The sequence below is a fragment of the Aromatoleum petrolei genome (genome assembly GCF_017894385.1).
Taxonomy (GTDB): Bacteria; Pseudomonadota; Gammaproteobacteria; order Burkholderiales; family Rhodocyclaceae; genus Aromatoleum; species Aromatoleum petrolei.
This window is the reverse complement of record NZ_CP059560.1, coordinates 3965610-4888355: the sequence shown is the minus strand read 5'-3', so window position 1 is coordinate 4888355 and position 922746 is coordinate 3965610. Positions and strand designations below refer to the sequence as shown.

General features: G+C 65.4%; 843 protein-coding genes, 16 tRNA genes, 3 rRNA genes, 2 pseudogenes and 1 riboswitch (2 of these 865 running past the window's edge). Of the genes and pseudogenes, 350 read left to right on the top strand and 514 right to left on the bottom strand.

The window, feature by feature from the left end:
- Together rimI and tsaB are read right to left on the bottom strand one after the other, a co-directional pair.
- A protein-coding gene (gene rimI, locus ToN1_RS22375) for a ribosomal protein S18-alanine N-acetyltransferase (protein ID WP_169205095.1) crosses the window boundary here: on the bottom strand, positions 1 to 221 show its 5' portion. 205 nt of this gene lie to the left of the window's left edge; only the first 221 of its 426 coding nucleotides appear in the window; it begins with the start codon at positions 219 to 221; the stop codon falls past the left edge of the window.
- Between the two features lie 23 nt (positions 222 to 244).
- Entirely contained in the window at positions 245 to 937 is a 693-nt protein-coding gene (tsaB, locus tag ToN1_RS22370; protein ID WP_169205028.1) for a tRNA (adenosine(37)-N6)-threonylcarbamoyltransferase complex dimerization subunit type 1 TsaB, read from the bottom strand.
- A gap of 679 nt (positions 938 to 1616) precedes the next feature.
- Between tsaB and ompR the strand changes: the two genes are divergently transcribed.
- From ompR to ToN1_RS22340, 6 genes are read left to right on the top strand one after another with little or no spacing between them, the layout of a single operon-like run.
- Positions 1617 to 2354 (top strand): osmolarity response regulator transcription factor OmpR, encoded by a 738-nt coding sequence (gene ompR / locus ToN1_RS22365; RefSeq protein WP_169205027.1) that lies wholly within the window; start codon positions 1617 to 1619, stop codon positions 2352 to 2354.
- Positions 2326 to 3777, top strand: coding sequence for an ATP-binding protein (locus ToN1_RS22360; RefSeq protein WP_244860859.1), 1452 nt, complete (start codon positions 2326 to 2328; stop codon positions 3775 to 3777). Before ompR ends, ToN1_RS22360 begins: the two co-directional genes overlap by 29 nt.
- Before the next feature lie 41 nt (positions 3778 to 3818).
- Positions 3819 to 4427: a septation protein A gene (locus ToN1_RS22355; protein ID WP_169205025.1), complete on the top strand. Its 609-nt coding sequence runs from the start codon at positions 3819 to 3821 to the stop codon at positions 4425 to 4427.
- The gene (locus ToN1_RS22350) at positions 4427 to 4726 is read left to right on the top strand and encodes a YciI family protein (RefSeq protein ID WP_169205024.1); all 300 of its coding nucleotides are present in this window, start codon (positions 4427 to 4429) and stop codon (positions 4724 to 4726) included. Before ToN1_RS22355 ends, ToN1_RS22350 begins: the two co-directional genes overlap by 1 nt.
- Positions 4723 to 5013 (top strand): BolA family protein, encoded by a 291-nt coding sequence (locus ToN1_RS22345; RefSeq protein WP_169205023.1) that lies wholly within the window; start codon positions 4723 to 4725, stop codon positions 5011 to 5013. Before ToN1_RS22350 ends, ToN1_RS22345 begins: the two co-directional genes overlap by 4 nt.
- Positions 5013 to 5795, top strand: coding sequence for a peptidylprolyl isomerase (locus ToN1_RS22340; protein WP_169205022.1), 783 nt, complete (start codon positions 5013 to 5015; stop codon positions 5793 to 5795). The genes ToN1_RS22345 and ToN1_RS22340 overlap by 1 nt, the downstream gene beginning before the upstream one ends.
- Positions 5796 to 5908: 113 nt before the next feature.
- Here ToN1_RS22340 and ToN1_RS22335 read toward each other — a convergent pair whose 3' ends face one another.
- The 3 genes from ToN1_RS22335 to ToN1_RS22325 all read right to left on the bottom strand — a co-directional run bounded on the left by ToN1_RS22335 (position 5909) and on the right by ToN1_RS22325 (position 9476).
- Complete coding sequence (locus ToN1_RS22335) at positions 5909 to 7705, bottom strand: acyl-CoA dehydrogenase (protein ID WP_169205021.1); 1797 nt, start codon at positions 7703 to 7705, stop codon at positions 5909 to 5911.
- Positions 7706 to 7791: 86 nt separating this feature from the next.
- Entirely contained in the window at positions 7792 to 8724 is a 933-nt protein-coding gene (locus tag ToN1_RS22330) for an electron transfer flavoprotein subunit alpha/FixB family protein (protein WP_169205020.1), read from the bottom strand.
- 2 nt (positions 8725 to 8726) lie between these two features.
- Positions 8727 to 9476, bottom strand: a complete 750-nt coding sequence (locus ToN1_RS22325; protein WP_169205019.1) for an electron transfer flavoprotein subunit beta/FixA family protein — start codon at positions 9474 to 9476, stop codon at positions 8727 to 8729.
- A gap of 184 nt (positions 9477 to 9660) precedes the next feature.
- On the opposite strand from ToN1_RS22325, the gene ToN1_RS22320 reads away from it, so the two are divergent.
- The gene (locus ToN1_RS22320; protein WP_169205018.1) at positions 9661 to 10272 is read left to right on the top strand and encodes a TetR/AcrR family transcriptional regulator; all 612 of its coding nucleotides are present in this window, start codon (positions 9661 to 9663) and stop codon (positions 10270 to 10272) included.
- A 54-nt stretch (positions 10273 to 10326) separates the two neighbouring features.
- On the opposite strand, the gene ToN1_RS22315 is transcribed toward ToN1_RS22320, so the two are convergent.
- The 7 genes from ToN1_RS22315 to ppx all read right to left on the bottom strand — a co-directional run bounded on the left by ToN1_RS22315 (position 10327) and on the right by ppx (position 17152).
- Entirely contained in the window at positions 10327 to 11097 is a 771-nt protein-coding gene (locus ToN1_RS22315; protein WP_169205017.1) for a TatD family hydrolase, read from the bottom strand.
- A gap of 43 nt (positions 11098 to 11140) precedes the next feature.
- Positions 11141 to 11944: an enoyl-CoA hydratase gene (locus ToN1_RS22310; protein ID WP_169205016.1), complete on the bottom strand. Its 804-nt coding sequence runs from the start codon at positions 11942 to 11944 to the stop codon at positions 11141 to 11143.
- A gap of 213 nt (positions 11945 to 12157) precedes the next feature.
- The gene (locus tag ToN1_RS22305) at positions 12158 to 12766 is read right to left on the bottom strand and encodes an ABC-type transport auxiliary lipoprotein family protein (protein ID WP_169205015.1); all 609 of its coding nucleotides are present in this window, start codon (positions 12764 to 12766) and stop codon (positions 12158 to 12160) included.
- Positions 12767 to 12783: 17 nt separating this feature from the next.
- Entirely contained in the window at positions 12784 to 13737 is a 954-nt protein-coding gene (locus ToN1_RS22300) for an MlaD family protein (RefSeq protein WP_169205014.1), read from the bottom strand.
- Positions 13737 to 14516, bottom strand: coding sequence for an ABC transporter ATP-binding protein (locus ToN1_RS22295; RefSeq protein WP_169205013.1), 780 nt, complete (start codon positions 14514 to 14516; stop codon positions 13737 to 13739). The genes ToN1_RS22300 and ToN1_RS22295 overlap by 1 nt, the downstream gene beginning before the upstream one ends.
- Positions 14513 to 15637, bottom strand: a complete 1125-nt coding sequence (locus ToN1_RS22290; RefSeq protein WP_169205012.1) for an MlaE family ABC transporter permease — start codon at positions 15635 to 15637, stop codon at positions 14513 to 14515. Before ToN1_RS22290 ends, ToN1_RS22295 begins: the two co-directional genes overlap by 4 nt.
- 6 nt (positions 15638 to 15643) lie before the next feature.
- Positions 15644 to 17152: an exopolyphosphatase gene (gene ppx, locus ToN1_RS22285; RefSeq protein WP_169205011.1), complete on the bottom strand. Its 1509-nt coding sequence runs from the start codon at positions 17150 to 17152 to the stop codon at positions 15644 to 15646.
- A 191-nt stretch (positions 17153 to 17343) separates the two neighbouring features.
- On the opposite strand from ppx, the gene ppk1 reads away from it, so the two are divergent.
- Positions 17344 to 19425, top strand: a complete 2082-nt coding sequence (gene ppk1 / locus ToN1_RS22280) for a polyphosphate kinase 1 (RefSeq protein WP_169205010.1) — start codon at positions 17344 to 17346, stop codon at positions 19423 to 19425.
- Between the two features lie 33 nt (positions 19426 to 19458).
- Here the strand turns inward: ppk1 and ToN1_RS22275 are convergent, their stop codons facing one another.
- Together ToN1_RS22275 and ToN1_RS22270 are read right to left on the bottom strand one after the other, a co-directional pair.
- Positions 19459 to 22641, bottom strand: coding sequence for an EAL domain-containing protein (locus ToN1_RS22275; protein ID WP_169205009.1), 3183 nt, complete (start codon positions 22639 to 22641; stop codon positions 19459 to 19461).
- A gap of 60 nt (positions 22642 to 22701) precedes the next feature.
- Complete coding sequence (locus tag ToN1_RS22270; RefSeq protein WP_169205008.1) at positions 22702 to 24906, bottom strand: RelA/SpoT family protein; 2205 nt, start codon at positions 24904 to 24906, stop codon at positions 22702 to 22704.
- 131 nt (positions 24907 to 25037) lie between these two features.
- On the opposite strand from ToN1_RS22270, the gene ToN1_RS22265 reads away from it, so the two are divergent.
- From ToN1_RS22265 to ToN1_RS22255, 3 genes are all read left to right on the top strand, one after another.
- On the top strand, positions 25038 to 25931 hold the full coding sequence (locus tag ToN1_RS22265; protein ID WP_169205007.1) for a DMT family transporter: 894 nt from the start codon (positions 25038 to 25040) through the stop codon (positions 25929 to 25931).
- A 4-nt stretch (positions 25932 to 25935) separates the two neighbouring features.
- Positions 25936 to 26751: a M90 family metallopeptidase gene (locus ToN1_RS22260; protein WP_169205006.1), complete on the top strand. Its 816-nt coding sequence runs from the start codon at positions 25936 to 25938 to the stop codon at positions 26749 to 26751.
- Positions 26752 to 26967: 216 nt separating this feature from the next.
- Entirely contained in the window at positions 26968 to 27408 is a 441-nt protein-coding gene (locus ToN1_RS22255; RefSeq protein ID WP_169205094.1) for a host attachment protein, read from the top strand.
- 124 nt (positions 27409 to 27532) lie between these two features.
- On the opposite strand, the gene ToN1_RS22250 is transcribed toward ToN1_RS22255, so the two are convergent.
- From ToN1_RS22250 to ispD, 4 genes are all read right to left on the bottom strand, one after another.
- A complete protein-coding gene (locus ToN1_RS22250) occupies positions 27533 to 28018 on the bottom strand; it encodes an aminoacyl-tRNA deacylase (RefSeq protein ID WP_169205005.1) in 486 nt (161 codons plus the stop codon).
- Positions 28019 to 28130: 112 nt separating this feature from the next.
- Positions 28131 to 28670, bottom strand: a complete 540-nt coding sequence (gene thpR, locus ToN1_RS22245; protein WP_244861086.1) for an RNA 2',3'-cyclic phosphodiesterase — start codon at positions 28668 to 28670, stop codon at positions 28131 to 28133.
- Between the two features lie 61 nt (positions 28671 to 28731).
- Complete coding sequence (gene ispF, locus ToN1_RS22240) at positions 28732 to 29229, bottom strand: 2-C-methyl-D-erythritol 2,4-cyclodiphosphate synthase (protein WP_169205003.1); 498 nt, start codon at positions 29227 to 29229, stop codon at positions 28732 to 28734.
- A gap of 1 nt (position 29230) precedes the next feature.
- Complete coding sequence (gene ispD / locus ToN1_RS22235; protein WP_210147907.1) at positions 29231 to 29935, bottom strand: 2-C-methyl-D-erythritol 4-phosphate cytidylyltransferase; 705 nt, start codon at positions 29933 to 29935, stop codon at positions 29231 to 29233.
- A 148-nt stretch (positions 29936 to 30083) separates the two neighbouring features.
- On the opposite strand from ispD, the gene ToN1_RS22230 reads away from it, so the two are divergent.
- From ToN1_RS22230 to ToN1_RS22185, 10 genes are all read left to right on the top strand, one after another.
- The gene (locus tag ToN1_RS22230; RefSeq protein ID WP_169205002.1) at positions 30084 to 31355 is read left to right on the top strand and encodes an MgtC/SapB family protein; all 1272 of its coding nucleotides are present in this window, start codon (positions 30084 to 30086) and stop codon (positions 31353 to 31355) included.
- Positions 31356 to 31414: 59 nt separating this feature from the next.
- Positions 31415 to 32242, top strand: coding sequence for an AmmeMemoRadiSam system protein B (gene amrB, locus ToN1_RS22225; protein WP_169205001.1), 828 nt, complete (start codon positions 31415 to 31417; stop codon positions 32240 to 32242).
- Positions 32220 to 32777, top strand: coding sequence for an AmmeMemoRadiSam system protein A (gene amrA / locus ToN1_RS22220; RefSeq protein ID WP_169205000.1), 558 nt, complete (start codon positions 32220 to 32222; stop codon positions 32775 to 32777). The genes amrB and amrA overlap by 23 nt, the downstream gene beginning before the upstream one ends.
- Position 32778: 1 nt before the next feature.
- Positions 32779 to 33870: an AmmeMemoRadiSam system radical SAM enzyme gene (amrS, locus tag ToN1_RS22215; RefSeq protein WP_169204999.1), complete on the top strand. Its 1092-nt coding sequence runs from the start codon at positions 32779 to 32781 to the stop codon at positions 33868 to 33870.
- A gap of 17 nt (positions 33871 to 33887) precedes the next feature.
- Positions 33888 to 34625, top strand: a complete 738-nt coding sequence (locus tag ToN1_RS22210; protein ID WP_244860858.1) for a dienelactone hydrolase family protein — start codon at positions 33888 to 33890, stop codon at positions 34623 to 34625.
- 58 nt (positions 34626 to 34683) lie between these two features.
- On the top strand, positions 34684 to 38142 hold the full coding sequence (gene mfd / locus ToN1_RS22205; RefSeq protein ID WP_169204998.1) for a transcription-repair coupling factor: 3459 nt from the start codon (positions 34684 to 34686) through the stop codon (positions 38140 to 38142).
- Between the two features lie 315 nt (positions 38143 to 38457).
- Positions 38458 to 39732 carry an NAD(P)/FAD-dependent oxidoreductase gene (locus ToN1_RS22200; RefSeq protein ID WP_169204997.1) on the top strand — a complete coding sequence of 425 codons (1275 nt, stop codon included), beginning with the start codon at positions 38458 to 38460 and terminating at the stop codon, positions 39730 to 39732.
- Between the two features lie 342 nt (positions 39733 to 40074).
- The gene (locus ToN1_RS22195) at positions 40075 to 40857 is read left to right on the top strand and encodes an ankyrin repeat domain-containing protein (protein WP_169204996.1); all 783 of its coding nucleotides are present in this window, start codon (positions 40075 to 40077) and stop codon (positions 40855 to 40857) included.
- Between the two features lie 43 nt (positions 40858 to 40900).
- Positions 40901 to 41323, top strand: coding sequence for a VOC family protein (locus tag ToN1_RS22190; RefSeq protein WP_169204995.1), 423 nt, complete (start codon positions 40901 to 40903; stop codon positions 41321 to 41323).
- A gap of 39 nt (positions 41324 to 41362) precedes the next feature.
- Complete coding sequence (locus tag ToN1_RS22185; protein ID WP_169204994.1) at positions 41363 to 42292, top strand: calcium/sodium antiporter; 930 nt, start codon at positions 41363 to 41365, stop codon at positions 42290 to 42292.
- 16 nt (positions 42293 to 42308) lie between these two features.
- Here the strand turns inward: ToN1_RS22185 and ToN1_RS22180 are convergent, their stop codons facing one another.
- From ToN1_RS22180 to ToN1_RS22165, 4 genes are all read right to left on the bottom strand, one after another.
- Complete coding sequence (locus tag ToN1_RS22180) at positions 42309 to 43376, bottom strand: sulfate/molybdate ABC transporter ATP-binding protein (protein WP_169204993.1); 1068 nt, start codon at positions 43374 to 43376, stop codon at positions 42309 to 42311.
- Positions 43373 to 44269, bottom strand: coding sequence for a sulfate ABC transporter permease subunit CysW (cysW, locus tag ToN1_RS22175; RefSeq protein WP_169204992.1), 897 nt, complete (start codon positions 44267 to 44269; stop codon positions 43373 to 43375). The genes ToN1_RS22180 and cysW overlap by 4 nt, the downstream gene beginning before the upstream one ends.
- The gene (gene cysT / locus ToN1_RS22170; protein ID WP_169204991.1) at positions 44266 to 45162 is read right to left on the bottom strand and encodes a sulfate ABC transporter permease subunit CysT; all 897 of its coding nucleotides are present in this window, start codon (positions 45160 to 45162) and stop codon (positions 44266 to 44268) included. The genes cysW and cysT overlap by 4 nt, the downstream gene beginning before the upstream one ends.
- Before the next feature lie 83 nt (positions 45163 to 45245).
- Positions 45246 to 46241 carry a sulfate ABC transporter substrate-binding protein gene (locus ToN1_RS22165; RefSeq protein ID WP_169204990.1) on the bottom strand — a complete coding sequence of 332 codons (996 nt, stop codon included), beginning with the start codon at positions 46239 to 46241 and terminating at the stop codon, positions 45246 to 45248.
- Positions 46242 to 46569: 328 nt separating this feature from the next.
- On the opposite strand from ToN1_RS22165, the gene ToN1_RS22160 reads away from it, so the two are divergent.
- From ToN1_RS22160 to ToN1_RS22150, 3 genes are read left to right on the top strand one after another with little or no spacing between them, the layout of a single operon-like run.
- Complete coding sequence (locus ToN1_RS22160) at positions 46570 to 46866, top strand: DUF1330 domain-containing protein (protein ID WP_169204989.1); 297 nt, start codon at positions 46570 to 46572, stop codon at positions 46864 to 46866.
- Positions 46856 to 47296 (top strand): disulfide bond formation protein B, encoded by a 441-nt coding sequence (locus ToN1_RS22155; protein WP_169204988.1) that lies wholly within the window; start codon positions 46856 to 46858, stop codon positions 47294 to 47296. Before ToN1_RS22160 ends, ToN1_RS22155 begins: the two co-directional genes overlap by 11 nt.
- Positions 47293 to 47943 (top strand): DsbA family protein, encoded by a 651-nt coding sequence (locus tag ToN1_RS22150; RefSeq protein ID WP_169204987.1) that lies wholly within the window; start codon positions 47293 to 47295, stop codon positions 47941 to 47943. Before ToN1_RS22155 ends, ToN1_RS22150 begins: the two co-directional genes overlap by 4 nt.
- Positions 47944 to 48065: 122 nt before the next feature.
- Here ToN1_RS22150 and ToN1_RS22145 read toward each other — a convergent pair whose 3' ends face one another.
- Genes ToN1_RS22145 through ToN1_RS22135 form a run of 3 tightly spaced genes read right to left on the bottom strand, consistent with a single transcriptional unit; the run spans position 48066 to position 49900 of the window.
- Positions 48066 to 48728: a YceI family protein gene (locus ToN1_RS22145; RefSeq protein ID WP_169204986.1), complete on the bottom strand. Its 663-nt coding sequence runs from the start codon at positions 48726 to 48728 to the stop codon at positions 48066 to 48068.
- A gap of 60 nt (positions 48729 to 48788) precedes the next feature.
- On the bottom strand, positions 48789 to 49652 hold the full coding sequence (locus ToN1_RS22140; RefSeq protein ID WP_169204985.1) for an MCP four helix bundle domain-containing protein: 864 nt from the start codon (positions 49650 to 49652) through the stop codon (positions 48789 to 48791).
- A 5-nt stretch (positions 49653 to 49657) separates the two neighbouring features.
- Entirely contained in the window at positions 49658 to 49900 is a 243-nt protein-coding gene (locus ToN1_RS22135) for a DUF8082 domain-containing protein (protein WP_169204984.1), read from the bottom strand.
- A gap of 282 nt (positions 49901 to 50182) precedes the next feature.
- Between ToN1_RS22135 and ppnN the strand changes: the two genes are divergently transcribed.
- Both ppnN and ToN1_RS22125 read left to right on the top strand, forming a co-directional pair.
- Positions 50183 to 51610, top strand: coding sequence for a nucleotide 5'-monophosphate nucleosidase PpnN (gene ppnN / locus ToN1_RS22130; RefSeq protein ID WP_169204983.1), 1428 nt, complete (start codon positions 50183 to 50185; stop codon positions 51608 to 51610).
- 162 nt (positions 51611 to 51772) lie between these two features.
- Positions 51773 to 52042: a hypothetical protein gene (locus ToN1_RS22125; RefSeq protein WP_169204982.1), complete on the top strand. Its 270-nt coding sequence runs from the start codon at positions 51773 to 51775 to the stop codon at positions 52040 to 52042.
- A 109-nt stretch (positions 52043 to 52151) separates the two neighbouring features.
- On the opposite strand, the gene ToN1_RS22120 is transcribed toward ToN1_RS22125, so the two are convergent.
- A complete protein-coding gene (locus ToN1_RS22120) occupies positions 52152 to 54341 on the bottom strand; it encodes a PhoX family protein (protein WP_169204981.1) in 2190 nt (729 codons plus the stop codon).
- Between the two features lie 282 nt (positions 54342 to 54623).
- Between ToN1_RS22120 and ToN1_RS22115 the strand changes: the two genes are divergently transcribed.
- Positions 54624 to 56447, top strand: a complete 1824-nt coding sequence (locus tag ToN1_RS22115; RefSeq protein ID WP_169204980.1) for a sensor domain-containing diguanylate cyclase — start codon at positions 54624 to 54626, stop codon at positions 56445 to 56447.
- A gap of 36 nt (positions 56448 to 56483) precedes the next feature.
- On the opposite strand, the gene ToN1_RS22110 is transcribed toward ToN1_RS22115, so the two are convergent.
- Positions 56484 to 56774 carry a hypothetical protein gene (locus ToN1_RS22110; protein WP_169204979.1) on the bottom strand — a complete coding sequence of 97 codons (291 nt, stop codon included), beginning with the start codon at positions 56772 to 56774 and terminating at the stop codon, positions 56484 to 56486.
- Between the two features lie 148 nt (positions 56775 to 56922).
- Here ToN1_RS22110 and ToN1_RS22105 point away from each other — a divergent pair, with 148 nt between their 5' ends.
- Positions 56923 to 57687, top strand: a complete 765-nt coding sequence (locus ToN1_RS22105) for a metallophosphoesterase (protein ID WP_169204978.1) — start codon at positions 56923 to 56925, stop codon at positions 57685 to 57687.
- Between the two features lie 39 nt (positions 57688 to 57726).
- Here the strand turns inward: ToN1_RS22105 and ToN1_RS22100 are convergent, their stop codons facing one another.
- The gene (locus tag ToN1_RS22100; protein WP_169204977.1) at positions 57727 to 58194 is read right to left on the bottom strand and encodes a PAS domain S-box protein; all 468 of its coding nucleotides are present in this window, start codon (positions 58192 to 58194) and stop codon (positions 57727 to 57729) included.
- 121 nt (positions 58195 to 58315) lie between these two features.
- The gene (locus ToN1_RS22095; RefSeq protein WP_169204976.1) at positions 58316 to 59020 is read right to left on the bottom strand and encodes a DUF2189 domain-containing protein; all 705 of its coding nucleotides are present in this window, start codon (positions 59018 to 59020) and stop codon (positions 58316 to 58318) included.
- A gap of 334 nt (positions 59021 to 59354) precedes the next feature.
- Here ToN1_RS22095 and sdhC point away from each other — a divergent pair, with 334 nt between their 5' ends.
- From sdhC to ToN1_RS22075, 4 genes are read left to right on the top strand one after another with little or no spacing between them, the layout of a single operon-like run.
- Positions 59355 to 59741 carry a succinate dehydrogenase, cytochrome b556 subunit gene (sdhC, locus tag ToN1_RS22090; RefSeq protein WP_169204975.1) on the top strand — a complete coding sequence of 129 codons (387 nt, stop codon included), beginning with the start codon at positions 59355 to 59357 and terminating at the stop codon, positions 59739 to 59741.
- Entirely contained in the window at positions 59738 to 60082 is a 345-nt protein-coding gene (gene sdhD / locus ToN1_RS22085) for a succinate dehydrogenase, hydrophobic membrane anchor protein (protein WP_169204974.1), read from the top strand. The genes sdhC and sdhD overlap by 4 nt, the downstream gene beginning before the upstream one ends.
- A 24-nt stretch (positions 60083 to 60106) precedes the next feature.
- Positions 60107 to 60802, top strand: a complete 696-nt coding sequence (locus ToN1_RS22080; protein ID WP_169204973.1) for a succinate dehydrogenase iron-sulfur subunit — start codon at positions 60107 to 60109, stop codon at positions 60800 to 60802.
- Positions 60803 to 60835: 33 nt separating this feature from the next.
- Entirely contained in the window at positions 60836 to 61600 is a 765-nt protein-coding gene (locus tag ToN1_RS22075) for a Crp/Fnr family transcriptional regulator (RefSeq protein ID WP_169204972.1), read from the top strand.
- A gap of 25 nt (positions 61601 to 61625) precedes the next feature.
- Here ToN1_RS22075 and fdxA (ToN1_RS22070) read toward each other — a convergent pair whose 3' ends face one another.
- Positions 61626 to 61949, bottom strand: coding sequence for a ferredoxin FdxA (gene fdxA, locus ToN1_RS22070; RefSeq protein ID WP_169204971.1), 324 nt, complete (start codon positions 61947 to 61949; stop codon positions 61626 to 61628).
- A 189-nt stretch (positions 61950 to 62138) separates the two neighbouring features.
- Here fdxA (ToN1_RS22070) and ToN1_RS22065 point away from each other — a divergent pair, with 189 nt between their 5' ends.
- Complete coding sequence (locus ToN1_RS22065) at positions 62139 to 62729, top strand: hemerythrin domain-containing protein (RefSeq protein ID WP_169204970.1); 591 nt, start codon at positions 62139 to 62141, stop codon at positions 62727 to 62729.
- Between the two features lie 147 nt (positions 62730 to 62876).
- On the opposite strand, the gene ToN1_RS22060 is transcribed toward ToN1_RS22065, so the two are convergent.
- The 20 genes from ToN1_RS22060 to ToN1_RS21965 form a co-directional block, all read right to left on the bottom strand.
- Positions 62877 to 64199: a GGDEF domain-containing protein gene (locus ToN1_RS22060; protein WP_169204969.1), complete on the bottom strand. Its 1323-nt coding sequence runs from the start codon at positions 64197 to 64199 to the stop codon at positions 62877 to 62879.
- Positions 64200 to 64281: 82 nt separating this feature from the next.
- Positions 64282 to 65025: a DUF2894 domain-containing protein gene (locus tag ToN1_RS22055; RefSeq protein ID WP_169204968.1), complete on the bottom strand. Its 744-nt coding sequence runs from the start codon at positions 65023 to 65025 to the stop codon at positions 64282 to 64284.
- A complete protein-coding gene (locus ToN1_RS22050; protein WP_169204967.1) occupies positions 65018 to 65662 on the bottom strand; it encodes an OmpA family protein in 645 nt (214 codons plus the stop codon). Before ToN1_RS22050 ends, ToN1_RS22055 begins: the two co-directional genes overlap by 8 nt.
- A gap of 2 nt (positions 65663 to 65664) precedes the next feature.
- Positions 65665 to 67875 carry a DUF802 domain-containing protein gene (locus ToN1_RS22045; RefSeq protein WP_169204966.1) on the bottom strand — a complete coding sequence of 737 codons (2211 nt, stop codon included), beginning with the start codon at positions 67873 to 67875 and terminating at the stop codon, positions 65665 to 65667.
- Positions 67872 to 68657 carry a DUF3348 domain-containing protein gene (locus tag ToN1_RS22040; RefSeq protein WP_169204965.1) on the bottom strand — a complete coding sequence of 262 codons (786 nt, stop codon included), beginning with the start codon at positions 68655 to 68657 and terminating at the stop codon, positions 67872 to 67874. Before ToN1_RS22040 ends, ToN1_RS22045 begins: the two co-directional genes overlap by 4 nt.
- A gap of 170 nt (positions 68658 to 68827) precedes the next feature.
- The gene (locus tag ToN1_RS22035; protein WP_169204964.1) at positions 68828 to 69580 is read right to left on the bottom strand and encodes an SDR family NAD(P)-dependent oxidoreductase; all 753 of its coding nucleotides are present in this window, start codon (positions 69578 to 69580) and stop codon (positions 68828 to 68830) included.
- Positions 69581 to 70040: 460 nt separating this feature from the next.
- A complete protein-coding gene (locus tag ToN1_RS22030) occupies positions 70041 to 70982 on the bottom strand; it encodes a DMT family transporter (protein WP_169204963.1) in 942 nt (313 codons plus the stop codon).
- A 188-nt stretch (positions 70983 to 71170) separates the two neighbouring features.
- Positions 71171 to 72391 (bottom strand): MFS transporter, encoded by a 1221-nt coding sequence (locus ToN1_RS22025; RefSeq protein ID WP_169204962.1) that lies wholly within the window; start codon positions 72389 to 72391, stop codon positions 71171 to 71173.
- A gap of 239 nt (positions 72392 to 72630) precedes the next feature.
- Positions 72631 to 73083 (bottom strand): dihydroneopterin aldolase, encoded by a 453-nt coding sequence (gene folB, locus ToN1_RS22020; RefSeq protein WP_169204961.1) that lies wholly within the window; start codon positions 73081 to 73083, stop codon positions 72631 to 72633.
- A gap of 5 nt (positions 73084 to 73088) precedes the next feature.
- On the bottom strand, positions 73089 to 73784 hold the full coding sequence (locus tag ToN1_RS22015) for a sarcosine oxidase subunit gamma (RefSeq protein WP_244860857.1): 696 nt from the start codon (positions 73782 to 73784) through the stop codon (positions 73089 to 73091).
- Complete coding sequence (locus ToN1_RS22010; RefSeq protein WP_210147906.1) at positions 73777 to 76806, bottom strand: sarcosine oxidase subunit alpha family protein; 3030 nt, start codon at positions 76804 to 76806, stop codon at positions 73777 to 73779. Before ToN1_RS22010 ends, ToN1_RS22015 begins: the two co-directional genes overlap by 8 nt.
- Positions 76803 to 77102 (bottom strand): sarcosine oxidase subunit delta, encoded by a 300-nt coding sequence (locus tag ToN1_RS22005; RefSeq protein WP_169208894.1) that lies wholly within the window; start codon positions 77100 to 77102, stop codon positions 76803 to 76805. Before ToN1_RS22005 ends, ToN1_RS22010 begins: the two co-directional genes overlap by 4 nt.
- 16 nt (positions 77103 to 77118) lie before the next feature.
- Entirely contained in the window at positions 77119 to 78369 is a 1251-nt protein-coding gene (locus tag ToN1_RS22000) for a sarcosine oxidase subunit beta family protein (protein WP_169208893.1), read from the bottom strand.
- 18 nt (positions 78370 to 78387) lie between these two features.
- Positions 78388 to 79767: an L-serine ammonia-lyase gene (locus ToN1_RS21995; RefSeq protein ID WP_169208892.1), complete on the bottom strand. Its 1380-nt coding sequence runs from the start codon at positions 79765 to 79767 to the stop codon at positions 78388 to 78390.
- 22 nt (positions 79768 to 79789) lie between these two features.
- The gene (glyA, locus tag ToN1_RS21990) at positions 79790 to 81052 is read right to left on the bottom strand and encodes a serine hydroxymethyltransferase (RefSeq protein WP_210147905.1); all 1263 of its coding nucleotides are present in this window, start codon (positions 81050 to 81052) and stop codon (positions 79790 to 79792) included.
- Between the two features lie 404 nt (positions 81053 to 81456).
- Positions 81457 to 82116, bottom strand: coding sequence for a hypothetical protein (locus ToN1_RS21985; protein ID WP_210147904.1), 660 nt, complete (start codon positions 82114 to 82116; stop codon positions 81457 to 81459).
- Between the two features lie 28 nt (positions 82117 to 82144).
- Positions 82145 to 82942, bottom strand: coding sequence for a GTP cyclohydrolase FolE2 (folE2, locus tag ToN1_RS21980; protein WP_169204789.1), 798 nt, complete (start codon positions 82940 to 82942; stop codon positions 82145 to 82147).
- The gene (locus tag ToN1_RS21975; RefSeq protein ID WP_169204788.1) at positions 82939 to 84981 is read right to left on the bottom strand and encodes an ASKHA domain-containing protein; all 2043 of its coding nucleotides are present in this window, start codon (positions 84979 to 84981) and stop codon (positions 82939 to 82941) included. Before ToN1_RS21975 ends, folE2 begins: the two co-directional genes overlap by 4 nt.
- 94 nt (positions 84982 to 85075) lie before the next feature.
- Positions 85076 to 85990: a dihydropteroate synthase gene (locus ToN1_RS21970; RefSeq protein WP_169204787.1), complete on the bottom strand. Its 915-nt coding sequence runs from the start codon at positions 85988 to 85990 to the stop codon at positions 85076 to 85078.
- Between the two features lie 76 nt (positions 85991 to 86066).
- Positions 86067 to 86768 (bottom strand): corrinoid protein, encoded by a 702-nt coding sequence (locus tag ToN1_RS21965; RefSeq protein WP_169204786.1) that lies wholly within the window; start codon positions 86766 to 86768, stop codon positions 86067 to 86069.
- 401 nt (positions 86769 to 87169) lie between these two features.
- Here ToN1_RS21965 and ToN1_RS21960 point away from each other — a divergent pair, with 401 nt between their 5' ends.
- Together ToN1_RS21960 and ToN1_RS21955 are read left to right on the top strand one after the other, a co-directional pair.
- Complete coding sequence (locus tag ToN1_RS21960; protein WP_169204785.1) at positions 87170 to 87457, top strand: CBU_0592 family membrane protein; 288 nt, start codon at positions 87170 to 87172, stop codon at positions 87455 to 87457.
- Between the two features lie 13 nt (positions 87458 to 87470).
- Positions 87471 to 89510 carry a hydantoinase/oxoprolinase N-terminal domain-containing protein gene (locus ToN1_RS21955; RefSeq protein WP_169204784.1) on the top strand — a complete coding sequence of 680 codons (2040 nt, stop codon included), beginning with the start codon at positions 87471 to 87473 and terminating at the stop codon, positions 89508 to 89510.
- Positions 89511 to 89766: 256 nt separating this feature from the next.
- On the opposite strand, the gene ToN1_RS21950 is transcribed toward ToN1_RS21955, so the two are convergent.
- The 5 genes from ToN1_RS21950 to ToN1_RS21930 all read right to left on the bottom strand — a co-directional run bounded on the left by ToN1_RS21950 (position 89767) and on the right by ToN1_RS21930 (position 93003).
- Complete coding sequence (locus ToN1_RS21950; RefSeq protein ID WP_169204783.1) at positions 89767 to 90807, bottom strand: methylenetetrahydrofolate reductase; 1041 nt, start codon at positions 90805 to 90807, stop codon at positions 89767 to 89769.
- Positions 90804 to 91277, bottom strand: coding sequence for a methylenetetrahydrofolate reductase C-terminal domain-containing protein (locus tag ToN1_RS21945; RefSeq protein WP_018992440.1), 474 nt, complete (start codon positions 91275 to 91277; stop codon positions 90804 to 90806). Before ToN1_RS21945 ends, ToN1_RS21950 begins: the two co-directional genes overlap by 4 nt.
- 64 nt (positions 91278 to 91341) lie before the next feature.
- Positions 91342 to 91659, bottom strand: a complete 318-nt coding sequence (locus ToN1_RS21940; RefSeq protein WP_018992439.1) for a virulence factor — start codon at positions 91657 to 91659, stop codon at positions 91342 to 91344.
- A complete protein-coding gene (locus tag ToN1_RS21935) occupies positions 91647 to 92279 on the bottom strand; it encodes a DUF1638 domain-containing protein (RefSeq protein WP_169204782.1) in 633 nt (210 codons plus the stop codon). The genes ToN1_RS21940 and ToN1_RS21935 overlap by 13 nt, the downstream gene beginning before the upstream one ends.
- Positions 92280 to 92301: 22 nt before the next feature.
- Entirely contained in the window at positions 92302 to 93003 is a 702-nt protein-coding gene (locus ToN1_RS21930) for a corrinoid protein (protein ID WP_169204781.1), read from the bottom strand.
- 321 nt (positions 93004 to 93324) lie between these two features.
- Between ToN1_RS21930 and purU the strand changes: the two genes are divergently transcribed.
- From purU to ToN1_RS21905, 5 genes are all read left to right on the top strand, one after another.
- Positions 93325 to 94206, top strand: coding sequence for a formyltetrahydrofolate deformylase (purU, locus tag ToN1_RS21925; protein WP_169204780.1), 882 nt, complete (start codon positions 93325 to 93327; stop codon positions 94204 to 94206).
- 14 nt (positions 94207 to 94220) lie between these two features.
- Entirely contained in the window at positions 94221 to 95126 is a 906-nt protein-coding gene (gene folD / locus ToN1_RS21920; protein ID WP_169204779.1) for a bifunctional methylenetetrahydrofolate dehydrogenase/methenyltetrahydrofolate cyclohydrolase FolD, read from the top strand.
- On the top strand, positions 95123 to 96475 hold the full coding sequence (locus tag ToN1_RS21915; protein WP_169204778.1) for a bifunctional folylpolyglutamate synthase/dihydrofolate synthase: 1353 nt from the start codon (positions 95123 to 95125) through the stop codon (positions 96473 to 96475). The genes folD (ToN1_RS21920) and ToN1_RS21915 overlap by 4 nt, the downstream gene beginning before the upstream one ends.
- A 152-nt stretch (positions 96476 to 96627) precedes the next feature.
- Positions 96628 to 97848, top strand: a complete 1221-nt coding sequence (locus ToN1_RS21910) for a ChaN family lipoprotein (RefSeq protein WP_169204777.1) — start codon at positions 96628 to 96630, stop codon at positions 97846 to 97848.
- Positions 97845 to 99914: a M1 family metallopeptidase gene (locus ToN1_RS21905; protein WP_169204776.1), complete on the top strand. Its 2070-nt coding sequence runs from the start codon at positions 97845 to 97847 to the stop codon at positions 99912 to 99914. Before ToN1_RS21910 ends, ToN1_RS21905 begins: the two co-directional genes overlap by 4 nt.
- 64 nt (positions 99915 to 99978) lie before the next feature.
- Here ToN1_RS21905 and betA read toward each other — a convergent pair whose 3' ends face one another.
- From betA to ToN1_RS21875, 6 genes are all read right to left on the bottom strand, one after another.
- Positions 99979 to 101703 carry a choline dehydrogenase gene (gene betA, locus ToN1_RS21900; protein ID WP_169204775.1) on the bottom strand — a complete coding sequence of 575 codons (1725 nt, stop codon included), beginning with the start codon at positions 101701 to 101703 and terminating at the stop codon, positions 99979 to 99981.
- Positions 101704 to 101723: 20 nt separating this feature from the next.
- Positions 101724 to 103196, bottom strand: coding sequence for a betaine-aldehyde dehydrogenase (gene betB / locus ToN1_RS21895; protein WP_169204774.1), 1473 nt, complete (start codon positions 103194 to 103196; stop codon positions 101724 to 101726).
- Positions 103197 to 103420: 224 nt separating this feature from the next.
- Positions 103421 to 104008 carry a transcriptional regulator BetI gene (betI, locus tag ToN1_RS21890; protein ID WP_169204773.1) on the bottom strand — a complete coding sequence of 196 codons (588 nt, stop codon included), beginning with the start codon at positions 104006 to 104008 and terminating at the stop codon, positions 103421 to 103423.
- A 118-nt stretch (positions 104009 to 104126) separates the two neighbouring features.
- Positions 104127 to 104963, bottom strand: a complete 837-nt coding sequence (locus tag ToN1_RS21885) for an ABC transporter permease (protein WP_169204772.1) — start codon at positions 104961 to 104963, stop codon at positions 104127 to 104129.
- A complete protein-coding gene (gene proV / locus ToN1_RS21880; RefSeq protein WP_169204771.1) occupies positions 104956 to 106164 on the bottom strand; it encodes a glycine betaine/L-proline ABC transporter ATP-binding protein ProV in 1209 nt (402 codons plus the stop codon). The genes ToN1_RS21885 and proV (ToN1_RS21880) overlap by 8 nt, the downstream gene beginning before the upstream one ends.
- A gap of 257 nt (positions 106165 to 106421) precedes the next feature.
- Positions 106422 to 107306 (bottom strand): TorF family putative porin, encoded by an 885-nt coding sequence (locus tag ToN1_RS21875; protein WP_169204770.1) that lies wholly within the window; start codon positions 107304 to 107306, stop codon positions 106422 to 106424.
- A 393-nt stretch (positions 107307 to 107699) separates the two neighbouring features.
- On the opposite strand from ToN1_RS21875, the gene ToN1_RS21870 reads away from it, so the two are divergent.
- From ToN1_RS21870 to ToN1_RS21860, 3 genes are all read left to right on the top strand, one after another.
- Positions 107700 to 108650, top strand: coding sequence for a choline ABC transporter substrate-binding protein (locus ToN1_RS21870; RefSeq protein ID WP_169204769.1), 951 nt, complete (start codon positions 107700 to 107702; stop codon positions 108648 to 108650).
- Positions 108651 to 108770: 120 nt separating this feature from the next.
- Positions 108771 to 109100, top strand: a complete 330-nt coding sequence (locus ToN1_RS21865; RefSeq protein WP_169204768.1) for a DMT family transporter — start codon at positions 108771 to 108773, stop codon at positions 109098 to 109100.
- A 338-nt stretch (positions 109101 to 109438) separates the two neighbouring features.
- Positions 109439 to 110491, top strand: a complete 1053-nt coding sequence (locus ToN1_RS21860; protein ID WP_169204767.1) for a GlxA family transcriptional regulator — start codon at positions 109439 to 109441, stop codon at positions 110489 to 110491.
- 73 nt (positions 110492 to 110564) lie between these two features.
- Here the strand turns inward: ToN1_RS21860 and ToN1_RS21855 are convergent, their stop codons facing one another.
- Positions 110565 to 111668 (bottom strand): substrate-binding domain-containing protein, encoded by a 1104-nt coding sequence (locus ToN1_RS21855; protein ID WP_169204766.1) that lies wholly within the window; start codon positions 111666 to 111668, stop codon positions 110565 to 110567.
- Positions 111669 to 111785: 117 nt separating this feature from the next.
- Between ToN1_RS21855 and ToN1_RS21850 the strand changes: the two genes are divergently transcribed.
- From ToN1_RS21850 to ToN1_RS21830, 5 genes are read left to right on the top strand one after another with little or no spacing between them, the layout of a single operon-like run.
- A complete protein-coding gene (locus tag ToN1_RS21850) occupies positions 111786 to 112286 on the top strand; it encodes a formate dehydrogenase subunit gamma (protein ID WP_169204765.1) in 501 nt (166 codons plus the stop codon).
- Entirely contained in the window at positions 112283 to 113842 is a 1560-nt protein-coding gene (locus ToN1_RS21845; protein WP_169204764.1) for a formate dehydrogenase beta subunit, read from the top strand. Before ToN1_RS21850 ends, ToN1_RS21845 begins: the two co-directional genes overlap by 4 nt.
- A gap of 27 nt (positions 113843 to 113869) precedes the next feature.
- Complete coding sequence (gene fdhF / locus ToN1_RS21840; protein WP_169204763.1) at positions 113870 to 116755, top strand: formate dehydrogenase subunit alpha; 2886 nt, start codon at positions 113870 to 113872, stop codon at positions 116753 to 116755.
- The gene (gene fdhD, locus ToN1_RS21835) at positions 116752 to 117621 is read left to right on the top strand and encodes a formate dehydrogenase accessory sulfurtransferase FdhD (RefSeq protein WP_169204762.1); all 870 of its coding nucleotides are present in this window, start codon (positions 116752 to 116754) and stop codon (positions 117619 to 117621) included. Before fdhF ends, fdhD (ToN1_RS21835) begins: the two co-directional genes overlap by 4 nt.
- Positions 117622 to 117625: 4 nt before the next feature.
- Positions 117626 to 117862, top strand: coding sequence for a formate dehydrogenase subunit delta (locus ToN1_RS21830; RefSeq protein ID WP_169204761.1), 237 nt, complete (start codon positions 117626 to 117628; stop codon positions 117860 to 117862).
- Here ToN1_RS21830 and ToN1_RS21825 read toward each other — a convergent pair.
- Entirely contained in the window at positions 117846 to 118508 is a 663-nt protein-coding gene (locus tag ToN1_RS21825; protein WP_210147903.1) for a 2Fe-2S iron-sulfur cluster-binding protein, read from the bottom strand. The genes ToN1_RS21830 and ToN1_RS21825 overlap by 17 nt on opposite strands.
- Positions 118509 to 118700: 192 nt before the next feature.
- Here ToN1_RS21825 and dctP (ToN1_RS21820) point away from each other — a divergent pair, with 192 nt between their 5' ends.
- The 9 genes from dctP (ToN1_RS21820) (at position 118701) to ToN1_RS21780 (ending at position 129309) form a co-directional block, all read left to right on the top strand.
- Positions 118701 to 119711, top strand: a complete 1011-nt coding sequence (gene dctP / locus ToN1_RS21820; RefSeq protein WP_169204759.1) for a TRAP transporter substrate-binding protein DctP — start codon at positions 118701 to 118703, stop codon at positions 119709 to 119711.
- An 80-nt stretch (positions 119712 to 119791) separates the two neighbouring features.
- Complete coding sequence (locus tag ToN1_RS21815; RefSeq protein ID WP_169204758.1) at positions 119792 to 120310, top strand: TRAP transporter small permease; 519 nt, start codon at positions 119792 to 119794, stop codon at positions 120308 to 120310.
- 6 nt (positions 120311 to 120316) lie between these two features.
- Complete coding sequence (locus ToN1_RS21810; RefSeq protein WP_169204757.1) at positions 120317 to 121615, top strand: TRAP transporter large permease; 1299 nt, start codon at positions 120317 to 120319, stop codon at positions 121613 to 121615.
- A gap of 90 nt (positions 121616 to 121705) precedes the next feature.
- Positions 121706 to 122623, top strand: a complete 918-nt coding sequence (locus tag ToN1_RS21805; RefSeq protein ID WP_169204756.1) for a dihydrodipicolinate synthase family protein — start codon at positions 121706 to 121708, stop codon at positions 122621 to 122623.
- Between the two features lie 3 nt (positions 122624 to 122626).
- Positions 122627 to 124117: an aldehyde dehydrogenase gene (locus ToN1_RS21800; RefSeq protein WP_169204755.1), complete on the top strand. Its 1491-nt coding sequence runs from the start codon at positions 122627 to 122629 to the stop codon at positions 124115 to 124117.
- A 109-nt stretch (positions 124118 to 124226) separates the two neighbouring features.
- Positions 124227 to 125573: an NAD(P)/FAD-dependent oxidoreductase gene (locus tag ToN1_RS21795; RefSeq protein WP_169204754.1), complete on the top strand. Its 1347-nt coding sequence runs from the start codon at positions 124227 to 124229 to the stop codon at positions 125571 to 125573.
- Between the two features lie 11 nt (positions 125574 to 125584).
- Positions 125585 to 126601: a LysR substrate-binding domain-containing protein gene (locus ToN1_RS21790; RefSeq protein WP_210147902.1), complete on the top strand. Its 1017-nt coding sequence runs from the start codon at positions 125585 to 125587 to the stop codon at positions 126599 to 126601.
- A 214-nt stretch (positions 126602 to 126815) separates the two neighbouring features.
- The gene (locus tag ToN1_RS21785) at positions 126816 to 127874 is read left to right on the top strand and encodes a GlxA family transcriptional regulator (RefSeq protein ID WP_169204753.1); all 1059 of its coding nucleotides are present in this window, start codon (positions 126816 to 126818) and stop codon (positions 127872 to 127874) included.
- A 241-nt stretch (positions 127875 to 128115) separates the two neighbouring features.
- On the top strand, positions 128116 to 129309 hold the full coding sequence (locus tag ToN1_RS21780; protein ID WP_169204752.1) for a hypothetical protein: 1194 nt from the start codon (positions 128116 to 128118) through the stop codon (positions 129307 to 129309).
- 286 nt (positions 129310 to 129595) lie between these two features.
- Here the strand turns inward: ToN1_RS21780 and ToN1_RS21775 are convergent, their stop codons facing one another.
- From ToN1_RS21775 to ToN1_RS21765, 3 genes are all read right to left on the bottom strand, one after another.
- Positions 129596 to 130702 (bottom strand): FAD-binding oxidoreductase, encoded by a 1107-nt coding sequence (locus tag ToN1_RS21775; protein ID WP_244860856.1) that lies wholly within the window; start codon positions 130700 to 130702, stop codon positions 129596 to 129598.
- Between the two features lie 113 nt (positions 130703 to 130815).
- The gene (locus ToN1_RS21770) at positions 130816 to 132057 is read right to left on the bottom strand and encodes an aromatic ring-hydroxylating oxygenase subunit alpha (protein WP_169204751.1); all 1242 of its coding nucleotides are present in this window, start codon (positions 132055 to 132057) and stop codon (positions 130816 to 130818) included.
- Positions 132058 to 132399: 342 nt separating this feature from the next.
- Positions 132400 to 132921 carry a 4-vinyl reductase gene (locus ToN1_RS21765; RefSeq protein ID WP_169204750.1) on the bottom strand — a complete coding sequence of 174 codons (522 nt, stop codon included), beginning with the start codon at positions 132919 to 132921 and terminating at the stop codon, positions 132400 to 132402.
- Between the two features lie 525 nt (positions 132922 to 133446).
- On the opposite strand from ToN1_RS21765, the gene ToN1_RS21760 reads away from it, so the two are divergent.
- From ToN1_RS21760 to ToN1_RS21740, 5 genes are all read left to right on the top strand, one after another.
- Complete coding sequence (locus ToN1_RS21760) at positions 133447 to 134457, top strand: GlxA family transcriptional regulator (protein ID WP_211162026.1); 1011 nt, start codon at positions 133447 to 133449, stop codon at positions 134455 to 134457.
- 127 nt (positions 134458 to 134584) lie between these two features.
- Entirely contained in the window at positions 134585 to 134779 is a 195-nt protein-coding gene (locus ToN1_RS21755; protein ID WP_169204749.1) for a hypothetical protein, read from the top strand.
- A 31-nt stretch (positions 134780 to 134810) separates the two neighbouring features.
- A complete protein-coding gene (locus ToN1_RS21750; protein WP_169204748.1) occupies positions 134811 to 138008 on the top strand; it encodes an EAL domain-containing protein in 3198 nt (1065 codons plus the stop codon).
- Positions 138009 to 138271: 263 nt separating this feature from the next.
- Positions 138272 to 138697, top strand: coding sequence for a hypothetical protein (locus ToN1_RS21745; protein WP_169204747.1), 426 nt, complete (start codon positions 138272 to 138274; stop codon positions 138695 to 138697).
- A complete protein-coding gene (locus ToN1_RS21740) occupies positions 138694 to 138870 on the top strand; it encodes a hypothetical protein (RefSeq protein WP_169204746.1) in 177 nt (58 codons plus the stop codon). Before ToN1_RS21745 ends, ToN1_RS21740 begins: the two co-directional genes overlap by 4 nt.
- 113 nt (positions 138871 to 138983) lie before the next feature.
- Here the strand turns inward: ToN1_RS21740 and ToN1_RS21735 are convergent, their stop codons facing one another.
- The 14 genes from ToN1_RS21735 to dctP (ToN1_RS21670) all read right to left on the bottom strand — a co-directional run bounded on the left by ToN1_RS21735 (position 138984) and on the right by dctP (ToN1_RS21670) (position 155107).
- Entirely contained in the window at positions 138984 to 139853 is an 870-nt protein-coding gene (locus ToN1_RS21735; RefSeq protein WP_169204745.1) for an ABC transporter permease, read from the bottom strand.
- Positions 139846 to 141057, bottom strand: coding sequence for a glycine betaine/L-proline ABC transporter ATP-binding protein ProV (gene proV, locus ToN1_RS21730; protein ID WP_169204744.1), 1212 nt, complete (start codon positions 141055 to 141057; stop codon positions 139846 to 139848). Before proV (ToN1_RS21730) ends, ToN1_RS21735 begins: the two co-directional genes overlap by 8 nt.
- A gap of 100 nt (positions 141058 to 141157) precedes the next feature.
- A complete protein-coding gene (locus ToN1_RS21725; RefSeq protein WP_244860855.1) occupies positions 141158 to 142027 on the bottom strand; it encodes a glycine betaine ABC transporter substrate-binding protein in 870 nt (289 codons plus the stop codon).
- A 403-nt stretch (positions 142028 to 142430) separates the two neighbouring features.
- The gene (locus ToN1_RS21720) at positions 142431 to 142652 is read right to left on the bottom strand and encodes a hypothetical protein (protein ID WP_169127981.1); all 222 of its coding nucleotides are present in this window, start codon (positions 142650 to 142652) and stop codon (positions 142431 to 142433) included.
- A 73-nt stretch (positions 142653 to 142725) separates the two neighbouring features.
- Positions 142726 to 143544 carry an electron transfer flavoprotein subunit beta gene (gene etfB, locus ToN1_RS21715; RefSeq protein ID WP_169204743.1) on the bottom strand — a complete coding sequence of 273 codons (819 nt, stop codon included), beginning with the start codon at positions 143542 to 143544 and terminating at the stop codon, positions 142726 to 142728.
- Positions 143534 to 144784 carry an electron transfer flavoprotein subunit alpha gene (gene etfA / locus ToN1_RS21710; RefSeq protein WP_169204742.1) on the bottom strand — a complete coding sequence of 417 codons (1251 nt, stop codon included), beginning with the start codon at positions 144782 to 144784 and terminating at the stop codon, positions 143534 to 143536. The genes etfB and etfA overlap by 11 nt, the downstream gene beginning before the upstream one ends.
- Positions 144781 to 146751, bottom strand: coding sequence for a (Fe-S)-binding protein (locus tag ToN1_RS21705; RefSeq protein WP_169204741.1), 1971 nt, complete (start codon positions 146749 to 146751; stop codon positions 144781 to 144783). The genes etfA and ToN1_RS21705 overlap by 4 nt, the downstream gene beginning before the upstream one ends.
- A gap of 73 nt (positions 146752 to 146824) precedes the next feature.
- A complete protein-coding gene (gene dgcA / locus ToN1_RS21700; protein WP_169204740.1) occupies positions 146825 to 148888 on the bottom strand; it encodes a dimethylglycine demethylation protein DgcA in 2064 nt (687 codons plus the stop codon).
- Positions 148889 to 148903: 15 nt separating this feature from the next.
- Positions 148904 to 149431: a DUF5943 domain-containing protein gene (locus ToN1_RS21695; protein WP_169204739.1), complete on the bottom strand. Its 528-nt coding sequence runs from the start codon at positions 149429 to 149431 to the stop codon at positions 148904 to 148906.
- Between the two features lie 48 nt (positions 149432 to 149479).
- On the bottom strand, positions 149480 to 150457 hold the full coding sequence (locus ToN1_RS21690; protein ID WP_169204738.1) for a dipeptidase: 978 nt from the start codon (positions 150455 to 150457) through the stop codon (positions 149480 to 149482).
- Between the two features lie 268 nt (positions 150458 to 150725).
- On the bottom strand, positions 150726 to 151895 hold the full coding sequence (gene gbdR / locus ToN1_RS21685) for a choline metabolism transcriptional regulator GbdR (RefSeq protein ID WP_210147901.1): 1170 nt from the start codon (positions 151893 to 151895) through the stop codon (positions 150726 to 150728).
- Positions 151896 to 152203: 308 nt separating this feature from the next.
- Positions 152204 to 153499 carry a TRAP transporter large permease gene (locus tag ToN1_RS21680; RefSeq protein ID WP_169204737.1) on the bottom strand — a complete coding sequence of 432 codons (1296 nt, stop codon included), beginning with the start codon at positions 153497 to 153499 and terminating at the stop codon, positions 152204 to 152206.
- Positions 153487 to 154026, bottom strand: coding sequence for a TRAP transporter small permease (locus ToN1_RS21675; RefSeq protein ID WP_169204804.1), 540 nt, complete (start codon positions 154024 to 154026; stop codon positions 153487 to 153489). Before ToN1_RS21675 ends, ToN1_RS21680 begins: the two co-directional genes overlap by 13 nt.
- A gap of 73 nt (positions 154027 to 154099) precedes the next feature.
- On the bottom strand, positions 154100 to 155107 hold the full coding sequence (gene dctP, locus ToN1_RS21670) for a TRAP transporter substrate-binding protein DctP (RefSeq protein ID WP_210147900.1): 1008 nt from the start codon (positions 155105 to 155107) through the stop codon (positions 154100 to 154102).
- A gap of 389 nt (positions 155108 to 155496) precedes the next feature.
- Here dctP (ToN1_RS21670) and ToN1_RS21665 point away from each other — a divergent pair, with 389 nt between their 5' ends.
- The 4 genes from ToN1_RS21665 (at position 155497) to ToN1_RS21650 (ending at position 162468) form a co-directional block, all read left to right on the top strand.
- Complete coding sequence (locus tag ToN1_RS21665) at positions 155497 to 156774, top strand: MFS transporter (RefSeq protein ID WP_169204736.1); 1278 nt, start codon at positions 155497 to 155499, stop codon at positions 156772 to 156774.
- A 332-nt stretch (positions 156775 to 157106) separates the two neighbouring features.
- Complete coding sequence (locus ToN1_RS21660) at positions 157107 to 158330, top strand: hypothetical protein (protein WP_169204735.1); 1224 nt, start codon at positions 157107 to 157109, stop codon at positions 158328 to 158330.
- Positions 158331 to 158733: 403 nt separating this feature from the next.
- Positions 158734 to 160287, top strand: a complete 1554-nt coding sequence (locus tag ToN1_RS21655) for a BCCT family transporter (protein ID WP_169204734.1) — start codon at positions 158734 to 158736, stop codon at positions 160285 to 160287.
- 618 nt (positions 160288 to 160905) lie between these two features.
- Positions 160906 to 162468: a trimethylamine methyltransferase family protein gene (locus ToN1_RS21650; protein ID WP_169204733.1), complete on the top strand. Its 1563-nt coding sequence runs from the start codon at positions 160906 to 160908 to the stop codon at positions 162466 to 162468.
- 220 nt (positions 162469 to 162688) lie between these two features.
- On the opposite strand, the gene ToN1_RS21645 is transcribed toward ToN1_RS21650, so the two are convergent.
- The 8 genes from ToN1_RS21645 to acs form a co-directional block, all read right to left on the bottom strand.
- Positions 162689 to 163579: a DMT family transporter gene (locus ToN1_RS21645; protein WP_169204732.1), complete on the bottom strand. Its 891-nt coding sequence runs from the start codon at positions 163577 to 163579 to the stop codon at positions 162689 to 162691.
- 587 nt (positions 163580 to 164166) lie between these two features.
- A tRNA-Ser gene (locus ToN1_RS21640) sits at positions 164167 to 164257 on the bottom strand.
- A 114-nt stretch (positions 164258 to 164371) separates the two neighbouring features.
- Positions 164372 to 166429 carry a VC_2705 family sodium/solute symporter gene (locus tag ToN1_RS21635; RefSeq protein WP_169204731.1) on the bottom strand — a complete coding sequence of 686 codons (2058 nt, stop codon included), beginning with the start codon at positions 166427 to 166429 and terminating at the stop codon, positions 164372 to 164374.
- A 67-nt stretch (positions 166430 to 166496) separates the two neighbouring features.
- The gene (locus tag ToN1_RS21630; RefSeq protein ID WP_169204730.1) at positions 166497 to 168665 is read right to left on the bottom strand and encodes a 3'-5' exonuclease; all 2169 of its coding nucleotides are present in this window, start codon (positions 168663 to 168665) and stop codon (positions 166497 to 166499) included.
- Positions 168666 to 168668: 3 nt separating this feature from the next.
- The gene (locus tag ToN1_RS21625) at positions 168669 to 169040 is read right to left on the bottom strand and encodes a response regulator transcription factor (protein WP_169204729.1); all 372 of its coding nucleotides are present in this window, start codon (positions 169038 to 169040) and stop codon (positions 168669 to 168671) included.
- A 24-nt stretch (positions 169041 to 169064) separates the two neighbouring features.
- Positions 169065 to 171824 (bottom strand): sensor histidine kinase, encoded by a 2760-nt coding sequence (locus ToN1_RS21620; protein WP_169204728.1) that lies wholly within the window; start codon positions 171822 to 171824, stop codon positions 169065 to 169067.
- A gap of 10 nt (positions 171825 to 171834) precedes the next feature.
- Positions 171835 to 172032: a hypothetical protein gene (locus ToN1_RS21615; RefSeq protein ID WP_210148157.1), complete on the bottom strand. Its 198-nt coding sequence runs from the start codon at positions 172030 to 172032 to the stop codon at positions 171835 to 171837.
- A gap of 200 nt (positions 172033 to 172232) precedes the next feature.
- Entirely contained in the window at positions 172233 to 174206 is a 1974-nt protein-coding gene (gene acs, locus ToN1_RS21610; protein WP_169204726.1) for an acetate--CoA ligase, read from the bottom strand.
- Positions 174207 to 174454: 248 nt separating this feature from the next.
- Here acs and ToN1_RS21605 point away from each other — a divergent pair, with 248 nt between their 5' ends.
- The 16 genes from ToN1_RS21605 to ToN1_RS21530 all read left to right on the top strand — a co-directional run bounded on the left by ToN1_RS21605 (position 174455) and on the right by ToN1_RS21530 (position 189673).
- Positions 174455 to 175987 (top strand): fumarate hydratase, encoded by a 1533-nt coding sequence (locus tag ToN1_RS21605; protein WP_169204725.1) that lies wholly within the window; start codon positions 174455 to 174457, stop codon positions 175985 to 175987.
- 189 nt (positions 175988 to 176176) lie between these two features.
- Positions 176177 to 176785: a hypothetical protein gene (locus ToN1_RS21600; protein WP_169204724.1), complete on the top strand. Its 609-nt coding sequence runs from the start codon at positions 176177 to 176179 to the stop codon at positions 176783 to 176785.
- A gap of 178 nt (positions 176786 to 176963) precedes the next feature.
- Positions 176964 to 177824, top strand: a complete 861-nt coding sequence (locus ToN1_RS21595) for a DUF6502 family protein (protein WP_169204723.1) — start codon at positions 176964 to 176966, stop codon at positions 177822 to 177824.
- Positions 177821 to 179350 (top strand): DUF5666 domain-containing protein, encoded by a 1530-nt coding sequence (locus tag ToN1_RS21590; protein ID WP_169204722.1) that lies wholly within the window; start codon positions 177821 to 177823, stop codon positions 179348 to 179350. The genes ToN1_RS21595 and ToN1_RS21590 overlap by 4 nt, the downstream gene beginning before the upstream one ends.
- Before the next feature lie 40 nt (positions 179351 to 179390).
- Complete coding sequence (locus tag ToN1_RS21585) at positions 179391 to 180155, top strand: hypothetical protein (protein WP_169204721.1); 765 nt, start codon at positions 179391 to 179393, stop codon at positions 180153 to 180155.
- Positions 180156 to 180378: 223 nt separating this feature from the next.
- Positions 180379 to 180804 (top strand): c-type cytochrome, encoded by a 426-nt coding sequence (locus ToN1_RS21580; RefSeq protein WP_169204720.1) that lies wholly within the window; start codon positions 180379 to 180381, stop codon positions 180802 to 180804.
- A gap of 37 nt (positions 180805 to 180841) precedes the next feature.
- Positions 180842 to 182224, top strand: coding sequence for a cbb3-type cytochrome c oxidase subunit I (locus ToN1_RS21575; protein WP_169204719.1), 1383 nt, complete (start codon positions 180842 to 180844; stop codon positions 182222 to 182224).
- 201 nt (positions 182225 to 182425) lie between these two features.
- Positions 182426 to 183022: a cytochrome c oxidase subunit 3 family protein gene (locus tag ToN1_RS21570; protein ID WP_425305823.1), complete on the top strand. Its 597-nt coding sequence runs from the start codon at positions 182426 to 182428 to the stop codon at positions 183020 to 183022.
- Positions 183023 to 183035: 13 nt separating this feature from the next.
- On the top strand, positions 183036 to 183347 hold the full coding sequence (locus ToN1_RS21565; protein ID WP_169204717.1) for a cytochrome C oxidase subunit IV family protein: 312 nt from the start codon (positions 183036 to 183038) through the stop codon (positions 183345 to 183347).
- On the top strand, positions 183344 to 184144 hold the full coding sequence (locus ToN1_RS21560) for a CbbQ/NirQ/NorQ/GpvN family protein (RefSeq protein ID WP_169204716.1): 801 nt from the start codon (positions 183344 to 183346) through the stop codon (positions 184142 to 184144). The genes ToN1_RS21565 and ToN1_RS21560 overlap by 4 nt, the downstream gene beginning before the upstream one ends.
- Before the next feature lie 31 nt (positions 184145 to 184175).
- On the top strand, positions 184176 to 184583 hold the full coding sequence (locus tag ToN1_RS21555; RefSeq protein ID WP_169204715.1) for a magnetosome magnetite crystal formation protein family: 408 nt from the start codon (positions 184176 to 184178) through the stop codon (positions 184581 to 184583).
- Between the two features lie 4 nt (positions 184584 to 184587).
- Complete coding sequence (locus ToN1_RS21550) at positions 184588 to 185628, top strand: 4Fe-4S binding protein (protein WP_169204714.1); 1041 nt, start codon at positions 184588 to 184590, stop codon at positions 185626 to 185628.
- Positions 185629 to 185641: 13 nt separating this feature from the next.
- On the top strand, positions 185642 to 187507 hold the full coding sequence (locus tag ToN1_RS21545; protein ID WP_169204713.1) for a nitric oxide reductase activation protein NorD: 1866 nt from the start codon (positions 185642 to 185644) through the stop codon (positions 187505 to 187507).
- A gap of 4 nt (positions 187508 to 187511) precedes the next feature.
- Positions 187512 to 188264, top strand: a complete 753-nt coding sequence (locus tag ToN1_RS21540; RefSeq protein ID WP_169204712.1) for a Crp/Fnr family transcriptional regulator — start codon at positions 187512 to 187514, stop codon at positions 188262 to 188264.
- Positions 188265 to 188371: 107 nt separating this feature from the next.
- A complete protein-coding gene (locus tag ToN1_RS21535) occupies positions 188372 to 189532 on the top strand; it encodes an HD-GYP domain-containing protein (RefSeq protein ID WP_169204711.1) in 1161 nt (386 codons plus the stop codon).
- Positions 189533 to 189597: 65 nt separating this feature from the next.
- Positions 189598 to 189673 (top strand) — tRNA-Thr (locus ToN1_RS21530).
- 66 nt (positions 189674 to 189739) lie between these two features.
- Here ToN1_RS21530 and ToN1_RS21525 read toward each other — a convergent pair.
- From ToN1_RS21525 to ToN1_RS21490, 8 genes are all read right to left on the bottom strand, one after another.
- Complete coding sequence (locus ToN1_RS21525; protein ID WP_342344161.1) at positions 189740 to 192148, bottom strand: bifunctional diguanylate cyclase/phosphodiesterase; 2409 nt, start codon at positions 192146 to 192148, stop codon at positions 189740 to 189742.
- Positions 192149 to 192293: 145 nt separating this feature from the next.
- Positions 192294 to 192779 (bottom strand): adenosine-specific kinase, encoded by a 486-nt coding sequence (locus ToN1_RS21520; protein ID WP_169204710.1) that lies wholly within the window; start codon positions 192777 to 192779, stop codon positions 192294 to 192296.
- A gap of 210 nt (positions 192780 to 192989) precedes the next feature.
- The gene (gene treF, locus ToN1_RS21515; protein WP_169204709.1) at positions 192990 to 194498 is read right to left on the bottom strand and encodes an alpha,alpha-trehalase TreF; all 1509 of its coding nucleotides are present in this window, start codon (positions 194496 to 194498) and stop codon (positions 192990 to 192992) included.
- A gap of 128 nt (positions 194499 to 194626) precedes the next feature.
- On the bottom strand, positions 194627 to 195808 hold the full coding sequence (locus tag ToN1_RS21510) for an ABC transporter ATP-binding protein (protein WP_169204708.1): 1182 nt from the start codon (positions 195806 to 195808) through the stop codon (positions 194627 to 194629).
- A 37-nt stretch (positions 195809 to 195845) separates the two neighbouring features.
- Positions 195846 to 196691, bottom strand: a complete 846-nt coding sequence (locus tag ToN1_RS21505) for a carbohydrate ABC transporter permease (RefSeq protein WP_169204707.1) — start codon at positions 196689 to 196691, stop codon at positions 195846 to 195848.
- Positions 196688 to 197677, bottom strand: coding sequence for a carbohydrate ABC transporter permease (locus ToN1_RS21500; RefSeq protein ID WP_169204706.1), 990 nt, complete (start codon positions 197675 to 197677; stop codon positions 196688 to 196690). Before ToN1_RS21500 ends, ToN1_RS21505 begins: the two co-directional genes overlap by 4 nt.
- Before the next feature lie 58 nt (positions 197678 to 197735).
- Positions 197736 to 199004 (bottom strand): ABC transporter substrate-binding protein, encoded by a 1269-nt coding sequence (locus ToN1_RS21495; protein ID WP_169204705.1) that lies wholly within the window; start codon positions 199002 to 199004, stop codon positions 197736 to 197738.
- Between the two features lie 52 nt (positions 199005 to 199056).
- Entirely contained in the window at positions 199057 to 200739 is a 1683-nt protein-coding gene (locus ToN1_RS21490; RefSeq protein ID WP_169204801.1) for a glycoside hydrolase family 13 protein, read from the bottom strand.
- A gap of 337 nt (positions 200740 to 201076) precedes the next feature.
- Between ToN1_RS21490 and ToN1_RS21485 the strand changes: the two genes are divergently transcribed.
- The gene (locus tag ToN1_RS21485) at positions 201077 to 202129 is read left to right on the top strand and encodes a substrate-binding domain-containing protein (protein ID WP_169204704.1); all 1053 of its coding nucleotides are present in this window, start codon (positions 201077 to 201079) and stop codon (positions 202127 to 202129) included.
- A 78-nt stretch (positions 202130 to 202207) separates the two neighbouring features.
- Here ToN1_RS21485 and ToN1_RS21480 read toward each other — a convergent pair whose 3' ends face one another.
- From ToN1_RS21480 to ToN1_RS21465, 4 genes are all read right to left on the bottom strand, one after another.
- On the bottom strand, positions 202208 to 203749 hold the full coding sequence (locus ToN1_RS21480; protein ID WP_169204703.1) for a carbohydrate porin: 1542 nt from the start codon (positions 203747 to 203749) through the stop codon (positions 202208 to 202210).
- Between the two features lie 446 nt (positions 203750 to 204195).
- Entirely contained in the window at positions 204196 to 205365 is a 1170-nt protein-coding gene (locus ToN1_RS21475) for an MFS transporter (protein ID WP_169204702.1), read from the bottom strand.
- Entirely contained in the window at positions 205362 to 206465 is a 1104-nt protein-coding gene (locus tag ToN1_RS21470; protein WP_169204701.1) for a Gfo/Idh/MocA family protein, read from the bottom strand. The genes ToN1_RS21475 and ToN1_RS21470 overlap by 4 nt, the downstream gene beginning before the upstream one ends.
- Positions 206462 to 207271 (bottom strand): ThuA domain-containing protein, encoded by an 810-nt coding sequence (locus tag ToN1_RS21465; RefSeq protein WP_169204700.1) that lies wholly within the window; start codon positions 207269 to 207271, stop codon positions 206462 to 206464. Before ToN1_RS21465 ends, ToN1_RS21470 begins: the two co-directional genes overlap by 4 nt.
- 231 nt (positions 207272 to 207502) lie before the next feature.
- On the opposite strand from ToN1_RS21465, the gene ToN1_RS21460 reads away from it, so the two are divergent.
- Complete coding sequence (locus ToN1_RS21460; protein WP_169204699.1) at positions 207503 to 208384, top strand: helix-turn-helix transcriptional regulator; 882 nt, start codon at positions 207503 to 207505, stop codon at positions 208382 to 208384.
- Between the two features lie 39 nt (positions 208385 to 208423).
- On the opposite strand, the gene ToN1_RS21455 is transcribed toward ToN1_RS21460, so the two are convergent.
- Complete coding sequence (locus tag ToN1_RS21455) at positions 208424 to 211012, bottom strand: response regulator (RefSeq protein WP_244860853.1); 2589 nt, start codon at positions 211010 to 211012, stop codon at positions 208424 to 208426.
- 94 nt (positions 211013 to 211106) lie between these two features.
- On the opposite strand from ToN1_RS21455, the gene ToN1_RS21450 reads away from it, so the two are divergent.
- The gene (locus ToN1_RS21450; RefSeq protein ID WP_169204698.1) at positions 211107 to 212378 is read left to right on the top strand and encodes an ABC transporter substrate-binding protein; all 1272 of its coding nucleotides are present in this window, start codon (positions 211107 to 211109) and stop codon (positions 212376 to 212378) included.
- 59 nt (positions 212379 to 212437) lie between these two features.
- On the opposite strand, the gene ToN1_RS21445 is transcribed toward ToN1_RS21450, so the two are convergent.
- Entirely contained in the window at positions 212438 to 214318 is a 1881-nt protein-coding gene (locus ToN1_RS21445) for a glucokinase (protein WP_169204697.1), read from the bottom strand.
- 402 nt (positions 214319 to 214720) lie between these two features.
- Here ToN1_RS21445 and zwf (ToN1_RS21440) point away from each other — a divergent pair, with 402 nt between their 5' ends.
- Both zwf (ToN1_RS21440) and ToN1_RS21435 read left to right on the top strand, forming a co-directional pair.
- Positions 214721 to 216181 carry a glucose-6-phosphate dehydrogenase gene (zwf, locus tag ToN1_RS21440; RefSeq protein WP_169204696.1) on the top strand — a complete coding sequence of 487 codons (1461 nt, stop codon included), beginning with the start codon at positions 214721 to 214723 and terminating at the stop codon, positions 216179 to 216181.
- A 53-nt stretch (positions 216182 to 216234) separates the two neighbouring features.
- Positions 216235 to 217269 (top strand): glucokinase, encoded by a 1035-nt coding sequence (locus ToN1_RS21435; RefSeq protein WP_169204695.1) that lies wholly within the window; start codon positions 216235 to 216237, stop codon positions 217267 to 217269.
- Here the strand turns inward: ToN1_RS21435 and ToN1_RS21430 are convergent.
- From ToN1_RS21430 to ToN1_RS21405, 6 genes are all read right to left on the bottom strand, one after another.
- Positions 217266 to 219242, bottom strand: coding sequence for an acetoacetate--CoA ligase (locus ToN1_RS21430; protein ID WP_169204694.1), 1977 nt, complete (start codon positions 219240 to 219242; stop codon positions 217266 to 217268). The two genes, ToN1_RS21435 and ToN1_RS21430, sit on opposite strands and share 4 nt — an antisense overlap.
- Positions 219243 to 219312: 70 nt before the next feature.
- A complete protein-coding gene (locus tag ToN1_RS21425) occupies positions 219313 to 220323 on the bottom strand; it encodes a fumarylacetoacetate hydrolase family protein (RefSeq protein ID WP_169204693.1) in 1011 nt (336 codons plus the stop codon).
- Positions 220320 to 220871, bottom strand: a complete 552-nt coding sequence (locus ToN1_RS21420) for a VOC family protein (RefSeq protein ID WP_169204692.1) — start codon at positions 220869 to 220871, stop codon at positions 220320 to 220322. Before ToN1_RS21420 ends, ToN1_RS21425 begins: the two co-directional genes overlap by 4 nt.
- A gap of 24 nt (positions 220872 to 220895) precedes the next feature.
- Positions 220896 to 221120: a DUF2783 domain-containing protein gene (locus ToN1_RS21415; protein WP_169204691.1), complete on the bottom strand. Its 225-nt coding sequence runs from the start codon at positions 221118 to 221120 to the stop codon at positions 220896 to 220898.
- An 11-nt stretch (positions 221121 to 221131) separates the two neighbouring features.
- Complete coding sequence (locus ToN1_RS21410) at positions 221132 to 222799, bottom strand: FAD-dependent oxidoreductase (RefSeq protein WP_169204690.1); 1668 nt, start codon at positions 222797 to 222799, stop codon at positions 221132 to 221134.
- Positions 222800 to 222956: 157 nt separating this feature from the next.
- On the bottom strand, positions 222957 to 223919 hold the full coding sequence (locus ToN1_RS21405) for an MBL fold metallo-hydrolase (RefSeq protein ID WP_169204689.1): 963 nt from the start codon (positions 223917 to 223919) through the stop codon (positions 222957 to 222959).
- A 54-nt stretch (positions 223920 to 223973) separates the two neighbouring features.
- Between ToN1_RS21405 and ToN1_RS21400 the strand changes: the two genes are divergently transcribed.
- Positions 223974 to 224225 (top strand): hypothetical protein, encoded by a 252-nt coding sequence (locus tag ToN1_RS21400; protein ID WP_169204688.1) that lies wholly within the window; start codon positions 223974 to 223976, stop codon positions 224223 to 224225.
- 89 nt (positions 224226 to 224314) lie between these two features.
- Here the strand turns inward: ToN1_RS21400 and ToN1_RS21395 are convergent, their stop codons facing one another.
- From ToN1_RS21395 to ToN1_RS21385, 3 genes are all read right to left on the bottom strand, one after another.
- Positions 224315 to 224806, bottom strand: a complete 492-nt coding sequence (locus tag ToN1_RS21395; protein ID WP_210147899.1) for a phasin family protein — start codon at positions 224804 to 224806, stop codon at positions 224315 to 224317.
- A 331-nt stretch (positions 224807 to 225137) separates the two neighbouring features.
- Positions 225138 to 225869: a S1 family peptidase gene (locus tag ToN1_RS21390; RefSeq protein WP_169204686.1), complete on the bottom strand. Its 732-nt coding sequence runs from the start codon at positions 225867 to 225869 to the stop codon at positions 225138 to 225140.
- Between the two features lie 181 nt (positions 225870 to 226050).
- Positions 226051 to 227151 carry an alkene reductase gene (locus ToN1_RS21385; protein ID WP_211162023.1) on the bottom strand — a complete coding sequence of 367 codons (1101 nt, stop codon included), beginning with the start codon at positions 227149 to 227151 and terminating at the stop codon, positions 226051 to 226053.
- Between the two features lie 143 nt (positions 227152 to 227294).
- Here ToN1_RS21385 and ToN1_RS21380 point away from each other — a divergent pair, with 143 nt between their 5' ends.
- Both ToN1_RS21380 and ToN1_RS21375 read left to right on the top strand, forming a co-directional pair.
- Positions 227295 to 228218 (top strand): LysR family transcriptional regulator, encoded by a 924-nt coding sequence (locus tag ToN1_RS21380; RefSeq protein WP_169204685.1) that lies wholly within the window; start codon positions 227295 to 227297, stop codon positions 228216 to 228218.
- Positions 228219 to 228380: 162 nt separating this feature from the next.
- Positions 228381 to 228542: pseudogene (locus ToN1_RS21375) on the top strand (helix-turn-helix domain-containing protein); the annotation flags it as partial.
- A 40-nt stretch (positions 228543 to 228582) separates the two neighbouring features.
- Here the strand turns inward: ToN1_RS21375 and ToN1_RS21370 are convergent.
- The 3 genes from ToN1_RS21370 to mgtA form a co-directional block, all read right to left on the bottom strand.
- Complete coding sequence (locus tag ToN1_RS21370; RefSeq protein ID WP_210147898.1) at positions 228583 to 229362, bottom strand: ABC transporter permease; 780 nt, start codon at positions 229360 to 229362, stop codon at positions 228583 to 228585.
- Positions 229359 to 230171 carry an ABC transporter ATP-binding protein gene (locus tag ToN1_RS21365; protein ID WP_169204684.1) on the bottom strand — a complete coding sequence of 271 codons (813 nt, stop codon included), beginning with the start codon at positions 230169 to 230171 and terminating at the stop codon, positions 229359 to 229361. The genes ToN1_RS21370 and ToN1_RS21365 overlap by 4 nt, the downstream gene beginning before the upstream one ends.
- Before the next feature lie 108 nt (positions 230172 to 230279).
- Positions 230280 to 232823 (bottom strand): magnesium-translocating P-type ATPase, encoded by a 2544-nt coding sequence (mgtA, locus tag ToN1_RS21360; RefSeq protein WP_210147897.1) that lies wholly within the window; start codon positions 232821 to 232823, stop codon positions 230280 to 230282.
- A 347-nt stretch (positions 232824 to 233170) separates the two neighbouring features.
- Between mgtA and ToN1_RS21355 the strand changes: the two genes are divergently transcribed.
- The 5 genes from ToN1_RS21355 to ToN1_RS21335 all read left to right on the top strand — a co-directional run bounded on the left by ToN1_RS21355 (position 233171) and on the right by ToN1_RS21335 (position 239058).
- Complete coding sequence (locus ToN1_RS21355; protein ID WP_169204682.1) at positions 233171 to 234418, top strand: ROK family transcriptional regulator; 1248 nt, start codon at positions 233171 to 233173, stop codon at positions 234416 to 234418.
- On the top strand, positions 234408 to 235979 hold the full coding sequence (locus ToN1_RS21350; RefSeq protein ID WP_210147896.1) for a sugar ABC transporter ATP-binding protein: 1572 nt from the start codon (positions 234408 to 234410) through the stop codon (positions 235977 to 235979). Before ToN1_RS21355 ends, ToN1_RS21350 begins: the two co-directional genes overlap by 11 nt.
- A gap of 46 nt (positions 235980 to 236025) precedes the next feature.
- Entirely contained in the window at positions 236026 to 237051 is a 1026-nt protein-coding gene (locus ToN1_RS21345; RefSeq protein ID WP_169204681.1) for an ABC transporter permease subunit, read from the top strand.
- Positions 237052 to 237148: 97 nt separating this feature from the next.
- Positions 237149 to 238081: an ABC transporter substrate-binding protein gene (locus tag ToN1_RS21340; RefSeq protein WP_169204680.1), complete on the top strand. Its 933-nt coding sequence runs from the start codon at positions 237149 to 237151 to the stop codon at positions 238079 to 238081.
- Between the two features lie 44 nt (positions 238082 to 238125).
- Complete coding sequence (locus ToN1_RS21335) at positions 238126 to 239058, top strand: carbohydrate kinase family protein (RefSeq protein WP_169204679.1); 933 nt, start codon at positions 238126 to 238128, stop codon at positions 239056 to 239058.
- An 82-nt stretch (positions 239059 to 239140) separates the two neighbouring features.
- Here ToN1_RS21335 and ToN1_RS21330 read toward each other — a convergent pair whose 3' ends face one another.
- Together ToN1_RS21330 and ToN1_RS21325 are read right to left on the bottom strand one after the other, a co-directional pair.
- Entirely contained in the window at positions 239141 to 239773 is a 633-nt protein-coding gene (locus ToN1_RS21330; RefSeq protein ID WP_169204678.1) for a hypothetical protein, read from the bottom strand.
- A gap of 234 nt (positions 239774 to 240007) precedes the next feature.
- A complete protein-coding gene (locus ToN1_RS21325; protein WP_169204677.1) occupies positions 240008 to 241225 on the bottom strand; it encodes a porin in 1218 nt (405 codons plus the stop codon).
- Between the two features lie 560 nt (positions 241226 to 241785).
- On the opposite strand from ToN1_RS21325, the gene ToN1_RS21320 reads away from it, so the two are divergent.
- From ToN1_RS21320 to ToN1_RS21285, 8 genes are all read left to right on the top strand, one after another.
- Entirely contained in the window at positions 241786 to 242796 is a 1011-nt protein-coding gene (locus ToN1_RS21320; protein ID WP_169204676.1) for a thiamine pyrophosphate-dependent dehydrogenase E1 component subunit alpha, read from the top strand.
- 32 nt (positions 242797 to 242828) lie between these two features.
- Positions 242829 to 243869 (top strand): alpha-ketoacid dehydrogenase subunit beta, encoded by a 1041-nt coding sequence (locus ToN1_RS21315; protein ID WP_169204675.1) that lies wholly within the window; start codon positions 242829 to 242831, stop codon positions 243867 to 243869.
- Between the two features lie 14 nt (positions 243870 to 243883).
- Positions 243884 to 244129 carry a lipoyl domain-containing protein gene (locus ToN1_RS21310; protein ID WP_169204674.1) on the top strand — a complete coding sequence of 82 codons (246 nt, stop codon included), beginning with the start codon at positions 243884 to 243886 and terminating at the stop codon, positions 244127 to 244129.
- Positions 244130 to 244132: 3 nt separating this feature from the next.
- Positions 244133 to 244846, top strand: a complete 714-nt coding sequence (locus ToN1_RS21305; protein WP_169204673.1) for a dihydrolipoamide acetyltransferase family protein — start codon at positions 244133 to 244135, stop codon at positions 244844 to 244846.
- A complete protein-coding gene (locus ToN1_RS21300; RefSeq protein ID WP_169204672.1) occupies positions 244846 to 245613 on the top strand; it encodes a lipoate--protein ligase family protein in 768 nt (255 codons plus the stop codon). The genes ToN1_RS21305 and ToN1_RS21300 overlap by 1 nt, the downstream gene beginning before the upstream one ends.
- 33 nt (positions 245614 to 245646) lie before the next feature.
- Positions 245647 to 246228 (top strand): gluconate 2-dehydrogenase subunit 3 family protein, encoded by a 582-nt coding sequence (locus tag ToN1_RS21295; protein ID WP_210147894.1) that lies wholly within the window; start codon positions 245647 to 245649, stop codon positions 246226 to 246228.
- Between the two features lie 29 nt (positions 246229 to 246257).
- On the top strand, positions 246258 to 247832 hold the full coding sequence (locus tag ToN1_RS21290; RefSeq protein WP_169204671.1) for a GMC family oxidoreductase: 1575 nt from the start codon (positions 246258 to 246260) through the stop codon (positions 247830 to 247832).
- 207 nt (positions 247833 to 248039) lie between these two features.
- Positions 248040 to 249983 (top strand): sigma-54-dependent Fis family transcriptional regulator, encoded by a 1944-nt coding sequence (locus tag ToN1_RS21285; RefSeq protein ID WP_169204670.1) that lies wholly within the window; start codon positions 248040 to 248042, stop codon positions 249981 to 249983.
- Between the two features lie 33 nt (positions 249984 to 250016).
- Here the strand turns inward: ToN1_RS21285 and ToN1_RS21280 are convergent, their stop codons facing one another.
- Positions 250017 to 250469, bottom strand: coding sequence for a DoxX family protein (locus ToN1_RS21280; RefSeq protein WP_169204669.1), 453 nt, complete (start codon positions 250467 to 250469; stop codon positions 250017 to 250019).
- 359 nt (positions 250470 to 250828) lie between these two features.
- On the opposite strand from ToN1_RS21280, the gene ToN1_RS21275 reads away from it, so the two are divergent.
- On the top strand, positions 250829 to 251008 hold the full coding sequence (locus ToN1_RS21275) for a hypothetical protein (RefSeq protein ID WP_169204653.1): 180 nt from the start codon (positions 250829 to 250831) through the stop codon (positions 251006 to 251008).
- Here ToN1_RS21275 and pqqE read toward each other — a convergent pair.
- The 6 genes from pqqE to ToN1_RS21245 form a co-directional block, all read right to left on the bottom strand.
- Positions 250990 to 252150, bottom strand: a complete 1161-nt coding sequence (gene pqqE / locus ToN1_RS21270; RefSeq protein WP_169204668.1) for a pyrroloquinoline quinone biosynthesis protein PqqE — start codon at positions 252148 to 252150, stop codon at positions 250990 to 250992. The genes ToN1_RS21275 and pqqE overlap by 19 nt on opposite strands.
- A gap of 14 nt (positions 252151 to 252164) precedes the next feature.
- Positions 252165 to 252431, bottom strand: a complete 267-nt coding sequence (pqqD, locus tag ToN1_RS21265; RefSeq protein ID WP_169204667.1) for a pyrroloquinoline quinone biosynthesis peptide chaperone PqqD — start codon at positions 252429 to 252431, stop codon at positions 252165 to 252167.
- Positions 252428 to 253207 carry a pyrroloquinoline-quinone synthase PqqC gene (gene pqqC / locus ToN1_RS21260; protein WP_210147893.1) on the bottom strand — a complete coding sequence of 260 codons (780 nt, stop codon included), beginning with the start codon at positions 253205 to 253207 and terminating at the stop codon, positions 252428 to 252430. Before pqqC ends, pqqD begins: the two co-directional genes overlap by 4 nt.
- Before the next feature lie 24 nt (positions 253208 to 253231).
- A complete protein-coding gene (pqqB, locus tag ToN1_RS21255; RefSeq protein WP_169204666.1) occupies positions 253232 to 254146 on the bottom strand; it encodes a pyrroloquinoline quinone biosynthesis protein PqqB in 915 nt (304 codons plus the stop codon).
- A 54-nt stretch (positions 254147 to 254200) separates the two neighbouring features.
- Positions 254201 to 254275 carry a pyrroloquinoline quinone precursor peptide PqqA gene (gene pqqA, locus ToN1_RS21250; protein ID WP_169204794.1) on the bottom strand — a complete coding sequence of 25 codons (75 nt, stop codon included), beginning with the start codon at positions 254273 to 254275 and terminating at the stop codon, positions 254201 to 254203.
- Positions 254276 to 254433: 158 nt separating this feature from the next.
- Complete coding sequence (locus ToN1_RS21245; protein WP_169204665.1) at positions 254434 to 255411, bottom strand: DMT family transporter; 978 nt, start codon at positions 255409 to 255411, stop codon at positions 254434 to 254436.
- A gap of 95 nt (positions 255412 to 255506) precedes the next feature.
- Here ToN1_RS21245 and ToN1_RS21240 point away from each other — a divergent pair, with 95 nt between their 5' ends.
- Entirely contained in the window at positions 255507 to 256295 is a 789-nt protein-coding gene (locus ToN1_RS21240; RefSeq protein WP_169204664.1) for an AraC family transcriptional regulator, read from the top strand.
- 3 nt (positions 256296 to 256298) lie between these two features.
- Here ToN1_RS21240 and ToN1_RS21235 read toward each other — a convergent pair whose 3' ends face one another.
- Positions 256299 to 256436: a hypothetical protein gene (locus ToN1_RS21235; protein WP_169204663.1), complete on the bottom strand. Its 138-nt coding sequence runs from the start codon at positions 256434 to 256436 to the stop codon at positions 256299 to 256301.
- Positions 256437 to 256969: 533 nt separating this feature from the next.
- On the opposite strand from ToN1_RS21235, the gene ToN1_RS21230 reads away from it, so the two are divergent.
- Together ToN1_RS21230 and pip are read left to right on the top strand one after the other, a co-directional pair.
- Positions 256970 to 257191: a hypothetical protein gene (locus tag ToN1_RS21230; RefSeq protein WP_169204652.1), complete on the top strand. Its 222-nt coding sequence runs from the start codon at positions 256970 to 256972 to the stop codon at positions 257189 to 257191.
- A gap of 90 nt (positions 257192 to 257281) precedes the next feature.
- Complete coding sequence (gene pip, locus ToN1_RS21225; RefSeq protein ID WP_169204662.1) at positions 257282 to 258256, top strand: prolyl aminopeptidase; 975 nt, start codon at positions 257282 to 257284, stop codon at positions 258254 to 258256.
- Positions 258257 to 258287: 31 nt separating this feature from the next.
- Here pip and pgi read toward each other — a convergent pair whose 3' ends face one another.
- The 4 genes from pgi to zwf (ToN1_RS21205) form a co-directional block, all read right to left on the bottom strand.
- Positions 258288 to 259925, bottom strand: coding sequence for a glucose-6-phosphate isomerase (gene pgi / locus ToN1_RS21220; protein WP_169204661.1), 1638 nt, complete (start codon positions 259923 to 259925; stop codon positions 258288 to 258290).
- A gap of 2 nt (positions 259926 to 259927) precedes the next feature.
- Entirely contained in the window at positions 259928 to 260845 is a 918-nt protein-coding gene (gene hexR / locus ToN1_RS21215; protein WP_210147892.1) for a transcriptional regulator HexR, read from the bottom strand.
- A 75-nt stretch (positions 260846 to 260920) separates the two neighbouring features.
- Positions 260921 to 261658, bottom strand: a complete 738-nt coding sequence (gene pgl / locus ToN1_RS21210) for a 6-phosphogluconolactonase (RefSeq protein WP_244860852.1) — start codon at positions 261656 to 261658, stop codon at positions 260921 to 260923.
- Positions 261659 to 261660: 2 nt separating this feature from the next.
- Positions 261661 to 263133, bottom strand: coding sequence for a glucose-6-phosphate dehydrogenase (zwf, locus tag ToN1_RS21205; protein ID WP_169204660.1), 1473 nt, complete (start codon positions 263131 to 263133; stop codon positions 261661 to 261663).
- A 368-nt stretch (positions 263134 to 263501) separates the two neighbouring features.
- On the opposite strand from zwf (ToN1_RS21205), the gene edd reads away from it, so the two are divergent.
- The 11 genes from edd (at position 263502) to ToN1_RS21150 (ending at position 276831) form a co-directional block, all read left to right on the top strand.
- A complete protein-coding gene (gene edd, locus ToN1_RS21200; RefSeq protein ID WP_169204659.1) occupies positions 263502 to 265349 on the top strand; it encodes a phosphogluconate dehydratase in 1848 nt (615 codons plus the stop codon).
- Positions 265350 to 265373: 24 nt separating this feature from the next.
- Entirely contained in the window at positions 265374 to 266009 is a 636-nt protein-coding gene (gene eda, locus ToN1_RS21195) for a bifunctional 4-hydroxy-2-oxoglutarate aldolase/2-dehydro-3-deoxy-phosphogluconate aldolase (RefSeq protein WP_169204658.1), read from the top strand.
- Positions 266010 to 266071: 62 nt separating this feature from the next.
- Positions 266072 to 267112: an aldose 1-epimerase gene (locus tag ToN1_RS21190; protein ID WP_244860851.1), complete on the top strand. Its 1041-nt coding sequence runs from the start codon at positions 266072 to 266074 to the stop codon at positions 267110 to 267112.
- An 8-nt stretch (positions 267113 to 267120) separates the two neighbouring features.
- Positions 267121 to 268545, top strand: a complete 1425-nt coding sequence (gene pyk / locus ToN1_RS21185) for a pyruvate kinase (RefSeq protein ID WP_169204791.1) — start codon at positions 267121 to 267123, stop codon at positions 268543 to 268545.
- A gap of 91 nt (positions 268546 to 268636) precedes the next feature.
- Complete coding sequence (locus tag ToN1_RS21180; protein WP_169204656.1) at positions 268637 to 270274, top strand: NADP-dependent glyceraldehyde-3-phosphate dehydrogenase; 1638 nt, start codon at positions 268637 to 268639, stop codon at positions 270272 to 270274.
- Between the two features lie 92 nt (positions 270275 to 270366).
- Positions 270367 to 271650, top strand: coding sequence for a phosphopyruvate hydratase (eno, locus tag ToN1_RS21175; RefSeq protein WP_169204655.1), 1284 nt, complete (start codon positions 270367 to 270369; stop codon positions 271648 to 271650).
- Positions 271651 to 271799: 149 nt separating this feature from the next.
- Positions 271800 to 274586, top strand: coding sequence for a phosphoenolpyruvate carboxylase (gene ppc / locus ToN1_RS21170; protein WP_210147891.1), 2787 nt, complete (start codon positions 271800 to 271802; stop codon positions 274584 to 274586).
- 28 nt (positions 274587 to 274614) lie between these two features.
- On the top strand, positions 274615 to 274893 hold the full coding sequence (locus tag ToN1_RS21165) for a SemiSWEET transporter (protein ID WP_169208937.1): 279 nt from the start codon (positions 274615 to 274617) through the stop codon (positions 274891 to 274893).
- Positions 274890 to 275285, top strand: a complete 396-nt coding sequence (gene gloA2, locus ToN1_RS21160) for an SMU1112c/YaeR family gloxylase I-like metalloprotein (RefSeq protein ID WP_210147890.1) — start codon at positions 274890 to 274892, stop codon at positions 275283 to 275285. Before ToN1_RS21165 ends, gloA2 begins: the two co-directional genes overlap by 4 nt.
- A gap of 124 nt (positions 275286 to 275409) precedes the next feature.
- Positions 275410 to 276174: an enoyl-CoA hydratase-related protein gene (locus tag ToN1_RS21155; RefSeq protein ID WP_244860850.1), complete on the top strand. Its 765-nt coding sequence runs from the start codon at positions 275410 to 275412 to the stop codon at positions 276172 to 276174.
- A 129-nt stretch (positions 276175 to 276303) separates the two neighbouring features.
- Positions 276304 to 276831, top strand: coding sequence for a M48 metallopeptidase family protein (locus ToN1_RS21150; RefSeq protein ID WP_210147889.1), 528 nt, complete (start codon positions 276304 to 276306; stop codon positions 276829 to 276831).
- A gap of 6 nt (positions 276832 to 276837) precedes the next feature.
- On the opposite strand, the gene dbpA is transcribed toward ToN1_RS21150, so the two are convergent.
- The 4 genes from dbpA to hydA all read right to left on the bottom strand — a co-directional run bounded on the left by dbpA (position 276838) and on the right by hydA (position 281739).
- The gene (gene dbpA / locus ToN1_RS21145) at positions 276838 to 278295 is read right to left on the bottom strand and encodes an ATP-dependent RNA helicase DbpA (protein WP_210147888.1); all 1458 of its coding nucleotides are present in this window, start codon (positions 278293 to 278295) and stop codon (positions 276838 to 276840) included.
- A gap of 14 nt (positions 278296 to 278309) precedes the next feature.
- Positions 278310 to 278768 (bottom strand): hypothetical protein, encoded by a 459-nt coding sequence (locus tag ToN1_RS21140; RefSeq protein ID WP_244860849.1) that lies wholly within the window; start codon positions 278766 to 278768, stop codon positions 278310 to 278312.
- A gap of 224 nt (positions 278769 to 278992) precedes the next feature.
- A complete protein-coding gene (locus tag ToN1_RS21135) occupies positions 278993 to 280171 on the bottom strand; it encodes an alpha-hydroxy acid oxidase (protein WP_210147887.1) in 1179 nt (392 codons plus the stop codon).
- A gap of 128 nt (positions 280172 to 280299) precedes the next feature.
- Complete coding sequence (hydA, locus tag ToN1_RS21130; protein WP_169208860.1) at positions 280300 to 281739, bottom strand: dihydropyrimidinase; 1440 nt, start codon at positions 281737 to 281739, stop codon at positions 280300 to 280302.
- 329 nt (positions 281740 to 282068) lie between these two features.
- On the opposite strand from hydA, the gene ToN1_RS21125 reads away from it, so the two are divergent.
- Positions 282069 to 282815 carry a GntR family transcriptional regulator gene (locus tag ToN1_RS21125; RefSeq protein WP_244860848.1) on the top strand — a complete coding sequence of 249 codons (747 nt, stop codon included), beginning with the start codon at positions 282069 to 282071 and terminating at the stop codon, positions 282813 to 282815.
- Positions 282816 to 282840: 25 nt separating this feature from the next.
- On the opposite strand, the gene ToN1_RS21120 is transcribed toward ToN1_RS21125, so the two are convergent.
- Positions 282841 to 283617, bottom strand: coding sequence for a GntR family transcriptional regulator (locus ToN1_RS21120; protein WP_169208858.1), 777 nt, complete (start codon positions 283615 to 283617; stop codon positions 282841 to 282843).
- 309 nt (positions 283618 to 283926) lie between these two features.
- Here ToN1_RS21120 and ToN1_RS21115 point away from each other — a divergent pair, with 309 nt between their 5' ends.
- The 4 genes from ToN1_RS21115 to ToN1_RS21100 all read left to right on the top strand — a co-directional run bounded on the left by ToN1_RS21115 (position 283927) and on the right by ToN1_RS21100 (position 287701).
- Positions 283927 to 285237, top strand: coding sequence for an MFS transporter (locus ToN1_RS21115; RefSeq protein WP_169208857.1), 1311 nt, complete (start codon positions 283927 to 283929; stop codon positions 285235 to 285237).
- Positions 285238 to 285312: 75 nt separating this feature from the next.
- Positions 285313 to 286041, top strand: coding sequence for a maleate cis-trans isomerase family protein (locus ToN1_RS21110; RefSeq protein WP_169208083.1), 729 nt, complete (start codon positions 285313 to 285315; stop codon positions 286039 to 286041).
- A 22-nt stretch (positions 286042 to 286063) separates the two neighbouring features.
- Entirely contained in the window at positions 286064 to 286807 is a 744-nt protein-coding gene (locus tag ToN1_RS21105; protein ID WP_169208082.1) for an aspartate/glutamate racemase family protein, read from the top strand.
- A 51-nt stretch (positions 286808 to 286858) separates the two neighbouring features.
- The gene (locus ToN1_RS21100; protein WP_169208081.1) at positions 286859 to 287701 is read left to right on the top strand and encodes a fumarylacetoacetate hydrolase family protein; all 843 of its coding nucleotides are present in this window, start codon (positions 286859 to 286861) and stop codon (positions 287699 to 287701) included.
- Between the two features lie 89 nt (positions 287702 to 287790).
- Here the strand turns inward: ToN1_RS21100 and ToN1_RS21095 are convergent, their stop codons facing one another.
- The 3 genes from ToN1_RS21095 to ToN1_RS21085 are packed head-to-tail and all read right to left on the bottom strand — an operon-like array spanning position 287791 to position 292479.
- Positions 287791 to 288846 carry a 2-oxoacid:ferredoxin oxidoreductase subunit beta gene (locus tag ToN1_RS21095; RefSeq protein WP_169125834.1) on the bottom strand — a complete coding sequence of 352 codons (1056 nt, stop codon included), beginning with the start codon at positions 288844 to 288846 and terminating at the stop codon, positions 287791 to 287793.
- Positions 288843 to 290699, bottom strand: coding sequence for a 2-oxoacid:acceptor oxidoreductase subunit alpha (locus ToN1_RS21090; protein ID WP_169208080.1), 1857 nt, complete (start codon positions 290697 to 290699; stop codon positions 288843 to 288845). The genes ToN1_RS21095 and ToN1_RS21090 overlap by 4 nt, the downstream gene beginning before the upstream one ends.
- 1 nt (position 290700) lies before the next feature.
- Positions 290701 to 292479: an FAD-dependent oxidoreductase gene (locus tag ToN1_RS21085; RefSeq protein WP_169208079.1), complete on the bottom strand. Its 1779-nt coding sequence runs from the start codon at positions 292477 to 292479 to the stop codon at positions 290701 to 290703.
- 303 nt (positions 292480 to 292782) lie between these two features.
- Here ToN1_RS21085 and ToN1_RS21080 point away from each other — a divergent pair, with 303 nt between their 5' ends.
- Complete coding sequence (locus ToN1_RS21080) at positions 292783 to 293058, top strand: PepSY domain-containing protein (protein ID WP_169208078.1); 276 nt, start codon at positions 292783 to 292785, stop codon at positions 293056 to 293058.
- A gap of 33 nt (positions 293059 to 293091) precedes the next feature.
- Here ToN1_RS21080 and ToN1_RS21075 read toward each other — a convergent pair whose 3' ends face one another.
- The 3 genes from ToN1_RS21075 to ToN1_RS21065 all read right to left on the bottom strand — a co-directional run bounded on the left by ToN1_RS21075 (position 293092) and on the right by ToN1_RS21065 (position 295383).
- On the bottom strand, positions 293092 to 294165 hold the full coding sequence (locus tag ToN1_RS21075; RefSeq protein WP_210147886.1) for an MBL fold metallo-hydrolase: 1074 nt from the start codon (positions 294163 to 294165) through the stop codon (positions 293092 to 293094).
- A gap of 122 nt (positions 294166 to 294287) precedes the next feature.
- Positions 294288 to 294782 carry a hypothetical protein gene (locus tag ToN1_RS21070; protein WP_244860847.1) on the bottom strand — a complete coding sequence of 165 codons (495 nt, stop codon included), beginning with the start codon at positions 294780 to 294782 and terminating at the stop codon, positions 294288 to 294290.
- Between the two features lie 112 nt (positions 294783 to 294894).
- Complete coding sequence (locus tag ToN1_RS21065; protein ID WP_169208077.1) at positions 294895 to 295383, bottom strand: hypothetical protein; 489 nt, start codon at positions 295381 to 295383, stop codon at positions 294895 to 294897.
- Positions 295384 to 295526: 143 nt separating this feature from the next.
- On the opposite strand from ToN1_RS21065, the gene ToN1_RS21060 reads away from it, so the two are divergent.
- Positions 295527 to 296192 (top strand): SOS response-associated peptidase, encoded by a 666-nt coding sequence (locus ToN1_RS21060; RefSeq protein ID WP_169208076.1) that lies wholly within the window; start codon positions 295527 to 295529, stop codon positions 296190 to 296192.
- Positions 296193 to 296282: 90 nt separating this feature from the next.
- Positions 296283 to 296705, top strand: a complete 423-nt coding sequence (locus ToN1_RS21055; RefSeq protein WP_169208075.1) for a CBS domain-containing protein — start codon at positions 296283 to 296285, stop codon at positions 296703 to 296705.
- Positions 296706 to 296759: 54 nt separating this feature from the next.
- Here the strand turns inward: ToN1_RS21055 and ToN1_RS21050 are convergent, their stop codons facing one another.
- The 6 genes from ToN1_RS21050 to ToN1_RS24850 all read right to left on the bottom strand — a co-directional run bounded on the left by ToN1_RS21050 (position 296760) and on the right by ToN1_RS24850 (position 299486).
- A complete protein-coding gene (locus ToN1_RS21050) occupies positions 296760 to 297341 on the bottom strand; it encodes a hemerythrin domain-containing protein (RefSeq protein WP_169208074.1) in 582 nt (193 codons plus the stop codon).
- Positions 297342 to 297357: 16 nt separating this feature from the next.
- The gene (locus ToN1_RS21045) at positions 297358 to 297894 is read right to left on the bottom strand and encodes an ABC transporter ATP-binding protein (RefSeq protein ID WP_169208073.1); all 537 of its coding nucleotides are present in this window, start codon (positions 297892 to 297894) and stop codon (positions 297358 to 297360) included.
- Complete coding sequence (locus tag ToN1_RS21040; RefSeq protein WP_169208072.1) at positions 297887 to 298402, bottom strand: ABC transporter ATP-binding protein C-terminal domain-containing protein; 516 nt, start codon at positions 298400 to 298402, stop codon at positions 297887 to 297889. Before ToN1_RS21040 ends, ToN1_RS21045 begins: the two co-directional genes overlap by 8 nt.
- 75 nt (positions 298403 to 298477) lie before the next feature.
- Positions 298478 to 298813, bottom strand: a complete 336-nt coding sequence (locus ToN1_RS21035) for an ABC transporter substrate-binding protein (RefSeq protein WP_210147885.1) — start codon at positions 298811 to 298813, stop codon at positions 298478 to 298480.
- A gap of 190 nt (positions 298814 to 299003) precedes the next feature.
- A complete protein-coding gene (locus ToN1_RS21030; protein WP_210147884.1) occupies positions 299004 to 299330 on the bottom strand; it encodes an ABC transporter substrate-binding protein in 327 nt (108 codons plus the stop codon).
- Positions 299331 to 299354: 24 nt separating this feature from the next.
- On the bottom strand, positions 299355 to 299486 hold the full coding sequence (locus tag ToN1_RS24850) for an ABC transporter substrate-binding protein (RefSeq protein WP_244860846.1): 132 nt from the start codon (positions 299484 to 299486) through the stop codon (positions 299355 to 299357).
- A gap of 297 nt (positions 299487 to 299783) precedes the next feature.
- Between ToN1_RS24850 and ToN1_RS21025 the strand changes: the two genes are divergently transcribed.
- The gene (locus tag ToN1_RS21025) at positions 299784 to 300341 is read left to right on the top strand and encodes a LysR substrate-binding domain-containing protein (protein WP_342344173.1); all 558 of its coding nucleotides are present in this window, start codon (positions 299784 to 299786) and stop codon (positions 300339 to 300341) included.
- Here the strand turns inward: ToN1_RS21025 and ToN1_RS21020 are convergent.
- The 5 genes from ToN1_RS21020 to nhaR all read right to left on the bottom strand — a co-directional run bounded on the left by ToN1_RS21020 (position 300338) and on the right by nhaR (position 306138).
- Entirely contained in the window at positions 300338 to 301177 is an 840-nt protein-coding gene (locus tag ToN1_RS21020; protein ID WP_169208071.1) for a Rossmann-like domain-containing protein, read from the bottom strand. The two genes, ToN1_RS21025 and ToN1_RS21020, sit on opposite strands and share 4 nt — an antisense overlap.
- Positions 301174 to 302754 (bottom strand): VWA domain-containing protein, encoded by a 1581-nt coding sequence (locus ToN1_RS21015; RefSeq protein WP_169208070.1) that lies wholly within the window; start codon positions 302752 to 302754, stop codon positions 301174 to 301176. Before ToN1_RS21015 ends, ToN1_RS21020 begins: the two co-directional genes overlap by 4 nt.
- A 6-nt stretch (positions 302755 to 302760) precedes the next feature.
- On the bottom strand, positions 302761 to 304182 hold the full coding sequence (locus tag ToN1_RS21010) for an AAA family ATPase (protein WP_169208069.1): 1422 nt from the start codon (positions 304180 to 304182) through the stop codon (positions 302761 to 302763).
- Positions 304183 to 304248: 66 nt separating this feature from the next.
- On the bottom strand, positions 304249 to 305154 hold the full coding sequence (locus ToN1_RS21005) for a YihY/virulence factor BrkB family protein (protein ID WP_169208068.1): 906 nt from the start codon (positions 305152 to 305154) through the stop codon (positions 304249 to 304251).
- Positions 305155 to 305244: 90 nt separating this feature from the next.
- Positions 305245 to 306138, bottom strand: coding sequence for a transcriptional activator NhaR (nhaR, locus tag ToN1_RS21000; protein ID WP_169208067.1), 894 nt, complete (start codon positions 306136 to 306138; stop codon positions 305245 to 305247).
- 167 nt (positions 306139 to 306305) lie between these two features.
- On the opposite strand from nhaR, the gene ToN1_RS20995 reads away from it, so the two are divergent.
- Entirely contained in the window at positions 306306 to 307166 is an 861-nt protein-coding gene (locus ToN1_RS20995) for a Tim44 domain-containing protein (RefSeq protein WP_210147883.1), read from the top strand.
- Positions 307167 to 307255: 89 nt separating this feature from the next.
- Here the strand turns inward: ToN1_RS20995 and ToN1_RS20990 are convergent, their stop codons facing one another.
- Positions 307256 to 307801 carry a lysophospholipid acyltransferase family protein gene (locus tag ToN1_RS20990; protein WP_169208066.1) on the bottom strand — a complete coding sequence of 182 codons (546 nt, stop codon included), beginning with the start codon at positions 307799 to 307801 and terminating at the stop codon, positions 307256 to 307258.
- A 180-nt stretch (positions 307802 to 307981) separates the two neighbouring features.
- Between ToN1_RS20990 and ToN1_RS20985 the strand changes: the two genes are divergently transcribed.
- Positions 307982 to 308058: transfer RNA gene (locus ToN1_RS20985), tRNA-Met, on the top strand.
- On the opposite strand, the gene ToN1_RS25050 is transcribed toward ToN1_RS20985, so the two are convergent.
- Together ToN1_RS25050 and ToN1_RS20970 are read right to left on the bottom strand one after the other, a co-directional pair.
- A complete protein-coding gene (locus ToN1_RS25050; protein WP_425305840.1) occupies positions 308015 to 309679 on the bottom strand; it encodes a recombinase family protein in 1665 nt (554 codons plus the stop codon). The genes ToN1_RS20985 and ToN1_RS25050 overlap by 44 nt on opposite strands.
- Positions 309676 to 309825: a hypothetical protein gene (locus tag ToN1_RS20970; protein WP_169208065.1), complete on the bottom strand. Its 150-nt coding sequence runs from the start codon at positions 309823 to 309825 to the stop codon at positions 309676 to 309678. The genes ToN1_RS25050 and ToN1_RS20970 overlap by 4 nt, the downstream gene beginning before the upstream one ends.
- Positions 309826 to 309968: 143 nt before the next feature.
- On the opposite strand from ToN1_RS20970, the gene ToN1_RS20965 reads away from it, so the two are divergent.
- Positions 309969 to 310826: a helicase RepA family protein gene (locus ToN1_RS20965; RefSeq protein ID WP_169208064.1), complete on the top strand. Its 858-nt coding sequence runs from the start codon at positions 309969 to 309971 to the stop codon at positions 310824 to 310826.
- Positions 310827 to 310922: 96 nt separating this feature from the next.
- The gene (locus ToN1_RS20960; RefSeq protein ID WP_169208063.1) at positions 310923 to 311804 is read left to right on the top strand and encodes a replication initiation protein; all 882 of its coding nucleotides are present in this window, start codon (positions 310923 to 310925) and stop codon (positions 311802 to 311804) included.
- Positions 311805 to 312001: 197 nt separating this feature from the next.
- Here ToN1_RS20960 and ToN1_RS20955 read toward each other — a convergent pair whose 3' ends face one another.
- On the bottom strand, positions 312002 to 312799 hold the full coding sequence (locus ToN1_RS20955; protein WP_169208062.1) for a hypothetical protein: 798 nt from the start codon (positions 312797 to 312799) through the stop codon (positions 312002 to 312004).
- A gap of 949 nt (positions 312800 to 313748) precedes the next feature.
- Between ToN1_RS20955 and ToN1_RS20950 the strand changes: the two genes are divergently transcribed.
- The 3 genes from ToN1_RS20950 to ToN1_RS20940 are packed head-to-tail and all read left to right on the top strand — an operon-like array spanning position 313749 to position 314895.
- Positions 313749 to 314162 carry a DUF6573 family protein gene (locus ToN1_RS20950; protein ID WP_169208061.1) on the top strand — a complete coding sequence of 138 codons (414 nt, stop codon included), beginning with the start codon at positions 313749 to 313751 and terminating at the stop codon, positions 314160 to 314162.
- A 56-nt stretch (positions 314163 to 314218) separates the two neighbouring features.
- Complete coding sequence (locus ToN1_RS20945) at positions 314219 to 314392, top strand: hypothetical protein (RefSeq protein WP_210147882.1); 174 nt, start codon at positions 314219 to 314221, stop codon at positions 314390 to 314392.
- 59 nt (positions 314393 to 314451) lie between these two features.
- On the top strand, positions 314452 to 314895 hold the full coding sequence (locus ToN1_RS20940) for a hypothetical protein (RefSeq protein ID WP_169208060.1): 444 nt from the start codon (positions 314452 to 314454) through the stop codon (positions 314893 to 314895).
- A 322-nt stretch (positions 314896 to 315217) separates the two neighbouring features.
- Here the strand turns inward: ToN1_RS20940 and ToN1_RS20935 are convergent, their stop codons facing one another.
- The 6 genes from ToN1_RS20935 to ToN1_RS20910 all read right to left on the bottom strand — a co-directional run bounded on the left by ToN1_RS20935 (position 315218) and on the right by ToN1_RS20910 (position 320145).
- Complete coding sequence (locus ToN1_RS20935) at positions 315218 to 315985, bottom strand: M48 family metalloprotease (RefSeq protein WP_210147881.1); 768 nt, start codon at positions 315983 to 315985, stop codon at positions 315218 to 315220.
- Between the two features lie 216 nt (positions 315986 to 316201).
- Positions 316202 to 316798: a DUF4189 domain-containing protein gene (locus tag ToN1_RS20930; RefSeq protein ID WP_169208058.1), complete on the bottom strand. Its 597-nt coding sequence runs from the start codon at positions 316796 to 316798 to the stop codon at positions 316202 to 316204.
- Between the two features lie 163 nt (positions 316799 to 316961).
- On the bottom strand, positions 316962 to 317363 hold the full coding sequence (locus ToN1_RS20925; RefSeq protein ID WP_169208057.1) for a hypothetical protein: 402 nt from the start codon (positions 317361 to 317363) through the stop codon (positions 316962 to 316964).
- Between the two features lie 80 nt (positions 317364 to 317443).
- Positions 317444 to 318376 (bottom strand): endonuclease/exonuclease/phosphatase family protein, encoded by a 933-nt coding sequence (locus ToN1_RS20920; RefSeq protein ID WP_169208056.1) that lies wholly within the window; start codon positions 318374 to 318376, stop codon positions 317444 to 317446.
- A gap of 165 nt (positions 318377 to 318541) precedes the next feature.
- Positions 318542 to 319003 carry a hypothetical protein gene (locus ToN1_RS20915; protein WP_169208055.1) on the bottom strand — a complete coding sequence of 154 codons (462 nt, stop codon included), beginning with the start codon at positions 319001 to 319003 and terminating at the stop codon, positions 318542 to 318544.
- Positions 319004 to 319107: 104 nt separating this feature from the next.
- The gene (locus tag ToN1_RS20910) at positions 319108 to 320145 is read right to left on the bottom strand and encodes a tetratricopeptide repeat protein (RefSeq protein WP_169208054.1); all 1038 of its coding nucleotides are present in this window, start codon (positions 320143 to 320145) and stop codon (positions 319108 to 319110) included.
- An 82-nt stretch (positions 320146 to 320227) separates the two neighbouring features.
- Positions 320228 to 320314: riboswitch (cyclic di-GMP riboswitch) on the bottom strand.
- Positions 320315 to 320965: 651 nt separating this feature from the next.
- On the opposite strand from ToN1_RS20910, the gene katG reads away from it, so the two are divergent.
- Positions 320966 to 323161, top strand: coding sequence for a catalase/peroxidase HPI (gene katG / locus ToN1_RS20905; RefSeq protein WP_169208583.1), 2196 nt, complete (start codon positions 320966 to 320968; stop codon positions 323159 to 323161).
- A gap of 61 nt (positions 323162 to 323222) precedes the next feature.
- Here katG and ToN1_RS20900 read toward each other — a convergent pair whose 3' ends face one another.
- Positions 323223 to 323915: an HAD family hydrolase gene (locus ToN1_RS20900; RefSeq protein ID WP_169208582.1), complete on the bottom strand. Its 693-nt coding sequence runs from the start codon at positions 323913 to 323915 to the stop codon at positions 323223 to 323225.
- Positions 323916 to 323930: 15 nt separating this feature from the next.
- On the bottom strand, positions 323931 to 324392 hold the full coding sequence (locus tag ToN1_RS20895; protein WP_169208581.1) for an NUDIX hydrolase: 462 nt from the start codon (positions 324390 to 324392) through the stop codon (positions 323931 to 323933).
- Between the two features lie 183 nt (positions 324393 to 324575).
- Here ToN1_RS20895 and ToN1_RS20890 point away from each other — a divergent pair, with 183 nt between their 5' ends.
- A complete protein-coding gene (locus tag ToN1_RS20890; protein ID WP_169208580.1) occupies positions 324576 to 324968 on the top strand; it encodes a universal stress protein in 393 nt (130 codons plus the stop codon).
- Positions 324969 to 325070: 102 nt separating this feature from the next.
- On the opposite strand, the gene ToN1_RS20885 is transcribed toward ToN1_RS20890, so the two are convergent.
- Positions 325071 to 325538, bottom strand: a complete 468-nt coding sequence (locus ToN1_RS20885) for a hypothetical protein (protein ID WP_244860845.1) — start codon at positions 325536 to 325538, stop codon at positions 325071 to 325073.
- An 89-nt stretch (positions 325539 to 325627) separates the two neighbouring features.
- On the opposite strand from ToN1_RS20885, the gene yghU reads away from it, so the two are divergent.
- Complete coding sequence (yghU, locus tag ToN1_RS20880; protein WP_169208579.1) at positions 325628 to 326506, top strand: glutathione-dependent disulfide-bond oxidoreductase; 879 nt, start codon at positions 325628 to 325630, stop codon at positions 326504 to 326506.
- Here yghU and ToN1_RS20875 read toward each other — a convergent pair.
- The 4 genes from ToN1_RS20875 to ToN1_RS20860 all read right to left on the bottom strand — a co-directional run bounded on the left by ToN1_RS20875 (position 326400) and on the right by ToN1_RS20860 (position 332003).
- The gene (locus tag ToN1_RS20875; RefSeq protein ID WP_169208578.1) at positions 326400 to 327773 is read right to left on the bottom strand and encodes an FAD-dependent oxidoreductase; all 1374 of its coding nucleotides are present in this window, start codon (positions 327771 to 327773) and stop codon (positions 326400 to 326402) included. The genes yghU and ToN1_RS20875 overlap by 107 nt on opposite strands.
- Complete coding sequence (locus ToN1_RS20870) at positions 327770 to 328333, bottom strand: OsmC family protein (protein ID WP_169208577.1); 564 nt, start codon at positions 328331 to 328333, stop codon at positions 327770 to 327772. The genes ToN1_RS20875 and ToN1_RS20870 overlap by 4 nt, the downstream gene beginning before the upstream one ends.
- 159 nt (positions 328334 to 328492) lie before the next feature.
- Entirely contained in the window at positions 328493 to 329026 is a 534-nt protein-coding gene (locus tag ToN1_RS20865) for a nickel-binding protein (protein ID WP_169208576.1), read from the bottom strand.
- Entirely contained in the window at positions 329019 to 332003 is a 2985-nt protein-coding gene (locus tag ToN1_RS20860; protein ID WP_169208575.1) for an ATP-binding protein, read from the bottom strand. Before ToN1_RS20860 ends, ToN1_RS20865 begins: the two co-directional genes overlap by 8 nt.
- A 175-nt stretch (positions 332004 to 332178) precedes the next feature.
- Between ToN1_RS20860 and cysK the strand changes: the two genes are divergently transcribed.
- The 3 genes from cysK to ToN1_RS20845 are packed head-to-tail and all read left to right on the top strand — an operon-like array spanning position 332179 to position 335263.
- Positions 332179 to 333672, top strand: a complete 1494-nt coding sequence (gene cysK / locus ToN1_RS20855) for a cysteine synthase A (protein ID WP_169208574.1) — start codon at positions 332179 to 332181, stop codon at positions 333670 to 333672.
- Positions 333673 to 333689: 17 nt separating this feature from the next.
- Positions 333690 to 334637: an isopenicillin N synthase family dioxygenase gene (locus ToN1_RS20850; RefSeq protein ID WP_169208573.1), complete on the top strand. Its 948-nt coding sequence runs from the start codon at positions 333690 to 333692 to the stop codon at positions 334635 to 334637.
- Between the two features lie 11 nt (positions 334638 to 334648).
- Positions 334649 to 335263, top strand: coding sequence for a carboxymuconolactone decarboxylase family protein (locus ToN1_RS20845; protein WP_169208572.1), 615 nt, complete (start codon positions 334649 to 334651; stop codon positions 335261 to 335263).
- A gap of 26 nt (positions 335264 to 335289) precedes the next feature.
- Here ToN1_RS20845 and ToN1_RS20840 read toward each other — a convergent pair whose 3' ends face one another.
- The 8 genes from ToN1_RS20840 to ToN1_RS20805 are packed head-to-tail and all read right to left on the bottom strand — an operon-like array spanning position 335290 to position 341169.
- Positions 335290 to 335583 carry an RnfH family protein gene (locus ToN1_RS20840; protein WP_169208571.1) on the bottom strand — a complete coding sequence of 98 codons (294 nt, stop codon included), beginning with the start codon at positions 335581 to 335583 and terminating at the stop codon, positions 335290 to 335292.
- A gap of 12 nt (positions 335584 to 335595) precedes the next feature.
- On the bottom strand, positions 335596 to 336261 hold the full coding sequence (locus tag ToN1_RS20835; RefSeq protein ID WP_169208570.1) for an electron transport complex subunit E: 666 nt from the start codon (positions 336259 to 336261) through the stop codon (positions 335596 to 335598).
- On the bottom strand, positions 336258 to 336893 hold the full coding sequence (gene rsxG / locus ToN1_RS20830) for an electron transport complex subunit RsxG (protein WP_169208569.1): 636 nt from the start codon (positions 336891 to 336893) through the stop codon (positions 336258 to 336260). The genes ToN1_RS20835 and rsxG overlap by 4 nt, the downstream gene beginning before the upstream one ends.
- The gene (locus ToN1_RS20825; RefSeq protein ID WP_169208568.1) at positions 336890 to 337975 is read right to left on the bottom strand and encodes an RnfABCDGE type electron transport complex subunit D; all 1086 of its coding nucleotides are present in this window, start codon (positions 337973 to 337975) and stop codon (positions 336890 to 336892) included. The genes rsxG and ToN1_RS20825 overlap by 4 nt, the downstream gene beginning before the upstream one ends.
- Positions 337972 to 339510, bottom strand: a complete 1539-nt coding sequence (gene rsxC / locus ToN1_RS20820; protein ID WP_169208567.1) for an electron transport complex subunit RsxC — start codon at positions 339508 to 339510, stop codon at positions 337972 to 337974. The genes ToN1_RS20825 and rsxC overlap by 4 nt, the downstream gene beginning before the upstream one ends.
- Positions 339511 to 339523: 13 nt before the next feature.
- Entirely contained in the window at positions 339524 to 340054 is a 531-nt protein-coding gene (locus ToN1_RS20815; RefSeq protein WP_169208566.1) for an RnfABCDGE type electron transport complex subunit B, read from the bottom strand.
- A 12-nt stretch (positions 340055 to 340066) separates the two neighbouring features.
- Entirely contained in the window at positions 340067 to 340648 is a 582-nt protein-coding gene (gene rsxA, locus ToN1_RS20810; protein WP_169208565.1) for an electron transport complex subunit RsxA, read from the bottom strand.
- Positions 340645 to 341169, bottom strand: coding sequence for a SoxR reducing system RseC family protein (locus tag ToN1_RS20805; RefSeq protein WP_210147880.1), 525 nt, complete (start codon positions 341167 to 341169; stop codon positions 340645 to 340647). Before ToN1_RS20805 ends, rsxA begins: the two co-directional genes overlap by 4 nt.
- A 218-nt stretch (positions 341170 to 341387) precedes the next feature.
- Between ToN1_RS20805 and ToN1_RS20800 the strand changes: the two genes are divergently transcribed.
- Positions 341388 to 342749 carry an alkaline phosphatase D family protein gene (locus ToN1_RS20800; protein ID WP_169206429.1) on the top strand — a complete coding sequence of 454 codons (1362 nt, stop codon included), beginning with the start codon at positions 341388 to 341390 and terminating at the stop codon, positions 342747 to 342749.
- A gap of 29 nt (positions 342750 to 342778) precedes the next feature.
- On the opposite strand, the gene ToN1_RS20795 is transcribed toward ToN1_RS20800, so the two are convergent.
- The 14 genes from ToN1_RS20795 to gcvH form a co-directional block, all read right to left on the bottom strand.
- Complete coding sequence (locus tag ToN1_RS20795) at positions 342779 to 344098, bottom strand: D-serine ammonia-lyase (protein WP_169206430.1); 1320 nt, start codon at positions 344096 to 344098, stop codon at positions 342779 to 342781.
- Between the two features lie 135 nt (positions 344099 to 344233).
- On the bottom strand, positions 344234 to 344671 hold the full coding sequence (locus tag ToN1_RS20790; protein WP_169206431.1) for a YaiI/YqxD family protein: 438 nt from the start codon (positions 344669 to 344671) through the stop codon (positions 344234 to 344236).
- Between the two features lie 16 nt (positions 344672 to 344687).
- Positions 344688 to 345701 carry a zinc-dependent alcohol dehydrogenase family protein gene (locus ToN1_RS20785; RefSeq protein ID WP_169206432.1) on the bottom strand — a complete coding sequence of 338 codons (1014 nt, stop codon included), beginning with the start codon at positions 345699 to 345701 and terminating at the stop codon, positions 344688 to 344690.
- 272 nt (positions 345702 to 345973) lie between these two features.
- Positions 345974 to 349423, bottom strand: a complete 3450-nt coding sequence (locus ToN1_RS20780; RefSeq protein ID WP_169206433.1) for a pyruvate carboxylase — start codon at positions 349421 to 349423, stop codon at positions 345974 to 345976.
- Positions 349424 to 349632: 209 nt separating this feature from the next.
- Entirely contained in the window at positions 349633 to 350754 is a 1122-nt protein-coding gene (pabB, locus tag ToN1_RS20775; RefSeq protein ID WP_169206434.1) for an aminodeoxychorismate synthase component I, read from the bottom strand.
- Positions 350755 to 350759: 5 nt separating this feature from the next.
- Positions 350760 to 351227, bottom strand: a complete 468-nt coding sequence (locus ToN1_RS20770) for a dihydroneopterin aldolase (protein ID WP_169206435.1) — start codon at positions 351225 to 351227, stop codon at positions 350760 to 350762.
- A 4-nt stretch (positions 351228 to 351231) separates the two neighbouring features.
- Positions 351232 to 352200 (bottom strand): lipoyl synthase, encoded by a 969-nt coding sequence (gene lipA / locus ToN1_RS20765; RefSeq protein WP_169206436.1) that lies wholly within the window; start codon positions 352198 to 352200, stop codon positions 351232 to 351234.
- Positions 352201 to 352352: 152 nt separating this feature from the next.
- Positions 352353 to 353483: a glycine cleavage system aminomethyltransferase GcvT gene (gene gcvT, locus ToN1_RS20760; protein WP_169206437.1), complete on the bottom strand. Its 1131-nt coding sequence runs from the start codon at positions 353481 to 353483 to the stop codon at positions 352353 to 352355.
- A 32-nt stretch (positions 353484 to 353515) separates the two neighbouring features.
- Positions 353516 to 354895: an L-serine ammonia-lyase gene (locus ToN1_RS20755; protein ID WP_169206438.1), complete on the bottom strand. Its 1380-nt coding sequence runs from the start codon at positions 354893 to 354895 to the stop codon at positions 353516 to 353518.
- A 6-nt stretch (positions 354896 to 354901) separates the two neighbouring features.
- Positions 354902 to 356329, bottom strand: coding sequence for an amino acid permease (locus tag ToN1_RS20750; RefSeq protein WP_169206439.1), 1428 nt, complete (start codon positions 356327 to 356329; stop codon positions 354902 to 354904).
- Positions 356330 to 356413: 84 nt separating this feature from the next.
- The gene (glyA, locus tag ToN1_RS20745; protein WP_169206440.1) at positions 356414 to 357667 is read right to left on the bottom strand and encodes a serine hydroxymethyltransferase; all 1254 of its coding nucleotides are present in this window, start codon (positions 357665 to 357667) and stop codon (positions 356414 to 356416) included.
- 420 nt (positions 357668 to 358087) lie between these two features.
- Complete coding sequence (locus ToN1_RS20740) at positions 358088 to 358609, bottom strand: glycine cleavage system transcriptional repressor (protein ID WP_169206441.1); 522 nt, start codon at positions 358607 to 358609, stop codon at positions 358088 to 358090.
- An 18-nt stretch (positions 358610 to 358627) separates the two neighbouring features.
- A complete protein-coding gene (gcvP, locus tag ToN1_RS20735; RefSeq protein ID WP_169206442.1) occupies positions 358628 to 361504 on the bottom strand; it encodes an aminomethyl-transferring glycine dehydrogenase in 2877 nt (958 codons plus the stop codon).
- 30 nt (positions 361505 to 361534) lie between these two features.
- The gene (gene gcvH, locus ToN1_RS20730) at positions 361535 to 361903 is read right to left on the bottom strand and encodes a glycine cleavage system protein GcvH (protein WP_169206443.1); all 369 of its coding nucleotides are present in this window, start codon (positions 361901 to 361903) and stop codon (positions 361535 to 361537) included.
- A gap of 131 nt (positions 361904 to 362034) precedes the next feature.
- On the opposite strand from gcvH, the gene ToN1_RS20725 reads away from it, so the two are divergent.
- Positions 362035 to 362949: a LysR substrate-binding domain-containing protein gene (locus ToN1_RS20725; protein ID WP_169206444.1), complete on the top strand. Its 915-nt coding sequence runs from the start codon at positions 362035 to 362037 to the stop codon at positions 362947 to 362949.
- On the opposite strand, the gene ToN1_RS20720 is transcribed toward ToN1_RS20725, so the two are convergent.
- Positions 362923 to 363813 (bottom strand): LysR substrate-binding domain-containing protein, encoded by an 891-nt coding sequence (locus tag ToN1_RS20720; protein WP_169206445.1) that lies wholly within the window; start codon positions 363811 to 363813, stop codon positions 362923 to 362925. The genes ToN1_RS20725 and ToN1_RS20720 overlap by 27 nt on opposite strands.
- Before the next feature lie 81 nt (positions 363814 to 363894).
- Between ToN1_RS20720 and ToN1_RS20715 the strand changes: the two genes are divergently transcribed.
- Positions 363895 to 365115: a M20 aminoacylase family protein gene (locus tag ToN1_RS20715; protein WP_244860844.1), complete on the top strand. Its 1221-nt coding sequence runs from the start codon at positions 363895 to 363897 to the stop codon at positions 365113 to 365115.
- Between the two features lie 58 nt (positions 365116 to 365173).
- Positions 365174 to 366541 carry an MFS transporter gene (locus tag ToN1_RS20710; RefSeq protein WP_169206446.1) on the top strand — a complete coding sequence of 456 codons (1368 nt, stop codon included), beginning with the start codon at positions 365174 to 365176 and terminating at the stop codon, positions 366539 to 366541.
- Positions 366542 to 366590: 49 nt separating this feature from the next.
- On the opposite strand, the gene ToN1_RS20705 is transcribed toward ToN1_RS20710, so the two are convergent.
- Both ToN1_RS20705 and ToN1_RS20700 read right to left on the bottom strand, forming a co-directional pair.
- Positions 366591 to 367640, bottom strand: coding sequence for a patatin-like phospholipase family protein (locus tag ToN1_RS20705; RefSeq protein WP_169206447.1), 1050 nt, complete (start codon positions 367638 to 367640; stop codon positions 366591 to 366593).
- Between the two features lie 125 nt (positions 367641 to 367765).
- Positions 367766 to 368350 carry a YuxH family protein gene (locus ToN1_RS20700; protein WP_210147879.1) on the bottom strand — a complete coding sequence of 195 codons (585 nt, stop codon included), beginning with the start codon at positions 368348 to 368350 and terminating at the stop codon, positions 367766 to 367768.
- Between the two features lie 330 nt (positions 368351 to 368680).
- Here ToN1_RS20700 and ToN1_RS20695 point away from each other — a divergent pair, with 330 nt between their 5' ends.
- Genes ToN1_RS20695 through ToN1_RS20685 form a run of 3 tightly spaced genes read left to right on the top strand, consistent with a single transcriptional unit; the run spans position 368681 to position 371816 of the window.
- Positions 368681 to 369199 carry a hypothetical protein gene (locus ToN1_RS20695; RefSeq protein WP_169206448.1) on the top strand — a complete coding sequence of 173 codons (519 nt, stop codon included), beginning with the start codon at positions 368681 to 368683 and terminating at the stop codon, positions 369197 to 369199.
- 33 nt (positions 369200 to 369232) lie between these two features.
- Entirely contained in the window at positions 369233 to 369391 is a 159-nt protein-coding gene (locus tag ToN1_RS20690) for a hypothetical protein (RefSeq protein ID WP_169206449.1), read from the top strand.
- Positions 369384 to 371816, top strand: coding sequence for a heavy metal translocating P-type ATPase (locus ToN1_RS20685; protein ID WP_169206450.1), 2433 nt, complete (start codon positions 369384 to 369386; stop codon positions 371814 to 371816). Before ToN1_RS20690 ends, ToN1_RS20685 begins: the two co-directional genes overlap by 8 nt.
- 14 nt (positions 371817 to 371830) lie before the next feature.
- Here ToN1_RS20685 and ToN1_RS20680 read toward each other — a convergent pair whose 3' ends face one another.
- The 11 genes from ToN1_RS20680 to ToN1_RS20630 form a co-directional block, all read right to left on the bottom strand.
- Entirely contained in the window at positions 371831 to 372076 is a 246-nt protein-coding gene (locus tag ToN1_RS20680; RefSeq protein ID WP_169206451.1) for a thioredoxin family protein, read from the bottom strand.
- Between the two features lie 2 nt (positions 372077 to 372078).
- Entirely contained in the window at positions 372079 to 373548 is a 1470-nt protein-coding gene (locus ToN1_RS20675; RefSeq protein WP_169206452.1) for a permease, read from the bottom strand.
- Between the two features lie 199 nt (positions 373549 to 373747).
- Positions 373748 to 374140, bottom strand: a complete 393-nt coding sequence (locus ToN1_RS20670; protein WP_169206453.1) for a hypothetical protein — start codon at positions 374138 to 374140, stop codon at positions 373748 to 373750.
- A 22-nt stretch (positions 374141 to 374162) separates the two neighbouring features.
- Positions 374163 to 375272, bottom strand: coding sequence for a 4Fe-4S dicluster domain-containing protein (locus ToN1_RS20665; protein ID WP_169206454.1), 1110 nt, complete (start codon positions 375270 to 375272; stop codon positions 374163 to 374165).
- Positions 375269 to 375739 (bottom strand): hypothetical protein, encoded by a 471-nt coding sequence (locus tag ToN1_RS20660; RefSeq protein ID WP_169206455.1) that lies wholly within the window; start codon positions 375737 to 375739, stop codon positions 375269 to 375271. Before ToN1_RS20660 ends, ToN1_RS20665 begins: the two co-directional genes overlap by 4 nt.
- Entirely contained in the window at positions 375736 to 376428 is a 693-nt protein-coding gene (locus ToN1_RS20655) for a hypothetical protein (protein ID WP_169206456.1), read from the bottom strand. The genes ToN1_RS20660 and ToN1_RS20655 overlap by 4 nt, the downstream gene beginning before the upstream one ends.
- Entirely contained in the window at positions 376425 to 376874 is a 450-nt protein-coding gene (locus ToN1_RS20650; RefSeq protein ID WP_169206457.1) for a DUF309 domain-containing protein, read from the bottom strand. Before ToN1_RS20650 ends, ToN1_RS20655 begins: the two co-directional genes overlap by 4 nt.
- A gap of 19 nt (positions 376875 to 376893) precedes the next feature.
- Positions 376894 to 377739, bottom strand: coding sequence for a TorD/DmsD family molecular chaperone (locus ToN1_RS20645; RefSeq protein ID WP_169206458.1), 846 nt, complete (start codon positions 377737 to 377739; stop codon positions 376894 to 376896).
- A gap of 76 nt (positions 377740 to 377815) precedes the next feature.
- Positions 377816 to 380455 carry a molybdopterin-dependent oxidoreductase gene (locus tag ToN1_RS20640; RefSeq protein ID WP_169206459.1) on the bottom strand — a complete coding sequence of 880 codons (2640 nt, stop codon included), beginning with the start codon at positions 380453 to 380455 and terminating at the stop codon, positions 377816 to 377818.
- Positions 380456 to 380479: 24 nt separating this feature from the next.
- Entirely contained in the window at positions 380480 to 381337 is an 858-nt protein-coding gene (nrfD, locus tag ToN1_RS20635) for an NrfD/PsrC family molybdoenzyme membrane anchor subunit (protein WP_169206460.1), read from the bottom strand.
- A 10-nt stretch (positions 381338 to 381347) separates the two neighbouring features.
- Positions 381348 to 382058, bottom strand: coding sequence for a 4Fe-4S dicluster domain-containing protein (locus ToN1_RS20630; protein ID WP_018990480.1), 711 nt, complete (start codon positions 382056 to 382058; stop codon positions 381348 to 381350).
- A gap of 340 nt (positions 382059 to 382398) precedes the next feature.
- Between ToN1_RS20630 and ToN1_RS20625 the strand changes: the two genes are divergently transcribed.
- From ToN1_RS20625 to ToN1_RS20615, 3 genes are read left to right on the top strand one after another with little or no spacing between them, the layout of a single operon-like run.
- Positions 382399 to 383277 (top strand): substrate-binding domain-containing protein, encoded by an 879-nt coding sequence (locus ToN1_RS20625; protein WP_169206461.1) that lies wholly within the window; start codon positions 382399 to 382401, stop codon positions 383275 to 383277.
- On the top strand, positions 383274 to 384752 hold the full coding sequence (locus ToN1_RS20620; RefSeq protein ID WP_169206462.1) for a sensor histidine kinase: 1479 nt from the start codon (positions 383274 to 383276) through the stop codon (positions 384750 to 384752). The genes ToN1_RS20625 and ToN1_RS20620 overlap by 4 nt, the downstream gene beginning before the upstream one ends.
- Positions 384709 to 386064, top strand: coding sequence for a sigma-54-dependent transcriptional regulator (locus ToN1_RS20615; protein WP_169206463.1), 1356 nt, complete (start codon positions 384709 to 384711; stop codon positions 386062 to 386064). The genes ToN1_RS20620 and ToN1_RS20615 overlap by 44 nt, the downstream gene beginning before the upstream one ends.
- Before the next feature lie 176 nt (positions 386065 to 386240).
- Here the strand turns inward: ToN1_RS20615 and arsB are convergent, their stop codons facing one another.
- The 5 genes from arsB to ToN1_RS20590 all read right to left on the bottom strand — a co-directional run bounded on the left by arsB (position 386241) and on the right by ToN1_RS20590 (position 390449).
- Positions 386241 to 387350, bottom strand: coding sequence for an ACR3 family arsenite efflux transporter (gene arsB, locus ToN1_RS20610; protein WP_210147878.1), 1110 nt, complete (start codon positions 387348 to 387350; stop codon positions 386241 to 386243).
- Between the two features lie 19 nt (positions 387351 to 387369).
- Positions 387370 to 389166, bottom strand: coding sequence for an arsenical pump-driving ATPase (gene arsA, locus ToN1_RS20605; RefSeq protein ID WP_169206464.1), 1797 nt, complete (start codon positions 389164 to 389166; stop codon positions 387370 to 387372).
- 13 nt (positions 389167 to 389179) lie between these two features.
- Positions 389180 to 389539: an arsenite efflux transporter metallochaperone ArsD gene (arsD, locus tag ToN1_RS20600; RefSeq protein ID WP_169206465.1), complete on the bottom strand. Its 360-nt coding sequence runs from the start codon at positions 389537 to 389539 to the stop codon at positions 389180 to 389182.
- A gap of 62 nt (positions 389540 to 389601) precedes the next feature.
- Complete coding sequence (locus ToN1_RS20595) at positions 389602 to 390081, bottom strand: arsenate reductase ArsC (protein ID WP_169206466.1); 480 nt, start codon at positions 390079 to 390081, stop codon at positions 389602 to 389604.
- A complete protein-coding gene (locus tag ToN1_RS20590; RefSeq protein ID WP_169206467.1) occupies positions 390078 to 390449 on the bottom strand; it encodes an ArsR/SmtB family transcription factor in 372 nt (123 codons plus the stop codon). Before ToN1_RS20590 ends, ToN1_RS20595 begins: the two co-directional genes overlap by 4 nt.
- Positions 390450 to 390666: 217 nt before the next feature.
- Between ToN1_RS20590 and ToN1_RS20585 the strand changes: the two genes are divergently transcribed.
- A complete protein-coding gene (locus tag ToN1_RS20585) occupies positions 390667 to 391557 on the top strand; it encodes a cation efflux transmembrane domain-containing protein (RefSeq protein WP_169206468.1) in 891 nt (296 codons plus the stop codon).
- A gap of 24 nt (positions 391558 to 391581) precedes the next feature.
- Here the strand turns inward: ToN1_RS20585 and ToN1_RS20580 are convergent, their stop codons facing one another.
- Complete coding sequence (locus tag ToN1_RS20580; protein WP_169206469.1) at positions 391582 to 392226, bottom strand: RluA family pseudouridine synthase; 645 nt, start codon at positions 392224 to 392226, stop codon at positions 391582 to 391584.
- A gap of 206 nt (positions 392227 to 392432) precedes the next feature.
- Here ToN1_RS20580 and ToN1_RS20575 point away from each other — a divergent pair, with 206 nt between their 5' ends.
- Positions 392433 to 393233: an ABC transporter substrate-binding protein gene (locus ToN1_RS20575; RefSeq protein WP_169206470.1), complete on the top strand. Its 801-nt coding sequence runs from the start codon at positions 392433 to 392435 to the stop codon at positions 393231 to 393233.
- Positions 393234 to 393256: 23 nt separating this feature from the next.
- On the opposite strand, the gene ToN1_RS20570 is transcribed toward ToN1_RS20575, so the two are convergent.
- Positions 393257 to 394156, bottom strand: a complete 900-nt coding sequence (locus ToN1_RS20570) for a LysR substrate-binding domain-containing protein (protein WP_169206471.1) — start codon at positions 394154 to 394156, stop codon at positions 393257 to 393259.
- Between the two features lie 192 nt (positions 394157 to 394348).
- Between ToN1_RS20570 and ToN1_RS20565 the strand changes: the two genes are divergently transcribed.
- Entirely contained in the window at positions 394349 to 395512 is a 1164-nt protein-coding gene (locus tag ToN1_RS20565) for an MFS transporter (protein WP_169206507.1), read from the top strand.
- Positions 395513 to 395544: 32 nt separating this feature from the next.
- Here ToN1_RS20565 and ToN1_RS20560 read toward each other — a convergent pair whose 3' ends face one another.
- Both ToN1_RS20560 and ToN1_RS20555 read right to left on the bottom strand, forming a co-directional pair.
- A complete protein-coding gene (locus ToN1_RS20560; protein ID WP_169206472.1) occupies positions 395545 to 396720 on the bottom strand; it encodes an HPP family protein in 1176 nt (391 codons plus the stop codon).
- Positions 396717 to 397154, bottom strand: a complete 438-nt coding sequence (locus tag ToN1_RS20555) for an RrF2 family transcriptional regulator (protein ID WP_169206473.1) — start codon at positions 397152 to 397154, stop codon at positions 396717 to 396719. The genes ToN1_RS20560 and ToN1_RS20555 overlap by 4 nt, the downstream gene beginning before the upstream one ends.
- Before the next feature lie 174 nt (positions 397155 to 397328).
- Between ToN1_RS20555 and ToN1_RS20550 the strand changes: the two genes are divergently transcribed.
- Together ToN1_RS20550 and ToN1_RS20545 are read left to right on the top strand one after the other, a co-directional pair.
- A complete protein-coding gene (locus tag ToN1_RS20550) occupies positions 397329 to 397568 on the top strand; it encodes a hypothetical protein (RefSeq protein ID WP_169206474.1) in 240 nt (79 codons plus the stop codon).
- 81 nt (positions 397569 to 397649) lie between these two features.
- The gene (locus ToN1_RS20545) at positions 397650 to 398426 is read left to right on the top strand and encodes a ferredoxin--NADP reductase (protein WP_169206475.1); all 777 of its coding nucleotides are present in this window, start codon (positions 397650 to 397652) and stop codon (positions 398424 to 398426) included.
- A gap of 52 nt (positions 398427 to 398478) precedes the next feature.
- On the opposite strand, the gene lptG is transcribed toward ToN1_RS20545, so the two are convergent.
- Complete coding sequence (gene lptG / locus ToN1_RS20540) at positions 398479 to 399558, bottom strand: LPS export ABC transporter permease LptG (RefSeq protein WP_169206476.1); 1080 nt, start codon at positions 399556 to 399558, stop codon at positions 398479 to 398481.
- A complete protein-coding gene (gene lptF / locus ToN1_RS20535) occupies positions 399555 to 400634 on the bottom strand; it encodes an LPS export ABC transporter permease LptF (RefSeq protein ID WP_169206477.1) in 1080 nt (359 codons plus the stop codon). Before lptF ends, lptG begins: the two co-directional genes overlap by 4 nt.
- Positions 400635 to 400742: 108 nt before the next feature.
- On the opposite strand from lptF, the gene ToN1_RS20530 reads away from it, so the two are divergent.
- The 4 genes from ToN1_RS20530 to ToN1_RS20515 all read left to right on the top strand — a co-directional run bounded on the left by ToN1_RS20530 (position 400743) and on the right by ToN1_RS20515 (position 406104).
- Positions 400743 to 402242 carry a leucyl aminopeptidase gene (locus tag ToN1_RS20530; RefSeq protein ID WP_169206478.1) on the top strand — a complete coding sequence of 500 codons (1500 nt, stop codon included), beginning with the start codon at positions 400743 to 400745 and terminating at the stop codon, positions 402240 to 402242.
- Positions 402243 to 402259: 17 nt separating this feature from the next.
- Positions 402260 to 402700: a DNA polymerase III subunit chi gene (locus tag ToN1_RS20525; protein WP_169206479.1), complete on the top strand. Its 441-nt coding sequence runs from the start codon at positions 402260 to 402262 to the stop codon at positions 402698 to 402700.
- On the top strand, positions 402697 to 403176 hold the full coding sequence (locus ToN1_RS20520; RefSeq protein WP_169206480.1) for a hypothetical protein: 480 nt from the start codon (positions 402697 to 402699) through the stop codon (positions 403174 to 403176). The genes ToN1_RS20525 and ToN1_RS20520 overlap by 4 nt, the downstream gene beginning before the upstream one ends.
- A gap of 81 nt (positions 403177 to 403257) precedes the next feature.
- Positions 403258 to 406104 carry a valine--tRNA ligase gene (locus tag ToN1_RS20515; RefSeq protein ID WP_169206481.1) on the top strand — a complete coding sequence of 949 codons (2847 nt, stop codon included), beginning with the start codon at positions 403258 to 403260 and terminating at the stop codon, positions 406102 to 406104.
- Positions 406105 to 406199: 95 nt separating this feature from the next.
- Here ToN1_RS20515 and ToN1_RS20510 read toward each other — a convergent pair whose 3' ends face one another.
- Both ToN1_RS20510 and ToN1_RS20505 read right to left on the bottom strand, forming a co-directional pair.
- Positions 406200 to 406430: a sulfurtransferase TusA family protein gene (locus tag ToN1_RS20510; protein WP_169206482.1), complete on the bottom strand. Its 231-nt coding sequence runs from the start codon at positions 406428 to 406430 to the stop codon at positions 406200 to 406202.
- Between the two features lie 214 nt (positions 406431 to 406644).
- Complete coding sequence (locus tag ToN1_RS20505; RefSeq protein WP_169206483.1) at positions 406645 to 408093, bottom strand: beta-barrel assembly-enhancing protease; 1449 nt, start codon at positions 408091 to 408093, stop codon at positions 406645 to 406647.
- A 79-nt stretch (positions 408094 to 408172) separates the two neighbouring features.
- Between ToN1_RS20505 and moaC the strand changes: the two genes are divergently transcribed.
- Positions 408173 to 408667 carry a cyclic pyranopterin monophosphate synthase MoaC gene (gene moaC / locus ToN1_RS20500; protein WP_169206484.1) on the top strand — a complete coding sequence of 165 codons (495 nt, stop codon included), beginning with the start codon at positions 408173 to 408175 and terminating at the stop codon, positions 408665 to 408667.
- 168 nt (positions 408668 to 408835) lie between these two features.
- Here moaC and ToN1_RS20495 read toward each other — a convergent pair whose 3' ends face one another.
- The 9 genes from ToN1_RS20495 to ToN1_RS20455 all read right to left on the bottom strand — a co-directional run bounded on the left by ToN1_RS20495 (position 408836) and on the right by ToN1_RS20455 (position 416642).
- Positions 408836 to 410980: an MtrB/PioB family decaheme-associated outer membrane protein gene (locus tag ToN1_RS20495; RefSeq protein ID WP_169206485.1), complete on the bottom strand. Its 2145-nt coding sequence runs from the start codon at positions 410978 to 410980 to the stop codon at positions 408836 to 408838.
- Positions 410981 to 411000: 20 nt separating this feature from the next.
- The gene (locus ToN1_RS20490; protein WP_342344160.1) at positions 411001 to 411939 is read right to left on the bottom strand and encodes a DmsE family decaheme c-type cytochrome; all 939 of its coding nucleotides are present in this window, start codon (positions 411937 to 411939) and stop codon (positions 411001 to 411003) included.
- 87 nt (positions 411940 to 412026) lie between these two features.
- Positions 412027 to 412368: a c-type cytochrome gene (locus tag ToN1_RS20485; RefSeq protein ID WP_244860843.1), complete on the bottom strand. Its 342-nt coding sequence runs from the start codon at positions 412366 to 412368 to the stop codon at positions 412027 to 412029.
- 428 nt (positions 412369 to 412796) lie between these two features.
- Positions 412797 to 413318, bottom strand: a complete 522-nt coding sequence (locus tag ToN1_RS20480) for a hypothetical protein (protein WP_169206487.1) — start codon at positions 413316 to 413318, stop codon at positions 412797 to 412799.
- A 266-nt stretch (positions 413319 to 413584) separates the two neighbouring features.
- Positions 413585 to 413830 (bottom strand): CDGSH iron-sulfur domain-containing protein, encoded by a 246-nt coding sequence (locus tag ToN1_RS20475; protein ID WP_169206488.1) that lies wholly within the window; start codon positions 413828 to 413830, stop codon positions 413585 to 413587.
- 99 nt (positions 413831 to 413929) lie between these two features.
- Entirely contained in the window at positions 413930 to 414508 is a 579-nt protein-coding gene (locus ToN1_RS20470; protein WP_169206489.1) for a YceI family protein, read from the bottom strand.
- Between the two features lie 60 nt (positions 414509 to 414568).
- Positions 414569 to 415162, bottom strand: a complete 594-nt coding sequence (locus ToN1_RS20465; RefSeq protein ID WP_169206490.1) for a YceI family protein — start codon at positions 415160 to 415162, stop codon at positions 414569 to 414571.
- 26 nt (positions 415163 to 415188) lie between these two features.
- Positions 415189 to 415731, bottom strand: coding sequence for a cytochrome b (locus tag ToN1_RS20460; protein ID WP_169206491.1), 543 nt, complete (start codon positions 415729 to 415731; stop codon positions 415189 to 415191).
- A gap of 38 nt (positions 415732 to 415769) precedes the next feature.
- Positions 415770 to 416642, bottom strand: coding sequence for an SDR family oxidoreductase (locus ToN1_RS20455; protein ID WP_169206492.1), 873 nt, complete (start codon positions 416640 to 416642; stop codon positions 415770 to 415772).
- A gap of 106 nt (positions 416643 to 416748) precedes the next feature.
- On the opposite strand from ToN1_RS20455, the gene ToN1_RS20450 reads away from it, so the two are divergent.
- Complete coding sequence (locus ToN1_RS20450; protein ID WP_169206493.1) at positions 416749 to 417645, top strand: LysR family transcriptional regulator; 897 nt, start codon at positions 416749 to 416751, stop codon at positions 417643 to 417645.
- Between the two features lie 5 nt (positions 417646 to 417650).
- Here the strand turns inward: ToN1_RS20450 and ToN1_RS20445 are convergent, their stop codons facing one another.
- The 8 genes from ToN1_RS20445 to ToN1_RS20410 all read right to left on the bottom strand — a co-directional run bounded on the left by ToN1_RS20445 (position 417651) and on the right by ToN1_RS20410 (position 425586).
- Positions 417651 to 418364: an ABC transporter ATP-binding protein gene (locus ToN1_RS20445; RefSeq protein WP_210147877.1), complete on the bottom strand. Its 714-nt coding sequence runs from the start codon at positions 418362 to 418364 to the stop codon at positions 417651 to 417653.
- A 2-nt stretch (positions 418365 to 418366) separates the two neighbouring features.
- Positions 418367 to 419071 (bottom strand): ABC transporter permease, encoded by a 705-nt coding sequence (locus ToN1_RS20440; protein WP_169206509.1) that lies wholly within the window; start codon positions 419069 to 419071, stop codon positions 418367 to 418369.
- 66 nt (positions 419072 to 419137) lie between these two features.
- Positions 419138 to 419446, bottom strand: a complete 309-nt coding sequence (locus ToN1_RS20435; RefSeq protein WP_169206494.1) for a hypothetical protein — start codon at positions 419444 to 419446, stop codon at positions 419138 to 419140.
- Positions 419447 to 419452: 6 nt separating this feature from the next.
- Positions 419453 to 419704 (bottom strand): sulfur carrier protein ThiS, encoded by a 252-nt coding sequence (gene thiS / locus ToN1_RS20430; RefSeq protein ID WP_169127008.1) that lies wholly within the window; start codon positions 419702 to 419704, stop codon positions 419453 to 419455.
- Positions 419705 to 419723: 19 nt separating this feature from the next.
- The gene (locus ToN1_RS20425; RefSeq protein ID WP_210147876.1) at positions 419724 to 420995 is read right to left on the bottom strand and encodes an NAD(P)/FAD-dependent oxidoreductase; all 1272 of its coding nucleotides are present in this window, start codon (positions 420993 to 420995) and stop codon (positions 419724 to 419726) included.
- Between the two features lie 93 nt (positions 420996 to 421088).
- On the bottom strand, positions 421089 to 422936 hold the full coding sequence (locus tag ToN1_RS20420; protein ID WP_169206497.1) for an aldehyde ferredoxin oxidoreductase family protein: 1848 nt from the start codon (positions 422934 to 422936) through the stop codon (positions 421089 to 421091).
- Positions 422937 to 422951: 15 nt separating this feature from the next.
- The gene (locus ToN1_RS20415; RefSeq protein ID WP_169206498.1) at positions 422952 to 423428 is read right to left on the bottom strand and encodes a 4Fe-4S dicluster domain-containing protein; all 477 of its coding nucleotides are present in this window, start codon (positions 423426 to 423428) and stop codon (positions 422952 to 422954) included.
- A gap of 97 nt (positions 423429 to 423525) precedes the next feature.
- The gene (locus ToN1_RS20410) at positions 423526 to 425586 is read right to left on the bottom strand and encodes a sigma-54-dependent Fis family transcriptional regulator (RefSeq protein WP_169206499.1); all 2061 of its coding nucleotides are present in this window, start codon (positions 425584 to 425586) and stop codon (positions 423526 to 423528) included.
- Positions 425587 to 425838: 252 nt separating this feature from the next.
- Between ToN1_RS20410 and pedF the strand changes: the two genes are divergently transcribed.
- On the top strand, positions 425839 to 426300 hold the full coding sequence (pedF, locus tag ToN1_RS20405) for a cytochrome c-550 PedF (RefSeq protein WP_210147875.1): 462 nt from the start codon (positions 425839 to 425841) through the stop codon (positions 426298 to 426300).
- Positions 426290 to 427132, top strand: coding sequence for a substrate-binding periplasmic protein (locus ToN1_RS20400; protein WP_169206501.1), 843 nt, complete (start codon positions 426290 to 426292; stop codon positions 427130 to 427132). Before pedF ends, ToN1_RS20400 begins: the two co-directional genes overlap by 11 nt.
- A gap of 142 nt (positions 427133 to 427274) precedes the next feature.
- On the opposite strand, the gene ToN1_RS20395 is transcribed toward ToN1_RS20400, so the two are convergent.
- The 7 genes from ToN1_RS20395 to ToN1_RS20365 form a co-directional block, all read right to left on the bottom strand.
- A complete protein-coding gene (locus tag ToN1_RS20395; protein ID WP_169206502.1) occupies positions 427275 to 428087 on the bottom strand; it encodes an ABC transporter permease in 813 nt (270 codons plus the stop codon).
- A gap of 18 nt (positions 428088 to 428105) precedes the next feature.
- The gene (locus tag ToN1_RS20390; protein WP_169206503.1) at positions 428106 to 429287 is read right to left on the bottom strand and encodes an ABC transporter substrate-binding protein; all 1182 of its coding nucleotides are present in this window, start codon (positions 429285 to 429287) and stop codon (positions 428106 to 428108) included.
- Between the two features lie 14 nt (positions 429288 to 429301).
- A complete protein-coding gene (locus ToN1_RS20385; protein WP_169206504.1) occupies positions 429302 to 430279 on the bottom strand; it encodes a PQQ-dependent catabolism-associated beta-propeller protein in 978 nt (325 codons plus the stop codon).
- Between the two features lie 46 nt (positions 430280 to 430325).
- Positions 430326 to 431108 (bottom strand): ABC transporter ATP-binding protein, encoded by a 783-nt coding sequence (locus tag ToN1_RS20380; protein ID WP_425305822.1) that lies wholly within the window; start codon positions 431106 to 431108, stop codon positions 430326 to 430328.
- Positions 431109 to 431112: 4 nt separating this feature from the next.
- A complete protein-coding gene (locus tag ToN1_RS20375; RefSeq protein WP_169205220.1) occupies positions 431113 to 431886 on the bottom strand; it encodes an ABC transporter ATP-binding protein in 774 nt (257 codons plus the stop codon).
- Positions 431887 to 432645 (bottom strand): ABC transporter permease, encoded by a 759-nt coding sequence (locus tag ToN1_RS20370; protein ID WP_244860842.1) that lies wholly within the window; start codon positions 432643 to 432645, stop codon positions 431887 to 431889. It abuts the gene before it with no gap.
- 62 nt (positions 432646 to 432707) lie between these two features.
- The gene (locus tag ToN1_RS20365) at positions 432708 to 433700 is read right to left on the bottom strand and encodes an ABC transporter substrate-binding protein (protein WP_244860841.1); all 993 of its coding nucleotides are present in this window, start codon (positions 433698 to 433700) and stop codon (positions 432708 to 432710) included.
- A 493-nt stretch (positions 433701 to 434193) separates the two neighbouring features.
- Here ToN1_RS20365 and ToN1_RS20360 point away from each other — a divergent pair, with 493 nt between their 5' ends.
- From ToN1_RS20360 to ToN1_RS20330, 7 genes are all read left to right on the top strand, one after another.
- Positions 434194 to 434796, top strand: a complete 603-nt coding sequence (locus ToN1_RS20360) for a QcrA and Rieske domain-containing protein (RefSeq protein WP_244861078.1) — start codon at positions 434194 to 434196, stop codon at positions 434794 to 434796.
- Positions 434797 to 434837: 41 nt separating this feature from the next.
- A complete protein-coding gene (locus tag ToN1_RS20355; protein WP_169205216.1) occupies positions 434838 to 436556 on the top strand; it encodes a methanol/ethanol family PQQ-dependent dehydrogenase in 1719 nt (572 codons plus the stop codon).
- Positions 436557 to 436646: 90 nt separating this feature from the next.
- A complete protein-coding gene (locus tag ToN1_RS20350) occupies positions 436647 to 437507 on the top strand; it encodes a transporter (RefSeq protein WP_169205215.1) in 861 nt (286 codons plus the stop codon).
- Positions 437508 to 437573: 66 nt separating this feature from the next.
- Positions 437574 to 438041, top strand: coding sequence for a DUF1097 domain-containing protein (locus ToN1_RS20345; RefSeq protein ID WP_169205214.1), 468 nt, complete (start codon positions 437574 to 437576; stop codon positions 438039 to 438041).
- A 25-nt stretch (positions 438042 to 438066) separates the two neighbouring features.
- Positions 438067 to 439506, top strand: a complete 1440-nt coding sequence (gene aldA, locus ToN1_RS20340; protein ID WP_169205213.1) for an aldehyde dehydrogenase — start codon at positions 438067 to 438069, stop codon at positions 439504 to 439506.
- Between the two features lie 194 nt (positions 439507 to 439700).
- Positions 439701 to 440342, top strand: a complete 642-nt coding sequence (locus tag ToN1_RS20335; RefSeq protein WP_169205212.1) for a response regulator — start codon at positions 439701 to 439703, stop codon at positions 440340 to 440342.
- Between the two features lie 157 nt (positions 440343 to 440499).
- Positions 440500 to 442494 (top strand): sigma-54-dependent Fis family transcriptional regulator, encoded by a 1995-nt coding sequence (locus tag ToN1_RS20330; RefSeq protein ID WP_169205211.1) that lies wholly within the window; start codon positions 440500 to 440502, stop codon positions 442492 to 442494.
- An 83-nt stretch (positions 442495 to 442577) separates the two neighbouring features.
- Here the strand turns inward: ToN1_RS20330 and ToN1_RS20325 are convergent, their stop codons facing one another.
- On the bottom strand, positions 442578 to 442934 hold the full coding sequence (locus ToN1_RS20325) for a DUF779 domain-containing protein (protein ID WP_169205210.1): 357 nt from the start codon (positions 442932 to 442934) through the stop codon (positions 442578 to 442580).
- Between the two features lie 182 nt (positions 442935 to 443116).
- The gene (gene adh / locus ToN1_RS20320) at positions 443117 to 444637 is read right to left on the bottom strand and encodes an aldehyde dehydrogenase (protein WP_169205209.1); all 1521 of its coding nucleotides are present in this window, start codon (positions 444635 to 444637) and stop codon (positions 443117 to 443119) included.
- Positions 444638 to 444959: 322 nt separating this feature from the next.
- Between adh and ToN1_RS20315 the strand changes: the two genes are divergently transcribed.
- Positions 444960 to 446555, top strand: coding sequence for a sigma-54-dependent Fis family transcriptional regulator (locus tag ToN1_RS20315; protein ID WP_244860840.1), 1596 nt, complete (start codon positions 444960 to 444962; stop codon positions 446553 to 446555).
- A 12-nt stretch (positions 446556 to 446567) separates the two neighbouring features.
- Here the strand turns inward: ToN1_RS20315 and ToN1_RS20310 are convergent, their stop codons facing one another.
- Complete coding sequence (locus ToN1_RS20310; RefSeq protein ID WP_169205208.1) at positions 446568 to 447473, bottom strand: DMT family transporter; 906 nt, start codon at positions 447471 to 447473, stop codon at positions 446568 to 446570.
- 325 nt (positions 447474 to 447798) lie between these two features.
- On the opposite strand from ToN1_RS20310, the gene rocF reads away from it, so the two are divergent.
- Positions 447799 to 448740: an arginase gene (gene rocF, locus ToN1_RS20305; RefSeq protein ID WP_169205207.1), complete on the top strand. Its 942-nt coding sequence runs from the start codon at positions 447799 to 447801 to the stop codon at positions 448738 to 448740.
- A 31-nt stretch (positions 448741 to 448771) separates the two neighbouring features.
- Here rocF and ToN1_RS20300 read toward each other — a convergent pair whose 3' ends face one another.
- Positions 448772 to 450811 (bottom strand): TonB-dependent receptor plug domain-containing protein, encoded by a 2040-nt coding sequence (locus ToN1_RS20300; RefSeq protein ID WP_244860839.1) that lies wholly within the window; start codon positions 450809 to 450811, stop codon positions 448772 to 448774.
- Between the two features lie 185 nt (positions 450812 to 450996).
- Here ToN1_RS20300 and ToN1_RS20295 point away from each other — a divergent pair, with 185 nt between their 5' ends.
- The 7 genes from ToN1_RS20295 to ToN1_RS20265 all read left to right on the top strand — a co-directional run bounded on the left by ToN1_RS20295 (position 450997) and on the right by ToN1_RS20265 (position 456767).
- Complete coding sequence (locus tag ToN1_RS20295; protein ID WP_169205205.1) at positions 450997 to 451947, top strand: DnaJ C-terminal domain-containing protein; 951 nt, start codon at positions 450997 to 450999, stop codon at positions 451945 to 451947.
- A gap of 2 nt (positions 451948 to 451949) precedes the next feature.
- A complete protein-coding gene (locus ToN1_RS20290) occupies positions 451950 to 452249 on the top strand; it encodes a chaperone modulator CbpM (protein WP_169205204.1) in 300 nt (99 codons plus the stop codon).
- A 67-nt stretch (positions 452250 to 452316) separates the two neighbouring features.
- Positions 452317 to 452928 carry a hypothetical protein gene (locus tag ToN1_RS20285; RefSeq protein ID WP_169205203.1) on the top strand — a complete coding sequence of 204 codons (612 nt, stop codon included), beginning with the start codon at positions 452317 to 452319 and terminating at the stop codon, positions 452926 to 452928.
- Positions 452929 to 452989: 61 nt separating this feature from the next.
- Positions 452990 to 453622 carry a diguanylate cyclase gene (locus ToN1_RS20280; RefSeq protein ID WP_169205202.1) on the top strand — a complete coding sequence of 211 codons (633 nt, stop codon included), beginning with the start codon at positions 452990 to 452992 and terminating at the stop codon, positions 453620 to 453622.
- Between the two features lie 166 nt (positions 453623 to 453788).
- Positions 453789 to 454106 (top strand): co-chaperone GroES, encoded by a 318-nt coding sequence (locus tag ToN1_RS20275; RefSeq protein WP_169205201.1) that lies wholly within the window; start codon positions 453789 to 453791, stop codon positions 454104 to 454106.
- Positions 454107 to 454141: 35 nt separating this feature from the next.
- On the top strand, positions 454142 to 455764 hold the full coding sequence (gene groL / locus ToN1_RS20270) for a chaperonin GroEL (protein WP_169205200.1): 1623 nt from the start codon (positions 454142 to 454144) through the stop codon (positions 455762 to 455764).
- Between the two features lie 205 nt (positions 455765 to 455969).
- The gene (locus tag ToN1_RS20265) at positions 455970 to 456767 is read left to right on the top strand and encodes a flagellar brake protein (protein ID WP_169205199.1); all 798 of its coding nucleotides are present in this window, start codon (positions 455970 to 455972) and stop codon (positions 456765 to 456767) included.
- Between the two features lie 105 nt (positions 456768 to 456872).
- Here ToN1_RS20265 and ToN1_RS20260 read toward each other — a convergent pair whose 3' ends face one another.
- The 11 genes from ToN1_RS20260 to ToN1_RS20210 all read right to left on the bottom strand — a co-directional run bounded on the left by ToN1_RS20260 (position 456873) and on the right by ToN1_RS20210 (position 466861).
- Positions 456873 to 457466 (bottom strand): HD domain-containing protein, encoded by a 594-nt coding sequence (locus ToN1_RS20260; protein WP_169205198.1) that lies wholly within the window; start codon positions 457464 to 457466, stop codon positions 456873 to 456875.
- 16 nt (positions 457467 to 457482) lie between these two features.
- Positions 457483 to 458724: an NO-inducible flavohemoprotein gene (gene hmpA, locus ToN1_RS20255; protein ID WP_169205197.1), complete on the bottom strand. Its 1242-nt coding sequence runs from the start codon at positions 458722 to 458724 to the stop codon at positions 457483 to 457485.
- 227 nt (positions 458725 to 458951) lie between these two features.
- A complete protein-coding gene (locus ToN1_RS20250) occupies positions 458952 to 459353 on the bottom strand; it encodes a hypothetical protein (protein WP_169205196.1) in 402 nt (133 codons plus the stop codon).
- On the bottom strand, positions 459341 to 459799 hold the full coding sequence (locus ToN1_RS20245) for a hypothetical protein (RefSeq protein WP_169205195.1): 459 nt from the start codon (positions 459797 to 459799) through the stop codon (positions 459341 to 459343). The genes ToN1_RS20250 and ToN1_RS20245 overlap by 13 nt, the downstream gene beginning before the upstream one ends.
- A gap of 189 nt (positions 459800 to 459988) precedes the next feature.
- Positions 459989 to 460804 carry a 3-keto-5-aminohexanoate cleavage enzyme gene (gene kce / locus ToN1_RS20240; RefSeq protein ID WP_169205194.1) on the bottom strand — a complete coding sequence of 272 codons (816 nt, stop codon included), beginning with the start codon at positions 460802 to 460804 and terminating at the stop codon, positions 459989 to 459991.
- A 7-nt stretch (positions 460805 to 460811) separates the two neighbouring features.
- Positions 460812 to 461213: a 3-aminobutyryl-CoA ammonia lyase gene (kal, locus tag ToN1_RS20235; protein ID WP_169205193.1), complete on the bottom strand. Its 402-nt coding sequence runs from the start codon at positions 461211 to 461213 to the stop codon at positions 460812 to 460814.
- 10 nt (positions 461214 to 461223) lie between these two features.
- Positions 461224 to 462000 carry a lysine 5,6-aminomutase subunit beta gene (kamE, locus tag ToN1_RS20230; protein WP_169205226.1) on the bottom strand — a complete coding sequence of 259 codons (777 nt, stop codon included), beginning with the start codon at positions 461998 to 462000 and terminating at the stop codon, positions 461224 to 461226.
- A 13-nt stretch (positions 462001 to 462013) separates the two neighbouring features.
- Positions 462014 to 463570 carry a lysine 5,6-aminomutase subunit alpha gene (gene kamD, locus ToN1_RS20225; protein WP_169205192.1) on the bottom strand — a complete coding sequence of 519 codons (1557 nt, stop codon included), beginning with the start codon at positions 463568 to 463570 and terminating at the stop codon, positions 462014 to 462016.
- Positions 463567 to 464640 carry a lysine 5,6-aminomutase reactivase subunit KamB gene (gene kamB / locus ToN1_RS20220; RefSeq protein WP_169205191.1) on the bottom strand — a complete coding sequence of 358 codons (1074 nt, stop codon included), beginning with the start codon at positions 464638 to 464640 and terminating at the stop codon, positions 463567 to 463569. The genes kamD and kamB overlap by 4 nt, the downstream gene beginning before the upstream one ends.
- Entirely contained in the window at positions 464633 to 465670 is a 1038-nt protein-coding gene (gene kdd, locus ToN1_RS20215) for an L-erythro-3,5-diaminohexanoate dehydrogenase (protein WP_169205190.1), read from the bottom strand. Before kdd ends, kamB begins: the two co-directional genes overlap by 8 nt.
- A 9-nt stretch (positions 465671 to 465679) precedes the next feature.
- Positions 465680 to 466861, bottom strand: a complete 1182-nt coding sequence (locus ToN1_RS20210) for a KamA family radical SAM protein (RefSeq protein ID WP_169205189.1) — start codon at positions 466859 to 466861, stop codon at positions 465680 to 465682.
- A gap of 167 nt (positions 466862 to 467028) precedes the next feature.
- On the opposite strand from ToN1_RS20210, the gene ToN1_RS20205 reads away from it, so the two are divergent.
- Positions 467029 to 467460, top strand: coding sequence for an Lrp/AsnC family transcriptional regulator (locus ToN1_RS20205; RefSeq protein WP_169205188.1), 432 nt, complete (start codon positions 467029 to 467031; stop codon positions 467458 to 467460).
- A gap of 98 nt (positions 467461 to 467558) precedes the next feature.
- Here ToN1_RS20205 and ToN1_RS20200 read toward each other — a convergent pair whose 3' ends face one another.
- The 3 genes from ToN1_RS20200 to ToN1_RS24975 all read right to left on the bottom strand — a co-directional run bounded on the left by ToN1_RS20200 (position 467559) and on the right by ToN1_RS24975 (position 468910).
- Complete coding sequence (locus ToN1_RS20200; protein ID WP_169205187.1) at positions 467559 to 467771, bottom strand: hypothetical protein; 213 nt, start codon at positions 467769 to 467771, stop codon at positions 467559 to 467561.
- Between the two features lie 35 nt (positions 467772 to 467806).
- Positions 467807 to 468064 carry a hypothetical protein gene (locus tag ToN1_RS20195; RefSeq protein ID WP_169205186.1) on the bottom strand — a complete coding sequence of 86 codons (258 nt, stop codon included), beginning with the start codon at positions 468062 to 468064 and terminating at the stop codon, positions 467807 to 467809.
- A 456-nt stretch (positions 468065 to 468520) separates the two neighbouring features.
- A complete protein-coding gene (locus ToN1_RS24975; protein ID WP_342344159.1) occupies positions 468521 to 468910 on the bottom strand; it encodes a hypothetical protein in 390 nt (129 codons plus the stop codon).
- Between the two features lie 36 nt (positions 468911 to 468946).
- Here ToN1_RS24975 and ToN1_RS24970 point away from each other — a divergent pair, with 36 nt between their 5' ends.
- Positions 468947 to 469441, top strand: coding sequence for a hypothetical protein (locus ToN1_RS24970; RefSeq protein WP_342344158.1), 495 nt, complete (start codon positions 468947 to 468949; stop codon positions 469439 to 469441).
- Positions 469442 to 469553: 112 nt separating this feature from the next.
- Positions 469554 to 470483 carry a LysR family transcriptional regulator gene (locus tag ToN1_RS20185; RefSeq protein ID WP_169205184.1) on the top strand — a complete coding sequence of 310 codons (930 nt, stop codon included), beginning with the start codon at positions 469554 to 469556 and terminating at the stop codon, positions 470481 to 470483.
- Positions 470484 to 470571: 88 nt separating this feature from the next.
- Here ToN1_RS20185 and mnhG read toward each other — a convergent pair whose 3' ends face one another.
- The 9 genes from mnhG to rnk form a co-directional block, all read right to left on the bottom strand.
- Positions 470572 to 470970, bottom strand: coding sequence for a monovalent cation/H(+) antiporter subunit G (gene mnhG / locus ToN1_RS20180; protein WP_169205183.1), 399 nt, complete (start codon positions 470968 to 470970; stop codon positions 470572 to 470574).
- Positions 470967 to 471251 (bottom strand): K+/H+ antiporter subunit F, encoded by a 285-nt coding sequence (locus tag ToN1_RS20175; protein ID WP_169205182.1) that lies wholly within the window; start codon positions 471249 to 471251, stop codon positions 470967 to 470969. Before ToN1_RS20175 ends, mnhG begins: the two co-directional genes overlap by 4 nt.
- Complete coding sequence (locus ToN1_RS20170) at positions 471248 to 471772, bottom strand: Na+/H+ antiporter subunit E (protein WP_169205181.1); 525 nt, start codon at positions 471770 to 471772, stop codon at positions 471248 to 471250. The genes ToN1_RS20175 and ToN1_RS20170 overlap by 4 nt, the downstream gene beginning before the upstream one ends.
- Complete coding sequence (locus tag ToN1_RS20165; RefSeq protein WP_169205180.1) at positions 471769 to 473403, bottom strand: monovalent cation/H+ antiporter subunit D; 1635 nt, start codon at positions 473401 to 473403, stop codon at positions 471769 to 471771. The genes ToN1_RS20170 and ToN1_RS20165 overlap by 4 nt, the downstream gene beginning before the upstream one ends.
- On the bottom strand, positions 473400 to 473741 hold the full coding sequence (locus ToN1_RS20160; protein ID WP_169205179.1) for a Na+/H+ antiporter subunit C: 342 nt from the start codon (positions 473739 to 473741) through the stop codon (positions 473400 to 473402). Before ToN1_RS20160 ends, ToN1_RS20165 begins: the two co-directional genes overlap by 4 nt.
- Positions 473741 to 476644: a monovalent cation/H+ antiporter subunit A gene (locus ToN1_RS20155; RefSeq protein WP_169205178.1), complete on the bottom strand. Its 2904-nt coding sequence runs from the start codon at positions 476642 to 476644 to the stop codon at positions 473741 to 473743. The genes ToN1_RS20160 and ToN1_RS20155 overlap by 1 nt, the downstream gene beginning before the upstream one ends.
- Before the next feature lie 27 nt (positions 476645 to 476671).
- Positions 476672 to 477565, bottom strand: coding sequence for a universal stress protein (locus tag ToN1_RS20150; RefSeq protein WP_210147874.1), 894 nt, complete (start codon positions 477563 to 477565; stop codon positions 476672 to 476674).
- A gap of 28 nt (positions 477566 to 477593) precedes the next feature.
- Positions 477594 to 480320: a cation-transporting P-type ATPase gene (locus ToN1_RS20145; RefSeq protein ID WP_169205176.1), complete on the bottom strand. Its 2727-nt coding sequence runs from the start codon at positions 480318 to 480320 to the stop codon at positions 477594 to 477596.
- A 432-nt stretch (positions 480321 to 480752) separates the two neighbouring features.
- On the bottom strand, positions 480753 to 481145 hold the full coding sequence (rnk, locus tag ToN1_RS20140; protein ID WP_169205175.1) for a nucleoside diphosphate kinase regulator: 393 nt from the start codon (positions 481143 to 481145) through the stop codon (positions 480753 to 480755).
- A 193-nt stretch (positions 481146 to 481338) separates the two neighbouring features.
- Between rnk and ToN1_RS20135 the strand changes: the two genes are divergently transcribed.
- Positions 481339 to 481485 carry a hypothetical protein gene (locus ToN1_RS20135; protein WP_210147873.1) on the top strand — a complete coding sequence of 49 codons (147 nt, stop codon included), beginning with the start codon at positions 481339 to 481341 and terminating at the stop codon, positions 481483 to 481485.
- Positions 481486 to 481640: 155 nt separating this feature from the next.
- Here ToN1_RS20135 and ToN1_RS20130 read toward each other — a convergent pair whose 3' ends face one another.
- The 7 genes from ToN1_RS20130 to ToN1_RS20100 form a co-directional block, all read right to left on the bottom strand.
- On the bottom strand, positions 481641 to 482645 hold the full coding sequence (locus ToN1_RS20130) for an arginine N-succinyltransferase (RefSeq protein WP_244860838.1): 1005 nt from the start codon (positions 482643 to 482645) through the stop codon (positions 481641 to 481643).
- A 49-nt stretch (positions 482646 to 482694) separates the two neighbouring features.
- Positions 482695 to 483708 carry an arginine N-succinyltransferase gene (locus tag ToN1_RS20125; RefSeq protein WP_169205173.1) on the bottom strand — a complete coding sequence of 338 codons (1014 nt, stop codon included), beginning with the start codon at positions 483706 to 483708 and terminating at the stop codon, positions 482695 to 482697.
- Positions 483702 to 484748 carry a GlxA family transcriptional regulator gene (locus ToN1_RS20120; protein WP_169205172.1) on the bottom strand — a complete coding sequence of 349 codons (1047 nt, stop codon included), beginning with the start codon at positions 484746 to 484748 and terminating at the stop codon, positions 483702 to 483704. Before ToN1_RS20120 ends, ToN1_RS20125 begins: the two co-directional genes overlap by 7 nt.
- Positions 484749 to 484794: 46 nt before the next feature.
- Positions 484795 to 485577 (bottom strand): ATP-binding cassette domain-containing protein, encoded by a 783-nt coding sequence (locus ToN1_RS20115; RefSeq protein ID WP_169205225.1) that lies wholly within the window; start codon positions 485575 to 485577, stop codon positions 484795 to 484797.
- Positions 485578 to 485687: 110 nt separating this feature from the next.
- Positions 485688 to 486425 (bottom strand): ABC transporter permease, encoded by a 738-nt coding sequence (locus ToN1_RS20110; RefSeq protein WP_169205171.1) that lies wholly within the window; start codon positions 486423 to 486425, stop codon positions 485688 to 485690.
- Between the two features lie 10 nt (positions 486426 to 486435).
- Complete coding sequence (locus tag ToN1_RS20105; protein WP_169205170.1) at positions 486436 to 487128, bottom strand: ABC transporter permease; 693 nt, start codon at positions 487126 to 487128, stop codon at positions 486436 to 486438.
- An 80-nt stretch (positions 487129 to 487208) separates the two neighbouring features.
- Positions 487209 to 488000, bottom strand: a complete 792-nt coding sequence (locus ToN1_RS20100) for an ABC transporter substrate-binding protein (RefSeq protein WP_169205169.1) — start codon at positions 487998 to 488000, stop codon at positions 487209 to 487211.
- 467 nt (positions 488001 to 488467) lie between these two features.
- Between ToN1_RS20100 and ToN1_RS20095 the strand changes: the two genes are divergently transcribed.
- A complete protein-coding gene (locus tag ToN1_RS20095; RefSeq protein WP_169205168.1) occupies positions 488468 to 491017 on the top strand; it encodes a sensor domain-containing protein in 2550 nt (849 codons plus the stop codon).
- 94 nt (positions 491018 to 491111) lie between these two features.
- Here the strand turns inward: ToN1_RS20095 and ToN1_RS20090 are convergent, their stop codons facing one another.
- Positions 491112 to 491966 carry a cache domain-containing protein gene (locus ToN1_RS20090; protein WP_169205167.1) on the bottom strand — a complete coding sequence of 285 codons (855 nt, stop codon included), beginning with the start codon at positions 491964 to 491966 and terminating at the stop codon, positions 491112 to 491114.
- A 173-nt stretch (positions 491967 to 492139) separates the two neighbouring features.
- On the bottom strand, positions 492140 to 493933 hold the full coding sequence (locus tag ToN1_RS20085; protein WP_169205166.1) for a methanol/ethanol family PQQ-dependent dehydrogenase: 1794 nt from the start codon (positions 493931 to 493933) through the stop codon (positions 492140 to 492142).
- Positions 493934 to 494275: 342 nt separating this feature from the next.
- On the opposite strand from ToN1_RS20085, the gene ToN1_RS20080 reads away from it, so the two are divergent.
- The 8 genes from ToN1_RS20080 to ToN1_RS20045 all read left to right on the top strand — a co-directional run bounded on the left by ToN1_RS20080 (position 494276) and on the right by ToN1_RS20045 (position 502379).
- A complete protein-coding gene (locus ToN1_RS20080) occupies positions 494276 to 495067 on the top strand; it encodes a quinoprotein dehydrogenase-associated SoxYZ-like carrier (protein ID WP_169205165.1) in 792 nt (263 codons plus the stop codon).
- Entirely contained in the window at positions 495064 to 496047 is a 984-nt protein-coding gene (locus tag ToN1_RS20075) for a quinoprotein relay system zinc metallohydrolase 1 (RefSeq protein ID WP_169205164.1), read from the top strand. The genes ToN1_RS20080 and ToN1_RS20075 overlap by 4 nt, the downstream gene beginning before the upstream one ends.
- Positions 496037 to 497419: a HAMP domain-containing sensor histidine kinase gene (locus ToN1_RS20070; protein WP_169205163.1), complete on the top strand. Its 1383-nt coding sequence runs from the start codon at positions 496037 to 496039 to the stop codon at positions 497417 to 497419. Before ToN1_RS20075 ends, ToN1_RS20070 begins: the two co-directional genes overlap by 11 nt.
- A complete protein-coding gene (locus tag ToN1_RS20065; RefSeq protein ID WP_169205162.1) occupies positions 497403 to 498050 on the top strand; it encodes a response regulator in 648 nt (215 codons plus the stop codon). Before ToN1_RS20070 ends, ToN1_RS20065 begins: the two co-directional genes overlap by 17 nt.
- A 171-nt stretch (positions 498051 to 498221) precedes the next feature.
- The gene (locus ToN1_RS20060) at positions 498222 to 498947 is read left to right on the top strand and encodes a cysteine peptidase family C39 domain-containing protein (RefSeq protein WP_169205161.1); all 726 of its coding nucleotides are present in this window, start codon (positions 498222 to 498224) and stop codon (positions 498945 to 498947) included.
- Entirely contained in the window at positions 498944 to 500413 is a 1470-nt protein-coding gene (locus tag ToN1_RS20055; protein WP_169205160.1) for a RimK family protein, read from the top strand. The genes ToN1_RS20060 and ToN1_RS20055 overlap by 4 nt, the downstream gene beginning before the upstream one ends.
- Positions 500410 to 501663 carry a glutamate-cysteine ligase family protein gene (locus tag ToN1_RS20050; RefSeq protein WP_169205159.1) on the top strand — a complete coding sequence of 418 codons (1254 nt, stop codon included), beginning with the start codon at positions 500410 to 500412 and terminating at the stop codon, positions 501661 to 501663. Before ToN1_RS20055 ends, ToN1_RS20050 begins: the two co-directional genes overlap by 4 nt.
- A complete protein-coding gene (locus ToN1_RS20045) occupies positions 501660 to 502379 on the top strand; it encodes an N-formylglutamate amidohydrolase (protein ID WP_169205158.1) in 720 nt (239 codons plus the stop codon). Before ToN1_RS20050 ends, ToN1_RS20045 begins: the two co-directional genes overlap by 4 nt.
- A 21-nt stretch (positions 502380 to 502400) precedes the next feature.
- On the opposite strand, the gene ToN1_RS20040 is transcribed toward ToN1_RS20045, so the two are convergent.
- Positions 502401 to 502901, bottom strand: a complete 501-nt coding sequence (locus tag ToN1_RS20040) for a hypothetical protein (RefSeq protein WP_169205157.1) — start codon at positions 502899 to 502901, stop codon at positions 502401 to 502403.
- 248 nt (positions 502902 to 503149) lie between these two features.
- On the opposite strand from ToN1_RS20040, the gene ToN1_RS20035 reads away from it, so the two are divergent.
- Positions 503150 to 503533 carry a putative quinol monooxygenase gene (locus ToN1_RS20035; RefSeq protein WP_169205156.1) on the top strand — a complete coding sequence of 128 codons (384 nt, stop codon included), beginning with the start codon at positions 503150 to 503152 and terminating at the stop codon, positions 503531 to 503533.
- Positions 503534 to 503602: 69 nt separating this feature from the next.
- Here ToN1_RS20035 and ToN1_RS20030 read toward each other — a convergent pair whose 3' ends face one another.
- The gene (locus ToN1_RS20030) at positions 503603 to 504052 is read right to left on the bottom strand and encodes a hypothetical protein (RefSeq protein WP_210147872.1); all 450 of its coding nucleotides are present in this window, start codon (positions 504050 to 504052) and stop codon (positions 503603 to 503605) included.
- Positions 504053 to 504179: 127 nt separating this feature from the next.
- Positions 504180 to 505358 carry a methyltransferase gene (locus ToN1_RS20025; protein WP_169205155.1) on the bottom strand — a complete coding sequence of 393 codons (1179 nt, stop codon included), beginning with the start codon at positions 505356 to 505358 and terminating at the stop codon, positions 504180 to 504182.
- A 217-nt stretch (positions 505359 to 505575) separates the two neighbouring features.
- Between ToN1_RS20025 and gstA the strand changes: the two genes are divergently transcribed.
- From gstA to ToN1_RS20010, 3 genes are all read left to right on the top strand, one after another.
- Positions 505576 to 506181, top strand: coding sequence for a glutathione transferase GstA (gstA, locus tag ToN1_RS20020; protein ID WP_169205154.1), 606 nt, complete (start codon positions 505576 to 505578; stop codon positions 506179 to 506181).
- A 77-nt stretch (positions 506182 to 506258) separates the two neighbouring features.
- On the top strand, positions 506259 to 506741 hold the full coding sequence (locus ToN1_RS20015; RefSeq protein ID WP_169205153.1) for a glutathione peroxidase: 483 nt from the start codon (positions 506259 to 506261) through the stop codon (positions 506739 to 506741).
- 88 nt (positions 506742 to 506829) lie between these two features.
- Complete coding sequence (locus tag ToN1_RS20010; RefSeq protein ID WP_169205152.1) at positions 506830 to 507195, top strand: YajD family HNH nuclease; 366 nt, start codon at positions 506830 to 506832, stop codon at positions 507193 to 507195.
- A gap of 52 nt (positions 507196 to 507247) precedes the next feature.
- Here ToN1_RS20010 and ToN1_RS20005 read toward each other — a convergent pair whose 3' ends face one another.
- The 4 genes from ToN1_RS20005 to ToN1_RS19990 all read right to left on the bottom strand — a co-directional run bounded on the left by ToN1_RS20005 (position 507248) and on the right by ToN1_RS19990 (position 513427).
- Complete coding sequence (locus ToN1_RS20005) at positions 507248 to 510175, bottom strand: PAS domain S-box protein (RefSeq protein ID WP_169205151.1); 2928 nt, start codon at positions 510173 to 510175, stop codon at positions 507248 to 507250.
- Positions 510176 to 510276: 101 nt separating this feature from the next.
- Positions 510277 to 511539: an NTP/NDP exchange transporter gene (locus ToN1_RS20000; RefSeq protein ID WP_169205150.1), complete on the bottom strand. Its 1263-nt coding sequence runs from the start codon at positions 511537 to 511539 to the stop codon at positions 510277 to 510279.
- A gap of 13 nt (positions 511540 to 511552) precedes the next feature.
- Positions 511553 to 512302 carry an NADPH-dependent F420 reductase gene (locus ToN1_RS19995; protein ID WP_244860837.1) on the bottom strand — a complete coding sequence of 250 codons (750 nt, stop codon included), beginning with the start codon at positions 512300 to 512302 and terminating at the stop codon, positions 511553 to 511555.
- 159 nt (positions 512303 to 512461) lie between these two features.
- Complete coding sequence (locus ToN1_RS19990) at positions 512462 to 513427, bottom strand: aldo/keto reductase (RefSeq protein WP_244860836.1); 966 nt, start codon at positions 513425 to 513427, stop codon at positions 512462 to 512464.
- 455 nt (positions 513428 to 513882) lie between these two features.
- Here ToN1_RS19990 and ToN1_RS19985 point away from each other — a divergent pair, with 455 nt between their 5' ends.
- The 12 genes from ToN1_RS19985 (at position 513883) to ToN1_RS19930 (ending at position 534626) form a co-directional block, all read left to right on the top strand.
- A complete protein-coding gene (locus ToN1_RS19985) occupies positions 513883 to 516078 on the top strand; it encodes an OsmC domain/YcaO domain-containing protein (protein WP_169205149.1) in 2196 nt (731 codons plus the stop codon).
- A gap of 483 nt (positions 516079 to 516561) precedes the next feature.
- Complete coding sequence (locus ToN1_RS19980; protein ID WP_244860835.1) at positions 516562 to 516912, top strand: hypothetical protein; 351 nt, start codon at positions 516562 to 516564, stop codon at positions 516910 to 516912.
- Positions 516913 to 517060: 148 nt separating this feature from the next.
- On the top strand, positions 517061 to 519220 hold the full coding sequence (locus tag ToN1_RS19975; RefSeq protein ID WP_169205148.1) for a TonB-dependent receptor family protein: 2160 nt from the start codon (positions 517061 to 517063) through the stop codon (positions 519218 to 519220).
- Between the two features lie 50 nt (positions 519221 to 519270).
- Positions 519271 to 519762: a DUF302 domain-containing protein gene (locus ToN1_RS19970; RefSeq protein ID WP_244860834.1), complete on the top strand. Its 492-nt coding sequence runs from the start codon at positions 519271 to 519273 to the stop codon at positions 519760 to 519762.
- 187 nt (positions 519763 to 519949) lie between these two features.
- Complete coding sequence (locus ToN1_RS19965; RefSeq protein WP_169205147.1) at positions 519950 to 523993, top strand: EAL domain-containing protein; 4044 nt, start codon at positions 519950 to 519952, stop codon at positions 523991 to 523993.
- A 53-nt stretch (positions 523994 to 524046) separates the two neighbouring features.
- Positions 524047 to 524997, top strand: coding sequence for a chitosanase (locus ToN1_RS19960; RefSeq protein WP_169205146.1), 951 nt, complete (start codon positions 524047 to 524049; stop codon positions 524995 to 524997).
- Between the two features lie 205 nt (positions 524998 to 525202).
- Positions 525203 to 525997 carry a caspase family protein gene (locus tag ToN1_RS19955; RefSeq protein ID WP_169205145.1) on the top strand — a complete coding sequence of 265 codons (795 nt, stop codon included), beginning with the start codon at positions 525203 to 525205 and terminating at the stop codon, positions 525995 to 525997.
- Between the two features lie 60 nt (positions 525998 to 526057).
- Positions 526058 to 531856, top strand: coding sequence for a CHAT domain-containing protein (locus ToN1_RS19950; RefSeq protein WP_169205144.1), 5799 nt, complete (start codon positions 526058 to 526060; stop codon positions 531854 to 531856).
- 134 nt (positions 531857 to 531990) lie between these two features.
- On the top strand, positions 531991 to 532560 hold the full coding sequence (locus ToN1_RS19945) for a carbonic anhydrase (protein ID WP_169205143.1): 570 nt from the start codon (positions 531991 to 531993) through the stop codon (positions 532558 to 532560).
- Between the two features lie 147 nt (positions 532561 to 532707).
- The gene (locus tag ToN1_RS19940; protein ID WP_169205142.1) at positions 532708 to 533148 is read left to right on the top strand and encodes an Hsp20/alpha crystallin family protein; all 441 of its coding nucleotides are present in this window, start codon (positions 532708 to 532710) and stop codon (positions 533146 to 533148) included.
- Between the two features lie 13 nt (positions 533149 to 533161).
- The gene (locus ToN1_RS19935; protein WP_169205141.1) at positions 533162 to 533542 is read left to right on the top strand and encodes an Hsp20/alpha crystallin family protein; all 381 of its coding nucleotides are present in this window, start codon (positions 533162 to 533164) and stop codon (positions 533540 to 533542) included.
- Between the two features lie 262 nt (positions 533543 to 533804).
- Positions 533805 to 534626: a mechanosensitive ion channel family protein gene (locus tag ToN1_RS19930; protein WP_169205140.1), complete on the top strand. Its 822-nt coding sequence runs from the start codon at positions 533805 to 533807 to the stop codon at positions 534624 to 534626.
- Positions 534627 to 534659: 33 nt separating this feature from the next.
- On the opposite strand, the gene ToN1_RS19925 is transcribed toward ToN1_RS19930, so the two are convergent.
- From ToN1_RS19925 to dnaK (ToN1_RS19890), 8 genes are read right to left on the bottom strand one after another with little or no spacing between them, the layout of a single operon-like run.
- A complete protein-coding gene (locus tag ToN1_RS19925; protein ID WP_169205139.1) occupies positions 534660 to 534911 on the bottom strand; it encodes an acyl carrier protein in 252 nt (83 codons plus the stop codon).
- 36 nt (positions 534912 to 534947) lie between these two features.
- Positions 534948 to 536168, bottom strand: coding sequence for a dihydrolipoamide acetyltransferase family protein (locus ToN1_RS19920; RefSeq protein WP_169205138.1), 1221 nt, complete (start codon positions 536166 to 536168; stop codon positions 534948 to 534950).
- On the bottom strand, positions 536161 to 537144 hold the full coding sequence (locus tag ToN1_RS19915; RefSeq protein WP_169205137.1) for an alpha-ketoacid dehydrogenase subunit beta: 984 nt from the start codon (positions 537142 to 537144) through the stop codon (positions 536161 to 536163). The genes ToN1_RS19920 and ToN1_RS19915 overlap by 8 nt, the downstream gene beginning before the upstream one ends.
- Complete coding sequence (pdhA, locus tag ToN1_RS19910; protein ID WP_169205136.1) at positions 537141 to 538142, bottom strand: pyruvate dehydrogenase (acetyl-transferring) E1 component subunit alpha; 1002 nt, start codon at positions 538140 to 538142, stop codon at positions 537141 to 537143. The genes ToN1_RS19915 and pdhA overlap by 4 nt, the downstream gene beginning before the upstream one ends.
- A complete protein-coding gene (gene acsA, locus ToN1_RS19905; protein ID WP_169205135.1) occupies positions 538139 to 539905 on the bottom strand; it encodes an acetate--CoA ligase in 1767 nt (588 codons plus the stop codon). The genes pdhA and acsA overlap by 4 nt, the downstream gene beginning before the upstream one ends.
- A 33-nt stretch (positions 539906 to 539938) precedes the next feature.
- Positions 539939 to 541369: an RtcB family protein gene (locus ToN1_RS19900; RefSeq protein ID WP_169205134.1), complete on the bottom strand. Its 1431-nt coding sequence runs from the start codon at positions 541367 to 541369 to the stop codon at positions 539939 to 539941.
- Positions 541370 to 541399: 30 nt separating this feature from the next.
- Positions 541400 to 542497, bottom strand: coding sequence for a DnaJ C-terminal domain-containing protein (locus ToN1_RS19895; protein WP_169205133.1), 1098 nt, complete (start codon positions 542495 to 542497; stop codon positions 541400 to 541402).
- A gap of 15 nt (positions 542498 to 542512) precedes the next feature.
- A complete protein-coding gene (gene dnaK / locus ToN1_RS19890; RefSeq protein ID WP_169205132.1) occupies positions 542513 to 544381 on the bottom strand; it encodes a molecular chaperone DnaK in 1869 nt (622 codons plus the stop codon).
- A 328-nt stretch (positions 544382 to 544709) separates the two neighbouring features.
- On the opposite strand from dnaK (ToN1_RS19890), the gene ToN1_RS19885 reads away from it, so the two are divergent.
- Positions 544710 to 544955 carry a hypothetical protein gene (locus ToN1_RS19885; RefSeq protein ID WP_169205131.1) on the top strand — a complete coding sequence of 82 codons (246 nt, stop codon included), beginning with the start codon at positions 544710 to 544712 and terminating at the stop codon, positions 544953 to 544955.
- 147 nt (positions 544956 to 545102) lie between these two features.
- A complete protein-coding gene (locus tag ToN1_RS19880; protein ID WP_169205130.1) occupies positions 545103 to 545603 on the top strand; it encodes a BCAM0308 family protein in 501 nt (166 codons plus the stop codon).
- Positions 545604 to 545617: 14 nt separating this feature from the next.
- Here the strand turns inward: ToN1_RS19880 and groL (ToN1_RS19875) are convergent, their stop codons facing one another.
- From groL (ToN1_RS19875) to ToN1_RS19860, 4 genes are all read right to left on the bottom strand, one after another.
- On the bottom strand, positions 545618 to 547162 hold the full coding sequence (groL, locus tag ToN1_RS19875; RefSeq protein ID WP_244861075.1) for a chaperonin GroEL: 1545 nt from the start codon (positions 547160 to 547162) through the stop codon (positions 545618 to 545620).
- An 85-nt stretch (positions 547163 to 547247) separates the two neighbouring features.
- Positions 547248 to 548966: a DNA polymerase/3'-5' exonuclease PolX gene (gene polX, locus ToN1_RS19870; RefSeq protein WP_169205129.1), complete on the bottom strand. Its 1719-nt coding sequence runs from the start codon at positions 548964 to 548966 to the stop codon at positions 547248 to 547250.
- 125 nt (positions 548967 to 549091) lie between these two features.
- The gene (locus tag ToN1_RS19865) at positions 549092 to 549247 is read right to left on the bottom strand and encodes a hypothetical protein (RefSeq protein ID WP_169205128.1); all 156 of its coding nucleotides are present in this window, start codon (positions 549245 to 549247) and stop codon (positions 549092 to 549094) included.
- Between the two features lie 225 nt (positions 549248 to 549472).
- Positions 549473 to 549898 carry an archease gene (locus tag ToN1_RS19860; RefSeq protein WP_169205127.1) on the bottom strand — a complete coding sequence of 142 codons (426 nt, stop codon included), beginning with the start codon at positions 549896 to 549898 and terminating at the stop codon, positions 549473 to 549475.
- A 164-nt stretch (positions 549899 to 550062) separates the two neighbouring features.
- On the opposite strand from ToN1_RS19860, the gene ToN1_RS19855 reads away from it, so the two are divergent.
- Positions 550063 to 550716, top strand: a complete 654-nt coding sequence (locus ToN1_RS19855) for a COG3904 family protein (RefSeq protein ID WP_169205126.1) — start codon at positions 550063 to 550065, stop codon at positions 550714 to 550716.
- Between the two features lie 59 nt (positions 550717 to 550775).
- Positions 550776 to 553562, top strand: coding sequence for an AMP-binding protein (locus ToN1_RS19850; protein ID WP_169205125.1), 2787 nt, complete (start codon positions 550776 to 550778; stop codon positions 553560 to 553562).
- Here ToN1_RS19850 and ToN1_RS19845 read toward each other — a convergent pair whose 3' ends face one another.
- Positions 553563 to 554471: a LysR family transcriptional regulator gene (locus ToN1_RS19845; protein ID WP_280516650.1), complete on the bottom strand. Its 909-nt coding sequence runs from the start codon at positions 554469 to 554471 to the stop codon at positions 553563 to 553565.
- Positions 554472 to 554605: 134 nt separating this feature from the next.
- Between ToN1_RS19845 and ToN1_RS19840 the strand changes: the two genes are divergently transcribed.
- From ToN1_RS19840 to ToN1_RS19830, 3 genes are all read left to right on the top strand, one after another.
- Positions 554606 to 555721 carry an S-(hydroxymethyl)glutathione dehydrogenase/class III alcohol dehydrogenase gene (locus ToN1_RS19840; protein ID WP_169205123.1) on the top strand — a complete coding sequence of 372 codons (1116 nt, stop codon included), beginning with the start codon at positions 554606 to 554608 and terminating at the stop codon, positions 555719 to 555721.
- 19 nt (positions 555722 to 555740) lie between these two features.
- A complete protein-coding gene (gene fghA, locus ToN1_RS19835) occupies positions 555741 to 556586 on the top strand; it encodes an S-formylglutathione hydrolase (RefSeq protein WP_169205122.1) in 846 nt (281 codons plus the stop codon).
- Between the two features lie 174 nt (positions 556587 to 556760).
- Positions 556761 to 558386 carry an MFS transporter gene (locus ToN1_RS19830; protein WP_169205121.1) on the top strand — a complete coding sequence of 542 codons (1626 nt, stop codon included), beginning with the start codon at positions 556761 to 556763 and terminating at the stop codon, positions 558384 to 558386.
- Positions 558387 to 558395: 9 nt separating this feature from the next.
- On the opposite strand, the gene ToN1_RS19825 is transcribed toward ToN1_RS19830, so the two are convergent.
- The 3 genes from ToN1_RS19825 to ToN1_RS19815 all read right to left on the bottom strand — a co-directional run bounded on the left by ToN1_RS19825 (position 558396) and on the right by ToN1_RS19815 (position 559550).
- Positions 558396 to 558695, bottom strand: a complete 300-nt coding sequence (locus ToN1_RS19825; protein WP_169205120.1) for a DUF3175 domain-containing protein — start codon at positions 558693 to 558695, stop codon at positions 558396 to 558398.
- 157 nt (positions 558696 to 558852) lie between these two features.
- The gene (locus ToN1_RS19820) at positions 558853 to 559251 is read right to left on the bottom strand and encodes a hypothetical protein (RefSeq protein ID WP_169205119.1); all 399 of its coding nucleotides are present in this window, start codon (positions 559249 to 559251) and stop codon (positions 558853 to 558855) included.
- Positions 559248 to 559550, bottom strand: coding sequence for a coiled-coil domain-containing protein (locus ToN1_RS19815; RefSeq protein WP_169205118.1), 303 nt, complete (start codon positions 559548 to 559550; stop codon positions 559248 to 559250). Before ToN1_RS19815 ends, ToN1_RS19820 begins: the two co-directional genes overlap by 4 nt.
- A 225-nt stretch (positions 559551 to 559775) precedes the next feature.
- Between ToN1_RS19815 and ToN1_RS19810 the strand changes: the two genes are divergently transcribed.
- Positions 559776 to 561167 (top strand): ethanolamine ammonia-lyase subunit EutB, encoded by a 1392-nt coding sequence (locus ToN1_RS19810; RefSeq protein ID WP_169205117.1) that lies wholly within the window; start codon positions 559776 to 559778, stop codon positions 561165 to 561167.
- 10 nt (positions 561168 to 561177) lie between these two features.
- Positions 561178 to 562002, top strand: coding sequence for an ethanolamine ammonia-lyase subunit EutC (gene eutC, locus ToN1_RS19805; protein ID WP_169205116.1), 825 nt, complete (start codon positions 561178 to 561180; stop codon positions 562000 to 562002).
- Between the two features lie 54 nt (positions 562003 to 562056).
- Here the strand turns inward: eutC and ToN1_RS19800 are convergent, their stop codons facing one another.
- The 4 genes from ToN1_RS19800 to ToN1_RS19785 form a co-directional block, all read right to left on the bottom strand.
- Entirely contained in the window at positions 562057 to 562665 is a 609-nt protein-coding gene (locus tag ToN1_RS19800) for a 3'-5' exonuclease (protein ID WP_169205115.1), read from the bottom strand.
- Between the two features lie 13 nt (positions 562666 to 562678).
- Complete coding sequence (locus ToN1_RS19795; RefSeq protein WP_169205114.1) at positions 562679 to 562990, bottom strand: DUF5710 domain-containing protein; 312 nt, start codon at positions 562988 to 562990, stop codon at positions 562679 to 562681.
- A 702-nt stretch (positions 562991 to 563692) separates the two neighbouring features.
- A complete protein-coding gene (locus ToN1_RS19790) occupies positions 563693 to 564118 on the bottom strand; it encodes a GNAT family N-acetyltransferase (protein ID WP_244860833.1) in 426 nt (141 codons plus the stop codon).
- Between the two features lie 68 nt (positions 564119 to 564186).
- Positions 564187 to 564480, bottom strand: coding sequence for a type II toxin-antitoxin system TacA family antitoxin (locus ToN1_RS19785; RefSeq protein ID WP_169205112.1), 294 nt, complete (start codon positions 564478 to 564480; stop codon positions 564187 to 564189).
- Positions 564481 to 564697: 217 nt separating this feature from the next.
- Here ToN1_RS19785 and ToN1_RS19780 point away from each other — a divergent pair, with 217 nt between their 5' ends.
- Complete coding sequence (locus ToN1_RS19780) at positions 564698 to 565018, top strand: helix-turn-helix transcriptional regulator (RefSeq protein ID WP_169205111.1); 321 nt, start codon at positions 564698 to 564700, stop codon at positions 565016 to 565018.
- A 59-nt stretch (positions 565019 to 565077) separates the two neighbouring features.
- Here the strand turns inward: ToN1_RS19780 and ToN1_RS19775 are convergent, their stop codons facing one another.
- The 10 genes from ToN1_RS19775 to ToN1_RS19730 all read right to left on the bottom strand — a co-directional run bounded on the left by ToN1_RS19775 (position 565078) and on the right by ToN1_RS19730 (position 576597).
- Complete coding sequence (locus ToN1_RS19775) at positions 565078 to 566379, bottom strand: hypothetical protein (protein WP_169205110.1); 1302 nt, start codon at positions 566377 to 566379, stop codon at positions 565078 to 565080.
- Positions 566380 to 566403: 24 nt separating this feature from the next.
- Positions 566404 to 566628 (bottom strand): hypothetical protein, encoded by a 225-nt coding sequence (locus ToN1_RS19770; RefSeq protein ID WP_169205109.1) that lies wholly within the window; start codon positions 566626 to 566628, stop codon positions 566404 to 566406.
- A 75-nt stretch (positions 566629 to 566703) separates the two neighbouring features.
- Positions 566704 to 566997 carry a hypothetical protein gene (locus ToN1_RS19765; protein WP_169205108.1) on the bottom strand — a complete coding sequence of 98 codons (294 nt, stop codon included), beginning with the start codon at positions 566995 to 566997 and terminating at the stop codon, positions 566704 to 566706.
- A 14-nt stretch (positions 566998 to 567011) separates the two neighbouring features.
- Positions 567012 to 567791, bottom strand: coding sequence for a DUF932 domain-containing protein (locus ToN1_RS19760; protein ID WP_169205107.1), 780 nt, complete (start codon positions 567789 to 567791; stop codon positions 567012 to 567014).
- Positions 567788 to 568018, bottom strand: a complete 231-nt coding sequence (locus tag ToN1_RS19755; protein WP_169205106.1) for a hypothetical protein — start codon at positions 568016 to 568018, stop codon at positions 567788 to 567790. The genes ToN1_RS19760 and ToN1_RS19755 overlap by 4 nt, the downstream gene beginning before the upstream one ends.
- Before the next feature lie 80 nt (positions 568019 to 568098).
- Positions 568099 to 569082, bottom strand: a complete 984-nt coding sequence (locus tag ToN1_RS19750) for a helix-turn-helix transcriptional regulator (protein ID WP_169205105.1) — start codon at positions 569080 to 569082, stop codon at positions 568099 to 568101.
- Positions 569083 to 569490: 408 nt separating this feature from the next.
- Positions 569491 to 570647 (bottom strand): IS3 family transposase gene (locus tag ToN1_RS19745; protein ID WP_210147871.1). Its coding sequence is split into 2 segments (ribosomal slippage): positions 569491 to 570383 and positions 570383 to 570647, totalling 1158 coding nucleotides; the frame shifts between segments, so codons are not numbered across the junction.
- A 547-nt stretch (positions 570648 to 571194) separates the two neighbouring features.
- Positions 571195 to 572172, bottom strand: coding sequence for an HNH endonuclease (locus ToN1_RS19740; protein ID WP_169208381.1), 978 nt, complete (start codon positions 572170 to 572172; stop codon positions 571195 to 571197).
- Between the two features lie 62 nt (positions 572173 to 572234).
- On the bottom strand, positions 572235 to 573221 hold the full coding sequence (locus ToN1_RS19735) for a helix-turn-helix transcriptional regulator (protein WP_169208382.1): 987 nt from the start codon (positions 573219 to 573221) through the stop codon (positions 572235 to 572237).
- Between the two features lies 1 nt (position 573222).
- Positions 573223 to 576597, bottom strand: coding sequence for a TM0106 family RecB-like putative nuclease (locus ToN1_RS19730; RefSeq protein WP_169208383.1), 3375 nt, complete (start codon positions 576595 to 576597; stop codon positions 573223 to 573225).
- 159 nt (positions 576598 to 576756) lie between these two features.
- On the opposite strand from ToN1_RS19730, the gene ToN1_RS19725 reads away from it, so the two are divergent.
- On the top strand, positions 576757 to 577032 hold the full coding sequence (locus ToN1_RS19725) for a DUF4258 domain-containing protein (RefSeq protein ID WP_169208384.1): 276 nt from the start codon (positions 576757 to 576759) through the stop codon (positions 577030 to 577032).
- A gap of 390 nt (positions 577033 to 577422) precedes the next feature.
- On the opposite strand, the gene ToN1_RS19720 is transcribed toward ToN1_RS19725, so the two are convergent.
- From ToN1_RS19720 to ToN1_RS19670, 11 genes are all read right to left on the bottom strand, one after another.
- A tRNA-Ala gene (locus ToN1_RS19720) sits at positions 577423 to 577498 on the bottom strand.
- Positions 577499 to 577552: 54 nt separating this feature from the next.
- Positions 577553 to 578611, bottom strand: a complete 1059-nt coding sequence (locus tag ToN1_RS19715) for an L-threonylcarbamoyladenylate synthase (RefSeq protein WP_169208385.1) — start codon at positions 578609 to 578611, stop codon at positions 577553 to 577555.
- Positions 578598 to 579749, bottom strand: a complete 1152-nt coding sequence (locus ToN1_RS19710; RefSeq protein WP_169208386.1) for a 5-(carboxyamino)imidazole ribonucleotide synthase — start codon at positions 579747 to 579749, stop codon at positions 578598 to 578600. The genes ToN1_RS19715 and ToN1_RS19710 overlap by 14 nt, the downstream gene beginning before the upstream one ends.
- Position 579750: 1 nt before the next feature.
- The gene (gene purE / locus ToN1_RS19705; protein ID WP_169208387.1) at positions 579751 to 580245 is read right to left on the bottom strand and encodes a 5-(carboxyamino)imidazole ribonucleotide mutase; all 495 of its coding nucleotides are present in this window, start codon (positions 580243 to 580245) and stop codon (positions 579751 to 579753) included.
- A gap of 5 nt (positions 580246 to 580250) precedes the next feature.
- Complete coding sequence (gene folD / locus ToN1_RS19700) at positions 580251 to 581123, bottom strand: bifunctional methylenetetrahydrofolate dehydrogenase/methenyltetrahydrofolate cyclohydrolase FolD (protein WP_169208388.1); 873 nt, start codon at positions 581121 to 581123, stop codon at positions 580251 to 580253.
- Positions 581124 to 581300: 177 nt separating this feature from the next.
- A complete protein-coding gene (locus ToN1_RS19695) occupies positions 581301 to 581909 on the bottom strand; it encodes an indolepyruvate oxidoreductase subunit beta (RefSeq protein ID WP_169208389.1) in 609 nt (202 codons plus the stop codon).
- An 8-nt stretch (positions 581910 to 581917) separates the two neighbouring features.
- Positions 581918 to 583789: a thiamine pyrophosphate-dependent enzyme gene (locus ToN1_RS19690; RefSeq protein ID WP_169208390.1), complete on the bottom strand. Its 1872-nt coding sequence runs from the start codon at positions 583787 to 583789 to the stop codon at positions 581918 to 581920.
- Between the two features lie 108 nt (positions 583790 to 583897).
- The gene (locus tag ToN1_RS19685) at positions 583898 to 585538 is read right to left on the bottom strand and encodes a methyl-accepting chemotaxis protein (protein ID WP_169208391.1); all 1641 of its coding nucleotides are present in this window, start codon (positions 585536 to 585538) and stop codon (positions 583898 to 583900) included.
- Positions 585539 to 585659: 121 nt separating this feature from the next.
- Entirely contained in the window at positions 585660 to 586259 is a 600-nt protein-coding gene (locus tag ToN1_RS19680) for a c-type cytochrome (RefSeq protein WP_169208392.1), read from the bottom strand.
- A 28-nt stretch (positions 586260 to 586287) separates the two neighbouring features.
- Entirely contained in the window at positions 586288 to 586923 is a 636-nt protein-coding gene (locus ToN1_RS19675) for a response regulator transcription factor (protein ID WP_169208393.1), read from the bottom strand.
- Positions 586898 to 589609, bottom strand: coding sequence for a PAS domain S-box protein (locus tag ToN1_RS19670; RefSeq protein WP_169208394.1), 2712 nt, complete (start codon positions 589607 to 589609; stop codon positions 586898 to 586900). Before ToN1_RS19670 ends, ToN1_RS19675 begins: the two co-directional genes overlap by 26 nt.
- A 222-nt stretch (positions 589610 to 589831) precedes the next feature.
- Here ToN1_RS19670 and ToN1_RS19665 point away from each other — a divergent pair, with 222 nt between their 5' ends.
- The 14 genes from ToN1_RS19665 to ToN1_RS19600 all read left to right on the top strand — a co-directional run bounded on the left by ToN1_RS19665 (position 589832) and on the right by ToN1_RS19600 (position 606230).
- Positions 589832 to 591010 (top strand): ABC transporter substrate-binding protein, encoded by a 1179-nt coding sequence (locus ToN1_RS19665; protein ID WP_169208395.1) that lies wholly within the window; start codon positions 589832 to 589834, stop codon positions 591008 to 591010.
- A gap of 358 nt (positions 591011 to 591368) precedes the next feature.
- Positions 591369 to 594050, top strand: coding sequence for a pyruvate dehydrogenase (acetyl-transferring), homodimeric type (gene aceE / locus ToN1_RS19660; RefSeq protein WP_169208396.1), 2682 nt, complete (start codon positions 591369 to 591371; stop codon positions 594048 to 594050).
- A gap of 21 nt (positions 594051 to 594071) precedes the next feature.
- Positions 594072 to 595763 carry a dihydrolipoyllysine-residue acetyltransferase gene (gene aceF, locus ToN1_RS19655; RefSeq protein ID WP_169208397.1) on the top strand — a complete coding sequence of 564 codons (1692 nt, stop codon included), beginning with the start codon at positions 594072 to 594074 and terminating at the stop codon, positions 595761 to 595763.
- A gap of 12 nt (positions 595764 to 595775) precedes the next feature.
- Positions 595776 to 597539: a dihydrolipoyl dehydrogenase gene (lpdA, locus tag ToN1_RS19650; RefSeq protein WP_210147870.1), complete on the top strand. Its 1764-nt coding sequence runs from the start codon at positions 595776 to 595778 to the stop codon at positions 597537 to 597539.
- A 180-nt stretch (positions 597540 to 597719) separates the two neighbouring features.
- The gene (locus ToN1_RS19645) at positions 597720 to 597878 is read left to right on the top strand and encodes a hypothetical protein (protein ID WP_169208959.1); all 159 of its coding nucleotides are present in this window, start codon (positions 597720 to 597722) and stop codon (positions 597876 to 597878) included.
- 192 nt (positions 597879 to 598070) lie between these two features.
- Positions 598071 to 599882 carry a GGDEF domain-containing protein gene (locus tag ToN1_RS19640; protein WP_210147869.1) on the top strand — a complete coding sequence of 604 codons (1812 nt, stop codon included), beginning with the start codon at positions 598071 to 598073 and terminating at the stop codon, positions 599880 to 599882.
- A 220-nt stretch (positions 599883 to 600102) separates the two neighbouring features.
- Positions 600103 to 601335: a flagellin gene (locus ToN1_RS19635; protein ID WP_169208651.1), complete on the top strand. Its 1233-nt coding sequence runs from the start codon at positions 600103 to 600105 to the stop codon at positions 601333 to 601335.
- An 81-nt stretch (positions 601336 to 601416) separates the two neighbouring features.
- Positions 601417 to 601803 carry a flagellar protein FlaG gene (locus tag ToN1_RS19630; protein ID WP_169208652.1) on the top strand — a complete coding sequence of 129 codons (387 nt, stop codon included), beginning with the start codon at positions 601417 to 601419 and terminating at the stop codon, positions 601801 to 601803.
- 11 nt (positions 601804 to 601814) lie between these two features.
- Positions 601815 to 603134, top strand: coding sequence for a flagellar filament capping protein FliD (fliD, locus tag ToN1_RS19625; RefSeq protein WP_169208653.1), 1320 nt, complete (start codon positions 601815 to 601817; stop codon positions 603132 to 603134).
- 12 nt (positions 603135 to 603146) lie between these two features.
- Entirely contained in the window at positions 603147 to 603563 is a 417-nt protein-coding gene (fliS, locus tag ToN1_RS19620) for a flagellar export chaperone FliS (RefSeq protein WP_169208654.1), read from the top strand.
- Between the two features lie 10 nt (positions 603564 to 603573).
- Positions 603574 to 603903 carry a flagellar protein FliT gene (locus ToN1_RS19615; protein WP_244860832.1) on the top strand — a complete coding sequence of 110 codons (330 nt, stop codon included), beginning with the start codon at positions 603574 to 603576 and terminating at the stop codon, positions 603901 to 603903.
- Between the two features lie 47 nt (positions 603904 to 603950).
- The gene (gene fliK / locus ToN1_RS19610; protein WP_169208655.1) at positions 603951 to 605114 is read left to right on the top strand and encodes a flagellar hook-length control protein FliK; all 1164 of its coding nucleotides are present in this window, start codon (positions 603951 to 603953) and stop codon (positions 605112 to 605114) included.
- Entirely contained in the window at positions 605101 to 605421 is a 321-nt protein-coding gene (locus ToN1_RS19605; protein ID WP_169208656.1) for an EscU/YscU/HrcU family type III secretion system export apparatus switch protein, read from the top strand. Before fliK ends, ToN1_RS19605 begins: the two co-directional genes overlap by 14 nt.
- Positions 605422 to 605459: 38 nt before the next feature.
- Positions 605460 to 606230: a flagellar brake protein gene (locus ToN1_RS19600; protein WP_169208657.1), complete on the top strand. Its 771-nt coding sequence runs from the start codon at positions 605460 to 605462 to the stop codon at positions 606228 to 606230.
- Between the two features lie 66 nt (positions 606231 to 606296).
- Here ToN1_RS19600 and fliE read toward each other — a convergent pair whose 3' ends face one another.
- The 3 genes from fliE to ToN1_RS19585 form a co-directional block, all read right to left on the bottom strand.
- A complete protein-coding gene (gene fliE, locus ToN1_RS19595) occupies positions 606297 to 606620 on the bottom strand; it encodes a flagellar hook-basal body complex protein FliE (protein WP_169208658.1) in 324 nt (107 codons plus the stop codon).
- 156 nt (positions 606621 to 606776) lie between these two features.
- Complete coding sequence (locus tag ToN1_RS19590) at positions 606777 to 608198, bottom strand: sigma-54-dependent transcriptional regulator (protein ID WP_169208659.1); 1422 nt, start codon at positions 608196 to 608198, stop codon at positions 606777 to 606779.
- Positions 608195 to 609367 carry a sensor histidine kinase gene (locus ToN1_RS19585; protein WP_169208660.1) on the bottom strand — a complete coding sequence of 391 codons (1173 nt, stop codon included), beginning with the start codon at positions 609365 to 609367 and terminating at the stop codon, positions 608195 to 608197. Before ToN1_RS19585 ends, ToN1_RS19590 begins: the two co-directional genes overlap by 4 nt.
- A 163-nt stretch (positions 609368 to 609530) precedes the next feature.
- Here ToN1_RS19585 and fliF point away from each other — a divergent pair, with 163 nt between their 5' ends.
- The 13 genes from fliF to fliR all read left to right on the top strand — a co-directional run bounded on the left by fliF (position 609531) and on the right by fliR (position 620790).
- The gene (fliF, locus tag ToN1_RS19580) at positions 609531 to 611189 is read left to right on the top strand and encodes a flagellar basal-body MS-ring/collar protein FliF (protein WP_169208661.1); all 1659 of its coding nucleotides are present in this window, start codon (positions 609531 to 609533) and stop codon (positions 611187 to 611189) included.
- Positions 611190 to 611194: 5 nt separating this feature from the next.
- Positions 611195 to 612187, top strand: a complete 993-nt coding sequence (gene fliG, locus ToN1_RS19575) for a flagellar motor switch protein FliG (RefSeq protein ID WP_425305839.1) — start codon at positions 611195 to 611197, stop codon at positions 612185 to 612187.
- Positions 612188 to 612214: 27 nt separating this feature from the next.
- Positions 612215 to 612919, top strand: coding sequence for a flagellar assembly protein FliH (locus tag ToN1_RS19570; protein WP_169208663.1), 705 nt, complete (start codon positions 612215 to 612217; stop codon positions 612917 to 612919).
- The gene (fliI, locus tag ToN1_RS19565; RefSeq protein WP_169208664.1) at positions 612916 to 614319 is read left to right on the top strand and encodes a flagellar protein export ATPase FliI; all 1404 of its coding nucleotides are present in this window, start codon (positions 612916 to 612918) and stop codon (positions 614317 to 614319) included. The genes ToN1_RS19570 and fliI overlap by 4 nt, the downstream gene beginning before the upstream one ends.
- Positions 614320 to 614410: 91 nt before the next feature.
- The gene (fliJ, locus tag ToN1_RS19560; RefSeq protein WP_169208665.1) at positions 614411 to 614866 is read left to right on the top strand and encodes a flagellar export protein FliJ; all 456 of its coding nucleotides are present in this window, start codon (positions 614411 to 614413) and stop codon (positions 614864 to 614866) included.
- 78 nt (positions 614867 to 614944) lie between these two features.
- Positions 614945 to 616222, top strand: a complete 1278-nt coding sequence (locus tag ToN1_RS19555; protein ID WP_169208666.1) for a flagellar hook-length control protein FliK — start codon at positions 614945 to 614947, stop codon at positions 616220 to 616222.
- Positions 616223 to 616313: 91 nt separating this feature from the next.
- Positions 616314 to 616874 carry a flagellar basal body-associated FliL family protein gene (locus tag ToN1_RS19550; protein ID WP_210147868.1) on the top strand — a complete coding sequence of 187 codons (561 nt, stop codon included), beginning with the start codon at positions 616314 to 616316 and terminating at the stop codon, positions 616872 to 616874.
- Between the two features lie 9 nt (positions 616875 to 616883).
- Positions 616884 to 617888 carry a flagellar motor switch protein FliM gene (gene fliM, locus ToN1_RS19545; RefSeq protein WP_169132564.1) on the top strand — a complete coding sequence of 335 codons (1005 nt, stop codon included), beginning with the start codon at positions 616884 to 616886 and terminating at the stop codon, positions 617886 to 617888.
- Positions 617881 to 618357 (top strand): flagellar motor switch protein FliN, encoded by a 477-nt coding sequence (gene fliN / locus ToN1_RS19540; protein ID WP_169208696.1) that lies wholly within the window; start codon positions 617881 to 617883, stop codon positions 618355 to 618357. Before fliM ends, fliN begins: the two co-directional genes overlap by 8 nt.
- A 152-nt stretch (positions 618358 to 618509) precedes the next feature.
- Complete coding sequence (gene fliO / locus ToN1_RS19535; RefSeq protein WP_244860831.1) at positions 618510 to 618968, top strand: flagellar biosynthetic protein FliO; 459 nt, start codon at positions 618510 to 618512, stop codon at positions 618966 to 618968.
- Positions 618958 to 619716 (top strand): flagellar type III secretion system pore protein FliP, encoded by a 759-nt coding sequence (gene fliP / locus ToN1_RS19530; protein WP_169208699.1) that lies wholly within the window; start codon positions 618958 to 618960, stop codon positions 619714 to 619716. The genes fliO and fliP overlap by 11 nt, the downstream gene beginning before the upstream one ends.
- Before the next feature lie 16 nt (positions 619717 to 619732).
- Positions 619733 to 620002 carry a flagellar biosynthesis protein FliQ gene (fliQ, locus tag ToN1_RS19525; RefSeq protein ID WP_050414840.1) on the top strand — a complete coding sequence of 90 codons (270 nt, stop codon included), beginning with the start codon at positions 619733 to 619735 and terminating at the stop codon, positions 620000 to 620002.
- A gap of 8 nt (positions 620003 to 620010) precedes the next feature.
- A complete protein-coding gene (gene fliR, locus ToN1_RS19520) occupies positions 620011 to 620790 on the top strand; it encodes a flagellar biosynthetic protein FliR (RefSeq protein ID WP_169208695.1) in 780 nt (259 codons plus the stop codon).
- Positions 620791 to 620796: 6 nt separating this feature from the next.
- On the opposite strand, the gene ToN1_RS19515 is transcribed toward fliR, so the two are convergent.
- From ToN1_RS19515 to flgB, 12 genes are all read right to left on the bottom strand, one after another.
- Entirely contained in the window at positions 620797 to 621246 is a 450-nt protein-coding gene (locus ToN1_RS19515; RefSeq protein ID WP_169208694.1) for a hypothetical protein, read from the bottom strand.
- Between the two features lie 19 nt (positions 621247 to 621265).
- Positions 621266 to 622198, bottom strand: coding sequence for a flagellar hook-associated protein FlgL (flgL, locus tag ToN1_RS19510; RefSeq protein ID WP_169208693.1), 933 nt, complete (start codon positions 622196 to 622198; stop codon positions 621266 to 621268).
- A 13-nt stretch (positions 622199 to 622211) separates the two neighbouring features.
- On the bottom strand, positions 622212 to 623657 hold the full coding sequence (flgK, locus tag ToN1_RS19505; RefSeq protein ID WP_169208692.1) for a flagellar hook-associated protein FlgK: 1446 nt from the start codon (positions 623655 to 623657) through the stop codon (positions 622212 to 622214).
- 83 nt (positions 623658 to 623740) lie between these two features.
- Complete coding sequence (gene flgJ, locus ToN1_RS19500; protein WP_169208691.1) at positions 623741 to 624754, bottom strand: flagellar assembly peptidoglycan hydrolase FlgJ; 1014 nt, start codon at positions 624752 to 624754, stop codon at positions 623741 to 623743.
- A gap of 1 nt (position 624755) precedes the next feature.
- Positions 624756 to 625823 (bottom strand): flagellar basal body P-ring protein FlgI, encoded by a 1068-nt coding sequence (locus ToN1_RS19495; RefSeq protein ID WP_244861073.1) that lies wholly within the window; start codon positions 625821 to 625823, stop codon positions 624756 to 624758.
- Between the two features lie 76 nt (positions 625824 to 625899).
- Positions 625900 to 626571, bottom strand: coding sequence for a flagellar basal body L-ring protein FlgH (locus ToN1_RS19490; protein ID WP_169208690.1), 672 nt, complete (start codon positions 626569 to 626571; stop codon positions 625900 to 625902).
- 10 nt (positions 626572 to 626581) lie between these two features.
- Positions 626582 to 627364 carry a flagellar basal-body rod protein FlgG gene (gene flgG, locus ToN1_RS19485; protein ID WP_169208689.1) on the bottom strand — a complete coding sequence of 261 codons (783 nt, stop codon included), beginning with the start codon at positions 627362 to 627364 and terminating at the stop codon, positions 626582 to 626584.
- 136 nt (positions 627365 to 627500) lie between these two features.
- Positions 627501 to 628241, bottom strand: a complete 741-nt coding sequence (flgF, locus tag ToN1_RS19480) for a flagellar basal-body rod protein FlgF (protein WP_169208688.1) — start codon at positions 628239 to 628241, stop codon at positions 627501 to 627503.
- A gap of 38 nt (positions 628242 to 628279) precedes the next feature.
- Positions 628280 to 629539 carry a flagellar hook protein FlgE gene (gene flgE, locus ToN1_RS19475; RefSeq protein WP_169208687.1) on the bottom strand — a complete coding sequence of 420 codons (1260 nt, stop codon included), beginning with the start codon at positions 629537 to 629539 and terminating at the stop codon, positions 628280 to 628282.
- Positions 629540 to 629575: 36 nt separating this feature from the next.
- On the bottom strand, positions 629576 to 630253 hold the full coding sequence (locus ToN1_RS19470) for a flagellar hook assembly protein FlgD (RefSeq protein WP_169208686.1): 678 nt from the start codon (positions 630251 to 630253) through the stop codon (positions 629576 to 629578).
- A 16-nt stretch (positions 630254 to 630269) separates the two neighbouring features.
- A complete protein-coding gene (gene flgC, locus ToN1_RS19465; RefSeq protein ID WP_169132577.1) occupies positions 630270 to 630674 on the bottom strand; it encodes a flagellar basal body rod protein FlgC in 405 nt (134 codons plus the stop codon).
- Between the two features lie 17 nt (positions 630675 to 630691).
- The gene (gene flgB / locus ToN1_RS19460) at positions 630692 to 631096 is read right to left on the bottom strand and encodes a flagellar basal body rod protein FlgB (RefSeq protein ID WP_169208685.1); all 405 of its coding nucleotides are present in this window, start codon (positions 631094 to 631096) and stop codon (positions 630692 to 630694) included.
- 238 nt (positions 631097 to 631334) lie between these two features.
- Between flgB and flgA the strand changes: the two genes are divergently transcribed.
- The 3 genes from flgA to ToN1_RS19445 all read left to right on the top strand — a co-directional run bounded on the left by flgA (position 631335) and on the right by ToN1_RS19445 (position 632916).
- A complete protein-coding gene (gene flgA / locus ToN1_RS19455) occupies positions 631335 to 632054 on the top strand; it encodes a flagellar basal body P-ring formation chaperone FlgA (protein WP_169208684.1) in 720 nt (239 codons plus the stop codon).
- An 86-nt stretch (positions 632055 to 632140) separates the two neighbouring features.
- On the top strand, positions 632141 to 632437 hold the full coding sequence (gene flgM / locus ToN1_RS19450; protein WP_169208683.1) for a flagellar biosynthesis anti-sigma factor FlgM: 297 nt from the start codon (positions 632141 to 632143) through the stop codon (positions 632435 to 632437).
- Between the two features lie 5 nt (positions 632438 to 632442).
- Positions 632443 to 632916 carry a flagella synthesis protein FlgN gene (locus ToN1_RS19445; RefSeq protein ID WP_210147867.1) on the top strand — a complete coding sequence of 158 codons (474 nt, stop codon included), beginning with the start codon at positions 632443 to 632445 and terminating at the stop codon, positions 632914 to 632916.
- Between the two features lie 165 nt (positions 632917 to 633081).
- Here the strand turns inward: ToN1_RS19445 and ToN1_RS19440 are convergent, their stop codons facing one another.
- From ToN1_RS19440 to ToN1_RS19415, 6 genes are all read right to left on the bottom strand, one after another.
- Positions 633082 to 633654 (bottom strand): hypothetical protein, encoded by a 573-nt coding sequence (locus ToN1_RS19440; RefSeq protein ID WP_169208681.1) that lies wholly within the window; start codon positions 633652 to 633654, stop codon positions 633082 to 633084.
- A gap of 187 nt (positions 633655 to 633841) precedes the next feature.
- A 5S ribosomal RNA gene (rrf, locus tag ToN1_RS19435) occupies positions 633842 to 633955 on the bottom strand.
- 87 nt (positions 633956 to 634042) lie between these two features.
- A 23S ribosomal RNA gene (locus ToN1_RS19430) occupies positions 634043 to 636926 on the bottom strand.
- A gap of 280 nt (positions 636927 to 637206) precedes the next feature.
- A tRNA-Ala gene (locus ToN1_RS19425) sits at positions 637207 to 637282 on the bottom strand.
- An 11-nt stretch (positions 637283 to 637293) separates the two neighbouring features.
- Positions 637294 to 637370, bottom strand: a tRNA-Ile gene (locus ToN1_RS19420).
- Between the two features lie 71 nt (positions 637371 to 637441).
- Positions 637442 to 638977 (bottom strand): 16S ribosomal RNA (locus ToN1_RS19415).
- Together the 16S, 23S and 5S rRNA genes with 2 tRNA genes alongside form the textbook arrangement of a ribosomal RNA operon.
- Positions 638978 to 639380: 403 nt before the next feature.
- On the opposite strand from ToN1_RS19415, the gene ToN1_RS19410 reads away from it, so the two are divergent.
- Entirely contained in the window at positions 639381 to 640337 is a 957-nt protein-coding gene (locus ToN1_RS19410; protein ID WP_169205752.1) for a histone deacetylase family protein, read from the top strand.
- A gap of 6 nt (positions 640338 to 640343) precedes the next feature.
- On the opposite strand, the gene ToN1_RS19405 is transcribed toward ToN1_RS19410, so the two are convergent.
- The 6 genes from ToN1_RS19405 to mltG are packed head-to-tail and all read right to left on the bottom strand — an operon-like array spanning position 640344 to position 644833.
- The gene (locus ToN1_RS19405) at positions 640344 to 641018 is read right to left on the bottom strand and encodes an ankyrin repeat domain-containing protein (RefSeq protein ID WP_169205650.1); all 675 of its coding nucleotides are present in this window, start codon (positions 641016 to 641018) and stop codon (positions 640344 to 640346) included.
- A complete protein-coding gene (locus ToN1_RS19400; RefSeq protein ID WP_169205651.1) occupies positions 641002 to 641775 on the bottom strand; it encodes a TatD family hydrolase in 774 nt (257 codons plus the stop codon). Before ToN1_RS19400 ends, ToN1_RS19405 begins: the two co-directional genes overlap by 17 nt.
- A 10-nt stretch (positions 641776 to 641785) precedes the next feature.
- A complete protein-coding gene (locus ToN1_RS19395) occupies positions 641786 to 642151 on the bottom strand; it encodes a PilZ domain-containing protein (RefSeq protein WP_169205652.1) in 366 nt (121 codons plus the stop codon).
- Complete coding sequence (gene holB / locus ToN1_RS19390) at positions 642148 to 643206, bottom strand: DNA polymerase III subunit delta' (RefSeq protein WP_169205653.1); 1059 nt, start codon at positions 643204 to 643206, stop codon at positions 642148 to 642150. Before holB ends, ToN1_RS19395 begins: the two co-directional genes overlap by 4 nt.
- On the bottom strand, positions 643203 to 643835 hold the full coding sequence (tmk, locus tag ToN1_RS19385) for a dTMP kinase (protein ID WP_169205654.1): 633 nt from the start codon (positions 643833 to 643835) through the stop codon (positions 643203 to 643205). The genes holB and tmk overlap by 4 nt, the downstream gene beginning before the upstream one ends.
- Entirely contained in the window at positions 643832 to 644833 is a 1002-nt protein-coding gene (gene mltG, locus ToN1_RS19380; RefSeq protein ID WP_169205655.1) for an endolytic transglycosylase MltG, read from the bottom strand. Before mltG ends, tmk begins: the two co-directional genes overlap by 4 nt.
- 145 nt (positions 644834 to 644978) lie before the next feature.
- Between mltG and ygfZ the strand changes: the two genes are divergently transcribed.
- From ygfZ to ToN1_RS19365, 3 genes are read left to right on the top strand one after another with little or no spacing between them, the layout of a single operon-like run.
- Positions 644979 to 646016, top strand: a complete 1038-nt coding sequence (gene ygfZ / locus ToN1_RS19375) for a CAF17-like 4Fe-4S cluster assembly/insertion protein YgfZ (RefSeq protein WP_169205656.1) — start codon at positions 644979 to 644981, stop codon at positions 646014 to 646016.
- On the top strand, positions 646013 to 646321 hold the full coding sequence (locus ToN1_RS19370) for a DUF4936 family protein (RefSeq protein WP_169205657.1): 309 nt from the start codon (positions 646013 to 646015) through the stop codon (positions 646319 to 646321). Before ygfZ ends, ToN1_RS19370 begins: the two co-directional genes overlap by 4 nt.
- A complete protein-coding gene (locus ToN1_RS19365; RefSeq protein ID WP_169205658.1) occupies positions 646312 to 647019 on the top strand; it encodes an NRDE family protein in 708 nt (235 codons plus the stop codon). The genes ToN1_RS19370 and ToN1_RS19365 overlap by 10 nt, the downstream gene beginning before the upstream one ends.
- Before the next feature lie 68 nt (positions 647020 to 647087).
- Here the strand turns inward: ToN1_RS19365 and ToN1_RS19360 are convergent, their stop codons facing one another.
- From ToN1_RS19360 to tadA, 3 genes and pseudogenes are all read right to left on the bottom strand, one after another.
- Positions 647088 to 647474: a GNAT family N-acetyltransferase gene (locus tag ToN1_RS19360; RefSeq protein ID WP_342344172.1), complete on the bottom strand. Its 387-nt coding sequence runs from the start codon at positions 647472 to 647474 to the stop codon at positions 647088 to 647090.
- Positions 647475 to 647540: 66 nt separating this feature from the next.
- Positions 647541 to 648017 (bottom strand): annotated as a pseudogene (locus ToN1_RS19355) (L,D-transpeptidase family protein); the annotation flags it as partial.
- A 5-nt stretch (positions 648018 to 648022) separates the two neighbouring features.
- The gene (gene tadA / locus ToN1_RS19350; protein ID WP_169205660.1) at positions 648023 to 648487 is read right to left on the bottom strand and encodes a tRNA adenosine(34) deaminase TadA; all 465 of its coding nucleotides are present in this window, start codon (positions 648485 to 648487) and stop codon (positions 648023 to 648025) included.
- Positions 648488 to 648747: 260 nt separating this feature from the next.
- On the opposite strand from tadA, the gene ToN1_RS19345 reads away from it, so the two are divergent.
- The gene (locus ToN1_RS19345) at positions 648748 to 649485 is read left to right on the top strand and encodes a PEP-CTERM sorting domain-containing protein (RefSeq protein WP_169205661.1); all 738 of its coding nucleotides are present in this window, start codon (positions 648748 to 648750) and stop codon (positions 649483 to 649485) included.
- Positions 649486 to 649605: 120 nt separating this feature from the next.
- Here ToN1_RS19345 and ToN1_RS19340 read toward each other — a convergent pair whose 3' ends face one another.
- The 12 genes from ToN1_RS19340 to fdhD (ToN1_RS19285) all read right to left on the bottom strand — a co-directional run bounded on the left by ToN1_RS19340 (position 649606) and on the right by fdhD (ToN1_RS19285) (position 663623).
- A complete protein-coding gene (locus tag ToN1_RS19340; RefSeq protein ID WP_169205662.1) occupies positions 649606 to 650013 on the bottom strand; it encodes a thioesterase family protein in 408 nt (135 codons plus the stop codon).
- Positions 650014 to 650075: 62 nt separating this feature from the next.
- Positions 650076 to 652160: a CoA-binding protein gene (locus ToN1_RS19335; protein ID WP_169205663.1), complete on the bottom strand. Its 2085-nt coding sequence runs from the start codon at positions 652158 to 652160 to the stop codon at positions 650076 to 650078.
- Between the two features lie 84 nt (positions 652161 to 652244).
- Positions 652245 to 653600, bottom strand: coding sequence for a phenylacetate--CoA ligase PaaK (paaK, locus tag ToN1_RS19330; RefSeq protein WP_210147866.1), 1356 nt, complete (start codon positions 653598 to 653600; stop codon positions 652245 to 652247).
- The gene (gene padI / locus ToN1_RS19325) at positions 653590 to 654930 is read right to left on the bottom strand and encodes an NADH-dependent phenylglyoxylate dehydrogenase subunit beta (RefSeq protein WP_169205664.1); all 1341 of its coding nucleotides are present in this window, start codon (positions 654928 to 654930) and stop codon (positions 653590 to 653592) included. The genes paaK and padI overlap by 11 nt, the downstream gene beginning before the upstream one ends.
- 10 nt (positions 654931 to 654940) lie before the next feature.
- The gene (gene padH, locus ToN1_RS19320) at positions 654941 to 656209 is read right to left on the bottom strand and encodes an NADH-dependent phenylglyoxylate dehydrogenase subunit epsilon (protein ID WP_169205665.1); all 1269 of its coding nucleotides are present in this window, start codon (positions 656207 to 656209) and stop codon (positions 654941 to 654943) included.
- Positions 656210 to 656216: 7 nt separating this feature from the next.
- Positions 656217 to 657470, bottom strand: a complete 1254-nt coding sequence (padG, locus tag ToN1_RS19315) for an NADH-dependent phenylglyoxylate dehydrogenase subunit alpha (protein ID WP_169205666.1) — start codon at positions 657468 to 657470, stop codon at positions 656217 to 656219.
- A complete protein-coding gene (gene padF / locus ToN1_RS19310; protein WP_169205667.1) occupies positions 657467 to 657766 on the bottom strand; it encodes an NADH-dependent phenylglyoxylate dehydrogenase subunit delta in 300 nt (99 codons plus the stop codon). The genes padG and padF overlap by 4 nt, the downstream gene beginning before the upstream one ends.
- A complete protein-coding gene (padE, locus tag ToN1_RS19305; RefSeq protein ID WP_169205668.1) occupies positions 657763 to 658335 on the bottom strand; it encodes an NADH-dependent phenylglyoxylate dehydrogenase subunit gamma in 573 nt (190 codons plus the stop codon). Before padE ends, padF begins: the two co-directional genes overlap by 4 nt.
- Positions 658336 to 658491: 156 nt before the next feature.
- Complete coding sequence (locus ToN1_RS19300) at positions 658492 to 659406, bottom strand: DmsC/YnfH family molybdoenzyme membrane anchor subunit (protein WP_244860830.1); 915 nt, start codon at positions 659404 to 659406, stop codon at positions 658492 to 658494.
- On the bottom strand, positions 659403 to 660050 hold the full coding sequence (locus ToN1_RS19295; protein ID WP_169205670.1) for a 4Fe-4S dicluster domain-containing protein: 648 nt from the start codon (positions 660048 to 660050) through the stop codon (positions 659403 to 659405). Before ToN1_RS19295 ends, ToN1_RS19300 begins: the two co-directional genes overlap by 4 nt.
- Positions 660047 to 662806 (bottom strand): molybdopterin-dependent oxidoreductase, encoded by a 2760-nt coding sequence (locus ToN1_RS19290; RefSeq protein ID WP_169205671.1) that lies wholly within the window; start codon positions 662804 to 662806, stop codon positions 660047 to 660049. The genes ToN1_RS19295 and ToN1_RS19290 overlap by 4 nt, the downstream gene beginning before the upstream one ends.
- A 19-nt stretch (positions 662807 to 662825) precedes the next feature.
- Positions 662826 to 663623 carry a formate dehydrogenase accessory sulfurtransferase FdhD gene (gene fdhD / locus ToN1_RS19285; RefSeq protein ID WP_244860829.1) on the bottom strand — a complete coding sequence of 266 codons (798 nt, stop codon included), beginning with the start codon at positions 663621 to 663623 and terminating at the stop codon, positions 662826 to 662828.
- Positions 663624 to 663922: 299 nt separating this feature from the next.
- Here fdhD (ToN1_RS19285) and paaX point away from each other — a divergent pair, with 299 nt between their 5' ends.
- A complete protein-coding gene (paaX, locus tag ToN1_RS19280; RefSeq protein WP_169205673.1) occupies positions 663923 to 664879 on the top strand; it encodes a phenylacetic acid degradation operon negative regulatory protein PaaX in 957 nt (318 codons plus the stop codon).
- Positions 664880 to 664953: 74 nt separating this feature from the next.
- Here the strand turns inward: paaX and ToN1_RS19275 are convergent, their stop codons facing one another.
- The 5 genes from ToN1_RS19275 to ToN1_RS19255 form a co-directional block, all read right to left on the bottom strand.
- Positions 664954 to 666144 (bottom strand): MFS transporter, encoded by a 1191-nt coding sequence (locus tag ToN1_RS19275; RefSeq protein ID WP_169205674.1) that lies wholly within the window; start codon positions 666142 to 666144, stop codon positions 664954 to 664956.
- 20 nt (positions 666145 to 666164) lie between these two features.
- Positions 666165 to 666572 (bottom strand): MarR family winged helix-turn-helix transcriptional regulator, encoded by a 408-nt coding sequence (locus tag ToN1_RS19270; protein WP_169205675.1) that lies wholly within the window; start codon positions 666570 to 666572, stop codon positions 666165 to 666167.
- Positions 666573 to 666927: 355 nt separating this feature from the next.
- Positions 666928 to 667122, bottom strand: coding sequence for a YfhL family 4Fe-4S dicluster ferredoxin (locus ToN1_RS19265; RefSeq protein ID WP_169205676.1), 195 nt, complete (start codon positions 667120 to 667122; stop codon positions 666928 to 666930).
- Positions 667123 to 667210: 88 nt separating this feature from the next.
- Positions 667211 to 668050: a 2-oxoacid:ferredoxin oxidoreductase subunit beta gene (locus ToN1_RS19260; RefSeq protein ID WP_169205677.1), complete on the bottom strand. Its 840-nt coding sequence runs from the start codon at positions 668048 to 668050 to the stop codon at positions 667211 to 667213.
- A 2-nt stretch (positions 668051 to 668052) separates the two neighbouring features.
- Positions 668053 to 669780, bottom strand: coding sequence for a 2-oxoacid:acceptor oxidoreductase subunit alpha (locus ToN1_RS19255; protein WP_169205678.1), 1728 nt, complete (start codon positions 669778 to 669780; stop codon positions 668053 to 668055).
- 173 nt (positions 669781 to 669953) lie between these two features.
- On the opposite strand from ToN1_RS19255, the gene ToN1_RS19250 reads away from it, so the two are divergent.
- The 5 genes from ToN1_RS19250 (at position 669954) to ToN1_RS19230 (ending at position 672396) form a co-directional block, all read left to right on the top strand.
- Positions 669954 to 670415, top strand: coding sequence for a MarR family winged helix-turn-helix transcriptional regulator (locus tag ToN1_RS19250; protein ID WP_169205679.1), 462 nt, complete (start codon positions 669954 to 669956; stop codon positions 670413 to 670415).
- Positions 670412 to 670651, top strand: coding sequence for a VF530 family protein (locus ToN1_RS19245; protein WP_169205680.1), 240 nt, complete (start codon positions 670412 to 670414; stop codon positions 670649 to 670651). Before ToN1_RS19250 ends, ToN1_RS19245 begins: the two co-directional genes overlap by 4 nt.
- The gene (locus ToN1_RS19240) at positions 670648 to 670845 is read left to right on the top strand and encodes a hypothetical protein (protein WP_169205681.1); all 198 of its coding nucleotides are present in this window, start codon (positions 670648 to 670650) and stop codon (positions 670843 to 670845) included. Before ToN1_RS19245 ends, ToN1_RS19240 begins: the two co-directional genes overlap by 4 nt.
- Positions 670846 to 670856: 11 nt before the next feature.
- Positions 670857 to 671300, top strand: a complete 444-nt coding sequence (locus ToN1_RS19235; protein ID WP_169205682.1) for an OsmC family protein — start codon at positions 670857 to 670859, stop codon at positions 671298 to 671300.
- A gap of 73 nt (positions 671301 to 671373) precedes the next feature.
- Positions 671374 to 672396 carry a Vgb family protein gene (locus tag ToN1_RS19230; RefSeq protein ID WP_244860828.1) on the top strand — a complete coding sequence of 341 codons (1023 nt, stop codon included), beginning with the start codon at positions 671374 to 671376 and terminating at the stop codon, positions 672394 to 672396.
- 12 nt (positions 672397 to 672408) lie between these two features.
- Here ToN1_RS19230 and ToN1_RS19225 read toward each other — a convergent pair whose 3' ends face one another.
- The 6 genes from ToN1_RS19225 to ToN1_RS19200 all read right to left on the bottom strand — a co-directional run bounded on the left by ToN1_RS19225 (position 672409) and on the right by ToN1_RS19200 (position 678739).
- Positions 672409 to 673338 (bottom strand): SphA family protein, encoded by a 930-nt coding sequence (locus ToN1_RS19225; RefSeq protein ID WP_169205683.1) that lies wholly within the window; start codon positions 673336 to 673338, stop codon positions 672409 to 672411.
- Positions 673339 to 673366: 28 nt separating this feature from the next.
- On the bottom strand, positions 673367 to 674809 hold the full coding sequence (locus tag ToN1_RS19220; protein ID WP_169205684.1) for an aldehyde dehydrogenase family protein: 1443 nt from the start codon (positions 674807 to 674809) through the stop codon (positions 673367 to 673369).
- Positions 674810 to 674818: 9 nt separating this feature from the next.
- Positions 674819 to 676372: an FAD-binding oxidoreductase gene (locus ToN1_RS19215; RefSeq protein ID WP_169205685.1), complete on the bottom strand. Its 1554-nt coding sequence runs from the start codon at positions 676370 to 676372 to the stop codon at positions 674819 to 674821.
- Positions 676373 to 676412: 40 nt separating this feature from the next.
- Positions 676413 to 676811: a hypothetical protein gene (locus ToN1_RS19210; protein ID WP_169205686.1), complete on the bottom strand. Its 399-nt coding sequence runs from the start codon at positions 676809 to 676811 to the stop codon at positions 676413 to 676415.
- A 5-nt stretch (positions 676812 to 676816) separates the two neighbouring features.
- Positions 676817 to 677116 carry a c-type cytochrome gene (locus ToN1_RS19205; RefSeq protein ID WP_169205755.1) on the bottom strand — a complete coding sequence of 100 codons (300 nt, stop codon included), beginning with the start codon at positions 677114 to 677116 and terminating at the stop codon, positions 676817 to 676819.
- A gap of 333 nt (positions 677117 to 677449) precedes the next feature.
- Positions 677450 to 678739, bottom strand: a complete 1290-nt coding sequence (locus tag ToN1_RS19200) for an integron integrase (RefSeq protein WP_280516648.1) — start codon at positions 678737 to 678739, stop codon at positions 677450 to 677452.
- Positions 678740 to 678944: 205 nt separating this feature from the next.
- Here ToN1_RS19200 and ToN1_RS19195 point away from each other — a divergent pair, with 205 nt between their 5' ends.
- The 14 genes from ToN1_RS19195 to ToN1_RS19130 all read left to right on the top strand — a co-directional run bounded on the left by ToN1_RS19195 (position 678945) and on the right by ToN1_RS19130 (position 690101).
- A complete protein-coding gene (locus ToN1_RS19195; RefSeq protein WP_210147865.1) occupies positions 678945 to 679637 on the top strand; it encodes a hypothetical protein in 693 nt (230 codons plus the stop codon).
- Between the two features lie 734 nt (positions 679638 to 680371).
- Complete coding sequence (locus ToN1_RS19190) at positions 680372 to 681010, top strand: HNH endonuclease (RefSeq protein WP_169205688.1); 639 nt, start codon at positions 680372 to 680374, stop codon at positions 681008 to 681010.
- An 89-nt stretch (positions 681011 to 681099) separates the two neighbouring features.
- The gene (locus tag ToN1_RS19185) at positions 681100 to 681573 is read left to right on the top strand and encodes a hypothetical protein (protein WP_169205689.1); all 474 of its coding nucleotides are present in this window, start codon (positions 681100 to 681102) and stop codon (positions 681571 to 681573) included.
- A 102-nt stretch (positions 681574 to 681675) separates the two neighbouring features.
- Positions 681676 to 682380 carry a hypothetical protein gene (locus tag ToN1_RS19180; protein ID WP_169205690.1) on the top strand — a complete coding sequence of 235 codons (705 nt, stop codon included), beginning with the start codon at positions 681676 to 681678 and terminating at the stop codon, positions 682378 to 682380.
- 122 nt (positions 682381 to 682502) lie between these two features.
- Positions 682503 to 683021, top strand: a complete 519-nt coding sequence (locus tag ToN1_RS19175) for a hypothetical protein (protein WP_169205691.1) — start codon at positions 682503 to 682505, stop codon at positions 683019 to 683021.
- Between the two features lie 87 nt (positions 683022 to 683108).
- Positions 683109 to 683897: a hypothetical protein gene (locus ToN1_RS19170; protein WP_169205692.1), complete on the top strand. Its 789-nt coding sequence runs from the start codon at positions 683109 to 683111 to the stop codon at positions 683895 to 683897.
- An 83-nt stretch (positions 683898 to 683980) separates the two neighbouring features.
- Positions 683981 to 684292 (top strand): hypothetical protein, encoded by a 312-nt coding sequence (locus ToN1_RS19165; RefSeq protein ID WP_169205693.1) that lies wholly within the window; start codon positions 683981 to 683983, stop codon positions 684290 to 684292.
- A 163-nt stretch (positions 684293 to 684455) separates the two neighbouring features.
- Positions 684456 to 684914: a hypothetical protein gene (locus ToN1_RS19160; RefSeq protein WP_169205694.1), complete on the top strand. Its 459-nt coding sequence runs from the start codon at positions 684456 to 684458 to the stop codon at positions 684912 to 684914.
- Between the two features lie 99 nt (positions 684915 to 685013).
- Positions 685014 to 685445, top strand: a complete 432-nt coding sequence (locus ToN1_RS19155; protein ID WP_169205695.1) for a nuclear transport factor 2 family protein — start codon at positions 685014 to 685016, stop codon at positions 685443 to 685445.
- Between the two features lie 109 nt (positions 685446 to 685554).
- Positions 685555 to 686331, top strand: coding sequence for a PA3715 family protein (locus ToN1_RS19150; protein ID WP_169205696.1), 777 nt, complete (start codon positions 685555 to 685557; stop codon positions 686329 to 686331).
- An 81-nt stretch (positions 686332 to 686412) separates the two neighbouring features.
- A complete protein-coding gene (locus ToN1_RS19145; protein ID WP_169205697.1) occupies positions 686413 to 687747 on the top strand; it encodes a ferredoxin reductase family protein in 1335 nt (444 codons plus the stop codon).
- A 169-nt stretch (positions 687748 to 687916) separates the two neighbouring features.
- Positions 687917 to 688948, top strand: a complete 1032-nt coding sequence (locus ToN1_RS19140) for a tellurite resistance/C4-dicarboxylate transporter family protein (protein ID WP_210147864.1) — start codon at positions 687917 to 687919, stop codon at positions 688946 to 688948.
- A gap of 188 nt (positions 688949 to 689136) precedes the next feature.
- Positions 689137 to 689487 carry a gamma-glutamylcyclotransferase family protein gene (locus ToN1_RS19135; RefSeq protein ID WP_169205699.1) on the top strand — a complete coding sequence of 117 codons (351 nt, stop codon included), beginning with the start codon at positions 689137 to 689139 and terminating at the stop codon, positions 689485 to 689487.
- A 185-nt stretch (positions 689488 to 689672) separates the two neighbouring features.
- Positions 689673 to 690101 carry a MarR family winged helix-turn-helix transcriptional regulator gene (locus ToN1_RS19130; protein WP_169205700.1) on the top strand — a complete coding sequence of 143 codons (429 nt, stop codon included), beginning with the start codon at positions 689673 to 689675 and terminating at the stop codon, positions 690099 to 690101.
- 16 nt (positions 690102 to 690117) lie between these two features.
- On the opposite strand, the gene ToN1_RS19125 is transcribed toward ToN1_RS19130, so the two are convergent.
- The 4 genes from ToN1_RS19125 to ToN1_RS19110 form a co-directional block, all read right to left on the bottom strand.
- Positions 690118 to 691485, bottom strand: coding sequence for a sigma-54-dependent transcriptional regulator (locus ToN1_RS19125; protein ID WP_169205701.1), 1368 nt, complete (start codon positions 691483 to 691485; stop codon positions 690118 to 690120).
- Positions 691482 to 693635, bottom strand: coding sequence for a PAS domain S-box protein (locus ToN1_RS19120; RefSeq protein ID WP_169205702.1), 2154 nt, complete (start codon positions 693633 to 693635; stop codon positions 691482 to 691484). The genes ToN1_RS19125 and ToN1_RS19120 overlap by 4 nt, the downstream gene beginning before the upstream one ends.
- A 108-nt stretch (positions 693636 to 693743) precedes the next feature.
- A complete protein-coding gene (locus tag ToN1_RS19115; RefSeq protein WP_169205703.1) occupies positions 693744 to 695138 on the bottom strand; it encodes an MFS transporter in 1395 nt (464 codons plus the stop codon).
- A 110-nt stretch (positions 695139 to 695248) separates the two neighbouring features.
- Positions 695249 to 696739, bottom strand: a complete 1491-nt coding sequence (locus tag ToN1_RS19110; RefSeq protein WP_169205704.1) for an AMP-binding protein — start codon at positions 696737 to 696739, stop codon at positions 695249 to 695251.
- A gap of 396 nt (positions 696740 to 697135) precedes the next feature.
- Here ToN1_RS19110 and ToN1_RS19105 point away from each other — a divergent pair, with 396 nt between their 5' ends.
- The gene (locus tag ToN1_RS19105) at positions 697136 to 699460 is read left to right on the top strand and encodes an aldehyde ferredoxin oxidoreductase C-terminal domain-containing protein (RefSeq protein ID WP_169205705.1); all 2325 of its coding nucleotides are present in this window, start codon (positions 697136 to 697138) and stop codon (positions 699458 to 699460) included.
- Positions 699461 to 699661: 201 nt separating this feature from the next.
- Here the strand turns inward: ToN1_RS19105 and adeC are convergent, their stop codons facing one another.
- From adeC to ToN1_RS19090, 3 genes are read right to left on the bottom strand one after another with little or no spacing between them, the layout of a single operon-like run.
- A complete protein-coding gene (gene adeC, locus ToN1_RS19100) occupies positions 699662 to 701056 on the bottom strand; it encodes an AdeC/AdeK/OprM family multidrug efflux complex outer membrane factor (RefSeq protein ID WP_169205706.1) in 1395 nt (464 codons plus the stop codon).
- On the bottom strand, positions 701056 to 704223 hold the full coding sequence (locus ToN1_RS19095; RefSeq protein WP_169205707.1) for an efflux RND transporter permease subunit: 3168 nt from the start codon (positions 704221 to 704223) through the stop codon (positions 701056 to 701058). The genes adeC and ToN1_RS19095 overlap by 1 nt, the downstream gene beginning before the upstream one ends.
- 10 nt (positions 704224 to 704233) lie before the next feature.
- Entirely contained in the window at positions 704234 to 705442 is a 1209-nt protein-coding gene (locus ToN1_RS19090) for an efflux RND transporter periplasmic adaptor subunit (protein ID WP_169205708.1), read from the bottom strand.
- A 123-nt stretch (positions 705443 to 705565) separates the two neighbouring features.
- On the opposite strand from ToN1_RS19090, the gene ToN1_RS19085 reads away from it, so the two are divergent.
- Together ToN1_RS19085 and ToN1_RS19080 are read left to right on the top strand one after the other, a co-directional pair.
- Entirely contained in the window at positions 705566 to 706213 is a 648-nt protein-coding gene (locus tag ToN1_RS19085; protein WP_210147863.1) for a TetR/AcrR family transcriptional regulator, read from the top strand.
- 71 nt (positions 706214 to 706284) lie between these two features.
- Positions 706285 to 707010, top strand: coding sequence for an RNA polymerase sigma factor (locus ToN1_RS19080; protein WP_169205709.1), 726 nt, complete (start codon positions 706285 to 706287; stop codon positions 707008 to 707010).
- A gap of 23 nt (positions 707011 to 707033) precedes the next feature.
- Here ToN1_RS19080 and def read toward each other — a convergent pair whose 3' ends face one another.
- Positions 707034 to 707573 carry a peptide deformylase gene (def, locus tag ToN1_RS19075; RefSeq protein WP_169205710.1) on the bottom strand — a complete coding sequence of 180 codons (540 nt, stop codon included), beginning with the start codon at positions 707571 to 707573 and terminating at the stop codon, positions 707034 to 707036.
- Positions 707574 to 707822: 249 nt separating this feature from the next.
- Between def and ToN1_RS19070 the strand changes: the two genes are divergently transcribed.
- Positions 707823 to 707990 (top strand): hypothetical protein, encoded by a 168-nt coding sequence (locus ToN1_RS19070; RefSeq protein WP_169205711.1) that lies wholly within the window; start codon positions 707823 to 707825, stop codon positions 707988 to 707990.
- Positions 707991 to 708070: 80 nt separating this feature from the next.
- Positions 708071 to 708724, top strand: a complete 654-nt coding sequence (gene alkB / locus ToN1_RS19065; RefSeq protein ID WP_169205712.1) for a DNA oxidative demethylase AlkB — start codon at positions 708071 to 708073, stop codon at positions 708722 to 708724.
- Between the two features lie 157 nt (positions 708725 to 708881).
- Here alkB and ToN1_RS19060 read toward each other — a convergent pair.
- The 6 genes from ToN1_RS19060 to tig all read right to left on the bottom strand — a co-directional run bounded on the left by ToN1_RS19060 (position 708882) and on the right by tig (position 715229).
- A tRNA-Val gene (locus ToN1_RS19060) sits at positions 708882 to 708957 on the bottom strand.
- Positions 708958 to 708994: 37 nt separating this feature from the next.
- Complete coding sequence (locus ToN1_RS19055; RefSeq protein ID WP_169129798.1) at positions 708995 to 709267, bottom strand: HU family DNA-binding protein; 273 nt, start codon at positions 709265 to 709267, stop codon at positions 708995 to 708997.
- A 202-nt stretch (positions 709268 to 709469) separates the two neighbouring features.
- Positions 709470 to 711890 carry an endopeptidase La gene (lon, locus tag ToN1_RS19050; protein WP_169205713.1) on the bottom strand — a complete coding sequence of 807 codons (2421 nt, stop codon included), beginning with the start codon at positions 711888 to 711890 and terminating at the stop codon, positions 709470 to 709472.
- A gap of 87 nt (positions 711891 to 711977) precedes the next feature.
- Positions 711978 to 713246, bottom strand: coding sequence for an ATP-dependent Clp protease ATP-binding subunit ClpX (gene clpX / locus ToN1_RS19045; protein WP_169205714.1), 1269 nt, complete (start codon positions 713244 to 713246; stop codon positions 711978 to 711980).
- Positions 713247 to 713263: 17 nt separating this feature from the next.
- Entirely contained in the window at positions 713264 to 713902 is a 639-nt protein-coding gene (clpP, locus tag ToN1_RS19040) for an ATP-dependent Clp endopeptidase proteolytic subunit ClpP (protein WP_169205715.1), read from the bottom strand.
- A 19-nt stretch (positions 713903 to 713921) separates the two neighbouring features.
- On the bottom strand, positions 713922 to 715229 hold the full coding sequence (tig, locus tag ToN1_RS19035) for a trigger factor (RefSeq protein WP_169205716.1): 1308 nt from the start codon (positions 715227 to 715229) through the stop codon (positions 713922 to 713924).
- Between the two features lie 271 nt (positions 715230 to 715500).
- Between tig and ToN1_RS19030 the strand changes: the two genes are divergently transcribed.
- From ToN1_RS19030 to ToN1_RS19010, 5 genes are all read left to right on the top strand, one after another.
- The gene (locus tag ToN1_RS19030) at positions 715501 to 717423 is read left to right on the top strand and encodes a PrkA family serine protein kinase (protein WP_169205717.1); all 1923 of its coding nucleotides are present in this window, start codon (positions 715501 to 715503) and stop codon (positions 717421 to 717423) included.
- 60 nt (positions 717424 to 717483) lie between these two features.
- Positions 717484 to 718752 carry a YeaH/YhbH family protein gene (locus tag ToN1_RS19025; RefSeq protein WP_169205718.1) on the top strand — a complete coding sequence of 423 codons (1269 nt, stop codon included), beginning with the start codon at positions 717484 to 717486 and terminating at the stop codon, positions 718750 to 718752.
- Complete coding sequence (locus tag ToN1_RS19020; protein ID WP_169205719.1) at positions 718749 to 720287, top strand: SpoVR family protein; 1539 nt, start codon at positions 718749 to 718751, stop codon at positions 720285 to 720287. Before ToN1_RS19025 ends, ToN1_RS19020 begins: the two co-directional genes overlap by 4 nt.
- Before the next feature lie 213 nt (positions 720288 to 720500).
- On the top strand, positions 720501 to 722006 hold the full coding sequence (locus ToN1_RS19015; RefSeq protein ID WP_169205720.1) for an NAD(P)H-hydrate dehydratase: 1506 nt from the start codon (positions 720501 to 720503) through the stop codon (positions 722004 to 722006).
- A gap of 109 nt (positions 722007 to 722115) precedes the next feature.
- On the top strand, positions 722116 to 723363 hold the full coding sequence (locus tag ToN1_RS19010; RefSeq protein WP_169205721.1) for a cyclic di-GMP phosphodiesterase: 1248 nt from the start codon (positions 722116 to 722118) through the stop codon (positions 723361 to 723363).
- Positions 723364 to 723395: 32 nt separating this feature from the next.
- On the opposite strand, the gene ToN1_RS19005 is transcribed toward ToN1_RS19010, so the two are convergent.
- On the bottom strand, positions 723396 to 724292 hold the full coding sequence (locus ToN1_RS19005; RefSeq protein WP_169205722.1) for a DMT family transporter: 897 nt from the start codon (positions 724290 to 724292) through the stop codon (positions 723396 to 723398).
- 101 nt (positions 724293 to 724393) lie between these two features.
- On the opposite strand from ToN1_RS19005, the gene nadC reads away from it, so the two are divergent.
- Positions 724394 to 725242 (top strand): carboxylating nicotinate-nucleotide diphosphorylase, encoded by an 849-nt coding sequence (gene nadC, locus ToN1_RS19000; RefSeq protein WP_169205723.1) that lies wholly within the window; start codon positions 724394 to 724396, stop codon positions 725240 to 725242.
- 49 nt (positions 725243 to 725291) lie between these two features.
- On the opposite strand, the gene thrC is transcribed toward nadC, so the two are convergent.
- From thrC to ToN1_RS18985, 3 genes are all read right to left on the bottom strand, one after another.
- Positions 725292 to 726731 (bottom strand): threonine synthase, encoded by a 1440-nt coding sequence (thrC, locus tag ToN1_RS18995; protein WP_169205724.1) that lies wholly within the window; start codon positions 726729 to 726731, stop codon positions 725292 to 725294.
- Positions 726732 to 726861: 130 nt separating this feature from the next.
- Positions 726862 to 728172: a homoserine dehydrogenase gene (locus ToN1_RS18990; protein WP_169205725.1), complete on the bottom strand. Its 1311-nt coding sequence runs from the start codon at positions 728170 to 728172 to the stop codon at positions 726862 to 726864.
- A 45-nt stretch (positions 728173 to 728217) separates the two neighbouring features.
- The gene (locus ToN1_RS18985; RefSeq protein WP_244861071.1) at positions 728218 to 729516 is read right to left on the bottom strand and encodes a pyridoxal phosphate-dependent aminotransferase; all 1299 of its coding nucleotides are present in this window, start codon (positions 729514 to 729516) and stop codon (positions 728218 to 728220) included.
- A 165-nt stretch (positions 729517 to 729681) separates the two neighbouring features.
- Between ToN1_RS18985 and ToN1_RS18980 the strand changes: the two genes are divergently transcribed.
- The 10 genes from ToN1_RS18980 (at position 729682) to ToN1_RS18935 (ending at position 741371) form a co-directional block, all read left to right on the top strand.
- Complete coding sequence (locus ToN1_RS18980) at positions 729682 to 730059, top strand: Mth938-like domain-containing protein (RefSeq protein WP_169205726.1); 378 nt, start codon at positions 729682 to 729684, stop codon at positions 730057 to 730059.
- A gap of 113 nt (positions 730060 to 730172) precedes the next feature.
- Complete coding sequence (locus ToN1_RS18975) at positions 730173 to 730637, top strand: peroxiredoxin (protein ID WP_169205727.1); 465 nt, start codon at positions 730173 to 730175, stop codon at positions 730635 to 730637.
- 40 nt (positions 730638 to 730677) lie between these two features.
- Positions 730678 to 732084, top strand: coding sequence for a PhoH family protein (locus tag ToN1_RS18970; RefSeq protein WP_169205728.1), 1407 nt, complete (start codon positions 730678 to 730680; stop codon positions 732082 to 732084).
- A 131-nt stretch (positions 732085 to 732215) separates the two neighbouring features.
- Positions 732216 to 734114: a DUF294 nucleotidyltransferase-like domain-containing protein gene (locus tag ToN1_RS18965; protein WP_169205729.1), complete on the top strand. Its 1899-nt coding sequence runs from the start codon at positions 732216 to 732218 to the stop codon at positions 734112 to 734114.
- Positions 734111 to 734755 carry a 3'-5' exonuclease gene (locus tag ToN1_RS18960; protein ID WP_169205730.1) on the top strand — a complete coding sequence of 215 codons (645 nt, stop codon included), beginning with the start codon at positions 734111 to 734113 and terminating at the stop codon, positions 734753 to 734755. The genes ToN1_RS18965 and ToN1_RS18960 overlap by 4 nt, the downstream gene beginning before the upstream one ends.
- A 23-nt stretch (positions 734756 to 734778) precedes the next feature.
- The gene (locus ToN1_RS18955; protein WP_169205731.1) at positions 734779 to 735327 is read left to right on the top strand and encodes a C40 family peptidase; all 549 of its coding nucleotides are present in this window, start codon (positions 734779 to 734781) and stop codon (positions 735325 to 735327) included.
- A gap of 236 nt (positions 735328 to 735563) precedes the next feature.
- Complete coding sequence (locus ToN1_RS18950) at positions 735564 to 737348, top strand: N-acetylglutaminylglutamine amidotransferase (protein ID WP_169205732.1); 1785 nt, start codon at positions 735564 to 735566, stop codon at positions 737346 to 737348.
- Between the two features lie 9 nt (positions 737349 to 737357).
- Entirely contained in the window at positions 737358 to 739127 is a 1770-nt protein-coding gene (gene ngg / locus ToN1_RS18945) for an N-acetylglutaminylglutamine synthetase (RefSeq protein ID WP_169205733.1), read from the top strand.
- The gene (locus ToN1_RS18940; RefSeq protein WP_169205734.1) at positions 739117 to 740265 is read left to right on the top strand and encodes an osmoprotectant NAGGN system M42 family peptidase; all 1149 of its coding nucleotides are present in this window, start codon (positions 739117 to 739119) and stop codon (positions 740263 to 740265) included. The genes ngg and ToN1_RS18940 overlap by 11 nt, the downstream gene beginning before the upstream one ends.
- Complete coding sequence (locus ToN1_RS18935; protein ID WP_169205735.1) at positions 740262 to 741371, top strand: mechanosensitive ion channel family protein; 1110 nt, start codon at positions 740262 to 740264, stop codon at positions 741369 to 741371. The genes ToN1_RS18940 and ToN1_RS18935 overlap by 4 nt, the downstream gene beginning before the upstream one ends.
- 145 nt (positions 741372 to 741516) lie before the next feature.
- Here the strand turns inward: ToN1_RS18935 and ToN1_RS18930 are convergent, their stop codons facing one another.
- Positions 741517 to 744114 carry a bifunctional aconitate hydratase 2/2-methylisocitrate dehydratase gene (locus ToN1_RS18930; RefSeq protein WP_169205736.1) on the bottom strand — a complete coding sequence of 866 codons (2598 nt, stop codon included), beginning with the start codon at positions 744112 to 744114 and terminating at the stop codon, positions 741517 to 741519.
- Between the two features lie 327 nt (positions 744115 to 744441).
- Here ToN1_RS18930 and acnA point away from each other — a divergent pair, with 327 nt between their 5' ends.
- The 4 genes from acnA to ToN1_RS18910 all read left to right on the top strand — a co-directional run bounded on the left by acnA (position 744442) and on the right by ToN1_RS18910 (position 749807).
- Positions 744442 to 747159 carry an aconitate hydratase AcnA gene (gene acnA / locus ToN1_RS18925; RefSeq protein ID WP_169205737.1) on the top strand — a complete coding sequence of 906 codons (2718 nt, stop codon included), beginning with the start codon at positions 744442 to 744444 and terminating at the stop codon, positions 747157 to 747159.
- A gap of 18 nt (positions 747160 to 747177) precedes the next feature.
- Positions 747178 to 747567 carry a YchJ family protein gene (locus tag ToN1_RS18920; RefSeq protein ID WP_169205738.1) on the top strand — a complete coding sequence of 130 codons (390 nt, stop codon included), beginning with the start codon at positions 747178 to 747180 and terminating at the stop codon, positions 747565 to 747567.
- 108 nt (positions 747568 to 747675) lie between these two features.
- Entirely contained in the window at positions 747676 to 748059 is a 384-nt protein-coding gene (locus tag ToN1_RS18915) for a DUF6394 family protein (RefSeq protein ID WP_169205739.1), read from the top strand.
- A 14-nt stretch (positions 748060 to 748073) separates the two neighbouring features.
- Entirely contained in the window at positions 748074 to 749807 is a 1734-nt protein-coding gene (locus ToN1_RS18910) for an NAD-binding protein (protein ID WP_169205740.1), read from the top strand.
- Between the two features lie 30 nt (positions 749808 to 749837).
- On the opposite strand, the gene ToN1_RS18905 is transcribed toward ToN1_RS18910, so the two are convergent.
- Entirely contained in the window at positions 749838 to 750056 is a 219-nt protein-coding gene (locus ToN1_RS18905) for an RNA-binding S4 domain-containing protein (RefSeq protein ID WP_169205741.1), read from the bottom strand.
- 107 nt (positions 750057 to 750163) lie between these two features.
- Between ToN1_RS18905 and ToN1_RS18900 the strand changes: the two genes are divergently transcribed.
- Positions 750164 to 751027: an ATP adenylyltransferase family protein gene (locus ToN1_RS18900; RefSeq protein ID WP_169205742.1), complete on the top strand. Its 864-nt coding sequence runs from the start codon at positions 750164 to 750166 to the stop codon at positions 751025 to 751027.
- On the opposite strand, the gene ToN1_RS18895 is transcribed toward ToN1_RS18900, so the two are convergent.
- From ToN1_RS18895 to ToN1_RS18875, 5 genes are all read right to left on the bottom strand, one after another.
- The gene (locus ToN1_RS18895) at positions 751028 to 751207 is read right to left on the bottom strand and encodes a hypothetical protein (protein WP_169205743.1); all 180 of its coding nucleotides are present in this window, start codon (positions 751205 to 751207) and stop codon (positions 751028 to 751030) included.
- Positions 751208 to 751307: 100 nt separating this feature from the next.
- Positions 751308 to 751637, bottom strand: coding sequence for a YkgJ family cysteine cluster protein (locus ToN1_RS18890; RefSeq protein WP_169205744.1), 330 nt, complete (start codon positions 751635 to 751637; stop codon positions 751308 to 751310).
- A 28-nt stretch (positions 751638 to 751665) separates the two neighbouring features.
- Complete coding sequence (locus ToN1_RS18885; protein WP_169205745.1) at positions 751666 to 752391, bottom strand: UPF0149 family protein; 726 nt, start codon at positions 752389 to 752391, stop codon at positions 751666 to 751668.
- A gap of 21 nt (positions 752392 to 752412) precedes the next feature.
- On the bottom strand, positions 752413 to 753117 hold the full coding sequence (trmB, locus tag ToN1_RS18880; protein WP_169205746.1) for a tRNA (guanine(46)-N(7))-methyltransferase TrmB: 705 nt from the start codon (positions 753115 to 753117) through the stop codon (positions 752413 to 752415).
- A gap of 14 nt (positions 753118 to 753131) precedes the next feature.
- Complete coding sequence (locus ToN1_RS18875; RefSeq protein WP_169205747.1) at positions 753132 to 754118, bottom strand: tRNA dihydrouridine synthase; 987 nt, start codon at positions 754116 to 754118, stop codon at positions 753132 to 753134.
- Positions 754119 to 754434: 316 nt separating this feature from the next.
- On the opposite strand from ToN1_RS18875, the gene rpmE reads away from it, so the two are divergent.
- On the top strand, positions 754435 to 754653 hold the full coding sequence (gene rpmE, locus ToN1_RS18870) for a 50S ribosomal protein L31 (RefSeq protein WP_169128882.1): 219 nt from the start codon (positions 754435 to 754437) through the stop codon (positions 754651 to 754653).
- A 144-nt stretch (positions 754654 to 754797) separates the two neighbouring features.
- Positions 754798 to 756435, top strand: coding sequence for an ArnT family glycosyltransferase (locus ToN1_RS18865; protein ID WP_169205748.1), 1638 nt, complete (start codon positions 754798 to 754800; stop codon positions 756433 to 756435).
- A 58-nt stretch (positions 756436 to 756493) separates the two neighbouring features.
- Here ToN1_RS18865 and orn read toward each other — a convergent pair whose 3' ends face one another.
- A complete protein-coding gene (orn, locus tag ToN1_RS18860; protein ID WP_169205749.1) occupies positions 756494 to 757045 on the bottom strand; it encodes an oligoribonuclease in 552 nt (183 codons plus the stop codon).
- A 74-nt stretch (positions 757046 to 757119) separates the two neighbouring features.
- Here orn and ToN1_RS18855 point away from each other — a divergent pair, with 74 nt between their 5' ends.
- Both ToN1_RS18855 and rsgA read left to right on the top strand, forming a co-directional pair.
- Entirely contained in the window at positions 757120 to 758376 is a 1257-nt protein-coding gene (locus ToN1_RS18855) for a M48 family metallopeptidase (protein ID WP_169205750.1), read from the top strand.
- A gap of 13 nt (positions 758377 to 758389) precedes the next feature.
- Positions 758390 to 759322, top strand: coding sequence for a ribosome small subunit-dependent GTPase A (gene rsgA / locus ToN1_RS18850; protein WP_169205751.1), 933 nt, complete (start codon positions 758390 to 758392; stop codon positions 759320 to 759322).
- A gap of 73 nt (positions 759323 to 759395) precedes the next feature.
- Here rsgA and ToN1_RS18845 read toward each other — a convergent pair whose 3' ends face one another.
- Positions 759396 to 760577: an acetyl-CoA C-acyltransferase family protein gene (locus tag ToN1_RS18845; protein ID WP_169207681.1), complete on the bottom strand. Its 1182-nt coding sequence runs from the start codon at positions 760575 to 760577 to the stop codon at positions 759396 to 759398.
- A gap of 19 nt (positions 760578 to 760596) precedes the next feature.
- Positions 760597 to 761523 (bottom strand): CobD/CbiB family protein, encoded by a 927-nt coding sequence (locus ToN1_RS18840; protein WP_169207682.1) that lies wholly within the window; start codon positions 761521 to 761523, stop codon positions 760597 to 760599.
- Positions 761524 to 761779: 256 nt separating this feature from the next.
- On the opposite strand from ToN1_RS18840, the gene ToN1_RS18835 reads away from it, so the two are divergent.
- From ToN1_RS18835 to ToN1_RS18795, 9 genes are all read left to right on the top strand, one after another.
- On the top strand, positions 761780 to 762565 hold the full coding sequence (locus ToN1_RS18835) for a DODA-type extradiol aromatic ring-opening family dioxygenase (RefSeq protein ID WP_169207683.1): 786 nt from the start codon (positions 761780 to 761782) through the stop codon (positions 762563 to 762565).
- A 127-nt stretch (positions 762566 to 762692) separates the two neighbouring features.
- On the top strand, positions 762693 to 762893 hold the full coding sequence (locus tag ToN1_RS18830) for a hypothetical protein (protein WP_169207684.1): 201 nt from the start codon (positions 762693 to 762695) through the stop codon (positions 762891 to 762893).
- Positions 762894 to 762991: 98 nt separating this feature from the next.
- Entirely contained in the window at positions 762992 to 763567 is a 576-nt protein-coding gene (locus ToN1_RS18825; RefSeq protein ID WP_169207685.1) for a Tll0287-like domain-containing protein, read from the top strand.
- 47 nt (positions 763568 to 763614) lie between these two features.
- On the top strand, positions 763615 to 764055 hold the full coding sequence (gene trxC, locus ToN1_RS18820) for a thioredoxin TrxC (protein ID WP_169207686.1): 441 nt from the start codon (positions 763615 to 763617) through the stop codon (positions 764053 to 764055).
- A gap of 58 nt (positions 764056 to 764113) precedes the next feature.
- On the top strand, positions 764114 to 764563 hold the full coding sequence (gene dtd / locus ToN1_RS18815) for a D-aminoacyl-tRNA deacylase (RefSeq protein WP_169207687.1): 450 nt from the start codon (positions 764114 to 764116) through the stop codon (positions 764561 to 764563).
- Between the two features lie 91 nt (positions 764564 to 764654).
- Positions 764655 to 764969: an MliC family protein gene (locus ToN1_RS18810; RefSeq protein ID WP_169207688.1), complete on the top strand. Its 315-nt coding sequence runs from the start codon at positions 764655 to 764657 to the stop codon at positions 764967 to 764969.
- A gap of 54 nt (positions 764970 to 765023) precedes the next feature.
- Entirely contained in the window at positions 765024 to 765677 is a 654-nt protein-coding gene (leuE, locus tag ToN1_RS18805) for a leucine efflux protein LeuE (protein WP_169207689.1), read from the top strand.
- A gap of 147 nt (positions 765678 to 765824) precedes the next feature.
- Positions 765825 to 766898, top strand: coding sequence for an HD domain-containing phosphohydrolase (locus ToN1_RS18800; RefSeq protein WP_169207719.1), 1074 nt, complete (start codon positions 765825 to 765827; stop codon positions 766896 to 766898).
- Entirely contained in the window at positions 766888 to 767226 is a 339-nt protein-coding gene (locus tag ToN1_RS18795; RefSeq protein WP_169207690.1) for an Hpt domain-containing protein, read from the top strand. Before ToN1_RS18800 ends, ToN1_RS18795 begins: the two co-directional genes overlap by 11 nt.
- Before the next feature lie 6 nt (positions 767227 to 767232).
- Here the strand turns inward: ToN1_RS18795 and ToN1_RS18790 are convergent, their stop codons facing one another.
- The 4 genes from ToN1_RS18790 to ToN1_RS18775 all read right to left on the bottom strand — a co-directional run bounded on the left by ToN1_RS18790 (position 767233) and on the right by ToN1_RS18775 (position 772294).
- Positions 767233 to 769452 carry a PAS domain-containing hybrid sensor histidine kinase/response regulator gene (locus ToN1_RS18790; RefSeq protein WP_169207691.1) on the bottom strand — a complete coding sequence of 740 codons (2220 nt, stop codon included), beginning with the start codon at positions 769450 to 769452 and terminating at the stop codon, positions 767233 to 767235.
- 132 nt (positions 769453 to 769584) lie between these two features.
- Positions 769585 to 770988 (bottom strand): NYN domain-containing protein, encoded by a 1404-nt coding sequence (locus ToN1_RS18785; protein WP_169207692.1) that lies wholly within the window; start codon positions 770986 to 770988, stop codon positions 769585 to 769587.
- 87 nt (positions 770989 to 771075) lie between these two features.
- Positions 771076 to 771315: a hypothetical protein gene (locus ToN1_RS18780; protein WP_169207693.1), complete on the bottom strand. Its 240-nt coding sequence runs from the start codon at positions 771313 to 771315 to the stop codon at positions 771076 to 771078.
- Positions 771316 to 771325: 10 nt separating this feature from the next.
- On the bottom strand, positions 771326 to 772294 hold the full coding sequence (locus ToN1_RS18775; protein ID WP_169207694.1) for a 2-hydroxyacid dehydrogenase: 969 nt from the start codon (positions 772292 to 772294) through the stop codon (positions 771326 to 771328).
- Positions 772295 to 772579: 285 nt separating this feature from the next.
- On the opposite strand from ToN1_RS18775, the gene ToN1_RS18770 reads away from it, so the two are divergent.
- Positions 772580 to 773404, top strand: a complete 825-nt coding sequence (locus tag ToN1_RS18770) for a hypothetical protein (RefSeq protein WP_169207695.1) — start codon at positions 772580 to 772582, stop codon at positions 773402 to 773404.
- Between the two features lie 504 nt (positions 773405 to 773908).
- Here the strand turns inward: ToN1_RS18770 and ToN1_RS18765 are convergent.
- A complete protein-coding gene (locus ToN1_RS18765) occupies positions 773909 to 774820 on the bottom strand; it encodes a LysR substrate-binding domain-containing protein (RefSeq protein WP_169207696.1) in 912 nt (303 codons plus the stop codon).
- 165 nt (positions 774821 to 774985) lie between these two features.
- Between ToN1_RS18765 and aspA the strand changes: the two genes are divergently transcribed.
- On the top strand, positions 774986 to 776404 hold the full coding sequence (gene aspA / locus ToN1_RS18760) for an aspartate ammonia-lyase (RefSeq protein ID WP_169207697.1): 1419 nt from the start codon (positions 774986 to 774988) through the stop codon (positions 776402 to 776404).
- Between the two features lie 828 nt (positions 776405 to 777232).
- Here the strand turns inward: aspA and ToN1_RS18755 are convergent.
- The 14 genes from ToN1_RS18755 to ToN1_RS18690 form a co-directional block, all read right to left on the bottom strand.
- Positions 777233 to 778279: a U32 family peptidase gene (locus ToN1_RS18755; protein ID WP_169207698.1), complete on the bottom strand. Its 1047-nt coding sequence runs from the start codon at positions 778277 to 778279 to the stop codon at positions 777233 to 777235.
- A 2-nt stretch (positions 778280 to 778281) separates the two neighbouring features.
- Entirely contained in the window at positions 778282 to 779184 is a 903-nt protein-coding gene (locus tag ToN1_RS18750; RefSeq protein WP_169207699.1) for a hypothetical protein, read from the bottom strand.
- Positions 779181 to 779876 carry a subtilisin-like serine protease QhpE gene (qhpE, locus tag ToN1_RS18745; protein ID WP_169207700.1) on the bottom strand — a complete coding sequence of 232 codons (696 nt, stop codon included), beginning with the start codon at positions 779874 to 779876 and terminating at the stop codon, positions 779181 to 779183. Before qhpE ends, ToN1_RS18750 begins: the two co-directional genes overlap by 4 nt.
- Entirely contained in the window at positions 779873 to 781591 is a 1719-nt protein-coding gene (locus ToN1_RS18740) for an ABC transporter ATP-binding protein (RefSeq protein WP_244860827.1), read from the bottom strand. The genes qhpE and ToN1_RS18740 overlap by 4 nt, the downstream gene beginning before the upstream one ends.
- A gap of 10 nt (positions 781592 to 781601) precedes the next feature.
- Positions 781602 to 782690 carry a quinohemoprotein amine dehydrogenase subunit beta gene (gene peaD, locus ToN1_RS18735; protein ID WP_169207701.1) on the bottom strand — a complete coding sequence of 363 codons (1089 nt, stop codon included), beginning with the start codon at positions 782688 to 782690 and terminating at the stop codon, positions 781602 to 781604.
- A gap of 3 nt (positions 782691 to 782693) precedes the next feature.
- Positions 782694 to 783014: a quinohemoprotein amine dehydrogenase subunit gamma gene (gene qhpC / locus ToN1_RS18730; RefSeq protein WP_050416581.1), complete on the bottom strand. Its 321-nt coding sequence runs from the start codon at positions 783012 to 783014 to the stop codon at positions 782694 to 782696.
- On the bottom strand, positions 783011 to 784438 hold the full coding sequence (peaB, locus tag ToN1_RS18725) for a quinohemoprotein amine dehydrogenase maturation protein (protein ID WP_169207702.1): 1428 nt from the start codon (positions 784436 to 784438) through the stop codon (positions 783011 to 783013). The genes qhpC and peaB overlap by 4 nt, the downstream gene beginning before the upstream one ends.
- Positions 784439 to 784453: 15 nt before the next feature.
- Positions 784454 to 786067 (bottom strand): quinohemoprotein amine dehydrogenase subunit alpha, encoded by a 1614-nt coding sequence (peaA, locus tag ToN1_RS18720; RefSeq protein ID WP_169207703.1) that lies wholly within the window; start codon positions 786065 to 786067, stop codon positions 784454 to 784456.
- 64 nt (positions 786068 to 786131) lie between these two features.
- The gene (locus tag ToN1_RS18715; RefSeq protein WP_169207704.1) at positions 786132 to 787634 is read right to left on the bottom strand and encodes an aldehyde dehydrogenase family protein; all 1503 of its coding nucleotides are present in this window, start codon (positions 787632 to 787634) and stop codon (positions 786132 to 786134) included.
- Between the two features lie 48 nt (positions 787635 to 787682).
- A complete protein-coding gene (locus tag ToN1_RS18710) occupies positions 787683 to 788162 on the bottom strand; it encodes a tellurite resistance TerB family protein (RefSeq protein ID WP_169207705.1) in 480 nt (159 codons plus the stop codon).
- 21 nt (positions 788163 to 788183) lie between these two features.
- A complete protein-coding gene (locus tag ToN1_RS18705; protein WP_244860826.1) occupies positions 788184 to 789152 on the bottom strand; it encodes a WD40/YVTN/BNR-like repeat-containing protein in 969 nt (322 codons plus the stop codon).
- An 11-nt stretch (positions 789153 to 789163) separates the two neighbouring features.
- A complete protein-coding gene (locus tag ToN1_RS18700) occupies positions 789164 to 791527 on the bottom strand; it encodes an efflux RND transporter permease subunit (RefSeq protein WP_169207706.1) in 2364 nt (787 codons plus the stop codon).
- Positions 791528 to 791587: 60 nt separating this feature from the next.
- Positions 791588 to 793363 carry a DUF1302 domain-containing protein gene (locus tag ToN1_RS18695; RefSeq protein ID WP_169207707.1) on the bottom strand — a complete coding sequence of 592 codons (1776 nt, stop codon included), beginning with the start codon at positions 793361 to 793363 and terminating at the stop codon, positions 791588 to 791590.
- Between the two features lie 27 nt (positions 793364 to 793390).
- Positions 793391 to 794767 carry a DUF1329 domain-containing protein gene (locus ToN1_RS18690; protein WP_169207708.1) on the bottom strand — a complete coding sequence of 459 codons (1377 nt, stop codon included), beginning with the start codon at positions 794765 to 794767 and terminating at the stop codon, positions 793391 to 793393.
- Between the two features lie 300 nt (positions 794768 to 795067).
- Here ToN1_RS18690 and ToN1_RS18685 point away from each other — a divergent pair, with 300 nt between their 5' ends.
- The gene (locus tag ToN1_RS18685; protein ID WP_210147862.1) at positions 795068 to 796090 is read left to right on the top strand and encodes a helix-turn-helix domain-containing protein; all 1023 of its coding nucleotides are present in this window, start codon (positions 795068 to 795070) and stop codon (positions 796088 to 796090) included.
- 15 nt (positions 796091 to 796105) lie between these two features.
- On the opposite strand, the gene ToN1_RS18680 is transcribed toward ToN1_RS18685, so the two are convergent.
- The gene (locus tag ToN1_RS18680; RefSeq protein WP_169207709.1) at positions 796106 to 798121 is read right to left on the bottom strand and encodes a methyl-accepting chemotaxis protein; all 2016 of its coding nucleotides are present in this window, start codon (positions 798119 to 798121) and stop codon (positions 796106 to 796108) included.
- Positions 798122 to 798396: 275 nt separating this feature from the next.
- On the opposite strand from ToN1_RS18680, the gene ToN1_RS18675 reads away from it, so the two are divergent.
- From ToN1_RS18675 to ToN1_RS18635, 9 genes are all read left to right on the top strand, one after another.
- Positions 798397 to 798810, top strand: coding sequence for a GlcG/HbpS family heme-binding protein (locus ToN1_RS18675; protein ID WP_169207710.1), 414 nt, complete (start codon positions 798397 to 798399; stop codon positions 798808 to 798810).
- 134 nt (positions 798811 to 798944) lie between these two features.
- The gene (locus tag ToN1_RS18670) at positions 798945 to 800273 is read left to right on the top strand and encodes an HD-GYP domain-containing protein (RefSeq protein ID WP_169207711.1); all 1329 of its coding nucleotides are present in this window, start codon (positions 798945 to 798947) and stop codon (positions 800271 to 800273) included.
- A gap of 32 nt (positions 800274 to 800305) precedes the next feature.
- The gene (locus ToN1_RS18665; RefSeq protein WP_169207712.1) at positions 800306 to 801166 is read left to right on the top strand and encodes an HDOD domain-containing protein; all 861 of its coding nucleotides are present in this window, start codon (positions 800306 to 800308) and stop codon (positions 801164 to 801166) included.
- 7 nt (positions 801167 to 801173) lie between these two features.
- Complete coding sequence (locus tag ToN1_RS18660) at positions 801174 to 802769, top strand: B12-binding domain-containing radical SAM protein (RefSeq protein WP_169207713.1); 1596 nt, start codon at positions 801174 to 801176, stop codon at positions 802767 to 802769.
- Between the two features lie 115 nt (positions 802770 to 802884).
- Positions 802885 to 803100, top strand: a complete 216-nt coding sequence (locus tag ToN1_RS18655; RefSeq protein WP_018992242.1) for a DUF465 domain-containing protein — start codon at positions 802885 to 802887, stop codon at positions 803098 to 803100.
- Positions 803101 to 803137: 37 nt separating this feature from the next.
- Positions 803138 to 804442 carry an O-acetylhomoserine aminocarboxypropyltransferase gene (locus ToN1_RS18650; RefSeq protein WP_169207714.1) on the top strand — a complete coding sequence of 435 codons (1305 nt, stop codon included), beginning with the start codon at positions 803138 to 803140 and terminating at the stop codon, positions 804440 to 804442.
- 4 nt (positions 804443 to 804446) lie between these two features.
- Positions 804447 to 805256 carry an alpha/beta fold hydrolase gene (locus tag ToN1_RS18645; protein ID WP_169207715.1) on the top strand — a complete coding sequence of 270 codons (810 nt, stop codon included), beginning with the start codon at positions 804447 to 804449 and terminating at the stop codon, positions 805254 to 805256.
- Positions 805257 to 805314: 58 nt separating this feature from the next.
- A complete protein-coding gene (locus tag ToN1_RS18640) occupies positions 805315 to 806127 on the top strand; it encodes a DUF2189 domain-containing protein (RefSeq protein WP_169207716.1) in 813 nt (270 codons plus the stop codon).
- Between the two features lie 23 nt (positions 806128 to 806150).
- Complete coding sequence (locus ToN1_RS18635; protein ID WP_169207717.1) at positions 806151 to 807020, top strand: HDOD domain-containing protein; 870 nt, start codon at positions 806151 to 806153, stop codon at positions 807018 to 807020.
- Here the strand turns inward: ToN1_RS18635 and ToN1_RS18630 are convergent.
- Genes ToN1_RS18630 through ToN1_RS18610 form a run of 5 tightly spaced genes read right to left on the bottom strand, consistent with a single transcriptional unit; the run spans position 806969 to position 812006 of the window.
- Positions 806969 to 807493, bottom strand: a complete 525-nt coding sequence (locus ToN1_RS18630) for a hydrogenase maturation protease (RefSeq protein ID WP_169207718.1) — start codon at positions 807491 to 807493, stop codon at positions 806969 to 806971. The two genes, ToN1_RS18635 and ToN1_RS18630, sit on opposite strands and share 52 nt — an antisense overlap.
- The gene (locus ToN1_RS18625; RefSeq protein ID WP_210147861.1) at positions 807486 to 808946 is read right to left on the bottom strand and encodes a Ni/Fe hydrogenase subunit alpha; all 1461 of its coding nucleotides are present in this window, start codon (positions 808944 to 808946) and stop codon (positions 807486 to 807488) included. The genes ToN1_RS18630 and ToN1_RS18625 overlap by 8 nt, the downstream gene beginning before the upstream one ends.
- A gap of 8 nt (positions 808947 to 808954) precedes the next feature.
- A complete protein-coding gene (locus tag ToN1_RS18620) occupies positions 808955 to 809509 on the bottom strand; it encodes an NADH-quinone oxidoreductase subunit B family protein (RefSeq protein ID WP_169206069.1) in 555 nt (184 codons plus the stop codon).
- On the bottom strand, positions 809506 to 810210 hold the full coding sequence (locus ToN1_RS18615) for a 2Fe-2S iron-sulfur cluster-binding protein (RefSeq protein WP_169206070.1): 705 nt from the start codon (positions 810208 to 810210) through the stop codon (positions 809506 to 809508). Before ToN1_RS18615 ends, ToN1_RS18620 begins: the two co-directional genes overlap by 4 nt.
- 2 nt (positions 810211 to 810212) lie before the next feature.
- On the bottom strand, positions 810213 to 812006 hold the full coding sequence (locus ToN1_RS18610) for an NAD(P)H-dependent oxidoreductase subunit E (protein ID WP_169206071.1): 1794 nt from the start codon (positions 812004 to 812006) through the stop codon (positions 810213 to 810215).
- A gap of 343 nt (positions 812007 to 812349) precedes the next feature.
- On the opposite strand from ToN1_RS18610, the gene ToN1_RS18605 reads away from it, so the two are divergent.
- Positions 812350 to 815217, top strand: a complete 2868-nt coding sequence (locus tag ToN1_RS18605; protein ID WP_169206072.1) for an adenosylcobalamin-dependent ribonucleoside-diphosphate reductase — start codon at positions 812350 to 812352, stop codon at positions 815215 to 815217.
- Positions 815218 to 815380: 163 nt separating this feature from the next.
- Here ToN1_RS18605 and ToN1_RS18600 read toward each other — a convergent pair whose 3' ends face one another.
- The 26 genes from ToN1_RS18600 to ToN1_RS18475 all read right to left on the bottom strand — a co-directional run bounded on the left by ToN1_RS18600 (position 815381) and on the right by ToN1_RS18475 (position 841098).
- A complete protein-coding gene (locus tag ToN1_RS18600; RefSeq protein WP_210147860.1) occupies positions 815381 to 815965 on the bottom strand; it encodes an NUDIX domain-containing protein in 585 nt (194 codons plus the stop codon).
- Positions 815943 to 817511: an NADH-quinone oxidoreductase subunit NuoN gene (gene nuoN / locus ToN1_RS18595; RefSeq protein ID WP_169206073.1), complete on the bottom strand. Its 1569-nt coding sequence runs from the start codon at positions 817509 to 817511 to the stop codon at positions 815943 to 815945. The genes ToN1_RS18600 and nuoN overlap by 23 nt, the downstream gene beginning before the upstream one ends.
- A gap of 37 nt (positions 817512 to 817548) precedes the next feature.
- A complete protein-coding gene (locus ToN1_RS18590) occupies positions 817549 to 819030 on the bottom strand; it encodes an NADH-quinone oxidoreductase subunit M (protein WP_169206074.1) in 1482 nt (493 codons plus the stop codon).
- A gap of 69 nt (positions 819031 to 819099) precedes the next feature.
- The gene (nuoL, locus tag ToN1_RS18585) at positions 819100 to 821121 is read right to left on the bottom strand and encodes an NADH-quinone oxidoreductase subunit L (protein ID WP_169206075.1); all 2022 of its coding nucleotides are present in this window, start codon (positions 821119 to 821121) and stop codon (positions 819100 to 819102) included.
- A 12-nt stretch (positions 821122 to 821133) separates the two neighbouring features.
- Positions 821134 to 821439 carry an NADH-quinone oxidoreductase subunit NuoK gene (gene nuoK, locus ToN1_RS18580; RefSeq protein WP_018992227.1) on the bottom strand — a complete coding sequence of 102 codons (306 nt, stop codon included), beginning with the start codon at positions 821437 to 821439 and terminating at the stop codon, positions 821134 to 821136.
- A gap of 46 nt (positions 821440 to 821485) precedes the next feature.
- Positions 821486 to 822088 carry an NADH-quinone oxidoreductase subunit J gene (locus tag ToN1_RS18575; RefSeq protein ID WP_169206076.1) on the bottom strand — a complete coding sequence of 201 codons (603 nt, stop codon included), beginning with the start codon at positions 822086 to 822088 and terminating at the stop codon, positions 821486 to 821488.
- A gap of 30 nt (positions 822089 to 822118) precedes the next feature.
- Positions 822119 to 822604 carry an NADH-quinone oxidoreductase subunit NuoI gene (gene nuoI / locus ToN1_RS18570; RefSeq protein WP_018992225.1) on the bottom strand — a complete coding sequence of 162 codons (486 nt, stop codon included), beginning with the start codon at positions 822602 to 822604 and terminating at the stop codon, positions 822119 to 822121.
- A 10-nt stretch (positions 822605 to 822614) separates the two neighbouring features.
- Positions 822615 to 823664 (bottom strand): NADH-quinone oxidoreductase subunit NuoH, encoded by a 1050-nt coding sequence (nuoH, locus tag ToN1_RS18565; RefSeq protein ID WP_169206077.1) that lies wholly within the window; start codon positions 823662 to 823664, stop codon positions 822615 to 822617.
- The gene (gene nuoG, locus ToN1_RS18560) at positions 823664 to 826003 is read right to left on the bottom strand and encodes an NADH-quinone oxidoreductase subunit NuoG (protein ID WP_169206078.1); all 2340 of its coding nucleotides are present in this window, start codon (positions 826001 to 826003) and stop codon (positions 823664 to 823666) included. Before nuoG ends, nuoH begins: the two co-directional genes overlap by 1 nt.
- Complete coding sequence (nuoF, locus tag ToN1_RS18555) at positions 826003 to 827316, bottom strand: NADH-quinone oxidoreductase subunit NuoF (protein ID WP_210147859.1); 1314 nt, start codon at positions 827314 to 827316, stop codon at positions 826003 to 826005. The genes nuoG and nuoF overlap by 1 nt, the downstream gene beginning before the upstream one ends.
- A complete protein-coding gene (gene nuoE, locus ToN1_RS18550; RefSeq protein ID WP_169206079.1) occupies positions 827313 to 827792 on the bottom strand; it encodes an NADH-quinone oxidoreductase subunit NuoE in 480 nt (159 codons plus the stop codon). The genes nuoF and nuoE overlap by 4 nt, the downstream gene beginning before the upstream one ends.
- A gap of 48 nt (positions 827793 to 827840) precedes the next feature.
- Positions 827841 to 829094: an NADH-quinone oxidoreductase subunit D gene (locus ToN1_RS18545; RefSeq protein WP_169206080.1), complete on the bottom strand. Its 1254-nt coding sequence runs from the start codon at positions 829092 to 829094 to the stop codon at positions 827841 to 827843.
- Complete coding sequence (locus tag ToN1_RS18540) at positions 829087 to 829692, bottom strand: NADH-quinone oxidoreductase subunit C (protein ID WP_169206081.1); 606 nt, start codon at positions 829690 to 829692, stop codon at positions 829087 to 829089. The genes ToN1_RS18545 and ToN1_RS18540 overlap by 8 nt, the downstream gene beginning before the upstream one ends.
- A gap of 14 nt (positions 829693 to 829706) precedes the next feature.
- On the bottom strand, positions 829707 to 830183 hold the full coding sequence (locus tag ToN1_RS18535) for a NuoB/complex I 20 kDa subunit family protein (protein WP_018992218.1): 477 nt from the start codon (positions 830181 to 830183) through the stop codon (positions 829707 to 829709).
- 3 nt (positions 830184 to 830186) lie between these two features.
- Positions 830187 to 830561, bottom strand: coding sequence for an NADH-quinone oxidoreductase subunit A (gene ndhC, locus ToN1_RS18530; RefSeq protein ID WP_050416614.1), 375 nt, complete (start codon positions 830559 to 830561; stop codon positions 830187 to 830189).
- Positions 830562 to 830654: 93 nt separating this feature from the next.
- A tRNA-Leu gene (locus tag ToN1_RS18525) sits at positions 830655 to 830739 on the bottom strand.
- A 62-nt stretch (positions 830740 to 830801) separates the two neighbouring features.
- Entirely contained in the window at positions 830802 to 831155 is a 354-nt protein-coding gene (gene secG / locus ToN1_RS18520; RefSeq protein ID WP_169206082.1) for a preprotein translocase subunit SecG, read from the bottom strand.
- Between the two features lie 21 nt (positions 831156 to 831176).
- Positions 831177 to 831935, bottom strand: coding sequence for a triose-phosphate isomerase (tpiA, locus tag ToN1_RS18515; RefSeq protein ID WP_169206083.1), 759 nt, complete (start codon positions 831933 to 831935; stop codon positions 831177 to 831179).
- Positions 831936 to 832131: 196 nt separating this feature from the next.
- On the bottom strand, positions 832132 to 832998 hold the full coding sequence (gene pstB, locus ToN1_RS18510; protein WP_211162106.1) for a phosphate ABC transporter ATP-binding protein PstB: 867 nt from the start codon (positions 832996 to 832998) through the stop codon (positions 832132 to 832134).
- Positions 832999 to 833015: 17 nt separating this feature from the next.
- Entirely contained in the window at positions 833016 to 833939 is a 924-nt protein-coding gene (gene pstA, locus ToN1_RS18505; RefSeq protein WP_169206084.1) for a phosphate ABC transporter permease PstA, read from the bottom strand.
- A 10-nt stretch (positions 833940 to 833949) separates the two neighbouring features.
- Positions 833950 to 834909: a phosphate ABC transporter permease subunit PstC gene (gene pstC, locus ToN1_RS18500; protein WP_169206085.1), complete on the bottom strand. Its 960-nt coding sequence runs from the start codon at positions 834907 to 834909 to the stop codon at positions 833950 to 833952.
- 67 nt (positions 834910 to 834976) lie between these two features.
- Positions 834977 to 835969 carry a PstS family phosphate ABC transporter substrate-binding protein gene (locus ToN1_RS18495; RefSeq protein WP_169206086.1) on the bottom strand — a complete coding sequence of 331 codons (993 nt, stop codon included), beginning with the start codon at positions 835967 to 835969 and terminating at the stop codon, positions 834977 to 834979.
- Positions 835970 to 836127: 158 nt separating this feature from the next.
- Positions 836128 to 837489, bottom strand: coding sequence for a phosphoglucosamine mutase (gene glmM / locus ToN1_RS18490; RefSeq protein ID WP_169206087.1), 1362 nt, complete (start codon positions 837487 to 837489; stop codon positions 836128 to 836130).
- Between the two features lie 63 nt (positions 837490 to 837552).
- Positions 837553 to 838386: a dihydropteroate synthase gene (gene folP, locus ToN1_RS18485; protein WP_169206088.1), complete on the bottom strand. Its 834-nt coding sequence runs from the start codon at positions 838384 to 838386 to the stop codon at positions 837553 to 837555.
- A gap of 71 nt (positions 838387 to 838457) precedes the next feature.
- Positions 838458 to 840353, bottom strand: coding sequence for an ATP-dependent zinc metalloprotease FtsH (gene ftsH, locus ToN1_RS18480; protein ID WP_169206089.1), 1896 nt, complete (start codon positions 840351 to 840353; stop codon positions 838458 to 838460).
- Positions 840354 to 840474: 121 nt separating this feature from the next.
- Positions 840475 to 841098, bottom strand: coding sequence for an RlmE family RNA methyltransferase (locus ToN1_RS18475; protein ID WP_169206090.1), 624 nt, complete (start codon positions 841096 to 841098; stop codon positions 840475 to 840477).
- A 39-nt stretch (positions 841099 to 841137) separates the two neighbouring features.
- On the opposite strand from ToN1_RS18475, the gene ToN1_RS18470 reads away from it, so the two are divergent.
- Positions 841138 to 841605 (top strand): YhbY family RNA-binding protein, encoded by a 468-nt coding sequence (locus tag ToN1_RS18470; protein WP_169206091.1) that lies wholly within the window; start codon positions 841138 to 841140, stop codon positions 841603 to 841605.
- Positions 841606 to 841687: 82 nt separating this feature from the next.
- Here ToN1_RS18470 and greA read toward each other — a convergent pair whose 3' ends face one another.
- The 5 genes from greA to ToN1_RS18445 all read right to left on the bottom strand — a co-directional run bounded on the left by greA (position 841688) and on the right by ToN1_RS18445 (position 848013).
- Positions 841688 to 842164 carry a transcription elongation factor GreA gene (gene greA, locus ToN1_RS18465; protein ID WP_169206092.1) on the bottom strand — a complete coding sequence of 159 codons (477 nt, stop codon included), beginning with the start codon at positions 842162 to 842164 and terminating at the stop codon, positions 841688 to 841690.
- Positions 842161 to 845388, bottom strand: a complete 3228-nt coding sequence (carB, locus tag ToN1_RS18460; protein ID WP_169206093.1) for a carbamoyl-phosphate synthase large subunit — start codon at positions 845386 to 845388, stop codon at positions 842161 to 842163. Before carB ends, greA begins: the two co-directional genes overlap by 4 nt.
- 54 nt (positions 845389 to 845442) lie before the next feature.
- Positions 845443 to 846585 (bottom strand): glutamine-hydrolyzing carbamoyl-phosphate synthase small subunit, encoded by a 1143-nt coding sequence (carA, locus tag ToN1_RS18455; protein ID WP_169206094.1) that lies wholly within the window; start codon positions 846583 to 846585, stop codon positions 845443 to 845445.
- 169 nt (positions 846586 to 846754) lie between these two features.
- Positions 846755 to 847561, bottom strand: a complete 807-nt coding sequence (dapB, locus tag ToN1_RS18450) for a 4-hydroxy-tetrahydrodipicolinate reductase (RefSeq protein WP_169206095.1) — start codon at positions 847559 to 847561, stop codon at positions 846755 to 846757.
- Between the two features lie 35 nt (positions 847562 to 847596).
- Complete coding sequence (locus ToN1_RS18445; protein WP_169206096.1) at positions 847597 to 848013, bottom strand: outer membrane protein assembly factor BamE; 417 nt, start codon at positions 848011 to 848013, stop codon at positions 847597 to 847599.
- Between the two features lie 120 nt (positions 848014 to 848133).
- Here ToN1_RS18445 and fur point away from each other — a divergent pair, with 120 nt between their 5' ends.
- Positions 848134 to 848565, top strand: coding sequence for a ferric iron uptake transcriptional regulator (gene fur / locus ToN1_RS18440; protein WP_169206097.1), 432 nt, complete (start codon positions 848134 to 848136; stop codon positions 848563 to 848565).
- A gap of 31 nt (positions 848566 to 848596) precedes the next feature.
- Here the strand turns inward: fur and recN are convergent, their stop codons facing one another.
- Together recN and ToN1_RS18430 are read right to left on the bottom strand one after the other, a co-directional pair.
- The gene (gene recN / locus ToN1_RS18435; RefSeq protein ID WP_169206098.1) at positions 848597 to 850261 is read right to left on the bottom strand and encodes a DNA repair protein RecN; all 1665 of its coding nucleotides are present in this window, start codon (positions 850259 to 850261) and stop codon (positions 848597 to 848599) included.
- 36 nt (positions 850262 to 850297) lie between these two features.
- Positions 850298 to 851182, bottom strand: a complete 885-nt coding sequence (locus tag ToN1_RS18430) for an NAD kinase (protein ID WP_169206099.1) — start codon at positions 851180 to 851182, stop codon at positions 850298 to 850300.
- Between the two features lie 84 nt (positions 851183 to 851266).
- On the opposite strand from ToN1_RS18430, the gene hrcA reads away from it, so the two are divergent.
- The 3 genes from hrcA to ToN1_RS18415 all read left to right on the top strand — a co-directional run bounded on the left by hrcA (position 851267) and on the right by ToN1_RS18415 (position 854700).
- Positions 851267 to 852295 (top strand): heat-inducible transcriptional repressor HrcA, encoded by a 1029-nt coding sequence (gene hrcA / locus ToN1_RS18425; protein WP_169206100.1) that lies wholly within the window; start codon positions 851267 to 851269, stop codon positions 852293 to 852295.
- Between the two features lie 30 nt (positions 852296 to 852325).
- The gene (gene hemH, locus ToN1_RS18420) at positions 852326 to 853423 is read left to right on the top strand and encodes a ferrochelatase (protein WP_169206101.1); all 1098 of its coding nucleotides are present in this window, start codon (positions 852326 to 852328) and stop codon (positions 853421 to 853423) included.
- Between the two features lie 293 nt (positions 853424 to 853716).
- The gene (locus ToN1_RS18415) at positions 853717 to 854700 is read left to right on the top strand and encodes a hypothetical protein (protein ID WP_342344157.1); all 984 of its coding nucleotides are present in this window, start codon (positions 853717 to 853719) and stop codon (positions 854698 to 854700) included.
- A gap of 19 nt (positions 854701 to 854719) precedes the next feature.
- Here ToN1_RS18415 and ToN1_RS18410 read toward each other — a convergent pair whose 3' ends face one another.
- Complete coding sequence (locus ToN1_RS18410) at positions 854720 to 856081, bottom strand: serine/threonine protein kinase (protein ID WP_169206102.1); 1362 nt, start codon at positions 856079 to 856081, stop codon at positions 854720 to 854722.
- A gap of 172 nt (positions 856082 to 856253) precedes the next feature.
- Here ToN1_RS18410 and grpE point away from each other — a divergent pair, with 172 nt between their 5' ends.
- The 3 genes from grpE (at position 856254) to dnaJ (ending at position 860130) form a co-directional block, all read left to right on the top strand.
- Positions 856254 to 856832: a nucleotide exchange factor GrpE gene (gene grpE, locus ToN1_RS18405; RefSeq protein ID WP_169206103.1), complete on the top strand. Its 579-nt coding sequence runs from the start codon at positions 856254 to 856256 to the stop codon at positions 856830 to 856832.
- Positions 856833 to 856954: 122 nt separating this feature from the next.
- Positions 856955 to 858886 (top strand): molecular chaperone DnaK, encoded by a 1932-nt coding sequence (dnaK, locus tag ToN1_RS18400; protein WP_169206104.1) that lies wholly within the window; start codon positions 856955 to 856957, stop codon positions 858884 to 858886.
- A gap of 116 nt (positions 858887 to 859002) precedes the next feature.
- The gene (gene dnaJ / locus ToN1_RS18395; protein ID WP_169206105.1) at positions 859003 to 860130 is read left to right on the top strand and encodes a molecular chaperone DnaJ; all 1128 of its coding nucleotides are present in this window, start codon (positions 859003 to 859005) and stop codon (positions 860128 to 860130) included.
- A 110-nt stretch (positions 860131 to 860240) separates the two neighbouring features.
- Here dnaJ and cysS read toward each other — a convergent pair whose 3' ends face one another.
- Positions 860241 to 861623, bottom strand: coding sequence for a cysteine--tRNA ligase (cysS, locus tag ToN1_RS18390; RefSeq protein WP_169206106.1), 1383 nt, complete (start codon positions 861621 to 861623; stop codon positions 860241 to 860243).
- Between the two features lie 204 nt (positions 861624 to 861827).
- Here cysS and ToN1_RS18385 point away from each other — a divergent pair, with 204 nt between their 5' ends.
- The 5 genes from ToN1_RS18385 to ToN1_RS18365 are packed head-to-tail and all read left to right on the top strand — an operon-like array spanning position 861828 to position 866077.
- Positions 861828 to 862979 (top strand): nuclear transport factor 2 family protein, encoded by a 1152-nt coding sequence (locus ToN1_RS18385; RefSeq protein ID WP_169206107.1) that lies wholly within the window; start codon positions 861828 to 861830, stop codon positions 862977 to 862979.
- Between the two features lie 35 nt (positions 862980 to 863014).
- On the top strand, positions 863015 to 864190 hold the full coding sequence (locus tag ToN1_RS18380; protein WP_244860825.1) for a L,D-transpeptidase family protein: 1176 nt from the start codon (positions 863015 to 863017) through the stop codon (positions 864188 to 864190).
- Between the two features lie 38 nt (positions 864191 to 864228).
- Entirely contained in the window at positions 864229 to 864807 is a 579-nt protein-coding gene (locus ToN1_RS18375; RefSeq protein ID WP_169206109.1) for a peptidylprolyl isomerase, read from the top strand.
- Between the two features lie 20 nt (positions 864808 to 864827).
- Positions 864828 to 865322, top strand: coding sequence for a peptidylprolyl isomerase (locus ToN1_RS18370; RefSeq protein WP_169206110.1), 495 nt, complete (start codon positions 864828 to 864830; stop codon positions 865320 to 865322).
- 38 nt (positions 865323 to 865360) lie between these two features.
- Positions 865361 to 866077: a UDP-2,3-diacylglucosamine diphosphatase gene (locus tag ToN1_RS18365; protein ID WP_169206111.1), complete on the top strand. Its 717-nt coding sequence runs from the start codon at positions 865361 to 865363 to the stop codon at positions 866075 to 866077.
- 54 nt (positions 866078 to 866131) lie between these two features.
- Here ToN1_RS18365 and ToN1_RS18360 read toward each other — a convergent pair whose 3' ends face one another.
- The 24 genes from ToN1_RS18360 to fdxA (ToN1_RS18245) all read right to left on the bottom strand — a co-directional run bounded on the left by ToN1_RS18360 (position 866132) and on the right by fdxA (ToN1_RS18245) (position 892156).
- Positions 866132 to 867301, bottom strand: a complete 1170-nt coding sequence (locus ToN1_RS18360) for an O-succinylhomoserine sulfhydrylase (protein WP_169206112.1) — start codon at positions 867299 to 867301, stop codon at positions 866132 to 866134.
- 19 nt (positions 867302 to 867320) lie between these two features.
- The gene (gene purF / locus ToN1_RS18355) at positions 867321 to 868844 is read right to left on the bottom strand and encodes an amidophosphoribosyltransferase (protein ID WP_169206113.1); all 1524 of its coding nucleotides are present in this window, start codon (positions 868842 to 868844) and stop codon (positions 867321 to 867323) included.
- A gap of 10 nt (positions 868845 to 868854) precedes the next feature.
- Complete coding sequence (locus tag ToN1_RS18350) at positions 868855 to 869346, bottom strand: CvpA family protein (protein WP_169206114.1); 492 nt, start codon at positions 869344 to 869346, stop codon at positions 868855 to 868857.
- Between the two features lie 19 nt (positions 869347 to 869365).
- On the bottom strand, positions 869366 to 870001 hold the full coding sequence (locus ToN1_RS18345; RefSeq protein ID WP_248281522.1) for an SPOR domain-containing protein: 636 nt from the start codon (positions 869999 to 870001) through the stop codon (positions 869366 to 869368).
- Between the two features lie 74 nt (positions 870002 to 870075).
- Positions 870076 to 871353 (bottom strand): bifunctional tetrahydrofolate synthase/dihydrofolate synthase, encoded by a 1278-nt coding sequence (gene folC, locus ToN1_RS18340; protein WP_169206116.1) that lies wholly within the window; start codon positions 871351 to 871353, stop codon positions 870076 to 870078.
- Positions 871354 to 871368: 15 nt separating this feature from the next.
- Positions 871369 to 872238 carry an acetyl-CoA carboxylase, carboxyltransferase subunit beta gene (gene accD, locus ToN1_RS18335; RefSeq protein ID WP_169206117.1) on the bottom strand — a complete coding sequence of 290 codons (870 nt, stop codon included), beginning with the start codon at positions 872236 to 872238 and terminating at the stop codon, positions 871369 to 871371.
- Positions 872235 to 873050 carry a tryptophan synthase subunit alpha gene (gene trpA / locus ToN1_RS18330; protein ID WP_169206118.1) on the bottom strand — a complete coding sequence of 272 codons (816 nt, stop codon included), beginning with the start codon at positions 873048 to 873050 and terminating at the stop codon, positions 872235 to 872237. The genes accD and trpA overlap by 4 nt, the downstream gene beginning before the upstream one ends.
- A 38-nt stretch (positions 873051 to 873088) precedes the next feature.
- The gene (gene trpB, locus ToN1_RS18325) at positions 873089 to 874300 is read right to left on the bottom strand and encodes a tryptophan synthase subunit beta (protein ID WP_169206119.1); all 1212 of its coding nucleotides are present in this window, start codon (positions 874298 to 874300) and stop codon (positions 873089 to 873091) included.
- Positions 874287 to 874910 (bottom strand): phosphoribosylanthranilate isomerase, encoded by a 624-nt coding sequence (locus ToN1_RS18320; RefSeq protein WP_169206120.1) that lies wholly within the window; start codon positions 874908 to 874910, stop codon positions 874287 to 874289. Before ToN1_RS18320 ends, trpB begins: the two co-directional genes overlap by 14 nt.
- Complete coding sequence (gene truA, locus ToN1_RS18315) at positions 874911 to 875705, bottom strand: tRNA pseudouridine(38-40) synthase TruA (protein WP_169206161.1); 795 nt, start codon at positions 875703 to 875705, stop codon at positions 874911 to 874913.
- Entirely contained in the window at positions 875702 to 876307 is a 606-nt protein-coding gene (locus ToN1_RS18310; RefSeq protein WP_169206121.1) for a CbiQ family ECF transporter T component, read from the bottom strand. The genes truA and ToN1_RS18310 overlap by 4 nt, the downstream gene beginning before the upstream one ends.
- 61 nt (positions 876308 to 876368) lie before the next feature.
- The gene (locus tag ToN1_RS18305) at positions 876369 to 879167 is read right to left on the bottom strand and encodes a motility hub landmark protein FimV (protein ID WP_169206122.1); all 2799 of its coding nucleotides are present in this window, start codon (positions 879165 to 879167) and stop codon (positions 876369 to 876371) included.
- Between the two features lie 236 nt (positions 879168 to 879403).
- Complete coding sequence (asd, locus tag ToN1_RS18300; RefSeq protein ID WP_169206123.1) at positions 879404 to 880537, bottom strand: aspartate-semialdehyde dehydrogenase; 1134 nt, start codon at positions 880535 to 880537, stop codon at positions 879404 to 879406.
- 27 nt (positions 880538 to 880564) lie between these two features.
- On the bottom strand, positions 880565 to 881617 hold the full coding sequence (gene leuB / locus ToN1_RS18295; RefSeq protein WP_169206124.1) for a 3-isopropylmalate dehydrogenase: 1053 nt from the start codon (positions 881615 to 881617) through the stop codon (positions 880565 to 880567).
- Between the two features lie 34 nt (positions 881618 to 881651).
- Positions 881652 to 882290 (bottom strand): 3-isopropylmalate dehydratase small subunit, encoded by a 639-nt coding sequence (leuD, locus tag ToN1_RS18290; protein WP_169206125.1) that lies wholly within the window; start codon positions 882288 to 882290, stop codon positions 881652 to 881654.
- Positions 882291 to 882365: 75 nt separating this feature from the next.
- On the bottom strand, positions 882366 to 883775 hold the full coding sequence (gene leuC / locus ToN1_RS18285; protein ID WP_169206126.1) for a 3-isopropylmalate dehydratase large subunit: 1410 nt from the start codon (positions 883773 to 883775) through the stop codon (positions 882366 to 882368).
- A 79-nt stretch (positions 883776 to 883854) separates the two neighbouring features.
- On the bottom strand, positions 883855 to 884670 hold the full coding sequence (locus ToN1_RS18280; RefSeq protein WP_169206127.1) for a M48 family metallopeptidase: 816 nt from the start codon (positions 884668 to 884670) through the stop codon (positions 883855 to 883857).
- Positions 884667 to 885830: an MFS transporter gene (locus ToN1_RS18275; RefSeq protein WP_169206128.1), complete on the bottom strand. Its 1164-nt coding sequence runs from the start codon at positions 885828 to 885830 to the stop codon at positions 884667 to 884669. The genes ToN1_RS18280 and ToN1_RS18275 overlap by 4 nt, the downstream gene beginning before the upstream one ends.
- Before the next feature lie 75 nt (positions 885831 to 885905).
- Positions 885906 to 887039, bottom strand: a complete 1134-nt coding sequence (gene aroC / locus ToN1_RS18270; RefSeq protein ID WP_169206129.1) for a chorismate synthase — start codon at positions 887037 to 887039, stop codon at positions 885906 to 885908.
- A gap of 98 nt (positions 887040 to 887137) precedes the next feature.
- The gene (ilvN, locus tag ToN1_RS18265; RefSeq protein WP_169206130.1) at positions 887138 to 887452 is read right to left on the bottom strand and encodes an acetolactate synthase small subunit; all 315 of its coding nucleotides are present in this window, start codon (positions 887450 to 887452) and stop codon (positions 887138 to 887140) included.
- Positions 887453 to 887454: 2 nt separating this feature from the next.
- Positions 887455 to 889122 (bottom strand): acetolactate synthase large subunit, encoded by a 1668-nt coding sequence (gene ilvB, locus ToN1_RS18260; protein ID WP_169206131.1) that lies wholly within the window; start codon positions 889120 to 889122, stop codon positions 887455 to 887457.
- A 264-nt stretch (positions 889123 to 889386) separates the two neighbouring features.
- Positions 889387 to 891054, bottom strand: a complete 1668-nt coding sequence (locus tag ToN1_RS18255) for a long-chain-fatty-acid--CoA ligase (protein ID WP_169206132.1) — start codon at positions 891052 to 891054, stop codon at positions 889387 to 889389.
- Positions 891055 to 891256: 202 nt separating this feature from the next.
- On the bottom strand, positions 891257 to 891709 hold the full coding sequence (locus ToN1_RS18250) for a CBS domain-containing protein (protein WP_169206133.1): 453 nt from the start codon (positions 891707 to 891709) through the stop codon (positions 891257 to 891259).
- 123 nt (positions 891710 to 891832) lie between these two features.
- Positions 891833 to 892156, bottom strand: coding sequence for a ferredoxin FdxA (gene fdxA / locus ToN1_RS18245; RefSeq protein WP_169206134.1), 324 nt, complete (start codon positions 892154 to 892156; stop codon positions 891833 to 891835).
- 279 nt (positions 892157 to 892435) lie between these two features.
- Here fdxA (ToN1_RS18245) and trxA point away from each other — a divergent pair, with 279 nt between their 5' ends.
- Positions 892436 to 892762, top strand: coding sequence for a thioredoxin TrxA (gene trxA, locus ToN1_RS18240; protein ID WP_169125111.1), 327 nt, complete (start codon positions 892436 to 892438; stop codon positions 892760 to 892762).
- A gap of 140 nt (positions 892763 to 892902) precedes the next feature.
- Positions 892903 to 894162 (top strand): transcription termination factor Rho, encoded by a 1260-nt coding sequence (gene rho / locus ToN1_RS18235; RefSeq protein WP_169206135.1) that lies wholly within the window; start codon positions 892903 to 892905, stop codon positions 894160 to 894162.
- A gap of 90 nt (positions 894163 to 894252) precedes the next feature.
- Here the strand turns inward: rho and ToN1_RS18230 are convergent, their stop codons facing one another.
- The 14 genes from ToN1_RS18230 to phaC form a co-directional block, all read right to left on the bottom strand.
- A complete protein-coding gene (locus tag ToN1_RS18230) occupies positions 894253 to 895104 on the bottom strand; it encodes a 3-hydroxybutyryl-CoA dehydrogenase (RefSeq protein WP_169206136.1) in 852 nt (283 codons plus the stop codon).
- 211 nt (positions 895105 to 895315) lie between these two features.
- Positions 895316 to 895392 (bottom strand) — tRNA-Asp (locus ToN1_RS18225).
- A gap of 63 nt (positions 895393 to 895455) precedes the next feature.
- Positions 895456 to 895531 (bottom strand) — tRNA-Glu (locus tag ToN1_RS18220).
- Between the two features lie 18 nt (positions 895532 to 895549).
- A tRNA-Ala gene (locus tag ToN1_RS18215) sits at positions 895550 to 895625 on the bottom strand.
- A gap of 94 nt (positions 895626 to 895719) precedes the next feature.
- Positions 895720 to 895796: transfer RNA gene (locus ToN1_RS18210), tRNA-Asp, on the bottom strand.
- Positions 895797 to 895868: 72 nt separating this feature from the next.
- Positions 895869 to 895944, bottom strand: a tRNA-Glu gene (locus ToN1_RS18205).
- Between the two features lie 15 nt (positions 895945 to 895959).
- A tRNA-Ala gene (locus tag ToN1_RS18200) sits at positions 895960 to 896035 on the bottom strand.
- 71 nt (positions 896036 to 896106) lie between these two features.
- Positions 896107 to 897513, bottom strand: coding sequence for an FAD-binding oxidoreductase (locus ToN1_RS18195; RefSeq protein WP_169206137.1), 1407 nt, complete (start codon positions 897511 to 897513; stop codon positions 896107 to 896109).
- On the bottom strand, positions 897510 to 898475 hold the full coding sequence (rssA, locus tag ToN1_RS18190) for a patatin-like phospholipase RssA (protein ID WP_169206138.1): 966 nt from the start codon (positions 898473 to 898475) through the stop codon (positions 897510 to 897512). The genes ToN1_RS18195 and rssA overlap by 4 nt, the downstream gene beginning before the upstream one ends.
- A gap of 15 nt (positions 898476 to 898490) precedes the next feature.
- Positions 898491 to 899822: a 30S ribosomal protein S12 methylthiotransferase RimO gene (gene rimO / locus ToN1_RS18185; protein ID WP_169206139.1), complete on the bottom strand. Its 1332-nt coding sequence runs from the start codon at positions 899820 to 899822 to the stop codon at positions 898491 to 898493.
- Between the two features lie 51 nt (positions 899823 to 899873).
- Positions 899874 to 900503, bottom strand: coding sequence for a polyhydroxyalkanoate synthesis repressor PhaR (gene phaR, locus ToN1_RS18180; RefSeq protein WP_169206140.1), 630 nt, complete (start codon positions 900501 to 900503; stop codon positions 899874 to 899876).
- 126 nt (positions 900504 to 900629) lie between these two features.
- Complete coding sequence (gene phbB, locus ToN1_RS18175) at positions 900630 to 901370, bottom strand: beta-ketoacyl-ACP reductase (protein WP_169206141.1); 741 nt, start codon at positions 901368 to 901370, stop codon at positions 900630 to 900632.
- Positions 901371 to 901583: 213 nt separating this feature from the next.
- Entirely contained in the window at positions 901584 to 902324 is a 741-nt protein-coding gene (gene phbB, locus ToN1_RS18170; RefSeq protein WP_169206142.1) for an acetoacetyl-CoA reductase, read from the bottom strand.
- A 112-nt stretch (positions 902325 to 902436) separates the two neighbouring features.
- Entirely contained in the window at positions 902437 to 904179 is a 1743-nt protein-coding gene (gene phaC / locus ToN1_RS18165; protein WP_169206143.1) for a class I poly(R)-hydroxyalkanoic acid synthase, read from the bottom strand.
- A gap of 119 nt (positions 904180 to 904298) precedes the next feature.
- Here phaC and ToN1_RS18160 point away from each other — a divergent pair, with 119 nt between their 5' ends.
- The gene (locus tag ToN1_RS18160) at positions 904299 to 904523 is read left to right on the top strand and encodes a hypothetical protein (protein ID WP_169206144.1); all 225 of its coding nucleotides are present in this window, start codon (positions 904299 to 904301) and stop codon (positions 904521 to 904523) included.
- Between the two features lie 16 nt (positions 904524 to 904539).
- Here ToN1_RS18160 and pgeF read toward each other — a convergent pair whose 3' ends face one another.
- Together pgeF and rluD are read right to left on the bottom strand one after the other, a co-directional pair.
- Complete coding sequence (pgeF, locus tag ToN1_RS18155; protein WP_169206145.1) at positions 904540 to 905283, bottom strand: peptidoglycan editing factor PgeF; 744 nt, start codon at positions 905281 to 905283, stop codon at positions 904540 to 904542.
- The gene (rluD, locus tag ToN1_RS18150) at positions 905280 to 906242 is read right to left on the bottom strand and encodes a 23S rRNA pseudouridine(1911/1915/1917) synthase RluD (protein WP_244860824.1); all 963 of its coding nucleotides are present in this window, start codon (positions 906240 to 906242) and stop codon (positions 905280 to 905282) included. Before rluD ends, pgeF begins: the two co-directional genes overlap by 4 nt.
- A gap of 13 nt (positions 906243 to 906255) precedes the next feature.
- Between rluD and ToN1_RS18145 the strand changes: the two genes are divergently transcribed.
- Positions 906256 to 907053 carry an outer membrane protein assembly factor BamD gene (locus ToN1_RS18145; protein WP_169206147.1) on the top strand — a complete coding sequence of 266 codons (798 nt, stop codon included), beginning with the start codon at positions 906256 to 906258 and terminating at the stop codon, positions 907051 to 907053.
- Positions 907054 to 907110: 57 nt separating this feature from the next.
- Here ToN1_RS18145 and ToN1_RS18140 read toward each other — a convergent pair whose 3' ends face one another.
- Positions 907111 to 908556: a mannose-1-phosphate guanylyltransferase/mannose-6-phosphate isomerase gene (locus ToN1_RS18140; RefSeq protein WP_169206148.1), complete on the bottom strand. Its 1446-nt coding sequence runs from the start codon at positions 908554 to 908556 to the stop codon at positions 907111 to 907113.
- A 233-nt stretch (positions 908557 to 908789) separates the two neighbouring features.
- Here ToN1_RS18140 and ToN1_RS18135 point away from each other — a divergent pair, with 233 nt between their 5' ends.
- From ToN1_RS18135 to ToN1_RS18125, 3 genes are all read left to right on the top strand, one after another.
- Positions 908790 to 910022, top strand: a complete 1233-nt coding sequence (locus ToN1_RS18135; RefSeq protein ID WP_169206149.1) for a lytic murein transglycosylase — start codon at positions 908790 to 908792, stop codon at positions 910020 to 910022.
- Positions 910023 to 910131: 109 nt separating this feature from the next.
- Entirely contained in the window at positions 910132 to 910881 is a 750-nt protein-coding gene (locus ToN1_RS18130; protein ID WP_342344156.1) for an SIR2 family NAD-dependent protein deacylase, read from the top strand.
- A gap of 187 nt (positions 910882 to 911068) precedes the next feature.
- Entirely contained in the window at positions 911069 to 911233 is a 165-nt protein-coding gene (locus ToN1_RS18125) for a hypothetical protein (RefSeq protein ID WP_169206151.1), read from the top strand.
- 606 nt (positions 911234 to 911839) lie between these two features.
- Here the strand turns inward: ToN1_RS18125 and ToN1_RS18120 are convergent.
- From ToN1_RS18120 to ToN1_RS24965, 3 genes are all read right to left on the bottom strand, one after another.
- Positions 911840 to 911916: transfer RNA gene (locus ToN1_RS18120), tRNA-Arg, on the bottom strand.
- A 37-nt stretch (positions 911917 to 911953) separates the two neighbouring features.
- Positions 911954 to 912043, bottom strand: a tRNA-Ser gene (locus ToN1_RS18115).
- A gap of 250 nt (positions 912044 to 912293) precedes the next feature.
- Positions 912294 to 912431, bottom strand: coding sequence for a carboxymuconolactone decarboxylase family protein (locus ToN1_RS24965; RefSeq protein WP_342344155.1), 138 nt, complete (start codon positions 912429 to 912431; stop codon positions 912294 to 912296).
- Between the two features lie 257 nt (positions 912432 to 912688).
- Between ToN1_RS24965 and mltF the strand changes: the two genes are divergently transcribed.
- Positions 912689 to 914104 (top strand): membrane-bound lytic murein transglycosylase MltF, encoded by a 1416-nt coding sequence (gene mltF / locus ToN1_RS18105; RefSeq protein WP_244860823.1) that lies wholly within the window; start codon positions 912689 to 912691, stop codon positions 914102 to 914104.
- Here mltF and serS read toward each other — a convergent pair.
- Complete coding sequence (gene serS, locus ToN1_RS18100; protein WP_169206153.1) at positions 914101 to 915384, bottom strand: serine--tRNA ligase; 1284 nt, start codon at positions 915382 to 915384, stop codon at positions 914101 to 914103. The two genes, mltF and serS, sit on opposite strands and share 4 nt — an antisense overlap.
- Positions 915385 to 915649: 265 nt before the next feature.
- Between serS and ToN1_RS18095 the strand changes: the two genes are divergently transcribed.
- Entirely contained in the window at positions 915650 to 915913 is a 264-nt protein-coding gene (locus ToN1_RS18095) for a hypothetical protein (protein WP_169206154.1), read from the top strand.
- 16 nt (positions 915914 to 915929) lie between these two features.
- Here ToN1_RS18095 and ToN1_RS18090 read toward each other — a convergent pair whose 3' ends face one another.
- The 4 genes from ToN1_RS18090 to ToN1_RS18075 form a co-directional block, all read right to left on the bottom strand.
- Positions 915930 to 917270 (bottom strand): replication-associated recombination protein A, encoded by a 1341-nt coding sequence (locus ToN1_RS18090; protein WP_169206155.1) that lies wholly within the window; start codon positions 917268 to 917270, stop codon positions 915930 to 915932.
- Between the two features lie 14 nt (positions 917271 to 917284).
- A complete protein-coding gene (lolA, locus tag ToN1_RS18085) occupies positions 917285 to 917926 on the bottom strand; it encodes an outer membrane lipoprotein periplasmic chaperone LolA (protein WP_483297055.1) in 642 nt (213 codons plus the stop codon).
- The gene (locus tag ToN1_RS18080) at positions 917923 to 920238 is read right to left on the bottom strand and encodes a DNA translocase FtsK (RefSeq protein WP_210147858.1); all 2316 of its coding nucleotides are present in this window, start codon (positions 920236 to 920238) and stop codon (positions 917923 to 917925) included. The genes lolA and ToN1_RS18080 overlap by 4 nt, the downstream gene beginning before the upstream one ends.
- 112 nt (positions 920239 to 920350) lie before the next feature.
- Positions 920351 to 921022: a Crp/Fnr family transcriptional regulator gene (locus tag ToN1_RS18075; protein ID WP_169208868.1), complete on the bottom strand. Its 672-nt coding sequence runs from the start codon at positions 921020 to 921022 to the stop codon at positions 920351 to 920353.
- 227 nt (positions 921023 to 921249) lie between these two features.
- On the opposite strand from ToN1_RS18075, the gene trxB reads away from it, so the two are divergent.
- Both trxB and ToN1_RS18065 read left to right on the top strand, forming a co-directional pair.
- On the top strand, positions 921250 to 922203 hold the full coding sequence (trxB, locus tag ToN1_RS18070) for a thioredoxin-disulfide reductase (protein ID WP_169208867.1): 954 nt from the start codon (positions 921250 to 921252) through the stop codon (positions 922201 to 922203).
- A gap of 88 nt (positions 922204 to 922291) precedes the next feature.
- On the top strand, positions 922292 to 922746 hold the 5' end (the start) of the coding sequence (locus tag ToN1_RS18065) for a Smr/MutS family protein (RefSeq protein WP_210147857.1). 529 nt of this gene lie beyond the right edge of the window; the window shows 455 of its 984 coding nt (coding positions 1–455); its start codon is at positions 922292 to 922294; its stop codon lies beyond the right edge, outside the window.

The window sequence follows — 922746 nt, the reverse complement described above, 5'->3', positions numbered from 1 at the left end:
ATGCCGTTGCGCTGTGCCCCCCGAGTAACGCTAATATTCAGGAGGTGCGCCTCGTCTATCACCGTCAGCATCACCGCATAGGCAACCGGGCCTGCGTCGTTGCACATCACCCAGCAGTTGTAGCCCGCGCGCAGGGAATCCGCGAAATTGCCTTCGCTCCACGGAAACGCATGCAGTTCGCGCTCGTTCTCAACCACCCACGGCAGATCCGCGTCCGTCATGGGCACGAAGGCGAATCCCCCGCTCACGCCCGCCCTCCGCGCGCAAGGCGCTCGGCAGTCGTCAGCGCAACCTTGTCCCGCACATACAGTGGCGCGGCGATATCGGCGGCGACCAGTATCCCGCCTTCGACCATGCGCATCGCCAGTCTCGCGACATCTGACGCGCGCGGCACTGCCCCCCCCTGCAAAGGGTCCAGCCGATCGAGCACCTCGCGCGGAATGCGATCGCCATAGACTGCAAAGGCCGATCCGATTCCGGTCCACCGCCCTCCGGCAGGCAATGCCAGCATTTCGGGCGGGCAGCACGTCGGCGGGGCAAGCATGACGGGGAGTCCGCCGACGAACCGACAGGCCGCCGAGTACACCTCACCCATGCGGGCATCGGTCGCGACATAGATGTCATCCCCCGAACCCTGCAACGCCAGCGCCTCGAGGCTGCAGATCGGCGCGACCCCGAGATCTGCCCCCATCGCCAGTCCCTGCGCCACCCCGCACGCGAGGCGTAAGCCCGTAAAGGCTCCTGGCCCGGCCCCGAACGCGACCGCGTCGAGCGCACCCAGCGCAATCCCGGCCTCGGACAGCAGCATCTTCAGGGTGGGCAGCAGGCGTTCGGAATGATTCGAATGCCCTTCCAGGCTTCGTTCCACGGTCTCGCCGTCGAACAACAGGGCGACGCTCGCGTGCTCGCACGAGGTCTCGATCGAGAGGATTTTCATAAGCCGCCCATTTTACCGGCAGCGGCCCATCTGCGCAGCGCCCGCAACGGGTATGCATGCCGCGGAAACGCGGACGAGCTCCGCTCAGCGCTCCGTCACGCTGCGCGGGCGATCCGCATCGCGCATCGCCTGCCGCAGCTCCTGGTAGAGTGTCTCGCGCTGCTCGCGAGACAGTCGTCGCGGCTCCGGCGCGACAGGGCGTGGGGCTTCAGGGCCGCTCATGAGCGCACGGCGCAGCTCGGCGCGCCGTTTCTCCCGTGTGCTTGCATGCCCTTGAGACGTTACGCTTTCCTTGACCGCGTGCGACGGCGGACTTTCGCGAGCGAAGCCGGGGCCGGCAGCAAGTGTCGACGCAAGGGCGAACAGGAAAGTCAGGATCCCCGTCGCCCGACGTCGAGCTTGTTGCCCCTGCGACCCGCGGTCACAGGGTGAACATGCCGTACAGGAAGTTGAACTGCTGTTTTCCATGATCGCTGCGGGCGGAGTAGGCATTGCACTTTCGGACGATGAAACCATACCCTTGTATTGGTATTTACGGCGCTCTCGGAGGAAGATTTAGAGGCCAACGTGTAAGGGCGTGTTGCGTATTTCCCAAGCCCTTACGAAACGTTACCCGTTACCCGCCAATCTTCGGGTCCGGCGCTGGCACGCGAAAATGTAACCGGATAGGATTCGCACCATGAACACCAAGATCCGATATCGAGTATTGCTGGTCGACGACGACGCTCGCCTCCGCGAACTGTTGTCGCGTTACCTCCAGGAACAGGGCTTCACCGTCAAGGCCGTCGTGGACGCTGCGTCCATGGATCGTGCCCTGCACCGCGAGCATTACGACGTGATGGTGCTGGACCTGATGCTTCCCGGCGAAGACGGTCTCGCCATCTGTCGCCGCCTGCGGGGCGACCAGAACGCCATCCCCATCATCATGCTCACGGCCAAAGGCGACGACGTCGACCGCATCATCGGCCTAGAGATGGGCGCCGACGACTACCTCGCCAAGCCGTTCAATCCGCGCGAGCTCGTCGCCCGCATCCACGCGGTGATGCGCCGGCAACCGCCGACGCTGCCCGGAGCGCCGACGATCGAGGATGAAGTCGTCAAGTTCGGCAACGTGCAGGTCAACCTCGGCGTGCGTTCGCTCGTTCGCGACGGCGAGGAGATCTCGCTGACCACCGGCGAGTTCTCCCTGCTCAAGGTCCTGCTCCAGCATCCGCGCCAGCCGCTGTCCCGCGACAAGCTCATGGAACTGGCGCGAGGCCGTGAATACGGGGTCTTCGACCGCGCGATCGACGTGCAGGTGAGCCGCCTGCGCAAGCTCGTCGAGGAAGACCCCGCCAAACCGCGCTACATCCAGACTGTGTGGGGCTTCGGATACGTATTCGTGCCGGATGAATCGAAGCCTGCCAACGAAGCCTGAGCTGTCCGTGTCGGAAGCGGGGGAGGCTTCGGCGGCCCCCGGCCAGGAGTCGCGCATCGCGCGGCTCCTGCCGCGCACGCTCCTGTGGCAGACCTTCTTCCTTATTGCCCTGCTCCTTACCCTCGCGCTCGCGACCTGGTCGCAGATCTTCAGCCATTTCGAGGAGCCGGCGCGCGCACGCCGCCTTGCGCAGATGGTCGCCAGCGTGGTGAACCTCACGCGCGCGGCGCTCATCAATGCCGAAGTCGAGCGGCGCACCGAACTGCTGATCGAACTCGCCGCGCTGGAAGGCATGCGCATTTACCCGGCCGAACCAAGCGACGAGCTCGAGCCACTGCCCAACACCCGCGGCATGCGGCTGCTGACTGACGAGGTCCGCCGCCAACTCGGCACCCACACCCGATTCGCCTCGCGCTGGAAGGCGCTGGACGGTTTCTGGGTGAGTTTCCGTCTCGACCCCGACGACGAACAGGACTTCTGGCTGATGCTCCCGTCGGAACGGCTGGAGCAGACCGGCGCCCTGGAATGGCTCGTATGGGGCGGCGGCGCGCTCCTCGCCGCGCTGATCGGTGCCTACATGATCGTTTCGCGCATCGGCGTCCCGCTGCGCAACCTGGCTCGCTCGGCACGCGTCGTCGGCAGCGGGCGCACCCCGCCGCACCTGCCCGAGAACGGGCCGCTGGAGATCGCCACCGTTGCACGGGCATTCAACCAGATGGCCGGCGACCTCGCCCGCACCGACGCCGACCGCGCCCTGATCCTCGCCGGTGTTTCGCATGACCTGCGCACTCCCCTTGCACGCCTGCGGCTCGGCATCGAGATGTCCGGCGCCCCCGAAACCGATGTCCGAGCGATGGTCACCGACGTCGAGGAGATGGACCGCATCATCGGCCAGTTCCTCGATTTCGGCCGCGGCGAGCCGCAGGAGCCCCTCCAGCTTGAAGACCTCGTCGGCCTGCTCGCCGACATCGCCGAACCCTATCGGCTGCGCGGCATCAAGGTGCACCTCGACACGCCGCCAAGCCTCTCCGCACCCGTGCGCACCCTGCCGCTTCGGCGCGCGGTCCGCAACCTGATCGACAATGCCGTGCGCTATGCGGGCGAGGAAAGCCCGATCGGCCTCATCCTCTCGAGCCGCGGCGACGAAGCCCTGATCGAGGTTGCCGACCGTGGCCCGGGCATTCCCGAGGCGGACATGGACCGCATGCGCCATCCATTCACCCGCCTCGAGACGGCCCGCTCGAATACCAAGGGCGCAGGCCTCGGCCTCGCGATCGTCGAACGCATCGTCGCCTCCCACGAGGGCCGTCTCGAACTGCGTGCCCGGAGCGGCGGCGGCCTGCGCGCCGTCATCCACCTGCCGCTCGAAGGACCCAGACGCGGGAGAATGCTCGCCGCCGGCAGCGAGGCTGGAAGCGAGTAGAGCGAACCGCTTGCAGCGCCGACTCGCTATAATCCCCGCGCATGAAGATTCTTTTCGACCTGCTTCCCGTCATCCTTTTCTTTGCCGCCTACAAGTTCGCAGGACACGATCCGGCTGCGGCGCACGAACTCGCCAGCAGGATTCTCGGCAACGGCATCGAGACTGCACAGGCACCGATCCTCATAGCAACGGCGGTCGCAATCCTCGCCACGATCGGCCAGATCGGCTGGGTATGGTTCAGGCACCGCAAAGTCGACACGATGCTATGGGTCAGTCTGGCGATCATCGTCGTGTTCGGCGGCGCAACGCTGTTCTTCCACAACCCCACCTTCATCAAGTGGAAACCGACCGCGCTGTACTGGCTGTTCGGCATTACGCTGGCGGGCTCGGAACTGCTGTTCCGGCGCAACCTGATCCGCAAGATGCTCGAAGCGCAGGTACGCCTGCCCGAGCCGGTATGGGGGCGCCTCAGCCATGCCTGGACGGCGTTCTTCATCAGCATGGGCGTCCTCAACCTTTACGTCGCCTACAACTTTTCCGAAGAGGCCTGGGTCAACTTCAAGCTCTTCGGCGGAATGGGCCTGATGCTACTGTTTGTCCTGGCACAGGGCCTCTACCTCTCCAAACACATCCAGGAGGAAACCAGCTGATGCTTTACGTGCTGACGGGCGAAGACGCCCCGGGCCAACTCGACGTCCGCATGGCCGTGCGCCCCGCACACCTCGCACGCCTCGAGAAGCTCCGTGACGAGGGACGACTCGTTGTCGCCGGGCCGATGCCCGCGATCGACTCGCCAGACCCCGGCCCGGCCGGCTTCTTCGGCAGCCTCGTGATCGCCGAATTCCCCTCGCAGGCCGAAGCCGAAGCCTGGCTCGCAGCAGACCCCTACGTCGCGAATGGCGTGTTCGCCCGCACCAGCGTCCGCCCGTACAAGAAGGTCCTGCCGTGAGCGTGATTGACGAGATCAGGAACCGGCTCGCGCCGCTGAATCCACTCTCGATCGAGATCGAGGACGAAAGTGCCCTGCACGCCGGACATGCCGGCGCGAAAGGCGGCGGAGGACACTACCGCATGACGATGGTGTCGGACGCATTTATCGGCAAGAATACGGTGGCACGCCACCGACTCATATACGGCGCGCTGGGCGAGCTGATGCGCACCCGCATCCATGCCCTCGCCATTCGCGCCCTGACGGCCGAAGAGGCCAACACTCAACCCACCAGAAAGGAACTTTGATGATTCGCTTTCCCAGCCGTCTCGCTCTTTGTCTCATGGCCGGCCTGATCGGCCAGGCAGCCCATGCGGCCGGCCCGGCCGCCACGGTGAACGGCACGGCAATCCCCGCGGCGCGCGCGGACGTGATGTTCAACGAGCAGCGTGCCCAGGGCGCTCCGGACAACCAGCAGCTCCGCGACGCAGTGCGCGAGGAACTGATCCGCCGCGAAGTTCTGGCCCAGGAGGCCGCAAAGAAGGGTATCGACAAGAAGAGCGAAGTGCAGGCCCAGATGGACCTCGCCCGCCAGGCCGTGCTGCTGCGCGCCTATATTCAGGACTACGTGAAGGCCAACCCGATCACTGACGCCGACCTGAAGAAGGAATACGACAGCGTCAAGAGCAAGATGGGCTCCAAGGAATACAAGCCCCGCCACGTCCTGGTCGAGACCGAGGACGAAGCCAAGGCGATCATCGCGAAGCTGAAGGCCGGAGAGAAGTTCGACGCGCTGGCCAAGCAGTCCAAGGACCCCGGCTCCAAGGACAACGGCGGGGACCTCGGCTGGAGCAATCCGGGCATGTTCGTGAAACCGTTCTCCGATGCCATGGTCAAGCTCGAGAAGGGCAAGTACAGCGAGACGCCGGTCAAGAGCGACTTCGGCTATCACGTGATCCAGCTCGACGACGTGCGCGACCTGAAGGCACCCGACTTCGAGGAAGTGAAGCCGCAGCTGGAGCAGCGCCTGCAACAGCAGAAGATCGAGAAGCACATCATGGATCTGCGCGCCAAGGCGAAAGTCCAGTAAGCATCCCGAGCTGAAACGCAAAGGGCCGCCCCGAGTGATCGGGGCGGCCCTTTTTTGCATCACTTCATCCCGAAACACGCGAAGGAGGGCTGTCACCCTCCTCCGCTGCGTCGTCAGAACTGCGCTTCGTCGAGCGCCAGCGCACCCGCGGCGCCATTCACGACCGTGTAGGACAGCGCCTGCGCCTGCGGCAGGACGTGGTCGGCGTAAAAGCGCGAGGTGACGATCTTGGTCTTGTAGAACTCGTCCGAGGAGCCTTCGGCGATGCGCTGCGACGACACCAGCGCGGCACGCGCCATGAGCCAGCCGCCCGCAACGATGCCGAGAAGCTTGAGGAAAGGCACCGAGCCCACGGAAGCGGCCTTGATGTCCTTGCCGTAGGTGGCGAGCACATACTCGACCGCGGCTTCCAGTGCGGCGATGCCCGACTCGAGGGACTTGCCGATCGCCACGAACGACTCGTCGCTACCCCTTTCGGCGAGCAGGGGGAGCACGCCGCGCATCTCCGCGATCAGGGCCTTGATGGTCACCCCGCCTTCGCGCGCCGTCTTGCGGCCGATGAGGTCGTTCGCCTGGATCGCGGTCGTGCCCTCGTAGATCGTCGTGATGCGCGAATCGCGCAGGTGCTGCGCCGCACCGGTCTCCTCGATGAAGCCCATGCCGCCGTGCACCTGCACGCCGGTCGACGCGATGTCGATCGAGTTCTCGGTCGACCAGCCCTTCACGACTGGGATCATGAGGTCGACGAAAGCCTGGTTTTCCGCGCGCACCGCGGCGTCCGGATCGCGATGCGCTGCGTCGTTCGCCGCTGCCACGACGTAGGCCAGCGCGCGCATGGCCTCGGTCTGCGACTTCATGGACATCAGCATGCGGCGCACATCGGGGTGATGGATGATCGACACCTTCGGGCCGCCGCGCACGCCCATCTCTGTGCCCTGCACGCGATCCTTGGCATAGGCCAGCGCATGCTGGTAGGCACGCTCGGACAGGGCCACGCCTTCCATGCCGACGGCGAAGCGCGCTTCGTTCATCATGATGAACATGTACTCGAGGCCGCGGTTCTCCTCGCCGACAAGGGTACCGATCGCGCCACCGTGGTCGCCGAATGCGAGCACGCAGGTCGGGCTGGCATGAATGCCCAGCTTGTGTTCGATCGACACGCAGTGGACGTCGTTACGTGCACCGGGCGTGCCGTCTGCGTTGAGCAGGAACTTCGGCACGACGAAGAGCGAGATGCCCTTCACGCCTTCCGGGGCGTCCGGCAGGCGGGCGAGCACGAGGTGGACGATGTTGTCCGTCATGTCGTGTTCGCCGTAAGTGATGAAGATCTTCTGGCCGAAAATCCTGTAGGTGCCGTCAGGCTGCGGTTCGGCGCGCGTGCGCACCGCCGCGAGGTCGGAACCGGCCTGCGGTTCGGTCAGGTTCATGGTGCCGGTCCATTCGCCGCTCACCATCTTCGGCAGATACGCTGCCTTCTGTTCGTCGGTGCCACTGAGCGTGACCGCTTCGATCGCGCCGCTGGTCAGCATCGGGCACAGGGAAAAGGCCATGTTCGAGGCCTTCCACATTTCCATCACTGCGGTCGCGACAAGCTTGGGAAGCCCCTGGCCGCCGAATTCGGGTTCGCACGCAAGAGCGGTCCAGCCGGCTTCGGCAAACTGCTTGTAGGCTTCCTTCCAGCCCGGCGCGGTGCGGACCTCGCCCTTGTCCCATCTGGCACCTTCCTGGTCGCCAGTCCGGTTCAGGGGCGCGAGGACGCCACTGGCGAACTTGTTCGCCTCATCGAGGATCGCGTCCACCAGATCCGCGGACACTTCCTCGCAGCCGGGCAATTTCGCGACTTCGTCGAGGCCGGCCAGCTCACGCATGACGAACTGCATGTCGCGGATCGGCGCAGTGTATTGACTCATGTGTTCTTCTCCCGAGACCTGCTTATTGTGAAACTGCGCCCATTCGGGCGCAGTCCTTGTCCAACTTTTTTATATTTCTAAAGCATTCAGCCGACGGCTTTGGCCAGCTCCGGCACGACTTCGAACAGATCGCCGACGAGGCCGTAATCCGCCACCTGGAAGATCGGCGCCTCCGGATCCTTGTTGATCGCGACGATCACCTTGGAGTCCTTCATGCCGGCGAGGTGCTGGATCGCGCCCGAGATGCCGACCGCGATATAGAGCTGCGGCGCGACAATCTTGCCGGTCTGGCCGACCTGGTAGTCGTTCGGCACGTAGCCCGCGTCGACCGCGGCACGCGAGGCACCCAGCGCCGCGCCCAGGGCGTCGGCGAGCGGCTCGAGCAGCTTGTGGTAGTTCTCGCTGTTGCCCAGACCGCGGCCGCCGGAGACAATGATCTTGGCGGCGCCGAGTTCGGGGCGCGCGCTCTTGGTGAGCTCGCGACCCTTGACGCTGGTCAGCCCCAAATCCGCAGCAGCCGCGACGGCTTCCACGGCGGCCGAGCCACCCTGTCCTGCTGCTTCGAAGGCGGTCGTGCGCACGGTCATCACCTTCACGGCGTCGGACGACTTCACAGTCGCCATCGCGTTGCCGGCGTAGATCGGGCGCACGAAGGTATCGGCCGATTCCACCGCGACGATGTCGGAAATCTGCGCGACGTCGAGCAGCGCGGCGACGCGCGGGGCCACGTTCTTGCCGTTGGCGGTGCTGGGCGCGAGGATGTGGGTGTAGCCCGCAGCATTGGCGACGATGAGCGCGGCGACGTTTTCTGCCGTCTGGGACTCGTAGTGGGCGGCGTCGGCGACGCGCACCTTCGCCACGCCTGCAATCTTCGCAGCAGCCTCGGCGGCACCGCCGCAGTTGGCGCCGGCGACCAGCACGTGAACCTCGCCACCGAGCTTCGCCGCGGCCGAGATGGTGTTGAGGGTGGCGGCCTTCAGGCTCGCGTTGTCGTGTTCTGCAATAACCAGGATCGCCATGTTCAGATCACCTTCGCTTCGTTCTTGAGCTTGTCGACGAGTTGCGCGACGTCCGCAACGCGCACGCCGGCGCTGCGCTTGGGCGGCTCGGCCACTTTCAGCGTCGCCAGGCGCGGCGCGACATCGACGCCGAGGTCCGCGGGCTTCACGGTCTCCAGCGGCTTCTTCTTCGCCTTCATGATGTTCGGCAGCGTCGCGTAGCGCGGCTCGTTGAGGCGCAGGTCGGTGGTGACGACCGCCGGCAGCTTCATCTCGAGGGTTTCAAGACCGCCGTCGATCTCGCGCGTCACGTTGGCGACGCCGTCGCTGAGCGCAACCTTGGAGGCGAAGGTGGCCTGCGGCCAGCCCATCAGCGCGGCCAGCATCTGGCCGGTCTGGTTCGAGTCGTCGTCGATCGCCTGCTTGCCGCAGATCACGACCGTCGGCTGCTCCTTGTCGCACAGCGCCTTGAGCAGCTTCGCCACGGCCAGCGGCTGCAGGTCAGCGTCGCTCTCGACCAGGATGCCGCGGTCGGCACCGATCGCCATCGCGGCACGGATCGTCTCCTGGCAGGCCGCAACGCCGCAGCTCACCGCCACGACCTCGGTGGCGATGCCGGCTTCCTTCAACCGCACTGCTTCCTCGACGGCGATTTCGTCGAAGGGGTTCATGGACATCTTCACATTCGCGATATCGACGCCCGTGCCGTCAGCCTTGACTCGCACCTTGACGTTGTAATCGACTACGCGTTTGACGGGTACCAGGATCTTCAATGCCGCGCTCCTTTGCGTGTTAGGTCGGTCGAAATTGTGGAAAGGGAATCATGTTACCGCCACCAGACCAAAAATACGCCGTTGCGATGAACACTTGACCGCCGACCGAAAAAATCGTTCCATACGCATGGGTATGGAGTGCATACGGTACCGTATGGTAATCCTTTAGTCAATACTGGGTGGTATGGAAAACAAGCCTCTAAAACCGCGCGTCCAGCTCGACCGCAACGCATGGGTAAGCGCCGCCACCGAGGTCCTCGCCGAAGAGGGCATCGCCGGACTTCGCGTGGAAGTGCTCGCAAAGCGCCTGAAGGTCACGAAAGGCAGCTTCTACTGGCACTTCCAGGATCGTCGGGATCTGCTGCTGGCCGTCCTTCATGTGTGGAAGGACGGGCGGATCCGCGACATCGTCAAGCAGACGCGCGCCCAGCCCGGCCGGGAGCTGGAGCAGATTTATCACGTAATCGATGTTTATAGCACGAGCCGCAGCCGGCGCGGTGCCGCAATCGAACTCGCAGTGCGCGACTGGGCGCGTCGCGACGCCGACGCGGCGGCGATCGTCGCCGAAGTCGACGACATCCGCCTGCGCTGCGCGCGCGATCTGTTCCTCGCGTGCGGGGTGCCGATGGAGGAAGCGTCGAGCCGCTGCATGCTGCTATATGCCTACGTGTTCGGCATCTCGCTGATGATCTACGACAAGTTCGACAGCGACGTGACACGCCTGAAACGCGATATCGCAGAGCTCATCGCGCAGTCGGCGAGCATGAAGCGCAAGGCTGCCGCGACCAGCGGCTGAGGCCCCCCGACGCCGCTGCTCGCGGACCAGTCATTTTGCCTGGACACTCCCGAATCAGCCGCAAGCCAGCGCAGGGAGGACGGCGCAGGCGTTCCGTCCCGTGGCCTCTGTGACTTCGGCGACGGAGAGGCCGCGCAGTCCGGCCAGCACCTCGGCAAAGCGACGCAGATCGGCCGGCTCGTTGCGCCTTCCCTGGGCCCAGGCGGGGGGGATGTCCGGCGCGTCCGTTTCGAGCACGATCGAGTCCAATGGCAGCGTCGCCGCGAGGTTGCGGATTCGGCGCGAGCCGTCGAAAGTCATCGCCCCGCCGAACCCGAGCCTGAACCCCAACGCGATGAAGGCATCTGCCTGCTGGCGACTGCCATTGAAGGCGTGAGCGATGCCGCCAGGCACCTCGATCCGGCGCAGCTGCTTGAGAATGTCATCGACTGCGCGCCGGACATGGAGGATGACGGGAAGCCCGAAACGGCGGGCGAGCTTGAGCTGTTCGACAAAATACTGCTCTTGCGTCGCTCGGTCGAAATCCTCCCCGTAGAAATCGAGGCCGATCTCCCCGACCGCGACGGCCCGCCCATGCGCGAGACGCTCCTGCAGGATGTCGAGATCCTCCCCGCGCGCGCCACCGACATACATGGGATGGATGCCGAAGGCGTGGACGATGTCGGCATTGGTGGCCGAGAGCGCCGCAACCCTGTCGAAATTCGCGACCTCGACCGCGGGCACGACGAAGCGTGCAATGCCCGCCGCGCGCGCGGCCGCGATTACCGCCGCGCGGTCCGCGTCGAACTCGACGGCATCGAGGTGGATGTGCGTATCGACGAGCATTGGAGCGGCGCCGGGGTTGCGGGCACCCCCTGCCCCGTTGCGGTCAGCGCCCGCGCCACTCCGGTCTGCGCTTGGCGATGAAGGCATCGATGCCTTCGGCCGCGTCCTCGCTCATCATGTTGCAGGCCATGGTCTCCGCTGCCATCTGGTAGGCGGCCTCCATGCCCATCTCGAGCTGGCGGTAGAACATCTGCTTGCCCATGCGGATCGCGAGAGGCGATTTGGCGCAAATCGCGGAGGCGAGCTTGGCGATCTCGGTGTCGAGCGCCTCCAGCGGCACGACGCGGTTCACGAGGCCGCGGCGTTGCGCTTCGGCGGCGTCGATGAAGTCGCCGGTCACCAGCATCTCGAACGCTTCCTTGCGCCCCATGTTGCGCGACAGCCCCACGCTGGGGGTCGCGCAGAAGAGGCCGACGTTGATGCCCGATACGGCAAAGCGTGCGACGTCGACGGCAACGGCGAGGTCGCACATCGACACGAGCTGGCAGCCGGCCGCGGTCGCGATGCCGTGGACACGGGCGATGACGGGCTGCGGCAGCTCGGTGAGCTTCACCATGAACTTGCCGCACAGGCGGAAGAGATCCTGCTGGAATTGCAGCGTATGGTTGCCGCGCATCTCCTTCAGGTCGTGCCCGGCGCAGAAGGCCTTGCCCTCGCCCGCCAGCACGACCACGCGCACGCTCGTATCCTTCGCGATCGCGTCGATCTCGTCGATCAGGGCTTCGAGCATCGCACGCGAGAGGGAGTTGAACTGGCCGGGCCGGTTCAGCGTCAGGTATGCAACGCCCCCCTCGTCGCGGCGCAGAAGAATCGGTGCGTTGTCGGATTGCTGAGGCAGTGCGCTCATCGTTATCTCTCCCGTGATGTTTGTCTGTGTAATGAAGTTCTTATTTTGCCCTATCGGACCACGAAGCGGAGGAGGTGCCGGGCCGTGATCAGCTCCCGGGATGGAATTGCAGCGAGCATTTTGGAGCGCCCCCTTCCCCACCCCAGTCCGACCCTTGAAGGGTCGTGAGGTCCGCCCTGCAAACTGGAGTGCCACATAGGGCACAACGCTGCACTAGCGGCCGCACACCCCCGCACCGATCCCGTCCCCCCAGTGCCCGATTTCGTTCGCGAGCCGTTCGCCCGCCCTGCGGAATGCGGTAACCCCACCCCGCGCGTCCGCACTGGGCGCAGGCTCGCGCATCGCGAACGTCCGCCGCGCGACCGCATTCTCACCTCTCGGCGGCAACAGTTCGGCGCGGGCGTTGATGACCGCAGCACTGGCTTCGGGGGCGTCGAACGCCTGGGTGAATTCGTCGATTTCAAGGCGCAGGCGGCAGCCGCCGCCGGTCGAAGACGGTGCCGACAGGGCCTGAAGCAGCCGCCGCTGCAGCATTTCGGCCGGCGGGGCGGCCCACCGGCTTTCGGAAAACATCTGGCGTTGCGCGGGCTGACGGTACTCAAGCCGATACTGCATTGCCGATGTTGCGAGCCAGGACGGCGCCCGGACTTCGATTTTCGACGGCAGGATGGCAGGCGCCGGGGAAGCGGCCTCGGCCACGCCGAGATCGTAGATGGCGGGCACGGCCGAGCGTTGCGGCAGACCGCCGCAGGCACCCAGCGCAAGACCCGCGCAGAGCGCGGCGAGGATCCTCACTCCCCGCTTCCAGTTACGAAATGTCATGAGAGTTCCGTGAAAATTCATCGGGTCGGGGACGCGTTGGCGTTGAATCCGGTTTCGCCGGGGCCGGCAGGGACGGGATCGCGTCCGAGCAACAGCATCTGCGGAGAAGCGTCGACTTCCTCGACGAGATGCCCGATACGTTGCGAGGTTCCTTTCAGTTCATCGAGCAGCGCGTTGAGCTGCGGCAGGGTTTCGTTGGTCACCTGCTCGCCCGTAACAGCAGTCGCTGCATCGAGACGCTCGGCGAGCCCGTACAGCCGGGTCATCAGCATCTTGAGTTCGCCGATGGCCGGCCCGGCGTCGACACTCGCACGCTCCAGATTCTGCAAGGTACTCGACAGCCGGGTCAGATTCTCCTGGTTCAGAACCGCACGGATCGATGCCAGGGTCTTCGGCGCGTCGGCCAGCGTCCGGTCCGCCCCCGCCGCCGCCGACTCCAGTTTCTGGAGGGTATTTCCAACCCGGCGGATGTTCTCGTCCGTGACGAGATCGCCGAGCTTGTCTGCAACGAGTCTGAGTCTGCGCGCGGCGTCGAGGGCCGTGTCGGAGAGTTGCTCCATCGTCCCAGGTTCCATCTTCAGCCGCGGTGGTTCATCGCCCTCCCCCACCAGTGGCTCCGGATTTTCGCCACGGTCGTTGAGCTGGACGTAGGCGAGCCCGGTGACCCCTTGATAGGCGAGACTGGCGCGTGTGCCTTTCGTCAGCGGAATGTCGTTGCGCAGGCGGATATGGACGAGGATCTTGCGCGGATCCTCGGGGTCGATGGCGATGTCGGAGACCTTCCCGGCGGCCATGCCGCGATAGCGCACCCGTGCCTCGAGGTTGAGGCCCGTGACGGTGCCGGCCGACTCGAGGATGTAGGTGCGCTGCGAGTCACCGTCGTCGGCGAACCACCACAGCGATGCGAGCAGCGCGGCGCCGAGAACGATGGCGAAGAGTCCCGCCGCAAGGGCATGGGCACGGTTTTCCATCAGCGCACCCCTCCGCTCCGGACGCCTGCGCGCAGGCCGAAGGGTTTGCGGAAGAAGCCGTCGACAAAGGGGTGGTCCAGTTCCATCGTTTCCTCGAGCGAGACGCAGCTCACGATGCGTCGATCCGAGAGTATCGCGATTTTGGTCGCCAGCGCTGCGAGCGTGTCGACGTCGTGGGTCACGAGCACCACGGTCAGCCCGAGCTGACGCTGCAGGCTGCGCACGAGTTCGACGAAGGCCATGCTGCGGTCCGGGTCCAGGCCCGCCGTCGGTTCGTCGAGCAGCAGCAGTTCGGGCTCGAGCGCAAGGGCACGCGCGAGGGCCACACGCTTGACCATTCCGCCCGAGAGCTCCGCGGGCATCAGTAGTGCCGTCGAGCGGTCGAGTTCGACCATCGCGAGCTTGAGGGCGACGAGGTTGGCAATCTCGGCTTCCGTCGCGACGCGCAGTTCCCGCAGCGGGAAACCGATGTTATCGGCAACATTCATCGCGGAGAACAATGCGCCGTGCTGGAACAGCACGCCGAAACGGCGCCGTCGCATGCGCTGTTCGCGGACGCTACCGGAAAACAGCGGCGCACCGAACACCGACACCTCGCCCGCGGCCGGCCGCGTGAGGCCGATGATGTGGCGCAGCAGGGTCGTCTTGCCGCTGCCGGACCCACCGACCAGCGCGACCACTTCGCCACGATGCACGGTCAGGTCAACGCCATCGTGCACCCGCGTGGCGCCGAAGCGCGTGACGATGCCGTGCAGCTCGATCACCGGCTTCGCGTTCATCGCGGCACCCCGATCGAGCGTGTGGCGATCGCGAACAGCGCGTCGATCAGGATCACGACGGTGATCGACGAAACGACCGAGGCCGTCGTGTTGGCCGACAGGCTTTCGGTGTTGGGGCTGACGCGCAGGCCGAAATGACAGGCCACCAGGGCGATCATCAGCCCGAACACCGCCCCCTTGGCGAAACCGATGACGAGGTTCGCGAGCGGCACGACCTGCGGCAGGCGTTCCACGAAGAAGGCCATGCCGAGATCGAGCTGCAGCCACGCCGACAGCATACCTCCGAGCAGTGCGACCGATGAGGTCCACAAGACCAGCAAAGGCATCGCCAGTGTCAGCGCGATGACCTTGGGCAGGACGAGGCGGATGGTGCGCGAGATCCCCATCGCCGAGAGGGCGTCGATTTCCTCGGTGACGCGCATCACGCCAAGCTGGGCGGTCATCGCTGAACCGGAACGGCCGGCTACCAGCACCGACACCAGCACCGGCCCGAGCTCGCGGATGATGCCGAGCCCCAGGATGTTGACGATGAAGATGTCCGCACCGAAGGCGCGCAGCTGCAACGCCGAAAGATAGGACATGACGACGCCGATGAGGAAGCCCACGAGTGCCGCCACCGGCATCGCCTTGAAGCCGGCCTTGTATACGTTGGCAGAGATCTCGCGCAGGGGCCACTCGGCCGAATGGCGCATGAGGTAAGCGAGATCCAGGCACAACTGGCCGAGCAGGCGGGTGAAGTCGAGCGCGTGATTGCGGAACGAAAGCAGCGTGCTCCCGAGAACGATGACAGCGTCCACGAGGTTGAAGCGCGGCACCCGCGGCAGCGGCGACTCCGCGCTGGCTGCCACACGCTCGATGATCGCGCGCAGATTTTCAGAGATTTCGATGCGTTCGGGCCAGCGCTTGTCCCACGCGTGCCAGATCAGCGCGGCGCCGAAGCTGTCGAGGCGCGAAATGCCGTTCAGCGACCACGCCACGTCGTCGCGCCTGCCCGCCAGCTGTTCGCGGAAGGTGCTCAACCGCTGGGCCAGTGCGCGCAGCGTCCAGTCGCCCTGCAGGCGCACCAGGCTGCGTGCGCCGGGCGCAGTCGCCGCATCGGTGGCGATCTCGGGGCTGCGCATTCGTCCTCAGGCGGCGAGCGTGCGGCCTGTGTGCGTATGCAGGACGAGGCTGCGCCCGACGGAAAACCATTGCCGCTGCTCCTCGTCGATCGCGGCCGCGGTAAGCGGCAACTGCTTGAGCCAGCCCTCCTTCGCCGTCACGATGAAACCTCGGCCGTCGCGCCGCAGCTGGATCGGAGGTACGCCGCGGCCGTCGCGCGCGCGGTGGATGACGGCCGCCAAGCGCAGGCAGACGATCAGCAGCCAGTCGGGGCTGTCGGGATCGAGCGCCGCCACGCGCTCGAGCTTGCCGCGATGCGCAAGCACGAGGCGCGCGAGCCGCCCCTGGTCCATGCGCGAGAAGCCGGGCATGTCCGCGTTCGCAAGGATGTAGGCGCTGTGCTTGTGATAGCTCGAATGCGCGACCGATATGCCGATCTCGTGTAGCAGGGCCGCCCAGCGCAGGTAACGCAGGTCGGGATGCGCACCCTCACCATGCACGCTTTCGGGAACGAGCCCCGCGAAGAGGTGGGCTGCGGTGTTCGCGACCTCGTCGGCGTGGCGGCGATCCACCCCGTAACGCGCGACGAATGCCGACACCGTGGCGTCGCGCAGGTCGTGGTGGTGATAGCGCCCGAGAAGATCGTACAGCACACCCAGACGCAGCGCACCTTCCGAGAACACCATGCGCTCGACGCCGAATTCCTTGAAGACCGCCGACATGATCGCGAAGCCGCCGAGCAGGACCGGCAGGCGGTCACCCTTGAGCCCGGCAAGCTGCAGGCGGTCGAGGCTGCCCGCGCGCAGCAGGATGGCTTTCAGGCGCTCCATCCCGTCGCGCGTGATGCCGCCTTCGGACAGGCCGTTCTGTTCGAGGATCTCGACCAGCGCCTTGGCCGAACCGCTCGACCCCACGGCCACTTCCCAGCCCACCTCGCGGTACGCGTGGGCGATTGCCTGCAGCTCGCGGCTGGCGGCCATCTCGGCGTCCTTCAGCCCGCGCTTGTCGATTTTTCCATCCGGGAAGTACTGCAGGCTGTAGCTGACGCAGCCCATGTACAGCGATTCGAGCAGGAGGGGCTCGAAGCTCTTGCCAATGATGAATTCGGTGGAGCCGCCGCCGATGTCGACGACGAGCTGCTGGCGGTGCGGGTCGGGCAGCGTGTGGGCGACGCCGACGTAGATGAGCCGGGCTTCCTCGCGGCCGGCGATGACTTCGATCGGCACGCCCAGCGCGGCCTCCGCCTGCACCAGGAAGGCCGGCGCATTCTTCGCCACACGCAGGGTATTCGTCGCCACCGCACGCACGGATTCACCGTCGAAACCGCGCAGGCGTTCGTTGAAGCGCTGCAGTGCGGCCAGACCGCGCTCCCGGGCCGCAGCATCGAGAAGCTTGTTGGGCGACAAGCCGGCCGCGAGGCGCACCGCTTCCTTGAGCCCGTCGAGCGGATAGATCTGGTCGTTGACGATCCTCCCGACCTGTAGCCGGAAACTGTTGGATCCGAGATCGATCGCGGCGATCAGCTCGTGCATCATGGATAGTGGCGAAGGCGACGGCTACGGGGCAAGAGGGCATTCTATCACCCCACACGGAAGTCGCCCCGCACTGGGGTTTGCGGCAAGCTCGACCGACAGAGCGCCGTTCATGCCGATTGCACTGCGTCATGATTCCGCAACACAAATGTCACATAATTGTCGGACCAATTTCGCGCGAAAAATCCACGGCAATGCACAGGCCAGCCCGTCAGCAACAATTCCCCACCGACCACTTCATCAACCGCGAATTGTCGCTCCTTCAATTCCAGCGCAGGGTGCTGGCGCAGGCGGCTGACAAGACGGTGCCGCTGCTCGAGCGGCTGCGCTTCCTGTGCATCGTGTCGAGCAACCTCGACGAGTTCTTCGAGATTCGCGTGTCGGGAATCAAGGAGCAAATCCGGCTAGGCAGCCGTGCCCCTGGCACCGACGGCCTGCTGCCAAACGAGTTGCTCGACCGCGTGAGCCAGGAAGTCCACGCGCTGATCGCCGAGCAATATTCCCTGCTGAACGACGACATCCTGCCGGCGCTGGAAGCGCAGGGCATCGTGTTCCTGCGCCGCAGCCTGTGGAGCGACGCGCAGGGGGCATGGGTGCGCGACTACTTCATGCGCGAAGTGATGCCCGTGCTCACCCCCATCGGGCTGGACCAGGCGCATCCGTTCCCGCGCGTATTGAACAAGAGCCTGAATTTCGCCGTCGAGCTGGAAGGCCTGGACGCCTTCGGCCGCGACTCGGGCGCGGCGATCGTACAGGCGCCGCGTGCGCTGCCGCGCGTGATCCGCCTGCCCTCGGAGATCTGCGAGCACGAGTACAGCTTCGTGTTCCTGTCCTCCGTTCTGCACCGCCACGTCGGCGAGCTTTTCTCGGGCATGCACGTCAACGGCTGCTACCAGTTCCGAGTGACGCGCAACTCGGACCTCTTCGTCGACGAGGAAGAGGTGAAGGATCTGCGCGCCTCGCTGAAGGGCGAACTGCAGCAGCGCCATTTCGGCGATGCGGTGCGCCTGGAAGTGGCGGACAACTGCTCGGAGGAGATGGCCGCCTTCCTGCTGCAGCATTTCCGCCTCACGCCGAAGGAGCTGTATCGCACGCCGGGGATCGTGAACCTGGTGCGCCTGATGCAGGTGCCGGACTGGGTGAACCGTCCGGACCTGAACTACCCGCCCTTCCAGCCGCGCCTGCCCAAGGCGCTGGAACAGCGCGTCGAGATCTTCGACGCGATCCGGCGCCAGGACATCCTGCTGCACCATCCGTTCCAGAGTTTCAGCCCCGTGATCGAGCTGCTGCGGGCGGCGGCGGACGATCCGCAGGTGCTCGCGATCAAGATGACGGTGTACCGCACGGGCACCGACTCGGTGCTGATGGACCATCTCGTCCGCGCGGCACAGAAAGGCAAGGAAGTGACCGTCGTGCTGGAACTGCGTGCCCGCTTCGACGAGGAGGCCAACATCTCCTGGGCGAACAAGCTCGAGGAGGTGGGTGCTCACGTCGTGTACGGCGTGTTCGGCTACAAGACCCATGCGAAGCTGCTGATGCTGGTGCGGCGCGAGGAAGGTGCGCTGCGCCGCTACGTGCACCTGGGCACCGGTAACTACCACCCGCGCACGACGCGCTTCTACACCGATTTCGGGCTCCTCACCTGCAACGAGGAGATCGGCCAGGACGTCGCCGAGGTCTTCAAGCAACTGACCGGCCTGGGGCAGGCATCCACCCTGAAGCATCTCTGGCAGGCGCCTTTCTCCCTGCAACGCAACGTGGTCGAGGCGATCAAGGCCGAAGCTGAGATCGCGCGCCAGGGCGGACGCGCACAGATCATGGCGAAGATGAACGCGCTGCTCGAACCGGAAACGATCGAGGCGCTCTACGCGGCGTCGCAGGCCGGCGTCGAGATCGATCTCATCGTGCGCGGTCCGTGCGCGCTACGACCAGGTGTTGCGGGCCTTTCGGACAACATCCGCGTGCGCTCCATTGTCGGTCGCTTCCTCGAACACCACCGCATTTTCTATTTCCGCTCGGGTGGCGAGGATAAAGTCTATCTATCCAGCGCGGACTGGATGGACCGCAACTTCTTCGGCCGCATCGAGATCGCCTTCCCGGTGCTCGACCCACGCCTCAAGCGGCGCGTGATCAAGGAGGGCCTGCGCGCCTACCTCGGCGACAACTGCCAGGCGTGGGAAATGCTGGAAGATGGCCGCTACCGGCACAAGACGCCACGCGGCGTGCATCGCGCGGCACAGATCATTCTGCTGGCGGAGCTCGCAAAGGGCGACTGAAGGCCGGCACCCCCGCCGGCCGACATGCCTGCTTCAGGCGTCTGCGCCCGCTGCCGCGCCCCAGCGCGCGAGCCACTCGTCGGCGGGCGCCGGGCGGCCGAAAAGATAACCCTGATGAACGACCTGGCCGCGGCTGTTGAGGAACTCGGCCTGCTCGGCCGTTTCCACCCCTTCCGCGACCACTTTCAGCTGCAGCTGGCATGCAACCGCGAGGATGGTTTCCACCAACGCGGCATCGCTGGGGTCGTGCGGCGCATCCTGCACGAAGGTCTTGTCGATCTTGAGTTCGTCGATGGGCAAGCGCTTCAGGTAGGCGAGCGAGGAGTAGCCGGTGCCGAAATCGTCAATTGAGAAGCGGATACCCAGGGCGGACAATTCGTGCATCTTCGCGACCACGTCGCTTACGTTGTCGATGATCAAACCCTCGGTAATCTCGAGCGTGAGCCGCGCGGGAGGCGCACCGGTACGGTCGAGCACGCTTCGCACCCAGGAGCTGAACTCGGGTTTGCGGAAATGCCGCGGACTGATATTCACGGATAGCGCGAGGGGCTGACCGGCCGCTTCCGCGACCGCCACCAGCCGGCAGGCCTCGTTCATTACCCAGACACCCAGTTCGACGATGAGATCGGACTCCTCGGCGACCGGCACGAAGGCACCCGGCGGAACCAGACCGCGTTCCGGATGCTGCCAGCGCACCAGCGCCTCCGCCCCCACCACGTCGCCCGCCGCACTGAACTGCGGCTGGAGGAATAGTCGAAGCTCGCCGCGCGGAATGCCGGCACGCAACTCGCGCTCTATGCGGAAGCTCTCGGCGGCGGACTTTCCCATGCTGGCCTCGAAGAAGGCGGGGTGACCGCCGCCGCCCTGCTTGGCGCGATGCAGGGCCGTCGTGGCGCGACGGAGGATTTCGCTCGCCGTGTCGCTATCCTCCTCGGGGAACAGCGTGATGCCTATGCTGCCGGTGATGCGCACGGTCTCGCCGCCAAGCTCGAACGGGGTCTCGAGCGCCGACTGGATCTTGCGGGCGACCTGCAGCGCATGCCGGCTCGCGGCCTCGGCCGTGCGGTCGACCACGGGCAGCATCAGGGCAAACTCGTCGCCGGCCATGCGCGCCACGGTGTCGCCTTCGCGCACGACCTCGCGCAGCCTCGCGGCAACGGCCTTCAGCAGCGCATCGCCGAGTACGCTGCCACGTGCGTCATTGACGACCTGGAAGCGGTCGATGTTGAACAGCAGCAGGGCCTCCCGATAACCTTGGTGCTGACGCGAAGCGAGAACCTGCGTGAGGCGGTCGATCAGCAGGCTGCGGTTGGGCAGGCCGGTCAGCTCGTCGTAGAAGGCGAGATGATGGATGCGCTCGGCCGCCTGCTTGCGCTCGGTAATGTCTTGCTGGATTGCGAGGTAATGGTTGACCATGCCGCCGGTCTCGCGCACAGGCGCGATGATCGAGTACTCGATGATCTCGCTGCCGTCGCGGCGCAGGTTCACGATCTCGCCCTGCCAGATTTCGCCGCGCTGAAGCGTCTGCCACATCTCGCGGAAAGTCGCGTTCGAGGTCTTGCCCGACTTGAAGATGCGCGGATTGCGTCCCAACACCTCCTCACGGGAAAAACCCGTGATGCGGACCAGTGCGTCGTTAACGTACTTGATGGTTCCGGCCGGGTCGGTGATGAAGATGCATTCCGGGCTCTGCTCGACGGCGAGGGACAACTTGCGCAGTTCTTCGTCGGCGAGCTTGCGCGCAGTGACGTCCTGGACCGTGCCGATGGCGCCCAGAAGCTTGCCGTCCGCGTCGAGGCGCAGATCTGCGCGCTCCTGCAGCCACACGATTCCGCCGTTGCGCAAGATGCGGTGTTCCACGTCGTAGGGGGCCCCCTTCAGCGCGGCCTGCCAGGCCCGGTCGATCGCATCCCGGTCGTCGGGATGTATGCACTGCAGGAAATCCTCGTATCGGACGGGCGTCCCGGGGCGGACGCCGAAGAGCCGGTAGGTCTCGTCCGACCACAGAAGCGAATCGCTCCGCACGTCGAAATTCCAGCTGCCTATCCGTGCAACCGACTGCGCCTGCGAGAGATTTGCTGCGAGGCGCTGGCTCTCCTGCTGGGCACGGGCAAGGTGGCGGTTTGTCCGGACAAGGCGGAAGGTCGCGAACGCGGCGAGCGCGAAGCCCGCCAACAGCGCTGCTACGGCATACGGCTTCCACCGCCGCCAGACGTCGACGAGGGTGAATTCGGGCGCCCGGTCGAAGGGCGGCAGGCGCAATTCGCGCAGCAGATCGTCTACGGGCCGGTAATCGCCCGGGATCGTGAAACCGGAAATCCGCAGCGCGTCCGCGACTTCGCGGTCGTGGGGCATGGACAGCAGCGCGGCGGTGACGCGCCGCGCGAGATCATGGGGCACCTGTGGCATTGCGACGACGGGCCATTCCGGATACAGGCGCGTGCTCACCGGAAACGGGTACCCGGGATAGTGACGCGTGCCGATGAGTTTGAGCCGCGCCGGGTCGAGCCGTCCCTGGAGGGCGAGCGATTCGATGAGACCGGAGCGGACGAAGCCGACATCGGCGCTCCCGTCCAGCACTGCATCGATGGCCCTATTCTGCGGTTGTCCCGTCTCGACGAGGAGCTGCTCCTGCGGCGGCCGCACGCCCGCGCGCAGCAACTCCGCCACCTGCATCTGGTAGGCGCCGAAGGCGGCGCGCCCCGCCGTCGCGACGCGCGCGCGGCCGACATCATCGAAGGAGTCGATATCGGAGCGGTCGGCACGGGTGAAGATGACACCGCCGAAGGCGCTGACAGGCACGCCGTCCTCCTTGTTCACCAACGTGACGAGCGGCGAGGACAGGTGGTGCTCGTACGTGAGTTGCACGTAGAGCGCCGGATTGACGAGGACGAAGTCAATCCGCCCCTCCGCCAGCGTCGCGACAAGTTCGTCGAGGTGATGCACGCGCAGAACGAAGCGCGCACCCTGGACGGTGCCATTCAGGTAATCGACGAGCGGTTGCCAGCGCGCATGGGTTTCCTGCAGCGGGCTGAAGGACAGGACCGCGAACTCCACGGCATCGTCCGCAGAGCCTCCCGCAGGCGCCTTCTGCGCGCGCGGGAGGCCCGGGTGGAGCACGGTGAACGCGGCCGCAAGGAAGAGCAAGAACCGGGCGAGCAACTTCGCCACGCTCGCATGCAGCCTGTCCGGGCGGCACCAGTCCACTGAGTTCATGATCAGGCGCTCTGCATCAGGACCACACCACGCTCCCTGCACCTTCCGCGGAACCGCGCATCACTTGCGCTGTACGTCGATCACGTCGCGCACTTCGCGGATGAGCGCCATCGCGCGCTGCACCTGCGCGACGCTATGGACCTCCATGGTGAAGCGCATGAACGCCGTCCCCTTCTTCGTGATCGTATTCACCGCAATGACATTGAGCTTCTCGCGCGACAAGACCTCGGAGATATCCCGGAGCAGGCCCTGCCGGTCTGCTGCCTGTACGACCACATCGACCGGGAACACCGATTCGCGGCTGTTGAAGGCCTGTTCGCCCCAGTCCGCCTTGATGACACGCTCCGGATGATCGCGCATCAGGCGCAGGAAATCGGGACAATCGATGCGGTGGATGGAAACACCACGGCCGCGCGTGACGAATCCTTCGATGGCATCCGGCGGCGCGGGCTTGCAGCAGCGGCCGAGCGAGGTCATGAGCTTGCCCACGCCGACGACCAGCACCTTGTCGTTGGACTCGTCGGTGTGGCGCCGGCCGATGACGATCTCGGGTTCCGGCGTCGGTGCTTCGGGCGCCTCGCCCTCGCGTAGCGCCATCTGCACCGAGCGCGCGCCCACTTCCCCGCGCCCCGCGGCCAGATACATGGACTCCGCGTTCTTGAACCCCAGCCTGCCCGCAAGCTCGTCGATGTTGGCACGCGACTGACGCTCGCGCTGCAGTTCGCGCGCGACGAAGCTGCGCCCGCGCGCGAGCAGTTCTTCCTCTTCCTGCTGGCTGAAGAACTGGCGGATCTTGTTGCGCGCGCGGCTGGTGGCGACGTAATGCTGCGTCGGGTTCAACCAGTCGCGCGAGGGGCCGCCTTCCTTGGCGGCGGTGATCTCGACGGTCTGACCGTTCTCGAGCTGCGTGTTGAGCGTGACGAGGTGGCCATCCACCTTGGCGCCGCGGCAGCGGTGGCCGAGGTCGGTGTGCAGGCGGTAGGCGAAGTCGATCGGCGTGGCGCCGCGCGGCAAGTCCACGACCTTGCCCTGCGGTGTGAGCACGTAGATCGCATCGTCGAGCGAGGCACGCTTGAACTTCTCCACCCAGTCGGCCGAGTCGGTAACCTCATCGCGCCACGACAGCAGGCTGCGCAGCAGCGCGATCTTCTCGTCGTAATCGCTGCCGTGATTCTTGCTGCCTTCCTTGTAGCGCCAGTGCGCGGCGACGCCGAGCTCGGCGTGGCGATGCATCTCGTAAGTGCGGATCTGCACTTCGAGCGCCCGCCCGTCGCCTGCCAGGACCGCGGTGTGCAGGGACTGGTAGTTGTTGCCCTTGGGGTTCGTGATGTAGTCGTCGAACTCCTGGCCGATGGGCTGCCACAGCTGGTTCACGATGCCGAGCACGGTATAGCAGTCGCGCACGCTGTCGACCAGCACACGCAGCGCGCGAATGTCGTACACCTGCGAGAAGTCGAGCCGCTTGGCACGCATCTTGTTGTAGATGCTGTAGATGTGCTTGGGCCGGCCATAGACCTCGGCCTTGATGCCCACCGCTGCGATCTCCTTCTGCAGGCGCTCGATCGACGACTGGATGAACTCCTCGCGCTCGACCCGGCGCTCGTCGAGCATCTTGGCGATGCGCTTGTAGGTTTCCGGCTCGAGGAAGCGGAAGGAAAGGTCCTCGAGCTCCCACTTGAGCTGCCACACGCCGAGGCGGTTCGCCAACGGCGCGTAGATGTCGAGGCTTTCGCGCGCGACGTCCGCCCGGACGTCGACCTTGTGCTCGGTGAAATAGCGCAGCGTCTGCGTACGCGACGCGAGCCGCAGCAGCACAACGCGGATGTCCTCGACCATCGCGAGCAGCATCTTGCGCAGGACTTCGGTCTGGGCCCGGATCTCCGGAGCGGTCGCCGTGGCGGTCATGCGCGTGAGCAGGCGCAGGCCGTTCAGGCGACGCAGTCCATCGACAAGGAGGGCGGCGGGCTCGCCGAACTTTTCCGCGATCCTGTCGGTGGCGTCCTCGATGTAGTCCCCGACGGCGAACAGTATCGCGGCGACCCGCGTCTCCACGTCGAGACGCAGCGAGGCCACGATCAGGGCCATGCCGATCGCGTGGGTCCAGACGGATTCGCCGGTACCGAGGAAATGTCCTTCATAGACGCCCTCGGCCAGGGCAACGGCGTCGACAATGGCCGCGCGCTCCTCCGTGCTCAGCCCTTCGGCGAGCAGGTCGATGGGGGCTGCGGACTCGGACTGGGAGATTGCATGCGTGACGGAAACCATGGACGGATTATCCCATACGGTGCCCCCAACACGGCGCGGAGCACGCCACACCCGCGTGTTGTGAGATCATCTGCGGCCCGACGGATGCACCCCACGGCCGAGCCTCCACTCGCCCCGGGCGCGCACGCATAATGAAAAAAGCCTTCGCCAACCCCTACCTCCTGCTCACCCTAACCGTACTGTTCTGGTCCGGCAACATGATCGTCGGCCGCGGCCTGCACGGCGCGGTCCCGCCGCTGGCGCTGGCCTTCTGGCGCTGGACAATCGCGCTCGCCCTGATGCTCCCTTTCGCACTGCCGCATCTGCGCAGCCAGTGGCCGCAGCTGCGGGCGCGCTGGCCGACGGTCGTGTTCCTGGGCCTCGTCGGCGTCGGCGGCTACAACACCTTCGCCTACATCGCGCTCCAGTACACGACCGCAACGAACGCGACGCTGCTCAACTCCTTCACGCCCATCGCGACGATCGTGCTGGCCTTCCTGCTCCTCGGCAAGCGCCTCGGCCGGCTGGACGTGCTGGCGATCGTGCTGTCGTTTGCGGGCGTCATGACGATCGTGAGCCGCGGCAGCATCGAAATCCTGCTCGGGCTGAGCCTCAACCTCGGCGATCTGTGGATGCTGCTCGCGGTCCTGACCTGGGGCATCTACACCGTCGGGCTGCAGCGACGCCCCGCGGGAGTGGATCCGATGCTGCTGCTCGCCGCCTTCACACTGGTCGGCCTCCTGCCGCTGATCCCCGCCTTTCTGTGGGAAATCGCCTCGGGAAAGACGATCGCTGTCAGCACCGCGTCGATTGCCGGCATCCTCTACACGGGCATCTTCCCGGGCTTCCTCGGCTATGTGTTCTACAACGCCGCCGTGGCGGCCGTCGGCCCGAACCGCGGCGCGCAGTTCATCCATCTGATGCCGGTGTTCACCACCCTGCTGGCAGCGGTCTTTCTCGGCGAGCGGCCGCTGTGGTACCACTTCGCGGGGATCGCCCTGGTGTTTTCCGGCATCCTGCTCGCCACCCGCGGCCCGGGACGCTGAGGCGATGATCGGCATCCTGGAGCGGTTCCGCCGCTGGCGCAGGGCGCGCCGCCTGGATGCGGTGGCGGTTTCCGACGAGATGTGGGCGCGCGCCGAGGCGCGCCTGCCCTTCCTCGATTACCTCGAGGCGGAACACCGCCCGCGGCTGCGCGAGCTGGCGCGCGCCTTCATCGCCGAGAAGCAGTTCTACGGCGCCCACGGCTTCGCGCTGACCGACGAGGTCATCGTCACGATCGCCCTGCAGGCCTGCCTGCCGGTGCTGCGCATCGGGCTGCGCCCCTACCGTGGCTGGGTCGGCGTGATCATCTACCCCGGGGATTTCGTCATCCCGCGCAAGATCATGGACGAGACCGGCGTCGTGCATGAATACGACGACGAGGTGCTGGGCGAAGCCTGGGAAGGCGGGCCGGTGGTGGTGTCATGGCACGACGAGGCCGAAGTGCCGGAACGCGTGAACGTGGTGATCCACGAGTTCGCCCACAAGCTGGACATGGAGAACGGCGAGGTCGACGGCCTGCCCCTGCTGCCCGCGGGGATGTCGCGCAAGGCTTGGGCGGAGGCGTTCTCGGCGGGCTACGAACATTTTTGCCGGCAGGTCGACGCGCATGAGGAGACCGCGCTCGACCCCTACGGCTCCGAGAGTCCGGGCGAGTTCTTCGCGGTGGCGTCGGAAGCCTTCTTCGAGGCCCCATGCCTGTTGCAGGAGGACTTCCCGGCAATCTACCAGCAGTTGCGGCAGTTCTACGGCGCGGACCCCGCGGCCGGCGAGCGGCGCGTGTATGGCGAACCGCCGCAGGACGCGGGCGTCGAATCGCCATGAGGGAAGACCGGATATTCCATTCCGGTTTTCCGGCGTATGTCAGATGTGCTGAAACTCCTTTGCATCCGCGTACTGCAAGCGTTTCGCCAATCGCCGCAAACTTCACAGACGAAATTCGATTGCGATCCCGTGACAGCCGGTCTAAGCTGGAATCGCTGCATCTGCAGCCGCAGCGTGCTGTCCGTTCGACTCGACTCAAATCCCGGAGGACGATTCATGGCGATTACCTGGATTCTGGTTGCCAATGCCAGCCTGGCCAAACTGTACGCGAACCTTGGTCCCAACAAGGGCCTGACGCTGGTTAAGGAGCTGATCCACCCCGAAAGTCGACAGAAGAATTCCGAACTCGTTACCGATCGCGCGGGGGCATCGCCCTCAGCAGGCAACGCATCGGGTTCGAAGCAGGCGCAGACCGCGCCGAAGGTCCACGAGGCCAAGGTCTTTGCGCAGGAGATTGCACAGGAGCTATACAAGGGACGAGCCACGAACGCATTCGGCCGAGCCATCGTCTTCGCACCGCCGGCATTCATGGGAATGCTCAATTCGGTGCTCGACAGCCCGACCGCACAACTGATCACGGATCGCTTCGAAAAGGACTACACCAAGGAACCCGAACCGGTGCTGCGCGAACGCCTCGCGTCCTGCCTGTTCGTCTGATTCCAGCCGATTCTTCGACCGTCTCTCTTCAGGAGACGATGGGACCGTGAAGAGCGGTCCCGAAGAGCAGCGGGGCGCTTGGCGCCCCGCTTTTTTTCACCTGCTCGGTTCGCGCGCGTTCATCTCAATGCCGCCACTGGCGCCCGCTGAAATGCATGCGCTCGGCATTCTCCATTTCCATCATGGTCATGAAGTCGCTGCGGCTCATCTGGATGATTTTCTCGTGGTCGCCGGCCTCGAAGTAGATCTCCTCCTGATCGGCGATGCTTTCATCAACGATCATGCGCATGCCGTAGACGGAACCCAAGGGCGGCACCGCGCCAGCTTCGCAGTCCTCGAACAGCGACGCGAGCTCCGATTCGCTCGCCAGCCGCAATTCGCGATGCATCGCCCGGCTCAGGATGCCGAGCTGCACGTGCTCGGTCGAGGGCAGCACGGCCATCAGGTAGCCGTGGTCGTCTTCGAGGACGACGGATTTCGCGAGACTGTTCGCGGGAATGCGCGCCTGATGCGCGGTATCCATGCTGCTGTGTGAATGGGGATGGTTCAGCACGTCGTAGCGCAGACCGTGCTCCATCATGAACTCGTGGACTTTCGACGGGATTGCCATGGCAGTCTCTCCTGGTCATCAGGTGCGGGCAATTCTTGTGCGTCGCCCTTGGCAATGTGGGGATACGAAACCCTCCCTGCGGCGCCCCTTGCGCATTCGCCGACGATATATTCTAGGCTGCCGGCGACGAGCCTGCCGGCCCCTCCTCGCCTCGGGCTCGGTCCCGCATTCCGCCCACGCCGGGCCAGCTTGCGACAACGGTGTATTGCGCCCCCTCGACGCGCAGATCTGACTCGACCAGCACGAATTCGCGCACCGGCCAGTCGATCGGAGGATCGAGTTCGTCCGCAGGAAACTCACCGCGTGCGTTGCGCAGCAGCGTGACGTGCGCGGCGAACTTGCGCCGTTCGACCGGAAAACCACCCGCGGCGAGCGCCGCGTTGAGCTGGCTTACCAGCGATTCCAGCTCCGCAGGCACCTCGGTCGCTCCTGCCCACACGATGTGATTGTGGCGCCAACCGACGATGCGATCGAGCCGGAGCGTGAATGGCGCGAACACGACCTTGTCGGCCGCCGCGCGCAACGCGTCGAGGCGCTCGCGCGCAATGTCGCCGATGAAGGCGAGCGTCAGGTGCAGGGTGTCGCGGCGCATGCGCCGGCCGCCGGAAGTTGCGTGCGCACGCTCGCCCTCCCTGTGCAGCCGGCGTGACATCACCGCGGCGGGCCAGAGGGCGAAAAACACCCGTGCGCGTTGCGGCGCGCCGGATGCGGGCTCAGCCGGCCGCGTCATCCCGCACGAGCAGCGCCACGACCTGGGCGGCGATGCCCTCGCCGCGTCCGGTAAAGCCGAGCTTCTCGGTGGTCTTGCCCTTGATGTTCACCGCTGCATCCTCGATTCCCAGATCAGCGGCAATGTTCGCGACCATCGCCGGGGCATGGGGCAGGATCCGCGGCGCGCGGCAGATCACCGTGGCATCGACGTTGACGACCGCGTAACCGGCCTTGCGCACGACGGCAAAAGCCTCGCGCAGCAGCACGCGGCTATCCGCGCCGGCGTGCTGCGGGTCGGTATCGGGGAACAGGCGCCCGATGTCGCCCAGGCCGGCCGCACCGAGCAACGCATCGGTCAGCGCATGCAGCAGCACGTCGGCGTCGGAATGGCCAAGCAATCCGCGCTCGTAGGGAATCGTGACGCCGCCCACGATGAGCGGGCGTCCCGGCACCAGGGCATGCACGTCGAAGCCCTGGCCGATGCGGAAAGGTACTTTCATGTCAGCGTGAATCCCTGTTCGTGAGGATCCACTCGGCCAGGTGCAGGTCGAGCGGATAGGTGACCTTGAGATTGGTGGCGTCGCCCTCGATCAGCCGCGGGCGCAGGCCAGCGGCCTCGATCGCGCTCGCCTCGTCGGTGACGTTGCTCGCGGCCTCCAACGCCCGTCGCAGCATCACGTAGCGGAACATCTGTGGAGTCTGGGCCTGCCACAGGCTGTCGCGCGGCACGGTCTCGAGTACGTGGCGGTGGGCATCCGCACGTTTTAGCGTGTCGGCGACGGGAACCGCAAGGATGCCGCCGACCTCGTCGTGCGCCAGTTCGCGGATGAGCTTTTCGATGTGCCAGCGGGCGAGACAGGGGCGCGCGGCATCGTGCACGAGCACCCAGTCCGACTGCTCCGCCTCGCGCACGATTGCGCGCAAACCGCCGAGGACGCTGTCTGCGCGCGTGGCGCCGCCGCAGAACAACGGCACCAGCTTTGGGTCGAGGTCGGACCAGTCGTGGCGCTTCCATTCCGCGTCGCCCACCGACAGCACGACGAAGACCTTGTCGATCTGAGGCGTCGCGCACAGCACTTCGAGCGAATGGCGAATAAGCGGCTTGCCGAGCAGCTCGAGGTACTGCTTTGGCTGCGATGCGCCCATGCGGCTGCCGCTGCCGGCAGCCGGGACGATCGCGAAATGGCGTGGATGAAATTTCTGCATGGCGCGGATTCTAACCGCGCCGCGCCGCACCCGGCGAAACTCCGCCCGCCGCGTGCGTGCCGGCTGCGATTGGAATACAGTGGCAATATGTAACGAAAGACGCGGCCGCCCCCTGAACCCGCACGGAATGTGCGAAAGGAGAGCCCAGGTGCCTTTTGCCAAACCGGTCGATCTCGCGCAGATCGAGGCCTTTCTGATCGCGATCGGCATCGGTCTGCTGATCGGCTTCGAACGCGAACGCGTCGCATCTGCGCGGGCCGGCGTACGCACCTTCGGTCTCGTCGGACTGCTGGGCGCGCTGGCCGGCATGCTCGGCGACCACCTCGCCTCCATCGCGCCGGTCGTCGTCGGCATGGCGATCATCGGCGCGATGATCATCGCCGCCTACCTACGCCACCCCGACCCGGTCGATCCGGGAACGACCTCAGTGGCCGCGCTGCTGGTGTGCTACTGCCTGGGTGTCGCCGTCTGGCTCGGGCATGCGATGGTGGCGGTGATCCTGTCGGTGGCGACGACCATCCTGCTTTACTTCAAGACCGAACTGCGAGGCGTGGCGACGCGGCTCGAGGCAAAGGAATGGATCTCGATCTTCCAGTTCGCCGTCCTGTCGCTGGTCATCCTACCCTTCCTCCCGGACGAGACTTTCGACCCGTACAACGCCGTGAACCCCCGCCAGGTGTGGTGGATGGTGGTGCTGATCTCGGGCCTGAGCCTCGCCGGCTACGCGACGCTGCGCCTGGTGGGTGCGCGCTACGGCGCGGCCTTCGTCGGCATCGCCGGCGGTCTCGCATCGAGCACCGCCACGACGCTGATCTATGCGCGCAATGCGCGTGAAACCCCGCCCTCCGCACCGATGGCGGCGCTCGTCATCGTGCTCGCGAATCTGGTGATGATGGCCCGCGTCGTGATGATCGCCGCGGTGGTGGCTCCGGGTGTGATGAAGTCGCTGGCGCTGGCGATCACCCCTGCCCTGCTCCTCGGCGCACTCAGCCTGTTCTGGTATTGGCGCGAACAGACGAGCGGCCAGGCCTTCATGCCGGAGACGCGCAACCCGACCGAACTGCGCGCCGCGCTCGGCTTCGGCGCGGTGTACGCCGTCGTCCTGTTCATCTCCGCCTGGCTCTCGGAGATCACGGGCAAGCAGGGGATGTACGCCCTCGCGCTGGTGTCGGGTCTCACCGACTTGGATGCCATCGCGCTATCGAGCATGCGCCTCTTCAACCTCGGCAAACTTGCGCTCGACGTCACGGTGATCGCCATCGGCCTGGCGATGATCGCCAACCTCGTGTTCAAGACCGGCATTGCCGTCGTGGTGGGCGGGCGGCCGCTGGGGATGAAGATTCTCGGCGGCATGGGCGCGGTCGCGGCCGGCCTGGGCGGCGGAATCGCCTGGCTCGCAATGTTTCCGGGCAGCCTATAATTTATCAGCAAACGCTGAACCACGAGTCCGGTCCTGCCACCTTACCCGAAAGGAATTACATGGCCACTGCCTCCATTCGCCCCGCTGCGGTCGCCGGTTACTTCTATCCCGACGATCCACACGTGCTGCAGGCCCAGATCGGCGAAATGCTATCCACCGCCGTCCCGCTGGAAGCGGTGTCCACACCGAAGGCACTCATCGTGCCCCATGCCGGATACGTCTATTCCGGTCCCGTTGCAGCCAGCGCCTACTCGGTGGCGGCGGGACTGCGCGACGTGGTGCGTCGCGTGGTGATGCTGGGGCCGGCCCACCGCGTGCCGGTCGCATCCTTCGCACTGCCGGCCGCGCAGGTGTTTTCCACGCCGCTCGGCTCGGTGCCGGTCAGCCGCACCGACTGGCTCGCCCTGCAGCAGCGCGCCGATGTCGTCGTCGACGACCGCCCGCATGCGCTGGAGCACTGTCTGGAAGTCCAGCTCCCCTTCCTGCAAACCATCCTCGACGCCTTCGAGATCGTTCCCCTGCTGGTGGGCGGCGCCAGCGGCGAACAGGTGGCGGAGATCCTTGACGCGCTGTGGGGCGGGCCGGAAACGCTGATCGTCATCAGCTCGGACCTGTCGCACTATCAGCCCTATGCGCAAGCCTGCTGCACCGATCGCAGTTCGGTCGACCAGATCCTCAAGCTGCGCACGGGCCTCGACCACGAACAGGCGTGCGGCGCGACACCGATCAACGGCCTGCTGCGTGTCGCGGCTCGTCACGGTGTGGAACCGCACCTCCTCGACCTGCGCAACTCCGGCGACACGGCGGGTGATCGATCGCGCGTGGTCGGTTACACCAGCATCGCCTTTTGCGAATCATCCAGCCATGCCGCTTCCGCCCGACACTGAACTCGGCCAGATCCTGCTCGCGCGTGCGCGTCACGCGATCGCGCACGAACTTGGTGCCGAAAGGTGCCCCCCCAACGGCGACCCGCGGCTGGGGGAAAGAGGGGCAACCTTCGTGACGATCAAGCGCGGAGGCGATTTGCGCGGCTGCATCGGCAGCGTGCGCGCGCAACGATCGCTGGGCGAAGATGTCGTAATCAATGCGGTAGGCGCCGCGACGCGGGATCCGCGATTCCCGCCGATGTCGCGCGACGAGCTCGACAAGGTCGACATCGAGGTTTCGCTCCTGTCGTCGCCCGAGTTCGTCGAGTTCGCCGACGAGAGCGACCTGATGGGCAAGCTGCGTCCCGGCGTCGATGGGGTTTTGCTGTTTTCCGGCTGTCGCAGCGCGACCTTCCTGCCGCAGGTATGGGAGCAGCTCCCGGAACCACAGATGTTCCTCGCGGCACTCAAGCAGAAGGCCGGCCTTGCACCGGATCGCCCCGCGCCGAACCTGATGGCGGCGACCTACACGGTGCGCAAGTGGAAGGAGCGGTGAGATGAACTACCCTGGACGCTACTGGCATCTGCTTGACGACGGCCGCATCCAGTGCGACCTGTGTCCGCGTTACTGCCGGCTGCATGCCGACCAGCGCGGCGCCTGCTTCGTCCGCATGCGCGAGGGCGACGCGATCGTCCTCACGACCTACGGCAGGAGTTCCGGCTTCTGCATCGATCCAATCGAGAAGAAACCGCTCAACCACTTCTACCCCGGCACGAGCGTCTTCTCGTTCGGGACGGCCGGCTGCAACCTCGCGTGCAAGTTCTGCCAGAACTGGGACATCTCCAAGTCGCGCGATATGGACCAGTTGATGGACGCGGCCTCGCCCGAGGAAATTGCCCGCACGGCCGCTGACTGGGGCTGCGCCAGCGTTGCCTTCACCTACAACGACCCGGTGATCTTTGCCGAATACGCGATCGACACCGCCAAGGCGTGCCACGAACTCGGGCTAAAGACCGTCGCCGTCACCGCAGGCTACATCACCGAACTCGCGCGGCCCGATTTCTACGCCCACATGGACGCCGCCAACGTCGACCTCAAGGCCTTCACGGACGATTTCTACGTCAAGGAGTGCGGCGCACATCTGCAGCCGGTGCTCGACACGCTCAAGTGGCTGGTGCACGACAGCGATGTCTGGGTGGAGATCACGACGCTGCTGATTCCGGGGCTCAACGACTCGGAAGACGAGATTCGCGCGCTGTCGCAGTGGGTCGCGAAGGAGCTGGGCAGTGAAGTACCGCTGCATTTTTCCGCCTTCCATCCCGACTACAAGCTCACCGACATTCCGCCCACCCCGCCTGCGACGCTGACACGCGCCCGCCGCATCGCGCTCGCGGAGGGGCTGAAGCACGTCTACACCGGCAACGTGCATGACCGCGAAGGCGGCGTCACGCACTGCACGCACTGCGGCGCGGCGGTCATCGAGCGCGACTGGTACGAGATCCTCGATTACGCCCTCGACGACAAGGGCGCCTGCCGCAAGTGCGGCACGGCACTCGCGGGCCGCTTCGGTCACTATTCAACGCCCTTCGGTTCGCGCCGCATTCCGGTCGCCATCCATCGCCAGCCCGCCACCCCCGCCAGAACCTGATCCGGACTCGCCCGACCGTGAAACTGCGAACCACTGACATCAGCATCCCCTTCGAGCACATCTGGCTCAGCGGCGAACTGGTCCATGCGCCCGACGTGGCCGGCCTCGCGGTCGTGCTGCGACCGGCCGGCAGCCCGTTCGCGCAGTCGCGCGACCTGCGCGTGGCGCGCGAGCTGCAGCGAGCCGGTTTTGCGACCCTGCTCATCAACCTGCTCACCGCCTACGAGGAAACGCGCGACCCGGACGCCCGCTTCAACGTGCCGCAGATGGCGAACCGGGTGGTGGCCGTGCTCGAATGGATCGACCATCAGCCGCCGCTCGCCGGACTGGGGGTGGGACTGGTCGCCTCGGACACCGCAAGCGGGGCAGCGATTCGTGCTGGATGGAAGGCTGCCGACCGACTCGCGGCGATCGTGTGCCGCGCCGGGCGGCCCGATCTCGCCGGCCTGACGCCGCTCAACACACTCACCGTGCCGCTGCGCATGGTGGTGGGCAGCGACGACCCGCAGGCCGACATGATCCGTCAGGCCGTCGAACACCTGCGCTGCGCGCACGACTGGCACGTGATCGCGGGGGTGTCGGACGGATTCCGCGAACCGGAAGCCATCGAACGCTTCGGCGAACTCGCGGCCGACTGGCTGCGGGAGAAACTACCCGCGCCCGGCCCGGTCGAGCAACGCATTCACGACGGCACCGCCGCTGGAACGGCATCGTGCGGAACGGCAGACCAATCCGCGTCGTCGCATCCCCTATAATTCGCCCCTCGTTTCCCCCTTCCCATACGTCCGTCTGCGGCCCGGCCGCAACAGCCCGATGTCCCGACCGCTCGACGCCCTGATTCCGCAGCTCGCCTCATTCGCCTTTCCGAAACCTGGCGCACGCCTTGACCTCCCAGCACTCGCCGGCTCCGCCGATGCGGTCGCCATCGCGCAGCTCGCCTCCCGCGGGCGCTGCCTGCTGCTGGTCACGGCCAACCCGCTCGACGCCCAGCGGCTGCAGGACGAGATCGCCTGGATCGCGCCGGGCCTGCGCACCCACCTCTTGCCCGACTGGGAAACCCTCCCGTACGAGAGCTTCTCGCCGCACCAGGACCTGATCTCCGAGCGGCTGTCGACCCTCTACGCGGTGAGCCGCGGCGAGGCCGACATCGTCCTCGTGCCCGCCTCCACGGCGCTGTACCGCATGGCGCCGCCTGCCTTCCTCGCGGCCTACACCTTCTTCCTGAAGCAGGGTGCGAAGCTCGACGTCGACCAACTGCGCAACCAGATGGCGGTCGCCGGCTACACCCACGTCACGCAGGTCGTCAGCCCCGGTGAGTTCTCCGTGCGCGGCGGGCTCGTCGACCTCTACCCGATGGGCGCGGCCCTGCCCTTCCGCATCGACCTCTTCGACGACGAGGTCGAGAGCATCAAGACCTTCGATCCGGACACTCAGCGCACCGTCTACCCGGTGCCCGAGATCCGCATGCTGCCCGCACGCGAATTCCCGATGGACGAGAAGGGACGCACGCACTTCCGCAGCCGCTTCCGCGAGACCTTCGAGGGCGACCCTTCGCGCGTGTCGCTGTACAAGGACGTGTCGAACGGCATCGCGCCGGCGGGCATCGAGTACTTCCTGCCGCTGTTCTTCGACGACACGGCGACGCTGTTCGACTACCTGCCGGCCGATGCCGCGGTGGTCCTGCACCGCGACGTTCCCACCGCGATCGACGAGTTCTGGCGCGACACGCGCTCGCGCTACGACTTCCTCAAGGGCGACCGCACTCGCCCGGTGCTGCCGCCCGAAGCGCTGTTCCTCGGGCAGGAATCCTTCTACGCCGCGCTCAAGGATCGCCCGCGCGTCCAAATCGCCGCGCCCGATGCCGGCGCCGAAGCCGCCGCGGCGGCGGCGCTTCCCGACTTGTCCGTGGAGCGCAAGGCGACCGATCCGCTGCACCGCCTCAAGGCTTTCCTCGAAGGCGACTGGGCCGGGAGCGGCGGTCGGGTGCTGGTGCTGGCCGACGCGCCGGGCCGGCGCGAGACGATCTCGGAGTTCTTCGCCGAGTACGGCCTGAAGCCTGCCGCAAGCGCGGACTTCGCGGGCTTTCTCGCGTCGGCCGAGTCGCTCGCGCTGGGAGTCGGCCCGCTCGCGACCGGCTTCCTGCTGCCCGACGCGAAGATCGCGATCGTCACCGAATCCGAGCTGTACGCCGCGACCACACGCACGCGCGCCCGCCGCGACGCGCGCAAGGCCGCGACGATGGAGGGCTGGCTGCGCGACCTCTCCGAGCTCAGACCGGGCGACCCCGTCGTGCATGAATCGCACGGCATCGGCCGCTACCTCGGCCTGATCCACATGGACCTCGGCGAGGGGCAGACCGAATTCCTCGACCTGGAGTACGCCAACGGCGACAAGCTCTATGTGCCGGTCGCGCAGCTGCACGTGATCTCGCGCTACGCCGGCGCCGACCCGGAGGCGGTCGAACTGCACCGCCTCGGCTCCGGCCAGTGGGACAAGGCCAAGCGCAAGGCCGCCATGCAGGTGCGCGACACCGCGGCCGAGTTGCTGGCCCTGTACGCACAACGCGCGGCCCGCGCCGGCCATCGCTTCGACTTCAAGCAGCACGACCTCGACGCATTCGCCGAAGGCTTCGGCTTCGAGACCACGCCCGACCAACAGGGCGCGATCGACGCCGTCATCGCCGACATGAAGTCCGGCCGCCCGATGGACCGCCTCGTGTGCGGCGACGTCGGCTTCGGCAAGACCGAAGTCGCCCTGCGCGCGGCCTTCATCGCCGTGGCCGACGGCAAGCAGGTCGTCGTGCTGACGCCGACCACGCTGCTGGCCGAGCAGCACTACCAGACCTTCTCCGATCGCTTCGCCGATTTCCCCATCCGCATCGCCGAGCTGTCGCGCTTCAAGAGCGCCAAGGAACAGACCGAAGCCCTCAAGCAGCTCGGCGAAGGCAAGGTGGACATCATCATCGGCACCCATCGCCTGCTGCAGAAGGACGTGCAGTTCAAGCGCCTGGGCCTCGTCATCATCGACGAGGAGCACCGCTTCGGCGTGCGCCAGAAGGAGGCGCTGAAGGCACTCCGGAGCGAGATCGACATCCTGACGCTCACCGCGACGCCGATCCCGCGCACGCTGGGCCTCGCGCTCGAAGGGCTGCGCGAGTTCTCGGTTATCGCGACCGCGCCGCAGAAGCGGCTCGCGATCAAGACCTTCGTGCAGCGCTGGAGCAAGGGCATCGTCCGCGAGGCGGTGCTGCGCGAGTTCAAGCGTGGCGGACAGGTGTACTTCCTGCACAACGAGGTCGAGACCATCGAGAACGTGCGCAACGACCTGGCGGAGCTCTTGCCCGAAGCGCGCATCGTCGTCGGCCATGGCCAGCTACCCGAGCGCGAGCTCGAGCGTGTGATGCGCGACTTCACCTCGCAGCGCGCCAACCTGCTGCTTTGCACGACCATCATCGAAACCGGCATCAACATCCCGACCGCCAACACCATCATCATCAACCGCGCCGACCGCTTCGGCCTCGCGCAGCTGCACCAGCTGCGTGGCCGCGTCGGGCGCAGCCACCACCAGGCCTACGCGTACCTGTTGACCGACGCACATGCGAAGCCGACAACGCAGGCGCAGAAGCGCCTCGAGGCGATCACGATGATGGAGGAGCTGGGTTCCGGTTTCTACCTCGCAATGCACGATCTGGAGATCCGCGGCGCGGGCGAGGTGCTAGGTGAAAACCAGTCCGGCGAGATCCAGCAGGTGGGTTTCAGCCTGTACACCGAGATGCTCAAGCGTGCCGTGCGCGACCTGCAGGCCGGCAAGGAACCGGACCTCAGCCAGCCATTGGAAGTCGTCTCCGAGATCAACCTCCACACGCCCGCGCTGCTGCCCAATGACTACTGCCCCGACGTGCAGGAGCGCCTGACGCTCTACAAGCGACTCGCGAACTGCGAAGCGGAAGACGAACTGCGCAGCCTGCAGGAAGAGCTGATCGACCGCTTTGGCGAGCTCCCGCCACAGACGCAGGCCCTGATCGAATCGCACCGACTGCGCCTGCTGGTGAAGCCTTTCGGTGTCGCGAAGCTCGACGCCAGCGACGCGCAGATCAGCGTGCAGTTCGGCCCCAACCCGCCGATCGACCCGGTCAAGGTCATCATGCTGATCCAGAAGGATCGCAGCACGAAGATGTCCGGCCCCGACCGCCTGATCCGCAAGGCGAGCCTGCCGAACCTCAAGCAGCGCGTGCAGGGCGTCCGGGAGCTGCTGGACGCCGTGAGGGCCTGATCCGCACGGTATCGCGCCCCGGCCTTGCACTCGCGCGGCCGCACAGCCCCGGGCGGGGAACCGCGATTTCGACGCTGACACACGCCCGCCGCGCTCAAGGCCGAGCCGAAAGCCGCATCGTCGCCTGCCCCCTCTTCGCTTTGTAACCCACATCACCGATTAAAACATTAGACTATTCTAATGTTACTATCGGTTCGTGCACGTCGGGCCCTTCGGGCGCGCCGATGCAGTCGGAGGGAAAGCGCAATCGCTGCCTCCCTCCGCCGCCGACAGACCCGGTCACCGGGCGCCCGCAATCGACAAACGGAGGAGACAATGGCTCACATCGTAATCATCGGGGCTGGCATCGGCGGCATGCCGATGGCCTACGAAATGAAACAGCTCGCGCGCCCGGGGGACGAGGTGACGGTGATCGCGAACACGGCGACCTTCCACTTCGTGCCATCCAACCCCTGGGTCGCCGTCAACTGGCGCAAGCGTGGCGAAATCGAACTCGAAATCGCTCCCTTGCTCGCCGCGCGCAAGATTCGCTTCATCCAGCAGGCTGCGGCCCGCGTGCATCCCGGACGAAATCAGGTCGAGCTCGCCGATGGCAGTTTCGTCGACTACGACTATCTCGTGATCGCGACCGGACCACGCCTCGCCTTCGAGGAGATTCCCGGCCTCGGGCCCGACGGGCATACGCAGTCGATCTGCCACGTCGACCACGCCACGACGGCGGCGGGCGTCTGGTCGGACTTCATCGCCGACCCCGGCCCCATCGTCGTCGGCGCCGTCCAGGGCGCCTCCTGCTTCGGGCCGGCCTACGAATTTGCGTTCATCATGGAAACCGACCTGCGCAAGCGCAAGCTGCGCGACCGGGTGCCGATGACCTTCGTGACCTCCGAGCCCTACATCGGCCACCTGGGGCTAGGCGGCGTCGGCGACTCCAAGGGCATGCTCGAATCGATGTTCCGCGAGCGGCACATCAAGTGGATCTGCAACGCCAAGGTGACGCGTGTCGAAGACGGCAAGATGTTCGTGACCGAGCACGACGACGAAGGCAAGCCGAAGAAGGAACACGAGTTGCCGTTCCGTTACTCGATGATGCTGCCCGCCTTCAAGGGCGTCGACGCCGTCTTCGGCGTTGAGGGCCTGAGCAACCCGCGCGGTTTCGTGCCCATCGACGCCTACCAGCGCAACCCGGCCTATCCGAACGTCTACGCGATCGGCGTGTGCGTCGCGATCCCGCCAGTCGAAACGACCCCGGTACCGATCGGAACGCCGAAGACCGGCTTCATGATCGAATCGATGGTCACCGCGACCGCGAAGAACATCCGCGCCGCCCTCGACGGCCACGAACCGGGCGAAAAGGCGACATGGAATGCCGTATGCCTCGCGGATTTCGGAAGTTCGGGCGCGGCATTCATCGCCCTGCCGCAGATCCCCCCGCGCAACGTCAACTGGGTCTCCGAAGGGAAGTGGGTGCATCTGGCCAAGGTCGCGTTCGAAAAGTACTTCATGTACAAGGTGCGCAAGGGCAAATCCGAACCGATCTACGAGAAGATCGTCATGGATGCGCTCGGAGTCATGAAACTCAAGGGACGCTAACCGCGCGGTCGGCGGCGTTGCGCAAGCATTCGGACACCGGAGGCGGTCCCGTCAGGTAGAGCAACCCGCGCGACATGGATTCCCAGGGCGGGAGCGGCCGAATGCGTATCCCGCCACGCGGCGCTCAACTGAATTCGGCGCGACCGGATCGGCGGGGCGCGGTGCGCCCCTCCCGCCCAAGAAGGTTCGTACGCTGGCATCGTCTGCATGCCGCTCCTCCGCAGGTGTGCGAGAATCCAAACCATTCTCGCAACCTCGCAGCACGACGTCGGCGATGCACAGTCTCCCCGAGCTCGCACGTCGTCCGCAAATCGCGAACAACCGGCGACGGGACGCTCCCCCATGAAACACCCCCTCTTCGAGTGCCTTGGCGACAGATATCCGGCCCATCTCGAAGAAAAATTCGACCGCATCCTCACGCGCATCGAGTTCCTCTGGGACACGCCCGAGATCCACGATTACTTTAGCGATCTGCTGATCGACAAGCGCGGCGGACGGCAGGGCTTCCCGCCCTTGGTGCTCGCCGACATCATCACGCTGCGCGAATTCCGCGAACTGGAGACCTTCCGCCAGGCCGAGCGCCGCGAACATGCGGTCCGGGAACTTGCCGAGCGCGGTGTCACGGTCGACCAGGAGGCGTTCCTTGTCGCCTTGCGCGCCGGCGATCGCGAACTCATCGACCTTTTCGTGCGCGCCCGATTCCCCTTCCACGGCATCGACGTGGACGGCACGCCGCCGCTGCTCTTCGCACTGAAGAGAGGCTACACGGTGATCGCCAGCATCCTGGTGAACGCAGGCGCGGACGTGAACGCCCGTGACCACCTCGGGCTCACACCGCTCCTCGTCGCCTGCGGCAAACCGACCCAGGGCTACCGGACCATCGCCGAAGCGCTCATCCTCCGCGGAGCCCAGGTGAACGTGCGCGATCCGCTGGGCAATACGCCCTTCCTCCTGTCCCTGTCGGGCGGGGTGCTCGACATCGCCGAGTTGCTGGCCGAACGCGGGGCGGACATCTTCGCGACCACGCGCAAGGGCGAAACCGCGCTAGCGCTGGCAAACCGGCTCGACACGCCGGAAGGGACACGCGTTGCCCAACTGATCCGCGACAAGGGCGCCACACGCTAAGCCTTGTGTCCGGGTAACGCGCCCCAAGCACCAGGAGGAAAGCATGAAACCCAGACTCACAGTACTGACCCTCGCCGTGGACGACCTCGAGCGCGCCCTGCGCTTCTACCGCGACGGCCTGGGCTTTCCGACGGAAGGTGTCATCGGCACCGAGTTCGAACATGGCGCCGTCGCGTTCTTCGACCTGCAGCACGGCGTAAAGCTGGCGCTCTGGCCAAGGAGCAGCCTCGCGCACGATACGGGACTGGCGGTCGGAGGCTCCTCCGCGACGCGGTGTTCGCTCGGGCACAACGTTGCGACAAGGGAGGAAGTCGATATGGTAATGGAGCAGGCCCGGCTGGCCGGCGCATGCACGGTGAAACCGGCGGGAGACACCTTCTGGGGCGGCTATGCCGGCTATTTCTCGGACCCGGACGGCCACCTGTGGGAAGTGGTCTGGAATCCGCACCTCGAACTCGCGGACTAACTGCCGAGCCCAGGTGGTCAAAACCGGAGAGCCTTCCCGATGAACGATTACCTGGGCCTGGTCGCGGGCATCGTGGCCGCGGGCATCGGCGGGGAATTGTTCGTCCGCGGCGCGGTGGGCCTCGCACACTGGGCGCGCATCTCGCCCGGCATCATCGGCGCCACCGTCGCCGCCTTTGCCACCTCCAGCCCGGAACTGTCAGTGTCGGTGAATTCCGCGCTCGACGGGACCCCGGAGATCGCGCTCGGCGACGCGCTGGGCAGCAACGTCGTGAATGTCGCGCTGATCCTTGCGCTGGCGCTGGTGATCGCCGGCATCCAGAGTCCGCGCGACAGCGTCAGGCGCGACTTTCCCGTCGCACTGCTCGTACCCGTGATCACCGGCGTGCTGTTCCTCGACGGCGTGCTGTCGCGCGTCGACGGCCTGCTGCTGCTGGCCCTCTTCCTTGCCTGGCTAAGTGCCGCCGTGATCGAGGCTCGCCGTCAGCGCAGCGCGGCCGAGGCCGTGATCGGCACCCCGCGCGCCGGTGCGGCAATCGCGTCCGCCGTCGTCGGGCTGGGGTTCCTGGTCCTCGCAGGGAACATCATCGTCATTTCCGCGAAGGGGATCGCGACGACCTACGGCATCGACGAGTTCATCATCGGCGCAACCCTCGTCGCCATCGGCACGTCCACCCCGGAACTCGCCACCACCGTCATCGCAAAGCTGCGCGGCCACGACGAGGTGAGCCTGGGCACGATACTCGGCAGCAACATCTTCAACGGACTGCTCATCGTCGCGGTCGCGGCGATCATCCACCCAATCGAAGCCGACTGGCGCGAAGTCGCCGTCGCCCTCGTCTGTGGCCTGATCGCGCTTGCCGTCACCTGGCCGCCCCGCGACGGCTTCATCAACCGCCGCAGGGGCGTCATACTGCTCGCGCTTTATACGGTCTACATCGTTGCCATCGCACAGGGAATGACGAACTAGCAGCCCCGGCCGCGGATCAGAACAGGAAGGGCTGCTTTCCCGCTGGCGCCGTCGCCTCGGTGGCAAACACCTTGGCCTGCCGCGGCTTGATCCACACCGTCCTGCCGACCGGCAGATCCAGGCTCGCCGCGCGCTCGCGCGTCAGCTCGACCTCGATCGTCTCGCCATCGTGCTCGAGTTCGACGCGCACCAGCGGACCGATGCGATGGACGTGTCGCACGCCCGCGGTCATCCCGCCAGCCAGCGGCGCCACATCGAGTTCGATGTCGTGCGGACGCACGAAGGCGATCGACCCCGCGGCCGGCGCCTCCCCTTCCCGCTCGACCTCCGCCCAGGCTCCGTGCAGGCGGCTGTGAAAGACGTTCACGTTGCCGAGGAACTGATAGACGAAGGGCGACGCGGGACTCGAATAGACCTCGTCGGGTGAGCCGATCTGCTCGATGTGGCCACGGTTCATCACGACGACGCGGTCGGCGACCTCCAGCGCCTCTTCCTGATCGTGCGTGACGAACACCGAGGAGATGTGCATCTCGTCATGCAGGCGGCGCAGCCAGCGGCGCAGCTCCTTGCGCACCTTGGTGTCGAGCGCGCCGAAGGGCTCGTCCAACAGCAGCACCTTGGGCTCGACCGCCAGCGCGCGGGCGAGCGCGATCCGCTGGCGCTGGCCGCCGGAGAGCTGCGAAGGATAGCGTTGCGCGAGCCAGTCGAGCTGGACAAGCTTCAACAGGCCCATCACGCGCTCGCGGATCTCGGCCTCGCTCGGGCGCTCCTTGCGCGGGCGCACGCGCAGTCCGAAGGCGACGTTCTCGAACACGGACATGTGACGGAACAGCGCGTAATGCTGGAACACGAAGCCGACCTGGCGCTCGCGCGCGTGGACGTGCGTCGCCTCCTGGCCGCCGAACAGCACCGAGCCGGCATCCGGCGTCTCCATGCCGGCGATGATGCGCAGGAGGGTCGTCTTGCCGCAGCCCGACGGCCCCAGCAGCGCAACCAGCTCGCCGGTCGGGATGTCGAGGGAGAGGTCGTCGAGCGCGACGAAGTTGCCGAAGCACTTGCTGATGTTGCGGATTTCGATGCTCATGGGCGTTCCGTGGCCACGGTCAGGGGCTGTTCGGTTTTTTCCGGGGGCAGATCGGCGGTTAGCATTTCGGTCTCCCTGCGCATGCGCCACTCGACGACCGTCTTCGCGACCAGCGTCACGAGGCCGAGGAAGGCGAGGACGGTGGCAGCAGCGAAGGCGCCGATCTGGTTGTATTCGTTGTAGAGGATCTCGACGTGCAGCGGCAGCGTGTTGGTCTCGCCGCGGATGTGGCCGGAGACGACGCTCACCGCGCCGAACTCGCCCATCGCGCGCGCGTTGGCGAGGATCACGCCGTACATCAAACCCCATTTGATATTCGGCACCGTCACGCGCCAGAACATCTGCCAGCCCGAAGCACCGAGCGAGATCGCGGCCTCCTCCTCGTCGCGCCCCTGCGCCTGCATCAGCGGGATCAGTTCGCGCGCGACGAAGGGAAAGGTCACGAACAGCGTCGCGAGCACCATGCCCGGCAGCGCGAAGATGATCTTGATGTCGTTCGCGGCGAGCCAGGAGCCGAAGAAGCCTTGCGCGCCGAACAGGATGATGAAGATCAGGCCGGCGACGACCGGCGACACCGCGAACGGCAGGTCGATCAGCGTCGTGAGCAGGCTCTTGCCGCGGAATTCGAACTTCGCGATTGCCCATGCCGCGGCGACGCCGAAGGCGATGTTGAAGGGCAGCACGACCGCGGCGATCGTCAGCGTCAGCAGCATCGCCGAACGCGCCTCGGAGTCCTTCAGCGCCTCCCAGTAGGCTTGCGCTCCCTGCGCGAAAGCTTCCCAGAACACCGCGATCAGCGGCAGCACGAGGAACAGGAACAGGAAGCCGAGAGCGACGCCCGTCAGCAGCAGGCGGACCCAGCGCGGCTCCGCGGTGGCACGGCGTACTGTCATGGCCGGGCCTCCACCAGTGCGCCGGGCGCGAGCGCTTCGGCGGGTTCGGCGTCACTGCCCTTCGCGTGGCGGTTGGCCGCCCACCACTGCAGCAGGTTGATCACGAGCAACATCACGAAGGAGATCACCAGCATCACGACCGCGAGCGCGGTTGCGCCGACCAGGTCGTACTGCTCGAGCTTGGAGATGATCAGCAAGGGGGTGATTTCCGAGATCAGCGGCATGTTGCCGGCGATGAAGATCACCGAGCCGAACTCGCCAATCGCACGCGAGAATGCGAGCGTGAAGCCCGTCAGCCAGGCCGGGAAGATGCCCGGCAACAGCACCCGGGCGAAGGTCTGCAAGCGCGTCGCGCCCAGCGACGCAGCGGCCTCCTCGACCTCGGCCTCGATGTCCTCAATCACCGGCTGCAGCGTGCGGACGACGAAAGGCAGCGTCACGAAGATCAGCGCGACGACGATGCCCAGCGGCGTGAAGGCGACCTTGATGCCGAGCTTGGCGAGGAACTGCCCGACCCAGCCGTTCTCCGCGTACAGGGTCGCGAGCGTGATGCCTGCCACCGCCGTCGGCAGTGCGAAGGGCAGATCGACCAGCGCATCGACGAAGCGCTTGCCCGGAAACGGATAGCGCACCAGCGCCCAGGCGACAATCAGACCGAACACGGCATTCACCGTCGCTGCGAACAGGGATGCGCCGAAGGTGACCCGATAGGACGCCAGCGCACGCTCCGCGGTGGCGATCTCCCAGAAGTTGCTCCAGCTCAGTTTGCCGGTCATGAGGATCATGCCGCCGAGCGGTATCAGCACCAGCAGGGTGAGGTAGGTCAGCGTGTAGCCCAGCCCCAGGCGGAAGCCGGGCAGGACGCCATCCCGTTTGGCGGGAGCGGGAAACATGTCGAGAATCGAACCGTCAGTCGTGGGAATCGAAAAGCGCAGCGGCCCGCGATGGGGCCGCTGCGCATGAAAGGCCCGGGATTTTACTTCTGAACGTAGATCTGGTCGAAGCTGCCGCCGTCCTTGAAGTGCGCGGGTGCCGCCTTGCTCCAGCCGCCGAACACCTCATCCACGGTGAAGGTCTTGATCGCGGGGAACTGCGCCGCATGCTTCTTCAGCACGTCGGCGTCACGCGGACGCAGGTAATTCGCCGCGGCGTTCTCCTGACCCTCCTTCGACCACAGGTACTCGAGGTAGGCCTGCGCCAGCTTGCGCGTACCCTTCTTGTCGACAACCTTCTCGACGATCGCAACCGGGAATTCGGCGAGGATGGAGAGGCTCGGATAGACGACCTCGAACTCGCCGCGACCGAATTCCTTCGCGATCAACTCCGCCTCCGACTCGAAGGTGACCAGCACGTCGCCGATCTTGCGCTGCATGAAGGTGGTCGTCGCGTCGCGGCCGCCCGATGCGAACAGCGGCGCATTCTTGAGCACCGCGCCGACAAACTCGGCCGCCGTCTTGTCGTTGCCGCCCGGCTGCTTGAGCGCGTAGCCCCAGGCGGCGAGATAGGAATATCGGCCGTTGCCGGTGTTCTTGGGGTGCGGGATGATCAGCTGGATGCCGGGCTTGGCGATGTCGTTCCAATCCTTGATCGCCTTCGGGTTGCCCTTGCGCACGATGAACACCATCGTCGACGTGTAGGGCGAGGCATTGTCGGGGAACTTCTTCGGATAGTCCTTGGCGACCAGCCCCTTCTCCGCGAGGAAATCGACGTCGGTGGCCTGGTTCATCGTCACCACGTCGGCCTCGAGGCCGTCGGCCACCGCGCGCGCCTGCTTCGACGAGCCGCCGTGCGACTGGCGCAGTTCGACGGTTTCGCCGCTCTTCTCCTTCCAGTGCTTCTGGAACAGCGGGTTGTAATCCTTGTAAACGTCACGCGCCACGTCGTAGGAGACGTTGAGCAGATTGGACTGGGCAGACGCGCCGGTGGCGAAGGCGAATCCGGCTGCGAGCAACAGGCTGGTCAGTTTCTTCATGCTGAATCCGATAGCGGGCGATATGAGGAGAAGGCCCCGACGATAGCCCAAGCCAGGATGTATGACAACGCATAAAACCTTATTTCCATATAACCTCATCACCTATACAACTCCCGTTGCAGGGCCTGATAGCGATATGCCGTCCCTGCGTGAGCGTACGCACCGGAAACGCTTGCGCGCACCGAATGAGGCGCCATGCGGGCCACGGACACGGAACCCAAACCGCCCCTATGACTCGGATATAATCCGCGCCTTTCAGCCGCGATCTTCCGTCCGGCGCAGCATTGCCGCGCGGCGGCGCCTCGTTCTTCCGCCACCAGGACTCCTGATGAAACAGAAAGCCCCGGCCTACGTCATCGGCCACATCACGATCAAGGATCCCGCCAAATGGGACCAATATCGCTCCCGCGTACCCGGAACGCTGGACGGTTGGGGCGGAGAGCTGGTGCTGCGCGGCAAGCGTGTGACGGTGCTGGGCGGCGAGCATGCGCACACCGATACCGTGGTGCTGCGTTTCCCGGACATCGATTCGCTCAACGGCTGGTTCAACTCGCCCGTCTATCAGGCACTGATTCCGCTGCGTGAACAGGCCGCCGACGTCGTCCTGATCGCGTATGAAGGCTGATTCCATCGCACCGTCCCCGGCGGGCTGGACGCCGCTCTTCGGGGCGTGGTTGGTGGCCGCCTCTTCCATGCTCGGCGCCCTGTTCCTCGGCGAGGTCATGGAGCTGCCGCCCTGCGTGCTGTGCTGGTGGCAGCGGATCGCCATGTTCCCGCTCGTGCTCATCCTGCCCGCCGGGATGTTCCCCCTCGATCGCAGCGTGATCCGCTACGCGCTGCCGCTGACGCTCGCCGGGTGGCTGGTTGCCCTGTTCCACGTGCTGCTCGTCGCGGGCGTGATCCCCGAGCGCATCCAGCCGTGCTCGCGCGGCGTCTCGTGCAAGGAGATCCAGATCGAATGGTTCGGTTTCCTGACCATCCCGACGCTGTCGCTGATCGCCTTCACCCTAATCGCCGGTTTGCTCCTTTTTGCCCAACACAGGATGTCCCGATGAACCAGAAGTACATTTTCGCAATCGCCGCCGCGCTGATGGTCGCGATCTTCGCCACCGCGACGCTCGTCCATGATTCCGAGAAGGGCAACCGCCGCGACGAGGTCGCCGAACAGAACCGCGCGATCCTCGTGCGCGAGCACTCGCCGACGCTGGGTGAGGCCGAAGCGCGCGTGCACATCGTGGAATTCCTCGATCCGGCCTGCGAGACCTGCCGCGACTTCTACCCCTACGTGAAGCAGCTGATGGCCGCGGCGCCCGGACGCATCCGCGTGAGCGTGCGCTACGCCCCTTTCCACGACGGTTCTGAGCAGATCGTGAAGCTGCTGGCAGCGGCGAAGCTCCAGGGCAAGTTCTGGGAGACGCTCGAGGCGCTGTTTGCCGCTCAGCCCAACTGGGCCTCGCACCACAACCCGCAGCCCGACATGGTGTGGAACTTCATCAACGGCGTCGGCCTCGACATCGAAAAGCTCAAGGTCGACATGGCGTCTCCCGCGATCGACGCGATCGTCCGGCAGGATCTGGCCGACGCGCGCACGCTCAACGTGACGAAGACGCCGGAGTTCTTCGTCAACGGCCGCCCGATGCCCAGCTTCGGCTACGAGCAGCTCAAACAACTCGTTGCCGAAGAGTTGAATAGCCGGTACTGAGCACTGATTCCGCGGGACCACGACCGTGGCCCGCAAAAAATTCGGCCCTGCTCGATGGCAGGGCCGAACGTGATACCGAATGCAATCCATGCGGCCTCCAGGGCCGCACGCGCAGCCGACGCTTACTGGCGGATGCCTTCGACCGACAGCGCGATCTCGACCGTATCCCCCACGACGCGCGGCAGGCCGTAGGTCATGCCGAAATCGCTGCGCTTGATCGTGGTCGTACCCTCGAATCCGGCACGGGTGTCGCCGCGCGGCCCCTTCCCGGCACCGGTCAGCTTCAGGTTGAAATCGACCGGCTTCGTGACGCCATGAATCGTCAGGTTTCCCGACAGGACCCCCTCGCCGCGGTTGTTCCAGTTCACCCGCGTCGACTCGAAGGTCATGGTCGGGAATTGCGCCACGTCGAAGAAGTCGGCGCTCTTCAGGTGGTCTTCCAGTTTCTGGTGCTTGGTATTGACGCTGACCACCGGCACCGTGGCGCTGACGGCACTTTCAGCCGGCTTTTGCCCGATCACGAACGTGCCCTTGATGTCGTCGAAACGGCCCATGAAACGGCTGACGCCAAGGTGCGAGATGAAAAAATAGACGTGCGAGTGGGCGACGTCGATCACGTAATCCCCGGCGGCAAGGTCGCCCGTAACGGGCTTGGCGGCGACGGTGCGCGCGACCACCTTGGTTGCGACGGCACCGGACGCCGACTGCTGCTGCGCGTGAGCAGGCAGCGCCAGGGCGGTTCCGAGGGCCAGGGCGAGGAGCAGCGGACGGAGAGCGTTACGCATGAAGGTTCCTTGTCTCAAGAATTGCCGGATGATGCGGTAGTGTGCTGCAGGTGCTGGCAGTCAGCGGGAGCGCGCCTTGAGCCGGACGATCATCGCCTCCATCGTCACGCGCATGCGCTCCAGCGAAGCGGCAAGCCGCTCGAAGTCCCTGACGCCGCCAGCCTCGAATTTCTTGCCCAGGTCACCCAGACTCATCTTGTCGGCCGATTCGATGAGCGACTCGAGCGGGCGGGTGATCGAGCCCGGGATCGTCGCGAGGAGGCCGCCCGCAAGCAGCAGGCCGGCCACCGCGAAGCCGATGTTGACGTAATCGACGACATCGAAGTTGCCGCGGATGCCCTGGTAGGCCAGGGCCGACTCTTCGGCACGGGTGCGCGCCAGCTTCGTGGCCCCCTCGATCAGGACGCTATTGAAGCGATCGACCACCGGGCGCAGCTCCTCGTTGGCGCGCACCGCCTTGTTGTATGTCCGCGAACCGCCAGCGGTTTCCCCTTCGTCGAGCATCGAGACGTCGTAGCTGAAGCCTTCGACGATGCGGGCAAACTCCTTCTGGTAACCGTCGAGTGCGCCCTTCCACTGTGCGAATGCGGTACTGTCGGCGGGAAGGTAGATGCCCTTGCTGTTGGCGACCATCGCTTCGAGCTGGCCGAGGATGCGCGCGTGCGTGGCGTTCCAGTCTTCGAGCACGGCATTGCGCCCGTCGACGTTGCCTGCGTAGATCAGGTATTCCTTTTCCTGCCGCCGCAGCTGTTGTGCCGACGCGAGGAGGTCGGTGATCTCGGTCGCGGCGATGAAGTTCCTGTTCACCGCCGTATCCACCAGGTCCTGCGTGCGCGAACCGTAGAAGACGGTCGCTGCGCCCTGAACGAAGATGAACGCGAGCAGCACGGAAAAACCGAGGATCAGCTTGTTTCGGATGGTCATGACGGTCAGGAGTTTGGAGTTGAGAGGAGTCCGGCGACGAGTTCCTTGATGATAGCGTCGCGATCGACCGTCTCGGGAAGCTCGCGCTGCAGTCGGGCGAGGAAGGTCATCAGCTGACGCGGGGGCAGCTCGCCATCCTCGAAGCCCAGATCGAAAAGAACATCATCGACGATGATTTCGCCCAATACGCCGATTTCGCGCGCCAGGCGCTCGACGGTAAACTGCTTCCAGGACGGATTTGTGGACATCTGAAATTTCGCGGTATGCCGCTTGCGGCAGCAGGCTGTCGCATCGGCGATGGAACTTGTAAATGAATATTACCGGGATACGGCGGAATGCATCAACCATAAATGGTCATGCCTGGCCATTAAATTTTTCACATCCCGCTGGAATTCTTGCTGCTACCCGCGTCCCGACACGCTCCGTGCCGTCCGGACGCAAAAATGTAACAACGGAACGGTAGCCTGCACGCCGCCCGCTCCTCGGCCCGATTGTCGCGGCCGCACCAACCAGACACGAGATTCATCCCCATGAGCATGCATTCTGCAAGATTTCCCGTCGTCAACGCTCAGGTGTCGCCCACCGGGCGCATGGAGGTGCTGTCGCGCAGCGAAGCCGCCCGCCTCTCCAGCCAGGGCCAGGGTGGCTTGCGCGAAGCCTTCCGCAACTGCGCCCTCGCCGTGCTCAATTGCGGCAATCCGCTCGACGACGGCAAGGAACTGCTCGCCCGTTACCCCGACTTCGACATCGAGATCATCCAGCGATCACGCGGCATCAAGCTCGATATCCGCAATGCACCGGCGAGCGCCTTCGTCGACGGACAGATGATCCTTGGCATCCAGGAGCACCTGTTCGCCGTGCTCCGCGATGTGCTCTATGCCAACGGCGACACCGGCGCGACCGGCAGTGCAGCCCCCGCGCGGTTCGACCTCGGCAGCTCGGAGGGCATCACCGATGCGGTGTTCCACATTCTGCGCAATGCCGGGATCGTGCAGCCGGTGATCCAGCCCAGCGTCGCGGTGTGCTGGGGTGGACACTCGATCAGCCGCGAGGAGTACGACTATACGAAGCGCGTCGGCTACGAGATGGGCCTGCGCGGGCTGGACATCTGCACCGGCTGCGGGCCGGGCGCGATGAAAGGGCCGATGAAGGGCGCGACGATCGGCCATGCGAAGCAGCGCATAGGCAAGCCGCGCTATCTGGGCTTCACCGAGCCCGGAATCATCGCCGCCGAATCGCCCAACCCCATCGTCAATGACCTGGTGATCCTGCCCGACGTCGAGAAACGCCTCGAAGCCTTCGTCCGCGCAGGCCATGGTTTCGTCGTGTTCCCCGGCGGTGTGGGCACCGCGGAGGAGATCCTCTACGTGCTAGGCATCCTGCTGCATCCCGCCAATGCTGCACAGCCCTTCCCGCTGGTGTTCACCGGACCGAAGAGCGCCGAGGAATATTTCCGTCGCATCGACAGCTTCATCGGCGAGACGCTCGGCGACGAGGCGCGCAGCCGTTACCGCATCATCATCGACGACCCCGCCGCAGTCGCGCGCGAGATCCATGGCGGCATCGGCCGTGTGCGCAACTTCCGCAAGGAGAACCGCGACGCCTACTACTTCAACTGGCTGCTGCGCATTGAACACGAGTTCCAGCAACCGTTCCGTCCGACGCATTCGAACATGCAGCGCCTCAGGCTGCATCGCAGCCAGCCCAAGCACCTGCTCGCAGCCGACCTGCGGCGCGCGTTCTCGGGCGTGGTCGCGGGCAACGTCAAGAATGAGGGCATCCGCGAGATCGAGAAGCACGGGCCGTTCGAGATCCAGGGCGACGCCGAGATCATGGGGCCGATGGACGCCCTGCTCGCCTCCTTCGTCGCACAGGGGCGCATGAAGCTGCCCGGCACTGCCTACAACCCGTGTTATCGCGTCGTCCCCGCGGCACGGACAGTCGAACCCTCCGCCTGAGCGGGCGAGACCCGGTCGCATGGTCGTCGCCAAGTTGCATGGATGCCACGGTCGCCTGCACAAATATGCCAATGGAAATGTCGCGGGAAATATGTTCGTAACGTTTCTTGGGTAAAATCCCGGAAAAGAACAAAACCGAACAGCATTAATCCACCGACGATCATGAAAAGCCACACCACCGAGAACTTCCTGCCGGCAGAACCCGGCTTCCACCGCGAGCGCGAAGACGGCCTCTACGATCCCGTCCGTTTCGTCTTCGTTAATGACCGTATGCGCGAGCACATCCTGAACGAGCGCCGCGCCATTCTGGATGCACTACCGCCGTTCAACCGCGTGCGCCAAGAGAAGATCTTCAGCAAGTACGATCCGAACGAGCGCAATCGCAGTTTCCAGAACATCCTGCGGATGTACGGACGCGCGGCCAACGTTTAGCAGAAGGGATCGTCCGGCACGTGCCGGACACCTCAAGGACGAACGCGGCTTGGCGCCGCGTTTTTCATTTGTGACACGGGCGCCTCAGGCGCCCGTCAGAACTCCAGCCTCAGACGCCGATGCGGCCGCCGTCCTTGCGTGTGATGACGATGGTGGCCGAACGCGGACGCGACTGTCCGCCATCCGGCCAGTGACTGCCGAAGGCGGCAGTGGCGAAATCGGGACGGGTGTCTTCGCCCGGATGCTGGATATTCACGAACAGCGCCTTGCCGTCCGGCGTTTCCGCAACCCCGGTGATCTCACACTCCTTCGGCCCGACGAGGAAGCGCCGCAGGCTTTCCTCGCCCGGCGGCTTGCCGACGTAGGTATCAACCGCGCGCGTGGTCGTGCCGTCGCTGCTGACGATGGTCCGCGGACCACCGTCGCCGACCTCCCCCGGCACCGCCGCGAGCAGCATGCAGTTCGTGACGTCGGTGTAGGCGCCGTCGTCGGTCTCCATCCACAGCACGCCGGTCGCCTGGCTGAACCACAGACCGTCGGGGCTGGAGAAGTCGTTGGCATCGGTCAGGCCGGAGATGTTCACGTTCGCCGCGTCAGCCGTCGCGCGCGCGCCGAACAGGAACACGTCCCACTTGAACGAGGACGCGGCGACGTCGCCTCCGGCTTCGGCGAAGCGGATGATGTGGCCGTTGGGGTTGCCGCGCTGATCCTGACCGGTCGTCTTGCGGTCGCTGTAGAAGCGCGGGTTGGCAGCGTCGAGACGGGAAAGTGGACGGCTCGTAGCATTGGTGTTGGTGAGGGCCATGTAGACCTCGCCATTGCGCGGGTTCACGGCACCCCATTCGGGACGATCCATCTTCGTTGCACCGGCCGCGTCGGCCGCGAGGCGCGCATGCACGATGACGTCGGCCTGGTCAGCAAAGGCGTAGGCGGGGTTCGCGGGCAACACGTTGCCGACACCGAAGCTCAGCTCGACCCACTGGCCGGTGCCGTCGGCATCGAAGCGGGCGACGTAGAGCCTGCCGTCATCGAGGTACTTGTCGCCGGCGGCCATGCCACCGTTGGCGTCGTCCGGGTGCCACACGGCGTTCGAGACGTATTTGTAGATATATTCGTTGCGCGAGTCACAGCCCATGTACCACACCAGCGGGTGGCCGACGCGGACCGGGCCGAGCCATGCGCCTTCGTGGGCGAAGCGGCCCAGCGCGGTGCGCTTCTTCGGCGTTGCCTGCGGGCTGAACGGGTCGATCTCCACGACCCAGCCGTAGGTGTTGGGCGCGTTGCGGTAGTCGTCGCTGCCGTCCGTCGAGCTGCCGAGTTTCATCGCATTCCAGCGGCCGTAGAGGTCGTCCGGCGTATCGGGCGTGACGGTCGCCCACAGTTCGCGGCCGTTGCCGGCGACGCCATAGCGGGCGAGCGCCGCCAGTTCACGGGCGCTGCGCTTGGGGTTGTCGGTGGCGGTGATGCGGCGGAAGTACCCGGCCCAGTTTTCCTCGCAGGTGAGATAGGTACCCCACGGCGTGTGCCCGCTCGCGCAGTTGTTGATGGTGCCGCGCGTGCGGCTGCCGTCCGGCGAGTACTTCGTGACCATGTACGGGGTCTTGCCGGCCGGACCGGACAGATCGATCTCGGTCAGGGTATGAACGCGGCGGTTGAAGTGCGAGTCGCGCAGGTAACGCCATTCGCCACCTTCACGCGCGGTCTCGACCACACTCACGCCATGTGCGTAGAACTCGCGTAGCACCTCGTCCGCGACCGTGCGCACGCCGCCGACCTCCGTGGGGCCGTTCGGATGCAGGTAGGCCGGCGTGATCGCTTCGTGGTTGAGGCACAGCAAGCCGCGGTCGGACGCGTTCTTGTGGTGCTTGCCGTTCGGCCCGAGACCGAAGTAGTGCATGCCGTCGTGATGGTCGCCGGCGCGCAGCGCGAAGCTCTCCGCCGGGTCGGTGCCGTCGTTGTGATACTCGCCCACGCTGCCGTCTAGCGGGTCGCCGAGGCGATAGAGGACGGTGTAGCGGTAACCTTCCGGCACCGATACGGCATCGGCAAGACTCTTCGCCACCGGGTTGAAGGCGAGCTTCGGCAGCTTGCGGCCGGGGGCGGCAGCCCCCTGTGCGGATGCGGTCGCGAGAGCCGGCGACACGCCACCGAGCATCGCCAGCGCGGCAGCGCCCGCGCCGCCGCCAAGGAGCTGGCGCCGCGACAGGCGGGCCTGCAGGATGCTGTCGAAGCCCGGATTGGCAGACGTGTTGGTGGATTCATCGTCGCTGTCGGGGCGCAGGGATTGCAGATTGTTCATTGAGAGTTCCTCTGTGGGATTACGCGATGCCGCTTGCGAGCACGCACGGTAATCCGCGCAGGTTAAGAACTCATGACGGAGCGATCGGTCGACAGACCGCCAGTGTTTAGCGCCCGCAAGTTGCAGGCAGCTGTGCAATCCGCGCCTTCCCAATTATTGGTTGATACCATATTATAAGTACGTATTAGTACTTAACCGGAACGATGCGATGATCGCGCACGACCATCTGCCGAGGACCGCCGATTTGCCGCATCAATGTCCGCAGGCTCGCCGGAGAACAATGTGAAGCTGCCATGGCGAAAGGCAATGCCCTCGTTCCTGCTCACGGCAGCGATCGCCGTGACGGTGATCTGGCGTTCCGAGGCGGAATCGATAGCAGACGAGCGGCAGGTTGCCGAACGGATGGCGGTGACGCATGGAGCGGCGATTCGGCGCAACATCGAGCGAGCCCTGTCGGCGACCTATCCTCTTGCAGCGCTGGTACGCCAGGCCAACGGCACCCCGGCCAACGTCGAACAGCTTGCAGGCGAGCTCCTCCCGTTCTACGCCGGAGCGTCCGCTCTTGCCCTAGCACCCGACGGGATCGTTCGTATCATCGTGCCGGAAGCGGAGAATGCACCTGTGATCGGAACCGATCTGCTGCACGGCCCCACCCGCGACAAGGAAGCGATCCGCGCGCGTGATACGGCCACCCTCACGCTGACGCCGCCGGTCCAGCTGGTGCAGGGCGGCGTTGCGGCAATCGGACGATTGCCCGTCCATCTCGGCTCCGGCCCCGACAGGAAATTCTGGGGTCTGATTTCGGTTCTGATCCGTTTTCCCGACGTGCTGCAATCGGCAGACCTCGATCATCTGAAAGCCGAAGGCTACGCGTACCACCTGTGGCGAAATGACCCGGATGGCGATTTCCGGGTGCACCATACGATTGCGACATCCGGCGATCCCTTGATCGACCCGGTAAGCGTGGCGGTTCCGATTCCGAATGGCACGTGGATGCTGAGCGTGTCCCCCGTGGACGGTTGGGGCGACCCACTCAATCTGGTGATGAAATCCGCCCTCGGACTGTCGATCTGCATCCTTGCCGCCGGCCTCCACCATTCGATCGAGAGCCTGCGACGGGAGCGGGCCGAAGTGGAACGACGTATCGAGCTGCGCACGCGGGAGCTGGCCCGGAGCGAACAACGATTCCGCGACATCGCCCACATTTCGGCCGACTGGATCTGGGAGGTGGACGCCGAAGGGCGCTACACCTTTGCATCCGCGAGTGTCCGCTCACTTCTCGATTACAGTCCCGAGGAACTGCTGGGCAAGACACCGTTCGAGCTGATGCCCCCGGACGAGGCGGCCCGTGTGAGTGCTGCGTTAGCGGAGACCGTCGCCGCAAGGGCGCCGTTCCGGGATCTCGAAAACATCGTCCTGCACAAGAACGGCACGCCGATGGTAACGCTGACCAGCGGCACGCCGATCCTCGACGATGAAGGCAAGCTGCTCGGTTACCGCGGCGTCGATCGCGACATCACCGCGCGGCGCAAACTCGAGGAACAGATCCGCCAGCTGGCATTCCTGGACACCCTCACCCAACTGCCCAACCGTCGCCTCTTCACCGACCGCCTGAACCAGGCGCTGGCACTGACCGGCCGCAGCGCTTGCTACGGTGCCTTGCTGTTCATGGACCTCGACCGTTTCAAACCGCTCAACGATGAGCATGGGCATGCGGTCGGTGATCTGCTGCTTTTGGAGGTCGCCGAGCGGTTGAAGCGTTGCGTGCGGGAAGCCGACACGGTGGCGCGCTTTGGCGGGGACGAATTCGTCGTGCTGATAGGCGCTCTGGCGACCGATCGCGCAGTCTCACTCGCCCATGCGGCGGCGATCGCACAGGACATGCTGGAATCCCTGTCCCAGCCTTATCACCTGCGCAAGCGCAACGACGTGGGCAACGACATCACCATCGAACACCACTGCAGCGCGAGCATCGGCGTAACGCTGTTCCGGGGCCACGAAACCACGGTCGAAGCCCTCCTGCAACGCGCGGATACCGCGATGTACCGCGCCAAGGCCGCCGGCCGCAACACAGTGCGCTTTGCCGAATCCGACGAGGCCGTCTAGGGCTCCGCGCATGCTTCGACGACCGCAGAACGAAGGTCACGCATCCGTGAGTTCGGACAGGCGCTGCGGTGATCCGATTGCCACCCCCAATCCGGGAAGCCCCGGCTGGCCGCATACGTGCGCCCCGACGGCCGCTGCAAGGTCCGCCAGCTCCGGGGGAAAATAGAGCACGAGTTCGCAATGCAGGCGGCCCTGGTTCTCGTGTCGCATCAGCACCGCCGTCGTGGCGTTTCGCCCGTGCCGCCGCTCGAAGAGCGCACACACGCGCTCCAGATCCTCGCCGGCCAGCATCGCATCACCGAGATTTGCGGTGAACCATTGATCCATTTCGTCCCGCCACTTTGTGCGCGATCACATGTCCAATCTCCGGATCCCGCGCGACGGATCCGGACGGATCATTCAGCCAGGCCAGGCAGCAATTGTTACCTTTTCCCGCCTGGTTCATCCAATCGACAAGTACAGGAGCGACTCGTTCATGAAGCTGCAAATCGTATCGGACATCCATCTCGGCCTGGCGCCGTGCGAGGTCCCCGACACCGGGGCCGACCTGCTGATCCTGGCCGGCGACATCCACCGTCCGCGGGAGGCGCTCGGCTGGGCTGCGGCCCTGAATCGGCCCGCAATCTACGTTCCGGGCAACCACGAATATTACGGCTCGAGCATCCCGGAGACGAATCGGATGCTGCACGAACTCAGCCACGACAGCGGCGTGACGGTGCTCGATTGCGAGGAAATGCGCATCGGCGACGTGCGCATACTCGGTGCGACGCTGTGGTCCGACTTCCGCATTGCCGGCGACGGTGCGTTGCGCGAACAGGCCATGGACGAAGCCACCCGCTTCAGCCGCGATTTCAGCCGCATCGCCATCGATGATGCGCAGAAGGTGATCTTCACGCCGCAGCACTGCGCGGCCCTGTTCGAGGATCATGCAAACTGGCTCAGGACCCGGCTCGCGGAACGCTTCGACGGCACTACCGTCGTCGTGACGCATTTCGCGCCGTCGCCCCGCAGCATTGCTGCGCGTTTCGGGGGCTCGCCGCTGAACGCGTGCTTTGTCTCCGACCTCGAGACCCTGGTCTCGGACAGCGAGGCTGCATTGTGGATACACGGCCATACGCACGACAGCTTCGACTACCGCGTCGGCGGCACGCGCGTCCTGGCGAACCCCCGCGGCTATGTGCGCGACGGCATTGCGGAGAACGCCTCGTTCGACCCGGGGCTCACGGTCGAAGTCGGCTGAAGGCATGGCCTGGGCGCAAACCGCCCGTCACGGACGGTTTCACGTGGATTGCTGCCCCGGCTGCGCTGCGCGCATGGCGGATTCCTCTTCGAGCGCGCGGATGCGCTGCTGAAGCTGCCTTTCATCTTCGCGCCTCTGTGTCGCATCGCGCGCCATCGCCACCGATCCCAGTACCTCGCCACGCTCGTCCGAAACCAGCGCGAAGCTCATTTCCACATAGATCGTGGCGCCAGCAGCATTCAACGATCGTGTGATCACGGCACGGCCGCCGAGGCGGGTTCGGCCGTTGGCCACGGCGCGGTGAAATCCTTCCCAATGTGCCGCCCGCAGGCGCTCGGGAATGATCAGATCGAGGCTCTGCCCGATTGCCTCCTCGCGTGAAAAGCCGAACAGCGCTTCCGCGGCGGCGTTCCAGATGCGAATCCGCCCTTCCCCGTCCGCGAAGATGATCGAATCCGCGGTCTGTTCCACAAGCTGGCGGGTGATATCGGTGATGTCGTTGCTCAAGGCTGCCTCCCATGCTGCCGCTGTCCGGCAGCTCGAATGTGGATGACGAAGTGGAATTCCCGGAGCGAAGTCGCCGGCGCATGTCTGCACGCTCTGCGGGCTCAGTCGGGCTCAGTCGGGCTCAGTCGGGCTCGTGCGGGAACACCGTCCGGTAAAGGCATTCAGTCGCAAACGCGGTGACGGGCAAGGTCACAGTCAGCAGCAGCGGCACGATGATCGACACGATGATCGTGCCCCCGAGCACGACACTCCATGTCAGATTGGCCGGGAGGCTGCGAAAGATCGCGCGAACGCTCGCACTCACGGCAACGACCAGATTGGCGCGGCCCTCGATGAGTAGGGGAACGGCATATGCCGTGATGCAGAATGCGATCACCGCGAACAGGCCTCCCGCGACAACCGCGCCGAGGTGGAAGCGCAGGAGTTCCGTCGATATCGGAAACAGCATCTTCCATCCGACGTAACTGCGCCCCAGCATGAAACTGTAGAGGATGCCCGCGTCGGTCATCCAGATGACGAAAAGGAATACGCAGACGAGCGTGAGCCCCCAGAGCGCGGGGGGCGAGCGCACGAAACCGCTGCCGACATCCCGCCATGTCGGCTTGCGGCCATTGCGCCGAGCCGCCGACATGGCGAAGAAACCCGCCAGCAGGACCGGGGCCACGATCAGGAAGCCACCCACCAGTGGCAACGCCATCGGCGCCAGCCCGACGGTGGCAAGCAGGGAAACGAGCACCACGCCGAACACGGCGAAACCGCCTGCGTACACGAGCGAAAGGGGTGCGGTGTCTGCAAAAACGCGCACGCCGCACGCGATGGCAGCCATGACCTGTGCAGGGCGGAGATGCCGGGGCTCTGGACGACTATCATTCATCGACATGGGGGCACCGCGAAGGAGATCGCTGGTTTCATCGTAGTCCTAATCGGGCATATGGGATCGGATAACGGCAACGGGCGCGTGCGAATTTTTGGACGCGCGTTAAAGATGTATTTTTGTTGACTCTTTTGCAAGCCCCACTATAGTCCAGTAGACGGCCGTTGCGCGATAGGCTCGTTCCGCACCTGCATGACAGTGCAGGCGAACGGTCGGTGAGCGCAGTGCGGCCGAAGTCGGCCGCGGCACGGTGCACGTCCAGCGGCGAATCGGACCGGAGACGGACATGCGAGCACGCGTGGGAGCTGCGCCAAAATTCCTGAATCTCTTGCAGATCCGCTTCCCCATTGGAGCAATAGCGTCGATCGGGCACAGGATTTCCGGCGTGTTGCTGGTGCTCAGCCTGCCGCTGCTGGCGCTCGCGCTCGATCGCTCGCTGCGCAGCGAGGCCGACTTCCTGGCATTGCGTGATCTCGTATCCGCGCGGTGGCGGGCGGCGCTCGTGGTCCTTTTCGTCTGGGCTGCGACGCATCATCTGCTCGCCGGGATACGGCACCTGCTGATGGATGCGGGCATCGGCAGCGCTCTGCCGCAGGCGCGCGCGAGTGCGCGGGCTGCGATCGTCGCGGCGGCAGTCATCGCCCTCTTCGCCGCTGCGAGGTGGCTCTCATGAGGCTGTTCCTCGGTCAACGAGCCTGGGTGCTGCAGCGCGTGACAGCGTTGGTGCTGCTGTTCCTGCTTGCGTTGGGCGCGGCGACGCTGCTGGGCGGCCCCCCGCTCGACTACGAGCGCTGGGACACCCTGGCGACCAGCACGCACGGGTCCGTGCTGATCGTCGTGTTCTTCGCTGCCCTGGCCCTGCACGGATGGATCGGCGTTCGCGACATCGCCCTCGACTACATCCACTCGCCGGCACTGCGCCTTGCCCTGCTCGCACTGGTCGGGGTAATCCTGTTCGCGATCGTGATCCGTGTCCTGCTGACGATGGCGGTGCATTTCACCGGCGGCGCGTAAGGGCGGCCGCGTCAAGGAGCAATCATGCGGTTGAGCATCTATCGCTTCAATCCCGAAACCGATGTGCAGCCGCACATGCAGGATTACGAGCTCGCGCTGGAGGCAGGCGACAAGAAGCTCCTCGACGCGCTGATGCGGCTCAGGACGATCGACGACAGCCTGTCGTTCCGCCGCTCCTGCCGCGAAGGCGTGTGCGGGTCGGATGCGATGAACATCAACGGCCGCAACGGGCTGGCGTGCCTCACGCCGCTGGCGGGACTGAAGGAGCCGGTCGTGCTGCGGCCCTTGCCGGGCTTCCCGGTGATTCGCGACCTTATCGTCGACATGACGCAGTTTTTCGCGCACTACCACTCGATCAAGCCCTACCTGATCAACGATACCCCGCCGCCCGAGCGCGAGCGCCTGCAATCGCCGGCCGAGCGCGAAAAGCTGAACGGACTTTACGAGTGCATCCTGTGTGCGTGCTGCAGTTCCTTCTGTCCATCGTTTTGGTGGAATCCGGACAAATTCATCGGCCCGGCCGGGCTGCTGCAGGCTTACCGCTTCATCTCCGATTCGCGCGACACTGCCACCGCCGAGCGGCTCGCCTACCTTGACGACGTGTATCGTCTGTACCGCTGTCGCACGATCATGAACTGCACCGAAGTCTGTCCCAAGGGACTGAGCCCGTCGCACGCGATCGAGCGCATCCGCCAGGCGCTGGTGCGCGAGTCCTCGTAGCGGCGCCCTGCCGAACGGCATTTCGAGAACGCCATGGGACACGCCCCGCCCTTCTCACTCCTGCATCCCCCGCCCGCCACATCGGAAGGGCGCGGCGGTGTATTCGCCGACGCGCTGGCACAGCGACTCGGCACGCTCGAACTGTTCGCGCATGTGGGGCTGGACGATCTCCGGCATCTTGCGCAAGGCACGCGCCCGCGCCGCCTGGAAGCCGGTGAATCGCTGTGGTACGCCGGGGAGCGTGCGAGCTGGTTTTCGGTCATCGAATCCGGGGTAATCCAGATCCGCCAGATGACGCCAAGCGGCGAGGGCATCCTGATGGGCCTGTTCCGGCGCGGCGAGGCAGTCGGCCTTGCGGCGGCGCTCGAAGATGGCATCTTTCCCGCAGACGCCATCGCACTCGGCGAACCGGTCGAGTTGCTGTCGATTCGTGCCGATACCCTGCGGGACGCCCTCGACAATTCCATCGCTGTCGGGCGCGCGATCAACCGCGCACTGCTGCGGCACACCGTCGCGCTGCGCGCGAAGATCGACATCGTCAGCGCCGGCTCGGTGCCGCGCCGCCTGGCGGCGCTGATGCATTACCTGATCGAGCGGTTCGGTCGAACGACGGCCACGGGCAGTGTCATCATCGACGTGCATCTCGCCCGCGACGAACTCAGCCAACTCGTGAGCGCGCGGGTCGAAACCGTGATCCGCATTTTGAGCCGGTGGCAGAAGGCCGGCTGGATCGCGTCGCGACCCGGTCGGATCGAGATCATGCGCCCCGACATGCTGGAGCGGATCGTCGAGTCCTGAGCGCCGCGACGCCCTCGACGGCTGCTCAACGTTCGAGCAGACCGAGCTTGTCCTTCACCTTTGCCCACACGCCCGCATCCGGAGGTGCGGGCTTGACCTCGACGATCGGGATCCAGACCTTTGCCAGTTCCTCGTTGAGCGCGATGAAGTGCCGCTGATCGGTCGGCACATCGTCCTCGGCATAGATCGCATCGACCGGGCACTCGGCGACGCACAGCGTGCAGTCAATGCATTCCTGCGGGTCGATCACGAGAAAATTCGGGCCTTCGCGAAAAGCGTCGACCGGGCAAACATCGACACAATCGGTGTGCTTGCACTTGATGCAGGCTTCGGTGACAACGTAGGTCATGGCTTTGCTCTCACAGGCTGTTCGGTTGGGGTGTGGGAGCAATGTAAGCCCCGGACCTGGCCACGCTGAATGACAAAAGTCATTCCCCCCACCAGCCCGCCTCCATAGCATTAACTACACCGCGCACACCGGCGCCGGATAGAGCCAGCCGGAGCGCCAGTGTTACCCCAACGACTGCAGGAGATCGTCATGACCGCACATGTTCAGAAATGGCGCGCCGAGCACGCCAATTACCGCAAGCTGCTCGATCTGCTCGAGGCGCTGATCGCCAACTTCGTCGACGGCGACGAGCTCGATTACGATTTGATGGCGGACATCGTGTATTACATGACGCAGTACCCGGACCACTACCACCATCCACGCGAGGATGAAGCGTTCGGCCGCCTGCTCGCCCACGACCCCCAGGCCAGACCCTTGATCGAACATCTCACGGGCGAGCACCGTTCAATTGCCGAGAGCAGCGCAAGGTTGGCCACGGACCTGGCCGCCGCTGCCGCGGGAACGATGATGCCACGCGCGACCTTGCAGGCGGACGTCCACGACTACGTGGTGTTTCTGAAGGATCACATGGACACCGAAGAGCGCGAGATTTTCCCGCGACTGGACGCTTCGCTGAGCGACGACGATTGGTTTCTCGTCGATTCGGCGATCCATTTCGCTTCGGACCCGATCTTCGGCGACACGGTGCAGGAACGCTTCAGGTCGATTCACCGCCACATTGCCGGACAGGTCCACTGCGGCTGCGAGGAACCCGCAGAAGCCGCATGCTGCCTCGATTGACATCCCGGCCCCAACCGATGCGCGCGAGGACCGGACAGCGGAACACCGGGCTGCACACGATTCATTCGCGGGGCAGCCGTTGAGGCCACCCGCATGCGCTGCCCGACCAGGGCGCGACGCCGCCTCCCGGCGCCGTCGTCAGCCCGGCTACATCGCCTGCAAGGTCTTGTTCCGCTTGTCCTCGTACATCGCCATGTCGGCGTACTGCAGGATCCGGTCGATTTCCTGGCCGTGATCCGGATACACGGCAATGCCGATACTGGCCTGTGTACGCAGGACGCATGAACCGAGGTCGACCGGGTGGCTCACCGCTTCGCGGATTTTGTCGGCGACGCCGCGGGCGTCATCCGGCGTGTGCAAGTCGTCGAGCAGGACGACGAATTCATCACCGCCAAGGCGGGCGACCGTGTCGGTCCCGCGCACGCAGCGCTGAATCCGCCGCGCAACCTCCTGCAGCAGCTGATCACCGCTCGCGTGCCCGAGCGAGTCGTTAACCTGTTTGAAATCGTCGAGATCGATGTACAGCAGCGCCATGCGCGCCTGATTGCGCATGCTTCGGGCGACGACCGCCTTGATGCGGTCGTTGAAGAAGCGCCGGTTCGGCAGGCCGGTCAATTCATCGTAGCGGGCCGCCCGCAGCAATTCGGCCTTGAGCTGGGCACGATCGATTGCGATCGCTACCTGTTCGGCGACGTAATGCAGCAGCTCCCTGTCCTTTTCCGTGTAGTCCTTGCCGGAATCGCCTTGCAGCACCAGGGCACCGATCGTCTCATGTTGCGCGATCAGCGGGATCGCGAACCAGGCTTCGTCGTCGCCCGAGAGCGCGCCCAGCGCCCCATCACGCAGGTAGACCGGCCTGCCGCCACAGATCACCTTGGAGCAGAAGTCGCATGCGACCGGTTCGTGCAGGGGCAGCGGATTGCCGTGACAGTCCCGCTGGTAGGAGAAGGCAAGCTGCCCCGTCCGCCTGTCGCAAGTCGCCAGGGCGAGACCCGCCAGCGGCACCAGCGTGGCGATGATGCGATGGATCTCGCGCAGCAGGACGTCGAGATCCTCGGCTTCGTGAGCGGCTTCGGAGATCGCGTAGGTGGCCCGCTGGATGGCCTCGGCGTGCTTCAGTTCGGAGACGTCGCGTGCCACGCCTATGCGCAACCGCTCCCGTTCGGACCAGCGCGCGGACCACATGAGGTGGACGTGACGGCCGTCCTTGTGGATGTAGCGGTTCTCGAAACCGATCCGCGAGCGCCCCGCGACGACTTCACCGGCCTCTGCGACGGTCCGCTCCCGGTCTTCGGGGACGAGGAACTCCAACAGCTCCCGCCCGATCATCTCCTGCGGCGTGTAACCGAGCATGCGCTCGCAGGCGGCGCTCACGTAGGCGATACGTCCGTCGGAGTCGACGAGAAACACCGCGTCGAGCAGCAGATCGACAAGACTGGGCAGGTGGTCGCCGTGTGCGGTGCTAAACATTTGAATAGATTACTAGCAATCCGACCGCCAGTGACAGGGAAGACAACACGATTTGGCGTGGGGATTGACGGCCTTCGACGAACTACCTGCGCTTCTTCTCGCGCTCGCCCCGAGCGGCGCTTTTGCGCACCGTGCTGTTGCGGGCGGGAATGCGGCTGTTGTCGGCCTGCTCCAGCCACTGCAGGGCGTCGACGTAGGACATGAACTCGCGCAGATATTCGGGCGAGATGTCACGCATCTGCCCCAGCGCCTGCAGCACGAGGTGATGCGAGTTGAGCGGCCCGGCGTTTTCGGGCGCCTGGGCGAAGGCTTCGGACAGCTGCCGCTCGAGACTGAGCCGCGACCAGGTGCTGCGGAAGTAGCTCAGCGACTTGAGCTCGCGGGTTACGGGAGGCGGCGCCCCTATCTTGCTGGAAGAGGAACCACCCGCGGACTCGGGCACGTCGCGACCGATGTGGTCGAGCAGCCCGCCCAGGGGCGAGGCGGCGCCCTGTCCCTCCAGCCGCGCCAACAGGCAATGCAGGCCGGCCACATCACCGGCCTCGCGGTATTGCTGCAGCGCTCCCACGGAATCGGGGAAACGCGCGGCCCCGCGTGCGAACACATCGTCCGCCGCCCGGCCGGCGGCGTCGAGCCGCTCGTGGCAATTGGACACGGCCTGCGCCAGCCGGCGCCGGACGGCCGCGCGCGCCGCCTCGCAGCCGTCCGTGGCACGGCGTGCGAGGGCCTCGACGAAGCGCAGGGCGACCGGATCGACACGCTCGGCATTGCGTGCGCGCAGGGCGTCGACCAGCACGTCTGCGGACGGGAAAGCGTCTTCAGCCATTGACCGCTGCGTCGGCTTTGCCTGACTTGGGAACCGGTGCCATTTCGACGCGCCGGTTCCGCGAACGCCCTTCCTCGTCGGCATTGGACGCGACCGGCTGCTCCTGGCCAAACGCCGCTGCAAATACCGAGCTAGCCGGGATACCCTCGTCGATCAGCGCCCGCGTCACGGTCAGGGCGCGCTGCGCGGACAGTTCGAGGTTGTCGGCGAACTGGCGGTTGCTGTCGCGCACCGGGCGGTCATCGGTGAAGCCGCTCACCATGAGCATTTCATCGTTGACCGACAGGTACGCGCCCAGCGGCGGCGCGAGGCTCTTCAGCAACTGGCGGCCTTCGGGCTGCAGTTTGTCCGAGTTGAGCTCGAACAGCACGCTGCCGCTGATGCCTATGCGACCGTCGTCGAGCGTCACGCGCCCGGCGGCGAGCGGCACCGCAAGCGCCTTTTCCAGTGCCTCGCGGCGCTGCTCCTCGATGCGGCGCTTCTGCACCTCCGCTTCCAGGCTACTCACCAGATCCAGCTGCACGCCAAGCACGCCGACGAGGATCAGCACAAAGGCTCCCAGCAGGCCCGACATCAGGTCGCCGAATACCGCCCAGACAGTCGTCGAATTCTCGAGGCCGCCGTCGAACTCGTCCATGCTCACCCCTCGCCGACAAGCGACGCCTGCTTGCCGGAGAGCTGCTGCAGATCCTCGACGATCTGCCGCTGCGACATGATCGACAAGTCGATGATCTCGCGCGCCTGTGCGACGTAGTAGGCGAGTTGCTCATCGCTGCGCGCGAGCGACTTGTCGAGCGCACCTTCGATGCGCGCCAGCGTCACCATCATCCGGTCGCCGGACTCGGCGAAGCGCTGCACGGCTGCGCCGAAGGCCTCACCCAGGCTCGCCACCTCGGCGGCGCCTCCGCTGATCTCGCCCGCCACGTCCGCGATCCGCGCCGATTCCGCCTCGATGTTCGCCGCGAAACGGCTGCCGGCGCACTCGAGCAGGCCGGTCGCGGAGGCCACCAGGGCGTCGATCGCCGATCGCTGCTCGGTCGACGCGTGGTTGATCGCCGACAGCAGCGTCGCGAGTGTCTCCATGATGCGGCTGCGTTCCTCGAGCAGCCCGTTATCGCGCGCGATGCTCGCCGAGAGCTCCTGGCGCAGCTGGCCGATGACCTCGGCCGCGGCACGCGGCGCTTCCGCGGCCGTGTGCATGAGCCGGGCGACCTCCTCGATGGTGCCGCTGGCCTGGGCCCGTGCCGCGGCGGCGATCTCGTGCGCCGTCTCGCCCAGCGTCGTGCAGATCTGTTCCTGCCGCGCGAGCGTCTGTGCGCCGGCCGCGTGCCACTCCTGCTGCAGCGAAGCCGCCATCGACTCCAGCGCCTGCGTTTGCGCCACGAGGCGTGCCTCGTCGGCCGCGGCCTGCCGCGCCTGCTGCGCGGCGGTGGATTCACCGATCGCCGCCACCAGCGCGGCCGAACGTTGCGCGAAATTCTCGGCGAAGGTCTCGAGCGATTTGCGCAGGTCCTTAGCGAGATGTTCGCTGGTGCGCTCGTGGCTGGCGAGAGCTGACGCCCAGTTTGCGGCGACGGTCGCCGCCGTGTCGCCGAAGCGCGTCGACACGCCGTCGAGCTGTCGTTCGACGGTATCGGCAAGACGCGTCTGGAGCGCGGCCGTGTCCTGCGCCAACGTCGAAGTGGTGGCGGCCAGATCGGACCGCAGGCTCGCGTGGGCCGTTTCCACCGAGTCCAGCAGCGCGGCCGAGCGCCGCTCGAAAGTCTCGCCGAAGGCGCCCAGCACCCCCTGCATCCCGCGGCTCAGTTCTTCGCTGGTGCGCTCGTGCGTCGCCAGCGCGGCGTTCCAGGTCTCGGCAACCCGAGTGACGCTGCCGTCGAAGCGCGTCGAGATCCCTTCCAGCTGCGCCTGCACCGCCTCGGCAAGCCGCGCCCGCAGCGCGCTGGTCTCGCGCGCGATGCCGTCCATCGTCTCGGCCACGGCGGGGCGGATGGTCTCGCCGGCGAGGCGGGCGCTTTCGCCCAGGCTGGTCCTGAGCGACTTGTCCACCGACGAGGCCAGTTCGGAATACACCTCGCGCGCATCGCGATGGAAGCGCTCCTGCCCGGCCACGAGGCGCTCGTTCAGCTCCCTGCCCTGCCGGTCCATCTGCTCCATCATCGCCTGCAGCTTGTCGACCAGCTCCGGCAGCACGCGCGCCTGCAGTTGCAGGGCCTTGAAGGTTTCCTGCCGCTGATGCGCGAGCGAGAAGCCGCGCAGCGAGGTTCCGATGCGGGTCTCGAGGAGCTGCGCGACCCGCATGCGCTCGCGCCGGCACACGGCCGAGATCAGCCCCAGCATCGCCGAGGCCGCGACGCCCGCCACGGAGGTGCCGAACGCGACCCCCAGGCCACGCACCGGCGCCGCGAGCGAAGAACGGATCGCCTCCAGATTGGTGGTGCTCTCCAGCGCGATGACCGCGCCGTTGAGCGTCACGACCATGCCGAGGAAGGTGCCGAGCATGCCCAGCAACACCAGCAGGCCCACGAGATAGGGGGTCATCGCAGGGCCGGGCAGACCCGCGCGCTCGCCTTCGATGCGCAGGCGCACCGGATTCTGCACGGACGGCGGCAGCTGGCGCAGCCATTCGTCCGGATGCGACAGATCCGCCGGAATCCCGTCGAGCGCCCGCGCCAGAGCGCCCGTGGTGCAGTGGAAGCGCCGCAGTTCCGCCGCGCCCGTCACATACACCGCGCCGATGATTGCCGTCATCGTCAGCGCCAGCGCGCTGGTACCCACGTATCCGGCGCCGACCCACGACACGGCGACCAGGCCCACGAGGAAGGCTGCCACACAGATGATTCTATTCATTGCTTACTTGTCACCTCATTCGCCACCGCTTCGTCGAGGGCCGCGATCAGCCCTGCGACCGGTTGCAGCCGTAGATCGACCTCCGCAAGCAGCACGGACTGCATCTCACGGCAGAATTCCGCCAGCCACCCGCCCGGCTGCATCCACCGGGCCGCATCATCGGCCGTCGGCGTTTCCGCGAGCGTCGCGCGGTGGGCGTTGTAGCATTGCTCGAAACGCCTGCCCAGGAGTGCCGGCACGGTCGCCAGCAGCTCGCGCTCGCGCGCGGCCAGCGCCTGGTCCATCACCGCATCGAGCGCGGCCAGCCGACCCAGGGCGCCCGACCGCCCCTGCAGGGCCGCGCGAACCATTGCCCGCAAGGGGCCGACGCGCACCGCCATGTCGCGTTGGTGGGCGAGATAGTAGCGATGGTAGGGCGCGAAATCCGCCGCACTCTCCACCGGCACCAGGGGATCGGGCGTCGGCAGTTCGATCCGGGCCGGTCCCGGCCGGAACACCCCGTCGTTTGCGATCGATTCTGTCAGGGCATCGCGCAGGTGGACCATGGCCTGCCGAAGCGCCTCGCCGTCCTGCGACGGGGCGCCGGAGGAAGGGACGGCATCGCCGGGCGTCCCGGCATTGAGCGCGGAATAAAGCGTGAGCGCATCCGCGAAGCCCAGCCATTGGCCGAGCCGGTCGGCAAAGGACTGCTTCGACGCGGGCACGTCAGCGGCCGTCAGCCCGCCAAGCGCGCGAACCAGCCCGGAACCGTTGATATGCGTACGCGACACGCCTTGCGCCATCCGAAACCCGACGCCCGAAGGGCGGAAAAATGCGCAAGGCTACTACAAAGCGGAAAGCAGGTCAGCGTTACCCGTCCGACGGAATCCGGGAAGCTGTTCGCTCGATGAATGCCGCAACAGCCATCTCCCGCCTGCCCCGGCGGGTCAAAGTTGGGAAGTCACAAGAAAGCTTATCCGACCGTGTAGCCGCCATCCACGACGATTTCCTGGCCATAGATGTTCTTGGCACTGTCCGAGGCCAGGAACACCGAGAGGTCGGCGATATCCTCCGGCTGGCCGAATGTACCGGGCATCAGCCGAGCGGTTATCTTTTCCGCAACGCCCCCCAGTATTTCAGGCGGCAGCCCCACCGTTCCCCAAAGCGGAGTCGCTATCGGGCCGGGCGCGATGGAGTTCACCCGGATGCCCTGGGGGGCGAGTTCTGCCGCCAGGGTTTGTGACAGGGACTTCAGAGCCGCCTTGCTGGCACTGTAAACGGCTAGACCGGGGAAGCCTACCTGGGTCAGGAAGGTGGTGATGAACTGAATCGATCCCCCCTTTCTGATGTGGGGAATGAAGAGACGCGCTGTTTCCGCAGCGCCGAAGAGATTGACCGAGAACTGGGTCTCGAAGGCTTCGCGAGTGCTGTTCTCGAATGATACGACTCGCGCAATACCTGCGTTGGGAACGACGACATCCACTCCGCCGTGGGCCTGGACGGCTTCATCGACAAGGCGCTTCAGGTCTTCGCTTTGCGTGACATCGCCTGCAACGGCCTTGATCTGCCCCGGGCAGGTCGTCTCCAATTCCTTCAAGGCGTCAAGATTGCGAGCAAACGCCACGACCTGGGCGCCTTCTTCGACATATTTCTCGACGATCGATCTCCCGATCCCGCTACTGGCGCCAGTGATGACTGCCACCTTGCCTTCAAGCCTTTTCACCATATCTCGCTCCTGAAATTGTCCCGACTCCGCGGACCGGAATAAGAGTGATGGAGAGGGAGATAGTTTTCGTTGATGCCTATCAAGAAGGTCCGGCGCCGGTTGGGTGCGCTCAGGCCACATCGCTTTTTCCGCCCACCGTTCGCGCTGCAAGAACATTCAATTAGTCGCCTTCACGATAGCCCCACCGTCACCGGTAAGCGGCCGCCACCGTCGGCCAGCCGGTCACCGTGGAGGGGCCGTATGGACGCTTCCTCCTCGAGCGCCATGATCGCAAGGCGCGCCAGTTGGAGACGCGGCTTGCCGCGCTATGGGGCCGGCGCCTGAGATCTCGTCGCGAAGCCTTCGAGATGCGGTAAAGCAAGTCTGCAGGCGGCCGTACATCGCCACGCCAAGCCTCGCACTGCTCGGGGATCGCAGGCGCATCATCGCCTTCGATCCCCAAGTATCGAACGACGGCGCTCTACCCGCGCCGAACGCTCGGCGGTGTGGCCCCGATTGCGCCCAGGATGGCGGCGCCGCTCACGCACAGCAGGCCGGCGACCGTCACGCCACCGAGGGGCTCGTTGAGAATGGGGACCGCCGCCACGGCGGAAATGCCTGGCACCAGGGCGAGCATCAGCGCCGCCTTGATCGGGCCGATGGTCTGGCTCGCGTGGGCATACAGCAGGCCCGCCAGTACCGCGGCGATGACGCCCTGGTAGATGGCCTGCAGCAATAGCTGTTCGGTCGGCACGAGGCTCAGCGCTTTGGGCAGTGCGACGACGTAGACGGGCAGGAACACGAGCGCCGAGACGATCGCGATTCCGGCCATCGCATCGAACGGCCGCAGATTCCATTTTCTGAGCAGCACCCCGAGGACGCCCCAGCACAAGGCGCCGCACAGGAAGAACAGGTCGCCGAGCCATTGCCGCGGGGCTGCGCCGACCTCGCCGGCGAGGCTCTGGTAGGCGATCAGCGCGATGCCGAGGGCGGTCAGGGCGAATGCCGCTGCGACGCGCCGCGTGGGCCGGAAACCCAGCAGCGGCCATGCCACCAGCGCCGTGGCGAAGGGGATGCCGCCATTGACGAGAATCCCGGCGTGAGAAGCGGGCGCAAGGGAGAAGCCGCCATAGACCAGCAGGGCGTAGCCGAGTCCGCCGAAGGCGGCGAGCGTCAGCAGGCGCGGCCAGGCGATGGCATTGGGCCGGCGCAGGAAGACCGGCAACAGCAAGAGCGCGGAAATGCCGAAACGCAGCGCCGCAAGGTCGAAGGGCGTGAGCGCGCTGCGCCCACCGAGGCGCGAGACGATGTTGAACCCGGACCAGAAAATGACCACCATGCCCGCCGCTGCGAAACCGCTCCAGGTCTGCCGGCGCAGATGTGCGTGTGCTTGCGATGCGGTCAGGGTATCAAGGTCGGGCATGCTGGGGTCCTTGCCGGCCGGAAGGGGGCGGCGTGTTTGGGTGCTTGCGGGACCGGTGCAGCAACGGTCCTCGCGGCGCCCTATTGTTCGCGGAAGGACGATTCTGCCACGAGCGGGGGACTTTCCCCGCAAGGGGGGATAACTGATTGGCCGGCCAACCTTCGCGTCTGTCGCCCCTTCCGCCCAAGCTACCCTTTCCTGATCGCCGGCAAGAATGCTGTCAGCAGCCCGATCAGCGGCAGATACGCGCAGAACTGGTACACGGTTCCGATGCTCGTCGCGTCGGCCAACTGGCCGAGCAGTGCGGCGCCAATGCCGCCCATGCCGAAAGCCAGACCGAAGAACAGGCCGGAAATGGTGCCGACTTTGCCGGGGACGAGTTCCTGAGCGTAGACCAGGATGGCCGAAAAGGCCGAGGCGAGGATCAGGCCGATGACGACCGAAAGGACGGCGGTCCAGAACAGGCCGACGTGCGGCAGCAGCAGAGTGAACGGGGCGACGCCAAGGATGGAGATCCAGATCACCCGCTTGCGGCCGATGCGGTCCCCGATCGGCCCACCGAGCACGGTGCCGCATGCCACGGCGAAGAGGAAGGCGAACAGATAGATCTGTGCGGTACCCAGCGCGAGGCCGAACTTGTCCATCAGGTAGAAGGTGTAATAGCTGCTCAGGCTGGTCATGTAGAAAAATTTCGAGAACATGAGCAGACCGAGAATGGCGAGCGAGCCGGCGACTTGGCGGCGGGAGAGGCCGTTGCCGGCATGCGCGCTCATCCGCTTGCGGAAACTGGTGACGTGGTGATGGGACCAGCGGCCCACAAAGCTCAGGACGACGACACCGACCAGCGCGAACAGCGAGAACCAGGCGGCGCTGCCCTGCCCCTGCGGCACGATGATCACGGCGGCGAGCAACGGACCGATGGCCGAACCGAGGTTTCCGCCGATCTGGAACAAAGACTGCGCCAGGCCGGGCTGACTGCCGGCAGCCATGCGGGCGACACGCGAGGACTCGGGGTGGAAGATCGACGAGCCCATGCCGATGAGCATCGCTGAAGTCAGGACTGCGCCAAAGCTGCCCGCCTGCGACAAGGAGAGCAGACCGAACAGTGTGAAGCCCATGCCGACCGGCAGCGAATAAGGCATTGGCCGGCGGTCTGTGTACAGGCCGATCAGCGGTTGAAGCAGCGAGGCGGTGAGCTGATAGGCCAATGTGATCAGGCCGACCTGCGCAAACGACAGATCGAGACCGAGTTTCAGCATCGGATAGATGGCGAGCAGCACCGACTGCATCATGTCGTTGAGCAGATGCGAGAAGCTGATCGCGGCAATCACCGGGTAGGTGGTGACACTCAGGGCGTCGGCCGCAGGTGCTGCGGGGAGCGGGGTCTCAGCGGCGAGGGCTTTTTCCATGGGAGCGGCGTTCCGTATTCCGAAGCGTGAGTCTAAGACGACTTGTACGAGCACGTCCTGACATTAGCGATCGTGAACCGGACACGCGCGAGACGCCGGTGGGCACTTTCCCAGGGAGCGAGCCTTCAAGGGCGGGCGCTCATGAAGGCGGCAATTATTCGAACCGTTCGCCCTGAGCCTGTCGAATGGCATTGGCAGGGCTTCGACAGGCTCAGCGAGAACGGTATTTCCTTTCCGGGTCAATCTCCCCCTGCAGGAGCCCCCCTTCGCCGGCGGATCGAGACGCCGACGCTGTCGGCGGCGTCGAAGATCGCCGGCTTGCTCACCCCGATGGCAACCGACGAGAGCTCGAAGCCAGCGAGCAGTGCGTCGGCGACGTTCTGCGCGAAGGCTTCCAGCAACACCGCGCGATTCACCTGCGCGAGACGGCGGACGGCCGCGAGGACCTGGCCGTAGTCGACCGCGTCGCGCAGGTCGTCGCTGGTGCAGCAGCGCGCGTGACTCAGCCCGAGTTCGAGATCGATCACGAGCGGCTGGGGGGCGTGGCGTTCGTGTTCATACACACCGATCAGCGCCTCGACGCGGATGCCACGCAGGAAAATCGCGTCCTCGCACGGCTCCGCGGCGGGCGCGACCGGGAAGGCGAGGCCCGACCGCGCCGGTGCGGGAGCTTCGATACGGTCGAGTTTCATCACGCTTACCTCGTCTCGACCAGCTCACGCTCGGCGCCGCGCACCGCCTGGCGGGATGAACCGCCCGGCGCGACGCAGACCCCGAACTCCTCGGCCGCATCGAGGATCCAGGCGTACAGGTAATCCGCGAAGCTGCGCCGGATCACCAATTCCCAGCGCTCCTCGCCGACGCGACGGATCACCGCCGAAGCCTTCGCCAAGACGCTGGTGACCCCCTTCCCCACCGGGAAGGCGCGCGGATGCACGTCGTAGGGCGTGCACTTCATCAAGAGCTCGCGCACGCCGGGACCGGCCAGTTCCAGCACTGTCTGCCCGCCGCTCGTGTTCATCACCGCGTAGTGGCCGGTGAGCTCGCGGCGCAGCGCAGCTTCCGCCTCGAACTCCAGACCGGCCGGCACGATCACCAGCCACTCGTCGGGCGACATCCACTGGATGCTCACGCCGCGCGCCTCGTCGAGCGAGATCGGCCCCAGCTCGAGCGGCAGCGCGAGCCCCAGCGCACGCTCGACACCGCTGCGGAACGCCTCGTCGCCGGCATTGCCGCGCAGCACGAGGTGGCCGAGGAAGGCCTTCTCCGACACGACCACGCGGGCGTCCTGCGGCGAGGCCGCCTGCACCACCGCGGGACGCACCCTCGCCAGCGGCGACTCCGACTTCACCGCGCCGCGCGGATTGAGTTCCATTTGTGCGTAATCAGACATGATGACGTGCTCCTTCTGCGTCATAGAAGACCGGGCTCACGACCTCGGCCGCATGCACCCGGCCGTCGGCCATCGGCAGATAAACGGTTTGACCCAGGCGCTGGCTGCCGCCCTTGACGACCGCGAGCGCGAACGAGTGGCCCAGCGTGGGACTGAAGTAGCTGGAGGTGACGTGCCCGACCATCGGCATCGGGATCCTGATCTCCTTCTCCAGCACGATCTGCGCGCCTTCATCCAGCACGAGCTGCGGGTCGAGGGGCTTGAGGCCGACGAGCTGCTTGCGATCCTCGCGTTTCGTGTCCGGGCGCGTGAGCGCGCGCCGCCCGATCCATGAGAAGGGCTTCTTGTAGCCCACGCACCACTGCATCCCGAGGTCCTCCGGCGTCATCGAGCCGTCGGTTTCCTGGCCGACGATGATGAAGCCCTTCTCCGCGCGCAGCACGTGCATGGTCTCGGTGCCGTAGGGGGTGAGACCGTATTTCGCGCCCTTGTCGAAGAGCGCCTTCCACACGTGCATCGCGTGGTTGGCCTGCACGTTGATCTCGAACGACAGCTCGCCGGTGAAGGAGATGCGGAAGACGCGCGCCGGCACCCCTGCCACCGTGCCGGCACGCCAGTCCATGAACTTGAAGTTGTCCTTGGAGAGGTCGATGTCGTCGGTGAGCTCGGCCAGCAGCTTGCGCGCGTTGGGGCCGTTGATCGCCATCGCCGCCCAGTGGTCGGTCACCGAGTTGAAGTACACCTCCAGCTCCGGCCACTCGGTCTGGTGCCACAGCTCCATCCAGTCGAGCACCGCGGCGGCGCCGCCGGTGGTGGTGGTCATGTGGAAGTGGTTCTCGGCGATGCAGGCGGTGACGCCGTCGTCCATCACCATGCCGTCGTCCTTGCACATGAGGCCGTAGCGGCACTTGCCGACGTCGAGCTTGGTCCACGCGTTAGTGTAGATGCGGTTGAGGAACTCGCGCGCGTCCTTGCCCTGGATCTCGATCTTGCCCAGCGTCGAGGCGTCGAGGATGCCGACGCCTTCGCGCACGGCGCGGCACTCGCGCTGCACCGCCTGGTGCATCGTCTCGTTGCCCTGCGGGAAGTACCACGGGCGCATCCACTGGCCCACTTCCTCGAACTTCGCACCATGCTCGACGTGCCAGGCGTGCAGCGCGGTGAACCGGCGCGGGTCGAAGAACTCGCGGCAGTGGCGGCCGGCGATCGCGCCGAAGGTGATCGGCGTGTAGTTCGGGCGGAACACCGTGGTGCCGGTCTGCGGGATGGTCTGCTTGAGGCAGCGCGCCGCGATGGCCATGCCGTTGATGTTGCCGAGCTTGCCCTGGTCGGTGCCGAAGCCCATGCCGGTGTAGCGCTTGACGTGCTCGATCGACTCGAAGCCTTCGCGCGTGGCGAGTTCGATGCCGGCCGCGGTGACGTCGTTCTGCGGATCGACGAACTGCTTCGGGGCGCGCATCGCGGGTTTCACGTGCGGCACCTGGTAGAGCGCCGCGGCCTTGCCTTCGCGCACCTTGGCGACCTTGGGCAGTGCGGGGGTTTCGATCTGGAAGCCGGTGCGCTGGGCGGCAGCCGTGCCGGCCGCGGCGCCGTCGGCGAGCGCGTCGCCGAGCGCGCCCTTGCCGTGCACGCCGCCCACCGGGGTCATGCCAGGCACCTTGCCGGGCACGAAGCCGAGGAGATCGTCGCGCCACTCGGGGCGGGCGCCGGTGTGCGCCGCCAGATGCACGACCGGGCTGTAGCCGCCGGAACTGGCGAGGGTGTCGCACGACAGCGTCTCGACGCGGCCCGTGACGCGGAATGAACCGATGTCGATGCGGGCGACGAGCGCGCCGGAGACGCGCTTCTTGCCCTGCGCCTCGATCACCGCGCTGCCGGGGATGATGCGGATGTTGCGCGACCGCGCCTCAGTGACGAGGTCGCCGTCCGGGTGCTCGCGCGCATCGACGATCGCGACCACTTCACGGCCGGCATCAATCCAGTCGAGCGCGGCGCGGTAGGCGTGGTCGTTCGCGGTCGACAGCACCAGGCGGCGGCCCGGGGCGACGGCGTAGCGGCGGATGTAGGTCGACACGGCGCCCGCCACCATGCAGCCCGGCACGTCGTTGTTGGCGAAGACGAGCGGACGCTCGTGGGTCCCGGTGGCGAGGATCACTTCACCGGCGCGCACGCGGTGCATGCGCGCACGCACCTGGCGGCGGCCGTTCACGCTCGGCGCGAGGTCGGCGAGGTGTTCGGTGCGGCGCTCGTGCAGGGTCACGAAGTTGTGATCGTGGTAGCCGTTGGCGGTGGTGCGCGGCAGGATCAGCACGTCGGGCAGGGTCGCCAGTTCCGCGAGCACGGAGGCGACCCAGGCGGAAGCCGGACGGCCGTCGATGAGCTCGCGCGAATCGAGGAGCGAGCCGCCCATCTCTTCCTGCTCGTCGCACAGGATCACGCGCGCGCCGGAACGGCCGGCTGCCAGCGCGGCCGCCAGACCCGCGGGGCCGGCGCCGATCACCAGCACGTCGCAGTGACGGTTGATGTGGTCGTAGATGTCCGGATCCTTCTCCCTGGGCACGCGCCCGAGGCCCGCGGCCTTGCGGATGTACTTCTCGTACTTCGGCCACATCGAGGCGGGCGCCATGAAGGTCTTGTAGTAGAAGCCCGGCGGCATGAACTTGCCGCCCACGCTGCCGATCACGCCCATGAGATCGCGCTCGACGTTCGGCCAGCCGTTGGTGCTCGCGGCGACCAGCCCGCCGTAGAGCGCCTGTTGCGTGGCGCGCACGTTGGGCACCTGGCCGGCTTCGGTCGCGCCCAGTTGCATGATCGCATTCGGCTCCTCGGCGCCGGCGGCCATGATGCCGCGCGGGCGGGAGTACCTGAAACTGCGGCCCACGACATCGACGCCGTTGGCGAGCAGGGCCGAGGCGAGCGTGTCGCCGGCGAAGCCCTGGTAGTCGACGCCGTTGAAGGTGAAGCGCAGCGGGCGGCTGCGGTCGATGCGCCCGCCGGTGCCGAGACGATTCTGCTGGCTCATTTGGCCGCTCCTTTGTCAGCGGTGACCGAGGGCTTCTGGCCGACCTTGTAGGTTTCGAGGATCTGGTAGCTCACGGTGTCGCGCGTGACGTTGAAGAACTTGCGGCAACCGGCGGCGTGGTACCACAGCTCGTGGTGCAGGCCGCGCGGGTTCTTGCGGAAGAAGAGGTAGTTGCCCCAGTCCTCGTCGCTCGTCGCTTCCGGTTCCACCGGGCGCGCGATGTGGGCCTCGCCCTTGGGGCGGAATTCTTCTTCCTCGCGGGTTTCCGCGCAGTGCGGGCAGTAGATGTGCAGCATGGTGTCCTGCTCCTCCTCAGTGCGCGACGCCCGCGGCGCCGTGTTCGTCGATGAGTTTGCCGCTGATGAAGCGGTCGATGGAGAACGGCGCGGCGAGCGGATGCGCCTTGCCCGCGGCGAGCGTCGCCGCAAAGACGTTCCCGGAACCGGGGGTGGCCTTGAAGCCGCCCGTGCCCCAGCCGCAGTTGAAGAACAGGCCGCCGACGGGCGTGGCCGAGATGATCGGGCAGGCGTCCGGGCAGGTATCGACGATGCCGCCCCACTGGCGGTTCATGCGCACGCGCGAGAACATCGGGAACATCTCGACGATGGCCTGCAGCGTGTGCTCGATGGTCGCGTAGCTGCCGCGCTGGCCGTAGCCGTTGTAGCCGTCGATGCCGGCGCCGATGACGAGGTCGCCCTTGTCCGACTGGCTGACGTAGCCGTGCACCTTGTTCGACATCACGACGGTGTCGAGGATGGGCTTCATCGGCTCGGACACCAGCGCCTGCAGCGGGTGCGATTCGATCGGCAGCTGGAAACCCGCCATCTTGGCGAGCACGCCGGAGTTGCCGGCAGTCACGACCCCCACCGTGTCGGCGGCGATGAAGCCGCGGGTCGTCTCGACGCCCAGCACCTTGTTGCCGTTCTTGCGGATGCCGGTGACTTCGGTCTGCTGCAGGAGATCCACGCCCAGCGCATCGGCGCCGCGCGCAAAGCCCCAGGCCACCGCGTCATGGCGGGCGACGCCGCCGCGCGGCTGCCACGAGGCGCCCATGATCGGGTAACGCGTGTTCTTCGAGCAGTCCATGATCGGCACGATCTCCTGGATCTGCTTGACGTCCAGCACCTCACCGTCGATGCCGTTGAGGCGGTTGGCGTTCACGCGCCGGTGGATGTCGCGCATGTCCTGCAGCGTGTGGCCGAGGTTCATCACGCCGCGCTGGGAGTACATGACGTTGTAGTTGAGATCCTGCGACAGGCCTTCCCACAGCTTCATCGCGTGCTCGTACAGCCACGCCGCTTCGTCCCACAGGTAGTTCGAGCGCACGATGGTGGTGTTGCGCGCGGTGTTGCCGCCGCCGAGCCAGCCCTTCTCCACCACCGCGACGTTGGTGATGCCGTGTTCCTTGGCGAGGTAGTAGGCGGTCGCGAGCCCATGGCCGCCGCCGCCGACGACGATCACGTCGTACTTTTTCTTCGGCGTCGGATTGCGCCAGGCGCGCTGCCAGTTCTCGTGGTAGCTGAGCGCGTGCTTGACGAGCCCGAATCCTGAGTAATGCTGCATGATGTTATCTCCTCGTCTTCAGCATTCGATGACGTTCACGGCGAGTCCCCCGCGCGACGTCTCCTTGTATTTGTCCTTCATGTCGCGCCCGGTCTCGCGCATGGTCTTGATCACCTTGTCGAGCGACACGAAGTGCTTGCCGTCACCGCGCAGCGCCATGCGCGCAGCGTTGATCGCCTTGATCGAGCCCATCGCGTTGCGCTCGATGCACGGCACCTGCACCAGTCCCCCGACCGGGTCGCAGGTGAGCCCGAGGTTGTGCTCCATGCCGATCTCGGCGGCGTTCTCGACCTGCTCGGGGGTGCCGCCCATCACTTCGGCCAAGGCGCCCGCCGCCATCGAGCACGCCACCCCGACCTCGCCCTGGCAGCCGACCTCGGCGCCGGAGATGGAGGCGTTCTCCTTGAAGAGGATGCCGATCGCGGCGGCGGTCGCAAGAAAGCGCACGACGCCGTCCTCGGTCGCGCCGGGGATGAAGCGGTAGTAGTAGTGCAGCACCGCCGGGATGATGCCGGCCGCGCCGTTGGTGGGCGCGGTGACGATGCGCCCGCCCGCGGCGTTCTCTTCATTGACGGCGAGCGCGTAGAGGTTCACCCAGTCCATCGTCGTGAGCGGATCGCGCAGGCTCGCCTCGGGCGTGCCGGAGAGCTTGCGGTGCATCTCCGCCGCACGGCGCTTGACCTTCATGCCACCGGGGAGCGTCCCTTCGACCTCGCAGCCGCGGCGCACGCAGGCCTGCATCACCTTCCAGATGTGCAGCAGGCCGTTCCTCGTCTCGGCTTCGCTCCTCCACGCCTTCTCGTTCTCCAGCATCAGCTGGCTGATGGAGAGCTCATTGACCGCGCACTGGGTCAGGAGCTGGTCGGCGCTGTGAAAGGGGTACGGCAGCTCGGTCGCGTCCTCGACGATGCGGTCCGCACCCGCGGCCTCCTCGTTGACGACGAAGCCGCCACCCACCGAGTAGTACACCTTGCTCGCGAGCTCCGCCTCGCCCTCGCCGAAGGCCATCAGGCGCAGGCCGTTGGGGTGGTAGGGGAGCGTCTGGCGGCGCAGGAAGACGAGATCGGTCTTCTCGCAGTAGTCCACCGGGTGGAGGCCCAGCACCGTCAGGCGCTTGCCCTCGCGGATGCGCGCGAGCCGGGCATCGATGGTGTCGGGGTCGACGAGGTCGGGCGCCTCCCCTTCCAGGCCCAGCAGCACCGCCTTGTCGCTGCCGTGGCCCTTGCCGGTCGCCCCCAGCGAGCCGTAGAGCTCGGCGCGGATGCGGCGCACGCGCGGCAGCAGCCCCTCGTCCTTGAGGCCGGACGCAAAGGTCAGAGCGGCACGCATGGGCCCCACGGTGTGGGAACTGGACGGGCCGATCCCGACCTTGAACATCTCGAATACGCTGATCGCCATGGCGTGTCGCTCCGGGGGCCGATCAGCGGGTGGCCGGATAGACCGGGAAGCGCGCACACAAGGCCTTCGCCTTCTCGCGCACGGCGGCGATCACGGACTGGTCGTCAATGTGGTCGAGCACGTCGCAGATCCAGTGCGTGAGTTCCTTGGCCTCGGCTTCCTGCAGGCCGCGCGTGGTGATCGCCGGCGTGCCGATGCGGATGCCGCTGGTGACGAAGGGCGATTGCGGGTCGTTGGGCACGGCGTTCTTGTTCACGGTGATGTGCGCCGCACCGAGGGCCGCGTCGGCCTGCTTGCCGGTGAGGCCCTTGTCGACGAGATCGACGAGGAAGAGGTGGTCGTCGGTGCCGCCCGAGACGATCTTGTAGCCGCGCTCCATGAAGACGCCCGCCATCGTCCGCGCGTTCTTCAGCACCTGCTGCTGGTAGGCGCGAAACTCGGGCTGCAGCGCTTCCTTGAGCGCGACCGCCTTCCCCGCGATGACGTGCATCAGCGGGCCGCCCTGGATGCCGGGGAAGACGACCGCGTTGAGCTTCTTCTCGAGATCCGGGTTGGACCGCGCGAGGATCAGGCCGCCGCGCGGGCCGCGCAGGGTCTTGTGGGTGGTGGTGGTGACGACGTCGGCGAAGGGGATGGGGTTGGGATACAGGCCGGCGGCGACGAGGCCCGCGACGTGGGCCATGTCGACGAAGAGGTACGCACCGACCTGGTCGGCGATCTCGCGGAAGCGCTGCCAGTCGACCACGCGCGAGTACGCGGAGAAGCCTGCGACGATCATCTTCGGCTTGTGCTCCTTCGCCAGCGCCTCGACCTGGGCGTAGTCGATCTCGCCGGTTGCCTCATCGAGGCCATACTGGATGGCGTTGTAGAGCTTGCCGGAGAAGTTCACCTTGGCGCCGTGCGTGAGGTGCCCGCCGTGCGCGAGGCTCATGCCGAGCACGGTGTCGTGCGGCTCCAGGAGCGCCATGTACACCGCGGCGTTGGCCTGCGAGCCCGAGTGCGGCTGCACATTGGCGTAGTCCGCACCGAAGAGGAGCTTGGCGCGGTCGATCGCCAGCTGCTCGACCACATCGACGTGCTCGCAGCCGCCGTAGTAGCGCTTGGCCGGATAGCCCTCGGCGTACTTGTTGGTGAGCACGCTGCCCTGCGCTTCCAGCACGCGCGGGCTGGTGTAGTTCTCGGAGGCGATCAGCTCGATGTGCGATTCCTGGCGCTCGAACTCGCCCTCCATCGCCGCCTGCAGCTCGTCGTCGAAATCGGCAATGCGGTCGGTCAGTGCAAACATGGGTTCCTGTCTCCTCGGATGAGTGGCTGTCGTAAAAGCCTTGTGCCGCAACAGATGGCGGCTTCATGGGAGGAGATGTTAGGAATTCTGTCCGGGACGCCTTTGCCTGTATCCGTCACACACGTGCTCAATTCGGACCGTTTTGCGCGACAGCGACGGATACCGGCAAAAAATGGTCTCCGCCGGTGGAAACACCGCGACGGCGTCAGATGGGGGAGCGAAAGGCGAAAGACCAGGGCTCAACGCAACGCCCAAGCCCAAGCCAAGGTCGTCGGCGTTTGTCACCATCGACGCCGCAAGCAGATACAAGCGCTCGCCCCGAGCCTGTCGAAGGGCGTTGGCGGGGCTTCGACAGGCTCAGCCCGAAAGGAATCTAGCCGGACCGGCTGTAGCGGTTGCCCTTCTTACGCGGCAAAGGCGGCCATGTGGAACACCTGCATGTCCTTCGGATAGCGGTAGGCTGCGCCGTTGGGGCAGGCGTTACGATCGAAACAACCCGTCGTCATGCACGGGCGACCGGTCGGCGAGCGCACGTGACCGAGGCACCCCGCATAGTCGAACCCGGCCAGGGAATAGGCGCCGACCGGACAGGACTTCAGGCACGGCTTTTCGACACAGGCGTCGCACAAATGCACCGCCTCCTCCCCTGCCGCGACCTCGATTTCCCTATCGAACAGCAGCGCGCCGCGGTAGCCATGCCACAAGCCGTAGCGTGGATGCATGAGGAGGCCGAGCGGAGAGGCGCGCAATCCCTCGGCGCGCATCGCCCATTGCTGAAACGGCACGAAAGGCCGGTCCGACGGCGAAACCGCCCGTGCGCCGAGCTGAGCGGCCACGGCGCCGATCACCTCGCGCGCCCAGGTGTCGAGCGGGTCGCGCAGCTCCTTCGGCTGGCGCTCTCGCCATGCCAAAAAATGCGGCCACGCGGACGCGCCGGCCTGTCCGACCACCACGACCGCTCGCGCCGGAATCCCGGAGGGACCCTGCGGCGCGTTCTCTTCGGGTCCGAAATTGAAGCCGCCGCGCACGATGAGCCCGTGGGCCGAAAGTGCCTCGCCGATCAAGATTTCAAACCGTGAACTATCCATACGTTTATTGGGCGATCCGCTTGTCGCGCTCGATCAGCGCGTAGGCCGAATGATTGTGAATGGACTCGAAGTTCTCCGACTCCACGACGTAGCGCTCGATGCGCTTATCGGCATTGAGCAGGCCCGCGACGTCGCGCACCATGTCTTCGACGAATTTGGGATTCTCGTAAGCGCGTTCGGTCACGAACTTCTCATCCGTACGCTTGAGCAGGCCGTAAAGTTCGCACGATGCCTGGCTTTCGACAAGCTGGACGATCTCCTCGATCCAGACGAAGCCGCGCGTCTGCGCGGTGACGGTCACGTGCGAGCGCTGGTTGTGCGCGCCGTATTGCGCAATCTTCTTCGAGCACGGGCACAGGCTCGTCACCGGCACCACGACCTTCATCGTGAAGACGTATTCCCCGCCTTCACGCAGTTCCGCGATGAAGCGGACATCATAGTCCATCAGGCTCTGCACGCCGGACACCGGTGCGGCCTTGTTGATGAAGTACGGAAAGCGCAGCTCGATCACGCCCGTCTCCGCTTCCAGGCGCGCGACCATCTCGCGCAGCATCGGCCCGATCGACTCGACCGAGATCTCCCGCTCGTTGCCGTTCAGGATCTCGATGAAGCGCGACATGTGCGTGCCCTTGAAATGCTGCGGCAGGCCGACGAACATGCTGAATTCCGCGACCGTGTGCTGCACGCCCTCGCTCTTGTCGCGCACGCGCACCGGGTGGCGGATCCCCTTGATGCCGACCTTGTCGATCGCGATGCGGCGCTCGTCCTCGGCGTTCTGCACGTCTTCAAGTCTTTCGCTCATGTCCGGGCCTCTTCGGGGAGCGTGCGCTCCCGCCGTCCGCGCCGCGGCCGTCCCGCTGCACCTTCCCGCTCGCGCACCTTGTTCTCCGGCAGCTGCACGACCGCGCGCAAGTTCGGGAAAGGATCGGACTTGTGCGGAATCGCCATCGCATCGACGAAGTATTGCTGGAAGCTCGGTTCGACCGCGGTCTCGATCTTGTCGACACGGCGTACGACGGTCTCGATCTCCTCGCGCCGGCCGCGGTTCAGGAGCGCGATGCGCGCGCCCGTTCCCGCCGAGTTGCCGACGGCCGCAACGTGATCGAGGGGGCAGTCGGGGATCAGGCCGAGGATCATCGCGTACTTCACGTCGATATGGCTGCCGAAGGCCCCGGCGAGGCTGATCCGCTCGACACGCTCGACACCCATCTTGTCCATCAGCAGGCGCACGCCGGCATATAGCGCGGCCTTCGCGAGCTGGATCGCGCGCACGTCGTTCTGCGTGATCTGCAGCATGCGCTCGTCGGTCTCGAACAGCGTGTACGCGAAGGTGCGTCCGTTCGGCTGGATACGCGGATTGCGCGCCGCGAGCGTGCCGTCGATCACGCCATCCTGGTCGATGATGCCCGCGAGGTACATCTCGGCGATGACCTCGACGATGCCCGAGCCGCAGATCCCGGTGATGCCGGTCGCGGCCGTCGCTGCGGCGAAGCCCGCTTCGTCCGACCACAGCTCGCTGCCGATCACCTGGAAGCGCGGCTCGAGCGTCACCGGATCGATGCGCACGCGCTCGATCGCACCCGGCGCCGCGCGCTGGCCGCAGCTGATCTGCGCGCCTTCGAATGCCGGCCCTGTAGGGCTGGATGCCGCGAGCAGGCGGCTGCGGTTGCCGAGGACAATCTCGGCGTTGGTGCCTATATCGACGATCAGCGTCATTGCATCGGTGAGATAGGGCGTCTCCGACAGGATCGCGCCCGCCGTGTCCGCACCGACATGGCCGGCGATGCAGGGCAGCGCGTAGATGCGGGCGTTCGGGTGGATGTGGAGGTCGATCTCGGTCGCCCACAAGCCGGTCACCGCCTCGTCGGTGGCCAGTGCGAACGGGGCGCCGCCGAGTTCGACCGGGTTAATCCCGAACAACAGGTGGTGCATGATCGGGTTGCCGACAAAGGTCGCTTCGAGGATGTCGACGACCCGGATTCCCGCCTCGGCGGCGAGCTCCGTGGCCAGCCCGTTGAGCGCCGCGCGCACTTCGCGCGTCATCTCGCCGTCGCCGCCCGGCTTCATCATCACGTACGAGACCCGGCTCATCAGGTCCTCGCCGAAGCGGATCTGCGGGTTCATCTTGCCGGCGGACGCGACGACCTCGCCCGTCTGCAGGTCGCACAGGTGCGCGGCGATCGTCGTCGAGCCGACGTCCACCGCCATGCCATAGACCTTCTCGCGCAAACCCGGCCACACCGCGATGATGCGTTCCGCGTCGACCACGGCGACAGTGACCTTCCATTCACCTTGGCGCAATGCGGACTGCAGTTCCTGAACGACGCGAATATCGGCCTGCAGGTTCGTCAGCCGCCAGTCGAAGTCCAGCGCTTCCTTAAGGCGACGCAGGTCGGACGAGGGCACGTGCATGTCCGGCTGCTGCACTTCGACGTAGTAGAGCCGGACCGCCGGATCGAGCTCGATGTCGCGCACCTCGGCGCGCTTGCGCACGATCTGGCGGTGCACCTGGCTGTCGGCGGGCACGTCGATCACGACGTCGCCGAGCACGGTCGTCGAACAGCTCAGGCGCCGGCCGGGGTTCATCGCGCCGTGGGTCTTTTCCCAAGCCTGCTCGTTGTCGCTGCGCTCGCTGAGGTTGCTCGCACAGGAATTCACGCCGTGCTTGGCGAACTCGCCTTCGCTCAACACGACCTGGCAGCGACCGCAGATTCCCCGGCCGCCGCACACCGAATCGATATCGACGCCGAGGGCGCGCGCGGCCTGCAGCACGGGCGTGCCGATGGGGAATCGGCCGCGCCGTCCGGAGGGGGTAAAAACGACGAGGGCGTCCTGGGTCACGAAGGTCTCCTGGGGTCTTGGGGTTTTCTGCCTGCCGGACCTGTGCGCGGTGCTGCCCCTGTCGTCGGGACTTGCCCGCGCGGCCCGGCCTGCCTCAGGCTTCGACGCGACGACGGCGGGTTTCGCGGCGGCCGCGCGCCTCCGCGCCGTCGGCACCGGGCGCCGGCACTTCGCGGAACTTGCGGATCCAGCGCATGCAGTCCTGGTCATGCCCCATCAGCACGTCCGCGCCCATGATCGCAGTCATGATCTCGGTGTGCAGCGGGTTGGTGATCGCCGAGGTCATCCCCGACGCGATCGCCATGCTCATGAAAGCGGCATTGACGCCATTGCGGTTGGGCAGGCCGAAGCTGACGTTCGAGGCGCCGCAGGTGGTGTTCACCTTCAGCTCCTTCTGCAGACGGTGGCACAGCTCGAACACCTGACGGCCGGAGGTCGACACGGCGCCGATCGGCATCACCAGCGGATCGACGACGACGTCGCAGGCCGGGATGCCGTAGTCGGCCGCGCGATTGACGATCTTGCGGGCGATCTCGAAGCGCACGTTGGGGTCCTGCGAGATGCCGGTTTCGTCGTTGCTGATCGCCACCACCGCCGCGCCGTACTTCTTCACCAGCGGCAGCACCGTCTCAAGGCGGTCTTCCTCGCCGGTCACGGAGTTCACCAGCGCCTTGCCCTTGTACACCGAAAGGCCCGCTTCGAGCGCGGCGACGATGGACGAGTCGATCGACAGCGGCACGTCGGTCAGCGACTGCACGAGCTTGACGGTCTCGGCGAGGATGGCGGGCTCGTCCGCAAGCGGAATGCCGGCATTGACGTCGAGCATGTGAGCACCGGCCTCGAGCTGTGCCTGGACGTCGGAAATCACGCGGGAGAAATCGCCGGCCGCCATCTCGGCAGCCAGCAGCTTGCGCCCGGTCGGGTTGATGCGCTCGCCGATCACGACGAAGGGGCGCTCGAAGCCGATGACGACTTCCCTCTTGTGCGAACTGATTACGGTGTCGGTCATTTTTCCATCCTTTGTGGATTGCGGGCGCCGGATAGCGGCACCGCGCGTATGTGGTTCTTGTCTTGTGGAAGCAGCGTCAGGCGACGCGTCGCTGCTGGATGAGCGCCTTGGCGGTCTCGACGGCCACGCCGGCGTCGCGGCAGTAGGCGTCGGCACCGACCGCCTTGCCGAAGGCCTCGTTCAGCGGCGCCCCACCCACCAGCACGATGTAGTCGTCGCGCAGGCCCTTTTCCTTCAGCGTGTCGATCACGACCTTCATGTAGGGCATCGTCGTCGTCAGCAGCGCCGACATGCCCAGGATGTCCGGCTTGTGCTTCTCCAACTCCTCGATGTAGGTCTCCACCGGGATGTTGATGCCGATGTCGATCACCTCGAAGCCCGCCCCTTCCATCATCATCGCCACCAGGTTCTTGCCGATGTCATGGATGTCGCCCTTCACCGTGCCGATCACGATCTTGCCCACCGTCTCCGCGCCGGTGTCCGCCAGCAGCGGACGGATGATCTCCATGCCGCCTTTCATCGCATTGGCCGCCATCAGCACTTCGGGCACGAACAGGATGCCGTCGCGGAAATCCACGCCCACGATGCGCATGCCTTCGACCAGCGCCTCGTCGAGCACGCGGCTCGCGCTCCAGCCGCGTGACAGCAGGATGTTGGTCGCCTCCACGATCTCCTCGCGCAGGCCGTTGTAAAGGTCGTCGTGCACCTGCTCGATGAGCTCGTCATCGGGCAGCGATGCCAGGTCGAAATCCTCGTCGTCGTCAAACTGCTCCGTCATCTCGTCTTCTCCTTCAGGTCGTTGCGGGTGCCGACCGCAGCGGACCCGATGCGGCACAGGTTAGGACGGCGCCCCGCAACTGGCAGGCGTCTCAACGACCCCCCCATGTCCAAACACGACAGCTTTATGCAGCCCCTTATGCCGCCCCTTATGCAGCCCGACTGGCCGCGAGCGAGCTCACGCGTCAGCAATGACGGGACTGTCGCCTCACGACCCAAAATTGTCGCTACCAGACAAGCGAATGTCGGAAGGAAGACTAAATTGCGCATGGATCAATCTGCCGATGCTGTACGGAGACACCGCGGTGGAGGTCAGGCCCCGTGGGCTGACATCAAACACAATCAGCTCCATGGCCCATGCCGCCTTCGGAGCACCAGCCCCTCAACTTTCCCCAGACTTTCATGACCCCCTCGGATTTTATTGGACTCGTCGGTGTGATCGCCTGCCTGGTCGCGTATGCCGGCCTGCAGGTCGGCCGCCTCCGGCACGACGGCCTTCGCTATCTCGGGCTGAACATCCTCAGCCCCGCCTGCCTGCTGATCTCGCTGATGCACGACTTCAACCTCGCTGCCGTCATCACCCAGGTGTTGTGGCTCGGCCTGAGTGTCATCGGCCTTGTGAGGGCCTTGTATGCACGCGGTCGCAAGACCAGCCGCACGACGGCCAAGTGCGCGGAAAACGGAACCTGACGGAGGGACAAGAATGGGCTTGATGCTGGGTATCGATACGGGCGGCACTTTCACCGACGCGGTGCTCGTCGACGAGCACCGCGAAGTGATCGCAGCCGCCAAACAGCTGACGACGCGCTACGACCTGACCGTCGGCATCGCGCGCGCGATCGACAGTCTGCCGCCCGAATCCCTCTCCAACGTATCCCTCGTCTCCCTGTCGACAACGCTGACGACGAACTCGGTCGTCGAGGGCAAAGGTTCGCCCGTCTGCGCGCTGCTGATCGGCTACGACGAGCGCCAGGTGCAGAACAGCGGGCTCGCGGAGCTGCTCGGCCCCGAGGCCATCGTCACCGTCGCGGGCGGCCACGATGCGGGCGGCGCCGAAGCCGCGCCGCTCGATGAAGAGGCCGTGCGCAGGGCGATCCTGAACTGGCGCGACAAGGTCTCGGCCTTCGCGATCTCGGCCACCTTCAGCGTGCGCAACCCGCGCCACGAGGTGCGGGTGCGCGAACTCGTGCAGGAGCTCTCGCGCAAGCCGGCGACCTGCGGGCACGAGCTCGCGTCTTCGCTCGGCGCGCCCCGTCGCGCCGCGACGGTCGCGCTCAATGCGCGCATGATCACCCACGTCCAGCGCCTCATCGAGTCGGTCGAGGCCATCCTGTCCGCGCGCGGCATCGACGCCCCGCTGATGATCGTCAAGGGCGACGGCTCGCTGATCAATGCGCAATCGGCGCTGCAGCGCCCCGTGGGCACCGTGCTCTCGGGCCCGGCCGCCAGCGTCCTCGGCGCCTGTGCGCTGAGCGGATTGCGCGACGCGATCGTCGCCGACATGGGCGGCACGACGACCGACATCGCCGTCGTTCGCAACGGGCGACCGGAACTGAGTTTCGATGGTGCGTTAATCGGCGGATGGCAGCCCATGGTCGAGGCGGTGCGTGTGTACTCCATCGGTCTCGGCGGCGACAGCGAAGTGCGTTTCAGCGGCGGCGAAGGGATCTCGATCGGCCCGCGCCGGGTCGTGCCGCTCAGCCTGCTCGCCGCCGAACATCCTGAAGTGCTGCCCGTCCTCGAGCGTCAGGCGAAATCGGCTCCCCACGGCAGCCAACTGCGCTTCGCGCTGCGCCTGCAGCACGACGAGGCGCTGCTGGCGCGCCTGCCCGACGACGAACGGCAGGCCTGGGAGCGCGTCTCGGTCAAACCCGTGGACATGGAATACGCCACCGCGGAGGACCGTCGGCTCGCGCGCGCGCTCGCCCGCCTCGAACGCAAGGGGCTGGTGATCTACAGCGGTTTCACGCCCACCGACGCGGCCCACGTACTCGGCGTCTCGAGCCACTGGTCCACCCGCGCCGCGGAGCTGGGCGCGCGGATCTGGGCGCGCCAGATGCGCCGCCTGTACGGTTGCGGAACGTGGCCCGACGGCGACGCCGAAGGCCCGTCGCGCGAGGTCTTCGATCTCGTCGTCGACGGCATCAGCCAGAAGCTCATCGAGGCGGGGCTGCACGAACAGAACCGCCTCGCCGCGGCCCAGGCGGACAAGCTCGCACGGCTGCTCACCGAGATGGTCATGGAACAGCGGCGGGATCCGTCCAAGCCCTCGTTGTTCTCCGTCCAGTTCGCGGGGGACGCTCCGGTTGTCGCCGTCGGCGGTCCCGCCGCGAGCTACTACCCTGAGGTCGCGCGCGGACTGCGCACCGGCCTCTACATGCCCCGTTTTGCGGAAGTGGCGAATGCCGTCGGCGCCGTGCTGGGCGAAGTCTCGCAGCGGGTGCATCTGACGATCACGCAGCCGACGCGGGGGACTTTCCGGGTTTTCGCGCCCGATGGGCCGAAGGACTTCCCGCAGCTCGGCGAAGCCGTCGAATACGCCCGCACGCTCGCCGCCGACGAAGCCGCGACCCAGGCGCGGGAAGCGGGGGCGGCCTCGGTGCAGATCGACTTCGAACAGGACGAGAACAGCGTCAACAACGAGATCGACGGCGACGTGTTCTTCGAGATGCGGCTCACCGCGATCGCGTATGGCCCCCCGTGCCGGCGCACTGATCGGGTCGCACAAGCCGAGCCAGCCTGATCAGCTCGGACCCATGGGGCGGGGGGCACGCTGGATTCCGGCTCCTGCTCCGGTGAATCCGTCGCCAACCTGCCTCACTCGACCCGGTCGCCGCGCGATTCCGCCAACAGCCGGTCACGCAGGATCACCGTGGGGCGCTTCGGGCGTTTGACGGGCGGTCGGGAGCCCGTCTGCGCCGCGACGAGGACAGCGGCGGCGCCAGAAAGGGTGTTGCGGCGGGACCGGGCGGACGAGCCATGCCCGTCCGCCACCGACCCTAGTGCGCTGGGCAGGTCTCGCGTTTCTGCTTCCCGGAGCGAGAGTCACGCCCCGGATACCACGGCACGCGTCCCTCCAGCACGCCCGAGCTCTGGATGATTTCCGCCACCGCCTCCTCCTGGCGGTAAGCCATCACGTGGACGCCGCTGACACCTTCGACCTCGCGGATCTCCTGGATCAGGTCGATGCACAGCTGCCGGCCTTCGGCCTTCTGCTTCTCGGCGCCGGCCAGGCGCTTGATGACGCTATCCGGAATGTGGACGCCCGGCACGTGCTCGCGGATCCATGTCGCGCTCTTGGCCGACGCGAGCGGACCGACGCCGACCATGATGTACACGCGGTTCGGCCCTTCGAGCAGGCCCAGATCGCGCACCTGCGACATGAAGGCCTTGAGCCGCGGGATGTCGTAGCAATACTGCGTCTGGATGAACTGCGCGCCGGCCGCGACCTTCTTCGCGAGGCGGTGCGGGCGCCAGTCGAAGGGCGGCGCGAAGGGATTTTCCGCGGCGCCGAGGAACACGCGCGGCGGCAACGCGAGCTTGCGCCCGCTCTCGAAACGGGCATCGTCGCGCATGCCACGGGCGATCTCCAGCAAGGACATGCAATCGAGGTCGAAAACCGGTTTCGCCTGCGGATGGTCGCCCGCCTGCACGCCGTCGCCGGTCAGGCACATGATGTTCGCGACGCCCATCGCCGCGCCGCCGAGGATCTCGCCCTGGATCGCGATGCGGTTACGGTCACGGCACGAGATCTGCATCACCATCGCGTAGCCGCGGCGCGTCAGCAGCGAACACACGCCGACGCTCGACATGTGGCAGTTCGCACCGGAGCCGTCGGTCGCGTTGATCGCGTCGACGTAGCCGTCGAAGATCGCCGCGCGCTTGAACACTTCGTCGGGATCCGCCGAATCGGGCGGATCGATCTCGGTCGTGACCGCGAACTTGCCCGCGCGCAACACGCGCTCCAGGCGGCCCGGCGAGACATGGCCCGGAAGGATCGGGAGTCCTTCGCCGGGGGTCGGTTCGTCGTCGAAGATCATTTCTGCTCTCCCTGCCCGGCCCGCTGTTCAGCGATCTTGCGCACGACGCGCAACCAGGACGATGTGTCGCGCAGCCGGTTGTCCACCGGTTTCTGCACGACGTGGATCTTCTTGCCGGACTTCATTTGCTGGCTACCGGCCCAGGCCTCGGCCCACACGCATTTCATCTCCGGCTTGACCTCGCAATGCCCGTTCGCGCGCACGCCGCCGCAGGGGCCGTTGCGCAGCGTCTTGGGGCAGTTCATCGGACAGGACATCCCCGTCGAACTGAGCGCGCACTGGCCGCACATCTTGCAATCGAACAGGAAGCCCTTGATGGCCCGCTCGACCTTCGCCACCGGCCTCTCCGCGCGCGCGTATCCGACGCTGCGCCACAGCGGATCGAGCCGCGCGATGACCGGCTCGAATGCGTTGTAGATCATCTCGAAACCCCGTGAGTGTCGGACCACCCACCGGCGTACTGCGTACATGAATGTCTCCTTCGTCCACCGCCGTCGTTGGCGCGGCAGCGTGGCTGTTTGTTGATGTCGTTTTCTAGTTCGCGGCGTCTTGCGCGACCGCTACGCCCTTCGCCCGTACCAGGGTTTCGAGGTCCCCGTCGCTATAACGCGCCTCGATGCGCGCAGCCTCGGCGGCCGCTTCGGCCTGCAGCTCGCTTCCACACTCGCGCGGCGGCAGTCGCTGCCAGTCTTCGAGATAGGCCTCGGAGCTACCCTTGCCGGCGCGCATCGCGGCGCGATCTATCGCCACCTGGAAGCGCTCGGAAAGCTGCACCTTCGCGCTCTCCCGCCCGTTCTTGACGATCACCTGCGCAGGGATGTCACGCCACTGCACAACAATCAGCTTTGCCATGAATCCTGCTCCCTGCGGGCGTTGCGTCCTGGCTGTCGATGGAAGCGGACGACGGCCCCTTCGAGGTCGCCGTAGCCCGTGAACCGATAATGGAATTCGAGGCCGAGCCGCTTCGCGGCGTCCCGCGCCTGTTCCAGCAACTGCGCGTCCTCCGACTGCGCGAGGTAGACCAGGCGGCGGTAGTTGCCGAAATATTCCGACGCGAGTTCCGGGTGCCGCTCGATGCCGAGTTCCCGGATCACGAGCCGCTCGAAGTGGCGCACGAGGAAATCCGTCAGGTAGAAACTGCCCGGTTCGGCGTCGGCGAGCACCGTGAAGGCCGGGGTGCCCGCGTAGAACTCGTAGCAATGCGCGCCGGGCAGGCGCTCGACGCCCTCCTCTTCGAGCACTTGGTCGAGCAGCCCACCGGTGCCGCAGTCGGCATAGCCAACGAGGATGCGCGCGAAGCGTATTCGGCTCGCCCGGATTTGCTCACGCACGGCCTCGGGGATGCGGTCGGGGCGGTTATGGAGATCCGCCGGCAGGCAGTGCAGTTGCACGTGCTGCCAGCCGTTCGCGGCAATCACGGCCTTCAGCTCGCGTGCAAGCGCACCGCAGGCGATGATCAGGACGGGCTCCATGCCAGGGCCTCCTTGTCCCGAATCAGGCGGCGCGTCGCTGCTGGATGAGCGCCTTGGCGGTCTCCACCGTCACGCCCGCATCGCGGCAGTAGGCGTCGGCTCCGACGGCCTTGCCGAAGGCCTCGTTCAGCGGCGCCCCGCCCACCAGCACGATGTAGTCGTCGCGCAGGCCCTTCTCCTTCAGCGTGTCGATCACGACCTTCATGTACGGCATCGTCGTCGTCAGCAGCGCCGACATCCCCAGGATGTCCGGCTTGTGCTTCTCCAACTCCTCGATGTAGGTCTCCACCGGGATGTTGATGCCGATGTCGATCACCTCGAAGCCCGCCCCTTCCATCATCATCGCCACCAGGTTCTTGCCGATGTCGTGGATGTCGCCCTTCACCGTGCCGATCACGATCTTGCCCACCGTCTCCGCGCCGGTGTCGGCCAAGAGCGGACGGATGATCTCCATGCCGCCTTTCATCGCATTGGCCGCCATCAGCACTTCGGGCACGAACAGGATGCCGTCGCGGAAATCCACCCCCACGATGCGCATGCCTTCGACCAGCGCCTCGTCGAGCACCCGGCTCGCGCTCCAGCCCCGCGACAGGAGGATGTTGGTCGCCTCCACGATCTCCTCGCGCAGGCCGTTGTAGAGATCGTCGTGCACCTGCTCGATGAGCTCGTCATCGGGCAGCGATGCCAGGTCGAAATCCTCGTCGTCGTCGAACTGCTCCGTCATCTCGTCTTCTCCTTCAGGTCGTTGCGGGTGCCGACCGCAGCGGACCCGATGCGGCACAGGTTAGGCCGCCCCCCCGCAACTGGCAGGCGTCTCAACGACCCGCTCATGTCCAAACGCGACACCCCGATCTGCCCGCGATCGCCGCCATCGTCAGCACTGACGCGGCTGTCGTAGGGCGATCAGAACCCGTCGCAACCAGACAGGCGAGTGCTGACCGGAAGACTAAATTGGGCGACGGCCAACAGTTGCCGGCCACACAGGGACACAGGAGCCGCCTCGCACGACCGGGGTGGACACAACGCTACATTCAGGAGACGCGCGATGTCGGTCATGACCGAAGGCAAGAACATTTACGTACTCAAGGCGAGCTGCAAGGGCGTGATCGGAACGGTCGCCCGCATCTCGTCGTTCCTGGCCGAGCGCCATTGCTACATCATGGAGATGCAGCAGTTCGACGAGATCCTCACCGGACGCTTCTTTGTGCGCACGGTGTTCTCGACGACATCCGGCCGCACGCCCTCCTTCGACGAGCTCAAGCGCGCCTTCGGCGATGAGTTGCCCCGCGCCGAGGAGGACTTCACCTGGGAGATGCACGACACGCTGGTGCGCCCGAAGGTGCTGCTGATGGTGTCGAAGTTCGATCACTGCCTCGACGATCTGCTCTACCGCATGCGCACCGGCGAATTGAAGATGCAGGTACCCGCCATCGTGTCGAACCATCCGGATCTCAAGCGTCTCGCCGACTGGCACGGCATCCCCTTCCATCACCTGCCGGTGACGCCCGACACGAAGGCGGCGCAGGAAGCGCGCCTGCTCGAGATCGTCGCCGAGACCGGCTCCGACCTGGTCGTGCTCGCACGCTACATGCAGGTGCTGTCCGAGGACCTGTGCCACAAGCTCTCGGGCCGCGCGATCAACATCCACCACTCCTTCCTGCCCGGCTTCAAGGGCGCCAAACCCTATCACCAGGCGCATGACCGCGGGGTCAAGCTGATCGGCGCGACCGCCCACTACGTGACCTCGGACCTCGACGAAGGTCCGATCATCGAGCAGGCCGTCGAGCGCGTCGATCACACCTACCAGCCGGAGCACCTCGTCGCCGTCGGCCGCGATACCGAATGCCTCGCCCTCGCCCGCGCCGTCAAGTACCACATCGAGCACCGCGTGTTCCTCACGGGGAACAAGACCATCGTGTTCCGCTGAGCAGGGAGAGCTGGATGAAAGCCGAGATCATCGACGGAAAGCAAGCCGCCGAACGCCTGCGCACCGAGATCGGACGCCAGGTCGTGCGCCTGCGGGAACAACACCTCCTCACCCCCGGCCTCGCCGTCATCCTCGTCGGCGAGGATCCGGCGAGCCAGGTCTACGTCCGCAACAAGGCGCGTCAGGCGCGCGAAGCCTCGATGGCCTCGTTCGAGTACCGCCTGCCCTACAGCGTGCCGCAGGAAAAAGTGCTGGAACTGATAGCCCGGCTCAACGAGGATCCGGCCGTTCACGGCATCCTCGTCCAGTTGCCCCTGCCGCCGCAGGTCGACGCCGACCGGATCATCAACGCGATCCGCCCGGAGAAGGACATCGACGGCTTCCACCCGCTCAATGCGGGCGCCCTCGCAACCGGTGGCGACGGCATGGTCCCCTGCACCCCGCTGGGTTGCCTCATGCTGCTCAAGCACCGGCTAGGCGACCTGTCCGGCCTGCGCGCGGTCGTGCTGGGGCGCTCGAACATCGTCGGCAAGCCGATGGCCGCGCTGCTGCTGCGCGAAAGCTGCACGGTCACGGTCGCCCATTCGAAAACTCGCGACCTGGCCGACGAATGCCGCCGCGCCGACATCCTCATCGCCGCCGTCGGCCGTCCGCGCATGGTCCACGGCGACTGGATCAAGCCGGGCGCGACGGTGATCGACGTCGGCATCAACCGTATCGACACACCGGACGGCAAGGGCCGACTGGTCGGTGACGTGGACTTCGAAAGCGCTGCCGAAGTCGCCGGTGCCATCACGCCGGTTCCGGGCGGCGTCGGACCGATGACCATCGCCTGCCTGCTGCTCAACACGCTGGAAGCGGCATGCCGCCAGCACGGCCTCCCGGTGCCGCAGGGGCTGATGGAGGCCGCGTGGGGATGAGTTTCCCGGCCGGTATTGCGGAAGCGGCCGCCCGGCCGCTGCGCGATGGCGACGACCTGGCCCGGCTGATCGACGCGCTCGTCGCGGCCGAAGTGGGCCGCCCCTGCCCGCCGGCAGAGCTAGCGCTGCAGCCGGTGAGCAGGCTGCTTGCCCGCATCGGCAACCCGCAGCGGGCGCTACGGTCCATCCACGTCGCCGGCTCCAAAGGCAAGGGCAGCACGGTGTTGCTGTGCGAGGCAATCCTCGGCGCCGCCGGTCTGCGCGTCGGCAGCTACACCTCGCCGCACCTACAGCGGTATAGCGAGCGATATCGCGTCGGCGGGCGGGAGATCGACGAAGCCGGGTTCGTCGCCGCGGCCGAGCGCGTCCGACCCCATCTCGCCGAGCTGCTCCACGATGCGTATCCGCCGGGTTTCTTCGATTTCGCGACCGCGATCGCCTTCGCGCTGTTCGCGAGCGAGCGCGTCGACGTCGCGCTGATCGAGGTCGGGCTCGGCGGACGGCGCGATCCCACCAACATCGTCTCCCCGCTCGTGTCCTGCATCACCAGCATCGAACTCGAACACACGGACCGACTGGGCACGACGCTGGCGGCGATCGCCGGCGAGAAGGCCGGCATCATCAAGCCCTGGACCCCGGTGGTGATCGGCGAGCTGCCCCGCGAGGCCTTCGCCGTCGTCGAGGCGCAGGCGACGCGCTGCGCCGCAGCGCTGCACCGCCTCGGCACCGAGTTCGCCACGGAGGTGATGCGGGCCGACACGAACGGCCTCGCGCTGCGCGTCGACTGCGGTCCGTTGGCGCTCGATCTCGCGCTGCCCGTGCTGGGTCCCCATCTCGCCGGCAACGCCGCAATGGCGATCGCCTGCATCCGCCACGCCGACCTGCTTCCGCTGCCGCAACTCGCGGAGGCCGCACGACACGGCCTCGCGCAGGTCGCACTGCCGGGGCGCACCGAAATTCTCCGACGCGCCCCCTGGGTAGTCGCCGACGGTGCCCACACCGAAACCTCCGCACGCGCCCTGATGCGCGCGCTCGACACGCTGAGCTGTCGCGAACGCCATTTGGTCGTGTCCATCTCGTCCGGCAAGGACCTCGCGACGCTGCTCCCGATACTCGCGTCCAAAGCCGATTCGCTCGTCGCCACGCGCGCCGACCGGCAGCGTTCGCTCGACCCCATCGTGATCGTCGGCTGGCTCCGGCAGCGCTATCCCGATCTGCCTGTGCGGATCATCGAAGACCCGCAACAGGCCGTGAGGGAGACGCTCCTCGATCTGCCGCCCGATGCGCTGCTGTGCGTCACCGGTTCCGTATACGCTGCGGGGGCTGCGAGGGCCGTATTGGCCGCATGACCCGCTCGCGCGCAAGGGCCACGGCACCGAGCGGCGGGGCTCGCACGTACGACGTCTTCGCATTGCGGCAAGTGGCACTTGCCATGTCCGCTGCGCGGGGAACTCGGCATGCACAATGCAATCCGACTCATGCCTCCCTCTCCCGGAACGCGATGAACTCGAACCTCTCTCGCCTGTTCATGGTCGCCATCACCCTTGCGGCCTTGGGTCTCGATGGCGTGGCCGTCGCCCGCGAGGCGCATTCCACGACCGCCGCTTCCACCTGCCTCACGCCCGCCGCCTGGCACACCCTCGACGGCGAGCGGCCGCACGTCGCGGGCGCCCTGCCGCTGCTGGGCGAGATCGCGCAGCGCGACGTCGTGCTGCTGGGGGAGCTCCACGATGTGGCCGACCACCACCGCTGGCAAGCGCAGGTACTGGCCGCGCTCCATGTTCAGCGCCCGAACATGGTCATCGGTTTCGAGATGTTCCCGCGCCGTGTGCAGCCGGCGCTGGACCGCTGGGTGGCCGGCAAACTCACGGTCAAGGAGTTTCTGCAGCAGTCCGAATGGGGCAAGGTATGGAACGCGCCGGCGGAGCTGTACCTGCCGCTCTTCGAGTTCGCCCGCATCAACCGTATCCGCATGGTGGCACTGAACGTCGATCAGGCACTCACCCGCGCCATCGCCGACAAGGGTTGGGACGCGGTCCCGCCGGGAGAGCGGGAAGGCGTGGGGCGTCCGGCGACACCGACGGAGCTCTATCGGGACCATCTGTTTCGGGCGTATCGCGAACATCCGCCACGCAATGACAGGAAGGACGGGAAGGCGGCGCAGAGCGACGCGGCGTTCGGCTATTTCGTCGAGTCCCAGACCACCTGGGACCGGGCGATGGCCGAGGTCCTGGCCCGATCCCTGAAGCCGGGCCCGGCTGGGGACAAGCCCCTTGTCGTCGGCATCATGGGCAGCGGCCATATCCGTTTCGGCGATGGGGTGCCGCACCAGCTGCGCGACCTCGGCGTCACCCGCATCGGCGCCCTGCTGCCCCTGCCGGCCGACTTCGATTGCGATACGGTTCGCGCAGGCCTCGCGGACGCCGTGTTCGCGCTACCCGTGCAGGCCGGCGCCCAGCCGGAGCCGCCCCGGCTGGGCGTGCGCCTGGAAGATGAGGACGGCGGCGTGCGCATCGTCGAGGTCACCGCCGGCAGCCTCGCCGAACGGACGGGTCTGAAGAACGGCGACCGTCTGGTGGAAGTCGCGGGGCGTCCGGTGAAACAGTCGCGCTCGGTGTCCGCATCGGTTCGCGGGCAACCGCCGGGCACATGGCTGCCGGTCCGCGTGAAGCGGGGCGACGAGACGCTCGATCTGGTCGTCAAATTCCCTCCGGCGCCATGAAGGCGCGTTTCCGCCCGCGAATCACCTCGGCCCTCGTGGCTGTCCTGATCCCTGCGCTGCTCCTCTTCGCGTCCGCGGCGCGGGCGGCCTCGCCGAGTCTGGAGCTCGCGGTCGAACTGGATCCCGGCACGCGCCGCCTCACGGTGCGAGCCGAGGTAAGCCCGGCCTCGCGTGATTTCCATTTCGAGCTGCACGAAGCCCTGGAAGTGACCGCTGCCACAGCCCGGGGCAAACCGGTCGCAGTCCGCCCGGGCGGGCGCCATGGATTCATCCGCACGTGGCAGGTGACGCTGCCTCCGGCCGCGGACACGCTGCATCTCGAATACACCGGCACCTTGCCGGCCCTGGACCCCACGCTCGATCACCGCGACGTGCTGCAAGGCCTGTCGCCCGCGGCTTCGCCCGGAGGCAGCTTCCTGCCATCCGGAGGCGCCTGGTATCCACGGCCCGCCGCGCTGTTCGCATACCGCGTGACCCTGACGGTGCCGGGAGACCAGCGGGCGCTGGTGCCTGGACGGCTGCGGTCCGAGGAAATCGCGCCCGCCGGTTCGGGCCACGGGCCGGGACATTACCGCGCGCGCTTCGAATTCGCCCAGCCGGCCGACGGCATCGACCTCATGGCGGGCCCCTGGGTCGTCCGCGAGAGGATGATGCCGCGGGCATCCGCAGAACCCGTGCGCCTGCGCACCTACTTCTTCCGCGATCTGGATGCCATCCCCGGCCTCACCGACGGCTACCTGGACGACACCCGCCGCTACCTCGAACGCTATGAGGCCGAGATCGGCCCCTATCCGTTCACCGAGTTCTCGGTGGTCGCGAGCCCGCTCCCTACCGGCTTCGGCTTGCCGACGCTGACCTACCTCGGCGCCGAAGTGCTGAAACTTCCCTTCATCCGCGCCACTTCGCTCGGACACGAGGTGCTGCACAACTGGTGGGGCAACGGCGTCTACGTCGATTACGCCCGCGGCAACTGGGCGGAAGGACTGACCACCTTCATGGCGGACTACGCCTACAAGGAATCGGAGTCTGCCGAAGCGGCACGCGCGATGCGATTGGGATGGCTGCGCGATTTCGCCGCCGTGCCCGCCGCCGACCAGCAGGCACTGGCCGACTTCCGCTCTCGCACTCATGGTGCGGCGGCGGCCGTGGGCTACGGCAAGGCCGCGATGCTCTTCGTGATGCTCCGCGACCTCATCGGCGAGGACGCCTTCCGCGGCGGCATCCGTGCGTTGTGGCAAACGCAGCAGTTCCGCACCGCCTCCTGGAAAGACCTTCAGGCGGCCTTCGAGCGCGCCTCGGGCCGGCCTCTCGATGCCTTCTTCCAGCAGTGGGTCGGCCGCGCCGGCGGCCCGGCGGTCACGATCACCGCCGCCGATGCCCGCCGCGCGGAAGGGGGCGCGCGACTGACGCTCAGCGTGGCACAGAACGGCCCCGCCTATGCCCTGCACCTGCCGGTGCAGCTTGTCTTCCCCGACCGTGAGGAGACGCGCTGGATCGACGTCGCGGGGGAGAGCGAGGCGGTCATGCTGGAGATGGACGCGCCCCCCACGGGCGTGCGCCTGGATCCCGAGCTGCAGGTCTGGCGAATGCTCGGGCCGGAGCAGTTGCCGCCCATCCTGCGGCAGTGGATCATCACCCGCGCGCCGCATCTGGCGCAGGCCTCCGCTGCACCCGAGGTACGTGAAGCGGCCGTCGCGCTGTCCCGACGCCTGTTCGAGGTCGAGCCGCAGGCTATCGAGGTGGGCGACATCGGCAAGGCGAACGGGCCGGTGCTGCTGGCCGGTGTGCACGCGGACGTGGATGCGGTGCTGAAGAAGGCCGGCCTGCCGCCGCGGCCCGAGCATCTGAGCAATCGCGGCAGCGCCCAAGCATGGACCATTCCGCACCGATCCGGCGCACCACTGGCAGTGGTTTCGGCGCGGGACGCGGATGCACTCCGTGCACTGCTGCGCCCCCTGCCTCACTACGGCGCGCAGAGCTGGCTCGTGTTCGAGAATGCGCGGCTGGTCGAGCGCGGCGTATGGCCCACTCCGGGCCAACTGATTCCGGTGCGGCAGGCGCCTTAGAGTATCCCCGCTCGATTACCAGACACCCATGCTCGTCATGGGTGCCTGGGAGCCTCTGAATTAGCTATTGCGCCACTTCATGGCCGCGTTGCCGCGCTTCGATCGCGCTGCGCTGTGGACGCCCGCGCACCGGCGCTTCCCCCGCGACGTAGTAAGGCGCGTCGCTCCGCGGCAGCGGCTCACGCCCACGGATGCGGTCGGCGATCTTCTCGCCGATCATGACGGTGGTGGCGTTGAGGTTCCCGGTGATGATCAGCGGCATGATCGACGCATCGACGACACGCAGCCCCTGCAGGCCATGCACGCGGCCCTCCCCATCCACGACGGCCAAATCGTCCTCGCCCATCTTGCACGAGCACGAGGGGTGGAAGGCGGTTTCCGCACGCGCGCGGACGAAGGCGTCGAGCTCGCTGTCGCTCCTGAGATCGAGGCCGGGGCTGAGCTCGCGGCCGCGGTAAGGGTCGAGCGCCGGCTGGTGCATGATTTCGCGGGTGATGCGGATCGCGTCGCGGAACTCCTGCCAGTCCTGCTCGGTGCTCATGTAGTTGAAGAGAATGCTCGGGTGCTCGCGCGGGTCCTTGGACTTCACATGGACGCGCCCGCGGCTGGGCGAGCGCATCGAGCCGACGTGCGCCTGGAAGCCGTGCTCGCTCACGGCATTGCTGCCGTTGTAGTTGATCGCGACCGGCAGGAAGTGGAACTGGATGTTCGGCCACGCGAACGCCGAGCGCGTGCGGATGAACCCGCCGGCCTCGAACTGGTTGCTGGCGCCGATGCCCGTGCCGCTGAACAGCCACTGCGCGCCGATCGCGGGCTGGTTCCACAGCTTGAGCGCCGGATACAGCGACACCGGCTCCTTGCACGCGTATTGCAGGTACATCTCGAGGTGGTCCTGCAGGTTCGCGCCGACCCCCGGCAAGTCGTGCACGAGCGCGATGTCGAGGCTGCGCAGCAGCGGCGCGGGGCCGACGCCCGAGCGCTGCAGGATCTGCGGCGAGGCGATCGCGCCTGCGCACAGCAGGACCTCGCGGCGGGCGTGCACGGTGAGCGGCTCGCTGCTGTCGCCCTGCAGGTAGGCGACACCGGTCGCGCGCTTGCCGCTGAAGAGGATGCGGTCGGTGAGCGCGTGGGTGACGATGGCAAGGTTGGCCCGCTCGCGCGCCTGATCGAGGTAGCCGCGCGCGGTGCTGGAGCGGCGCCCTTGCGGCGTCACGGTGCGGTCCATCGGCCCGAAACCTTCCTGCCGGTAGCCGTTGAGGTCGCCGGTGCGCAGGAAACCCGCCTGCACGCCCGCCTCCACCATCGCTTCGAACAGCGGGTTGTTGCCTGGCTTCGGCGTCGCGACGCTCAGCGGACCGTCGGCCCCGTGGTAGGCGTCGGCGCCGATGTCGCGCGATTCGGCCTTGCGGAAGTACGGCAGGCAGTCGAGATAGCTCCAGTCCTCCAGCCCTCGCGCCGTGGCCCAGTTGTCGAAATCCAGCGCGTTGCCGCGGATGTAGCACATGCCGTTGATCAGCGACGAGCCGCCCAGCCCCTTGCCGCGCCCGCACTCCATGCGCCGGTTGTTCATGTGCGGCTCGGGGTCCGTCTCGTAGGCCCAGTTGTAGCGGCGGCCCTGCAGCGGGTAGGCCAGCGCGGCCGGCATCTGGGTGCGGAAGTCCTGGCGGTAGTCCGGGCCGCCCGCCTCCAGCAGCAACACGCTGACGTCGGCATCCTCGGTCAGGCGTGCGGCGAGCACGTTGCCGGCGGAACCGGCCCCGATGATGATGTAGTCGTATTCTTTCTTCACGTTTTCGTCCTCGGGAGGGCTCAGAACACCGAGTGGAACTCGCCCAGTTCGACCTGCACTGACTTCAGCCGCGTGTAGTGCTCCAGCGTCGTGAGGCCGTTCTCGCGTCCGATGCCGGACTGCTTGTAGCCGCCCACCGGCATCTCGGCCGGCGATTCGCCCCAGGTGTTGATCCAGCAGATGCCCGCTTCCAAGCGATGGATGATGCGGTGCGCGCGGGCGAGATCGCACGTCACGACGCCGGCGGCGAGCCCGTAGTCGGTGGCGTTGGCGCGACGCACGGCCTCCTCCTCATCGTCATAGACGAGGATGCTCATCACCGGGCCGAAGACTTCCTCGCGCACGATGCTCATCTCGTCCGTGCAGTCCGTGAACACCGTGGGGGCGACGTAGGCGCCGCGCTCGCAGTCGCCGGAGACGATCCGCGCGCCGCCGCACAGCAGGCGCGCACCTTCTGCCCGGCCCTTTTCGATGTAGCCGAGGACGCTATCCATGTGGCTGAAGCTCACCAGCGGACCGAAGTTGGTGCGCTCGTGCATCGGGTTGCCGACGCGGATGCGCGCCACACGCGCCAACACGCGCGCCTCGAATTCGCCCTGCAGGGCGCGCGGCACGAACACGCGCGTGCCGTTGGTGCATACCTGGCCGGAGCTGAAAAAATTCGCCATCACCGCGATGTCCGCGGCGCGATCGAGGTCGGCGTCGGCGCACACGACGAGCGGCGACTTTCCGCCAAGCTCCATCGTCACCTCCTTGAGCGTCGAGCCCGACGCGCTGGCCATGACCTTCTTCCCCGTCGCGGTGCCGCCCGTGAAGGAGATCTTGGCGATGCCCGGGTGCTCGGTGAGCCACTGCCCGACCTTGCGGCCACTGCCGGTGAGCACGTTGAAGACGCCATCCGGGAGTCCCGCCTCGGTGTAGATCTCGGCGAGCTTCAGCGCGGTGAGCGGCGTGACCTCGCTGGGCTTGAAGATCATCGCATTGCCCGCGGCAAGTGCGGGCGCGGACTTCCACAGCGCGATCTGGATCGGGTAGTTCCATGCGCCGATGCCGGCGACGACGCCGAGCGGCTCACGGCGCGTATAGACGAAGCTCGTCTCCCGCAGCGGGATCTGCGCGCCTTCGATCGCCGGTGCCAGGCCGGCGTAGTATTCCAGCACGTCTGCACCGGTCGTGATGTCGACGGCGCGCGTCTCGGCGAGCGGCTTGCCGGTGTCCAGCGTCTCGAGCTCGGCGAGGGTATCGTTGCGCTCGCGCAGGATCTCCACCGCGCGGCGAAGGATGCGCGAACGCTGCATCGCCGTCATGGCGGCCCATGTCGCCTGGCCGGCCGCCGCGCTTCGCACCGCTGCGTCCACGTCGGACTGGCTGGCATGCTGCACGCGGGCCAACACCTCGCCATTGGCCGGATTGACGGTTTCGAAGCTGGCACCGCTGGTTGCCGCGACGTAGCGGCCGTCGATATACAGCTGTTGTTCATTGAAACGGGGCATGACGACTCCTCTGACCGGGTATCCGCGCCGCGTTTCGCACGGTGCGGGATCTCGGAGCCAAGGCTACGTGCTGGGGATTGAACGCTCAGCCAAAAAAACGACCGGGGCGGTTCTGCGCGCGACCACGTGGCGGCGGCAGGCGAAAGCGCGGCGATGGACGGCACCTGAAGAGGACGTCCCGCGGCCTGCCCGCTCGGCAGGCGGTGGTCTATCGAGGGGCTTGCTCAGGCCTTCGCGAGCTGCAGATCGACGTACTCGTAGGCGATCTGCAACGCCTGTTCGGTGTCGAAGGCCTTGCCCGACAGCGCCCCGCGCAGCCACAGGCCGTCGATCAGCGCAGCGAGGCCGCGCGCAGCGGAGCGCGCGAGCTCCGGGGGCAGCGCGCGGCGGAACTCGCCGCACAGGTTCGAGTACAGGCGCCGGTCGTTGATGCGCTGCAGGCGCTGCAGCAAGGGGTGGTGCATGCTGCTGGCCCAGAAGGCGAGCCAGGTCTTCATCGCCGCCCCGCTCACCTGGCTGGTGTCGAAGTTTCCTTCGATGATTGCGCGCAGATGGGCACGCGGCTGCGAGTCGGAGAGCGCTGCGCGCCGCGTGCGCACGCCCTCGCCCAGCGCCTGCATCAGGTGGCGCATGGTCGCCTCGATCAGCCCGTTCTTGTCGCGGAAGTAGTGGCTGATGATGCCGTTCGACACCCCGGCGAGGCGTGCGATGTAGGCGATGCTGGCGTCACCGAGGCCGACCTCGTCGACCGCCTTGAGCGTGGCCTCGATCAGCTGCGACCGGCGGATCGGCTGCATTCCGACCTTGGGCATGAATTCCTCTGACTCAAAACAGGAGGGCGAAAGTCTGAAGGGTTTACCTTGAACAGGCAATCAATATAAATACAGCCCAGCCCCATGGGGGCGTGGGCTGCACGTCGAACGCAGGACCTCAGGCTTTCGTCGGCCGCGCCACGCCGAAGCTTTCGGTCATCCGGTCGACAATGATCGCGAGCAGCACGACGGCGAGCCCGGACTCGAAGCCAAGGCCGATGTCCAGCCGCGAGATGCTGGTCAGCACGTCATTGCCGAGACCGCCCGCACCCACCATCGACGCGATGATCACCATCGACAGCGCCATCATGATGGTCTGGTTGATGCCGGCCATGATGGAAGGCAGCGCGCCCGGAATCTGCACCTTGAACAGCAGCTGCCAGGGCGTGCAGCCGAAGGTGACACCCGCCTCGACCTGCTCGCTATTGACCTGGCGGATGCCGAGGCAGGTCAGGCGCACCACCGGCGGCATCGCGAAGATCACCGTCGCCAGCACGCCGGGCACCTTGCCCAGACCGAACAGCATCGCCGCCGGAATCAGGTACACGAAGGCAGGCATTGTCTGCATGAAGTCCAGGCCGGGGCGCACGATGCAGGCCGCAAGCTTGCTCTTCGCCGTCCAGATGCCCAGCGGCACGCCCGCCATCAGGCTGATCAGGGTCGCCGAGATCACCAGCGCGAGCGTGGCCATCGTTGCGTTCCAGAATCCGGTGCCGATGATCACGACGACCGCGGCTGCGCAGAACAGCGCGAAGCGCCAGCCCACGCGGCGGAACGCCAGGACCGTCAGCACGACGGCCAACACCCAGCTCGGGATGAGCATGAGGGCCTGTTCGACGAGTTCGGTCAGGCTGCCGACGAAGGTGCCGAGCGCCCCGAAGGTGCCGCTGTCGTTCTCCAGCAGGAAATTCACGGCTTGGTCGGCCCACTCGCCGATCGGTAGAAACTCAGACATTGGCCGTCTCCTGTGCCATGTTCCGCAGCAGGATCGTCTGGGTGACGGCGCCGAGATAGCGCCGCTCGCCGTCGATGATCGGGAGCGGATAGGGATTCCTGACGATGTTGGAAATGAGCTCGGTCATGCGGGTGTCGCCGGGAACGGGCGGGATGTCGTCGAGCAGCGCCTGCTCGAGCGTGGTCCTGCCCTCCGCCAGGCAACGCAGCATCGAATCGATCGACACCGTGCCCAGCACCCGCCGCTCCTTGTCGACGACGAAGCCGTAGTTGCGGCGCATCTGCCGGAGCCGCCCGATCGCCGATTCGAAACCCGCATTGAGGTCGGCCGGCGCCTCCATCACGAGGACCTCGTCCGGGAGGGCGACATCCTTGGCGGTGAGGTAGCGCTTGACGTCCACTCCCTTGAAGAACGCGCGCACGTAATCGTCGGCCGGATTGCGCAGGATTTCGTCGGGCGAGCCGATCTGCACGACGCGCCCGCCTTCCATGATCGCGATGCGGTTGCCGATGCGGAAGGCTTCGTCGAGGTCGTGCGAGACGAAGATGATCGTGCGCTTGTGCTCCTTCTGCAGCGTCAACAGGAGTTCCTGCATCTCGGTGCGCTTGAGCGGATCGAGCGCCGAGAAGGCCTCGTCCATCAGCATCAGCGACGGATCCACCGCCAGCGCGCGCGCGAGGCCCACACGCTGTTGCATGCCGCCGGAGAGTTCCGCCGGGCGCTTGCCGGCGAAGGCCTTCAGGCCGACCTCGTCGAGCACCTCCAACGCGCGCCGCTCACGCTCCTTGCGCCCCATGCCGGCGACTTCGAGCCCGAACGCGGCATTGTCGAGCACGGTCAGGTGCGGCAGCAGCGCGAAGGACTGGAACACCATCGCCATGTCGCGCCGGCGCAAGGCGACGAGCTGGGCCTTGCTCATGGTCGCCACGTCCTGCCCATCGACCAGGATCTGTCCCGCGGTCGGCTCGATGAGGCGGTTCAAGAGGCGGATCAGCGTGGACTTGCCCGACCCCGACAGGCCCATGATGACGAAGATCTCGCCCTCATTGACCGCGAAGGTCGCGTCCTGCACGCCGACGACCATGCCCGTCTCTTTGAAGATTTCATCCTTGTGCCGGCGCTTGCGCAGCATCTCCATCGCAATGTCGGGGCTTCGGCCGAAGATCTTGTGCAGGCCCTTGGCGACGATCTTCTGTCTCATCGCCTTATCCCCTTTTCCATTTTCATGATCGTGTCTCCGTTGGGTTATTGGTTACCGTCGTCGCTGCTTCACCCCAGGCGCTTCATCGCGGCAGGCGGGCAGGAAAAGTGTAGGGGGACGGGAAATCGGCAAGACCCCGATTGCGACCACCAGAATCGGGACTGCGTCAGGAGGACCGGAATCAGCGCGCGCATCGAGTACCCCCCAGCGCGCCGCGGAGCCCCGGGGCGCCGTTCGCGTCGCCCCGGACGATGTCCTCAGAACGTCCTCGTGACCGAGAACAGGACCGTTCCCTTCAAGGGGTTCGAGACGTGCATCCTGCCCGAGGAGTCGACGGCGCCCGTCGTGTAGTTCTCGAACAGGTCGTCCTTGTCCCATGCCTTCGTATACCCCAGCGAAACGGACCACCCGCCATCGAAGCTCTTGCTCACGGCCACCTTGGCGTCGCGCCAGTTGGCGAAGCTGAAGCCGCGCACACGCTGATGGCCGTAGTGGAGCAGCAGGCCGTAGCCGGCGCCGAGGTCGAAGTTGGCGTTGATGTCGAGGTAGCCCGAGCCGCGGCTGTGCCGGTCGCCGGTGCGCGCCGTGGTGCCGAGCGTCTCGTCGTTGAAGCCGAAATAGTCCCGCGTGTAGGTGAGCCAGTACTTCACCGTGAGGAACTTGTAGCTGATACTGGGAACGATCTCGCCGTAGTCGTAGCGCACGTCGGCGAAGGCCATCTTTGCGCCCGGATAGAGGTAATAGTAGGCGGTGACGCCGTATCCCAGATCACCGGCGGTCCCGCCGAAGCCCGCGTAAAGGTCCCACTCGACGGTCCCATTCTCGATGAAGCGATCGCTCACGCTCGACATCCAGGTGCCGGCGAAGAAACCGCTCGGGTGGGCGTAGTCGAAACCGCCCTGCAGCGCGGGCTTGCCCCAGGTCTGCCGCCAACCGCGCGAGACGTACTGCGAGGTCAGCGTGACATTCGCCGAAAGGGCCGACGCGGCGGGCTCTTCCGGCGCGACCGACACGCCGGCCTGCGGTCCCGCTGCGATCTGCACGGGATCCGGATCCGTCGATTGCGCGAGCGCGGGCGGGGCCGTGCCCCACAGCGCTGTTGCGCACAGGCCGAGGACGGAGGCGGTGGTGTGGAATTTCATTTTTTTTTGCTCCTGGCACAGAACATGGAAGGACTTCATTCGCACCCCCGCTCGCCGTCCAGGTCGGGTCGCAGCCTGTTCGCTCGAGGTCATCCTCCGGGGAGGCGGGCCGATTATTCGTCGCCAGGAACGGCTGCGCAGACGAGATTGCGACCACGAAACCCACGTTTGCGACCGGGACAGGGGAACGCCAGTCACACGCCCACCAAGGGGCGCCGTCGCGACAGATCGGGTCGCGCAGAGGGAATCCGAAGGCGAAGCCGCTGGCTATCCTCGGCAGCACCTGTCGGTCTGGAACCGGCAGCCAAAGAGAGCGGCACCCGGGCTGGCGCACAAGTCCGCTGCCGGGCGTGCCGCCAGGAATGAATTCCACCGCACCGAAAAGGATCCGTCATGAAGAAAATGGTCAACGTCGCCGCTGCCGCCAGCCTGGCTCTCGCGGTGTTCGCCACCCACGCCGCCGCCAGCGTCGAGCCGGCTGCCTGCCGCGACGTCCGCTTTGCCGACGTGGGCTGGACCGACATCACCGCGACGACGGCGCTCGCCTCCACCCTGCTCGAAGGCCTCGGCTACCGGCCTAAAACGACGATCGCCTCGGTGCCGATCACTTTCGCAGGCATCAAGAAGAAACAGATCGACGTCTTTCTCGGCTACTGGTCGCCGTCGATGACGCCGATGATCGAGCCCTTCGTGAAGACGGGCGACGTGAAGGTCCTCGAAACGCCCAATCTCACCGGCGCCAAATACACGCTGGCGGTGCCGAAGTATGTCGCCGATGCCGGCCTCAAGAGCTTCGCCGACATCGTCCGCTTCGCCGACAAGCTCGACCGCAAGATCTACGGGATCGAACCGGGCAACGACGGCAACGCGCTGATCGAGAAGATGCTCAAGGAGAACGCTTTCGGCCTGAAGGGCTTCGAGATGGTCGAGTCGAGCGAGGCCGGGATGCTGCTGTCGGTGGACCGGGCGATCCGGCAGAAGAAGTGGATCGTGTTTCTCGGTTGGGAACCCCACCCGATGAACGTCAAGTTCGACGTGACCTACCTGGAGGGGGGCGACGAGGTTTTCGGGCCGAACTTCGGTGAAGCGAAGGTCTACACGGTGGTGCCGCCCGACTACCTCAACCGCTGCCCGAACGTCGGCCGCCTGGTGACCAACCTCACCTTCAATACCGACCTCGAGAACCGGCTGATGATGCCTATCGTCGAGAAGAAGAATCCCGCGGCCGTGATCAGGACCTGGCTCAAGGAGAACCCGAAGCAGCTCGACAGCTGGCTCGCCGGCGTCAATGCCGCCGACGGCGGCGACGGCCTCGCCTCGGTGAAGGCCTACCTGCAACGTTGAGAATCGGGGACGGCGGAATTCCGGCCTCCGCCGTCCCGATCGTCACCCCGCTTCCTCCCTCGGCGCGCGCCATCCCGAGTCGCGCGCCATTTTTTTCATGCGCACCGCACGGAGCTCCGCATGGAGTGGCTCTACCTTTCGATCTCGATCCTCGCCGAGGTGACCGCCACCACCGCCCTGAAAGCCTCCGGCAGCTTCACACGCCTGCTGCCTTCGCTCGTCGTGGTGACCGGCTACGGCATCTCCTTCTATTTCCTGTCGCTCGCCATTCAACGCATCCCGTTGGGCGTCGCGTATGCGATCTGGTCCGCAGTGGGCGTCGTTCTGGTTTCCACTGCAGGCGCCCTGCTCTTCGCCCAGCGCCTCAGCGTCCCGGTCATCGCCGGCATGACGCTCATCGTCGCCGGCGTGATCGTCATCAACCTCTTTTCGCCCCACGTGGTCCACTAGACGCGAGTCGATCCTCGCTCTTAGGCGGAACGGGCCGAACGGCCTCACCGCAACGGTCTTCTCCCTTCCGGCGGTCTCCAGAACGCTTCCCGTTGGCGGCGCAACCGCCGACGTCTTCAGGACGCCTCAAGGTTCGCTGAACGCCCCCCGAACACGGCCGCCCCTTGGGCAGCAGCGAGCCTAAATCACTCTTCTTTTTTTGATTGCCCGTTCAATTAAAAAAGAGGAAGATCTGCTGAACCGTTCGTCACACCATCGGCGACAGACGGTATTCACGCAGCAGGAGCCGGACACAAGCATTCCGGCCAACGACAAGAGCACCGGAAGGAGACCACACCATGGCAGCAGCAACGGCAGCGCCGACCTATCGCTTCGCATTCATCACGCTCGACAACTATTCGATGATCGCGCTCTCGAGCGCGATCGAGCCGCTCCGCATGGCCAACTACCTGAGCGGGCGCGAGGTGTACCAGTGGTCCATCGTCACGCTCGACGGTCAGCCTGCCACCGCAAGCAACGGAGCGTACATGTTGCCGACGGTTGCCCTCGACGAGACGGGGCCGGTGAACATCGCCTTCGTGTGCGGGGGCATCAAGGTCAAGGAAGCGATCACGCCTCCGCTGCTGGCCGCGTTGCGCCGCCTGGCGCAGCGTCACGTGCCGATCGGCGCACTATGCACCGGGAGTTACGCGCTCGCGATGGCCGGCGTACTCGAAAAGCACCCGGTGGCAATCCACTGGGAGAACATGGCAGGCCTGCTCGAAGAGTTTCCCGGCATCCACGTCACCGAGAAGCTCTTCTCGATCGGTGACGACCGCTATACCTGCTCGGGCGGTATCGCGCCGCTGGATCTGATGCTTCACCTGATCAAGGACCAGCTCGGACCCGAGATCGCGTTGGCGATCTCCGAGCAGTTCATCGTCGAGCGCGTCCGCGACGACAACGACCGTCAGCGCATCCCGCTGCAGAACCAGGTCGGCATCTGCCAGGAAAACCTGCTCAAGGTCGCGGCGCTGATGGAAGCGAACATCGAGGAGCCGCTGTCGCTCGACGAACTGTCCGACGAGATCGGCGTGTCGCGCCGGCAGATCGAACGCCTGTTCAAGCGCTACCTCAACTGCGTGCCCACCAAGTATTACCTCGACCTGCGCCTGCACCGGGCGCGGGCGCTGTTGCTGCAGACTTCGATGTCCATCCTCGAGATCGCCATCGCCTGCGGCTTCCGCACGCCGCCGCATTTCGCGAAGTGCTATCGCGACCTCTTCGGCTACCCGCCGAGCGGCGAGCGCAGCCAGAAATGCAGGAATCGGACGTTCACGCCCGTCCCGCTCCTGTCCATGCCGCGCCCGCAATCCAAGACGCCGAGCGTCGACTATTACGGCAATGCGTGAGAGGCGAGGCATATGGCGCACGCGCGCGCCGCTCGGGGGGGCAATTCTCGACACCCGCGACACGCCAGGACACTCAACCGGGCGCCGACGGGCGGCCGGACGATCTCTCGAATACGCTATCGACTCGCAGCACGTCCCCGGCCCCCTGAGCGTCGTAGCCTGGCAGCCCGACGATCCGCTGCGCAAAGACGGGGCTGCGCAACACGGTCAGCAGATCCTGCACCGCCGGCTGTGCCAGCAACTCGTGTCGGCACGCGAGGAAATAGGTTTCCTGGGCCAGGGGCAAGAAATCCAGCTTGAAGCGGCTCGCCGCGGTCTCCACGCCGAAACCCGCGTCGGCCATGCCACTCGCAACGAAAGCCGCGACGGCGGAATGGGTGTATTCGATCTGCTCGTAGGTGACGACGGCTTCGGCTTTGACTCCCGCCTCGCTCAGCAACAGATCGAACAGGATGCGCGTCCCGGAATTCGGCTGACGGTTCACGAAGCGAACCTCCGGCCCCGTCAGATCCGCGATGCTGCGGATGCCCAGCGGGTTGCCAGCGGCGAGAAACAGTCCCTGCGTCCGGGTGACCAGTCGAATCAAGCGGTGGGTGCGGGGTTTTAGAAACTTGCCGTAGCGGTCCAGCAAGTCCTCCGCCGGCAAGCTTTTGGGCAGATGAAAGCCGCACAGCTCGCAGTTGCCCCGTGCCATGGAAGCCATCGCCTCCACCGAGCCGAGATAGACCAGCTCCAGCCGCGCCTTGCTGATCTCGGCGAACAGCTCAGGCAACAGTTCCACGGCAAAGCCCTGACTCGCGTGCAGGCGCAGGGTCGGCAGGCTGTCGCTCAACGCACGACCGATTTCGCGGTGGATCTCGACGGCCAGGTTTTGCAGCTGCGGATTCAAGCGCGCCTCCACCAGCTGGGCCGCCCACGCGAGCTTTTCCCCCAGCGGCGTGAGCCGCGCGCCCCGTCCCTTGCTCAGGGTGACCAGGGGAACGCCGAAGAACGCGGACCAGTGGTGGATGAGGTTCCAGCAGTGGCGATACGAATAGCCGACCTGCTCGGCCGCCGCCGTGAGCTTGCCGCTCTCGTTGATCGCCCGCAGCAGGCGGAACAGCAGGGGATCGAGCTCCTGCCCCGCGGCGTTGCGGAAGCGCCAGCTCGGTTCGATCGTAATGATCTCTTTAGGCATAAAACTTCATATCGTTAATTCCGATGTAGCGTGCTAATTTTCTCGCACTCGTTACAGAACAAAGAGATCAGTTCATATATGCATTTTAGTACATATATGAACAATCCGGAGGAGACCATGTCCAGACCCGATCCTGATTCAGCCACCGACCGCCTTGCCCGGGTGCGGAGCATCGCGAGCGCCTATCGCCCCACCCCCGGCGCCCTCTTGCCGCTGCTCCACGCCGTACAGAACGAACTCGGATTCATTCCCGACGATTGCGTCCCGATCATCGCGGGGGAACTCGATCTTTCGCGCGCCGAAGTTCACGGGGTGATCAGCTTCTACCATCATTTCCGCCGCACGCCGCCCGGCCGTCACGTAGTGCAGGTGTGCCGCGCCGAGTCCTGTCAGGCGATGGGCGGCGAAGCGCTGGAGGCGCACGCCAAGGCGCGCCTCGGCGTGGACTATCACTCGACCACGCCCGACTGCGCGGTCACGCTGGAGGCGGTGTACTGCCTCGGCAACTGCGCCTGTTCGCCGGCGATCCGCGTCGACGACGAGATCGTCGGCCGCGTCGATGCCGCGCGCTTCGACGAAGTGATCGCCGAACTCCGCAGCGGGGAGGCTTCGGCATGAGTATCCGTCTCTATATCCCCATCGACTCGACGGCTCTATCGCTCGGCGCCGAACGCGTCGCCCGCGCCATCGCCGAGGAAGCCGCACGCCGCGGCATCGATCTCGGCATCGTGCGCAACGGCTCACGCGGCATGTTCTGGCTGGAGCCACTGATCGAGGTCGAAACCGTTGCCGGGCGCGTCGGCTACGGCCCGGTGACGCCCGCGGACGTGGCGGGCCTCTTCGACGCCGGTTTCCTCTCCGGCGCGGACCACCCCCTGGCGCTCGGCAGGGTCGAGGCGATCCCGTATCTCGCGAGCCAGGAGCGGCTCACCTTCGCCCGCGTCGGCGTCACCGATCCCCTGTCGCTTGACGACTACCGCGCCCACGGGGGCTTCGCGGGCCTCGCACGGGCGATCGGCATGTCCTGTGCCGAGGTGGTGCAGGAAGTCACCGACTCCGGCCTGCGGGGCCGGGGTGGTGCCGCCTTCCCCACGGGCATCAAGTGGAATACCGTGCTCGCCGCGGCGGCGGACCGGAAATACGTGGTGTGCAACGCCGACGAGGGCGACTCGGGCACCTTCTCCGACCGCATGCTGATGGAAGGCGACCCTTACTGCCTGATCGAGGGCATGGCGATTGCCGGCCTCGCGGTCGGTGCCACGCAAGGCTATATCTACCTTCGTTCCGAGTATCCGCACGCGTTCGAGACGCTGCGAGCGGCGATCGCGCGCGCCCGCACCGCCGGCTGCCTCGGCCAGGACGTGATGGGCTCGGGCAGGGTCTTCGAACTCGAAGTGCGCATGGGCGCAGGCGCCTACATCTGCGGCGAGGAGACTTCCATGCTGGAGAGTCTCGAGGGCAAGCGCGGCACGGTACGGGCCAAGCCGCCGCTGCCGGCGATCGCCGGCCTGTTCGGCAAGCCCACCGTGATCAACAACGTGATGAGCCTCGCTTCGGTGCCGACCATCCTCGCCCGTGGCGCGGCCTTCTATCGCGACTACGGCATGGGCCGCTCGCGCGGCACACTGCCCTTCCAACTCGCCGGCAACCTCCGGCGCACCGGGCTGGTGGAAAAGGCCTTCGGCGTGACGCTGCGCGAACTCCTCTACGACTACGGCGGCGGCTCGGCGAGCGGCCGGCCGATCCGCGCGGTGCAGGTCGGCGGCCCGCTGGGCGCCTACGTGCCGGAGTCGCAGTTCGACGTACCCCTCGACTACGAGGCCTACGTGGCGATCGGCGCGATGGTCGGCCACGGCGGACTGGTGGCCTTCGACGATCGCGCGGACATGGCCCGCATGGCGCGCTACGCGATGGAGTTCTGCGCGGTCGAATCCTGCGGCAAATGCACACCCTGCCGCATCGGCTCCACCCGGGGCGTCGAGGTGATCGACCGCATCGTCGCGGGCGAGCAGCGCGGCCGCAACGTGGCGCTGCTGAATTCGCTGTGCGACACGATGCTGAACGGCTCGCTGTGCGCGCTGGGCGGGATGACGCCCTACCCTGTGCAGTCCGCGCTCAAGCATTTCCCGGAAGACTTCGGGCTCGTTCCCGACGAAGACAACAAGGGCGCCTGAAACCCAGGCACCAGGAGGAGAGAGAAGATGTCGCTTCCCCGCGAAATCGATTTCGGCACGCCCGCGCGCGAATCCGGACAAACGGTCACCCTGAGCATCGACGGCATCGAGGTCACCGTGCCGGCCGGCACCTCGGTGATGCGCGCCGCGCAGGAGAGCGGAACCGCGATCCCCAAGCTGTGCGCCACCGACAGCCTGGAGCCCTGGGGCTCGTGCCGGCTGTGCATGGTGGAGATCGAGGGCCGGCGTGGCTACCCCGCCTCGTGCACGACGCCGGTCGAACCTGGCATGGTGGTGCGCACCCAGACGACGAAGCTCGCGGAACTGCGCCGCGGCGTGATGGAACTCTACATCTCCGACCACCCGCTCGACTGCCTGACCTGTTCGGCCAACGGAAACTGCGAGCTGCAGGACATGGCCGGCGTCGTCGGCCTGCGCGAGGTGCGCTACGGCGAGGCCAGTCGAGCGCAAGGCAACGCCAACCACTTCGATGCCGCAAGCCGCGCCCCCATCGACACCTCCAACCCCTACTTCGCCTACGACGCCTCCAAGTGCATCGTGTGCAACCGCTGCGTGCGCGCCTGCGAGGAAACCCAGGGCACCTTCGCGCTGACGATTTCCGGGCGTGGTTTCGATTCGCGGGTCTCGCCGGGCCAGGACCAGAGCTTCATGGCCTCCGAATGCGTGTCCTGCGGCGCCTGCGTCCAGGCCTGCCCGACCGCCACGCTGATGGAGAAGTCGGTCATCGACAAGGGCCAGGCCGAGCGCAGCGTCGTGACCACTTGCGCCTACTGCGGCGTGGGCTGCTCGTTCAAGGCAGAAATGAAGGGGACCGAAGTGGTGCGCATGGTCCCCAACAAGGACGGCCACGCCAACCACGGCCATGCCTGCGTCAAGGGGCGCTTCGCGTGGGGCTACGCCACCCACCCCGATCGCATCACCACGCCGATGATCCGCAAGCGCATCGACCAGCCGTGGCAGAAGGTGAGCTGGGACGAGGCGATCCAGTACGCCGCATCCGAATTCCGCCGCATCCAGGCCCAGCACGGCCGCGAGTCGATCGGCGGCATCACCTCCTCGCGCTGCACGAACGAGGAGACCTATCTCGTGCAGAAGCTGGTGCGCGCCGCCTTCGGCAACAACAACGTGGACACCTGCGCGCGCGTGTGCCACTCCCCCACCGGCTACGGCCTCAAGCAGACGCTGGGCGAGTCCGCCGGCACCCAGACCTTCGACTCGGTGATGCAGGCCGACGTCATCATGGTGATCGGCGCGAACCCGACGGACGGCCACCCGGTGTTCGGCTCGCAACTGAAGCGCCGGCTACGCCAGGGGGCGAAGCTCATCGTCGCCGACCCGCGGGCGATCGACCTGATCAAGGGCCCGCATTACCGCGCCGCCCATCACCTGAAGCTGCGCCCCGGGACCAACGTCGCGCTCGCCAACGCGCTCGCCCACGTCATCGTCACCGAGGGACTGGTCGACGAAGCCTTCGTTGCCGAGCGCTGCGAGGCCGCCTCCTTCGCCATGTGGCGCGAATTCGTGGCGCGCCCGGAGCATTCGCCCGAGGCGAGCGCCGCGATCACCGCCGTGCCCGCTGACGCCGTGCGCGCGGCCGCCCGCCTCTACGCCACCGGCGGCAACGCCGCGATCTACTACGGCCTGGGGGTGACCGAGCACAGCCAGGGCTCGACCATGGTGATGGCGATCGCCAACCTCGCGATGGCCACCGGCAATGTCGGCCGCCTGGGCGTCGGCGTGAATCCGCTGCGCGGCCAGAATAACGTGCAAGGCTCCTGCGACATGGGTTCCTTCCCGCACGAACTGCCGGGCTATCGGCACGTGTCGGATGCCACCACCCGCGGCCTCTTCGAGCGCGCCTGGGGCGTCACGCTGGACCCCGAGCCGGGCCTGCGCATCCCCAACATGTTCGAGGCGGCGCTGGACGGATCCTTCAAGGGCCTTTACTGCGAGGGCGAGGATATTGCCCAGTCCGACCCCAACACGCAGCACGTCGAAGCCGCGCTCGCGGCGATGGAGTGCGTGGTGGTGCAGGACATCTTCCTCAACGAGACCGCCAAGTTCGCCCACGTCTTCCTGCCCGGCGCGAGCTTCCTGGAGAAGAACGGCACCTTCACCAACGCCGAGCGCCGCATCTCGCGTGTGCGCAAGGTCATGCCCCCGCTCGCCGGCAAGGAGGACTGGGAAGTCACTGTGGCGCTCGCCGAGGCGCTCGGCTACCCGATGAGCTATGCGCAGCCGTCCGAGATCATGGACGAGATCGCCCGCCTCACCCCGAGCTTCCACGGCGTGAGCTACGACAAGCTCGAACGCCTGGGCAGCATCCAGTGGCCGTGCAACGACGATGCTCCGGAAGGCACTCCGATCATGCACGTCGACGGCTTCGTGCGCGGCAAGGGCCGCTTCATGCCGACGCAATACGTGGCGACCGAGGAGAAGGTGACCCGGCGCTTCCCCCTCATCCTCACCACCGGGCGCATCCTCTCGCAGTACAACGTCGGCGCCCAGACCCGGCGCACCGCCAACGTCGCGTGGCACGCCGAGGACCGACTGGAAATCCATCCGGTGGACGCCGAGGACCGCGGCATCGAGAACGGCGCCTGGGTGGGCATTGCCAGCCGCGCAGGCGAAACCGTGCTGCGGGCGACCGTCACCGAGCGGATGCAGCCGGGCGTGGTCTACACGACCTTCCACTTCCCCGAGTCGGGCGCCAACGTGATCACCACCGACAACTCGGACTGGGCCACCAACTGCCCCGAATACAAGGTGACGGCCGTCGAGGTCATGCCCGTGACGGTGCCGTCGGCCTGGCAGGAGCGCCACCGCCGGCAGAGCCGGCGCCAGGCCGACCTGCTCAAGCCCGACGGGGCCCTGCAGGACGCTCCGGCATGAGGGCGAGGACAACGGGCGCGACGCTCCGCAACGAACATCCGGCAGACCTAGCGCTCGGCGCGTTGCCCGACGCAGAGCCCGTTCCGGCCTACGTCGCCGCATCGGCATGGCGGACCGGCGACGGCACCCGCATGGCCTGCCTGGAAAGGCTGATCGAGGAGTCGCCGGTCGCGCTCGTCTACAACGGCATCTCGCACGCGGTGATGCTGGCGAGTCCGTCCGACCTTGAGGACTTCGCCGTCGGTTTCTCGCTGTGCGAGGGGATCATCACCTCCCCCGGGGAGATCTACGGGATCGAAGTCGCTCACGGAGCGCTCGGCATCGAAACCCGCATCGAGCTCGCCGCCGAGCGCTTCATGAGTATGAAAGCCCGCCGCCGCAGCCTCGCCGGGCGCACCGGTTGCGGACTGTGCGGCGTCGACAGCCTCGCGGCGGCACTACGGCCGGTGGCCCCGGTGCAGGATGTTCTCGAGGTCGGCCCCGCGGCCGTCCTGCGCGCCATTCGCGATCTGCCGGGGCACCAGACACTTCACCGCCTCACCGGTGCCGGGCACGCTGCGGCGTGGGCCGACCGCGACGGTCGCATCCTGATGCTGCGCGAGGACGTCGGCCGGCACAACGCGCTGGACAAGCTGATCGGAGGATTACTGCGGGAAGGCATCGCGCCGGCGAGCGGCTTTGCCGTCGTGACGAGTCGTGCCAGCTACGAGATGGTGCAGAAACTCGGCGCCTTCGGCGGCGGCCTGCTAGCGGCCGTTTCGGCACCGACCGCCGCCGCCGTCCGCGTCGCGCAGGAATCCAACATCACCCTGGTCGGCTTCGTGCGCGAAGACCGATTCACCACTTACACGACCCGATCACTCTGAAAACATGGACATCCAACAGCTCGTCAAGGCGGCAAACCAGATCGGTGCCTATTTCGCGATCTACCCCGATCAGGAACAGGCCCGCCAGGAGATCACCCGCCATCTCACGAATTTCTGGACGCCGCACATGCGCGCTGCGATCCGCGATCACGTCGCGAGCGGCGCGGCGCATGACCTGAGCCCCCTTGCGGCCGCCGCGGTGCAAGTCTTGCCACCCGCAGCGGCTAGTAGTCCACGCTGACGTCGGCGGTGACCTTGGTGCAGCAGCTCAGCACGTAGCCTTCGGCGATCTCCTCGTCGGTGATGCCGCCGTTGTGGGCCATCTCCGTCTTGCCTTCCAGGACTTTCACCCGGCAGGTGCCGCAGATGCCCATGCCGCACGCCTTCGGGATGGTGAGGCCGGCACTGGCGGCGGCCGCGTGCAGGATGACGCCGCCGGCAACCCGCGTCGATTTTCCCGACTCCTTGAAGGGCACGCAGTACGTGTCCTCTGCTGCACCCTCGCGCTCGTGCGCCTCGACCGCATGCTCCTCGGCCACGGCGATGTCCGCCTCGGGCGTCGCGCCGAAGGATTCCTTGTGATAGTGCGCGAAGTCGTAGCCGGCCTCCTCCAGCAGCTTGCGCACCGCGCGCATGTAGGGCGTCGGGCCGCAACAGAAGACCTCGCGCTGGAGGAAATCGGGGGCGATGAGGTCCAGCATCTGGCGGGGCAGGTAACCGCGATATCCGCTCCACGCGTGACCGATCTCGGTGCGCTCGCAAATGAGATGCAGCCTGAAGTTTTCGATGCGCGTCGACATGTAACCGAGTTCGGCGCGGTAGATGAGGTCCCGCGGCGCGCGCTGTGCGCGAAGGCCATGTCCAGTTCCGGATCTATGGAAATGCATGAGCGCATTCCTGTGCGCCGGCCATCCTCCTTTCACTAATTCCGTGCATGAAGCCATAAGGTTTACCTTATCCCAAACTCCTGAAAGACCTCGCTTGCCGCGTCGGATCAGCAAAACGTAATCTCCGCCCACAGCATCACTAAAGAAGAGCGGCTACCGCCCTCTCGATACGATCCATCCAGGAGGAGACTCATGTTCAAGCTGAAAGGCATCGCTGCCGTCGCGACCGCAATCGCAATGTTGCTTCCCATCTCGGCGCAGGCAAGCGACAAGAGCTACAAGCTGGTGCTGGCCGCCGAATCGGGCGACCGCAACTCCGTGAACGGCAAGGCCGTGGCGAGTTGGGCCTCGATGATCAAGGAGAAGTCGAAGGGCCGCATGAAGGTCAACGTCTTCTACCAGGGCGAACTCGGCGGCCAACAGGAAATGTTCGATCAGCTGGTCAAGGGCAACATCCACATGATGCTGACCTGGCCGCAGACCTCCTACGACAAGCGCATCGTCGTCAACTACATCCCTTACCTGGTGCTGGACTGGGATGACGCCATCAAGTCCTACAGCCAGGACGGCTGGCTGCGCAAGATCATGGACCCGGTCTACAAGGACATCGGCCTGAAGTATTTCGGCCCCTTCCCCGAAGGCTTCGGCGGGATCGGCACCAAGGGCCGTTACGCGACCAGCGTCGAGAAGGCGAAGGGCATCAAGGTCCGTTCGCAGCCGATCTTCCCGCTGCCGCAGACCGTGCAAGCCATGGGATTCGAGGCAGTGCCGATCGACTGGGCCGAAGTGTACACGTCGATCCAGACCGGCGTCGTGGACGGCGATTCGTCCAACGTGATCTATTGGGATTACGAGTATTTTCGCGACCAGCTCAACTACTTCGTGCAGTCCTCGCACAACTTCGCGTCCTACTCGCTGCTGATGAACGGCGCGACCTGGGACAAGATGGACGCCGAAGACCGCGGCATCATCGAATCGGCGGCGCAGGCGGTGATCGAACAGCAGTTCAAGAACGCCAAGGCCGAAGACGACAAGTGGGTCGCGGCGGCGCAGAAGGCCGGCATCAAGTACATCGTGCCGACACCGCAGGAAAAGGGCGCCTGGGTCGAGCGCGTGCGCAAGACCGTGTGGCCGCAGATCGAGAAGGAACTGGGCTCCGAGATCATGACCCAGGTCCGCACCAACGCCTCGACGCCTAAATAAGGCATCCCTCCTGACGTCGGGCTGCACCCTCCGCAGCCCCGCCTGCCGTGCCTCACGTCCCTTCGGGGAAGGAATGCGTCATGAATATCCTTAAATGCCTCGATGCGCTCGTTGTGCGCATCGTCAACCCGATCCTCGTCCTTATCGGGCTCGCCGTGGCCCTGCTGCTGGCCATGGGCATTTTCAGCCGCGCTGTTCTCGGCAAGCCGGTTTTCGGCCTGGAAGAACTCATGCTCCTCGCGGCGATGTGGTTCTACATGCTCGGCGCCGCACTGGCCTCGCGTGAGCGCTCGCACCTGTCCGCCGATTTCGTTCAGGTGCTGACCACCAATCCCAGGATTCACCGCGCCGCGTCGCTGGTCTCGACGGTGATCTCGCTCGGAGTAGCCGTCATGTTCGCAACCTGGGCGTGGAATCTGTTCGCCTTTGGTCTCGAGCGCGGACAGACCACGGCCGTGTTCGGCATCCCCTGGTGGACCGCGCAAGTCAGTCTCTTTGTTGCATCCATCGCATTCGTGATTTACCTGATTCGCGACCTGATCCTCGAGTTGTCGGGCGCCAACATTTCGCCGGGCGATCCGTCGTCCCCGATGGAGTGATCTGACATGGAAGCTCTCATTGCCATTGTTGCCGTCGTCGTGATGATGATGATCGGCGTGCCCGTCGTCTTCTCCTTCGCGGGGATGACGCTGACTCTGTCGCTGCTGTACGACGTCGACATCTCATCCCTGATGACGACCGGATTCTGGTCGATCAACTCCGTCATCCTGGTGGCACTGCCGCTGTTCGTGATGACCGGCTATCTCATGCAGACAGGCGGCATCGCCAAGCGCCTTGTCGATTTCGTCGAAGCCATGGTCGGTCGGTCGCGCACCGGCATGGGCACCTCGATGGTCGTCGCCTGCGGCATCTTCGGCGCGATCTCGGGCACGGCCTCGGCGGCCGTCGCCTCCATCGGCTCGATCATGATCGACCCCATGGAGCGCCATCGTTATTCCCGCGGTTACGCCAGCGCCCTCCTCGCGCTTTCGTCGCTGCTCGGACTGCTGATTCCGCCGTCGATCACGATGATCCTGTACGCGGTCGTCACCCGCCAGTCGGTCGCCGCCTGCTTCCTCGCGACCGTCGGTCCCGGCATCCTGCTGATGATTCTGCTGTCGATCCTCAATGCCATCCATGTGAAGCGGCATCTCGGCGGCAACGACGTCAAGACGCCGTGGCGGCAGCGCCTCTCCGAGACTGCCAGCGCCGGCTGGAGGGCGATCCCCGCGCTGATGCTGCCGGTGATCATCCTCGGCGGTATTTACGGCGGGGTGTTTACGCCGACCGAAGCCGCCGCCATCGCCGTGGTCTATGCGATCCCCGTGGGTCTGTTCGTGTATCGCGAGCTCGACTTGCGCAAGGTCGCAATGGCCGTGGTCGAGGCCGCCAAGACCACCGGCGTGATCATGATCATCCTGGTCTTCTCCTTCGTCGCGAGCCGCATCTTCACCCTCGAAGGCGTGCCCCAGCAGCTGACCGACCTGTTGCTGGAGAACTTCTCCGATCCCGTCATCATCCTGTTGATGGTCAACATCTTCCTGATCCTGATCGGCATGATCATGGATGACGTCAGCGTGATCGCGATCGTAAGTCCGCTGATGGTGCCGGTGATGGCCGAGATCGGGGTCGACCCGGTGCACTTCGCCGCGATCATCGGCACGAGCGTGGTGATCGGCGCGAACAGCCCGCCGATGGCGCCCATCCTCTTCATGTCGTGCCGCGTCGGCAAGGTGGGGATGGCCGGTGTCACGCGCCCCGCCCTCTACTTGATGGCCTTCGGCGCATTTCCGGTGATGCTGGTCACCACCTACTGGTCACCGCTCGCGCTCTACCTGCCGCGAATGTTCGGCTTCGTCCAGTAGTCGCCTGTAGCCCCCCCCCACCAACTTCCACAACCATGACGCCGCGGGCCCATGGAGGCCCCCGTGCGTCCTAATCAGGATGGAACTGACATGAATTCCAGCTTCAAGCTCGAAGGGATCTACACGCCGGTCGTCACGCCCATGCAGGCGGACGGCTCGTTCGATCTCGACGCCCTGGCCAATCTGGTCGAGCATCTCGTCGAGAAAGGCGTGCATGGCATCATCTCGGGCGGCTCGACTGCCGAGAACTACGCCGAGACTGTCGAGGAGCGCCTCGAACTCGCGCGCTTCATCAAGGAGCGCCTCAAGGGCCGCCTGCCGCTGATCGTCGGCACCGGCGCGATGCGCACGCCCGACAGCATCGCGCTGGCGAGCGGCGCCCGCGATATGGGCGCGGACGCGATCCTGCTCGGCACGCCGCCCTATTCGGTGCCGACCGAAGCGGAGAACGCGATCAACGCGCTGGCGATCGACCGCGCCGCGGGCCTGCCGGTCATCCTCTACAACTACCCGGCGCGCATGGGCGTCGAGATGGGCACGACCTTCCTCGACCAGGTGTGCGCCTCGGGCAACGTCGTCGGCATCAAGGAAAGCTCGGGCGACATCAACCGCCTGCACCTGCTCGCGCTCGATTACCCGCAGATCCAGATGTCCTGCGGTATGGACGACCAGGCGCTGGAGTTCTTCGCGTGGGGCGCGCGCAGCTGGATCTGCGCGGGTTCGAACTTCCTGCCCGAGGAGCACGTGTTCCTCTACGAGACCTGCGTGCTCAAGGGCGACTTCGCCAAGGGCCGCCGCATCATGGCGGCAATGATGCCGCTGATGCGCGTGCTCGAGCAGGGCGGCAAGTTCATCCAGTGCGTCAAGCACGCCACCGAGGTCGCGGGCCTGCGCGCAGGCCCCGTGCGGCCACCGCTGCAGGGGCTGAACGACGAGGAGAAGGCCGCGCTCGAGGCCGTCCTCGCCACGCTCAAGCCGGCCATCGCAGCGATCAAGGCGGAGGGCTGAACGATGAGCACCCTGCTGACCCGCGAAGAATACGAGAACATCGCCCGCAACCTCGCGCTGCCGAACGAGGCCTTCATCGACGGCGCCTTCCGTCCGGCCATCTCGGGCAAGACATTCCGCACGACGAACCCGGCCACCGGCGCCGTGCTGACCGAAATTGCCGCCTGCGCCGCGGAAGACGTCGATCTGGCCGTCGCCAGCGCGCGCACCGCCTTCGATGACGGACGCTGGTCCAGGCGCCGCCCGGGCGAGCGCAAAGAGGTCCTGCTGCGGCTGTGCGAACTGATGGCGCGCGACGCTGCTGAACTCGCCGTGATGGAAAGCCTGGACAGCGGCAAAACCATCTTCGACTGCACGACGATCGACGTGCCCGAGACCATCCATTGCCTGCGCTGGCATGCCGAACTGATCGACAAGATCTACGATCAGGTGGCGCCCGCGTCGGATAATCACATCGCGATGGTGGTGCGCGAGCCCGTCGGCGTCGTCGGCCTCGTGCTGCCGTGGAACTTCCCGCTGCTGATGCTGGCGTGGAAGATCGGCCCGGCGCTGGCGGCCGGCTGCTCGGTGGTGCTCAAGCCCGCCGCGGAAACCACGCTCACGGCCCTGCGCGTCGCGCAGCTCGCGCACGAGGCGGGCGTGCCCGCCGGCGTGCTCAACGTCGTGCCCGGCAGCGGCAGCGCAGTGGGCGAGCCGCTCGGCCGGCATCCGGACGTGGACATGGTCTCCTTCACCGGCTCCACGGTCACCGGCCGGCGCTTCCTGCACTACTCGGCCGACTCCAACCTCAAGGAGGTCGTGCTGGAGATGGGCGGCAAGAACCCCTGCGTCGTGATGGACGATGCTGAGGATCTCGACGTGGTCGCCGCGCATGTGGTGAACGGCGCCTTCTGGAACATGGGCGAGAACTGCTCGGCGGCGTCGCGTCTGATCGTGCACAAGGACATCAAGGACGCGCTGCTGGACAAGGTCAAGGCGCTTGCCGCCGAATGGAAGGTCGGCGATCCGCTCGACCCAACGGTGCGCGTCGGCGCACTCGTGTCGAAGACCCACTTCGACAAGGTGTGCGGCTACATCGCCGTGGCGAAGCAGGGGGAGATCGTCATGGGCGGGCGGTCGATCGGCGGCACCTTCGTCGAACCGACGATCGTGGACGTCGGCAGCAACGACACCATGCTCGCGCGCGAGGAGATCTTCGGGCCCGTGCTGTCCGTCATCACCGTGTCGAGTTTCGACGAGGCGATCACCGTCGCGAACGATACCGAGTACGGTCTGGCGGCGTCGCTGTTCACGGCCAACGCGAAGCGCGCGATCCGCGGGGCGCGTGCCATCCGCGCCGGCACCGTGACCGTCAACAGCTTCGGCGAAGGCGACATCGCCACGCCGTTCGGCGGATACAAGCAGTCCGGATTCGGCGGCCGCGACAACTCGATCCACGCCCACGACCAGTACACGCAGCTGAAGACGATCTGGCTCGACCTGAACGTCGCCTAGACGCGGGAAGGACTGATCGCATAGCGGAACCGACGGCAAACGGACAAGGGCGGCGGCGCAAACCGCCGCCGGAATGCCCGACTGCCTCCATCCTCGGACGAACACGGAAATGACCAAAGAGTATTCTGCAAAACGCCTGCCGAAACACGCAGGACCGGCGGCATGGGACGAGATCCTCGGCCCGCGCACACCGAATCCCGCGCTCGACGGGGACCGCAGCTGCGATTTCGCGATCATCGGCGCCGGTTTTGCCGGCCTTTACGCGGCACGCCGCCTCGCGCAGCTCAATCCGGGCGCGCGCATCGTCCTGCTCGACGCGGGCTGCATCGGCAAGGGCGGCACGGGGCGCAATTCGGGCTTCATGATCGATCTGCCCCACGAGCTGACGTCTTCGAACTACGCCGGGGCCGACGAGGGCTCGGACAGCAGCCTCATCGCGCTCAATCGCTGGGGCATCGACTACGCGCGCCAGGCGGTCGTGGAGTACGGGATCGACCCGAACTATTTCGACCCCGCCGGCAAGGTCAACGGCGCGGCGAGCGACGCCAGCCACGCGCAGAACCTGAGCTACGCGAAGCACCTCGAAAGCCTGGGCGAACGCTACGAACTGCTCGACGAGAAGGGAATGTTCGAGCTCACGGGCAGCCGCTACTACCGTTCGGGCCTCTTCACCCCCGGCACCGTGATGCTGCAGCCCGCGGGCTACGTGCGCGGTCTCGCGCGCGGCCTCGCACCGGTCGTGGACATCTACGAGAACACGCCGGTGACGGGCTTCCGGCGTGAAGGCGCGACGTGGCGCGTTGCCACGCCGCGCGGCACGGTCACTGCCGGCAAGCTCATCCTCTCGAACAACGGACACATCGAAAGCTTCGGCATCAAGCGCGGCCGCCTGATGCACATCATGCTCTTCGCGTGCATGACCGAAGAACTCGGTCCGGAAGTCCTCGCCAGGCTCGGCGGCCGCAGCCGCTGGGGCGTCACGCCCTCCGACCCCATGGGCACCACGATGCGCCGGATCGACGCCGGCCAGGGCGGCAACCGCATCGTCACGCGCACCTGCGCCGAATTCCGTCCCGACATGGAATCCACGGAGCACGGCATGCGCCGCGCGACCGAGGTCATGCGCGGCAAGTTCGATGCGCGCTTCCCGAACCTCTCCGACGTGAAGATGGCCTACGTGTGGTCCGGCCACCTGTGCCTGTCGAAGAACAGCGTCTCGGTGACCGGCGAGATCGACGACGGCGTCTTCGCGGCCTGCGTCCAGAACGGCCTGGGCAGCATGCGCGGCACGCTCACGGGGATCTGCGCGGCGGAGCTCGCGAGCGGCGTGTCCTCGCCAGTCACGGCCTTCTTCGCCAGGGAACCCGAGCCCCCGCGCCTGCCGCTCGAGCCCATCGCCGCGATCGGCGCGAATGCCGTGATCCGGTGCAAGGAATGGCTCGCGCGGAAGGAATAGGAACAGTCGAAATGCCGGTGCAGACGGTGCCTATTGTGCTGGAAAGGGGGCGCTGGTTAAATCGGCCCATGGTCTACAAACGGCGCTACCTCCCCTCGCTCGGGGCTTTCGCGACCTTCGAGGTTGCGGCCAAGCATCTGAGCTTCACGCTTGCCGGCAATGAGCTGAACGTCACGCAGGCGGCGATCAGCCAGCAGATCCGCGGCCTGGAAAAAGCGCTCGGGACAGTGCTGTTCGTGCGCAAGCACAACAGCCTCGAGCTGACGGCCTCCGGCCAGACCATCCTCGCCGCGGTGAGCAGCGGGCTCGACCGGTTGTGCGAGGCGATCGAGAGTCTCCACCAGCCGGAAGAAAGGCCCATCATCACCTGTTCCGGCACCAACGGGGCCATCACCTACTGGTTCAAGCCCTACGTCGACCGCTTCCGACAGCTTCACCCCGAAGCCCGCTTCGTCCTTCTGGCGTCGGACGAAGACGACACGCTCCGCAATTTCGACGAGGTCGACATTTCGCTGATTTGCGGAAATGAACGCTGCGACGTGGGCGAGACCCTGCATTACGTTTTTCCCGAAATCGTCGAGCCGGTTTGCAGCCCCGAGTATTTGCGCCTCCACGGGCCGTTTACGGATCCTGCCAGCCTCGCCAACGCCGAATTGCTCACCCTGCATCCGAAGCACTGGTCGTCGGAAGCGATCGGATGGTTCCCGATTACCTGGAACGACTGGTTTTCATCGCGCGGCATCGAGGCGCCGGATCGGCAACCGTGCGTCGTCAGCAACAATTACCCGCTCCTTCTCGACGCGGCCGTCGAGGGTCAGGGCGTCGTCCTCGGCTGGCACCATCTCGTGCGGCCCCTGGTTGCCAGCGGAAAACTTCGTACCCTCTTCGACGCCCCGCTTCGCGTCGACCGCGGCAACTACCTCAAGGTGAATAAGTCGTCGCGCGACAAACCGGGGGTTCAGGAATTCATCGATTTCATCCTTGCCGATCTCGCGCAAACGGAACAAGGACGCTTGCCGCGCCCCTGAACGTCCGAAGCGGGAATCCATCGCCTTTCCCCCTTCTGTACTCCCTCGCCGCATAAGGCCGGCCTTTTGTACAAGGCCTGAAAATCCTCCATTGCCGCATTTATCCGGCCGCCCTTAATCTCGCCGATGTCCCGGATAGAAACGCAAAAACAGAATTCCCGGGACTTTCGCCATGACGTCCGCCGCGTCATGAAGCTGAAAAATGGGGACAAAAATGGACGGAGTCATTCATCAAAGCCAGCGCTGCTTCGAGAGCCGCCTGCGTCACGGCAATCTGGCCTACGTCGGAAGACGCACGCCCGGGCTCGATTCGACGCCGATCACGCGACGAGTCGTGTTCGTGCTGCTCGAACGCTTTTCGGTCATGGCCTTCACCAGCGCCGTGGATGCGATCGTTACCGCCAATCTGGTTGCACGCGAACCCCTGTACCGATTCGAGACCTGCAGTCTCGAGGAATCCACGGTCCACAGCGATCTTGGCATAGGGATTTCCGTCGACGGCCGGCTCTCCGCGCTGAACGCGAAGGGCATAGACCTTCTGGTCGTATGCGGGGGCTACCGAGCCGCGCTGGAGCCCCGTCGCGATGTCGTCGACAAGCTTCGCGAAGTTGCGACCAACCGGGCAGCGCTCGGCAGCCTGTGGAACGGCAGCTATCTGCTCGCACACGCCGGCCTCCTCGACGGCTACGCGTGCACGGTGCATCCCGACAGCCGGGCGGGGCTCGAGGAGAGCTACCCGCGAGTCAGACTGCAGCCGCATCCGTTCGTAATCGACCGTGACCGCATCTCGTCCGCGGGAGCGAACAGCGCCCTCAGCATGATGCTGGCCGTGCTCCGCCAACATCACGGCGACGAGGTCGTGCGCGGCGTGGAGGACATCCTCGCCTGCGACCGCCCGGTCGAGGACGCGGCGGATTGCCGGATGCGGGGCGTAGGCGAAGACCCCACCCTCCCCGAGGCACTCCGGACCGTTCTTCAGCTGATGCAGAACAACGTCGAGGAACCGCTGGAGATCGATGACCTTGCACAGCACGCCAGCATCTCGCGCCGACAGATGGACCGCCTGTTCAAGCGCCACATGAATGCGACGCCATCACGCTATTACCTCGAAACGCGCCTGACGCGCGCCCGGCGCCTGCTGCAGCAAACAAGCGAGTCGATCACGAGCATCGCCATCGCGTGCGGCTTCAGCAATGCGTCCCATTTCAGCCGCTGCTACCGCGAATTCTTCAGCGTCCCGCCGTCACGCATGGGCGGCTCGCGGCGCAGTTGAACACCGTCAAAATGCATGCTTTTTACAGCATCGTTCAATAACTGCAAGGCAACGTCAGCCATCACCTCGCACATGTCCTGGATGGACGATTACCCGTCCAGCGCAGAACAGTCCTCCCTGTGTCCCTTCCATAACATGCGATCTGGGCAATCCGACTGAAGAGCGGATCGAGCGCGAACAGATCTTTGCGCGACCGCCCGGACCACTCCCGAGGGAGACCACAATGAACGAGGAGATAACGATGAAGCGCTCACCCGCCCGCCTTTCGGCCCTGCCCGCCGTCCTTGCCGGGATCATGGTCGCGTTGGGCGGCCTTCCCGCCCACGCCGCCGAAGGCGACGGCGAACTCAAGATCGGCGGCGCGATCCGCGCCCGCTACGACTACAAGTTCGACGACGACCCCAACGTTAGCAAGATGAGCTTCGACACCTTCCGGATCGACGTCAATTACGACTCGTCGACCCTCTTCGGCTCGGCCCAATACCGCTTCTATGGCGGCGCCTACCCCTATGACTACACCGACCAGGTCGGCCGCATCAACTTCCCGTCCTGGGCCTGGCTCGGCTACAAATTCGGCCAGGACACCAAGGCCGTGGCCGGTATCAACCAGGTGCCCTTCGGTCTGCTGCCCTACGTCAGCAGCACCTTCTATCAGAGCCTCGTGAACGTCGTCGGCCTCGAGGACGTGCATAACCTCGGCGCCAAGGTGCAACACAAGTTCGGCCCGCTAGACGTCCAGGTCGGTTACTACCCCAAGGACGGCGGCGACTGGACCGGCACCTCGCGTGACGGCAACCGCTACTCGGTCAACGTCGTAAAAGCCGACAGCTACGTGACCGGCGGCAGTGACAACAAGGAACGCGACCTGTTCGTCGGTCGGGTGGCCTACAAGTTCGAGCACGGCAAGGAGGCGAGCTCGGAGCTGGGCGTCTCCGCGCTGCGTTCCACGCTGCGCAACGAGGACACCGACGACGACGGCAGCCGCAAGGCCTATGCGCTGCACTACGGCGGCAAGTTCGGCGCGCTGGGCGTGCTCGCCGAAGTCGGCCGCCAGAACATGTCGCCGCGCAACCCGGCCGCCACAGGCAACGATACCGTGACTTTCGGCGCCTATGACGGCTCGTTCAACGTCGCATCGAAGACGAAGTTCTATTCGGCCGAGGTGAACTACGCCCTGCCCGGCACCTACGGCCCGGTCAGCGGCATCACCCCCTACCTGAACTACAGCGTCGTCACCAAGGACAAGTCGGGCTACAAGGACTCGCAGCGCATCATCGCAGGCGCCCACTTCAGCGCCGGCCCCTTGTTCATCTACACCGAGATGCGCTGGGGCCGGAACGACCCCTATACCGGCGACTACGTGAGCGGTGCCGCGGCCGGCGGCGAGGACAAGTGGAAGAAGGCGTTCTACGCCAACATCGGCTACTACTTCTGACCCGGTCCGGCGCGTTTCCCGCGCCGGTTCCAGCATCGAATGCGCCCCGGGCCCGAAAGGGTTCCGGGGCGATTTCTTTGCGTGGGCTCGGGATTCAACTTCTTCCCCGACACAACCCCTGCGAATGGCGAAAAAATGCCGCCGCTTTCGCAACGGCCAGTCAGGGACGAGCGGAGGATGAATCAGTATTCGATCTTTACCGCGGCGGCTGCGGGAATTTCCCGTTCGCGGCGCGCGAAGCGCCGTCGCGGCTGATCCGCACCCGTGCCAACTTTCCGAGCCGACCTCATCGCTCGATGACGAGATCGCTCCGCGGCGTGCTGCAGCAGGGAAGGATCAAGCCCTGATCGATCTCCCGTTGGCGGATGCCCCCGCCATGGACCATGTCCACCTCGCCGGACACGAGGCGCGACTTGCAGGTGCCGCACACGCCCTTGGCGCACGACGATGGCAGTCGCAGGCCCGCCGCGCGCGCCGCGTCGAGCAGTTTCTGTCCGGGCGCACAGACCACCGTACGACCGCTTTTCGCGAACTCAACGGTGAAACCGACTGCGTCGGCAGCGCCTGTTTCGTCTGCGCGATCGGCCTCCTCGCCTTCCTGATCGCCTGAGGTGTCGGCGAAGCTGAAGCTTTCCTCGTGATAGTGCTTCATGTCGAAGCCGCCGCCGGCGAGCAAGGCCCGGACGGCTGCCATGTACGGCTCCGGTCCGCAGCAGAAGATCTCGCGCTCACTGAAGTCGGGAGCGATTCGCTTGAGCAGCGAAAGGTCGAGATAGCCGGTCGGCGACGACCAGTCGGCCTCGCTGCCCCGCCCTTCGCACACGAAGGCGGTGCGGAAGCCCGGCTGATTGGTGGCCAGCAGGCTCAAATCCCGCCGGAAGATGATGTCCGCGGGCGTGCGTGCGCTATGCACGAAGACAACGTCCCTATCCTCGCCCAGGTCGTGGAAGCTGCGCGACATGGACATCAGCGGCGTGATCCCGGAGCCGCCTGACAGGAACAGGTACTTGCCCGCGGGATGCAGGGCGCAGGCAAATTCCCCGCTCGGCCCCAGGGCGCGCACGCTCATGCCCGCGGTGAGGTGGTCGTGCAGCCAGTTGGAGACGAGGCCGCCGGGCACGCGCTTGACCGTGATCGACAGGGTGTCCGGGCGCGTCGGCGAGGACGAGATCGTGTAGCAGCGATTGACCGTCTCGCCGTCGATTTCCAGTTCGAGCGTGAGGAACTGCCCCGGCAGGAAGCGGATCAACCCCGGCGTGCGGGGGCGAAAGATGAAGCTCTTGACGTCGTGCGTCTCGTGGCGGACCTGGCAACAGATCAGGACGTCGTCCTCCTCCGCATTCCACAGGGACGGCACGGACTGCCATACATCACGAGTAACAGGTGCGTTCATGCTGAATACATCCTCGGAATTCCAGCCCCCGCTGCCGTCAGGAACGCGGCAAGCGGGGGGATTTGCGGTGCATGGCGGAAGGCACGGATACCCCGGCTCCCGCCTCGCGTCGTTTACTCCACGGCGGCCTTCAGGCGCCCCACGTACCAGTTGGCGAACTTCTCGACCAGCTCCTCGGTGTAGGGCGAATAGGGGCCCGGCTCGTAGGCCGGATCGGCGACGCCGCGCTGGGACATCTCGACCAGCTCGCGGTCCTGCTGGTTGGTCGCGCGCCACACTGCGGTGAGCTTGGCGGGATCGTAGTCGCGCCCTTCCACTGCGTCCTTGTGCACCAGCCACTTCGTGCGCACCAGCGTCTGTTCGGGGCCGATCGGCAGCACCGTGAAGGTCACGATGTGGTCGCTCATGAAGTGGTGCCAGGAATTGGGCTGGGTCCAGAACGACAGGCCGCCGAGGTTGCGCTCGGCGAAATTGCCAAGGAGCTTCTGGCAGGCGACCTTGGCATCCATCGTCTGCGACTCGCCCGCCTTGTCAAGCGGCAGGCGCTTGGCGCGGAATCCGGTGACGCAGCTGTCCAGCTCATCGATTTCCGCGGACTTGAGGCCGGCGGCCTCCCAGCGGGCATGCTCGCGCTCCGTGAGGTCACGGAAGGCCTGGACCTGCTCGATGTTCGAGGGCGAGGGTTGGTAGCCGAAGCCGTACTCGTAGAGGGAGATCGTCAGTTCCGGGTGATTGCTCACGCAGTGGTAGCACTCGCGGTTGTTCTCCATGACCAGCTTCCAGTTGCCGGCCTCGACGATCTCGTCCTGCACGGCGATCTTGCAGTCCGCGAGCTGGTGCGGCCCGATGTAGCGGGCCATCGTTTCGCGCATCCCGCTGAAGTCTTCCGGCGGATTTTCGGCGAGGCAGACGAAGATGAGGCCCGCGACGCTCTCGACATGGACGCGCTTGAGGCCGCGGCCGGAGGGATCGAAGTCATCGCCCATGTGCTCGGCGTAGATCAGCTTGCCGGACAGGTCGTAGGTCCATTGGTGATAGGGACAGACCAGGTTGCCGACGCTGCCCTTGTGGGCGTTGCACAGCTGGGCGCCGCGGTGGCGGCAGACGTTGTGGAAGGCGCGCAGCTCCATGTCGTCGTTGCGCAGCACCACGACCGACGCGCGGCCGAGCTTGACGGTGAAGTAGTCGCCTGGCTCGGGGATGTCCGGTTCGACCCCGACGTAGATCCAGTGCCGTCCGAAGATGGCTTCCATGTCCAGGTCGAAGATCTCCTGGCTGGCGTAGAACTGCGCATCCAGGCTGTGCCCGGGACGTCGGGCGGCGAGGAGTTCCCTCACCTCGTTGCTCACTTTCATGTTTTTTCCTCCTCGGTGCAGAAACGTTGGAGTGATATTCCCGCAGGCTGCGCGGCCTCACTTGTGCTTTGTGGACGCAATCCAATTCAATTCCGACATGGAGGGGAAAGTGCGCGGCGTGCGACAGGATGCGTTGTAGCGGCCACGGCATGGGAGGGACGAGGAGAAGACCTTTGAACGGCGGATTACGCCCGCGGCTCATCCGTCCTGCGACGATGCTGGGGGAAACATGACGAGAGGTACGCGCGGACCACGGGGCCCCTTGTACGGGGCGGAGGGGCGCCATGCGGCGGATCACGCCTTCGGCTCATCCGCCCTGCGGGCGGGCGGATCCCGCAGCGCTCAGTTGAGCAGGCGCGGGCGGATGGCGAAGATGCAGTGATCGAAGCCGTCGGCACCGCATTGGGTTTCGCAGCAGACCGTGCTGAGCGGCTTGCCGGCGTTTTCGCCGATCCAGTCCATCATGCCCGCGAACCAGCCCGCGAACATGTAGCAGGTCCTGGCGGCACAGGCTTCCGCCTGCGAGAGGACGAGCGTGGAATGGTCGAGGCGGACGTCGGCCGTACCGGTGCGGAAGTCGGCCTCGGCGAGGCTGAAGCGCCCCCAGCCGCGTGCCGACAGGCGCTCCAGGTAGTGTTCGAAGAGCTCGACGCCGGCGAGGCCGTGAGCGAACGCTTCCTTTTCGCACCAGTGGCCCGCCGACTTGTAGCTGGCGTGGTAGAGGATATCGCCGTAGCTTTCGTCACCCATGCCTGTCTCCAGGTCCTGCAGGGTATCCAGGCAAAAGCTGCGCGCGGCGAGGCGAATGGACTCGTACTCGCCCTCGGCGCGACCGTCGTCGTCCTGGTCCTGCCCGGCGCTCATCGAATCCACCTGTCGATCCTTCCCATCAGCCTCATTGCATCATTATTCGCGCCCCGGCGTGTCGTGGTCAGTCTGCTTGCGACAGGTTTCCGCGAGATTGCGACAGTTTGATGCAGCCGGACCGTGAAGGCTGGCGAAGGTCGGGAGAAGCCGCTATGTTTATAGATATATAGCTCGATCCGCATGGCGCACCAAAAAGAACAAGGCGCCCGCGTGACGCCTCATTCCGAGGCGTGAAACGCGAGGACGACCAACAGGAGACACCGATGTTCCATTTCCCCGGGCCTGCCGCCCCAGGGCGTTCCGCGCCCGCCTCTCCCCCGACTCGATCCTGTCCGTCCCTGTGCCCGCGCTGCTCTTGCGGGGGCGATGCGGCGGGCTGACGCGCGTTTTTTTTGCCTCGCTGCACGCCTCGTCGCACAGAGGCATGGTTCCTGCTGAAGACGGCATAGCGACTGCACCGCTGCAAACCGGTCCGCCGCACCAATCGATGTTTGCATTCGCCCAACTTTGAGATCGGAGCGCATGGTGTCCGCCACACTCTCGTCCGTGACCCGCGTCGGTTTTCTCCTGCTGAACGAATTCACGATGATCGCGTTCTCCAGCGCGATCGAAGTCCTGCGCATGGCCAACCACATCAGTGGTAAGCCCTTGTACAGCTGGTCCGTGATCTCCGCGAACGGTCAGCAGGTGGCCTCCAGCAACGGCCTCGCCCCCGCGCAGATCGGAACCTACGAGGAGGCGGGGCCGTTCGACATGGTATTCGTGTGCGGCGGCACCAACGTCACCCGTTTCGTCGATGACAAGGTGCTCGCCTTGCTGCGCCGCATCGCTCATGACAAGGTGATTCTCGGCGGATTGTGCACAGGGACTTACGCCCTGGTGAAGGCCGGCCTGCTGAACGGCTACCGGGCCACGATTCACTGGGAAAATCTCAGTGCCTTGCGTGAGGCCCACGACAGAATCAAGTTCGTCGAAGAGCTCTTCGTCATCGACCGCGACCGGATCACCTGCACCGGCGGTATCGCCCCCATCGACATGATGCTCACCGTAGTGCGCGAGCGCTGCGGCAAGACCCTCGTTGCGGAAATCTCCGAGCAGTTCATCCTCGAACGGGTTCGCGACAGCAAGGATCGCCAGCACATCCCGCTGGCTGCGCGAGCGGGTTGCAACCGCAAGGCCCTGGTGGAAGTCGCAGCCCTGATGGAGGCCAACATCGAGGAGCCGCTGTCGCTGGAGGAGTTGTCGCAACTCGCCGGCCTCTCCCAGCGCCACCTGCAGCGCCTGTTCCGCGAAGCCTTGCAAGTCACTCCCAGCCACTACTACCTGGAATTGCGGCTGCGTCGCGCGCGCGAGCTCTTGCTGCAGACGCAGATGTCCATCACCAACATCACGGTCGCATGCGGCTTCCAGTCGTCCTGTCATTTCAGCAAGTGCTACCGCGCGCTGTTCGGCAAGCCGCCCAGCAGCGAGCGGCGGCCGCAGGGAACCGTGGCAGGCGTGAGCAAGCCCGTCGTCCACCATCTGGCTGCATGACGCGTCTGCCGGCCACCTGAGGCCGGGTTGCTCCAGGCTCCGTGCAATGCGCGGAGCCGTTTCCTATCCTTGTAGCGCGGGGATGCGCAGAGGCCGGTTGTCGACGAACGATCCGGGAGAGGAAACCATGAACAGGCCCAACATCAAGGTGTATCGGCTCGCGGCGGTGTTCGTTCTGGGCATTCTGCTGTTCAACTACCCGCTGATGGCCCTGTTCAATCATCCGACGCTGGTGGTCGGGATTCCCGTTCTGTATGTGTACACCTTTGCGGCCTGGGTACTGCTTATCGCGCTCCTGATCCTGTTGATCGAGCGGACCTAGCGCGGCTGCGCGGCGGCCGGGAGACGCCATCTTGCCGACATGGCTCATCGCGGTGGTGGTGGCAGCCTATCTCGGGCTGCTGTTCGCCGTCGCTTACGTGGGCGAGCGCGCCGCAGACGCGGGTCGCAGCCTGATCGCAAATCCCTATGTCTACGCGCTCTCGCTGTGCGTCTTCCTGACTGCATGGGGCTTCTACGGCGACGTCGGCGTCGCCGCGAGCTCGGGCATCGGCTACCTGCCGGCGAACGTCGGGCCGTGCGTGATGGCGTGCCTGTGGTGGATGGTGCTGCGCAAGATCATCCGCATCGCCAAGGACAACCGCCTCACCTCGCTGGCCGACTTCATTTCCTCGCGCTACGGCAAGAGCGGCCTGCTGGCCGGGCTCGTGACCGTGATCGCGCTGCTGGGGGTCACGCCCTACGTCTCGCTGCAGCTCAAGGCGGTGGCGATGAGCTTCCACTTCCTGCGAGGCTATCCGGACGTCCCGGCGGCCACGTCGCTCGTCGACAGCATGTGGCACGACACGACCTTCTACGTGACCCTGCTGCTGGCCGCGTTCACGGTCGTGTTCGGCACGCGCAAGCTCGATCTCGCCGAGCGGCACGAAGGCATGGTCGCCGCGATCGCCTTCGACTCGCTGGTCAAGCTGCTCGCCTTTCTCGCCGTCGGCATCTTCGTCACCTGGGGGCTGTACGACGGCCCGGGCGATCTCTTCGGCCGCGCGGCCGAGGTTCCGCAGATCGCGGGGCTGTTCACGATCGGCGGCGGCGAGCACGGCGGCCGGTCCCCCTGGGGCTCGCTGTTCGCCATCTACGCGGTCACCATGCTTGCGGTGATGTTCCTGCCGCGGCAGTTCCAGGTGGCGGTGATCGAGAACGTCGACGAGACGCACGTGAATCGGGCGATCTGGCTGTTTCCGCTGTATTTCCTGCTGTTCGACCTCTTCGTGCTGCCGATCGCCTTCGCCGGCCTGCTGCAGTTCGGCCCCGACGGCGCCGTGAGCCCGGAGACCTTCGTGCTAGCGTTGCCGATGGCCGCGCAGCGCGAGGCGCTGGCGCTGCTCGTGTTCGTCGGCGGGTTCGCCGCGGCCACCGGCATGGTGGTCGTGGAGGTCATCGCGCTGTCTACGATGGTCTGCAACGACCTGGTGATGCCGATCCTGCTGCGCGTGAAGGCGCTGCGCCTGGCGGAACGGACCGACCTGTCGGGCCTGCTGCTCGCAATCCGGCGCATCACCATCGTGGGTGGGCTCCTGCTCGGCTACGCGTATTACCGGCTGGCAGGCGAAGCCTATGCACTGGCGTCGATCGGGCTGCTCTCGCTGGCGGCGGTGGCGCAGTTCGCGCCCGCGCTGCTGGGCGGGCTGTACTGGAAGACAGGCACCAAGGCGGGCGCGTTCGCCGGGCTGGGGGCAGGTTTCATCGTGTGGATCTACACGCTGGTGGTGCCGGCCTTCGCGCGGGCGGGCTGGCTGTCGCCGACGCTGCTCGAGCAAGGCCCCTTCGGCGTTGGGCTGCTGCGCCCGCTCGCGCTGTTCGGCCTGGAGGGGCTCGACGAGACCAGCCATGCGGTGCTGTGGAGCATGTTTGCGAATATCGGGGCCTACGTGGCGGTGTCGCTCCTCAGCGAACAGGGCAGCGTGGAGCAGACCCAGGCGGCGCTGTTCGTCGACGCATCGAGGCACGATCGCGGCAACGAACGCGACTGGGGAGCACGCGGGTCGCTGCCCGACCTTTATGCGCTCATGCAACGTTTCCTGGGCCCGGAGAATGCCCGTCAATCCTTGGCGTCCTATGCGGTACGGCATGGCCTCGACTGGCCTCGCGAGGTGGACGCCGATCTGGCCCGCTACTGCGAAGCGCAACTGTCCGGCATCATTGGCGCGGCTTCCGCGCGTCTCGTGCTCGGCTCGGTGGTCGAGGAAGAGTTCCTGCGCGACACGCTCACCGGCCTGCCGAACCGCGCATTGCTGCTGACACGTCTCGGCGACGCCCTCGACCGGCACCGGCTGGGCAAGGCGCACGGCTTCGCCCTGCTGTTCATCAGCCTGGACCGCTTCCGACTCATCGGTGACAGCCTGGGCGCAACCGTCGCCGACGAGTTCCTGATCGCGGTCGCGCGCAGCCTGGGCTCCGGTCTCCGCCCCGGCGACACGGCCGCCCGCCTGGGCGGCGAGAATTTCGCCCTCCTGCTCGACGAAACCAGCGATGTCACGGAGGCGATACGCTTCGCGGAGCGCCTCCAGACCGAGCTTGCAGCCGGCTTCAACGTGGACGGGCACGCGCTGTTCTCGTCGGCGAGCGTGGGGATCGCCCTCGGTCGGCCCGACTACGCAGACCCGGCCGACATCCTGCGTGATGCGGAGACGGCCGCGCACAACGCCACGCGGCGCGGTGGTGCGTGCCAGGAGGTGTTTGCCGCCGACATGCGCGAACGCGTGGTCGCCCTGCTCGACATGGAGACGCAGTTGCGCCGGGCGGTTTCACGCGGCGACGAGTTCCGCGTCTACTACCAGCCCATCGTCGACCTGCCCACCGGCCGACTGGCGGGTTTCGAAGCGCTGGTGCGGATGCGGCGGGCCGACGGTACGCTGGTGCCGCCAGGCGAGTTCATTCCGCTCACCGAGGAGACCGGTCTCATCGTGTCGATCGGCCGCTGGGTGCTGGCCGAAGCCTGTCGGCAGATGCAGGACTGGCAGCGGCGCTTTCCGGAGCGCGCGGCCGGGAAGATCAGCGTGAACCTCGCCGGCCGGCAGTTCGTGCAACCGGACCTGCTCGAGCAGATCCGGGCGGTGCTGGCCGAAACCGGCCTCGACGCGGGCAGCCTCAAGCTGGAAGTGACCGAGACCCTGCTGATGGAGCACGCCGAGTCGGCGGCCGCAGTGCTGACGAAACTGCGCGCGCTCGGAATCGAACTCCTGATGGACGACTTCGGCACCGGCTACTCGTCACTGTCATACCTGCACCGCTTCCCGCTCGACACCCTGAAGGTGGATGCCTCCTTCGTGCGCCGCATGGACACGGACCAGGCGGCGGACGATATCGTCCAGACCATCGTCACCCTGGCCCGCACGCTCGGCATGAGCGTGATCGCCGAAGGGGTCGAGACGGCGGCCCAGCTGACCCGGCTGCGGGCGCTGGGGGTCGACTACGGCCAGGGCTACTACTTCGGGCAGCCGCTCGACGCCGAGGCGGCCGAGGCGATGATCCGCCGTGCTCCGGTCTGGTAATCCTTCCGTGCAACCATCCGAATCGACCTGCGTACTTCTCGCACCCACGTTTTTTCGCCATCGGCTGAGAAATCAGCACGGTCAATTCGTTTGCCATAAATAGGCAGCTTCGATACCTTTCGCATCGATGCCATTCGTGTAACCGGCGCTGAGTGAACTCCGGGAGATCCGGGGTGATGTGCAGATTCCGTCCTTCCTCCTATCGGCTCGTTCTGTCTTCCAGAACGATTTGGCGTCACCATCGACTCGCAACGAGAATATGAATGCCTGACTTCTATCGGTACTTCAAAGAAAACATGGACGGCCTTGGTCTTCCGGCGCCTGAAACTCTCTTTGGCTCTTTGCAGGCCACCGTCGCGAATGCAACTGTGATCCTGAGTCAAGTCGACAAGTTTGGAAAGGCTGTAACGATTTCCGAGCTTATAAGTGCAGGTAAGAAAATAGAGCAATTGGCGACCATTGGTGCATGCTCAGCCGCTTTCTATGTCGGTGCAGTAATTGGCAGCATTGCAGTTGCGACGGGGCGCTCGCTTTCGGGGGGCACCTCTATAGCCGACGTGATCTTCACGGCGTGCAGGCACAATCTGGATCGACCTTGGCTCGTGACGACACTGCAACGATATCCCGACTTGTACGAAAAGAGGACGGTCGCTCGTGACATGTATCGTTATCAGGCGGCCGTGGCATGAGAGACGGTATCTACTTGATGGCTTCAGCAATTGCGTTGGCCGCAATCGGCTGGGTTTTCTGGCACTTCGCGGGCGAAAGCGGCTTTGAAATTATTTCAACGGTAGCGCTAGTCGCGGTCGTCGCAGACAATATCCGTTTGAGGCGGCTACTTCGTTCATCACGCAGCAACTGAATCGCCCCGGGGCTTCGCTGCGGTTGCCTTGTTTGCATCACGCAGAAACGGCATGCTCGCCTCGCACGACGACGGCGCCCAGCGCAAACGAATCGCGCCGGGCGCCTCGGCTGTCAGGACTCCTGCCCCTGGCCGCCTTTCAGCCGTGCGATGCGCTCTTCCTTCCGGACGCCGAAGCTCTCGGTGAGACGATCGAGAATGATCGCAAGCAACACCACCGCGAGTCCGGACTCGAAGCCCAGTCCGATGTCGAGGCGCTGGATACTGGCGAGCACGTTGTTGCCCAAGCCGCCACCACCGACCATCGACGCGATGATGACCATCGACAGCGCCATCATGATCGTCTGGTTGATGCCGGCCATGATCGAGGGCAGCGCGCCGGGAATCTGGATCTTGAGCAGCACCTGCAGCGGCGTGCAGCCGAAGGTGATGCCGGCCTCGACCTGCTCCTTGTTGACCTGGCGGATGCCGAGTGCGGTCAGGCGAACCACGGGCGGCATGGCGAAGATCACCGTCGCCAGGACCGCCGGTACGCGACCGAGTCCGAACACCATCGCCGCCGGGATGAGGTAGACGAAGGCCGGCATGGTCTGCATGAAGTCCAGCACCGGCCGCAGCAGGTAGTTGATGCGGCGATTCAGGGCGGCGGCGATGCCCAGCGGGATGCCGACGAGGAGGCTGATGAGCGTCGACGCGATGATCAGAGCGAGCGTCACCATCGTCGCCGGCCAGAACCCTGTGCCGATGATGACCACGAAGGCGACCGCGGCGGTGGCGGCGAACTTCCAGCCGAGGCGCCAGAATCCGAGCACGACGAACAGGCCAGCGAGGAGCCAGTCGGGCACCCATTGCAGGAGCCGCTCCGTCAGTGCCGTCATGTCCCCGACCACGTCGCCCAGGCCGGCCAGCACCCCGTGATCATTCTCGAGAATGAAATTGATGGTTTTTTCGGCCCATTCGCCGATCGGCAGGAAATCACGCATGGCTGAGCTCTTCCTTCGCCATCTTCTTGAGCAGGATCGTCTGGGTGACCGCGCCGATGTAATGGCCTTGCGACTCGATCACGGGCAGCGGATAGGGCATCTTGACGATGCGGCAGATCAGCTCGCGCAGGTTGAGGTTGCCGTTGACCGGCGGAAGGTCGGTCAGCAGCGCGTGGGCGAGTTCGGTGGAGCCGGACTCCAGCGAGCGGATCATCGAGTCGATCGAGACGGTGCCGACGAGCTTGTGCTCGCCATCCACGACAAAACCGTAATTGCGGCGCGCCGCGCGCAGACGCTCGATCGCACCGTGGAAGCCGTCGGCGAAATCGCCGTGCGCCTTGAACACCGGCACTGCATCCGCGTCGGCGATATCCTTGGCGGACAAGTACTTGTTCACATCCACCCCGTTGAAGAAGGCCCGCACGTATTCGTCGGCCGGGTTGCGGATGATCTCGTCGGGCGTGCCGATCTGCACGATGCGCCCGCCTTCCATGATGGCGATACGGTTGCCGATGCGGCAGGCCTCGTCGAGGTCGTGCGAGACGAAGATGATCGTGCGCTGATGCTCGCGCTGCAGATCGAGCAACAGCCCCTGCATCTCGGTGCGCTTGAGCGGATCGAGGGCGGAGAAGGCCTCGTCCATGAGCATCAGTGACGGATTCACGACCAGGGCGCGCGCGAGTCCCGCGCGCTGCTGCATGCCGCCGCTCAACTCGCGCGGGTAGCGGTTCGCGAAGGCGGCGAGGCCGACCTGCTCGAGTACCTGCATCGCGCGCGCTTCGCGCTCCTTGCGCGACACGCCGGACACCTCCAGCCCGAAGGCCGCGTTTGCGAGCACCGTGAGGTGCGGTAGCAGCGCGAACGACTGGAACACCATCGCCATGTCGCTGCGGCGCAGCTTGATGAGCTGCTTCGGGTCCATCGACGCGACATCCTGTCCGTCGACGAGAACCTGCCCGGAGCTGGGCTCGATCAAGCGGTTGAGCAGGCGGATCAGCGTGGATTTGCCGGACCCGGACAAACCCATGATGACGAAGATCTCGCCCGCGTTGATGTGGAAATTCGCGTTCTGGACACCGACCACCATACCGGTTTCCCGAACGATCTGATCCTTGTCCCTGCCCGAACGCAGCATCTGCATCGCCAGGTCGGGTTTGGCGCCGAAGATCTTGTACAGATCCTTTACTACGATCTTTGCCTGCATGGTCTCGCCTACCTCCAGCGCACTGCTCCACCCATCAATCGACACCGGTGCCCGCATCGCTGCGAACACCGGTTTTCGCGTCTGCGCGCAATACGCCGCCTTACTGGGCGTCCTTCAACCAGGCTGCAACCATTTCGGGATGGCTCGCAATGTAGGCCGTGGCCTCTTTCTCGTAGGACGATTCCTTCGCTTTCGCCATGATGCCTTCGAGGTCCGACAGAGGAATCTTGAAGTTCTTGATGAAAGCCGCCGCCTTCGGGAAGTCCTGGTCGAAGCCCTTGCGCCCGATCGCGTGGATCGCTTCGGCGCCGCCGAGCGACTTCTTCGGATCCTCGAGGTAGCGCACCTTGTATTTCGAGAACATCCAGTGCGGATTCCAGGTCGTGACGACGATCCAGTCCTTGCGCGCCATCGCGCGATCGAGGGCGACGATCATCGCGGCGTCGGAACCGGTGCGCAGGTCGTAGCCGGTAAGGCTGTAGTCCTTGAGCGCCTGTTCGGAGGCGCGCATCAGGCCGGCACCCGGGTCTATCCCCTGGACCTGGCTCTTCAGCTTCTTCGCCACTTCCGGCTTGTTCAGATCGGAAATCGACGACAGCTCGGACGCGGGAACATAGTCGGGAACGGCCCAGCCGAGTTTGGCGTTGTCATACAGGATGCCGAGGTCGACCAGTTCTCCGTTGAGCTTGTCCCAGTAGGCCTTGTGCGTATTCGGCAACCATGCCATCAGCATCACGTCGAGCTGTTTCTTGGCGACGCCCTGGTACTGCAGCCCGATGTCGGTCATCACCAGCTCGACCTTGTAGCCGAGCCGCTGCTCGAGCAGCTGCTTGGCGATGTTGGTCACCGCCTCGGCGTCGGACCACGCCGTCCAGCCGATCTTGATCGTCTTCTGATCGGCGGCCTGGACTCCGGTCGCACCGGCCACCGCGGAAACGAACATCGCAGCGCCGATTGCGTGTTTGAACACTTGCCTCAGTCTTGAAAACATCTACTCCTCCGGTCTGATGTGTCGGGCTCTATGGATTGGCCCGTTGGTGGTGAGTCTGTGTGCTGCGAGTCGAGGACTGCGATCCAGCGGGTGGAACAGCCGACCGAGTTATCAAGCGGGCAAGTAAATGCCGTTCGGACTGGGCCCTTCGACTGGCTCCGGGCGAACGGTAATACCTTTAACGAGAAGATCGGCGAGAGTCAGTCTAGGGGTCCGCGGGTCGGGCAATTTACCCCTGTGCGACCTCCAGTCGATCTGTTTGCGGCATCGGGCAGGGCAAGGTTTCGTAGGTCGGGACGCGCTACGCATCTCCCGACCTACGGGGTCGTGCGGTGGCTCGGATTGCCGCCGTCTCCCCCATCGTCAGCGGTGACCGACGGACTCACGGCACCAGGATCAGGTCGATGGCCCTGCGCACCTCGGGCTGCAGCGTCGTGCCCTCGGCGCACAGGGCGGCGATCAATTCGGGGAGGCCGTCGACGGGCTGGGCGGCGCGCACACGCCGCGCCCAGTCGTCGGGCGTTTCGCCCTGCGGCAGCGCGACGCCCAACGCGCCGAGCCGCTCGCGAAAGTCGTCGATATCGACGAGGTCGGCAAACATCATGATGTGGCCCTCCTGAAGGACGAGGATTACTTTACGCCTTTCAACGGTCCGCGAAAGTCGCGGTTTCCCGCGCTCACCGCAGCACCCCTTCCTCGCGCAGCAGCTTGAGGATGGCCTCGGCGCCCTGTTGCGCGGAAATGCCTGCGAGCACCTGCCCGCCGCTGCCTTCAGCCTTCGCCGCGGCGGCCTTGAAGCGGTCGCGAGCGGACGCCGCCTTCACGATTTTGAGGCGCTTCGGGCGCTTGCGCGCGGGCGCCACCGTCCACTCGCGCGCAGCAGCATCCGCCACCACCTCGGACGCGACGCGGTGCAGCTCGCCGCGTTGTGCGGGTCCGAAGGCGCTTTGCCGTGCGGGCTGCGCCGCCGCGTCGACCGTCACGACGGCGGGCAGGCGCACCTTCAGGCGTCGCCGCTGCCCGCGCGGCAGGGCCTGCAACACGGTCATCGTGTCGCGGTCCACCGACTCGATCTCGGCGAGCCCGGACACCAGCGACCAGCCGAGTCGTTCGGCGAGGATGAAGGGCACGAGGCCCGAGCCTTCCCCGGTTTCGCCGCGCGCCCCGCATAGCACGACGCGCGGAGCCGCGGCACGCAGCCAGCTTTCCAGCGCCGGCACGACGTCGGACCCGTCCGGTTGCGGCAGCACGTCCACGGCGCCAAGGCCCATGCCCAGGTAGCCGCGCAGCGCCGCTTCCGTCTCGGGCGACGAGGCGCCCGCATGCACGAGCGACAGCTCCCCGCCTTTCGCCAGCGACAGACCGATCTCGACCGCCCGCGCGTCGTACTCGGCGCGCCGCGCCCGGCCGGTCACCGGGTGGCGGCCGACCGAGACGAGGGCGGCGACTTTCAGCGACGGCTCCGTCGCCGCATTTCCATTGCCATCACGCTGCATTGCGCTGCTCCTTGCGAACGCCTTCCACCATCTCCACCAACGCGGCCAGCACCTCGCTCGAATCGGCGATCACCGAGAGATCCGCCCGCTTGACCATGTCGCAGCCGGGATCGGTGTTGATCGCGATGACCTTGTCGCATTGCTGGATGCCCTGCAGGTGCTGGATCGCACCCGAGATGCCGACGGCCAGATACACCCGCGCCGTGACCCAAGTTCCCGTTGCCCCGACCTGGCGGTGACGCGGCATGAAGCCGTTGTCCACCGCGACGCGGGAGGCGCCTTCCGTCGCGCCAAGCACGCGCGCGGCCTGGTGGAAACCGCCCCAGTCGCGGATGCCGTTGCCGGCCGACAGGATGAATTCCGCTTCCGCGAGCGCCACGCCGGCCGGATCGACTGCGACCGCGCCAAGGTCATCGACGCGCAGCAGCGGCTGCGGCAGCGCTGCGGGCGGATCGATGGGAGCCGCGGCGTGAATCGTCTCGCTGACCGGCTCCGCGCATTCGGGCAGCGCGAGCACGATGCGCGGCAGCCTGCGCGTGACGTCGGTCGTGCCCGCGGCGCCGCGACCGGTGCACTGTCCGTCCGCGATCTGCCACACCTGGGTCGCCGGCCGCTCGCCGAGACGTGCCGCGAGACGCCGGCCCAGCTCAGCCCCGCCCAGCAGCGAATCCGGGAACAGCCAGTGCCGCGGCTCGTGCTGGCGCTCGATGCCGCCCAAGGCCGTGAGACGCTGTTCCGGCGCGTAGCCTTCGAAGGATTCTCCGGCGAAGTTCACCACGCGATCGACACCGGCTTCGCCGAGCGCGTCCTCGCGCGACTCGCCGAATGTCACCAGCAGCACCGCGCCCTGCCCGCCTTCGTCGGCGAGCTGCCGCGCGAGGCCCAGCACGTCGCGGTCGTGGGCCGACAGGCGGCCGCCGGGCATGTCGGCCACCACGGCGACGACGAACGCGGGGGAGTCGACCTGCACGGCCCGCCGGGTGGGCGCCGCCGAGGCTTCGCGCCGCGCGGAGCCCGACGCATGGGCCGTCTGCGCGCCGCTGCGGTCGATGCGGCGGATGCCGTTCGGGCCGATGAAGCCGACCGCGTGCGGATTGCGCCGGATGATGCCGTTCGGCCCCATCCACTGCGCCACCGCCGCGCCGCCGTTCAGCTGCGCCAGCACGGCCTCGTGCTCCGGATGCAGGCGATTGCGGGCGATCCACTCGGTGCGCGGATCGCGTCTGACGATTTCACTCATGCCACCACCTCCACCGCGCGTTCCACTTGAACACGCTTGTCCGCGCCCCGCGCAGGCGCCGGTGCCGCCACCAGCTGCGCCGCGACGAGCTCGGCAATGTCGAGCACTTCCGGGCGGGGTCCGACGACGCCTTCGAGCATCGCCGTGCATTGCGGGCATCCGACGGCCACGATGTCGGCCTTCGTCGAATTGATCTCTTCCATGCGCATGTCGGGGATGCGGCGCTTGCCCGGAATGTCGGTGATCGGCGCCCCGCCGCCACCGCCGCAGCAGCGCGAACGGAAGCCGGAGCGTTCCATCTCGACGACCTTGATGCCGATGCCCTTGAGCGCATTGCGCGGCGCTTCGTATTCGCCGTTGTAGCGGCCGAGGTAGCACGGATCGTGGTAGGTCACGCGCCCGCCGGTCCATTCACCGAGCGCGAGCCTGCCCTTCTCGATGAGGTTCGAGATGAAGGTGCTGTGATGCGTCACCGCGTAGCTCGCGCCGAAAGATGGGTATTCGTTCTTCAGCACATGGAAGCTGTGCGGATCGCAGGTCACGATCTCGCGGAAGCGATACTTCGCCAGCGTTGCCGCGTTGCGCACCGCAAGCGCCTGGAAGCCCGCCTCGTCGCCCAGGCGGCGCGCGACGTCGCCGCTGTCGAGTTCCTCGTTGCCGAGCACCGCGAAATCGACCTGTGCCGCGCGCAGCACCTTCACGAGTGCGCGTAGCGTGCGCTGGTTGCGCATGTCGAAGGCACCGTCGCCCATCCACAGCAGCACGTCGGCCGTGCCGCGCTTCGCCATCAGCGGCAGGTCCAGGTCGGCTGCCCAGTTCATGCGCGTGGCGGGATCGAAGCCGCCGGGGTTGTCGGTGGTTGCGAGATTTTCCAGCACCTCGCGGCCCTTGTTCGGCGTGTTGCCGTGTTCCATGGTCAGGTAGCGCCGCATGTCGACGATCGCGTCGACGTGCTCGATCATCATCGGGCATTCCTCGACACAGGCGCGGCAGGTCGTGCAGGACCACAGCGTTTCCGCATCGACGAGCGCGCGGCCCTCGCGCAGCACGATCGGACTGTGCGCGTCGCCGCCGTGCTCGCCGACCGGCTTGCCCGGATAGGGCGAGCCGGCGTAGGCCGCATCCGTGCCGCCCGCCATGCCGACCACCATGTCCTGGATCAGCTTCTTCGGGTTCAGCGGCTGTCCGGCGGCGAAGGCCGGGCACATCGCCTCGCAGCGGCCGCACTGCACGCAGGCGTCGAAGCCGAGGAGCTGGTTCCACTTGAAATCGGCTGGCTTGCCGACGCCCAGCGGCGCTGCGGAATCCTTCAGGTCAAGCGGCTTGAGGCCGGTCGAGCGCCCGCCCCCGAAGCGTTCCGGCCGGCGGTGGAAGGCGAGGTGCAGCGCGCCAGCGAAGGCGTGCTTCATCGGCCCGCCCCAGGTCATGCCGAGGAACATCTCGGAGATGCCCCACGCGATAACGAGCGTCAGCACGGCGGCGAGCGCCCAGCCGCCGAATCCGGCGGGCAGGATCCCGGCCGTCGGCAGCGTGACGAGGAACACGCCGCTCGCGAACGCGACGAGGCTCTTCGGCAGGCGCATCCACGGGCCGCGCGAAAGGCGCGCCGGGGGATTCTTGCGCCGCGCCGCGACGCGCAGCGCACCCACGAACATGACGACCGTCGCGGCGAGCAGCGCCCAACTCAGCAGGCGGCTCTGCAGCTGGAAGCCATGTACCAGGATCAGCAGCACGGCGGCCGCGACGAAGCCGCCGCCGGTCGCGACGTGGGTGTTCGCGAACACCTTGTCGCGTGCGACGACGTGATGGAGGTCCACCAGGTAGCGCCGCGGCATTGCGGCCAGCCCGCCGAGCACGGAGACCGGCGAGGGGCGACCCTGGCGCCACAGGCGGATGCGCCGAAAGGCACCCAGCAGCGCCAGCGCAAGCGCCCCGAGGACCAGAACTGGGAGTACAACGTCAAGCATTCAACTCTCCTTGCTTCTGCAGACCGGCGGGAGCGCAGCGCGGGGCTGCGCATTCATCCCGCCGGGCGATGCATCAGAAGTCCTTGCACAAGCGCAGGGCGTCGAGGATGGCCGCATGCGTATTGCGCTGGGACACGCAGTCGCCGATGCGGAACAGCAGGTAACCATCACCCTTTTCCGCGAGGCAGGACTGCGGCTGGATCGCGAAGAGCTCCTCGATGTTCACCTGGCCCTTGTTGCGCGAACCCGGCTTCAACTCGTAGTACAGCTTCTCGTCCGGGCGCACGCCGTTCTCGACCACGATCTGGTCGACCACGCGCTCTTCCTTGGCACCGGTGTATTCGTTCTCCAGCACCGCGACCAGCTTGTCGCCTTCGCGATAGACCTTCTCCAGCATCAGGTCCCCGGTCATGATCACTTCCTTGGGGTACAGGCTGCGGTAGTAGGTCGGGAAGGTCGTGCCGCCGATCGCCACACCCGGCTTGATGTCGTCGGTGACGATCTCGACCTTGGCGCCCTTGTCGGCGAGGTAGTCCGCGACCGACATGCCCGAGAATTCGCAGATCGTGTCGTACACCAGCACGTTCTTGCCCGGCGCGACGCGGCCTTCGAGAATGTCCCAGCTGCTCACGACCAGCCCTTCGGCGGCGCCCCAGTGGGGGTTCTGCTCGAGGAAGGGATGGGCGCCGACCGCCAGCACGACGACGTCGGGCCGCAGATCCATGATCGTCGCCGCGTCGGCCGCCACGCCCAGGCGCAGGTCGATCTTCAGGCGCGCCAGTTCCAGCTGGTACCAGCGCGTGATGCCCGCCATCTGGTCGCGCTGCGGTGCCCGTGCGGCGATCGAGATCTGACCGCCCAGCGCGTCCTTCTTCTCGAACAGCGTCACCTCGTGGCCGCGCTCGGCGGCGACGCGCGCCGCCTCCATGCCGGCCGGGCCGCCACCCACGACGACGACCTTGCGCTTGGGCCCGGTCGACTTCTCGATGATGTGCGGCAGGCCCTGGTGCTCGCGCGAGGTCGCGGCGTTCTGGATGCACAGCACGTCCAGGCCCTGGTACTGGCGGTCGATGCAGTAGTTCGCGCCGACGCACTGGCGGATCTGGTCGACCTGGCCCATCTTGATCTTGTTGACGAAGTGCGGATCGGCGATGTGCGCGCGCGTCATGCCCACGAGGTCGACATAGCCGCCTTCGAGGATGCGCTGCGCCTGGTTGGGATCCTTGATGTTCTGCGCATGGATCACCGGCACCGACACCACTTCCTTGATCCCGGCCGCCAGATGCAGGAAGGGCTCCGGCGGGTAGCTCATGTTCGGGATCACGTTCGCCAGCGTGTTGTGCGTGTCACAGCCCGAACCGACGACGCCGATGAAGTCCAGCAGGCCGGTGTCGCTGTAGTACTTCGCGATCTGCTTCATGTCCTGGTGCGTGAGGCCGTCCGGATGGAACTCATCGCCGCAGATGCGCATGCCGACCACGAAGTCGCGCCCGACCTCGGCGCGCACGGCCTTCAGCACTTCCATGCCGAAACGCATGCGGTTCTCGAAGGAGCCGCCCCACTCGTCGGTGCGCTGGTTTACGCGCGGGCTCCAGAACTGGTCGATCAGGTGCTGATGCACCGCAGACAGCTCGACCCCGTCCAGCCCGCCTTCCTTCGCGCGACGTGCCGCCTGCGCGTAGTTGCCGATGATGCGCTGGATCTCCTCGGGCTCGATCGTCTTGCAAGTCGCGCGGTGCACCGGCTCACGGATGCCCGAGGGCGACACCAGGTGCGGCCAGTTCTCGCCATCCCAGCGCGAGCGCCGGCCCATGTGCGTGATCTGGATCATGATCTTCGCGCCGTGCTTGTGCATCGCGTCGGCGAGGTTCTGGAAGTGCGGAATGATCTTGTCCGTGGACAGATTCACCGACTTCCACCAGCCCTGCGGGCTGTCGATCGCAACCACCGACGAGCCGCCGCAGATGCACAGGCCGATGCCGCCCTTGGCCTTTTCCTCGTAGTACTTGACGTAGCGCTCGGTGGTCATGCCGCCGTCGGTCGCATAGACCTCGGCGTGCGCGGTGCTGACGATACGGTTGCGAATCGTCAGCTTGCCGATCTGGATCGGCTGGAAAAGGGCGTCGAACTGTGCCATTGCCTTTTACTCCTTTCAGCGCGGGCGGGTGATGAACACGCCGTAGTCGCAGCCTTCCTCGGCGCCGCTCTGCGTCTGCTCCGCAAGGGTGCGCAGCGGGCTACCCGCGGCGGCGAGAATCTGGTCCATCGCGCCGGCGAACCAGCCGGTGAACATGTATTCGATCTTGCGGCCGACCTTGCCGTATTCGTAGACGAAGGCCGAGTGGTCGAGGCGCACGCGGCAGGTGCCAGCGTCAAGGTCGATCGCCTCGATCGAGAAGAGGCCCCAGCCGCGCTGCGACAGCCGCTTCATGTAGTGCTCGAACACGGCGACGCCCGACAGGCCATGCAGCGCGGCTTCCTTCTCGCACCAGTGCCAGGCCGACTTGTAGCCCGCCTTGTAGAGGATCTCGGCGTAGCGCTCGGCGCCGATCTCCTCTTCGATGCCCTTGTGGTTGTTGATAAAGAAATGGCGCGGCACGTACAGCATGGGCAGCGCGTCGGTGGTCCAGACGCCGGTTTCGGAATCGACTTCGATCGGCAGTTGCGGTGCGGTCTTCATGTTCGGTTTGTCTCCAGTATGTTTTTGGGGCTGGGGATGGCGTCGGGCTCACTCGCCCCAGACGTCGCGCAGCACGCGCACCCAGTTCTCGCCCATCACCTTGCGCACGACACGCTCGGACATGCCGCGCTTGAGCAATGTTTCGGTCAGGTTCGGGAATTCACCCACGGTACGGATGCCGAGCGGATTGACGATCTTTCCGAAGTTGGTGAGGCGGCGGGCGTAGCCCTTGTCGTGCGTGAGCCACTCGAAGAAGTCCTTGTCGTGGCCCTGCGTGAAGTCGGTACCGATGCCGATCGCATCCTCGCCGACGATGTTCATTACATATTCGATGGCTTCGGCGTAATCGTCGATCGTCGAGTCGATGCCTTTCTTGAGGAAGGGCGCGAACATCGTCACGCCGACGAAGCCGCCGTGATCGGCGATGAACTTCAGCTCGGCGTCGGACTTGTTGCGCGGATGTTCCTTGAGGCCCGATGGCAGGCAGTGGGAATAGCAGACCGGCTTCTTGGACTCGAGGATGACTTCCTCGGAAGTCTTCGCGCCGACGTGCGAGAGGTCGCACATGATGCCGACGCGGTTCATCTCGGCGACGACCTCGCGGCCGAAGCCCGACAGCCCGCCGTCGCGCTCGTAGCAGCCGGTGCCCACGAGGTTCTGCGTGTTGTAGCACATCTGCACGATGCCCACGCCGAGCTTCTTGAAGATCTCGACGTAGCCCAGCTTGTCCTCGAACGCGTGCGCGTTCTGGAAGCCGAGGATGATGCCGGTCTTGTTGGCTTCCTTCGCCGCGGCGATGTCGGCGGTGGTGCGGACCGGCATCACGAGATCGGTGCTCTCCGCCATCAGGCGATTGACCATGACGATGTTGTCGACGGTCGCCTGGAAGCCTTCCCACACCGACACCGTGCAATTCGCCGCGGTCAGGCCGCCCCGGCGCATGTCCTCGAACAGATGCCTGTTCCACTTCGCAATGATCAGCCCGTCGATGACAACGGCACTGTCGTGAACTTCCTTCGCATTCATTCGCAGCTCCTCGGCAAGCGCTATTCGTGGGGATGAGAATAGCGTTCTCGCCGGGAGACCTATCGCACGGGAAGCGACGGGCACGAGTCAAAATGCGTCATTTTGGTGCGAACCGCGACAAGCCCTGTGCGCTGCACGTGTATAGCGGTTCGGTCACGCAATGAAACCGGCTTCGAGACGCCCAAAAAAGAATCCGCCCGGAACCACGAAGGTTCCGGGCGGATTGGACACGTGAAGCTTCAGACGCCGGCGCGGAGGCGTCGTCCTGTCAGCACACCGCGCGACGCGGCGCGCGCGTGAGGCTTCCGTAGGTCGCCTCGCCGCGGGCAGCCATCAGCGCCAGTTCGGCGGTCGAGGCGGGCAGGACGACATCCGGCAGGTCGGCGCTCTCGTCGGCGATAAAGATCTCGCGCCGCCCCCGCGCGCCGCGCGGCACGGGCTCGATGGTCCGCTCGCTGCTCGGCGGAACACCGAAAAAGCCGCGGTAGCACTTCGAGAAATGCGGCGTCGAGACGAATCCGCAGGCCGTGGCGACCTCGATGATCATCATCGAGGTCTGCCGCAGCAGCTGGCGTGCGCGGTTGATCCGGATCGTCAGGTAATAACGGGACGGCGAACAATTCAGGTGCCTGAGGAAGAGGCGCTCCAGCTGCCGCCGCGAGATGCCCGCAATCGCCGCCAGATCCTCAAGCTCGAGCGGTTCCTCAATGTTAGCCTCCATCAAGGCGACAATCTCGAGCAGTTTGGGCTGCGAGGTCCCCAGCACGTGGCGCAAGGGAATGCGCTGCTGCTCCTGATCGTTGCGGATGCGCTCGCACATGAACATCTCGGAGATCGCCCCCATGAGTTCGCGCCCGTGCTGCTTGCCGATCAGGTTCAGCATCATGTCGAGTGGTGCGGTACCTCCCGATGCGGTCAGGCGGTTCGCCTCGATGGTGAAGAGGCGGTTCGTCACCAGCACCTTCGGGAACGCTTCCTGCAATCCCGAAATGCATTCCCAGTGAATGCTTGCGCGGTAGCCATCCAGCAGCCCGGCCTGCGCCAGCGCCCAGGTCCCCGTGCACACGCCGCCGATCAGCGCGCCACGGCGCGCCTGGGCCTGCAGGAAGCTCAGGTGCGATTTGCGGATCGCCTGCTGCTGTGCGACCCCGCCGCAGACGATCACGATGTCCAGGTCGTGCGCATCGTCCATCGGCGCATCAGGGAGGATGCGCTGGCCGTCGCTGGCGCGAACCGGGTCACCGTTCTCGCTGAGCGTGAACCACTGGTAATGCTCTTCCCCGCTCAGGTGATTGGCCATGCGCAAGGGCTCGATGGCCGAAGAATGCGCGATGAGCGTGAAATTGTCGAGCAGAAGGAAACCGATACGGGTCGGCCTGGCGACGACACCCGGCTCCGTCGACCGTCCGGCCGCGGCGCGATTGCGTTCGTACATCATTACCCCTCCTCCACAGGCACCCTGGGTGCCACGCAGGCCGGTCTTTCTGCCGGCCTTGTCGTTTGAATATCCCTCGTGCACCACCGTTACGCGTGCCCCGGAGGCCATATTCCGAAAGTCGTACGAAACTGACTTTTCCAGGGACCCCGCGCACAGCTTGCGGCGTCGTTTGCGACAGGGAAATAGTGACACTGCGCGAAGGGCTAATCAACTGCGGGGAGGCTTGTGGCTTGCCTCATTACGACGCGCTTTGTTTCGTACACGACAAGCGCTGGTGAATTCTCCTGTAAGCGGGTCTCCGGATGTGTCTAGAGGAAGCCAAGCAGCCTGGGCAGGGCGAGCGAAAGCTCCGGCACGAAGGTGGTAACGACCATCACCGGCAGGGCCACGAACAGCATCAGCGCGATCGCGGGCGCGATCGTGCGATGGATCTCCGCCTTCCCGATCCGGCACGCCATGTAGAGGATGGGGGCCACCGGCGGACTGTTCGCCCCGATCACGACCGAGCAAGCGACGATGGACGCGAAGTGCACCGGATGCATGCCGGTTTCCATCATCAAGGGCAGGAACAGCGGGGCGATGACGACGGTCACGGACACATCGTCGATGATCATGCCGGCGAGGATCAGCACGAGGTTGACGGTGATCAGGATCAGCAGCGGATTGCTCACCAGCGAGGTCACCCATTCCGTGAGGTCCTGCGGAATGCCTTCGGACGCAAGGATGCGCCCGATCATGAAGCTGAAGAGCAGGATCAGGATCACCGTGCCCGTCGTCTCGGCGGCCGCGACGAGGTTGTGCGCGAAGCCCTTCGCCGTCAGGTCGCGGTAGAAGAAGAAGCCTACGATCATGGCGCAGAAGGCCGCGACCGCCGCCGCCTCGGTCGGCGTGAAGATCCCGCCGTAGATCCCGCCGAGGATGATCAGCGGCAGCGAAAGGGCCGGCAGCGCGCTCAGCGTCGCGCGGCCCTTCGACACCCGCTCCTGCCCGTCCGCGGCGGCCGCGAAGCTCTCGTGGAACAGCCGCCCGACGCTGAAGCGGTTGGCGACGATCAGGCCGATGATCAGCAGGATCGCCGGCCCGATGGACGCCGCGAAACAGGCCGCCACCGACTGTCGGGTGACCACCGCGAACAGTATCATCGTGATCGACGGCGGGATCAGGATGCCGAGCAGGGACGAGATGCCGAGCAGCGCCGACGAATAGTGACGCGGATATCCACGTTGCTCCAGCGGACCGATCATGATCGTGCCGATCGACGCCACCGCGGCCGTCGCCGTCCCGGCGATCGCGCCGAAGATGCCGGACGCCAGCACCATCGAGGCTCCCATGCCGCCGCGCCGCTTCCCGACCATGACTTCGATGAACTCGACGAGCCGCCTCGCGATACCCCCGCCCTGCATCAGGTAGCCGGTGAGCACGAACAGGGGCAGCGCGATCAGGATCACCGAATCGAGCGAGCGGTAGCCCTGCATCATGATCGTGTCGATATTGACGTCGTAGGCGGACACGAGATACGCCAGCACGCCCGCGAACGACCATGCGACCGGCACGCCGAGGACCATCATCACGAGCAGCAGTCCGACTGCGATCAAGCCTTCCATGACAGCGCCTCCTCGGAGCGGATTGCGGTACGTGCGCGCGCGGAAGAGAGGGCCAAGCCCGCCAGCACGATGTCGCGCAGCGCATAAAGACCACTGCCGACAGCAGCGACCAGGATCGCCGACTGCGGGATCCATAGCGGAATACCCATGCCGGGCGTCGTCTGCGGATGCTCGAAGCTCCATTGCAGCATGCGCCATGCGAGCAATGTGAAGAACGCCGTGGCCGCGAAGGTGATCACGCCGACCAGGATCCTGTGTGCCTCGCGCGCCCATCCGTCGCCGAACTTCTGCGCGAAGAAGTCGACGACCAGGTGCTCCTTGCGCCGACTGGCGATCAGTGCCCCCAACATGTACAGCCACATGCCGCACATCATGATTACTTCCAGCAGACCGACGATGGACCAGCCGAAGAGATAGCGCCCCGCGACGAGCAGCAGCATCAGTCCGACCACCAGCACGCTGGCGACGAACGCCGCGGCATCGAGCAACCAGGCCGCGCTCTTTCCAAGCGCAGCAATCACTCTCATTGTCATTTTTTCATCCCGTCCAACGGAAACCAGCCCGGATCAGCGGGCTGGTCGGGTTTCAAGCAGGCACGTATCAGAGTGGCGAAGCGTTGCTGCGGATCGTCTTCACGATCTCCGCCCCGATTTCCTTCTCCATCAGCGGCCACACCTTCTCGCGCGCCGCCTTCCCCAGCACGGCCAGTTCGGCTGGCGACGGCTCGATGTACTTGATCCCTGCCTCGACGGCCTTCTTCACGTAGAACTCGTCCTGTGCCTTCGCGGCCTTGAACTGGTCGTTCATGATCTCCAGCGAGGCCTCGCTGACCACCTTCTGCTGCTCGGCCGAAAGCTTGTCCCAGGCCTTGTGGTTCATGCTCAGCACGCCCGTCATGAAGAAGTGCTTGGTGCGGACGTAGGTCTTGACGATGTCGCGGAAGTACTCGTAATCCCAGAAGATCACGTTGCCGGCCTCGCCATCGACGACACCGGTCTGCATCGCCGTATAGACCTCACCCCAGTCGATCGCGGCGGTCTGGTAGCCGAGCGCCTGCATCGTCTGCGGCGCGGGGAAGACCGTCATCGTGCGCACCTTGATGTTCTTGGCATCGCCGATCGTCAGCGCGTGGCCGCCGCGCGTGGCGACGCCGTTGAAGCCTTCCGGCCAGGGGCCGAAGAACTTCAGGCCGATGTCGTTGTAGATCCCGCCTAGCAGGTTATTCACCCAGCCGCCCGGGCTGTAGGCCTTCAGCGCGTCGTCCCACGAAGTGGTCATGTAGGGCGTGTAGATCACGCCGATGCGCTTGTCGTAGGAGGTCATCGGCCAGTTGAGCATCAGTTGCACGTCGCCCGCGACGTGCAGGTCGAACACCTCCTGCTGCCCCCCGAGCTCGTTCTGGTAGAACACCTTGACCTTGATGTCCCCCTTCGACTTCTGCTCGATCAGGTCGGCCCATTTCTTCAGCGCGTTGCCGGCGGGAGAACCCTTGGCGCCCGAATCGGTGGCCATCTTCAGCGTCGTCGCCGCGTGCGCGAGCGGGGTGAACAGACACGTCGTTGCCGCCACAGCGAGCAGCAGGCTCCGCAGCTTGAATCTCATCGTCATTTCCTTGGTCTCCTCGGTTTTTCGGTGCGCAGGCGTCTCCGCCGCCCTGCCCGCATCCGCGAGCGACCTTCCCGGCAGCAGGGTCATGCCCCGAGGTCATAAAACAGCACAGCGCGCGGCCGGCGCAATACGTCGATCGCAAACAGTACCGACGGAGGTCGCTTCGGGAACACAAGTGGTCGCCGGCTTGTTCCTGTGCGACATGCAGGACTGGCAGGCTCACCCCGACGGAGCTCGCGCACCGGAATCGAGCGCGATGGGGTCGTTTCACCTTGCCCTCGCTCCCTTCGCATGGCACCTTTCACATCCGAAGAACCTCTCGGCCCGCCGGATCGGTCCGCCCTCCAGGCCCCGCCCCGGCATACCGTCCGCGGAGCCGCGCCAAGAAAATGCTTGCACACACACTCCCGATCGCCACACTGATGAGCGGCGTAGCCCTGCTGCTGATCGGCAACGGCCTGCTCGGCACGCTCGTGGCGGTTCGCGGCAACGACGCGGGATTCACTGACGCCTTCCTCGGCCTGCTCGGTTCGGGTTACTTCGCCGGCTACCTCGTCGGCAGCCTCCTCGCGCGTCCCTTCATCCAGCGCGTCGGCCACATCCGCGCGTTCGCCTTCTTCGCAGTGGGCATCGCGGGCGTCGCGCTGCTGCACGGCCTGTTCCTGTCACCTTTCGTATGGGTTGCGCTGCGAGTGCTCGCAGGTGCGGCCATCGTCGCGCTGTACATGCTGATCGAGAGCTGGCTCAACGACCAGACACCCCAGGCGCTGCGCGGGCGCATCTTTGCGATCTACATGGTGGTGAACCAGCTCTCGCTCGCCGCCGCGCAGCAACTCCTGCGCTTCGACTCCGCCGACGGGCTGGCCCTGTTCATGGCCTCGGCGCTGTTCGTGTGCCTCGCCGTGATGCCGGTCACCTCGACCCGGCTGACGCAGCCGACCCCGCATCGCGCGGCGTCGTATCCCTTGATGCGCATCGTCCGCGACATCCCCGTCGCCGCGGCGGGCGCCTTCTTCACGGGCACCGCGCTCGGGGCGTTCTGGAGCATGGGCCCGGTCTACGCCGCGCGGGCGGGTGCCGGCGAACAATGGGTTCCGCTGTTCATGAGCGCAGGCATCCTGGGTGGCGCGCTGCTGCAATGGCCGCTCGGCGTGCTGTCCGACCGCATCGACCGCCGCAAGGCCCTGGCGATCGCCGCCGCACTCGCCACCGTCTCCGCCCTGCCCCTGCTCGTGCCCGGTCTCGGCCAGGGCGTCGCGGTCGTGGCCATAGCGCTCTTCGGCGGCTTCGGCTTCGCGATCTACCCGATGGCCGTGGCCCACCTGGTCGACCACCTCCCCGCCGACAACATCGTCGCTGGATCGAGCGCCGTGCTCCTGCTGCACGGTATCGGCGCGGCCATCGGGCCGATGGCCGTCGGCCTGGCAATGGGCTGGATCGGGTCGTCGGCGCTACCGCTGTATTTGGTGCTCGTGCACGCGCTGCTCGCGCTCGTCGCCTGGACTGCCGCCCGTCGGCAGCCGGACGAGATCCTCGAACATGCCCACTTCGTACCGATGATGCGGACCTCGGCCACGGTGCTCGAAATCATGCCCACACCCGAACACCCCGCGAAGCCCGCCGCGCAGGACGCTGCCGCTCCCACCCCGCGCCCCGGGGAAGCCTGAGCGCGCTGCCCGGAATTCCACCGCGGCGCAGCAATGTTCCGTTTGCGACCTTCGCGATTCTTCCTGCGCCGCGTCTATTGAAGCCGATCCGGCACTGCTGTTTCATCTGACCGCACCCGGACGCAATCGGGCAATTCAATCCACCCCGTCTTGTCGCGTCCCGATTCGCCCGGGTTGCGTGCACTGATTCGACACGGAAATTCGATCGAGCCCGCCATCGGCGAAACCGGGAAAAGACGCCGATAAAAACCGGGAGGTATTCCCTCGCGTGCTTGCTCGAGATCAATTGAAAAATACATAAAAAAATCACCATCAAGGAAGGAGATAGGTCAATGAAATTTCTGAAGCGTGCGAGGTCAGCGCCCCTTGCAGTGGCGGGCGCCTGCCTGTTCATGTCGGCATCGGCGGCGGTTGCCCAGGTTGCCGAATCCCCGCTGAAATTCGACGGTGCCGTGCGGATCAGGGCCGAACACCTGGACTGGAATCCGGATCGGAAGGGGACGCTCGAATTCGACACCATCCGCCTCGGCTACACCTATGACGACGGCCGCTTCATTTCGTCGGGCCGCCAGCGTTATTACCATTACTCGACCCGCCAGACGGGCGCCGACGAAGGCGCCAGCATGCTGATGAACGAATACCTGTGGGCGGGAATGCGCTTCCAGGACAAGAGCGAAATCCGCGTCGGCCAGGATCTCGTCCCATTCGGCCTCGTCCGTTATGCGTCGCACAACTTCTTCGAATCCATGGCGTACTACGCCGGTTTCGAGGACACCTTCGCGCTTGGCGTGAAGTACCTGCGCAAGGACGGCGGCCTGAGCACGATGCTGGGCTTCTTTCCGTCCGACGGGGGCCACATGCTGGGCGCGGCCGACAACATGTCGGTGCTCGACGGCTATGATTCGCTGCGCTTCAGCAACCACCTGATGAAGACCTACGGCCGCGAGGAGCGCAATACCTTCGTCGGCCGTCTCGCCTACGACTTCGAATTCGGCGGAGGGAAATCGGAATTCGGAGTGTCCGCGTTGACGGGCCAGCTCGCGGCAACCGCGTCCGAACTGTCCAGCGGCCGGCGCAATGCGCAGGCGATCCATTACTCGGGCGAATTCGGCAATTTCGGCGTCAAACTCCAGACGATTCGCTATCGCAACAGCTTCTCCGGCAATGGTTCGGTCGACGGCAATTGGTGGTCCGCGTGCGACAACGACTGCGTGATCATCGGCTCCTACGGCTTCACCAACCGTATGGCGGCGAAAGGCAATATCGACGTCGTCAGTCTGAGCTACAAGATTCCCGGTTCCATCGGGCCTTTCAGCAATTTCCGCGTCTATAACGACTGGAGCCAGTTGCGCAAATCCGCCTCGGGTTATTCGCGCAGCGTGCAGAACGTGACCGGCGTCGAATTCGGCAGCGGTGGCTGGTGGATCATGCTCGACTACGCCTACGGCAAGAACCAGCCCTACCTCTCGCCGGTATTCGGCGATGCCCTGGCGGCCGGCGGAAGCTCCAACACCTCCGGAAAGCGTTTCAACGCCAGTATCGGCTACTACTTCTGAACCCGCTCGAGCGGCCGGAGAACCCACCGGCACCGCGGAAATGCGCTCACGCCCGTTTCCGCACATTCGTTCGGCCCCGGAGCGCGATGGCCCGAATCGGCGATCGCTCCTTCCGGGGCCGAACGGTGCCGCGCGCGTATCCCCACTCGAATTGAAACGACTGCCGCGTGAATTGCAGCAGCAATTTCTCGGCACCCCAAATTGGTGCATATTTGCCCCATCTTGTCGCGCTTTTTTCACTGCGCCCCCAATGACCATTTTTGACTGCATCCGGTCGTGGACTGACAAGTGCCGGGGAATCCCAGCACCAACAATATGCCTGCATTTGGGGGAGTACGTAATTCGCCGGGAAACAAATATTAACCGGCGAACCGCAACTAGCGAGATCTGAGGAGATAACTACATGAGCGTCAGTCATAGCCTGGCCCTGGAGCCAGGCATCGACAACAAGCAGTTATGGGGCATGGATTTTCATAATCCCGTGTTCCCGATTTCCGCCGGTTTTACCCTGCTCTTCATCCTTTACGCACTGTTCGATCCGGCGACGGCGAGCGCCCAGATGGTCGCCGCACGGACGTGGGCGATCGAACATTTCGACTGGCTGTTCATGTTTGCCGGCAACGCGTTCGTGCTGTTCTGCTTCGCGCTGATCCTCCTGCCGGTCGGCAAAGTGAGGCTCGGGGGAGCCACGGCACGGCCCGAGTACTCCACCATGTCGTGGTTCGCCATGCTGTTCGCCGCGGGCATGGGGATCGGCCTGATGTTCTGGAGCGTCGCTGAACCCGTTGCCTATTACACCGACTGGTACGGCACCCCCCTCAACGCGCCGGCGAGAACGCCGGAAGGCGCAAGCGCAGCGATGGGCGCCACCATGTTCCACTGGGGCCTGCACCCGTGGGCAATTTATGCCGTCGTGGCGGTCGCGATCGGCTTCTTCACATTCAACATGGGATTGCCTCTGTCGCTGCGGGCCGCATTCTTCCCGCTGCTCGGCAACAAGGTACGCGGCTGGCCCGGCCACCTCATCGACATTCTCGCGGTGCTGGCGACCATATTCGGACTCGCCACCTCGCTCGGACTCGGTGCGACTCAGGCAGCCAGCGGTCTTCATTTCCTGACCGGAGCCGAAAATTCGATCGACCTGCAGATCTGGATCATCGTCGTCGTCAGCTGCGTCACCGTGCTGTCCGTGTGGCGCGGAATCGACGGAGGCGTGAAGCTCCTCAGCAACATCAACATGGTCCTGGCGACCACCCTGATGGTGTTCGTCGCATTCGCGGGTGGCATCGTTGCGTATTTCGGCTGGCTCGGCGCCACTGCCTCCGACTACGCCTCGCACCTGTTCCAGCTGTCGAACTGGATCGGTCGTGAGGACGACAAGTGGCTCCATGGATGGACGGTCTTCTACTGGGCCTGGTGGATCTCCTGGTCGCCCTTCGTGGGAATCTTCATTGCGCGCATCTCCAAGGGCCGCACGGTCCGTGCCATGGTGACCGCGGTCCTGATCGTCCCGACCTTGGTCACCTTGCTCTGGATGACCGCTTTCGGCGGTAACGCGCTGGCGCAGACCACCGGGGGAATCGGCGAACTGGCCAAGGGAATCAGCGACGTGTCACTGCCCCTTTTCCAGATGCTCGCGAACATGCCCCTGAGCTCGGTCACCTCCCTGCTGGCGGTCATGCTTGTTCTGGTGTTTTTCGTGACATCTGCGGATTCCGGGGCACTGGTGATCGACTGCATCACGGCCGGCGGAAAGGTCGACGCTCCGCGCCGGCAGAAGGTGCTCTGGGCCTGCCTTGTCGGCGTCATCGCGGCGATCCTGCTGTCGGCTGGCGGGACCGATGCGCTCAACGCCCTGCAAGCCGGAGCCGTCACCGCCGGCCTGCCCTTCACCGTCGTGTTGCTGGTGATGCTGATCGGCCTCTACAAGGCACTGCACGAGTGCCACTACGCCTGAGTGCACACGGCCGTCCCGCGGACGGCCGTTCCTCGTGACGGGCGCGGCAGGAGGCCGTACCCGTCACGGATCAGGCATTCGCGGCACCAGGCACCCGCGACACCAGGCGATTCGCAATGAGACCACCGCGGAGACATCGATGAGCGTCCCGGACGGCAGGCACGCCCCCGCCAAGCTTTTCACTGCCGCGCTGGCCATATGCGCGATGTCGTCCGCCACAGCTCGGGATGTAGCGGCCGGGCCGGCGGCAATTCCGGCAAGCTGCCGCACCCAGCCGCCCTTCCGGGATCCCACCGCGGCCCTGCAGGATCCACGACACTGCCCGCCGCCCGCATCGACTCCGTACGCCACGTGTCTGAACGGCGCGGGGAGAATCACCGCCGGCAAGGATCCGCACCCGCTGCGCAGGATCTTCTGCTTGTGGCAGGAAGGGCTTTCTCGGCAGGCGCGCGCCGCCCTCCCCTGAGTCGCCATCCCTGAGTCGCCGTCTCCCGGACTGCCGGCCCGGTCTGGCGCAAATCGCTAATCGCGGGTCGCTTCGTGCCATGTCAGCACACCCTGTCCCTCCGCATACTGGCAGCGTGATGTGTTCCGAACAACATGATGGAGAGCGAGACAATGAGTACCACCGAAACCCGCCGGCGCGCCGGTCGCAGCGGAAGCGAGGCTCGCCGGGCGGCCCGGTCACGCGGGCAAGGGACGAGCGTCCCGTACGTCACCCGCAAGGTTCCCTTCTATGAAGTGCTCAACGAAGAAGGGCTCGCGATCATCGAGCACAACGCCGACACCATCCTGGAGGAAATCGGCATCGACTTCCGCGACGACCCGGAAGCGTTGCAGATCTGGCGCGACGCGGGAGCCGACGTGCAGGGCGAGCGGGTCCGCATGCCGCGCGGGATGTGCCGCAAGCTGATCCAGGAGAACGCACCGCGCGAATTCACGCAGATCGCGCGCAACCCCGAACGCAGCGTGCGCATCGGTGGCGCCAACACGGTCTTCGTGCCCGCCTATGGCTGCCCCTTCATCCACAATCTCGACGACGGGCGTCGCTACGGCACCATCGAGGACTTCCGCAACTTCGTCAAGCTCGCCTACCTGTCGCCCAGCCTCCATCACTCCGGGGGCACGATCTGCGAGCCGGTCGACCTGCCGGTCAACAAGCGGCACTTCGACATGGTCTACAGCCACATGAAGTACTCGGACAAGTGCTTCATGGGCTCCGTCACCCACCCCGAGCGCGCGCAGGACACGGTCGAGATGGCCAGGATCCTGTTCGGCGACCAGTGGATCGACCCGGAGACTGGCAAGCCGCGCACCGCCGTGATCAACCTGATCAACGCCAATTCGCCGATGACCTTCGACGATACGATGCTCGGCGCGGCCAAGGTCTACGCCCGCAACAACCAGGCCTGCGTGGTCACCCCGTTCATCCTCGCCGGCGCGATGTCGCCGGTGACCGTCGCCGGCACCGCGGCGCAGACGCTCGCCGAAGCGATGGCCGGCATGGCCTTCGTGCAGCTCGTCAATCCCGGTGCGCCAGTGGTGTTCGGCAGCTTCGCGAGCTCGATGTCGATGCAATCGGGCGCACCGACCTTCGGCACGCCCGAACCCGCCCTGGTGCTGTATGTGATGGCGAACCTCGCGCGCCGCCTGGGCGTGCCCTTCCGTTCCGGAGGCTCGCTGACCGCCTCGAAGATCCCCGACGCGCAGGCGGCATCCGAGAGCGCCAACACGCTGCTGCCGACCGCGCTGGCCGGCGTGAACTTCGCGCTGCACACTGCGGGCTGGCTCGAAGGCGGCCTCGCGATGGGCTACGAGAAGTTCATCATGGACGCCGACCAGGCCGGCATGATGCAGACCCTGATGGGTGGCGTCGATCTCTCGGAGAACGGTCAGGCGATGGATGCGATCCGCGAAGTCGGTCCGGGCAAGCACTTCCTCGGCTGCGCCCATACCCAGGCGAACTTCGAGAATGCCTTCTACCGCTCGTCCATTGCCGACAACAACAGCTTCGAGCAATGGGACGCCGAGGGCCGCCTCGACATGGCACAGCGCGCCAACGCGCGCTGGAAGAAGATGCTCGCCGAGTACGAGGCACCCGAACTGGATCCCGCTGTCGATGAGGAACTGCAGGCTTACATGCGCCGACGCAAGGAGTCCTTCCCGGACTCGAACACCTGAGCGACACCCGGGGACACAAGAGAAAGGCCGGCATGAACCGGCCTTTTTTTTTGCATCTACGATTCTGCAGTTGAGCTTCGTCCTCACCGGTTCCCTTCGAAGTAATACCGTCTCGCGCGCGGACACTCGACACCTAAACCTGTCGCATGGCCCTCGGCGCTATCGAGCGGCTCTGAACGAGAGTCCGATCGTCCATGCTGGCGCATGCATGCGTAATTTTTCATGCAATGGCGAATTGGCGTCCGCGCAGCGTCAGGAGTTCATTGCCGAGCAGCGCGCCCAGCACCAACGTTCCCCCTATCAGCGTGCTCGACGATGGTGCCTCCCCCGCGCCCAACCAGGTCCACGCCACCCCGAAAATCACTTCGAGCAACCCGAGAAGCGCGATTTCCGGTCCCGGCAGTTCGCGGGTGAGGCGCACCATCAGCAGGCAGGGCAGCGCGAGCTGCACGGTTCCGAGAAAGGCAAGCAGGCCGACGTCCTGCAGTGACGCAGCGAACGGCCACGCCAACGGCAGCGTGACGGCTGCAGAGAGCACGGCGCCGATGAGCACGGCCGGCAGCATGTCGATGCTCCTTTCGTCGTCCTTTCCGTGCCCGACATGTTGCAGTACCGTGAAGTTGATCGCTCCCGCCAACGGAATCGCCGTGGCGACCAGCGTACCGGTGAGCGAGGCGCCGCTGTGTGCGCCCTGAGCGAACATCCAGCCGATACCGACGCCAGCCACGGCGATTGCGCCCCAGGTCCGGCGGGCGAGTCGGTGATGAAGGAACACGCGTGCGAAGAAGGCCGCCATCAACGGGCCAAGCGCCATCGTCACCAGCACGTTGGCCACCGTGGTAAGGGTGATGGCGACCGTGAAGGCTGTGAACATCACGCTCCAGCAGACGCCGGAGATCCAGACCGGGCGCGAGGAATGAGCGAGACGGGTCCAGAATGTCGGGCCGCGCAGAACAGTTAGCGCCACGGCCAGCGCCAGCGCTGTGCTGGCGCTACGCCAGAAGGTGACCTCGAAGCTCCGGGCCGAATCGAGGTGGCGCGAAACAACACCGGCCAGGCTCCAGAGCAGGGTGACGAGAAGCATGAGGCTGACGGCGCGGGCGTGCGACATGGAAGACTTTCCGATATGACGGGAAACAAGAGGGCCAGCCGAAGCTCTGGCGCCAGTTCTAGGAAAAGGAGCTCTGAATTACCACACGGACAATTGCCACTTGACCAACGGCGGCACTTACTGCATGGCTATCGTGCGAATCGTACGAAAAACGAGTCCTCACCATTTGTCTCGCTGCGACATTCTGAAAATTGTCCGTTGGCATTACTGCAGCTCGGCCACCGGGCATCTCGAGCTTGTGCACGTCCGAAGTGGCGCAGCGGATGTCGGCTTCGACGGGGGCCTAGGCGCGGCGCACGCCTTCCCAGTAGTGCGACAGCGACTGTATGGCGTCGAGATCGAGGCCGGCGTCGCGTTGGGAACCGACGAGCGCCGTGGCGATGGACAGCCCGCCGCTATGGGTCCCTGTTCCAGCGTCAGAAGGCCGAAGTGTCGCCGCTCAGGATATGAAGTCACCCAAAATGGGCACAGGTGCCAAGCCGGCGAAATCCGGCATTTTTGCGCAGTCTGGAATCGTAGAATTGGACGTAGAATTCCGTTCTACGAAAAGAAAAAGCCCTGAAAATTCAGGGCCTTATCGTGTGTTCTGGCGGAGAGAGCGGGATTCGAACCCGCGTCAGGGTATTACCCTGAACACGCTTTCCAGGCGTGCGACTTAAACCACTCATCCATCTCTCCGTGGAAGGCGCGCATTGTAGCAGAACGTCCGCGATAAGAAACCCCACTTTTGCCATCTTTCCCGTTTCCCGGCAAATCTACCTTGCTAGCCCGAAGCAGGCTCAGTCCCCGGCCTTATTTCGATTCGGTGAAGATGCCCGGATCGTCGGCTGGCAGGCGCGGATAGCGCACGTAGTCGACGAGCGCCCCGACCTCTGCCGGCGGAGGCGGAGTGAGCAGGCTGACGAGGACAATCGTGAGGAAACCCAGCGGCACGCCGAACACGCCGCTCGAAATCGGGCTGATATCGAACCACGCGTTGTCCATCGAACCACCGAAGAAGGCGTGCGTGCGGACGAAGTAGTAGATGGTTACGGCCGGCCCCGCGAGCATGCCGGCGACGGCGCCGGGCCGGTTTGCGCGCTTCCAGAAGATGCCAAGCACCAGCGCGGGGAAGAAGGCCGCCGCCGCGATGGAAAAGGCCAGCCCGACCATGAACAGGATGTTGTCCGGGCGCAAGGAGGCAACCCAAGCGGCAACCACGGCGACCACCAGCAATTGCGACTTGGCAATGACCAGCCGGCGCTGGGTGCTGGCGCCGGGGTTGATGACCTTGTAGTAGAGATCGTGCGACAGCGCGTTGGAAATGGTGAGCAGCAGTCCGTCGGCGGTTGACAGCGCAGCAGCCAGCCCGCCCGCGGCGACGAGGCCCGAGATGACGTACGGCAACCCGGCGATTTCGGGCGTGGCGAGCAGGATCACGTCGGTGTTGAGGCTCAATTCGGCCAACTGGAGGATGCCATCGCCGTTGATGTCCTCGATGTTTACCATGCCGACCTTGCCCCATGAGACGAGCCAATTCGGCAGCATCGCGATGCTGGTGCCGATGAGGTTGTTGTACACCTCCCACTTCGCGAACACCGCGTAGGCCGGCGCCGTGACGTACAGCAGGAAAATGAAGAACAGTGCCCAGAAAACGGATTTGCGCGCCTCGACCACGCCGGGGGTGGTGTAATAGCGCATGAGAACGTGGGGCAGCGCGGCTGTCCCGACCATCAAGACGAAGACCAACGCGAGAAAATTGTTGCGTGCGGCCTCGCGTTGCTCTGGCGTGTCTCCGGGATGGGCCTGGGCGTGCCGCGGCGGGGGACGCGAGCGCTCGATGGCCTCGGCCCGCGCCCGCTCCCAGACATGGCGAGCCTGCTCGGGCGTGCGCGGGAGATCGCGCAATGCTCTCTCGGTGTGTGCGATGTCGCGCGCGGGGGCGTTGTTCAGCCGCAGCGCGTTGAGGCGCTCGATGAGCTCGCGTCGCTCCGCGTCGAGCGAATCGGGCAAATGTTCAATCTTGGCGGCGTAGTCTCCGGCACGCTGCTTGAACTGCTTGCGCACCGCCACTTCCGCGTCGTCGGTGAACAGCTCGTTTTCCTTCTCCGAGAGATTGCCCAACACCGTGCCATACATGGCCGGCGCCACCGGTACGCCCGTCACCTTGTATGAAAGGATCGTGACCGGCACGAGATACGCGACGATCAGGATCACGTACTGGGCGACCTGCGTCCAGGTCACCGCGCGCATGCCTCCGAGGAAGGAACACACGAGGATGCCTGCCAGGCCGACGAAGAGTCCGATCTCGAACTCGACGCTGACGAAGCGGCTGGTGATCAGCCCTACCCCGTAGATCTGCGCAACCAGATACACGAAGCTGGCGATGACGGCTGCGACCAGGCCCACGACGCGCGCAGCATTGCCCTGGTAGCGCGCCCCGAGGAAGTCGGGAATCGTGTATTGGCCGAACTTGCGCAGGTAGGGGGCGAGCAGCAGCGCAACGAGCACGAATCCGCCCGTCCACCCGGTGACGAAGGCAAGCCCCTCGAAACCGGAGAAGTAGAGCGTGCCCGCAAGGCCGATGTACGAGGCCGCGCTCATCCAGTCGGCCGCCGTCGCCATGCCGTTGAACATGGCAGGCACGCGGCGCCCGGCGACGTAGTATTCGGTGACATCGGCGGTGCGGCTCATCACCCCGATGCCGGCATAGATGGCGATGGTCGCGAACAGGAAGACGTGACCGATCACGCCCGGCGACATGCCCATCTGCTCGCCGACGGCGAGAAACCCGACGAAACTGATGAAGGAAATCGTATACCAGAAGTAGTACCGGCGCAGGCGGCGCGCGAAGGGCGACAGGCCGCTCATGCGGGCACTCGTCCGGTCTGGCGGCGAGGCGCAGACCCCGAGGATTCACGCCGCGAGGAATCGGCCTTCAATACTTGACCCTCGCGTAGTACGACTTCTCCGCGGCCTCACGCGCCTGGCGCAAGGTGCGGATGCCCATGGTCGCGAGCAGCGGAATCATCTTCAGGAAGACCTCGGCAGTGACGATCGCATCGCCCAAAGCCGTATGGCGTCCGAGGATGGGCAGATTGAGCCGCTCGGCGATTGCCTCCAGGCGGTGCGATTCCTGGTTCGGATGAATGACGGCGGACAGCAGCAGCGTATCGAGCACGGGCTGGTCGAAGCGGATACCGGTCGCCTCCTCCTTCAGCTGCAGGAAGCGCATGTCGAATGCGGCGTTGTGCGCGATCAGCACCGTGTCCTCGGCAAACGCATGGAATGCCGGCAGGACCGCCTCGATCGTGGGCTGGTTCTTGAGCATTTCCTGCGTGATTCCGTGGATCTGCACCGACTCTGGCGACAGGTAACGACACGGATCCACGAGCTGCTCGAACGACTCCTGACGCAGCAACTTGCAATTGACGATGCGGGTCGCGCCGATCTGAATGATCTCGTCGCCCTGCGAGGGGTTCAGCCCGGTCGTCTCAGTGTCGAAAACGGTGTAAGTCAGCTCGCTGAGCAGGCGGTCATCCAGTGCACGCGACTTGTCGGACCAGTTGAAGAGGTCGAAGTCGTAGTATTCGGGCCGGCTTTCGCCCTTCAGGATCGTCGCCTCGTCGAGCTGCTCCTGCGGCACTGCGGCCGGCAGCAGGATGCGGAAAAACGCGCGGTGACGCACCTTTTCGCGCTCCAGCCACATCTCGCCGTCGTGGCGCTCGATCACGTCGCGCACCGTCAGCGGGCTGTTCTCGTCGGCGAAACGCATCGGTTCCAGTTCCCAACTCATCACCGTCTCGGTACTCATCGCTTGGCCGGACCAGATGAGATCGAGGTGCGCCAGACGGCCCGCTGCGCTCAACCGGAAGCGCACCTCGCGCACCTCGAATTCATCCGAGAGGCGGTTCGCCAGATAGGTCAGGGCCTGCAGCAGCGAGAAGCTGTCGACCTTGACCCACAGCGATTCGTCGACCTCCTCCAGTTTCGTCGGCAATCTGACGACATTCTCGATGCGCCGCTGCACGGCGGCGATCAGGTCGGCACCGAGCATCTCCTCCAGCGGCCAGCGCGCCTTGAGCGAATCGGCGAATTCGTTGGCGGTCTCGTCCAGACGGGTGCTCATAGCCCGCACCTCATCGCGGATCACGGTGCGGAAACGCTCGCGCAGATCTTCCTGCAGATCAGGGTATTCAAGCATCTCGGCCGCGGCGCGCACGTTGGCGAGCGCGGCACGGTTGCCTTCGGTGAGGGTATGCAGCATCTGGTCGCGCTTCGATTCCGTCTCGAAGGTGCGTGTGATGTTGTCGAGCATGAGGATGAAACCGGTGATGGCCCGCTCGCCACCCTCCCCCTGTGTCACGGAAAGCACCGGCGCCATCTGCGCCCGCAGCAGTTGGCCGGCACGAGTGGTCGTGACGAAGTTGGCCACTGGCTGGGTCGCGCTGCGCCGCAGCCGGTGCTGGATGCTTTCCAATGCGTGATTGACGAGATTGCGCTCGAAGACGGCGTAGATCGAGCGTCCGAGCCCGATCAACTCGCCGCCTCCAGCGACTGCAGGTGCATCCGACAAGGCGCGGAACTGCTGCCGTGCACGGTGGTTATACAGCAGGATGCGGCCGTCGAGGTTGCACACGACGACGCTCTGCGTGAGTTCCGACATAAGGGCCGCGAGGCGGTTCTTCTCCTCCTCGACGGAGTGCTTTGCCTGCGAGATCTGCGCCTCTACGTCCTGCAGCAGTTCGTCGCGTTGCTGGGCCAGCGCGTTCACGGCGTGTGCGAGCGCCTGCACTTCGGGCGGCCCCGCGGGCTTGACGCGAAACTCGTGATTGGCGCCGAGCATCAACTTGAGGTGCTCCTCCATCCGCAGGAGCCCCTTAACATATTGCCGGAACAGGTTGCGCACGACCGCCATGCCGATCGCAAAACCGGCAATGGTCATCAAGGTACCCAAGGGCAGGTGCGGCGCGACCGCGTCGATGAGGCGCGCGCGGTCCGCCTCGCCCGCTTCCAGCCACACCAGCCCGGCGGTCAGCACGAAGGGACCCGTCATCAGCAACGCGAGGATGCACACCGCGAGGATGAAACGCGCGCGAGCGGTCATCCGTCAGTGCTCCGCAAGCATGCTGCGTACGCGCTCCACGAGCTCCTTGGTAGAGAACGGCTTGGTCATGTAGGCGTCGGCCCCGAGGGCCAGTCCCTTGGCGACTTCGGTGTCGCGCCCCTTGGCGGTAAGCATCAGGATCCGCACCGATTGCAGCTCGGGATTGGACTTCACCTCCTGACAGACCTCGAAACCGCTCTTCTTTGGCATCATCACGTCGAGCAGCACGAGATCAGGTTTCTCGGCGCGAATGCGCCGCGCCGCCTCGTCGCCGTCGCTGGCAATGCTCACTTCGTAGCCCTCACGCTTCATGAGGAACTCGAGTGAAATGACAATATTTTGTTCGTCGTCGGCAATCAGTATTTTTTTGGCCATGCTCTCCCCTTTCCTTTGTATATTCTAAGGCATTGCGCGGTCGGGGCCGTTGCCGGCCTCGGGCAACAGCGGCAGGACGAAGCTGAAGGTGGCACCTTCGCCCGGTCTTGACAGCACCCACAGCCTGCCGCCGAAATGCTCGACAATCTGCCGGCTGATCGGCAATCCAAGCCCGGTGCCCTGCGGGCGCGAGCGCTCGTCGCCGCCTTGGCGGAACTTCTCGAAGATCACTCCCAGCTGCTCCGGCGCGATTCCCGGCCCGTTGTCCGTGACATCGACCCGGATTTGCCCCGCTTCATGCGTCAGTCGCACACGCGCCACTCCGGCGTCGGCCGGCACAAACTTCGCCGCGTTGGAAATCAGGTTCAACAAGACCTGCAGCAGGCGGTCGCGATCAGCCCGCAGGTGCGGCGCCTGATTGGGAAGATCCAGCTCGAGCACGGCTCCGCGGTCGCGGAACAGCTGCTCGGTGGTTTCCACTGCATGCGCCACCAGTTCGCGCATGTCTATGTCGGTGTTGTGCCATTCGGCATGGCCCGACTCGATTTTCGCCATGTCCAGCACCTGATTCACCAGCCTCGTCAGACGCTCCGTCTCCGACACAATGATTCCGAGGAAGCGTGTGCGATCCTTGAGGTCGATCTTCGGGTCGTCAAGCAGCATCTCTGAAAACGCACGGATGGAGGTCAGCGGCGTGCGCAGCTCATGGGTCACCGAGGACATGAAATCGTCCTTGAGCCGGTCGAGCTCCTGCAGACGTTCGTTGGCAGCACGCAGTTCGGCCGTTGCCGCCTCGAGCGCCTGCGATTTCTCCTCCAGTTCGTGCGAATACGCGCGCACCTGCGAAGCTTCGTCGAGGATGTCCATCACCTCGTCAAGCCCGAGCGGCTCCTCCTGAACCACGGACGACACCATCACGCGCGCCGATGCACTCCCGATCGCACCCGCAAGCTGCGTTTCTGCAAACTGCACCAATCCCGCGTCGGGCTTCAGTTGGGCTATGCTCGCGACACCACGCTCGCGCGCGTACGACTCGAACAACCGACGAGCCCGGTCCGCCCCCAGAAAGCGCGCCACCAGCGGCTGCAGATCCTGAACTTGCGCGCTACCGCGCCAGAAGGTCGCGGGGGCGTCCTGTCCGCGACTGAAGACGTCGACAAAGAGCGTCGCCTGCGTCGCTTCCTGTCCCGTCGGTACACGCACGAGCGACACGAGCACATAACAGGCGATATTCGCGGTCAAACTCCAGAACAGCGCGTGGCTGATGCTGTCCAGCCCTGCCAGGCCGAAGAGCTGTTCGGGGCGCAGGTAGTCCAATCCGAACATCCCCTGATCGAGAAATGCCCGATCCAGCCAGCCTGATTTCGCGACCGATGGCAGCATCAAGGTGTAGGCCCACACGACGAACCCGGCCACGAGCCCTGCCAGCGCACCTCCGCGCGTGCCGCCGCGCCAGTACAAGCCGCCCAACATCGCTGGGGCGAACTGCGCAACGGCAGCAAAGCTGATCAGCCCGATGCTCACCAGGGCGTAGGCCTCACCGGCAAGCCGGAAATACAGGTAGCCCAGCAGCAGCACGACGACGATCGCGCCACGGCGAATGCCGAGCAAAAGGCCGGTGAGGTCGGGATGGTCGCTGCGTTTGAAGCGCTCGGTCCGGAGCAGCAGCGGCATCACGAGATCATTGCAGACCATCGTCGATACGGCGATCGTCTCCACGATGACCATGCCCGTCGCCGCCGAAAGGCCGCCGATGAACGCCAGCAGGGCAAGGGCCCGTTCGCCGTGCGCGAGTGGCAACGAAAGCACGAATGTATCGGGATCGACAGTGCCGCGGCCGAAATACAGCAGGCCGCCGAGCGCTATCGGCAGCACGAAGATGTTGATCAGTAACAGGTAACACGGAAAAAGCCAGGTCGCGCGGCGTAGGTGCTGCTCATTCACGTTTTCGACCACCGTGACCTGAAACTGGCGCGGCAGCAAGATCACCGACAGCAGTGCGAGCAGCGTGAGCGCGAACCAGCCGCCGTAGCCGGCGGAGCTAGCGGTCCCCAGGCTCAGCAGCGGCGCCAGATCCGGGTTTGCGAAGGCGCGCCCGAAGATATCGTCGAACCCCTCATAGACTCCCCAGGTGACGAATCCGCCGATGACCAGGAAAGCCAGCAACTTGACCAGCGATTCGAATGCGATCGCCGCGACCATGCCCTCGTGCCGCTCAGCCGCGTCGAGGTGACGGGCTCCGAACAGCACGGTGAAAATCGCCAGTGTCAGTGCAACGTAAAGCGTACCGTCATTGAACCAGCTGGACGCGGCAAAGGGGAACACTCCGCTGTCGTCGCTGCCGGTGAGCACCGAATAGCCGCTGGAGATCGCCTTCAGCTGCAGGGCGATGTAGGGCACCATGCCGACAACCGCGATGATGGTCACCAGGCCGCCCAGCAAATGGCTCTTGCCGTAGCGGCTGGCGATGAAGTCGGCGATCGACGTGATGCGGTAGGTGCGCGAGATGCGGATCATCTTCAGCAGCACCACCCATGACAGACTCATCGCGAGTGTCGGCCCGAGGTAGATGGGCAGAAACCACACACCACCGGAAGCGGCGCGACCGACGCTGCCGAAATAGGTCCACGCGGTGCAATACACCGCGAGCGACATCGCGTAGGTCCAAGGATTCGCTATGATCGAGCGCCCCTGCTCCGCCCGCCGGTCGCCGTACCAGGCGACGGCGAACAGTACCAGCAGGTACGCGAACGATGCGGCGACTACGACGGTGCCCGACAGCATCCCGGCCTCCTCAACCTGCACCGCGTTCCGCGATCCAGGCGGCCACCGCGATCAACAGCGCCCATACGCCGAACAGGCACACCCACAGCATCGGCATGCCAAAAAACGGTTCTGACCTGTCGAGCAGGGACAGCACGGGATAATTGAACAGCAACGCTCCGCCCAGGAACGTCGCAACGAGCCTTTGACCAGCCAGACCTCTGCGCATCATGTCTCCCTCATGATGACGATGGCTACCCGGAGTATACCGGTGCCCGAGCGGGGCCTCGCGAAACGCCCCACGGGCGAGAAAAAAAAAGCGCGCTTGCGCGCGCCTTCTCCTCCTCCCACTGCCGGCTCGCGCCGGCTTGCCTCAATTATTCTTATGCGGGGCCGGCCTCTCGCGGACCAGTCTCCCGTCATGAAGGGTCAGCTCGCGGCTTGCTTGAGCTGTTCCAGGATCGCCGGATTCTCGAGGGTCGACGTATCCTGGGTGATCTCCTCACCCTTCGCCAGCTGACGCAGCAGCCGGCGCATGATCTTGCCTGAACGGGTCTTCGGCAGGTTCTCACCGAAGCGGATATCCTTGGGCTTGGCGATGGGCCCGATCTCGTGGCCGACCCAATTCTGGAGTTCCTTGATAACCGCCTTTGCGTCTTCACCGGTCGGACGCGCGCCCTTGAGCACGACGAAGGCAACGATCGCCTCACCGGTCAGGTCGTCGGGACGGCCCACGACGGCAGCCTCGGCAACTTTCTCGTGCGCCACGAGCGCCGACTCGATTTCCATCGTGCCCATGCGATGGCCCGAAACGTTCAGCACGTCGTCGATACGGCCGGTGATCGTGAAGTAACCCGTTTCCTTGTCGCGGATCGCCCCGTCGCCTGCCAGGTACAGCTTGCCCTGGAAATCCGCCGGGTAGTAGGACTTCACGAAACGTTCCGGATCGCCCCAGATCGTGCGGATCATCGACGGCCACGGACGCTTGACGACGAGGATGCCGCCCTGGCCGTTCGGCACTTCAGTCCCGGTCTCATCGACGACCGCGGCCTGAATACCCGGGAAGGGCAGCGTGCAGGAACCCGGCACCAGCGGCGTCGCGCCCGGCAGCGGCGTGATCATGTGCGCGCCGGTTTCGGTCTGCCAGAAGGTATCGACGATCGGGCAGCGCCCGCCGCCGACGTTCTCGTAATACCACTCCCACGCAGCCGGGTTGATCGGCTCGCCGACCGAACCGAGGATGCGCAGGCTCGACAGGTTGTAGTTCTTCGGATGAACGGTCGGGGTGTTCTCCGCGGCCTTGATCAGCGAACGGATCGCGGTCGGCGCGGTGTAGAACACGGTGACCTTCTGGTCCTGGATCATCTTCCAGAAGCGGCCGGCGTCCGGGTAGGTGGGCACACCCTCGAACACGATCTCGGTCGCACCGCAGGCGAGCGGGCCATAGGTGATGAATGTGTGGCCGGTGACCCAGCCGATGTCGGCGGTGCACCAGAAGATGTCGTCCGGCTTGATGTCGAAGGTGTATTTCATCGACATGATCGCGTGCAGCAGGTAGCCGCCGGTCGAATGCTGAACCCCCTTCGGCTTGCCCGTCGAACCCGAGGTGTAGAGCAGGAACAGCGGATGCTCGGCATCCACCCATTCCGGCTCGCACGTTTCGGCCTGGTTGGCGCAGACGTCGTGGAACCACTTGTCGCGCCCCTCGGCCATCGAGCAGGCAGCGCCGGTGCGCTGGACGACGACCACGTTCTTGATGGATTCGCAGCCGCCCAAGCTAAGGGCTTCGTCGGCGATCGGCTTCAGCGGCAGGGCCTTGCCGCCACGGAACTGACCGTCGGAGGTGATCAGCGCGACGGCGCCGGCGTCGTTGATGCGGTCACGCAGGGCTTGGGCCGAGAAGCCGCCGAAGACGATGGAGTGGGTCGCGCCGATACGGGCGCAAGCCTGCATCGCGACGACGCCTTCGATCGACATCGGCAGGTAGATGACGACCCGGTCGCCCTTCTTGACGCCCATGTTGCGCAGCGCGTTGGCGAACTTGCACACGCGGGTCAGGAGGTCTTTGTAGGTGACGCGGGTCACGTCGCCGCCATCGGCTTCGAAGATTAGTGCGACCTTGTCGCCCAGGCCGTTATTGACGTTGCGATCGAGGCAGTTGTACGAGACGTTCAGTTGACCGTCGGCGAACCACTTGAAGAAGGGCGCGTTGCTCTCGTCGAGGACCTGCGTGAAGGGCTTCTTCCACTCCACCAACTCGCGGGCCTGACGTGCCCAGTAGCCCTCGTAGTCGTCCTCCGCTTCCTTGCACAGCGCGCGGTAGGCATCCATGCCCGAGACCGCAGCATTCTTGACGATCTCTTCCGACGGGTAGTACAGACGGGGCTGCTGTTCGTTCGACATACTGACCTCTCCTCAACTATTCAGAGTAATTGAAGCGCCCTGCAGGGCCGACCGGTCGAGCCGGTCTTATTTGTCGTTCGCTGAAGACGCTGCTTTCGCGATCTGGTCGGCATTTAAGGCTGTGTATCTTACACAGGACTTACACCCGCATACCGTGGAACATTGCCCATTCCGGTGGGACGTCGCCGGCCGCGGGCTGCTAGAATTGCGCCCCTACCGAGTGACCCGGCCTTACCAGGAGATGCGCCATGACCGTAATTCGCGAAGAAGACCTGATCCAGTCCGTCGCGGATGCCTTCCAGTACATCAGCTACTACCACCCGCTCGACTATATCAAGGCTCTCGGCGAGGCCTGGAAGCGTGAGGAGAGCCCCGCCGCGAAGGATGCGATCGCGCAGATCCTGACCAATTCGCGCATGTGCGCCGAAGGCCATCGCCCGATCTGCCAGGATACCGGCATCGCCGTGGTCTTCCTCAAGGTGGGCATGAACGTGAAGTGGGACGCGACGATGAGCGTCCAGGAAATGGTGAACGAAGGCGTGCGCCGGGCCTACACCAACGTCGACAACAAGTTGCGCGCCTCGGTGCTGCTCGATCCGGCCGGTAAGCGCCAGAACAGCAAGGACAACACCCCGGCGGTCGTGCATTACGAGATCGTCCCGGGCGACCACGTCGAAGTGATCTGTGCGGCCAAGGGCGGCGGCTCCGAGAACAAGACCAAGTTCTACGCGCTGAACCCGTCCGACTCGATCGTCGACTGGGTGCTGAAGACCGTCCCGACGATGGGCGCCGGCTGGTGTCCGCCGGGCATCCTCGGCATCGGCATCGGCGGCACGCCGGAGAAGGCGATGCTGCTGGCGAAGGAATCGCTGATGGCGCCGGTCGACATCCATGAACTGAAGGACAAGGCCGCGTCGGGCGCGACACTGACGCGCGCCGAGGAACTGCGCCTCGAGCTGTTCGAGAAGGTCAATGCACTGGGCATCGGCGCGCAGGGCCTGGGCGGCCTGACCACCGTGCTCGACGTCAAGATCCTCGACTACCCGACGCACGCGGCGAGCCTGCCGGTGGCGATGATCCCGAACTGTGCGGCGACCCGCCACGTGCACTTCGAACTCGACGGCTCGGGCCCGGCGAAGCTGGAAGCACCCAAGCTCGAAGACTGGCCGGACGTGACCTGGCAGGCCGACACCAAGGTCGCCACGCGCGTGAACCTCGACACCCTGACGAAGGAAGAAGTCGCGTCGTGGAAGCCGGGCCAGGTGCTGCTGCTCAACGGCAAGATGCTGACGGGCCGCGACGCCGCGCACAAGCGCATCCAGGACATGCTGGCGAAGGGCGAGAAGCTGCCGGTCGACTTCACGAACCGCGTGATCTATTACGTCGGCCCGGTCGATCCGGTGCGTGACGAAGTCGTCGGCCCGGCAGGCCCCACCACCGCGACGCGCATGGACAAGTTCACGCGCATGATGCTCGAGCAGACCGGCCTGATCTCCATGGTCGGCAAAGCCGAGCGCGGCCCCACCGCGATCGACGCGATCCGCGACAACAAGTCGGCCTACCTGATGGCGGTTGGCGGCGCGGCCTACCTCGTCGCGAAGGCGATCAAGAGCGCGAAGGTCGTCGGTTTCGCCGACCTGGGCATGGAAGCGATCTACGAGTTCGACGTGCAGGACATGCCGGTGACCGTGGCGGTCGACTCGAACGGCACCAGCGTGCATAACACCGGCCCGAAGGAGTGGCAGGTGAAGATCGGCAAGATCCCGCTCGCGACGGCCTGATTCGCACACGCACAGAAGCACCCCCAAGCCCGGCCGCCTGCGCGGCCGGGCTTTTTTTCGTCCTCGGAGCCGTGCGCCAAATATCCCGATACATCTGGGCCCCGCCATTCGCTTGACCCTCAAGAACAACGTTGCCTAAAGTTAGTATATGTGGGATTTTTTCCCACTTACAAACTTAAGGAGAACCACATGAAACGCCACCTCAGGATTCCCGTTTCGTTCTACGCCGCGGCAGCCCTCGCCTTCGGGCTGCATCCCAGCCACGCCTCGGCCCAGCAGGCCACGACTACCGCAACCGCCACGGCCGGGCTCGAATCATCCGATACGACTGTGACCGCAAGCGGCACGACGGACGCTGGCGTTTCGAGCCGGAAAGGTGCCATGCCTCAGCACAGCATGGAGACCGTCATCAACGCCGATGGCACGACGACGGTGACCCGCACGCGCACGCTGAGCGCCACCGGTGCCGCGCCGACCCGCGTGCGCACCAAGGAAATGACCTTCAACGTCGATGGCGGCCTCGCAAGCCAGACGACCACCGAAGTGCGCACGGCTTCCGACGGCACCGTATTGATGGAACGCGGCTCCACCCGCAGTACGGCCGGTGGCGAACTCGCGCGCACGCGCAGCGACTCGCGCCCCGCCGCGGTCGAACGCCCCGACAGCGCCGAACGCGTCGCCCACGCCGACCGTCCCGAGAAAGTCGAGCGGATGGAGCGGCTCGAACGCATGGAGCGCCCCGAAAAGCCCGAGCGTGTCGAACGCATCGAGCGTTTCGAGCGCCGCGAACGCGACTGATCGGGGTCGCCCTCGGATATCCACGCGGCCTCTGTACCGTGGACGGGGAGGCGCCGGGTAAGCAGGTGGCGGGGCGGGATTTTGAATCCGTAATACGACGCGAGCCCGCCCGTATGCATGGAATTTTTTCCCACGCCCGATTAGACTATGGGCGCCTGAACCCGGAAGAAACGCCCCGATGCATTCCCCCTCTCCGCCGACTTCGCTGCTGCGCGCGCTCCGACGCGTCATGCGGCCGCTTGTGCGACTGATGGTGCGCAAGGGGGTGACCTACCCATATTTCTCGGACATGCTCAAGGGCGTCTTCGTCGAGGTCGCGGAGCAGGAATTCCGTCTCGACACCAATACGCCGAGCGACAGCAGGATCAGCCTCCTGACCGGCGTGCACCGCAAGGACGTGAAGCGCCTGCGCAGCCAGTCGCCAGAGGTGGCGGACGACCTGCCCGCAGCCGTGTCACTGGGAGCGCACCTTGTGAGCACCTGGCAGACCACCCCGCCGTTCTGCATCCGGCCGGGCGACCCTGCGCCTTTGGCGCGGCTCGCGAGTACCGGCGGAGAGCGTTCGTTCGACGCGCTCGTCGCCCGTGTCAGCAAGGATATCCGGGCGCGCGTGGTGCTCGACGAATGGCTGCGACTCGGCATCGCGCGAGTGGATGAACACGACCGTGTCCATCTTGAGACTGCGGCCTTCATCCCGCAGAAGGGCTTCGACGAGAAGGCGGCATATTTCGCCCACAACGTGCACGACCATGCCTGCGCCGCGGTGCATAACCTGACGACCGAAGGGGCGCCGTATTTCGAACGCAGCGTGCATTACGATGCCTTGTCGGCGGCAAGCATCGTACGCCTGCGGGACGCCGTCTCCAGCGAAGGGATGCAGGCGCTGCTCGCGTTCAACGCCCTGGCTGCGGACCTCGAAGCGCGGGATGCACAAGGCACCGAGGCACGACAGCGCGTGACGATAGGCCTGTATTTCTACAGCGAGGCGTCTTCGGCCACGGTGCCGTCCGAAAACGCCGCACCGAAGAATCCCTCATGAGCCATCGCTTCCATTTGCTGCGCCAACTGGCAGCGAGCCTCGCGCTCGCGCTATGCGGCATTGCCCCGACCTTTGGTGCCCCGGTGTGCGTGGACCCCGGCGGCGTTGGCGGCACGGGCGCGCCACGGCGCGAAGGTGGCATCGGCGGCACGGGAGCACCCGCATCCGGCATCGGCGGGACCGGAGCCCCCGCGGCCACGGGCATCGGTGGCATCGGCGCACCGCTTGCATCGGGAATCGGAGGCACCGGCGCACCGCTCGCTCAGGGCGGCGTCGGCGGTACCGGCGCCCCGGCCCACGAAGGTGGAACCGGCGGCACGGGTATCGTGGGCACGATCACGGGTTTTGCGTCGATCTGCGTGAATGGCGTGGAGGTGCATTACGACGACTCGGTCCCAGTGACGGAAAACGGTATCGGCGGAAGCGTGTCGCGCCTGGCGGTCGGACAGGTCGTCGCCGTGGAGGCTGGCAGCTCGCCTCGCGGCCTCGAGGCACGCACCATCGCGATCGTCCACGCCTACGAGGGGCCCGTAACCGGCGCCCTGAATGGCCGGGCGCCGCTGCGCGTGATGGGGCAGCCAGTGCGTCTCGTGCAGGGAGCGAAGGTCGACGCGGGGCTGCACGTCGGCGAAATGGTCCGGGTGAGCGGATTCCGCAATGCGTCCGGCGAGGTGCTTGCCACGCGCGTCGAGCGGGCGCCGCAGCTGCGCGAGGCAAGCGCGATCGGATCGCTCGGCCGCGACGGCACCTTGCACGGCCTGGCGCTGGGCGGTCATCGGCGCGGTGATGGGGGCGACGCGACCGAGTCGCTGATTCGCGGCGCGTGGACGGGAAGTGCGCTGGCGGTGTCTCGGACGAGCGCGAATCCAACGATCCCGTTCGCCGGACGCGTGCGCAACGCGATCGTGGAAGGCCTGGTGCTCGAACGCGCCGACAGGCACATGGACATCACAGGATTCGAGGTCGAACTGGCGGACGGGACCGATTTTTCGGACAGCACGACGGGTGCCCCCGACAAGGACGCGCGCGTCCGGGTGCAGGGCACTTTCACCGGCGAGCGCAAGATCAGGGCCACGCGCATCGAATTCGTGCGCGACGGTTTCGGGGTCACCGAGGCTGGAGAAGGTGCCCGGTCGGGCAGGAAATCGGACAAGGGCGATGACGACAAGGAGCACGGCGGACGAAAGGCACGGGTCGAGAGCGACGACAAGCGGATACGCATCGAGACCGATAGCGCATCGGGGCGCGAGCGCATCGAGCGGGAGTTGTCGCCCTCGGGTGAAATCGAGCGCGAGCGGATCGAACGCACCGAGGTGAGCCCAAGCGGGGATCTGCTGTTGCGCGAACGCATCGAGACACGCACCTCGGGCGACCGTATTGAGACCCGTGAACGCATCGAACGCTTCGACGGCAGCGGCCGGGTCGAGCGCACCGAACGTATCGAACGGCCGGATCGCGTCGAGCGCATCGAGCGGCCGGAGAAGCTGGAACGGCCGGAACGCATCGAACGCCCGGAACACGATTGAAGCACAACACGGACAAGGCCCCAACAATGAGGAATGTCGAATGAAACACAAGCGCATCCTGCTGGCCCTGCTGCTATCCGGCAGCGCCTTGGCCGCGGGCACCGACACCGCAACAAGCGCCGACACCCGGAAACTGAACTTGACGACCGGGCTGGATTACTCGACCGGTGACTACGGCACGAATACCACCAGCGAGATGTGGTACGTGCCGATTGCGGCAAAGTACGAGACCGGCCGCATGACCTACAAGATGACGATCCCGTACCTGCGCGTGACGAACGCAGTGGTGAGCCCGGACGGGGATCCGATCCGCGGTACAGACTGCTCCGGCACCGAGACGGGACTCGGCGACATCACTGCGAGCGCGGGCTACAACCTGCTGGACGGCAGCGTGAACGGTTTGCTGGTCGACGCGGTGGCGAAGGTCAAGATGCCCACGGCGGAGAGCAAGTGCCTGGGCAACAACGAGACCGATTTTGCGCTGCAGTTCGACGCGGCCAAGTCCTTCGGCGCGGTGACCGCGTTCGGCACCGCCGGGTGGAAGGACATGGGCGACTCCGACCTGCGTAATCCCTTCTATGCATCCCTCGGGCTCGGCTACAAGCTCGCCCCGGCGACCACCGTCGGCGCAGCCTATGACTGGCGCGCGCGGCTGCGTTCGAGCAGCGATCCGATTCGCGAGGCTTCGGTCTTCGTCAGCCAGAAGCTGAGCCCTGCATGGAAGCTGCAGGTGTATGGAGTAAAAGGATTTTCCGACAACAGCCCGGAGTGGGGCGGCGGCATGATGGTCGGCTACACGTACTGAGCTTCATCCGGTTTGCACGGCCCGGCGGGGCCGGGATCGCGGGAGGGTAAGCCTCCAACCGCGGTCCCGGCCCCGTTTTCCCTTACTTGAGACGATAAATGCGGTGAATTCCCGAAATTGATTCAAATCATGGAGCGACCCTCTCCCCCTGCCGAGAATGCGTCCAACCTTCGGGTTATTTCTCAATCACTCGGGCGCATGACAAAACAATGAGGGACAAACCATGAGCGGTACATTCACAAAGGCGATGGCCCGCAACATCTTTTACGGTGGAGCGGTGTTCTTCTTCCTGCTGCTAGTGGCGTTGAGTTTCGACACCATGAGCGGCCTGCCGAAATCCGACAATAGCAAGAACTTGACGGAGTCGGTCCTGCGTGGCAAGCACATCTGGGAAACACGCAACTGCATCGGTTGCCACACACTGCTGGGCGAAGGCGCGTACTTCGCTCCGGAGCTGGGCAACGTCTATAAGCGCCGGGGCGCCGAGTTCATCAAGGCATGGATCAAGTCGCAGCCGACCGGCACGCCGGGACGCCGCCAGATGCCGAACTTCAACCTGACCGAGCAGGAGCTGGACGACATCGTCGACTTCCTGAAGTACACCTCGGAAATCGACGCCCAGAAATGGCCTCCCAACATCGAAGGCTAAGTGCATCGGATCGACAACTTCAAGGGAATTCATAACCATGAAATATTCATCGCAATCGGTCGCGATGCCGTACTTCATAGCGGCCATCGGTCTCTTCGTGGGACAGATCATCTTCGGCCTCGCCATGGGTCTGCAGTACGTCGTCGGCGATTTCCTCTTCCCGGAGATCCCGTTCAACGTCGCGCGGATGGTGCACACCAACCTGCTCATCGTGTGGCTGCTGTTCGGCTTCATGGGCGCCACCTACTTCCTCGTTCCCGAGGAGGCGGAAACCGAGCTGTATAGCCCGAAACTCGCATTGCTGATGTTCTGGATCTTCCTGATCGCGGGCGCGGCGACGATTCTCGGCTACCTGCTGGTGCCGTATTCGACGCTCGCCGAGATGACCGGCAACAACCTGCTCGCAACGATGGGACGGGAGTTCCTGGAGCAGCCGCTGATCACCAAGGTCGGCATCGTGATCGTGGCGCTGGCCTTCCTGTTCAACATCACGATGACCATGCTGAAGGGCCGCAAGACCGTCATCAGCATCGTGCTGCTGATGGGCCTGTGGGGTCTGGCGATCTTCTTCCTGTTCTCGTTCTACAACCCGGGCAACCTGGTCAAGGACAAGTTCTACTGGTGGTGGGTTGTGCACCTGTGGGTGGAAGGCGTGTGGGAACTGATCATGGCCGCCATCCTCGCGTTCGTGCTGATCAAGGTGACCGGTGTCGACCGTGAAGTGATCGAGAAGTGGCTGTATGTGATCATCACCCTGGCGCTCGTCACCGGCCTGATCGGTACCGGCCACCACTACTTCTGGATCGGCACGCCGGAATACTGGCAGTGGCTGGGCTCGGTGTTCTCGGCCCTCGAACCGATCCCGTTCTTCGCGATGACCGTGTTCGCCTTCAACATGGTGAACCGCCGCCGCCGCGAGCATCCGAACAAGGCTGCCGTCCTTTGGGCACTGGGCACCGGCGTGATGGCCTTCCTCGGCGCCGGCGTGTGGGGCTTCCTGCACACCCTGGCTCCGGTGAACTTCTACACGCACGGTTCGCAGATCACCGCCGCCCACGGCCACATGGCGTTCTACGGCGCCTACGTGCTGGTGGTGCTGACGATCATCAGCTACGCGATGCCGCTGCTGCGCGGTCGTGCAGCCAACGACGAGCGTGCCCAGGTGTGCGAGATGTGGGGCTTCTGGCTGATGACGATCTCGATGGTCTTCATCACCCTGTTCCTCACCGCGGCCGGCATCCTGCAAGTGTGGCTGCAGCGCGTGTCCTCGACGCCGATGCCCTTCATGGCGGTGCAGGACCAGATCTCGCTGTTCTACTGGATGCGTCTGTGGGCGGGCGTGGTGTTCGCCGCGGGCCTCGTGACCTACCTGGCGAGCTTCTTCGTCAAGGGCGAGAGCAAACCCCTGATCCATGCATGATGGATCCCTCGCTTCCAGCCCTCCGCGGGGCTGGTGAAGCGATTCCGGGGCGGCTTCGGCCGCCCCTTTTTTATTTTGGACGGGCACTGGGTGATATTCCCCATTCTTTCGTTCGCCCAATCCGTGAATTAACCAGAATCAAGGTTCGGCGTTCGCACTCTCCCTAGACTGGGACACATGAATACATGCGCCCAAACACTCGTGAACCCGCCTGCCATTCCGGCCGCTGCTTCCGACGGCCCCGCCCGCCGCCTGCCCGGTGACCTGGCGATCTGGTTCTTCATCCTCGCCGAACTCCTTGCCTTCGGCGCCTTCTTCCTCGCCTACGCCTTCTCGCGCGCCAACAACGTCGAGCTGTTCAATGAGCAGCAGTTGGCCCTGGACCGTAACTCTGGCGCGCTCAACACCATCCTGCTGCTGACGTCGAGTTACCTCGTCGTGCGAGCGGTGCAGGCTGCCGAAGCGGGCCAGAGCCGTCGCGCGGCAAACTGGATCGCCGGCGGCTTCGCCTGCGGCGCTGGCTTCGTCGTCGTGAAGCTGTTCGAATACGTGGCGAAGTTCGCGGCCGGCGTGAGTCTGTCGTCGAGCACCTTCCACATGTTCTACCTGGTGCTGACCTTCTTCCATTTCATGCACGTGATCCTGGGCCTCGTGATCCTCGCAGCGCTGTGGAACGGCGCGCGCAAGGGACGCTACGGCCCGGGCAGCATGAACGGCATCGAGACGGGCGCCGCCTACTGGCATATGGTCGATCTGGTGTGGCTGATCCTGTTCCCGCTGGTCTATGTAATGCGCTGAGAGGTACGAGACGATGCAAACCCGAGACTCTTCCGCCCACGCCTTGCCCCATTCCGATCATGGCACGCCGCTGCGCGCCACGGTGATCTGGGTAGTGCTCATCGCCGCGACCATCGTCACCTGGAGCGTAGGCGAGAGCGGCGCTTCCGGCCCCGCCATCGTCGGCCTGCTGTTCGCGATCGCATTTGGCAAAGGCGCCATGATCATCCTCGACTACATGGCGCTTCGCCGCGCGCCACTGATGTGGCCGCTGCTCGCGCTCGGGTGGATGACGCTCGTGTGCGCCCTGATCGGCATTGCCTACTGGAAAGGACTCGCCGCATGATGCTCGATACGCCCCACCTCGACGTTCCCTTCTACCAGCCTGCCGGCGACGAGATCGAAGTCTTCGAGCATGCATGGAAGAACCGCCTGCCACTCCTCATCAAAGGGCCCACCGGCTGCGGCAAGACCCGCTTTGTCGCGCACATGGCCGCGCGCCTCGGCCTGCCGCTATATACGGTGGCCTGCCATGACGATCTGACGGCCGCGGACCTCGTCGGCCGCCACCTGATCGGCGACGGCCAGACCGTCTGGTGCGACGGCCCGCTCACGCGCGCGGTGCGCGAAGGCGGCATCTGCTACCTCGACGAGGTCGTCGAGGCGCGAAAGGACACAACCGTCGTGCTGCACCCGCTGGCCGACGACCGCCGCATCCTGCCGATCGACCGCACCGGCGAGTTGCTCGCTGCGCCGCCGTCGTTCATGCTGGTGGTGTCCTACAACCCCGGTTACCAGAACCTGCTCAAGGGCATGAAGCCCTCGACGCGCCAGCGTTTCGTGAGTCTGCGCTTCGATTTCCCTGCCACCGAACGCGAGGAGGCGATCCTGGTGGGCGAATCCGGGTGCGCGCCGGATCTGGCAAAACGCTTGGTGTCGATCGCGCACGCGCTGCGCACGCTCAAGGACCAGGATCTCGAGGAAGCGGCGAGTACGCGCCTGCTGGTGTATGCGGCCCTGCTGGTGCGCGACGGCATGGATCCGGTGACCGCGTGCCGCGCCGCGATCGTCGAGAGCCTCACCGACGACCCGGAAGTCGCCGACGCCCTGATGGAGGTCGTGTCGGCCACCTTCGGGCGCTGACACGCTTCCCCGGGTCAAACGGCCTGCGATCATGTCGGACCAGGAAGCCGATCTCCTCAAGGAACAGATGCCGGGGCCGCGCCTCGCGGTCATCGCGGAGGCGCTTTTCCTCGCGAACCTGCTGGTCGCGCCCGGGCTCGCCTTCCTCGTACTGCTTGTGTTGTGGCGCCGCCATCGCGAGGACGCCTCCCTGGTCGTACGCAATCACCTGCAACAGACCGTGGTCGCGAGCCTTTACGGCGGAGCGATGCTGGTCGGCGTCAGCGTCGGAATCTTCCTGCTGGGCGGATTCGATGATCCGTGGTCGTGGGTGCTCGGCATCCTGTATTTCGTTTCCTTTCACGCCACGCTGGTGATCTTTGGCGTCGTCGGACTGAATCACGCGATTCTCGGCCGCAGCTGGCAGTACCCCTTCATCGGCCCGGATCTGTACGAGTAAGTCCATGAACGCCCCGCTCCCCTCCCCCTTGCCCGTATCACCGCAGGCCGAAGTCAGACCCGCACGGCGCATCATCCCCATCGCGACCACGAAACCGGTGGGACATAACCGTACACAGAAGAAACGCATCGCCTTCCAGATCGGCTTCTTCACGCTGTTCATCCTCGCGCCGGTGTTCGACATCTTCCGCTACGACCTCAACGCGGGCCACGCGTGGCTGCTCGGCATGGAATGGCGGCTTGGGCTGGACGACTTCCTCGCCGGGCGTATCGGAGCACTGGAAGCCGGCGGGAACGTGATGTTCCGCCTCTTCGTCCCCATCCTTGTCGGCGCGGCGGCCTTCCTGTGGGTTGCGTGGAAATGGGGGCGCCTGTACTGCGGCTGGCTGTGCCCGCACTTCTCGGTGGTCGAGACGATCAACAAGCTGATGCAGAAGGCCTCCGGCAAACCCAGCGTGTGGGTCAGGGAACCGCTGCCGCCGTGGAAGGCCGACGGAACACCGTGGAGCGCGGACGCACGCTGGTGGCTCGTAGTGGTGCCGGCGGCGGTGTTTTTCGCCTTCCTTTGGGCGATGGTGTTCCTCAGCTACCTGCTGCCGCCAGCGGAGGTGTACGGCAATCTTTTCGGCGGCACGCTCACCCGCAACCAGTCGATTTTCCTCACCGCGGGCACGGCTGTGCTGTCGATGGAGTTCCTGTTCGCCCGGCACCTCTTCTGCCGCTATGCCTGCGCCGTCGGACTCTTCCAGAGCCTCGCGTGGATGGGCAACCGCAACGCGATGGTGGTCGGCTTCCAGAGGAAGCGCGCCGCCGATTGCGCGACCTGCCTGCCGGACCGCCAATCGGCGTGCGACGCCGTGTGCCCGATGCGGCTCACGCCACGCAACATCAAGCGCCTGATGTTCACCTGCACGCAGTGCGCGCAGTGCGTCGAGGCGTGCGAGCAAAGCCAGCGCGACAACCCGCAGGGCCCGCTGCTGCAATGGGTCAGCCACGAGGCCGCACGCCAGAACGAGGCCGGGTTCCGCTCCGGCAAGGAACGTTAGCCAGGACAAGAACATGGAAGAAGCCGTAGGCAAGATCTGGCACCGTCTGATCACCCGCGCCGCGACCGGCAACCACCCCGACGCGGTGGTGCGGCTGAAAGACATCGAACGCACGGCGGGCGTGTTCTTCCGTGCGCTGGGCGGAGATCCAGGCCTGCGCGTCGCCGCGGCAACCAGCGATGAGCATGGCGCACGGCGCGGCTTTCTCGCGCGCATCGCCGGCGCGGGCGATCGGGCCGCGCGCGCGCGGATGGATCCGTCGACGCTGCGGCTGCCGCCCGAGATCGACGCTTTCCCCGAAAAGTCGCTGAACCGCGATCTCTACCTGTGGCTTGCGGCGCTGGCCGCTGCGCACGAGGGACTCGAAGCAGAAGGCGAGGACGAGGCCGACCGCGATTTCCGCCGCAACCAGTTCGCGACCTGTGCGGCGCTCCATGCATGGCCGGGACTTACGCCCCGCTATCGGCGGCTCGTCGAGGCCTATCTGCCCAAGCGCCCGAAGCCCGAGAAGCTGCCTCCGCAAGAAGCCGAGCGCGAACGCGCCATCCGTCGCGCACTCGAAGCGCCGGGCACCGTGTTCGTACTCCCGGCCGTGCCGCAGGGCACGCCACCCGCGCATCCGGTACTGCTGTGGCTCACAGGCTCGCTCGCCCCCGCCGCCGGCGCGTCCCGCCGCAGCAACGCCGACCCCGAGCAGACCGCCGACGGCGGTCCGCCCGCGTTCGAGGAGACGGAACGCCGCGCCCACCGCGCCGAGCAGGTCGACATGCCGAAGGAGAAAAACGGCCTGCTGTTGATGTTCCGCGCCGAGAGCCTGCTTGCGATTGCGGAATTCCTGCGCATCAACCGCCCGGCCGACGACGACCCCGATCCCAACGCCGCCGACGCGGCGCGCGACCTCGACCATCTGTCGCTGTCGCAGGACAAGGAGCGCGTCGCCTCCAAGGTGCGTTTCGACCTCGACCTGCCGTCCGCGGCCGAGGACGACGTCGTGCTTGGCGACGGACTTCCGCTGCCGGAATGGGACTACCGCAAGGGCGTGCTGCTGGAGGATCACGTCCGCCTCGTCGAACTTGCCGCGCGCGACGCCCAGCCCTGCCCCCTGCCCGAACACCTGCGGCGCACCGCCAAACGTCTGCACCAGCAGTTTGCCGCGCTGCAACCCGGTCGCCGCTGGATCAAGGCGCAGGTCGACGGCGCCGAGCTCGATGTCGACGCCATTGTGCGCGCCCAGACCGACCGCGCCGTGGGTCGCCACCCGTCGGACCAGGTGTGGCTGTCGCTGGAGAAGCGCGAGCGCGACCTCGCCTGCATGGTGCTCGCAGACCTCTCGCTATCCACCGACAGCTGGGTATCGAGCGAAGCGCGCGTCATCGACGTGATCCGCGACGCGCTGCTGCTTTTCGGCGAGGCCCTGGGCGCGACGGGCGACCGTTTCGCAATCGCGGGTTTTTCCTCCGTGAAGCGCAGCCAGGTGCGATTCCATCGCCTGAAGGATTTCGGCGACCGCTTCGACGACCGCATCCGCGGTCGCATCAGCGCCATCAAGCCGGGCTACTACACGCGCCTGGGCGCCGCGATCCGCCGCGCGAGCGCCTTGCTGGCCGACGAGCCCGCCGCGCGCCGCATCCTGCTGATCCTGTCGGACGGCAAACCCAACGACCTGGACCTCTACGAGGGCCGCTACGGCATCGAGGACACCCGCATCGCCATCGCCGAGGCGCGCAAGCAAGGGCTCGTGCCCTTCTGCGTGACGATCGACCGCGAGGGTGCGGGCTACCTGCCACACCTTTTCGGCCCTGCCGGTTTCGCGGTGATCCGCAAGCCGGAGGAGCTCCCCGCGCAGCTGCCGATGTTCTATGCCCAACTGACACGGTGATCCCATGCCCGTGACCGCAATCGAACGCGAGACCTCGGCCCCGCCCTCCGTCGAGGAGCACGACACCGGGCACGTCTGCCGTCTGCTCGCTCACGTGCCCCTCCTCGAGGGACTTACGCCGGAGGAACTCGCCCGCTTCGCCCGCGGCGTGCGCGAACAGCATGTCGACAGGGGCGCCGTGCTGTTCCATCGCGGCGACCCCTGCCACGGGTTTCACCTCGTGCTGTGCGGCCAGATCAAGCTTGCATTCACGTCCGCCGAAGGCCAGGAGAAGGTCATCGAGATCATGCGCCCGGGCCAAAGCTTCGGCGAGGCGGTGATGTTCATGGAAAAGCCCTACTTCGTGATGGCTCAGGCCCTCACCGAAAGCCGACTGCTGCACATCGCCAAGAGCGTGGTGTTCGAGGAGATGGACCGCGACCCCACCTTCTGCCGCCGCATCATCGCCGGGTTGTCGCATCGCCTGCACCACCTCATCGCCGACGTCGAGACCTATTCGCTCCTTTCCGGCCGCGAACGCATCGTCGGTTATCTGCTGCGCGAGGAGGAAAGCAGCGGCGAACCGGGCCTGTGCGGGCGCGTGTCGATTCGCCTGCCGACCAGCAAGGGCACCATCGCATCACGGCTCAATCTCACGCAGGAACATTTCTCGCGAATCCTGCACGAGCTGGCCGAGGCCGGGCTCATCGTCGTCGAGGGGCGCACCATCCACATCCCCGACATCGAGCGACTTCGCACCACCGGCGCACGCTACTGAGACCTCCGCGCCGGGACGCGGATCCTGTCGAAACCCGTGTCAAAAGTATTGGCGGCGCCTCCGGCTGCGGTCGATAATCGGTTTCCGCTATCGCACAAACCGATATCATGAGCGTCACCGACAGCTGGCAGGAATTCGCCGCATCGGCCGCAAGGCAGGCCGGGAATCTGCACGTCGCATCCGTCAGCGACAAGGTGCGCGAGTTGCACCTGCGCATCCGCGAGCGCTATCCGTCCATCTCACGCATCGCCGTGGCGCTTTACGATCCCCAGATGCGGCGGCTGAAGACCTTCGTCGCCAGCAATGAACCCGGGATCACCCCGCTGAACGGCTACGAGTGCGCGATCGACTCCGTTCCCTCGCTCCTGGCGATAGCAGAGAGCGGACAGGCACGCGTCATCAACGACCTCGGCAGCCTACCGGTATCCGACACGACGCACTCTCGCTGGCTGCACCATGAAGGGTTCCTGTCCAGCCTCACGCTGCCGATCCGGCGCGAGGACCAACTGCTCGGATTCCTGTTCTTCGACGCCCGCGAACGCGACGTCTTCACCGATCCGGTCGTCGCCGACCTGTTGCTCTACGGTCACCTCATTGGCATGATCGTGACGCAGGAACTCGCCACCGTTCAGATGCTCGTGGGCGGGCTGCGGCTGGCGAGCCAGTTCGCCCACGTGCGCGACCTCGAAACCGGTGCCCATCTGGACCGCATGGCGCGTTATTCGCGCCTCATCGCACGCGAGATCGGTCCCGCGCACGGCAAAACGGACGACTATGCGGAAAACATCTTCCTGTTCTCCGCCCTGCACGACATAGGCAAGGTCGGTGTGCCGGATCGCATCCTGCTGAAACCCGGCAAGCTCGACGATGCCGAACGCGAGGAAATGCGCCGGCACGTCATCGTCGGCCTGCAGATGGCCGAGCGCCTGATCAGCGATTTCGGCCTCGCATCGCTGTCGAACATCGACATGCTACGCAACATCGTCAGTGCGCATCACGAACGCATGGATGGCAGCGGCTATCCGCATGGCCTCGCGGGCGACGCCATCCCGCTGGAAGCCCGCATCGTCGCCACGGCCGACGTCTTCGACGCACTCGCCTGCGCGCGCAGTTACAAGCCTGCGTGGACGCTGGGCAATGCCTTCGAGGAAATCCGCCGCATGTCGGGCACCCAGCTCTATGCGCCGACGGTCGAAGCCCTGCTCGATTGCCGCGAGGAAGTCGAAGCGATCTACCAGCGCTTTCAGGACGCGAAACTCGAGGCTTGATGACATACACAACATGGATCACTCCTTGTGTAAGTCGGCAGCCCCTGGGCTATAATCCGGCCCGCGCCGGCATAGCTCAGTTGGTAGAGCAACCGCCTTGTAAGCGGTAGGTCACGGGTTCGATTCCTGTTGCCGGCACCACGCACATCCGCGCGCGCCCGGTTCCACGGTGGCCGGGCTTCTTTTTTTACCCGCACGATCGATGGCTCAATGCGGCAGCGTGCGCCACGCACGTTCCGAGCGCCACGCCGTGAACGCCTCCGCGCGAAGCGGTTCGCTGATCACGTAGCCCTGCGCCATATCGCAGCCCTGCGCCGACAGGTGCTCCCAACCGGCCCGGTCCTCGACGCCTTCTGCGACGACCTCGAGGTCGAGATCGTGCGCGAGGTCTATGGTCGAGCGGACAATGACGTCCGAATCGCTGTTGGAAAGCATGTCCTGCACGAAGGACTTGTCGATCTTGATCGCGTCGACAGGCAGCTTCTGCAGGTAGGCGAGCGATGAATAGCCCGTGCCGAAGTCGTCGATGAACAAGGTGCTGCCGAGGTCCTTCAGTCGCTTCAGGCACTCCAGGCTTCCTTGCGGATCGTGCATCAGGGCGCTTTCGGTGAGTTCGAACTGGATGTCGCCGGGGTCGGCCCCCCAGGTTGCGAAATGGTTGCGCACGCGCTCGATGAGCTTGGGATCGCGCAGGTCGCGCGCGGACAGGTTCACGGCCACCGGCACGCTCAACCCGTCCTGGCGCCAGACGTAACTCTGGCGGAAGGCGGCCTGCATGACCCAGTCGGTGAGCGGGCTGATGAGTCCGCTGTGCTCGGCGAGGCTGATGAATTCATTGGGCCACAGGGTGCCGCGCTGGGGATGTTCCCACCGCACCAGTGCTTCGACGCCACACAGCTCGCCGCTGGAAAGCCGCGCCTTGGGCTGGCAGTAGAGGCGCATCTCGCCGTTGTCGATCGCACGGTGGAGGTCGCCGATGAGCGCGAGCCGCCGCGCGCATTCGCGGTCGCGCCCGCCGGTGTACAGGGCATGCCCGTGCCCCTGCTGGCGCGCCTGGTGCATCGCGACGTTGGCGCGGCGGATGAGCGCGTCGGCCTCGGTGCCGTGTCCGGGAAATACGGCAATGCCGATGCTGGCCCCCGCGTCCAGCATGATCTCGCCTATCGTCACGGGCTCGAGCAACTCGCTCAGCAGGCGTTGCGCCGCGCGCGATGCGGCGGCGGCGTCTGCATGCGGCAGCAGGATCGCAAACTCCGATTCGCCGACGCGCGCGACGCCGGAGGTGTCGTGCACGACGCGCCGGATGCGCGCGGCGACCTCGCACAGCATCGCGTCGCCCTGCTGGTAGCCGAGCGTCTCGTTCACCTCCTGGAAGTGGTTCACGCCGAGCACCAACAGGGCCAGCGGTCCGCTGCGCGCCCTCGCGGCGTCGATCTCGTCGACGAGACGCATGCGCAGCCGCCAACGGTTCGGCAGGCCGGTGAGCGCGTCTTCCTCGGCCATGCGCTTGATGGTCTCCTGCGCTTCCCGGTTGCGTTCGCGCAGGCGCAGGGTGGCGATGCCGAAGGAAAGATCGTCGGCCAGTTCGCCCAGCAGGTTGGCTTCAGCTTCGTCGAAGGCGTCCTCCTCGGTGGCGGCGATCGTCAAGTTGCCGAGGACCTCTTCGCCTTGCCGAAGCGGAAACGCGCTGATTGCAGCGATGCCCCGCCGCAGATCCTCTTCGCGCCATGGTGCGAAGGCTGCCTCCTTGCGGATGTTGCGGCCGACACTGGGTTGCCCGGTGCGGATCGCGACCCCGGTCGCACCGTGGCCGCGCTCGCCGTCGCTCCAGGTGACGCGCTGCCAGTCGAGGAAGTCGCGATCGATGCCGTGCTGCGCCATCACCGCGATGTTCTTTTCATCGTCGTGCAGGGCGTAGCCGACCCACGCGAAGCGGTAACCGCCATCCTCTACGATGATCCGGCAGATGTCCTGCAGCAGGCCGTGCTCCTCGGTGGCGCGCACGAGCGCGCGGTTCGCCTCGCTGAGGGTCTTGCGTGCGCGGTTCACGCGGCGCAGCGCTTCCTCCACCGCGGCGTGGCGATCGGCCTGGCGCAGCATGTGGATTCCGTAGGCGAGCGCATTCGCCGCCTCCTGCAAGAGGTCCGCGGACGCGGCGCCGATGCCGTCGCCGCGTCCCCAGGCGATCTGCAGCGTTCCGAGCAGCTCCGGCCCCGAGCACAGCGGCAGCACCGCCAGAATCGTGGTGTTGCCGGCCGGAACGAGGAATGGCCGTCCGGCGCGCAGAGCGTCGCGTGCCGCACGGCCCCATGGCGAGTCGTCAGGCGCCAGGATGGCCTCCACGGCTTCGTCCGCAGCCTCTCGGACGGCGCTCGATACGCGTGGCAGCATGCCATTTTCCGCATCCGCGCCGGTGAGCGCCGCAAAGGGGCTTGCGGCCGCATCGACGATTGCGCGGCACACGTCGCGCAGGAGCACGGACTCCTCGTTTGCGGCGCGCACGACCGCATGAGCCACGCGCAGCACCGCGAGGGCCCGGCCGGGTTCCGGCTCATTCGCAATAGAAGGTGCCGGCGCCGTTCCCTCGCTGCCCGACAGCTGCTCGTCCATCGTCATGGCACACCCCTGATCCGCCGCCGGCCGCCTGTCGGCTGGCTCGTGCGGAAATTAGACACCCCGGACGGCACAAGGTTGGTGCGCGCGCCCAGGGACGACGTTCGAGCCCGCAGGTCGCCGCCTCCGCGCGTGCCCCCTCGGCCACTCAAAGCTTGTAGCCGATCTGGCGCAACAGCTTCTTGCGTGCGTCGATCTTCTGCTCGTCTTCGATCCCGAGCGGCGGCGAGCCGTCAACGACGCCGATGATGCCGCGCCCCTGTCCCGTTTCGGCCAGCAGGACTTCGACCGGATTCGACGTCGCACAGAAGATCCGGCACACCTCGGGCACCTGCTTGATCGCGTTCAGGACGTTGACCGGATAGAAGCCTTCGCCAAGAAAGACGATGAAGCTGTGGCCCGCGCCGATCGCCTGAGCGTTCTCCTGGGCCATCAGCACCATCGCGTGGTCGGTGCCCGACCAGCGGATCAGCCGGTCGCCCGAGGCTTCGCAGAACGCGAGCCCGAAGCGGATGCCCGGAACGGCATTCACCAGTGCTTCGTGAATGTCCTCGACCGACTTGATGAAATGAGTCTGGCCGAGGATGAAATTGATCTGCTCGGGCTTTTCGATTCGTACCGCGATCAGGTTCATGGCCGTCATCCTCCCACGTTCCGCCGCTGAAGCACGCTGCGCTGCGACGTCCCCGCGCGGGCGTCCAATGGCGGCCGTAGATTTCAAGATAGCACTCCGCGGCGAGGACGCAGGCGCGGATCCGTGGCGCGCCAAGGCCCACAGCGCCGGCGGGGAATTTCCGCATGCGGTGCTGTCAGCAGCGGCGACGAGAACAGCCGACGGCAAGCCTCAGACACGCCGGTATGCGTCGAGGCCGAAGCGTTCGATGAACGCGCGCACGACGCCATTGGTCCAGCCGAAGCCGTCCTGCACCGGATACTCGCCGCCGCCTGCGTCGAGCGACAGGTCGCACACGTCGTACTTTTCCATCAGCTTGCCGGTGCGGCGCCACACCCGGTCGGCCAGATCCACGAAGCGGGTCGCGACCTCTTGCGCGAGTTCGGCATATCCGTAATCGAGCAGCCCCTGCACCGCAGCCCACTGCAGCGGCGCCCAGCCGTTCGGCGAATCCCATTGTTCACGCGAGTCTGCGAGGGTGGCCACGAGTCCACCGGCGCGCAGGAAGCGTCCGGCGAGGTTGCGCGCGACGCGTTCGGCCTGCGCCTCGTCGGCGAGACCGCAGTAAAGGGGAAACACGCCCGCCAGCGACCAGCATCCGCTCTGCGTTCCGTCGCGCCACGACCAGTCGAAGAACCAGCCCCGCTCCTCATTCCAGCAATGCTTCACGATCGCCGCGCGACGGCGCTCGGCCGCGAGCCGGTAATCGACGGCACGGCGATCCTCCTGGCGCGCGAGCCAGTCGCCCAGCATTCGCTCGATGCGGAAGAGCAGGCAATTGAGATCGACCGGGATCAAGTCGGTCGTGCGAATGCCTTCCAGTCGCCCGTCCTCGCCGCACCAGCGGCTACTGAAGTCCCAGCCCGACTCGGCAGCGGCGCGCAGGTTGCGATAGAGCTCGTCCTGTTGCGACGGCGCTGCGCGGGCATGCAGTTCGACATCCTCGGCGAATGACTCCTCCCGCGGCGCATTGCACTCGTCCCAGTAGCGATTGAGAAGTGCGCCGTCGGGGAGGCGCACCGTCCGGCGATCAGGCGTGGCACGGCCGGTGTGGGCGATGGGCGCGCGCGCCATCCACCAAGCGTATTCGCGCTCGACGCTCGGCAGCCAAGGCCGCACCGCCTCGACCCCCCGCTCTTGCTCGAGCAGGCGCAGCATGAATGCGAACATCGGCGGTTGCGAGCGGCTCAGGAAGTAGCGGCGGTTGCCGTTGGGGATGTGGCCGTGGGTGTCGATCAGCCACGCGAAATTGCGCACCATGTTCTCGACGAGATCGAACTGCCCGGACGGGACCAACCCGAGCATCGTGAAGTAGCTGTCCCAGTAGTAGATCTCGCGGAACCGCCCACCCGGCACCACGTAAGGATGTGGCAACGGGATCAGCGAGCCGTGCGCCGCGTCGGCATGGTCGGCGTCGCGCGTGAGCGTCGCCCACAGCGCGTCGATGTGCGCCGCGAGGTTTGGCGCCGGCCCTACAGTCACCGGCGCGTCCGCCCCCTGCTCCGGCAGCGCGAATCGGCTGCGCACGAAGTCGCCGAGCAGCGCGATGAACTCTTCGCGGATGCGCTCCGGTGGCGCAAGCGGGACGCTGTCGGGGAAGGTCTTCGAATCCTCGAACACGCGCGCGCGCTGCACGGCCTCGAACAGCGCGCCCGAGGTCTGGAGTCCGGTGTCTATCACTTGCTTTCCTTGTCGCGACGAACGGGTCGCGTAGGGCGGATGAGCCGCGCAGCGGTGTTATCCGCCGCACGGATGTCGAACATCGGGCATATCGCGGAGGGCGCAGCGCTCTTCCGCCCTACGGTTCTTCAGTGCATCACATTCGTGCGTGACGGCTCGGCGAACATGATCGGCGGTGCGTCCATGCCCGAGGGGAGGCTTGCGCCGTTGCCGATTGCGCGCCGTGCGAAGGCCCTGCCCGACTCGTCGAAGAGGTGGCAGTGCTCCGGCGGCAGGCGGTAGCCCACCGTCGCGCCGGCGGCGATGTCGGAGCGGCGTGAATCGCGCACGACCCAGGGCTCGCCGAGCTTGCCGCTGTCGAGGTAGTGGTATGTCTCGTTGCCCATGTGCTCGACGAACAGCACGTCGGCGAGATTGGGCGCCTCGGCGACGCTGCCCCACTCGATGTGCTCGGGGCGGATGCCCAGCTTCACCTTCGTGCCTTCGGCACTCGCGGGCGTCGCGATCGGAACGACGAGGTCCTTGCCGCTCCACAGGCGCACCACGCTCTCGGCCTCGCCGGCGCGCGCGAGAGTCGCCGGCATCAGGTTCATCTTCGGCGAACCGATGAACTGCGCGACGAACTCGTTGGCCGGATGGTCGTAGAGTTCCAGCGGCGTGCCGACCTGCTCGACGTTGCCGCGGTTGAGCACGACGATGCGCTGCGCCAGCGTCATCGCCTCGACCTGGTCATGCGTGACATAGATGATCGTGGACTTCAGGCGACGATGCAGTGCGGCGATCTCCATGCGCATCTGCACGCGCAGCGCGGCGTCGAGGTTGGACAGCGGCTCGTCGAAGAGGAAGAGCTTGGGCTCGCGCGCGATCGCGCGGCCGATCGCCACGCGCTGGCGCTGGCCACCGGACAGATCCTTCGGCCGACGCTGCAGCAGCGGCTCCAGTTGCAGGATGCGCGCCGCCTCCTCGACGCGCCGCGCGATCTCCGCCTTCGGCAGCTTCGCCAGCTGCATGCCGAAGGCCATGTTTTCGTACACGTTCATGTGCGGGTACAGCGCGTAGGACTGGAATACCATGCCGATGCCGCGCTCGGACGGGGTGTCGTCATTCACGCGCACGCCGTCGATGTACATGTCGCCGCCGGAGATGTCCTCCAGGCCGGCGATCATGCGCAGCAGCGTCGACTTGCCGCAACCCGAGGGGCCGACGATGACGACGAATTCGCCGCTGTTGACCTGCAGGTCGATGCCCTTGATGACCTGGGCGGCCTCGCCGTAGCGCTTGTTGAGTTTGTCGAGAGTCAGTTGTGCCATGGTCGTATTCCTTGTCGGGGTCGGGGCGCCGTAGCGGTCAGCCTTTCACTGCACCGGCCGTGAGTCCGCTGACGATGCGTTTCTGGAAGATCAGCACCAGCGCGATGATCGGGATCGTCACGACCACCGACGCGGCCATGATGTGTCCCCACGGCAGTTCGTATTGCGAGGCGCCCTGCAGCATGCCGATGGCGACCGGCACGGTGCGGTTATCGTTGGAGATGATGAAGGTCAGCGCGAACATGAACTCGTTCCACGCACCGATGAAGGCGAGCAGCCCGGTGGTCACGAGCGACGGCCCCATGATGGGCGCGAAGACTTTGGTGATGATCACCCACAGGCTCGCGCCGTCGACGATCGCGGCCTCTTCCAGCTCCACCGGCAACGAGCGCATGAAGGTCGTCAGCACCCACACGGTGAAGGGCAGCGAGAAGGTGGTGTAGGACAGGATCAAGGAGCCAATCGAGTCGTACAGCCCCATGAAGCGCACCAGCTCGAACATCCCCGACAGCACCGCGACCTGCGGGAACATCGACACGCACAGGATCGTGAAGAGGATGTACTTGCGCCCGCGAAAGCGCACCCGCGCCAGCGCGAAGGCGGCCGTGATCGACACCAGCAGGCAGATGCCGACGGTCACGGTCGCAACGACGAAGGAGTTGAGCAGGCTGCGCCCGACCCCGTTCTCGCCCAGCGCATTGACGTAGTTCTCCCAGTGGAAGGTCGTCGGCAGGTAGTTGGTCAGGAAGAGGTCCTGGCCGGTGCGCAGCGAGGTCAGGATCGCGTTGTAGAAGGGGAACACGCAGATCACGCTGACGATCAGCGCCGCGAGGTAGATCCAGAACTTGCGCCCGAGCACCCTTTGTTGCCGTGTGAGTTTCATTCCCGCGCCTCCTTGCCTTCGTGGCTGAAGCGGTTGATCCACAGGAAGCAGGCGGCGATGCCCGCGACCATCATGAAGACCAGCACCGACGCGGCCGAGCCGACGCCCATCTCCTGGAAGGACACCATCTGCTCGCGGGCGTAGCCCGAGATCGAGATCGTCGCCTCGCTGTTGGAGGTCAGCACGTAGATCAGGTCGAACACGCGCAGCGCGTCCATCACGCGGAAGATCAGCGCGACGATCATCGCCGGCATGATCAGCGGCAGAGTGATGCGGCGGAAGCGCTGCCAGGCGTTGGCGCCATCGACCCGTGCCGCCTCGTACAGATCGGACGGAATCATCTGCAGCGCGGCGAGCAGCATCAGCGCCATGAAGGGCACCGTCTTCCACACGTCGGCGATCACGACGGCCCACATCGACAGCGTCGGCTCGGCGATCCAGGCGAGCGGCGTCTCGATGAGGGCGAAGCGCAGCAGCAGGTCGTTCACCACGCCATACTGGTCGTGGAACATCCAGCCCCACATCTTGGCGGTGACGATGGTCGGGATCGCCCACGGCACCAGGATCGCCGCGCGGACGATGCCCTGGCCGCGGAACTTCTCGTTCATCAGCAGCGCGAGCAGCATGCCGAAGAAGAGCTCCAGCGACACCGAGCAGGCCGTGAACCACAGCGTGTTGCCGACCGCCTGCCACCACAGCGGATCGGCGAGCACGCCGAAGCTGTCGCCCTCGGCGAAGTCGAGGTAGTTGGCCAGCCCGACGAAGTTGTACTCCTCGGGGGTGTCCATCGCCGCGTCGGTGAAGCTGTAGAACAGCGTGCGGATCAGCGGCCAGCCGGCCACCGCGAACAGCAGGATCAGCGCCGGCGCAACCAGCACCCAGGCCGCGCGAGCACGGCGCTGCTGCAGGCTGCGCTTGCGCCGCGGTGCCGCCGTCGGCGGTGCGACCGCGGCCGACGGCAGCAGGCTCTCGGAATTGTGACTCATCGTTGTTTCCTCCGGAGGCTCGGCGAACCGACCTGCGGCCGCGTTGCCAGGATGCCCATCACTTCCACTCGCGGCCCTTGATACGCTTGAGCTTGTCCTCGAGGTCGGCCACTGCCTGCTCGCCCGTCGCGCGCCCGCTCAGCACGTCATAGCCGGCGTTGAACATCGCCTTCGACACCTTGGGGAACTGCGCGCGCGTCGGAGTCGAGGGGCGCGGCACGGCGTTCGCGAACACGTCCTTGAACTCGGCGAGGTAAGGCGCCTTGGTCTGCACTTCCGCATCCTGGTAGGTGTCGACGCGCGCCGGCGGAATGCCCAGCAGCATGAACGCGCGCTTCTGCGTGTCGGCCTCGGACAGGATGCGCACGAGCTTCACCGCCGCATCCGGCCTCTTCGAATAGGTGCTCACGCCCCATTGCCAGCCGCCCAGCGTCGCGGCGTGCAGGCCGTCCTCCCCACCCTTCGGGATCGGGATGACGCCGACCTTGCCCTTGACCGGGCTGTTGTCCGCCTGCGTGAGCACGTAGGCATACGGCCAGTTGCGCATGAACAGGGCGTCGCCGTTCTGGAACACCGCACGCGACTCCTCCTCCTGGTAGCCCATCACGCCCTTCGGCGCGATCGTGCCCACCCAACTCGCCGCGGTGTTGAGCGCCTTGGCCGCCTTCGGGTTGTTGATCGTGATGCTCCCGGCCGGATCGACGAAGGTGCCGCCGTTGTACGAAGCGACCCATTCCAGCACGTCGCACGACAGGCCCTCGTAGGCCTTGCCCTGGAACACGAAGCCCCAGAAGTTCTTGTTGCCGGCGTCGCGCTCGGCCTTCTGCACCTTGGTCGCGATGCGGGCCAGGTCCTCCCAGGTCTTGGGCGGCAGCTCCTTGTGCTTCGCGAGGAGATCCTTGCGGTAATACATCATGCCCGCGTCGAGCTGGGCGGGAACGGCCTTGATGCGGCCATTGACGATGCTGTTCTGCCAGTTGTTCGGGAAGAAGGCGGGCTCTAGGTCCTTGACCTTGTCGGTGAGGTCGAGGAGATGCTTGTCGAGCAGGCCGGTCCAGATCACGTCGATCGACAGCACGTCGACCGCGTTGCCGTCCTTGGCGGCGAAGATCTGCTGATACAGCGCGAGCTTTTCGTCCGATGCGGCGGGCATCTCGATGAATTCGAGCTTGTGCTGCGCATCCTTTTCGAAACGCTCCTTGACGTATTCACAATACGGTTTCATCGCGCCGGAAACATTGCAGGCCATCTTCAGGGTATCGGCGTGGGCGACGGGGACGGCGCCGAACATCAGTACGGCCAGCGTGGCGGGAAGCAGTTTTTTCATGGTGGTGTCTCCTCCTTGTCTAGCGTTTCGGTAATTGCTTTTCGGTTCGGGTTCAACGCAGGCGATACACGCGGGCCTCATAGGGGCGCAGCGTCAGCTCGCGCGCGTCGGCGTGGGGGGCCACCGCGTGGTTCGCGAGCAACAGATTCTCGTGGCGCACTGCGAAGCCGTCGTGCTCGACCCGCGCCTCCCTGCCGGTGAGGTTCGTCATCACCACGATCTGCTCGTCGCCCAGGCTGCGGGTGTAGGCATAGACCTGCGGGTCGCTCTCCAGCAGCAGCGTGTAGCGGCCATGCACCAGCACCGGTTCCGCCTTGCGCAGCGCGATCAGGCGACGGTGGTAGTTGAGGATCGAGTCGGGGTCGGCCTCCTGCCGGGCGACGTTGATCTGCGGAAAGTTCGGATTCACCTTCAGCCAGGGCGTGCCGCTCGTGAAGCCGGCGTTCGCCGAGGCGTCCCACTGCATCGGCGTGCGCGAGTTGTCGCGCGAGGTGATGGCGAGCGACGCGATGATCTCCTCGGCCGGCACGTCGTTCGCCCGCTGCAGCGCGAACTCGTTCTTCGCGAACACGTCGTTGAAGTCGCCGATGCTGTCGAAGCGGGTATTGGTCATCCCGATCTCCTGCCCCTGGTAAATGAAGGGCGTACCCTCCATCAGGAAATACACTGTCGCCAGCGCGGTCGCGCTCTCGCGCCAGTAGTGCTCGACGTCGCCCCACTTCGACACGATGCGCGGGATGTCGTGGTTCTCGAGGAACAGCGCGTTCCAGCCCACGCCGTGCAACGTGCCCTGCCAGCGCGAGAAGACCTTCTTCAGGCCGACCACGTCCAGCCCCGCCTCCGGGTCCTGCGCCCACAGGTGCAGGTGCTCGAACTGGAAGATCATGTTCAGGCGATTGCGGTCCGTCCCCACCCAGTCCACCGCCTGCTCGGCGGACACGCCGTTGGCCTCGCCGACGGTCATGATGTCGTAGCCCGCAAAGCTGTTCTGGCACAGGTCGTCCATGTAGTCGAGCACGCCGTCGACGTTCATGTGCATCGGCAGGCAGGACACGTAGTCCAGCCCGTGCGGGTTGGGCATGTCGGGCAGGCCGGCGACCTTCTTCATGTGGCTCACGGCGTCGAGGCGGAAGCCGTCGATGCCCTTGTCGAGCCACCAGCGCACCATGGCGTTGATCGCCTTGCGCACCTCCGGGTTCTCCCAGTTCAGGTCCGGCTGCTTCGTCGAGAAGAGATGCAGGAAGTACTGGCCGCTGGTTGCGTCGTACTTCCACGCGGAGCCGCGGAAGATGCTTTCCCAGTTGTTCGGCTCATTACCTTTTTCACCACCGTCGCCATCCTTGCCGTCGCGCCACACGTACCAGTCGCGCTTGGGGTTGTCCTTCGACGCGCGCGACTCGATGAACCACGCGTGCTCGTCGCTGGTGTGGTTGACGACCAGATCGAGGATCAGGCGCATGCCGCGGCCATGGACCGCGTCGAGCAGGCGGTCGAAGTCGGCCATGGTGCCGAACTCCTCCATGATCGCGTGATAGTCGGCGATGTCGTAGCCGTTGTCGTCGTTGGGCGACTTGTACATCGGGCAGATCCAGATCACATCGATCCCGAGCGCCTTCAGGTAGTCAAGGCGCGCGGTGATGCCGTTCAGGTCGCCGATGCCGTCGCCGTTGGAGTCCATGAAACTGCGCGGATAGATCTGGTAGGCGACGGCCTCCTTCCACCACTGCGTCTTCATGACCTGCTTGTGCTGTCCACTCATCGGGGGATTCCTCTCGTCAGGCTGCCCGTGCGCCGAGCGCGAGGGCGAAGGATTCGTAGGGGGCGCAGCCCGGCCGGCAGTTCCAGCTCGTACGCCCCGCTTGTCTGGGGTATCGAGAACCTGCTCTCGATGAAGAAATTCGATGAAGCCATAAAATCTTCCAAAGCGATTTGGATCGTAATCCGAAGCGCTTTGGATGTAAACTGTTTTTTGTACGTCCGAACCCGCTCCCGAAAACTCGCTAGACTTCGGTCATAGCGCGGGCCGTCCGCGAACGGCCCATGGATGCCCGATACGGGCCGAAGGAACACCGATGAAGGTCAATCTGAAAATGCTGTCCGAATCGCTCGGACTGTCGCAAACGACGGTGAGCCGCGCGCTCAACGGCTACTCCGACGTCAGCGAGGCGACCCGCCAGCGCGTTGTCGAAGCCGCGACGAAGCTTGGCTACCAGCCCAATCCGCAGGCCCGACAGCTCGCGACGGGCCGCGCCGACGCGATCGGCATCGTGTACCCCTTCGGCGCGAGCGACATCGGCGACATCCGTTTCGGCGAAGTCGTCTCCGGCCTCACCGAACAACTCGCCAAGCACCGCATCGACCTGCTGATTCATTCGTCGCGTCCCGAAGTCGAGCTCGACACCTACCGCCGCCTCATCGACGGACGACGCGTCGACGCGCTGATTGTTGCCCGCACGCGCCTGGACGATCCGCGCATCCGCTTCCTGCAGGAACGCAATTTCCCGTTCGTCGCCTACGGTCGCACCGAGACGCCCCTGCCCTACGCATGGTTCGACTTCGACAACGAAGCCGGCGGCCGCATGGCCGCGCAGCGCCTGCTCGACCTGGGCCACCGCCGCATCGCCCTGATCCACGCACCGCTGGAGCTGAGCTTCGCGGCACAGCGCCATGCGGGATTCGTTGCGGCCCTGCGCGAAGCGGGCATCGAACCCGATCCGGAACTGATCATCGAGGCTCCGCTCAACCGTATCGGCGGCTACCAGGCGGTCGGAGAACTGCTCGCGATGAAAAAGCCGCCCACCGCGCTGCTGGTCGACAACAATGTGGCGGGCGTGGGCGCCCTGCGCGCCCTTGGGGACAATGGCTGGAAACCAGGCAGCGGGATGTCGCTGATCGTGTACGACGGCATCCCGTCCGAGATTCCGCTCACCTGCACGGTGACCGGCGTACTTCAGCCGACCGGCGAATCGACCGGACGCGCGCTCGCCGATCTGGTGCTCGATGTCCTTGCGGGCAAGCCGCTCGAGGATCTGCACCGACTCGGGCAGCCGTGCATCGGCGCGGGCGAGACCGACGGCCCGCCGCCCGCCCCGACCCGCCACGCGCGCACGAAGACGCCCTGCTGAACGGACAGGGAAGGCCGCCCAGGAGAACCGCGCGCAGGGGCGGGCTGCCATGGTTTCACCCGGTTCGTGCCGTCCGGCTCAGAACCACACTTCCATCTGCGCACCGACCAGCCACTTGCTTTCGCCGGTGAACTTCGTGCTGCCGAAGCCCTCGTTCGCGCCGCCGTCGTAGGTGAAACCGTTCAGGTCCTTGTCCCAGCCCATCCAGGTGGCGAAGAGGCGCAGTTCGGGTCGCGCAAAGAAGCCGGCGCCAGTGTCGAGCTTGAAGGTTGGCGAAACGGTGAGCTTGTAGAAGTTGCCCTTCGCCTGGGAGAAGGTGCTGTCCAGATCCATGTACTGGAAGCTGCCTTCGTACTGCATCGCGAAATTCTTGTTGATCGCGTTGGTGAAACGCAGGTTGGCGGACGCCCACTTGTATTCGTCGCCTTTGTTGAATCGATCCTTGCTGACCTCGGCCATCAGCGCGGGTGAGACTTTCCACTTCGGCGCGAAATCGGTTACACCGAAGCTCATCACGCGGAACGCCTGGGCGTCTTCCAGCAGGTTGCCGACCGCGCCGAGTCGCTTGACCTCGGCCCCCAGCCCCCGGCCGGCCAGTATGCCGGTCTTGGAGAAGCCGTCTGCGAGTCCGTAAAAGCTCGGTGCATGGTAGGCGAACAGACCGTGCACGCCACTGGTCGCACGGTCGCTGCCGTTCACATCGTTGTTCTTCGCATGCATGCCGTTCAGCATGAACTGCCAGTTGCCGACGTAGCTGTTCATCGTGAAGACGTAGCTCTTGATGCCCTCGTCATCCTCATTGAGGAAGTCGCGTCCATACACTGAGACGTTGGTCTTCCAGTCCGGCGTCACCTGGGCGTCGTACACGCCCGCACCGGTGCCGGAAAGGAAGACGAAGTCGCTATCAAAGAAGTGGATGTCGAAGTTCTTTTTGTCGAAGCGCTTGCCCGCCCAGATCGTGGCGTTTTCCAGCGCGGTGCCCTTGAACGTCGGCAGATTGCCCATCTCGGCATAGGCCCAGCGAACGTTGATGCCGTTCTCGCCACCGGTCCAGTCGTTGTTGCTATTGACGCCGTCCGCGAGCATGAACCCGAAGGTCGCCCAGCTACCGTCGTCCGAACGGAAATTCTTCAGCATCTTCGCCTCGACGTAGGTATCGGTCTCCAAGCCGAGGCGGCCCACCGCGCCCCCAAGATTGCCGGCCGGCGTGATGTAGGGGCCTACCCCCTTCACCGTGAACATGTCGCTATTCGACACCGTGCCGGAGCGCGCGTACCCGTGAAACTCGAAGGACGACGCCGTCTCGGCCGCCGCCTTGGTGAGCGGCGCCTGCGCTTCGCCGGCGGCCTTCGCCGCCGACGCCGTGGTGTCCGCCTTGCGGGCGACTTCGCCGGCCTGCTGCGCGCTGGAGCTCGCCTGCTGTGCGGCGCTCGTAGCCTGTTGAGCCGCGGTGGTCGCCTGTTGGGCAGCCGTTGTCACCTGACGCAGCATCTCCTCCAGCTTCGCGATGCGCGCCTCGAGTTCCTCGACCCGCGTCTGCTTCGCCTTGTCCGCCGCGGCGGCGCTGCCGCAGAAAGCCAGCGCGATCCCGAGAGCAATGGCGGTTTTCTTCGTAATCATCCTCGTTGTCTCCTCTTCCTCGATTTCTTCGTGCCCTGCCGCCCGCCACCACACCTCTGCGGGCGTGTGTACCGGACGGAAAACGTTTGTCGACTTGCTCTCCGGACGCAGACTGGCCTCGCCAGATCCGTGTTGATGCGAAGTGTAGTATTACTACTTTCGGAGCGCAAATACTTTGTATTTATTCCACGCAAACCGACAAGGCGAGGTATTAGAAAAGACGTCATTACACACATTATTCTCGCCTTTACTGGACATCAACACCAATCACGGCGCACCTGAAGCACAAACGAGAACCGCCTTTACATTCTGTTCTTTTTTACCAACTACACATATTTCTATGGATGTTTTCTCCCGAAAGCGCTTTTGGCTGATTGCCAAGACGTGCCCTGGTGAGTTGGCGTGGCGCGTGTGGAGGCACGGCACATCGGCCGAGCGCATATCGGTCAGGTCCGGGCGGAGATCCTGCCCGCACCGAGGGCCAGCAGTGCGGCACCGATGACCACGACCGAAAGGGCCGCCGTCAGCGAACTGGAATGCGCGAGCCCGCCAATCAGGGGCGGCCCGATCATGAACCCGCTGTATCCGATGGAAGTCACCGACGCAATGGCCGCGGCACGGCTCACGCTCGGCACCCGGGTCGCGGCGTTGAGGAGGATGGGTGCGACGGGGGCGAGGCCGGCCCCCACCAAGGCGAACCCGATCAGCGCGACCCATGGCGTTGCCGCCAGCAACACGGTCGCCATCGCAACCGCCGCAAGGCTCGCTCCCGCACTTAGCACCACCCGCTCGGGAAAACGCTCGCGCAACGCATCGCCGCCAAAACGCGACAGGGCCATCGCCGCCGAGAACACCGCGTACCCGAGGGCTGCGTTCGCCTGCGGCATCCCCAGCTCCTGCTTGAGGTACAGCACGCACCAGTCGTACATCACCCCCTCGGCAATCATGCCCGCCAGGATGAGCAGACCGATCAGCAGCAGAACCCCTCTCGGCCACACGAAATGCGCCTGCTCCTCGCCACCCGCATGGGTGTCGAGCATCCCTCGCGCAGCGGTGACGATCACGAGCGCGAGCCCGGCACCGACCCCCGCGAGCTGCACCGCCGGCGCGACGTCCGCCCGCAGCAGCACCGCAACGGTGGCCGCGCCCGCCATCCCGCCGACGCTGAACATGCCGTGCAGATTGCTCATGATGGCGCGACCCGTGAGATGCTCCAGTTCCGATCCTTCGCTATTGATCGAAACATCGAAGAGACTCATCCCGGCGCCGAACACCAGCGCAGCCGGCAGCAGCAACCCCAGTCCGGGCAGCACCAGCACGACCGCGATGGCCGCGCACATCGCCATCCCGCCACCGAGCACCACACGGCGGGCGCCGAAGCGCGCGACCAGCCTGCCGGCGAACAACAGCGTGGACACGGCGCCGAGAGCGGCCGCGAGCAGGACGATGGAGAGCGCGGCCTCGTCGAGCGCATAGCGTTGCTTGACCGAGGGCAGGTGCGCGCCCCACGCCCCCGCGAAAACGCCGAGGACGGCGAACTGCGCTCGAGTCGCCCAGCGCGCGCGGCGCAACGGAAGATCGCGACCGCGAGCGAGGCTCGCCGCCCCCGCGCTCATGCAGCGATCCTCACCGGCTCGCCGCTGCGGGCGCTCGCGTAGATCGCGTCGAGGATCTCCATCACCACCAAACCCTCCTCGCCGCTCGCCGGATGAGGTTGCTCGTCGAGGATCGCCGCAGCGAAGTCGTGCATCGCCGAAGGTGCGTCGGCAGCCGGCGGATGCAGGTGCAGGTCGAACTGCGCACCGTTCTGCTCGGTGAACACATGGGCATCGAATCGGTATCCTTCGTCGAGGTTGTGCTGCAAGAGCCCTGCCCGGGTGCCGAGCAGGCGCGTTTCCATCAGTTCCGCCTCGCCGATGTTCGCCGCCCAGGACGCCTCGAGCACGAGCGTCGCACCGTTGTCGAAGCGGATCAGCGCCGCCGCCAGATCTTCGACGTCGAAACGCTTGCCGGACTTTTCCGCGAGTTCCCGCGCAATCGGATCATACGTGCTGCCCATCACCCAGACCGGCCTCGGATACCCCATCAACCAGAGCGCCAGATCGAGGCGATGCACGCCGAGGTCGATCAGCGGCCCGCCGCCCGCAAGCGCCTTCGTGCCGAACCAGCCGCCGAAACCGGGCAACCCGCGGCGGCGGTGCCACACCGAACGCCCGAAGTAGAAGTCACCGAAAAGCCCCGCATCGACCTGCGCCTTCAGGGCCCGAGACTGCGCGCTGAAGCGGTACGAGAAGTTGATCATCAGGCGCTTGCCCGCGCAGCGCGCGGCCGCCAGCATGTCGCGCCCTTCGTCCGCGCTCATCGCCATGGGCTTCTCGCACAGCACGTGGCATCCGGCCGCGAAGGCGGCGATCGCGAGCGGTTTGTGGAACTTGTTCGGCGTGCATACGCTCACGACATCGAGATCCTCGATGGCAAGCATCTTCTCGGCATCGGTGTAGCGCGCAACGATGCCGAACTGCTCGCCGACCGCATCGAGGCGCGCCGCATCGGTATCCGCGATGGCGACCACTTCAACTGCCGGGTGCTGACGCCAGCCCTCGATGTGCATTCGCCCAATCCCCAGGCCGATGACCCCGACGCGCAGCCGCCGTTCGTCCGCTGCCGGAACGCCGGCCGCCGCCGCGCGGGCACTTTCCTGCTGGTAGCCGCTCATTTACCCTCCCCCATTTCCTGCACGATTCCGACGCGTGCGAAGCTGCCTGTCTTCGCCGAGAGTTTCTCCAGTGGCGGCGACATCGGGCAGCGGTCGGCGATGCGTACGCGCGGTGCCGCCCACTGCACGGCGTTGGCGATCACGCGCTGCACATTGGCGTCGTGGTAGGTCGGGTACGCCTCGTGGCCGGGGCGGAAGTAGAAGATGCGCCCGTGGCCGCGTTGCCAGCACAGGCCCGAGCGGAATACCTCGCCGCCCTCGAACCACGAGATGAACACCGTCTCGTCGGGCGCAGGCACGTCGAAGCGCTCGCCGTACATCTCCTCGCACGGCAGCTCGAAATATTCCGGCAGCCCGGCGGCGATCGGGTGCGAGGGCTCGACGACCCACACGCGTTCCTTCTCGTCCGCTTCGCGCCACTTCAGCGAGCAGTTCGTGCCCAGCAGGCGGCGGAAGATCTTCGAGAAGTGCCCGGAGTGCAGCACGATCAGCCCCATGCCCTCGAGGACGCGGCGCTGGACGCGCTCGACGACGGCATCCGAGACCTGATCGTGCGCCTTGTGCCCCCACCACACCAGCACGTCGCAACCCGCCAGGCGCTCCTCGTCGAGGCCATGCTCGGGCTGATCCAGGGTCGCAGTGCCGATCTCGAGCGGCAGCGCACCGGCGCCGAGGGCGGGCGTCTCGCGCAGGGCGGAAGCAATGACCGCGTGCAGCCCTTCCGGATAGATGGCACGCACGGCCGGATTCTCGCGCTCGTGTTGAAATTCGTTCCAGACAATGACAGAAATCTTTGATCCGATCATACTCTTATCTCCTGAGGAATGGCGGCGCCGGCAATGGCGCACGCTCCGGAAACGCCTAACCTCACTGGAATTTGGCGGAACCGGATGCACAAAGACTAAGGTCCGCGCCCCCTGCCCTCAATCGGAATCACTGTCAAAAAACTGCAAATGATGGCAAAAAACCTGGAATCCCGTCAGGCCAGGGGCCCGCTCGACGCGCCGCGACTCTCCAGCCCGGATCAGGCGCGGTACATGCGCGTCTACCTCGACGATTTCCTGCGCCGGATTGCTGCGGGCGCCCTGCCCCTGCGACTGCCCGGCACCGTGGGCGATGCCGTGCCGCGTGTCGATGGGCACTTCCATCTCGTGCCCGAGTTGTTCTTGCAGGTGGCGGGCTCGACGCTTTTCCGCTTCCCGCACACGGAGGTCGAGCTCGCCCAAGGCGAGGCGCTGGTGGTGCCGCCGCGCCTGTTGCATGCCGAGGAGGTGCGCGGCGGCGAGGACGGCAAGCCCTTCTGCAACGTCGTGATCTATGCCGAGGCGCCCTCGCTGAGTTGTCACATCGCGCACGAGGAGTCGCCGGGAAGACCTGGCATCCTGCATCTGGAAGTCCGCCACCATGCCCAGGCGGCGAACATCCACAGCTGGCTCGGAGACGCGGCGCGGCTCGCACGCAGTGTGAGCGGCGCGACGGATGCCGCCCTCCCGCCGTGGACGGAAGTTCAGACCCGTGCCCTCGTATCGGCCGCCATCGCGGGGGTGCTGCAGGCGCTGGACGAGATCCAGCCGGAGGCGCGCCCGGAGCCGCCGCTGGTGGCGCGCGCGCGCATCATCATCCAGAACCGGCTAGGCGACCATGCGCTGAGCGTCAAGTGCCTGGCCGGGCAACTCGGCTGCACGGCCGACTACCTTTCGCACCTCTTCGGCCAGACTGCCGGCGAGCACCTCGTCGCCTACATCAACCGCCAGCGCATGGAACGCGGCGCGCGCCTGCTGCGCGAGACGGGCATGGCCGGCAAGGAGATCGCGTGGGCCTGCGGATTCGCGAGCCAGAGCTATTTCATCCGCAATTTCCGCGCGCATTTCGGCATGACACCCGCGGCCTGGCGAAGCGGTCGAGCCGAACGGGGCTGAGGACCCGAAGGCGCAGCGCAGTTTGCGCGCCGGCCGAGCTTACGCGCGGGCGAGCCAGCGCCCCAGCAGTCCGCTCAGTTCCGCGGGCGAGAAGGGCTTGCCGAGGAAATCGTCCATGCCCGCCGCGCGGCAACGCTCGAGACTCTCGTCGCGTTCACCCGCGGTGAGTGCCACGATCGCGGTGGGCGTCTGTCCGAGTTCGCGCTCGCGCTCTCGCCATGCACGACTCGTCTCCCACCCGTCCATGCCCGGCATGCGGCAATCCATCAGCACGAGATCGAGGTTCGCATCGCCGCGCGCGACCTCGAGGGCCTCCGGCCCCGATGCGGCAAGCTTCACCTCGCAGCCCAGCGCCTGAAGCAGGCCACTGCTGGCCTCGCGAATCCCCGGATCGTCGTCGACCAGCAGCACGCGCCCGACGAATTCCGCCCGACCGCGGCGCTCGGTCGCATCGCGTGCGAGCCACTTCACGAGCGTCCCGAGCAGGACGTCGCGCTGCACCGGTTTCGACAGGTAGTCGTCCATCCCGGCCTCGAGGCACTTGTCGCGATCGCCGCTCATCGCGAACGCCGTCAGGGCAATGATGGGCGTGCGACGCCCCGACTCCTCGAGCAAGCGGATGCGTCGAGCCGCCTCGTAGCCGTCCGTACCCGGCATCTGGCAATCCATCAGGACGATGTCGGGCTTCCAGTCGTGCACCAGTGCCACCGCCTCGTCGCCGTTGCGCGCGGTCTTCACGACACAGCCGCCGGCGTGCAGGTATTCGCCCAGCACTTCCAGGCTCACCTCGACGTCGTCTGCAAGCACGACGCGAACCCCCGCAACGCGCGCCGCAACGGCGGGCGGCACGACACGCGGCACCGGCGCGGGAAGTGGATCGCCGAATGCGAGCGGGAGCTCGAACCAGAACGTGCTGCCCCAACCCTCACGGCTCTTCAGGCCCATCTCGCCGTCCATCAGCCCGACGAGCTGCCGGCAGATGGCGAGTCCCAGCCCGCTGCCGCCGAATGTGCGCGTGGTCGAGGAGTCGGCCTGGGCGAACTTCTCGAAGATCCGCTCCTGGTGCTCCGGCGCGATCCCGATACCGGTATCGCGCACCTCCACCCGAAGTCGCCCGCTCCCGGCATCGATCTGCAGCCAGCCGACACTCAGCGTCACCCCGCCGGTCGCGGTGAACTTCACCGCGTTGCCGAGCAGGTTGTCGGTCACTTGGCGCACGCGCACGGGATCGCCGCGCAGCAGCGGCGGAAGATCTCCGCGCCACGATATCTTGAAGCGCAGCTTCTTGCCTGCGAGGGCCGTCTCGTGGATTAGCGCGAGGTCCTCGAACAGCGCGCGCGGATCGAAGCTCTCCGGCCGGATGAGGAGCTTGCCGGCCTCGATGCGGGAAATGTCGAGGATGTCGTTGACGACGCCCAGCAACTGGCTGGTGCCATCGTGCGCAAGGCGGACGTAGCGTTCCTGCTTGTCCGTCAGGGGGGTATGCCGCAACAGATCGAGCACGCCGAGAACACCCGTGAACGGGGTGCGGATCTCGTGGCTCATGTTGGCGAGAAACTCGCTCTTCGCCAGACTGCATGCCTCGGCCCGCTCGCGCGCGGCACGCGCCTCCGCCTCCACGCTCTTGCGCTCGGACACGTCGTCGAACGTCCATACCACGCCGCGACCGAGATCGGCGGGGTCGATCGCCTTGCCCGAGATCGAGCACCAGAACACCTCCCCGTTGCGACGACGCATCTGCGTTTCCATGCGCAGCACATCCCCCGCCGTGAGACGGGGCAAGATGCAATCGGCCAGCCGTTCGTGCCCGCCCGCATCCGGGAACAGGTCCGCCGTCCGGACGCCGACGAGCCCCCCTTCCGGATAGCCGAATATGGCCGCCATCTGGCTGTTCGCCCGTGCGATGCGGCGATCGGCGGCATTGCTTGCACCGACGTAGGCGATGCCGACGGCCGCGGCATCGAGAGTGGTCTGCTGGATCGCCTCCAGTTCGTCCTTGGCACGCAACAGGCCGAGTTCTGCGCGCCGCGCCTGCAGCAGCGCCCAGCCCAGCATCCACATCAGCAGCGCGAATCCCGCGACGATCGCGGCGATGATCAGGCGCATGCCATCCATGCGCTCGGCGAGTTCCACGTTCAACGAGGACAGCACACCCCACCGGTCAAGCTCCGCCGCCTCGAAGTCGGACGCGAGCCGCCGTACCTCCACCGCCACCTCAGCGAGCTGCCGGTCCGCGTCGCCCCCGTCGAGGAGTGCCACCCGCGAAACCGACTCGCGGATCGGGCCGATACGGCCCAGCAGCGAACGGCGCAGCACAAGGTCCGCATCCTGCCCCTCGGCGCCGTAGCTCTCCGCGAGCGCCAAGGCATCCTCGGCATGGGCGAGATGCTGGCTGCGCTTGAGCACATCATCGCCGGCGCGCTCGACGCGTTCCTGCGCGTGCCCCAGGAAATAACGCGCCTTCAGCAAGGTGCGCGCCCCATGCACGGCGTTGAAATTGGCGCCCAGAAACATCTCATGCAACGTATTGAAGCGCGCGAAGCCCATCATCAGCATGACGCCCGCAATCACTGCGACGACGTAAATGATGAAGGGCAGGCGCTGCACCCCCTTCGATTTGCCCTTCAATCTGCGCGTCCCCTCGTGATACGCCCGCGTCGTCGGTTGTGCGCGCGCAAAGCCCATCCTATGATCGTGGGTATTTTCCCCTCAGGATGCCCCGATGAACAAGACGCGCGACGGGATTTTTCCGCACGAGGGCCTTCTCCGCCCAGCGAGCCGCATGCGCATCTTCACGGCGGCCGCGCTCGGGACGATCGCGTGGGGCCTCGCGCACGCGGCACCCGCGGCGATCTCCGATGGCGAAGTGCGCGTCGGGCTCCTGGCGGACATGAGTTCGATCTACGCGAACATCTCGGGGCGCGGATCCGAGACCGCCGCACGGATGGCGATCGAGGACGCGGGAAGCGAGGTTGCGGGGCGACCGATCCGGCTGATCGTCGCGGACCACGGCAACGATGTGGTCCGGGCCGTCGAGACGGCGCGTCGCTGGCTGGACGAGGAAGGCGTGGACGTCATCGCCGACGTCGTCGCCTCCCCTGCCGCGCTGGCGGTGCAGGAACTCAACCGTACTCGCGGCGCCGTGGTGTTCTACAACGGCGTGATGACCTCTGATCTCACGGGATCCGCGTGCGCCCCCACCGGCATCCACTGGATGTACGACGGCTACGCCTTCACGACAGCGATCGGACGCGATCTGACCCAGCGCGGCGCGCGTTCATGGTACCTCGTCACCGTCGATAACGCGTTCGGGCTGAACGTGCAGGCCGAACTCGCCAAGGTGATCCGCGCCAATGGCGGGCATGTGCTCGGCGCGGCGCGTCACGCGCTCGGTCAGGAGCAGCTCTTCGCCCAGCTCCGGCAGGCGGCCCAGTCCGGCGCCGACGCCATCGCGCTGATCAATGCCGGCGACGACATGATCCGTGCCGTTCGCCAGAGCTACGACCTCTTGACGGTGAGCAAGGGCCAGACGGTGCTCGCGGCGGTCGCCACCACGCTCAACGACGTGCACCTGATGAAACCCCAGCTTGCCCAGGGGCTCAAGCTCGCACACGCGTTCTACTGGAACCGCGACCCGGAAACGCGCGCCTGGTCGGAGCGTTTCCGTGCGCGCACCGGCACAATGCCCAACGACATGCAGGCCGGCGTGTATTCGGCGCTGACGCATTACTTCAAGGCCGTTGCCGCCGGCGGCAGCGACAAGGGCTCGGTCGTCGTCGCGAAGATGCGCGAGCTGCCGATCCGCGATCCGATCGTGCGCAACGCCCGCCTGCGCGAGGACGGGCGGATGGTGCACGACACTTATCTGATGGAAGTGAAGAAGCCTGCCGAGATCACGATCCCCTGGGACTACCTGCGCATCCTGCGGACCATCCCCGCCGAGGAGGCCTTCAAGCCGATGGCCGAAGGCGGCTGTCCGCTCGTCACGCACTGAAACTCACCAGCGCTCGACTGGCAGCGACGCCCCGCCACATGCGCTTGCCGGCATGATCGTCAGCTCGCGTGCGACACGAGGGCGCCGGCATCGCCCACGTCCGACGGACGCCGGGAAGTCGACGCTCCGGCGCGTCGCGCGCCACCACGCACCGCGACCCCGACCGCGAGCACGTCGAGCATCAGCAGGTGCAGGATGCGCGAGATCATCGACAGGTGCGTGGTGATGTCCTCCGAATGGTCGACGGCCAGATTCACGGTCGCCATTTTCGCGAGCGGCGAGTGGCTCGCGGTGATCGCGATCACGGCGGCACCCGCCGCCAGGGCGCGGTCCACCGCGTGCAGCAGCTCCGGCAGGCGCCCCGAACTCGAGATCGCGACCACGACGTCACCGGGACCGAGCAGCTCCGCCGCCATCGCCTCGAGGCGCGGGTCGGCGTACGCCACCGCCGGGATGCGGAAGCGGAAGAACTTGTACTGGCCGTCGAGCGCAACGACGCTGGAGTTGCCGGCGCCATAGAACTCGATGCGCGAGGCCTTCTGCAGCAGCCCGATCGCCCGTTCCACGGCCGCGGGGTCCAGCCCGTCGCGCAGGCGCAGGATTGCAGACACCGTGTTGTCGAGGACCTTCGCCGACAGGTCGGGAGCCGGATCGTCGGCTTTCACCTGACTGTGACGCACCGGCACCGTGCCGGTGAGTCCCGACGCGAGCTTCAGGCGGAAATCGGATAGCCCGCTGAAACCCATCGTGCGGCAGAAGCGGATCACGGTGGGCTGGCTCACGTCGGCGTGGTGCGCGATGTCGGCGACCGGTTCGTTCACGAAGCTGCGCGGCTGGTCCAGCAACACGCGCGCAACGCGCTGCTCCGCCTTGCTCAGGTTCGGCAGCGCGGCCCGCACCTTTTCGATCAGCGGACTGCCGCCCGTTCCGGCCTGCAGATGATGGCCGAGGATCGCCGAAACGCCTTGCAGGGCGGGATACGGCGCCGTGATCAGGTAGGTCGGGATACGTGCGAGATAGTCCGCAAAGCGTCCCTTGGCCTCGAACCGCTGCCTGAAGGGCGAGCGCAGGAAGAGTTCGCCCAGTCGCGGCACGACGCCGCCGCCGATGTAAATGCCGCCGACCGCACCGAGCGTCAGCGCGAGGTCGGCGGCGACCGTGCCCAGCATGGCGCAGAAACAGTCGACGACTTCCGCGCACAGCGGATCATCAGCCGCGAGCGCGCGCATGACGATGTCGGCCGCGCTCAGCGGCTGCACACCGGGGATGCCGTTGCGCTCGGCGAGCGCGCGGTGGATCAGCTCCAGGCCCGGGCCGGAGATGACGCGTTCCGACGATACATGCGGCAGTTCGCGCCACGCGTACTGCAGGATGAAGAGTTCGCGCTCGTCCGCGGGTGCGAAGGTCGTGTGGCCGCCTTCGCTCCCGAGCGTGATCCAGCGGTCCTTGGCCGGAATCAGGCCGGAGACGCCCAGACCGGTGCCCGGACCGATCACGCCGATCACGCCGTCGGACGCCGCCTCACCACCGCCCACCTGCATGCGGTCGCTCGGAGAAAGGCGCGAAAGCGCCATTGCCAGCGCGGTGAAGTCGTTCACGACCAGCAACGTGTCGAAGCCCAGTTCGCGACGCGTCTCCTCGATGGAGAACTGCCAGTCGCGGTTCGTCATCTTCACGTGGTCGCCATCGATCGGATTCGCGATCGCGATCGCCGCATGACGCGGCGCCCCGCCGCCCTGCTGCCGCAGGTAGGCGCGCACGACGTCGACGATGCCCGCGTAGTCGGCGCAGTGCAGTATCTCGATCGCCTCGACGCGGCCCGGGGCACGTTCGAGCGCGAAACGCGCGTTGGTCGCGCCGATGTCGGCGAGCAGCCGCGGGCCGTCGCCGTATTCCTGTGCCGACTGCCCGGCGAGCCCAGCCTTTTCTTCCGCGTTCATGAGGACTCCATCGATCCGCGCGCACCGACCGGTGCGCATCGATCCAGACGGCATTCTAGCCGGCGGTCGCATGCTTGCGGCCTTGAGTAGGCAGGCAGGCGGGAAGGTCGAGCGGCCGCTCCTGAATCAGTGTAGTTCCACTACTTGCTGCAACGCAAGCCGGGTATGTAGTTTGGTAACATCAATCCTATACCTCCGTTCATATTAGTGCGCCACAGCAATTCATAAGTGCTTATTTCCTCCGATTAATTGCATACTCAAGCCATTTAACACTGCATTGCCGCATTTCCACCAAGTCGCCGAATTTCTGTTGTTCAACTAACTTGAACTTGATTTTTCTGTAGTTTGGCTACACACTAAGCACATCAAAAGCGCTTTGGCTTACCCATACGAGAGGTTTTCATGGCTCCCACCCGCCCCCTCGACCTGGTCATCTTCGGCGGCACCGGCGATCTGGCGATGCGCAAGCTGCTGCCAGCGCTGTACCACCTGCACTGCGACGCCTTGCTGGCACCGGACGCCCGCATCGTCGGCGTTGCGCGGGACGAACTCGACGATGCCGGATACCGGGCGTTATCGAGCGAGCACGCACGCCGCTTCCTTGGCAGGGATTTCCGCAGCGAAGATTGGGAGTCCTTTTCCACACGCCTCGTCTACGCCCCGGTCGACGCGCTGCAGGCCGACAGCTTTGCCGCCCTCACCCGGCGCCTCGACGAGCGGGCCGACGGCCCGCGGGTGTTCTACCTGTCGACCGCCCCGGGCCTCTTCTCGGCGATCTGTCGGAATCTCGATGCCGCCGGCCTGATCGGCGCCGACAGCCGCGTCGTCCTCGAAAAACCCCTCGGCCACGACCTCGCGTCGTCGCGCCGGATCAACGACGAGGTCGGGCGGCACTTCGGCGAGGAACAGATCTACCGCATCGACCACTACCTCGGCAAGGAGCCGGTGCAGAACCTGTTGGCGCTGCGCTTCGGCAACGCGCTGATCGAGCCGCTGTGGCGGCGCGAGTGGGTGCGCGACGTGCAGATCACCGTCGCCGAGCAGGTCGGGGTCGAGTCGCGCGGCGACTTCTACGACCGTGTCGGCGCGATGCGCGACATGGTGCAGAACCACCTGCTGCAACTGCTGTGCATCGTCGCGATGGAGCCACCCGCGTCGATCAACCCGGACGCCGTGCGCGACGAGAAGCTCAAGATCCTGCGCGCCCTGCGTCCCTTCACGCCGGGCGACGTCGCCGCCCGCAGCGTGCGCGGCCAGTATCGCGCCGGCGCGAGCGCGGGCCAGCCGGTGCCGGGCTATGTCGACGAGCCGGGCATCGCACGCGAGAGCGCCACCGAAACCTTCGTCGCGCTCAAGGCCGAGATCGACACCTGGCGTTGGGCGGGGGTGCCCTTCTTCCTGCGCACGGGCAAGCGCATGCAGGAAAAGGTCGCCGAGATCGTCATCAACTTCCGCGCAGTGCCGCACTCGATCTTCGGCGTGCCCGCCTCGCCGCTGCACGCGAACCGCATGGTGATCCGCATGCAGCCGGAGGAAACGGTCGACCTGCACCTGCTCGCGAAACAACCCGGCGACGTCATGCAGCTGCAGCCGGTGCGCCTCAACCTCGACTTCGCCGAAGCTTTCCGCAGCCGCCGGCTCGAAGCCTACGAGCGCCTGCTGATGGATGTGATGCGCGGCAACCTGACGCTGTTCGTGCGCCGCGACGAGCAGGAAGCCGCCTGGCGCTGGGTGGAGCCCATCCTCGCCGGCTGGGAGCAGTCGGGCGAGCGCCCGAAGCCCTACACCGCCGGCACCTGGGGGCCGTCCGCGTCGAGCGCGCTGCTGTCGCGCGACGGTCTGTGCTGGCACGAGGAGATCTGAGCGTGACGCCGGCCGCCGCAAACCCCGCAACGAATCGAACCAAGGAATCCCGGATGCTTTTCGCCCCCCAAGACACGTATCCGCGCCTCGTCGGCGACATCGGCGGCACGAACGCGCGCTTCGCGCTGATCCGCGCGCCGGGACAGGACATGGAGGCGATGCTCACCCTGCCCTGCGCCGACTTTCCGGGGCCGGCCGAGGCAATCGAGCACTACACCGCCAAAACCGGAGGTCCCCGTCCGCGCTGGTGCGCGTTCGGTATCGCGAACCCCATCGACGGCGACTTCGTGAAGATGACCAACCATCACTGGGCCTTCTCCATTGACGCGCTGCAAGCCCGCCTCGAGCTCGCCCACTTGCAGGTCATCAACGACTTCACCGCGCTGGCGCTGGCGCTGCCGGCACTGACGCCCACCGATCTCGTGGCGGTCGGACGCGGCGCGGCGGTCGCCCGGCGGGCGATCGGCCTGCTCGGTGCGGGCACCGGACTCGGAATCTCCGGCCTGGTGCCAACGGGTGAAGACTACGTGCCGCTCGAAGGCGAAGGCGGCCATGTCACGCTTGCGGCGAACAACGCCCACGAAGCCGCGCTGATTGCGTGGCTCGCGACGCGCTACCCACACGTCTCGGCCGAGCGCGTACTGTCCGGGCCCGGACTCGTGGCACTGTACGAAGCGCACGCCGCGGTTGCCGGTGTGCCAGCAGATGGCCTGAGCGCCGCCGAAATCAGCAGCCGCGGGCTCGCCGGGGCGTCGTCGCTTTGCGTCGAAACACTGAACACCTTCTGCGCCTTCCTCGGCACCGTCGCGGCGGACCTCGCGCTGATACTCGGCGCGCGCGGCGGCGTCTATATCGGAGGCGGCATCGTGCCGAAGCTGGGAGAATTCTTTGCCCGCTCTCCGTTCCGCGCGCGTTTCGAGGATAAAGGGCGCTTCAGCGCCTACCTCGCGCAGATTCCGACCTGGGTGATCCAAGCGCCCTACCCCGGCCTCGTCGGCGCCGCGCGCGCGCTCGAGCGGGCGGCGTGCGCGGCTCCGGGAGGCAGATCGCGCGTTTGCGGCGGGACCGGATCCCGCCGCACCGACTAGTCGGCCAATTCCGCGCGGTCGCGGAAGTCGCTCAAGGCCTCCGGGTTCGCCAGCGCCTCCAGGTTCTTCACCGGGCGGCCATGCACGACGTTGCGCACCGCGAGTTCGACGATCTTGCCGCTCTTGGTGCGCGGAATGTCGGCGACCTGCAGCACTTTCGCCGGCACGTGGCGCGGAGTGGTGTTGTCGCGGATCGTCTGCCTGATGCGGGCGACGAGCGCATCGTCGAGTTTGACTCCTTCGCGCAACTTCACGAACAGCACCACGCGCACGTCGTTCGGATTCTGCGGCGGCCAGTCCTGGCCGATCACGAGCGACTCGACCACTTCCTCCAGGCGCTCGACCTGGCGGTAGATCTCGGCGGTGCCGATGCGCACGCCGCCGGGGTTCAGGGTCGCGTCCGAGCGGCCGTGGATCATGAGGCCCCCGTGTGCGGTGATCTCGCAGAAGTCGCCGTGACACCACACATTGGGAAAACGGTCGAAGTAGGCGGCGTGGTACTTGGAGCCGTCGTCGTCGCCCCAGAAGCCGACCGGCATCACCGGGAAGGGTTTCGTGCACACAAGCTCGCCCTTGTCACCCCGCAGCGGCCGGCCCTCGTCGTCCCACACGTCGACCGCCATGCCGAGCCCGCGGCACTGGATCTCGCCGCGCCACACCGGCAGGACCGGCGAGCCGAGCACGAAGCACGAGATGATGTCGGTGCCGCCTGAGATCGACGCCAGCTGCAGGTCGGCCTTAATGTCGCGATAGACGTAGTCGAAGCCTTCCGGCACGAGCGGGCTGCCGGTGCTCATCATGACGCGCAGGCTCGCCAGGCTGTGCGTCTCGCGCGGCTTCAGATTGAACTTCGCCGCGGCGTCGATGAACTTCGCCGAGGTGCCGAAGTGCGTCATGTGCTCGGCGTCGGCATAGTCGAAGAGGATCTGGTTGTCGGATGCGAAGGGCGAGCCGTCGTAGAGCAGCAGCGTCGCGCCCGCGGCGAGGCCCGACACGAGCCAGTTCCACATCATCCAGCCGCAGGTTGTGAAGTAGAACAGGCGGTCGCCGGGCTTCACGTCGGCGTGCAGACGGTGCTCCTTCAAATGCTGCAGCAGCGCGCCGCCTGCGCAATGGACGATGCACTTGGGCACGCCCGTCGTCCCCGACGAGTACATGACGTACAGCGGATGGTCGAAGGGCAGCGGCTCAAAGGCGATGTCGTCAACGAAATGGAAGGGCGCGATAAAGTCCGCCCACATGTGCGCGTGCGGAATTCCCTTCAGATCGTGCTCGGCATGGACATACGGCACGACCACCACATGCTTCACCGATGGAAGCTGGCGCACGATGTCGCCCAACTTGCCGAGCACATCGATGGTCTTCCCGCCGTAGAAGTAGCCGTCGCAGGCAATCAGCACCTTGGGCGCGGTCTGGCCGAAGCGGTCGAGCACCCCCTGCACGCCGAAATCCGGCGATGCGGAGGTGAAGATCGCGCCAATGCTCGCCGCCGCGAGCATCGCGATCACCGTCTCGGGCATGTTCGGCATGTAGGCCGCGACGCGGTCGCCCTTCTCCACGCCCATGTCGCGCAGCGCTGCGACGAAGTGGGCGACGGCGCGGTACAGCTCGCCGTGGGTCATGCGGTTCTGCACGCGGTCCTCGCCCCAGAACACCAGCGCGTCCCTCGCATCGCGTGAGCGCAGCAGGTTCTGCGTGAAGTTCAGCCGGGCGTCCGGGAACCACTTCGCACCGGGCATGCGGTCGCCGTCGACCAGCACGCGCTCGCCGCGCTCGCCGATCACGCCGCCCTCCTCCCATACGCTCACCCAGAACTGCTCGGGCGAGGCGACGGACCATTCATGAAGCGCATCGTAGTCCGGGAGCGACCGTCCCCAGCGCTTCTCGGCCGCGAGTCGGAAGGCGGTGACGTTAGCCGACGCGATGCGTTCGGCCGAGGGGATCCAGAGCGGAGCAGCGAGCTTGTCTGTCATGGGAGGCACCATCCAGTTTCCGTGTCGCTCCATTCTATCCCTGCAGCATCACGCTTGGCATCGCACACGCTCACGAGGCGAGCTTCGCGACGGTGTTTTCGATGCGACCGAAGATGCTGCGGCCGGCCGCGTCGAACATCTCGATGCGCACGGTGTCGCCGTCACGCATGAAGGGCGTCGCGGGCTGGCCCTGTTCGATGGTTTCCCAGGTGCGGACTTCGGCAAGGCAGCAGTAGCCCACGCCCCCGTGCTCGATCGACGAGCCCCACAAATCGCCGGCCTTGTTCGAGACGGTGCCCGAGCCGATGATCGAGCCGGCTTCGAGTTCGCGCGTCTTCGCCACATGGGCAACGAGCTGGCCGAAGTTGAAGCTCATATCGACGCCGGCATTGGGCTTGCCGAAAAGGCGCTCGTTGAGATGCACGACGAGCGGCAGGTGCACCTTCGCGTCGCGCCAGGCATCGCCCAGTTCGTCCGGCGTCACGGCGACCGGGCTGAACGCGGAGGCCGGCTTGGACTGGAAGAACCCGAAGCCTTTCGCCAGCTCGTTCGGGATCAGGCCGCGCAGCGAGACGTCATTCACCAGCATCACGAGGCGAATCGCCTTCGCCGCCTGTTCGGGCGTCGCGCCCATCGGCACGTCGCCGGTGACGACCGTGACCTCGGCTTCGAAGTCGATGCCCCAGCTCTCGTCAGCGACGACCTTGTCGCGCGGGCCGATGAAACTGTCCGAGCCGCCTTGGTACATCAGGGGGTCGCTGTAGAAGCTCGCGGGCACTTCCGAATTGCGCGCCTTGCGCACGAGTTCGACGTGATTGAGGTAAGCCGAGCCGTCCGCCCACTGGTAGGCGCGCGGCAGCGGCGAATGGCAGGCGGCCTCGTCGAAGGGCTGGGCATCGACGGCGCCGCTGTTGAGCGCCTCGTACACCTGGCGCAGCTGCGGCTCGCAGTCGGACCAATTGTCGAGCGCCGCCTGCAGCGTACGGGCAATCGCGGGGACCGCGCGGCAGCGGGTCAGGTCGCGGCTGACAACGACCAGCGTGCCGTCGCGGCCGCCTTGCTTGAGGGTAGCGAGCTTCACTTGAACATCTCCTTGTAGCGACCGTCGTGCATCCATGCGGCGTGCTTCGGGGCGCGCTTGGTTTGCGCCCATTCTTCCAGCATGTCCCACTTCACCTTGTCGAGCGCCTCCAGCATCTTCGGCGAACCGGTGTTGGCGGCAAGTTCGAGCCGGTGGCCGTTCGGATCGAAGAAGTAGATCGACTGGAACAAGGCGTGGTCGGTCGGTCCGATCACCTCGATGCCGGCCGCCTCAAGGCGCGCCTTGGCCGCCATCAGCACATCCATGGATTCGACCTGCAGCGCGAGGTGCTGGGTCCACGCCGGGGTGTTGGGATCGCGCCCCATCGTCGGACAGGTCGGCAGCTCGAAGAACGCGAGCACGTTGCCCATGCCGGCGTCGAGGAAGATGTGCATGTAGGGATCGGCTTCACCCGTGGAGGGGACGGCATCCTCCGCGATCGACAGGATCAGCTTCATGTCGAGGTGCTTCTCGTACCAACGCGCGGTTTCGAGCGCATCGTGGCAGCGATAGGCGACGTGGTGGATCTTCTGGATCAGGGTGCTCATGTCTGTTTGTCTCCGTAATCGTTGTCAGACGCCTTCGCGGGCGATCTGCATCGCCTCGCGCAGCACCGAGAGGTCGCCGATGTGGTTCGCGAGCAGCAGGATCAGGCGCGCGTTCACCATCGCGCTCTGCTCGTCGGTGAGATCGCGGTGCGTGTCGATCAGCGCCTCGTAAAAATCGTCGCCGGGCGAGAAGGCGCGGAAATGGCGTTTGCCGGGTTCGTGCAGGTTCGCTTGCGTGTTGAGGGCCATGGCGGTCTCCATCAGGCGTTGCAGGTGGCGCGCGCCACGGCGGCACGCACTTGGGCGACATCCAGCGCGCGCCAGCGGGCGGCGACATGCTGGTCGGGGCGCACGAGGTAGCTCGTGCCTTCGCGCAGGTCGTAGCGTTCGCGGATGCGGCCCTTTGCGTCGATCAGGGTCTTGAACCCGGCCGGCGCAGTGCCGCGCTCGGCGACGACGATCGCCTCGACCGGGATGGGCGCGTCGACGAGGCTGCGCAGCGCCTGGGTGGTGGGCGCGTCGAGCGCGCTTGCATCCGGGATGTAATGCAGCAACTGGAAACGGTTGCCGACCGCGCCGAGCAGCCATTGCGTGCCGTCGGCCATCGCCGCGGGGGCGTCGTCCATCGGTGCGCCGGGGATCATGTTGCCGGCGAAGACTTCGCCATCGGCAGTGTTCAGGCACGAATCGGCGAGGAAGCTCGGCACCGAGAGGCGCCCGGAATTGACCAGCGCACGGGCGAACGGGAACTGCTCGGCAAGGCCCAGCACCGCGTTGCGGAAGGTCTTGCTCACGGCACTTTTCGGCGTGATGAAGTCGGTCGAGCGCGTGGAGTTCATGATGTTCTCGTCGGCGGCGTAGCAGCGCTCGTCCGAATAGGTGTCGAGCAGCGTCGCGGGCGCCTTGCCGTCCATGACCAGCTTGAGTTTCCACACCAGGTTGTCGGTGTCCTGGATGCCGGAGTTCGCGCCACGCGCGCCGAAGGGCGAAACCTGGTGTGCGGCGTCGCCGACGAAGAGCACGCGGCCGTGGTTGAAGCGGTTCATGCGGCGGCACTGGAAAGTGTAGACGCTGACCCACTCCAGTTCGAATTCCCGGTTGTCGCCCAACATCGCCTTGATGCGTGGGATGACGTTCTCGGGCTTCTTTTCCTCTTCCGGATCGACGTTCCAGCCGAGCTGGAAATCGATGCGGAACACGTTGTCGGCCTGGCGATGCAGCAGCACCGACTGGTTGCGGTGGAACGGGGGGTCGAACCAGAACCAGCGCTCGGTCGGAAAATCCGCCTTCATCACAACGTCGGCGATCAGGAAGCGATCCATGAAGATCTTGCCGTCGATATCGAGCCCGAGCATCGTGCGGATCGGACTGCGCGCGCCATCGGCGACGATGAGCCAGTCGGCTCGCACCGTGTAGGCGCCGTCCGGGGTCTCGACGCGCAGCGTCGCGCGGTCGTCGGCCGGCGTCACGCCGATCACATTGTTCCTGAAGCGGATCTCGAGGTTGGGAAGCTGACGCGCGCGCTTGATCAGGTCGTCTTCGAGGTAGTACTGCTGCAGGTTGATCATGCCCGGCCGGTGGTGGTCGGGTTCCGGACAGAGGTTGAAGTTGAACACTTCCTCCTCGCGGAAGAAGGTACGGCCGACGTTCCACGACACGCCCTTCTGCACCATTTCCTCGGCGCAACCGAGGCGGTCGAGCACTTCCAGCGTGCGCTTCGCATAGCAGACGCCGCGCGAGCCGATCGACACCGTGTCGTCATTGTCGAGCAGCAGCACGCGCTGGCCCTGCTGGGCGAGGTCGATCGCGGCCGTCAGGCCGACCGGGCCGGCGCCGACGATCACCACCGGGTAGCGGCCCTCTCGCCCTTCGGCGATCTCGGGCGGACGGACGTATTCGAACTTCGGGTACTGGAACGTGCTCAGCACGGGTGTCTCCTCCATGTGTTTCATCGCTCCGGCGCCGCCTCTGGACGTGCGTTGGGCCGGAGTCCTGCACCGGTGGCGGTGCGACTCTGAACGGCTGATTGCTCAGCCATGAAAATCGGGGATGGGAGCCGTCAGCGGACGGACGGCTCCGGCACCGTCACTCCTGCAGCGAATGCCACATCTGCTGGTCGCGCTCGGCGGTCCAGATGCGCGGATCGCGGATGCCGCTCGCCTCGTCGTGTGCGCGCGTCACGTCGAAGGGCAGGCAGTGCTCGTAGATGAAGACCTGGCCGAACTTCGGATCCATGTTCTTGCGGGTGTGCGCCATCGTCGCCTTCAGGTCGAAGCCCTGCGCGACGGCTTCCTGCGCGCTGCGGTACAGGGTCGAGACGAAGTCGCGCGTGTAGGCGAGGCCGGCATCGACAGCCTCGCGCCCGATCAACGCGGGGCCGCGGCCAGGGACGAGCTTGTCGAATTTCATCGCGGCGAGGTTGTCGAGGGTCTGCGGCCAATCGGCGAGATAGGCGTCGCCGGTGTAGCAGGCGGCGTCCGCTTCCACGAGGTCGCCCGAGAAGCAGATGTTCTGCGACGGCAGATAGACGATAGTGTCGCCCTTCGTGTGGCCGCGGCCGACCTGCTTGATCTTCACCTCGAGCTTGCCCATCCACAGGGTCATCTCGCCTTCGAAGCTAAGCGTCGGCCAGGTCAGGCCCGGCACGCTCTCGACGGCCTGGAACAGGCGCGGGAAGCGACCGATCTCGGAATCCATGTCCTGCTGGCCGCGCTCGACGATCAGGTCGTAGGTGTCGCGGCTCGCGATGATCTGCTCGAGGCCTTCGCTCTTGTAGCCCGAAGCGCCGAGCACGCGCACCGCGTGGTAGTGCGTCAGCACGACATACTTGATCGGCTTGTCGGTGATCTCGCGCACCTTGGCGATGACGCCCTGCGCGGCGACGGGGGTGGCGGTGGCGTCGATGATCATCACGCCGTCATCGCCGATGATCACGCCGGTGTTGGGGTCGCCCTCGGCCGTGTAGGCGTAGGCGTTATCGGACAGCTTTTCCCAGCTGATCTTCTTTTCTTCCAGGTCGGCCTGGGAAGCGAATTTTTTGGTGGTCATGGATAGGTCTTCTCTGTGGGGTGGACGATTCGAATCCTAGACAGCAATTCATCCATGGTCAATCTATTTGTTATTGACGAACTTCAAACGGCAGATTGCCGACTCGTCGTCCCACGCTCCAATGGTGAACGTGCGAACGCCGATCACGGTCTGCACGTGATCGGCGGTATCGGACAACTCGGTAAGAACGGGATCAAGCGACTCCGGCCCACGGGCCGCATGACGCAGGCGCCGGGCGCGGCCACGACCTCGTGGCTGGCCCGGCACGACAGTCTGCTCGTCGCTTCCGCTTCCGCTTCCACATGAGCGGAAGGAAGGCGGAGGATGTTGTGTGCGGTGTTGTAGCCTCGAACGCAGTGCGATCCAGGAACGGATCGTGCCGCGCAAGGTCCGGCTTACGCTGCCTTGTTCAGGTGACGATACTTCGCGACGGACGACGTCCAGGCGTCACCCGCTTCGCCGAACGATCCCGCCGCGGCCGCGGAAAGGTCCCGCAAGGTGCGCTCGAAAAGACTGAACGCTCCCTTCCAGGCTTCCGGAGTCGGCAACGCCATCGCCGGGACGGCAAGCTGATTGCCGAGCAGCCGTGCAGCCTCAACTTGTGCGGCCGCCACCGTCTCGTAGCTATCCTTGGCATACGCGAGCGATTTCTCCAACAGCGACTGACCTAGAGCCAGCGGCAAGGCTGCCGGATCAACGGAAGGTTTGCCGCTTGCTGCCGCTTTCGTTGCCGCAACACACTCTTCGAACGCTGCACGCGAAACCGCAAAGGTGCTGCAAGTGAGATGCTCGGTGCAATCCAGATAGACGCGGGACGATGCCATGAAGGCGTCGACGGTATTCGCGAAGGATCGCTCGATACTGGTGTGGGGTTTGGTGGTCATCATGATTCCTTTCTCGGATCCTCGCGCGACAGATTCATGACATATGACTTGTCATCGATCCTGTTGCACGGGGTGTGTCGCTCGTTGGCGAATGCCCACGGCGGATTTGGGAGTAAACCGAGTATGGCCCCTCACGACGGTGAGTCCACCATTACTTTGTAACGCGGGCACACGGCCGGATGCCTGCAACAAACGGGCGCCAGGGCAAGGAGACGTCGCAGCACCACGGAACTCTCCGCCGGTCCCCGTGCCATCGCAGTTCTCCCTCAATGATTGCCCCTCGACGTCGAGCGACAGAGGCCGGTCCGGACTACCCGCCTGCGGCTGCAATGGGTCAGGACTTGATCAACGTCAGCAGGATATCCGCGTACCAGGCGCAGTTCAGGCCCAGCGCCTCGTCCTGGGCGAGATCGCGCGTCCCGACATCGAGCCGCGCTGAATGCACACCGAGCAACATCCACGGCAGGTCGCCGTAGCTGGGAGGAGGATGCGCCACCCGCATCACCACCGGCGCGCCGCTGGTGCCGCGGTGGGTGCGCGCATCGGTCAGGAAATAGCCCTCGCCCTTGAAGCGCAACCCGAAGGACGACGCGACGACCGCCTGGCGCACCACCGGCATGTGGTGCAGGGTGTCGTGAAAGCCGAGCGGGAAGCCCACGACCAGTAGCGAAGTGCCGATTTCGACGCGGTCGAGCTGTCCCGGCAGATGTGCGGGCGTGAAAGCACGGTAAACCAGCGTCGCGGGGAGAGCCCCGCGATCGACTTCGAGAACCGCCACGTCGATATTGCCCGCTGCGTCGAATCCCTGGCGCCAAAGGCTCCGGCCATTGCGGTACAGCGGCATCGAGAAACCCGTCGATTCCGCGAGGTTGTCCGGATTGTTGTGCAGCTCGAGTCCGATGCTGTCCGGGAAGTGCCGGGTCGGCTTGTCGAACAGCACGTGGCGGCTGGTGACGACGAACAAGCGCTGATCCATCAGGAAGAAGAACCCGCTCGCATTCGTCAGTGGCCGCTGCCGATCGAAGGTAACGATGGGCACGGTCGTCAGGAGCAGGGATTCGATCATTCGCAGGGCACCGTGACGGGTTTGGGCTAGCTGCCGCTGGACCCGTGCGGCGATCTCGATCGCGAAACGACCAGCGGGCGGATTTTGATCTACCGCAGCATACGCCACAATGGCCGACGGGCCCGGGCGCGCAGCCTCGATCGAGAGCGCGTCCCGGGCCCGCCCGTGCAGCGAACGCGGATCAGGCCGCGATCGCCTCCAGCGGCGGATAGTCGATGTAGCCTTCCGGGCCAGGCGCGTAGAAGGTCTTCGGGTTCGGCGCGTTGAGCACGGTGTCGTGCTTCAGCCGATGCACGAGGTCGGGGTTCGCGATGTACAGGCGACCGAAAGCCACTGCGTCCGCCCTGCCCGACTCGACCGCGTCGATCGCCATCGCGCGGTCGTAGCCGTTGTTCGCGATGTACGTGCCCTGGAAGGCCTTGCGCGCCCACGCGAAGTCGAAGCCCGGCACGTCGCGCGGACCGCCCGTCGCGCCTTCGACGAAGTGGATGAAGGCGATGCCGCGCTTGTTCAGTTCCTCGACGAGGTAGCCGAAGACCGCCTGCGGGTTGCTGTCCGACAGATCGTTCGCGGGCGTGACCGGCGACAGGCGGATGCCGACGCGACCCGCCCCGATTTCGGCGACCACCGCGTCAATGACTTCGAGCGCGAAGCGCGCGCGGTTCTCCACCGAACCGCCGTACTGGTCGGTGCGCTGGTTGGCACCGTCGCGCAGAAACTGGTCGACCAGATAGCCGTTCGCGCCGTGGATCTCGACGCCGTCGAAACCCGCGCGAATCGCGTTCGCGGCGGCGCGGCGGAATTCCTGCACGACTTCGGCGATCTCCGCCACAGTCAGCGCACGCGGCTCGGGGACTTCCATCTTGCCGTTGCGCGTGTAGGCGACAACGTTCGGCTTGATTGCCGAGGGCGCGACCGGCTGCGCGCCACCGGTGAGATCCGGGTGCGTGATGCGCCCGACGTGCCAGATCTGCGCGACGATCTTCGAGCCGGCCTCATGCACGGCGTGCGTGATCGGCTTCCAGCCCTCGACCTGTTCGTCCGAGTAGATGCCGGGCGTTGCCATATAGCCCTTGCCCACCGGCGACACCTGCGTGCCTTCGCTGATGATCAGGCCGGCGTTGCTGCGCTGGAGGTAGTACTCGACGTTCATCGCGCTGCCGGGAATGTCGCCGGCCGCCTCGTCGGCACGGCTGCGCGTCAGCGGCGCCATCACGATCCGGTTGGCGACCTCGATGTCGCCGATGCGGGCGGGCTGGAAGAGCTTGCGGTTTTCTATCATGGCCTGGGTTCCTTGGAAATACGCGGTCTGCAATGGGATCAGTCGCCTGATCGACTTGGGGCGATTATGTTCATTCCTGACAAGGCGGAGTAGTCTGTCACAGTGATAGCATCTATTCCTCTCAGGAATAATGTGGAGCCACGATGGACCGCATGCGATTGATGGAAACTTTTGTTCGCGTCGTCGAAACGGGGAATTTCTCGGCCGTCGCGCGTGAGGCCCGCACCACGCAATCGGCCATCAGCAAGCAGGTGCAGGCGCTCGAAAAACTCGTCGGTGCGCCACTGCTCGTGCGTTCCTCGCGCAGCCATGCGCTCACCGAGGCCGGCCAGCTCTATTACGAGCGCTGCCGGCAGGTGCTCGACACGCTGGAAGAAGCCCACATCGAGGTGCACCGCGCCGAACACGAGATCTCCGGCCTGCTGCGCGTCGCCGCCCCGGTCGCCTTCGGGCGCTTGCACATCGTGCCGCGCCTGCCGGCCTTCTACGCGCGCCACCCCCGCCTCAAGGTCAATCTCCAGCTCGACGACGGTTTCACCGATCTCGTCGCTGCGGGCATCGACGTCGCCTTCCGCGTCGGCGAACTCAAGGACAGCCGCCTCATCGCCCGCCGCATCGGCACCGCCCACCGCGCGACCCTCGCCTCGCCGGCCTACCTCGAACGGCATGGCGAACCGAGGCATCCCGACGAACTGCGAAAGCACAACTGCCTGATCTACACCGGCCTCGCGACGCTCGACGAGTGGAGCTACGTCGACGCCGACGGCCTGCCCCGCGTCGTGCGCGTCGACGGCAACTTCCAGTCGAACAGCTCCGAAGCCATCCGTCAGGCGGTGTGCGAAGGGCTCGGCATCAGCTATTCGCCCCTGTGGACCTTCGGCGACGACCTGCGCGCCGGCCGCGTCAAAGCGATCCTCACCCGCTTCCGCCCGCCCTCGCTGCCGCTCAACGTCGTTTTCCAGCCTGCGCGGCGCCCCTCGCTGAAGGTGAACAGCTTCGTGAACTACTTTTCGGAGGCGTTCAGCCGCGATCCGGACATCGCTCAGATGCTCGCCGCAACGCAGTAAGGCCTCGCATCCTCACGCCCGGAATCGCTCCCGCAGCTCGCCCGATGCGTTGCGCGGCATGTCCTCGACGAAGTCCACGCGCTTGGGCACCTTGAACGCCGCCGGTCTTGATGATGCCCTTGATGCGATCGGTGATGTAGAGATAGCCGCCCTCGTCCAGGTAATCGCGCGCGCATCTCGCGCTCCGACGAATCGATCGCGAACATCGGCGCGGATCTCGGTTTTGATGATCCAGCGGCGTTCAACCGGGCGTTCAAGCAGTGGACGGGGACACCGCCGGGAGCTTATCGACGGCGCGGGGCGGGTTTGTGCGTGCAGGAATAGCTCCCGCCTTCGCTCGCCGCGGCCGGCCAACGCCCGGTTATCAACGCGCGAGGCCGGGATAGAGCCTTGCCGCGAGCGCCAGCAGGGTCGCGAACACGCCGAGCATGATGCCAAAACTGGCGCCGACCGCATGAACACTGCTACCGCCGATGATCATCGCACCGCGCAGGACGTCGACGAGGTAGGTCAGAGGGTTGAACATCGCAATGATCTGCAGCCACGGCGGCATGAGGTCCAGCGGGTAGATGGCGTTCGACGCGAAGAAGAGAGGCATCGTCAGCACCTGGCCGATGCCCATGAAACGCTCGCGGGTCTTCACGATGCAGGCGATCACCAACGAAAACGTCGAGAAGATGCAGGAACCGGCAAACACGGCGGCCGCAACGGTCAGCATGGGCAGGATTTCCCAGCGGATATCGACTTTCAACGTGATTGCGACGAGATAGACCACGACGGCCTGCACCAAGCCCCGCACCCCGGCGGCGAGCGCCTTGCCGAGCACTAGCGCACTGCGATGGGCCGGTGTGACCAGCAGCTTGTGCACGATGCCAAGGTCGCGCTCCCAGATGATGGCGATGCCGTAGAAGATCGCGCTGAACAGGATGCTCTGGGCGAGGATGCCGGGCGCCATGAAATCGAGGTAGCGCAGGCTGCCGGTCGCAATCCCGCGGACCTGACTGAACACCTGACCAAAGACGCCGAGCCACAGAACCGGTTGCACCGCGCGCGACAGCAATTCGGTCGGGTCGCGCCTGAGCTTGCGCATCTCGGCATCGGCCACCGCTGCGCTTTCGAGAACGGCGCGCCACATCCCGTTCATCCCAGCCTCCGCATCGCGCTGCGGCTTTCGCGGATCTCGCGGTAATTGCCGCCCGACTCCAGCACGGCGCCGCTGTAGTGCGCGAAGACGTCTTCGAGCGTGGCCGCCGGGCCGACGCCGGCCTTGAGCTCTTCGGGCTTGCCGGTGACGACGAGGCGCCCCTGATGCAGGATGCCCAGTTCGTCGCACAGGACTTCCGCTTCCTCCATGTCATGCGTGGTGATCAGGATGGCCATGCCGTTGCGCTGCCGCAGTTCGAGCAGCTTGTCCCACACCGTGCGCCGCGCGACCGGATCGAGGCCGATCGTCGGCTCGTCGAGGAACAGCACTTCCGGCACATGAAGGGTCGCCTGAGCGATCTCCAGCCGCCGGATCATGCCGCCGGAGTAGGTGCGCACCAGTCGGTCGCCCAGGTCCTCCAGGCCTGCAAACGCCAATGCATCGCGAACCCGGGCAGCGCGTGTCTTGCCGCGCAGCCCGTACAGGCGCGCGGAAAGGTTGAGATTCTCGATGGCGGTCAGCGCGCCATCTGCGGACAGGAGTTGCGGCACGTATCCGATCCGGCGCCGGACCTCCACCGGATCCTTCGCGACATCGAATCCCGCCACGCGGGCGAGGCCGTCGCTCGCATCGAGCAAGGTCGTGAGAATCTTGATCGCGGTGCTCTTGCCCGCGCCGTTCGGTCCGAGCAGGCCGAAGATCGTTCCCTGCGCGACCGTCAGGGTGACGCGGTCGAGCGCGACAAGATGGTTGAAGCGCTTGCTCAGCACTGCGGTGGCAATCGCTGCGATGGGTTCGTCGTGAGCCATGAATCATCCTACACCCGCGCGTCATGGCCCGCGTGACGCCGACGACACCAACCCGTTCGACACCTCAGACGGTTCGCGGATGCCCTGCGCCCGGCCCGTGCGCAGCGCTCAGGAGTGATTGGCCCGACGCCGGTAGAAGAGCCTTTTCCCTGCTTCGGTGCAGAGGACGTAGCCGACGACGATCAGCAAGATCACGGTAAGCAGCGGCAGCGGCAACGCGACGAAATTGAACGCGGGAGCGAGACCGGGCACGTAGGGAAGGACGATGGCGCCGACTGTGACGATCAGGGTGGAGCCGAGCAGCAACATGCTGGGCCGGCTGCGCCACATCGGCTGGGCAGTGCGCAGCACGAGCACGACGGCGAGTTCGGTGAGCAGCGAAACGACGAACCATGCCGTCTGGAAGCTTGCCTCGTCGGCATCGAACACTTTCAGCAAGACGAAGAAGGTCAGGAGATCGAAGGCGCTGCTGATCAGCCCGAACACGATCATGAAGCGCCGCACCTCGCCAACGTTCCAGCGCTGGACTTGCGCGATGTGGTCACGGTCGACGCGATCCGTCGAGATCGCGACGGACGGGATGTCCGACAGGAAGTTGTTGAGCAGGATCTGCTTGGCGGCGAGCGGCAGGAAGGGCAGCAGCGGCGTGGCCAGCGCCATGCTGACCATGTTGCCGAAATTCGCGCTCGTCGTGATCGAGATGTACTTCAGAGTGTTGGCGAAGGTGTGCCTCCCCTCCTCCACGCCCGTACGCAACACGCCGAGGTCGCTGCGGAGCAGGACGACGTCGGCACTGTCGCGCGCCACGTCGACCGCGTCCTCCACGGAGATGCCGACATCCGCGGCATGGAGAGCCGCGGCGTCGTTGATGCCGTCGCCCAGATAACCGACCGCGTGGCCGGTGCGCTGCAGGGCGCGCACGATGCGCTCCTTCTGTTGCGGATCGACCTCGACGAACAGATCGGTGCGCTCGGCCAGATGCCATAGCGACTCGTCGCTGATTGCCGCGATCTGTTCGCCGGTGAGCAGTGCCGTCGCGTCCAGACCGATGCTCCGCGCGAGATGCGCCGTGACGTAGCGGTTGTCTCCGCTGATGATCTTGGTGCGGCAGCCTAGCCGGCGCAACTCGCCGATCGCATGCGCGGCGTCGGCCTTGGGCGGATCGGAGAACAGCAGGAAACCCTCGAGGCACAGGTCGCGCTCGTCCGCGTGACCGTAGCTCGGCCTGGCCGCCACCTGCCGGCTCGCGACTGCCAGCATGCGGTAGCCGTCGTCGCCGCAGCGGCGGAAGTATGCGCCGAGCCGTTCGCGCGTCTCACCGTCGAGCGGGCGTTCGCGGCCATCGCTGCGGACTGTGGCGCACACTTCCAGGATCTGCTCGTAGGCGCCCTTGGTGACAATGTGGTGGAAAGCCGACGCGTCACCACCTTCGGCGACGACGATGGTCAGCCGCTTGCGGCTGAAGTCGTACGGAATCTCGTCGATCTTGGCCCAGCCCGCGGTGTCGAATCCGCTGCGCGTGCAGGCATCGACGATGGCCGCATCGAGGGGATTGGCGATGCCGGTCTCGAACGTGGCGTTGAGGCAGGCGAGGCGGCGCACCCGCCCGGACTCGGCCGTGTCCGGATCGACGGCCGAATGCAGGGTGATCGAGCCTTCGGTGAGCGTGCCGGTCTTGTCGGTGCACAGCACGTCCATGCTGCCGAGATTCTCGATCGCCTCGAGCCGGCGCACGATGACACCCCGCCGCGCGAGCGTTCGCGCGCCGTGCGACAAGGTGACGCTGACGATCGCGGGCAACAGTTCCGGCGATATCCCGACGGCAAGCGCGACCGCGTAGAGCAGCGACTCGATCACCGGACGGCCGAGCGCCTGGTTCACCATCAGCACGAACACGACCATGACGATCATGATGCGCACCAGCAGGTAGCCGAACTGGCGCACGCCGCGCGCGAATTCGGTTTCCGGTTGGCGCGCCTTCAGGCGCGACGCGACGGCACCGAACTCCGTGAGCCGGCCAGTATTGACCACCAGGACGGTTGCCGTGCCGCTGCGCACCGAGGTGCCGAGGAACACGGTGTTGGAGCGTCCGGCAAGGGGCGTTCCCGCGGGAACCACGCCCACCCGCTTTTCCACCGGGAAAGACTCGCCGGTGAGGCTTGCCTCGGTAACGAGGAAATCCACCGCATTCAGGATCACCCCGTCCGCCGGCACGAGGCTGCCGGCCGCGAGCCGGATGACGTCGCCGGGGACCACGGCGCTGGCGGCGATCGTCACGACCTGCCCGTCCCGCAGCACCTGTACGGTGAGCGCGAGGCGGCGGCGCAGTGCGGCGATGGCGACGGAGGCGCGATATTCCTGCACGAAACCGAGAAGCGCGCTGCCGGCGACGATGGCAAGGATGATCGCCGCGTCCGCCCAGTCACGCAGCCACAACGATACACAGGCACCGAACACGAGGATCAGCACGAGCGGACTTTCGAACTGGCGCCCCATCAGCCGCAGGGCGGACAGTTCGGTCTGGTCCTCCACGGTGTTGAGGCCCACCCGACGCAGCCGCCGCGCGGCCTCGTCGGCGCCGAGTCCGTCCCGCGTGCTTTCGAGACCGGTCAGCAATTCGGGAACCGACCGGCTCCAATAAACGCTCTCCACACCTTGCTCCCGCATGCATCGACCGGCTGGTGGGCGGTCGATGCGTGGAATATGCGCCTTGGGAGACACCGCGTCGACCGCATCAATCACGGCGGCGCGATGAAATGACCGACGAGGTCGCCGTGACACGCTAGGGCGGCCGTATCCGGGTGGGCCGAACGTCCCGGTCGTCGGGCTTCGAGCCACGTCTCGCCACAATGAATCGGCGCGGATCGCCGACGCCGTCGCGCCATACGCGATCTCATCCATCGACAATTTTTCTTGACAAGGCGCAGCTCGCGACATTTAATAAACCAACTTGATTTATTAATAAACACCGCCAACGAGCGGGGTCGAAGGAGACGAGCATGGCAACTGCCCAGATCGGGCGCGGCCGCAACTCGGTGCGGCTGCGGCGCTACAACGAACGCCTGCTGCTGCAGGTGTTGCGCCGTTCCGGGGAGGCCTCGAAGGCCGATCTCGCGCGCCGCACCCACCTGACCAGTACGGCGATCGGCAGCATCATCCAGTCGCTCGAGGCGAGCGAGCTGATCGTGTATACGGGCCGTCGCACCGAGGGACAGCGCGGCCAGCCCGCCACGTTGATCGACCTGAACCCGAAGGGCGCCTTCGGCATCGGCGTGCGGCTCGACCGCGATTCGATCGAGACCGCGCTGCTCGACTTCGGCGGCCAGATCCTCGCCCGCCGCGTGCATGACCGCATCCTGCCCTCGCCCGACGAGACGCTCAGGCTGGTGCAGGCCGATATCGAGCACGTGCTGAAGGCGATCACCCCCGAGGAGCGCGAGCGCCTGACCGGGATCGGCGTCGCCCAGCCCTTCAACCTCGGCGCCTGGCTGCGCGAGCTGAACCTGCCGAACGAGGATTTCCGTGCGTGGGACGAGGTCGATTTCGCCTTCGAGCTGGGCGAGGCGACTGGCCTACCGGTGTTCAGCGAGAACGACGGCAACGCGGCGGCGATTGCGGAACTGTTCTACGGCTGCGGGCGCGAGTTCGACGACTTCCTGTATCTCTTCATGGGGCCGGTGATCGGCTGCGGCGTCGCGCTCAATGGCGACTGCCTGCGTGGCGTCACCGGCAACGCCGGCGACATCGCGGTCATGCCCGTGCCGCCGAGCGGCCTCGCCTCGGCGCAGGCGCCCGCGCACAAGTGGGACATGCTGCTGTCGCGCGCCTCGCTCAACGCGTTGGGCCGCCATCTGCGCTACTGCGGCGCGACGGTCGAGAGCCACGCGGATCTCGAGCGCCACATCCGCGCCCATCACCCCGCCGTGGAGGAATGGATCGAGGACTGCATCGACGCCCTCGCCCCGGCCGTGCGTGCGGCGTTGTGCATGCTCGACGTGCCGGTGGTGGTGTTCGACGCGGACGTCGATGGCGGCCTGATCGACCTCTTGCAGCGCCGCCTCGCCAAGGCCCTGGCCGACAACGCGCCCGAGGCGCGCGAGGCACCCGAACTGGTGCGCGGCTCCTTCGGCTCGGACGCCGGTGCCGTGGGTGCTGCGAGCCTGCCGATGTTCTTCAGCTTCTCCCCGCGCGCCGAGATCCTCGGCAGCGTGACGCGTTCGATCGAGGATATGCGCGATGCCGACTGATACCTCAGTGACCCACTCAGTGACCCACGCTCCTCGCCCCGTGCTCGAGATGCGCGGCATCTCCAAGACCTTCCCCGGCGTGCGCGCGCTGCGCGACGTGTCGCTGACGCTCTACCCCGGCGAGGTGCATTCGCTGATGGGCGAGAACGGCGCGGGCAAGTCGACGCTGATGAAGATTCTTTCCGGCGCCTATACCGCAGACGAAGGCGGCGAGATCCGCATCGACGGCACACCTGTGGTCATCGATGGGCCGCTGTCGGCCAAGGCGCTCGGCGTCGCGGTGATCTACCAGGAACTCACGCTGTGCGCGAGCCTGACGGTGGCGGAGAACATCTACCTCGGACGTGAGCTGCGCAGCGCCGGGCGCATCAACCGCCACGCGATGGAAGCGGGCTGCGCCGGCATCCTCGAACGGCTGGGCGCCTCCTTCGGGCCGCGCACGCTGGTGAGCGACCTGTCGATCGCGGAGCGCCAGCTCGTCGAGATCGCCCGCGCGATCCACGCCGACGCGCGCATCCTGGTGATGGACGAGCCGACGACGCCGCTGTCGTCGCGCGAGACGGACCGCCTCTTCGAGCTGATCCGCCAGCTGCGCGCGGACGGGCTCGCGATCGTGTACGTGAGCCATCGCATGGCCGAGATCTACGAGCTCTCCGACCGCGTGTCGGTGCTGCGCGACGGCAGCTACGTCGGCACGCTGGACCGCGACGCGCTCTCGGCCGAGGCGCTGGTGCAGATGATGGTCGGACGCGACCTCTCCGGCTTCTACAAGAAGGACCACAAGCCCTACGAGCCGGGCGCCGTGGTGATGGCGGTGCGCGACATGCGCGACGGCAAGCGCGTGCGCGGCTGCAGCTTCGACCTGCACGCGGGCGAGGTGCTGGGCATCGCCGGCCTCGTCGGCGCGGGGCGCACGGAGCTGGCGCGCCTGATCTTCGGCGCGGACGAGCGCAGCAGCGGCGAGCTGGTCGTCGACGGCGTGCCGGTGCGGCTGAAGACGCCGCTCGACGCGATCCGCGCGGGCGTCGTGTATCTGACCGAGGATCGCAAGGGCCGCGGCCTCTTCCTCGACATGAGCGTGCGCGACAACATCAACGTGTGCGCGTGCTCCGACGACGCCCGTACCGGCGGTGTGCTGAACCTTGCGAAGGCGCGCGAGCGGGCGAAGGCGGCGATCCGCGACCTCGCGATCCGCGTGCCGAACTCGCGTGTGAATGTCGGCGCGCTGTCCGGCGGCAACCAGCAGAAGGTGCTGTTGTCGCGCCTGCTGGAGATCAAGCCGCGCGTGCTGATCCTCGACGAACCGACCCGCGGCGTCGACATCGGGGCGAAGTCGGAGATCTACCGGATCATCAACGACCTCGCGAACCGCGGCGTCGGCGTGATCGTGATTTCGAGCGAGCTGCCCGAGGTCGTCGGCACTGCCGACCGCGTGCTGGTGATGCGCGAAGGCGAAGTGGTCGGCGAACTCGGCGGCTACTCGGGCGCACCGATCACGCAGGAAGCCATCATCGAACTGGCCACCGGCGCCACCCCACAGACCCTGCCGCAGGCCGCCTGAGCGGCCCCGCGCACAAGAGCAGGAGCGACACATCATGGAGAAGACAATGAGCAACACCCCGGCCACCGCCACCACTGCCCCCAACAGCCTCGCCGGTTCGCCGCGCGCGCCCGTGCAGGCGACCCCGCGCGAGCGCTTCCAGGCCGTGATGCGCGCCGTCGGCATGCTGCCGGTGCTAATCCTGCTGGCCGCGGGCTTCGGCATCCTCGCGGAAGGCTTCCTCACGACGCAGAACCTGTCGATCGTCGCGCAGCAGGCGTCGATCAACATCGTGCTGGCGGCGGGCATGACCTTCGTGATCCTCACCGCCGGCATCGACCTGTCGGTGGGCGCCATCCTCGCAGCGGCCGCCGTGGTGTCGGTGATGGCGTCCACCTTGCCCGGCGGCGGCCTGCTCGGCGTCGCGGCGGGCCTGCTCGTGGGGCTCGTGTTCGGGCTCATCAACGGCGGTCTCGTCGCCTTCGCGAAGCTGCCGCCCTTCATCGTCACGCTCGGTGCGCTCACCGCGGTGCGCGGCATCGCCCGTTTGCTCGGCGACGACCAGACCGTGTTCAACCCCGACCTGCCCTTCGCCTTCATCGGCAACGACAACCTGCTGGGCGTGCCCTGGCTGGTGTGGATCGCCGTTGCGGTGATCGTCGGCTCGTGGTTCATCCTGCGCCGCACAGTGCTGGGCCTGCACATCTACTCGGTCGGCAGCAACCCGGAAGCGGCGCGCCTGTCGGGCATCAAGGTGTGGAAGGTGCTGCTCTTCGTCTATGCGATGTCGGGCCTGCTCGCCGGCCTCGGCGCGGTGATGACCTCGGCGCGTCTCCTCGCCGCCAACGGCCTGCAACTCGGCCAGTCCTACGAGCTCGATGCGATCGCGGCGGTGATCCTCGGCGGCACGAGCTTCGTCGGCGGCGTCGGCTCGATCGTCGGCACCCTGATCGGCGCGCTGATCATCGCGGTGCTGACCAACGGCCTCGTGCTGCTGGGCGTGTCGGACATCTGGCAATACATCATCAAGGGCCTCGTGATCATCGGCGCCGTGGCGCTGGACCGCTACCGCCAGAGCGGCGCGCGGACCTGAACGCCGCACACCCCTTCCCCGTATTCCCATCACGCTGCGGCCCGGATTCCGGTCCCGGGCCGCGGCCAGAACAAGACCGGTATCAGGAGACACCCAAATGTTCGTTCGCAAAGCACTCGTCGCCGGCGTCGCGCTGGCCTGCGCCGCCGGCATCGCCCAGGCGCGCGAGATCAAGTCGGTCGGCGTCACCGTCGGCTCGCTCGGAAACCCCTTCTTCGTGACAATCGCCAAGGGCGCCGAGGCGAAGGTGAAGGAGATGTACCCGAACGCGAAAGTCATCACCGCGTCGGCCGACTACGACCTGAACAAGCAGTTCACGCAGATCGACAACTTCATCTCGGCCGGCGTGGATCTGATCCTGCTCAACGCCGCCGACGCGAAGGCGATCGAGCCCGCGGTGAAGAAGGCGCAGAAGGCCGGCATCACCGTCGTCGCGGTGGACGTCGCCGCCGCCGGCGCCGACGCGACGGTGCAGACCGACAACGTGCAGGCCGGGCGCCTCGCGTGCGAACACATCGTGAAGAAGCTCGGCGGCAAGGGCAACGTCGTGATCCAGAACGGGCCGCAGGTGTCCGCCGTGGTCGACCGCGTGAAGGGCTGCAAGGAAGTGCTCGGCGCCGCATCGGGCATCAAGGTGCTCTCCGACGACCAGGACGGCAAGGGCTCGCGCGAGGGCGGCATGAACGTCATGCTCGGCCACCTGACGCGCTTCCAGAAGCTCGACGCCGTGTTCACGATCAACGACCCGCAGGCCATCGGCACCGATCTCGCCGCGCGCCAACTGAAGCGCAAGGGCATCGTGATCACCTCGGTCGACGGCGCACCGGACATCGAGACGGCGCTGAAGAACGACACCCAGGTCGAGGCCTCGGCGAGCCAGGATCCGTGGTTGATGGCGCAGCAGGCGGTGGTGATCGGCAACGACATCCTCAACGGCAAGAAGCCGGCGAGCCCGATGGTGCTGATCCCCTCGACGCTGGTCACGCGCGACACCATCGGCAGCTACAAGGGCTGGTCGTCGCCGCGCTGACGCCCCTCTTCACCCCACAAACCCCAACGAGACGGTTCTCCATCATGTTCCTGGTCTGCGGCGAAGCCCTGTTCGACGTCTTCATCGGTAGCGAGACCGACAACGCCCTGCATCTCGACGCGCGCCCCGGCGGCTCGCCCTTCAACGTCGCCATCGGGCTGGCGCGGCTCGGCCAGCCGGTGGCCTTCCTCAGCGGGCTGGCGAAGGACATGCTCGGCGACCGCCTCGCGCGGGTCCTGACACGCGAAGGGGTGGACACCCGCCCCTGCCCGCGTTTCGACGCGCCGACCACGCTCGGCATGATCGAACTCGACGCGGCGGGCGTGCCGCACTATGCGTTCTACGGCAACGGCGCGGCCGACCGGCTGCTCTCGGCGGCGCAGCTCCCCGAGCTCGCCCCCGAGGTCGCGGCAATCCATCTCGGCTCGTACGCGACCGTCGTCGAACCGGTCGCGAGCGCGCTCGAAACCCTCGTGCGGCGGGAGCGCGACCGCCGCCTCGTCGCCTACGACCCGAACGTGCGGCTCAACGTCGAGCCGTCGCTCGAACGCTGGCGCGAGCGCGCCGACACGCTGGCGGGCCTCGCGCATCTGGTGAAGATCAGCGACGAGGACGTGCGCCTGCTCTACGGTGAAACCGACGAGGCGGCGCTCGCGCGGCGCTGGCTCGCGGCCGGCGCGAGGCTCGTCGTGGTAACGCGCGGCGCGGACGGCGCGAGCGCGTGGAACGCCAACGGTCGCGCCAACGTGGCGGCCCCGCGCATCACGACCGTGGATACGGTGGGCGCCGGCGACACTTTCCAGTCGTCGATGCTGACGTACCTCGCCGAGACTGGCCGCTTGAACCCGGATGCGCTCACGGCGATGGACGCTCACGAGCTCGCCCGCCTCCTCACCTTCGCCGCCCGGGCCGCAGCGATCACCTGCTCGCGCCGGGGCGCGGACATGCCGCGGCGGGCGGAACTCGCCACCAGTTGAGCCGGCAAACAATTACCCTTCAGGCGACGCCGGCCGAAGCCCGGCCACTGACCTTCGACGGGCTCGAGGCGTCGTCACCCTTTCACTCATTCTTCCGGCCCGCTTCCGCGCGGGCATCCAGCAGATCCTTCCTCGCCCGATCGAGCTCTGCATCCCGCGCCTTGTCGAGATCCTTCCTGGCCGCATCGAGCTCCCTGCGCGTGCGATCGAGATCGGCCTGCATGTTCGACGGATCCTTTTCGGCGCGCTTCAGGTCGGCATCCGCGTAGGCTTTCAACAGGCCCTCGAAGAGAACCTTCACTTCCGGCCCGGTGACCGCGCCGTTCAAGTGAAGCTGGCAGAGTGCATACACCCCGGTCCTGAACACATCGAGCGACGCGGTCCGCTCGGCGATCACCGTCACATCGGACTGGAAGCTTTCGGCCAACTGTCCCTCCGCGTCGACGCCGGTCTGCGACTTGCCCTTCAACGCGGCCTCGAGCTGTGCCTTCAACCCGACTGCGGCATCGGGGGGCGGCTCCGCACAGAACTTGGCGCGATTGGCGCCCGGCTCGGTCACGACGATCACGGTGCGTCGATCCGCCGACAGCGAGATCGTCGATACCGCCTTGTCAACACCGTCTTCGACGACCGGGCGATTGAAGAACGTCCCGATGGTGGAAGCGCAACCGGAAAGCGCCAGCATTGAAGCCAGAATCGAGGTGATGCGCAGCATCTCAGCCTCCTTTGCGTCCCCGATGCGGAAACGCACGAGCCCGCGTCATACGACGGAAAACTGCGACTAAATCGATCTACGTCGTGGGCGATTTCCCCCAAATATTCGACCGATGTGTTCAACATAGGCGATGGACAAGCGCATTCAAGTCGAATTGCACGTACGAGCCGGCCGGCCGAGGTCGCGGCGAGCGGCCCCCGCGCGGGGCAGCTCGCCGCACCCTCGGCCCCGCCGTCACCAGGCGAAGCGCGCCCCCAAAGTCGCATAACGCGTGTCGGTCGCGCGGCCGAATGCGGGGTTGAAATCGAAGTCGGAGCGGCCCAGCTCACCGTACAGCGTCACGAAACGGTTCATGCCGTAGTAGAGGCCGGCCAGCGTGCCGCGCGCCTCGTGCCCGCGTGTCGCGGCGGTGTCGTCGACGCGGGTGACTCCATGGCTCAGGCGCAGCGTCGTCTTGGGCGTCACGCGCGCGGTCGCCTGCACCCACCAGCCCTTGCTTTCACGCTCGCGGCCGACGGCGTCGAGCGCGTCGTAGTCGAACATCAGCGCCGAACCCAGTCCCTTGCCCGAAAAGGCCGAAGCGAAGAGGCCGAAAGCGCCGAGCTTGAGCTGCGCGCCACCCGATACGCCCCGGCCGGTGACGGTGTCGCCGCCCACGCAGGTCGCGCCGCCGGGCAGGCGGCAGTCCTGCGCGCGCTGATACACGCCGTCCGCGTACACGGTGTAGCTGCCGCCCGTGAACGTTCCGTCATAGGCGAGTTCCGCCTCGACCCGCGGCAACGTGGTCTTGCTCGCGAGTCCCGCCGAGGGCAGGAACACGTTGCCCATCTGGCTCGGGTCGTACAGGCCGACCGAGAACTTCAGCGGATTTGCGCGCGGGCTGTCGTAGCGCAGGCCGCTGTTGAAGTTCGCGTAGAGGTAGCCCGAGTGCAGCGAGCCAGCGCCGAGCGCCCCGCCGCCGTTGGCGTTGTCGTAGGCGAAGAAGCCGCCGGCGAGCACCGACTCATCGGCGAGGATGGGTCGGCCCTGGAAGATGCTGTAGTGCTTGCCGATCGTGACCTGACCGAAGTCGCCTTCGAAACGCGCCCAGATCTCGCGCGGGTCGATCGACTTCGATGCGGTGTCGGCGACGTTGCCGCGGTTCTTGAAGTTGCCCTCGCCCGAGTGCGGGTTCACGCGCAGCCCGAGGCGGCTCGACATGCGCACGCCGTCCGTCTCCGGCACCGCGAAGTTGAAGCCGATCATGTTCGGCGAATCGCCCGAGGTGATGCGGAAGGCATCGTTGGCGTCGGCATCGCCGTTGGTCGAGCTGGCATTGAGGATCACCCAGCCGTCGACGCCGAAGCGGTAGCCGTCCTTGTTGTAGACCTCGATCTCGGCCTGCGCGGAGCAGGCCAGCAGCAGCCCGCATGCGGTGGCGGCGAGGCGGATCGGATTCAGGGTCGTGTGCATCGTGTCGTCTCCTTTGGTATGGGATGGGCGGGGGAAGCGTCTCCTCCTTGTCCCCCGCCGTAATCGCGACGCGCCACGCGAACCGGAGTCGCGTGGCGCCGCTGGAGCTGGGCATAGCAACGGCGGTGCCATGCGGCCGACACAGGACGAACCGGGCCATACCGGAGTCATGGCGATGCGCCTGTATCCCATGAGCAGCGGGTTATTTCGTCATTGAATGACCACCCACGCCAGGACGGTCGGGTGCCCCGTAGCGCCGTGCGACAGAAGCCCGGCCGTGCGACAGCGGCGTCGCAGCGATGCGACACCTGTAGCACCCCGCGCGACGCCGCTGCGACAGTGTCGCTGGACCCGCCACGTCTTTCTCACGCCGCCGGAATACGCGACACATCCACACACAATCAGTCACTTGCAATCGAAATGACGAATGTCAATTGCATTACCTGCAGGCTGGCACCCCTCTTGCGATAAGCCCTGCACACAGCCGCCGGATTGCCCGGCACCAGATCGGGCGGACGGCGGCGATGGCACCCCACCAATCGACGAGGAGGTTTGCAGCGATGGACGCGACAGCCGAGCAACTGCTGTGGATGTACGAAAAGATGATCGAGATCCGGGAGTACGAGGAGACCATGGCCCGGGTCTATCTGGAGGGCAAACTCCCGCCGAAGATCCAGAAGGGCCTCGCCTTCGACATCGGTGCGGGGCCGGTGCCGGGCGAGATGCACCTGGCCGCAGGGCAGGAGCCGGTCGCGGTGGGCGTGTGCGCCCACCTGCGCGCCGACGACACGGTGGTCGGCGCGCATCGCCCGCACCACTTCGCGATCGCGAAGGGCGTCGATCTCGACGCGATGACCGCCGAGATGTTCGGCAAGGACACCGGGCTCGGCCGCGGCAAGGGCGGCCACATGCACCTCTTCGACCCGGTGGTGAAGTTCTCCTGCAGCGGCATCGTCGGCGCTGGCGCGCCGCAGGCCTGCGGCGCCGCGTTGGCGGCGAAGAAGCTCGGCCGGGATTCCGTCGCGGTGGCCTTCTTCGGCGAAGGCGCGGCCAACCAGGGCGCCTTCCACGAGGCGTTGAACCTCGCCGCGCTGTGGAAGCTGCCGGTGGTCTTCGTCGTCGAGGACAACAAGTACGGCATCTCGGTCGAGAAATCCGCCTCGACGGCGATCGCCTCCAACGCCGAACGCGCCGCCGGCTACGGCATGCCCGGCGTGCTGATCGAGCGCAACGACGCCCTCGCGGTGTTCAAGGTTGCCGGCACGGCGGTGGCGCGGGCGCGCCGCGGCGAGGGCCCGACCCTGATCGAGGTGAAGACCGACCGCTACTTCGGGCACTTCCAGGGCGACCCCGAGACCTACCGCCCGAAGGGCGAGGCGAAGGAATTGCGTCAGCACGACCCCATCCCCGTGCTCGGCGCGCTGGTGCGCGACATGGGGCTGCTGGATGCGAACTCGGATGCGGGCTTGCGCCAACGCATCGCCACGCGCGTGCAGGCGGCCTACGACTTCGGTCGCAACAGCCCCTACCCCCGCCCCGAGGACGCGCTGCTGCACGTCTTCGCCGAATGAACCCGCGCCCGGAACAAGACAAGGAGACCACGATGACCACTGCAACCCAAGCCAAGGCGCGCATGCTGACGATGGCGCAGGCGATTTCCGAAGCCACCGCACAGGAGATGGCGCGCGACCCGCGCGTCTTCGTCATGGGCGAGGATGTCGGCAAGTACGGCGGCATCTTCAGCGCGACCACGGGCCTGCTGGACAAGTTCGGCCCCGACCGCGTGATGGACACCCCGATCTCGGAGACCGGCTTCATGGGCGCCGCGCTCGGCGCCGCTGCCGAGGGCCTGCGCCCGATCTCGGAGTTGATGTTCGTCGACTTCTTCGGCGTGTGCTTCGACCAGATCTACAACCACATCGCCAAGAACCACTACATGTCGGGCGGTGCCTGCAAGTACCCGCTCGTGATCACGACCGGCATCGGCGGCGGCTACAACGACGCCGCGCAGCACTCGCAGTGCCTGTACTCGATCTTCGCCCACGTGCCCGGCCTGAAGGTGGTCGTGCCGTCGAACGCCTACGACGCCAAGGGCCTGATGACGACGGCGATCCGCGACGACAACCCTGTCGTCTTCCTGTACCACAAGGGCATCATGGGGCTGTCGTGGATGTCCTACTTCGAGGGCAGCACCAACGAGGTTCCCGAGGAGCCCTACGCGATCCCGTTCGGCGAGGCGCGCGTGGTGCGCGAGGGCAGCGACGTCACGATCGTGACCCTGTCGCAGATGGTGCAAAAGTCGCTGGTCGCCGCCGAGACCCTCGCCGCCGAGGGCATTTCGGCCGAGATCGTGGACCTGCGCACCCTGGTGCCGCTCGACCGCGCCACCGTGCTGAAGTCGGTCGCCAAGACCGGGCGCCTGCTCGTCGCCGACGAGGACTATCTCAGCTACGGCCTCTCGGGCGAGATTGCCGCACTCGTCGCCGAGCACCTCGACAGCATCCGCCTCAAGGCTCCGGTGCGCCGCCTCGCGGTGCCCGACGTCCCCATCCCCTTCAGCCGCCCGCTCGAACAGTTCGCCATCCCGCAGGTGGACAACATCGTCGCCAGCGTGCGCGGCCTCATGACCGCAAAAGTTTATTGACCCAGGAGACAGACATGATCGACATCATCCTCGACGACGCGGTGTGGGCCGACGTCGATGAAGGCACCGAAGCCCTGCTGCAGGAATGGCAGGTCAAGGCCGGTGACACGGTCGAGGCCGGCCAGGTTCTCGCCGTGGCCGAGCTTGTGAAGACCAGCCACGAGATCTTCGCGCCCACCGCCGGCCGCATCGCGGCGATCCAGGTGCCCGAGCAGGAGACCTTCGGCCGCGGCGCGGTGATCGCGCAGCTGGAGGGCTGAGCGATGAGCGCGACAGCCTCGCTCGCGCCCGCGCCGGCCATCCCGCCAGCCGAACGCCGCACCATGCCGCTCAGCGGTCTGCGCGGCGCGATCGCCCGCAACATGACGCAAGGATGGCAGGTGCCGCGCGTCGCGCACGAAGTCGACGTGGACCTGAGTCGCGTCGAGGCACTGCGCGCCGAGCGCGCAGCGGCCGGCGAAAAGCTCAGCGTCAACGCCTTCGTGCTGCGCGCGGTGGCGCTCGCGCTACGCGCCCATCCGCGGCTCAACGCGCTGATGCGCGAGAAGGAGGTCGAGCTCGTCGAGGACATCAACCTCGGCGTCGCGGTCGCCCTCGACGACGGGCTGATGGTGCCGGTGATCCGCAACGCCGACGCGAAGCGCGTCGCCGAACTTGCCGACGAGACGCGGCGACTTGCCGAGGGCGCACGTAGCGGCGCACTCACCGGCGGCGCCTACCAGCGCGGCACCTTCACGGTGACCAACCTCGGCGCGGCTGGCATCGACCGCTTCAGCCCGATCATCAACCCGCCGCAGGTCGCAATCCTCGGTGTCGGCCGCACCGCGATGCGCGCCATCGTCCGGGACGGTGCCATCGTCGCCGCGCCGATCGTGACCCTGACGCTGGTGTTCGACCACCGCGCGGTCGACGGCCAGCCCGCGGCGCTCTTCCTCGGCGAGATCGCGCGCCGCCTGGAACACGCGGAGTTCGACTGATGCCGGCCGCCGCCCTCGCCCCTCTCGCGCCCCTCGCCACACCGGCTTCGCTCGGCGCCCCGGCGCTGACACTGGCGCGCCCCTCCGTCGAACAGGCGTGGAACGCCCGCCAGCTCGCCGCCCCCGTCAGCGCGCCGCGCGTACGGGTGTGGAGCTACCCCGCGCCCGGCGTCGTGTTCGGCTGCGCGCAGGCGGTGCTGCACGACGAGGCGGCGCGGGCGGCGCACACCGATTGCGAACTCGTGCAGCGGCGCGCGGGCGGCGGTGCAGTGCTGGTCGGGCCGTGGATGCTGTCCTCGTCCGTCGTGCTGCCGCCCGGGCATCGCCTGCTCGGCGGCGGCACGGTGTCGAGCTACCGCTGGCTGGGCGTGCTGCATGCGGGCCTCCTGCGCGACTTCGGCATCCCCGCGCACGCCCTTCCGCCCGACGAGATCGTGCGCCGGCCGGCCGACCCAACGCTCGCCTGGGCCTGCTTCGGCGGCCTCTCGCCATGGGAGGTCGTCGCCGACGGCCGCAAGATCGTCGGCCTCGCGCAGCTGCGCGGCCGCCACGGCGTGCTGCTCACCACCGGCACCCTGCTCCACCACCCCGACTGGGCGCTGCTGTGCCGCGCTCTCGGCCGCCCGCAGGACGACGCCGCCCGCCTCGCCGCGGTCACGACCTCGTGCGCCGAACAGCTTGGCACCGGCGTCCATATCGAAACCCTCGCCGAGGCGCTGCAGCAGATGCTCGCCGACGTCCTCGGCGAATTCGAGGCGGCGGCCTGACGCCTCGTTCCACACCACAGACAGGAGACAAGCATGGACAACAAGATCCCCCCCGCATCGATGCGCGTGCTCGGCAAGACCGTCACGCTCAGCCGCCGCGGCTTCCTCAAGGGCAGTGGCCTCACCGCGCTGGGCATCGGCGCGCTGTCCACGGGCACGCTGATGACCCCCGCGCGCGACGCGCTCGCTGCGGACTTCGCCAACCTCGGTGCGGACGTCGGCAAGACGCTCCTCGTGCTGGCGCGCGACATCTTCCCGCACGACAAGATCTCCGACCGCTACTACATGCTCGCGATCGAGCCCTACGACGCCCGATGCGCGACCGACGCGGCGCTGCGCACGCTGATCACCGAAGGCGTCGCCCAACTCGACCGCCTCGCACGCAGCCGCCACGACAAACCCTATGCCGAGGTGCCGACGGAGGCCGAGCGCGTCGCGCTGCTCTACACGATCGAGCACGGCGCCTTCTTCCAGAAGATCAAGGGCGACATGGTGACCGGCTTCTACAACAACAAGGCCGTGTGGCCCTTCTTCGGCGAGGAAGGATCCGCCTGGGAAAAGGGCGGCTACGTCAATCGCGGCTTCGACGACATCGACTGGCTCGCCAACGCCTGACGCGCACGACAAAAACCGAGGAGACACTCATGGACAAGAAATTCGCACTCGACGACGACAGCGTCGTCGTCATCATCGGCTCGGGCGCGGGCGGCGGCACGCTCGCCGACGAGCTCACGCGCCAAGGCGTGGACGTCGTGATCCTGGAAGCCGGCAAGCACCACACCCAGGAAGACTTCGAGAACGACGAATGGGCGATGTTCTCGAAGATCTCATGGCTGGACAAGCGCATCTCAGCGGGCGGCTGGCACCACACCCAGACCTATCCGAACCTGCCGGCCTGGATCGTGAAGGGGGTCGGCGGCTCGACGATGCACTGGTCGGGCGTCGCGCTGCGCTTCACGCCGCACGAGTTCCGCATCAAGAGCACCTACGGCGATATCGCCGGCGCCAACCTGCTCGACTGGCCGGTCAGCTACGCGGAGCTGGAACCCTACTACGAGCGCGCGGAACGCAAGATGGGCGTGGCCGGCACCAAGGCGAGCGGCCTGCCGCCGATGCCGCCGAGCAACCACACCAAGGTCATCGAGGCCGGCGCGCGCAAGCTCGGCTACAAGGAGATCGTGCGCCCGGTCGCGTCGAACACCCAACCCTACGACGGCCGCCCCGCCTGTCAACAGATCGGCTTCTGCATGCAGGGCTGCAAGATCGGCGCGAAGTGGTCGACGCTGTACTCGGAGATCCCGCGCGCGATGAAGACCGGCCACGCCGAGCTGCGACCGCAGAGCATGGTTTTGCGCGTCGAGCACGACAAGCGCGGCCGCGCGACCGGCGTGCTCTACGCCGACAAGGACGGCCGCCAGCACCTGCAGAAGGCCCGTGTCGTGTGCATCGCCGGCAACTCGATCGAATCGCCGCGCCTGCTGCTGAACTCCGCGTCCAGCATGTTCCCCGACGGACTGGCGAACTCCTCCGGCCAGGTCGGCAGGAACTACATGAACCACACCACCGCCGCCGCGCTCACGATCAACAAGGGCCCCGTCTACATGTACCGCGGCTTCGACATCGCGACGGTGATCTCCGACGAGGTCGCGAACCGCCCCGAGCGCGGTTTCGTCGGCGGCTACCACCTCGAAGGGCTGGCCCTGCACCTGCCCTTCACCGCCGCCTTCATGAAGCCCGGCGGCTGGGGCCGCGAAGTCACCTCGGCACTCGAACAGTACGACCACATGAGCTGCGTATGGGTGTGCGGCGAAGACCTGCCGCAGGAAGAAAACGGCATCACGCTGCACCCGACCGAACGCGACCAGCACGGCCTGCCGATCCCCATCGTCACCAAGACCGACCACACCAACGACGCCGCGATGCGCCGCCACGGCCTCGGCCAGTGGCGCAAGCTCTCCGAGGCGGTCGGAGCCACCCGCGTGATCGACATGCCGCCCTACCCCGCGAGCCACAACATGGGCACCAACCGCATGAGTGCAAAGCCGCGCGACGGCGTGCTCAACAAATGGGGCCAGACCCACGACGTGAAGAACCTGTTCGTCTCCGACGGCAGCCAGTTCACGTCGAGCGGCGCCGCCAACCCGACCCTGACCATCGTCGCGCTGGCGATCCGCCAGGCCGAGTACATCGCCGGCGCGATGAAGCGGCGCGAGCTGTGAGGCGCGGCGGCTGACACATTGCCTGCCTGTTCTCCCTCCTTCAGGCAAGTTCGCGGGCGGCGCGGCGATCGCGCTCCCGCATTTTTTCTTGAGCCGGTGAGCAGGCGTGGATTACTCTGCAAGTAACGCACACAGAGGCCGACCGACGGTCCACGCGCGGGAAAAAACGCCGGCCCCGGCGCAGCCCGCCACGCAGGAGGAGACAAGATGCTGGCGCAAATCCAGCGCGACCACATCGACCATGTGCTCGCCGTATCACACTCGGACGATGCAGCCACCGATCCCATCCACCGCTCGTGGGTGCGCTGCGTACACGACTACGGCCTCGACCCGAGCCGCCCCACGCGCGCGCATATCGTCGAGCAGGCGCAGTTGCGCGAGCACAAGGACCAGATCGAGGAATTCCTCGGCGTCGCCCGCACCGGCATGGAACAGCTCTACAAGCGCATGGCCGGCATCGGCTATGTGCTGCTCCTCACCGACGCACACGGCATCGCGGTCGACTTCATCGGCAACGACGCGTGGGCGAGCGAGCTCAAGCAGGCCGGCCTCTACCTCGGCGCCGACTGGAGCGAGGAACGCGCCGGCACCTGCGCCGTGGGCACCTGCATCGTCGAGCAGTCGCCGATCACCTGCCACCACACCGACCACTTCGACGCCTCGCACATCTCGCTGACCTGCAACAGCGCGCCGCTGTTCGACCCCACCGGCGGCCTGCTCGGCGTGCTTGACGTGTCCGCGCTGATATCGCCCGCCTCGCGCGACAGCCAGCACCTCGCGCTGCAGCTGGCGACGATGTATGCGCAGATGGTCGAGGATGCGAACTTCCTGCGCTACTTCCGCGACCGCTGGGTGCTGCGCCTGAACTCGGCGTGGACCATGGTGGATGTCTCCGGCGAGATCATGCTCGCCTTCGATGCCGAAGGCGTCATCGTCGGCGCCAACAACGGTGCCCGCCGCAACCTGCGCCCCCTCCAGGGCGGCACCGACGCGGATGCGCGACTCGTCGGACGCCCGCTCGGCGAGGTCTTCCGCGAAGGTATCGACGCGATCTGGCGCATCGCTCGAGCGGGCTTCGTCGCGGATCGCACGGCCCTATCGACGGCCGGCGGCGAAGTCTATTACGGCGCGGTGCTGCCACCGCGGGTCGCCCCGCGTACCGCCGTGCCGCATGCGCCGGTCGAACACCCCGTTCCCGCCGCCCTCAAGCGCCTCGCCGGCGACGACCCGCAGATGCAGCGCCTCATCGGCCAGGCCACGCGCCTCGTCAATCGCCCCGTAAACATCCTGATCCACGGCGAAACCGGCACCGGCAAGGAAGTGCTCGCCAAGGCCCTGCACGAATCGAGCAGCCGCGCCGGCGCGACCTTCGTCGCGGTCAACTGCGCAGCGATCCCGGAATCCCTGATCGAAAGCGAGCTCTTCGGCTACACGCCGGGCAGCTTCACGGGCGGTCGCAGCAAGGGCATGCGCGGCCTGATCCAGCAGTCCTCGGGCGGGACCCTGTTCCTCGACGAGATCGGCGACATGCCGCTGCAGTTGCAGACGCGACTGCTGCGCGTGCTGGCCGAACGCGAGGTGCTGCCGCTCGGCGCCGACAAACCCGTGCCGGTAGACCTGCGCGTGGTCGCCGCCTCGCACCGCGACCTGCGCAAGCTCATCGCCGAGGGCCGCTTCCGCGAGGACCTCTACTACCGCCTGTGCGGCGCGATCCTCTACCTGCCCGCGCTGCGCCAGCGCCGCGACCGCGACTACCTCATCGACCAGCTCCTCGCCGTCGAAGGCGCCGAGCTCGGCACGAACGCGGCGCTCACCCCGTCGGCGCGCGCCGTGCTGCACGACTACGCGTGGCCGGGCAACGTCCGCCAGCTGCGCAACGTGCTGCGCTTCGCGCTGGCCGTGTGCGACGGCGCATCGATCACGCCGGACGACCTGCCGGCCGAACTGATGGCCGCCGCCGGCCTCGACGCGGAGGAAACACCTCCGGCGCCCGTGGCCGCGGGCGGCGGTTCCGAAGCCGCACAGCTCGAATCGGCCCTGCGCCGCCACCGCTGGAACGTCACCGCAGCCGCAGCCGAACTAGGCATCTGCCGCGCCACGGTCTATCGCCAGATGAAGCGGCACGGTATCGTGCCGCCCAACCAGGCGTGACCCCGCCGCAGCGATCGGCACTGGGCAATCAGATCAACGCTTGTTGTCCGCAGGGGCCAGCACGGCGTCCAAGGATGCCCGGCCTGCACCGCTGAACGCCAGCGAGATCGAGACTGCAAGCAGCGCGAGACCGAATTCGTAGCCGTTGTTCTTCATGAACAATCCATTGGCCGCATGCACACTGAAGATCGCGACCAGCATCGCAAAAGCCAGCACTGCCGCCGCGGGACGCACGAGCAGACCCACGATCAGGGCGAGGCCGCCGAAGAATTCCGCTCCACCCGCCAGCAGGGCCATCAATTGGCCCGGCGCTAGGCCGATCGATTCCATCCACTGGCCCGTGCCTTGCAGACCGTAGCCGCCGAACCAGGCAAAGAGCTTCTGCGCGCCGTGTGCGACAAAGATGATGCCAACCGGAACGCGCAGTGCCAGGGCACTCCAGCCGGCTTGGGTGGCGAGAAGGCGCTTGACGAAACCGTTGCTCATTTTCTTTCTCCATTGATTGCGTTCGAGGCTGGCCGCATGTCTCGGTGCTGCGTGCTGACCATGGAGCGAACTCTACGCGGCGCGATCATTGGGTTAAACGGTACGAATTGCGAATTTCTGTTCTCATAATCGCAACAATCGCCCTATCCCCGCGCCTGTCGGTAACGTGCGGGGGTTTCGCTCCCATCGGCCCTGAAGTCGACCATCCGGAGCCGCTGCGCACGGACTGCGACGTGAGCGGCGCATCACGGAGCACCGACCCGTCGGCGGCTCCACATACACAGTCTTACAAAGGAGTCATGCGCGGCGGTGCACGGTGCTCGCCGGCGGCGCGTTGACCACTCATAAGGAGGTCAATCATGGCTCGATTATTTACTGCAATCCTCGTTGCCACCCTGCTAGGCGGCTGTATCGTGCTACCCGCGGGACACGACGGCTACGGCCACCATCACCGGTACTGGGGCGAACGCCATCACGACGGTGGCTACCGCTACTGGAACGACCGCGACGGCTCCTGGCGTTATCGCGAGCGCCGCTGATTATCCTGCCCCTCACCGGCGGCGAGGCGGCGCGATGCGGCGGGATCGCGGAACACCAGCGGCATCGCCCTGCCCTCGCCCCGTTCCGCTCGCGCCAGCGCCTCCGTGACCACATAGTGCGCCGGAGACTTGTCGCACACCGGGTCGGCTGCCGCCGGATCGCCCGCCAGCATGTAGGCCTGGCAGCGACAGCCGCCGAGATCCTTTTCCTTCTCCGGACAGGTGCGGCACGGTTCCTTCATCCAGGCGTCGCCGCGGTAGCGGTTGAAGCCTTCCGACCCGTACCAGATCTCGCGCACGCCCATCTCGCGCACGTTCGGGAACGCCAGGCCGGGCAGCATCTTGGCGGTGTGGCACGGCAGCGCGGTGCCGTCGGGCGTCACGGTGAGGAAGACGTTGCCCCAGCCGTTCATGCACTTCTTCGGCCGCGTCTCGTGATAATCGGGCACGACGAAGAAGATGCGGATACGGTCGCCGTATTTCTCCCGGTACTCGTTCGTGACGCGCTCAGCGCGTTCGAGCTGCGCGCGCGTCGGCAGCAGCTGGTCGCGATTCACCATCGCCCACGAGTAGTACTGGTTGTTGGCTAGCTCCAGATACTCTGCGCCAAGCTCGACCGCCATCTCGATGATGCGATCGATGTAGTCGATGTTGAGGCGATGGATCACGCAGTTCATGACCATCGGCCAGCCGTTGTCCTTGATCATCGCGGCGACGCGCTGCTTGAGATCGAAGGTGCGCGTGTGCGACAGGAAGTCGTTCGACTCGCGCGTGGAGTCCTGGAAGGAGAGCTGGATGTGGTCGAGGCCCGCCGCCTTCAGCGCCGCGGCGCGTTCGGGCGTGAGGCCGACGCCGGAAGTGAGCAGGTTGGTGTAGAAACCCAGGCGGTGCGCTTCGGCGACCAGCACTTCGAGGTCGTCGCGCATCATCGGCTCGCCGCCCGAGAAACCACACTGCACGCTGCCCGTGGCACGCGCCTCGCGCAGCACGCGCAGCCAGTCGTCGGTCGACAACTCCGGCCCGCTCGTCGCGAAATCGACCGGGTTGTAGCAGAATGCGCAGTGCAGCGGACAGCGATAGGTCAGCTCGGCCAGCAGCCACAGCGGCGGGCCCGGCTGCGCCGCGGCGTTCGATCCGGACATCGCGACGCCCTCCCTTACGTTTCGATCCACTGCTGGGTACGCGCCATCGCGAGAAAGTTCGCGACGTCGTCGGCGAGCCCGCTCGCGCCGAAAGCCTCTTCCAGCTCCGCGACGATCGCCGCCACCGTGCGGCTGCCGTCGCAGCGGCGCAGGATCTCGCCCGCGCTCTGGTTGAGCTTCACCATCCCTTCAGGATAGAGCAGCACCCAGGCACTCTGCGCCTCTTCCCACTGCAGGCGGAAGCGGCGCGACACGCGCGGGCAGGCTTCGGCGGCGCTCATGCCTTCGGCCCGGTGATCTCGATCCTGCACTGGCTCAGCATGATCGCGTCGGCCAGCGCCCACAGTACGTCGAGCTTGAACTGCAGGATCTCCAGCGCTCGCTCCTGCAGCGCACGGCTGCGGCTGAAGTAGTCGAGCGTGAAACGCAGGCCGTGTGCGACGTCGCGCCGCGCCTGCGTAAGGCGGTTGCGAAAGTACTGCAGGCCCGCGGTGTCGACCCACGGATACATGTCGGGCCAGGTGTCGATGCGTTGCTGGTGGATGTGCGGCGCAAAGAGCTCGGTAAGGCTCGACGCGATCGCTTCCTGCCACGGCCGCTGGCGCGCGAAATTGACGTAGGCGTCGACCGCGAAACGCGCCGCCGGCACCACGTGGCGCAAGGACGTGACGTCGTCGCGCGTGAGCCCCACGGCCTCGCCCAGGCGGATCCACGCCTCGATGCCGCCCGGATCCTTGATGCCGCCAATCTCGTAGCCGTCGTGGTCCAGCATGCGCTGGATCCACTCGCGGCGGATCTCGCGGTCCGGGCAGTTCGACATGATCGCGGCGTCCTTCACCGGAATCGCGATCTGGTAGTAGAAGCGGTTCGCGACCCAGCCCTGCAGCTGCGCACGCGTGAGCTTCCCTTCGGCCATCATTACGTGGAAGGGATGATGGATGTGGTAGCTCGTGCTCTTGCCGCGCAGGCGGGCTTCGAATTCCTCGCGGCTCAGCGGCGGCTCGTTGGCCATGCCGGTACGGGCGGCGGCATCCTCGATCGCAACGTCGAAATCCATGCTTCTCTCTCCTTCCGCAGACGCTCAGAACGACAGTTCCATACCGTCCCAGCTCACCTCGATGCCGTGTGCAGCGAGCGCCGCGCGCTCCGCACTGTCCTCATCGAGGATCGGGTTCGTGTTGTTGATGTGGATCAGCACCTTGCGCGTCGTGGCGGGCAGGCGGTCGAGCCATTCGATCATCCCGCCCGGCCCCGACTGCGGCAGGTGCCCCATCGCGCGCGAAGTCTTCTGCGAGGCGCCGAGGCGGATCATCTCGTCGTCTGTCCACAAGGTGCCATCGACCAGCACGCAGTCGGCCGCCTGCATCGCGGCCCACACGTGGGGTTCCATCTCGCCGAGGCCCGGCGCGTAGAACACCCGCCGGCCGCTCTTCGCATCGACCAGCGTCACGCCGATGTTGTCGCCGGGCCGCGGCTGGTCGCGGTGCGGCGAGTACGGCGGCGCGTTGCTCGTCAGCGGCAGCGCCTCGAAGGCCACGCCCGGTGCGCCCGCGATGTCGAACCGTCCGGCGAGCGGCACGTCGTGCCAGTCGATGCCGCAGTAATGCCCGAGCACGCCGAAGAGCGGATTGCCCGCCGACAGGTCCTCGCGCACCTCGGCGGTACACCACAACTGATGCGGGGAGCGGTGCTCGCGCAGCATCAGCAGGCCCGTCGTGTGGTCGATCTGCGCGTCGATCAGCACGATCGCGCGGATCGCCGTGTCGCGCAGCGCGCGCCCCGGTTGCAGCGCGGGAAAGCTGCGGACCTGCTGCAGCACGTCGGGCGAGGCGTTGAACAGCACCCAGTTCTCGTCGTCGCCGCTCACCGCGATCGACGACTGCGTGCGGGCCCGGGCACGCACCGTCCCGCGGCGCACGCCGTCGCAGTTGCGGCAATTGCAGTTCCATTGCGGGAATCCGCCGCCCGCCGCCGAACCGAGCACCCTGATCTTCACGTCCGCTCCTCGTCGCTCATCACCCCGGGAGCACCCGCCCCCGGGCCGCGCCCCTTAACGGGTGGCGATGTACATCGTGATTTCGAAGCCGAAGCGGAAATCGCAGGCGGTCGGGGTTTCCCATTTCATGATGTGTCTCCTGTGTGGTCTCTCGTGGTTCGTGGAAGCGGCCGCGACGTTCCTGCCCGGCCGGAACACATGGTGCGCCGACCGCCCCGAACCCACATCACAAAAGTGGGGAAATTCACCTAGCGATTTTCATGAGATCCTCGGCAGAGCCGCCGCGCCTACCCCCTTCTCGCCGCAACGGCTGCAGCCCCACCGCTTGCTCGGCCGGCCCCACCACTCTGCGCACCGGCGGCCATCGTCTTCAGCCATCCATGCCCGCTGACGACCATGATGCCGCCGAGCACCAGCAGCGCCCCCACCAGGAAGCGCGCCTCCAGCGGTTCGTCGAGCAGCAGCGCCCCAAGCACGATGCCGAAGACGGGCGTCAGGAAGGAAAAGACGCCGAGCCGCGAGGCGAGATAGTTCCTGAGCAGCCAGAACCACGCGAGGAAGCTCGCGAAGGACACGACCAGCGTCTGAAATATCAGGCTCGTCCACGCCATCGCCGTCGGATTGAAGCTGTCTTGGCCGAGGCCGATCGCCGCCGCGAGCAGCAGGACGAAGGCGCCGACGAGCTGGTACAGCAGCGTCTGGGCGGGGGCCGTATGCGACAGGCTCGAGACCCGGATCACGACCGTCGTCGCGCCCCAGGCCACGCCGCCGAGCAGTGCGAGAAAGTCGCCCCATCGCATGTCGGCCGCCGAGGCGGCCGGGACCTGCGCGTCGCGTCCGAGGAAGGCCGTCGCCACCCCCGCAAAGGCCAGCGCGATGCCGCTCCACTGGACCCAACCCAGGCGTTCCGCGGGCAGTTTCCAGTGCAGGCCGAGGGCCGCGAAGATCGGCGCGGTGTACAGGAAGACCACCGTGCGCGAAGCGCTCGTGTGCCGGAGCGCCTCGCCAACCATCAGGTATTCGAGCGCGAAGAGCAGGCCGACGACGATGCCCGGCCGCCATGCCTTCAGCGATATCCGCTCCCCGCGCAGGCGCATCAGGACGGCGACGAGCAGTGCGGCGATGCCCGAACGCAGCGAGATCTGCAGGATCGGCGCGATGTCGGCGGCGGCAGCCTTGAGCACGACCTGCTGCAGGCCCCAGATCACGCAGAGCACGACCATCAGGCTCGTCGCCCGGGCGTCCAGCGATTTTCGGTCGTCCATGGAATTTCCTCCGATTCGATCCATGGTCTCGATTGTCGCTTTGGCGATTTCTATTGATATAGTGAGAAACTGCCAAAACCTAGTGCCGGATTGCCATGAAAGCCGTGCAGCAGCCGACGCGACTCGCGCCGCAAGGCGAGCAACTGCCCTCGCCCATCCACTTCCGGGTCGCCGAATCCCCGGCCAACGCGATCTACCCGACACACAAGCACGCGGGCGGAGAGTTCGTGTACGCGTTCCGCGGGGTCATGGAAGTGAAGGTGCTCGGGCTGCACCTGCTGGCGCCGCCCCAATACGGGATCTGGCTGCCGCCCGAAACCGAGCACATCGGCCTGAACCGCAAGGAGGTCGGCCACTGTTCCGTGTATGTCGCGAAGGCGCTGTGCGGACACCTGCCGCGGGTACCGTGCGCGCTCTCGGTCGGCCCGCTGATCGTCGCGATGCTCGAGCGGCTTCGCGAACGGCCACCCAAATCGCCCGCGACGCCCGAAGACGAGCGCTTCCTGCAAGTCCTCGTCGACCAGCTCACCGATGCCCCTTGCGCCGGCAGTTACCTGCCGGCATCGACCGATCCGGTGCTCGCGCCGGTCCTCCAAATGCTGGAAGCCCGCCCCGAAGACAACCGCTCGCTGCCGGAGCTCGCCCGCCTTGCCAACACCACCGAACGCACGCTGATCCGGCGCTGCCAGCGCGACCTCGGCATGTCGCTGTCGGAATGGCGCCAGCGCCTGCGCATCCTGCGCGCGATGCCGCTGCTCGAATCGGGCCGCAGCGTCGAATCGGTCGCGCTGGACCTCGGCTATTCCAGCTCGTCCGCGTTCATCACGATGTTCCGCAAGCTGATGCACGTGACACCGGCGGAATTCGCGAAGTCGGGGAAGTGACCGTCACGCCGCGTGGAGGGCGACGAATCCCGCGACAGTCTCGCGCTCGGTGACCAGCCCGTTCTCGACGGCGTGCAGATCGGCATAAACCGTGACACTGCGGCGGGAGCCGGCCAACCCGGCGAGTCGCCCATTCGGCATGGCTCCCGCTCAAGTGGCGTGCAGTCAGCAAACTGCCGTTGGGTGGCTTAAAAGACGTATAGCCGCTTGGGATCGGCTCCGGCTGTAGCCATCGGGCGAGGCCGAGACCATTTCTTTTCGACGACACTAGACCGGGCCCGAACATAATTCCAAGGCGCACGAAGTCGGATGTGGGGGCATGACGTGGCCTTCAGCGTGGTCGCCCTTCCCTCCATTTCGTGTTTGCCTCGTTCCCGGAAGTACGGCCAGGACTATCTGCCTTGATGCGGCCTCGGCAGCCCAACGGTGATTCGACAGAACGAACACTTCTCCTCAACCTGTTGGACACTACCCACCGTTTGGCCTCCGCCACCAGCACCATCAGCGCCTTCGTCGCGATCGGCACTGCTTAATATTTATTCATTTTTCAATACCTTAGCCTGCCTCGCGGCGCCCATCTCGCCACCCTGGCGCGCTTTCTGCAAGAGCAGTGACGAGCGCAACATCCGGCTCACTACCACCAGAAACGCGACTCACACTTTGGGAGAACCGCCATGACCCACCTCACAATCCACGACCTGCCCGTCACCGAAGACCTTGACGCCGAGGACATGAGCGCCGTGCGCGGCGGGATTTGGGATTATTCGAACCGACTCGGCCTACTCGGTCAGATGTTGGAGGACCAACAGGATCGCAATTACGGCGATCCTTTCCACCCTACGACCCTGGACGCGGCCGCCCACCAAGCACTCGAAGGATGGGTCTCAATTCCTTGAGATGATCATTGCGTTGAGGAGCGCCGACCGTCTTGTCATGAGCGTGTCGGCGCCGCTCAATTTCTGCCCGCTTGCGTTAGCATCGGATGCATGGCCACCGTCCCCGATCCCGCAATCGGCACCCTCTTCCCGCCCGCCGAGCCTTGGCAATCCGGCCGGCTCGACGTCGGTGACGGGCACTCGATTTATTTCGAGCAGTGCGGCGATCCCACCGGCATCCCGCTCGTGGTGCTGCACGGCGGCCCCGGCAGCGGCTGCTCGCCGCGCATGCGGCAGATCTTCGATCCGATGCGCTTCCGCATCGTGCTCTTCGACCAGCGCGGCTGCGGACGCAGCACGCCGCACGGCGAATGCGCGCAGAACACGACCGCGGACCTCGTCGCCGACATCGAGCGGCTGCGCCGCCACGTGGGCGTGGAACGCTGGCTGGTGACCGGCGGCTCCTGGGGGGCTGCGCTAGCCGTTGCGTATGCCGCGGCACATCAGGAAGCCTGCCTCGGCGCGATCCTGCGCGGCATCTTTCTCACCGGCGCCGCGGACCTGGAGTGGTTCTTCGCGGGCGCCGGCGGGCGTTTCCCGCAAGCCTGGCAGGCGCTCGACGAGGTAACGCCGGGTCAGCTGCATATGGCGCTCAGGGATCGCCTGTTCGACGCCGTGCTCGGAGACGACGAAGGCCTCTCAGCGGAAACGGTTCGCCGCTGGATGCAATGGGAAGCGACCCTGGACGGCGGCGCCCCGGCTCCGCTACCGGAGTTTCCCGACGCGGCGACGCGGGCGGTGTTGGTCGCGAAGTATCGGGTGCAGGCACACTACCTGCGCCATCAGTGCTTCCTCGGCGAGGAGCAACTCCTCGAACTCGCAGCGTCGCTCGCCGGCCTGCCGGTGGCGATCCTGCACGGGGAGAAGGATCTCGTATGCCGGGTCGAGAATGCCCGGCGCCTGCACCGCGCGGTGCCGGGGAGCCGGCTGCGGGTCGTTGCGCATGCTGGGCACAATCCCTTCGCGGCGGAGATGCTGCACGCGCTACGCGATGCGGCGATGCAATTCGCCCCCGAACCCGACTGACGCCCCCGCCGCTTAGCGGCTGTCGTGAAACTCAGCCCGCCGCGCGCACCGCGGCGATCAGCCCTTCCGTCGATGCATCGTGCTCGCTGCGCGTGCCGCCCGCGAGTTCGCCGGCGATGCGGCTGGCGATCTGCTTGCCCAGCTCGACGCCCCACTGGTCGAAGGCGTTGATGCCCCAGATCACGCTCTGCACGAAGACCTTGTGCTCGTAGAGCGCGATGAGCGCACCCAGCGAACGCGGCGAGAGGTCGGGAAGCAGCAGCGTGTTGCTCGGGCGGTTGCCGGGGAAGATGCGGTGCGGCACCAGCGCCTCCAGCGCGTCGCCCGACAGGCCGCCGGCGGCGAGTTCGCTGCGCACTTCGTCTGCGGTCTTGCCGACCATCAGCGCCTTGCTCTGCGCGATGCAGTTGGCGAGCAGCAGGCGGTGGTGTTCGGCCAGCGCGTGGCTCGCCTTCAGCGGCGCGATGAAGTCGACCGGAATCAGGTCCGTGCCTTGGTGCAGCAGTTGGAAGAAGGCGTGTTGGCCGTTGGTGCCGGGTTCGCCCCAGATCACCGGGCAGGTGGCAGTGTCGACGGGCTGGCCGTCGCGCGTCACCGACTTGCCGTTGCTTTCCATCTCGAGCTGCTGCAGGTAGGCCGGCAGGCGGGCGAGCGCCTGCGCATAGGGCGCGATCGAGAGGCTCGCCGAGCCGAAGAAGCCGCGATACCACACGCCCAGCAGGCCGAGGATCACCGGCATGTTGGCCTCGAGCGGGGCTTCGGCGAAGTGGCGGTCCATCGCGTGTGCGCCTTTCAGCAACTGCTCGAAGTTGTCGCGGCCGACGTAGAGCGCGATCGGCAGGCCCACGGCCGACCACATCGAGTAGCGCCCGCCGACCCAGTCCCAGAAGCCGAACATGTTGGCGGTGTCGATGCCGAAGGCGGCGACGCGCTCGGCGTTGGTGGACACGGCGACGAATTGCTTCGCGACGTCCGCCTCGCTGCCTCCGTTGGCGAGGAACCAGGCACGCGCGCTGGCGGCGTTGGTCATCGTCTCGATGGTCGTGAAGGTTTTCGAAGCGATGATGAAGAGGGTGCGCGCGGGCTTGACCTTCGCGAGCACGCCGGCGAGGTGATCGCCGTCGATGTTGGACACGAAGTGCATCGTCAGGCGTTCGTGGCCGCAGGCGGCGAGCGCCTGGCAGGCCATCGCGGGACCGAGGTCGGAGCCGCCGATGCCGATGTTGACGATGTCGGTGATCGTTTCGCGCGTGAAGCCGCGCCAGCGCCCCTCACGCACGCCTTCGGCGAAGTCGCCCATGCGTGCGAGGACCTCGCGCACGGCCGGCATGACGTCGCGGCCGTCGAGCTCGACCGGTGCGTCGCTGCGATTGCGCAGCGCGACGTGCAGCACGGCGCGATCTTCGGTGGTGTTGATGCGCTTGCCGGAGAACATCGCGGCGCGCCCGGCGTCGAGGCCGCGTTCGCGCGCGAGCGTGGTGAGCAGTTCGAGCGTGCGCGGCACGAGGCGGTTCTTCGAGTAGTCGAGGAAGAGGCCGGCTGCGCGCAGCGAGAGGCGCTCGAAGCGCCCGGCGTCGGCTGCGAAGAGATCGCGCAGGTGCTGCTCGCCCAGTTCGTCGCGATGCGCGGCGAGTGCGCGCCAGGCGGGGGAGTTCGTCAATGAAGTCATGCTTATGCTTCGAATCCGCGGATGCGCTTGTCGCGCAGGGTCTGCTTGGTGCGCTCGAGGCGCTTGATGAGTTCGGGGCCGCTCGCGAGCGCGACGCTCACCGACAGCACGTCGATGATCGCCAGATGCGCGATGCGCGAGGTCATCGGGGCATAGACGTCGGGATCTTCCGGCACGTCGGCTGCGAGCAGCACGGTCGCCGCGCGGGCGAGCGGCGAGCCGCTGGCGGTGATCGCGATTACCTCGGCACCCGCTTCGCGCGCCAGTTCGCACGCACGAATGATCTCGGGCGTGCGTCCGCTCGCGGAGATCGCTACGACGACGTCGCCCTCCTCCAGCAAGGTCGCGGCCATGCCCTGGGTGTGGGGGTCGCTGTAGGCGACGGCGGGGATGCCGAAACGGAAGAACTTGTGCTGCGCATCCGTGGCGACGATGCCCGAATTGCCGATACCGTAGAACTCCATGCGCCCGGCGCGCGTGACGAGTTCCACCGCACGCTGCAGGCGCACGGCGTCGAGCTGGTTACGCACGCTCATCAGCGCGCCGATGGTGCGGTTGAAGACCTTGGGCGCGACTTCGTCGAGCGAATCGTCCGGCCCGACGTCGCGATGCACGTAGGGCACACCGCTCGCGAGGCTTTGCGCGAGGCGCAGCTTGAATTCCTTGAAGCCGGTGAAGCCCAGCGCATTGACGAAGCGCGCGACGGTCGGCTGGCTCACGCCGACGCGGTAGGCGAGTTCCGCGATCGAGATGTTGAGCACCTCGTTCGGATGAGCGAGCACGAACTCGGCAACGGCACGCTCGGACTTGCGCAAATCGTCGAAGGACGCCTCGATGCGCGCGAGCAGCGGGCTCGTCTGCCGTTGGCCGGTCGCATCCGGCACCTCGCCGGACGATGTGATGATCGGTTGATTTTCCATTTCAGTCAGCCTGGTTCCAGTGTTGCGCGGTTTCGTGCGCCGCCGCTCGGGTTGGAAGCCTAGCCCATCCGCATGTCACGTGGAGGGGGAGAAGAATACATGCATCGGCGTGCGCCGTTGTCGCAGAAGTGTGGCGATCGGAAAACTTTCGTTTCCGCCCCCTGAGGCCTCGATCACCGCTCGCTTCGCGGCGCCGCTGATCGGCAGCAGGATACGGCGGGCATCGAGCAGCGCGGACAGCCCCAGCGTCATGCGCGCGTGCGGCGCGGCCGGCGGGACGGTTGCCGCAAGCGCGGGGCCGGACTCCGACAGCAGCTCGCCCAGCCGCGGGATGCCCGGGAAGATCGACGCGAAATGCCCGTCGTCCCCCATGCCCAGCACCACCACGTCGAACGGCCGCGCGATCGCGCCGAGCCGGGCCGCGCACGCGGCGAGGCCGTCGCCGGGCGAATTCTCGCCGCCATACAGCGGCACGAAGCGCGCCTCCGCCGCCGGCCCCTGCAGCAGGTTGGCGGCGACGAGGCCGGCGTTGCTGTCGGGGTGGTCCGCCGGCACCCAGCGCTCGTCGGCGAGCGTGACGGCGACGCGCGACCAGTCGAGCTTGCGCTGGCCCAGCGCGCGCAGGAAGGGAATCGGGCTGCGCCCGCCGGAGACGACGAGGCTCGCGCGGCCGCGCGCGCCGATCGCGTGGCGCAGCATCGCGGCGACGCGGTCGGCGAGCGCCGCGGACATCGTCGCGGCGTCGGGAAAGACATCCTGCGCGACGTGGCGCGGGAGATTCAAGGCGTGATCGAGTTCCATCGCGAGTTCCATGATCAGGAATCCTGCAGCCACGCGAGACCGTCGCGCCCGACCAGCGCACTGGAGGCGGCGGGCCCCCAGGTGCCTGCGGTGTAGGGCCGCGGCGGGGTCGGGTCTTGCTCCCAACCTTCGAGGATGGGCTCGATCCAGCGCCACGCGGCGTCGAGTTCGTCGCGGCGCATGAAGAGCGTGAGCTTGCCGCGGATCACGTCCATCAGCAGGCGCTCGTAGGCATCCCACTGGCGGCCGTGGTAGGTCTCGGCAAAGTCGAGGTTGAGCGCGACCGGGCGCAGGCGCATCTCGTCGCCCGGCACCTTGGCCATCAGGTGAAGTTCGAGCCCTTCGTCGGGCTGCAGGCGGATCACCAGGCGGTTGGGCGCGCGCTCGCCCGAGAGCGAGGGGAACAGCGCGTGCGGCACGTCGCGGAAGTTCACGACGATCTCGGCGAGGCGGTCCTGCATGCGCTTGCCGGTGCGCAGGTAGAAGGGCACGCCGGCCCAGCGCCAGTTGTTGAGCTCGGCCTTCAGCGCGACGAAGGTCTCGGTGCGGCTGCCGGCGGGGATGCCAGCCTCCTCCAGGTAGGCCGGCACGGGACGGCCCTCGACGGCGCCGGCGCGGTACTGGCCACGCACGGTGCGGGAGGCGACATCCTCGGGCGTCATCGGGCGCAGCGAGCGCAGCACCTTGAGCTTCTCGTCGCGCATCGCGTCGGGGTCGATGCTCGCGGGCGGCTCCATCGCGACGATGCACAGGAGCTGCAGCAGGTGGTTCTGCACCATGTCGCGCAGCGCGCCGGTGTTGTCGTAGAACTCGCCGCGCCCTTCGACGCCGACGGTCTCGGCGAGCGTGATCTGCACGTCGCGCACGCAACCACGGCTCCACAGGGGTTCGAACAGCGTGTTGCCGAAGCGCAGCGCGATCAGGTTCTGCACCGTCTCCTTGCCGAGGTAGTGGTCGATCCGGTAGATCTGCTCTTCCTTGAAGATCGCGCCGACCTGTTCGTTGATCTGGCGCGCCGAGGCGAGATCGCGCCCGAGCGGCTTTTCCAGCACGACACGGCTGTCGGGCGTGACGAGGCCCGCTGCGCCGAGGTTCTCGCAGATCGACGCGAACAGGCTGGGCGCGGTCGCCAGATAGAACACGCGCACGCGCGCCGGGTTGTCGCCGAGCGTGGCGCCCAGGCGCTCGAAGTCGCCCGGCTCGCGGGCATCGACGCGCACATAGTCCAGCGTGCCCGCGAAAGCCGCCCACGCCGCGTCGTCGAAATCGCGCGCGGCGACGAACTTGCGTGCCGCGGCCTCGACCTTCGCCACATACGCTTCGCGCGAAAGCTCTTCGCGCCCGACGCCGACGATGCGCCAGCGCGCGGTGTTGCCGCCGGCAACGCTGTCGCGATGACGGTAATACAAGGCGGGGAGCAGCTTGCGCATCGCGAGATCGCCGCTGCCACCGAACAGGATCAGGTCGAACGCTTCAAGAGGGATCAATTTTTTGCCTCGTCCATATGTTCTTGTGGAACCGCCGCTCATCCGGGGCTGCCGGAGGGCGTCGGTAGTAAATCTACAGCGAATTAAAGGCGGAAAAATGTAGCAAGTCAACAGAAACTTTAACGGCCGCAACGAGTAACAGGTTCGACCCGCGTTCCGCCAGATTCATGGCCTTCCGCCTGTTTTACGAATCTCAAAGCGCTTTGCAAACGGCCAGCGAATCAACACGCCGTCTACAAGATTTCGCTTTTTCTGCGAAAAGGGGCTTGCATTTCTACATGTAGCAAATCTACACTTGTCTCAAAGCAAGCCGCCAAACGCCCTCCACGAGGGACACGAAGGCGGCGCCACGACACAAAGGAGGCTACATGTCCCTCAACCCCATCCTCGCCCGCGTCACCGACCGTATCCGCACCCGCAGTGCCGCCTCACGCGCCGCCTATCTGCTGCGGATGGATGCCGCGAGCCGCGCGGCCGGCACCGCGCGCACCCACGTTTCCTGCGCCAACCAGGCGCACGCCTACGCCGCCTTCGAGCCGAACGACAAGCTGGTGCTGCGCCAGGCGCGCCTGCCCAACCTCGGGATCGTGTCCGCCTACAACGACATGCTCTCCGCCCACCAGCCCTTTGAACGCATGCCCGCGCTGATCAAGGACGCGGCGCGCCGCGCCGGGGCGGTGGCGCAGTTCGCGGGCGGCGTGCCGGCGATGTGCGACGGCGTCACGCAGGGCGAAGCGGGCATGGAGCTGTCGCTCTTCTCGCGCGACGTGATCGCGATGTCGACGGCGGTCGCGCTGTCGCACAACGTCTTCGACGGCGTGCTGTGCCTGGGCGTGTGCGACAAGATCGTACCGGGCCTGCTCATCGGCGCGCTGCAGTTCGGCCACCTGCCGACGATCTTCGTGCCGGCCGGCCCGATGACGACCGGCATCGGCAACGACGACAAGGCGCGCGTGCGGCAGCAGTTCGCGCAGGGCCTGGCGACGCGCGAGGAGCTGCTGGCGTCGGAGATGGCCGCCTACCACGGCCCCGGCACCTGCACCTTCTACGGCACCGCGAACAGCAACCAGATGCTGATGGAAGTGATGGGCCTGCACCTGCCCGGCGCGGCCTTCGTGAATCCGGGCACCGAATTGCGCGACAGCCTCACCCGCGCCGCCGCGCAGCGCCTCGCGCGCATCACGCGCCAGGGCGACGAGTACCTCCCGATCGCCAGGATCGTCGATGAACGCGCGATCGCCAACGCCATCGTCGGCCTGCTCGCCACCGGCGGCTCGACCAACCACACGATCCACCTCGTCGCGATCGCCGCCGCCGCGGGCATTCACATCGACTGGAACGACTTCGACGAGCTGTCCGCCGTGGTGCCGCTGCTCACGCGCATCTACCCCAACGGCAGCGCCGATGTGAACCACTTCCACGCCGCCGGCGGCATGGGCTTCCTGATCCGCGAGCTGCTCGGCGCGGGGCTGCTGCACGGCGATGTGACGACGGTGATGGGCGAAGGCCTGGCGCGGCACACCGAGGAACCCTGCTTCGACGGAGACAAGGTCGCGTGGCGGCCCGCCGTCGCGGAAAGCCTCGACACCACGGTGCTGCGCCCGGCGACGGATCCGTTCAGCGCCGACGGCGGCCTGAAGCTGCTGAAGGGCAACCTGGGACGCTCGGTGATCAAGGTGTCCGCGGTGAAGCCCGAGCACCGCATCGTCGAGGCACCGGCCATCGTCTTCAGCGGCCAGGACGACCTGATGGCGGCCTTCAAGCGCGGCGAACTGGCGCGCGACTTCATCGCCGTGGTGCGGTTCCAGGGCCCGCGCGCGAACGGCATGCCCGAGCTGCACAAGCTGACCCCCGCGCTCGCGGTGCTGCAGGAGCAGGGCTACCGCGTCGCGCTGGTCACCGACGGGCGCATGTCGGGCGCCTCCGGCAAGGTGCCGGCGGCGATCCACGTGACGCCGGAATGCCTGTCCGGCGGACCGCTCGCGAAGGTGCGCGACGGCGACCTGATCCGCCTCGACGCCGCGGCCGGCACGCTGGAGGCGCTGGTCGATACCGCCGAATGGGCCGCGCGCGAGGTCGCGACGGCCGATCTCGCCGCCAACCAGCACGGCGTCGGCCGCGAACTCTTCTTCAATGCCCGCGCCAACGCCTGCGGTGCCGAACAGGGGGCCAGCACCTTCGGCTCCACCCTGCCCAGCCCGCTGCCGGTCGCCTGATCCCGAATTCCGGAGAAACCAAGAATGGATATCAACACCCTGCTCGCCGCCAGCCCCGTGATGCCAGTGATCGTGCTCGACAAGGTCGCCGACGCGGTGCCCCTCGCCCGCGCGCTGGTCGCCGGCGGCATCCGCGTGCTGGAGGTTACGATGCGCACCGCCGCCGCGCTGGAGAGCGTACGCGCGATCCGCGCCGAAGTGCCGGACGCGATCGTCGGCGTGGGGACCGTCGTGACGCCCGCGGACCTCGCCGCTGCGGCCGAAGCGGGTGCCGTGTTCGCGGTGAGCCCCGGCGCCTCGGCCGAGCTGCTGCGTGCCGGGCGCGAGTCGGCGATCCCGCTGCTGCCGGGCGTGATGACGCCCTCCGACGTGATCAACACGCTGGCCGCCGGCTACACCGCGATGAAGCTCTTCCCCGCGGCACAGGCGGGCGGCATCGGCATGCTGAAAGCGCTCGACGGCCCCTTCCCACAGGTGCGCTTCTGCCCGACCGGCGGGATCGACCTCGCGAGCGCGCCGAACTTCCTCGCGCTGCCCAACGTCGCGTGCGTCGGCGGCTCCTGGCTCACGCCCGCCGACCGCGTGCGCGCCGGCGACTGGGCGGCGATCACCGAACTCGCCCGCGCCGCCGCGGCACTGCGCCCGAGCGAGGCCGCGTGATGATCGTCGCGTCCGCGCCCGTCGCGCCCCCTGCCGCGAACCGGAACAGGAACACCTTCCGTATGCGCAAGGTGCTGCGCTCCGGCATGGAGGCGATCGAACTGCATGACGAGCGCAGCGGTGCCGTCGCGGTCTTCGCGCACCGCGGCGCGACGCTGCTCGACTGGCGCGTGCGCGACGGCAGCGAACTGGTGGCGCTGACCGACGGCTTCGTCTCCGCGGAAGAGCTCGCCAGCCAGAACGGCGTGCGCAATGGCATCCTCGCCCCCTTCCCCAACCGGATCGCCGACGGGCGCTACCGCTTCGACGGACGCGATCACGACCTGCTGCCCGGCGTTCCCGCCGCCGACCGGCTGATCTACCACGGTTTCCTTCGCACCATGGACCTCAAGGTCGCGAACGTGCAGGAGACCACCGCCGGCATCAGTGTGCTCTTCACGGGAGCGATCGCGGCCGATGCCTTCCCCGGCTATCCCTTCGCGCTGAAATTCAATGTGCGCGTGAGCTTCGCGGCGCGCAGCATCGGGCTCACGGTGACGGCGACCAACGTCGGCGAGCGTGCCGCGCCCTACGCCGCGGGCTGGCATCCGTATTTCCGCCTGGGCGATGCGCCCCTCGACAGCCTGGAGCTGACGATCCCCGCATCCCGCTGCGTCGTCACCGATGCGAAGCTCCTGCCGCTCGACGGCGAGGCCGCCTTCCTGCCGGTCGACGAGGCATCCCTGCCGGACTTCCGCCAGCCGCGTCCGCTCGGCGCCGCGGTGATCGACGGCTGCTATGCCGGCGCCGCACCCGGTGCCGACGGCCTGATCCGCAGCCGCCTGCGCGACCCCGCGACCGGCCGGCAGCTCACGATCTGGCAGCGCGGCGGCCTGACGCACGTCTTCACCGGCGACACGCTCGCCCGCGATGCGCGCCGTGCGATCGCGATCGAGCCGGTCGAGGCGATGACCGACGCCTTCAACCGCCCGGACTGTGCGCGCGACATCCGCCTGTCGCCGGGCGCCACCTCCAGCTTCGCCTGCGGCGTCGGGTTCGACGTCGATGCAGCGCGCACGTCCTCCACCTCCTCGTCCAACCGCTTTTCGGCGACCACCGCGTGAGACCCCAGATGCCCGGCAAGAACACCAAGATCATCGCAACCGTCGGCCCCGCGAGTGCCGACGAGGACACCTTGCGCGCGCTCGCGGAATCCGGGGCGGACGTGTTCCGCCTGAACTTCAGCCACGGCACGCACGACGACCACCGCGCCGTTTACCAGCGCATCCGCGCCGTCGAAGAGCGACTCGGCCGCCCGATCGGCGTGCTGATCGACCTGCAGGGGCCGAAGCTGCGCCTGGGCACCTTCGCCGAGGGCGGCGTCACGCTGACACGCGGCGACCGCATCCGCTTCGACCTCGACCCCGCGCCGGGCAACGCCGGGCGCGTGTCCATCCCGCACCCCGAGATCATCGCGGCGGTCGGCCCCGGCCACGTGCTGCTGGTCGACGACGGCAAGATGCGCCTGCAGGTGGTCGCGAAGGGCGAAGGCGTGCTGGAGATGGAAGCGCTGACCGACGGGCGCCTGTCGGACCGCAAGGGCGTGAACGTTCCCGACGTCGCGCTGCCGCTCTCGGCGCTCACCGCCAAGGACCGCCGCGACCTCGCCTTCGGCCTGGAACTGGGCATCGACTGGGTCGCGCTGTCCTTCGTGCAACGCGCCGCGGACATCGTCGAGGCGCGCGCGCTGATCGGCGACAAGGCGCTGCTGATGGCGAAGATCGAGAAACCTTCGGCGCTGGTCGAACTCGAAGAAATCATCGCCCAGGCCGACGGCATCATGGTCGCACGCGGCGACCTCGGCGTGGAACTTCCGCCCGAGGACGTGCCTGGCCTGCAGAAGCGCATCGTGCGGCTGTGCCGCCGCGCCGGCAAGCCGGTGGTGGTCGCCACACAGATGCTCGAATCGATGATCTCGGCCCCTGCGCCCACCCGCGCCGAAGCCTCCGACGTCGCCACCGCGGTGTTCGACGGCGCCGATGCGGTGATGCTGTCGGCCGAGACCGCGTCCGGCAAGTACCCCGCCGACGCGCTCGCGATGATGAGCCGCATCATCGCCCGCACCGAGGCCGATCCGCTGCAGCGCCAGCTGATGGAAGCGGTCGGCGCCGATCCCAAGGGCAACACCACCGACGCGATCGGCACCGCGATCCGCGCCGTCGCGGAAACGCTACCGCTGTCGGCGACGGTGGCCTTCACGGCCTCCGGTTCGACTGCGCTGCGGATCGCGCACCAGCGTCCGCGCTCGCCGATCCTGGGCCTTACGCCCTCGCAGTTGGTCGCGCGCCGGCTGTGCGTCGTGTGGGGCGTACGCTCGCGCCGGTCGGTCGAAGCCTGCGCGGTCGAGGAGATCGTCAATGTCGCGATCGAGCACTGCCGCGCCGAAGGTCTCACCGCGCCCGGCCAGGCCGTCGTCGTCACCGCCGGCGTGCCCTTCGGGACCCCCGGCAGCACCAACCTGCTGCGCCTCGCGTGGCCGGCCGGAGCAGCATCGTAGGGCGGAAACGCGCAGTGCATCCCGCCACGCGGCGCCCGGAGCACCACAGTCCGCCCCACGCGAAACGTATTCAAGAGAGAACGAGAGAGACATGAACGCCACCACCATCCAAGCCCGCCTGCACGCCCTCTTCCCCACCGAAACCGACATCCCGGCCGACTGCCGCATCCTCGCGCCGCTGCACCAGCGCGCGATCCTGCTCAACGGCGAGATGCAGATCTGGAAGGGCGAGACCCGCCCGGTGTATTCCCCCGTCGCAATGCGCGGCGCCGACGGCAGCCTGACGCACGTCGAACTGGGCAGCTTCCCCGTCACCGGCACCGATGAAGCCGACGCCGCGATCGCCGCCGCGGCGAAGGCCTACGACAACGGCCGCGGCCAGTGGCCGACGATGTCGGTCGCGGACCGCATTGCCTGCGTCGAGAACTTCACCAACCAGATCGTCGCGCGCCGCCGCGAGATCGTGAACCTGATCATGTGGGAGATCGGCAAGAGCCTCGCCGACTCGGAGAAGGAGTTCGACCGCACAATCGACTACATCAAGGCGACCATCGCCGAACTGAAGAACCTCGACAACGCCAACTCGCGCTTCCAGATCGTCGACGGCACGATCGCGCAGATCCGCCGCTCGCCGCTGGGCATCGTGCTGTGCATGGGCCCGTACAACTACCCGATGAACGAGACCTTCTGCACCCTGATCCCGGCACTGATCATGGGCAATGTCGTGCTCTTCAAGCCGCCACGCTTCGGCGTGCTGCTGTACTACCCGATGCTGGAAGCCTTCCGCAGCGCCTTCCCGGCTGGCGCGATCAACATCGTGTATGGCCAGGGCAGCGTCGTCGTGCCGCACATCATGAGTTCCGGCAAGGTGAACGTGCTCGCGCTCATCGGCACCAGCAAGGTCGCAGACCAGCTGAAGAAGGCCCATCCGAAGACCAACCGCCTGCGCGCGGTGCTGGGCCTCGAAGCCAAGAACGCCGCGATCATCCTGCCGGATGCGGACATCGAGCTGACGGTCAAGGAATGCATCGCCGGTTCCCTGTCCTTCAACGGCCAGCGCTGCACCGCGATCAAGATGATCCTCGTGCACCAGGCGATCGCCGACCAGTTCCTGCGCCGCTTCTGCGAGGAGATCGGCAAGCTCAAGATCGGCATGCCGTGGGAAAAGGGCGTCACGATCACGCCGCTGCCGGAGATGGCCAAGGTCGCCTACATGAACGAGTGCATCGAGGATGCCGTCGCGAAGGGCGCGAAGGTGCTCAACGAGAACGGCGGCGCCTCGGTCGAGACGATGTTCTACCCGGCCGTGGTGTTCCCGGTGAAGGAAGGGATGAAGCTCTACCGCGAGGAGCAGTTCGGCCCGGTGATCCCGGTCGCGCCGTTCGAGGACATCGAGACCGCGCTCGATTACGTAATCACGTCCGACCACGGCCAGCAGGTGTCGATCTTCGGCACGAATCCCGACCAGATCGCGAGCCTCGTCGATCCGCTGGTGAACCAGGTCTGCCGCGTGAACCTCAACGCGCAGTGCCAGAGGAGCCCCGACGTGTTCCCCTTCGCCGGCCGCAAGGATTCGGCCGAAGGCACGCTGTCCGTGCATGACGCGCTGCGCTCATTCTCGATCCGCACGATGGTCGCCGCGAAGCAGACCGAGGCGTCGAAGAAGCTCCTCGACAGCATCGTGCTCGGCAACAAGTCGAACTTCGTGAATACGCGCTTCATCCTGTAAGCGCCCCGCGTTCCTCCCTCGGGCCGGTATCACCGCTCTCCAGGCTTTTCGATATCGGCCCTTTTTCTTCCCCGAATACGCCCCGAACGACCATGACCGCCATCACCTCGATCGAAGCCCTCGAAATCCTCGACTCCCGCGGCAACCCCACCCTGCAGGCCACCGTGCGCCTCGCCTCCGGCCACGCCGGCACCGCCGCCGTCCCCTCCGGCGCCTCCACCGGCGCGCGTGAAGCCCTCGAACTGCGCGACGGCGACCCGGCGCGCTTCGGCGGCAAGGGCGTCACCAAGGCGCTCGCCAACGTCGAAGGCCCCATCGCCGCCGCGCTGAGAGGCCGCGACGCCCGCGACCAGGGCGCGATCGACGCGCTGCTCGTCGAACTCGACGGCAGCGCCGACAAGTCGCGCCTCGGCGCCAACGCGCTGCTCGCCGTGTCGCTCGCGACCGCCCACGCCGCCGCCAACGCGCAAGGCATCCCGTTCTACCGCCACCTCGGCGACGCCTCACGCGGCTTCACGCTGCCCGTGCCGCTGATGAACGTCATGAACGGCGGTGCGCACGCGAACAACAGCCTGGACATCCAGGAATGCATGATCGTGCCGCACGGCTTTTCCCGTTTCGGCGACGCGCTGCGCGCCGGCGTCGGCGTCTTCCATGCGCTGAAGAATCTCCTCGACAAGAAGGGCTACCCGACCTCGGTCGGTGACGAAGGGGGCTTCGCGCCCAACGTCAGCGGCACGCGCGAAGCGCTCGACCTGATCGTCGAAGCGATCGAGCGCGCCGGCTACAAGCCCGGTTCCGAGATCGCCCTCGCGCTCGACTGCGCCGCCTCGGAATTCCACAAGGACGAGGCCTACCACCTCGACGGCGAAGGCAAGCGCTACTCGCGCGCCGAGTTCTGCGGCTACCTCGCGGACCTCGTCAGCGACTACCCCATCGTCAGCATCGAGGACGGCATGGCCGAGGACGACTGGGCCGGCTGGGGCGTGCTCACCGACCGCCTCGGCCGCCGCGTGCAGCTCGTCGGCGACGACCTCTTCGTCACCAACACCGAGATCCTCGCCAAGGGCATCGAGAAGGGCATCGCCAACGCGATCCTGATCAAGCCCAACCAGATCGGCACGCTCAGCGAGACGCTCGCCGCAATGGAGATGGCACACCGCGCCGGCTACGCATCGATCGCCTCGCACCGCTCGGGCGAGACCGGCGACACCACGATCGCCGACCTCGCGGTGGCGACCGCCTGCGGCCAGATCAAGACCGGCTCGGCGAGCCGCTCCGACCGCGTCGAGAAGTACAACCGCCTGCTCGCGATCGAGCGCGAGCTGGGCGCGGACGCGCGCTTCGCTGGCTCCAAGGCCTTCGCGTCGCGCTGAACGCCGCGACCTAACGATTGCTCTCCAACCGGCACCGCATCACAACGCTCACTCCCTGGCGGTGGTGCCGGTCCTTTTTACACCCCTGAACGCATCGCGCGGACGGTTTCCCGCCCCGCGGTGCGCTCCCCGCCTTGCAGAATCCCGCCGTGAACGCTGCCCTCCCCGCTGATCCGAACCCCGACAAAGACCAGGCCCTGCGCGACGACATCCGCCTGCTGGGCCGCCTCCTCGGCGACACGGTGCGCGCCCGCGAAGGCGAGGCGGTGTTCGAGCTCGTCGAACGCATCCGCCGCGACTCCATCCGCTTCCGCCGCGACGCCGACCACGGCGCACGCGCGGAGCTCGAAGCCGCGCTCGACCGCCTCTCGCGCGAGGACACCCTGCACGTCGTGCGCGCCTTCAGCTACTTCTCGCACCTCGCGAACCTCGCCGAAGACCAGCACCACATCCGCCGCTCGCGCGCACACCTGATCGCGGGCTCCGCGCCGCGCGAAGGCAGCCTCGCGCTGGCGATGAACCGCGCCCTCGACGCCGGCCTCGACGCCACCGCCCTGTCCGATTTCTTCGCCAGCGCGCAGATCGTGCCGGTCCTCACCGCCCACCCCACCGAAGTCCAGCGCAAGAGCATCCTCAACTGCCAGACCGCGATCGCGCGCCTGCTCGACCAGCGCGACCGTATGCTGCTCACGCCTGAGGAATGCCGCGAGAACCACGACGCGCTGCGCCGCGGCGTGCTGACGCTGTGGCAGACCCGCATGCTGCGCCCCGCCAAGCTCTCGGTCGTCGACGAGGTCAACAACGGCCTCGGCTACCACGAGACCACCTTCCTGCGCGAAGTGCCGCGCCTCTACGCGAACATCGAGGACGCGCTGGCCGAGCGCGACGAAAGCCTCGCGGCGCACGAACTCCCCGCCTTCCTGCAAGTCGGCAGCTGGATCGGCGGCGACCGCGACGGCAACCCCTTCGTCACCGCCGACATGCTCGAACAGGCGCTGGCGATGCAGTGCGAACGCGTGCTCGATCACTATCTCGACGAACTGGAGATCCTCGCCTCGCAGCTCTCCCTCGCCTCGCTGCTGGTGCCCGCCTCGGACGAGCTGCTCGCGCTCGCCGACACCTCGCCAGACCGCTCGCCGCACCGCAGCGACGAACCCTACCGGCGTGCCGTCACCGGCATCCGTGCGCGCCTCGCGGCGACCCGGCATGCGCTGCTCGGCGACCCCGCCGCACCGGCGGCGGCCCGCCCCACCGCGCCCGACGCGGTCCCCCCCTACGCCGACCCGCAAGCCCTCGCCGCCGACCTCGACATCGTTCATCGCTCACTGCTTGCGAACGGCTCGGCCGAACTCGCCCACGGCCGCCTGCGCCGCATCCGCCGCGCGGTCTCCGTGTTCGGCTTCCACCTCGCGCCGATCGACCTGCGCCAGAACTCCGAGGTGCACGAGCGCGTCGTCGCCGAACTGCTCGAAGTGGCCCAGCCCGGCACCCGCTACGGCAGGCTCACCGAGGAGCAACGCATCTCGCTGCTGGTCGCCGAACTCGCCAGCGCGCGGCCCCTGCACTCTCCCCACTACACCTACTCCGAAGAGACGGCCTCCGAGCTCGCGATCTTCCGCATGGCGCGCGAAGCGCACCGCCGCTACGGCCCGGCCTCCGTGCCCAACGCGATCATCTCCAAGACCGACGGCGTGTCCGACCTGCTCGAACTCGCCGTGCTGCTCAAGGAAGCCGGCCTGCTCGATCCGCGCAGCGACACGCTCGCCGTGAACGTGATCCCGCTCTTCGAGACCATCGCCGACCTGCAGGCGAGCGGCCCGGTGATGGACCGCCTGCTCTCGCTGCCCACCTGGAAGCGCCTCCTCCCCTCGCGCGACCGGACGCAGGAAGTCATGCTCGGTTATTCGGATTCCAACAAGGACGGCGGCTTCCTCACCTCCGGCTGGGAGCTGTACAAGGCCGAGATCGCGCTGGTCGAAGTCTCCCGCCGTCACGACGTGCGCCTGCGCCTCTTCCACGGCCGCGGCGGCTCCGTGGGGCGCGGCGGCGGGCCGAGCTACCAGGCCATCCTCGCGCAGCCCGGCGGCGCCGTGCAGGGCCAGATCCGCCTCACCGAACAGGGCGAGGTCATCGGCGCAAAGTACGGCAACCCCGACGTCGGCCGCCGCAACCTCGAAGTGCTGGTCGCCGCGACCCTCGAAGCGACGCTGCTCTCCGGCGACGAACCCGCCCCGCGCCCGGACTTCCTGGAAGCCATGGACGATCTCTCCGACGCGGCCTTCCGCGCCTACCGCGCCTTAGTCTACGAGACGGACGGCTTCGAGACCTACTTCCGCGAGTCGACCATCGTCGACGAGATCGCCCAGCTCAACATCGGCTCGCGCCCCGCCGCCCGCAAGAAGACCTTCGCGATCGAAGACCTGCGCGCGATCCCGTGGGTCTTCAGCTGGTCGCAGTGCCGCCTGATGCTGCCCGGCTGGTTCGGCTTCGGCGCCGCCGTCGACGCCTTCGTCGGCCGCCACGGCGCCGCCGGACTCGACCGCCTGCGCGCGATGCACCGCGAGTGGCCCTTCTTCGCGACGCTCCTCTCGAACATGGACATGGTGCTCGCCAAGAGCGACATCGCGATCGCCAGCCGCTACGCCGGCCTCGTGCGCGACGTGCAACTGCGCGACGCGATCTTCCCGCGCATCCGCGCCGAACACGAGGCGACCGTCGCGGCCTTGCTGAAGATCACCGGTCAGTGCGAGTTGCTGGACGCCAACCCCCTGCTGAAGCGTTCGATCCGCAACCGCTTCCCCTACCTCGACCCGCTCAACCACGTGCAAGTCGAACTCCTGCGCCGCCACCGCGAAGGCGCCGACGACGAACGCATCCGTCGCGGCATCCACCTGTCGATCAACGGCATCGCGGCCGGCCTGCGCAACAGCGGATAATGCCGACCTTTGACCGACACCCCCGGCCATGACCGCCACCGAAGCCATCGGCTACCTCGCCGCCCTCCTCACGACCGCCTCCTTCGTGCCGCAGGCGCTGCACATCTGGCGCACCCGCGACGCCCGCGCGATCTCGCTCGGCATGTACTCGGTGTTCTCCACCGGCGTCGCGCTGTGGCTCGCCTACGGCGTGCTGGTCGGCTCGTGGCCGGTGACGCTCGCGAACGTCGTCACGCTGTTCTTCGCCCTGAGCATCCTGTTCATGAAGGTCCGCTACGACCGTGAGCGGCGGGAGCGGCGCCCATGACCGGAATCGCGCTCGGCAGCCTGCACCACGTCGCCATCATCTGCGGCGACTACGCGCGCTCGAAGCGCTTCTACACTGAAGTGCTCGGCCTGCGCGTGATCGCCGAGACCTGGCGCGCCGCGCGCGACTCGTGGAAGCTCGACCTCACCCTGCCCGACGGCACGCAGCTCGAACTCTTCTCCTTCCCCGCCCCGCCGCCGCGCCCCACCCGCCCCGAAGCCCGTGGCCTGCGCCACCTCGCCTTCGCGGTCGCCGACCTGGACACCGCCGTGCGCGCGCTCGAAAACCACGGTGTCGCGGTCGAGCCGATCCGCCTCGACGAACTCACCGGCCGGCGCTTCACCTTCTTCGCCGACCCGGACGGGCTGCCGCTGGAGTTGTACGAAACCTGAGCCGCACACGCCGATCGCGATGCGGCGATACCGCATCCCTTATAGTCGCGACTGGCGACGTGCACTTGGCCGAGCCCGTCCGCCCGAACCCCTGATCGAAGCAGCCATTCATCGGAGAACGACGGTGAGCAAACTGGATGTGACAATCGAAGACGGCGTGGGCCAGATCGTGCTCAAGCGCGCCGAAGCCCTGAATGCCCTGAGCCGCGCCTTCTGCAACGAGATCGATACCGCCGTGGCGGCGTTCGAGGCCTCGCCCGAGGTGCGCGTGATCCTCATTGCCTCGGCCCTCAAGCACTTCTGCGCCGGCGCCGACATCCGCGAGATGTCGGGGATGACGCACGAGGAGGCGGTCGCCGAGGCCTTCGTCGGCTGCGTGAAGACCTTGGGCGAAGCGCGCAAGCCGGTCGTCGCCGCCGTGAACGGGCTCGCCGCAGGCGGCGGCTGCGAACTCGTCGAGATGTGCGACCTCGTCGTCGCCGGCGAATCGGCGCGCTTCTGCCACCCGGAGATCACGCTCGCGGCGATGCCGGGGGCGGGCGGCACGCAGCGTCTCGCCCGCGTCGTGGGCAAGCACGTAGCGATGGACCTGCTGCTCACCGGCCGCGCGATGAATGCGCAGGAGGCGCTCGCCGCCGGACTGGTGTCGCGCGTCGTGCCGGACGCCGAACTCGCGTCGACGGCGCTCGCCATCGCCCGCAAAATCGCCGCGTTCTCCAGCCCGGTGGCATGCCGCATCAAGGAGAGCGTGCGCAGCACGCAGACGGGACTTGCCGAAGGGCTGCTCGCGGAGCGCGAGCGCTTCCACCGCTGCTTCCTCGAGGACGATTTCCGCGAAGGCCTGCAGGCCTTCCTGGACAAGCGCCCGCCGGCGTTCCGCCACCGCTAGCTGCGGGCGCTGCCGACCGCAGGCGCCTGTTGACCTTGCCACGAGGGCAAAGTTGAGCATGACCTCCACAGGCCGGCGCGAGCGGCCCGGTCACCGGTACAATCGCGCCTTCGCGACACCCGACCGCCCATGCGCCCCCGCCCCACCCCCAATTACCTCGCCGGCTACCCGCCCGCCCTCGCCGCCCAGGTCCACGACTTGATCGGGCAGGACCGGCTCGCCGAGCTGCTGCTGCGCAAGTACCCGCAGGCGCACGCCGTGCGCACCGACAAGGCCTTGTACGATTACGTGCAAGACATCAGGGGCGAGTACCTGCGCAATGCCGGGCAGTTGAGCAGGGTGGCCTTCGACAGCAAACTGCAGGTCATCCAGCATGCGCTCGGCACCCACACGCGCATCGCCCGCGTCCAGGGCGCGAAGCTCAAGTCGAAGTGCGAGATCCGTGTCGCGACCGTCTTCCGCGACATGCCGGAAGCATTCCTGCGCATGATCGTCGTGCATGAGCTTGCGCACATCCGCGAGCGCGAGCACGACAAGGCCTTCTACCAACTGTGCTGCCACATGGAGCCGGACTACCACCAGCTGGAGTTCGATGTGCGCGCCTACCTCTGCCACCTCGACACCACCGGCCGACCGCTGTGGTCGGCCGCCGCCTGACGCGCGTCAGTCGCCCAGCGCGCGCACCTTCACCGGCTTGCCCTTGAGCCGGCCCGCGGACAAGCGCCGCACGGCCTCGCGCGCGATGTCATGCACGACCGCGACGTAGGTCGTCTGGTCGGTCACGGTGATCTTGCCGACCTGCTCGCGCGTGAAGCCGGCCTCGCCCGTCAGCGCGCCGAGCACGTCGCCGGGGCGGATCTTGTCCTTGCGCCCGCCGAGAATCTGCAGCGTCACCATCGGCGGCACGAGCGGCGATTCGTCCCCGCCCTGCAGGGAACCCAGGCCATGCCACTCCGGCTCGATGCCCGTCACCTGCGCGATGGTGGCCACGCGGCGCTTATCGGACGGGCTGCACAGCGTCAGCGCCCAGCCGTCCTCGTCGGCACGGCCGGTGCGGCCAATACGGTGGATGTGGACTTCCGGATCCGGCGTGACGTCGACGTTGATCACCGCCTCGAGTTGCGCGATGTCGAGGCCACGCGCGGCCACGTCGGTGGCCACGAGCACCGAACAGCTGCGATTGGCGAACTGGATCAGCACCTGGTCGCGCTCGCGCTGTTCGAGATCGCCATGCAGCGTCAGCGCATGGAAGCCCTGCTTGTGCAGAACCTCGACCAGGTCCCGGCACTGCTGCTTGGTGTTGCAGAACGCCAGCGTGCTGACCGGGCGGTAGTGCTTGAGCAAGGTGCCGACGGCCTGCAGGCGCTCCTCATGCTTGATCTCGTAGAAGCGCTGGCGGATCTTGCTGCCTTCGTGCTGCTCGGCGAGCTTCACCTGCTGCGGGTTGCGCAGGAACTGCTGTGCCAGCCGCTCGATCCCCTCGGGATAGGTGGCGGAGAACAGCAGGGTCTGCCGCCGCACCGGGCACTGGCTGGCGACGAACGCGATGTCGTCGTAGAAGCCCATGTCGAGCATGCGATCGGCTTCGTCGAGCACCAGCGTGTTGAGCGCATCCAGCCTCAGGCTGCCGCGATCGAGATGATCCATGATGCGCCCCGGCGTACCGACGACGATGTGCGCGCCGTGCTCCAGGCTCGCCCGCTGCGGGCGCATGGTGGTGCCGCCGCACAGCGCCAGGATCTTGATGTTGTCTGCGGCGCGCGCGAGACGGCGGATCTCCTGCGTCACCTGGTCGGCCAGTTCGCGCGTCGGGCACAGCACCATCGCCTGCACCGCGAAACGACGCGGGTTCAGGTTGGTAAGCAGCGTCAGCGCGAAGGCCGCCGTCTTGCCGCTGCCGGTCTTCGCCTGTGCGATCAGGTCGTGGCCGGCCAGCGCCAAGGGCAGGCTGGCCGCCTGGATCGGCGTCATCGTCCGGTATTCGAGCTGCTCCAGCGTCGCCAGTAGCGCCGGCGACAGCGGCAACTCGCCGAACGGCCGCCCGGCTAGCGTCGGCCCCGGGGCCGCCGTGGTCGGGTCCGGGGCGGCCACGGCCGCTTGCGGCGGCAACGATTCGCTCATGCTCACCTCGTGCCTCAGCCCTTGCGCCGACGCGCCGCGCTGGCCGGCTTGCGCCAGTGCCCCGCGCGCTTCCTTTCGGTTTCGACGGTCTTGGGCTTGGGCATCAGCAGGTTCTGGCCCGCCCCTTGTCCCGAAGCGCGGTGTGCAAGGATCGCAGCGTTCAGTTGCTCGACCGTTGGCACGGCCGCGCCCTGCTCGCCCTGCGCGACGTGCGCGGCAAGCCGCTGGCGGACTTCGAAGATGCGCTCGGCCGTATCGGCCTTCTTCGGCAAGCCGGTAACGATCGCCTGCGAGGCCGCGCTCAACGTGAAGCGTCCCTCCTCCGCGCAGACGAGGCCGTTCGTCGCCAGGCGTTCGAAAGACTCGGCCAGCTTGGCCTCGGAAGGAATCGCCCCCTGCAGCAGATCGACTGCGGCGATGGCTTCGACAAGCTCGGCGGGGCGCCGCTTCGAAGCGAGTGCCAGGGCAAGCAACAGGAGTGCGTCAATATCGTGAAGCGGGTGCATCGAATACCTTTGAAAAACTGCAGGGCAATGAATCGGAGGGGGCGCATCGCGCCACTGCCGCGGCACGGAAGGGATGGACGCGGGGCACGGCAGGCACGGAAATCGTCCGCAAGGGCGAGAGTGTAAGCGCTCGGAGCGCACGCGACGCCAATAAGTTGCGGGGCGCCGCAAGCGCCCCTGCACACATCTCGTCAGCGCAGCGGCAAACGCACGCAGTCCGGCCCGACACCGGTCAGTACCGGGCACCCCAGCAGCGCAAGGGTGCGGTCGATCTCCGAACGCAGGATCTCCAGCGCCCGCGCCACACCGGGCTTGCCTGCCGCCGCGAGGCCGTACAGGGTCGCGCGCCCCGACATCGCCGCGTCCGCACCCAGGGCCCGCGCCTTCACGAAATCGCTGCCGCGGCGCAGACCGCTGTCGATGATCAGCGTCATCTCCGGCCCCACCGCCTCGCGGATCTCCGGCAGCACGTCGATCGGCGCAACGCAGGTATCGAGCTGCCGGCCGCCGTGGTTGGTGACGACCAGCCCGTCCACGCCCAGCTGCCTTGCGCGCAGCGCATCGTCGGGCCGCAGGATGCCCTTCACGATCAGCTTGCGCGGCCACAGCTCGCGCAGCCACGCGACGTCATCCCAATTCAGCGACGGATCCATCTGGCTCGACAGGAAGGTCGCCGCATTGCGCGCGCTGTCCTGCCCCGGCGGCAGGAAGTCGCCCAGGTTGCGGAAGCGCGGCATGCCGTGCGGGATCAGCACGTCGAAGAGCCAGCGCCAGCGCGTCGCGACATCGACCAGGTTGTCGAAGTTGAGCTTCATCGGCGCGCGATAGTTGCGCCGGTCCCACTCGCGATTGCCGAAGGCCGCGACGTCGGTCGTCAGCACGATGGCCTCGGAGCCCGCCACCTCCGCCCGCTTCACGACCCCGGCAAGGTTCTCCCGATCCTTGAACGGATAGATCTGCATCCAGTGGCGCACCCCGGACTCGACGATGCGCTCCAGCGACACCGTCGACACCATGCTCTGGCACATCGGGATGCCGGCATCGCGCGCCGCCTCGGCGAGCATCAGGTCACCCTCGTGCGACAGCAGGCCGTTGAAGCCGGTCGGCGCGATGATCGCCGGCATCGCGATGCGGCTGCCGAACAGTTCGCAGCCGAGATCCCGCTCCGACACGTCGACCAGCGTGCGCGGCTGGAAGGTCACCGCGTCGAATCGCGCGCGATTCTGGTGCAGCGTCACTTCGTCGTCCGCGCCGCCGTCGAGGTATTCGAAGCAGAAATTGGGGATGCGCGCCGCGGCCATCGCGCGCAGTTCGACAATGTTCTGGGCGCGACGCGGATCGCCGCCCCGGTAGAGTTTGCGCATCGGCATCGCGCCCGTTCCCAAAGCAAAAAAGTCCGCCCCACGATACCGGAGGCGGACTTCGCTTGCCAGTCGTCCATCATGATACGGGACGCGCCGCGCACGGCACGCGACGATGAATCGCGCGCGCCAGGCTCCTAGCCTTCCCGCACCAGCCTGCGCTCGCTCTTCGGCCGCGCCGGCAGCGGCTTGGAGCATTCGAGGAAGCGTCCGCGGCCCTTGCGCGCCTGCGCCCGGCCGTTCGCCCACACGACCTCGCCGCGCGAGATCGTCACGCCCGGCCACGCCTTCAGGTGCATGCCCTCGTAAGGCGTGTAATCGACGTTGTGGTGCAGATCCTCGTTGCGGATCGTCACGTCGACATCGGTATCCCAGATCACGATGTCCGCATCGCAACCCACGGCGATGCTGCCCTTGCGCGGATACAGGCCATACAGGCGCGCGACGTTGGTCGAGGTCAGCGCGACGAAGCTCTGCGGGTCGATGCGGCCCGTGAGCACGCCTTCCGAGAACAGCAGCGCCATGCGCGTCTCCAGCCCCGGGATGCCGTTCGGGATCTGGTCGAAGGAGGCGTTTTCGCCCGCCGCCTTCTTGCCCTGCGGATCGTCGAAGCGGAAGGGCGCGTGGTCCGACGAGAAGAGCTGGAACACACCGTTCTCCAGCCCGTCCCACACCACCTTCTGGTTCGCCTTGTCGCGCGGCGGCGGGCTGCACACGCATTTCGCGCCGTGCAGGTCGTCGCCCTCGAGGTGCTCGCTGGTCAGGAAGAGGTACTGCGGACAGGTCTCGCCATACACCTGCAGGCCGCGCCCCTGCGCCCAGCGGATCTGCTCGACCGCCTCGCGCCCCGACACGTGCACGATCAGCACCGGCACATCGACGAGCTCGGACAGCGAGATCGCCCGGTGCGTCGCCTCGCGCTCCACCAGCATCGGCCGCGACGCCGCGTGGAAGCGCGGCGCGGTGTGGCCAGCCGCGAGGAGCTGTTCGGTGAGCCACGCGATGCAGTCGGTGTTCTCCGCGTGGATCATCACCATCGCCCCCTCGCGCCTCGCCACCGCGAGCGTCTCGAGGATCTGGCGGTCGTTGAGCTTGAGGTCGTCGTAGGTCATGTAGATCTTGAACGACGTGTAGCCCTCCTTGATCAGCGCCGGCAGTTCGCGCTGCAGCACGTCCGGCGTCGGGTCGCTGACGATCAGGTGGAAGGCGTAGTCGATCACCGCCTTGTCGCCCGCGCGCGCATGGTAGTCATCCACCGCCGCCCGCAGGGACTGCCCCTTGAACTGGCAGGCGAAGGGCAACACGGTGGTCGTGCCGCCGCAGGCCGCCGACAGGGTGCCGCTATAAAAATCGTCGGCCATCTTCGTGCCGTCGTTCATCGGCTGATCGAGGTGGCAGTGTCCGTCGATGCCGCCCGGCATGACGTAGCGCCCGGCCGCGTCGATTTCCTCACGACCGGCGGGCAGATTCCTGCCCAGCGCGGCGATCACGCCGTCGCGCACACCGATCTCGCAATCGAACTCATCCGCCGCCGTCACGACGTGGGCGTTGCGCACCACCAGGTCGAAACTGTCCATTGTTGTCTCCATATTTATCGGGGTCTGGCCGGCGAATGCGATCTCCACTGTTTGGGACGACACGCCTGTCCAATATCAATATCTATTTTGTCGACAATTTATCGATGTTTTTTCCGACATGCAAGCAAAATTCATCGACTACCGCCGACCCAGACAAAGCAAATCGGACTTGCGCACAAGGAGGCCAGTAGTTCGAACGTCGACTCAATAGTTCGGAAATGCAGACAGGCCGCGGGCTTTTCTTGCCGCTGCATCCGCGCGAATCGTAGAATTCGAGACTCGGCCCGGCTTTGCGGGCCCCTCAGGCGCAGGACGACAGGATGGAAAAAATGACGGTCAAACAGCGCGGCAGCCGCGCATCGTCGCCCGCCCCCTTGCACGACGAGCGGCTGGCGAACGATGGCGAAGGCGGCGCGTCGGACCAGGAGATCTACGAGCGCATCATCACGTCCATCATGGAGCACCGCCTGCCGCCGGGCACCAAGCTCGGCGAGGACAAGCTCGCGAAGATCTTCGGCGTGAGCCGCGCGCGCGTGCGCCAGGTGCTCGCGCGCCTCGCGCTGGAGCGCGTGGTCGTGCTGCATCCGAACCGCGGCGCCTTCGTCGCCGAGCCCACCGTGGAGGAGGCGCGCGAGGTCTTCGAAGTCCGCCGCCCGCTCGAAGCGCTGGTCGTACACCGCATCGTCGCGAAGAAGGACCCGGCGATCATCGCCCGCCTGCGCGCCCACGTCGCAGCCGAGGAAGCCGCCCGCGCCGCGCGCGACCGCCGCGCCATCATCCGCCTCTCGGGCGAATACCACGTGCTGCTCGCGGAGCTCTCCGGCAGCACGCTGGCCGCACGCCTGATGCATGAACTGGCCTCGCTCACCTGCCTCATCATCTTCCTCTATGACGCCCCTTCCGTGCCCGCCTGCCGTGACCAGGAGCACTCCGAGATCACTCAGGCGCTTGCCGACGGCGACGAAGCCACTGCGATCCGTTTGATGACCGAGCATCTCCAGCACGTCGAAGCCTGCCTCGACCTCTCGCGCGGCCGCCCAGAGGAACTCGATCTGGAAGCTGCACTGGCCGGCTGAACCCGGCCCCTCCCGCGTTCCCGGATCAGGAGAAGATCCGCTCCAGGTCGTCGTCCTCCTGCGCGGCGAGACTGATGTCGAGCGACTGCTCGACGTGGTCGAGGTGATGCAGCATCAGCGCGGCGGCGGTCTCCTCGTCGCGCCGTGAAAAGGCTTCCAGCAGGCGCCGATGCTCGTCTTCCGGACAGGCCCGCCCCACGGGCGAGTCGTACAGGATGATGATCAGGCAGGTCAGCAGCGTCAGCTCGCGCATCTGCCGCGCGAGGATCGCGTTGCCGGCCATCTCCGCGATCTCCAGGTGGAATTCGCCCGACAGCCGGATCACCAGTTGGCGGTCGCGCTGCGCACGCGCCTTCTCCTCGGTGACGACCAACTCGCGCAAGCGCGCCAACTGCGCGGGCGTCGCCGACAACGCCAGCTTGCGCGCCAGCGCCGGCTCGATCAGCCGCCGCGCCTCGAATACTTCGCGCGCCTCCTCCACGGTGGGCTCGGCGACGAAGGCGCCGCGGTTCGGCACCAGCGTCACGACCATCTCGTGCGACAGGCGCGTGAGCACCTGCCGGATCATCGCGCGGCTCGCGCCGAACACCGCCGCGAGCCGCTCTTCGACGAGCTTGCGCCCCGGCGCGAGGCGATGCTCGATGATCGCCGCAAGGATGCGGCGATAGATCAGCTCCGCGTCTGCACCTGCAGCCGCCTTCGCCCGCCGCTCCTGCCCGAGGCGTAGCACCTTCGCGTCACGCTGCTCCTGCGGACGCACTGGGGTGGGCGGCCTTTCATCAAGTATCTGTCGCGTTCTCATCCTGCACTCTCGCTGGGCACGAATCCATTGTCAGCTAACTATAAACTTTTTTGTCGACAATTTATTGACTTCGTGTTGGCAGCAATTCTATAGTTCATCGCACACGGTAACGGACCACCCACGAACAACGATCCACCCGGTCGACACTTCGAGCGTGATTCGAAAACCAGAAAAGCAGAAAAGGGGCGAGGTCGCGATCCGGCACTCGCTCCACGTAGTCGGCATCAAGCCCTTTGGAGGCAACCGCATGGTCAAACGGCCGTGGCGGACTGGCCAAAACTCATCCAAGCTGTGGAAAGGAGACACCACATGAAAGCTGAAATAGCCCTCGACCGGGCGGCTGCCGTACCGGAAACGCAGACGAAGGTCCGCTGGCGGATCTTCCTGATGATGCTGTTCCTCATCTCGATCAACTACATCGATCGAGCCTCGTTGTCCGTCGCGATGCCCATGATCGCCGCAGAATTCGACATCGGCCCGGCCACACAGGGCCTGCTGCTGAGTTCCTTCTTCTGGACCTACGCCTTCATGCAGATCCCGGGCGGCATGCTCGCGGACAAGTTCGGCCCGCGCCACGTCATCGCCGGCGCCACCCTGGGCTGGGGCTTCTTCCAGGCCATCGCGGGCATGTGCACCGGCTGGGTCGCCCTGCTGATCACCCGCCTCGGCCTCGGCGCCGCCGAAGCGCCGATCTACCCCGCCGGCGGCAAGCTCAACGCGATCTGGATGACGCAGAACGAACGCGGCCGCGGCGCCACCCTGCTCGACGGCGGCGCCCCGCTGGGCGCGGCGCTCGGCGCGATCCTGATCTCGGCCCTGATCGCCGTGATGGGTTCGTGGCGTGCGGCCTTCGTCATCGCCGGCGTCGGCACCGTGCTCGCCGGCTTCTGGGCCTGGTCCTACATCCGCAACCATCCGCGCGAACATCCGGGGGTCAATGACGCGGAAGCCGAATACATCGAGGAAGCGCACGCCAAGGAACTCGCGGCATCGCCGAAGGTGACTAGCGGCAAGATCATGGAGTTCTTCCGCTACCGCTCGGTGTGGGGCATGTTCTTCGGCTGGATGTGCTTCAACGCGCTGTTCTACGGCCTGCTGACCTGGATGCCCAACTACCTGTCCAAGCAGCACGGCTTCGACATCAAGCAGATGGGCGGCGCGGTGTTCATCATGTTCTTCGCCGGCTTCGTCGGCGAGCTGATCGGCGGCTGGATCGCCGACAAGTGGAAGGAAAAGGGCGCCTCGCAGGGCAAGGTGCTGCGCACCCTGTTCGGTATCGCCTCGATCATCGCCACCGTGTCGATCTACAGCGTCGCGAAGATCACGGATCCCGTCACGGTCGTCGTGATGCTCTCGGTCACGCTGTTCTTCCTGCGCTGGTGCGGCCTGTTCTGGTGCGTCCCGTCCATCCTCGGCACGCGCAACCGCGTCGGCTTCCTCGGCGGCGTGATGAACCTGGGTGGCAACTGTGCGGGCATCGGCGTGCCCATCCTCGTCGGCCTCATCGTCCAGGCGACCGGCTCGTACTACATGGCGCTGATGCTGTTCGCTGCCGCCGGTGCAGGCCTGTTCATCTGCTCCACGATGCTGATCGACTACGACAAGAAAATCCCGGTCTGACCTCCCCCCGGGGCGCCGCGGTCATCCCTGCCGCGGTGCCCCACCCTCCCCGACCGGACTCCAACGAGGATACCCATGAGCAAACGCATCCGCCTGGGCGTGCTGACGCCCTCCTCCAACACCTCCCTCGAACCGCTGACCAGCGCCATCGTCGCCGAAGTGCCCGGCGTGTCGGCCCACTTCTCGCGCTTCACCGTCACCGAGATCTCGCTCAAGGACCAGGCCCTCGGCCAGTTCGACGACACCAAGATCCTCGAGGCAGCCAAGCTGCTCGCCGACGCCCATGTCGACTCGATCGGCTGGAGCGGCACCTCCTCCGGCTGGCTCGGTTTCGAGCGCGACGTGCAGCTGTGCCGCCGCATCACCGAAGTCACCGGCATCCCCGCAACGACCTCCGTGCTCGCACTCAACGAGATCCTCGCCAAGACCGGCACGAAGAAGCTGGGCCTGGCGACACCCTACGTGCCCGACGTACAGGCGCGCATCGTCGCCAACTACGCGACGCTGGGCGTCGACATCCCCGCCGAGCAGCACCTCGGCATCAGCGTGAATTTCGACTTCGCCGAAGTCACCGAGGACACCCTGCGCAGCATGATCCGCGAAGTCGCGCAGTCCCGCCCCGAGGCGATCACGACCTTCTGCACCAACCTGCGCGCCGCCCAGCTCGCCGACGAGCTCGAAGCCGACACCGGCATTCCGCTCTACGACACGGTCTCGACCGTCGTGTGGAAGCAGTTGCGCATGGCCGGCATCGACACGCGCACCATCAAGGGATGGGGTCGCCTGTTCCGCGAAGTGGCCTAAAGTGAAATCGGATGGATCGAAAATGAAAATCCTGCTGCTGAATCCCAACACCTCGCAGAGCGTCACCGACCGTATCGCCAACGCGGCGATGGGTGTGGCCGGCGCACAGACCGAACTCGTCACCGCGACCGCGCCGCGCGGCGTGCCCTACATCGCGACCCGCGCCGAAGCCGTGATCGGCGGCGCCGTGGCGCTCGAAATGCTCGCCGAGATGCACAGCGGCGTCGACGCGGCCGTGATCGCCGCCTTCGGCGACCCCGGCCTCGGCGGGGCGCGTGAACTCTTCCCGATCCCCGTGATCGGACTGGCCGAAGCGGGCATGCTGACCGCGTGCATGCTCGGCAAGCGCTTCGCGATCGTGACCTTCTCGCAATCGCTGGAGCCCTGGTACCACGAATGCGTCGCGTGGCACGGCCTGCGCGAGCGCTGCGCCGGCGTGCGCGCACTGGGCGGCAGTTTCCGCTCGATCTCGGACGTCCAGGACGAGAAGGAAGCGCGGCTGGTCGAACTCGCGCAGCAGGCGGTGAACGAGGACGGCGCCGACGTTGTCGTGCTCGCCGGGGCGCCGCTCGCGGGGCTCGCCCGCCGTGTGCGCGACCGCATCCCGGTGCCGGTCGTCGACTGCGTCGAGGCCGCGGTCAAGCAGGCGGAAACGCTGGTCGCGCTGAATCCGCGCAAGGCCGTCCAGGGCACCTTCGCACGTCCCGGGGCGAAGCCCTGCGTCGGCATCGCCGAGCCCCTAGCGCGCTGGATCAACCATGAGTGAGGCGCCCCGCGCGGACGCGCGCAGCCTCCTCGCCCTTCAAGGAGAATGGCTGTGAAACTCGTTCGCTTCGGAGCTCCCGGCACGGAGCTCCCCGGCCTGATCGACGCCGAAGGCAGGATTCGCGACCTGTCGGGCGTGCTGCCCGACATCAACGGCGCGGCCCTGTCGCCGTCCAGCCTCGCGCGCCTGCGCGGACTCGATCCGCAGACCCTGCCCGTGGTGCCTGCGGCCACCCGTCTCGGTGCGCCGGTCGCGGGCATCGGCAAGATCGTGTGCATCGGGCTGAACTATGCGGACCACGCGCGCGAAGCCAACCTGCCGATCCCGCAGGAACCGATCATGTTCATGAAGGCGCAAACCGCGATCTGCGGCCCGAAGGACGCGATCGTCCTGCCACCGGGCTCGGAGAAGACCGACTGGGAACTCGAACTGGTGATCGCGATCGGCACGACGGCGCGACGCGTGGCGGTCGGCGATGCACTCAGCCACGTCGCCGGCTACATGGCCGGGCTGGACATGTCCGAGCGCTACTGGCAGCTCGAGCGCGGCGGGCAATGGACCAAGGGCAAGAGCTTCGACACCTTCGCACCCATCGGTCCCTGGCTCGCGACCGCGGACGAGCTCAGCAGCCCCGGCGAGCTGGCGATGCAGCTTGCCGTGAATGGCGAGCGCATGCAGGACAGCAACACCGCCAACATGATCTTCAGTCCTGCGCAGATCATCAGCTACGTCAGCGGCGTGATGACGCTGCTGCCGGGCGACCTGATCTTCACCGGCACGCCCGCTGGTGTCGGCATGGGCATGAATCCACCGCGCTACCTGCGCGCGGGCGACCGCGTCGACGCCGCGATCACCGCCCTGGGCGCGCAGCAGCACGCCGTCGTCGCCGACTGACGGCTGCCCTCCCCTTTCCTCTTCCTTTGTGGAAATTCACCCCGCCGGAGGCAAATCCGGCGGGGATTTTTTTTGCCGCCGGCGTCGCTTCAGCGCAGCATCGCGTTGAGCGCCTCGAGCGCCTTGCTGCCCGGGCACAGGTAGGCATCGCCCAACTGGTTCAGCGGCTTCTCCACCGTATTGAGGTGGGTATGCATGTCCTGCCCGCTGCTGTCGACATACAGCAGCCCGGTCACGATCTCGCCCAGCGCCTGACGTTCCTGCAGGTGGTTCATTGCGCCGATGCGGTCCGAGGGGTCGTAGTCCACCCCCACCTTGCGCAGGTGCAGGATCGAACCGTCGTGCTGGACGACGCGGCGCAGGCTGCCCGGCGGGTAGGAGGCCTCGATCTGCGCCTTGGGCAGGATCACGTCGATGCGGTTCACCGCCGCGTTGTGCTCGCGCACGTAGTCGTAGCTCTTGGTCGACCCGCTGTGGTTGTTGAAGGTCACGCAGGGGCTGATGACATCGATGAAGGCCGGCCCGCCGTGACGCAGCGCACCCTTGATGAGCGGCACGAGCTGTTCCTTGTCGCCCGAGAAGCTGCGGGCGACGTAGGTGGCGCCGAGCTGCAGCGCGAGCGCGGCGAGATCGATCGGGTTGTCGCTGTTGATGACGCCCTTCTTGCTCTTCGAGCCCTTGTCCGCGGTCGCCGAGAACTGCCCCTTGGTGAGGCCGTACACGCCGTTGTTCTCCACGATGTAGGTCATGTTCACGCCACGGCGCATCGCGTGCGCGAACTGGCCGATGCCGATCGAGGCCGAGTCACCGTCGCCGGAAACGCCCAGGTACAGCAGGTTGCGGTTTGCCAGCGCCGCCCCGGTCAGCACCGAGGGCATACGCCCGTGCACCGAGTTGAAGCCGTGCGAGTTGCCGAGGAAGTAGTCGGGCGTCTTCGACGAGCAGCCGATACCCGACAGCTTGGCGACCTTGTGCGGCTCGATATCGAGGTCGAAGCAGGCTTGCACGACCGCGGCGCTGATCGAGTCGTGGCCGCAGCCGGCGCACAGCGTCGAGATCGCCCCCTCGTAGTCGCGGCGGGTGTAGCCGAGCGCGTTGCGCGGCGCATCGGCCGCGAGGAGCTTGGGTTTGGCGAGATAGGTCATGAGGCCACCTTGCGCTGGGGTTGTCCGATGGGGCTCACCTTGCGGTCGTTCAGGGCGTCGGCGATCTTGCCGGCGATGAAGCGCGCCGTGATCGGCGAGCCGTCGTAGTGCAGCACGCGCACGAGCTTCTTCGGATCGATGTCGCCTTCGTTGATCAGCAGCGTGCGCAGCTGCGCGCTCTCGTTCTGCTCGACGACGAACACCGCGTCGCGCTCGGCGATGAACTGCATCACCTCGTCGCTGAACGGGAAGCCGCGTACACGCAGCGTATCGGTGTGGATGCCGTCGGCCGCGAGCAACGCGCCGGCCTCGGCCATCGCGGGCGCGGTGGAGCCGTAGTAGATGACGCCCACGTGCGTGGGCTGCGCGGCCTTCTTCAGGATCGGCGCCGGCACGAGGTCCTTGGCGGTGTTGAACTTCCGGCGCAGGCGTTCCATGTTGTAGACGTAGTCGGTGCCGACCTCGCTGTACTTCGCATACGGGTTGCGCGTGGTGCCGCGCGTGAAGTACGCACCCTTGGTCGGATGGGTACCCGGAATCGTGCGGTACGGGATGCCGTCGCCATCGACGTCGAGGTAGCGGCCGAAATCCTTGCCGGCCTCGAGTTCCTCGTAGGTCATGAGCTTGCCGCGGTCGTAGCGCCGGCTGTCGTCCCAGTCGAAGGGCGCGCACAGCTGCTCGTTCATGCCGATGTCGAGGTCGGAGAGCACGAATACCGGCGTCTGCAGCCGCTCGGCCAGATCGAAGGCCTGCGCGGTGAGGCTGAAGCACTCGTAGGCGTCCTGCGGGAACAGCAGCACATGGCGCGTGTCGCCGTGCGACGCATAGGCGCACGAGAGCAGGTCCGACTGCTGGGTGCGCGTGGGCATGCCGGTCGAGGGGCTGCCGCGCTGCACGTCGACGATCACCGCGGGAATCTCGGCGAAGTAGGCAAGGCCGAAGAACTCCTGCATCAGCGAGATGCCCGGCCCGGAGGTCGCCGTGAAGGCGCGTGCGCCGTTCCAGCCCGCACCGATGACCATGCCGATGGAGGCGAGCTCGTCCTCCGCCTGCACGATCGCGTAGCGCGCGCGGCCGTTGTCGGGGTCGGTGCGGAACTTGCGGCAGTAGCTCGAGAAGGCTTCGATGACCGAGGTCGAGGGCGTGATCGGATACCAGCCCGCGACGGTGGCACCGCCGAACACGGCACCGAGGCCGCAGGCGCTGTTGCCGTCGATCATGATGCGCTCGCCCACCGCGTCGGCGCGCTTCACTCGCAGCCCGATCGGGCACGGCAGATGCTGCCGCGCGTAGTCGTAGCCCAGGCGCAGCGCATTGACGTTGGCCTTGATGAGCTGGTCCTTGCCGCGGTAACGATCGACGATGAGCTGCTCGGCCGCTGCGAACTCCATGTCGAGCAGGGCGATCAGCGCACCGACGTACATGATGTTCTTGAACAGCTGACGCTGGCGCGCATCCTCGTATTCCGCGTTGCACATCGCGGTGAGCGGGATGCCCAGCACGGTGATGTCCTCACGGAACTTCGACGGCGGGAGCGGCTTGGTCGAGTCGTAGAAGAGATAGCCGCCCCGGTCGATCGCCGCAACGTCGCGGTCCCAGGTCTGCGGATTCATCGCGACCATCATGTCGCAACCGCCGCGCGCACCGAGCCAGCCGGCTTCGGAGACGCGCACCTCGTACCATGTCGGCAGGCCCTGGATGTTCGACGGGAAGATGTTGCGCGGGGCGACCGGCACGCCCATGCGGATGATTGCGCGTGCGAACAGTTCGTTGGCCGAGGCCGAGCCCGAGCCGTTGACGTTCGCGAACTTGATCACGAAGTCGTTGGTATGTTGAATCGCTGGGGTAGTCATCTCAAACCTCCGCGCCGGCTTGCGCGATGTTCACCTCGAATTTCTGCATGTCCCAGGCGCCCGTGGGACAACGCTCCGCACACATGCCGCAGTGCAGGCAGACGTTCTCGTCCTTGACCATCACGCGCCCGGTCTTCAGCCCCTCGGCAAGGTACAGCGCCTGCTCCGGGTTGCGCGACGGCGCCTTGAGGCGGCCGCGCAGCTCTTCTTCCTCGCCGTTGCGCGTGAAGGTGATGCATTCGGTCGGACAGATATCCACGCAGGCGTCGCATTCGATGCACAGCTTGGGTTTAAACACGGTCGCGACGTCGCAGTTGAGGCAGCGGGCCGTCTCCGCGCAGGCGAGCTTGAAATCGTAGCCGAGCTCGAACTCCGACTTGATGTCCTTGAGCGCTTCCTCGATCGACCGCACCGGCACCTTGCGGCGCGCGTCTTCGGACACCTGGTTGTCGTAACTCCACTCGTGGATGCCCATCTTCTGGCTCACGAGGTTCATCGTCGCCGGCGGCCGGTCTGTCAGCGGCAGCTTGCGGCAGTAGAGGTCGATCGAAATCGCCGCCTCATGGCCCTGCGCGACCGCGGTGATGATGTTCTTCGGCCCGAGCGCCGCATCGCCGCCGAAAAACACGCGCGGCAGCGTCGATTGCAGGGTTTGCGCATTGAGTACCGGCAGACCCCAGCGGTCGAAGTCGAGGCCGATGTCGCGCTCGATCCACGGGAAGGCGTTCTCCTGGCCGATGGCGATCAGGACGTCGTCGCATTCCATATGCACGTCCGGCTCGCCGGTCGGCACCAGCGAACGGCGGCCCTGGTCGTCGTATTCGGCGCGCACCTTCTCGAACAGCACGCCGGTGAGGCGCCCGTTGCCGTGCGTGAAGGCCTTCTGCACGAGGTAGTTGTGGATGGGGATGCCTTCGTGGACGGCGTCCTCCTTCTCCCACGGCGAGGCCTTCATCTCCTCGAAGCCGCTGCGCACCACCACCCGCACATCCTCGCCGCCGAGGCGGCGTGCCGAGCGACAACAGTCCATCGCGGTGTTGCCACCGCCGAGCACGATCACGCGCTTGCCGATCGAGGTGACATGGCCGAAGGCGACGTTCGCAAGCCAGTCGATGCCGACGTGGATGTGCGCCGCGGCCTGGTTGCGTCCCGGCAGGTCGGCGTCGCGCCCGCGAGGCGCGCCTGTGCCAACGAAGACGGCATCCCAGTCCTGCGCCAGCACTTCGCGCAGACTGCCGATCCAGTGATTGCGGCGCAGTTCGACGCCCAGTTCCTCGATGTAGCCACATTCCTCATCGATGACGCTGTCGGGCAGGCGGAACTTCGGGATCTGGCTGCGCATCATGCCGCCGGGCGAAGAACCGCTATCGAAGACCGTGACCTGATAGCCCTGCACCGCGAGGTCGCGCGCCACCGTCAGCGAAGCCGGCCCGCCGCCGATGCAGGCGATGCGCTTGCCGTTCTTCTTCTCGGGCGGCCGCGGCAGGCGGTCGCGGATGTCGTCCTTGAAGTCGGCCGCGACACGCTTGAGGCGACAGATCGCGACCGGCTCCTTGTCGACGCGCCCGCGTCGACAAGCCGGCTCGCACGGACGGTCGCACACCCGTCCGAGAATCCCCGGAAAGACGTTCGAGCGCCAGTTGATCATGTAGGCAGTGGAGAAATCACCCGCGGCAATCTGCCGGATGTACTCGGGCACGGGCGTGTGGGCCGGACAGGCCCACTGACAGTCGACGACCTTGTGCAGGTAATCGGGGTTGCTGATGTCGGTCGGTTTCAAGTGCGTCCTTCCTGTCTCGGGAAAAGCGTGCGTATGAACGCGCCAATCGCTACATGCATCATTGTGCACAAACTGCACTCAAATGCACGCTGCAGTGCAACATGCATCCTCCGATTCCATGCGCGCTGAGCAATCGTACATTTTTCGGACATCCGCTGCGTCGTGCCTGCGTGACTTGTCGCATTTTCGGACGAGTTGCAGGCGGTCCCGGCCACGCGCTACCGACTTCAGGAGCGGTTCACCTTCACTTTTGCAGAATGTGTCCCATGCCACCCCGGCATGCATCGGAAACAGGAGACAGTCATGAACGTCCGTCACTTCACCCTCGCCGCCGCCGCCCTGCTGATCGGAACCAGCGCTTTCGCCGACCCGAATTGCACGGCCGCCACGAAGGATCCGCAGCCGGCCGCAAATTCGATGCGCACCCTGGTCGATGCCGGTTTCAAGTTCCAGCGCGCCAAGGTCACGAAGGGCAATTGCTACGAACTGAAAGGCACGAATACCGTCGGCGACCGCGTCGAGATCTATCTGAACCCGGCCGACGGCACCAACGTCAAGACCGAGACGAAGAAGCTTTGAGGTCCGCGAGGCAGGGCGGCGCATTCGATCGCATCACGCCGCCCCACCCTCGACAGCGCATCCCTCGGCACGCCACCGCAGCATCCCCCCGGCGAGGTTGGCCACTTCGCTGAAACCCGCCCGCTGCAGCATCACGACCGCCTGCGCGGAGCGCGTGCCCGAGCGACACACGGCCACCACAGGCCGCCCGGCGTCTATGTCGCCGCTGCGGGCGGCAAGCTGGTCGAGCGGAATCAGCCTCGCTCCCCTGATGTGACCCAGCGAGCCGTCGAACTCTTCGGGCTGCCGGACGTCGATGACCTGGACACGCTCGCCCGCCTCCTCCAGCACATGGGGCTGGATCTCCCAGATGCCGCCGAAGGTGAAGGTCAGCGCAGCCCAATGGGGATCGCCCGCGTCCGCCAGCCCCTCCGCAGGTTGGCCGCAATTCAGGTTGGCCGGGACGGCGACGTCGATCTTCTTCGGGTGCGGAAGCCCCAGGTTCTTCATGTAGCCGGCGAAGTCGCCGACGCTGCTGTCGCCCCCGAGGCGCGGGTTCCAGGCGCGCTCCTCGTCCACGCTCGTGACGGTGAGGCCGCGGTAGTCGTGCGCCGGATACAGCAGGCAATTGCCCGGCAGCGGGAAAATCTGCTCATGCACGGAGCGGTACATCGTCGCGGCATCCCCCTGCTGGAAGTCGGTGCGGCCGCAGCCGCGGATCAGCAGACAGTCGCCGGTGAAGGCCATCGACTGGTCGTCGAGCACGTAGGTGAGGCAGCCGTTGGTGTGTCCGGGCGTCGCGCGCACCTCGAGGTAGCGTTCGCCGAACACCACGCGATCGTCGTGCTCGAGCAGCCGATCGGCACCTTTCGCGCCGCCATGGCACGACAGCGCGATGCGGCTTCCGGTCCGATCCCGCAGCAGCCAAGCCCCAGTCACGTGATCCGCATGCACATGCGTTTCGAGCGTCCAGCGCAATTGCAGGCCCAGCTCATACAGCAGGGCAGCATCGCGCCGCGTCTGCTCGAAGACCGGGTCGATGAGAACCGCTTCGCCGCTCAGTCGGTCGCCCAGCAGGTAAGTGTAGGTTGAAGACGACGCGTCGAAGAGTTGCCTGAAGATCAGCATCCTGTTTCCTCCCCGCAAATTTTCTTGTGCGCCGCAAATGTTACGCCGCGGACATCGCTTTCGATCTCCGCGGCGAGGGGAGGTTCAGGCTGCCGCCCTGATCAACCAGGCGGCACCCGCGCTCAGTGCCCGGCCTTGACGGGCTTCCAGCCCGGATGGTCGAAGTATTGGCCGTAGCTGTTGAGGGCATTCACGATATGCACGACGCCCTTGCTGCGGTCATCGACGACCTTCTTTCCGCCCACTACTTCGGCCCCATCGGACAGCTCCGCGATCACGTTGTGCAGGACTGCGTCGGCCTCGGGCGCGAGCTTGCAGTTGCCGACGATATAGGCGAGTTGCTCGTCCACTGCCTTGCCCATCGTCTCGTACTGCGCTGTCGTGAAGCGGCCGCCGTGGATCGCGTGCAGCTTGGGCTCGACACTTGCGCGGATCTTCGTCATCCCTTCGCGCAGCGGCGCATCGGTCTGCCATTTGCTGCCCGCATTGAGCTTGAGCGCGGGCGTGTTGGCGTCGTGCTTGTGCGCGTCCGCGGCAATCGCCTGCGGCACGCCCGCCAGCGTTGCGGCGGCGAGCGCGCAGGAGATGAACAGTGCTTTTGCCGATACAGTCTTCATGATTCGGTTTCTCCTCGACTTTCATGGTTGAGTTGCGCGGCGTCCTGCCGCTTGAATGCTGCGTGCGCGCTCGAGATGTCGAGCGCGCACGCAAGATGGCGCGGCGAGTGTGTCACTGCGCCGAAACTTCGAGTGTCTCGTCCAGCGCACGCCATCCGGGATGGGTAAACATCGTCCCGTACAGATTGAGTGCCTGGACCACCTTAAGGAGCCCCATGCGGCGCGCATCGGGATGGGCGGCCCGCTGCATCAGCGCGATGCCATCAGCCATCTCGACGAGCAGGGCGTACAGGTGGCGCGAACCGACGTCATCCTGCGTGCAGCACGCGATCATTCCGGCAACGCGCGCTTCCATCGCGCGCCCCAGTTGGGCGAGTCGCACCGCATCCGTCGCTCCCTGCGGGCGGAGCGACGCGCTGACAACGATGCTTTCGCGCATGGCGTCGATGCCGACTCGCACCCGTTCATCGGGGCGCCAATTGCGGGCGGCTTCGGCGGTAAGCGGCGCAGGATTCGATGAAACGAGTGTGGCGGCGGACGCGGCCGTCGAGCCGAGAGCGAGCAGTGCGACGACGACCAGCGTGTCCAGAGTCTGACGCATGGAATGAACTCCTGAATAAGTGACCGGACACCACTCTAGGACCCTAAAGATGAACAATTTCTGAATGAAATCGGACACGACCTCGTCGGGGCGTTCGGACGTATGATGTTTTGGTGAATTCCGGCGGACAGCAGGAGGTCGGCATGTGCGGTCGCTACGCCCTTTACGGGCCTCATTCACGCCTGCGAGAACAGTTCGGAGTCGAGCTGCCACCCGACTGGGATGAGCACTACAACATTGCCCCGAGTCAGTGGGCCCCGCTTATCGTTGCGGCGACCGACGGCGCTCCCGAACTCGTGATGGCTCGATGGGGGCTTCTGCCGAGCTGGGTCAAGGAGCCGGGAAAGGTCCCGCAACCGATCAATGCCAAGCTGGAAACGGCTGCGGAACGCCCGATGTTCCGCCACGCGTTCGCACACCGGCGTGCGCTGGTTCCGGCATCGGGTTTCTACGAGTGGGCCGTGACCCCGAACGGCAAACAGCCTTACTACATCCGTCCGCGCGAAGGGAACTTCTTCGGCCTCGGCGGCTTGCTCGAGCACTGGACCGGGCCGGATGGCCCCGTCTTCACCTTTGCGGTGCTGACCACTGCAGCGAACGAGACGATGACGCCGATCCACGACCGCATGCCGGTGATCATCGAACCGGAGGCCTATCGGGCATGGCTGGACCCGACCCTCCGCGACCCCGCCCTGATACACGAGATCGCTTCCCCCTGCCCGTCCGACGCCATGCTCGCGTGCAGGGTCGGGCGCTCCGTCGGCAATCCGCGCTCGCAAGGTCCGGAACTCATCGAGCCACTCGAATGAAATCTTCCAGGCATCTGGCCGCCTGGTCGCGCTTTAGCTGCTAGATTGAATTAGCAGGGGCATTCATCGGCCAGAGAACAGGAGGACTCCATGACGAACCGTTGCATTTCGGAGATCGTTCAGGAACAGGATCCGCTGATGCTGCCCCCCGACGCGTCGGTCGCGCTGGCGTGCGAGAAGATGTGCGAACGCCATCTCGGTGCAGTGCTGGTCGCCGATCGGGAAAATCACCTGCTGGGGATTTTCACCGGACGTGACGCGGTGCGCATGCTGGGGCAGGGTTGTGATGCCAAGCACACGCCTCTCGCTGCCGTGATGACGTCGCACCCGGCGACGATAGCGCCCGACGCCCATGCGATCGACGCATTGCGCCTGATGAGTGACGGAGGCTTCCGCCATCTTCCGGTCGTCGTCAATGGCAGGGTGAAGGCGATCGTCGCGCGCTCGGACTTCGAGGGCCTGGAGCTGGATCGCTTCGAGGAAGAGAAGTCCCTGTGGGAGCACATCGCCTGATTGCGGAACGTGGCGACAGGCCGGCAGCGCTTGCAGACTACCGGCCGCGGGGAGTCATGCTTCCGTTGCCCCCGCACCGACACCGTACGGCGCGGGCACCATCGTGACGATGCGCGAGAAGAGCGCGCGGAACTCACCGGTCGGACCCGACCAGGGATTCTTGTTCGCCTCGAAGGCGGCGTCGATCTCCGCCCAGTCCTCTGGTGCAAGCCCCTTGCGCGCCGCCGGCAGCAGCTCGGTTTCCTCGCGGCTGAGGTGGCGCCGCGAGGCTTCGAGGTAGGTGCGTGCGGTCGCTTCGAACCCGGCGAAGGCCGCGGGGCCGATCCCTTGGTAGGGGACGAGTGCGCCACGCAACGCGGCCGTCCAGCGCGCGCCTTCGGCGTGGTCGGCTTCGAGCTGATCGAGGAGCGGCGCGATCCCGGGGAGGCGTTCACGCATCTTCACGAAGAGGTAATCATCTTCCTTCGGGTGGTGCAGCTTGTCGGGTACCTGCGTGATGTACTCGATTATTGCTGCCAGGAGCGCGAAATCGGGTTCGAAGCGTCCATCGCGGATACCGTCGAGCACAAAGCCGAGGGCTTGCAGTACAGCGCCAAGGGCGCGGTGTTCGTCATGGATGATGTCCAGCGCTTTCATGGGTTCGTCCTCGTGTTCAGTGCGCCGCGACGCCGAGCCAGCTGTCGAGCAGTTCGCGGTCGTTGCGCAGGGTGGCGCTGTCGCCCAGATACACGGCGCGGCCGCGTTCGAGCACCAGCGCGCGGCCCATCGCGAGCATCTGCTGCTCGCCGCCCGAGAGCTCGTTGCCCATGTTCGTACGGCGTTCCTTCAGGCGCGGGAACATCTCGTAGACGCGCTGCAGGTTCCAGTGGCCGGGCGTGGCGACGACGGTGAGGTTCTCCTCGACGGTGAGCGACGGGAAGATGTCGCGTTCCTGAGGTACCCAGCCGAGGCCGCGGTGGGCGCGGGAGTGGGCAGGGACAATCGCGAGATCCTCGTTATTGAAGCGCAGCGAGCCGGAATGCCGGCGTGCGGCGCCCATTAGCGTCGACAGCAACGTCGTCTTGCCCATGCCGTTGCGCCCCAGGAGTGCAAGGCTGTCGCCTTCGCCGAGACTGAAGGAGATGTCCTCCAGCACCACCGCGTCGCAGTAACCGGCGCGCACGTTTTCGAGTTTCAGCAGCTCAGACACTGATCGCCTCTCCCAGATAGACTTCCTTGACCTTCGGATTGCTGGCGATCTCTTCAGGCGTGCCGCCCGTGAGAAGCGCCCCGCTGACCAGCACGGAAATACAGTCGGCAAAGCGGAAGACGAGATCCATGTCGTGCTCGATGAGCAGGATCGTCACCTCGCGCGGCAGCGCGGCGATCGTTTCGAAGAGCTCGCGGCTCTCCGAGGTCGGCACGCCGGCCGCGGGTTCGTCGAGGAGCAGCACGCGCGGCTTCATCGCGAGCGCGAGCGCGATCAGGCGCTGCCTGCCGTAGGCGAGGTTGCGCGTCTTTTCGTGCGCGAGATCGAGCAGGCGCAGCGTCGCGAGCAGCTGCGCCGCCTCGTCGACCGCTTCGGCGTAGGCGCCCAGCATCGCGAAGGCACCATGGGCGAGGTTGACGAAGTTCATCAGACCGAGCGTGACCGAGAGGCCGACGCTGATCAGGAACAGCAACATCCCCGAGGCGATGCCGTCGAAAATGACGGTCATGGGAGTCTCCTGTTGCAGTGTTTCCGTGGGATTCGAGCCGCGGAGGAAGGCATCGCGCCCTCCCCCGTCGGGTGCTTACTGCTTGCCCGGATCGCGCAGATCCGCGACCTTGTCGATCTCGACGTTCTGCAGCTTGCCGGCGGCCTTCTCGACCTTGCGGATGTAGATCGTCTGCACGATGTCGCGGGTTTGCGCGTCGATCGCGATCTTGCCGCGCGGGCTCTGCCAGCACATGCCCTTCGCCGCCGCGACGAACTTCTCGCCGCTCGCATCGCCGCCGGTCTTCTCCAGCGTCTTCGCGATCAGTTGCATGCCGTCGTAACCGCTCACCGACATGTAGTTCCGACGATCCTTCGGATAGGCCTTGTAGTAGGCCTGGACATAGGCCTTGTTCTCCGGCGAATCACGCACTTCCGAGTACTGCAGCGAATTGATGATGCCAAGCGCGTTGTCGCCGACCGCGTCGAGGAGTCCTCCTCGGTGAGGTCGCCCGTCGCGATCACGCGGATGCCCGACTTGGCGAGATCACGCTCGGCAAAGCCCTTCATGAAGGCCACCGTCTGCTCGCCCGGCGGCACGAACAGGAAGACGGCATCCGGCTTCACGTCCTTGATTTTCTGCAGGAAGAGGCGAAGTCCGGGTCCTTCACCGGCGTGCGGACCTCGCCAACGATCTCGCCCCCGGCGGCCCCGAAGGTCTTCTTGAACTGCGCCTCGGCATCGTGACCGGGGCCATAGTCCGCGACCAGCGTGTAGACCTTGCGGACCTTGTTCTTGGCCGCCGAGTCGGCGACCGGCGCGGTGATCTGCGGCAGGGTATGCGACACGCGCAGGATGTAGTCCGATTTGGTCGTGACGGCGGACGCGGCGGCGTTCATGACGATCAGCTCCACCTTGCGCCCACCGAGCGTGTCACCGTTCTGCTTCATGTCGAGACGCGCGCCGTTCTCGATCTACTTCCCGTCGGAGGCGAAGGGGCCCGACATCGGCAGCACCATGCCGATCTTCAGGGGCTCGGCGGCAACAGCCGTATTGGCAGCGGCCAGTGCGACAATGATCGCGGCGGCGGATTTTCTGAATTCCATGGTTGATCTCCTCATCTCTCTCGTGGGGATCGGGGACGCACGGTCCCCGCCTTGTTCTAGGTGTGTTGCATCAGGTTTTCGGCGCGTCCGGCTGCATCACGGGAGCAGCGCGTCGAAACGCGTCCAATTCGTTGCAGGCACGGTCGACCGCGACGATATTGGGATACGGCGACAGATCGACCTTGAACCGACGCGCGCTCTCCACCTGCGGGATCACATACACGTCGGCGAGCGTCGGCGCGTTGCCGAAGCAAAACGCCCCGCGCGACTTGTCGGCTTCGCGCGACGGCGCCGGGCATCCGCATCGAGATCGCCCCGCTGGACGACGACACCGGACGCAAGCTGGAGTCGGGCGAAGCCGATCTCGCGGTCGGTTTCATTCCGGGCCTGGAGGCCGGCTTCTACCAGCAGGCGCTGTTCCGCCAGCGCTACGTGTGTCTCGCGAGCGCCGACCACCCCCGCATCCACGGCGGATTGACGCTGGAGCAGTTCGAGGCCGAAGACCATGCGGTATTCGGCACCAGCGGCACCGGTCACCACGTCATCGAGCAGGAGATCGCCCGCCAGAACATCAAGCGCCGCATCGTGCTCGACATCCCGAACTTTCTCGGCGCCGCCTTCGTGGTCGAGCACACCGACCTGCTGATGATCGTGCCGCGCCGGCTGGGCGAGCTGCTGCGCGACCGCGGCGACTTCAGCGTCCTGCCGGTCCCCTTCCCGCTACCCGATTACACGATCAAGCAGCACTGCCACGCGCGCTTCCACCACGACCCGGGCAATCGCTGGCTGCGGGGCCTGATCGCGGAGCTGATGTCGGAGGCGGGCGCGCGCCCGACGCCCGCCGAAGCGACCTAGATCGTCGCGAGCAGCGCCTCGAAGCCCGGATACGCGTCCGCCGCGATGGCGCACTTGCGCGCGTAGTCGCCACGCTCGCGCCCGTTGCGCAGCGCATCAACGAAACCCTCGCGATCCTGCACCCAGGTCCCACCCACGAGCGTCACGCCGCGGGCGAACAAGGCATCCGGCAGGCAGCCCGCGCTCGGTCCGATCATCGCGAACCAGCGCGCGTCGCGACAGAAGCCCAGCATGTGGTCAAGGGTGTCGTTCAGCAGCAGCGTGCTCGTCGACAGCACTTTGCCGCACCCCGCCAGCTCCGCCGGATCGAGCGTCACGCGATAGCCGTCCCGGTCGCCCGCGAGTTCCGCCTTGAGCTCCACGACGGTGAGCTCGGCGCCAGACTTCAGGATGCGGCCGATGAGCGGCGTGAATAGGCCTATCATGCCGATGCGCTCGCCCGGTTGCGGGTCCAGTCCGCCGATCGAGTCGGCGCTGGTATCCGGCCGGTAGCCGGCGCGGTCGAAGAAGCAGCGCGTGAGCGCGTTCGCGGCGGCGAAGCCGAGCGTGCGCCGGATGCCGCTGCCCGTCGCGTAGGCACGCGCGAGATCGAGCGCATCGGCGCCCGCGAGCGCAAAGCCGCCCTCCCCCTCGCGCATGCGTTCCAACGTGTCGTCGAGCAGCACGTACGAGAGCCCCAGCGAACCGTCGTCGAGCTCCAGCGCGCAGAATTCGCCGCGATCGCCGGGCAAGGGGGCGTCCCCGGCCGGCGGCAGATGCAGCGCGCGCACCCGCGGCAGAGGTCCGCGCGCGGCGAAGCGTTCGAGCTGTGCGAGGTAGGTTTCTGCAAAATTCATGTGGAATTCTCCGTCTGAGGATCGCCCCGGTGCCGACCCGCGCGCACTGCGAGGGAGGCCGTCGCCCCGGAGATCGTGGCATCGCGGTTCGCCTGCGTGCGCAGCGCCCCGGGGAAGAAGCGCGCGGTGAGGCTGTTCGAATCGAGCGGCGACTCCGTGTCGACGCCCCCGTAGCGGCGCCAGTCGCGCACCCAGAAGATGTCGTCGGCCACTTCGAGAAAACCGATCGTCTCGCGGTCGCCCACCAGCACGCCCTGCACACGCAGTCCGCGCTCGTCACACATCGACCGCAGGCGTGCGGCAACTTCGGGCGTCGCCCCGAACTCGCCGTCGGACATGATCACCAGGTCGGCCTGCTGCCAGCGCCCCTCCTCGAGCTTCGCCAGCGCTGCCTCGATCGGCGCGCACACGTCGGTGCCGCCGCGAAACGCCTGGCCGAGGAATCGCGCCAACCGCCCGATCCCGTCCGCGTCGACCGGCAGCGTCATCCCGACAATTTCGCCTGGACCGCCGAAGCTGAACACGTGGCACGCCCGCTTCTGCGCGTGGGCCGTGCGCACCGCCTCCAGCACCGCCGCCTTGGCGACCGCCTCGGCGCCGCCGCGCATCGACCCGGAGGTGTCGACGCACAGCAGCATCGGCCCCATCTCGAGGCGCTTCCGCGGCTGCGGACGCGGAGTCGGACGCTGCACCACCTCCTCGTGCCGACGGATCTCCTGCATGCGGTCATCGTCCTCGTAACACAGCAGCGTCCGCTCCGCACGTCGGGCGTGCCACACGAGGCGCAGGCGCGGGTGACCGAGCAGCATCGCCTCGGCCGGCAGCATGCGTGCAACACGATCGGCGCGATGGATCCCGCGCGTCTCGCCCGGCATGTCGGGAACGCGCACGGTGCTGCGTTCCGCGCGATGGGCGATTGCCTCCTCGGTCACCAACTCCGTGACGCGCCCGGCCTCGTCCGGTTCATCCGTCTCCGCTGCGCGCCCGAGGCGCCGGATGAGATCCGCGAGTTCGGGCAGGCGCTCGAGCAACCGCCGGATGCGCATCACCTCCTGCCAGCCCTCGCTGCGCAACAGCCCGCGGATGCGGTCCCAGCGCGTGCTCTTGGCGTCGTCGGGGATCATGCCAAAGACGTCGGCTAGTTCGTCCATGTCGCCGCAACGCTCCTGCCAGTCGGCGGCAAAGGCGTCGACGGCCATCGCGACCGCCGTCGCCTCGTCCGCGCCACGATCGAGGTAATCGACGATGAAGTCGACATGGAAGAGGAGGCTCATCAGCACGGTGTCGGTGAGTTCCCCCTCGTCCCGGCAGTAGCGCGCGAGGTCGAGTGCCCGCATCGCCTCGGCCAGCCCGCGCGCAATGGCGGGAGGCGGCCAGCGCCACCCTTCGAACGGCGGCAGCTCGCCGGCAAGGAGCGCCGCGCGCAGCTCCGCGAGCGCGGCGAGCCGCGCCTCAACGCTGCCCTGCGCGTTCGTGAGCCCGCCCAGCCACAGCCCGCGCACCAGCCCGTCCAGCGCCGCGAGCCGGTTTTCCTGCAACGCGAAGAGCAGCGGCGCGGGCCAGGCGACGGCGTTCATGCGCGTTCAGGCGGCGGGAAGCGGCTCATGTGCGACCGGCGCCGGAACCTCGCCGCCCTCGCCCGCCGGCAAGCGCGGCAGCGATTCGAACCCCGTGCGCGCGTCGACGATCCTTTCGCGCAGGTCCGCAAGCACCCGCGCTGTCCCCGCAAGACTCTCGTCCGCGCGCCCCGCGAGCGCCGCGTCCGGCCACAGGCTTCGGACACGATAGTCGGCCAGGTCGCGACGCAGCGCGTCGAGCTCCGCCACATAGGCATCGAGCCGCAGGACCAGCTCATCGATCTGCCGCGTGCGCGCGCCGATATGCGCCGGGCCGTATCGGCGCTGCCGCGTGTGCGTCAGACGCAGCGCCTGCGCCCCGCCCTTGGCGTCGCCGATCTCATCGGCGAGGTCGGTCGCGGAGAAGCGCAACCGGCCGCTCTCGTCGTAGTCGAGGTCGTTCGCGTTGCGTTCGGCCTGCAACTGCGCCTCGAAGGCCTCGACGATGCGCGTGACGCGCGGCGGTGCGAACGCCTCGCGTACCCCCAGCCGCGCGCACAGCCAGTCGCAGAGCGCGGCCTGGCGTGGCGCATCCGGCGCCGTGCACCACGGCAGCAGCAAGAGATCCCACAAGGACACGGCGCGCCGTCCCTCGCTCGCCGCGGCGATGCGCAACAGGCGCGCCGCCTTCACCCAGCGGCGATCCGACACATACACCTGCGCGGCGCGCAGATGCGCGCGCAGCTCGGCGAACATCGCCGTCACCTCGGCCGGCAGCGCCACCTGTCCCGCCGCAGCGTCGAGCGCGGCAAGATCGTCTGCACCGAGCGCCTCGACGGACGCCGGCGCCTGCCAGGCCCGCGACGGATCGCCCCCCAGCAGCGCTGCGAAGCCTTCGGCACTCACCGGCACCACCGTCACCCGCAGCAGGAAGCGGTCGAAGAAAGCCTCCGCGACCTCGTCCTCGGGCACCTCGTTCGTTGCCCCGATCGCACTGATCAGCGGACAACGCTGACGACCCGCCCCGTTGTCGAACTCGCGTTCATTGAGCAGCGTCAGCAGCGCATTGAGGATGGCGCTGTTCGCCTTGAACACCTCGTCGATGAAGGCGATCGACGCGTCGGGCAGGAAGCCGGCGGTATGCCGCTCATAGCGATCCTGCTCGAGCGCCTGGATCGAAAGGGGTCCGAACAGCTCCTCTGGAACCGAGAAGCGCGTCAGCAGCCGCTCGAAATAACGTCCATCGCGGAAGGCCAGATGCAGCCGGCGCGCGAGCTCGCTCTTTGCCGTGCCCGGCGGCCCGATCAGCAGCGTGTGTTCGCCCGCGAGTGCCGCAAGCAGCACAAGGCGCACGACGTGGGAACGCTCAACGAGCCCGCGCTCGAGCGCCGCGACGAGGCCGGCGAGACGGTCGTGAAGGTCCGGGACGGATGGGCGATCGACGGGCATTTGATAATGTTAGCGCGCCCCGTGAGCCGGCGAATTGATCCCCGCAAAGTTTTCAGGTCCGCAGCCTCACTCGTCCTGCATCAGCTCGCGATGCACGCGCACGGCGGTTACCCGCGGCAAGATGACCCGCCCGCGTGCCTCCACATTGGCACGCGTGAACGCGGCCCCCAGCAGCAGGATCAGCGACGAGTAGTTCACCCACATCAGCAGGAGGACTAGCGAACCTGCAGCGCCATAGGTCGATGCCGTCGCCGTCGTCGATAAATACAGGGCGATAAGACTGCGCCCCACCGCGAACAAGAGCGCTGTGACCAGCGCCCCGAGCCACACATCGCGCCAGCGCAGCACCACGTCCGGCAGCACGCGGAAGATGGTCGCGAACAACAAGGTCACGACAAACAGCGACACCCCCCAATCCAGCAGCAGCAGCAGGGGTGGGGGGATCGGCACCCAATCGCTCGCAAACTCGACCACCGCCCGCACCGCCACGCTCAGCAGCAGCGACACCAGCAGCACGAAGCCGATCGCCAGCACGATCGTCATCGACAGCAGGCGCCCCTTCACGTAGATGAAAATGCTGCTGCGCGTCGGTCGCGGTGCCACGCACCAGATCGCATTGAGCGCGGTCTGCATCTGCCCGAACACGGTCGTCGCGCCGAAAAGCATCGCACCGAAGCCCGCGAGGGTCGGCAGGATTCCGCTCTGCTGGATGCGGCTGGCCTTGACCGCCGTCTGCACCGCCTGTGCCGCCTGGGGGCCGATCGCGGCCTCCAGCTGCTGCGCCATCTGGCCCTGCGCCGCCGACTCGCCCAGCACCAGGCCGACGATCGTCACCGCCACGATCACGACAGGGGCCACCGAGAACACCGTGAAGAAGGCGAGCGCCGCCGCGTGCACGAACACCTGGGCATCCAGCCACAGTCGCACGGTCCTCTTCAGCACCGCCATCCAGTAACGCACCCAGTTGCTCATCGTCGCGGCTCCCGTTCGATGATCCCTTTTAGCCCATGTGGATAGGGACGACAAGCGGGCCGATCATCGCACCCCCACCGATTCGGGCGCTCATGCAGTGGCATGTTCCGCGCCTGCGAGCAGGCTGCGGATCACCGGATGATCGACCTTGCGCTGCGCCGAGATCGCGTAGAAATGCTCGACCACGTCCGGGCAGCGTCCCAGCAGCGCCAGGCCGCGCGAGCGCGTGAACTCGTCCGACGAGAGCTCCGGCGCAGGAAATGCCCCAAGCCCGCTCTCGCCGAAGGTCGCCAGCAGCGCGCTATCCTCGAATTCGCCGACGATGCGCGGACGAATGCCGTGACGCGCCAGCCAGTCGTCCAGGCGGCTGCGCACTGCCGAGTCCGGCGTCGGCAACAGCAGGGGCAACTCGGCGAGGCATGCCGGAAAGTCGCGTTCGATTTTCGCGGCGATGTCGGCCCGCACATACCACGCGACCGACGACTTGCCGAGCCGGTGGCTAAACACGCGCAGGTTCGGATTCGCCGGAGCTGGCCGGTCGGCCAGCACGACATCCAGACGATGCAGCGCCAGATCGGCGAGAAGGTCATCGAAATCGCCTTCCTGGCACTGCAAGCGGAGATTGGGCGTCTGCACCGCCGGCTGCAGCAGGTGTCGCACCGCGGGCTTCGGCAATGCATCGGCAATCCCGACCGCGAGACGCACTCCCTGCGAGTTCGCCGCCTCCTGCACGGCGGCAGGCAAGGCTTCGCCCAGCTGGAAGATCTGCTCCGCATAGTGTGCTGCCGTCGCACCCGCCTCGGTGAGCTCGATTCCCCGCCCTACCGACTTGAACAGTGCGTAACCGAGCGAACGTTCCAACTCTCGCACCTGGGTACTGACCGTCTGCACCGCCATCTCGAGCCGCTCTGCGGCCCGCGCAATCCCGCCTTCCTTCGCGACGACCCAGAAGTAATATAGGTGACGATAGTTGAGCGGCTGCATTGAACTTCCTTTTTTTCTGACTAAACGTACTTTAAATTCATCTTCATCCGAAGTGCAAGTGTCAGTATCCTGCGCCCATCGCATGCACCCTCCGGTGCAGCGGACCGCGCCCCTTCGGGGAGTCCGCGGGACAAGGAACTCAAACACACAGAGGAGGCCCTGCCCTTATGAAACTCACCCGACTCCTGCTCTCCGTCTGCGCGCTCGTCCTGAGCGTCGGCCTGACGGCAAACGACGCCGAAGCCAAGCGCCTCGGCGGCGGCAAGTCGATCGGCACGCAGAGCAGCACTGCGCAATCGTCCACCACCGCCCGCACGGCAGACACCCCGACCGCACCGACGGCCGCCGCCGCAGGCCAGGCCCCGCGCAAGAACTCGTGGCTCGGCCCCGTCGCCGGCCTGGCCGCCGGCTTGGGTCTGGCCGCTCTGGCGTCGCACCTCGGCATGGGCGAAGAGTTCGCCAACATGCTCATGATCGGCCTGCTCGTGTTTGCCGCGATCGCCGTCTTCCGCCTGCTGATGCGCAAGCGCACGCAGCAGCCCGCCATGCAGTACGCGGGCATGGGCGCAGGTGGCGGCAGCATCCCGATGCAGTCGCAAGCGCAGCCCGCCTACGGTAGCGCCGCTCCTGCCACAGCCTCCGCGAGCAACGTCCTGCCGGCAGGTTTCGATGCCGAAGGCTTTGCCCGCCAGGCCAAGGTGAATTTCATCCGCCTGCAGGCTGCCAACGACGCCGGCAACCTCGATGACCTGCGCGAATTCGTGACGCCGGAAATCTTCGCCGAGCTGCAGATGCAGATCAGCGAGCGGGGCACGGCTCCGCAGCAGACCGAAGTGATGGAACTCAATGCCGAAGTCGTTGAATGCGTCGAGGAAAACCGTCGCTACCGCGTCGCCGTGCGCTTCCGCGGCCTGATCCGCGAAGAAGCCGGTGCCGCGCCCGTCAACTTCGACGAGTTCTGGCACCTCACCAAACCGGTCGACGGCAACCAGGGCTGGCAAGTCGCGGGCATCCAGCAGCTCAACTAAAAGAACCCCAGCGCCAACAAAGAGAAAAAGGGCGGCCGGACGCAAACCGGCCGCCCTTCTTCATTTTGCGCTGCCGTGCAAGGACACCTTTAGTCGAACTTGATCTCGCCCGCCTTGTCCGGGCGCCGGCCGCGCCTGCCGGCGTAAAAGTCGCGAATGTTGGCAAGGTCGCGCTCCGCGTCCCCGCTGAGGGTCACCCACGCCCCGATACCCACCTCGCGTCGGCCATAGTCGATGTACGCGAGCCCGAGCGGAACGCCTGCCTGGACCGCAAGATGATAGAAGCCGGACTTGAGTTGCGGCACATGCCCACGCGTCCCCTCGGGCGCGATCGCGATCAACAGGCGGTCCGACTCCGCGTAGCGACGCACCAGCTGAGCGACGAATCCCGTGCTGATGCGCCGATTCACCGGAATACCCCCCAGCCAGCGGAACAGCACTCCGAACGGAGGACTAAAGAGCGAGTCCTTCGCCACATAGGAAATCCGCAGGCCGGATGCAGAACGCGCGAGCACCCCGAGCGGAAAATCCCAGTTCGACGTATGCGGATACACCATCACGACCCCTTTCGGACCCGGCGGCGGCACGATCACCAGACGCCAGCCAGCCAGATGCAACAACATCCGCGCCAGCATTGCAGTTCCTCCAACAAGACGACGAACCCCCTGAAATTGCAGAAAATTCAGGGGCCGTATGAAAACTCGGCACTATCCGGCAAACGCCTCGACATGACAATCTGCGGACATCGCCGAACAAGATTTTGGAAATAGTTCTTGCGCACTTTAATGAAGTTGGCTATAGTGTTGTTTCTCCGACGCGGGGTGGAGCAGTCTGGCAGCTCGTCGGGCTCATAACCCGAAGGTCGCAGGTTCAAATCCTGCCCCCGCAACCACATTTATCTGACTTCCGGTCATAAAATCGGGAGTCAGTACGAAAAGCGAAAAAAGGCCGGCTACCATGCCGGCCGTTTTTGCTTCTAGCGTTCCGTCTTCCTTCGGCAGCAGCTCAATCGCCCCGCCAAAGAGGGACTTCAGCAGTTCGCGTGCCTCGGGGGCACGGGTCATCAGCAGGTTCTCGAGGTTGGCGATGAGGTGGTCGTACCGTGTGATAGCGGCGGCGATGACATCAGCCACGACCGGCGCGCTCCCGTGCGATTGTGCATACTCCCGCTCCAGGACGTCACGTTCCTGCTGAAGACGATTCAGTTCGTCGCGTAGAATTGTGGGGTCGATGCCGGCCTTGATGCTATCCACAAGCCGGCCGATTTGGCGTTTCACATCATCGAGACGCTTGCCGACCCGCTTCATGTCGCCGCAGGCATCGGCAAGCTGTCGGCTGGCTTCCGACGAAAGACTGAGCTTGAAACGCTCAAGCGCTGCGGGCGTCAGCAAGCGTTTTTTCAGTGCGTGCAGCACCGTCCGCTCCACCAGACTCCGGTCGACCTTCAGGCCATTCGAGCATGCAGCCGCTCCCCGGTCCTTGTGCTTTGCGCAGCCGTACCGATAGCGGTCCACGATGACGTAGTTCGACCCGCACTCGGCACACTTCAGCAGCCCGCTGAGCAGATACTTCGGTCCGGCGCCGGTACGCGCCTTCTCACCCGCCGCTGCCTGCTTCAGTCTGCTCTTGTCAGAGATGGTCTCCTGCCGCGCCTTGACCTTCGCCCACAAGTCGGCCGGTACGATTCGCAGTTCGGGCACCTCCGTTACAACCCAGAGCGATTCATCGTTTGCCTTGCGCGTGCGCTTTCCGGTGTCCGGATTTGTGACGAACCGGCCACGGTTCCAGATGTAGCGACCGTCGTACAGGGCGTTGTTCAGGATGCCACTGCCGTCCTTCGGGTCGCCGTGAATTGCAGAGCGCGCCCAGGTTCCACCCCGTGGCGCAGGGATGCCTTCTTCGTTCAGCTGCGCCGCAATCGCCATCGGGGAGTGACCATCCGCGAACATTCTGTGGATTCGCCTCACAACCGCCGCTTGCTCTTCATTGATTGTAAGAGCGTGACCGACTACCTGACCTTTCTCAACGACCGGGTTGGAGTCATAGCCGTAGGCCCGGCCGCCTGCACTCATGCCCTGTAGCGCGCGGCCTTCCAACCCCCGCTTCGTCTGGAAACGGATGTTGTCCACGTAGAGCTCATTCAATAGCCCTTTGACGGCAGCATGAATTTTTTCGCCAGGCGCGTCCGAGTCGTAGCCTTCCGAAACGCCCACAACGCGAATATCCAAGAATTTCAGGCGCTTGAGCGTCAGCCCCTGTTCCGTACCATCGCGCGCCAAACGACTGAGGTCATCCACCAGAAGCACGTCGAAAGCCCGTTTCTCGGCTGCCTGAAGCATGGCGTTGTATCCCGGCCGGGCACGGATAGTCCCTGAAATTTCCTCATCGCTGAACATGTGAGTAATCGCCATCCCCGCGCGCGCAGCAAATGCGCGGCAGTTTCGGGCCTGGTCCTCGGTGGAGGTCTTACGCTGCTTGTCGGAGCTGTAGCGCGTGTAGATAGCGGCCTTCATGCAGTGGCTCCCTCTTGTTGGATATGGGGTTGCTGGCTTGGCTCGGCGATGACCTGTTCGACGGCAATCGCCGCAATCAGCGCGATTAGTTGGGTCTCGGCGGCTGAAATTGCGTCATTTCTGGCGCTCTCGTTTTGGTGCTCCATTTACGGCGGTCCGATAACTAGGGACTACGTATAGAAAACACCACCACATCTAACTTGTAACAGTTTGTAACTGATTGCATGTCGCTAAGACTGGGTGCGAGCTTTGTGCCTATACGGTACTCCATGTCCTTTCGGAGTACCGAATGCCCCTGCAACCCCTTGACCTGACCTGGGCGCTAACCGCGCCCTTGGCGCCCCTCGATTTCGTTCTTCCGGGCCTCTTGCCAGGTACGTTTGGTCTCGTCGTTGCCCCCGGCGCCACCGGCAAATCCCAGCTCGCCTTGGAGGTATCCGCTTCCATCGCAGTCGGGCGGCCGGCGGCCGGTGGCCTCTTCCCGAGTAGCAATCCGGGGAAGGTAGTTTTCCTGGCTGGCGAAGAATCGGACCGGCTGCTTGCCGAACGTATCCGGGGCCTGCTGCTCCTGGACGAGCAGGGCGACCCAAACCTTCACAACAACCTTATCCTCCTGCCGATGGCTGGCGAGTCATGCACCTTGCTTGCCGATGGCCGCCCGACAACGCTCTACGACGAACTGCGGACCACGTCCGCCGGTGCACGCCTTGTCATCATCGACCCATTGCGCCGGATGCATGGCGGTGACGAGAACAACAGCTCCGACATGACCCGCTTCGTGGTGGCGATGGAGCAGCTTGCCAAGGCGACGGGCGCGGCGGTCGTTGGCTTACATCATGCAAATCGGGCATCCGCCGCTGATACGGCTTCGCAGCACGCCGCGCGCGGTTCCAGTGCTTTGGTTGATGGCGCCCGCTGGCAACTCAATCTATCAAGGATGGATGAGAAGACCGCCGACCAGCACATGATTTCCGAAGCCGAGCGCCCCCAGTACGTCGCCCTCGACTTCGCAAAGACCAACTATTTGCCGCCCCGCCCGCGTTGCTGGCTCAAGCGTGGGCCAGGCGGCAGATTCTCACTCGTGCAACTGCCCACCGTGGCGCCGAAGGGGCGAGCGGTCAGCGGTGCGCGCCTGCTAACCACTTAACCAGGAGAGCCCCGGCCTGCGAAAGAGGACAACCATCGGGGATTTTGCAGCACCAGGACATATTTGAAGTAACGCACCGCCGGGGCGCAAGCCCCGATGAATACCTCCACAATCTTTCAAGCCCGGCTACCCCGCCGGCCCTACTGTTCCGACGACCTTTCCCGTGGCCTGGTCATCCGCCCGGCCGCCACCGCACTGCGGCACCGGCACCTTCAGCCGAATGCGCCGCTCGAAGTGGCCTGGCTGGTCTTCGACCTCGACTATCCGGGCGCTGCATTTGCTTGGGAGAAGGCCAGGCTGCCGCCGCCCACGCTGACCGTCGTAAATCCCGAGAATGCCCACGCGCATTTGTTCTACGGCCTGACCACTCCGGTCGGCATGAGCGATGCCGCACGGGATGCACCGATTCGCTACGCGGCCGCCTTGCAGGCGGCATTCCTGGTAAAGCTGTGCGCCGACCCCGGCTATGCTGGCCTCATTGCCAAAAATCCATTCCACGACGCTTGGCGCGCCCTGTGGGTGCAGCATCTCTTCGACTTGTGCGAACTGGCCGAGTACGTCGACCTCCCCAAGCGCCGACCGCAGCTTGAAGTGCTCGGCCTCGGCCGCAACTGCAGCCTGTTCGACGAGCTTCGCGCTTGGGCATACCAGTGGGTACGAGAGTACAAGCGCAATGACTCCACGGTTGAACAGTGGCACCGGGCCGTTCTGGGGCAGGCGGAAAAGCTCAATGCTTTCACTGTGCCGCTGTCCTTCACCGAAGTGAAGGCCGTGGCCAGAAGCGTGGCCAAGTGGACCTGGCGGAATTTCAGTGATGAATCCTTCTCCGCCATCCAGTCCGCCCGTGGCAAGCGCGGTGGCCGACCAGCGACCACGACCCAGCATGGCGAACCCTGGGGTGAGCAAGGCATCAGCCGGGCGACTTACTACCGCCGTCTGAAGAGCGGCCTGCTTGTGCCAGAGGACGCCGGCCAGTGAGACAAAAGCCATATCAGATAGCAGCGCCCTCCCGCCTCCAGCGGGAGGCTACCCGGAGTACCGAAACCGCACGCAAACGAAAAACCCCGCCGGGGTCGGTGACGCGCGTCCGGCGGGGCTCACGGCGAAATTTAGGCCGTGATGAGAAATATACGTGCAGAGCGGCACCGACCCAAGCCGCTCCCCATGACCTTCCATTAGCAAAAAGATATGTCCTCGAATCTGTATAGCGACGTTTCGAAAGATAGGAACGTGTCGATGTGAACTTCTTTCCAGCCTACCGCTGCCAGGTCCCGGCAGAGTCTCTCCCGGAAGGCTGGCGTGCAGACGAACAGTACCTTTCCCCAGAGCATTCCGTCGCTCAGTAGCTCCGGGCCCGACTGGCGGAAAGCGTCACGGCCGACCGCGCCCAACCAGTGCAGCAGGCGCGCGTAGTCCTTCGCGTTCTTCCGGCTGCGCTCAACCTCGACCCACCACAGCCGTCCATCGCCACGCATGAGCACATCAGGCTTCTTTCCCGCGATGCCGTCCTCGCCGCCTAGCCAAAGCCCTTGTGCAATCTCGCGCTCCGTCGCCACCCGAAAGCCCGCAATGATGGCGCCGACCGCGACTTCGTTTGCAATGGAGCGATGCCGGAAATGCGCAGTGCTGAACGTGCGCATCAGGTCCTTGCCTGTAACCGCTGACACTCCAATCTGCAGCAGCACGCGCGCACCAGCTTCGGCTAACGCGTAAATGAGGCTGCCGTCCGGCGCTCGGCTGTTCAGCACCTGGCGCTTCTCGCGCAGGCGGCGCAGTGTCCGCTGCGCCATACGCAGGCCGGCAGCCGTCGGCACAGGTGGCTTCAGGCTCGGCTCCCCGGAGGGATTCCGAGCCCAGCGTTGCCACACAAGGGCCGCCAGGTCGCGGGTGCGCAGCCATCCGAAGCGGTGCAACGCCCGTAGCACATGCACCTCGTTCTCCCGGGCAACTGCCCGTCCGTCCTTCGTCGTCATAAGTTATCTCTCCGTAGTCGTGATAACCCGTATAGCGACGTTTCTCCTGTTCGTTTGCCGCTACGGTGGAGGACGAACAGGGGAAACGAACGGCCGCGTGGCGGCCGAGGGGCACCATGGCCTTTTCCCGGGCTGGACGCCCGGCCGGCCATTCGGGCGTCTGGACGCCGCCCGTGCCCCCGAAAAGCGGGGCGCCCCACGCCTTCCGTTATGCGCTGCGCGCGCCACTCCACGCGCGGGAAACCCGCTCAACCGTCTGCGCTGGACGCGCCGCCGGCTTTGGCTTCGCCTGCGGTCTTCACTGCGCTCGACTTGACCGGGTTTCCCGCGCGTGCCGCGTGGGGCGCCGGGGCGTTGCCCCCCGGTCGGCTGCCGGTCCGTGGGCGGACCTCTGGCGGCTGGGGCCGCCAGCGCCAACCGGCTCCCCCCAAAGCCCTCCATCGACCGCGTTTGGGCGCGGTGCGATTCCGGGGGCTGCGGGCAGTCGTGCCCTAGCCCCACGCCAAGTCCTTCGGCCCTGTCGCGGCCCCCCTGCGTCGCTCGGCTGGCGCCAAGCGACTGCGCGCCTTTCGGCTGGCCGCTGTCGTGGCACGGACTGTCGCCAGCCCGTGCGAGTCGTTGCGTCAGCTTACTGACGCAACTGCCGGCCTTGGCACAGGGGTAGCGCCTTCCGCCTCCCGAGTTCGCCGCCCGTCGATGGCGACTCTCATCCTCGCCGGTAAGCCTGCAAGAGCCTGCGGCACATGTGCGCTCCTGCGCCCGGTCCCTAGCGGGCTGCGGCCTTGGCAGCGCTCTTGCCGGCTGTCCTGATGACGTGGATGCCGTTGTCGCCAGGGCGACGAACTCAGGAAGCACGGCGGAAAGCAAACGCCCCCTCCATGCCAAGACCGGTAAGGCGTGAAGGGGGCTCGGAATCTAGGAACCCGGTCATTTTTTCAGGAGCAAGCCCATGACATCCACCGATAGCCTCGAATCCCTTTTTGGTAACGTGATTTACGCCTATTCGCGAGCCGATGCGACGGCCGATGGCGTGTTGGTCGATGTGAGCGAGGCAGCCCACGAAGCGGGTTTCCGTATTCCGATGGCGATGACGGCCGCTGCTTGGGATGACTGCGTGCAATGGTGCGAAGCGGACAGCAAGCGTCAAACGCCGCAGGATGAGGCCGGCAGACTTTGGGACGTGGTGTGGATGGCCGCGATTGCCGGGCGAAACGCCCGCGGTGAGCGGGTGCCGTTCCAGCTCTACCGCGTGCCCCGTGGCGGACGCGCCATCCGGCCCCGGCTAACGACTCTGCATCTGCACATTGGCCCGGGTGATGTCGGCGAGCCGGTCATCACCATCTTGTTACCCACCGAAGACTGACTTCCCCCGCCTCGCCGCAGGTCGGCGAGGCTCCCACCGCTTGAAAGGAGAAAAATATGTCCCGCTTCCATTTGTGCAACCCAATCAACCCAGCCACCGGCCTGCCAATGACCGACGACAGCATCGGCGGCGTCGACGTGGGCGGCAGCCCCTGGGGCACCGATATTCACTCGTACCACAACCCGTGGTCCTCGTCGGGCTGGGAAAACAATTTTCACGCGCCGGTGTAAATGCCGAGGGTCGGCGTGCCTATACGTACATGTAACCCTTTCATGTAACGGAGCAGGATATGACCGACCCTATCTCAAGCACAAACCCCACCGCTGATACCCTCCTGAACGATACGCCACTCGATGTCGCCGGCGCTGCACGCGAACTGGGTCTCAAGCCCGTCCGCGCCTGGGTGCCGGACGAGAAGAAGAAAGCCAGCACGGCCGGGGCCGAGCGAGTTCGACGTTGCCGAGCAAAGGCGGAGCAACAAGGATTCAAGCAACTGAGTATCACGGTGTCTGCCGAACTGCACCCGATGCTCAAGACCCTGGCTGCCAGGACGAAGGCCGGTGAGCCCGCTGAGGCGGTGCTCGCCGAACTCCTTCCGGAGTCCAGCATTTCGCCCTCAGTTACCGCCGACAAGCACCCGGAATCCTCAGTCGCGTGGTTAGACGCGCTGCCAGCTTGGCGTCGCTGGCTATTGCGCTGGCTTCTGCCTCGTGGTGTCGCGAGCACTCGTTGAGATACGCTCGCACACGCACCTAGGCTTGCGCGTGCGGGCATAGGTCACGTATGGACCTACGCGGCGAACGGCAACTAGGAAGATTGGCTAGCGCGCAAAGTGCAGGCGGGGCCTAGCAGCCTCTCAGCCAAGTACATCAAAGACGCCTCGCCGTCGGGCCTGTTTGTGGGCGCCGCCAAGAAGGAGTTCGAGGCGAGCCGGACCACGGCATGTTCCCCGGTGCTCGAGAAGCGGGAGCTCGCGCGCCACGGCATGGAGCGCTAAGCACGTACCGCCCGCGGGATGACGGCACGCCGCACGGGCGCGCCCTTCCGTGGTGCCCTCAGCGCGAGGACGACTCCAGCACGGCCGCAATCGCCGCGAGCCGACGGTTACGCGAGTAATGAGTCTCGCCCTCGTCGTCCTTCGAGTAGTTCTCGGACTCCACAACTTCGCTCAACAGACTGGCGGCGCTCGGCACTGAATAGTTGCGCGCCACCTGACGGGCCGCCCATTCGTCGGCATCGAGCTCCAACCGCTTGATACGCTCACGGAACGCCGTCAGGTCCGGGTTATCGAACCCGGCTTTGACAGTCGCGACGAGGTCTTTCGGGTCGGTGCAGGCCGGGCAGTAGGCAAGCTGCTCCCGGTAGGCATCGATGGACGCTGTAAGTCGATGGTTCAGAAAACCATGGGCGTACTCGTGCGCCACCGTGAAAGCGAGTCTAAGCTCAGTGGCATCCTGCGCCAATTCGCCCGAAATCATCGCGTTGTACCCGTCCGACTGACTTCCGTAAGGCATTACCAGATTCACGAAGATACGTTTGTGCGGAATGCCTAGCTTGCGTGTGATAGCCAACACGCGCGGGTAGCCGGTCGCCGGCTCGATGAACAGCGTGTCCTTCGTTGGGTCATCAATGTTCCAAGGCGACTCCGATGCGCGGATGAGCCCGACGATGTCCTTCTGAATCGCGCGGCCCCCTCGCTCCACGACATCTGCCGGCACCGGAGCGGCCTTACCAGCCCCGTCCGCGAGCGCCGCGTTTGCAGCGAGAATTGAGAACAGCCCTAGCAAAACCGACTGATAAACACGCATGACGTCATCTTCCACTGAATAGGCGCATCGCACTCATTCTTATGCACTGAAAAAGGGGGCAGGCTCGACTTAACACTGTGTAAATGAATGAACGGCAAGAACGCGACCTGTTGGGGGTTCTGGTAGGTTCGTGCGTGTTGGCGCTGCGATGCCGCCGCGGTGAGATTGGATAAATGCTCTACACCACACCCTGATCTCCAATCGAAGATCAGGGGGCACTCCGAATAGCTCTCAGCAGGAGGGGGCGGGATAGACCCACTGATTTTGGAAGTTATCAAACCGCGAGTTAACCTTGACATGCATCTTGCATCCATTCTCATAGGAAACGATGCAATCTCCATTGCTGCAGGTTGATTGGCAACGGAGTGTGGCTGTACGAGGCCTGCAATCGCCACCGGTTACATTCGCTACCGGCTTCGCAGAAAACCCGGCGAAGTCCTCCCAGTACTTGATGTTTTCGGACGGGCAATTATTGTAATTCTTACTGCAACCGTCGTATGCCGCATCCACTGCGGCTTGGGATGATTCAGCACCGGTGATCCAACTGCACCCGCCATCGCCACAGACGATTGCTCCATATCCGGGGCCTTTTGCGCGCATCGCAATCTTGCACTTGCTTGCAAGGTTGCCTATGCCACTCTTACGTGCTTCAACGCGGCAGCCCTCCAAAGCGTGAGCATCTGCTTCCTTTTGGGATTCGTAATTGCTTGTCCTGGACCACGTCTCTAGCACGTGGCCGTCAATTGCCGAAATTGATGTGAATGCAAAGGCATTGATATAAAGAAAGCTGAATGCAAGCCCTGACAACAAACGCAATGCGGTAGCCACCGTGCCTCCTCTAACTCGCAAGTCTAATCCGAAAATTCAGTCTCGATTCTAAATCGTGATCCTTTACTACGGCCGCTTAGGTGTAGCTTTTTGTTCGCTCGTTTCCTTGATGTTGTTACAAGTCACCATAATGAGCCAATTGCCGCGCGCCTGGTCAGAACGCTCACTTCTCGTTGTTCAGCTTCTCAAGTTCCCTCAATGCGTCCTTCCCCGCTGCAACGGCTTGCATCGCCTGCTCGCGGACGGTAACTGACTCATTCAGCTGAGATATTAGATTCGGACAATCAGCAATGTCCTTTTCACTTAACCGTTGGTTCATGACCTGCGACGCGATGCGCTCAAACTGTTTTGATTCATCTGCATTCGCGCCTAGCGACTTGATGTAACGCTTTGAGAACGCCACATAATTCGAAGCGTATTTTTTTCCACCGCAGGACTTGGCAATGTATCGGAACAAGCGCTCGCCTTCGGCGGCCTCAACTAACTGCTGCTGAGTTGCAGCGACCGCATGGATGCTAAACAGCGCGAAACCCGCCGCCAATGCGGCGCGAACTTTGTGGTGCATACGAACTTCCTCCCGTGAATTGTTAAAACACAGCCTGTCGAATAGACTATTTTCTATTTGCATCCAATCTGCATGTCAAATCAAGGCTCTTCGGTGCTGTTGGTTAGAGCTTCCGCTTCATTTGGTACCGTGGATGGGAGTCCCAGTACAACGTAGACCGGGCGATGGTCTGAGCCCATGCGTGGGCCGACTCCACGGTCAACGACGCGCCAGTGGGGGCTCACGACGACCTGGTCGATGGGAATTGCTGGCAGGAGGGCGGGCCACGTCGGTTCAAGGCCAGTCGCCCGCCGCAGGCCATGCGCTGCGAAAGGATGCATGGCAGTGGACCAGGGCGTCGCATTGAGGTCGCCTGCGATAATAGCGGGTAGCATTGTGCCGACCGCCCAGCTTGCCTCCGACTCAAACAGCGCGGCACGCAGCACGTGATAATGCGAGTTTACGGGCGGCATCGGATGCAGGGCGGAGAGCGCGACCTCGATGGCACCAATACGTACACGGGTGCGGATATGGGGCGTTTGCCCGTGCGCCTCGCGGACTTCACTCAAAGCAAGAGGATGGCGGGACAACACGGCGAGACCGAACGGTCCCTCCTGTACGTGCACGACCCGATGCGGGAAGCGCTCCCAGCGCCCGAACTCGCCCGCGACCGATGGCGTGACTTCCTGCATGACTACCACATCAGCGCCGAGGCTCTCGGCCCATCCGTGCAAAGGCGACGGATTCTCGCCGTGCAGATTAGCCGTTACGACGGTGAGCGACTGCTGCGGTCGGGGCACGACCGCATAAGTCTCTGGGCTCGCGAATCCCCAGCCAAGCGCCAGAGCACTTAGGCCCGAAAGCGCCCAGGCATACGAGCCTATGGCCAGGAGCCACGTCGCGCACACCCCGCCAAACACGAGATACACCCACTGCCAGTGGGACGCAAGGTCGAGCAGCCAAGCGAGCGTTGAATGGCTTTCGGGCAGCCCAGTCGTCAGCGGGGTCAGGGCTCCGACAAGGCTAAACGCCAACAGAACTTTGGCCCGGCGGCGAGACTGCGGCGTTGATGGGGGCATGAGGTGGATAAAATTTGGTGGTCCCAACGGGTGCGTAGACTTTGCGGCTGAAGAGCGCGCCGTTCTGCATCCGCAACTCAACCCGGCCTGCCCGTCGGTCGACTAGACGTTCATGTCTTTTCAGGTGCCCGAAGCGACGCCGGTAATGGGGTCAACCTTGCCCGTGGTGCCACGCTTGGGGTCGGTCAGACACACCGTGTCGGTCCCGCGGCAGATGATGCCTTGATACTCTGGCTCGGGCCCATTCACTTCATGGAGCATGCCGGCGAGCTTGTACTGAACAACATCTCCGACACCCAGTGGCTCAGGTATCAGCATCACGACTTGAGCCGTGGTGAGGTCCAGGAGCTTCCGTTCAATCTCAAGGACTGCGAGCGTGCGCTCTTTGCACTGCGCGACAGTAATCTTGCCGTCCTTGAATTGATCGCAAATCTTGGCTTGTTCGGCCTTGTCGACGATTTTTTGGGCACGAAAGCGCATCACGTCCCCGGCCTTATAGCCGGCAACGTGGGACAGTGTGGTGGCACAGCCGGAAAGCCCAAGCAGGGCAACAAGCAGCAGGGGCAAACGAAAGTGAAGCATTTTCACCTCTCTAGACAGCGTGGAATGGGATTACCTTTGAGTCGCCACCATTTAGTCAAAATACGAAGTGGATAGCGGCGGAGAGGCTAGGCAGCCACAGCGGCTTACCGACAGTTTCCGGAATCGCTCGACCCAAAGACTTCGCAATATCTGAAATCTCCCGGCATCGGAAGGCGGTTTACCCCGGAGAAGTGAGATGAGCTCGCGCTATCCAGTGGAACTAGGTCACCCGCGAAAGCCCCGGTTCTCCCCCGCACTTTTTTCGCGTCTGCCAGTTGCATTTCTCTCAATTTGACTGCCTCTGCCGTTAAGAGCTGAGCCTTCTTTTTTTGTTCAGGAGAGGCTTCCTCATTATTTATGACTTGAGCAAACCACTTTCGGGCCCCGTCGTAATCCGGCGTCATGACTTTTCCCTTCCCCTGCATATACAGTAACCCAGCCATGAACTGGGCACCTGCGTGGCCGAGATTCCCTGCCTCCTCATACAATTCGTGCCCGCTATACGGGCGAAATTTTGGATTTCCGCTGGAGCGTGGCACCAGGTACACGTCACCCAGCTCAGCCTTTGCCTCCCTAAGACCTTGGTCCGCCGCCTTCTTGAGCCAAAGGGCTGCGGCCTCATAGTCCACTGCGTAGCCGTCCAGCCCAAAGCGGTATGCGTCACCAAGCCAAAACTGGGCAACTCGGTCATTAGCCTCTGCAGCTTCCTTGCGCAATCGGATAGCCGTAGCCTTATCGGTCATACCTGAGTGACCGAAATAGAGGCTCCAGGCAACTTCTGTCTTGGCGCCCACGTGCCCCTTCGCCATGGCTCGCTCGAACCACGCGAGCGCATCGTTACCTTTTCCCCGCTGGGAAAGGGTCAGAGCAAAGTCAAACTGTGCATCCGGGTGTCCACCTGTCGCGGCGGTCCTTAGCCAAGCGTCGGCCTCCCGTTCGTCTTTGCGGAGTCGATAGGCATGGGAAATTAGGTATTGTGCTGATATATCCCCGCCTTTTGCTGGCCCGACCAACTCGGCAATCGCGCGCTCCGGATTGCCTGTCAGGTAGTCAACTTCTTCTTGCGTTAGCGCGGCGAAGGATATGTGTGCCCACAAAGATAATAGGGCGCCTAACGTGAATAGATGCCACTTCGAGCGCATTACACCTCCGAGGACTGCGGTTGACCGCGATACGTTAGCCCGAGCAGTCCGAGGAGAAGTGAGACGACACCTCTGCATCCAGGTGTGCAGCCCGGCCACCATCCCATTTAGGGAACAGGTCCGAAGGCTTTGCGTCCCGCCGTTTCCGAACGGTATGCCGATTTAGATAGAATAACCCAATTCTGAATTGATATGAAACAGTTTGTAAAGCGCGCATATCGATGCCAACTTGATATGCATCAAGGAAATAATTGTGCGATTCACAAGGTTTCGACTGGCGCTTAGGTGCGCAGCTATTGGCGTCGAACGGCCTCTGGTCACGAGTTCGTGAATGAAAATACGTCGGAACAGCGGAACGGATGCTGGCAGCACAGGCTCAGATGGGCCGGTTCTTCCTTCGCGTGGCACTTCGGATACGTCGTCCGCTTGCCGGCAAGATGATGGCAACGGGAGCCGTGAAATAAATGTCTAATCCTGCCCCCGCAACCAAATAAATCAAAGGCCTGCACTCGTGCAGGCCTTTGTCTTTTCGGTCGTCGATCGATTCAGCGGTAAAGCCCCCCCCTGCTCCTGACACCAGGCCATTCCGGTAACAGCGCCGTGCTCGAGGCAACCCCACCCGAGCACCTCCCCGCCCACGATTCCGCTCACTGCAGGCGTCGCCCGCGCCCCATGCATCCACTGTGTGCCGGGCACATACTTGGCCGGCATGACCCGAAACTATCACGCCGATGCATAGAAATCGTTAGAAACAGCAATGCCGGGCGTCTAAGGTGAGTATCGCTTCCGCCTCACTCACCCCTTCAAGGAGAGCTTGCGCATGAACAACGAGAATAAGTGTCCCTTCACCGGCATGCATGGCGCACGTACGACGGTCGGCGTTCGCTCGAACCGGGACTGGTGGCCGAACCAGCTAAACCTGAAAATCCTTCACCAGCACGCCCCGGCTTCCAATCCGATGGGCGCCGAATTCGACTACGCCACCGAGTTTCGGAAACTCGACCTGACCGCACTGAAGAAGGACCTGCACGCCCTGATGACGGATTCGCAGGACTGGTGGCCCGCCGACTGGGGGCACTACGGCGGCCTGTTCATCCGCATGGCGTGGCACAGCGCGGGCACCTACCGCACTGCCGATGGCCGGGGTGGCGGCGGCACGGGAAACCAGCGCTTTGCGCCGGTCAATAGCTGGCCGGACAACGGCAATCTGGACAAGGCACGCCGCCTGCTCTGGCCGATCAAGCAGAAGTACGGCAACAAGATCTCCTGGGCCGATCTGATGATCCTGGCGGGGAACTGCGCACTCGAATCCATGGGCTTCAAAACCTTTGGCTTCGGCGGCGGACGCGCCGACATCTGGCAGCCCGAGGAGGATATCTACTGGGGCAACGAGGACACCTGGCTTGGCGACAAGCGTTACAGCGGGGACCGCGAACTGGCCAATCCGCTGGCCGCGGTGCAGATGGGACTGATCTACGTGAACCCGGAAGGCCCGAATGGCAACCCGGATCCGGTGGCCTCCGGTCGCGACGTGCGCGAGACCTTCGCCCGCATGGCCATGAACGACGAGGAGACCGTGGCGCTCGTCGCCGGCGGTCACACCTTCGGCAAGGCGCACGGCGCCGGCGACCCGGCCCTCGTCGGCCCCGAGCCCGAAGGCGCTCCCATCGAAGCGCAAGGCCTGGGCTGGATCAACCGTTTCGGTTCCGGCAAGGGCGGCGACACCACCACCAGCGGCATCGAGGGCGCGTGGAAACCGAATCCGACCACGTGGGACAACGGCTACTTCAACATGCTCTTCGGCTACGAATGGGAACTGACCGAGAGCCCGGCCGGGGCCCACCAGTGGGTGGCAAAGGACGTCAAGCCGGAACACATGATTCCGGACGCGCACGATCCGTCGAAGAAACACCCGCCGATGATGACCACGGCCGACCTGTCGCTACGTTTCGACCCGATCTACGAACCCATCGCGCGCCGCTTCCATCAGGATCCGCAGGCCTTCGCCGACGCGTTTGCGCGCGCGTGGTTCAAACTGACCCACCGCGACATGGGACCCAAGGCCCTCTACCTCGGCCCCGAGGTGCCGGTCGAAGACCTGATCTGGCAGGATCCGATTCCCGCCGTCGATCACCCCCTGATCGACAGCGCGGACATCGCCGGGCTGAAGGCCAGGATCATGGCCTCGGGCTTGTCGGTCGCCGAGCTGGTTTCCACCGCCTGGGCCTCGGCGTCCACCTTCCGCGGCTCGGACAAGCGCGGCGGCGCCAACGGCGCACGCATCCGTCTGGCACCGCAGAAGGACTGGGAGGCGAATCAGCCGGATCAATTGGCCAGGGTCCTGGCAACGCTCGAGGAGATCCAGCAAGCGTTCAACCGCGCCCAGACAGGCGGGAAGAAAGTCTCGATGGCCGACCTGATCGTGCTGGGCGGCTGCGCGGCGGTTGAAGCTGCGGCCAAGGCCGCCGGACATGCGGTGGACGTCCCCTTCACCCCGGGCCGCGGGGACGCCTCACAAGCGCAGACCGATGTGGAATCGTTCGCCGTTCTGGAACCGCTCGCCGATGGTTTCCGCAATTACCAGAAGCAGGCATGCACGGTGTCCGCCGAGGAGATGCTGGTGGACAGGGCGCAGCTCATGACCCTGAGCGCGCCCGAGATGGCGGTGCTGGTCGGCGGCCTGCGGGTGTTGGGCGCCAACGCGGGGAATTCGCCGCACGGCGTGTTCACGAAACGGCCTCAGGCGCTGACGAACGATTTCTTCGTCAATCTCCTCGACATGGGCACGGTCTGGACGCCGGCCTCGGAGGCGGGGGATCGCTTCGAAGGACGTGACCGCAAGACTGGCGAGGCCAGGTGGTCAGGGACTCGGGTGGACCTCATCTTCGGTTCCAACTCGCAGCTGCGCGCATTGGCCGAGGTCTATGCACAGGACGATGCACAGGAGAAGTTCGTGCGCGACTTCGTGGCAGCGTGGAACAAGGTGATGAACCTGGACCGCTTCGACGTGAAGTGATCTGAACGCGACGTTCCGGGGATCTCGGCGCGGGGCGGATCCGCTCGGCGCCGGAATCGCCTCATCTCAGTGCGTCGCACAGATCGCCGAGGCTCGACAATTCCAGGTCCGGACGCTCATCGTGCGGCCACGTCGCCTGCGTACGGTTGAGCCAGGCAGCCTGCATGCCGGACTTGAGCGCGCCCAGGACGTCCAGCAGCATGTCGTCGCCCACGTGCAGCACCTCATGCGACTGGACTCCCGCCGCGTCGGCAGCGGCATGGAAGATCCTCGGATCGGGTTTGGACAGGCCTATCTTCGTCGCGGCGACACTGGCGACGAAGAACGGCTCCAGTCCGATGCGCCCGAGCTCGGCATTGCCGTTGGTGAGGCTCACCAGCGGATAGCGCGCGGCGAGGAACTCCAGCGCGGGCAATGCGTCCGGGAAAAGGGTGACGTTCTGGCGCTCGGCGAAGAAGAGCTCGAAGGCGGGCTCCGCCAGTTCCGGGTCGTCGCCCGAACTGGAAAGCGCGACGCGGATCGATTCGCGGCGCAATGCGGCGAGGTCGTGCGCAAGATCCGGTCGCTGCAGTTCCATCGCGTTGCGGATCTGGCGCAGTGTCTGCGGCGTGGGGTAGCGCTCGGCCGTCATTGGCGCGTTGACGACGAGCCACTCGTGGAGGACCTTTTCCGCGCGCTCGATGGTGGGCCAGATGGGCCACAAGGTATCGTCGAGGTCGAGCGATATGGCCCGGATCGTTTGCAGGTTGCGCATGCGGGCGAGCTTACCTCATCTGCTCGGGGAGGCCAGCGTTCGTGCGTTCGCAAGCAGCCCCCGGTCGACAAGCAGTCGCCGCATGCTGTTCGCCAGCACGGACGGCAACTGCGCATCGGCGGTCCAGGCGAAAGCATCGATTTCGGGCACCTGCCGGCCGGTTTCATAGTGGGCGAAGTAACTGGTGCATCGGCAGAGTTCGGGCCGGACCTCGCTTGTTGTGGTGACGACGGCAAACAGGTGCAAGTCCTTGCCCCGGTAGTAGGCGTGGCGACCAATGTCGACGAGGCGATCGGACGTGAACTCGAGACCGAACTCTTCGTGAGCCTCCCGCAGTGCGCAAGTCATCGGCTCTTCGCCTTCCTCGAGGAGCCCCTTGGGCAGATCCCAGTGACTGCTCCCCGTCGAGTGACCGAGAAGCAGCTCGGCGCGCTCATTGATGACCAGCAGGCCGCAGGAGAGTTGGTTGACAGTCATGGGGGCAGAAGCTTTCGTCGTGAAACAGTGGAATGAGGAAAAAACAGTGTGCGCGTATCGCATCCGACTCGCGACAAAGGAATACGGTTCCGAATGCGGTGTTGTACGATGCATGCAATCCGGCCGGCGCGAATCAGGCGATCCGGCCGGCAACCCTGCCGTCACACGATACGAGGAATAACCATGACCATCATCGTCGCTTATGCCCCTCGCCCGGAAGGCCGCGCCGCCGTCGATAAGGGAATCGAGCTCGCGCGCCGTTTCGAGGAGCATCTCATCGTCGTCAATGCGGGCCCGGGCGGCACGGCAAGCGATCCGTCGCTCGCCGACACCGCCGACGCGGAGGACATCGAGAAGCTGCTCGTCGCGTCCGGGGTGGACGCTGAATTCAAGCAGTTCGTGCGCGGCAACAGCGCGGTCGAGGAGATCGAGGAGATGGCCGAAAGGCTGCAGGCGTCCCTCGTCATCATCGGCCTGCGCAGGCGCTCGCCGGTGGGCAAGCTGTTCCTCGGCAGTACCGCCCAGGATCTCCTGCTCAAGGTCAGCTGCCCAGTGCTCGCGGTCAAGGCCGGCTGACGCACGGACATCGCGGCGCGACGCGGAATCGGGGCCGTACCTCGCCCCGGTTTTGCGCAAGCGGCGCGGTCCCACCCACGCACAGATCATGTCTCAACAGCCCTAGCGCTGGAAGCAGGTCTCGTTGCCGAAATTCCCGCCTTTGAATTCGGGCTGGTAGTAGTACTTCGTGAACGTCCACTTGCCGTTCTTGGCCTTTGTGAACGACGCCAGTCCGGTGCCGTAGTCCTTGGGCGCCGGATCGGTGTTCGCGAAAAAGATCCCCATTTCCCTGCCCTTCGCCGCCGCGTGGCCGGGGTACTCGCCATATCCGGACACCTCGAGCTTGAAGCGATAGGCACCATGCTCGCCATTGCTCTGTGACGGCACGAGCTCCAGGGTCACGACACCGTTGTACGGTCCTTCATGGCTGTCCATGCCCCGGCAGTCGTAAACGCCGCTGTAATCCGTTCCCTTGAACGGCTGCGGCGCCATGCGCATCGAGGCGGGCTTCGCGGCGGACACCGTCTGAGCCACGACGGGAGCCGAGCACAGCATGAGCACGAGAAATGCGGACGATGGAATTTTCATGGGCGCGGGATGTCGATGAGGATTCGATATTCTAAATGCGAAGCGCTGCAGGACTTCGGGTGCCGAGCCGACGATTTGAGGACATCTCGATGAGCGACAATACGTACACACCACCGAAAGTCTGGAAATGGGAGGCCCCGAGCGGCGGCAAGTTCGCCAGCATCAACCGCCCCATCGCGGGCCCCACGCACGAGAAGACGCTGCCGGTGGGCAGGCACCCGTTGCAGCTGTATTCGCTGGCGACGCCGAATGGTGTGAAGGTCACCATCATGCTGGAGGAACTGCTCGAATGCGGGATCACCGGGGCCGAGTACGATGCGCACCTGATCCGCATCACCGAAGGCGACCAGTTCGGCAGCGGCTTCGTCGCGGTGAATCCCAACTCCAAGATCCCAGCCCTGCTCGACCGCAGCGTCACTCCGCCGCAACGGGTGTTCGAGTCCGGCACGATCCTGCTGTACCTCGCGGAGAAGTTCGACGCCTTCCTGCCGAAGACGCTCGCCGGGCGCACCGAGTGCCTGTCGTGGCTGTTCTGGCAGATGGGCAGCGCGCCCTTCCTCGGTGGCGGCTTCGGCCATTTCTACGCCTATGCGCCGGAGAAATACGAATACCCGATCAACCGCTATGCAATGGAGGCCAAGCGCCAGCTCGACGTGCTGAACCGCCAGCTGGCCGAGCGGCGCTACATCGCGGGCGACGACTACACGATCGCCGACATCGCGATCTGGCCTTGGTACGGAGGCCTCGTGCTGAATCAGGTGTATGAGGCGGCCGAATTCCTCGAAGCGCACACCTACACGCACGTCCTGCGCTGGGCGCGCGAAATCGCCCAGCGGCCGGCCGTGCAGCGCGGGCGCAAGGTCAATCGCACCTGGGGCGAACCGCGCGATCAGCTTCGAGAGCGCCATGACGCGAGCGACTTCGAGTTCCGGACGCAGGACAAGCTCGCGACGGACCGGGACGACTGAGGGCGTCCAGGTATCCGGCCAGGTGCCCGGCCAGATCCTGGGCATCATCCTCTGCACCGTGGATGAAGCTCGACTTGCGCCGGCGCAGGAAGGGAAGCCCCATCACGTACAGGCCGGGGGCGTCGGCGACGCCGCCGTTGTGGCGGATGTTCCCCTTGGCGTCGAGCACCGGCAGCTTCAGCCACGAGTAGTCCGGCCTGAAACCCGTGGCCCAGATAACGGTGCGGATGCCCTCCCGCTTCAGATTCAGCCCGAGGATCTTTTTTTCCGGCAGACGCGTCGCGTCGAAGCGTTCCGCGGGCGGTAGCGATCCGTCGTCGATATGCGTCGCCGCCCACGTGTCGATCGTGGCGAGCAGTCGCGCCATCTTGAGGTCGGCCAGCGCGCAGACATTGCGCAGCGCCCCTGAGAACTGCACCTGCCCGTCCCGGACGTTGGCGACGCGCCCAACGAGGCGTGCGCCGCCGGCGCTCAGGGCATTGAGATCCATGATCGCCCTCTCGCGCGAGCCGATGAGCTGCGGCGAGGCGACGCCACGCGCCCGGCTCAGGTCGTCCAAGGCGTCGTAACGCTGGTCGAGGAGGCCCGCCGCATGCATCCACCACTGGATGTCGCGCCCCCGGTACATGCGCGGCATGCGCACGTGCTCGCCGATGGCGAGGGTCACCGGATGGCCGGCGCGCTGCAGCTCGTCGGCCAGCTGCAGCCCGGTCGCAGAGGCGCCGACCACGAGCACCCCGCCCGCTTCGACTTGGCCCGGGTTGCGGTACTGGTAGGGCGTGAGCTGGGCGACGCCCCCGGGCAGCGAGGCGCCGATCCGCGGCACCGACGGCCGCGCGAACGCGCCGCTCGCGAGGACCACCGCCCGGCAGCGCCAGCGGCCGCGGTCGGTGTCGACGCGGTAGCCCGCGTCATCGGCCATCACCGCCCTGACCGTCGTGCCCGTGCGTACCGGCGCACCGCTGGTCCGTGCGTAGCGGGCGATGAAGGCTGCCACCTCGTCGCGGCGCATGTAGCCGTCCGGGTCGTCGCCGTCGTACGCCATGCCCGGCAGGCGGGTGAGCCAGTTGGGCGTGAGAAGCCGCAGCGAATCCCAGCGCTCGTGACGCCAGGCGTTCGCGACCTCGCCACGCTCGAGGACCACGTGGTCGATGCCGCGCCGGCCGAGACAGTGGCTCATGGCCAGGCCGCTGTGGCCGGCACCGACGATGACGACATCGACGGTGCCGACCTGCAGCGATCCGGCGGAGAAGGCCGCCGCGTTCATGACACCATGACCGACACGTCGGTCGGATTGGTGAAGATGTCGAACACCGCGGAGCGCTTCTGCGACTGCGCCACCAGCGCCTCGATCTCCTCGCGGGTCGCGTCGGCGTCGATGTCGAAGATCACTTTCACGCCGTCGAAGCCGTTGCGCACCTCGCTGTCGATGCCGAGGATCCCCTGCAGGTCCATGCCGGCCTCGAGCGTGGCCTTCACCGAACGGAGCTGGATGTTGCGGTTCTGGGCCACGGCGGCGATCCCCGCCGTCAGGCATCCGGCCAGCCCCGCCAGCACGATCTCGACCGGCGTGGCGCCATGATCCTCGGCCGCGAACAACTCCGGGTGGTCGCTGTCGATGCGGTGCGCCATGCGGTGCATCTGCTCCTCGCCGAGGCCGAAGTAGCTGTCGATGGTCGAACGCGCGTGGGTGCCGTTGATCCACTCGCAGGTGGCGCGCCAGTTGAAGCGCGCGGCTTCCGGCATCTTGCTGAGCGCTTCGCGCGCGCCGAGCAGGGCCTCGACGTTGATGCCGTTGTCGACACGCATTTGTGTTTGGGCGTCCATTTTCCGTCTCCTGAAAGTCTGTTGGATGTGCCCGATCGCCGATCAGGCAAGACGGACTTTCCGCCCACGACGTTGGAAACAGCGTGAGAACGGCCGTGGTATTTGCAGCAGCGGGGGGACAGGCCGCGTGGAATCTGCGCGCGGCAGCCGAGCGTGCCCTCAGGCTTCGGGCAGCAGCGCGGAAAAACCCCAGACGTCGTCCATCGGCATGGCGGCGATGCGCTGCGCTTCGCGTACCGATTCGGCGTCGGGCGCGCGGTAGAGGCACAGCATGCGGGTGCGGTCCAACGAGAAATACGTGCGCACGAATTTCACGTGGCGCACGTCGAGGCACCAGGCTGCCGCATTTTCTCTCGCCTGGAGGTCAGCGACCTCGACCGGCTGGGCAAAGGAGCGGCGCACGATCACGTTCGCGGATTCCGCGCTGAACCGTCCGAGCTTCGGCGCATCATGCACGGTCCCGGGCCACAGGCGACGGATGTCGGCGCCGCCGCTGCGCAGGGCGATCCGGGCGGATTCCGCATCCGGCGCGCGGAAGTTGCAGACCAATCTGCAACCGTCCAGCGAGAGCAGGCTGCCGCGCCATTCGACACGATGCAGGTCGAAGCAGCCGATGCCGCCGCTCCATGCCGCCTGGAGGTCCGCGTGGCTCACCGGCGGAAAGAAATCCCGTTCCAGAAACACCTCAACCATCCCCGGCCTCCGCTGGTCCGGTCACGCGCCGGGCGATGTCCTCCGCCCACGCGGCCACGCCCGCGGCGTGCAGCTTCGCTACCGCTTCGGCATGCAGGAGCGCCGGCGCATCCTCGCCCTCGGCGCGACAGCATTGCGCCAGCACGGCATGCGCCAGCAGCATCTCCGTCGCCCGCTCGAGCACTTCTGCGCACCCGAGCGCCTCCGTCGCCCGCAGCGCGCCGCGCTCGTGCCGACCGCGCTGGCAGTCCAGCATAGCCGCGCGCGTCTGTGCATACGCGAGGCGATGCTTGGCGTCGGCGAGCCGCAGATCCACCAGCGCCGCATCCAGTGCAACCGGATCGTCGTCCAGCGCAAACATGCACAGGCCGAGCAAGGCACGTGCGAAGGGCGCCTCGCTGCCGTCGCGAATTTTGTTCCCGAGCGTCACCAAATCCTGGCAACGCCGCGTGGCGTCCTCGAAACGGCCGCGCTGGATGTCGATCATCGCGAGATACTCGTCCACCTGGTACTCGACAAGGCGATCACCGGCCCACTTGCACAGGGTGCGGGCGTGCTTGAGCAGTTCCTCCGCCTCGTCCATGCGGTTCTCGTAGAAGCGCAGCATGCCGATCCCTGCGGGAATCGCATGGTGGGCGAACTGTCCGCGCTGGGCGCGGGCCTGGGCTTCCATCAGCATCGCATCGGCTTGCGAGAGATCCCGCTCCAGCAAGACCAGGCAGCGCGCGGTCTCGGCCAGGCCGATGGTGTGCTCGTGTTCGCCGCCGCTGCGTGCGACCCGCTCGGACTGCAGCGACTGCTCGCGAGCCTCCGCCCACTGGCCATGCTGCCAGCGCACGGAGGCCGCCATGTAGTAGGCGCGCCGTGCGTGCGCCGACTCGCCGTGGTCGAGCGCGCATTCGGCCAGGCGGGTGTAGCGCTCCGCCTCGCCCTCCCAGTCCTGCAGGGGAGCCGCCGATAGCATCACGTCGTGCAGGTCGATGACGACACGCACCTGTTCGGCCGCCGGCAATTGCTCGGCCAGTTGCAGCCCCTTGCGCGCCAGGGATTGGGCGTCCTCATTGGCAAAGAACCTCAGGCACAGCCTGCCCGCCGACACCATCGCCCGCGCCGCGAGACCGGCATCCCCGCTCAGGGACGCGTGATGGGCGAGGTCGGCTGCGCGCGAAAGCTCGAAGCGCTCCTCCTGCTCGAGCCAGCTGGCCACCTTGCGATGCATGATCTGCCGGCGTACTGGCGAGATGTCGGTGTAGATCGCACGCACGATCAGCTCATGGGCAAAGCGCAGGTCGCGCTCGCCGGACACGAGGACGGCCTGCCGCGCCGCCTCCTCCAGCGCGCGGCTGACCACGTTCCCGTCCAGTCCGCTGACGCTCAGCAGGGCGGGAACATTCACGACGCAGCCCAGCACAGCTGCCCAGCGCAGCACGTCGGCGCCATCGGGGTCGAAGCGCGCCAGGCGCTCCTGCACCAGCTCGAGGATCGAACCGCCCGCTTCCCCGCCGCCGTCGGCCTCCGCACGGGCGAGTTCCAGCGCCAGCAGCGGATTGCCGCCGCATTCCCGGCTCAGGCGCGCGCCGTCCGCACCGGCCGCCCTGATGCGCACGAGCGCCTCGATGTCTTCGGCCGGCATCGGCCCCAGGCGCAGCTCGTGCAGCGTCCCCTCGCGACGCAGGCTGCGCAAGGCCTGTTGCAGCGCGACGTTGTCGCGCATCTCCGATTCGCGGACCGCCAGGACCGCGAGGACCGGCCGCTCCCGGTTCAGGCGCAGCACGTAGTGAAGGGCCGCAACGCTGGATTCGTCTGCCCAATGCACATCGTCGAACTGCAGCATGACCGGTCGCCGCCCCGCCTCGCCGGCAACCAGCTCGCCGATGCGCGCGAGCAGGGACTCGCGGTTCTGCGCGATGCCGCTGCCGAATACGCTCTCGGCGGTTTCCGGCAGGCCGGCACGGAGCGCTTCCATCCACAGCGCGAAGGGCCGGATCTGGTCGGCCTCGAAGGCGCAGGCGGACAGCACCAGTCCGCCCTCGGCGCGCACGCGGGTGCGCATACAGTCGAGCAGGCAGGACTTGCCCAGTCCCGGCTCCCCTCGCAGCAGGACCACTCCCGCCTGGCCCGCCACCGCGTCTTCCCACGCGGCCGCGAGCGCCTGCTGCTCCTCGCGCCGTCCGACGAGCCGCCGATCCCCGGCTGCCGGACCGGCGGCGCGGACGGATGCGACCACGGCCGGCGCAGCGGCTGCCGCATCGGGCGGACCGGCACCCGCCTGCCGTGCCTCGCGCAAGGCGCCGGTGGCGGTGATGCCCGCCTCCTTGAGCATGCGCAGGCCGAGCTGGAACTGACGGTCCGCTTCGTCGATGTGCTGGGCCGCCAGCAGCAGGCGAACCAGCGCCGCGCGCGCCGCCTCGTCATAGGGTGACAGGCATACCAATGCGCGAGCATGCACGAGCGCACGCTCCGGTTCGCCGGCAAGGCGGCGCACCAGCTCCCGCAGCACGGCCGTCTGCGCCCGCGTGGTGCGCTCGCGCTCGGCGATGCACCACGCGTGGAAGTTGTGGAAATCGGAAAACTCCAGGCCCTCGAGGAAGGTGCCCGCGTAATCGGCCGCCGCGCGCTCCAGTGCCTCGGTAGGCAGCCGCCCCGGGTCGCCAGCCGCCAGGGCCTGAAGGCGCACGGCATCCACGTCGATGCCTTCCAGGTCGATTTCGACATGGCTGCGGTCGGCGCGGATGCGCTCGCGATCGCCATCCTCCAGCAGGCGGCGCAGTTTCGACAGGCTCCAGCGCAGCGAACCGCGCGGGTCGTCGGGAACCTCCCACAGCAGCTCGCACAGACTCTCGCGCCGCAGCCGCCTGCCATGCAGGCTCAGGTAGGCGAGCAAGGCGCGGGTCTTCTTCGACGGCGGCAGGGGCAAGGCCAGGCCATCGCGGATCACGCCGAATTCACCGAGGAATCTGAGTTCGAGCTGGGCCATGCGCGTGGGGAAAACTGCTGATAATCCCCACTATAGGAGCCGCAGCAGACACTACAAGCAGGCCGGCAGCCTGCGCGCCCCTTCCCCGCAAAAACCACGCTCGTTCCAACGCTCGCTCCATCGATGCCCCGCCAGCATGGCCTCCATCAAGGGCCCCACTGGCGAGGAGAGAGCGATGGCAAAGTACGACAACATCCTGCAGACGATCGGGCGCACGCCGCTCGTCCGCATCCGGAAACTGGCGCCGGAGTGCGTCAAGCTGTACGTCAAGGTCGAGTCCTTCAACCCCATGGGCTCGGTCAAGGACCGCATGGCCCTCGCGGTGATCGAGCAGGCCGAACGCAGCGGCGAACTCAAGCCCGGCCAGACCGTGATCGAGGCGACCAGCGGCAATACCGGTATCGGCCTGGCGATGGTGTGCGCGCAGCGCGGCTACCCGCTGGTGATTGTGATGGCAGAGAACTTCAGCATCGAACGGCGCAAGATGCTGCGCTTCCTCGGCGCCAAGGTGGTGCTGACGCCCGCGTCCGAAAAAGGAACCGGCATGCTCAACAAGGCGGTGGAACTGGCCCGGGCGCACGGCTACTACCTGTGCCGCCAGTTCGAGAACGACGCCAATGCCGAAGTCCATACCCGCACGACCGCCCGCGAGCTGCTCGACGACTTCTGCGACGAACCCCTCGACTACTTCGTCTCCGGCTTCGGCACCGGCGGCACCCTGCTCGGCGTCGCTCGCGGCCTGAAGGGCGCAGGCGCCCCCACGCGCATCGTGGCCGCCGAGCCGGACAACTCGCCGGTCCTCGCGAGCGGCATCGCGCAGCCGCGAACGGCCGACGGTGCGCCCTCGGGCAGCCATCCCAAGTTCCGCCCGCACCTGATGCAGGGCTGGAGCCCCGATTTCGTGTCGCGGCTGACCGAATCGGCCGTCGCCGAAAACCTCGTCGACGAGATCGTCCCGGTCGCGGGCGACGACGCCATCCGCACGGCCCGCGCACTCGCCCGCCTCGAAGGCATCTTCGTCGGCACCTCGGGCGGCGCGACGCTCGCGGCCGCCCTCGCGGTCGCGCGTCGCGCACCCGTCGGGAGCAACATCGTGTGCATGCTGCCGGACACCGGCGAACGCTACCTGTCGACACCGCTCTTCGAGGGCATCGGCGAGGAGATGGACGAGGCGGAGATCGAACTCTCCCGCTCCACCCCGGGTTACCGCTTCGACAGCCCCGCGGCCTGTCCGGCCGTGTCCCGGCCGGTCCGGCCCATGCATGCACCAGATCCCGCGGCAGACGCCATGGTCACGACCCTTGTGCGCGACGAGCCGGTGCTGCTCTTCGCACTGGAATGGTGCGAGTTCTGCTGGTCCGTGCGCAAGCTCTTCAAGCGCATGGGGATCGCGTATCGCAGCGTCGATCTGGATTCGGTCGCATACCAGGCCGACGACATGGGCGGAAAGATCCGCGCCGTGCTGGCGCAGCGTACCGGCAGCCCGACCATCCCGCAAATCTACATGGGCGGCGAGCACATCGGCGGATGCACCGAACTCTTCGATGCCGTGCGCGACGGCTCGCTGCAGCGGCGGCTCGCGGCAGGCGCGATCGACTACGACACGAGCGTCGATATCGACCCCTACAGCCTGTTCCCCAAGTGGCTGCAGCCGCGCAAAACGGCCTGAGGCGAAGGATCACCGACATGAACGCCATGCATGTACCCGTCCTCGACCTGACGCGGCTCGACGACCCCGCGACCCTGCGCGCGCTCGACCGCGCGTGCCGCGAGTGGGGCTTCTTCCAGGTCACCGCCCACGGCATCGACGACCACCTGCTTCGCGACCTGTTCGACGCCGCGCATCGCTTCTTCGCGCTGCCCGCGGCGGACAAGCAGCGCGTCGCCCGCAGCGCGGACAATCCGTGGGGCTTCTTCGACCGTGAGCTGACCAAGAACACCCGCGACTGGAAGGAGATCTTCGATTTCGGGCCGCCCGACGGCGCGCGGCAGCGCCCGCAGTGGCCCGACGGGCTCCCCGGTTTCGAACTCGCCGTGCGCCGCTACTACGCCGCCTGCGCGGCGCTCGCTGCACGCCTCATCGACGCGATCGGCGTGAATCTGGGGATGGCGCCGGGGCATCTTCGCCCCGCCTTCGGCGCCTTGCAGACGAGCTTCGTGCGCCTGAACCATTACCCGCCCTGCCCGGCGCCGGCGCGCCCCGAAGGCGTGCTCACGCCCGAACACGGCTACCTGGGCGTCAACCACCACACCGACTCCGGCGCCCTCACCGTCTTGCTGCAGGACGAACAGCCCGGCCTGGAAGTGTTCCGCGACGGGCACTGGCACCTCGTCGAGCCGCTCGCGGCCGCCCTCGTGGTCAACATCGGCGACGTCGTGCAGGTCTGGTCGAACGACCGCTACCGCGCCGCCCTGCACCGCGTGCTCACGAACACGAGCAAGCCGCGCTACAGCGCCCCCTTCTTCTACTGCCCCGCCTACGCCACCGACTACGCACCGCTGCAGAGCACCGTCGACGCCGCACATCCCGCCCGCTACCGCGCCATCAACTGGGGCGAGTTTCGGGCAAGACGCGCGGCCGGCGACTACGCCGATCTCGGCGAGGAAGTGCAGCTCGCCCACTACACCGTGTAAGGAGACACGTCATGGCCTTCATCGAGACCATCGCCGCCGACGACGCGCAGGAAGAAGTGCACGCGATGTACGAGCGCCAGCAAGCGTCATGGGGTTACGTTCCCAACTACGCCAAGGTGTTCAGCCACCGCCCCGAAGTGCTCGCGCGCTGGGGTCGCCTGCTCGCGGAGATCCGCCGCCCGATGGACGCCCGCCGCTTCGAGCTCGTGACCTTCGCCGCCGCGCATGAGCTGCGCAACAGCGCCTGCGCGCTGGCCCACGGCAAGGCCCTCACCCGCTTCTTCCCGGCGGCCGAGGTACAGGCGATGGCCGAGGGCGCCGACGCGCCGGGATTGAGCGTCGCCGAGCGCGCGATGATCGCCTTCTCGCGCAAGGTGGCACGGGACGCCACCACCGTCACACAGGCCGACATCGATGAACTGCGCGCCTGCGGCCTGAGCGACGCGGAAATCTTCGACATCGTCGCAACGTCCGCCGGGCGGGCCTTCTTCACCAAGCTACTGGATGGACTGGGCGTGCTCGGCGACTCGCCCTTCAACGCGATGGAGGTCGACCTCCGCAAGGCCCTGACCGTCGGCCGACCGCTCGATCGCCGCACACCGGAGACGATGGCCGTGCTCGCCTGAAACCCGGGGGATCGACAGCCCGCCGCTCAGGCCTCGCTTGCCGACGCTTCCGCGTTGTTGCGCGACTTGCGCGTTGGCACGGCTTTCGGATCGCAGATGATCGGACGGTAGATCTCGACCCGGTCGCCGTCCTTGAGGGCGGCGTCGAGCTTGACGACGCGCGCGTAGACGCCGACCTTCTGCTTCGTCAGGTCGATGTGCGGGAAGAGCCCGAGAACGCCCGAACGTTCGATGGCAGCCTGCACGCTGCTGCCTTCGGGCAGCTCGACCTTCAGCGATACCTGCTGCCCCGGCTCGGAATAAGCGACCACGATCTGCATCGACGACCTCCCTCAGCTTGTCGCCACGGACACGGACGCTGCCGCGTCCGCACGCCGCCGCCCCTCGAACACGCGCTTCGCCGCGAGCAGCAAGCCGAGCACGGCGAAACCGCCGGGCGGCAGGATCATCAGCAAGGCACCCTCATAGGCCGGCACACGCATCTCGAGGAACGCGAAGCTCGGCCCGAGCAGCAGGCTCGCCTGCGCGAACAGCGTCCCGGCGCCGAACAGCTCGCGGATCAGGCCGATCACCGTCAGGGCCAGCGTAAAGCCGAGCCCGGTCGCCAGGCCATCGACGGCCGAAGCAGCGACGCCGTTCTTGCTCGCGAACGCCTCCGCGCGCCCGAGGATCGCGCAGTTGACGACGATCAGCGCGATGAAGAGTCCCAGCACCTTGTACAACTCGTGCGCCCACGCGTTCAGCGCCAGATCGACGATCGTCACCAGCGTCGCGATCAGCACGACGAAGACCGGGATGCGCACCTGCGTGCTGACGACGTTGCGGATCATCGAAACGAGCATGTTCGACACCACCAGCACCGCGGTCGTCGCCAGCCCCATCGCGAGGGCATTGGTGCCGGTGGTCGTCACCGCCATGGTCGGGCACAGCGCGAGCATCTGGGAGAACACGACGTTGTTCCCCCACAACCCCTCGCGCAGGATGCGTGCGTGACTCATGAGCGACCTCCCAGGATTTCGGCGCGCTGCGCCGAGAAGAATTCCAGCCCGGCGCGGACCGCCTTCACCACCGCGCGCGGCGTGATCGTGGCGCCGGCGAAGGCGTCGAACACGCCCCCGTCCTTCTTCACCGCCCACTGCGCCGGCGTCGGCTCGGCGAGCGACTTGCCGGTGAAACCGTCGATCCACGCCGACTTCGCGCGGTCGATCTTGTCGCCCAGTCCCGGCGTCTCGGCATGCTTCAGCACGCGCACGCCGAGTACGCGCCCGTCCGCATCGACGGCCATCAGCAGCGCCACCTCGCCGGCGTAGCCGCGCTCCGCCATGCGGAAGACCGCGCCGACCGGAGCGCCCGCGCGCCGGGCGACGTGCACCCGCACCGGCCCGCGCGCGCCGTCGACCTCGACCACGTCCGCCAACAGGTCGTTGTCGGCGAAACCCTCGGGCATGACCTGCGCGAGCGTGGTACGCAGGTCGCTCGCTTCGGCGGCCGCAATGGGCGCCTTCGTCGCGCCATGCGCCCACGTCAGCGCAGCACCCGCCAGCAGGGCTGCCACGGCGAGCAGGACGGGCTGATAGCCGAGCCGCTCGCGGATCGCGGCGATACCGCGCGGTGTCTCCGGAGCAGTCATTCGGCACTCCCTTGCGTGGCCCGGATCGGCGCACCGCGCCGCGTCCGCCCCATGATCCGCGGCCGGCAGTAGCGGTCGATGACCGGCGTCAGCGCATTGAACAGCAGCACCGCGAAGGCGATCCCTTCCGGATAGCCCCCCCAGCTGCGGATGATCCAGGTCAGCAGACCGATGCCCAGTCCGTAGAGCAGCTGCCCGGAGGCCGTATTCGGCGACGTGACGTAGTCGGTCGCGATGAAGAAGGCGCCCAGCACGACGGCGCCTGAGGCGAGATGCGTCGTGGCGGGAAGGTAGTGGCTCGGATCGATCGCGTGCGCCACCGCGGCAGGCAGCGCGAGTCCCGCGAATACGGCGACTGGGATGTGCCAGCGGATCACGCCGCGCACCAGCAGGTAGAGTCCGCCCAGAAGCAGCAGCAAGGCACCGGTCTCGCCGAGGCTGCCCGGACGGGCACCGTGCCATGCCGAAAGCGTGCCGCCGGCCGCGTCGAGCGCCTGCGCGAGATCCATGCCCCGCGACAGCTCGGTCTTGGCATGGCCGAGGAGCGAGGCCGAGGTCACCGCATCGGGCACTGGCACCACCCCGAGCGTGATGCGCAGCCCTTCTATGAAACCCGGCGCGCCCTCCGACCCCAGCGGCAGCGGCGCCACCCAATGCGTCATCACCACCGGAAAGGACACGAGCAGCGCCACGCGCGCCACCATCGCCGGATTGAAGAGATTCTGCCCGAGCCCGCCGTACACCTGCTTGCCGATGGCGATGGCGATGAAGCCGCCGAGCGCGCCGATCCAGGCCGGCGCCCACGGCGGCAGGGAGAGCGCGAGCAGCCAGCCGGTGAGCAGTGCCGAACCGTCCCACAACCGGCTCTCGCAGCCGCGCAGGCGCTCGCAGAAGACTTCCGTGAGCAGCGAAGCCCCGACCGTGATCACGAACAGATTCACCGCCGGCCAGCCGAAAATCCAGAACCCGAACAGGGTGGCGGGCAGCAGCGCGAGTTGCACGCGGCGCATCGTGCGCCCGACGTCGGCCCCGACATGCGCATGCGGAGCCGGCGCGGCCATGAAAAGTTCGCGGCCGCTCATGCGCAGGCTCCGGATTCCTCGTTCGTGCCGGCGGCTGCCTTCTCCACGGCCGCGGACGCCTCGGATGCGGCCGCCAGGGATGCGGCCGTGCGCCGGGCGAGCGCCTCGGCCTTCTCGCGTTCGTCGCGCTCGATCCGGTCCGCCTTCGCCCGCGTGAGGGTGCGGATCGTCTCATTGCGCTGCGTGCCGCGCGCCCGCGCCGCGAGTTCCCCCTTCGCATGGTGGAAATACTGCACGAGCGGGATGCGCGAGGGACACACATAGGCGCAGCATCCGCAGGCGATGCAGTCCGCGAGGCCGAAGCCCGCGGCCTTGTCGACCTCGCCCGCACGCACCCGCGCGGCGATCTCCAGCGGCAGCAGGCCGACCGGGCAGGCGCGCATGCAATCGCCGCAGCGGATGCACGGACCGCCGTCGCCCTCCCCGACCTCCGCAGCATCGAGCACCAGGATTCCGCCCGTGCCCTTGATCACCGGGACTTCGAGCGTCGGCACCTGCATGCCGGTCATCGGTCCGCCCAGCAGCAGGCGCGCAGGGCCATCGTGGTCGCCGCGCATGCCGCCGCAGAAGGCGAGCACCTCTCCGGCGAGCGTGCCGATGGGTACTTCGACGTTCCCCGGCTCGCGCACGCAGGCGCCATTCAACGTGACGATGCGCGACACCAGCGGACGCCCGAACCGGACTGCGTTCCGCACCGCCACCGCGGTACCGACGTTATGCACGACGACGCCGATGTCGGACGGACGCCCCTCGGCCGGCACCTCGCGCCCGGTCAGCACGAGGATGAGATGCTTTTCCGAGCCCATCGGATAGCGCGTCGGAATCACCTCGACGCGGATGCGCGCCTGCCCGGCCACGGCCGCCCGCATCGCCGCGATCGCTTCCGGCTTGTTGTCCTCGATGCCGATCCGCGCCTCGCGCGCGCCCGTCGCGTGCAGCATGATCGCGATGCCATCGACGGCCTCCGCGGCACGGTCGCGCATCAGGCGATCGTCGCAGGACAGGAAGGGCTCGCACTCGCTCGCGTTGATGATCAACAGCTCGACGCGCGCGCCGAGCCCGCCCGAGAGCTTCACCGCCGACGGAAACGCGGCGCCGCCCAATCCGACCACGCCCGCCTGCGCCACGCGCCGGCCGATCTCCGCCGGGTCGAGCGCGAACGGATCGTCGCAGGCTTCCAGTTCGCACCACTCGTCGCGGCAATCGCTTTCGATCGTGATCCCCCGCACCGGCAAGCCGGACGGATGCGGCGCGACGATGTCGCCGATCGCGACCACGCGCCCCGACGTCGACGCATGGATCGCTGCCGACACGGCCCCCTGCGGCTCGCCGATACGCTGTCCCATTTTCACGAGATCGCCGACGGCGACGACGGCGCGCGCGGGGCTGCCGATGTGCTGCACCAGCGGCACGTACACGCGGGCCGGCGGCGGCATCACCCGCAGCGGCGCGTCCGCGGCCGGACGCTTGTGGTCGTCGGGATGCACACCACCGCTGAAATGCGCCGCGCGCAGGAATCGATCGAGAATACCCATGTCCGTCCCCTCCTCAGCCCTGCAACGCCGGTTTCGGCCAGAACCACTGCTGCAGCGTGACCGGCACGGGCTGCATCACCATCGCCTCGGTCGGGCATTGGTCGATGCATTGCGCGCAGCCGCTGCAGGCGTCGCGCAGCACGTTGTGGATCTGCTTGGGCCCGCCCAGGATCGCGTCAGTCGGGCAAGCGCGGATGCAGCGCGTGCACCCGATGCAGATCGACTCGTCGATGTCCGCAACCAGCGGCCCCGGATCGTCCGCGCCGCCAAGCTCGACGCTCACGCCCAGGCGCTGCGCGATGGTCACCGCCAGCGAGCGCCCGCCGGGCGGGCAGCAGGCCGGCGAAGCCTCGCCCGCCGCGATCGCCGCAGCGGCACCGGCACAGCCGGGAAAGCCGCACTGGCCGCAGTTCGAGCCGGGCATCAGCGCCTCGATCTCCTCGACGAGCGGATTGCCCTCCACATGGAAGAAGCGGTTGGCGATACCGAGCACGGCGCCAAGCACCGCACCGAGGATCGTGAGACTGAGGACGGCGGCAAGCATGATGTGATCTCCTCAGGCGGGGATGAGTCCGGAAAAGCCCATGAAGGCGAGGCTCAACAGGCTGATCGTGATGAAGGCCGCCGGCGCCCCCGAGAAAGCAGCCGGCACCGTTGCGAGCGCGAGGCGTTCGCGCAGTCCGGCGAAGATGAGCAGCACGATCGTGAAACCGAGCGCCGAGCCGAAGCCGAACAGCACGCTCTTGAGGAAGCCGTAGCCCTGCTGCACGTTCAGCAGCGCGACACCCAGCACCGCGCAGTTCGTCGTGATCAGTGGCAGGTAGATACCGAGGCTCTCGTACAGCGCCGGACTCGTCTTGCGGATTGCCATCTCGGTGAACTGCACCGCGGCGGCGATGACGAGGATGAAGCTGAGGATGCGCAGGAAGCCGAGATCGAACGGTGCCAGCAGCCAGTGCTCGAGCATCCAGCTCGCGGCCGCGGCAAGCGTGATCACGAAAGTCGTCGCGAGCCCCATCCCGAGCGCGGCATCGACGCTCTTCGAAACCCCCATCGTCGGACACAGGCCGAGGAACTTCACCAGCACCACGTTGTTGATGAGTGCGGTCGACAGGAGAAGCAGCAGGTATTCGTTCATGCCGCGCCCTCCCGGCTGCCGGAATTACCGGAAAGCGCGCCCGCGTGGCGCAGCACCCGCGGCCCCTCTGCCGCCCGCGCGCCCGCCCACCGCGCCAGAGCAAGGCCGACCCCCAGCCCGCCCGCCATCGCAAGGGCGATCATCGATTCGCCGCCCCCTGCCGTTTCCGCCACAAGTGCCGCGCCCAACATGACTGCCAACGGTAGCGCATACGCGGTCAGCGCCGCGCGCGCGAGCGCATCGTCGCGCAGACCAAGGATGATCCGGTCACCCACGGCAAGCCGGTCGGCGGCAACGGGAACACAGCGGGCCGCCAGGTGCCCTGCCCTGCCGCCCCCCGCAGCGCGCGCAAGCGTCGCAGCGCCGCACAGCGAGGCCGATGCACACGCGCCGCAACCGCTGCGGTGCTCCGGCTGAAGCCAGGCGACGTTCCCCTCGATCGCGACCACCCGCGCCTCGGCTTCGACGAGGCGAAGCGCACGGTCGCCGTTGCATGCAGGAGAGCGAAAGCCTTGGTCCATTTGTTTGACTTCCAACAGTAGCTTTTACAAACGATACATTTTTCCTCTCATTTTCGTCAATAGTGTGACGCAATAAATCGAAAGTCCCCGGCGGCCGACAACCGTTTGTCTTGGTCGAACGGGTCGTGCTGGCGGAGCACATGCAATGCGTGCTGGAATTGCCGTCATCGGATACGGATTTCGCAACTCGCAGGAGCTTGATTGAGGCATGCGGCACAATGGTCTTCGGTAATCTCGCCCTTCGCCGTCTGGCGCTACCCTGGCTGCTGCTCGCGCTGAACGCGGCCGGTTCCGATGCGGCCACCCTGGCCGGCGGGCCGATGGCCGGACCGGCGACGGCCACGCGCGTCGGCGTGTGGCTGATGACCGACGCCCCTGCGCAGGTGCAGCTCGAATACTGGCCGCACGGTCAGCCCGACGCGGTGCGGCACAGCGCGCCGGTCACCGTGAGCCCGGAGCGCGGCCACACCGCGCGCGTCGAACTCGACGGCCTGCAGGCCGCCACCCGCTACGCCTACCGCGTGCTGCTCGACGGAAGCCCGGTCGAACTCGAAGAGTTGCCTGCGTTCACCACGGCGCCCGCGAATCCGGCCGCGCCGCGCGACTTGCTCATCGCCACGGGTTCGTGCAGCTACGTCCCCGACTCCCCTTACGAGGTCACGCAGAACCCCTTCGGCGGCGGCTTCGAGATCTTCGATGCCGTCGCCGCGCAGCAACCCGACGTGATGCTGTGGCTGGGCGACAGCATTTATTACCGCGACGACGACTTCGCGCCCGCAAACGAGGCCGCAGCACGCATGCACCGACGCTGGGCGGCCACCCGCGGCTTTGCGCCGCTGCAGCGGCTGCTGCGCACCGGTCAGCACGTCGCCATCTGGGACGACCACGACTACGGCCCGGACAATTCCAACCGCGACTTCGCGCTCAAGGCGACGACGCTTGAGCTGTTCAAGGACTACTGGGCGAACCCCGGCTACGGACTGCCCGGCGTCCCCGGCATCTTCGCCCGGGTGCCGCTCGGAGATGTCGAGCTGTTCCTGCTCGACGACCGCTTCCACCGCGACGACGATGCGGCCGCGGACTCGGCGCGGACGATGTTGGGCGCGGCGCAGCTCGAGTGGCTGAAGGCCGCGCTGCGCGATTCGCGCGCCACCTTCAAGCTGGTCGCCAATGGCAGCCGCATGCTCAGCGACCGCCCCTCACCGAAGACACTCGGAGGCGAGGGCTGGCACAATTTCCCGCAGGAGCGGCCGGCCTTCCTCGACTGGCTCGCTGCACAGCGCATTGACGGCGTTTTCTTCCTCTCGGGCGATATCCACTACACCCACCTGACCGAGCGCGAGCGTCCCGGCACCTACCCGCTGACCGAGCTGACCTGCTCGCCGCTGACCTCGCGCGTGCATCCCCGCCCGTTCCCGGTGCGGGAGGTTCCCGGGACGCTGATTACACAGCGCAATTTCTGCACGCTTGAGTTTTCCGGGCCGGCCGGCGCGCGCTTGCTGCGCGTCGCCGTATGGAATGCCGCGGGCACGCGCCTTTGGCAGAAGGAGTTTCCGGCCGCGCAGCTGCGCACCCCGTGAGCACGCCCGCGCGGCCGGGATGCCGACGATCAGATTAGTCGAACAGTGTTCATCAGCGTTTCGGCCCGCGCCTGAAACCGACGAAGCTCCTCGGATGGAACGAGTGAGCCGCCCGTCGCCCAAATCACATGCGTCACGGCAGACATATTCACTCCGTGTTCGCGCATGTACGCCTGCCCGGCGGGGGAATTGCCAAGCCAGCCCGGCCCGCCGATGCCGGCGGCGGCCGAGGGCTCGATCTCCACGCCCATCGAGGTCTTCAGCGCAAGCAGATGCACGTAGAGCTGATCGTCGGGGACGGTGAACACCCCGGCGAGTTGCGACGCCATCAGGGGGCTGACCAGTTCCGAAGCCTGGCCGACCGCGAGGCCGTCCGCTTCGGTGCGGTTGTCGAGGCCGATTTCGTAGACGGATACGGGGGCGTCTCCGCCCGAGGCGAGTTGCACCAGCATGCAGGGCGAGGCGACGGGCTCGGCGAAGAAGCAGTGCACGTGTTCGCCGAACAGCGCCTTGAGCCCGTAGGTGATGCCGCCGGGGGCGCCGCCGACACCGCAGGGGAGATAGACGAAGAGCGGGTGTGCGGCGTCCACGACGCGGTCCGCTGCAGCGAGTTGGCGCGCCAGATGACGTGCCGCCGCGGCATACCCGAAAAAGAGCATGGCGGAACGTTCGTCGTCGACGAAATGACTGCGCGGTGCCGCCAGCGCCTGCGCCCGCCCCGCCGCCACGGCTTCGGCGTAGTCGCCCTCGTGCTCGACGACGCGCACGCCACGTTTGCGCAGGCGCTCCTTCTTCCACGCCTTGGCGTCCGCCGACATGTGCACCACGGCGTCGAATCCGAGCGCAGCCGCCATCACGCCAATGCTCAGGCCCAGGTTGCCGGTGCTGCCTACGCCAACCGAGTATTGCGAGAAGAGTGCGCGCGCCGCCGACGAGGCCAGGACTCGCGGATCATCTGCCGCATCGAGGAGGCCGTGCTCAAGCGCGATGGATTCGGCAAGGCTCAGCACTTCATGAAAGCCGCCGCGAGCCTTGATGGAGCCGGCGACCGGCAGCTCGTCGTCGCGCTTGATGAACCACGCGCCATCGGCCCGGTCGGCCAGTGCGCCTTGAAGCGCAGCGGCCGGCATCAGTTGCGATTCGATGTGGCCGTTGCTCGACGCCAGTTCGGGAAACAGGGTCGCCATGAGCGGTGCGAAGCGCGCAAGGCGAGCCTCGGCCGCCGCGATCAGCGCCGTCGACGGAGCTGAGGACGGCAGGGGCTGCCCAAGCCGTGGATTCAGCCATAGCAAGGGTTCGCGGGACTGAAGTTGTGCCAATAGTTCCGGAACGGATGAGAGTGCGGTCATCGGGTCGATCTTTGTGGGAAATGACTTTGATTGTTCGCGCGTGCGTCGGCCAGCCAAATGCGTATGCGGCTCGTTGCTGCGCAATTGGGCCAGCCTATGCGGGAAGCGACGACGCGTCGGCGTACTCGAGGGGCGCTACCTCAACAGGCGATCCAGCCGGTTCGCAAACGCCTGTCGGTCCCCTGCGCTGAATGCCGCCGGACCGCCGGTGTCCACGCCGGTGCTGCGCAAGGTGTCCATGAAGTTGCGCATGTCGAGCAGTTGGCGGATGTTTTCCTTGCCGTAGAGTTCGCCGCGCGGCGACAGCGCGTGAGCGTCCTTTTCGACGATTGCGGCGGCGAGCGGGATGTCGGCGGTGATGACGAGGTCCCCGGCCTGCACGTGCGCGGCGATGTATTTGTCGGCCTCGTCCAGGCCGCCCGGGACCTGGATCATCCGGACCTGCGGCGACGCTGGAATGCGCAGATACTGGTTGGCGACCAGGGTGAGCGGGCGTTTGGTGCGCTCCGCGGCGCGGAAGAGGATTTCCTTGATGACGCCGGGGCAGGCGTCGGCGTCGACCCAGATGTGCATGAAATATCCTGTGCTGTCAGTGCCGAATGCAGATCTTGCCGAAATGGCGGCCGCTGGCCAGGTACTGCATGGCCTCGCGCAGCTCCTCGAACGGGAAGCTGCGGTCGACGACGGGGCGCATGCCGCTGTGTGCGATCGCGCGCGACATCGCGAGGAAATCCTCGCGGTTGCCGACGGTGATGCCCTGCAGGCGGACGTGGCGCGTGACGACCAGCCCCAGCGGCGCGTCCATGACGGAACCGCCCAGCACGCCGATCAAGCTGATCGCGCCGCCCGGCCGCACCGCGCGCAGGGATTGCGTCAGCGTGCCCTGCCCGCCGACCTCGATCACATGGTCGACGCCACCGCCGCCCGCTGCGTCGCGCGCGACGCGGCCCCATTCGGGCGTCGAGCGGTAGTTGATGGTGACGTCGGCGCCCATTTCGCGGACGCGTTCGAGCTTCTCGTCGCTGGACGAGGTGCAGACGACCCGCGCGCCGAGCAGTTTGGCGAACTGCAGCGCGAACAGGGAGACGCCGCCGGTGCCCTGGACCAGCACCGTGTCGCCGGCCTTCACCCGCCCTTCCGTGACGAGCGCGCGCCACGCGGTGACGGCGGCCGTGGGCAGGGTGGCGGCCTCGGTGTCGTCGAGGTGCGCGGGGACGTGGGCGATCGTCGAGGCCGGGACGACCATGTACTCGGCCATGGTGCCGTCGCTTTCGCAGCCGAGGCTGCGCGCCATGTGCTCCGCGCTCGGCTCGCCGTCGGGCCAGGTCGAGTAGAACAGCGGGCAGACACGATCGCCGAGGTGGAATGCATCAACGCCACTACCGACCTGGTCGATCCGCCCTACGCCATCGCTGAGCATGATCAGCGGCAGGGCCTGCATGCGTGATCCGTAGCCGCGCCGCGGCACCAGCAGGTCGCGATAATTGAGCGCGGAGGCGAGCATCCTGAGCCTGACTTCGCCGGGGCCGGCAGTGGGCTCGGGGCGCTCGCCGATGCGCAGGTTGTCGTCGGACCACGCGTTTTCGACCTGAAAGACTCTCATCCGAACTCCTCGCAACGTGGTGATGGCAGTGGGGGGAATACTAATCCATGGACGGCCTTCCACCGGCATCGCATCGCCGCTTCAGCTGACCGGATGCGCTTGAGCGCGACTTGGCGGGATACGCTGCGCCGCTCTTGCACTACGGGTCCGGGCAATCATCGACGACAGCACGATCACGCACGCCGCCGACGCGCAAAAAAAAGTCCGGGCACCATGACCCGGACCTGCAAGACCCCTCTGGAGAGAAGGGGGAGAACACTGTGCGCCGGCGGCTATTGCAGCTCGACCAGCAGATCCTTCGCCGCGACCTTGTCACCGGGCTTCACGAACACGGCTTTCACGACGCCGTCGCGCTCGGCGGTGAGCGCCGTTTCCATCTTCATCGCCTCGATCGAGACGAGCGGCGTGCCCTTGGCGATCTTCTGGCCGGCGTGCACCGCGACGGTGACGACCGCGCCCGGCATCGGCGCGCCGACGTGATTGGGGTTCGCCTCGTCCATCTTCGGGTGGCGGCGTCCGGTGGGGGCGGCCCCCGCTTTCGGGATGCGCTGCAGGCGCGGCTGGCCGTTGAGCTCGAAGAAGACTTTGACACGCCCCTCCTCGTCCGGCGTGTCGCTGCTGCCAGTCTGGCGCACGATGAGGCTCTTGCCGCGCTCGATGTCGACGCTGATCTCTTCGCGGTCCTTGAGGCCGTAGAAGAACACCGGCGTGGGCAGCAGCGAGACATCGCCGTAGCACGCGTGGTGCGCGGCGTAGTCCTTGAAGACCTTGGGGTACATCAGCCAGGAGGCGAGGTCGGTGTCGGAGATCTGGCGGCCGGTGGCGCTTTGCGCTTCGGCACGCGCGGCGTCGAGGTCGACCGCGGGCAGGAAGTCGCCGGCACGGCCCTTGAGGGGGTCGCCGCCTTTGAGGACCTTGCGTTCCAGTTCCTTGGGGAAGCCGTCGGGCGGAAAGCCCAGTTCGCCGCGGAAGAGCGAGATCACCGACTCGGGGAAGGCGATTTCCTTGCCGGGGTCGCGCACTTCCTCGGGCGTGAGGTCGTTGGCGACCATGAAGAGCGCCATGTCGCCGACGACTTTCGAGGTCGGCGTGACTTTCACGATGTCGCCGAAGAGCTGGTTCACGTCGGCGTAGGCCTGCGAGACCTCCGGCCAGCGGTGTTCCAGGCCCATCGCGCGGGCCTGTTCCCTCAGGTTGGTGTATTGACCGCCGGGCATCTCGTGCTTGTACACGTCGGAGGTGCCGCAGCGGATGTCGGCCTCGAAGGGGGCGTAGGCGCGGCGCACGCCTTCCCAGTAGTGCGACAGCGACTGCATCGCGTCGAGATCGAGGCCGGTGTCGCGTTCGGAACCGGCGAGCGCCGCGGCGATGGAACCGAGGTTCGGTTGTGAGGTGAGACCGCTCATGGCGTCCATCGCGCCATCGACGGCATCCACCCCCGCTTCAATCGCGGCGAGCACGCTCGCGGCGGCAATGCCCGAGGTGTCGTGGGTGTGGAAGTGGATCGGGAGGCCCACTTCTTCCTTCAACGCCTTGACGAGGGCCTTGGCGGCGCGCGGCTTGCACACGCCGGCCATGTCCTTGATGCCCAGGATGTGGGCGCCGGCCTTTTCGAGCTGCTTGGCGAGATCGACGTAGTACTTCAGGTTGTACTTCGGGCGGCTCGTGTCGAAGAGGTCGCCGGTGTAGCAGATCGTGCCTTCGCACAGCGCGCCCGCTTCATTCACGGCATCCATCGCGACGCGCATGTTGTCGATCCAGTTGAGCGAATCGAACACGCGGAAGACGTCCACGCCCTCCTTCGCCGCCTGCTGCACGAAGTAGCGCACGACGTTGTCGGAGTAGTTGGTGTAGCCGACGGCGTTCGAGGCGCGCAGGAGCATCTGGAACAGCACGTTGGGCACAGCCTGGCGCAGGCGCGCGAGGCGCTCCCACGGGTCTTCCTTGAGGAAGCGGAGTGCCACGTCGAAGGTCGCCCCGCCCCAGCATTCGAGCGAGAAGAGCTCGGGCACGAGGCGCGCGTAGTGCGGCGCGATCTCGAGCATGTCGCGCGTGCGCATACGGGTGGCGAAGAGCGACTGGTGCGCGTCGCGCATCGTGGTGTCGGTGAGCAGCACCCGACGCTCGCTCTTCATCCACTCGGCGAACCGCTGGGGGCCGAGTTCCTTGAGGCGATCGCGCGTGCCCGCGGGCGGGGGCACGGCGAGGTCGACGACCGGCTTGATCGGCTTGGCGAGCGGGAGCTTGGGGGCCTGGCGGCCGGCCATCTCGGGATTGCCGTTGACGCTGACTTCGCCGAGGAATTTCAGCAGCTTGGTCGCGCGATCCTGGCGCTTCTGGAAGCGGAAGAGTTCGGGCGTGGTGTCGATGAAGCGCGTCGTGCATTCGCCGGACTTGAACAGCGGATGCGCGATGACGTTCTCGAGGAACTGCAGGTTCGACGACACGCCGCGGATGCGGAACTCGCGCAGACCGCGGTCCATGCGCGCGATGGCCTCATCCGGACTGTGGCCCCAGGCGGTGACCTTCACCAGCAGCGAGTCGTAGAACGGGGTGATGACCGCGCCCGAATAGGCGGTGCCACCGTCGAGACGCAGGCCGAAGCCCGCAGCGCTGCGGTAGGCGGTGATGCGGCCGTAGTCGGGGGTGAAGTTGTTCTCGGGGTCTTCGGTGGTAACGCGGCACTGCAGCGCGTGGCCGTTGAGGCGGATGTCGGATTGCGCCGGCAGGTAGGCGTCGGCCGCACCGATGCGCGCGCCTTCGGTGACGCGGATCTGCGCCTTGACGATGTCGACGCCGGTGACCTGCTCGGTGACGGTGTGCTCGACCTGAATCCGCGGATTCACTTCGATGAAGTAGAAGGCGCCGGTATCGGCGTCCATGAGGAATTCGACGGTGCCGGCATGGGTGTAATGCGCGGCACGGCATAGCTTCAGCGCGGACTCGCACAGTTCGGTGCGGCGCGCGTCGTCCAGATACGGGGCGGGGGCACGCTCGACGACCTTCTGGTTGCGACGCTGCACCGAGCAGTCGCGCTCAAAGAGGTGCACCAGATTGCCGTGGGTGTCGCCCAGCACCTGCACTTCGACGTGGCGGGCGCGGCGCACGAGTTTCTCCAGATACACCTCGTCGTTGCCGAAGGCGGCGAGCGCCTCGCGGCGAGCGACGTCCAGCAGGCCGGGGAGCTCCTCCTCGTTCTCGATCGCGCGCATGCCGCGACCGCCGCCGCCCCAGCTCGCCTTGAGCATCAGGGGGTAGCCGACTTCGCGCGCGAGGCGCTTGATCTCGTCGAGATCGTTCGGCAGTGCGCCGGTGGCAGGCACGACCGGGACGCCGGCAGCAACCGCCAAGTTGCGTGCGGCGACCTTGTTGCCGAGGTCCCTCATCACCTGCGGCTGCGGGCCGATGAAGGCGACGCCGGCGGCGGCGCAGGCTTCGGCGAATTCGGGGTTCTCGGACAGGAAACCGTAGCCGGGGTGGATGGCATCGACGCCGGCGTCCTTGGCGACGCGGATGATGTCGGCGATATCGAGATAGGCGGCGATCGGCTTCTGGCCGTTCCCCACGAGGTAGGACTCGTCGGCCTTGAAGCGGTGCAGCGCGAAGCGGTCCTCGTTGGCGTAGATCGCCACCGTGCGGATGCCCATCTCGCTCGCGGCGCGGAAGACGCGGATCGCGATTTCGCCACGGTTGGCGACGAGGATGCTCTTGATCGGTTTCATGTCCCTGCCCTGCCCTTCTGGCATGTCTAACTGATTGTAGTGACTGACGAGTATGTCGGATGCCGAACACGGCCGTCGTGATGGCCGCGACCCTTCGGGAATTTAAAGCCGTATGCCCCTGCTTCGATGTTCGGTATGCGACATGTTCTTGCGGTATTCAGCCTGCGGCGAAATATCGTTTCGACCAGCCCTGCCCGTTGCGGCCCTGTTCATGCGGCACACCGCAGGATGCGGGCCTTGGCGCGCATCTCCTCGTATTCGTCGTGCGCGACCGAGTCGGCCGTGATGCCGCCGCCGACGCCGTATTCCGCGCGGCCGGTAAGGCCGTCCAGCGCCAGTGTGCGGATCGCGACGTTGAAGATCGCGTCGCCGCCCGGTTTCAGCAGACCGATCGCACCACAGTAGATGCCACGCGGTTCGGCCTCGAGCCCGGCGATGATCTCCATCGCCTTGATCTTGGGCGCGCCGGTGATCGAGCCGCAGGGAAAGAGCGCGGCGAAGATGTCCGCCAGATCCGCTTCCGGGCGCAGCTCGGCCGCCACCGTCGAGGTCATCTGGAACACGGTCGGATAGGTCTCGACGGAGAAAAGGTGCGGCACGCGCACGCTGTGGGGGCGCGCGACCCGCGACATGTCGTTGCGGATGAGATCCACGATCATCAGATTCTCGGCGCGGTTCTTCTCGGAAGCGGCCAGCACTTCGGCATGCCGGGCGTCCTGCTCCGCGTTGCTGCCTCGCGCGAGCGTGCCCTTCATCGGTTTCGAGATCAGGCGTTCGCCATCGCGGCGGAAGAAGAGCTCCGGCGACAAGGACAGGATGCGGTGGCGCCCGAGGTCGAGCAGCGCGCAGTAGCCCGTCGGCTGACCCGCACGCAGGTGCTCGTAGAGCGCGCGATGGTCGCCGTCGTAGCGGCCGTGCAGGCGGATCGTGTGATTGATCTGGTACACGTCGCCGGCACGGATGTGGTCGAGGATGCGGCCGATGTCGACGTCATAGCGGTCGCGCTCGACACCCGGCTGCCAGTCGTCGCAACGCGCCGCCGCACGCGGGGGCTCGACCGTGTCCGCCGGTCCGTCGAACACCCCGAACCAGGCCAGCGGCAAGGCCGGACGCTGACGGAAGCGGAAGGCGGGGTCGAAGGCGGAGCCCGCCTCGTAGCAGACGAAGCCCGCGACCCACGCGCCGGCGCGAGCCAGCACGTCGGCACGGGCCAGCACCGCACGCACGTCCTGCGGCTCGCGCGCGACGAGTTGCTCGCGCGGCGCAGCGAAGTGCAAGGGCGCATCAACGCCCGTGGCGTCCGCCGGGAAGTCGAAGCGCAGGCTCGTCATGACCTTCAGCGCGCCCCGCCCGCCGCCAGCGCTCGGACTTCGGGGTGCCCCGAAGCGGCCACGACAAGTTCCACCGGCTGCTTGCGCCGCCGCAACTCCGTCGCGCGCTGGTGCTCGCCACGATTCGTCGTGCGCTCGATGCCGATCGCCGTCGCGTAGCGGCTGACGCGCTGCTTGTAGAGGCCGACCGACACCTCCTGCACACGCGGGTCGAGGCCGAAGGCGAAATCAAAAATTTCGTTCACGCGCGTTTCCAGCAGCGGGGTGTGCGGCGTGCGCGGCCATTCGGTCGCGAGCCAGCGGCACAGCGGCTCGTAGTCGAGGCAGCCGTCGAGGTCGTCCGGCACGGCGGGCGCGAGGCCCGTCAGGGTCACGGAGACCCACACCGGCTGCGGCTCCTGTTCATCCTCGTAGATGCCCACCGCGAGGCGGGTCTCGAGGCGTTCGATCTTCACGCTCCAGATCGCATTCATCGCCTTACCCCCCGATCACGCCGCGCGCCTGCAGGTCGGCGTGGTAGGAGGAACGCACCATCGGGCCGGAGGCGACGTGGCGGAAGCCCAGCTTCTCGCCGACGACGCGCAGCTCGCCGAATTCGGCCGGCGTCACGTAGCGGCGCACCGGCAGGTGGTGCAGGCTGGGCTGCAGGTACTGGCCGATCGTGACCATGTCGACCTTGTGTGCGCGCAGGTCGGCGAGCGTCGCTTCGATCTCCTCGCGCGTCTCACCCACGCCCAGCATCAGGCCGGACTTGGTCGCGACATTCGAGTGGCGCTCCTTGAAGGCCGCGAGGAGATCCAGCGAGTGCTCGTAATCGGCACCGGGGCGCACCTCGCGGTAAAGGCGCGGCACGGTCTCGATGTTGTGGTTGAAGACGTCGGGCGGCTCGGCGGTCAGCACATCGAGCGCGAGGTCCACGCGGCCACGGAAGTCCGGCGTCAGCACTTCGACGGTGATGCCGGGGTTGGCGTCGCGCGTCTCGCGGATGCAGTCGGCAAAGTGCTGGGCACCGCCGTCGCGCAGGTCATCGCGGTCGACGGACGTGATCACGACGTATTTCAGGCGCATCCCGGCTACGGTCTGCGCGAGGTTCTTCGGTTCTTCCGGGTCCAGCGGCAGCGGGCGGCCGTGGCCCACGTCGCAGAACGGGCAGCGCCGCGTGCAGATCGCCCCCATGATCATGAAGGTCGCCGTGCCGTGGTTGAAGCACTCGCCCAGGTTCGGGCAGTTGGCCTCCTCACACACGGTGTGCAGGCGGTTCTCACGCAGCGTGCCGGTGAGCTGGCGCACGCTCTTCGTGCCCCGGAAGGCCGCGCGGATCCATTCTGGCTTGCGCAGCTGCTCGGCCGGCATGATCGGGACGATCTTGACCGGGATGCGCGCGGTCTTGTCGGCGCCGCGCTGCTTGATTCCGGCCTGCGGGGTGGGGGTGCTTGCGTTCTGCATGGGTGAGGCTCCGGCGGGCGACCCGGCTCTCGGGATCGCGATCCAGATTTCCGCACGTGCCGAGCCCGCCGAAGATCCTCACGGAACATCGACTGGCTCAGCCCGAACGGGTGGAGTGATTGGTGCGATCGAGAGCCGGACCGCCCCTTACATCAGCCGCGGTAGTAGCGCTGCGGCACGAAGGGGGTGCTGGCGACTTCGACCGGAACCGGCTTGCCGCGAACGATCGCGGAGAGCTGGGTGCCGACCTTGGCCAGGGCGGTTTCGACGTAGCCCATCGCGACGGGCGCTTCCAGCGTCGGGCCGAAGCCGCCGCTGGTGACGATGCCGACCTTCTTGCCGCTGGCGTCGACGATCTCCGCGCCTTCACGCACCGGCACGCGGGCGTTCGGACGCAGGCCGACGCGCTTGCGCGACACGCCGTTGGCGATGTGGCCGAGGATCACGTCGGCGCCGGGGTAGCCGCCCGCACGCGCGCCGTCGGCACGGCGGGGCTTGGACAGCGCCCACAGCAGGCTGCTTTCGACCGGCGAGGTGTTCACGTCGAGGTCGTGGCCGTACAGGCACAGCCCGGCTTCGAGGCGCAGCGAGTCGCGCGCACCGAGACCGATCGGGGCGACTTCGGGGTGGCTCAGCAGCTCGCGCGCCAGGGCTTCGGCCTTGTCGGCGGGCACCGATATCTCGTACCCGTCTTCGCCGGTGTAGCCGGAACGGCTGACGTAGCACGACACGCCGAGGAGGTTCACGGTGATGCTGTTCATGAACACCATCTTGGCGACTTCGGGCGCGAGGCGGGCCAGCACGGTGGCGGCGGCCGGGCCTTGCAGCGCGAGCAGTGCGCGGTCATCGAGCACCTCGACCTTGCAACGGCCGGACAGGTGCTTCTGCATGTGCGCGATGTCCTGCGCCTTGCACGCGGCGTTCACCACCACGAACAGGCGGTCGCCGAAGTTCGCGACCATCAGGTCGTCCATGACGCCGCCGGTCTCGTTGGTGAACAGTGCGTAACGCTGCATGCCCTGCGGCAGGTCGATGATATCGACCGGCACCAGGGTTTCCAGCGCCGCGGCGGCCTCGGGGCCGACCAGGAAGACCTGGCCCATGTGCGACACGTCGAACAGACCAGCCTGGGTGCGGGTGTGCGTGTGTTCCTTGATGATCCCGCTCGGGTACTGCACCGGCATCTCGTAGCCCGCGAAGGGCACCATCTTGGCGCCGAGGGAGACGTGCAGGTCGTACAGGGGCGTGCGCAGCAGCGGTGCGTCGGAGTGGATGTCGCTCATCATGATTCCTTTTGTCTGAGTGTCTGGGGTCATCAACATTCGATGACGTTCACGGCGAGGCCGCCGCGGGCGGTTTCCTTGTACTTCAACTTCATGTCGGCGCCGGTCTCGCGCATGGTCTTGATGACCTTGTCGAGCGAGACGAAATGCTTGCCGTCGCCACGCAGCGCCATGCGGGCGGCGTTGATCGCCTTGATCGAGCCCATTGCGTTGCGCTCGATGCAGGGCACCTGGACCAGACCGCCGACGGGGTCGCAGGTCAGGCCCAGGTTGTGCTCCATTCCGATCTCGGCGGCATTCTCCACCTGCTCGGGCGTTCCGCCCAGCACTTCAGCGAGTCCGCCGGCCGCCATCGAGCATGCGACGCCGACCTCGCCCTGGCAGCCGACCTCGGCGCCGGAGATCGAAGCGTTCTCCTTATAGAGAATGCCGATCGCCGCTGCGGTGAGCAGGAAGCGGATCACGCCCTCCTCGCTCGCACCGGGGATGAAGCGGCTGTAGTAGTGCAGCACGGCCGGCACGATGCCGGCAGCGCCGTTGGTCGGGGCCGTGACGACGCGTCCGCCGGTGGCGTTCTCTTCATTGACGGCCAGCGCGTACAGGTTCACCCAGTCCATCGTCGTGAGCGGGTCGCGGATGCTCGCCTCGGGTGCGCTGGAGAGCTTGCGGTACATTTCGGCGGCGCGGCGCTTCACCTGCAGGCCGCCCGGCATGATCCCTTCCTTCTCGCAGCCGCGCCGCACGCACAGTTGCATCACGTCCCAGATGCGCAGCAGACCGGAGCGCGTCTCCGCGTCGGTGCGCCAGGCCCGCTCGTTCTCGAGCATCAACTGGGAGATCGACAGGTTCTTCGCCTGGCACTGCGCCAGCAGCTCATTGCCGCTTCGGAATGGATGCACCAACGGCGTGCTGTCGGCGACGATCCGGTCTGCGCCTGCCGCGCTTTCATCGACGACGAAACCGCCGCCGACGGAGTAATAAACCTTGTTTGCAAGGATCTCGCCCGCCTCGTCGAAGGCGACGATGCGCATCCCGTTCGGGTGGTAGGGCAACGACTGGCGACGATGCATCACGAGGTGTTCGCGCTCGACGAAGACGATGGGGTGTTCGCCGGCAAGTTGAAGGCGCTGCTCGCCGCGGATGCGGGCGAGCATGCCGTCCACCAGCTCCGTATCCACAAGATCCGGCGCTTGCCCCTCGAGACCGAGGAGCACAGCCTTGTCACTGCCATGCCCCTTGCCGGTCGCGCCCAGGGAACCATACAACTCGGCCTTCACGCTTCCGACCCGCGCGAGCAGGCCGGACTCCTTAAGGCCGGTCGCAAAGATCTGCGCCGCACGCATCGGCCCCACGGTGTGGGACGACGACGGCCCGATGCCGATCTTGAACAGGTCGAAAACGCTGATGGCCATTGCAGATTACCTCGAAATTTCAGCTGCGAGCACGCCGTTTCCACGGTCGGCGCGCGATTTGGAGATCAGGTAGCCCACCGTCAGCAGGGCGAACCAGACCGGTGCGACGAACAGTGCCACGCGGGTGCCCGGGTCCGTTCCCAGGAACACGACGACCAGCCCCAGGAAGGCAAGCACGAACCAGTTGGCCACCGGCGCGCCGGGCATGCGGAAGAACACAGCCGTTGCCAGTCCCCGCTTCACTGCCTGACGGTACTTGAGGTGCGACCAGACGATGATCCCCCAGGTCCACACGGCGCCGACGGTCGCAACGCTCGTGACATACACGAAGGCTTCTTCCGGCACGACGTAGTTCAGCGCGACACCGACCAGCATCACCGCCGCCGACAGGGTGATCGCATTGGCAGGCACGTGGCTCATGCTGACCTTGGCGAGCGAGGCAGGGGCCTGCTTGAACTGCGCCAGGGTGTAGAGCATGCGGCCGGTACTGAAGATGCCGCTGTTGCACGACGAAGCCGCCGCGGTGATGACGACGAAGTTGATGATGCCGGCCGCCGCGGGGATGCCGATCTTCTCGAACACGGTGACGAACGGGCTCATGTTGGGGTTGAGTTCGTTCCAGGGCACGAGCGACATCAGCACGATCAGCGCACCGATGTAGAAGATCAGGATGCGGTATGTGACGCTGTTGGTCGCGTGCGGCAGCACCTTCTCGGGGTTCTGCGCCTCACCTGCGGTGACACCGATCAGCTCGACGCCGGTGTAGGCGAAGCACGCGATCTGCAAGGTGAGGATGACGCCCACGACCCCCATCGGTGCGAAACCGCCATGCGACCACAGGTTCGAGAAACTCGCCGTCTTGCCCAGGTCCCCCACGCCGAAGAGGATGATCACGAGGCCGATGACCAGCATCGCGACGATCGTGAACACCTTGATGATCGCGAACCAGAACTCCATCTCGCCGAACACCTTCACCGCGATCAGGTTCGCGCTGTAGAGCACGACCAGCGTGACGAGCGCCGGGATCCACTGCGGCACGTCCGGGAACCAGTAATGCACATACACGCCGACGGCGGTGAGCTCGGCCATGCCGGTAACGATCCAGGTGAACCAGTAGGTCCAGCCGGTGACGTAGCCCGCCCAGGGGCTCACGTATTCTTCCGCGTAGGTCGCAAACGAGCCCGCCACCGGACGGTGGATCAGCAACTCGCCCAGCGCGCGCATGATGAAGAAGATTGCCAAACCCGCGATCGCGTATGTCACGAGCAGTGCGGGGCCTGCCTTGCTGATGGCCTTCGCCGAACCGAGAAACAGACCGACACCGATCGCTCCGCCGATGGCAATGAGCTGGATGTGCCGATCCTTCAGGCCTCTTTCGAGGTCCTTTTCTTCGTGCCGCTGCTCTTCATTGAGCATGTCGCTAATGCGCGTCATCCTTCAATCCCTTCCCTTGTCGTTTGAAAAAACGTCCCTCTCTGGTGCGGCAATAGGGGCGTCATTGCGCCCCTTTGAATTTTTTTAGCGTCCGTAGACCGGGAAGCGTGCGCACAGCGCGGAAACCTTCGCCCGCACCGCCTCGATCACCGCCGGGTTCTCGAGGTCGTCCAACACGTCGCAGATCCAACCGGCCAGATCCGTCACTTCGGCAATGCCGAAGCCACGCGTGGTCGCCGCCGGGGTGCCGATGCGGATGCCGCTGGTCACGAAGGGCGACTGCGGGTCGTTCGGCACGGTGTTCTTGTTCACCGTGATGTGGGCCGCGCCGAGCGCTGCGTCGGCAGCCTTGCCGGTGATGCCCTTGGCGATCAGGTCGACCAGGAAGAGGTGGTCGTCCGTGCCGCCCGAAACGATCTTGTAGCCGCGCTCGACGAACACGCCTGCCATCGCGCGCGCGTTGGCGATCACCTGCTGCTGGTAGGCCTTGAAGGACGGATCCAGCGCTTCCTTGAAGGCGACGGCCTTGGCTGCGATGACGTGCATCAGCGGGCCGCCCTGGGTGCCTGGGAAGACCATCGAGGCGATCTTTTTCTCGATGTCGGCATTCGCGCGGCCGAGGATGATGCCGCCGCGCGGACCGCGCAACGTCTTGTGCGTGGTGCTGGTGACGATGTCGGCGAAGGGCACCGGACTCGGGTACAGGCCCGCGGCGACGAGACCGGCGACGTGGGCCATGTCGACGAACAGCAGCGCGCCGACCTTGTCCGCGATCGCGCGGAAGCGCGGGAAGTCGAGCTTGCGGGCGTAGGCCGAGAAGCCGGCGACGATCATCTTCGGCTTGCACTCGAGGGCGAGCGCTTCAAGCGCGTCGTAGTCGATCACGCCGTCGTCGGTCACGCCGTACTGCACGGCGTTGAAGATCTTGCCGGAGAAGTTCACCTTCGCGCCGTGCGTGAGGTGGCCGCCGTGGGCGAGGCTCATGCCGAGGATGGTGTCACCGGGCTGCAGCAGCGCGAAATACACGGCCGCGTTGGCCTGCGAGCCGGAGTGCGGCTGCACGTTCACCCAATCCGCAGCGAACAGCTGCTTCGCCCGGTCGATCGCCAGCTGTTCGACCACGTCGACGTGCTCGCAGCCGCCGTAATAGCGCTTGCCCGGATAGCCTTCCGCATACTTGTTGGTCAGCACCGTGCCTTGCGCCTGCATCACGCGCGGGCTGGCATAGTTCTCGGACGCGATCAGCTCGATGTGATCTTCCTGGCGGTGACGCTCGGATTCGATGGCACCCCACAAGTCAGGGTCGAAGCCGGCGATCTCCATTTGCTTGTCAAACATGCGTTTCTCCGGATTGAATTTCAGGACAGGTTTTCAGTGGTTCGTGCCGAGGCCGCAAGCGATCGTCAGTCGATTCGAAGCGTGCATCGGAACGTGGTATTCAGCGGGCCGAACGGCACCCCGCCGGCCGTTGCGGGCACGGCCACTCACACCGTGGCCATGCGACGGGAAGGACATGAAGAAGGGACGCTGCCGCAGGCTACGGCCGAGTCTCGAGCTCGGACCGAGACCGCTCCCGCGCACGACAGGGTCGACGTGGTACAGCGGTGTGGATAACCGGTCAGGTGCCTGCATGGCCTTGTCTCCGTCCTCTTTGCTCGCAAGTGGGCCGAACGTGGCGGTTCCGCCCGCTCCTTATGTTGTCCGGCCCTGGTGGATGCACCTGCCCTTGCGGGCAGGTGGCGCTACGTCAGCGATTGATCAGCTCTCGCCTTCCAGGTTGAGATCCACCATCAGTTCATTCGCCAGCGCTTCCAACTCGGACTTGAGGCTTGCCGGCTCGACGGACGCCGGTACCTGCACCTCGATGCTGGCGCGGAACAGCGGCTCGCCGCTGAAGGAGGCGTTCTCGCACGCCGTTTCGAGCTTGCTGATGCTGGCGCCGTGGCGCGCCAGTGCGGCCGAGATCTCGCGCACGATGCCGGGGCGGTCGTGACCGACCACTGTCAGCTTCGTGACGCGCAGCGCGGGAGCGGAGGCCGCGACGCCCCGCTCGATCGTCAGACGCAGGCCTTCCACTTCGAGCTCGCCCAACGCTGCCTCGAGCTTGCCGGCATCGGCTTCTGCGATTTCCAGCCGCACAATGCCCGCGAACTTGCCGGCGAGCTGCGCCATGCTGCTCTCCAGCCAGTTCGCACCGCAGTCGGCGGCGCACTCGGCCAGCGCATTGACAAGACCGGGACGATCAGCGCCGATCAGGGTGATGACCAGTGATGCGTTCATGTCGTCTACTCCTGTGGATTATTCGTAGTCGGACATCGGCGGGCAGGCGCACACGAGGTTGCGGTCGCCATACACGTTGTCCACCCGGCCCACCGGCGACCAGTACTTGTTCGCACGCAGGCTGGCGAGCGGATACACGGCCTGTTCGCGGCTGTACGGGTGCGTCCACTCCCCAGCGATCGCTTCCGCGGTATGCGGGGCGTTGACCAGCGGGTTGTCCTTGGCGTCGAACTCGCCGCTACCGACCTTGGCGATCTCCTCGCGGATCGCGATCATCGCGTCGCAGAAACGGTCCAGCTCTTCCTTCGACTCGCTCTCGGTCGGCTCGATCATCAGCGTGCCCGGCACCGGGAAGGACATCGTCGGCGCGTGGAAGCCGAAGTCGATCAGGCGCTTCGCGACGTCATCGACGGTGACGCCGGTGGCGTCCTTGAGCGGGCGCAGGTCGATGATGCACTCGTGCGCGACCATGCCGTTTTCGCCGCGGTACAGCACCGGATAGTGCGGATCCAGGCGCGTAGCGATGTAGTTGGCGTTGAGGATCGCCATCACCGTCGCGTTGCGCAGCCCTTCGGCGCCCATCAGCGTGATGTAGGTCCAGGTGATCGGCAGGATGCTGGCGCTGCCGTAGGGCGCGGCCGACACGGCACCGATGCCCTTGAGGCCGCCCGTGACGCTGCCCGGAAGGAAGGGCGCGAGGTGCGACTTGACGCCGATCGGGCCGACGCCCGGTCCGCCGCCGCCGTGCGGGATGCAGAAGGTCTTGTGCAGGTTCAGGTGCGACACGTCGCCGCCGAACTTGCCGGGGCCGCACAGGCCGACCATGGCGTTCATGTTGGCACCGTCGATGTACACCTGGCCGCCGAACGAATGCACGATCTCGGTGATCTCGCGGATCGCCGTCTCGAACACGCCGTGCGTCGAAGGATAGGTGATCATGATGGCGGCGAGCTTGTCGCTGTGCTGCTCGGCCTTGGCCTTGAGGTCGGCGACATCGACATTGCCGTTTTGGTCGCAGGCGACGACGACCACGCGCATGCCGGCCATGTTGGCGGTCGCGGGGTTGGTGCCGTGGGCGGAGCTCGGGATCAGGCACACGTCGCGGTGCGCCTCATTGCGGCTCGCGTGGTAGGCACGGATCGCCAGCAGGCCGGCGTATTCACCCTGCGAGCCGGCGTTCGGCTGCAGCGACACGGCGTCGTAGCCGGTGCAGGCGCACAGCATCTGCTCCAGCTCGGCGGTGAGCTGGGCATAGCCCTGGGCCTGGTCGGCCGGGGCAAACGGGTGGATGCTGCCGAACTCACGCCAGGTGACCGGGATCATCTCGGTGGTGGCGTTCAGCTTCATGGTGCACGAGCCCAGCGGGATCATCGTGCGGTCGAGCGCCAGATCCTTGTCCGCCAGCGCGCGCAGGTAGCGCAGCATCTTGGTCTCGGACTGGTACATGCTGAACACGGGGTGCGTCAGGAAGGCCGAGGTGCGCAGCTGGCCGGCCGTCAGGGCCTCGGGCGCCAGGTTCTCGACGTCCGCAAACGCGGGCACGGCGGCACCGTTGGCGAACACTGCCCACAGCGCCTCGACGTCGGAGCGGGTGGAGGTCTCGTCGAGCGAGATGCCGACGGTCTTGGCGTCGATCTCGCGCAGGTTCATCTGCTTGGCGCGGGCGGCCGCATGCACGGCAGCGGCGTCGGCGACACGCACGGCGATGGTGTCGAAGAACGCGTTCGTCACCACTTCGGCGCCGACGCGGCGCAGGCCGGCCGCCAGCGTCGCGGTCAGGCGATGCACGCGACGGGCGATGGTCGTCAGCCCCTTCGGGCCGTGGTAGCAGGCGTACAGGCTCGCCATCACGGCCAGCAGCACCTGCGCGGTGCAGATGTTCGAGGTGGCCTTCTCGCGCCGGATGTGCTGTTCGCGCGTCTGCATCGCGAGGCGGTAGGCCTTCTTGCCGTGGTTGTCGATCGACACGCCGACAACGCGACCCGGCATCACGCGCTTGTGCGCGTCGCGCGTGGCGAAGTATGCGGCGTGCGGGCCGCCAAAGCCGAGCGGGATGCCGAAGCGCTGCGTCGTGCCGATGGCGACGTCGGCGCCGAGTTCGCCCGGGGACTTCAGCAGCGTCAGCGCGAGCAGGTCGGCCGCGACGACGACCAGCGCCTTCTTGGCGTGGGCCGCGGCGACAATGGCGGCGTAGTCGACGACTTCGCCGGTGCTCGCCGGGTACTGCAGCAGCACGCCGAAGAACTCATGCTGGTCGAGGTCGGTCGCGGGGTTGCCGACGATCACCTCGAAGCCCAGCGGCTCGGCGCGGGTGCGCACCACCTCGACGGTCTGCGGGTGGCAGTCCTGCGAGACGAAGAAGGCCTTGGCCGGGTTCTTCGACAGGCGCTGGCAGAAGGTCATCGCCTCGGCCGCGGCGGTCGCTTCGTCGAGCAGCGAGGCATTGGCGATCTCCATGCCCGTCAGGTCGGTGATCATGGTCTGGAAGTTCAGCAACGCTTCCAGACGGCCCTGCGAAATCTCCGGCTGGTACGGCGTATAGGCCGTGTACCAGGCGGGGTTCTCGAGGACGTTGCGCAGCACGACACCCGGCGTGTAGGTGTCGTAATAGCCCGCACCGATGAAGGAACGGAACACCCGGTTCTTCCCCGCGATCTCGCGCAGCATGGCGAGCGCTTCGGCTTCCGTCCGGCTCTCGGGGAGAGGGAGGGGCGAGGGCGACAGGATGGAAGCCGGGATCACCTTGTCGATGAGCTGGTCGAGCGAATCGAGGCCGAGCGCGGCGAGCATCGCCTGCGTTTCGGTCGCATCCGGGCCGACGTGGCGGCCGACGAAATCATCGCGCTGCTCGAGCTGGTCGAGCGTCGCGGGGAAGCGGGTGTCGTTCATGTTCATGGCTTGGGCTGGGCTCCGGAAGAAGGTCGATCAGGCAGTCAGCTTGTCGTAGGCGGCCTGGTCGAGCAGCCCGGCGAACGCCGACGGATCGTCGAGGCGGACGCGGACGAACCAGCCCGCACCCATCGGATCTTCATTGACCGTCGCCGGGGCGTCGGCCAGCGCGGCGTTGACTTCGACGATCGTGCCGGCCAGCGGCATCTTCAGTTCGCCGGCGGCCTTCACCGATTCGATGACCGCGGCTTCGTCGCCCGCCGCAAAGCTCGCGCCGACGTCCGGCAGCTGCACGAAAACGATGTCGCCCAGTGCGTTCTGGGCGTAGTCGGTGATGCCAACAGTTGCGACGTCGCCCTCGACGCTCAGCCACTCGTGGTCTTCGGTGAATTTGATCGTGCTCATGGTGTCTCCTGGTTGCGTGTCGATTGATACAAACTCAAGTTAGGTTACGGGGCGCATGGTAGCAATGAGTTGACATGAGCGAATTTGATAGTTGAAATGAAATCATTGATGTTTCAAATGGGCTGTGCACAATGCAAAACATCCCTACCGAGCTGCTGCGCACCTTCGTGAAGGCCGTCGAAACCGGCAGCTTCACCCGGGCCGGCGAGATCGTCGGGCGCACCCAGTCGGCCGTGAGCCTGCAGATCCGGCGCCTGGAGGAGCTGCTGGACGCACCGCTGTTCGTACGTGGCACGCACCGCGTCAAGCTCACCGAGGAAGGGACGACGCTGGTGAGTTACGCGCGTCGCATGCTCGCGCTCAACGACGAGGCGGTGAGCAGCCTGCGGCGGCCCAAGGTCGCGGGCAGCGTGCGCCTGGGCGCGCCGCACGAATACACCGCCTCACTGCTGCCGGTGATCCTCGGCAAGTTCGCGCAGTCGCATCCGGGCGTGATGCTCGAGGTCACCTGCGACCTCAGCAAGAACCTGCTCGCCCGGCAGGAGAAAGGCGAATTCGATCTCGTCATCGCCCTGCACGACGACCCCGACGAGCGCGGCGGCTCCAAGGTGCTGACCGAGCCGCTGGTGTGGATCACCAGCCCCGACCACGAACGCCACACGCAGCGGCCGCTGTCGCTGGTCGTCGCCCCGCCGCCGTGCATCTATCGCAACCGCGTGCTGCAGATGCTCGGTCGCCAGCAACGGCCGTGGCGCATCGCCTACATGAGTTCCAGCTACAGCGGCCTCATCGCCGCGGTGCGCGCCGGCCTCGGCGTGACCCTGCTCGCCGGCAGCACCGTGCCCCAGGGCGTGCGGGCTCTGGGCGAGCGCGACGGCTTCCCCGCGATGGGCCAGCTGGACGTACGGCTGTACGAGCGGCGGGGAAGCGTCACCGAGGCGGTGCGTTGCCTCGCCGACTACATCACAAGCAGCTTTGCCTCGTCGGATGCCGCGCTAGCCGGGGCTTCGGCACCGTCTTCAGGCGCGCAGATGGCGGGCGAATAGGCCGGCAAGCGGGCGGGCGGCCACGCTGAGCGGCACTCCGCGCAGGCTCAGGATGCCGAGCGACATCGGCGGCGGCAGCGGTTCGACGACGAACTCCTGCAGCCCGACGCCGAAGATCGGATCGCGTATCAGCACGGTCGGGCCGAAGCCGATGTGATCAGTGCGGCGCATGAGTTCCAGCATCAGCGTCGGCGACGCACAGCGTACGGTGCTGGCCGGCACCTCGACGCCGTTGGCCTCGAGCCAGTTCACGAGGTGGCTGCCCTGGCTCGCCCCGGTCAGGTTCAGCACCCAGCTCGCGCCCTTGAGCTCCGCCCAGGTCCGCGCCCCGGCCAGCGGATGCCCGATGCGGCCCGCGGGCGAGGCCGGGATCTGCGCCAGCGGCTCGAAATCCACTTCATAGGGAAGATCCTGCGCATTGGCGAGCGCCACCGCGAAATCCAGGCGCCCTTCGATGATGCCGGGCACCACGTTGGTCAGCAGCCCCTCCTCCAGGCTCAGCGCGGCGTCCGGCTGAATGCGGCGGAATTCCGCCAGCACCCGCGGCAGCACCGTCGCCGCGACGAGCGGCGTGAGCGCCACGGCGATGCGTGCCCCCGCCCCGCCGCGCAGCATCCGCACCTCCTCGCGCGCCTTGTCCAGCGTCGCGAGCGCGAGGCGTGCCCGCACCAGCAACGCCTGACCGGCAGGCGTGAACACCACGCCCTTGTAGCTGCGCGTCAGCAGCTCCGCCCCCACGTCCTCCTCCAGTTCGCGCAGCGCCTTCGTCAGCGCGCTCTGGCTGAGATGCATCGCCCGCGCCGCCGCCCGGATCGAACCGGCATCGGCGACCTGCACGAGCGCCTTCAGTTGATGGTCCTTCATTGCGGTCAGTGAACACGTTTGGTTGTCACCCCGGAAAAAGTACCGCCTTCCGCGATCGTTAGCAAATTCTATTATCAATCCATGAATACCATTGATCGCCACCTCCCCGACGAGGCCGCCATGAAGACCTGGCGGCGTGCCATCCACCAGCACCCCGAGCTCGGCTTCGACGAGTTCGAGACCAGCCGCCTGGTGGCCGACCAACTCGCCCAATGCGGCTTCGAAGTGCACGCCGGCATCGCCACGACCGGCGTCGTCGGCACCCTGAGCTGGGGCGAGGACGGCGGCAAGGGCGGCCCGCGCCTCGGCCTGCGCGCCGACATGGATGCGCTGCCGATCCACGAGGAGACCGGCCTGCCCTGGGCAAGCCGCAATCACGGGAAGATGCATGCCTGCGGCCACGACGGCCACACCGCGATCCTGCTCGGCGCCGCGCAGATGTTCGGACGCCTCCACCGCGAAGCTCGCCTGCCCGGCAGCGGCACGCTGAACCTGATCTTCCAGCCCGCCGAGGAGCTGGGCGGCGGCGGCGGTGCGAAGCGCATGCTCGAAGAAGGCCTGTTGGAGCGCTTCCCCTGCGATGCGATCTTCGCGCTGCACAACTACCCAGGCGTGCCGACCGGCCACTTCCGCTTTCGCCCCGGCCCCTTCATGGCGTCGTCCGACAAGGTGCTGATCCGCTTCGACGGCAAGGGCGGGCACGGCGCGCTGCCGCACATGGCCATCGATCCGACGCTGCCGGCTGCGGCGACCGTCCTGGCGCTGCAGACCATCGTCGGGCGCAGCGTCGATCCGGTCGAGATGGCCGTGGTCAGCGTCGGCCGCATGTCGGCGGGCAAGACCTACAACGTCATCCCCGAGACCGCCGAACTCGAACTGAGCGTGCGCGCGCTGCGGCCCGAGGTGCGCGACCGGCTGGAACAGCGCATCTGCGAACTGGCCCGCGGACAGGCTGCCGCCCACGGCGTCGGCTGCGACATCCGCTACGAGCGCGGCTACCCGGTGCTGATCAACAGTGCCGAATACGCCCGCCTGGCCACGGACGTCGCGCGCGAGCTGGTCGGCGACGAAAAGGTGGACGGCAATGCCGCGCCGCTGTCCGGCAGCGAGGACTTCGCCTTCATGCTGCAGCAGGTGCCCGGCTGCTACCTGCTGATCGGCAACGGCGACAACGGCTTCGCCGGCGGCGAACACCTCGGGCCGTGCAGCGTGCACAACCCTCACTATGATTTCAACGATGCCTGCCTCGCACCGGGTGCCGCCTTCTGGGTAGCGCTCGCGAACCGCTTCTTCGGCAGCTGAGCGCCGGGCGCTCCCGCACAAAACGACAACACAGACTCATAAAGAGGAGACTCGCATCATGAGCAGCACTACCGCAGCGCCCCGCGCGAAACAGATCGTCGCAGCCGTCATCGGCAACGCGCTGGAATGGTACGACTTCATCGTCTTCGGCTTCCTCGCCGTGGTGATTTCGCGCCTGTTCTTCCCCTCCGAAAGCGAGTACAGCTCGCTGCTGATGGCGACCGCGACCTTCGGCGTGGGCTTCTTCATGCGCCCCGTGGGCGGCATCCTGCTCGGCATCTACGCCGACCGCAAGGGTCGCAAGGCCGCGCTGCAGCTCATCATCGCGATGATGACCGTGTCGATCGCGCCGATCGCCTTCGCCCCGCCCTACGCCGCGATCGGCGTCGCCGCCCCGCTGCTGATCGTGCTCGCACGCCTGCTGCAGGGCTTCGCGACGGGTGGCGAATTCGCCAGCGCGACCTCCTTCCTGATCGAGAGCGCCCCGCCCAACAAGCGGGGCCTGTACGGCTCGTGGCAGATGTTCGGCCAAGGCCTCGCGGTGTTTGCCGGCGCCGGTGTCACGGCGCTGATCACGCGCAACCTCTCGCCCGAGGCGCTCGACGCCTGGGGCTGGCGCATCCCGTTCATGATCGGCCTGCTGATCGGCCCGGTCGGCCTGTGGATTCGCCGCCACCTGGAAGAAACCGAGGCCTTCCTGGAAGCCCACAAGGCACCGGCGGAAAAGCAGTCGATCGCCCGCATGCTCAGGAACCACCTGCGCGAAGTCTTTGCGGTCATGGGCGTCACCGTCTGCGGCACGGTCGGCTTCTACGTGATCCTGGTGTACATGCCGACCTTCGCCACTAAGCAGCTCGGCATGGTGCTGTCGGACGCCTTCAGCGCGCAGGTCATCGCGGTTGCGCTGATGACGATCCTGATGCCCGTGTTCGGCGCGCTGTCCGACCGCGTCGGCCGCAAGATCCTTGTCATCCTCGCCGCCGCCGGCCTGCTCGTCGCCTCCTACCCCCTGCTCTCGTGGGTCCATGCCGCGCCCTCGTTCGAACGCCTCATCACTATGCAGATCGTGCTGTGCGTCCTGCTCGCGGCCTTCTTCGGACCGATCTCGGCGGTGATGGCGGAACAGTTCCCCGCCGGCGTGCGCTCGACCGGCCTCGCGCTCGCCTACAACGTCGCGGTGATGGTGTTCGGCGGCTTCGCGCAGTTCATCGTGACCTGGCTGATCCACACCACCGGCATCACCATCGCCCCGGTGTTCTACGTGATGTTCGCCGCCGCGCTGGGCTTCGTGTCCGCCCTCTTCCTGACCGACCGCACCCGGGTCGCACATCTCGCCGCGGTCGATGAAGAAGCCCCGCAGGCGCTGGCAGGCAAGGGCAGCAAGGAGGCCACCATCCTCCCGCGCACCGCGCTCAATCGCGCCTGATACCCTTGCAGTGCAGGCCGCCCCTCGCCCCGGGGGCGGCCTTCTCATTTCAGGCGAACACCTCGCCAAGATTCACCGTCCCTCGGCTGCCGACATGTTGGCGCTTGGTGCGGATCCACTTCGCTGCCCGGGCGCGCCCCAGGTCGCGCAGTTCATGCAGGAAGGCGCGCGCCGCATTGAGCTTGCTGCCGCTGCCGCTCTCGGCCAGCTCCTGCGCCTCGATCATGTGGAAGCGCAGCCCCAGCAACTTGCGCTCGAGGCGCCCGTGCGGGAGAAAACCGCTACCCGCCTCCAAATAGGCGCGGGCGTGCGCGATCATGCGCATCTCGCGCAGGAAGGTCGCCGAAAAGCCGAGCTCCACCGTGCGGTCGGCGATCTCCCCGGCGCTGCGCGGCGGCGCCGAGATGCGCAGCGGATTGAGCAGCACGAGCAGGATGTCCGGCGTCTCGCACTCGTACATCAGCGGGTAGACGGCCGGATTGGCGCTAAAGCCGCCGTCCCAGTAGGCCTCGCCATCGATCTCGACGGCGTGGTGGATGGTCGGCAGGCAGGCGGACGCCAGCAGCATGTCCTCGGTGAGTTCGGCGGTGCGGAACAGGCGCACCTTGCCCGTCTGCACACGCGTCGCGGCGATGAACAGGCGCAGGCGGCACTCGCGGCGCAGGAACTCGAAATCGAACTGCGCGCGCACGACCTCGCGAAGCGGGTTCAGCTCCAGCGGATTGAACTGGTAGGGCGACAACAGCCGCGTCATCCCCAGCATCATGCCGAGCGGATTGGGCAGCGCGCCGTTGCCGTTCGGGTTCATGCTGTGCAGCAGGTCGAGCTCCAGCGGCGTGCTGGCCGCAACTGCCTCCCAGAACGCGGCCAGGCTCTCGCGCGCGCCCTCCGGCCCGCCGCGCGTCCAGCCTTGCGCCATGGCCACGGCGTTCATCGCGCCGGCGCTGGTGCCGCTGACACCGTCGAGCTTCCAGCCATCCTCCAGCAACCTGTCCAGCACGCCCCATGTGTAGGCACCATGCGCCCCACCCCCCTGCAGCGCGAGGCTGATCGCGGGCACCTCTCCACGCCTGCCTGACCACCATCGTTTGCGAAGCATGCTCCACTCCTTTCCACGCATGGAAACATTCTTGCTGCACTGCACAATACAGCAAGAATGGAAACGGGAGTGTTTCAGATGGTCAGGGCGATCGCCCTCGCTCGTGGCGCCGGCACTGCCTCGGCTCAGTCGGATATCGGGATCCGCCCAACTGCGGGCTCGTTCTCTTCCCGCTGCATTGCAGAACGCAGCGGCGAGCGCACCGCCGGGCGGCCAAAGGGCGCGCCATAGGCAAAACCTTGGGCGAGCGCGCCCTGCGGCGGACTCACCAATGCCCTGTCCTCGACCCGCGTCACGATCACCCGTGCCGATCCCGCACGCGCCCTCAGCGCATCGAGCGCCTCGCCGGCGTCGCCGTCCACCTGTAATGCCGCGGCGCCGATCTTGATGAAGTCCGCCGGCACGATCTCCGACAGCGCCCGCCATTGCGCCGCAGATTCGACGTTCACGGCAACGCGGAATGCGTTCTCGCGGTAGTTCCGCAGCACGAAGTTCAACAGGTCGGCCTGCCGGCTCGCGACGATGGGCGCCTCGATGACGATGCGTGCGGGCGGGAAACCAAGCGCATCGATCACCCTGCGGAACGCAGCCCCGTGGTCGCCCGCGACCGCCGCGAGCAGGCGGCCATGCACGTTCAGGAACAGCAGACCGTCGTCCCCCACCGAAGCGATGAAGTTCAGCGCATGCACGGTGCGCGCGAGCCGATCCAACGCGACCAGGCGATCGTCGTCGGCATTGGCCGAAAACAGCGCCCACGACGACAGCTCGCGCCGGCCGTCCCCCAGGCAGGCCGGCGCCTCGTCGCACCCGGACTTTACGGGACCGTTTCACCGCCACGAACGATGAAATTCTCCTGAGCTTATGCAGGAGCGGACCACTGACTGGCTGAGGCCCTGCCCTCACAAGGCTCTACCGCTGCTGACGGGAATGTAATCCTCGCGTAAGGGCCGCGTCGACCACCGGAATCTATGATGGAATCATCGAAACTACCCTCGCCCGATCATCGACAACGGCGGCGAGCACTCATCAGGAGAACCATAATGAAGCCCTTGGCGACCACCGCCCTCGCACTGTCGCTGGCAGCCATCTCGCTCGCCACGACCTCGCCGGCCTGGGCCGAAGATGCCCAGCACCCGGAACAGGCCGCCACTGCGCCGGCGCCCGCAGCGACGCCGGAACAAACCGTCCAGCGCATGCGCGACAACACCGCCATGATGCAGTCGCAACTCGACGCCCTCGCCGCGGCGAAGACCCCCGAGGAGCACCAGAAGCTGCACATGCAGCACATGCAGACCATGCGAGAGAACATGATGCTGGGCCAGCAGATGGCCGCCGGCGACGGGGCGCCGATGGGCTGCGCCATAATGGGCGGCAAGGGAATGATGGGCGGGATGATGAGCGGAATGATGGGAGGCATGGGCATGATGGGCGCGGACCCGTCCGGTGCATCGCCAGAGGCGATGGCCCAACGCATGCACCAGATGGAACGGCGCATGGACATGATGCAGATGATGATGGAGCGCATGGCCGCTCCGGCGGGCAAGCGCCCCGCGAGGTGACGACCCGCCCGCAAGCATTCGGAGAAACGCGCGATGCTCGAAATCCTGAAAGCCCTGCTGCAGCGCCTGCGCGCATGGATGGCGGAGAACGAGCGCGCGCACCGCAATGCCAGGCCCGACGGCTGTTGCAGCTCGCCGTCGGCGATCTACGCGGCGCGTCGTCCGCGTAGCAAGGGGGACGATCATGACTGAGCCAAGGCCGACGCACGCGCATGTCCATCACGACCATGAAAGTCACGGCGACGGACATCAGGGGCATGAAGGACATGCCGCGCACCACGAACACGCGCACACCCACCCCTCACCCGCAGCACCGCAGGAATCGGCCGCGTTTACGGACCCCGTGTGCGGCATGAGCGTGAAGCCCGAGTCGCCCCACCACACCAGCTTCGACGGTCACGAGTACCGCTTCTGCAGCGCGAAGTGCCTCGCCAAGTTCAGCGCCGATCCGCAGCGCTACCTGGAACCCGCAGCGCAGGCCGCGCCCGCCGGCGAAGCACCGACCGCCGCCGAATACACCTGCCCGATGCACCCCGAGATCCGCCAGCCCGGACCCGGCACCTGCCCGAAGTGCGGCATGGCGCTGGAACCGGTGCTGCCTGAACTCGAGGGGGGCGAAAATCCGGAGCTGGCCGACTTCCGCCGCCGCCTCTGGTGGCCCTTGCCGGCGACGATCCTCGTCACCGTGATCGCGATGTCGGGCGGGATCATCGATCCGCTACTCGGCGGCGCGCGCCCCTGGATCGAGCTGCTGCTGGCGACACCCGTCGTGCTGTGGGGCGGATGGCCCTTCTTCGGGCGCTGGGCGCAATCCATAGCGAACCGCAGCCCTAACATGTGGACGCTTATCGGCACCGGCGTGGGTGCCGCCTACGGTTACAGCGTCGTCGCGACTGTCGCGCCGGGAGTCTTTCCCGACTCCTTCCGCATGGGCGGGCACGTCGCCGTGTATTTCGAAGCCGCCGCGGTGATCGTCTCGCTGACCCTGCTCGGTCAGGTGCTGGAACTGCGCGCCCGCGCGGAGACGGGCGCGGCAATCAAGGCGTTGCTCGGCCTCGCGCCCAAAACCGCACGGCGCATCAATGCCGACGGCAGCGAGGAAGACGTCCCCCTGACCCACGTGCATCCGGGCGACCGCCTGCGCGTGCGGCCGGGCGAGAAGGTGCCGGTGGATGGCGTCGTGCTCGAAGGCGCCAGCGCCGTGGACGAATCGATGCTCACCGGCGAGCCGATGCCGGTATCCAAGACTGCCGGCGACAAGGTGATCGGCGCAACGCTCAATACCAGCGGCGCGCTGGTGATGCAGGCGGAGAAGATCGGTTCGCAGACCGTGCTCGCGCAGATCGTGCAGATGGTCGCGCAGGCGCAGCGTTCGCGCGCGCCGATGCAGCGCATGGCCGACCGCGTCGCGGGCTGGTTCGTCGTCGTGGTCGTCGTGATCGCGGCGCTGACCTTCCTCGGCTGGGGCCTCTTCGGCCCCTCCCCCTCGTGGGCCTATGGCCTCATCAACGCCGTCGCGGTGCTGATCATCGCCTGCCCGTGCGCGCTCGGACTCGCGACGCCGATGTCGGTGATGGTCGCGACCGGCAATGCCGCAACGCAGGGCGTGCTGTTCCGCGACGCTGCCGCGATCGAGAACCTGCGCCGCGTCGACACCCTGATCGTCGACAAGACAGGAACGCTCACCGAAGGACACCCCGCGTACCACTCCGCCATCGCCGCCCCCGGCGGGGAGGCCGACGAGGTGCTGCGCCTCGCGGCGAGCCTCGACCAGGGCAGCGAGCACCCCCTCGCCCACGCGATCGTCGGCGAGGCACGGCGCCGCGGACTGACGTTGTCGAAGCCGGACGGCTTCGAGTCCTCGTCGGGCATCGGCGTGCGCGGCACGGTCGACGGACGCAAGGTGGTGCTCGGCAACACCGCGCTGATGGACGAGGAAAGCGTCGATTGGCACGCGCTCGCCGGTCAGGCCGAAGCCCTGCGTCTGGAAGGCGCGAGCGTGATGATGCTGGCCATCAACGGCGTCGCCGTCGGGCTGGTCGCCGTCGCCGACCCGGTCAAGGCAACGACGCCCGAGGCCCTGGCGGAGCTGCGCGCGCACGGCATCGACCGCATCGTCATGGCCACGGGCGACGGACTGACGACCGCGCGCGCCGTCGGCACGCGGCTGGGCATCACGGAAGTGCTCGGCGAGGTCAAGCCGAAGGACAAGGACGATCTGGTCGCCCGGCTGCAACGCGAAGGCCGCGTGGTAGCGATGGCGGGCGACGGCATCAACGACGCGCCCGCGCTCGCGCGCGCGGACGTGGGCGTCGCGATGGGCACCGGCACCGACGTGGCGATGTCCAGCGCGCAGCTCACGCTGGTCAAGGGCGACCTGCGCGGCATCGCCGCCGCGCGCCGCATCTCGGTCGAGACGGTGCGCAACATGCACCAGAACCTCGCCTTCGCATTCGTCTACAACGCGCTCGGCGTCCCGCTCGCCGCCGGCCTGCTGTACCCCTTCACCGGCCTGCTGCTGTCGCCGATGGTGGCTGCGCTGGCGATGAGCGCGAGCTCGGTGTCGGTGGTCACGAACGCGCTACGGCTGCGCCGCACCACGCCCCCGGCCCGCTGACCGGATTCTCCCGTTCAGGGCATTGCCGCCCGCACCCACTCCGCAACGGTTGCGGACGTCGGAATGCGCCCCGACGACACGAGTTTTTCGTTGATCACCAACCCGGGCGTCTTCAGGACGTCGTAGGCGATGATCTCGTTCATGTCGGTGATCTTGGCGATCTCCACCTGAACGCCCAGCGACGCGACCGCCTCGCGTGCGACCTCCTCCAGTTTGCGGCAGTTCGCACAACCGGGACCGAGAACCTTGATGTTCACCATTTTCAGACTCCTTTCACGAGGGTGGATGCGGCACGTCGGCTGGCGACAGACAGCAGCGCAGCCAGCACGCCGATGAAGGCCGCCAGCCACAGCACAAGCCGCAGCAGCGAAATGCCGTCGACCCACGCACCGTAGGTGAATCCCGCCGCCGCGCTGAACAGCGCCACCAGCCCGACGTAGGTCGCCGTTTTGCGCCGGCCGATGATGGCGGAAATGATGAGGATGCTCTGCAGCGAGAGTTCGGGGTCGGACATCAGGTAGGCGAGCAGCGGCCCACGGTGCATGCCCAGGTCGAGGAACATTTTCGCGATGGGTACTTCGACCAGCGTCGGGAAATACATGAACACGCCGAACGCCACGCCCGCGAGGTTGCCGATGGCGGAGTTGGTCCCCGCCAGCATCTCGATCCACTCGGGCCGGATCAGCACGCGGATCATGCCGACGATGAAGACACCGACCACGAGCAACGGGAAGATCTGCTTCACGAAACGCCACGACTCCCACAGCCAGTCGCGCAGCTCGTCCGCCGAGAGGTGCGAGCGTGCGATCAGCCCGACCCCGGTCAGCGCAAGCGCGACGCCGAAGAACTTGCCGGTCAGGCCGATCCGCAGGCCCTCCGCCGCTGTCTGCACCGACAGCGCGGCGACGAGCAGCGTCAGGGCGATCGTCGCGAGGCTGGTCCACGTCCATGCGTTCGCGCCGTCCTGGATATTCTCGAGCCCGCGCCACGCGCTGAAGCCGATCACCGCAAGCAGGGCGATCAGCACCGCGCCCTGCAGCGACACCCCCTCCTCGCCTTTCGCCGCGTCATAGGGCACCAGGCGATCGAGCACGCCCTGCCAGGTTTGCGCATCGGCGAGCGGCAGCTCGAAATCCATGTAGGAGCCGGTCAGCACGCCGAGCTTGAGCGTGCCCGCCAGCAACAGCGCCACCCATACGAAGAGGAAGAACAGCGACGCCCGTCCCATTCCCTCCCCCTTGGCGGCGAAGGGGCTGTCGGTCGCGAGATCGTGCGCGGCATCGTCGGCGCGGAAGATGAGCGCCATGATCAGGCCGATGCCAATGCCGAAGGTCAGTGACAGCAGGAAACGCGCAATGGCGAGATCCGGGCCGATGATTCCGCCCGTGTAAACCAGCGCCAGGATGTTCGCCGCAGGCGCGAAGAACAGGAAGGTGATCGCCGGCCCCAGCCCGGCCCCTTTCCTGTAGATGCCGGCGAAGAGCGGGACGATGGTGCACGAACATACCGCCAGCAGGGATCCCGCGGCTGCCGCGGCCGGATAGGACACTGCCTTGCTGGAATTGCGCCCGAGGAAGCGCGTAACGGTTTCCTTGGGAATCAGCGCTGCCATCGCGCCGGCAATGAAGAAGGCCGGCAGCAGGCACAACAGCACGTGTGCCGCGAGATAGGCCGCGAGGTTGCCGAGCCCGCCGTAGAAGACGGGCAGGATCCACGATGAAGACGAGTCCATGACATGCTCCTTGGCACGCAGTGGCCCCGGCTCCAATACGAGCACCGCCTGCAGCCCTTCCGGCACGGCCGCGACGGCAGGCGGAACGCCCGGCAGCAGATCAGAGACGAGGTAGCGATCAGCGTGAATTTCATTATTGCGCCGATCAGTCTCCTTCGATGCCAACTAACTAACGAAACGCTGCCTGGACTTGTGCCGTTCAGGCAGCGACGGCAACTGCCGCCTGATGCCGCGCGGCGGCCTCGTCGATCGCACGCTCGAGAGACATGCCCGCCTCTACCCCATCCATGATCATGCGCTGCAGGATCGCGCCGAGCATCACGACGTTGCCGCTCATCAGCGGCTCGACCTCACGCAGGAGTTGGCAGCTCGGTGGGTCATAGGCATAGGTGGCAAGAAATTCGTCGAGTTTGCGATCGGTCGCCAGCGCGTAGCACATGTCGTAGATGAGGTTGTACGCGCACAGTTGCTGCAGCTCGTCTGCGGAGGCCACGTTCAAGCGCACTTCCTCGCCAAGGTCGCGCCTGAACTGCTCGAGGCCATAATCGACGTCACCCTTCACGACTTGTTCGGCGGTGAATTCCCATTCCATGATCGGATTCTCCTCGCGGTGATCAGCCGAAGATCGCCGCGAACGCGTCTTCGTCGTCGCGACAGATCGGGCACGTTTCTTCAGGCTCGGCAGAGACGAAGTGTCGGTCGCAACGCGCACAGCGTTGTTTCGCCAGCGCGTGCAGCACGCGGGCGGGCTGTTCCGGCCGCGCATCGAATACCGGTTCGGCGTCGAGCACCCGTGGCTGGCAGACTTCGAGACAGACCTCGCACGCGACGCAGCGGTCGGCATCGAACCTGAGTTGCCAGTCCGCGGGGCTCTCCTCGATCTGGATGGCGCCGGTCGGGCATGCACGGAAGCAGGCTTCGCAGACGGTGCAGCCAGGGTGCAGCGCCAGCGCCATCAGGGGAAGCCCTTCGTGCACGGGCACTTCGAACGGGCGCTCGTCACTGCGCGCGCACACGATCTGCAGCAGTTCACGCTGTTCGGGAAGCGCACAGGCACCGGCGCGGATGGCTTTGTCCGGCACCGGCGGTGCGACTTCGACGGGCGCGGCGGCACTCGCGATCTCGTCCATGCCGCGGCCGAGCAGGCGACGAAAGAGCTGCCGGCGCGAGGGGGCGAATCCGCCCTTCCCGCCCGGCGGCGTGGCCGTAGGATCGTCAGCGAGCACCGGAGCGAGCCAGGGGCCGCGCTCCGCAGGTTCCGCCGCCACGCTCAGGACCGCACAGGCGTCCAGATCGAGCGCCAGTTGCGCTGCCCCGCGCGGGTTGTGCGCACAATCCGCGCAATTGGCGGTGCCGTGCAGGCTGACGGCAATCCTGCGTTTGGCGAGATAGGCCAGCGTCGCCGCGTCGATCGCGCCAAGGCAGGGCACGACCGCATCGGCCGACAGGCCAGAGGGCGCGCACGCGAAGGAGAACGTCTCCTGCTTGATTGCCTGCCGCAACAGTTCGATCGGCTTGAAGGCCTCGCTCTCCCATGCCCCGGTGCGGCACGCGCTGACGCATAGCGCGCAGTTTTGGCAGCGGGTGGAGTCGAGCGCCGCACCTTCGTCGGACAGTGTGATCGCCTCGTGCGGGCAAGCGTCCGCGCAGCGGCTGCATTCGCTGTAGCGATACCGGTAGCGGGTGCACCGGCTGGAACGGAATTGCGGATAGGCGAGGCTCATTTCGGGCTCGTCCGCAACTGCTGCAAGGGCGCGCCGTGCTCGCAGGTGTTGCTGGGGATGACGAAGTCGAGCGCCCGCCCGCCGGGCGGATCGGCGGCGAGTGCGCGCACGACCGCCTCCCATGCCGCGACGCCGCCTTCGACCGCCAGCACGGTCTTGCCGGGATGCGCGCTGGCAAGCGCTTCGGCGATGGCGAGCGCCTGTGCATCGCTGTCCGCGACCACGACCACCGTCGCCACCGGATTGATCTTGAGATCCTTGCGGTAGACCAGCGCATCGGGCAAGGCATGGGCCTTCCGTTGCGCCTCCGCACGCCCATCGATGACGCAGCACGGCGGACTCGACCTCAGGGCGAACTGCAGCTGCGTTTCGTTCCTGAGCGATGCGCTGGCATGACACGCGGGCGCCACGCCAAACGCGGCGAACACGCACAACACACGCACGAATCGTCCGGCTGCACGCGTCATGCCGGCTCCCCGCTCGCGGCGACTTCGCACTCGGGTGTCACGGCCGGAAGCAGGCTGTCCCGGCGTGCGAACAGCGTCGGTGCCAGCGCAATCCGCTCGATCCGGCCGTAGGTCGTCCAGTCGCCGAACGCCGGGTCGCGGTCGTCGAGCGGCCCGAGCCAGATACGCTCGCCGAAATCCTCCACGAGCCCGGCGCACAGGTTGAGGTCGGTGTCGTCGCGGATGTCGACCTGCACGAGGGCCGCCGCGGCGCCACGCTTCATCATCTCGCCCAGCCACCATTGCATCCTCACGCCGCTGCGGGAGCCGTCGGCGCGCAGGATCTCCCAACAGGGCTCGCACTGCGAGGGGGTCACGACCCTGAAGTCGGCGTTCGAAGTGGTGTCGAAGGACCAGCCGATCTCCATCCGCCGTGCCGGCACATAAACGCCAACCCGCCCGCCGAACTTCGCGGCGAGCCGTTCGACCACCCCGCTATCGCGCAGGGCGGCCTCCCCGATAAACACCGTGGCGACACCCGCCGCGAGCAAGGCCTGGGCACGCGCCTCGCCTTCCGTGCGCAGCACGACGCCCGCCACCGCGCCGCGCTCGCCATCGCCCCCCTCGCCATCGAAGGCGAAGACGTCCGCCGGATCGACTCCGGGCGGAGCCGCAGCACAATCCGCGATGCAACGCCATTGCACGTTCATGGCGCCGCCCGGTCGTACTCGAACTTCGCGTACACGAAGGGGAAGGACGGGTTCTCGCCGTCAGCCGGCAGCGACGCTATTAGCGGGCGCATCTCCTGCAGGCAGCCGACGATCGGCTCGACCTGCACGCCGAGAAAACGCGGCCGGTACTTGCCCAAGGCAAACACTGCGTCGTCGAGCAGGATCAGCGCGCCTTCCTGGTTGCGGTGCTGGGTGAAGAACAATGCCAGCGCCGCAAAAGCCAACCCCTGCAGGAACTCCGCCTCGGGGTCGGCGGCACCGAGCACGCTGTTGCGGATCAGCCGTGACCAGCGCGCGTTAAGGAGGTCGTGCAGCGCGCTCAGTTCGTTGCCATTCCACAGCGCGGCGATTTCGCTCCAGTCGAGTTCCGACAGCACCTGACGATCCGGCGGCAGGATGGGGCGGGATTGCAGGTCAAGCAGCATGATGGCGTCTCCGGTGCGCTCAACGCAGATCTTGCAGGGGATGAACCGTCGCGACCGGGCGAGTGCCGGCTCCCGCGTCCGGAGCGGACCCACAGCCGTTGCACACCGGCTCATCCGGATTGAACTCGACCCGGATTTCGCGTTTCGGCACGACCACGCGGGCCTGGTCGAGATCCTCGATGCGCAGGCGCATCGCAGCGATCTCCTCGTCGGCGAAGCCGCTGAGAAAACGCCCCATCTCGCGATAGAAGGAATGCTCGGCCGCCCGTTCGAGCAGTCGCCCGTAGCCGCGCACCCAACGTCCCAAATGCAGCGTCCAGAAGCGTTTGATCTCGCGTTCCAGACGCGTGAATTCGGCCGTGTCGCCGGCGTCGATGGCCTGCACGCCGCGTTCCAGCAGCTCCGCAACGAACAGCAGTTCGGCGCCAAGCTGATCGGGAAAGATCTCGAAGCGCCCCCTGCCGATCACAAATCCGCAGCGTGCGTAGATCCGGCCGACCTGGAAATGCGGCTCCTGCTTGTAGCGCCCGGTCAGGCGTACCGATTCGACCGGCGGAAAACCGCCCGACGCTGCAAACAGGGTCGTGTACTCGCAGGCGAGGCGCTCAACCAGTGCGCCGAGGTCGCTCGCGGTGAAATCGTCGTCGAACGCAAGGCCGGCCTCGGCGAGGGAGGCCAGCGCGTCGGGTTGTCGTAGCGCGGCGAGGAATTCCCGACCGGGCTCTTCGATGAAGGCCGCGGACAGAAGCCGATAGACCCCCGCTCGCGCGAGGCATTCGTCGCGCAACTCCTCCGTTGTCGGGACGCGCGCGGGCACCGCGCTCCGCGAGGGGGCTTCGTCGAGGGCGAACATGGTTTTCAGCATTGCGTCTCCCTTATCCTCCAGCCCGCATCCGCTGCGGGCCGGTTTTCCCTTTCACCGGGCTGGCCGGCGACACGCGTCAATGACCGCCCGGGGCCTTGCCCTTGACGCTCTCCGGCCCGCCCCACGACGCCATCTCCGGGTGCATCTTGCGGTGAAGGTCGCCGGTGTAGGCGTAGCGCATGGTTTCCTTGAAGGCCGCCACGTGCTTGTCCCAGTCGCCCCGGGTATCGCCGTACTTGTCGTTGGGCCCCGCCTTGGTCACCTTCACGACGGTGTCGAACCAGCCCTGCGAACCGCCGATCGGGTCCGCGACCACCGGGATGATGTTGTTGGGATGAACGCCCTTGTCGTCCCACCAGACGTTGTCGAGGTCGGGATCGTCGGCACCGTGGCTCGCCTCACCCTTGCGATCCTTGAGCCTCAGCGTCGCCAGCCGGCCGTATTCCCAGTGGCCGAAGCCGGTCGGGATCGACACCACCTTCGGGTGGATGCCCTCGGTCACGTAGGCCTTGGTCACAAGGTAGCCGACCGCGCTTTCGATGCGCACCAGATCACCCGTCTTCACGCCCAGCTTCTTCGCCGTTTCCGGGTTCATCCACGCCGGGTTGCTGTGGGCGATCTCCGCGAGCCACTTCACCGCCGCGGTGCGCGACTGCTTGTGCACGTTGAGCTTGAAGGTCGACAGGATCATCTCGTCGTCCTGCATCGTCTCGTGCCACGGGATGCGCTTGAAGGTCGGCATCGGGTTGAAGCCATACTCGGCCCATTCGTCGACCCGCACGTTGATCAGGCGGTTGCCGGTCGGGAAGCCGACATTGTTCTTCCCATTGCGGCGGATGCCGATGGCCTTGCCGTTCTTCGTGATCAGCCCGTGCGCATCGACCATCGCGCCTTCCATGTCCGCAGCCGACAGCTCCTTGCGGAACAGCCCGTACTCGGCCTGGATCTCGCGTCCGGTCTTGTCGGTGACCTTGCCGGTGCGCGGGTCGAGCTTGCCGTAGATCGGCCACACGCCATGCTTCTTGAGGAAGTCCAGCCCGCCGGCTTCCTTGAGCCCCGGCAAGTTGTCGAAGTGATGGCGCATGTAGTCCTCGCCGTCCTTGAAGTCCCAGAACTTCTTCATGCCGCGCGAGCCGTCCGGGTCGAGCTTCCAGATGATGTCGCGCAGCAGCACGCGGTTCTCGCGCGATTCGCCCAGCGACTTGTGCACCGGCTGGCGGATGCCCAGCCACGGCCACAACGAGTTCGGCATCGACTCGGGTTCCCAGCGTTCGAGATAGGGGCAGTCGGGCAGGATCAGATCCGCCAGCGCCGTCTCCTCGCCCATGAAGGGGCTCATCGAGACGAGGAAGGGAATGAGCTTTTCGTCCCTGAACAGCTTGCCCCACACGGCCGCCGATCCCGGGTTCGTGTAGACGGGATTGTCCTGGTAGGTAAAGTAGACATTGATCTTCTGCTTCCCTTCGGCGATCCAGAACGGTACGAGGTGGCTGACCTTGTGCGCCGCGAGCGGATAGTCCGGCGGGTGCGACAGGTAGGACGCCTTCGCCGGCTTGCCCGGCTGCGGCTCCGGCTGCGGCCAGCCCATGCCACGCGGCAGGCAGTAGCCGCCACGACGCTCGACGTTGCCGGTCATGATCGGCAGCATCATGCAGGCCTTCTCGTTGTACGAGCCGTACAGGTGCTTGGCCGGACCGCGATAGGTGAACAGGGTCGCGGGCTTCGTCGTCGCGAACTCGCGCGCGATGCGCTCGATGGTCTCGACCGGCACGCCGGAAATCTTCGACGCCCATTCCGGCGTGTACTGCGCGTAGTGCGCCTTCAGCTCATCGACCGTGACGTTGGTCCAGGTGTTGATGAAATCGCTGTCCTGCAGGTTTTCGCGCAGGATGACGTGGCCGATCGCCAGCGCCACCGCGCCGTCGGTCGCCGGAAACACCGGAATCCACTCGTCCGAGAAGCCCGCCGTGTTCGACAGCCGCACGTCGAAGGTGACGATCTTCATCTGGTTGTCGATGCGCCCTTCGGTCACGCGCTGCGACAGCGGGTTGTGGAAGTAGGCCGCCTCCAGCACGTTCGAGCCGAAGTTCAGCACGTATTTCGCGTTAGCAAAATCGGGCGTCTCGATGTCCGGCCCCCAGGTCGGTTCCATGCCGACCTTCTTCGAGGATTCACACACCGAGGTGTGGTTCACGACCGTGGCCGAGCCCAGCGTCTGCATGAAGCGATCGAGCGTGCCGCCGGTGCGGTTGCGCCCGTACTTCATCATAATCGTGTTGGGATCCTCCTTCAGCGCGGCGTCGAGCTTCTCCGCGACTTCCGCGAGTGCCTCGTCCCACGTGATCCGCTTCCACTTGCCTTCACCGCGTGCGCCAACCCGCCGCAGCGGATACAGGATGCGGTCCGGGTCGTAGCTATACCACATGCCCGAGTTGCCCTTGGCGCACAGTCGACCGCGGGTGGACACGTGTTCCGGATTGCCTTCGAGCTTCACCACCCGGTCATTCTCGACGTAGGCGATGGCCCCGTCCTGGATGTTGCAGACGTGGCAGTTGATGGGGATGGCCTTGCGCTCGGCGGCATTCACCGGATCGAAATCCTTGCCGCCGAGTTCATTCTCCATCGCGTGCAGCAGGCGCGGTGCGGTGGCCGCTGCCGCGGTGGTGCCGGCGCTGACTTTGAGGAAAGTGCGGCGCGTGATTTTCGGGAATTCCATGACGTGATCTCCTTGCCGGTCCGCTCAGTACAGCGTCTGCAATTGCTGGGGCCCCATCAGCAGCGCATAGCGCAGCGCGGCACCGCCGGCGAGGACGAGCACGCCGGCCAGTACGGCCCCCATCTGCTGGCGACCGAAGGGCGCGAGCAACAGCGCGATCGGCGCAGCGGTGCCGGCGACGACGCCGATGCCCACGAAGATCAGGCCCATCGTCCCGGTGGTCATGAGCATGAAGGTCAGTTCCTGCGCCGCCCCGCCGTAGTTGGTCGTGCCGAGAATCGAGATCAGGATCACGCCCACGGCGCCGGTCGACCACAACATGTATTCGCGCAGCAGCTTCTGCGCGGCCTGGTTCGCCCCGGCGAGGATGGCGCCGACCGCGGAACCGGAAGCGACGGCCAGCGCGACGAACAGGACCGGCATCACCGGTGTGTTCCACACCGGCCGCGACTGGTGCACGGTCAGGTCGTAGCCGGTATAGATCGGCAGCCCCAGCGCCAGCAACGCGGCGATGGTGGCCAGCAGCTTGCCGCGCACCTCGTTCCCCTGCCGCAGCGCCGCCAGATACAGCACCGAAGCGATACCGAAGGCGACGATGTTGAGCGCCCCCCAGGCCAGCGGCGAGGTGAAGTTGAGAAAGGCAGGATTGAGGATGTTGAAGAAGCGCAGCGGCTGCGACAGATCGCCGATCAGCAGCAGACCGCCCACCACCAGCAGCGCAAACGAACCCCAGGCGGCCTTTTCGCGCAGCGGACGCAGCGCCTCGGTGCGCCACGTGCCGTATGACAGGAAGGACAGGCCGGCGCAGATGCCGATGACGAAGAAGTAAATCGCGTAGGTCGCGTGCCACGACACATCGTGGAACCAGACGTAATCGCCCATGGTTGTCTCCTCAAATGTCGAAGTGGCGCTTGAACGCCGAGCGTTCGAGCTCCATCACTTCGGGCTTGCGATAGGCATCGCGGCCGAACTCGGTCTGGTTGCGATCCGCGCCGATGTAGAACACATGCGGCTTGGTCCCCTCCTCAGGGCGCAGCACTTGCGTCGCGTTCTTTGCGACGAGGTAGGACACCTCGCTGGTCGGGTCGTTGAGATCGCCGAACACCCGCGCACGTCCGATACAGGTCTGCACACAGGCCGGCACCAGGTTCTGCGTGACGCGGTGGAAGCAGAAGGTGCACTTGTCGACCACATTCGTGATCGGCGTGTAGGTCCGGTGCGACGGCAGCATGAATCGCGCGTTGTACGGACAGGCCGCCATGCAGCTGCGGCAGCCGATGCACCGCTCATAGCGCTGCAGCACGAAGCCCCCGTCCTCGTGCTTGTAGGTGGCTCCGACGGGACAGTTGCGCACGCACGGGGGGTCGTCGCAGTGGTTGCACAGCCGCGGCAGGAACTGCTTCTTGACGTTGGGGTACTTGCCGACGACCTTGTACGGCACCCACGTGCGGTTTACGCCCAGCGGCGTGTCGTACTCCGCCTTGCAGGCGACCTGGCAGGCCATGCAGCCGATGCAGCGACGCGTATCGACCACCATGGCGAAGCGGCGCTTGCCCGGCATTTCCCTGGTCTCGATGGGCGAGACCCTGAGTTCTTCGCTCATGCGCATTGCCTCCTCTGATAAAGCGACCTTTGTCCGGGCCGAGGCTCGGACGAGCCTGGCAAACACGCGTTGGCGAAGGCGCCTGACGCCCGTGCTTTACGACAGGAGATCGCAACATCCGCGCCAGGACAGGCGTCGCGAGGCAATAACTCTTACGCCGTAATGGTTTTAACGTGATGCTGATTCCCAGTGCATGACAGCGACTGTTACGCCGGCGTAACACCCGTGCCGATTGCTGCGGCGCAAGGTGCTACGCCAGCGTAACGGCGGCGTTTCGCCCCTTTCCTGCCCCCTTCCAGCGCAGTGGCAGACGTCGTGGCGGGCGCATATCATCCCCGCTATGGACAGGGACAATGGCAGTCTCGGATCGCAGTCGCGACGGCGCTTTCTTCGCGCCGCAACGGCCCTCGCTGCGCTCCCCGCCCTGTCGGCCGGCGCCGTCGAAGACGCAGTCAGGATCGGTCTCACGCCGGTGTTCCTCGATGATCAGATGAATTTCCTGCGCGACTGGCGACGCTGGCTGGAAGCGAAACTCGAGCGATCGGTGATCTTCGTCCAGCGCGGCAACTACCGCGAAGTCGTCGATCTGGTGCGCACCGGCAAACTCGATTTCGCCTGGGTCTGCGGCTACCCCTACGTACGTCATCAGCGCGAACTGCGGCTGGTGGCCGTGCCCCTGTGGCGGGGTGGTCCGTATTACCGCTCATACATCATCGTGCCGGCCGACGACACGCGATCGAACTCCCTCGCCGACCTGCGCGGCAAGGTCTTCGCGTATTCCGATCCCGACTCCAATTCCGGCTACCTGTATCCGCGCTACATCCTGACCACGCACAAGCAGGATCCGGCGAACTTCTTCTCGCGCACCTTCTTCACCTGGGCCCATCGCAAGGTCGTCGAGGCGGTCGGGGTCGCACTGGCCGACGGCGGCGCGGTGGACGGCTATGTGTGGGAGACGCTCGCCGAGGTGCGCCCCGAGCTGACCCGCACGACGCGCATCATCGAACGCTCGCCGCTCCTCGGCCATCCGCCCTTCGTCGCACGGGCCGACATCTCGCCCGGGGAACTCGATCGCTTCCGTGCCGTGCTGCTCGGCATGGCGGCCGATCCCGCCGGCGAGGAACTGCTCAAGCGCCTGCACCTTGACGGCTTCACGCGCGGAGAGCCTGCGCTGTTTGCCGACATTGCAAGCATGGCGGCACGCCTGGAAAGGCCATGAGCATCCTGTCCGATGTGTCGCTGCGCTGGAAGATTCCACTGCGCGTCATGGCTGCGGTGCTCGGCACTGCCGTCGCGGTCACCGGCGCGCTCGTCGCCCGCGAATACGACGAAATCCGGCAGAACCTCGAGGGCCACGCCCGCAGCATGGGGCGCGTGCTCGCGCACACGCTGGTGATGCCGGTGCTGCACGACGACATCTGGCGCGCCTACGAAATCCTGCAGTCGGCACACGAGCGCGATCCCGCCGCGCCCGAGCTGCAGGCCGAGGTGGTGCTGGTCACCGATGTCGACTTCCGCGTCTTCGTTTCGACCCGCCCGCGCGAGTTTCCGATCGGCAGCAGCGCGGCCGGCCGCGGCGGCGCATACGGCCTGCTGCGCGCCGAATTGTCGCGCGGCGCCGACACCGAGCAGCGCGTGCTCGAGCCGCCCGATTCGCCGGTCTATTTCGTGATGTCACCGCTGATCGCGGACGGCGTCGCGCTCGGCCACGTCATTCTCGGTTATTCCAAGACACCGTTCCTGCCGCGCTTTCTCGGCCTGGTCGGGCGCGCCGCCTTGGTCACCCTGCTCGTCCTCGTCGTGATCCTGCCGATTTCGTGGGTCTGGGCGCAACGCACCGGCCAGCCCTTGCTGCGCCTGGCGCAGGCGATGCGCCATGTCCCGCTTGAGCTGGAAGCGGCGCGGCTCGCCGATCTGCCGCACAGCCGCGACGAGATCGGCCAGCTCGGCGAAGCCTTCCGCCGCATGGTCGGCGAGTTGCGCAACAAGCAGGAACTCGAGCGCCAGATGCTCGTCTCCGAACGACTCGCCGCGATCGGCCGCCTGACGGCGGGCATCGCGCACGAGATCAACAACCCGCTCGCAGGCATGCTGACCGCGATCAACACCTACAAGCGCCACGGCGACGGCGATCCGCTCGCTGCCAAGGCCCTGTCGCTGCTCGAACGCGGCCTCACGCAGATCCGCAACACGGTCGCGGCGCTGCTGGTGGAAAGCCGCATCGAAGACCGTCCATTCGCCCCCCAGGACATCGACGACCTCCTGATCCTCGTCGACGCCGAAGCCCATATTCGCGGTGCGACGGTCGCCGTAGACGGCAATCTAGCTTCCGCCCTGCCCCTTCCCGCGACCCTCGTGCGGCAGATCGTGTTGAACCTGCTGCTCAACGCTGTCGCCGCCGCCGGCAATGGCGGCACGGTGCGACTGCGTGCGCATGCCAGCGGCGACCGACTCGTGCTCGCCGTGTTCAACGACGGACTGCACATTCCGCGCGAGGAACTGCCCTACCTGTTCGAACCCTTCACCACGCACAACGAATCGGGTCACGGTCTGGGTCTGTGGATCGTGTATCAGATCGTGCAGCAGCTCAACGGCGAAATCTCGGTCGAAAGCGAACCGGGATCCACCACCTTCACCATCGAGATCCCCTATGGCCAGGCCGCAAGAAGCAATGCCCCGACTCTGTCTGATTGAAGACGACGAGATCATGGGTGAATCGCTCGCCGAGCGCTTCCGCCTCGAAGGATTCGATGTGGATTGGTGGCGAAGGGGCGCTGAGGCCGCCGAGGCGCTGGAAAAGCGACGCTACGCGGTGGTCGTCAGCGACATCCGCCTGCCCGACTGCAATGGCGGCGACCTGTTCCTCGAACTCGGTGCGCGCCTGCCGATGCTGCCCCCTTTCCTCTTTCTGACCGCCTACGGCACCATCGACCGCGCAGTGGAGCTGCTCAAGGCCGGTGCGGCCGATTACGTGACCAAACCCTTCGATCCCGACGCGCTGGTCGCCAGGGTCCGCTCACTGGCACAGGACTACGGCGGGGCCGGCGGCAGCGATATGGATGGCGACGCGCTCGGCGTCTCCCCGGCCATGCGCCGCATCACCGAGACGCTGCCGCGCCTCGCACGCAATGCGAGTGCCCTGCTGATCACCGGCGAATCGGGCGTCGGCAAGGAACACGTGGCGCAGTTCTTTCATCGTCACACCGGCAACCCGGACGCTCCCTTCGTCGCCGTAAACTGCGCGGCGATTCCCGAATCCCTGCTGGAGTCCGAACTCTTCGGCTACGAAAAAGGCGCCTTCAGCGGCGCCGTCAAGGCCAAGCGCGGCTATTTCGAACAGGCGCACGGCGGCACGCTGCTCCTCGATGAAATCGGCGACATGCCGCTCCACATGCAGGTCAAACTGCTGCGGGTGCTGCAGGAGCACAAACTGCGCCGTCTCGGCAGCGAGGCCCCGACTGAGGTGAATTTCCGCCTCGTCTGCGCGACCCACCAGGACCTCAAGGCGATGGTCGATGCCGGCACTTTCCGCGACGACCTCTACTACCGCGTGCATGTGATCCACCTGCGCATCCCGCCGCTGCGTGAACGCCCCGAAGACATCCGCTGGTTCGTGCACCACTTCGTCGAGTCCTTCAACCGCGCCCACCCCGACGAGCGTCGACGCCTCGATCCACGCACCGAACAGGCGCTGATGTCCTATTCGTGGCCGGGAAACGTGCGCGAACTCAAGCATGCCGTAGAACGTGCCTGCATCCTCTCCCCCGGCCCGCTGCTCGGCGCCGAAGCCTTTTTCGGCGAAGGCCTCGAAGCGGGAAAGACGGACGAGTCCCTGTCGCCATCGCTCGCCGAATATCTCATTTCCTGCGAACGGGATTACCTGCGGATGATGCTGGAGCGGCACCACTGGCACATGACGCATACCGCCGAAGCCCTGGGCATCACGCGCAAGACGCTGTGGGAGAAGCTGCGCCGCCTTGGCATCGAGGGCCCGGAGGGTGACTGATCACGCGCACATTTTCACCGTGTGCAATCCACTCGATTCCATGTGCATCGTCGCCTAATGCTCGTCGCTGCCTCGGTCGCGTTGCGGCGCCCCACGGAGACGGTCCTCGTACGGGATCAAGGTGCCCCCATTCAGGTTCGCCGAACCCAAGTTGTCGGCGGCACCCGCAAAGTTCGTCAGGTCACGTCTTGTGAACCGCGCGCCGCATCCGCGACGGTCCAACCCGCCTCGTACCACCCCTTGCTTGCATTGACCACGCGCACGACGAGCAGCATCACCGGCACCTCGATGAGCACCCCGACCACCGTCGCCAGCGCCGCCCCCGACTCGAAGCCGAACAGGCTGATCGCCGCCGCGACCGCCAGCTCGAAGAAATTCGACGCACCGATCAGCGCCGACGGGCACGCGACACTGTGCTTCTCGCCGACCATGCGGTTGAGCAGGTAGGCGAGCGTCGAGTTGAAGAACACCTGGATCAGGATGGGCACCGCGAGCAGGGCGATCACCAGCGGCTGCGCGAGGATCGCCTCGCCCTGGAAGGCGAACAGCAGGACCAGCGTCACCAGCAGCGCGCTGATCGACCACGGGCCGATGCGTTCCATCGCAGCGTCGAACACCGCCTGCCCGCGCGCGAGCAGCAGCTTGCGCGCAGCCTGCGCGAGCGCGACGGGGATCACGATGTAGAGCACGACCGACGTGAACAGCGTGTCCCAAGGCACCGTGATCGCCGAGATACCCAACAGCACGCCCACGATCGGCGCAAATGCGACCACCATGATCGTGTCGTTGAGGGCGACCTGCGACAGCGTGAAGATCGGGTCGCCGTTGGTGAGCCGGCTCCACACGAACACCATCGCCGTGCACGGGGCCGCCGCGAGCAGGATCAGGCCCGCGACGTAGCTGTCGACCTGCTCGGCCGGCAGCCACGGGGCAAACAGGTGGCGGATGAAGAACCATCCCAGCAGCGCCATCGAGAACGGTTTCACGAGCCAGTTCACGACCAGCGTCACGCCGATGCCGCGCACATGGCCGCGAATCTCGTGCAGCGCACCGAAATCGACCTTCATCAGCATCGGGATGATCATCACCCAGATGAGGAAGCCCACCGGCAGGTTCACCTGCGCAACTTCCATGCGGCCGATCGCGCGGAACAGCGCCGGCGCCATCTGGCCGAGCGCGATGCCGGCGACGATGCACAGGAACACCCACACGGTGAGATAACGCTCGAATACGCTCATCGGCGCCGCGGCGGCGCGCTTCGCCGTGACTTCGCATTGGACGGACATACTTACCTTTTTCCCTGACTCAGGCCGGCCGGGCCGGCTCCTTGCTCTGGCCTGCAACCAGTGCCACCAACCGCGACACGCCGATCGGCTCCTCAGCCTGTACCGGTACCAGCGCGACCCGCCTGGCGTGATGCTCTCGCACCGCCTCGATCTGCGGCCATTCCTGCTCGGCGCGACGGCGCAACACCGCTGCGTCGGTGCGTGCGGCGGCCACGCTGTTGTTGATGATCCACGCCCAGGGCTCGATGCCCGCGCGGCGTAAATCCGCCTGCAGGTTCGCGGCCTCGAGCACCGGCGTCGTCTCGGCGAGGGTCACGATCAACACCTTGGTCTGCTTTGGATCCTGCAACTGCATCATCGGCGTCGTGAAGTGCGTGACGCCGCTCTTGTCCATGTGGCGCGCGATTTCCTTGTGATAGGCCCCTGTCGCATCGAGCAGCAGCAAGGTGTGCCCGGTGGGCGCGGTGTCCATGACGACGAACTTCTTCCCGGCTTCACGGATGACGCGCGAGAAGGCCTGGAAGACCGCGATCTCCTCCGTGCAAGGCGAGCGCAGATCCTCTTCCAGCATCGCGCGTCCGTGCGTATCCAGATCCTTGCCGCTCGTCTCCAGCACGTGCTGGCGATAACGCTCCGTCTCCACCAAAGGATCGATGCGGCTCACGGCAAGATTCCCGAGCGACCCCTCCAGCGTTTCCGCGAGGTGCGCCGCCGGATCGGATGTTGTCAGATGCACGGGAAAACCTCGCCGCGCGAGCTCTACCGCAATCGCGGCCGCGAGCGTCGTCTTTCCGACCCCGCCCTTGCCCATCAGCATCACCAGCCCGTGACCGTCGGCGGCGAGGCCGTCGACGAGGCTTCCGAGGTTCGGCAACGCGGCCACGGCGTGCACCCGGGCCGCGCTGGACGCTTCCAGAGGCGAGGAACCGGTCGTGCCGAGCAAGGCGCGAAGCGCCGGCAGGCCGACGAGATTGAAGGGCATCAGCGGCACATGGTCCGTCGGCAGGCCGCGCAGCGGCTCGGGGATTGCGGCAAGCGCGTCCCGTTCGCGGCGCAGCACCGCCGCCGCCAGCCCGTCCGCGCGCGCCTCGGCATCGTCGGCCAGCACGCCGTTGATGACGAGGAACTGGCGGCTGAGCCCGATGGCCGCGAGCTCGGCATGCGTTCGCGCCACTTCGCGCAGCGTCGAGGCCTGGGCACGCGCGACCAGCACGAGACGCGTGCGCGCCGCATCTGCAAGGGCCGCAACGGCTGCTGAATACTGCTCGCGCTGCTTCTGCAGCCCCGCCAGCGGGCCAAGGCAGGACGCCCCTTCGGTATTGCTCGCGAGAAATCCCGACCACGCAGCCGGCAGCTGCAGCAAGCGGATCGTATGACCGGTCGGTGCCGTGTCGAATACGACGTGGTCGAAGCCGCTCGTGAGCTGCGTGTCGGTCAGCAGTCCGGTGAACTCGTCGAAGGCCGCGATCTCGGTGGTGCAGGCGCCTGAAAGCTGCTCCTCGATCCCGCGCACGACGTCATCTGGAAGGATTCCGCGCACCGGACCCACGATGCGGTCACGGTACGCACGGGCCGCCTCCTGCGGGTCGATTTCCAGCGCGGACAAACCCGCCACAGCCTTGATCGGCGCGACGCGGCTCCCGATCTCCTGCTCGAACACCTGCGCCACGTTGGAGGCCGGATCGGTGCTCACCAGCAACACTTTGCGCCCGAGTCCGGCGAGATGGATTGCGGTGGCGCAGGCGAGCGAGGTCTTGCCGACCCCGCCCTTGCCGGTGAAGAAGAGGTAACGCGGCGGCTGATCGAGAAAGCGCATTTCGTGACCCCGCTCAGCAGCAGCGGCCGCCGCTGCAGCACCCGCCGGACGCTTTCCCGACCGGCTCGGCCTGAACACCCGCCCAACGGGCAAGTTCGTCGCGCGTCGGATAACGCCCCGCCAACGCGAACTCTCCGTCGATCAGGATCAGCGGCAGCGACTCCGCGCCCGAACGCTCGAGGAAGCCCTTCACGACCGCATTCTGCGCGAAGGCCAGCGGCTGCTGGGCGAGGTTGAAGCGCTCCAGCCCGATGCCCTGCTGCTTCGCCCACTCGACATCGGCTGCGAAGGTGACGAGTTGCTGGTCGACGTCGACGCCGCAGACACCCGAGCTGCAGCAGAGGGCAGGATCAAAAATCTGGATGGATTTCATGGGACAAACTCCGAATGACGACAGGAAATTTCAGGAAGGCCCGAGGCACGACCAGGACGAGTTCAGGGGAGCAACTTGCCGATGCGGTCGACCTCCACCTGGAAGACGTCGGGATCCCGTTGTGCGAGGTCGCGGGGCAAGGCAAGAAAGGCCTCGATGCGCGCCCGCAGCACCCGATAGGCCTGCTCGAATGCGGCATCGATTTCGGCGTCGCTGCCGGTCGCCTTCGCCGGATCATCGACACCCCAGTGCGTTCGGCGCACCTTACCCAGATACATCGGGCAAGTCTCCCCCGCCGCACTCCCGCATACCGTCACCACCAGATCGGGAGTCAGCGGCAGATCGTTCCACGACTTGCTGCACACGCCCTCGGTAGCGATGCCCTCGCTCGCCAGCAGCGCCAGGGAGCGCGGATGGACGTAGCCCGCAGGCTGGCTGCCGGCGCTCATCGCGTGCATTCCGGCGGGCGCCAGGGCGTTGAAGGTCGCCTCGGCGAGGATCGATCGGCACGAGTTGCCGGTGCAAAGGAACAGCACATTCACGCTTTCGATTCCTGCCTGGAGTTGCGAGAACCGCAGTCCGAAATCCGGGCGGACAGGACGTCCGCGTCCCGGCACCCGCCGGGCACACCGCTACAGCAATTTTCGGTGAGGAAGCCGACGACCTCGGTCATCAGCGCGAGATTCGCCCGGTAGCGCAGGAATCGCCCCTCCTGCTCCACCCCTATCAATCCGGCCTGCGTCATCGTGCGCAGGTGGAAGGACAGGCTGCTCGGCGCAATGTCGAGCGCCGCTGCGATATCGCCCGCCACGACGCCTGCCGGCTCGGCCTTCACGAGAAGGCGGAAGACGCCGAGCCGCACGCTCGACGAAAGGCATTCGAATACGGCAAGGGCGATTTTTTCGTCCATTCTTTCGATATTTCCAAAGTTGTCGAATTATAATAACGATGGTGCGGTGCGACGTCAATCGCCCCCATGTCGCGGCATTTTCGACCGATCGATCCGTCCGTCGACGTCCCGCTGCTCGGGGCAAATTCGCTCTGGCCGCGCGATTGGCAACGTCCCGGCTAGCCAGCCGGCGCCACAAGAATTAGCATTCACTTATTATCACGGCGGAATGTCGGTCATGGATGCGCCTTCGTGTTCCTCCACGTGCAGCTGCACGAGCTTCCCACCGCGACGCGACGACAAACCCGACCTGCCGCCGCCCTGCGACGGCCCGCAGCTGCGCTCCACCTTCCACGTTCCGGGCATGGACTGCCCCTCGGAGGAGCAGATGATCCGCTTGCGCCTCGCTTCATTGCCGGTCGGCGCGCTGCATTTCGACCTCCCGGCACGGACGCTGGCCGTCGACCACGCAGGCGAAGCGACAGCAATCCTCAGGGCACTCGAACCCCTCGGCTTCGGCGCAACGCTCACCGGCTCGACGCCCCTGACCGAAGCCACGATTTCCGCGGACCAGGCAGATCCCGCGGCGGAAGCGCGTGTTCTATGGCTGCTGCTGGCGATCAATGCATTGATGTTCGTCGTCGAGATCGGAGCCGGCTGGCTCGCGCGCTCCGCCGGCCTGATCGCCGACGCGATGGACATGTTCGCCGACGCGGCGGTTTACGGCGTCGCCCTCTATGCGGTCGGCCGCGCCGTCGGGATGAAGCTGACCGCCGCGCGCATGGCCGGAGTCCTCCAGCTGATCCTGGCACTCGGCGCACTGACCGAGACCGCGCGGCACATCCTCGCACGCGCCGAACCGGAGAGTGTCGCAATGATCGGTATCGCCGCGCTCGCCCTGATTGCCAACGCCAGCTGCCTGCTCCTGATCCACCGCCACCGGCATCGCGGTGCCCACATGCACGCCAGCTACATCTTCTCGGCCAACGACGTCATCGCCAACGCCGGCGTGATCGTTGCGGGCCTGCTCGTGAGCGCCACCGCCAGCCCCTGGCCGGACTGGATCATCGGCGCCATCATCGGCGGAGTCATCCTGGCCGGCTCGATCCGCATCCTGCGCCTTCGCTGAACAGCGCCCAACCGGCGCCGCCCCTCAGAACGGCACGGCGCTCTCGAAGCTCATCGCGGTGCGCCGTTCCGGATGGATGAAGGCGATCGCCGCCGCGTGGAGGTGCAAACGTGCGTAAAACTGCGCGCTGTGCGGCGGCGCATAGAGCACGTCACCCAGAATCGGATGCCCCAGCGACATCAGATGCACGCGCAGCTGATGAGTGCGCCCCGTCACCGGTTCCAACTCCACGCGCGATACCGCCGCATCGCCCTCGCCACGGCGCTCGACGACTCGATACCGTGTCAGCGCACGCTTCCCCCGCTCGTGGTCGACCCGCTGCCTCGGGTTGTTGTCCGGATCGGCCGCGAGCGGCAGATCGATCTCGCCGCTGTCGCGCGCGACGCGGCCATGCACCGTGGCAACGTAGCGCTTTCCCACCGTGCGCTGCGCGAACGCATGATTCATCCGCCGCAACATTTCCGGCCCGCGCGCGAGCAGGATCAATCCCGAAGTGGCCATGTCGAGCCGATGCACGAGGAGGGCGTCGGGATACTGCGCCTGCACGCGCAGCTCGAGGCAGTCCTTCCGCTCCTCGCCGCGTGCGGGCTGCGACAGGAGACCGGACGGCTTTTCGGTAACGATGATGGCATCGTCCGCATGGACGATGACAGGGGCGAGATGCGGCACGGGTGCGGGTGGGGTTGCGCTGGGCGGTGACTGGGAACGGAAAAGACGGCCGGAACGCGGAGGCGACACCATAGCTGAGGTCCGCGCCCGGATCGCGCCTTGTAGCAGGATTCCGGCGCTCCCGCAAACCCCCGCGTGCGCATCCGCCTTCGGCATCCGGCGACTTTACCGGCAAAATGCCCGTCCTCACACCTCATCGAACCGCCATGCCCCGACTGCCCCGACGCATCGTCTGCCTCAGCACCGAAACCGTGGAAGTTCTCTACGCCCTTGGCGAACAGGACCGCATCGCAGGGATCTCCGGCTACACCGTCATCCCGCCTCAGGCCCGCAAGGAAAAGCCCAAGGTCTTCGCCTTCAGCACCGGCGACCTCGAACGCATCCTTGCGGTCGACCCGGACCTCGTGCTGTGCTTCTGCGACCTGCAGGCCGACATCGCCCGCGATCTCGTCAAGGCCGGCGTCACCGTGCATGTCTTCAACCAGCGCAGCGTCGAGGACATCCTCGCGATGGTCGAGACGGTCGGCCGCCTCGTCGGTGCCGAGCCCCGCGCGCAGGCTCTGGTCGGCGAGCTGGAACAACTGATCGACGCGACACGTGCAGCCGCCGCAAGGCTTCCGCGGCGTCCGCGCGTCTATTTCGAGGAATGGGACGAACCGGCGATCTCCGGCATCCGCTGGGTGTCCGAGCTGATCGGGATCGCCGGCGGTGAAGACATCTTCGCCGAACTCGCCAGCCGCCCGTCGGCCAAGGACCGCTGTCTCGCCGACCCGCAGGAAGCCGCGCGCCGGCAGCCGGACATCGTCATCGGCTCCTGGTGCGGCAAACGCTTCCGGCCCGAAAAAGTTACCGCACGACCAGGCTGGCAGGACGTGCCTGCCGTGCGCAACGGGCAGATCCACGAGATCAAGTCGGCGATCATCCTCGCGCCGGGCCCGGTGGCGATCCGCGAGGGGCTGCCCGCCCTCGCACGGCTGTTCGCGGATTGGGCGAAAGCGACCGCGTAGGCACCGCGAGGAGGGGCGCGTCGTCAGGCCGGCTGCGCCGCGATGCGCCCGATCACGCCAAGGAAGGTATCGAGCACCGGGGCGGGCGGCCTGTCCGCATGCGCCACCGCCAGTGACAGATACGCCCCTGGATCGCCGATCGTCAGGTAGCGCACGCGCGGCAGCCGCACGCACTCCAGCGGCGCGGGCAACACTGCGACCCCCAGCCCCGACGCGACCAGCCCGATCTGCGTCGTCGCCTCGCGCGCTCGCTGCACGACGCGCGCCTCGAAACCCGCCTTGCGACACAGATCGTCGACGACCGCCGGCAAGCCGGTGCCGACGTCTGGCAGATAGGCGATGAAACCCTCGTCGCGGAACTCCGCCAGTGAGACCTCGGCCCGGTGCGCCAAGGGGTGCGCGGCGTTGACGACGAGCCGCAAAGGATCGCGCCCGACCTCCCGCGTGACGACCCCCGCCGGTACGTCGAGGCCACGATAGCGCACGAAACCCACGTCGATCTCGCCGCCCCGAAGCGCCTCGAACTGCGCCACCGTAAACATTTCGCGCAGCGACAGGCTCACCTGCGGAAAGTCGCGCCGATAGGTATGCAGCACGTCCGAGAGCATGGTCGTGAATGGCAGCGAGGACGTGAAGCCGACCCGCAACTCGCCCAGCTCCCCTTTCCCTGCGCGACGAGCGTCCTCGGTTGCAAGCTGCGAGCGCGCCAGGATCTCGCGCGCATGATCGAGAAAGCGCCGCCCCGCCTCGGTCAGCGCGACGCGGCGCTTAGTCCGCTCGAACAGCGGTGTGCCGATCTCGTCCTCGAGATCGCGGATCTGCATCGACAGGGGCGGCTGGCCGATATGCAGCCGTTCAGCCGCCCGCGTGAAATTGAGCTCTTCGGCAACGGCGACGAAGTAGCGAAGGTGGCGCAGCTCCATTCATATATTCCACAGATGCTTTGACACCTAAAAATATATTGGACGTATGCACTGGTCGCAACCTAGGATTCGCCGGAGCAGTGCAACACAACCTCATCGCCTCGCCAAACCGCACCCGACCACATGCAAGACGCCGCCATCCCCCCCCCGATCGAAGCCGGCACCCCGGCCTTCCGCCGCGCCAACCTCGCGATGTTCCTCGGCGGGTTCGCAACCTTTGCGTTGCTGTATGCCACGCAACCCATCCTCCCACGCCTCGCCGCCGACTTCGGCGTCGCACCGACAAGCGCCAGCCTGTCCGTGTCGCTGGGCACCGCCGCCCTGGCACTGATGCTCCTGCCCGCCAGCGTGCTGTCCGACCGCTACGGCCGACAGCGCCTGATGAAGGCATCCCTGGCACTTGCGACCGTAATCGCATTTGCGACCGCCTTCGCGGCAGACTTCACCCAACTCCTGGTGCTGCGGATGCTGATGGGAGCGGTCCTCGCCGGCCTCCCCGCCTCGGCGATGGCCTGGCTCGGCGAGGAAATCGCACCCAGCGCCCAGGGTCGCGCAATGGGCCTCTACATCGCCGGCAACGCCCTGGGCGGCATGAGCGGGCGCTTCCTCGTCGCCGGCCTCACGGACATGAGCTCATGGCGCATCGCCGCGGCAGCACTCGGCGCGCTCGGGCTCGTCGCAACCTTGGTCTTCTGGCGCTGCCTGCCGCTGTCCCACCACTTCCGCGCACGGGGCGCCCGGCCTGCGCGGGTGCTCGGCGACATTGCCACGTTGCTTGCCGACGCCGGACTGCGCCGCCTCTTCGCCATCGCCTTCCTGATGATGGGCGTCTTCACCAGTATCTACAATTACCTCGGTTTCCGCCTCCACGCAGCGCCCTTCTCCCTGGGCCAGACCGCCATCGGCGCCGTCTTCCTGCTGTACATGGTCGGAACGCTGTCTTCCGCATGGACCGGACGCCTGGTCGACCGCATCGGCCGCCGCGCCCTGTTGTGGATCATGATCATCATCTGCGGCACGGGGCTCGCGATCGCCCATGTCGGCCACCTCGCAGCCATCATCGCTGGCGTGGCCGTCTTCACCTTCGGGTACTTCGGTGCCCACACCACGGCGAGCGGCTGGGTCGGACGTCGATCGGGCGAGCGGCGCGCCCTCGCAACGGCGCTGTACCTGTGCAGCTATTACCTCGGCGCCAGCCTCATCGGCACGCTCTCAGGCCTGGCGTGGGAATACGCCGCGTGGACCGGCGTCACGGTCGCCCTCGCCCTGTGCGCCGCCCTGGCCCTGCTGTGCGCCTGGCAACTGCGCGCGCTTCAGCCCATAACGCAGCCGCCCGCCCTCACCCCGGCAGCCTGACCATCCGGCCCGCAGCAGTCCGCCACAGCACCTCAGGCCGACATCTTCCAGCCGAGGTCCGCCCGTTCGCGCAAGGGCGCATTCGCGGCCGGCTCGTCCAGCCGCATGCGTGCCAGCGCGGCGACCAGGTCGGATTGCGTCACCATCCCGATCACCTTGCCAGCCACGCTGACCACCGGCAGGTGATGCAGGCCGGCATCCGAAAAGAGGCCCACCAGCTCGTCGATCGCCTGCTCCGGCCGGGCCGTCACCACACGCGCCGCCATCACATCGCGCACCCTGCCACGTCGCTCTACCCCCTCGCGGACGAGCGATCGCGGCACGCCATCGCCCTGCACGAAGAAATCATGCAGCGTGACGATGCCCGCCAGACGGCCGTCCGAAGCAACGACGGGAAGCGCCTTCACACGATGGCGCGCAAGCAACCTCCACGCCTCCGAGAGTGGCGCATCCGGGCCAACCGTCACGACGTCGGTCGCCATGATGTCGCCACAGCGGACCGTCCCCAGGCGACGGCGATATGCCCTTGCCTCGGCGGCCACGATAATCTCCTCCAGGTCGTCGCTGCTGATATCCACCCACTCGCCGCGCGCCTCAAGCACCGCATTGAGGTCCTCTGCGGTCACACCGACACGGGCGCTCGGCAAGGGGTCGGCCGTCCGATGCGGATGGGCGGCCTCCACGTGCCGGTGCGGATATCGACGCCCCACTGCAAGATTGAATGCCAACGCGATCAGGAGCAGGCACAGCGAATCGATGCCCACCGGCCATAAGGCGAATCCGTAGCCGAGTTCGCTCACCGCCGGCCCGCCGAGCACGCAGGTCAGCGCGACTGCGCCCCCGGGCGGATGCAGGCAACGCAGCGGAAACATCACGGCGATCGTCAGCGCCACCGCCAAGGCTCCCGCGAGGCCCGGATGCGCGACCAGCTTCGCGCAAGTCACGCCGATCAGCGCCGCGAGCAAATTGCCCCCGACGATGGACCACGGCTGCGCCAGCGGACTCGACGGCACCGCGAACAGCAGCACCGCCGACGCCCCCATGGGCGCGATGAACCAGGGGCTCGACTGCCCGAGCGCCATGCGCCCGATCCACTCGCTGAGGAACAAACCCAGCAGCGCTCCCGCCACGCCGGCCGCCCGTTCGCGCCGGCTCACCGCGTGGGCTGCGGGCACGAAGCCGCGCAGCCAGGACGACGCCCCGCTCACGTGCCACGCCGCAGCACGTGCAGCACCTCACGCTGCGGCTTGTCGATCAGCTCGGCAAGCGTCACCCCATCCAGCGTCTGCAGGAAGGCCTCCAGCGCACGGCCCAGCACCCCCTTCAGCCGGCAATCCGGCGTCAACAGGCACTGGCTGCCAGTCCCGAAGCATTCAACGAGCGCCATACCGCGCTCCATGTTGCGCACGACCGCACCGATATTGATGGCCTCGGGTGCATGGGCGAGCCGCAAGCCGCCGCCCTTGCCCCGCAATCCTTCCACGAACCCATCCCGCACCAGATGGTTCGCGATCTTCATCAAGTGGCTGCGCGAGATATCGAAGCGCTCGGACACCTCGGCAATCGTGACGAGGCGATCCGCGTTCGCGGCGAGATAGATCAATACGCGCAGCGCGTAATCGGTGTGCTGGGTCAGATGCATGAACGTTCCTGCTGCGGCCTTCGGGCCACACAACGAAAGACATTATACGCAACGCGGGCAAAAGATTCATCTTTGTTGACTCTTTTTAAAGATTCCTTTTATATTCTTCTTTAACCCCGGCACCCGGTCTTACCCGCCTGCCGCACGCCATTTCTTGCCCCAGGAGGAACAGCGATGCGCCCTACCCATCTCAACGCCCGCCGCACCCTTGCGCTCGGACGCGCAACGATGGTTCTTTCCGTCATCGGAATGATCGCCGCCACCCTCGTCGCCTATCCGTTTGCGGAACGATTCGGCATGGGCATGCAGATCACCGGCCACCTCGTCCTCCCGATCTCCGCGGCCTTCTTCAAGATCGGGTACGTCGTTCGCCTCGCGTCGCACCATGCGCTCGGCAACATGTCTGCCGGTTGAACGGCGCGACGTTCGCGGCATATACGGATCAGCGAAGGCGGCCCCCGCCGCCAGCGCCACCGGTGCTCACGGAGGAAATCCATGCTCGCAATCGACGAAAAACTCGGAACCGCACGTCTGATCGAGAGACGCCGCTGGACGCCCCGTCATCTCTCCTTTCGCCTCACCCGCGACCCGGCGTATCGCTTCGTCCCCGGGCAGTTCGCCCGGCTTGGCCTGCGCAAGCCGAACGGCAGCCCCGTGTGGCGCGCGTATTCGATTGCGTCCGCCCCCTGGGACGAGCATCTCGAGTTCTACTCCATCATCGTTCCGGGTGGCCAATTCACGCCGCAGCTCGACGCGCTCGAACCGGGCGACGAGATCATGATCGAACGCGCAGCCTACGGCTTCCTCACGACCAGCCGTTTCGCCGACGGCCGCGACCTGTGGATGCTCGCAACCGGCACCGGCCTCGCCCCCTTCCTGTCCATCCTTCAGGACGAGGACACCTGGCGCCGCTTCGAGCGCCTGGTCCTCGTGCATGGCGTGCGCGAATCCGCCGAACTCGCGTACCGGGAGGAAATCGACGCCCTGCGACGGCATCCGCTGTGGGCCGATGTCGGCGGGCGCCTCGCCTATCAGGCGGTCCTGAGCCGCGACGATTCGCCGACTGCGCTCGCCGGGCGGATCCCGGCACTTCTGGACGATGGCTCGCTGGAAGCGCGCTTGGGGCTACGGATCAATCCGGAATACTCGCGCCTGATGGTATGCGGCAGTCCCGACATGGTGCGTGACACGCATCGCGCACTGATCGCCAAAGGCTGCCGCCTGAGCCGGCTTGCCGCGCCGGCGCAGATCGCCGTGGAGAACGGCTGGTAGGACGCGCCGCCGCGCAATGGCGGCGATACGAATCTCCCGTCGGCGCGCTGGATCAGCGCCGTTCGACCCAGAACAGCAGCCCCGCGGCCGCCAGCAGGAACAGCAGGCTCGGCGTCGATGCCGCGAGGACCGGAGGCCAGCTGTTGATCACGCCGAGGTTGGAGAACAGTCCGTTAAGGAGGTGGAAGCCCACCCCCAGCATCACTCCGAGGAAGACCTTCACGCTCACCCCACCCATGCGATCGTGGGTCATCGCGAAAGGCAGCGCCAGCGCCATCATCACCAGCACGGCGAACGGATAGATCAGCTTCTTCCACAACGCGATCTCGTAGCGGTCCGCGTTCTGTTGATTCTCGCGCAAGTGGTTCACGTAAGCCACCAGCGTCGCCACCGACATCCGCTCCGGCAGCACCATCAGCACGCTCAGGACCTCGGGCGTCAGCTCCGATTTCCAGTCCATTTCCGGCAGATCTACGACCTCGGTGCGACCGCCGGGGAAGCGTGTCTGCCGGATGCCGTTCAGGCGCCAGCTGCCCTCGTCGGCAAAATATCGCCCCGTCGCCGCGTCCGTCACGGAAACCAGCGCGTGCCGCTCGTCGAACTCGAAGATCCGCACGTTCTCCATGCTGCGGTCGGGCTGCATGGTCCGCACATTAACGAAGCGCGGGCCGTCCTTCACCCACAGGCCGGACTTCAGCTGGCTCGAAACTGTCGAATTGGTCGCGGTCAGGCGCCACTGCTGCGCAGCCCGCTCGGCCGGCGGCGCGATGTATTCGCCGAAGACGAAGGTCGCCACGACAAAGATCGAACCGATCGCCGCGAGCACGCGCAACATCTTCAGCGTCGACATCCCCGATGCGCGCATCACGGTGATCTCCGAATGGCGCGCGAGGGTCGTGAGCGAATACAGGGTCCCGATCAACACCGCGATCGGCAGCAGCTCATACACCCGGCCGGGCAGGATCATCGCCACGTACAGCAGGGCATGATGCAGCTCGTACCCGCCCTTCCCGACCGAATCGAGTTCGTTGAGGAAATCGAAGAACGCGAACAGCCCGAGGAAGGCGAGTAGCACCGTGAAGGTCGCCCCCACGACCTCGCGCGCGAGGTAGCGCCCCAGCACCTTCATCATGCGCGCGCCCTCCAGAACGGCGACACGGCAAGGCGCCGGTAGAACATCAGCGCGAGCACCGCGAGCACGACAACATGCGGCAGCCAGACGGCGAATTCGAAACGCAGCCGCCCCTGGCCGACCCAGGACTGGAAGATGCTGATCGCGTTGCTATACACGAGATAGGTCAGGATCGCGAAAAGCAGGTTGTTCGCCCGCCCCGCACGCGGATTCACGAAGGACAGCGGTATCGCCATCAGCGCCAGCAGCAGCGCGGCGACGGGCACCCCGATGCGCCCGAGCAGCTCACCCAGGTTGCGGTCCGTCGGCGACTTCAGCAACTCCAGCGTCGGGATCAGGCGGGTGCGCGACGACTGGCTCGCCACCTTGCGTTCCTCGATCAGCACCGAGTAACGCTCGAATTCCATCACGCGATACTGGGGCGTGCCCGGCTCACCCTCGTAGCGTCGCCCCTTTTCGAGCACGACGAAACGGTCGCCGTTCGCATCCGTATGCAGGGAACCCTCGGCCGACACGATGACGCTCAAGCGCCCGTTCTGCTCCGAGCTGACGAACACGTTGCGCACCTTGCCGTTCTCGCCCGCCCCCATCTCGACGAAAAACACCCGTTGCGTCGTCGCCGACTCGCGGAACACCCCGGGCGCCACGCGCGACGCGTCGTCGCGCGAATCGAGCCGCGCCTGGAACTCGGCGTTCTTCGTATGCGCCCAAGGCGACAGGAACAGCGTTGCTGCTGCAATTCCGACGACAAGCGGCAGCGCGAAGCGCAGCACCGGCCGGATGAAACCCGTCAGCGGCACGCCGGAGGCAAACCACACCACCATTTCCGAATCGCGGTACGAGCGCGACAGCGGCATCAGCACCGAAATGAACACGGTCAGCGACAGCACGATGGGCAGTTCGGTCAGGGCGCCGAAGCCGATCAACGCGAGCACTGCATCCGGGGGTACACGGCCGCCGGCCGCCTGCCCAAGCAGGCGCACCAGCACGACGGTGATGACGATCGCAAACAGGGCGACGAACACACCGGCTGCCGACTGGGAGAATTCACGCCGGAGGGCGCGGCTGAAAATCATCGCGCGAAAACCTGGATCTCGTTGGAGTGCGGGGTTTTTGACGCGTTTGCCGCGAACGGGCCATAATCGGCGGCAATCCGAACGACGCGTCTAATAAAGGAACAGGGCATGGAATTTACCATAAAGACCGGAGCCCCGGAAAAGCTCAAGACCGGCTGCCTGGTCGTCGGAGCATTTGCCGGCGGCACGCTCACCGACGCCGCAGCCGCTCTCGACAAGGCATCCAAAGGCAAGCTTGCCGCCCTGGTCGCCCGCGGCGATCTCGACGAGAAGGCGGGCGCGCTGCTCGCGCTGCATGAACTCCCCGGCTGCGCCGCCGAGCGCGTACTCGTCGTCAGCCTCGGCAAGCAGGACGAGCTCGCGGATCGCGCCTGGCGCGATGCCGTCGGCGCCGTCGCCAGGGCGCTCGCCGCCTCGCCCGCACACGACGCAGCGGTCTGCCTCGCCGATGTCGCACCTCCCGGACGCGACCTCGAATGGGCGCTGCAGCAACTCGCGCGCATCCTGGCCGACGGCACCTACCGCTACGACGTCACCAAGTCGAAGAAGAAGGACGACAAACCGCGCGGCGCACGCAAGGTCGTGCTCGCGACGCGCAGCAAGATTTCCGCCGCCATGGAGGCAGCCATCACGCGCGGCCATGCCATCGCCGATGGCATGGCGCTGGCGAAGGACCTCGGCAACCTGCCGGGCAATTTCTGCACGCCGACCCACCTCGCCGAAACGGCGGTCGAACTGGGCAAACAATTCAAGCTCAAGGTCGAGGTGCTCGAACGCGACGACATGGAAAAGCTCGGCATGGGCTCCCTGCTCTCGGTCGCGCGCGGCTCGCACCAACCGCCCAAGTTCATCGTCCTGCACTACAAGGGCGGCAAGGCCAAGGACAAGCCTGTCGTGCTCGTCGGCAAGGGCATCACCTTTGACACCGGCGGCATCTCGCTCAAGCCCGGCGCCGAAATGGACGAGATGAAGTTCGACATGTGCGGCGCGGCAAGCGTGCTCGGCACGTTCAAGGCGCTCGCACGCATGGCGCTGCCGATCAACGTCGTCGGCATCGTCCCGACCACCGAGAACATGCCCGGTGGCGGCGCGACCAAGCCCGGAGACGTCGTCACTTCGATGAGCGGCCAGACCATCGAGATCCTCAATACTGACGCTGAAGGCCGCCTGATCCTGTGCGACGCGCTCACCTACGCCGAGCGCTTCAAGCCGGCCTGCGTCGTCGACATCGCCACCCTGACCGGCGCCTGCGTGGTCGCCCTGGGCAAGATTCCTAGCGGCCTGCTCGCCAACGACGACGAACTCGCACGCGAACTCACCGACTGCGGCACCGTCTCCGGCGACCGCGTGTGGCAACTGCCCCTGTGGGACGAATACCAGGAGCTGCTGAAGAGCAATTTCGCCGACATGGCCAACATCGGCGGGCGCTACGGCGGCACCATCACCGCGGCCTGCTTCCTCGCGCGCTTCACCAAGGCGTACAAGTGGGCCCACCTCGACATCGCCGGCACCGCCTGGCTGTCGGGCGACGCCAAGGGCGCGACCGGCCGCCCTGTCCCCCTGCTCGCCGAGTTCCTGATCGCGCGCAGCCAGGACGCCAAGGCCTGAGCGCGGAAGTGGCCGCCATGGCACCGCGGGTGCAGTTCTACCACAACGCAGAGAACCCGCTGGCGCTCGCCTGCGAGCTCGCCGCGCGGGCCTACGGCAGCGGCCGCAAGGTCGCGCTGCGTACGCAGGATGCGACGTCCGCCCGCCAGCTCGACCAGCTGCTGTGGAGCTTCGAGCAGCAGTCCTTCGTTCCGCACGTGATGGCGGGCTCCCCGCTCGCGGGCGAAACGCCGGTCGTCATCGGTCATGCGGAAGCGCCGAACGAGTGGCCGCACACCGAGATCCTCTTCAACCTCGCCGACGATGTCCCGCCGGGCTATGAACGCTTCCGCATGCTGATCGAGATCATAGGCCAGAACGAAGCGCAGAAACTCCCCGCGCGGGCGCGCTGGATGCACTACAAGCAACAGGACCTGCCCCTGCAGGCCTTCGACGCGATCCGCAGGGAGGCCCTATGAGCACCTGGCCGCTGCCGCCACGTCTCGAACCCGACGACGACCTCAAGGCCGCTGACCTCCTTCTCGGCAAGGCCGACGCCTTGCTCAAGCGGCACCGCGTCCCGGACCCCCAGCCGCCGGCCCCGGAAGAGGTCGTCTCGCTGGACGACGAGGACCTGCCCGTCCTGACCGAAGTGGTCGCCCCGGAAGACCTGTCCGCTGAGCTCGCTTCGCCCCGGCCTCCACAGACGAAACGCTCCGCCAGCGAACTCGCCGAACAGCTCATCAGCCTCGACACTGAAGTCTCACGCGCCGTCGAAGCCTGGTTCCACGCCGAACTGCCGCAGATCGTCGCGCGCGAACTCGACCGGCTGGGCGCCAGCATCCGCGAGCAGGCCCTCGCCCATCTGCGCGCGACCCTGCTGCCGGAACTGTCCGCGCACATCTCCCGCCACCTCGAGAAGAACACCGACGTCCTCCCTCCGGACCAGGCCTGAGCGCCACAAACGCTCCCGCGGCAAGGCAGGCGGTCTCCATCCGCTATAATCCGCCCTTTGCCTTCAGCCCCTGAGCACACCATGGAACTGGCCAAGAGTTTTGAGCCCGCGGACATCGAAGCCCGCTGGTATCCGGAATGGGAGTCGCGCGGTCACTTCGACGCCGGACTGGACAAGTCCAACCCCGACGCCTTCTGCATCCTGCTGCCGCCGCCGAATGTCACCGGCACGCTGCACATGGGTCATGGCTTCAACCAGACCATCATGGATGCGCTCACCCGCTATCACCGCATGCGCGGCTTCAACACGCTGTGGCAGCCGGGCACCGACCACGCCGGCATCGCAACGCAGATCGTCGTCGAACGCCAGCTCGACGCCAAGGGCATCTCGCGCCACGACCTCGGCCGCGAGAAGTTCCTCGAGAAGGTGTGGGAATGGAAGGAATATTCCGGCGGCACCATCACCCGCCAGATGCGCCGCATGGGCACCTCGCCCGACTGGAAGCGCGAGCGCTTCACGATGGACGCGGGCCTCTCCAAGATCGTCACCGAAACCTTCGTCCGCCTCTACAACGAAGGCCTGATCTACCGCGGCAAGCGCCTCGTCAACTGGGACCCCAAGCTGGGCACCGCCGTGTCCGACCTCGAAGTGGTGTCCGAAGAGGAAGACGGCTTCCTGTGGCACATCACCTACCCCTTCTCTGACGGCCCGATCGAAGGCCTGCCCGGCCTCACCGTCGCGACCACCCGTCCCGAAACCATGCTCGGCGACGTCGCGGTGATGGTGCACCCCGAGGACGAACGCTACGCCCACCTGATCGGCAAGACCGTCACGCTGCCGCTGTGCGACCGCGAGATCCCGATCATCGCCGACGAATACGTCGACCGCGAATTCGGCACCGGTTGCGTCAAGGTCACGCCCGCGCACGACTTCAACGACTATGCCGTCGGCCTGCGCCACAAGCTGCCGATGATCAGCATCCTGCGGCTCGACGCACACGTCAGCGACGACGCCCCCGAGAAGTACCGCGGCCTCGACCGCTTCGTCGCGCGCGAGCAGATCGTGCAGGACCTCGAAGCCCTCGGCCTGCTCGCCGCGGTCAAACCGCACAAGCTCATGGTCCCGCGCGGCGACCGCACCAGCGCAGTCATCGAGCCGATGCTCACCGATCAGTGGTTCGTCGCGATGAGCAAACCCGGCGCGGACGGCAAGAGCATCACCGAAAAGGCGCTCGAATGCGTCGCCTCGGGCGAGATCCGCTTCTACCCGGAAAACTGGGTCAACACCTACAACCAGTGGCTCAACAACATCCAGGACTGGTGCATCTCCCGCCAGCTGTGGTGGGGCCACCAGATCCCGGCCTGGTACGCCGACGTCGAGGGCGACGCCCGCGTGTGGGTCGCGCACAGCGAGGACGAAGCGAAAGCGCTCGCCGCCAAGGACGGCTTCACCGGCAAGCTGCGCCGCGACGAGGACGTGCTCGACACCTGGTACTCGTCCGCCCTGTGGCCCTTCTCGACGCTCGACTGGACGCCCGAATGGCCGGCCAAATCGAACGATGCGCTCGACCTCTACCTGCCGTCGTCGGTCCTCGTCACGGGCTTCGACATCATCTTCTTCTGGGTCGCCCGCATGGTCATGATGACCAAGCACATCACCGGCAAGATCCCGTTCCGCGACGTCTACGTGCACGGTCTGATCCGCGACGCCGAAGGCCAGAAGATGTCGAAGTCGAAGGGCAATGTCCTCGACCCGATCGACCTCATCGACGGCATTTCCGTCGACGGCCTCGTCAAGAAGCGCACTTTCGGCCTCATGAACCCGAAGCAGGCGCAGAGCATCGAGAAGAAGACGCGCAAGGAATTCCCCGAAGGCATCGCCGCCTTCGGCACCGACGCGCTGCGCTTCACCTTCGCGTCACTCGCGACGCCCGGCCGGGACATCAAGTTCGACCTGTCGCGCTGCGAAGGCTACCGCAACTTCTGCAACAAGCTGTGGAACGCCACCCGCTTCGTGCTGATGAACTGCGAAGGCCACGACTGCGGCATCGACGCCGTTTCCGGCAGCGCCGCCTGCAACGCCGACAAGCTCGACTTCTCCTTTGCCGACCGCTGGATCGTGTCGCGCCTGCAGCGCACCGAAGCCGACATCGCGCAGCATTTCAAGGACTACCGCTTCGACCTGGTCGCCAAGGCCGTGTACGAGTTCATGTGGGACGAATACTGCGACTGGTATCTGGAGCTCGCCAAGGTGCAGATCCAGAACGGCAGCGAAGCGCAGCAGCGCGCCACCCGCCGCACCCTGCTGCGCGTGCTCGAGACCGTGCTGCGCCTCGCCCACCCGCTGATCCCCTTCATCACCGAGGAGCTGTGGCAGACCGTCGCCCCGCTCGCCGGCCGCAAGGACGCCGATAGCGTCATGCTCGCGCGCTACCCCGAAGCGGACCTCGGCCGCCTCGATGAAGCCGCCGAGGCGAAGATCGCGGAGCTGAAGGCCATCGTCGGCACCTGCCGCAACCTGCGCAGCGAGATGGGCATCTCACCCGCCCAACGCATGCCGCTGGTCGCCGCGGGCGACGCCGCCGCACTGAACCTCTACGCTGCCTATCTCGCTGGCCTTGCGCGCCTGTCGGGCGTCGAGGTCGTCGAAGACATCGGTGCCGACGAACTCGCCCCCGTGTCCGTGTCCGGCGCCTTCAAACTCATGCTGCGCGTCGAGATCGACATCGCCGCCGAACGCGAGCGTGTCACCAAGGAAATCGCCCGTCTCGAGGGCGAAATCGGCAAGGCAAAAGGCAAGCTCGGCAACGCCAGCTTCGTCGAACGCGCCCCTGCCGCAGTCGTGCAGCAGGAACGCGATCGTCTCGACGCCTTCGTCGCGACCTTGGAAAAACTGCGGCCGCAGCTCGAAAAACTCAATCGCCACTGATCGGCTCACGCCGAAAACAAAGGGGCCGCCCGATCACCGGGCGGCCCCTTTCTATTTCGCGTCCGCGCCCCACAATGCAGGGCACGAGCTCTTCCTTACTTGCGCTTCAGGTAAAACTCGAACGCCTTGTCCGCCATCTCGCCTTGCTGCATCAGCTCATTCCCGGTCTGCCTGGCGAACGCCTGGAAATCCTTCACCGAGCCCGGATCGGTCGCCAACACCCTCAGCACTTGTCCGGCGCTCATCTCGGCGAGCGCCTTCTTGGCGCGCAGAATCGGCAACGGGCAGGTCAGCCCGCGAGCATCGACTTCCTTCTGAAACTCCATTACGCGTAACCCTCACTGACAGTTGCCGCAATTCTACCCCACGGCCATAACCGCGCCCGCCGCCGGAATCGGAATTGCCGTGGCAATTGACCCAGCGCCCCAATACCGTTCGGGCTGAGCCTGTCGAAGCCCTGCCCATACCCTTCGACAAGCCCGCCCTGAGCAATATCGAAGGGTTCAGCGCGAACGGTCGAGTTTGATTGCAGCCCTGAGATCACTCCGAACGGCCGTTATTGCGCTCCTCGCGCCGACGTTCGCGTTCCTGTTCCTTCAGTTCTCGCAGGCGCGCATCAGCCGCGGACAGCTCATAGAAATTGCCATCCCCCGCCCGGCGCGCAAGCTCCAGCTGCTCGATCGCTGCTGGAACCGCCCCGCGCAGCACGTACACCTCCGCCTGCGCGCGATGCTGGGCCGCACGGTGTCCCTGCTCCGCTTCCGCGCGCGCCAGGAAGGCCCACAGGCGCGGATCTTCCTTGCGGCTCTGCACGGCTGTCCGTGCCATTACGCCCGCATCACGTGCACGTCCAGCCTGGATCATGGCGTCCATAAGCGCGTACCGCGCGGCCTGACTGTCCGGGAAGCGCTTCTGCATCCTCTCGAGGATCTGCACCGCCCCCGCCGCGTCGCGCTGCGCGAGCCGCAACTCCGCAGCGAGCATGTCCACGAAGGACGATTGTGGACCATCCCTCTGCAACACCTCGACCTGCTTGCCGGCGTCGTCGAGACGCCCCGCCGCCAGCAGCGCGCGCGCGTAGCCGTAACGCAACGCGACATCGCCGCCGCTCTTCGCGAGCTGCGCCTCGAATTCACGCACCACATCGATCGGCGGCACCGCTCCGACACGCAGCTTCGCACGCACGAAACCAAAATCAGGGGAATCCGGAACCTGTCGGTAACGCAACTGCGCGACCCGGTTCCCCATATCGGAAATCCGTTCCTGAGTCAGCGGGTGCGTACGCAAATAGCTCGGCGCATTGTTCTCGTACAGGCGGCTCGAACGCTGCAAGCGCTCGAAAAAGCTCGGCATGCCGCGCACGTCGAAACCGGCCCCTTCGAGCGCCTGCAGACCCAAGCGGTCGGCCTCGCGTTCGAAATCACGCGTGTATCCGAGCTGGGCCTGCAGCGCGCCGGCCTGCCCCGCCGCGATCGCTGCCTGGCTGAGCTGCCCATCCCCGCGCGCCGCGAGCACCGCGACCAGCAACGAAGCAAGCATGACCATGCTGGTCTGGCTCTGCTTGCCGAACATCTGCGCGATATGGCGCTGCGTCACGTGTGCCACCTCGTGACCGAGCACCGAGGCCAATTCCGACTCGGACTCGGCGGTAACGATCAGGCCCGTGTGCACACCAATGAAGCCACCCGGCATCGCGAAGGCGTTCAGCGTACCGTCGCGCACGATGAAGAACTCGAAGTCCTGCTGCGGGGCTGCACTCGCGGCGACAACTCGTCGCCCGATGCGATTGATGTAATCCTCGACTTCGGGATCGTCGAGGTAGCTCGCTTCGCGCCAACGGATCTCACGCATGATCGATTCGCCGAGCTTGCGTTCCGCCAGCGGCGAGAGTTCCGAGGCACCCACGTCGCCGAGGTCGGGCAGACCGGCCGCATTCACCGGCGGCACGAGGGCGGCGCACAAGAGCAGGATAAGAATTCGTCTGATCATCGGATGCTATGATACCGGCCCACCACCAACCGTTCAGCGCGGAATGTATCGCACTGTACGACAACGCGCACACCGAGCCATGACCGAGCAGAAAGCTTCCGCCCTCACCCACTTCGACGCGCAAGGCCAAGCCCACATGGTAGACGTTGGCGACAAGAGCGAAACCCGCCGCGTCGCCGTCGCCCACGGCTCAATCAGCATGAAGCCGGAGACCTTCGCGATGGTCAAGTCCGGTAGTGCGAAAAAGGGCGACGTCCTCGGCATTGCGCGCATCGCGGCAATTCAGGCATCGAAGCGCACCAGCGACCTGATCCCCCTGTGCCACCCGATCGCGCTCACCCGCGTTGCCGTCGAGTTCGAACTCGACGAGGCGCAAAACCGCATCGACTGCAGCGTCACGGCTGAAACGGTCGGCCGGACGGGTGTGGAAATGGAAGCGCTCACCGCCGTCAACGTGGCGCTGCTAACCATTTACGACATGTGCAAGGCCGTCGATCGGGGCATGCGCATGGATGGCATCCAGCTGATGGAGAAGCTGGGCGGCAAATCTGGCCACTGGTTCGCGGGCCAGTAACCCCCACGCCAGTCGTTCGGAGCCGGTTCCGGGCATACACGTATTGCTGCCGGAGCGCCCCCGCTCAGGTCAGACTGCAACGGACCGCGCTTTTCCTGCCCTGACCTCAAATACAAACGGGGCGGCTCGCGCCGCCCCGTTCCGGGCTACGTCTTCTACGTGAACCTGTTACTGGAACTTGTAGATGTAGCGTGCACCAATGAAGTTGGCCGTCTGCTTCGGCTTGATCGAAACGGTGGTACCGTCGGTCGTCGTGCCGTAGGTGAAGTTCGACCCGTCGGCAAAGCTCCAGCTCCAGTCGTCGGTCTTCCAGCGCTCATGGATCAGATCGAGCTGGACGTCGGCGTTCTTCCGGATGGCGTAGCGCGCGAACATCGACAGACGGGTGAGCCTATTTTCGATGTCCGGCAGACGACGGCCGGTCACTCCAGAGGACGTCGGGAAGACCGGCAGTGTCCCAGTGACGGTGGTGTCTTCGTCATACGAACTTTCCGTGCGAGTCCACTCCAGGTCGGCACCGATCTTGAGCTTCGGAGTCAAGGCGCCACGCAACCCGAGACCGACGGAATTGCCGGTGTCCTTGAGATCCGCGTCCTTCACGAGATTGATGTCACTGAACTCGTCAGAATCTCTCGCCCACCGACCGGCAAGCTGCTTGGCCCGCGTCACATCATGCGAGGCCCAGCCGGTCACTTGCCAATTGTCGGAGAAGGCATACCGCGCATCGATCGACACCAGCGTCGCGCGGCCATCCTTCAGGCCGAAAGGTCGATCATTCTCCCGCTGATAGTCGTCGTGCGAGTCCTCGACGTTGAACTGCATGCTGAAGGCCTCGACCGGAGCCCAATCAAGCGACAGCCGCCACTTGTTGCGCGTACGGTCGGCGATATGCAACGGATTGATCGCGTCAAAGATTTCAGGATCATGCGGCGAGACGCGCGCGGAACCATCGCGGCTGCTGTGCAGGAATGCGATCGAGCCGTTGAGCGTTTCCGACATGGAGCGCCGCAACTGCAGGCGATACGTCGTTTCCTCTATGCTCTCCGCGAACGGCACGTAACGTTCGTCCACGAACTTCGGCGCCGACCGATCCTGATCCTTGAACTCGACTCCGCCGATCAGCTTGAAACGTTCCGGCAACAGGTACGAAGCCTCGACCTTCCCCGATTTCGTCTCATACGAGTGCGGCGTGTTATGCACCGTCACTGCACGCGTCGTATTGTTGCCTACGAATCCGAACAGGGGCGTATTGTCATCGACATCGTGGTAGCGCAGGTTCGCGTTCAGCGACAACTTGCTGGTCGGTCGAGAACTAAGTCCCAGCTCTACGAGCGAGGTCACGATCTCGCCATCGAGTTTGCTCGGAGCGCCAACGAACGCATTGTTAGGAGCGGCCAGGCCAATGCTCGGGATGGTCTCGTCCTGCGTTGCCACACTGCGTGAAACCTTGAGCGTTCCGCGCGTCGAAGGCGTAAACGAGTAACCTGCATTCAGGAAGAACTGATGCGCCTCGTTGTCGAGCGGCAGTGACAGCGGCGCCGGATTGGGCGAGCTCGTCGATCCTGGCTGGGCTGCGCCGTTCACCAGCGCGAAGGCCATGTCGTTCTGATTACGGTACCAACTTCCCGCATAGCCGCCGGCAACCTGCAACTTCTCGCCACTGTATTCGAGCGTCACATCGAGTTGCTGCGTGGTGCTGTCGATAGGCTCGGCAATGAACAACGGCTGGCTGCCCATGCCCCAATGACGGCTGCCGTTCTTTTCCTCGTTCTTGAAGCTGAGCTTGAGGTCGACGTCCTTGAGCAGGTTCTTGCTGAACCCGACATGGATAAGATCACGGTACGTGGCCAGATCGACGTCATGGAAGGGCAGCGCACTGGCGCCAGCGCCGCTGATGGTCATGCGTTCGGATCCCACGCCGCGGATTCCCGAGCGGATCTCAAGCGGACTCTCACGCGGGATGCGTGAATAGCTCACGAATCCGCCCATGTTGCCCTGCTGCTGCACTTCAACCGAGATCTTGCGACTCTCCAGTCCGAGACTGTCACCCTTGAACTTGAACCAGGTGCCAGTGGCGTCGTCGCGCTTGACGACGTCGGCATCGATCAGCGCATAGCCATGGTCGTCACGCATACCGTCGAAGACGCCCTGCTGCTGACGGTCGTTCGACCAATAACCGGCCCCGACCGAGATGGAGCTGTCCGGCTCGGTGAGCTGCTTGATCTCGTCGTCTTGCGCGGAGGCGGATCCGTATGCTGCGATCAGGGCTGCCGCCACCGCAGTCAGCCTGAATGTCGTAGTGATAGTTTTCATGTCAATCTCCCTCGGACCGGTCAGCGACGGAAGCGTCCGGCAGTGGCACTGTTCACGGTGCTGTTGCCGCCATGGATGTTCGTATGGCAATTCAGGCAACCACGGCCAACGGTTCCCAGCAGATCCGTGCTGGCGGTCCTTCCGGTCGGAAGGCCAGCCAGTTGGCTCGGATGGCTATCGTGGCTATGGCATTCCTGGCACAGGTACGGCGCCCGCGCCTTCAGCAGGTTGGCGACGTTGGTGCCATGCGGGTTGTGGCAGATCGCGCAGTCCTCGGAAACCGGCTGATGGTTATGCACGAACGGGCCGCGTTTCTCCATGTGGCAGGAGTAGCAGGTGTCGTTCACGCTGGACTTCTGGAGCTGCGACGGGTTGTCGCCGTGCACGTTGTGGCAGGACGAACAGCTCATCTGGCCTTCCGGCACCGGATGGTGCGAGGGACGAGCGAACTGGGCGCGCTGCTCTTTGTGGCAGTTCGAACACACTTCGGGCTGCGACTTGGCCTCGCGAACCTTGTCGTGGCCGTCGTGGATCGTGTGACAGGAAACACAGGTCACGTCGCGGCGAGCATGCGTGCTGTTCTGCCAGAAAATGCGGGTGCTGCCCTGGTGGCAGCTCAGACAGGAGGCGTTCTGGGCCTCGGCCGAAGTCGTCTTGTTCTTCTTCGTGAAACCGACGTCCACGGGCGGGGTCGGACCGCTGCCGCGACCGGCTTCCTTGACGTGCTTCTCGCTCTCGCCGTGGCAGTTGGTACATCCCGGGGTGCGCTTGTCGGCGACAGTGCCGTGCTTCGTCTTGCCGATGCGCAGCGCCTCGGGCGAATCGTTTTCGTCGTGACAGGTCGTACACTTGGCGTCGCCGGTGAGGACGATGTCCTTGGGCGCTTCCTTCTCGGCAGCGGTCGCAGTCAGCGCCGGGAACAGGCTGCCGGCGAGGACCGCGAATGCGCAGGTGCGCAACGCTTTTCCTAGCGATTTCATATAAACCCCCTGATTTGCTGATGAGTGGCGCGCGCCAGAGCGATGCGCGCCGGATCTCTTGCCGCGTTACTGAGCGCGGATCCAGTCGACAAGATTCTTGATCTCGGCCTTGTCGCTGGTATCGATCACCTTGTGCGTTTCCTCGGTGCCGTCCTCGAGTTTCACCTTATGTTCCTTGGTGATCTGCTCGACCATCTTCTGCTCTGCGTCCGCCTTGTCCTTGAACTTGGCGGCAATCTTCTTGTAGGACGGGCCCTTCTTGGTCTTGTCGACCGCATGGCACTTGAAGCAGTCATTGCGCTTGGCGGTGGCCTTGGCTGCATCGGCGTCCACGGCCATTGCAGCCGGGGTCGCGAGGGTTGCCGTCAGTCCGACCAGGATCATGCTCGCAAGAATTCGTGCCTTCACGCTGATTCTCCTTTCGATATATGCACATCCAAATACCCGTGGGCGTCGGAACGACGCTCTCCGGATATTTTGCTGGTGGAATATACCCCCAAATTTTGAAAGGGTGTTCGATACGAGCGTACAAAAAGACACAATTGCCTCTTTGCAACACAACGCCTTGACACACTGGCGCTTTTTTATACAGGATTCGTATTTTCCCGCCTCGCGCATATTACTGACGGCTAAATTAATGTATATGCGACACATATCAATCAGCATGTCGTGATATGCGCATGAAGCAGACGGGTCGGCGCCTTGCCGACCGTGTCCCCGGCAGTCGTCGCTGCGGGAAGCAACAACGGCGGCATTCGCCACGTTGCCGTCGGGCAATACCGATGCGGGAAGACCCTGAGATAGGGGCGATGCCGGCGGGGGCGATGCCCGGGCAGCTATTCGAGGACTTGCAGACCCGAACGCAGGACCAGCGATTGCCCGGACACGCGATCACGGACCGTTGCGATCACCTTGTACTGGCCCGTACGGTCGTTCAGATCGAAGCTGACCTGCATGCTGCCATTGCCGAGATGGAGACGCCCCGGGAAGGACGCAGCGGACCACAGTGACATTGAGCCGGCTGGAATGTAACCGCCGTCCGGCCCCTCGAGCGCAAGGTCGGCAACGACATCACACCGCCCAGTCTCATCCCTCGCACATCCCTGGAAGACGAACATGGCCGTGACCGACGACCCGCGCCTGACGGTGGCGGTGGAAGGCAACTCGAGGGGGGAGCTCGACACACGCCACGCCTTCAGGAAGTGGGTCTCGTCGGGGGTGAGCACGAGCTGGGCGCCGAAGTGCTCAACGGCATGCGCGTCCCTGCGCGCTGCATTAAGCCTGTAGTCGCCAGCACTCCAGGCGCCATGCGCGAGCAAGGGAAGACATGCAGCAACGGCCGCGGCGCAACGTCTCATGTTTGCAGCCCGATAGGTTGGAGACGGAGCACGCGATCTGCGCTGGTTGCCGATTCAAGGGAGCGGGCGTCCCGCAGTGGCGGCTGGCCGGTGCGTGCTCATCGGGCGATTATCACACCGGCATTCGATCCAATCGGACTGTTTTTACAACTGCACACAAGAAGGGGGACGTGGCAGGTGAAATTCCCCATCGAGTAATGAATTGCTGATCGTTCCCGATCACGAGACGCACGAATGAGCGGTCTCGCGTCGGAACGAAGACCTATTTACAGCTTCTGATGGGCGCCGTCGCACATCACGCCGTTGCCCGACTGCTTACAGCCGCAGAAGTAGGCGGTTTTGCTTTCCTCGGCCTTGTACTCGACCGGGGTGAAGCTGCTGCCCTGGTGGGCGCCGTCACAGAACGGCTGCTTGGCGCTCTTGCCACAGGAACACCACCAGTAGCTCTTGCCGGCCTCGATGTCGACTGCGTAGGGGGATTTCTGGGCGATCTTTGCGGTTTCGCTCGACATGCATCAACTCCTCATGCGTTGGATAAAAAACCACCCCGGAATACGGGGTGGCGAAAGTGATCCCCAGGGGGCGGGATCAATGGAGACGGAACGGCCGGATTACTGCTTGACAGCCTCGACGGCGATCTCGAGGGTGACTTCGTCGCCGACGTGGGGGGCAAACTTGCCGGCACCGAAATCGGAACGCTTGACGACGGCGGAGGCGTTGGCGCCGCAGGCTTCCTTCTTGAGCATGGGGTGTTCCATGCAGTGGAAGGAGCTGACCTCGAGCTTCACGGGCTTGGTGATGCCCTTGATGGTCAGATTGCCGTCGACCGAGGCGAGCTTGTCGCCGCTGAAGTTCAGCTTGGTCGACTTGAAGGTGATCGTCGGGTACTTCTCGGTGTGGAAGAAATCCTCGCCCTGAATGTGGCCGTTGAACATTTCAAAGCCGGTATCGACCGACTTGGCGTCGATCGTGACGTCGACCGCGCCGGACTTGGCGGCGCGGTCGAGCTTGATCGTGCCGGTGGTCTTGTTGAAGCGGCTCTCCTGCCTCGAATAGCCGAAGTGGCTGTAGGCGAAACGCGCGAAGGTGTGCGAGCCGTCGATATCGAAGGTCTCCGGGGTGGCCATCGCGGGGGCGACGACGGTGGCGGCGAGAATGGACGCGAGGGCGAGGCGCTTGAGTTGCTTCATCTTGAATCTCCTGAATTCAGGTTTGGTTCGGAACGAAAGTGGGTCTTGATGCAAGGCGGTTTATTTCGCAGCGCGGCGTTCAGCTTCGACGTGGAAGCTGACCTTGACTTCGTCGGCGACGATCGAGGTGTCGGACCAGCTGCCGTCGCCGATGGCGAACTCCAGCCGCTTGAGGGTGAAGCCACCGTCGAACGCAGCGGTGTTGCCGTTCTGCGTGACGGTTACCGGCGTCGTCACGTCGCGTGTTTTGCCCTTGATCGTGAGCTTGCCGGTCATTTCGTAGCGGTCGCCGCCGATCGGTTTCACGGACGACGACACGAAGGTCGCGGTGGGGAAGGACTTGATGTCGAACCAGGGCTTGCCGACGACCTCGCTGTTCGCGTCAGCGGAACCGGCATCGATGCTGGCGAGGTCGAGATCGAGACGCACGGTCGATTTCGCGGGGGCGGCCGGATCGAAGACGAGATCGACCTTGGCCTTCGTGAAGTGGCCCTTGACCGGCACGTTCATCTGCTTGAAGACGAAATCGATCCGGTTCTTGGCGGTCTGCACCTGATCGAAGCTACCTGCGGGTTGCGCGGCGTGTGCGCCCACCCCCACCAAGGGCAGCGCGAGCGACAGGATGGCGGCAGCGAGGATTTTATGGGCTTTCATGGTGTGGGTTCCTTTGATTGTCCGGATCAGCGTTTGAGCAGGGGCACCATGCGCACCAGCGTTTCGTCGCGGTCGATGATGTGATGTTTGAGTGCGGCGGCGATGTGCAGGCCGACGAGAATCAACAGGCCGGAAGTCAGGACTTCGTGGGCCGATTTGAGCAGGTCGCCCAAGCCCTCGTGTTTTCCGACGAGGTCGGGCAGCGGGATGAGCCCCAGATAGACGACCGGGAAGCCTTTGGCGGAGCTCATCAGCCATCCGGTGACAGGCACGGCGATGATCAGCACGTAGAGCACGACGTGGGTCAGCGACGCGACTGCGCGTTGCCAGCCCGGCATGGTGTCGACCGGCGCGGGCACCGGGCGCGTGAGGCGCAGGAACAGGCGGGGAATGAAGAGCAGCAGTACGGTGAAGCCGATCCATTTGTGCCACGAGATGAGCTGCAGCTTCCGCGGCGACAGGGACAGGTCGGTCATGTAGTAGCCGAGCGGCAGCGCGACGAGCACCAGGATGGCGACCATCCAGTGCACGATCACCGCCGGTCTCGAGTATTGGATGCTTGCATTCATTGCGTTTCCCCCTGCTTCTGTTTTTATGGTTTCGGCGCTCAGACTGCGCGGAAGAATTCTGCGATAAGGCAGTCGATCGACTTGGGCGGATGACCGACCAGGGCAGCGAAGTCGTTGGTGGTGCGCGACATGTGGTTCGCAGCGACTGCGGTGTACATGTTTGCCATGGAACGGGCGAGCCAGACAGGCATGCCGGCCCCTTCAAGCATGGAGGCGTAGGAGTCCTCGTCCACCGGTTCGTAACGCAGCGCCTTGCCGGTCGCGGCGCCGACCCGCGCAGCAAGGTCGTGATAATCGTGGGCGGTCTGGCCGGTAAGTTCGTAGATGCGCTTTTTGAGCCGCGGCGCGACTGCGGCGGCAGCGATTGCCCCCGCAAGCTCGCTGCGTGACAGGTAGCTCACCCTGCCCTCCCCGGCTGGCAATTGCAGCAGGCCGCAATTGAGCGCGGCGGCAAAGGTCATGGGCAGGAAGTCTGCGTACATGCCGTTGCGCAGAATGGTGTAAGCGACGCCGGACGCGGCAAGAGCGGCCTCGCTGTCGGCATGCACCTGCGCGAACTCCGATGGGGATGCGGCGTCGGCGTCGAGAAAGCTGGTGTAGAGGATATGCTCAACCCCGGCGGCGTGCGCCGTCTCGATTGCATTGCGGTGCTGCGCGATGCGTTGCGCCTTGGGGCCGTCGGTGGAGACGATCACGAGGCGCGAGGCGCCGGCAAAGGTCGCCCGCAGGGTTTCGGGCTCATCGAAGTTGCCACGGCGCACCTCGATACCACGTGCAGCGAGCGCCGCGGCACGCTCGGGATTGCGGACGCTGACAGCGAGCTGTCCGACTCCCGCCTCCGGCAGGCGCACGGCGAGCTGCTGCACGATGTGCAGGCCTAGCTGCCCGGTTGCTCCGGTTACGAGAATCATGTTGGTGTCCTTGGAGTGTGTACTGAACGTGTGAGCGCACTTTATGGGATTGATTGGTTCTAAAATAGCGGACCCAAGCAAACTCTTTGTTGCGCCGAGGAGAACAATGGATCGCTTGCAGGCAATGGAAGTGTTTGTTCGCGTTGCGGAAGCGGGAAGCTTCACCGCGGTCGCGGACCGGCTGAATGTCGCCCGCTCGGCGATCACGCGGCAGATCGCGGCGCTGGAGGCGCACCTGGGCACCAAGTTGCTCGCCCGCAGCACGCGGCGGCTGAGCCTGACTTCGTCCGGGTCGGCCTACCTGGAAAAGTGCCGCGAAATCCTGGCGATGGTCGAGGCGGCCGAGGGCGACCTGGCAGGCGAGAAGCAGGCACCACGCGGACAGATTCGCGCGAGTGTGCCGATGAGCTTCGGCGTGCGCCACCTGATGCCCTTGGTCGCGGACTTCATTACCACCTATCCGGAAGTGAGCGTGGACGTCGAGTTCAGCGACCGCCGCGTGAATCTGATCGAGGAAGGCATGGATTTCGCCGTGCGCATTTCCGAACAGATCGATCCGTCACTGGTGATCCGCCGTCTCAGCCGGAGTTCGCTGGCGGTGGTCGCCTCGCCCGACTATCTGGATCGGCACGGTCGGCCGAAGCATCCCGACGAGTTGCTGCAGCACCACTGCCTGACTTACACGCTGGGTTCCAGCCTGGGCTGGAACTTCAGTGTGAACGGCGAGACCCAATCGGTGCCGGTGAAGGGGCGTTTCCGCGCCAACAACGGCGATGCCCTGCTCGATGCAGCGATCCGCGGGCTGGGCGTGGTGCGCGAGCCGACCTTCCTGACTTCGCAGGCGGTGCGGGCCGGGTTGCTGGAGGTATTGCTGCCGGAATACTCGACAACGGAGTTGCACATTTACGCGGTGTTTCCCGGCACGCGCTATGTACCGCACCGCGTGCGCACACTTGTCGATTATCTGGCGGAGCGCATCGGGCCGGTCCCGTACTGGGACTGATCCGCTCAGAAGTTCATCCGCCACGGTAGCTCGCCCTGGATGAACAGGCGGGCTTCGTCGGATGCGGGGCGAGAGAAGAAGCGCTGCACCGAGGCGTGTTCGCGCACCCGTCCGGCGCTCATGAACACGACATCATCGCCCAGGCGGGTGGCCTGGCCGAGATTGTGCGTGGTCATGAGGATGCGCGTTCCGTCGGTACGGATTTCGCGGACGATGCGCTCGACTTCGGCCGTCGCGGATGGATCCAGGCTGGCCGTGGGTTCGTCCAGCAGCAGCAGGCGCGGCGCGGTCACCCATGCGCGGGCGAGCGCCAGGCGCTGCTGTTCGCCGCCAGAGAGCAACCGCGCGCTGTCGGACGCGCGCGCCAACAGGCCGACGCGATCGAGCATGCGCGCAGCGCGGCGCCTGCGCTCGATGCGCGGGATGCCGTGGGGCTTGAGCGCAAGGGCGACGTTTTCCAGCACCGAGGCGCGCAGCATCATCGGACGCTGGAACACCATCATCACGCCGAGATGGGGGCGCGCGCCGCCGCCCCAGTCGATGTACCCGTCCGTGGGTTCGAGCAGACCGCAGATCGTGCGCAGCAGCACGCTCTTGCCGGCACCGTTCGGGCCGAGCACGAGCGTTATGCCCTCACCGCCGAGTTCCAGTTCGATGCCATCGAGGACCGTGCGGCCGTTGGGCTGGAATCGGACGTCGCGCAGGCGCAGGGGGAACATGTTCAGCCGTACCTGCGCATCGCCCAGGCCCGCATCGCGAACGCCACGGCATTGAGGATGAGAATGACCGCGACGAGCACGATGCCCAACGCAATGGCGAGCGGCAGGTCGCCCTTGCTGGTTTCCAGCGCAATTGCGGTGGTCATGACGCGCGTGGCGTGGTCGATGTTGCCGCCGACGATCATCACCGCGCCGACTTCGCTCATGGCGCGCCCGAGTCCGGCGAGGACCGCCACGAGCAGGGAATGGCGGCAGTCGTACAGGAGGGTCGTGACGCTTTGCAACCATGTGAAGCGCATCGCCCTGAATTCTTCGGCATAGCGCTGCCAGGAATCGTCGATGATCTGGCGTGTGATGGCGGCCATCAGGGGCACGACCAGCAGGGTTTGCGCGACGACCATCGCCGCGGGCGTATAGAGCATGCCCAGCCCGCCGAGCGGTCCCGAACGCGACAGGACCAGATAGACGACGACTCCGACGACCACCGACGGAGCCCCCATCAATCCATTGACGACGACGAGCGCCGCACTGTGGCCGGGGAATCGGCCTACGGCCAGACACGCTCCGAGGGGAAGGCCGATGAGTGTGCCGAGGATCACGGCCGAACCGCTGACCCGAAGCGACAGGATGACGATTTCGACCGCGCGGTGATCGAAGGTGGCAAGAAGGGCGAATGCGTCAGCGAAGGTCGCGGCGAGTCCGTACATCCGTCGGAGCATAGCGCAAGCGCCGCGTTTCGGGAGCCCTGCGCCACATGTAGATCGGAAACCGCCTCAACCGCCGCCGCGCTGCATCGCGCGGTCGAGCGGAACGAGCAAGGCCCTGCGGTCCGACTCGGTGCCGCCGAAGAACTCGTAACGCACACTGAGCGTCTGCAGCTGAAGTATGCCGAGCCGCCGCACGCCACGTGGGACCACATGAATGTCGAGCCGGGTCGGCCCGACGCACAGGCGGAAGTGATGGGGGGCCACGGTTTCGACTGCGCACGGCGACGCTTTGCGCAGATCGCGCTCGAATTCCGCGGGCGATGCGGTCACTTCGCGTTCGAAGCACTCCGCCACCGGACCGTTGACGAAAGCCAATCCGATTCAGCCGCCCGCAATCGGCGGCCAGATGGCCAGTTCGTCGCCGTCCGCGAGCGCGCGGGAGGCACGCTGCGCAGCCGGCACGAAGTGACCGTTGACGAGTACCAGATGCGCGCTGCGCTCGGGGACGTTGAAGCGCGTGATCAACTCGGCGATGGTCGTCCCCTCCCCGACCTCCAGTTCGATACGGTTGCCCTTGCGATCGGGCGGAAGGTGATCGGTCAGGGAGGCGAAGAGCTTGAAGCCGATCTTCATGGGCACATCCACTCCGGCTTCAGCGCGCGAGCGCCATCGGTTGCTGCGAGCGCGCGACGTAGGCCTCGACGAACTGCAACGGGTTGGCGAGCAGGCGATCCTTCCAGGGACCGAGCTTCACCCGTCCGTGGATCAGGCCGCGCAGCGCGCCGACGTGCTGCGTCAGGCCGATCGAGGTGGCGCCGATCATCACGTCGTCCTTGAACTGCAGGCTGAGGTAACGGAATCCGTTCTCGTCGACGTGTTCGATGCCTGTTCCGCCACTTTCGCTACCCTCCCCCCACCACTGGCCGAAGGAGGCCGAAATCAGGCCCAGCGTGTCGAGCACGTTGATAGCGAGCACGCCGTTGAGCTTGGTATGGTGCCCCGCCATGTTGAGCGCGGCGACGCGCGCCTGGTCGGCCGCGTTGGGCTGGATCGCAGCGACGAGGTGGGCACCGGTGAAGAGATCGGGAGCCTCGGCGACGTCACCCGCGGCGAAGATGCCGGGGACGCTGGTCTCGAGCTTGTCGTCGACGAGCACCCCCTTGGCGACATGGACCGGCGTCGAATCGAGGAAGGCGATGTTGGGCGCGACACCGGCGGCGACGATCACTAGATCGCACGGCAGGACTTCGCCGGTCGACAGGGTGACGTCGACGACGCCCTCGCTGCCGCCGCGGTCGATGCGTTGCACGCCGGCGTTGGTGACGACGCGAATGCCTTTGTTCTCGACCCAGCGTTTGATCATGCCACCGGCCTTGGGCGTCATCATGCGCGGCACCATGCGGTCGCCCATCTCGACAACGGTGAGTTGCACGCCGCGGGCAGCAAGGGCCTGCATGATGATGCAGCCGATGAAGCCGGCGCCGAGCTGCAGCACGCGCGAACCTGGCTTGGCGAGCCGGGCGATCGCACGGGCGTCGTCGAGCGTCCAGCAGGTCTGCACTTCGGGCAGGTCGACGCCGGGGATGGGCGGGCGCACGGGGTGCGAGCCGGTGGCGATCAGGAGCCGGTCGTAGTCCTCGAAGTGGCCGTCGTGGAACAGGATGCGGCGCTTGTCGGTATCGAGCGACACGGCACGCGCGCGCAGTTCGCCGATGTTGAGCCGGCGAAAGTGCTCGGGGGCCTTGCGCAGCCAGGTGCCCGACTCGTCGATGTTCTCTTCGAGCAGATAGGGGATGGCCATGCGCGAGTACGGCGGGGCGTCCTCGCTGCCGACCATTAGGATCTCGTCCGCGGGGGCGGCGCGGCGCAGCGTTTCGGCCGCGACGACGCCTGCGGGTCCGTTGCCGAGTATCACGTGTTTCATCGGTTCGTCCTCGTTTGGGCGATGAGGCGCCCTTCCCGGCAGCAGGCCGCCGGGAAGGGCTCGAACGCTCGGCGGGCGAGCGTCAGGCGATGCTCACAGTCCGAGTCGCGCCAGGGTTTCCGCAGTCGGCACGCCGTCGGGCGTCCAGCCGCGCACCTTGTAGTACTCGGGCAGCATCTTGTCGAGACCGTTCACCAAGCCCTTGGCCGGGCCGGTCTTGGCCGGTTCGGTGAGCAGGCGCGGCGGCAGGTTGTCGTCCTTGCTGGTGAAGCCGGCCGCGTTGTTGAACTGGCGCTCGAGGTTCCAGATGCGCTCGCCGACGGCGTTGAGCTTCTCCATCGTCCATTCGGGGCCACAGGCCGCCGCCAGCTGCGGCTGCACGTCGGCGAGCGTCCAGGCAAAGGACGTGAATACGCAGATGCCGGCGGCGTCGAACACCGCGGTGGCGTCCTGGAAGGCCTTCACGAGTTCGGCCTTACCTTCGGTGACGAGCGGATCGGTCTTGACCGGGATGCCCAGCACTTCCGAGGCGACCGTATAGCCACGCAGGTGGCAGGCGCCACGGTTGGAGGTCGCGTAAGCGAGGCCCATGCCCTGGATGCCGCGCGAGTCGTAGGCGGGGAATTCCTGCTTCTTGACGCTCATCGACAGTTCGGGGTGGCCGTACCTGGCGCACATGCGCGCCGAGCCCTCGCCGATTTCCTTGCCGAAGCCTTCGCCGTTCGCCGTCATTTCCGCGAGCTTCGCGAGCGCCTCGGCCGAGCCGAACGGGGTATCGAGGCCCATCTGCTCCTTCGTCAGCACGCCCATCTCGTACAGTTCCATCGCCGCACCGACGGTCGCGCCGAAGGAGATCGGGTCCATGCCCTGCTCGTTGCACAGCAGGTTCGCGTACTGCAGCGCTTCCAGGTCGCCGACGCCGTTGGCCGCCCCCAGCGCCCACGCGGCTTCATATTCCAGGCCACCCGACGCGCCCCAGTATTTCGGGTTGTTCTTGACGGTGAAGTGATTCTTGTCGATCTGCGAGATGCGTCCGCAGGCGATCGTGCAGCCGAAGCAGGCGGCGTTGGTGACGAGATGGCTCTTGCCGTCGGTCGGGCGCTTCTCGTGCATGGCCTCCGCGGAAATCTTGGCGGCGTCCTCGAACTGCACGTCGCGGTGGTTTCGCGTGGGCAGCGCGCCGATCTCGTTGATGACGTTCATCAGCACCTGGGTGCCGAACTTCGGCAGGCCCTGGCCGGTGACGGCGTTGTCCGCGAGCACCTTCTTCGCGTCGGTCGTCGCCTTGAGGAAGGCGGGGAAGTCTTTGATGCCCGACACGCCCTTGGTGCCGCGGATCGCGACCGCCTTGAGGTTCTTCGAACCCATCACGGCGCCGACGCCGGAGCGCCCGGCCGCACGGTGCAGGTCATTGACGACGACCGCGAACAGCACCTGGTTCTCGCCCGCCTTGCCGATCGACGAAACGCGAATCAGGGGATCCTGGTGATCGGCCTTGATCTGCTCCTCGGTATGCCAGCAGCTGGTGCCCCACAGGTGCGAGGCGTCGCGCAGTTCAGCCTTGTCGTTCTCGATGAAGAGGTAGACGGGCTTGGGCGACTTGCCTTCGAAGATGATCATGTCCCAGCCGGCGAACTTCAGCTCGGCGCCGAAGAAGCCGCCGGAGTTCGAACAGGCGATCGCGCCGGTGAGCGGGCCCTTGCAGGTCACGGTGTAGCGGCCGCCGGTGGAGGCCATCGTGCCGGTGAGCGGGCCGGTCGCCATGATGAGCTTGTTGTCGGGCGACAGCGGGTCGACCTTGGGGTCGATTTCGGACACCAGGTACTTGGCCGAGAGGCCACGCGATCCGAGGTATTCGTTGGCCCACTCCATGTTGAGGGGCTCTTCCTTGCACGTGCCCTGGGTGAGGTTCACCCGCAGGAGCTTGCGATTCCATCCCATGGTATTCCTCTCCTCTCAGGCCGCCGATGCGGGGGTGTTGGCCTTGGCGGCCCAGGCCTGCATGCGGGAAAGCCCCGTCCAGTTGGCGTCGATGTAGGTGATGGCGCCGGTGGGACAGGCTTTCGCACAGGCGGGATCGCCCTCGCACAGGTCGCATTTCTGGACCTTGCCGCTGGCTTGGTTGTAATTGACCGTACCGAATGGACAGGCGATCGTGCATACCTTGCACCCGACACAGGTGTCCTTGAACACGACCTTCGCGCCCGTTGTCAGGTCGAGGCGGATGGCATCGACCGGACAGGAATGCATGCACCACGCCTCGGTGCATTGAGTACAGGTGTAGGGCACCTTGCGCCCTTCGTGCTCGAAATTGAAGACCTTGATCAGTGAGTTGCTGGGATTGATGACCCCGGTGTGCTCATACGAGCAGGCCATTTCGCACTGCAGGCAGCCGGTGCACTTCGCGGGGTCAATGTGAAGGGATTTCCACATCGATGTACTCCTCCGTCGTTTGTTTCGCTTCGGGACAACGTGTCGCAGATTGCAAATATCATGCCACTGACCATGTCGCAAGCATGGTTTTCACACTTCAGTTCAACTTGCCCAATTTGCGGTAAAGGGTATTGCGGCTGACGCCCAGTCTGCGCGCGGCGGCAGAGACGTTTCCGCCCACCTCGCGCATCACGGTGGTGATCGCTTCGAGTTCGATTTCATCGAGGCTGCGCGGCGCGCTCGCAGCGGCTGCCTGCGGCGCAATCGCCGCCGGCAGCGCAGCGGCGAACGGCGAGGCGACCGCCTGTGCCGTGACGACCGCCGGCCGGGCAAGCGCCTCCGCGACATCGTCGCCGCCGTCGATGCCGAAGAGCTCCTCCGGCAGATGTACCGAGGCGATCTCGTGCTCGTTGTCGTCGAGCAGCGCGACCGCCACCCGGATGACGTTCTGGAGCTGACGGACGTTGCCCGGCCACGGGTAGCGTTCGAAAAAGTCCATGACCTCCTCACTGATACCGATCGGGCCGCTGTTGCGGTCCGCAGCTTCCATCTCGAGGAGGTTGGTGACGATGTGGCGGATGTCGGTGCGCTCGCGCAGCGGCGGCAGCGTTACGGTAAGGCTATTCACCCTGTAGTAGAGATCTTCGCGGAACAGGCCCTGCCTGACGGCGTCGCGCAGCACACGGTGGGTGGCGCAGACAAGGGAGATATCGACGGGAATCGATTTCATTGAGCCGATCGGCGTGACGCTGCGCTCCTGCAGCACACGCAGCAGGCGCGCCTGCATGCCCAGCGGCATGTCGCCGATCTCGTCGAGGAACAGAGTACCTCCGTGGGCCTGCTGCAGTTTGCCGACCGCCCCCTCGCGCCGCGCGCCGGTGAAGGAGCCGCCGACATAGCCGAAGAGTTCCGATTCGATGAGATTTTCCGGAATCGCCGCGCAGTTCAACGCGACGAAGGGGCCGTCGCTGCGTGCACCGCTATTGTGGAAGGCGCGTGCGAAGAGCTCCTTGCCGACGCCCGACTCGCCCTGGATCAGCAGCGGGATGTCCTTGCCCTGCACGCGTCGCGCACGGTCGAGGGCGAGTTGCAGCCGGGCGTCACCGGTCGCGAGGCAATCGAGCGTGATCTGCGACTTCGAGCGGTCACAGGGTTTGCCCCCCTGCCTTGGCGTCTCTGCCGCGGACTGCTGCAGTCGCGGTGCAGGGACTTCGGCGCGCGGGCGGCGATGGCCACGCACTTGCACGTAGACCGCTTCGCCGCGCCGCATCTCGAGCAGCAGCAGGTCGTCGGGGGCATTCGCGGCGCGGTCGAGCAGCTGACCGAAGCCCGTACGGAACAGGCTGCCGAAAGTCGGCGCGTCGGCGAGCCCGGCGGGAAGGGCCAACCATTCGCGCGCGACCGGGTTGGCGCCGACGACCCTGCCGTCGGCATCGACCGCAAGCATCGCTTCCTGCAGGCTGCCGACGTATTCGGGGCGGGGATGGAAGGCGATGCGGATTTCTTTGGCGAACTCGGCCTCGAAGAGGCGTTTTTCCAGCAGTTGCACCGACAGGCGCACCAGACCGAGCGTATGGCGCTGGTTGTTGCGCGAGTCACCCGAAATGTCGAGCACGCCGGCGATGTGCCCCAGGGCGTTGAACACCGGCGCGGCACTGCAGGTCAAAAAACCGTTGCGTTCCAGGTAGTGCTCCGCACCGTGGATCTCGACCGCGGCGCCTTCCTGGATTGCGGTGCCGATCGCGTTGGTGCCGCGGACGGTCTCGTCCCACGACGCGCCGGGTTGCAGGGCGACACGTTGCGCGCGGCCGACGAAGTCCGGATCGCCGAGGCAGTGCAGGATCATGCCCCGCGTGTCGGCGAGGATGACCATGCTGCCCGAAGCGCGGATCTGCTCGAACACGTGCTCCATGATCCCGCCGGCGTGCTCCAGCAGCCTCGCGCTGCGATCGCGCGCGTCGGAGAGCTGGGCGCGGCCTGCAGGATCGATCAGGTAGGCATCCAGGTGGTCGAGGCCGCCAGTGCGGCAGCGCTGCCAGGAACGCAGCACAGGAGGGGCGAGCCCGGTCTCCGGCGTCTGGCCAAGCTCGAAGAAAAATCGTCGCGCGTCCGAAATGGTGTTCTCGCGGCGATCCCGCAACTGCGGCAATACGGCCATCTTCTCCTCCTCTCCTGCGCGTCACTTTTGGGACTATTTTTTTGTTTGTCCCTTGTGTCAGAAAGTAGCACCTGCACCAGGTCGAAGCAATCGCTCATCGAACCGGGCAACAACAGAGGAGCAATTTTCCTGCCAGCGGCTTTCAGGCGCCTTACCAAGTGAAAACGCCGGATTTCGGCGCGCTCGATCGACGTGGCACAGGGCTTGCGAAGGACTGTGCAGATCCGGCACCCCGGGCGTCGTCAATCAGAGATGAGGAATCAGAAGGTGGACAAGCACAACGACAAGGAGACATTGACCCGCAAACTGCGCACCGCGGCCCTGACCGTGGGACTCGCGCTCGGAGCGGGACTGGCCCACGCACACGGCGACGTGACGCCGCAGGCGGTGGATGTATCAACACTGCCGAAACTCGGCGAGGATTGGCGCGAGGTGAATCCTTACCGCGACAACTCCGAGGCGATCCGCATCGGGGATTCGGCCTTCAACCAAAACTGCGCGCGCTGCCACGGCCTTGGCGCGGTATCGGGCGGCATCGCGCCGGATCTGCGCAAACTCGACATCGCCCCCGAAACGGACGAGTATTTCCTGCAGCGCATCCGCCACGGCGTGAGCCGCAACGGCGCGGTATATATGCCGCCGTTCGAGGGCATGCTGTCGCAGGAGGCAATGTGGGCAATCAAGGCCTGGCTGGAGACCGTACGTGAAAAATGACCGACGCGCATTCCTGATCGCGGCGGGCGCCATGATGGCAGGCGCCCTGCTCCCGGCCCATGCGGCCGCTCAACCCGAAGTTCAGCAGGCGGGCACCCTGCGGGTGGCCGTATATGCCGACTACGCGCCCTTTTCGGCGCGCGGCAAGGGGATAGACGTGGCACTCGCGCAGTCCCTGGCCGAGCGCCTGGGACTGCGTGCGGAGATCGTCGAGTTCCCGGCCGACGAGAACATGAACGACGACCTGCGCAACATGGTGTGGAAAGGGCATTACCTCGGCCACCGCCCGGCCGACGTGATGATGCATGTGCCCGTGGATGCCCAGTTCGCGGCCCAAAACGACAAGGTGGCGATCTTCGGCCCCTACCACCTCGAGACGATCGCGATCGCGCGCAATCCCGAGCGCGTGCCGTCGGTCGCGGGTTCTGCCGCGGTCGCCTTCGAGGTCTTCACGCGCGAGAAGATCGGCGTCGAACTCGACACGCACGCGAGCGACTTCATGCTCCACGTGATGAATGGCCGCCTGCGCGACAACGTGGTGCATTTCCGCAGCGTCGCCGAAGCCGCTGCGGCGATGGCCAAGGGTGAAGTGAGTGCCGTGATGGCGCCGCGCAGTCAGCTCGAGGGCGCATTGAAGGAGCACAAGCAGTTCGCGATCGACACGCTGACCATGCCCGAATTGCGCGTGAAAGGCTGGCCGCTCGGAATGGCCGTGAAGGCGGACCACAAGGAGCTGGCCGCGGCCCTGTCCGAGGCGCTGGCGGACATTCAGCGCTCGGGCGAGCTCGCTCGCATCTTCACGACCCACGGCGTCACGCACAGGGTTCCCTGAGCGGACTTCGGGGCACTCCGCGCCCCGAAGAAATGCCGGATGCTCGGCCCAACCCATGCAAGGTTTTGCCGAACATCCAGCATCTTTTTTTGTCACGGTGTTCCGTTTTGGAGCACCTGTCCCACGGCGGGACAGGTCGTGATCAACCCGGCTTCCCCCCTGCCCGCCTGAGCATGCCGCGCTGCGGATCGTAGCCGCGCACCGCAAGGATGAAGAACACCGCCAGGCAGCCGACGACGATGGCCAGCGAGGTGGCGGCGAGCTGGCCGTAAAGGGCGAAGCGGATCGCCTCGACCGCGTGGGTGAAGGGGTTCCACTGCGCGACCGCATGGACGATGGCCGCGCCCGATTCCTCCAGCTTCCACAGCGGATAGAGCGCGGGCGAGACGAAGAACATCGGGAAGATCACGAAGTTCATCGTGCCGGCGAAGTTCTCGAGCTGGCGCACCTGCACCGAGAGCAGCAGCCCGAGCGCCCCCAGCATCATGCCCGCAAGCACGATCACCGGCAGTGCGGTGAGCCAGCCCGACCACGGCACCTCGACGCCGAAGAGCCAGGCGATGACGAGAAAGACGTAGGCCTGCAGCACCGACAACACGGTGCCGGCGAGGAGCTTGGCGAAGAGCAGATACCCGCGCGGCAGCGGCGCGGTGAGCAAGAGCCGCATCATCCCCATCTCGCGGTCGTACACCATCGCGAGCGAGGACTGCATGCCGTTGAAGAGCAGCACCATGCCCAGCAGGCCCGGCACGATGTAGACCTGGTACGGGATGTAGGTGTCGTAGGGCGGAATGATCGACACGCCGAAGACGTTCTGGAAGCCCGCCGCGAAGACGACGAGCCACAAGAGCGGACGCACCAGCGCCGAGGCGAAGCGTCCGCCCTGGCGCACGAACTTGGCGACCTCGCGGCCGGCGATCGCCTGCAGCGCGAACCACGCGTGGGAGAGTCTCATGGGGACCGGCCTTTCCGTTCAGAACGCGCAGCGGCTGTCGCGCTGGTCGAAGCCGAGGGTGTCCAGGTTGTTGGTCGGATGCAGGAAGCCCGCGATCGGGGCGCGCTCGATTACGGCGTTGTGGGTGGCGAGCAGGATGGGCTGGCGCAGCTGGTTGTCCCAGGGACGGAAGCCCAGGCGGTTGCCCTTGAAGCCGTCGAGCGTGATCTCCTCGCCCTTGAGGTACTTGGCGACGGTGGCGAAGGGGGCGTTCTTCGTGCGCACGACCGCTTCGACGACCGCTTTCACCGCGATCCATGCGGCCCAGTCGGGGTCGGCCATCTTGCGGCCGACGTGCTTTTCCAGGCGACTGTTGAGTTGCGGCGCACCGTGGCGTTCCCACGCCCATGACCAGGCCGCGGCGGCGAGGCCTTCCGATCCGACGACCGGGCGTGCGCGCACCGTGCGGTAGGGGACGCTGCGGGCGAACTCGCCGTCCGTGTCGGCGACGAAGACGACGTCGTGCTCGGCTCCGGCGGTGAGCAGCGCGACGTTGCCCTGGTCGCGCTGGCGCGGGTCGTTCGAGAGCACGAAGGGGCGGCGCTCGACGAGCTTCACGCCGAAGCGCTTCGCGGCACGGTCGAAGGCTTCCGCCATCAGCTTGTCCTCGGGGCGCGGGCCTTCGAGCATCAGCACGTTGCGCCACTTCTTCGACACGAGGTACTGCGCGAGCGCGTCCATGCGCATCGCGTCGTTCGGCAGCGTGTGCAGGAGGTTCGGCTGGCACTGTGCCTGGCGCAGCGCATCGTCGGGTGCGGACACGTTGAAGAGCAGCAGCTCCCTGCCCCGCAGGGCCTTGGCGATCTCGGCCACCACCGCGCCGGGGGCATCGAGGAGGAAGTAGCGCACGCCTTCCTTGTTCAGTTTGTCGATCGCAGCGACGAGCGCCTTCGCATCGGCCGCCGTGACGTGTTCGAGCGCGAACTCGGCCCCCACCGCCTGGCCGACGAAGCGCGCCTCGCGCAGCGCCACCTCGGCACCGGCGAAGGGCCGGCCAAGGGGTTGTGAGAGGCCGCGGAAGAAGAGTTTCGTTTCGTCGTAGCGCGCGTCCGCTTCCAGTTCGACGTGCGCGAGGCGCACGCCGGTGGCGGCGAAGGCGTGGGCGGCGAGGCCGAGCGCGGCGGCGCCCAGGGCCGTTCGCAGGAGGCGTCGGAGGTTCATATGCGTGCGCCCCCTCAATCGTCGATCACCACCGTGTGCGGCACGCGTCCCACCGGCACGGAGCGCAGCACCTTGCGGCTCTTGGTGTCGATGATGGAGATGTCGTCCGAAAGACCGTTGGCGACGAAGAGCAGGCTGCCGTCGCGGTTGAGCGTGGCGCCCCAGGCACGGTTGCCCACCAGCACGTAATCCTCGACCTTGCGGCTGGCGACATCGACGATGGCGATGTGGTTGGCGCGCCCGAGCGTGACGTAGGCGGTCTTGCCGTCGCCCGTCATCGCGATGCCCACCGGGGTGACGTCGTCGGCGCGGAAGCCCTTGGGGGTGAAGGCGACGGTGGCCTTGACGGCGTTCGTTGCGCCGTCGAGCACCGTGACCTTGCCGCCCAGCTCACTGGTGACCCACACCTCGGCGCCGTCCGGAGTCATCGCGAAGCGGCGCGGGCGGTTGGCGACGACGACATTGGCGAGGATCTTGTGGGTCGCGGTGTCGATGACGTGCACCATGTTGGCGACCTCCGAGGTCGCATACACGCGCTTTCCGTCCGGCGACAGGCGCACGCCCTCGGGTTCCTCGCCGACCTCGATGCGGGTGATGGCCTTCTTCGTCGCGACGTCGATCACCGACACCTGCGCGCCCTCCTCGTTGGAGACGTAGAGGCGCTTGCCGTCGGGCGAGAGGTCGAACATCTCGGGGTCCTCGCCGACGGGGATGCTGTGGGTCACCTTGAGCTGGGCGATGTCGATGACGTCGACGCGGTCGGCCTTGCTGGCGATCACGTAGAGCTGGCTGCGGTCGGGCGCGAGACGCATGTCGCGCGGACGCTGGCCGGTGGCGATGGTCTTGACGACCTGCCAGCTCTTGCTGTCGAGCACCGTCACGGCGTGGTCGTTCTCGCTGCTGACGAAGACGTAGCCGGTACCTTTAGCGGTGGCGGCGCCCGCGGCGAGCGCGAGGACAGCCGCGGTGATGAGTCGGGTGCGGGGGATCAAGGGGGTCTCCTCTCGGGGGGTTCTGGTTCTTGTGTCGGGCGGGTGTTCAGTCGCCGCGTTCGCCACCGGTGAGCTTCAGGAAGGCGTCGGCCAGCGTCGCGGTGCCGGCTTGGGCGGCGAGTTCGGCGGGGCAGCCCTCGGCGAGAACCTGGCCGCGGTGCAGCACGACGACGCGATCGGCGGCTTCGGCCTCGTCGACGAGGTGGGTCGCCCACAGCACGGCGACGCCACGGTCGCGCAGCGCCAGCACTTCGTCGAGGAGCTGGCGGCGCGAGGCCGGGTCGAGGCCGACGGTGGCTTCATCCATGAGCAGCACCGCCGGTTCGTGCACGAGGGCGCGTGCGAGTTCGACCTTGCGGCGATTGCCGCCGGAGAGTTCGCGCACGGGGTCCCCGGCACGCTCGGTGAGACCCAAGCGGGCGAGTGCATCGGCGACACGTTCCTTCGCCCGCGCACCGCCCAGGCCGTGCAGCGCGGCGTGGAATTTGAGGTTGGCGGCAACGCCGAGGTCGAGGTCCAGCGTGCTCTGCTGGAACACGACACCGAGGCGAGCGAGCGCAGAGACCGGATCCTTGCGAATGTCGTGGCCGCACACGGCGAGGCGACCCGAGTCGGCGTTGAAGAGACCGGTCAGCAGCTGGAACAGCGTGCTCTTGCCCGCGCCGTTGGGGCCGAGCAGCGCGACGAATTCGCCGCGGCGCACGGCGAGCGTGACGCCGCGCAGGGCTTCGCGCACGCCGTAGGACTTGCGCACCTCGGCGAGCTCGAGCGCTGCGCCCTCCCCGCCCATGGCAGTTGCACCGGAGGCCGCTTCAAGCGGGCGATTCATGGGTTCATTCATCCTTGATCCTGTCCGGGTCGCTCGCGAGCCCCGCGAGGAGCTCGGGGTGCTGTGCGAGGAGTTCGGCCTGCAGCGCCTGTACCGCGGCATCGTCGGGGGCGCGCGGACGGGCGAGCGCGAGCGGGAGTTCGAGCACGACGCGCCCGGGGGCGGCCGAGAGGAAGCAGATGCGGTCGGCGAGCGCGAGCGCTTCGCGCAGGTCGTGGGTGACGAAGAGCACGGTTGCGCCCGAGCGCTGCCACAGTTCGACCAGCATCGCGCGCAATCGGTTGGCGGTGGGCACGTCGAGCGACACGAAGGGCTCGTCCATCAGCAGCAGCTTCGGTTCGATCACGAAGGCGCGCGCGAGCGCGACGCGCCGCTGCATGCCGCCCGACAGGCGCCCGGGGAAGGCGTCGAGCACGTCGCCAAGCCCCATCGCGGCGAGGAGTTCGCGCGCCCGACATCGCGCCGCGGGGCTCGCATCGGTGACGAGGAGGACGTTGTCGAGCACCGTGAGCCAAGGCATCAAGCGTGGCTCCTGGAACATGAAGCCGATGTCGTGCGTACTATCGGCAAACGGAGCGCCGGCCAGGCGCACACGGCCCTCGACGTCGCGGTCAAGCCCGCCGACGACGTTGAGCAGCGTGCTCTTGCCGCAGCCCGAGGGGCCCACCACGCACACGAACTCGCCCGGCGCGGCCGTGAGCTTGAGCCCGGCGAGCGCCAGATGCGGCGCGCCGGCGCGGTCGGGATAGGTCTTGCGGTCGATGGCGATGTCGAGCATTCAGCTTCTCCAGCGCGTGAGGCGGCGCTCAAGCGGGCGCAGGCCGGCCGCCTCGACGACGAGCACGACCGCGGCGAACACGAGCGTGTAGGCGAGGATGCCCGCAATGTCGAAGAGCTGGAAGAACATGTTGAGCTGGAAGCCCACGCCGTTGCTGCGGCCGAGAAGCTCGACGACGAGCACGATCTTCCAGATCAGCGACAGCCCCGAGCGCGCCGAGGCCAGGAGGTAGGGCACCAGCTGGGGCAGGTAGACCTGGCTGAAGGTGCGCAGCCGCGGCAGGCGGTAGGCGTGGGCCACCTGCATCAAGCGGGCGTCCACGGCGCGCGCACCTTCGCGCACGGTGACGACGACGGTGGGGATCTTGTTCACGGCGACGGCGGCGACGGCGGCCGCGTCGTTGAGCCCGAACCACACGTAGCACAGGATGATGGTGACCAGCGCGGGGATGTTGAGCCCGAGCACAAGCCAGCCGTCGAGCAGCGCATCGAGCCGGCGCCAGCGCCCCATGGCAATGCCGATTGCGGCGCCGAGGGCCATCGCCAGCGCGAAGGCGACCGCGACGCGCGCGAGCGTGATGGCCAGGTGCGTGGGCAGCGCGAGCGAGGCGGTCTCGGCGGCGATGCGCGCGAAGACCGTTGCCGGCGGGGGCAGCGTGGAACTGGCGAAGAGCCACGCGGCGAGCTGCCACAGCACAAGGAAGGCGGCGAGCGAGGCCGCACGCAGCCAGCCTTCGCCCTGCGGGCCGCGGCGTTTCATCGCTCGCCCGACTGGGGCGGCCGGCAGCGGCCAGGACGCGGAATCATCGGCACCGGCCTTCATCAGCGCGGGGCGCCCACGCGCCAGAAGGTGCCCGCGGGCAGTGCGGTGGCGGCTCCGACGAGCTCGGCACCGCCCTCCTGCGCAAGGATCGCGAACACGCGCCGCGCGGTGCGCTCGGCCTGCGCGACGTCCTCGCCGGGAATACCTGCGCGGAATCCGTCGCGCAAGGCCGCGAGCGTCGCGTCGTCCTCGGCGCGCGTGAGCGGGCGCAGCTCCTCCCACACCGCGTCGGACGTCTGCATGTGGCGCCGCGCCTGTGCGCCCGCGCGCAGGAAGCCTTCGAAGGCCGCGCGGTTCTTCGCCGCCCAGTCGTCACGGAACACCCAGCCGATCATCGGCAACTCGCCATCGACGCCGAGCCCCTTGAGGACCTCGTCGAGGGACAGGAGCTCGCGCATCCCGGCCGCGCGCAGGCGCGCCGAGAAGTGCCAGAAGTTCATCACCGCCGGCAGTTCGCCCTTCAGCATCAACGCGTTCAGCAGTGGCGGCGCCCCGAAGTCGGGTTTCACCAGCGTCGCGGCGTCCTCGCCGACGGTCTTGCGCGCATAGGCGCGTAGCAAGAGCCAGCTCTTGTCGAGCGCCCCGCCGGCGACCCCCAGGCGCTGCCCGCGCAGGTCGGCGAACGCGCGCACGTTCGCGTCGGGGCGCACCATGATGCCGCCCACGGCGCGCGAGTACGGGACGAAGGCGAAGTCGCGCCCTTCGGCGCGCTGGCGTGCGACCCAGATCCAGTCGTTCACGATGAGGTCCACCGCCCCGCCCTGCAGCGCGACGTTCGCCGCGTCCTTCTGCGCCAGCGGCACGACCTCGATGCGCACGCCCTCGCGCTCGGCAAAACCCTGCTGCTTCATCACCTCGAGCTCCCAGCTCACGGTGCCGTATTGCAGCACGCCGATGCGGATCACGGCCGGGTCGGCCGCGTAAGCCCCTGCAACGATACCCAACAGGGCCGCGAACACACCGCACCAGGTCCGCATAAGCCTTCGACACATTTCCTCGTCCCCTCGTCCTTTCTTGTCTTTTCTACCCGGCAGGGTCGAGCCCCACCTTTGGTTCCTTCGCAAGCACGATCCGGGCCACCGTCGCATCGTCCCTCACCTCGGTCATGGCGCAAGTCAAAACGTCTGACCGCCCCTCCCGCTGCACGCGGAAATCGAGGAGATGCCCGCTGCCGCACACTGCGCAGCAGCTTCAGACCGGAGCTACCGGCAGGAGGACTCCGTGGCGTACCCGATGTTCGCGTTCCGGCAACCGTCCCAGTCTCATGGGAAAAGTGTCCCACGTTGCGGGGACGGGACACCCTGCCACTGCGCGAGCGACCGGACAAAAAACACCGCCCCATACAAACAAATATCTTTTCTCTAAATAAACAAATACTTATCAATGCATCAATAATACTTTTGGCATTTCCTTGATTCACTGGCCCGAGCTTTGCACTACCGGCCCAGTCGCATCACCAGTAAAAAAACGGAGACATCAGTGCAAATGAAAACGGACTCATCTTGCTGTAACTGCAGCAAACCGAAAGATCCCGGTCGGCGCTCGGCCCTCAAAATTTGCACTGGCGCCCTTCTCGGCCTTGCCGCCGCTTCCGCACATCGCACGCACGCAGGGGAAATCAGCGATGCGCGCCCGGAAATCGGGGATTTTCTCGTACGTACAGACGCCGAGGGCGGCACTCAACCACTGACCATCAGCGACTTGGCAGTCGGTGACAAACCGATTCTAGCCTTTCCGCTCGAACCCGCCAGCGGCGCGATCAAGAGTGGTTCCCGCCTCAACAAGGTCATCGTCTTCCGCGTACAACCTGAGGAAATTGACGAAGACATGCGCCGGAATTCCGTCGAGGGCATCGTCGCCTATTCGGCGGTGTGCACGCATCAGGGCTGCGACATCACCAATTACGTCCCCAAGGACAACGCACTGATCTGCTTTTGCCACTTTTCCCAGTTCAAACCTACGCACGGAGGAGAAGTCATCGGGGGGCCGGCTCCGCGGCGGCTCCCCGTGCTGCCCCTCAAGGCCGAAAACGGGCGCCTCGTCGTTGCCGGCAAGTTCTCGTCCAAACCCGGCGCCACCGCCGGTTGAATTCCCCACCCACCCGCAACAACCCGTTAAGGAGGAGTCACATGAAAAATAAAATCAGACCGCTGGTCGCCGCGCTCGCGCTCACACCGCTGCTCGCCACGGCAGCGCTGCCGCAGTACGCCCCTGTCACTGACATTCGGCTCGCCAACCCGGAGCCGCAGAACTGGCTTTCCTACCGCGGCAACTACGCGAGCTGGGGTTACAGTTCGCTCAAGCAGATCAACACGCAAAACGTCGCAAAGCTGAAGCTCGCCTGGGCTTACTCCACGGGCATGACTGAAGGCCACCAGTCGCCCCCGATCGTGAACAACGGCTACATGTACATCACGACGCCGAACAACCAGGTGATCGCTTTCGAGGCGGCCACGGGCAAGGAACTGTGGCGGTACAAGAAGACGATCCCGGAAGAGCTGCAGCAGCTCCACCCGACCAATCGCGGCGTCGCGCTCTACGGCAACAAGCTCTACCTCGCGACCACCGACGCCACCCTCGTCGCACTCGATGCGGTGACGGGCAAGGAATTGTGGAAGACCGCGGTCGCGGACTGGAAGAAGGGCTATTACATGACTCTCGCGCCCCTGGCCGCCAAGGGCAAGATCATGGTCGGCTCCTCGGGCGGCGAATACGGCATCCGGGGCTTCGTCGCCGCGTTCGACGCGGAAACCGGGAAAGAGGCATGGCGCACCCATACCGTCGCGGGTCCCGGCGAACCCGGCGGTGACACTTGGCCGGCCGACACGTACAAGCGCGGCGGCGGCTCGGTGTGGATTACCGGCAGCTACGATCCCGATACGAACCTCGCCTACTGGGGCGTGGGGAATGCCGGGCCATGGATGCCCGACACCCGCGCTGGCGACAATCTTTACGCGAATTCGACGATCGCACTCGACGTCGATACCGGTAAGCTCAAGGGCTACCACCAGTATCACTGGAATGACGGTTGGGACTGGGACGAGGTTTCCGCGCCATTGCTGATCGACGTGGAGCGTAACGGCAAGAAGATCAAGTCCCTGGTGCACGCCGGCCGCAACGGCTACCTCTGGCTACTCGAGCGCACCAACAGCAAGATCAATTTTGTCGATGCCTGGCCGTACGTGACCCAGAACGTCTTCAAGAGCATCGACCCAAAGACCGGCCGCCCGACCTACGATCCCGCGCGCACCCCGGGCACCGGAAAAACCGTCAATTTCTGCCCGTCGCTGTGGGGCGGCAAGGACTGGCCGCCCGAGGCGTACAACCCCGGCACCGGCCTTCTCTACATCCCGGCCAACAATAACCTGTGCTCGGAACTGACGGGCGAGCCGGCAAAGTACAACGCCGGCGAGCTCTATATCGGGGTTTCGATCGACAACATTCTGACAAACGTCCGCATGGACGATAAGGCGCGCAAGCACGTCGGCGAAGTGCAGGCTTGGGACATAAAGACCGGCAAGAAGGTGTGGACACACACGTACCCCGAAATGAACTGGGGGCCACTGCTCACCACCGGCGGCAACCTCGTCTTCGGCGGGGGCACCAATGACCGCAAGTTCCGCGCATTCGACGCGACGAACGGCAAGCTCCTGTGGGAATTCCCCACCAACTCGGGCGTGACGGGCGTGCCATCGACCTTCGAGATCGATGGCGAACAATTCGTTGCCGTCCAGTCCGGTTGGGGCGTGGATGCCCAACGCATGCAGGGCGCATTCGACGCAGTGCTTCCGCACAAGACCGTCGTCCCGCAAGGGGGCGTGCTGATGGTCTTCAAGCTCGAACAGTAGCCCTCACCGTAATCGGCTTTTCTCGACGCGGTGCCACATGGCACCGCGCGGGGGCCTATTTGTCCCGAAGATTCGAAACAAGGAAACGACATGTCTCAATTCACGCTCGCCGCACCGAAGAAAACCTCACTCGCCATCCTTGCCGCCATGGCCGCATTGTGCGGCCCCATCGCTCCTGCACAGGCCCAGACGACCTTCGACGTCATCGGCCCGCATGAATACGAACTGCCGGTCGGCTTCAAGCCGTTCAACGTGTTCGTCCAGTACGCTTACGTCCAGCGCAACAACAAGGCGTTCGACGACGACGGCGATCGCGTCAAGGGCTCCGGCGCAAACACCACGGTCGGCCTGTCGAAGTACGTACGCTTCTGGACCCCCGAATCAAACCCCTCGATCGGCCTCGCCTACGAGGTGATCGTCCCCGAGATCGGCGTCAAGGATCGCAGCACCTCCAGCCAGGTGAGCGGTATCGGCGACCCGCTGACGGGCTTCGCGATCTGGTACAAACCGACTCCCTCGTCGACGCTGGGCTTCCAGTCCTTTGTCCAGATTCCCGTGGGCAACGACAGCGTGAGTGACAGCAACTGGAAGAACCTTTCCAGCCTGCTGTGGGACGTGCGCCTCACCGACAAGCTGGGGTGGACGGCCGACGCGGGGTTCGTCTTCCAGAACGAGAAGAAGGATGGCTCGCGCCCCGGCACCACCTTCCACACCAATCATCGTCTCGGCTATCGCGTCAATGGGCTGCTCGAACCCTTCGTCGCGGTGGACTACGAGCGCAGCAGGAAGAGCAGCACGGTCGACAGCTCGCACGCGCTCGATGCAGGTGTGGGTCTGATGTTCCACACCTTCGACAACCAGTCGATCACGCTGCGCTATTCGAAGAGCATCGAAGGCGAGAACCACTCGTTCAACAACAGCGTGAACCTCAAGTACGCGTACGTCTGGTAAGCGCCCGGCGCGCCCGTCCGCCGGTCGCGCCGGATGAGCCCCCTTACCCCGCTTCGGGAGAAATACATGAAGCTTTTGCACGCACTCGCATCGAGCATCGCGGCGCTGGTCGCCGTATGGGTATACCTCAGCGTCGGCAATCCGGACTTCCACTTCAACCCTTGGATAGGCTTCGTTGCCTGGGCCGCGTTCTTCGCCGCCGGCGGTGGCACGGAAGGCGCCCTCAAGTCGGTCGCCGCCGGCTTGGCGGGCATCGGACTCACGGCAATCACGCTGTTCTTCGTGGGTACCTTGGGCGGTGACATCACTGCCCTCGTGATCCTCGTCGGTATTCTGGCCTTCGTGCTGGTCGCAATGGCCGACATCGCCCCGCTGGCCTACACGCCCGCGGCCTTCCTCGGCGCCGCATCGTTTTTCGGATCAGGCGGAAAGGTCGATGTCAGCATCGCCTTCATCGTGCTGACCTGGATCGCCGGCGTCGCGTTCGGTTTCGCCTCCGAATTCGCCGGAAAACGCCTCGCTCGGACTACCTGACCCCCACCCTGCAAGGAGAAGGATTATGACCAAGATCTACCAGAATTACATCGACGGACGCTTCGTCGAGAACGGTTCCCAGGAGCTCATCGAGGTCCGCAACCCCGCGACAGACGAACTTCTCGCCTGCGTTCCGGAAGCATCGCCCGATCAGGTCGATGACGCGGTGGCAGCCGCGCGCCACGCCCAGCCTGCATGGGAGAAGCTGCCTGCCATCGAGCGTGCGAAGCATCTGCGCGCGATCGCTGCCAAACTGCGCTCCGAAAAGGAATGCCTAGCCGAGACCATCACCCGCGAACAGGGCAAGGTGCTCGGCCTGGCGCGCGTCGAGGTGGACTTCACCGCCGACTACATCGACTACATGGCCGAGTGGGCACGCCGGATCGAGGGCGAAATCATCCCCAGCGATCGTCCGGGCGAGAGCATCTTTCTCATGCGCCGCCCGATTGGCGTCACCGTCGGCATCTTGCCCTGGAACTTCCCGTTCTTCCTGATAGCACGCAAGATGGCTCCCGCCCTGCTCACGGGCAACACCATCGTGATCAAACCAAGCGAAGAAACGCCGATCAATGCCTTCGAATTCGCGCGCCTGGTGAACGAAACCGATTTGCCGGCCGGCGTCTTCAACCTCGTGGGCGGGCGCGGCGCGAGTGTGGGAGCAAAACTCACCGACAACCCGCAAGTGGGCCTCGTGAGCTTCACCGGCAGCGTCGAAACCGGCAAGCGCATCATGACCGCCGCATCGCGGAACCTCACCCGCGTCAATCTCGAACTCGGCGGCAAGGCCCCTGCGATCGTTCTGGGCGGCGCCGACATCGATCTCGCCGCCAAGGCGATCTGCGACTCCCGTGTCATCAACACCGGCCAGGTATGCAACTGCGCAGAGCGCGTCTACGTCGAGCGCGCGGTGGCGAACGAATTCATCGACAAGGTCACTTCCCGCATGGCCGCGGTGCGCTACGGCGATCCGATCGCGGACACCTCGATTGACATGGGGCCGCTGGTCAACCGTCAGGGCCTGGAGAAGGTTGCGGCCATGGTGCAAAGAGCTCGCGAAGAAGGGGCGGAAACGATCCTCGGCGGGAATGTGGCCCCCACCGAGCAAGGCTACCACTACCTGCCCACCGTCATTGTCAACTGCCGTCACGATATGGAAATCATGCGCAACGAGATTTTCGGGCCAGTGCTGCCAATCCAGGTCGTCGATAACCTCGAGGAAGCCATCGCCTTTGCCAACGACTCGGACTACGGCCTGACTTCGTCGATTTTCACGCGCGACCTGAACAAGGCCATGCAGGCGTGCAATTCACTACGGTTCGGCGAAACCTACGTCAATCGCGAGCATTTCGAGGCGATGCAGGGCTTCCACGCCGGCCGGCGGCATTCCGGCATCGGCGGAGCGGACGGCAAGCACGGACTTCTCGAATACACGGAGACGCAGGTCGTGTACATGCAGCACGGCTAACTCCCGCTCTCCCACTCCCTCTCCACGGAGTCGCTTCGACTCCTCTCCTTGCGATCGTGACTCAGCCGTCACGATCGCTTTTTTCGAGCCGGATCGACGGAACGTCCATCAGAGATCTGGCGGAGCCATGCGCGTGACATCGCACGGCCCGGACGGCGGAATCTCCTACACCACCATTCGGAGGAAAACTCGCGATGCGCTCTACACTTGAGCATCTTCGACTCGCCCTCGCCGACGATCACCCGCTGGTACGAACCGGTTTTCGCATGCTGCTCGAAGGATTTGGCGCAACAATCGTCGCCGAGGCGGAGAGCGGGGAAGCGGCGTTTGTCGCCTACTCCGAGCATCGCCCCGATGTGCTCATCATGGATGTCAGGATGCCCGGCATAGGCGGGCTAGGCGCACTCGAGCGCTTGCTTTCGCATTTCCCGAACGCCCGCACGCTAATGCTGTCAGCACACGACGACATTCAGATTCCCACACGTGCGCTGAAGGCCGGCGCCACCGGTTATCTGTCCAAACGCGCAGATCCGCAGGAACTCGGACGTGCGGTCGCCGTCGTGGCCCGCGGACAACGCTATATCGATCAGGAACTCGCGCCACGGATTGCCCTGTCCAAGTACGACGGATCGGAAGATCCCGCCGACGCCCTGACCAACCGCGAATTCGCCGTATTTCTCGAACTGGCTGGGGGCTCCTCCGTGCGAGAAATCGCCAGACGCCACAGTCTGAGTTCGAGCACTGTGGGCACACACCTCTACCACATCAAGCAGAAACTGAATGTATCGAACGCCGCGGAACTGGTCTTGATCGCGGTACGTGCGGGGGTCATCTAAACGATCGGAAGCACAAGCCGCGTGTACTTCGGGAGTTTGGAAGAGGATTACCAAACCACTCTATAATCATCGAACGGACTTGCCATGCCGTGGGGGCCTTGTTCCTTAGCGGCGGAGAGAAGCGCATCAAGACACAAAATAGTGTCAGGAGGAGGAGATGGAGATGAATCAGTTCGGGAGCCGGCAGGCTCTCCTTGATTCGCTCGCGGGCGGAAAGTCGATACCTCTGGGTATGGCAATTCCGACGCGGCAACGTATTGCGCGTTCGCAACAAAGGTCTGAGCAGGAATACTGCCTCGACCCGGCCGGAGTGGCACAAGAACGAGTCCTGACGGCGGGAAGCCTGGCCGAGCTTAAGGAACGCGAGGAGCGCTTTCTCCGCATCGCGACGCCCGGCTTGAGCTGGCTGCACCAGCAAATTGGCGGATTGGGGTATTGCACGCTGCTGACCGACCGGACCGGAGCCACGATCGACAGACGAGCCGCCCCGCGCTACGAGCGAGAGTTCGAGACGCACGGCTTGCGCGTCGGTGCCTGTTGGTCTGAACAGGACCAGGGAACGTGCGGCATCGGTACCGCCCTCGTTGATTGCGCACCGCTCCTGGTTCACGAAACCGAACATTTCCTCGTCCGCAATCACGGGATCAGTTGCAGCGCAGTGCCGCTGTTCGGGCCATGCGAGGAGATTCTGGGCGTACTGAACACTACAGCCATTTCGGCGAACACCAACCGCAGTTGCCAGGCCGTCGCCTACAACCTCTCCCTACTGACCGCCTCACGGATCGAACAGGCGATTTTCTTCGAGGAAAACGCATCGAACTGGGTGATTCGTCTGTCCGTGCATCCGGAAAATTGGACGCCCGACGATTCAATCCTGCTCGCCTTCGACGAAGAGGGGCGGGTGCTCTGCATGAGCCGTCAACTCAAGCACCAGTTGCCGACCCCATACGGCGACTTGCGGATAGAGGGCCTGCTCGACGTCACGGCCGAGAGGCTGCTGAACTTCGCCCACACGAACCCCGGCGTGCCCATCACCATTCCCTGCGTGCTCGGTGTCAGCAGCGTCCATGCCCAGATCCGCGCACCTCGCAAAGCCGTTCGCGTCTCCCAGTCAAAGGGGACGCATACCCCTGCCGAAGTGCCGTCGAGCAATGGAACCGTCGCACCGGATTTCGGCGGCTTGGCTGTCGCAGACCAAAAACTCCTCGAAAGCATCTCTCGCATCAAGCTGCTGGCGAACAACAGGATTCCGATTCTCCTGCTGGGCGAGACGGGCGCAGGCAAGGAGCGGTTCGCAAGGGCCATTCACGACTACAGTGTCCGCCGCGACAAGCCTTTCATCGCCATCAACTGTGCGGCCATCCCGGATGCACTGATCGAGAGCGAACTGTTTGGTTACAAGGAAGGCGCATTTACCGGTGCGCGGGTCAAGGGCAATGCAGGAAAGATCGCCCAGGCAAATGGCGGAACCCTATTTCTCGACGAGATCGGCGACATGCCGCTGGCGCTGCAGACGCGCCTGCTACGGGTGCTAGCCGAAGGGGAAATCGTCGCTCTCGGCGCTTCGGCGCCCGAACGCGTCGACGTGTCGGTCATTTGCGCGACGCACCGTGACCTTCCGGCGATGGTTCGGGACAAGCTTTTCCGCGAAGACCTGTTCTATCGACTCAATGCCGCAACCTTCAGGATACCCGCGCTGCGCGAGCGCTCAGACGTTCCCGAGGTTATCCGTACCGTCTTTGCCGAAGAAGCCACAAGCGCGAACCGCAGGCTCGCGCTGTCGCCGGATACGGAACTGCGCCTGCTGCGATATCGCTGGCCGGGCAACGTGCGCGAATTGCGGAACGTGCTGCGCTACGCGATCGCGGTCTGCACCACGAATCTTGTGGAACCCCGGCATCTGCCGGAAGCGTTCGGACAAGCGCTGTCGGCAGACCCCCCGGCGCGACGCAGGCCGTTCCATCATGCAGAGTCCGAGGACTGCAAGGACGCCGAACGAACTGCGATGATCAACGCGCTGACCCAGTGCGGCTGGAAGGCAACGGCGGCATGCAGACGTCTGGGAATGTCACGCTCGACGTTTTATCGAAAGCTCAAGGAGCATTGCATCGTGCCGAGCACCCCGCGGGTACACGGCGACCATAAAGATTGACCTGCCCGGCCTGTGAAGATTGTCGCGCGGCAAGACGCTCCAATGCGTGACAGTTGCTCCATATTGGAACACATCAGCCGGCATCAGCGATGCAGCTCGCGCAGTTCTTCGTCGGTGAACAGCCGTGACCTCGTAAAAAAGGCGAGGCCCTCTGTGCCCTCCAGCGAGAACATCCCGCCATGGCCGTCGACGACGTCGATGATCAACTGGGTGTGCTTCCAGTACTCATACTGCGCGCGGCTGATGTAGAAGGGGCTGCCGCCGATTTCCCCGAGCAGGACGTCCGAGGGGCCGGTCAGGAACTCCGCGCGCAGATAACACATCGGCGCGCTGCCGTCGCAGCAGCCGCCCGACTGGTGGAACATCACCGGGCCGTGCTTCACGATGAGACGCGCGATGAGTTCTTCGGCACTTTCGGTGGCGATGACACGCTGGACCATGACTGACTCCTTGCACGCCGCGACGCGGCAAAAAAAAACGGGCGGCCTGGGCCGCCCGTGAATCTCGACCGCTGTTTACGGAAGAGAGGGAGAGAAGAACAACATGAGCAAAACGGGCGTTTGGATGCGCCCGACCGGCCTCGCGCCCGTTAGAACCCGAGCGCGAGTACCTGGCAACGCGCTTAGAAGAAGCCGAGCGCGTTGGGGCTGTAGCTCACCAGCAGGTTCTTGGTCTGCTGGTAGTGATCGAGCATCATCTTGTGCGTCTCGCGGCCGATGCCCGACTGCTTGTAGCCGCCAAAAGCGGCGTGGGCGGGGTACAGGTGGTAGCAGTTGGTCCATACGCGGCCGGCCTTGATGCCGCGGCCCATGCGGTAGGCACGGCTGCCATCGCGCGACCACACGCCAGCACCCAGGCCGTACAGCGTGTCGTTCGCGATCGACAGGGCTTCCGCCTCGTCCTTGAAGGTCGTCACCGACAGCACCGGCCCGAAGATTTCCTCCTGGAAGATGCGCATCTTGTTGTGGCCCTTGAACACGGTCGGCTTGATGTAGAAGCCTTCCGCGATGTCGCCATCGAAGCGTGCCGCCTCGCCGCCGGTCAGGAGCTGCGCGCCTTCCTGCTTGCCGAGGTCGATGTAGGACATGATCTTCTGCATCTGCTCGGTCGAGGCCTGTGCGCCGATCATCGTCTCGGTGTCGAGCGGGTTACCCTGCTTGATGGCCTTCACGCGGGCGAGCGCACGGTCCATGAAGCGGTCGTAGATCGACTCGTGGATCAGCGCACGCGACGGGCAGGTGCACACTTCGCCCTGGTTCAGCGCGAACAGCACGAAGCCTTCGATCGCCTTGTCAAAGAACTCATCATCGGCCGCGGCGACATCCTCGAAGAACACGTTCGGCGACTTGCCGCCGAGCTCCAGCGTCACCGGGATGATGTTCTGCGACGCCGCCTGCATGATCAGGCGACCGGTCGTGGTCGAGCCGGTGAAGGCGATCTTGGCGATGCGGCTGCTGGTCGCGAGCGGCACGCCGGCTTCGCGGCCGAGGCCATTGACGATGTTGAGCACGCCTTCGGGCAGCAAGTCGGCGATCAGCTCCATCAGCACGAGGATGCCGACCGGGGTCGATTCGGCAGGCTTCAGCACCACGCAGTTGCCCGCGGCCAGCGCCGGCGCGAGCTTCCACGCCGCCATCAGGATCGGGAAGTTCCACGGGATGATCTGGCCGACCACACCCAGCGGCTCGTGGAAGTGGTAGGCGACGGTGTTGTCGTCGAGCTCGGCGAGCGAACCTTCCTGCGCACGGATGCAACCGGCGAAGTAGCGGAAGTGATCGATCGCGAGCGGGATGTCGGCGGCCATCGTCTCGCGGATCGGCTTGCCATTGTCGACCGTCTCGGCGTAGGCAACGAGTTCGAGGTTCTCCTCGATACGGTCCGCAATGCGCGTCAGGACGCGGGCGCGCTCGGCGACGGAAGTGCGGCCCCACTTGTCGGCGGCGGCATGCGCGGCGTCCAGCGCAAGCTCGATGTCCTCGGCGCTCGAACGCGCCACTTCGCAGAACTTGCGGCCGGTGATCGGGGTGATGTTGTCCATGTACTGTCCGCGCACCGGGGCCACCCACTTGCCGCCGATGAAGTTGTCGTAGCGCGTCTTGAACTGGACCTTGGCGCCTGCCTTGCCGGGCATCTCGTAGATCATTGAACTCGTCTCCAGAAGTGTTGGTTGGTCAGAACGCTGTCTCGCGTCGCTATCCCTTCCGCAGGGGCCGTGCCAGTCCTGTCGAATATTCACGGCCAAAGCGGATTTCATTTTGTGCACAGACACTTGCGCATCAATACCGGAATTTCTGGCGACGCTTCACGTGCGTACCTGCCCCTGTCCTCCGCTGCTCAACAAGACAACACCTGTCCCAATGCGTGACAGATGCGCCCACTCGACGACGCCCTCGCCTCCGCATAGCCGCGCGTGGTGCAGGGGTTCCACATCAGGGGGAATGATTCATGCTTCATCGCACCGCATGATGGAAGCTTCACCCCCGACCTCCCGGCCGGAATCGCTCATCGCATCGTGGCAGCGCAGCCGCGAGCACGGGCTGCGGCCGGACGAACCGCTCAATGACACGGCGCTGGCGCCGGGAGAGCTCACGGACCGCATCGCGGCGAACAACCGCCTGCTCGCCTTCTCCCGCCCGATGATCGAAGGCCTGTACCGCCAGATCGGCAGCCCGTCCTCCACGGTGCTGCTGGCCGATCGCCAGGGCATGATCCTCAGCGCGCTGGGCCACACCGACTTTCTCGACCGCGCCAGCCGGGTTGCGCTGCGGCCCGGCGTCGACTGGAGCGAGGCCGTGATGGGCACCAACGCGATCGGCACGGCGCTGCACACCGGCACGGTCGTCACCGTTCAGGGCAACCAGCATTACCTCGCGCGCAACCGCATCCTGACCTGCGTCGCCACCCCCATCCTCGCCCCAACCGGTGGCATGCTCGGCATCCTCGACGTGTCGTCGGACGCACGCGAGAACCTGACCCATGCCGAAGCACTGCTGCGCACCACGGCGGAGCTGATCGAGCATCGCCTGCTCGAAACGCTGGACGACGGTTTCCTCACGCTGCACTTCCACACACGCCGCGATGCGCTCTCGGATCCCCTGCACGCCCTCGTCGTATTCGACGAAGGCGGCCGGCTCGTCGCGAGCAATCGCAAGGGACGCAGCATGCTCGGACTGGACGCGCGGCATCCCGCGACGACCTGCGAAGCCTGCTTCGCGACGCCTTGGGGCAGCCTCGTCGCGTTGGCGGCGCAGGCGCCCGACACGCCCTTCCCGCTCTACGACCTGAAGGGACGCACATTCATCGCGCGCGCCAACCTGCGTTCGCAACGCCGCGCCGACATGGACACCCGCGCCGGAACCGCCCGCCGCGACGACTCACGTCTGGGTGCGATCGCTCACGGCGACGAACGCATGGCGCGCATCGTCGATACGCTGCGCAACTGCGCGACGGAAAGGACGCCACTGCTGATCGAAGGGGAGATGGGAACCGGCAAGGCGCATCTCGTGCGCGCTTTCCATGAAGACCACCGGCCGACCGCCGACGCGCCGCTGCTCGGCATCGACTGCACGACCCTGCCGCAAGGCGAGGCGGCGGAAGCCGAACTCGATCGCGCCTGGACGCAGGCGGCCAACGGCATCCTGTTCCTCGTGGAAATCGACGCCCTGCCGACAACTCTGCAGGCTCGGCTCTTCGACGCCCACGACGGCAGCCGCGCACGCGTGATCGGCGCCGCAAGGCGGCCGCTCGTCGAGCTGCGCCGCGAGGGCCGGCTCGACTTGCGCACCTTCGAGGCTGCGGACGGCCGGATCATCAGCCTGCCGCCCCTGCGCGAACGCCAGGATTTCGACGCGCTCGTGCGCCACTTCGTGCGCGAAGCCGCCGGCGGGCGGCAGATCTACGTCTGCCCGGACGCACTCGCGCTGCTGCATCGCCACCGCTGGCCCGGCAACCTGCGCGAACTGCGCAACCAGCTCCGCCTCATGCTCGCCCTGATGGGCGACGAGGCCGGCCAGCTGTGCCCCGAGGACATCCCGCCGGAGCTGTTCGAGAACGCGGCGTGAGCCGTCCCGGGATCAGGCCGGCTGCACCGCCTCGCTGCGCGCCCGGACGAGCGGCAGCAATTGGATCGCCATCACGCACGCGAAGATCAGCCCGCCACCCAGCAATTGCATCGGCGTGAGCACCTCGCCGATGAAGATGCGCGCAGCAAGTGCTGCGAACAAGGTCTCGCAGCTCAGCAGGATCGCCGCATCCGCTGCAAGCGTGTGGCGCTGCGCGACCACCTGCAGCGTGAAGCCCAGGCCGACCGAGAGGATGCCCGCGTAGGCGATCGACGGCAGCACGCGCTCCAGCGCGTCGAGGCTGACGACCTCGGCGTAAAATCCGCTCGCCATGCCCAGCACGCCGCACATCACGAACTGCAGGCACGCGATCGTGATCGGCGCCCCGTGCCGCGCGGCGACCCGACCGACCATCATCACGTGCGCGGCCCAAAACAGCGCGCTCGCGATCACCCACAGATCGCCCGTCGACAGTGCAGAAAGACTGCCGCCGCCGAGCAGGAAAGTGCCGCCGAGACAACCGACACTCGCCGGCCACACCGACCAGTGCAGCCGCTCGCGCAACAGCAGCGCGCTGGCAACCGGCACCAGCGGCACATACAGGGCGGTGAGAAAACCGGCGTTGCTCACGGTCGTGCCGGCGATGCCGATCTGCTGGAAGGCCGCGCCGAGAAACAGCACCACGCCCAGCAGCAACCCGCCGGCGAAATCGCGACCATCCAGCCACACGCCGCGCCGCCCGAGCCGGCGCAGCTCGCGTGCGACCAACGGCAGGATCACCACCGCGCCGAAAAGGAAACGCACGCCGGTGAAGGTGAACGGGCCTACGTCGCGCATGCCCGCCTGCTGGGCGACGAAGGCCGTCCCCCAGATCAGTGCTGCCACCAGCAGGAGGCCATTGGCCTGCGCGCGCTTCATTCACCTGCTCCCATACAATTCATCTCGACGCCATACGGCCGAGGCGCCTTTATACCCGAGCCGCGGGCCTCGCTGGCAGTGCAGAAATGCCCGATTTTATCGAATCGACAATCAACTCTGACATTTCGTCATATTGATGGCGATTCGCTACAAAATTATTGATTCTGTTTGACGCCCGCATCCTTCAAAGTTCGTCCCTGCAAATCGGCATCGACCAGGGCCGCGACGCTACGACCGGGCCCGGCGAACCACTCCTCGCCGGGCCCGGTCGAACCCAATCCTTAAACCGCAGCGTACGACGCGTGCCCCGGGGCAGACCAAGACCATGACGAATCTCAACGTTAGCCTGATCGGCGCACCCACCGACGTAGGCGCCGGCACGCGCGGCGCCAGCATGGGTCCCGAAGCCCTGCGGGTGGCCGACATCCGTGCGGCAATTGCGGCCTTCGGTGCCGACGTGCGCGACTGCGGCGATCTCGCCGGCCCCGCCAACCCCAACCTCCCCGCAGTCGACGGATTCCGTCACCTGCATGAGGTCGCGCAGTGGAACGAGATCCTGCACGACGCCGTGTACGCAGAACTGTGTGCGGGCCGGCTGCCCGTGATGCTCGGCGGCGACCACTGCCTCGCGATCGGCTCGATCAGCGCCGTCGCGCGCCACTGCCGCACGGTCGGCAAGAAGCTGCTCGTGCTGTGGTTCGACGCGCATGCCGACCTCAACACCGCGACGATGACGCCTTCGGGCAACATCCACGGCATGCCCGTCGCGTGCCTGTGCGGTCACGGTCCGGACGTGCTGACGCGCATCGGTGGGAATATCCCCGCGATGCTCCCGTCGGAAATCCGTCAGATTGGCATCCGCAGCGTCGATGAGGGCGAGAAGCGTTTCCTGTGCGAGCTCGGCGTCGAAGTGTTCGACATGCGCTACATCGACGAAGTCGGCATGCGCGCGGTGATGGAACAGGCGCTCGCCGGCGTGGACGAGAACACACACCTGCACGTCAGCCTCGATGTCGATTTCCTCGACCCGACCATCGCGCCGGGCGTCGGCACCACCGTGCGGGGCGGCCCGACCTACCGCGAAGCCGAGTTGTGCATGGAGATGATCGCCGACACCGACCAGCTCGCCTCGCTCGACATCGTCGAACTCAACCCCGCGCTCGACCACCGCAACATGACCGCCGAGCTGGCGGTCGACCTCGTCGAGAGCCTCTTCGGCAAGAGCACGCTGATGCGCATGCACCGGCAGACGCGCGGGAACCGCTGAACCGGCGGCGAGCCCCGGCGCGCTGTCTGGCTCAGAAGTCGAGGCGCAGCGACACCCAGTGGCGCCGGCCGACGACACGGTCGGCCCGATCGCCGTCGGCCTTGAACTCGCCGTGGTCGCCATTGAGCGACTGCACCGTCCAGGCGATCTCGCCGCCCTGCGTGCCGGCGCGGAAGGGGTAAGCCAGGCGCGCGTCGGTGCGGACGTAGCCACGCGCCTCGGTGTTGCGCGTCCATTTCATCGGATCGACCCAGTAGCGCGCGACCGAACCTTCCAGTCCATACGGCAGCTTCTGGATCCACAACAGCGACGACGCCCTCCGCGGTGCCGAATCCCGCGCCAGCGCGTCGATCCGCCTGCGCCGATCGCGGCTCGTGAGCGTGCCGAACGGCTGCGCCTGCACCTCCTGCGTGTAGTCGCTGCCGATACTCACGAAGCTCTGCGCAACCGCAAGGCGCGTGCGCGCCAGCGGCTGCCACTTCCACTGGTATTCGACCCCGTCGATGCGGATATCCTGGATCGGGAACATCGAATCACCGAGATCATCGCGGCGGTTCGGGTCGATCTGGAACAGCCGGTCACGGATGTGCTCCTGGAAACGGCGCACGTCCAGGCTCATGTTCCAGTCCTTCCAGTCCCCAAGGTAGCCCACCTCCCAGCTGTCGAGACGCTCCGCCGGAAGCCGGCGGTTGCCCGTCAGCTCCGCCTCGTCGGCCGCGCTGCGGTAGTTTGCGCGGTAGTCGAGGATGCTCGCCGTGCGCCAGCCGCGTGCATAACCGATGCGGAAGGTGTTCTGCGATGTGATGTGAAAACTGCCGCTGGCACGCGAGGACATGTTGTTCCCGGCCAGCGAGTCGTACTCCGTCGACACGCCAGCATTACCGGTAAACCACGCGAGCGGGGTCCATTCGGCATTCGCGAACGCGCGGCTCACCTCGCGCACGACCTTGCCCTCGCCGTACAGCATCGTCTTGGATCGCAGCGTATCCTCGCGCCAGCTTCCGCCCCACACCAGGCGCGTCTTCGCGAAGGGCGCGAAGGTATGCACCGCCTCGATTTCGTTGCGACTCCCGCGGTCGCCCGTCTCATCGACATGCGCAAACCCCGCGGGAAGCTCGGGGTCGACGTAGTCGTCCCTCGCCTCATCGACCGAATACGCGTAGCGCAGCGAGAAATCCGAGTTCTCCGACAGCGTCCGCAGCCAGCGCAACTGCAGCCAACTGCTCGATTGATCGAAGTCCCGGATCGGGTTGCCCGGGTCGCTGCGGTACAGTTCGCCCTGCGCGTTCACGAAATCCTTGTCCAGGCGCCCCTTCGTCAGCACCCCTTCGATCCTGCCGGCATTGAGCTCCAGTCCGTCGCGCACGCCCAGGCGCCAGGACGCGCGCAGATCCAGCAGACGGGAGCGGAAGCTGTCGATCCAGTCGTACTGGTTTTCCAAGCCGTTGTCGTCGAGCTGCTGGTAGGTTAGGCGGAAATCGCCGTCCTCGCCCAGCTGCGCCCCTGCGCGCAGGGTGTAGTCGCGCACCCCCTGGCTGCCGTGGTTCGCCGCCACCGAGACGCCGCGCACCAGCGCAGGATCGACCGTGACGATATTGATCACGCCCAGGAACGCGTTGGTGCCATATGACGTGGTGTTCGATCCACGCACGACCTCGATGCGTTCGATGTCCTCGAGGGCGACCGGCATCAGCGCCCAGTTCACCCCGCTGCGGAACAGCGGCGAATGCAGGGAACGGCCGTCGACCAGCACCTGCACGCGCGGCGAGAAATCTTCGTCGGTGATGCCGTGGTAGGTCACCCGTGCCGGATCGGTGTTGTGCGGAAAGGTCTGGAAGCCGGGAACCAGGCGGAACACGTCATTGAGCGCGCGCACCCCGGCGGCCTTGATCGTCTCGCGGTCGATCACCGTCACCGCGGTCGGCGCGTCCACCTGCCGCTGCGGCAGTCGACTCACGCTCGCCACGACGGGCAGTTCGCTGAAGAAGAGATTGTCGTCGGCAACCGCCGGCGCGTTTCCGAACACCGTCGCAACTGTCAGGGCAATCCCGCTGCCCGTTCTTGTGACCACCTTCACACGCCCCCCCTGGTCGCGACTCGAAGGCCGCGAGTATCGGGGCTGCAGCCCGACCGGGTCAATCTTCCCGACTTGCGTCAATCACGCCCGGATCGGCACGCAGGGGGCTTGATTGCCGCCACAACGCCACCCATTTTGTATACGCGGGACCAGGATGCGTCCAGTTATCGGAACGACACATGAAATACCAGGACTACTACGGGATTCTCGGGGTGGACCGGCATGCCACACCCGATGAGATCAAAAAGGCCTTTCGTCGCCTCGCACGCAAATACCACCCCGACGTGTCGAAAGAACCCCAGGCCGAAGCGCGCATGAAGGAGGTCAATGAAGCCTACACCGTGCTCTCGGACCCCGAGAAGCGTGCCGCCTACGACCGCCTCGGCGGCGCCTATCATGCGGGCGACGACTTCCGGCCTCCGCCGGGCTGGAGCGGCGACTTCAGCTTCACCACGCACGGCTTCTCGCCCCGCGAGGCGGAGGAGTTCAGCGACTTCTTCAGCCAGCTCTTCGGCGGCATGGGCGGCATGGGTGGCTTCGGCCGCCACGGCGGCGCGCGCCCTGCACGCGGCGAGGACCACCACGCGCAGGTATTGCTCGACATCGAAGACGCCTACACCGGCGCGACCCGGCAGCTCAGCCTGCGCCTGCCGCAGTCCGGTGAGCCTGGCCGAGTGCATTACGCGACGCGCACGCTCAACGTGAAGATTCCCGCCGGCGTGCGCGAAGGGCAGATCATCCGGCTCGCCGGACAGGGCACCCCGGCCCTCGCCGGAGGCCCTGCCGGCGATCTGCTGCTCGAAGTGCGCTTCCGGCCCCACCCATACCTGCGCGCCGACGGCCGCGACGTGCATATGAAGCTGCCGCTCGCCCCGTGGGAGGCCGCGCTGGGTGCGGTGATCCAGACCAAACTGCCCGGCAGCGCGCTCAAGGTCCGCATCCCCGAGGGCGCCCAGAGCGGCCAGCAACTGCGCGTGCGCTGCAAGGGCATCCCCGGCACCCCGCCCGGCGACCTGCTGCTCGATCTGCAGGTCGTGCTTCCGCCGGCCGACAACCCCAGGGCGAGACAGATCTATGAAACCATGGCGCGCGAACTCGCATTCGATCCGCGCCGCGCCACGAGGAGTTGAGCATGCGTGACGACGACATCCTCATCGGTAGCCTGCTGGAAGACAGCTGGTTGACGCTGGAACAGGTGGCGGCCGCTTGCGCGGTCGAGGCCGAATGGCTGCGGCGCCACATCGAGGAAGGGCTCTTCCCTCACGCGGAGAGCGTGTCCGGCGTGTGGCGCTTCTCGGCCGCCGGCCTGGCACGCGCGCGGCGCATGCGCCAGCTCGAGCGCGATTTCGACGCCGTGCCGGAACTCGCCGCCCTGGTTGCCGATCTCTTGGAGGAAATGGACGCCATGCGGGCGCGACTCGGGCGATACTAGGAACCTGATCCGGCGCAGGAGCTGCGGCGCGCGGTGTTCCCGAGGCCGAAACGGACCGGAGTCCACGATGAAGCAGCTCGACGAATTGCTGGCGCGAATCCAGTCGCTGCAAGAGGATCTGGAAGCGGAGTACCGCGAACGCCGCGAGGAACTCGAGCGCAAGCGCCTCGAACTGGCGGACAACTTCCTGCGCCAGCAGCGGCGCTACAAGATCGGCCTGTTCCGCTACCTGCGCCGCACGCGCCTCCTGGTTGCGCTGACCTCGCCGGTGATCTACCTCGGCTGGATCCCCTTCCTGCTGATGGATCTCTTCGTGACCGTCTTTCAGGCGATCTGCTTCCCGGTCTATCGCATCCCGAAGGTGCGCCGCTCCGAATACATGGTGTTCGACCGCAGCGAACTTCCCTACCTGAACCTGATCGAGAAGTTCAACTGCTTCTACTGCTCCTACGGCAACGGCGTCGCCGCCTACACGCGCGAAGTCGCCGCCCGTACCGAGCAGTACTGGTGCCCGATCAAGCACGCGCGCCGCATCCACCGGGCCCACGAGCGCTATCCCCACTTCTTCGATTACGGCGACGGCGAAGCCTTCCGCGCCGGGCTCGCGCGCCTGCGGCGGCAGTACGAGCGCGACCGTCCGCCGGGGAAAACCGACACGGCCTCCGACCTGCCCGAGTGAATGCACGGCGGCGCGGTTTTCTGCTAATTTTTCAGGCGTCCTGCTTGCATGGAGGATCGCAATGGAAATCCTGCCCAGTATCGCCGCGCAGATCGACGCAGTGCGACTGCCGTTGTACGCCGTCACCCTTACGGCCCTGCCCCGCCCCGACACGCCGCTGCTGCTGATGCTGCACTGGCACGGCTTCCGGCCCGACGAGCGCGCGGCGCCGGACAATCCCTTCGCACGGCGGCGGCCCGTCCCCGGTTCGGCGCTGCAACTCAACGCCCAATGGCGCGGCATCGAGGAACTCGATCGGGCGATGCTCGACGCGGCGTGGCAACTCGGCGCATGGGACTTGGAACGGCGCGCACGCCGTGGCTGCAGCCAGCTCGGCGCACCCGAGCAGGAAGCCCTCGAATGCCGTCAGGCCTTCGGCGAGAACCCGCTCGCACCCAGCGACGACTCGCATCTGCTCGTCGAAGCGCCGGACCGGACCGAGATGATGCACTTCGCCGCCGCGAAGGGTTATCTGCGCTGGATGTTCCGCCCGGTGCGCGGCGGCCTGTGGCGCGAGATCGCCGAGGACGACACGCTAGGCCCCGATGGCGGCCGCGAACCGCCCTGCCCCGTCGCACCGCGAGCGCCGGCGACCACACGCAACGCCCCGCACGTCTATCGCCTCGGGCGGGTCAACCGCATCATCCTGCGCTGACGATTTTCCCCTCTTGAAATCCCGGCGGGCCGTCCCCAGATCGGTTTTCGTCGGCGCCACAGCCGGCCGGACTGCTCGCCGGGGCTTCGCTGCCCTGTGCCCGTGGCCCAAGGCGATGCGGTCCATTCCCTTGCTTTATTGGTGAACTCGTAAAGGAGAGAATGAGATGCAAATTCGTCCCCTACGCGACCGGATCATCGTCAAGCGAGTCGAGGCGCAACGCACGACCGCATCCGGAATCGTGATCCCCGACACCGCGGCCGAGAAGCCCGAACAGGGCGAGGTCGTCGCCGTGGGCCCAGGCCGCCGCGACGAAAAGGGCGAACTCATCCCCATGGAAGTGAAGGTCGGCGACCTCGTGCTGTTCGGCAAGTACGCCGGTCAGGCGATCAAGGTCGAAGGCGAGGAGCTGCTGGTCATGCGCGAGGATGACGTCATGGGCGTCGTCGAGCGCGACGCCGGCACGCTGAAGAAAGCCGCCTGACCCCATCGCAAATCGTTTTCAGGAGACAAGAACCTATGGCAGCCAAGATCGTCCAGTTCCACGACACTGCCCGCGAACGCATCGTCAAGGGCGTGAACACCCTCGCCAATGCCGTGAAGGTCACCCTCGGACCGAAGGGCCGCAACGTCGTCCTCGACCGCAGCTTCGGCGCCCCACTGATCACCAAGGACGGCGTGTCGGTGGCGAAGGAAATCGAGCTCAAGGACAAGCTGGAGAACATGGGCGCGCAGATGGTCAAGCAGGTGGCGTCCAAGACCGCCGACGTCGCCGGTGACGGCACCACCACCGCGACGGTGCTCGCACAGGCGATCGTGCAGGAAGGGATGAAGTACGTCGCCGCCGGCATGAACCCGATGGACCTCAAGCGCGGCATCGACAAGGCCGTGCAGGCGGTCGTCGATGAGCTGAAGAACATCTCCAGGCCCTGCACGACGAGCAAGGAGATCGCCCAGGTGGGCGCGATCTCCGCGAACTCCGACCACGACATCGGCGACATCATTGCCCAGGCGATGGACCGCGTCGGCAAGGAAGGTGTGATCACTATCGAGGACGGCAAGAGCCTGCACAACGAGCTCGACGTGGTCGAGGGCATGCAGTTCGACCGCGGCTACATCAGCCCCTACTTCATCAACAATCCCGACAAGCAGACGGCCGTCCTCGAGGATCCGCTGATCCTGCTGCACGACAAGAAGATCTCCAACATCCGCGACCTGCTGCCGGTGCTGGAGGAAGTCGCCAAGGCCGGCAAGCCGCTGCTGATCGTCGCGGAGGACGTCGACGGCGAGGCGCTCGCGACCCTGGTCGTCAACAGCATGCGCGGTGTGCTCAAGGTGGCCGCCGTCAAGGCGCCCGGCTTCGGCGACCGCCGCAAGGCCATGCTCGAGGACATCGCGATCCTCGCAGGGGCGACCGTGATCGCCGAGGAAACCGGCATGCAGCTCGACAAGGCGACACTCGCCGAACTCGGCCGCGCCAAGCGCGTAGAGGTGCACAAGGAGAACACCACGATCATCGACGGCGCCGGCGACGAGGAGCGGATCAAGGCACGCGTCGCAGCGATCCAGCGCCAGATCGAGGAAACCACCTCCGACTACGACCGCGAGAAGCTGCAGGAGCGCGTCGCGAAGCTCGCCGGCGGCGTCGCGGTGATCAAGGTCGGCGCCGCGACCGAAGTCGAGATGAAGGAGAAGAAGGACCGCGTCGACGACACGCTGCACGCGACCCGCGCGGCGGTCGAGGAAGGCATCGTCCCGGGCGGCGGCGTCGCGCTACTGCGCGCCCGCGCCGCGATCAAGGCGGTGAAGGGCGACAACCACGACCAGGAAGCCGGCATCAAGATCGTGCTACGCGCGCTCGAGGAGCCGCTGCGCGCGATCGCCGCGAACGCCGGCGACGAGCCCTCGGTGGTCATCGCCAAGGTCGAGGAAGGCACGGGCAACTTCGGCTACAACGCCGCGACGGGCGAGTACGGCGACCTGGTCGGGATCGGCGTCATCGATCCGACCAAGGTGACGCGCACCGCGCTGCAGAACGCCGCGTCGGTCGCCGGCCTGATCCTGACCACCGACGCCACCGTCGCCGAGGCGCCCAAGGACGACAAACCGGCCGTGCCGGCGATGCCCGACATGGACTACTGAGACTGCGGATGCCGCCCCGGCCGGGTCGGCACCACGGGCCCCGGTATGCCGAGCCCGGAACGGTTTGCCCGTTCCGGGTTTTTTTCATGGAGCTACCGCCTTTCGCCATGCTGATGTCAACAGCGACACGCTCGCGCGTGCGCGAAGCCTCATCCTCGCCACGACTCGTGCTAGAGTTCCGCGTTCGAACCCCGAATGAATCGTCATGGCGCTGAATTCACCCGTTCAGAACCCGGTGACCGCCGGCATCGATGCCGCTCCGGACGCCGACTCCGCGGCCGCTGCGCAGACCTCCACGATTGCGCCCGCCCAGACTTCCCCGCCTGGTCAACGCAAGACCTTCGCCTTCCGCGACATGCACCTCCAGGTCGGGGACCGGCTGCAGCTCGAATGTCCGGCACCGTTGGGCATCGGCAAGGTCTTCGTGCGCGTGCTCGGCTATCTCGACAACACCAGCCTGATCGTCACGGCTCCCGTATTCGGCGGGCAAAGGGTGAATCTCGTCGACAACGATGTCGTCGTCGTCCGTGCCTTCTCGCGACAAAGTGCTTTCGCCTTCCGCGCGTCGGTGCTGCGCACCTGCCGCCTGCCGTTCGACTACCTGCACCTTTCCTTTCCCGAAGTGGTGCATGGGACCGTCATCCGCAAATCGACGCGGGTGCGCACCTGCCTGGCGACGAAATGCTCCACGCATGACGAGCCCCCCCTCGACGCGGTGATCGAGAACATCAGCTCGACCGGAGTCCTCCTTGCTGCGGCCCGGAGCCCCGGCGCGCACGGCGAGATCGTGCGCCTCGAATTCGATGCGCGCCTGCACGACGTCGACACGCACATGAGCGTGGACGCGGAAGTCGTCTCCATACACGCGGAGCCCGATTCGCCGGACGGGGGCACCGCCGTCCGCTGCGGGCTCGAATTCCGGGATCTCCCGCCGAGCGACCGGATGGTCGTCAAGGCCTTGGTCTATCAACAAATCATCGAGAACCCGACCACCATTGTCTGAGCGCTGATTGCCGCAGTCGGCCCCGGCGATTGGCACGATCGGCCTGATGCAAGGAGAGGAAGCGACGACGGCCCGCCGCTTCCCTGCCGCGCAGCCGAGGTCGCGTCAATCCGCCTGAGACTGCTTGCGAAAGTGGCCCGCGGCCATCCCGGCCGCAGCCTCCCACAGCGCCGGCGCCCCGCCCTGTATCGGTGGCCGGCAACGCGCCTCGATCTGCTCGAGGGTGACCTCGCATTCGACCCAGGTGCCACCGTCGGTGGCGGCGTTGTGCAGCATCGGTTGGAAGCGGTCGAGCGCCTTGGCGAATTTCGCGTCGTCGCTCTCGGCCGCCTCGAACTCGAACCACAGGTCGCGAAACTCGACCGCCTGCACCTCCGGCAGCAAGCCGAAGATGCGCTCGGCAGCGAGCCGTTCGCGTTCGGCCTGCCCGTCATGGGTCGATGGGACGTGGAAAGGCACATCGCCCGCGTCGATCTCGACGATGTCGTGGATCAGCAGCATCTTGACGACGCGCACCACATCGACCGTGCCGGCGGCATGCTCGGCCAGCACCAGCGCGTACAACGCGAGATGCCACGAATGCTCGGCACTGTTCTCGCGCCGCGAACGGTCGATCAGCGGCGACAGGCGCACGACGCTCTTGAGGCGGTCGATCTCCTGCAGGAAGTTCAGTTGCCGTTCGAGGTCGTGCAGGTTCACGATGCTGCGGTCTCCATCAAGCTGCGAGTGCCACAGAGTCTACCAGCCCTTTGGGCGCGGTCACGATCTGGTCCGGCCCGAAGACTTCGTAATGGACACGGCCGGCCGGCACGCCCCACGAGAACAGCGTGTCACGCTGTTTCAACATGAAGGGCAGCGGACCGCACAGGTAGTAGTCGGCATCGGCGAGTTCGACCCTGCCGCGCACGCGTTCGAGATCGACGATGCCCTCGAAGTGGTAGTCGCGCCCGGGGACGTCTGTCGCGTCCGGAGCGTCATAGAACACGACATGCTCGACATGCGCATGTTCGGCCGCGAGTTGCTCGACGTGTCCCTTGAGCGCATGCACGCGCCCGTTGCGCGCGCCGTGGACGAAGATCGCGCGCCGCGTGGTCTGCGCGAGCGCGTTCAGCATGCTGATCATCGGCGTCAGGCCGACGCCGCCGCTGACGAGCACGACAGGGGTGGTCCGCTCCTCGTCGAGGTAGAAGTCGCCGTAGGGCGGCGACAGGCGGACGCGGTCGCCGACATTGACCGCGTCATGCAGGCGATTCGAGACGATGCCCTGCGGATCCTGGCCTTCCCGTTTGACGGAGATGCGGAAATAGCCGGTGTTGGGCGCTTCGGACAGGCTGTACTGGCGGATCTGCTCGTGGCCGAGCTCGGGGATGTACAGCACGAGGCTGACGAACTGCCCCGGCACGAAGGGCGGCAGCGCGCCGCCGTCGGCCGGGCGCAGGTAGAAGGAGGTGATCAGCTCGCTCTCGCTTTCCTTGCGCTCGACAACGAATTCGCGCCAGCCGTCCCAGCCACCGGGGGCCGCGGCCGCCGCGCGGTAGAGCTCGGCCTCGGCGGCGATCAGCACGTCGGCGAGCTCGCCGTAGGCTTCGGCCCACGCGGCGATGATCTCTTCGGTCGCCGCGGCGCCGAGCACTTCGCGGATCGACGCGAGCAGGTGGCGGCCGACGATCGGATAGTGCCTGGCGCGGATGCCGATGCTCGCATGCTTGTGCGCGATGCGCGACGCGACCGGCGCGAGCGCCGCCGGGTTCTCGATGTGCTGCGCATAGGCGAGCACCGCCTGTGCGAGCGCCTGTTGCTGCTGCCCGCCGGCCTGATTGCCCATGTTGAAGATGTTCCTGAGTTCGGGCTCGTGCGTGAAAAGCCGGGCGTAGAAATGCGTCGTCAGCGCGAGGCCGTGCGCCTGCAAGGCCGGGACGGTTGCCTGGACGAGTTCGATCGTGCGTTTCGAGGCCATCGGGGAGGACTTCCTTTAAGATTCATATTATGTGCATCTTTGCGGGCGCAAGCCTACACTCTTGTCACTCGAGCAGCAAGCAGACGCGGCCGTCGAACGACGCCCGCGACGTCACGGCGCGGGTGCAACGGGAAAGCGTCACGCGGGGCGCGAGACAGCCGCGATCGCTCCGCCCACGTCTTCGCTCCTCGACGACGGCCGGTCAGTCGGCGCGATGCACGCGCAGGTCAATTCAGGGGCCACCTGAAAGCGCGCGGCGCCTGCTCGTCGGGGCGGACGATGCGAAGTTCCAGGATCGCCGGCCGCGGATCGAGCGCCTTGAACTGCAAGACCCCCTTCCGGTGATGGCCACCCGGCGGGTCACCCTGCCAGCCCGTCGGGCGCACCGCGGCGCCGTTTGCGGCGACCAGCGCCGCGCCCTGCAACAGATCGTCGGTGAGCGCCCGGACATGGGTATCCAAGACCACTTCGAACTCCCAGACCGCTCCCGTGATGTTGCGGGGGACGACCTTGACCGTGACACCTGCCTGTTCGGTGCTTTGTGCCGGCAGCTCCGCCGCGGCGAACGCGCCGGCCGACAACACGATGCCCGCGAGCAAGGCGGCCGCACGACTGATCAGCTTGTACATTGTGCATGCTCCCTGGTGGCTTTCATCAGTTTCGTGCCGACAAACACGACTCCCGCTGCGTTGAACAGCAGGCCGACCCAGAAGAGTTCCGTCTGGAATTGCGCAGCGAACGCGACCAGCCCGGTCGCGCCGAGCACCGGGGCAGCATTGGCGAGATAGTGCGCACAGCACGAAATCATCGCGGCCGTGGAGGTGGTGCCGGATGTCGCAACCATAACGCCGGATCTCCTCGCCGCGCCGACGAGATCGCGCAGCCGCACGAAGAGCCCGACCTGGATGCCGAACCCGAGCGTCAGCGGCACGATGAAGTACCAGAAGCCCGAGAACTGCTCCAACGCGAACGCCCAGCCCGAAACGAGCGTGAGGATGACGAAGTACGCCGCGAGCAGGATCGAGGACGCAAGCCCGCCAAACAAGGCCGGACGCTGTATGTCGCTTGAGCTCATTTCATCCCCCTGCCTCGCCGCCGGCGCCGCGGCAAGCGTCCCGGGTCGGCCGCGCTCGGTGACGCCGTCGCGCTCCGCTGCCGCGGGAAAGCTGTTCACGCTGACAGGATAGTCGATGCTAGCCGACCGCGGGCTGACGGCTCGGTGACAGTTTCGTCATGGTCGCGACAGACTTGCGTCGGTCCCCGGTCAGGGCCGGATTCGCAGGATCTCCCGCGCCTGCGCCGGCGTTGCGACCGGCCGCTCCATCTCGCGCGCGATCCGCGCGATGCGCGCGACGAGCTGGGCGTTGCTCGTCGCGAGCTCGCCCTTGCGATGCCAGATGTTGTCCTCGAAGCCGACGCGCACGTGGCCGCCGAGCGCGATCGCCATCGCAGCGAGCGGCAGCTGGGCGGCGCCGATGCCGGCCACTGTCCACGTCGCCTCCGCCGGCAGCTGCGAGCGCAGGAACATCAGCGACTCGGGCGTGCCGGCCATCGCGCCGGGCACGCCGAGGACGAAGTCGACGTGCACCGGCCCGTCGACAACGCCCTTCTTCAGCCAGCGCTGCAGGCTGTGCAGCATGCCGGCGTCGAAGATCTCGAACTCCGGTTTGACGCGCAGTTCCTTCATCGTGCAGAGGAAGTGCTCCATCTCGGACGGCGGGTTCAGGAACACGTCGTCGCCGAAATTCACGGAGCCCATCGACAGCGTCGCCATCTCGGGCCGCAATTCGACCGGAGCGAGGCGTTCGGCGGCACTCATGCCGACGGCGCCGCCGGTCGATACCTGCACGATCACGTCGCAGCGCGCCCGCACCTTCTCGATGATCTCGGCGTAGATCGCCTTGTCCTGGGTCGGTGTGCCGTCCGGGTAGCGGGCGTGGACATGGACGATAGAGGCACCCGCCGCCGCGCACTCCGCTGCGGCGCGGGCGATCTCATCGGGCGTGATCGGCAGCGCGGGCTGCTGCGCACGCGTGACTTCGGCGCCGGTGAGCGCCGCGGTAATGATGAGTTTTTCCATGGCGCGCTCAACGCACGTTGCGCTGACACTCTGCGGGAACGACGCAGGTGCCGGACGCGCGGCAGACGACGACGGGTTCGGGCAGCACGTCGCAGGCCGAAGGCTGGCCATTGACGCCGGACGGCACGATGACCTTGCGCGCCTCGAACTCCATCTTGCGCGAGGTCTTGCCCATGGAGACGATGCGGCCGGTGGCCTCGATGAAATCGCCCGCGCGCACGGGCGCGAGGAACTCGACCTTGTCGTAGGCGACGAAGAGGCCCTCGTCGCCGTCGCTGCGGATCAGCAATTCGGTTGCGACGTCGCCGAAGAGCTGCAGCATCTTGGCGCCGTCGACGAGGTCGCCGGCGTAGTGGGCGTCGTGGGCGCTGATCCGCAGGCGGATCAAGCTGGTGATTTCCTTGTTCATGTTGTCTCCCTTATGCGGCGTGCCGCTTGATCCATTCGTTGATCGCGAAGGACGCGACGTCCTCCGCGTAGGACTTGGTGCCGAAGCCGGCGTCGTAGCCGAGCTCCTTCGCGAGTTCGTGCGTGATGCGCGGACCGCCGACGACGAGGATCACGCGGTCGCGGATCCCTTCGGCTTCGAGGAGATCCGACAGGCGCGTCAGGTTGTCGAGGTGGATGTTCTTCTGCGTGACGACCTGGGAGACGAGGACCACGTCGGCCTGCTCCTCGATCGCACGGGCGACGAGTTCCTCGGAGTCGACCTGCGCGCCCATGTTGATCGCACGCACCTCGTGATAGCTCTCCAGCCCCTTATGGCCGTTGTAGCCCTTCATGTTCATGATCGCGTCGATGCCCACGGTGTGGGCGTCGGTCTCGATGCAGGCGCCGAGGAAGACCATCTTGCGGCCCATCTTGTCGGCGATCAGCGCGTTAATCGCGTCCTTGTCCAGCGTCTCGAACTCAGGCTTGGCGACCTTGATGCGCGAGAGGTCGACGCGGTGCTTGCACTGCCCGTACAGCACGTAGAAGGAGAAGCCCTGCCCCATGTCCTCGGCGTGCACGACGGCGGGCTCGTCGAGCCCCATCTCCAGCGCGAGCTGGCGCGCGGCCTCCTTGGCGTTCTCGTCGAGGGCGACCGGCAGCGTGAAGGAAAGCTGCACGCGGCCGTCGTTCATCGTGTCGCCGTAGGGTTTCACCCAGTTTTCAGCGACCGGCTCAGTGGTGTGCGCGGCGAGGTATTTGCTCATGTCGGCGCTCATCTCAATTGGCTCCCGCAAGCATCAGGTCCGGGAAGGGGTTGTAGTAATCGGCGGATTTCGCGATCACGCCATCGAGGCCCTTGCCGCCATCCATCGTGCGCGAGATGTCGGCGAAGGTGCCGCGGCCGATCGCCGCCGGCAGACCGATCTTCTCGATCTCGGCCAGTATCCCCACGGTCTCGACGAGCACTTCCTGAGCGCGGGACTCGATCCGCCCGCCGGCCCTGAATTCGACCTCGTCGTGGAGATCGCGCATCGTGCCGAACACGTACTTCGCGTTCTGGATCGCGAGGAAGCGGTCCTGGATGAAGGGGGTGTGGATCGCCTCGGTCATCATCCCGAGGAGGTGGATGTTCTGGCCGGTGAGCGTGCTGACGACGTTGAACAGCGCGTCCTGGATGTGGCCCTTGAACACGTTTCCGGTCATGTGCTTCGTCGGCGGCATGTACTTAAGACACGCTTCCGGGAAGACCTGGCGCACGAGCTGGGCGTGGGCGACTTCCCACAGGAAGCCGTTCTCGAGGTCCGGGTTGATCTCGAAGGCGTGGCCGAGGCCCATCTGGTCCGGCTTCAGGCCCGAGATGAACGCGAACTGCTCGTTGATGAGCTGGGACGCGAGCACCGTGTGCGCGGCATCATAGGCGTCGGCGGTGGTCAGGTAGTTGTCCTCGCCGGTGTTGATGATGATGCCGGCGTAGGCATTGACCATGCGCGAGAAGAACTGGTCGATGAAGGTGCGCTTCATGTTGATGTCGCGGAAGATGATTCCGTACATCGAGTCGTTGAGCATCATGTCGAGACGCTCCATCGCGCCCATCGCCGCGATCTCGGGCATGCACAGGCCCGAGCAGTAGTTCGTCAGGCGGATGTAGCGGCCGACCTTGGCGCCGACCTCGTCGAGCGCGGCGCGCATCAGGCGGAAGTTCTCCTGCGTGGCGTAGGTGCCGCCGAAGCCCTCGGTGGTCGCGCCATAGGGCACGTAGTCGAGCAGGCTCTGGCCGGTCGAGCGGATCACCGCGACGATGTCGGCGCCCTGCTCCGCGGCGGCGCGCGCCTGGACGATGTCTTCAAAGATGTTGCCGGTGGCGACGATCAGGTAGAGCCAGGGCGTGCGCGCCTCGCCGACCCTGTCAATCTGCTGCGCACGCAGCGCGCGCTGGGCGGCGATGTGATCACACATCTTCGCGGCGATCGCTTCGGCGGATTTACGGGCGGCCTTGTCGTGCTTCGGCGCGGTAAGCACGAGCTTGCCGGCGGCGACGGCCTCGGCAACCTGCTGCGCGCTGAGGCCATGCTCGTCCATCGCCCCGGCGACGACGGCCGCGGCGCCGTGCGGCAGGAGATTTCGCTCCTGCAGGTGCGCGACGAGGCGGTTCGGCAGCGGGATCTGACCATCGTTCGCTTGGTCCACGCCATCGACGCCCATCAGGCGCAGCGTCGCGCGTTCGACCGTGGTCGTCGTGTACTGGCTCATGTCGTCGAACACGCGGTGCGCGATACGGCGCGCCGACTCGCGCGCGCGGTCGATCTGGCCCTGGTCGAGATTGAGTCGGGTCATTCAAGAACTCCTTCGGGTTGTTCCTCGCGCATCACGTCGGCGACGACGTGATGGGGGAAGGCCCGGCGTGCCGCGTCGAGGAAGTCCCCGGCGTCGAAGCTGCCGCCGAGCGGCGAAAACGGGTTGAGGGTGATGCCGGCGATGCGAATGCATCTGAAAGCCGCGAGGTGCGCGCCCATCGCGGTGAAGCCCGCGACGTCGTTCGCATCCACGAAAAGCTTGGTGCCGTCGGCAACGACGACGGTGAGGCCCGGATGGCGCGCGGCGAGCGTCTTCAGCGCATGCCAAAGTGCCCGGCCGACCGCTCCGCTGACGGCGATCGTCGCGGGATCGGGCAGGCCTAACAGCGTCGGCGCGGCGTTGAGCGTCGGGATGCGCGCGTCGAACACGGACTCACCTGCGCCGTTCCACGCGCCGATGCCGCCGTGCGCAAACACGCGCTCGCAGCGCGCCGAGAGCACTTCGTCCGCAGCCGGAATGCCGAGGATCGCCAGCCGGTCGCGCGTCTTGCGGATCACGTCGGCGATGCCGCCACCGATCGCCGCCCCGGTCGCGAGCACGACACCATCCGCAATCGCGGGCGACGCGTGATGGCTGCGCCCGAGCGCGCCGTCGAGCAGCACCAGCGCGCAGCCGCAGCCCTTCAGGATCGCGATCACCTTCTGCTGGTCGGAGCTGCGCGACGCGCCGGCGATCTCCATCTCGCCGTGGTCGAGCGCACGCACGATCAGGATCTCGCCCATGGGGCTGTCGATGCCGGTCGCGCCGATCTGCTTCCAGCGCACCTTCGCGCGCAGCAGCGTGTCGCGTGCGGTCGCGACGAGGCTGCCGGGCCATACGAGCACCGGCGGCTTCGGGATCGAGAACACCTGGTCGCGGTCCTCGCCGTCGCGTCCGATCGACGTGATGCCGACCGTCGCGCCGTGAGCGTGCGCCTGGGCGAGGAGATGATTCAGGCACACCGTCTTGCCGGTGTTCTTTGTCATCCCCATCACCGCCAGCGTCGTCATGCCGGCTGCGCGGATCTCGCGCCACAGCGCGCTCCCGGTCATGGCGGCAGCCTCAGACATACAGCGTCTCGAAGAGATGCCGCAGCGCCGGGCTCTCGCGCAGCAGTTCCAGCGCGAACACCGCGTGGCCCTTCGCGTAGCCGTTGCCGATGATCATCTCGATGTCCTTGCCGACGCCTTCGGCGCCGAGCGCGGCGGCCGTGAAACTCGTTGCCATCGAGAAGAAGTAGATCTTCCCGCCGTCGCGCGTCGCGAGGATGCTGCCCATCTCGGTGTTCGGGATGTTCACGCAGTTGATCACGACGTCGGCCATGCGCCCGCCGGTAATTTCCGACACCGCTTCCATCATCGACACGGCATCGGTCGCATCCGCCCGCAGCGCGTGATCGACCCAGCCGAGCTCGCTCATCCGGCGGCAGTCCTTGTCGAAGGGCGACACACCGATCACTCGCCCCGCCGGGCCGACACGCTTCTTCGCCTCGTAGGTGCACAGCGTGCCGGACTTGCCGCCACCGCCGACGACCACGACCGTGTCGCCCGGACGCACGAGGCGCGCGGTCTGCGCCGGCGCACCGGCCACGTCCAGGATCGCGAGCGCGACCTTCTCCGGGATGTCGTCCGGCAGCTTCGCGTACAGGCCCGTCTCGAACAGGATCGCCTGGCCGTCGATCTCGATCTGGTCCTTGTCGGCGTGCACGGCGCGGACCGCGTCGATGCGCAGCGGCGTGAGCGACAGCGACACCAGCGTGGCGAGCCTGTCGCCGACCTTCAGGTCAACTTTGCCGGCGAGCTTCGGCCCGATCTCCGCGACGCGGCCGATCAGCATGCCGCCCGAGCCTGTCACCGGGTTGTGCAGCTTGCCACGCTGGCCAACGATGTCGCGCACGATGGACGCGATGCGGCCCGTGTCGCCACCGGCCTCGGTCTTGATCTGCGTGAAGCTCGCGGCATCGATGTTGAGAGCCGCGACGTCGATCAGGATCTCGTTGTCGCAGATCTCCATCGCGTTGTCGATCTTCCAGGCGCCCTGCGGCAGGACGCCTTGCGGCTCGACGACGCGGTGCGTGCCGTAGGGGGAACCATGCTTCATGTCGCCCCCTTACGCGCGGCTCTGCGACGGGACGCGGAAATCGAGACCGAGGCCTGGCATCTCCACGGTATCGCCCTTGTAGTTGCGGCACTTGATCGTCGTCCCCTGGCCGTCTCGGCGGATCTCCTCGGTCACATAGGTCGGGATGATCGGCAGCTTGCCGAGACCGCCCAGGCCATCGACGACGAAGGTCGGCACCGCCGGCCCGCTGATCCAGCCGCGGATGCCTTCGTACAGCTCCAGCATGCGGTGGTAGGGCACGATGAAGTGGTGCGCGCCCTCGACCATGTCGGTCGAGTAGACGTAGTACGGCCGCACACCCATTTCGATCGCCTGCATGAAGAGCTCGCGGAGCACCGCGACGTCGTCGTTCACGCCCTTCAGGCACACCGTCTGCAGGCCCATCATGATGCCGGCCTTCTGGATCAGCTTGACGCGCTCACGCAAGAGCGGCGTGATCTCTTTCGGGTGATTGATGTGGATGTTCACCATCTGCACGCGATGCTTCTCGAGGATCGCGCACAGCTCGGGCGTCACGCGGGTCGGCAGCTGCACCACCATGCGCGAACCGATGCGCAGGAAGCGCACGTGCGGCGCGCGCTCACGGATCGCGCCGAGGATGTAGTCGAGGCGCTCGTCATCGAAGGTCAGCGGATCGCCGCCCGACAGCAGCACGTCGTCGATGTCCTTGTTGCTCGCGATGTAGTCGATCGAGCGCTCGATCTCGTCCTTGTGCACCGAGCCGGTCGGCTGCGACACCATGCGTTTGCGCGTGCAGAAGCGGCACAGCGTCGCGCAGGTGTTCGACACGAGGAAGAGCACGCGGCGCGGATAGCGATGGACGACGCTGGTACCGGGGACGGTGTCGCCCTCCTCGCCCAGTTCGTCGAGCATCGTCTCGAAGCCGGCTTTCTGCTCCTCGTGGCGCGAGGGCAGGTATTGCAGCCGGATCGGACAGTTCGGATCGTGCGGATCCATGAGCTTCGCCATGTAGGGCGTGATCGACACCGCGAACTTCTCGTACACGGTGCCGTTCACGTCCTCCATGTTGTCGAGGATGTCCTTCAGTTCCGAGTGCCGGATGTAGCGGCGGGCGAACTGCTTCTGCCAGGATTCGGAAGCCGGATCGTAGGCTTCCAATTCGGCGCGCGTCAGCAGCTGGCGGGGGGAGATCACGACTTTCTGCAGCATTTTCCTGTCCCTTTTGTTCGTCGTTATGAATGGCCGCAGGGGCCTGACGAAGACGAGTTTAGGGACGGGCCGCGCCGGCCTGAACAGGCAAAGTGACTTTGAATATGCCTGCCAATCAGTCAAAATGACCGACATTCGGACAATCTGACGTCTACCCTGCAAAATCCATGGACGAACTCGACCGCCAGCTCATCGAGCTGCTGAAAGTGAATGCCCGCCTGCCCGTCGTGAAGATCGCGCAGGCGCTCGGCTGCGCCCGCAGCACGGTGCAGTTGCGCCTCAAGGCGCTGGAGGATTCAGGAACGATCAGCGGCTACACCGTCAGCGTGACGAAGCCACAATCGACGCGTTCGATCCAGGCGATGGTGCTGATCTCGATCGAATCGAAGAACGAGCCGGATGTCGTGCGGGCGCTGCGCAAGCGCCACGAGATCACCAAGCTCTACTCGATCAGCGGCCGCTACGACCTGTGCGGCATGCTGGAAACGGAGACCACGCACGAACTGGATTCAGTGATCGACCGCGTGCGGGCGATCAGGGGCGTGGTGGATACGTTTTCGACGATCCTGCTGTCGACAAAGCTGGACCGGCCGGGCTGAGCGAGCGGCAAGCACAGGTCAATCGATCGCACCGCCAGTCGATCACATCCATACCGCCCGCAGAGATCGCCCGCCGGATGCTTCGCGCCACCCCGACCTCATGCAGCCTCATCGCCCCTGCCGCCAACAATCGGATGACTCCCCGCCTCGACCGGCTTGACGACGTGCTGCTCTAGCGAGTCGTGGGCGGGGTACAGCACCAGGAGACTGGCGATGCCCCCGAGCCGGTGAAATCGCGCGCTCGGTCTCACCGCCACCAGAATGACGCGGTCGTCATCCTCGGGCACGGGGTCCGGATCCAGCTGTCTCATCGCCTCTCTCCTTCACTCCGCAACCGTTCATCGCATTACACCGTCGCCGGGCGCTTCACCCATACATCGGGTCGGGGTTTCAGCAGGGCGGCGCGCGTGTCGACAGGGTCGGAGGTATCGCTCCGGTCAGGATTCGGATCGCAACGCGCTTCGAGCAGCGCTCCATGCCGTTCGACGCAACGACCGCCCGCCGCAAGGGCAATATCCTTCTCCCTCTCGGCCTCATTGGCGGCCACACGCGACTTCGCCTCGCCAGAAACTTCACCGGCCATCCCAAATGGTCTGCTCGCCATGTGGCCCTCCTTTGCCGTCGCGGCCTCGTACCCTGGTTCTCATCTTAGGTACATGAAACCGAGTTGATAAGTCACATCTCCCGAACATCGGTGTTGCTTTCACATCTACAATCAATCACGTTGTGATCGTTGATCCAGGCAGATCGCCCCGGCCCCACGAAAGCGCACGCTGGGGTAGCCAGTCACGGTCATCAGTGCAACGTGCCGTGCAATCCGCCACCGCAGCGGCTTTCCCTCCTCCGTCCGACTGAGCCGTGGACGGCATCCCCGCAACACGGTCGCGGGCCGCATTCGATCATCCGACGCGTCGCAGCATTGTCTCCCTACGCGCGACAAGCTGATTCTTTGCGGGGGTCTTATCGCCCGCCCGTCGGTACCTTAGGATCAGCCCCTGTCCTGCCGCGCACCGCTCATTGGCCCGGCGCGTCGCACCGCCCCCTCGACAGCCCGGAAAAATCACCTGGCACAACCGAAGCCGCCCGGATTTGAAGCATGAACCTCACCCGAGATTTCCTTCGCGCAAAGAGCCCCTGTGCTGACGGTTTCCGCTGGTTTCTTCGCCATTACGGAGAAGGCGGAAATTACCAGGAACTGCTCGACGAGCTGGTTGCAGATGGCCGCGCCGACGATGCCTGCTGGCTGATGGACCAGTTCGGTCCGACAAACAAGGTCCTTGTCGTCGACACCATCGATGCCGACGCCCTTGTCTATGCAGGCACGATCGAGGTGCATGGCAACATCGAAGTGGGCGACGTGCTGCGCGTCGGCGGATCGATCCGGACCGAAGGGAGCATACGTGCCGGACGAGCAATGAACGTCGGGGGCGATCTTCGTGTCGCGGGACATCTTCGTGCCGAGGGACGTGTGTTCGTCGGAGGCGACATGCGCGTCGGCTGGGGTGTGGACGCCAACGGCCCGCTGCGTTGCCGCGGCAACCTTCATGTGGGTCGCGACCTGTACTGCAACGATGCGGCCGACTTCACGGGCAATGCATTCGCGGGTGGAAATCTCGTCGTTCACGGCGCGATCACCTGCGCGAAGAGCCTGCGTGCAGGATTTGACATTGCCGGCGATCAGGACATCAACGCAGCCCAAGGCATCGAAGCGGGTGGCGGGATTCACTGTGGCCGACATCTGGAAGCCGGCTGGGGAATCCGCGCGGGAGACGCGATCCTCGCGGATGGCTCGATCCGGGCAGGCGAAAGCATCCTTGCCGGCGAGGAAATCCGTGCCGGCAAAGGACATGGGATTTTCGCCGGACTGAGCATTCCCATCGATGCCTGGGAGAGCTGCGCGAAGGTGAAGGCGAAAAACCTGCCCGTACGCCTGATGAGCGGCTGGTGGGAAGGGCAGGACTCTCCGCTGACGACACCATGATCCACGAAGCGTGAGTCGAGTCGATCCAGGTTCCGCGCCGCCCCCCAGCCCTGTCACTCCGTGCGCTTCCGACCCGAGACATGGCCGTTTCGTCGACGGTTACAATGGGGGCATGCAAGACCTGAACCTGATGGTGACATACGCGCATGTGGTGGATTGCGGCAGCTTCTCCGGGGCAGCCCGCCGCCTCGGCACGTCACGTTCGGCAGTAAGCAAGGCCGTCGCAAAGCTCGAACACTCGCTCGGCGTGCGCCTGCTCCAACGCAGCACTCGCCACCTGAGCGTCACCGAGGTCGGAGCGGCGTTTGCCGAGCACTGCACCCGCATCGTCGATGAGATCGCGCAAGCTGAACAGCTTGCGGACAGTCTGCATGCGCAGCCGCGCGGCACCTTGCGCGTCGCCGCGTCGGTCGCCTTCGGGACGCTGCACGTTGCGCCCGCCCTTGCCGACTTCCTTGGCCGTTACCCTGACCTGGATGTCGACATGACCATCTCCGACCGCAGCATCGATCTCGCGGAAGAAGGCTACGACATCGTGGTACGCGTGGCGAACGAGCTGCCACCGACGCTTGTCGCACGCCAACTCGCGCCGGTACGACGCAAGCTGTGCGCGACGCCGGAGTATTTTGCGCGACACGGCCTGCCGGCCATTCCGCAGGACTTGTCCCGCCACAACTGTCTCGACTACACGCACTCCGGCGAGCAGGGGCTATGGCGCTTCACCGGGCCTTCCGGCGAGATCGCGGTGCCCGTTTCCGGGCGCTTGCGCATCAATGATGATGAAGCCCTGTCCCAGGCCGTACTCGGCGGGCTCGGGCTCGCATTGCTGCCAACCTTCATCATCGGCAGCGACCTGCAAGCGGGCCGGCTCTGCGCGGCGCTGTCCGAATACATCCCCGTCGAGCGCCACGTCTACGCCCTTTACCTCCCGACCCGGCACCTGCCGGTCAAGGTTCGTGCGTTCATAGATTTCCTGCTCGAACGTTTCGGACCCGAGCCCTATTGGGACGCGGAAAGACCCGCCACGACATCTGCCGAATGACGGCGGCGTCTTGAGGCGCGGGTTCGCGCGTTCAAGCCGAGGCATGGGGGTCGCCGGGCAAGCCGGAGACCGACGCCATACCCTGCGCTCATGAGCGACCTTCAGTCGGCCGCCCTCCCACATCCCGAGCGCGGCTGGGCGCTTCGGCATCAAGTTGCACCACGGGCGCGGCGCCGCTTTGCGGATCACGATAGACCGCGGCGCGCATGATGAGCATCGCGACCACCGGTGCGGTCATGAGGACGAACGCCGTGATCAAGAGTTCGTGGATAACCGGACGCGCCTGTGTGACGGTGAAATACACCATGGACGCGAGCAGGATGCAGCCGGCACCAAGCGTGATCGTGATCGCGGGACCATGAATGCGCTGATAGAAGGTCTTGAGCCGCAACAGGCCCAAGGTGCCGATGAGCGTGATGAGGCCGCCCAGCACGAGCAGGAAAGTGACGGTCACTGCGGCCCACCAGGGCAATCCGGCGCCATTCATTCGATCACCTCGCCGCGCATGAGGAACTTGGCTAATGCGATCGTCGAGACAAAGCCGAGGAGCGCAATTATCAGGGCGGCCTCAAAATAGACTTGGCTGCCGTATCGGATGCCGAGCATCAAGGCGAGCAGCATCGTGCACATCCACAAGGTATCGAGCGCGAGCACGCGGTCTTGCGCAGACGGGCCGATCAGCAGGCGCACGGTGCACAGCATCATGGCCAGCACGACACAGACGAGTGCGAAACCGATCGCCAGGAACACCAGGGTGCCGGGAGTCACGTACTTTCTCCTTGTCCGGTGCGGCGCGGTGCTTCGAACAATTCGATGATGGGCCGCTCGTAACGCGTCTTGATGGTCTCGATCCACCAACGCTCGTCGTGCAGATCAAACACGTGCAACAGCAATTCATGACGATCCGGCAGCAGATCGACCCATACCGTGCCCGGAGTGGTATTGATCAGGCAGGACAGCAGCGCCAGCCCGTGCGGGCTGCGCAGTTCAAGCGGCACACGGATGAATTGGGAATTCACACCTTCCGACCTTCGGAACAGGATGATCCCGCCGACGTTGAAGCATGAGCGCACGATCTCGATGCCTGACATTCCCAACAGCCGTAGCAGGGCCAGCGGTCGCGCGATATGCGCGTAGCCGTGCGGTTGCAGGGGGCGCGCCAGAATGGGGCCGACGATTGCGAGGATGCCGCCCAGCAGCCAGTGTGCCGCCTCCAGGCTCTGATTCAGCATCAGCCACGTCAGCAAAAGGCTGATCGACAGCATCGGCGACGGAATCCAGCGTCTCATCGTGCCCCCTCGGGAATCGGCACACGAACGACCGGCGAATGTCCAAGCACCCGTTCGCCGTAGTCATCGACACGCTTCAGTCCGTCTGCGGTTCGTTCCATATATTCGAACACGTTCCCGGCCAGCACCGTGAGCACGGCGCACAGCACGACCAAAGCCGTCACCGGCGCAGCCTCCGACGCGAGCAGACTGGGTGGTGTGCTTGCGCCCGAAGCCCAGAACGTGCGCACGCCCAGTCGCATCAACGCGATGATCGACGCCAGGCCCGCAATGATGAGCAGTGCGATCAACACCCAGACCGTGGGCGTCACGCCCGGCCGTCCGGGCGCCGGAGTTTCGAGCAAGGCGTGAATCAGGCTGAACTTGGCGATGAAGCCCGAGAGCGGCGGCATGCCGCTGATAACCAGCGCGCACGTTACGAAGCTCAGACCGAGGAACGCGAGCGCCCCCGGAATCACGACACCCACCGGGTCCTCCGGTTTGTCGTCGATCGCGAACGCCTCCATCGTCACGGCGAGGAGCGATGCGCCCGGCGGACGGATGCGCTCGGTGAGTTCGAGCAGCAGCATGAAGGCGGACATGGCCAGCGTCGCACTGACAAGATAGTACAAGCCTGCCGCGAGCACGGAGCCGCCGGATAGTCCGATCACGGCCAGCAGCGTGCCCGAGGACACGACCGCGCCGTATCCCGCCATGCGTGCGCCTTCCTGACTCGAGAGCAAGCCGATGGCACCGAACACGATCGTCGCCATTCCGCCCGCGGTCAGTGCTGCAAAACCGAAACCCGCGAGGGGGCCGGCCGCATCGCCGAACACCGCCAGCCATACCCGCAGCACCGCGTAGACGCCAACCTTCGTCATCACCACCAGCATCGCCGCAACGGGGGGACATGCCGAGGAATAGGTGCCTGGCAACCAGAAACCGAGGGGCCACATCGCCGCCTTGGTGAGGAAGGCCAGCGCCAGCACGCTCGCTCCGATCTGCAACAGATAGGCATCCTCCGGCCTCAGCATGGAAACGCGCTTTGCCAGGTCGGGGATGTTGAGCGTGCCGGAAGCCGCGTAGATCAATGCCACACCGATCAGGAACAACAGCGATGCGATCAGGTTGACGGCGATGTACTGCATGCCGGCTCGAATCCGGTTCAGATTGTAGCCGTGCAGCAGCAAGCCGTACGAGGCGGCCAGCATGACCTCGAAGAAGACGAACAGGTTGAACAGGTCGTTCGTCAGAAACGCGCCGTTCAATCCCATCAGCAGGAAGAGAAACAGCGAATGGAAGTGCACGCCGACGCGATCCCAGCGGCGTGCGGAAAAGACCAGTACGGCCAGGGCAATGGTCGCGGTCAGCACCAGCATCAGGGCGGCAAGGCGGTCGACCATCAGCGCAATCCCGAAGGGGGCGGCCCAGTTTGCGGCGAGATACACGCCGATCGCCTTCGGCCAATGACCGCCGTCGACCAGCGCCATCAGCGTCACGGCCAGAATCAACAGGAGGACGTTGACGGCTGCGGCGAGGCCGAGTTTGATATTGTGGTGCTTCTGATTCACCGGAATCAGCGCCGCGCCAGCGACAAGCGGCAGCAGGACGGGCAGCACGATCAGATGTTCCTGCCAGGGGAGCGCACTCATTCGCGGGGCTCCTCGCCATCGACGTGGTCACTGCCTGTCAGGCCGCGCGCTCCAATCATCATCACCAGATACAGCGCGGTCGTCGCAAAGCCGATCACGATGGCCGTCAGCACGAGGCCCTGCGGCAGCGGATCGGCAAACTGCGACGGATCGACCGGTGTCTGGGGGGTGATCGGCGGACGGTCTACCCACAGGCGCCCCATGCCGAAAATGAACAGGTTGACCGCGTAGGACATCAGCAGCAGCCCGGTGATCAGCTGGAACGTCCGTGGCCGCAGGATCAGCCAGATACCGGAACCGAAAGTCACCCCGACGGCGATGGCGAACACGATCTCCATCAGACGTTCCTCCGGCCGGCCGTGACGATGTCCTGCATCCCGTCGCCGGGATTCCGACGAGCGCGCAGGGACTGATGCGCGAGCGCAACCAGCATCAGCATCGTCGTACCCACGACGACCGCAAACACGCCAAAATCGAACACGAAGGCGCTCGGCAGATGGAGTTCGCCCAGCAGCGGCCAGTTGACGTGCGCCGTATGGGTTGTCAGGAAGGGGTGTCCGAATGCCCATGCCCCCAGGCCGGTCGCGCATGCCAGCAGCAACCCGAACCCGAGCCATCTGTGCGGCCGCAGCTGAATGCGATTCTCGACCCAAATTGCACCGGCCAGCATGTATTGCACCAAGATCGCCACCGCGAAGATCAGACCTGCAACGAAGCCGCCACCCGGCTGGTTGTGTCCGCGCATGAAGAAATACGCCGCGACGGCTCCAATGAAGGGCAACAGCATGCGCAGGTAGATGCCAGCCACGAGCAGGTAGCCGCGGTTTGCCTGTTCGGTCGGACTTTGCGTGCTTGCGGCATCGGCCGCATTCTTTTGCTGTGCGGGGACGTTCGTGCTGTCAGCAGCGGGACGGAAGCGCCGCAGCAGCGCGTACACCGTGAGTGCGACGACCGACAGCACGGTCACTTCGCCCAGCGTGTCGAAGCTGCGGAAATCGACCAACAGCACGTTCACGACGTTGCTGCCGCCACCTTCGCTCAAGGCGCGCAGGAGGAAGAAATCCGCGATTGTCGCCGGCGCAGGATGCACCAGCACCGCGTAGGTCAGCAGCGCCATTGCAAGGCCGCCTGCAACCGCAACCATCATGTCGCGCGAGCGCCGCAGCCACACACTGCGCGGAATCGCGAGATGGAGCACCTTGGGCTCGATGCGCGGCGGCAACCAGCGCAGGCCGAGCAGGATCAGCACCGTCGTGACGGTTTCCACCATCAATTGCGTGAGCGCCAAGTCAGGTGCCGAGAGCCACAGGAATGTTGCCGCGGTGACGATGCCCGTTCCGCCGATGAGGATGAGGGCGGCCAGGCGGTGGTACTTCGCCATCCACGCTCCCGCCACGGCGCAGGCACAACCGATGACCCAGATGCCAGCGAAGAGCGGATCGGGATCGCGCAGCGGAATCTCGGTCCAGCCCTGCGGCGTGCCGACCAGCAACAGCGGAACGATCAGCAGCGCCAGCATCATCATCAACAGCTGGGGCTGCAGGCGCGTGGTGCCTAGATGCTGCAGCAGCCATTGAGCCGAGCGCGTCAGGAGCACCATGAACGTTTCGTAAGCCTGCGCTCCGCTCAAACGATGGATGAGCGGAACGTGCTCCCGCTGGCGCAGGTTGAAGTGACGGCGCAGAACGACGTACAGCGATATTCCCCCGCTGAGCGCAATCGCACTCATCAGCAGTGCGAGGTTGAAGCCATGCCAGGGCGCGAGGTCGTAGTCAGGCGCGCTCGAACCCAGCGTCGCCGTCACGGCCAAGTCAAGGATCGGACCGATGCTCACGCTCGGGATGACGCCGACCACGAGGCATACGACCACCAGCAGCTCCACCGGAAACCGCATCCAGCGTGGCGGCTCGTGGGGCTCGCGCGGGAATGGGGTCGCAGCCGTGCCGAAGAAAATCGAGATGAAACGCAGCGAGTACGCGACGCTGAACATGCCCATTGCCACGGCGGCGACGGACATCCACCAGTTTTCGTCCCCGCCCACCAGCGCGGTCTCCGCGAAGAACATCTCTTTCGACAGGAAGCCGTTGAGAAGGGGCACGCCCGCCATGGCGGCACTGGAGACGATGGCGAGCACCGCGGTCACCGGCAGCTGGCGACGCAATCCGCGCAGGACGCGCAGATCACGGGTGCCGGTTTCGTGGTCGATGATGCCGGCGGTCATGAACAACGAAGCCTTGAAGGTCGCATGATTGAGGATGTGGAAGATCGCCGCGACGATCGCCAGCGGCGTGCCGATGCCGATCAGGACGGTAATCAGCCCGAGGTGGCTGATCGTCGAATAGGCCAGCAGGCCCTTGAGATCGTGCTGGAAGATCGCGATGAAGGCCCCGATCAGCAGCGTGCATACTCCGGCGCCGCCGATGATCCAGTTCCATTCCGGCGTTCCGGCCAGCGCCGGCCACAACCGCACGAGCAGGAAGACGCCGGCCTTCACCATGGTCGCGGAATGGAGATACGAGGATACGGGCGTCGGGGCGGCCATCGCATGCGGCAGCCAGAAATGGAACGGGAACTGGGCGCTCTTGGTCAGCGCCCCCAGCGCGACCAGCACCAGCGCCACCCGGTACAACTCGTGCCCCCGGATGCGCTCCCCCGAATTCAGCACTTCATCGAGATCGTAGCTGCCGACGATGTGGCCCAACACGAGCACGCCGGCAAGCAGGCACAGCCCCCCCGTGGCCGTCACCGTGAATGCCATTCGCGCACCGCGTCTGGCGTCGGCACGGTGATGCCAGTATCCGATCAGCAGGAAGGAAGTCAGGCTGGTGAGTTCCCAGAACACCACCAGTTGTACCAGGTTGCCGGACAGGACCACGCCCAGCATCGACCCCATGAAGGCGAGCAGGAAGGAGAAGAAACGCGGCACCGGGTCCTTCGGCGACATGTAATAACGTGCGTACAGCACCACCATCAGACCGATGACGAGGACCAGCATGGTGAAGACCCATGCCAGGCCGTCCACGCGCAGCACGAGTTCGAGACCATGCGAGGGTAGCCAGGCGAACTCCTCGCGCAACACCTCGCCGGAAGAAACGGCAGGGTAAAGGAGACCGGCGACGAGCAGCCCGCAGGCCGTGATGACGAACGCCAACCACGCCTCGCGGTTGCGGGCGTTTTCGGGCATGAGTGCCGCCAACAGACTGCCGGCGAACGGAACGAGGATCAGTGAAGCAAGCAGCATCAAGTATGGCTGTCGGGCAAAAAAGGTTCAGGGAGCGCGCGCCGTTTGTGCGATCAGCATGTCACACGAGAGCCCCTCCAGCAGCCGTTCCGCGGTATTGCCAAGGATGAAGTTCATGATTCCGTCGCGCCGGTTGCGGCCGATCACGACGAGATCGACCCGGTTCTTGCGCACGTAACATCCGAGTGTCGACACCAAGGTACCGCATTCGACCACGGCATGGAGGTCGATGCCTGTCGGAAGCGGCGTCCCTTCGATGAAGGCCGCGCATTGTGCATACGCCGTCCGCAAGGCAGCTCCCACGCTCGCCGGATTGGTGCTGAAACCGGACATCGGTGGGGTGTAAGCATGATAAAGCGTCACGTCGCGGCCTGGGAAGAACGCAATCGCCGTGAGCAAGGCCTGGCGGGATGCGGCGGAAAAATCGGTGGCCACCACAATCCGTCTGTAGGGCCCGTGCGTCCGAGCGTGCACGACCAGCAAGGGTTGTCGCAGGCAGCGGGCCAGGCGCTCGTTGGTCGAGCCCAACAGGAGCTGTCCCAGGGTTTCCTGACGTGCGATTCCGGTGACCACCAGGTCTGCCTCGACGGCGCAGGCCGTTTCGCGGATTGCCGTCTCGGGGTCCCGTCCCCGCACGATCCGAACCCTCGCCGGCATCCCCGTGCCCGAAAGGTCGCGGGCAAGCTGCCGATGCGCCACATTCATCAACTCGTCGTCCGTCGCTCCACCGATCCAGGCAAGCGTCCGGTCCGGGTAAACCGACGGATCGACGACGTTCAGGGCGACGATCTCCGCATGCCACTCGCGGGCGAGTTGCGCCGAGCGGTCCAGTGCGCGGTCACAGCGCACACCGAGATCGGTCGCCAGGAGCAGGCGACCGGGAGGGGAATCGGGGGGATGAATCTTGCTGATGTCCGTCACGGTCACTTCTCCTCGGGCGGATGCCCATTCATGCATGGCTCAGGCGTGCAGCAAGGCCGCTGCGGCGAATGAAGAATTTCTCGAGCTCCGCCACGACAAACACGAGCAGGCCGGCTGCCACCACCTTGCTCCATTCCATCGGCGTGAGCGCAGTCGAATTGAAAATGCCGTGCATGAAGTCCGCGTGCGTGTAGGCAATCTGCAGCGGAATGCAGGCGGTGATCGCGAGGAGGACATGACGATTACTGGTCAGCCCCTTCCAGTTCGTGACAGGCGCAAAGATGAAGCGGCTGTTGAGCAGGTAGAACATTTCAGCCATCACGACGGCATCGACGGCCATCGTGCGCGCCGTCTCCACGCTCGTGCCCATGTCCAATTCCCATAGGAAGAGTCCGAGCGCACCGGTCATCATCAGCACGGAGACCATCAGCACCCGCCAGATGAAGAACCCCGACAGCAAGGCTTCGCCCGGCGGCCGCGGATGGCGATTCATGACGTCGCCCTCAGCCGGTTCGAAGGCGAGCGCCAGGCCCAGCGTCGAAGACGTGACCATGTTGATCCACAGCACCTGCGCGGGCGTCAGCGGCAGGGCCAGTTCGAACAGAATGGCCGCGATAACGACGAGCGCCTCACCGCCATTGGTGGGCAACATGAACAGGATGAATTTCTTCAGGTTGTCATAAACGGCGCGGCCTTCCCGAACGGCGGTCGCGATCGTCGCGAAGTTGTCGTCGGCAATCACCATGTCGGCGGCTTCCTTGGCCGCCTCGGTACCTTTGAGGCCCATCGCCACGCCGACATCGGCCCGCTTCAATGCGGGGGCGTCATTCACCCCGTCGCCGGTCATCGCGACCACCTGGCCGTCGTCCTGCAGCGCTTTCACCAGACGCAGCTTGTGCTCGGGGCTGGCCCGCGCGAATACATCCAACTCCATCGCCACCCGCCGCAACGCGGCGTCATCCATCACGGCCACCTCGGCCCCGGTGATGAATGGTTTGCCGACGCCGATGGCCAGTTGCGCACCGATTGCGCGGGCCGTCTCGCCGTGGTCACCCGTGATCATCTTCACGCGGATGCCGGCGCGGTGGCACTCGCCCACCGCGTCGATGGCTTCCTCGCGAGCCGGATCGATGATGCCGACCAGCGCGAGAAACACGTACCCGTGCTCCGCGTCGGCGAAACTCAGCGGACCCGCGACTGGAGCGCTGCGCTTGCACGCCAACGCGAGGAGCCGCAATCCCTGTGCCGCCGTGTCGGTTGCCATCCGGCGCCAGTAATCGATATCCAGCGGCCGCTCGCCATCGTGGTTCAGCTGGAATTCGCACATGTCGAGGATCCGCTCGGGTGCGCCTTTCACGAAGATCCACGGGTCGCCGTCCGGGTCAAGATGGGATGTCGCCATGAAACGATGCTGGGACTCGAACGGGATGGCGTCCGTCCGCGGCCATGCCGTGTCCCCGGCGTGCTGTGAAAATCCAGCCTTGCGTCCTGCCACAAGCAGTGCGCCTTCGGTCGGATCGCCTTCGACCCGCCACAGACCATCCTCTTCGCGCAATCGCGCATCGCTGCATAGCACGCCGGCGCGGATCGCAAGGGAAAGCGCGGGATAGTGCTCGACCTCGACGATACGATCGTCGATGCTGAAGTCCCCCGCGGGAGCGTAGCCGACGCCCCCCACATCGAACACGTGGCCGGCACAGACGAAGCGTTGCACCGTCATTTCGTTGCACGTCAGGGTACCCGTCTTGTCGGAGCAGATGACCGTTACCGAGCCAAGCGTTTCCACTGCCGGCAAGTGGCGAACGATGGCCTTGCGACGGGCCATGCGTTGCACTCCGAGCGCTAGGGTCACGGTCATGATCGCCGGCAAGCCCTCTGGAATGGCCGAGGCAGCGAGTGCGACGACCATCATGAACATTTCTGCGGGCGCGTGATCGCGCCACAGGGTGCCGAGCACGAAAGTCGCCGCTGACAGGCCGATGATCGTCAACGCCAGCACACGCCCAAACTCGTCGATCTGGCGCAGCAGGGGCGTGGACATCCTCCGGATGTCCGCGAGCATCTGATTGATCCTGCCCAGTTCCGTTTTGCTGCCCGTCGCCACCACGATGCCCATCGCCTGACCGTACACAACAAAGGTGCCCGAGTAGGCCATGCCGTAGCGGTCGCCCAGCGCGGCATCGACGCCTACGGGCTCCGTTCCCTTCTCGATCGGCAGGGATTCGCCCGTCAGCGCCGCCTCCTCGATGCGCAACTCCCGGACTGAAACCAGACGCAGATCCGCCGGAACACGGTCACCGGAGCTCAGGAACACGAGATCGCCCGGCACCAGACCGGCGGCATCGATCTCGCGCCGATGCCCCGCGCGGATCACCGTCGCATGCGGCGACAACATCGCGCGGATGGCGTCGAGCGCAGTCTCTGCCTTGCCCTCCTGGATAAAGCCGATGATCACGTTGATCAGCACCGCAACGAGCAGGACGCCGGTATCGATCCAGTGCCCGAGCGCCGCCGTGATGATGGCCGCGCCAAGCATCACGTACAGCAGGATGTTGTGGAACTGCATCAGCAGCCGCGCGAGCGGACCGCGCCTGGCCGGCGGAGCGAGCCGGTTCGAACCGTACTGCCCGAGTCGCCGCAGTGCTTCGTCATCGCTCAGGCCATCCGGCCCGGTCTGCAATATCTGTCCAACCTCGTCCCCGGACAGCGCATGCCATCCAGCGGACAGGACAGGATCAAGGTGACGCTCGCTCATCGATGGGCAGATTCCAGTTAATCGTAGGCAAGGGCCGCGGTTCGGCACCCCATCAGTTCACATCATCGAACAAAAACAGGGAATGAATTGCGAACTGATCGTCATGGACAAGCACAGGGACGGCATGCTCGACACATTTTCTGTCGGCAGCGTGACCGAACACTTCCTGTCCGACGCGGGGGCGATGTACCCGGCTCGGCGTGAGCAACCGTGCCCGACATCCGGGAATAGTCAGGAACAGGGAGCGCGCCGGGCCGGCCGGCGGGGCCACGCGCTCACCAGGCAAATCATCGACCGGGGGACTCGTGACGGGACCGCCGCGGGTATCGCGATTTTTTCCTGTGCGTCGCGACCTAGCGCTGCGTCCCGGACGGTGCGCCTAGCCTGCCCTCCGGGCCGGCGCACGACAGGGCTGGGGGCCCGCCGCGTCGTTCAATGCGGGTGATTCGCGCCTGCCCGACTCGTGCTGTCCGCCTGTTCAACTGCGATGACGGTCAAGCGGCGCTCCGTTCCATCCGGAAATTCCCAGTCGATCGCCTGACCTGCGGAGAGACCGATCAGCGCGGCACCGACCGGGGCCAGGATGGAGACCTTCCCCTGCTGAATGTCTGCCTCTTCGGGGAACACGATTGTCACTTCGCGATCGAGACCCGTTTTCTCGTCTCGGTAATGAACGTGCGCATTCATTGTGACGACATCCGTCCGGATTGATTCCACGGGAATCACAATTGCCCGCTCCAGTTCTGCACGCAGAGAGGGATGCGGTTGGATCGCCATCAGCCGCACAAAGTCGACCTCACTCACGATGATGTTACCCTCTTGCATGGCTTCCTCGTCTCAATTGGACAAAACGGCGCCTCCCGCCGATGGAGACTCCATGATAGGAGTCGGGGCGGAGTTCGATAAGCCGTGCAGAAGGCACAAGATTGTTTCCATAGCGGAAACAAATTAAAGGACTCTGCCGCAGGGTGGGACTCGGCCTTCCGGGCTTATCCTGCTCCATGAGCATTTTCGGCACGTGCCGGTCTTCATGTTCGGGCTGATCTGCGCGGACAGCATCCAGGACCGCATCCTCGCGCCGCAGGAACGCAAGACCACGCTCACCGCGTTCGGCGCGGAAGACCTCGCCGCGTCGCTGTCGCACGATCATCCCATCCACTGCTGACACGAGCATCATTGCATGGCCAAGGATCGCAGCCTCCTGGCCGGTGACGCGCTGCGCGATCAAAAATGGCGGGAACCGCATGGACCGACTGGCGCACCGGCTCGTTCACGTGGTCCTGTTGCGGCGGCGGCTCGAAACGCTCTTTGCGTCGCCCGTTATGCCGCACCCAGCACGCGCACCACGGAGCCGGACTCTGCCCCGAGCCGGCGCAGGGTGTCGGGCGACAGGCGCAGGCGCTCCTCGATGAGCACGCCATCCGCGGCGGACACGCGAAAGCCCGCGCCCTCGCCCGCCGCGATCCACCACGACCCCGCGCCTTGCGCCGGATCGATCTCCTCCGCCACCACCTCGCGACCGTTCGCGACGCCGTTCAGAGTGTGCGTGTGTGCCTCGAGCACCATGCCGGCGTCGAAGATGTCCACATGGTTCTCGAAGTGGAAACCGTCGCGTTCGAGCAGGCGTGCGAGCGCGGCGACTTCGGGGTGGATGCCGCCGACCGTGGCCTGCGCCGATTCGGGCAGCAGGCTCAGGTAGACCGGGTGCTTGGGCATCAGCTCGGCGATGAAGGCCTTGCGGCCTTGCGCGACGAGGCGTTCGGCACCGCGCTGGTCGACCTTGAAGAAGTGCCGGCCGACCGCTTCCCAGAACGGCGAGGTGTCGTCGGCACCGCGCACGCCGTGCATTTCGATGATGGTGCGCGGTGCGAACTCGGTGAGCCGGGTGGCGATGAAGAGCTGTGCGGCTTTCGTCAGCAGCGCCGCACCGCCCATGCCGCGCGCGTCGCGCCGCACGTACAGGCTGTGCAGCTCGCTGCAGCCGGTGAGGTCGTTGCACAGGTACAGGACGTCGTGGCAGCGCCAGGACTGCAGGCGCGAGCTGGAATGGACGATCCTGCCCAGGCGGTAGTCGTAGAACGGCTGATCGAGGCCGATGCTGCACACGAGCTGCACGCACCCGACGATCTCGCTGCTCGCGCAGTCCTCGAGCAGCAGCAGGTAGCCGCGCTCCGCATCGCTCGCCTCGCCGGCGAGGCTGCGCTCGACCCGCTCCAGCGTCGCGCGGCTCGCATCGGGCGATTCCGCGTGGCGCTCGAGGGCGCCGTCCGCCTCGATCACGAGCGCATGGAAGGCCGCGGCGTCGTCCGCACGCGCAACGCGCACGATGAAGCGGCCGGCGGAAGCGGAAGGCGCACGGGAAGGAGAATGCGCTTCAGGCCGTGACACAGCACACCTCGTCGTCGTCGATCAGTTCGAGCCGGCTCGCGGCATCCCCGGTCGTGGCAAGGCGGCCGTCGGGGCGCCGCAGTGCGGGCGCGAGCACGGCACGGAAGCGGCTGGCTTCGCCGTTCGCAAGCAGGCATTCGGGTTCGCTGCGCCCGATGGCGCCATCCACCGCGAGCGGGAGCTGTTGCGCGACGCGGATCGTGCGCGCCAGCGCGCGCTTGACGCAGAAAGTCGGACCGCCGTCGAACACGTCCACGTAGCGCTCGGCTTCGAAACCTTCATCGATCAGCAGGCCGTAGGTCGGCATGTAGCCGGCGCGGGTCTGGCCGAGGACGTTTTGCGCGCCCTCGGGCAGCAGGGGCACGTAGATGGGATGGTGCGGCATCAGCTCGGCCATGAAACTGCGGTCCTTGCCCAGCGCCAGCCGCTCGGCCTCGCGGTAGGAGACGCCGAAGAACTTGCTGCCGACGGCCGACCAGAACGGCGATTCGCCCTCGTCGTCGACCACGCCGGGCAGCGGCGCGATCAGGTCTTCGGCAAAGCGCCCGGGGTGCGCCGCAATGAATGCCAGCGCAGCCTGCACGAGCGCGCGCTCGACACGGGCGCGACGGCCATCTCGTGCGACCAGCGGCGGGCGCAGCAAGGTGAAGCCGGAGAGCTCGTGGCTGAGCGTCAGCGCATACATGCGGTGATTCACGCCCAGCTCGGGCGAGGCGTGGATGATGGTCTCGTTGCGGAAGGAATAGTCGGCCCCGGGGTAACCCGCAGCCGCAACGATGAGCATGGCCCCGACGATGACTTCGTGATTGCAGGCGACCAGCAGGTACTGCTCCTCGCCGGGAAAGTCGATGTCCGCGGCGAACGAATCCTCGCTCTGCGCGATCAGGCGTTCGAGTTGCCGCGGGTCGTTCGGCAGCGAAACGTCGGGCGCGCCGGCGCGCGCGGCGGTCTCGGCCAGCGTGTCCAGATCGGAATACTGGGCGGGTCGGATCGTCACCATGAGGGCTCCGTGGGGGGCGTGCCGGCCGCGCGGGAGTCCATTCCCTGGCTGCCGGTAAGCGTGGCGCGCGAGCGGTCCTCGCGCGGCGTGATGCCGAAATGGGCGCGGTAGGCGGTCGCGAAGTGCGAGCCGGACGAAAAACCGCAGGACAGGCCAATCTGCACGATGGACTGCTGCGTGCGCACGATGAGCTGGCGCGCGCGCTCGAGTCGCAGTTCCTGGTAATAGCGCGACGGCAGGATGTCGAGGTTCTGCTTGAACAGGCGCTCCAGCTGGCGGCGCGAGATGCCCACGCATTCGGCGATCTCGTCCGAGCCGAGCGGCTCCTCGAGGTTGGCTTCCATCACCAGCAGCGCCTCGGTGAGTTTTGGGGGATGCTGCGAGATACGGCTCTTCGCCGGCACCGCCTGCTTCTCGTGGCCGGGGCGGATGCGGTCCAGCCCCAGTTGGCGCGCGACGTCGTCGGCGAGGCGAGGCGAGAGTTGCTGGGCGATGACGCACAGCATCATGTCGAGCGTCGCCTGGCTGCTCGACGCGGTCAGGCGGTCGGCGTCGATCTCGTACAGGGTCGCGCACAGCACCAGCTCGGGGTGTCGCTCGCGGTAGAGCGTCATGTCCTCCCAGTGCACGGCGACTCGGCGGTTCTCGAGCAGGCCCGCCTCCGCGAGCCAGCCGGCCCCGCCGCGGTTGCCGCAGAAGGCGGCGCCGACGCGCGCGATGCGCTTCAGTTGCGAAACGATGTCCGCCGCATTGGTTCCGGGCTGGTGCAGGTCCGAGGCCACGACGAGGGCATCGCAGCGCACCAGTGACGAGATTGCGCCGCCCACCGACAGGCGTCCGCCGCCCGGCAGCGCGACCGGGGCGCCGTCGGCCGAGACGAGATGCACGGCGTAGTAGCGCTGCCCGCCCACCCGGTTGGCCTCGACGAAGGGGTCGACGATAGCGCCCAGGGTGCCGAGCGACACCGGCGGCAGCAGCAGCACGGTAATGTCGAGCGGCGGTGCGCCGCGCTCCACATCGACGGGCCGGTCCCAGCGCATGTTGGCCGCGCCCTGGCTGCGCCCGTCTGCCGACGCAAACGCGCGATTACTTCAGGTTGCCCGACAGGAACTGCTGCAGCCGCTCGCTCTGCGGGCGCACCAGCACTTCCTTCGGGTTGCCCTGCTCCTCCACGCGTCCGTGATGGACGAAGATCACGTGGTTGGAGACTTCGCGCGCAAAGCCCATCTCGTGCGTGACCACGAGCATGGTGCGCCCTTCCTCGGCGAGCGAGCGCATGACCTTCAGCACCTCGCCGACGAGCTCCGGGTCGAGCGCCGAAGTCGGTTCGTCGAACAGCAGCACGGAGGGTTCCATTGCCAGTGCGCGGGCGATGGCGACGCGCTGCTGCTGGCCGCCGGACATGTGCGCGGGATAGGCATCGCGGAATTTCCACACGCCCACGCGCTCGAGGTAGCGCTCGGCGCGCTCCAGCGCCTCGGCCCTGGGAATGCCCAGCACGTGGATGGGTGCCTCGATGACGTTTTCCAGCACCGTCATGTGGCTCCACAGGTTGAAGTGCTGGAACACCATCGAGAGCCGCGTGCGGATCAGCTGCAGCTGCTTCGGATCGGCGACGACAAGGTCGCCCTTGCGGTTGCGCGTCAGGCCCACTTCCTTGCCCCCGACCACGATGCGGCCCGAAGTGGGGTTTTCGAGGAAATTGATGCAGCGCAGCCAAGTGCTCTTGCCCGAGCCCGACGAACCGATGATGCTGATGACGTCGCCGGAACTCGCCGACAGCGACACGCCCTTCAACACCTCGTGGTTGCCGTAGGACTTGTGCAGATCCTCGACGCGAACCTGCTCGACGGTGGCCTTGTGGTTCATTGCGCTTCCTTGCGTGACGGCGGACGAGGCATGGTTGTGCGCTGCGTGCCGGTCATTGGAGTTGTACGGGTCATCGACGCTGATCCGCTCGAAAGTCGCGGCGTGGTTCATTATGCAGCCTCCGTGCGCTTCGTGGCCTTGCGGGGGGCGAGGTGCGCGAGCCAGCGCCCCTCGGCGTACTTGAACATGCCCACCAGCATGAAGGTGAGCACGAGGTAGATGAGACCGGCGAAAACGAAGGCCTCGAAGGGGGCGAAATGGCGCGAGTACACGTTGCGCGCGGCGCCCGTGATGTCGACCAATGTCACCGCGCTGGCGATCGCCGAGCCCTGCAGCATCAGGATCACCTCGTTGCTGTACGAGGGCAGCATACGGCGCAGCGCGGACGGCAGCACGATGCGCTGCAGTGCCTTGAAGCGGCTCATGCCCATCGCCTTGGCGGCCTCGATCTCGCCGTGGGGGGTGTTGCGCATCGCACCGGCGATGATCTCGATGGTGTAGGCGCACGTGTTGAGGCCGAAGGCGAGCAGCGCGCAGAAGAAGGGTTCGCGAAACAGCAGCCAGAAGGGATGGCCCGCCTGCCACGCGTCCTGCATCCACTGCCACTGGCCGGCGCCGTAGTAGATCAGCAGCAGCTGCACGAGCATGGGCGTGCCGCGGAAGAAGTAGGTGTAGGCCGCGACCGGGCCGCTCACCCAGCGGTTCTTCGACACGCGCGCCACGGCCAGCGGCACGGCGCCGGCGAAGCCGGCCAGCAGTGCGATGCCGGTGAGCTGCAGCGTCATCAGCAGGCCGCGCAAGAACTCCGGCAGGCTGGTGGTGATGACCTGGAAATCGAACAGTTCCATGATGGCTCCGTCAGACGTGGGCTTCGCGCACGCCGACGTTGTAGCGCGCAGTCAGGCGGTTGAGGACGTAGCCCGACACCGCGGTCATCGCGAGGTAGAGCGCACAGACGGCGAGGTAGAAGGTGAAGGGCTGGTGCGTCGAGCGACCCGCCTGGTCGGCGAGCGAGGTCATGTCCGAGAGGCCGATCATCGACACGATGGCGGTGCTCTTCAGCAGCACGAGCCAGTTGTTGCCGATGCCGGGCAGCGCAAAGCGCAACATCTGCGGAAACATGATCCGCCGGAACACCTGCCAGCCGCTCATGCCGTAGGCGCGCCCGGCCTCGAGCTGGCCCGCGGAAACGGAGAGGAAGGCGCCGCGGAAGGTTTCGGTGAAGTAGGCGCCGAAGATGAAGCCGATCGTCAGCACGCCGGCGACGAAGGGGTTGATCTCGATGAACTCCCACTCGAAGTAGTCGACGACCTCGTTGAGTAGCAGCTGGCCGCCGTAGAACACCAGCAGCATCATCACCAGGTCGGGCACGCCGCGCACGATCGTCGTGTAGAACATGGTCCACAGGCGCAGCGGCAGCAGGTTCGACAATTTGCACGCGGCCCCCAGCAGACCGCTGGCGACCGCCAGCATCAGCGACAGCAACGCCACCTTGAGGGTGATCCACGCGCCGCCGAGCAGGCTGGGGGAGTATTCGATCAGGGCATCCATCGGACACTGACTCCAGGGAAACGGGAAAAGAAAAAGCGCCGCTTGCGGGAGCAATCCGGCGCTTGTTTTCCAGGCGGCGATCAGTTGCCGTAGATATCCATCGGGAAGTACTTCTTGCGGATTTCCTCGTACTTGCCGTTGGCGCGGATGGCGGCGAGCGCCTTGTTGAGCTGCGCGGTCAGTTCCTTGTCCTTCTTGCGCACGGCGATGCCGATGCCCTCGCCGATGACGCCCTTCTCTTCGGCGCTCTTGCCGAACAGTCGATCGCCCGCGACATCGTAGCCGTTGCCTTCGGGTTTGGTCAGGAAGCCGCCGTAGGCTTCGAGGTAGTCGGCGAAGACGGCATCCAGCCGGCCCGACTTCAGGTCGAGGTAGGCTTCATCCTGCTTCGCGTAGCGGACGAGGTCAGGCCCCTTGCCTTCCCAGTACTTGGTGGCGAAGTTGTCCGACACGGTGCCGCGCTGCACACCGACCTTCTTGCCCTTGAGCGAGGTGGTGTCGGGGCGCAACGGCGAGCCGCCCTTGGCGATCAGCGCCAGCGGCGAGGCGTAGTACTTCTCGGTGAAGTCGACCTTGGCCTTGCGCTCCTCGGTGATCGACATCGACGCGACGATGGCGTCGAACTTGCGTGCGACCAGGGCCGGGATCATGCCGTCCCATTCCTGCTTCACCCACGTGCACTTGGCCTTCATCTCGGCGCACAGCGCATTGCCGATATCGACATCGAAGCCCTGCAGCGACCCATCGGCGGCGGTGATGTTGAACGGGGGATAGGCGCCCTCCGAGGCCAGGCGGATCTCCTTCCAGTCCTTTGCGAAGGCGCCACCCGCGGTGAGGGCGAGCATGGCGAAAATCAGTGCAGTCTTTTTCATCCGGAATTCCTCATGAGTTCTTCTCAGCGGTTGCGCGCCCCTGGGTTCGGCGCGCGCGCAAGACCACGGCATCGTTGGATCAACAACACGAAACGCTGCGCATGGTGGCAAAAAATCCCCTGCACCTCAATGAGGGCTCTCCACCATTTTTGCAGCGCAGTATTTTTTCGCGGACAGATCGTCCTTCCGCGCAAAGTCTCATTGCTACAAGGCTCGCCTGCTGTCAATCGGGTCCATCCGCAGCCGCTACCCTCGCAGCGGAGGGGGGCAAAGCTGATAGCAAATGTCGCAAAACTGTCACCACGGTCGCAACAACCCCGGAAAAACCGCGGAATTCGCGGGTTTCGCGGCAATGGGAAGAATGGGTACGCAACTTGCTGGCGTCGCACTGCAAGTTGCCAGTAAGCTCTTCGTTATATAACCCCATAAATAATTCATATAAAACAACTGACTTTCCCCGATCCGAGATGGTTGAAATTCTGGAGACAAGAGTCGGCGAACTGGTCAACGGTTCGCCGGTGGCCACCTTCGTCATCGACAACGAGCACCGCGTCCGCTACTGGAATCACGCATGCGAGCTGATGCTGGGTGTATCGGCAGACGAGATGGTCGGCACGACGGAGCAGTGGCGCCCCTTCTACGCCGAGCGCCGTCCCGTCATGGCCGACCTGGTCGCCTCGGGATGCATCGAAATGCTCATCCCGTCGTACTACGCCGGCAAGTATCGGCCGTCGAAGAGCATCCCCGGCAGCTACGAGGCGGAGGATTTCTTCCCCCACCTCGGCGAGGGCGGGATGTGGCTGCACTTCACGGCGGCGCCGATCCGCAACGAGCGCGGCTGCGTGATCGGGGCGATCGAGACCCTGCAGGACGTCACCGAGCGCAAGGAGGCGGAGCGCCGCCTACAGGAACTGCTGGACGAGCAGCGCGTGATCTTCGACAACGCGCACGTCGGCATCGCCTACATCCAGGATCGCGTGATCCTGCGCTGCAATCCGCGCATGGCGGAGCTCTTCGGCTATGCGGAACCGCAGGACCTGGTCGGCCAGAAGACCGCGATGCTCTACCCGTCGAATCGCGATTGGCGCGAGAACGGCATCCGCCTCTATCACCGGCTCGAAGCACAGGGTTTCAGTGAGGACGAGGTGATGTTGCAGCGGCGCGACGGGCAGCCGATCTGGTGCTATCGCATCGGCCGCCCGCTCGATCCCCAGCGCCCCCACGGCGGTTCGATCTGGGTGTATTCGGACATCGACGCGCAGAAGCGTCAACAGCGCCAGCTCGAACTGGCAAGCACGGTGTTCGAGAACAGCAGCGAGGCGCTGATGATGTGCGACGCGGAGAACCGCATCATCAGCATCAACTCGGCTTTCACGCGCATCACCGGCTATGGCGCGGAGGAGGTCATCGGTCGCACGCCCGCCGTGCTCAAGTCCGGGCGCCACGACAGCGACTTCTATCGCCAGATGTGGGAGATCCTGCTCGCCGAGAACCGCTGGGAGGGCGAGATCTGGGACCGGCGCAAGAACGGCGAGATCTATCCGAAACGCCTGTCGATCTCCGTGGTGCGCGACAATGCCGGCCGCATTGCGCACTTCGTCGGCGCCTTCTCGGATGTGACGCGGCGCAGGCAGGCGGAGGAGCGTGTCCGCTTCCTCGCCCGCCACGACGCGCTCACGGGCCTGCCCAACCGCCGCCTGCTGCGCGAGCGCTTCGCCCAGGCCGCCGAGCACGCCCTGCACACCGGGCACCACCTCGCCCTGCTGTTCCTGGATCTCGACCATTTCAAGCGCGTGAACGACTCGCTCGGGCATCCTGTGGGCGATGCGCTGCTGATCGCCGTGGCCGACCGCCTGCGTCATGCGCTGTACGGCAGCGACATGATCAGCCGCCTGGGCGGCGACGAGTTCGTGATCCTGCTGGAGCACGTTCCCAGCCCCGAGGACGTCGTCAGCGTGGCCCGCAAGATCGAGGCCTGCATGGAGGCGCCGGTGGAGATCGAGGGGCAGGTGCTGAGCGTCGGCGGTTCGATCGGGGTGGCGGTCTTTCCCGGGGACGGCCGGGATTTCGACACCCTGCTGCAGAAGGCCGATACCGCGATGTATCACTCGAAGGAATGCGGACGCGGCACCTTCAGCTATTTCGACGAAAAGATGAACGCCAAGGCGGCCGAGCGCCTGATCCTGCACGGCGGCCTGCGGCAGGCCCTGGGGCGCGACGAGTTGAGCCTCGTCTATCAGCCGCAGGTCAATCTGCGCACCGGGCGCGTGTTCGGCGCCGAGGCCTTGCTGCGCTGGACGCCGCGCGACGGCGAGCCGGTGAGCCCGAGCCGCTTCATCCCCGTCGCAGAGGAAAGCGGCCTCATCCTCCCCATCGGCGAGTACGTGATCCACGAGGCCTTCCGCCAGGCGCGACGCTGGTGCGATGCAGGACTCCCGATCCAGGTGAGCATCAACGTCTCGGGAATCCAGATCTATCGCTCTGACCTCGTCGCGACACTCGCCGCGGTGCAGCGCGATACCGGCGTGGCGCCGGACCTGATCGAGCTTGAGCTCACCGAATCGACGCTGATGGAAGACGTGAACGCGGCGCGCGAAGTGCTCGATGCGCTGAAACGCGCCGGCTACGGGCTCGCGATCGACGATTTCGGCACCGGCTACTCGAGCCTCGCCTACCTCAAGCGCTTCCCGCTGAACAAACTGAAGATCGACCGCTCCTTCGTGACGGACGTGTGCAGCAACGCCGAAGACAGGGCGATCGCTCGCGCGGTGATCCAGATCGCCCGCTCGCTCAATCACCGCGTGATCGCCGAGGGCGTGGAGACGGTCGAGCAGGCGGCGCTGCTGCGCCGCCACGGCTGCAATGAGGCCCAGGGTTACCTGTTCGGCCGCCCGATGGCGGCGGATGAACTGGCGGGACTGCTCGATGCCCCCGCCACTGCGGCGAGGCACCATCTGGAGCGGCGGTCGGGAGGCGCCCGGAGGGATCGGCGCCGGCCGGGCTACGCGGCCAATTGAAGCAGGACAGCTTCTCCCCGGAAGCTTGCCCTGCGTCCGTGGCTCGCCCGCCACGGGCGCCCGGACTGCTGGCGCCCGGCGTGCAGCCGGGTGATTACTCCATGTAGTGGCCGACCCCGATCAGCGAGTCGCCGTCGCGCCGCACGTAGGAACGCTTCTTCTCGACGCGGTTGGTGACCGGGTTGCGCCACACGTAATCGACCGTGGCTGAGTCGGCCGATTTCAGCTTCTCGATCATCTCGGCAACGATCTTGTGACCCTCGGCATCCGCGAGGCCACTCGCATCGGTGTCCGACAACGCGGGATTCATCCCCATCGCCTCGAACTTGCCGCTGCCGAGATTCACCATGAACACGTAGAGGTCGTCCTTCACGAAAGTGCCGCGGCGGTCATTGAACGCGGCGGCGGCCTTCGCATGACCTTCGCTGTGAGCAAGGGCAACCGCGCGATCGAGCATCGCGCGCGCATCGTCGGCGTTCGCGCGCGGTGCCGAGTAGCCGACGCCCAGCACGTAGCCGCCGATCTTGCGCACGTAACTCACCTTGGGCTCGACCTTGTTGGTCACGCGGTTGAGCCACATGTAGCGCACCGTCGCCTCGGGCGTGACACGCGTGCTGTCGATCATCTCGCGGAACAACGGGTTACCCGCCGCGTCGGTGGTGTTCAGCACGGTGAGGCCGACGAGCGCCTCGGGCGCCGCACCGCTCGCCTGATAGACGCCCTTGTCGTCGATCACGAACACGTACAGGTCCTTGTGCACGAACTGGCCGCTGCGGTCGTTGAAGGCGACGAAGGCACGCTCGGGGCCATTCGCTTCCATGTACTTGACCGCCTGATCGAACAGCGTGCGCGCTTCGCGCGGGGTGCTGCGGTCCACCGCCGTGGCGGACTGCGCGGCGAGCGCAAGCAGGGTCGCGGCGGCGAGCGATTTCAGGGGGAGTTGTTTCACGTGCGGTTCCTCACTGACGGATGCGAAAAATCGATGCTTTGGCGAGATGGTCGGCTGAACCCGCCCGGGCGCCATTGGGCCATCCCGGGCAGGCCCAGGCAGGCTCAGCCGACCACCCCGGCGAACCGGGGCGCTTGCCGGGCGGACACGTCCGCCCGGCCCCCGCCAGCCGATCAGGGTTTATGGAGCTTGAACACCCACACGGAACCGCCCTGCTCGAGCATATTCACGCGCTTGGCGACGTCACCGCCCCACAACGGCACCGCACCGCCCCAGCCGGACACCACGGCGACGTACTGTTCGCCGCTGTCTTCCCAGGTGATCGGCGGCGCGATGATCCCGGAACCGGTCTGGAACTTCCACAGTTCCTTGCCGTTGGTCGCATCGATCGCCTTGAGGTAGCCCTCGGGAGTACCGTAGAACACCAGGTTGCCGCCGGTGGTGAGCACCCCGCCCCACAGCGGCGCGTTGTTCTTCACCTCCCAAACGATCTTGCCGCTGACCGGATCGACCGCGCGCAGCGAGCCGATGTAGTCCTCGTTGAGCGGCTTGATCGTGAAGCCCGCGCCGAGGTAGGCCGCGCCGCGCTTGTACGACACCGGCTCGTTCCAGATGTCCATGCCCCATTCGTTCGACGGCACATAGAAGTAGCCGGTCTTCGGGCTGTATGCCATAGGCATCTGGTTCTTGCCACCGAGGAAGGAAGGGGCAGCGAAGATCGATTCGCCCTTCTTGCCTTCGCCGCCTTCGGTGAAGGGGTTGGGCGGACGCTTGCTATCGTTGAAGACCGGACGGCCGGTTTCTAGGTCGATGCGGTCGGCCCAGTCATGTCGATTCACGAACGGGAACGCGTTCTTCAGTTTGCCATTGGTACGGTCGAGCACGAAGAAGAAGCCGTTGCGGTCCGCCTTGCCACCCGCCTTGACCATCTTGCCGCTCTTCGGATCCTTGTAGTCGAAGGACACGAATTCGTTCACACCGTCGAAGTCCCAGCCGTCGTGCGGCGTGGTCTGGTAGTGCCACACGATCTTGCCGGTATCGGGGTCGATCGCGAGGGTCGACGACGAGTACAGGTTGTCGCCCGGGCGCAGCCAGCTGTTCCACGGCGCGGGGTTGCCGGTGCCGATGAAGATCAGGTTGACTTCCGGATCGTAGTAGGCAGACAGCCACGGGGCCGCACCACCCGATTTCCACAGGTCACCCGGCCAGGTGGCGTTGGTCGTGCCGGAGGTGCCGTTCTCGACCTGCTTGCCGTCCTTGTCGTACTTGAAGCCCATGTGACCTTCGACCGTCGGGCGGGACCAGATCAGCTTGCCGGTCTTCGCGTCGCGTGCATCCACGCGTCCGACGATGCCGAACTCGCCGCCGGAGTTGCCGGTGATGACCATGCCCTTGACGATCTGGGGTGCGGCGGTGAAGGAGTAGCCCGCCTTGTAGTCTTCGATCTTCTCCTTCCACACGACCTTGCCGGTGTCCTTGTCCAGCGCGACCAGTTGTGCGTCGAGGGTGCCGAAGATCACCAGGTTGCCGTAGATGGCAGCGCCGCGGTTGATCACGTCACAGCATGGCATGATGCCGTCGGGCAGGCGATGCTCGTACTTCCACAGCTTCTCGCCGGTTTTCGCGTCGAGCGCGAAGATGCGGCTGTAGGAGGCGGTCACGTACATCTTGCCGTCAAAGATGATCGGCTGCGACTGCTGACCACGCTGCTTCTCGCCACCGAAGGAGAACGACCACACCGGCACGAGGTTCTTCACCGTCTGCGGGTTGACCTTCGCCAGCGGGCTGAAACGCTGCCCCTTGGTGCCGAGACCGTAGGTCACGATCTGCGAGGTGTTGCCGGTGCCGTCCGCGAGGATGTCGGCGTCGGTCACCTCCTTGGCCTGCACGCTCCCCATGCTTGCCAGGGACAGCGCGAGGGCGGATACCGCGACCGACCAGCCTGCGCGTTTCCGGATCTGCTCCATTTGAATCCTCCTTTTCGAATCTCGTCGTATTGTTGGAAACCGCCTCCCTGACCGGGCGACCGGATTCGGCAACAGGATTCGCAAAGGGCGTGCCACCGTGCCGCGCCCCCCCCGAAAATCCGCTCCGGTTCCTGAAACATGGCCCAAGGAACAGTTTTTTCAAGGCGCAATCGGGACACCTAGCGCTTTTCATTGTTCTGATTGACAGCACCTGTTCCGTTTTGGAGCAATTACACCCCGGATCGTGCACAGATGCGCTGCTCCGCTGTGTGGCACATCCCTTGCTCGATTTGGTGCACAAACAAGGAGGGCGGCATCGACCGCCCCCGCGGAGGAGACCCGATGCGCAGTTCGACCCTGATCGTGCTGGCGATGTTTTGGATGTACCCCCTGACCGAGGCGCCGGCCGCGCCCCCGGCCGTTGACGCGGTCGCGGCGGACCCGCTCGATTCCGCGCGCTGGGGCGACATGGTGAAGACCTTCTTCCCGAACGACAGCGTGGTGTTCGATGCACGCGTGAAGGTCGCAGCCCCTGCGATCGCCGAGGACTCGCTCAACGTCCCGGTTTCCGTCGATGCGAGCGCACTGCCCGGTGTGCAAGAGGTGCTCGTGTTCGCCGACTTCAATCCCATCCTCGCGGTGCTGCGCTTCGAGCCGAAGAAGGCGCGCCCCGCCCTCGGCTTCCGCCTCAAGCTGCAGCAATCTTCGCCGGTGCGCGCCGCCGCCCGCACCGCCGACGGCGTATGGCACGTGGGCGGCACGTGGATCACGGCGACAGGCGGCGGCTGCACCGCGCCGTCGACCGGCTCGGGCTCGCCCGAATGGCAGGAGCGCCTGAACGAGGTCAGCGGCCGCATCTTCCCGCGCGTCGACGGCGGCGAACGCCTGCGCATGCGCGTGATCCACCCGATGGACACCGGCCTCGCCCCCGGCATCCCGGTCTTCCACATCGAGGAGCTGACGCTTGCCGACGAATCCGGCGCGGAACTGATGCGCATCCGGGCCTACGAACCGGTGTCCGAGAATCCGCTGTTCACGATCGACCTCCCCGCGGAGGCCGCAGCCGGCACGCGCATCCACGCGCGCGGTCGCGACAACAACGGCAATCGCATCGACGCATGGGTGACGCAATGAGAACGCCCGCCTTGGTCCGTGCGCTGCTTCTCGTCGGCTCTGCCCTGGCACTCGCACCGGCGGCGACCTCGACCGCGGCGCCCTCTGCCCTGCCCGACGCCGCCCGCTTCGACTACCGTCTGGAACCGCGCCAGATCGCACCTGGCGTGTACGTCTTCGTCGGCCTGCGCGAAGACTTCACGCCCGCCAACGGCGGCAACATCGTCAACACCGGCTTCCTCGTCGGCACGGATGGCGTCGTCGTCATCGACACCGGCCCTTCGCGTCGCTATGGCGAACAGATGCTCGCGGCGCTCCGGCGCGTGACGCCGCTGCCGGTGGTGCTGACGATCAACACCCACCACCACCCGGACCACTTCCTCGGCAACCAGGCCTTGCCCGCCGCCACGCTCGCCGCGCTGCCCGAGACGCTGCACGGCATCCGGAAGGACGGCGAAGCCTTCAACGAGAACCTCTACCGCATGTCCGGCGACTGGATGAAGGGCACCGAGCGCGTGACGCCCGCCCAGGCGCTCGCGCCCGGGCGGCGTAACATCGGCGGGCGCGACATCGAGATCCTTGCGCTCGACGGCCACACGCCCGCCGACCTCGTCCTCATCGATCATGCGAGTGGCACCGTGTTCGCGGGCGACCTGCTCTTCCACGACCGCGCCGCCACGACCCCGCACGCCAAAGTCACGCACTGGCTCGCCGCACTGGAACGCCTCGCCGCGATCCCCGCCAGGCAGTGGGTGCCCGGCCACGGCGACCCTTCGACCGATGACACGCCGATGCGCCAGACGCGCGCCTACCTCGAGTGGCTCGCCGCGACGATGCGCGAAGGCGCCGAATCCGGCCTCGACATGACCGAGATGCTCGCCCGCCCCATCCCGCCGCAGTTCCGCGGCCTTGCGGAGGTGGAACGCGAATACCGACGTTCGGTCGTCCATCTTTATCCGGCCGCGGAACAGGCCGTCCTGGAGAAAGCCCGTGCGCGCTAGATCGACCACCCTGGGCGCCCGCGTCGGCCTCGTGCTCGCCGCGGTCCTCGCACTCGTGCTGCTCGCCGCCACCGGCTGGTGGGTGCGCGAGACGCGCAAGTCGATCCACGAGGAGGTGCTCGCCGCCAGCCACGTCGCGCAGCAATGGGTCGCCGTGCTCGTCTCCGAGACCCTGCGCGACCGTGCCGACGGCCCCGAGCGCCTGATGGCCCACCTGCGCGCGGTGGGGCGGCTGCGCGCCAACCAGCTGGAAGTGCACGCCCCGGACGGCGCCCGCCTTTACGTGTCGCCCGAATCGACTTACAAGCCGGGTCGCTTCGCCCCCGATTGGTTCGCCGAGCACATGACGCCCGCGCTGCCGGTGCGCCACTTCGACGCCGGCGACCGCCAGATCGTGCTGCGCCCGGACGCCTCGCGCGCCGTGCTCGACGCCTGGGACGATCTCGCCGCCGGCCTCGGCACCGCCCTCGCGCTGCTGCTGGTGCTCGCCCTTGCCGCGCGCCTGGCGCTGCACCGCGCGCTCGCGCCGCTCGCACAGATCGACGCCGCCCTCGCGCGCGGCGCCGACGGCCGCTTCGATGTGCGCCTGCCCGGCTACCGCGTCGCCGAACTCGACCGGCTGGCCGCGAGCTACAACCGCCTCGCCGACACGCTCGACGACACCCGCGCGCACAACCTGCGCCTGGAGGAAGACCAGGCCTTCGCCCGTGCCGTTCAGGCCCGCCTCGAAGAGGAGCGCCGCGTGATCGCGCGCGAGCTGCACGACGAACTCGGCCAGGCCATCACCGCGGTGCGCGCGATCTCCGGCGCCATCCTGCAACGCAGCGACGACCAGCCGCAGCTCCACGGCAGCGCCCAGGCTATCCTCGCGATGACGGGCCAGATGCAGGACGGCGTGCGCACGATCCTGCAGCGCCTGCGTCCGGCAAGCACCGGCGCCGGCGAGCTCGACCGCGCCGTCACCGACTACTGCCGCCTGTGGTCCGGACACCACCCCGACATCCGCGTCGACTGCCGCACCGCCCCCGCCAGTGAACCGACCAGCGAGGCGCTGGGCCTCACCGTGCTGCGCCTGCTGCAGGAAAGCCTCACCAACGTCGCACGCCACTCGGGTGCCACGCAGGTCGACGTGCGGCTCGACTTCCAGCCCGGCGCCGTCGCACTCGAGGTCTGCGACAACGGCCGCGGCCTGCCTTCCGACCCACGCCCCGGCCGCTACGGCCTCACCGGCATGCGCGAGCGCGTCGCCGAACTGCACGGCGAACTCGAATTCGACACCTCCCCCGGCGGCGGCCTGCGCGTCTGCGCCCGGCTGCCCTCCAATCCCTCCGAGATTCGCACCGAGGAAAGCCCCCATGGCCACCAGTCTTGAGAACCTCCGCCTCGTCCTCGCCGACGACCACGCCATCGTCCGCATGGGCTTCCGCATGCTGCTCGAAGGCGCCGGTGCCACCATCGTCGCCGAGGCCGACAGCGGCGAGGCCGCCATCGCCGCTGTCGGCGAACACCAGCCCGACGCCCTCGTGATGGACGTGACCATGCCCGGGCTGGGCGGGCTGTGCGCGCTGGACCGCCTGCGCGCGCGCCACCCCGGCGCCCGCGTGCTGATGCTCTCGGCACACGAGGACTCGCAGATCCCGATGCGCGCACTGCGCTCCGGCGCCACCGGCTACCTCTCCAAACGCGCCCAGCCGCAGGAACTGGTGCGCGCGGTCGCCCAGGTCGCGCGCGGCCAGCGCTACGTCGACCCCGAACTCGCCCCGCAGCTCGCGCTCGCCCAGTTCGGCGGTAGCAACGACCCCGCCGACGCACTCACCGACAAGGAATTCGCCGTCTTCCTGGAACTCGCGAAAGGCAATTCCGTGACCCAGGTCGCCGACACGCACAAGCTCAGCCCCAGCACGGTCGGCACCCACCTCTACCACATCAAGCAGAAGCTCAACGCCGCGAATGCCGCCGAACTGGCGCTGATCGCCGTGCGTTCGGGCCTGATCGAAGCCTGAGCGCAAATCCGCGGGACTTCCCGCTCGGAGCGGCTGCACAAAACCCGACGCATCCCGCATTAGCGCCTATTATTTAAACGGAGTACCTGAAGGGAATCTGCAGACTGCGCGGGGCGCCCGCGCCGGCGGCACGCCGGCATGGCCACGACTCCGCATCCGGGGAGTCAGGCCATGCTGCGCGACCGCCTCGAGCTGCCGGTGGCGATGCTGTCGCAGCCGGACGAAACCACCTGTGGGCCGACCTGCCTTCATGCGATCTATCGCTACTGGGGGCGCGAGGAACGGCTCGACGATGTCATCGCTCGCACGAACAAGCTGCAGCGCGGCGGCACGGTCGCCGTCTTCCTCGCCTGCGACGCACTGCGCCACGGCTTCGACGCAACCATCTACACCTACAACCTGCTGGTGTTCGACCCCACGTGGTTTGCGCGCGGCGTCGATCTCGCCGAGCGGCTGCAGCGCCAGCGCGTCGAAAAGGCCGACGATCTGCGGGTGCAGGAAGTCACCCGCGGCTATCTCGAATTCCTGCACCTGGGCGGGCAGCTTCGCCTGAAGGATCTGTCACGCTACCTGCTGCGCGGCCTGATGCGCCGCGGGCTGCCGATCCTCACCGGCCTGAGCTCCACCTACCTCTACCGAACGCCGCGCGAGTACGGCCCGCAAGACATTCCCGACGACATCCGCGGCACCCCCGGCGGGCACTTCGTCGTGCTGTCGGGCTACGACCGCCCGCGCCGCACGGTGCGCGTGTCGGACCCCTACGGCCCGCACCCGTATGGCGGCACACGCGACTACTGGCTCGGCATCGACCGCGCCGTGGGGGCGATCCACCTCGGCATCGTCACCCACGACGCCAACCTGCTGGTGATCCGTCCCTCATCCGGGAGACAGGCATGAGCATGCTGGTGGTCGTCAGCAACCCCAAGGACTGGTCGCTGGCCTTGCCGGACGTCAACGTCGTTTCCGCCCGCGAATACCTCACCGACCCCGCCTGCGCCGGACATGGCGTCACCCAGGTGTTCAACCTGTGCCGCTCCTACCGCTACCAGAGCCTCGGCTACTACGTGTCGCTGCTCGCCGAAGCGCGCAGCCAGAAGCCGTTGCCGGGCGTGACGACGATCGAGGACCTGCAGTCCCAGAACCTCGTGCGCCTGCTCACCTCGGACCTGCACGGTCTGATCCAGAGCGCGCTTGCACCAATCCGGTCCGACAGCTTCACGCTGAGCATCTACTTCGGACGCAACCTCGCCGAGCGCTACGACCTGCTGAGTCGCCACCTCTTCAACCTGCTCCAGGCCCCCCTGCTGCAAGCCGACTTCGTGCGCAAACACGACAGCTGGCAGGTGAAAAGCGTCGTCGCCGTCACCGTCACGGAGGTTCCGCCGCAGCACCGGGACTTCATGATCGAATCCGCGCGCGCCTACTTCTCCGGCCGCTGGCCGCGTCCGCGACGCCGCTACCTGCCGCGCTTCACGCTCGCGATCCTGCGCGACCCCGACAACACTCAGCCCGCCTCCAACGCCGCGGCGATCCGCAAGTTCGAGAAGGCCGCGCGCGCACTCGGCCTCGCCACCCAAGTCATCGGCCGCCAGGACCTCGCGCGCCTGCCCCAGTTCGACGCCCTGTTCATCCGCGACAACACCTTCATCAACCACTACACCTACCGCTTCTCGCGCCGCGCGGCAGCCGAGGGCCTGGTCGTGATCGACGACCCGGTCTCCATCCTGCGCTGCAACAACAAGGTCTACCTCGCCGAACTGCTGCCCCAGCACAACATCGCCACGCCGAAGACCCTGCTCGTGCATCGCGGCAACGTGCAGGACATCATCCCCGCGCTGGGCCTGCCCTGCGTGCTCAAGCAGCCCGACAGCTGCCTGTCGATCGGCGTCGTTAAAGCCGAGACGGCCGAGGAATTGCAGGCGCACGTCACCCGCCTGCTCGAAAATTCCGAGCTCATCGTCGCGCAGGAATTCCTGCCCACCGAGTTCGACTGGCGCGTCGGCATCCTCGACCGGCGCCTGCTCTTCGTGTGCAAGTACCACATGGCGCGCGGGCACTGGCAGATCATCCACCGCGACGCCGAACACAACACCTACGAGGAAGGCCCCACAACCGCCCTCGCGCTCGAGGAGGCCCCGTCGGAGGTCCTGCGCACCGCCCTGCGCGCCGCCAATCTGATCGGCGACGGCTTCTACGGCGTCGACCTCAAGCAGGTTGGCGACCGCTGCTGCGTGATCGAAGTGAACGACAACCCCAACGTCGACGCCGGCAACGAGGACAACGTGCTCAAGGATGCGCTCTACCACCACGTGATGGACGTGTTCGCGACGCGCCTCGAACACCACGCGGGGCGACTCGCATGAACAGCCCGGCACAACCGCTCAAGGCCTTCAGCGGCTGCGGCATCGAGCTCGAATACATGATCGTCGACCGCGACACGCTCGCGGTGCTGCCGATCGCCGACCGCCTGCTGCGCGACGCCGACGGCGGTCAGCTCGCCGAAGTGCCGCGCGGCGAATTCGCGTGGTCCAACGAGCTCGTGCTGCACCTCGTCGAACTCAAGAACGTGCGTCCGAGCGCGAATCTTGACGTGCTCGGGCCGGGCTTCCAGGCGGAGATCCGCCGCATCGACGCCGAACTCGCGCATTACAACGCCCGCCTGATGCCCACCGCGATGCACCCGTGGATGGACCCGGCGCGCGAAACCCGCCTCTGGCCGCACGACAACGCCGCCATCTACCGCAGCTACGACCGCATCTTCGACTGCCGCCAGCACGGCTGGGCCAACCTGCAGAGCATGCACGTGAACCTGCCCTTCGCCGGCGACACGGAGTTCGCGCGCCTGCACGCCGCTGTGCGGGTGCTCCTGCCGCTGCTACCCGCGCTGGCCGCGAGCTCCGCCGTCGCCGACGGGCGCCGCCGGCACGAACTCGACTTCCGCATGGAGTCCTACCGCTTCCATCCGCGGCGCGTGCCCTCGCTGATGGGCAGCGTCATCCCCGATAACGCGTCGAGCCGCGCCGAATACGAGGCCAAGGTGCTCGCGCCGATGTACCGCGACATCGCCCCGCTCGACATCGAAGGGGTGATGCAGCACGAATGGCTCAACACCCGCGCGGCGATCCCGCGCTTCGACCGCAGCGCGCTGGAAATCCGCATCATCGACCTGCAGGAATGCCCACAGGCGGACCTCGCCATCGCTGCCGCGACCACCGCCGTCGCGCAGGCCCTGTTCGAGAACCGCTGGAGCTCGCTCGCCGCGCAGCAGGCGATCGACACCGCCACGCTCGCCGCCATGCTCCTCGACACGATCCGCGACGCTGACCGTGCGGTGATCGCCGACCCGGCCTATCTGCGCCTGTTCCACTTCCCGCATGGCTGCTGCGAAGTGCGCGAACTGTGGCGACACCTCCTCGACGCCTGCGCCGGCCATCCGCTGCTCACGCCCGCGACGCAGCCCGCGCTCGACACCCTCCTCAACTGCGGCCCGCTTGCCCGCCGCATCCTCGCCGCGGTCGGCGAGCCTTTCGACCGCGAGCGCCTCGCCGCCGTGTACCGCGAACTGTGCGATTGCCTGGCCGCCGGGCGCCTCTTCGCCGGGAACGCGCGATGAACGCCCGCCACGCCTTCCTCGTCACCTGCGAGCATGGCGGCAACCGCGTACCGCCGCGCTACCGCGACTGCTTTGCCGGACACGAAGCACTGCTGGAAAGCCACCGCGGCTACGACCCCGGCGCGCTCGCGATCGCACGCGACCTCGCCCGCGCGCTGCACGCCCCGCTGATCTACGCGACCACGAGCCGCCTGCTCGTCGACCTCAACCGCACGCTGGGCCACCCGCGCCTGCACTCGGACATCATCCGCACGCTGCCCGAGCCGATACGGTGCGAAATCCTCGACCGCTACTACCTGCCCTTCCGCCGCCGCGCCGAGGCGCTGATCGAGGCCGAGGTCGCGGCCGGCCGCAGCGTGATCCACGTTTCCAGCCACAGCTTCACCCCCGTGCTCGACGGGGTCGTGCGCCAGGCCGACGTCGGCCTGCTCTACGACCCCGCCCGCGGGGGCGAACAAAGCCTGTGCGCGGAATGGCTCGCCCGCCTGCGCGCGCGCGCGCCTTCCCTGCGTGTGCGGCGCAACTACCCCTACACGGGTAAATCCGACGGCTTCACCGCCTACCTGCGGCGCTGTTTCGGTCCCGAGGGCTACGTCGGCATCGAACTCGAAATCAACCAGCGCTTCGTCCGCCCGGTGCAACCCGGCTGGCACGCCCTGCGCGCCGACATCGTCGCCGCGCTGCAGGACGCGCTCGGGCGCATCGCGGTGCGCTGATCCCGTGCGCTGCAGGCGGTGCTACTCCAGCCGCAGGAAGTTCTCCGCCAGCGCGTCCGGCCCGAAGCGCTCGATCAGGCCTTCCATCTCGGCGAGCAGGCCGTCATCCTCGTCGTCCTCGAGCACCCCGTCGCCGACGAGCCGCGTCAGCAGCCCCGCTGCCATCGCCTCGCGCACCTGCCCGAGGGTCGGCAGGCTCTCCTCGTCCGCTTCGTTCACGAGTGTCTCGATCACGCGCGACAGAGGTTCGCTCGCGCTCACCTGCAGGAAGTCGACCGCGACCGAGTCCTCGCCGTACTCCTCGATCAGGGCATCGAGTTCGTCGAGGTCGGACTCCTCGACGTCGAAATGGTGCATCCGCTCCGCCGCCTTCACCGAAGGCGGCAGCACGTCCGCCACCAGCGTGCGCAATTGCCCCAGCGTGATCGGCTGATCGACGTCGGGATCGTTGCAGCGGCTCTCGATCAGCTCGGCAAGACGGGTGCTCACGCGCACCGACGCGTCGATCGGATTGCGGATCATGGCTGTTCTCCCCTTGAACGTACAACCCTCATTGTCATTTTCAATCTATGCCGGATTCGTCAACATGCAAGGCCGCAAGTGCCGGCCCGCGACGCGCCCGTGCCTCGTCGCGCCTCGACCGGCGCAATTCACGCGCATGGCGGTTTTCTGGCCTAGTATGGAGTTCCGCCCGCCGCCATCCGCCGCTCGCGGCAACGGCCGCGGGCACGAAGCACATCCTGCAACCACCCGAAGACCAGGAGGAAACGATGGCGTTCATGCTGAAGATCCAGTGGGACATCAAGGCCGGCCGCGAAGCCGACTTCCGCGCCAATCAGGCCGCGCTGTGCAAGGTGATGCTGGAACACCCCGGCGTGATCTGCTACCACGCCGACTACCCCTCGCCGCGCGTGAGCCAATGGACGGAAATCTACGCCACCGACGCGGCCTTTGAGGCGCACCTCGCCAACGAAAAGGGCAAGGCGCCGCTCGCCACCCTGATCGACGCCTGCGACAAGATCACCTGCCAGTGCTGGGGCAATCCGGACGCACGCTCGAAGGAAATTCTCGTCGGCTTCGGCACGACCTACCACGAGACGGCGGAAAACGCCTTCGTACTGAATCCACGGGCCGACAAGGACTCGCCGGTCTGATCCACCGCCGGCGCTCCGTCCGGCGGGCGGTGCGGACCGCGGGCTGCTCGGGGGGCTCCCGCGGCTGAATCAATTCCGATCGTCGTTGCGATCCCACCACGGGCGGTCGCCATCATCATCCCGGCGATCGCGCCGGCGATCATCGTCATCATTCCCCCGGCGGTCCCGCCTGCGGTCATCGTCGCGGTCGCGGCGGCGCTCCTTCTCGCGTTCCCAGCGTCGATCGTCACGTTCGTAACGGTCACCCCGCCACTCTTCCCGGTGCCCCTTGTAGCGAATCTCCCGCGGATAGTGGCTGCGCGGCAGCTCCACCCAGGGGCCGGAGCGCGAGTTCGCGTAGCGCCACCGGCTGTTCTCGTACACATAGTAGTAACCACGGTAGTAATAATACGGCTCCACGTCGAACTCGACGATGGCCGGCAGTGCCGGCGCCACGACCACGGCGCCGCGCGGAGGCGCGACGACGCATGCGCTCAGCACGAGGGCCGCGAGCGATGCAAGCACGAGCTTCTTGTACATGTACATTCTCCCGAACGGATGACACCGCCGATCGCCGGACGTCTGCATCGGGGCAGAGCACCGGCACGTCTGAACATTACGACCGGATATTATCCTCCTGCCCGGAACAATCGCACGTCTCCAATCGTCACGCAGCGCGCCGCGCCAGCAGCAACAGGTTGCGCGGCGTGAGCGCGCGCGCGCAGAAGGTGCCCGCCTGCACGGAGAACCCGGCCTCCTCCAGCCCCAGCGCGAGGTCCATCACCAGCCACACTTCGAGCGCACGGCGAAAGGCGTGGCGGACCACCTCGAAGCGGCGCACCTCGTCGCGGCGCCGCTCGCCGACGGCAAGCCAATGGTCCCAATCCACCGCCGCCGGCAGGCGCACGCCCTCACGCCCCGCCAGCGCACGGCAATAGCCGACGAAATCGAGCGACAGCCATGACGCGGGCACCGGCTTGAAACTGCGCACGGCTTCGCCCTCGAGTTCGTTGCGCAGCGCGACGAAACCCAGTTTCCACGCCTGGTCGCGCGCCAGACGCCGACGCACGTTGCGCGGTGCGGTGACCGTCTCCGTCACCGCCAGCCGCAGCGCGCGCTCATCGAGCGCAAGCGTCGCCTCGCGGCTCAGGGGCCGGTAACCTTCCGCCGCACCGAGGTGATAGCAGCACGGCGCAATGCGGTAGCTGTGCGCATGATCTTGGGCGGCATGGCGGACCAGCGTGCGATGCAGCTCGCCGCAGGCATGCAGCGCGACGACAGCATGGCCGCGCACATGGCGGCGGGCGCCCTCGTCCAGCGCGTCGCCGCAGGTCACGCTCTGCTCCACCCCGCTCCCGTCGGCCAGGCGCTCGGCGGCCCCGCACAGCGCGGAATCGATCTCCAGCAGGCGCACCGGCACCCGGTCGAGGAGCGCCAGCCGGCGCCCCAGGTGCCCCTTGCCCGCGCACCACTCCAGCACCGGCGCAGCGGTAGCCGGCCCGTGTGCGGCGAAGGCCTCGATCTGCGCAAGCTTGCGGCCGGGGATGAACAGGTCGGCGCGGGGGTCGCGGGGCGGCAGGTCGCGCGCGGCGAGCTGCCGCACGGTGCACAGCGCCTCCAACCTTTCGGCCGCGGACAGGCGCGGCGCGAGCCATGCGCGAACCGCGTCGGGATCGACGATGAACCGGTCCAGCGTCGCCTCGTCGAGCCCGAGCACCGCATCGGCGAGCGCCGGATGTGCCTCGCACCAGGCAGGCCGTCGCACCTGGAACGGCGACGGCCGCCAGAACGCCTCGTGCGCATGCAGCTCCGATTGCAGTTCGAGAAGGCGTTCGCGGTGGTTCATGCGCTACGGCAGGATGTGATTGCGGAGGCGCGAGTATCGCAAACTCCCGCGCTCCGCGGGCAAGCCAGCACGGTCTGCACCCCGATTGCCACCGGCACGGCCGGCGAGTAGGCTCCGGGGAACCGGGAACGCCATCCGGAAAACATTGCCACACGTCTGCGCCGCCAGCGGCGGGCGTTATCTCTCGCATCCCCCACCCCCGTGAAGGAGCCCATCAATGAAGCTGTTTTTGAAACCCGGTGCATGCTCGCTCTCTCCCCACATCGTCCTCGAGGAAGCGGGTCTGAAGTACGAGACGGAAGTCGTCGACCTGAAGACGAAGGTCACCGCATCGGGGCAGGACTACTGGAAGATCAACCCCAAGGGTTACGTCCCGGCACTGCAGCTCGACAATGGCGACGTGATCACCGAAGGCCCCGCGATCGTCCAGTACCTTGCAGACCTGGTGCCGGGCAGGAAGCTCGCGCCGGCCAATGACAGCATCGAGCGCTACAAGCTGCAGGGCTGGCTCACCTTCATCGGCACCGAGATCCACAAGAACTTCAGCCCCTTCTTCAACCCGGCGACGCCCGCCGAGTGGAAGGCGATGTGCCGCGCGAACCTGGAGCGTCGCTTCGCCTACCTGGCCGAGCAGCTCGCCGGCAGGGACTACCTGATGGGCGCCGACTTCAGCGTCGCCGACGCCTACCTCTTCACGGTGGCGGGCTGGGCGAAGTTCATCGAGCTCGACCTGTCGCAATGGCCCGCACTCGCCGCCTACCAGGCTCGCGTCGCCGCACGCCCCGCGGTGGTCGCGGCGATGAAGGCCGAAGGGCTGCTGTGACGGCGTGAAACGGCCCTCCCGGCTCACGCCGGGAGGCTTTGCCGCCACGCGGCCGGCAGAATGCGGAGGGACAAGCCATGGACTCGCAGCTCAAGGACATCACCGTCGAACGCCTCACCGGCGGCAGCACCACGATCGGCGAATACGCCGGCAAGGTGCTGCTGATCGTGAATACCGCCAGCCAGTGCGGCTTCACCCCGCACTATGCCGGGCTCGAGCAGCTCCACGAGAAATACCGCGCGCGCGGGCTGGTGGTGCTGGGCTTCCCGTGCAACCAGTTCGGCACGCAGGAGCCGGGCGACGCCGCCGAGATCGCCGCGTTCTGCGAGACGAACTACGGCATCAGCTTCCCGATGTTCGCCAAGATCGAGGTCAACGGCGACAACACCCACCCGCTCTACGCGTGGCTGAAGGCGCATGCGAAAGGCGTGCTCGGCACCGAAGCGATCAAGTGGAACTTCACGAAATTCCTCGTCGATCGCAGCGGCACGCAGGTCGAGCGCTACGCCCCGATGACGCCGCCGGAAGCCATCGCCGACGACATCGAAGCACTGCTTTGAAGGCAGCGGGACGCCTCGGACGTCCGATGAACCCACGAGCGCCCGCCGGAATCGAAACCTCCACCAGACAGACGCAAATCGTCCAGCCATGAAGACCTTCGACCACAGCAAGCTCGACCGCATCGTCGCCGACGCCCGGCGCAACGCCGACACGCGCAGCGACGGCTACCGCGAACGCGCGCTGAAGATCTACCCGTGGATCTGCGGCCGCTGTGCGCGCGAGTTCACGCTCGCCAACCTGCGCGAACTGACGGTGCATCACCGCGACCATAATCACGACAACAACCCGCCCGACGGCAGCAATTGGGAGCTGCTGTGCATCTACTGCCACGACAACGAACACCAGCGCCAGCTCGAAGCGCAGGCGGGCAGTTCGATCCAGACGGACAACGGCGCGGTGGCAACGTACAACCCGTTTGCCGACCTGAAGGCGAAGCTGGCGAAGGGAAAATGATCGTCCGCGGCCCCGGCGCGCGGCCGTCGCGGCGCAAGCGCGCCGGTTGCGCTCAGTCGAGCGCTTCCAGCTCCACGAGCGTCGCTCCCGCAACGGAATCGACGATGCGGATCGCCCCGCGGCCGGCCTCCTTGGCCTCGTACATCGCGGCATCCGCCCGCTTGAGGATGAGGTCTTCGCTGACTTCGGTGTCCAGGAACATTGCAACGCCGATGCTTGCCGAACAATGGTGCCTGACCGTGCGAGCGCCTTGGCCGGCGTGCTCGACCGTCAGCACATAAGGGTCGGACAGGCAGGCGAGAATCTTCTGCGCAATATGCTCGGCGTGGCGGCGCGCCTCCACCCGATCGGGCAGCAGGTCGCCGAGCATCACCACGAATTCGTCGCCGCCGAAGCGCGCCACGGTGTCCATCTCACGCACGCAGTTTTGCAGCCTCTGTGCCACTTCCACCAGCAGCAGATCGCCGACGTCATGGCCGTGCGTATCGTTCAGCGGCTTGAAATTGTCCAGATCGATGAACAGCAGGGCACCCTGCCGGCCCGTGCGCCTTCTGGCCGCCAGCGCCTGATGCATGCGATCGTGGAACAGGCGGCGATTCGGCAGGTTCGTCAGGGCGTCATAGAAGGCGAGCTGGCGGATCTGCTCTTCCATGTTCTTGCGCTCGGTGATGTCGGACCCCAGCGCAACGTAATGCCGGACCTGGCCATGCTCGTCGCGGACGACGGTGATGGTCTTGTGTTCGGGATAGATCTCCCCGCTCTTGCGGCGATTCCACATCTCGCCCTGCCAGCAGCCATCCTCGGCGAGACGCTGCCAGAGTGCGGCATAGAACGCCTCGTCATGCCGCCCCGATTTCAGTATGCGCGGGTTGCCGCCCAGCACTTCCTCGCGGCTGTAGCCGGTGATGCGGCAGAAAGCTTCGTTCACGTCGATGATCTCGCCGGTCGCCGTGGTGAGCGCGATCCCCTCGTAGGCGTGGGTGAAAACACTGGCAGCAAGGCGCAATCGGTCTTCGGCGAGCCGGCGGGACGTGATGTCGGTATGCATGACCACCACGCCCTTGCGGTCGGCCCCCAGCGGGTTGACGGTCATCGCGAACCAGCGCTGGGCATTTGGCGCATGGCAGGGGTATTCGAAGCTGAAACTCGGCAATCGACCGTCGAGCACCGCCCGGATCCCTTCGCCGGCCCCGTCGGTGGCGCCGTTTTCGCTTGCACCGCAGATCGCCAGGTATGAGGTTCCGACATCGGTGTTGGGTGCGGTTCCTCCCGGCTCGACGCCGTTCTCGATGGCAAATCGCCGCCACGGTTCGTTCACGGCGATGATGATCCCGCTGCCGTCGAGGACGGCGATCTGGCTCGGCACCGAATCCAGCACGCCCTGCACGAACACGCGGCTTTCGCGCAAGGTTTCCTCGACCTGCTTGCGCTCGGTGATGTCCGTCGAGATTCCGCACAGCGCGTAGATCTCGCCACTCTCGTCGCGCAGGGGCAGCTTGACGGTCAGGTAGGTCGAGGTGCGTCCGTCCTTGCGATTGCGGTTGGTTTCTTCCATCCGGAACGAACGCCCTTCTGTCAGGACCTGTGCGTCGCCCGAGCGAATCTGGGCCACGGTGTCGGCATCGAAGAACTTCTCGTCCCCGTACCCGACGATCTCCTGCTCCGTCACGCCGAACAATTCGCACACCTTGCGATTCGCGAACAGGTACCGTCCGCTCCTGTCCTTCATGTAGATGTATCCATCGACGTTTTGGAGAATCGTGGCGAGCTTCCGCTCGTTTTCCCTCAGCGCACGATCACCCTTCGACAGGGTTTCCAGAAGCCGATTGAACCCGCCGATCAACTCACCCACCTCATCCTGCCGGACGACCGGCAAGGGTTGCGGAAACGCTTTCAGATCCGAAATTGCGGCCAGCGTCTTCACCGTATTGAGCATCGGTGCGAGCTGGCGCTTCAGCAGCACCCACGTGAGCCCCGCAGCGAACAGGCTGAGCAGGAACGCGGCAACCAGCACGCGCCGCTGTACCGCGCGGATCGGCGCGAATGCATCCTCGATCGGCAGGGTGACGGCCGCAAGCCAGCCCGCCAGCGGAATGCTCTTGACCGAGGCAAGAACTTCCGCACCGACCACATTGCGAATTACCCCGGACCCTTCGAAACCGTCGATGAACCGGTCGATCGACGGATTTTCGCCCGGAGCAGGCAGCACCTCCATGATCCGCGCCTTGTCCGACGCGGCGAACACCCGCCGGTCGCGCGGCGCAACGAGCACGTACGATCCGGTGCGACCATACGCGTTGCCGGCGATCCGATCGATGAAATTCGGTTTCGACAGTTCGGTCATCCCCAGCACCGCCCCCACCACGCGACCCGTGGCGTCACGGACGGGCGCCGCCATCCCGAACATCGCCGCACGCGCATCCTCGCCCATCGACGGCCGCCCGATCGTCGCACTTCCCTGCCTGAGTGCGGCCGCAACATCATCCCGATCGGCGAAATTCACCCCGATCCGGACGGCCGACGCCGGCGGGCCCGCGATCGCGGTGCCGCCGCCATCCAGTACGGCAACCCCGCCATTGAACAAGTCGAGCAAGACCGGATTGCGCTCCAGCAGTGTCTGCAAGTCCGATGCGTCGTGCCCCGAGGTCGCGGCGATCGTGCCGGCAAAGATCTCCAGCGCATGCAGCCGCTTCGCAAGAGCGTCATTGACGCCCGCGGCCAGCACGGTCGCGGTCGCGAACTGCTGCTGTCCCATAAGACGCCGCATGTCCTTGCGCAACGCATGGCTGGCATAGAGGGCCAGCGACCAGATGCTGACCAGGAAGATGCACAGCGTAACGAGGGTGATCCGCGTGTTGAGCGATCGCCACCGAAAATCAGGCAGATTCATTCGATCACCTGTCCATGACCTTGTCTTTCGGAAATTGTCGAAGCTGTCCTGCGTCAGGACAACAGCAGCGACGCAGGTGCAAGGATTCAAGCGCCGCACACCTCAGCGCCGGCCAAAGGTAAAGTTTACTGCGATATTGTACAAAATTTACCTTTGTCAAGGATAGTCGCGATGCATCCGCCGGCCGGGGCTCACGTGCGATCCAGCTCGTCCCAGCGCCCCAGTTGACGCGCGACCAGGATCCAGCAGCCCGTCAACGGCACTGCAGCCAGCGCGATCGCGCCCACTGACAGACCCAAGGCCGCGAGCCCCGCGTAGATCCAGCCGCTCGCAAGATCGCCGCCGCGATACACCACGGCGTCGATGAAGGTCTTGGCCTTGTATCGCTCCTCACGACCGACCAGCGTGAACAGCACCTCGCGTGCAGGCTTTGCGAGCGCATGGCGGGTGCTGTCGTAGAGCACGCGCACGGCCACCAGCGCGGCGAGTGCTGGCGCAATGCCGAGCACCACGAAACCGACGAGCGCCACGACCGGGAGCAGGGCCAGCGTCAGCCCCACCCCGATACGATGCAGAATGTGGGCGGTGAGGCAGACCTGCATCACGATCGTCACCCCATTCACGACAGCATCCACGCGGGCGAGGAAGACCCGCCGCAGCGCCCGGTCGGAATAGGCCTCGCCGAGCATGTGCGCCTGGACGAAGTACAGGATGGTCGAGGCGAAGGTCATCAGCAGCAGCCACAGTGCGATGCGCAGCAAGGCCGGGGAACGGAACACGAGCGGCGCCCCGCTCCACGCGCTGCCGCCGATGCGCGCCTCCGGTTCGCGTGCGAGCACAGCCGGCCGGCGTTGCGCATGGCGATCGAGCGCCCGCGTGCACCACGACGCCGCCTCCAGCGGCAGCACGGCGATCAGCAGGAGCAGGAACACCGGCACATGCTGCGCCAGCACCGCGGTCGTCGCCGACCCCGCGATGCCGCCGAGCGAGGAGCCGACCGCGATGAAGCCGAACAGGCGCTTGCCCTGTTCGTGACGGAAGAGATCCGCGACGAAGCCCCAGAACACCGTGACGACGAACAGCGCGAACACGCTCGTCCACACGTAGAACACGCGGTCTATCCATGCCCGCGCCGACTCGGGCAGCAGATACAGCGCGGCATAGAAGGCGAGCAGGTTGGCCGCGAAGAAGCGGTTCGCCAGCGGCACGAACACCGCCCGCGGCCAGCGCGCCACCGCCGCCGAATACAGCGGCACCGCCAGCAGCATCACGACGAACACGGCGGTCCACAGGATCTGCAGATTGCCGCGGTCCGCCGCGCCGATCTCGTCGCGCACCGGACGCAACAGGTAGTAGGAATACAGAATCGCGAAGCCGCAGGCGGTCGCGAGCAGCAAGGGCAGCGTCTCGCCCTCGCGAACCGGCACCACCCGACGGACGAGCGCCCCGAACATCGCCCACCCGTCCTCAGCGCGCGACGCCCATCACCTGCCGCAGCTCGCGCGCCGTCAGCGCCCGGCCGAACACCGGCGAACCGACATCGAAATCCCTGGCACGCGCCAGCCCCCCGACCGGCACCGGCTCGAAGCCGGCGTCCTCGACCAGGCGCGCGGCAACCGCCAGCGCGTCGCGGTCGTCGGCCGCGAGCGGCACGCCGATACGCTCGCCGTCACGATGCGCCTCACCGCGCAGCGCGGTATGCGGCACAGACGTGAAGGCCCGCACCAGGCGCACGCCGGGCAGGTATTCGGCCGACGCCACCCCGGTGCCCCGCTCCAATGCCGGCGTCGCCATCGGTCCGTCGCGCTCGCGTCGCGGATTGCCGGTTTCCAGCACCACCTTCCTCGCCATCAGCCCCGCATAGTCGCGTCCCACCTGAGGCAGCGCCCCGTAGGGCACCGCAATCAGCACGACGTCGCCGAATTCCGCCGCCTCGCGCGGCGTGCCGATCCGCACGTTCGCGCCCAGGCGTGCGGCGAGGGGCTTCAGGTCGTCCGGATGGCGCGACGAGATCAGCAACTCGTGACCGGCCCTCGCCCACAGCTCGGCCAGCGCGCCGCCGATCCGCCCGGTGCCGATGATGCCGATGCGGAAACCGTCCGACGCGCCAAACGCAGCACGCGGCAGCATGGCCAGCGCAACCGTCGCCGCGGCGGCAAGGATCAAGTTGCGGCGCCGGGGATCGGGGACCGCATCGGAACGGAAACGCGTAGTCATGCTTGCCTCCGCAGCAATATGAACCCGGCGGTCGATTACGTCATGCCGGGCCGAGTCAAAGCAGTTGCTCCCTCCCCGTCGAGGGGAGAGCTGGGGGCGGGATGGGTCAAGCCGATGCGGCGGAATCCCATCCCCCTCCTGGCCTCCGGGCCAAAGTGCTCAGGCGTCGATCGAATCGATATGGCGCTTCCAGAACGCCGCATCGGGAAGCGTGCCGATGGCCGCACGCACGTTGTCCACCATGTGCTCCGGCCGCCCGGTCCCCGGAATCGCGCAGGTCACGGCCGGATGGCTCAACACGAACTTCAACAGCACCTGCGCCCAGCTTGTCGCCCCGATCTCCGCCGCCCACGGCGGCAGCGGCCGCTCACGCAGGCGGCGCAACACCCCGCCGCCGCCGAAGGGCCTGTTGATCAGCACCGCCATGCCGCGCTCGGCCGCCAGCGGCAGGATGCGCCGCTCCGCCTCCCGTTCGTCGACCGAATAATTGACCTGCAGGAAGTCGAACTGTGCCTCGCGCATCACCGCCTCCAGCTCGCCATAGGCACCGCTCGTGTAATGCGTGATGCCGATATAACGCACGCGCGCCGCGGCCTGCCAGGCGCGCAGCGTCGACAGGTGCACGCGCCAGTCGACCAGGTTATGCACCTGCATCAAATCCAGGCGTTCCACCTGCAGCAGCCGCATCGACTCCTGCATCTGCCGAATCCCCTCGGCCCGCCCGCGCGTCCACACCTTGGTCGCGACGAAGGCGCGGTTGCGCAGCCCGCCCGCAGCAAGCAGCTCCCCCGTCACCGCCTCCGCCCGCCCGTACATCGGCGAGGTATCGATCACCGACCCGCGGGCCTCGAACAGGGTCCGCAACACCTCCGGCAGCCGGCGATACTCCGCCGACTCGCGCGGCACGTCGAAACCCACGTAGGTGCCGAGGCCAATCACCGGCAACGGCTCCTGGGTCGAAGGAATCGAGCGCGTCGGCATCGCAGCGCCGGAAGACTCGTCGGGCGTCTGCGCCCTCGCTCCGCCGCCGACGAGAAGCCCCGCCGCCGCGCCCGCCGCAAGGCGCAGGAATTCCGCCCGCGTCATTCCGCGACCGGCAATCATCGGGGACGACGGACCGGACATGCACCCTTCCTCCACAAGACGGCCGCAGCACGGCCTTCGCAAGCTCAGACCACGACAACGCCCCGCAAGTGCCGCGACGCGCGGGAAATCCGGCGCCGGCGGATACATCCATTTCGTCGCGATTTCCCGCTTGAGCGACCTGGCATCCTCCCGCATCAAGGATGCGTTGCGGGTCCCAGCCCTCTGTGTACAGCGCGACCGAGGGGCCCAGGTCCACGCAGGTCATGTACTTCGGCTGGCTGTAGGGGTGCAGCGGCACATCGACCAGCTCGTCGGCCACAACCGCCATATACGTCTCCCCGAGGGGGCGGCGCAGTGCGCTCTACGGCATCCGTCCGTGGCGCTTCCGCTTTCAGCGGCTGTTGATCGAACCCAACGGCAAAGTCCGACCCAAACCTGCAGAAACGGTGATAATGGCGGCCAAATCAGTTTGAACGCTATTTCGGGATTCCCCAATGGAAATTAAGGTCAATTTTCTCGACAAGCTTCGTCTTGAAGCCAAATTTGATGACTTCACAGTGGTGGCCGATCAGCCTATCCGCTATAAGGGCGATGGCTCGGCGCCTGGCCCGTTTGATTATTTTCTGGCTTCGTCGGCTTTGTGTGCGGCGTATTTTGTGAAGTTGTACTGCGATACTCGCAATATTCCTACCGAAAACATTCGCCTGTCGCAGAACAATATTGTTGATCCGGAAGACCGCTACAAGCAGATTTTCAAGATTCAGGTCGAGTTGCCAGAGAATATCTCCGCCACAGACCGCCAGGGCATTTTGCGTTCCGTCGAGCGTTGCACGGTAAAGAGGGTGGTGCAAACCGGGCCTGAGTTTGTAATTGAAGAAGTTGAAAATCTGGATGCCGACGCTCAGGCCTTGCTGACACTGAATCCGGATTCAGACGTAAGCACCTACATTGCTGGAAAGGATCTGCCGCTGGAGAAGACTATCGCCAATATGTCGGGCGTGTTGGCAGACCTGGGCATCAAGATTGAGATCGCTTCGTGGCGCAATCTTGTTCCTAACGTGTGGTCGCTGCATATTCGGGATGCGCACTCGCCGATGTGTTTTACCAATGGCAAGGGTGCTACCAAAGAAAGCGCGCTGGCGTCGGCATTGGGCGAATTTATCGAGCGTCTGAATTGCAATCATTTTTACAACGACCAGTTCTGGGGGGAAGACATTGCCAACGCGGCGTTTGTGCATTACCCGAACGAGCGTTGGTTCATACCCGGCCCTGACGATGCGCTGCCGACCGAAATTCTCGACGAGTACTGCCTGCAGATTTACAACCCCGATGGCGAATTGCGTGGCTCGCATTTGTACGACACCAACTCCGGCAATGTGCAGCGCGGCATCTGTTCGCTGCCGTATGTTCGTCAGTCGGACGGCGCGGTGGTGTATTTTCCCGCCAATCTGATCGACAATTTATTCCTCAGCAATGGCATGAGTGCCGGCAATTCGCTGGCCGAGGCACAGGTGCAATGCCTATCGGAAATCTTCGAGCGGGCGGTAAAGCGCGAAATCCTGGAAGGCGAAATCGCGCTGCCCGATGTGCCGAACGAAGTGTTGAAAAAATATCCTGGCATCCTCGCCGGCATTGAGGAGCTGGAAAAGCAGGGCTTTCCCGTGCTGGTGAAGGATGCGTCGCTGGGCGGGGAATTTCCGGTGATGTGCGTCACCTTGATGAACCCCCGTACTGGCGGCGTATTTGCCTCGTTTGGGGCGCACCCGAGCTTGGAGGTGGCGCTGGAACGCAGCCTTACCGAGTTGCTGCAGGGGCGCAGTTTCGAAGGCCTGAACGATCTACCCCAGCCCACCTTCGAAAGTAACGCCGTGACGGAGCCGAATAACTTCGTCGAGCACTTTATTGATTCCAGCGGCGTGGTGTCGTGGCGCTTTTTCAGCAGCAAAGCCGACTATGATTTCGTCGAGTGGGATTTTTCTGGTCAGGGTGCAAACTCCAATGCCGAGGAAGCCGCAACGTTGTTCGGCATTCTCGAAGACATGGGTAAGGAAGTGTACATGGCGGTGCATGACCAGCTCGGCGCGACGGCCTGCCGCATCCTGGTGCCGGGATACTCAGAAGTCTATCCAGTGGAAGACCTGATCTGGGACAACACCAACAAAGCACTGTTGTTCCGCGCCGACATCTTGAACTTGCATCGCCTCGACGATGCCAGCCTGGGGGCGCTGCTTGAACGTCTGGAAGACAGCGAACTGGATGACTACACCGATATCATTACATTGATCGGCATCGAATTTGACGAGAATACGGCCTGGGGTCAACTAACGCTTTTGGAGTTGAAACTGCTGATTAATCTCGCCTTGAAGCAATTTGAAGCGGCGAAGGAACAGGTGGAAGCCTTCCTCCAATATAATGAAAACACGGCCGAGCGCGGGTTGTTATATCAGGCCTTGAATGTGGTGCTGGAGGTGCTGCTGGACGACGACCTTGAATTGGACGATTACGAGGTCAATTTCCGCCGGATGTTTGGCAACCCGCGGATGGACGCGGTGATAGGGGCGGTGGACGGTAGCGTGCGCTTCTTCGGCCTAACGCCGACAAGCACGAAGCTGGAAGGGCTCGACAGGCACCAGCGCCTAATCGATAGCTACAAAAAACTGCACATAGCGCGGGCCAATATGGCGGCTTGATCCAATCGGGCGCGGTCCCACGCTGGTGACGAAGGTGCCCACTGGGGGCCATCAGCGAGTGAACGGCAGCGACCCGCCGGATTGCAGCACGAGGTCGGCTCGGGCCGATCTCCCGCCGCGCAATCACCCTCCGCCCTATCGACCGCCAAGCCCCGGTGCCTGAACCTCATTCGAGCTGACCCTCAAACAGTTCGCTCACGAATCTCACGAAGGCGCAGGCGGGCCGGGGCGTGCGTTGCCCGTCCGTCGGGCGGGAAAGCGCCCTGCGAACGGCACCCTCGTTCCATCCGTAACAAGTATCCCAGACGCGAAGACAAGCCACTTTCCACGGGCTATAAAACAAGTGTCGGCTGCGCAATCAAACGGGATGAAGGCTCGCCCGGCATCGCTCAGCCGGCTGCATGCTGTTTGCGGCTGACTTCCGCCCCGCTGCCGGTCCCGGCGGGTGGACCAAGCGGGGGGCTCCGTCGATCCAGCCTGGAAATGCAGACCCTGGAGATCGTGATGCTTGCGCGTGCCGATGACGCCCCTCGCCGCGAACCCGTGCCGCATCGCTGGCACGTGCTGCAGATGTTGCGATCCATGCATGCGGGGCATCCCTTCATACACCTGTGGGATCTCTCCTGCCTCACTCACCTCGAAGGCGCGCCGATGGCAGTGCATTACTTCGGATTTCTCGAGCGCAATGGCTACATCGTGCCCTGCGCGAAGGAAGGGACGCGCTCGCACTATTACACCCTGTCCGCCGACGGGGTCGCGCTCTACGAGGCCGGCGAAAGGTGGTGGCGCTCGCTGCGCTGGCGACAGAAGTATCTGGTGATCTGGCACGGCTGAAGCCGCACCGGGCGGCAGCCTGCGCGTGCGATCTCATGATTTTCTGTAGGTCGATTCCGCGGACTTATGGACGCAGGACTGTGCGCGGATCCTTAAAGTTGGTACAAACGCCACACGCGGCGTACTCCAACCGACAGGATCCGGAATCATGTTCGCTTCCACCCGCAACGCCCTCGCCCCCTCCCTGCGTACCCGGCTTCGACCGCTTCCCTTGGCGCTGCTCGCCTGTGTGGGGGCATCCACCGTGCGGGCCGCGGAGCCCGCTCCGATATTGAACCCGGTGGTCGTCACGGGCAGCCGCGTCGAGGCCGAGAGCTTCGATCTGCCCTTCTCCGTGGACGCGGTCGATATGCAGGGGGTGCAGGCGGGCAATCTCGGCGTGAATGCGTCGGAGGCGCTCGCGGGGGTGCCGGGGCTGGTGGTGCAGAACCGTCAGAACTACGCGCAGGACCTGCAGATTTCGGTGCGCGGCTTCGGCAGCCGGGCGGCCTTCGGCGTGCGCGGCGTGAAGCTGATCGCCGACGGCATTCCCGCCAGCACGCCAGACGGTCAGGGCCAGGCGGCGACTTTCAATCTCGACACGGCCGAACGCATCGAGGTGATGCGCGGGCCCTTCTCGACCGTGTATGGCAACCATGCCGGGGGCGTGATCCAGCTGTTCTCGCGCGACCCGAAGGGTGCGCCGACGGTGCGCGGCGGGGTGCTGGGCGGTTCGTGGGGCACGACCAAGGTCGATATCGGTGCGGAAGGCGAGAAGAACGGAGTGGGTTACGTCGTGGATGCGTCGCGCTTCGATACCGACGGCTATCGGGACCACAGCGCGGCGACGCGCGACCAGCTGTTCGGCAAGCTGGTGTTCCGGCCCGACCAGGAAAGCAAGCTGACGCTGGTGGCGAACGCGCTGCGGCAGGACGACACGGATGACCCGCTGGGGCTAACCTGGGACACCTTCAAGGACGATCCGCAGGACGTGGAGAGCGTCGCCGAGACCTTCAACACGCGCAAGAGCATCGACCACCGCCAGGGCGGCGCGACCTACGAGCGGCGCTTCGGCGCGGGTCGGCTGCATCTGTCGGCTTACGCGGGCGAGCGCAGCGTGACGCAGTTCCAGGCGATCCCCACGGCGGTTCAGAACATCGCAACGCGGCCCCGTCATTCGGGCGGGGTCATCGATTTCGATCGCAGCTTCCACGGAATGGGCGCGCGCTGGACACATACGCTGACGGCGGGCCCCGGCGACCTGACGCTGACCGCCGGCGTCGACTACGACCGCTCGGAAGATGCGCGCAAGGGCTTCGAGAATTTCCTCGGCAGCGCCTTCGCCCCGAGCGCGGTGGGCGTGAAGGGACGGCTTCGCCGGAACGAGACCGACACGGTCACGAGCGTCGATCCGTATGTGCAGGGCAGCTGGAAGCTCGACAAGTGGACGCTGCAGGCGGGCCTGCGCCACAGCGACGTGAAGTTCGAGGTGGACGACAAGTACATCGTGACGGGCAATCCCGACGACAGCGGCGACATCCGCTATCGCAAGACGACTCCGGCGCTGGGCATCGTCTATCACCTGAGCCCGGTCGTGAACCTGTATGCGAGTGCGGCGCGCGGCTTCGAGACGCCAACCCTGACGGAGCTCTCCTATTCCGGCACGACCTCGACGGACGGCTTCAACTTCGGCCTGAAGCCGGCCACTAGCAAGCAGTACGAATTGGGCGCGAAGGCTTTCGTCGGGGAAAACACCCGCGTGAACGTCGCCCTGTTCGAGATCCGCACCAAGGACGAACTGGTGGTGGATAGCGCCCTGGGCGGGCGCACGGTGTTCAAGAACGCAGGTTCGACCTTGCGCCAGGGCGTCGAGTTTGCCGCCGATACGGAGTTCGCGCGGAATTGGCGCGGGAGACTGTCGCTGACGAGGCTGCACGCGGTCTACGACGACGACTTCGTCGCAGGCGGCCGGACGATTGAGGACGGCAAGCGCATCCCCGGCATCCCCGCGCTGTCGGCCTACGCCGAACTGGAATGGAAGCCGCGGGCAGGACTGGCGACCGCCGTCGAAGTCCTGCATCGGGGCAAGGTCTACGTCGAGGATACGAACACCAAGCGCGCCGCGCCCGGTTACACGCTGGCCAACCTGCGCCTGACTGCCGAGCAGCGTTCGGGGCACTGGACCTTCCAGGAAATGGTGCGCGTGGATAACCTGTTCGACAGGGAACACGTCGCCTCGGTGATCGTCGGCGACGGCAACGACCGCTTCTATGAACCCGGCCCGACCCGCAGCGTGTATGCGGGCATCAAGACGAGCTACCGCTTCTGACCGGCACCGTACTCCTCCTTCGCGGCGCCCTCCTCCAATACGGCGACCGTATGCGCCCTGCCCGGCTCGTTCGGGCGGGGCTCGTTTTTTTTGTCGCCGCCCTGCTCATGGCGGGCGCCGTGGTGCGGGCCGCGGACGAGGTCATCGTGCGCGAGCTGCAGCCGCTTGCCTACGCGGACGCCCGTGCGGCACTGCTCGACGCGTTCGTCGACGAGGGGCTGGCACCGCCGGCGGTGAGCCGGTTCGGTGAAATGCTCGCGCGCACGGCGCCGGATCTCGGCCATCGCGCGGATTTCTACGGCGACGCCGAGATATTCTCCTTCTGCAGCGCGCAGGTGTCGGGCCGGATGGTCGCCGAGGACGTGCGCAACATCGCGCTGTGCCCGATGACGGTGGCGCTGTACACGCTGCCCGGCAGGCCGCGCACCGTCTTCCTGGCCGCGCGACCGCCGGCGCTGCAGTCGCCCGCGGGGGCGTTCGCAACCACGCTTCTGCGCCGCATCGTGGAGCGCACGGTCGACAATGCTGGGCTGAGGCACTGAGCTTGCGAAGGCTGCAGCCGGCGCAATTGCTCTCTCCCCTTCAGGGGGAGGAACCGGCGACCAGGCCGGCAGCCGTCTCCTCCGCCCATTTCGTGAGATATTGAGTGCCCTGCCGTCATTTCGGCATCTCCCTGTCACCGTAATACGTTAGATTTGCGGGAGTTGTCCCCAGCAAATCAGGTGGTGTGTGAAAGCTCCGCAGCTCAACCGGGTCGTGCTCATCGCGTACGCCGCAGTGATCGCGCTGGCTGGGTTCGGCTTCTACGAGCTGTGGTCCTTCCGCGTCGCCGCGGCGCTGCGCCTTTCGGGGGAGAGCCTGCAGGCGATGAGCGGCGCACTCGATGCCACGGCGAAGTCCGCAACCGACCACGTCGCGATCCTGCGGGTCGAGGCGGAACGCGCGATGCGCGACGAGGTCGTCCATGCACGCAGCCCGCTGCGCAAGGCCTTCGCGACGTTCCCCGAACCCGGCCTGTTCGCCACGACGCACGTTCCCGAGGATGTACCGCCCGGCCTGGGTGCGTATGTCTTCGGCCGCGGCGATCCCGCAGCCCTCCCCGCACCGATGGAGCGCGAGATCGAGGTCGCGCTGCACCTGATCCCCGTGTTCCAGCGCGTGCGCGAAAACGTTCCCCAGGCGGCCTGGGTGTATTACACGTCACGCGCGGGCTTCGTCAGCGTCTACCCGCTGGACGCGCAGTCGAAGTACCTGTCGTGGCGCGACGAGATGCTGACGCACCCCGTCGTGACACGCGCCGCACCCGAGAACAATCCCGAGCAGGCGTTGAAATGGAGCGAGGCTTACGTCGACGAAGCCGGCAAGGGCATCATGAGTTCGGTGACCGCACCGGTCTACGATGCTGCCGGCCGCTTCCGCGCCATCGTCGCGCTCGACATCACGCTTACCACGCTGAACGGCTACCTCGCCGGCCCCGGGATGGAGATCGGCCGGATTTTCGTCGCCAACGAACAGGGCCAACTGATCGCAGACCCCGCGGTGGTCAAACCGGGGGATTCGGAAATCCGCCTCGTCGACCGCACGCTGCCACGCGAGCTGTCGGGCCGGCTGCCGGATCTCGTCGACGTCACGCAAGCCGACTACAGCGGGCACGAAGGCTGGCTGCTCGCAGGTGTACGCTTGAGCAATGCGCCGTGGACGGTGTATCACGTGGTCGATCGGTCGGAATTGGGCCGGACCACGCTGCTGCACATGCACGTCGAGATCATCGCGCTGCTGCTGATCGTGCTGGCCGGCGTGCTGCTGGAACAGCGCCGCCGCGCGGCGCACCGGCTGCGGCTGTTCAAGGTCGCGGTCGATGCGAGCACTTCGGGCATCGTCATCACCGACCGCTCGGCGACGATCGGGTATACGAATCCCGCGTTCTCGCGCATCACCGGCTACCCTGCGCACGAGGCGGTCGGGCGGACGCCGGCGCTGTTTCGCTCCGGCAAGACGCCGCGAGAGGTGTACGAGGACCTGTGGAAGGTGATCCTGCGGGGCGACAGCTGGCAGGGCGAAATGCTCAACCGGCGCAAGGACGGCGAGCTGTACTGGAGCGACCTGCGCATCGCGCCCATCCTCTCCCCCGGCGGCGAACCGCATCAGTTCGTCGGGGTGATGAACGACGTCTCCGGGCAGAAGGAGGCGATGCAGGCGCTGGTCGACAGCGAAACGTACAACAAGACACTGTTCGAGCATTCTCACATCGCGCAGGTGATCCTCGACCCCGGCACGCGCCGCTTCATCGACTGCAACGACGCGGCGGCGGCCCTGTGCGGGTACCCGGACCGGCGCAGCATGATCGGCCGCTCCCCGCTCAACCTCGCCGCGCCGGTGCAGCCGGACGGGCGCCCGTCGGGCGAGGCCGGCAATGAGCGGCTCGCGCGCTGCCTGGACGCGCGCGAAAGCGTGTTCGAGTGGCGCAACCGCCGCCCGGACGGCGAGGAGTGGGATGCCGAGATCCGCTGCATGAGCTTCCGCCATGGCGACCGAACGCTGCTGCAGTTGAGCATGCAGGACATCACCGAGCGCAAGCGCATCGAAACTCGCATGAAGCAGGCGATGGTCGTGTTCAACGCGTCGAACCAGGGAATCATGACCACCGACGCGAATGCGAAGATCACGGCCGTCAATCCGGCATTTACCGCGATCACCGGTTATACCGCGGACGAAGTGCTCGGGCACCGTCCGTCGATGCTCTCTTCCGGGCGCCACGATGCGGCCTTTTACACGAACATGTGGGATTCGCTGAACCACAAGGGCCTGTGGGAATCGGAGATCTGGAACCGGCGCAAGAATGGCGAGATCTACCCGCAGTGGCAAACGATCTCCGCGATCTATGGCGACCGCGGCAAGATCGCGGGATTCATCTCGCTGTTCAACGACATCACCCAGCGCAAGCAGCAGGAAGAAGCGATCTGGCGCCAGGCCAACTTCGACCCGCTCACCGGCCTCGCCAACCGCAGCCTGCTGCAGGACCGCCTCGACCAGGCGATGACGCATGCGCGGCGCTACCGTAGCCGCGTGGGCCTGCTGTTCCTCGACCTGGACGGGTTCAAGTGGATCAACGACACGCTGGGGCACGACACCGGCGACGAACTGCTGGTCGAAGTCGCGCGCCGCCTGACCTTCTGCGTGCGCGAGCAGGACACCGTGGCGCGCTTCGGCGGCGACGAGTTCACGATCGTCGTGCACGACCTCGCCGAGCCCGAGGACCTGAACGCGATCGCCGAGAAGATCGTCAGCGTGCTGCGCGATCCGTTCTCGCTGGGCGGCATGCAGCACCGCATGTCGGGCAGCGTCGGCATCACCGTCTACCCGGACGACGGCGACGACGTGCAGACGCTGTTCCGCAACGCCGACATCGCGATGTACAAGTCCAAGCAGGCCGGCAAGAACCGCTTCCAGTTCTACGCCCGCGAGATGCAGAGCGACGCGCTGGCGCGCCTGAAGCTCGAGGCGGACCTGCGCACCGCGCTCGAACAGCAGGCCTTCTCGCTGCACTATCAGCCCATCGTCGATGCCGACAGCGGCGAACTGGTCGGCGCCGAGGCGCTGATCCGCTGGACCCACCCCGAGCGCGGCCCGGTCTCGCCGCTCGAGTTCATCCCCGTGGCCGAGGACAGCGGCCTCATCATCGGCATCGGCGAATGGGCGCTGCGCGAGGCTGCGCGCCAATCCCGGGCCTGGCGCGAACAAGGGCACCGGACGCTGCGGCTGGCAGTGAACATGTCCGGAGTGCAGTTCCGCGAAGCCGGCCTGCCCGACCTGGTCGCCGGCGTGCTGAACGAGTTCGGCATGGACCGCGGCAGCCTCATGGTCGAGATCACCGAGTCGGTGCTGATGGGCGGCAGCGAATCGATGGAGACGCGCATGCGCGACATCAAGGCGCTGGGCATCGGCTACGCGCTGGACGACTTCGGCACCGGCTTCTCGTCGCTGTCCTATCTCAAGCGCTTTCCCGTCGACATCGTCAAGATCGACCGCAGCTTCATCAACGACTGCCCGGACGACCGCAACGACGCGCATCTCGTCGAGGCGATCATCAACATGGCGCACAGTCTCGGACTGCACGTCACCGCGGAAGGCGTCGAGACCACGGAACAGGTGAGCTTCCTGCGCGAGCTCGGCTGCGACTTCCTGCAGGGCTACCTCATCGGCAAGCCGCTGCCGGCGGAGGCATTCGAGGCAATGCTGCAGAAGCATTTCCTGCTGGCCTCGGTCGACGATCTCGGCCCGGAAGAGTCGCGCCTGCTCACCGCCTTGCGGCGCGATGACCTCGACATCGACGCCTGGCTGCGCCGGCTGCTCGGCGAACGCTCGCCCGATCTGGCCGCGTTCCTGGAACGGGAAGAGTGGAGGCGGCACGGACTGGACCTGAAGCAGACCATCGAGGCCCACCTCAATTGGCGCAAGCGGCTCAACGCCTATGTCAGCGGGCGATCCAGCGCCGACGCGCTGGACGATGCCGAAGCAAGCTCGGAGAGCCTGTGCGAGCTGGGCCGCTGGATAGACGGCAACGGCGCCCTGCCCGCCGATCGCCTTGCGCATCTCGCGCGCATGCACAAGGACTTCCACAGGCTGGCGGGCCAGATCGTCGCCGACTATAACCATGGCTATCAGGCCTCGGCGCGGCGCGCGCTCGCCGGCCTGAAGTTCCGCGCGGCATCGCGCGACCTGGTGATCGCGCTGATCGATTGTTTCGACGACCGGAGCGGCTCCGGCGGCTGAGCACCGCCCCCATCCCTTCCCCCCGAGTTTCCCCGACGACAGGAGTCGAGTCCATGCTGACAGCCACGCAAAAGAAGACCGCCGAGAGCATCGTCAATCTTTTCGAGACCGGACAAGTGCTGGGCGACTACGGCATGGTCACGATCATCCGCGGCGACACCGGCCACCTCACCTACGGACGCTCGCAGACGACGCTCGGCTCGGGCAACCTCGCCAAGCTGCTGCGCCAGTACTGCACGGCGCCCGGCGCCGAATTCGCCCCGCTGCTCGAGCGCTACCTGCCGCGCTTCGATGCCGTCGACCTCGCGCTGGACAGCGACGGCGCGCTGCACAACATCCTGCGCGCGGGCGCCGACGACGCGGTGATGCGCGACGTGCAGGACGCCTTCTTCGACGAGCACTACTGGCAGCCGGCGATGCGCACGGCCGCCCGCGAGGGCATCGCCTCGCCTCTGGGCTGCGCCGTGGTGTATGACAGCTTCGTGCACGGCGCATGGAAGGCGATGCGCGACCGCTGCAACGCCGCGCACGGAAGCGTGGCCGACGCGGGCGAACGGAAATGGATCGCCGGCTACGTGGCGACGCGGCGCGCCTGGCTTGGCGGCCATGCGCGCGCCGACCTGCGCCCCACCGTGTATCGCATGGATGCCTTCCAGCGCCTGATCGACCAGGGCTACTGGAACCTCGAGCTGCCTCTGGTCGTGCGCAACGCCGAGATCTCGCCCGCGACGCTGTCCGCCCTGCCGCCGGGCTGCTTCGACGGCCCGGCCCCGGGTTCGCGCCCGCTCGCGGTCGGCTCGCCGATCATGCGCGGGCTCGATGTGCGCCGCCTGCAGCTGGGTCTGTCGCTGCGCGGCGTTGACATCAAGGCCGACGGCCTCTTCGGCCAGACCAGCGCGCGCTGCATCAAGGCCTGGCAGGCGAAGAACGGCCTGCCCGCCACCGGCGTCGCCGACATCGCCCAGGTCGCGCGCCTTTGCGCGTTCGATGACGTCACGGCTTGACACAGGCCGGGTTTGACAAAGGGGTAGGCGGGCTCTACACAGATAATTAAACAGAATAAATGCGCGGCGCCGCCCCGTCCCGGGCGCGGCAGCCCACATACCCCGACAGCAAGGTTGCGCCCGATTCCGACCGCATTGCTCCGGCATGCGGGCAGCAGGGGCCGCCGCGGGAGGCGGGGATGCTCCACATCCGAAGGAGACTCTCATGGCAAGGCGCGCGCTCTGCATCGGCATCAACAACTACCCCGGCACCGACAGCGACCTCTCCGGCTGCGTCAATGACGCCAGCGACTGGGGGGCCGCGCTCACCGAACGCGGCTTTTCGACAAGCAAGCTGCTCGACTCGGCAGCGACCAAGTCGGCGATGGTGCAGGCCATCGACACGCTCGTCACCGGTGCGGCGAAGGGCGACACGATCGTGCTCACCTATTCGGGCCACGGCACCTGGCTGCCCGACACCGACGGCGACGAGCCCGACGCGCGCGACGAGGCCTTGTGCCCGTGGGACATCGACAGCGGCAACGTGCTGCTCGACGACGAACTGCACGACCTCTTCAGCCGGCGTGCGGGCGGTGTGCGCATCGTCCTCATCTCCGACAGCTGCCATTCCGGCACCGTCACGCGCGGCGACGAGAGCGATCTCGACCCCGGCATGCCGCGCGCCCGCTTCCTGCCCCCGTCGGTGTGGATGAAGCGCGAAGCCCTGCCCGCGGACACGACGCGCCCGACGCGGCTGTCCGGCGGCTTCACGCGCGCCGGCGGCGACCTGCTGCTGGCGGGCTGCCTCGACACCCAGTTCAGCTGGGACACCAGCTTCAACGGCCGCCCCAACGGCGCCTTCACCTTCTATGCACTGAAAACGCTGAAAAACCTGCCCGCGACGGCGACCTACGAGCACTGGTTCAGGGAAATCCGCAACTATCTGCCCTCCACCCGCCTGCCGCAGGATCCGCAGATCTTCGGCACCCGCAGCGCGCGCCGCTTCAAGGTGTTCGCGTAACGCCCCGCGCCGGCCCCTCGACGGCCGGCGCGTCCATCCCCACCGCCGCAGGAGGCCAGGATGCCGGCACCCCGCAAACCGAGCGAACTCGTCTTCCACCTGCCGGGCACCGCGCGCGAAGCCGACGCCCTGCCCGCAGCCCTGAAGGCAGGCACGCGCGCGGCCGACACTGCGGCCCCCGATCCCTTCCTCGACGGCGTCGTCGCGGTGCAGGCCAGCTATGCGCTGAGCGCGCCGGGCCGCGACGCGGCCGCCACGACCGACGCGCGCCTGCGCGAGGACAGCCTCCTCGCGCTGGAAGCGGGCGACGGCACCACCGTGTTCATCCGCGCCGACAAGCTCCGCGAAGACCTCGCGCGGGTGCGCCCCGACGCCGTGCGCGCCGACGGCTCGATCGACTTCGCCGCCCTGCGCGACCCGGCCGCGGCGGCGCGCGGCATTCCCGACTGGCTATGGTCGGGCGTATCGGTGCTCACGCTGGGGCACGACGCGATCGCCGACGCCGCGCGCGACAAGGCGCTGGAATGGCTGCAGGACTGGCTGGGCGAGCGCGCGGAGGATCTCGCCTCCGCCGGCGCCTCGTGGCTGGGCGCGAAGGCCTTGATGTGGGCGATCGAAAGCCGCCTCGCGGGCGAACCGGGGCTCTACCAGTGGCGCGACGGCGACGGCCTCGGCAGTTCGGACCGCTGCGCCGCCAACGACCCGCGCCTCGCCGCGATCGGCGACGCGCCGATGCTGCTTTTCATCCACGGCACGGCCTCGCACACGCTGGGGAGCTTCAAGGATCTGCGCGCCGGCAGCGCCGCCGCGGACTGGGATCCCCTCGCACGCCGCTTCGGCGAGCGCATCTTCGGCTTCGAGCATCGCACCTTCTCCGAAAGCCCGATCGACAACGCGTTGCAGCTCGCCCGCACGCTGCCCGCCGGCGCCCGCCTGTCGGTCGTCACGCATTCGCGCGGCGGCCTCGTCGGCGACCTGCTCTGCCTCGCGGGCCTGAGCGACGACGCCATCGCCGCGTATCGCCACGCCCCGCCGCCCAACGCGGGCGAATCCGAGCGCGAAAAGCGCCTGCGCGACCTCCTCACAGCGCGCGAGCAGGACACGCTGCGCGCATTGCGCCAGGAGCTCGCCGACAAGAACTTCCGCATCGAACGCTACGTGCGCGTGGCCTGCCCCGCGCGCGGCACGACGCTGCTCTCCGACAACCTCGACCTGTTCCTGTCCGGGCTCCTGAGCCTGACCACCCGGCTCGTCGGCGCCGTGACCGGGCCGGCCGGCGGCGCGGTGCTGTCCGCATTCAAGCGCGTCGTGCTGGAGATTGCCGACAAGCGTGTCGATGCGCGTCTCGTCCCCGGCATCGAGGCGATGCTCACCGACGCCCCGATGGGCACGCTGCTCGCGACCGCACAGCGCAAGCAGGGCATCGCGATGGCCGTCATCAGCGGCGACATCCAGGAAACCAGCATCCTGAAACGCCTCGGCGTGATGTTCACCGACTGGATGCTGTTCGACCGCCACGACAACGACCTCGTCGTCGACACCGACTCGATGTACGCGGGCCTGGCGATGCGCAACGAGGCGCGCTACCTCTTCGACCAAGGCGCCTCGGTCAATCACTTCAGCTACTTCGCCAACCGCCACACCCGCACGGCGCTGCGCGACTGGCTCACGAGCAGCGACCCGGCCACCCTGCCCACCTTCAGCGCCATCGCGCGCCGCCGCGAACCCGGTGCCGCCGAGGCACGCGAACGCGCCGCCAGCCGCACCACCCTGCGCGAGGCGCCGCGCCCCGACAGCCGCCCGGTGGTGATCTTCCTGCCGGGCATCATGGGTTCGCACCTCGAGCTGCGCAAGGAAGGGCGCAAGTCCGGCGACGGCGACCGCGTGTGGTTCGACTTCCTCGACCTCGCGACCGGCGGCCTCGCCAAGATCGCGATGGACAAGGCCGACGTGCGCGAGGAAGCACTGTTCGACATGTTCTACGGTGACCTCGCCGAGCATCTGGAGGCGACGCACCGGGTCATCCGCTTCCCCTACGATTGGCGCCGGCCCATCCATGCCCCGGGCGGCGCGGCCGAGCGCCTGTCCGACATCCTCCGGCAAGCGCTGAAGACGCACCCCAACCAGCCCGTGCGCCTGCTCGCGCACAGCATGGGCGGCCTCGTGTGCCGGACGATGATCGCGACGCACCCCGACCTGTGGGCGGAGGTCGTGCGCCGCCCCGGCGGACGGCTGGTGATGCTGGGCACGCCCAACAACGGCTCGCACCTCATGGTCGAGACCCTACTCGGCAAGTCCGGCACCATGCGCCAGCTCGCGCGCATGGACCTTGGCCACGGCATGCAGGGCGTGCTCGACATCGTAGCGGGCTTCCCCGGCGCGATGCAGCTGCTGCCGCGCCCCGGCTTCATCGACGCGGGGCCGACGCTGCACGACGACTGGCTGCGCGCCCCCATCTGGCCGGCCGCCGCCAAGGCCAACCGCGACCGCTGGTTCGGCGACGGCATCGGCGGTCAACCGAGCACCGCCACGCTCACGGCCGCGCGCGGATTGTGGGAAGGACCGCTCGCGACGAACGACGCGCCGCAGCCCGTCGAGCGCGTGAGCTACGTCTTCGGCCAAGCCGAGAACACCCCCTGCGGCACCACGCTGGAAGGCGGCCAGATCAAGCTGATCGGCACCCCGCTGGGCGACGGGTCGGTGAGCTGGGCATCCGGCCGGCTCGCGAACCTGCCCACCGAACAATACTGGTACATGCCCGTCGACCACGGCGCGCTGACCGGCACCGAGGAATACTTCCCCGCCGTCGTCGACCTGCTGCAGACCGGCACCACGAGCCGCCTCGGCCGCCTGCCCGCGACGCGCGGCGCCGCTGCCCCGACCGCGACTTACGACGCCCCGCCGCCCGTGCTGCCGACGGAGGAGGAACTCGCGTGCAGCCTCGTCGGCACGCGCCCGCGACGGCGCCGTCCGGTCACCGCGATCCACCCGCTGCAGGTGTCCGTCAGCGCGATGGACCTGCGCTTCGCGCGCCAGCCCATCCTGTGCGGCCACTACCTCGGCGACGCGATCGCCGGCGCCGAGGCCGCGATCAACGACGCGCTGGTCGACGGCGCCCTGCGCCAGCGTGAACGGCTCGGCGTGTATGCGGGCGAAATCGGCTCGGCGGCCGTCGTGCTGCAGGCACGCAGCCGGGAAGACCGCCTGCGCGGCACCGGCCGCGGCGCGGTGATCGTCGGCCTGGGGCGCTTCGGCGAACTGTCCGCCGCCGACATCGTCGAGACCGTGCGTGCCGGCGTCCTGCGCTACCTGCTCCACTCGCACGACCGCCAGGGCACCGAGGGCCACGGCGGGGACGAGGGCGCGAGCGAGCTCACGCTCGCGAGCCTGCTGATCGGCTACAACTCCACCGCCCACATCAGCGTCGACGACTCCATCGAATCCATCGTGCGCGGCGTGCTCGCCGCCAATCACCAGTTCGCCGATGCGATGCCGCTGACGCGGCTGCGGGTCGCACGTCTCGAACTGATCGAACTCTTCATGGATACCGCGATCAGCGCCGCCCGCGCGGTGCGCCAGCTGCCCGAACGCATGGCCGGCGACCTGCGCCGCCTGGAGTCGCGCATCGAGGTCGCCGAACGGCTCAACGAGGGCGAAGGCGCCCGGCCGCGCCTGTCGGTATTCGCGCCCTTCGGCTACTGGCCGCGCATGCTCGTCACCGCGGATGACGGCCCCGCGGACGGCAGTGGGCAGGCTGCGGCGGACGACAGCCGCGCGATCGCCGCACGCCTGAAATACGTGTTCCTGTCCGAACGCGCGCGCGCTGAAAGCGTCCTGCACCAGCGCCAGCCCGGCCTCGTCGAGGCGCTGGTGCGCAACGCGATCACCCAGGACCACTACAACGCCGACCTGTCGCGCACGCTGTTCCAGCTGATGGTGCCGCTGGACTTCAAGGCGGCCGCGCGCGAGGCGGAACAACTCGTCCTGGTCGTCGACGGCTACACCGCGAACCTGCCGTGGGAGATGCTGCAGGCCGACGAGCAGCCGATGGCGCTTAACACGGCGATCGTGCGCCAGTTCGCCTCCGGGCGCTTCCGCCGCAACCCGCTCAGCATCACGCGCAAGCTCGCCTGCGTGATCGCCAACCCCTCCACCCACGGCTATTACGCCCAGTTCGGCGATCCCGCGCGGGCGCTGCCCGCGCCACCGGACGACCATCTGCCCGACCTGCCCGGAGCCGCAGCCGAAGGCGCGGCGATCCGCGACCTGCTCGGAGAATGCGGCTACGAAGTCAGCTACGGCGAAGGCCAGGAGGCGCTCGACGTCTTCGCGCGCCTCTTCCGCCAGCCGTGCAAGGTGTTGGTCATCGCCGCGCACGGGGTGTTCGAGGCCACGGCGCGCGACGGCACGCGGCGCACCGGCGTCGTCCTCTCCGACGGCATGCTGCTCACCGCCGCGGAGGTGTCGCAGCTCGAAGTCGTGCCCGAGCTCGTGTTCCTCAACTGCTGCCACCTCGGCGCGATGTCCGTCGCGCCGGACACCGCCAACCGGCTCGCCTACAGCCTCGCCCGCGAGCTGATCGAGATCGGCGTGCGCTGCGTGGTCGCAGCCGGCTGGCAGGTGAATGACGAGGCCGCCCGCCTCTTCGCGACGAGCTTCTTCGAGAGCTTCGTGCGCGACGGCAAACCCTTCGGCCCCGCCGTATTCACCGCGCGCCGCGACGCCTGGGAGCAGTTCCCGCAGTACAACACCTGGGGCGCCTACCAGGCTTACGGCGATCCGCACTACATGCTGGAAGCCCCCGCCGACGACGGCACGGCGCGCGTCCCCACCAACATCGTGTCGCCGGTCGACCTCGCCGACGCCCTCGCACGCGTGCGCGTCGACCTGTCGCACCGCGCTCGCGGCGTGGCCGAGGTCGCACGCCACATTGCGGCCATCCTCGCGCATGTCCCGGCGGCGTGGAAGGATCTGCCCGAAGTGCAGGCCGCCATCGGCGCGATCTATGCGGAACTCGGCAGCGAAGGCTTCGAACGCGCCTGTGCCGCCTATCGCATCGCGCTCGCCGGCGAGGACCGCAGCGGCCGCGTGCCCGTGCGCGTCGTCGAACAACTCGCCAACCTCGAAGCACGCATGGGCGAGGCGCAGGGCGACGCCGCCCTGATCGAATCGGCCGTCGCGCGCCTCGAGAACCTTATCGCCCTGGCGAAGCCCATGCCTGCCGGCACGATCCTGCCGCCCAACGGCGAACGCTGCGCCCTCCTTGGCAGCGCGCTCAAGCGCGAAGCCGCCGTGCTCGCGGCGAAGGATGGCGACTGGCCGACCGTACGCGCGCTGCTCGCGCGGGCGCGCGAGGCCTACTTCGGGGCCGAAGGCACGCCGGGCGATGCGGGCTTCGATCCCTACCTGATGATCAACCGGCTACAGCTCGACTGGCTCCTCCTCGAAGCCGACGACGCTGCCGCGCGCAAGCGCGGCATGGATCAGGCGGCCATGTGTGCACAGGCTGCGCGCGCGCTATTCGCGCACAGCGGCGACTTCTTCGATGCGGTGAAGCCGGCCGACGCCGAACTCGCCGCGCGGCTGCTCGCGGGCGTGTGTGCCGACGACGGGCCGGCCCTCGCACGCATCTACGAGGAGGCGATCGACAGCGTGCCGCGCAGCGCGCGCAAGTTCGACTCCGTGGTGAAGCAGATCTGCCTGCTTGCGCGTCTGGCGGCCTTGCGCGGAAATCACGGCGATGCAATGCACGCCCGCGTGCTGGGCGAACTGGCACGCAACCTGGGCCAACAGGACTGCCCCGGACTGCCGCCCCCGGCGCAAGCCAAACAATCCAAACGCATCAAGCGGAATCGGTAACAAGCCTGGCTCGCCAGGGAATTGGCGATTTTCCCCAGCACCATTAAGTATTCTTAACGCATATTTCGAGATCTTTCCGAGGTATACCATTGCGCCCGGCTCCATCTGAATTCCATCAAAAAGAACGGCGAACAATGGACTCTCACGACCACTGCAACTGCAAGCACGGGCATGGGGAAGATCACTCCGAGGCCCGTCGCACCTTCCTCACGCGCGCGACCCTCGCGGCGGGCATCGCGCTGCTGGGCACCGTCTCGCAGACCCGCCCCGCGCTCGCCGGCGGCCATACGGACATCCTGCTGCTCACCTGCATGGACTTCCGCCTCATGGACAGCGTCGAGCACTACATGGCGGACCGAGGTCTCACGCACAAGTACGACCACATCGTGCTCGCCGGCGCCTCGCTCGGCGCGCTGACGGACAAATACCCCGCCTGGAACCGCACCTTCTGGGATCATCTTGCCGTCGCCATCGAGCTGCACGACGTGAAGAAGGTCGTCGTCATGGACCACCGCGACTGCGGCGCGTACAAGGCGATCCTCGGGGAAGACCTGGCGTCCGAACCCGTGCGCGAAGCCGCCGTGCACCGCGACCACCTGGATCGCCTAGCCACCGCCATCACGGACAAGCACCCCGGCCTGCAGGTGGAGACCCTGCTGATGGCGCTCGACGGCTCCGTCGAGCCGCTCGGCAACTTCGCCTGACCGCTCCTCCGCGGGCCGCGCCGCGGCTCCCCTCCTCCTTCCGGCCCGGCGGTTGGCACGTGGACTTGAAGTCCTGCCGACCGCCTCTATATCCGGAGACATGGGCGTTGCGAGCGGACGCCCGTCTCTGTCCGAAGGAGGATCATGATGTTCTACCGATCAGTGTTTCCCCGCGATCTGTTGTCCGAACTCGATCGCCTGCAGCGCGAAATGCAGCAGTCGTACGAGTTCTCTCCCAGCATTCGCGGTCTCGCGCGCGGCGGCTTCCCCGCGATGAATGTCGGCAACACGCCGCAGTCCATCGAGATCTACGCCTTCGCGCCCGGCATCGACCCGGCGACGATCGACGTGCAGCTCGAAAAGGGCGTGCTGACGGTCACCGGCGAGCGCGCGAGCGTCCTGCCACCGAAGGAAGCCAAAGCCACGGTGCATATCGACGAGCGCTTCTCCGGGCGTTTCCGCCGCGTCGTGACCCTGCCCGACGACGCCGACCCGAACGGCGTGAGCGCGAAGTACCGCGACGGCGTGCTGCACGTCAGCGTCCAGCGCAGGCAGGCCGCCCAGCCGCGCCGCATCAGCATCGAGTGAGGAGGAACCGGACATGAGCGACACCACCAACGTCACCCGCAAGCCTGAGACGGCGGCCAGCGAGATGGCCCTGCTGCCGCCCGTCGACGTCATCGAGGATGCGGGCGGGATCACCCTGTACGCCGACCTGCCGGGCGTGCCGAAGGACAAGCTGAACCTGCAGATCGAAGGCGACACGCTGACGATAGAGGGCGAGATCAGTCTTGACGCGCCCGAGGGCATGGAATCGTCCCATGCCGAGGTGACGCTGCCCCGCTACCGCCGCGTGTTCACCCTGTCGAAGGAGCTCGATGCGAACAAGGTCTCGGCCGAGTTCAACCAGGGCGCGCTGAAGCTGCGCATCCCGAAAGCCGAGCACGCGCAGCCGCGCAAGATCGAAATCGCCGTGATGTAAGGCCTCTCCCGCGAAGCCTTGCCCCCGCAACGCCGGCCCGTCCCGGGCGAGCAATCGCCCGGCTCGGGCCGGTGTCATGTCTGCGCTCCACATCATCTGCCGCACACGTTCGGGGCGACGCAACTGCACGGATGACCCGTTTCATGACGTTTGACCGTGCATTTGCAATATTTGCGGTCTAGTCTTGTTGCATGACGCGCACGACATTTCCTGCATTCCAGGTGCCGTCTCCACTTTCCGTCACCCGACCCGGAGCATTGCCATGGAACAGATGGACACATACGGCCAGCTCGTCATGACCTACGCCACCGACATCGGTCTGAAAGTCGTCGCAGCAATCATCTTCTGGATCGTCGGCCGCTGGCTGATCGGACTCGCCGGGCGCCTGCTGCAGCAGGCGATGGAGCGCCAGAAGGTCGACCCGACGCTGATGCGCTACGTCGGCAGCTTCCTGTCGGTGACCCTGAACATCATCCTGGTCGTCGCCATCCTCGGCTACTTCGGCGTGCAGACCACCACCTTCGCCGCCCTGGTCGCCGGTATCGGCGTCGCCATCGGCGCGGCCTGGGGCGGACTGCTCGGCAACCTCGCCGCGGGCATCTTCGTCGTGGTGCTGCGCCCGTTCAAGGTCGGCGACTTCATCAGCGCGGCCGGCGTGATCGGCACCGTAAAGGAGATCGGCCTGTTCGCGACCGCGATCAACACCCCCGACAACGTCATGACCTTGGTGGGGAACGGCAAGGTATTCGGCGACACGATCCAGAACTTCACCGCCAACCCCTACCGCCGCGTCGAGCTGAAATGCCAGCTCGCGGGCAGCGCCGACCACCTCACCGCGATGCAATTGCTGCGCGAAAAGCTGCTCGCGGTACCGAACGTACTCGCCGACCCCGCGCCGGAAGTCGACATCCTCGAATTCAACCTCGTCGGCCCGGTGCTCGCCGTGCGCCCCTTCTGCCACAACGACCACTACTGGCAGGTGTATTTCGACGGCAACCGCGTCATCCGCGAGACTCTTGCGGCAGCCGGTTTCCCCGCGCCGATGCCGGCGCAGGTGGTGATCATGCAGCAACCGGGCGTCTGAGCGCGTGGGGGCGCGGGGGCGATGTGAGCCCCGCTAGCCGAGCTTCGCGCGCAGGTAGTCGAGCAGATTCCCCAGCGTCACGAGGCGGCCGTAGTCCGCCTCGGGGATGCTCACCTTCAGCTGCTCGCTGATCCCGATCAGGAAGTTGAGCCAGTCCATCGAATCGAGGTCGACCTGCTGGCGCAGCGGCCGGTCGTCGCGCAACTCGTCCGCCTCGACCTCGGGCGCGATGCCACGCAGGATCGCGATCACATTCGCGCGCAGTTCGGGATATTTCTCGGCCATCGCCTTCCCCTTGTTTGTCCCTGTCGCCCTTCCCGGTCACAACTCCTCGGGCCGTTGCAGTCGCTCGCGCAGTTCCGCGAGGAACAGCGCCCCGCGGTGCCCGTCCGAGACGCGGTGATCCGCCGCGAGGCTCGCGACGACGGTCGGCAGCGCGAGCAGCGCGCCGTCCTCAACCCACGGCCGCTCCATGATGCGGCCGAAGCCGACGAGCGCGACCTGCGGCGGGTAGATCACACCCATCACGGCTTCCACGCCCTGATCGCCGAGATTCGTCACGGTGATCGTCGGGTCCGACATCTCTGAGCTGCGCAGCGAACCGGCGCGCGTGCGCTTCACGAGATCGGCGAGCTCGCGCATCAGCTGGTCGAGCGGCTTGCTGCCGACGTCGTGCAGCGCGGGGGCGATCAGCCCGCCTTGGCGCAGCGAGATCGCGACGCCGATGTGCGCGGCCTGCACCGGCTCGAAACAGCCGTCGCGGAAGATGCCGTTCAGGTCGGGATACTGCGCGAGCGCCGCGGCGACGGCCTTCAGTTGCAGCACCGCCATCAGCAGACGCGCGGTGATCGGCCGCCCCTCGTTCGCCTGTGCGAGCCACCGCTGCGCGCGCGCCATCGGGATCGTCTCGACGAGGTAGTAATGCGGGATCTCGCGCTTCGAGCGGCTCATCGCCGCGGCGATTGCGCGGCGCATCTCGGCGTTCCTGTCGGCTTCGGGATGTGCCGCCGGAATGGCTTCGACGGCCTTCGGCGCGCCGGGCTGCGCGGCGGCCTCGACATCGGCCAGCGTCACCGCGCCACCGGGGCCGGAGCCCGTGAGGCGCGCGATATCCACCCCGAGCGCGTCGGCACGCTTGCGCGCAGCCGGCGAGATGCGCAGGCGGGCGCCTTCTGCGTGAACGGCCGCAGCGGCGGCCAGTGGCCGTCCTTCTCCCACGGCCGCAGCGCCCCCGGCCGCACGCCTCGCTTCCTTCCCGCCTGCCCGCGCGCCCTTCGACGGCGCCCCCTTCGGCGGTGCCTTTTCGCCGGGTTCGAGCAGGGTCGCCAACGCCGTGCCGACGGGAATCCGCTCCCCCGCCTCGACCAGCAGTTCATGCACGACGCCGTCCTGCCAGATCTCCACGTCGACCGCCGCCTTCGAGGTATCGACGATCGCGACGACCTGACCCTTGTGCACCGTGTCGCCGGGCTTCACCTTCCATTCGATGAGCTTGCCCTCGTCCATGTCGGCGCCGAGGGAGGGCAGCGTGAAGTCAAACATTGAGCATCTCCCTCACCGCCGCGACGATCTTCGCCGGCTGCGGCAGCGCCGCGTCTTCCATGTGCTTCGCGTAGGGGATCGGCACCTCCTCGCTGCACACGCGCACCGGTGGCGCATCGAGGTCGTAGAAGCAGTCCTCAACAATGCGCGCCATCACCTCCGCGGCCAGGCTGCCGCTGCGCCAGCCCTCGTCGACGATCAGCGCGCGGTGCGTGCGGCTCACCGACTCCTCGATGGTCTCCGTATCGAGCGGGCGCAGCACGCGCAGGTCGACGACCTCGACGTCGATGCCGTCGCGCGCGAGCTCGGCGGCGGCCTCCAGCGCCTTGGGCAGGCTGCCGCCGTAGGTGATGACGCTGACCTGGCTGCCGGGACGGCGGATCGCCGCGCGCTCGATGTCGCACCGCCAGTCCTCATTTGGCTCATCTCGCAGCTCGTCTTCCATGTTATAGAGCTGAGCGTGCTCGAAGATCACGACGGGATCGGGGTCGGCGAGCGCCGGGGCGAGCATGCCGCGCGCGTCGGCGATGGTCGCCGGGGCGAGGACGCGGATGCCGGGGATGTGGGCATACCAGTTCTCCAGGCTGTGCGAGTGCTGGGCCGCGAGCTGGCGCCCGGCGCCGGTGGCCATGCGGATCACCAGCGGCACCGACACCTGGCCGCCCGACATGTGGCGCAGCAGCGCGGCACTATTCACGATCTGGTCGAGCGCGAGCAGGCTGAAATTCACCGTCATGACCTCGACGATCGGGCGCATGCCACCCAGCGCCGCGCCGATGCCGGCGCCGACGAAGCCCAGTTCGGAGAGCGGCGTGTCGCGGATGCGCTCGGGGCCGAACTCGTCGTAGAAGCCCTTGGACACCGCATAGGTGCCGCCGTAGCGGCCCACGTCCTCGCCCATCAGGAATACGCGCGGATCACTCGTGAGCGCGTCGTGCAGCGCCTGGCGCATGGCCTCGCGGTAGCTGATTCTCATCGCTGCACTCCCGGTGTCGTGACGTCGCGCAGCAGGTCCTCGACCGGCTCCCACGGGGCCCCTTCTGCGAACGCGACCGCGGCGGCGACCTCCGCCTCGGCTTCCGCATCGAGGTCGAGGAAGCCGTCCTCGGTCAGCTCGCCCACGGCCTTCAGTTGCGCGGAGAAGCTGTGGATCGGCCCGCGCTTCTTCCATTCCTCGACCTCGGCCTTGTCGCGGTACAGCTCTGGGTCGAACATCGAGTGCGCGCGGAAGCGGAAGGTGCGGAACTCGACGAAGAAGGGGCCGCCCTCCTCGCGCACCTGCTGCGCGGCGCGGCGCGTCGCCTCATGCACCGCCAGCACGTCCATGCCGTCCACCTTCAGCGTCGGCACCTTGTAGCTCGCCGCCTTCACGCACAGCTCGGTCTGCGACTCCGAACGGTCGAGCGCGGTGCCCATCGCGTACAGGTTGTTCTCGCACAGGAAGAGCACCGGCAGCCGCCAAAGCGCCGCGAGGTTCATGCCTTCGTGGAACGCGCCCTCGGCGACCGCGCCCTCGCCGAAGAAGCACGCGGTGACGCGGCGGATGCCCTGCATGCGGTCCGCCAGCGCGAGCCCCACCGCCAGCGGCAGGCCGCCGCCGACGATGGCGTTGCCACCGTAGAAACGCCGCGATGCGTCGAAGAGGTGCATCGAGCCTCCCCGCCCGCGCGAGCAGCCGGCCGCCTTGCCGAACATCTCGGCCATGATCACATCCATCGGCACGCCGCGTAGCAGCGCGTGGCCGTGCTCACGGTAGGTCGCGACGACGTTGTCGTCCGCATCGAGCGCGTGCATCGCGCCGGTCGCGCAGGCCTCCTCGCCGATGTAGAGGTGCAGGAAGCCGCGGATCTTCTGCGCGCCGTAGAGCTCGGCGCACTTCTCCTCCATGCGGCGGATGCGCAGCATGTCGGCAAGGAGCTGCAGCTTGAACGGGCGTTCGGGGGCCGCCGCCTTCGGTTTGCGCGTCGCGTTCATGCGCCGGCCTCCAGCGTCGAGGTGTCCCCTTCCGGCAGACCCAGTTCGCGCGCCTTCAGCAGCCGGCGCATGATCTTGCCGCTGCGCGTGCGCGGCAGCGTCGTCGCGAAGTCGATCTCCTTGGGCGCGACCGCGGCGCCGAGCTTCCGGCGCGCATGTGCGAGGAGTTCCATGCGCAACGCCTCGCTCGGCTCATAGCCCTTCTTCAGCGACACGAAGGCCTTCACGATTTCGCCGACCATCTCGTCGGGCTTGCCAATCACGCCGGCTTCGGCGACCGCCGGGTGCTCCATCAGCACGCTTTCTACCTCGAAGGGGCCGATCAGGTGACCGGCCGACTTGATGACATCGTCCTTGCGCCCGACGAACCAGAAGTAACCGTCAGCGTCGCGCCGCGCGAGGTCGCCGGTGAGGTACCACACGCCCGAGAAGCACTTGCGGTAGCGTTCCTCGTTGTTCAGGTAGCCGCGCAGCATCGCCGGCCAGCCGCGCAGCAGTGCGAGTTCGCCCTCGACGTCGGGCTCATCGACGACCTCGACCAGGCCGTCCTTGCCTTCGCGCACGATCGCGGCCTCGACGCCTGGCAGCGGACGGCCCATCGAACCGGGCTTGATGTCCAGCGCCGGCACGTTGGCGATCATGATGCCGCCGGTCTCCGTCTGCCACCAGTTGTCGTGGATCGGCAAGCCCAGCACCTCCTTGCCCCACCACACGGCCTCGGGGTTGAGCGGCTCGCCGACGCTGGCGACGAAGCGCAGTTGCGGGAATTCGTAGCGTTTCGCGAGTTCCGGCCCCGCCTTCATCAACATGCGGATCGCGGTCGGCGCGGTGTACCAGACGGTGACTTTCTGCTCGTGCAGGATGCGGTACCAGCGCTCGGCGTCGAAGTCGCCCTCGTCGACGATGGAGGTCACGCCGTGCAGCAGCGGCGCGATGATGCCGTAGGAGGTGCCGGTGACCCAGCCGGGGTCGGCCGTGCACCAGAACACGTCGTTGGGATGCAGGTCGAGCGCGTAGAGGCCGGTCGCCCAGTGCGTCGCCACCGCGCCATGCACGTGCATCGCGCCCTTGGGCGTGCCCGTCGTGCCGCTCGTGAAATGCAGCAGCGCGAGCTCATCGGGGCGCGTCGGCACGGTGGGGAAGTCGTCCGAGGCCGCGGCCATCAGGCGCCCGAAGTCATGCGTGTCCGGCACCTCGGTGGTCGTGCCGTCGTCCGACACCAGCAGCACGTGGCGCAGCGTCGTCAGCTCGCCGCGGATCTTCGCCACCTTGCGTTGATACAGCAACTCGGTCGTCACCAGCACCGCGCCCTGGCCGATGTTCAGGCGCGTCGCGATCGGTTCGGGCCCGAAGGCCGAGAACAGCGGCGACACCGCGCAACCGGCGCGCAGGCCGCCCAGCACCGCGGCATAGAGCTCGGGGATGCGCCCGGTGAGCACGAACACGCGCTCGCCACGCACGACGTCGAGCCCGCGCAGCACGTTGGCGAAGCGTGCGGTGAGTTCCGCGAGATCGGCGTAGCTCAGGTCGCGCACGGCTCCGTCCTGGCCGAGGAAGCGGAATGCCAGGCGGTCGCGCAGCGGTCCGCCCGCGTGACGCACGACTGTCTCGTAGGCGATGTTGAGCGCCCCGCCGGGCAGGCCCGCGAGCGCCTCGCGCGCGAGGTCCCACGAGAAGGCACGCCGCGTCGCCTCGTAGTCGACGAGATTCGGCTGCGTCCGAAGTTCTGATGGCGCCTTGCGGATGATCGACGTCCGTTCCATCACTCCCTCCTCCGTTCAGTGCCGATGTATTTTTCAGCCCTTGATGCACACGAGCGGCAAGAGCCGCGCGACCTTCACCGCGAGCCCCGCGCGGTGGGCCGCATCGACGACCGCGCCGACGTCCTTGTAGGCGAGCGGCGCTTCCTCCGCGACGCCGCGGAAGCTCGGACTGCGGATCAGGATGCCGCGCGCGGCGAGCTCGTCTACGACGTTGCGGCCCTGCCAGCGGCGCAGCGCCTCGTTGCGGCTCATCGCACGGCCCGCGCCGTGGCAGGCCGAGCCGAAGGCGCGTTCCTCGGTGCCCGCGGCACCGGCGAGAATCCACGAGGCCGTGCCCATGCTGCCGCCGATCAGCACCGGCTGTCCGGCCTCGCGGTACTCGCGCGGCAGTTCCGCGTGACCGGGGCCGAAGGCACGGGTCGCGCCCTTGCGATGCACGAAGAGCCGCCGCCGCTCGTCGCCGACTCGGTGCGTCTCTTCCTTGCAGGTGTTGTGCGACACGTCGTAGAGGATGGACAGGCGCACGTGCGGAAAAACTTGGGCGAAGGCCTCGCGTGCGAGATGCGTGAGGATCTGCCGGTTCGCCAGCGCGCAGTTGATCCCTGCGCGCATTGCGCCGAGGTAACGCTGGCCGAGCGCCGACGTCAGAGGTGCGCACGCGAGTTCACGGTCCGGCAAAGCGATGCCCGCGGCCGGCGCCGCGATCACCATCTCGCGCAGGTAGTCGGTACCGATCTGGTGGCCGAGACCGCGCGAACCGCAGTGTATGCTGACGACGATGTCGCCCTTGGCCAGCCCGTAAGCCTTGGCAGCCGCCGCGTCGAACACCTCGTCGACGACCTGCACTTCGAGGTAATGGTTGCCCGAACCGAGCGTGCCCATCTCGTCGCGCTGGCGCTTCTTGGCCATGTCCGACACCGCGTGCGGATCGGCGCCGGCGACACAGCCCGACTCCTCGATGTGCGCGAGGTCGGCCTCGCTGCCATAACCTTCCTTCACCGCCCAGCGCGCGCCCCCCTTGAGCATCGCGTCCGTCTCCGGGCCGGACAGGCGCAGCGCGCCGGTGCTCCCCACGCCGGCCGGGATGCGCGCGAACAGCACGTCGGCGAGCCGCTTCTTGTGCGCCTCAAGGTCGGCCTGCTTGAGCCCGGTGTGCAGCGCGCGCACGCCGCAGGAGATGTCGAAACCGACGCCTCCCGCCGACACGACGCCGCCTTCGTCCGCATCGAAGGCCGCGACGCCGCCGATCGGGAAACCATATCCCCAATGCGCGTCGGGCATCGCATAGGAGGCAGTGACGATGCCCGGCAGGCTCGCGACGTTCGCGATCTGTTCGGCGACCTTTTCGTCCATCGCCTCCATCAGCTCGCGCGACGCGAAGATCACACCGGGCACGCGCATGCGTCCCGTCGCGGGCAGTTCCCACTCGTAGGGGCCACGTTGTTGGAATCTCCGGAGTTCCATCTTCCGCCTCCAAGCGTTTCGCAAGCCGGTTCAGCGCCTGAGCGCACGCAGTTGCTCGTACAACCGGCGCTCCTCATTGGACAGTCGCTCGGGCACCACGACGCGCAGCCGCAGCATCAGGTCGCCGCGGCCGCGATTGCCGAAGTCGGGCAGCCCCTTGTGGCGCAGGCGTAGCACCGTGTCGGGCTGCGTACCCGCCGGCACCTTGACGCTGGCCGGCCCGTCCAGCGTCGGCACTTCGATCTGCGTGCCGAGCACGGCGTCGGTCACCACCACATCCTGCACCCGCCACAGGTCGGCACCGTCACGTTCGAAACGCGGATCGGGGAGCGTGCGCACGATCACGAAGAGGTCGCCCGGCGGCCCGTTCGGCTCGGACGACGCGTAGCCGTGCCCGGGGATGCGCAACGCCATGCCCTCCTCGACGCCAACGGGGATCTTCACAGTGAGTTTTTCGGAGCGAGGCACCACCCCGCGGCCGTGGCATTCCTCGCAAGGGTGATCGATGAAGCTGCCGTGGCCCCCGCACTCCGGGCAAGCCGTCACCTGCTCGAACATCATCCCGCCCTCGCGACTCGTCCGCACCTGCCGTCCGCTGCCTTGGCAGGTCTCGCACACGCGCGGCGCCGTCCCGGGCTTTGCGCGCGCGCCCTTGCATACCGGGCATTGCACCGGATGGTCGACATGGACGATTTCCTCGCCACCCGTGAGCACGCGCTCGAGCGGCACGCGCAGCAGCACCTCCATGTTCTCGCCGCGCAGGGGGCCGCGTGGCCCACGAGCGCCCGGCCGACGACCACCGAAGAAACGGTCGAAGATGCCCCCACCGAAGTCGAAACCCAGCCCACCGAACAGGTTCTCGAAATCGATGCCGCCGAAGAGGTCTTCCGGCCGCACGCCCTTCAGCCCCTCGAACCCGCCCGCATCGTAGTCGGCGCGCTTCTTCGGGTCCGACAGCACCGCATAGGCCTCGGCGATTTCCTTGAAGCGCTCCTCCGCGCCCGGCTCCTTGTTGCGGTCGGGGTGGTATTTCAGCGCCAGCGCCCGGAACGCGTCCTTGATGGCCTTCGCGTCGGCCTCGCGCGGCACGCCGAGCACTTCGTAGTAATCACGTTTCGTGTCGGCCATGAGAGGATGATTTCCTCAGTGGTAGTCCGCATCGACCACGCGCCCGCCCGGCCCCGTCGCCCCGCCGGACGGTCCCGAACCGCCCGAGCCGCCCGGCGGCGTGTAACGCGTCTCCTGGTACGGCCCGCTGCCCGGCGGCTGGGTCTGCACGTACAGCATCGTGCCGGCCTCCTTCAGCACCTTGCGCAACGCCTCGACCCTCTCCTTCACCGCCGCCACGTCACGCCGGCCCAGCGCGTCGCGCGTCTCGCGGCGCGCCTGCTCGATGCGGTCCTTGATCTCCTGCGTGAGCTTGTCGGGGAAGTCCGCGATCATCTTGTCGGCCTGGTAGCACAGACCGTCCGCATCGTTGAAGACCTCTGCCTCCTCGCGCCGCTTCTTGTCGGCCTCGGCGTACTGCTCGGCCTCGCGCACCATGCGCTCCTTCACGTCGCCCGCGAGCCGCGTCGAACCGCTGATGCGCACCGACTGGCTGCGCCCGGTCGCGAGGTCCTTCGCCGAAACGTTGAGGATGCCGCTCGCGTCGATGTCGAAGGTGACCTCGATCTTCGGCACGCCGCGCGGCGCCGGCGGGATGCCGTCGAGGTTGAATTCGCCCAGGCTCACGTTGTCCGCCGCCATCGCCCGCTCGCCCTGGAAGACGTGGATCGTCACCGAGGTCTGCATGTCCGCCGCGGTCGTGAAGCTTTCGGTCTTCTTCACAGGCACCGGCGTGTTGCGGCTGATCAGCGCGGTCGCGACGCCACCCAGGGTCTCGACCCCGAGCGTCAGCGGCGTGACGTCGACCAGCACGATGTCCTGCACCTCGCCCGTCAACACGCCGGCCTGGATCGCCGCGCCGCTCGCGACGCACTCCATCGGGTCGACACCCATCTCGGCCTTGCGCCCGAGCATCTCCTCGAAGAAGGCGCGCACGGCCGGCATGCGCGTCGGGCCACCGACGAACACGATGCGATCGACCTGCTGCGAGCTGATCCCCGCGTCGCGCAGCGCCTGTTCGACCGGCCCGCGGCAGCGCTCGATTGTCGGGCGCACGAGGCGCTCGAGGTCCGCCCGGCCGAGATCCATCTCGAGGTGCTTGGGTTCGCCGCCTGCGACGCCGATGTAGGGGAGCGACAGGTGCGTCGTTACATTGTTCGACAGCTCGATCTTCGCAATCTCTGCCGCCTCCAGCAGGCGCGCGGCCGCCTTGACGTCGCGCCGGCAGTCGATGCCGCTCTGCTCGTAGAAGCGTTGCGCGAGCGCCTCGAAAATCGCCTGGTTCATGTCCGTGCCGCCGAGGCGCGTGTCGCCGCTCGTCGAGCGCACCTCGAACACGCCCTTGCCGAACTCCATGATCGTCACGTCCAGCGTGCCGCCGCCGAGGTCGATCACCGCGATGCGCAGTTCCTGCTCCACTCGGTCGAGCCCGTAGGCGAGCGAGGCCGCAGTCGGCTCGTTGACGAGGCGCACGACCTCCAGCCCTGCGATTCCCGCGGCGTCCTTGGTCGCGCTGCGCTGGTTGTCGTCGAAATAGGCCGGCACGGTGACGACGGCCTTCGCCACCGGCTCGCCGAGGAAGGCCTCCGCGTCGCGCTTGATCTTCTGCAGCAGGAAGGCGGAAAGCTGCTCCGGCGAAAACTCGCGGTCGCGCAAGCGGATGCGCTCGCGCGTGCCCATGCGGCGCTTGAACGCCGTCGTCGTGCCTTCCGGGTTCGCCGCCGCCTGGCGCCGCGCCGGCTCGCCGATCAGCATCTGCCCGTCGGCGGTGACGGCGACGTAGCTCGGAAACGCCTTGCCGCCGAGACTCACACCCTCGGCACTGGGAATCAGAACCGGACGTCCACCGCGCAGCACCGCCGCGGCCGAGTTGGACGTTCCCAGATCGATGCCGATGATTGCCATGGCACTACCTCCCTGGATGTGATCATCACCGAATGGCGCCAGTCCGTCCGTGCCCCGACACCGAAGATGCGCGACGTGCGCCTGTCATGTTCAGGATAGCCAAAACCGGGGGGCATGGCTCCCACATCCACCACACATTGTACGAGTCAGCCGCAGGCGGGATGGGGCTCGGCCTTGAACTCACAGAACGATACCCCCTTCACCTCGGCCACGCACGCCGAGATCCGCCTCATGTGCAAGGCTTTACCAAGCCGTCCATGTATCGACACCGCGGGGCCGCGCCGGCGACGCACGGTCGGCCATCACTGTCTATTCCGATCATTGGACGATGTCATGGGTGACGGGGATGCGAGCGAATGTAGAGACCGCCAAGAGGGAGCTGCGCATCGCATCGGGCGCGGCGGTGATCGAGGGCATGCATATGGGTCTCAATCGTCCGCACCGCGCGCACGTCCTCGCCGTACGCGGCGGGCTCGGCGAGAAAACCGCACTTCGGACCGTTCCCGATTTTGCCGCCAGTCAGGTTCTCGGTCCTCGTCATCGCGTTTCGGTTTCCGGCAAAAGCCCCTTTTAGGCATAGCCGACAAATCATCGAACATATGACATCCGTCAAAGCGGACCGATCGGCGGATTGCTAAACAGAAAATGATGGCAGGCGGCTTCGATGCCCTGCCCGCCGCACCCCAACCGCCGGCTTCACCGCAGGTTCTCGGAGGTCATCATGTCTCGCCACGCCAAAGCCACCTCTTCGCGTCCGGTTCGCCACGACCGGCTGATCCAGGAACAGCGTCACGACCCCTACGCCGACCGCGGCAAACCCGCCGAGCCGGCCGCCTGCCCTGAATGCGGAGCGGTCTTTCACGGGGGCCGTTGGCGCGGCGGCGCGACCACGCCGGATGCGCGTGCGCGCCTGTGCCCGGCGTGCAAGCGGATGCGCGATAACCTCCCGGCCGGCATCGTTCTGGTCGGCGGCGATTTCGACCCCGCCGAGAAGGACGAATACCTGAGCCTGATCGAACACACGGCGCAAGCGGAAAGGGGCGAACATCCGATCGAGCGCATCATGGAGATCGTCGACGAAGACGGCGGCCTCGTGATCACGACGACCGGCGTGCATCTCGCGCGCCGCATCGGCGAGGCGCTGCAGCATGCCCATCGCGGCCAGCTCGAGTTCCGCTACGGCGAATCGGAAAACTTCGTGCGAGTCTACTTCTGGCACTGAGCGTCGCGCCCTTCCTACTCGCGCGCGGCCCATGGGACGCTCGCCGGCACAGTGGCAACCGTGCAGTCGGTGGTCAGAATCAGATCGGCCACCGACACTGCGTTCTGCAGCGCGGTACGCGTGACCTTGCAGGGGTCGAGCACGCCCATCGCGAGCAGGTCGCCGTAGTCGCCGCTCGCGGCGTTGAAGCCGAAGCCTCCTTCGCCCGCGCCGACGCGGTCGATCACCACCGAGGCCTCGACGCCGGTGTTTTCGGCAAGCTGACGCATCGGCTCCTCAAGCGCACGCCGCAGGATGTCGATACCGCAGTCCTGATCGCGGTTGTCCCCGCGCAGACCGGCCAGCGCCTCTCGCGCGCGCAGCAGCGCCACACCCCCGCCGGGCAGCACGCCCTCGGCGATCGCGGCGCTCGTCGCATGCAGCGCGTCGTCGACGCGCGCGCGGCGCTCCTTCATCTCGGTCTCGGTCGCCCCGCCTACCTTCAGTAGCGCCACCCCACCCGCGAGCCGCGCCAGGCGCAGCCGCAGCATTTCGCGCTCGGGCTCGCCGGCGGCACGCGCGAGTTCGCCGCGGAGCAGCGCCAGCCGTGCTTCGAGGCGCGCGGGGCCGCCGCCGCCGATGAGGGTGCAGCTGTCGCGGTCGACCTCCACCCGCCGGACACTGCCGAGCTGGGCGAGCCCCGCCTGCTGAGGCGCGAGCCCCGTCGCCTCGCTGATGACCGTCGCGCCCGTCAGGGCCGCGATGTCCTCCAGCATCGCCGCGCGCAGCTCGCCGAATTCGGGCGCCCTCACTGCACAGGCCTTCAGCGTGCCGCGCACGTTATTGACGACCAACATGGCCAATGCGTCACCCTCGACCTCATCGGCGACGAGCAGCAGCGGACGACCGCTCTGCGCCACCGTCTCGAGCACCGGCAGCAGCTCGCCCATTGCCGACAGCTTGCGCTCGCACAGCATCAGGAGCGCCTCCTCCAGCACGACGCGCGCCCCCTCTTCGGTGTTGATGAAGTAGGGCGACAGATAGCCGCGCGCGAATCGCGTGCCCTCGACGACCTCAATCTCGCTCGCTAAGGCCGAGCCCTCGTCGACCGTCACCACGCCGTCACGCCCGACCCGATCCAGGGCCTCGGCGATCAGCTCGCCGACGCTCGCGTCGTTGTTGGCCGAGATCGATGCGACCTGCGCGAATTCGCGCCGCGTCGCGCACGGTCGCGCCATCGCCTGCAGTGCCGCGGCAACGCGACTGCTCGCCTTCTCGATGCCGCGCTTCAAATCCATGGGATTCATGCCCGCGGTCACGTGCTTCATGCCCTCGCGCACGATTGCAGCCGCGAGCAGCATTGCCGTGGTCGTGCCGTCGCCGGCGAGCTCCGAGGTCCGCGCGGCGGCCTGTCGGACGAGCCCGACGCCCATGTTCTCGAACGGGTCGGCGAGCTCGATCGAGCGGGCGACCACCACGCCGGAGTTGATGACGATGGGCGGGCCGTGGGGCTGTTCGAGCAGGACGGTGCGCGCGCGCGGCCCGAGCGTCTCCTTGACCGCATCGACCAGCACCGACATGCCGCGCACGATGCCTGATGAAACAAGACCTGCTTTGCCGCCATGTCGCACTCTCCCTAGTCGTGGCCGTCCGCAGGCAGGCCGTTCAGCACTTCAGCCAGGCCAGCAAGACCGCCAGCGGACGTGTGTTCAGCACGTCCTTGGCTTCCAGCCAGCCTCGCCGCGCTTGCCCGACGCCGAAACGCAGATTGTCGAAGTCGCGCACGCTGTGCGCATCCGAATTGATCGCCACCGGCACCCCCTCGTCGCGCGCGGCCATGCACCAGGTGTCGAGCAGGTCGAGCCGCGTGGGGTGGGCATTGAGCTCGAGGGCGCAGCCGCGCTCGCGCGCACGGCGGATCACGCGAGACATATCCACGTCGTAGGGGTCGCGCTCGTCGAGCACGCGCCCGGTCGGGTGCGCGAGCAGCGTGAAGTGGCGGCTCTCCATTGCGCGCAGTATGCGCTCGGTCTGGCGCGTGCGCGGCAGATCGAACCGCGAATGCACCGCTCCGACCACCACGTCGAGCCGCGCGAGGATAGCGTCCGGCAGGTCGAGGCTGCCGTCCTCGAGGATGTCGACCTCGATGCCCTTGAGCATGCGGATGCCCGTGAGCGTCTCGTTCAGCCGTTCGATCTCGTCGATCTGGCGCGCGAGGCCGGCCGCGTCGAGGCCGTGCGCCATCGCGAGGCGACGCGAATGCTCGGTGATCGCGAGGTATTCGAGTCCCGCATCGCGTGCAGCCAGCGCCATCTCGCGCAGGCTGTTGTGGCCGTCGGTCGCACGCGTGTGGGCGTGAAGATCGCCGCGCAGGTCCTCGCGGCGCACCAAATGCGGCAGCCGCCCGCGACGCGCGGCCTCGATCTCGCCGCGGTCCTCGCGCAACTCCGGCGGAATCCACGCGAGGCCCAGAACCCGATACACGGATTCCTCGGTCTCGCCCGCGATGCGCTGGTCGCCGCGGAACACGCCATACTCGTTGAGCTTCAGCCCGACCGCGATGGCGCCGCGGCGCAGCGCGACGTTGTGCGCGCGCGAGCCGGTGAAGTAGCACAGCGCCGCGCCGTAGCTCTCCGGCGCGACGACCCGCAGGTCGACCTGCAGACCGCAGCGCAGCACCACGCTCGCGCGCGTGTTGCCCTGCGCGAGCACCTCCCGAACCTCGTCGTAGGTCACGAAGGCTTCGGTCACGGCATTGCCGGCGGCGGCGATCACGAGGATGTCGAGATCGCCCACCGTCTCGCGCATGCGGCGGAAACTGCCCGCGACTTCGACCCGCTCGACCCCCTCGACGCGGCGCAGATAGGCAACCATCCCTTCGGCATACTGCGCGGCCGTGGCGAGCTTGAAGCGCCGCTCGCGGGCGAGGTGCACCTCGGCGGCCTCCAGGATCCTGCGCTCGGTCTTTTCGCCGAAGCCGGGCAGTACCCGGATGCGCCCGTCGCGAGCGGCACGGCACAGCTGCTCGGTGGTCTGCACGTCGAGATCGTGCCAAAGGGCACGCACCCGCTTCGGCCCCAGACCGGGAATGTGCAACAGCTCGGCGATCGCGGGCGGCAATTCGCCGTGCAGGCGATCAAGCTGGGCGCAATGGCCGGTTACGACGATTTCGCGAATTTTAGCCGTCAGATCGTTGCCGATGCCGGGCAAGGCGGTCAGATCCTCGCCGTCCGCGAGCATCTGGCGCAGATCGCGCCCGAACTCGCCGAGCACCTGCGCCGCGCGCCGATAGGCACGGATCCGGAAAGGATTCGCGTCCTCGATCTCCAGTAGGTCGGCGATCTCGCCGAAGATCGCCGCGATGTCGGCATTGTGCAGCGGCATGGCATCCTCCTGCGGGAGTGGCCGTCTGCAGCCCGACGCGGATCTGCCACTCCAATCGGAAAGCGTATTCCCGGCACGCGCAGGCCGGTTGACGCGGGTCAATCCGAGTGCATTTGGGGTGCCCTTCACGTCTTCTCGACGACGGTGACGTTGGCCATCGAAGCTTTGGCTCGCGCACCCGTACTCCGGCCGGAGCAAACGCGCGCGTCGTTGATCATCACCGGAACGAGAAGAAAGATCATGGCACTGATGATCTGCGCTTTGGGGGCGACGGCGACCACGACCCCGTCCCGCGCTCAGCCGCGGCGCAGCCGCGGCACGCCGGCGGCTTGCTCGACGCGCGTGCTGCCGTGCGGGCCGCGGTCAACGCGGCGGCCGGGCAAAACAACCAAAATGCACCGGCTGGCAAGATCGTGCTTGCCATCTTCGAGGCTCGAAAGATGCGTTCCGGGCAGTCCGGTGCGGCAACCTCCCGCCCCGGGAAAAGGCTGTTCGGGCGGCATCGCTCAGACATCGACGACGCATTGCGCGAGCCAGCCGCCTGCAGCACCGTGCTCGACCCGCAGTTCGCAGAACGATGCCCCCTTCACCTCCGCCGCCGGCTGGTGGCGGGCGACCTCCACCGGCTCGCCCCAAGCCGTCGCCGCGAGGCGGCAACCGCCGGCATCCGAGTCGACTGTCAGCTCGAAGCGTGAGAACAGCATACGGCGCGTGGCCATGTGGAACACCAGCGCATTGAGCCAATCGACCAGCAGGAGCTCGCGATCGGGCGCCGCGCAGGCAATGCCGACCGGATCGCGCGGCACGACGACGGCCGGGTCGCAGATCACCGCAGTCATTGCCGTCGCCGCACCGGCGAAGGCCTCGGCGAGCGTATCGCCGGTGCCGCGCACGCCGACGTCGGCCTCGTGCTCGAAGGTGCTCCATGCCATTCCGCTGCCCTCCAGATCGTGCGCCGCACCGTTCCGGGTGCGCGCCCCTGCTATGATATTTTAGTAAGTTGCGCGGCAATACGTTGGCGCTGCGATGATTTCGGCCGCGCATACGACCGCAGGCCGCCGGACTGTTTGCCGCACACCATCAGGAGAGAGACCCCATGCGCATCCGCTTCCCCTGGCATCTCCTAGCCGCCGTCGCGACCGGCCTCGTCGTCGCCGCCTGTGGCGTCGCCCCGACCGTGGAACCGGGAGCCGACGCCAAGGCGGAACATTTCGTCTACAAGGGCGGCAACGTAGCCGCCACGCAACGCGGCGCAGAGTGCGAACTCACGCTGCGCGGGACACTCACGCCCGAGGCCGTTTCCGCGCTGCGACTGGCCAGCGATGCGCTTGCGAAGCGTTCGTGCCGCGGCAAGGCCGTGACCCTCGATGTCGCCGACGGCAGCGTCGGCGCCGCGATCACCGTCGGCTCGATGCTGCGCAACCGCGGCTTCAACACCCGCGTCGCCCCGGGCAGTACCTGCCACACGCTGTGCCTGCTGGTGTTCGTCGCCGGCTCCCAACGCGAGGTCGGGACGAATGCGCGGCTCGGCTTCTCGCAGATCCCGCCCGACGAGGACTTCGGCCGCGCGAACTGCGACACCGAACTCGACAACCGCCAGATGCTCAACCTCGCCCGCTACCTGCGCGCGATGCTGCCCGGCCTGACCGCCGACTACATGCTGCAGCAGATCCGCGCCACCGATTGCCGCAGCGTGCGCCCGCTGCCCGCGAGCGACGCCGTCACGGCAGGACTCGCGACCAAGGGCTAAAAAGGGGGGAAGACCCGGCCCGTGCGCGCCGCGACGGACCTCGCGGTCGGAACCTCATCATGAACCGAAGCCGTCCGGCAATCGACGCGGCCGAGGTGCTCGGCATCGTGCGCACGCTCGTCGGCGAGCTGCGCCCCGGCAAGCCGCCCGAAGCCGGGCTCGACAGCCACCTCGAACGCGACCTCGGACTCGACAGCCTCGCGCGCGTCGAGTTGCTCGCGCGCATCGAGCGTGCCGCGCACGCACGCCTACCCGAAAACACTCTCGCCACGGCAGAGACCCCGCGCCAGCTCTTTGCCGCCCTGCGCGCCGCACGGCCGGAGGCGACTTCCTCCGCGCCCGAACTCGCCGCCGCGCCGGACACCACGCGCATCGAGGCGCCGACCGGCGCCGCCACGCTCATCGACGTGCTGCTCTGGCACGCGGAGCGTTCGCCCGATCATGTGCACATCCGCCTGCTGCACGACGACGCCGAGGTCGGCACGCTCACGCACCGCGAGCTGCTGCAGGGGGCGCAGCACATCGCCGCGGGTCTGCAGCAGCGCGGGCTCGCGCAGGGCGATGCCGTGGCGATCATGTTGCCCACCTCGCTCGAATTCTTCACCAGTTTCTTCGGCGCCCTGCTCGCGGGCGGCGTGCCGGTGCCGATGTACCCGCCCACGCGCCCCTCCCAGCTCGAAGACCACCTGCGCCGGCAGTCCGGCATCCTCGAGAGTTGCCGCGCGCCGGTGCTGATCACCGACGAACAAGTGCAGCCGGTCGCCCGCCTGATCTCCACGCCCTCGGGCAGTCTCCGGCACACCGTCACCGCGCGCGAGCTCGCGGCCGAAGCCGGCTGTCCGGCGACCGCGACGCCGCGGCCGGACGAGCTCGCGCTGCTGCAATACACCTCGGGCAGCACCGGCAACCCCAAGGGCGTGATGCTCACGCACGCCAACCTGCTCGCCAACATCCGCGCCTGGAGCCGCAGCGTCGCAATCACTTCCGCCGACGTTACGGTGAGCTGGCTGCCCCTCTATCACGACATGGGCCTGATCGCCGCCTGGCTCGGCAGCCTGTACAACGGCTGCCTGCTCGTGCTGATGTCACCGCTGGACTTCCTGTCGCGCCCCGTGCGCTGGCTGCGCGCGCTGCACCGCTACCGCGGCACCCTCTCCGCGGCACCGAACTTCGCCTACGAACTGGTCCTGAAACACGTCGAGGAAAGCGAACTGGCCGGGCTGGACCTGTCGCACTGGCGCATCGCCGCGAACGGCGCCGAGCCGGTGAATCCGGACACGCTGGAACACTTCGCCGCGCGCCTTGCGCCCTTGGGCCTGCATCGCGAAACCATGACCCCCGCCTACGGGCTGGCCGAGAACGCCGTCGGCCTCGCCGTGCCGCCGGCCGGACGCGGCCCGCGCATCGACCGCGTCGTGCGCGAAGCCTTCTTCCGCACCGAGGCGGTCCGCGCAGCCAGCGGGGACGCCAGCGCGATCCGCTTCGTCGGCTGCGGCCAGCCGCTGCCCGGCCATGATCTTCGCATCGTCGGCCCCGATGGCGAGGAACTGCGCGAGCGCCGCATCGGCCGCATCGAGTTCCGCGGCCCCTCGGCCACCGCCGGCTACCTGCGCAATCCCGAGGAGACGCGCAAGCTGCTGGGCGCCGGCTGGCTCGACACCGGCGATCTCGGCTACCTCGCGGAGGGCGAGCTCTTCGTGACCGGCCGGGTCAAGGACATGATCATCCGCGGCGGACGCAACCTCTACCCCTACGAGCTGGAAGACGCCATCGGCGCCTTGCCCGGCGTGCGCCGTGGCTGCGTTGCCGTGTTCGGGGTTGCCAATCCCGCAACGGCAAGCGAACGGCTCGTCGCCGTGGTCGAGACACGCAGCGCCGACGAGGTTGAACGCCGCCGGCTCGAACATGATGTCGGCAATCTCGCCGTGGACCTGCTGGGCGTGCCTCTCGACGAGATCGTGCTCGCACCGCCGCACAGCGTGCTCAAGACTTCCAGCGGCAAGATCCGACGCGCCGCGACGCGGGAGCTATACGAAAGCGGCGTGCTCGGCCGCCAGCACAGCGTGCGCATGCAGATGCTGCACCTCGCCGCGACCGCCGCAACGCGCAGGGCCGCGCAGGGATTGCGCCGCGCCCTCGGCACACTGTGGGCAGTCTGGGCATGGACCGCGCTCGTGCTGCTCGCAGTGCCGGTGTGGATCGCAGTGGCAACACTGCGTCGCCCGGCGCTCGGCTGGCGCATCGGACGCACCGGGGCACGCCTGCTCGCGGCCCTGATCGGCATCCGCATCGACGTCCGCGGACGGGAAAACCTGCCCGCATCCGCGCCCTGCGTCGTCGTCGCGAACCACGCGAGCTACCTCGACGGCCTGATCGCCGCCGCCGCGCTGCCCCGCCCCTTCGTCTTCGTCGCCAAGCGCGAGCTGCTCGACAACGCCATCGCCTGCCGCTTCCTGCAAGGACTCGGCACCGAATTCATCGAACGCTTCGCGGTGCAGGACAGCGCGGACGCCGCCAGGCGGCTCGCCGAGCGCGCACGGCTGGGCGCGGCGCTGTTCTACTTCCCCGAAGGCACCTTCGTACGCAGACCCGGCCTGCAGGAGTTCCGCCTCGGCGCCTTCCTCGCCGCATGCGAGGCCGAGCTGCCGGTGGTGCCGGTCACCATCCGCGGCACGCGCGCGGTGCTGCCCGACGAAACCTGGCGGCCGCGCCACGGCCCCGTTAGCGTGACGATCGGCCGCCCTATCCTGCCGCACGGCAAGGACTGGAACGCCGCACTGGCGCTGCGCGATGCGGCGCGTCGGGAAATCCTCGAACACTGCGGCGAGCCCGACGCCGCAGCGTAGTCAAACGGCCGCCCCCCGGTATTCAGGGCACTGCGCCAACCCGCCCTTCAGCGCCTCGACCAGCAGGCGCACCTTGGGCAGCGGATGCCGGCGCTGCGGCGACACCGCCCACACGGCGGTATTCGGCGGCCGATTCGCCTCCAGCAGCGGCACCAGTTCGCCGCGCTGGAACGGCCCGAGCACGTAGTAGTCGGGCAGCTGGCACAGCCCGAAGCCGCGCAAGGCCGCATCCAGCACCGCATAGCCGCTGTTGCAGCGCCAGTTGCCGCTGGGCCTGAATGGATACTCGCGCCCGTCGAGCTGGAACATCCACGTGTCGCTGGTGCCGAGCAGGCAGTTGTGACGCCCGAGCTCGGACAGCGTGTGCGGCCGGCCATAGCGTTCGAGGTAGGACGGCGCCGCGCACAGGTACATCGTGCGCGGCGCAATGCGCGTCGCGACGAGGCTGGAATCGCTCAGGCGCCCGAGCCGGATCGCGAGGTCGAAGCCCTCGTGCACGAGGTCGACGTTGCGGTTCGTCAGCTCGATCTCGACCTTCAGCTGGGCATGGTGCGCCATGAACTCATTCACCAGCGGCACGATGAAACGCTCGCCATAAGCCACCGCCGCGCTCATGCGCAGCAGGCCCGCCGGCGCGCTCTGCAGGTCGCTGATGGCGAGGAAGGCCTCGTCGCGCTCCTCAACCAGGCGCTGGCAGCGCGCGAGAAAGACCTGCCCCGCCTCGGTGAGCGACACGCGCCGCGTCGTGCGGTAGAAGAGCCGCGCCTGCAGCCGGTCCTCCAGGCGCGCGACCTGACGGCTCACGTGCGACGAGGACACGCGCAGCTGCTCCGCCGCACGGTAGAAGCTGGCGTGCTCGGCCACGGCGAGGAATTCGTCCAGCCCTTCCCAACGATTCAAGCCCGACACGCCTACCGCGCCCCCCGGATGTGGCAATTATTGCTCATGAGCAACAGTATATTGCCGGCATGCCGATTATCGACACTGCCGCATCAATTAGACTTCATCGCCTATCCCCGACAACAACAGAGAGAGCCCTCGCCATGACCATCAAGTCGCGCGCCGCCGTCGCCTTCGGCCCCAAGCAGCCCCTGCAGATCGTCGAAGTGGATGTCGAGCCGCCGAAGAAGGGCGAGGTGCTGGTGCGCATCGTCGCGAGCGGCGTGTGCCACACCGACGCCTTCACGCTCTCCGGCGACGACCCCGAAGGCATCTTCCCGGCGATCCTCGGACATGAGGGCGGCGGCATCGTCGAGGCGGTCGGCGAAGGCGTGACTTCGCTGGAGGTCGGCGATCACGTGATCCCGCTGTACACGGCCGAATGCCGCGAGTGCAAGTTCTGCAAGTCGGGCAAGACCAACCTGTGCCAGGCCGTGCGCGCCACCCAGGGCAAGGGCCTGATGCCCGACGGCACGACGCGCTTCTCCTACCAGGGCCAGCCGATCTACCACTACATGGGCACCTCGACCTTCTCCGAATACACGGTCGTGCCCGAGATCTCGCTGGCGAAGATCCCCAAGGATGCCCCGCTCGAGAAGGTGTGCCTGCTCGGCTGCGGCGTCACGACCGGCATCGGCGCCGTGCTCAACACCGCGAAAGTCGAGGAAGGCGCAACGGTCGCGATCTTCGGCCTGGGCGGCATCGGCCTCGCGGCCATCATCGGCGCGAAGATGGCGAAGGCCTCGCGCATCATTGGCGTGGACATCAACCCGGACAAATTCGAGATCGCCAAGCAGCTCGGCGCGACCGATTTCGTGAACCCGAACGAGCACGACAAGCCCATCCAGGACGTGATCGTCGCGATGACCGACGGCGGCGTGGACTACTCCTTCGAGTGCGTCGGCAACGTCAAGCTGATGCGCGCGGCGCTGGAGTGCTGCCACAAGGGCTGGGGCGAATCGACGATCATCGGCGTCGCCGGCGCGGGCCAGGAGATCAGCACCCGCCCCTTCCAGCTCGTCACCGGCCGCGTGTGGCGCGGCAGCGCCTTCGGCGGCGTGCGCGGCCGCACGGAACTCCCGAGCTACGTGCAGAAGGCGCAAAAGGGCGAAATCCCGCTCGACACCTTCATCACGCACACCATGCCGCTCGACCGGATCAACGAGGCCTTCGACCTGATGCACGAGGGCAAGAGCATCCGCACGGTGATCCATTTCTGATGCGCGGCAGGGGACTTCCATGACCCTCGAAAACCTCTCTTGCCAGAAGAGCTTCGGCGGCTGGCTCAAGCGCTACCGTCACCGCTCGCAGACCCTGGGTTGCGACATGACCTTCGCCGTGTACCTGCCGCCGCAGGCCGAACAGGGCGGCAGGCTGCCCGTGCTGTACTGGCTCTCGGGCCTGACCTGCACCGACGAGAACTTCATGCATAAGGCCGGCGCCCAGCGCGTCGCCGCGGAGCTCGGCCTCGTCATCGTCGCGCCCGACACCAGCCCGCGCGGCGCCGACGTGCCGGGCGACCCGGATGGCGCATGGGACTTCGGCCACGGCGCGGGCTTCTACCTCAACGCGACCCAGGAACCGTGGTCGCGCCACTACCGCATGCACGACTACGTCGTCGACGAGCTGCCGGCGCTCGTCGAAGCCAGCTTCCCGGTGTCGGACGCCCGCGGGATCAGCGGCCACTCGATGGGCGGGCATGGCGCGCTCGTCTGCGCGCTGCGCAATCCCGGCCGCTACCGCTCGGTCTCGGCCTTCGCGCCGATCACCAACCCGATGAACTGCCCGTGGGGCGAAAAGGCCTTCTCGCGCTATCTCGGCGAGGAGCGCACGCGCTGGCGCGAGTGGGACGCAAGCGTGCTGATCGCCGACGCGCAGGAGCGCCTGCCCCTGCTCGTCGACCAGGGCGACCGCGACGACTTCCTCGCCACCCAGCTCAAGCCCGAAGCCCTCGAAGCCGCCGCCCGCGCCGCCGGCCACCCGCTGACGCTGCGCCGCCAACCGGGCTACGACCACAGCTACTACTTCATCGCGAGCTTCATCGAGGATCACCTGCGGCACCACGCCGCGGCGCTCTGCGATTAGCCGAACGCAACCGGGGCACCAAGCGAAAGCTTCATGTGCTCCCGGTTCGCCCCCTGGCATTTGCGATCAAGGCAGGCGGCTCGGCGGTCGGGCTCGCTATACTCGTCTCGACGGGAAACACACAACAAGGCCCATTCCCGGTCACCGCGGAAGCTCGCCACCGGAGAGATCGCCTTGCCCAACGAATCCGACGTCAGTCCATCCGCCCTCGCACCGCTGCGCCAGGCCATGTTCCGCATGCTGTGGCTCGCCTGGCTCGCCGCGAACATCACGATGTGGATGAACGATGTCGCCTCGGCCTGGCTGATGACCTCGCTGACCACCAGCGCCTTCATGGTCGCCATGGTGCAGGCGGCCTCGACGCTGCCGGTATTCCTGCTGGGCCTGCCGAGCGGCGCCCTCGCGGACATCGTGGATCGGCGCAAGTACTTTGCCGTGACGCAGCTGTGGGTTGCCACGGTTGCCGTGCTGCTGAGCGGGCTCGCGTTTTCCGGCCTGCTGACGGCCGAACTGCTGCTCGCGCTCACCTTCGCCAACGGCATCGGTCTCGCCCTGCGCTGGCCGGTGTTCGCCGCGATCATCCCGGACGTCGTGCCGCGCCGCGAACTGCCCGCGGCGCTTGCACTCAACGGTGTCGCGATGAACATGTCGCGCATCATCGGCCCGGTAGTCGCCGGCACGCTGCTCGCGGGCGCCGGCAGCGCCTACGTCTTCCTGATCAACGCGCTGCTTTCGATCTTCGCCTTCGTGATGATCCTGCGCTGGCAATCCGAACCGAAGCTCAGCGCCCTCCCCGGCGAACGCTTCCTTGCCGCGATGCGCGTGGGGCTGCAGCACGTGATGCAGTCGCCGCCGATGCGCGCCGTCCTCGCACGCATCTTCCTGTTCTTCCTGCAATCGACCTCGCTGACCGCGCTGCTGCCGCTCGTCGTCCGCGACCTCCACTCGGGCGGCGCAACGGCCTACACCAGCCTGCTCGCCGCCATGGGGGGCGGCGCAATTGTCGCGGCGTTGAACCTCGAGCGTCTGCGGAAGCGTTTGGAACGCGAGGACTTCGTCGTTTGGGGCACCCTCCTCCACGCCGGGAGCGCCGCTGTCGTCGTCCTCGTGCCGACATTGTGGGTCGCACTGCCTGCCATGTTCGTCGCCGGCGTGGCGTGGATCGCCACCGCAAACGCGCTCACCGTGGCGGCGCAGATGGGCCTGCCCAACTGGGTGCGCGCGCGCGGCATGTCGATCTACCAGATGGCCCTGATGGGCGGCAGCGCCGCAGGCGCCGCATTGTGGGGCTACGTCGCGAACCTCACGTCGGTCGCGATCAGCATCCTCATCGCTTCCGTCGTGGGTCCGCTGGTGCTGCTGCTCACCCGCCGCCACGTCGCCATCGGCGCGCACGACGACGACCACAGCCCCGCAGCCGTCGTCGCCACGTTGCCACCGCCCGCGATCGACATCGAGCCCGACAAGGGGCCGGTGATGGTCACCATCGAATACCTGATCGACCCCGCGCGCGCTGCCGGCTTCAACGCCGTGATGCAGGAAACCCGCCGCGCCCGCCTGCGCCAGGGCGCACTGTCCTGGGGCCTGTTCCGCGACACCGCGCGCCCGGAACGCTACATCGAATACTTCCTCGACGAAAACTGGATCGAGCACCAGCGGCGCCTGGAACGCTTCACCGCCGCGGACCTCGGCCTGCGCGAGCGTCGGCTCGCCTTCCACGTCGGCCCCGAGGCGCCGCTGATGCGGCGCTACGTTGCGGAGACCTTCGACGGTCGCACCGGCGCTACCGACACGCCATGAGCCACCGATTCAATCGGCGTCGTGCAGTTCAGTCCGCCCGTAGAGGCGACGCAGCTCGCCCTTCGCCGCCTCCAGGCAGGCACGCCGCTCGGCGGGGAGATTCCTGCCCGCGCGGTTGATGTAGAAATTCAGCATCGACATCGCCGACCGGAACGGCCCGGCCTTCCGATTCACGCTCGCCTCGGCCGAACGCTGCAACGAAAGTGCAATTTCCCGCGGATCCACGAGCGCAAAGACCCCGGGCTCCAGATCCAGCGCCCGGCTGCTTTCGGTGACCTTCTGCGACCAGCGTCGACCGGCTGGCACCATCGCGTGGCTGCGTCTAGGAGCGCGGCCCGCGCATCGCCCGGACACAAGCCCAGGCAATGATGCCGAAGAGCACAACCACGCCCAGCACGTGCTCCATGCGTATCTCCTTCGTCGGGAACAAGCGTCGATTATGCGCCCAACGCTCGGCGACCGCCCTTCACTTCTCCGTACGCGGCGGCCTCGGCTCGTTCGGGGAGCCCTTTCCGAGCAGATAGCCCGCAAGCGTCCCTAACAGGCCCATCACCGGCGCGACCTGCTGGTCTGTGTATCCGGCGACCACCAGGAACAATGCACCGGTGATGATCAGCACCGTCCCGAACACGCGCAGGATGGCCTCCGGTGACGGGCGCGAACTGCGCATCAGCCCGGCGCAGAGGACGAGCACCACGATGCCGAAGATCAGCACCACCGCACTCATCGTCATCGCATTCTGGTTCGACCACCACTCCGGCCCCGCGGTGGGCGTCGCCGCCACGGACTTCACGGACGTAGACGGCACCTGCGCGAGTTCCCGGTCGAGGTCGGCCATCTGCTGGTCGAATTCCGCCTTCGTCATTGCCCGCCCTCCAGCGAATCCAGGCGCTGCCGCAGCAAGTCGACCTGCTTCTCGAGGAGACCCACCTTGCGCTTGAGTACCGCATTCTCGTGACGCAGCGCCTGGACATCGACAGACGACTCCGCGGCGCCGCTCCTTCCCGGCCCTTGCCGATCGCCATCAGTTCCCGAGTCGGATCCGGCGGCCAGCCCCGGACGGTCCGCCTTCCCCTCTCCGGCCAAACCGGGGCGCTGTTGTGCCACGGCCGGGTAAGCCGCGACGAGAGCAACCAGGAATGCAACAGCAAGCGATCTGCGCATGACACCCTCCGCACATGGACGACCCACGTCGAGACCAATGGCCGGGCCACTCGTCCGCTGGCACATTCGGATAGTCAATCGCCATGCGGAAAATGCCCCAAATCCATGATAGGACAGAAAATCCGCGGGTGCCGGCATACCCGGAGCAGGGCGCCGCACTCCGACTGCGGATCAAAGCCGGACGTTGACTACAATCGATACATGCCGCCACCGGAGCCGGACCCCATGCCCCGCTACGCACACACCGTGGATGGAAAGAGCTACCGGTTCGCCGACCTGAAGAGCCTGCTCGCCAAGGCCACGCCGACGCGCTCGGGCGACCGGCTCGCCGGCCTTGCCGCAGGCAGCGACGAGGAGCGCGTCGCCTCGCAAATGGCGCTCGCAGAACTGCCGCTGGCCACCTTCCTCAACGAGGTGCCGATCCCCTACGAAACGGACGAAGTCACCCGCCTCATCATCGACGAGCACGACACGACCGCCTTCGCGCCCGTCAGCCACCTCACCGTCGGGGACTTCCGCAACTGGCTGCTGTCCGAAGCGGCCGACGCAGCCACGCTCGCTGCACTCGCGCCGGGACTCACGCCCGAGATGGCGGCAGCCGTGAGCAAGATCATGCGCGTGCAGGACCTGATCCTCGTCGCGAAGAAATGCCGCGTCGTCACCCGTTTCCGCAACACCATCGGCCTCCCCGGCCGCATGGCCACCCGCCTGCAGCCCAACCACCCGACGGACAACCCAGCCGGCGTCGCCGCCAGCATGCTCGACGGCCTCATGTACGGCTGCGGCGACGCCGTCATCGGCGTGAATCCCGCGACCGACAACATTCAGGCCGTGACGCGCCTGCTCGGGCTGCTCGACGCCGTCATCACCAAATACAGCATCCCCACCCAGGCCTGCGTCCTCACACACGTCACCACGACCATCGAAGCGATCCGCCGCGGCGCGCCGGTCGACCTCGTGTTCCAGTCCATCGCCGGAACGCAGGCCGCCAACGCGAGCTTCGGCATCAACCTCGCGCGGCTCGCCGAGGCGCGCGACGCCGCGCGGTCGCTGCAACGCGGCAGCGTCGGCGACAATCTCATGTACTTCGAAACCGGCCAGGGCAGCGCCCTGTCGGCCAACGCCCACCACGGCGTCGACCAGCAGACCTGCGAGGCGCGAGCCTACGCCGTCGCGCGGAAATTCAAGCCCCTGCTCGTGAACACCGTCGTCGGCTTCATCGGCCCCGAATACCTGTACGACGCCAGGCAAATCACGCGCGCCGGCCTCGAGGACCACTTCTGCGGCAAGCTGCTGGGCGTGCCGATGGGCTGCGACGTCTGTTACACCAACCACGCCGAAGCCGACCAGGACGACATGGACGGATTGCTCACGCTGCTCGCCGTCGCCGGCGTGAATTTCGTGATGGGCGTGCCCGGCGCGGACGACGTCATGCTCAACTACCAGAGCACGTCCTTCCACGACGCGATGTACGTCCGCCAAGTGCTCGGCCTGCGCCCCGCTCCCGAGTTCGAAACCTGGCTGCACGAAAGCGGCATCTTCGAACCGGGCGAACGGCTGGCCCTGTCGCGGGACCTGCCCGCTCCCTTCCGGCACGCTCTCTCCAACGTGCGCTGAGGCAATCGCCATGGACGACCAGGATGAAACCGTACTGATTCCCGATCGCTGGGCGCAGCTGCGCCGCTTCACCTCGGCGCGGATCGCATTGGGACGCGCAGGCAGCAGCCTCCCGACACACGCCCATCTGGAATTCCAGCTCGCACACGCCCGCGCCCGCGACGCCGTCCATCATGCGCTACCAGTCGAATCCCTGAGCGCGGGCCTCGGTGCGCGCGACCTGCAATTCGAGCTCGTCCACAGCGCCGCACCCGACCGCCCGGCCTACCTCCAGCGTCCCGACCTCGGCCGCCGCCTCGATACCCCCTCGCGCGCCGCGTTGCAAGCGCAGCGCGCACGGGACGACGCGCCGTTCGACCTCGCCCTCGTCATTGCCGACGGCCTCTCGGCCTTCGCAATCGAACGCAACGCCCTCCCCTTCCTCGACGCGCTCCTGCCACAACTTCCCCCACGGTCCTGGAGGCTGGCTCCCGTCGTCATTGCCGAACAGGCCCGGGTCGCCCTTGGCGACGACATCGCCCAGGCGCTCAACGCCCGCATGGTCGCCGTCCTCATCGGCGAACGCCCCGGCCTCAGCTCCCCGGACAGCATGGGCATCTACCTCACGTGGCAGCCGCGGCCGGGCACGACGGACGCACAGCGCAACTGCATCTCCAACATCCGGCGCGAAGGGCTCCACCTCGACCTCGCGGCCGAAAAGCTGCTCTGGCTGATGACTGAGGCACGGCGCAGACAGTTGTCCGGCGTGTCCCTCAAAGACGAGGCCCAAGCGCCCCAGGAACACCTCACCGCGCCGGCGACGAATTTCCTGCTCGATGCACCGAGCATCCCGTAGAAGAAACGCGCACGTTCTCCCCCTGCGGCCGGTCACAGGCTATGGAACGGATCCTTAGGCCCTCCGAGCCGCGATGCACTTCGCCAGCTGGCTCTTGGGCGCCCGCTGGATCCGCCGCAGGAGTTCCACCGACACGTCGCGCACTTCATGGCGCTGGAGCAGCTCGTCTTCAAGGTACATCAGCAGGCTCGCCGCCATCTCCGCGTCGGCCAATGCCCGGTGGTATCGGCCCGCGACCGGGAGATTCGCATATTCAACCAGCGCACCGAGCCTGTGACTGGGAGCCTGGGGCAAAATCCGCCGCGCCAGCAAAAGAGAACAGACGAAATCCTGCGCCCGGGTCCGCTGCACCCGCGCCAACTCCGCGTCCCAGAATTTCGAGTCGAATGCGGCGTTATGGGCAACGAGCGGGTAATCGCCGACAAAATCCGACACGTCCCGCATCACCTCTGCCACCGGCGGGGCACTGCGGATCATGGCGTTGGAAATTCCGGTGAGCGATTCAATGAATGGCGGGATGCGGACCCCGGCGTTCATCAGGCTCTGATAGCGATCCACCACCTCCCCATCCGCCACGATCACCGCAGCAACCTCGGTGGCACGGTCGCCTTGCGCCGGCGACAGCCCCGTTGTCTCAAAGTCGATGACCGCCACCACTTCCACGTCTACCCCCTCACTAGTTCGACGTCGCGGCAGGCCGACACTTGTCACAATCCTCCCACGGGAGGCAATCGCATACCCGCGGCCGCTCGACGTAACGACTACCCACCTGCACCGAGTCAGACGCGGACACTCCGTTCGCACTGCCGCGCTTGTGCACACCCGCATCGGCGGCCGACGCATCATGCGGCGTCGGCGACCATTGCGCGAACGCAGCCAGATCGGCACGTCCCTCGACGTACCAGACCTTGCGTCCTGCATCCCAGCGGGCGCCGAGCTTCTTCGCCTGGTCCTTCTCGGCGAAGGGGACTTTCAGGTTAACTCTCATGACTTTTGCGGAAAAGGCATTTTGCGGGAAAGGCATCGTGGGGGCGCATTATAGGCCGGACGCCCTGTAGGCGACGGCTGAAGCGCTCCGGATACCGATGACTACGCGCGACCGCTCAGATCGTCGTCACGGGCGGGTTGAAAGGACTGCTGCTACGCACCTCGGCCAACCGCAAATCTTCCGTATTACACGTGACGACGGTCAGGTCGTAGATTAGGGCGATTCAGACCGATTGGCATCATTGACGCAAACGCCGCCTCGCAATCGATCGACTTTTAAGGAGACAGTGCCACGACCACCCACAGCTCAAACGGAGAAAAGAGAGAATTCTCAGCGCCTGCGGGCGGAAAATGACGTCCAGCTTGCCCGGCCGTACCACCGCAAACGGCTGCAATCCGCGCCAACACTGAGTGCTGCGGCAGAAATGACTGAGGCCAGCGGAAGGCTGGCCTCATGTGTTGGTGGTGCTGGGGCGACCAGTAACCAACCCCGTATGAGACCGGAATCGTAGTCGCAGGTAGCTTCAAATACAAGTGCAGTTCGCACTATTGACGCGGCATCGGAGATGCATCACGCCTACCCCACTCCTGGCAGTGGCCACGTTCGTCGCTGCCATCAGCGGTGCCGTACTGCGTTCCGACCAGTAGTCGAACACGTTCACAACGCACGCCGACAAGGAATGGAGCGCCTTCAACTCATGGTTCAGCGTACCCAGCGACGGGCATCCTTCAGGAGCAACAGCAGTTGCTGCTCACGCAGCGGTGAGGCGCTGAACCCGAACCGGGTGTAGAACCCCGCCGCGTCTTCATCGATGGGGTGGGTCAGCATCGCCCGGATGCCGGCTTGCTCGGCAATCAGCATCGTGCGTCGGATCGCATCCTGCAGCAGACCAAAGCCTATGCCTCGCCCCTGATCTCGCGCCGAAACCGCCAGCCGCGCCAGAATCACCACCGGCAACGGGTACTGTCCCATCCCTTTTCGGATGCGCTCGGGCGCGTCCAGCGTATCGATCTGACCGACGGTTAAACTGAAATAGCCTGCTACCCGGTCATCATCGGCCACGACGAAGGTCTTGGCTGAGCCGCTGCCCTGGGCCTGCCGGGCGTGACGCAGCAGCCAGTCGTTCAAGGCCAGTTTGCCACAGTCGAATCCGTCCAGCCGATGTTGGATGCTCAGGGGTTCAGGTCCGCGCAATGTCACTTCGCATCCCAAGGCGCCTTGCGCGAAAACAGATCACGCAAGCCTTCATTGGGCTGCTCCGGTTGTTCCAGCAAATCCATCAGGGCTTGGTACTGACTACCGGAGACCATAAACAGGCGCTGGTCCAGCAAAGTCTGCTCGGCGGCCAAGCAGGCGCTGTCCAGGATGAAGTTGGTCAGGGATTTATGCGCCACCTCGGCGGCGCGGCGCAACACCACTTCCTGTTCGTGAGTGGCGCGTAGCCCCAAGCGGGCAGACCGGGCGGAAGGAGAGGATGCGATAGCAGCCATCACGGCACCTCGTTTGTTAGATCAACTGCCGCAATGTTAGTACAAACGACGCACACCGTCTAGTTCCGGCGGGCGACCGGTTGCCCTGGTTGACGATGAACCGGCGTGCGTGGCGCCGACAGAACTGGCTCACACACGTCGTCGGCAGCAGTTGCCAAACCTCTTAGACAGCGCCTTCATATCCGCACGACAAACGAGAGTAAGGAGGACGTCGATTATGGAACCCGCCTACATGAGTGAACAACAACTCGCCGCTTACTGGGGCATCAGCGCGAGAACCCTACAACGGTGGCGCATCGAGGATCGCGGCCCGGACTACGTCAAGTTCGGAAGATGCGTTCGCTACCCCCTTCGGGCGGCAGCAGCCTTCGAGTTGATCCACTTGGTGAAGCGCCGCTCGATCCACCCGTCCGAGGCAAGTTCCTCCGAGTGCCCTGCTCCGCCGATCGAAGTGGAACTCACCCCCGAACAGGAGGCAGTTCTTGTTCGGATGCGGGGGTTCTTGAACCGCACTCGCGCCGTGACTATGCGGTCCTGAGTTCGATCCCCGATGCGACTATCGAACTGATGTACTCGGACGATCCGCATCGCTGAGAGTTATCGCTCTTCTGGCGTCTTCCACGCCATGAAATGTTCAAGCGCGTCGACCGGACCGATCAATTCGCGGGCGCGCTTCAAACGGTCCAGTAGCTGAGCTCGCTCACCAGGACTGAGTTCGTCGGCGCGCCGTTCGATATCGGTAAAGAACTGCTCAATACGGTTTACCTCTGCCCAACATTCGATGATGCGGTGGATGTCATCCCTACTGTCCTTGAGCGCCTTCGCAGCCAGCCGCACGGCCTCCTCTCGGCGCCGCTGCTCACACTGGGCCTCCCACTTTTCATGTTCAATCTTCGCCTGACGCTCCCCTTCTTCGACAAGGACCGCGATTTCTCCCGCAGCCTGCTCCAATCCCTTGACGATCTCCTTGATTTGGCCGGCCAAATCACGATCCTTGGTTTCACGCCATTGCTTTATCCATTTGGCTCTCCAATAGGGTGAGTAGGCCTGCAAACATAACCGGCCCGTCGGAAAATCCTTTCTCGTCGTCCACGTATGGTCCACCGCGTACCGTCCCCGCTTCGGTGGCACGTAGTCTTCCACACGAATGTATTCGCCATTGACGTAGCGGACTTCCACCTCCTCTGACATCTCGATGATCGTCAAACCAATCGCCACCGTTCCCACATAGGCGACGGTTACCCGCCCGGGCGACCACAAATTGTTGTAATGATTACCCTTGCTTGGCTTTTCGCGTTCATCGATTGCTGCACGCTGAAAGTGCTCGTCGTTCGTCGCTATCCGGACTCGATGACTGCTCGCTTCGAGGGACAAGAACAGCAGGTTGGCAAACGACAAGGCCTTGTCGAGACCAGACTTGGTCACCGCGAAATCAATCAGGAGTCGCTTGGACGGCTTGAGGTACTTTCCCGCGTAAGACATGCGTCCGGCCTCGAATTGGGCCTTCGCGCCTTTCACCAGCGGATGGACGTCATTCGATGCCGTAGAAACCTTCACCGCGCGTTTGGCCCGAACCGGCGGTCGTGGCAGAGGTTTAGGAACCTGCACATGATCGCCGTCCCGCGACCAGACCAGATGGTCGCTTGGCTGAGGATCGGGTAAGGGCGGCTTCGGCTGAGTCTTACCGACTGCCAGTTTCGCCCAATATCCACGCTCCGGTCTCGGCACGTTCATGGACGTGCAAACCCTTGCCAAGTAGCTGGAGGAAACACCGAACCTCGTGGAAATCTTGAGCATCGGCTCCGACCAGACGAGCGCGTACAGTGCCTCGCGCGACAGCGGGGTTGTGACCTTCTCTTCTGGACCAAACGGACTGTCAGAGGCATCTTCGATTGTCATGGCCATGAACTCCGGACGATCAGATTAAGAAGCGCCGAATCGCACCATCCTCTCGGAACTCCTTGTGCTTTCGGAACCGCTCGCCACCGTGCCGCAGGCAGCCTGCTCACCCCGCGCGATATCGCGCACGACACCGCCGCAGAACCAGCGGCCGACGAGGCTTCCGGCCTCGCAGCCCTGCGGAGGTTGTTTGCGAATGTATTCCTCGTCGTCGTGGAGGGCTTTCCAGTGATTGCCTTGTCCCGGCATGAATCTTTCCCCTGGGATCCTTGAATGCATGCCCACGACCGCGTTGCCGCGGGCGGCGCAACGCCTCGCGGTCCGTTAGCGCGTCGGGTCGTCCACCTTGCGGTCTGCCGCCAAAGCCTCCGGTAAGGCGTCGAGGGAAATTCCGCGTTCGCAGGCGAGGTTGATGAGCTCGATCCGGTGCCAGATGCCACGGTGATCCAAGCGGCTCTCGTCCGGCTGCGTGCCGAACTGTGCCTGGTAGCGGTCGCGCGCCGCGGCGAGAGCCGTGAGCGAAATCATTGGCGTCAGGCAGCGCATACGCCGCGGCCGTTCGGCGGGCGGCAGGCGCAGGAATGCGGGAATTGCGGGATCCTGATCGTCGGTCACCATGACATCCTCCTTACTCAGGCCATCATCGCCTGAATCCGATCTAGCGCGTTCGTCTTGATGCGGTCGCCCGCCCCAAACAGGATGTGAGCATAGTGTTCGCTGTCGGTATCCTGTACGTGATCGACCCAGCCGGTGATGGTGTTGAGCGCGCCCCACCAGGTCTTGTCCTCAGGCTCAAGAGCGCGAGCGGGAATGCCAGCACGGTGCACGCTCAACACCTGCGCGCGAGTCGCCCGGGCGGTGGCCAGCCGGGTCTGCCAGGCGCGTTCCACCTGGGGGTTGCTGCCCGCCGTGACGGGTCGTGTGGGGTCTGGCAAAAGTTGTGTCAGGAAGGTTTCAAACGCCTTGTCGTCGCATTCGGTTTGCGCGAGGCGGGCAAAGAGCACCTGCGTTTCCTGGCTCTGCTTCACGCAGAAGTCGAAGAACACCTTCGCCTGCTCCTTCAACAATTCGTAGCGCCCGTCATGCGCGCGCCGGAAGACCTTGCCGACTGCCTTCTTGTGCAGAGCCAGCGACAAGGTGTTCTGGCAGACGACGCGCACCGTGGTGAGCCGGATGTCAATGGCTACTGAACCGTCGTGGCTGTTGGTGAAGAGGAGGTAGGTTTCCAGCACATCGTTCCCGCGCACCTGGATGTGCTCGGGGAGCCTCGCCAACAACCAGATGACTTCGCCGTTCTTAAGGTAGCCACCGGTGTGGTAGATGGGCTGCCCCTGGCCGAGGACCGCATCGAACATTTCCGCGCCCGCCCGGTTCTGCAGTGGCCGGAAACCGGGATGAACGACGCCGATCACCCCCGGCCGGCTTCGCCCGGCTTCCGATCCTTGCGCACGACGGCGACCCGGTGGGGAATCTCGGAGGCAGGCTCGCCCGCGGGCACGATAGGTACAGTGCCGACTTCCCAGTCAAGGCCGCCATGTTCGAGAGCTTCCTCCAGATTGGCGGGACGGCCGAGGCGCTTTCCAAGTCGGTGCCATGGCTCTTCACCGCAGTAGAACATCTCGCCGATGTTGTGTGCCATGGACGTATCCTTGTCGTTGAATATCTGGTGCTCAGCGTATCTCTTGAAAAGCTCACCAGATGAGCCAGTCGACCCGTGGATCAGCGATACAGGTCGTTCATGCGTGCCAGCTCCGCGACCACTCGCTCGCGCAGCGTTTCGGGCGCGAGCACCGTGACGTCGGCGCCGTACTTGAGGATGTCCATCAGCAGTTCGCGATCGTCGGTGTAGGGAAGCTCCAGCACGTAACGACCGTCCTCTTGCAGCGTGCCCTTCTGCTGCGGATGCCAGTGTTCCGAAGCGACCCAGCGCGCCCGCTCCGCACTGAAAGCGAGGCGCGCCCAGCGAACGTCCTGGTCGCGCCCGACGAAGATGCCGTAACCAGGACCGAGCTCGCGCTCAACCGTGCGGCGCGGTACCTCACGGGCAGGCGTCTCCAGGCTCTCGATCCGCTGGACGGCATCCACACTGAAGTTGCGCAAGGCCCCACGCAGGTGGCACCAGGCATCGAGGTACCAATTTTCACGGTAGTGCACCAGGCGCTGTGGCGATAACTCGCGCTCGGTGATTTCGCCCGTGCCGCGCGCGAAGTAACTCACCCGAATCCGTTTTCTTCGCAGCAGCGCCGAGCCCACCTTCTCGAAGTGCGCGAGCTTCATGTTTCGCTTGCCCACCCCAAAGATCAGCACCCGGCGGCGGATCTCCTCGGCCGGATCGTCGGTCGTCCCAAGCAGGCCGTTGAGCCGCGCCTGCAAGGGGGCGACGTGCGGCGCGAGCAGTCCGCCCGGATCTAGGCTCGCCAGCAGGTGCTGCATGGTGAGCAGCGCATGGATCTCTTGTGAGGAGAACCACAACCCCGGCAGCTCGTACTGCGCCCCCGCGGCGGCCTCGAGCTTGTCGAAACGGTAGCCGCCGGCGTCCCGGTCCCACACGATGGGCGCCCTCAGGCGGTTCCTCATATATTCGAGGTCGCGCTTCAAGGTGGCAGGCGACACTTCCAGCGCCGTGAGCAGGTCCTTGAAGGCGACGAGCCGCCGCTCGGTGATGAGTTGGTCGATTTTGTAGAAGCGTTCGGTGCGATCCATGGGCCGTTTCTTGTTGTCGGCTGGCTCACCCGGTGAGCCTCGCGGGTGCTACTTTAGGTCGAGTGATGACAAGCGAGCAATGCTTATAGCGTGCGCATCCTGCATACTATCAGGCAGCCGCTCAGGGAAAGTCTTCTCTCAACAGTTCGAGACCGCACTTCGGAGGCGCAATGACGGCCCAGATTGGTGAAAAACTTGAGTACCGGGAACGCCAGGTCCGGATGTGCTCCGAACCTCTTGAGGATTACTTTGCGCTCGCTGGTAGCCGGCCGGATTTTGCATACCGCAACACGGCACTCTGGCGAGGCTACGTGGGAACCTGGGAAATCCGGGACGACCGCCTCTACCTGATCGCGCTTTCAGGCTCTTTGAGTGGCCTGCCCCCGATTCTCCGGACAGTTTCGGTAGCTACACAGCCACCATATTTTCTTCAAACTGAACCGGGCTGAGATATCCAAGCACGGAGTGACGCCGCCGCGGATTGTAGAAGCGTTCAATGTAGTCGAACACGTCCGCCCGAGCGTCGTCGCGTGTCGGATATCGCTTTCGCGCGGCACGTTCCGTCTTGAGGCTGGAGAAGAAGCTCTCCATCGCGGCGTTATCCCAGCAGTTGCCCTTTCGACTCATGCTGCAAACGATGCCCTGGTCGGCTAGCAGCCGCTGGAAGTCTTCGCGGGTGTATTGGCTACCCTGATCGGAATGGTGTAACAGCTCCTTGGGTTTACCGCGCCGCCAGACCGCCATCAAGAGCGCATCGATGACCAGTTGCGCAGTCATTTCCGCCTTCATTGACCAGCCGACAATTCTTCGCGAGTACAGGTCCAGCACGGCCGCAACGTATAGCCAGCCTTCGTCGGTCCACAGGTACGTGAAGTCGGCCAGCCACTTCTTGTTCGGCGCATCCGCCTCGAACTCGCGCTGCAGCAGATTCGGTGCAATGCTGTGTTCGGGCCGCAGGCCCGCATCGTTGGGCGAGCGACGACGCTTCTTGCGCGCAGCCAGCCCGGCCGCCCTCATTAGGCGAGCAACGCGATGAATGCCGCAGTGCTCGCCCCAGGCAAGCACGTCGTGCCAAACACGTCGGCTACCGTAGGTCCGATCGCTCGCTTCGAAGCTTTGCCGAATCAGCCCCGTGAGCTTCTCGTTGGCGCGGGTACGCGGGCTTGGCCGCCTACTGAACCATTCGTAGAAGCCGCTGCGGGAAATTCCGAGCACTTCACATAGAACCCGAACCGGCCACACCGCCCGATGTTTGGCAACGAAGCCGAACTTCACGTCGGGTCCTTCGCGAAGTAGCCGAGCGCCTTTTTTAAGATATCGCGCTCCATCTTCACCCGCGCCAGTTCGCGCCGCAGTTGCTCAAGTTCCGCCTGGCTGTCGCTCTTCAGAGGCCTGCCAGGCGTCAAATCGGTGCGACCTTCTTCCGCATTCAACATCCATCGGCGCAGCACGCTGCGCTCGAGTCCCAGATCTCGGGCGACCGCTGTCGCCGTCATACCCGGCTGCGTTGCCAAACGCACCGCCTCGCGCTTGAACTCGTCCGAGAACTTCCTTCTTGTTCGCATCGATTCCTCCTAGACACATGTTGCCATGCAATGTGTCCGGAGAATCGGGGGCAGGCCAGTTGGCCTGCTTATCCTCAAGTACCTGCTTCTGGCGGCGAAGTGCCAATTCCTGCTCGCGAAAGGAGGCGAGTTGCGCGTTCTTCGCGGTGAGTTCCTCGGTGAGGGCCGACTTTTCCTGGGCAAACGCCTCAGCTGCTTTGGCCTTCGCATCGGCTTCGGCTTTCGTGACCAGGGCGCGGGCATCCTGCTCGGCCTTACGGACGTCGGCCAAGTCTTCCTTCAGCTTGGCGATCTGTTCTGCAAAGAGCTTGTTGGCCTTCCGCTCGGCCTCCCTGGCCAAACTCTCCTCGAGCTCCTTCTTCTCGCTCGCTAGGGCGTCCGAGAACTCCTGCTCATAACGCTCGATCGTATGGCGGGCAATACCCTGGTCGAGCGAAAACTGGTGGTTGCACTTCGGGCAGACCGCAATCTCGTCAGACGAGACGATTATCTTTTTTCCCATATAGGGCAGCTCCTTTGATGGATTACTCGAATGTCTAGGCAACCGTTATCGCTTGAAAACTACCGCGCGGTGGTAAGCTAGATACTCGGCACGTCGAGGATTTCTGAAACTCTTTGGAAGAAACTTTTCTTCCTGAAGCCCAAGGTGCTTTTTCGCGGACTCGCTGAGCGCGGGGGACGAAACTACCCGCCAATCCTCGTCGAATGTCACCAGTCCGGAGTCGAACGCTGCATCCCAAAGTGATGAGAGCAGTAGGCCGTTGTCGGGGCATCCTCTCGCTTCACGATTCTTCTCGGAATGAGCCCAAGGCTGGATGTGCGAGGCTATAAGCAGTTCCTTCCCCTCGATACCGGACATCCAGCAGACGTCGCCAGCGATATCTAGGAGCGAAGATCGGAAGGCGCCCTGGCCAAACCGAACCTTGACGACGGCTTCCCGTTCGCTCGTGCTAAGGCTAACCGTATCGCTTTCCAGTCCTTTCTGGTCACTTTCCGAGACCGTAAGTTCTTTAGCTGACTCTGGCTTCTCGTTTTCGAGATCGTGTTCATTACTAAATTGAATCCCGGCTTCGATCTCCATGTCCGGCACGTATGACTCCGCAGATCCGCTCAATCCGAACAATATGGCTTCGATGGTCTGGCGTGGTTTCTCCTTGGAATTGCCGACTAATATGTTCCAACATGCGTAGGACTCGCCCATGCGCGAGCCAGGAGTCGTGTTAAGTTTGTTATTCCTGCCATCACCTGGGGCTTTTTCTTCGACCTCGATGCCGAGGGGTACCGACGGTGGAAATGAGAACCAAAATTTCGCTCCTTTTACGCCTCTAGTGCGGCGAGGCACTTCCAAAGCGAATTGCCCCTGGTCGCATTCGAAAAAGCACATACCCTCCTTCGACGGTACGGACTTCTTTAACCTTTTTGCCAGAACCAATTCGTTTATTTTGTTCAGTGCAATTTCCCAAGCATCCATATATTCATTCGCTCCAATCGTGAAATTTCCGTGGGACGCTTTCCACGAATCCATGCCGTAACGCGTCGATATCGCTATCGTAACGATCGCTGTAGCTCACATAATGAGCCACTGAATCATTCATACTGCGACAGGGCCCGGCGGAGGCGCGAGCGCACTTCCTCCCGGAGTTCGGGTGGTTCGAGCACCTCCGCCTCGGGGCCGAACTTGAGGACGTCGAGCAGGAGTTCGCGCGGGTCGCTGTATGGCACCTCGAGCACCAGAGATCCGTCCTCCTGGACGGAAGCCGTCTGTTCCGGATGCCAGACTTCGGCCTCGACCCACCGCGCTTGCAGCGCGGAGAACCGCAACTTCGCCCATTTTCGGTCGCCGCCCGAATAGATCCCGAAGTCCTTCCCGACCATGGCGTCGATTGCCGCCTTGTCCGCCTCGACCGCGGGTTCCTTCAGCACTTTCGCTTCCTCGACGCCGTCCAATGCAAAGACCCTCGGTCCTTCCGCCTTGTGGCACCAGGCGACCAGGTACCAGTTTTCCTTGTAATGGATGAGGCGCTGCGGGGAGACGACCCGCCTATTACGCTCGTTCCGGCTCTTGGTGAAGTAGAGGATCTCCAGGCAGTTCCTGCGCACCGTCGCCTGGGCCACGTTCTCGAAATGGGCCGCATCCCGCCGACGGGCTGCCGACGCCAGGATCTGGATGCGTGAGCGGATATCCTCGGGCGTGTCGTCCGCCGCGCTCAGTGCCAGCGTTATCCGCGTGATGAGAGGTTGCAGATGTTCCGTCAGCAAGCCGGGCGCGATGTGGCTGGCCAGCGTATCTATCATCAAGAGGGCGTGGATCTCGCTCGACGTAAACCAGGCCCTCGGCAATCCCAGCTTACCCGACGACCAGCCTTTGTCCTCCAGGACGTACCCGCGTTCGCGTCCGGCCTCGCCGGGCAACCAGGTGATCGGCGCTTGGAACTGGTCCCTCAACACCTCTATGTCGCGTTTGAACGTCGCAAGCGAGACATCCAACTCGTTCAGTAAAACATCGCGAGGCACAGGATGTTTTCTCGCTTCCAAGATGGCGACAATGTCGCGCAAGCGTGCCGCTTGGGCCACTTCAGTTCTCTCCTCTCAGGTAGGCGAAGGTGTTCACGAGTGCCATTTCGCCGGGCGACTTGCAGCGTAGATTCAGGAGTTTCGGGCTGAAAAGAACGACAGAGAGGCATTTCGCCCGGGAGACGGCCACGTTGATCCGGTTCTTACTGAACAGGAAATCCAGATTCCTCGGCAGGTATTCTGCGCTTGAGGTCGCCATCGATACGATGACCACTTCTGCCTCCTGCCCTTGGAACTTGTCGACCGTGCCGACCCGGGCGCCATTGGGCAGAACCCGTTTCAGCAGATTGACCTGCATGTTGTACGGTGCCACGACCAAGATGTTTTCGAGGGAGAAAGCATGCTCCCGACTCTGGCCGTCCCGATACCGCTGTCTGAGGAGACTTTCAACGATTTCCCGCACGGCGGCGGCCTCTTCTTCGCTCCGTTGCGAGCACGCCTCGTGCGCTATCGGGAAATAGCAGATCCCGGTCGGACGGAGGGCAGGGTGAGCCGAACCGTCCAGGACAAGCCGCTGCTGGAGCGTCGAATCCGCCGATAGAAGACGGGAGTCATAGATCGCGTCGGATATGAACCTACAGACATCTGGATGCATCCGGTAGGTCACCCCCAGGAATATTCCTCTGTCCGCTGAAATTGTGGACTCTCCGTCAAGGAGGTACTCCAACGCCGACTCCCCGCTCCTGCCGGGATGGCTGCCCTGAATCGGCTGCCCGAGCTGCATTTGGTCCCCGAGCAGGATCAGGTTCTTCGCGCACATGCCCATCGCGATGGTGTTCGCCAGAGAAACCTGACCGGCCTCGTCGATGAACAGATAGTCAAACGTATCCCTGAAACCGGGCCTGGCGAGCGTCCAGGCCGTACCCCCGACAAGTTGGGGCGCGGGGTTCGCCTCGAGGATCGCTTTGTCGGAATCGAAATTCGCGATGAACCGGCTCTCGACCGCCTGCTCCTCCTTCGATATCTTTTTGATCCCGAAGTAGGAACACCCAGACTCTTCCATCCGCTTGTCGACCGCCTCGAGAAGGTTGTTGATAGCCTTGTGGCTGTTGGACGAGACGGCCACCCGCTTCCCGGCCTTCAGCAGCGAAGCGATCAGAAGCGATCCCGTGTAGGTCTTGCCTGTTCCCGGCGGCCCCTGGATGAAGAGGTAGGAAGAATCGAGCCGTTCGACCGCGGATATGGCGGCGGCGAGGGGCGCCGCGTCCGTCCCGACGATTGGCTGGCCTGGCTCTAGCCCGCGGATGTCCGGCGTTCGCCGCTGCAGGTAATCCCGGACCGCCTTGTAACGGCTCCCTCCTTGGACGAGGGACTCCGCGAAAGCGAATACGGCGCGTTGCATCGTGGTGGTGTCGACCGGTGCACCGATCGAGACCGACATTGACGAGGGAGGCTCAAGCTCCCCGTCACCCAAGCGAAACTCAAGTTCAACCGTATTCTCGTCTTCGTCGATTTTCCAGACTAAGGCTTCTTTGAGGTTGTCGAGACGAACGGCTCGGTCGCCGGAGCGCACCTTGAAGTCCTGCTCGGGATAGCGGTACCGGTATGTTCCGCACCGCTCGCCTTCGCCAACGTACTCAGGGTCGTAGAGGCCGCCGATCACTTCCGGCTCCTCGATCAGTTCTTCCAGTTCCGCCTCTCGGCGGTCGAATAGCGCCCACCACTGCGGCTTGGCTGCTCGTCGGTAGAAGTCGAGGAGCGAGTCGATCAGCTTAGCCAGTTCCGGATCGAGATCTGGGTTTTCGGGATGCGCAACCAGACGCTCGTGGAACTCCTCCAGGAGCTTCTCGTGCTCCTGTGTCTTGTCGGACTTCGCACGTGCCGGTTGCTTCGATGCTGTGGTGGCAGCCGCTTCGAACCATGGCAGCTCGTCGGGACGCAAGGACAGCAGCCAATCACGCAGTTGCCTGGTCGAACGGCAGTCCTCCTCGTTGTACTTGCGGATGGATTCGAGGAGCGCGGGATCTTTGGATTCTCGCCACTGTTCGTAGACGACGATGCTATCGGTCGCCTTCTTCACGTCAGAGGTGCGCTTCTCGGAATAGAACGCCTCGATCGCCTTGATCGAGTAACTGTCTTTCGACACGCGGACGCCTTCCCGCACGACCTTGTACAGGTCCACCAACCGGCCCTCGCGGAGCAACCGGTCCACGGCGGATTCGCGAACCCCGTGCGAAGTCATCAGGCGTTTGATTGCCGCGTTCTCGTAGTGCGCGTAGTGGTACAAGTGCATGTCGGGATGCGCCCTCCTGCGGGCCATCACGAAGTCGATGAACTCGGTGAAAGCCAGCCGCTCTTCCTCGCGGGTATGGGCCCAGAACGCCTTGAACACGGGCTTCCCGGCATCGAAGTAATACAAGCCAAACAGGTATTCGAGGCCCCCTTCCTCCATGGGGTCGCCTTCCATGTCGAAGAACAAGTCTCCATCGTCTGGCCTCGGAAGGCGTGCGAATCCACGAACCGCTCCCGCTTCGATGGGAAGCAACTCCACAACCTGGCTGCCCATCTCCCGTTCAATGATCTGCAGACGCGCTTGTTCGTGTAACTTCCCCAAGGTCTCGGGCGCGATCTTGGGGAAGGTCGGCGAGGCAGGGAGCGCCCCGAGTGCGGCCACGGTACGAATGTCGGCGGCTTCGAGGCGGGCTATCTGCTGACGAGTGATTCCCGCGACGGCGGAAAGGTGGTCGTCATCGATCCGCTTGGCCGCGCAACGTTCCCGCCAGGGGCACAAGTCGCAGTGATCGCAAGGTGACGGATAAGGTACTTCCGTCCCGTCGGGATAGGGTGCGAGGTAGTCGAGCAGCCGGCCCAACAGCGAGCGGTAGTAGTGGAAATAGTCGCTGACCTTGAAGCTCTCCCGCTTTCCGTTCCCCAGTTCGACGTGCATGTGGAGGGGCAGTTCGCCGGTGATATCCGAGAGCAGGTCGGAATAAAAACAGAGCTGGAGAAGGAACTTGGCTTTGGTCGAGCGGGCCAGCTTGGTATCCGCGACCTCGTACAGCCATTGCCCCCCGCTTCCCCGGCCGGATCGCACGAGAAAGTCCGCGTGCCCCATCAGGTTGCCCCGCTTGAGCGTCGCTTGGTAGATCACTTGCGCGCCGTCGAGGATGGCTGCCCGCGTCGCTTCGAGCTTCCTTTCCAGCGACCAGTCGGAGTCGATCTCGACACAGGAGCTCGCCCCTTCCTTTAGAGTCGCGAAGAACCGCTCCTCGTGCTCGTATCCCTTTCCCTGGATGAGCAGGGCTTGCTCATCATCCTCGGCCTTCTCCATCGGATGGTCCAAATGCAACCGATCAAGCCAGGTCCGATGGGCGCATTCCGCGAAAAAGGAGAGGTCGCTCGCCGATAGGACGATTTCTCCAGCCGGTTTTTGCATCCGGTTTTCCTATGCCATAAAGATCGTGACGTTACCACGGTACGTAGCTCATGAAATGAGCCAGTATTTAGTTTGTCCCCTCAAGAGATGTGGCTCAATCTGTGAGCCACTAGCGGCGTCAAACTCTTCCCATCGCCACATCATTACGGGAGATTTGGTATGCAGCTCAGCAATCACGCGGTCGCCCAGATGCAGCAAAGGGCCATCTCCGAATCAATGATCGACTACCTAATCGAATGGGGACGCAAGGCGTACGACCACAGGGGCGCCGTCATCTGCTATTTCGACAAGTCGTCACGCATCCAATTGCTCAAGCACGTCGGCGAGCGGCGCGCCAAGCAGCTCGAGCACCAGCTAGACGCCTACGTCGTGGTGTCGACCAGTGGGAAGGTCATCACGGTGGGCCACCGCTACAAGCGTATCAACCGCCATTAGGACGTAGTGGACCGCCTTACCGCCCGGCCGTAGCACACCAGATCCGCTCCAGTAGCCGTGCAGGGGATTGTTGGGCTGGGGTGCCGTCACCACGTTCTCCTGCGGCCAGGCCTGCTCGCGGTATCAGTTCGATCACGATCGCCCTGGCCCGCCACGGCACGTTTCAAACATGCCTTCGCAACCCGTTGATTTGTATAAGGCGCGTGCAAAACCGCCTTTCGCACAAACAGAGAGCAGAGAGCCCTCTCTGCCTAATTCTTGTGCGATTTATGACGAATGTGGTCTTTGTGGCGCGACCGTACCTTTCGCACGAATCGCTGCAACCCGCGCCAATACTGGCGCTTCAGGCAGACGTGAAAAAGGCCAGAGCAATGTCTGGCCTTTTGAATTTGGTGGACCGAAAGGGGATCGAACCCTCGACCTCTGCATTGCGAACGCAGCGCTCTCCCAGCTGAGCTATCGGCCCAAGAGCGGCGAATTATAGCGACGCTCCCGGCATTTTGGAAGGGCGAACTTTCACTCAGGTTTCGTCGTGTTCGTCGAGTTCAGCCTCTCCGTCGCCGGACCCCACCGCTGCGCGGCCGAGGCGGTCGGAGATCGCTTGCCAGTCGGGGGTTTCCGGCTGCGCCTCGACGACGATGAAATCCGCACCGCAGGCATCGAGGTCGCGCAGGTTTGCGTAGAGTTCGTGCGCAAAGCCGGCAGGGTCGGCGGGGGCGTTGCGCCAGGTGAGGCGCGCATCCTTGGGGTCCGCGCACGTGCGTGCGAGGACGGCAACGCGGCTGCCCTCGCCTGCCAGCGTAGCGGCTTCCTCGACCAGGCGGGCGGCGGGGATGAGTCGCAGCGGGGTGCGCGGCGCATAGTGGGCCGCGAGCGAGCCGGAAACACGCGGCTCGTCGGACTCGGCCGCAGCGGCGCCCTCCTCTGCATGCGAGGTGCGCACCGCCGGCCGGCGGCCGATGACGCGGGCGATGTCGTCGGCGGAGATCGCGCCGGGGCGCAGTATCACGGGCATGCCGCGCGAAAGATCGAGGATGGTCGATTCGATGCCAACCTGGCAGGGGCCGCCGTCGAGCACCAGCGCGACCTTGTCACCCAGTTCCTCGCGCACATGCGCGGCAGTGGTGGGGCTGATACGACCGAAACGGTTGGCGGACGGGGCAGCGATGCCGGAGTCGAATGCGCGCAGCAGCGCGAGCGCGACGGGGTGATCCGGCACGCGCAGGCCGACCGTGTCCTGCCCGCCGGTGACGGCATCAGGTACGCCCTCCTCGCGCTCGAGGATCAGTGTCAGCGGGCCGGGCCAGAAGGCATTCGCGAGGGCGATTGCTTCCTTCGGGATGGCTCGCGCCCAACGCACCAGGTGCGCAGCGTCGGGAAGATGGACGATCAGCGGATGATCGGACGGCCGGCCCTTGGCACTGAAGATCTTGCCGACGGCGTCGACGTTCAGGGCGTCGGCGGCAAGACCGTACACCGTCTCGGTCGGCATACCGACGAGCTCGCCGGCGCGCAGCAACTCGGCCGCACGCCGGACATCGCGCTCGCCCGCCTGCTGCGCAGGATCAGTGCCCGTCATCGCGGATGCCGATCGCCGCGCGAGCCTGCAGCGCGGTGGCGAGAACCTGTGCCGCGTCCTCGCCAATCACGGTGAAGTGGCCCATCTTGCGACCGGGCCGGGCGTGGTGCTTGGCATACAGGTGAATGCGCAGGTTGGGGATCGCCTGCAGGACCGACCAGTCGGGTTCGCGGTAGTCGCCGTTCTCGTCGTACCACAGCTCGCCGAGCAGGTTCACCATCACGGCGGCGCTGTGGGCGCGCGGCTCGCCGAGCGGCAACCCGCACAGGGCCTTGACCTGCTGCTCGTACTGGCTGGTGACGCAGGCGTCAATGGTGTGGTGGCCGCTGTTGTGCGGGCGCGGCGCCATCTCGTTCACGAAGAGCTGGCCGCCGCAGACGAAGAATTCGACACCCAGTGTGCCGACGTAGTCGAGGCGCTCTGCGATGGCCTGCGCCACGTCGCGCGCGCGCTCGGCCAGCATCGGTTCGACGCGCGCCGGCATGATGGTGACGTCGAGAATGCCGTGGCGATGGCTGTTCTCGCCGGCCGGGAAGCAGCGCACCGCGCCAGCCTCGTCGCGCGCAAGCACGACCGACAGTTCGCTGTCGAGCTTGAGCATCTTCTCCAGCACGCAGGATTCGCCGCCGAACTGGTGGAAGGCGTGCAGCGCCTCCTCGCGGTTGGCGACGCGCGCCTGCCCCTTGCCGTCGTAGCCGAAGCGGGCGACCTTGAGCACCGCGGGGAAGAGCGCTTCGTCCGCATCGCGCACATTCTCCTCGCAGCGGATCACCGCGAAGGGGCCGTGCGGCAGGCCGTTATCGGCGAGGAACGTCTTTTCGGCGACACGATTCTGGCACACGGCGACGGCACTTGCCGACGGGTGCACGGGAACGAACTTGGCGAGGTAGTCGAGCGTCGTCGCGGGAACGTTTTCAAATTCCGTCGTGACGGCCGCACAGCCATGCGCCATCTCGTCGAGCGCGGCGTAGTCGTCGTATGCGGCGGCGATGTGGCGGTCGGCGATCAGACCGGCGGGGCTGTTCGGATCCGGGTCCAGCACCCAGACCTTGTAGCCCATTTCATGGGCGGCAGAAACGAAGAAGCGGCCGAGTTGGCCGCCACCGAGCATTCCCAATGTTGCGGGAGGCAGGATCACATCAGACCTCGTCGAGCGTCATGTCGAGCACCGCCTGGGTCTGGCGGGCGCGGAAATCCTCGAGCTTCTTCGCCAGCGCGGCGTCCTCGTTGGCGAGCAGCGCAACGGCGAAGAGGCCCGCGTTCGCGGCACCGGCCTCGCCGATCGCAAAAGTCGCCACCGGGATGCCCTTCGGCATCTGCACGATGGAGAGCAGCGAATCCTGGCCGGACAGCGCCTTGGACTGGACCGGCACGCCCAGCACCGGCACGGTGGTCTTCGCGGCGACCATGCCCGGCAGGTGCGCGGCACCACCGGCACCGGCGATGATCGCCTTCAGCCCGCGGCTGCGGGCGGTGTCCGCGTAGGCGAACATCAGGTCCGGGGTACGGTGGGCCGAGACGACGCGCGCCTCGTAGGGAACACCGAATTCCTTGAGGATCTTCGCCGCGGCCTGCATGGTGGGCCAGTCGGAATTGGATCCCATGATGATCCCGATCAGGGGCTTGTCGCTCATGAGAATTAACCTTTCCTGCGCAGCGCGCGTTCGGCCGACTCGACGGTGTTCGCGAGCAGCATGGTGATGGTCATCGGGCCGACGCCACCGGGCACCGGCGTGATCGCGGAGGCGACGTCCTTCGCCCCCGCAAAGTCCACGTCGCCGCACAGCTTGCCGGCATCCGGCCCCTCGGTGAGGCGGTTGATGCCGACGTCGATCACGACGGCGCCCGGCTTGATCATGTCGGCCGTGACGAAACGCGGTTTGCCGATAGCGGCGACGAGGATGTCGGCGCGGCGGGTGTGAAAGGCGAGGTCGCGCGTCTTCGAGTGCGTCACGGTGACGGTCGCACCGGCATTGGTCAGCAGCATCGCCATCGGCTTGCCGACGATGTTCGAGCGGCCGATGATGACGGCCTCGGCGCCCTGCACTGGCACTTTCTCGGCCTCGAGCATCTTCATGACGCCATGCGGCGTGCACGGCAGGAAGGCTTCCTGGCCTTGCGACAGGCGGCCGACATTCTCGGCGTGGAAGCCGTCGACGTCCTTGTCGACGCTGATCGCCTCGAGCACTTCCGCCTCGTTGAACTGCTTGGGCAGCGGCAGCTGCACGAGGATGCCGTGCACGGCCGGATCGGCGTTGAGCGCGGCGATCTTCGCCATGACTTCGGCGGCATCGACATCAGCCGGAAAATCGTAGCGCAGCGAGCGGATGCCGGCCTTTTCGCAGCCGGACACCTTGTTGCGGACGTATACGGCGGAGGCCGGATTTTCGCCGACGAGGATCACGGCGAGGCAGGGTTGCACACCCTGCGCACTCAGCGCAGCAGCGCGATCTGCGATTTCGCCGCGCACGCGCGCGGAGAGGGCGTTGCCGTCGATGATGCGAGCCGTCATGAAAGAAGCCCTGATGAAAAACCTGGCATTTTATCGCAGGATCAGGGGCTTGTGTTTCAAACCGACACGGCGAGGAAACCCCGAGCGGACAGCGCCCTTGGAAACGGTCAGCGCGCGCGGTTGTACCTGATGGCCGCTTGAATCATCCCGCGCGGACGGCGCAACGACGGCTGCCCCTCAGGCTGCCAACGCGTCGCCACCGACGGCCTGACGACCGGCCTCGAAAGCCTGGCGGTTGGCTTCGACCAGATGCGGTTTGCGCGTGCCGAAACGCGCGAGCACTGCATCACGCAGCACCTGCGCGGGGAACGGCAGGTGGTCGGCGCAGGCGCCGAGCATCACGGTGTTGCCGAGCCTGATGTTGCCGAGGTCGGTCGCGATCGTCGTCGCGTCGAACGCATGCACGGTCAGCCCCAGCGCGCGCATCTTGGCGACGGGATCTTCCGGATAGTCGAACAGGCCGAGATTGACCACTGGCGGCACGATGCGCCCCGAGTTCACGAGCGCGACACCGCCCGGCTTCAGCATGTGGCTCCAACGCAGTGCCTCGGCCGATTCGAATCCGATGAGCAGGTCCGCCTCGCCCGGCACGATCTGCGGTGACAGCACGACCCTGCCGAAACGCAGGTGCGAGGTGACGACCCCGCCGCGCTGGCTCATGCCGGCGACTTCGGTCTTCTTCACGTCGAAGGCGAGGGAGATCGCAGCTTCGGCAAGGATTTCGGTCGCCGTCATGACGCCCTGGCCGCCGACGCCGCACACGAGGATGTTGGTTATCTGGGACATGGTGGCGCTCACTTCCTGACGAACTGCACGGACTGGACGGATTGGACGGGGTCGGCATGCACGATGGCCTCGGGCGCGCAGGGCTGCACGCACAGGCCGCAGCCGGTGCAGGCCGAGGTCTCGATGCGCACGAAGGAGAGATCGACCTCCTTGCCGGACGCCTTGACGGCCTTGTCGCGGCGCGTGACGTGGATCGCCGGACAGCCGACCTCGACGCAGTTGCCACAGCCGGTGCAGCGATCTTCGATGACCGTATAGGACTTGGCCGGCTGATAGTGATCGATGAGCACGCAGGGGCGGTTCGTGATGATGACCGAGGGCTCCTCGATCTTGGTTTCCTCGCGCAGCGCCTTGAACAGCACCGGCAACTCGTAGGGATCGACGACGCGGATGCGTTCGCTCTTCACGCCAAGCGCCTCGCACAGCTTGGCGAAATCGACACGCGGGGTTTCCTCGCCGTGGATGTCGCGTCCGGTGCCGGGGTTGTCCTGACCGCCAGTCATGCCGACGGCGCGGTTGTCGAGCAGCAGCACGGTGACGTTGCCGCGGTTCCAGGTGATGTCGAGCAGGCCCTGCATGCCCATGTGCATGAAGGTCGAGTCGCCGATGACCGCGACGACCTTCTTGTTCTCGTCGACCTTGCCGCGCCCCTTGTCCATGCCGAGCGCGGTGCCCATCGACGCGCCCATCGAGATGCAGGAGTCGAGCGCGTTCCACGGATGGCCGGCGCCGAGGGTGTAGCAGCCGATGTCGCCGGAGATGATGACGTTGCGCATCTGCGACAGCGTGTAATACACGCCAAGGTGCGGGCACGCGACACACATCGTCGGCGGGCGCGGGAAGACCTGCTGCGCCGGGACGTGCTCCGGCTCCGGCACAACCTCGCCGCGCAGGCGCCTGACCGCGGGCTCCAGCACATCGGGCGCAAGTTCTCCGATGCGCGGCAATACGTCCTTGCCATGGCAGGCGATGCCGGCGGCCTTCATCTCGGTCTCGAGCAGCGGCTCGGTTTCCTCGACCACCAGGACGCTATCGACCGTGCCAGCGAAACGCCGCAGGCTTTCCAGCGGCGGCGGACAGGACAGGCCGAGCTTGAACACGGGCGCATCGGGGAAGGCCTCGCGCACGTGCATGAAGGTGGGGCCCGAGGCGACGAAGCCGATGCGGCGGTCGCTGCCGTCGACCTGGAAATTGAGCGGGGAGATCTCAGCCTCGGCACGCGCGGCGGCCTCGCGCACGAACATCGAGGGGAGGCGCGGCTTGGCGTTGCCCGGCACCATGACCCAGTGACGCGGGTCCTTGACGAAGCCGGCGGGTTCGATCTCGATGCGCTCGCCGGTCTGCACGACCCCCTTCACGTGGCAGATGCGCGTCGTCAGGCGCAGGATCACCGGGCTCTTCAGGCGCTCCGACAGCTCGAACGCAGCGAGCGTCATCGCGTAGGCTTCGTGCGAATCGGCGGGTTCGAGCACCGGGACGTGGGCGAAGCGGCCCCAGTAGCGCGAGTCCTGTTCGTTTTGCGACGAGGACATGCCGACGTCGTCGGCGACGGCGATCACGAGGCCGCCTTCGGTGCCGGTGACGGTCATCGTCATCAGCGCGTCGGAGGCGACGTTGAGGCCGACATGCTTCATCGCGCAGAAGGCGCGCGCGCCGACCATCGAGGCGCCGAGGGCCACTTCCATCGAAACCTTCTCGTTGACCGACCACTCGGTGTGCAGGTCGGGGTAGCGCGACAGGACTTCGAGGATCTCGGTCGACGGGGTGCCCGGGTAGGCAGCTGCGACGCGGGTGCCTGCTTCCCAGACGGCACGCGCGACCGCGTCGTTGCCGGACAGGAACATGCGGGCGGCCGCGGGAACGGTCTGAGTGACAGGCATGGGGTGACCCTGGGCGATATGAATCGGAAGGCAAAGTTTACCGATCGGTCAACTTTGCCCTATTGACCAGGATCAAACGGGGCAAAATACCCCGTTTCCGGAAGGATTTCAGTCGACGCGGAAACCCGCGGTGAGGGCTTCCAGCGCTTCGGCGCTGTGCTTCAATTTTTCCGTCGACTCGGTGCTGCTGCGGATTTCGCTGCTACTGCGCTCGGCCATCTGTGCGACCTCCTGCATGTTCGTTGCGACGCTGTTGCTCGCCGCGGTGAGCTCCTTCATCGACAGCACGACGTCTTCGAGACGCCCCAGCGTGTCGTGAGCCCCCTCGCGGATCTGGCGCAATGCATCGGCTGCCTCCTTGGAACGGCGGGCGCCCGAGTCCACCTTGGGCACGATCTCTTCGATGCTCGCCACCGCGCTTTCGGTCTCGGCCTTCACCGATACGATCACCTGCGAGATCTGCGCCGTGGCAGCACCGGTGCGTTCGGCGAGCTTGCGCACCTCGTCGGCAACGACGGCGAATCCGCGGCCCTGCTCACCTGCGCGGGCGGCCTCGATCGCAGCATTGAGCGCCAGCAGGTTGGTCTGGTCGGATATCTCGCGAATCACGTCGGCAATTTCGCCAATCTCGCCGGAACGATCGCGCAGGACCTGGATCTGCTTGGCGGCGCTGGTCACGGTATCGGAAATTTGCGCAATGCCCTCCGAAGCATCGCGGGCGAGATCCTCGCCGCGTTGGGCAACCTCCGCGGTGCGCTGCGAGTTGCTGCGCGCCTCGTCGGTGTTATCGGACACGTGCGCAATGCTCACGGCCATCTGCTCGATGGCGGCCGCGGTACTGCCGGCGACCTCGGTCTGATGCAGAGCCGCGTCGTGGATCGCCTGCCCCGCATCGGCCGCCTGGTGTACGGCGTCGGTAACATCGTGGGCATTGTCGCGCACCCGCCGGATCACTTCAGCGAGGCGGGACTGCATCTGGTCCATCGCGTAGGTGATGCTGCGCGAATCGTCCTCTTTTACCTTCACGTGCGAAGTCAGGTCGCGCTCGGCGATCCGGGCGGCGATACGCTGCAGTTCAGACGGCTCGCCGCCGAGCTGGCGCAGGATGCCGCGACCGATACGCCAGGAGACGAGGATCAGCAACAGCACCGCCACGCCGGCGAAGACCAGGGTCTGCGTCGTCTGGCGCCAGAACACGCGATTCATGTCGTTCACGTAGACGCCGGTCCCGATGATCCAGCCCCAGGGCGCAAAACCCTTGACGTACGAAATCTTCGGCTGCGGCTCGCTTTCGCCCGGCTTTGGCCAGAGGTAGTCGACGAACCCCGCGCCGTCCTTGCGCACGACCTTGACGAATTCGACGAACAGGCGCTTGCCCTTGGGGTCGGCGGCATCACTCATGTCGCGCCCGTCGAGTTCCGGCTTGATCGGGTGCATCAGGGTGTGCGGATGCATGTCGGTGATGAAGAAATACTCGCCATCACCATGACGCAAGCCCTTGATGGCGGCCTTGGCAGCCGCCTGGGCGTCCTCGCGGCTCAATTCGCCGGCCGCCTCGCGCTTTTGGAAGTACTCGAGCGTGCCATGGACCGACTCCACGGAATGTTGGACGGTCCCCTTGCGCTCATCCTCCATCGCTCCCCGGAAGGAGACCACGGCCTGGACCATCACCGCGGCGAACAGAACGAACGCGACGATCACGATCAGACGCAGGCGGAATCCGACACTCAGTCCGTATAGGTTCGGCACAAACTACCCCCTCGAATTTTAATGGCCGCAAATATTAATGTAATAAGGACCATTAACGGGTGTAGGTACCCAAACTTGAGAGACGAACCACAATGATCGGCGGCAGGCCCGCCGACGGCTTTCACTCCATCACGCTGAGAAACTTCGCGACGGCCTCGATCTCGGCGTCGGCGATGTTCTCCACCACCGTGTGCATGACCATGTTGGGTGAGGTGCGGGAATGTTCCCGGAAGGCGCGCAACTGCGAGCCAAGATACTGCGCATGCTGCCCGGCGAGGCGCGGCAGGTACATCGCCCCGCGGCCCTGCGGTCCGTGGCAGGTGGTGCAGGCCGTGACGCCTTTCGCCGGGATGCCCGAATAATAGATGTGGCGACCGGCATCGACCTGCACCGGGTCGGCGCCCTGCTCCGGCACGATCGGCTTGGCGCTGAAATATTCGGCCAGCGCACGCATTTCGCCGCCGGAGAGGTCTTTGACGCGCTGCTTCATGCGCTTGCTGGTGCGCACCCCGGTCTTGAAGTTGGCCATCTGCCGGGTGAGGTATTCGACGTCCTGCCCCGCAAGCTTGGGAAACTCGGCCTCGCCGCTCAGGCCGTTCGTGCCGTGGCACTTGCGACAGCGCTCGCGCACCAGTTGCTCCACGGGACGGTCGGGGGCCGCGACGGCCGGGGCCATGCACCCGAGTACGAGGCTTGCAACCAGACACTTCCCGACGCCCATGACTCCTCCTGCAACGGCAGCACATCCATCAGCGGCCGCCACCTCCGGGCACCGCCAGCACGTTCTGCACGAGTTCGGCCAGCGAGTTGGCCTCCATCTTCTCCATCACGCGTGCCCGGTGCACTTCCACCGTCTTGATGCTGATGCCGAGCACGTCGGCGATCTGCTTGTTGAGCTTGCCCGCGATGATGAGATCCAGCACCTCTCGCTCGCGCTGCGTGAGGTGCATGAGGCGCCGTGCGGTGTCGGCCTCGAGCTGCCGCTTGTCGCGGCTCTGCTGCTCGGCCGCAAGACATTCCGAGATCAGGCTCAGCATGTCGCGCTCGCTGAACGGCTTCTCGATGAAATCGACGGCGCCTTTTTTCACCGCCGATACTGCCATCGGCACGTCACCATGGCCGGTGATGAAAATCACTGGCAGCGTGAAGTGCCGGCGCTTGAGCTCCTCGAAGAGTTCCAGCCCGCTCATGCCGGGCATGCGCACGTCGAGCACGACGCAACCTGTCATCGTCGGCAGGTAGTCGCGCAGGAAGCTTTCGGCGGATTCCCATGCCTGCACGCAATAGCCGCTCGATTCGAGCAGCCACACGAGCGAATCGCGCAGGGCTTCGTCGTCGTCGATGACGTAGATGCATTGTTCAGGTGCGGCGGACGGTGCGGTCACTGGCGAACTCTGTAGGCAAGGTGAACGAAAAGATGGTACCCCCTTCCGGATTGGAGTCCACAATCAATCGCCCGTCATGAAACTCGATGATCGAGCGGCAGATGTTGAGTCCCATGCCCATGCCTTCCGACTTGGTCGTGTAGAAGGGTGTGAACAGGTGGCTGCGCTCCTCGTCACCAATGCCGTGCCCACGGTCGATCACGGCCACTTCCACCGCCCGCGGCCCCAGCGCGCGCGCGCGCACCGTCAGCACGCGCTGCTCGGACGGCAGGTCGGCCATCGCGTCGACGCCGTTCTTGATCAGGTTCAGGACGACCTGCTCGATCATGATGCGGTCGGCAAACACTGCCGGCAGGTCGGGCGCCACCTCCGACACGATACGCGAACTCACACGCCGGGCGTCGATCTCGGCGAAACCGATCGCGTCGTCCAGCACGTCCGAAATTTGCACCGCGCTGCGGCGCGGCTCGCTCTTCTTCACGAACTCGCGAATGCGGCGGATGATCTTGCCGGCGCGCTCGGCCTGGAAACTCGCCTTCTGCATCGCCGCCAGCAGATCCTCCTCACGCGCGCTGCCGGACTGGATGCGCGTCACGCAGCCCATGCAGTAGTTGGCGATCGCCGACAGCGGCTGGTTGAGCTCGTGCGCGAGCGTGGACGCCATCTCGCCCATCGTGATCAGACGCGAGGTGCGCTGCAGGCGCTCGGCCTGCTGGCGCGAGACTTCTGCAGTCTGCTTGCGTTCGGTGATGTCGGTGGCGATGCCCATGCGCACGACGCGCCCATCCACCCAGCGTGTCGCGTGTTCGCGCACGTGATACCAGCGGCCGGAGAGCGGATGCTGCAGTTCGCCGTCGAAGAGTTCGCGCGGCAGGTCGGCGGCGGTCAGGCCACGCGGATCGACCGGGTAATCGCCGCGCTCGGGCTGCGGCACGGCGACGACGCGCACCGTCCGCCCGACGGCATCGAAGCCATGGATGTTCTTGAAGGCGCGGTTGGCGAACAGGATCTCGTCGGTACGCGCATCGGCCACGAACACCGCCGCCTCGAGGCCGTCGATCACCGCCTCGAAACGCTCGTGCGCGGCCTCCAGCGCGGCACGGATGCGCTTCGGCTCGGTGATGTCGGTGACCGAGGCCATCCAGCCCGTCTGCACGCCATTGGCGTCGATCAGTGGCGACAGGTAGAAGCGTGCGTCGATGCGCTCGCCGTTCTTGCGCCGGATGTGCATCTCGAAGCCGCTCGGCGGCGCCCGGCCCAGCAGGGTCAGATCGAGGTTGTGGCTGCAGACATCGAGCTCCTCGGGCGCCCAGTAGGGGAAGGGACGCGTGGCGCCGAGGAGTTCCTCCTCTTCGAAGCCGACCATGCGGCAGAAGGCGGAGTTCACATAGATGATCCGGCCCGTGAGGTCGATGGCGCGCATGCCGGTCATCACCGACTCTTCCATCGCCTTGCGGAAGGCCGACTCCGCGCGCAATGCCTCCTCGCCCGCCTTGCGGCCGGTGATGTCGTGCGCGACGGCATACACCAGCTTTTCCTCGCGCACCGGATTGATGCTCCAGTCCAGCCAGCGGAAGCTGCCGTCGGCGCAACGGCAGCGGATCTCGAAGCTCACCGGCTGGCCGTCCGCGAGCCGGCGCATCTGCTCGACGGCGAAGGGAACGTCGTCGGCATGCACGAGATCGAGCAGCCCTCGCCCGGGCAGTTCGTCCGGCAGATAGCCGAGGATGCGCTCGAACGCCGGATTCGCGCGCCGGAACACGCCGTCGAGGCCGACGATGCACAGCAGGTCGAGCGACAGGTTGAACAGCCGGTCGCGTTCCTTCTCCACGCGCACGCGGCGTTGCACGTGCGATCGCAGCAGCCACAGGGTCCACAACACGATCACGGACAAGCCGACGATCATCGCCGTCGGCAGGGCCTGCGGCAGCTGGCTGGGGGTGCGGAATGCAGTTGCACGCAGCACCAGGCCGGTACCCGGGGGGTCGAGCGGAATCGAATAGGAAATCGACTGATCGAGGTCCACGACGCTTGAATTGACCGCCAGCGTCTCGCCCTGCGGGCCGATCAGCGCAAGATGGTACTTCTCGCCAAACCAGCTGGGCACGAGGTACTGCAGCACACGCTCGATCGAGTACACACCGACGACTGCCCCCAGGAACTCGCGCCCGTGGCGCACCGGGACGAACACATCCAGCACGTAGCGCTTTCCAGGCGTCTGATAGGCCTCGCCGTAGGTCGCATGCCCTGTGTCGCGCGCGCGATACATCGCGGTTGCCTGGATACGCGACAACGCATCGCCGGTCAGCCAGTCGGTGGTATCGAAGGGCGCAGTCCAGCGCACCAGCTCTTCCGGGCCGACCCACACGACGTTCACGAGTTCGCCGTTGTTGGCGATGTGCTGGTTGGCGCGCACCTGGAAGCCGTTCTGGTCGAGCGCCGACACGGCAAGGTCGCGGGCGAGCTGGTTGAGGAACTCCTCGGTGCCCTGCATGTGCAGGCGCATCGTCTGCTCGGCCCACTGCACGTCGCGCGCAACCGCATTGCGTTGCGTTTCCGCATCGCGCAACTGCAACAGCCAGACAAGACCCAACATCGTGAGCGCGAAGACACCCACCGCCACGTAGGGAGCGGTCCAGTACAGGCGGGTCCGTGCATGGCGGACGGAATCGATGGGGTCGGACATCGGAGTGCAAAACGGGCGGCAGGATGGGGCGACAGGCAGCACAAACGCGCATCTGCGCAAGCGGTGCGGACCGCCGCAATTGTCATGGCGGCGGCGCGGCGGCGTCAGTCGGGTTTTCCCCTAAAGGGGAGCACCGGCGGTGCGCTTGGGGTTTTCGCCAATTCTGCCCGACCGCCCCCCCACGTACATTGTTGGCCTTCCCATCTGATGTGAGATTTCCGCGTGCTGCGCCTGCTCCTCGCACTGCTGTGTCTCCTCGCCCTGCCCACACTCGCGGCCGACCCCATACGCATCGGGGTATCCGGGCCGTTCACGGGCGGATCGAGCCCGATGGGGATCTCCATGCGCGAAGGTATTCGCATCGCCGCCGCCGAGCTGAACGCGAAAGGCGGCGTCCTCGGCCGGCAGATCGAACTCATCGAGCGCGACGACGAAGCGCGCAATGAACGCGGCGCCCAAGTGGTGCAGGAGCTCATCAACAAGCATCATGTCGTCGCAGGACTGGGTATCGTCAACACCGGTGTCGCCCTCGCGAGCCAGCGCTTCTACCAGGAGGCGCGCATCCCCATCATCACCTCGGTCGCCACTGGCTCGATCGTGACCCGGCAATTCCTGCCCCCGCAGCATCCGGACAATTTCGTTTTTCGCATCTCGGCAAACGACACGATACAGGCGGCGATGATCGTCAGCGAAGCCGTCGAGCGGCGCGGGCTGAAGCGCGTCGCGATCTTCCATGACGCGACGAACTACGGCCAGCTCGGGCGCGAGGATCTCGAACGCACGCTCGCCGAGCGCAACCTGAAGCCGGTCGCGGTCGAACGCTTCAACCTGCAGCAGACCGACATGACGATGCCGCTGCGCCGGGCGCGCGAGGCCGGCGCGGAAGCGATCCTGACCTACGGCATCGGGCCCGAGCTCGCGCAGATCGCCAACGGCATGGCACGCATCAATTGGCGGGTGCCGCTGATCGGCAGCTGGACCCTGGCGATGTCGAACTTCATCGACAACGCCGGCCCCAACGCAGAAGGTGCACGCATGCCGCAGACATTCATCCCGGAGCCGACGAGCAGCCGGCGCAAGGCCTTCATCGAGGCATGGCGCGAATCGACCGGCAGCGCGCGCATTCCTGTCCCACCCGCCGCCGCTCAGGGGTATGATTCTCTTCTTCTGCTCGCCGCAGCGATCCGCCAGGCAGGCACCACCGATGGCGACCGCGTCCGCGAGGCGCTGGAGAACCTCAACGAGAAGATCGAGGGCGTGGTCATGACGTATCGCACCCCCTTTTCGAAGGACCGCCACGAGACGATTACCAGCGTTCATGATATTTTCATGGGCGAGGTTCGCGACGGACGCGTGGTATTTGCCTACGATGAAGACCGTCGCAGGGCATCGGGCCGCTAGCCCCCTCAGCATTCCGCTTTCCGAATCGGCCGGGAGATCTTCCTCTCCCTCCCTTTCTCCCGGCCGATTTTTTTCCCGCCCCCAGCTGGGCGGATCACCTGTTCCCCGCTGCACACGTCCCGCCACCGCCCCGACGATCGCGCCAGAGGCCGCTCGCGCTGCGGCTTTTGCCGTGCTTTCCGCATGCCCGTTTCCCTGCCCGAAATGAGCATCGGAGATGATTGCACATCCTGAAATCTCGTTTTAGAATGCGAAAAATGCTGCTCGACGACCTCGACCGGCACCTCACGGATTCGACCCGAACCACCTATCAAGGGCGGATTCGCCAACCGCGAAGCTCAACATACGGAGACAGAGCATGGCCGCGACACCCAACGTAACGCTGCAGACGGACCCGGACACGATCGAGACGCAGGAATGGCTGGACGCCCTCCAGGCCGTCGTCGCCAATGAAGGCCAGGACCGCGCGCATTTCCTGATCGAGAAGCTGATCGAAGCCGGCCGCGAAGAAGGGATCGACATCCCCTATTCGGCGACGACCCAGTACATCAACACCATCCCCGCCAGCCAGCAGCCGAAGTACCCGGGCAACCCGGACATGGAGATCAAGCTCCATTCGTACATCCGCTGGAATGCGATGGCGATGGTGGTGCGTGCGAACAAACACACGAACGTTGGCGGCCACATCGCCTCCTTCGCGTCGGCGGCAGCGCTCTATGACGTGGGTTTCTCGCATTTCTGGCGCGCCCCGAGCGCAGAGCACGGCGGCGACCTGATCTTCTTCCAGGGCCACTCGGTCCCGGGCGTCTATGCGCGCGCCTTCATGCTCGGTCGCCTGAGCGAAGAGCAGATGGACAACTTCCGCCAGGAAGTCGACGGCAAGGGCATCTCGTCCTATCCGCACCCCTGGCTGATGCCGGACTTCTGGCAGTTCCCGACGGTGTCGATGGGCCTCGGCCCCCTGTGCGCGATCTACGCCGCGCGCTTCATGAAGTACATGGACAGCCGTGACATGGCCAAGGCGCAGGACCGGAAGGTCTGGGCCTTCCTCGGCGACGGCGAGACCGACGAGGTCGAATCGCTGGGCGCAATCGGCATGGCCGCGCGTGAAAAGCTCGACAACCTGGTCTTCGTCATCAACTGCAATCTGCAGCGCCTGGACGGCCCGGTGCGCGGCAACGGCAAGATCATCCAGGAACTGGAAGCCGAGTTCCGCGGCGCCGGCTGGAACGTCATCAAGCTGATCTGGGGTACGCACTGGGATGCCCTGCTCGCCCGCGACACCAAGGGGCTGCTGAAGAAGCGCATGATGGAATGCGTCGACGGCGAGTACCAGACCTTCAAGGCGAAGAACGGCGCCTACGTGCGCGAGCACTTCTTCAACACGCCGGAACTGAAGGCGATGGTCGCCGACTGGACCGACGACGAGGTCTGGCACCTGAACCGCGGCGGCCACGATCTGTTCAAGATCTTCTCGGCCTACAAGGCCGCCGTCGAGCACAAGGGCGCCCCGACGCTGATCCTCGCCAAGACCGTCAAGGGCTTCGGCATGGGCCAGGCCGGCGAGGCGATGAACATCTCGCACCAGCAGAAGAAGCTCGATGAAGAGGGGATCCGCCGCTTCCGCGACCGCTTCGGCATCCCCGTGCCGGACGACAAGCTCGCCGAGCTGCCCTACCTGAAGTTCGCCGAGGATTCGCCCGAGTACAAGTACATGATGGAGCGGCGCATGTCGCTCGGCGGCTTCCTGCCGCAGCGCCGCCGCACGGCCGATCCGCTCGCCGTGCCCGCGCTCGAAAACTTCGCCGCGCTGCTGAAGGCTTCGGGCGAAGGCCGCGAGCTGTCGACGACGATGGCGGTCGTGCGCATCATGAACACGCTGCTCAAGGACAAGCAGATCGGCCGCCACATCGTGCCGATCGTCCCGGACGAGTCGCGCACCTTCGGCATGGAAGGCATGTTCCGCCAGTACGGCATCTGGAACCAGCAAGGCCAGAACTACGTTCCGGAAGACCATGACCAGCTGATGTTCTACAAGGAATCGAAGACCGGCCAGGTGCTGCAGGAAGGCATCAACGAAGCCGGTGCGATGGCCGACTGGATCGCCGCCGGCACCGCCTACTCGGTGCATGGCGTGCAGATGGTGCCGTTCTACATCTTCTATTCGATGTTCGGCCTGCAGCGCACGATGGACCTGTGCTGGGCGGCTGCGGACCAGCGTACCCGCGGCTTCCTGATCGGCGGCACCGCCGGCCGCACGACGCTGAACGGCGAAGGCCTGCAGCACGAGGACGGCCACAGCCTCGTGATGGCCAACATGATCCCGAACTGCGTCAGCTATGACCCGACCTTCCAGTACGAAGTCGCCGTCATCGTGCAGGACGGCATGCGCCGCATGTTCGCCGAACAGCAGGACGTGTACTACTACATCACGGTGATGAACGAGAACTACGAGCATCCCGAGATGCCTGCCGGCGAAGGGTCTGACACTGCGGCCGACATCATCAAGGGCATGTACGCGTTCCGTAAGGGCGCCGAAGGCAAGCTGCGCGTGCAGCTGCTGGGTTCCGGCACGATCTTCCGCGAAGTCATCGCCGCGGCCGACCTGTTGAAGAACGACTGGGGCGTCGAAGCCGACATCTGGGGCTGCCCGAGCTTCAACCAGTTGGCCCGCGACGGTCAGGACGCCGAGCGCTGGAACATGCTGCACCCGATGGAGGCGCCGCGCCTGTCGCACGTCGAGAAGTGCCTGAAGGACACCACCGGCCCGGTGATCGCCGCGACCGACTACATCCGCATGTTCTCGGAGCAGATCCGTCCCTTCGTCAAGCGCACCTACACGACGCTCGGCACCGACGGTTTCGGCCGCTCGGACACCCGCGAGAAGCTGCGCCACTTCTTCGAAGTCGACCGCCACTGGGTCACCGTTGCCGCCCTGAAGTCGCTCGCCGACGACGGCCTCATCCCGCGCGACAAGGTTGCCGCAGCCCTGCTGAAGTACAACCTCGATCCCGCCAAGCCCAACCCGATGAGCGTCTAAGAGAGCGAGGGAGACAAGAACATGAGCCAAATCATTGAAGTGAAGGTCCCGGACATCGGCGATTTCGATTCCGTCCCGGTCATCGAGCTGTTCGTAAAGGTCGGCGACACCATCAAGATCGATGACGCGATCGCGACCCTGGAATCGGACAAGGCGACGATGGATGTGCCCTCCTCGGCCGCCGGCGTGGTCAGGGAAGTGCTGGTCGCCCTCGGCGACAAGGTCGGCGAAGGCAGCGTGCTGATCAAGGTCGAGACGGCCAACGGCGCAGCCGCCGAAGCGCCTGCCCCCGCGGCTGCTCCGGCTCCTGCCGCAGCACCGGCACCGGCTGCTGCACCCGCTGCTGCGCCCGCCGCAGCGCAGGCTGCCTCCGGCCCGATCGAAGTCACGGTCCCGGACATCGGCGACTTCACCGACGTACCGGTCATCGAGCTCTTCGTGAAGGTGGGTGACACGATCAAGGTCGATGACGCGATCGCGACCCTCGAATCGGACAAGGCGACGATGGACGTGCCGTCCTCGGCCGCCGGCGTCGTCAAGGAAGTGAAGGTCAAGCTCGGCGACAAAGTGTCGATGGGCAGCGTGCTGATCGTCGTCGAAGGTGCGGGCGCCGCTCCAGCCGCCGCAGCAGCCCCGGCCGCCCCATCGGCCCCTGCCGCAGCCGGAACCACCGCCGTTCAAGCTACTCCCGCCGCTTCGACTGCCGCCTTCAGCCAGTCGGCGCTCTCCGCCCCGGCCGTTGCCGTTGCGCCGTCCGCCGTCACCCTCGGCGGCAAGGTGCACGCAAGCCCGTCGGTTCGTGCCTACTCACGTGAGCTCGGCGTCGATCTCGCGCAGGTCAAGGCCACCGGTCCAAAGGGCCGCATCCTCAAGGAAGACGTCATCGCCTTCGTGAAGGGCGCGATGCAGACCGGCGTCGTCCCGGGCAAGGCCGCTCCGGCCGCCGCCGGCGCCAGCCTCGGTGGTGGCCTCGATCTGCTGCCCTGGCCGAAGGTCGATTTCTCCAAGTTCGGCGAGATCGAAACCAAGCCGCTGTCGCGCATCAAGAAGATCTCCGGCCAGAACCTCGCCCGCAACTGGGTCATGATCCCGGCCGTGACCTATCACGAAGACGCCGACATCACCGACCTCGAAGCCTTCCGCGTTCTGATGAACAAGGAGAACGAGAAGTCGGGCAAGAAGCTCACGATGCTCGCCTTCATCATCAAGGCCTCGGTGCGCGCGCTGCAGGAATTCCCCGAGTTCAACACTTCGCTCGATGCGAGTGGTGGTGAACTGAGCCTGGTCTACAAGAAGTACTTCAACATCGCCTTCGCGGCGGACACCCCCAACGGCCTGGTCGTGCCGGTGGTGAAGAACGCCGACAAGAAGAGCGTGTTCGAGATCGCCGCGGAAACCGGCGAACTCGCGAAGAAGGCCCGCGACGGCAAGCTCGGCCCTGCCGACATGTCGGGCGCGTGCTTCACGATCTCCTCGCTGGGCGGCATCGGCGGCACCTACTTCGCACCGATCGTCAATGCGCCGGAAGTCGCCATCCTTGGCGTCAACAAGTCGGTGATGAAGCCGGTGTGGGACGGCAAGCAGTTCGTGCCGCGCCTGACGCTGCCGATGTCGCTCACGGCCGACCACCGCGTCATCGACGGCGCGCTGGCGACCCGCTTCAACGTCTATCTCGCGCAACTGCTGGCCGACTTCCGTCGGGTCATGCTGTAAGGAGGCCGCGCCATGAGCCAAGTTGAAGTCAAGGTTCCGGATATCGGCGATTTCGATTCCGTCCCGGTGATCGAGCTGTTCGTGAAGATCGGCGACACGATCAAGGTCGACGACGCGATCTGCACGCTCGAATCGGACAAGGCGACGATGGACGTACCGTCCTCGGCCGCAGGCGTCGTCACCGAAGTGCTGGTGAAGGTCGGCGACAAGGTCGGCGAAGGCGCCGTGCTGCTGAAGGTGGAAGCTGCAGCTGCGGCCGCTGCGGCAGCCCCCGCTGCCGCGCCGGCTCCGGCTGCTGCGCCTGTGGCGGCCCCGGCCGCCGCGAGCCACGCCGGTGGTGCCGACATCGAGTGCGACATGCTCGTGCTTGGCGCCGGCCCCGGCGGCTACTCGGCCGCGTTCCGCTCGGCCGACCTCGGTCTCAAGACCGTCATCGTCGAGCGCTACGCGACGCTGGGCGGTGTGTGCCTGAACGTCGGCTGCATCCCGTCGAAGGCGCTGCTGCACGTCGCCGCCGTGATGGACGAAGCCGAGCACATGTCGGCCGCGGGCATCACCTTCGCGAAGCCGACCGTCGATATCGACGCGCTGCGTGCCCACAAGGACAAGGTTGTCGGCAAGCTCACCGGCGGTCTCGCCGGCATGGCCAAGGGCCGCAAGGTCGACGTCGTGCGCGGATACGGCAGCTTCCTCGACCCGAACCACGTCGAAGTCGAAGTCACGACCGGCGACGGTCAGGACAAGACCGGCGAGAAGAAGGTCATCAAGTTCAAGCAGTGCATCATTGCCGCCGGTTCGGCCGCAGTGCACCTGCCCTTCATCCCGCGCGACCCGCGCATCGTCGACTCCACCGGCGCACTGGAACTCCGCCAGGTGCCGGCGAAGATGCTGGTCATCGGCGGCGGCATCATCGGCCTCGAGATGGCGACCGTGTATTCGACCCTCGGCACCCGTGTCGACGTCGTCGAAATGCTCGACGCCCTGATGCAGGGCCCGGACCGCGACGCCGTGAAGGTGTGGGAGAAGCAGAACGCCCACCGCTTCGACAGCATCATGCTCAAGACCAAAACCGTCGCCGTCGAGGCGAAGGACGACGGCCTGTGGGTCACCTTCGAAGGCGAGAAGGCTCCGGGCGGACCGCAGCGCTACGACATGATCCTGCAGGCCGCCGGCCGCAGCCCCAACGGCAAGAAGATCGGTGCCGAGAAGGCCGGCGTCGTCGTCACCGACCGCGGCTTCATCCCGGTCGACGCGCAGATGCGCACCAACGTGCCGAACATCTTCGCCATCGGCGACATCGTCGGCAACCCGATGCTCGCGCACAAGGCCGTGCATGAAGCGCACGTGGCCGCCGAAGTCGCGGCCGGCGAGAAGTCGGCGTTCGACGCCACCGTGATCCCGGGCGTCGCCTACACCCATCCGGAAGTGGCCTGGGTCGGCTACACGGAAGAACAGGCGAAGAAGGAAGGCCGCAAGGTCGAGACCGCGAAGTTCCCGTGGGCCGCTTCGGGCCGCGCGATCGCCAACGGTGCCGACTATGGCTTCACCAAGCTGATCTTCGACGCCGAAACGCATCGCGTGATCGGCGGTGCGATCGTCGGCCCCTCGGCCGGCGACATGATCGGCGAGGTGTGCCTCGCCATCGAGATGGGCGCGGACGCGGTGGATATCGGCAAGACCATCCACCCGCACCCGACCCTGGGCGAAACCGTCGGCATGGCCGCGGAAGTCGCGCACGGCAGCTGCACCGACGTGCCGCCGCCGCGCAAGAAGTAAGCACGGCAGGACCGCGATCAGGGGGCGCTTCGGCGCCCCTTTTTCATTGTGATCACCCAGCCCGCCTCCGACACGCGAACACCGAACCCCGAGCTTGCGGCCGAATCCGAATACTGTATATACTTACAGCACTCGATCAACACGGCCCCGCAGAGGGCTTTCTTTCCGACGGAGACCGACATGGAACAGTGGATCAATCGCCTTCTGATGGGTTGCGGCGGCACCTCCGGCCTGATGCTCGGCACCGGCCACGTCGTCGAAGCCACCACCCTCGCTGCGGCAACAATCTTCGCGGTCGCCATGCTCCGCATGCGCGCCCGCCTGACCGACGACTGCTGAACCTCCCCCTGGCGGGATGAAGCCCGCCCAGCACCCTGAATGTCCGGCCGCCAGCCGGAACCCCGATCGCGAGCTTACCCCGACCTCCTCGTGCAGGAATTCGCGCCACAGCGCCATCGCGCTCCGACCCGGACGAATTCGTCCGGGTTAATATATCCGGCCCCTACCGTTCCCCATCTGGCCGGCCGTCCCATGCCCCCCACCCTGCCGTCGGAAATCGCCCGCGAAGTCCTGCGCCTCATCGCAGCCCGTCGCCTTCCGCCGACACCCGAGAACTTCACCGCGCTTTACCACGAAGTCGCAGGGACGCCCCCCGCGTCGGCGCATGCAGAAGCCCGCCTCCTTGCCGCGTTCGCCCGCCAGCTTCCGCGCGACACAGCCGAACGGGCCCGCTTCGCACGCGCGCTCGACCAGGCGCTCGCCGAGGGGAACACGGACAAGGCGCGGCAGGCTTTCGGCCTATACCTGGCAAGCCTCAAGTCCGACCAGGAGCCCGCCTGGAACGAGCTCATTGCCACCCTCCTCAGGCAATGGGAAACGCGCCAGATCGGCTGGACCATTGCGCGAAAGCGCGAATCGCTCGAGCGCGTGCTCGCCGCAAACGACCCAAAAACGCTCTTCACCCGCCTGCGCGGACTCGTCGACGCGTGGTCGAGGTTGCCGGCAAGCCCCGAGGCGCCGTCCGAAATGGCTTTCCCCTCGCCCCAGCCCAATGCCGCAGCCCCCCTGACGCCCCCGACCGGCGTGTCCGGCGCGGCCCCCGCACCCCGCCTTGTTGCCCCCGGCGAAGCGGGCGAACTCCTCGCCGCCCTGCGCGAGGCGCTCCAACTGGTGCTGGAAACCGTCCTGCCGCCCCTTCTGGTCGAACAGCCCGAGCTCGCCCAGGAAGTCGCTGCGTTCACCGGCGCCGCACGTACCAGCAGCACCGTCTCAGACTTCGCCTCGCTGTCCACCCGTCTGCGGAAATTCGGCTACCGCCTCGAACTCGTCGCGGGCGACCGCGCCGAAATCCACACCGGGGTCCTCAATCTCCTGCGCTTGCTGCTCGAGAACATCGACCAGATCGTCGTCGACGACACCTGGCTGCAGGGGCAGATCGACGTTCTGCGCGAGCTCGTCGGCAAACCCGTCAACGTCCGCCACATCGACGACGCGGAGCGCCGCCTGCGCGAGGTCATCTACAAGCAGAGCCAGCTCAAGCACAACCACTCCGAAGCCCAGCGCTCGCTGAAGGAAATGCTTGCCGGCTTCATCGACCATCTCGCCGACTTTGCCGCCTCCACCGGTGCCTACCACGACCGCATCGGCAGCTGCGCCGACCGCATTTCCGCAGCCAATGACATCGGCGAGATCGGCGGGGTGCTGCTCGAAGTCATGCACGAAACCCGCGCGATGCGCGACGAAGCAGCCCGCTCACGCGACGAGCTGCAGGCCACGCGCGAGCGAGTGCGCGACGCCGAAGCGAAGATGGACGAGTTGCAGCACCAGCTCGACGAAGCCAGCCGCCTGATGCGCCACGACCAGCTCACCGGCATGCTCAACCGTCGCGGGCTGGAAGAAGCCTTCGACAAGGAAGCCGCCCGCGCCCGCCGCCACCACAGCCCGCTGAGCCTCGCCCTGCTGGACCTTGACAACTTCAAGCAGCTCAACGACAGCTTCGGCCACCGCACCGGCGACGAAGCCCTGGTCCACCTCGCCACCATCATCCGGCAAAGCCTCCGGCCGCAGGACACCATCTCCCGCCACGGCGGCGAAGAGTTCATCCTCCTCTACCCGGACACCACGCTCGAACAGGCCCAGGCCGCCTTGGTACGCCTGCAACGCGAACTCACGCGCAATTTCTTCCTCACGCACGACCGCAAGGTGCTCATCACCTTCAGTGCCGGCGTCACCGAGTGGAAGCCTGACGACACGGTGGACAGCACCATCCAGCGCGCGGACGAGGCCATGTACCGAGCGAAGCAGGCGGGCAAGAACAAGGTCGTCGCACATCCCGTCGTCTGAACCGGACGCGCCTCCGCAAGGGCGCCGGCACCCAAGAGTGATGCGCGAGCGGGCCATGCGTGGGCCCTCACAAGCCCCTCGACAAATCTCCTTGCAAATTCCCTAAAGATTTTTCCGGGCCCTCCGTTAATGGATTCAACGGCACACAAAACGCCCGCGCAGATGCAAACAGGGCATGAAGCCGGGATAACCGAAGTCAATTCTCGCTAGGAGAAATATCATGGCACTCACGATCAACACCAACGTTCCGTCCCTCAACGCACAACGGAATCTAACGACATCACAAAGCTCGTTGGCCACCTCGCTGCAGCGCCTTTCCTCCGGTCTGCGCGTCAATAGCGCCAAAGATGACGCCGCGGGTCTCGCAATTTCGGAACGGATGAACGCACAAGTCCGTGGTCTGAACCAGGCCGCGCGCAATGCCAACGACGGTATCTCCCTGGCCCAGACCGCCGAAGGCGCGCTGGGACAGATCGGAGACAATCTTCAGCGCATGCGGGAATTGTCGGTCCAAGCTGCAAACGGGTCGCTGTCGGCAGACGATCGTTCGGCTCTGCAGAGCGAGGTCACGCAGCTCAAGAATGAAATCAACCGAGTCGCGAACCAGACATCCTTCAACGGAACGGCGCTGTTGGATGGCACCAGCGGTGGCTTTACGTTCCAAGTCGGTGCAAATGCGAACCAGACGATCGCGATCAACTCGCTCGGTGACTCTCGTTCGACGGCACTCGGATCATCCACTTATGCGGAAGCAACAGGAGCTGCGGTAGCGCCGGCCGGAACAGATGACTTGAGCGCTGCTGCGGGTGCAACGGCTGGCACGTCGTTGGAGGTGGGCGGTTTCACCTTGAATGGCATCACAATTTCCGGCACAGATATGTCGGTTGGGGACAATACCTCCGTTACGACCACTGAGTACAAGGAATGGATGTCACGGACGGTCGACGCAATTAACGTCAAGGCGTCTGAATCAGGCGTAACAGCGCAACTCGACGATGACGGCGCAGGGAATCTCTCGATCAGCTTGTTCGGCACCGACACTGTCGCGTTCGCGGCTGGTACCAACGACGGAGTTGCGCTAGGCATCGACGGTGTAGATGGAACTACAATAGCCACGGGTCTTGCCGCTGCGAGCGTCGGCTTCGATAGCATTGATGTAGGTTCGGTCGCCGGAGCAAACAAGGCACTGACTATGCTGGATGGCGCAATCGACGCAGTCAATACGATGCGTGCTGACTTGGGCGCAGTGCAAAACCGGTTTGCCTCCACCATTGCTAACCTGCAAACCAGTTCTGAAAATCTGTCGGCGGCGCGCGGGCGAATCATGGACGCCGACTTCGCTTCCGAGACCGCTAATTTGTCGCGCACGCAGATCCTGCAGCAGGCCGGCACTGCAATGCTCGCCCAAGCGAACTCGCTGCCGCAAAACGTGCTGAGCCTGCTCCGCGGCTAAGCGCAAAGTAACAAATGGAGCTAATCGGCGCGGGGCTCGCAAGGGTTCCGCGCCTTTTACCAATGGGGACGAGGTATCATCATGAGCATCCAAAGCATCTCACCGGCGACTCTCGGCCTGGGACCACGCTTGTCCGATACCGCGCAATCTGCTCCTCCGGTCCCCGAAAGCCAAGCCGGCCGGCTTGACGGCACATCGGCCGTTTCGCTGCAGCGTCCGCCACAGCTTAGCGGAACGCCGTCCGATCCTTCGCAGGTTCAGCAAGCGCTGGATGAGGTGCGGAAAGCGCTCGCACCGGTGGCGCAGAATTTGCTTTTTTCCTTAGATGACGATACTGGCCGCACGGTCATCAAAATCATCGACAGCAGTACCGACGAGGTCATCAAGCAAATCCCGTCCGAGGAGATCCTCGCGATCTCGAAGGCCCTGGACAAGTTGCAAGGGTTGCTTGTCAAGCAACAGGCATAGAGGAGGCAGTCATGGCGCTAACGGCAAACGGAATCGGTTCGGGCCTCGACATCAACGGTCTGGTCTCCCAATTGATGACCGTGGAACGCCAGCCGCTGTCCACCCTAGCCCGGAAGGAAGCCACTTTCCAGGCAAAGCTTTCAGCTTTCGGGCAGATGAAGAGCGCGCTCTCCACTTTTCAGACGGCGGTCGACGCGCTCGCTGATTCGGCAAAATTCTCCACCACCAAGTCAACCGTCGCGCCCGACGCCGGATACACGGCGAGTTCCACGACGACGGCCGGCGCCGGATCGTACGCGATACAGGTCACCAACCTGGCCACTGTGCAACGGACGGCGACTAGCCAAAGCTCGACCTTCACACCCAGCGCGGGAACCCTCTCCGTTGTCATGGGTGCGCAGACCAAGACCATCGAATTCGCGGGCGGCAGCATCGAAGACCTGCGCAATGCGATCAATGGCGCCGACCTCGGCATTTCCGCGAACGTCATCGACAACGGCACGGTCAAGCAACTCGTTTTTTCGAGCAAGGACACCGGAACGACCAGTGCATTCACGGTAAGCGGTGTGGGCCTTGAGGGTGCCGGACTCTACCAGGTGCAGGCAGCGGAGGACGCCACCCTCACGATCGACGGCATCGCGATCAAGCGAAGCAGCAACATCATTTCCGACGCGATCGAGGGCGTAACCCTGACCCTGACCAAGGAAACAGCCGCTGCCGCGAGCCTGACGGTGGCACAGGACACGAGCGGCGCGCGCAGCGGGATTGATGCCTTCGTCAAGGCGTACAACGATCTCACGAAGGTCATGAAGGACCTGACGGCCTTCAATGCCGAAACACGAAAGGCGTCGACGCTCACCGGCGACTCTACCGCACGGTCGATCCAAGGACAGTTGCGAAGCGCCATTGGGGGCGCCCTGACGGGTCTGGGCGTAACGACGCGGCTGTCGGAAATTGGAGTTTCGTTCAAGGCTGACGGTACGCTTGCCGTAGACAGTACCAAGCTCGATGCTGCCTTCGCGGATCCCGCGAAAGGCGTCGCCGCCTTCTTTACCGGCAACGACAGCATCAAGGGTTTCGCGAAGTCGCTTTCGAAAACCCTGGACGGCTTTTTGAGCAGCGACGGACTCATCGCGGGGCGTACGGATGGCATCAACGACTCGGTAAAGTCGCTCGGGAGACAACGTGAAGCTCTGACTCTCCGCATCGAGTTGGTCGAGAAACGCTACCGTGCCCAATTCACCGCACTAGACTCAGCGATTTCGAGCATGACTCAAACCAGCAATTATCTAACGCAGCAACTTGCGAATTTGCCGAAGATCGGCGAGTAAACGGGAGCAAAAATGTTTGGCTCATTCCCCAATCGAGCTTCAGCTTACGCACAAGTCGGCGTCGAAACGGGTGTCAGCACCGCGGACCCGCACAAGCTTATCCTGATGCTCTTCGATGGCGCGCTGCTCTCCATCGGCACCGCCTCCGCTGCAATGGAAAATCAGGAAATCCCGGCGAAGGGCCAGGCGATCTCCAAGGCAATCGAGATTATCCTCAACGGACTCAAGGCGAGCCTCGATCTGAACGCAGGCGGCGAACTCGCCGCGCGGCTGTCTGCCCTGTACGACTACATGAGCGAACGCCTGGTTTACGCCAATCTGCACAACAGCCGTCCCGCCCTGGACGAAGTCCACGGACTGCTCGAAAGCCTGCGCGAGGCCTGGGCCGGCATCGCGCCGGGCACGCCGGCAGCTACCGCGGCTGCCTGAGGAGACCACCATGTCGTCGCTCGCCCTGTACGAATCGATGAGTACCGTGTCGGCGGCGATGATCGACGCGGCACGGGCAAACGACTGGGATCGCCTCGTGACGCTGGAACGCGAGATGGCCGCGTTGCGCGACGAGATCATGCGCGCCGCGGGTGCGTCGCAGGAGCCCCTCGGCGCTGCGGAGGCGGCACGCAAGGCGGAGCTGATCGCCGCCATGCTCGAGAACGACGTCGAAATCCGCCAACACGTCGACCCCTGGCTCGCCAGCGTGCGCAAGCTGCTGTCGGGCGCAGCACGCGACCGTGCGGTACGCACCGCCTACGGCGCCTTCGGCCCCTGAGGATCTGACCGGCCTCCGGACGGTCTGACGACACAGGAGCGCATACGATGATCCCCTCCGATCTCGCCGCCCGCCTGCGTCTGATCACGGAGGCGAGCCTCTTCGACAGCGAGCCGCCGATCAATGGCACGTCGCGCGTGCGCGAGATCCAGGCTCGCCTTCCCGAGCTTCTGCCCGGCGAGCGCTTCGTCGCGACGATCGACCGCCGGCTGCCCGATGGCACCTTCAAGGCCATCGTCGGCGGACGTGATTACACGCTCGCGCTCAACCACTCGGCGAATACCGGCGACACGCTGGAACTGGTCGTCACTCAAAGCACGCCCAAGGCGGTGTTCGCCCAGCTCGCCGAGCCGATGCTCACGGGCAATGAAGGCGCTCGCCCGACGCTCAGCGCCGCAGGGCGGCTGATCGGATTCCTGCTCACGGGACAACCGGCTCCGCAGCCGGCCTCACTCGCGGCCGGAAAACCCATCATTGCGGCGCCACCGACCAACAATGCCGCCGCGACACTCGCCCCGGCCCTGCAGCAGGCGCTGTCCCAGAGCGGCCTGTTCTACGAATCCCACCAGCTGCAATGGCTCTCCGGCAGGCTCTCGACCTCGGCGCTGTTGCAGGAGCCTCAGGGCGAGCATTTGCGGCGGACGGCGCCTCAGCCTGCCGGCCCGGCCGATGCCGCCGCCCTCGCTCATTCGCCAGTCCCGCTGCGGGCCGGCACCGAAATGGCGGCGAACGCGCCGGCACAAGGGGCGGGCGCGACGGCGGTGGCAGCGAACGAATCCGACGCCGCAAGCGGCACGAATCCGGCACAGGCTCCGGGCATGCGCACAGCCACCCTTCCCGAGCGGCTCGTGCCGGTCGTCTATCAGCAACTCGACGCGATGGCGACACAGAACTACGTCTGGCAGGGACAGATTTGGCCGGGACAGACGATGGAATGGGAAATCGAGGATCCGCAGCGCGACCGCGAACCGGGTTCGGACGAGCCGCCGACGGAGTGGAAGTCCACCTTGCGGCTGAGCCTGCCACGGCTCGGCGGAGTGGAAGCGCACCTGATCCTGACACCGGCGGGGGTCGCGTTGCGCCTGATGGCCGACGACGACGCCACGGTGGAGGCGCTCGCGAATGCGCGGGCGGAACTCGACAGCGCCCTCGAAGCGGCCAACGTTCCGCTGACGGGTTTCGTTGCGGAGCGCCGCGATGGCGAAGCCTGAGCACGATGGGGGGCCGCGCGGCGAGGCCGTCGCACTCGCCTACAGCAAGGGGGACGCCGCGCCGCGCGTGGTCGCCAAGGGGCGCGGACTGATCGCCCGCGAGATCATCGAACGCGCGCGCGAAGCCGGCGTCTTCGTGCACGAATCCCCCGAACTGGTCGGCCTACTGATGCAGGTCGATCTCGACGCACGCATCCCGCCCGAGCTTTATGTCGCCGTGGCCGAATTGCTCGCGTGGATCTACCGTGTCGAACAGACCGTGCCCGGCACGCAGGCACGGCCGCTGGCCGGAGCAGCCCGCCCTTAGTCGTGCTATAAACGCTGTTTTGCCCCGACTCGTTGCCGATGCCCGAACCGTCCGAAACCACGACGACGCAGCGACCGCTGGATGCCGACGCCTTTTCCCGCTACGCAGTGCGGGACCCGCTCGAAATCGCTCGCCTGCTCAAGGCTCTGATCGAGAAACGCCTGCTCCTGACCGCGTTCGTCGACGGAGGAGAATCCTTCATCACGCTCACGCTCGCGGTGACTGACGACGGGGCCGTGATCGTCGATGCCTGCCCCGACGAAATGGGCAACGCGAAGGCCGGCGACGCTGCACGCCTCGTCTGCGCGACGCGCCTCGACAACGTGAAACTGCAGTTCGCGCTGGAAACTCCGACACGCATCAACCACGCGGGCAAACCTGCCCTGCGCGCGGCACTCCCCGAAAGCATCATCCGCCTGCAACGGCGCGAGTTTTATCGTCTGCCGACGCCACAGGCCGAGCCGCTCGTCTGCGTGATCACCTGCGCGAGCGACGACGGTCGCCGTCGGGAAGTTGAGGTGCGCATCGTCGATATCAGTGGCGGAGGTCTGGCGGTGCTCGTGCCGCCGAGGGAATTGCCCTTCGAGCCGGGCACGGAATACAACCAGTGCTCGCTTCGGCTGCCCGACGGCAATCCCTTGCCGGTGAGCCTCAAGGTCAGGAACCTGTTCGAGGTAGTGAAGGCAAACGGAGTAAAGGTGCGGCGCGCCGGCTGCGAGTTCATTGGCCTGTCAAACCAGGCGACGGCAAGAATCCAGCGCTACATGTTCAAGCTCGAACGCGACCAGAGAACGCGCGAGGATTACTGAAGCCAACCGCCGAAAACGAAGAAGCCGCCTTGGAGGCGGCTTCCAAATTATCAGCGCCGAACCCGGTCACACCGGCATGTTCATGATGTCCTGATACGCGGTAACGAGACGGTTGCGCACCTGCACCATCTGCTGGAAGGACAGGTTGGCCTTCTGCAGGTTGACCATGACGTCCTGAAGATTGACGTTGGGATCGCCGGCGGAAAACTCCTGCGCCATGCCGCGCGCTTCCTGCTGTGCCGCGCTGACGTCCTTCAGCGCCCCCTGCAGCACTTCGGCAAAATCGACACCGCCGGCTGCCTGATTGGCAGGGGTAGACGATTTCGCGCCCGCAGCCTGCGCTGTGGCACGCAATTCGCCGATCATCTGGTTGATTCCATGCGTATCCATGCTCTCGACCCCAAGACCGAGTATCCATTGTGCTCAGTCTAGCAGAGCAATCGTCGTGCCAAAAGGCGGATGCTTGATCAGAATACAACCGTTCGCCCTGAGCCTGTCGAAGGGCGCTGGCAGGGCTTCGACAGGCTCAGGGCGAACGGTATCTTGCTACACCTCGTACCCCTCGTCACGGTACTGCTGCAGCTTGTAACGCAAGGTCCGTTCCGAGATTCCTAGCTTTTCGACGGCTCGTTTGCGCGATCCGCCGACTTCGCGCAGCGTCGAGAGAATGTGTTCACGCTCGAGATCCTTCATGTTTGCCGGCCGACCGACGCCAGCCGAATCGGGTCTCTGCGCAGGGGAAGCGGCAACATTTTCCGGCAACACGGCAAAATTTGCCGGCGAGGGGGCCGTTTCGAAACGGGGCCCCGTATCAGCTGCCCGCGCCGCTTCCGTCGGAACCCAGTTCGGAAGAGACAGATGCACCGTCTCGGCAGTGATCGTGTCACTGGCGGCAAGGATGAGCGCGCGCTGCATGGCGTTTTCGAGTTCGCGCACGTTGCCGGGCCAGCAATGGCGCACGAGGAGTTGTTCGGCTTCGGGACTCAGCCGGGCGCGGCGCTTGAGGCGCTCCCCGTGACGCGCGAGGAAGTGACGCGCGAGCGGCAGGATGTCGCCGGGACGTTCGCGCAGACCGGGAATCGCGAGGGGGAAGACGTTGAGGCGGTAATACAGGTCCTCGCGGAAGCGGCCGGCCGCGACCTCCCGCGCCATGTCGCGGTTGCTCGTGGCCAGCACGCGGATGTCGAGCCCGACCGGTTTCTTGCCGCCGACGCGTTCGACCTCGCGCTCCTGCAGCACACGCAGCAGCTTGGCCTGCAGCGAGAGCGGCATCTCCGAGATCTCGTCGAGCAGGATGGTGCCGTCCTGTGCCTGCTCGAACTTGCCCGGCTGGGACGTCTGCGCGCCGGTGAATGCGCCCTTCTCGTAGCCGAACAGCGTCGCTTCGAGCAGATTCTCGGGGATGGCGGCGCAGTTGATCGCGACGAATGGCCCTGCGCGGCGCGCCGAGTGGTCGTGGATGTAGCGCGCAAAGACTTCCTTGCCGGTGCCCGATTCGCCGGTGAGCAGCACCGTGGCGTCAGTGTCGGCGACGCGAGCGGCGAGCGCGAGCAGGTTGCGCGTGTGCGGGTCATCGGCCACGGTATCCTCGGCGCCCGGCGGCTGGGAGGCATAGCGCCGCACGTGTTCGAGCAGGACGTCGGGCTCGAAAGGCTTCATGAGGAAATCGCAGGCACCGCCGCGCATCGCGGCAACCGCCTTGTCGACGTCGCCGTAGGCAGTCATCAGCAAGACGGGCAACTGGGGCAGGCGCGAGCGGATCTCGCCGAGGAGTTGGAGGCCGTCCATCGGCTGCATGCGGAGGTCGCTGACCGCGAGGTTGAAGGCTTGCCGGCCGAGTTCGACCAGCGCGGCCGGCCCGCCGTCAACACCGGTGACACGATGGCCGCCCATTTCGAGCGTGAGGCATACGGCGTCGCGCAGTGCGGCGTCGTCCTCGACGACGAGGATGTTGATCTGTTCGATCATGAAGGTTCCTTCGTTGCCGGCAGGTCGTTCCCATCATCGGGGCACGGCAGGGGCAGGCTGAGGATGAACAATGCGCCCTTGCCCGGGCTGGATTCGACGGCGATGTCCCCACCGTGTGCTCGCGCGACTCCGCGTGCGATTGCGAGCCCCAGGCCGGTGCCGTCCGCGCGGGTGGTGAAGAAGGGGTCGAACAGACGCACCTGGTGGGCCGGATCGATGCCGCGGCCGTTGTCGCGGATGCGGAAGTACACGGCGTCGCCGTCGAGCGTGGCGGTGAGGTCTACAGCGCCACCAGGCTCGGTGGCCTGGATGGCGTTTTCGAGCAGGTTGGTGATCGCCCCACCCAGGGCCTTGCGGTCACCAATCAGTGTCGCGTCGCCGCATCCGCAGGCGGACGAAAAGGTGATCTGTCGTGCCCGTGCCAGCGGTTCGAGGGTATGCACGAGTTCGCCGGCAAGATCGCAGATGCCGAAGCGCTGGCGGCCGAGGCTGTCACCGCGCGCGAACAGCAGCATGTCGCGGATCAGGCGTTCCAGGTAGCGCAGGCGCTCGATCGCCCGCTCGGCCACCCGCGCTCGATCTGCAGGGGCAAGCTCGGGCTGTTTGAGGTTGCCCGTGTAAAGCAGGGCCGCGGCAAGCGGAGTGCGCAGTTGATGGGCAAGGCCGGCAACCATCTCGCCCATCGCCGCCAGCCGCTCGTTGCGTTCGGCCTGCAGGCGCATGCGGTGCGCGTCAGTGACGTCGTGCAGCAGGATGATGCGCCCCTCGCCGGATTCCAGTTCCGCCTCGGACAAGGAAACGCGCCGGGCGCCAGCCTCCTCGCCGACCGTCATTTCGCCCGGCGTTTCGGTGCTATGCAGGGCGGCGGCAAGATCGCCCCACGGGCGGCCGGCAAGATCGCCGCCCAGCAGGATTTCGGCCGCGCTGTTGCACTGCCCGACACGGCCGCCGCGATCGAGCATGACGACGCCCGCAGGCAGTGCGCCGAGCAGCACCGCAAGGCGTTCGGTGAGCTGCGCGACCTGCCCCTGCAGCGCGTTGTAGGCGGTGGACAGCTCCTCGGACGCACGCGCGAACATCTCGAACGCCTCGGCGAGCTGGGCCGCGTCGAGGCGCTGCTCCGTGCCGGGCGCGGCATTCGAGGCGGCAGAAGGTGTTTCAGCGGACATGGCGCGCAGGACCTGTTTTCACGGCTGGCAGATTAAGCTCCCATGCGCCCATGTTAACCGGCAAATAGGCGGCAAAAAATGCCGCTTTTCCACTCGCGCGATTTGCGCGCCCAGACGGACAATGCCGTCATCCGTAAATGTGACGTGATCGAAGGACTCCACCATGGCCACCGCCGACACCGCCGTTGATCGGGGAACCCTGCCGCCGGCCCAGCAGGCGCTGCAGCGCTTCAATGAGCTGAGCCAGCGCCAGAAGCTCGCCGCGGGTGCTGCCGTGGCGATCGCCATCGCCATGCTGGTGGGGGTGTGGCTGTGGTCGCGGGCACCGGACTATGCGGTGCTCTTCTCGAATTTCGAGGAGCGCGATGGCGGCGCGATCGTCTCGGCGCTGCAGCAGCAGAACGTTCCCTACAAGTTTTCGCCCGCCGGCAACGCGATCCTGATCCCGTCGGGGATGGTGCACGACGTGCGCCTGCGCCTTGCCGCACAGGGTCTGCCCAAGGGCGGACTGGTCGGTTTCGAGCTGATGGAGAACCAGAAGCTCGGGGTGTCGCAATTCCACGAGCAGGTGAACTTCCAGCGCGCACTGGAAGGCGAACTCGCGCGCACCATCCAGTCGATCGCATCGGTGGCGTCGGCGCGCGTGCATCTGGCGATCCCGAAGCAATCCGGCTTCCTGCGCGACGAGCAGAAACCGACCGCCTCCGTGATGGTGAACCTGCACCCGGGACGGACGATGGATTCCGCCCAGGTCGCCGGCATCGTCCATCTGGTCGCGTCGAGCGTGCCGCAACTCGCGAACGACCACGTCAGCGTGATCGACCAGAACGGCACCTTGCTGACGAATCGCCCCGACCCGCTGCGCAACGCGGGCCTCGATGCGACCCAGCTCAGTTACGTGCGCGAGGTCGAAGCGGGCTATATCCGCCGCATCGAGACGATCCTCGCCCCGATCGTCGGCGATGACAATTTCAAGGCCCAGGTCACCGCGGACGTCGATTTCAACCAGGTCGAGGCCACCGCCGAGACCTTCAAGCCGAACCCCTCGCCCGATCAGGCGATCCGCAGCCAGCAGATCAACGAGCAGGGAATGCGCGAGCCGGCCGCGCAAGGCGTGCCCGGGGCGCTGAGCAACCAGCCGCCCGTTCCCGCCACTGCCCCGATCACCTCGCCGTCGGTCGCCCCCGGGGGCACCCCCGCAGGTCCGGGGGCGGCTTTCACGGGCAACCGTGCAGCGACGATCAACTACGAACTCGACCGCACGATCCAGCATACGAAACAGGCGCTCGGCCAAGTGAAACGCCTGTCGGTGGCGGTTGTCGTGAACCACCGTAACGAAACGCTGCCAAACGGAGAGTCGCGCGCGGAAGCGCTTTCGGATGAGGAGATCGCCCGCATCACCAGTCTGGTTCGCGAGGCGATGGGCTTCAACCAGGCGCGCGGCGACAGCCTGAACGTGTCGAGCGCGCCGTTCGCGGCCGGCCGCGCGGAATCTCAGGTACAGGTGCCGGTATGGAAGGATCCGGAGATGGTGGACCTCGGCAAGGAAGTGCTGAAGTATGTCGTGATCCTCGTCGCCCTCGCCTTCGTGTATTTCGGTGTGGTGCGTCCGCTGCTGCGCACGGTGGCACCGCCGTCTCCGCCCGCCCCGGAGCCCGAGGAGGAAGAGGAAGGCGCGGTGGTGAGCCTGTCGCACATGCAGCCCGAGAACACCTTCGACGGGAAGTTGGCCCGCGCGAAGGAACTCGCCACATCCGACCCACGCGTCATCGCGAACCTGATCAGGGAATGGATGGGCGTCAATGAGGAAGGCAAGAGATGAGCTCAATGGATGAAGGCATCGAAAAGAGCGCGATGTTGCTGCTCGCGCTCGGCTCGGACGAGGCGGCGGAAGTCCTCAAGCTGCTCGGCCCGAAGGAAGTTCAAAAGCTCGGCATGGCGATGGCGAGCCTGCCCGCGCAACAGCGCTCGAAGGTCGAGGCGGTGCTCGACGAACTTGAGGCCCATCGCGTCAAGGGCGCGCCAGTCGAAGCCGACGAAGAGCAGATCCGCGCGATGCTGACCAAGGCGCTCGGCGACGAACGCGCCGGCCACATCATCGCACGCGTGCTGCAGGGCTCGGACACCGCGGGCATCGAGAGCCTCAAGTGGATGGATGCGGCGACCGCCGCCGACCTGATCAAGAACGAACACCCGCAGATCATCGCCACGATCCTCGTGCACCTGGAATTCGACCAGGCGGGCGAAATCCTCAAGCAGTTCCCCGACCGCCTGCGCAACGACGTGATCCTGCGCATCGCCACGCTGGACGGCGTGCAACCCGCCGCCCTCAAGGAACTGAACGAGGCGCTGGCACGCATGCTGGCGGGCGCCTCCACGGTCAAGAAGGCCTCGATGGGCGGCGTGCGCCACGCGGCCGAGATCCTCAACTTCGTCGGCGTGGCGGCTGAAACGGCAGTGCTGGACAACGTGCGCGAGTACGATCCCGACCTGGCGCAGAAAATCCTCGACGAGATGTTCGTGTTCGAGAACATCATGGACATCGACGACCGCGGCGTGCAGACGCTGTTGCGCGAAGTGCAGTCCGACTCGCTCGTCACCGCGCTCAAGGGCGCTGCCCCGGAGCTGCGCGAGAAGATCTTCAAGAACATGTCGCAGCGGGCGGCCGACATGCTGCGCGAGGATCTCGAGGCGAAGGGTCCGGTTCGCCTCTCCGAGGTCGAAGCGGAGCAGAAGGAGATCCTCAAGGTGGTACGTCGCCTCGCAGAGGAAGGCCAGATCGTGCTTGGCGGCAAGGGGTCCGAAGATGCATTCGTGTAAGCTTCCCCAACCGCTCCGGAGCTGGTCATGAGCATCTCTCGCCATCAGGCGGTCGGCGCCTACCGTCGCTGGGAGCCCCCGGCGTTCGGCGAGCAGGAAGAATCGCAGGCCGACACTCCGGATGCCGATCTCTCTCCGCCTGCTCCACCGGAACCCGTTGCAGAGCCAGCTCCGCCGCCCGAACCGCCCCCGGCCGTTCAACCGGAGATCCAGCTGCCAACTGCGGCCGAGATCGAGGCGATGTTCGACGACGCGCGCCGCGAGGGCTATGAGGCCGGCTATGCGGAGGGGGCCGAGCTCGCCCGCCAGCAGGCAAACCGCCTCACAGAATTGGCCGACGGGCTCGACGGGGCACTGAAGCAACTCGATCAGGAGGTGGCGGACGAAGTCGTCGGGCTGGCGATTGAGGTCGCGCGCCAGATGGTCCGCCGCGCACTGGCCGAGAATCCGGAAGAGGCACTCATCGAAACCGTGCGCACGGCATTGAACCAACTACCGCAGGCGCAGGTGCGGATCCACGTGCATCCCGACGACGTTACGCTGATACGCACCTACATTGCCGAGCAGCCCACTCACCTGCACCACCAGATCATCGAGGACGACTCCATGACGCGGGGCGGCTGTCGGCTGCAGGGGACTGCGAGCGAGATCGACGCGACGGTGGAGACGCGCTGGCGCAGGATTCTCGAGGGACTCGGCCACCGCGGCTCATCCTGGAACGACGGCAAATGAGCACGACGCGTGCCGCTGCATGGACCGGCTACCTCGACGCCCACCGGCGCCAGTTGGCGAACGTGAGTCCGTTCGAGGTTTCCGGACGCCTGACACGCATCAACGGCCTGGTCATGGAAGCTGCCGGGCTGCGCCTCCCCCTGGGTGCTGACTGCCGCATCCACGCGAGCGGCGGCGCAACGGTCGAGGCGGAGGTGGTCGGCTTCAACGGCGACAAGCTCTACCTGATGCCGACCGACGACGTGTTCGGCCTTGCCCCCGGTGCCGCCGTCATGCCTGTCGAACCGGTCCCGCCGCGCATCGTCCTCGGTGCGCGGCCTATTCCCCGACGCCGCACCTCCGACCGCGCCAAGCACCTGCCGGTTGGAGAGCACATGCTGGGGCGCGTCGTGGACGGCGCCGGCCGACCGCTCGACGGCCTCGGCCCACTCGATGCGACGGAAAGCCGCTCGCTGCAGAGCCGCCCCTTCAACCCGCTGACCCGAGCGCCGATCAACACGGCGCTGGACGTCGGCATTCGCGCGATCAATGCGCTCCTCACCGTCGGGCGCGGGCAGCGCCTCGGCCTCTTCGCCGGGTCCGGCGTCGGCAAGTCGGTGCTCATCGGCATGATGGCGCGCTACACCTCCGCGGACGTGATCGTCGTCGGCCTGATCGGCGAACGGGGCCGTGAGGTCAAGGAGTTCATCGAACAGAACCTCGGGCCCGAGGGCCGTGCGCGCTCCGTCGTGGTCGCTGCTCCTGCCGACACCAGCCCGCTGATGCGCCTGCAGGGTGCCGCCTACGCGACGACCATCGCCGAGTACTTCCGCGACCGCGGCAAGCAGGTCCTGCTGATCATGGACTCGCTCACGCGCTATGCGATGGCACAACGCGAAATCGCCCTCGCAATCGGCGAGCCGCCGGTGACGCGCGGTTATCCGCCGAGCGTATTCGCGCGCCTGCCCGCCCTGGTCGAGCGTGCCGGCAACGGACTCGAAGGCGGCGGCTCGATCACGGCCTTCTACACCGTCCTCGCCGAGGGCGACGACCAGCAGGATCCGATTGCCGACTCGGCGCGTGCGATCCTCGACGGACACTTCGTGCTGTCGCGCGCACTCGCCGACCAGGGGCATTACCCCGCGATTGACATCGAGCAGTCGATCTCGCGCGCGATGCACGGCCTCGTTAGCCCCGAGCATTTCGAGGTCGTCCGGCATTTCAAGCAGCTGTTCTCGCGCTACCAGCGTTCGCGCGACCTGATCGCCGTCGGCGCCTACCAGCCCGGCTCGGACCCCCTGCTCGACCGCGCCGTCGCCATGTACCCGAAGCTGGAGGCATTCCTGCAGCAAAGGATCGACGAGCAGGAAAGCTATCCGAACGCGCTTGCGAGCCTCGGTGCACTGTTTGCCCCGGGGTGAGCGCTGTCACGGGCCGAAGTGCCCCCGCTCGTTTAGAATGCCTGCAAACTGACAACAAGCCGGGGCATCCGGCGCAGACCATCTCCGCACCATGAGCAAGCCCTTCCCCCTCAAGCCCCTGCTGGAACTGAGCCAGACGCGCATGGACGATGCGGCGCGCCGACTGGGCGAACTCATCGCCAGCGAGCAGGAGGGCACACGCAAGCTGGAACTGCTGCAGAACTATCGCGACGAATATGAGGCCCGTTTTTTCGAAGCGGCACGCAATGGCATCAGCCCCGACGAGTGGCGCAACTTCAGCGCCTTCATCGGCCGCATCGACGAAGCGATCGCGGCGCAAAAGACCAACGTCGAACGCTCGCGCCAGATGACCGTCGCCGGTCAGAACGCATGGATGACCCAACGCAACAAGGTCAAGGCCTTCGACACGCTGCAAAAGCGCCACGACCTCAGCGAGGCGCGCAAGGAAGCCCGCCTCGAGCAACGACAGTCCGACGAGCACTCCGCCAAACGCTACGCGAACCGCGAAGACAGCGGCGAATCCTGAGTCTCCGTCCCTCGCTCAACAGCTTGGCATGCGCCTTGCTGTAGTCACGGCAGATACAGCCGTAAAAGGGAATCCACCATGTCGAATCAGGTCTTGAGCAGCATGTTGCGCCTGAATGCTCCGTCTGCTGCGGCACAGCCGCTCCAGCGTTCCGCAGAGGGAGGCCGGGCCGGCGGAAGCGAGCTGAACGACGACAGTTTCTCCCGCGCGCTCGACCGCCGCATGAACGCGGCCGAACGCCCCCTCGCTCGCCCGGAACGGGAAAGACCGCAGGAACGCGCTGCGCAGAGGGCGGAACGTCCACGCCGCGACGCATCGGACGAGACGCGACGCAGCGGCGAATCGAATGCACCGGAGCGGACCGACGACACGCAGGGCACGGAAAGGACTCACGCGGAAAAGCCCGGCGATGATGCTGCCCGGGACGCCGACACGGCAGAGGGTGAAGCGCAGGACGGCACGGCCGCCCGGCAGGACGATGACGCAACGGCGGATCCCGCCGCCCAGGCGGCAAGCCTTGCCGCCCTGATGCCGGGCGTTGCCGCCTTGCCGGCAGCTGAAGCCCCCGCGGAAGGCGATGCCCTGCTGACCTCCGACGTGCTCCTCGACACCCCGAAACGCAAGCCTGGTGCATCCACGCTCGGACAACTGATCGCGGAAGCCGCCTCCCGGAACGAGGCGCCGGGAAAGACCGGCGCGGAAGCGGGGAGCGTCGCCGATGCAGTTGCCAGGGTGAAAGCCGACATTGCCGGCGGAAACACCCCCGCAGCGTTCGGCGCACGCCTGCAGATGGCTTCACAACAGTCCGCACCACCGGCACCCGGCCTGCAGGCGATCGAGGCGGACGCGCAGGCAGCAGGCTTGCACGCATCGGCCTTCGCTCCCGGCGCGGCGCGCACGGAACAGACCCCGCCGCAACTGCAGGTCCACACACCGGCCGGCCAACGCGCCTGGGCCGAAGACGTGGGCAACCGCATGATGTGGATGGTGGGGCGCAACGAATCGAAGGCGGAACTCGTCCTCACGCCCGCCCATCTCGGCAAGCTCGAGGTTTCAATCCAGATCAACGGCGACCAGACGACCGCGCATTTTGTTGCCGCCTCTGCCGCGGCACGCGACGCACTCGAACAAGCGATGCCCCGCCTGCGCGAAGTGCTGCAACAGGCTGGCATCAACCTCGGCGAGGCGAACGTGAGCACGCAAGGCGACCAACGCGCCCGGCAGGATTCCGGAAACGGATCCGGTCGCGGGCATCGCGGCGCGAACGGAGCGGATCCGGTCGAGGCCCGGACGGCTCCCCTCGCTCCTGCGTCCTGGTCCCGCACGGGCCTGGGGATGGTCGATACCTTTGCCTGAGGGATGAATTGGGGCCAGTCTTCCCCACTTTTCCGCAATTGGGTAACACGAGTTATCGCGGATAATTCAGTTGTGGAAACAGGAGAACTACATGGCCAAGGCCCCTACCCCCCCTCCCGCAGCAGCTGAAGCCCCCGCACCGGCGCCGAAACGGAGCAAGAAGCTCCTGATCCTGCTGATCGCCGCCGTCGCCATTGTGGCTTTGCTCGCGGCTGTGGTGGTGGGCCTGCTGCTGATGAAGAAGAGCCAGTCAGCCGACGCCGAGACGGAAGAAGCGCCGGCCGTCGCGACTGTGGATCTGAACAAGCCGCCGACCTTCGTGCCGTTGGACCCCTTCGTCGTGAACCTCGCTCCGGCCGAAGGCGAGCGCTACCTCCAGGTCGTCATGGCCCTGCGCGTCACCGATGCGAAGACCGGGGAAAACCTGAAGGCCTTCATGCCGGAGATTCGCCACCAGATCAACCTGCTGCTGTCGAGCAAACTGCCATCCGAACTGTCTACGATGGAAGGGCGCGAAGCGCTCGCGGAAGAGATCGTCCGTCGCACCAACGGGGTACTCGGCACGCCGGCCGCCAAGACGGGCGACGGAAAGGCCACGACCCCCACGGGTCCGATCCAGGCCGTGCTGTTCAACTCGTTCATCATCCAGTAAGAGGACGTCATGTCTTCCGATTTTCTCTCCCAGGATGAAGTCGACGCACTGCTAAAGGGCGTCGCCGGGGAGCCCGAGGAACAGGAAGAGGAACTCGGGGACCAGGCGGGCGTTCGCCCGTACAACCTGGCCACCCAGGAACGCATCGTCCGTGGGCGCATGCCCACGATGGAGCTCATCAACGAGCGCTTTGCCCGCTACCTGCGTATCGGGCTGTTCAACTACATGCACCGCAACGCCGAGGTGTCGGTCGGACCGGTGAAGGTGCAGAAGTACGGCGAATTCGTCCGCAACCTGGTGGTGCCGACGAACCTGAACCTCATCCTGGCCAAGCCCCTGCGCGGCACCGGGCTGATCGTCTTCGACCCGAACCTCGTATTCATCGTCGTGGACAACATGTTCGGCGGCGACGGCCGCTTCCATTCGCGGGTCGAGGGTCGCGACTTCACCCCCACCGAGCAGCGCATCATCCAGGGCATGCTCAACGTCGTATTCACCGAATACACGCGCGCCTGGGCGCCGGTGTTCAAGATCGAGATGGAGTACGTCCGCTCGGAGATGAACTCGCAATTCGCGAACATTGCCACACCGTCGGAAATCGTCATCTCCGCAAGCTTCTCGCTGGAATTCGGCGGTTCGCAGGCGGACATGCACATCTGCTTCCCGTACTCGATGGTCGAGCCGATCCGCGACCTGCTCTATTCGACGATGCAGAGCGACCACCTGAGCCAGGACAACCGCTGGATCAGCCTGCTCTCGCGACAATTGCAAAGCGCCGATGTCGAACTGGTGTGCAACCTCGGCAGCGCGGAAGTCACCCTGCGCGATATCGTCAATATGCGCGTCGGCGACGTGATCCCGATCGACGTGCCCAAGACGCTGGAGGCCGAAGTCGACGGCAGCCCCGTTCTCGAAGTGACCTACGGCAGGCAGGGCACGAATTACGCGATCAGGGTGGAACGCTTCCTCGCCAACGACGACGACTCCACAACATTCGGAGGCCGAAATGGCTGACAACGACAACGATCCCGACAACCAGGTCAGCGAAGACGATTGGGCCGCCGCGATGATGGAACAGGCAGCGGCCGAAACCAGCCCGGACGCGGAGGCGCGCCGCGTTGCCGCGGACCTCGCGGCGGCCGCGGAGTCGCCCTACCAGGCGAAACCCGCCAGCCACCTCTTCCCCGACTTCGGCGCGTCCGCCCCCCGTACGGGCGGACTCAACGACTTCGACATGATCCTGGACATCCCCGTCCAGCTCACCGTCGAACTCGGTCGCACCAAGATCTCGATCCGCAACCTGCTGCAGCTGGCGCACGGCTCGGTGGTGGAGCTCGACGGCCTTGCCGGCGAACCGATGGACGTGCTCGTGAACGGCACGCTGATCGCCCAGGGTGAAGTCGTGGTCGTCAACGACAAGTTCGGCATCCGCCTGACCGATATCATCACCCCCGCCGAGCGGATGCGGAAAATCCGCGGCTGATCCGTCCGGGCCGTCGCTACGGCGGCCCGCAGGATGATGCGGATCGCTCGCGGCAAAGCAGCGAATTGTCCCCCTTTTGCCCGTCTTATTGCCCCCTCGGCAAGACACGCGCACGGGTATGCTTCTCCCATCCCAAGAAGCGCAGATCCGCCGTGACGCAATTTCCGAAACTCCCCAGATCAGTCCGCTTCGTGCCGCTCGCGCTAACTGCTGCAGCCTCGCCGCTCTTCGCCGCAGACGCGGCGACTCCGGCCGCCCCCGGCATCACCGACGGGCTGGGCCAGATGCTGCTGGGCCTCGCCGTGGTCCTCGGGCTGCTGCTGGGCTGCCTGTGGCTGATCAAGAAGCTCTCGGCCCCGCACGGCGCCGCCGCCGGCCTGAAAGTGCTCGGCGCCGTGCCGGTCGGGCCACGCGAGCGCGTCGTGCTCGTCGAAGTCGGCGGTCAGGTGCTGGTGCTGGGGGTCACGCCGACCAATGTCCGTACCTTGCACACCCTGCCCGAGGAGGCACTGCAGAACACATCGCCCGACGCGCCCGCAACGTCCGGCCCCTTCGGGGATTTCCAGGGCTGGCTGAAACGTTCGATGGAGCGTCGCAATGATGCGAAATGACGCCCGCCCGGGATTGATTCGCCTACTCGCTCCATTTGCCCTGCTGCTCCTGCCGGTCGCGGCCGGCGCCCAGGGCCTGCCCGCCATCACCGGAACACCGGCACCGGGCGGAGGCACCACCTACAGCCTCAGCGTACAGACCCTGCTACTGCTCACATCCTTGAGCTTCGTGCCGTCGGTGGTGCTGATGATGACGAGCTTCACGCGCATCATCATCGTCTTCGCGCTGCTGCGTACCGCGATGGGCACGCAGACTTCGCCGCCGAACCAGGTGCTGCTGGGGCTGGCGCTGTTCCTCACCTTTTTCATCATGTCGCCCATCGCTGACAAGGTGTACACCGACGCCTACCTACCAATGTCGCGCAACGAAATCCAGTTCGACCAGGCACTCGAGCGCGCCACGGTGCCCGTGAAGGCGTTCATGCTCAAGCAGGTGCGCGAGCCGGATATCGCGCTGTTTGCCAAGCTGTCGAAGACGCCGCCGGTCGAGAAGGCGGAGGACCTGCCGATGCGCGTCGTCATCCCGGCCTTCGTCACATCCGAGCTGAAAACCGCCTTCCAGATCGGTTTCCTCGTCTTCATCCCCTTCCTCATCATCGACATGGTGGTCGCGTCGGTGCTGATGTCGATGGGCATGATGATGATGTCACCAGTGATCGTTTCCCTGCCCTTCAAGATCATGCTGTTCGTGCTCGTCGACGGCTGGACCCTGCTCATCGGGTCGCTGGTCGGCAGCTTCGCGGTATAGGAGAGGAGTTTCCGCCATGACCCCGGGTACCGTCGTTGATATCGGCCGCCAAGCCGTCGAGATGACCCTGATGCTGGCCGCGCCGATGTTCCTCGCCGCGCTGATCACCGGCCTGATCGTCAGCGTCTTCCAGGCCGCCACGCAGATCAACGAGATGACGCTGACCTTCGTGCCCAAGCTGATCGCCGTGTTCGTCACGATGGTCGTCGCCGGCCACTGGATGATCGCCCTGATCACCGACTTCACGCGGCGCCTGTTCGAGTCAATACCGACGATGATCGGATAGCGCCGGCAATGCTGAGCGTCACCTCCGCCCAGATCGACGCCTGGCTCGCGGCACTCATGTTCCCACTCGCGCGCCTGCTCGGGCTGGTGAGCGCGGCCCCGCTGTTCGGCAACCGTATGGTGCCGGTGCGCATCCGCCTGGCGGTCGGCATGGCGATGGCGATGGCGATCCTCCCCGCACTGCCGCCCATGCCCGAGGTCCCGGCGGACTCGATGCTCGCGCTGGCGATTCTCGCCCAGCAGGCCTTCATCGGCATCGCGATGGGCTTCATTATGCGGCTGATGTTCGCCGCGGTGGACGTCGCCGGCGAGATGATCGGCCTGCAGATGGGCCTGTCCTTCGCGGTGTTCTTCAGTCCGCAGACCGGTGGCCAGACCTCGGTGATCGCCGAATTCCTCGGCCTGCTCACGCTGCTCGTATTCGTTGCGATGAACGGCCACCTGATGCTCGTGAATGTCGTCGTCGCGAGCTTCGAATGGCTGCCGGTCGGCAGGCTGCCCAAGGGCGAGGGGTGGATGCTGATCGCGTCCTACGCCGCCGTAATGTTCGCCTCGGGCCTGCTGCTGGCCCTGCCGATGGTCGCGGCGCTGCTCATCACCAACACGGCACTCGGCGTGCTCACGCGCGCGGCGCCGCAGCTCAACCTCTTCGCAGTGGGTTTCCCGGTGACGCTTTCGGTGGGTTTCGTGGTGCTACTGCTGAGCTTGGGCAGCTTCGCGCCGGTGCTGCAGCACATCTTCGAATCCGGCTTCGACGGCATAGACCGGCTGCTGCGCGCGTTCGTCTAGGCGGGTTCAAATGCCTGGAAAGGTGCGCGAGCGGTGATAGCGCACTTCGCCGCTCGCGACGCGGTGCGCGAACGGGCGGGTGGAATCGATACCTTCCTCGAAACGCATCACGTCGAATCCGGCCAATCCCTTCGATTCGGCAATTTCCCGCGCATTGCGGACGAAGACCTGACGCGCCTCGCCCTCCCCGCCGGTAACCAGCCTCTTCATGCGCAGGTCGAAGCGCACGCGCTCCTCGTCGAGCCGGGTCACCGAGATGTCCCAGGTCGGCGCCAAGGGATCGTAGATCGCATAGGCGATCAATGCCCCGCCGATGAACTCGGGCTCGAACAGGTCCAGTTCCGACGCCGTGAGCGCGGCTCCCACACCAGCGGCGACCTTCGTGCCGTGATCCTGCAGCAGCGCGCAACCCGTGAACACGGGCAGGATCAGGCACAGCGCGAAGCGGGCAGGCACGCGAAACACGTTCGGGACCTCAGCTGAGCAGATTGAAGAGCGACAGACCCGTCACACGCACATAGGACTGCTGTGCGGCCTCGAGAATCGTTTGCTGCTGCGTGAAACGCGAGATGGCCTCGTTGTAGTCGAGATCCTGCAAGCGCGACAGCGTCTCGGCGTACTGCTGGTCCTGGACCGCAGCCAATTCGCCCAGCGCGTCGAGTTCGACCATGCGCGAACCGACCGAGGCGCGTATCGTGCTGACGTTCTCCAGCGCCACGTCCATCTCGCCGATCGCTTGGGATACCGCAGTCGCCTTGTTACTGGCCGGATCCCTGAGCGCGGTGATGAACTGCGAGATTGCACCGAACACCCGCGACTCCCCGCTCGCCGGATCGGCCATGAACACCTTGCTGCCCGGCTCGGCGACGGGCATCACACGGGTCGAGCCGACCTGCATGGCGCGCTCGCCGTCATCACCGTCGTAGATCACCGGTCCCGGGCCGGCCGACGGAACCGCCGCACCACCGGAGAAGGCCGCCTGCGCCGTCTGGTAGCCGGCGAACTGGAAGTCCCCGGTCGCGTCCTTGCCGTTGGCGATGCCCAGAAGGGCGCCGAACTGCGCCTCAAGGTCGGTCGCGATCGCCTCGTACTCGCTGGCGCTGAACGCGCCGTTGCCCGCCTCCACCGCGCGCGTGCGGATGTAGGTCAGGACGTCGGTAATGCTCCCGAGATTGCTCTCGAGCGATGCGAGCGCATCCTTCGCATAGCCCTGATTGGTCTCGAACTGCGTATTGACGGCCTTCGATTGCGTGACTTCGAGCGCACGGGATGCGCCGATCGGGTCGTCCGACGGGCTCAGAATGCGCCGCCCGGAGGCAAGCTGCTGCTGCGTATGCAGGAGATCCGCGCTCTGCCGCATCATCGAGTTGCGGCCCGCGTCGAAGATCATGCTGGTCGAGATTCTCATGATTTCACCCCGCTCAACGCGAAATCGACAGGATTTCGTCGAACAGCGTCCCGGCGACCGACATGACCCGCGCCGCGGCTTGGTAAGATTGCTGGAAGCGGATCAGGTTCGCCGCCTCTTCGTCGAGATTGACCCCCGAAAGGGCCTGCTGCGCGTCGATCGCCTGCTGCAACTGCGATTCCTGGCTGCGTTCGCCGATCTGCACCTCGCGCGTCTTGTTGCCGACGAAGCTGACCAGTTGCGCGTACGCCGACTGGAAGGTCGCCGTGTCGCCGTTCATGACCTTTTCCGTCTGCAGCGCGGCAAGCCGCAGCGCATTCTCGTTGTTGCTCCCGCCCGCTCCCACGGTCGCCGTGGGCGCCCCCGATGCGGCGACCTTGCGCGGATCGGTGAGCACGACGGCGAAGGCACCGGCCGCCTCGCGCCGCCCGAGATCCGTGGCGGCGAAGCTGCTCAGATCCTTGAAGAAGGCAATGCCGGTCGTTGTCCCGTCGAGGTCGTACCCCGCGGCATGGATCGTGTTGAACTCGGACGACACCGCAATCGCGAGATCTCCCAGTTGTTCGCGTGCCGCGTTGAGCGTCTCGTTGCGGAAACGCAGGTAGCCACCGAGCTGGCCGCCGGTGAGCACCGAGTCGGGCATCAGCACCGAGCCGCCGCCGGGCGTCGCCAGGCGAATCTCGCCACGGAAGGGGTCGGACGGCACCGACGAATCCGCCGCGACGACGAGTTGCGATACCGCGGTACCGACGACGAGCGGCTGGCCGCTGCCGATGAACACGCTGAGCGAGCCGTCCGACTCGGTCGTCGTACTCACTTTCACCAACTTGTTCAGCTCCGCAACGAGGTTGTCGCGCTGGTCCAGCAGATCGTTCGCCGGGATCGAGGTCCCGCCCACCTGGGCGAGCGCGATGCGCTCGTTGATGTCGGATATCTGGCGCGCATAGGCGTTGATCGAGTCGACCGCGCTGACGATCTGGCCCTCGTTGATATCGCGAATCTCGTTGAGACGAGTATTGAGCCCGTTGAAGCGCGCCGCGAGCGACTCCGCGCTGGAGATGAGCGCCTGACGTGCCGGGACGCTCGACGGATTCGTCGCAACATCCTGCACGCCGGCAAAAAAGTCCGCCAGTGCGGGCGACAGGCCCGAGCTGGTGTCGGCGAGCAGGTTGTCGATCTGCGAAATTTGCGTGTTGTAGGCGGAAAATTCCTCCTTGCGCGCCGATGCGTTGAGCACCTGCTGGCTGAGGAACTGGTCGTACTGGCGCCGCACGCCATCGACCTCGACGCCCTGACCGAAGAAGCCGGCCCCGGAGAAGAACGGATCCGCCGTGGTCAGGATCGTCGTCTGGCGATTGAAGCCCGGCGTGTTGGCGTTCGTGATGTTATGGCTGGTCGTCAACAGGTTCGCTTGCGAACTGTTGATGCCCGTCAGACCGATGCTCAGTAGTCCAGCCATGATGTTTCCCTCGTTACCGCTGCTCTTGCGACATTAGTAAGCAAGACCCCTGCCAGAGGCAGATCTGCCCTGCCAACTGCGGTTCATCCCGCCAGCGCCGTGCGCAACGTGGCGCCGCCGAGGATGCGCGTGAGCTTGTCCGCGTACATGGGATCGGTCGCGTAGCCCGCCTGCTGCAGGCTGCGGGCGAACCCCGCGGCGTCGGTCTGCCCCAGCACCTCCGCATAGCGCGGATTGCCGCGCAGCAGGTTCGCGTAGTCGCGAAATGCCTCGGCATACGAGCCGTAGGCACGAAAACGCGCGTTTTCCGTATAGGGACGGCCGTTCGCGTATTCGGTAACCGGCACCTCGACCACAGCGCCCTTCCAGTTCGGCCCCGCCTTGATGTTGAAAAGGTTGTAGCTCGGCGAACCGTCAGCGCGGCGCAGCTCGCCACGCCCCCAGCCCGTCTCCAGCGCCGCCTGCCCGACCATGAAATGCGCGGGGATACCCGTGCTGCGGCTGGCTTCACCCGCGTGTGCCCACACGCGATTGACGAAATCGCGCGCGCCTTCTGGGACAGGGCGCGATGACGATTGCACCTCCACCGCCTCCCCGGCGTCGCCCGCCCCCCGAAGCCCGCCGGCATCACCACGTGGCTTGCCGATCGCCGCACCGAGCCGAGCGGCAAACTCCGCCAGTTCGTCAGGATCGACGGCGGCGTTTGCCGCCGGCAACTCGCCACCGGCAACGATTGCCGCCCGCCGCGGAATGCGCGACACATCGAGGCTGCTTTCACCGTCCCCAGCCTGGGCAGGAGCTTCGCCGCCAAGCTGCCGCACGATCGCGTCGGCGAGGCCGACACCGCGCCCCTGCGCCATGTTCATCGCCATCTGCTGATCCTGCAGCGCCTGGAAGAGCCGCGTCTGGTCGCTGTCGAACATGCCCGTCGAAGGCATCGCATCGCGCATCGACTTCAGCACCATCTGCATGAACAGCGCCTCGAACTGCTTGGCCGCCGCGCGCAGGCCCTCGGGCGAGTTGCCGTCGCGCGCCAGTCGCTTCATGTCGGCAAGCGCCCGCGGATCCATCGCGTTTATCTGGGTGGCGGCAACCATGTCAGATTACCTCCAACTCCGCGCGCAGCGAACCCGCGGCCTTCATCGCCTGCAGGATGCTCACGAGATCCATCGGTGTGGCGCCGAGGGCGTTCAGCGCTTTCACGACCTCCGCGAGGTTCGCACCGCTGCGCACGTTGTGCAGCGTGCCCTGCCCCTGCTTGATATCCACCGATCCACTCTGCGTCGTCACCGTGCGGCCGCCGGATAGCGGCGCCGGCTGGCTCACCGCGGTATCGACGCCCACCGTGACGGTCAGGTTGCCGTGGGCGACAGCGACGTTCTGCAGCGTCACGGCCTGGTTCATCACCACCGAACCGGTGCGCGAATTGACGATCACCTTCGCCGCCTGGAGCACCGGCGTGACCTCGAGGTTCTCCAGCTTGCCGAGGAAGGCCACGCGGTCGGAGGGATCGAGCGGCGCGCGCACCTGGATGCTGCGCCCGTCGAGTGCCTGCGCGGTCCCGCCGGAAGTCGCCTGATTGATCACATCGACGACGCGGCGCGCGGTGCCGAAATCGGTGTCCTTGAGCTCGAAGGTCACGAACTCGCCCTGCGCGAGCGCGGTGGGTACGGCACGCTCGACCGTCGCGCCGCCGGGAATGCGCCCGGCCGACAGGTGATTGATCGTCTGCGAGGCACCGCCGCCCGCAGCCCCTGCCCCGCCCACCAGCAGATTGCCCTGCGCGACGCCATACACCTGCCCGTCGGCGCCCTTCAGCGGCGTCATCACCAACGTGCCGCCGCGCAGGCTCTTCGCATTGCCGATCGACGACACCGTAACATCGATCTGCTGCCCGGGCCGCGCGAACGGCGGCAGGCTCGCAGTGACCATCACCGCCGCGACGTTCTTAAGCTGCAGGTTCGTGCCCGGCGGCAACGTCACCCCCATGTTGCCGAGCATGTTGATGATGCTCTGCACCGTGAAGGGCGTCTGCGTGGTCTGGTCGCCGCTGCCGTCGAGACCGATCACGAGGCCGTAACCGACGAGCTGGTTCTCGCGCACCCCGGCAATCGTCGCCAGATCCTTCAGCCGTTCGGCCGCGAACGCCGTTCCCGCGACGAGCATCACCAGCACGCACGCGAGCGCGCGAACAAGCCTGCCATTGCCCCACATCATCGACTCCCGCGACGCATCCATGCGCTCAGAACGGCGACACCGCAACGAAAAAGCGCTGCAGCCATCCCATCGTGTTCGATTCGTCGATATAACCGCTACCCTTGTATTCGATCCGCGCATCCGCGACTTGCGTCGACTGCACCGTGTTCGCGGCCGTCACGGTGTTCGGATTGATCACACCGGAAAAGCGGATGAACTCGTTGCCCTGGTTGATCGCCATCTGCTTCTCGCCGGACACGAGCAGGTTGCCGTTCGGATACACCTCGATCACCGTTACCGTGATCGTGCCGTTGAACACGTTGTTCGCCGCCGACGCGCCCGCCCCCTCGAAATCCGATTCCACGCCGGCCTGCAGATTCATGCCCGCGAGGCCCGACAGCGGCACCTTCGACGCTGCCGTGATGCCGCCAGTGACGTCCGAGGCACGCGATGCGCTGCTGTTGGCGCGCTTCTGCGCGGTGTTGCGTTCGACCAGATTGATCGTCAGCGTGTCGCCGACGAGCCGTGCGCGACGGTCCTCGAACAGCGGACGCAGTTGCGCGGTCTGGTAGATCGAGCCGTTCGCGGGCGCCATCTGCGCGCGTGCCTCCGGCCGCACCGTCATCGGCTGATGCACTACCGTCGGCGGCGTCGAATAGATCGACGCGCAACCCGACAGCAGCAGCACCGCAATCGCCCCCAGCACCTGACGCATCATGATCCGCTCCTTACAGCTGCGTCAGCCGTCCCAGCATCTGGTCTGACGTCTGCACCGCCCGCGAATTGAGCTCGTAGGCGCGCTGCGTCGTGATCATGTTCACCAGTTCCTCGGCGACGTTCACGTTCGAGGTTTCGACGTACTGCTGATTAAGCACGCCCGCACCGTTGGTCCCGGGCGCATTGGGCGTCGCGACGCCGCTCGAGGCGGTCTCGCGGAACAGGTTCTCGCCCGCGCTCGACAGGCCCCCCGGATTCACGAAGGTCGCGATCTGGATGTTGCCCACCACCGTCGGCGCAGTCTGGCCGGCCTGCAGCACGCTCACGGTGCCGTCCTTGCCGATCGTGATCGTCTGCGCGTCGTTCGGGATGATGATCGCCGGTTCGAGCGGATAGCCGCTCGCCGTCACGATCTGCCCCTGCGAGTCGAGCTGGAATGCGCCGTCGCGCGTGTAGGCTGGCGTGCCGTCCGGCAGCGTCACCTGGAAATAGCCGTTGCCCTGCACCGCCATGTCGAGCGGATTGCCCGTCTGCTGCAGGTTGCCCTGCGTGTGGATGCGCTCGGTCGCCACCGTGCGCACGCCGGTGCCGATCTGCAGGCCGCTGCCGATCTGGTTCTGCTGCGTGTTCTGCGCGCCCGGCTGACGGATCGTCTGATAGAGCAGATCCTCGAACACGGCGCGTGCACGCTTGAAACCATTGGTGGAAACGTTCGCGAGGTTGTTCGAAATCACGTCCAGCTGGGTCTGCTGCGCCTCCAGGCCGGTCCGTGCAATCCACAATGAGCGAATCATGATCCTGACTCCCTTTCCTTCGCAGGCAGACGGTCTGCCTGCAGTCTCGGGGTCAGTTTACGGCGCGAACGATCGGCTCAATCGCGCGAACACCCGCCGAAAACACCCGCTAATTCCCCTACCCGCCCGCCACCCGTCAGCGGGCGGAAAGCACCTGCGCACCCGCCCGATCATTCGCCTCGGCGGTCTGCAGCATCTTGGTCTGCATCTCGAACTGCCGCGCCAGCGAGATCATCTGCACCATCTGGTCGACCACGCTCACGTTGCTGCCCTCAAGGTACCCCCCCGCCACGCGCACGTTCTCGTCCTGCGGCGCCACGGCACCATCCTGCAGACGGAACAACCCGTCGTCGCCACGCACCAGCGAGGCCTCGGGCGGATTCACGAGCTTGAGCCGGCCGATCACGTTGATGACGTTCTCGGCCCCGCCCGCCTGGAGCGCTGAAATCGTGCCGTCCTTGCCGATCAGGAACTCGTTGTCCGGCGGGATCGTCACGGGACCGCCGTCGCCCAGCACAGGCAGGCCGCTGCGCGTCTGCACGACGCCGTTCGGACTCAGCTGCAGGCTGCCGTCGCGCGTGTAGGCCTCGCGCCCGTCCGGCAACTGCACCACCAGCCAGCCCTTGCCTTCGACCGCCACGTCCAGAGGTCGCCCGGTGTGCTGCATGGGGCCCGCCTCGAAGTTCGACGCCACGCTCGCGTCGACGACGAAGGCGCGCGTCGCGAGCCCTTCGCCCTGCACCGGGACCGCGCGTAACTTGTGAAGCTCCGCACGAAAACCCGTTGACGTGGCGTTCGCCAGGTTGTGGGACACGGCAGCCTGCTGGCCCATCGTGTGCTTCGCCCCGGTCATCGCCGTGTAGATCAGCCGATCCATGATCCGTTCCCCCTATCCCGCGAATCGTGCTATGCCGATCAGCGCAGGTTCACCAGCGTCTGCAGGATCTGATCCTGGGCGCGCACCGACTGCGCATTGGCCTGGTAGGCGCGCTGCTGCACGATGAGCTGGACCAGTTCCGCCGTGAGGTCCACGTTCGCCTCCTCGATCGAACCCGCGTTCAGCAAACCGAGGTTCGCGCTGCCCGGCACGCCGACGATCGGCTGGCCCGAATCCGGCGACTCCGCCCACAGGTTGCCACCCAGCGACAACAATCCGTTGGGGCTCTGGAAGTTCGCCAGCACCACCTGGCCGAGATCGCGGCTCTGACCGTTGCTGTAGCGCCCGAGGATCACGCCGTCGTCGCCGATCGTGATGCCGGTCAGGCGACCGGACGCGAAACCGTCCTGGCGCAGCGTATTGACGCCGAACGCGCTACCGAACTGCGACGAATCCGCCAAATCGAAGCTGATCGTCTGCGTTGCCGAAGCGCCGGTGCCTGCAAACTCCGGGAAGGTGAGGTCGAACTGGCCACCCGCAGTCATCGTGCCAGCGGTGTCGAACTGCAGCGGCGAGCCCGGCGCCGGAATCGCGATCGCGTCGCCCGTGCCATCGACCTGGTAGAACCCATCCCACGTGCCCGCAGCGGTCTTCTGGAAGAAGAAGGTCAGTGTATGCGCGTTGCCCAGCGTGTCGTAGGCGGTCGCCGAAGTCGAGAAGTTGTACCCCCCCGCAGCCGTGTTCGTGCGGTCGAGCGGTGTCGGGTTGGTTACGTCAAAGGACGGCGAGATCGGCTCGCGCGAGTCAAAGTTCATCGCTAGCGTCATCTGCGAAGACGGATTCGGCTGCACGTCGGAGAAATCGAGTTGCAGGCGCTGCGGCTCGCCCCCGGTCAGGATCACGCCGTTCGTCGCCGCGTAACCGGTGAGCTGGAAGCCCTGCGAATTGACGATGAAGCCGTCCTTGTTCACATCGAACTGCCCGTTGCGCGAGTAGGCAATCGACCCATCCGGCGAGGACATGCGGAAGAAGCCGTTGCCGTTGATCGCGACGTCCAGCGGATTGTTCGTCGTCGTGATGTTCCCCTGCGAGAACAGTTGCGTCACCGCCCCAATCGCCGAACCGATACCCACCTGCACGCCGGCCGCAGCGCCATTCAGCGCCGCCGCGAACACGTCGGAGAACTCCGCGCGCCCCGCCTTGAAGCCGACCGTATTCGCGTTCGCGACGTTGTTGCTGATGACATCGAGGGCCTTTGCTGACGAGTTAAGTCCGCTCAAACCTTGCTGGAAAGCCATGGCCGTCTCCCTGGAAACTCGATCTCAAACAATTCTTCAAACGATCTGCCGGACATCGGACATCTTGAAGATGCCCATGTCCCCAACCTGCAGATCGGTACCCTTGGTGCCGCGCACCACGCTGGTCACCGCACCGAATTCGAGGGCTTCCGCCGTAATCGGCTTGCCGCCGGTCACCGCCTCGATGCTCACCTTGTACTTGCCGTTCGCTGCGCGGCTACCGTCGAGCGTCGTGCCGTCCCACTGGAAGTTGTGCGTCCCTGCATCGAAGGAACCCAAGTCCACCGCCGCCACCTCCAGGCCCTGCGCATCCTTGATGTGCATCGTCACCGCATCGGCCGGCACGTCGAGCGCAAAGCCGCCGATCGACCCCGCGTCGCCCAGCTTCAGGCCCGAGCCCGGAACCAGCACGCCACGCCCCACCAGCGACGCCGCCTGCATCGACTCGGAAGACTGCTGACCCTCAAGGATCTGGGTCAGCATCGTGTTGAGCCGCTCGATGCCATCGACCGTGCTGATCTGCGCGAGCTGCGAAGTCACTTGGGCGTTGTCGAGCGGATTCATCGGATCCTGGTTCTTCAACTGCGCCGTCAGCAGCGTCAGGAAGCGCCCCTGGCTATCCACCTCGTCCTTCGACGAAGCACTGTCCTTGCGCCCGAGCAAGGCCAATGCCGACTCGGCCGCAGCGGACACGTTGTTATTCACCGTTGCCATGATCGCTCCTCAAACCTTACTGGCCGATCTGCAGCGTCCGCTGCAGCAAGGTGCGCGCCGTGTTCATCACTTCCGCGTTGTTCTGGTAGGCGCGTGAGGCCGAAATCATGTTGGTCATCTCCTCGACCACATTCACGTTCGACATCTCGACATAGCCCTCAGCGTTCGCCGCCGGATTGCTCGGGTCATAAGTCAGGCGCCCGGGTTCCGCGCTCTCGACGACGTTCGAAACCGTGACGCCGACGCTGTTCGGCCCCGACACCGGCGCAGCGGTGAACACCACCTGCTTCGCACGATAGGGCTGGCCGTCCGGCCCCGCGACGCTATCCGCATTCGCCAGGTTCGACGCCGTGGCGTTCAGCCGCGCCGACTGCGCATGCAGCGCGGACCCGGCGATCGCAAATACATTAAACATGCTCATGGACGCCTACCCTCCCCTTACTGGCCGGTGATCGCCGTCTGCATGCTGCGCAGCAGGCCGTTGATGAAGGTCACGCTCGCCTCGTAGTGCACCGAGTTCTCGGCAAAGGCGGCGCGCTCCACGTCCATGTTCACCGTATTGCCGTCCACGCTGGACTGGAACTCGCGGCGATACCCGACATAGGCGCCGAACTGCATCTGCTCCGCTACATCGAGGTGGCGCGAAGACGTGCTCGCCAACGCGAGCGGCCCCATGCGTTCACTGAGCGCCCCCTTCAGCGCGGAGCGGAAATCGATGTCGCGCGCCTTGTAATTCGGGGTATCCGCGTTCGCGATATTCGACGCCAGCATCTGCTGCCGCTGCGCCTGCAGGTTCAGTGCCGACTGATGAAACTGCAGCGCGCTGTCGAGTTGGGTTTTCATGGCATCACCTCAAGTTCTGTCGCCAACGGCCGTTAAGCTCTTCATCGGCCGGCACCGGGTTCATTGCACCTTCCATGCCAGCAATCTTAGTCCCGCACCGGCAAGCCCCTAACCGCGATAAGACCGGCAAATACCGGCCAATTCCGCCGCTTTCCACAGTGAGGCGGCAGCGCCCGGCAAGCGCCGGCGGAAAACTTTGCCGGTTGCCGTTCGGCCGGCCGCATGGTGGAATGCGCCCATGCTTTCGAACCGACTCATGCGACTTTTCTTCCGCAACGCCATCATCTCCCTGCTTGCCCTGGGCCCCACGTTCGCGGCCGGCATCGCCGCCGCACAGCAGCCCCTGCCGCCAGTCCGCCAAGCCGTGATGGCGTTTCTCGGCGAGCAGACTTCGGGCCTGCCGGGCAAGGTCGGAATCACCGTAGATGGGGTCGACCCGCAGAACCAGCTCCCGGCGTGCTCCGAACTCGTTCCCTTCCTCCCTCCGGGTACACGCGCCTGGGGTCGGATCAATGTCGGCGTCCGCTGCGACTCTCCCGTCGTCTGGACGATCTATGTGCCTGCACAGATCTCCGTCGTCAGCGACTACCTGGTTGCCGCACGTCCGATCCGTGCCGGCCAGGTGATCGCACCGACAGATCTTGAGCGCCGCAGCGGAGATCTCGCCGCCGAAGCCCCCAACACCCTCACCGACATGACTCAGGCGGTCGGCCACAACGCCCGTTTCACCATCGCCGCAGGCAATACGCTGCGGACCGACATGCTCCGCCTGCCGCAAACGGTGCGGCAGGGCCAGAACGTCAAGGTCATCGGAACCGGTAGCGGCTTTACCGTCACCAATGAAGGACGCGCGCTCAATGCCGCGGCCGCAGGAGAACCCGTCCGCGTGCGACTCGGGAGCGGCCAGGTTGTCTCGGGCAAAGCGCGTGGCGACGGCGTCGTCGAGCTCGATTTCTGATCTCGCAACCCGTCGAAATATTTGCCTAAAGTTTTCGCCCCGGCGGTCGTAAACACGATCAGAGACCGCTTAATGGGAGTAGCGCCATGAAAATCGAAGGAACGCTCAAACCGCCGGGTTCCGCCCCCGTGGCAGAGGCCCGCGAAAAACGTCCGGCCAGCACGACGGTCGCCACCGCGGCGAATGAAAAGGTCGAACTGTCCTCGCTATCGTCGAGCCTCAACAAGGCCGAAGCCGCGATGGCCTCGACCCCCGAGATCGACCGCGGCCGTGTCGATGAAATCCGTCAGGCGATCAGCGAAGGACGCTTCAAGATCGACGCCAACCGCATCGCCGACGGACTCATCGACAGTGTGCGCCAGATGCTAGACGCGCAGAAATAGTGTCCGTGAGCCTGCAACCCGAACTTCAACGGCTCGTCCAGCTGATCGACAGCGAGGCAGTATTGTTGCGCGGCTTCCTTGCGCTGCTTGAACGCGAGGAAGCCCTGCTTCTCGCCGGCGATGCCGACGGCCTCCTCGTCCTCACCCGCGAAAAGACCGAGCGCTTTCACCAGCTGCAGCGCATCCACAACGACCGCGCCCTGTTGCTTGGCAAGCTGCGTCGGCCGAACACCGATGCGGCGATCCGCAACGTGTGCCAGCCCTTGCCCGACACGATCAGGCGCTGGGATGAAATTCACACGCTCGCACGCGATGCGCAGGCCCGCAACGAACTGAACGGCAAGCTGATCTCCGAGCGCCTCCAGCACAATCAGGCCGCCATGTCGATCCTGCTCGAAGCCGCCCGGAAGCCGCAGCTCTACGACGCCGCCGGCATCGCCCGCCCCAGCAGCGGCGGCCGGCATCTCGGCAGCGCCTGAATAAAAGGCAAAGGGCACGGCGGAGATCGCCCTGGCGAGCCCTCGCTACCTGCGACGTGCCCTTCCCCTCCTACGGCAACGCAAAATCGGCGCACTCTCCGCGCCGCCGTCGGTCAAATCCGAACGACCTTCAACAGGTAATCCCCGTACGGCTCGCCCGCCTTCTCAGAGCCCGCCCAGATCCTCGATTGCATCCACGACCATGCTCGTACCAATCGCAATCATCAGGATATCCCCCGCAACGCGGACAAACTTGTGCCCTGCAGGTGGAACCCCGAGTTCAACGACGAGCGCAGGCGGCAGATCGTAATACACGACATCCCGCGGCAACGTCCGCCCCACCGACCACTTTCTTGCCTGCCCGGGCGGCATACAGCCATTGCCCTTTTTGGCAAGCCCGGGAGGACACTTTCCCGAAACGCCTTCGCGAGCGAAATACTCGCGGATCACCGTCCGCTCGCGCGTCTCAAACCGAGTCACCACATGGCGTCCGCCATCATCGCGCGAACGTACAACGCGATCCCGGCCATCCCGATCCGCGGATCCCCTTCCGTCCCGCTCGACCTTCGGCTGCCCTGCCCCCTTCCCGCCGTGCCCCTTGTCACCACGCTCCTGGTGTCCGCCCTTACTGCCTCCACCCGCGTGATCGGGCTTCTCCGCATACACGAAACCACATCCCAACAGACCCGCAAGCAGCGCGACTATGACTTGCGCCTTGCGCAAACGGAATGGTTGCATCGTCTATCTCCTCGAAATTGGTCAGATTCGTGGGCCACAAATCCTCCGGCACCGGTTCAGGGCAACGCACGGAGGCCTAGCGGAGGTTGACAACAACATACACCAACTTGCGCCGGTGCCGAACACGCGACACATCGTTAACGCAAAAACCCGCTGACCTGAGGTCAGCGGGTTTTTATTGTAGTTAGTCTGACGATGACCTACTTTCGCACTCAAGGAGAGCACTATCATCGGCGCGGTCCTGTTTCACTGTCCTGTTCGGGATGGGAAGGAGTGGTTCCGGGACGCTATGGTCGTCAGACTGTAAGGGGTCACAAAGGGGAGAAGTAGGGAGTGTGTGGGGTGTGTGATTGTATGGCGTGTTGAGTTCGCTGTGATCCAGGGTTATAGGATCAAGCCTCACGGGCAATTAGTATCGGTTAGCTTAACGCATTACTGCGCTTCCACACCCGACCTATCAACGTTGTGGTCTTCAACGACCCTTCAGGGGGCTCGAGGCCCCGGGGAAGTCTCATCTTGAGGCGAGTTTCCCGCTTAGATGCTTTCAGCGGTTATCTCTTCCGTACTTAGCTACCCGGCGATGCGACTGGCGTCACAACCGGTACACCAGGGGTACGTCCACTCCGGTCCTCTCGTACTAGGAGCAGGTCCTCTCAAACTTCCAGCGCCCACGGCAGATAGGGACCAAACTGTCTCACGACGTTTTAAACCCAGCTCACGTACCACTTTAAATGGCGAACAGCCATACCCTTGGGACCGGCTACAGCCCCAGGATGTGATGAGCCGACATCGAGGTGCCAAACTCCGCCGTCGATGTGAACTCTTGGGCGGAATCAGCCTGTTATCCCCAGAGTACCTTTTATCCGTTGAGCGATGGCCCTTCCATACAGAACCACCGGATCACTATGACCTGCTTTCGCACCTGCTCGACTTGTCGGTCTCGCAGTCAAGCCGCCTTTTGCCATTGCACTATCAGTACGATGTCCGACCGTACCTAGGCGACCTTCGTACTCCTCCGTTACCTTTTGGGAGGAGACCGCCCCAGTCAAACTGCCTGCCATGCACGGTCCCCGACCCGGATTCACGGGCCCAGGTTAGAACCTCAACGACACCAGGGTGGTATTTCAAGGTTGGCTCCACGGCAACTGGCGTCACCGCTTCAAAGCCTCCCACCTATCCTACACAAGTCCCGTCAAAGTCCAATGCAAAGCTACAGTAAAGGTTCATGGGGTCTTTCCGTCTAGCCGCGGGGAGATTGCATCTTCACAAACATTTCAACTTCGCTGAGTCTCAGGAGGAGACAGTGTGGCCATCGTTACGCCATTCGTGCAGGTCGGAACTTACCCGACAAGGAATTTCGCTACCTTAGGACCGTTATAGTTACGGCCGCCGTTTACCGGGGCTTCGATCAAGAGCTTGCACCCCATCACTTAACCTTCCGGCACCGGGCAGGCGTCACACCCTATACGTCCACTTTCGTGTTTGCAGAGTGCTGTGTTTTTAATAAACAGTCGCAGCCACCGATTCTCTGCGGCCCCTTCGCCCTTCGGATGTACTCCTACAAGCTAATGGGGCATACCTTCTCCCGAAGTTACGGTATCAATTTGCCGAGTTCCTTCTCCTGAGTTCTCTCAAGCGCCTTAGAATTTTCTTCCTGCCCACCTGTGTCGGTTTGCGGTACGGTCGATTTTAGACTGAAGCTTAGAGGCTTTTCCTGGAAGCATGGTATCAATCACTTCGGTCTCGAAGAGACCTCGTCATCACGCCTTGGCTCAGCCCCGCGGATTTGCCTACGGGGCACGCCTACACGCTTAAACCGGGACGTCCAACACCCGGCTGACCTAACCTTCTCCGTCCCCCCATCGCATCTAAAACCGGTACGGGAATATTGACCCGTTTCCCATCGACTACGCATTTCTGCCTCGCCTTAGGGGCCGACTCACCCTGCGTCGATGAACGTTGCGCAGGAAACCTTGGGCTTTCGGCGAGGGTGCTTTTCACACCCTTTATCGCTACTCATGTCAGCATTCGCACTTCCGATACCTCCAGCATCCCTCTCGAGACACCTTCGCAGGCTTACGGAACGCTCCCCTACCATCTCTTTCGAGATCCGCAGCTTCGGTTCATGGCTTGAGCCCCGTTACATCTTCCGCGCAGGACGACTCGACTAGTGAGCTATTACGCTTTCTTTAAAGGGTGGCTGCTTCTAAGCCAACCTCCTAGCTGTCTATGCCTTCCCACTTCGTTTCCCACTTAGCCATGTATTTGGGACCTTAGCTGGCGGTCTGGGTTGTTTCCCTCTTGTCCCAGGACGTTAGCACCCCAGGACTGTCTGCCGTATATCACTTTGCGGTATTCGGAGTTTGCTATCGCGGGGTAGATCGCAGTGACCCCCCCAACGATTACAGTGCTCTACCCCCGCAAGTGTCCGTACGACGCACTACCTAAATAGTTTTCGGGGAGAACCAGCTATTTCCGGATTTGTTTAGCCTTTCACCCCTATCCACAGCTCATCCCCTAATTTTTCAACATTAGTGGGTTCGGACCTCCAGTACCTGTTACGGCACCTTCATCCTGGCCATGGATAGATCATCCGGTTTCGGGTCTACGCCCAGCAACTATGTCGCCCTTATCAGACTCGGTTTCCCTACGCCTCCCCTATTCGGTTAAGCTCGCTACTGAACGTAAGTCGCTGACCCATTATACAAAAGGTACGCAGTCACCCCACAAGGAGGCTCCCACTGTTTGTATGCATGCGGTTTCAGGATCTATTTCACTCCCCTCCCGGGGTTCTTTTCGCCTTTCCCTCACGGTACTGGTTCACTATCGGTCGATCACGAGTATTTAGCCTTGGAGGATGGTCCCCCCATCTTCAGACAGGATTTCTCGTGTCCCGCCCTACTTGTCGCACGCTCAGACCCGCCACCTACTTTTCGCATACGGGACTATCACCCTGTGTTGTCGGACTTTCCAGACCGTTCTGCTAAGTAAATGGTTTAGTCGTGCAGGCTGCTCCCCGTTCGCTCGCCACTACTTGGGGAATCTCGGTTGATTTCTGTTCCTGCGGCTACTTAGATGTTTCAGTTCGCCGCGTTCGCCTCCTCTGGCCTATGTATTCAGCCAGGGATACTCCAAAAGGAGTGGGTTTCCCCATTCGGACATCGGGGGATCAAAGCTCCATTGCCAGCTCCCCCCCGCTTTTCGCAGGCTTGCACGTCCTTCATCGCCTGTGATCGCCAAGGCATCCACCACATGCACTTAGTCGCTTGATCCTATAACCCTGGACCCTGTCGCCAGGGATCCACGTCATAGGCGAACTCACGCTTGTGCGCCGCCACCGACCGCTGGTTCAAAGCGTCGATGACGACAATGCAATCACACAACCCATGTTCGATCTTCGTCTTCACGCGCCGCTGACACAGCGCAACGAAGATCGCACACTTTACTTCTTCCACTTTGTTAAAGAACACTGGCACTAGGCCTAAGCACTACGCACCCCGTGCGCACTGCTTAGCCCTACTCGCGAGCCCCTGTCGCTGCCCATCGAAACGATGGTGGAGGATGACGGGATCGAACCGACGACCCCCTGCTTGCAAAGCAGGTGCTCTCCCAGCTGAGCTAATCCCCCTCAGGATCCGGTGGTGGGTCTGGTTGGGTTCGAACCAACGACCCCCGCCTTATCAAGACGGTGCTCTAACCAGCTGAGCTACAGACCCTCGTCAGACTCGAGGCTCTTGCCTGAACAACCGATAAGTTGTGAGTACTCGGACAGCGGACCTGTCTCTTGAAAGGAGGTGATCCAGCCGCACCTTCCGATACGGCTACCTTGTTACGACTTCACCCCAGTCATGAATCTCACCGTGGTAAGCGCCCTCCCGAAGGTTAAGCTACCTACTTCTGGTGAAACCCACTCCCATGGTGTGACGGGCGGTGTGTACAAGACCCGGGAACGTATTCACCGCAGCATGCTGATCTGCGATTACTAGCGATTCCGACTTCACGTAGTCGAGTTGCAGACTACGATCCGGACTACGATCGGCTTTAAGGGATTGGCTCCAGCTCGCGCTTTGGCAGCCCTCTGTACCGACCATTGTATGACGTGTGAAGCCCTACCCATAAGGGCCATGAGGACTTGACGTCATCCCCACCTTCCTCCGGTTTGTCACCGGCAGTCTCGCTAAAGTGCCCAACTAAATGATGGCAATTAGCGACAAGGGTTGCGCTCGTTGCGGGACTTAACCCAACATCTCACGACACGAGCTGACGACAGCCATGCAGCACCTGTGTCCTGGCTCCCGAAGGCACTCCCTGATCTCTCAAGGATTCCAGGCATGTCAAGGGTAGGTAAGGTTTTTCGCGTTGCATCGAATTAATCCACATCATCCACCGCTTGTGCGGGTCCCCGTCAATTCCTTTGAGTTTTAACCTTGCGGCCGTACTCCCCAGGCGGTCGACTTCACGCGTTAGCTGCGTCACTCAGTGAGTTACCTCTCCGAACGACTAGTCGACATCGTTTAGGGCGTGGACTACCAGGGTATCTAATCCTGTTTGCTCCCCACGCTTTCGTGCATGAGCGTCAGTATCGGCCCAGGGGGCTGCCTTCGCCATCGGTGTTCCTCCACATATCTACGCATTTCACTGCTACACGTGGAATTCCACCCCCCTCTGCCGTACTCTAGCTGTGCAGTCACAAGCGCAGTTCCCAGGTTAAGCCCGGGGATTTCACACCTGTCTTACACAACCGCCTGCGCACGCTTTACGCCCAGTAATTCCGATTAACGCTCGCACCCTACGTATTACCGCGGCTGCTGGCACGTAGTTAGCCGGTGCTTCTTCTGACAGTACCGTCATCCACCTCCCGTATTAGGGGAAGCGTTTTCTTTCCGTCTGAAAGAGCTTTACAACCCGAAGGCCTTCTTCACTCACGCGGCATGGCTGGATCAGGGTTGCCCCCATTGTCCAAAATTCCCCACTGCTGCCTCCCGTAGGAGTCTGGGCCGTGTCTCAGTCCCAGTGTGGCGGATCATCCTCTCAGACCCGCTACGGATCGTCGCCTTGGTAGGCCTTTACCCCACCAACTAGCTAATCCGACATCGGCCGCTCCAATCACGCGAGGTCTTGCGATCCCCCGCTTTCCCCCTCAGGGCGTATGCGGTATTAGCTACGCTTTCGCGTAGTTATCCCCCATGACTGGGCACGTTCCGATGCATTACTCACCCGTTCGCCACTCGCCGGCAGGCCGAAGCCCCCGCTGCCGTTCGACTTGCATGTGTAAAGCATGCCGCCAGCGTTCAATCTGAGCCAGGATCAAACTCTTAAGTTCAATCCAACAAAGCACTCAAAGAAATCATTACTGACTTACTGTTGAGCACTCAATCTTTGCAACATTAAAACCGCCGAAGCAGTTTCGGTCGCGCCAACCAAGCACTCACACTTATCGGTTGTCCAATTTTTTAAAGAACCGCTGCCGAAGCAGCGAGAAAGAGATTCTGACAAACTTGCTTCACTTCGTCAAGCACCGCAGCAAACTTTTTTCCAACTCGCCGCCGCAACACCCGCTTCTCTTTCTCCTCCAGCCGCCCCGGACAATCCGCCGCAGCGCTGAAGAGGCGCGAATTATATAGACCCTAATTAAGCCGTCAAGCGCTTTTTGCGCCATGCTCTATTTCGACATATCAGACACGTTAGTACTGTGCTCAATTCGCAACCCGTCGAGGAACTGTCTCGTGAAACTGTTCTATGCCGACCATTTCGTCCTCCCCCTGCCTGAGGGTCACCGCTTTCCGATGGAAAAGTATTCTCTTCTCCGCAAGCAGTTGATGCGCAGTGGCGGGTTTTCACCGGACGACTTTGTCGTTCCGCCAGCCGCCGGCGACTCGGACATCCTGCGGGCGCACGATGCGATCTACCTCGACGGCGTCGTGCATGGAACTCTGGATCAGGCGGAGCAGCGGAGGATCGGTTTTCCATGGTCCCGGCAGATGGTGGAGCGCTCGCGACGCTCGGCAGGGGCGACGCTGGCCGCCTGCAGGCAGGCGCTGGTCGAGGGCTGCGCTGCGAATCTCGCCGGTGGAACGCATCACGCCCACCGCGACTTCGGCTCGGGATTCTGTGTGTTCAACGACGCGGCAATCGCGGCGCTGTCAATGCGGGCGGAAGGCCGGGCACGGAGCGTGGCGATCATCGACTGCGACGTACATCAGGGAGACGGTACTGCCGCAATCCTGTCCGGCGATCCGGATGCGTTCACGCTGAGTATCCATGGCGAGAAGAATTTTCCCTTCCGCAAGGCGAGATCCACCCTCGACATCGAACTCCCGGACGGGACCGGCGATGCGACCTATCTCGCGGCGCTCGGCGGCGGTCTGGAGGAGATTCTCGAGGCGATGAAGCCGGATCTGGCGATTTATCTTGCCGGCGCCGATCCGTATCGCGACGATCGCCTGGGACGGCTCGGGCTTAGTTTCGAGGGACTGGCTGCCCGCGACGAGATGGTCCTGCGATGGTGCGTGGACCACGGCACGCCGGTGGCGATCGCGATGGCAGGCGGGTACGCGCGAATCATCGAGGACACTGTCGCCATCCACGCGGCAACGATCGCGACGGCGGCCCGCTTCTCTCCTGCACTGCAAGCAGCCGTGCGCGGGCGAACGGCACGCAGTTCCGCGCCGCCTCGCCCTTAGGAACGGTCAGCGGGCGCCGGCGGCCTGCCGGCGGCTGCGTTCGGCGCGCAGCAGGCCGGCGATGTCGGTGTTGCCGTTGTCCAGCGCCCAGCTTTCGGCCGTGAAGCCGGCGTCGTTCTTCTGGTCGAGATCGGCGCCGGTCTTCAGCAGACGGCGGACGACGTCGATGTGGCCGTTACGTGCTGCAAGCATCAACGAACTGGATCCGTTCGGGGCAAGCGCGCCGACGTCGGCGCCGCGCGCGAGAAGCCGGTCGACGATCTCGGCGCGTCCCTCGAACGCCGCATACATCAGCGGCGTCCAGCCATCGTGGTTCACCTCGGCACCCGCTTCGAGCAATACGTCGACGATGGCGATCTCGCCCTTGAGCACGGCCAGCATCAAGGCCGAATCACCCGCCGCGTTGCGCAGCGACACCTTGGGGCGGTGCTTGAGCAGTTCCTTCACGGTGTCGAGGTTCCCTTCACGCGCGGCGAGGATCAGCAGGGTGCTGCCTTGCGCGTCGACGGTGTTCGGATCGACGCCGCGTGCGATGAGTTGCATGAGTTGCGGCGTGTCTCCCCGACGCGCCGAGCTGAGGGCGTCTTCGTAGCTGTCGGCTTGCGCGGTCGAACCGAGGAACGCGCTGGCGAGGATCGCGGAGACGAGGAGGCGCTTGATCGATTCAGTGGGCTTGGGCATGGCGAAAGAGGCGGAAGAAGTTTTCGGTGGTGGCCGATTCGATGCGCTCGAGCGGTTCATTGCGCAGGCGGGCGATCTCTTCGGCGACGTGGATGACCCAGGCAGGTTCGTTGGTCTTGCCGCGATGTGGAACCGGCGCGAGATACGGGGCGTCGGTTTCGATGAGCAGGCGGTCGAGCGGCACGTATTGCGCGACGGCCTTCAGCTCCCTGGCGTTCTTGAACGTGACGATGCCGGAGAACGAGATGTAGAAGCCGAAATCGAGGGCGGCCTCGGCGACGTCGCGCGATTCGGTGAAGCAGTGCATCACGCCGCCGGCTTCACCGGCGCCCTCCTCGCGCATCAGGCGCAGGGTGTCGTCGGCGGCGGAGCGCGTGTGGACGATCAGCGGCTTGCCGCATTGGCGGGCGGCACGGATATGGGTGCGGAAGCGTTCGCGCTGCCATTCGGGCGCGTCCTTCTGCCAGTAGTAGTCGAGGCCGGTCTCGCCGATGGCGACTACTTTGGGGTGCTCGGCAAGTGCCAGCAGGCGGGCTGCGTCCGGTTCTTCGACACCGTCGTTGTCAGGGTGCACGCCAACCGAGGCGAACAGGTTGGGGTGGCGCTCCGCGAGCGCGAGGACTCGCGGGAAATCTTCCATTTTGACGCTGACGCACAGGGCGTGGCCGACGCGGTTCGCGGCCATCGCCGCAAGGATGGCTTCTTCGCGCTCGGCCAAATCGGGGAAATCGAGGTGACAGTGTGAATCTACGAACATCGATGACACGTCAAAGAGTATGGGTGGGGCGGTTCGAGCCGAGATGACCGGCGAGGATCTGTTCGATGCGCGCACGCAGGGCCTTGCCGGACTCGTCCGAACTGAAATGCACGCCGATACCCTGGGTCTTGCCGCCTTGGGCACCCTGGGGGGTGACCCATACGACGGTCGCCGCGACAGGATGCTTGGTCGGGTCGTCCATGAGTTGCAGGAGCATGAAGACTTCGTCCCCGAGCGCATGCACGCGTGGCGTCGGCACGAAGATGCCGCCGTTGGCCAGGAAGGACATGTAGGCGGCGTAGAGCGCGGATTTCGAGTTTATGTTCAGCGACAGCACGCTGGGGCGTGCGACGCTCGGCTTGGGAGCTTCGCTCATCGGCGGGTTCCGGTCACGGCGCGCGCATAGCGCAGGAGCATGTCTTCGAGCATCAGCCTTGCATTGAGCGGATGCTGTGCGACCCGGCGAATCCGGGCGAGTTCATTGTAGCAGTTCGTCACAGCCGCCACGCTGGTGCGCTGCGCGAGCGCGGCAATGACATCATCCTCGCCGGGGAAGAAGCGCACCCGTCCGCCAAGGCGCAACGAAGCGAGGTCGGTAACCCAGCGTTGCAGCCATTCGACGAGCTGCGGCATGCCGAAGCCGGCAGCGACCGCTTCCTTCGATTTGAGCCAGCTTTCCCACTGGCCGGCGAGTCTCAGCGGATCACCGGCGGGCAGCGCTGCAATGTCTTTCACGAAGCGCCGCAGCAGGACGTCCGCGCCGCTCTTCGCAAGGCGCTGGGCTGCAAGCGGCATGCCGCCTGTGAGCGCGAGCAGGTCCGCGGGCGGTGCATCCGGGCCGGAGAGCCATTGCGCCACGATGTCCGCCGCCGGGCGCGCGAAGCTCCACTGCTGGCAGCGGCTGCGGATGGTGGGTAGCAGTCGGCGCGGGGCCGACGACACGAGCAGGAAGATGCAGCCTTCCGGCGGCTCTTCGAGCAGCTTCAGCAGGGCGTTGGCGGTGAAGGCGTTCATCGCCTCCGCGGGATCGACAATGATGACGCGCCGGCTGCTCTGGTGTCCTGTCACGGAGAGCGCCTCCTGCAGGTCGCGGATCTGTTCGATCAGGATCTGCGAGGATTTCTTCTTGCCGCTGCCGGCTTCGCCACCGTCGCCGCCGTCCCCTGCCTCGCTCTCCGCCGCCGCGTCGGCTTCGGGGACGATGGGCAGCAAATCGGGGTGATTGCCGGATAGCCGTAGCTGACAGGGCGCGCAGTGGTCGCAAGCGTGCCCGTCGCCCGCGGGGGCCGCGCACAGCAGGCTTGCCGCGAGCACGTCGGCGAGCTCGCGCTTGCCGAGGCCTTCGGGACCGACGAAGAGCAGCGCGTGCGGCAGCCGCCCGCCGAGGCCGACCAGCCGCTGCCAAGCGTCCTGCAGCCAAGGGTGGATCATCGGAAGAAGCGCTCCACGACGATCGCCTCGATCTCGGCACGGATCTGTTCGGGCGGGCGGTCGGCCGCGATGACGCGGATGCGCTCGGGGGCCATGCGCGCACGTTCGAGGTAGGCCGTGCGCACGCGCTCGAAGAAGTCACGTTGCTCGCGCTCGAAACGGTCCGGCGCGGCACCGGTATTGGCGACGCGTGCTGCGGCGATTGCCGGCGGCAGATCGAACACGAGGGTCAGGTCGGGCTGGAAGCCGGGGTGAACCCAGTCTTCGAGGGCGGAGAATTTGGCGGCGTCGAGGCCGCGTCCGCCGACCTGGTAGGCGTAGGTGGCGTCGGTGAAACGGTCTGAAACGACCCAGGTTCCGGCTGCGAGCGCGGGATGGATGCGGGCGGCGAGATGTTCGCGACGTGCGGCGAACATTAGCATGGCCTCGGTTTCGAGGTGCATGGGCTCGTGCAGCAGAAGCTCGCGGAGCTTTTCGCCGAGGTCCGTGCCGCCCGGTTCGCGCGTCTGGTCGACAGTCAGCCCGCGGCCCAGGAGGAGTGCGACGACCGCCGCAATCTGGCTGCTCTTTCCAGCCCCGTCGATGCCTTCAAAGGTGATGAAGCGCCCGCGGGCGCGCGTCTGGTTCAACTTCCCGATCCCCGCTGATAACGATTGACCGCTTTGTTGTGGTCGTTGAGGTTGGAGGAAAACTCGCTGGTCCCGTCGCCGCGGGAGACGAAATACAGGTATTCGGTCTGCGCAGGGCGTACCGCAGCGTTCAGCGATTCGGCGCCCGGCATCGCGATCGGCGTTGGCGGCAGCCCGGCGCGAGTGTAGGTGTTGTAGACGTGGTCGGTTTCGAGGTGCCACTTTTTCAGACGACCATCGAAGGACTCGCCGTAGCCGTAAATCACGGCGGGATCGGTCTGCAGACGCATGCCGATGCGCAACCGGTTGGCGAAGACGGAGGCGACGAGCCCGCGATCCTCCGGGCGCCCGGTTTCCTTCTCGACGATGGACGCGAGGATCAGCGCGTCGTAGGGCGACGCCAGGGGAACCCGCGGATCTCGCATCTCCCATGCCTGGGCGAGGCGCAGCTTCATCGCGGCATATGCACGACGCAGTACCGCGATGGCGCTCGACTGCTTGTCGAAGAGGTAGGTGTCCGGGAAGAACAGACCTTCCGGATGTGTCTCGGTCGCCCCGATGGCGCGCAGGATATCGGCATCGGCAAGACCTGCAGTGTCCTGCTGCAGGTGCGGGTTCGATTCCAGCGCCGCGCGGACCTGGCGGAAGTTCCAGCCCTCGACAAAGCGGACTTCCGCCTGCGATACATCGCCGCTGGAAAGCTTCAGGATGAGCAGCCAAGGCGTGATGCCTTGATGCACCTCGTAGCTGCCGGCCATGATGCGGCCGGCCTTGCCCGTGATGCGGGCGAGCCAGTACAGCGCCCGCGGACTGACGTCGACACCGGCCGCGGCGATCGTCGCGGCCGCCTGGCGCATGGTGTGGCCGCGCTGGACCGTGAAATCGATGAGCGGCTGCGCCAGCGTGAGCGGACGCTGCGCGTACCACCAAGCCGCGGCGGACACGCTCGCGACAACGAGCGCAAGTGCGATCAGCAGGCGGAGAACGATGGGCTTCATCGGAGTGGATATCGTTGCAGAACGCGCGACGAGCAGGCTGGCGGCAAAAGCTGGCGGAAATGTTTGGCCCGCAACCATTGCGTCTGCGGGGCCCTATAATACTTCATCCCAATTCCACATCCCTCCTCCGCCCCGACAAACGCACATGAACACGACCTGGACTGAATTTCTGGTAAGCGAAGGCGCCACGCTGGAAGACTCGGGCATCCGTTTCGATGCTCCGGAAGCGGACGTGCGCGCCGTGGAATCCAACACCGTGGCGGTGCCGCTGGTGCACCTCGGCCTGATCCGCTGCGCCGGCGATGATTCGGTCGGCTTCCTGCACAATCTGCTGTCGAACGACGTGAAGAAGCTGGGGCCGCAGTCTGCGCAGTGGTCCAGCTTCAACACGCCCAAGGGCCGCATGCTTGCGAGCCTGCTGCTGTGGCAAGACGACTCCGGCCAGATGATCGCCACTTCGGCCGACATTCAGCCGATGCTGCAGAAGAAGCTGTCGATGTACGTGCTGCGCAGCAAGGTGAAGCTTGCCGACGCGACGCCGGACACGGTACTGATCGGTGTTAGCGGAGTCACTGCGGACGCCACGCTCGCGAGTGCCGGCATTACCGCGCCAGTCGGCCCGATGACGCAGTCGGTGACCGGAGATTTGCGCTGCATCCGGCTTGACCAGCGCAATCTGGTCGTTGCGGTGCCGGCTGCCGTTGCGCCCGAAGTGTTCGCGAAGCTGACGGCAGGCGGTGCGACGAAGGCCGGTACGGCAGCGTGGCAACTGGCGATGATCCGTGCCGGCCTGCCGCTGATCACTGCGGCGACGCAGGAGGAATTCGTCGCCCAGATGCTGAATTTCGAGGTCATTGGCGGAGTCAGCTTCAACAAGGGCTGCTATCCGGGCCAGGAAATCGTCGCCCGCACGCAGTATCTCGGCAAGCTCAAGAAGCGCATGTATCGCGTGCATGTGCCGGGCGATTCGGCTCCCGCTGCCGGTGCCGACCTGTTCACACCGGAGTTCGGAGAGCAGTCCGCCGGCAAGCTGGTGAACGTCGTTCCCGCGCCCCAGGGCGGCTTCGAGGCGCTGGCGGTGATGCAGATCAGTTGCGCCGAAGCAGGCGAGGTGCATCTGGGCAGCTCGCAGGGGCCGCTGCTGCAGTTCCTCGACCTGCCTTACGCGCTACCCGAAAAATGAGCGGCGAAGCTTCGGGTTGCGTGCATTACTTCGTCTATTACCGCGTCCGTGCGGATGCCGAGCACGAGGACGCTGAGGCGACCGTGCGCGCCATGCAGGCAGCGCTGGAACAGCGCACGGGCGTCGCAGGACGGTTGATGGAGCGGCGCGACGACGCGGTGACGTGGATGGAGGTCTATGAGGGCGTGACCGATCCGGACGGTTTCGAAGCGGCCCTGAGGATCGAGGCCGATGCGCATCGGGTCGCGAGCATCGTGGAGTCCGGTTTCGCGCGTCACACGGAACGCTTCGTCGAATGTGCCTGATCGTCGTCGGCTGGCACGCCCATCCGGACTATCCGCTGGTCGTGGCTGCCAACCGCGACGAGTTTCTCGCCCGTCCGGCGGTTCCCGCGCACTGGTGGACCGATGCGCCGGACCTGCTCGCGGGGCGCGATCTGGAGGCGGGCGGGACGTGGATGGGCCTCAGCCGCAGCGGGCGATTCGCCGCGCTGACGAATTACCGCGATCCTACGCTCCACCGCCCGGGAGCTCCGTCGCGCGGCACGCTGGTGCGCGACTGTCTGACCGCAACCGACGATGCGGACCGGCAGTTGCGGAAAGTGGCCGAGGTCAGCACGCAATATGCGGCGTTCAACCTGCTGGTGGGCGATGGCCGGGAGCTTGGCATCCATGAAAGCACGACAGGTTCAGTACGGATACTCGCCCCCGGTATCTATGGGCTGTCGAACCATGTGCTCGACACGCCCTGGCCCAAGGTAAAGCTCGCACGCGACCGTTTCACCTCGGCACTCGGCGGCCTGCCGGACACGGATGCGTTCCTCGAACTGTTGCGTGACGACGAGCCGGCGCCCGACCATCATCTGCCTGAGACCGGGGTGAGTGCAGACTGGGAACGGTGGCTGTCGCCGGCGTTCATCCGCGCGCCGGGCTACGGTACGCGCTGCTCGACGCTGATCCTGCTGGATCGCGACGGAAATGTGACCTTCCGCGAATGGTCCTAGAACGCGCAGGGCAAATTCGCGAGCGAAGTCATGCATCGGTTCACGGTTGCATCCGGCGGCTGAAAGCTTCAGGCGTGTTTCGGCACCAGCGAGCGGCGCATCGTCTGGTGACGGATGCCCGCTTCGATGAAGGTCTCTCCTTGCGGTGCAAAACCATGCCGTAAATAGAAATCGACGGCGTCGATCTGGGCATTCAGGACCACCTCGGTGAATCCGAGACGCACCGCTTCGGTGACGAGGGCCTCCAGCATCAATCCGCCAATGCCACGCTTGCGCCACGGGGCGGCGACAGCCATGCGACCGATGTGGCCGTCCGGCAGCAGCCGGCCGGTGCCAACGACCTGGCCAGCGGCAGTCGTGGCCAGGGCGTGGCGGCAGTGCGGGTCCCTGGCGTCGCGTTCGAGTTCGGCGGGCACGCCCTGCTCCCTCACGAACACCTGTTCGCGCAGCGGCATCGCGAGGGCCGCTGCGTCGGTCCAGTCGAGAATGCGGATGGTCGCGCCGGCATCCATGTACGTCCTTTCCTCGATATCCACTTCCGTCCCGGCCTGCACCAGGTCGAACAGTTCGATCACGTCGTCATTGCGCATGCGGATGCAGCCGTGCGAACGCGGTTCGCCCATCGGCTGATCGTCGGGCGTGCCGTGGATGTAGATGTAGCGGCGCATCGAGTCGAGCTTGCCGAGGCGGTTGCGCCCCGGCTCGCAGCCACTGAGCCACAGGATGCGGGAGAGGATCCAGTCGCGGCCGGGATTGGCCGCGGCGAGTTCCGGCGTCCAGATCTCGCCGGTGGGGCGCCGACCGCGGAACACGGTGGCCTTCGCGGCACCCGCGCCGATCTTCGCGCGGATGCAGTGACGCCCCCGCGGCGTGCAGCCGCTGTCCCGGACTTCGCCCGCGCCATTGAGGGCGGTGGACACGCTGTAGCGGCGAATGCAGGCGCCGTCCGCGCCGAATAGGCTGAGCCTCTGGGCGACCAGGTCGATCAGGATGCGCATGGCCGTCACGCGATGAGAGTGCGGCCGCGACGGGCGGCGAAGAAGCTCGACAGCAGGCCACCGCATTCGTCGGCCAGCACACCTCCCGATATGGTCGCGTGATGGTTCAGCCGCGCTTCGGCGAAGAGGTCGATTACGCTGCCGGCGACACCGGTCTTGGGGTCGCGCGCACCGAAGACGACGCGTGCGATGCGGGAGTGCATGATTGCACCGCTGCACATCGCACACGGTTCCAAGGTGACATACAGCTCGCAACCGGGCAGCCGATAATTTCCGAGCCGGGCGGCGGCATCGCGCAAGGCCATCACCTCCGCATGGGCGGTGGGGTCGTGTCGGCCGATCGGCTGGTTGAAACCGCGGCCCACGATCTGGCCATCGAGCACGACGACGGCGCCGACCGGCACCTCATCGCAACTCCCCGCCTCGCGCGCCTGCTCCAGTGCGGCACGCATGTAGTCTTCGTCATTCATCCTTTGCTCTCCATTCGCAAAGTCTACTGGAGCGCGCGCGCATTGAGCCAGATTCTCGCGGCGCGAAGAGCAAATGGCAGGCGGATCAACAATTTGCAGGAAGCGTGGCCGATGTCACGACCGCCGCGTGCCGTTCCCGCATAAAGTGTTACAAACAACGGGAGTAGCCCCTGACGGGGCGGTGCTGCTTCAGGGAGAAGGCCTGCACTGCGGGCCGGTCATCGCCCGCTGCCGGGTCGATCGCGCGGAGGAGAAAAACAGTGAATACCTATCGACTGCTTACGCGCACCGCGCTGTTGGCAGCGCTATCGATGCCGGCATTTGTCGGCGCAGCGTCCGTGAGCGTGGAGATCTCCGGCGGGAGCTGGAGCCTGGGTTCCGGCTGGGGCGCCGCCTGCACGAGCGCCAGTTGCGATGAGGGACATGGTTACCTCAACGCTGCCTGGGCCATCGATCCGGACCTTGCGGGCACGAGCTTCATGCTCAGCGGCGACGGTGACTTCGAAACTATCCGTTTCGGCTGGGGCACGCTCGCCGAGGAGGATGGCGCAATCCGCGCCAACGGCAGCACATCGGAGCTCGATCAGCTCGACCTTGCTGCGTTGATCGAGTTCGATTCGCCTAGTGGCGGCGCCGCGGATCTGGATGCCACGGTGCAGGCCATTGTGGGTCCGTTCTGGGACAAGGGCGCCGGCCCGGCGAACACCGACCTCGCAGCAACCTTCCTGTCTTACCTACTCGCACTCGACGACGGCGGCGAGATGGAGATCAGCTTCTCGCCGGCGGTCTGGCTGTGCGAGGGAAACAGCGGCCAATGCACGTGGAGCAAACCGAACAAGAACGAAATCTACGCCACATTCAAGCTGACGAAGGCCCCGCTCGAGGCCGAGACGGACGGCCTCCCCGTGCAGGCGGTTCCTGAGCCGTCGTCCCTGTTGCTCATCGGTGCCGGACTGGTCGGATTGGGGTTCGGACGACGCCGGCAGAACCCGGCCTGAGCACGCTCCGCTCCTTTGTCAAAAACGACGACGGGCGTCCGGAAGGACGCCCGCTTCGTTTTCGACGCTCATCGATGAACGGCACCACGGCGGGCGCGCTGCCCGCCAGAGGTGCGCAATTCAGACTGCGGCCATGGCCTTTTCGAGCTTGGCCTTGAGGCGCTGGGCAGTCTTCTCGGCGCCGACGATGAAGCGGCTGTGTTTGCCGCGTGCGACTTCTTCCAGCGCGTCACGGGCGGTGAATTCGAAGGTCACGGCGGGGCCGTTCACCTCGACAAGCTTCACGGTGATCTCGACCCACATGCCCAGCAGGGTGGCACCGACGTGGTCGAGTTCGACGCGCGTGCCGACGGAGTCCTTGCCCGCTTCGATGTTCTCCAGCAGCAGGTCACGGCACACGACTTCGATGTCGTAGAGCAGCGCGGGAGTCGAGTAGACGCGGCAGTCGTCGCCCATGAAGCCGATCGTGCGGCCCTGGTCGATGTCGTAGCGGCGGGTGGAGCTCAGGCCGGGTTGAAGTTCGCTCATGTTTCAGTCTCCTTGGTGTAAGGCGCCGGTCCCTGCCGACACCGGGTTCGTCGTGTCTCGGATTACTTGTTACGTTCGCGGATCATGTCCGCCTCGACGCGCGCTTCCACGTAGCGCGCGAGCGCCCTGGTGCCTCGGCCACAGTTGCGGAACACGCATACGCCTTGGTCCATCAGCTTCGCGGCCATCGCATCGTAGAGCGAGCCTCCGTCGACGATGCCGATGACAGGCTTCTCGCTCTTCGCCGCGAGCGGGGGGTAGATGTGCACGGTACCCTTAGGGTCCGAGAGGTCGTAACCGGGGCGCAGCTTACTGGTCTCCAGGCCGCGGATCGATGGGGCAGTCGGGTCGAGGCCGACCACGACGGCGTCGATGTTCGGGTCGTCGAGGAAGGCTTCGGTGATCTGCAGGTGGGCCTCGTCGTCCGCACCGGGGTTAATGTCGATGGGGTTCCTGACTTCGACCAGAGCATCGAGGCGCTTGGCGGTGAGGATGGCCTGCACGCGCTCAACGGTGGTGGCTTCGAGCATGCCCATCTCCAGCGAGGAGGTTTCGGTGGCGATCGAATCGGCCATGCCGACGGCCTCGAAACCGGCACCGCTGATGGCACCGAGGCGTGTGCCGACCTTCTTGCCATGCAGCGCGCCAGCAACGTAGAAGAGGTCGTCGAAGGTGTTGAAGTCCTCGGCGACGATCGCGCCGGCCTGACGCAGCACCGCATCGAAGAGCGCAGGATCGCCGGCGATCGACGCGGTGTGGCCCATCACGCCGCCCGCGCCCGCTTCGGTGCGGCCGGACTTGTACACGACGACCTGCTTACCCTTGAGCACCGCCTTGCGCACCGCATGGGCGAAGTCGAGGCCATCGCCATCCTTGAAGCCTTCGATGTAGATGCCGAGGGTGTCGATGCCTTCGCGTTCGGCGAAGAAGTCGAGCATGTCGCCGTGAGTGAGATCGGTCTGGTTGCCCAGCGCGAGCATGTAGGCCGGGTCGAGCCAGGGGTTCTGCGAGATGCGCGTGATCATGAAGGCGCCGGACTGGCTCAGCATCACGGAATTGCGCTGCGCCTTCTTCTGCGGCTTGGGCAGGCGCTCGAGCGGGATGAACCAGGAGTCGTAGCCGCCGGGATGCGAGACGACACCGAGGCAGTTCGCACCGAGGAAGATCGGACCGCCACCGGGCTTGCCATGAGCGGCGTTGATCTTCGCGGCAAGCTCGGCGGCAGGCTCGCGGCTCTTTGCCGTTTCGCCAAGACCGCCGGGAATCAGCATCACGGATTCGACGGCATCGGTGTCGATGATTTCATCGACCAGCGCGTACACCGCATCGTTAGGCACGGCGACGATCAGCAGATCGAGCTTCGCCGGCAGGGCGCGCAGGCTCTCGACGCAGCGCACGCCGTCGATCTCGGTTTCGCCGGGACGAATGATGGTCAGCTTGTCCTTGGGGTAGCCGCTGCCCATCAGGTTCTTGAGGATGATGCGGCCGAAGTTCATGCCGCTCGCGGACACCCCGACGATGCCGATCGACTGGGGATGGATGAGCTTGTCGATCTTGTGCACGGGGCGCGGCAGCCGGCCAGCAACGGGCTTGCCGAATTCGACCCGCGCCGCACCGACCGTGGGCTTCTTCGCAAACTGCACCTGATCGAGTTCGATGCGGCGGATGACGAATCCGGCTTGCGGATTCCGCGCGGAATATTCCCGGCCGAGGCCCAGCATCATGCCAAAGCAGAATTCGAGCACGGGATCGGGCGCGCGGCGACCATCGCGTTGTGCGATCGCCGCCATCTTCTGATAGGCAACGGTGCGACGGAACAGACGCAGGAAGTCCGCAGCGTCGGTCAGTTCGACCGAGGCGGAAACGGAGGCACGGTCTTTGCGAAAGTTGGCGCGGTCCAGCGCGCCGTCGAGGCCGCCCGCGCCCGCCGTGAGCACGATGCCGAACTCGCGCGTGTTCTCCAACGTGATGCGCAGGTCCACACCGCCCGGTGCACCTTCGGTCAGTGCGGCGCCGAAGCTCGCGACGAAACGTTGCAGTTCGTCCGCGTTCAGTACGTCGCGCCCTTCGCTGCCTGCCTGCCTGAACAGTTCGCCCGTGGCGGCGTTCAATGCCTCGCCGGGACTGATGGTCGTCCGATCATTCACTATCGTGTCTCCGTTCGTGCCACTCGCTATCGGTGGCCACTTGGTTGTTGTCTTACCCTTGGCCTGTCTCGTGTCGTTACGTCATCACTTCGGCCGCTTGTCGATCACGCGCTTGGCCTTGCCGACCTGCGTGCGCTCGATACGGCCGCTCTCGACGATATGGACGTCGGCGCTGACCCCCACCCGGCTCTTGATCTCGTGCCGGACTTCGGCGGCGATCTTCGAGCGCTGGGCATCGGTGAGCGCGTCGGACAGGTCATGACGCACTTCGGCGAGCACGGCGAGTTCATCCATGTGACCGGGCCGCGTGATTTGCAGCTGGTAGTGGCCACACAGACTGTCGTGGCGCAGGAGGATTTCCTCGATCTGCGTCGGGAAGACGTTTACGCCGCGGATGATGAGCATGTCGTCGCTGCGGCCGGTGATCTTGCCCATGCGGCGCATTGTGCGTGCAGTGCCCGGCAGCAGCATCGTGAGGTCGCGGGTGCGATAGCGAATGATCGGCAGCGCTTCCTTCGTCAGCGAAGTGAAGACGAGTTCGCCGGGCGTGCCGTCGGGCAGCACTTCGCCGGTCACGGGGTCGATGATTTCCGGGTAGAAGTGATCTTCCCAGATGTGCGGGCCGTCCTTGGTCTCGATGCATTCGCAGGCGACGCCCGGGCCGATCACCTCGGACAGGCCGTAGATGTCGATGGCATCGATGCCGAGGCGTGTCTCGATCTCGCGGCGCATCTCGTTGGTCCAGGGCTCGGCGCCGAACACGCCGATGCGCAGCGTCGTCGAGGCGGGGTCGATGCCCTGCTCCTGCAGCCCGTCGGCAACCGTGAGCATGTAGGACGGGGTCGCCATCATCATCGTCGGCTTGAATTCGCGGATCAGCTGGATCTGCTTCTCGGTGTTGCCGCCGCCCATCGGGATCACGGTCGCGCCGAGTGCCTCGCCGCCGTAGTGGGCACCGAGGCCGCCGGTGAAGAGGCCGTAACCGTAGGAGTTGAGGATGATGTCGTCGGGCGTGCCGCCGGCGGCACGCAGCGAACGCGCCACCACGGAGCCCCACATCGCGATGTCGTTCTTCGTGTAGCCGACGACGGTCGGCAGGCCGGTGGTACCGGACGAGGCATGCACGCGCACGATGTCGCGCATCGGCACCGCGAAGAGGCCGTAGGGATAGTTCTCGCGCAGCTCCTTCTTGGTCGTGAAGGGGAACCGCGAGAGGTCGGAGAGCTGCTTGAGGTCCGACGGATGGACGCCGGCCGCATCGAAGGCCTGCTTGTAATGCGCGACGTTGTCGTACGCGTGCTGCAGGCTCCATCTGAGACGTTCGAGCTGCAGCGCAGCGAGCTCGTCGCGGGTGGCCTTCTCGATCGGATCGAGCGTCTCCGGCGCTGCGCCCTTCCCGGTTGCCCCTTTCGATGCTGCAAAACCATCCCTAGCCGACATGTGCGTGCTCCGTCATGCGTTCAACGAATTTCTGGTTTTCAACGACTTTCTTCTGGATGTGCTCGACCTGCTCGGGCGACAGATGGCGGAAGCGGCCCATCGCCTTGAGGTAGTCGGTGACCGGCAAGGGGTCGTCCACCGGCTTCGTGAAGTGCAGCCCGTCCTGCGGCGTGTATTCCCAAAGCATCACGAAGTTGGTTTCCACGGCCTTGCGTGCGACTTCCATGTTCAGGTTCGACGGGAAGCGCCAACCGGTCGTGCAGGGCGAGTACACGTGCAGGTAGGCGAAACCCGTCTTCGATGCGGCGATGGCCTTGTCGAGCTTGTCGTAGAGGTCTTCCATGTACGCGGTGGAGGCCGTGGCGACGTAGGCGCAGCGGTGGTTCACCATGATCAGCGGCAGGTTCTTCGCATCCTGTGTCTTGCCGCGCTGGGTCTCGCCCACCGGCGTCGTCGAGGTCCAGGCGCCGTAGGGCGTGCAGCTCGAACGCTGCATGCCGGTGTTCATGTAGCCTTCGTTGTCGACGACCATGAAGAGCATCTGCTCGCCACGTTCCGCGGCGCCGGAGAGCGACTGGAAGCCGACGTCGGAGGCGCCGCCGTCGCCGGCGATGGCCAGCGCCTGCACGTCGCGACCGACACGCTTGTACTGGCGCTTGATGCCGGCCAGCATCGCGGCGGTGTTGGTGAGCAGCGGATGGAAGACCGGAACCTTGGTGCCCGTGGTCCCGTTGAAGCCCACGGAGCCCATTCCCGGCACGCAGCCCGGCGGCGTCGCGAGCACGGTGTCGGGGCCGACGCGGCGCAGGGTGTGGCGCATTAGGAGTTCCGTGTTGCAGCCCTGGCAGCCCGCGAGTCCCGGCGCGAAGAGGTCTTCCCAGTCGCCGACCTCGTTGTATATGTTGGCGGTGGTGATGTACTTCAGCGCGCCCTTGCTGCATGCGGGCACGCAGGCCGGATTGCCGTCGCAGGTATCGCACTTCGACACATGACCCGTCGTTTCGTCGAGCGCGATGCCGGCGTAACTGCAGCCGACCGTGCACAGCAGGCAATCGACGCACTTGGACGCGTCCCAGCCAATGACGCCGCTCGTGCCGTCCTTGCTCAGCGCGCCGGCCGGGCACACCGTGACGCACTTCGGATCGGCGCACTGGCGGCACAGCGCGAGTTCAAAGGTCTTGTCCGCTGCTCCGTCACGGCCATAGATCTGGATGCGCGAACGCGCGATGTCGTCCGTGCCGGTCTTGGCCTGCGCGCAGGCCGTCATGCAATCGCCGCAACCGTCGCACTTGGCGGGGTCGAAGGCGATGGTGCTGTAAGCTCGTCCCATTGAATACTCCTTAGCGCCAGGTCTGCGACATGATTTCGCGACCCACCGCGAGCGGGTTCGCGATGAAGCGCTCGCGCAGCGGGGTGAGGTCGATGCGGCGCAGGATCAGCTGGGCCATGACACCGCCGTCGAAAAATTCATTCACACCGAAGATGCCGGTCAGGCAGCCGTCGGCGCCGAAGATGGCCTTGAGGTAGCGGCCGGTCGCGCCGTCGAAGCGCGTGACCACCTCGCCGCCTTCGGGCTGCTTGCTCGAACCGACCGAGATCGCGTGGCGGCCGAAGAAGTGGTAGGTGTTGAGGGGCACGCCGCCTGCGTAGTCCTTGATGCCGGGGTCACCCGCCATCGCCATGCCGGCCACGCGGCCCTGGATCGTCGCGTCGGGCAGGATCGCGTTCATCACTTTCGTATCGGTGAAGAATCCGCGCGCCTGGGCGCAGTCACCCGCGGCCCAGACGTTGGCGGCGGTGGTCTGCATGCGGTCATCGACGAGGATGCCCTGCTGGTGCTCGACGCCGCTGCCGTTGAGGTAGGCCATGTCGGGCTTCACGCCGGTCGCGACGAGCAGCAGGTCGGCTTCCAGGGTGGTGCCGTTTTCCAGCGTGAGCTTCGCGCCCGCCGCCGAGGGCTCGAGGCGCACGACGCGGTTGCCGGTCATGATCTTCGCGCCGGCATCGCGGAAGGCCTGCTCGATCATGTCGGCGGCGACCTTGTCGAAGTAGCCCGATGTGAGCTGGTCGCTCATTTCGACGATGGTGACGCTGGCGCCCGCTTTGACGAGGTTCTCGGCAGCGTGCATGCCGACGAGGCCGGCGCCGAGCACGACGGCTTGCTTCGACTCGGCGATCGCGCCGCGCAGCTTCAGTGCGTCGTCCAACGTGCGCAGCACATGGTAGGAGACCGTATCGATGCCGGGGATCGGCGGGATCGCGGGCGAAGCGCCGGTCGCGAGCAGGAGCTTTTCGTAGACGATGCTGGAGCCGTCCGCCAGCTCGGCGGTGTTGTCGTCGGCGTGCAGTGCCTTCAGCGCCGACTCCGGGCGGTAGCTCACCTTGTTGCGGGCAAAGAAGTCCTCGTCGCGCAGGAAGATGCGTGCCGGCGCGGATTTGCCCGACACGACGTAGGGCAACACGGTGGGCGAATACGGCAGGTAAGAATCGCGCGTGACAACGGTGAGGCTGCCCTCCGGGTCGTACATGCGGATCGCGTTGATCGCCTCGAGCGCCGCGTGGCTGCTGCCGGCGATCAGGTATTTGGTGTGTTCGGTGGCTCGGTCCATGCTGGCCTCACTCCTTTTCGTTGAGCCAAACGGGCTCGGTCGGGGCGGCTGCGCCGTTCAGGAGGGCTTCGGTTTCGTTGATCACGCGATGCACATGCGGGACCGTGATGTCCGCACCTGCCAGCCCGCCGATGAAGCTCATCGACGGGATGAAGCGGCCGAGGCGATACAGCGCGCCCAGCGTCTCCTGGTACATCGGCCCGCAGTTCCAGCGGAAACCCACCGAGCGGTCGATGACGCCCAAGGCCTTGACCTTGGCGAGCGCCTTCATCAACGCTTCGACCGGGAAGGGGCTGAAGGTCTTGATCTTGATGAGTCCGACCTTCTTGCCGGCGTCGCGCGCCTCGTCGATCGCGTCCTTGGCGGCGCCAGTCATGCTGCCCAACGTCATGATCGCGAAATCGGCGTCGTCGAGGCGGTATTCCTCGACCAGCGGCGCGAAGCTGCGGCCAATGCGCTTCGCCCAGTCCGCGTGCACTTCCTCGATCACGCGCAGCGCGTTCTGCATGCCGCTGCACTGACCCTTGCGGTAGCGCACGAAGGTCTGCGGTCCCTTGCCGGTAGTGCCGCCGGTCAGCGGATCGACCGCCATCGGGCGCAGCGGATCGAGCGCGACGTGCCAGTTCACATCCTTCTCGCCCATGAATTCATCGACGTCGGCCTGATCCGGCATCTCGACGCGCGAGGCGCCATAGGACAGGTAGTTGCCGTCGAGGCACACGTTCACCGGCAGCATCACGTCATGGTGCTCGGCGATCTTGAAGGCCATCACGGTGGTGTCGAGCACTTCCTGCACGCTCTCGCAATACACCTGGATCCAGCCCGCCTCGCGCACCGTCATCGCATCCTGGTGGCCGCCCCACACCGACTGCGGCGTGATGCCGTCGCGCGTGACGATGGTCAGCACGATGGGCAGGCGCATGCCGGGAGTGCGGAAATAGGGCTCGAACATGAAGGCGAGGCCCGGGCCGCAGGTCGCCGTGTAGGTGCGGGCGCCCGCCAGCGCCCCGCCCTGCAGCACCGACAGCACCGAGTGCTCGCCTTCCGCATCGACGATGTCCGCATCCATGCGGCCGTCGGCGATCAGCTTCGCGAGGTGCTCGACCAGCGAGGACTGCGGCGTGATCGGATACACCGAGACCATGTCGGGCCGTGCGAGCGCAACGCCGAGCGCCGCTGCCTCGTTGCCTTCGGCGAGGATGACCTTCTGCTTGCGCGGCGCCTCGGCTGCCGCGGCCTTTTCCAGCGTGGCTGTCGTCATTGGGCTTCCCCCACCATCGTGATCGCCCGCTGCGGGCACTCGTTGGCACAGATGCCGCAGCCCTTGCAGGTCTTGAGATTGAAGTCGAACCACGCGGCGTGTTCCTCGACGCACTGCACCGGGCAGTACAGCCAGCACACCGCGCATTTCACGCATTTGTCGCGATCGACCACCGGCCGCATGCTGCGCCAGTCGCCGGGCAGCATCGGGCTGACGACGGTTGCGACCGGACAGAGATCGTCCGGAACACCCGCCTGCTCCAGATTGAACAGCGGATAACTCGTGTGCCGGCTCATGCCGCGGCCCTCCTTTCGATCTGGTGTACGGCCACCTCGGCGTAGCCGCGCTCCAGCGCCGTCATGTTCTGCGCGAGGCCCGCGTCGCGGAAGTCGGAATCTTCGAGCGCGCGCTTGAGCGAATCGAGCGACACGACACCGGTCGTCTTCGCGAAGGCGCCGAGCATCAGGGTGTTGGTGATCGGACGCTTGAAGATCTCGAGCGCGATCTTCACCGCGTCGAGCAGACCGACCGTCGACACGCACTCGGGAAGCGCGAGCTCGGCGAGCGGCCGGTGCGTGGCCTGTATCAGCGTGCCGCCGGCCTTCATGCCGGCGAAGATGTCGACGGATTTCGTGAGCGTCGGGTCGACGCAGACGATGCAGTCGGGCTGGTAGATATTGGTGAGCTGGCGGATCTCGCGATCACTCATGCGCAGGAAGGACACCACTGGCGCGCCACGGCGCTCGAACCCGAAGGACGGGATCGAAACGGCGTACTTGCCCTCCTCCACCATGGCCGCGGCGAGCATGCCGGACGCCATCACCGAACCCTGGCCGCCCCGGCCATGGAATCGCACTTCGTACATCTCGTCTCCTCCTGCGTTGCAGGGACGGGGCTCAGTCGCCCCGCGTTGTTGTTACCGCGAACATCAAGAACCCACGATCACCGTTCGGGCAGGTAAGTCGAAGCCCTGCATGGCCCTTCGACAGGCTGCGTGCGAACGATCAGCGATCTCGCACTGCTATGCTCCGCCCCAACCCGGCTTCACTGCCGGGCCGGCCGTTCCGCGCCCGCGCACCGGCAGGTGCGGCAGCGCGAAGCCCTGCGTGAAGGCGGCGCGGCGCACCAGCGTGTATTTGAACCACCACCCTCCGGCGACGGCCAAGAGTCCTGCTATGACGAGTGCTGCGCCGGCCAACGGTGCACCGATGACGCCGATCACCAACAGGACGGCCGGCAGCAGGTTGCCGTACCTGAGGAACTTGCCGTCAATCGATGAAAGCACGCGCAGGCTACCTTCCGGGGCACCATCGGTGCGCAAGCCCCGCAGGTAGTTGCGCCACAGCAGTACACGGAACAGCAACAGCACCAGTACGGCCGTGGCGACGGCGATCTGGCCTGCCACCTGCGGGATCATGAACGGCACCGCGACCGCCAAGAGGCTCACACCTTCGGCGAAGCCGGTGGCCGCGACCACCGGCATGCAGCGCGGGTGCCGCCATGCCGGGATGCCCTTGTCGGCGGCAAGAATGCGCGCCTGCGCATATACGAAGCAGGCGCCGAAAACGCCCGTCAGCAAGACAAGGACGCTCTGCCCCGTCGCCAGGGCCAGCACGCCGGCGCCGAATACGAAGGGGGCGACCGCCGCCTCCCGCGTCATCCATGAGGTGGCGATGTGGCGATACACGTTGAGCGCGCGCCACGGTTTCCCGATCTCGAACCACACGCAGGTGAGTCCCGCACCGATCAACGCCATCCCGGCGACGAGCAGTGCACGCACGTCCACGCCCCAGAGGCTGGCGAAGGCGGCGAAGGCGAGCAATCCGCCACCTGCTCCGCCCGCGATGAAGTTCGACGCTGCGCGCCAGTCCCAGTTGTGCTGCTGGTGCGGCCCCACGCGGTCGCGGGAGCGCATTTTCCCGGTTTTCATGCTCATGCCTTGTCCCAGATGTAATACACGCCCGGCCCGGTGCCGAGCTCCTCGTGCATGCGGAAAGTCTTGTTCTCCGCGATCAGGCGGCTGACCTTGCTGTTCGGGTCGTCGAGGTCACCGAAAGCCATCGCGCCGGAAATGCAGGAATTGACGCAGGCGGGGGTGACTTCCGGATCGAGCCCCGGCACTTGGCCGGTCTTGGCCGCAAGGTCGATCCGGTCGATGCAGAAGGTGCACTTCATCGACACCGAGATGCGCGCCGGGTCGAAGCGCACTTCCTCCGACTTGATGGGTTTGTCGCCGTAGGCGAACTTCGCCTCATGCACGATCGAGCGCGCTTCGTACGGACAGGCCATCACGCAGTTCGCGCAGCCGATACAGGTGTCGTAGTCGATGGCGACGAGGCCGTCGGCCCGCTTGGTGGTCGCCTTGGTCGGGCAAACCTCCTCGCACGGGGGCTCGTCGCAGTGCATGCACGAGATCGGCACGAAGCTGCGGCGCACGTCCGGGAACTCGCCCGTCTCCATGTCGAGCACGCGCCGCCACTGCACGCCCGGGGGCGTGGCGTTGGCGTTTTTGCACGCGGCGGTGCAGGTCTGGCAGCCCACGCAGCGGCGCAGGTCGATGGTCATTGCGTAGCGGGTCATTGTGCTACCTCCTCGCGCTCGACCTTGCGCACCGCGACGCGGACGATGTCCGATCCCGAACCGGTCGCATCCGTCAGTTCCATCGACATCGGCGCGATGGTGTTCAGGCTGGGCATGCCGAACTCCTTCGCGACCGGCGTCGCCCAGTGGTCGAACTGACCGAGGATCACCAGCGTGTCGGGGCGCACGCCCTGCGCCAACACCGCATCACCGTAGGTCGCGCCGATGTGCGAACGCACCTCGATGCGGTCGCCGTCATTGATACCCAGGCTCTTGGCCGTCTTGGCGTTCATGATCACACCGGTGTGGCCGCGCACGTTCTGCGCGACCTCGCGCATCAGCGCGATGCTGGCGTTGCCGCCGGTGTGGTACTGCATGCTCTTGGTCGCCAGCAGCCACAGCGGGAAGTCCTCCGGCTTGCCGCCCGCGTTCTTGATCTGCTGCGCCCAGCGCCCCGGAACGTCGTGCCATTCCGGCAGCGCCATGTATTCGGAAAGCTGCTCGTCCCACCAGTGCATCTTTTGCTCGTGCAGGCGGTTGCCCAGTTCGCGACCGATGCGCAGCAGGCGCTCCTGGTAGGGCATCTCGTAGCGCAGACCCTGCTGTGCCAGCGTCGGGCTCAGATACCACTCGACCTTGGACATCGGCACCGTGTAGAAACCATGCTCCTTGAACCACTCCAGGTCGTGCACCTCGCGCCCTTCGCTCAGGCTCGCGCTCGAGGCGCGGCACACGGCATCCCAGATCTCCTCGACACCATGCTCCTTGGCCGTATCGAGGCTGTAGTCGTAACCGTCCGCCTTCAGCGGCGCCCCGCCACCCGCGCCACGGTTAAGCGCGTTGTTGTATGCCTCCAGCAGCCCCGTGCGCTTCGCGAGCTGGGTGCTGATCCACGTGAAGTCGCGCGTATCGCCCTGCGGCTCCACCGCCGGCTGGCGCAGCACCACGCCGCGATGCTCCCAGAACTGCTCGACGAACTTCGTGCCACCGACCTTGATCATCTGCAGCGACTCGAGGTCGGTCGCCTCGGGCAGCAGCAGGTCGGCCATCCAGTTGGTTTCGTCCAACGTGTAGGCGAAGGCCACCGTGAAGGGGAACTTGGCAATCTCCTCGACCAGCGTGCGCGTATCCCAGAAGGAGATCGCCGGGTTGGTGCGGTAGATGAACCACACGTCCGGCATCGTCGGCATCGGCATGTTCCAGTCTTCCGGCACCTCGCGCTGGAACATCCACGCGAGCTGCGTCGGCCCGAGCGCCTGGCTCCATGCGGTGTTACCGACGATGGGCACCAGCGTGCGGTGGATATTGCGCCCTGTGGGCTTCGCGACCCAGTGTTCCTTGTCGGTCGGGTTGAAGTACTGCGCCATGAAACCGTCTTCACCGGCCTTCACGCTCAGCAAACGGTTGTCGTGCGGGCGGTTAAGGCGCACGGTTGTGCCCAGCGTGCCGCCCGGATTCTCCAGCGCGCCCACCAGCGTCGCGAGCAGCGTGCGCGCCCAGCAACATTCGAAGGCGCCCCAACCGTTGTTCACCGACTTGCCCAGCGTCACAGCGACGGGGCGCAACGGCAGGGTCTGGCCCTCGATCTCGATGGTCTCGCCGATCGAAGCGCTCTCCAAGTATTCGTTGGCGATGCGGCGGATCGTGTCGGCGGGCACGTCGCAGATGCCTGCGGCCCACTCCGGCGTGTACTTCGCCATGTGCTCGACGAGCTTCGTATAGGCCGTCACCCCCTCGGCGACGTCGAACTGCTGGCGCGCGTCGTCCGCGTCGATGCTGATCGCACCTTCCACACGGAAGCGCCCCGCCACTGCCGGCACCGCGCCTGCTGTGTCGAAAGGCACCGCGCGGCCGCTGCGCTCATCCCACAGCAACGGCTTGCCGGTTGCGGCGTCGCGCAGGTACAGGCCATCCGGCCCGACCAGATAAGGCGACGAGCTGCGGTCGCGCAGGAAGGCCACATCCAGCTTGTCCAGCCCCTGCTCGCACACCAGCACATGGATCAGCGCGAACATGAAGGCCGGGTCGGTTTTGGGGCGGATCGGCACCCATTCGGCCGAACAGGCGCCGGTCACCGACAGATGCGGCTCGACCTGCACGCGCTTGTAGCCGCGCACCCGCGCCTCGGCGTGGCGCGTCACTGCACAGGGACCGCCCGAGGCCTCGACGTTGGAGCCGATCGAAATCACGTAGCGCGCGAGCGGCGTGTCGGCCGCGACGGTGAAGCCGCGGTGCCAGAACTCCCCATACAGGTGCTCCGAATGCACGCACTTCACGCCCTGGCCCGAGCCGAAGCTGTAGTCGATCGCCCCCCACGCGGCGAGGAAGGCCGGCAGCGAGCCCATGTACATGCCCGGCGTGCCGCCGTGGCCGAAGGTCGCGGCGACGCGCGGCAGGCCCGAGTCGTCCACCAGGCCCTTCTCGCGCACCGAGGTCAGCTTCGCGGAGACCATGTCCAGCGCCTCGTCCCACGAAATCGGTACAAAGCCGGGATCCTCGTTTCGCCCCTTCTTCGGGTTGGTGCGCTTCATCGGCTGCAGCACGCGGTGCGGATTGTAGGTCTTCTGCACCAGGCCGTAGGCCTTCACGCACACGCGCCCGCGCGCCGGGTGGATGTCCTCCGCGGCGAAGTTGGGCTCGATCTCGGTCGCGACGCCGTCGACGACCTTCACGTTCATGAAATCAGGACCCGCGACACAGTTGTAGCAATAGGTCGGGACCTTCCGCACGGATTGCGGATTGGCATTTGTGGGCATGTCTCCCCCGTTTGCTTTTTTAGTGGACTCGCTCGGGATGCGAGTAGATGCTGTGGCGTTCGCCGCGCGCAAAACCGATCAGGGTCAGCCCCGCGGCTTGCGCGACGCGCACCGCCATGCCGGTGGGCGCCGACACGGCCGCGACCACGGCAATGCCGACCGCCGCGGACTTCTGCACGATCTCGTAACTCGCGCGGCTGGTCATGAACAGGAAACCGTCGTTAAAGGAACGACGTTGCGCCGCGATGACGCCGATGAGCTTGTCCAGCGCGTTGTGCCGACCGACATCCTCGCGCACGAGCTCGACGCGGCCGTCGAAACTGCACCACGCGGCGGCATGCACGGCCCCGGTGAGGTCGAACAGCTGCTGGCGCGACTGGAGTTCGGCCTGGGCGCGCTGCAGGGCACCGGCATCGAGCATCCCCGTCGCCCCGACCTTCGAGATTGGCCGACAGGCGAGCTGGTCAAGGCTCTCGACGCCGCAGATGCCGCAGCCGGTGCGCCCCGTCATCGCGCGGCGACGCGCCCGCAATTGCGCGAAGCGCTCGCCCGCCAGCTGCATCTGCACCTCGGTGCCATGCGCGTGCTCGACGACCTCGATGTCGAGGATCTCGCGCGCACTGCCGGCGATGCCTTCGCTCAGGCTGAAGCCGATGGCGAAGTCTTCGAGATCCTGCGGAGTCGCCATCATCACGGCGTGCGAGAAACCGTTGTACACCAGTGCGACCGGCATTTCCTCCGCGACCGTATCCTCGACGCGCACCGCAGCGCCATCGCTCCACCGATCCACACCGTACATCCCGTGAGCATCCGCCATCGAAACCGCACCGTGCCGCATCGTCCACCTCGCAAACCGGATTTGAGTCGCCTGCCGATCCCGACGCCTCACCCCCGACGTCTTGCGTTCACGATACAAACTGATAGCCGTCAGGTCAAGATTTCTGTATCGCTTTTTTCCTCATTGTTTGATTTTCATCAATATCCGGAAACGTCCCTCAATCGCATGCGACGTCCTTCGCGTCGTGTTCATTTCCCGCACTCCCGACATGGCGTTAGAATCGGCCGACCCCATCACGAACGCGTCCTGCAGACGCAAGAGATAACGGTGCAAAAACAATGAAGAGCCGTTTCCTGGAACAGTGGATCAGCGACTACCTGGCCGAGCGCCGGGTCCGCGCCAACTCGCTGATCATCACCGTGTACGGCGACTTCATCGCCCCACACGGCGGCACCGTCTGGCTCGGCAGCTTCATCCGGCTGGTAGAGCCGCTCGGCCTGAACGAGCGCATGGTGCGCACCAGCGTGTATCGCCTGTCGCAGGACAACTGGCTGGAATCGGAGCAGATCGGGCGCAAGAGCTACTACAGCCTCACCACCTCGGGCCGCCGGCGCTTCGAGCACGCCTACCGCCGCATCTACGACACGCCGCAGGACATCTGGAATGGCGAATGGCAGCTCGTCGTACTGCCCTCCACCCTGGGTTCGCCGGAGCGCGACATGCTGCGCAAGGAGCTGTCGTGGGCAGGCTACGGCAACGTCGCACCCGGCGTCATGGGGCACCCGTCAACCGACACCGCGACGTTGATGGAGATCCTCCAGGACACCGGGACGCACGACAAGGCCGTGCCGATGCAGGCCGCGACCATCGGCGCCCTTTCGACGAAACCCTTGCGGGACCTGGCGCGCGACTGCTGGAACCTCGACGAGATCGAGGCGACCTACCGGGAATTCTCGGACCGCATGCGCCCCGTGCTGCGCTCGCTACGCAGCACGCGCACGCTGGACCCGGAACAGTGCTTCTTGATCCAGACGCTCACGATGCACGAATTCCGCCGCGCGCTGCTGCACGATCCGCAGCTTCCCGCGCAGCTGATGCCGCAGGACTGGAGCGGCACCTCGGCGCGAGCACTGTCCCGCGCCATCTACCAGATCACCTGGCGGCATGCGCAGCAGCATCTGATGGCTGTGTGCGAAACACCCACCGGCCCTCTGCCTGCCGCCGCACCCTACTACTACAAGCGCTTCGGCGGGCTCGAAGCGGAACCCACGGAAGACGCACTGGCTGAAAACTGAGCCCCGAGGCAAGCGCGCAGCACACCCTTTCGACGTGTCGCGCGAGCCCCTCGCGGGCCCGCACAGCCGCTCCCTCAATGGCCGTCAGCAGCACGCAGACGTGCCACATGCCTGCCATGCAGCAGATAAAACGCGCCCATGCACAGCACGGCGAGCGCCGCCATCGCCCAATACAGGTTGCGGTACCCGACCTGGGAGATGGCGAGCCCCAGGAGATAGGGGCCAAAGCCCAGGCTCGCATCGAGAAAAATGAAGAACGTCGAAGTCGCCAGGCCCATGCGCTGGGGTGTGACCACCTTGACCGCGACCGCGTAGAAGACCGATTGCAGGTTGCCGAATCCCAGCCCGATCAATGCAGCAGCGGCCAGCAGCATGACGGCGCTCTGCACGTTCGCGAGCAGGGCCAGACCGAGCGCGAGGAGGATGCAGCAGGGAAATACCACCACGTTCGAACCTTTCCGATCCATCAAGCGTCCGGTCCAGGGACGGGACATCAGCACCACCGCCGAATACACGATGAAGAAGAAACTCGCCGCCGTCACCAGATCGAGTTCGACCGCGTAGACGTTGATGAAAGCCAGCACACTCGCGTAGCACAGTCCTGCCATGAAGGCGACCACGGCAACCGGAACGGCGCGCCGCTCGAGCACGCGGCCGAACGAGAACTCGAAACCGCGCATCGCGCGGTGCGCCGCGTCGAGCTCGGGGACCTGCAGCCGGGTCGCCGCCAGCAGGCCGATCACCGACACCGCCAGGCTGCACGCGAAGATCCAGTCGAAGCTCGCATGCTGCAGCAGCCACAGGCCTAGAAAGGGGCCGATCGCCGAGGAGAGCGTGGTGCTAAGGCTGAAATGGCCAATGCCTTCGGCCTTGCGGTCCGGCGGGATGATATGCGCCACCGCAGTACCCGCTGCGGTACTGCCCACGCCCAATGCCGCCCCATGCAGGAAGCGCACGACGATCAGTGCCGAAACGGAATCGCTCAGGAAATACAGGCAGGTAGTCAGTGCAAATGCAGCCGTGCCGCCGATCAGCGTCCTTTTCCGGCCGATGACGTCGATCAGCTGTCCGATGACCAGCCGTCCGGACAAGGTACCGATGACGAAGATGCCGGCGACGAGACCCGCCTCGCTCAACGACGATCCATAGGCCTGGATCGCATACGCGCCGACCACCACGATCAGCATGTAAAACACCAGGGCGAGAAGGAAGTTCACGCCCGCGACGATCAGGAAGTCGCGGGTCCACAGCGGTGACGATTTCATGTCGGGGAGGACCGGAATTGTTATTTGAGATTGCCGAGTAGCTGCCTGAATACGGCGACTGCCTGTTCCAGTGCAGTGACGCCGATTCCGGCGGTGACGCGCTGCTCCAGCGCGGTGATCTTTGCGCGGCACTCGGAATAGACGTGCAGCCCCTGCTCCGTCAGCGCAACCGACTTTTCGCGCCGGTCATTGCCCGGAACGCAGCTCAGATACCCCAGCTCCTCGAGACGTTGCACCCTGCGCGTCACGCCGGGTTTTTCGATGCCGTGGTAGTGGGAAATCTCGACGAGCGACGCGTGCTCATGCTCGTGCAGATAGAGCATCACTTGCCACAGGGAATACGACAGCTCGTAGGGATGGAGCAGGCGATTCAGGGCCTGGATCAGGGGTCGGTAGACCGACAGATAGGATCTGAAAAATCCCTGCATCGTGGGATATAGTTGCGTTACTTAACCATTAACCAACGCAACTATATGGATGAACCGCTCGGTCGTCAATTGCGCGGATCTTCACCACCCGACGGGTCGTCGGGTTCGGCGGAATAGAAAGTTGTCAGGGCTGCGATTCACTACAACCGTCGCCCTGAGCTTGTCGAGGGGTCCTGGCAGGGCTTAGACAGGCCTAGCCCGAGCGGTATGTGCCTGCCGCGTTGATAGTCCGCAGCGTCGCGAGACCGAAACATGAAAGTACCGGGCGCCCGCGTCATGGCTGCGCAGCGCCCCCAGTCTTCACGCGACCGAAGGCGCTGCTGATTTCCCGGCGACGGCACGACCGATTGAGAACTCAGGCAGCCAGCGGCACGATCGCATCCACCGGACAGACTTCCTTGCACTGCGGCGTGTCGTAGTGCCCTTCGCACTCCGTGCATTTGCCGGCGTCGATGACGAAGATGTCGCCCCCTGCCGCAATCGCCTCGTTCGGGCATTCCGGAACGCACACGTCACAGGTGATGCAGTCGTCGATGATTTTCAGCGCCATTTTTCGATCTCCTCGTCGTTTTGATAATGAATGTCTCTGCTGGGGTTGGGGGTGCGCCCGATGTGCCCGCACCCCGCGCTGATCGCCGTCACAGCGCGAAATCGGCTTCCAGATCGGCGACCGCTGCCGCACCCTTCGGCTCGGGCTGATAAGCGGGTCGGTCGCCCTTGTACAGCACCTTGCCGACGTTGAAGCCGTCATCGGTCATGAGCCGCCGGGCAGCGCGTGCGGCGTCGTCGGTCACATCCACCACCGCGGTGCGTACCATGTGCTTCCACTCCTGCTGCTCCGGGCGGAAGGTCACGCAGGGGCTCAAGACCTGCACCAGCGAGAAGCCGGGGTGGCGGATCGCCTGCGTGATGATGTCGGCGACGTTGTTGGGGTCAGAACTCGAGCAGCGCGCGATGAAGTTCGCCCCAGCCGCGAGTGCCACGACCAACGGGTGGAAGGATTCGATGCCCGCGCCGTCCGGCGTGAGCTTGCTGCCTTCCCAGTCCGGTTCGGTAGTCGGCGAGGCCTGCCCCTTGGTCATGCCGTAGACCTGGTTGTCCATGACGATGTAGGTGAGGTCGACGTTCCTGCGGCAGGCGTGCAGGAAGTGGTTGCCGCCGATCGAGAAGCCGTCGCCGTCGCCGCCCGTCACCAGCACGGTGAGGTCGGGGCGCGCGATCTTGAGCCCGGTGGCGACCGGCAGCGCGCGGCCATGCACGCCATGGAAGCCGTACACGCTGGTGTAGGCCGGAATGCGCGAGGAGCAGCCGATGCCGGAGACCACCGCGACGTTCTCGGGGGCGAGCTGCATCGACGCAAGCGCACGCGTGATCGCGGCGAGCACCGAGTAGTCGCCGCAGCCGGGGCACCAGATCGGCTTCACGTCCGACTTGTAGTCCTTGGCGGTGTAGTCCCGCTGCTTTACACAGGCGTCCATGTTCAGCTCCACTGGGTGATGTGTTCGACGATGGCGCCGGGGCGAACCGGCAGCGGTCCGGGGTGATGAAGCGCCCTGACCTGGCGCGGCAGGTCGTACTGCGCGCGCAGGTAGCGGTGGAACTGGCCGCTGTGCGATTGCTCGACGACAAGCACGCGTTCGACGCCTTCGAGCGCGGCGGCGAATTTCTCGGGCTGCACCGGCGAGATGAGGCGCACGGCGACGAGCTTGACGCGGTGGCCGGCGGCACGCAGGCGCTGGAGCGCTTCGCGCGCGGGGCCGGCGCTCGAGCCCCAGGTGAGAATCGCGGTGTCGGCGTCCTCGTCACCGGTGATGTCGGCCCAATGCTCGCCATAGTTGTAGCCGGTGAGTTTCCTCAGGCGCTTATCCAGCTGCGCCTGGTGGTCAGAGGCTTGCGACGAGGGGGTGCCGGTCTCGTTGTGTTCGAGGCCGTCGGCGGTGTACATGCCGCCCGCCATGCCCGGGATCGCCATCGGCGAGACGCCGGACGCGGTGTTGGCATAGCGCTTGTACTGCACACCCGCTTCGAGCGCCGCGGGTTTTTCACGCTGGCCGATGAAGCTCACGGCGGCCGAGCGCGGCATCACCGCCCTCGCCTGCCCCATCGCCTGGTCGGTGAGGACGATCGCGGGGGTCTGCAGGCTTTCGGCGAGATGCACGGCCCACTGCGTCGTAAAGAGGCAGTCCGCGACCGAGTTCGGCGCCAGCACGAGGTGCGGCGCGTCGCCGTGCAAGCCATACACTGCAACGTTGAGGTCCGCCTGTTCGGATTTCGTGGCGATGCCGGTCGAGGGGCCGACGCGCATGACGTCGATGACGACGATGGGCACTTCGGCGGCGACTGCGAGGCCGAGCGATTCGGTCATCAGCGCCAGTCCTGGCCCGGAGGTGGCAGTGAGGGACGGCACGCCGCCATAGGAACCGCCGATGATCTGGTTGATCGAGGCGAGTTCGTCCTCGGCCTGCACGAGCACGCCGCCGACTTTCGGCAGCGCCGGGGCGAGCCATTCGAGCACTTCGGTCGCCGGGGTGATCGGGTAGGCGGCGACGAAGCGCACGCCGCCGCGCAGCGCGCCCATGCCGGTGGCTTCGTTGCCGGTGATGCTCCAGCGTTCGGCGGTGTCCGGCTTGCCCGCGGGCAGGCGCGGCACGTCGGGGAAGTCGGCAGCCGCTTCGACGCCGGCGCGGAAGGCGGCGAGGCTCGCGGCGATGGCTTCCTCACCCTTGCGCTTCAAGGTGTCGCGCAGCACGCCCGCAACGATGTCTTCGGTGAGGCCAATCATCGCGGCGATGGCGCCGAAGGCGACCATGTTGGGGCGGCCGTCGGGGACCTTCTTGGCGAGCGCCTTCATCGGCAGCGCGATCTGCTGCGCGCCGCTGCGGGTGAAGACTTCGGGAGTTTCGCCTTCGCCGGGGTCGCCGATAATGAGGCTGTCAGGCCCGAGCGGGATCTCGGCGGCGAAGCGGCCGACGTTCTGCCAGTCGACGCCCACCAGCAAATGGAAGCGGTCGTCGTGCGAGGCAATGGGCTCCGTACCCAGACGCAGCATCACCGCCGCTTCGCCGCCGCGGATCTGCGGGCCCGCGGAGCGCGTCATGTACGCGTACCAACCGGCTCGCGCCGCCGCTTCCAGCAGCAGGCTGCCGGCGGTCACCACCCCCGCCCCGCCGCTACCCGCCATCACCAGGGAAACCGTCTGCCCGCTCATGCGACCCTCCGTCTGCGACGACTGGAACCGGCGCGTGAACGTACGCGCCCCGATGAGCAAACTCTACCGATCGTATTGCTCCCTGTCAAATTGTTTGTCTTCCACTATTTTTATCAACGTTTGGACGGCATACTTGGGAGACCCAACGTTTTGTTTTTCCCCATATTCATTCCATGACACAAAAAAAATCGACGGACAAGAAAGGTCTCGACTTCGGTATGCTCCCCAGCCTGGCCGGCTACCAGCTGCGTCTGGCGCAGATCGCGATCTTCCGTGACTTCGCCGAAGGGCTCGGCGAATTCGACGTCACCCCCGGTCTGTTCGGCATCCTCGTGATCATCGAGGCCAACGCGGGGCTCAAGCAGACCGAACTCGCCCGCGCCGCCCACCTCGACCGCTCCACCGTCGTCTCCGTCATCGACAACCTCGAACGCCGCAACCTGGTCGAGCGCCGTCCGGCCGAGAACGACCGCCGCTCCAATTCGCTGGTGCTCACGACCGACGGCATCGCCCTGCTGAAGAAGCTCAAGCGCCGCGTGCAGGACCATGAAAAGCGACTCGTCGAGCACCTCAGCGAGGACGAGCGTACGACGCTGGTAAGCCTGCTGCAGAAAATCTTCCCGGAACACCGGTGAGCGGCGCGCAACCCGGAAACCCGCTTCACGGCGTCACGCTCGAAGCAATACTGACCCGCCTCGTCGAGCACTATGGCTGGGAGTCGCTGGGCGAGCGCATCGCCATCCGCTGCTTCACGCACGACCCCAGCATCCCCTCCAGCCTGAAGTTCCTGCGGCGCACGCCCTGGGCGCGCGAGAAGGTGGAGTCGCTATATCTGTACATGCTGCGCACGCAGGCAAGGAATTCGGAATGACCTACGAAGAACATCTGGATGAAGTCACGACGCTCATCACCGAGAAATACCACGTCGAGGATCAGGTCGCCATCGACATGGTGATGCGCGCCCAGGCCGACGATTTCTTCACCCTTCACGACGACGATCCGTCCATCTGCACACTCGACCGCGCACATGCCGACGCGCGGGCCGTCTACAAGAAATACCGTTGAGGAGAGTCCCGATGTCCACACATACCGCAGCGATCGAATGGTTCCGCGCTCCGCACGCGGCCGACCCCAAGACCTATTCGCGCAAGCACGTCAGCAACCTGGCTGGCGGTCAGACGGTCAACATGTCCTCGTCGCCCACCTTCCTCGGCGACCCCGACTGTGCCGACCCCGAACAGATGGTGATCAGCGCACTGGCGAGCTGCCACATGCTGTTCTTCCTCGCGATTGCCGACCTGAAGGGATTCCCGGTGGCCCGCTACACCGACACCCCCATCGGCGAGCTGGGCAAGACCGAGAAGGGCCAGGCTCTCACGCGCATCACGCTGTCGCCGCGCGTCACCTTCGTCGACAAGACGCCCGACAGCGCCACCTTCGCTGCGATTCACGACAGCGCCCACAAGCGCTGCTTCATTGCCAACTCGCTCACCGCCGAGATCATTCTCGACCTCGGCTGACGCCACCGCGGACGCGACGGGCAAGGTCCGCGATCTGTGCTATAGCGGAACATCGACCAACCGGGAGCGGAAGATGTCACCGCTGCGCTGTCTTGCCGCGGCCCTTGCCCTCGTCTCGCAGACCCTGCCCTCGACCGCGCACGCGGCTGACGCCGCGAAGCGGCTGATGGTCGCGGCGACCGCCGCCGAGGCAAGTGAAGTACGTGTCGAGCGCTTTGCGGTCCCGGCGGGCGCCCACCCTCACGACATCGCACCCGCTCCCGAACCGGGCGGGCCGGTGTGGTACACCGCACAACGGCAGGGCGCGCTCGGCGTCCTCGACCCCGCCACCGGAAAGACGCGTCACATCCCGCTGGGCCGCGGCTCCGCACCGCATGGCGTGATCGTCGGCCCGGACGGCGCACCGTGGATCACCGACAGCGGCCTCAACGCCATCGTCCGCGTCGATCCCAAATCCTTCGAGGTCAAGCGCTACCCCCTGCCCGAAGGCGGCTACGCCAACCTCAACACCGCCGCCTTCGACGGCAAGGGCATCCTGTGGTTCACCGGCCAGTCGGGCATCTACGGTCGGCTCGACCCCAAGACCGGCGCGGTGCAGGTGTTCGACGCCCCGCGCGGGCGTGGCCCCTACGGCATCACCGGCACGCCGGGCGGCGAGATCTACTACGCCTCGCTTGCCGGCAGCCACATCGCGCGCATCGACACGGAAACCGGCAAGGCCGAGGTCATCGAGCCGCCGACGCCGAACCAGGGCGCACGGCGCGTGTGGTCGGATAGCAAGGGCCGGATCTGGGTCAGCGAATGGAACTCGGGGCAACTCTCGCGCTTCGACCCGAAGACCCGGGAATGGCGCGCGTGGCGGGTGCCCGGCGACGGCCCCAAGCCCTACGCCGTCTATGTCGACGCACGCGACCACGTGTGGGTCAGCGACTTCGGCGCAAACGCGATGCACCGCTTCGACCCGGCGAGCGAGCGCTTCGAGACCTTCCCCTCACCGGAATCGAACGCCGCGATCCGCCAGATCCTCGGGCGGCGCGGCGAGGTGTGGGTGCCGGAATCCGGCACCGACCACCTCACCGTCTATCGCACGGAATGAGCGCCACCGGCCTCAGAACGGCAGCACCAGCTTGAACAACGCCTTGTCGCCGCGGAAGCGGTTCTCGGCCTCGGTCTCGTGCTGCCACTGCGCGATGAACATCGTGCCGTTCTTGTTCGTGTAGCTCACGCTCGGGCCAATCGCGAACACCTCGCCCTTGCGCCCCTTCGACCACACACCCGGTACCTCGGGCAGTGTTTCGCCTTCGAGCTTGTCGTTCTCCGTCTGCTTCAGGTAGTAACCGGCGAGACCCACCGCCCACGGCCCGAAGTGCTTGCCGAGGACGTAGTCCATGTGAAACTCGTCGCCCGACTCGTAATCCATCTTGGGCATGCCCGGCGCAAGGCGGAAGTCCTTGTTCTTGCGCTTGATGTTGTACATGAACTTGCCGGACAGCTCCCAACCGTCGTCGGACAGCCAGGTCGCCGCGAAGATCGGCTCCAGGCTCCAGTAGTTCGTGCCGATGCTCTTCCTCGGGTCGCCCGACTTGTACTGCCCCGTCGGCATGTTGATGTCCATCGCGACCGTCCAGTGCAGATTCTTGGTGTGCCACGCGATGATGATCGGGTTGAAGGTGATATCACCGACGCCGCTCACTGTCTTGCTGTCCCCGCCCAGCTTCACTTTCTGCTGCACGAGCGGCACGACGAGATGCATGCCCCAGTCGCCGCCGAAGATCTTGGTGTCGGTCATCTTGATGAAACGCATCGCCTCGAACCACGCATCGACCTCGGCGCCCGGCACCTTGTCGCCATCCCCGTCGCGCAGCTTGCCGCCGTAATGGCCGAAGTAGTTCAGGAAATAATTTCCCGGCGGCGGCACTGCACCCGCCAGCCAGCCTTCGGCGCCGTTCGGATACTGGTCGCCGCCCTCCTTCGCGACGGCATTGCCGGTGGCGAGGACTGCGAGTGCGGCGGCTGCGGTAATCTGTCTGAATTTCATCGTGTCTCCTCCCTGATTCTTATGTCGGTCAGAACGGGAACGGCCGCTTGCCCATCTGCACGGTGATCCACTTGAGTTCGGTCATCTCGTCCATCGAGTGATGGCCGCCCTCGCGCCCCATGCCGCTGTCCTTGATGCCGCCGAAAGGCACATGCGGCTCATCCATGATCGACGCGTCGTTGATGTGCACCATCCCCGCCTCCAGCCGCAGCGACAGGTCGAAAGCCTTCTGCAGGTCGTTGGTGATGAGGCCCGACGACAGCCCGTAGCAGGAATCGTTGGCGAGCCGCAGCGCCTCCTCGCTGTCCGCGGCGCGGATCACCGACACCGCCGGGCCGAAGCTCTCCTCGCGGAACACCACCATGTCGGGTGTCACGCCGGCGAGGATGGTCGGCTGGTAGAAGGCGCCCTCGCTCTTGCCGCCATGCAGCAGCCTCGCCCCATTCGCGACCGCGTCCGCCACGTGGCGGTCGAGCACCGCGCACTGCTTGCGGTCGATCAGCGGCCCGATCACCGTATGCGGATCGCGCGGGTCGCCGACCTTGAAACCGCTGATCTTCGTCGCGAGCTTGTCGCAGAACGCATCGAAGATCGGCGCCTCGACGATCAGGCGCGAGTTCGCCATGCACACCTGCCCCTGGTGCAGGAAGATGCCGAAGGCCGCCGCATTCACCGCATAGTCGACATCGGCATCCTTCAGCACGATCAGCGGGCTCTTGCCACCGAGTTCCAACGTGATGCGCTTGAACTGCCGCCCCGCCGCCGCCGACAACTCGCGTCCAACCTCGGTCGAGCCGGTGAAAGTGATCATGCGGATGCGCGGATCCTCGACGAAGGTGTTGCCCAGCACCGAGCCCTGCACCGGCACCACGTTCAGCACGCCCTTCGGCAGCCCCGCCGCCTCGAAAATCTCCGCGATCTTCAGCCCGGTCACCGGCGTATAGGTCGCAGGCTTCAGGATGAAGGTGTTGCCCGCCGCCAGCGCCAGCGCCACCTTCTTCGTCGCCAGCAGGAAGGGGAAGTTGAACGGCGCGATGCCGGCAATCACCCCCAGCGGACGGCGCACGCTCATCGAGAACACGCCCGGGCTGTCGGAGGGCATCGTCTCACCCGTGATGCGCCGGCACTCGCCCGCGGCGCTGCGCAGCAGATTCACGACGAAACTCGCCTCGAACATCGCCTTGCCGAAGGTCGAACCGGCCTCGTCGATCAGCACCTCGGCCACCTCCGGGATGCGCTTCTGCAACTCGTCGGCGGCACGCAGCAGGATCGCCTCGCGCTCGTTCGCCAGCGTGTTGCCCCAGCTTTCCCGCGCCCGGTACGCCGCCGCAATCGCCCGCTCCAGGTCCGCGGCCGAAGCCTGATGGACCCGCCCCCACACCCCGCCGGTCGCCGGGTTGATGTCGTCGAGGATCGTTTCCGTCGATGAGCCCACCCACTCGCCGTCGATGAACAGCTTGTATTCCTTCATGCTTCCCCCTTACAGGCTGATGCCGCACCGTCCCGGCGCGATGATGTTGTTGGGATCCAGCGCCTTCTTCAGGCGCTTCTCGATGTCGCGCTTCACCGGCCCGTAGGTCGCGGCCACCTTCTCTGCGAAGGCGGTATTCGCGCGATACATGCCGTAGCCCTCCTTGGCGAAGGTGTGCAGCAGCTCGTCGTAGCACGCGTAGGCCTTCTCCATCTGCTCGGGGTTCGAGCGGTCGTACAGCAGGTCGATGACGTGGTGCATGTCGCGCCAGCCGACGATGAACTCGCCCACGTAGTCGAAGCCGTACTTGCCGAGGATGGTCTTCGCCATCTGCATCTGCTTGAGCGTCTCGGCGCCCTTCGCCTGCGACACCGGCGCAAACCAGATCGAGCCGCCGCCTCCGCGCCAGTTGTACAGGCCGAACTCCCCGAGGTTGGGCTTGCCCTTCATCAGGTCGAAGCGGTACTCCAGCGCCTGGCTGCCCTTCGAAGCTTCCTGCGTGATGATCTTGCCGCCGGTGCCCGCCGCGACCGCCTCGATGATCTTCCAGTTGGCGTCGTTGGTTTCCTTGGTGCCATACAGGCCCGCATACACGTTCCACGCGCCGATGTTGTGATCCTTCTGGATGCGTTTCACCGCCTCGTCGGGGATCGCGCCCGGCCCGGTGTAGTAGTCGGCGCGCTTGACCGGCGTGCACGGCGCCTCCCACAAGGTGTGCGCGATCACCACCGCATTCGGGATCACCATCGCGATGCGCAGCGGACGCAGCGCCTCGACGATCTTGGTGATGTCGGCCTCGTCCGGATACTGGATGCAGAACGGACGGAAATCCGGCGGCGCCGGCATCAGCCACATCCCCATCTTGGTCACCACACCGTAATTCGACTGCGTGAACATCCCGTCCAGCGTCGGCCCGTAGCCCCACTTGAACACCTGCCAGGTGTTCGAATTCGGCATCGCCCCCATGCCGGTGCGCAGCACCTGCCCGTCCGCCAGCACCACCTCCATGCCGCACGAGAACATGAAGTGCTCGCCGTAGGGCGTGTAGCCCACGCCGCGGTCCACCATGTTGCCCACCGGGCCGGCAATCGCCGACGGCGCCGGGCACGAGAACCACAGCGGCAGCTTGTGCTCCTGCAGGTAGTCGTAGAGCTGCTGATAGGTCACGCCCGGCTCCACCAGCGCCGTGCACAGCTCGGGGTCAACCTCGATGATGCGGTTCATGCGCCGCAGATCCATCACGATCTGCCCGCGCTGCACCGGCGCCGCCGAGCCGTAACCCAGGTTCTTGCCGGTCGACACCGGATAGACCGGGATGCGGTACTTGTTGGCCACCTTCATGATGCGCTGGATCTCTTCCACGCCGTCCGGCATCACCGAAGCCGACAGCTCGTGCTGGTCGTCCGGCACCGGCATCATGATCTTGCGGTAGGGCGCGAGTTTGTCCTCGTCGACCACCACATGCTCATCGCCCACGATGGCCCTGATCTCGCGCACCGCCTTGTCGAAATCGGCCGCACTCACACCCTTCGGCAGCACTTTCGCCTTGCTCTTCGAAACCATTGGAATGTCTCCGTTGTATTTATCATTGCCGCGCGACGCGTCAGGCATCGATCGCGAAGGACACGAGGCTGGCAGTACCCACGCGCCGATAGGTGTCCATGACGAGGCCCGCCCCGCGCGCCGCTGCGATCTGCTGGAAGATCACCGCCGACGCGTCATCCATCACGCCGACCACGCGCGCCCGTCCTGCACGGTCCAGCAGCGCCGTCACCCCCGCGAAACTGCCGAGCGCCTGCGCACTTGCCGCAACCGGCCGCACGCCCTGCTCCGCCGCCAGCCCGCGCGCCAGCGCCAGTGCCTGCGGGGACTCCGCCTGCGCCACCACCATCACCGGCCGCCGCGCCTCATCGCGCGCGCCGAAGTCGGCCATCACCGCCAGCGGCGTCGCCCCGAGCGCCCCGCCGCCGAGCACCCCCTTCAGGAAAATGCGCCTGTCCATGTCGGCTACTCCCGCGCCAGTGCTTCGCTGCCATTGATCCGCCGCGCCACATCGGCAAGCGTCGCGTCGTCGATCTCCGTCGGCCGGAACGCCGGCATCGCGCGGTTGCCCATGCGCACCACGCGCCGGACATACTCTTCCGGCAGCGCCCGCCCCTTCAGCACCGGCCCCACGTTCGCCTCATGGCAATAGCGGCACACCTTGTCGTACACCTCGCCGCCGTCGCGCCACTCCGCCTGCGCCCCACCCGCTGCTGTCAGCGCGGCCAAGGTCCCCAGACAAACGGCCAATCTCCTTGCGTACATTTCCACCTCCTCCTGATTGTTGGCCTTCCAACTTCTTCGGAAAAGGTAGAGCAAGCGCAATGCCTGCCGTGCGCAGGCGAACAACACTTCTTTATTTACAGATACTTAGATACGCAACGCGGCATGCAGGTCCGCCGCCTGCCGCGAGGGTCGGCTGTCCAGAATCCAGACACATCGACGCGCCACCGCCCCGCCGGCCCGCGACAACACGGACGCAGCGAGGCGACAGCAGCGCGAATCGCAAAAACAGACACCGTCCAGATTTGCGACACTCGGAGGCCCGTCACAAGAAGCCCCCACGGTCGCCTAGTTCCGAAGACGTCGCTCAGGAATTCACCCCACCACGTCGAGCGGGCTCCGCACGCCACGCCCTCCCCGGTTCAAGACGTGCGTGTAGATCATCGTCGTCGACACGTCCGAGTGCCCGAGCAGCTCCTGCACTGTGCGGATGTCGTAGCCCGCCTCCAACACGTGCGTCGCGAAACTGTGCCTCAGCGCATGGCAACTCACTGGTTTGCTCAAACTTGCCTCGCGCGTCGCGCGATGCACCGCCTTCTGCAAGCTGCTCTCATGCAAATGGTGCCGGCGCACCACACCGCTGCGCGGATCGGCCGACAAGCGGCTCGCCGGAAACACGTACTGCCAGCCCCACTCCCTCGGCGCCGCCGGATACTTGCGCTCCAGCGCGTCGGGGAGGAACACGGCGCCCGCCCCCCGCGCCAAGTCCTCGTGATGGAGCCCCCACACCTTCGCCAGATGCGCCTGCAAGCCATCCACCAGGCGCGCGGGCATCGGCACGACCCTGTCCTTCTGCCCCTTCCCATCACGGACCACGATCTGCCGATACTCGAAGTCGAGATCCTTCACCCGCAGTCGCACACACTCCATCAGGCGCATCCCCGTGCCATACAGCAGCGCCGCCATCATCCCGTGCACGCCGTCCATCCGCCCCAGCAGACGCACGACCTCGTCCCGCGACAACACCACGGGCAGACGCTGCGGACGCTTCGCCCGCGCAAAGCTCCCCAGATCTCCCAGCGGTCGCTCCAGAACCTTGTCGTAGAGAAACACCAGCGCATTGAGCGCCTGGTTCTGCGTGCTCGCCGCCACCCGCCCCTGCACCGCAAGATCCTGAAGAAAGGCCTTTACCTCCACCGCTCCCGCCGCGCGCGGATCCGCCCCTTTAAGAAAGCGCGCAAACCGGTCCAGCCACCCGCAATACGCCTCCTCGGTCCGGATCGAATAATTGCGTTGCTGGATAACCGCCACCAACTGACCGCGCAACGCATCCACGCCTTTGCCGCCCTCCACTTCGCCAGCAGAGGGCTTCGGCGCGAGGCTACGGGCAAGCGTAGGGTGCGTCGCCGGCAGCTCGCGCCCGGCCTCCCGCCAGAAGTCCCAGTCGACCGCCGCAGCAGCCGGCGCGTGTGCCAACTGCAACAACAGCCTCACCGCCTCCACCACCTGGCCAAACTGCCACGCCTGCAATCGGCCTATCCTGCCGCGCTCCGCCAGCCACGCCTCCACCTCCGCCGCCGTGTGCGTCGCCAGCCGTCGCCCCTCAAACGCCTTCAGATAGTCCTCCGCGTGTCGCACATACCACTCCGCGGCACCGGGCTTCACACCGGAATTCCCCAACAGAGTCCGATAGTTGCGCCAAAACCGTAGTACCGCCTCGGGGGCGTTTGACAGAGTCATATGCGTCGGCTATGTTGCGTTGTAAGAAGTCGTTACAGGGATCGCAGCCAATGCTATCGTCATCCGTCATAGCCAACAATAGGCCGATTCGGCCTATCCCACTACCGGCCGATTCCGTCTACTACAACTGTTGGGCGCCATGATAAGAGCGAGGCTTCGGCTACCTGTATTCGCTGCGATTTTCACAGTCCTTTCTATTATTTACCTCGCTACCGAATATTTCAGAGCATGGGAAGCAGACAATGATGAAGAGAACACTCGTCTGCGTGAAATCGTCGCATCGAAGTACAACGAGCTTCCGTTTCCTTCGATGGGCACGCTTGTCTACGAGGAAGGCAGCGCAAGCCGTAAGTGCAAAATGGCCGAGATCAGGAAGTTGTTTTCTTCCGATATGGCGCCAGCGGAAATCTGTAGAGCCATTTATTCTTCGCTATCTCCAGAACACTGGGCCTCTCGCGATGGATGTAGTGTCAAGACCTACCCGTACAACCCGAAAGATATCGCGCCAACAAGGCCCGCTTACGAATACGCCGGGCTCTATGCTTGCATCAAGCCGTTTCCCTGCAAGTTTGGAATCGAGGTGACTACCGCACCTAAAGAGGCATGGGGTAGCCTGTTCATGCTGTCACACTATGGTGAAAGTCAGGCTATCCCCCTTGCAAGGAACCGCGGCAAATCGTTTTATACGGTTACCCTCCACTATTATTCTGAGGAAAACACGTATGCACGTCTCTGCCCTGGACGTGCAGAGTGCGAATGTGACTGGAACTCTTTGCAATGGTGGAAATTTCAGGATGGTTCAGGTTTTTATCGTTCGGACTAAATTTATGCATTTAGCCAACTCAATATGCGTGGGCGATCAACGGGAATTAGCGTTCGATACAAGCGATTGCGAAAATACCACGAGTCCAGCCGAAGCGATGTCGCCCAACACTACGCTACAGCCGACAGGTCAAAAGCTGCGCTTTTGCCCGTCGGCTGATCTTCCACGTTAGGCCAGTGAAAAAAATCGATCGCAAGATCCTTCGCGCCGAGATAAAACGACGGATTAGGCGGATGCATAACCCCACTGTTCGGCGCTGGAAGGCCTTGTATAAGTTTTTCGTGTGTAGCATCGTTTTGCTGGTATCAGGCGCCACTTTACTTTCAAGCCCCAAGCCGCAATTTCGGTCCGCTGGGCTAATTCTGTTTTCTGCAGGGGCGTTGCTTTTTGTGCTGTACAGAGCTCTGCTCCGAATCTTTCGTAAACAAGGATATATTGACGAATGGCTAAGGCCTTTAGATCATATTGTTATTGCGATACCGATACCTATTCTAATCGCCATTTCTCACGAAGAATCTAACCGCATCATATGGCTTACCGCCTTATCAGCCGTTGGCGCTTATGGGACGTGGCGACTTCGGAAGTACACGCGTCAACGTCGGCGAGCTGACTACTTTCGGGTGGCGCGGGAATATTTATGGGAGATTGATCCCGACAACCCTAACAATTCGGTCAAGCGGGACGCACCGCAAGCGGCGCGCCCCTTACCTTAACCGTTAGAGAACTCAATAGACATGGCAACTTGGTCAGACGATATCGAAATCGCGCTTGGCAAGCTGGGCGGCATTGCCACACTCAGCGCTATCTACGAAGAAATCAAGAATGTCCGACCAGCACCGTATCCGAAAGCACTGGAAGCGACAGTTCGTGGCGCTATCGAACGTAACTCTTCGGATTCAAAAGCGTTCTCGTCCAATAACGATCTGTTCTTTTCGGTTCATGGTCTAGGTGCTGGCATATGGGGGCTCAGAAACCAACTTAAGCCCACACCGGTTGCAGGTGATATTGGGCAGCTTCCGCTTGGAACGGAATCACCGGAGCGTGTTACGCAAAATACGTATCGAGTACTTCGCGATACAGAACTTGCGAGGAAGATTAAATTCCTCCACAAGGATGTATGCCAGCTTTGTGAGACAAGAATCAATCTTAATGGCAAAACCTACTCGGAAGCTCATCACATAAAGCCACTGGGTACTCCTCACTTTGGCCCAGACATACCGGAAAACATCATCGTTGTTTGCCCGAACTGTCATGTTGCCCTCGATTACTTCGTGGCCCCACTAGAGCCTGAAAAATTTAAAGCTGTCGCAGGGCATGTAGTTGGATCAGAGTTCATTGCATACCACAATCGGCATGTCGGCAGCGTTCTCTAACCCGGCGCTCAACCCCGTTCGCTTCGCTCTCTGGACGCTGCGCGATAGAGCCGCGCAGCGCCGGTTAGCTCTACGTTAGCCGTCTTCCTATGGTTCCCAATCTGCCAATTGCCACTGACAACATCTATAAGTTCGCCTGTTTGTTTGGCCTCGCCATGATCATCGTGTCCATACTTTCCTTCGTCACGGTGTATTCCTCCACCCTCGACAGAAAGGTGAAGCTGAGCGAGGCGATCATCCCGCTGGAGGCCAAGGAAACGCTGACGAAAGCAGAACAGCAGACTCTTGAACTAAATCGAAAGCTGATTGAAGTCGCAAAGGGCAATGAGCGCACCGCACATTCCGCTATCGGCGGCACATTCGCCGTTGGGCTAATGCTAAGCATTTACGGCGCCCGTCGCTGGCGCACAACGATTCAAGCACGCGATGACCTACTTGCCACATTGCAGATTGAGAAACTTCGAGCTGAAATCGCAAAGCTGGTTCTTGAAACCGATCGGTTGCGCAATGTCGCAGACGGCTCGCCTAGGCAGCAGAACGTCACGACCGGCAATGACGGCTAACCTCTCGGTCAACACGGACCGCCTGCAAGCCGCGCTTGCAGGTTCCCTCCGCCGCTTCGCGGCTCCGACGGCCGGTTACCTCAAACGTTATGCATAGGAACTATGATGCTTCAACACTTTAAGGGGTCGCCATTGTGGCTGATTGGTCTCTTCATACTATTTGCAGAGGCCACTGCAGGACTGGCGGCTGTGAAGATTGATGGGTGGCCTCAAGCTGCATTAGTGATCTTCGTCATTTCCTACTCTACCGTAGTGACAGCAATCTTCTTTGCCTTTCTGTGGTTTAAGCCGGAGAACTTTTACGGCCCGACAGAATATGGACAAATATCACCCGAGATTTACGCAAAGGCTTTGAAAGGGATACCCGCGGAAACGGCTCTTGCAGTCACGAAGCTTGAGGAAAATCCATTTGACGAGGATGCCTTGTTTTCGCTTATGGACAACTTAATTATTGAGGATGCCAAGCAACATATAGTCCTAATGCGCAGAACTAACGACACCCTTGATATATCGGATATCAACGATCAAGGATTTACACATCGCTATGAAATTGTAACCCGAGGAAAGGGCGTTTCATTTGGCCTATTTTCACCCGGAAGCTTTGTGAGAAAACTCCAAGGAACTGAACTCTTGTACCTCTCTGGCGGAAAAGACAAATTATTCTTAACGCCCCGTGGCAAGAAGTTTGCAGACTGGTTGATAAGACATGAGAAGGACGCAGAAACCTTTAACTCCGAAAAGGGCCGGTGGGGCAAAGAACAGAGCGCGTCTGACGTAATGAAGGAGCGTTTCGGCGCCGATGCATAACCCTACAATCAACCGGACCGTAAAAAGCTGCGCTTTTTCCGTCCGGTTATTTCCACGTTGGGTCTCTTCGCTCACCCCCGAAGATGCTCGATTTATTTCCAGGGGATTTGGGAGTTAAAAAAATGAAAAATACAGCTTTGAAATTTATATTTTTTGCACTCTTAGTGCCTTTGGCGGGTTGCGCTACGATCATGGGTAGCGATACCCATGTCATGCCAATCAGTAGCACACCTAGTGATGCTAGCATCAGGATCACAGATGAAAAGGGATTAGAGATTTTCAAAGGTAATACGCCATCTACTATTACCCTGAAGAAAGCTGACGGTAGTTATTTTGGCAAAAAATCATATACAGTCACCATTGCTAAAGCAGGTTTTGAAACGCAAACAATACCAGTTACTGGAAGCCCTAGTGGCTGGTACATTGGAGGAAACTTGTTGTTTGGCGGGCTAATTGGGTGGCTAATCGTTGATCCGTTAAACGGCAAAATGTACAACCTTTCCCCAGAAAACATTAATGCCAATTTGCCCGCAAATCCAAAATCATCTCATAACAATAGGGCTGTTGATGGTGGCATCACGGTTATGCTAATCCAAGATGTTCCGGAAAACCTTCGCGGAACAATGAAAGCATTGAACTAATCGAGGCCCAACCCAACAGTCGAGCGGACCTGCGCCAAAAGCGGCGCAGGTCCGCTCACTATTACGTTAGGATCTTAGGGCTCTACGATGTTTGTGTTCGAAATTACAACGCCGGGTACTTGGCTAGATTACGAGGACCACGATTGGTCTTGGAGAATTGAAGGCTTGCTGCGTAATTTGGAGTCGCAGTTCTTTGAGGCTAATGCGGCCCTTAATCTATTCATTCAAGCTCAATCGTCTCCCCCTGCACGGCCAGATCGTGACCAATGGAAACTCGATGCCCGGCGTCGCTCCGAAATTCGGCAACAGGTTGAACACGAGCAAGGCGGGCAATTTTTTGTTGACCATTGGAGCGAGATCTATTTTGAAACCGAGGTTCGATTCAAGCGAGAACAATGGTCCAAAGGTCGCATGCCGAGGGAGTTTGCGCACAATCAAGCCTTCATTTATGCTCGAGCGTTTCTCTACGCCCTCGATTCGTTTGATAAGTTTCTCGGAGTGCTCTCACGAGAACCAGGTGTGCCCCAAGAACTCGTCGTGACCCACTCCATAATCTCCGAATTCTTTCCTGATCTGCGAGGCGTAAGGAACACTGCGCAACACCTCGAAGACAGGGCGCGAGGACTCGGCGCCGGTCGAGATCCAAAGCCATTAGATCTAAAACCTATCGTTAGCGATGCCATTCATGCTCCCGGAGGTGGTGTTCTCGTACTGAACAGTCTCAATGGGTCAAAATACGGATCAACCATGGCGGACGGACATTACGGCGAAGTTGATGTGTCACCAGAGTCCATGCAAAAACTCCACTACATTCTTCACGAAGCACTGGCACTATTCCGATGGAAAGGCCCAAAACGACACTCACCGAGCATCTAGCGCTTTGTCCTAACACTCAAATCAACCGGATCGTCAAAAGCTACGCTTTTGCCGCCCGGTTATCACGGCGTTAGGCATCAAGAATGACCCTTGAGGAATATTTCGGCTTGATCGCTCTTGGCTTGCCCGCTGGCTTTCTTTTGCTCGGATTGTTCAGCGGTCAGGAAAAAGCCAAAGCTCGCCAGTCACTCACAAACTGGTGCCTTGCGTTTGGCGGCTTGTCAGTTCTTTTGGGTGGCATTGCAGCTATTAGCCACGCCAAACTAGTCGCGACCAGGGGTATTCTCGGCGCGTTATTCATTGGTCTTCCAGCATTTCCCGCTGGCCTCATGCTGCTATTGCTTGGAGGCTCGACGAAAACCGACACCGAGGGAGAAAACGATGGCGAAGCGTAGTTTCCATGCCGAAATGCAACATAAGCGTTGCATATCGCCTAACCGGGCAGTGGAGGGGACAGCCAAAAGCTACGCTTTTGGTGCCCTCCGCGCTTCGCGCTCCGGCTGCCCCTCACTTCTACGTTGGGCTTCAAGCCAAAGACACAGCTGCGGAGACCATTGAGTGGAAGAGATCATTAATAACAGCCCAGCAGTGGTTTTCCTTGGTGCAATCATCACCGGGTTTATTGCTGGCGTAAGCGCGTACATCGGACTGCTCAAGATAACAAATCAGGAAACCGTAATTAAGGGCAGTTATGAGCTCAAGAAAAATCTTGTCGGTCGTGTTTTGAAGAATGAAATCTTGATTGAGTGTGGAAAGCTCATAGAATCAGGTGGGCGGATAGAGGGGGCGACAATGCCAGACAGGGTCGAGGCCTTCTTGACGCAAACCCTTATCTTTCTTGAGGGCCTCGACCTTCCGAAAGTACAGCAATATCTTCAACTCAAAATGTCTTGGCCTGCGTACACGATTCAGCTTCTCCTCGTGAATGACAATCTATCGCCATCACAGAAGTTGGGAAGAGCAATCGGTGTCCTTGAAGGCCTACGATCAAGCTTTGCCGCTGCGGCCGGCGGCTGATGAGCACGCCCAACAAGCGCTTGCAGCCGACCGGCAAAAAGCTGCGCTTTTTGCCGTCACCTGAAGCGTCACGTTGGGCCTCTTTGAGAATGACACGCCATGTCTGAACGCCCGGTTACTGGACTCTCTCCCGAGCAGCAGGAGTTATGGCAGCGGGTAAACGATCTGTGGTCATTGTCGTTGGAGCGCAACGCCGAGAAGATTCGCTCAACCATCCATCCTCGATATGTCGGCTGGGACATGAATCAGTCGACCACCCACGACCGAGAGACTGCTATTCAGTCCGTGCTCGGTGATGCGCCAGCCGTTACTGGCTATGAGCTTGTTCCGCTGAGTGTGCAGGTGTACGACCGCACCGTCGGCATTGTGCACTACATGTATTCGGCGTCAGTCACCCCGAAGGACGCAGCACCGCTGCAGGTCACAGGCAAGTGGTCTGAGGTCTATCTCCGCCAAGACAGCCAATGGGTAATGGTCAGCGTCAGTGGTAGGCCTGATTCACCGACAGGAGATTTGCGTGCGGTTGAATAGCTGGCCGCCGAGGCCCAACCCATCATTCCACCGGACAAGCTGCGCCGGCCGATGGATTCAGACGTTGGGCGTAAAGGGTGCGAACTCACCGGAGAAAGGAATCAACAACATGAAAACCATCGCTCTCGTAGTCGGAGCGATCTTGTCTCTCTTGTCGGGTATCGCCTTTGGGGCAACGCGAGAGGACGAATGCGCCACGGGCGTGTTCGAAATACTGAGGCGCGACATCCCGATTAGCAAGTTGTCTCTGAGGTCCGATGGAAGCAACGTGGTTGCCGATGCATGCAAGACTTGGCCGTACAAACCCAATTTAGTTCTGGTGGCAGTTGCCTACGACGAGGGCGTCGAATATGAAAAGAGCCTGATCGTCGCCGTGATAGACAAGAAGACAAAGCGGGTAGGTAGTAGCTCAAAGCGTGCTATCTACGAAGACGCGACGACGGAGGTTGGGGAGCGCAGTCTGAGGCTTGATACCGCCAAGTATCAGCTGGCTAATGACGTTAGAGCGTTTGGGGTGAGATTCAACAGTGCCGCTAGAGGAGCGAGTTGCGGGGAGGCGTACTGGAACGATGAACTCACTCTCCTTGTCCCTGAGGGAAAGGATTTGCGACCGCTCGCCAGCCTGAATTTGTATCAACAAAGGTGGCTGGAGGGCTGCCCAGCGGCGACATCGTCGGCACTCTGGGAAGACGCCACGCTGACAGTCGGCATGGCCAACGCAAGAACGAATGGGCTATTCGACTTGGTGATTACCGCAAGAATCACGGTAAATTCAATGGGCGCGGCCACGGGGAACCTCAAAGACCGTATCGAACAGCATAGTTTGCATTACGACGGTAGGTCTTACCAAAAAGGCAAGCCTGTTCCATGGTGGCCTGCAATCTGATCCACTTGGTCCATCGCTGGAAGGCGGTGCCTGGGCAGCAGCCCAGTTCGGCAACCTACGACATTGCATTGGAGGTAACCCATGAAGCGCATTAAGGTGGCATTTTCTGCAGTACTGCTACTGCTTACGGCGCTCTGGCTGGGGGCCGATACGTTGACGCCGGCGCCGTTCACCTACTTTTCGTTCCGCTCGGTGTTCATGCAGTACAGCGGGGTGATCGGCATCGGCCTGATGAGCATCGTCATGCTGCTGGCGCTGCGTCCGAAATGGCTGGAGCCGCATCTCGACGGGCTGGACAAGATGTATCGCCTGCACAAGTGGATGGGCATCACCGCCCTGGCGGTCAGTGGCATTCACTGGTGGTGGGGGAAAGGCACCAAATGGATGGTGGGTTGGGGATGGCTGGAAAAGCCCGCGCGCAAGCCTGTCGCCGGGGAAACCCTCGGCGTCGTCGAGGCTTGGCTGCGCAGCCAGCGGGGGTTTGCCGAATCCGTCGGCGAGTGGGCGTTCTACGCGGCCGCTGTCCTGATTGTTCTCGCCCTGGTCAAGCGCTTCCCCTACCACTGGTTCGTCAAGACCCACAAATGGCTTGCGGTCGCCTACCTTGCCCTGGCCTATCACTCCGCCGTGCTTACCAAGGTGGAGTACTGGTCTCAGCCTGTTGGCTGGCTGCTGGCGGCCTTGCTGCTGGGTGGCTGCGTGGCTGCACTGTTGGCGCTGGCGGGCCGGATCGGGGCCGGCCGCAAGGCCCGGGGCACAATCGATGCGCTGACGTACTACCCCGCGCTGCGCGTACTCGAAACCTCCCTCGTGCTGGGAGAAGGCTGGCGCGGCCATACCGCCGGGCAGTTTGCCTTCGTCACCTCGGATGCCAGCGAAGGCGCGCACCCCTACACTATCGCCTCGGCCTGGAGCCCCGATGACCGGCGGCTCGTATTCATTACCAAGGCACTCGGCGACCACACCGGCCGCTTGCGGGATCGGTTGAAGGTGGGCATGCCGGTGACGGTGGAAGGTCCTTACGGCTGCTTCGACTTCGAGGACGAGCAACCGTGCCAGATTTGGATCGGTGCGGGCATCGGCATCACGCCGTTTATCGCCCGCCTCAAACAACGTGCCGCCACATCGGACACTAAGGCGATCGATCTCTTTCACCCGACTGCCGAGTTCGACCAGGCAGCGATTGACCGTCTTACCGCTGACGCCGAGGTTGCGGGCGTGCGCATGCACCTTCTTGTCAGCCCGAAAGATGGTCGGCTGAATGGCGAACGTATCCGTGCCACCGTACCGGAATGGCGGTCGGCCAGTATCTGGTTCTGTGGCCCGCGGGGGTTCGGTCAGTCGCTGCGCGAGGACTTTCTCGCCCACGGCCTGCCGCCCGAGCGATTCCATCAAGAATTGTTTCAGATGCGTTGATGAGAACCGCAATGCGGCCTGACGACTCGCGGCAAAAGACGCAGCGCAAGCGGCGCACCGTCGAGCTGAAACGTTAGCCGCCTCAAATCACTTTGCCATTTCCCGTGCGATGAGAACTCCTTCATTCGAATGCAAGAGCGCGACAGCGACCGGGCCGCAGGGTGAACCGGTGCAAGCCCGGCTGGCCGGATTATCTCCGGCATATTTCGGCATGGTCATGGCAACGGGTATCGTCTCGCTCGCCACACACCTGCTGGGAATGCAGTCCGTGGCCAAGGCGCTGTTCCTGCTCAATTGCGTCGTCTATGTCTTGCTATGGTTTCTGACCATCTTGCGCGTCGTACGCTACCCGCGCCTGTTCTTCGACGATCTGATCGATCACCTTCGCGGGCCCGGTTTCTTCACGATCGTGGCAGGCACGTGCGTACTCGGGAGCCAGTTTGTGGTGCTGGCTGCGGATTACCGCACCGCCATGGCGCTCTGGGGAGGGGCGGGCGTGCTATGGATCGGACTCACCTACACCATCTTCACCGGCCTCACGGTCAAGGAGCACAAGCCGCCGCTGCATCAGGGGATCAGTGGGGCGTGGCTACTGGCCGTCGTGGCGACGCAATCGATCGCGGTGCTCAGCGCATTGCTTGCGCCTCATGTCGAGCAGCCGGGGCGGCTGGAGATGAACTTCCTGGCACTGTCGATGTGGTTGTGGGGCGGCATGCTCTATATCTGGATGATGTCGTTGATCTTCTATCGCTACACGTTCTTTCCGTTCTCGCCCGGTGACTTGTCGCCCCCTTACTGGATCAACATGGGCGCGATGGCAATCTCGACCCTGGCCGGATCGCTGCTCATTCTGAACTCGCCCGATGCCCCCTTCCTGCTTTCGCTGCTGCCGTTCATCAAGGGTTTCACCGTCTTTTACTGGGCGACCGGCACATGGTGGATTCCCATGCTGCTGCTCCTGTTCATCTGGCGGCACGTCTATCGGCGCTTCCCGTTGAGATACGACCCGCTCTACTGGGGCGCGGTCTTCCCCTTGGGCATGTACGCAACCTGCACCCACCAGATGATCGAGGCGATGGGATTCGAGTTCCTCCGCTTCCTGCCGCAGCTGTTCATGTACATCGCGCTTGCCGCGTGGGCGACGGTATTTGTCGGGCTTGCTCGCTACCTTCTGCGACACGTCAACGCATTTCGTTTCTAGGAACCCGTGCGCGCCAGCGCAAGTGCCGCTCATCGAGGCAAGCACCTGCCAGGCAATGCCTTTGTAGGCGGCCAACCGGACGCCCGCCACGCTGCGCTTGCCGGAGCCCTTCGCGCTGAGAGCCCCGGTTGCCGCTTGCCTTCGACAGGCTTCATACTCCACTTCGATTCGAACCCTCAGGTCTCCACATGCCATTGCTCTTTTCGTACGGCACGCTGCAACAGGCGAACGTTCAATTCGCCACCTTCGGTCGGCAGCTCGCCGGCACGCCCGACGCGTTGGTTGGATACGAGCAATCGATGGTCGCGATCGACGATGCGGAGGTTGTTCGCACCAGCGGGAAGACTCATCACCCCATCGTGCGCTACACCGGCGAGCCCGATGCACGAGTACCAGGCACGGTGTTCGAGATCACGGACGCGGAGCTGGAGCAAGCGGACAGGTACGAGGTGTCGGCTTACCGGCGAGTCTCGGCCGCTCTCGCGTCCGGGGGAACGGCTTGGGTCTATGTCGATGCAAAGTACGTAACACGGGCCTGAACGGGCTGGCTCAAGTGAGCCGCCCCCGGCGCTCTCGTGCTTCACTTCACCTTTGGGGTACCCACCGTCTACGCGCTTTTGCGCGATGAGAGGTGATTGAAGCAGCGGCACGGGCATGCGGCGCTTCACGAGCATCGGGCACAGTTATACAATCAGTACCGCTTATTATCACACTGACCTCTCACGTGGCTCTCAGCGAAATCAGCTTCACGCTCCTCCTTGCCGATGCCGCCCGCCTGATGCGGCACGCCTTTGTCGCCACCCTGGAGGACAGCCCCCTGACGCTCGCACGCGCGCGCGTGCTGATCCATCTGGAGCGCAACGAGGGCATTCGGCAGGTGGCACTGGCGGAGCGCCTTGAAATCCAGCCGATGACACTGGTGCGGATGATCGACCAGCTCGCGGGCGAGGGGCTGGTCGAGCGCCGGTCCGATCCAGCCGACCGGCGCGCGCACCAGCTGTATCTGACCGACGCGGCGCGGCCGCAGCTGGAAATCATCGCGCGGGTGGGCGCCGCGGTGCGCGAGAAGGCGTTGGCCGGGATGACGGAAGCGGAGCGGGCGCAGACGATCGCGCTGGTCGAGCGCATCTGCCGCAATCTCGCGGCGGAATAGGTTTCCCGCCCTTTCCTTACTCTACTGCGGTCGCCGAGCGCAGCACGCGATAGACAGTGGAGCGCGAAACGCCGAGCGCCTGTGCGGCGGCGCTGACGTTGCCGTCGAGCCGCTCCAGCACCCAGGTCACGTAGTCGCGCTCGATGTGCTCGAGCGGCAGGATGTCGGTGAAGGCAGGCGCGGGCGACGGGAACTGCGCCGGTTTTTCCAGCGGCAGGCGCAGGATCGCGCACACGCTGTCCTCGTCGATGGTCTGGCCGTCGCCGAATGCGACGAGGCGCTCGACGGCGTTGCGCAGTTCGCGCACGTTGCCGGGCCAGCGGTAGGCGCACAGGCGCGCGAGCGCGGCCGGCGTGAGTCGGGGCGGCACGGCGGAACGTGCGCTGCGGCGTATGAGGTGCTCGACCAGCAGGGGGATGTCCTCGACACGCTCGCGCAGCGGCGGCACCGGGATATGCACGACGTTGAGGCGGTACAACAGGTCGTGGCGGAACTTGCCTTCGGCGACGAGCGAGTCGAGGTCGCGGTGCGTGGCGGCGACGACGCGCGCATCGGTGCGGCGCAGCGCGGTCGCTCCGAGCTGGCGGAATTCGCCGGAGTCGAGCACGCGCAGCAGCTTGGCTTGGCAGGCGGCGGGGAGTTCGCCGATTTCATCGAGGAACAGCGTGCCGCCGTTGGCGACTTCGAAGAGGCCTTCCTTGTCCGCCGTGGCGCCGGAGAACGCACCGCGCTTGTGGCCGAAGAGTTCGCTTTCGACCAGGTCGTCGTCGAGCAGGCCGCAGTTGAGTGGGACGTAGGCTTCCGCTGCGCGCGCACTCCAGCGGTGCAGCAGGCCGGCGACGATCTCCTTGCCGGCGCCGCTCTCGCCGGTGACGAGGACGGGCAGGTCGAGCGGCGCGGCCTTCCGCACGAGCTCCAGGGTAAGCTGCCATGCCGCGCTGCGGCCGATGACCGCGGCGTCGTCGCCACCGCGCAGGAGAGCGACTTCGGCGCTGAGGGCGGCGCAGCGGCGCGCAAGCATGCGCTTTTCCAGCGCACGTTCGACGACGATGTCGAGCTCGGTGAGCTTGTAGGGCTTCGAAAGGTAGTCGAAGGCGCCCAGCTTCATCGCCGAAATGGCGCTGTCGACATTGCCGTGGCCGGTGAGGATCACGACTTCGATCTGGGGGTCGAGCTGCTTCAGGCGCTTGAGGACCTCGATGCCGTCGATGCCGGGCATCTTGATATCGACCAGCGCGAGGTCGACGCCGCCCTGCTGTGCGCATTCGAGCGCAGCCTCGCCGTCGGCGGCCTCGCTCAGCCCGTAACCGGCGCGGCCCAGGCGGCTGGTGAGGAGCTGCCGGTACAGCGCCTCGTCATCGACGATCAGGATGTGGCCTTTCATTGCAGTCTTGCCTCGATGCCCCCGTCGGAGCCCATCTCGTCGGCGGGAAGGTGGATGCGGAACCAGGCGCCGCCCTCGGGTCGGTTGCCGCAGTCGATGCGCCCGCCGAGCTCGGACAGGATGCCGTAGCAGATGGACAACCCCAGCCCCGTTCCGCGCCCGGGGGCCTTGGTCGTGAAGAAGGGGTCGAAGACGTGGTCGATGATGCCCGCGGGCAGGCCCGGCCCTTCGTCGAGCACGTCGAGTTCCACCCCGCCGTTGACCGGCCGCAGTTCGACCCGCACTCTCCCGCGCCCGTTCATGGCATCGCCCGCGTTCTTCAGCAGGTTGCGCAATACTTGGTCGAGCAAGGTCGGGTTGGTCGCAATGGGCGGCAACGGCTTGTCGACCGCCATTTCGACCTGGAGCCCGCGCGTGAGGCCGAGTTCGCGGTACGAGTCGAGCCGTTCGCGCACCAGCATCGCGAGATCGACCGCCTCAAGCGGCACCGCCTGCTTGCGCGAGAAGAGCAGCAGGTTGTCGGTGATGGCCTTGCAGCGCTGGGCCTGTTCCTGGATGGTCGTGAGCCCCTGGCGCAGGATGTCGAAATCGGGATTCGACTGCGCCCCCGGGATCGACTCCATCAGCGACTGCAGTTCTTCGGCAAAGCCGGAGACGAGGCCGAGCGGGTTGTTGATCTCGTGTGCGATGCCGGATGCGAACTGCCCAAGCGAGCTGAGGCGGTTGGCCTGCGCGAGCTGGCGCTCCATTTCGCGGCGGGCGGTGATGTCGCGGGCGACGCCGATCACGCCTTCGGGGCGGCCGGCGGTGGACAGCACGGCGGAGCTGACCTCCAGCAGGCGGTTCGGCTCGCCGCCCGGTGCAAGCATGATCTCGAACGGCGGACCGCCCTCCCCCGCCAGGCGCCGCCGGAAGTCGCGCTCCACGCGCAATGCGGACGAATGCAGCATCAGATCGCCGCAGGCGCGACCGATCGCGCGGTCCGCGGGCACGCCCAGCAGCTCGGCCATGCGGGCGTTGACGAAGCTGAAGCGGCCGTCGAGGTCGAGGACATACACGGCGTCGTTGATGATGTCCTGGATCTGTTGCTCGCGGTTCTCCAGGCGCGCGGCGTACTCGGTGAGCTTGCGCTCGCGCTCCTGCTGGGCAGTTATGTCGATGGCGAGTCCGCTGTAGCCGACGATCTTGTCATCCTTGAACACCGGCTCGACCTGCAGGCGCATGGGCACCGGCAGCCCCGCAACATCGCGCATGACGACGTCGAGGCGCGTGGCAGCGCGCGCGTTGGCGATGCTCTTGAGGAAGTTGGACGCGGCGACGCGGTATTCGGGCAGCACGAGGTCGCGCAGGCGCATGTTCGGCAGCTGTTCCGGCGTGATACCCAGCCGCGTGCGCCCGGCTTTGTTCAATTGCAGCATGCGGCCTGAGACGTGCAGCGCGAATACCATCTCAGGCAGGTCCTCGATCAGGTTGCGGTAGCGTTGCTCGGACGCCTCCAGCTCCCGCGTGCGCTCGTACACCTTGCCTTCGAGGACGTTGATGCGGTCCTTGATGTTGAGCGGCTGGAAGTACTTGCGCAGGCCTTCGAATTCCGGCTCGCAGTCCGCAGCGTTCATGAGGGTCCACGAGCAGTGCTCGTCGCCGCGCCCTTCGCATTCGTGCTCGACACAGATCATGTCGGTCTGGAACACGTAGGACGCGAACCCCGACGCATAGCCGGCAAGCGTCCAGCAAACCGCCTCGTCGGAGCGTCCGAACAGCCGCAGGTGCTGCTCGGCCTCGTAGGAGCGGCGCCAGTTGCCGCTCATGCGGTAATGCCCTTGTTCGTGGTCGACTTCGACGATGTGTGTCTCGACCTCCGCGATGCCCGAGAACATATGCACCCGCGGTCCACCGCGGACAAACTCCTCCAGTGTGTCGGGGTGCATGAAACCGGGCAGCAGGCCCGCGTCCTCGAAGCCGCAACTGAAGCCGTAGCGGGTCAGGATGACCTTCGCGATGTCGGCCCCGAGCGTCTCGACGAGCTCCTTGCGCAGCGCGCCCATCGCGTCGGTGTGCAGCAGGATTGCGCGCCGGCCGCTGAACTGTATCGCCCCGCTGTCGGGCGAAAACTCCACAAGGGAGTAGAAATCCAGCTGATCGGCGCGCATCTTGTCCCGGTCCTTACGACTCAGGTCGGGATCATAGCCCGATTATCCGGTCGCGCGCCGCCGCACGGCGGCGGCCGGACCGGAACCGTTCGGGATGGCGCGACACGCTCAGTGGGCGCCCTGCACCTGCTCCTTCAGATACAGCGCACCGCCTTCCGCGGCTTCGCCTTGCTCGGGGGCCGTTTCCGGATGGAAGAACTGCTTGACGATCAGCGCCGTGGTGGCGAGCAGGCCGGGTATGGCGACGATCATGAACACCTCGCTGAAACCGAGCTTCCGGCGCGCAAGCTCGGCCACCAGGAAGGAACCTGCGATGCCGCCGAAACGCCCGATGCCGAGCATCCACGCGACACCCGTGGCGCGGCCCTGCGTCGGATAGAACGAGGCCGCGAGCGCCGGCATCGACACCTGTGCGGCGTTCATCATCGTGCCGGCGAGGAACACCACGACCACCAGCGCCCCGACGTTGCCCACCATCTGCCCGATCGCAAACACCGATACCGCGGTGAGTGCGTAGGCGATGGCGACGATGCGGTTGCCGTTGAAACGATCCATCAGCCAACCGACGAACACCGCTGCGCAACCGCCGAGCGGGAACAGCGCGGAGATCAACGTGGCCGTCTTCGGATCGAGGCCGGCATCCTTGAACAGGATGGGCATCCAGTTGATCAGGGCATAGAAGATCACCAGCCCCATGAAATAGGCGAGCCACAGCATCACCGAGCCCACCACGCGGGAGCGCGACAGAACGACGCCCAGTCCGCTCTTTCCATCCGCAATGGAAACCGTCTCCGTAAGGTGGAAGGATGAGGCAAGCGCCGCCGCGGCAGCAGAGATACGGCCGAGCACCGCACGGATCCGCTCGGTCGAATGCCCCTTCGCCACCATGTAGCGCACCGACTCCGGCAACCACACCAGCATCACCGCGACCAGCACGATGGGAGCCACGCCGCCGAGCACCAGCACGCTGCGCCAGCCGAAATGCGGGATCATCCACGCAGCGAGGAAGCCGCCGAACGCCGCCCCCAGGGGGAAGCCCGAGAACATCGCCGTCGTGATGAGGGCCCGGCGCTTCGACGGAGAGTATTCGCTGATCAGCGTGACCGCGTTCGGCATTGCCGCCCCCAAACCGATTCCCGTGAGGAAGCGCAGCACGGTAAGGCTCTGCAGATCGGACGCGAATGCCGACACCATGCTCGCCAGAGCGAACACCAGCACCGACACGTTCAGCACCAGCCTGCGCCCGAGTCGGTCGGACAGCGGACCGGACAGCAGCGCCCCACCCGCAAGCCCGAACAGCGCGGCGCTCAACACCGGCGCGAGGTCCGGCTTGGTGACGCCCCACTCCTGAATGAGCGACGGCGCGATGTAGCCGATCGCCGCGGTGTCGAAACCGTCGAGCAGCACGATCAGGAAGCACAGAACGAATATGAGCCACTGGAAGCCCGAGAAGGGCTGGTGGTCTATGAAGGACTGAACATCGACGGCGTCTTTACTGGACACGGTTGTCTCCTCGTTGGCCGGATGGTGTGGCGGCTGCTGGGTGGCCTTCCCGCGACAGCCTCTTCGCTTCAGGAGGGTGTGCCCGCGTGCGGGCCACCCGAGGGCATTCGTCAGGCAGCGGCAGCGGCGTGGCGCTCGTGCAGCGCACGCAAACGGCCGCGTTGCAGCTTGCCCGTCGGCGTCAGCGGCAGCGCATCGACCCAATGCACCCAGCGCGGGCGTCGATGCCCCGGCAGTGCGGCGATGCCGTCCTCCACCCGCTGGCGCGCCTCGGCCCAGCGTCCCGGCGCGGCCACGACCAGAACCGCCAGTGCCGTCAGACCATCTGCCGAATCGACGCCGACCGCCGCAATCTGCTGCAGGGTGTCGCCGCAGTGAGCCGCCAGCGCCTGCTCGACCCACAACGTGCTGACCCACTGGCCCGCGATCTTCAGCATGTCGTCGTTGCGCCCGGCGTATTCAAGACGGCCGTCCGCATGGCGCAGGAACATGTCGCCGGGCGAAAACCAGCCGTTGTCGAAATCGACCTGCGCCTCGGGCCGCTTCCAGTAACCGACCGCGACCGTGGTGTGACGCACCCAGATGCGCTGGGGCAGATCCGCATCGACGTCCGGGTTGAAGCGCACCTCGGTCAGCGGCGTCGGGCGCATCAGGCCCGAGTCGTCGTCGCTGTAGAGCATCAGGCACAGCGTCTCGGACGTGCCGTAACCGCTGATCAGACTGCACCCGGTCTGCTCGCGCCAGCCCTGGCGGATCGCGAGCGGCAGCGCCTCGCCGGCTGACACGAAATGGCGGATGCCGCGCTCCGCCAGCCGCGCCGCCACGCCCGTCTGCAGCATCTTGTTGTACAGCGTCGGCACGCTGAAGAGCAGCGTCGGCCGATGTTTCGCGACCATCTCCTCGACACGCTCGGCCGTGGGCCATTCGCGGTCAAGGATCACGGTGGCCCCTGCACGCAGACCCGCGAACAGGCTGTTGCCGAGCGCGTAGGCAAAGAACAGCTTGGAGCTTGCATATAGCCGGTCCGCAGACGTCAGACCGGCGAGGCTACAGGCGAAGGAATGGGCGTTCGCGACCACGCGCTGCACGTGGATCACCCCCTTGGGCGTGCCCGTCGTGCCGGAGGTGCCAATCCACAGGGCCGGCGCTTCGGCATCGAGTTGCATGGGCTCGAGCCCTTCGGCACCTGCGAGCGCCTGCGCCCAGTCACGCGCCGCGACGCCGCCACCGACCACCGCTGGTGCTCCCGGTAACGTTGCGACCAGCCCCTGCAGTTCACCTGCCTGCGCCGGCTCGCACCACACGAAGCGCGCCTCGCATTCCTTCAGGATGGGCGTGAGCTCCGTCATCGACAGGCGCGGATTGACGCCGATCACCACGCCGCCGGCCCAGATCGCGCCGAGATACGCCTCGACCCAGTCGTCACTGTCGGGCGCGAACACGACCACGCGTTCGCCGGGAGCGAGCCCCAGGGCCTGCCAGGCTCCGGCCGCGCGCCGCACGCGGTCCCGCAATTCCGCGTAGCTCACTCGTCGCTCGCCGCATTCGATGGCTATCGCGGCATCCGCGCCGGCCGACAGCAGGATTTCAGCAGCATTCATTCTGCACTTCTCCACGTTGAGGAGGTTCCCGCAGGGGAACCCGCGTAGTCGTCCGCTGAATCGGGTTGCGCCGACGGGCGACCGAAATTTCTGCGCACGATAGGCTTGGGGGAGGACGGGAACAATACGGGGCAGAGATTTTCTGCGCCGACTTTGATGGATATCAAATTATTTTGCAGTGCACTAAGAACCGATTTTCGGCAATTCTCGCAAGAACCCGCGCTGCATCCCGCGCTGTGCATGGAAGCGACGTCAGACACGGCGGCTCGTCTCGCAATCCCGCCTCCGCTTCACGTGTACGCCGTATGTCCTGCAAAAAAACACCCTCTTTTTTGTTTGACTTCCAACTGTTTTATAGCCACACTGCAGCCAATCATCAGGAAACAGGAGACGGCAATGGGGATCAGGGACAAGGTCGAACAACTGTGTGCACGCATGCACGACACGCCGCAATACGACACGCAGGGCGCCGTGCTGTTTGTCGACCTCGAGAAGCGCGAAACGCAGCGCAAGTACCTGCCGCTCGACGTACTGCGCACCTACCTCGGCGGCCGCGGCGCCAATATGTACCTGCTCTACAACCTGCTGCAGGACGGACGCGAAGCCCTCGACCCCGAGGTTCCCCTGATCTTCGGCGCCGGCACCCTCACCGGCGACATGCCGGCGGCCACCCGCGGCAACTTCACCAGCCGCTCGCCCGAGAGCGATGCGATCCTCGACACCAACGGCGGCGACTACTTCCCGTCCTTCGTCAAACGCCACGGCTACGACCACATCGTGCTGTACGGCCAGGCGCCGCAATGGACGCTATTGCGCATTGCGCATGAAGAAGTGCAGTTCCTCGACGCGACGCCCTACGTCGGCCTCGACAACCTCGACCTGCCCGGCGCGATCGAACGCGACTTCGAATGCACCGAGCGCAAGGACATGGCGCTCGCCCGCATCACCACCGCTGGCGAGAACCTCGCGCTATGCAGCGGCATCATGGGCGGCATCAAGGCGATCTGGGCGCGCGGCGGCGGCGGCGCGAAGATGGGTTCGCTGCGCCTGAAAGCCATCATGATGCACGGCAAGCCCGACGAAGCGCCGAAGGTGGCCGAGCTCAAGGCGCACAACAAGGTGATCGGCAAGAAGATCACCTCGACCTCGGTGATCAAGAACGCCCTCAAGCAGGTCGGCACGCCCTTCCTGTACAAGCCCTCGCGCGTGCTGGGCGCGCTCGGCACGCTGAACAACCAGAAGACCGCGTGGCACGAGACGCTCGATGCGGACAACTTCGACCCCTACCGTCCCGGCATGGACGGCTGTTTCAAGTGCCCGGTGCATTGCCGCAACCTCAACGACATGACCCCCGAGGGCAAGGGCGGCTGGGGCTCGGCCGCGCTCAAGGGGCTGAAGGGCAACGCCAGCTATGACAAGGCGCAGGCCGACGTCGAACACGGCAAGGAGCGCACCTACAACGGCATCCACAACGACGGCAAGTTCGACCAGTACGACAAGGGGGACGGCCCCGAGTACGTCACCGTCGGCAAGTTCGGCCCGATGATCGGCCTGAAGGAGCCGGAGCACGTCCTGCGCCTCAATAACATCCTCAACGACCTCGGCCTCGACTCTGCCTCGACCGGCAGCTCGATCGCATGGGCGATGGAGCTGTGGCAGCGCGGCATCATCGACGCGAGCCACACCGGCGGGCTGGACCTGTCCTGGGGCAACTACGAGACGGTCGAGAAGCTGCTGTTCATGACGGCGAAGCGCGAAGGCTTCGGCGACACCATCGCCGACTCCACCCGCGCAGTCGAACGCGGCAAGTATCCCGCCGAAGCCCTCGACTACCGCATGGCGGTGAAGGGCCTGTTCCAGTCCGACCCGCACGACGCCCGCATCCTCAAGGCCTTCGCGCTGGGCCTGTCGGTCGCCACGCGCGGCATGGACCACCTCAGGAACCGCGTCACGCTGGAGATCAACGCCCGCATCAACGACGACGCCCCGTTCAAGACCGAGCTCTACGGCGGCACCGTCGCGGCCGAGCCGAACCGCTACGACGGCAAGGAGTTCGCCGTGCGCCGCTGCGAGAACACCTTCGCCGTCGGTGACTCGGTGGGCATGTGCCGTTTCAATACCAAGCTGTTCAACTCGCCGACGACCCCGGACTGCGGCGACTTCGCGACCCAACTCACGACCGCGACGGCACTCGAATTCACCGGCGAGCAGCTCAACGAGATCGGCCGCAACATCACCGGCCTGGAGCGCCTGATCAACTTCCGCCTCGGCCTGCGCGCCAAGGACGATACGCTGCCGAAGCGCTGGTTCGAGGAGGAGATCGAGGTCGGCCCCTTCAAGGGCGAGAAGGTCGACCGCAAGGAATTCGAGGCGATGAAGGCACGCTTCTATGAAGTCACCGGCCTCAACGCCGAAGGCGTGCCCAAGGCCGATTGGCACGAGCGGCTGGCTGCCGCGACCACCGGCTTCTCGGTGCGGGTCGATCTGCCACACGCACTACCCGGCGCGCCGGAGAAGGCGGTGGTCATCGACGAACCGGTTGCGAACGTCGTCGCGCTGCGCGACGCGCTGGCCCGCCGGCTGCCCGAAGCCCGCGAGGCGCTGAACGATCATTCGTGGAACATCGCGGTCAACGGCCACATGGTTCTGGCAGGCGAGCGCGACGCCGCCCTGCGCAGCGGCGACCGCGTGGCCTTCGTGCCCATCATCGCGGGGGGCTGAACGGGAGAAACGGACGGGGCTCGCTCCCCGCTCGCTTCGGACCAAACGCAGACGGCGGACGATGCCCTCGTCCGCCGTCTGCCGTTGATTGCCTCGCAGCAGAATACCGTTCGGGCTGAGCCCGTCGAAACCCTGCGATTGCCCTTCGACCTGCTCAGGGCGAACGGAGGCGTTGGCTCGCCGTCTTCTCGTCCGGCCCTCCTACTGCCAGCCCCCGCCCAGCGACTTGTACAACGCGATACGGTTGGCACCATCCGCCTGACGCACGGCGATCAGATCCAGCTCGGCGGCGTACAGGCTGCGCTGCGCATCCAGCAGCCCGAAATAGCTGTCGATGCCAGCCTTGTAGCGCGCCTCGGAAAGCTTGAAGCTCGCCTCGCTCGCCTCCACCAGCCTACGCCGCGCATCCAGCTGCTCGGCCAGCGTCGCGCGGTCGGCGAGCGCATCGGCGACCTCGCGGAACGCCGATTGGATCGCCTTCTCGTACTGCGCGACCGCGATCTCGCGCTGCACCTTGGTCGCCTCCAGGTTCGCCGACAGCCGCCCCGCCTCGAAAATCGGCAGCGAGATCTGCGGCACGAAACTCCACGTCCCCGATCCCGCCTCGAACAACCCGTCCAGCGTGCTGCTCGCCGTACCCGCCGCCGCAGTCAGCGTGATGCGCGGGAAGAAGGCCGCCCGCGCCGCACCGATGCTGGCGTTTGCCGCCCGCAGCTGGCGCTCGGACTGAAGGATATCCGGGCGGCGCGTCAGAACCTCGGACGGCACCCCCGCGGGCAGCTCGGCCACCGCGGTGATCGCCTCCGCGAAGCCCTGCGGCTGCAACTCGGTCGGAACCTCCGCACCGACGACCAGCGCCAGCGCATTGCGGCCCTGCGTGACCAGCGAAGCGTAGCGCGCCGCATCCGCGCGCGCACCTTCGAGCAGCGTCTGCGCTTGGCGCAAATCCAGTGCCGAGGTCGCACCCACGTCGAAACTGCGCTTCGTCAGCTCGTACGACTTCTGCCGCGTCGCCAGCGTGTTGTTCGCCAGCGCCTGCCGTTCGCGGTCCGCGGCGAGCCGCAGCCACGCATTGGCGACTTCGGCGACGAGGCTGATCTGCGCGCTCCGCCGTGCTTCCTCGGTGCCGAGGTACTGCTCCAGCGCTTGTTTGTTGAGGCTGCGGATGCGGCCGAAGAAATCCAGCTCGTAGGCGGAAAAACCCACCGTCGCGCTGTATTGGCGCGTCGTGCCGGCTTCACCACTGCGGCTCAGGTCGGCCGGAAGACGCTGGGCAGTCTGCCCGCCGTTCGCCGTAATCGACGGGAACAGGTCCGCCCGCTGGATGCCGTATTGCGCCCGCGCACGCTCGATGTTGAGCGCGGCGATGCGCAGGTCGCGATTGTTCGCGAGCGCCAGTTCGACGAGCTCGCGCAGGCGTGCGTCGGCGAAATAGTCGCGCCATGCCGGCGCCTCCGATACGCTCGCGGCGGTCGCCGGCGCATCCGGGAATGCGGCCGGCACCGGCGCGGCGGGGCGTTCATACGCGGGGATCAGCGAGCACGCTCCCGCCAGCGTGGCGGCCATCGCGACGACCAGAGTACGCAATCGAGTCATTACTTTGCCTCCTGCACTGCCGGCGCACGGGCCGCGGACGCATCGTCCTGCGGCTTGCCCTTGAAGATGCGCTTGATCACGACGTAGAACAACGGAATGAAGAAGATGCCCAGCACGGTCGCAGCGAGCGTGCCACCGAGCACGCCTGTGCCGATCGCGTTCTGGCTGCCGGCACCTGCGCCGGTCGCCTTGGCGAGCGGCAACACCCCCAGGCCGAAGGCGAGCGAAGTCATCAGGATCGGTCGCAGCCGCATGCGCACGGCCTCCAGCGTCGCCGCGATCAGATCCTTCCCCTCCTTCTCCATCTGCGCCTTGGCGAACTCCACAATCAGGATCGCGTTCTTCGCCGAGAGGCCGATGGTCGCCAACAGGCCAACCTGGAAATACACATCATTCGACAGCCCGCGCCCGGTTGCAGCAAGGATCGCACCCAGCACCCCGAGCGGCACCACCAGCATCACCGCAAACGGCACCGACCAGCTCTCGTATAGCGCCGCAAGGCACAGGAACACCACGAGGAGCGACAATGCATACAGTGCCGGCGCCTGTGCTCCGGAACGACGCTCCTCATACGAGGTGCCCGTCCACTCGTAGCCGATCCCCGCCGGCAGCTTGGCCATGATCTCCTCGACCGCCGCCATCGCGTCACCCGAAGACAGCCCCGGCGCAGCCTGGCCGAGGAGTTCGATCGAGGGCTGGCCGTTGTAGCGTTCCAGACGCGGCGATCCATACACCCAGCGCGCCGTCGTGAAGGCCGCCAGCGGCACCATCTCGCCCTGCTTGTTGCGCACGTACCACTTGCCGAGATCCTCCGGCGTCATGCGCGCGGGCGCATCGGCCTGCAGATACACGCGCTTGATGCGGCCTCGGTCGATGAAGTCGTTCACGTAGATGCCGCCCCACGCGGTATTCAGCGTGTCGTTGACGTCCGCGACCGAGACGCCCAGTGCGCCTGCCTTGGCATGGTCGATGTCCAGCTGATACTCCGCGACATCGTCCTGGCCGTTCGGGCGCACGGCCACCAGCCGCTTGTCCTGCGCCGCCAACCCGAGGAACTGGTTGCGCGCGGCGATCAACGCCTCATGGCCGAGACCTGCGCGATCCTGCAACATCAGGTTGAAGCCGTTCGACGTGCCTAGCTCCAGCACTGCCGGCGGCACGAAGGCGAACACCATCGCCTCGCGGATCTGCGAGAACGCGCCCATCGCCCGCCCCGCCACCGATTTCACATCCATTCCCGGCTCGCGCCGCTCGTTCCAGTCACGCATGCCCACAAAGCCCAGGCCCATGTTCTGTCCGCTGCCGCCGAAGCTGAAACCGGCCGCAGTGAAGATCGTGCGCACGCTGTCCTTTTCGGTCTCCAGGAAATGCTTTTCCACCTTCTTCAACACTTCGACCGTGCGCTCCTGGGTTGCCCCTGCCGGCAGCGTGACCTGCGTGAACATCACCCCCTGGTCCTCCTCCGGCAGGAAGGAGGTCGGCATGCGCGCGAACAGCAGGCCCAGCGCGACGATGATCGCGACATAGATCGCGAGATAGCGGAAGCTGCGATGCAGGATGCGGGCAACCGCCGACTCGTAACGTCGCGTGTTGCGCGCGAACATCATGTTGAACCAGTGGAAGAAGCGCCCGAACATACCGCGCTCGCCATGCTCATGGCCCTTTTCGACCGGTTTCAGCATCGTCGCGCACAGTGCAGGCGTGAACACGATCGCCACCAGCACCGACAGCCCCATCGCCGCCGCGATCGTGATCGAGAACTGGCGATAGATCACGCCCGTGGAACCGCCGAAGAACGCCATCGGGATGAACACTGCGGACAGCACGAGGCCGATGCCGACGAGCGCCCCGGTGATCTGCCCCATCGACTTCTTCGTCGCCTCCTTGGGCGACAAGCCCTCCTCGGTCATCACGCGCTCGACGTTCTCGACGACCACGATCGCGTCGTCCACCAGCAGGCCGATCGCCAACACCAGGCCGAACATCGTCAAAGTGTTGATCGAGAATCCCGCCGCCGCCATCACACCGAAAGTACCGAGCAGCACCACCGGCACCGCGATCGTCGGGATGATGGTCGCGCGGAAGTTCTGCAGGAACAGATACATCACAAGGAACACCAGCGCGATCGCCTCGATCAGCGTCTGTACCACCCCCTGGATCGAGATCTTCACGAACGGCGTCGTGTCGTACGGCACGACGACCTCGATGCCGGCCGGGAAGTAGGGTTTCATCTGCTCCATCTTCGCGCGCACTGCCGCCGCGGTGTCGAGCGCGTTCGCGCCCGCGGCCAACTTGACACCGATCCCCGCCGCCGGCTTGCCATTGAAGCGTCCGACGATGCCGTAGTTCTCGGCCCCGATCTCGATGCGCGCGACGTCCTTGAGGCGCACCTCACCGCCCTGCGCGGAGCTGCGCAGCAGGATCCTCTCGAACTGCGCGACCGATTCCAGGCGGTTCTGCGCGGTTATCGTCGCCGTGAAGCCCTGTCCCGACACCGCCGGCACGCCGCCGAGCTGGCCGGCCGAAACCTGCGCGTTCTGTGTACGGATCGCCGCCTGCACGTCGCCCGGGGTCAGATGGAAATTGTTGAGCTTGGCCGGGTCCAGCCACACGCGCATGGCGTACTGCGCGCCAAACACCTGCACCTCTCCGACACCGGTGACGCGCGACAGCGGATCCTGCACGCTCGAAACCAGGAAGTCGGACAGGTCAGCACGGTCCAGGCTGTCATCCTTGGAAACGAAACCGAGCACCATCAGGAAGTTGCGCGTCGACTTGGCGACCTGCACCCCCTGCTGCTGCACCGCCTGCGGAACCAGCGGCAAGGCCAGTTGCAGCTTGTTCTGCACCTGCACCTGCGCGATGTCCGGGTTCGTGCCCGCGTCGAAGGTCAGCGTGATCGTCGCGCGGCCGAAGGAATCCGACGACGAACTCATGTACAGCAGGCCATCAAGACCCGTCATCTTCTGCTCGATGACCTGCGTGACGGAATCCTGCACGGTCTTGGCCGAAGCGCCGGGATAGGTTGCATTGATGACCACAGTCGGCGGTGCGATCGACGGATACTGCGCCACCGGCAGGCGCAGGATCGACAGCGCGCCGAACAGCATGATGACGATCGCGATGACCCACGCGAAGATGGGTCGGTCGATGAAGAAACGTGCCATCGTGGCTACCTCACTTCGCCGCCGCGGGGGCGCCCGCCACCGGAGCGGGTGCGGACGAACCCGCCGCACCGGCTTCCTGCGCCTGCACCGCCGCCCCCGGGCGCACCTTCTGCAAGCCCTCCACAATCACGCGCTCGCCCGCTGCCAGTCCATGCGTCACCACCCAGGCGTCGCCCTGCGACTGCACGGTCGTGACCACGCGCGACTCCACCTTGCTCTCCCCATCGACCACCATCACCGTCGCGTTGCCGCGCGCATCACGGCTCAAGGCCGCATGCGGGACCAGGATCGCGTCGCTGTTCACGCCCTGCGCGAGGCGCGCACGCACATACATGCCCGGCAGCAATTCGCCCTTCGGGTTCGGGAACACCGCACGCAGCGTCACGCTGCCGGTGCCCTGATCGACGGTGATTTCCGAGAACTCCAGCTTGCCCTCGCTGCCGTACAGCGAGCCATCCTCGAGCACCAGGCTGACCGGCACCGCCTCGCTGCCCGCGCGCTTCAGGCGCCCGTCGGCAAGATCGCGGCGCAGCTTCAGCAGTTCGGCGCTCGATTGCGTGACGTCCACATAGATCGGATCGAGCTTCTGCACCGTTGCCAGCGCCGCCGCCTGGTTGGCCGTCACCAGCGCGCCGGGCGTCACGGACGAACGGCCGATGCGGCCACTGATCGGCGAGCTCACGCGGGTGAAATCGAGATCGATCTTCGCCCTGTCGACCTCCGCCTTGGCGCTCGCCACCTCGGCCTGCGCCTGCTTGAGCGCAGCCGCCGCGTCGTCATTGGCCTGCTTGCTCACCGCCTCGATGCCGACCAGCTGGGCATAGCGCTCCGCCTTCAGCCGCGCAGCCTGAACATTCGCGTCGGCACGGGCGAGGTTCGCCCTGGCGCTGTCATAGGCAGCCTGATAGGTCGCCGGATCGATCTGGTACAGCACCTGCCCGGCCTTCACCTCGCTGCCTTCCGTGAACAGGCGCTGCTTGACGATCCCGCCCACCTGCGGCCGTAACTCGGCAATCAGATAGGGTGCGGTCCGGCCGGGCAACTCCGACGTCATCGGAACCGCCTCCGAGCGGACCGAAACCACCGTCACGGCCGGCGCTCCCTGGCCCGCACCGGGCCCTGCCGGCTGCGACTTGCCGCCGCTGCAGGCGGCTACGAGAAAGGCGCCAACGACCACGGTCATCAGGACGTTGAAACGCTGGCTGGGGTTTCTATGCATGTTTCGCCTCGAAATCATCGCGCACCGCCGGTCGCGGTACGCTGAACGGAATTCATTGTGCCAGGGTTAGAGCGATCATTCTAGATCGAACGCTCATTCTATGTTAGCCTTGAATTCGAATCAATGTTGCTGCAAACCGATTACGACCACGAGAAACGCCCGATGTGCCCCGAATCCCTCGAACCTTCACGCGCCGAAGTGCGCCGCGCCCAGATTCTCGCCGCTGCAGTGGATTGCTTCCGCCAGCACGGCTTCCACGGCGCCAGTATCGCGCAGATATCCAAGGCGGCGGGCATGAGCGCAGGACACATCTATCACTACTACGAGAACAAGGAAGCGATCATCTCGGCGATCGTCGCCGGCGATCTCGAACGCTTCCTGATCCTCACGGCGGAAATCCGGTCTGCGTGCAACGTGCGCGAGGCGATGCTTGCCCGCGTGGCCGAAGGCATCGACCAGTGCCTCGATTACCAGACTGCGGGCCTGAAGCTGGAAATCGTCGCGGAGGCCTCGCGCAATCCCCACGTCGCGGAAATCGTGCGCTCGGCCGACGCGGCGTGCCGCAATAGCCTCGTGCTGACCATGCGCGACATGCGTCGAGCTGGCGGCCACGAAGACAACGATGCCACCCTCGCCGCGATGGTCGAAGTCGTCATCGCATTGTTCGAGGGCCTGCAGATTCGCACGATCCGCAACCCGGATATCGACCACAAGGCCGTAATCCCCCTGTTCCAGAACGCCTTGCGCAACCTGCTGGACCACACCCCCTGAACCCGCGGCGCGCAGCGGACTGTAACCTTCGCGCACCAGGCTCCCTCTAATGGGCAAAACGGGAGCACGCCATGACAATCGCCGCACGCGCCGGATCTTCATCGGAGCCCGATAGCGCACTCGTCGAGCGCATCCTCGCGGGCGACCCTTTCGCCTTCGAACGGATGATGCGCCGGCACAATCGCCGCCTCTTCCGCGTTGCGCGCAGCATCCTGCGCGACGATGCCGAAGCCGAAGACGCCGTGCAGGACAGCTACATCGAAGCACATCGCGCCCTGCGCGGCTTCCGCGGCGAATCCCGCCTCTCCACCTGGCTCACGCGCATCGTCGTGAACCGCGCACTCGCACAGCGGCGCGCCCGTCACCCAGGCGAGCATACCGAAACCGATCCCGACACCCTGGTCGACAGCGGCAACGCCGAAACCCTGCAAACACCGGAAACGCAGGCCATGCGTGCAGAACTGCGCCGCATCATCGAAGCCTCGATCGACCACCTGCCGGAAGCCCATCGAACCGTATTCATGCTGCGCGCCGTCGAAGGCCTCAGCGTGGACGAAACGGCTGCGGCCCTGGGCATCTCCGCGGGCAACACCAAGGTCCGCTTCCTGCGCGCCCGCGCACACCTGCGGGAAACGCTCGGCCAGCATATCGGCACGCTACTCGAGGACGTCTTCAGCTTCGACGGGGAACGCTGCGACCGGATCGTCGCGCACGTCTGCGCACGCCTCGGCCTCACGCTCTCGGCGCCCCCCACCCTTCCCGCTCAAGACGCACCGCCACTCAGCCATCGACACTGAGCTCGGTCCTGCACGGCCCCCGTTTACTCCGCCCCCGGATCGCCCACGGAATCCGGGAACAGCACATCGGCAAAACCAAGGCGGCTCAGGTCGCGCATGCGCATCGGATACAGCACGCCGGCCAGATGATCGCATTCGTGCTGCACGACCCGGGCGTGAAATCCCTCCACGCTGCGATCGATAGGGCCCCCGTCGGGGGCATGCCCTTGGTAGCGGATGCGGCGGTAGCGCGGCACTACGCCGCGCAGCCCCGGCACCGAGAGGCAACCTTCCCAGCCGTCCTCCTCGTCCTCGTCCAGCGGCGTGATCACCGGATTCAAGAGGATCGTGCGCGGCACGGGCGGCGCCTCCGGATAACGCTCGCTGTGCTCGAAGCCGACGACCACCACCTGCAGCCCCACCCCGATCTGCGGAGCCGCCAGTCCGACGCCCCCCGCAGCGGCCATGGTGTCGAACATGTCGGCGATCAGCGCATCGAGTTCGCGCGTGGCGAATGCGCGCACCGGCTCGGCCGCCTGGAGCAGGCGTGGATCGCCCATGCGGAGGATGGACCTGACTGCCATGGATTGCACGCTCCCGAACGGTTTCGATGTAACGAACGCCGGCCGCACGACCGCCAGCCCGGGCGCAATGGTACGACGCGCCTGACCCGCGTCAAAGCCGCCCCCGGCAGACCGCCCGCGGCTCGGACGGCGCGATGGCCACGAATTGACCAATTTTCCCAGCGCTTATCGACGCAGCAAGCGACGCATCGGCGAGATAACCTGATCCCATGTCCGAACCGTTTGGTACGAACGGACGAGGAGCCGAAGATGGACATCGAGTATCTGGAATACGACTGCGAGGTGATCGACCTCGACGATCCCGCCCCCGGCCGCGAAGCACAGGCCGACGAGGCCGCGGTTGAGGCGGTGTTTGCCAGCTGGTTCACCGACTGGCGCAACCGCAGTGCACCCGACGCAGGCATCGGCGCGAACTGATCCCCCAGCGCCGCTTACAACGTCCGTAACGGTCAGCGACGCGTGCGCGTATATCCCGCGCTTCACGACAAATCGTCAGGATGACGCCCGACCTCTTCGATCACTGCGACGAAGGCCCCACCGGCCGCGAAGTCCTCGCGCCGGGCGCGCTGGTGCTGCGCGGCTTCGCCCGCGCGCAGGCCGAGTCCCTTGTGCTCGAAATCGGCGAAATCTGCGCACGCGCCCCGTTCCGTCACATGCTCACGCCAGGCGGCCAGCACATGTCCGCAGCGATGACCAATTGCGGCCCGCTCGGCTGGGTATCCGACCGCCGCGGCTATCGTTACGAAGCCGCCGATCCCGACAGCGGCAAACCTTGGCCGCCCATGCCAGACACATTCCTCCGACTCGCTGCGGACGCCGCCGCCGAGGCCGGGTTTTCCGGATTCATTCCCGACGCCTGCCTCGTCAACCGCTACGAGCCCGGAACCCGCATGTCCCTGCATCAGGACCGCGACGAACGCGACCTGACGGCCCCCATCGTTTCGGTATCGCTCGGCCTGCCGGCGATCTTCCTGTTCGGCGGCCTACATCGCAGCGACCGCAGCGAACGCGTGGCCCTCGTGCACGGCGATGTCGTGGTGTGGGGCGGCCTGTCCCGACTGCGCTTCCACGGCATCCTCCCCGTCAAGGAGGGCAGTCACGCGCTGCTTGGCCGCCAGCGCATCAACCTGACCTTCCGCAAGGCGGCCTGACCAGTTCCCAAGCCAGCCGGGAATCCTCATTCCGATCCGATCGGTAGAACTCCGGCGCTTATTGTGCAGCGTGCGGCCAGGAAGCCATGCCGCAGGGCGGAAAAAACGAAAGCCGGCATTTAGCCGGCTTTCATGTTGCTGATTTTTCAGCAAATTCTGGTGGGTGCTAACGGGGTCGAACCGCTGACATCCTCCTTGTAAGGGAGGCGCTCTACCAACTGAGCTAAGCACCCGCACTGGACGGGTACTTGGCCCTTCCAGCAAAGTCCGTCAGTTTACTGCATCTTTGAGGGCCTTGCCAGCCCTGAACTTCGGAACCTTCGCCGCCTTGATCTTGATGTTCTTGCCGGTGCGCGGATTCCGTCCGGTGCGCGCGGCACGCTCGCCTACATGGAAGGTGCCGAACCCGACGAGGGTCACGGAGTCGCCCGCCTGAAGCGCGTCCTTGACCGCCGCAATCGCTGCATCGAGCGCCTTGCCCGCGGCCGCCTTCGACAACTCTGCTCCCGAGGCGATTTGGTCGATCAGTTCGGATTTATTCACTTAAGTCCCCTTCTGGATATGAGAGCGATGACCCGAAATGCGCAAACCCACAGCCGGAGCCGCATTCAGGGTGATTCCAAATGCGTTGCGAGAAGCACGGCCTTTATATCGCGCGGTATTCCGGGGTGTCAATACGCGCTGCAGCGATTTACATCGTTGCAGCGCGTATTCGACGCGGGACTCGGGGACGCGTCCCTTACTCTCAGTGTGCGCGGACGGTCTTTCCGCTCGCGCTGCCCTCGGCGGAATCCGCCGGAGGCGTCTCCTCGACCACGGCCTCAGGCAGCGGCTGGGGCGTGCGCTCGAGCGCATGCTCGAGCACCTGGTCGATCCAGCGCACAGGGATCACCTCGAGCGCGTTCTTGATGTTCTCGGGGATTTCCACGAGATCCTTCACGTTCTCTTCCGGGATCAGCGCCACGCGGATTCCGCCGCGCACCGCCGCAAGGAGCTTCTCCTTGAGACCACCGATCGGCAGCACTTCGCCACGGAGCGTGATTTCCCCGGTCATCGCAACGTCGCAACGAACCGGAATGCCCGAGAGGACCGACACCAGCGCAGAGCAGATTGCGATGCCCGCCGACGGACCATCCTTCGGGATCGCACCTTCCGGCAGGTGAATGTGGATGTCGCTCTTCTGGTAGAAGTCCTCCTGGATGCCCAGGGAGCGCGAACGCTTGCGCACCACCGACAGCGCCGCCTGGATCGACTCCTGCATCACCTCGCCGAGCTTGCCGGTCGTCATGACCTTGCCCTTGCCCGGCAGCGCAACGGCTTCCACGGTCAGCAGCTCGCCGCCGACCTCGGTCCAGGCCAAGCCGGTCACCTGACCGATCTGGTTTTCCTTCTCGGCCATGCCGAAGGAGTACTTGCGCACCCCCAGGTATTTGTCCAGATTCTTCGCATTGACGATGACCTTGCTGGAGCGCTTCTTCAACACGAGCGCCTTCACCACCTTGCGGCAGATCTTGGAGATCTCGCGCTCCATGCTGCGCACGCCCGCCTCACGGGTGTAGTAGCGGCACACGTCGCGCAGGGCCTCTTCGGTCACCGACAGCTCGTCGCGCTTCAGTCCGTTGTTCTTCATCTGCTTGGGCAGCAGATAGCGCAGCGCGATATTGACCTTCTCGTCTTCCGTGTAGCCGGACAGGCGGATCACCTCCATCCGATCGAGCAGCGCGGCCGGGATGTTAAGGGTATTGGCCGTCGCCACGAACATCACGTCGGAGAGATCGAAATCGACCTCGATGTAATGATCCTGGAAGGTATGGTTCTGCTCCGGGTCGAGCACTTCGAGCAGCGCCGAGCTCGGGTCGCCACGGAAGTCCATACCGAGCTTGTCCACCTCGTCGAGCAGGAACAGCGGGTTCTTCACGCCGACCTTGTTCATGTTCTGCAGGATCTTGCCCGGCATCGAACCGATGTAGGTGCGACGGTGGCCACGGATCTCGGCCTCGTCACGCACGCCACCCAGGGCCATGCGCACGAACTTGCGGTTGGTCGCCTTGGCGATCGACTGACCGAGCGAAGTCTTGCCCACGCCCGGAGGCCCGACGAGGCAAAGGATCGGCGCCTTGACCTTGTCGACGCGCTGCTGCACCGCGAGGTACTCGAGGATGCGTTCCTTGACGCGCTCGAGGCCGTAGTGGTCCTTGTCGAGGATCTTCTCGGCCTCGGCAAGGTCGCGGCTCACACGCGACTTCTTCTTCCACGGCAGGCCGACCAGCGTATCGATGTAGTTGCGCACAACGGTCGCTTCGGCGGACATGGGCGACATCAGGCGCAGCTTCTTGAACTCGGCTTGCGCCTTCGCAAGCGCCTCCTTGGGCATGCCCGCGGCCTTGATCTTCTTGTCCATCTCCTCGAGATCGGCACCTTCCTCGCCTTCCCCGAGTTCCTTCTGGATCGCCTTGACCTGCTCGTTGAGGTAGTACTCGCGCTGGCTCTTCTCCATCTGGCGCTTGACGCGCCCGCGGATGCGCTTTTCAACCTGCAGGATGTCGAGCTCGGTCTCGAGTTGCGACAGCAGGCGCTCCAGGCGATCGCCGGTGTCGGCCATCTCCAGCACTTCCTGCTTCTGCTCGAGCTTGAGCGGCAGGTGGGCGGCAATGGTGTCCGCGAGCCGGCCGGCATCGTCGATCCCGGACAGGGACGCGAGGATCTCCGGCGGGATCTTCTTGTTCAGCTTAACGTACTGGTCGAACTGCGCGATGATCGCGCGGCGCATCGCTTCGAGTTCGTTGTTGTCGGTCTCGGGAACGGGCACCGGGGTGACCTTGGCCACGAACACGCTGCGCAGATCCTCGACCGAATCGACACGCGCCCGCTGCACGCCCTCGACCAGCACCTTGATGGTGCCGTCGGGCAGCTTGAGCATCTGCAGGATGTTGGCGATGCAGCCGATCTCGTAGAGGTCTTCGGCCGACGGCTCGTCCTTGGCGGCGGATTTCTGCGCCACCAGGAGGATGCCCTTGCCCGCCTCCATGGCGTTCTCGAGTGCCTTGATGGACTTGGGGCGTCCCACGAAGAGCGGAATCACCATGTGCGGGAACACCACTACGTCGCGCAGCGGCAGCAGCGGCAGTTCCATTTGCTCGTGGGGGAGGTCAAGCGGGCCTGACATGATTGTTTTTACCTCGAAAGGATTGGTCAGGCCCACATGGGGGCCCGACCATGAAATATCAAGCGGCGCCTAGAACCGATTTCGGTTTTAGTTGGAACCCGACACTTTCTGTTGGTCCGCGTAGATCAACAGCGGCTGGGCGCCTTCTTCGATGGTGCCTTCGTCGACGACCACCTTCTCCACCCCTTTCATGGTGGGCAAGTCGTACATGATGTCCAACAGCGCCCCCTCGAGGATCGAACGCAGGCCGCGAGCGCCGGTCTTGCGGCGGATCGCCTTGCGCGCCACGGCGTGCAGTGCCGCCGGACGGATTTCGAGTTCGACGCCTTCCATGGAGAACAGTTTCTGGTATTGCTTCACCAGCGCGTTCTTGGGCTCGACGAGAATCTGGATCAGTGCCGCCTCGTCGAGCTCCTGCAAGGTCGCGACGACGGGCAGGCGGCCGACGAATTCCGGGATCAGGCCGAACTTGACCAGATCCTCGGGTTCCACCTGACGGAAGGACTCGGTGAGGTCGCGCCCCTGGCGGCTCTTGATCTCCGCGCCGAAGCCGATGCCGATCTTCTCGGTACGGTTGCGGATGACCTTCTCGAGGCCGTCGAACGCACCGCCGCAGATGAAGAGGATGTTGGTGGTATCGACCTGAATGAAATCCTGGTTGGGATGCTTACGCCCGCCCTGCGGCGGAATCGAGGCCACGGTGCCTTCGATCAGCTTCAGCAGGGCCTGCTGCACGCCCTCGCCGGACACGTCGCGCGTGATCGACGGGTTGTCCGACTTGCGCGAGATCTTGTCGATCTCGTCGATGTAGACGATGCCGTGCTGCGCCTTGTCGACGTCGTAGTCGCACTTCTGCAGCAGTTTCTGGATGATGTTCTCGACGTCTTCACCGACGTAGCCGGCTTCGGTGAGCGTCGTAGCATCCGCCATCACAAACGGGACGTTGAGCAGGCGCGCGAGCGTCTGCGCGAGCAGCGTCTTGCCGGAGCCGGTCGGCCCGATCAGGAGAATGTTGCTCTTCGACAGCTCGACGTCGTCCTTGCGCCCCGAGATGTGGCGCAGGCGCTTGTAGTGGTTGTACACCGCGACGGCCAGGTTGCGTTTGGCCTGCTGTTGGCCGATCACGTACTGGTTGAGGATCTCGCAGATCTCAGCCGGCGTCGGCAGGCTGCTGCTACCACCTTCCCCTTCCGCAGATTGCGCGATTTCGTCACGGATGATGTCGTTGCACAGCTCGATGCACTCGTCGCAGATAAAGACCGACGGCCCCGCAATGAGTTTGCGAACCTCATGCTGGCTCTTTCCGCAGAACGAGCAGTACAGCAGCTTTTCGCCGCCCGCCTTCTTATCCGTCATGGTCTTCCTCTCGTATATCAGGCTTCGGAGCGGGTCGTCAGGACCTTGTCCACGATGCCGTAGTCCATCGCATCCTTTGCCGACATGAAGTTGTCGCGATCCGTATCCCTCTCGATCCGCTCGATTGCCTGGCCGGTGTGCTTGGCGAGCATCTCGTTGAGTCGAGCCCGGATGTTGAGGATCTCGCGAGCATGGATCTCGATGTCCGACGCCTGCCCCTGGAAACCACCCAGCGGCTGGTGAATCATGACGCGGGAGTTGGGCAGGCAGAAGCGCTTGCCCTTCGCGCCGGCGGCGAGCAGGAAGGAACCCATGCTTGCGGCCTGCCCGATGCACAGCGTGCTGACGTCGGGCTTGATGAACTGCATGGTGTCGTAGATCGCCATCCCCGCCGACACCGACCCCCCGGGAGAGTTGATGTAGAAGAAGATGTCCTTGTCCGGGTTCTCGGACTCAAGGAAGAGCAATTGCGCCACGATCAGGTTGGCGGTGACATCGTTCACCGGACCGACCAGAAACACCACGCGCTCCTTCAGGAGGCGTGAATAGATGTCGTAGGCGCGCTCGCCCCGACCGCTCTGTTCAACCACCATCGGGACCAGGCCGAGGCCGACCGGATCCCAGCTGCTGCCAGAATGTGGCGCCATGTTGCTCATTCCTTGGACCTTTGCGGCATCAGGCCGCGTTGTTACCCATCAGTTCGTCGAACGAAACCGCGTTATCGCTGGTCTGGGCCTGGGAGCTGACCCACTCGACCACGTTGTCCTCGATCACGACGGCCTCGGCCTGCGCGAGACGCTCCGGCTGCGCGTAATACCAGCGTACCAGTTCCGACGGATCTTCGTAGCTCTGGGCCATCTCCTCAACCAGTGCACGCACCTGCTCCGGCTTGGCGTAGAGTTCCTTGGCCTTCACGAGTTCAGCCATGATCAGGCCCAGCTTGACGCGGCGCACGGCCTGATCGGCAAACCAGGCGGGCTCGACCGGGATGTCCTTGGTCTTCATGCCACGCATCTCGAGGTCGCGCTTGGCGTTCTCGGCCAATTGACGGCTCTCTGCGTCGATCAGCGCCTTCGGCACCTCGATCGGGTTGGCCGCCAGCAGCGCGTCCATGACCTGTTCCTTGACCTTGGCCTGGATGCGGCGCTTCACCTCACGCTCGAGGTTGGCGCGAACTTCGTCGCGCAGCTTGGCGAGGTCGCCATCGGCAACGCCCAGCGCACGAGCGAGATCGGCATCGACCGCCGGCAGGACGGCTGCCTCGACGCGCTTCACGGTGACTTCGAACTGGACCGTCTGGCCGGCGAGGTTAGCCGCGTGGTAGTCCTCGGGGAAGGTCATGTCGAAGGTCTTGCTTTCGCCCGCGGCGAGGCCCGTCACGGCCGTCTCGAAGTCCTTGAGCATCGAGCCGGCACCGATGACGAAGGGGAAGTCCTGCGCCTGGCCGCCGTCGAACAGCTCGCCGTCCTTGCGGCCGGCGAAATCGATCACCACGCGATCGCCGTCAGCGGCGGCGCGCTCGGCGGTCTCGAAACGGGTGCGCTGCTTGCGCAGCACTTCGATGGTCTTGTCGACTTCGGCATCGCCGACCGACAGCACCGGACGCTCGATCTTGCTCTGCGACAGGTCGCCCAGCTCCACCTGCGGATAGACTTCGAACACGGCACTGAACGACAGCGTGCCCTCGGTCGCGGCGTCCTTCGGCTCGATCCGGGGGTAGCCGGCGACGCGCAGGTTCTGTTCGCGCACGGAGTCGCCGAACGCCTTTTCGACCGCAGCACCGATCGCCTCCGAACGCGCCTGCGACTCGTAGGTCTGGGCGACGATCTTGAGCGGCACCTTGCCAGGCCGGAAACCCGGCATCTTCACGGTACGCGCCATGCGCTTGAGGCGAGCATCGACTTCCTTGTCGATCTCGGCCATGGACACGGACATGTCGATGCGGCGCTCCAGCGCGCCCTGCGTTTCCTGGTTGGTCTGCATTAAGTAACGATCCCTGACAAGTCAAAGTTTGCTCACGGAGCACCCACCGGGTCTCGGAGGGGCCTGCCCGACCAAAACGGGCGAACGGAGCGCGTAAAAAGTAGGTTTTCGATTCTAGCACAGCACAGGCCCCTTCCTTCCAGAGTCATTCAGGCCGCAAAATGGACTCTGAGGACTTGCGCTTGGAATGAGAAAAACCACGGAACTTGAGCCGGCGAGTGCCCTCTGACGGGTGTCGGCGAACGGCTTGCCCCAGACAGGAGGAATCCAGATGACGATCTTCAATGCCTATCAGGCCCGCTTCGAGGCGGCCCGCGAAGAGGAGATGTCCATCCAGGAGTACCTGGAGTTGTGCCGGTCGGATCGTTCGGCCTATGCAACCGCCGCCGAGCGGATGCTGATGGCGATCGGCGAGCCGGAACTGGTCGACACCCGCCTGGATCCCCGCCTGTCCCGCATCTTCTCGAACAAAGTACTCAAGATCTATCCGGCCTTCCGCGACTTCTATGGCATGGAGGAGGTCATCGAGCACATCGTCTCGTATTTCCGCCATGCGGCGCAGGGTCTGGAGGAAAAGAAACAGATCCTCTACCTCCTCGGCCCGGTTGGCGGCGGCAAGTCGTCGCTGGCGGAAAAGCTGAAATCACTGATCGAGAAGGTTCCCTTCTACGCGATCAAGGGATCGCCGGTGCACGAGTCGCCGCTGGGCCTGTTCGATCTGAACGAGGACGGCCGCCTGCTCGAGGACGATTTCGGCATCCCGAAGCGCTACCTGAACACGATCATGAGCCCTTGGGCGGTCAAGCGGCTGCACGAGTTCGGCGGCGACATCACGAGGTTCCGCGTCGTCAAGCTGCGCCCGTCGGTGCTGAAGCAGACCGCGGTCGCCAAGACCGAGCCGGGCGACGAGAACAACCAGGACATCTCCTCGCTGGTCGGCAAGATCGACATCCGCAAGCTCGAGCAGTATTCGCAGGACGACCCGGACGCCTACAGCTATTCGGGCGGGCTGTGCCTCGCGAACCGCGGCCTGCTGGAATTCGTCGAGATGTTCAAGGCGCCGATTAAGGTGCTGCATCCGCTGCTGACCGCGACGCAGGAAGGCAACTACAAGGGCACCGAGGGTTTCGGCGCGATTCCGTTCGACGGTATCGTGATGGCGCACTCGAACGAGTCCGAGTGGGTCGCATTCAAGAACAACCGCAACAACGAGGCCTTCCTCGACCGGATCTACACGGTGAAGGTGCCGTACTGCCTGCGCGTTTCCGACGAGGTGCATATCTACGAGAAACTGCTCGTGGAGAGCTCGCTTGCGGAGGCGCCGTGCGCACCCGACACCCTGCGCATGATGGCGCAGTTCGCAGTGCTGTCGCGCCTGAAGGAGCCGGAGAATTCGAGCATCTACTCGAAGATGCGCATCTATGACGGCGAGAACCTCAAGGACACGGACCCGAAGGCGAAGAGCTTCCAGGAGTATCGCGACTACGCCGGCGTCGATGAGGGGATGACGGGACTGTCGACACGCTTCGCATTCAAGGCGCTGTCCAAGGTGTTCAACTTCGACCACCGCGAGGTGGCGGCGAACCCGGTGCACCTGATGTACGTGCTCGAGCAGCAGATCGAGCAGGAACAGTACGCGCCGGAGGTCGAGGCGCGCTACATGGGCTACATCAAGGAGTTCCTCGCGCCCCGCTACGCCGAATTCATCGGCAAGGAGATCCAGACGGCCTACCTGGAAAGCTACTCCGAGTACGGACAGAACATCTTCGACCGTTACGTGACTTACGCCGACTTCTGGATCCAGGATCAGGAGTTCCGGGACCCGAACACAGGCGAGATCCTCGACCGCTCGGCCCTGAACGACGAGCTCGAGAAGATCGAGAAGCCTGCCGGCATCAGCAACCCGAAGGACTTCCGCAACGAGGTGGTGAACTTCGTGCTGCGTGCGAGGGCGAAACACGACGGCAAGAACCCGAGCTGGACGAGCTACGAGAAACTGCGCGGCGTGATCGAGAAGAAGATGTTCTCGAACACCGAGGAGCTGTTGCCGGTGATCAGCTTCAACGCGAAGGCGAGCGCCGACGAGCAGAAGAAACACCAGGACTTCGTCGATCGCATGATCGATAAGGGCTACACCGAGAAGCAGGTACGGCTGCTCTGCGAGTGGTATCTGCGGGTCCGCAAGTCGTCGTGACGGATGCGTCGTCCGGACGACATGTCCGGGCGGCGCTGCGCATCCCTGCCGGAGACATACATGACGCGCATCATCGATCGACGGTTCGACAGCAAGAAGAAAAGCGCGGTCAATCGCCAGCGCTTCATGCGCCGCTTCAAGCAGCAGATTCGCCGCGCGGTGAGCGACGCGATCCAGGATCGCTCGATCCGCGACCTGGACAACGGCGAACAGATCACGATCCCATCCAAGGATCTGAGCGAGCCGCAGTTCCAGCATGGCAAGGGCGGCATCTGGGAACAGGTCTTTTCGGGCAACGATCAGTTCGCCAGCGGCGACCTGATCAACCGCCCCCCTTCCGGCGGGGGCGGCGGGCGAGGCCAGGGCAAGGCGAGCAACGAAGGTGAAGGCGAAGACGATTTCGTGTTCCACCTGTCGCGCGAGGAATTTCTCGACATTTTCTTCGACGACCTTGCCCTGCCCAACCTGGTCCGCACCCAGCTCGCGCGCATCTCGGACTACAAGACCCAGCGCGCCGGCTTCACGTCCGACGGCTCGCCGATGAACATCAACATCGTGCGCTCGATGCGCGGCGCCCTGGGGCGCCGGCTGGCGCTCGGCTCGCCGTTTTCCGCGCGCCTGCGCGAACTGCAGAAGGAACTGGACAGGGTCATCGAGGAGTCGGGCGAGGACTGCGAGGAAGCGCTGAACCTCAAGGACGAGATCGGGCGCCTGCGCGCGAAGATCGAGGCGATCCCCTTCATCGACAGCTTCGACCTGCGCTACAACAACCGCATCCGCGTGCCGAAGCCGACGACGCAGGCGGTGATGTTCTGCGTGATGGACGTCTCCGGCTCGATGGACGAGGAGAAGAAGGCCACGGCGAAGCGCTTCTTCATGCTCCTGTACCTCTTCCTAACACGCACCTACGAACAGATCGAAGTCGTCTTCATCCGTCACCACACGGTGGCGAAGGAAGTGGACGAGGACGAGTTCTTCCATTCGCGCGAGTCCGGCGGAACGGTGGTTTCGAGCGCGCTGAAGCTGATGCACGAGGTGATCGCCGAACGCTACGCGCACGGCACCTGGAACATCTACGGTGCGCAGGCCTCGGACGGCGACAACTGGGACAACGACTCCCCGATCTGTCGCGAGCTGCTGGGGTCGCAGATCCTGCCGTGGTGCCAGTACTTCGCGTACATCGAGATCACACCGGGCGAGCCGCAGAACCTGTGGCGGGAGTATGAAAAGCTGTCGGGCGAGCACAAGAACTTCGCCCTGCAGCGCATCGAGGAACCGGCTGACATCTATCCGGTGTTTCGCGAACTCTTCAAGAAGAATTTTGTATGAAGCGCGCCACCTCAAAGAAGGTCAAGCAGCTGCCGGCGACGTCCGAGTGGACGTTCGAGGCCATCGACGCCTACCACACCGAAATCGCGCGCGTGGCGGCGAATTACGACTTGGACACCTATCCGGCACAGATCGAACTGATCACCTCGGAACAGATGATGGACGCCTACGCCTCGGTGGGCATGCCGGTGAACTATCACCACTGGTCATTCGGGAAGCACTTCCTGTCGACGGAAAAGAGCTACCGGCGCGGCCAGATGGGACTCGCCTACGAGATCGTCATCAACTCGAACCCCTGCATCGCCTACCTGATGGAGGAGAACACGCTGACGATGCAGGCGCTGGTGATCGCGCATGCGGCCTACGGGCACAACAGCTTCTTCAAGGGCAACTACCTCTTCCGCACCTGGACGAATGCAGACGCGATCATCGATTATCTGGTGTTCGCACGGAACTACATCGCTCAGTGCGAGGAGCGGTACGGCGAGGAGGAGGTCGAACTGCTGCTCGACTCCTGTCACGCGCTGATGAACCTGGGCGTGGATCGCTACAAGCGCCCCCCGAAGCTGTCGCTGGCGAAAGAAAAGCTGCGCCAGGCTGAGCGCACGGAATACTTGCAGAGCCAGGTCAACGAGCTGTGGCGGACGCTGCCGGCTCACGACGCCAAACCAGGGAAGATCGCCCCCCCCCGCTTTCCACCCGAACCCGAGGAGAACCTGCTTTACTTCGTGGAGAAGCACGCGCCGCTGCTGGAGCCCTGGCAACGCGAAGTCGTGCGCATCGTGCGCAAGATCGCGCAGTACTTCTTCCCGCAGCGCCAGACTCAGGTCATGAACGAGGGCTGGGCGTGCTTCTGGCACTACACGCTGATCAACAAGCTGTACGACGAAGGGCTCCTCGCGGACAGCTTCATGCTGGAATTCCTGCAGTCGCATACCAACGTGGTGTACCAACCCTCGTACAACGATCGCTGGTACAGCGGCATCAACCCCTACGCGCTGGGCTTTGCGATGTGGCAGGACATCAAGCGCATTTGCGAAGACCCGACCGAGGAAGACCGGGCCTGGTTTCCCGAAATTGCGGGCAGCGACTGGCGCGAGACCTTCGACTTCGCGATGAAGAACTTCAAGGACGAGAGCTTCGTCGCGCAATACCTGTCACCGAAGATCATGCGCGATTTCCGCATGTTCGCGATCCTCGACGACGAGCACGAGGCGAAGCTCAAGGTCTCGGCGATCCACGACGAGACGGGCTACCGCCGCGTGCGCGAGATCCTGTCCGACCAGTACAACCTGGGCAGCCGCGAGCCGAACATCCAGGTGTGGAACGTGGACCTGCGCGGCGACCGCTCGCTGACGCTGCGTCACCAGCAGTACCGCAAGCGCCCCCTGGGCGGAAACATCGACGAGGTGATGAAGCACATGGCGCGACTGTGGGGCTTCACGGTACGACTCGAGAGCCAGCATGAGGACGGGACGGTGGAGTTGGTGCAGGAAACGCGTCTCGAAAAGCGCCGGGGACAGGCCGAGAACTAGACGAGCCTGCCCCGCGCGCAGGACGCGGCAAAGCGCCCTTCCCTCACGCGTCATCACGGGCGTCGCCCCCCCACGTGCGCGAAGAACGCGATCGGCAGCGGCTTGCGCACACGCTCCCATGACAGCCTTTTGCCCGCCATTGCCGACCACACATTGACGTCATAATTCCGACAGGGGCTAGAATCTGGCATTTCCCTTCCTGCCGGAGGCTCCATGTTCCTGCCGCCCAAACCGATCTACCCGGTAGACGGCATCCGTACGATCGAAGCGCTGGTCGCACCGCACGCACAGCCAAGCCTGATGGAGCGTGCCGGACGTGTGGCTGCGGAAGAAGCCGTGCGCCTGACGCAGGATCGCGCGGGCCATGTGCTGATCGCCTGCGGCCCAGGAAACAACGGCGGCGACGGCTTCGTGATGGCGCGCCGGCTGCTGCAGGCCGGACGCAACGTAACGGTTGCCTTTGCCGACGACGCGGCGAAGCTGCCACGCGACGCCGCGGCCGCCTTTGCGGCATGGCGCGCGGCCGGAGGCGAGACGGTCTCGGACTTCCCGGCGGCACCGGCAAACGGGTGGGCGCTGGTGGTCGACGCCCTGTTCGGCATCGGACTGCGCAGCCCGGTCACCGGACGACATGCCAAATGGATCGACGCGCTCAACGCACAGCACGCCCCCCGGCTGGCGATTGACATTCCGAGTGGCCTGGATGCCGACACGGGCCGGGTGCTCGGCACGGTCTTCCATGCTACGACGACGCTCACCTTCCTGGCGCTAAAACCGGGACTTCTCACACACGACGGCCCGGACATCGCCGGCGTCGTCAACGTGCACCGACTCGACGTCGATCCGCCGAACTACCTGCAGCCCATGGGCCTCCAGATCCAGCCGGGCATCCTCAGACCTTTCCTGAGACAGCGCCTGCAGAACACCCACAAGGGCTGTTATGGCGACGTCGGCATCATCGGCGGCGCGCGGGGCATGACCGGCGCGGCTCTGCTCGCAGGGCGCGCGGCGCTGAAACTTGGCTGCGGGCGCGTGCTCACGGGATTGGTGGACGCCGCCGCCCCTGCAGTCGACTTCACCCAGCCCGAGCTGATGCTGCAGCGTCCGGACGACGTCATCGAACACGCAACCGTGCTCGCGCTGGGGCCGGGACTGGGCGACGGCGAGGTCGCCGCCACGCTGCTTGAACGGGCGATCCGGCAAGCGCGCCCCGTGATACTCGACGCCGACGCCCTGAACATCGTCGCCGCCTCGGAGAACCTGCGTTCGCTCGTCGCCGCACGCGAGGCGCCCACGGTGATGACGCCACACCCCGGCGAGGCAGGTCGCCTGCTGCGCTCGAACACGGCCGCCGTACAGAGCGATCGCGTGGCGAGCACACTGGATATCGCCCGGACCTTCAATGCGGTCGTAGTCCTGAAGGGCAGCGGGAGCGTCATCGCGACGCCGGATGGCCGCTGGCTGATCAACAGCACGGGCCATCCCGGCATGGCCAGCGCCGGCATGGGCGACGTCCTCACCGGGCTGATCGCGAGCCTCGTCGCGCAAGGGTGGCCGGCCGAATCCGGCCTTATCGCCGCAGTACACTTGCATGGCGCAGCAGCCGACCGGCTCGCGCGCGAAGGCATCGGCCCGGTAGGCCTGACGGCAAGCGAGGTCGCGGAGGCTTCACGCGGCATCTTCAATGCGTGGACGATCCAGGCGACCAAGGGGCTCTGAGTGCTCGACACGACACGGGCGGTGATTTTCGACGAACAACCCGGGTTCTCCGCCCATCATCGCAAGATTGGGCTGCTAGAATTGCCGGGTCCGATTTTGTAACAGAGCAATGCCGCAAATCAGCGTCGACCGTCTCCGGCCGGGCGTATTCATTTCCCTGGTCTCCCTCGGCTGGATGGGGCACCCTTTCCTGCTGAACCGCTTTTGCCTGTCGAGCGAAAAGCAGATCCAGGCGCTGCGCGAGATGGGCATCACGGAGATCGAATGGGATCCGGCGCGCAGCACCGCGGAGCCCCTGCCGCCCCGCGCTGCGAACGTTCCCGCGCCCGAGCCGGATTTCGGTACCGCCGCCCTCGCCGGCATGCAGGACGAGAAGCGCGTGCGCATCGCACGGGTGCGCGAACAGCGCGAAGGCTTGGCGCGCCGCGAGCGCCTGTTCGAGCAGCAGGCGATTGCCGCCGGGGATGTGTTCCGGTCGCTGCTGAGCCGGCCGCAGGACGCTCAACGGCAAGCCAATGCCTTAGTCGGCAGCCTGGTGGAGAACCTGCTGGGCAATGACAGCATGGTGATCCATCTGGTCAACCAGAAGAGCCGCGAAGGCGGCTTGGCTTTCCATGCGCTCAACGTCATGGCCTTGTCGCTGATGCTGGGGAAGACACTGGGTCTGTCGGAAGAGGAGATGCGCCACCTTGGGCTCGGGGCCCTGCTCCACGACATCGGCAAGCAGGAGATTCCGCCGCGCATCCTGCGCAACGCCAGGCGCACCGGGCCCGAGGAGGAGTTCTACCGCGCCCATGTGGGCTACGGGATCAAGGCGGTCAGCGGCATGCGCGACCTTCCCGTGCCGGTGCGCAACGTGATCGCCTGCCACCACGAGTTCTTCGACGGCAGCGGCTTTCCCAACCGGCTCGCGGGCGAGAAGATCCCCCGCCTCGCCCGCATCGCAGCCATCGCGAACCGTTACGACAACCTGTGCAATCCCTTCGACCTGCGCGAGGCCAAGGCGCCGGCCGAAGCGCTGCGCCAGATATTCCGCGCCGAGAACAAGCATTACGACGAGCAGCTTGTGCAACTGTTCATCAAGACGCTGGGGGTGTATCCGCCGGGCACCTTCGTGGCGCTATCGAACGGCGGCGTCGGCATGGTGGTCGAAACCAATCCGGCAAACCTTCTTCATCCGCTCGTGATGCTGCATGACCCGGACATTCCGCGCTCGGAAGCCATGCTGGTGGACCTGCGCGATGCCGACCTGAAGGTGGAAGCGGCGCTGAGCCCGGCGACACTGCCGGTCGAAACCGTCGAATACCTCGCGCCGCGCGGGCGGCTCGATTATTTCGTGGACGGCAGCAGGAACTGAGGTGCATTTGCGCCGCGCGGCGCGAAGCCCGTTCAGCCCCTGCCCCGCGCGACATTGGGGCGACGCGGCAGGCGGATGGCCCCCGTGGCGAGCCCCGTGCCGGCGAGGATCACCGCGCATCCGGCAAGCATGTTCGAGCTGATTTCCTCGTCGAGCAGCATCGCCCCCCATAACATGCCGAAGACGGGGATCAGGAAAGTGACCGCGATCGCGCGCGCCGGCCCGATGTGGGCGATGAGGCGGAAGTACATGACGTAGGCGACGCCGGTGCAGGCGAATGCGAGCAGGAGCACTGCAATCCAGGCCTCGCGCGACGGCATTGCCTGCGGCCACAGCCAGACGGCGAAGGGCGCGAGCACGAGGGCCGCGTAGAGTTGGCTGCCGGTGGCGATGGCCATCGGATCCACGCCCGTCAGATGGCGTTTGGTGAAATTGGCAGCGATGCCGTAATTCAGTGTCGCCGCGAGGCAGGCTGCCACCGCCCAGCCCGAGCCGCCGGCCTGGAACGAGGCCTTGCCCCACACGAGGATCATGACCCCGAGCAGGCCGAGCAGCAGGCCGAAGGCCGCCGCCGCCGACAGGCGATCCTTGAGCCACACCCAGGCGACCAGCGCCGCGAACAGCGGCGACGTGGCATTGACGATGGACGCAAAACCCGCAGTGACCGACAACGCCGCCCACGCATACAGGACGAAAGGCAAGGCGGAGTTGGTCAGCCCGACGAACAGCAGGGGCCCGGCCTTGCGCCACAAGGGGGCAAGCTTGCCTCGCCACGCGAGGACCGGCAGCAGCAACAGGGCAGCCAGCCCCACTCGGACTTCGATCAGGGCCGCCGGGCCGAACTCCGGGGCCGCGACGCGCATGAAGAGGAACGACCCGCCCCACAGGGCGGCGAGGATCAGCAGTTCGGTCAGGTCGCGCGCTCTCACTTCGACTCCTGTTATCGCCGCACCGCGTTCCGGCGATGCTTGCCCCGTCCCCCGGCGGACGGGCTAGAATTTCTGTTTAATCATACCGAGCCGTGCCCGCCATGAACCTGTCACAACAACTGCGCATCGAGATTCAGCGCAATGTCGCCGCATCGCTGGCCGAAGACGTCGGCACCGGTGACCTGACCGCACGCCTGATCGCCGCAGACACTGACGCCCGCGGCCGCGTCATCACGCGCGAGGACGCCATCGTGTGCGGCACGGCCTGGTTCGAGGCCGCCTTCGCCGCGCTGAGTCCGGCAGCCACGATCATCTGGCACGTGAGCGACGGTGATCGAGTCGAGCCGGGCCAGGTGCTGTGCGACGTCGTCGCCAACGCACGCATACTGCTCACTGCCGAGCGCACCGCGCTCAATTTCCTGCAGCTGCTGTCGGGCACCGCCACCGTCACCCGCCGCTTCGTCGACGCGGTCGCCGGCACCGGCGCGAAGATCGTCGACACACGCAAGACCTTGCCCGGACTGCGCCTGGCGCAGAAGTATGCGGTAGCCGTGGGCGGCGGCACCAACCACCGCGTCGGCCTCTATGACGGCATCCTCATCAAGGAAAACCACATCATCGCGGCGGGGAGCATCGCCCGCGTGATGGAGGAGGCGAAGAAGATCGCCCCCTCCAACGTGTTCATCGAGATCGAGGTCGAGAACCTCGATCAGCTCGAGGAAGCGCTGGCCGCCGGAGCGAAGATGATCCTGCTCGACAACATGAATCTCGCGACGATGCGCGAGGCGGTGCGCATTGCCGCCGGACGTGCCGAACTGGAAGCCTCGGGCGGTGTGAGTCTGGAGAAGGTACGCGCCATCGCCGAAACCGGGGTGGACCGCATCTCCATCGGCAGCCTGACCAAGGACGTCCGCGCCCTCGACCTGTCGCTGCGCCACACGGAAGAGTAAGCCGCAGGCGCGGGGCCGGCACGAAGCCGACCCCGCGCATACGTCAGGCCTACAGGTGCTCGACGATGAACCGCTTGACCGCCTCGACGTCGGGCGCCATGACCTCGACCCGCTGCGGCAACGCCTCGATGCCTTCCAGCTCGGCGGGACGCTCCGGCTCGCGTCCGAGGGCCTCGCGGATCGTTTCGGCAAACTTGACCGGCAGCGCGGTTTCGAGCACCAACAGCGGCACGCCTGCGGGCACCGAGTCGGCGCAGTCCCAGGCCACCTTGACGCCGTCCGCGGTGTGCGTGTCTAGCATCGTGCCGTAGGTGTCGAACACCTGCCGGATGGTCGCAAGCCGGTCGGCATGTGAGCTGCGTCCCGAAACGAAAGCGTAATTCAGGATGTCGGCAAATTCGCCGCTGGCAGCGAGATCGAACGCCCCGCCGGCATCGACCGATTTCCACAGCTCGGCGACACGCTGCGGATTGCGGCCGACCAGATCGAAGATGAAGCGCTCGAAGTTCGACGCTTTGGAGATGTCCATCGACGGGCTGGAGGTGACATGCGTCTCCGCGGCCTTGCGCGGACGATACACGCCGGTGTGGAAGAACTCGTCGAGGACGTCGTTCTCGTTCGTCGCAAGGATCAGTTTCGCCACCGGCAGGCCCATCTGGCGTGCGATGTGGCCGGCGCAGATGTTGCCGAAATTGCCCGAAGGCACGCAGAACGCGACCTGCTCGTCATTGGATCGGGTCGCGGCGAAATAGCCCTTGAAGTAATACACGATCTGGGCCGCGACACGCGCCCAGTTGATGGAGTTGACCGCCCCGATCTTGTACTTCGCCTTGAATGTGGCGTCGTTCGAGACGGCCTTCACGATGTCCTGGGCGTCGTCGAACATGCCGGTGACGGCGATGTTGTAGATGTTGGCATCCTGCAGCGAGTACATCTGCGCGCGCTGGAAGGCGCTCATCTTGCCGTGCGGCGACAGCATGAACACGGTCACGCCGTGCTTGCCGCGCATCGCGTATTCGGCGGCCGAGCCGGTGTCGCCGGAAGTCGCGCCGAGGATGTTGATCGTCTCGCCGCGCTTGTCGAGCACGTACTCGAACAGGTTGCCGAGGAGCTGCATCGCCATGTCCTTGAACGCCAGCGTCGGGCCGTTGGACAGCTCGAGCAGGCCGAAGCGGCCCGGCTCCAGCCAATGCACGGGCGTGATGTCGGCAGCGTTGTCGCCGGGACGGACGAAGCGATAGACGTCGGCGGTATAGGTCTTGTCGCAGATCGCCTTGAGGTCGCCCGCGGGAATGTCGGTGATGAACTTCGACAGGATCGCGAAAGCGAGATCCGCGTACGACAAACCGCGCCATGCGTCCAGTTCAGCGCGCGTCACCTGCGGGTAAGCCTCGGGCAGGTACAGACCACCGTCGGGCGCGAGGCCGCCAAGCAGGATGTCGCAGAACTCGGGACGGGCGGCATGGCCGCGGGTGGACAGGTACTTCACGGGCAGTTCCTTGAATGGGTGTGTTCGTCAAAGGACGAAAGGCACGGCGACGCGGAGGTTTCCGCATGCGGCCGTGCCTGCCGTCATGCCCGCGCCCCGGAAGGTCGGCGCACGGGTCCGCACAGGGCGATTACTGCAGGCTTTCCATGCGCAGGCGCGTGATCCTGCCCTGCACGACGGGGAGCGCCTCGATCTTGGCGATCGCCGCGTTGGCGTTCTTCTCGACCGTCTCGTGCGTCAGCATGATGATGTCGGTCTGGGATGCACCCTCGGGGGCCTCCTTCTGGATCATCGCCTCGATCGAGATGCCGCTGTCGGCGAGGATGCGGGTGATGTCGGCGAGCACGCCCGGCTTGTCCTCGACGCGCATGCGCAGGTAGTAGGAGGTGATGACCTCGTCGATCGGCAGCACCTTCAGGTCGCGCACCTGGTCCGGCTGGAACGCGAGGTGCGGCACGCGGTGCTCGGGGTCGGCGGTGTGCAGGCGGGTGACATCGACGAGATCCGCGATCACGGCGCTCGCCGTCGGCTCGGCGCCGGCGCCCTTGCCGTAATAGAGGGTCGGACCGACGGCGTCGCCGAAAACCACGACCGCGTTCATCGCGCCCTCGACGTTGGCGATCAGGCGCTTGGCGGGGATCAGGGTCGGATGCACGCGCAGCTCGATGCCTTCCAGGCGCATGCGCGAGATGCCCAGCAGCTTGATGCGATAACCCAGTTGTTCCGCATAGGTGATATCCACGCTGTCGAGCGCCGTGATGCCCTCGACGTGGGCGGCGGAGAACTGCATCGGCACACCGAACGCGATCGCGCTCATGATCGTGGCCTTGTGCGCGGCGTCGATGCCTTCGATGTCGAAGGTCGGGTCGGCTTCGGCATAGCCGAGCGCCTGCGCTTCCTTGAGCACGTCGGCGAAGGGCAGGCCTTTGTCGCGCATCTCGGACAGGATGAAGTTGGTCGTGCCGTTGATGATGCCGGCGAGCCACTGGATGCGGTTGGCCGAGAGGCCTTCGCGCAGGGCCTTGATGATGGGGATGCCGCCCGCGACCGCAGCTTCGAAGGCGACCATCACGCCCTTCTTCTGCGCCGCGGCGAAGATCTCGTTGCCGTGCACCGCGAGCAGCGCCTTGTTGGCGGTGACGACGTGCTTGCCGTTCTCGATCGCCTTGAGCACCAGTTCCTTCGCGACGCCGTAGCCGCCGATCAGTTCGACGACGATGTCGATCTCGGGGTCGGTGACGACGGAGAAGGCGTCGTCGGTCAGCCGCGGACCATCGCCCGCAACCTTGCGCGCGAGTTCGAGGTTCTTGTCGGCCACTGCGGTAATGCGAATCGGGCGACCGGCGCGACGGGTGATTTCCTCCTCGTTGCGTTTCAGAACGGTGAAGGTACCGCCACCGACGGTACCGATGCCCAGCAGGCCAACATTGATCGCTTTCATAAGAACTCGTTGAGTTGTGTCTTCAAATGGGTGAAACGGGATGCTTCAGGTACCGTGTCGCTTGCGATAGCTTTCGAGGAAGCGCGCCACGCGTCCGATCGCATCGCGCAGGTCGTCTTCGTGCGGCAGGAAGACGAGGCGGAAGTGGTCCGGGTGCGGCCAGTTGAAGCCGGTGCCCTGCACCAGCAGCACGCGCTCCTGCTCGAGCAGTTCGGCGATGAAGGCCTGGTCGTCCTCGATCGGGTAGATCTTGGGGTCGAGCCTCGGGAACATGTACAGCGTCGCCTTCGGCTTGACGCAGCTGACGCCGGGGATCGCCGTGATCAGCTCGTAGGCTAGGTCGCGCTGGCGGCGCATGCGCCCGCCCTCGGCGACCAGGTCGTCGATGCTCTGGTAACCACCCAGAGCGGTCTGGATCGCGTATTGCCCCGGCACGTTCGCGCACAGGCGCATCGAGGCGAGCATGTTGAGCCCCTCGATGTAGTCCTGCGCGTGGCGCTTGTCGCCGCACACGACCATCCAGCCGGCGCGATAGCCGCAGGAGCGGTAGTTCTTCGACAGGCCGTTGAAGACGATGGTGAGCACGTCCTCGGACAAGGATGCCATCGACGTGTGGGTGACGCCGTCGTAGAGGACCTTGTCGTAGACCTCGTCGGCATACAGGATCAGGCCGAATTCACGCGCCAGATCGATGATGCCGCGCAGGATCTCGTCCGGATACAGCGCACCGGTCGGGTTGTTCGGGTTGATGACGACGATGGCGCGCGTGTTCGGGGTGATGCGCGCGCGCATGTCGTCGAGGTCGGGCAGCCAGCCCTTGGCCTCGTCGCACAGGTAATGCACCGGACGGCCGCCGGACAGGCTCACGGCGGCGGTCCACAACGGATAATCCGGCGCCGGGACGAGCACTTCGTCACCGACGTTGAGCAGCGCGTTCATCGCCATCACGATCAGCTCGGACACGCCGTTGCCGATGTAGATGTCCTCGATCGTCACACCCTTGATCTGTTTCTGCTGGGTGTAGTGCATCACCGCCTTGCGCGCCGCGAAAATGCCCTTGGAATCCGAGTAACCCGCCGAATTCGGCAGGTTGCGGATCATGTCCATCTGAATCTCTTCGGGCGCGTCGAAGCCGAACGCGGCGAGGTTGCCGATGTTCAGCTTGATGATTTTGTGGCCCTCGTCTTCCATCTGCTTGGCGCGGGTGAGGACCGGGCCACGGATGTCGTAGCACACGTTTGCGAGCTTGGCAGACTTGCGAACCTGCGGGAGCCGCGGGGCTTCAGCTTGCCCCTTCGTTTGTTCGGGCGGGACAGCAACCCGCAGTTTCGGCTCGACGCTCATCGCACTCTGTCCTTTCTTTCGCATGTTCCACTCTGCACCGGACGCCCGGTGCGCCGTCGGCCCCGGACCGCACGGGCATGCCGCTGCCGGTGGGCCGGAAACCCAAAAGAATGTATCTTATCCAAGCCTGTATCCCCCGGCAATTTTGCCGACCGAGCGAATCCCATGAAGCTGAACCTCCAACAGACCGCAGACCTCAACGTCCTGACCGGCTACGGCACGGACCACCTCATGATCAACAAGGAGCGGCATGACGGAAATGCGCTGGTTGCCGCCGACCGTATCGTTGCCGGCTGGGCGCCGGGCGGTTTCGATGCCCTGAGCGCCGACGACTTCGCGATGGTGTGCGAGATGCGGCCTGAAGTGGTGCTCATCGGCACCGGCAGCCGCCAGCGCTTCCCCGCGCCCCAGGTGCTGCGTCCGCTGATCGAGGCGCGAATTGGCTTCGAGATCATGGACTTGCCCGCGGCCTGCCGCACCTACAACATCCTCGCAGCCGAGGGCCGCTCAGTCGTCGCGGCGCTGCTCTTCGACCCGACCTGAGGACAGGGGCGCAGCCGGAACCCCGCCGGCTGCGCCACCGGCATCACGCAGCCGTTGTCATCCCCCCGGCTCCTCCGCTACGCTGATCGCGACAACCGACAACGGAGAGCCCCATGAACACGACAAACACGGCTTCCGCGGCCGACTTCACCCTGCCCGCGACGGGCGGCGCGAGCATCACCCTCTCGGCCTTGCGCGGACGCAAGCTCGTGCTGTACTTCTACCCGAAGGACAACACCCCCGGCTGCACCAACGAGACCGCCGATTTCCGCGACCGCCACGCGGCATTCCAGGCCGCCGGCTGCGACGTGTATGGCATTTCGCGCGACAGCCTGAAGTCGCACGAAAATTTCAAGGCCAAGCTCGGCCTCCCCTTCGAGCTGATCTCCGACCCCGAGGAGGCTGCCTGCAATGCCTTCGGCGTCATCAAGATGAAAAACATGTATGGGAAACAAGTGCGCGGCATCGAACGCAGCACCTTCGTCATCGACGCCGACGGCGTTGTGCGCCGCGAGTGGCGCGGCGTCAAGGTCGCCGGCCATGCGCAGGAAGTGCTGGATTTCGTGAACAGTCTGTAAGCCCCCCATTTAACCCGACGACCCGAGCTTCAACCACGCCATGACCAAACGCGCGCCCCGCAGCCGGAACACCAAGCTCTTCGTCCTCGACACCAACGTGCTGATGCACGATCCCACCAGCCTGTTCCGTTTCGAGGAGCACGACGTGTTCGTGCCGATCATGACGCTGGAGGAACTGGACAACAACAAGAAGGGCATGTCCGAAGTCGCCCGCAACGCGCGTCAGGCGAGCCGCACGATGGACGAGATCGTGAGTTCGTGCCCGGCGGACATCGCCGACGGCATCGACCTCAAGGGCCCGTCGCGCGAACTCGCGGCGGGCAAGCTCTTCCTGCAGACCGAAGCGATCAACCTAGCGCTGCCGCCCGCACTGCCGACCGCAAAGGGCGACAACCAGATCCTCGCCGTCGTGATGCATCTGGCCGAGCGCTTCCCGAAGCGGCCCGTGATCCTGGTGTCGAAGGACATCAACATGCGCATCAAGGCCCGCGCGCTGGGCCTCGACGCACAGGACTACTTCAACGACAAGGTGCTGGAGGATACCGATCTCCTCTACACCGGCTGGCGCGAACTGCCGCCCGACTTCTGGGACACCCACGGCAAGGGGATGGAGTCCTGGAAGGAGGAAGGAAAGACCTACTACCGCATAAAGGGGCCGCTCGTGACCAGCATGATGGTCAACGAGTTCGTCTTCCAGGACGGAGAATCGCCGCTGCAGGCCTGGGTCAAGGAGCGGGACGGGCGCAGCGTCCTGATGGAGACGCTGGTCGACTACGCCCACAACAAGAACAACGTGTGGGGCATCACGGCGCGCAACCGTGAACAGAACTTCGCCCTGAACCTGCTGATGAATCCGGAGATCGACTTCGTCACCCTGCTCGGCCAGGCAGGCACCGGCAAGACGCTGCTGACGCTCGCCGCCGCGCTGACGCAAGTGCTCGAAGCCAAGCGCTACTCCGAGATCATCATGACCCGCGTGACCGTTCCGGTCGGCGAGGATATTGGCTTCCTCCCGGGCACCGAGGAAGAGAAGATGGCGCCATGGATGGGCGCGCTCGAGGACAACCTCGACGTGCTCAACGGCACGACGGGCGAAGGCGGCGACTGGGGCCGCGCGGCGACACGCGACCTGATCCGCTCGCGCATCAAGATCAAGAGCCTCAACTTCATGCGCGGGCGCACCTTCATCAACAAGTTCCTGATCATCGACGAGGCGCAGAACCTGACGCCCAAGCAGATGAAGACGCTGATCACGCGCGCTGGTCCCGGCACCAAGGTGGTGTGCCTCGGCAACATCGCTCAGATCGACACGCCCTACCTCACCGAAGGCAGCTCCGGCCTGACCTTCGTCGTCGACCGCTTCAAGGACTGGCCGCACTCCGGCCACATCACCCTGCAACGCGGCGAGCGCTCGCGCCTGGCCGACCACGCCGCCGAAGTGCTCTGACGCCTGCCGGGGCGAGGGCATCCGACCGCCCCGGCGATACCCCAACCCTACGCATGGAGTTTGCCCTGGATCATCCCGGCCAGCCGGGATGCGTCCTATAATGCGCAGGTTTTTTGCCTGCGAAAGCCCCCATGCCCGCTGCCGCCTCGGAAATGCTGGTCGGAGCCAGTTCGGACTTCCTCACGCGCTTCTCTCCGTTCAACCGGATGGAGCCAGAGGCGCTCGCATTCCTCGCCGAGCGCTCGACCCTGGCTTTCCACGCACGTGGCAGCGAGATCCTGACCCCAGAGATGGGACAGCCGACGCATTTCCACATCGTGCAGCGCGGCAAGGTGCAGGCCCGCCAACTCGGCCCGGCAAGCGTCACCGACTACGCCGCGATGACGCTCGGGCCGGGCGAATGCTTCCCGATCGGTGCGATCTCCGCTCAGCGGCCCTCGACCAACGCCTACGTGGCCGTCGAGGACAGCTTCGTGTACCAGTTGCCGGCGGAAGATTTCCTCAAGCTCATGCAGATGAGCCCCGTCTTCCACGTCTTCTGCACCCAGTACATCGCCAGCCTGCTCAACCAGTCGCGCCAGCAGTTACAGAGCACCTTCGCGCAACGTGCTGCGGAACAGCAGACGATGACGACACCGCTCGGCCAATTGGTGAAGAAGGAACCGATCTTCGTCGGCCCCGACAACACGATCCGCGCCGCGCTCGAGAAGATGTCGGAGATGCGCATCGGCTGCATGGTGGTCGCCGACGCCGAGCGCAAACCGATCGGCATCCTCACGCAGAGCGACCTGCTGCCCCGCGTCGTGCTGCCGGGCATCGACCTCCAGCGCCCGATCTGCGACGTGATGACTGCGACGCCGCACGTGATGTCCGCGTCCGACTCAGCCTACGACGCCGCCCTCGAGATGGCGACGCACGGCGTGCGCCACCTGCTGGTGGTGGATTCGGAAGGGCGACTGAAAGGTGTGGTATCCGAACGCGATCTGTTCACGCTGCAACGCATCGGCTTGCGCCAGATCCGGTCCAGCATCGAAGGCGCCGACGACCTCGAGGCCCTGCAACGCGCCAGTCGCGACATCCGCCAGCTCGCGCTCAATCTCATCGCCCAGGGAATCGGGGCGGAGCAGCTGACGCAATTCATCTCGGCGCTCAACGATGCTCTGACCTGCCGCATCATCGACCTTGCGCGCACGCGACACGAGCTTTACGGCATCGACTACGCGTGGCTGGCCTTCGGTTCCGAAGGCCGCCACGAGCAGACCCTGTCTTCCGACCAGGATAACGGCATTATCTACGTCTGCCCCGAAGGCGCGGATCGGGACGCACTGAAGAACCGCCTGCTGGCCTGCGCGAAAGAGGTAAACGAGAACCTCGCCGCCTGCGGCTTCCCGCTGTGCAAGGGGAACATCATGGCGAGCAACCCCGAGCTGTGCCTCACGCTCGAGGAATGGAAAGGGCGCTTCGGCGACTGGATCCGCGAACCCGACCCGCAGGCCCTGCTCAATGCGACGATCTTCTTCGACTACCGCGTGCTGTGCGGAAACGAGCGCCTCGGCGACCAGCTGCGCGCGTGGCTCAACCGCACCGCGAAGGCCTATTCCAATTTCCTGCGCCTGATGGCGTCGAACGCGCTGCAGGTCGCGCCGCCACTCGGGCGCATCCGTGATTTCGTCGTCGAGGAAGACGGCACCATCGATCTGAAGAAGTCGGGCGCACGCCTGTTCGTCGACGTCGCGCGCATCCTCGCGCTGCGCGCCGACGTCGCTTCGAGCAGCACCGTGCAGCGCCTGCGTCAGGCGGGCACCCGCATGGGCATGCCGGCCGAGGAGATCGCCGCGCTGATCGACGGCTTCCACTTCATCCAGCTGCTGCGCCTGCGCTCGCAGCACCTCGACACCGAACACGACGCACCGGGTGACAACCGCATCAACCCCGACGCGCTCAACGAACTCGACCGGCGCATCCTCAAGGAAGCGTTCCGGCAAGCCCGCAAGCTGCAACTGCGGCTGAAGCTCGACTACCAGCTATGAACTGGCTCACCCGCCTGCTCAGCAACCGCACGGACACGGCCTCGCTCGACGTCGCGCTACGCGACGCCATTGCGAACTGGGAGGCACTTGCCGCACCGGACTTGGGCACTGCCCACTTCGAGACCCGCTACGTCGTCATCAACACGGAGGCAAGCGGACTGGACCTGGACAAGGACCGCCTGCTCGCAGTCGCCGCGATCGCGATCGACCGCGAACGCCTCTCGCCGCACGACAGCTATTACGCGCCGCTGGAACCCGATGCGGCAACCGCGCTCACGAACCTGCTGACGTTTGTGGGCAAGGGCCCGGTCGTGGTTTTCAATGCGTCGTTCAACCGCAGCCTGCTCGAACGCGCGCTCGACGAGCACCTCCGCCTTACCCCGGACTGGACCTGGCTGGATCTACACTGGATCCTGCCAGCCCTCTATGACGAACACATCGACAGACCAGCCCGCCTTGGCGACTGGATGAAGGCCTTCGGCATCGAAACCTTCCAGCGCCACCACGCCCTGGGCGATGCCTGGGCGATTGCACAGCTGATGCTGGCCGCACAGGCGCGCGCACGCTCGCTCGGTCTGAACACTCCACGCAGCCTGGCGGATCTGGAACACAGCCGTCGACAACTGAGGCGCCACGGATGAATCGATTTTCTCCCGCACGACCCATGCATCAACGTCTGACAATCCCTCTGATCGCATTTTTCGCGACCGCAACCCTGCTGATCACGCCCCCTGCCGGCGCAGTCGAGACTCCTGCATCCGCCGACCAGCCCGCCGAGGAAGCCTCGTCGCTGGGCAGCTACGGTACGGCGGCGCAGAACCTCATCAACCAGGGCATGGAGTACCTCGGGATCCGCTATCGCTTCGGCGGCAGTTCACCCGAAACCGGCCTCGACTGCAGCGGACTCGTCCAGAACGTCTTTCGCAACGCCCTCGGCCTCGACCTGCCGCGCGCTGCGCGCGACATGGCCAGAGTCGGCGACAAGGTCGGCATCAAGGAACTCAAGCCGGGCGACCTGGTGTTCTTCAACACGATGCGCAAGGCTTTCTCGCATGTCGGCATCTACGTCGGCGACGGCCGTTTCCTGCACGCCCCGTCGAGCGGCGGTGAAGTGCGCATCGACGAGATGAGCCAGAGCTACTGGGCCAAGCGCTTCAACGGCGCGCGCCGCATGGTTCCGGAAGGCGATCTGGGATTGCCGCAGGCGAACTGAACGCCCCCCGGGCCGAAGGCCGGGGTGTCTCGTGGGCTGGGCGCACGTCCCGCCAAAAATTCCCGTAGCGCATCGCCTGGTGAAAGCCATTCGGATTGCGCACGCACATCGATCCAGCGACTGGCATAAGGAGCGGAATTGCTTGACAGCCCGAGATTTCGGATTGTCATATTTGTACAAATATATTTTGTGCAATACAATAACAAGTCCCTCGAACGACAAGAGGAGACGATTCCATGTGTGGAATTGCCGGAGAAATCCGCTTCGACAACCGCGAGGCCGACGCTTCGGCTGTCGGGCGAATGGCCGAAAGCCTCCGTCCGCGCGGCCCCGACGCCGGCGGCGCGTTCCATCAGGGCCGGATCGCACTGGCCCACCGCCGCCTCAAGATCATCGATCTCAGCGAGCGCGCCCAGCAACCCATGGTGGCCGCGGATCTCGGCCTCACGCTGGTATTCAACGGCTGTATCTACAATTACCGCGAGTTGCGTACGGAGCTCGAACGGGAAGGCGAGCGCTTCTTTTCCGACGGTGATACCGAGGTCCTGTTGCGCGCCTACAGGCGCTGGGGGCTCGCATGCGTGGAACGCCTCCACGGCATGTTCGCCTTCGCGATGTGGGAGCGGGACAGCGGCCGGGTCGTGATGGCTCGCGACCGCTTCGGCATCAAGCCTCTCTATCTCGCGGAATCAACGGATGGCAAGCGCCTGCGTTTTGCCTCGACGCTGCCGGCCCTGCTAGCGGCAGGTGACGTGGACACCCGCATCGATCCGGTCGCGCTCGAACACTACTTGATGTGGCACGCCGTCGTCCCGCCGCCCTTCACGATGCTGCGCGGAGTGCGCAAACTCCCGCCGGCGACCGTCGCGGTGATAGAACCCGACGGACAGCGCACGGATCTCTGCTACTGGAACCCGCCCTTCGCGGCCGACCCCGAGCTCGTCGCCACCCCCAGCAAGGAGCGCGAACGTCTCGTGCAGCTCGCGCTGGAGAAGGCCGTCGAGCGCCGCATGGTGGCCGATGTGCCGGTCGGCGTGTTGCTGTCCGGGGGCGTGGATTCGAGCCTGCTCGTTGCGCTGTTGTCGCGCGCGGGACAAGAAGGGCTCAATACCTTCTCGATCGGGTTCGAGGCCGCGAATGGGGAGCAAGGCGACGAGTTCAGGTACTCCGACCTCGTGGCAAAGGAATTCGGCACGCGGCATCACAAGATCCGCATCGACGACAAGACCCTGCTCGCCGCCCTGCCGGACGCGATCAAGGCAATGTCGGAACCGATGGTCAGCTACGACAACATCGGCTTCTACCTGCTCTCGAAGGAAGTCGCGAGGCACGTCAAGGTCGTGCAAAGCGGTCAGGGCGCCGACGAGGTGCTTGCCGGCTACCACTGGTATCCCCCGCTCGCCGCCAGCCGCGACGCGGTCGCCGAGTACGTCCGCGTGTTCTTCGACCGCGACGAGGAGGAATACCTGCGCACAGTCACCGAAGCCTACGCCAGCCCCGGACCGAGCCGCGATTTCATCGAACGGCACTTCGCACGCCCCGGCGCCCCGACACCGCTCGACAAGGCTCTGCGCGTCGATGCGACCGTGATGCTGGTCGACGATCCGGTGAAGCGCGTCGACAACATGACCATGGCTTGGGGACTCGAGGCGCGCGTCCCCTTCCTGGACCACGAATTCGTCGAACTGGCGGCGCGCCTGCCCGCACAGGACAAGCTGTCGCACGGCGGCAAGGGCGTCCTCAAGGAAATTGCCCGGCGGATGCTGCCGCGCGAGGTCATCGATCGTCCGAAAGGCTACTTCCCCGTACCGGCGCTGAAGTACCTCTCGGGAACATCCCTCGACTGGGTACGCGACGCACTGCACAGCGGCGCCGCGCGGACGCGCGGGCTCTTCCGCCCGGATTACGTCGACACCCTGCTCGCCGCTCCCGACCGTCATATCACGCCACTGCGAGGCTCGAAATTGTGGCAGCTCGCGCTGCTCGAACTGTGGCTGCAGTCGCACGGCATTCGACCGTAAGGAGGAAGGATGAACGCCACCAAAGCACTCGACCCTCTGGATCCAGCCCACATGATGTCGCTGCGTCACTGGGAGAATCCGGTCGACCACAACGAGCTGTCGTCGATGGACAGCGAAGCGATCGTCGACTGCGGCTGGGGGCGCCTCATCTTCGGACAGACGTTCGCCGATCCGCAGATGCTGGCTGAGGTCATTTGCCGCGAACAGCCGGGTCGGCGGGATATCGCTTTGTACTTGCGCGATCCGCAGGTAGTCGTGTCGTTCGCTCCGCAGGAACTCTTCATCGATCCGTCCTTCACCTTCCGGCTGGCACTCGCCCAGGCGCTCGACGTGGCGAAGAATAACGCCTGGATCGTGCGCAATGCCCGCGCCGAAGATGCCGCTGCGATCCGGCGCATCTATCAGGCGCGCCAGATGGTGCTGCCCAACCGCAACTTCTTCGCCGGCCTGGACAAGCGCGACGAGATCGACATGCTGGTCGCGGAAGACTCCGACGGCAGATCCATCCTCGGCGTCGTGACCGGGGTTGACCACGTGCGGGCCTTCCACGACCCCGACGGGGGGGCTAGCCTATGGGCGCTGGCGGTTGACGCGCAGTGCAGCCATCCCGGCATCGGCGAGGCCCTGGTGCGCGCCCTCGCGGGACTCTTTCGCGAGCGGGGCCGCCGCTTCCTGGATCTGTCCGTGCTGCATGACAACAACCAGGCGATCTCGCTTTACGAAAAGCTGGGGTTCGCGCGCGTGCCCGTGTATTGCGTGAAAAACAAGAATCCGATCAACGAAGCGCTGTTCCTCGGCCCCGATCCGGCGTCGGACCTCAATGTCTATGCCAGAATCATCGTACGTGAAGCGCGTCGGCGGGGTATCGGCGTCGAAGTGCTGGACGCCGCGCACGGCTTCTTCCGCCTGCATCTGGGCGGACGCAGCATCACCTGCCGCGAGTCCCTGTCCGAGCTCACGTCGGCAATTGCGATGAGCCGCTGCGACGACAAGCGCGTCACCCTGAAAGTGCTTGCCCAGACCGGCATTGCGGTGCCCGAGCAGGTCGAGGCCGATGATCCGGAAACGGTCGCAGACTTTGTGGCGAAGCACGGCCGGGTGGTCGTGAAACCCGCACGCGGGGAACAGGGCCAGGGCGTGCGCGTCGATCTCTGCAGCATGGACGAAGTGCGTGGCGCGATCGAGGCGGCACGGCACTTCTGCGACAATGTCATCGTCGAGCAGATGGTGGCCGGCGACGATTTGCGCATCATCGTGATCGACCATCAGGTCGTTGCTGCCGCGACGCGCCGCCCCGCCACGGTGGTGGGGGATGGCAGCACCGCGCTGCGCCGGCTGATCGAAAAGCAAAGCAGGCGGCGCGAGCTCGCCACCGCCGGCGAGAGCCACATTCCGATCGACGATGAAACGCTCAGGTGCCTGCGGGCTCAGGGCTACGAACTAGACGACGTGCCACCGTCGGGTGCGCGCATCCTGGCGCGCAAGACGGCAAACCTGCACACCGGCGGCACCATCCACGACGTCACGCCCGCCCTGCATCCCGCATTGCGGGAGGCTGCGGAACGTGCCTCACGGGCACTCGAGATCCCCGTGGTCGGATTCGATTTCATGGTCACGGCCCCGGATCGTGAAGAATACGTCGTGATCGAGGCCAACGAACGCCCAGGACTCGCCAACCACGAACCGCAGCCGACCGCGGCGCGCTTCATCGACCTGCTCTTCCCGCAGACGCGCGCAGCAACGCGCGACGAAAGCGAAAGGAGGATGAATGCAACCTGACCGTGACTACCTGCAGGACGTGCTCGCCCGCCTGCTGAACACTCCCAGCCCATCGGGCATGACCGATGCCGTCGTGCACGTCGCGACCAGCGAACTCGACTCGCTGGGCATTCCCTACGAACTTACCCGCCGCGGCGCGATTCGCGCCTGCCTGAAAGGGCGCCAGCGCATGCCGGCGCGCGCCGTCGTAGCCCACCTTGACACTTTGGGTGCGATGGTAAAGGGATACAAGCCGAACGGGCGCCTGCAGGTTGTACCGATCGGCTTCTGGTCTTCGCGCTTCGCCGAAGGCGCCCGCGTCACGATCTATTCAGACGAAGGCGTGATCCATCGGGGCACCCTGCTGCCGGCGAAGGCCTCCGGCCACACCTTCAATGCCGAGATCGACTCGCAGCCGGTGAGTTGGGACAACATCGAGTTGCGCATCGACGCGCGCACTGCCAGCGAGGCGGAAACCCGTGCACTCGGCATTCATGTCGGCGACACGATCGCGATACCCTCCAACCCCGAATTCGGCCCGGAAGGCTTCGTCAACGCCCGGCACCTCGATGACAAGGCCGGCGTCGCTGCGATTCTCGCCGCCCTGCACGCGATCCGCGAGAGCGGCATGAAGCTGCCCGTCGACTGCTTCCCCCTGTTCACAATCTCGGAGGAAATCGGTGTCGGCGCCTCGCACGTCCTGCATGGAGACGTCGCCGAGCTGATCTCGATCGACAATGGGACTGTCGCGGAGGGACAGTACACTTCCGAGTATGGGGTGACAATCTCGATGCAGGACTCGAGCGGCCCTTTCGACTGGCATCTTACGCGCCGCCTGCTCGAGCTCTGCCAGGCGGAAGGCATTGAGCATTCGCGCGACGTATTCCGCTTCTACCGCAGCGACGCCGCCGCGGCGATCGAAGCGGGCAATGACATCCGCACCGCGCTGGTGTGCTTCGGACTGGATGCCTCTCACGGCCACGAACGGGTCCACCTCGACTCGCTGGACGCCCTCGCCCGCCTGCTGATCGCCTACCTCTGCAGCCCGCCGCTCTTCCACCGCGATCGTGCAGCGCTCGGCCCGCTCGACGACTTTCCCCCGGCCGAAATGCAGACCCCGCAGTGGGACGAAAATCTCCCGACAGCACCGCACTCATGAATGCACTGAGAGAACTCTTCCACGACAACAGCCCCCAGGATTGGGCCCTGGCCTTGCTCGCGATCGCCGTGTGCATGCTGATCATGCACACAGTGCGAGGAGTCGCGCTCGGTCGCTTGAGAAAACTTGCAACAAACACCGATCTCGCAGCCATCGGCTTGCTGGCCGAAATCGTTGCGGCGACCCGGATCCTGCTGTCGGCGGCAATTGCCGTGTATGTCGCGACGCGGTTCCTGAGCCTGCCTGCCTCGTTCGACCAGGCCGCCGACCGGATGTTCGTCGCGCTGCTACTGCTGCAGGCCGGCCTGTGGGCAAACCGGGGCCTGGAATTCTGGCTCGCGCGGCACTTCGCAACCGCTGGGAGCGGTGACGAAGGCTCGCGCGCGATGACGCGCTCGCTGCTGTCGTTCCTTGGCCGCGTCGTTCTCTCCGCCGTGGTGTTGCTGCTGATTCTCGACAACATGGGGCTGAATGTCACGGCGCTCGTCGCCAGTCTGGGCATCGGCGGTGTTGCGGTGGCGCTAGCCGTGCAGAACATCCTCGGCGACCTCTTCGCGTCGCTGTCGATCGCCATCGACAAGCCCTTCGTCATCGGCGACTTCATCATCGTCGACGAGCTGATGGGCACGGTCGAGCACGTCGGACTCAAGACGACCCGCATCCGCAGCCTGAGCGGCGAACAGATCGTGTTTTCCAACAACGATCTGCTGCGCAGCCGCATCCGGAACTACAAACGGATGCAGGAACGGCGCGCGTTGTTCATGATCGGTGTCACCTATGAGACGCCCGCGGAAACGCTCGAAATCATTCCCGACCTGATTCGCGAGGCAGTCGAAGCACAGCCGGGACTGCGTTTCGACCGTGCGCACTTCAAGAGTTTCGGGGCGTCCTCGCTGGACTTCGAAACGGTGTACTTCGTCGAAGAACCCGACATGCAGCGCTACATGGACGCCCAGCAGGCAATCAACCTCCACCTCGTGCGCGTCTTCCAGGCTCACGGCATCGAGTTCGCATTCCCGACACAAACACTGCACCTGGGCGGCAATCTGCAGTTGGCACATCGCGAGAGCGAGAACCGAAGGACTCCCGTGCCCCGGCGCGCATAGCCGGAAGATGCGCCTGCCAGGAAGATGCTCGGCAGGCCCGCGTCGGCGGCGATTGCGCGGCATACCGCAATCACCCCCTGCAAAACAAAAACCCGCACCATTACGGTGCGGGTTTTCCATGTTGCCAGCTGCGTGTGGTCTAAACTCAGACCGTGACTTGATCCGCAACCTCGGAGAACTCCTTGATCTGGTCGAAGTTCATGTAGCGATACACATCGGCAGCCTTCGCATTCACGGCCTGCACCTGCTCCATGTACTCGCCGACCGACGGGATCTTGCCCATCAGCGCGCACACGGCGGCGAGCTCCGCGGAACCGAGGTACACGCGGGTGTCGATGCCGAGGCGGTTCGGGAAGTTGCGCGTCGAGGTCGACATCGCCGTCGAGCCCTTGCGGATCTGCGCCTGGTTGCCCATGCACAGCGAGCAGCCCGGCATTTCCATGCGCGCGCCCGACTTGCCCAGCACCGAGTAGTAGCCTTCCTCGTTCAGGATCATCGCGTCCATCTTGGTCGGCGGGGCGATCCACAGGCGGGTCGGGATGTCCGACTTGCCTTCGAGGACCTTGCCGGCGGCGCGGAAGTGGCCGATGTTCGTCATGCACGAGCCGATGAAGACCTCGTCGATCTTGTCGCCGGCGACTTCTGACAGCAGCTTCACGTCGTCCGGATCGTTCGGGCAGGCGACGATCGGCTCCTTCACGTCGGCCAGATCGATCTCGATCACGGCGGCGTACTGGGCGTCGGCGTCGGCCTTCAGCAGCTCGGGCTTGGCGATCCAGGCTTCCATGGCCTTGATGCGGCGGCCCAAGGTGCGCTTGTCTTCGTAGCCGTTGGCGATCATCCACTTCATCAGCGTGATGTTCGAGCGCATGTACTCGATGATCGGTTCCTTGTTCAGCTGGATCGCGCAGGCGGCAGCGGAACGCTCGGCGGCGGCGTCGGACAGCTCGAAGGCCTGTTCGACCTTCAGGTCCGGCAGACCTTCGATCTCGAGGATGCGGCCCGAGAAGACATTCTTCTTGCCCTTCTTCTCGACGGTCAGCAGGCCCTGCTTGATCGCGTAGTAGGGGATCGCGTTGACCAGGTCACGCAGCGTGACGCCGTTCTGCAGCTTGCCCTTGAAGCGCACCAGCACCGATTCCGGCATGTCGAGCGGCATGACGCCGGTCGCGGCAGCGAAAGCCACGAGGCCCGAGCCAGCCGGGAAGGAGATACCGATCGGGAAGCGGGTATGCGAGTCGCCGCCGGTGCCGACGGTGTCCGGCAGCAGCAGGCGGTTGAGCCAGGAGTGGATGACGCCGTCGCCCGGACGCAGCGCGACGCCGCCACGGGTCGAGATGAAGGACGGCAGCTCGCGGTGCATGCGCACGTCGACCAGCTTCGGATAGGCTGCGGTGTGGCAGAAGGACTGCATCACCATGTCGGCGGAGAAGCCGAGGCAGGCAAGATCCTTGAGCTCGTCGCGGGTCATCGGGCCGGTGGTGTCCTGCGAGCCGACGGTGGTCATCTTTGGTTCGCAGTAGGTGCCCGGCAGGATGCCCTTGCCTTCCGGCAGACCGCAGGCGCGGCCGACCATCTTCTGCGCGAGCGAGTAGCCCTTGCCCGGATCGTTCGGCTGCGCCGGCAGGCGGAACAGCGTGGAGACGGGCAGGCCCAGCGCCTCACGCGCCTTGGTCGTCAGGCCGCGGCCGACGATCAGCGGAATACGGCCACCGGCGCGCACTTCGTCGAGGATCACGGGGGTCTTGAGGGTCGACTCTGCGATCACGGCGCCATTCTTGAGCGCGGTGACCTTGGCGGTGGCCGAGTCGATCTTCAGCTCGATCTCGTCGCCCATGTCCATCTGGCCGACGTCGAGTTCGATCGGCAGCGCGCCGGCATCTTCCATGGTATTGAAGAAGATCGGGGCAATCTTGGAGCCGAGGCACACGCCGCCGAAGCGCTTGTTCGGGACGAAGGGGATGTCTTCGCCGGTGAACCACAGCACAGAGTTGGTGGCGGACTTGCGCGAGGAGCCGGTACCGACCACGTCACCGACGTAAGCGATCAGATTGCCCTTCTTGGCCAGCGCTTCGAGCTGCTTGACGGGACCACGGCTGCCCGCCTCGTCGGCCTCGATGCCGGGGCGGGGATTCTTCAGCATCGCCAGCGCGTGCAGCGGAATGTCGGGGCGCGACCAAGCGTCCGGCGCGGGCGACAGGTCGTCGGTGTTGGTCTCGCCGGTGACCTTGAACACGGTCAGCTTCTGCGAGGCGGGGACTTCCGGACGCGACGTGAACCACTCGGCGTCGGCCCAGCTCTGCATCACGGCCTTGGCGTTCGCATTGCCGGCCTTGGCCAGTTCGGCGACGTCGTGGAAGTAATCGAACACCAGCAGGGTCTTCTTGAGGCCTTCGGCAGCCACGGCACCCACGGCAGCGTCGGCCAGCAGGTCGATCAGGGGCTTGACGTTGTAGCCGCCGAGCATCGTGCCGAGGAGCTCCGTCGCCTTCTCGCGCGAGATCAGCGCACAGGCTTCGTCGCCCTTGGCAACCTTGGCCAGGAATTCTGCCTTGACCTTCGCGGCGTCGTCCACGCCGGCCGGGACGCGATAGGTGATCAGTTCGACGAGGAAGGCTTCCTCGCCCTTCGGCGGGTTCTTCAGCAGGGCAACCAGATCCTGCGTCTGCTGCTTGGACAGCGGCAGGGCCGGGATGCCGAGGGCGGCACGCTCGGCGACGTGGGCACGGTAGGCTTCAAGCACGGCGGATTCCTTCCTTTTTCGTGACGTTGGCTGGGCGTCGGGGATGCGGACCCGGACGACGCTGGGAGATTATATGTCTTTTATAAGACTTGAGGTGCAATGCAACAACGATCGCTCGTCAGCGCGCGAATTCTACTCCTCCCCAAGGACTTGCGTACGCCTGCGGGCGCGCTTCCGGGGATTGCTTTGCCCCTCCCGTCGCGGGAGCCGCACGCTGCCAGCACGGGAACACATCCGGCACACACCGTTCCAACAGAAACCGGATGAAAGACCGCTCGTACCGCCATCAGGCTCTTGGCCCAACAACCGCAAGGAAGGAGACCCACCATGCCCCAAGCCGCTTTCGACACCCTCAGAACCTTCACCACGATTTCCGGGGCGCGGGGCCTCTTCCATTCGCTGCCGGCGCTGGAAGCCGCCGGGGCCGGCAAGGTGTCGCGGCTGCCGGTCTCGCTCCGCATCGTGCTGGAAGCCGTGCTGCGCCAGTGCGATGGCCGCAAGATCACCGCGGAGCACGTGCGGCAACTCGCGAGCTGGGGTGCGACCGCGGAGCGCACCGAGGAGATTCCCTTCGTCGTCGCGCGCGTGGTGCTGCAGGACTTCACCGGCGTACCGCTGCTGTGCGACCTCGCTGCGATGCGCAACGTGGCGGCGGATACGGGGCGGAATCCCAAGCTGATCGAACCGCTGGTTCCGGTCGATCTGGTCGTCGACCACTCGGTGCAGGTCGACCACTACGGCACTCCGCAGGCCCTGCGCCAGAACATGGAGCTCGAGTTCCAGCGTAACCGCGAGCGCTACCAGTTCATGAAGTGGGGCATGCAGGCCTTCGACACATTCAAGGTCGTCCCCCCGGGAATCGGCATCGTGCATCAGGTGAACCTGGAGTACCTGTTCCGCGGCGTGCGCGGGCATGACACGGCCGACGGGCGACTGTACTACCCGGACACGCTGGTCGGCACCGATTCGCACACGACGATGATCAACGGTGTCGGCGTAGTCGGCTGGGGCGTGGGCGGGATCGAGGCCGAGGCCGGAATGCTCGGCCAACCGGTGTATTTCCTCACCCCGGACGTCGTCGGCGTGGAACTGACCGGACAGCTCGCGGAAGGCGTGACCGCGACCGACCTCGTGCTCACCGTCACCGAAATGCTGCGCAGGCAGAAGGTCGTCGGCAAGTTCGTCGAGTTCTGCGGCGAAGGCACCGCGAGCCTGTCCGTCACCGACCGCGCGACGATCGCCAACATGGCACCCGAGTATGGCGCGACGATGGGCTTCTTTCCCGTCGACGAGAAGACCGTCGCTTACATGCGCGGCACCGGACGCACCGAACTCGAATGCGAGCTCTTCGAGGCCTACTTTCGCGCGCAGGGCCTGTTCGGCGTTCCCCGCCCGGGCGAGATCGACTATTCGACCACTCTGCGCCTCGATCTGGCGTCCATCGTGCCGTCGCTGGCCGGCCCCAAGCGCCCGCAAGACCGCATCGCGCTGCAGGACATGGAGGACGTGTTCGATCGCCTGTTCTCCCTGCCGGCGAGCGACAACGGCTTTGGCCAGCCGGAAGCCGCGCTCGGCACCCGCTTTCCGACCGCACTCCCGGGCGTGACGCTGGGCAACGGCGACGTGCTGATCGCGGCGATCACCTCTTGCACGAACACCAGCAACCCGGCGGTGCTGATCGCCGCGGGCCTGCTGGCGAAGAAGGCCGTCGACAAGGGACTGTCAGTGCAACCGCACGTCAAGACCTCGCTCGCCCCGGGCTCCCGCGTGGTGACCGACTACCTGGGCCGCGCCGGGCTGCTCGAACCGCTTGCACGACTGGGCTTCGCGCTGGCGGGCTACGGCTGCACGACCTGCATCGGCAACGCCGGGGACCTGGCGCCCGAACTCAATGACGCGATCAACGAGCACAACGTGATCGCTGCAGCGGTACTGTCGGGCAACCGCAACTTCGAGGCGCGCATCCATCCAAACCTGCGCGCCAACTTCCTCGGCTCGCCGCCGCTGGTCGTCGCTTTCGCGATCGCCGGACGCGTCAATGTCGATCTCACGCAGAATCCGCTCGGCACCGGCAATGACGGCCGGCCCGTTTATCTGCGCGACGTGTGGCCGAGTTCCGAGGAGATCGCCGCAGTGCTGCCGTTCGCGATGGATCCGGCGACCTTCACGCGCCTGTATGCCGACTTCACCCGCGATCACGACCTGTGGAACGAAATCCCGGCGACCACAGGGCAGGTATACGAGTGGCCGGAATCGACCTATATCGCCCGTCCGCCCTTCTTCGAGGGCTTCGCCATGCATCCGCGCCCCGTCGGCGACATCGTCGGCGCGCGCATGCTGCTGATGCTGGGCGACTCGGTGACCACCGACCACATCTCGCCTGCCGGTTCGTTCAAGGACAGCACGCCGGCCGGCCAGTGGCTGCTGGCGCGCAGCGTCGCGAAGCAGGATTTCAACTCCTACGGCTCGCGGCGCGGCCATCATGACGTGATGGTGCGCGGCACCTTCGCCAACGTGCGCGTGAAGAACATGATGCTGCCGCCGAGGGAGGACGGGTCGCGCATTGAAGGGGGCTACACACTGCTCGACGAACGCCAGACCACCGTGTTCGAGGCCGCGACGGCTTACATGGCGCGAGGCATCCCGACGGTGGTGTTCGCCGGCGAAGAGTACGGCACCGGCTCGAGCCGCGACTGGGCCGCCAAGGGCACACAGTTGCTGGGCGTGAAGGCGGTGGTCGCGAGGAGCTTCGAGCGCATCCACCGCTCCAATCTCGTCGGCATGGGCGTCATGCCATTGCAGTTCAAGGGCGAGGATTCGTGGGAGAATCTTGGCCTGACGGGCGACGAGATCTTCGACATCCGGGGCATCGACGCGACGCTGCAACCGCGCCAGGACCTGACGCTTTCGATCCGGCGCGGCGACGGGAGCGTGCGCGACGTAGCGGTGACGTGCCGCATCGACACCCCGATCGAAGTCGACTACTACCGCCACGGCGGCATCCTGCCCTACGTGCTGCGGGAGATTCTCCGTCGCCCGGACTGACATCCGGACATTTTTGCCATGCTCGCCATCCTCTGCCCCTGCCAGTCCGGCAAGACCTTCTCCGAGTGCTGCGCGCCGGTGATCGCCGGCGAAGTGCCTGCCGACTCGGCCGAGGCGCTGATGCGCAGCCGCTACACCGCCTTCACGCAAGCCAACGAGGCCTACCTGCTCGAGAGCTGGCACCAGTCGACACGCCCCACGACGCTGGACCTCGCCGGCGGCGAGCCGGCACCGAAGTGGATCGGTCTGCAGGTGCGCCAACACCTGCAGACCGGGGAAAACACCGCCATCGTCGAGTTCGTCGCCCGCTATCGGGTGGGCGGGCGCGCGCATCGCCTGCACGAGACCAGCCGTTTCGTGCGCGAGGGGCATCGCTGGTATTACGTGGACGGCGACATCCACGAATGACGGCGCAACCGCTGCCGATCGCCTCCGCATATAATCGGACCACTATATGCCCCTCACCTGAGCGGCCCCCCTCCTGCGGCGCTTCCGCTGCCTTGTCGAGAGACCGGCATGAACCTCGAAAAAGTCATCTTCGGTTTCTTTATCGTCCTGGCGGCGACGCTCAACTTCGGCTTTTTCGTGGGGGAGGTCGACAACGCCCAGCACCACGACATTTACGAATTGTTCTTTGCAATCGTCGTCAGCCTCATCGCCACAGTGCTCAAGCTCGGCGACCGCACGCAGATCGGCGCGGTGCATCTGTCGACGAGCCTGGTCGCGGACCTCCAGTTGATCGCGGCGGCGATGGTCTGGGGTTACGCGGCACACATCTCCCCGGATGGCGTCACGCCCGAGATGGTGGCCCGCATCGTGTCGCTGTCGGGCGGCGCGCTGTTCGCGAACGTCGTATCGGTAATCATCCTGATCGCCGAAACGATCATGCAGCGCCGCTGACGGAGGCATTCGCGATGATGCCGCTGCTGCGCCATCAGAGCGTCTTCTTCCTGATCATGCGGCGCATGCGCCCGCCGTTCATCCTGCTGATCGCCATCATCGCGATCTCGGTGATGGGGCTCACGCTCGCGCCGGGCGTCGACGAAAACGGCAAGACGGCCTACCTCAGCTTCTTCCACGCGCTGTATTTCATCAGCTATACCGCCACCACGATCGGCTTCGGCGAGATCCCCTATGCCTTTTCCGACCAGCAGCGGCTGTGGGTCCTCGTCTGCATCTACCTGTCGGTGATCGGCTGGGCCTACACGGTAGGCACGGTCTTCGCGCTGCTCGCCGATCGCAACCTGCAGCAGGCGATCCGCACACAGAGTTTCATGCGCGCAGTGCGCAACCTGCGCGAACCCTTCTACCTCGTGTGCGGGTTCGGGGAGACCGGGCGGCTGATCTGCGACGCGCTCGACCGTCTCGGATTCCGCGCCGTGGTCATCGAGCAGGACGAAACCAAGGTTGGCGAGATCGAACTGCACGGCTACCACGCCGACATCCCTGCCCTGTGCGCCGACGCGCGCAACCCGGAAAACCTGAAGTTCGCCGGACTCACACACCGCAGTTGCATCGGCGTGATCGCGCTGACCAATGACGACAGCGCCAATCTCGCAATCGCGATCGCCGCGAGACTCCTCGCCCCGAAGATTCCCGCCCTGTGCCGCGCCGAATCCGCCGAAACGGCCGCCAACATGGCCTCCTTCGGCACGCGCCACATCATCAACCCGTTCGAGAAATTCTCCGAATACCTCGCGCTGGCACTCCACGCCCCGGCCGCCTGGCACCTGCTCACCTGGCTCACGGGCGTTCCGGGCACGACGATGGAACGCCAGCGCGACCCCCCGCACGGCGAATGGATCCTGTGCGGACATGGTCGCTTCGGACGCATGCTCGCACACGTCCTCGAGCGCGAGGGCGTTCCCCTCACGATCATCGACCGCAATGCGCCCCCGTCGGCGCCATCGGCGCGCTGGGTGCAGGGCGAGGGCACCGGAGCCCCCGCGCTCGAAGCGGCGGGTGTGAGGCGTGCCGCCGGCATCGTCGCCGCAACGGCCAATGACGTGGACAACCTGTCGACCGTCGTCACCGCACGCGAACTCAATCCGAGACTGTTCGTGATCCTGCGCCAGAACCACTTTGCCAACAATTCGCTGTTCGAGGCCTTCGACTACGACGTTAATGTCGTGCCCAGCCGCATCATCGCGCACGAGTGCCTCGCAATCCTCACGACGCCCCTGCTGGTCCCCTTCCTCGAGGACATGAAACGCCACAACGAGGACTGGTGCGACCGGCTCCTCGGGCGCCTGACGGACCGCTTCGGATGGAGAGTCCCGACGGTGTGGAGCGAACGCATCAACCTCAGCCGGGCCCCCGCGCTGCACCGCAAGCTGATGAAGGGTGCGACGATCGAACTCCGGGCGCTGCTGAAGTCACCGTCGAACCGCGACGACGAGCTGGCGTGCGAAATCCTCCTGCTGCGGCGCGACGACGATGATCACGTGCTGACCCCCGAGGGCGATACCGAACTGCGACCAGGCGACGAGCTCTTGCTCGTGGGAACGGCGGAAGCGCAGCGCGAGTTCAGCCTGCTGATCTCGAACGACCACGCGCTCGTCTATGTCCTCACGGGCACGGACCTACCCGGCGGCTGGATCTGGGAACGTCTGTCGCGCAACCGGGCGGCACGGCGCGAGACGGCATAACGACACAGGCTCGTTCCGCCGCCACCGGAGTCACTCCGACGCGACCAACACCACCGTTTCGCCGCCAAAGGACACCGTCGCACCCGGCCTCAGTTTCGCGCGCTTGCGCGACTCCACCTTGCCATCGACCGTGACCCGTCCCGCCTCGACCGCGGCATGAGCCTCGCCCCCGGTGCCGGTCAGTCCGGTCGCCTTGAGCAGTTGATCGAGCTGGATATATTCGCCGCGCACGGCAAACGAAACCGTCATGCATTTCTCCCGGGCAGCCCGCAGGCTGCACAATTCAAATTGATCGACCTCGAGCCGTCAGCCTACACTGCCGGCTAAACCTCTGCCGTCCCGTGATCGCCCATACCATGTCCGACGACCTGCTGCAGCGGATCGACCGCACGCTCAGTCGCGCAGCCGACACCGGTGCGCTGCTCCCCATCCGCACCGAACGCACGCCGATCGAGGACGCCGGCATCGGTTTCACGGTGCGCTGGGTGTCGACGCTGGCGCACAAGGACGCCGCGCGGGTCGAGGCCGCGGTGAAGCGCGACCCGGACTTCAACCCCTTTCTCCCGCCCGACCCGGAACTGACCGTCGGCCCGCTTGGCGACGAGCACCTGGGGGTGCTGAACAAGTTTCCCGTCATCGAACGCCACCTGCTGATCGTCACCCGTGCCTTCGAGGCGCAGACGGCGCCATTGACGCGGACCGATTTCATCGCGCTCGCCACCGTGATGACCTCGCTCGGCGGGCTCGGTTTCTACAACGGAGGCAGCGAGGCGGGTGCCAGCCAGCGCCACAAGCACCTGCAATGGATTCCCGACGCCGCAGAGACTTCGCGCCTGGGCCTGTTCACCAACCAGCTTCCCGCCGACCTGCCCCCCTTCGCGCACGCCGCCCTCGATACCCTGCCCTGGCGGCACACTTTCGTGCGCCTGCCGCCCCGCAGCGACGCCGTTTCGCTTGGCGAAGCCATGCATCAGGCGTTCCGGAACGGCTGCGAGACACTCGGCATCGACCCCGCTGCGGATCCGATGCTCCCCTACAATTTCCTCGTGTCGCGCGACTGGATGTCCGTGATCCCGCGCCTGCGCGAGCGTCACGACAACATTTCCGTCAATGCGCTCGGCTTCGCCGGCTCGCTGTTCGTGCGGCGCCCCGAGGAGATCGAGACCGTGCGCGCGATCGGCCCGCTCAGGCTGCTCGCGGCCGTCGCGCGCCCGCGCTGATCAGGCGGATTGCGCCGCCGCGAGCGGCTGCAAGGGCGGTATTCCGATCTGCGCGCGCTGCTCGTTGCATTTCCGATTCGGCGAACCGCCCGGCGCGTCGTCGCCCTCGCCCCAGTAGAACGAGACGCGGAAATTAACGCAACGCACGCCCCAGTCGAGGCAGGGGTTCGGATCGCTCATCGCAATTCGGTGGCGGTGCAGGCTTCGACGCCATTCTACCCAAGGCCGCCGCCCCCTTGCAGCGGCGCGCAAGGGGCGGCCCGGACCGACTGCCACCGATTCACAGCGGCGATAATCCGTGGCGGCGCCGCGCGCGGTCGCAGGCATCCTCGCCGATGCCGAGCGCCGCGTAGGGCGCGAAGTCGCGGCAGGGTGACGGCCGCCCGGCGTAGATCGTGCAACGGACCCCGCTGCCGATGTCCCCTGCCAGCGCGACGCAGCGCGGCGGCGCGTCGTCGGTGCCGCGCATGCGCACGAGCTCGCCGATCACGGGAACCGTCATCGCGTCGGGGACGCCCCCTGCCGTGGCGCTGGCCAGTTCCGAGCGATGGAAATCGACGCGGAAGGCGGCACAACACGCGCCGCAGCGGGTGCAGTGGTCGTCGCTCACTTCGCGCCCCGCATCCTGGCGCAAGCCCTCACTCGACCGCTCCGCAACACTTCTTGTACTTCTTGCCGCTGCCGCAGGGGCAGGGATCGTTACGTCCCACCGCAGCCGGCGTGTGCATGGCGGGCTGCTCCACCGACAGCAGCGCAGGCGCCGCCATTCCGAGCGCACGCCATTGCCCGAGCACCGTCTCGATGCAGTTCACGGCCTGTTCGAGCCACTCCAGCCGGGTCTCCTCGTCCGCCAGCTCGGCGTCGTCGGAAGCCCAGGGTGCCATCAGGTTGTCGAGCGCGTTGCGCACCGACTCCGCCGCCTCAGCGGGCAGTCCGGCGTCCCAGTCCTCGGGCCACAGCTCGAGCCCCTGCGCGAAGCCTTCGACCCACTCCTCGCCGATCGCGATGGTGTCGCCCTCACTCGCCGCGTAGCAGAACGGCTCCCACCCTTCAGGCTCGCCCAAGGTGGTCGCGAGTTCGTTGTAATAGCGTCGCACCAAGCGGATCGCACGCTGCATCTGGCTGCCCGAACCGAAGGAGATCTCGTCCCCGTGCGCCGACCACACCGGCGGCAGCCATTGCTCGGGGGAAATCGGCACGGGCGAGGCGATGACGGCGGCGAGGTAGCCGTCGAGCATCTCCAGATTCATGCAATCCTCGGGGACGACATCCGAGGTCAGCAGCTCCTCGAGCGCCTCGAACTCCTCGTCGTCGAGCAGGTGGGGGTTGTCATTCTCTGCGCTTGCAGCGGTTTCGCTCGTCATCATCATTCTCCGGAATGCCTTTCAGCGTGCGCCATCCTCTTGCGGCACGCAAGCCCGCGCGTCGAGATCGCAGACTAGGCGGAAGAGCGTCTGGCCGGAATCGCGGTACTTGCGCTCGAAAGGCGTCAGCGGCACGGGTGCCTCGAAGGTCTCCCACGCGATCTCGCGGCCGGTCGCCAGGCCGAGCGCGTACGCGAACTCCTCGATATACACACGCCAGTTCGTGCGGCATTCGAGCACCCCGCCCAGCCGCGGCACGTAGGGGAAGACGGGGTGCGCATGCCAGCGCCGCGCGAGATGTCCGATCTTGGGCCAGGGATTTGGGTACAGGATGTAGTGACGGGCGAGCCTCAGGCCGGCATCGCTCATCAGGCGCCAGTAATCGACGAGATCGGCGCGCACGAAGACCATGTTCTTCGGCAGCAGCGCGTCGGGATAAGGCTTGCGGCGCTTGAGCCTGTCCTCCGACTGGTCAACGCCGATCACCCAGTGATCGGGGAAGGCGCGCGCGAGCTGGATCGTGCTGTGGCCGACGCCGCACCCGGCATCGAGGACAAGCGGCGCATTGCGGTCCCATCCCGCGAGGCTGGCCTCGAAGGCTTCGCGGTTGTAATCCAGGCAGGGCTTGCGGAAAGGCTCCGCGAGGTGGCGCTGTACGCGCCGCAACAACTGCTCATGCACGCCCGCCTGGGCGCTCTCGGGGATGCGCGAGTTTGCGTAACTCATCGGAGACGTCCGGTTCAGGCCGCCAGCGGCAGCGCAACGGCAGCGATGCCGTGGCGCGCGAGCGCGGCTTCGATCTCGGGGGGCCTGCGCGCCGCGCGGATCTCGCGGAACAGCTGCTCGGCCTGCGGATAATTGCGGCGCAGCAGGTTTAGCCACTGCTTGAGGCGACCCGGCGAATGTTGCGGACGCAGCCTTCCCTGAACGCGCTGCCAGAAAAGCGCCAGGAGGGGCAGCAATTCGGCCCACTCCGCCTCGCGGTCAATCACGCGATCGCCCTCCCCGCCATGCGCGCGCAAGCGTCGCGCAAGGAAGGGGTCGGCAACCGCGCCGCGCCCCAGCATCACGTCGGCAACCCCGCTCTCCGCACGACATCGCCGCCAGTCGGCTTCCGACCACACTTCGCCGTTGGCAGTCACGGGGATGTCTACCGCCTCGGCAACGCGGGCAACCCACACCCAGTGCGCCGGCGGGCGGTAGCCGTCGAGCTTGGTGCGCGCATGCACGACCAAACCTTCCACGCCCCCGGCGACGAGCGCCTGGGCGCATTCGACGGCTTTCGAGGTATCCGCGACGCCCAGCCGCATTTTTGCCGTGAACGGTATCCCTGCCGGCACGGCAGCCCGCACGGCGGCCGCGATGCGATGCAGGAGTTCGGGCTCGTCGAGCAACACGGCTCCTCCACGATGGCGGTTCACCGTCGGAGCGGGGCAACCGAAATTGAGGTCGACGCCGGGCGGCGCGAGCTCCACGAGACGCGCGGCGTTATCGGCCAGACAGGTGGGGTCCGAGCCCAGCAGTTGCAGGCGCACCGGCACCGCTGCCGCGGTCCGTCCGCCGGACAGCAGCTCGGGGCTGATGCGCCGGTAGGAGCGATGCGGCAGGAGCGTGCCGGACACGCGCGCGAATTCGCTCACGGCCCAGTCATAGGAACAGGCGCGGGTGAGAACGTCGCGCAAGTCGGCGTCGAGCAGACCTTCCATCGGCGCGAGCAGCAGACGCACACCAACTCCCTGAAAAAAGGGGCGTATTGTACGGCCAACGGCCGCAGGACAGCCACTCGCGACACGCATGGACGAGCGCCCAGGCGGACTGCAGGCCGACCGTGCGTGCGGCGTCAGCCGCGAACTTGTTCCCGGCCTTACCGGACCGCCTGATCCACGGCAGAAGCCGCTCCCCGAAATGCTGCCACGCCGATCGTCGGATTGCCCTGCAAAACAGCGCCTTGCTTGCCTTGCGACATCGGATCGGAGATAATTCGCGGTTTCCACCTGCTGTCAGGGCGGCCACATTCACCGCCCGCTCGTTCAAGGAATCGCCATGAAAGCGGATACCCACCCGAATTACCAAGTCGTCCAGGTCACCTGCTCCTGCGGCAACGCCTTCGAAACCCGTTCGACGCTGGGCAAGCCCGTGCTGCACGTCGAAGTGTGCGCGGCCTGCCACCCGTTCTACACCGGCAAGCAAAAGATCGTCGACACCGCCGGCCGTGTCGAGCGTTTCCGCCAGAAATACGGCAGCGTTCAGCGCCTTGGCTGAACCCCGGTTTCCGGTCGCGACAAGAAAGGCAGCTTCGGCTGCCTTTTTTGTTCCTCGAAACACGGCGCAGCCTCGCGCGCCGGCTAGAATTCCGCACCCGACGTTCCGACGCCGTCCGCACCATGACGGATGGCGCACCATGAGATGACTGGAGAATTCTTACGGACCTCGACGATCCGGCGGCATCTGTACGGCGCGACCGGCCTTGCGCTGCTCATCGCCCTGTACCTGCTCACCGGACTGACCGGCCATGACCCGTGGCGCGGCGATGACGCACGCCATTTCGGCCCGATCCTGGAGATGCTGCAGGGAAACCACCTGCTGTTCCCCGCCATCGCCGGCGAGCCCGAAACCGATTTCCCGCCGCTCTACTACTGGGCCGGCGCCGCATTCGCGCGCCTGCTCGCCCCCTTCCTGCCGTTGCACGACGGCGCCCGGCTGGCGACCACGGTGTTCACGGCGCTGGCGATCTTCTGGATCACGCGCGCGGCAACCCGCCTCTACGGTCGCGAGACACGCACCCCTGCCGCCCTGCTGACCCTCGGCACGCTGGGCCTGGTGCTGCATGCGCATGAAACCCAGCCGATGATTGCGCTCATGGCGATGCAGGCCTTCACGCTGGCGGGCCTCTCGCACATCCCGACCCGCCCCGTGCTCGGCGGCGTCCAGGCCGGGATGGGCGCGGCGCTCGCCTTCCTCGCCGGCGGCCTGCCCGGCGTCGTGCTTTCGCTGCCACTCTTCGTCGTCGTCATCACCGCCTGCCCCGAATGCCGCAATCCACGCGCCAGCAGCGGACTGATCATCGGACTGAGCCTCGCCATCGGCGCATCGGCACTGTGGCCGCTGGTGCTGCATTACCAGTCCCCCGAGCTGCTCGCGCTGTGGTGGCGCAACGAGTGGCGCGAACTATGGGCAGGGGCGATGAGCGGCAACGAGTTCGCGCGCCTCGCCGAACTCCTCGGCTGGTTCGCCTGGCCGCTGTGGCCCATTGCGTTATGGTCGCTGTGGCGCACCCGCCGCCACCTGCTGCGCGTGTCCACGCTGCTGCCGATCACCGCCCTTATGTTCGCCCTGGCGTGGATCATCCTGAACGGCAGCCTGAGCCCGGCCTCGATGCTGCCGCTCGTGCCGCCGCTCGCGCTGCTTGCGGCGTCGGGCGTGCCGAGCCTGCGACGCGGCGCCGCGAACGCCTTCGACTGGTTCGGGATCATGACCTTCGGCGTCTTCACGCTGCTCGTATGGATCGCATGGAGCGCCCAGGTCTTCCTGTGGCCGCCCGGACTCGCGCGCCATCTCGTGCGCGTGGCACCGGATTTCGCCCTGCGCGCGCCCGAGATCTCGGCCATCGCGGGCATCGCCATCGTCGCCGCATGGGTCCTGCTGGCTTGGCGTTTGCCGCGCTCGCCGAACCGCGCGCCGGCGAACTGGGCGCTCGGGATGACGATGCTGTGGTGCCTCACGATTGCACTGCTCAAGCCCTGGTTCGACCATGACCGCAGCTATCGTCCGGCCGCAACCTCGCTGAAGATCGCGCTGTCGGGCGAGCGTGAGGACTGCGTCGCGATGGTGGGCTTGTCGGCCAGCCAGCGCGCCTCCTTCCATTACTTCGCCGGCATCCGGCCGGAGCGGGTCATCAACAACGAAACCCAGTGCGGCTTCCTGCTGGTCTTCGACGATCGCAGCGACGCCCAGAAACCCGCGCCGGAATGGCAGCAGATCTGGGAATTTCGTCGCGGCGGCGGAAGACAGCAAGAGATCTTCCGCCTGTACCGGCGCGACTGAAACCGGACCGCACGTAGCCCCTGCGCGCGCGCTCAAGGGGCTACCGGGGGCAGCCGACTCAGTCCTGGAGGCGCAGGAAGTTGTCGCGATAGTGGCGCAGTTCGCCGATCGACTCGTAGATGTCCGACAGCGCCTCGTGCTTGCCCTTCTTGACGACGCCCTTGTAGATCTCCGGGCGCCACCGGCGCGCGAGTTCCTTCAGCGTCGACACGTCGAGGTTGCGGTAGTGGAACCACGCCTCGAGTTGCGGCATGTAACGGGCAAGGAACCGGCGATCCTGGCACACGGAATTGCCGCACATCGGCGAGGTGCGCGCGGGCACGTACTGCTGCAGGAAGGCCAGCATCTGCGCCTCGACATCCGCCTCGCCGGTCGTCGACGCCTTCACGCGGCCGGTCAGGCCGGACCTACCATGCGTGTCGCGGTTCCACTGATCCATGCGGTCGAGCACGCTGTCGGGCTGATGCACGACCATCACGGGCGCCTCGGCAACGGTGTTGAGCTGCGAATCGGTGATCACGATCGCGACCTCGATGATGCGATCGGTATCCGGCTCGAGCCCTGTCATCTCCATGTCCAGCCAGATGAGGTGATTCTGATCCTGTGCCATAATCGTCCGCCCCGCTTGAGCAAAGGCGCGATTGTGGCATAGATGCCTCGCCGCCCGCCCACTCCACTCGCCGAATGTCCCCGCACGCCTTCTCCTACCTCTTCCTAGCCGCCGCCGCACTGACCCTGTGCGCCAGGCTCGTGCTCATGATGCGCCAGATCCGGCACGTGCGCGCGCACCGGGAATCGGTGCCGCCCCCGTTCGCGGAATCGATCAGCCTGGAATCGCATCGCAAGGCTGCGGACTACACCGCAGCACGGATGGGACTCGGCACCGTCGATGCTGCGGTCGGCACCGCCTGGGTGCTCGCCCTCACCCTCGGCGGAGGCCTGCAGGTCATCCACGACCTGCTCACCGGATTTCTCGAAGCCGGAACGCTCGCGCACGGGGTCGCCCTGCTCGCGACGCTCGGCATCGCCGGCTGGGCCATCGAGCTGCCGTTCGCGCTCTATCGCACCTTCGGCATCGAGAAGCGCTTCGGCTTCAACCGCATGACGGCGCGCCTTTTCCTCGCCGACCTCGCACGCGAGGCCTTGCTTGCCGCGCTGATCGGACTGCCGGTCCTTGCGGCCGTGCTGTGGCTGATGGGTGCAATGGGCGAACGCTGGTGGCTGTGGGTGTGGCTCTTCTGGCTCGCCTTCAACCTGCTGGCGCTCTTCATCTGGCCGACCTTCATCGCGCCGCTGTTCAATAAGTTCACCCCGCTCTCGGACGAGGCCCTCAAGTCGCGCGTCGAGGCGCTGCTGGAGCGCTGTGGCTTTCGCTCCCGCGGCCTGTTCGTGATGGATGGCTCGCGCCGCTCTGCACACGGCAATGCCTACTTCACCGGTTTCGGCGCCGCCAAGCGCATCGTCTTCTTCGATACCCTGCTGGAAAAGCTCCGGCCCGAGGAAGTCGAGGCCGTGCTCGCTCACGAGCTCGGCCATTTCCACCACCGGCACATCTGGAAACGCCTCGCGGTGATCTCCGCGGCGAGCCTCGGCCTGCTGTGGCTGCTGGGCTGGCTGATGGGGCAGCCGTGGTTCTATGCCGGATTGGGCGTTGCCCCTGCCTCGGCCGGCACCGCGGTTGCGCTGGCCCTGTTCGCACTGGCCCTGCCCTGTTTCACCTTCCCCGCCGCGCCGTTGATGAGCTACTGGTCGCGGGTGCACGAGTTCGAGGCCGACGCGTACGCGGTGCGCCAGACGCGTGCCTCCGATCTTGCACAGGCACTCGTCAAGCTCTACCGCGACAACGCCTCGACCCTCACCCCCGACCCGCTGTACTCCAGCTTCTTCGACTCCCACCCGCCGGCGGCATTGCGTGTCGCGCGCCTGCGCTCCTCCAGCTGAGACCCCCTATTTCGTGAGCAAGCCCAGACAGAAGCACGGCACGGCACTCGAGGGCGTCATCGTCGCCGCCTTCGGCCGTCAATACGAGGTCGTCGTCGCGGGACAGACCGGGCAGGAAACCAATCGACTGAAGTGCTACCCACGCGGCAAGAAGAGCAGCTTCGCGTGCGGCGACGAGGTCGAGATCGAGGCAACCGGCAGCGACCAGGGAGTCATCACCGCACTCAAGCCGCGCCGCAACCTCCTCTGGCGCTCGGATGCATTCCGCGAAAAGCTCATCGCGGCAAACCTCAGCCAGGTCGTGCTGGTCACGGCGACCGAGCCGGGGTTCTCGGATCTGCTCATTTCCCGCTGCATCGCCGCGGCCGAAAGCCAGCACCTCAGGACCCTCATCGTCCTGAACAAGGCCGACCTCGCTCAATCCCTGCCGGCGGCGCACCGCATGCTCGCGCCCTTCGAGCGGCTCGGCTACGAAGTGATCGAGCTGAGCGCACGCGCCGGCGCCGACGAGCTTCGGCCCTACCTCGCCGGCCAGCGCAGCATCTTCGTCGGCCAGTCGGGCATGGGCAAATCGACCCTCACCAACGCGCTCATCCCCGAAGCCCGCGCCGCCACACGCGAAATTTCCGAGGCACTCAACAGTGGCAAGCACACCACCACCTTCGCCCGCCTGTATCCGCTCGACGGCGGCTGGCTGATCGACAGTCCGGGACTGCAGGCCTTTGGGCTCGCCCACCTCACGCCCGACGAGCTTGCGGCGAGCTTCGTCGAGTTTCAGGATCACCTCGGCAAATGCCGCTTCCGCGACTGCCGGCACGAGTCCGAACCGGGCTGCGCCTTGCAGGCGGCGCTCGCGTCCGGTGCGATCGATGCACGCCGCTTTGACCATTACCGGCTGATCCGCGACGAGATCCGCGAAGCGAAACGCCTGTCACAGGGCTGGTAGCCCTCCCCGGCCCGCCCGGCGCGCGAAAAAAAACCCGCCGCAGCGGGTTTTTTGCTTTCCGGGAATGGACCGCTCAGATGCGTTCCCAGATCGTCGTAATGCCCTGGCCGCCGCCGATGCACATCGTCGCCATGCCGTAACGGCCGTTGACGCGGATCAGCTCGTGCAGCAGCTTGGTGATGATCACGCCGCCGGTCGCACCGACCGGGTGACCCAGCGCGATCGCGCCGCCGTTCGGATTGGTCTTCTTCGGATCGAGGTCGAGGCCCTTGTTCACCGCGATCGACTGCGCCGCGAAGGCTTCGTTCGACTCGATCACGTCGATCTTGTCCAGCGACAGGCCGGCGCGCTGCAGCGCGAGCTTGGAAGCCGGGATCGGACCTTCGCCCATGACGTCGTTGGGCACGCCGGCGATCGCGTACGCGACGAGGCGGGCGATCGGCTTGTGGCCGCCGGCGGCAGCCTTGGCGGCGTCGGCCAGCACGAGGAAGGCCGCAGCGTCGTTGATACCCGAAGCGTTGCCGGCGGTGACGGAACCATCCTTCTTGAAGGCGGGCTTCATCTTGCCCAGCGCTTCCATGGTCGTCATGCGCGGATGCTCGTCGGTATCGAATACGACCGGACCCTTGCGGGTTTCGAAGGTGATCGGGACGATCTGGCTCTTGAAGCGGCCGTCGGCAATCGCCGCTGCGGCGCGGTTCTGCGACTCGAGCGCGAAGGCGTCCTGTTCCTCGCGGCTGATGCTCCACTTCGCGGTCAGGTTCTCGGCGGTGATACCCATATGGCCGACGCCAAACGGGTCGGTCAGCACCGCGACCATCGCGTCGATGGCCTTGGCGTCGCCCATGCGGGCGCCGTTACGCAGTGCCGGCAGCAGGTAGGCGCCGCGCGACATCACTTCGACGCCGCCGCCGATGGCGAAGTCCGCATCACCCAGCATGATCGCCTGGGCGGAGTTGACGATGGCCTGCTGCGCCGAGCCGCACAGGCGGTTGACCGCAAAGGCCACCGAATCCATCGACATGCCGCCCTGGATCGTTGCGACACGCGCGACGTAGGGATAGCGCGACTCCGTCGGAATGCAGTTGCCGACGGTGGCGAAGGTCACCTGCTTCGGGTCCACTCCGGCACGGGCGATCGCTTCCTTGACGACCACGCCGCCCAGCTCGGCCGGCTCCATGTCCTTCAACGAGCCGCCGAAACCACCTACCGCCGAACGGACTGCGCTCAAAACCACAACTTCACGATTCGCCATCTGTGCTCCCTCCTGGATGTTAGGTACCAACCCAGCCGGCGATCACCAGCAGGGCCAGCATCAGCAAACAGAGCACCAGTGCGCGCCAGATCAGCCCCACTGTGCTCTGCATGTAGTCGGCGTCGGCTTCTTCCCCGACGCCCATTTCCGGTCGTTCGACGATCTCGCCGGATTCATGGACGGGCATGCCCAGGCGCACACCGAGCGCGCCCGCGCCTGCCGCGATAAGTATACCGGACGCCCTGTCGGCCCAGAGCATCGACTGGGTGCGCCAGCAGAACACCGCGTCCTCGAAGTCGCCCACCACCGAAAACGACGCCGCCGTCAAGCGGGCGGGCAGCCAGTCGATCATCTCGAAGGCCTTGCGTGCGAAACGCCCGAACTGGCCGAATTCGGCATCCGTGCGTTCGCCCCACTCCTCGCCGAGGAAGCGGGCAAGGCGGTACAGCAGCGCGCCGCTCGGCCCGGGCAGGACGATGAACCAGAAGATCACGCCGAACACGTTGCGGTGGGCGGCGACGAGCCCCTCCTCGATCGCGAGCCGCGCGACCTCGCTGGAACTCGCTCCGACGTACTGTCCGCCGCGCCATTCGCCCAGCAGCGAACGCGCACGGTCGAGTTCGCCCATGCGCAGCGCGAGGTGGATGTCCGTGAAGAAATGGCTTTCCTGCCTGAAACCCATCGTCAGGTAGAGCACCGCGATGTTGAAGACCACCGCCAGCAGCGGATGGACAAGCCACAGCAGGAAGAAGGCGAGCACACCGCCCGCGACCACCGAGACGACGACGAGCAGCCACGCGACGACGCCGTTGCGGGCCTGGCCGTCGTTGAAACGTTCGACAAGGACGCCCGACAGTCGGTGGAGCGGATCCAGAACGATCTGCCGCACCGGCAATGGCCGTACCTGCTCGAGCAGCAGCGCAACGATCAGCGAAAGAAGCGTCATTCGTATTGCGATTGAGAAAGGGCCGGACCGGTGATAGCCACCGACGATACCATAAAAGCACGGCGCGATTGTGCAACGCGGAAAAAGCGCGCGTGAAATCGGATTCCCGGGTTCGACAACGGCAAAGCGCCGATTGTTGCAAATGACTGAACAGTGCGTGCCGCCGCTCCCGGTTTATTGCCGCGAGCGCGCTCCATAGACTGCTGCAAACGGGAACGGCCAGAAAGGGCCGCGCCCGGCATGCACTGGAGCCCACATGAGTACGATGCCCACCCTCTTCGTTTCCCACGGAGCACCCACTTTCGCGCTCGAACCGGGCGAAGCGGGACGCGAACTCGCCGCCCTCGCACAAACGCTCCCCAAGCCGCGCGCAATCCTGGTCGCCTCGCCGCACTGGATGGCCCCCGCGCTGAAACTGTCGGCAGGCGAACAGCCGGAGACGATCCACGATTTCGGCGGTTTCCCCGCCCCCCTGTATGACCTGCGCTACCCGGCGCCCGGCGATCCGGAACTTGCCGCGCGCGCGATCGCACGCCTCGCCGGCAGCGGAATCGATGCACAGCCGGACCCGCATCGCGGACTGGATCACGGGGCGTGGGTGCCCCTGCTGCACATGTACCCCGACGCCGACGTGCCGGTCGTGCAGATCTCGATGCCCGCGCGCCGGCCGGCGAGCTGGTTCCATGCCCTGGGGCGGGCGCTGTCCCCGCTGCGCGAAGACGGCGTCCTCATCGTCGGATCCGGCAGCCTCACCCACAACCTGTACGAGTTCACCGGCGCGGCGACGGGAACGGCACCCTACGTCGATGCCTTCGCCCGATGGATCGCCGAAACGCTGGACTCCGGCGACGTCGATGCCTTGCTCGACTACCGGCGGCTCGCGCCGCATGCCGACCGCGCCCATCCGACCGACGAGCACCTCATGCCGCTCATGTTCGCCCACGGCGCAGCCGGAATGCCGGCAGGCGCACGCCGGCTGGCCGCCGCCGACGTGCGCTACGGCATGCTCGCGATGGACGCCTACGTCTTCGGTGCGAGTTGATCGAACGGCCGCTCCGGCCGGGCCGACCTCCGGAAGGCGCTTGTGCGACGCAGGATACCGGCGTCTAATCGCCTGACATCGAGGATGCGATGCCTGCACGGTGTCGCACACGACGGGAGGAGGCGCCATGCATCGACTGTTGTTACTCGCCGGCAGGCTGTCGGGCCTCGGCGGGCTCGCCCTGTGCCTGATCGCAGGCCTCGCGCGCTTGTCCGGCAGTTTCTGGATTGGCGGATACCAGGTCGGCACCCTGCTCCTGGCCGGGATCGGCGCGCTCGCCGCCGGCAGCTTCCTGCTGCTGTGGGCGCTGGCCGAACGCATCGAATAATCGCTGCAGCGGTCCGGGAACCCCTGGTCCCAAGCCACCTTACTACTGCCATTCGCAGTAATATAAGCGTTTGCTTTTATTTAAATAGGGAGATTGCGATGACGATAGTACGCCTGGCTGTGGCAGCGGCAATTGCGGGCGCAGCCTTACCCGCCCTGGCGGAGGAACTGGCCCTGATGACCGAGGCGCGGGCCGCTGCGACGAGCCTGCCGCCGCGGCTCGTGACGGCGCTCAACGAGGAGATCGCCAGGAGCGGCCCGGAAGGTGCGATTCCCGTATGCCGCGACATGGCGCCGAAGATGGCCAAGGAGATCGTCGCGAGCACCGGCTGGCAGTTGAAGCGCGTCACACTGAAGGCACGCAATCCTCAACGCGCGACGCCTGACGCATGGGAGCGCAGGACGCTGGAAGAATTCGACCGCCGCGCCGCGATGGGCGAGAACCCGGCGAAACTGGAAAAGGGTGAGCTGGTCGAACAGGCCGACGGCACGCGCGCATTCCGCTACGCCAAGGCCCTGCCGACGCAGCCGCTATGCCTGAACTGTCACGGTGCCGAGGACAAGCTGACGCCGGCGGTGAAGGCGCGCCTGGCCGAGCATTACCCGCAGGATCGAGCGACGGGCTACCGCGAAGGCCAGATCCGCGGCGCCATCGTCGCGATAAAACCGCTGTAAGTGCACGTGAACACGCTGGCGGGCACCCGCCGGCGACGGAGTCGATGATGTCCCCCGATACCTTGACCCTGCCCTGTCCCCACTGCGATGCACTCAACCGGGTGCCGACGGCACGCATGAACGAGGAGCCGAACTGCGGCAAGTGTCATGCGCCGCTGTTCGCACGCAAGCCGCTGACGCTGGACGCGACGAATTTCGCGCTCCACGTCGAGCGCAGCGACCTGCCGGTGCTGGTGGATTTCTGGGCGCCATGGTGCGGCCCCTGCCGCATGATGGCTCCGGCCTTCGAGGAAGCTGCACGCATGCTCGAACCGCAGATGCGCCTTGCGAAGGTGAATACCGAAGAGGAGCAGGCGCTTGCAGCACGCTTCGGCATCCGCAGCATCCCGACGATGATCCTGTTCCGCAACGGACAGGAGGTGGCGCGGCAGTCGGGCGCAATGAACGCAGGGGCCATCGCGCATTGGGCTCGCAGCCACGAACTGTGAGCGCACGGAACGTGCGGCTAAGGTTGTGCTGCAGGCCGCGAACGAGGGAGCGAAACTGATGTTGGCAGTGGTGCAGCGCGTCGCGGACGCGCACGTGGAGGTGGACGGCAGAATCACCGGCGCGATCGGCCGGGGTCTGCTGGTGCTGGTGTGCGCCGAGCGCGGCGATCGTCGCGCCGAGGCCGACAAGCTGCTGGGCAAGATCCTCAAGCTGCGGATTTTTTCCGACGACGCCGGCAAGATGAACCGTTCCGTGCAGGACGTGCAGGGCGGGCTGCTGATCGTCAGTCAATTCACCCTTGCGGCCGACACGACGGGCGGAAACCGGCCGAGCTTCACGAACGCGGCGGCGCCGGACGAAGGCCGCAGCCTGTACGAGCATTTCGTCACCGAGGCGCGCAAGGCCCACACGCAGGTCGGAACCGGAGAATTCGCCGCGGAAATGCAGGTACACCTCGTCAATGACGGGCCGGTCACCATACCGATGCGCGTCGCGCCGGCGACCTGAAGCGCGCGCCGCAACGGGACGAACGACCGCGACACGAAGCCTCCTCTTCCCATCCTCCACGCCACCGGCTTGCCTCCCGCAGGAAGCGCCCATGACCACCCGCACAATTGCTCTCCCCGCCCTCCTTGTCGCTGCACTGCTTGCAGGTTGCGCCCAGACCCCGCCCGCAGCGCGTCCGGTCGCCTACGCGTGCGATGCGGGCAAGCACTTTTCGGTGACCTACCATCCATGGGGCGATGCGAGCATCGACATCGAGCGGATGCACTTCGCACTGATGAGAGAGGCGGCCGATGCCAGCGGTGAACGTTACGCCTGCGGGGCCCTGACACTGTGGCGCAGCGGCGATACGGCGCGCGTGGACATACAGGGAGCCGGACTGTACGAGAACTGTCGCGCGAGCCGGTGAACACGGCCGAGCGAAGGCGTTATGATTAAAAATTAAACGGCGGAGGCCCGGATCATGTTCTATGGCGTAACCGACCTGACGACTTTCATTCTCGGCACGATCTTCATCGTCCTGCTGCCGGGACCGAACTCGCTTTACGTGACGGCGGTCGCCTCGCGCCTCGGCGTCGCGGCGGGTTATCGCGGCGCGTGCGGCATCTTCCTCGGCGACACCGTGCTGATGGTGCTTTCGGCCACGGGCGTCGCATCCCTGCTGCAGACGACCCCCGCCCTTTTCATGGTGGTCAAGTACGCGGGGGCTGCCTATCTGGCATGGATCGGACTCTCGCTGCTGCGTTCGGCCATCGCCGACTGGCGCGACAGGACGGCCGGCACGGCGGCGCCCGAACAGGCAGCCACCGAGGCAACGCGCCCCTTCCGCACGGCGCTGGTCATCAGCCTGATGAACCCGAAGGCGATCCTGTTCTTCGTGTCCTTCTTCATCCAGTTCGTCGATCCCGGCTATGCCTACCCCGCACTGTCGTTCGCGATCCTCGGCACGATCGTGCAGGTGTGCAGCGCGATCTACCTGTCGGCGCTGATCTTCGGCGGCGCGCACCTCGCGGCGCAGTTGCGCCGGCGCCGCCGCTTGTCGGCGGCGGCAACCGGGGGAGTCGGCGGGCTGTTCATCGGATTCGGCGCAAAACTGGCGAATGCGACGTTAGGCTGAGGCGGCCACCGGAGGGGCGCGACTCACCCACGCTATTCATCCGGAATCTTCCATTCCGCCATCGTGCGTGAGGCGCTGCACGGCGGCAGTGACCGGTTAACGGTAGTTTGTAACTTGTTGCAACGCCACTCCACCCAGGATCCCATCATGAACGTCGTCATAGTGGACGACACGCCGACCAACCTCGCGTTGATGCGTATGCTCGTCCAGCGACTGGACGGCTGCCAGCCCATCCCCTTCGCCGATTCGGGCTCGGGCCTCGACTGGTGCCTCGAGAATGACCCCGACCTGGTCATCGTCGATTACATGATGCCGAAGCTCGACGGCCTGGAGTTCATCCGTCACGTTAGGCGAGAACCCCGGCACGACAGTCTGCCGATCCTGATGGTGACTGCCGACCATGAGAAGAGCGTCCGGTATGCGGCGCTGGATCAGGGCGGCGTGGATTTCCTGAACAAACCCGTCGACCGCATCGAGTTTCTCGCGCGTGTCAGGAACATGCTCTCGCTGCGGCGCAGCCAGAGGGCCTTGGCCGACCGCGCCACGTGGCTGGCCGAAGAAGTGCGGCGCGCCGTCGCGGAGATCCACGACAGGGAGCGCGAGACCATCGTGCGGCTGGCGCGCGCGGCGGAGTGCCGCGATCCGGAGACCGGCACGCACATCCTGCGCATGGCCCATTACGCTCAGCTCATTGCGGTACAGATGGGCCTTCCACCCGACTTCGCTGAGATGCTCCTGCATGCGGCACCGATGCATGACGTCGGCAAACTCGGAACTCCCGACCATATTCTGCTGAAACCCGGTCGACATAGCCCTGAAGAATTCGAGATCATGAAGCAGCACACCCAGATCGGGTACGAGATCCTGCGTGAAAGCAGCTCGCACGCGATTCAGCTGGCTGCATCGATCGCACTGCATCACCACGAGAAGTTCGACGGCTCAGGCTACCCCCAAGGCATCGCCACAGACGCAATCCCGATCGAGGGCAGGATCGTCGCGGTGGCCGACGTTTTCGACGCGCTCACGTCGGCGCGCCCGTACAAGCGCGCCTGGTCGCTCGACGAGGCAAGCGACTACCTGCGCGAAAACCGGGGCGCCCACTTCGATCCGGCCTGCGTGGACGCCTTCCTCTCTGTCTGGGATGAGGTACTGAAGATCCGCGACCGCTTCGTCGATGAAGAGGAAACCGCCGCGGCCCCGGAGCCGTACGATGAACAGTGAGCAGTTGTTCGATCTTCGCTCGACCCTCGACAACCTCGATAACGATGTCGAGATTCTGCGGCTCGTCTCCGCGACCTTCGTCGCGGATGCACCGCGTCTGCTTGCCGAACTTCGCAGCGCACTCACAGACCGCAACCTGTCGATGGTGGTCCGGGCGGGCCACAGTCTCAAGGGGTCGGCGCAGAACTTCGGTGCTGCAGAACTGATTCGTGCGGTGGGGGCACTGGAGGAAGCGTCGCGCACGCATGACTTCGAGTCGGCAGCCGGCTTGCTGGGCGAGGTCGAACGGCTCCTCGCGCGGCTGAGTGCAGAATTGCGGGCCTTGTAGCGCCCCTCAGTTCGTCCAACTCTGCAGCAGGACGCTCAGATCACCCTTGGGCGCGCTGCGATGCTCGATCGCGCGATTGAGCAACTCACTCAGCGCCTGGCGACGGATGGGTTTGGAGATGTAGTCATCCATTCCAGCAGCAAGGCAGCGCTCGCGGTCCCCCTGCATCGCGTGAGCAGTCATTGCGGCGATGTAACATTGCCGCGGCCCCTCGCCAACGGCCCAGCTCCGGCTGGCTTCGCGAGCGCGGATCTTCGCGGTGGCTTCCATGCCATCGATGAGAGGCATCTGCAGGTCCATCAGGATGAGGTCGAACGGCTGCTGCTCGAACCAGTCAAGCGCCTCGACACCATTGTTCGCAACGGTGACGCGGTGCCCGGCCTTGGTCAGCAACTGCACGGCAAGTGCCTGATTGACGGGCGTGTCTTCGACCAACAGGACGTTGAGCGGCTCGGCGACATCGAGCCCGAGCGCGGCCGCTTCGTCGGCCTCGAAGCGCGCCAGTTCCAGCCGTCGCAGGTCCGCGACATCGAATGCGGCGCGCAGTGCGTCGAACAGGTTGTCCTCGAACACGGGCTTGACGAGATGGGGGCGCGACGGAACCGCAGCGCTGCGCGCGAGTTCCCGTCTCTGGGCGTGATTTGCCAGCAACAACAGCACGTTGTCGAACGTCTGCACGAGCGCGAGCCCGCCTGGCGATGGCATGCCGCCATCGGCAATAAGGATGTCGTAGGGCCGGCCCGCACTGGCGCGCTCGGCGACGAGCATCGGGACGCGGTCCGCATCATCGGTCGTATCGACGTCCAAACCGAGCCGCTGCAGCATGCGCGCGATGATCGCGAGGGCGTGCGGACAATCGTCGATCACGAGTGCCGTACGGCCTTTCAGCCATGCTGGCTGTTCGAACGAGGGCGCGGCCGCATTCGGATCGGCCGCCACGCGGGACGTGAAGTAGAAGGTGCTGCCTCCGCCGGGCTCGCTCTCTAGCCGGATCTGGCCGTCCATCAGCTTGACCAGCCGGTTCGTGATCGCGAGTCCGAGACCCGTGCCGCCGAAGCGCCGTGCCGTAGACGGGTCGCCCTGCATGAAGGCATCGAAGATTTGCTCGTGAAGCTCCGGGGCGATGCCGATGCCGGTGTCGCGGACGACGAACTGCAGGTACAGGGACATGCCGTTGTGCCGCAGCTTGCTGACCTCCACGGCGACTTCACCCCGTTCGGTAAACTTGATCGCGTTGCCGACGAGATTGGAGAGAACCTGGCGCAGACGCGTGGGATCGCCGTAAAGTCGATCGGGAACGTCGGGTGCGACGTCGAGCAGCACCTCCAGACCCTTGCGATGGGCCGAAACCGCCAGCCCGCGCATGATGTCACCCAGGACATTGCGCAGCGAGAACACGACGGATTCGAGTTCGAGACGGCCAGCTTCGATCTTGGAGAGATCCAGGACGTCGTCGATGATCGTGAGCAGGGCGTCTGCGGACGATTTGACGGTTTCCAGGTAGCCGCGCTGCACGTCGTCGAGCGGGGTATCGAGCGCAAGCTCGGTCATGCCGACGACCGCATTCATCGGCGTGCGAATCTCGTGACTCATGTTCGCGAGAAAGGCCCCGCGCGCACGGTTGGCCGTTTCCGCTTCTTCCTTCGCGCGCACGAGGGCCGCTTCGGAGCGCTTCTGTTCGGAGATGTCGCGGTGCAGGACGAGAATTCGCTTGGGCCTGCCCTCGCCGTCCCGCACTGAGACGCGGCAACGCAGCAGCCACCAGCGCCACCCGTCGTCCTGATCCAGCATGCGGTGCTCGATCTCCATCAGCGGGGCACGCCGCTGCAGCACGGTGTTGAGCCGCTCGCCCACCATCGCACGATCGTCGGGCAGGATCCATTCAAGCCAGTCGTCTACGCTGCGCACCGGCGCGCCGCCGATGATGCCGAAACGCCTCTGCCACGCCGACGATTGCTTGATCTTGCGCGAGACGAGATCCCATTCGCACAACACATCGCCGGTCAGATCGAGACAGGCGACGAGACGCCGGGCCTTCTCGGCCCGCCGTTCGATCTCGGCATGCCGATCGTAGGTTTCCTCGATCTCGACCAGCAGATTGACGAGGTTCGCCGCAAGGTCGGAAAGGCCGGCCGACTGCAGCGCGTCCAGCGTGCCCTTGAGGGGGGCCTCCTCGCTGGTGCCGAACGCGGCGGCAATCTGGCGGTTCAGGAGAGCGGATGTCATCGGGATGGTCAGCCTCTGCGCAATGGGCAGGTCACCCCGTCGGTCGCCCGCGGGGCGATAGCCATTGTATTTGCCCCGCGGGCGCCATCGCGTGAGGAAATACCGTACGCCGGACGCGCTGGCGGCGCAGGGTCAGTTCTGTTGCGGCTCGGTCTTGCGCGGTCGACGGCCGCGCGCTGCAGTCTTACGGGGGGGTTTGGCCGCACCCTCGTCCCCGGCGGCGACGCTCGCCGGCTCCGTCGCGGGCGCCGCGTCGACCGCAGCCGGAACAGCTTGCGCCGCTTCCGGCATTGCCGCTTCGGGCTTCGCGGTCTCGGCCTTCGCGACCTGGGCCTTGCCGCGACGCGAACGACGGGCGCCTGCCTTGACGGGCTCGGCCGGCTCGACTCCGGGTTCAGCGGCTACGGGCGCGACCACGAGCTCCTGCTCGGGCGGAGCCGGTATGGGTGCCGGAGCTTCCGCCTCGACGGTCTTCGGCGCCTCCGCCCTGCCCCCTTCCACCAAGGCCTCGGCCTTTTTCGCAGCGGACTTGCGTCCGCCCCGCTTGCGGCGGGGTTCGTGCCGGCCGGAAGGCTCTTCGCCCGCCGGACGTTCCACCGGCGTCGCCGACACCGCTTCATCATGCACCGCTTCGCCCGCCGCCGGCATGGCCTCGACCGCGGCGCCCTGCTCCGCGGCCGCGGGCGCCTCGGCAATCGCTTCGGTCACGGCCGCACGGTTGCTGCGATAGACGTAGGCGCCCGATTTCTCGTCGCGGCCGAACTCGAGCAGGCCGCGCGTCTGGGCCTCCTCGAGCAGGTTGCCGAAGGCGCGGAAGCCGTAGTAGGACTCGTTGAAGTCGGGCTTGCGGCGCTTGATGGCCTCCTTGAGCATCGATGCCCAGATGCGCACGCCGCTGTCGCCGCGCTCTGCCACCAGGGCGTCGAAGGTTTCGACGGCGATGTTGATGGCCTTGAGCTTGCGCGTTTCGACCTCGTCCTTGCGGCGTTTTTCCTCTTCGGGCGAGCGCTTCGTCGAGGGCTGGGTTTCGCGCGTTTCGCGCTTGGCTGCGCGCTGGCTCTCGCGCACCAAATCGTCGTAGAAGATGAACTCGTCGCAGTTGGCGATCAGCAGGTCCGAGGTCGATTGCTTCACACCCACGCCGATGACCTGCTTGGCGTTCTCGCGCAGCTTGGACACCAGCGGCGAGAAGTCGGAGTCGCCGCTGATGATGACAAAGGTGTCGACGTGCGACTTCGTGTAGCACAGGTCGAGCGCATCGACGACGAGGCGGATGTCGGCCGAGTTCTTGCCCGACTGGCGCACGTGCGGAATCTCGATCAGCTCGAAGTTGGCTTCGTGCATCACGGCCTTGAAGCCCTTGTAGCGTTCCCAGTCGCAATAGGCCTTCTTCACGACGATGCTGCCCTTGAGCAGCAGCCGTTCGAGCACCGGCTTGATGTCGAATTTTTCGTATTTGGCGTCGCGCACGCCGAGGGCGACGTTTTCGAAATCGCAGAACACCGCCATGCTGACGCTGTCATGGGCTGAAGCCATAAGGTTCTCCGGTGGGGTGTCGTCGGGTGTGGTCGCGAGAACCGCACTAGGCGCACATGATAGCGATTCCGGCCGCGACGATGCGCGTCACATGCCGCGACCGCGCGCGTTTTCGTCCCCGGAAGGGGTGTCGTCGCGGACCAGCCGCCATGCGAACCACATCCCGAGTAGCGCGTTCGCGAGGGCGACGCCGGCAAGCACGGCAAGTGCCAGCGAACTCAGCGGATAGCTGCGGAGGATCCATGCGAACACCGACGACAGGACGTTCAACGCGATCATCATCCAGAACGCGGGATTGCGCGGCTGGTACAGGCGTGAAAGCTTCACTGCGGCCCCCTCAGGCGACGCGGTCGGGCGGCGTACGGCCGGCGAAGAAGGCCTCGACGTTGTCGAGCACGCGCATACCCATGCCGACGCGCGTCTCGCGCGTGGCACTGCCGAGGTGCGGCAACAGGACGACATTTTCCAGCGCGAGCAGGCCCGCGCTGACCTTGGGTTCGGCTTCGAACACGTCCAGGCCCGCGCCGGCGATGGTGCCGTCACGCAGGGCGTCGACCAGCGCGGCCTCGTCGACAACTTCGCCGCGCGCGGTGTTGATGAGGAAGGCGTCGGGCCCCATCAGGGCGAGGCGTTCGCGGTTGATCAGGTGGCGCGTCGCGGCGCCGCCGGGGCAATGCAGGGAGACGAAATCCGCCTCGGTCAGCACCTCCTCGACCGAATCGCATTGCCGTGCGTCGAGCCCTGCGAGTGTTTCCGCCGGCACACGGCTGCGGTTGAAGAACACGATCTTCATGCCGAAGCCGTGCTGCGCGCGCATCGCGACCGCGCGCGCGATGCGGCCCATGCCGATGAGGCCGAGCGTCTTGCCGCTCAGTTTCGTGCCGATCATGTGTGTCGGGCGCCAGCCGGTCCAGTTGCCGCTGCGCACTTCGCGTTCGCCCTCGCCGGCACGCCGGGCGACCATGAGCATCAGCGTGATCGCGAGGTCGGCGGTGCAATCGGTGAGGACGTCGGGCGTGTTCGTCACGGCAATGCCCCGCGCCCTGGCGGCGTCGATGTCGATGTGGCTGAAGCCGACGCCGTAATTGGCGATCAGCGTCGCGCTCGGGGCGGTGCCGAGCACGTCGGCGTCGATGCGGTCGGACACCGTGGGGAGCAGTGCGTCGCACGAGGCGAGCGCCGCGCGCATCTCGTCGCGCGTGAAGGGGTGATCGTCGGTATTGAGCCGGACGTCGAAGCGCTCGGCGAGCGCACGTTCGACTTCGGCGGGCCAGCGGCGGGTGACGATGAGGCGGGGTCGGGTCATGTTTTTCTTCCTGCTCGTGATTCTCGGTGAATTCGGTCCGGCTGGGCGCGCAGGGCGTAGATTGTGCGGACATCTGCGGCGAAGAACGCGGTGGCAATGGGCAAGCCACTGCCGCGGACGCACCCCGAACGATACCTGCAGGTCGCGCTCGCGGGGATTGGGCGCAACCCCAACGAGACGATCTTTTGTCCTCGGCGGCGTGCTCGCGGGAAACCTCGGGCCGGCACGAGCACTCCAAGGAATGCGATCGACCGCGGGTCGCAGCCGCGCGCGGGAGTCCGCCACGTGAACATCCTGCCCCTGAGCTCGACGCTCGGCCTCTTCGGCACGAGCGCCCTTAGTCCCGTTTCGACGAATTTGGCCGCGACGGCGGGCAGTTTATCGCTGTTCTCCGGCTCGTCGACGATCGTCGATCTGTCGAGTTTCGGCCAACTCCTGTCGGCCGTCGCGACGTTCGGGAACCGCCTCGCCGTGCTGCGCCCCGGGTCGTCCGACAGCGGAATCGGACGGAAATTCGGCACGGATTTCGGCAGCCTCGCGGCCGAGGCGCAGTTCTTCGTCGACAGCTTCAACAGCCTGCAGGACAGCCTCGCCGACGTGAATTTCCTGTTCGGTACCGTCCCTACCTCCTCCCCTGCTGCCCAGCTGTCGGCGGACCTGCGGGCACGTGTCGAAGAGGCTTTCGACAATGGCGATTCGGCCCTCATGCAGTTATCGGACCTCGGCATCGAACTGCAGCCATCGCTGCTGCCCGGCACCGGCGGCCGTCTGGGCATCGACATGGCGGCATTGCGCGCGGCCTTCGAGGCGGCCCCCGAAGGGAGCTTCTCGCTGCTCGCGCGGGCGGCCGAGGAATTCGCGACGGTGGCGAGCGAATTCACTTCGTCAAACGGCGACGTGAACTCGCTGCTTGCGACCCAGCTCCGGTTCTCGTCCCTGCAGCTGACGCTCGGCCTCTTCGACGATGGCAATGATTCCTCGCAAGGCGGTCTGCAGAATCTCACCGACCTCCTCACGCTGGCCTCGCTCGGCAATGGCGGACCGGAGTCGCAGGCGCGCGTGGTGGCCGCCCTCAATGAGTTCTCTCTCGTTTCCGCCCTGCTGCGCTGATCAATCACTGACCGACGACGCCCGCAAGGCGCTCCATCGGGCCAAGAATCGTGGTCGCAACTGCGTGATGTGCGCCGGATCGTCTGCGCGGCGGCGGCCTTCATTCTGCATTGCAGCATGCCAAAAAGATAGTTAAGCCATTGCAACCCATTGAGTACACAGTTTCATTTATCGTGATAATCGGAAGATAAAAAAATTTTCGGGCAACGTATGTTGCGTTGCACAAGCTCTTCCAATAAAGTTTGAACCGTCTCCTCCACCCTCCTCCTTTGGTGTGGATTTAGCCCGGGCCGTCAAACGTCCGGGCTTTTTCTTTTCTGGAGCCCCGTCAGCCCATAGGGGATTCTGATCGCGCGATAAAAACATTTGTAGGACAAACTTATTGCGCCGCAGCATACGGTGCCGTATGATTTGAACCGTCTCCTCCACCCTCCTCCTTTGGTGTGGATTTAAGCCCGAGCCTCAGTCGCTCGGGCTTTTTCTTTTCTACGCCCGCAAGCGGCCTCAGGCAGTTCCCCGCGGAGTGTTCAGCAGCGCCCAGATCTTGTCCACCATCGGATTGCTGTTGTCCGCCGCCCGATGCAGGCGGACCTCCAGCGGGCAGGTCCACTGCGCGGGCCCGGCCTCCACCAGGCGCCCCTCCGCAAGTTCCCGGCCCACGCAGCTCTCCGGCAACCAGCCCAGCCCGTGCCCTTCGAGCACCATCGCCTTCAGCGCCTCCGACATATGGGTGTCGAAAGAGCGGTCGAAATGGCAGCGCTCGTTCGCGCCGAGCAGGATCATCTCGACCACATGCCCGAGGTAGGTGCCCGACGAATAGGCGAGGAAGGGCACGACCGCCTCGGCCCGCCCCGGCAGTCTGTAGCGCGGGCGGCCGTCGGCACGCGGTGCGGACAGAGGCAGCATGCGGTCGGTGGCGAGCGCGATGTAGGGAAAGCGCACGGGATCGAGCAGCATCGGCAGTTGCGGGTGGTGGTACGCGATGAGGAGATCGGTGGCGCCCTCAATCAGCGCGCTCGCCCCTTCGGGTACATTCACCGCCCCGACCCGTGCGACGACGTTGCCCAGCGCTTCCTTCAGTTGCCCCAGCCAGCGCGGGAAGAAGGTGAGCGACAGCGTATGCGCGACGGAGAATCGCACAGTGTCGACGTTGCCGGGCGACTGCCCGCGCAACACGGTGCGCATGTCGTAGGTGCGCCGCAGGATGTCGGCGGCGAAGCCGCGGAAGATTCGTCCGGCGGCGGTGAGATGCACGCCCTGCGCGCGGCGATCGATGAGCTCGACGCCGAGCCAGTCTTCCAGCGCCTGGATGTGGCGGCTGAAGGTCGGCTGGGAGACGTTGCGGCGTTCGGCGGCGCGCGAGAACGCACGCGCGTCCGTCAGCGTCAGGAAGTCCTCGATCCACTTGATCTGCATGTTGCACACTCCTGCGCTATCGGTGCCGCCGCATCCGACGAGTTGTCGCGATGCGCCCGCCCTATTCGGGTTCCTTGGGGATGTTATGCGTTTTTTGCATGACGCGGCACGCAATCCATTGTCGGTCCGTAGCATCCATGCGTCGCACCACACATCGGAGGAAACATGACGCAGACGACAGAACGCATCGAACACGATCTCCTGGGGGATCGCTCCCTGCCCGCCGACTCCTACTACGGGGTCCATACGCTGCGCGCGGTGGAGAATTTCCCAATCACCGGCACGCCGATTTCGATCTATCCCGACCTCGTGCGCGCACTCGCCGCGATCAAGCAGGCCGCCGCACTGACAAACAGCGAACTCGGCTTGCTGGATCGCGAACGCACCGACGCGATCGTGCGTGCCTGCGAGGAGATCCGCGCCGGGGCGCTGCACGAGCATTTCGTCGTCGACGTGATCCAGGGCGGCGCCGGCACCTCGACCAACATGAACGCGAACGAGGTGATCGCGAACCGTGCGCTGGAGCTGCTCGGTTGCGCGAAGGGCGACTACGCCCGCCTGCACCCGAACGAGCATGTGAACATGAGCCAGAGCACCAACGACGTGTATCCGACAGCGCTGAAGCTCGCGGGCTACGAGGGCATCCTGAGCCTGATCGAGGCGATGGGAGTGCTGCGCGCGGCGTTCCACGAGAAGGCCGTCGAGTTCGCCGACGTGCTGAAAATGGGGCGCACGCAGCTGCAGGACGCGGTGCCGATGACGGTGGGCCAGGAGTTCTCGACCTACGTCGTGATGCTGGGCGAGGACATCGAGCGCCTGAAGGAGGCGGTGCTGCTGATCTGCGAGATCAACCTCGGCGCGACCGCGATCGGCACCGGCATCAACGCCCATCCCGACTACGCCGCGCTGGTGCGCCGGCATCTGGCCGAGATCACCGGCATCCCGGTGCTGACGGCGCCGAACCTGGTCGAGGCGACGCAGGACTGCGGCAGCTTCGTGCAGCTGTCGGGCGTGCTCAAACGCGTCGCGGTCAAGCTCTCCAAGGTGTGCAACGACCTGCGCCTGCTGTCCTCGGGGCCGCGTGCGGGCTTCGGCGAGATCAACCTGCCGGCGCGCCAGGCGGGCTCGTCGATCATGCCGGGCAAGGTGAATCCAGTGATTCCGGAAGTGGTGAACCAGATCGCCTACGAGGTGATCGGCAACGACACGACCATCTCGTTCGCCGCCGAAGCCGGCCAGCTGCAGCTCAACGCTTTCGAGCCGATCATCGCCCACAGCCTGTTCAAGAGCGTCACCCACTTGCGCGCGGGCTGCCTGACGCTGGCGGAGCGCTGCGTCAAGGGCATCACCGTCAATCGCGAATTCCTGCGCAGGAGCGTCGAGAACTCGATCGGTCTCGTGACGGCGCTGAATCCCTACATCGGTTACGCCAACGCGACCGGCATCGCCCAGGAGGCGCTGGTCGGCGGGCATAGCGTGTATGAGCTGGTGCTCGACAAGGGGCTGCTCACCCGCGAGCAGCTCGACGAGATCCTGCGGCCCGAGGTGCTCACGCAGCCGCGCGCGCTGGTCGGCCTGGCCTGAGCCAGAAGGTCTTCGTAATGCTTCGCGCTGTTGCGACGCACAATTCCAGTCTTGTATAAGACATGGTTAGAAATCCCCATCACCGCCTGGCCATTCGAAGATCTGATCGCGGGATATAAAAATTTGAAGTGCATTATTATTGCGTCGCACAAGCCGGTTCTATAGTATTTGAACCGTCTCCTCCACCCTCCTCCTTTGGTGTGGATTTAAGCCCGGGCCTCAGCTGCTCGGGCTTTTTCTTTTCCGACTCGGCCCCTTCGCCGACGGTGCCGAAACACGAGCGCCGACCGCCCCCTGGAACATCGCACATCAAACTCGGCGTCGTCCGAGTGCATCGATTGCGCGCTTTGCCCACGCATTGCAGCGGCAGCCGTGCACATTCGGATGCCTGATCCAGCGATAAAAAAATTTGTCGTACAAATTTATTGCAACGCACAAGCGTTGTCGTTAAGATTTGAACCGTCTCCTCCACCCTCCTCCTTTGGTGTGGATTTAGCCCGGCCCTTCACAGGTCCGGGCTTTTTTCTTTTGTGCCGGTTCGATGTACTCGTCAGGGTCGCGCGATCCCCGGCTTGCTCGTGTGCGCGCTGCGGTACGGGCTCGGCGACCGGAGACGCATGCAATGGCGTCGGCGCACCAAGAATCTGCATCGCCGGTCATTTGCCGTGTAAATCACCGCATGAGAACTTCTCACAGAGGCATCGTTGAACTACGCAACTGTTAAGTTTAGTATTTCAACTGTCTCCTCCACTTCCTCCTTTGGTGTGGATTACAGCCCGAGCCCCTCCAGAGCTCGGGCTTTTTTTTGCGCATCCTGCCTGCCTCGCCTCAGACGGCCGTCAGCAGCTTTCCTTCGGTATCGCCAAGCTCGTGGCGGCTCCGCACCTCGGGGTAGTAGCACATGTAGCCGCTCGCGCAGTGGCTCGGCGCGTCGCGCAATCCGACCGCGAACTTGCGCACCTCGTCGGCCGGCTCGCCCGCCTCGATGCGCTCCAGTACGCGGGCGACGAGCTCGACGCTCTTGATCTTGCGTTCGCTCGCGCCCTCGCGGCCGGCGATCTTCACCGAATGCACGCCCGCCGCGTGCATCGCCGGCATCGCGCAGACGCCGCATGGGCCCCAAGGGTAGCCGTTCGGTGCAGACGTGAAGCCGTTGCCGAAGCGGTACCAGAGCCAGCGCTTGTAATCGAGATCGTTCTGTTCCAGGCGGCGCAGCGCGCGCTCCTGCGGTTGGCCGCCGCCGGTCGCCTGATACTCGAACTGGTAGTTGTCGATACAGATCGGACCGCCCTTGTTCATCGGCAGATGGACGGTGTGGCAGGTGCCCTCTTCGAACACGCAGCCGTCGTTGAGGACGAAGGCTTCGATGTCGAGCTCGGGCAGTTCCGTCGTGATCGCGGCGATTTCGGCGACCGTCACGTCCCTTGGCAGGATGATGCGATTCGCGCCAAGCGCGGCGAAGAAGCGCGCGGATTCGACGTTGCGGCAGGTGGCCACCGAGCTGACGTGGATGTCGAGGTCGGGCACGTTGGCGGCGAGCGAGGCGATCAGCGAGATGTCGGCGACGATCGCGGCCTTGCCGCCGATGCTGCGGAAGCGCGCGCCGATCTCGGTGAGCGCGTCGAGGTGCTGTTCGCCGTACTGCTGCGCGTTGAGGACGAGGAAGACTTCGGCGTCGAGCCCGGTGGCCTTCTCGACGACGCGCTCGAGATCGGCGTAGCCGTTGAGGTTGCCGAACACGCGCCGATTGACGCCGGAGGTGTTGAAGCGCTGGATCCAGTCGGGGGGGACGACGCCGCAATAGAGTTCGCGGGCGCCGGCGCGCACGAGCGGTTCGACTTCGGCGGGAGTGCTGATGGGGGCGGTGATCTTCATGTTCAGGCTCCCGAGAGGACGATGCGGCTGACCCAGCCGTTGTTGACGGCCTCGGCAACGGCCGCGGCCATGCCCTGCGCGTGGCGGTAGTACATGGTGTTGCCGCGCTGCGAGGTGGGGAGTTCGTGCGTGCCCGGGCGTGCGCCGACCTCGTTGAAGCCGAGGCATTCGCGCCGGCACTTGTGGCCGGGCGAGAACTTCTCCGGCGTGTCGAGCGACAGCGAGCCGAGCTTGCAGATGCGGCCCTTGGCGATGTAGCCGTAGGGTGCGCGCACGCCGACGGGAAAGTCGATGCCGGCATACATGTCGGCGGCACCGAAGGGCGGAAAATCGAGTTCCAGGCGGCCGATGCCCAGCCCGTCGAGGATGTCGCGGAAGGGACCGGCGCGCAGGCCGTTGGGGTACATGCGCGCCCAGGTCGCGGACGGCAGCCGCGGGTCCTTGAGCATCTTGCCGAGCAGCCGCCCGGCGACCGGGCGCAGCGCCGGGAACTCGCGCTGCACGAGGCGCGCGACGCCCCAGTCGTTGACGGTGACTTCGGATCCGGCGGGCAGGCGCTGGAGGGCGGCGCGCAGCGGATCGAACAGGCCGTCGCAGGCGATGGGCGTGACGAGGCCGAAGGTGAGGCCCCAGCGCTCGCACAGCGCGACGGCGCGGTCGACGGCTTCGACGCTGGGCAGCAGGTGTTCGCAGAACTCGCTACCGAGGAAGAAGTGCGTAGGTTCGGCGTCGTCGGGCAGCGTGACGCAATCGCGGGCCTCGCCCAACTGGTCGAGGTAATCGTCGCGCGTGAGGCGATCGTGCCGCGCGAAGGCGGCCAGTTCGCGTTCGTCGACGAGAGCGAAGCCCAGTTCGATGGGTCGGGTGCCACTGTTGGGGGTGGGGGTGTGCATCATGTTTGTCATGAATCGATCTCCGCGATTCTCTTGTATTCCCGCCCATGCCAGCTGGCGCGGGCGGCGAGGTGATCCGCGAGCCCTTGCGGGTCTGCGGCGGGGTACTGCGTGAAATGATGCGCGAGGATGCCGGTGAAACGCGCCGTGGCCATGCTGGCGCCTCCGCTCATCCTTCCCGGCCCGGCGGGGGAACAGCCCCAGTCCGCAGCGCCGGACGTCTCGCCCTTGAGGAGCGACCACTGTCCGGGTGCGCAGCGCGCATCGCCGCTCACGGCGATAACGCCAGGATAGGCGGCGGGGAAAACGGGCGTGCCGCGGGCAGGCGCCGCCGCGACGAGCACGACGCCTTGCTCGAGCGCGCGTGTACACGCTTCGCGCAGCACGGTGCGGTCTTCGAGCAGGCCGAGGCTGAGGTTGACCACGCGCGCGCCCTCGCCCACGCACCATTCGATCGCCGCGGCAACCATGGCCGGCGTCGGCGCGTGCCGGTGCGAGGCGATACGCGCGTCGATGAGGCGGGCCGCAGGGGCGGCCTCAAGCACGAGCGAGGCCACCGCTTCGCCGTGCCGTAGCGGACGACCGCCAGCGGGCTCGCGCCGCACACTGCCGTCCGGGACCGGAGTGAAAGTCGCTGCTCGGTGCAGAGCGTGGGACGGGACGCCTGTGAAGCCGCCGTCGACGATACCGACGGTAACGCTCATACCACCCTCAGCAGCGGTACAACGGGCCGCGTCGGCTCGGGCTCGACGAGCCGGCCGTCGCGCAATTCGATGACGCGATCGACCACACCGACGGAGGCGAGATTGTGGGTGATGACGATGCGCGTGCGAGCGGCAAAGATGCGATCGACGGCGGCGATGATGGCCTGCGCGACGGGGAGATCGAGCCCGGACGTCGTTTCGTCGAGGATCAGCACCGCCGGATCTTGCAGGATCGCGCGCGCCAACGCGATGCGCAGGCGTTCGCCGCGCGACAGCGCCGCGGCCATCGCCCCGACCGGTTTGTCGAGCCCGCCCGCGTGCGCGAGTTTCGCCAGGCCGGCAAGCTCCAGCGCGCGCAGCAGTGCCGCTTCGTCGGCATCGGGGGCGACGAAGCGCAGGTTGTCGCGCACCGTGCCGGGCATCAGCACGGGCTCCTGGTCGACGACGACGACCTCGCGGCGCAGTTCGACCAGGTCGATCAGATCGATGCGCACGCCGTCGAGCAGCAGCCGCCCGGCCTGCGGATCGTAGTGGCGCTGCAACAGGTCGATCAGTGTGGATTTGCCTGCACCGGACGCACCGACTAGGGCGAGTTTGGTACCGGCGGGGATGTCGAGTGTCGCGTCATCGAGCACCGCCTCGGCGCCATAGCCGAAGCGCACCGCATCCAACCGCAGTTCGCCCCGCACCGGGAGTGCGAGCGTGACGGGCTGGGCCGGCGATGAAACGGTAGGCCGCTCGGCGGCGAGCTCCTGGATGCGCTGCAGGCTGACCTTCGCGCGCTGCCAGCCCATGAACACGCCCGCCAGTGTCTGCAAGGGCCCCGCTGCGCGGGTGGTGTAGGCGATGAAGGCCACGACGACACCGACCGATAGGTCGCCAGCCGCCGCGAGCGAGCCGCCGACCGCGAACACCAACAGCACGCCCAGGCCCGACAGTACGCGTTGCAGCCCGCCCGCGCCGAGCGAGGCGAGCTGCGAGCGGCGCAGCGCGGCGAAGTAGTCGCCGTGATGCGCGCGCAGGCCCGCCTCCTGACGGCGTGCGGCGTTCGACGCCTGAATGAACTTCATCGCGCGCAGCGATTCGACGAAGAAGCTCGACATCGCGGCGCTTTCCTTGCGCAATGCCTGCGTACTGTTTTCCAGCCAGGGCCGCGAGAACATCAGCGCCGCAACCTGCAGCGGCACGAGCGCGAACACGAGCGCCGTGAGCATCGGGCTCAGGGACAGCATCAAGACCAGCGCGACGACCAGCGAAAAAACGCCGTTGAGCACCGCCATCGGCGCATCGAGGGCGAAGCGCTGCACCTCGGCGACGTCGCCGTCGAGCCGCGACAGGATCTCGCCGCCGCGGGTGCGCGCGTAGTAGGTCGGCGCGAGCGTCTGCAAGTGCCGCCACACCTGCTCGCGCAGGCCGAAGAGGACGTGCGCGGAGAGTTTCAGGTAAGTGAGGCGCGACAGCGTCTCGACAAGGACTCCCCCCACCATCAGGACGAGAAAGGCCGCGCACAGTTGCAGCACGAGATCGACCCTGCCGCCGACAATGCCCTCGTCGACGAGCCGCTGCGTGAGGTAGGGCGGCAGCAAGGCCGCCGCCGAACCCACACAGGAGAGGACGACGACGCCGGCAACCGACCCGGCGCGTTGCCTCACCATGGGCAAGGCCCAGTCGAGCGCCTGCAGGGGCAGGAGGCGATCCGTGCGCAGCCCTATCACTGCCCGGTCCTCAGCGCTTCACGACCCGCATCCAGCCGATCGACTGGTCGGCACCGCCCGGCATCTGGATCTCGCCCTTCTTCTCGAAGCTGTCCGCGTCGTAGATCGCGATCTTGTCGAGGGCGCCGCCGACGTAGACCTCCCTGCCGTCGCCGGATATGTTGATGGCGTAGAAGGTCTGCTCGAGGTCCTTGCGCTTCAGCAGCTTGCCGGAGTCCACATCGATCTTGGTAAGCTGGTTCATCACGAGGAAGGCCTCGTTCCGAGCGACCGGGTTGATCACCGACGAGAACATCGCCGTCGTCGCATTCTCGAACTCCTTCACCTTGAGCGTCTCGGCATCTAGGTCGAACACCGCGATGCCCGCCTTGAAGGCTTCCGGGGAATCGGGCGCCGCGTCGGTCTTGGCGACGAAATACGGCGTCGACAGGGCACGCGCCTGCTCGAAGGTCCCCCACATCGCGAGCACGTCCGGCTCACCGATCCCCGGCCGGTTCCAGTGGCGCACCGGGAAGGTCTGCTCGATCTTGCCGGTCTTCGTGTTGAAGAGGTACATGTCCCAGCCGAGCGCGATGAGGTGGTCCGGCTTGCCGGTGGCGGCCATCACCGTGATGCGGCGCGGTGCGGGGAAGCTGCGGCGCGGCTTGGCGTTCATGCCGTCGGCGGTGTCGAAGACCGCGATGGAGGTATCCTCGACCGTGTACTCCGACCGGCCCAGTTGCACCGGCGCCTGATGGACGTAGAGCTCCTTGCCATCCTCACTCACCGCGAGTGCGAAGAAGGCCTTTACGCGGCGCTGCGGCGTCGAGAAATCGGCACGGAACACCGGCTTGCCGGTGTCGAGATCGACGCCGACGACGCTCTCCATGCGGTTGGTCAGCACATAGGCGATCTTGCCGTCCTTGGGCAAGGCGATGGCGCCGGGAATGCCGTCGCCGGGCAGCTCGATCGTGCGCACGATCGCGCGCTTGGCGGGATCGATGATGTGCAGGTTGTTGGGGCGCGTGACGGTGAGCAGATGCTCGGCCGCGAGCGCGGGGAGCGCGGCCGCGGCGCAGCACAGGGCCACGAAAGCTTTCTTGATGGGCAGCATCCTCATCGCTCAGTCTCCCGGGAACAGGGTCTGCAGTTCGCGCCAGTCGCGCAGCGCCGAGTTCTTGCCGTCGGTCCAGTCGCGCGCGGTGTTCAGGCTGTCGGCAAGCTGCGCCGGCCACCAGCAGGGGTCGGTGCAGCCGTAGAGGTCGGCCTCCATCGGCTGGCACAGGCTCGCCAGCCCGCCGAAGGCATCGACTTCCCAGCCGGGGTCGAAGGTGGTCGTGCAGCCGACGACGCTGCTCATTAGTTGCACCTCCTCGCGGTGGCCATCGCTGGCCGCCTGTTCGATCAGGTGCGCCTTGTGGTTCAGGGCTCGCAGTCGTTTCATTGCAGGGCACTCCTTTGTTCGATGGCGGCGTTGAAGAACGCCGGGTTGGCGAGAGCAATCTCGCCGAAGGCCTCCAGCCCGAAGGCCGTCCATTCGCGGATCTGGTCGCAGTATTCGAAAGTCGGCTGGAAGGGGTCGCCGCTCTGGGAATACGATTCGTGGTAGCAGCCGCCGGCGCACAGGCTGCGCGCCGGGCAGACCTGGCAGGCGCCGTGCGGGGCCTGCGCGCGGGTCATGAAGGCGGACAGCGACTCGCGCGCGATGCCGTTGTCGACATCGCCGAAGGTTTCCAGCTCGGAACCCGTGAAGCGGTGGCACAGCGAGATCTTGCCGCTGGTGCCGACCGCCAGCAGGCCGACGCCGGCGCCACAGGGCAGCACCTTGCGGGTGCCCATCCACAGGTCGGTCATCAGCTGCTGCATGTTGCCGAAGCCGTGGCGCTTGCCGCGCTTGGCCTCGCTGATGTACTCGCGGCCGAGCGCCTTGAAGGCTTCGAAGACGATGTCGAGCTCCTCGCGGCTCAGGCCGACCGGCGAATCCGGACCGGCCGTCGCCGGCGCGAAGCCGACTTCGAAGAAACCCAGTTCGTCATGCAGGTGCTTGTAGATGCCAGCAACGTCGAGGTTGCCGCTGGCCAGCGTCACCCGCGCACCGACCGGCTTGGACTTGTACTTATCCAGCAGCCGCTTCACGCGCATCGCGACCGTCTTGTAAGTACCGCCGCCAGCGATGGTGCGGCGATGGCGGTCGTGCTGCGCCTGGTCGCCATCGATGCTGACCGTGATGCCGAAGCGATGCGCGTCGAGGAAGTTGATGATTTCGTCGGTGAGCAGCGTCGCGTTGGTCGTGAGCGAGAATTCGACTTCCTTGCCGGCCGCCGCGGCCTTCTCCTCGGCATATTCGACGAGGTCGCGGATCACGGCGATGCGCGTGAGCGGTTCGCCGCCGAAGAAGACGATGCCGATGCGCTCGTGCCCGCTCGCCTCTTCCATCAGCAGGTCGATCGAGCGCGCCCCGGTCTGGAAGTCCATCACCGAGGAATTTTTCGGCGAGGTCAGGTCTTCGCGGTAGCAGTAGCTGCAGCCGAGGTTGCATCCCGTCGTCAGCGTCAGCACCAGCGTCTTGAGCGGCGAGCGCTCGACGACGCGCGCCGGGATCTCGTAATGCTTCGGCTGCGGCGCGACGATGCCGAGGTCGATGAAATCGCTCAGGCTGTCGCACAGCTCGGCCGGCGTGTAGCGGCCGTCGAAGCGGCCCTGGATGTCATCCGCGCTGACCGCGGGGCTCGTCTCGAACAGCCCGAGCAGGTCCGACGCGGCCGGATCCAGCTCGAAGATCGAGGTCGTCGGCACGTGCAACAGCACCTGCCGGTCGCCCTTGCGGATCGCGCGGTAGTTGTGGGGTTGGATCTGCAGTGTCGCCATGTCTCTCTCCTGGCGTTAGCGCAGCGGCGGGGTGTTCCAGCGCTGCACGGTCACCATCAACTGGCCTTTCGCATCGAGCGTGCGTTCGCCGTCCTGAACGGTCGCGACGACCGACAGGTTCCCGACGTTGTTGAGGCCGCGGCGGTTGGGGTTGGGGCCGGCGAAGGACGGCAGGAACTGGCCGTGCGGCTCCATGTGGCCGGCGAATTTGAGGTCTTCGTCATGCTTGGCGCGCTCGTCGAAGGGCTCGGTGCTCCACTTCGCCGGCACGCTGCCGAGGCGCACGTCGTCCTCGGTGCCCGGCTTGCCGTCGGCACCGTTGAGGAAGGCAACGGCGTCGAACTGCGCAGTCATCGGCGGATTCGTGCCGCTGCCACCGCCCAAGCGCGCGATACCGAAGGCCGGCTCGACGCGCACAGAGTCGATCTGGCGATACACGGCGACGGTCTTGTCCGACGCGCGCCCGCCCACTGCCAGCTTGCGCACCCCCGGCGCGGCATCCGCCGCGACCTTGACGCGCACCTTCAGCTGCTCCGCGGACTTGCCGAGCCACTCCACCACCTCCACGCCCGCGCCGAGGTCGAGCCTGGCATCGAGGCCCGCTCCTGCCACCGTCACCGTCGCCGTCTCGCCTGCCCGCAGCATGTGCGGCGTGACTGCCGCGACCGCGTTCTTTGCCGCCTTGTCGGCACGCACCGCCTCGAAAGTCGCACCGATCTCGTCGGCCTTGCGCATGAACCAGCGCCCGCTCATCCGGCCGCCATCCTCGCTCAGCGCGAAAATGGACTGCGTGTGCTCATTGCCGAGCTGCGCCGTACCGCGCCATTCGTAGCCCGTATAGACAAGTGACTCGCCCTTGCCGCGCACGGTGTTGCCCGGCCCGAAATGCAGCTCGTAGCCGACCTCGTAGCGGTCCTTGCCCTTCGCGGTCACGGTCATCGTGCCGGTGTAGGCGCCCCAGCCGGGCCGCTCGCCGGCAACGATCCAGCGCCCGTCCGCCGGCCGGTGCTTCGCGCGGCTCCAGTCGCGCCAGGCGTCGGTGTTCTTCGGATACATCGCCGCCAGCCGCCCCGGCATCTTGTCGCGCGCGATCTCCCACCAGTTGCGGTCACGCCCGAGCGCCGAATATTCAGCGCTGGGGAACTGGCCGAGGTGGGTGTGCATCAGCTTGCGCCATTCGCCCTCATCGCGCCGTTGCAGCGCGACCCGGCCGTAGCTGTGGCAGCGGCCGCACATCTGCGCCATCTCGTCGTCGGGCGGCGTGTCCTGCATGTTCGGGCGCCGCTCGGTCAGGAAGCGGAAGGGGGCCGCCTCGGACGGCGCCAGGCCCTGACGATCCGCGAGGTACTTCACGACCGCGCGCCGCTCCTCGGCCGTCAGCTCCACCTTGTGCCAGATGCCCATGCGCACGACGGTCATGTCCCAGCCTTCGGGCGATTTGCGCATCTCCGGGATGCGCGTGAGCTTGCCGTCCTCGAGGTGACAGCTCGCACACTTCTTGTCGATGACGTCGCGGCCGGGATCCTGCGCCGCCGCGGCCGGCAGCGAGCCCGCCATTCCCAGGGCCAGCGCCACGGCGCCGGCAATGCGCAGTCGCCTGCGCGTGTGTTGTGTGGTCTGCGCCTTCACTTCTGTCTCCAGTCTCCGGTGAGGAAAAGCGCCGCCACGGCAAATCCGGGGCGGCGCGCCGCACTCACAAAGCCATGATCACGGACTTCGATTCGGTGTATAGGTCGAGCACCGCGCGCCCCATCTCGCGCCCGATGCCGGACTGCTTGAAGCCGCCGAAGGGCATCGCGTTGTCGAGGATGTTGTGGCAGTTCACCCACACGGTGCCGGCCTGGATCTTGGGGATCAGGCGATGCACGCGCGACAGGTCGTTCGACCAGATGCTCGCGGCGAGCCCGTAGGGCGTGTCGTTCGCGCGACGAGCGACTTCGTCGAGATCCTCGTAGGGCATCGCGACGACGACGGGTCCGAAGATCTCCTCGCGCACGACCTTCATGTCGTCCGTCGTGTCGACCAGCACCGTCGGCTTCACGAAGTAGCCCGCGCCCTCGCCCGCCGCGCCGCCGGTCGCGGCCCGCGCGCCTTCGGCGAAGCCGCTCTCGATGTAGCCCAGCACGCGCTTCTGCTGCGTGGCCGACACCAGCGGGCCGATCTGCGTCGTCGGGTCGATGCCGGCACCGAGCTTCATGCCGGCGGCGATCCCCGACAGCCCCTCGACGACCTCGTCGAAGCGGCTCTTATGCACGAAGAGCCGCGAACCGGCCGTGCACACCTGCCCCTGATTGAAGAAGATCGCCTGCGCCGCCCCTGCTGCTGCCGCACTCACGTCCGCGTCGTCGAGCACGATCACCGGGCTCTTGCCGCCCAGTTCCAGCGACACGCGCGTCATGTTGTCGAGCGCTGCCTTGCCGACCAGCTTGCCGATCTCGGTCGAACCGGTGAAGGCGACCTTCTCGACACCCTTGTGCGACGCCAGCGCCGCGCCCGCGGTGTGTCCGAGGCCGGTGACGACGTTCAGCACGCCCGCCGGATAGCCCGCATCCAGCGCGAGTTCCGCGAAGCGCAGCGCCGACAGCGGCGTCTCCTCGGCGGGCTTCAGCACCATCGTGCAGCCGGTGGCGAGGGCCGGCGCCACCTTCCACGCCGCCATCAGCAGCGGGAAGTTCCACGGGATGATCGCGCCGACCACGCCGACCGGTTCGCGGCGCGTGAAGCCGAAGAACTCGCGATCGCGGATGATGGGCACCGACACGTCCATCGTCGAGCCCTCGATCTTGGTCGCCCAGCCCGCCATGTAGCGTAGGAAATCGACCACCAGTGCGACGTCGACGTGGCGAGCCATCGTCACCGGCTTGCCGTTGTCGAGCGACTCGATCTCCGCAAGCTCCTGCGCATTCGCCTCGACCAGGTCGGCGAATTTCAGCAGCAGCCGCTCGCGATCGACCGGGCGCATCTTCGGCCAGTCACCGCTCTCGAAAGCGCGGCGCGCCGCAGCGACTGCACGGTCGATGTCCGCCGCCCCGCCCGCCGGCACGCTGGCAAATTTCTCGCCATTGGCCGGATCGACCACCGCCAGCGTCTCGCCGCTCGCCGCCTCGACCCACTCGGCGCCGATCAGCATGCGCCGCGGGCGCTCCAGAAAGCGCCGCGTGCCTTCGCTCAGCAGTTGTCCGTGGTAACTCTCCATGTACCTGTCTCCTCTGTCTTATGGGTTGGTTTCTTTATCGACCTGGAATCACGCGTCCGGTCCGCCGTCGATCAGCCCCGCGCGCGCCACCGCCGTCGCGCGTGCTGCATCCGCTCCTTCCGCGTCGATGTCCAGCTGATGCGCGAGGCGCGACACCAGCCGCTCCTCGAGCCGTTCGAGATCACCGTCCGCGTAGGCGACCTCCCACAGCATCGTCAGCACCTCGCGCCGTTCGGCGGCGTTGAAACCGGCGCGCACGGCCTCGGCGAACTCCCAGTCGTCCAGCACCTCCGCAAAGCGCTCGTCGGCCACCTCGACGAGCTTGCGGGCGGCCTCCTCGGGCAGCGCGAAGTGCTCGCACAGCAGGCGCCTGATCGCCCCCTGCTCGCGCTCGCTCGCGCGGTGGTCGATGTACATCGCTTCGAGCAGCAGTGCCGCCACGGCGATGTGCCGGCGCTCGAAGGGGCCCGTTTCGAGCCCTTCGGCATGGAGTTCGCCAGACAGCAGCGCCATCAGTTTGGTGAGCATGCGCGGGTCTCCCTGTCCCTGTTATTTGGTGGGTGCGAGGCGCTCGACACCGAGCTGGCCACCGACGACGACCGCCCCCGTCGGCGCCGCGACGACGGCCGCGAGGTTCTGACGGTCCGGGCGCACCTCCAGCTGGTAGGGCGCCGTCCCGCTGCCGCGCAGCACGACCCCGCCCGCACCGACGACGATCATCCCGCCGTTCGCGAGCGCGATTCCGGAGGTCAGCGACTGCTCGGTCCCCGTCTCGCGTACCTGCCAGGTGGTGCCGCCGTCGCGGCTCGCGAGCACGCGCCCGCTCATGCCCAGCAGCACGACCTCGCCGTCCGCCCGTTCGAGCCCGCTCCACAGCGAGCCCGACACGCCGGTCGCCAGCTTGGTCCAGCTCGTACCGCGATCGGTGGAACGGAACGCGACGCCGGTTTCCGCGGCGATAAAGAGCTTTCCGTCGCGCGTGCCGAAGATGTGGTTGAGGTGAAAATCGCCGTCCCGGCCACTGCCCACAGCCAACGGTTTCCACACGTGACCACCGTCCAGGGTCACGAAGGCTGCGCCATAGGCGCCAACCGCATAGCCGCGTTGCGCATCGGCGAAATACACCGACAGCAGCACCGGCTTTTCGTCCAGCGTCGCCTGCAGCTGCCAGTTCGCACCGCCGTCGGTGGTCGCGAGGATCACGCCACCATGCCCGACCGCCCAACCGCGCATCTCGTCGACGAAATGCACCGCGGTCAGCAGCGTGCTCAGCGGTACCTCGGCCTGCTGCCAGGTCTTGCCCTCGTCGGTCGAGCGCACGATCGTGCCGTAGTCCCCCACCGCGACGAGCGCATTGCCCGCGCGCACCAGCCCGGTCACCGGCACCTTCGCCGCCAGCCGCGCCTTCATCGCCGGCGCCGGCACCTTGGCCGCATCGGCCGGGGCGGCCGCGAACACGGCAGCACTTGCCGCCAGGCACAGGCCGACCAGGGTCCGCCCGATTTGCATCGATGTCATGTCGGGCCTCCTCAGTGCGCCATGAGCGGCGCGCGAACCGGGCTGCGCCTTGGGATCAGAATGTCTATCGTCACGGCCAGTGCCGGCAGCAGCGTGATCGCCATGATCATGTTCATCATGAACATGAAGGTCAGCAGCATCCCCATGTCGGCCTGGAACTTCAGCGCCGAGAAGGACCAGGTCGCCACGCCGATCGACAGCGTCACCGCCGTGAACACGGTCGCCACACCGATCTCGCGCAGGGCCTGCTTGAACGCCGTGACGATGTCCTCGCCGTGCGCCAGATGCATCTGCAGCCGGTTGTAGATGTAGAACGCGTAATCGACGCCGATCCCCACCGCCAGCACCATCACCGGCAGCGTCGCCACCGTCAGGCCGATGTCCAGTTCCTTCATGAACCAGTAGCCGAGGAAAGTCGCCAGCGTCAGCGGCACGCAGCACGCGACCATCGCGCGCCAGTCGCGATACACCGCAAACACCAGCACCAGGATCGTCGCATACACGTAGAGCATCATCGGCAGCTCGGAATGTTCGACGACCTCGTTGGTCGCCGCCTGCACGCCGGCATTGCCGCTGGCGAGCCGCACGGTCACTCCGGGGAAGGGCTGCATCTCGCGGAAGTGCTTCACCGCGGCGACCACCTCCTTGATCGTCGAGGCCTTGTGGTCCGCCAGATACAGGTTCACCGGCAGCAAGGTGCAGTCCGCGTTGAAGAGCCGCATGCCCTCGGGCACCTGGCGCACCGCCTCGCCCAGGGTCAGCTCCTCCTGCGGCAGCGCGGCCCACTTCGGATTACCTTCATTGACACCCGACGCAGCCAGCTTCGTCATCGCCGGCAGCGACTGCGCCGAGAGCACGCCCGGCACGTTCGCGAGGTACCAGGTCAGCCGGTCGACATGGCTCATGACGTCGTGGCGATAGCAGCCGTCGGCCGGCGACTCGACCACCACGGTCAGCAGGTCCAGCCCCAGCGCATAGCGCGCGACCACCGCTTCGACGTCTTGGTTGTAGCGCGAATCGTCATGCAGCTCCGGCGCGCCCGGCAGCACGTGGCCTACGTGCCGCCCTTGGCTCTGCCACACCGCCACCACCAGCAGCGCGAGGCACACCAGCGTGCCGATCGCGGCGTTCCGTGGATTGGCGATATGTACGCCCAGCGACGCCATCATGCGATTGCGCAGGCCCTCCATCTTCGTCGCACGCACGATGAAGCGCTCGTCGAAGCGGAAATAGCTCGCCAGCACCGGCAGCATGATCAGGTTCGTCACGATCTTGTACGCCACACCCACGGACGCGGTGATCGCCAGCTCGCGAATCATCGGAATCGGCACCAGCACCAGCGTCGCGAAGCCGACGAAGGCCGTGATCAGCGCCAGCGTCCCCGGGACCAGCAGCCCGGTGAAGCTGCGGCTCGCCGCCGTGTAGCCGTCCGCGCCGTTGATGACCTCCTTGGCGATGTAATTCACCTGCTGGATGCCGTGCGACACCCCGATCGCGAACACCAGGAAGGGCACCAGGATCGCCAGCGGGTCGAGGCCGAAGCCCAGCAGCGTGATCGTGCCGAACTGCCACACCACCGAAACCAGCGAGCACGACAGCGGCAGGAAGGTCAAGAGCCACGAGCGCGTATACCAATAGACGGCGGCGGCGGTCAGCAGGAAGGCCAGCGCGAAGAACTCGATCACGCTGGTCGCCCCTTCCGAGATGTCGCCCATCTGCTTCGCAAAGCCGATGATGCGGATCTTCACGTCGGCGTCGCTGAAGGTGTCACGCACCTCGGTTTCCAGCCTCTGGCTGAATTCGGCGTAATCGAGGCGCTCACCGGTCTGCGGATCGGGGTCCGCCAGCTCTGCCACCACCATCGCCGACGACGAGTCGTTCGCGACCAGCGAGCCGATGAAGCCGCCGACGATCGTGCGCTCGCGGATCGCGGTGATGTTGTCCGGCGTGAGCGCCTTCACGGTCACGTCGCCGCCGATCACGTCCTCGGCCTTCATGCCCTCCTCGGTGATCTGGACCGCGCGGGTGTTCGGTGTCCACAAGGACGTGACCGTGCGCCGGTCCACGCCCTTCATGAAGAAGAGCGCCTGCGTCACGTCATAAAGCTTGGTCAGCGCCTTCTCGTTCCAGATATCGCCCTTGGTCGCCTCGACGGTCACGATGATGCGGTTCGCGCCGAACAGCACCTCGCGATACTGGTTGAAGGTCTGGATGTATTCGTGGTCTTGCGGCAACTGCTTGTCGAAGCCGGCACTCATGTGCAGTCGCGACGCGAACAGCGCCATGACCACCGTGAAGCCGAGCAGCGCCAGCAGGATCAGCAGGCGGTGCCTGAAGCACACGCGCTGCATCGCCAGCACGAGTTTCTCGATCATGTCGGGATATCCATTGGGCCGGCGCAGGGGAGACTGCCTCCCCCGGCGCCGGCAAGTGCATCAGAACGAGTACGAAACGCTCGCCGACAGGAAGTCGCGGTCGCGCATCAGGTTGTTGGCGCCGCCGCCATAGAAGGTCACCCACTGGATCCCGCCCTTCCACGCGTCGCGATAGTTTGCGAACAGCGACAGCGTCAGCGCCTTGCGCCCCTCAACGAAGGGCAGCCCGTTCGGCGTCGTGCCATGGACGTCGTGATACCAGTCGATCTGCGGCGTCAGCGTCACGCCCGTGCCCCACACGTTCGGGTAGTTCAGCGCCCCTTCCACCACGTAACCCCACGAGGTCTTGTCCGGCAGTTCATAGTTCGGCAGGAAGTACGGCGTCACCCCGCTGTTATCCAGCCCCGGGTAATGCGCCACCGCAGCTTCCGCGAGGATGAAACCGTCCGTTGCCCCCAGCGCCTTGGCGAACCCGCCCAGCGGGTCGTTGTGCGAGAAGGTGTAGAAGCCCGTCAGGTGGAATTGGTACTTCTCCTCCTCGACGAAGCCCGGATTGCTGCCGCCATCGCGGTAGATGCTGTACTTCCCGGCAAAGGGCACCGTCGGGTCGATACCGACGCTGTCGTTGGGCCGGTACGACAGCTCCGCGCCGACCGCCACGTTCGCGATCTTCGTGTTCGCGGAGATCGCGTACAGGTCTTTGTCCTCCCCGTAGGCGATGAAGTAGCCGGTCACCGCGCCTGCGGCGTTGCCGGTGAAGCCGAGGAAAGGCAGCTTGTCGTGGTAGCGCTGGTACGTGAAGGCGAACTCGGTGTCGATCTCCTCCGCGTTGTAGCGGAAGTTCACGCCGTACTGGCCGGTGTTCTTGGGCGCATCCGTCCGCAGGTAAGGCACCGCGATGCCGGCCGCGATCGCGTCCGCATCGGAGATGCCCGGATTGTCGCCGCAATGCCCGCTCGGCAGCCCCGCGCAGGCGCCGGGGCCGGCGAAGTCCTCGATGATGCTGGTCGGCACATAGGCCACCCGCCGCCCCTTGCCCAGCACGTCGGCCGCAGAGAAGAAGGTGCCCACGGGGTCGAACTTGAAGCCGTTCCACCCGAACTGGTAGTAGGCCTCCGCGCCGAGGTTCTCCGTCAGGCCCAGCGACGCCGACAGCATCGGCGCCGGGATGAAGATCTCCTTCAGCTGCGTGCCCGGCACATGGAACTTCTGCAGGTCGATTGCGTTGATCTGGTTCACGCCGCCGATGATGAAGATGTCCTCGCCCCAGGAGATCACCTGGTTGCCGAGTTTCACCTTGCCGCGACGATCGCCCAGCGTGAATTCCTTCGCCACCCACGCATCGAGCAGCGTCGTCTCGCCCGAGGCCTCGCTCGCGACGTCGGTGCGCCGCGTGTCGTCCGACTTCGTATCCACGAACCAGTTGAAGCGCGCCAGCGCGCTCCACCCGCCCGGATACTTCAGCGACAGGTCGTGCGTGCCCTTCAGCACTGCCGACACGATGTCGCCCTTCTTGTAGTTCAGATTGCCGTCATCGAAGTTCGTGAAGTTGAAATCGGCATTGGCGTAACCGTTCCCCGCCTGCTTGGTCATCAACTCGTTGTTTGTCGTGTTGTTGCAGCCGCCGCTGTCATTGCCGATGGTCTTGCAGCCCGCCGACTGCAGGCGGCTGATCACGCCATACGACACCGTGCTGTCGAAGCTGCCCGACAATCCCTCTTCCGAACCGAAGCGAAACGCATAACTGGCGGGCGACCAGCATGCCGCCGCAACCGCCACAGCCAGGATCGAAGGCGCGAGCGTGCCCCGACGATCCGAAATCGTCCTTTTCTTCATGGAGATTCTCCCTTGGTGGTGTGCGGATCAGCGCTCGCCGCGGCGGCGCATCTCGTCCTGCGTGAAGTTGGCTGCGGTGATCCGGCCGTCCTTGGCGGCGGTCAGGTCCAGCACCTCGCCTTCGGCCGTCCAGTTGTCGACCACGTAACGGCGCGCGACCAGGTCGTACATCTGCGTCTCGTACGCGATGCACGCCCCGACGTCCGGCGCCGCCCACAGGCTGCCTTCCTGCACGCGCCACAGGTTGCCCTTGGCGTCGTACATATCCACCTGCAGCAGCGCCCACGAGTCCTCGTCGAAGTGGAACACCCGCTTCGCGAAGGAATGGCGCTTGTCCGCCTTCACCGTCGCCTCGACGACCCACACGCGGTGCGGCTCGTAGCGCATCAGATCGCGATTGACATACTCGGGCCCGAGCATGTCCTTGAACTTCTGTTTCTTGTTGATCAGCTTGTAGGAGTTGTACGACACGTACATCTCCTTCTTGCCCACCAGCTTGTAGTCGTAGCGGTCGAGCGCGCCGGTGAACATGTTGATCTGATCGACGAAATACAGGTTGTCGAAACCCGCGATCGGATTGTCATAGGCGAAGGTCGGCGAGCGGCGCACGCGGCGCTGGCCCGGGAAATAGATCCAGGCATCCTGCGGCTTGTCGATGTAGGCGTGGATCAGGTAGCCCTCGCCCGCGCGCGACGGCGGCGTCAGCACGTCGTACAGCAGCTTCGACTCCACCCCGCCCACATCCGCCGGCCCGTTCACCTTGGGATCGTTGAACGGATACATCTCGTACGCCCACTGCTTGTTCTCGACGTAGCTGCCGTCCTTCTCGGGCATCAGCGCCGAGATCTGCGCGCGGCGCCCCAGGCCCGTATAGCGCAGCTTGTAGTTCCACATCGCCTCCGCGCCCGTCTTCGGGATCGGGAAAGGCACGCCCGCGCCGAACACCTGCTCGAGCTGCCAGCCGTCCGCCCCCAGCTTCGCCGCGGTCGCGTTCTTCTTCGTCTGTGCAGCCACGAAATCCGGCACCGGACAGCTGCGCCGGCTCGGATAGACGTCCATACGGTAACCCTTGTACGTCTTGATCAGCGCGAGCTGGCCAGCCGAGAGCTTGTCCGCGTACTTGTCGACGTTGGCCGCATCGATCGAAAACAGCGGCTTGTCGTCCTTGAAGGGATCCAGGTACCCCGGCTTCCAGCCGGCGGGCACCTGCGTCATTCCGCCCGCCCATGCCGGAATGGCGCCATCCTTGCTCGCAGCAGCCTCGGCTCCCACTGGCGTCAGGTTCTTGCCCAGCGCAGCCGCTTCTGCCTCGGTCGCTGCCGCACGCGCCCCCCCGCTGCCCAGCACCGCGGCGAGCGTGATACAGATAAGCGCGCGGCGAGGCGAGCTCGTCGTCTTGGTCATGTTGTCGTCTCCTCACTTGAAGTGATGTGCCGTTCGGTTCGGCTTTTTTTTCCGGATGTTCCCGACCGCGTCCTCACGCGGCGGCACAACCGATGGAGGCGATTGTAGGAAGCGGGCTCCAGGGGCGTTATCCGAAATCGGCAATCCGCAGCGAGGCATCCGGGCGAGCTTCGGATGGGGCACACGACACAGTTCATTAGAAAGATTTCACTGTTCGGCGTGCGACTTTTGTATTAGTTTTGAAAAACAATCAAAGCGATAACTACAAACGGCCCTTTCCGGTCAGGAGATAATCGGAAAATGGATGCTCACCCCCTCGTCGGGTGCGACAACATTGCGCGCACAACCGGCGATGACGCGTATTCCGTCGTGCATCTCGACACGCGCGACGCAGACGACCACGCAGCCTGCCTGCAACACTGGAGACAGCGCTACGACCAGCTTTCCGCCGGCTCCTTCGCCGGGCGCTTCGACGAATTCTGGTTCGACAACGTGCAGGTATTCCGCGAACGGACCAACCAGGTCGTTCATGAAATTGGCATGTCGTGGGAGGGCTCTCGCACGATCGGCGTACCTGTGGAGATCGACGGTACCGGCTGGTACTGCGGCGAGACGTGCGAGCTCGATTCGATCATCACCCTCAAGGGCGGAGAAGATCTCGACTACCGCACCCCGCGCCTGCACGACATCGTCGCCGTAACGACCGACATCGAAACCTTCACCGATTACGCCTTCCGCGTCGAACACCGGGACGTTGAAGCCGAAATCGGCAAGCGGCGCGTCATCGCCGCGACCGCGGACCAGGCCGCCACCTTGCGCGGCTTCCTGCTCACCGTGCTTGCCAGCCTCGAGGCCACCCCCGATCTGCTGCGCCACCCGCAGATGCGCAAGGGGCTTGAGCAGGCAATCTACGCCAGCATCGTCGCCGCCATCACGCCACGCGACGACACCCCCCGCCCGGCCACGCCCTGCCGCACGCGCCAGCTCATCGTCGACCGCGCACGCGAGTACATGCGTGCACACATCGACGAACCAATCACCGTCGCCGACCTGTGCACCGAGCTGCGCGTGTCCCGGCGCACGCTGCAGTACAGCTTCCAGGACATCCTGAACCTCAACCCCGTCAGCTTCCTGCGGGCCTTGCGCCTCAACGGCGTGCGTCGTGAACTGAAGTCCGCCGATCCCGCCAGCCACCAGATCGCCGACATCGCCGCGCGCTGGGGCTTCTGGCACCTGTCGCACTTCGCGTCGGACTACCGTGCCATGTTCGGCGAGCTACCCTCCGAGACGCTGCGTCAGTCGCCCCCCATCACCCACGCATAGGCGCTGCCGACGCGCTCACGCCACCTTGAAGCGGCTCACATCCGCGAGCAGACGCTCAGCGAGGCTCTCCAGCCGGTCCGCCGTCTGGTGGCTCTGCACCGCAACCGCGCTGTTCTCCTCGGCCATGCGCGCAATCGTCTCGACGTTGCGCGCAATCTCCGTCGACGCCACGCTCTGCTCGCGCAAGGCATCGGAGATCTCAGCCACAGTCTCCACGACCCGGCCCGCTTCGTCGCGGATGCTCGCCATCGCGGCACCCGCCTCCTGGGCACGTACAACGCCCGTATTCACCCGCGCGACCCCACCCTGCATGCTATTCACGGCATCCCGCGCATCGCGCTGAATCGCCCCGACCATCTGTGCGATCTCCTGCGTCGAGTGCGTCGTGCGCTCGGCCAACTTCCGCACCTCGTCCGCCACCACCGCGAAGCCACGCCCCAGTTCGCCCGCGCGCGCGGCCTCGATCGCCGCGTTCAGCGCCAGCAGGTTGGTCTGGTCGGCGATCTCCTTGATCACGTTCACGATCGCCGAAATCCGCTCCGAGCTGCGGTCCAGTTCGGCGATGGTATCGGCCGACCCGGACACTGCGCGGGCGATCTCCCCGATGTCGGCAACCACCGACTCGACGACCTCGCCCCCCTCGCCCGACAACTTGCCCGAGCGCCGCGCGATCTCGTTCGCGTTGGTCGCATTGCCGGCGATATGGTCGATACCCACCGTCATCTCCTCCACCGCCGCCGCCATGCTCGAAGCCGCCTCGCTCTGGCGCTGCGAGGCCGTATCGATCTGGCGTGCCGACTCCACCATGCCGCGGGCCGTCTCCGCCACCTGACCCGAGTTGCCCTGGATGCTCGTGATCAGGCGGCACATCGTCGTCGCCATTTCATTGAAGCTGTCCGCGATCACGTGCAGTTCGTCGCGTGCCTGCAGTCGGATCGCCGTCGTCAGGTCGCCGGCCGCCAGCCGGTGGCTCCCTTCCGCCAGCCGCTTCACGCTGCCCATGATGGACAGATACACCCCGATCGAAAGGTAGGCGATTGCGATCGCAACCACCACCAGCACCGCGATGTTGAAATTCAGCACGCGCTGCGCCTCGGCAATGCGCTGGCGCAGCAGGTCATCCAGGGTCGGCAGCAGGAGCTCGTTCATCTGCCGGTAGCCCACGCCGATAGCCTCGGTCGCCATCCCGAAATACGCAGAGGAAAGGGTACTCTGAAGATTTCCGCTGACGATCTCGCTGACGACGCCATTCACCGTGGCGAGCTTCTGCTTCAGTTCGGCGACCGATGATTCCAGCCGCTGCGCGAGATCCGGCCGTTGCGCGACGATCTTGCGAATATTGGTGTCCAGGTCGCCGAGCGCCTCGTTCACATCACCCGCAAGCACACTCACTTTCAACTTGCCCGCGTCATCTATCGTGCCGCGTGCGAGGACGGCCGCCCCCCGCGCACGAAGCTGGCCCATGCGCTCCAGCAGGTAGGGCATGCGGATCACAGCCGTCGACATGAGGTAGTAGCTGTCCTGCTGCGGATCAAAGGTCAATCCGAACTCGTCCGCCACCGCGATCTGGAAATCCAGTAGGTCGTGGATCAAGTCGGTATGCGTCTGAAAATTCTCCGGCTGGCTCAGCTTCAACCCGTCCTGCTTCAACACATTCCAGCGCGAACGGATGTCGCCCCACTCCCGGTCGCGCGCGGACTGCGGAAGCGCAGCATCCAGTTTTTCGAACGCACCGTCGACCTCGCCCGCCTTGTCGGCGCGCGTTGCCTTGGCGCTCTCCAGGCCCCCGAGCATCGCCGACGACAAGCCACGATGTTGCTGCATCAGCTCCACCACCCTGGAGATCGGCCGCGACAACTCGGAAGCGACGAGTTCGCGCTCCGTCCGCTCTATCGTTGCATTTAGCTGGCGTGCCAGCGTCAGCATCAGGCTCGCAAAGGCCACCAGCATGATGAGCCCAAGCAGACCAAACTTCACCGGGTAGCTGCAGCGATTCATCAGCCCCACGGCGGGTGCAAAGATCAGTTTCAAGTTTCTCTCCACGAACAGCTCCGCACACATTCAGGCGGTAACTGGATCTCCCTTGCGTATTCTTTCGGAATCGGCGCACGGGATGCATTGACAGCGTATTTCGGTTTTCTACAGATGTACGTGATCCGCATCAAGAATGTGCATGCACCCCATGCATTCGTCACACCCCCCGACATCCCGGGCCCCCTCGCCCGGCTCGGTCACCTATGCACGCTTCTCCAAAGCGGCCACACGCTGCACAATTGCGCCCTTTTTGCCCTTTGGAGAGCCCCAAGATGAAGACCCGCCAGGTCCTGACCCTCGACGATGCACGCAAGATCGCCAACGCGGCGGAAACCGAAGCCCTGCGCAACGGCTGGGCCGTCACGATCGCGATCTGCGATGAAGGGGGCCACCTGCTGTGGCTTCAGCGCCTGGACAACGCGCCCCCGTCGAGCGCCTGCGTCGCGCCCGAGAAGGCCCGCACCTGCGTGATGATGCGCAAACCCAGCAAGGCCATCGAAGACATGGTGAACAACGGGCGCTTCGCCGGCCTCGGCCTGCCCGTCACCCCGCTCGAAGGCGGCGAGATGATCGTCGTCGGCGGCGAAGTGATCGGCGCAGTGGGTGTCTCCGGTGTCAAATCCTCCGACGACGCCCTGATCGCGCGCGCAGGCATCGCCGCAATCGGAGCCTCGATCAGCCTCTGATCGCCTGATCGGGCGGCACGCCGCGCGGGGGGCGAAATTACCTATTGATCCCCCCGCAGCAAGCGCCCAAAATCCCGTTGGTATCGTGCCGGTCGCATCCCAGCTGCCGGCACCTCCGCCAGGACGAGCACATCATGCTATTCAATTCGGTCAACCAGCACTGCCTTGGACGCATCGTAGAACTCGCCGAAACGCGAACGGTGGAGGCTGCCGAAGACATCTACGATGAGCGCGGGATGAAACTCTGGGCGAAGGGCAAGCCCGTGTCCGCCGATCTGCAGGAGAAGCTCCTCCGCCGAAAGCTGGCGAAACCGCTCGAGGCCACGCTTACCGTCGATGGCGCCATCGCATTCGGTGACGTCGCCAGCGCCTGCAGCGCGCACATCGAACAGAATCCGCTGCTTGGCCGCATCGTCAACCGCGACGCGATGGGGCTCATCAACAATATGCGCAACGTGCCGCTCCCGCCGCCGTTGCGCCTGCTGCTTACCGCCGCGCATGCCAAGGGCAGCGGCAGCTTCAAGCATGCCCTGAGCGCGGTCGTCATCTGCGCCGGAATTGCCGCACGCCTGAACGCGAGTGATCACGACGCACAACTCCTGCTGGTCGCGGCCTTGGTGCACGACCTCGGCGAGATGTACATCAACCCGGACTTCCTGCGCGACAGTTACCGCCTCCAGCCGGGGGAATGGAAGCACGTGGCCAGCCATCCCCGCGTCGGCCAGCTCCTCATTGCCGAACTCACCACGCTGCCGGCCGCCATCGGTCAATGCGTCGCCCACCACCACGAACGCCTCGACGGCAGCGGCTACCCGAATCAGGTGGGGCGCAGCAGCCACAGCCGCCTCGGTTCGTGGCTCGCGGTCGCCGATTCCGTGGGCGCCATCCTTGCGCGCGGCGACGATGGCGCTGCACTGCGCGCATCGCTCGCGCTGCGCATCGTTCCCGAAGAATTCGACCACGACGCGGTTGCAGTCGTGACCCAGGCCCTGCGCAATGGCGAAGACGTGTTCGGAACCACGCCCGAGGGCGACTTCGCCACGCGCATCCAGGAAAGCTGCCGGCGCATGAACGCCGCGATAACCGAGGCCGAACTGCTGATTGCCAAAGGGCAGACACCCTTCTTGCGGCAAACGGCCACCAACGCCCTCGCACTGCTCCACAACCTGCTCAAGTCGCTGCGCTCCACCGGCGTCATCGAGGCCAATTCCCTCGGAGCCGGCAACCTCGACGGCGAACTCATCGCGGAGATCAATCTCGTGATCCGCGAAATCGAGTGGCGCATGCGCAACCTTGCGCGCAATCTGCACCTTCGCGCCGAAGCCCAAGCCGAAGGGACGCCGCTCGAATGGCTCGCTCCGCTGATTCACGAACTCGACGGAAGCAACACGGCCGCGACGATCAGCCCGCAGACCGCTTCCGCGCACAACGAAGTCCCGGCGGCAGCCGTGCAAGCGGGGTAGACTGTCAAGAACAACTTCCATCCGGGGGCGTGATGCAGGATTTCGAATCTCAGGCACGAGCATTCGGCGAGCAGATCGAAGCCGAGATTGCCGAAGGGCATCTCAGCTTCCCCACGTCCCTCGATGTCTCCTTGCGCATCAAGCGGCTCGCCGACAGCCCCGCATCCTCGCTGGAAGAGATCGCCGCGGCGGTCAAGACCGAGCCCGTCCTCAGTGCCAAGACCGTGCGCATGGCCAATGCCGTCGCGCTCAATCCGCATGCGACCCCCATCACCAATGTCGCCGATGCCGTGCGTCGCATAGGCCTTTCGTCGCTGCGTTGCCTGGCCTTCGCGGTAGCGGCGGAACAGCTCGCTCAGGATCACCGCTCGCCCAAGATGCGCGCCATCGCCTCAGGATTGTGGATGCACTCGGTCGACGTCGCCGCGTGGTCCTCCGCCCTCGCCCGTGAACTGCGCGTCGCCAATCCCGACACCGCGATGTTCGCAGGCATGCTGGCCGATATCGGGCAGTTCCTGCTGCTCGCCCGCGCGGCGGAATACCCCGCCCTCGAAGACGACCTGCCGCGTTTTGCCGAGTTCGTGACCACCTGGAGCGAACCCGTCAGCGAGGCCGTCCTGGACGTATTCGAACTGCCCGAATCGATCCTGGACGCGTTCGAGTGCAGCAACCCCTACGGCGGTTCCTGGCCCCCCGCCAACCTCGCCGACATCCTTTTCGTTGCGGAACTCGCCGCCGAAACGCCCAACCCCTTCGACAAACTTCTCGGGCTGGACCACCGTACCAACCTGCTCGACGCGGCCACGCACGGGATCAACCAGCAGGACCTGAACCACCTGCTCGAATCGACCCGCGAAAACCGCCAGCTGATCCTCGCTGCGCTCTGCGGCTGACGCCCCCGTGCGCGTCACCCTCGTCCATCCGGCCGGCTTCAACTTCGTCCCCGGACAACCCGACTTCTCGGTGCTGGCCAACCGCATGGCGCCGATCGGCATCCTGTCGCTCGCCGCCTGGCTGGACAAGCACGGTCACGAAACAGCCGTCCACGACTGCCTAGGACCGTTCGCGCCGTCCGGCATCGAAGCCAACGTCGACGCCATCCTCGCCACCGACCCCGAACTCGTCGGCTTCTCCGCGACGACCTCGGCGTTCATGGACGCCGTCGACATGGCAACGAGCATCCGAGGCCGGCGCCCGGACATCCGCATCGTGCTCGGCAACGTCCATGCCTCCTCCATCGGCGCGGCGCTGCTCGAGCACTTCCCCGAGATCGACTACCTGAGCATCGGCGAAGGCGAAGGCCCCCTGCTCGACCTCGCCGACGGCAAGCCCCTCGCCGCGATCGACAACCTGGTGTGGCGCAACGGCTCGCGCATCGTCTCCAACCCGCGGCGGCCGCGCATCCTCGACCTCGACGAACTGCCCTTCCCCGCCTACGAGAAGCTCGCCGGCTTCCCCGCCGGCTACCACCTCCCGCTCTTCTCCTACGCCAAACGCCACGGCGCCACGATGATCACCTCGCGCGGCTGCCCCTACACCTGCTCGTTCTGCGACCGCACCGTGTTCGAGCGCCTCTACAAGGTGAATTCCGCCGCCTACATCTACGCGCACATGAAGCACCTGCGCGACAAGTTCGGCGTTCACCACATCAACTTCTACGACGACCTGTTCACCGCCAGCCGCAAGCGCGTCGACGAACTGTGCTGCCTGCTCATCGAAAAGCCCCTGGGCATGCAGTTCAACTGCGCGATCCGCACCGGCCACACCTCGCAGGAGATGCTGCACCAGCTGAAGCGCGCCGGCGCGCTGATGGTTTCGCTCGGCATCGAGTCCGCCGATCCTGCAATGATGGAACGCCACAAGGCCGGCGTCACTCTCGACGCCGTGCGCGACACCGTCCGCAAGATCCACGCCGCGGGGCTGCGCGCCAAGGGCCTCTTCATCTTCGGTCTGCCCGGCGAGACGCCGCAGACGCTGCGCGCGACCAGCGACTTCATCCTCTCGCTGGACCTCGACGAGATGAACATGACCAAGTTCAGCCCCATGTACGGCGCGCCGATCTGGGACGAATGCGTCGACGGCAGCAGCGGCGACTTCTGCGAGGACTGGCGCCTGATGAACTGCCTCAACTTCGTATACCGTCCTGCAGGCTTCGCCTCGCGCGAGGAGATGGACGCCCTCTACAACTGGCACGTCCGCCGCTTCTACGACAGCGAGGGCTACCGCCGTCGCTTCGCCCGCCGCTTGTGGGAACACCGCTGGAGCCTTTGGCACCTGATCCGCAACCTCCCGCGTGCGGTCAAGGCCGCGCGCTACTTCAGCGCGAACCGCGCGCAGCTCGAAGCCGCGCGCCGCGACTTCCCCCCCCACCCGCGCCAGCCGGCGGAACTGAAGGCGCATCTCGGCGCGGAACTGCTGGCCGACAAGGCACGTTCGGCCACGCCGGTCTCCATCACCCGCAAAGACGCATCCGGGGTGGTTCGCGACACCGTCTGACGGAACGCAGCGCCGCGCGGCGCAACGAGTTGTCATCGCCCCGCGCGGCGCATAAGATTACCGGTCTGACTGTCCCTCCAACGGCGTACATACGCCCACCCCGAGCAGGTACCCGATGACAGAGGAAGCCTTCGACCACGTCACCAGCCTGCAGATCCGGCTCACGGAGCTCCGCAACGAGCACCGCGACCTTGATGACGCCATCACGCGTCTGCAGGGCTCCCCGCAGGAAGACGAACTGCTGCTGCGCCGTCTGAAGAAGCGCAAGCTCGCCCTCAAGGACCGCATCTCCGTCATCCAGCGCATGCTCGACCCCGACGAACTGGCGTGAGCCCCGCTCGCGCCGAGGACAATCCGCAGCCCCGCCGATGACCCAACCCAAGACCTTCGGACCCGAAACTCTCGCGCTCCACGCCGGCCAGTCCCCCGACCCCGCCTTTGGCGCCCGCGCAGCCCCCATCTACTTCACCACAAGCTACGTCTTCCCGGACACCGACCACGCCGCCGCGCTGTTCAACCTCGAGCGCCCCGGCCACGTCTATACGCGCATCTCCAACCCGACCAACGCGATGCTCGAGGAACGCATCGCCGCCCTCGAAGGTGGAGTCGGAGCAATCGCCGTCGCGAGCGGACAGGCCGCCCTGCATCTGGCAATCACCACCCTGATGGGCGCTGGCGGCCACATCGTCGCCTCGCACGCGCTGTACGGTGGCTCGCACAACCTGCTCGCCTACACCCTGCCGCGCTTCGGCATCACCACCACCTTCGTCGATCCGCACGACCCGGACGCCTGGCGCGCCGCCGTCCGCCCCGAGACACGCCTCTTCTTCGGCGAATCGCTCGGCAACCCCGGCCTGGACGTGCTCGACATCCCCACGGTCGCCGACATCGCGCACGCCTATCGGGTGCCGCTGCTGGTCGACGCGACCCTCGTCACCCCCTGCCTGCAGCGCCCGCTCGCCCTCGGCGCCGACCTCGTGCTGCACTCGGCGACCAAATTCCTCGGGGGCCATGGCGTCGCGGTCGGCGGCCTGCTCGTGGATGGCGGGCGCTTCGACTGGGAAGCCTCCGGCCTCTTCCCCACGCTCACCGAACCCTACGACGGCTTCCACGGCATGGATTTCGCCGAGGAATCCCCCATCGCCGCCTTCCTCCTGCGCGCACGGCGTGAAGGCCTGCGCGACTTCGGCGCCTGCCTGTCGCCGATGAACGCCTTCCAGATCCTGCAAGGCATGGAGACCCTGCCGCTGCGCATGCGTGCCCACGTCGCCAACGCGCGCCGGGTTGCCGAGCACCTCGCAGCCCATCCACTCGTCGCGCATGTCGCCTGGCCCGGCCTCGCCAGCCATCGCGACCACGCGCTTGCCGCCCGCCTGCTGCCCGACGGTGCGGGCTCTGTGCTGTCCTTCGAGCTCAAGGGCAGCCGCGCCGCCGGCCGCGCCTTCATCGAGGGCCTGCGGGTGTTCTCGCATCTGGCCAACGTCGGCGACGCCAAGTCCCTGGTCATCCACCCCGCGAGCACCACCCATTTCCGCATGTCCGCGCAGGATCTCGCCGCCGCGGGCATCGGAGAAGGCACCGTGCGCCTGTCGGTCGGGCTGGAGAGCGCCGACGACCTCATCGAAGACCTCGACCGCGGCCTCTACGCCGCCAGTCGCGTCGTGCAGGGCTAGACCCATGGAACTGAGCATCAACGACACGCCCGTCTACCTCTACACTGGCGGCCGCCCCTTCGACCGCCAACTGCCCGTCGTCGTCCTCATCCACGGCGCCGGCCACGACCACAGCGTGTGGAACTACCAGGCCCGCCAGCTCGCGCACCACGGCCTTGCCGTGCTTGCACCGGACCTCCCCGGTCACGGCCGCTCGCAGGGCAGCCCGCTGCCCACCATTGAGGCCCTTGCGGACTGGGTCGAGGCCCTGCTCGACGCGGCGGGCGTCGTCCACGCCGCCCTCGCCGGCCACAGCATGGGTTCGCTCGTCGCCCTCCAGGCCGCCGCGCAGGCTCCCGAACGCATCCGGAAACTCATCCTCATCGGCAGCGTCGCCCCGATGCCCGTCGCGCCACCGCTCCTCGGCGCCGCTGCAAACGCACGCGAGCTTGCGCACGGGATGATCAACCAGTGGTCCTACACCCCCGCCTCGCAACTCGGCGCGAGCCCCATTCCCGGCGTGTCCCTCACCGGTCTCAACCAGCGCCTCATGGAGCGCCAGCGCGAAGGCGTGCTCGCCAACGACCTCGCCGCCTGCAATGCCTACCAGGGCGGCCTTGAGGCCGCATCGCGCATCGCCGTGCCATGCGCGATGCTGTGCGGCGAACGCGACCAGATGACGCCCCGCAAGGCAGTCAAACCCCTGCAGGAAGCGCTCGCCAAGGTTCCCGGCGGCGCGCGTATGATAGTGATCAAAGGCGCCGGTCATGCGATGATGGCCGAAGCGCCCGATGCGGTCGGCGATGCCATGCGAGGCTTCCTCACCAGCGCATAACACAACAACAAGGAAGCCCCGTTCGCCGCCGCACGACAAGCCCCAACAGGAGAGAACCATGTCGCTGCAGAACGATACGGGTACGACAGCTGAAGAACCTGTCTTTCCGACCGTCCGCGAAGTCGATGCGGGCGCCCCCCTGCGCTGGATCGGGCGCGGGATAGGCGATTTCCGCGCATGTCCGATTCCCAGCCTCTTCTACGGCTTCTGCTTCGCGGCGATGGGCCTGCTCGTCACGATGGTGTTCGAGCACGCCTACGAATACACCGCCGCGATGACCTCAGGATTCCTGCTGCTCGGCCCCTTCCTCGCGATGGGCCTCTACGAGATCAGCCGCCGGCGTGAAGAAGGGCAGGCCTGCGCCCTGCTGCCGACGCTCACGGTGTGGCGGCGCAACGCCGGCAACATAGGCATCTTCGCGGTCGTCCTCGGCGTGGTGTTCCTCGTCTGGGCGCGTGCATCGCTGGTCATCTTCGCACTTTTCTATACCAACGAGCTGCCCAACCTCAGCGGCTTTCTCAACCAACTCGTGACGCTCGAAAACCTCGAGTTCCTGCTCGTGTATTTCTGCGTCGGCCTGCTGTTCGCCTGCATCGTGTTCGCTGCGAGCGTGATTTCCGTCCCGCTCATGCTCGACCGCAACCAGGACGCCATCTCCTCCATGCTCGCCAGCATCGGCGCCCTCGCTCGCAACCCCGGCGCCATGCTCGTCTGGGCCTCGCTCATAGTCATACTGACTATAATTGGCTTCCTCAGCTTCCATCTCGGACTGGTCGTATTGATGCCCATCGTCGGTCATGCCAGCTGGCACGCCTACCGCGACCTCGTCGCCCCCACCGGGGACGGCTCGCCCCCGACGGCAACACATTGAACACGCCCTATCGGAACATCGTCATGCACTCCGCCCAGGAACTCGTCGCCAACGTCACCACGCTCGCCACCCTGCCGAGCGTCTATCTGCGCATTCGCGACGAACTCGACGCCCCCGCCGGTTCGACGGCGAGCGTCGCCCACGCCATCAGCACCGACCCTGCAATCGCCTCCAGCCTGCTGCGCCTTGCGAACAGTGCCTTCTACGGCTACGGAGGAAGGATCGAAACGATCTCGCGCGCCGTCACTGTTCTCGGCATCCAGCAGGTGCATGACCTCGTGCTGGCCATCTCCGTGAGCGGCACGTTTACCCTCTTTGCGCCGCGCCACCTCGACATGCCGCGCTTCTGGCGCGGAAGCGTCATGCGCGGACTCGCTGCACGCGAGATCGGCCGCAGCCAGGGCATGATCGGGGTCGAGCGGCTGTTCGTCATCGGCCTGCTATCCGACATCGGTCACCTGGTGATGTACCAGACGATCCCTGAGCTCACGCGCGAAGCGCGCGTCGTCGCAGCCGGCAGCGGTGAATCACTGCACCTCGCGGAACGCCGCATCGTCGGTTGCGACCACGCCGAAGTCGGTGCTGCACTGATGGCGCACTGGCGCCTGCCGACGAGCTTCGTGGACATCATCGGCGCACAGACCACGCCGCGCCTAGGCGGCGACTACGTGTACGAGGCCGCGATGGTGCACGTCGCCGCGCGCATTGCCGAGGCGGACCAGGAAAACGAATCGAGCACCGCCGCCGCCGAGCGCATCGACCCCACGATCTGGGCCTTGCTCGAAATGGAGCCCGCCAACCTGCGCCGCATTCGCGAAAGCGCCGAACTCGACCTGGCGGGCTACACCGCCCTCTTCTTCCCGAACCTGGGCAACGAGCGCGCGCACGCCTGAGCCATCTCGCGCCAGTACTCCGACCGCGGCAACGCGAAGAGCGCACGGGCAAACGCAAGGGCCTCCCCGAGCGCCTCCTCGGCCGGCGCTGACAAAGCCTCGCCCAACTCGAAGCGGACCGCGTGCAGCCCCAGGATGAAGGCAGGGGGAGGCTCCGTCCCCTCGATGCGGCGGAACACGTCGAGCACCGCCGCAGGCGAAAGCGCGTGGGAAAAACTCGAGACAGCCCCTTTCCCCTCCGCCTCACAGAACTCGAACGGCGTCTCCAATGCGCAGGCGGCATCGACAAACAGCACCACATCGGCGCCGCACAATTCCAGCGCATGCTCGACCTGGAGTTGAAACTCCCGGACGACCCGCGTCCCTGCCGGCAAATCGGCTTCCAGCCGCTGCAACAAGAGCGGCCCTGCCGCATCGTCCCCGCGCGACTCGTTGCCGGTGACGAAGATCACCAGTCGGCCGGAATCAGTCACGCACCACCCGATCCACGACCTCGCCGCCCGCATCGGCCAGTTCAAGCACCAGCGGCATCTTGCCCAGTGCGTGCGTCGCACACGACAGGCACGGATCGTAAGCCCGGATCGCCACCTCGATATGATTGAGCAGGCCCTCGGTCAGCTTGCGCCCGTCGAGGTAACGGCGCGCGACTTCCCGCACCGCGGTGTTCATCGCCTGGTTGTTGTGCGTCGTCGACACGATCAGGTTGCACATCGTGACGAGGTCGTCGTCCCCGACCTGATAGTGGTGGATCAGCGTTCCGCGCGGCGCCTCGATGATCCCGACCCCCTCGTTCCCGCGCTCCCCGTCCGCCAGCAGCGCCCCCTCCAGCAGGTCGCCGTCGCCGAGCAGGTCGCGGATCACCTCCGCCGCATGCAGCATCTCGATCATCCGCGCCCAGTGGTAGGCCAGAGTCGCCCTGACCGGCTCCCCCCGCCCGTGATCGATGAACTCCCGGCGCTCGGCCTCGGCCAGCGGCGTCGGGATGAAGTCGCAGTTCTGCACCCGCGCGAGCGGCCCCACCTGGTACCACCCCTCGTCCGGCCCCAACTGCTGCAGGTACGGGAACTTCATGTAGCTCCACGGCTTGACCTGCTCCCGGATTAGACTCCGATACGACTGGTCCGGCACCTTGTCGATCAGGATCTTGCCGTCCGCATCGCGGAAGCGCAGCGCCCCGTGATACAGGTCCATCGCCCCGTCGCTCCGCACCAGGCTCATCACGTTGGCGCGAAAACACCCGAACGCGTCGTACAGGGCGGGATCGGCCCGATGCAGACGCTTCACCAGCTCAACCGCCGCGCGGCTCCACTCCACCATGTGGTCGATCTCTGCGCGCAGCGCGTCCCGGTCCTCCACCGCGAGGTGCCGGTTCATCCCTCCCGGCACCGAGCCCGTACCGTGGATGCGTTTGCCGGCGGTCGCACGTATCACCTCCTGCCCGAACTTGCGCAGCAGCACCCCCTGCCGCGCCACCTCCGGGTAGGCCGCGGCAACCCCGACGATATTGCGCTTGCCAACCTCGGACTCGAAGCCGAACAGCAAGTCCGGTGACGACAGGTGGAAGAAGTGCAGCGCGTGCGATTGCAGGATCTGCCCGTAATGCATCAGGCGCCGGAGCTTCTCGGCCGAGCGCGTGATCGGGATGCCCAGCACCCGGTCCATCGCCTTCGATGCCGCAAGGTGATGGCTGACGGGGCAGATCCCGCACAAGCGCTGCACCATCACCGGAACCTCCCAGTACGGGCGCCCCTGAATGAACACCTCAAAGCCGCGGAACTCCACGATATGGAGGCGCGCCTCGCGGACATGGTCGTCCTCGTCGAGCAGCAAGGTCACCTTGCCATGCCCTTCGACCCGCGACACCGGGTCGATCACCACCCGACGCAATTGCTCCCTGCCGGCAGCCGTTTCAAGCGACGAATCCATGCAATGCCTCAATCGAAACGTAACAAGGGATGTGGCAGACGCGGTGTGCGGCCGCCGATCAGGTCCGTCAGGAACTTCCAGATCGCGTCGCCCGACGGCGGACAACCCGGGATGAAGTAATCCACCCGCACCACCTCATGGATCGGGTGAACGCGGTCGAGCAGCAAGGGCAGTTCGGGATCATCCGGCACACCCCCCTCTTCCACGCCGTCGCGTTTCACATACACCTGCTGCAGGCAATCACCGAGATCGAGGTGATTGCGCTGCGCAGGCAGGCCACCATTGATCGCGCACGCACCGACCGCAACCAGTGTCTTGCAGTTGCGGCGGAACTCGCGCAGCACGTGCACATTCTCCGCGTTGCACACGCCCCCCTCTATCAGGCCGATGTCGCACGGCCCGCAATGCTTGATGTCGGTGAGCGGCGACCGATCGAACTCCACCACCTTGGCCAGCTCGAGCAGGCGCTCGTCCATGTCCAGGAAGGACATGTGACAGCCGAAACATCCCGCCAGCGAGGTCGTCGCAACACGCACGCGGGACAAACTCATGCTGTCGCTCATTCGCCCTTCTCCATCGCAACGCTGCTGATCGCGGCCTCGTCGTACTTGCGCTCGCCGATCGGCACGGCGAACCCCACCCGCTTGCGCAGGATCACGCCCACCGGGCAGATGTCCGCAGCCCTATCGCTGACCGCGAAATCCGTATCAGCCAGCCGCCCCGACTCCGCATTCACCACCAGATGCTTGCGGATGCCGCGACCGGTCAGCGCGAACACGCCCTTGTGATCCACGTCGCGCGACGCCCGTACGCACAGTTCGCAGAAGATGCAGCGATTGAAATCCAGCAGCACGTCCGGATGCGAGGCGTCGACCGGCCGGTCCGGATAGAAGTGCGCGAAGCGCGCGCTGCTCATGTCCAGCTCGTAGGCCAGCGCCTGCAGCTGGCAGTTGCCGCTCTTCTCGCACGACGGGCAGAAATGGTTGCCCTCGACGAACAGCATCTGCAGCAGTGCCCGCCGCTCGCCGTTGATCTCCGGCGTATTGCTCTCCACCTCCATCCCGTCCCGCGCCGGCAACGCGCAGGACGAAACGTGGCGCCCGCCGACTTTCACGACGCACAGCTTGCACGAGCCGTGCGGCGGAAAATCCGGGTGCCAGCACAGGTGCGGAATATAGTGGCCGGCCGCGCGTGCGGCCTCAAGGATCGTCTGGCCCTCCTCGAACGGCACCGGCCGCCCGTCGAACAGGAACTTCCCGCCCATCGCTACACCTCCTCCCGCCAATCCAGGTGCGCGCCCGGATCGTCGCGACCGGTCATGCGCCGCGCCGTTTCGAGCGCCGCATCGAGATCGAACGCCGGTTTGAAGTCGAGTGAAACGAGCCGCCGCTCGTAGGCCGGCCGGAACTTGACCAGCGTGTCGATCACCGGATTCGGCGCGCTTGACCCAAGCCCGCAGTGGCTCGCGTTCTTCAGCAGCCGGTCCAGCCACTCGATGTCGGCCAGATCCATCTTCGCCCCCTTACCGCTCGCGAGCTTGTCCATGTAGCCCTTGAGCAATGCCGTCCCGACACGGCACGGCGTGCAGAACCCGCAACTCTCGTGCGCGAAGAAATGCACGAAATTGCGCGCCATCTCGAACGGATCGCGGCGCCCGTCGAACACCATGAACGCACCGGCCGTCGGCACGTCCTCGAACGCGATACGCCGATGGAACTCGTGACCCGCAATCGTCACACCCGACGCGCCGCCCACCTGCACGACCTGCGGGTCGTGTGCCCCGCAATCCTCCAGCACATGCTCGATCGTCACGCCGAAGGGATACTCATACACCCCGGGATACGCGCAGTCCCCCGAAATCGAAAGGAGCTTCGTGCCGGTGGACTGCGGCGTCCCCGTCGCCGCGAAGGCCGTGCCGCCCTGCAGGGCGATTAGGGTGGTCTTCGCCAGCGTCTCGACGTTGTTCACCACCGTCGGGCGTCCGAGATAACCATGCGTGACCGGGAACGGCGGCCGGATCCGCGGCGTGCCGCGCTTGCCTTCGAGCGACTCGAGCAGGGCCGTCTCCTCACCGCACACGTAGGCCCCGGCGCCCAGATGGATGTCAATGTCGAAGTCGAATCCCGCTTCCCCGAGGATCCGCGCGCCAAGCAGTCCCGCCGCACGCCGCAGCGCCAGCACCGCCCGCAGGTGCTTCAGCAGGTAACGATACTCGCCCCGCAGATACAGCAAGCCCTGCCGCGCCCCGGTTGCCCAGGCCGCAAGGGTCATCCCTTCGAAGACCCGTTCAGCTTGGCTCGCCAACAGTACCCGATCCTTGAACGTGCCCGGCTCGCCCTCGTCCGCGTTGCACACCACCACCTTGTCGGCGCCCGGTGCATCGCGGCAGGCCATCCATTTCACCGCCGTGGTGAAGCCCGCTCCGCCGCGCCCGCGCAAGCCGGAAATGCGTATTTCCTCGAGCCATCCCTGCCGCCCGCGTGCCATCGCAACCTGCAATGCGGCTCCGGGAACGAAATCGTCACCGAGGAGCGCCCCGCGCCGGCGGATATTGTCATCGACGCAGAAATACTCCGCCGGCCACTCGGCCAGCGGTGTGCCGGCACGTACCAGCGATGCGATGCGCTCTACCCGCGCCTCGTCCAGCCTCGTCACGGCAACGCCGTTGACCAGCACCGCCGGCCCCTGATCCCCCATTCCCGTGCATGACGTCGCATCGACGCTCACCTCTCCGCCGGACGACACCTGTCCCGGCGAGACCTCCAACCGTCGACAGAGGCTTTCCATCAATCCCCGGCTGCCCAGCATCCGGTCGATGATATTGTCGGAAAAGAGGATGCGGTAATGGCCGACCGGCTCCGTGTATAGAAAGCTGTAGAACCCGGCGACACCTTCGACACGCGCCCGCGGCAACTCGAGCAGATCCGCAATGCGGGTCAGCGCCTCCGCAGGCAGATAGCCGATGCCGTCCTGGGTTTCGACAAGGATCTGAAGTAGTTGTGACGGTTCCCGCCGATGGCGCTCGACCGCCTGTGCTGCTATCCGCTCGGCATCTTGCATGGGCAAACTCCGGAGCTGCGCTATGCAATGATTCTACCAGCAAGCGTTGCTGCATCGCATCGTACGGAGCGAAGCAAATATTTTCGTCGCGCCCGAGCGACGAGCACCGCAGCCGGCGCAGCGATACCCCGCCGAAACCCTTGGCGGGCGCGACTTTCAGCGTCGCGGACCACCCAAATACACTACTAGATCTAGTGATTCAACAAAGCTTGACATACCGCATAAACCATTAACATCTTGTTTTTACGCATATTTATTTTTTTGCAAAATCAACTTTCGCGAGCTATTCTTCACCCCGAAATACACACCATCGAACGGACTCACACACGGACTCAAAAAGACCATGAGCACGACGATCAATTCGCAGGCCAAAGGCAAGGCAGACGCCTCCACGCTCGCCCCGCAGGAAATCGCGGGCGAAGTTCTCCTCGAAAAATATGCCAAGGACGACGAACAGACCGTCGCCGAAGTCCGCACGCGCGTGGCGCGTGCCCTCGCAGCCGTGGAAGCCGAGGAAAAGCGCGCCCACTGGGAAGCGAAGTTCCTCGAAGCCCAGGAAAAAGGCTTCGTCCCCGCAGGGCGCATCAACAGCGCCGCCGGCACCAAGCTGCAGGCAACCCTGATCAACTGCTTTGTCCAGCCGGTCGGCGATTCCGTGTCGGAAGCCGTCGACGACCGCCCCGGCATCTATACCGCGCTCGCCCAGGCCGCCGAGACCATGCGCCGCGGCGGTGGTGTCGGCTACGATTTTTCCAGCATCCGTCCGAAGGGCGCCCTCGTGAAGGGCACCCTCTCCAACGCCTCCGGCCCCGTGTCCTACATGCGCGTCTTCGACCGCTCGTGCGAGACGGTCGAGTCCGCAGGCGCACGCCGTGGCGCCCAGATGGGCGTGCTGCGCTGCGACCACCCGGACATCGAGGAGTTCATCCACGCCAAGGATCATGGCGACCTGACGAACTTCAACATCTCGGTCGGCGTCACTGACGCCTTCATGGAAGCCGTCGACACCGACACCGACGTGGAACTCACGCACAAGGCCGAACCGATCGACGAGCTGAAGGCCGAAGGCGCCTACCAGCGCGACGACGGCCTGTGGGTGTACCGCAAGCTCCGTGCACGCGAGCTGTGGGACCAAATCATGCGCTCGACGTACGACCATGCCGAGCCGGGCATCCTCTTCCTCGACCGCATGAATCAGGACAACAACCTGTACTACTGCGAAACCATCGAGGCGACCAACCCCTGCGCCGAACAGCCCCTGCCCCCCTACGGCTGCTGCGACCTCGGCTCGATCAACCTCACGCCCTTCGTGAAGAACCCCTTCACCGACAAGGCCGACTTCGACTATGCGGCCTTCGGCAAGATCGTCGACATCGCCATCCGCATGCTCGACAACGTGCTCGACGTCACGCACTGGCCGCTCGAGCAACAGGAGAACGAAGCCCAGTCCAAGCGCCGCGTCGGTCTCGGCTTCACCGGACTGGGCGACGCCCTGATCATGCTCGGCAAGCGCTATGACAGCACCGAGGCCCGTACCGTCGCCGCGAAGATCTCCGAATACATGCGCGACCGCGCCTACCTCGCCTCGGTCGAACTGGCCAGGGAACGCGGAGCCTTCCCGCTGTTCAATGCCGATCTCTACCTGTCCGGCGGCAACTTCGCCTCGCGCCTGCCTTCCGAAGTGAAGGACAAGATCCGCAAGCACGGTCTGCGCAATTCGCACCTGCTGTCGATCGCCCCGACCGGCACGATCTCGCTCGCCTTCGCGGACAACGCCTCGAACGGCATCGAACCGCCCTTCTCTTACACCTACACGCGCCGCAAGCGCATGGCGGACGGCACCTACAAGGAATACGCAGTCGAAGACTACGCGTGGCGCCTGTACAAGCACCTCGGCGGCAACGTCGCGAACCTGCCGCCCTACTTCGTCACCGCGCTCGAAATCTCGGCGCAGGCCCACAAAGACATGGTGGCCGCAGTCGCGCCATTCATCGACACCTCGATCTCCAAGACCGTAAACGTCCCCGAGGACTACCCCTACGCCGAGTTCGAGGACCTCTACCTCTCCGCCTGGAAGGCCGGCCTCAAGGGGCTCGCGACCTATCGCCCCAACTCCGTGCTGGGCTCGGTGCTCTCGGTAAGCCCGTCGTCCGAACAAAAGCAGCCGCAGGACGTCGAACTTTCCGGACCGAACAAGCGCCTGTCGATCAACAGCCTGCCCGCCCCCGTCCTCTCCAGCCTGCGCTGGCCCGGCCGCCCTGAGCTGCCGGATGGCAACATGGCCTGGACCTACATGCTCGGCACCCCGACCGGCGACTTCGCCCTCTTCGTCGGCCAGGTCGGCAACAACGGCGGCTCCTTCCCGTTCGAAGTGTGGGTCAACGGCGCAGACCAGCCGCGCGGCCTCGGCGCCGTCGCCAAGACCCTGTCGATGGACATGCGCGCGAACGACCGCGGCTGGCTCAAGCTCAAGCTCGAGACCCTGGCGCGCACGATCGGCGAAAAATCCTTCGAGATGCCCTTCCCGCCGCACGGCGAGAAGACCATGTTCCCCGGCGTAGTCTCCGCTTTTGCCCAGGTGGTCCGCTACCGTTGCGAGAAGCTCGGCGCCCTCGAGGTGAATGACACGCCGACACCGGTGCTCGACACCCTCTTCAGCCTGCAAGAGCCCAAGACCGGCACCGACGGCACGCTGTCCTGGACCGTCGATATCTCCAACCCGGCAACCGGCGAAGACTTCGTCCTCGGCCTGAAGGAAATCACGCTGCCCGACGGCGTGACCCGCCCCTACTCGGTTTGGCTGTCCGGCAACTATCCGCGCGCCCTCGACGGACTTACCCGCATCCTGTCGCTCGACATGCGCGTCATGGATCCGGCATGGGTCGGTATGAAGCTACGCAAGCTGCTCAACTACCCCGAACCGCTCGGCGACTTCATGGCCTTCGTCCCGGGTACTCGCCGCCAGCAGAACTACCCGAGCACCGTGGCCTACATGGCGCAACTCATCATCCACCGCTACGCCATGCTCGGTGTGCTTGACGAGCAAGGTTACCCGGTGCGCGAGATGGGCATTCTCGAAGCGCCGCGCGAGAACAGCGACCCGAAAGTCATGCAGGGCGGGCTGTGCAGCGAATGCGGCAACCACGCGGTGATCCGCAAGGACGGGTGCGACTTCTGCACCGCCTGCGGCGCGGTCGGCACCTGCGGTTGATCGATGACGGGGCGTCGATTCGGACGCCCCAACGCAAAACGCGAACCGGATGGTTCGCGTTTTTTTTGCGGGCCGCCTAACTGCCCCACCTTGCTTGCCTGCTCGCCTGCCTACCGACGGTCCGTGGTCAAACCCGGCAGGGTCGCCCCGGCGCGAACGGGCACTATGCGGGTCGCGCTGAAATTTCCAGCCCCAGTTCGGGCAGTGCGCGGAACAACGCCGTGATCGTCTTGGCGTCGGTAATCGCACCTTCCATCACCGCACGAACCGCTTCATCGGCCGAGAACGTCAGGATTTCGAGGAATTCGCCGTCGTCGAGTGCATCGCCCACGTGGGTGAGATCGCGGGCGAGGTACATCTCGATGCGCTCATCGGAATAGCCGATACAGGGATGCATCACCCCCAAGTACTGCCATTCGCCGGCCTCGTAGCCCGTCTCCTCACGCAACTCACGCCGGGCGCAGGCGAGCAGATCCTCCCCAGCATCGATCTTGCCGGCGGGCAACTCGAGAAAAGCACGACGCAGGGGATAACGGAACTGCCGTTCAAACAGCAGGCGACCATCAGGCAGGACAGCAACGACAACCACCGCACCCGGGTGGGTAATGTATTCGCGGACCGATACGCTGCCGTCTGGAAGCGCAACCCGGTCCCGACGGACCTTCAGCAGGACGCCGTCGTAGACCGGAAAGGATTCGAGCTCACTCTCCTCGAGCGGATCCCGCTCAGAGGGATGCAAGGAGCGCATAGGCGCAGAGCGACATCAGACCCTGGGGCAGCAGGCCGAGCACTGCGATCGCGAGACCATTCGCCGACAATAGGAACCGCACCTCGCCCTGGGCCCTGATGGGTGCGCTGTCGGTCGGCTCGTCGAAGTACATGACCTTCACGACGCGCAGATAGTAGAACGCGCCGATCACCGACATCATCACCGCCAAGACTGCCAGCCAGACGTGGCCCGCAGCGACGACAGCCTGCAGGACAGAAAGCTTTGCGAAGAAACCGATGAAGAACGGGATACCCGCCATCGAGAACATCACAATCATCATCAGCGCCGCGAACCAGGAGTTGCGCTTGTTCAGGCCCTTGAAGTCCTCGATGGTTTCCGCCTCGAAGCCGGCACGCGACAGCAGGATCACCATGCCGAACGATGCGAGACTCATGATGACGTAGGACACCGCATAGAACATCGCCGAGCTGTAGGCGTTAAGCGCGAAATTGCGGTCACCGTCGACCACCCCTGCGAGGAGACCGAGCAGCACGAAGCCCATGTGCGAGATACCGGAGTAGGCCAGCATTCGCTTGATGTTCGACTGGGCAATCGCAGCCAGGTTGCCGAGTACGATCGAAAGCACCGAGAGGAACATCAGCATCGTCTGCCACTGATCGGCCAGTTCGAACAAGCCGTAGACCAGTAGACGCATGGCCATCGCAAACGCAGCCAGCTTGGGCGCTGACGAAACCATCAGCGTCACGGCCGTCGGGGCGCCCTGATAGACGTCGGGCACCCACATGTGGAACGGGACCACTCCCAGCTTGAATGCGAGACCGGCGACGACGAATACCAGACCGAACACGAGTACCGTCTTGTTCGCAGCCTGATGATAGATCGACTGTGCAATGCCCGACAGCTCGAGGCTACCCGTGGCACCGTAAATCATCGACATGCCATAGAGCAGGAGACCTGAGGCCAGCGCACCGAGCACGAAGTACTTCATCGCCGCTTCGGTCGCACGCGCCGACTCGCGATCGAACGCAACCATCCCGTACAGGGACAGCGACATCATCTCCAAGCCCATGTACAGAGACAGCATGTGATTCGCACTGATCATCACCATCATGCCCAGGCTCATCAGGAGCGACAGCAGGTAGTACTCCGGCCGATCGATCTTGCGGTCGGCGAGGTAACCCCGCCCGTAAAGCAGCGCGACCGCAACCGCCAGCAGCGAAAACACCTTGAGCAGACCACCCAACATGTCGCCGATGAACATCCCGTTGAAGGTCGCGACCACCTCGTTCGCCGCATAGCCCTCCGCCAGGCTCATTAGCACCTCGGCGAGACGAACGCCGAACAACGGCACTTCGGAAATCACCGCCGCAACGGCTGCGAGAAGGTTGGGACTCACAAGCACGCTGACCAGCGCAGCAAATACAAGCGTAAGTTGTGTGAGCCCGTAGGCGAGATCGCTGGCCACGCGTCGTGCAAACGTGGAAGCCAGCATGATCACCAGCGCCATCACGGCAACGAGAATCTCTGCCGCTGCGGGGTAGAAGTCGGGAACGACGAAATTCATCTTCTGACCAGTCCGAAAAAGTGTCTTGCCCGCTCGCTCAGAGCTTGCTCACGGCAACATGCCGCAGGAGTTCATTAACCGACGCATGCATCACTTCCGTGAAGGGGAAGGGATACAAACCCATCGCCAGCACGCACAGCGCAAGAATGCCGAGAAACGCGAATTCGCGCCCGCCGATGTCCTCGAGTTCGGCGACATGGCTGTTGCCGACTACGCCAAAGACGACGCGCTTGTACATCCAGAGCGTATAGGCCGCACCCAGGATCAGCGTTATCGCGGCCCCGAACCCGACCCAGAAATTGAATTTCACGGCGCCGAGAATGACCATGAACTCGCCGATGAAACCACTGGTACCGGGAAGACCGGCGTTCGCCATCGCAAACAACATGAAGAACGCGGCGAACTTGGGCATCGTCTTCACGACACCGCCATAGTCGGCGATGTTGCGCGTATGCATGCGGTCGTAGAGCACCCCGATGCAAAGGAACATGGCGCCCGAAACGAAACCGTGCGAAATCATCTGCACCAGTGCCCCTTCAAGCCCCACGACATTGAACATGAAGAATCCCAGGGTCACGAAACCCATGTGCGAAATCGACGAATACGCAACCAGCTTCTTCATGTCCGTCTGAACCAGCGCGACGAAACCGATATAGATCACGGCGATCAGCGAGAGCGCGATCATCATTGGCGCCATGGCCTGCGAAGCGTCAGGGACGATCGGCAACGAGAACCGCAGAAAACCGTAGGCCCCCAGCTTCAGCGCGATCGCCGCCAGCACCACCGAGCCTCCGGTCGGCGCCTCGACGTGGGCGTCGGGCAGCCAGGTATGCACCGGCCACATCGGCACCTTGACTGCGAACGCGATCAGGAAGGCCCAGAAGATCAGCGTCTGCGCGGGCATCGCCAGCGGCAGCTTGTGCCAGTCGAGGATGCTGAAACTACCGCCGGCTTCCATGAAAAGGTAAAGCAGGGCGATCAGCATCAGCAGCGAACCGAGCAGCGTGTAGAGGAAGAACTTGATCGCGGCATAGACGCGGTTCGCTCCGCCCCAAATGCCGATGACCAGGTAAAGGGGAATCAGCGAGGCTTCAAAAAACACGTAGAACAGAATGCCGTCGAGCGCGGAGAAGATCCCGTTCATTAGCCCCGACATGATCAGGAACGCGGCCATGTACTGGGCGACTTTCTCCTGGATCACCTGCCAGCCCGCCATCACGACGATGATCGTGATGAACGAGTTCAGCAGCACGAACAGCACCGAAATGCCGTCCACCCCGAGGTGGTAGTTGATATTGAAGCGCGGAATCCACGGCAGGAACTCGCTGAACTGCATCGAACTGCTGCTTGCATCGAACTGAGTGAACAGCGGGATCGTCACCGCGAACCCGACCAATGCAACCAGCATGGAAAGGGACCGCGCCAGCGGCGCATTACGGTCCGAACCGGTTGCTAGCACGAGCAACCCACCCAGGATCGGTATCCAGATCGCTAGGCTGAGGAATGGCATACCCGTCATCGTTACTTTCCGTTCAATGCGCCGAAAACTGACGCGTGTTTATCGTTATTCACAGACCGGCCTTTTGGCTCAAACCAGGTTGAACCAGAAGGTGAGGAGAATGAAGACCCCGATGATCATTGCGAAGGCGTACTGGTACAGGTGACCCGTCTGGAACAGACGGCTGATCTGTGCGACCCAGCCCACCAGTCTCGCCGTGCCATTGACCGCCACGCCATCGATGATCCCCTGATCGCCCACCTTCCAGAGGCCCTTACCGATCAGTCGCGAACCTCCCGCAAACACGATCTCGTTGAAACGATCGAAGAAATACTTGTTCTCGAGCAACGCATGCACCGGGCGGAACGTACGCTGGATCGCGGCCGGGATGTCGGGACGAACCATGTAGAAGAACCATGCGAGCACGACGCCACTCATCGCCAGCCAGAACGGCGCGGTCTGCAGTCCGTGCAGAGCCATCGCAACCGGACCATGGAAGTGCTCCGCCAGCTCGGAAAGACCGACGTGGTTGCTGCCGACATGGATCACGCCCTTGAACCAGTCACCGAAGAGCATCGGCTCAATGGTGAAGAAGCCGATAACCACCGACGGCACCGCGAGCAGCACCAGCGGCAGCGTCACCACCCACGGAGACTCATGCGGCTTCTGGCCGGGTGCGAGACCGTGATGGTGATCCGCCGACACCTCTTCGTCGTCGTGGTCACCCTGGTGGTCGTGGTGATCATGGTTCTTGCCGAACCGCTCCTTGCCGTGGAAGACCAGGAAATACATGCGGAAGGAGTAGAACGCGGTCACGAAGACACCTGCCAGCACGCAGAACAGCGCATAGCCTGCCCCCGGGATGTGCGAAGCGTGCACCGCTTCGATGATCGAGTCCTTGGAGTAGAAACCCGCGAAGAACGGAAAACCGATCAGTGCCAGAGAACCGAGGAGCGAGGTGATCCACGTGATCGGCATGTACTTCCACAGGCCGCCCATGTTGCGCATGTCCTGATCGTGATGCATGCCGATGATCACCGAACCGGCGCCGAGGAACAGGAGCGCCTTGAAGAACGCGTGCGTCATCAGGTGGAACACAGCCGCCGAGTAGGCCGAGACACCCAGCGCAACGGTCATGTAGCCGAGCTGCGATAGGGTCGAGTACGCAACGACCCGCTTGACGTCGTTCTGCACGATGCCGAGGAAGCCCATGAAAAGAGCCGTCGTTGCACCGATGACGAGCACAAAGGACAACGCCACGTCCGAGAGTTCGAACAGCGGCGACATGCGCGCCACCATGAAGATGCCGGCCGTCACCATCGTGGCAGCGTGAATCAGCGCCGAGATCGGGGTCGGACCTTCCATCGAGTCGGGCAGCCAAACGTGCAGAGGAACCTGCGCCGACTTGCCCATTGCTCCGATGAACAGGCAGATGCAGATCGCAGTGATGAGCGGCCACCCGGTGACTGCCATCTCCTGCGCGGCCAGTTCGCTGCCCTTCGCGAACACCTCGGCATAGTTGAGGCTGCCGGCGTATGCGGCGATCAGGCCTATACCGAGAAGGAAACCGAAGTCACCGACGCGGTTCACCAGGAATGCCTTGAGGTTCGCGTAGATCGCGGTCGGACGCTCATACCAGAAGCCGATCAGCAGATACGACACCAGACCCACAGCTTCCCAGCCGAAGAACAGCTGGAGGAAGTTGTTCGACATCACCAGCATCAGCATCGAAAAGGTGAACAGCGAAATGTAGCTGAAGAAGCGCTGGTAGCCGGGATCATCGTGCATGTAGCCGATGGTGTAGATGTGCACCATGAGCGACACGAACGTGACCACGAGCATCATCATGACCGTGAGGGAGTCGATCAGGAAACCGACTTCGAAGGTCAGGTTCCCGCTCTTCATCCACGTGTAGACCGTGCCATTGAAAGTATTGCCGGCCTGAACATCCTGAAAGATCACTACCGAGGCGGCCAGCGCTACCGCAACACCGAGGATCGTCACGATATGCGCACCGGCACGGCCGATGGCCTTGCCGAACAGACCCGCCAGAATCGCCCCCACGAGAGGGGCTAGCGGTACCAGGAGATAGAGCTTTTGCATGTCCGTCATCGAGCCGCTTCCTTAACCCTTGAGGCTGTCCAGATCATCAACGTGGATCGTCCGCAGGTTGCGGAACAGCACGACCAGAATCGCGAGACCGATCGCAGACTCCGCCGCCGCCACGGTGAGGATGAAGAAAACAAAAATCTGTCCGGCCAGATCGCCCAGATAGTGCGAGAAGGCGACGAAGTTCAGATTCACCGCGAGCAGCATCAGCTCGATCGCCATCAGCAGCACGATTAGGTTCTTCCGGTTCAGGAAGATCCCGACCACGCTGATCGCGAACAGGATCGCGCCCAGAATCAGATAGTGGGAAAGCGAAAGCATCTATAACCCCTTGATTGCACCAGTTCCCGCGAAACTGCCGCAGTTCTTATTCTTTCTCGGCGGACATCGAAACGAGTTCGACGCGATCGCCACGCTTGACGGCCACCTGATCCGACGGATTCACCCGACGCAACCCCTTGCGCTTACGCAGGGTAAGCGACACGGCAACGACCATTGCCACCAGCAGCAGCAGCGAGGCAAGTTCGAACGGATACACGTAATCGGTGTACAGGAGGCGCCCCAGTTCGCGCGTATTGCTGTAACCGGCCTGCGCCGCGGGCGGCTCGGGCATCGCCTCGAGGCCGAAGTAGCGGCCGCCAAGCACCAGGGCCATTTCGACGACCAGCAGGATTCCAATCAGCGCGCCAACCGGCAGGTAGCTCCAGAAGCCCTCCCGCAACCGATCGAGGTTGATGTCGAGCATCATGACGACGAACAGGAAAAGCACCATGACCGCCCCGACGTACACCATGATAAGGACGATTGCGAGGAACTCCGCGGCCAACAGAAGCCAGATGCCGCCAGCGGTCACGAAGGAGAGCACGAGGAACAGTGCGGCATGCACCGGGTTCCGTGACGTGATCACCCGAAGCGCGGCGAACACCATGATCGCCGACAGGATGTAGAAAACGAGGGTCTTGAAATCCATGTCCTTTGCGGCGCCCGCAGGCGCCCTCCCTTAGCGGTACTTCGAGTCGGCTTCCCGGTCGGCGGCGATCTGAGCTTCGTGCCGATCGCCGACGGCGAGCAGCATCTGCTTCGTGTAATACAGGTCGCCCCTCTGCTCGCCGTGGTACTCGAGCACGCGCGTCTCGACGATCGCATCCACCGGACAGGCCTCTTCGCAGAAACCGCAGAAGATGCACTTCGTCAGATCGATGTCGTATCGCGTCGTGCGACGAGATCCGTCATCGCGCTGATCGGACTCGATGGTGATCGCCATTGCGGGGCAGATCGCCTCGCACAGCTTGCACGCAATGCAGCGCTCCTCACCGTTGGGGTAGCGACGCAGGGCATGCAGGCCGCGAAAACGCGGGCTTTGCGGAGTCTTCTCCTCCGGAAACTGCACCGTAATCTTGCGCGCGAACAGGTGACGCCCAGTAAGCGCCAATCCCTTGATCAGTTCCGTTAGGAACAGGCTACCGATGTAATCCTTCGCACCCATCATCAGCCTCTCACTTCCAGATAGACAGCGGCGACATCATCCACACCGCCACCACGATCACCCAAACCAGGGTGATCGGAATAAACACCTTCCAACCCAACCGCATGATGTGGTCGTAGCGGAAGCGCGGGAATGTCGCGCGTACCCACAGGAACACGAACAGGAAGAACGCAGTCTTCAGTGCCAGCCAGTGGAAACCGTCGGGGATCCCACCAATCGGCGACAGCCAGCCGCCCATGAAGAGGACCGACGTCATCACTGACACGAGGAACATGTTCGCGTATTCGGCGAGGAAGAACAGGGCGAACGCCATTCCAGAATACTCGACCATGTGTCCCGCAACGACCTCGGACTCGCCCTCGACCACGTCGAACGGCGCGCGGTTGGTTTCCGCGATGCCGGAAATGAGGAAGACGATGAACATCGGCAGGAGCGGGAGCCAATTCCAGGACAGGAACGACAGCCCCATTTCATGGAATTTGCCTTGCCCCTGGGAATGCACGATATCGCTCAGGTTGAGGCTCGACGAGATCAACAGCACGCAGATGAGCGCGAAACCCATTGCCACTTCGTACGACACCATCTGCGCCGCTGCTCGCATGGACCCGAGGAACGGATACTTCGAGTTCGAAGCCCAACCGGCGATGATGACGCCGTAGACTTCCATCGACGTGATCGCCAGCAACAGCAGCAGACCGGCATTCACATTCGCGAGCACCACCCCGTCATTGAACGGCACCACCGACCAAGCCGCCAGCGACGGGGCGATTGCGAGGATCGGCCCCAGGATGAAGAGGCCCCTGCTCGCTCCGGACGGAACGATGATCTCCTTGAACAGGAGCTTCATGCCGTCGGCGATCGGCTGCAACAGCCCTTTCGGGCCGACGCGGTTCGGGCCGATACGCACCTGCATGTAGCCGATGACCTTGCGCTCGGCGAGTGTCAGGTAGGCCACGCCGATCATGAGCGGGGCGATGATCGCTACGATCTTCGCCAGCGTCCAGACAGCGGGCCACGCGGGCCCGAAAAACTGGGACACAGGTTCCAGCAATGCTTCCATCAGACACGCTCCACGCTGATCTCGCCGCACATTGCGCCGAGGACGGAGGTTGCCGCGGTGGCCGCAGCAACGCGCACGCAGTTCGCCGCGACCGATTCGTCGGCGACGATCGGCACCTCGGCAGAAGCCTGCCCCTGCTTCAGGCGCACACGTGCACCCGACTCGACGCCGATCGCCGCGAGGGTCGCGGCACTCGCGCTGGCCGCCGGAGCCTTCGCGTCGCGCGTCTTCTGCAGCGACTTTGCGCGCCGAACGAGCGGGTCGGCGGCATAAATCGGAACATCGCTGACACGCTCGAGTCCCGCTGCGGTTCGGGCGGCGAAATTGAACTCGAGACCGAACAGGCGATTGCCCAGATCCGGGCAACTTCCTTCCCCCAGAGCCTCGGCGGCGACCGCTTCCGAATCGTTGTGATCGAAACCCTCGAACTCCAGGAGGTTGCCGAGAACCCGCAGCACCTTCCAGCCGGGACGGGTATCGCCGAGCGGGCGAGCCACCGCGTTGAAATTCTGCGCACGCCCCTCGCAGTTGACGAAGGTGCCCGACGTCTCGGTGAAGGGAGCGATCGGCAGCAACACATCGGCGGCGGCGAGCAGCGAGTCGGACTTGAATGCCGACAAGGCGACGACCAACGGCGCTGCTCCCAGCACCGATTGCGCGAGGACCGGGTTGGCAAAATCCAGAGCCGGCTCGGCATTAAGCAGCAGATACCCCTTGCGCGGCTGCTCCAGCATCTGTTTCGCATTTAGCCCGCCGACCAACGGCACGGCCTTCGCGAGATAACCGCCGACACTGTTAGCCGCCTCCCCGATCACGCCGAATGCGCCTTCGGTCAGACGCGCGAGTTCCTCGGCAAGCTGCTGGATCTCGGTCGCACACTCGCACTGCACCGCGAGGTTGCCGAGCCACACCGCGACCTTGCGGCCGGAAGAGAGACTCTGGGCGATCGCGCGGGCGTCGTCGGAAACCGAGGCGGGCATGGCGGCGGCGAGGTGCTCCGCGACCGGCACACCCTTCTCGGCTGCCACGGCAGCAACCACCTGCAGCAGTACCGGAACGATCGCGGACGGCGCCGCCAGCACGCGATTCTTCACAGGCAGGAGCCATTCCTCGGCGCTCGCACTGATGGCGCTGACATGCAGGCCACGCTTGGCGGCTTGTCGCACGCGCTGCGCGAGAAGCGGGCTATCCTTGCGCAGGAAGCTGCCGATTACGAGCAGGCGGTTGAGACCGGCCACCTCATTGATGGGCATGCCCAGCCACGGAGCCCCTTCGCGGAAGCCGTCTGCGCGGAAGTCGCACTGACGCAGGCGGAAGTCGACACTGTCGGAGCCGATGGCGCGAGTGAGTTTCTGCAGAAGATACAGCTCTTCGACCGTCGCATGCGGCGACGCGAGGGCGCCGATCGAATCCGGACCGTTCTGCTTGGCGGTCTTGCGCAGGCCGTTGCCGGCGAACTCGAGTGCCGTCTGCCAGTCCGTTTCCTTCCACACGCCGTCCTGCTTGAGCATGGGGACGGTGAGGCGATCTTCGCTGTTGAGGCCTTCGTACGAGAAGCGGTCCTTGTCGGACAGCCAGCATTCGTTAATATCTTCGTTCTCGAACGGGAGCACCCGCTTGACGACGTCGTGTTTCACCTGAACGATCAGATTGGAGCCGAGCGAGTCGTGCGGGCTGACCGAACGGCGCCGCGCGAGCTCCCACGTCCGCGCGGAGAAGCGGAACGGCTTCGAGGTCAGCGCGCCGACGGGGCACAGATCAATGATGTTGCCGGACAGTTCCGAGTCCACCGTCTTTTCGACGAAGGGCATGATTTCGGCATGCTCCCCACGAAAGGCCTGGCCCAGTTCCATCTGGCCGGCGATTTCCGTCGTGAACCGGACACAGCGCGTGCAGTTGATGCAGCGCGTCATGTCGGTCGAGACGAGCGGTCCGAGATTCTTGTTCAGAACGACGCGCTTCTCTTCTTCATACCGCGACTGGCTCCCGCCGTAACCGACGGCCAGATCCTGCAGCTGACATTCGCCGCCCTGATCGCAGATCGGACAATCCAGTGGGTGGTTGATCAGCAGGAACTCCATGACACCCTTCTGGGCCTTCACCGCCTGCTCCGAGCGGGTCCACACCTTCATCCCGTTGGTCACGGGCGTGGCGCACGCGGGAAGCGGCTTGGGAGCCTTCTCGACCTGCACCAGGCACATGCGGCAGCTCGCCGCGATCGAGAGCTTCTTGTGGTAACAGAAGTGCGGAACGAATGCACCGATCTTGGTGGCAGCATCCATGATGGTGCTGCCATCCTCGACCGTCACCTGCTTGCCGTCGATTTCGATCTCTAGCATTACGGTCTCACGTAGATTTGGCTGCCTTCATACTGAACTTCAGGCGGCACTAGACATTTCTTGTTTTCGATGTGGTATTCGAACTCGGAACCGAAGTGCTTGACGAAGCTCTGCACCGGCATCGATGCGGCATCGCCGAGCGCGCAGATCGTGCGCCCCATGATGTTTCCGGTCACCGAATTGAGAAGATCGAGGTCGTCCTTCCGGCCGAGGCCATTCTCGATGCGATGGACCACGCGGTATAGCCAGCCGGTGCCTTCACGGCAGGGCGTGCATTGGCCGCAGGACTCTTCGAAGTAGAAGTACGACAGACGCTCGAGCGCCTTCACCATGCAGGTGGTTTCGTCCATCACGATGACGGCGCCGGAACCGAGCATCGACCCCGCCTTGGAGATCGAGTCATAGTCCATCGTGCAGTCCATCATCACGCTGCCGGGAAGGACGGGCGCAGACGATCCGCCCGGAATCACAGCCTTGAGCTTGCGCCCGCCGCGCATCCCGCCCGCCATCTCCAGCAGTTCGGAGAACGGCGTACCCATTGCGATTTCGTAATTGCCCGGACGATTCACATGACCGGAAACCGAGAACAGCTTCGTCCCGCCGTTGTTCGGTTTACCGAGATTGAGGAAGCCTTCTCCGCCCATGTTGATGATGAACGGCACGGAAGCGAAAGTTTCCGTGTTGTTGATCGTCGTCGGTTTCCCGTACAGGCCGTAGCTGGCGGGGAACGGCGGCTTGAAGCGCGGCTGGCCCTTCTTGCCTTCGATCGACTCGAGCAGCGCGGTTTCCTCGCCGCAGATGTACGCGCCGTACCCGTGGTGGGCAAACAGCTCGAAGGAAAAATCCGATCCGAGGATGTTCTGACCGAGCACCCCAGCCGCGCGAGCCTCGGCGAGGGCTGCTTCGAAGCGCTCATACACCTCGAAGATCTCACCGTGAATGTAGTTGTAGCCACGCTCGCAACCCATCGCATACGCGGCAATGGTCATCCCCTCGATGACGGTGTGCGGGTTGTAGCGCAGAATGTCGCGATCCTTGAAGGTGCCCGGCTCGCCCTCGTCGGAGTTGCACGCGAGATACTTTGCCCCGGGGAAGGAACGCGGCATGAAGCTCCACTTCAAACCGGTCGGGAATCCTGCGCCGCCGCGGCCACGCAGGGACGACGCCTTCAGTTCCGCAATGATCGTCTCGGGCGGGATTTTTTCGCTGATGATCTTCCGCAGCGCGGAGTAGCCACCGCGCGCAACGTAGTCCTGCAGCCCCCAGGTGCGATCGCCGTCGACACCGGCGAGAATCAGTCCGCTTGCGCTCATTTGTCTGCCAGCTCCGCGAGGATCTGATCGATCTTTTCCTTCGTCATCCAGCTGCACATGTGATGATTATTCACGAGCAGCACGGGGGCATCCCCGCAGGCGCCCATGCACTCGCCTTCCTTGAGCGTGAACTTCCCGTCGGGGGTGGTTTCATTGAAATCGATGCCGAGCTTTTCCTTGAGGTAGTCGGCCGCATGCACGCCACCCGACAGCGCACAGGGGAGGTTCGTGCACACGGTGATCTTGTGGCGCCCGACCGGCTCGAGGTCATACATGTTGTAGAAGCTCGCCACCTCATAGGCCGCAATCGCGGGCATCTGGAGGTAGCTGGCGACGAACTCGATCAATTCCTTCGGCAGCCAGCCCTTCTCGATCTGGGCAATGCGCAGCGCAGACATCACGGCGGACTGCTTCTGATCGGGTGGATATTTCGCGATCTCGCGATCGATCTGTTGTAGCGATTCCTGACTCAGCATTTCGTACTCGTCTTCCCGGTTGCCTGCCGACGTTTCAAGGCCAAGCGTTCAGCGGTCGATTTCGCCGAACACGACATCCATGGTACCGATGATCGCCACGACGTCCGCGATCATGTGGCCACGCGCAATTTCGTCCATCGCCGCGAGGTGAGCGAAGCCCGGTGCGCGCATCTTCAGCCGATAAGGCTTGTTTGCGCCGTCAGACACCGCATACACGCCGAACTCGCCCTTGGGGTGCTCGACCGCCGCGTAGACTTCGCCCGCCGGGACGTGCATGCCTTCGGTGAAGAGCTTGAAGTGATGAATCAGCTCTTCCATGTTGGCCTTCATCCGCTCGCGCGGCGGCGGGGCAACCTTATGGTTGTCGGCGATCACGGGGCCCGGGTTCTTGCGCAGCCAGTCAATGCACTGCTTGATGATGCGATTGGACTGCCGCATCTCCTCCATCCGGACGAGGTAACGGTCGTAGCAATCGCCGGTCTTGCCGACCGGCACATCGAACTCGACCTGGTCGTAAACCTCGTACGGCTGCTTCTTGCGAAGATCCCAGGGCACACCCGAACCGCGCAACATCACACCGGTGAAGCCCCAGGCCTTCGCCTGTTCAGGCGTCACGACGCCGATACCGACAGTACGCTGCTTCCAGATCCGATTGTCGGTCAGGAGCGTCTCGTAATCGTCGCAGTAACCGTTGAAACGGTTGGTGAAATCCTCGAGGAAATCGAGCATCGAACCCTGACGGTTTTCGTTCAACTGACGAACCGTGTTGGCATTCTTGAACTTGTTGACCTCGTACTGAGGCATGCGATCCGGCAGATCGCGGTACACGCCGCCAGGGCGATAATATGCCGCATGCATACGCGCGCCAGAAACGGCCTCATACACATCCATGAGGTCTTCCCGCTCGCGAAAGGTGTACAGCACCATCGTCATCGCGCCAATGTCGAGCGCGTGCGTACCGATCCCCAGAAGGTGATTCAGGATCCGCGTGATCTCGTCGAACATCACACGGATGTACTGCGCACGAATTGGCACCTCGATTCCGAGCAGCCGCTCAATCGCCATGCAATACGCATGTTCGTTGCACATCATGGACACGTAATCGAGACGGTCCATGTATGGCACGGACTGGATCCACGTTCGGGTCTCGGCAAGCTTCTCGGTTCCCCGGTGCAGCAGCCCGATATGCGGGTCCGCCCGTTCGACGACTTCGCCGTCGAGTTCAAGAACCAGACGCAGCACGCCGTGCGCAGACGGGTGTTGAGGTCCGAAGTTGATCGTGTAATTGCGAATCTCAGCCATGGCCGACATCCCCGTAATTCTCTTCGCGCACGATGCGCGGCGTGTTTTCGCGCGGCTCGATCGTCACTGGCTGATACACAACCCGCCCCTGTTCTGCGTCATAGCGCATCTCGACGTACCCGGTGACCGGAAAATCCTTGCGGAACGGATGCCCGACAAAGCCATAGTCGGTCAAAATCCGCCGCAGATCGGGGTGACCCGAGAACATAATCCCGTAAAGATCGAAGGTCTCGCGCTCGTACCAGTTTGCACTCGGCCAGACACCCACGACCGACTCCAGAACCGGGAAATCATCGTTGTCAGCAAAGACCTTCAGACGCAGACGCCAGTTCTTCGCAACCGAAAGGAGATGGACGGCAATCGCGAAGCGCTTTCCGCTCCATGCACCATTCCCATAAGCCGAATAATCGAGACCCGACACATCGATCAATTCTTCGAAGCAGAGCTCTGCGTGATCACGCAAGCACTGGGCCACACCGAGATAATCTTCCGGCGCAACGTCGATAGTCACCTCACCACGATCGACGACAATCGACCGCAACTTGTCACCCAGGACCTCTTGCAGGACCTGGCTCAGACGCTCAAGCTTGGGACTCATAGATGAACCATCCGTCAGCGCGCGATGGTATTCGTGCGCTTGATCTTGTTTTGGAGCTGAATGATGCCGTAGAGCAGCGCTTCAGCCGTCGGCGGACAACCCGGGACATACACATCCACAGGCACAATGCGATCACAACCGCGCACGACCGAGTAGGAGTAGTGATAGTAGCCGCCACCGTTAGCACAAGAGCCCATGGAAATCACCCAGCGCGGCTCCGCCATCTGCTCGTAAACCTTGCGCAGCGCGGGCGCCATCTTGTTGCAGAGAGTCCCCGCAACAATCATCAGGTCAGACTGGCGCGGACTTGGCCGAAACACCACGCCAAAGCGGTCCAGGTCGTAACGAGAACAACCCGCATGGATCATCTCGACTGCACAGCAGGCCAGACCGAAAGTCATCGGCCAGAGCGACCCCGTGCGAGTCCAGTTGATTACCGCATCAAGCGAAGTGGTTACAAACCCTTCGCGAAAGACGCCCTCAATACTCATGCATCACTCCCAGTCGAGTGCACCGTTTTTCCACTCGACGACATAACCGATGACCAGCACGGCAATGAAGACCATAACCGAGCCGAATACGAACCACGCGACCTGACCTGCCGCAATGAATTCCTGGAACACCGTCGCCCACGGAAAGAGGAAGGCGATTTCGAGATCGAAAAGGATGAAAAGAATCGCGATGAGGTAGTAGCGCACATCGAACTTCATGCGCGCATCTTCGAAGGCCTCGAAGCCACACTCATACGGAGACAGTTTCTCGCTGCCAGGGCGATAGGGCGCAACGAGACGCCCCAGAATGACGGGAACAAGGCCAAAACCAAGCCCCACGAGGATGAACATCAGAACAGGAAAGTAGTTTTCCAGCATTGCGTGACACCCCGTCTTAAATACAGATTGTTTTAGTTTTTTTAATTAACCCACTGCATGAAAACGCCCGCTTTCGCGGGCGATTCAGTGTTCTGGTGCCGACGGTGAGACTCGAACTCACACGGCTTTCGCCACCACCCCCTCAAGATGGCGTGTCTACCAATTTCACCACGTCGGCACGTTCGTTACAGCGCGAAATTATACGACCTTTCCCGTATCCCGCAAAGCCCCAAGGGGAACTTATTTGGGAATCGACTGGGCCTTTGAATCGTCCGCCATGCCTGCCGGAGCCCCCTCGCCAGCTGGCGCCGTCACGGCAGCGTCCTGCATGACACTGGCAGGCTTGACCGCCGTACCGTTACTCAAATAGCTCAGGCCGAGACTAGTCAGGAAAAATACGGCAGCGAGCACGCCCGTCGTGCGACTGAGGAAATTTGCCGAACCGGAGGCACCGAACACACTCCCCGATGCACCACTTCCGAATGCCGCACCTGCGTCCGCCCCCTTGCCATGCTGCATGAGAACCAGAGCAATGATGCCGAGTCCCACCAGCACATGAACGGTCAAGACAATAGAAAATAAGTAATTGCTCATAATATGACCTTGTTTTGAATCTCAACTGCCCTGCACGACCGTTGCCGCTCGACAGATTTCAAGAAAGGACTGCGCGTCGAGCGAAGCCCCACCGATCAAGCCACCATCCGCATCCGGCAGGCCGAACAACCCGCCTGCCGTTTCGGGTTTCACGCTACCGCCATACAGGACTTGACTGCGCTCGGGCGCGGAAACATGGCGCCCCAGCCAACGCCTGACGAACCGGAGCACCGCCTGCACCTGCTCGACCGTCGCTGCACGTCCGGTACCGATCGCCCATACAGGCTCGTATGCGAGCACGATACGCTGCAGCGCCTCGGGCGACAGCGTGACCGCGAGGGCATCGAGTTGCCGGTGGAGCACCTGCTCCGTTACGCCGGACTCGCGTTCGGCCAGCGTCTCGCCGATGCAGACGATGGGTACAAGCCCACCTTCGAGCACCACATCCGCCTTGCGGGCAATCAACACGTCAGATTCGCCGTGCAGCGCCCGTCGCTCGGAATGGCCGACAATGACAAATCGCACGCCGAAGTCGCCGAGCATGGTGATGCTGACATCGCCTGTGTAGGCGCCGTCGGCGAATTCGCTCACATCCTGGGCGCCGAGCGCGACATCACTGCCACGGAGGATTTCACCAACCTGCGAGAGGTACGGAAACGGCGGACACACCGCGCAGTCCATGCCCGCGGGCATGGCACCCAGCAACTGGTCCAACAGAGCACTATTGCGCGCACGATCGCCATTCATCTTCCAGTTACCGACGACTAGCTTTCGTTTCATGCACTGCGCCCCAGCCAAATTTTTGGATTGTATCTGCAGCCCTTCGCTAGGTAAAGGAAGCGGGCCGGACAAAGACTGAGAGGGGCACTGTAACAGCGCCCCTCCCTTCTGCAAGCAAGTCTCGGAGAATGTCAGCGCGCCATCCGCCACCATCCACAGGACGCGCCGGGAGCCAGCCTACGCGACCCCATACGGCTCAACCGAAGCGTCCGGTGATGTAGTCTTCGGTTTCCTTGCGCTTCGGATTGACGAAAATCTGGTTCGTTTCGCCAAACTCCATCAGTTCGCCGAGATACATGTAAGCGGTGTAATCGGAGACACGGGCCGCCTGCTGCATGTTGTGAGTGACGATGAGGATAGTGACCTTGTCACGCAGTTCGTGGATCAACTCCTCGATGCTCGCCGTGGCGATGGGATCGAGCGCAGATGTCGGCTCGTCGAAAAGCAGCACTTCCGGCCGAGTGGCGAGGCAGCGCGCAATGCACAACCGTTGCTGCTGGCCCCCAGACAAGGCGGTGGCGGGGTCGTGCAAACGGTGCTCGACTTCCGACCAGAGGGCTGCGCCTCTCAGAGCCTCACGGACACTGTCGTCAATCACGGAACGATTGCGCTCGCCCCGGATGCGCAGGCCGTAGGCGACGTTCTCGTAGATCGACTTCGGAAACGGGTTGGGTTTCTGGAACACCATGCCGATGCGCATGCGCACTTCGATGGGATCGACGGCCGGATCGAGCAGGTTGGTATTGTCCGGGTGCAGCCGGATCGTGCCCTCGTAGCGATTCCCCGGATAAAGGTCATGCATGCGATTGAACGTCCGCAAGAGGGTGGACTTGCCGCATCCGGACGGACCGATCAATGCCGTCACGCGCTTCTCGTGCACCGGCATGGAGATCGACTTGAGCGCCTTGAAGTCACCGTAATAGAAACTGAAGCTTTCCACGGACGCCTTCACGGGGACCCCGCTGCCAATCCTCGCAGCCACGTCGGAAGGGTTGGGATTGCGCGCCTCAACCGAGACACCGCCGGCATGCGCCGCGGAGTCCGCAGCGGCTTGTTCGCTCATTCGCATCGTAGCAACGCTTACCATTTGATGTCCTTGCGCACGTGGTAACGAATCCAGATAGAGACGGCGTTCATTGCCAGCGTCATCAGGACGAGGATAAAACCGGCTGCCGCAGCGTTTTGCTGGAAAGCCTCTTCCGGACGCGAGGTCCAGTTGAACATCTGGATCGGCATCACCGTGAAACCCGACTTGAGCCACTCGAAGTTCAGCCAAGGGAACTCCGGTCCGATAGGCGACTCGGGGAGGAACGCGATGAAGGTGAGTGCTCCGATAGTGATGATCGGGGCCGTCTCGCCAATCGCCCGCGACATGCCGATGATGACGCCCGTCATGATGCCTGGCAGCGAATAGGGAACGATGTGGTCGCGGGTCACCTGCCAGCGCGTCGCGCCCAATCCGTAAGCAGCCTCGCGGATATGCAAGGGAATAGAGCGGATTGATTCGCGCGTCGCGACGATGACCACGGGGAGGATGAGCAGCCCGAGCGTCAGTCCGGCCGAGAGGATGCTCTGCCCGAATCCGAAGGTGTATACGAACACGCCGAGCGCCAGCAGACCATAGACGATCGACGGCACGCCGGCGAGGTTGGTCACATTAATCTCGATAACGTCGGTGAACAGGTTCTTCGGCGCATATTCTTCAAGGTAGATCCCCGCGGCTACGCCCAACGGAACGGCCGAGACCGCCGTGACGAGCATCACGAGCAGCGAGCCGACCCACGCTGACAGGATGCCTGCCTGTCCGGCACGGCGCGACGGGAAGTTGGTGAAGAAGTCCGGAGAGATGCGCTCCCAGCCGGCGACGGCCATCTGCGCAAACAGCGCAACGAAGGTCAGCACGCCCACCAGCAACGCAAGGAAGCCTGCAACCGCGAACAGCAGCTCAAGGCGCTTGTTGCGTCGGATAATCTTCCTGATCAGGGGAATGTCTTCTGCTTTCATGCCGTTCTTCTTAATATGCTTCGCGGAATCGACGGCGCACGACGTGCCCGACGAGATTCAGTGCGAGCGTCATGAGCATCAAGCTCAGGCCGGCCGCGAAGATCGACTGGTAGCCAATCGAGCCGTGCGGGAGATCCCCGAGTGCGACCTGGACGATGTAGGCGGAAATCGTCTGGGCCGGCTCGAGCGGATTGACGGTGAAGTTGGGCTGCATGCCCGCGGCGACCGCCACGATCATGGTCTCGCCCACTGCGCGCGAAATCCCCAGGATGTAAGCCGACAGGATGCCCGACAAGGCTGCCGGAAAGACCACCCGAAATGCGGTCTGCAGCCGGGTTGCCCCCATCGCGTAAGAGCCTTCGCGCATGCTCATCGGAACCGCGCGCATGGCATCCTCGGCAAGCGAGCTGACGTACGGAATGATGGCGATACCCATGACGATACCGGCGCCGAGCATGTTGAACCCCGACAGATCCGGCATGATCAGCTGGAGCAGCGGGATGACGACCATGAGGGCAAAGTACCCATACACGATGGTGGGAATGCCACCGAGCAGTTCGAGGAAGGGCTTCACGATCTCACGCACCGTCGGGCGGGCGAATTCGGAGAGGTAGATCGCAATCGTCGTTCCCAGGGGAATCGCAACGAGAAGCGCGACGAGCGACGTCGTCAGCGTGCCCGCAAGCAAGGGCAGAATCCCGTAGCGGGGCTCGGCGAACAGCGGAGTCCACATGGTGTCGGTAAGGAAGGACCAGATCGACACGGTGCCGAAGAAATTCACCGACTCGCTGACGAGCACCCAGATGATGCCGATGGTCGTCAGAACAGAGACGCACGCAGCCCCCAGGAGCAGGAGCTCTATGACGCGCTCCTTGAAGTTGCGCAGTGCCTTCTTCGCGAGCCGGTCGCTGACGGAAAGCGGACCGTAGGACGCGAGGGCGGCGGCACCGCCGGAATTGGTTTCTTGCATTGGACGCCTACGAACAACAAAGAGGCGCCCGGGCTAGACACCCGGGCACCGCATGCTTCGGACAAAATCAGAGCTTGGCTTCGCGAGCCAGGAGCGCATCGACCGTCACACCGACTTCAGCTGCGCCACCGAAAACAGTACCGAGCTTTTTCTTGTTGACGTGATCCAGGGCAATTTCGTACGCCTTGGCGGGAAGCGGAACGTACTTGACCTCGGTCGCGAGCGTGCTCGCATTCTTCAGATAGTAGGTGACGAAGTCACGGACCTCTGCCTTTTCGAGGGACTTTTCCGCTACGTAGATGAAGATCGGACGAGACAGGGGATTATACGAACCATCGAGCACGGTCGCGGCAGCCGGTTCGACCGGCTTGCCTTCCTTGTTGACGATAGGCACAGCCTTGAGCTTGCCCTGGTTCTCGGCGTAATAGGCATAACCGAAGTAACCGATCGCATTGACGTCGCGGGAGACGCCCTGGACCAGCACGTTGTCATCCTCGGACGCCGTATAGTCGCCGCGCGAGGCCTTCGCCTTGCCGACGACCGCCTCGGTGAAGTAATCGAAGGTCCCCGAGTCGGACCCAGCACCGAACAGCTTGAGTGGCGCATCCGGAAAGGAGGGATCGATTTGCTTCCAGCTCTTGATGGTGCCCTGCGCACCCGGCTCCCACATCTTCTTCAGCTGCTCGACGGATAGCTGCTTGATGAATGTGTTCTTGGGATTCGCCACGATGGTCAGCGCATCAAAGGCGACCGGCAGCTCGACGTACTTGATCCCGGCTTGCGAGCAGGCCTCCATTTCCTTCTTCAGGATGGGGCGCGAGGCGTCGGCGATGTCGATCTCACCGCGGCAGAATTTCTTGAAACCACCACCGGTCCCGGAGATGCCGACCGTAACCTTCACGGCACCCTTCTTCGCGGACTGGAAGTCCTCGGCGACCGCCTCGGTGACCGGGAACACAGTGCTCGAACCGTCGATCTTGACCAGCGACTGCGCATGCGCAGCTTGCGCTCCCAGTACGAGGACGGCAGCTGCAAGAGCAGTCTGCTTGAAACCCGACATAGTGAATCTCCAGTGGATGAACCGAGTCATTGCCCGAACCGGATGCACCTGGCCAAGCCGGCACGACATGCCGACACCTCAGCCGGGCCGGTGCATTCCGAAGTGCGCACACTTTAGTTGCGACACATTTCAGGAATGTGACAGTTCATATACCGGGATTAATATTGCGCGACAGTGGCCTTCTCGACGCAGTCAGCGATCTCGCGTGCAAGCCCGTCGACCTCGGCACGATCCTGCCCTTCAACCATGACCCGAAGCAACGGCTCGGTCCCGGAAGGACGAAGAAGCACGCGACCACGGCTTCCCAGCCGCACTTCGGCGTCCCTAGCCGCCGCAGCGATACCGGCGTGCGCCTGCCAGTTGAATCCGGCCGGAAGCTTAACGTTGATCAATTTCTGCGGATAGAAAACGAGATCGGAACACGCCTCCGCCAGGCTCTTGCCCGTGAACTGCAGCGCTGCGAGGACCTGCAGGGCGGAGATGATGCCGTCTCCGGTGGTGTGGCGGTCGAGACAGATGATGTGCCCCGAGTTCTCCCCGCCGAGCTTCCAGCCCTTCTCCTGGAGCATTTCGAGCACGTAGCGGTCGCCAACCTTCGCCCGGGCAAACGGCACACCCAGCCTGCCGACGGCGTGCTCGAATCCGAGGTTACTCATGAGGGTGCCCACAACTCCATCCAGACGCCCCAGTGTCCGTTGCGCGGATGCGATCACGTAGAGCAGCTTGTCGCCATCGTAGAGCGCGCCGCTGGCGTCGACCATCATGAGTCGGTCACCGTCGCCGTCGAGCGCGATACCGAGATCCGCCTTGTTGGCCAAAACCGCGGCACGCAAGTGTTCCGGCGAGGTGGCGCCGCAGCACTCGTTGATGTTGAGCCCGTTGGGGTCGACACCCACCGAAACCACTTCGGCGCCAAGTTCGTGAAAGACGCTGGGCGCGATGTGGTAAGCCGCTCCATTGGCACAGTCGAGGACGATCCTCAGTTTGCGCAGATCGAGCTCGTTCGGGAAGGTGCTCTTGCAGAATTCGATGTACCTACCCGCAGCGTCGTCAATGCGCCTCGCCTTGCCGAGCTTGGCCGACTCCGCACAGCCCATCGGCTGATCGACGCGCGCCTCGATCTCCATCTCGACGGCGTCGGCCAGCTTGTTTCCGTCAGCCGAGAAAAACTTGATCCCGTTGTCGTAATAGGGGTTGTGCGACGCAGAAATCACCACTCCGGCCTGCAGGCGCAGGGCGCGCGTGAGGTAGGCCACGGCGGGGGTCGGAACAGGGCCTGCGAGCAACACGTCGACTCCCGCAGCAGCAAAGCCCGCCTCCAGCGCGGCCTCGAGCATGTAGCCGGAAATCCGCGTGTCCTTGCCGATCAGCACGGCCGGACGGTCGCCCCGCGGCAGCTGCTCGCGCCCGACCAAGGTTACGCCCGCGGCGTAACCGAGTCGCATGACGAAATCAGGGGTTATCGCGGACTCGCCGACCTTGCCACGAACTCCGTCGGTCCCGAAATATTTGCGCGCCATGACTGCTTCCGATCAGAAAAGGCGAATTATCGCATCCCGGGCGGCCACGGCGACACCCACCGATCAGGATGCGCCGAACTGCACCGCCTCCCACACCGCGACAGCGTCGCGCGTCGCAGCAACGTCGTGAACGCGGACGATGCGCGCACCGCGTTCGATGGCGACCAGGGCGGCGGCGACGCTTGCAGTGGTCCGCTCGTCAACGCCGCGCCCGGTAATCGCGCCCAGCATCGATTTGCGCGACACGCCTATCAGCAGCGGATATCCCGTCTCGAGGAAGTGATCGAGTGCGCGCATAAGGGCGAGATTATGCTCGAGCGTCTTGCCGAAGCCGAAACCCGGATCGAGCAGGATGCGCGCCTTGGCGACGCCCTGCACCTCGAGGGCATGCACTTGTCTGAGCAGGAAATCGACGACCTCCCCTACGACGTCGTCGTAGCGAGGAGCCGCCTGCATGCTGCGCGGTTCGCCCTGCATGTGCATGACACACAAGGCTGCATCGGAGTCGCGGACCGCCTCAATTGCCCCGGGGGCGCGGAATCCGTTGATGTCGTTGATCAGGCTTCCACCCGCGGCCAGTGAGGCGCGCATGACCGCGGGCTTAACGGTATCGATCGAGACAGGAACGGGCCAACCGGCCAGGCGCTCGACCAGCGGGATGACCCGGTCGAGTTCCTCCTGTTCGGAGACAGAATCTGAACCCGGCCGGGTCGACTCGCCCCCGATGTCCAGAATATGCGCACCGGCCGCGACAGCACTCTCACAGCGTCTCAGGGCGGCATCGAGGTCGTGCCCCAGGCCGTCGCCGCTGAACGAATCCGGCGTCGTGTTGATGATGGCCATGATGCGCGGGCGCTCGAGATCGAGATCGAACCGTCCACACTTGAGAACCGCCATTTCCTTCTCCTGAAAACGAAACGGGCCGACTCTTGTCGGCCCGATTCGGTTCGTTTCAATCGCCGATCGGATCAGGCTACAGGCGCTGCCGCCGTCGGTGCGGCACCGGGTGCATCATCGTCGCGCGAGCGCCGGATCGACTGTGAAGTCGGCTTCGGTGCTCGGGGAGCCTGCCCTTCCATAATGTCGTTGATCTGGTCGGCATCCAGCGTTTCCCACTCGAGGAGCGCCTTGGTCATCGCCTCGATCTTGTCGCTGTTCTCCTCGATCAGGCGGCGTGCGAGTGCGTACTGCTGATCGATGATGCGACGAATCTCCGCATCCACCTTCTGCATCGTGGCTTCCGAGACGTTGCGGTGTGTCGTCACCTGCCGCCCCAGGAAGATTTCGCCTTCTTCCTCGCCATACACCATCGGCCCGAGGTTGTCGGACATGCCCCACTGGGTCACCATCCGCCGCGCCAGATCGGTGGCACGCTGGAAGTCGTTGGAAGCCCCGGTGGTCATCTGCTTCATGAAGATCTCTTCACAGATACGGCCACCGAACAGCACGGCAATCATCTGCAGGAGCCGTTCGCGATCCTGGCTGTAACGATCGGACTCGGGCAACTGCATTGTCACACCCAGTGCGCGGCCGCGCGGAATGATCGTGACCTTGTGCACCGGGTCAGTCTTGTCGAGCAGCTTGGCGACAACCGCATGACCCGACTCGTGGTACGCCGTGTTGCGACGCTCTTCCTCCGGCATGACCATGGAGCGGCGCTCGGAGCCCATCATGATCTTGTCCTTGGCGCGCTCGAAATCCTCCATGTCCACCAGGCGCTTGTTGCCGCGGGCGGCGAACAGGGCCGCCTCATTGACCAGGTTCGCGAGGTCGGCGCCGGAGAAACCGGGGGTACCGCGGGCGAGCACGACTGGTTCGACATCCGGCGCGATCGGAACCTTGCGCATGTGCACCTTGAGGATCTGTTCGCGACCGCGGATATCGGGCAGCGGCACGACGACCTGGCGGTCGAAGCGCCCCGGACGAAGAAGCGCCGGGTCGAGCACGTCGGGGCGGTTGGTGGCGGCGATCACGATCACACCGGTCTGCCCCTCGAAACCGTCCATCTCGACCAACAACTGGTTGAGCGTCTGCTCGCGCTCGTCGTTGCCGCCGCCCATGCCGGCACCACGCTGGCGACCGACCGCATCGATCTCGTCGATGAAGATGATGCACGGGGCGTGCTTCTTGGCCTGCTCGAACATGTCGCGAACGCGCGCCGCACCGACGCCGACGAACATCTCCACGAAGTCCGAACCGGAAATCGAGAAGAACGGCACCTTCGCCTCACCGGCGATGGCCTTCGCGAGCAGCGTCTTGCCGGTACCCGGGGAGCCGACCATCAGCACGCCTTTGGGAATGTGACCACCCAGTTTCTGGAACTTGGACGGATCGCGCAGGAAATCGACGAGTTCGGCCACCTCTTCCTTGGCCTCGTCGCAACCGGCGACGTCGGCGAAACTCAGCGAGTTCGCCGACTCGTCAAGCATGCGCGCCTTGGATTTGCCGAATGAGAAGGCTCCGCCGCGCCCGCCGCCCTGCATCTGACGCATGAAGAACACCCATACGCCGATGAGCAGGAGCATCGGGAACCAGGACACGAAGATGCTCATCAGGAAGGATTGTTCCTCCTCGGGCTTCGTCGCATTGACGGCCACGCCCGCGCGGATCAGATCGGACACCATCCAGATGTCCTGCACGCCGGGGGTGTAGACCGTTATCTGGCGCCCCTCCTGCGTGGTCGCGCGCACGAGCCGACCATCGACCGTCGCCTTCGCGATGCGTCCGGCCTTCGCCTCCTCGAGGAACTGGGAGTATTCCATCGTGTTGGTCGAGACCTGGCGCGAATTGAACTGGTTGAACACCGTCATCAGCACGACGCCGATGACCATCCAGATCGCGAGATTCTTGAAGAGATTATTCAACTTCTTTCCTTATGTGCCCGTAGGGGGGGCAGCGAAACATTGACCCATTCTAGTGGCGAACGTTCCGCTGCGTAAACCAATGGCCACGATCAAGACAGCCAATCGGCACCGTAGGCCCCACTCAGTCCGCCTTGCGCTTCAATCCGAGGAGATAAACCTCTGCACTGCGGTCACGCGAGGCCTTCGGCTTGCGCACCTGGAGCGTTGCGAAATGGCGCTGGATCTCGCTGCGGAACTCCATGAAGCCGGCGCCCTGAAACACCTTGATGAGAAAGTTGCCGCCGGGCTTCAGGTGCCGCGCCGCGAAATCAAGCGCAAGTTCGCCGAGATGGATCGAGCGCGCCTGATCCACGGTGTCGATACCCGACATATTGGGGGCCATGTCGGAAAGTACAAGGTCGACGGGCTCACCCGCGAGTCGGCTTTCGAGGTCGGCCAGCACGATATCTTCCTGAAAGTCGCCCTGGATGAACTCCATGCCCGGCAGGGGCTCGACAGGAAGAAGGTCTAGCGCGAACACGCGCCCGCCCCTGCCTACGCGCTGCAAGGCGACCTGCGTCCACGACCCCGGAGCCGCACCAAGATCGACAACGATCATGCCGGGACGCAGCAGGTGGTCCTTGTCGTCGATCTCCATCAGCTTGTATGCGGCACGCGAACGGTAGCCTTCGCTCTTGGCACGCTGCACGTAAGCGTCGTTCACATGCTCGTGCATCCATGCCTTGCTGGTCTTGGTCCTAGTCATGGGAGTAGAATCCATGCCCCTGAAAGATTTGAGAAAACGATGATCGACCTATCCCCTGCCCGTCGCCGCGAATTGCGGGCCGCGGCCCATCATCTGAACCCCGTCGTCAGCGTCGCCGGCAACGGGCTCACGGCCACCGTCCTGGGCGAGATCGACCGTTCCCTGCAAGCACACGAGCTTATCAAGATCAAGGTTCACGGTATCGAGCGCTCCGACCGCGACGCACTGATGCAGGCGATCTGCACGGAGCTCGACGCCGCGCCCGTCCAGCACATCGGGACGATCCTCGTCGTGTGGCGGGAACGTCGCGAAGAACAAGCCACCACCGCGCCGAGGGTTGCCTCGGCGGGCAACGCGCCGGGAGCGGCGAAAGCAAAGTCCGCCCGTGCTTTCGCCGCGGCTGCGCGGCGCACGGCACTGATCAAGGCCGCCGCCGACAAGAAGCGGCTGGCGGAAAAGCGCACCAGAAAGGTCGTTCGCAAGACGGGGCCGCTCGGCGGCAGGTAATGCAGGATTGCTGCGGGGCAAATGCAGCCCCGCAGCCGGGTCGCAAAACGGGCCGGGGACTGCACCCCCGGCCCGTTTGCATTCAGATGTAGAGCACTTCGATAATCTCGTACTCACGCACGCCGCCCGGCGCCTGAACTTCTGCGATATCGCCGGCGTACTTGCCGATCAGCGCGCGGGCGATCGGCGAACTGATGGAGATCTTATTCTCCTTGACGTCGGCTTCATCGTCCCCAACGATCTGATAGATGACCGTCTGCCCGGACTCCATGTCCTCGAGGTTGACGGTGGCACCGAACACACACCGCCCGTCGGCATCGAGAAGGCGCGGATCGATGATCTGCGCGTTCGCAATCTTTCCCTCGACTTCTTTGATCCGACCCTCGATGAAGCCCTGACGCTCCTTCGCGGCATCGTATTCCGCGTTTTCGGAGAGATCGCCATGCGAGCGCGCTTCCGCGATGGCAGCGATCACGTTCGGACGATCGACGGTCTTGAGGCGGTGCAGTTCGGTGCGGAGTTTCTCCGCACCGTTCACGGTAAGGGGTGTCTTGTTCATGATTGCTTGTTCAGTTCCGCGTGCAGGGACTGCAGGCCATAGACCTCGAGTCCTTCGAGATGGCGCATGCCCATGCAGGCGGCACGCGCACCCTCGATGGTCGTGAACACCGTGAGCTTGGCTGCCAGCGCGCTCGTGCGAATGGAGCGCGAGTCGACGATCGCCTGGCGCTTTTCCTCGACGGTGTTGATGACCATGCTGATTTCGTTGTTCTTGATCATGTCCACGACGTGCGGACGACCTTCGGTAACCTTGTTGACGACATTCACGGGAATGCCCGCCGCCTCGATCGCCGAAGCCGTTCCACGCGTGGCGACGACACGGAAATCGAGTTCGTGCAGTTCACGGGCGACTTCGACCGCGGCGCCGCGATCGGTCGGCTTGACGCTGATGAAGGCCGTGCCCGACTGCGGCAGGCGAACGCCTGCGGCAAGCTGGGACTTCACGAATGCTTCCGCGAAACTGCGACCGACGCCCATGACCTCGCCAGTGGACTTCATCTCGGGCCCGAGGATGGTGTCGACGCCCGGGAACTTGACGAACGGGAACACCGCCTCCTTCACGGAGTAGTATGGCGGAACGATTTCACCCGTGACGCCCTGGCTGGCCAGACTCTGGCCCGCCATGCAGCGCGCGGCGATCTTCGCGAGCTGCAGCCCGCAGGCCTTGGAGACGAAGGGCACTGTGCGCGACGCACGCGGGTTCACTTCGAGGACGTAGACGGTCGCATCGTCGCCTTCGCCCTGAATGGCGAACTGCACGTTCATGAGACCACAGACGTTGAGCGCACGCGCCATCGCTTCGGTCTGGCGGCGGAGCTCATCCTGCAGCCGGGCGGACAGCGTGTACGGGGGGAGCGAGCACGCCGAGTCGCCGGAGTGAACGCCGGCCTGCTCGATGTGCTCCATGATGCCGCCAATGATGACCTGCTGTCCGTCCGACAGCGCATCGACGTCGACCTCGGTGGCATCGTTGAGGAAGCGATCGAGCAGCACCGGCGACTCGTTCGACACCTTCACGGCCTCGCGCATGTAGCGCTCGAGGTCCTTCTGCTCATGGACGATTTCCATTGCGCGACCGCCGAGCACATAGCTTGGGCGGACGACGAGCGGATAGCCGATCTCCGCGGCCAGCCGCACGGCTGCCTCGGGCGTGCGGGCGGTCCGGTTTGGCGGCTGCTTGAGGCCGAGGTCGTTGAGCAGCTTCTGGAAGCGCTCGCGGTCTTCGGCCGCGTCGATCATGTCCGGGCTCGTGCCAATGATGGGCACGCCGTTCTCTTCCAGCGCCCGAGCACGCTTGAGCGGGGTCTGGCCGCCGAACTGGACGATGACGCCAACGGGCTTCTCGATATGCACGATCTCAAGGATGTCCTCGAGCGTGATCGGCTCGAAATACAGGCGATCGGACGTATCGTAGTCGGTCGACACGGTCTCCGGGTTGCAGTTGACCATGATGGTCTCGTAGCCGTCTTCGCGCAGGGCGAGCGCAGCGTGGACGCAGCAATAGTCGAACTCGATACCCTGGCCGATGCGATTCGGGCCGCCGCCGAGCACCATGATCTTCTTCTTGTCGGTCGGGCGTGCCTCGCACTCTTCCTCGTAGGACGAGTACATGTAGGCGGTGGAGGTGGCAAACTCGGCCGCGCAAGTGTCGACACGCTTGAACACCGGCCTCACGCCGCTGGCATGGCGGTGCAGGCGGACGGCCGTTTCATCGACGCCGAGCAGTTTGGCGATGCGCCGATCGGAGAAGCCCTTGCGCTTGAGTTCGCGCAGCTCGGGGGCCTGGATCGCCTTCAGCGAGCGGCCGGTGATGGCCTTCTCGGTGAGGACGATGTCCTCGATCTGGGCGAGGAACCAGGGATCGATCTTGGTCAGGTTGAACACCTGCTCCTGGGTGTAGCCCTCGCGGAAGGCCTGACCCACGTACCAGATGCGCTGGGCGCCGGGGTTGGCGAGTTCGTGCTCGAGGTCGGCACGGTCGGTCTCGACTTCATCGAGGCCGTAGACCCCCACTTCCAACCCGCGCAGAGCCTTCTGGAACGATTCCTGGAAGGTGCGACCCATCGCCATGACCTCGCCTACCGACTTCATCTGGGTGGTGAGGCGATCGTTCGCCTGCGGGAACTTCTCGAAGGCGAAACGCGGGATCTTGGTAACGACGTAGTCGATCGAGGGCTCGAACGAGGCCGGCGTGGCGCCGCCGGTGATGTCGTTCTTGAGCTCGTCGAGCGTGTAGCCGACGGCGAGCTTGGCCGCGACCTTGGCGATCGGGAAACCGGTGGCCTTCGACGCGAGCGCCGACGAACGCGACACGCGCGGGTTCATCTCGATGACGATCATGCGACCGTCCTTCGGATTGATTGCGAACTGCACGTTGGAACCGCCGGTATCGACGCCGATCTCGCGCAGCACTGCGATCGAGGCGTTGCGCAGGATCTGGTATTCCTTGTCGGTGAGCGTCTGCGCCGGCGCGACGGTGATGGAGTCGCCGGTATGCACGCCCATCGGATCGAGGTTTTCGATCGAGCAGATGATGATGCAGTTGTCCGCGCGGTCGCGGACGACTTCCATCTCGTACTCTTTCCAGCCGAGGAGCGACTCCTCGATCAGCAACTCGTTGGTCGGGCTCGCCTCGAGGCCGCGCTTGCAGATCTCCTGGAACTCTTCCATGTTGTAGGCGATGCCGCCGCCCGTGCCGCCCAGCGTGAAGCTCGGACGGATGATCGCAGGGAAGCCGATACCGCCCTGCACCTGCAGCGCCTCTTCCATGCTATGGGCGATGCCGGAGCGAGCCGAACCGAGACCGATCTTGGTCATCGCGTCCTTGAACTTCAGGCGATCTTCGGCCTTGTCGATCGCCTCACGCGAGGCACCGATCAGCTCGACGTCATATTTATCCAGCACGCCATGCTTGGCGAGATCGAGCGCGCAGTTGAGCGCAGTCTGTCCCCCCATGGTGGGAAGCAATGCGTCGGGGCGCTCCTTTTCGATGATGCGCTCGACGACCTGCCAAGTGATCGGTTCGATGTAGGTGACATCGGCCGTACCCGGATCGGTCATGATCGTTGCCGGGTTCGAGTTTACGAGGATGACCTTGTAGCCTTCCTCGCGCAGCGCCTTGCAGGCCTGGGCGCCGGAATAGTCGAATTCGCACGCCTGGCCGATGATGATCGGGCCGGCGCCGATGATGAGAATGCTTTGGATGTCTGTGCGCTTAGGCATTGCCTAACCTCGGTCTTGCGTTGAAGAGCGGCAGCGCTGGCTGCCGCTTGCGAATCATTTGCGCGCTTCGAGCAGCTTGATGAAGCGGTCGAACAGGTAGGCGACGTCGTGCGGACCCGGGCTCGCCTCGGGGTGCCCCTGGAAGCAGAAGGCGGGCACGTCGGTGCGCTCCATGCCCTGCAGACTGCCGTCGAACAGGGAAACATGGGTCGGACGCAGGTTCGCCGGCAGAGTGTCGGCATCGACCGCGAAGCCGTGATTCTGGCTGGTGATGAGCACCTGTCCGGTGTCGAGATCCTTGACCGGGTGGTTCGCACCGTGATGGCCGAACTTCATCTTCACGGTCTTCGCCCCCGACGCAAGCGCCATCAGTTGAAGGCCGAGGCAGATGCCGAAGGTCGGGATGCCACGAGCGAGGAACTCGCGAATCGCGGCGATCGCGTAGTCGCAGGGCTCGGGGTCGCCGGGACCGTTCGACAGGAAGATCCCGTCCGGATTGAGCGCGAGCACGTCCGCTGCGGAAGTCTGCGCGGGCACGACGGTGAGCCTGCAGCCGCGGCTCGCCAGCATGCGCAGGATGTTGCGCTTGACGCCGAAATCATAGGCGACGACGTGGAAGCGGGCCTTCGGGTCGTTCTGATAACCCGAGCCGAGCACCCATTCGCCTTCACTCCATTCGAAGGCACGATCTGCACTCACGACCTTTGCGAGATCCATGCCGGCAAGCCCCGGGAAGGCGCGCGCCTGGGCGATCGCGGCTTCCGCATTGAGCGGCGCTCCGTCGGCCGCGGTGACGATGCAGCCAGCCTGGGCCCCCTTCTCGCGCAGCACGCGCGTCAGCTTGCGGGTATCGACGCCGGCGATGGCGACCACGTTCTCGGCCTTGAGATAGGCATCGAGGGTCTGACCCATGCGAAAGTTGGACGGAAGAATGGGAAGATCGCGGATGACGAGGCCGGCCGCATGCACACGCCCGGACTCCACGTCCTCGCGGTTCACGCCGGTATTCCCGATGTGCGGATAAGTCAGCGTTACGATCTGGCGGCAGTAGCTCGGGTCGGTGAGGATTTCCTGATAACCGGACATCGAGGTGTTGAACATCACCTCACCAACCGTGCTGCCGGCCGCACCGATTCCCTTGCCGAAAAATACCGTCCCATCGGCGAGTGCTAGTAGGGCGGGCGGGGAAGCAGTCACGACAAACTCCTGAGTTCAGCCGAAAAGACAGGGACAGGCGCAGCCGGCCTGCCCGAACGTGAAAAAAACGGGACGAGCCGCTGGTCGGCCAATCCCGCTTGTCTAAACCGCTGAATTGTATCGTTTGGCGCCGCCCGAGGCAACGACGGCGAAGAACCGCCGCAACGGCTCAGCGCAGGCCGAGAACGTCCTGCATGTCGAACATACCGCTCTTGCGCCCCGCCAGGAAACGCGCCGCACGAACCGAACCCAGCGCGTAGGGCATGCGACTGCCGGACTTGTGCGTAATCTCGATGCGCTCGCCAATGCCTGCGAACAGGACAGTATGGTCGCCCACCACGTCTCCCCCACGGATCGTCGAAAACCCGATCGTCTCCGGCCTGCGCTCGCCCGTGACACCTTCGCGCCCGTAGATCGCACAGTCTTCGAGATTCCGCCCGAGCTCGCGCGCAACCACCTCGCCCATGCGCAGCGCGGTGCCGGAAGGCGCATCGACCTTGAAGCGGTGATGCGCCTCAATGACTTCCACGTCGTAACCTTCGTTGAGGATACGCGCAGCGACCTCAAGGAGCTTGAACACGGCATTCACGCCGACAGCCATGTTCGGCGCAAACACGACGGGAACATCCTTCGCTGCAGCGGCGATGACCTCCTTCTCTGCCGCGGAAAAACCTGTCGTGCCGATCACCATCGCCTTGCCAAGCTCGCGTGCGATGCCGAGATGGGCAAGGGTTCCCTCTGGGCGAGTGAAATCGATTACGCAATCGGCCGCTGCGATCGCCGCGCGCACGTCGTCGGTGATGATGACACCGCAGGCGCTGCCCACCAGTTCGCCCGCATCCCGACCGACAAAAGGAGCTCCGGCCCGGTCGAACGCCGCAGCAAGGACAACCTCGCAGTCGTTCAGCACGGCCTCGATCAGCATCCGCCCCATACGGCCGGATGCGCCTGCAACTGCAATACGCAAGGGATTCATTCGGTCAGATCCTGTGGACGATGCGAATAACGACGTCACTGCTTGCTTTCGGGCGGAATTTCGATCACACGCGACCGCTCGGTCTGCGCCGCAGCCGCTGCGCCGGACGCATCGCCCGACTGCACGTCGCCGGAAACCCGGTCAAGCTTGTCCCCGTCGAAGAAGACACTGAGGACGCGCTGCTGAGGCTCACCGCGACCGGGGCGGAAGATATAGACGTAATCCCAGCGATCGGCGTGAAAGACGTCGGTCACGAGCGGAGTGCCGAGAGCGAAACGCACCTGCTCTCGCGTCATACCCTTTTTGAGGCGCGCGACCATCTCCTGATCGACGTAATTGCCCTGCCGCACGTCGACGCGATGGGGATTCAAGCGATCTGTGAGCGAGGTAAAGGAACAACCGGCCACTAGGGCCGCGACGGCGACGACCGTCGGAAGAGTCAATACGCGCATGAGTGGAAATCTTGGTCGTTGGCGCCGAACGGCGTATTTTTTTCAGACAAAGGCGAAAAAATATATCATACGTAGCCAGCAGCCACGCGGCCGCGCGAACTGCAAGCCAACAGAGCGACCATGTCAGAAAACTCGCAAAACCTAAAAAATATAGGTCTCAAGGCCACCTACCCACGCCTGAAGATCCTTGATCTGTTCCAGACGTCGGACCTGAGGCACCTCACCGCCGAGGACGTGTATCGTCTGCTTATGGCGGAGGGGATGGACATCGGACTTGCCACCGTCTACCGCGTCCTGACGCAGTTCGAACAGGCGGGTCTGCTGGAACGGCACTATTTCGAATCGGGCAAGGCCGTCTTCGAGTTGAAGGAGAGCGGCCATCACGACCACCTCGTCTGCGTGCAGTGCGGCAAGGTGGAGGAATTTTTCGACGCGGAGATCGAGCGCCGGCAGAATCAGATCGCACAGGAGCGGGGTTTCGCAGTCCGCGAACATTCGCTGTACCTGTACGCCGATTGCCTCAGGAAGGACTGCCCGAATCGCAAGCTGTAAGGGCGCGGACGTCCCGAAGCACCCTCGACGACTAGAGCGCCGCGCTCAGCCCAAGCATTTCCGCGGCATGGCGGCGAGTGGTGTCGGTGATATTGACTCCCCCGAGCATTCGCGCAATCTCCTCGATCCGACCTTCGGCTTCGAGCGGCGTTACGGCACTCACGACCTCGTTTCCGCGGTTCGACTTGGCAATGTTCCATTGCCAGTCGGCGCATGCGGCGACCTGGGGAAGATGGGTGACGCACAGCACCTGTCGCTCCAGGCCCAGCCGGTGCAGGAGCTTCCCGACGATTTCGGCCACACCGCCGCCGATGCCGACATCGACTTCATCGAAGATGAGCGTCGGCGTCGCGGAATCGCGGCTCGTCATGACCTGGATCGCAAGACCAATGCGTGACAGCTCGCCCCCCGAGGCGACCTTTGCCAGGGAGCGCAAGGGCTGACTCGGGTTCGCAGCCACGCGGAACTCGACAGTCTCGACGCCATGCGCGGACGGCGCACATGGTTCCAGCGCCACGGCAAACTGACCGCCCGCCATCGCTAGCGCCTGCATCGCTTCACTTACCTCGCGCGAAAGGCGCTCGGCCGCCGGGCGACGCGCAAGCGAAAGGCGTGTGGCCGCCTGTTCGTACGCCGCTCTTGCCTGCGCTTCCTGCTCGGCAAGATGGACGGGGTCCGCCTGCGCGACCAGTTCGTCGAGCGTCCGTGTCCACTGGTCGAGCAAGTCGGGCAGGCCATCAGGCTCGACCCGATACTTGCGCGCAAGATCGGTCACGGCCTCGATGCGGCGCTCAATCTCGGCGAGCCGCTGCGGATCCAGGTCCAGGCGGTCGCGATAGCGACGCAGCGCATGCAGGGCCTCGTCTGCCTGGATCGCTGCACCGGAGAGCAGTTCGCGCACGTCCCCAAGCCCCGGATCGATGTCGGCCATCGCGTCGACACGCACGCAGATGTGTCGCAACAGGGAGGTGACGGCGACCTCGCCTTCGCCAAGCGTGGCAAGGGCCTCGTCCGCCCCCTCCATGAGACCCGCCGCATGAGCCAGGCGCGCGTGCTCCTGATTGATCTCGGACCACTCACCGGCATCGAACGCGAGGTTGCGCAGTTCATCGATCTGCCATGCGAGCAGGTCACGTTCGCGCTCGGAAGCCACCGAATCCTGCTCGGCCGCCCGGCGCAATTCGCTCAGCCGCTGCCAGTCGCGAAAGCGATCGGCAACCTCGCTGGCGAGGTGCGCGGCAGCGGCATGCGCATCGACCAACGCACGCTGTGCATCGCCTCTGAGCAGCGCATGATGCGCATGCTGCCCGTGGATGTCGGCGAGCCGGTCCCCCGCCTCGCGCAACTGTGCCTGCGTGACCGGCACGCCGTTGATCCAGGCTCGCGACCGCCCCCCCGCCTCCACAACGCGCCGCAGGATCGCCGTGCCCTCGTCGGCGGGCAGGTCCAGCTCGGCCAACCATTCCGAGAGGCTGCCGTCCGCGGGAAGATCGAATTCGGCGGCGATATCGGCCTTGTCGCGGCCGACACGCACCGCGCCCGCGTCGGCACGACCGCCCAAGGCAAGCCCAAGCGCATCGAGCAAAATGGACTTGCCCGCCCCGGTCTCGCCCGTAAGCGCTCCGAAACCCGCCAGAAAATCGAGTTCGAGGCGATCGACAATCACGAAATCACGGATGGTCAGGCGGCGGAGCATAGGCGTCGCTGAAAAAGGCTTAAGGAAGAAATGCGGTCAGGGCAGTCGCGGCGTTGCGCTCCAGTGGAGCTTTCCGCGCAGCATGGCGAAGTAACTGTAGCCTTCGGGGTGCAGAAAACGCACCACCTTGGGCGAACGCGTAATCCTGACGACGTCGCCGGCATGCGCATCGAAACGCGTCTGGCCGTCGAAATGGATACGGGCGTCGTGCGGCGAGAGCAACTCGATCGCGATCCGGCAGCTGTCCGGCAGGGTGATCGGCCGGGCGGTCAGGGCGTGCGGACACAGCGGCACGAGGGCGATGCCGCCGACCGTCGGATGCAGGATTGGGCCGTTGGCCGACAAGGCGTAGGCGGTGGATCCGGTCGGCGTGGTGATGATCATGCCGTCGGAACGCTGCGTATACACGTACTCGCCATCGATCGACAGATCGAACTCGATCATTCGGCCGAGATCGCCCTTGTTCACGACGACATCATTGAACGCGAGCGTGTGGAAAACCCGCTGACCGCCACGAACGACTTCGGCGTCGAGCATGGTCCGCGTCTCTTCCACATAGCGTCCGTCGAGGATCTCGGCGAGCTTGTTCAAGGCTTCCTTGCGCGGAATATCCGTCAGAAAGCCCAGCCTGCCCTGGTTGATGCCGACGAGGGGCACCGCATGTTCGGACAGGCGGCGAGCGGTATTCAGCATCGTGCCGTCGCCGCCGAGGACCACCGCAAGATCGGCCTGTGCGCCAATCTCGTCGTAGGTCACGGTGGCGAATTCGCCGACGAGCCCGATGGAACTTGCGGTACCCTGCTCGATCCATACAGCCACCCCCCTTTCACGCAGGAAACTGGCTATCGAGAGGACCGCGCCAGCGACATCCGGGCTCTGGTATTTGCCGATCAGGGCAATGGTATTGAAGCTCTGGCTCATGCCGCCGATTAAACCACAATCACCGAGAACCTTGGCAGAGGCGCCGGCACTTCCATAGAATCGGGGAAATTACCTCTTACCGTCATGAAATCGCTCGACCCGCGCTCCCAGATCCTGCTCAAGACCCTCATCGAACGCTACATCGTCGAAGGGCAGCCGGTGGGCTCGCGCGCCTTGTCGCGATACTCAGGTCTCGAGCTGTCGCCCGCCACGGTACGCAACGTGATGAGCGACCTCGAAGAGATGGGCTTCATCGCAAGCCCGCACACCTCGGCCGGCCGTATTCCGACGGCACTCGGGTACCGCTTCTTCGTCGACTCGCTGCTGACGGTGCAGCCCCTGGAGCAGGCGCAACTGCGCGAACTGAAAGGACAGTTGCAGCCCGACCAGCCTCAACGCCTGATCAGTTCTGCATCGCACCTGCTATCAGAACTGACCCAATTCGCCGGGGTCGTCATTTCGCCGCGTCGCGACCTGATCAAGATCCGCCAGATCGAGTTCATCAGCCTGTCGGAGAACCGCATCCTTCTCATCATCGTCACGACGGCAGGTGACGTGCAGAACCGCATCATCCATACCCGACGCTCGTACTCGCCGTCGGAACTGGTGGAAGCGGCCAACTATCTCACCGAACATTGCGCGGGACTGGGATTCGACGACATTCGCACCCGCATCCAGGCTGAGCTGAAGCAGCTGCGCAGCGACATGAGCGAGCTGATGAACGCGGCGGTCGAAACCGGCAGCGCCGCAGTCCAAGACGACAGCTCCCGATACGTGCTGTCGGGAGAAACCAATCTGCTCGACATCGAGGACCTGTCGTCGAACATGGCACGGCTGCGAGAGCTGTTCAAGCTGTTCGAGCAGAAGACGGGGCTCATCCAGCTCCTCGATCTGTCCAATCGCGCGCAAGGGGTTCAGATCTTCATCGGCGACGAATCGGGGCTGTCGCAGCTCGACGGCTGCAGCGTCGTAACGGCCGGCTACGAGGTCAATGGCCGCATTGTCGGGTCCGTCGGCGTGATCGGACCGACGCGCATGGCTTATGATCGCGTGATACCCATCGTCGACATCACGGCCCGCCTGCTCTCGAACGCGCTGTCGAACGCGAACTGAGCCGCGCGCAACAATCACACAAGGATCAGCATGGCCCGTTACTGGCCCGAACCCGCCTGGACGCATGGCACACCTGCACGCACCGGCGTCTTGCTCGTCAATCTGGGCTCACCCGCGGCCCCTACGACCGCAGCCGTTCGCCCATACCTGAAGCAATTCCTGTCCGACCCGCGAGTGGTCGAGATACCGGCGCCGGTATGGTGGCCGATCCTCAACGGCATCATCCTGAACACGCGCCCGCGGAAGTCGGCCGCGAAGTACGCGACGATCTGGATGGACGAAGGCTCACCGCTGACGGTGCATACGGAACGTCAGACGAAGCTGCTTGCGGGCTACCTCGGCCACTCGGGCATCACCGGGCTGCAGGTCGAGTGGGCAATGCGCTACGGTTCGCCATCCGTGCCCGAGATGCTCAACCGCATGAAGGCAGACGGCTGCGATCGCATCCTGATCGTGCCGATGTATCCCCAATATGCCGCAAGCACGACTGCGAGCGTGCTCGACGAAGTCGCGGATTGCCTTGCACACTGGCGCAACCAGCCCGAGATCCGCTACGTGCGCAATTTTCACGACCACCCTGGCTATATCGCGGCACTCGCCCAGAGCGTGCGCGACCACTGGATGAAGAACGGTGAAAGCGACAAGCTGGTGATGAGCTTCCATGGCATCCCGCGGCGATCGCTCGATCTCGGCGACCCCTATCATTGCGAATGCCATGTGACGGCGCGCCTTCTCGCGCGAGAGCTCGGGCTGGCGGATAGCCGCTGGCAGCTGACCTTCCAGTCGCGCTTCGGCAAGGCAGAATGGCTGAAGCCCTATACCCAGCCAACGCTCGAATCCCTAGCGCGCCAAGGCACGGCGCGGGTGGACGTGATGTGCCCGGGTTTTCCGGCAGACTGCCTGGAAACCCTGGAGGAAATCGCGATGGAATGCCGCCATGCGTTCCTTTCCTGCGGCGGGCAGGAATTCCATTACATACACTGCCTGAACGAACGTGACGACTGGATCACTGCGCTGCGGGACATCGTGCAGGACAACCTCGGCAACTGGCTGACCCGTCCTTCAGTCGAGCCGCAGGAACTCGCCGCCAGCGCTCAACGCGCACGCGTTGCCGGCGCCACGTGCTGACGACAAGTCCGCCACTCAAACTCGCCGCGCGTGCTCAGCTGAATGCCCCGGCCTGATGCTCATGCCAGCGGCCAGTGGCGACTTGAAGGTCGAGGGCCTTGCAGCCACGCAGGAGTCCGCGCGCGAACGTCTCCCGTCTTTTGCTTCCGAACTCAAGTTTTACCGAATTCTGCCGTAAAAACCTGCGGTTAAGTGGGTCGCAGGGGACCGTCATGAAGATTGCATCGGCAGACGTGCAGTTGCGGGCAGCGCATCTCTCCTTCAGTCGCCGCGAGGTTTCGGAGCGGCTCGAGATGTGGATCGGCGAGCGGCCCGCCGGCGCAGGGCGGAATAATGGCCTCGGCTCCGCAGCACGCACCCGTGCGCGACCGGAAGTAGAGATTTCCCGGGATGCCCGAGCGGCCCAGGAGGCCGAAGCTGCGGATAACGATTCCGCCGACGACGGCCTCGACCCGCGGTTCCGCTTCCTCAAGCACCTGGTCGAGGCACTGACGGGGCGGGCCATCCGCACACTGCAGCCGGAAGATTTCCGCGCCGACGAGGCTATGCCGTCACTCGTCGAGCCGCCGCCGGCGGCAGGCCGCCGAGGTGATACTCCAGGGCGAGCGGGATTCGGGATCGAGTATGACTTTCGCTCCGTGTCCGAGGAATACGAATTCACACGTTTCGAGGCTAAGGGAGTCGTAAGGACCGCCGACGGCCACGAAATTGACTTCGCCCTTCAACTCGAGATGGAACGTGCTTACACGGAAACTTCTAGCATTCAAGTCCGTCTTGGCGACGCACGCGTGAAGGATCCCCTGGTGCTGGATTTTGCCGGCACGTCGGCCCAGCTGTCGGACGTGCGCTTCTCCTTCGACCTGGACGCCGACGGACAGGCCGAGAACGTACCGATGCTTAGCGGCGGGCGTGGCTACCTTGCCATCGACCGCAATCGGAACGGGCGCATCGATGACGGCCGCGAGCTCTTCGGCCCGACCACCGGGGACGGATTCACGGAACTGGCAGGCCTCGACACCGACGGCAGCGGCTGGATTGATGAAGGCGACGCAAATTTCGGCGATCTGCGCGTCTGGATGCCGGCCGTCGATGGCGCTGGCAGCGTCGTGACGGCAACCGAAGCGGGGGTCGGTGCACTCTACCTCGGGCGCGTCGCCACTCCGTTCGCGCTGCGTGGCGCGGCAAACGACACGCTTGGCGAGATGCGCTCGACCGGCCTCTACGTACGTGAGGACGGCACCACCGGCACAGTGAGCCAGATCGACCTCAGCGTGTAGGGCGGCCGGAATCCGCGCGTCAGTCCTCTACGAGTTGCAGGTCGAGCCCGGAGGCTGTGAACTTGCTCGCCGTGGCCGGCTCGCCGTCGACCGAGAGCTCGCGCAGCGCCTCGCCGAGACGACGGACGGCAATCGTCGCCAGCATGGTCCGGAACAGCTCGCGCAGTTCGTCCGTCGCGAGAGCCAGCGCTGAAGGATTGACCTCGAGATAGGTCGTCGGGCTTACCGAGGTCACGGTCGTCATGTGCCGGTGCCGAGTGCTGTCGAGCCACGCGATCTCGCCGAACACCTCGCCCGCACCGACCCGGCTCACGCGCCGCCCTTCAACCGACACCTCGATCTCGCCCTCGACGACAACGCCGAAACGCTGGTCCGCGTCCCCCTCGCGAATCAATGCCGTCCCGCAGTCGACGACACGCCACGCCGAAATGCGCAGCACCTCCCACAGCTCGATGTCGTCGAACTCCGTGAAGCAAACCAGCTTGCGCAACTGCGAAAAACGGCTGGTATCGGGCGGCACGTAGGTGTCGTCCACCAGCTGGTAGCGCACCGCCGACAGATCCTTCGCGAACTCGGCACCATTCTTGTAGCGCGAATACAGATCCTTTTCGAGCGCCTTGCGGATCACCGCATCCATCTGCTCGGGCAGTTCTGGATTGAGTTGCGAGACGCGCGGTGGATCCGCATTGATGATCTTGTAGATCAGCTGGGCCGGATTGCTCGCCCGGAACGGCAGGCGTCCGGTGAGCAGATTGAACAGTACGACCCCGAGCGAATAAAGATCCGTCTTCTGGTTGAGCTGATAGCCCTTGATCTGCTCCGGGCTCATGTAGGCGGGGGACCCGACCCCCATGATGAAGGTCGAGTCCGACTCCACCTTCTTGCTTATGTTCAACGCAAGGCCGAAGTCGGTGATCTTCACGTTGTCCTGGTCGTCGACGAGGATGTTCGCAGGCTTGATGTCACGATGGACGATACCTTGGCGATAGGCGTAATCGAGCGCCATGCAGCACTTGAACACGATCCCGATCGCCCGGTGAACCGGCAGCATGCGCTCGAAGCTGCAATAGCGCTCAAGCGATTCGCCTTGAAAATACTCCATGACCACGTAGGCCTGTTCGGCCTCGATCACGACGTCATGCACGTGGATGATGTGCGGATGATCCAGACGCGTCGAGACGGCCCTTTCCGCCTTGAGGAGCTTCAGTAGGCGCCGGTTCCACTTCGACTCGTCCTTAGACTTGTCGCTGAATCGAATCAGCTTGAGGGCGACGGGCACCGGCCAATCGGCGGACTCCGCCATATAGACGACCGCCGTCGCACCGCGCCCCACCTCCTTCACGATGCGGTACTTCCCGATTGTCAGCGGCATCTCGCTCATGTCTGGTCCGACCCCGGCCTCCCGCGCCTCCGTCTGGTACCGCGCGCGATTGAATCCTGACACACGCGGGTGCGCATCGGCAACCCGGCGAACTATTTGTAACCAAGCCCTTGAAACAACGAGACCAGCCCCCATGTTCCGCCCGTCGAACGAACATACGGAGCTCCACCCCATGCAGGATAACAAGCCCTCCGCCGAGGTCCCCGAAGAGCTGCTGCAGGCCCCCACTGGACAATCCGGCGACGCCCCGCGAGGCGAAGCGGCCGATGAACGCGCGGGCGACTCGATGCCCAGCCTGGAGGAATCGTTGCGGCAGGCGGAACTGAAGGCCGCCGAGCATCACGATGCCTGGCTGCGCGCGAAGGCCGAGGCCGAAAACATCCGTCGACGCGCACAGGAAGACATTGCAAAGGCTTCGAAATTCGCGGCGGAGAAATTCGCGAATGCGATGCTGCCGGTCAAGGACAGCCTCGAAGCCGCCGTGGCGACCGAGAATCAGACCATCGAAAGCCTGCGCGAAGGAGTCGAACTGACCCTGAAGCAGCTCGCATCGGCGTTCCAGTCCGCCGGCGTGACCGAGGAAAACCCGGTAGGCAGCAAGTTCGACCCCAACCGCCACCAGGCCATCGCGATGGTCGAGGCGGAAGGTGAGGCAAACACCGTAGTGAACGTACTGCAGAAGGGCTACCTGCTGCATGAGCGCGTGCTGCGTCCTGCCATGGTGACCGTTTGCAAGGGCAAGAGCGCCTGAGTTGGCCCCCCTTGAAATCGACGACTGCACCCCTAAATAACTGACAGCACAATCCGGCAAGCCGGCCGCTGGCGGAGCGAACCATCCGCCTCCCCGGCTTCCCCAAAACGAAAGGAACTGACATGGGCAAGATCATCGGCATCGACCTGGGCACCACCAACAGCTGCGTTTCCGTGATGGAAGGCGGCAAACCCAAGGTCATCGAGAACTCCGAAGGGGCACGCACGACGCCCTCGATCGTTGCATATGCGGACGACGGCGAGATCCTCGTCGGCGCACCGGCCAAGCGCCAAGCCGTCACGAATGCGCGGAATACCCTGTTCGCGGTGAAGCGCCTCATCGGCCGCCGCTTCGAGGAAAAGGAAGTGCAGAAGGACATCGACCTGATGCCCTTCACGATCGCCAAAGCCGACAACGGCGACGCGTGGGTCGAAGTGCGCGGCAAGAAGATCGCTCCGCCGCAGGTTTCGGCCGAAGTGCTGCGCAAGATGAAGAAGACCGCCGAGGACTACCTCGGCGAAGAAGTCACCGAAGCCGTCATCACCGTTCCGGCCTACTTCAACGACAGCCAGCGCCAGGCGACCAAGGACGCCGGCCGCATCGCCGGCCTCGAGGTCAAGCGCATCATCAACGAACCGACGGCGGCGGCGCTTGCCTTCGGCATGGACAAGAAGCCGGGCGACTCCAAGATCGCCGTGTATGACCTTGGCGGCGGCACCTTCGACATCTCGATCATCGAGATCGCCGACATCGATGGCGAACACCAGTTCGAAGTGCTGGCGACCAATGGCGATACCTTCCTCGGCGGCGAGGACTTCGACCAGCGCCTGATCGACTACATCGTCACGGAATTCAAGAAGGAACAAGGCGTCGACCTGAAGAACGACGTGCTCGCGCTGCAGCGCCTGAAGGAAGCCGCCGAGAAGGCCAAGATCGAGCTCTCCTCCTCGCAACAGACCGAGGTAAACCTGCCCTACATCACGGCCGACGCCACCGGTCCGAAGCACCTCGCGATCAAGATCACGCGGGCGAAGTTCGAATCGCTGGTGGATGACCTCGTCGAGCGCACGATCGAGCCGTGCCGCATCGCCCTCAAGGATGCCGGCGTGAAGGTCGCCGACATCGACGACGTGATCCTTGTCGGCGGCATGACGCGCATGCCTAAGGTGCAGGAGAAGGTCAAGGAGTTCTTCGCCAAGGAGCCGCGCAAGGACGTGAACCCGGACGAAGCCGTTGCGGTCGGCGCCTCGATCCAGGGCGGTGTGCTCCAGGGCGAAGTCAAGGATGTGTTGTTGCTCGATGTCACCCCGCTGTCGCTGGGCATCGAGACCCTCGGCGGCGTCATGACCAAGCTCATCCAGAAGAACACCACAATCCCGACCAAGGCTTCGCAGGTCTTCTCGACGGCCGACGACAACCAGAGCGCAGTGACGATCCACGTGCTGCAGGGCGAACGCGAGATGGCGTCCGGCAACAAGAGCCTGGGCCAGTTCAACTTGTCCGACATCCCGCCGGCACCGCGCGGCATGCCCCAGATCGAAGTCACCTTTGACATCGACGCGAACGGCATCCTGCACGTCTCGGCCAAGGACAAGGCCACCGGCAAGGAGAACAAGATCAAGATCCAGGCCAACTCGGGCCTCTCGGACGACGAGATCCAGCGCATGGTGCAGGACGCCGCCGCGCACGCGGAAGAGGACAAGAAGGCACACGAACTGGTCGACGCCCGCAACCAGTGCGACGCGCTGGTGCATTCGGTGAAAAAGTCGCTCACCGAGTACGGCGACAAGATCGATGCCGACGAGAAGGCCAAGATCGAAGCCGCGATCAAGGACGCCGAAGAGTCGCTGAAGAGCAACGACAAGGCGACGATCGAGGGCAAGACCCAGGCCCTCGCGATGGCCAGCCAGAAGCTCGGCGAACAGATGTATGCCCAGGCCCAAGGCGCCGAAGCTGGCGCCGCAGGTGCTGCCGGCGGTTCGTCGGGGGGCTCGAAGGCGGCCGATGCCGACGTCGTGGACGCCGAGTTCACCGAAGTCAAAGACAAGAAGTGATCGCTCGCCGGGCGGCGAGATGATGGCCGAGCCGACGCCGGAGGAGCACTTCCGGCAGGCTCGGCCTTTGCATGACAGGGCGGTCCGCGCGGCCGCCCCAGCCTGAGCGACAGGAAATGGCAACGAAACGGGATTACTACGACGTACTTGGGGTCAATCGCGACGCCACGGACGACGAAATCAAGAAGGCCTACCGCAAGCTGGCCATGAAACACCATCCGGACCGCAATCCGGACAACAAGGAAGCCGAGGAGAAATTCAAGGAGGGCAAGGAAGCCTACGAGATCCTCTCCGACGCACAAAAGCGCGGCGCATACGATCGTTACGGCCACGCCGGCGTCGATCCCTCAGCCGGCCCGGGGCCAGGCGGCCAGGGCTTCGACGGCTTTGCCGACGCGTTCTCCGACATCTTCGGCGACATCTTCGGCGGAGGCGGAGGTCGCGGCCGCTCAAATGTCTACCGCGGCGCCGACCTGCGCTACAACCTCGAGATCTCGCTCGAGGAAGCCGCACGCGGCGCAGAGAAGACGATCCGCATCCCGACCGTCGAAGAGTGCGACACCTGCCACGGCAGCGGCGCAAAGCCCGGCACGCAACCCAAGCCCTGCCCCACCTGCGGCGGCGCTGGCCAGGTGCGCATCCAGCAAGGCTTCTTCTCGATCCAGCAGACCTGCCCGAAGTGCCACGGCACCGGCCGCATCATCCCCGACCCTTGCCGCGACTGCGGCGGCGCCGGTCGCGTGAAGCGCCAGAAGACGCTCGAAGTGAAGATTCCTGCTGGTATAGACGAAGGCATGCGCCTGCGCCACGCCGGCCACGGCGAGCCCGGCGTCAATGGTGGCCCCCCCGGCGACCTCTACGTCGAGATCCACATCCGCCAGCACTCGGTGTTCCAACGCGAAAATGACGATCTGCATTGCGAAATGCCGATCAGTTTCACCACGGCCGCGCTGGGTGGCGAGATCGAGATTCCGACACTGGAGGGCATGGCGCGCCTCAAGATCCCGGCCGAGACCCAGAGTGGGCGGGTCTTCCGCCTGCGTGGCAAAGGCATCCGCAACGTACGCTCGCAGGCGCACGGCGACCTGATGTGCCACGTCGTTGTCGAGACGCCGGTAAACCTCACCGAGCGTCAGAAAGAACTGCTGCGGGACTTCGAGGAAGTGTCGCGCGGCGACGCCGATCGCCACAACCCCAAGGCCAAATCCTGGATGGACAAGGTGAAGGAGTTCTTCGGCGGATGATGCCGCGAACGGATTGGCTGCGGTGCACAGACTGCGCTGCGGCCAATCCGGTATCGCCCGAATTCGCCTTTTTGCGCCCGGTAACACGGGCGCAAAAAGGGCTCAGGCGTTCAGGCGCGCCGCCACAGGGTTCCCTGCGACGTATCCTCGAGTGCGATGCCGCGTGCCAGCAGATCGGCACGGATACGGTCCGCCTCGGCAAAATTCCTCGCCTTCTTCGCCTGCGCGCGCTGTTCGATCAAGGCCTCGATCTCGCCGGCCTCGTCACTCCCCGCCTCCGCAGCCCGCCCCTGGAGGAAGGCCACCGGATCGCGGCCGAGCAAGCCCAGCACCCCGCCCAAGCCCTTCAGCTGCGCTGCCATGGCCGCCGAGCCGCCGCGGTTCGCCTCGTTCGCGAGATCGAACAGTACGGCAACGGCCTCGGCAGTATTGAAGTCGTCGTCCATCGCCTCACGGAAGCGCCGCGCGTGCGCCTCCTCCCAATCGACGGCCACGTCCGCCGGCGCGACGTTTCGCAGCGCCGTATACAAGCGCGTGAGCGATTGACGCGCATCCTCGAGATGAGCGTCCGAATAATTGAGCGGGCTGCGATAGTGCGCGCGGAGAATAAAGAAGCGCACCACTTCCGCGTCGTACTTCTTCAGCACATCACGAATCGTGAAGAAATTCCCGAGCGATTTGGACATCTTCTCGTCGTCGACGCGGACGAAGCCGTTGTGCATCCAGTAGTTGACGAAGGTGTGACCGTGCGCCCCCTCCGACTGCGCGATCTCGTTCTCGTGGTGGGGAAACTGAAGATCCTGCCCGCCGCCATGAATGTCGAAATGATCACCCAGCAGGTCCGAACTCATCGCGGAGCACTCGATGTGCCAGCCTGGACGCCCCTCGCCCCAAGGCGACGCCCACTTCACCTCGGCAGGCTCCTCAATGCGCGCATGCTTCCACAGCACGAAATCGAGAGGATCCTGCTTCTCGCCGGCGATCTCCACGCGCTCCCCTGCACGCAGCTCGTCGAGCGACTTGCCCGAAAGCTTGCCGTAGCCGTCGAACTTGCGCACCGAATAGCATACGTCGCGATTCTCGGCAACGTATGCGAGCCCCTTGTGATGAAGGCGCTCGATCAGGGACTGCATCTGCCCCACATACTCCGTCGCGCGCGGCTCGTGGTCGGGCCGCAGCACGCCGAGCGCGTCGGCGTCTTCGTGCATTGCGGCGATGAAGCGATCGGTCAGCACACGGATCGATTCGCCGTTTTCGCTCGCACGACGAATGATTTTGTCATCGATGTCCGTAATGTTTCTGACATAAACGAGATCGAACCCACTCGCGCGCAGCCAGCGCGCAACCATGTCGAACACAACCATTACACGAGCATGGCCGAGATGGCAAAAATCATACACAGTCATGCCGCATACATACATCCGAACCTTTCCAGGCTCGATCGGGGCAAAAATTTCTTTTTTTCGCGTCAATGAGTTGTGAATCTGAAGCATGGCATTTTCCGCAAGGCTGCGCAGAAGGACAGCATTCGATGGGACATCGTCTCCTCACGCAGCGCCGCCACGATCCGGAAAGCACAGCGGGCCCCTCAGCGTGCGCGCCGAGGCGAACACCCCGCCGTGATGCAGCTTCCGTTATTTGATAGAATGTCGCGCTAAATCCGCGTGGATCAACGCAAACCGTCCGATTCTAACACAATGAAGATGCGCCCCAATTCCGCCCTGGCCGTGTTGGCCCTCATCGTCGGTCTCGGCGCGGCTCCGCTGCTGCAGGCGGCCGACAACGTCGCCCAAATTCAAACGCTGGTCAATCAGGGCCAGCACACGCAGGCACTGGCAATGGCCGACCGGGTACTCGCCGGAAATGCCAAGGAACCGCAGGCGCGCTTCCTCAAGGGCATCGCACTCACCGAGCTGAACCGCCCGGATGAGGCGGTCGCGGTATTTCAGAAGCTAACCGAAGACTTCCCCGAACTGCCCGAGCCCTACAACAACCTCGCTGTGCTTTACGCCCAGCAGCGCCAATACGACAAGGCGCGCTCGGCCCTGGAAATGGCAATTCGCACCCACCCAAGCTATGCCACCGCGCACGAGAACCTCGGCGACGTCTACGCGCGCCTGGCAAGTCAGGCCTATGACAAGGCACTGCAGCTCGACTCGGCCAACGCGGCGGCGCAGTCCAAGCTCGCGCTGATCCGCGAGATGATGTCCTCCGGCTCCAAAACCCGTACCGCTGCACAGGGCGCGCAGACGCGCACCGTGCCCGCATCCGCCCCTGCCGCCCCTGCCGCCACGCCCGCAACGGCTCCAGCGCCCGCCGTAGCCCCGGTGGCCACTGCCACACCGGCAGCTTCAGCGCCGGCCGCGGCCCCTACGGCCAAGCCGGCCGCTACTGCCACGGCTCCAGCCGCTGCCCCGGCGGCGGTACCCCCGACTGCTTCACCCGCACCTGCGGCGCCGTCTCGCCCTGCAGCGCAGGAGCCGGTACCCGCTGCTGCAGCCAGCTCAGCCACCGAGCACGAGGTGCTGCAGACGGTCGAAGCCTGGGCCAAGGCTTGGTCACGTAAGGACGTGAAGGCTTACCTCGGTTTCTACGACAAGGAGTTCCGCACCCCGGGTGGCGTGTCCCGCAAGACATGGGAAGAGGAGCGCGAGCAACGCGTTGCCAAACCCGGCCGCATCGCTGTCGTCATCGAAAAACCCGATGCCAAGGTGGACGGCCAAGTGGCAACGGTGCACTTCCGCCAGAAATACGAGTCCGCGGGCTTCAGTTCCAGCACAAGCAAGACGCTCGAACTCGTCAAACGTAACGGTTCGTGGCGCATCCGCCAGGAGCGCGTCGGAGGATGAAGGGCATGACAATCGGACGAAATGGGTTCGTCCGAATGATCGCAACACTGGCCGCTGCGGCGCTGCCGCTCGCCGCTGCCGCGGCCCCTGCTCCGCTCGGCATCTCCGACTCCGGCCCGGATGCATCGCTCGAATACGTCTTCACGGAGATCGAAGCCAACCGACTCGAAAGGGCACTCCAACGCACCGACGAATTGCTGCATGTCTACCCGAATTTCCGCCTGGCCCATCTGATCAAGGGCGACCTGCTGCTTGCACGCTCCAAGCCGATCTCGACGTTCGGCAATGCGTCGGCCCCAGCTGAACGAGTCAACGGACTGCGCGACGAGGCGATTGCGCGCCTGCGCGCGTATCGGGAACGACCCGCTGCGACGCGTCACATCCCACGCTACCTGTTGCAGATGGGCCCGGACCAGCGCTTCGCGGTCGTCGTGGACACCAAGCGTGCACGCCTGTACGTGTACGCCAATGAGGGCGGAAAGCCACGTTTCGTCGCCGACTACTACATCAGCCACGGGAAGGCCGGCGCGGACAAGCGCGTCGAGGGCGACAACAAGACTCCCCTCGGCGTCTACGAAGTGACCTCGTTCATCGAACAGGCCAAGCTGCCTGATCTGTACGGCAGCGGCGCCTTCCCGATCAACTACCCGAATGAGTGGGATCGGCGTCTCGGCCGCACAGGACACGGAATCTGGTTGCACGGCACCCCAAGCGACACCTACGCTCGTCCGCCGCTCTCTTCCGAGGGCTGTGTCACACTCGCGAATCAGGACTTCCTTAAACTATCGAACTTCGTCCAACCCGGTCTTACGCCGGTGATCATCAGCAACGAGATCGAATGGCTGTCACTGGACGACTGGCAGACCGAACGCCGTAACCTGCAACTCGCGATCGAGGACTGGCGCCGCGACTGGGAGAAGACCGCGGACGTGAGCCGCTACCTCTCCCACTATTCCAAGGACTTCCGCAGCGACACCCAGAATCTCGCTGAGTGGTCAGAACAGAAACGCAAGATTGCCCGAAGCCGCCAATGGATCAAGGTGCGTCTCGACAAGTTGAGCATGTTCCGTAATCCGGGGCGCGACGATATCGTCGTCGTGACTTTCGAGCAGGACTATCGCAGCGACGACCTGTCCGACCGCGTACGCAAGCGCCAGTATTGGCTCAAGGAAGACGGTCGCTGGAAGATCGTCTATGAAGGCAAGGCCTGACGGCCGTCCCAAAATTCACCCCTCAACGGAAGCTCGCCATGAAACGCGTTTTCACAAGCCTGATTCTCTTCGTCTGCTGTGCCATCGCGCAGGCCGCCAATCCCATGGTCGAGATGCGCACCAACCAGGGCACGGTCGTCCTCGAGCTGTTTGCCGATAACGCTCCCAAGTCGGTCGAAAATTTCCTCGAATATGCGAAGAGCGGCCACTACAATGGCACGATCTTTCACCGAGTCATCGATGGTTTCATGATCCAGGGCGGAGGCTTCGATGGATCACTGAATCAGAAACCGACTCGCGCACCGATCCAGAACGAGGCCAAGAACGGGCTGCGCAACGAAACCGGGACGCTCGCCATGGCACGGACCTCCGATCCCCACTCTGCCACGGCGCAGTTCTTCATCAACCTCGTCGATAACAGCTTCCTCGACTATCCTTCGCGCGACGGCTGGGGCTACGCCGTGTTCGGCAAGGTGAGCAGCGGCATGGACGTGGTCCAGAAGATAGGCAAGACGCGCACCGGTCTCGTTCGTGGCATGCGCGACGTCCCGACCGAACCGGTCATCATCGAGTCGGTCCGCCTCATCGAGGCCGCGAAAACCGGCCAATCCAAGTAACGAATCCCGAGGAGCCCTCAATGGCTGTCAAACTGCATACGAACCACGGCACAATCACGCTCGAACTGGATGCCGACAAGGCCCCCGAAACGGTCAAGAACTTTCTCGACTACGTCAGCGCCGGCCACTACGACAACACGATCTTCCATCGCGTGATCAAGAACTTCATGATCCAAGGCGGCGGTTTCGAGCCTGGCATGAAGCAGAAGCCTACCCGCGAGCCGATCAAGAACGAAGCCGACAACGGCCTGAAGAACCTCACGGGCACGATCGCAATGGCCCGCACCCAGGCCCCCCACTCGGCCAGCGCCCAGTTCTTCATCAACGTCGTCGATAACGACTTCCTGAATTTCCGCGCGCCGGACATCCAGGGCTGGGGCTACTGCGTGTTCGGCCGCGTCACGGAAGGCATGGACGTCGTGAACAGCATCCGTGCGGTCCAAACCGGCTCGAGCGGCTTCCACCAGGACGTGCCGGTCGAAGACGTCATCATCGAACGCGCCGAGATCGTCTGATCTCACCGGGCCGACCCGTTTCAACCGCCCATTCGCGCATGTCGGCCCTGTTTATCGCGGATCTGCACCTGTCCGAGAACTGCCCGGACAACACCCGCGCTTTCCTCGAGCTGGTCGACGGGAAGGCGCGGGAGCTCGACGCCCTGTACATCCTCGGCGACCTGTTCGAATACTGGGCGGGCGACGACGACCGTGACGCGCCGCTGAACCGGGAGGTCGCGGGGGCTCTTGCCTCACTTGCCGCCGGTGGCACGCGGGTCGGTTTCGTCGCAGGCAACCGCGATTTCCTCGTCGGCGCGGATTTCGCCCGGGCTGCCGGGCTCACCATCCTCCCCGACCCCACCGAAATCGACCTCGACGGCCGCCGGGTCCTGATCACCCACGGCGACAGCCTGTGCACAGACGACCACGCCTACCAGGCGTTCCGACGACAGGTCCGCGATCCACAGTGGCAGCAAGCATTTATTGCCCGCCCCCTCGCGGAACGCAGGATGATCATCGAAGGCCTGCGCAAGCACAGCGAAACGGCAAAGCAGGAAAAGGCGGAGGAAATTATGGACGTTAACACCGCAGCCGTTGACGCCCTCCTGCGCGCCCACGATTATCCAATACTCATCCACGGCCACACGCACCGGCCGGCACATCACCTGCATCATGTGGACGGGCGGCAGTGCGAGCGCTGGGTCCTGTCCGACTGGCGCGGGACGGCAAGCTGGCTGTCGTGGGAGGGAAAAGCCTTCCACCCCGGCCCGTGAGGGCATTGCCCTTCCCCGCAGGCGAGCGCCGCGCGCCCGCCCCCGTAGAGATCTTCAGCCGACCAAGCCGCGCGCGAGATCCGCGCGCAGATCTTCGACAGACTCGAGGCCGACGGCGATCCGCAGCAATCCCTCGGTAATGCCGGCTGCGGCACGCGCTTCAGCCGTGATGCGCCCATGAGTCGTAGACGCCGGATGAGTGATAGTGGTCTTGGTATCCCCAAGGTTGGCCGTGATCGACATCAAACGCGTCGAATCCACGACCCGCCATGCGCCCTCTCGCCCGCCGGCGACTTCGAAGCTTACGATCGCCCCGCCGGACTTCTGCTGCCGCATCGCGAGTTCATGTTGGGGATGGGACGCCAAGCCGGGGTAATAGACCCGCTCGACGCCCGCCTGCTGCTCGAGCCAGCGCGCGAGCTCAAGGGAGGTCTTGGACTGCGCCTCCATGCGGATACGCAAGGTTTCCAGCCCCTTCAGGATCACCCACGCGTTGAACGGCGAGATCGCGGGGCCGGCGGTGCGCAGGAACTTCAGTACATCATCGACGATGGCTTTCTTGCCGACCACCGCACCGCCGAGTACCCGCCCTTGGCCGTCGAGGTATTTCGTGGCGGAATGCACGACCACGTCGGCCCCCAGTTCGAGCGGACGTTGCAGCGCAGGCGTACAGAAACAATTGTCGACCGCGAGGATCGCACCGCAGGAATGCGCGATTTCGGCCACCACGGCGATGTCGATGACCTCGGTGAGGGGATTCGACGGCGTCTCGATGAAAAAGAGTCGCGTGCGCGGCTTTATCGCTGCGCGAAAGGCGTCCGGATCGGTCGCCGGCACGAAAATCGTCTCGATGCCGAACCTGGCCAGAATCGTGCCGAAAAGCTGTTGCGTGGCACCAAAGAGCCCCATCGACGCGACCACGTGGTCGCCGGCCTGCAATGTGGCCATCGCCAGCGAGAGGATGGCCGCCATACCCGAGGCCGTCGCGACGCACGCTTCACCCCCTTCCAGCGCAGCAAGGCGCTGCTGCATTGCCGTCACGGTCGGATTGGAGAACCGGGCATAGACGTTGCCCTCATCGGCCCCCGAAAAGCGCGCCGCAGCCTGGGCCGCGCTCTCAAAGACGAAGCTCGAGGTCAGATAGAGGGCTTCGCTGTGTTCATTGAACTGGCTGCGCGCAATCCCCGCACGCACGGCCAGGGTGTCAAACTCGTACTCGCTCATTTCCGCTCGCTCGTCCTGCTCAGTTGTCCTGATTTGCCACCAGGTTCAGATCGAGCTGGCCTCCTTCGCCGTCGTCGCCCGACTTGCTCTCGCCACGCTGGTTCTCGACGCCGTTCAGGTACTCGGCCGTAATATCGCCGGTGACGTAGCAGCCGTCGAAACAGGAGGTCTCGAAGAACTTAATCGCGGGATTGACCGCGCGCACGGCGGCCTTGAGATCGTCGATGTCCTGATAGATCAGTCCGTCGGCACCAATCACTCGGCGGATCTCGTCCTCGCTTCGGTCGGCAGCGATCAGCTCGGCACGAGTCGGCATGTCGATGCCATAAACATTGGCATAACGAACCGGAGGCGCAGCCGAAGCGAGATACACCTTCACGGCACCCGCATCGCGCGCCATCGTCACGATCTCGCGACTGGTGGTACCACGAACGATCGAATCATCGACCAACAGGACCTTCTTCCCCTTGAATTCCTGCGGGATGGTGTTGAGCTTCTGGCGAACCGACTTACGTCGCGTGGCCTGGCCGGGCATGATGAAGGTGCGCCCGATATAGCGATTTTTGACGAAGCCTTCGCGATATGGGAGGCCCAGCCGGTGCGCCATCTCCATCGCAGCAGGGCGACTGGAGTCCGGGATCGGGATCACGACGTCGATGTCGGCGTGAGGTACGACGCGCTTGAGTTTGTCAGCCAGGAATTCGCCCATCTTGACGCGCGACTCGTAGACGGACACCCCGTCCATCACCGAGTCGGGACGCGCCAGGTACACGAACTCGAACATGCAGGGCGCTTCGACGGTCCGGTCGGCGCACTGCCGGCTGCGGAAGTTGCCTTCCGTATCGATGAGGATGGCTTCACCCGGTGCGACGTCGCGCAAGGTCTTGAAACCGAGAACATCCATCGCGACCGATTCGGAGGCCACGAGCCACTCCTGGCCGCCATTCACGTCGTTGCGCCCCACGACCAGCGGCCGAATGCCGAACGGATCGCGGAAGGCCAGCAGGCCGAAGCCGGCGATCATCACGACGACGGCGTACGCGCCGCGGCAGCGGCGATGCACGCCCGCCACGGCACGGAACACCGCGTCTTCATCGAGCTTGAAGCCCTTGGCGGCGGCCTGCAACTCGTGCGCGAGCACGTTCAGCAGCACCTCCGAATCGGAGTTGGTGTTGATGTGGCGCAGATCCGAAAGGAACATCTCGCGCTTCAGTTCCTCGGAGTTCGTCAAATTGCCGTTGTGGGCCAATAGCAGGCCGAAAGGCGAATTCACATAGAACGGCTGCGCTTCCGCGGGATTGCATGCCGAGCCTGCAGTCGGGTAGCGGACGTGGCCGATACCCCAGTTTCCGACCAGATTGCGCATATTGCGCGTGCGGAACACATCGCGCACGAGCCCGGGCCCCTTGTGCATGAGGAAGCGCCCGCCCTCCGACGTCGCGATACCCGCCGCATCCTGTCCGCGGTGCTGCAGCACCTGCAGGCCGTCATAGAGCAATTGATTGACCGGGGATTTTGCTACGACCCCAATGATTCCGCACATGGAATAGCACCTATCTGTATCGAATCTTTGTGGCCACCACATCGGGCAGCCACGGTTTGGCAGCGATCACTGCCGTCTCCAGCGGGGGCGCGAACATTGCGTTCGACCACCATGGTTCGTGCGCAATTCCGATCAGGCCGCCGAAAAGCACCACCGCGAGAGCAATGGCAACCCCGCGAGCGGCGCCGAACAGAGCGCCGAAAACGCGGTCGGCCGTACCCAGCCCCACCGCCTTGAGCAGTTCCCGAAGCAAAAAACGCAACAGCGCCGCAAGGACCAGCACCAGAACGAAGATCAGCGTAAATGCAGCAATCTGGCGCCAAGCCGGATCGAAAATCATGTCCACAAGCAGTGCGGACGCCTCTCCTGCGTAGCGCCAAGCGGCGAAGAGCGCAACCGCCCAAGCAAGCAGTGCGATCACCTCGCTCACCAACCCGCGCCACATGCCGACAGCCGCCGACAAAGCGAGAACACCGAGGAACGCGTAATCGAATACCGTCATCGCAGATGTCTGCGCACACTCATTTCGACACGACCGAACCGCTCAACCCGCTCGCTCGCACGCGCTGGGCGGCCTTATCGGCGTCGTCGCGCCCACCGAACGGCCCAATCCGGACTCGTGTCATCGCGCCGACTTTTTCAGTGTAGGCCGCAAAGCCCCTTCTTTTGAGGTCCGCCGCAATCGAAGCGGCCTTGGCGCCATCACCGAAGGCACCGATCTGGACGACGAAACTGTTTCCTGCAGCCGGCGCGGAAGCGACCGCAGGCTTCCCGTCGAGAATGGCTTGTGCGCGCGCGCTGTCGGATATCGCGTTCTTCGCCGCCGGTGATGGCGCGGGCTTCTGTGGCTCGACCGCGATCAATGCGGAGCTGCCTCCCTTTTGGGCGCCTTCCGGCGTCGGGGCGGGGCGAGGCAGGGGCGGAGTGATTGCGGCGGCTTCCTGCCGCTGTGCCTCGGTAGGAGCTGGCATGGGCGGCTGCTCGTCCGGCGGAGGCGCGATCGGCGGCTCGGGTTCGCGTGCCGGACGACTCGCGATCGGGCGCGACAGCGCATTGTCGGCCTCGCGGTCGGGAATCGTGACCTGGATGTCCTGCGTTGGAGCGTTCGGTTCCTGATCCATCACCATCGGGAGGATGATCGCGGCGAGCAGCGCCAAGGCGGCGGCCCCAACCAAGCGACGCCGGGCGCGCTTCTTGAGTTCGACGTTGTCGCTATCGGTCACGCGGAGCCTCAATGACGAGCGGCACGGGCGGCAGCCAAAACATCCGCGACCGTCAGGAATGAGCCAAAGGCTACGATTCTATCACCCTCGCCAGCAGATTGACGGGCGGCCTCGTAGCCCTCGACGGGTTCAGCGAAAAGCTGGATGTCACCACGCACACCAACGCTGCGCAGCCGCTCTGCAAGCCTCTCGGCGCTGAGCCCGCGAGCCCCGGGGAGACTCACGAGCATCCAGTGGTCGACGCGATCCTCGATCAGCCTCACGACCCCTTCAACATCTTTGTCCGCGAGCATTCCCAAGACCGCCCACGTCTCGGGGAAAAAGCCCATGTTCGACAGGTTTTCCGACAGTACGCCCGCAGCCTGCGGATTGTGCGCAACGTCAAGCACGACCGAAGGTTTTCCCGGCAGCACCTGGAAGCGCCCTGGCAGTTCCACGAGCATCAGCCCCTGGCGCACCGCCTGCATGGACACGGGAATCCGCTGCCTCAGGGTTTCCAGCGCCATCAGTACGGCCGACGCATTCAGAAGCTGGTTGGCGCCGCGCAGCGCAGGATAGGCAAGACCTCCCCGACGCACACCACCCTTACTCCACCACGCCCACTGCGTGCGGTCACCGCTGTGTCCGAAATCTTGGCCAACGAGCTTCAGTTCGGCACCGATCGCGCGTGCATGATCGACCAGCGTGGCCGGGGCCATCGGATCGGCACAAATCGCCGGACGTCCGGCGCGGAAAATTCCTGCCTTCTCCAAGCCGATCTTCTCCCGCGTGTCGCCCAGCCAGTCCATGTGGTCCATCGCGATCCCCGTCACGATGGCACAATCGGGGTCGATCGCATTGACCGCATCAAGGCGCCCCCCCAGGCCGACCTCGAGGATGACTACATCGAGCGGCTCGCGGCAGAATACCCACCAGGCGGCGAGCGTACCCTGTTCGAAATACGTCAACGAGGTGTGTCCGCGCGCCTCCTCGACGGCACGAAAGGCATCCACCAGGATCCGGTCCTCAACCTCGCGCCCATCGATGCGCACGCGCTCGTTGTAACGCAGCAGATGAGGCGAGGTGTAGCAGCCAACACGATATCCGGCAGCGAGCAGGATCGCCTCGAGCATCGCGCAAGTCGAACCCTTGCCGTTGGTACCGCCAACGGTGATCACCACAGCGTCGCTGCGCACGCCGAGCGCGTCGCGCACACGGGAGACGCGCTCCAGGCCAAGCTGAATCTGGGTGGCATGGCGGCTTTCGAGCAACTCGAGGCAGCCGCTCAGGGAGTCGGGAAATTGCATGAAGGGAGACGGCAGTCAGACGCCGATTGCTGGCTGGCGGGTCAACAGGGTCAGAAGTTCGGCGACCTTCGAGCGCATCTCGCGCCGATCGACGATCATGTCGATCGCACCTTTTTCGAGTAGGAATTCCGAACGCTGGAAGCCTTCCGGCAGGGTTTCCCGCACGGTCTGCTCGATGACACGCGGGCCGGCAAAACCGATCAGCGCGCCGGGTTCGGCGATCACCACGTCCCCCATGAAGGCGAAGCTCGCCGACACACCGCCCATCGTGGGGTCGGTGAGAATCGTGAGAAATGGCAGCTTGCGCTCGGCAAGTTGCGTGATCGCGGCCGTCGTCTTTGCCATCTGCATGAGCGAAAAGAGACCTTCCTGCATGCGCGCACCGCCGGTGGCGGTAATGCAGATGAAGGGCAGTCGCTGCTCGAGGGCCGCCTTCGCACCACGCACAAAACGCTCACCGACCACGGAGCCCATCGATCCTCCGAGAAACTCGAATTCGAAGCAGGCCACCACGACCGGCACCGTCAGGATGGCCCCCTGCATCACGACCATAGCATCGGCCTCACCGGTATCGTCATTGGCGGCCGACAAGCGCTCGGTGTAGCGCCGCGAATCCTTGAACTTTAGCGAATCGACCGGCACGACCTCATTGCCGATCTCGAAGCGCCCTTCCGCATCGAGCAGCATATCGAGCCGGGCGCGCGCACGCAGGCGCTGATGGTGGCCGCACTTCGGACACACGCTCTGGTTGCTTTCGAGATCTGATCGATAAAGCACAGCCTCACAGGCCGAACACTTACTCCAAAGACCCTCCGGAATTGATTTGCGCGCAGCGCTCTCGGCGCGCTTGATCTTGGGCGGCAGCAGCTTCTGAAGCCAACTCATCGCGGAGCTCCTTGGATCTGGTCGAGCGCGGCACGCACGCCCGCAACGAAGTTCTTTACCCGGGCTACCGCCTGATCGAGCGGACTGTTTTCGATTTCCTCGATGATGCGACTGCCGATCACGACCGCGTCAGCCACTTCGCCGATGCGACGAGCCGATTCGGCATCGCGGATTCCGAAACCGACGCCAACCGGCATGCCGACGCCTTCCCGGATCTGCGGCATGCGTGCGGCGACATCATTGAAATCGAGCGCCCCCGACCCAGTCACACCTTTGAGCGAGACGTAGTAGATGTAGCCGCTGCCGATTGTTGCGACCTCGCGGATGCGCTGTTCGGTGGAAGTCGGCGCGAGAAGGAAGATCGGATCGATGTCGGCCGCCTTGAGCGTGCGTGCAAACACCGCGCACTCCTCCGGTGGGTAGTCGACGACAAGAACACCGTCCACACCGGCAGCAGCGGCTGCGGCGACGAAACGCTCGACGCCCATGGCCTCGATCGGATTCGCATAGCCCATGAGAACGACCGGAGTACTGCCGTTCGTCGCGCGAAACTCGCTTACCAGTGCAAGGACCTTGCGCAGGCTCATTCCATTGATGAGTGCACGCTCGGACGCGCGCTGGATCGTCGGACCGTCGGCCATCGGATCGGAAAACGGAACACCCAGTTCGATGATATCCGCTCCGCCTTCGACGAGCGCATGCATCAGCGGCACGGTGAGTTCAGGAGCGGGGTCGCCCGCGGTGATGAAGGGGATCAGAGCCCGCCGCCCGGAGGCCTGCAGGCTCTGAAAAACTGACTGGATTCTGGACATAAGCGGTATCGGGATGCGCGGGCCGAAGACCCGCGAAGTCAGAACTGGATGCCGGACTTTTCGGCGACGGTGTGCATATCCTTGTCGCCGCGACCGGAAAGGTTGACCAGCAGGATCTTGTCGCGCGGCAGGGTCGGCGCAAGTTTCATGGCATAGGCAATGGCGTGGGACGACTCGAGCGCGGGGATAATGCCTTCGAGGTGGCACAGATCGTGGAACGCGGCCAACGCCTCCTCGTCGGTGACACCGACGTACTCCGCCCGATCGCTGTCCTTGAGCCAGGCATGCTCCGGCCCGACTCCGGGATAGTCGAGCCCCGCCGAGATCGAGTGCGTCTCGATGATCTGGCCGTCCTCGCTCTGCAGCAGGTAGGTACGGTTCCCGTGCAGCACGCCGGGGGTCCCGCCGGTAAGACTGGCCGAGTGACGCCCGGAGTCCAGCCCCTCGCCGTAGGCCTCGACGCCGATCAGCCTGACTCCGGGAACACCGATATAGGGGTAGAAGATACCCATCGCATTCGAGCCGCCGCCGACGCAGGCGACCACATAATCGGGCTGACGTCCGGTCATTTCGGGCATCTGTACGAGACATTCCGTACCAATAACCGCCTGGAAGTCGCGCACCATCATCGGATAGGGATGCGGACCGGCAACCGTGCCAATGATGTAGAAGGTATTGTGGATGTTCGTGACCCAGTCGCGCATTGCTTCGTTGAGCGCGTCTTTCAAAGTTCTGGAGCCTGACTCGACCGGAACAACCTTCGCTCCCAGGAGCTTCATGCGGTACACGTTGGCCGCCTGGCGCTTCACATCCTCGGCACCCATGTAAACAACGCAGTCCATGCCGTAGCGTGCGGCCACGGTCGCAGTAGCGACCCCGTGCTGACCAGCACCGGTTTCGGCGATCACACGCGGCTTTCCCATGTAGCGCGCAACAAGTGCTTGCCCGATGCAGTTGTTCACCTTGTGCGCGCCGGTGTGGTTCAGATCCTCTCGTTTGAAATAGATCTGCGCACCGCCGAGTGAATCGGACATGCGTTTTGCATGGTAGATCGGGCTCGGCCGACCGACGTAGTGCTTGAGCTCGTATTCGAACTCGGCCATGAAGGCCGGGTTGTTCCGGCATGCCTCGTAGGCCGCATTGAGTTCGTCCAGCGCCGGAATCAGCGTCTCGGCAACGAAGACACCACCGTAAGGCCCGAAATGGCCGCGCGCATCAGGAAACCGGTATGGCTTGTCAGCCGTCTGCATTGCGTACTCCAGCAACGAACGCGGCAATCCGTGCCGCATCCTTGATACCCTTTCCCGACTCCACACCGCTGGACACATCGACAGCCCACGGCCTTATGCGGCGGACTGCCTCGGCTACGTTGCCGGGGTCCAGTCCACCGGAAAGGATCAGCGGCCGCCCGAGGCGCTCGGGAATCAGGGACCAATCGAAAACCTTGCCGCCACCACCGTAGCCGTCGACAAACGCGTCGAGCAGCAATCCGGCAGCAGACGGGTGGGAAGCGGAGAATTCTACCAGATCGACCCCGGGGCGCACTCGCGCAGCCTTGATCCAGGGACGGCCGAACGCCGCACATTGAGCTTCGCTCTCATCACCGTGAAACTGCAGGAGCTGCAAGGGCACCTGAGCAAGCGCCTGGAGCACGTAAGCAGCATCGGCGTTGACGAAAAGTCCCACTGTCGTGACGAAAGGCGGCACCAGCGCCGCCAGCTCCGCCGCGCGCTCGAATGCGACGAAACGCGGGCTGGGGGGATAGAACACCAGTCCGATCGCATCCGCGCCAGCCTCGACGGCGGCATGCACATCTTCGGCGCGGGTCAGGCCGCAGATCTTGATTCGGGTTCTGGACACTCAGACGAAGGGGATACGCGGGAGAGCGATGATACGCCCTTCATCCGGCAACGGCCAGTGCGAAGGGTATTCGACGCCGGCGAGATACAGTCCGTCGGGGGTAAAGGTCATCGCGGCCCGGCTCCGGTCGCACGACTGCAATACGTCCGCCATCCATTCCGGGGGGAAATGGCCCTTGCCGACATACAGGAGCGAGCCGACAAGGTTGCGCACCATGTGGTGCAAGAAAGCATTCGCCCAGAAATCGAAGACGATGTAGTCCCCGTCGCGCTTGACCTGTGCTTCGTGCATGAGCTTGATCGGCGACTTCGCTTGGCATCCGGCCGCACGGAAGGCCGAAAAGTCGTGCCAACCGATGAGGGAACGAGCCGCCTCGACCATCGCGGATTCATCAAGCAGGGGGTGAAACCACCCCACACGCCCCGCCAGGAGCGCCGGGCGCACGGGCGAGTTGTAGAGGATGTATCGATACCGGCGCGAAACGGCGCAGAAGCGCGCGTGAAAATCCTCGCCGACCTCCACCGCCCAACGCACCGACACGGGCCCCTTCAGCCGCGCATTCGTGCCCCGTACCCAACTGTACGGTTCCCGTGCGGCCGGCGTGTCGAAGTGCACCACCTGCGCAGTCGCATGAACACCGGCATCGGTCCGCCCGGCACAGTGGAGCCGCACCGGATGGCCGGCCATCCCTGAAAGGGCCGCCTCGAGATGATCCTGCACAGTCCGCCCGTGCGACTGGCTCTGCCAGCCCTGAAACGAGTCCCCAGCATATTCGACACCAAGCGCTATTCTCATCGTGCGACTCCGAACCACAGCACTGCCACGACGAGGATCGCGAGCAGGAGTGTCCATTCCCGCCGCGTCAATCGTTCACGTGCCAACACGATTTTCTCGGTACCGTCATCATCGGAACCATCGTTGGTCAGCCACTCGCGCCACTCGGAGGGCCGCCCCGACTCGACAAAGTGCAGAACGAGCATGAGGCGCACTGCAAGGCGCTGGGTGGGGAGCCCTATCCGTCCGAATGGGCTCAACAGCGCGTTCAGTCCGCTAACCAGACGCGAGACAGGAAGCCCCTCCATCAGCACGGCCACGCACAGCACGACCCCAATCAATCGCCCCACGTGTTCGGCAGCCAATATCACCCCTTCGCGGCTCGGACTGAGCTCAGGAATTCCGGGAAAAAGTGCCTCACCTGGCGTGAATCCGGCAAACAGAACGAGAATGGCAAGGATCAGGAAGCGCACGCGTCGCAGCAGCTTGAGGCTGCGCAACGGGGCAAGCCACCAGCCAGCAAGCGCACACAACAGGAGCGCCGCCCCCAAAACCTGCGGTGGCAACAGCTGCAGGACGACGACAGACGCCATCCACAATGCGATCAGAAATCCGGAATGCATAAAAATGAACAGGCCGCCTTACGGCGGCCCCACAAAATTCGCGGCGACGCGAATTCGGCCTTCAGCCGAGTCGCTGAGCCAGAAGCGCAGCTGCCTCCCGCTGTTCAGCCGAACCCTCGCGCAACACCTCCTCGATAAGCTCCCGCGCCCCTTCGGTGTCACCCATTTCCTCATAGGCGCGGGCAAGCTCAAGCTTCGTGTTGACCTCTTCGATAACGTCCGCACCGGGAGCGAGACCGCCAGCCGACGCTGCAGCGTCGCTGCCATCATCGGCCGTTCCGTCCGAGGAAGCCAGGGAGGCTGCCTCAAGATTCAGGTCAATACCCGTAAGATCGAGCGCAGGAGGAATCGCCGACGGCTGGTTCACTCCGCCATCAAGGTTGAAGTCGAAATCCAGCAAACTGCTGTCGAAAGAGGTTTTTTCCAGATCTTCCGCTACAGCGGGGCCGCTCATTGCAGGCGCGCCATCCGGGGAGATCATGGTCTGATCGAGGCTAACCTCGCCACCTGCCGGCGGCGCCGCGACATCCAGTTCCGGAGCCAGATCGAATTCGAGTGCCTGGTCCGCTGCGGCGAAATCCATCCCCTGACCGATCACAGTGGCGAGCATCGGGTCGGGGTCGGCTGCGGCCACCCCCTTCTCGGACGCCTGCTCGACAATTCCGCCGACATCGAGATCGAAGGAGGGCGCATCCTCGACTGCGTGCGGCGCTTCAATGGACGGAGCAGCCTCGAGCTGCGGCATCGGCGTTTCTACTGCCGCGTCAGCGCTTCCAAGATCCAGTCCGGCATCGAGATCGAAGTCGAGTGCCCCCGCATCCACCTCCGGCAAGGCTTCGATGCCTGCATCGCCCGGGATCTCGGTCAGCACGGGCCCATGCGCTGCCGGCGTTTGTGCTGCGAACGATGCTGCAGGACCTGCTGCTGAATCGGCAACCCCTACAGCCGCGCTCGCAAGACCGCCCACGCCCAATGCGCCGGTGACGAGCCCGGTGGTCGGAGTCCCTCCCCCGGCCGAAGCACGATACAGCGGATTATCGGGATCGAGGCGGCGCCCCATCTCGGCAGCCTTGTCCCAATCTCCCCCATCTCCCCCGGTCCGCGAGTAGAGATCCGTCGCAGTATTTTCGAACGCCTTGAGGTTCTTGCGTTGGGCGTAAATCTCCAGCAGCTTGACGTAGATCGCCATCCTCGACCCGTCGGATTTCAGTGCGTCGAGAAGGATCTCTTCGGCTTGCGCGTCGCGCCCGTAGGCCATGTATACGTCTGCTTCGGCGACAGGATCGACGCCCTCGTCAGTGTCGATCGCCGACAGTCCGGACTGGCTGAAATCGGTATGCAGTACGCTGCTCTCGCCCGTATTGACGCTCTGCCCGCCGGTTGCCCCGAATACCGAATTTGTCGGCAGAGGGAATTCGCTCGCTACGGATTCGCCTCCATGCTCCGTATCCTGCTTGCGACGCTGACGCGCCTTGATGCCGGCGTAGGCCAGGAGGAGCGCGAGAATCCCCCCGCCTCCGGCAAGTACCGCAGGATCGCCAAGCAGCCCCTGGACGAAGCCCGGCTCCTCGACCGGCTCAGGTGCGAGAGCCTGCGCCGGGACGGGTGCCGGCTTGGGAGTCGCCACCGGAGCGGGCGCTTCCTCCTTGGCCGGCGCAGCCTGCTGCGGCTCGACGGCCGGCGGCTGTTGCGGCGGCTCAGCGGGCGCGGAGGCCGGGGCCGACGGCGCCGCGCTGGCCTGCTGCTGCAACTGCGCCATGCTCTCGCTGCGCAGGCTCAGCAACTCCTGCATCTGTTTGACACTGGCCTCCAGGGCGGCGACTCGCTGGTTCGCCTCCTGCAGCGCCTTGTCGCGCGCAACGAGTTCTTCCTCAAGCGCCTGAAGGCGGGCGAGACGGGCGTCGTCGGCGCCTTTCGCGGCACCTTGCTCAGATGGTGCGCCGGAAACCTTGACCTGATCGCCCGCAGCCGGCCGCGCCGGCTCATCCACCTTCGGCACGATCGTACCTGCGTCGCTGCGCGACGGAGCCGATTCCGGCGCCGCCGGCCGTGCGGCGACTGCTCCGGCGAGCTTCCTGCGATAGGCGGAAAAATCGGCGGACTGCGCCTGGACTTCACGACGCGCCTGGACGGGATCGATCTCGCGAACGCGTGCATCGGACGGAACCGTCACGATCGAGCCGGTGCGCAGACGATTGATGTTGTTTCCTTCGAACGCATCGGGGTTTTCGCGAAACAGGGCTATCAGCATCTGATCGAGGCTGGCGCCCTCGGGTCGGTTCGCCTCGGCGATCCGGTGCAGCGTGTCGCCCTTCTTGATCTCATGGCGCCCGCCACCGGCCGCCTGGGCAGCCGCCGGCGCCAGGCTCGTCGCAGGCACCTTGCGTTGCGACGACGCGGCAGGAACCCCAAGCGCTTCAGCAACCGGAGCCGCCCCGCGCCCTGCGGCTGGTACCGCAGGCCCCGCAGGCACGGGGTCAAGCAGGAAGGTGTATTCGCGCATCAGCCGACCCGAGGCCCAAGTCAGCTCGATCAGGAGGTCGACAAAGGGGTCGTTGAATGGCCTGTCGCTGGTGATCTTGACAACCGAGCGACTGCCTCTGCGCTCGACTGCGAAGCGAAGCCCGGAAATTGCAGCGGTATATTGAAGGCTTGCTTGACGGAAGGCTTCTGGGGGAGCAACGCGCGCCGAAAGCGATTGCAGTTCCTCATTGCTCGCATTCAGCTCGACCTCTGCCTTGAGCGGCTGTCCGATACCGCTGAAAACATGGATCGAACCGAGTCCTGCGGCATTGCTGCCAAGGGGGAGCATGGCGATCGCCGTCGCGATCAGGGAGGCCTTGATCGATGTTTTCATCATTGTCTTATCATCCGCACCCTAGTCTGGGTACCAAACTGCGTGGAATATGGACGTCGCGGACGCAGCCGGGCATCCGTCATGCCCCGGCAATCTAACATTTTGTTTAAGTCTTGGCAGCAATTCTTTAATTGCGAAGACTATTTTCCACGGCGCGAAAACCGCCATTCTGCCTTGAGGACTAAGGCATAGGACAACGGAAACGGCGTGACGACCGCCGTTTCCTCATGTCATGACAATCAACGATCGAGAACGATGCGCAGCATGCGACGCAGGGGTTCGGCGGCCCCCCACAGCAGCTGGTCGCCGACGGTGAAGGCACCGAGGTATTCCGGCCCCATCGCCATCTTGTGCAGACGCCCGACAGGAACGGCAAGGGTGCCAGTGACGGCCGCCGGGGTCAGTTCGCGCTCGGAGATCTCGCGCATGTTCGGCACGACCTTCACCCAGTCATTTGCCTTTGCGATGATGTCGCTGACCTCATCGAGCGGCACGTCCTTGCGCAGCTTGATCGTGAGCCCCTGCGAGTGGCAGCGCATCGCGCCAATGCGCACGCACAGGCCATCGATGGGGATGCTGCCCGGGCTGCGGAACGCGGGGCGGCCCAGGATCTTGTTGCACTCGGCGCCACCCTTCCATTCTTCCTTCGACTGTCCGTTATCGACGGGCACGTCGATCCACGGGATCAGGCTGCCGGCGAGTGCGGCGCCGCGGAAGTTTTTCACCGGAAAATCGGCCGAGCGCATGGTCGCAGCGACTTTGCGGTCGATGTCGAGGATCGCCGACGCGGGATCGGCCAACTCCGCCTTCACGGCGTCGTGCAGCGCACCCATCTGGGCGAGCAGCTCGCGCATGTTCTGTGCGCCAGCGCCGGAAGCGGCCTGGTAGGTCATCGCAGAGACCCACTCGACGAGGTCGTGCTTGAAGAGGCCGCCGAGGCCCATCAGCATCAGGGAGACGGTGCAGTTACCGCCGATCCAGTCACGACCGCCCTTGACGAGCGAATCCTTGATCACGTTCATGTTGACCGGATCCAGGATGATCACCGCATTGTCTTCCATGCGCAGCGCGCTCGCGGCGTCGATCCAGTGCCCCTTCCAGCCCGCTGCGCGCAACTGCGGATAGACGGCCTTGGTGTAGTCGCCGCCCTGGCAGGTAATCACGATGTCCATCTGCTTGAGCATGTCGATGTTCGACGCGTCCTGCAGCGGCAGCGCCGCTTCCTTGCCACCGAAGGCAGGCGCCTTGCCACCCGCCGCGGACGTCGAGAAATACACCGGCTCGATGTGGGCGAAGTCGCCCTCCTCGACCATGCGCTGCATCAGCACGGAACCGACCATGCCACGCCAACCGACCAGACCAACCTTGTTCATTTGCTATACCTCGAATTGCCAAAAATCTCAGAGCGCGGCCAGAACGGCATCGCCCATCTGCTTCGTGCCCACCTTCGTCGTACCCGGCTCGTAAATGTCGCCGGTGCGGTACCCCTGAGCGAGCACCTTCTTCACGGCCGTCTCGACGCGGGCAGCGGCGACCTCATTATTGAACGTATAGCGCAGCATCATCGCCGCCGAAAGGATGGTCGCGAGCGGGTTGGCGACGCCCTTGCCGGCGATGTCGGGCGCCGAGCCGTGCGACGGCTCGTAGAGGCCCTTGTTGTTCGCGTCGAGCGAGGCCGACGGCAACATCCCGATCGAGCCGGTCAGCATCGAGGCCTCATCCGACAGGATGTCCCCGAACATGTTGCCGGTCACCATCACGTCGAACTGCTTGGGGGCACGGACGAGCTGCATCGCGGCGTTGTCGACCAGCATGTGGGTGAGCTCGACATCCGGATATTCGGGGGCAAGCTCGGTCATCACGTCGCGCCACAGCTGCGTCGTTTCCAGCACGTTCATCTTGTCGACCGAGCACAGGCGCTTGTTGCGCTTGCGGGCGGCCTCGAAAGCGACGCGGCCGATGCGACGGATCTCGGACTCGGTGTAGTGCATCGTGTTGAAGCCGTAGCGCTCGCCGTCACGATTCTCGATGCCGCGCGGCTGGCCGAAATAGATGTCACCGGTCAGTTCGCGCACGATCAGGATGTCCAGGCCGGACACGACCTCAGGTTTCAGCGTGGAGGCGTTCGCGAGCTCGGGGTAGAGGATCGCCGGACGCAGGTTGGCGAACAGCCCGAGATCCTTGCGGATGCCGAGCAGGCCACGCTCCGGACGCTGTTCGCGCGGCAGGCCGTCCCACTTCGGGCCACCGACCGCGCCAAGCAGCACGGCATCGGCTGCGCGCGCGAGCTTGCGCGTCGCTTCCGGATACGGGTCGCCGGTCGCATCGACCGCGGCGCCGCCCAGCAGGCCCTCTTCGAGTTCGAACTTCAGGTCCAGCGCCTGAATCACGCGGACGGCTTCGGCCATGATTTCCGGACCGATCCCGTCGCCCGGCAGAACGCAAATCTTCATCAGCAGTTTTCTCCTGGTGCCCTCGCAGCGCTGCTCAGGCGAAATAATAGGGGTGATCAGCACGGCGCTTTTCCTCGAAAGCGCGGATCTTGTCGGCGTGGCGCAGCGTCAGGCCGATGTCGTCCCAGCCGTTGAGCAGGCATTCCTTGCGGAACGGATCCACGTCGAAGCTGATGCGGGCGCCGTTCGGACGGGTGATCGTCTGCGCCGCCAGGTCGACGACCAGGCGATATCCCTCGGTCGCCTCGCATTGACGGAATAGCTCATCGACCTGCGCGGCCGGCAACACGATGGGCAGCACGCCGTTCTTGAAGCAGTTGTTAAAGAAGATGTCGGCGAAGCTCGCGCCGATCAGCACGCGAAAGCCGTAATCCTCCAGCGCCCATGGCGCATGTTCGCGCGAGCTGCCGCAGCCGAAGTTGTCACGGGTGAGCAGGATCTGTGCGCCCTGGTAGCGCGCCTCGTTCAGCACGAATTCCGGATTCTGCGGACGGCCGCTGCAATCCTGCCCCGGTTCGCCATGATCGAGGTAACGCCATTCGTCGAAGAGGTTCGGGCCGAAGCCGCTGCGCTTGATCGACTTCAGGAACTGCTTGGGGATGATCGCGTCGGTGTCGACGTTCGCACGATCGAGCGGCACGGCCAGCGCGTCGAGTGTGGTAAACGGTTTCATTCTCTCACTACCCTCTGGATGGCTCGGCCATCCCTGTCAATATCGGTCGTCGGCGCATCGTCGCGCCAGCGTCGTTCAGGCCAGTTCGCGGACATCCACGAAGCGTCCGGTGACGGCCGCAGCAGCGGCCATCGCGGGACTGACGAGATGCGTGCGTCCGCCCGCTCCCTGCCGCCCTTCGAAATTGCGGTTCGAGGTCGAAGCGCAGTGCTCGCCGGGCTCGAGACGGTCCGCGTTCATCGCGAGACACATCGAGCACCCCGGCTCGCGCCACTCGAAGCCGGCGTCGATGAAGATCTTGTCGAGGCCTTCCACCTCGGCCTCGCGCTTCACCAGACCCGATCCGGGAACGACCAGCACGCGTTTGACGCTCGCCGCCTTCTTGCGCCCCTTGGCGACCGCTGCGGCTTCGCGCAGGTCTTCGATGCGCGAGTTGGTGCACGAACCGATGAACACCTGATCCACGGGAATTTCGCTGATCGGCGTGTTCGGGGCGAGCCCCATGTACTTGAGGGCGCGCTCGACGCCTTCGCGCTTGACCGGATCGGCGATCTTCGCCGGATCGGGCACGCGGCCGGCCACTGTCTCGACCATCTCGGGGGAGGTCCCCCAGGTGACCTGCGGCAGGATCTCGGCAGCGTCGAGTTCAACGACGCGATCGAAGCTCGCGCCCTCATCCGACTTCAGGGTGCGCCAATAGGCCGCGGCCTTGTCCCACAGTTCGCCCTTGGGCGCGAAGGGCTTGTCACGCAGGTAGTCGATCGTGATGTCGTCGACACCGACCAGTCCCGCACGCGCGCCCGCCTCGATCGCCATGTTGCACAGGGTCATGCGCCCTTCCATCGTCAGCGCACGGATCGCGCTGCCGCCGAACTCGATCGCGTACCCCGTACCGCCGGCCGTGCCGATACGGCCGATGATGGCAAGGGCGATGTCCTTGGCGTACACCCCGCGCCCGAGTTGGCCCTCGACCTTCACGAGCATGGTCTTGGACTTCTTCTGCAGCAGGCATTGCGTGGCCATCACGTGCTCGACCTCGGACGTGCCGATGCCGTGCGCCAGACAGGCGAACGCGCCATGCGTGGAGGTGTGGGAGTCGCCACAAACCACCGTCATGCCGGGCAACGTGACGCCGTTTTCCGGTCCAATCACGTGCACGATGCCCTGGCGCGCGTCCTTGAACGGGAAATAGGCCAGCGCGCCGACTTCGCGGATATTGACGTCCAGCGTCTCGACCTGTTGGCGCGAGACCGGATCGACGATACCCCGCTCCCAGTGATCGGTCGGCGTATTGTGATCGGCGGTCGCGACGATCGAACTCACGCGCCACGGCTTGCGTCCGGCGAGCTTGAGCCCTTCGAAAGCCTGCGGGCTGGTTACCTCGTGTACCAGGTGGCGGTCGATGTAAATCAGTGCAGTACCGTCGACCTCTTCATGGACGACGTGGCTGGACCACAACTTTTCGTACAGCGTCTGGACTTCCATCCTATATATCCCGAGGAAAGACAAGGAAAAGGTTTTGATTATTTCACACGCGTCGCCGACTGGATAGGCAGCGAGCCGCTCAGCGGCGCGCCTGCTCGTAGAGCGGCATCACCCGCTGGGCGTACTCGCCGAGATCCCTGCGCCGGCTTTCGTGACCGGGGTGAGTCGAGAGCCACTGCGGCGGACCGCCGTTCGAGCGTGCCCCCATCTTGTCCCAGAGGCTGATGGCCGCTCGCGGGTCGTAGCCTGCGCGCGCCGCAAGCTCGACGCCGATGCGATCGGCCTCGGTTTCGTGCAGGCGCGAATTCGGCAGTTCGAAGGTCACTTTGCCGACCATCCCCATAAGATCCGTACCGAGCTGGCCGACCCCCAGGATCGCACCGGCAACCGACGCCCCGACGCTCGTCACCATTGCCTTGGAAATCTGCTCGCGCGAATGCTCCCGCAGGGCGTGCGCGATCTCATGCCCCATCACCGCGGCAAGCTCGTCATCGGTGAGATTCAACTTGTCGATGAGACCCGAATAGACCGCCATCTTGCCTCCCGCCATGCACCAGGCGTTGAGCTCATCTGAGCGGATCACATTGACCTCCCATTGCCATTGCGCAGCATCTCGCCGGAACGCCACGGTCTGAGGGATAAGGCGGTTCGAGATCGCGCGCACGCGCGCGAGCTGCGCCGGGTCGCGGTTAAGCACGCCCTTCTGGCGCGCCTCGCCGATCACCTGCTGGTATTGTTTTCCGGATGCCTGCTCGACCTCGGCCGCCGACACCATCATCGTCTGGCTGCGATCGACGCCCACCGCACCACCCCCGGTCGTCTGCACCGTCTGGCAGGCAGACACAAGCCAGGCTGCCATGGCAATCCGGGCCATCTTCGCAATTCGACTCGTCATCCGACTCCTCCTTCCGCCTTCGACTCCGCTTCGCCGCGCCAACCCAGCACCAACCACGCAAGGCCCGCCAGCGCGAACAGCGACCCCAGAGTATAGGTCCACGCCGGCCCCACGGATTCCCACGTATATCCGCTCACGAGCCCACCAAGCATCCCGCCCGCACCGAACGAAATACTGCCGTAGAGGGCCTGCCCACGAGACTGCAACCTGCCTGGGAACCATTGATTCACTGCCGCAATCGCCGCCGAATGGTAAGCCCCGAACGTCGCTCCATGCAGCAGTTGGGCAAGCACCAGCACAGCAAACGACCCCACGCCCCAGCCTATCGCCATGAAACGCACGACCGCGCAGGCAAACGCGAATATCAGGACCGCACGCATCGAATGCCGGCGCAGCACCCGTGGCATGAACATGAAGACGACGATCTCCGCGATCACGCCAAGCGACCACATCCACCCGACGACCGACTTGTCGTAGCCGTGATCGACGAGGAAGATCGAATAGAACACGTACAACGCGCCGTGCGCGGCCGACATCAGGAAGCAGGCAACCAGGAGCGCCCGTACCTCCGGACGACGCAGCGTCTCATGCAGGCTCGCGCTTTCCCGGTGGGCAAGCGGTCTCGCCGCTTCGGGCAACACCGCCGCGCTCAAGGCGATCGCTGCGAGGATCGCGGCCGTTATCCACAACACCGAATCCAGCGGCAGAAAATCGAGCAGGTAACCCAGCCCGAGCACCGCCGCGATGAATCCGACGGAGCCCCACACTCGGATGCTGCCGTAACGCCCCGCCTGGGCTCCCAGATGGGCGAACGTGAGGCTCTCGACCAGAGGCAGGGCCGCACTCCAGAAAAACGCCATCAGGGCCATCGCCAGGAACAGGCCTTCGAAACGCGTCGTGAAGAAAAAGACGCTGAAGCCGACGAGACTCGCCCAGGCAGACAAGCGGATGATCGTCAGCCGCCGGCCGAGATGCTCGGCCAGCCAGCCCCACATGCCAGGAGCAAGCACACGCATGACCTGCATCAGGGACATCAGCAGCGCGATGTCGGTCGCCGACAGCGCGATGGACTGCAGGTAGAGCGTGAAATAGGGCGAGAATGCGCCGACGAACGCGAAATAGGAAAAGTAGTAGGCCGAGAGCCGCCAGTAAGGAACCACTGCGACGCCTGGCTGCAATTCAGGCCCTCACGCCGCGACGACCGGCGACGACTCTCGGCGACAAACCCTCCCCGCTCACGCGCGCGGCGGCGGGACGCGCTGCACGCCCTGCGGCGCCAGCCGTGCAATCCGGGGCGTATCGGTCGTCACGTCGCCGCATTGCGCGCGGTGGCGCAACGCATGATCCATCAGCACGATCGCCAGCATCGCCTCGGCGATCGGTGTCGCCCGGATGCCGACACAGGGGTCGTGACGCCCGTGCGTATTCACAATCACGGGCTTGCCCTGCTTGTCGATCGAGCGGCGATCGAGCCGGATGCTGGAGGTGGGTTTCACCGCCATGCTCACGATGATGTCCTGGCCGCTGGAAATTCCGCCGAGCACGCCGCCCGCGTTGTTCGTCAGATAACCTTCGGGCGTCATCTCGTCCGAATGCTCCGTGCCGTGCTGCGTCACGCACTCGAAACCGGCACCGATCTCCACCCCTTTGACCGCATTGATGCCCATCATCGCGTACGCGATGTCGGCATCGAGCCGGTCATAGACGGGCTCCCCCCATCCCACCGGAACGCCCGTCGCGACAACGTCGATACGCGCACCGATCGAATCCCCGGACTTGCGCAGCTCGTCCATATAGGCCTCGAGCTGCGGAACGATTCCCGCATTGGGCGCGAAGAAGGGGTTGCGTGCAACCTCGTCCCAGCTCTCGAAGGGGATGGGGATGGGGCCGAGCTGCGACATGAAGCCGCGGATCGCGATGCCGTAGCGCTCCTTCAGCCACTTCCGCGCGATCGCGCCTGCCGCCACCCGCACCGCCGTCTCGCGTGCGGAGGAACGACCGCCGCCGCGATAGTCGCGAATCCCGTATTTCTGCCAGTATTCGTAGTCGGCATGTCCCGGGCGGAAAGTCTCGGAGATATTGCCGTAGTCACGCGATCGCTGGTCCTGATTGCGGATCAGGAGCGCGATCGGCGTGCCGGTCGTCACCCCCTCGAACACCCCCGACAGGATCTCCACCTCGTCCGGCTCACGGCGCTGGGTAACGTGACGCGAAGTGCCCGGCTTGCGACGATCGAGCTCCACCTGGATCTCTTGCGCAGAAATCGGCAGCCCCGGCGGACATCCATCCACAACGCAGCCGATTGCCGGGCCGTGGGACTCACCGAAGGAGGTGACACAAAAGAGTTTGCCTAAGGTGTTGCCGGACATCGCAATCTCGACCAGAACGTGATTCGGAAGGAGCCGTGCAGTTTAACACAGCGTCAGCCAGGCCCTTCCGGGCGACCGGGCCCGCGCCCGGCCCTGGGTCAATGGAAGAACTTCTCGAGACGCTCGAATACCTCGTGCTCGGCACCGTGACGCCGCACCGATCGCACATCCACCAGCTTCTCCAACTGAAGCACCATCTGCTCGAGCCGCTGATCCTCGAACACCAGCAACCAGATGCGGCTGCGACTCGTATCCGACATCGGCATGCACAGGATGCCCTCGACGTTGAACGCCCTGCGTGCAAACAGGTTGCAGATGTGGCTCATCACACCGGGGTGGTTATTGACCTCCAACTCCAGGACCACCTTGGCGAAACCTTGTTGCTGCAAGGGCTCGGCGACTTGTTCGATCATTTTCAACCTCCGATCATTTCAGTATTTGCCGCGCCCGGCGGCACCATCGGGTAAACGAATTCCTCGCGACTGATCGACGCATGGATCAGGCATGGCCCACGGCTTTGCAGCGCCTGTGCGAGCGCTGCACGCGGATTCGGCGAGCTATCCAGATCGACCGCAGCAATGCCGAAACCCTCGGCAATCTTCAGGAAATCCGGCTCGCCGCGATACTTCGAGGCAAAGACGCGTTTCCCGTAGAACAGGCTCTGCTGCTGGTACACCAGACCGAGCGAGTTGTTGTTCATCAGCACGATCTTGACGTTCAGCCCTTCCTCCGCGAGCGTCGCGAGTTCCTGGATGTTCATCTTGAAGCTGCCATCGCCAGTGAAGCACACAACGGTACGATCGGGCTCCGCCAGCGCGGCACCGATCGCGGCCGGCACGCCGAAGCCCATCGTCCCGAGGCCGCCCGAAGTCAGCCACTGGCGCGGCCGCCTGAACGGATACGCCTGGGCGACCCACATCTGATGCTGTCCCACATCGGTCGCGATGACCGCCTCGTCATCAAGAGCGGCGGCAACGGCATGCACCAGCCCGTAGTGAGTGCGCGGATCGTCGCACCCCGGCATCGTCATCGGGAAACGAGACTTCAGACTATCCACATGCGCCAGCCAGCGCTTGCGCAGGCTTTGCTTCACACGCGGCAGCAAGGCCTCGAGGACAGCCGACACATCGCCGTTGATCGCCACGTGAGCCGTCTTGATCTTGTGCAGTTCGGCGGGGTCTATGTCGATATGGATGATCCGCGCGTTGGGACAGAACTGCGCCGCCTTGCCGATCGCCCGATCGTCGAAACGCGCCCCCACGCAGATGAGCAGATCCGATTCCTCGAGAATGAAATTCGTATAGCGCGCGGCATGCATTCCGAGCATGCCGATGGACAACGGGTGATCGACCGGCATCGTGCCCAACGCCATCAGCGTCATCGTCGTCGGCAGACCCGCCTGCTCGGCCAACGTCACAGCCAGCCGCGAGGCCCCGGAATGCACCACGCCCCCTCCAAGGTACAGCACCGGGCGCTCGGCCGCGTCGATCATCTTCGCCGCCGACTCGATCGCCGCCATGTCCAGCCCCGGCGCCGGATCCGGCACCGCCGGCTCGGGATAGGCCTCGAAACTCACCAGCTGATTCTGCACATCCTTCGGGACGTCGACGAGTACCGGTCCTGGACGCCCCGACATCGCGATACGGAATGCCTGCGGGACAACCTCCAGCAACTCAGCCGCAGAACGGACGAGGAAGTTGTGCTTTGTGATCGGCACGGTCATGCCGTAGATATCGACTTCCTGGAACGCATCGGTACCGATCATGGACAGCGGCACCTGACCGGTGATCGCGACCATCGGAATCGAATCGAGGCGAGCATCCGCAATCGCCGTCACCAGATTCGTGGCACCCGGTCCACTCGACGCGAAACACACCTCGGGATGTCCCGACACTCGCGCCATGCCTTGCGCAATGAAACCCGCCCCTTGTTCGTGACGAGCGAGCACGTGGCGTATGACGTCGCTACCCGACAAGGCATCGTACAAGGGCAGAATCGCCCCTCCCGGGATTCCTGCAACGGTACGAATACCCTGCCGTTCCAGCAGGCGCACGATCAACTCGGCGCCGGTCATTTGCATCATCTTGCGCTCCTTCGGTTTGGTGTCGGGCATCAAAACCGGCGGCGCAAAAAAACAAAACCCCCGCCGGGCTTGCGCGCCGGCGGGGTTGGAATCTGTTGCTTGCTTCTGTCCTACCCTCGAGACGCGTGGCCGCCTACGCCTACTACTACGCGTACGGACAGGGCTACTACGACGAGGGCGCGAACCAGAGTGGTCATCGGGACAAAATAAACTGTTAGCGGGCTAATCTAAACACACGGACGCATGAAACACAAGCACAAACCGTCACGCCTGCCCGTCCCGCAACAGGCGACGCAGGATCTTGCCGACATTCGTCTTCGGCAACTCCTCGCGAAACTCCACCAGGTGCGGCACCTTGTATGCAGTCAGGTTCGTCCGGCAATGCGCAACGATGTCCTCCTTCGTCAGCCCCGGATCCTTGCGCACCACGAACACCTTCACCGCCTCGCCGGTCCGCTCGTCCGTAACCCCCACCGCCGCCACCTCGAGCACCCCCGGATGGCTCGCGATGACATCCTCGACCTCGTTCGGGAAGACATTGAAGCCGGACACGAGAATCATGTCCTTCTTGCGATCGACGATGCGGACGAAACCACGCTCGTCGATCGTCGCCACATCGCCGGTACGCAGAAAGCCGTCCGCAGTGAAGGCATTGGCCGTCTCCTCCGGCCGCTGCCAGTAGCCGCGGGTCACTTGCGGACCGCGCACGCATAGCTCACCCGGCTGCCCCAAGGGCACCTCCTCGCCACCATCGCCGCGGATGCTGACCTCCGTGGACGAAACCGGCAGGCCGATGGAGTGATTGAACTGTGGCAGATCGAGCGGATTGATCGTCACCGCCGGCGACGTTTCCGTCAGACCGTACGCCTCCACGAGCGGGCGCCCGGTCACGCGCCGCCACTTCTCCGCCACCGCCTGCTGCACGGCCATCCCACCGCCCAGCGTAATGTGCAGGGAAGAAAAATCCAGCTTGCTGAAATTCTCGTTGTTCAAGAGTGCGTTGAACAGGGTGTTCACACCGGTAATCGCGGTAAATCGATACTTCGCCAGCTCCTTGACGAACCCCGCGATATCCCGCGGATTGGTGATCAGCACGTTCATCGCGCCGACCCTGAAAAACGTCAGGCAATTCGCCGTCAGCGAGAAGATGTGATACAGCGGTAACGCCGTGATGATGATCTCGCCCTCCTTGCGCAGGTATGGTTTGATCCACGCATACGCCTGCTGGAGGTTCGCGACAATGTTGCCGTGCGTTAGAACGGCCCCCTTGGCCACGCCTGTCGTGCCACCGGTATATTGCAGAAAAGCAACGTCATCATGACCGATTTCCACCGCCTCCAACGGATGTCGCCCACCCGCCACCAAGGCGTCCGAAAAACGCACGGAACCGGGAATATTCCAGGACGGCACCAACTTTTTTACATGGCGCACGACGAAATCGACCAACATGCTCTTGGGGAAGCCGAGGAGCTCGCCCAGGCTGGTCACCACCACGTTACGCACCTTCAGCCGCTGCAAGACATCCGCGAGCGTGTGCGCAAAATTTTCCACGATGACGATCGTTTCTGCCCCCGAGTCGCGGATCTGATGCTCGAGTTCCCGCGCAGTGTAGAGCGGGTTAACGTTCACGACCGCATAGCCGGCACGCAGGGCACCGAACATCGCAATCGGGTACTGCAGGAGATTGGGCATCATCAACGCCACGCGCGCGCCGCGCGGCAGCTTTAACTCGCCCTGCAAGTAGCCGGCAAACTGCGCCGACAGCCGGTCCAGTTCTGCGTACGTGATGGTCTTGCCCATATTCACGTAGGCGACGCGGCCGGCGAACTGGCGCACTCCTCGGGCAAAGACGTCGGCAAGCGACGAAAACTCGTTCACGTCGATTTCCGCCGGAATTCCGGGTGGATAGCTCTTCAGCCAGATCTTTTCCACAGCACTCCTCCAACAGTTGGAATTAGCGCCGGACCAACGACTCCCGGCGGTGCCCTCCCGAGGCATTACCGGCATCGCCATGTCGGCGCCACCGGCTTCCAGCTGCATGCCCCCGTCTCGACGGACGGAGGTCGTCTTGTGCTTTACCCCTCGCAACTCGCCGAGCGAGGATGGAGCTGCGGCAGGCTAGGCCCGCCCTGCCTCAGGCCTCGTCGCCCGGCTCCTGCGGCCAGTTCCTGATGTAATTCTTGAGCATGCGGTTCTCGAAACTCTGCTCTTCGAGCACCGCCTTGGCCACATCGTGGAAAGAAACCACCCCGAGCAGCGTCGTATCGTCCATCACGGGCAAATAACGCTGACGGTGCTCCACCATGAGACGCCGCAACTCGTCCATTTCCATATTCGGCGACGCGGCGATCGGCCCTGACAGCATTGCCTGCTCGATCGTCATCCTGCCCCATTCCGCGCCGCCCTTATGCACCGCCCGCAACACTTCGCGGAAGGTAAGCATGCCGACCATGTGGCCGTGCGAAAAAACCACGAGCGAGCCGACGTCCTGCTCGGTCATGATCTCGACCGCCTCAGCAAGGCTCTTGTTGGGCGCTATGGTGTAGAGCACCTTGCCCTTGATCGCAAGAATCTCGCTCACCAGCATGCCAATCCCCTTTCCAAATTCATATCAACTGACCCAAGTGCATGATATTGCATAGCGCCGACCAGGAAAAGACCGCGCACACGCACAATCGCGCCGCAACCCAAGGCCTAGCGCGCGCCGCTCTCAGCGTTTCAGTTCGCCCAACTTGCCCGTACGCGCAGCCCATTCGTCCGCATCCGGCAAAGGATCCTTGCGCTCCACGATCGGCTTCCAGTCCTTGGCGAGATCGGCATTCAGCGCGATGAAATGACGCTGCCCTTCGGGCACGTCGTCCTCGGCGTAGATCGCCTCCACCGGACATTCGGCCACACAGAGGGTGCAATCTATGCACTCGGTCGGATCGATCACGAGAAAATTCGCCCCCTCGCGGAAACAGTCCACGGGGCACACATCCACACAGTCGGTGTACTTGCAGCGGATGCAGGCTTCTGTCACTACGTAGGCCATCGTCTTCGACTCCAGTTGATCATGCAGGCCCGCCCCGCCCCCGGAGCGCACCGCCTTTTTCCGACAATATAGCCGAGACCTTCGCGGTTTTGACACAGGCGCGGGCAAACCCCGACTGCACAAGCGGCGAAAAAAGGGCGAAACGCTTGACGGGCGGGACGGCTTGGCATAACTTTTCCCGACACTCTGAAGTGGCAGGCCCCTCCCGCCACTCTCCCCGAGGGCCGTACCGGCCCGACTCCCAATCCGAAAGACAGCAAGACCTTGATGCGAGGAATCATGAGCGAGCACATCCATTACGTCACCGACGGCAACTTTGAAGCCGAGGTGCTCCAGGCACAAACCCCGGTTCTGGTCGATTACTGGGCCGAATGGTGCGGTCCGTGCAAGATGATCGCCCCCATCCTCGACGACATCGCCAAGGAGTATGCGGGCAAGCTCAAGGTCGCAAAACTGAACATCGACGAGAATCAGGAAACCCCGGCCAAGTTCGGCATTCGCGGCATCCCGACGCTGATGCTGTTCAAGGGCGGCAATGTCGAAGCCACTAAAGTGGGGGCATTGTCCAAGTCGCAACTCACGGCCTTCATTGACAGCAATATCTGACCAGGGCTAAAGTCCAGCCCTGCCTGCGCGGCGCCCCCGCTCAAGAAGCCGGCCTTCCGGCGCCGCAGCAGCAGCATCTTCTTCCCGCAGCATCTCCCTCATCGGTTTCATCCATCAGCGCCCCGTCGCGCCCCTTCGCCATGCAATTATCGGAGCTCAAGTCCCTCCACGTCAGCCAGCTGCTGGAGATGGCCATCGAAAACGAAATCGATGGCGCCAACCGCTTGCGCAAGCAGGAACTGGTCTTTGCCCTACTCAAGAATCGGGCCAAGAAAGGCGAACCCATATACGGTGACGGGGCGCTCGAAGTACTTCCCGACGGCTTCGGCTTCCTGCGCTCGCCGGACATCTCCTACCTAGCCGGCACCGACGACATCTACGTCTCGCCGTCGCAGATCCGCCGCTTCAACCTGCACACCGGCGACACCATCGAGGGCGAGATCCGCACCCCGAAGGACGGCGAACGCTACTTCGCCCTCGTCAAACTCGACAAGATCAACGGCGAGTCGCCCGAGAACTGCAAGCACAAGATCCTGTTCGAGAATCTCACTCCTCTGCACCCGAACGAGTGCCTGAAGCTTGAGCGTGACATTCGCGGCGAGGAGAACATCACCAGCCGCATCATCGACATGATCGCGCCGATCGGCAAGGGACAGCGGGGTCTGCTGGTGGCTCCGCCAAAAAGCGGCAAGACCGTGATGCTGCAGCACATCGCCCACGCCATCTCGGCCAACCACCCGGATGTCGCCCTCATCGTCCTACTGATCGACGAACGTCCCGAAGAAGTTACCGAAATGCAGCGCTCGGTCAAAGGCGAGGTGGTTGCATCCACCTTCGACGAACCCGCTTCGCGCCACGTGCAAGTCGCCGAGATGGTCATCGAAAAGGCCAAGCGACTCACCGAACACAAGAAGGACGTGGTCATCCTGCTCGATTCGCTCACGCGGCTCGCGCGGGCATACAACACCGTGGTACCGGCCTCCGGCAAGGTCCTGACCGGCGGTGTCGACGCCAACGCCCTGCAGAAGCCCAAGCGTTTCTTCGGCGCCGCACGGAATATCGAGGAAGGCGGCTCGCTGACCATCATCGCGACGGCCCTGATCGACACCGGAAGCCGCATGGACGAAGTGATCTATGAGGAGTTCAAGGGCACCGGCAACATGGAGTTGCACCTCGATCGCCGCATGGCCGAAAAGCGCGTGTATCCGGCCATCAACGTCAACCGCTCGGGGACTCGCCGCGAGGAGTTGCTGATGAAGGCCGACGTGTTGCAGAAAGTGTGGGTGTTGCGCAAGCTCCTGTACGGCATGGATGACATCGACGCGATGGAATTCCTGATGGACAAGGTCAAGGCGACCAAGAGCAACGCGGAGTTCTTCGACGCGATGCGGCGCGGTTGATCCGGACGCCGCGGACACAAAAACGCCACCTTGTCGGTGGCGTTTTTGTTTTGTGCCGCAGCAAAACGAGGCCCGCGAGCCCCGACGGACTTACCTGTAATCGTAGAATCCCTTGCCGGACTTGCGGCCGAGATAGCCCGCCTCGACCATCTCGACGAGCAGGGGCGCCGGACGGTATTTCGGATCCTTGAAGCCCTCGAACAGCACCTGCATCACTGCCAATTCGACATCGAGGCCGATCATGTCGGCGAGAGCCAGCGGCCCGATCGGGTGATTGCACCCGAGCTTCATTGCCTCGTCGATCTCGGCGGCCGTGGCAAGACCTTCCCCAAGCGCAAAGATCGCCTCGTTGATCATCGGGCAGAGCAGTCGGTTGACGACAAAACCCGGGCTGTTGCGCACCTGGACGGGAGTCTTGCCGATTGCCTGCGCGACCGCCTCCACCGCGGCATAGGTTGAGTCGGACGTCTGCAGACCGCGAATCAGCTCGACCAGCGCCATCATGGGCACGGGGTTGAAGAAGTGCATGCCGACAACCTTGTCGGCGCGCTTCGTCGACGCAGCGAGCTTGGTGATCGAAATCGAGGAGGTGTTCGACGCCAGAATCGCATCCGCCTTCATTGTCGCATCGAGTTGCGCGAAGATTTTCAGCTTCAGCTCGAGATTCTCGGTTGCGGCTTCGATCACCAGATCACAATCCGCGAGGGCGCCCACGTCGCTGGCCGTGGCGATGCGCGCAAGGGCCTCCGCCTTTAGCGCCTCGGTCATCTTTTCCTTCTTGACCAGGCGATCGAGACTCGCCGTCAGGGTGACCAGGCCGCGCTGCACCGCCACCTCGGCAACATCCATCATCACGACCTCGAACCCGGCTACCGCAAAGGCCTGCGTAATGCCGTTACCCATCGTGCCGGCGCCTACGACGCCGATCTTCTTTAGACTCATCGTTTCCCGCTCCCTTGGTAAGTAACGCCCCGGCCCATCCACGGCCGACACCATACTGATGCGTATGGAACTATAGCGCAATGTCGGCACGCGAACCAGCGCGCGGTGGTGGCGGCTCGATGCCAGCCACACCGGGGTCATAACGACCAGCGGACTCAGGCAAGAGAAAAGGCAAAAAAAATGGGAGCCCGAAGGCTCCCATTTCATGTGTTGGCGGAGTGGACGGGGCTCGAACCCGCGACCCCCGGCGTGACAGGCCGGTATTCTAACCAACTGAACTACCACTCCGCGCTAACCAGTTGCCGGCGACTTGGCCGACTGCAATTCGTCTTCTCGACGCCCTGCGTTATATGGCGTCCCCACGGGGATTCGAACCCCGGTTATCGCCGTGAAAGGGCGGTGTCCTAGGCCTCTAGACGATGGGGACAACGTCTTTGTGCTTTGTTGGTGGAGGTAAGCGGGGTCGAACCGCTGACCTCTTGCATGCCATGCAAGCGCTCTCCCAGCTGAGCTATACCCCCAACAGAGCTGCGCATTCTAGCTTCTGGCGCTGCCAACCGCAAGCACTTTAAAACTTACTGCTACATCACCCGGGCATAATGCCCGAAATGTTGGTGGCGGAGTGGACGGGGCTCGAACCCGCGACCCCCGGCGTGACAGGCCGGTATTCTAACCAACTGAACTACCACTCCGCGCTGACCTTTTGCCCGGCTTTACCGGCCGGCGTGCGATTCGTCATTATACGTCGACGCCTCACTGCATACTGGCGTCCCCACGGGGATTCGAACCCCGGTTATCGCCGTGAAAGGGCGGTGTCCTAGGCCTCTAGACGATGGGGACTGCAATTCTTTCGACTGGTGGAGGTAAGCGGGATCGAACCGCTGACCTCTTGCATGCCATGCAAGCGCTCTCCCAGCTGAGCTATACCCCCGACGGCGAAAGAGCGCGCATTATAGGGTGCTCCTCAAAGGCTGTAAACCCCGAATTTCAACTTTTCGAAACTCAGATGACTTTCCCCGGATTCATCAGCCCATGCGGGTCCAGGGCTCGCTTCACCGCACGCATCAGATCGAGCTCGACCTCGGATTTGTAGCGGGCATTCTCCTCCCGCTTCAATTGGCCGATGCCGTGCTCGGCTGAGATCGATCCATTCAGCGCGCCGACCAGATCATGGACGATGCGATTGACGTCCCGCGTCCGGGCCACAAACTCGGCGTTGTCGACAGCGCCAGGCTTGGAAAGGTTGTAATGCAGGTTTCCGTCGCCGAGATGGCCGAAGGTGACGATACGCACGTCGGGCCATATGGCCGCGAGCGCCTGCTGCGCTTGCAGCAGGAAATCGGGGATGGCGCTGACAGGTACGGAAATGTCGTGCTTGATGCTGATTCCCTCGATCTTCTGCGCTTCGGAGATGTTTTCGCGCAAAGCCCACAAGGCATGGGCCTGCGCGATGCTTGAAGCGACCGCAGCATCGACTGCCAGGCCGCTGTCGATCGCCGCGGCGATCGTCCGCTCGAGCATGTCATCCAGAGCCTCGCCATCGAGCGCGTCCGCCAACTCGACGAGGACATGCCAATCGTGGACGCCGGCGAGCGGAGCACGCATGGCCGGAATATGTTGCAGCACGAGATCGAGCGCCGAGCGGCCGACGAGTTCGAAGGCCGTAGCACGCTCCCCACAACGATCGCGCAGCAGCGATAGGAGATCGACTGCGGCTCGCGGATCGGGCACGGCGACCCAGGCCGTCGCTCTTGCCCGCGGGCGGGGGAAAAGCTTGAGGGCCGCTGCGGTGACAATGCCAAGCGTTCCCTCTGCGCCGATGAAGAGCTGCTTGAGGTCGTAGCCAGTGTTGTCCTTGCGCAGCGAGCGCAGCCCGTTCCAGACACGCCCGTCCGGAAGCACGACTTCAACACCGAGCACCAGGTCGCGCATGTTCCCGTAGCGCAACACCTGGACGCCACCGGCATTCGTGGAGATATTGCCGCCAACAAGGCAGCTGCCCTCGGATGCGAGCGAGAGCGGGAACAGCCTGTCACCACCCTCGGCCGCCTGCTGCACGGCCGCAAGCGTGCACCCCGCCTCTGCCACAAGCGCGTTGTTGGCGGCGTCGACCGTCCGGATGCGATGCATGCGCGCCATGCTGACCAGGACGGAACCGCCGTCGGGAAGCGGCGTCGCACCCCCGCACAACCCGGTATTGCCGCCTTGGGGCACCATGGGAACGTTCGCCGATGCACAAATCCGCACAATGTCCGCGGTTTCCTGTGTGCTTCCAGGCCGCACGACGGCAATTGCGCGGCCGGTGTAACGTCCGCGCCAGTCGGTGAGGTAGGGTGCCATCGCGGCGGGGTCGTCAATGACGTACTGGGCACCAATTGCGTTCGCCAGCGCCGCAACCACGTCGTTCATGCCCCGCCTCCGGCGGCCGCTTGTCCAAGCACGTAGCGCAGCGCCGGCAACATGCCCGTGACTGCAGCTTCCCCCTCCGCGATCGCCTCGCGTGCGCGATGGAAGTCCATCGTTCCGATGTGTGCGAGACGCGGCGAAATCTGGACATCGGCGGGTTCGCCCGCAAGGCGGCTGCGCGCGATGCGCACCTGCATGATGTTGATGCTGGAGGTGAGCACGGTCATCAGGGATGGCAGGGACGTTTCGGCGCCGCCCCCCTGGGAGCCGCGTCCATTACCATTCCCGTTGGTCGGCAGGCCGAGCCGTGCGAAAAGTCGCTCGGTCCAGCCTTCGGAAGTCTCCTCGACCTCCTCCACCGGAGCGGCCCGCCAAGCCTTGCCGATCATGTCCGAGCCGAGGTCTACCGCGATCACGACATCGGCACCCATCGCGCGGCACAAGGACACCGGCACCGGATTCACGAGCCCGCCATCAACGAGCAGGCGCCCGGCGCGCACGATGGGTGTGAATAGACCGGGGAGCGCGATCGAGGCACGCACGGCCTCCGCGACACTCCCGTCGCGCAGCCAGATTTCGCGCCCGGTTTCGAGTTCGGTTGCGACACACGCAAACCGGCGATCGAGCTGCGAGAAGTCGCGGTCGACGAAATTGCGCTCGAAGAACTGGATGAGCTTCTCGCCCTTGATGAGCCCGCCACGCAGGCTCACGTCGAGCAGCGAGACAACGTCCTGCCACTTGAGCGCCTCTGCCCACTGGGTGAGCTTCCCGAGGTCGCCAGACGCCATCGCTGCGCCAACGAAGGCACCGATGGAGCAGCCGCAGATGATCTGCGGCTCGATCCCTTCGCGGGCAAGCACGCGCAGCACACCGAGGTGCGCCCAGCCGCGTGCAGCACCACTGCCAAGCGCCAATCCGATGACGGGGCCGGACTTGCCAGTGTTCTGCGGAGTCGGCTCGAACATCGGCAGGCCGGTCCGTCAGGCGATCGGCTCGGCGTACAGGTCGTGCACGTCGCAGTCGGTGATGCGTACCCGGGCGAACTCGCCAGGCTCCAGGCCCTCGCCATCGGGAATGATGACCAGTCCGTCGATCTCGGGTGCGTCGCCGGGAGAACGCGCAATCGCACCATCTTCCTCGATGTCGTCGACCACGACGGTCATCTCGCGGCCGATCCAGCGCTCGAGCCGCTGGGTGGAGATGTCTTCCTGGAACTCCATCAGGCGCATGCGCCGCTCCTCGCGAACCTCGTCGGGCACTGCGCCAGGCAGCTGGTTTGCCTCGGCACCTTCGACCGGGGAATACGCGAACGCACCGACGCGGTCGAGCTGCGCCTCCTCGAGAAACTGCAGCAACAGCTCGAAGTCCTCGTCGGTCTCTCCGGGAAATCCGGTGATGAAGGTCGAGCGGATCGTGAGATCCGGGCAAATGCTGCGCCAGGAACGAATCCGCTCGAGCACGTTCTCGGCATTCGCGGGGCGCCGCATGGCCTTGAGGATGCGCGGGCTGGCGTGCTGGAACGGGATGTCCAGATAGGGAAGGATCTTGCCTTCAGCCATCAGCGGGATGAGCTCGTCCACGCTCGGGTAGGGGTAGACATAGTGCATGCGGATCCACACGCCAAGTTCGCCCAGCGCCTTCGCGAGATCGAGCAGGCGAGTCTTGATGGGCCGCCCATTCCAGAAGCCGGTCCGGTACTTGGTGTCGACTCCGTATGCGCTGGTATCTTGGGATATGACCAAGAGCTCCTTCACCCCCGCATCCACCAGCGATTCGGCCTCGCGCATCACTTCATGGATCGGGCGTGACACGAGATCGCCGCGCAGCGACGGAATGATGCAGAAGGTGCAACGGTGGTTGCAGCCTTCGGAAATTTTGAGATAGGCGTAGTGGTTCGGGGTGAGGCGGATACCCTGCGGCGGCACGAGGTCGGTGAAGGGATCGTGCGGCTTGGGCAGGTGTTGATGAACCGCCTTCATGACCGCATCGGTCGCATGCGGACCGGTCACGGCAAGAACCTGCGGATGCGCCGCCATCACGACATCGTCCTTGGCACCGAGACAACCGGTGACGATGACCTTGCCGTTCTCGGCGAGCGCCTCGCCGATCGCATCGAGTGACTCCTCGACGGCGGCGTCGATGAAGCCGCAGGTATTGACGACCACGAGGTCCGCATCGTCATAACTGCCTGAGATTTCGTAACCTTCGCCCCGCAGGCGCGTGAGGATATGTTCGGAGTCGACGGTCGCCTTGGGACAGCCGAGGGAGACGAAACCGACTCGCGGTATGCCTGGGGTCTTGTTCTGGGTCATTCTTTGAAGGGGAGGTGCTGGCCGGGATCCGGAATGGCGCCGGCCTGGATGTTATTTCTGGCTCGAACGACTGCCCTTGGGGGCAGGCGCTTCGGGCTTCGCTTCCTTGGCGGCCTGCGGAGCGGCCTGCTCTTCCTTGGCGGCGGGAGCGTAGTTCGGGAACGGGAAGCCGGTGAAGATGCTGCGCGTCTGGTTTTCGATCTGCTCCTGCATTTGCGAGAACATCTTCTTGCTCTGATCGACGTACGTGCCCATCACGCTCTGCAGCGCGGGGCCCTGGAAGTTGAGGAACTGGGCCCACAGATCCTGGCTGATCGGGCTGTTTTCACCGTAGATCGCCTGCGCCTGCTCCTGCAGCTTCGCCTGCATCTCGGTGAAGGCCTTGATGTTGTTCTCCAGGTACTTGCCCATCATCCCCTGCGTGGCGTTGCCGTAGAAGCGGATCATGTGCGCGAGCAGGTCGCTGGTGAACATGGGGGCTCCGCCCGCCTCTTCCTCGAGGATGATCTGGAGAAGGATGCTGCGCGTGAGGTCTTCGCCGGTCTTGGCATCGACAACCTGAAATTCCTCCCGCCCCAATACGAGCTCCTTCACATCGGCCAGCGTGATGTAGGAACTGGTCCTCGTATCGTACAGACGGCGATTGGGATACTTCTTGATAAGTCGCGACTGCTCAGCCATCAATACCTCTCCTCGTCGGCGGTGAATTCCGCTCTCCACGTTCAACGAAATTATACCGCGGTGCAGAAATAAAAACCCCGCCGTTCGGCGGGGTCTCGCAGCGATCCACCTAGGCGGAATACTGCATCAGCACATGTGCAGGCCGCCGTTGATGTTGATCGTGGCGCCGGTCACATAGCCGGCCAGCTCGGACGCGAGATAGGAGCACAGCGCACCGATTTCCTCCGGCTTGCCGAGACGCTTCATCGGGACGGTATCGATGATGCCCTGGCGGATGTCCTCGCGGATCGCCATGACCATTTCAGTGCCGATGTAGCCCGGAGCGATCGCATTGACGGTCACGCCCTTGGTGGCCAGCTCGGCGGCGAGCGCCTTGGTGAAGCCCAGCACCCCGGCCTTGGCCGTGGAGTAGTTGGTCTGGCCTGCCTGACCCTTGACGCCATTGACCGAGGAAATGTTGATGATCCGCCCCCAGCCGCGCTCGGCCATCTTCGGCGAGACGTGATGTGTGACGTTGAACAGGCTGTTGAGGTTGGTATTGATCACCGCATCCCACTGGCCCTTCTCCATCTTGGGGAAGAACTTGTCGCGGGTGATGCCCGCGTTGTTCACCAGGACCTCGATCACGCCGACTTCGGCTTCGATCTTGGCGACCATTGCCTTGCAGGATTCGTAATCGGACACGTCACCTTCGGCGGGGATGAACTCGAAGCCGAGTTCCTTCTGCTTGGCGAGCCACTCGTCCTTCTGCGGAAAACCCGGCAGACAGTTGGCGACAACCTTCAGGCCATCCTTGGCGAGGGCCTGGCAGATCGCAGTGCCCAAACCGCCCATGGCGCCGGTAACGAGTGCGACTTTCTGAGTCATGGTGCAATCCTCTTGCAGATTGGTGATGGGAAGCGAGTGCGGCTGCGCCACAAGCGTCCGCAAGCGCCTCCTCTGACAACCATGCGGCAGTGCATTACCGCAAAGCCGGTAAATTATAGGGACTTTTCGGAGAGCTTGCTGCACTGCAAAAGGAAAATAAAACGGCGCGCCCCTTTCGGAAACGCGCCGCTACCGGACTGGATGTGGTCCCGGTCAGAACATGTGCTGCCCGCCGTTGATGGAGATGTTGGCGCCGGTCACGAACGCGGCCTCCTCAGACGCGAGATAGGCCACCAGGCCGGCAATTTCCTCGGGCTTGCCCAGACGCGACACGGGAATCTGCGGCAGGATCTTGGATTCAAGGATTTCCTGCGGGATTGCCGTCACCATCTTGGTGCCGATGTATCCCGGCGAGATGGTGTTGACGGTCACTCCGCCACGCGCAACTTCCAGTGCCAGCGCCTTGGTGAAGCCATGCATCCCCGCCTTCGCTGCGGAGTAGTTGGTCTGGCCGAATGCACCTTTCTGACCATTGACCGACGATACGTTGATGACGCGTCCCCACTTGCGCTCGACCATGCCGTCCATGACCTGCTTGGTCATGTTGAACACGCTGTCGAGGTTGGTGGAGATGACGGCATCCCAGTCGGCCTTGGTCATCTTCTTGAAGGTCATGTCGCGGGTGATCCCGGCGTTATTCACCAGTACATCCACGGGCCCCACTTCCCGGGTGACAGTCTCGACACAGGCCTTGCACGAATCGAAATCCGAGACGTCGCAGGGATAGGCCTTGAAGCCGTAGCCCATGTTGTTCATGGTCTGCAGCCATTCAGCGGCCTTGGTGTTGCCCGGGGAATGTGTCGTCACGACCCTGTAGCCCAGTGCGGCGAGCTTGATGCACACCGCTTCGCCCAGGCCACCCATGCCACCGGTCACTAGTGCGACTCTTGCCATAAACTTCCTCCTCTCCCGTTGATCGATTCACAAGGGGTTTCCAGACACTTCCGGCAGCGCCCCCGTGTCCGCTGCCGCTGGGTAATTCCGGTTCCGGGCCGGCGGGTACGCGTCAGGCCTTTTCCTTCACGTAACGCCCCGGCGCGGGTTCGATCGGTGCGTACTTCGCATTGCCGAGGCGGCCTCGTGCCGCAACCTGCTTGCCGCCGTATGGCCTGAGCCATTCGATCCAGTTCAACCACCAGCTGCCCTTCTGCTCGACCGCACCGTCCAGCCATTCGTCCGGGTCGGCTGCGCCGGAGGCGTTCACCCAGTAGCTGCGGCGGTTCTTCGACGCCGGATTGATCGCCCCGGCGATGTGACCGCTCGCGCCCAGCACGAAGGTCGTCTCGCCGCCCAACAGTCCGCGCGAAAGATAGGCACCCTTCCACGGAACGATATGATCCTCGCGCGTAGCGAGCAGATATGCCGGCGCGTCGACCTTGCCGAGATCGACCTTTGCACCGAGCATTTTGAGCTTGCCCGGCATGCGCAGGTTATTTTCCAGATACATGTTACGCAAATACCACGTCAGGAACGGTCCCGGCAGATTCGTGCTGTCGGAATTCCAGTACAGCAGGTCGAATGCCTGCGGTTTGTTGCCCTTCAGGTAGTTGCCGACGACGTACTGCCAGATGAGGTCGTTGGCACGTAGTGCGGAAAACACATTCGCGAGTTCCTGCCCGGGCAACAGCCCCGCTTTTCCGATTGCGGCCTCGCGGGCAGTCACACTGGCCTCATCGACCAGGCAGCCGAGCTCGCCCGCATCCGCGAAATCGAGCAAGGTCGTCATCAGCGTGAGGCTCGCCACAGGATCTTCGCCGCGCGCACGCGCCACGCCGAGAGCCGACGTCAATATCGTGCCACCAACGCAGAACCCGAGCACGTTTGGTTTCTTCACGCGCGTGACGGTACGCACGACTTCGAGCGCTTTGAGCGGGCCCTTCTCGAGGTAATCATCCCAGGTCGCGGTGGACTCCGGAGCCTTGGGATTCTTCCACGAGACGAGGAAGACGGTGAAGCCCTGCTCCACAGCGAACCGCACCAGCGAGTTGTCCGGTTGCAGATCGAGGACGTAGAACTTGTTGATGCAAGGCGGTACGATCAGCAGCGGCACCTGGGCGACCTTGTCGGTGACCGGCGCGTACTGGACGAGCTGCATCAGCTCGTTCTGGTAGATAACCGCCCCCGGCGACACGGCGATGTTGCGCCCGACCTCGAACGCCTCGTCATCGGTCATCGACACGCGGCCCCTCTCGAGATCGGCGATCAGGTTCTTGATCCCGCGCGTGATGCTTTCGCCTTCGGTGTCCAGGGCGGTCTTGATGAATTCGGGATTCGTGGCGGCGAAATTCGACGGTGCGAGCGCATCGACGTATTGCCGGGTCAGAAACTGAAGGCGCGACTTGGCGCGACCGTCCGCCATCGGCAACTCTTCGGAAACCCGATTGAGGAAGCTCGCGTTCAGCAAGTAGGCTTGGCGAATGTAGTCGAAGACGGGGCTCTCTCTCCATTCGGGCGCCGTAAACCGCCGGTCTCCCGGCTCGGGAGCAATGACGGAGGCAGCCTTCTCGCCTGGCTTCAGCTGCAGCATCGACGACCACAGCGCAACGTGGCGCGCGGCAAAGTCCTGCTGCAGGCGCGCGAACGCTTCCGTTTCAGGCAGTTGGACGCCCGGCGCAACCTCTCCGCTGCTGTCCTGCATGACCGCATGCTGGCGCGCGATTGCCTGAAAGAAGTTTTGGGCCATCGCCTGGCCGAACTGCAGCATGCCCTCGATTGCGGGATTGCCCTGATTGTTGTCGGATTCGGACATCAGCCCCTCCTGAGGCGCTGGTTCGGACGCATACGGAAATCGCTGGTCACCTTGATTCTCCCTGGACCGCCCACGGTCCCGGGCGCCGCACCCGCACTGCCACAGGTAGAATCGGCGCCATGTACATTATCGCAATCGCCTGGCTGTACGTCGTGCTGATCGCGGCGATCTCGGACACGACGGTCGTCGGCGGCATGCTCACCTTCGTATTCTGGGGACTCGGCCCCCTGGCCCTCTTCCTCTGGCTGGCAGGGACACCGGCTCGCCGCCGCGCGGCAACCCGCCGCGAAACCGCAGCCGAGGCACCGCTGAACGATAGAACCGAATCGGATATCGATCAATAGCCCGGACGATAGCCCGTCACTCGGAGAGCCACACGAGCGAGGCCAGGCGCCCCGTAACGCCGTCGCGGCGGTAGGAAAACCAGCGCAGGGGATCGGCAAAAGTGCAGACGTCGCCCCCGTAAACCCGATCGACCCCGATCGCGTGCAGGCGCCGGCGTGCGAGTTCGAACAGGTCTGCATACCATTTGCCCGACTGCTCCGCCGGCTGGAACGCATCCGCGGCGCCAGCGTCAGTAGCGACGAAGCGCTCACGCACCTCGCCACCGACCTCGAAAGCATCCGGCCCAATGGCAGGCCCCATCCACGCAATGACCCGCGCTGGAGCGACCTTCATGCGTGCGACCGTCGCATCGAGAATACCCGACGCAAGCCCCCGCCACCCCGCATGGGCTGCGGCCACGACCGAACCTTCGTCGTCGCAGAACAGCACCGGCAGACAGTCCGCAGTCATCACGACGCATACGGCACCGGCCGCGCGTGCGACCGACGCATCGGCGCGCGGCGGAGCGGCGCCCCCCCCCGCGGCTGACGCGTCGCAGACATCAACGCCGTGCACCTGATCCAGCCAGCACGGCTCGGATGGCACGACCGCGCGCAGGATGGCCCGGTTGCGGGCTACAGCGAGCGGCGAATCACCGACGTGGCTGCCGAGATTCATGGTCGCCCACGGCCCCTCGCTGACACCCCCGTGCCGCGTCGTGACGAGGGCGCGCACGCGCTCGGGGGCTGGCCAGTCGGGCTCGAACCAGTCAGGACTCATGCAGGTGGCTCCGCACGAAGGATTGCAAGCAGGCTCTCGAAATCGTCGGGCAGTGGCGACTCCCACGCCATTTCCTCGCCTGTCGCCGGATGAACAAGCCCCAGGCGGAAGGCATGCAGCGCCTGTCGCGGGAAGGCATCCAGGGTCGTGCAGCCACTACGCCGCCGTCCGTAGGTCGCATCGCCGACCAGCGGGTGGCCGATGTGCGCCATGTGGACGCGGATCTGATGCGTGCGACCGGTCTCGAGCCGACACTCGACGAGGGTCGCGCGAACAAAATGTTCTCGCACGGAATAGCGCGTGACGGCCGTACGGCCGCCGGAATGCACGGCCATCTTCGTGCGCTGCGAGGGGTGCCGACCGATGGAGGCATCGACCATACCGGGACCGGTAACCATCCCGTGTACAAGCGCTAAGTAGTGTCGTTTGACGGTGCGCGCCTGGAGTTGTCGGACGAGATAGGTCTGCGCCTCGAGGGTGCGGGCGACCACCATCAGGCCGCTGGTGTCCTTGTCGAGGCGATGCACGATGCCGGCGCGCGGTATGTTGGCAAGTTCCGGGGCATGGTGCAGCAGGGCATTAAGTAGTGTCCCGCTCCAGTTGCCGCTGCCCGGATGCACGACGAGGCCGACCGGCTTGTCGATGACGAGAATGTGAGCGTCCTCGTAGGCGATATCGAGCGGGATGTCCTCGGGGGCCTCGGCAACCTCTTCGGGTACCGGCGCCGCATCGACTTCCAGGACTTCGCCGCCCCATACCTTGAACTTTGCATCATGAAGGCTGCCGTTGAGGCTGACACGTCCGGACTTGAGCCAGCCTTGCAGGCGACTGCGCGAGTGGGCCGGGTAGAGACGCGCCAGGGCCTGGTCGAGCCGCAGACCGGCACAGTCGGCGGGTATCGTCAGCCGGTGGTGCGAAGCAGCCTCTTCCAGTGGGCTATAATTGTCCGGTTCATTCACGCGAGTTTTTTCGATGGCCAGGTTCACCCTTGGAAGTTTAGCGGTTATCGGTGCATTGCTGCTCGGCGGATGCGGCCTGTTGCCGGAACAGATCGACGAGACGGCGGGCTGGAATGCCCAGAAGCTGTACTCCGAAGCGAAGAACTACATGGCTGAGGGTTCGTACGAACAGGCCATCAAGCTCTTCGAAAAGCTCGAGGCGCGCTTCCCTTACGGCCGCTACGCGCAGCAGGCACAGATCGAGGTCGCCTACGCGCATTACAAGTCGTACGAGCCGGCCCTTGCCATCGCTGCGGCGGATCGCTTCATCAAGCTGCACCCCAACCATCCCAATGCGGATTACATGTACTACCTGAAAGGTCTGGCGACTTTCAACGAGGATCTCGGCCTCCTCGCAGGCCTGTCGAACCAGGATCTTTCGGAGCGCGACCCGAAGGCTGCCCAGGAGTCGTTCGACACCTTTGGCCAGCTCGTGAACCGTTTCCCGAGCAGCCGCTACGCCGAAGACGCACGACAGCGCATGCAGTACCTGGTGAATTCTCTCGCGCAACACGAGGTCCATGTCGCACGCTATTACTACAAGCGCGGCGCCTACGTGGCCACCATCAACCGGGCACAGGCCACGATCAAGACCTACCCGAACGCCCCGGCGACGGAAGAAGCGCTATTCATGCTGGTGAAGAGCTATGACGCGCTGGGCATGAACGACCTGCGCGACGACGCCGAGCGGGTAATGCGCAAGAACTTCCCCAACAGCGTGTATTACGCGGGCGGCCCGAAGGATGGTCGTCCATGGTGGCAGCTCTGGTAAGCGAGCGCGGCCCCAGTTTTCGGACGGGCGCAAGGCCCGTCCGGCAGCGACCCGCAACTACTTGCGGCCGTAGGTATCCTCGAAGCGCACAATATCATCTTCGCCGAGATAGCTCCCCGATTGGACCTCGATCATCTCGAGCATCAGCTTTCCCGGGTTCTCAAGGCGATGAGTAACACCTAGCGGAATGTAGGTGGACTGGTTTTCGGTGAGCAGAAAGGTTTCGTCGCCGCGGGTAACCTTCGCAGTGCCGCTCACCACGATCCAGTGCTCGGCGCGGTGGTGGTGCATCTGCAGGCTGAGCGCCGCCCCCGGCTTGACCTGGATGTGCTTGACCTGGAAGCGCTGACCGTTGTCGATCGAATCGTAGCAGCCCCACGGCCTGTGAATTTTCCGATGGGCGTAGACTTGGCTGCGCTTGTCTGCCTTGAGCCGGGCGACGATCTTCTTGACGTCCTGCGTACGGTCCTTGTGCGCGACCATGACAGCATCGGGAGTTTCGACGACGACGAGCCCATCCACGCCGACACACGCGACCATGCGACTGGTGGCATGGACGAGACTGTCAGTGGTGTCCTCGAACACGACATCGCCGCGTGCGGCATTGCCGGTGTTGTCCTTCTCTGCAAGCGCCCATAGCGCATCCCAAGCGCCAACGTCGGACCAGCCGACGGACATCGGCACGACACGCGGCGCAATACCCAACTCCGGCGCGCCGGCAAGCTTCTCCATGACCGCATAGTCGATCGAATCGGATGGGCACGCCTCGAACGTGCTGCGCCCGATCCGCACGAAATCGATGTCCCGGACAGCGGCGTCCAGGCTGGCCTCGCAGGCGGCCAGCATGGCCGGATTGAAGTGGCCTATCGCCTTCAGCCATGCACTCGCACGCACCATGAAGAGGCCGCTGTTCCAAAGATAGGCACCGCACGCAACATATTCGGCCGCCGTATCCGCGTCCGGCTTCTCGACGAAGGCGGCGACCTCGCACACGCCCGGACTACACTCGCTGCCGAAGCGGATGTACCCGTACCCCGTTTCAGCTCGTTCGGGGACGATCCCGAAGGTGACCATGGCCCCCTCCTTCGCCGCCTCCAGCCCGACCGCCACTGCACGGTGGAAGGCCTCGCGGTCACGAACGACGTGGTCGGCCGGCATGACGAGCAGCACTCCGTCCTCGTCCTCGCGCGCGACCGAAAGAGCGGCCAAGGTCAGCGCGGGCGCGGTGTTGCGACCGATCGGTTCGAGCAGGATGCGACTGCTCGTCCGGCCGATCGCCCGCATCTGTTCGGCGGTGATGAAACGGTATTCCTCGTTGCACACGACAATGGGCTCGGCGGCGACGGGGAGGCTCCCCGAAAAACCATCGAGCCGTGTGGCGGTCTGCTGGAGCATGGTGTCGTCACCGATCAGCGCCAGCAACTGCTTCGGGTACTGCTCGCGCGAAAGCGGCCACAATCGCGTACCGGAACCGCCGGAAAGGATTACGAGATTAAGGTTCATTCGGCTCCACCGTTGAAGTTCAGAGGCACTAGCCGGGCGCATCCGGAGCCCGCCCCGATGCCCGACAAGGATGACTGAAGGATACGTCAAAACGTCAAAATTCGGCCGTAACGCTTCGCAAGGATGGAGGGCGAACGTCGCGGATGCCATATGTATGCAAATCGACCGCCGCCCGGCGCATACCGCGCAAGCGGAGTACCATTCGCATATTCGCGCTCCGAGTCCTGTCGGCAATGATCCTCAAGCCCGCTCTCGCATCCTGCACCCTGATTGCCACCCTGATTGCCACCCTACTTTCGCTGCCCGCAGCAGCGGACGCCTCGTTCGAGCGCTGTCTCGGTGAACTGCGCTCGGAAGCGCAGACGCGAGGCATCAAACTGGAAACTTTCGATGCGCTGACGCGCACGCTCGAACCCGATGGTTCCGTCCTCGGACTCCTTGATTACCAGCCTGAATTCCGCACACCCATCTGGGATTACCTGGCCGGACTCGTGGACGATGAGCGCATCGCCGATGGCCATGCGATGACTGAAAAATGGGCTGCAACATTGCAGCAGATCGAAACGCAATACGGTGTTGACCGCGCCACCATCGTGGCGGTTTGGGGAGTGGAAAGCGACTTCGGGCGCAACTTTGGCAAACGGCCGTTGCTGACCTCGCTCTCGACCCTGTCCTGCTTCGGTCGGCGGCAGAGTTTCTTTCGCGGCGAATTTTTCACCACCCTGAAGATCATCGAGAATGGCGATGTCGACGCTGCGCGCCTGACCGGCTCCTGGGCGGGCGCCTTCGGACACACCCAGTTCATGCCGTCCACCTTCGCCCGCGTCGCCGTCGATTTCGATGGCGACGGACGACGGGATCTCGTCGACAGCATCCCCGACGCCCTCGCCTCGACGGCGAACTTCCTTGCCAAGGCTGGCTGGGTCAGCGGACAGCCGTGGGGCCATGAGATAAAGCTGCCGGGCGACTTCGATTTTTCGCTTGCGGGCAGGCACAACAAGCGTTCGATCGCGGAATGGGTAAGGCTCGGGGTCCGGCGCATCGACGGCGTCCCGTTGGAAGCATCGACCGCGCCCGCGGCCGTCCTGCTGCCTGCCGGTGAAGGCGGGCCGACCTTCCTCGTGCAACGGAATTTCGACGCGCTCTACTCCTACAACACGGCTGAAACCTATGCGCTTGCGATCGCCCACCTCTCCGACCGGCTGCGCGGCGGCGGCGCCTTCGTCAGACCCTGGCCGACCGACGATCCCGGTCTGTCACGCGCTGAACGCCGCGAGGTGCAGGCGCTGCTGGTGCGCCTCGGGTATGCGGTCGGGGAGATCGACGGCCTGATCGGCAAAACCAGCCGCGAAGCCATCCAGGACGTCCAGAAAGCCAACGGATTGGAACCGGACGGCCGGGCTGGCCGCTACATGCTGGAAGTGCTGCGTCGGCTCGCAGGCACGGCAGCGGGCGGAGACAGCTGACCCCACTCCGGCTTTCCCCACCATGGAGACCGACCTCGCAACGACCCTGAAGCAGTGCGCGTCAACCATCGCGGACGCCGACGCGCTTCTCGTCACCGCCGGCGCCGGCATGGGCGTCGATTCGGGGCTGCCCGACTTCCGCGGCAACGAGGGTTTCTGGAAGGCCTATCCTGCACTCGCGAGCAGCGGCACATCGTTCACCGAAATCGCCACGCCCGCAGCATTCCGCGCGGACGCGGCACGCGCCTGGGGATTCTACGGACACCGGCTGCAACTGTACCGTGACACCGTACCCCATGAAGGCTTTCGCCTCCTGCGCGACATTGCGAACGACATGCCTTGGGGCGCGTTCGTCCTCACGAGCAATGTGGACGGCCAGTTCCAGAAGGCCGGCTTCGAGCCCACCCGCGTAGCCGAGATCCATGGCTCGATTCATCACCTGCAGTGCCTGCAGCGGTGCCGGGATGCGATCTGGGAAACCACCGGATTCACTCCGCGGGTGAACCAATCGGAATGTCGTCTCGATACGGAACCGCCCCGCTGCCCTCATTGCGGTGGGATCGCGCGCCCGAACATCCTGATGTTCGACGATTGGGACTGGATACACACTCGCAGCGCGGCACAGAGCGAAGCACTGGCGGCATGGCACGCACGCGTCAATCGGATCGTCGTCATCGAGATCGGTGCCGGCGTCGACATCCCGACGGTCCGCCGCTTCAGCGAGCGCGCCATGGGAACCCTTCTGCGGATCAATCCCCGCGCACCCGAGATTCCCGGCCACAAAGGCCTGTCGGTACCCTTGGGAGGCCTCACTGCATTGCGCGAGATCCATCGTCACTGGACGCTACTGCGCCGTTGAACGTGCTGCCCGACACAGCAGCGCATGTAAGAGCGGCCCGCCTCGTCAATCAGCATCCCACGGCACACCGCGTCACCGCAGTCGCATTTAGACTATTTTTCTTTTTTAATTCTGCGACTTGCAATCCGTAGATAGACCCGGTCGCCAGCAACCGACAGTTTACGTGCGCGAGACACCCGGACAAAGCGTGCTTACGGTCAATCACGGAATCAGCTTCCTCACGAGCACTAGGCAGCGCCTGATAGACGGCTCGGTGCGCGCCCTGAACCCGTGCGAGATGTCGTACCCGGACGTAACCGGCGCCCTGATGCTCGCCGACCTGTTCGATCGTCGCCCTCACATGCAGGCGTAGGTCGCCAATCCCATCAACGCCGACAAGCGACACCGTACTGGCGTCGCACTAAAACGGACAACGCTGGTCGGCAACCGTATCGTGAGCCGCCCTGAAGTATGCCACCGCATCCAGACCTCGCGTGCATTAACCGCCCGGGTCGCCGGCTCCACCGCAGCGAAGGGCGCCACGAGCGTGCTCTGGCCGTGGCGACACACCATGCTCCGCCCGCGATAGGGCGACGAGTGTCTATACTGGAAACGGGTTATCACCCAATCCAACCCGCGTGCGCAGAACGGGGTTCGGGAGGAGGAGGCAATCATGTCAGCGTTGAACTATCACCAAGGCCCGGGATCGCCGCCAGGGCTTTCCACCGAGGACCGTCGCTTGCCTAGCGCCGATCCCGACATATCGCCAAAGAGACGAATCAACGACAGCTGGTTCAACAGGATTCGCTGGCCGATGTTTCTCGTTGGCTGGGTCGCAATGGGTCTCGTCGCGTTCGCATACCTGTTCGGCGCAACGTAGTGGACAGGATGGGACATGGGGCACCACGCTCGACGGACGCCGAAAACACCATAAAAGCAAAAGGACCAGTCGAAAGACTGGTCCTTTTGCTTTTAATCTTGGCGCGCCCGGCAGGATTCGAACCCACGACCCCCTGGTTCGTAGCCAGGTACTCTATCCAACTGAGCTACGGGCGCTCTTGCTTGCACGACCCTCTCGGAATCCTGCAGCCACTGGCGGAGAGGGTGGGATTCGAACCCACGGTAGGCTCGCACCTACGCCTGATTTCGAGTCAGGTACATTCGACCACTCTGCCACCTCTCCGACTCCCGCACGGGCTAGCCTTGCGGGAGGCCGAATTATACGCAGAAAATTCTGCGGAGCAACAACAATGCAAAAATTTTTTTATGCACGGCCACGCCGCATTCGTCACGCCCGCACCGTCGCCCCAACTTCTTGAAACTCTTCGTCGGCACACATCGTTTCCGCCACGTGCATCAGCGTCGGCCCTCCCCCATGTTGGTGCGGATGGCGAGAGTCTCCATCAACTGCTCGCGGCTCACCCCGAGGCGGATCAACGCCTTGACCTGAAACCGATGCAGGCATCGCAACGTGAGGCGACACCGATGGCCAATGCGATCATTTCCTTGTTCAGCGCGGAGAGCGCTCCGTCGCGTAGTGCGCCGCGAGCCAACTGCCTGTATCCGTTCATTGCTTCGGGGGGTTTCCGCCCGCAAGCCTTCGAGCGCCTTGGACACGTCACGAGTGATCTGGACAAAGGGCTTCCCGGTCATTTTGCCACCTAAAAACTTGATTGTTTTCTACTAGAGAAGAAGCGAGCCGGGCAGAAAAAGCTCCGGAGCGGGCGGCGCGCTTATGCCATTGCGATATTCATGGGATTGCCGAATCGAGCGGATTCCATCAGAATCATGCAGTTATATTCAATGGTACGACTGCTTGCGCACATTTTTGATCATCGCCACCGCACTTCTGCTAGCTGGCTGCGAGCCCGGCGCAACGCCAAAAGTTGCTGACCAGCATCAGCTTGCCGACTACAGAAGCGCCGGCGAGCTGCGCGTCGCCACCAGGGTTGGAGCGGCGTCGTATCGCAGCGATACCGAGGGAAGAGCTTCCGGCTTCGACCATGATCTCCTGCAGAAACTGGGCGAGCGTCTGGGCGTCCCGGTTCGCTTCGTCCTTTTTCCAGACGCGACGCGAGCGCTCGAGGCAGTCATCCGGGGACAGGTACATCTGGCCGCGGCCGGGGTCGGCCGAAACGATCGGTTGCCGCTCACCTGGACGAGTCCGCTACGCGAGATCGACTATGTCCTCGTCGGACGTTCCGACAGTCCCGACCTCGTCGAAGAGAAAGACTTGACGCGACGAACCGTGTCTGTCCGGCATGGATCTCTGAGCGCCGATTATCTGAACCAGATTCGCAAACGGGTCCCGGACATGAACCTCCATTTCCCGTCGAATCCGGCCGATGAGCACCTGCTCAACGAACTCGCCCAAGGTCACCTGGATCTCGTCGCCACGGACCGCGTTCAATTCGCGCTGGCGGCGCAAACCTTGCCGAATCTGGCAATCGTCTACGACTTGCCCGTAAGCTCGACGATAGGCTGGGCCCTACCCCCTGATGCGAAAGGCAGCCTCGCGGCCGAAGTGGAAGATTTCCTCAGCACCATCCGGACCGACGACACCCTCGCACGACTTTCCGACCGCTACTTCGGCCATATCCGCCGGCTCGACGATACCGCGGTCACGACCTTCCTCGCACGTATCCAGGCCCGGCTGCCGCGCTATCGCCCCCATTTCCAGGAAGCCCAGGCGCAGACGGGCATCGATTGGCGCTTTCTCGCTGCGCTCGCATATCAAGAATCGCACTGGGAGCCCCTCGCCACCTCGTGGTCCGGCGTGCGGGGGATGATGATGTTGACATCAGAAACAGCCGACCGGTTGGGTGTGCGCGACCGCCTCGATGCGCGCGAAAGCATACTGGGCGGGGCACGCTATTTCGCCATGCTCAGGGAACAACTGCCGGATGCGGTTCCCGAACCTGACCGCTCATGGATGGCGGTGGCTGCCTACAACCTGGGAATGGGGCACATGAACGGCGCCCGGACCATCGCCCAGCGGATGGGCAAGGACAACACCAGCTGGTTGGACATGAAGACGGTACTCCCCCTCATGTCGCGCCCCGAATATGCCAGCCGCCTCAAGGCCGGCGCGGCACGCGGAGGCGAAGCGGTAATCATGGCGGAGAACATCCGCAACTATCACGACATACTTCTGCGCCTCGAAGGCGCCTACGTCCCGCCCCTTCAGCCCCGAGGGCTGAAGCTCGGGGCTGCCTCCGGAACGTCCCCTCCGGGCGACGGTTAACCGCGCGGCTCGAGCACCTCGATACCGCCCATGTAGGGCACGAGCGCCTTCGGGACGACAACCGAACCATCGGCCCGCTGGTAATTTTCCAGCACCGCCACCAGAGTACGACCGACAGCCAGACCGGAACCGTTGAGGGTATGGACGAGTTCGTTCTTGCCCTGCGCATTCTTGAACCGCGCCTGCATGCGACGTGCCTGGAAGCCCTCGAAGCAGGAGCAGGACGAGATCTCCCGGTACGTGTTCTGCGCCGGCAGCCATACCTCCAGGTCGTAGGTCTTTGCGGATGCAAAACCCATGTCACCCGTGCATAGGACGATCTTGCGATAAGGCAGCTCCAGCTTGCGCAGAATGGCCTCCGCGTGCCCGGTCAATTCCTCCAGCGCAGCCCAGGAATTGTCGGGATGCTCGATCCGGACGAGTTCGACCTTGTCGAACTGGTGTTGTCGGATCATGCCGCGCGTGTCACGCCCGTAGCTGCCCGCCTCCGAGCGGAAGCACGGGGTGTGGCTAACGAACTTCAGGGGCAAGGCGTCGCCCGCAAGCAACTCCCCGCGCACGATGTTGGTGACCGGCACCTCGGCCGTCGGAATAAGGTAGAAGCGCCCCTCATCCCACGGCACGGCAAACAGGTCGGCCTCGAACTTGGGCAGCTGGCCGGTACCGAACATGCTCGTCGCATTGACGAGATACGGTACATACACTTCCGTGTAGCCATGCTCGCCCGTATGCACGTCGAGCATCATCTGCGCCAGCGCGCGGTGCATGCGAGCCACGCCGCCGCGCATTACCGCGAATCGCGAGCCGGTGATCTTCACTGCAGTTTCGAAGTCCAACCCCCCCAGACCTCCACCGACGTCAACGTGATCGCTGACTTCGAAGGCAAATTCGCGTGGAGTGCCCCAGCGGCTCACCTCGACGTTCGCAGTCTCGTCCTCGCCGACCGGCACGCTCGCGTGCGGCAGGTTCGGCAAGCCGGCAACCAGCGTCTCGATGCGTACGAGCAATGCAGAGAGAGCCTGCTCGTTGGCCTTCAGCTCGTCACCGATGCCTGCCACCTGCGCCATCACAGGCGCGGCGTCCTCGCCCTTGCCCTTGAGAATGCCGATCTGTTTGGACAGCGAATTGCGCTGCGCCTGGAGTTCCTGAGTGCGAGTCTGCAGATTCTTGCGTTCGGTCTCGAGCGACTGGAACTCCGTCGGGTCGAAAGTCATGCCGCGCGCCGCCAGCGCGTTCGTAACGACCTCGATCTGGTTGCGGAGCAATTGGATGTCAAGCATGGCTGTCCTGAAAGTCTTTCAATTCAATGAATAGGCGATGATTCGTGCGACGATACTTAATGATCCGTCGCCAACTCGTTCTGTTGCATTACATTTTAGGGCAAAATCGCCTGAATACCGCAGCGCACAATTATATTATTCAAATCAACCATTTATCGACACATTTCGAGCGAAATCGTCCTTGAATTCGGCGCCTCGTGGCTTATAGTGAATATCCGAAGAGAGCGCCGCGCAGACGGCGCCCGCCACACTTGAGGAGATAGGTATGCTGTCAATCCGGGACTGCCTTGATTACTGCGATTTGACCGACGACGAAGTTGCATTGATTGCCGAGCACGAAGGGATTCCCGATGGCGCGGCAGCACAAATCGTCTGCGGCATGGTCCAGACCCCCGAAGGCGTTCTCGTGCTCTCTGGCTACATGCAGGATCTCATCGACCGCGCCACGGAGCGCGGCGACCTCGCTCAGGCCGAACGCGCAAAGGGCGTCCAGGCTCGCTTCATGGCGGACCACCCTCTGCCCCACTGAGAACGACGGAAACGCCTTACTCTTTCTTGCCGCGCGCGCCCGACCTCAGGGCCGGCGCCACGGCAGCGTCCAATTCGCGCAGATGCTCGAGCTTGGCTGAGATGCGCGCCTCCATCCCGTAGGGCGTGGGACGATACCAGTCAGGCGGGGCCATCCCGTCAGGCAGATATGTTTCACCCGCGGCATAGGCTTCCGGCTCGTCGTGGGCGTAACGGTAGGTCTTGCCGTAACCCAACTCTTTCATGAGCCGCGTCGGCGCATTGCGCAGGTGCAGCGGCACCGGTCGCGAAACGTCATTTCTCACGTATTGCCGCGCTGCGTTGTAGGCTTTGTAGACGGCATTCGATTTCGCGGCGCAGGCGAGGAAGACTGTCGCCTGCGCGAGCGCCAGTTCGCCTTCCGGCGACCCCAGCCGCTCGTAGGTGGTGCACGCATTGAGCGCGATTTCGAGTGCCCGCGGGTCAGCGAGCCCGATGTCCTCCACGGCCATGCGCACGAGCCGCCGACCGAGATACAGGGCGTCCGCGCCGCCATCGAGCATCCGGCACAGCCAGTAGAGGGCCGCATCCGGATTCGATCCGCGTACCGACTTGTGCAGGGCTGAGATCTGATCGTAGAAGGCTTCTCCGCCCTTATCGAAACGCCGGAGCTTGCTCGACAGTGCCTCATCGACGAATTCGGGCGTCACCGGGTTGACGCCGGCGGTCTCGGCGGCGACCTGCACCTGCTCGATCAGGTTCATCAGCCGTCGCGCGTCCCCGTCGGCGAAGCCGATCATGCGCTCGCGCGACGTCTCGTCGAAGACGAGTTGCGGGCACGCGATCGCCCGCCCCCGCTCGAACAAGCCCCCCATCGCCTCGGCATCGAGCGGCTCGAGCACGTACACCGCAGCACGCGACAGAAGCGCCGAATTGACCTCGAAGGACGGATTCTCCGTCGTCGCACCGATGAACGTGAGCAGCCCCTGCTCGACGTAGGGCAGGAAGGCATCCTGCTGGGCCTTATTGAAGCGATGCACCTCGTCCACGAAGAGGATCGTGTGACGGCCACGTGCCTTGGCAGCCTGCGCCTGGCTGACCGCTTCGCGAATGTCCTTGACGCCGGAGAACACTGCCGACAGGGCGACGAACTCGGCATCGAAGGCGTGGGCCATCAGGCGCGCGAGGGTGGTCTTGCCGACGCCTGGCGGCCCCCACAGGATCATCGAATGCGGCTTGCCGGACTCGAAGGCGAGCCGCAACGGCTTTCCCGGGCCGACGAGATGACGCTGGCCGGCGATCTCGTCGAGCCGTTTCGGCCGCATCCGCTCGGCGAGCGGCACGCGCGACGGCTCCACCGAATCGAAGAGATCAGCCATCGCCAGTGCTTGCCTCAGTCGCCGATAACGTCGGCGCCGGGCGGCGGCACGAAGCGGAACTGCGCGGGATCGGGGCGCGCACCGGCAACCAGCGAGCGGAACTCGATCAGCGTCGTCTGCCCGAAGTTGTCCTTCAGCTCCATGCGCCTGAGCACGCCGCCCGCGAAACCCATGCGCATCGACTCGAAGCTGCTTTCAGCCCGGCGGGGTTTTGCATTCACCCACTCCAGCCCGTCCTCGGTACCGGCCTCGGCGAGCTCGAAATTGCGCTCGATCGCGTCGTCACCGGCTAGGATCGCAGCGGGCGTGCTACCCAGCGCATCGCCCAGACGCTTCACCGTGACCTGGTTCAGATCGCGATCCCAGGACCACAGCTTGTCGCCGTCGCTGACCAGCACCTGCGTGTACGGCTTGTCGTAGGTCCAGCGGAATTTGCCGGGGCGCGCGAACATGAAGCTGCCGCTGGCGCGTTGCGGTTTGCGCCCCGATGCCGCGAACACGGTCTGCTCGAATTCCCCCTGCGCGGTGCGCGCGCCGTCGATGAACTGGCGCAACTGCGCGATTCCGCCTGCGGAAGCGACGCCCGCCGCGCAAGTCAGCATCAACGCCGCGCCGAGACGCAGCCCCGTCCTGATGACACCTCCGCTACGACTCACTCGCCCTCCTTGGCCGGCACGATCACTTCGCGGTTGCCGTTCGTTCCCATCGCCGACACCAACCCGGCACGCTCCATCTGCTCGATCAGGCGCGCTGCACGGTTGTAGCCGATGCGCAGGTGGCGCTGCACCAGCGAAATCGACGGACGACGCGTCTTGATGACCACTTCGACCGCCTGATCGTACAAGGGGTCGGCCTCGCCATCCCCCTCGCTGCCCCCGCCCCCGCCGAGCGCCGCTTCGAGATCGTCGTCCGGGGAGGACAGGATGCCCTCCACATAATCCGGCGGACCGCTGCTGCGCCTGAGGTGATCGACGACCTTGTGCACCTCCTCGTCGGCGACGAAGGCGCCGTGCACGCGCACGGGCAGGCCCGTGCCCGGGGCCAGGTACAGCATGTCGCCCATACCCAGCAAGGTTTCCGCCCCCATCTGGTCGAGGATGGTGCGCGAATCGATCTTGCTCGACACCTGGAAGGCGATACGCGTCGGCACGTTGGCCTTGATCAGGCCGGTGATGACGTCGACCGACGGACGCTGCGTCGCGAGGATCAGGTGGATGCCCGCCGCGCGCGCCTTCTGCGCGAGTCGTGCGATCAGTTCCTCGACCTTCTTGCCGACCACCATCATCATGTCGGCGAGCTCGTCGACGATCACGACGATATGCGGCAGCTGCTCGAGCGGCTCCGGGTTGTCGGGGTTGATCGCGAACGGGTTGGTGAGCGGCTTCTCGGCCTTTTCCGCTTCGACGACGGCCTTGTTGAAGCCGGCGAGGTTGCGCACGCCGACCGCAGCCATCAGCTTGTAGCGCTTGTCCATCTCGACCACGCACCAGTTGAGCGCGTTGGCCGCATGCTTCATGTCCGTGACGACCGGCGCGAGCAGGTGCGGGATGCCCTCGTAGATCGACAGCTCCAGCATCTTCGGGTCGACCATGATCAGGCGCACCTTCTCCGGGCCCGCCTTGTACAGCAGCGACAGAATCATGGCGTTGATCCCGACCGACTTGCCCGAACCGGTCGTGCCGGCGACCAGCAGGTGCGGCATCTTGCCGAGGTCCGCGACCACCGGCTGACCGCCGATGTCCTTGCCCAGCGCCACGGTCAGCGGCGAATGCATGTCGTGATACGCCTTGGAGCCGAGGATCTCGGACAGGCGCACGGTCTGACGCTTCGCGTTGGGAAGTTCGAGCGCCATGCAGGATTTGCCCGGCACCGTCTCGACAACGCGGATCGACACCAGCGACAGCGCACGCGCAAGGTCCTTGCCGAGATTCACGACCTGGCTGCCCTTCACGCCCGTCGCTGGCTCGATCTCGTAGCGCGTCACCACCGGCCCCGGGTAGGCCGCCAGAACCTTGACCTCCACGCCGAAGTCACCAAGCTTGGTTTCGATCAGGCGCGAGGTGAATTCCAGCGACTCGGCCGAGGGCGGCTCCACATCGCCCGAGGGCTGATCGAGCAGGCTTAACGGTGGGATCGCCCCGACCGAGGTCGGCAAGTCGGCAAACAGCGACTGCTGTCGCTCCTGGCGGAGTTCCTTCTCGACGCGCTCGGACTTGGGCACCTCGACGACTGCGGGCTCGATGCGCAGCTGCGGCGCGGGAGTAGCCACCGTCTTGCGACGTTTCGTTTCGACGACCGCCTCGCGTTTCTGGGCGACCTGCTGACCGGCCTTGCGGTCTTGCCATCCGTGCCACGCGGCCTGCGTGCCTTGCCACGCCTGCTCCAGCGCAAGTCCGACGCGCTCGATTACCGACAACCAGGAAATGCCCGAAAACAGGCTCAGGCCGGAGGCGAACAGCGCCAGAAGCATCAGCGTGCCGCCCGTGAAACCGAGATAGCGCTGGACAAGCTGGCCCATCTCGACGCCGACGAGGCCGCCCGGCGCCAGCGGCACACTCGCGCCGTGCGAGTAGAAGCGCAGCGACTCGAGCGCGCTGCTCGACAGCAGCACGACGAAGAAGCCCGTCAGCACGAAGAAGAAGGAACGGCGGTCGAGCCGCAGGTCATGGCGCAGGCGCCGGAAACCCCACACCAGCGCGTAACCCAGGAACACCACCCACCACCACGCGGAAAGGCCGAACAGGTAGTAGAGCAGATCGGCAAGCCAGGCGCCGAAGCGCCCCCCGGGATTGCTCACGCGAGCGACTTCCGCCGCGTGTGACCAGCCAGGATCGGACTTGCTGTAGCCAAGCAGGACCAGCCCGACATACAAGGACATCACGCCCAGGATCAGCCAGCGCGCTTCCTGCAGCAGGAGGGAAATCCGTTCCGGCAGAGGCTGGGAACGGGAAGACTGACGGGACGACATCGGCGCGGGAACGAGGGCCCAGGAAAATCGACAATTCGCGATTATATGCGATCAGCCACCCCGACCGACGAAGCTGTTGCGAAGCGATACAGGCGCTCCCGCGCCCCGACCCTCAGACGTCGTTGAGGCGGTCGCGCAGCACGATGCCGTGATCCGTTTCCTCGATGAGCCCCTGCGCACCGAGATCCTTCATCACGCGGCTCACCATCTCGCGCGAGGCGCCGATCATCTTCGCAATGTCCTGCTTGGTGATCTTGCGCACGACGACGACCTTGCCATCGACGTCTTCCGACATCTCCAGCAGCAGCCGCGCGACCCGCCCGTACACGTCCATCAACGCAAGCGATTCGATCTTGCGATCGGCATTGCGCAGCCGGTCGGCCAGGTTGCACATGATGCGCCAGGCCACCTCGAAGTTCTCCTGCATGATGCGCCGGAAGTCGTGCTTGGCGATCAGCACCAGGTCCGCCGGCGTCACCGCGACAACCGACGCCGACCGCGGCTGCTCGCCGAACATGCCCATCTCGCCGAAGAGCTCGCCCTGACCGAGGATGCTGAGGATCACCTCGCGCCCATCCTCGTCGCTGACGATCACCTTGAGGCTGCCGGTGAGCACGAAATACACGAAGTCGCTGCGGTCACCCGCGTGCAGCACGCCCTGGCCGCGCGGGATGCGCCGCATCACGGCCGAATGCGCCACCGCCAGCAAGGTCTCGTCGGACAGCCCCTGGAACAGTGGAAACGTCCTGAGAGCGGCCGTGGAAACTGCAGTAGCCTGTGTCATGGAACCTCCGGAAGCAGCAGTGCAATGAGGATCGACGCCAATCCGAACGATGCGTCAAATGTACATCGCATTATAGTGCCGACAAATTCCGCCCGAATCCATACCCCGCCCTGCTCGACCATCGAGATCGCGCCTGTGATTGCCGGAACCTATCACGACCATTGGATCGATCGCCCATGCCCCTCGGCTATAATTTGCGGATTGCCAACCAGAAAGAAGACAACGCCATGACGACCAAGCACGCCCGCCTGCTCATCCTCGGTTCCGGCCCGGCCGGCTACACCGCTGCCGTCTATGCTGCACGCGCGAACCTGAATCCGGTCCTCATCACCGGTCTGGCGCAGGGCGGTCAGCTGATGACCACCACCGAGGTCGACAACTGGCCGGCCGATGCCGACGGCGTCATGGGGCCGGACCTGATGGCGCGCTTCCAGAAGCACGCCGAGCGCTTCAACACGGAAATGATCTTCGATCACATCCACACCGTGAAGCTCGGCGAGAAGCCGTTCCGGCTCGTCGGCGACGCCGGCGAATACACCTGCGACGCGCTGATCATTTCGACGGGCGCCACGGCCAAGTATCTCGGCCTGCCCTCGGAAGAAAAATTCTCGGGTCGCGGCGTGTCCGCCTGCGCAACCTGCGACGGCTTCTTCTACAAGAACCAGGACGTCGCGGTCATCGGCGGCGGCAACACTGCCGTGGAGGAGGCCTTGTACCTGGCGAACATTGCCAACAAGGTCACGGTTGTCCACCGCCGCGAGAAATTCCGCGCCGAGAAGATCCTCATCGACAAGATGATGGAGAAGGTCGCCGCGGGCAAGATCGAGCTGGTGCTGAACTCGACGCTTGACGAAGTGCTCGGCGACAACACCGGGGTGACAGGCATGCGGGTCAAGGACATCAACACCGGCGCGACGAAGGACGTCGCACTGAAGGGGGTGTTCATCGCGATCGGCCACAAGCCGAATACCGACATTTTCGAAGGCCAGCTCGAGATGGAAGGCGGCTACATCGTCACCAAGGGCGGCCGCGGCGGTGATGCCACGGCGACAAGCGTGCGCGGCGTGTTCGCTGCCGGCGACGTGCAGGACCACATCTACCGCCAGGCTGTCACTTCGGCCGGCACCGGCTGCATGGCGGCCCTCGACGCCGAACGCTACCTTGACGCTCTCGGCAGCTGATCCCGTGCCGCGCCCGCGTCGCCCGGCCACGTCCCGCCCGGCTGAACCGAGCGGGCGATCAGCCAGCCCGTTCGAAGGGCTAGCCTCCTTGCGGGGCGGGCTGCGCGAGGAGCGGGTTTTCGGTCGCCGTATCGAGCGCCCCGCCCCCGGCGGCGACGCGGGAAAATCCGGCTCCGCCGCAGCGGACGAGGCCGACGCAGGCCTGCTCCGCGCAGCGCTTCAGGGCGTGACGCCGCTGCCGCAATCGGCGCGCAGGGTCGAGCTCGAGACGCCGAAACCTGCCCCCGTTCGCCGGCCGCAAACTCCGGAGGCCGATGACGAGTCGACTGCGACAACACCGCGGCGAAGGACACCCCGTGACGACGGCGAGCTCTTCCGCTTCGCGATGGAAGACGTCATCCCGCTCGATCACGGCAATCGTGCGGAGGTCGGCATTGATCACCGTCACGCGCGACATCACAGCGCCCTCTCGGCCTCTACCCCGGACGTTCGCGAGCGCGATTTTCTTCTGCTGCCTGCGGACGCAGACAGCGCAAATCCGGC

Coding starts and splice junctions, on each gene's coding strand:
- ToN1_RS19555 (WP_169208666.1), top strand. CDS start 614,945: ATGTCGAATCAGGTCTTGAGCAGCATGTTGCGCCTGAATGCTCCGTCT.
- ToN1_RS18545 (WP_169206080.1), bottom strand. CDS start 829,094: ATGGCTGAGATTCGCAATTACACGATCAACTTCGGACCTCAACACCCG.
- ToN1_RS18755 (WP_169207698.1), bottom strand. CDS start 778,279: ATGAAGATCACCGCCCCCATCAGCACTCCCGCCGAAGTCGAACCGCTC.
- ToN1_RS18135 (WP_169206149.1), top strand. CDS start 908,790: ATGATCCTCAAGCCCGCTCTCGCATCCTGCACCCTGATTGCCACCCTG.
- ToN1_RS21915 (WP_169204778.1), top strand. CDS start 95,123: ATGAGTTTCCCGGCCGGTATTGCGGAAGCGGCCGCCCGGCCGCTGCGC.
- ToN1_RS22040 (WP_169204965.1), bottom strand. CDS start 68,657: ATGGCGCAAGGCGTGTCGCGTACGCATATCAACGGTTCCGGGCTGGTT.
- ToN1_RS19695 (WP_169208389.1), bottom strand. CDS start 581,909: ATGTCCCAGATAACCAACATCCTCGTGTGCGGCGTCGGCGGCCAGGGC.
- etfA (WP_169204742.1), bottom strand. CDS start 144,784: ATGAGTGAAATCGTCAGACGCGATCCGCGCACCGAGTGGATCGCCCGC.
- ToN1_RS22135 (WP_169204984.1), bottom strand. CDS start 49,900: ATGTCCACAAATCCGTCCTGGAAGCAGTTTACCGTCGAGCGCCTGGCG.
- ToN1_RS20155 (WP_169205178.1), bottom strand. CDS start 476,644: ATGCTGCTTGCTTCACTGATCCTCGTTCCGTTCGCCGGCAGTCTGTTG.
- ToN1_RS19940 (WP_169205142.1), top strand. CDS start 532,708: ATGTTCTACCGATCAGTGTTTCCCCGCGATCTGTTGTCCGAACTCGAT.
- ToN1_RS20670 (WP_169206453.1), bottom strand. CDS start 374,140: ATGGAATGGGAATTCACCGCCGAACAAGTCGTGAAGGGTGACGTCGAT.
- rocF (WP_169205207.1), top strand. CDS start 447,799: ATGACGAATCTCAACGTTAGCCTGATCGGCGCACCCACCGACGTAGGC.
- ompR (WP_169205027.1), top strand. CDS start 1,617: ATGAACACCAAGATCCGATATCGAGTATTGCTGGTCGACGACGACGCT.
- ToN1_RS21905 (WP_169204776.1), top strand. CDS start 97,845: ATGAAGGCGCGTTTCCGCCCGCGAATCACCTCGGCCCTCGTGGCTGTC.
- ToN1_RS22065 (WP_169204970.1), top strand. CDS start 62,139: ATGACCGCACATGTTCAGAAATGGCGCGCCGAGCACGCCAATTACCGC.
- ToN1_RS22200 (WP_169204997.1), top strand. CDS start 38,458: ATGGCTCACATCGTAATCATCGGGGCTGGCATCGGCGGCATGCCGATG.
- ToN1_RS22250 (WP_169205005.1), bottom strand. CDS start 28,018: ATGGCAATCCCGTCGAAAGTCCACGAGTTCATGATGGAGCACGGTCTG.
- padI (WP_169205664.1), bottom strand. CDS start 654,930: ATGGGACGAGCTTACAGCACCATCGCCTTCGACCCCGCCAAGTGCGAC.
- ToN1_RS18615 (WP_169206070.1), bottom strand. CDS start 810,210: ATGGGCGGGAAGTTCCTGTTCGACGGGCGGCCGGTGCCGTTCGAGGAG.
- fdxA (WP_169204971.1), bottom strand. CDS start 61,949: ATGACCTACGTTGTCACCGAAGCCTGCATCAAGTGCAAGCACACCGAT.
- ToN1_RS21165 (WP_169208937.1), top strand. CDS start 274,615: ATGACCGCCACCGAAGCCATCGGCTACCTCGCCGCCCTCCTCACGACC.
- ToN1_RS21760 (WP_211162026.1), top strand. CDS start 133,447: ATGGTGTCCGCCACACTCTCGTCCGTGACCCGCGTCGGTTTTCTCCTG.
- ToN1_RS21950 (WP_169204783.1), bottom strand. CDS start 90,807: ATGATCTTCGACGACGAACCGACCCCCGGCGAAGGACTCCCGATCCTT.
- fliN (WP_169208696.1), top strand. CDS start 617,881: ATGGCTGACAACGACAACGATCCCGACAACCAGGTCAGCGAAGACGAT.
- ToN1_RS21395 (WP_210147899.1), bottom strand. CDS start 224,806: ATGATGACCACCAAACCCCACACCAGTATCGAGCGATCCTTCGCGAAT.
- ToN1_RS21300 (WP_169204672.1), top strand. CDS start 244,846: ATGCCGGCCGCCGCCCTCGCCCCTCTCGCGCCCCTCGCCACACCGGCT.
- ToN1_RS18655 (WP_018992242.1), top strand. CDS start 802,885: ATGACAGAGGAAGCCTTCGACCACGTCACCAGCCTGCAGATCCGGCTC.
- ToN1_RS20925 (WP_169208057.1), bottom strand. CDS start 317,363: ATGCACCACAAAGTTCGCGCCGCATTGGCGGCGGGTTTCGCGCTGTTT.
- ToN1_RS21555 (WP_169204715.1), top strand. CDS start 184,176: ATGTCGGACCAGGAAGCCGATCTCCTCAAGGAACAGATGCCGGGGCCG.
- ToN1_RS20865 (WP_169208576.1), bottom strand. CDS start 329,026: ATGGTTGAGGTGTTTCTGGAACGGGATTTCTTTCCGCCGGTGAGCCAC.
- greA (WP_169206092.1), bottom strand. CDS start 842,164: ATGAACAAGACACCCCTTACCGTGAACGGTGCGGAGAAACTCCGCACC.
- ToN1_RS20265 (WP_169205199.1), top strand. CDS start 455,970: ATGGCGCTGAATTCACCCGTTCAGAACCCGGTGACCGCCGGCATCGAT.
- ToN1_RS20505 (WP_169206483.1), bottom strand. CDS start 408,093: ATGATCAGACGAATTCTTATCCTGCTCTTGTGCGCCGCCCTCGTGCCG.
- mfd (WP_169204998.1), top strand. CDS start 34,684: ATGTCCCGACCGCTCGACGCCCTGATTCCGCAGCTCGCCTCATTCGCC.
- ToN1_RS19125 (WP_169205701.1), bottom strand. CDS start 691,485: ATGAAAGGCCACATCCTGATCGTCGATGACGAGGCGCTGTACCGGCAG.
- ToN1_RS21695 (WP_169204739.1), bottom strand. CDS start 149,431: ATGAAGACCGCACCGCAACTGCCGATCGAAGTCGATTCCGAAACCGGC.
- ToN1_RS20115 (WP_169205225.1), bottom strand. CDS start 485,577: ATGAACCACAAGGCCACCGTCGAGCAGGTTCGCGTCGAGGATCTGCAC.
- ToN1_RS20850 (WP_169208573.1), top strand. CDS start 333,690: ATGAACGCCATGCATGTACCCGTCCTCGACCTGACGCGGCTCGACGAC.
- ToN1_RS21295 (WP_210147894.1), top strand. CDS start 245,647: ATGGACAACAAGATCCCCCCCGCATCGATGCGCGTGCTCGGCAAGACC.
- nhaR (WP_169208067.1), bottom strand. CDS start 306,138: ATGCAGCCGCTCAACTATCGTCACCTATATTACTTCTGGGTCGTCGCG.
- ToN1_RS21115 (WP_169208857.1), top strand. CDS start 283,927: ATGAAAGCTGAAATAGCCCTCGACCGGGCGGCTGCCGTACCGGAAACG.
- ToN1_RS20125 (WP_169205173.1), bottom strand. CDS start 483,708: ATGGTGACGATCCGACCCGCCCAGTATTCCGATCTGGACACGCTGGCC.
- ToN1_RS20815 (WP_169208566.1), bottom strand. CDS start 340,054: ATGCTTGCCGCCGTCCTCAGTCTCACGATCCTCGGTGCGGTGCTTGGC.
- acs (WP_169204726.1), bottom strand. CDS start 174,206: ATGTCGAACGAACAGCAGCCCCGTCTGTACTACCCGTCGGAAGAGATC.
- lptG (WP_169206476.1), bottom strand. CDS start 399,558: ATGATGAAGGTGCTGGGGCGCTACCTCGCGCGCGAGGTCGTGGGGGCG.
- ToN1_RS20330 (WP_169205211.1), top strand. CDS start 440,500: ATGGAGATGAATCAGTTCGGGAGCCGGCAGGCTCTCCTTGATTCGCTC.
- ToN1_RS21625 (WP_169204729.1), bottom strand. CDS start 169,040: ATGGCCAAAAAAATACTGATTGCCGACGACGAACAAAATATTGTCATT.
- ToN1_RS18970 (WP_169205728.1), top strand. CDS start 730,678: ATGACCAAACGCGCGCCCCGCAGCCGGAACACCAAGCTCTTCGTCCTC.
- ToN1_RS19155 (WP_169205695.1), top strand. CDS start 685,014: ATGTCTGAACGCCCGGTTACTGGACTCTCTCCCGAGCAGCAGGAGTTA.
- ToN1_RS22095 (WP_169204976.1), bottom strand. CDS start 59,020: ATGGCTGCCATCGCGTGCGGCGTGCGCGTTTTTGCAGACACCGCACCC.
- ToN1_RS20075 (WP_169205164.1), top strand. CDS start 495,064: ATGAGAACGCCCGCCTTGGTCCGTGCGCTGCTTCTCGTCGGCTCTGCC.
- ToN1_RS20145 (WP_169205176.1), bottom strand. CDS start 480,320: ATGAGCGAGCGTCACCTTGATCCTGTCCTGTCCGCTGGATGGCATGCG.
- ToN1_RS19730 (WP_169208383.1), bottom strand. CDS start 576,597: ATGCAAAAACCGGCTGGAGAAATCGTCCTATCGGCGAGCGACCTCTCC.
- ToN1_RS21815 (WP_169204758.1), top strand. CDS start 119,792: ATGAATATCCTTAAATGCCTCGATGCGCTCGTTGTGCGCATCGTCAAC.
- ToN1_RS19270 (WP_169205675.1), bottom strand. CDS start 666,572: ATGCAGGGATTTTTCAGATCCTATCTGTCGGTCTACCGACCCCTGATC.
- amrB (WP_169205001.1), top strand. CDS start 31,415: ATGGCCACTGCCTCCATTCGCCCCGCTGCGGTCGCCGGTTACTTCTAT.
- ToN1_RS19785 (WP_169205112.1), bottom strand. CDS start 564,480: ATGGCTGCTATCGCATCCTCTCCTTCCGCCCGGTCTGCCCGCTTGGGG.
- gloA2 (WP_210147890.1), top strand. CDS start 274,890: ATGACCGGAATCGCGCTCGGCAGCCTGCACCACGTCGCCATCATCTGC.
- ToN1_RS20785 (WP_169206432.1), bottom strand. CDS start 345,701: ATGAGAGTCTTTCAGGTCGAAAACGCGTGGTCCGACGACAACCTGCGC.
- ToN1_RS21780 (WP_169204752.1), top strand. CDS start 128,116: ATGAAGCGCTCACCCGCCCGCCTTTCGGCCCTGCCCGCCGTCCTTGCC.
- ToN1_RS21855 (WP_169204766.1), bottom strand. CDS start 111,668: ATGCCTAAAGAGATCATTACGATCGAACCGAGCTGGCGCTTCCGCAAC.
- ToN1_RS21355 (WP_169204682.1), top strand. CDS start 233,171: ATGGCAACTGCCCAGATCGGGCGCGGCCGCAACTCGGTGCGGCTGCGG.
- folB (WP_169204961.1), bottom strand. CDS start 73,083: ATGAAACTCGACCGTATCGAAGCTCCCGCACCGGCGCGGTCGGGCCTC.
- yghU (WP_169208579.1), top strand. CDS start 325,628: ATGAGCGACAATACGTACACACCACCGAAAGTCTGGAAATGGGAGGCC.
- ToN1_RS22075 (WP_169204972.1), top strand. CDS start 60,836: ATGGGACACGCCCCGCCCTTCTCACTCCTGCATCCCCCGCCCGCCACA.
- ToN1_RS20710 (WP_169206446.1), top strand. CDS start 365,174: ATGAGCAGCACTACCGCAGCGCCCCGCGCGAAACAGATCGTCGCAGCC.
- ToN1_RS19015 (WP_169205720.1), top strand. CDS start 720,501: ATGTTCCTGCCGCCCAAACCGATCTACCCGGTAGACGGCATCCGTACG.
- ToN1_RS21275 (WP_169204653.1), top strand. CDS start 250,829: ATGGCTCGATTATTTACTGCAATCCTCGTTGCCACCCTGCTAGGCGGC.
- ToN1_RS19775 (WP_169205110.1), bottom strand. CDS start 566,379: ATGACAATCGAAGATGCCTCTGACAGTCCGTTTGGTCCAGAAGAGAAG.
- gcvT (WP_169206437.1), bottom strand. CDS start 353,483: ATGAGCGACATCCACTCCGACGCACCGCTGCTGCGCACGCCCCTGTAC.
- ToN1_RS18700 (WP_169207706.1), bottom strand. CDS start 791,527: ATGATCGAGAAACTCGTGCTGGCGATGCAGCGCGTGTGCTTCAGGCAC.
- ToN1_RS19605 (WP_169208656.1), top strand. CDS start 605,101: ATGGCGAAGCCTGAGCACGATGGGGGGCCGCGCGGCGAGGCCGTCGCA.
- ToN1_RS18610 (WP_169206071.1), bottom strand. CDS start 812,006: ATGCAAGATGCCGAGCGGATAGCAGCACAGGCGGTCGAGCGCCATCGG.
- ToN1_RS21230 (WP_169204652.1), top strand. CDS start 256,970: ATGACCCACCTCACAATCCACGACCTGCCCGTCACCGAAGACCTTGAC.
- ToN1_RS19240 (WP_169205681.1), top strand. CDS start 670,648: ATGACCTACGAAGAACATCTGGATGAAGTCACGACGCTCATCACCGAG.
- ToN1_RS18975 (WP_169205727.1), top strand. CDS start 730,173: ATGAACACGACAAACACGGCTTCCGCGGCCGACTTCACCCTGCCCGCG.
- ToN1_RS20390 (WP_169206503.1), bottom strand. CDS start 429,287: ATGAACCTCCGACGCCTCCTGCGAACGGCCCTGGGCGCCGCCGCGCTC.
- nuoH (WP_169206077.1), bottom strand. CDS start 823,664: ATGGAAGCATTGCTGGAACCTGTGTCCCAGTTTTTCGGGCCCGCGTGG.
- adh (WP_169205209.1), bottom strand. CDS start 444,637: ATGATCTACGAGATGCCCGGCAAGGCAGGCGCCAAGGTCCAGTTCAAG.
- ToN1_RS21435 (WP_169204695.1), top strand. CDS start 216,235: ATGCTTTTCGCCCCCCAAGACACGTATCCGCGCCTCGTCGGCGACATC.
- ToN1_RS19250 (WP_169205679.1), top strand. CDS start 669,954: ATGACACAAAAAAAATCGACGGACAAGAAAGGTCTCGACTTCGGTATG.
- ToN1_RS18075 (WP_169208868.1), bottom strand. CDS start 921,022: ATGACACAGGCTACTGCAGTTTCCACGGCCGCTCTCAGGACGTTTCCA.
- qhpE (WP_169207700.1), bottom strand. CDS start 779,876: ATGAGCGTTACCGTCGGTATCGTCGACGGCGGCTTCACAGGCGTCCCG.
- ToN1_RS19470 (WP_169208686.1), bottom strand. CDS start 630,253: ATGGCAACGGTGAATAACAACGTGTCCGCTGCGGCCGAGTCGGCATTG.
- ToN1_RS22000 (WP_169208893.1), bottom strand. CDS start 78,369: ATGCAGCATTACTCAGGATTCGGGCTCGTCAAGCACGCGCTCAGCTAC.
- orn (WP_169205749.1), bottom strand. CDS start 757,045: ATGGCACAGGATCAGAATCACCTCATCTGGCTGGACATGGAGATGACA.
- peaD (WP_169207701.1), bottom strand. CDS start 782,690: ATGAGGATGCTGCCCATCAAGAAAGCTTTCGTGGCCCTGTGCTGCGCC.
- ToN1_RS21400 (WP_169204688.1), top strand. CDS start 223,974: ATGGTCAATCTATTTGTTATTGACGAACTTCAAACGGCAGATTGCCGA.
- ToN1_RS20870 (WP_169208577.1), bottom strand. CDS start 328,333: ATGGACGCCCAAACACAAATGCGTGTCGACAACGGCATCAACGTCGAG.
- proV (WP_169204744.1), bottom strand. CDS start 141,057: ATGCAGGCAAAGATCGTAGTAAAGGATCTGTACAAGATCTTCGGCGCC.
- ToN1_RS19165 (WP_169205693.1), top strand. CDS start 683,981: ATGACCCTTGAGGAATATTTCGGCTTGATCGCTCTTGGCTTGCCCGCT.
- ToN1_RS20105 (WP_169205170.1), bottom strand. CDS start 487,128: ATGGATGCCCTGATCGAATACTCCCCCAGCCTGCTCGGCGGCGCGTGG.
- dgcA (WP_169204740.1), bottom strand. CDS start 148,888: ATGGCACAGTTCGACGCCCTTTTCCAGCCGATCCAGATCGGCAAGCTG.
- ToN1_RS22045 (WP_169204966.1), bottom strand. CDS start 67,875: ATGAATAGAATCATCTGTGTGGCAGCCTTCCTCGTGGGCCTGGTCGCC.
- ToN1_RS20290 (WP_169205204.1), top strand. CDS start 451,950: ATGCGTGACGACGACATCCTCATCGGTAGCCTGCTGGAAGACAGCTGG.
- pstB (WP_211162106.1), bottom strand. CDS start 832,998: ATGAGCGAACAAGCCGCTGCGGACTCCGCGGCGCATGCCGGCGGTGTC.
- ToN1_RS22340 (WP_169205022.1), top strand. CDS start 5,013: ATGATTCGCTTTCCCAGCCGTCTCGCTCTTTGTCTCATGGCCGGCCTG.
- ToN1_RS20200 (WP_169205187.1), bottom strand. CDS start 467,771: ATGAGACAGCTGGATCCGGACCCCGTGCCCGAGGATGACGACCGCGTC.
- ToN1_RS21370 (WP_210147898.1), bottom strand. CDS start 229,362: ATGAACGGGATGTGGCGCGCCGTTCTCGAAAGCGCAGCGGTGGCCGAT.
- pyk (WP_169204791.1), top strand. CDS start 267,121: ATGCCCGGCAAGAACACCAAGATCATCGCAACCGTCGGCCCCGCGAGT.
- ToN1_RS20890 (WP_169208580.1), top strand. CDS start 324,576: ATGACCATCATCGTCGCTTATGCCCCTCGCCCGGAAGGCCGCGCCGCC.
- ToN1_RS21020 (WP_169208071.1), bottom strand. CDS start 301,177: ATGAATTTTGCAGAAACCTACCTCGCACAGCTCGAACGCTTCGCCGCG.
- ToN1_RS21875 (WP_169204770.1), bottom strand. CDS start 107,306: ATGAAATTCCACACCACCGCCTCCGTCCTCGGCCTGTGCGCAACAGCG.
- ToN1_RS21090 (WP_169208080.1), bottom strand. CDS start 290,699: ATGACTACCCCAGCGATTCAACATACCAACGACTTCGTGATCAAGTTC.
- ToN1_RS20620 (WP_169206462.1), top strand. CDS start 383,274: ATGAGCATCCTGTCCGATGTGTCGCTGCGCTGGAAGATTCCACTGCGC.
- ndhC (WP_050416614.1), bottom strand. CDS start 830,561: ATGCTGGAAAACTACTTTCCTGTTCTGATGTTCATCCTCGTGGGGCTT.
- rimO (WP_169206139.1), bottom strand. CDS start 899,822: ATGACCCAGAACAAGACCCCAGGCATACCGCGAGTCGGTTTCGTCTCC.
- ToN1_RS19985 (WP_169205149.1), top strand. CDS start 513,883: ATGGAAATTAAGGTCAATTTTCTCGACAAGCTTCGTCTTGAAGCCAAA.
- ToN1_RS21940 (WP_018992439.1), bottom strand. CDS start 91,659: ATGGCAAAGCTGATTGTTGTGCAGTGGCGTGACATCCCTGCGCAGGTG.
- ToN1_RS20950 (WP_169208061.1), top strand. CDS start 313,749: ATGACATCCACCGATAGCCTCGAATCCCTTTTTGGTAACGTGATTTAC.
- cysS (WP_169206106.1), bottom strand. CDS start 861,623: ATGCTTCAGATTCACAACTCATTGACGCGAAAAAAAGAAATTTTTGCC.
- ToN1_RS19405 (WP_169205650.1), bottom strand. CDS start 641,018: ATGCCCAAGCCCACTGAATCGATCAAGCGCCTCCTCGTCTCCGCGATC.
- trmB (WP_169205746.1), bottom strand. CDS start 753,117: ATGAGTTACGCAAACTCGCGCATCCCCGAGAGCGCCCAGGCGGGCGTG.
- pabB (WP_169206434.1), bottom strand. CDS start 350,754: ATGACGAGCCTGCGCTTCGACTTCCCGGCGGACGCCACGGGCGTTGAT.
- clpP (WP_169205715.1), bottom strand. CDS start 713,902: ATGAGCAACATGGCGCCACATTCTGGCAGCAGCTGGGATCCGGTCGGC.
- dbpA (WP_210147888.1), bottom strand. CDS start 278,295: ATGAGCGAATCGTTGCCGCCGCAAGCGGCCGTGGCCGCCCCGGACCCG.
- rpmE (WP_169128882.1), top strand. CDS start 754,435: ATGAAAGCGGATACCCACCCGAATTACCAAGTCGTCCAGGTCACCTGC.
- ToN1_RS20725 (WP_169206444.1), top strand. CDS start 362,035: ATGCAAAACATCCCTACCGAGCTGCTGCGCACCTTCGTGAAGGCCGTC.
- ToN1_RS20740 (WP_169206441.1), bottom strand. CDS start 358,609: ATGAACGCATCACTGGTCATCACCCTGATCGGCGCTGATCGTCCCGGT.
- ToN1_RS21050 (WP_169208074.1), bottom strand. CDS start 297,341: ATGAAAGCGCTGGACATCATCCATGACGAACACCGCGCCCTTGGCGCT.
- ToN1_RS24970 (WP_342344158.1), top strand. CDS start 468,947: ATGCGCGTCGGCTGGGGTGTGGACGCCAACGGCCCGCTGCGTTGCCGC.
- ToN1_RS19935 (WP_169205141.1), top strand. CDS start 533,162: ATGAGCGACACCACCAACGTCACCCGCAAGCCTGAGACGGCGGCCAGC.
- ToN1_RS22270 (WP_169205008.1), bottom strand. CDS start 24,906: ATGGTTTCCGTCACGCATGCAATCTCCCAGTCCGAGTCCGCAGCCCCC.
- ToN1_RS20650 (WP_169206457.1), bottom strand. CDS start 376,874: ATGCTGCTTGACCTGCAATCCCGCCCCATCCTGCCGCCGGATCGTCAG.
- pstA (WP_169206084.1), bottom strand. CDS start 833,939: ATGAAAGCAGAAGACATTCCCCTGATCAGGAAGATTATCCGACGCAAC.
- gcvH (WP_169206443.1), bottom strand. CDS start 361,903: ATGAGCACGATCAAATTCACCGAAGACCACGAGTGGCTGAGCGTCGAG.
- betI (WP_169204773.1), bottom strand. CDS start 104,008: ATGCCCAAGGTCGGAATGCAGCCGATCCGCCGGTCGCAGCTGATCGAG.
- ToN1_RS18800 (WP_169207719.1), top strand. CDS start 765,825: ATGAACGTCGTCATAGTGGACGACACGCCGACCAACCTCGCGTTGATG.
- ToN1_RS18790 (WP_169207691.1), bottom strand. CDS start 769,452: ATGACATCCGCTCTCCTGAACCGCCAGATTGCCGCCGCGTTCGGCACC.
- ToN1_RS19300 (WP_244860830.1), bottom strand. CDS start 659,406: ATGAGCATGAAAACCGGGAAAATGCGCTCCCGCGACCGCGTGGGGCCG.
- ToN1_RS20360 (WP_244861078.1), top strand. CDS start 434,194: ATGAAAACGGACTCATCTTGCTGTAACTGCAGCAAACCGAAAGATCCC.
- ToN1_RS22355 (WP_169205025.1), top strand. CDS start 3,819: ATGAAGATTCTTTTCGACCTGCTTCCCGTCATCCTTTTCTTTGCCGCC.
- ToN1_RS20050 (WP_169205159.1), top strand. CDS start 500,410: ATGAACAGCCCGGCACAACCGCTCAAGGCCTTCAGCGGCTGCGGCATC.
- ToN1_RS18360 (WP_169206112.1), bottom strand. CDS start 867,301: ATGAGCGAGTACGAGTTTGACACCCTGGCCGTGCGTGCGGGGATTGCG.
- ToN1_RS20835 (WP_169208570.1), bottom strand. CDS start 336,261: ATGAGTCACGCACGCATCCTGCGCGAGGGGTTGTGGGGGAACAACGTC.
- fliG (WP_425305839.1), top strand. CDS start 611,195: ATGGATGAAGGCATCGAAAAGAGCGCGATGTTGCTGCTCGCGCTCGGC.
- ToN1_RS21885 (WP_169204772.1), bottom strand. CDS start 104,963: ATGTCTGAGTTTCTACCGATCGGCGAGTGGGCCGACCAAGCCGTGAAT.
- ToN1_RS20060 (WP_169205161.1), top strand. CDS start 498,222: ATGCTGCGCGACCGCCTCGAGCTGCCGGTGGCGATGCTGTCGCAGCCG.
- ToN1_RS22150 (WP_169204987.1), top strand. CDS start 47,293: ATGAACCAGAAGTACATTTTCGCAATCGCCGCCGCGCTGATGGTCGCG.
- fliE (WP_169208658.1), bottom strand. CDS start 606,620: ATGGATACGCATGGAATCAACCAGATGATCGGCGAATTGCGTGCCACA.
- ToN1_RS20640 (WP_169206459.1), bottom strand. CDS start 380,455: ATGGAATTCCCGAAAATCACGCGCCGCACTTTCCTCAAAGTCAGCGCC.
- amrS (WP_169204999.1), top strand. CDS start 32,779: ATGAACTACCCTGGACGCTACTGGCATCTGCTTGACGACGGCCGCATC.
- ToN1_RS20380 (WP_425305822.1), bottom strand. CDS start 431,108: ATGAATCGCCCGCTTGAAGCGGCCTCCGGTGCAACTGCCATGGGCGGG.
- betB (WP_169204774.1), bottom strand. CDS start 103,196: ATGCCCCGTTTCAATGAACAACAGCTGTATATCGACGGCCGCTACGTC.
- rsxC (WP_169208567.1), bottom strand. CDS start 339,510: ATGGGTATTCTCGATCGATTCCTGCGCGCGGCGCATTTCAGCGGTGGT.
- ToN1_RS21505 (WP_169204707.1), bottom strand. CDS start 196,691: ATGAAACTCACACGGCAACAAAGGGTGCTCGGGCGCAAGTTCTGGATC.
- ToN1_RS18915 (WP_169205739.1), top strand. CDS start 747,676: ATGAACCTCGAAAAAGTCATCTTCGGTTTCTTTATCGTCCTGGCGGCG.
- ToN1_RS18635 (WP_169207717.1), top strand. CDS start 806,151: ATGCACTCCGCCCAGGAACTCGTCGCCAACGTCACCACGCTCGCCACC.
- ToN1_RS21805 (WP_169204756.1), top strand. CDS start 121,706: ATGAATTCCAGCTTCAAGCTCGAAGGGATCTACACGCCGGTCGTCACG.
- ToN1_RS18715 (WP_169207704.1), bottom strand. CDS start 787,634: ATGGAGAGTTACCACGGACAACTGCTGAGCGAAGGCACGCGGCGCTTT.
- ToN1_RS22290 (WP_169205012.1), bottom strand. CDS start 15,637: ATGCGCAGCCCCGAGATCGCCACCGATGCGGCGACTGCGCCCGGCGCA.
- ToN1_RS18535 (WP_018992218.1), bottom strand. CDS start 830,183: ATGAGTATTGAGGGCGTCTTTCGCGAAGGGTTTGTAACCACTTCGCTT.
- ToN1_RS19585 (WP_169208660.1), bottom strand. CDS start 609,367: ATGTCCGCTGAAACACCTTCTGCCGCCTCGAATGCCGCGCCCGGCACG.
- acnA (WP_169205737.1), top strand. CDS start 744,442: ATGCCCCAAGCCGCTTTCGACACCCTCAGAACCTTCACCACGATTTCC.
- aroC (WP_169206129.1), bottom strand. CDS start 887,039: ATGTCCGGCAACACCTTAGGCAAACTCTTTTGTGTCACCTCCTTCGGT.
- ToN1_RS20080 (WP_169205165.1), top strand. CDS start 494,276: ATGCGCAGTTCGACCCTGATCGTGCTGGCGATGTTTTGGATGTACCCC.
- ToN1_RS21390 (WP_169204686.1), bottom strand. CDS start 225,869: ATGATCGAATCCCTGCTCCTGACGACCGTGCCCATCGTTACCTTCGAT.
- ToN1_RS18365 (WP_169206111.1), top strand. CDS start 865,361: ATGTCGGCCCTGTTTATCGCGGATCTGCACCTGTCCGAGAACTGCCCG.
- ToN1_RS21450 (WP_169204698.1), top strand. CDS start 211,107: ATGAACAAGACGCGCGACGGGATTTTTCCGCACGAGGGCCTTCTCCGC.
- ToN1_RS20365 (WP_244860841.1), bottom strand. CDS start 433,700: ATGTGTCGAAGGCTTATGCGGACCTGGTGCGGTGTGTTCGCGGCCCTG.
- ToN1_RS21845 (WP_169204764.1), top strand. CDS start 112,283: ATGAGTATCCGTCTCTATATCCCCATCGACTCGACGGCTCTATCGCTC.
- ToN1_RS20000 (WP_169205150.1), bottom strand. CDS start 511,539: ATGTTCGGGGCGCTCGTCCGTCGGGTGGTGCCGGTTCGCGAGGGCGAG.
- flgA (WP_169208684.1), top strand. CDS start 631,335: ATGCTTTCGAACCGACTCATGCGACTTTTCTTCCGCAACGCCATCATC.
- ToN1_RS19275 (WP_169205674.1), bottom strand. CDS start 666,144: ATGAAATCGTCACCGCTGTGGACCCGCGACTTCCTGATCGTCGCGGGC.
- ToN1_RS20040 (WP_169205157.1), bottom strand. CDS start 502,901: ATGATCCGCAATCCGATCGACGCGTCGGTGCGCGTGAGCACCCGTCTT.
- ToN1_RS19370 (WP_169205657.1), top strand. CDS start 646,013: ATGAGCGGCGAAGCTTCGGGTTGCGTGCATTACTTCGTCTATTACCGC.
- gcvP (WP_169206442.1), bottom strand. CDS start 361,504: ATGAACATGAACGACACCCGCTTCCCCGCGACGCTCGACCAGCTCGAG.
- ToN1_RS21830 (WP_169204761.1), top strand. CDS start 117,626: ATGGACATCCAACAGCTCGTCAAGGCGGCAAACCAGATCGGTGCCTAT.
- ToN1_RS21470 (WP_169204701.1), bottom strand. CDS start 206,465: ATGAGCGGCTACCAGCAGGAAAGTGCCCGCGCGGCGGCGGCCGGCGTT.
- nuoE (WP_169206079.1), bottom strand. CDS start 827,792: ATGCTGAGTCAGGAATCGCTACAACAGATCGATCGCGAGATCGCGAAA.
- fliJ (WP_169208665.1), top strand. CDS start 614,411: ATGAGCAAGCCCTTCCCCCTCAAGCCCCTGCTGGAACTGAGCCAGACG.
- ToN1_RS20655 (WP_169206456.1), bottom strand. CDS start 376,428: ATGAACGTGCAATGGCGTTGCATCGCGGATTGTGCTGCGGCTCCGCCC.
- mltG (WP_169205655.1), bottom strand. CDS start 644,833: ATGAAGCCCATCGTTCTCCGCCTGCTGATCGCACTTGCGCTCGTTGTC.
- ToN1_RS19360 (WP_342344172.1), bottom strand. CDS start 647,474: ATGCCGCTGCGCGAACAGGTGTTCGTGAGGGAGCAGGGCGTGCCCGCC.
- ToN1_RS21495 (WP_169204705.1), bottom strand. CDS start 199,004: ATGAAAAAACTGCTTCCCGCCACGCTGGCCGTACTGATGTTCGGCGCC.
- arsD (WP_169206465.1), bottom strand. CDS start 389,539: ATGAAATCCATCCAGATTTTTGATCCTGCCCTCTGCTGCAGCTCGGGT.
- cysT (WP_169204991.1), bottom strand. CDS start 45,162: ATGTTTCCCGCTCCCGCCAAACGGGATGGCGTCCTGCCCGGCTTCCGC.
- ToN1_RS18650 (WP_169207714.1), top strand. CDS start 803,138: ATGACCCAACCCAAGACCTTCGGACCCGAAACTCTCGCGCTCCACGCC.
- ToN1_RS18665 (WP_169207712.1), top strand. CDS start 800,306: ATGCAGGATTTCGAATCTCAGGCACGAGCATTCGGCGAGCAGATCGAA.
- ToN1_RS19080 (WP_169205709.1), top strand. CDS start 706,285: ATGACAATCGCCGCACGCGCCGGATCTTCATCGGAGCCCGATAGCGCA.
- ToN1_RS20840 (WP_169208571.1), bottom strand. CDS start 335,583: ATGCAGATCGTGGTCGCTTATTCCGAGCCGGGGCAGCAGGTATCGCTG.
- cysW (WP_169204992.1), bottom strand. CDS start 44,269: ATGACAGTACGCCGTGCCACCGCGGAGCCGCGCTGGGTCCGCCTGCTG.
- holB (WP_169205653.1), bottom strand. CDS start 643,206: ATGATCCACCCTTGGCTGCAGGACGCTTGGCAGCGGCTGGTCGGCCTC.
- ToN1_RS18445 (WP_169206096.1), bottom strand. CDS start 848,013: ATGCGCGTATTGACTCTTCCGACGGTCGTCGCCGTCGCGGCCCTAGTG.
- ToN1_RS20420 (WP_169206497.1), bottom strand. CDS start 422,936: ATGGGATGGAATCGCAAGCTCCTGCGGGTGAACCTCACCCAGGGCACG.
- ToN1_RS19490 (WP_169208690.1), bottom strand. CDS start 626,571: ATGATGCGTCAGGTGCTGGGGGCGATTGCGGTGCTGCTGCTGTCGGGT.
- kamD (WP_169205192.1), bottom strand. CDS start 463,570: ATGACCCGACTCAATCTCGACCAGGGCCAGATCGACCGCGCGCGCGAG.
- ppnN (WP_169204983.1), top strand. CDS start 50,183: ATGAGCATGCATTCTGCAAGATTTCCCGTCGTCAACGCTCAGGTGTCG.
- ToN1_RS20475 (WP_169206488.1), bottom strand. CDS start 413,830: ATGTCGAGCGAAACCGCAAAGATCGCCCAGAAATCCCCCTACGCAGTC.
- ToN1_RS20345 (WP_169205214.1), top strand. CDS start 437,574: ATGAAGCTTTTGCACGCACTCGCATCGAGCATCGCGGCGCTGGTCGCC.
- ToN1_RS21800 (WP_169204755.1), top strand. CDS start 122,627: ATGAGCACCCTGCTGACCCGCGAAGAATACGAGAACATCGCCCGCAAC.
- ToN1_RS21550 (WP_169204714.1), top strand. CDS start 184,588: ATGAACGCCCCGCTCCCCTCCCCCTTGCCCGTATCACCGCAGGCCGAA.
- peaB (WP_169207702.1), bottom strand. CDS start 784,438: ATGGCGACACTGCAGATCCAACCCCACAACTACCGCGCGATCCGCAAG.
- leuB (WP_169206124.1), bottom strand. CDS start 881,617: ATGAAGATTTGCGTTCTGCCGGGCGACGGGATCGGTCCGGAAATCATG.
- mnhG (WP_169205183.1), bottom strand. CDS start 470,970: ATGAATGGCGCCGGATTGCCCTGGTGGGCCGCAGTGACCGTCACTTTC.
- ToN1_RS20960 (WP_169208063.1), top strand. CDS start 310,923: ATGAATACCTCCACAATCTTTCAAGCCCGGCTACCCCGCCGGCCCTAC.
- ToN1_RS18855 (WP_169205750.1), top strand. CDS start 757,120: ATGTCCCCGCACGCCTTCTCCTACCTCTTCCTAGCCGCCGCCGCACTG.
- ToN1_RS18960 (WP_169205730.1), top strand. CDS start 734,111: ATGAACTGGCTCACCCGCCTGCTCAGCAACCGCACGGACACGGCCTCG.
- ToN1_RS21480 (WP_169204703.1), bottom strand. CDS start 203,749: ATGATTACGAAGAAAACCGCCATTGCTCTCGGGATCGCGCTGGCTTTC.
- ToN1_RS20520 (WP_169206480.1), top strand. CDS start 402,697: ATGAGCACCTGGCCGCTGCCGCCACGTCTCGAACCCGACGACGACCTC.
- ToN1_RS20350 (WP_169205215.1), top strand. CDS start 436,647: ATGTCTCAATTCACGCTCGCCGCACCGAAGAAAACCTCACTCGCCATC.
- ToN1_RS18885 (WP_169205745.1), bottom strand. CDS start 752,391: ATGACGAGCGAAACCGCTGCAAGCGCAGAGAATGACAACCCCCACCTG.
- ToN1_RS21735 (WP_169204745.1), bottom strand. CDS start 139,853: ATGCGTGATTTCCTGCCGATCGGCGAATGGGCCGAAAAAACCATCAAT.
- ToN1_RS20790 (WP_169206431.1), bottom strand. CDS start 344,671: ATGCACATCTGGGTCGACGCCGACGCCTGCCCCGGCGTCATCAAGGAA.
- ToN1_RS19615 (WP_244860832.1), top strand. CDS start 603,574: ATGTCGTCGCTCGCCCTGTACGAATCGATGAGTACCGTGTCGGCGGCG.
- ToN1_RS20415 (WP_169206498.1), bottom strand. CDS start 423,428: ATGTGGAAATCCCTTCACATTGACCCCGCGAAGTGCACCGGCTGCCTG.
- ToN1_RS21075 (WP_210147886.1), bottom strand. CDS start 294,165: ATGCTGATCTTCAGGCAACTCTTCGACGCGTCGTCTTCAACCTACACT.
- aldA (WP_169205213.1), top strand. CDS start 438,067: ATGACCAAGATCTACCAGAATTACATCGACGGACGCTTCGTCGAGAAC.
- ToN1_RS19755 (WP_169205106.1), bottom strand. CDS start 568,018: ATGGCACACAACATCGGCGAGATGTTCTACTGCGGTGAAGAGCCATGG.
- padG (WP_169205666.1), bottom strand. CDS start 657,470: ATGACGACAGCCACGCTGGAAAAGGCCGCGGCAGCCGAGGCGCCGCGC.
- ToN1_RS20685 (WP_169206450.1), top strand. CDS start 369,384: ATGACTGAGCCAAGGCCGACGCACGCGCATGTCCATCACGACCATGAA.
- ToN1_RS22330 (WP_169205020.1), bottom strand. CDS start 8,724: ATGGCGATCCTGGTTATTGCAGAACACGACAACGCGAGCCTGAAGGCC.
- ToN1_RS18795 (WP_169207690.1), top strand. CDS start 766,888: ATGAACAGTGAGCAGTTGTTCGATCTTCGCTCGACCCTCGACAACCTC.
- ToN1_RS19290 (WP_169205671.1), bottom strand. CDS start 662,806: ATGCCCACAAATGCCAATCCGCAATCCGTGCGGAAGGTCCCGACCTAT.
- ToN1_RS20695 (WP_169206448.1), top strand. CDS start 368,681: ATGAAGCCCTTGGCGACCACCGCCCTCGCACTGTCGCTGGCAGCCATC.
- ToN1_RS18810 (WP_169207688.1), top strand. CDS start 764,655: ATGACCACCCGCACAATTGCTCTCCCCGCCCTCCTTGTCGCTGCACTG.
- ToN1_RS20990 (WP_169208066.1), bottom strand. CDS start 307,801: ATGCTGGCGCGGATGTTGTTGCATCTGGCTGGCTGGCGTCTGGTGATC.
- ToN1_RS19235 (WP_169205682.1), top strand. CDS start 670,857: ATGTCCACACATACCGCAGCGATCGAATGGTTCCGCGCTCCGCACGCG.
- ToN1_RS18195 (WP_169206137.1), bottom strand. CDS start 897,513: ATGAACGACGTGGTTGCGGCGCTGGCGAACGCAATTGGTGCCCAGTAC.
- ToN1_RS19600 (WP_169208657.1), top strand. CDS start 605,460: ATGCCCGAACCGTCCGAAACCACGACGACGCAGCGACCGCTGGATGCC.
- ToN1_RS21690 (WP_169204738.1), bottom strand. CDS start 150,457: ATGAATGCGAAGGAAGTTCACGACAGTGCCGTTGTCATCGACGGGCTG.
- flgB (WP_169208685.1), bottom strand. CDS start 631,096: ATGAAAACCCAACTCGACAGCGCGCTGCAGTTTCATCAGTCGGCACTG.
- arsA (WP_169206464.1), bottom strand. CDS start 389,166: ATGCGCTTTCTCGATCAGCCGCCGCGTTACCTCTTCTTCACCGGCAAG.
- ToN1_RS21420 (WP_169204692.1), bottom strand. CDS start 220,871: ATGAGCACCCTGATCCAGAAGATCCACCACGTCGCCTATCGCTGCCAC.
- ToN1_RS20805 (WP_210147880.1), bottom strand. CDS start 341,169: ATGGACCAAGGCTTTCGCTCTCCTGCATGCAACGGCGACCGTGCGCTT.
- hexR (WP_210147892.1), bottom strand. CDS start 260,845: ATGGAAAATCAACCGATCATCACATCGTCCGGCGAGGTGCCGGATGCG.
- ToN1_RS21340 (WP_169204680.1), top strand. CDS start 237,149: ATGTTCGTTCGCAAAGCACTCGTCGCCGGCGTCGCGCTGGCCTGCGCC.
- ToN1_RS18540 (WP_169206081.1), bottom strand. CDS start 829,692: ATGAGTCCCAAGCTTGAGCGTCTGAGCCAGGTCCTGCAAGAGGTCCTG.
- ToN1_RS20325 (WP_169205210.1), bottom strand. CDS start 442,934: ATGGTCCAGCGTGTCATCGCCACCGAAAGTGCCGAAGAACTCATCGCG.
- ToN1_RS21965 (WP_169204786.1), bottom strand. CDS start 86,768: ATGACGGAGCAGTTTGACGACGACGAGGATTTCGACCTGGCATCGCTG.
- ToN1_RS21620 (WP_169204728.1), bottom strand. CDS start 171,824: ATGCTGTCGGGCACCGTCGTAGTCGCCGCATCGTTCGCGTACCTGCTG.
- ToN1_RS21475 (WP_169204702.1), bottom strand. CDS start 205,365: ATGAGCGCGGGGGCGGCGAGCCTCGCTCGCGGTCGCGATCTTCCGTTG.
- acsA (WP_169205135.1), bottom strand. CDS start 539,905: ATGGAACGGACGTCGATCATCCGCAAGGCGCCATCAGAACTTCGGACG.
- trxC (WP_169207686.1), top strand. CDS start 763,615: ATGTCCCCCGATACCTTGACCCTGCCCTGTCCCCACTGCGATGCACTC.
- ToN1_RS22005 (WP_169208894.1), bottom strand. CDS start 77,102: ATGCTGCACATCTACTGCCCGCACTGCGCGGAAACCCGCGAGGAAGAA.
- ToN1_RS21245 (WP_169204665.1), bottom strand. CDS start 255,411: ATGGACGACCGAAAATCGCTGGACGCCCGGGCGACGAGCCTGATGGTC.
- ToN1_RS20755 (WP_169206438.1), bottom strand. CDS start 354,895: ATGGCCATCAGCGTTTTCGACCTGTTCAAGATCGGCATCGGGCCGTCG.
- ToN1_RS21665 (WP_169204736.1), top strand. CDS start 155,497: ATGCTTGCACACACACTCCCGATCGCCACACTGATGAGCGGCGTAGCC.
- ToN1_RS21535 (WP_169204711.1), top strand. CDS start 188,372: ATGAGCGTCACCGACAGCTGGCAGGAATTCGCCGCATCGGCCGCAAGG.
- nuoI (WP_018992225.1), bottom strand. CDS start 822,604: ATGGGTGCGAAGGATTACATCGGTAGCCTGTTCCTAACGGAACTGATC.
- ToN1_RS19590 (WP_169208659.1), bottom strand. CDS start 608,198: ATGATCGAACAGATCAACATCCTCGTCGTCGAGGACGACGCCGCACTG.
- aceF (WP_169208397.1), top strand. CDS start 594,072: ATGAGCCAAATCATTGAAGTGAAGGTCCCGGACATCGGCGATTTCGAT.
- ToN1_RS21850 (WP_169204765.1), top strand. CDS start 111,786: ATGTCCAGACCCGATCCTGATTCAGCCACCGACCGCCTTGCCCGGGTG.
- ToN1_RS22120 (WP_169204981.1), bottom strand. CDS start 54,341: ATGAACAATCTGCAATCCCTGCGCCCCGACAGCGACGATGAATCCACC.
- nuoL (WP_169206075.1), bottom strand. CDS start 821,121: ATGACGGACATGCAAAAGCTCTATCTCCTGGTACCGCTAGCCCCTCTC.
- ToN1_RS18375 (WP_169206109.1), top strand. CDS start 864,229: ATGAAACGCGTTTTCACAAGCCTGATTCTCTTCGTCTGCTGTGCCATC.
- ToN1_RS19230 (WP_244860828.1), top strand. CDS start 671,374: ATGTCACCGCTGCGCTGTCTTGCCGCGGCCCTTGCCCTCGTCTCGCAG.
- ToN1_RS18695 (WP_169207707.1), bottom strand. CDS start 793,363: ATGAAGAAAAGGACGATTTCGGATCGTCGGGGCACGCTCGCGCCTTCG.
- ToN1_RS19900 (WP_169205134.1), bottom strand. CDS start 541,369: ATGGAACTCCGGAGATTCCAACAACGTGGCCCCTACGAGTGGGAACTG.
- ToN1_RS18640 (WP_169207716.1), top strand. CDS start 805,315: ATGTCGCTGCAGAACGATACGGGTACGACAGCTGAAGAACCTGTCTTT.
- fliM (WP_169132564.1), top strand. CDS start 616,884: ATGTCTTCCGATTTTCTCTCCCAGGATGAAGTCGACGCACTGCTAAAG.
- ToN1_RS19945 (WP_169205143.1), top strand. CDS start 531,991: ATGGACTCTCACGACCACTGCAACTGCAAGCACGGGCATGGGGAAGAT.
- ToN1_RS20585 (WP_169206468.1), top strand. CDS start 390,667: ATGGATGCGCCTTCGTGTTCCTCCACGTGCAGCTGCACGAGCTTCCCA.
- fdhD (WP_169204762.1), top strand. CDS start 116,752: ATGAGGGCGAGGACAACGGGCGCGACGCTCCGCAACGAACATCCGGCA.
- ToN1_RS18415 (WP_342344157.1), top strand. CDS start 853,717: ATGTGGATCGGCGAGCGGCCCGCCGGCGCAGGGCGGAATAATGGCCTC.
- ToN1_RS18905 (WP_169205741.1), bottom strand. CDS start 750,056: ATGACGGTTTCGTTTGCCGTGCGCGGCGAATATATCCAGCTCGATCAA.
- ToN1_RS19640 (WP_210147869.1), top strand. CDS start 598,071: ATGCCCCCCACCCTGCCGTCGGAAATCGCCCGCGAAGTCCTGCGCCTC.
- fdhD (WP_244860829.1), bottom strand. CDS start 663,623: ATGGCGGATGCTCACGGGATGTACGGTGTGGATCGGTGGAGCGATGGC.
- ToN1_RS20245 (WP_169205195.1), bottom strand. CDS start 459,799: ATGAGCTCAAGCGACATACAGCGTCCGGCCTTGTTTGGCGGGCTTGCG.
- ToN1_RS20085 (WP_169205166.1), bottom strand. CDS start 493,933: ATGGAGCAGATCCGGAAACGCGCAGGCTGGTCGGTCGCGGTATCCGCC.
- ToN1_RS19025 (WP_169205718.1), top strand. CDS start 717,484: ATGACGCGCATCATCGATCGACGGTTCGACAGCAAGAAGAAAAGCGCG.
- ToN1_RS20095 (WP_169205168.1), top strand. CDS start 488,468: ATGGTTGAAATTCTGGAGACAAGAGTCGGCGAACTGGTCAACGGTTCG.
- grpE (WP_169206103.1), top strand. CDS start 856,254: ATGCAGGATAACAAGCCCTCCGCCGAGGTCCCCGAAGAGCTGCTGCAG.
- ToN1_RS21240 (WP_169204664.1), top strand. CDS start 255,507: ATGAAAGCCGTGCAGCAGCCGACGCGACTCGCGCCGCAAGGCGAGCAA.
- ToN1_RS20335 (WP_169205212.1), top strand. CDS start 439,701: ATGCGCTCTACACTTGAGCATCTTCGACTCGCCCTCGCCGACGATCAC.
- ToN1_RS21680 (WP_169204737.1), bottom strand. CDS start 153,499: ATGGAAGGCTTGATCGCAGTCGGACTGCTGCTCGTGATGATGGTCCTC.
- ToN1_RS19265 (WP_169205676.1), bottom strand. CDS start 667,122: ATGGCGCTGAAAATCATCGACGACTGCATCACCTGTGACGTGTGCGTT.
- ToN1_RS20625 (WP_169206461.1), top strand. CDS start 382,399: ATGGACAGGGACAATGGCAGTCTCGGATCGCAGTCGCGACGGCGCTTT.
- ToN1_RS22140 (WP_169204985.1), bottom strand. CDS start 49,652: ATGACCATCCGAAACAAGCTGATCCTCGGTTTTTCCGTGCTGCTCGCG.
- ToN1_RS21520 (WP_169204710.1), bottom strand. CDS start 192,779: ATGAACCTGATCGCGGTACGAATCGAAAAGCCCGAGCAGATCAATTTC.
- ToN1_RS20045 (WP_169205158.1), top strand. CDS start 501,660: ATGAACGCCCGCCACGCCTTCCTCGTCACCTGCGAGCATGGCGGCAAC.
- ToN1_RS20565 (WP_169206507.1), top strand. CDS start 394,349: ATGTTCCTCGGCGGGTTCGCAACCTTTGCGTTGCTGTATGCCACGCAA.
- ToN1_RS21030 (WP_210147884.1), bottom strand. CDS start 299,330: ATGAAGCAGAACGGTGACACGCTCGGTGGGCGCAAGGTGGAGCTGATC.
- clpX (WP_169205714.1), bottom strand. CDS start 713,246: ATGACGGATAAGAAGGCGGGCGGCGAAAAGCTGCTGTACTGCTCGTTC.
- ToN1_RS22055 (WP_169204968.1), bottom strand. CDS start 65,025: ATGGCTGAAGACGCTTTCCCGTCCGCAGACGTGCTGGTCGACGCCCTG.
- pqqC (WP_210147893.1), bottom strand. CDS start 253,207: ATGGATTTCGACGTTGCGATCGAGGATGCCGCCGCCCGTACCGGCATG.
- ToN1_RS20495 (WP_169206485.1), bottom strand. CDS start 410,980: ATGAAAACTATCACTACGACATTCAGGCTGACTGCGGTGGCGGCAGCC.
- ToN1_RS18750 (WP_169207699.1), bottom strand. CDS start 779,184: ATGACAAACATGATGCACACCCCCACCCCCAACAGTGGCACCCGACCC.
- ToN1_RS21585 (WP_169204721.1), top strand. CDS start 179,391: ATGAAACACAAGCGCATCCTGCTGGCCCTGCTGCTATCCGGCAGCGCC.
- ToN1_RS22105 (WP_169204978.1), top strand. CDS start 56,923: ATGAAGCTGCAAATCGTATCGGACATCCATCTCGGCCTGGCGCCGTGC.
- ToN1_RS19090 (WP_169205708.1), bottom strand. CDS start 705,442: ATGCATAGAAACCCCAGCCAGCGTTTCAACGTCCTGATGACCGTGGTC.
- ToN1_RS20860 (WP_169208575.1), bottom strand. CDS start 332,003: ATGGCCCAGCTCGAACTCAGATTCCTCGGTGAATTCGGCGTGATCCGC.
- ToN1_RS19955 (WP_169205145.1), top strand. CDS start 525,203: ATGGCAAGGCGCGCGCTCTGCATCGGCATCAACAACTACCCCGGCACC.
- ToN1_RS19395 (WP_169205652.1), bottom strand. CDS start 642,151: ATGAGCGAAGCTCCCAAGCCGAGCGTCGCACGCCCCAGCGTGCTGTCG.
- proV (WP_169204771.1), bottom strand. CDS start 106,164: ATGAGACAGAAGATCGTCGCCAAGGGCCTGCACAAGATCTTCGGCCGA.
- ToN1_RS20630 (WP_018990480.1), bottom strand. CDS start 382,058: ATGAGCGAAGAACTCAGGGTCTCGCCCATCGAGACCAGGGAAATGCCG.
- nuoG (WP_169206078.1), bottom strand. CDS start 826,003: ATGCTAGAGATCGAAATCGACGGCAAGCAGGTGACGGTCGAGGATGGC.
- ToN1_RS18385 (WP_169206107.1), top strand. CDS start 861,828: ATGAAGATGCGCCCCAATTCCGCCCTGGCCGTGTTGGCCCTCATCGTC.
- trxB (WP_169208867.1), top strand. CDS start 921,250: ATGACGACCAAGCACGCCCGCCTGCTCATCCTCGGTTCCGGCCCGGCC.
- ToN1_RS18495 (WP_169206086.1), bottom strand. CDS start 835,969: ATGTCGGGTTTCAAGCAGACTGCTCTTGCAGCTGCCGTCCTCGTACTG.
- flgL (WP_169208693.1), bottom strand. CDS start 622,198: ATGAGAATCTCGACCAGCATGATCTTCGACGCGGGCCGCAACTCGATG.
- ToN1_RS22145 (WP_169204986.1), bottom strand. CDS start 48,728: ATGCGTAACGCTCTCCGTCCGCTGCTCCTCGCCCTGGCCCTCGGAACC.
- ygfZ (WP_169205656.1), top strand. CDS start 644,979: ATGAACACGACCTGGACTGAATTTCTGGTAAGCGAAGGCGCCACGCTG.
- ToN1_RS19110 (WP_169205704.1), bottom strand. CDS start 696,739: ATGAATGCTGCTGAAATCCTGCTGTCGGCCGGCGCGGATGCCGCGATA.
- ToN1_RS22030 (WP_169204963.1), bottom strand. CDS start 70,982: ATGCCCGACCTTGATACCCTGACCGCATCGCAAGCACACGCACATCTG.
- ToN1_RS20770 (WP_169206435.1), bottom strand. CDS start 351,227: ATGAATGCGATCTGGAGCGTGAAGATCGAACGCCTCGAGACCCGCCTC.
- ToN1_RS18130 (WP_342344156.1), top strand. CDS start 910,132: ATGGGCGTCGATTCGGGGCTGCCCGACTTCCGCGGCAACGAGGGTTTC.
- ToN1_RS18430 (WP_169206099.1), bottom strand. CDS start 851,182: ATGAGCCAGAGCTTCAATACCATTGCCCTGATCGGCAAATACCAGAGC.
- ToN1_RS20030 (WP_210147872.1), bottom strand. CDS start 504,052: ATGTACAAGAAGCTCGTGCTTGCATCGCTCGCGGCCCTCGTGCTGAGC.
- ToN1_RS21150 (WP_210147889.1), top strand. CDS start 276,304: ATGCGCCCCCGCCCCACCCCCAATTACCTCGCCGGCTACCCGCCCGCC.
- glyA (WP_210147905.1), bottom strand. CDS start 81,052: ATGTTTGCACTGACCGACCGCATTGCCGATTTCGACGACGAGCTGCAG.
- ToN1_RS20645 (WP_169206458.1), bottom strand. CDS start 377,739: ATGCTGAAAACCATGTTCGCCCTCGACGAAGCCCCCTCGCGGAGCGCG.
- ToN1_RS19150 (WP_169205696.1), top strand. CDS start 685,555: ATGAAAACCATCGCTCTCGTAGTCGGAGCGATCTTGTCTCTCTTGTCG.
- ToN1_RS19930 (WP_169205140.1), top strand. CDS start 533,805: ATGGAACAGATGGACACATACGGCCAGCTCGTCATGACCTACGCCACC.
- ToN1_RS21315 (WP_169204675.1), top strand. CDS start 242,829: ATGACCACTGCAACCCAAGCCAAGGCGCGCATGCTGACGATGGCGCAG.
- ToN1_RS19740 (WP_169208381.1), bottom strand. CDS start 572,172: ATGGATTCGTGGAAAGCGTCCCACGGAAATTTCACGATTGGAGCGAAT.
- ToN1_RS20185 (WP_169205184.1), top strand. CDS start 469,554: ATGCAAGACCTGAACCTGATGGTGACATACGCGCATGTGGTGGATTGC.
- ToN1_RS21105 (WP_169208082.1), top strand. CDS start 286,064: ATGAAAATCCTGCTGCTGAATCCCAACACCTCGCAGAGCGTCACCGAC.
- ToN1_RS19215 (WP_169205685.1), bottom strand. CDS start 676,372: ATGGTTTCGAAGAGCAAGGCGAAAGTGCTGCCGAAGGGTGTGAGTGCG.
- nuoN (WP_169206073.1), bottom strand. CDS start 817,511: ATGAATTTCGTCGTTCCCGACTTCTACCCCGCAGCGGCAGAGATTCTC.
- rsxA (WP_169208565.1), bottom strand. CDS start 340,648: ATGAACGAATACCTGCTGCTTCTCCTGTCGACCGCACTCATCAACAAC.
- ToN1_RS20515 (WP_169206481.1), top strand. CDS start 403,258: ATGGAACTGGCCAAGAGTTTTGAGCCCGCGGACATCGAAGCCCGCTGG.
- ToN1_RS21330 (WP_169204678.1), bottom strand. CDS start 239,773: ATGCTGCGCATCACCTCGATTCTGGCTTCAATGCTGGCGCTTTCCGGT.
- ToN1_RS20470 (WP_169206489.1), bottom strand. CDS start 414,508: ATGAAGCAACTCAAGCGCCTCGCCCTCGCGTCCATTCTCGCCGCCACC.
- ilvB (WP_169206131.1), bottom strand. CDS start 889,122: ATGATGCAAATGACCGGCGCCGAGTTGATCGTGCGCCTGCTGGAACGG.
- ToN1_RS21350 (WP_210147896.1), top strand. CDS start 234,408: ATGCCGACTGATACCTCAGTGACCCACTCAGTGACCCACGCTCCTCGC.
- ToN1_RS18985 (WP_244861071.1), bottom strand. CDS start 729,516: ATGAGCGTCGAGCCGAAACTGCGGGTTGCTGTCCCGCCCGAACAAACG.
- ToN1_RS21135 (WP_210147887.1), bottom strand. CDS start 280,171: ATGCCGATGCGCAAACTCTACCGGGGCGGCGATCCGCGTCGCGCCCAG.
- ToN1_RS19220 (WP_169205684.1), bottom strand. CDS start 674,809: ATGAAGGAATACAAGCTGTTCATCGACGGCGAGTGGGTGGGCTCATCG.
- ToN1_RS20465 (WP_169206490.1), bottom strand. CDS start 415,162: ATGAAAGCCCATAAAATCCTCGCTGCCGCCATCCTGTCGCTCGCGCTG.
- ToN1_RS20025 (WP_169205155.1), bottom strand. CDS start 505,358: ATGAACCACCGCGAACGCCTTCTCGAACTGCAATCGGAGCTGCATGCG.
- sdhC (WP_169204975.1), top strand. CDS start 59,355: ATGCGAGCACGCGTGGGAGCTGCGCCAAAATTCCTGAATCTCTTGCAG.
- ToN1_RS20895 (WP_169208581.1), bottom strand. CDS start 324,392: ATGACTGTCAACCAACTCTCCTGCGGCCTGCTGGTCATCAATGAGCGC.
- ToN1_RS21325 (WP_169204677.1), bottom strand. CDS start 241,225: ATGCACACGACCCTGAATCCGATCCGCCTCGCCGCCACCGCATGCGGG.
- ToN1_RS19145 (WP_169205697.1), top strand. CDS start 686,413: ATGAAGCGCATTAAGGTGGCATTTTCTGCAGTACTGCTACTGCTTACG.
- flgE (WP_169208687.1), bottom strand. CDS start 629,539: ATGGCTTTCCAGCAAGGTTTGAGCGGACTTAACTCGTCAGCAAAGGCC.
- ToN1_RS22160 (WP_169204989.1), top strand. CDS start 46,570: ATGAAACAGAAAGCCCCGGCCTACGTCATCGGCCACATCACGATCAAG.
- sdhD (WP_169204974.1), top strand. CDS start 59,738: ATGAGGCTGTTCCTCGGTCAACGAGCCTGGGTGCTGCAGCGCGTGACA.
- ToN1_RS20195 (WP_169205186.1), bottom strand. CDS start 468,064: ATGGCGAGCAGACCATTTGGGATGGCCGGTGAAGTTTCTGGCGAGGCG.
- gbdR (WP_210147901.1), bottom strand. CDS start 151,895: ATGATGTACGAACGCAATCGCGCCGCGGCCGGACGGTCGACGGAGCCG.
- fdxA (WP_169206134.1), bottom strand. CDS start 892,156: ATGGCCTACGTAGTGACAGAAGCCTGCATCCGCTGCAAGTACACCGAC.
- ToN1_RS22315 (WP_169205017.1), bottom strand. CDS start 11,097: ATGCTCGTCGATACGCACATCCACCTCGATGCCGTCGAGTTCGACGCG.
- ToN1_RS19855 (WP_169205126.1), top strand. CDS start 550,063: ATGCGCATCCGCTTCCCCTGGCATCTCCTAGCCGCCGTCGCGACCGGC.
- ToN1_RS22305 (WP_169205015.1), bottom strand. CDS start 12,766: ATGACATTTCGTAACTGGAAGCGGGGAGTGAGGATCCTCGCCGCGCTC.
- dnaK (WP_169206104.1), top strand. CDS start 856,955: ATGGGCAAGATCATCGGCATCGACCTGGGCACCACCAACAGCTGCGTT.
- arsB (WP_210147878.1), bottom strand. CDS start 387,350: ATGTCCGTCCAATGCGAAGTCACGGCGAAGCGCGCCGCCGCGGCGCCG.
- ngg (WP_169205733.1), top strand. CDS start 737,358: ATGAACGCCACCAAAGCACTCGACCCTCTGGATCCAGCCCACATGATG.
- ToN1_RS19715 (WP_169208385.1), bottom strand. CDS start 578,611: ATGACGGGCACTGATCCTGCGCAGCAGGCGGGCGAGCGCGATGTCCGG.
- ToN1_RS18230 (WP_169206136.1), bottom strand. CDS start 895,104: ATGAGTCTAAAGAAGATCGGCGTCGTAGGCGCCGGCACGATGGGTAAC.
- paaK (WP_210147866.1), bottom strand. CDS start 653,600: ATGTCGGCTAGGGATGGTTTTGCAGCATCGAAAGGGGCAACCGGGAAG.
- nadC (WP_169205723.1), top strand. CDS start 724,394: ATGAACCTGTCACAACAACTGCGCATCGAGATTCAGCGCAATGTCGCC.
- ToN1_RS20720 (WP_169206445.1), bottom strand. CDS start 363,813: ATGAAGGACCATCAACTGAAGGCGCTCGTGCAGGTCGCCGATGCCGGT.
- nuoK (WP_018992227.1), bottom strand. CDS start 821,439: ATGCTTTCGCTTTCCCACTATCTGATTCTGGGCGCGATCCTGTTCGCG.
- ToN1_RS20845 (WP_169208572.1), top strand. CDS start 334,649: ATGGCCTTCATCGAGACCATCGCCGCCGACGACGCGCAGGAAGAAGTG.
- lptF (WP_169206477.1), bottom strand. CDS start 400,634: ATGATTTTCAGCCGCGCCCTCCGGCGTGAATTCTCCCAGTCGGCAGCC.
- ispD (WP_210147907.1), bottom strand. CDS start 29,935: ATGCAGAAATTTCATCCACGCCATTTCGCGATCGTCCCGGCTGCCGGC.
- ToN1_RS21970 (WP_169204787.1), bottom strand. CDS start 85,990: ATGACCGACACCGTAATCAGTTCGCACAAGAGGGAAGTCGTCATCGGC.
- ToN1_RS20295 (WP_169205205.1), top strand. CDS start 450,997: ATGAAATACCAGGACTACTACGGGATTCTCGGGGTGGACCGGCATGCC.
- ToN1_RS18575 (WP_169206076.1), bottom strand. CDS start 822,088: ATGGATTTCAAGACCCTCGTTTTCTACATCCTGTCGGCGATCATGGTG.
- ToN1_RS20910 (WP_169208054.1), bottom strand. CDS start 320,145: ATGCGCTCGAAGTGGCATCTATTCACGTTAGGCGCCCTATTATCTTTG.
- pgl (WP_244860852.1), bottom strand. CDS start 261,658: ATGGAACTCGCGATGGAACTCGATCACGCCTTGAATCTCCCGCGCCAC.
- ToN1_RS21655 (WP_169204734.1), top strand. CDS start 158,734: ATGAGCGTCAGTCATAGCCTGGCCCTGGAGCCAGGCATCGACAACAAG.
- ToN1_RS18645 (WP_169207715.1), top strand. CDS start 804,447: ATGGAACTGAGCATCAACGACACGCCCGTCTACCTCTACACTGGCGGC.
- def (WP_169205710.1), bottom strand. CDS start 707,573: ATGGCAGTCAGGTCCATCCTCCGCATGGGCGATCCACGCCTGCTCCAG.
- ToN1_RS22190 (WP_169204995.1), top strand. CDS start 40,901: ATGAAACCCAGACTCACAGTACTGACCCTCGCCGTGGACGACCTCGAG.
- ToN1_RS20280 (WP_169205202.1), top strand. CDS start 452,990: ATGGAAATCCTGCCCAGTATCGCCGCGCAGATCGACGCAGTGCGACTG.
- ToN1_RS21635 (WP_169204731.1), bottom strand. CDS start 166,429: ATGAGCGGCCTGTCGCCCTTCGCGCGCCGCCTGCGCCGGTACTACTTC.
- ToN1_RS21460 (WP_169204699.1), top strand. CDS start 207,503: ATGCGCGTCTACCTCGACGATTTCCTGCGCCGGATTGCTGCGGGCGCC.
- aceE (WP_169208396.1), top strand. CDS start 591,369: ATGGCCGCGACACCCAACGTAACGCTGCAGACGGACCCGGACACGATC.
- ToN1_RS19925 (WP_169205139.1), bottom strand. CDS start 534,911: ATGGCCGAGAAATATCCCGAACTGCGCGCGAATGTGATCGCGATCCTG.
- ToN1_RS20285 (WP_169205203.1), top strand. CDS start 452,317: ATGAAGCAGCTCGACGAATTGCTGGCGCGAATCCAGTCGCTGCAAGAG.
- tpiA (WP_169206083.1), bottom strand. CDS start 831,935: ATGAAACGAAAGCTAGTCGTCGGTAACTGGAAGATGAATGGCGATCGT.
- ToN1_RS21865 (WP_169204768.1), top strand. CDS start 108,771: ATGGAGTGGCTCTACCTTTCGATCTCGATCCTCGCCGAGGTGACCGCC.
- ToN1_RS20445 (WP_210147877.1), bottom strand. CDS start 418,364: ATGTTCCCCCTGCGCCTGCGCGACGTCCGATTCCAGCCCAACGGCCGC.
- pdhA (WP_169205136.1), bottom strand. CDS start 538,142: ATGAACGCGACGCGCAAACCGAAGGCGGCGGCCCCCGAACGCCCGTTC.
- ToN1_RS21385 (WP_211162023.1), bottom strand. CDS start 227,151: ATGATAGAAAACCGCAAGCTCTTCCAGCCCGCCCGCATCGGCGACATC.
- ToN1_RS18080 (WP_210147858.1), bottom strand. CDS start 920,238: ATGTCGTCCCGTCAGTCTTCCCGTTCCCAGCCTCTGCCGGAACGGATT.
- ToN1_RS21775 (WP_244860856.1), bottom strand. CDS start 130,702: ATGAACGCACCTGTTACTCGTGATGTATGGCAGTCCGTGCCGTCCCTG.
- ToN1_RS20915 (WP_169208055.1), bottom strand. CDS start 319,003: ATGCTTCACTTTCGTTTGCCCCTGCTGCTTGTTGCCCTGCTTGGGCTT.
- ToN1_RS19210 (WP_169205686.1), bottom strand. CDS start 676,811: ATGGACAGGCGCATTTTCCTGAAGGGGGTGCTCGGCGGCGGGGCGCTC.
- hrcA (WP_169206100.1), top strand. CDS start 851,267: ATGAAATCGCTCGACCCGCGCTCCCAGATCCTGCTCAAGACCCTCATC.
- ToN1_RS21120 (WP_169208858.1), bottom strand. CDS start 283,617: ATGAGAACGCGACAGATACTTGATGAAAGGCCGCCCACCCCAGTGCGT.
- ToN1_RS20530 (WP_169206478.1), top strand. CDS start 400,743: ATGGAATTTACCATAAAGACCGGAGCCCCGGAAAAGCTCAAGACCGGC.
- pqqE (WP_169204668.1), bottom strand. CDS start 252,150: ATGTCCGGATCGAACGCCGCGGCGCAGCCGGGCCCGCCGCTGTGGCTG.
- carB (WP_169206093.1), bottom strand. CDS start 845,388: ATGCCTAAGCGCACAGACATCCAAAGCATTCTCATCATCGGCGCCGGC.
- ToN1_RS22015 (WP_244860857.1), bottom strand. CDS start 73,784: ATGTCTGATTACGCACAAATGGAACTCAATCCGCGCGGCGCGGTGAAG.
- ToN1_RS21605 (WP_169204725.1), top strand. CDS start 174,455: ATGACCGTAATTCGCGAAGAAGACCTGATCCAGTCCGTCGCGGATGCC.
- ToN1_RS19895 (WP_169205133.1), bottom strand. CDS start 542,497: ATGGCCGACACGAAACGTGATTACTACGAAGTGCTCGGCGTGCCGCGC.
- fliK (WP_169208655.1), top strand. CDS start 603,951: ATGATCCCCTCCGATCTCGCCGCCCGCCTGCGTCTGATCACGGAGGCG.
- ToN1_RS24965 (WP_342344155.1), bottom strand. CDS start 912,431: ATGAACGGATACAGGCAGTTGGCTCGCGGCGCACTACGCGACGGAGCG.
- ToN1_RS21870 (WP_169204769.1), top strand. CDS start 107,700: ATGAAGAAAATGGTCAACGTCGCCGCTGCCGCCAGCCTGGCTCTCGCG.
- ToN1_RS20170 (WP_169205181.1), bottom strand. CDS start 471,772: ATGAGACGCTGGATTCCGTCGCCGATGCTGTCGATCAGCCTTTTGCTG.
- purU (WP_169204780.1), top strand. CDS start 93,325: ATGTCGGTCATGACCGAAGGCAAGAACATTTACGTACTCAAGGCGAGC.
- ToN1_RS21005 (WP_169208068.1), bottom strand. CDS start 305,154: ATGAGCAACTGGGTGCGTTACTGGATGGCGGTGCTGAAGAGGACCGTG.
- ToN1_RS20545 (WP_169206475.1), top strand. CDS start 397,650: ATGCTCGCAATCGACGAAAAACTCGGAACCGCACGTCTGATCGAGAGA.
- ToN1_RS21080 (WP_169208078.1), top strand. CDS start 292,783: ATGAACGTCCGTCACTTCACCCTCGCCGCCGCCGCCCTGCTGATCGGA.
- ToN1_RS22295 (WP_169205013.1), bottom strand. CDS start 14,516: ATGAACGCGAAGCCGGTGATCGAGCTGCACGGCATCGTCACGCGCTTC.
- ToN1_RS22050 (WP_169204967.1), bottom strand. CDS start 65,662: ATGGACGAGTTCGACGGCGGCCTCGAGAATTCGACGACTGTCTGGGCG.
- ToN1_RS20690 (WP_169206449.1), top strand. CDS start 369,233: ATGCTCGAAATCCTGAAAGCCCTGCTGCAGCGCCTGCGCGCATGGATG.
- ToN1_RS19795 (WP_169205114.1), bottom strand. CDS start 562,990: ATGAGAGTTAACCTGAAAGTCCCCTTCGCCGAGAAGGACCAGGCGAAG.
- paaX (WP_169205673.1), top strand. CDS start 663,923: ATGAAGAGCCGTTTCCTGGAACAGTGGATCAGCGACTACCTGGCCGAG.
- qhpC (WP_050416581.1), bottom strand. CDS start 783,014: ATGAAACGACTGCGAGCCCTGAACCACAAGGCGCACCTGATCGAACAG.
- ToN1_RS18920 (WP_169205738.1), top strand. CDS start 747,178: ATGCTCGCCATCCTCTGCCCCTGCCAGTCCGGCAAGACCTTCTCCGAG.
- ToN1_RS19635 (WP_169208651.1), top strand. CDS start 600,103: ATGGCACTCACGATCAACACCAACGTTCCGTCCCTCAACGCACAACGG.
- ToN1_RS21070 (WP_244860847.1), bottom strand. CDS start 294,782: ATGAAGACTGTATCGGCAAAAGCACTGTTCATCTCCTGCGCGCTCGCC.
- alkB (WP_169205712.1), top strand. CDS start 708,071: ATGACGCCCGACCTCTTCGATCACTGCGACGAAGGCCCCACCGGCCGC.
- ToN1_RS19085 (WP_210147863.1), top strand. CDS start 705,566: ATGTTGCTGCAAACCGATTACGACCACGAGAAACGCCCGATGTGCCCC.
- ToN1_RS19295 (WP_169205670.1), bottom strand. CDS start 660,050: ATGACCCGCTACGCAATGACCATCGACCTGCGCCGCTGCGTGGGCTGC.
- ToN1_RS21465 (WP_169204700.1), bottom strand. CDS start 207,271: ATGATCGGATCAAAGATTTCTGTCATTGTCTGGAACGAATTTCAACAC.
- ToN1_RS19365 (WP_169205658.1), top strand. CDS start 646,312: ATGTGCCTGATCGTCGTCGGCTGGCACGCCCATCCGGACTATCCGCTG.
- ToN1_RS19950 (WP_169205144.1), top strand. CDS start 526,058: ATGCCGGCACCCCGCAAACCGAGCGAACTCGTCTTCCACCTGCCGGGC.
- ToN1_RS19550 (WP_210147868.1), top strand. CDS start 616,314: ATGGCCAAGGCCCCTACCCCCCCTCCCGCAGCAGCTGAAGCCCCCGCA.
- ToN1_RS20480 (WP_169206487.1), bottom strand. CDS start 413,318: ATGAGACGTTGCGCCGCGGCCGTTGCTGCATGTCTTCCCTTGCTCGCG.
- ToN1_RS18940 (WP_169205734.1), top strand. CDS start 739,117: ATGCAACCTGACCGTGACTACCTGCAGGACGTGCTCGCCCGCCTGCTG.
- ToN1_RS21745 (WP_169204747.1), top strand. CDS start 138,272: ATGCCTGACTTCTATCGGTACTTCAAAGAAAACATGGACGGCCTTGGT.
- ToN1_RS18250 (WP_169206133.1), bottom strand. CDS start 891,709: ATGCTGGTGAGCGAGATTCTTGCGATCAAGGGCAAGGTGCTCTACACC.
- ToN1_RS21910 (WP_169204777.1), top strand. CDS start 96,628: ATGAACTCGAACCTCTCTCGCCTGTTCATGGTCGCCATCACCCTTGCG.
- ToN1_RS20315 (WP_244860840.1), top strand. CDS start 444,960: ATGGAAGCTTCACCCCCGACCTCCCGGCCGGAATCGCTCATCGCATCG.
- ppx (WP_169205011.1), bottom strand. CDS start 17,152: ATGATGCACGAGCTGATCGCCGCGATCGATCTCGGATCCAACAGTTTC.
- ToN1_RS18475 (WP_169206090.1), bottom strand. CDS start 841,098: ATGACTAGGACCAAGACCAGCAAGGCATGGATGCACGAGCATGTGAAC.
- ToN1_RS19190 (WP_169205688.1), top strand. CDS start 680,372: ATGGCAACTTGGTCAGACGATATCGAAATCGCGCTTGGCAAGCTGGGC.
- pgi (WP_169204661.1), bottom strand. CDS start 259,925: ATGACTTCATTGACGAACTCCCCCGCCTGGCGCGCACTCGCCGCGCAT.
- ToN1_RS19980 (WP_244860835.1), top strand. CDS start 516,562: ATGCAGACCCTGGAGATCGTGATGCTTGCGCGTGCCGATGACGCCCCT.
- ToN1_RS19850 (WP_169205125.1), top strand. CDS start 550,776: ATGAACCGAAGCCGTCCGGCAATCGACGCGGCCGAGGTGCTCGGCATC.
- ToN1_RS22300 (WP_169205014.1), bottom strand. CDS start 13,737: ATGGAAAACCGTGCCCATGCCCTTGCGGCGGGACTCTTCGCCATCGTT.
- ToN1_RS21785 (WP_169204753.1), top strand. CDS start 126,816: ATGGACGGAGTCATTCATCAAAGCCAGCGCTGCTTCGAGAGCCGCCTG.
- ToN1_RS18090 (WP_169206155.1), bottom strand. CDS start 917,270: ATGGCTGATCTCTTCGATTCGGTGGAGCCGTCGCGCGTGCCGCTCGCC.
- aspA (WP_169207697.1), top strand. CDS start 774,986: ATGACGCAGACGACAGAACGCATCGAACACGATCTCCTGGGGGATCGC.
- ToN1_RS18825 (WP_169207685.1), top strand. CDS start 762,992: ATGACGATAGTACGCCTGGCTGTGGCAGCGGCAATTGCGGGCGCAGCC.
- ToN1_RS18775 (WP_169207694.1), bottom strand. CDS start 772,294: ATGACCCGACCCCGCCTCATCGTCACCCGCCGCTGGCCCGCCGAAGTC.
- ToN1_RS19990 (WP_244860836.1), bottom strand. CDS start 513,427: ATGTCCGGTCCGTCGTCCCCGATGATTGCCGGTCGCGGAATGACGCGG.
- rssA (WP_169206138.1), bottom strand. CDS start 898,475: ATGTTCGAGCCGACTCCGCAGAACACTGGCAAGTCCGGCCCCGTCATC.
- ToN1_RS21345 (WP_169204681.1), top strand. CDS start 236,026: ATGAGCAACACCCCGGCCACCGCCACCACTGCCCCCAACAGCCTCGCC.
- ToN1_RS21795 (WP_169204754.1), top strand. CDS start 124,227: ATGACCAAAGAGTATTCTGCAAAACGCCTGCCGAAACACGCAGGACCG.
- ToN1_RS21705 (WP_169204741.1), bottom strand. CDS start 146,751: ATGCTTGACGTTGTACTCCCAGTTCTGGTCCTCGGGGCGCTTGCGCTG.
- glyA (WP_169206440.1), bottom strand. CDS start 357,667: ATGTTTGACAAGCAAATGGAGATCGCCGGCTTCGACCCTGACTTGTGG.
- ToN1_RS20875 (WP_169208578.1), bottom strand. CDS start 327,773: ATGAACGCGGCGGCCTTCTCCGCCGGATCGCTGCAGGTCGGCACCGTC.
- ToN1_RS19205 (WP_169205755.1), bottom strand. CDS start 677,116: ATGTACGCAAGGAGATTGGCCGTTTGTCTGGGGACCTTGGCCGCGCTG.
- kce (WP_169205194.1), bottom strand. CDS start 460,804: ATGGAAAAACTCATCATTACCGCGGCGCTCACCGGCGCCGAAGTCACG.
- ToN1_RS21540 (WP_169204712.1), top strand. CDS start 187,512: ATGCCCGTGACCGCAATCGAACGCGAGACCTCGGCCCCGCCCTCCGTC.
- rsxG (WP_169208569.1), bottom strand. CDS start 336,893: ATGACTGCTCCGGAGACACCGCGCGGTATCGCCGCGATCCGCGAGCGG.
- ToN1_RS20375 (WP_169205220.1), bottom strand. CDS start 431,886: ATGCTCGACATCGCCATCGACCGCAAGACCTATCCCGACCGCGCCGGC.
- ToN1_RS20065 (WP_169205162.1), top strand. CDS start 497,403: ATGGCCACCAGTCTTGAGAACCTCCGCCTCGTCCTCGCCGACGACCAC.
- ToN1_RS21125 (WP_244860848.1), top strand. CDS start 282,069: ATGACGGTCAAACAGCGCGGCAGCCGCGCATCGTCGCCCGCCCCCTTG.
- ToN1_RS22010 (WP_210147906.1), bottom strand. CDS start 76,806: ATGAGCCAGCAGAATCGTCTCGGCACCGGCGGGCGCATCGACCGCAGC.
- ToN1_RS20955 (WP_169208062.1), bottom strand. CDS start 312,799: ATGACGACGAAGGACGGACGGGCAGTTGCCCGGGAGAACGAGGTGCAT.
- ToN1_RS21575 (WP_169204719.1), top strand. CDS start 180,842: ATGAAATATTCATCGCAATCGGTCGCGATGCCGTACTTCATAGCGGCC.
- ToN1_RS19960 (WP_169205146.1), top strand. CDS start 524,047: ATGCTGACAGCCACGCAAAAGAAGACCGCCGAGAGCATCGTCAATCTT.
- ToN1_RS21765 (WP_169204750.1), bottom strand. CDS start 132,921: ATGAGCGCCGGGCAGGACCAGGACGACGACGGTCGCGCCGAGGGCGAG.
- ToN1_RS21560 (WP_169204716.1), top strand. CDS start 183,344: ATGATGCTCGATACGCCCCACCTCGACGTTCCCTTCTACCAGCCTGCC.
- ToN1_RS18990 (WP_169205725.1), bottom strand. CDS start 728,172: ATGAAAGCGATCAATGTTGGCCTGCTGGGCATCGGTACCGTCGGTGGC.
- hydA (WP_169208860.1), bottom strand. CDS start 281,739: ATGGACAGTTTCGACCTGGTGGTGCGCAACGCCCACGTCGTGACGGCG.
- ToN1_RS21290 (WP_169204671.1), top strand. CDS start 246,258: ATGGACAAGAAATTCGCACTCGACGACGACAGCGTCGTCGTCATCATC.
- etfB (WP_169204743.1), bottom strand. CDS start 143,544: ATGCAGCGTGATGGCAATGGAAATGCGGCGACGGAGCCGTCGCTGAAA.
- hemH (WP_169206101.1), top strand. CDS start 852,326: ATGGCCCGTTACTGGCCCGAACCCGCCTGGACGCATGGCACACCTGCA.
- thpR (WP_244861086.1), bottom strand. CDS start 28,670: ATGTCACGCCGGCTGCACAGGGAGGGCGAGCGTGCGCACGCAACTTCC.
- ToN1_RS19670 (WP_169208394.1), bottom strand. CDS start 589,609: ATGTCCGACCCCATCGATTCCGTCCGCCATGCACGGACCCGCCTGTAC.
- ToN1_RS20715 (WP_244860844.1), top strand. CDS start 363,895: ATGAATACCATTGATCGCCACCTCCCCGACGAGGCCGCCATGAAGACC.
- ToN1_RS20795 (WP_169206430.1), bottom strand. CDS start 344,098: ATGACCGCACTCTCATCCGTTCCGGAACTATTGGCACAACTTCAGTCC.
- ToN1_RS22320 (WP_169205018.1), top strand. CDS start 9,661: ATGGAAAACAAGCCTCTAAAACCGCGCGTCCAGCTCGACCGCAACGCA.
- ToN1_RS21365 (WP_169204684.1), bottom strand. CDS start 230,171: ATGGCTCACGACGAACCCATCGCAGCGATTGCCACCGCAGTGCTGAGC.
- ToN1_RS24850 (WP_244860846.1), bottom strand. CDS start 299,486: ATGGAATTCAGAAAATCCGCCGCCGCGATCATTGTCGCACTGGCCGCT.
- ToN1_RS18675 (WP_169207710.1), top strand. CDS start 798,397: ATGAAGACCCGCCAGGTCCTGACCCTCGACGATGCACGCAAGATCGCC.
- accD (WP_169206117.1), bottom strand. CDS start 872,238: ATGAGTTGGCTTCAGAAGCTGCTGCCGCCCAAGATCAAGCGCGCCGAG.
- ToN1_RS20750 (WP_169206439.1), bottom strand. CDS start 356,329: ATGACGCGCATTAGCGACATGCTCAATGAAGAGCAGCGGCACGAAGAA.
- fliF (WP_169208661.1), top strand. CDS start 609,531: ATGGCCACCGCCGACACCGCCGTTGATCGGGGAACCCTGCCGCCGGCC.
- ToN1_RS19030 (WP_169205717.1), top strand. CDS start 715,501: ATGACGATCTTCAATGCCTATCAGGCCCGCTTCGAGGCGGCCCGCGAA.
- ToN1_RS21010 (WP_169208069.1), bottom strand. CDS start 304,182: ATGCCCGTCGATCGCCCATCCGTCCCGGACCTTCACGACCGTCTCGCC.
- ToN1_RS20205 (WP_169205188.1), top strand. CDS start 467,029: ATGGACGAACTCGACCGCCAGCTCATCGAGCTGCTGAAAGTGAATGCC.
- ToN1_RS22155 (WP_169204988.1), top strand. CDS start 46,856: ATGAAGGCTGATTCCATCGCACCGTCCCCGGCGGGCTGGACGCCGCTC.
- ToN1_RS20970 (WP_169208065.1), bottom strand. CDS start 309,825: ATGGAGCACCAAAACGAGAGCGCCAGAAATGACGCAATTTCAGCCGCC.
- ToN1_RS18605 (WP_169206072.1), top strand. CDS start 812,350: ATGAGCACGACGATCAATTCGCAGGCCAAAGGCAAGGCAGACGCCTCC.
- ToN1_RS22185 (WP_169204994.1), top strand. CDS start 41,363: ATGAACGATTACCTGGGCCTGGTCGCGGGCATCGTGGCCGCGGGCATC.
- ToN1_RS18785 (WP_169207692.1), bottom strand. CDS start 770,988: ATGGCTTCAGCCCATGACAGCGTCAGCATGGCGGTGTTCTGCGATTTC.
- ToN1_RS21280 (WP_169204669.1), bottom strand. CDS start 250,469: ATGAGCAACGGTTTCGTCAAGCGCCTTCTCGCCACCCAAGCCGGCTGG.
- flgF (WP_169208688.1), bottom strand. CDS start 628,241: ATGGATCGGCTGATCTACACGGCGATGACCGGGGCGAAGCACACGATG.
- fliR (WP_169208695.1), top strand. CDS start 620,011: ATGCTGAGCGTCACCTCCGCCCAGATCGACGCCTGGCTCGCGGCACTC.
- ToN1_RS21645 (WP_169204732.1), bottom strand. CDS start 163,579: ATGTCGCACGCCCGCGCCGTCAGCCTCATGCTTCTCGTCACCCTGCTC.
- flgM (WP_169208683.1), top strand. CDS start 632,141: ATGAAAATCGAAGGAACGCTCAAACCGCCGGGTTCCGCCCCCGTGGCA.
- ToN1_RS22035 (WP_169204964.1), bottom strand. CDS start 69,580: ATGGTGAAAAGGCTTGAAGGCAAGGTGGCAGTCATCACTGGCGCCAGT.
- cysK (WP_169208574.1), top strand. CDS start 332,179: ATGGCAAAGTACGACAACATCCTGCAGACGATCGGGCGCACGCCGCTC.
- folD (WP_169208388.1), bottom strand. CDS start 581,123: ATGACGGCTCGCATCATCGACGGCAACGCCCTCTCCGCGCGCGTGCGC.
- ToN1_RS20250 (WP_169205196.1), bottom strand. CDS start 459,353: ATGTACAAGCTGATCAGTCGTGCGGCCGCCTTGCTCGCGGGCATCGTG.
- ToN1_RS19840 (WP_169205123.1), top strand. CDS start 554,606: ATGACCATCAAGTCGCGCGCCGCCGTCGCCTTCGGCCCCAAGCAGCCC.
- tadA (WP_169205660.1), bottom strand. CDS start 648,487: ATGAATGACGAAGACTACATGCGTGCCGCACTGGAGCAGGCGCGCGAG.
- pedF (WP_210147875.1), top strand. CDS start 425,839: ATGAGGAATCAGAAGGTGGACAAGCACAACGACAAGGAGACATTGACC.
- ToN1_RS20100 (WP_169205169.1), bottom strand. CDS start 488,000: ATGAAAAAGACTGCACTGATTTTCGCCATGCTCGCCCTCACCGCGGGT.
- ToN1_RS20450 (WP_169206493.1), top strand. CDS start 416,749: ATGGATCGCTTGCAGGCAATGGAAGTGTTTGTTCGCGTTGCGGAAGCG.
- ToN1_RS21600 (WP_169204724.1), top strand. CDS start 176,177: ATGAAACGCCACCTCAGGATTCCCGTTTCGTTCTACGCCGCGGCAGCC.
- ToN1_RS18765 (WP_169207696.1), bottom strand. CDS start 774,820: ATGCAGATCAAGTGGATCGAGGACTTCCTGACGCTGACGGACGCGCGT.
- padH (WP_169205665.1), bottom strand. CDS start 656,209: ATGGACCGAGCCACCGAACACACCAAATACCTGATCGCCGGCAGCAGC.
- ToN1_RS21960 (WP_169204785.1), top strand. CDS start 87,170: ATGACCCCCTCGGATTTTATTGGACTCGTCGGTGTGATCGCCTGCCTG.
- ToN1_RS22275 (WP_169205009.1), bottom strand. CDS start 22,641: ATGAACTCAGTGGACTGGTGCCGCCCGGACAGGCTGCATGCGAGCGTG.
- padE (WP_169205668.1), bottom strand. CDS start 658,335: ATGTACGAAGTGCGATTCCATGGCCGGGGCGGCCAGGGTTCGGTGATG.
- glmM (WP_169206087.1), bottom strand. CDS start 837,489: ATGGCGCGCAAATATTTCGGGACCGACGGAGTTCGTGGCAAGGTCGGC.
- ToN1_RS19255 (WP_169205678.1), bottom strand. CDS start 669,780: ATGAGCGGGCAGACGGTTTCCCTGGTGATGGCGGGTAGCGGCGGGGCG.
- ToN1_RS21595 (WP_169204723.1), top strand. CDS start 176,964: ATGCATTCCCCCTCTCCGCCGACTTCGCTGCTGCGCGCGCTCCGACGC.
- dapB (WP_169206095.1), bottom strand. CDS start 847,561: ATGAATCCCTTGCGTATTGCAGTTGCAGGCGCATCCGGCCGTATGGGG.
- ToN1_RS19725 (WP_169208384.1), top strand. CDS start 576,757: ATGCAGCTCAGCAATCACGCGGTCGCCCAGATGCAGCAAAGGGCCATC.
- ToN1_RS19070 (WP_169205711.1), top strand. CDS start 707,823: ATGGACATCGAGTATCTGGAATACGACTGCGAGGTGATCGACCTCGAC.
- ToN1_RS19340 (WP_169205662.1), bottom strand. CDS start 650,013: ATGAGCGAACTTCAACCCGGCCTGAGCTCCACCCGCCGCTACGACATC.
- pgeF (WP_169206145.1), bottom strand. CDS start 905,283: ATGAGTCCTGACTGGTTCGAGCCCGACTGGCCAGCCCCCGAGCGCGTG.
- dnaJ (WP_169206105.1), top strand. CDS start 859,003: ATGGCAACGAAACGGGATTACTACGACGTACTTGGGGTCAATCGCGAC.
- ToN1_RS22310 (WP_169205016.1), bottom strand. CDS start 11,944: ATGAGCGCACTGCCTCAGCAATCCGACAACGCACCGATTCTTCTGCGC.
- ToN1_RS18140 (WP_169206148.1), bottom strand. CDS start 908,556: ATGAACCTTAATCTCGTAATCCTTTCCGGCGGTTCCGGTACGCGATTG.
- ToN1_RS21770 (WP_169204751.1), bottom strand. CDS start 132,057: ATGAAAGTGAGCAACGAGGTGAGGGAACTCCTCGCCGCCCGACGTCCC.
- ToN1_RS18600 (WP_210147860.1), bottom strand. CDS start 815,965: ATGCGCTCCTTGCATCCCTCTGAGCGGGATCCGCTCGAGGAGAGTGAG.
- ToN1_RS20660 (WP_169206455.1), bottom strand. CDS start 375,739: ATGACGCGTGCAGCCGGACGATTCGTGCGTGTGTTGTGCGTGTTCGCC.
- ToN1_RS22260 (WP_169205006.1), top strand. CDS start 25,936: ATGATCGGCATCCTGGAGCGGTTCCGCCGCTGGCGCAGGGCGCGCCGC.
- ToN1_RS19185 (WP_169205689.1), top strand. CDS start 681,100: ATGGTTCCCAATCTGCCAATTGCCACTGACAACATCTATAAGTTCGCC.
- ToN1_RS21720 (WP_169127981.1), bottom strand. CDS start 142,652: ATGATGTTTGCCGACCTCGTCGATATCGACGACTTTCGCGAGCGGCTC.
- ToN1_RS18145 (WP_169206147.1), top strand. CDS start 906,256: ATGGCCAGGTTCACCCTTGGAAGTTTAGCGGTTATCGGTGCATTGCTG.
- fliI (WP_169208664.1), top strand. CDS start 612,916: ATGAGCACGACGCGTGCCGCTGCATGGACCGGCTACCTCGACGCCCAC.
- ToN1_RS21755 (WP_169204749.1), top strand. CDS start 134,585: ATGAACAGGCCCAACATCAAGGTGTATCGGCTCGCGGCGGTGTTCGTT.
- leuE (WP_169207689.1), top strand. CDS start 765,024: ATGTTCTATGGCGTAACCGACCTGACGACTTTCATTCTCGGCACGATC.
- ToN1_RS20680 (WP_169206451.1), bottom strand. CDS start 372,076: ATGGTGAACATCAAGGTTCTCGGTCCCGGTTGTGCGAACTGCCGCAAA.
- ToN1_RS21810 (WP_169204757.1), top strand. CDS start 120,317: ATGGAAGCTCTCATTGCCATTGTTGCCGTCGTCGTGATGATGATGATC.
- ToN1_RS21510 (WP_169204708.1), bottom strand. CDS start 195,808: ATGGCACAACTGACTCTCGACAAACTCAACAAGCGCTACGGCGAGGCC.
- ToN1_RS22265 (WP_169205007.1), top strand. CDS start 25,038: ATGAAAAAAGCCTTCGCCAACCCCTACCTCCTGCTCACCCTAACCGTA.
- ToN1_RS21790 (WP_210147902.1), top strand. CDS start 125,585: ATGCCGGTGCAGACGGTGCCTATTGTGCTGGAAAGGGGGCGCTGGTTA.
- ToN1_RS20575 (WP_169206470.1), top strand. CDS start 392,433: ATGCCCCGACTGCCCCGACGCATCGTCTGCCTCAGCACCGAAACCGTG.
- ToN1_RS20395 (WP_169206502.1), bottom strand. CDS start 428,087: ATGAGACTCTCCCACGCGTGGTTCGCGCTGCAGGCGATCGCCGGCCGC.
- ToN1_RS21305 (WP_169204673.1), top strand. CDS start 244,133: ATGAGCGCGACAGCCTCGCTCGCGCCCGCGCCGGCCATCCCGCCAGCC.
- ToN1_RS24975 (WP_342344159.1), bottom strand. CDS start 468,910: ATGTCCCGCGACACGAAGATCGCCCCCGACGTTCATTGCTCGTCCGGC.
- fliS (WP_169208654.1), top strand. CDS start 603,147: ATGTTTGGCTCATTCCCCAATCGAGCTTCAGCTTACGCACAAGTCGGC.
- trpB (WP_169206119.1), bottom strand. CDS start 874,300: ATGCAGACGGCTGACAAGCCATACCGGTTTCCTGATGCGCGCGGCCAT.
- ToN1_RS20275 (WP_169205201.1), top strand. CDS start 453,789: ATGCAAATTCGTCCCCTACGCGACCGGATCATCGTCAAGCGAGTCGAG.
- serS (WP_169206153.1), bottom strand. CDS start 915,384: ATGCTTGACATCCAATTGCTCCGCAACCAGATCGAGGTCGTTACGAAC.
- padF (WP_169205667.1), bottom strand. CDS start 657,766: ATGAGCCGGCACACGAGTTATCCGCTGTTCAATCTGGAGCAGGCGGGT.
- eda (WP_169204658.1), top strand. CDS start 265,374: ATGGATATCAACACCCTGCTCGCCGCCAGCCCCGTGATGCCAGTGATC.
- flgG (WP_169208689.1), bottom strand. CDS start 627,364: ATGATTCGCTCATTGTGGATTGCACGGACCGGCCTGGAGGCGCAGCAG.
- ToN1_RS18380 (WP_244860825.1), top strand. CDS start 863,015: ATGATCGCAACACTGGCCGCTGCGGCGCTGCCGCTCGCCGCTGCCGCG.
- ToN1_RS21740 (WP_169204746.1), top strand. CDS start 138,694: ATGAGAGACGGTATCTACTTGATGGCTTCAGCAATTGCGTTGGCCGCA.
- ToN1_RS20370 (WP_244860842.1), bottom strand. CDS start 432,645: ATGAAACGCCGCGGCCCGCAGGGCGAAGGCTGGCTGCGTGCGGCCTCG.
- ToN1_RS19690 (WP_169208390.1), bottom strand. CDS start 583,789: ATGCCTGTCACTCAGACCGTTCCCGCGGCCGCCCGCATGTTCCTGTCC.
- nrfD (WP_169206460.1), bottom strand. CDS start 381,337: ATGGGCGATTACGTCTGGTTCCACGATGTGTCGTGGCACGCGACCTAC.
- lon (WP_169205713.1), bottom strand. CDS start 711,890: ATGTCAGGCCCGCTTGACCTCCCCCACGAGCAAATGGAACTGCCGCTG.
- ToN1_RS19750 (WP_169205105.1), bottom strand. CDS start 569,082: ATGGATCGCACCGAACGCTTCTACAAAATCGACCAACTCATCACCGAG.
- ToN1_RS22060 (WP_169204969.1), bottom strand. CDS start 64,199: ATGTTTAGCACCGCACACGGCGACCACCTGCCCAGTCTTGTCGATCTG.
- ToN1_RS19095 (WP_169205707.1), bottom strand. CDS start 704,223: ATGGCACGTTTCTTCATCGACCGACCCATCTTCGCGTGGGTCATCGCG.
- ToN1_RS25050 (WP_425305840.1), bottom strand. CDS start 309,679: ATGAAGGCCGCTATCTACACGCGCTACAGCTCCGACAAGCAGCGTAAG.
- ToN1_RS19815 (WP_169205118.1), bottom strand. CDS start 559,550: ATGCGCAGATCGCTTGCTGTTGCATTCCTGGTTGCTCTCGTCGCGGCT.
- ToN1_RS20550 (WP_169206474.1), top strand. CDS start 397,329: ATGCGCCCTACCCATCTCAACGCCCGCCGCACCCTTGCGCTCGGACGC.
- ToN1_RS20940 (WP_169208060.1), top strand. CDS start 314,452: ATGACCGACCCTATCTCAAGCACAAACCCCACCGCTGATACCCTCCTG.
- ToN1_RS18095 (WP_169206154.1), top strand. CDS start 915,650: ATGCTGTCAATCCGGGACTGCCTTGATTACTGCGATTTGACCGACGAC.
- ToN1_RS18895 (WP_169205743.1), bottom strand. CDS start 751,207: ATGAGCGATCCGAACCCCTGCCTCGACTGGGGCGTGCGTTGCGTTAAT.
- trpA (WP_169206118.1), bottom strand. CDS start 873,050: ATGTCCAGAATCCAGTCAGTTTTTCAGAGCCTGCAGGCCTCCGGGCGG.
- ToN1_RS18690 (WP_169207708.1), bottom strand. CDS start 794,767: ATGACCAAGACGACGAGCTCGCCTCGCCGCGCGCTTATCTGTATCACG.
- ToN1_RS21935 (WP_169204782.1), bottom strand. CDS start 92,279: ATGGAGCCCGTCCTGATCATCGCCTGCGGTGCGCTTGCACGCGAGCTG.
- ToN1_RS21580 (WP_169204720.1), top strand. CDS start 180,379: ATGAGCGGTACATTCACAAAGGCGATGGCCCGCAACATCTTTTACGGT.
- ToN1_RS20780 (WP_169206433.1), bottom strand. CDS start 349,423: ATGAAACCGATCAAGAGCATCCTCGTCGCCAACCGTGGCGAAATCGCG.
- eutC (WP_169205116.1), top strand. CDS start 561,178: ATGGACGACCAGGATGAAACCGTACTGATTCCCGATCGCTGGGCGCAG.
- leuC (WP_169206126.1), bottom strand. CDS start 883,775: ATGGAAGTCCAGACGCTGTACGAAAAGTTGTGGTCCAGCCACGTCGTC.
- ToN1_RS18950 (WP_169205732.1), top strand. CDS start 735,564: ATGTGTGGAATTGCCGGAGAAATCCGCTTCGACAACCGCGAGGCCGAC.
- purE (WP_169208387.1), bottom strand. CDS start 580,245: ATGAGCGACAAGCCCCTGATCGGGATCATCATGGGATCCAATTCCGAC.
- ToN1_RS21590 (WP_169204722.1), top strand. CDS start 177,821: ATGAGCCATCGCTTCCATTTGCTGCGCCAACTGGCAGCGAGCCTCGCG.
- flgJ (WP_169208691.1), bottom strand. CDS start 624,754: ATGGTTGCCGCCACCCAGATAAACGCGATGGATCCGCGGGCGCTTGCC.
- ilvN (WP_169206130.1), bottom strand. CDS start 887,452: ATGATCGAACAAGTCGCCGAGCCCTTGCAGCAACAAGGTTTCGCCAAG.
- ToN1_RS21190 (WP_244860851.1), top strand. CDS start 266,072: ATGCGCAAGGTGCTGCGCTCCGGCATGGAGGCGATCGAACTGCATGAC.
- ToN1_RS20120 (WP_169205172.1), bottom strand. CDS start 484,748: ATGCGCTGGGACCGGCCCGTCGATGTGGAGCGCGGCGCACCGCCGCTC.
- lpdA (WP_210147870.1), top strand. CDS start 595,776: ATGAGCCAAGTTGAAGTCAAGGTTCCGGATATCGGCGATTTCGATTCC.
- moaC (WP_169206484.1), top strand. CDS start 408,173: ATGACCGAGCAGAAAGCTTCCGCCCTCACCCACTTCGACGCGCAAGGC.
- dtd (WP_169207687.1), top strand. CDS start 764,114: ATGTTGGCAGTGGTGCAGCGCGTCGCGGACGCGCACGTGGAGGTGGAC.
- ToN1_RS20310 (WP_169205208.1), bottom strand. CDS start 447,473: ATGAAGCGCGCGCAGGCCAATGGCCTCCTGCTGGTGGCAGCACTGATC.
- asd (WP_169206123.1), bottom strand. CDS start 880,537: ATGAACAAGGTTGGTCTGGTCGGTTGGCGTGGCATGGTCGGTTCCGTG.
- ToN1_RS21285 (WP_169204670.1), top strand. CDS start 248,040: ATGCTGGCGCAAATCCAGCGCGACCACATCGACCATGTGCTCGCCGTA.
- ToN1_RS19135 (WP_169205699.1), top strand. CDS start 689,137: ATGCCATTGCTCTTTTCGTACGGCACGCTGCAACAGGCGAACGTTCAA.
- ToN1_RS21415 (WP_169204691.1), bottom strand. CDS start 221,120: ATGGCCCTCAACACGCAAGCGAACCTGCACGAACCCGGCAAACGCCAT.
- ToN1_RS20455 (WP_169206492.1), bottom strand. CDS start 416,642: ATGATTCTCGTAACCGGAGCAACCGGGCAGCTAGGCCTGCACATCGTG.
- kdd (WP_169205190.1), bottom strand. CDS start 465,670: ATGAAGCATGGTTCCCCCTACGGCACGCACCGCGTCGTCGAGCCGCAA.
- ToN1_RS21015 (WP_169208070.1), bottom strand. CDS start 302,754: ATGAACGCCGTCGCCTGGCCCGCGCCGCTGCTCTTCGCGTTGCAGGAA.
- ToN1_RS22255 (WP_169205094.1), top strand. CDS start 26,968: ATGGCGATTACCTGGATTCTGGTTGCCAATGCCAGCCTGGCCAAACTG.
- ToN1_RS18410 (WP_169206102.1), bottom strand. CDS start 856,081: ATGAGCGAGATGCCGCTGACAATCGGGAAGTACCGCATCGTGAAGGAG.
- ToN1_RS20705 (WP_169206447.1), bottom strand. CDS start 367,640: ATGCTTCGCAAACGATGGTGGTCAGGCAGGCGTGGAGAGGTGCCCGCG.
- ToN1_RS20590 (WP_169206467.1), bottom strand. CDS start 390,449: ATGGACGAAAAAATCGCCCTTGCCGTATTCGAATGCCTTTCGTCGAGC.
- dctP (WP_169204759.1), top strand. CDS start 118,701: ATGTTCAAGCTGAAAGGCATCGCTGCCGTCGCGACCGCAATCGCAATG.
- secG (WP_169206082.1), bottom strand. CDS start 831,155: ATGAGCAATTACTTATTTTCTATTGTCTTGACCGTTCATGTGCTGGTG.
- fdhF (WP_169204763.1), top strand. CDS start 113,870: ATGTCGCTTCCCCGCGAAATCGATTTCGGCACGCCCGCGCGCGAATCC.
- adeC (WP_169205706.1), bottom strand. CDS start 701,056: ATGACTCGATTGCGTACTCTGGTCGTCGCGATGGCCGCCACGCTGGCG.
- ToN1_RS20010 (WP_169205152.1), top strand. CDS start 506,830: ATGAAGACCTTCGACCACAGCAAGCTCGACCGCATCGTCGCCGACGCC.
- ToN1_RS20885 (WP_244860845.1), bottom strand. CDS start 325,538: ATGAAAATTCCATCGTCCGCATTTCTCGTGCTCATGCTGTGCTCGGCT.
- ToN1_RS19970 (WP_244860834.1), top strand. CDS start 519,271: ATGCGCCCTGCCCGGCTCGTTCGGGCGGGGCTCGTTTTTTTTGTCGCC.
- kamE (WP_169205226.1), bottom strand. CDS start 462,000: ATGAGCAAATACCTCGCCGCGCACACCACTGAGCCGGTCGCTGAAAAC.
- ToN1_RS20665 (WP_169206454.1), bottom strand. CDS start 375,272: ATGAGCCTCGCCTATCCGCAATTCCGTTCCAGCCGGTGCACCCGCTAC.
- ToN1_RS18620 (WP_169206069.1), bottom strand. CDS start 809,509: ATGAGCGACAGCATGAGTTTGTCCCGCGTGCGTGTTGCGACGACCTCG.
- zwf (WP_169204696.1), top strand. CDS start 214,721: ATGGCTCCCACCCGCCCCCTCGACCTGGTCATCTTCGGCGGCACCGGC.
- ToN1_RS18625 (WP_210147861.1), bottom strand. CDS start 808,946: ATGGATTCGTCGCTTGAAACGGCTGCCGGCAGGGAGCAATTGCGTCGG.
- folP (WP_169206088.1), bottom strand. CDS start 838,386: ATGGCGGTTCTCAAGTGTGGACGGTTCGATCTCGATCTCGAGCGCCCG.
- ToN1_RS22360 (WP_244860859.1), top strand. CDS start 2,326: ATGAATCGAAGCCTGCCAACGAAGCCTGAGCTGTCCGTGTCGGAAGCG.
- ToN1_RS20800 (WP_169206429.1), top strand. CDS start 341,388: ATGGTCTTCGGTAATCTCGCCCTTCGCCGTCTGGCGCTACCCTGGCTG.
- ToN1_RS21065 (WP_169208077.1), bottom strand. CDS start 295,383: ATGCGTCAGACTCTGGACACGCTGGTCGTCGTCGCACTGCTCGCTCTC.
- fliP (WP_169208699.1), top strand. CDS start 618,958: ATGCGAAATGACGCCCGCCCGGGATTGATTCGCCTACTCGCTCCATTT.
- ToN1_RS22195 (WP_169204996.1), top strand. CDS start 40,075: ATGAAACACCCCCTCTTCGAGTGCCTTGGCGACAGATATCCGGCCCAT.
- ToN1_RS20440 (WP_169206509.1), bottom strand. CDS start 419,071: ATGTACGGACTCGCCGCGACCTTCGCTGACGCATTCGCCCTTCTTGCC.
- ToN1_RS19880 (WP_169205130.1), top strand. CDS start 545,103: ATGTCTCGCCACGCCAAAGCCACCTCTTCGCGTCCGGTTCGCCACGAC.
- ToN1_RS19780 (WP_169205111.1), top strand. CDS start 564,698: ATGGAACCCGCCTACATGAGTGAACAACAACTCGCCGCTTACTGGGGC.
- ToN1_RS21310 (WP_169204674.1), top strand. CDS start 243,884: ATGATCGACATCATCCTCGACGACGCGGTGTGGGCCGACGTCGATGAA.
- folD (WP_169204779.1), top strand. CDS start 94,221: ATGAAAGCCGAGATCATCGACGGAAAGCAAGCCGCCGAACGCCTGCGC.
- ToN1_RS22180 (WP_169204993.1), bottom strand. CDS start 43,376: ATGAGCATCGAAATCCGCAACATCAGCAAGTGCTTCGGCAACTTCGTC.
- ToN1_RS20555 (WP_169206473.1), bottom strand. CDS start 397,154: ATGCATCTGACCCAGCACACCGATTACGCGCTGCGCGTATTGATCTAT.
- ToN1_RS21565 (WP_169204717.1), top strand. CDS start 183,036: ATGCAAACCCGAGACTCTTCCGCCCACGCCTTGCCCCATTCCGATCAT.
- ToN1_RS19920 (WP_169205138.1), bottom strand. CDS start 536,168: ATGTTTGACTTCACGCTGCCCTCCCTCGGCGCCGACATGGACGAGGGC.
- ToN1_RS20510 (WP_169206482.1), bottom strand. CDS start 406,430: ATGGAGTTTCAGAAGGAAGTCGATGCTCGCGGGCTGACCTGCCCGTTG.
- edd (WP_169204659.1), top strand. CDS start 263,502: ATGTCCCTCAACCCCATCCTCGCCCGCGTCACCGACCGTATCCGCACC.
- ToN1_RS18470 (WP_169206091.1), top strand. CDS start 841,138: ATGATCGACCTATCCCCTGCCCGTCGCCGCGAATTGCGGGCCGCGGCC.
- phaC (WP_169206143.1), bottom strand. CDS start 904,179: ATGTCCGAATCCGACAACAATCAGGGCAATCCCGCAATCGAGGGCATG.
- katG (WP_169208583.1), top strand. CDS start 320,966: ATGAACAACGAGAATAAGTGTCCCTTCACCGGCATGCATGGCGCACGT.
- ToN1_RS21945 (WP_018992440.1), bottom strand. CDS start 91,277: ATGTACGCAGTACGCCGGTGGGTGGTCCGACACTCACGGGGTTTCGAG.
- ToN1_RS18350 (WP_169206114.1), bottom strand. CDS start 869,346: ATGACGGTATTCGATTACGCGTTCCTCGGTGTTCTCGCTTTGTCGGCG.
- ToN1_RS19120 (WP_169205702.1), bottom strand. CDS start 693,635: ATGCGCGCCGATCAGCTGGATTTCTACTCCCTTGTGGAGTTTTCGCCC.
- ToN1_RS20965 (WP_169208064.1), top strand. CDS start 309,969: ATGCCCCTGCAACCCCTTGACCTGACCTGGGCGCTAACCGCGCCCTTG.
- ToN1_RS22165 (WP_169204990.1), bottom strand. CDS start 46,241: ATGAAGAAACTGACCAGCCTGTTGCTCGCAGCCGGATTCGCCTTCGCC.
- ToN1_RS19400 (WP_169205651.1), bottom strand. CDS start 641,775: ATGTTCGTAGATTCACACTGTCACCTCGATTTCCCCGATTTGGCCGAG.
- ToN1_RS18685 (WP_210147862.1), top strand. CDS start 795,068: ATGGATGCTCACCCCCTCGTCGGGTGCGACAACATTGCGCGCACAACC.
- ToN1_RS18840 (WP_169207682.1), bottom strand. CDS start 761,523: ATGACGCTTCTTTCGCTGATCGTTGCGCTGCTGCTCGAGCAGGTACGG.
- ToN1_RS20160 (WP_169205179.1), bottom strand. CDS start 473,741: ATGGAGATCGTGTTCGCCATCGCCGTCGGGGTGACTTTCGGTTCCGGT.
- ToN1_RS20825 (WP_169208568.1), bottom strand. CDS start 337,975: ATGAGCGGCCGCGAACTTTTCATGGCCGCGCCGGCTCCGCATGCGCAT.
- ToN1_RS21675 (WP_169204804.1), bottom strand. CDS start 154,026: ATGAGAGTGATTGCTGCGCTTGGAAAGAGCGCGGCCTGGTTGCTCGAT.
- ToN1_RS19765 (WP_169205108.1), bottom strand. CDS start 566,997: ATGGTGACCGACGATCAGGATCCCGCAATTCCCGCATTCCTGCGCCTG.
- ToN1_RS20460 (WP_169206491.1), bottom strand. CDS start 415,731: ATGAATGCAAGCATCCAATACTCGAGACCGGCGGTGATCGTGCACTGG.
- ToN1_RS19770 (WP_169205109.1), bottom strand. CDS start 566,628: ATGCCGGGACAAGGCAATCACTGGAAAGCCCTCCACGACGACGAGGAA.
- ToN1_RS21335 (WP_169204679.1), top strand. CDS start 238,126: ATGTTCCTGGTCTGCGGCGAAGCCCTGTTCGACGTCTTCATCGGTAGC.
- ToN1_RS21615 (WP_210148157.1), bottom strand. CDS start 172,032: ATGCGCAGAGGTCTGGCTGGTCAAAGGCTCGTTGCGACGTTCCTGGGC.
- ToN1_RS20425 (WP_210147876.1), bottom strand. CDS start 420,995: ATGAAACACGTGATACTCGGCAACGGACCCGCAGGCGTCGTCGCGGCC.
- ToN1_RS21235 (WP_169204663.1), bottom strand. CDS start 256,436: ATGCCGAATGGGCGACTCGCCGGGTTGGCCGGCTCCCGCCGCAGTGTC.
- ToN1_RS19010 (WP_169205721.1), top strand. CDS start 722,116: ATGCCGCAAATCAGCGTCGACCGTCTCCGGCCGGGCGTATTCATTTCC.
- leuD (WP_169206125.1), bottom strand. CDS start 882,290: ATGAAACCGTTTACCACACTCGACGCGCTGGCCGTGCCGCTCGATCGT.
- ToN1_RS21430 (WP_169204694.1), bottom strand. CDS start 219,242: ATGACAGACAAGCTCGCTGCTCCGCTCTGGATCCCCTCGGCCGAACGC.
- ToN1_RS20995 (WP_210147883.1), top strand. CDS start 306,306: ATGAAACTCACCCGACTCCTGCTCTCCGTCTGCGCGCTCGTCCTGAGC.
- ToN1_RS22350 (WP_169205024.1), top strand. CDS start 4,427: ATGCTTTACGTGCTGACGGGCGAAGACGCCCCGGGCCAACTCGACGTC.
- tig (WP_169205716.1), bottom strand. CDS start 715,229: ATGCAGACCAACCAGGAAACGCAGGGCGCGCTGGAGCGCCGCATCGAC.
- ToN1_RS20945 (WP_210147882.1), top strand. CDS start 314,219: ATGTCCCGCTTCCATTTGTGCAACCCAATCAACCCAGCCACCGGCCTG.
- ToN1_RS22110 (WP_169204979.1), bottom strand. CDS start 56,774: ATGGATCAATGGTTCACCGCAAATCTCGGTGATGCGATGCTGGCCGGC.
- ToN1_RS19225 (WP_169205683.1), bottom strand. CDS start 673,338: ATGAAATTCAGACAGATTACCGCAGCCGCCGCACTCGCAGTCCTCGCC.
- ToN1_RS21630 (WP_169204730.1), bottom strand. CDS start 168,665: ATGACCGCTCGCGCGCGTTTCATCCTCGCGGTGTGCATCCTCGCGTTG.
- dnaK (WP_169205132.1), bottom strand. CDS start 544,381: ATGGCAATCATCGGCATCGATCTGGGAACGTCCAACTCGGCCGCGGCG.
- ToN1_RS18965 (WP_169205729.1), top strand. CDS start 732,216: ATGCCCGCTGCCGCCTCGGAAATGCTGGTCGGAGCCAGTTCGGACTTC.
- fliQ (WP_050414840.1), top strand. CDS start 619,733: ATGACCCCGGGTACCGTCGTTGATATCGGCCGCCAAGCCGTCGAGATG.
- ToN1_RS21525 (WP_342344161.1), bottom strand. CDS start 192,148: ATGACGATGGACGAGCAGCTGTCGGGCAGCGAGGGAACGGCGCCGGCA.
- ToN1_RS20615 (WP_169206463.1), top strand. CDS start 384,709: ATGGCCAGGCCGCAAGAAGCAATGCCCCGACTCTGTCTGATTGAAGAC.
- ToN1_RS21650 (WP_169204733.1), top strand. CDS start 160,906: ATGAGTACCACCGAAACCCGCCGGCGCGCCGGTCGCAGCGGAAGCGAG.
- polX (WP_169205129.1), bottom strand. CDS start 548,966: ATGCCGCTGCACAATGCCGACATCGCGGCGATCTTCGGCGAGATCGCC.
- ToN1_RS20055 (WP_169205160.1), top strand. CDS start 498,944: ATGAGCATGCTGGTGGTCGTCAGCAACCCCAAGGACTGGTCGCTGGCC.
- thiS (WP_169127008.1), bottom strand. CDS start 419,704: ATGAAGATCGGCTTCAAGCTCTTCGCCTCCCTGACCGATCACCTTCCG.
- ToN1_RS18670 (WP_169207711.1), top strand. CDS start 798,945: ATGCTATTCAATTCGGTCAACCAGCACTGCCTTGGACGCATCGTAGAA.
- ToN1_RS19105 (WP_169205705.1), top strand. CDS start 697,136: ATGGGGATCAGGGACAAGGTCGAACAACTGTGTGCACGCATGCACGAC.
- eno (WP_169204655.1), top strand. CDS start 270,367: ATGACCGCCATCACCTCGATCGAAGCCCTCGAAATCCTCGACTCCCGC.
- fliD (WP_169208653.1), top strand. CDS start 601,815: ATGGCGCTAACGGCAAACGGAATCGGTTCGGGCCTCGACATCAACGGT.
- purF (WP_169206113.1), bottom strand. CDS start 868,844: ATGTGCGGAATCATTGGGGTCGTAGCAAAATCCCCGGTCAATCAATTG.
- flgK (WP_169208692.1), bottom strand. CDS start 623,657: ATGGCTGGACTACTGAGCATCGGTCTGACGGGCATCAACAGTTCGCAA.
- ToN1_RS18370 (WP_169206110.1), top strand. CDS start 864,828: ATGGCTGTCAAACTGCATACGAACCACGGCACAATCACGCTCGAACTG.
- ToN1_RS19170 (WP_169205692.1), top strand. CDS start 683,109: ATGTTTGTGTTCGAAATTACAACGCCGGGTACTTGGCTAGATTACGAG.
- ToN1_RS19180 (WP_169205690.1), top strand. CDS start 681,676: ATGATGCTTCAACACTTTAAGGGGTCGCCATTGTGGCTGATTGGTCTC.
- ToN1_RS21445 (WP_169204697.1), bottom strand. CDS start 214,318: ATGAACGCGGAAGAAAAGGCTGGGCTCGCCGGGCAGTCGGCACAGGAA.
- pip (WP_169204662.1), top strand. CDS start 257,282: ATGGCCACCGTCCCCGATCCCGCAATCGGCACCCTCTTCCCGCCCGCC.
- groL (WP_169205200.1), top strand. CDS start 454,142: ATGGCAGCCAAGATCGTCCAGTTCCACGACACTGCCCGCGAACGCATC.
- rho (WP_169206135.1), top strand. CDS start 892,903: ATGCAATTATCGGAGCTCAAGTCCCTCCACGTCAGCCAGCTGCTGGAG.
- ToN1_RS21055 (WP_169208075.1), top strand. CDS start 296,283: ATGACGAACCGTTGCATTTCGGAGATCGTTCAGGAACAGGATCCGCTG.
- ToN1_RS19495 (WP_244861073.1), bottom strand. CDS start 625,823: ATGCTCGTCGCGGGAACGGCGTTCGCGGCCGAACGGCTGAAGGATCTG.
- ToN1_RS21930 (WP_169204781.1), bottom strand. CDS start 93,003: ATGACGGAGCAGTTCGACGACGACGAGGATTTCGACCTGGCATCGCTG.
- amrA (WP_169205000.1), top strand. CDS start 32,220: ATGCCGCTTCCGCCCGACACTGAACTCGGCCAGATCCTGCTCGCGCGT.
- ToN1_RS18935 (WP_169205735.1), top strand. CDS start 740,262: ATGAATGCACTGAGAGAACTCTTCCACGACAACAGCCCCCAGGATTGG.
- ToN1_RS18900 (WP_169205742.1), top strand. CDS start 750,164: ATGTCCGACGACCTGCTGCAGCGGATCGACCGCACGCTCAGTCGCGCA.
- phbB (WP_169206141.1), bottom strand. CDS start 901,370: ATGACTCAGAAAGTCGCACTCGTTACCGGCGCCATGGGCGGTTTGGGC.
- ToN1_RS19820 (WP_169205119.1), bottom strand. CDS start 559,251: ATGACGAAGGCGGAATTCGACCAGCAGATGGCCGACCTCGACCGGGAA.
- ToN1_RS20675 (WP_169206452.1), bottom strand. CDS start 373,548: ATGGACTCGTCTTCATCGTGGATCCTGCCCGTCTTCTACGGCGGGCTC.
- ispF (WP_169205003.1), bottom strand. CDS start 29,229: ATGAAAGTACCTTTCCGCATCGGCCAGGGCTTCGACGTGCATGCCCTG.
- ToN1_RS18305 (WP_169206122.1), bottom strand. CDS start 879,167: ATGATGAAAACATCGATCAAGGCCTCCCTGATCGCGACGGCGATCGCC.
- ToN1_RS18830 (WP_169207684.1), top strand. CDS start 762,693: ATGCATCGACTGTTGTTACTCGCCGGCAGGCTGTCGGGCCTCGGCGGG.
- ToN1_RS19260 (WP_169205677.1), bottom strand. CDS start 668,050: ATGGACGCCTGTGTAAAGCAGCGGGACTACACCGCCAAGGACTACAAG.
- ToN1_RS19175 (WP_169205691.1), top strand. CDS start 682,503: ATGAAAAATACAGCTTTGAAATTTATATTTTTTGCACTCTTAGTGCCT.
- ToN1_RS19440 (WP_169208681.1), bottom strand. CDS start 633,654: ATGCAACCATTCCGTTTGCGCAAGGCGCAAGTCATAGTCGCGCTGCTT.
- ToN1_RS20035 (WP_169205156.1), top strand. CDS start 503,150: ATGGCGTTCATGCTGAAGATCCAGTGGGACATCAAGGCCGGCCGCGAA.
- ToN1_RS21095 (WP_169125834.1), bottom strand. CDS start 288,846: ATGACCTATCTCGCCAAACCCAAGCTCCTCGCGGCCGATGCGCCGCGC.
- ToN1_RS21500 (WP_169204706.1), bottom strand. CDS start 197,677: ATGAGTCACAATTCCGAGAGCCTGCTGCCGTCGGCCGCGGTCGCACCG.
- nuoF (WP_210147859.1), bottom strand. CDS start 827,316: ATGAGCGCAAGCGGACTGATTCTCGCCGGTGTCGACGGCGATCGCACC.
- ToN1_RS21180 (WP_169204656.1), top strand. CDS start 268,637: ATGAACGCCACCACCATCCAAGCCCGCCTGCACGCCCTCTTCCCCACC.
- ToN1_RS21405 (WP_169204689.1), bottom strand. CDS start 223,919: ATGACCACCAAAAAATTCGCTTCCCAGGCCGACCTGGAAGAAAAGAAG.
- ToN1_RS21825 (WP_210147903.1), bottom strand. CDS start 118,508: ATGCATTTCCATAGATCCGGAACTGGACATGGCCTTCGCGCACAGCGC.
- ToN1_RS18590 (WP_169206074.1), bottom strand. CDS start 819,030: ATGACGGGTATGCCATTCCTCAGCCTAGCGATCTGGATACCGATCCTG.
- phbB (WP_169206142.1), bottom strand. CDS start 902,324: ATGGCAAGAGTCGCACTAGTGACCGGTGGCATGGGTGGCCTGGGCGAA.
- ToN1_RS18705 (WP_244860826.1), bottom strand. CDS start 789,152: ATGACATCGATGCAAATCGGGCGGACCCTGGTCGGCCTGTGCCTGGCG.
- ToN1_RS20355 (WP_169205216.1), top strand. CDS start 434,838: ATGAAAAATAAAATCAGACCGCTGGTCGCCGCGCTCGCGCTCACACCG.
- ToN1_RS18280 (WP_169206127.1), bottom strand. CDS start 884,670: ATGACGAGTCGAATTGCGAAGATGGCCCGGATTGCCATGGCAGCCTGG.
- ToN1_RS18835 (WP_169207683.1), top strand. CDS start 761,780: ATGAGTACGATGCCCACCCTCTTCGTTTCCCACGGAGCACCCACTTTC.
- kal (WP_169205193.1), bottom strand. CDS start 461,213: ATGAACAAGGAAATCACCAGCTTGATCCGCCTGCGGATCAGCGCCCAC.
- ToN1_RS21320 (WP_169204676.1), top strand. CDS start 241,786: ATGGACGCGACAGCCGAGCAACTGCTGTGGATGTACGAAAAGATGATC.
- fur (WP_169206097.1), top strand. CDS start 848,134: ATGTCAGAAAACTCGCAAAACCTAAAAAATATAGGTCTCAAGGCCACC.
- ToN1_RS22025 (WP_169204962.1), bottom strand. CDS start 72,391: ATGGAAAAAGCCCTCGCCGCTGAGACCCCGCTCCCCGCAGCACCTGCG.
- ToN1_RS18160 (WP_169206144.1), top strand. CDS start 904,299: ATGTACATTATCGCAATCGCCTGGCTGTACGTCGTGCTGATCGCGGCG.
- hmpA (WP_169205197.1), bottom strand. CDS start 458,724: ATGGCCTCGAAACGCACGATCGAACTCGTCCAGGCAACCGTCCCGGCC.
- ToN1_RS19810 (WP_169205117.1), top strand. CDS start 559,776: ATGCCCCGCTACGCACACACCGTGGATGGAAAGAGCTACCGGTTCGCC.
- dctP (WP_210147900.1), bottom strand. CDS start 155,107: ATGACGATGAGATTCAAGCTGCGGAGCCTGCTGCTCGCTGTGGCGGCA.
- folC (WP_169206116.1), bottom strand. CDS start 871,353: ATGCAATTTCCCGACTCCCTGAGCGGCTGCCTCGAGTTGCTCGAAAGC.
- ToN1_RS18310 (WP_169206121.1), bottom strand. CDS start 876,307: ATGCATTCCGGATTTCTGATCGCATTGTGGATGGCGTCTGTCGTCGTC.
- ToN1_RS20570 (WP_169206471.1), bottom strand. CDS start 394,156: ATGGAGCTGCGCCACCTTCGCTACTTCGTCGCCGTTGCCGAAGAGCTC.
- ToN1_RS18865 (WP_169205748.1), top strand. CDS start 754,798: ATGACTGGAGAATTCTTACGGACCTCGACGATCCGGCGGCATCTGTAC.
- ToN1_RS21110 (WP_169208083.1), top strand. CDS start 285,313: ATGAGCAAACGCATCCGCCTGGGCGTGCTGACGCCCTCCTCCAACACC.
- ToN1_RS20110 (WP_169205171.1), bottom strand. CDS start 486,425: ATGGAACTGTTCGATTTCCAGGTCATCACCACCAGCCTGCCGGAGTTC.
- ToN1_RS22125 (WP_169204982.1), top strand. CDS start 51,773: ATGAAAAGCCACACCACCGAGAACTTCCTGCCGGCAGAACCCGGCTTC.
- ToN1_RS19885 (WP_169205131.1), top strand. CDS start 544,710: ATGTCATGGGTGACGGGGATGCGAGCGAATGTAGAGACCGCCAAGAGG.
- fghA (WP_169205122.1), top strand. CDS start 555,741: ATGACCCTCGAAAACCTCTCTTGCCAGAAGAGCTTCGGCGGCTGGCTC.
- ToN1_RS18955 (WP_169205731.1), top strand. CDS start 734,779: ATGCATCAACGTCTGACAATCCCTCTGATCGCATTTTTCGCGACCGCA.
- ToN1_RS18845 (WP_169207681.1), bottom strand. CDS start 760,577: ATGGCGAATCGTGAAGTTGTGGTTTTGAGCGCAGTCCGTTCGGCGGTA.
- truA (WP_169206161.1), bottom strand. CDS start 875,705: ATGAGAATAGCGCTTGGTGTCGAATATGCTGGGGACTCGTTTCAGGGC.
- recN (WP_169206098.1), bottom strand. CDS start 850,261: ATGCTCCGCCGCCTGACCATCCGTGATTTCGTGATTGTCGATCGCCTC.
- ppk1 (WP_169205010.1), top strand. CDS start 17,344: ATGCACAGGCCAGCCCGTCAGCAACAATTCCCCACCGACCACTTCATC.
- ToN1_RS19570 (WP_169208663.1), top strand. CDS start 612,215: ATGAGCATCTCTCGCCATCAGGCGGTCGGCGCCTACCGTCGCTGGGAG.
- ToN1_RS21380 (WP_169204685.1), top strand. CDS start 227,295: ATGGACCGCATGCGATTGATGGAAACTTTTGTTCGCGTCGTCGAAACG.
- ToN1_RS21545 (WP_169204713.1), top strand. CDS start 185,642: ATGGAAGAAGCCGTAGGCAAGATCTGGCACCGTCTGATCACCCGCGCC.
- ToN1_RS19915 (WP_169205137.1), bottom strand. CDS start 537,144: ATGAGAATCAGCTACCGCGAGGCCATGCGCCAGGCGCTGCACGACGCG.
- ToN1_RS18910 (WP_169205740.1), top strand. CDS start 748,074: ATGATGCCGCTGCTGCGCCATCAGAGCGTCTTCTTCCTGATCATGCGG.
- ToN1_RS19860 (WP_169205127.1), bottom strand. CDS start 549,898: ATGGCATGGAGCACCTTCGAGCACGAGGCCGACGTCGGCGTGCGCGGC.
- pstC (WP_169206085.1), bottom strand. CDS start 834,909: ATGCAAGAAACCAATTCCGGCGGTGCCGCCGCCCTCGCGTCCTACGGT.
- ToN1_RS21660 (WP_169204735.1), top strand. CDS start 157,107: ATGAAATTTCTGAAGCGTGCGAGGTCAGCGCCCCTTGCAGTGGCGGGC.
- ToN1_RS20410 (WP_169206499.1), bottom strand. CDS start 425,586: ATGGCCGTATTGCCGCAGTTGCGGGATCGCCGCGAGAACACCATTTCG.
- ToN1_RS20525 (WP_169206479.1), top strand. CDS start 402,260: ATGGCACCGCGGGTGCAGTTCTACCACAACGCAGAGAACCCGCTGGCG.
- folE2 (WP_169204789.1), bottom strand. CDS start 82,942: ATGAGCGAAAGACTTGAAGACGTGCAGAACGCCGAGGACGAGCGCCGC.
- ToN1_RS21485 (WP_169204704.1), top strand. CDS start 201,077: ATGAAGGTCAATCTGAAAATGCTGTCCGAATCGCTCGGACTGTCGCAA.
- ToN1_RS22335 (WP_169205021.1), bottom strand. CDS start 7,705: ATGAGTCAATACACTGCGCCGATCCGCGACATGCAGTTCGTCATGCGT.
- ToN1_RS21040 (WP_169208072.1), bottom strand. CDS start 298,402: ATGACCGTCATTTTCGACGGCATCGCCTCGGGGATGTTGCTGTTCCTG.
- lipA (WP_169206436.1), bottom strand. CDS start 352,200: ATGCAGAACGCAAGCACCCCCACCCCGCAGGCCGGAATCAAGCAGCGC.
- ToN1_RS20210 (WP_169205189.1), bottom strand. CDS start 466,861: ATGCTGCAGAAAGTCGTGATCTCCCCCCGCCAGCTGCTGACGCGCGCC.
- kamB (WP_169205191.1), bottom strand. CDS start 464,640: ATGTCTGAGGCTGCCGCCATGACCGGGAGCGCGCTGTGGCGCGAGATC.
- ToN1_RS22080 (WP_169204973.1), top strand. CDS start 60,107: ATGCGGTTGAGCATCTATCGCTTCAATCCCGAAACCGATGTGCAGCCG.
- groL (WP_244861075.1), bottom strand. CDS start 547,162: ATGTCGGTGCTGGTCGATGCGGTCAAGGAGACGCTCGGGCCGCGCGCG.
- ToN1_RS18980 (WP_169205726.1), top strand. CDS start 729,682: ATGAAGCTGAACCTCCAACAGACCGCAGACCTCAACGTCCTGACCGGC.
- rnk (WP_169205175.1), bottom strand. CDS start 481,145: ATGCAAGAGGGTAACATCATCGTGAGTGAGGTCGACTTTGTGCGGCTG.
- ToN1_RS18710 (WP_169207705.1), bottom strand. CDS start 788,162: ATGCTCACCAAACTGATGGCGCTGCTGTCTGGCGAACTCCATGCCGAA.
- ToN1_RS19995 (WP_244860837.1), bottom strand. CDS start 512,302: ATGACTACGCGTTTCCGTTCCGATGCGGTCCCCGATCCCCGGCGCCGC.
- trxA (WP_169125111.1), top strand. CDS start 892,436: ATGAGCGAGCACATCCATTACGTCACCGACGGCAACTTTGAAGCCGAG.
- tsaB (WP_169205028.1), bottom strand. CDS start 937: ATGAAAATCCTCTCGATCGAGACCTCGTGCGAGCACGCGAGCGTCGCC.
- ToN1_RS20165 (WP_169205180.1), bottom strand. CDS start 473,403: ATGAGTGCGCTCCCCTGGCAGGAACATCTGATCGTGCTGCCCGTCCTG.
- ToN1_RS21060 (WP_169208076.1), top strand. CDS start 295,527: ATGTGCGGTCGCTACGCCCTTTACGGGCCTCATTCACGCCTGCGAGAA.
- ToN1_RS19630 (WP_169208652.1), top strand. CDS start 601,417: ATGAGCATCCAAAGCATCTCACCGGCGACTCTCGGCCTGGGACCACGC.
- ToN1_RS21995 (WP_169208892.1), bottom strand. CDS start 79,767: ATGGCGATCAGCGTATTCGAGATGTTCAAGGTCGGGATCGGCCCGTCC.
- flgC (WP_169132577.1), bottom strand. CDS start 630,674: ATGAGCATGTTTAATGTATTTGCGATCGCCGGGTCCGCGCTGCATGCG.
- pqqD (WP_169204667.1), bottom strand. CDS start 252,431: ATGAGCGCCGCCGAAGCCTGCCCGCGCGTGTCGCGCCGCTTCCGCCTG.
- ToN1_RS19645 (WP_169208959.1), top strand. CDS start 597,720: ATGGAACAGTGGATCAATCGCCTTCTGATGGGTTGCGGCGGCACCTCC.
- ToN1_RS19975 (WP_169205148.1), top strand. CDS start 517,061: ATGTTCGCTTCCACCCGCAACGCCCTCGCCCCCTCCCTGCGTACCCGG.
- phaR (WP_169206140.1), bottom strand. CDS start 900,503: ATGGCTGAGCAGTCGCGACTTATCAAGAAGTATCCCAATCGCCGTCTG.
- ToN1_RS21860 (WP_169204767.1), top strand. CDS start 109,439: ATGGCAGCAGCAACGGCAGCGCCGACCTATCGCTTCGCATTCATCACG.
- ToN1_RS19020 (WP_169205719.1), top strand. CDS start 718,749: ATGAAGCGCGCCACCTCAAAGAAGGTCAAGCAGCTGCCGGCGACGTCC.
- ToN1_RS19680 (WP_169208392.1), bottom strand. CDS start 586,259: ATGGGCGTCGGGAAGTGTCTGGTTGCAAGCCTCGTACTCGGGTGCATG.
- ToN1_RS20015 (WP_169205153.1), top strand. CDS start 506,259: ATGGACTCGCAGCTCAAGGACATCACCGTCGAACGCCTCACCGGCGGC.
- ToN1_RS19825 (WP_169205120.1), bottom strand. CDS start 558,695: ATGGTGCCAGCCGGTCGACGCTGGTCGCAGAAGGTCACCGAAAGCAGC.
- ToN1_RS20900 (WP_169208582.1), bottom strand. CDS start 323,915: ATGCGCAACCTGCAAACGATCCGGGCCATATCGCTCGACCTCGACGAT.
- ToN1_RS21490 (WP_169204801.1), bottom strand. CDS start 200,739: ATGAAGACGCAGTGGTGGAAGGAGGCCGTCGCCTACCAGATCTATCCG.
- gstA (WP_169205154.1), top strand. CDS start 505,576: ATGAAGCTGTTTTTGAAACCCGGTGCATGCTCGCTCTCTCCCCACATC.
- ToN1_RS21955 (WP_169204784.1), top strand. CDS start 87,471: ATGGGCTTGATGCTGGGTATCGATACGGGCGGCACTTTCACCGACGCG.